Below are 922,746 nucleotides of genomic sequence, written 5' to 3' on the forward strand. Positions count from 1 at the left end.
ATTGTTTGGGCCGTCCGGAGCGCCGTAGCGAATGCGATTAATGCGCCCTTTGAAGGTGTTGTCCTGCAGGCGGGCCAGAAAATCTTCTTCCACGCACCCACCGGAAAGCGAGCCGTAGTGGGCACCATCCTGCCGGGCGATCAGCCAGGAACCCGGCGCTCGGGGTGAGGAGCCAAAGGTGCTCACCACCGTACAGAACCAGAAGTCATGCCCCTCATCACACCAATGCAAGGCTTGTTCAACAACTTTACTATCCAGTGGCTGCATGCAGAGATCGCTGTGTAGATGGATTCAAAGGCGGCCAGGCCGGCTCGCAGCATAGCCCAGATTGTCTATAATCGGGTACAAATCACAAGGAGCTGTCTGATGCCTGCGATACCCCACGCCGTTAAATTTCATCCGTTGCATCACCACCACGCCCACGGCGCCTGCCAATGTGGCTCACCTTTATTGACACAGTTCCATGAGCGCATGATGACGGACATCAGTCGCCGCCAATTCATCGGAGGTATGGCCGGTGTGATGGCGATGTTTGCGGCATTGCACGCCCCGAGCGTACTGAGCCAGCAGCCAAAAGACGACAACCGGCCGATGCTGCTGAAAAACCTGAGGTTGTTTGATGGCAGCGGAGGGCCACTGCGTGACGGCGTAGCCATTCGCATTCAGGACGGCCGTATTCAGGCCCTGCTAACCAACGGCACAGACGCCGGTGATGCAGAGGTCATTGATTGCGGCGGTCGTGTTGTCATGCCGGGGCTGATTGACGCCCACTGGCACACCACGCTGGCGGGCATCAGCCAGCTGGAAGCCATGACCGCAGACCCAGGCTACGTGCATCTGGTTGCAGCCAAAGAGGCCGAACGCACCCTGATGCGTGGTGTTACCTCGGTTCGAGACGTAGGCGGCCCCTCGTTCGCCCTAAAACGCGCTATCGACAAGGGCATTGTGGATGGTCCAAGAATTTTCCCGGCCGGTGCCATGATTTCCCAAACTTCCGGCCATGGCGATTTTCGCATGCGGCACGAAGTGCCGAGGGGGACAGCCTCGCCTCTGAGTGAGCAGGAAAAACAGGGCGTTGCCGTGATTGCCGACGGCGAAGCGGAAGTGCTCCGGCGCACCCGTGAACAGCTGATGCTGGGTGCCTCCCAGATCAAACTGATGGCCGGCGGTGGCGTGGCCTCCACCTATGACCCGCTGGACAGCACCCAGTTTACCGAACGGGAACTGCGCGCCGCCGTAGAGGCAGCAGACGACTGGGGCACCTACGTGGCCGTACACGTTTACACATCCAAGGGCATTCAGCGATCTTTGCGCGCAGGGGTAAAGTCCATCGAGCATGGCCAGCTGGCTGATGAGGAAAGCGTGCGGATGATGGCCGGCGAGGGCGCCTGGTGGAGCCTGCAACCCTTCCTGCAGGATGAAGATTCCAATGTCTATCCCGATGCCGCGCGCCGCGAATCACAACGTATGGTGGCCGAAGGCACCGTGCGTGCCTACGAGATGGCCCAACGCTTTGACGTCAAGACAGCTTGGGGCACCGATATACTCTTCAGCCCCCAGAACACCAAAAACCAGTTGCGGCACCTGGCCAAACTCACGCGCTTCTACGACTCGCTCACCACACTGGCCATGGCGACCGGCCGTAATGGTGAACTACTCGCCATGTCCGGACCAAGAAGCCCGTACAAGGGCAAACTTGGCACCATAGAGCCCGAGGCTCTGGCAGACCTGTTGGTGGTGGATGGCAACCCGGAGCAGGGATTGGAGTTTCTGAATGAACCAGAAAACACCCTCCGGCTAATTATGAAGGGAGGGCGTGTACATAAAAATACTCTCTGATCTTCTGCTATTCGATTGGTCGTAACCTTACGTTCACAAGGAGGCGCCGGGGGAGGTTAAACCAATCCCAGCCTCTCCGCAGCTTCGCGAATTTGGGTGTCGTGACTCAGACCGAGCTTTTGCATGGCATCTCGTTTCTGGCGACTGATGGTCTTCTCACTGCGGTTGAGGTGCAGGGCGATTTGTTTACCGGACAGTCCGCTTGCACTCAGGCGGAGAACTTCCAGTTCCCGATGCGTCAGGGTTTCCCGATTTCCCCGCTGGTCCGCCTGATAGTTCGTAAGGCGCGTTTTCAGCTCACTGCTAATAAACGTCTTACCCTGGGTAACAGTTCGAACGGCATCCGCGAGATCTTTTAATCTCTCGCGTTTGTCAAAGAGCCCGTTAACGCCTTTTTTGAGCATGGCCTGCGCAACACCGATATTCTGAATCGTCGTTATAACGATTATTTTCATAATCGGGTAATTGCGACGAAGGAAACTGATCAGATCAAGCCCATCAGAGAAGCTGCTTCCGGGCATGTTGTAATCTGTGATCAACAGATCGCACCAGTTGTTTTTAAGAACATCGAGAAGATTATCGACACTTTCCGGTGTGCCGACAATATTGGCCTGTATCCGAGAATCGAATGTCAGGATGGAGTTAATGCCCGCGAGTACAACGGGATGATCGTCTGCGATTACAACATTGATCGCTGGTCCTTCGGTCATGCTCAGTCTCGACTCCTGCCTTTGATTATTACACGGCTGACCAATTGCCTGGAGCTGGTTTGGTTAGCGCGTTGCATACCCGTCCATCGGTTTGTTTCAGTTCGCTATTCGCAGCGGATTCTACCGTTACAAAATCAGAAAAATGACTGGCATTCGGTTTATACGAACGCATTGGCTTACGGTTCAGCCCGGCAGTCCCAAAAGGGGGTGACTGAGGTTGTTACTTGATCTGGGTCAATATACTGAGTGGAGCTGAGTAGCCTCGCCCATCGAACTATGGCGTTCATGCTGATCGCCATGGCCCTCGTGTGAAATTCAATCACCGCACGTAGCGGTTTAATTGAAGTTTGAGATTATTCCCATGTTTTGTGCTGTAGATCACCGGTATTGTGTCGCCCGATTTGAGGGGCCGCGCGACGGCAAATGCACTTTGGAGGCACAAGAATGCGCTCAGAAATTCGCAGTCGGAGCAGGGGGATTGCCTTGAGTGTATGCTTGATCACTGTCTTCTCAGCTCCTGCTGGTGCGATAGGCGCCAGCGATACGCCAATCTATCCGTCGCCGATCCTGGGCATTAAAGCAGGCTATCAAACAGTCACCGGGCAGAATCAAGGGGCCGACAGTTCTGGTGGAGGGCTTGTTGGTGCTTACACGGGGCTTCGCTTTTCACCTCGCTTTCAGTGGGAGCTGGGTTATCAAACACACAACCAGTTCAATGCCAGCGGAATCTCTGACAGAGTACGGTCTTTGCTTTACGAATCCGCCCTTCGCTACGACTGGTATTTCCAACAGGAAATGAGCGCTTACGGAAGGTTTGGGCTCGCGTTCTGGGATGTTGAAGCCTCGGGGGCTTTTGGGAGAAGCGATGAAGGGCTCTCCCCCCTTGGCGAAATTGGGTTTCATTACCGAATCAATCGCAATGCCGGAATTAACATTGGGTACCAGTATATTGATTCAATCGGTCGTGGCGGGGAGGCCCGGTACGATAGTTTTGCGCTGATCGCTGGTTTGGTATTCAGTTTTGGTTCTGAAAAAAACGGTAGCCGACATGTCGGAGAGGTTTTCCAGGAGCAGGATCAGTTCTCCTTTCAGTTGACGTCCGCAACCGGTGGCGCAGTAGTTCAGCACAGATGCACCGCCAACGGTGATGAGGTCCTTCGGGAGGGGCAAACACTTCATTCGATATTCTTTCGGATTAATGAGCAAGTGGCGTCATTATCGGACTACGACGCACTTGCTGGCGTTATCGATATGTTGGGTCAACAGACTTCACTTGAAATTGAACTTGTTGGCTACACTGACAGCTCGGGCAGTGCGTCCTACAATCAGCATCTGTCGCAAAGGCGAGCAGAGTTTGTTGGTGATATTCTGTTGGCCAACGGAGTCAATGCAACCCGCCTTCATGTTCGCGGGGGAGGAGCTTTGGACGAGGGGGTTGTGACGGAGCAGGAGCGAGCACAACAGCGCCGTGTTGACATAAATGTCGTGGCGTCTCAGTGCATATGAGTTGCAAGGGAATGATGATTAGCCAGGCCTGATGTTTAACGCTCTTTGGTGGCCACTAGTGAACATGTTCAAGAAATTGTTCGGGGAGCATCCAGTATGGAGTTTGCTTCTTCCGGTTTTTGCGCTGAGTTTGTTGGCTATGGTTTGGGGTGGAGCCATGGGGCCGGCCGTTGCTTTTTTGGCAGTTTTCACCCTTATTGGCGTTGTTCTGGTCGCAGTCTACCACGCGGAGGTGGTCTCTCACGGAATTGGTGAGCCATTTGGTGCATTGGTTCTCGCCCTTGCGGTGACTGTCATTGAGGTGTCGTTGATCGTTTCTTTGATGTTGTCAGAGTCCGGGGACGCAAGCAGTCTGACCCGCGATACTGTTTTTGCCACCATCATGATCGTTTGTAATGGCGTGATTGGCCTGTGCCTTCTTGTCGGAGCCCTGAAATACCACACCCTCAGCTTCCGCGTTGAGGGAACCACTCCGGCTCTGGCAGTCATTACGACGTTGGTCACCATGACGTTAATCCTGCCGGACTTTACCTTTTCCACGGAAGGCCCAACATACTCCAAGGCACAGTTGCTCTTCGCTGGAGGCATGGCTTTACTGTTGTATTTCCTGTTTGTATTCGTGCAGACAATAAGGCATCGCGACTACTTCATGCCCGATGAGTTCGACACGAAAGGCAGTGAAACTGACCAAAAACACCATTCCCGCGCCGGCCTTGTTGGCAGCGTCGTCTTGTTGGTGCTCTCCCTCGCCGCTGTGGTTGGCCTCGCTGAAATCATGGCGCCGATCGTAGAAGGTAAAGTCGTTTCGCTGGGTTTACCCCATGCCGTGGTAGGTGTGCTGATTGCACTGATGGTGTTGTTACCTGAAACCATTGCTGCACTGAGAACCGCACTCCGTGATCAAATGCAGATAGGGTTCAACCTGGCGTTTGGCTCCGCCATGGCAAGCATTGGCTTGACCATTCCTGTTATTGCAGCCTTGTCATTGTACCTTGGCCTGCCGATGTCACTTGGGTTGCCGCCCAAGGAAATGGCGTTGCTCGTATTAACGTTGTTCCTCACGGCTACTACTCTGATAGGGGGAAGAGCAACTATTGTTAATGGGGCTGTTCACCTGGTCGTGTTCTTCTCGTTTATATTCTTGTCATTTGTACCGTGAATCAAAGGGATGTTTTCGAGTGTCCCTCCCGCCCGCCCGTATTTCTCAAACTGTTAAATAACCAAAAATAATTGACCTGAAACCGCTAATAAGGTGCTTTTGAGAATCATCTTATTTAACCGCTACCCCTGCGTGCTTACATTAAATTCCAATAGCACAAGTTCGGGAGTTAGTCGGTGTGATGAACGGTAGCGAGCTCAAAATCTGGAGGCTGAATCACTCAGAACCAACTGAGGCCTGTGAGGCGGGCTTCAGCCCGGTCGCGTGGGGCGCTGAATCCGCCGGCGGTTGCCTGGATGCACTGCAAAGTCAGCTAACCGACTTGATGTCCGTGTCTACCAGCAATAGCGCCTTTGCTGCAGTGAGACTGGGCGGCAGGGTAACGACCTGGGGGAGTCGCTATTGTGGGGGAGACGCGAGTGACGTTCTGCACCAGCTCAATGATGTAACAACGGTGTGCAGTACCGGAGCCTCTTTTGCTGCCATCAAGAACGATGGAACGGTTGTGGCCTGGGGTGCGGATTATGCCGGGGGTGACACCTCTCACGTTCAAGAGAGGCTCGTGAACGTGACGAAGATATACAGTACGGCAGCGGCATTTGCGGCGCTCAAAGCGGACGGCACGGTTGTCACTTGGGGCAGTGAGTATGCTGGCGGTGATTCGAGCAAGGTTCAGCGTCAGCTCGTTGATGTGGTCGATATTACGAGCACAGGAACAGCGTTTGCCGCATTGAAAAGCAACGGGCACGTGGTTGCATGGGGCGATGCAGATTGGGGCGGCTACACTGACCGTGTTCAGAATCGGCTCTGGGGAATAAAAAAGGTCTTTTGCACGGGTAGTGCGTTTGCCGGATTGAGAGGTGATGGGACGGTCGTTACCTGGGGATGTGATTATGCTGGAGGCGACATGGGTGATGTTTCCTCCGAGATCAACCAAGTAAAGACCATTTTCGCCAATAGGTACTCGTTCGCGGCTCTGAGATACGATGGTCGGGTATTAACGTGGGGGCTCGACAGCTGCGGTGGTGCCGTCGGGGAGGCCCAAAGCCGGCTGGTGGAGGTGCAGCATATATACAGCACCAATTCTGCCTTCGCTGCACTGTGTGCTGATGGGCACGTTGTAACGTGGGGGGATGAGCTCGCTGGGGGCGACAGCAGCGCAGTTAACGGTGAACTGCAGTGCATCACGGGTGTTTTCAGCACCGAGCGGGCATTTGCTGCCATTAAATCCGATGGCAGTGTTGTGGTTTGGGGAGACCCTGATGGTGGTGGTGCTGCAGGCGCTGTTCAGGGACAGCTTGTCGATGTAGAAACAATTTTCAGCAATGCTTCGGCATTTGCAGCACTAAAAACCGATAAGACACTCGTGGTGTGGGGTGACGACGCCTCGGGAGGTGACGCCAGTCAGGTTCAGGATATGCTCGTAAGAATCCGCAGCGTTCATGGCACACGGCGAGCGTTTGTTGCCCTCAAATCGAAATGAAAAATTCTTACCTCAACGTTGCCTGTTTGTTCTGGATATAGTTATTTTAACTTATAAGTATAACTGCACATTCCTGCTTAATTCTTTTCAGATTCTTCTCATTTTTTGTCTCATTACGACTGCGTAACATTGGCGGCGAGTTTTGAGGTTATCCCGTTATACCCTCAGCTGCTCTTAATCTTCTATATATGACGAATTCGTGTGAGGGAAAGAGTTATGAAAAAGGTAATTCTGGTAAGTGCACTGTCCATGCTGTCCGCAACTGCTGCTGCTTCAGATAATACTATTACCTTCCAGGGTGAAGTTGCTGACAACACCTGTCAGGTTTATGTAAATGGCAATGCAGCATCACCGGTAGTATTGCTGCCGACAGTTAGTGTTTCAGATTTTTCTGCTGCCGGAGATGTTGCGGGAGAGACATCGTTCACCATATCTGTGGAAGGTTGTACTACTGATGCCGAGGCAGTAAGCATTGAGACCATCTTTGTTCCCAATGGGCTCTCTGGTGACAATATGGCGAATACCGGCACCGCCGCCGGCGTGTCTTTGCAGCTGCTTGATGCACCGGGCGGAGCTGCGATTTCCCTGGTAAATGGTATCAATTCTGTCTCCGGGCTGACTGTTGACGCCGGCGCTACCAGTGCGAGCCATGACTTTGCCGTGCAGTACTATGCTGATGATGCCTCCGTTACCCCGGGAAGCGTTACCAGTGCCGTGCAATACGCCATTAGCTATCAGTAATACTTAAACTGATAAGTGGTTGCTTGCAAGAGGTCCGCTATATAAGGAGGGAGTATTTCCCTCCTTGTTATCTCGAATTTAATGAAAGCATAAACTAATTTATTCCGGGGAGCATCATGAGGCGAACTCTGCTTTTGATCGCATTATTATCCTGCCAGTTAATGGCGAGTGTTCAGGCCGCAATTATAATGGTTGGTACCAGGGTTATATATGATGAAAGCTCCCGGGAAGTAACATTAAGGATTTCAAATACCGGTGATTCCCCGGTTGTAATACAGTCCTGGTTGGATACAGGTGATACGCGTTCTTCACCCGATACCTCGGATGCGCCATTTGCGGTTGTTCCTTCCGTTACCAAAGTTTTGCCAAAGCAAGGTCAGTCGCTTCGGATGGTCTTTACGGGTGACGCCGGCGAACTGCCAACTGATATGGAATCTGTGTTCTTTTTGAATGTACTTGAGATTCCATCTATCCGATCTGAGCAAGTTGATCAGAACAAACTGGTTCTGCTCACCCGACACCGGGTCAAAGTATTTTATCGACCGAGTGGAATTGCGGAGCAACCGAGCCGCGCGTTGGAGCGACTCTCGGCAACACGTTCCCGAATCGGCAGTAATCAGACGCAGATCCTGGTTCGAAACCCCACGCCTTATCACGTGTCTTTTCGCCGGGCAGAAGTCGTTGCTGGCGAGCAATCGTTAGATCTGGGCCGCGGGGGCATGATTGAGCCGTTTTCCTCAGAGCGCTGGGTGCTGGAGGGGGATGTTACGGGTGAGCCGGCCGAATTGCGCATGATGGTTATCGATGATCATGGCGGCAATCGGGTTCAGAGTGTTTCGCTGTAAGGGCCGGAGTCTTGTCATGTACCGAAAACTGCACGGTTGCAGCCAGTGTGTTGATGATCTGCCGAGGCGGAACTACGCACTCCCGCTGCTGGTGGCAATGCTGGCTTGCAATCCATTTCCGGCATACGCCGGTGTGGCAGGCGACAGCGTAGTGACACAACACGACGAATACGTCTTCGACGACAGCATGTTGATCGGAACAGCCCTGGGAGCCGGGGGCATAGGGCGCTTCAATCGCCATGCCCACGTTGACCCAGGGCAATACCGCGTTGACCTGAGATTAAATGGAAACTTTCTGGGTCGCTTCGACGTACTCATGGTTGAGGCGGAACACGGAAGGATTCTGCCGTGCCTGGACAGAAGCATCCTGATTGGCGCGGGAGTTCTGCCCGAGCATATCTCCCATGAAGACGAGGGTTCATGCTTGATGGTTGAGAAGAGCATTGAGTCAGCATCCACAGAGTTTGATGCCGGCGCCCTGGCGCTGGCTATCAACGTGCCCCAAAGTTTGATGCGAAATACGCCAAGGGGCTATGTCGATCCGAATCTTCTGGATAGCGGTGCCAGTATGGTGTTTGCCAATTACAGTGCAAGCCATTTTCGCGTTGATCGTGACGGCGGTGCGTCCAACAGCAGTTCATTTGGTTCCCTCAATGCGGGCGTTAATGCAGGTCTCTGGCGGTTTCGGAGCCAGTCGAACCTGAGCGTCGATGATCGTGGTGAAACCCGATGGAGCGGTGCCAGAAATTACGTTCAGCGAGCACTGCCGACGATACAAAGTGAGTTGACCATGGGGGATAGCTACACGTCTGGTCGTCAGTTTGGTGGTGTGGCGTATCGGGGCTTCGAGCTTTCCTCAGATCAACGAATGTTACCCAGCTCCCAGCGTGGTTATGCTCCGGTGGTCCGGGGTGTGGCAAACACCAATGCCAGGGTCAGCATCCGGCAGAATGGCCGGGTGATCTATCAAACGACGGTTCCTGCAGGCAGTTTCGAGATCAGCGATTTATATCCCACCAGCTTCAATGGCGATCTTGAGGTGGAGGTGCTGGAGGCCGATGGTGCGGTCAGGCGCTTCAACGTTCCCTTTTCCTCAGTACCAGGGTCACTTCGCCCCGGGCAGTCACGGTATAGCCTGGCTGGCGGTTTGGCGCGCGAGATCGGCGACGGAGACGACCCATTTGGTGAGCTGGTGTATGAATACGGTCTCAGTAATCGCTTTACCCTCAACGGTGGTGTGCAGGGTGCCAGCGGCTACGAATCCGTCACATTGGGCGGTGTTCTTGGCAGTTCCATCGGGGCGTTTGGGCTTGATTTTTCCTACTCATCGGCTGAGTTGCCCAGCGACGGCAGGCAAGAGGGTTTGATGGGACGCGCAAGTTACAGCCGGAGCTTCTCTTCAACGGGCACCAACTTCTCCCTGGCCACTTATCGTTATTCAACCCGGGGTTACCGTAGCCTTTCGGAGGTCCTGTTGGCCCGTCACACTGACAATGAGGGTGCGGCATCCAGCTCGTCGATCGTATCGCAGCGCTCTCGTTTCGATATGAGCGTCAGCCAGCATTTGACGGATCGGAGCAGTCTCTACGCTAACGCCATTACCCGGGATTACTACGACACCTCCCGCGGGCGGGACTACGAATATCAGCTTGGTTACAGCCATCGGTTTGCTAACCGGGTGAATTTGAATATGTCTGCCAACCGGCAGGAGGTTGGAAGCCTGGGCACCGGCGACGAGAATCGAGATCACTCCTTGACGGTGTCGTTATCCATGCCCTTGGGCACAGCGAGTAACAGCCCCAGTTTTTCCCTGTCAGCAAACCAGAACAGGGGTGGCGACACGTCCATTCAGGGGGCTGTAAGTGGCGTGGCGGGAGACGACTTGTCGACTGGTTACGGTGTTTATGCTTCCCGTGATACAGCACACAACAGTACCGAAGCCGGGGTTAACGTTCAGCACAGGTTCTCGAAAGGCACCCTGGCCGGAAATTACGCCCAGGGCCGGGATTACTGGCAGGCTGGTGCATCCGCTACCGGTGGGGTTGTGGTGCACGGTGGCGGCATTACCTTTGGCCCTTATCTGTCGGATACCTTCGCGCTTGTGGAGGCGAAGGGCGCAGAAGGTGCACGTGTCCGGAATGCCAACGGCGTAACCATTGACAGTAATGGTTATGCGATTGTGCCTTCTCTGTCACCTTACCGCTACAACCACATCTCACTTGATCCAGTCGGAATTGATACTCGCGCTGAGTTGCAGGAAACCAGCCGTCAGGTTGCGCCCTATGCCGGTGCAAGTGTCTACGTGCCTTTCAGGGTGACGCGTGGGCGCGGTGCGCTGATTACCGCCAAGCGGGATGGTGGCGCCCAGATCCCCATGGGGGCCACGGTTGTCAATGAATCCGGTGATGTGGTCGGCATGGTTGGTCAGGCGAGCCAGGTGTATGGAAGGTTGGAGCAGGACGCAGGTGTTCTGACAGTGCGCTGGGGTGAGGGCAGTTCTCATGCTTGTTCGCTCCCGTACGAGCTACCTCCGGAGACCAGTGTTAAAACACCGATTGTCAGGGTAACGGCGTTGTGCCGTTGAGGGGGAAAGTTGCATAACTTCTTTTCGAAGCAGTCTCTGGGTTTGATCCTGGCTGCTGTGTTGGTGTGGAGCAGTGCTGCGGATGCACGTTGTTATCGTGGGCCTGATTGGACGAACCGCGGCTCTGACGGTAACGCCTCCGGCATGGGGATTACGGCTATCAATATCATGAGCAACTATTTGCAGCCAATGGGTTCGGTGATTGCGGCCAGTACGGTGGTACCCAGTCAGTCTTTTAGTGGAGGGCAGGCGGGAAGCCCTGATGACGTACTTTATTACTGTGAGACGCAGGAAGACGTTGACAACTTTCGGGTAACCTTCGCGACCAATGGGGATAACCGTTACAGCGGTGAGTTCGAAGTGCCGGAGTATCCGGGCGCGTACTACACCCTATGGCATAACGTTGCATTTCGAGCCACATTGACGGAAACCGGCCAGGTAGTTAACCGGCTTTACCAGGAATTTCCTGCCAAACCAATCTACAACCCGGACACGGATCGGTACGAATTCTATTTCAGACAGTTGAGTCCCTTGGCAGTTGAGCTCATCAAAGTGCCAGGGAGACCTCCGGGAGGCATTTGGGATACGGATGGTCAGGCTTATACGTACACTCAGCCTTTCGTCTATTACGTTTTTTCCATGCCGGGCGTGAATGCAAACGGGCCGGTGGCCGGCGATGATTCTAGGGTCACGTATGCAGGGTTTTCCAACGAGTTTGTGGGTTTTGGGATCTACCGAAATCCGAGAGCTACCATTTATCGAAGAGCCGGTTGCGTTGTACGTAACAACACGCCATTTGTGCTGTTTCCGACCGTTTCGGTAGCCGAGTTGGAGAGTGGCGCGGCGCCCAGCAGCCCGATACGGGTTGATGTTGAGTGCGACACAGGTGTCGCCTCCGGAACCAACGCTGGTCAGACCGCGTTCGGCTTGCAGGTGTCGCAGGCGTCCTACTTCAACACCCAACTGCATGAGAGCGACCTGATCAACGGCTATGGCGGGGTGTCTTACCTGTTGTCGGATGATTATGGTGTTGACGCTAATGTCGCCAGGGGCGTGGGTATTCGCCTTGAGCATATGGCGACAGGGGAGCGCATGAATTTCCTCGGTTGGCACGGGGTGAATTGCGTTGGCACAGCGCCGGAAGTCTGCGGCGAGAACCCGACAGGCGGCGGCAGGCTTGCGGGCTGGTACCCCGTTCTCGCCGGTGCGGAGGTGACTGAGATTTCCGACTTTGGGACAACCAAATACAGTCACCAAATGTCTGCAACCCTGGAAAAACTCCCCAATTCAACGGTAACGCCAGGCAAGGTGAAAGCGCGCGCACAAGTGTTAGTGAGGGTGCAGTGAGAGGCTTGCGGAGGCTATGTGGTGCAACCGTTGTGGCTTGCCTGTTTGCGTTCAACGCTCAGGCTGGCCTGGCGATATCGGGCACACGTGTTGTGCTGACCCAGGCTCAACCGGAACAAACCCTTCGGTTGTTGAACGGATACTCGCATCCCGTATTGCTTCAGGCCTGGACCGGTGATGGTTCACCCTATGCCACCCCGGATACCGATATATCACCAGTCATAACGCTGCCGCCGGTATTCAAGCTTGATCCGGGTGAAGAAAAGAGTTTGCGGCTGATTTTTGATGGTTCATCCCTGCCTGCGAATAGAGAGAGTGTTTTCTGGCTCAATCTCTACGAGGTGCCTGCGCTCAAAGCGGGTGAGTTCGACGAGGAAAGTGTTCGTTTACAAGTAGCTACAAGAACACAAATGAAAGTTTTTGTGCGGCCGGAAGGAGTTGCAGATAAAGACAGGCAAGTGGCGGGAAAACTGAAGTTCACAATCGGTCGTAAAGACAACAAATGGTTTGTGCGGGTAAACAACGGATCGTCGTTGCATGCCTCGTTCTCCACCTTGAGCCTTGAGATCCAGGGCCAATTGCACGAACTCAGCGGTGATTGGGAAGGGATGTTGGCGCCAGGGGCTGAGCGCGCACTCTTCTTCGGTTACCAAGGCGACCGCATAGACAGCGGCAAGCTCACTTACGCGCTGATCAACGATTTGGGACAGGTGGTTGAATACTCTGTTCCTCTGACTTATCCCGCCCGGGCACAAGGTGAATGATGGAGAAGCAAGGGAGGCAAGGAAGTTACAGGGTGGTCTATTTTTTTGCCATCGCTGTCATTATGGTGGCGGTTGCAAAGCCGTTGATGCAGGAATCGTTTGTCTGCAGAGTGCCAGGTGTGGGCGCCACACCGTTGTGCCAGGAACCACCGGCATCAGAGGTGTTCCGCAAACCAAGTGACCGGTTCGTCCAGGATTTCCTTCTTGGGCCGTCTTCTGCCAAAGGTTCTTTCGAATCGGCATTGTCTCGGTCAGGGTTGAGTGTCACAGAGACAAGTGGGTTCGTGGTGGCAACGGATTGGAATCGTTTCCATTCCTTGTTTGCCGTTGTCACCAGTTTTCTGTTGCTGGTTATCTTTTGTCTGTCACTTTGCCTGCGCAGGTATCGTCGGGAGGTTGCTCGCCGGGAGCTCATAGAACAGCGTCTTCTGGATGTGACACAGAATCTGCCTGCTGTCATTTACAAAGTTAAACTGGATAAAAACAAGCGAATTTCCGTGCCATTGATTATCGGGAATACGCTGAAGATCCTCGGAGTTGATAAAGCGGAGTTAGAACAAAATCCGTTTATATTGTTCTCAGAGAACGGGATGCCCGGGCGATCAGTGATCGAAGAGTGCCTGTTATCCTCCGTGGCGACTTTCGAACCTATTTCAAGAGAGTTCTCGATCATCGACAACGTTGGGGGGCAGCGTTGGATCGCCACCTATCTGGTACCCCGACGTACCGAATGTGGCGATGTTCACTGGAATGGTTACTGGGTTGACGTAACCAAGCAGCACGAACAGGCAGAATCCCTGGCCGAAGCAAAAGAGAAAGCTGAGGTGGCCTCAAAATCCACGCGCAGTTTCCTGGCCGCCATATCCCATGAAGTAAGAACCCCCATGAGTGGCATCATCAGCACTCTGGAGCTGATCAATGACAGCGAGCTCAGCGCTGGTCAGGCGCGCCTGGTGTCACTGGTTGCGGATGCCTCAGAGTCGCTGTTGCAGATTCTCGATGATGTGCTGGATTTCTTTAAGCTCGATGCCGACAAGTTGGCCATTCATCCTGAGCCGGTTGATTTACGGCGTTTGGTTGATTCAACGTTAAGTGTCCTGTCGCCCCGAATTTATGCGAAAAAACTGAGTTTAAGGCTTTATCTGGACTCCAGGCTCTCAGCGTTGTTCTTGACCGATAGCCTGCGTTTTCGCCAGATCCTGTTCAATTTGGTGAGCAACGCCACAAAGTTTACCGAGGCTGGTGGTATCGAAGTTCGGCTTGAGGTGATTGAAGACAGGGGTTGCTCCCAGACGGTGCGATTGCAGGTGACAGACACCGGCATCGGGATTGATAAGCAGATGCAAGGGGAAGTGTTTGTACCATTTGCTCAAGTAGATGACGCAAGAACCCGGTATCTGGGCGGCACGGGGTTGGGTTTGCCAATATGCCGTCAGTTAGTCAGTTTGATGGGAGGCAAAATAAACCTCATCAGCGAACCCGGGGTGGGTACGCGAGTCGTTGTTGATTTGCCGATCGACATTACGGTGCGAGAACCGAAGGATACGCCACTCTCCAACGTAAAGGTTGATGTGTCTTTGGACGATATGGGCCTGACAGAGGCGCTCCAGGAGATTCTCATCTATTTCGGTGCAGACATCGCCACGTCTGTCGAGAGCGCCGATCTGAAAATTCGGGATCAGCGTGGAGCATACCCGAGGAGCGACATCGTCTACGTAACGTCAGAACCGTTGGTTCTGGATAATGAGTCCAGAAACGTGCTGAGCAGCAACCCATTCAAGTTGTCTAGTGTTCTCGATGCGGTTCAGCACTGCCTCGGGCGGTCCGCCAGGCAAATGCCGGTAGAAGATGCAAAGCCGAAAATTAATACTAACTGGCCCGCGACCGTGACGATATTGGTCGCCGAGGATGATGCATTAATAAGATCGGTATTGGCGGAGCAGCTGAATCGATTGGGAATAGCCTACGACATTGTTCAGAACGGCTGCATTGCGTTGGGTTTGGTTAAAGAAAAACACTACGACCTGATGCTTACCGATTGCCATATGCCAGAGATGGACGGTTTCGAGCTTACGCGCAGGTTAAGAGCCGTGGAGCAGAACACGGGCTGGCCGAGAACCACCGTGATTGGTATGACGGCGAATCTGCTGGATGGGCAAATTGAAAGCTGCTTTGAGGCTGGGATGGATGATGTGATTGGCAAGCCAATCCGGCTGAATGCGTTGAGCAATATGTTAAGCCAGCAACTGGCAGATATTATCCGGCCGCCCGCTGACGATGATCGTCCTCCCGGTTATTACAACCTGCTGGACATTTTTGGTGACTCGGAGATGACGGAAAGAACGCTCATAACGCTCCTCTCGGAATTGCGAGGTGGCTTAAACGAGCTTAGGGAAGCCGTCATGGAAAACGATGAAGTCCTAATGGGGCAACTCGTGCACCGAAGCCTGGGGGGGCTCCGAATGCTGGACGAGCCTGCCCTATTAAGTATGGGATTGGCAATCGATGCCCGATTTCAGAATTCAGAGGCCCAGGATATATCCATGGTCGCTGCTTTCATCCGTTTTCTGGAAGACTGCCTGGCGGGTATCGAGCGTTGGCTTGGGCAGCGTGATGATTAAAGTTGTTCGGGCTTAACCCCGAAGGTATGAATGATTCCATTCTCCAGGGCGCGAAATGAACGGCTCAATGCCTTGCAGTATGGCGATAGTCACTCGGGGACTTGCCCATCACCTTCTTGAACAACCGGGAAAAGTAATAGGCGTCGTCATAACCCAGCTGCCGGCTGATGTCGGCGAAGCTCTGGCTGGTGGTATCCAGCAACTGGCAGGCCCGCTCCACCTTCAGGTGCAGGAAGTGCTGAATGGGTGAGGTGCCGGTCTGCGCCCGGTAGCGGGTGGCAAAATGCGCCGGCGACAGGCCGGACAGCTCCGCCAGTTGCTGCAACGTTAGCCGTTCCTCAAGGTGTTCCCGCATGTAGTTGTGGATGGTCTCCAGCTCCGCCTGTTGTGCCAGGCCGGTCTCATCGGCATTCAGGGGCACGGCGGCCAGCAGTTGTCGCAAACGGTTGCTGGCGTGAATCAGCCCCCGGGCGCGAAAACCGGTCTGGCGAACCGACAACAGTCCGTTGAAATCCACCAACAGCCTCGGTTGCCGGCCCAGATGGCGAACGTGGTTGTTGCCATCAAAGCCCATGTAATTTCTGAAATCTTCTGCCAGCGGCCCGGTGTAGTGCACCCAGTGAATGGTCCATGGGTTGTCCGGTGCGGCGGTGTAGCGATGGCTGGCACCGGCGGGTAACAGCAGAAGATCCCCCGCGTTAACCGTCAGGGGCTCGCCCGCGACATTCAGGAAGGCCTGGCCTTCAGTGCAATAGATCAAAAGATTGTCACGATGGTGTTCCCGGTGCATGTGATGGCCAGCGGCCCTGCGGTAGTGGCCAAAAGCCAATGGGTACAGCTCGCGGGTTAATGGGTGCTTGGCTAGCAAGCGCACAATTGGTTCCGGCACCACATAGCGCACGCTGTCTGGCGGCACCGGCCATTGCGAGGTTTGGGTGGTTTTCGGGGTTCTGGGTTCCTGTGGCATCGAAAAATAATCCATCATGGGCGAAATTTAGTCAATCACCCTTTGCCAAACCCCATGCTACGCTCTTTTCATATCGTGCCGCTTCCCGTTGGGAAACGGCGCTCCCGCATAACAACAAACAGGGATTATCAGCATGAAGAAGATACCTCAGTACATCGCCGGTGAATTTGCCCAGAGCCAGACCGAAAACTGGATCGACCTCACCAACCCTGCCACCAACGAAGTGATCGCCCAGGTGCCCTGTGCCACCGAAGCCGAAATGCGCCGGGCCATCGATAACGCCGGGGAAGTGTTCAAGAGCTGGAAAGAAACCCCGGTGTCCGAGCGTGCCCGTGTGATGCTGCGTTACCAGGCACTGCTGAAACAGCACCACGATGAGATTGCCGAAATCCTGTCCCAGGAAACCGGCAAAACTTTTGACGACGCCAAGGGCGATGTCTGGCGCGGTATTGAGGTGGTGGAGCACGCTGCCAATGTCGCCTCCATGATGATGGGGGAGACGGTAGAGAACGTAGCCCGCGAAGTGGATACCCATTCTTGGGTTCAGCCTCTGGGCGTGTGTGCGGGCATCACCCCGTTTAACTTCCCGGCGATGATCCCGCTGTGGATGTTCCCCATGGCCATCGCCTGCGGTAACACCTTTATCCTGAAGCCCTCCGAGCAAGACCCGATGACCCCCATGCGCCTGGCCGAACTGTTCGAGCAGGCGGGTGCGCCGAAGGGCGTTCTGCAGGTGGTGCATGGCGCGAAAGAGCAAGTGGATACCTTGCTCACAGACCCAGCCATCAAAGCCATTTCCTTCGTCGGCTCGGTTCCGGTGGGTCGTTATATATACGAAACCGGCACCAGCCACATGAAGCGGGTACAGAGCTTTGCGGGCGCCAAGAACCACATGGTGATCATGCCGGATGCCGACAAACAGCAAGTGATCAATGCCCTGGTAGGCGCCTCCGTGGGAGCCGCCGGTCAGCGTTGTATGGCCATTTCCGTCGCGGTATTCGTGGGCGCGGCGCAGGAGTGGATTCCGGAACTGAAAGAGGCCATGGCGAAAGTGCGCCCCGGTGCCTGGAACGATTCCGGTGCCAGCTACGGCCCGGTGATCAGCCCCAAGGCCAAGGAGCGTATTGAACAACTGATCGCCACTGGCGAGAAGCAGGGTGCGCAACTTCTGCTGGACGGCCGGAACTGCACCGTGGATGGCCTGCCCGATGGCAACTGGGTTGGGCCAACCCTGTTCGGCAACGTGACTCCGGAGATGGATATCTATAAGGAGGAAATCTTCGGGCCGGTTCTGACCTGCATGAACGCCAACGACCTGGGCGAAGCCATCGCACTGATCAACAACAGCCCCTACGGTAACGGTACCTCTATCTTCACCAACCACGGTGGCGCCGCGCGCCGGTTCCAGCATGAGATTGATGTGGGCCAAGTGGGTATCAACGTGCCGATTCCGGTGCCCCTGCCGTTCTTCTCCTTCACCGGCTGGAAAGGTTCCTTCTACGGCGATCAGCACGCCTATGGCAAGCAGGCGGTTCGCTTCTACACCGAAACCAAAACCGTGACATCCCGGTGGTTCTCCAGCGAAGCCACCTCATCCGAGGCAAACTTCTCAATTCAGCTTCGCTAACGGAGGAGCCGGGTAATGGACTTCAACCTGACCGAAGATCAACTGGCCTTCCGGGATGCCGCCCGTGCCTTCGCCGAGAAATCCATGGCACCGCACGCGGCCCAATGGGATGCCGAACACATCTTCCCGGTGGAGGTGATGAAGCAGGCGGGTGAGATGGGCTTTATGGGTATGTACACGCCCGAATCCCTGGGCGGCATGGGGCTGTCTCGCCTGGACACCTCGGTGATCGTGGAAGAGCTGGCCATGGCTTGCCCCTCCACCGCTGCGTTTATCACCATCCACAACATGGCCACCTGGATGGTAGCCAGCTTTGCCTCGGACGATCTGAAGCAGGCGTTTGTGCCCAAACTGGCCAGCGGCGAATGGCTGGCCAGCTACTGCCTGACCGAACCCGGGGCCGGCTCCGATGCCGCCAGCCTGCGTACCCGCGCGGTGCGAGACGGCGACAGCTACGTGATCAACGGCAGCAAGATGTTTATCTCCGGCGCCGGCGCCACCGATGTGCTGGTGCTGATGGCCCGAACCGGCGATGCCGACAGCGGCGCCAAGGGTATCTCGACTTTCGTGATTCCGGCCGATGCCGAAGGCATTTCCTACGGCAAGAACGAAGAGAAAATGGGCTGGCACAGCCAGCCAACCCGTATGGTCACCCTGGAAGATGTGCGCATTCCCGCCAGTAACCGGGTGGGTGAGGAAGGCGACGGCTTTGCCATTGCCATGAAAGGGCTGGATGGCGGTCGCCTGAACATTGCCACCTGCTCCCTTGGCGGCGCCCAGGCGGCCCTGTTGCGGGCGCGCAACTACATGCATGAACGCCAGCAATTCGGCAAACCCCTGGCGGCGTTCCAGGCCCTGCAGTTCAAGCTGGCGGATATGGCCACCAACCTGGTAGCGGCCCGGCAAATGGTACGTTTGGGGGCCTTCAAGCTGGACAGCGGCGACCCGGAAGCCACCCTGCATTGCGCCATGGCCAAACGCTTCGCCACCGACGCCTGTTTTGACGTGGCCAACGAGGCCCTGCAGCTGCACGGCGGCTATGGTTATATCCGTGAGTATCCGCTCGAGCGCTACCTGCGGGATTTGCGGGTGCACCAGATCCTGGAAGGCACCAACGAAATCATGCGCCTGATTATCGCCCGCCGGCTGCTGGAGGATGGCGTGGTATAAGCCATCCAGTAACCGGCCAGAGACAAAACAAGGAACCGATCATGAGTGACCTGATTCAACTTGAGAAACGCGACCACATTGCCATCCTGACCATCGCCAATCCACCGGCCAACACCTGGACGGCGGATTCCCTGGCAGCACTGGCGAAACTGGTGGAAGAGCTCAACCAGGACCGCAACATCTTTGCCTTGGTCGTCACCGGCCAGGGCGAAAAGTTCTTCTCCGCCGGGGCGGACCTGAAAACCTTCGCCGACGGGGATCTTGCCCGCGCCAACGACATGGCCCAGCGTTTTGGCGAAGCCTTCGCCACGCTCACCGCCTTCCGGGGCGTGTCTATCGCCGCCATCAACGGCTACGCCATGGGCGGTGGCCTGGAGTGTGCGTTGTCCTGTGATATCCGCATTGCCGAGGAGCACGCCCAGATGGCCTTGCCGGAAGCCAGCGTTGGCCTGTTGCCCTGTGCCGGCGGCACCCAGAACCTGCCCTGGCTGGTGGGTGAAGGCTGGGCCAAGCGCATGATCCTGTGCGGCGAGCGCGTAGATGCCCAGAAAGCCCTGCAGATTGGCCTGGTGGAAGAAGTGGTGCCCTCTGGCGAGGGGCTGGCAGCCGCCCTGAAACTGGCCGAAGGCGCCTGCAAGCAGAGCCCGTCGTCCATTGCGCGCTGCAAGCAACTGGTGATGAGTGCCCGTGACGGTCGCAGCCACAGCGATGGCTGGCGCATGGAACGGGAACTGTTCGTCGAACTGTTCCACACCGAAGACCAGAAAGAAGGCGTGAATGCCTTCCTGGAAAAGCGCAAGCCGGACTGGAAGAACCAATAACCGTTGAGACTGCTATGAGCGAGCAACCCATTATTTTTGAAGAGTGGACAACCACCGGTGGTGAGCTGATTGCCGTGGCGCGGCTGAACACACCGCGCAACCTCAACTCGTTGTCTATGGAGATGATCCGCCTGCTCAAACCCCAACTGACCCGCTGGGCGGAAGACGAAAGGGTGTGCGCGGTCTGGCTGGAAGCCGAGGGTGACAAGGCCTTTTGCGCCGGCGGAGACATCGTGTCTCTGTACCGCAGCATGACCGAGCCGGGAAAACTCGTCGAGGGCGACCAGTTCTTCACCGAGGAATACGAACTGGACTACCAGATTCACACCTTCCCGAAACCGGTGATCTGCTGGGGCAATGGCATTGTGATGGGCGGCGGCATCGGCCTGATGGTGGGCGCTTCCCACCGGGTGGTTACCGAGCATTCCAAGCTGGCCATGCCGGAAGTGAGTATCGGCCTTTACCCGGACATCGGCGCCGGCTGGTTCCTCAATCGCATGCCCGGGCGAACCGGCCTGTTCCTGGGCCTGACCGGCGCCCGGATGAACGCGGCTGATGCATTGTTCACCGGCATGGCGGACCGGTTCGTGAAGCAGGAACTCAAAGCGCAGGTGGTCGACACTCTGGTTGCAGCCGACTGGCAAGGTGCCGATAGCCACGCCGTGGTCAGTCAGGTACTGCGCAGGTACGAGCAGCAAAGCCAGGATGCTGTGCTGGAATCACCGGTGCGGCAGCATTTCGACGAGATCCAGCAAGCCACCGATGCCGATTCCCTGGAACAGGTAGTTGGTCGCCTGCAGGAATTCGGCAGCCGCAACGACTGGCTGGGCAAATCTGTGAAAGGCCTGGCCTCGGCCAGCCCGACGTCGCTGGCGCTGCATTGGCAGCATTACCACCGCAGCCGTTTGCAAAGCCTGGCCCAGGTATTGGACAACGAACTGGTCATGGCGAAGCAATGCCTCAGAAAAGGCGAATTCGCCGAGGGCATCCGCGCCCTGCTGATTGATAAAGACATGCAACCCCGCTGGCGCTACGCCTCGCTGGGGGAAATCGACAACAGCTGGGTAGACGAGTTTTTCAGCCAGGAAGCCGAGGGCTAACCACTGCCCCTTGGCTTCACTACAACAACAAGGAGAAGCAACATGGCGAAGATTACCTTTATCGGCCTGGGCAACATGGGCGCGCCCATGGCCTCTAACCTGCTCAAGGCCGGGCATGACGTGACCGTATTCGACCTGTCACAGCCCGCCGTTGAGGCGCTGGTGGCCGAAGGTGCCAGCACCGCGGATTCCGGCAAGGCCGCGGCCGAGGGTGCAGAATGCATCATTACCATGCTGCCGGCCGGCAAACATGTGGAAGCGGTGTACCTGGGCGAGGACGGCCTGCTCTCAGCCTTGCCGGAAGGCACCCTGGTGATTGATTCCTCCACCATTGCCCCGGAGACTGCCCGCGCCGTGGCGGAAGCCGCTGCAGCACGGCGCCTGGCGTTCATCGATGCCCCGGTGTCTGGCGGCGTAGGCGGCGCCAAAGCCGGCACCCTCACCTTCATCTGCGGTGGCGAAGAAGACACTTTCAATCGCGCCAAACCTGTCCTGGAAGGCATGGGAAAAAACATCTTCCACGCGGGCCCCCACGGCGCCGGGCAGGTGGCCAAGATCTGCAACAACATGATGCTGGCCATCCTGATGGCGGGCACCAGCGAGGCGCTGGCATTGGGCGCCAAGAACGGCCTGGACCCTGCGGTACTGTCAGAAATCATGAAGCAGAGCTCTGGTGGCAATTGGGCGCTGAACGTGTACAACCCCTGGCCGGGTGTGATGGAGGGCGTACCTGCATCGCGGGAGTACCAGGGTGGCTTCCTGGTGAACCTGATGACCAAAGATCTGGGCCTGGCGTTTGATAACGCGGTGAAGAACCAGGCGTCTATCCCCATGGGCTCACTGGCCCGCAACCTGTTCCAGCTGCATGCGGGGCAGGGTAATGGTGAGCTGGATTTTTCCAGCATCCTCCGGCTCTACAAGGCGGACTGAGCGGCTCAGCTTTGTAAGGCGGCGCTGTAAAGATCAGGTTATCGTCCTGGCTGGGGATGCACCCGCAACAGCCAGGACGCAGCCGCAACTCCGAGCAGACCAATCAGGGCGCCCGGTAGCGCACCGAGTGCCAGGCTGACAACCAGCCCGGCCATCAGCGAGAAGCCGCCGGCCAGGATGATTCGGGGCCTGGAGGTTGTCACAACGCCTTGCTTGCGTCGCATTTCAAAAGCCACCACCAGCGCGATGACCGGCACCACCATCAGGCTGCAGAGAACAATCCACCAGAATCGCCCCATCCAGAAGCCGGGTTCACCGGGCAAACCGGCGTCTACAGGCAACCCGAAACGGTCGCCCAGCCAGGCGGCCGGCAGTTCTGCCAGTTTGTGCCAGAGGTACAGGGGCATACTCAGGGCGCTGAGCATGGTGACCGCCCCGCTGATTCTGCGCCTGTCCAGCAGCCAGCGCCCCGGCCGCTCGAAGAACAGAACCGCGCCAACCTGAAGCCACATTACGCCCACCAGCGCCAGTGTGGGGGGCAGCATGTTGCTGTCGCCGTGAAAATCCCGCCCTACCATGCCGATGGGATATCCACTGGCCAGGGCAGCCACCAGCCAGAAGCCGCCCAGCACCAGGAAAAACAGACCCGTCCACACGCCCCTGAAGCGACCCCGCTTCCAGGCGATGCCCAGCTGCTGGGGTAACAGCCAAACCAGCACGGCATTGATCCAGCCGATGCTGTCTGCCGAATCCGTTACCCGCTGTCCCAGGCGCAGAATATCCGCCGCTGAGCCGGGCATGGCCCGCACAACATCCACCACCGCGGCTGCCACAACCAGCCCAACGACCGCCCCCAGGCCCCAGCGCCTGTCGGCCTCCACGCTCAGGGGCAACAGCGCCTGCACGGCCAGCAGCATGATCAGAAACCACAAGTGTATGGTGAGCGACTGGTTAAACGGCCCCAACACCCGGCCGCCGGTGTAGAGTGAAAGCAGGGCAATCAGGGTAATGGCGGCAAGATACGTCACCGTAGGCCTGGCCAGCGCCAGCGCTCTCCCTGCCCACCAATGCATCTGCCGGTGCCCCTGAGCCATCCGGTGCGCCACACCATCGGCACTGACGGTGGCCGATACAAACACGAACAGCGGCACCACCTGCACAAACCAGGTGATAAACCCTGACGGCTCCCAGATCTTTAACAGGTGTTCTGTTTGAATTTCCAGGCCACCATCAAACCGGGGCAGGGTGGCTATCCAGTGCCCGAATACCACCACCAGCAAAGCACCGGCACGCAGGGCATCCAAGTACAGGTCCCGCTCGGAAGGTGACTTGGTGTGTTTATCGGATGACGGCGTGGATTGTGTTGCCATGAAACTCCTAAGGAAGGGCTGCCAGGGCTTGCGCGATGTAACGGTAACCTTTCTCCCCGGGGTGATAGCCATCACTGGCCAGCAATTCCGGGTCTGAAATGACAGGGTAGTGAGCGTAAGAGAACCGCTCCGGCGTTTCGCTGGCAAGTGTCTTGTACAGGTGATCCAGCAACCGTGCCCGCCACCCGATAACGTGCCGCAACGGCGCGGGCAGTGCGGTAAACAGGTGCATGGGCGGAACACTGAGCAGCACCAACGGCGCTGGGTAACGTGTACCGAGTAAATCTCGTAACTCCAGTAATTGCTGGCGGAAACGATACCTCGGGGTAAACCCGGTCGTGTCGTTCACCCCCATGCTCAGGATCACCAGGTCTGCTTCTGGCAGGTCCGCCTTCGCGAGCTGCTTGTTCAAGGCTCCCAGGCGAATACCGTTCACCCCAAAGGTATGCCAGGCAATGGCCTGGCCGGTACGTTCATGGATATGCTTCGCCAACTGGCTGGCCAGACCCTGTTCGTGGTTATCAACACCCACGCCGGCGGCGGTGGATTCTCCGATCACCAGAACGCGCCTGGCGGGCTCGCCCTCGCCATACTGCCCACACGGAGAGCCAGAGGCCTCCGGTAATCGGGGCGTGGTACGCCGGGTGCGTTTCCCCTGGTACAGCAATACCGGAAACAATAGGGCCGTTGTCAGCCAGAATGGAAGATGCATTGCGTGGGTCTCAGCTTTAATTAACCAACTTGGGGCTCCAGTTAATCTCACCAGACTAGCACGAAACACAAAGGGCTGATCACCCGCCCCAGAGTGGTGGCCACTGGCCATGGCTTTTGATGTACTGCTCAATCGGCTCGCTGCGGTAACCGCTGCTGTAGCGCGTCTTAACGCTGGGGTGTACGTAGGTCAGGTTGGCCTCGGGTACGGGGATGGTGCGAACCAGCTTACCCAGCAGCCGGTACTTGCCCTTGTATTCATTGTGCTGCTCGGCCGTTACATGGGTTTGGGAGGGCAGATTGTTATTGAACAACAGTTTCTGTTTCTTTGCCTCGTCTGCCATCCAGAGTAGCGGAATGTCTGCCAGAATCTGATTCGACTTGTCCGGGCCGTAGCCGCCGCCCACATCCGAGTGCACCCCGGCAAACCACACCTGCTGGATGTCTGTGCCGTTCCTCGGCTCCCAAAGCGTGGGTTCAAAATCCTCCCGCTGCTCATCCAGAGACAACGCGTGCCGGGCCGTTGCGATGTTGCTGCCAATCTCCCTGTCATAAAACAGGTCTTTATCCTTAATCAGCCCGAAAAAGGTAAACGGCAGCCCCAGGGCACCTACGGTATCCCACACACCCACAAACTTGATAGGAGTGCGCAGCTCTAACGAATGTGTCTTCTTCCAGGCCATGGCATGTTCGCCATTGGCGGGATGCTTCTTGGTTTTGTACAGCTTGAACGCGTTTTCAATCTGATTGGCGTGAACCTTCTTCAGAATGCTGCAGTTATTGATCATGCCGCACAGGCTGCGAGCCGTGTAGGCGCCGCGGCTGAAACCAAACAGAAAGATCTCATCACCCGGCTCGTAGTTGTGAACCAGAAACCGGTAGCCATCCATCACATTCTTCTCCAGCCCCTTGCCCGTCGCACCGGCCCGAAGCTGGTCGTGATAAGAGCCAATGCCCCAATCGTAAAACACCACCTGCTCCACGCCCTGGTCATCCGTGGGCCGAATAGCCCGGGCAAACTGCAGAACATTGGTGGGGAAATCCTCGCCGATGTTTTCCTCTGGCCGGTTCCAGGTGCCGTCAAAGCAAATGGCGATGCGCTTCATGGTAATGACCTCCTGTCATGCCCACACCTTGCTGACATACACCAGAGCCAAAACTCCGGCAGGCAAGTACCGCCTGGCTGTTGTGAATGAGTAACTCAGATAATTAAAGCCGATAGGTGAGGCGTGCGCCAGCGAACCCTGGCGGGCGTTATGCCCTAAAGGAGATGCCCATCTGGTAACATGCGTTTGTGTAGAATACGGATAATCTCAACGACACTGTCGGTCGCTACCCGATAGAATATGATGTGACTTCCTTGGGGATACTGTCGGTAGTCCGCGCGGATCCCATCGCAGGTTTGCCCCAGATTCGGGTTTTCGCCCAGTAGGTGGAAGCACTGGTCAAACTGGAGAATGTAGTGGTTTCGTTGATCTCGGCCCCATTTACGCTCCGTGTACAGTGCAATAGATTTGAGATCAGCTTTGGCCTTCCTGGAAAGCTTGAAATTCAGCATTAGCGCTCTTCGTTGTCCAGTTCGCGAATGAAAGAGTCATAAGAGTAGTCTTCAAAGCCACTATCTTCGCCTTCCTTAAGAAGTTTGCGGAGCGTAGTCAGGCGGGTTTCGGACTCTTCAAGCAGGCGCAATCCTGCACGAACAACTTCGCTGGTTGAGCTGTATCGGCCAGTTTTGAGTTGTTCCGCAATGAACGCATCAAAATGTTGGCCTAGAGTGATGCTGGTGTTCTTTTGCATGATGCTATCTCGCTAGTACCAATAATTGGTATATTTTGGTTCAGGTGGCATAACAAATCAATCCACGCGACAAGCGCTCGATTGCGGGCGTTAGGCATGCAAGGTGACGCTTCTTGGATAGTAAACTTCTGAGCTTAGTTCAACGGTTGCAGATCCCTGACCGACCAAAGACAAACAGCGGCTACGCTGGTCCGCGAGTTGCGGTGATTCACGGCTTCATGGCCCGACGACTGATGCAGCGCAACCTGCTGCGTTACCTCAGAAGCAAGGGGTTGTCAGACGTGACAATGTACGGCCACCTGCACTCGGTTGATTCGATATCAGATGAATTGCAAGCATCACGTCGCGAGGGGCGGAAGCTCGTGATTCTCGGGTATAGTCAGGGCGGGTTTCATGCGGTCAAGGTTGCACGCGAGCTTGAGCGACGAGGTGTGGAGATTGCCCTGCTCGTCAGCATCGCCGCAGGAGGGCTGGGGCGAGTATTCCCCGGACGGTGGGGGTTTGATCCTCGTAACGTACCGACAAATGTTGATGTGTGCCTTAATTTCTTCTCGCAGGGAGACTTGCTCGGGTGCGACCAAAGTCACCAAATGAACGAGGCTTTCGGGAGCAGTGCAACGCAACGGGTCGAAAACCACATGTTCCATGCGCACGAGGGCGTAAGTCATATTGATCTGGTCAGGTGTTATCCAGAAGAAAGGATCAAACCTGCGGTGCGAACACAGGTTATTGAAAGGATCATGACGGAAATTAACGGGCTCAAATCGCACGACGTCCAACACATATAAGCCTTTTTCGGAATACGCCATCCAATGCCAGGCCCAGGGCATAACCAGCGACCGCACGGTGACCGATTTAACGCCGCTTGGTCGCCACAAACCAGCATCGTCACGCTGATATGGATTTGCGCTGGATAAGAACTGCAACGGTAACGGGCAGCAAATAGGTCAGCAGGAAGATGGGCAGCTCCTCCAGAAACGTATAACCGGCTTGTGTTATCCCTACCCATACATTCCAACTCGTGACCATGAGCCAGATGATCGCGAAAATGCCGGTGGGTATCCAGCTACTGCTTGCTGGACGATGGAGTAGTTTGGTCAGCCCTTGTATGACAGCCCAAAGAATAATGCCTCCAGCGATAACCAATAGTGTTCTCATGCTTGCCTCCAATCACTCCGGGTACGGACCATTTGGATAAAAACGTCGCCTCCGGTAAATACTACCGGAGGCGATCAGGGCCAGGCTTATTATCGGGTAGTGTAGCCGCCATTGGCGAAGAGGGTTTGACCGTTTATCCACCAGCCTTCTGTTGCCAGGAATTTCACAATGGGAACGATATCCTCAATCATCGTGAGTTGGTTACCCATAGCCTGTGACTTGTGGTAAGCCACGCGCTCCGGGGTTTCCTGGCCATAGAAGAACGGTGTGTCCATCGGGCCGGGGCCAACATTGTTGACTGATATCCCCCGCCCGGAAAGCTCTTTTGCTGCGGCGCGCGTGAAGTGTTCAACGGGCGCTTTGCCACCGGCGTAGGTTGAGTAGCCGTCAGTGAATGCGGCCAACAAAGACGTCAAGATGGTAATGAGCTTGCCGTTGTCGTTGAGGTGCAGGCCCGCTTCTTTGATAAAGAAATACGCAGACTTGGCGTTAATGGCCATCATCTGGTCGAACTCTGCTTCCGTCGTTTCAATGATGGGTTTGCGCAGCACTTTCCCAACGGTGTTAACCGCTACGTCAATACCACCGAAGTGGTCCTTCGCCTGTTGGAAAAGCGCCTCTACGTTGGCGGCTTTGGTGAGGTCGCTCTGGACTGCAATTGCGTTACGCCCCATACCTTTGATGGCATCTACTGTTTCGTCTGCATCTTTTTCAGTGGCATCGCTGTTGTAGTGCACTACGATGTCCATTCCACTTGCGGCGAACTCCCGGCTGACAAGGCCGCCGAGGTTCTTGGAGCCGCCGGCCACAAGAGCCACTTTTCCATTAAGATTGATCTTTGCCATGATTTCTCTCCTGCAGTTAGTGAGGGGACTCGGTCCTGTTTGCAATACCGATCACCCTGGATTCAGACTATGCAATTGATCGAAAAGCAGGAAGAGTGCTAATCTGAATTGGTTAAATGCATGGAGTGCAATAAGTATGGGTGGTGTCGAGCACATATTTGTTCGGGTGGTGGAATCAGGCAGTTTCAAAAAGGCTGCGGAATCGCTGAACCTTGAGCCTTCCTCTGTCAGCCGGCAGATTGCTGCCCTGGAAGATCGCCTTCAGGTCAGGTTGCTGCGTCGTTCCACGCAACGGACCACGACGACGGAGCTTGGGCAGCGCTATTATGAGCGCTTGCGCGTGATCATTGACGATCAACTAGCACTGGAAGAGGAAATCAGAAGCGGCGTGTCTCTTCTCACCGGTAAATTGCGTATCACTGCGCCGGTGGATTTTGGTACCAGATTTGTGGTTCCCGTCGCTTGCCGACTGCAGGAACTCGCCCCGGATTTGTCGATAGAACTGTCACTGGGCAGCCCCTTTGAGAGCCTGCTGGAGAGCGATCTTGATGTGGCAGTGCGAATCGGCGACCTGCCGGATTCCAGCCTGATCGCAAAACATCTGGGCCACAATAAACGAGTGCTGGTGGCAAGCCCTGAGTATCTGGATAAACACGGCACGCCCACATCCCTGGAACAACTGGAGCAGCACAATTTCATTCTGTACTCATCCAGTCAGGCAAGAAGTGATATTGAATTTGCCGATGGCAGTCGCTATTCGCATTTGAAGATCAGAAGCAACATGACAGTCAACAGTGTCGCCGCAATCCGCAGACTGGTGCTGGAGGGCAATGGCATACACCTTGGCCCTTTGTGGGTATTCGCGGAAGATATTGAAAGCGGCAGGCTGGTTCGTTTGCTGCCAGATAGACCCCTGCGAAGTTTTCCGGTGCATGCGGTTTATCCAGCGCGTTCCTATCTGCCGGTTAAGGTGAAGGAGTTTATAAGACTGTTATCTGAAGAACTGAATTCCGCCGTTTATAACAGCCGCTTTGTATTTTTGGAGAACTAAGTGAATATTGGCATTTATATCTACCCTGAGGCTGAAGTTCTGGACTTTTCCGGACCATTCGAAGTTTTCTCAACAGCGTCGCGCCTGTGTGGGGCGGAAGCGCCGTTTTCTGTCTATTTGATTGCTGAGAACAGCGAAGCCGTACCGGCCCGCGGTGGCTACAAGGTCCTTCCAGATTATTCAATCAAAGATCACCCGCCGCTGGATGTACTGATTATTGCTGGCGGTGTTCATACTTCAGAAATGAAAAATAAGACGGTGGCCAACTGGATTGAGCGCCAAGCTGAGTCCGTCGAGATTATGGCTACCGTTTGCACCGGCGTCTTTCTATTGGCCAATGCCGTTCAGTCCTTGTCATGCAAGGTGACGACGCACTGGGAAGACATTCCGGAGCTCAGAAGATTGTTCGGCCAACTCGATGTGCTTGAGGGGGTTCGGTGGGTTGATGAGGGTCGTATTGTAAGCTCTGGCGGCATATCCGCTGGTATTGATATGAGCCTGCATCTGGTGAGCAGGTTGCACAGTGTTGAGTTGGCGGAGAAGACAGCGCATCAGATGGAGTTCACCTGGACGAAAAATACACAATAGCGGTCAAAGATATGCGAGACGCATGCATTCCTACAAAGGATCGTTTGAGTTACCGTCGTCTGCTTTATAGCTGCGCGCTTTCAGCTGAATGCCCAGACTCTCGATCTTTTCGCTTGCGTCCCCCCGCATAAGTTTCAGTAATTCGTGCCTGGCGGTTTTATTGTCCATTCCACGGCTTTCCAGGTGGGCCAGCAGTTTGCCGAATACCTGGCGTCGTTTCAGGCCCGCCCGGGATGTTTCCCGCCGGTCTGAGAAAAAGTCCATCAGCGTTGAGCCACATACACAGTTGCGAAAAAGTTCAACTACCGGGCGGTCGTCATCGTCGTAGCCGAGCTTAAGACCGGACCGGCCAGCAATGTCATCTGACTGTTGCACAAAATCCTGTGGTGACCGGTAAACGCGACCGCAAGTGGCACATTCTTTTGGAAAGGCACTGTCAGAAAGGGCTTTGAGTCCCTCGAACAATTCCTTCTCTCGGGAGGGGGCGTCGCTCATCGTAACTAGTCTCCGCGCTCTGGTGCTGTTCGCTGTTGATGAGAGGGAGCATGTCAGTAAAACCGATAGTATCTAACATAGCAGCTTCCAACCCTTCGAAATAACAATCACTCCAGATGTTAATAGGCTCTCTATTTAACCAAAAGTTTACCTTTACGTAAAGTGAAGGCTGTGCTAAACCTGATTGAAGTTTGTACAACCAACAACGACAACAAACGGAGTGTACGATGAGCCTTCCGCAATACAATGACGTGTACAACCAGTTTGATGCGGCCGCACTGGAAGCGGACATCCTGGACGGACGCCTGGAGAGTGGCCTGAACGTATGCCACGAAATTTGTGACCGATGGGCCGTTGACCCGCAAAAGGTTGCGCTCTACTACGAAAAAATCGGCGGCGGTGACGGAACCCTGACCTTCGCTGAGCTCAAAGCCGCGTCTGCACGTTTCGCCAACTACCTGAAGTCTCTTGGAGTCACCAAAGGTGACCGGGTAGCCGGCCTTCTGCCCAGGGGGCCGGAGCTGTTGATTGTGATTGCCGGAACCCTGCGCCTGGGCGCCGTGTACCAGCCGCTGTTCACCGCCTTTGGTTCCGGCGCTATCGAGTATCGCCTGGAGAAGGCTAGCACCCGGTTGGTGGTGACCGATCCAGATAACTACCCCAAGCTGGAAGAAGTCAAAAACTGCCCGCCGGTACTGTGCCTGAACGCGGCGGCCACCGGTGCGGATGTGCGCGATTTCGATGCGGTGTTGGCGGAGCAGTCAGACCGGTGCGAGCCGGTAATGATCACTGGCAACGATCCGTTCCTGCAGATGTTTACCTCCGGTACCGTTGGCAAGGCCAAAGGTGTAGCCGTGCCCGCCAAGGCGTTGCTGGCGTTCTACGTTTACATGAAATACGCCATCGACCTGCGCGATGACGACGTATTCTGGAACGTGGCTGATCCCGGTTGGGCCTACGGCCTCTATTACGCAGTCACCGGCCCGCTGTTGATGGGCCACGCCACCCATTTCAATCCCAATCCGTTCACCCCGGAATCCACCTACGAGATGATCCGCAAGTACCGGATCACCAACCTCGCAGCGGCGCCGACTGCCTATCGTCTGCTCAAGGCGAACGATCAGGTTCTTCCGGAAGGGGAGAATCTTGGCCTGAGGGTGTGCAGCAGCGCCGGCGAGCCCCTGAATCCGGAGGTGGTGAACTGGATTGCTCGACGTCACTTCTGCCCGGTGAAGGATCATTATGGCCAGACTGAAACCGGCATGACCTGTTGCAACTTCCACGGCCTGGACCACCCGATTCGCCAGGGCTCCATGGGGTTCTCATCGCCTGGCCACAGAGTAGTGGCGTTGAACGAAAAAAATGAAGAAGTGGGCGAGGGCGAAATCGGCCAGTTGGCAGTGGATCTCAAGGCGTCGCCGCTGTTCCATTTTGATGGCTACACCTGGGGCGAGAAAGACCCGTTCGTGAACGGCTACTACCTGACCGGCGACATGGTGATCTGCCATGGCGATGGCAGTTTCTCCTTCAGCGGCCGTGACGACGACATTATCACCACAGCAGGTTACCGCGTAGGGCCAGCGGATGTGGAAAGCACACTGCTGGAGCACGCGGCGGTGGCCGAATCCGGTGTGGTGGCCAAGCCGGATGAAAAGCGTGGCTCGATCATCAAGGCTTATGTGGTTATCAAATCCGGTCAGGAGCCGGCAGACGACGCCGTGCTCAAAGAAGAGCTGCAGGAACTGGTTCGCCACCGCTTGTCGACCCATGCCTACCCGCGGGAAATCGAGTTTGTGGAAGAGTTGCCGAAAACACCCAGCGGCAAGATCCAACGCTTTGTGTTGCGCAACCGGGCCAAAGAGGAAGTCGCCGTATGAAGATTACCTTTGAGGAGCTGCGCTATTTCCTTGAAGAGCAGTTTCCGCAGGGGGCCTCATACGGCACCCTGCAGGAACTGGGTGATGGCTGGGCAGAAATGAAGCTGGAGGTAGACGAAGAACACCTGCGCCCCGGGGGGACCGTGTCTGGCCCCGCCATGATGGGGCTGGCCGATGTTGCCATGTATGCCGCGTTGCTCAGCAAGATTGGCCTGGTGCCTCTGGCCGTCACCACCAACCTGAACATCAACTTCCTCAGGAAGCCCGTGGCTCACGCGCCTATCTGGGCCAGGGCGACCATTCTCAAGGTGGGGCGAACCATCGGTGTGGGTGAAGTGTTTGTGTATTCCGAGGGCTCGGAAGAGCCCGTTGCGCACTCCACCATGACCTATTCCATACCGCCGGAAAAATAACCAAGTTTGTTCTTGACGTTTACGTATACGTCAATCTAATCTGTGGGTTGATTGTTAAATACAACAATAACAAAAGGTGAAGTGGCTCATGAGTGAACAGTTCGTTCTCGAGACCCGTAACCTGGTCAAGGAATTCAAAGGATTTGTAGCGGTTGATAACGTCAACCTGCAGGTCCGGCAGGGTGATATTCATGCACTGATCGGGCCCAATGGCGCGGGCAAGACCACGGTCTTTAACCTGCTGACCAAATTCCTGAGCCCGACCAGAGGCCAGATCCTCTACCACGGTGAAGACATCACCTCTCTGAAGTCTGCCGCCATTGCCCGTAAGGGTATCGTCCGCTCTTTCCAGATATCGGCGGTGTTTCCCCATATGACGGCGCTGGAGAATATCCGCATTGCGTTGCAAACCGCAGAGGGCACGTCATTCAGCTTCTGGAAATCCGGCGCCTCCCTGAACAGGCTGAACCAGCGCTGCATGGAATTGCTCGATTCCGTCGGCCTTATCGAATTTGCCAACACCACCACCGTAGAACTGGCCTATGGCCGCAAGCGCGCGCTGGAACTGGCCACCACCCTGGCGATGGAGCCCAAGCTGCTGTTGCTGGACGAACCAACCCAGGGCATGGGCTCGGAAGACGTAGAGCGGGTGGTGGAGTTGGTGCGCAAGGCCGCCGCAGGCCGCACCGTCTTGATGGTGGAGCACAACCTGAGTGTGGTCAGCAAATTGTGTGACCGCATTACGGTACTGGCCCAGGGTGCTGTGCTGACGGAAGGCGATTATCAAGCGGTCTCTGCAGACCCGAGGGTGCGTGAAGTGTACATGGGCAGCGATGGCAGCGGAGAACGCGGTGGCAAGAGTCCCGCCGAGCAGGCGGAGGCAGCACAATGAGCCAGAATCCCCAGAAAGACTACGAACAGTTGCGGGTGTCTGGCCTGCACGCCTTTTACGGCGAATCTCACATTCTCCACGGGGTCGACCTGGTGGTTAAGCGTGGCGAGCTGGTCACCCTGCTTGGCCGCAACGGCGCCGGCCGCAGCACCACCCTCAAGGCCATTATGAATATGGTGGGCCGCCGCACCGGGTCCATCATGATCAACGGCGAAGAAACCATGCAGTGCGCGCCGCACCATATTGCGAGGTTGGGAGTGGGGTATTGCCCCGAACATCGGGGCATTTTTTCATCTCTCAACGTCCAGGAAAACCTCACTTTGCCGCCGGTGGTGCGCAGTGGCGGCATGAGCCTGGAAGACATCTACAACATGTTCCCCAACCTGTATGAACGTCGGTTCAGCCAGGGCACCAAGCTGTCCGGTGGTGAGCAGCAGATGCTGGCGATGGCCCGTATCCTGCGCACCGGCGCCAACATGCTCCTGCTCGATGAGATCACAGAAGGGCTTGCACCTGTGATCGTAGAGAAGCTGGGCGAGGTGCTGATGGCGCTCAAAGAGAAAGGCCTGACCATCATACTGGTTGAACAGAATTTCCACTTTGCAGCCCCGCTGGCTGACCGGCATTACGTGGTTGAGCATGGGCAGATTGTGGAAGAAATCCACGCCGATGAACTGAGTGCCAAACAATCGGTGCTGGACGGCTATTTGGGGGTCTGAACTCCGGATAGAACAGGTGCAACAAAACCAATAACTCCAACAACATCAACCAACGCAAGACAGTAGCGGAGATACAATAATGACAATGACCAAAAAGCTTCTGACCTCAGCCGTTGCCTCAGCTCTGATGGTGAGTGGCGCGCAGGCGGCCATTTCCGACAATACGGTGAAGATCGGCTACCTGGCCGATATGTCTGGTACCTATCGTGACCTGGCGGGCCCCAATGGCCTCAAGGCCCTGCAGATGGCCATCAAGGATTTCGGTGGCACTGTGAACGGCGCCAAGATCGAAGTTCTCAGTGCCGATGACCGTAACAACCCCGATGCGTCTTCCAGCACGGTTCGCCGCTGGGTGGAAAACGACAAGGTAGACATGGTTGCCGGCCTGGTGGCTTCGTCTGTCACCATCGCAGTCAGCAAGATCCTTGAAGAAAACGACAGACTGGGCATTGTCTCCGGTTCTGCCGCCTCAAGCATCACCAATGAGCACTGTACCCCCAACCACATCCACTATGTGTATGACACCTATCCGCTGGCCAACGGAACCGCCAGTGCGGTGGTTAAAGAGGGCGGCAAGAGCTGGTACCTGATGACCGCAGACTACGCCTTCGGCCACGCCCTGGAAGCAGACGTTACCCGCGTGGTGGAGGCCAACGGAGGTGAGATCGTCGGTTCTGTTCGCCATCCGTTCCCGACCCAGGATTTCTCCTCTTTCGTGCTGCAGGCTCAGGCTTCCGGTGCGGATGTCGTTGGCCTGGCCAACGCCGGTTCAGACACCACCAACGCCATCACCACCGCGAGTGAATTCGGTGTTACCCAGGCGGGCCAAACCCTGGCCGCCTTGCTGCTGTTCCTGACCGACGTGCATGCGCTGGGTGTCGACACAGCGCAAGGTATCCAGCTCACCACCGGGTGGTACTGGGACATGAACGACGACACCCGTGAGTGGTCAGACCGCTTCATGAAAGAAACCGGTGTGCGGCCCACCATGGTGCATGCGGGTATCTATTCCAGCACCCTGCATTACCTGAATGCGGTGGCCGCGGCAGGCTCGGACGATGCCCAAACCGTTCGCAAGCAGATGATGGACACACCCATCAACGACATGTTCGCCACCAATGGTCGTATCCGCGAAGACGGCCGGATGGTGCACGACATGTATCTGGCCGAGGTGAAAACACCGGCGGAGTCCAAGAACGAATGGGATCTGTACAAGATCCTGCGGACCATACCGGCCGACGAAGCCTACCGCCCACTCTCTGAGAGCAAGTGCAAACTGGTGACTAACTGAGGCTGAGGAAAGCCGGGCGCGCCCTGCAACAGGGCAGGGTGCGCCCGGCATATCACTGAGCCAACAAGCTCAATACCAACGTACGTGCTGCTTGTGGAGTTAAACCCATGACCATGATTTTCGGCGTCCCTCTTGCTGTGCTCTCCGGTCAGCTTTTGATCGGGTTCATCAATGGCGCCTTTTATGCCCTGTTAAGCCTGGGCCTTGCCATCATCTTCGGCCTGCTGAAGATCATCAACTTCGCCCACGGTGCCATGTACATGCTGGGTGCCCTGTTGACGGTGGTTATGTTCAACACCCTGGGCGTCAACTATTGGGTCGCCTTGTTTATGGCGCCGCTATTGGTCGGCGTGTTCGGGGTGCTGATTGAATATTTCCTGCTGCGGCGAATTGCCGGGCAAGATCACATTTACAGCCTGCTGCTTACCTTCGGGGTGGCGCTGATTATTCAGGGCGTGCTCACCAATATCTACGGTGTGTCTGGCCTGCGCTATGCCATGCCCGATATGTTCAAGGGCGGCATTAAACTGGACTTTATGTTCCTGCCTTATTACCGGGCCTGGGTGATTGTGGTGGCGCTGCTGGTGTGTTTTGGCACCTGGTTCATGATCGAAAAAACCAAACTGGGGGCCTATTTGCGGGCCGGCACAGAAGATTCCCAACTCATGCAAGGCTTCGGCATCAACGTGCCTTTGCTGGTCAGCCTCACTTACGGCTTTGGTGTGGCGCTGGCGGCTTTTGCCGGTGTGCTTGCCGCACCCATCTACTCCGTCACGCCCGGCATGGGCGCCAATACTCTGATCGTGGTGTTTGCCGTGGTGGTGATTGGCGGTATGGGCTCCATTGGCGGGGCGATTATCACGGGCATTATGATGGGCGTGATTGAAGGCCTCACCAAAACCTTTTATCCACCCGCGTCGTCTGCCGTTATTTTCCTGGTCATGGTGGTGGTGTTGATGTTCCGACCCTCAGGCCTGTTCGGTAAGGAAGCATAATCATGAGCCAATCCTTTAATCCCGCCGACGTGCGAAAGGCGATCATCGACCAGCAAAAGGCCCAGGATCGCCGGAAGATGCTCCTCAACGGCGTACTGCTGCTCTTGCTGCTGGCGGCGCCATTCGCGATGTACCCGGTCTTCCTGATGAAGATCCTGTGCTTCGCACTCTTTGCGGTGGCCTTTAACCTGCTGTTCGGTTTTACCGGGCTGTTGTCCTTTGGCCATGCCGCGTTTCTCGCCACCGGCGGTTACACCACCGGTTACCTGCTCAGCAATTATTCAGGCCTGACCACAGAAGTGGGCATTATTGCAGGCACGCTGGTCGCAACGGCCCTGGGCCTGGCGTTCGCCTTGTTGTCCATTCGCCGGCAAGGCATCTACTTTGCCATGGTCACCCTGGCCCTGGCCCAGCTGGTCTATTTCTTCTTTGTTCAGTCGGAATTTACCGGCGGTGAAGATGGCATGCACGGGATCCCCCGGGGCCACCTGTTCGGGCTGATTGACCTGTCGAAAAACCTGAACATGTACTACTTCGTGCTGGCCGTGTTTATCGGTTGCTACCTGCTGGTTCAGCGCATTGTCAGCAGCCCCTATGGCCAGGTGCTCAAGGCCATCAAGCAGAACGAACCCCGCGCGGTGTCACTCGGTTACAACGTGGACCGCTACAAAGTGCTGGCGTTCGTGATTTCGGCGGCGCTGGCGGGCCTGGCAGGTTCCATGAAATCGGTGGTGTTCCAGCTCGCCTCGCTCAACGACGCCCACTGGCACATGTCCGGTGAGGTCATCCTGATGACACTGGTCGGCGGCATGGGTACCTTGCTCGGCCCGGTGGTGGGCGCCACCTTTGTGGTCAACATCGAATACCAGTTGTCCCAGGGGCCACTGCGGGACTGGGTGAACCCGATCCTCGGCGGCATCTTCGTGCTGACCGTACTGGCGTTCCGCAGCGGGATCGTCGGCGAAATCCAGAAATTCCTGCGCAAAAACCTGGGGTGAATCCCTCCGGTACGGCGTTCATCAAACACACCGGACTACAGGAGGTGTGGGACATTACCCCCACACCTCCTGCCGGGTAGCGCACTGGCCTGGCCGAACGCCGGGCCTACTGACACTGCTCCAGTTCTGCACTGATCATCCACTGAACACCAAAGCGGTCCTTCACCATTCCAAACCGGTGCGCCCAGAACGTCTCTTCAAATGGCATGATTGTTGTGCCTCCCTCAGACAGCGCCTGGAAAACCTGCTCTGCCCGCTCCGTATCAGCGTAATCCAGGTGAACCTGGGCGCCCTGGGGTGCTTGATAGCAGTCGCCTGCCATATCCGCCCCCATCAATCGGCGCCCCCTCAGGTTCAGGGAGGAGTGAACAATGCGGTCGTGCATCGCTTCGGGTACATCCGCCTTTGCCGGTGTTTCTCCATAGGTAATCATGGCTTCCAGGTGGCCGGCGGTTACCTCAGCATAGAATTCCATCGCCTCCCGGCAATTGCCGCCAAAGGCCACATGCACGTTAATTTCACGGGGCAAATTTCCCATGGAGCGGTGCTTCTCGAGGGCCGCGCCTGGCTCAAAGTCTTCCAGGGTGAAGTAACGGCGTAATTCCAGGGTCACGTTGCCGCCAGAATCTTCCCGGGGCCACTGCTTTGCCCAGGCGATGGCGTCTTCCAGGGAATCTGCCTCAAGCACGCTGTAGCCCGCGAGCAGTTCGTGGGTGTGCTCAAAGGGGCCGCGCACCACCGTTGGTTCACCATTATGGAACTGTATGCGGCATCCTTCGCGGGTTGGCCGCAAGCCATTGCCATCAACGAACACCCCGGCGTGTAGCATGCGTTCGTTGTAGTCAGCCATCGCTTGCAGGATCTCTTCGGTCGGCAATACGGCGTTCTCAGTGTCTGTATCGGCCTTGCGCATCAGCATGTATCTCATACCAGCTTTCTCCAGTGATTGTGGATTGTCTTCACTGGTAAGTCGGGCGAGGCTGATGGAAATCGACAACCGGATTTATGGATATCGCCGGGAAAGTACCGGCTGTTGGCGAAGAGCCTCGCCAACAGCCGGCAGGGGGAGGGTTAAAGCCAGGTCAGGCCGATGCTGATGATGGCGCCGGTAATAAACAGCAGCATCAGGCAATAGCCCATGATGTCTTTGGCTTTCAGCCCGGCAATCGCCAGCACGGGCAGGGCCCAGAAAGGTTGCAGCAGGTTGGTCCAGGCGTCACCCCAGGCTACCGCCATGGCAACCCTGGGGATATCGGCACCCAGTTCCTGGGCAGCTGGCAGCATGACCGGCGCCTGCACCGCCCATTGCCCACCCCCAGACGGCACAAAGATGTTCACCAGGCCTGCGCTTATAAAGCTCCAGAAAGGCAGGCTTTGCGCGCTGGCGATGGAAACGAAGCCCGAGGAAATGCTGGCGGCCAGGCCGGATGCAGTCATAACCCCCATGATGCCTGCATAGAAGGGGAACTGAATCACGATGCCGGAACCACCTTTAACCGCCTCGTTCAGACTGGCCAGCAGGCGTTTGGGAGTCTGGTGTAGAATGATTGCCAGGAACAGGAACATGAAGTTGACGATGTTCAGGTTCAGGCCGCCACCGTTAATGAAATACTGGAAGATGAACGCGATGCCGCTGAAGCCAATCAGCCACGCCAGAATCCTGCTGTTTTCCAGGTGGTCCGCCGGGCGATTGATCACAACGGCGGTGTCTGGCTCGTCGTCCAGCACTTTCGGGTCTGCGTACACGCTGTCTCGTTCCTCGGGCAACATGAGCCGGTTAACCAGCGGCACCACGATAAACAGGGCCACCACGATGGCCAGGTTGAAAAACGCGAAAATGGTTTCGCTGGTACCGATAACGCCGATCACGTTTTCCGTGAAGTGTCCATCGGTGGCAATCACCAGCGGAATGGACCCCGCCAGCCCGCCGTGCCACACGATAAACCCGGAGTAGGCGCTGGCGATCAACAGCGGATAGTGCACCCGAATCTGCCGAGCCAGGGCTTTGGCAAACAGCGCCCCCACCACCAGGCCGAACCCCCAGTTGATCCAGCTGGCAATCAGGGCCACGAAGGTAACCAGCACAATCGCCTGCCCAGGCGTTCTTGCCAGGCCCGCAATCCGGTTGAGTATGCCGCGCACCAGTGGTGTGCTGGCCAGCATAAACCCGGTAACCAGCACCAGCAGCATCTGCATGGAGAACGTCAGCAGGTTCCAGAAGCCATTACCCCACATCTCGATCACCGCCAACGGGCCATGGCCTTCAAAGACCATGGCGGCGATGAACGACAGTAGCGTGAGGATAATAACGAACAGGTAGGGGTCTGGCAGGTACTTCTCCACCAGACTGACAAAGGGTTTGGATGCTCTGTCTAACATGGTGTTCTCCTTTATTATTTTGGGGTCATCACAAGCTTAGCAATCAAACGGAAAAACGCATGCTGTAGGGATCATTCTTTTGTCGGATGTGCTCTTTACGCGCGCCAGATGAGTCGCTCAAATAGCACTGACATGTTGAGGCACTAATTTGGTAGATTCAGGTACTGAATCCTCTCTACTCTGAAAACGGAGTCTATTCATGCAGCCCAAAGACATCGTGGCGCAGTTCATTTCAGACATTCAGGCCCAGCGTTTTGATGAGGCAAAGGCCTTGCTGGTTGAAGAGGGGTTTGAATATGTGGGGCCGAACATGCGTTTCCTCCGGCCCGACGACATGCTGGCGTACCAATTCGGCATGGCGGCCATCCAGAAAGACCTGGTTATTCGCCAGCTCAGCGCTGACGGCGAACACGTTTACGCCATTCTGGACTACCAGACCCACTTCAAACCGATCGGAGACGTGCGGCTTGCGGTCTGGTTTCGTGTCCGGAATGACAAAATACACACGGTGGAAACCTTCTATAACGCCGCCGTGGTTGAAAACATGCTCGGGGGCAACCTGCCGTCCGCCAGTTGAAGGGCTGAGAATAGACGGGCTTTGTGTGTTTGCCCTTTGGCCGCTAAGTGGCTATCCGTTGCGCCCATTCCCGATTATGCTAGTGAAATATGCTTTCACATGTGAAGTAAATGGCTGCGCCTATGCCTGTCGATCTTGAAACCCTGTATCCCAAGCTGGTTAATCTGTTGCTGGATCCAGTATTCGTTGTGGATGAATTCGGGAACATTGTGTTTGTCAGCGACGCCTGCGAGGCACTACTGGGGTACACCGCCTCTGAAATGATCGGCACGTTGATTTTCGATTACCTTCATCCCGATGACCGTGAGCGCACCCGCGCAGAAGCCAAGCGCGTTATGCAGGGCCAGGCCCACACCAACTTTGAAAACCGATACCTCCATAAAGAGGGCCATGCGGTTCATATATTATGGTCTGCGCGCTGGTCAGAAGACGACCGATTGCGAATTGGCCTGGCCCGCAATGTGACGTCTCTGCGGCGCGCCAATCAAACCCGGGATGCGCTCTACCGAATATCGGAAGCCACACACGCTGCCGATAGCCTGCGTGGGATCTGCGACGGTGTGCGGCAGGTGATTACAGAGCTGTTTCCGCACAACGATCTGCACCTGGTTTTCTATGATCCGGTGAAGGCGGTGTTGACCGTTCCGGACTGGTCAGCCGATGGCTCCAATGACTGGATTGAAGGCTCGATGCAACCCGGCACCGCGCTGGCCGAGGTGATCGGCTCCGGACAGGCCATACTGACCTCACGGGATCCCTATCAACCGGGTCTTGGGGCGATAACGATGGATGGATTGAACGCGCCTGGCCCCAAGAACTGGCTGGGTGTGCCTCTGATCTCAAACGAGTCGGTACTGGGCGCGCTGGTGATTGAGAGCCATTCAGAACACACCCATTACCGCGCTGAGGACCAGGAGCTGCTTCAGTTCGTTGCCGCCCAGGTTGCGACCGTTGTCGAGCGTAAGCGCGCGGAAGATCACCTGCGTTTTCTTGCGCACCACGACCCCCTGACTGGTTTGACTAACCGATCACTGTTTTACGATCGGCTGGAAACCGCATTGAAGTCAGCCAGCCGGCATAACAGCCACGTAGCCCTGTTGTATCTGGACCTCAACGATTTCAAACAGATAAACGACAACCTGGGCCATGAGGCAGGCGACCAGCTGCTGATCGAAACCGCGCGCCGGCTGGAACAGTGCACCCGCGAAACAGACACCGTAGCGCGCATGGGCGGTGACGAATTCACCGTGTTGTTGACCGACATCGGCGATCTTGCCGCTGCGGATGCTGCTGTTGGCAAAATCCGCGAGGTAATGGCCGCGCCCATGGTGCTGGGAGACCAGAGGGTGCTGATTTCCCTCAGCGTGGGTGTTGCCTTGTACCCCGAAGACGGCCACACGGCGCGCAACCTGCTTGGGCGCGCCGATTCGAAAATGTACGAGCAGAAACGGGGACTCTGAACGGGTTTTAGTCGGCCCTTTTCAAGCCGACCGGGAATTTTCGGATGCAGTGTGGAGCCGCCCCTCAGAAAACAAACGAATCCATCGAAAGCACCCCGTGCTCAATGCCACCTTCAATAACCGTGGCCGGGGCATTGGAATCAGCAGCTCCAAGGGCAACCAGTAGCGGCAGGAAATGCTCAACCGTGGGGTGTGCGCGGCGAGCATGGGGAGCCAGGGTCAGGGCGTTTACCAGTCGCTCTTGATCGCCTGCAATCGCCGCTTCCCGAATCCAGTGGCTGAAGTCCCGGGCGTACTCGCTTGCCTGTTCGTCGCGCCAGCGGACCTCATACAGGTTGTGGGTCAGGCTGCCGGAGCCGACGATCAGAACATCCTCTTTTTCCAAAGGGGCGAGCGTCTGGCCCAGGCGCCAGGCAGAGTGGCTGTCGAGCCAATCCGGCAGGGATACCTGAAATACCGGCACGGACGCATCCGGATAAAGATGCCGCAACGGCACCCAGGCACCGTGGTCGAGGCCGCGTTGAGCGTCGGCGACTGGCTTCCAGCCCGCTTCCTCAAGGAGAGAAAGCGCCATTCTGGCAAAAGCCGGGTGGCCTGGAGCCGTGTACTCGAGCTCATAAAGCGCGGGTTCGAAACCGTTGAAGTCGTGGATGGTTGCCGGTGTTTCGGCAAGGCCTACCCGCACCTCGGGTGTCATCCAGTGGGGCGACACCACCAGCACGGCAGTCGGCCGTGGAAGTTGCTGCCCCAGCCGGGTGAGGGCCGGGCCTGCCAGGCCCGGCTCCAGTGCAAAGGTGGGGGCGCCGTGGGATACGAACAGACTGGTCATGGCGCATTGCTCCTTTGGGTTGAGTTCGGTGTACTGTTTAGCGAGCGGCCACAAGCCGGTCAACCGATGCGCGCCCGGCACCGCTGAACATCAGCGAAACAGAAGCCGCCAGCAAGGCCAGTCCGAATTCGTAGCCATTGTTGCTCATGAACAGGCCGTTCTGGATGTGCACGCTGAAAATGGCAATCACCATGGCGAAAGCCAGAGCCGCGCTGGCAGGGCGAACCAGCAGGCCGATGATCAGCGCAAGACCGCCAAAGAACTCCGTACCGCCGGCCAGCAGGGCCATCAGGTAGCCCGGGCTTAAACCAATAGAATCCATCCATTGCCCGGTGCCTTCAAGGCCGTAGCCTCCGAACCAGCCGAACAGCTTCTGGGCACCGTGGGCGGCGAAGATAATGCCTACCGGAATACGCAGGGCGAGGGCGCCCCAGCCAGCGTTGGTATCGAGCAGTTTGTTGATGAGTGCGTTGTTCATGATCGTGCTTCCTTCTGTGTGGTTGAGTATGGGGCTACTTTACGGGGATCTATTTTTGGGATAAACATACGTTTAATAGATTGACTGTTTCAAAAAGCGGAACAATAAAATGGATCGATTACTGGAAATGCAGACCTTCTGCGCCGTTGTGGAAGCCGGCAGTTTTGTCGCCGCCTCCGAGACCATGGGTATGTCCAAGGCTGCCGTATCGCGCTACATCAACGAGCTGGAGTCGCGCCTTACCGTGCGGCTGCTACACCGCACCACCCGGCGGTTGTCCCTGACAGCGGAAGGGGAGGTGTTTTACGTTCGTTGCCGGGAACTGCTGGCGGGGGTGGAAGAGGCCGAAGCAGAACTGACCTCGCGCACCAGCGTGGCCAAAGGGGTGCTGCGCATCAACGCACCGGTGAGTTTCGGTATTCGACACCTGGCCCCGCTGTGGGGTGAGTTCCACGCCCGGTTTCCGGAGGTGGAACTGAACATCGAGCTGTCTGATCGCATCGTGGATATCGTTGAAGAAGGTTTTGACCTGGCCATTCGTATTGCCAGCCTGCGAACCTCCACCCTGGTGAGCCGTCGCCTCACCAATACCCGGCTGATGGTGTGCGCCTCGCCCGAATACATCCGGGCGCACGGAGCCCCGGAAACGCCTGAAGACCTGATGCACCACAAGGTCATTGCCTACAGCAACCTGGCCAGCGGTAACGAATGGCAGTTTCAGGGGCCGGAGGGGCCGGTCAGCACGCGGGTACGCCCGTGGATGTACGCCAACAACGGTGACACCTGTTGCGCCGCCGCGGTGGCTCACCAGGGGGTGGTGTACCAGCCGAGCTTCCTGTTGCGTGACGATCTGGACTCGGGCAGGCTGGTCGAGTTGCTGCCGGAATACTGCTCTACCGAGCTGGGGGTGTATGCGGTTTATCCCACCCGCAAGTTTGTTACGCCCAAGGTGAGGGCGCTGGTGGACTTCCTGGTGGCAACGTTGCCAGACGCTGTGTAGTGCCGCCGTAAATTTACAGTAGCCTGCCGGAGGTGACATGAAGTTTCCTTCAAGTACCTCGTTTGCTCTTCTGGGTGCCGCCCTGATAGCCATCAGCTTCGGGCTGGCCCGCTTTGCCTTCGGCTTGTTCGTGCCGCCGATCCGGGCGGAGCTGGAACTCTCGCCAGACATGATCGGCATCATCGGCGCGCTTCCCCTCATCAGTTTTATCCTGGCTACCCTGGTCGCGCCGCTGGCGGCTGATCGCTTGGGCGCCCGCAACACGGCGGTGCTGTCTGGCGGCTTTGGTGCGGTGGGCCTGGTGTTGATCAGCCAGGCGTCGGGCGTTTTGTCGCTGGGTGTGGGCGTAGTCGCCTGTGGTATCTGCACCGGCCTGATGATGCCGGCACTGACCGCCGCCATGCAGGCGCTGGTAAAACGCTCCCTGCATGGGCGCGTGAGCTCGGTGATGAACGCCGGAACCAGTGTGGGTGTGGTGGGCGCCGCGTCGGCCATTCTGTTACTGGCCGGGGCCTGGCGTTATGCCTATTTCTCCTTCGCGGTTTTAGCCATTATCGGGGTGTTGGCAACCCGGTATTTAATCCCCTCGGTTTCACGAGTCATGCCGGCGAACGCAGCGCCGCCGCCTGCCATTACTGCCCTGCAGTGGGTGCGCCTGCTGCGGCTCTCAGGGTTTGCCTTCGTGATGGGCTTTGTGTCTGCCGCGTACTGGATTTTTGCGCCGGACCTGGCGGTTACCGTGGGTGCCTTGCCATCGGGTTCTACCGGCTGGTTGTGGCTGGGGGTAGGCCTGGCTGGGCTGGGCGGTGCCGTGGTTGCAGACCTTGCCGATCGCAACAACCCACCCATCACCCAGGCCCTGATGCTGATGATGTTGTCTGCCAGCCTGGCCCTGCTGGCAGCCAGCCCCGGCAATATAGTGATTGCGGTGTTTTCCGCCCTGGTATTCGGCCTGGCCTACATGAGCCTGACCGGCCTGTACCTGATGACCGGCATCCGCCTGCTACCCGGCCGGTTGTCTGTGGGGCCGGTGCTGCCCTTTATATCGGTATCCCTTGGCCAGGCCGTCGGCTCGCCCATCGTGGGTATGTTGGTGAACGAATTCAGTTATGCGGATGCGTTTGCCATGTTTGCCGCCATCGGCATACTGGCGGCACTGCTGTCGCCGCTTTACCCGCGCTCCCTTGAACCGAGCGCAGAAGAGCAGGGCGAGGACGAAACCGGCTTGCAGGCGGCTTATGATTATCAGTTGCAGACTGAGGAGGGGGAGCCGTATCGGGCCGTCAAGATTGAGGCCCGGAGTGAGGGCAACTAACTATGATCCTGAAGACGACTAAGGTAAAACGTCTGCTCCATCGTAAATCGTGTGCCCAGCAGCCGGACGCAGGTTACCCCATCCTCTTTGAGGACTTTGGCGGTGGCGTCTGCAATGTGAAGCAGGGAAATGCTCATCGCCCGTTCAATCCCGGCGGCGACCTTGTCTTCACATACCCCGCACTTTTCTAGGGTAGTCCGGGAGCAAGGAATCACCACTTCGCGCGGCCTCTCAGCCCGATTCGGTGCGGTCACTATTAGTTGAGTCGATCGGCATGCGCCAGGAGCGATACAGGCTTTTCTGACTATGCGTCCCCCGCAATTCCAGTAGCCAGTAGTAACATGGCAGGTCATTAACGGGCAGTCCTGAAGGCACATCAAAACTGAATAGCACAACACGCTCCCTGCCTTCGGGCTTCACCCGAATCTGCTGCTTTATGCTCCAGTATTCAGCGTCACGCGACAAATTATTATTACTAACGATTGCGTCCTTCTTATAACAAACCAGCTTCACCTCCACTGGCTGGTTTCCCCGCAGAGGCTTCAGAAAACGTATGATTCCTGAAGCGTTGCCACCAACCTCAGGTTCCTTGTCCAGTTTTAGCAACGTGGCTCCGTACTTGAGCAGCTTCCGTGTGGTGTTCAGTCGAGAGGAAAGCATGCAAATGCCGAAAAACGGACCGCACAACAAAATAGGATGGAAATAGTTGCCCAGTGTTACCGCGTAGACAGTCAGTGGCAACAGCAGAAAAAACAGCCCGATGAGATACTGTATCTTTGATCCTGTTGCCTGCGCACTGCGTGTCCAACGGCCAACTCCCGGATATCCCAGCTCCTCGCGGGCCTTTGGTTTCAGACCGGGGATCGGAATGCTTTTTTTGTATGACACACTAAAGCCCAGAGCAGGGCTTCGCTGACTTACGGAAATTGTTTGCGGACTTTTTTCGCGACACTCTGTTCCTGACATAAATACGATTCTTCCCTGAAGTACACCGTTCGCAGAGGTTGCCACAGCAAATCGATGCTTTCCCTGTTTCAGCTAACAAATATGAGCATCAGTCGTGATGCTATCTTGGATCGGGCGCCGCTGCGCCCCGTTGTGAAATGCACCTCATCAAGACAAAGGCGAGGGGCTGGCTGCTTGGCAATTAATCGCTTTGCGAGAGTGCTTTTACCAGCGCCAGCATTTCCAAGAAGTATCGTTTTTACCGTGCTGTCTTTCCTGGCTAACGCAGAAGGCGGTGGCGCGCTTTAGCGCGTCCGCTGGCCCGACTTGTTGGCACAGATGTCTTTGAGACCGCCGGAGACATACTTGTGCAGGACACTGGAAACCAGGGACTGGTAAGGAAGTCCCTCTTCCAGGGCTCGACGTTGCAGTGCTTCCAGATCTCGACTGGAGATGCGTATATTGATCCGCTTGTCCTTCTTGAACGTTTCTTCCGCTGCCTTCGTCAAGTACTCCCGACGATCGGCATCCAGATCTGACTCGAACTCTCCGGACTCGTAAGCCTCCAGCAGTTCTTGCTCTTCGGGATCTAATTTGGTCTTAGCCATGCTACCTCCCTAGAAATTTCTTGGTGGCCTTGCGACTGGGGATGACCGTCTTGAGAAAAATTTCGCTATCATTTTCAACGTACGGCACCAGCCAGGCGTAGTCGTCAATCCGAACCACCAAAAGGCGCTGATTCGGATACTTCTCCCTGTTGGGGTGAGGTCCATCATCCAGTAAACCACCAGACTGAAGAGCAAATAAGACATCTTCGAAGGAAACTCCGCGCTCGCTCATCAACTGCTGGTTCTTTTCAGCATTCCAGTTAATTTGCTTCATAGGGCGAGTCTAGCAGAGTGTGTGCCTATTGGCATCCCTGAACCGCCCCGGGTTTTGAGGAGGCTCCAGGAATCGAAATCCAGAAAAGGAAAGCTCCTAGTAGTAATTTTTGCGACATTTCTCCTCTCCTAGAAAACTTAACGCCTGTAGCTGCGGCAAATTGCGAGCGCAGCGAGTGATTTGTCCGACAGACTTCACTTGTTAGCTAATTAACCAAGATTCAGCTCCGACCGCATTTGCTTGATGATTTCGTTTTTAAGGCTCTTTGCTTTTTCACCTTTCTCTTTCATTTTCTTTGCGATCGGTGCTTCAAAATCCGGTGCAGATAAAGCCTGCTGCATCTCTCCCAGCCAATCAGACGACATTTCAAGAATTTCTTGATTAAGCTGCTCGAAGTCCGACGTCAACTGGAAAAGTCTTTCAGAACCCAAGATCTTTAAAGTAGTAATCTCTTCTGTTGCCTTCCTGTGAGAGTCCTGAATTTGGTGGGGGAACTTTCCAACCTCATCCTGGAATTTGATAATCGCATCAGGCGAACTATCAGACTCAAGGAGTTCCCGAAATGCACTTCGCAAGGTCACCTTAGAAAACTCCTCATAATCAACTCCGACGCCTTTTGCTGCCTCTTCAAATTTTCGGAAGTATTCAGCGTAGACCTTAGTCCGAATCTCAAGAATTTTGTCCTCGCGCTCCCTTTTTGCCTTCAAGTAATGCAGTAAAATAGGCACGATGACGGAGGCAAGGATTACACCTATTGCAGGCACCACAATCCTAGGGTCCAACCAAGCTGCTAATGAAGTTGCCTCTATGACATCTGATTCCACGGATTCTCCTGTAGAGCTAACGCCGGCCATAAGGGGCGCCCTGTCAAGGGCGCCCCGAGGAGGGCCGAAGGCCCGTAACAGACTTAATGGCATTGTATGGATAATTTCTGCCCCGCTTGAGACTTGACTCCAGATGCGGAACACCGAAGGTGAACATTTCCCCTTGATGATTGAAGTAAGTGGGCGACATCGGTTGCTGCATACCACTTTCAGAGTCAAGCTCTCCGGTAACCATCTGGGTCATTAGCTTTTCCACCGTTTCCCAAAAAACATCTCGCAGTTTTTTAAGGTCGGAGCACGTCGGTTCGTGAGGGTGAAACCCGTAGTTAACTACAGTATCGAAGCCGTTGGTAATGGTCCATGAGCTAATGACGATAACATGCCTGATGGAACTTGTGTCCTTTGACGCATATCTTTCTGCCATAGCAACTAAAAAATCATGCGGTACTGTTAAATAGCCAGTATTCAATAGAATCACACCGCCTTCGAACTGCTCTGAGCCAAGGCGAGCAATAGTGGCTTTCACTTGTTTGGACGCTGCCTTAACCCTCTTTTGAATTGGAACACCCACAATTTCCCAGTACTTCCGGAAATCTCGATCACTAAGCGTATATGGATCAATCTTACGAACAGGCGTTTCTGCAAAATAGCGCTTAAATAACTCGCCTATTTTTCGCTGCCTAGTCTCAACAGAAAGCCCTTCGTTTTCGAAATGCTTGAGCTCTAGAACATACTTACCCAGCACATAGTCCGCATTCTTTTCGCGAAACTCACCAGCTTCGTCAGCTGTAAGACGATGACCGCCACTATCTTGAATTAAGTTGTCTACAAACGCCTCAGTGAGCCTCGGCCCTGTTCCCCAAAGCTCCTCGCCCTTCTTGCACATAGGTAAGCTTTCAAGATTCTCCAGCCAGAAAATTTTGCCCTGCTCGGCCTGTACATAGGCATCCCAGACTTTTCCACCCTGCTCCAAGACCGCCTCTCGAATCAAAGTGTCCCTATGCTCGAACGCCTCAGGAACCCAACATCGGCGCCCCAGTTCACCAAGAGCCTTCTGTTCAGCTACATATGGATCGGGGTTTGCTACAAACAACACTAGCGTGGCCTTTTGCCACACGTGAAATTCTGGATGATCTTCTGTTGGGTACGCCTTAATAATGAAACGATGAACATCCATAGTGCTACTCGATAGGCCTAACGCCAGCCAGCATGCGCGGCTACGGAATGGAGGCGAAGCCGCAATGTAGTAGCCGTCGCCGTGACTGGCCTTGATACTGATTGAGCCTTCTCCCCAGCCCAGCGGTTACCCGCTAAGCTGGAAGGCGACCAAGCACTACAAGGGAGAAGACTCAATGAACTTTTACCATAGCACCCATCGCCATTATTGTGGAATCGATCTGCACGCCCGTAGTCTGTACGTCTGCATCATCGACCAACAGGGCGAGGTCCTTCTACATAAGGAAATCAAAGCCCAGCCTGAACCTTTACTCGCCCTGCTCGAACCTTTCCGTGATGACCTGGTCGTGGGTGTCGAGTGCATGCACTGCTGGTACTGGATATCGGACCTGTGCGAAGAACACGGCATCAACTTCATCCTGGGCCACGCCCTTTATATGAAAGCCATCCACGGCGGTAAAACCAAGAACGATCGCATCGACTCCTTCAAGATCGCGATGCTCATGCGCGGTGGCAATTTCCCATTGGCCTACGTTTATCCCAAGGAGATGCGCGCCACCCGCGATCTATTGCGCCGCCGTGCCCGCATTGTCCGGCATGGCGCCATGCTCAAGGCCCACGCAGTGAACACTCTGGGCCAGTACAATCTGCCGCCCAGCAAAGCCAACCTCAACAACCCTGGTGGCCGATCACAACTGACCGCCGCTTTTAGCGATCCAGACGTTCAGCGCAATATCGATCTGGACCTGGCCATCGTCGACTGCTATCAGCACGAACTCAAAAAGCTTGAGTGGCACCTGGAGCAGCAAGCCAAGCAACACGCCCCGGCATCACTCAACGTACTGAAGACCATTCCTGGAGTTGGTCGCATTCTGGCCCTGACCATTCTCTACGAAGTCGGCGATATCCAGCGTTTCGAATCCGTTCAGAAGTTCGCGTCCTACGCTCGCCTGGTGAAGTGCAAAGCCGAATCCGCCGGCAAGATCTACGGCACTCAGGGCAACAAGATCGGCAATGCTCATTTGAAGTGGGCGTTCTCAGAAGCGGCGGTGCTGTTCATTCGTAACAACGACAAGGCCAAACGCTACGTTGAAAAGCTTCAGAAGCGGATGAACAAACCCAAAGCTCTGTCGGCTTTGGCCCACAAACTGGGGCGTGCGGTGTACTTCATGCTCAAAGACAAAAGGGTGTTCGATGAACAACGGTTCCTGAAAGGTTAGTCACGCCACGGGCTGAGCAAGACGTCTAACTGGATCAGAAAGGATGACACCGAAGACTGCAAGTCTGCTGACTGGTACACCGATACCCAAGCGGTTTTCTGTCACCGATGTTGAAGCCAGAGCGACTTGATTAGCCAGTCCGTGGGCGTGCCTTAATACCATGAGCCAGTGCGCTTACACCGATCCTGAGCCTGACACTAACTGGAGCCATGCAGCCCGTCGTTTGAATAGTGCCAGTGACCGGTTAACCGATGAATGTCTGGTGCCCCTGACCCACTGATGGAACGACCGGTCAGGCAGTGGCCTAAAGCCACGTAAGAGAGCCCCTATATGTGTTTGCTGTAAGTGCCTGACAGCTCCGCGAGACTGACGAAGCAGGCGTTCTCGCTCATGGATTTAGGTTGGCCGCTGGCGCGGCCAAAAAAATGACTCTTGCCTATTGATTCCGAGAAGGCTCATATGTGTTAGGCGCAAGTTGGACTTTGCAACTCATTAGTCTCGCTCCGGATCAAAGGTTTCAATAATTAATGAGGACACTCCACTGGGATCTTGTTCGCCGGGACTCTCAAGCTCATTTGGTGGCATATTTTGATCACCCTCACCTGTTTTCATCGCAACAACAAAGGATTGCTCTAAAATCGGCATCCGGCTGCTGGACTGGAATCCGCTAGCTATCGGAAAAGCGCGGCTGCCAACACAGTTGAGAACCGACTCCACTGAATCGTAGGATCCCCTCGGAGTATCGCCACGGCCAATATTTGACCTTCGATAGGTTTTGCTACCGGTTACCTGTAGCAATTCCTTGATCGTCTTCGACCAATCGCTACGTGGTCTATGAAGTGAGAATGGCCGCCCATCTTGGAACAACAACATGTTACCCAAGAGCTTCGCTAAGGATGTATCGGCTTCCAGGTTTCGTGTGGTTTTACTCGTCGCCCAAGGACATTGATCCGGCCAGTCTATTTCTTCGGGATACTGCGGTAGATTCAAGACGAGCACGTACCGTGAACCTGAGGAGTTCTTCCCAAAGTTACGCAACCCTGCACGTAGCCCTCCAGTGACGAATTCAAATGCTGGCCAAGTTGAATACAACTCCAACTGCGAGTCATTGGTCTTGAGATGTGCGGTGCCGTCAGTCGACGTTTTTGCTTGCAAGAGAATTGCCCTAGAGAACGATTTCTTGCGGCCAATGTGTTGATGAACGATGAGCAAGTCGGCAAGTTCGATACGGCGACGCGGTGAGCCGAATGCCACTTGAGGGTGTCCGTGACAAAACACTCCAGATACTCGAACCGAAATTCCTTTCGGCTCAAGCAGGCTGGCCCATCGTTTTGCCAGAATAGGAACGCCATCAGTGACTAATGTCGCAACGAAATCCTCTTCGCGGGTGTGCTTCTTAGCGTGAACACGCGCGCAGTGATGAGAATGCCAAACGGCAGAGTTGGCACCTGAATATATGCCTTCAATCTCGCGAGTTGAGAACAGCTTCTTCATCAATAAGTTAAATCCTATTATCGCCTAACGAAAAGCTAAGCGGCGCCCTGACAAGGGCGTCCGGTGGACGGCCGCCAGGCCGGGAACGAACTTGAGCGGCTGGTTAGTGATGGCACCACGCCCAGATCCATAGAACTAGCCCCAGTACGAACTGGCCTACGGTGTTATTTATAGTGCGTCGACCGTTTTCCATACTCTAATACTCTCCAGCCGTGTTTCGGAATCAAACTCCCAAAAAACGGTTACGGATGTTACGAATATTGTCCTGTAATCCCCCAAGTGCCCGCGAATATAAGGACTCCGAGTGTGGTCGTCGCTTCCCTGAAACTGATAGTCATACCAACCCATTTTCTCAACGTGGGCCATTACTTCTGCGTGGGAACTTCCACGCGGCGTTTGCTGCTCAAGCCACGCGGCGATGTCTTGCTCCGATTGCCGCAAAGTATTTGAGGCAACCATAATCGCGATGCCAAGCAGTACTAAGGTGATAGCCGTAATGAGCGGTATCTGCTTTCTCACGACTGCCTCACTAACGCCTTGGCTTTGCGGCGCACTGGAGCGCTAGCGTAAGTGCGTCCGGCAATAGCTACTTGTTAGCAAGTTCAGTCATCAAGACCAAGCTTCCTACTAAACCAAGGATAATCTTTGTAATTGAAACCTTCTGGGAACAGCTCATCGATTCGCTCCTTGATTATCGGATAATCGTGACGAGCACGCCCTCTATCATGACACTGACTGTTACTATTTATTTGTTGAGCAAGATATTTAATTGATTCTCGGTCAAAAAGCTTTATATATGTTGGTATTGCAACCTGAAATCTAGAGTCTGCCTGATCGTAGTTTTGGCTTGCTCCATAATAAGTAGATGCAATTCTGCAAAAACGACTTTGCCATTCATCTGTATCCGATATTTCCAGCAATACGTCGAATTGAGGTGGGCTAAAAATGGGTCGTTCTTCACTTTTTATCCAACTTTCAATATCCTCAGCATGCTTAGTTAAGCTATCTTTCGTAAACCAACCAATTGTTTTTCCTACGTCATCATTAGCCGCACAATGTTCTACCTTCAGGCGAGCAGCGTCGCTTAACAAAGGGAAAACCTCGTGATTCTGGGATAGGAAAAACGTCAGATACTGAAGTGGATCACCACCATTTGCGACATTACTGTAGAAGTCAATATCGCCTCTGATGGTATCTGGCAACAGTGCTTTGTTTTTAGTCGCTATAACCTCCAACACATGAAGGTTGATTAACCTATTTTTATTGCAATCGTCATTCTCTAGTTTAAACACTATTTTCCATAGAGACCTAAATATACTCAATTCAACCGTCTGATTCGTTCTGCTCAAATAGCGACTTTCCACATATTTTCTTACTTTTTTTCTTGTATTTAGAATTTCTCTAGACTCAGCTATATCAGCTAGAAGTTCGTTTAAAATATGCTGCGTGTAAAAAGGAGGTTTAACAAGAAGATCATCAAGCGTATTCCTAAGCAGTGATCTCACGGTCTCCTTGTTGGGTGCATGAAGCTCCCTTTCTTTATTTAGGACAGGGTGAGCAGAAAGGTGACGCTGTCTTTGCAAATACCTTAGGTTTTCGTATTCGGATGCATCTAATAGATGAGTTTTCTCATTCACATCATCAATTAGCTTCAATTCCCACGCTGACGATCGCGGATCAGCATCCTGAACTTTGCTGATCTCATCAAGAATTTCTTTAGCGGAAGCGTCGTTATAAAGATCAATAAGGCTTTGTAGCTTAAAAACAATATCACAAACCGCGACAGACCAAAGCATCACGACCGCCGACCGATAGTTCTGATTGTGATAGGAAGAGAGCACCTCCTCAAAGTAGGTCTTGGTTTTTCCGTAATGAATGCTCTCTGCCATCTGTTCTAGCGAAAATTCTTGCATCTTACATCCGTCAAATTTGAGTTTGTCTCCGCTAACGCCTGCGTAAACGGCGGCTTTTACGCAGCGAAGCGGAGAAAAAGCCGTCCGGTGGAGGGCCGTCAGGCCCGGAATGGACTTCCCCCAATAAAATGGACACGCCCCATCAGTTAATTCCCTCGAACTCTATCGGAGTCCGGTAGCCAAGGCCACTGTGCAGCCGGTGGCTGTTATAAAAGCCCTCAATATAGTCTTTTATATGTTTCCGTAACTGCCGAATCGTCACAAAGCTGGTGGCATGCAGCAATTCTCCCTTCAACGTTTTGAAGAAGGATTCGACCTCAGCGTTGTCTGTGCATTGTCCCGGTCGATTCATGCTGTGGCGCACGCTGTTCTGGTTCAGAAACGCCTGTGTTTTCTGAGCCCGGTATTCCGTGCCTCGATCGGTGTGGAACAACAGACCTGCTTCCGGTCGCCTCGCTGCAAACGCCTCTCTCAGGGCACCTTTGGCCAGTGCCGCATTCAGGCTTTCATCCAATCGCCAGCTGATAATCCTGCGCGAGAACAGATCCAGAACCACCGCCAGGAACACGTATTTTCGACCTAGCTTGATGTAGGTAACGTCACTGCTCCATTGCTGATTCACCGCCACGGGCTTCTCGACGCTCAGGCGGTGATTAGGAAGAGCTTTGAGTTCGTCACGGCGCTTGCTCATTCGGCGATACACTCGCATCACTCGCGCTTTCATGCCCCATTCCTGCATCAGGCGCGCCACACGATTCTCGCCAACCTGTTCGCCTTCCCGGCGCAGGGCCTGATAGACCCTGGGACTGCCATAGCGCCCTTTGCTGCCATCGTATACACGGCGGATCTTCAACAGCAGTTCGGCGTTCTCAGTGGCTCTCAGGCCAGGCTTCCGGTTTGCCCAGGCATAGTAACCGGACCTTGATACATTCAAGTGCCGACACAGCGCTTTTACGCTGTATTCTCGTCGGTGTTTCCAGACGAACCGGAACGCTTCCGTCGTTCCTCGGCCTGAAAACGTTGAAACTTTTTTAGGATGTCGTTTTCCTCCTGAAGCTCCGATACTCGGCGTTTCAGGCGGGCAATCTCATCCTGTTCCTGTATTTTGTTTTTGGCGTCTACTGGCGCTTTCTTGACCCGTTTCATGGCGAACTTTCCTTCACGGTATTCTTTGCGCCAGCGTGACAGCATCATCGGGTGAATATCCAGCGCTTCGGCAACGCTTTTGACGCTGCGGTGGGCCTGGTGACTCCACTCCACCGCTTTGACCTTGAACTCAGTGGTGTACTGCTGGGTTTTCTTCCCCGTGATCATTTTCGGCATCGGTTTGCTCCTCCTGCGGAGTTATCGATGCGTGTCCACTGAACTGGGGGAAGTCCAGAACGTATTTGACGCACTTGTTAAAAATGCCCCAGGACAAAGGCCTTATAAAGCAAAACGCCACCGATGATGAGCGGCATGAGGGTGTAGCCCAAGAAATGGACGGCAAGCCCACCCCTATCACCAAATTTCTCCTTCATTGGTCCCAGCTTCGCGAACTGGTGGGGCGCTATCTGCCTAGCAATCAAAGTGTATATACCAAATGTAACGGCAAAAAATCCGATAATGGTGTTCATTTCCATTTGTGAGACTCCTTTTTAGTTTTTAACAGCTAATTCAACGACAAATTACAGCTATCCAAAATGCGCTTATCCCGAGGCACTAGGAAAGTCATTCATTAAATTATTTTCAAAATCAAACTACTACCGGCCCACCAAATATGACGCACCGGGAAATAAGCGCCAGTTGTCGGTTTCTCCCCGAATCAGTGGAGCGCCTATTTACAATTTAACGTTCTGACTATTCCATGATTTTCATTAGGTTACAAGCCAAGAGAGACCACGTTCACAGAGTTCTACGACAGTTGTCGTCTATTTCCACTATCGACCGTGAATTTGCAGTGGCCCACGCCCTGTTTGAACTCGGGCGTATACAGCCGGGCAGGGAGGCCGGCCCAGTGTGACCCTGGGCCGGAGTGATGCAGTAAGAAGGTCGTTTACTTCTTCAACCCCATCTCCTCAATCGAAATCTCCCGCATCTTGAACTTCTGAATCTTCCCGGTCACGGTCATCGGGAAGGAGTCCACAAACTTGTAGTTCTTTGGAATCTTGAAGTGGGCGATTTTGCCTTTGCAGAAGGCCTGCAGGTCCTCACCGGTTACCGGGTCTGTGTCTGGGCGTAGTTTTACCCAGGCGATCAGTTCTTCGCCGTATTTTTCATCGGGTATGCCGGTTACCTGTACGTCTTCGATGGCGGGGTGGGTGTAGAGGAATTCTTCGATTTCTTTCGGGTAGATGTTCTCGCCGCCGCGAATCACCATGTCTTTGATGCGGCCGACGATCTGGATGTAGCCGTCTTCGTCCATGGTGGCCAGGTCGCCGGTGTGCATCCAGCCGCCGTCGTCTATGGCTTCACGGGTTTTCTCTTCGTTGTTCCAGTACTTCAGCATCACGCTGTAGCCACGGGTGCAGAGTTCGCCAATTTCGCCACGGGGCACCACGTTTCCGGTGCCGGGGTCGACAATCTTGGTTTCCAGGTGGGGCTGTGTTCGGCCCACGGTGGTGACCTGTTTTTCGAACGGGTCTTCGGAGCTGGTCTGGGTGGATACCGGGCTGGTTTCGGTCATGCCGTAGGCAATCTGCACTTCCTTCATGTTCATCTTGCCGTTGACCTTTTTCATCACTTCCGCCGGGCAGATGGAGCCGGCCATGATGCCGGTGCGCAGGGTGGAGAGGTCGTAGGTGTCGAACTCCGGGTCGGCCAGTTCGGCGATGAACATGGTGGGCACGCCGTACAGGGCGGTGGCTTTTTCCTGGTGCACGGCCTGCAGTACGGTTTTCGGGTCAAAGCCTTCGCCCGGGTAGATCATGGCGGTGCCGTGGGTAATGCAACCCAAGTTGCCCATCACCATGCCGAAGCAGTGGTACAGGGGCACGGGGATAACCAGGCGGTCGTTCTCGGTCAGGCGCTGGCTTTCACCTACAAAGTAGCCGTTGTTGAGGATGTTGTGGTGGGTGAGGGTGGCGCCCTTGGGGTTGCCGGTGGTGCCGGAGGTGAACTGGATGTTGATGGGGTCATCAAACTGCAGCTCGCTCTGGCGTTGGCTGAGATCGGCTTCGGAAACGTCACCGGCAAAACCGATGAATTCTCTCCAGGTCCACATGCCGTCGTGTTTGTCTTCGTGCATGTTGATCACGGCGCGCAGGTCTGGCAGGTGATCGGCTTTAAGTTTGCCGGGGGCGCTGCGTTTCAGCTCTGGCGCCAGCTCGTAGATCATTTCCCGGTAGTTGGAGGCTTTGAAGCTGTCTGCGGTGACCAGGGTGGTGATGCCGGCCAGGTTGAGGGCGTATTGCAGTTCGTGCACGCCGTAGGCCGGGTTGATGTTCACCAGAATGGCGCCCACTTTGGCGGTGGCGAACTGGGTAACGGTCCACTCATACCGGTTGGGAGACCAGATGCCTACCCGGTCGCCGCGTTTGACGCCGATGGCCATGAAGGCGCGGGCAGCTTCGTTGACCTTTTCAACGAACTCTTTGTAAGTCCAGCGGATGTCCTGGTGCAGGCACACCAGGGCGTCGTTGTTGGGGAATTTTTCGGCGGTGCGGTCGAGCATATCGCCGATGGTCATGCCCAGTAGCGGTTTGTCAGCGGTGCTGCTGGTGTAGCTCGGGAGAGTCTTGCTCATGTCTCTGCCTCCATTTGTTTTTGTAGTTGAGGGCTGGCAAGTCAACGCACTTGCTAGCGACTCTGGCTGTGGTATTCGGGGTTGGGTTGCATGTCGCTGGCGATGGCCACGCGGTTACTCATGTTGTAAAAGCCGATCAGGTTGCTCAGGTCCCAGATGCCTCGGTCACTCAGGCCGGCGTCTCGCAGGGCCTGGGTGTGTTCTTCGGTCACCAGGGCGGGTGTGCGGGTGAGCAGGGAGGCGAAATCGAGCATGGCCCGCTGGCGCTTGTCGAGTTTGGCGCTGCGGTAGTTCATCACCATGTGTTCGCCCAGGGCTGGGTCGCCGCTCAGTACCCGCACGGCGGCGCCGTGGGCGACCAGGCAGTAGAAGCATTTGTTCTCTGAGGAGACGACCACGGCGACCATTTCCCGCTCGAGTTTGCTGAGTTCGCTTTCGCCGAGCATGAGTTCGTTGTAGAGGCGGGTGAAGCCTTCGAGCTGTTTGAGGTTGTGGCTGTAGGCGGTGAGTACGTTGGGGATCATGCCGAGTTTTTCCTGGCAGATCTGGAAGTACTTTTGGGTGTCTTCGGGCATGTCGCTGATCTCCGGGATGGGGAGATCCAGGGCGACGACATTCTTATTGTTGCTCATCCGCAGTTTCCTCCAAGGGCCTGGCCGACTTTGGAACCGTTGTGGCGGTTCAGCTGGTTGCTGATCCAGTCGCCGGTGGCTACTAACTTTTCGAGATCAACGCCCGTTGCTATACCCAGGCCGTTCAGCAGGTATAGCACGTCTTCGGTGGCCACGTTGCCGGAGGCGCCTTTGGCGTAGGGGCAGCCGCCGAGGCCGGCGACGGAGGCGTCGATGATCGAGACGCCTTCTTCCAGCACCGCATACAGGTTGGCCAGGGCCTGGCCGTAGGTGTCGTGGAAGTGGGCGGCGAGTTTGTCCAAGGGTACGTGGGCGGCGACGGCTTCGAGCATGCGTTTGGCTTTTAGCGGGGTGCCCACGCCGATGGTGTCGCCCAGGGAGATTTCGTGGCAGCCCATGTCGTACAGGGCTTTGGCTACGGTGGCCACCTGTTCGGGCGCGATGTCGCCTTCGTAGGGGCAGCCCATCACGGTGGAGACGTAGCCGCGCACGGGGATGCCGTGTTTTCGGGCTTCTTCCAGCACCGGGGCGAAGCGTTCGAGGCTTTCCGCGATGGTGCAGTTGATGTTCTTTTTGGTGAAGGATTCGGACGCGGCGCCGAATACGGCGACTTCATCGGCTTTCGCGGCCAGGGCACCCTCGAAGCCTTTCAGGTTCGGGGTGAGGGCGGAGTAGCGTACGCCGGGTTTGCGGGTGATGCCGGCCATCACGTCGGCGGCGTCGGCCATTTGTGGCACCCATTTGGGCGACACAAAGCTGGCGGCTTCGATGTGGCTCAGGCCGCAGTCGGCCAGGCGGTCGATCAGGCCGGTTTTGATGGCGGTGGCAATCACCGCGCCGGGCTCGTTTTGCAGGCCGTCCCGGGGGCTCATCTCAACCAGGCGCACCTGTTTGGGAAAGGCCATCAGCCTGCCTCCTCTTCTGCGTCTGCGGTGACTTCAATGGCGATCAGTTCGGCACCTTCAGACACCTGGTCGCCTTCGGCGAAGAAGATGTCGGTGACGACTCCGTCAGCCGGGGCTTTGATGGCGTGTTCCATTTTCATGGCTTCCATGATCACCAGGCTTTGACCGGCTTTAACCTTGTCGCCGACTTTGGCCTGTACCGCCACGATGGCGCCGTTCATGGGCGCGGCCAGGCTGCCTTCGCCGGCCATTTCTTCAAAGCCGTAGCTTTCTTTGTAGAGGGTGCAGTTGAAGGTGTCGCCTTCGTAGAAGAGCACCAGCTGGTCGTTGTGCAGGTTGCCGTGAACGCTGATGCGATGGCCGTTAATCACCGCCTGCAGGTAGTCGTCATCCAGGCGCATGGTGAGGTTGTACACGCTGCCGCCCACGTAGACCTGGTAACGGTCGTCCCGCTCCAGAACTTTCAGGTCGTGGATGTCGTCGCCAACCTGCAACTGCAATGGCTGGGCGTATTCGGAGTTCATGCGCCAGCTGTTCTGGCGGGCGAAGGGCGACCAGGGGTCTGTGCTGATCACTTCCCGGGATTTGCGTTGTTCCAGCACAAAGCCGGCGGCCAGCACCAGGGCTTTGTGGGTATCCAGCCTGGATTTCGGGAACAGCAGTTCCCGGTGGTCGTCTATGAAACCGGTGGTCAGGTCCGCTTCCCGGAACGGCTGGGCGTCGGCCAGGGCGTGCAGGAAGCGGATATTGGTTTTCACGCCGGCAATGCGGTAGTGCTCCAGGGCCTGGACCATGCGGTTGATGGCCTGGTCCCGGGTTTCGTCCCACACGATCAGCTTGGCGATCATCGGGTCGTAGTGGATGCTGATGTCGTCGCCTTCTGTGACGCCGGTATCCACCCGAACATGGGCGCTTTCATCCGGGGTGCTCAGGTAGCGCAGGTTGCCGGTGGCGGGCAGGAAGTCCTGGTCCGGGTCTTCGGCGTAGATGCGCGCTTCCAGGGCGTGGCCCCGGGTTTTTACCTGGGATTGCTCCAGTGGCAGGGGCTCGCCCCAGGCCACTTTCAGCTGCCATTCCACCAGATCCTGGCCGGTGACCATTTCGGTGACAGGGTGTTCCACCTGCAGGCGGGTGTTCATTTCCATGAAGAAGAAAGAGCCGTCCACGTCGTACAGGAATTCGACGGTGCCGGCACCCACGTAGTTGATGGCTTGTGCGGCTTTAACGGCGGCTTCGCCCATGGCTTTGCGGGTTTCGTCACTCAGGCCCGGCGCCGGGGCTTCTTCCAGTACTTTCTGGTGGCGGCGCTGCACGGAGCAGTCCCGTTCCGCCAGGTACACGCCCTTGCCGCTCTGGTCGCAGAACACCTGGATTTCCACGTGCCGTGGCTGGGTCAGGTAGCGTTCGATGAGCATGTCCGGGTTGCCGAAGGCGTTCTTCGATTCCCGTTTGGCGGCGGCCAGGGCGTCGTCGAAGTCTTCCATGCGTTCCACCACCCGCATGCCTTTGCCACCGCCACCGGCAACGGCTTTCAGCAGCAGTGGGAAGCCGCATTTCTCGGCCTCCTGGCGCAGGGTTTCCGGGGATTGGTCGTCGCCGTGGTAGCCGGGCACCAGCGGTACGCCGGCTTTTTCCATAATGGCCTTGGCGGCGGATTTGGAACCCATGGCGGCAATAGCCGATGAGGGCGGGCCAATGAAGACGATGTCGTTGGCTTCGCAGGCTTCGGCAAACTGGGTGTTCTCAGACAGGAAACCGTAGCCCGGATGGACCGCCTGGGCACCGCTTTCCTTGGCAATTTCGATGATCTTGTCGGCTTTCAGGTAGCTCTCGGAGCTGGGGGCCGGGCCAATGTGGAAGGCTTCGTCTGCCATGGCCACATGCCGAGCGTCTGCGTCTGCATCGGAATACACGGCAACGCAGCGGATGCCCATGCGATGGGCGGTATGTATGATCCGGCAGGCGATTTCGCCGCGGTTGGCAATCAGAATTTTGCTGAACATTGTTGTTATTCCTCCGGAACCCAGTTGGCCTTGCGCTTGTTCAGAAAGGCGCTGAGGCCTTCCTGTCCCTCTGCACCCACCCGGATGTCCGCGATGCGTTGTGCGGTGTCGTCGATCACGTCCTGGCCGATCACCTTGTGGCTGACGGCGAATACCAGATCTTTGGCGGCTTTCATGGCTTCCGGGCCATTGAGGGCAAGCTGCAAAAGCAGTTCGTCGCAGCGGCGTTCCATGGCGCTCTCGTCTTCACACACTTCATGCACCAGGCCGAAGTGCTCGGCTTGCCGGGCGGTGAAAACTTCGGCGCTGATAAAGTAGCGCCGGGCCTGGCGCTCACCGATGGCGCGCACCACGTAGGGGCTGATCACGGCGGGAATGAGGCCCAGTTTGACTTCGCTCAGGCAGAAGCTGGCCTTCTCGGTGGCCAGTACGATGTCGCAGCAGGCGGCCAGGCCAACGGCGCCTCCGAAGGCGGCACCCTGCACCAGGCCGATCACCGGCTTGGACAGGTGGTTGAGCACGTTCATCAACCGCGCCAGTTGCCGCGAGTCGTCCAGGTTTTCCTGTCGGCTGTTGTCGGCCATGCGGCGCATCCAGCCCAGATCCGCCCCGGCGGAGAAGTGTTTGCCTTCGGAGCGCAGGATGACAACGTGGGTGTTGTTGTCTGCGTCTACCTGTTCCAGCGCCTTGATCAGTTGCTGGATGATCACGTCGTCAAAGGCGTTGCGTTTGTCCGGGCGGTTGAGCACAACCTCGGTGACACCCTTGGCGCGGTGATTGAGGCGAACCGCTGGTTCCTGATCGGTCATGGCGATGTCCTCCATCACATCCGGAACACGCCGAAGCGTGTTGGCTTGGCGGGTCGGTTGAGGGTGGCAGACAGGCTCAGGGCAACCACTTCGCGGGTCTGGGCCGGGTCGATCACGCCGTCGTCCCAGAGGCGCGCGCTGGCGTAGTAGGGGTGGCCCTGGTGTTCGTAGGTGTCGATGATCGGCTGCTTGAATTTGGCTTCTTCGTCGCTGCTCCAGTCCTGGCCTTTGCGCTCTATGCCTTCCCGTTTGACGGTGGCGAGCACGCCGGCGGCTTGTTCACCGCCCATCACGGAGATGCGGGCGTTCGGCCACATCCACAAGAAATCCGGGCTGTAGGCGCGGCCGCACATGCCGTAGTTGCCCGCGCCGAAAGAGCCGCCGATCAGTACGGTGATTTTCGGTACGTTGGCACAGGCCACGGCCATGACCATTTTGGCGCCGTGTTTGGCGATGCCTTCGGCCTCATATTTCTGGCCCACCATAAAGCCGGTGATGTTCTGCAGGAACAGCAGCGGGATGTTGCGCTGGCAGCACAGCTCGATGAAGTGCGCGCCTTTCTGGGCGGATTCGCTGAACAGGATGCCGTTGTTGGCGATGATGCCCACCGGGTAACCGTGGATGTGGGCAAAGCCGGTGACCAGGGTCTGGCCGTAATAGCGTTTGAATTCGTCGAATTCGGAGCCGTCGACAATGCGGGCGATCACATCGCGCACGTCGAACTGCTTGCGCAAGTCGGTGCCGACGATGCCGTAGATTTCTTCGGCGCTGTACAGGGGCGCTTTGGGTTTGCGGATTTCCACGTCCACCGGTTTGCGGCGGTTGAGGTTGGAGATGCAGCGCCGGGCGATGTCCAGGGCGTGGGCGTCGTTTTCGGCGTAGTGGTCGGCCACGCCGGAGATTTTGCAGTGTACGTCTGCGCCGCCCAGGTCTTCGGCGCTGACCACTTCGCCGGTGGCGGCTTTCACCAGCGGCGGGCCGGCCAGGAAGATGGTGCCTTGATCGCGCACGATGATGGATTCATCGGCCATGGCGGGCACGTAGGCGCCGCCGGCCGTGCACAGGCCCATAACGACGGCGATCTGGGGGATGTCGTCGGCGCTCATGCGGGCCTGGTTGTAGAAGATGCGGCCGAAGTGGTCGCGGTCCGGGAAGACTTCGTCCTGCCTTGGCAGGTTGGCGCCGCCGGAGTCCACCAGGTAGATGCAGGGCAGGCGGTTTTCCAGGGCGATTTCCTGGGCGCGCAGGTGTTTTTTGACCGTGAGCGGGTAGTAGCTGCCGCCTTTGACGGTGGCGTCGTTGGCGATGATCATGCATTCGGTGCCGGAGACGCGGCCCACTCCGGCCACCACGCCAGCTGCCGGGACTTCTTCGTCGTAGACGTTGTAGGCGGCGAACTGGCCGATTTCGAGGAACGGGGAGCCGTCATCCAGGAGGCGGTTGATGCGCTCTCTGGGCAGCAGTTTGCCGCGGGCGATGTGGCGTTCCTGGTAGCTTGGGCCGCCGCCTTGCTGGATGGTGGCGACTTTTTCTTTCAGGTCTGCGACGGCTTTGGCCATGGCGTTCTGGTTGGCCAGGAACTCATCGGACCTCGGGTTTATTTTACTTTGCAGTATCGTCATGTTTTCCCAGCCTCGGGTGTCGGGGCGTCGGGCCTGGTGGGGTGTCTTTCCGGGAAACGCTACGAGCACATCCATGTGCGCTTGGCTGTGGCCATCCTTGGCCACAGACATTCCCGGAAAGACACCCCACCAGGCCCTCGTCGTACTTTGGGTGCTGGCTTCCTTAACGCTCTGGAAGCCCCTGGCTTGGAACGGCGTTTACTTGTTCAGGAACAGCTCTCGCCCGATCAGCATCCGTCGAATCTCGGACGTGCCGGCACCGATTTCATAAAGTTTGGCGTCTCGCAGCAGGCGGCCGGTCGGGTATTCGTTGATGTAGCCGTTGCCGCCGAGCAGCTGGATGGCGTCCAGGGCCAGTTTGGTGGCCATTTCGGCGGAGTAGAGGATGGCGCCGGCGGCGTCTTTGCGGGTGGTTTCGCCGCGGTCGGCGGACATGGCGACCATGTAGACGTAGGATTTGGCGGTGTTCATCCAGGTGTACATGTCGGCGACTTTGCCCTGTACCAGTTCGAATTCGCCGATGGCCTGGCCGAACTGTTTGCGTTCGCGGATGTAGGGAACGACCACGTCCATGGCGGCTTGCATGATGCCCAGCGGGCCGCCGGAGAGGACGAGGCGTTCGTAGTCGAGGCCGCTCATCAGGACTTTGGCGCCGTTGCCTTCGCCGCCGAGGACGTTCTCTTTGGGTACTTTGCAGTCTTCGAACACCAGTTCACAGGTGTTGGAGCCGCGCATGCCGAGTTTGTCGAGTTTCTGGTGGCGGCTGAAGCCGGGGTAGTCGCGTTCTACGATGAATGCGGTGACGCCTTTGGAGCCGGCTTTTACGTCGGTTTTGGCGTAGATCACGTAGGTGTGAGCGTCCGGGCCGTTGGTGATCCACATTTTGTTGCCGTTGAGCACGAAGTGGTCGCCTTCGTCACGGGCACTGAGTTTCATGGAGATAACGTCAGAGCCGGCGTTGGGCTCAGACATGGCGAGGGCGCCGATGTGTTCGCCGCTGACCAGTTTGGGCAGGTATTTCTGCTTTTGCTCTTCGGTGCCGTTGCGGTGAATCTGGTTTACACACAGGTTGGAGTGGGCGCCGTAAGACAAGCCAACGGAGGCGGAGGCGCGGCTGATTTCTTCCATGGCGATGACGTGCGCCAGGTAGCCCATGTCTGAGCCGCCGTATTGCTCGCCCACGGTGATACCCAGCAGGCCCATGTCGCCCATTTTCCGCCACAGGTCCATGGGGAACTCGTTGTTGCGGTCGATCTCTTCAGCGCGCGGTGCGATTTCAGCAGCGGCGAAGCCGTTGATCTGTTCGCGCAGCATGTCGAGGGTTTCGCCGAGACCGAAATTGAGTTCTGAGTATTGTGATTTCATCGTTGGCTACCTTGTTGTTCTTGAATTGGGTCTGTGTGCTTCGTCACGCTCAGGTGACGGTTTGTTTGGATGCTTTTTGCCCTGCGTCCTGCTGTTTCTTTTTCTTCTGCAGCTCGTCCAGTGCTTCGCGGCACCGGGTTTCGGCGGTTTCGATTTCCATTTCCGCCTGGGCGATGTCGTTTTTCTGTTGTTCGAGCTGGGCGCGCCTGTCGGCGAGGATTTCCAACATCTTCAAAAGCTGTTTTTCGTTACCGGTGAGGGTTTCGTCCCACAGGTCGAACAGTTCTCTGGTTTCTGCCAGGGAGAAACCCATGCGCTTGCCCCGGAGAATAAGCTTCAACCGAACCCGGTCTTTGGTGCTGAAGATCCGGGTTTGGCCCCTTCGGGTGGGCTTGAGCAGGCCCTGATCCTCGTAGAATCGGATGCTTCGGGTTGTCACGTCGAACTCCTGGGAGAGCTCGCTGATGCTGAAGGTTCTTTTTTCGTTCATCACGATTTCCTTTTTAGACCAAGGTTAGATAAAGTTTACGTAAACGTAAAGTAGTTTTCGGGTCCGATTTTCAACAAATACAATCCTGAGAATAGGAGTGCATGATGGAATTCAAGAATGTGGCGGCCATTGTAACAGGCGGGGCGTCCGGGCTGGGCGAGGGCGCCGCGCGTGCGCTGTCGGCGGCCGGGTGCAAGGTGGCCATCCTGGATCTTCAAAAAGAGCAGGGCGAAAAGGTGGCCGCAGACATTGGCGGTATTTTTGTCGGGTGCGATGTCAGCTCTGCGGAAAGTGCCGAGGCCGCCATCAACGCTGCGCGGGAAGCCCATGGCCCCTGCGGTATTGCGGTGAACTGCGCAGGCATTGCGCCGGCGGCGAAGATCCTGGGCCGGGAAGGTGTGATGCCACTGGACAGCTTCAGCAAGGTGATTCAGGTAAACCTGATTGGTACCTTCAACATCCTTCGCCTGGCCGCAGCGGACATGGCCCAGCGTGAGCCCAACGCCGATGGCGAGCGTGGTGTGATCATCAATACGGCTTCTGTAGCGGCTTACGAGGGCCAGATTGGCCAGGCCGCCTACAGTGCTTCCAAGGGCGGGGTTGTGGCACTGACTCTGCAATCCGCCCGCGAGCTGGCCCGTGAAGGTATCCGCGTGAACACCATCGCCCCCGGCCTGTTTATGACACCGATGATGGCCGGTATGCCGGAAGAAGTGCAGGAGAGCCTGGCGGCGACACTGCCGTTTCCCAAGCGATTGGGTAAGCCGGAAGAGTTCGGCATGATGGTAGACCAGATGGTGCGCAACCCGATTCTGAACGGCGAAGTGATTCGTCTGGACTGCGCCCTGCGCATGGCGCCCAAGTGAATTGATGCAAACCACCCGCCACAAGCGGGTTCAGGCAATTGGATTCGCCACAAGCGAACGAATAACAACAGGTGAGTAATATGACCAACCACGTCGATCAAGAAGAATTGGCCATGTTTCGGGAGTCGGTGATCAAGGCCCTGGAAGCCGAGGTGAAACCGCACTACGAAGCCTGGGAGAAAAGCGGCATCGTGCCACGGGAGCTCTGGAACACCTTGGGCAACGCCAGTTTGCTGTGTGTCGACGTGCCGGAAGACTGCGGCGGCATTGGGGCGCCTTTCCAGTTTTCTGTGGTGGTGGGCGAAGAAATGGCCCGCATGGGCTTCGGGGCGCTGTCTACCAACGTGATGGTGCACTCGGACATCGTGGCGCCTTACCTCAGCCACATCGGCAACGAGGCCCAACGCCAGCAATGGTTGCCAAAAATGGTCTCCGGCGAAGCCGTCGGCGCCATCGCCATGACCGAACCGGGCGCGGGCAGTGACCTGCAGGCCATGCGTACCAGTGCGGTAAAGGATGGTGACGATTACATCCTCAATGGCTCCAAAACCTTCATCACCAACGGCCAGCACGCCGACATGGTGATCGTTGCCGCCAAAACCGACCCGAAAGCTGGCGCCCGGGGCATCAGTTTGTTCCTGGTGGACACCTCATTGCCGGGCTTCAGCAAAGGCCGCAACCTGGACAAAATCGGCCAGCACTCCGGCGATACCTCCGAGCTGTTCTTCTCTGACATGCGCATTCCCTCATCGGCTTTGCTAGGCGAGGAAGGGCAGGGCTTCATGTACCTGATGCGGGAACTACCCCGCGAACGCCTGGTGATCGGCGCCTTGGGCGTTGCCGCCGCCCGAGGCTCCCTGGACCTGACCATTGCCTACGCCCAGGAGCGGGTGCTGTTCGGCCAGAAGCTCAGCCAGCTGCAAAACACCCGCTTCGAAATCGCCCGTATGGAGACGGACTACCGCATCAACAAGGCGTTTGTTGACCAGTGCATCCGCGAATACGAAGACGGCAAACTGGATGCGCCCACGGCGTCCATGGCCAAGTACAGCGCCACGGAGATGCAGTGCCGGGTGGCCGATGGTTGTTTGCAGTTATTTGGGGGCTACGGTTACACCACCGAATATCCGATTTCCCGGAACTTTATCGATGCTCGGGTGCAGAGGATTTACGGCGGTACTTCAGAGGTGATGAAAGAGATTATTGCCCGTTCGGTACTTGGGCGCTGAGGGGGCTGGCTTGGGCCCCCAGCCTTCCGGTTTGCGGGCGGGCTTGCGGGGTGGCTGTTGGATTTTTTTTGGAAAAACAACTCGCTTCGCTCAGACATCTTTTTCCGGCAAAAAATCCAACAACCACCCCGCGCCGACGGGCATTGGCGGGTATTCGCTTGGTAGTCGCACCGGTATTTTTTGTACCAAACAAGGAAATGATCGAATTAGTGCAACGCTCTCTTCAAACCTGAGGTTGCTTTCGATTCTTTTTACCCTTGGCATTCCTGTACTGCACGTCGGTAGGGGGGTATGGGGTATTTTTCTGGCAGGGAAAAAGATGTCTGAGCGAAGCGAGTTGTTTTTCCCAGAAGAAAAATACCCCATACCCCCCGTACCCGCCCGCACACCGGAAAGGCTAGGAACCCAAACAAGACCGATGAGCAAAATAAGAACACCAACTAGATTCCGTTGCAGGAGAACATAAAACATGAACAACGATATCGTAATAGCTGGCTCCGCCAGAACCCCGATGGGGGGCATGATGGGCTCTTTGAGCTCTGTGCGTTCACCGGAACTGGGTGCGGTTTCCATCAAGGCGGCCATTGATCGTGCCGGGCTGCAGCCGGCCGATATACAGGAAATCATCATGGGCTGCGTGCTACCCGCCGGCCTCGGCCAAGCACCTGCGCGGCAGGCATCCCGCGCTGCCGGTATTCCGGACAGCAGTGGCTGCACCACCATCAACAAAATGTGCGGCTCCGGCATGCAAGCCGTCATCATGGCCCACGACCAGATCAAAGCCGGCACCAACAACATCATGATCGCCGGTGGTATGGAGAACATGAGCCAGGCACCGTATCTGTTACCGAAAGCCCGCGCCGGCATGCGCATGGGCCACGGCCAGGTGATGGACAGTATGTTCCTGGATGGCCTGGAAGACGCCTACGAAGGCGGGCTGATGGGCGTATTTGCCCAGCGCACCGCTGATAAATTCAACATCACCCGCCAGGCCATGGACGAGTTCGCCATCGGTTCCCTGCAAAAGGCCCTGGCGGCCATCGAGAACGGCTGGTTCCGGGATGAAATCGTTCCGGTTACCGTCTCTGGCCGGGGTGGTGATACCGAGGTCGACACCGACGAACAACCCGGTAATGCCAAGCCAGAAAAGATCCCGCAACTGAAACCGGCCTTCGCCAAAGACGGCTCGGTAACCGCCGCCAACTCCAGCTCCATCAGCGATGGGGCCTCCGCGCTGGTGTTGGCATCTGCCGCCGAAGCCGATGCCCGTGGCCTGATTCCCCAAGCCAGAATCGTGGCTCACGCCACCCATGCCCGCTTGCCGGCAGAGTTCACGCTGGCGCCCATCGGCTCCATTGAGAAAGTGCTGAAGAAAGCCGGCTGGACGTTGGATGATGTCGACCTGTTCGAGATCAACGAAGCCTTCGCAGTGGTCACCCTGGCCGCCATCAATGAGCTGAAATTACCTGCGGAAAAGGTCAACGTGCACGGCGGCGCCTGCGCCCTGGGCCACCCCATCGGCTCCTCTGGCTCCCGTATCATCATTACCCTGATCAACGCCCTCAAACAACGTGGCCTGAAGCGTGGTGTGGCATCGCTGTGCATTGGTGGTGGTGAAGCAACTGCGGTGGCCATCGAGGTGGTCTGAGTTCCGCTCTGAGCCTTCTGGTTTTGGTGTGGGGGTGGTTTGGGCTCCTGGCCTTCCGGTTGTGGGGGCGGGTACGCGGGGTGTGGGGTATTTTCTTCTGGGAAAAACAACTCGCTTCGCTCAGACATCTTTTTCCCTGCTAGAAAAATACCCCACACCCCCCTACCGACGTGCAGCACAGGTATACCAAGGGGAAAAAAACAAATGTAGTTATTTAGCGAATACCCGCCAATGCCCGTCGGCGCGGGGTGGTTGTTGGGTTTTTTGCCGGAAAAAGATGTCTGAGCGAAGCGAGTTGTTTTTCCAAAAAAAATCCAACAGCCACCCCGCAAGCCCGCCCGCACATCCGGAAGGCTGGGCGCCCAAGCCCAAGCCCGATGACCAGGAACCAAGAACGCGTTGACCCCAGTCATGAACCGTAACGTCTGATTTGTTAGGCTTCCGTGCAAATAAGCCATATCACGGGGAGCCAGGTACCGTTGACCAAGCGCCACGAGTTTATTGAAGAATCCCGAAAGCAATGGAGTTCCGAGCCCGCATTTGTTTTCTCCATGGCCGCTGCAGCCGTCGGCCTCGGGAACCTCTGGCGGTTTCCCTACATGGTTGGGGAGAACGGTGGCGGGGCTTTCGTGGTGGCCTATCTGCTGGCGCTTGTGGTTGTCGTTCTGCCGATCATGATTCTGGAGGTCGCAGCCGGACGGCTGTCTGAGGGCAGTACCGTTCAGACTTTCCGGCAGGTGAACCGGTTTGGGGCCATCTACGGCTGGTTTGTGGTGCTGATCACCATGGCCATCACCAGCTATTACCTGGTGATTACCGGCTGGACGCTGGGCTATGCGGTGGATGCTGCCACGGACGACCTCCGCGTGTTCAGTGAATACAGTGCCGGTTACAACTCGCTATGGTACTTCCTGATCGTAACGGTACTGGCTGCCATCATCCTGGCTCGGGATGTGAAGGCTATCGAGGTCTTCTCGAAAATGCTGATGCCCGTGCTGCTGTTGGTGATGATCGGGCTGATGCTGTTTGCCTCGACGACGCCGGGTTGGGAGCAAACCAAATCCTTCTTCTTTGACGTGGACTGGAGCCGGCTTGCAGACGGTCGTCTGTGGGCGTTTGCCTTCGGGCAAGCCTTTTATACTCTCGCCATTGGGCAGGGATATCTGGTCACCTATGGCAGTTTTGTTCCCCGCAAAACCCACGTGCCCCGAGCTTGCCTGGTCGTTGCCGGTACCGAGACCAGTGTTGCCTTGCTGGCGGGATGGATGATTTTCCCGTTTGTGTTCAGTCTGGGCATGGAGCCTACCGAAGGCAGTCAGCTGGCGTTTGTGACCATGCCGCAAGTGTTCGAAGACATGCGTGGTGGTTACTGGGTTGGCGTGCTCTTCTTCGCGCTGTTCTTCATGGCCGCATTCAGTTCCAGCCTGGCGGGCCTGAAGGTGATGATTGCCGCGGTGGCGGAGGAGTTCCGGCTGAGTAACGTTGCCGCAGTGAGTATCGTAACGGTTGTCATGCTAGTGCTTGGTACCGCCTCAGCACTCAGTTTCACGCCCCTTGAATGGACCATTGCCGGTGAGCCGGTGCTGGACGTTATTGATCGTGTGGCTGGTGGCAACGTGATTATCTTCTCCGGAGTATTCGGTGCCGCATTGTTCTGCTGGTTCATCCCGCCCCAACGCATCCGTACGGTTTTGGGTACAGAGAGCCGCTGGTGGGAGTGGCGTATTTACCTGGTCGGGCGGTTTCTGCCGGTGCTGGTGTTGTTATGGATTGTAGTCACCTATGCGCTCAGTCAGCTTGGTTTTGGTTAGTAGCCCTCTGGGTGTGGAGGTGAGGTCTTATTTGGGCTCCCAGCCTTTCGAATTTGCGGGCGGGCTTGCGGGGTGGCTGGCATTGGCGGGCATCCGCTTGATAAAAGCACTTGTCGTTTTTGCACTCAGGAAGGGAAAGGCTCGACTCGGTGCAACGGTCACGCGCACTTCGGGATACCTTCTTTTCTTTTACCCTCGGTATTCCTGTGCTGCCCGTCGGTAGGGGGGTATGGGGTATTTTTCTGGCAGGGAAAAAGATGTCTGAGCACAGCGAGTTGTTTTTCCCAGAAGAAAAATACCCCATACCCCGCGTACCCGCCCGCAAACCAAACAGGCTAGGAGCCCAACCCAGAAACCCAAGTCAACACTCAAGAAGCCCGAAACTGCCGGGCATCAAGCTTGAGCTTGCCCAGGCGGGAATTGAGGGTCGTTGGCTTGATGCCAAGAAGTGCCGCCGCCCCGTCGTCTCCGAAAATGCGCCCGCCAGTCATTTTCAGCGCCTTGATCAGGTTCTGTTTCTCCAGCTCCTTCAAGTCTACCTCGGTCAACAACTCACTGTCGTAGTGGCGCGATGGCGTTGAGTTTGCTGCGGTATGCGCGGGAGTCTCGGAACCGGGAAGGTCCAGATCCAGGCGGCCATCGGCGGTAATCACCTGGCGTTCGATGACGTTTTCCAGTTCCCGAACGTTGCCCGGCCAGTGGTAGGCCTTGAGGGTCACCACGTCTCGTTCTGTCAGAACCAGCGGTGGCCGGTTGAACTTCTGGCAGGCCCGGTTCAGGAATTCCTGGGCCAGCATGGGAATATCTTCAAGCCGCCTGCGCAGGGGAATGGATTCGATAGGGAAGACATTGAGGCGAAAATACAGATCTTCCCGGAAGGTCTTCTCCTGTACCTCTGTTTTTAGATCCCGGTTGGTGGCGGCAATCACTCTTACATCGACGGCGCGAGTCTTGTTCTCACCCACGCGTTCGAACTGCTGATCCTGAAGCACCCGCAACAGCTTGCCCTGCAATTCCAAAGGGATTTCACCCACTTCATCCAGAAACAGGGTGCCGCCGTCGGCCAGTTCGAATCGGCCGATTCTGTCGTTCACGGCGCCGGTGAAGGCGCCTTTGATGTGGCCGAAGAACTCGCTCTCAAACAGGTCTTTTGGAATGGCCGCGCAGTTTACCCGGATCAGCGGGCGGTCGCGTCGGGTGCTGGCCTGGTGGATGGCTCGGGCAATCAATTCCTTGCCAGTGCCGGATTCGCCGGTGATCAGAACGTTAGCGTCGGTAGGAGCTACCATGCCGATGCGCCGCACGATGGCCTTGATGGCGTCGCTCTGGCCGAGGATTTCGTGGAAGTGGAACTCCGCGCTGAGTTCTTCCTGCAGGTAGGCGTTTTCCATTTCCAGCCGGCGTTTCAGGCTTTCGACTTCTTCCAGTGCTGATTGCAGTTCCTTCTGGGCTTGCAGTCTGGAGGAGATGTCCCGGAACACCACGACCGCACCCACCGGGTGGCCGTTGTCCATGATCGGGGTGCTGGTGTATTCCACCGGAAACCCGGTGCCGTCTTTGCGCCAGAACCAGTCGTCGCCAACGCGCTTGATACTGCCGTCCCGGAAAGCGCCGTAGATGGGGCATTCTTTCAGCGGGAACAGGCTGCCGTCTTCGTGGGAGTGGTGCACAACGCGGTGTATTACCCGCCCCATGAGTTCATCCATTCGCCAGCCCAGCATGCGCTCGGCGGCAGGGTTGGCGAAGGTGGTGCGGCCTTCGGCGTCTACCCCGTAAATGCCTTCGCCCACGGCGTGGAGAATCAGCTGGTTCTCCCGCTCCATATCCTTGAACAGTTCTTCCACTCGCCGCCACTCCAGCAAGCCGCCCCGGTGGTAATGATTGGCTTCGTGGCGTTCGCGCAGGGTTCTCAGTTGTCGCCGGTCGCGCAGTAGCAATAACAGGGTTTGCGATTCTGCTTCTCCCACGCAGGAAGAAGAAATTTCCAGTTCAACCGTGTGGCCGTCCCGGTGTTTCAGGTGGAAGTCACGGCTCCAGCTGTGGCTTCGGAACAGGGTTTCTTCAGTGAAGTTGATCAACTGGGGCCGCTGGTCAGCGAACAGCTGGGTACATGCCATGCTGGCAATGGATTGTCTGTCGGTGCCCGCCATTCGCGCCATGGCGCTGTTTGCAGCGAGGATCAGGTCCTGGCCCGCATCCACCAGAAGGGCAGCCTCTGGCAGGTGGTTGATCCATTGGTGTGTTTCGATGCGTTCGGGCTGGTTCATGCCGGGCTTCCGCTTGAGTGACGGTAAAACCCAAACAAAGCCTGTGCCAACTACGAAAAATCGAAGCGCTCGCTACGAGAAATCGTGGTCTACGAAATATCGTAGTTGGACGGGTTAGCATTCGTTTTTATTAAACCCCATAAAAACAATGAGGTAGAGGTTTTCATAAAGTTGGCACGAACCCCGCAATAGTCATCTCAGAACGTGCTGTTTGCCAAGGCCAAATCCTGGCCGGGCAGAACCAGAGTCTTAGTTGCACCGCAAGAGTGCAAAAAAACTATCTGAGAGTAGGGAGAGTGCACCATGACAACCAAAAGCCTTGGAAACCCGTTTGACGGCGACCAGTCACTTATCCACGCGAAAACCTGTGGTTGCCCGGAATGTAAGCCTGGTGACAGCCTGCCGTCTGTATCGCTGAACCTTCGCCAGACAGGGGGCGAGCAAGCCACAGGCTCTGCGGCCGGGATGGATTCCGAAGCCATGATGGACCGTGCCATCGAAAGCGCTGTGGTGCGCTCCGTGTTCGGTCATAACGATCACAGCCGCCGCAGCTTTATGAAGATGATGGGGGCAGGGACCGCAGCCGCTTTGCTGGGCTCCGTGTTCCCCATGGACAAAGCCAAGGCGGCGGTGAAGGAGTCGCTCGGCAAGCTGGAGAAAACCAAGCTGAACGTTGGCTTTGTGCCGATCACCTGTGCCACGCCCATCATTATGGCCGCTCCGATGGGGTTTTATGAGCGCTATGGCCTGGATGTTACCGTCACCAAAACGGCCGGTTGGGCCGTGGCTCGGGACAAGTCTCTGGCGGGTGAATACGACGCCTCACACATGCTCACTCCCATGCCCCTGGCCATGACCATGGGCGCCGGTTCCACGCCGGAGCCGTTCATCATGCCGGCGGTGGAGAATATCAATGGCCAGGCCATCGTGCTGCACGTGGATCACATGGACAAGCGTGACCCAAAGCAATGGAAGGGCTTCAAGTTTGGTGTGCCGTTTGAATACTCCATGCACAACTTCCTGTTGCGCTATTACCTGGCTGAAAACGGCATTGATCCGGATAAAGACGTTCAGATCCGGGTGGTTCCGCCACCTGAGATGGTCGCCAACCTGCGCGCCGGCAACCTGGATGGCTACTTGTCACCAGACCCGTTCAACCAGCGTGCCGTCTGGGAAAAAGTCGGCTTCATTCACATGCTCACCAAAGATATCTGGGAAGGGCACCCATGCTGCGCCTTCGCCTGCAGCCAGAAGTTTGCCAGCCAGAATCCGAATACCTACGGCGCTCTGTTGCGCGCCATCATCGACGCCACCCAGTACTCCAATGAGCCTGAAAATCGCAAAGAGATCGCCGAGGCCATTGCCCCGCGGAACTACCTGAACCAGCCGGTACCGGTGATCCAGCAAGTGCTGACAGGCCGCTACGCCGATGGCCTGGGCGAGGTGCAGAACGTGCCCGACCGCATCGATTTCGACCCGTTCCCGTGGCATTCCATGGGCATGTGGATTCTGACCCAGATGAAACGCTGGGGCTACATTGAGGGCGATGTGGATTACAAGGGCATCGCTGAGCAGGTCTACCTGGCGGGTGAAACCGGCAAGCTAATGCGCGAGATGGGGTACAGCGCACCCACCGAAACCTACAAAACCCACACCATCATGGGCAAAACCTTTGATCCGGAAACTCCGGAAGAGTATGCCCGTAGCTTCGCCATCGGGAGGATTTGACCATGGCCTCGTTAAATGTGAGGGCAGCACTGCTGTCGGTGTCTTTCCTGATCCTGGCACTTGGCATGTGGGAAATGGCCACCCAGCCGCCCGCGGCGACGGAGGCTACGTCAGAGTATGAATTGCTGATGGGCGTCTCGGGGTCAGAATCTCGTGTGCCGCCGCCATCAGCAGTCATCAAAGTGGCCTGGGCGGAGCTGTCTAACCCGTTCTATGACGCGGGTGCCAACGACAAAGGCATCGGCATTCAGCTGGCCTACTCGGTTTACCGGGTGCTGACGGGGTATCTGGCGGCCATGGCGATTGCCCTGCCATTGGGCTTCCTGATCGGCATGTCACCGCTGATGTACAAGGCGCTTAACCCGTACATCCAGGTGCTGCGACCGATCTCACCCCTGGCCTGGATGCCGCTGGCCCTGTTCATCATCCAGGATTCGGATGCGTCGGCCATCTTCGTGATCTTCATCTGCTCCATCTGGCCCATGCTGCTGAACACCGCCTTCGGCGTGGCCAACGTGCGGTCGGACTGGGTCAACGTGGCCCGCACCCACGAGCTCAATCCGTTCAAGACCGCGATTACGGTGATTCTGCCGGCGGCAGCACCAACCATCCTCACCGGCATGCGCATCTCCATCGGTATCGCCTGGCTGGTGATTGTGGCGGCGGAAATGCTCGTGGGCGGAACCGGCATTGGCTACTACGTGTGGAACGAGTGGAACAACCTGGACCTCGCCAGTGTGATCTTCTCCATCCTGATGATCGGGGTGGTGGGCATGCTGCTGGACCTGGCCCTGGGCAAGGCTCAGAAGCTGGTTGAATACAAAGAATGATCGGGCAGGGCGCCGGTTGTCTGGCGCCCGCCAGAACCCTCCGACTGGAGAATTGATATGAGTAAGTCATTCCTGGAAGTAGATGGATTGTCGAAGGTATACCCGGACGGCCAGGGCGGTGAGTTGACAGTCTTCGAAGACATCCGCTTCGCCCTGCAGAAAGGCGAGTTTGTGTGCATCATCGGCCATTCCGGCTGCGGCAAATCCACCATCCTGAACGTGTTGGCCGGCCTGGACGAGGCCAGTACCGGCAACGTGGTGATGAACGGAAAAGAGGTGAAAGGCCCGGGCCTGGAGCGCGGCGTGGTGTTTCAGAACTACAGCCTGTTGCCCTGGAAAACCGCCCTGAACAACATCATCTTTGGGGTAAAGGCCCGCTGGCCCAGCTGGTCCAAAGAGAAGGTGCGAGAACACAGCGAGCGATACCTGAAAATGGTCGGTCTGGACCACGCCATGGACCGCAAGCCCTCCCAGCTGTCTGGCGGTATGCGCCAGCGGGTGAGCATCGCCCGCGCCTTCGCCACCCAGCCAGAGCTGCTGTTGCTGGATGAACCCTTTGGGGCTCTGGATGCCCTCACCCGCGGGGTGATTCAGGACGAGCTGGTAAAAATCTGGGAAGAAACCCGCCAGACCGTGTTCATGATCACCCACGATGTGGACGAGGCCATCCTGCTGTCTGACCGCATCTTCCTGATGTCCAACGGCCCCAACGCCCGCATCGCCGAAAGCGTGAAGGTGAACCTGCCACACCCGCGCTCCCGGGCCACGATCTTCCAGAACCCTGCCCACCAGAAGATTCGCCATTACCTGGTGGATTTCCTGGTGAATCGCAGCGGCTCAGCGCTGCCGGAGAAAGATGGCAGCCCGAGAGTAGTAGACCCCAGCACCGATGAGCTGACGTCCGAGCCGGTGCCGGCCGAATCCGAGACCAAGACCGAAACCACCGCGCGAGCGGTGAATGCTTGATGTTGATTGTCCACAAGAGGAAATGACCATGATGAACAAAGAACTGATGACTGCAAAAATCCTGGAAGCCAAAGTTGCCAAGGGCATGACCTGGGAAGCGATTGCTGAATCCATTGGCATGTCCCCGGTGTTCACCACCTCAGCCTGCCTGGGCATGAACAGCTTTACCGAAGACAAGGCGTTCGCCCTGTGCGAAACCCTGGGCCTGGACAAGCCGGTGGCAGAAGCATTGCAGGTGTGCCCGAAGAAAGCCTGGGAAGGCGGTGTACCCCAGGACCCGCTGATTTACCGTTTGTACGAGATTGTGGGTGTGTATGGCGACACCATGAAGGAGCTGATCCATGAGAAGTTTGGTGATGGCATTATGAGTGCGATTGATTTCACCATGGATATCGAGAAGGAGGAGAACCCCAAGGGTGACCGGGTGGTGGTTACACTTAACGGGAAGTTCCTGCCCTATAAGGCCTGGTAATTTTGAGTTTGCCCGCCCCTAGCCTTCCGGGTTTGCGGGCGGGCTTGCGGGGTGGCTGTTGGATTTTTTTTGGAAAAACAACTCGCTTCGCTCAGACATCTTTTTCCGGCAAAAAATCCAACAACCACCCCGCGCCGACGGGCATTGGCGGGTAGTCGCTTGATAAAAGCACTTGTCGTTTTTGCACTCAGGAAGCGCAAGGCTTGATTCGGTGCAGCGGTTACGCGCACTTCGGGATACTTTCGTTGCTTTTACCCTCGGAATCCCTGTGCTGCCCGTCGGTAGGGGGGTATGGGGTATTTTTCTGGCAGGGAAAAAGATGTCTGAGCGAAGCGAGTTGTTTTTCCCAGAAGAAAAATACCCCATACCCCGCGTACCCGCCCGCCAACCAGCAGGTTAGGAGCCCAAGCCAGACCCAGCCCGCAAACCGGGAAGGCCAGGAGCCCCAGTCGGGCTACGGCAGGTCAGTAACGGCCCCCGTAGATGCAGAGCTGACCACCCGGGCATACTTGGCGAGAACACCTCGAGTGAATCTTGGCTCGGGCGGCGTCCAGGCCTGGCGGCGTTTCTCCATTTCCTCTTCAGAGATCTCCAGGATGATAGAGTTGTTGACTGCATCAATGGTGATGATGTCGCCATCTTCTACCAGGGCAATCGGCCCACCAACGGCCGCCTCCGGGGTGATGTGACCAACCACGAAGCCGTGGCTGCCGCCGGAGAACCGGCCGTCGGTGATCAGGGCAACATCGCTGCCCAGGCCCTTGCCCATGATGGCGGAAGTTGGGCTGAGCATTTCCCGCATGCCGGGGCCGCCTTTGGGGCCTTCGTAGCGGATGACCAGCACATCGCCGGCCACCACGGTGCCGTCAAGGATGCGCTCCTGCGCTTCTTCTTCTGAATGGAATACCCGTGCCCTGCCGGAGAAGTGGGTGCCTTCCTTGCCGGTGATTTTGGCCACGGAGCCTTCCGGCGCCAGGTTGCCAAACAGAATGCGCAAGTGACTGTCTGCTTTGATGGGGTTTTCAAAGGCCCGTATGATCTGCTGGTCCTCCGGGTAGGGGGTTACGGTCGCGAGGTTTTCAGCCAGGGTTTTTCCGGTCACCGTCATGCAGTCGCCGTGCAGCAGGCCCCTCTCCAGCAGCATCTTCATCAACGGCTGGATACCGCCGATGGCTACCAGTTCCGACATCATGTAATGGCCGGACGGCCGCAAATCGGCCAGTACCGGCACCTGTTTACCAATGCGCACGAAGTCATCCAGCGACAACTCCACACCTACGGTACTGGCCATGCCCAGCAGGTGCAGCACCGCGTTGGTGGAACCGCCCAGGGCAATGACCACGGTAATCGCGTTCTCGAAAGCCTCACGAGTCATGATGTCGGACGGCTTGATGTCTGCTTCCAGCAGCTTCAGCACCGCCGCACCAGCGGCTTCGCAGTCAGCCAGTTTGGTGTCAGACACCGCATTCTGCGCCGAACTGCCCGGCAGGCTCATGCCCATGGCCTCAATGGCCGAGGCCATGGTATTGGCCGTGTACATACCCCCACAGGAACCCGGCCCCGGAATCGCGGTTTCCTCGATTTGTTTCACCTCAATCAGGTCCATATTGCCGCGGGCATGGGCACCCACCGCTTCGAACACGGAAATGATATCGGTGTGATTCTCACCGGGCATGATGGTACCGCCGTAAACAAACACCGACGGCCGGTTCAGCCGCGCCAACCCCATCATGCAACCCGGCATGTTCTTGTCACAGCCACCAATCGCCACCAGCCCGTCAAAACCCTCACAACCGGCCACGGTTTCAATGGAATCCGCAATCACCTCCCGCGACACCAGCGAATACTTCATCCCCTCCGTGCCGTTGGCAATGCCGTCTGAAATCGTGATGGTGTTAAAAATCAGACTTTTGCCCCCCGCTGCATCTGCACCCTTGGCCGCCTCCCGGGCCAGACCGTCGATGTGCATATTACAGGGCGTCAGATTACTCCAGGTAGAGGCAATACCCACCTGCGGCTTCCGAAAGTCCTCATCCTGAAACCCCACCGCACGCAACATCGCGCGACTGGCAGACTTGTTAATACCATCCACAACCGGTGCGGAATAACGACGTCGTTTGTCCGTGGTCATAGAAATACCTCCCAATCCAATGTTGTAAACGAAATCAGTCTTTCACCAGCAAAACCCACAAAGCCCCAAAGCTCCAAAGCTCAACAGTTTAAAAAAAAGCCGCCGCAGGCAAAAAAAGCCTATACCAGAAATGCCCGTCGGTAGTGGGGTGTGGGGTATTTTTCTGGCAGGGAAAAAGATGTCTGAGCGAAGCGAGTTGTTTTTCCCAGAAGAAAAATACCCCACACCCCACGTACCCGCCCGCAAACCCAAAAGCTAGGAGCCCAAGCCAGCCCCTTAGGCCGAAACGGAGCGAACCGACGCCCCCTGCTCCTGAAGGCCCACATCCACAACCGTATGCAGCTTCTCCAGCTGAGAGCGTAACATGGCAATAGGCCGACTGCCGGAAAGGGTCAGGGCGATATCCAGGTAGTCATCGGCAGACTCCATAGACATACGCGAAATCTGGAACCCCCGAACCCGAACCACCTGGCAAAGCCGCTCCAGCGCCGCCGCCTCCTGATTCATCCGACAGTTCAACGTATAACTCGGTAACTCTGTTTGTGCTTGCGCGCTCATGCTACGTGCTCCTTGCTGGTGGTAGTGCGACGGTTTTCGTCAATCATCTCTCGGTTACTGGCGCCGGGTTTCACAATCGGCCAGACATTCTCCTCCCGGCTGATGGCCACGTGCAGCAACATCGGGCCGTCGTAAGCCAGGATCGTCTCAATGCCCCGGCGAATCTGATCGGTGCGCTCAATGTGCAGGGCCGGGATATCAAACGCCCGCGCCATAGCCACAAAATCCGGGTTGTCGTCCAGATTGATGTGGCTTTCCCGGTTGTCGTAGAACAACTCCTGCTGCTGGCGCACCATGCCCAGACACTGGTTATCCAGAATGATCAGCTTCAGCGGCAGGTTATAGCGGCGAATGGTGGCCAGCTCCTGGGCGTTCATCATGAACGAGCCATCACCGGTGACATTGATGACCGTGCCGCGACGATTCGCAAACTGTGCGCCAATGGCCGCCGGCAGGCCGAAGCCCATGGTGCCCAGGCCGCCACTGGTCAGATGGTGGCGTGGGTGGTCGAATTCATAATGTTGGGCAACCCACATCTGGTGCTGGCCAACGTCACAGGCGATGACCGTATCATCCGGCGTAATCCGTGAAAGCTGGCGGATAAACGCGGGGCCGGTGATCGGCGCCAGGGCTTCCTCGTTGTCCGCCGCCTGGAAGCCACTGGTGGTGTGCCAGATTCTGCATTGCTTTTGCCAGTGGGCAATGGCCAGTGGCTTTTCCTTCAAGGCCTCGGTGAACGCAGGCAATATCCGGTTCAGGTCACCCCGCAGGGCCAGGTCTGCCGGGCGCAGCTTGTTGATCTCGGCGGCGTCGGCGTCGATGTGAATCATCCGGGCGTTGGGCGCGAAGCCGTCCAGTTTGCCGGTGGCACGGTCGTCCAGGCGGGCGCCGATAACCAGCAGCAGGTCGCATTCATCAACCGCCTTATTGGCCGCCCGGGAGCCGTGCATGCCCAACATGCCGAGGCTGTGAGGATTGTTCTTGCCCGGGTTGCCAATCCCCTTGAGGGTCACAACACCCGGCAAGGCAGAAGTGTTGGCAAATTCACGGAAGCTGTCTTCAGCACGGCCCAGAGATACGCCGCCGCCACTGTAGAGCAGGGGGCGTTTGGCTGAGTAAAGCATGGCCAGCGCCTCGGAGATCTCCGGGCAAAGCGGATCTGGCTGAGCGCAGGTTGCAGCAGCCGGCGCCTCGATCTCCGTTAACTGAATGTCTTTGGGAATATCAATCCACACCGGTCCGGGCCGGCCGCTCTGGGCCAGGTTAATGGCTTCTTCCATGATGGCGGGCAGGGCCTCTGCGTCGTCTACCAGGTAACTGTGTTTCACGATGCCCAGGGTCATACCCAGAATGTCGGTTTCCTGGAAGGCATCGGTGCCAATCAATCCGGATGGAACCTGCCCGGTGATCACCAGCATGGGGATGGAATCCATATAGGCATTGGCAACGCCGGTGATCAGGTTGGTGGCGCCGGGGCCAGAGGTGGCGATGCAAACGCCGATCTCGCCACTGGCCCGAGCATATCCATCGGCAGCCAGGGCGCACGCCTGTTCGTGGCGGCACAGCACGTGCTCCACACCCACATCGTCCACCAGGGCATCGTATAGCGGCATGATGCAGCCACCCGGATAGCCGAAGACGGTATGGATGTTGTGGCGGTGAAACGCTTCAAGAATGTGCTGTGCGCCGTTCATGCTCGTTTTTCCCTTTTTTCTTTGCCGCAAAAAAGAAACCCCCGGGACCTTTCGGTGCCGGGGGTTTCTGGTGTCTTTGTCAGGTTGTCGCTATCTCACCCGCTTGTCCACGCAAAAGCCCCCGGACGGTACCACGACCACCAGGACTAGCTTCACGATGACAACCATTGCGTTGAGATTCATAAAATCGACAGTCTGCTCTGAATTGATTCAAACAATGTGTGTAGAATCTAACCCACGTTTAAATCCGGTTGCAACCGTTTATTGCCGGAAATGTGGCCTCGCCCGCCGAGCGTGGGTTGTCAGGGCCACCAATAAGAACGATTCCGTGGCGAGTGTTACATGACGAAAGCAAAATTGGGCTCTCTCGGGCTGTCACTTCTGATACTTGTGCTGCTGGTTGTCTGGATGGCGACTGGCGATGTAAAGGTAGCCAGTAAAGAGGCACCGGATGAGCCACAGGTGCAGGATGCAGAAAGGATTCGGGTTGAAATTGAGACCCTTGAAGCAACCCGTTACCAACCAACCCTGAAACTACAGGGCCAGCTTGAGCCCTGGCGTTCGGTGATGGTGGGTGCGCGGGTAGCCGGCACGGTTGAGCGAATGCAGGTAGAGCTGGGGCAAAGCGTTCGTGCCGGGCAGGAGTTGTTGCAGCTGTCTGTTGATGGCCGGGACGCCGTTGTAGAGCGCTGGCGCGCCAACATTCAAAAGCTGGAGGCTGACCTTGCCGCCGGGCGCCGGTTAAGAGCCAACAACCTGGCGGCGGAGACCGACATTCTCAGGCTGCAGAGTGACCTGGCGGCGGCCCGGGCGGAGCTGGCGACTGCGGAACTTGCGGTCAGGCACCTTCGGCCCGAGGCCCCGTTTGACGGCGTGGTTAACCGTAAAGATGTGGAGCAGGGCGATCTGGTGCAGGTGGGTACGCCGATGCTGGAGCTGGTGCAGATTGACCGGCTGAAAGCCACCGGCAGAATTCCACAGCAAACCGTGAAGGATGTTCAGCCGGGGCAGGCCGTGGAGGTTAATCTTCTGGATGGCACACGGCTTGCCGGCGTCGTCAGTTTTGTTGCCAGCGCGGCAAGCCCTGAAACCCGCAGTTTTGCCGTTGAAATTGTAGTGGAGAATCCCGAACAGAAACGCGCGGCCGGGGGCACGGCCAACCTGAATATCCGGTTGCCCGAGCAGGATGCGATTTTTATCTCACCGGCGTATCTGAGCCTGGACGATGACGGCCGGCCCGGCGTGAAGTATGTGAATGACAGCAACGCTGTGGTCTTCCAGAACGTTCAGCTCTTGAGCGTATCCACCAACGGTGCCTGGGTGTCTGGCCTGCCGAAGCAGATTCGCCTGATTACCCGTGGTGGCGGTTTTGTGGCCGAGGGTGAACAGGTCGAGCCCGTTGATCGCTCGGATCGGCGGGGTTAACGGCCATGCGAGCGCTGATTTCGGCGGCCATGGACCGCAGCCGCACCACCTTGTTGCTGTTCCTGTTTCTGTTACTGGGCGGCATGGCGGCCTATCAGGCGATTCCCAAGGAATCCAACCCTGACGTCACCATACCCATGATCTATGTATCCATGACCCTGGAGGGCATCAGCCCCGAAGACGCCGAACGACTATTGGTGCGCCCCATGGAACAGGAACTGCGATCCCTGGAGGGCATCAAGGAGATGCGGGGCAACGCCTCGGAAGGCCACGCCTCGGTGATGCTGGAGTTTGATGCAGGCTTCAATCCCGACAAAGCGCTGCAGGATGTCCGAGAAAAGGTGGACACAGCCCGCACCAAGTTGCCCCAGGAAGCCGACGAGCCCCGGGTAAATGAGATCAACGTCTCTCTGTTTCCCGTGCTGTCGATCGGTTTGTCTGGCCCACTCTCCGAGCGTGAGCTCATCACCATTGCCCGTCGCCTGCAGGATGCCATCGAAGCGATTCCGGAAGTTCTGGAAGTCGACATTGGCGGTGACCGCGAGGATCTTCTGGAAATTGTGGTGGATGCCCAGGTGTTGGAGAGCTACGGCATTGACTTCGACCAGTTGGCCTCTCTGGTCACGCGCAATAATCAGCTGGTTGCCGCTGGCTCCCTGGACACCGGCAATGGCCGGATGGCCCTGAAAGTGCCGGGGGTAATCGAGACCATCGAGGATGTGATGTCGATGCCGGTGAAGGTAGACGGCGATTCGGTGGTCACCTTTGGCGATGTGGCCATGCTGCAGCGCACCTTCAAAGACCCTACCGGTTTTGCTCGAATTAACGGCGAGCCGGCACTGGTGCTGGAAGTGTCCAAACGCTCAGGCGCCAACATCATTGAAACCATCGAGAAAATCCGCGCGCTGATCGACGACGCCAGGCCACGGCTGCCAGACACTCTGGACATTCGTTACATCATGGATCAGTCCGATGAAGTTCGGGATATTCTGTCTGACCTCCTGAACAACGTGATGACCGCCATCGTGCTGGTCATCATTGTAGTCATTGCCACCATGGGGCCCCGCTCCGCGTTCCTGGTGGGTCTGACCATTCCGGGCGCATTCCTGACCGGTATTCTAGTGATCTGGAGTATGGGGCTGACCCTCAATATCGTGGTGCTGTTCAGCCTGATTCTGGTAGCGGGCATGCTGGTGGATGGCGCCATTGTGGTGTCTGAGCTGGCGGACCGGAACCTCAGCGATGGTCAGCCGGTGAAAACCGCCTGGGTAGAAGCAGCCTCGCGAATGGCCTGGCCGGTTATAGCCTCAACCGCCACCACGCTTGCGGTTTTCGTACCCCTGTTGTTCTGGCCTGGAGTTGTGGGCGAGTTCATGAAGTTCCTGCCGATGACGGTGCTGATTTGTCTGATCGCCTCGCTGGCCATGGCTCTGGTGTTCCTGCCAGTGATGGGCGGTGTCAGTGGCGGCCGGCGTGTGCATCAGGACGCCACGGAAGGGCGGTTCATGATCATTTACCGCAATACCCTTGGCACCTTACTGCGCCGCCCGGGGTTGACCCTGTTGGGTGCGTTGGGAGTGATTATCCTGATCTACGCGGCGTATGGCCGTTTCAACCACGGCGTGGAGTTTTTCCCCAGCGTGGAACCGGATTCTGCCCAGGTTCAGGTGCGCGCCCGGGGCGATCTGTCTGTGTGGGAGAGAGACGCCATTGTGCGCCAGGTGGAGCAGCGCTTGCAGAATATGCCGGAAGTAAAAGCCCTGTATGCGCGTTCCATGCTGTCAACCAGCAGCCAGCTGGCGCCGGATGTCATCGGGGTGTTGCAGTTCCAGTTCAACGACTGGTTTACACGCCGTACCGCCACCGACATTCTAGAGGATTTTCGAGAACGAACCAGGGATATCCCTGGTATCGAGCTGGAGTTTCGCAAGCAGGAAGGTGGCCCGGCAGAGGGCAAGCCCATAGAGCTTCAGGTCAGCAGTATGAACAGTGACGAGCTGAATGAGTATGTGGATGAGATTCAGCGGCAGATGCGAGCATTGGGTGGCTTCGCCGATATCGAGGATGACCGCAGCCTGCCGGGCATTGAGTGGCGCTTGCAGGTAGACCGGGAAGCAGCGGCCCGCTTTGGTACTGATGTGTTGAGCATAGGCAGTGCCGTGCGCCTGGTCACCAATGGGCTGGTGCTGGCTACCTACCGGCCGGAAGATGTCCGGGATGAAGTCGATATTGCCGTGCGGGTTCCAAACAACTGGCGGGAGCTGGACCACCTGCAACGCCAGACCATCCACACCCCGCGCGGCCAAGTGCCACTGTCGGAATTTGTCAGCCTGGAACCGGGTGATAAAACCGGCTCCATTGTCCGGGTAGACGGCCAGCGCACCATCACCATCAAATCCGACGTTGCCCCGGGCCGGCGCATGGATGAGGTCTTGCGCAGCCTGCAGGCCGAAATGCCAGAGCCGCCAGAGGGGGTAAGCGTTCGCTTCGCCGGCGAAAACGAAGACCAGCAGCAGGCGGCCACCTTCCTGACCACAGCGTTTCTGGTGGCGGTGGGCCTGATGCTGCTGATACTGGTCACCCAGTTTAACTCTCTCTACCAGACTTTCCTGATCCTGTCGGCGATTGTGCTGTCGACCGCCGGCGTGCTGCTGGGCCTGCTGGTCAACGGCCAGTCCTTCGGGGTGGTGATGGTGGGTATGGGAATCATCGCCCTGGCAGGCATTGTGGTGAACAACAACATCATCCTGATTGATACCTTCAACCAGATGAAGAAAGAGGGCAAGGCCGCCTACGAGGCCGCCCTGGAGACCGGCTGCCTACGTTTGCGCCCGGTGCTGCTGACTGCCGTTACCACCATTCTGGGCCTGATGCCAATGGTGCTGGGCGTCAACGTCAACCTGCTGGAGCCGTCGCTCGGGCTGGGAGCACCTTCAACGCAGTGGTGGACACAGTTGTCCAGCGCCATTGCCGGTGGCCTTGCCTTTGCCACCCTGCTGACATTGCTCCTGACGCCGGCGCTACTGGTGTTGGGTGAAAAAGCCGGCCAGCGGGTTCGGGCGTTGTTCGGTCGGGATTCCTGATGCCATTCGCCGACAACCCTCTTGTCGAACTTTATCGCGATCAGTGGCTGCTGGCGGTCCACAAACCGGCGGGGCTTCTGGTTCATAGAAGCCCCATCGACAAACACGAAACCGAGTTTGCCCTGCAATACGCCCGTGCGCTGAATGGCGGCGAGCATGTGTACCCGGTGCATCGCCTGGATCGGCCCACCTCGGGTGTTTTGCTGTTTGCCAGAGATCCGGAGACTGCTCGCCTGGTTGGGCAGGCCATGATGGCGGGCGAGGTGGAGAAAACGTATCTGGCGATGGTGAGGGGGTGGGCGCCCGAGTCCGGCGTGATTGACCACCCGCTGAAGGATGAGCCGGAAGACCGGCGTTTACGTGGAACTGAACAGCCTGTGCGGGAAGCGCTCACTCACTTCCGAAGGCTGGCGACCACTGAGATTCCGGTGGCCATTGAACGCTATCCCTCCAGCCGGTACAGCCTGGTGGAGCTATACCCGAAAACCGGCCGAAAGCATCAGCTACGCCGCCATATGAAACACATCAACCACCCCATCATCGGTGATGCTAACCATGGCCGGGGGCGCCATAACCGGTATTTTGCTGAACGGTTTGGCGAGGGCCGGTTGATGCTGGCGGCTACCCGGCTGTCGTTGTTGCACCCGGTCTCCGGCGAAGAGCTGACACTGGTATCCGAGCCGGAAGAGAGCTTTCTCCAGGTGCTTGAAGTGTTTTCTTAGGCCCCGTTTAACAATTGGCTAAAAGTGTTTGATTAATAACCATTGTGTATCTTTTTTTGTCATTTTGCGTCGATTGGTAGTAGCGGCAGGCGCCGCGCCCAAGCTTGGTGCATACTCGTTGATAAGCACATAACTACACTAAATGCTTATACCCGAGGCCTACTGTGCCAAGACTCTCGTTACTGCTCATTCTTGCCCTCAGTCTTTTGCTGCCATCGTCAGTGTTGGCAGAGCCGGCAACCTGGGACAAGCACTCGAAGCGACTGGAACTGGCGCCCCATGTCGATTACTGGTTGGAAAACGGGCGAACCTCGTTCTCGGAGGTGACTCAGTTACCAGATGAATCCTGGACCGCCGGTGGCGACGAAAGTGCGAACTTCGGCTATAGCGATGACGTGTACTGGTTCCGTTTCCGAGTGACCAACGTCACCGGAGTGGAAGCCGTCAATTTCATGGAAATTGGTTACCCGGTCTTGGACCACATCGAAGTCTACCTCCCTGACGCTCAAGAACCTCTTCTGCTGGGCGACAAGCGGCCGTTCTACGACCGGCCCATCCACCACCGTCATTTTGTGGTGCCTTTGCTGTTGCCAGCCAACGAGACGGTTACCGTGTACCTTCGTGTGGACACCACCAGCTCCATGCAGGTGCCGCTGACACTCTGGGAGCGGGATGCGTTTTATGCGGCCGACCAGGGCCGTAGTATGCTGGAAGGTATCTACTACGGCATTGTCCTGGTGATGATCCTGTACAACCTGTTTGTGTTCATGGCCGTCGGCGAGCGCAGTTTTCTCTATTACGTTGGCTACATCACCACCATGCCCCTGTTTCTGGCCAGTCTTCACGGGGTTGGTTTCCAGTACCTTTGGCCGGAAGGCACCTGGTGGAACGATCAGTCCATTATTGTGTTTCTGAATCTGGTGATTGTATTTGGTGGGGCCTTCAGTATCCGCTTTATCAGCGTTACCCGTGAGAATCACCCGTTGTTGAACCGGTGGACCATGGCGATGATCATGGCCGCTGGCCTGATGGCTGGGGCAGGTCTGTTTATTCCCTACAAGCACATGATTCTGCCCACCATTCTGATCGCTGCGGTGGGCTGTTCGACCATGCTGGTGCTGAGCGTGGTGCGTTGGATCAAGAAAGACCCGGCGGCTCGCTATTACACCGTTGCCTGGGTGTTCATGCTGTCTGGGGGAATTGTACTGGCCCTGAACAAGTTCACCTTCCTGCCGCGCAACCTGCTGACAGAGAATGCCACTCAGGTGGGCTCGGCACTCGGTGTCATCCTGCTCTCACTGGCCCTGGCAGACCGCCTGAACCGGGAGAAGAAGCGTTCATTTGCCGCGCAGCAGAGGCTCCTGCGTGAAGAACGCAAGGCTCGCCTGGCTCAGGAGAAGTCGCTGCGGGTGCAGCAGGAGGCCAACGCCATGCTGGAAGAGCGGGTGCAGGAACGTACCCGGGATCTGGAAACCCTGAACGAGCAGTTGCTGGAATTGAATGCCACAGACCCGCTAACGGGCCTGAAAAACCGGGGGCATTTCGACAAGGCGTTCCAGTCATCGGTTGTTCATGCCTACCGGTTTGAGGAAGTCGTGTCACTGCTGGTGCTGGATATCGACCATTTCAAGAAATTCAACGATACCTACGGCCATCTGGTGGGTGATGATTGTCTGAAAATGGTGGCCCAGTGCATCAAGCGCCACGTGACGCGCCCCCAGGATCTCGCTGCCCGCTATGGCGGGGAAGAGTTTGTGGTACTGCTGCCGGATACTCCCGGAGATGGTGCCGAGCGGGTAGCAGAGCGGATTCGGAAGGAAATCGAGAAGACCGCCTTCCGGGTGTCCGGTGAAATGCTCCACCTGACCGTCAGTATTGGCGTGTGCAGTGTGTCACCTTCCCGTGCCGATGCCACCAAGGAAATCTTTTCCTGCGCCGACGAGGCACTCTACGAGGCCAAGGGGCAGGGCAGAAACCGGGTAGTGGCTAACCGGCATCAGGGTCAGGCCATCAGTGCCACATCACCCGCGTAGCGATTATCGCCCAGGCGTGAGATGAGGGGCAGTGGATGGTCGGCTTCAAGCGCGTAAGCCAGTTCCAGCAGGGTGCGCTCATCACCGTGTCGAGCCATGAACTGAACGGAAACGGGCAGGCCCGCGTCTGTGAGTGCCATGGGCACAGAGATGGCCGGCGCCCCGGTGGTGTTGGCTAGCGGAGTGAAACAGACGTACCGGGTCAGCCTGTCAAACAGCTGGTCAAACGGCACTGTCGGGCTCAGGTGCCCCAGTGGCGGTGTCGTCTGGCCGAGTACCGGGGTTAGCACGGCATCGTATTGGGACATATGCCGCGCATAGTCCTGCTGCGAGCGCTTGAGTCGCCAGAGCGCCGCAGGCAATTTCCAGAGTTTCTTCCGGAACATTCTCTCCAGGCCGTTGGTCAGTCCGTCAACTTGCCGCTTATCGAACTGAGGGTGCATCAACTTACGCCCCTGCAGTTTCACGCCGAAGGCCAGCAATCCCCAGTAAAGTGCAAAGTCGTCAGGAAAAGACGCTGGAATGGGAGCATCCATCGGCTCGATGATATGCCCGAGTTTCTCGAGATAGCGCGCGGTGGCCTCCACGGTTTTGCGGGTTTTCGGGTCTGTTTTGTGGCCGGTCACCGAGTCCAGAACCACTCCGATCCTCAGCTGCTTTCCTGACGGACCCCGCACATGGCTCACTCGGGGAAGGGCCGGGTTGCGTAAATACTCGTCCGCGGCTGCAATGAAGCCTGCGGAATCCCGTACAGAGCGGGTGACCACTCCATCACTGACAATATTGATGGGCAGGGTTTTGGCGGCCTCGTTATCCACCACACGGCCCCGGGTGGGTTTCAGCCCAATCAGCCCACAGCAGGCCGCCGGGATTCGGATAGACCCGCCACCATCGTTGGCATGGGCCACAGGCACAACGCCGGCGGCCACCAGGGCCGCAGCGCCACCCGAGGAGGCGCCGGAGGAATATCTCAGATTCCAGGGGTTACGGGTGGCGGCGCCATGGGCTGGCTCGGTGGTGGCATTGAAGCCGAATTCCGGCAGCGTGCTCTTGCCCAGACACAGGTAGCCCTGTGCCAGCATCTGCTCAGCGAACGGGCTGGTTTTGCTGGCGGTATTGCTGGGCACGGCCGCCGAGCCATGGCGCGTTGGCAGGCCCTGAACGTCGGTGTTGTCTTTGATAAACGTGGGCACACCGGCAAACGGGGCCTCAGGCTTTGCGAGGCTGCGAGCAAGCGAGAGGCTTCGGTCGTAATCCGTGGCAACCAGTCCGTTAATCACCGGCTGTGCCATTTCAGCCCGTTCAATGGCGGCTTTCGTGACGTCCAGCGCTGACACCTCACCAGCACGAATGCGCGCCGCCAGGGCGGTTGCGTCATCCTCGCCCATGGCATCATCACGAAAACAATGGAACGGACCTTGGTGTTCGGACTGCATGGTGTACTCCAGACTGATCAGATCGTCTAACGATAACTCACCTGAAAACGTGATGGCATGTCATTTTGGGTATCGCGTCACATGCTCCGTTAAAACCAGCGAACGGGTGATTGATTCTGATCACTTTCAATAACCGGAATCAGACAGTAAGCTGATGGCCAACCTGTTGAACCAGAATGCATAAATGGATCTGATTGAACCCGCTGTTCGAACGTTTCTCGGCATCTTTTTTCTGATGATTGGCCTGCAGTTCTCCGCCAGAACACTGGGCTTATACGCCCGTATGGGGTTCAGTCACATTCATTACGGTGCCCGGGGTAAAGCGACCTGGTGGCATCGCCACATCTTCAATGTCTTTCGTGCGGTGATTCTTCTGGTGTGTCTGGCGCGGATTTTTGTCGACCTGGATGGCTGGCTCGGGGTATTTGCCTGGCTGTATCACTGGCCGGTTCTGTTGGCCGGTGCGGTGTTACTGCTGGCATCGTTTTCGGCGGTAAATTACCTGCAGGCGTATATGCACGAAGACTGGCGCTCCGGTATCGCACCCACTGCAGATAAGGCCAGGCTACTGACTCAAGGCCCCTACAGCTATTCCCGAAATCCGTTGTTTCTGGCGGTTATGACCGGGCAGCTGGGCTTTTTTCTGGCATTGCCCAGTGCGTTTTCGCTGGTTTGCCTGGTGGCGGGTGTGCTGGTGATTACCCGCCAGGCAAAAGAGGAAGAAAAAGCCCTGGCTCAGCGCTTTGGCCAGGACTATGAGGTTTACCGGGCAAAGGTGCCCCGTTGGTTCTGACGTCTGTCGTCAGGATGCCTGTTTTCGGGCGTCTTTGATCACATCGTAGGCGTGGCTGATTTCACGAGTGCGCTCTTCCGCCATCTCCCGCATGCTCTCGGGCATGCCGCGCCCGGCCAGTTTATCCGGGTGGTTCTCACTCATCAGCTTGCGGTAAGCGCGTTTGATCTCTGCATCGGAGGCAGAGGCGGAGACCCCCAATACCTTGTAGGCGTCCTCAATCTGCTGCCCCGAGGAGTAGTTCGGGCTGCCGCCGGCATGCCCGGCATGGGCGCCGCGCAGCATGGCCTCCAGTTGGTCTACCTGGCTTTCTGGCAGGCCAAGGCCCCGGGCAATACGCACCAGCATCTCGTGCTCGGCCGGGTGTACCTGGCCATCTGCGGCCACCGCCGACACCTGAACCTGCAGGAACATCTGCAGAAAGGCGGGCTGGCGGCCGGAGTTCTGCAAAAAGCGGTTGAGCTCCGCGTCCAGGTCGAAATCCGGTTGCTTGCCACGGTTGAAGGCGTCCCGGGCGATGGCTTTTTGCTCTTCGTTCAAACGAAACCGTTCAAACATCGCCTCCGCCAGTTGAATCTCGTCCCGGGTCACCACGCCGTCGGCCTTGCACAGGGCGCCCATGACGGCAAACACAGATTCAACGAAGTTGTTTTGCAGGCTCTGAATCTTGCCTATCAGCCGGCTTTTCATCCGCTGGAACAGGAATGCACCAATGGCAGCCCCCACCAGGAATCCCGGAAACCGGCCAAAGGCATAACCGATCAGGCCACCGAAAATCATTGCGAACAGCATTCAGATATCCTTAGCGAGTAAATCAGTCCGTAGAATATACGTGTTTTTGGTCAGCGCTTCATGAACAGGCTTTCATCCACCGGATCAATCTGTTCCGGCCGTAGGTGCTGTTGTGCGTAGGTCAGCCAGATACGGGACTGCAAAAACAGGTTAAAGGTGTCCTTGTCCAGGTGCCCCTTGTCCACCATAACCGCCATCAGCCCCAGGGATTCGGAGAGGGTTTTACCGCGTTTGTAGGGGCGGTCTACCGCAGTGAGGGCTTCGAATACATCGGCGATGGCCATGATTTTTTCCGGAATGCTCATGTTTTCACCTGTCAGCCTGCAAGGGTAGCCATTACCATCCATTCGCTCGTGGTGGGTGCCGGCGAGCCTCGGCACATTGGCCAGCCGATCTGGCAGCGGCAGGGCATCCAGCATGCAGATGGTCTGCACGATATGCTCGTTGATCTTGAATCGCTCTTCGTCGGTGAGGGTGCCATAACGCACCGTGAGGTTGTGCAGCTCACCCCGATTGTAGGCGTGCTCCGGCAAGGTCATATCGAACCCCCAGCGGGTACGGGGATCGTCTTTGCGCACCGGTGGAGTATTGTCGCCCCAGCTGCGCAAGTGGCCGGGTTTGTCAGCCAGCAAGGTTTCCATAACGGGTAGCTCGGGTGTTGGCTGGTGTTCCAGAGCTTGCTGTTCGTCGCCGGACAAGCCCAGGCGGTCGCTAAAGTTCCGTAGCCAGGTGCGGCTGCCAATCTGGTGAATGCGCGCGACATCGTCATCCGACATGGATTCGCTGCCTTGATTGACCCGCGCAAGAAACGCGAATTCCCCCTGCAGGGTTTCTTGCAACTGAACCCGTTGTTGCCGCGCCTCGTCAGAATCTTTCGCTTCCAGGCACGCCTTCAGGTACTGGATGTCGGCATCCCGGTGTAACACCTCGAAACGGGTTCGGATTTCATGTATCCGGTTGTGAATGGTCTCAAGCTTGACCGCCTTATCAACCACATATTCCGGGCTGGTTATCTTTCCGCAGTCGTGGAGCCAGGCGGCCAGGCGGAATTCGTAACGTTCGTCTTCGGACATCCTGAAGCGGGCAAACGGGCCGTCACTGGCGCTCTCAGCCTGTTCAGCCAGCATCTGTGCCAATTTGGGCACCCGCTCGCAGTGGCCCCCGGTGTAGGGTGATTTGGCGTCGATGGCGTTGGCCACCAGTTGAATGATGCCGTCCAGCAGGGCCTGCTGGCTTTCGATCAGCTCACGGGTTTCGATGGCAACGGCGGCAGAACCGGCAATCTCGTCAACAAACAGGATCAGGTCATCGCTCAGTTCTGTTTTGTCTCCGTGCTCGATCTCGATAATCAACACGCCAATCAGTTTGCGGCGGCGGTTGCGGAGAATGGCAAACACCGAGTGGCCGGGAATGTGGCTGCGCAGAATACGGATCAGTTCGTTGTCATCGGCGGCAGGGGGAATAGACCTGAGTGCCTTGGGTATTTCAAGGCCGCCATTCACGGTCAGTTCGAGTTTGTGATCGTGAATGTTGAACAGGTAGATCGCACCGCGTTTCTGGCCCACGATACTAACGATCTGCTCGAGAATATCCTGCAGCAGCTGGTTCAGGTCCTGGCCGCGGTTCAGTACGGTGGAAATGTTCTGGAAGCTGCGGATGGTATGGGCCATGTCGTCCAGCGCAATGCTCAACTGCGACGCCTCGCGGATGTGAGACTCGGAACGAACCTTAGTGTCGAATCGGAAGCGTGACAGCTGGCTGACTCTGTCTGTCAGCTGCTCCAGCGGCTTGCCCACCTGGCGCCCCATAAACCAGCCGATGACCAGCAACAGCAGGGCGATGGCGCCAGCAATGAGGGTTTGCCTGGCCAATGCGGCCCAGACTTCTGCAAGCAGTTCATCCGAGGGAATGGCAATCACAATCGACAGTGACTCATCCGGCAGGGCATCCAGTGCCACGGCAACGCCATACCAATCACGCCCCTCTGCGGAAAAACCGCCGACGCCCCGTTCCGTTTGCTGCAGCCGGGCCGTTTGGATAACGGCACCGGCCTCTTGCTCAAACTCTGAACTGGCCAGTAACTGCCCTTGATCATTGATGATGGCGAGCTGGCTGCCGGGCGTCTGGCGCAGTTGGGCGAGCTGGGCGCCAAGATCATTCACCGTAACGTCAATGCCAAGGACCGTGGAAGGCTGTGCACTGGCCCGCTGAGACAGTGTCAGCCCGGTTTCCTGAGTGGTAAAGAAGACGTATGGCGCGGATAGCTGCAGTTCGCTGACGCTCTGGGCTGCCTGATACCATGGCCGTTGGCGGGGATCGTAGTCATAACTTTCCAGCACCCGATGCTCAATCAGGTTTAGCCCCTGATCGTAGAAACGCCATACCCCAACCCGTTGCTCCCCTTCCCGTTCGAGGCTTTGCAACAGGAAGTGGCTGCCAGTGGGGGCGTCCGGAAACTGCACGGACCCTGAACTGCTCAAGGTGCGGAAGAGAAAGAAATCGCCGTCGCCAAAGCCGGCGTAAATAGCACTGACGATGGCGCTGCTGGACAGGATGTCGGCCAGTACCGGCAGCCGCTCAAGGCGCTGATCCAGTGTGGTTGCCGCCGTTAACGGGTCATGTCGGAGCACCGCCAGCGCGGTGGAGGGCGGTTGGGTAATGGCGTTGATGCGGTCATCCACGCTGGTGGCCAGTTGCCGTGCCGTGGCCTCTGCCGCTGTTAGTTTGGCCTGCTCCATGCCGCGAAAGCTCTGGCCCACCAGCACAAGGGTGAGAATGAGCATGCCTAGAGTGATGGCGGACGCGATCAGAAAAGCGAGCGACACCTGTGCGGTCTGGCGGTTCGGCAGCATGGGCGAGCCTTAAATGGAAAACAGGTATCCTGAGTGTAGACCCTGACCGCCGAGGTGTTTTGAATGTTGATGAAAATGATCAGGTTATGACAACAGATCTGTTTGATTTCAGTGATGCTGAACCCTGGCAGGAACTGGTGGGTGAGGGCGTTGTGGTATTGCGCCGGTTTGCCCGGAACACGGCCCCGGATCTGATACAAGCCATTGGTGAGGTGGCCAGCAAAGCGCCGTTTCGGCATATGGTAACGCCCGGCGGCCACAGCATGTCGGCCGCCATGACCTGTGCCGGCGAACTGGGCTGGGTGACAGACCGGTCGGGTTACCGGTACCAGTCCACCGATCCGGAATCCGGTCTGCCCTGGCCTGAGATCCCCGAGTCCTTTATAACGCTGGCGCGGAACTCTGCCGAGGCGGCGGGGTATCGGGGATTTGTGCCGGATGCCTGCCTGATCAACCGTTATCAGCGCGGCGCCCGCATGGGGTTGCACCAGGACAAAGACGAGCAGGATTTCTCCTGGCCCATTGTCTCCGTTTCCCTCGGTTTGCCGATAACCTTCCAGTTTGGCGGGCCGAGGCGATCAGACAAACCCCTGAAAATCCCCTTGGAGCACGGCGATGTGGTGGTTTGGGGAGGGCCGGCTCGGCTGTTCTATCACGGCGTACTGACACTCAAAGCGGGCCACCACCCTTTGACGGGCTCTTGCCGTTACAACCTGACTTTTCGCAAAGCCGGATGACCCGGCAGCGAGGCGGTTGGCGCCCTTGCCTTACTTTCCCTGCCCGCTTCTGGTAAGCTTCGCCGCCCCGATTCGACAGTAATCTGACTTTCATCAAAGCGAAGCATTCCATAACCGTGACGATCCTTCCGCCATAGCGTTCATGCCCCCTTAACTGGCCTCGCCCAGACTTCTTTTTCAGGTTTCCTGACACCCGCCCGTGCCCGTGTGCTTGGCAGTCGTTTATTTTTCATTGTTCAGTTGGATATCCCCAATCATGGTGCAATCACTCAAGCAGAACTGGTTTTCCAATATTCGAGGCGACCTGCTCGCCGGTATCGTTGTTGCCCTGGCGCTGATTCCGGAAGCGATTGCTTTCTCCATCATCGCGGGTGTGGACCCGAAAGTGGGTTTGTATGCCTCTTTCTGTATCGCCGTGATTATTGCCTTTGTGGGTGGCCGGCCGGGCATGATCTCGGCAGCAACCGGCGCCATGGCCCTGCTGATGGTGACCCTGGTCAAGGAGCATGGCCTTGAGTACCTGCTGGCGGCAACCCTGTTGACAGGTGTGATCCAGATTGCCGCAGGCTACCTGAGACTGGGTGGATTGATGCGCTTTGTGTCCCGGTCTGTGGTCACGGGGTTTGTGAACGCCCTGGCTATCCTGATCTTTATGGCCCAGTTGCCGGAACTGACCAATGTGACCTGGCATGTGTATGCCATGACCGCCGCTGGCCTTGGCATTATCTACCTGTTCCCGCTGATACCCACCGTGGGCAAGCTGATTCCATCGCCTCTGGTGTGTATTGTTGGCCTGACCCTTGTGGCCATGGTGATGGGCCTGGATATCCGCACGGTTGGGGACATGGGCGAACTGCCGGATACCCTGCCCATCTTCCTGTGGCCGGACGTGCCGCTGACCCTTGAAACCCTTATGATCATCCTGCCGTATTCGGTTGCTCTGGCCGTCGTCGGCCTGCTCGAATCGCTGATGACAGCCACCATCGTGGATGACCTGACCGACACCACCAGTGACCGTGACCGGGAGTGCAAGGGCCAGGGCATTGCCAACATCGGCTCTGGTTTGTTGGGTGGCATGGCCGGTTGCGCGATGATTGGTCAGTCCATCATCAACGTGAAATCCGGTGGTCGCACTCGATTGTCGACCCTCACCGCCGGTGTCTTCCTGCTGATTCTGGTGCTGGTTCTGGACAAGTGGCTCGTGCAGATTCCCATGGCCGCGCTGGTGGCGGTGATGATCATGGTCTCTATTGGTACCTTCAGCTGGGATTCCATTCGCAATCTCAGGGAGCACCCGTTGTCTACCAACATCGTGATGCTGGTAACGGTGATTGTGGTGGTGGCCACCCACAACCTGGCCTTTGGCGTTCTGGCGGGCGTGCTGCTGGCGGCCCTGTTCTTTGCCAACAAGATTGGCCACTACATGCTGGTGACTTCTGAGCTGGATGAAAACACCGAGACCCGTCGCTACACCGTGGTAGGCCAGGTGTTCTTCAGCTCGTCAGAGAAGTTCCTGGAATCCTTTGACTTCAAGGAAGCAGTCGATAATGTAGTAATAGATCTCAGCCGGGCCCACTTCTGGGACATCACCGCCGTAGCTGCGCTGGATAAGGCGGTGATCAAGTTCCGCCGGGAAGGCTCTGATGTTGAGGTAATTGGCCTGAACCAGGCCAGCGCCACCATCGTTGACCGCTTCGGTGTTCATGATAAGCCGGATGCCGTCGACCGCCTGATGGGTCACTGACAATGATCGACAGCAATGAAAAGAACGACATTCGCAGCCACAATAACGAGCAGACGGACAACCAAGGCGAGGCAAGTATGTTACGAGTAGTGGCCTGTATCGATGGCTCCCGGGCAGCACCTGCAGTATGCGATTACGCAGCCTGGGCCAGCCGGCACATGGAAACGCCCCTGATGCTTTTGCATGTTCTGGACGAAGAACGCTACCCGGCGGAGCCGGATCTGGCGGGCAACATCGGGCTTGGCAGCCGTGAGCAGTTGCTGGACGAACTGGCGCAACTGGACCGAAAGCGGGCCAAACTGGCGCTGGAGCACGGCCATCACATGCTGGATGAAGCCGAAACCAGGGTGAAGGCCGCCGGTGCGGAGGAGGCTGTCAAGCGCCAGCGCCACGGAAATCTGACTGAGTCTCTGGTGGCCCTTGAGAAAGAGACCCGCCTGTTTGTGATGGGGCTGCACGGTGAAAGCAGCTCTGACCGTGATATCCACATTGGCAGCCAGCTGGAAACCGTCATCCGAAGTGTGCATCGCTCCATCTTGCTGGTGCCGGATGACTATAGTGAGCCGAAAAGTGCCATGCTGGCGTTCGACGGCAGCCCCACCGCTTTCCGGGGGGTGGAACTGATTGCCCAGAGCCCGGTACTCAAAGGCATGCCCCTGCATCTGGTGATGGTTGGCCCGGATACCGCCGACCGCTGGGAACAGCTCAAGCAGGCAGAGCAGATGTTGTCCGGGCTGGGTGTCGATATCACCCTGGCCATTCGCGCGGGGGATGTGGAGCCTACATTGCACGCGTATCAGGCGGAACATGACATCGACATTCTGGTGATGGGCGCCTACGGCCATTCCAGAATTCGCCAGTTCCTGGTGGGCAGTACCACCACAACCATGCTGAAAACCGCTAAAAAACCACTGGTTATCATTCGCTGACAAGGAATCCCCCGGCCATGCTGACCCGGCAAGTAGTCCCGTTGATCACCAGGCTGAGCCTGTTATTGTTTGCGGGGCTGCTTGCCGGCTGCGCAAGGGGATTGCCGCCGGTCGACCATGGCCCGGTTTTGGCGGTATCCTCGGTGGCAGACTCCTTCACAACGGATCAGCGCCGGATGCACCTTGATCCCGAATCCCGACTCTCTGCGTTTGGGCTGCTCGACACGGGCCGCGATGCCTTTGTGGTTCGCAGCGCCCTGATTGAAACCGCCAGTCAGCGCATTGATGCCCAATATTACATCTGGAACGACGATGCCAGCGGCCGGTACCTGGCTGGCCGCCTGGTAGCCGCTGCAGACCGGGGCGTGCAGGTTCGCCTGTTGCTGGACGACATCAATGTGGCCGGCAAGGAATCCCTGTTTGCCATGATCGAGGCCCACCCTGCCATCAGCATCCGGATTTTCAATCCCTCTCCTTCCCGCAAGGGCGTTGGCCGTTGGTTGTCGTTTATCACCGACTTCGACCGCATCAACCGGCGCATGCACAACAAGACCTTTGTGGTGGATGGCAATGTAGGGATCACCGGCGGCCGCAACATTGGCGATGAGTACTTTGATGAACACCTGGAACTGAATTTCCGGGATCGCGACGTCATGGTGCTCGGGCCGCTGGCTGGCGCCATGACCGATAACTTTGAGGCCTACTGGCAAAGCCCTTGGTCTTACCCGCTGGGGCAATTGTATGAGCTGCCGGAATCGGAGCGTGCGGGTGACCGCTTGTCCGGACTCAGCCGTGCCACCACCGAGCCGCTGCCTTTTACTGCGTCGGTACCCCAGGGCAGGAACCAGGCGGAATCCCTGCTGGCAGGGTGGTTCGCTGACATGGTGAAGGCGGAGGCCGAGCTGGTGTTCGATCCGCCACCGGAAGACCTGGAAGCGCCGGTAGACAAGCCGCGAAACACCGCAAAGGCCCTGTTTGATCTGATCGAATCGGCCCGCAAGGAAATTCTGATTGAGTCTGCCTACCTGATTCTGGCAGACGAGCAGCTGAACGGGCTGGACAATCTGGGCAACCACGGGCTGAAGGTGGCGGCGATCACCAATTCGCTGGCCACCAATGATCTGGTCACCAATCATTCCGGCTACGCCCGTTGGCGGCGTGAGATGCTGGAGCAGGGCTTTGACCTGCACGAGCTGCGACCCGACGCACCCGCCTGTAAACGTTGGGTGGCCAACGAACAGGCCTGCGATAGCGGTGTGGTCAGTCTGCATTCCAAAGCCGTGGTGTTTGACCGGGAAACGCTGTTTATTGGCTCGTTTAACGTGAACCTGCGTTCTATCTACCTCAACGGCGAAACGGTGCTGGTGATTCGCAGCCCGCAACTGGCGCGCGCGGTAGCCGAAGATATTGAGCGCGCCATGGCGCCGGAGAACAGCTGGCGGGTGAGCCTGAACGAGCAGGGTAGCCTGGTGTGGCAATCCCGGGATGGGGAGGTTTATCAGGAACCCGAGACCGGATTCTGGCGCCGGGCGGCTTCCCGGATGTTGTCCTGGTTGTCGATCGAGAAGTATCTCTGAGGCCATTCAGGCCACGTTGCCCGCCGCCACGCCGGAGGCCCACGCCCACTGGAAGTTATGCCCGCCCAGGTGGCCGGTAACGTCCACCACTTCCCCGATAAAGTACAGGTTCGGGTGATCCAGGGCCGCCATGGTTTTGGAGGATAGCTGGCGAGTATCCACTCCGCCCAGCGTTACTTCGGCGGTTCTGTAGCCCTCGGTACCTGCCGGCTTGATGGTCCAGTTGCCAAGCGTGCCGGCAACCTGTTCCAGTTCCTGGTTGCGATACCCCTGCAGGGGGCCGCTCCATCCGTGCAGCTCGTTGAATGCCTGGGCGAATCGTTTCGGCAGGTGCTGGTTCAGATAGTGCGCGATGGTGGATTGTGGCTTGCTGCTGCGCAGGGCCAGCAGGTCTTCGTGAATGTTCTCAGCCGGCAACAGGTTGATGTGTACCGCATCGCCCGGCTGCCAGTAACTGGATACTTGCAGCATCGCGGGGCCGCTCAGGCCCCGGTGGGTTACCAGCATGGGTTCGCGGAAGTGCTGCTGGTGGCAGTGGGCATCGACAGGGCAGCTAACGCCAGATAACGGCGCCAGTTGCTGTTTCAGCTCCGGGTGCAGGGTGAACGGCACCAGCCCCGCGCGGGTGGGCAGTACGATCAAGCCAAACTGTTTGGCAATCTCGTAACCGAACCCGGTGGCACCCATGGTGGGAATCGACAGCCCACCACAGGCGACAATCAGGGATTCGCAACCGAGTGTGCCGCTGCTGGTCTTCAGGGAAAAACCGGAGCCCTGCTGGCGGATGCCGGACACCGACGTGTTCATACGGATCTCGGCGCCGGCCCATTCGCACTCGGTCAGCAGCACATTGAGAATGTCCTTTGCGCTGTCTTTGCAGAACAGTTGGCCCGGTGCTTTCTCTTCATACTCCACCCCGTGACGGTCCACCAGTTCCACAAAATCCTGCGGCGTATAGCGTTTCAGTGCGGAGATGCAGTAGTGCGGGTTGTCGGAGAGAAAGTTCGCAGGCGTGCTGTTCAGGTTAGTGAAATTGCAGCGGCCACCGCCAGACATCAGGATCTTCTTGCCTGGTTTGTTGGCGTGGTCCAGCACCAGTACTTTGCGGCCGCGATATCCGGCGGTGGCCGCGCACATCAGCCCGGCAGCGCCTGCGCCGATGATGATGACATCGTACCGGGATGTTGAACCTGCCATAGAACTGCCCACCACTCGTTGAAAATGGCGGGCAGTATATCAGCCTCAGGGCAGGTAAACGGACCCTTCCATATAAAACGCCGCCTGGCCGGCGATGGCTACCCGGTCATCTCTGAGCTCGCACCGCAGAACGCCACCGCGTGCAGAGAGTTGGCGGGCTTCCAGTGTTTGTTTGCCGAGCTGTTCGGCCCAGTAGGGCACCAGCACGCTGTGGATGGAACCGGTTACCGGGTCCTCATCGATACCCGCTCCGGGGGCGAAGTAACGGCTGACGAAATCGCACTGGGTTCCCAGCGCTGTAACGATCAGCCCCTGATTGCCCAGTTCTGCCAGCAACGCCAGGTTCGGGGCAGCTTTGGTTACCGCAGCTTCCGAGTCCAGAACCACCATGTAGTTGGTGTCATTCGGCACGTAGAACGCCTGCTCGGGGGCGTTTGGCAGCGCTTTCCGGATTAACTCCGGGGTTGGTCGGGATTCAAACGGCAGGTTGGGGAAGTCCAGTTCCAGCCAGTCATCGGAACGGCGGGTAACCGCCAGGGGGCCGCTTTCCGACTGGAAACGAACCCTGTCGTGCTGCCAGCCAAGACGATTGAACACCACCCACGCCGACGCCAGGGTGGCGTGTCCGCACAGTGGCACCTCTACCGTCGGGGTGAACCAGCGGATATGAAAATCTGCATCATCCTGCTCCGGGAGTGGCACCAGGAAAGCGGTCTCGGACAAATTGTTCTCCAGGGCAATGGCCTGCATCTGTTGCTCCGGAAGCCAACTGTTCAGGGGCATCACCGCCGCAGGGTTTCCCCGGAACAGTTCATTGGTAAAAGCATCCACCTGGTAGATTTCTGTCTTCATGGGTTGTCCTTGTGGGTTGTTAGTAGAACGCGTCTGGCTGGTGAGACTGAGATTCCATGTAGCTCCTGCTCACTGTAACAGTGAATCTCGGGCAGCGGCGCGGCGCCCCGAAGTACCCAGTGACGGTTGCCAACGGGTATCACACGGATGCCCTCACGGGCCAAGGCCTGCATGGCTGTCATCAGTGTGCCGGCGGCCGGTGTGCCCTCTGTCGCATAGAGGCCCAGCACATCGTTCCGGGTGGCGCGGTGAACGGGGCGCGTTGAACACGAGTCGGGTTTTGGGATGGTTGCCGTTGCCATGATGAAACTCCTTTTCTGATTCAGGAACCATTATTGGTTTCATCGGATTTCCATAACAGATTCAGCTACAGTGTTATTGAATCGGTACAGATGCAGAAAAATGCAAACTGTACTGCCGAAAAAGCCGGGAAACTGTACTGCTCATAGTGGCGTCGGTTCTGGTGGAATAGAGCTTATAAAGCACGGCACGGCGGAGAACACGATGGGCATGCTCTACAACCAGGTGGCGGACCAGCTTCAGGCGCTGATCCTTGATGGTGTATACCGGGAAGGGGAGCGTGTGCCCGGTGTGCGGGTATTGAGCCGGCAATTCGGTGTCAGTATTTCAACCGTGCTGCAGGCCCACCAGACTCTGGAAGCCCGAGGTTACCTGCAGGCCCGGGAACGCAGCGGGTATTTCGTGCGCCGGCCAGCCCGGGATTTGCCGGAACCAAGAATGACGGAACAGCGCAGTCGTCCGGTACCGGTGTCTGCCCGGGAAATGACCCTGGACCTGTGTGCCGATGAACAAAAGCGTATGGTGCCCCTGGCCACGGCCATTCCGCACCCGGACTACCTGCCGGTCAGGCAGATTCAGCAGAGCACGTTATGGGCGGCGAGGCGAGGCCTGGAAACCCTCGACTATGCGTTTCCGGGCAAGGAATCGTTCCGGCGCCAGATTGCGCAGCGAATGGCCACCATCGGAGTGCCCATTGCGCCAGATGATGTGCTTGCCACCAACGGAGCCCAGGAGGCTATCATTCTGGCCCTGCGGGCAGTGACCCAACCCGGGGATATCGTCGCCGTGGAGTCACCTTCGTTTCCCGGCATCCTGCAGGCGCTGGAAGTGGTGGGCCTGCGGGTGATTGAAATCCCCACCCACCCGTCAGACGGCATCAGTCTTGAAGGCCTGCAGCTTGCCCTGGAGCAGTGGCCCTTGAAAGCCTGCGTGGTGGTGCCAAACCACAGTAATCCCATGGGTGCCCGGATGAGCGACGAGCGCAAACAACAGCTGGTTTCCATGCTGGCGGCTGCTGGGGTGCCATTGATTGAAGACGATATCTACGGCGACCTTTTCCATACCGGCGAGCGCCCGCGCCCGGCCAAGGCCTTTGACCTGGCGGATAACGTGATTTACTGCAGCTCATTCTCCAAGACCATCTCTCCGGGGCTGCGGCTTGGGTGGATGATCCCCGGTCGGCATATGGCCGCCGCCCGGCAACACAAATATTTTGTGAATCTGGCAACTTCCACCATCCCGCAGCTGGCAGTCGCCCATTTTCTGGAACAGGGTGGTTATGACCGTTACCTTCGTTCGGCCCGGCAGCACTACAAGGAGTCCACAGACCGGCTTCGTTCGGCTATTGCCAGAACCTTTCCGGAGGGCACCGCGGTAAGCCGGCCCCAGGGCGGGTTTGTGCTCTGGGTTCAGCTGCCGGAGGGGGTGTCGGGTACCGAGGTGTATCATCGGGCGCGGGGAGAGAATATAAACGTCGCCCCGGGGCGGATGTTCTCCACCGCCAACAAGTTCGACAACTGCCTGCGGCTGAACGGCGGCAATCCCTGGACCGGTCGGATTGAAGCTGCTGTTGACCGGTTGGGTGCCATCGCCCGGGAGGTGCAGTCGGGGGTCAGCCCGGACCGGTTCTGAGATTTGCCGGGTCGAGCAGTCCGGCAGCAATGGCAACGCCGGTGACATCCGGCAGCCGCTCTGCGCCCAGGCGCTTCATTACCCGGGCCCGATACAGGTCGATGGTTTTAACGCTGACATCCAGCTGTTCGGCGATTTCCTTGCTGGTGTAGCCCTGGGCCAGGGGCAGAAAGACATCCCGTTCCCGGCGGGTGAGGGTGCTGATCAGCGCTACGGTATCCGCATCCGAGCGAACGGGTGGCTCGGGTTCGGCGGGTGCCTGCAGTGCCTGCTGCACGCTGTCCAGTAATAACTGCTCATTGAAGGGCTTCTCGATAAAATCAAAGGCGCCGGATTTGAAGGCACGCACCACGATGGGCACATCGGCATGGCCGGAGACAAAAATAATCGGTATCTCCAGGCCCCGTTTTTGCAGTTCTTCCTGAACATTCAGCCCGCCAAGGCCGGGCATCCGGATATCCAGAATCACGCAACCGGGGCGTTGGTCTTCCACGGCATCCAGAAACTGCCGGCCATCACTGTAGGCTCTGACTTCAAGCCCGACCGATTCCAACAGCCATTGGGTGGACTCCAGCATACCGGCATCGTCATCAACAACGTAAACGGTGTTGGCGTTTGACTGGGTGGTACCAGACATCGGGGGCTTACTCCTGGGTTGGTTTGTGGGTGCATCGGGTGTTGCCGGGAGGGAACCGGCAGATCAGCGAAAGGCCGCCGGTGTCTGTGCGGGTGGCATCCAGAAAGCCGCCAAATCCCTCAATGATGGAACGGCTCATGGACAGCCCAAGTCCCAGCCCCTTGGCCTTGCTGGTGTAGAACGGCTGGAACATCTGGCGTATGCCTTCGTCGTCCAGCCCCGGGCCTTCATCGATGACCTGAATCAGGGTTTCCTGTTGGTCGTTGACGCAGGTGCTGACCACAATCCGGGAAGGGCCTGCACTGTCTTTGTCTGCCCCGGCTTCCACATTGGCCTCGATGCCGTTACGGATCAGGTTGATCAACACCTGTTCAAGCAACACCGGGTCTGCGGTGATGGTGGGAGAGTCTGCGGCCAGGTTCTCATAGATCCGGACGCCGTTCTTCTCTGCCTCCCACTGGCACAGGCGTGCAACCTCGGTAATCACCGAATTCAGGGATACCGGGCCCATGCGCTTCTGGCCTTTACGCAGGAACGCCCGCAAACGTTTGATCACCTCGGAAGCGCGGTTGGCGTGGTGCACGATCTTTTGCAAGCCGTCGTCTACCTTCAACAGCTTCTCGGGATGTTGGTCTGCTTCCTTTAGAAAGCGCTGGCTGGCGGACGCGAAATTCACAATTGACGCCAGTGGCTGATTCATCTCATGGGCAATGCTGGAAGCCAGTTCACCCAGGGTAGCCAGGCGGGCCGTGTGGGCCAGTTCATCTGCCAGCAGCCGGTTCTGCTCCTCGGATTCCACCCGGGCGGTGATGTCACGGGATACGCTGATCACCTCCACCACGGCGCCGGTATAGGTCTCCCGGATGGCGCGGCTGGCAATCTCGAACCAGCGGCGGCTGCCGTTGCGGTGAATGATCTCCAGCGTCATGGTGGCGTAGCCGTCTTCCCGCAGCCGGTGGCGGGTCAGGGCCAGTTGCTCGGCCACGTTTTCCCCCTGGAACACCTCTTCCAGGGCCTTGCCCCGGAGCTCTTCCGGCCAGTAGCCCAACAGGCGCCAGGACGCTGGCGTGGCATCAATGAATCGTCCGTCCGGGGCATGCCGCGAGATCAGGTCTGTGGTGTTCTCGGTGATCAGCCGGTAAAGGCGGTTGGAGCGAACGGCTTCTTCCAGGGTGAGGATATCGTTGGTGGCATCACGGCCCCGAACCAATACTTCCCCGCTGTCTGGATCCGGAATGAAGCTCCACAGAAAAATATGGTCGGCAAACCGGGATTCCACGTTTTCAATGGCTCGCCCCTGTTCCAGGGCTGATTTAACAAGCGCTGCCGCGTTCACCGGTAAAAGGTGCTCCGGATAGTCCAGTTCTGCGCGTTGGACGAGGGAATCGGCCGCATGATTACTGGCCAGGACCTCTAATGTGCGACCGACCACGAGAGTGGGTTGTGGGTCATTAGGGACCAGTTGGCTGAAAACGCGGGCTTTTTTAGGGTTGCTCATAAAGTTATAGTAATAATCCTATAATACCATAGTAGAGTTTCTAGTATTTGTTCTATCTTCTACCATTTCGGGCAATCTGGAGTATAGCTGCTTTGGCTATTCTTCTGAATATGCCATAAGAACAACATCTGAGTTAGAGGACCACGCCAATGACTTCGATCTTCGACCAGGGCCTTGCGCCCCGGGATGCCAACTACGCAGTTCAGTCCCCCATTGATTTTATCGAGCGCACCGCCAGTGTGTACCCGGATTATCCGGCCATCATCCACGGTGCCATCCGTCGTAACTGGGCAGAAACCTATGACCGTTGCCTGCGTCTGGCCTCTGCCCTGAAAGGCCGGGGTATCGGCCGGGGCGATACCGTGGCGGTGATGCTGCCCAACATTCCTGCCATGGTGGAATGCCACTTTGGCGTGCCCATGATCGGCGCAGTACTGAACACCCTGAACGTGCGCCTGGATGCCGAGGCCATTGCCTTCATGCTGGAGCATGGTGAAGCGAAAGTCGTGATTGCCGACCGCGAATTCGGCCAGGTCGTTAAAGATGCGATTCGTCACCTTGAGCACAAGCCCCTGGTGATTGATGTGGACGACCCTGAGTACGGTGAGGGCGTTCAGGTCAGTGACCTCGACTACGAAGCCTTCCTGCAGGAGGGTGACCCCGAGTTTCAGTGGAGCTTCCCGGCCGATGAGTGGGATGCCATTTCCCTGAACTACACCTCTGGCACCACGGGTAACCCCAAAGGTGTGGTTTATCACCATCGCGGCGCCTACATCAACGCTTTGGGTAACCAGGCCGTTTGGTCCATGGACATGCACCCGGTGTATCTGTGGACCCTGCCGATGTTCCACTGCAATGGCTGGTGTTTCCCCTGGACCATCACCGCCATGGCTGGCACCCACGTATGCCTGCGCCGGGTAGACCCTGAGAAGATCCTGCAACTGATCCGTGACCACCAGGTTACCCACATGTGCGGCGCGCCGATTGTTCTGAACGCACTGCTGAACGCGTCTCCGGAAGCGAAAGCCGGTATCGACCACGAAGTGAAGTCCATGACCGCCGGCGCGGCGCCCCCCGCCCAGGTGATTGGCTCCATCGAAGAAATGGGTATCAAGGTGACTCACGTTTACGGCCTGACCGAGGTGTATGGTCCGGTCACCGTCTGTGCCTGGAAGTCCGAATGGGATGAACTGCCATTGCGTGAGCGTGCCCAGATCAAGGCGCGCCAGGGCGTTCGTTATCACACCCTGGGCGGTACCATGGTGGCTGACCCCAACACCATGCAGCCGGTCCCGAAAGATGGCAAGACCATCGGCGAGATCTTCCTGCGCGGTAATACCGTGATGAAAGGTTACCTGAAGAACCCCAGTGCCACGGAAGAAGCCTTCCGGGGTGGTTGGTTCCACACCGGTGACCTGGCCGTGTGGCACGAAGACGGCTACATGGAAATCAAGGACCGCCTGAAAGACATCATCATCTCCGGCGGTGAGAATATCTCCACCATCGAGGTGGAAGACACCCTTTACCGCCATCCGGCGGTGATGGAAGCGGCGGTGGTTGCCCGCCCGGATGAGAAATGGGGTGAAACGCCCTGTGCCTTCATCACCCTCAAGCCAGAGGCAGGTGATGTGTCTGAAGAAGACATCATCAATTTCTGCCGCGAGCACCTGGCCCGGTTCAAGGTACCCAAAACCGTGGTCTTCTCGGAGCTGCCGAAAACATCCACCGGCAAGATCCAGAAGTTCGTGCTGCGGGACCAGGCCAAAGATCTGAACTAATCCCCCTGAACGGCGGCATCTTTCGGTGCCGCCACACCTCGTCACAAAAATAACATTGACTGGCACCCTTTACCGGCGTGCCCGGAGGTAATGCAATGCAAATGTTCCACAGAAAAAACGGTGAAGAACAGCCGTTCTGGCCCGCGGGCCCTTTCAAAATCCGTCTGCCGTTCGTCCACTATCGTTGGGAGTTCGCGGAGATGGTCCAGGCCCTGATCATGTTTGTGGTCAGTTTGGCGATGATTCCCCTGCTTGAAACCTATCTCGGCGTACCCTACGAGGTGGCCCTGGCTTATGTCGTTATCTGCGGTATCGGTTTTATGCTGCCGGCGCTGCTGGGCGTGCCACTGGTTCCCGGCTGGATAACCCCGGGTATTCCTGTGGTGCTGCTGTTCCTCTCGGACTACGAGCCTGGCCCGGAGGCCATTCAGGCGCTGTTCGCCCTGCAGTTCCTGGTGTTCCTGATCTTCCTGATTCTGGGGGTTACCCGCCTGGGCAGTAAACTGGTTGAGTGGATTCCGCGCTCCATGAAGGGCGGTATCATTATCGGTGCGGGTATTGCGGCCCTGATGGGCGAAATTGAGGCCGGTGGCCGTCTGGCCAACACGCCCATTTCCCTGATTGTCGGTGGCCTGGTGTGTCTTTACCTGATGTTCTCGGTGTCCTTCAAGGGCTTCGTCGATAAGAGCAATATTGCCCGCAAGATTGCCAACTACGGCATGGTGCCGGGCATGGTTGTGGCGATCCTGGTTGGTTTTGCCACCGGTGAATACGCTGTACCGGATGTGCAGTGGGGCATCACCAAGCCGGCCTTTGACCAGCTGTGGAACTACCTGCCGTTTACCGTAGGTTTCCCGGATCTGAATATCTTCCTGTATGCGATCCCGACTGCGGTCATCGCTTACGTGATTGCCTTCGGCGATATCGTGGTGGGGCAGTCCCTGATGAACCGTGTTGACCACCTGCGTAAAGACGAAGACATCGACAACAGCATTGACCGTGTTCACCTGGTAACTGCTATCCGTAACGGTGGCCACGCGTTCTTTGCGCCATACCCTGGCCTTGCTGGTCCAATCTGGACAGCGGTCACCGCCACCATGGCCGAACGCTACAAGTATGGCCGTAACGCCATGGATTCCATCTACAGCGGTGGTGGTACTTTCTGGATTACCGGCTTTATTGCCCTGTTTGTCCTGCCGCTGGTGAGCTTCTTCCAGCCGGTGCTGCCGATTGCGCTGTCGCTGACCCTGCTGCTGACCGGTTACATCTGTTTGATGGTGGGCCTGGAGCAGCTGGAGAACAACACTGAGCGAGGCATTGCCGGCACCATGGGTGTGGTTCTGGCGGTGTATGGCGCAGGCTGGGGCCTGGCGACCGGTGCGGTTCTCTACTACCTGATCGAACGCACTCATTTACTGAAATTCACTTCCGACCCGGAGGCCCCGGGCGCCGAGAAGAGCCAGTAACACTGAACCCGGTGCCGCTATGAAGATGGCGGCACCAACCCACTGTGTGTCCTTGGGAGGCTTGATGCCTCCCTTTTTTTGTTTGTGCCAGTGTGCTGACAGTTTGTCATTTCATGACAAATTGTCGAATTTGTCAGGCTGGCCCCTTCCGGTTATCTGGAATACGGGGGTACACTGGCCGAACTGGTGAAAATTTATCCGATGTCGAGTGCTTTAATAACAACAAACCGACAACAGGGGGCCGAAATGACCATCAGTTCCACACCGGACGGCGTCGCCGTCAAACCCAGGCATCTGCGTTTTGATGTAAGGGATGAGTTGAAAACCCTTTGGCACGGCAACGATGCCTTCCGCACCGCATTCTTCAATGCCTTGTCGCTGCAGTTTCCCGACGGAGAGCAGCAATTCATTAACGCCGTTCGCCTGTACCGGGACCAGATTACCGACCCTAAGCTCAAGGAAGAGATCAAAGGCTTTATCGGCCAGGAAGCCCTGCACAGCCGAGAGCACAAAGATTACAACGAAGCCCTGAAAGCCCGTGGCTATGATATCGATGCCCTCGACGCGCGCTTCCGCAAGCACATGGACTGGGTAGGGCGGTTGCCACCCAGCCGCCAGCTGGCAGGCACCTGCGGTGCAGAGCATTACACCGCCGTGCTGGCCAACGCTATTCTGAGCCACCCTGAGTGGATGGAGGGCGCTACGCCGACAATGCAGAGGTTATGGCGCTGGCATGCCATTGAGGAAACCGAGCACAAGTCGGTGGCGTTCGACGTATACCGGGCCTGCGTTGGCAATGAGCGGTTGCGCCGGATTGTCTTTCTGTTTGTCACCTGGAATTTCTTCAAGTACACCTTCATCAACACCTGCAGCCTGCTGAAGACGGATGGCAAGCTCTGGAGTCTGAAAACCTGGTTAGGCGGGCTGAATTTTCTCTGGGGGAAGCCCGGCGTTCTGCGCAAGTGCCTGCCGGAATTCCTGGCCTACTTCCGGAAAGGTTTCCACCCATGGCAGCAAGACAACCGTCGGCTACTGGAACATAACCTGAAAGAACTGGAGGTTTGACAGCCTGAGGTGGGTGCTGAAATTTTCACCAATCTGTGCAAAACTGTAGCGCGACAAAAATAATGACAATAAAGGGCATGCCCATGTGAGGTGTTGCCCGCACCCGGAGACACACAGCATGCGAGTAGGCCTGATTGTAGATTCCGCCTGTGACCTGCCCTATGACTTTGCCCGCAAGCACGACCTGTTCGTTCTGCCGGTAACCGCTATTATCGACGGCCAGACCTACACCGATAAACATTGCCCGGTTCGTACCCAGGAGTTTTATCAAAGTGGCCTGCTGGGCAAAGGTCATGAAGCGGAAACCAAAGCCTACACTGCCGAACAGATCCATGACCTGTTCATGGAAAAGATCGTGACCGAGTTCGATGTGGCCATCTGCGAAACCGTCACCAAAAGCCGTAGCCAGATTTTCCAGAACGCCGCGGAAGCCATGAACTCGGTCATGGCTCATTACGAGGAGGCCCGTAAGGCCGCTGGCCGGGATGGCAAGTTCTCCATGCGGGTGATCGACAGTAAACAGATCTTTGCCGGGCAGGGTTTGCTGGCGGCACATACTCTGAAACTGATTGAGCAAAAGCTTTCCAAGAATGCCCTTCGGCATGAGGTCGAGACGTTTACCGACAAGATCTATACCTGTGTGATTCCCCGAGATCTGCACTATATACGCGAGCGTGCCCGGCGCCGTGGTGACAAAAGCGTCTCGGCGTTTGCCGCGTTCCTGGGTAAGGCCCTGAACATTGTCCCGGTGATCTTTGGCCAGGGTGCCGAAGGCAAACCCGTGGTTAAAACCCGCAACTTTGATATGGCAGTCGAGAAAGTAATGAATTACGCGGTCGCCCGGGTGGAGGCTGGTTTATTGACGCCTTACGTCAGCTTGTCCTGCGGCCTGACCTGGACGGAGATCGAAGATCTGCCAGGCCTGAATCGCTTGCGCGATGCCTGTGAAAGCAATGGGGTAGAGCTGTTGCTGTCACAAATGGGTATTACCAGTGCCATCTACGTGGGCCCGGGCAGTATCTGCCTGGCCCTGGCCGCCGAGCCCCATACCTTCAACGATTTCCAGTAGCCTCCAGGCCTGTCGGCCCAGACTGGCCCTGCATTGCCCCAGCCGGGGTAATTCCGGCGAACCCGCGCCAGGCCAGTTCGTGTTAGCCTCGTTGGCAACGTTCAGGACCCTAGCCAAAAGGATGCCCGGTTTATGTCAAAGACAAGCCCAAGCCTTGCCGATACTTTGTTGGAAGCACACGTCAAACATGAGATGTCTGCTCTCAAAGGGGCGAAACTGAAAAAGTTCATCGATAATGAGGTGGACGAACTGCTCGATCACGCGGGCAGTGTCACCCTGAACCGACTGGTGAGCGCGGACCAGGTGATGGGCGTGATCCAGCGTATTGTGGTGGATATGGAGCTGGACGCCGGTATTCCGGAGCTGGCCGCGGAAATGGCGACCGAGGTCATGAATGCCTCGGTCCAGTCTGACACCACCCTGGGCGAGATCCTGTCTCGTGAACAGGCCAGCGGGTTCATCGAAGAAGCCCTGGAGCTGCGTCACCAACGTGAGCGCATTATTGCCGAGATCATGGCGCACCCGGTCTACCAGGAGCTGGTGTCCAACGTGGTCTACCACGGTCTGGTCAATTACCTCTATGAAGACAACCTGATTACCCGGTCTGTGCCTGGTGTTGGCTCAATGATGAAGTTCGGCAAGAAAATGGCCAATAGGGCGGTGCCCGGGCTGGACGAAACGTTTGAGCGGCGCATCAAGGCCTGGTTGGCAGACAGTTTGCCGGGGCTGATTTCCCGCAGTGAGCAATTCCTGCACAAGGCGCTGTCTGATGATGAGCTGAGAGATACCGTGATGGCTGCCTGGGTATCCCTGGAAGGTCGCACCATTGCCGAGCTTAAAGAGGGGCTGGGCGATGTGGAGTTGCAGGAGTTCGTGGTGATGGGGTACGAGTTTTGGCTGAATTTCCGGAAAACCGGCTACTTTGAAGGCTGCGCCAGGGCGGTGGTGGAGCATCTTTTTGCCAAGTATGGCGATCGCCCGGTCATGGACCTGTTGCAGGATGTCGGGGTGACTCGAGAGGTTATCGTGACCGAAGTGGAATCCCTGGCGCTGCCCATCGTGGAGGTGTTGGCCGAGGAGGGCTACCTCGAAGCGCTGGTACGCCGGCGTTTGGGAGCATTCTATCGATCTGCAGCAGCCAAGAAATTGCTGGCTTAGTCTGTTTGGTGGCTTCCTTGCCCTGAGCCCGTTAATACCCGGGCTCAAACAAAAAGGCCGGACGATGTTTGTCGTCCGGCCTTTTTGTTGTTGAAGTAATGCTGGAGGTTCTTAGCGCTCCAGGTACTTCAGTTTGTCAGGCTTGCCGTCCCACTCTTCAGCGTCTGGCAGCGGGTCTTTCTTCTCAGTGATGTTCGGCCATTTGCCAGCCAGCTCGGCGTTGATCTCAACGAACGCTTCCTGGCCCGCCGGCAGTTCGTCTTCAGAGAAGATGGCCTCGGCCGGGCACTCGGGCTCGCACAGGGCGCAATCTATGCACTCGTCCGGGTCAATCACCAGAAAGTTGGGGCCTTCGTAGAAGCAGTCCACCGGGCAGACTTCCACGCAGTCGGTGTATTTGCACTTGATGCAGTTATCAGTAACGATAAACGCCATAGTCAGATCCCTGGTTCGTAAAGTAATCGGTCTCATCAGGAGCCCTGATGTTCCGGCCCCATCTATAATTTTGTGCGCGATATTGTAGGGAGCGCCCCCCGCAGCCGCAAGCGTTGGGCTGCTATAACCTTATTACACAGATCAAGTTTGGCCCAGTTTCCTGTTATTTTGCCAGCAAAGCTTTCAGCTCATAGAGCTGATTGAGGGCATCCCGTGGTGAAAGTCCATCAATGTCCAGTTTTTGCAAGGCGTTCTCTACAACGCTCGGCTCCGCGCTGGCAAACATATCGCCCTGAAACACCGATTCCACGGCAGCCGGTTGTTTAGCCGTTTTGGGGGCTGGTGATGGCGCTGCAGCGGCACCGCCTGTAGCTCCCTTGGACGGGCCGGCGCTGCCTTCCAGATGCGCGAGCTGCGCCTTGGCATTGCGAATCACATCCTGGGGCACGCCCGCCAATTTGGCCACTTGAAGGCCATAACTCTGGCTGGCCGGGCCGTCGTGTACATTGTGCAGGAAAACGATGGAGTCGTCGTGCTCGGTGGCCGTCAGATGCACATTCACCGCATGTTCCAGGTCATCCGCCAGTTGGGTCAGTTCGAAGTAGTGGGTGGCGAACAGGGTGTAGCAACGAATGTCCTTGGCCAGGTGCTCAGCCGTGGCCCAGGCCAGCGACAGGCCGTCAAAGGTACTGGTGCCGCGGCCCACCTCATCCATCAGCACCAGGCTGTGATCGGTGGCGTTGTGCAGGATGTTGGCGGTTTCGGTCATTTCCACCATAAACGTGGAGCGGCCGCCGGCAATGTCATCGGAAGAGCCCATGCGGGTGAAAATCCGGTCTACCGGCCCCAGCACCGCCCGGTTGGCGGGCACAAAGCTGCCGGTGTAGGCGAGCAGGGCAATTAACGCAGCCTGGCGCATGTAGGTGGACTTACCGCCCATGTTCGGGCCGGTGATCACCAGCATTCGCCGCTTCGCATCCATCAGCAGGTTGTTCGGCACGAAGGGCTCGTCGAGCAGTTGTTCCACCACCGGATGGCGGCCTTCCTCCACATCAAAGCCCGGCTCTTCGGTGAATTCCGGAGCAGTGAAACGCAGGCTGGTGGCCCGCTCGGCAAAGTTACTGAGCACATCCAGTTCCGCCAGGGCCTGGGCAGCGTCCTGCAGCGGTGCCAACTGCTCGGCGACGGCTTCCAGTACGTCGTCGTACAGGCCTTTCTCCCGGGCCAGCGCCCGGCTCTTGGCGCTCAGGGCCTTGTCTTCAAATTCCTTCAGTTCCGGTGTAATGAAACGCTCGGCGTTTTTCAGCGTCTGGCGGCGGATGTAATCCACCGGCGCCTGGTCAGACTGGGCCCGGCTGATCTCGATGTAGTAACCATGCACCCGGTTGTAGCCCACTTTCAGCGTGGAAATGCCGGTGCGTTCGCGCTCGCGGGTTTCCACATCCAACAGGTACTGGCCAGCGTTCTCGCTGATGTTGCGCAGTTCGTCCAGTTCTTTGTCGAAGCCTTCGGCAATCACGCCGCCGTCCCGGATCACCACGGGCGGGTTCTCGATAATGGCCCGCTCAAGCAGGTCTGCCAGTTCCGGGTATTCGCCAATAACCGTGGCCAGCTTCACCAGGTGATGTGAGTTAACGGGCTTTAGAGCCTCCTGCAGCCCCGGTAAGGTCTGGAACGCATCCCGCAGGCGTGCGAGGTCCCGGGGGCGGGCTGAGCGCAGCGCGACTCGGGCCAGAATCCGCTCGATATCACCCACCTGCTTGAGCAGATCGTGGATTGGCTCGTAATGGAAGCCGTCCAGCAAAGCCGACACCGCCTGCTGGCGCTGGCGCACGACCTCCACATTCCTGAGCGGCCGGTTCAGCCAGCGGCGCAGCTCACGGGCGCCCATGGCCGTGGCTGTGCGGTCCATTACCCAGGCAAGGGTGTACTGCTGGCCGCCCATCAGGTTGGTGTCTATTTCTAGGTTGCGGCGGCTGGCGGCGTCCAGGATCACCGCATCTTCCCGACGCTCGCGGGTCAGTTTGCGGATGTGGGGCAGGGCGGTACGCTGGGTTTCCCGGGCGTACTGCAGCAGGCAGCCGGCGGCGCAGATCGCCAGGTGCAGGTCTTCACAGCCAAAACCGGTCAGGTCTTTAACCTGCAGCTGTTGGGTAATCACCCGCCGGGCGGAATCCATCTCAAACAACCAGGGGCCCTGGCGACGAACCCCGGTGAAGCCCTCCAGCACATCGCTGTAAGGGAAGTCCTCGCTGATCAGAATCTCCGCCGGCCGCAGGCGCTGCAGCTCCCCCTGCAGAGCTTCCAGGCTTTCCAGCTCTGCGACCGCAAACCGGCCACTGGAGATGTCCAGCGACGCGAAGCCGAACTGCTCCTTATGACTGAAAATCGACACCAACAGGTTGTCCCGCCGGTCTTCCAGAAACGCCTCGTCGCTCAGGGTGCCCGGTGTCACCACGCGCACCACCTGACGATCAACCGGCCCTTTACTGGTGGCCGGGTCGCCAATCTGCTCAGCAATAGCGATGGATTGACCTGCGCGCACCATGCGGGCAATGTAGCCCTCAGCCGCATGGAAAGGCACGCCCGCCATCGGGATGGGGTTGCCCCCGGACTGGCCCCGGGCCGTCAGGGTAATGTCCAGAAGTTCCGCCGCTTTCTTGGCGTCGTCGTAAAACAGCTCATAGAAATCACCCATGCGATAAAACACCAGCTCGTTCGGGTGTTCCCGCTTGATCTTCAGGTACTGCTGCATCATCGGGGTGTGCTTGGAAAGATCGGTCTGGGCTACTGACATGGGTTTGTCCGGTTGATCGTACTTTTGGGTGAAAGCGGGGATTGTAAGAAAATAATGCCCGTGATGAAACGAAGGGTTTGGCAACAGACACAGGGAGATTGTTATGCAGGCCTCTGACCAACAACTGGAGAGCGCTGGAAACACGCTGGGTGAATGGCTCGTCGAGCACGGTAAAACCATCGCCACCGCCGAAAGCTGTACCGGCGGCTGGGTGGCCAAAGTGCTGACTGACCGGGCGGGGTCGTCTGCGTACCTGATGGCCGGGTTGGTGACCTACAGCAACGAGGCGAAACAGGCCATTCTGGGGGTTGAAGAATCGGTGCTCGCCGAACATGGCGCGGTGAGCGAGCCAGTGGTTCGCCAGATGGTCGCCGGTGCTGTCCGCGCTGCGGACGCTGACATAGCCGTGGCCATCAGCGGCATTGCCGGCCCTGGCGGCGGCAGTGATGAAAAGCCCGTAGGCACCGTATGGTTCGCCTGGGGCACCGGCCCGGACCGCATCGAAACCAGCACGCAGTGCTTTGACGGCGACCGGGATCAGGTGCGCCGAAAGTCGGTTTTGTATGTTCTGCAAGGGGTTACGGAGTTTCTGAAAACACTGTGACGTTTTTCACCCGGGCAGGGGTTGGTCTCAGCGAAGGCTTATGTTTTAATACTGTTCAAATATACAGGAAAACACTGGATGCCTCCGGTGTCATCGCTTTGAATTTCGCTGCTGTCGGCCCAATCGCGGCTCAGCAGCCCCGGCAAATGAGGGTCAGGTACCAATGGAAGACAATCGCAAGAAAGCACTCAGCGCAGCACTCGGCCAGATTGAGCGCCAGTTCGGCAAAGGTGCCGTGATGAAAATGGGCGACCAGCCCCGTGAAGCCATTCCTGCGGTATCCACCGGTTCCCTCGGGCTGGACGTAGCCCTGGGTATTGGCGGCCTGCCTTACGGCCGGATCGTTGAAATCTACGGCCCGGAAAGCTCCGGTAAAACCACACTGACCCTTCAGGTGATTGCGGAAGCCCAGAAGGCTGGCAAAACCTGCGCCTTCATCGACGCCGAGCACGCGCTCGACCCCATCTACGCGGAAAAGCTGGGCGTAAACGTAGACGACCTGCTGGTGTCCCAGCCAGACACCGGCGAACAGGCCCTGGAAATCGCCGACATGCTGGTGCGCTCCAACGCCATCGACGTGATCATCGTCGACTCCGTTGCCGCACTGACACCGAAAGCCGAAATCGAAGGCGAGATGGGCGACAGCCACGTAGGCCTCCAGGCCCGCCTGATGTCCCAGGCCCTGCGTAAACTGACCGGCAACGTCAAACACGCCAACTGCCTGATGGTCTTCATCAACCAGATCCGTATGAAAATCGGCGTCATGTTCGGCAGCCCGGAAACCACCACCGGCGGTAACGCCCTGAAATTCTACTCCTCCGTACGCCTGGACATCCGCCGCATCGGTGCTGTCAAAGAGGGCGACGAAGTGGTCGGTAACGAAACCCGCGTAAAAGTCGTCAAGAACAAGGTATCTCCGCCCTTCAAGCAGGCCGAGTTCCAGATCATGTACGGCAAGGGCATCTACCACATGGCCGAAGTTCTGGACATGGGCGTAAAAGAAGGCTTCGTCGACAAATCCGGCGCCTGGTACGCCTACAACGGCGACAAAATCGGCCAGGGCAAAGCCAACGCCTGCAAGTTCCTGGAAGAGAACATGGATATCGCCAACGAAATCGAAGCCAAGGTTCGCGACAAACTGATGCCCAAGCCGGTGAAGAAAGAAGCGGCCGAGGCGCCGGTGGAAGCGAGTGGCGAGTTGCTGTAACCCGCTTCATACGGCTCTATGCGGCATTGATACGTTGGACGGCATATTCGGAGCCTAGCGAGTTGTGGCAGGGAGCCCCTCACGGGAATCTCGTAGGCCATGGATGGCCGGAGCGAAGCGCACAGGGGTGAGGCAAGCGATTATGAAGCGAAGCTTCATGCGCAGCCGAACGCCAGCAATCTATGATTGCTGGCCGGACCCCGTAGGGGTGCTCGTAGCGTTTCCCGTGAGGGGGTTCCTGCCACAACTCATGCTCCATGAGTTAACGGCAAGAAGGGAGTCGGACGGCAAATGTCTAGCAAAAAGAGACTGCTCATCGTAGCCCACGCCCCATCCCCAAATACCCTGAAACTCCGGAACGCCACAGAAAAAGGCGCCCGTAACCCCGACATCGAAGCCGTAGAAGTGGTGGTAAAAGCCCCACTCGATGCCGGCCCCGAAGACATCCTCGCCTGCGACGCCATCATCCTCGGTACCACCGAAAACCTCGGCTACATGTCCGGCGCCCTCAAAGACTTCTTCGACAGAAGCTATTACCCTTGCCTGGAGAAGACCCAGGGCCTGCCCTTTGCCTACTACATCCGTGCCGGCCACGACGGCACCGGCACCCGCCGCGCCATCGACAGCATCACCACCGGATTACGCTGGAAACGCATACAGGAGCCATTGCTGTGCAGGGGAGATTACAGGGATGAATTCGAGCAACAGTGCGAGGAACTGGGCATGTACGTGGCGGCCAGCCTGGATGCTGGCCTGATCTGATTAACTGGCGAACCGGTTGTAAAAACCCTCAATCCGGGAAAGCGCATTGTCGATCGCTCTCGAGTAGCCTTTCTTGTCGAGACAATAGCTGAACTGCAGACTCACACGGAAGCCCGTCTGAAACGGCTGGCACGACACCACTCGGGCATCAATGCGCGACTCGCTGATGTATTTACCCTCAATATCCAGGAACAAATGCGCCCCGGAGTCTACCGGCCGAGGGCACAGCACCGCCATACCGTAACGATTGAGGTCCAGGCATGTTACCGCCACTGGCTGCTTCCCGCGACCAAAGAACGCCCTCTCACGGAGTTGCACCCTGAGACACGACGCCGAAAAACGATCCTTGATGCGGCGATCTGCGGAATAATTCGTCATTGCTTTGACCATCACCCGTATTGTACTTGTTGTGTCCGGAATCCGTCCGGGCATGGAAGTGTAGTAATCGACGGCCTGCCTGAAAAATGACCAAGGGGGAATTTGTGACCCGGTTGGCATATTGTCACGAATCCGGCCTCTTCCGATAAATGCGGCGCGGATAGGCGACAGCTTGAAGCTCAAACACTACAATGCGAGCGACAGTTACTACTCAAAACCGAACTCAACGGGAATCGAACTTGAAGTCATTGCCCTTGCATCAGCTCTACAAAGCCTGCGTTCTTAAAGATCTGCCATTCAAAACCACCCGGCAACTGGAGCCGCTGGCCGAGATTGTTGGCCAGAACCGCGCCCAGGAAGCGGTGCGTTTTGCGCTCGCCATGCCCCACGGTGGTTATAACGTGTATGCGGTCGGTCGCAATGGCTTGGGTAAGCGCACCATGATGCTCCGGTACCTGGAACACCACGTCGATACCGAACAGCAGAGCCACGACTGGTGTTACGTGGCCAACTTCGATGAGCCGCGCAATCCGCGTTTGCTGCAACTGCCGGCAGGAATGGGCACCCAGCTCAAACAGGACATGGACAAGCTGATGTCGCGGTTGGTGAAGGTGATTCCCCAGACGTTTGACAGTGACAGCTTCCTGGAGCGCTCCGAGCACCTCAAGAACGAGTACGGCAAAAAGCAGGAAGATGAGCTCGAGAAAGTGGCCAAGCAGGCCCGGCGCAAGAAAGTCAGCCTCACGGTAACCACACCGGGTGGCTATCGGCTGGTTGCCATGAATGGCGATGAGCCCCACACCGTGGAGAGCTTCCAGGCGCTGACCGATGAGCAGCGTGACAAGTTTGAAGACACCATCAACGCCCTTGAAAAGAAGCTCCGCCAGGCCCTTCGCAAGCTGGCCGATTGGGAGCAGGAGTACGCCGAGAAGCAACAGGCATTGAATCAGGAAACTCTCGAAGGCATTTCCGGTCACCAGATCGATGAGCTAGTCAAACGCTACAGTGACCAGCCAGACGTGGTTTCCTATCTTGAGGCCGTTCGCAAAGACCTGGTCGACAACCTGGATATCTTCCTTGAGGACGATGAAGAGCAGGCGGCGATCGCCTACGCCTCACTGGACAAGAAAACGCCCCGGCGCTACGTGATCAACGTGCTGGTGCACCAGAAAACCAATGAGGTGCCGGTGGTGGTGGAAGACAATCCCACCTACCACAACCTGTTCGGGTACGTTGAAAACGTCACCTTCAAGGGCACCGTGTTCACCGACTTCTCCCTGATTCGCCCGGGTAGTCTGCACAAGGCCAATGGCGGTTACCTGCTGATGGATGCCATCAAGGTGCTGGAGCAGCCGTTTGTCTGGGACGGTCTGAAGCGCGCCCTGCGCTCCCGCACCCTGCAGATCAATTCCCTGGAGCGGGAGCTGACGCTTTCAGGGACCATTTCCATTGAGCCGGAAGCCGTACCTCTGGATGTTAAAATTGTGCTGTTCGGTGATCGCGAAACCTGGATGCTACTGCAGGAATACGATTCCGAGTTTGCCGAGCTGTTCCGGGTGACGGCCGATTTCGAAAACGAGATGTACCGTACCGAGGAGAGCCAGCTGCTGTATGCCAAGTTCATTGCCAGTCTGGTGGTGGAGAAGAAGCTGCTGCACTGCACCAATAAAGCGGTGGCCCGTATAATCGAGCACAGCGCGCGCATGGCCGAACATCAGAACAGGCTCTCGCTGCATGCAGCGGACATCGCCAACCTTTTACGGGAATCCGATTTCTGGGCCCGACAGGCGGGTGCCAAACTGATCTCTGAAGTGCACGTTGAGCGCGCGCTGGAGAGTGCCCGTTACCGTAGCAGCCGTATCCGGGATCATTTTTACGATTCGGTTCGGGACGGCTCCACCCTGGTGACCACAACCGGCACCTGCGTCGGTCAGGTGAACGCCTTGTCGGTGCTGTCGACCGGCGGTTTCGAGTTTGGTCTTTCCAACCGGGTAACCGCAACCTGCTACTATGGTGATGGCGGTGTCATGGACATCGAGCGGGACGTGAAGCTGGGTGGCAATATCCATTCCAAGGGCGTGATGATTCTCAGCTCCTGGCTGGCCTCCCATTTTGCAGTGAACGACCCGATGCACCTGTCGGCCAGTCTGACCTTCGAACAGAACTACGGCGAAGTGGACGGTGACAGCGCCTCCCTGGCCGAGCTGTGCGCCTTGATCTCTGCACTGTCTGGTATTCCGGTGCGGCAGGATCTTGCGATTACCGGCTCGGTGAACCAGTTTGGCGAGGTGCAGCCGATCGGCGGCGTTAACGAAAAGGTCGAAGGCTTTTACGCCACCTGTGAGCTAAAGGGCGGCCTGACCGGCTCCCAGGGTGTGATTATTCCGGTCACCAACGTGCAGAACCTGATGCTGGACAGCGAAGTGGTCAAGGCATCCAAAGCGGGCAAATTTGCCGTATACCCGGTTGCCCGTGTGGAGGAGGCCATTACACTGTTGCTTGGCAAACCGGCGGGCAAGGCCGATGACAAAGGCAGGTACCCCAAGCAAAGCGTTTTTGGCATTATCCAGCAACGGCTCGAGAAAATGCGGGAACATGAACGGCAGGAACATGCCAGGGACGATCACAAAGATCCGTCCATCCACTGACCGGCTCCATAATAAAACGGACAGGAGAAAACAGATCCATGACTGATATCCAGCAGACTGTGTATGTGGTAGAGGACGACGAGGCCGTCCGCGATTCACTGGAATTGTTGCTGAAATCCGATGGCAAGCCGGTGAAAACCTATGAAAGCGCCGGCTCTTTTCTGGCAGATTATTCTGACCAGATGGCGGGCTGCATTGTGCTGGATATCCGTATGCCGGGTATGGACGGCATGGAGTTGCAGAAAAAACTCAACGACAAGCATTCGATCCTGCCCATTATCTTCGTGACGGGGCATGGCGACGTTCCCATGGCTGTCGATGCCATGAAGGAAGGTGCCGTCGACTTTATCCAGAAGCCCTATCGCGAAGAAGCGCTGCTGGAGAAGATCGAGGCGGCGCTGGAGCAGGATCGTGAGCAGCGGAAATCTCTGGATGAGCGCCAGGAGATCGTTCGCCGTATCAAGAGCCTGACACCCCGCGAGCGTGAAATCATGGATCGGATGATTGCGGGCCAGGCCAACAAGGTGATCGCCATCGAGCTTGAGATCAGCCAGCGCACTGTTGAGATTCACCGGTCCCGTGTGATGCACAAGATGGGCACCCATTCATTGGCACATCTGGTGCGTATGGTTCTGTCCGTAAAGGAACTTATCGACTAGGTCTGTCGGTATCGTCATCATACAATGACGTTTTTAACCGGCCATGTTTCTATGACTGAAGTTGTCAGTGAGAACTCCGAGGTGACGGTTCTGCTGGTTGATGACAACCCGCAGAACCTGAAAGTCCTCTACGAGACCCTGAAAGACAAAGGCTACCGGCTTCTGATCGCCAACGAAGGCGAGAAAGCATTGGACCTTGCCCACCGCCATCATCCGGAAGTGATTCTGCTGGATATCATGATGCCGGAAATGGACGGCTATGAGGTGTGTGAGCGCCTGAAAGCCGATCCGGAAACTTCAGATTGTGCCGTTGTATTCCTGTCAGCCCTGGACGACCTGCAGGCCAAGGTGAAAGGCTTCAGCCTGGGTGGTGCAGACTACATCTCCAAGCCATTCCAGTCCCTGGAAGTGATTGCAAGGGTTAAAACCCACGCCCAGGTGATTCGCCTCGAGCGGGAACTCCAGGCCCGGAACCGCGAGCTGCAGAGCGATCAGGCGCGCATCCTGAACTCCATCAGCGAGGGCATCTACGGCCTTGACGAGAACGGCATCATCGAATTTGCCAATCCCGCAGCCGCCATGATTATGGGATGCCCGGCGGAAGACCTGATCGGCAAGAGTTTTTTCGAACTGCACTTTTCGACGGCGGCGGAGTGCCAGGACAGCCTGCCGGTGATGGCCACCTGCCGGCAAGGTGTGGCGGAAAACCAGCGTGATATCCGGCTGTTGCGCGCTGATGGCAGTGGCTTCCCCGCGGAGTATCGTTCCACCCCCAAACTGGATGACGGCGAGTTGCATGGCGCGGTGGTTGTGTTTCGGGACATTACCGTGGAACTGGACAACGAACTGGCCCTGGAGGAAGCGCGGGCCCTGGTTCAGGAACAGCGGGATCAACTGGCCCACACCTCACGCCTGACCACCATGGGTGAGATGGCCGCAGGGTTTGCCCATGAGGTCAACCAACCGCTGACCGCTATCACCAATTATGCCCGGGTGTCCAAGCGTATGATGGCCAAGGAGCAACCGGACCTTGTGTTGCTTCAGGAAACCCTCGACAAGATCGAAGCGCAGTCGCACAGGGCCAGTGAGATTATTCGCCGCATCCGCCGATTCATGAAGAAGCCTGCCACTGGTAAAGAAGTCCTGTCTGTTCCGGTGCTGCTGGAGGACACCCGGCAGTTTGCGGAAGTGGATATGAGGAACAACGAGGGCGGTATTGATGTCCGCGTTGAAGATGACCTGCCAGACGTACTGGCGGACCCGATTCAGGTGCAGCAGGTTGCCCTTAACCTGATCCGTAATGCCCTTGAAGCCACTCGCAGTGCCGAATCATCCACGCCTGTGGAAGTCAGCGCCCGCCGATGCGGTGACCAGTGTGTGCGCATTCAGGTGCTCGATCACGGGGTGGGTGTGCCGGAGGATGCCGAGGAAAAGCTGTTTCATCCCTTCTACACTACCAAGGATGAAGGCATGGGCATTGGTCTGGCCACCTGCCGGTCCCTGATTCAGGCCCAGGGTGGCGACATTGGCTATGAGCGTCCGGAAGAGGGTGGTGCCTGCTTCTACTTCACGCTGCCTGTTGCCAATGCTGAGGGGCAGCCCTGCGCAGCAGGTTGAGCATCGATCTGGCGGTGAGCGGCCAGATCGAAGCGTTTATCCCGCCGTTATAGCCATTCAATACGACCACTCAGGTGTGGCGCATCGCCTTTGCTGTTCAGGAGCTGGTAATCCCAGGCGTCGCTGGCGGTCTGCCAGTTCAGTTGGGCGGCGCCGGGCAGAAACAGGGGTTTCTTGAACTGACAGCTCACCCGCACAGGGCCGGATTGCCAGTCAGCCTGCTGTTCCAGTAATGACAGCGCCCGGGCTTTGCTCCACATGCCATGGGCAATGGCCCGTGGGAAGCCAAAGGCTTTGGCACTCAATGCGTGCATGTGAATCGGGTTGCGGTCCCCGGATACCTGCCCGTACCGTCGCCCAAGGTTCTCCGGTGCCGTGATGGACTCGCTGAACGGATAGGTTTCGAGTTTGGGCGGTTGCGCTTTCGGCTTGCCACTTTCAGCATTTGCCATCCGGAACAGGTTGGTGCTTACCTCCTCCCAGATCAGCCGGCCCGCAGAGCGCGCCTCGGTGATCAGGTCGAACTCGATGCCGCGCTCCGTGCTCTGCTGATTGCCCAACGTAACCCGGATATCCAGGTTTTCGCCGGTCTGGATGGGTCGGTGTTGGGTGATGGTGTTGCGCAGATGCACAAGGCCCAGCAGGGGCAGTGGAAACCGTTTGTCGGTCAGCAATTTCAGGTGCAGCGGGAAAGCAAGGATGTGCGGCCAGGTCATGGGCAGGGTGGAGCCAGGCTTGAATCCGCACACGTTCAGATAGCGGGACAACATCGGCGTATCTGTGGCCACGCCCAGCAGCTCAGCCTGCAATTCCGGGATCTCTGTGTTGGCGCCGGGCTTGTGTGATTTTGGCAGCAGTGCTCTGCCGAACATGGGCAGCAGAGAGGGTGGGGTGCTGCGATAAATCAGTGGTTCTGTCATGGTATTCATCTCCCTTGTTGGCCTGATCGGCCGGGTAATTTCCCGTGAATCAGTAACGTAATTACCGATTTTCTCTACATTCTGGTACAACTGTGCGTCTGTGGCCTGATATGCTCTAATGTAAGACGAAAGTCGTGGCGGCCTCGCAGTCTGGCAAACCCCTCCAGATCGGGCATTGACCCGCCGTGCCATGAGCACTGTCCGGTGGGTCAAAGTAGTAACCATATAAATAAAATAGCGGGATACTATGCAGGAACTACGTGATGCGGGCGTGATGTTGCGCCTGATTTATGAGGCGATGAAGAAAAAGGGTGTCGATACCGATGCCATATTCAGCCGCCTCGGCGTTGACGAGAACTACGTCTACACAGACCAGCTTCGCACTCCCCACAGCGCCCAGCTTTACTTCTGGCAGGCGGTGGAGGATGTCTCCGGCGACCCGGACATAGGCCTGCACCTGGGGCCGCTGTTGCCCGCCTACAAGGGCCAGGTTCTCGAATACCTGTTTCTCAGCAGCCCAACCTTCGGAGAGGGACTGCGCCGGGCTCAGAACTATCAGCGCTTGCTGAGCGATGCCGCCAATACCGATTTCTTCATTGAAGGCGAAGAAGCCTGCATGGTGCTGGACGCCGCCTCCGATGAGATTCGCAAGCTCAAGCACTTCAATGAGTGCTTCGTACAGGGGCTGATTACCTTCTTCAAGTCCATCACCGATGGCAATTTCTACCCATCACGAATCGAGTTCGAGCATGGGCGGGAGCAGGGAGCCGAGCACGTACGCGAAGTTCTGGGTTGTAACGTGGTTTTTGGCGCAGAAGAAAACCGGTTGTATTTCCCCGCTGCGATGCTGTCCCACGCCTCTCCCCACGCCGAACCAGAACTGTTGGCGCTGCACGAGCGCTTTGCCAGTGAACAGGTGGCGCGGCTAGAGAAAAAGGACATTGTCGGTCAGGTGGAGCGCATCATCGCCGAGCTGCTGGACAGCGGCGAGGTGACCCTGGATGCCGTTGCAGAACGGCTGGGTATCAAACCAAGAACCTTGCGCACCCGGCTCACCGAGGCCGAAACCAGCTTCAACCAGGTACTGGCGGATTTCCGCTATCGGCTGGCGCGGCAGCTCCTTGCGACCACCGATGAGTCCATTGATGAAATTGTGTACCTCACCGGTTTTTCCGAACCCAGTACGTTCTATCGGGCGTTCAAGCGCTGGTCTGGTATGACGCCCATCGAATACCGGAAGACGGCCCAGGGCAAAGATGCCATGGTTGACGCCATGTAACCGGGGGTTTGGAAAAATCTGAAAAAAGTTCAGTAAAAGCGTTGACATAAACGGGGGCCTCTTTATAATGCGCCCTCGTTGTCACCGAGCAGTCAGCAAACAGGCTGTTAGGCAACAAACGCGGAGCGGTAGTTCAGTTGGTTAGAATACCGGCCTGTCACGCCGGGGGTCGCGGGTTCGAGTCCCGTCCGCTCCGCCATTTTTATCCCCCCCCTTGCTTTACCTCAGTTACTTCCCTTGATGTGTTTCCGGTATTCTCCCGGGCTTATGCCATACCAGCGCCGATAGGCCTTGTGGAAGGCTGGTGGGTTCGCGAATCCCAATAGCCAGGCGATTTCCGAAAGCGAGCTGTTGGTCTCCTGCAAATAGTCTTGTGCGAGTTGTCGTCGAGTGTTGTCCAGCAACTCCCGAAAGCCGGTTCCTTCACTGGCAAGCTGTCGTTGCAGTGTCCAGGGCGTTGTTCCCAGTCGGTTGGCCAGGGTTTCAATGGTGGGTGTTTCTCCCCGCAATAACGGCGTCATCAGGTACCGGGCCCTGTCAGCCACACTCCAGCCTTTGCGAATCTGCTGTAGCTCCTGTTCACACCAGGCGGTCAGTTTTTCGTGCATACCTTGGTGCGCCTGGCTCGGTGCCTGAAGCCAAACGCTGTCCTTCAGACGAATCGAGTTTTCCTTCGCGCCGAATTCCACGGGGCAACGAAACCAGCTCTCGAATACCTCGTCCAGCCCGATCGAGGGGTACTCAATACGCACCCGTTCCAGGATGTCGTAGCGGCCGGTCATGTGTCTGATCAGTTGGGTCCAGGCGGCAAGGATGGAGTCCACGACAAAGTAGTTGTACTGGTTGTATGGACTGATCGAATAGAAACAGGCCTTACGGTGTTCAGCCGCCAGACTTGGCTCGCCTCTGGAGTTCCGGCTGCTTAGCAGCGCATACCGTATCAGTGTGGCAAGGGACTGATGTACGGTGTTGGCGGTTTCTGCGGCCAGGCCGGCAATGCCGGCGTCGATGGGGCGGGTCAGGGCGCCCATACGCAGGCCCAGGGCGGGGTTGCCCGTTGTGGCGATGGCAGCCTGGCCCAGGCGCATGAACCTGGGAATGCTGATGCGTCCTTCCGGCGCGGCCAGCTCAGGGTCGTTCAGATGGAACTGGGATTTTAGCCTTTCGGCATCGCCTCCCTCGGCCTCAGTGGCACGCAGCAACACGGAAGCATAGAGCAGGCTGATGTCGCCCAGCGAATTCTGGTTGGGTCTGGATGTATTGGTCATGATCGTATTATCGGTATTATCCAGGGATAATAAAATGTTCTTTTTGGATATTGTTGCGCTGGCGGGAGCTGGGTAGTGTAGGGGCCATAACAACGGGCGCGATGGTTGCCCGATCCTACAATCGATGAGGAGATTACCAATGGCTGCATCACCGGGCGTGAGCAAGTACCCGCATCTGCTTGAACCACTGGACCTTGGCTTTACCACCCTGCGTAACCGCACACTGATGGGTTCCATGCATACCGGCCTGGAGGAAGTGAAAAACGGATTCGAGCGTCTGGCTGCGTTTTACGCCGAGCGTGCCCTTGGTGGCGTTGGCCTGATCGTAACCGGTGGCATCGGCCCGAATACCGAAGGTGCGGTATTCCAGCACGCAGCCAAGATGAACACAGAAGAAGAATCTGACAAGCACAAGGTGATTACCCAGGCGGTGCATGAGGCTGACGGCAAAATCTGTATGCAGATCCTGCATGCGGGCCGTTACGCGTATTCCCCTGAGCTGGTCGCGCCTTCGGCTATCCAGGCGCCGATCAATCCGTTCAAGCCCAAAGAGCTGGACGAAGCCGGCATCCAGAAGCAGATCGACGACTACGTGAACTGCGCTGCCCTGGCTCAGCGCGCCGGATACGATGGCGTGGAGATCATGGGTTCCGAGGGTTATTTCATTAACCAGTTCATTGTCAAACACACCAACCACCGCACCGATCAGTGGGGTGGCAGTTACGAGAACCGCATTCGCCTGCCCATTGAAATCGTTCGCCGGGTTCGTGAGCGCGTGGGCGAAAACTTCATCATCATTTATCGCCTGTCCATGCTCGATCTGATCGAAGACGGCAGTACCTGGGAAGAAGTGGTGCACCTGGCCAAGGAAATCGAGAAGGCGGGCGCCACCATCATCAACACCGGTATCGGCTGGCACGAAGCCCGTGTGCCGACCATCGCCACATCCGTGCCCCGTGGTGCCTTTACCAAGGTAACGGCCCGGCTTAAAGGCGAGGTCAGTATTCCGTTGGTAACCACCAACCGGATCAATATGCCAGACGTTGCCGAGAAGGTTCTGGCAGAAGGTGATGCGGATATGGTGTCCATGGCCCGCCCATTCCTGGCAGACGCTGACCTGGTCCGCAAAGCTGTGGAAGATCGTGCCGAGGAGATTAATACCTGTATCGGCTGTAACCAGGCCTGTCTTGATCATACGTTTAGCGGCAAGCTGACGTCCTGCCTGGTCAATCCCCGCGCCTGCCACGAAACCGAACTGGCGTACGTGAAGACGGCTACGCCGAAGTCGGTTGCGGTGGTTGGTGCCGGCCCCGCAGGCCTGGCGTTTGCCTCGGTTGCCGCGGAGCGTGGGCACAAGGTTACGGTCTTCGACGCCGGCAGTGAGGTAGGTGGTCAGTTCAATGTGGCCAAACGCATTCCGGGCAAGGAAGAGTTTTACGAAACCCTGCGCTACTTCCGGGTGATGCTCGACAAACATGGCGTTGATATTCGGCTCAATACCCGCGTTACCGCAGAGGACCTCAAAGCCGGTGGCTTTGATGAGGTGGTCCTGGCCACTGGCGTGGAGCCACGCACACCGGAGATCGAAGGCATTGATCACCCGAAGGTGATTGGCTACCTGGATGCGCTGTTGGAGCGCAAGCCGGTTGGTCAGAAGGTAGCTGTCATCGGTGCGGGTGGTATCGGCTTCGATGTGTCTGAATTCATCGTCCACAAGGGTGAATCGCCTTCTTTGAACACCGAGCACTTCATGAAGGAGTGGGGCGTGGATCTGACGGTTGAACACCGTGGCGGTATTCAGGGTGTTCAGCCTCAGGTGCCTGAGCCTGCGCGGGAGGTTTACCTGCTGCAGCGTAAGGCCTCGAAAGTTGGCAAGAACCTGGGCAAGACCACCGGCTGGATTCATCGTACCTCTCTCAAGCACCGCAACGTGCAGATGGTGCCCGGCGTCAGCTATCGCAAGATTGATGACGAAGGCCTGCACATCACCATCACACCGAAAGGTGCCGAGCAGGGCGAGGATAAAGTGTTGCCGGTGGATACCATCATCGTGTGTGCTGGTCAGGAGCCGCTGCGTGAGTTGCAGGCAGGCCTGGAAGCAGCCGGTTTGCCGGTGCATCTGATTGGTGGTGCCGATGTGGCAGCAGAGCTGGATGCAAAGCGGGCCATTGATCAGGGTAGCCGCCTGGCAGCGGAGATCTGATCACAAAACGTTGCAGTTTTTCTCTGTGTTTCGGTTAAGGTCTGGCTAGACTATGGAGGTGAAGCGCGGGAGGGGGATGGAACTCTCTTCCCGCATCGGGCGTCCATAACAAGAGTTTTCCGAAGCATGGAGAAAGTGAATGGTTAATGCCGGGCAGGCAGCCGACGGATATTCCGCGGTTTTCTTTATGGAGGGCAGTCAGGTGGCCCGGCAGATGCGGTTGTCTGAATTCGGCGCGTTTCTGGACGGCTATGTTGGCCTGTCTGATCTTGCCGAGACAGATGTTCGGGCGGTGCTGGTAAACCTTTCACCGGAGTTGACGGTTCGTTCGCTGGTTTTCTTCCGCATCTGGTTTGATGACGAGGGGCGGGCCGACAGCCACTGGAATGTGCCTATCGAGGCGTTGGCAGAGAAAGGCGCCAAGGGGCCAGATATGGGCGGTGGTGCTATCCGGCTGGTTTGCCGGAGTCAGTGCCCTGATCCGGCATTTGCCGAGGAACTCTGGGACCCGGACATGACGCCGGGTAGTAACCACTTCCAGTTGATCCGCAAAGCGGTTGAAGCCAATACGTTGCGTTTCCAGAAAGTGGAACCGGAAGAAGAGAATATTCCGGTTCTGACCACGGCGAGTGTGGAGCAGCCAGTAGAGGATAACCGTGACCGGGCCCGCGTTGCCCAGATCCTCCGTGAACAGCGGCTCAGAATCAAAACCCTCCAAAGTGTGCACCGGGACTCCCTGGCTGACCTCCAGCGCGAGCATCGCCTCGAAATGCAGGCTTTGCGCAGTGAAATGTCAGATCTGGAACAGCGATACGAGCGCACCCGGATCAGCAATGAACAACTCAAACAGCGCCTGGCTCAGCGCAACGAACAATATCTCTCCATGCAGGAAAAAATGGCGGAGGGCGACGCCCGCCAGCGCAAGGACGTTCATGCTGACGCCGAGACCGTCCTGTTGCGTGAACAGTTGGAGCGCAAGCAAAGGGAGCTGGAGCTTCGGGATGACAAAATTGTTGCCCTTGAGCAGGAAAACCACGAGCTTCGCCACCAGGTACCACCCGAGGATTCGCTGCTGGAACAGTTGCAGAGCCAGTCCGTATTCCTGGTTGCCTATCATCCCGGCGTGGGTCATATCACACTGCCTTATGACGATATCGATACCTATTTTAGCAATCCGGTGGCCTATGCCGCCGAGCGTTGTGGTATGAACGAGCCGGCCTACAAAGACTGGCTGGCACACTATGAGCATCCGGTTTGCCGCCACGTGGATAGTGAAGGAAATGCCTGCGGTGAGCCGATCATGCGGGTAACCCAGCCGGCAGAGTTCCAGCCAGGGGTAGATGATCACTGCGAGCAGCACCGGTCCTGACGCGGATCTTTTTTCAGTATCTGCCTGAGATTCGTTAAACTGTGGCTCTGTTCGTTACAGAACAGGAGGGGCCATGCCTTTCCTGTCTCATTCAGACACCACGGGATACTTCATGGATCAGTTCAGGAATATCGGCATTGTCGGGCGCATGGGCAGCGTCAAGGTGGTTGAGTCTCTGCGGCAGCTCAAGCAGTACCTGACGGCCAACAACTACCACGTCATCATCGAGGAAGATACCTCCACCATGATTCCGGGCCATGGCCTGCAGGTCGCCAGCAAAAAGCTGCTGGGCGAAATCTGCGACCTGGTCATTGTCGTGGGCGGGGATGGTAGTTTGCTGGGGGCTGCCCGTGAACTGGCCAAATCCAAGATCCCGATTCTGGGGGTCAACCGCGGCCGCCTGGGCTTCCTGACGGATATTTCTCCATCTGACCTCGAAGAGCGCCTGGCCCGGGTGCTTGAGGGTGAATATATCGAGGAATCGCGGTTCCTGTTGGATGGCCATGTGGAACGTAATGGCCAGCCCCTGGGCTACGGTTCTGCCCTGAACGATGTGGTGCTGCACCCCGGTAAGTCTACCCGGATGATCGGTTTTGACCTCTACATTGATGGCCACTTTGTTTACAGCCAGCGTTCCGATGGCTTGATTGTTGCCACGCCTACCGGCTCAACTGCCTATTCCCTGTCAGCAGGTGGTCCCATCATGCACCCGAAACTGGATGCTGTGGTGCTGGTGCCCATGTTCCCGCATACCCTGAGCAGTCGCCCGATCGTGGTCGACGGCAAGAGTGAAATCAAACTGGTGATTGGTGAAACCAACGAAACCTACCCGCAAGTCAGCTTTGATGGCCAGATGAACATTGCCTGTGCGCCCGGGGATATCATCCGAATTACCAAAAAGCCGTTCAAGATCCGTCTGATCCACCCGACCGATCACAATTTCTATGCCACCTGCCGTGACAAGCTGGGTTGGGCAAGCGAAATAGCAGCGAGTTGATTATGGCGGGACAGACTTCAACCGCGAGCCGCGGTTACGACATTATTGGTGACATTCACGGTTGCGCCCACACCCTGGAGCGGTTGCTCCAGCAGATGGGGTATCGTAAACAGAACGGCATTTACCAGCATCCCCGGCGCCAGGCCATTTTTATTGGCGACATCATCGATCGGGGCCCAAGAATCCGTGAGGCCCTGCATCTGGTGCGAGACATGGTGGAGCACGGTGCTGCCCGCATCGTTATGGGCAACCATGAATACAATGCCCTTGGCTACTGCACCCGGGCTCGGCCTGGCAGTGGCAAACAATTCCTGCGCGAACACAACCCTCGCCATGACCGCCTGATCAAGGAAACTCTTGAGCAGTTCGATGCGTATCCCCATGAGTGGAACGATTTTCTGGAGTGGTTTTACACCATTCCGCTGTTTATCGAAGAGGAGCACTTCCGGGTGGTGCATGCTTGCTGGGATCAGGATCTGATAGACAAGTTCCGGCAGAATCAGGGCGGTGCCTGTATTGATGAAGACTTTCTTCATGCCTCGGCCGCCATCGAATCTTTCGCCGGCCAGGTGATGGACACCTTGTTGCGTGGCACTGACTTGCGCCTGCCGCCAGGGGTCAAGATTACCGGGCGGGATGGCTATGTTCGGGAATTCTTCCGCACCAAGTTCTGGGCCGACAACCCACAAACATACGCCGATGTGGTGTTCCAGCCAGACCCATTGCCACCGGAAGTGGCGTCCATGACTTTGCGGGAGGATGAGCGCAAACAACTGATTACTTACCCGCTGGATGCGCCGCCGGTCTTTGTTGGGCATTACTGGATGGATGGTGAGCCGGCGCCTTTGAAGTCGAATGTGGCCTGTATCGATTACAGCGCCGTAAAGTACGGCAGGCTGGTGGCCTATCGGCTGGATGATGAAAAGGCACTTTCCCGCGACAAGTTTGTCTGGGTAGAGGTGGATCGTCCCGAGCAGCCGGATTATCCCACCAGTGAAGACAGCGTGGCGCGCTAAGTATCAGCGAGGTTAGTTTGGACCAACATACATCATCTCCGATTACCCCCAGCGGGCGCTGGCAGCCGGCTCCCCGGCATGCGCCGTTTGTTGTGAGCGTGATCGGCATCGCCGTTGCCATGGTGTGGCTGACATCCATGGGGCAGAACCCCCTGGCCGCGGCCATGATGATCGTCGATCCGAGGCACTATTCCTGGGACCTGTTCAGTTCCCTGGGCGGGAGGTTGGATGCGCTCTCTGCGACAGTGGCAAGCGGGCAGTTGTGGCGCCTGATTTCACCGGATTTCCTGCATTTCAGCTGGACCCACATCATTTTCAACTCGGTCATGCTCTGGTTTCTGGGCAGCCAGATTGAATGGATTGATGGTCGCGCCCGCCTGGTGGCGCTGTTCCTGGTAACCAGTCTGTCCGCCAATCTGTTGCAGTATCTGGTGTCTGGCCCCCTGTTCGGAGGTTTGTCGGGTGTCGTTTATGGCATCCTTGGTTACTGTTGGCTGAGCCAGCAACGCCGGCCCAGATTCCAGTTTCCACCTGCGTTGGTCACCTTTGCCCTGGTGTGGATGGTGATCGGCTTTACGCCTATCCCGGAAGTGATTGGCCTGGGCCGGATGGCTAACGAGGCTCACCTGGGAGGCTTTGTGGGTGGTCTGGCGTTGGCAGCGGTGATGCCCGCCCGGGGGCGGTTTCGGTGAAGGCATAAAAAAGCCCCACCAAAGGGTGGGGCATTAAAAGAGCTTATAGCTCCTGATGAGAGAGACCAAATGATACGACCGTCGTCATTTGGTGAGATAATGATAATTGTTATCATTTACATCTGTCAAACGGATTTGCCGATTTTTTTATGAATGATTTTTCAGGAGGTGGGTAATGACCTACGACGAACTCATTGAACGGCTGGATCCGACTGTATACCGGAACCTCAAGCAATCTATCGAGCTTGGTAAATGGCCTGATGGAAGGGCAATGACCCGAGAGCAGCGGGAAATCAGCCTGGAAGCGGTTATCTATTACGAGAACAAACACAATGTGCCCGAAGAGCAGCGGGTGGGCTATCTGGACCGGGGCGAGAAAGCCGGTACCGCCTGTGATCCATCCGTGCAGTTCCGTAAAGATCGCCAGAACGGCAACGATGTGGATCCAGACCAGTTCGTCGAGGTCAAGGTTTGAGCGAGTCAATTGATGTAACCGGCCGCTTGCGTAAGATGCCGGCGCAAGCCGGCGATCCGGTGGCCTACACCCTGGCCGTGGGTGACACCCGCATTCCCCTGAACGACCTGATTGGCCAGAAGGTGCGACTGGACTTTGACGGTGTGATTCGCTGCATCCACTGCGACCGCACCACCAAGAAGAGTTTCAACCAGGGCTACTGTTATCCCTGTTTCCGCAAACTCGCTGCCTGTGACAGTTGCATCATGAGTCCTGAGAAGTGCCATTACCATCTGGGTACCTGCCGGGAGCCCGAGTGGGGCGAGGCGAATTGCATGGTGGAGCACGTGGTCTACCTGGCCAATTCCAGTGGCTTGAAGGTGGGTATTACCCGGGGCTCGCAAGTGCCGACTCGCTGGATCGACCAGGGCGCGGTGACAGCCATTCCCATGCTGCGGGTAGCCAGCCGTTACCTGTCCGGTCTGGTGGAAGTGGCGTGCAAGAGCCATGTGGCGGATCGGACCAACTGGCGTGCGATGCTCAAGGGCGATGTGCCAGAGCTGGACCTGGTTCAGGAGCGCCGGAAAATGCTGGAGCTTATTGAAGACGAGTTGGCGCAATTACGGGCGCAACATGGTGAGGACAGTATCCGGGTTGTGGACGAGGCCTCACTTGGGCTTGGTTATCCGGTTCAGGTGTGGCCGTCGAAAGTGAAAACCCATAATCTGGATAAAACCCCGGAAGTCGAAGGGCTGCTGGAGGGGATCAAGGGCCAGTACCTGATGCTCGATACCGGTGTGATCAATATTCGAAAATTTACCGGCTACGAAGTCCGGTTCCGGGTTCTTGACTGAGCGCGGAAGTTTACCGTCTGGAGAGAGTGAATGCGTACCAACCAGCCACAAACCATCTACCTGAGCGAGTACCAGGCGCCGGCGTATCTGGTGGACCATGTAAGCCTGAGGTTTGAACTGTTCGAGGACGGCGCGCGGGTGCACAGTACCTTATCCATACGCCGCAATCCCGCCGCTGCGCAGAGCAGCGCCCCGCTGGAGCTGGATGGCGACGGCCTGACTCTGGAATCTCTGGCCTTGAACGGTCAGCCCCTGGCCAGCGATGAATACCAAAATGAGGGCGACAAGCTGGTGGTCCAAGCGGTGCCGGAGGTCTTCGAGCTGACCGTAGTCACCTGGATTGAGCCGCAGAACAACACTCGCCTGGAAGGGTTGTACAAATCATCGGGCATGTTCTGCACCCAGTGCGAGGCCGAAGGCTTCCGCTGTATCACCTATTACCCGGATCGGCCGGACGTGATGGCGCGCTTCCAGACCCGCGTTGAAGCCGATAAATCCGCCTACCCGGTATTGCTGTCCAATGGTAATCCTGTTGAGCAAGGTGATCTTGAGAACGGCCGTCACTTTGTCACCTGGGAAGACCCATTCCCGAAACCAGCCTACCTGTTTGCGTTGGTGGCGGGCGATCTCGTTGAGAAACGAGACACCTTTACAACCTGTTCCGGTCGCAACATAGATCTGCGTATCTACGTGGAGGCGCGCAACGCACGCAAGTGCGATTACGCCATGGATGCGCTCCAGCGTTCGATGCGCTGGGATGAAGAGGTTTACGGCCGTGAGTACGATCTTGATATCTTCATGATCGTAGCGGTGGATGATTTCAATATGGGGGCCATGGAAAACAAGGGCCTGAACATTTTCAATTCATCCTGCGTGCTTGCCAGCCAGGACACGGCCACGGATGCCGCTTTCCAGCGCATCGAAGCCATTGTTGCCCATGAGTATTTCCATAACTGGTCCGGCAACCGGGTTACCTGCCGTGACTGGTTCCAGCTAAGCCTGAAAGAAGGCTTTACGGTGTTCCGGGATTCCCAGTTCTCGGCGGATATGGGGTCGCCCACCGTCAAACGGATTGAAGACGCAACCTTGCTGCGCACTGCGCAGTTTGCCGAAGATGCCGGCCCCATGGCGCATCCGGTTCGGCCGGCGTCGTACATGGAAATCTCCAACTTCTACACCCTGACCATCTATGAAAAGGGCGCAGAAGTGGTGCGGATGATTCACAACCTGCTCGGCGCCGAGCTGTTCAGGAAGGGCAGTGACCTCTACTTTGACCGCCACGACGGCCAGGCCGTCACTACCGATGACTTTGTTCGGGCAATGGAGGATGCCTCCGGGCGCAACCTGAGCCAGTTCCGTTTGTGGTACGAGCAGGCGGGCACGCCGGTGTTGGCGGTAGCGGATCATTACGATGAAGCACAAGGTGTGTATCGACTGGATATCCGGCAGTCGATTCCGGATACGCCCGGACAGTCCGGGAAAAAGCCGCAGCATATTCCGTTTGCGATCGGCCTGCTTGATTCCGAAGGGCAGCCGCTGCCTCTGAATATGGGGGCGGAGGACAGCAACGGTCCCGCTGAGCGGGTGCTTGAACTGACTGAGACGCAACACAGCTTTGAGTTCCATGGACTCAAGGAGCGGCCGGTGCCGTCGTTGCTGAGGGATTTTTCCGCCCCGGTGAGGGTTCATTACCCCTGGACCCGCGAACAGCTGTTGTTCCTGATGAGTCATGATCCGGATGGCTTTAACCGGTGGGATGCTGGCCAGAAACTGGCGGTCGATGTTATCCAGTCATTGGTTGACGCGCCTCAGGGCACGGAAATTGAACCACGGCTGGTGGAAGCCTATCGCCTGTTGTTGAACGATACCGAGTTGGACCAGGCGCTTGTGGCCAAGATGCTGCTGTTGCCTTCGGAAGCCTATCTGATCGAGCTTTCCGAGCAGGCCGACGTGCCGGCCATTCATGACGCCCGGGAGCAGGTTCTGACGCATCTGGCCCAGGCGCTCCGCGATGACCTGTTGGCCTGTTATCAGCGCAACGCTGGTCAGGGCGATTATCAGCTGACGCCGGGTGCCATCGCCCGTCGCAGCCTTCGTAATACAGCGTTGGCGTGGCTGCTGCACATTGATGATGAGCAGGGGCGGGCGCTGGCCGTTGAGCAGTTTGAGCAGGCGGATAACATGACGGACCGGCTCGGCGCCTTGCGTGCCCTGGTGAATTCCGGTTTTGAATCGGATCGGATCAGGGCCCTGGCAGAATTCTTCGAGCGTTTCCAGGATGACCCGCAGGTGGTTGAACTCTGGTTCTCGGTGCAGGCGTCCAGCGACCGGGCAGGGCAGTTGCCGCAGATCCAGGCGTTGTTGGAGCATCCGGCCTTCGACTGGAAGAACCCCAACAAGGTGCGTTCTGTGGTCGGGGTGTTTGCTGGCCAGAACCTGGCAGCTTTCCATAAACCGGATGGCAGTGGTTACCGGTTCCTGGCGGACCAGGTGTGTCGACTGGACGACAGCAACCCGCAGATTGCTGCCCGGTTGGTGTCTCCGCTTACCCGGTGGAAGAAGTTTTCACCGCAATACAGCAGTCAGATGAAGGCCGCCCTTGAGCGGATTCGTGACAAAACCGAACTTTCACGAGACGTGTACGAGGTGGTTCACAAGAGCCTGGCGGACTGACCCAGGCTCGTACCCTGGCTGTGATTGTAAAGCCGTCGTCACAGCCAGATACAAAATCGCACTTTCGGTCGATAGACAATGTTGCTCAATCGGCTAATCTGATGGAAAGTCTGCGATTACGTCAGACCATAACAATAAAGCCCTGTAGAGGCTCCCAGACGGATTTAAGGTTGCACAATGAGATACAACAAGAACGCATTTTTGGGCGGGCTGCTTGCGCTTTCGTTTGCAGCTGCGCCGGTTCACGCCGGTGTGTCTGCCGCTGAGGCAAACCGCCTCGGTCAGGACCTGACGCCCTTCGGGTCCATCAAGGCTGGCAATGAAGCTGGTACCATTCCTGCCTGGACTGGCGGGCTGACAGAGCCCCCGGCTGGTTACGAAGGCAGTGGGCAGCACCACATCAACCCGTTCCCGGACGATCAGGTGTTGTTCACGATTAACGCCTCCAACATGGAGCAGTACGACGAGTACCTGACCGATGGCGTCAGGGCCATGCTCCGTACCTACCCAACCACATTCCGTATTCCGGTGTACCAGTCGCGCCGCACCCATGCCGTGCCAGACTGGGTTGCCGAGAATACCCGCAAGAACGCAGTCAACGCGGAAATTGTCGGACAGGCCGAGGGCTTGAGCGGAGCGTTTGGCGGTTACCCGTTCCCGATCCTGCACGGTACCGATGAAGAAAAAGCCTGGCAGGTGGTCTGGAACCATCTGACCCGGTGGCGCGGTATTTCCGTTACCCGTCGTTCCAGTGAAGTGGCGGTTCAGACCAACGGTGATTATGGTCTGGTGACCTCGCAGCAGGAAGCCTTCTTTAACTTCTACAACCCGGAAGGCGGCGAAGCCGATCTCGATAACATCATTTTCTACTACCTCTCGTTCACCCAGTCTCCGCCCCGCCTTGCCGGCGGTGCCATTCTGATTCACGAGACACTCAACCAGATTATCAACCCTCGCAACGGTTGGGGTTACAATGCTGGCCAGCGGCGGGTTCGCCGTGCCCCGAACCTCGGGTACGATTCCCCGATCGCGGCGGCCGATAACCTGCGCACCGCGGACGACACCGATATCTTTAACGGTGCCATGGATCGCTACAACTGGAACTACGAGGGTATGAGGGAAATATACATCCCTTATAACAACTACCGGATTGGCGAAAAAGGCACACCGTATTCCGAGATTCTGGGTATTTCCCATCTGAATCCTGATCTGACCCGCTGGGAGCTGCACCGCGTGCACGTGGTCGAAGCCACCCTCAAGCAGGGCGAGCGGCACATTTACGGTAAGCGTCGTTTCTATGTGGATGCGGACAGCTGGAATACCGTGCTGCTGGACCAGTACGACGGTCGTGGAGAGCTGTGGCGCGTGACCATGGGTATCCCCAAGAACTATTATGAGCTGCCCGGCGTGTGGACAGTGCTGGACGTGTACCACGACCTTCAGGCTCGCCGTTACCACGTGCTGGGTCTGGATACGGAAGAATCCGGTACTCGGGTGTTTACCGACGATGTACCGAATAAACGTTATTTCTCACCGGCCTCGCTGCGTCGGCGGAGTGTGCGCTAAGGACTCGGCGCACAGTCTGATCCCGGAGTGGCAGTAGTAGTGCCAGATATACCGGCGGCCTTATGGCTGCCGGTTTGTTTGTGCTTCTGCGAGGCTCAGGGATAACGCAACAAGATACAATCAACGTAAAGGCAATTTGAATGGCTAATAGGTTCATATGCGAGACACTGGGGTCTGCCTGTCTGGGGTTCTCCATGGTACTGGCAGCCCCCGCGGCATTTGCGGTGCCAGATATTCTTGAAACTCCTGCCCGCCCGACACTGCTGGCGCCGGAATCGTTGCTGAATGACGCAACGCGTGCCGGTGAGCGGATTGTTGCCGTTGGAGAGCGTGGGCACGTGATCTTCTCGGATGATGAGGGGCACACCTGGGTGCAGGGGGCTGTGCCGGTTTCCCTGACACTCAACGCCGTGGACTTCGGCACCGAACAGCACGGCTGGGCGGTTGGTCATAGCGGCGTGGTGTTGCATTCGTCGGACGGTGGAGAGAACTGGACCTTGCAGCTGGACGGTAATCAGGCTTCAACCCTGGCTATTGAAAGCAAGCAGTCTCAAATTGCCGAACTGGAAGAACAGATCGAACAGGCTGAAGACGATGAGAAAACGGATCTGGAGTGGGCGCTTGACGACCTGTTCTTTACTCTTGAGAACATGCAGGCAGACCAGGATGTCGGGCCGGTAAACCCGTTCCTGGATGTCTGGTTTGAAGATGACAGCCACGGGTTTGTGGTAGGTGCTTACGGCATGATCCTGAGAACCCAGGACGGCGGCGAAAACTGGGAAGACTGGGCGCCGAACCTGGATAATCCTCAGAACTTTCACCTCAACAGCATCACTCAGGTTACCGGTGGTGCCCTGGTAGCGGTTGGTGAAGCCGGGCAGATCCATGTGTCGGTGGACGGTGGCGATACCTGGGAACGCCGTGAAAGCCCCTATGAGGGATCTTTGTTTGGGGTTATGGGTACTGGCCAGGTTAACGAAGTGTTGACGTTTGGTCTGCGGGGCAACACCTTCCGCTCGACCGACCTTGGCCGCAGCTGGACGGTGGTTCCCAACGAGGGCGGCGCAACCATTAATAACGGTGCGGTTGCAGACGACGGCAGGATTACCCTGGTGGGCAATGGTGGCGCCGTGCTTATGAGTACCAATGGCGGCGAGAGCTTCCGGGTGTACTTCCGGAACGATCGGGAAGGTGTGATGGCCGTTGTTCCCCTGCAAGGAACCAATCTTCTTCTGGTTGGCGAGGGCGGTGTCAAGTTCACCGACGCTCGTGGTCGGAATCCGAATTAACGCCCTGGTGTGGCATCAACAGATTAATGGATAGAGGGGCTTTTTAATGTCTAACCCGATGCACGACAGGGGTGAACATTACCTGACAACGCCAAAGGCGGAGCCGTTTCTCGAGCGGCTGATTTTCAATAACCGGGCACCGATCCTGGTTGCGTTTTTCATTCTGACGCTGTTCCTTGGCTACAACGCTGTCAAGATTCAGCCAGATGCGAGCTTTGAGCGGATGATTCCGCTTGAGCATCCTTACATCGTCAATATGCTCGAGCATCGGGACGATCTGGAGAACCTGGGTAACTTTGTCCGGATTGCGGTGGCCGTGGAAGAAGGCGATATTTTTACCGCCGAGTACATGGAAACCCTGCAGCAGATTACTGACGAGGTCTTTTACCTGAATGGGGTAGACCGTTCCGGCCTCAAGTCGCTGTGGACCTCCAACGTACGCTGGGTAGAGGTAACAGAACAGGGCTTCCAGGGTGGTACGGTCATTCCTGATGGCTACGACGGTTCCCGTGAAAGCCTGGAGCAATTACGTCAGAATATCCTGCGTTCCAACGAAGTAGGGCGCCTGATTTCCGATAACTTCCGTTCCACCATCGTTTACGCGCCACTGTACGAGAAGAACCCGGAAACCGGCGAAGCGCTGGATTATGGTGAGTTCTCACGCCAGCTCGAAGAAAAGATTCGCGATAAGTACGGAGCGGAAAATCCTAACGTCAATATCCACATTGTCGGTTTCGCCAAGAAAGTGGGTGATCTGATTGAGGGTATTGCCTCCATTGCCTGGTTTGCGGGGATCACCATCCTGCTGACCACGCTGCTGTTGTTCTGGTACTCCCGCTGCATTGCGGGCACCCTGGTGCCGGTGTTCACGTCGATCATTGCCGTGTTCTGGCAGCTCGGTACTCTCAAGCTGCTGGGCTACGGGCTGGACCCATACTCGGTGCTGGTTCCTTTCCTGGTCTTTGCGATCGGTATCAGTCACGGCGTTCAGATTGTCAACGCCATGGCGGTTGAAGCCGGCAAAGGGTTCGATGCCATTACCTCAGCCAGGCTCGCGTTCCGGGCCCTGTATATTCCGGGCATGCTGGCCCTGATTTCCGATGCCTTCGGCTTCCTGACCCTGGTGTTCATCGAAATCGACGTTATCCGTGATCTGGCCATTGCGGCGGGCCTGGGTGTGGCGTTCGTGATCATCACCAACCTGGTGCTGCACGTACTGATCATGTCTTACATCGGTATCTCGAAGGGTGGTGTCCGGCATGTGCAGAATCACGGGGAAAAACAGGATCGCAAATGGCGCGTTATGTCCTACTTCTCCCATCCCGGAGTGGCGCCGATTTCCCTGTTGATTGCGGTGATTGGTCTTGGCCTGGGTCTGTACTACAAGCAGGACCTGAAGGTTGGTGACCTGGACGAGGGTGCGCCGGAGCTGCGCCCGGATTCCCGTTACAACAAGGATAACTCCTTCATCATCAACAACTATTCCACCAGTGCCGACGTTCTGGTGGTGATGGTGAAAACCCAGGAAGAACAGTGCACCCAGTACAACGTATTGCGTGCGATGGATCGTCTTCAGTGGGAGCTTCAGAACACTCCGGGCGTGCAGAGCTCTGCTTCCCTGGCGGATGTTTCCAAGATGGTGACCAAGGCTCTGAACGAGGGTAGCTGGAAGTGGTATGAGATCTCCCGTAACCAGACCATCATCAACGCCTCCATTCGTGAGGCCCCGGCAGGTCTGATCAACACCACCTGTGATCTGACGCCGGTGCTGGTGTTCCTGGAAGACCACAAGGCGGAAACCCTGCAGACTGTGGTTGACCGTGTTGAGGAGTTTGCCGATAACTTCAACAACGACGAGCACACTTTCCTGCTCGCCGCAGGTAACGCCGGTATTGAGGCCGCTACCAACGAAGTTATTGCCAATGCCAAAGACATCATGTTGCTGCTGGTCTACAGCGTGGTGAGCTTGCTGTGTTTCCTGACGTTCCGGTCGATCCGCGCGGTGGCGTGTATCGTGATTCCGCTGGGCCTGACCTCCATCCTGTGTGAGGCAATCATGGCGGTCTCGGGTATCGGTATCAAGGTGGCGACCCTGCCGGTGATCGCATTGGGGGTAGGTATCGGTGTCGACTACGGTATCTATATCTACAGCAAGCTTGAGAAGTTCCTGCTGGAGGGCAAGACGCTCCAGGATGCCTATTACGAGACTCTGCGCTCAACCGGTAAGGCGGTTATCTTTACCGGTGTGACTCTGGGTCTTGGTGTGGTGACCTGGATCTTCTCGCCGATCAAGTTCCAGGCGGATATGGGCTTCCTGCTGTTCTTCATGTTCCTCTGGAACATGGTGGGCGCTATTTGGCTGCTGCCTGCGTTGGCGCGCTTCCTGTTGCGCCCGGACAAAATGCTTGCCAAGGCAAGAGCGGCGAAATAACCGCCAGAACTGCAAAAAAGCCCGCACTCGCGGGCTTTTTTGTTGCTGGGTCAGACGGTTAGCGAGCTAATGCATTCTTTATTTATGGCCCGAAGTGGTCTATGTTCTTAAACGACCGGGATGTTTGCCCGCACTTTGAGACGGGCAACTGACAATAAAGACCAAGAAGAGAAGGAAGAGCACACATGACACTAAAACTCAAAGCGTCCGCGTTTGCCGTTGCTGCCGCCGTGAGCCTCGGGGCCGCATCGACAGCCGTTTCCGCCCAGGAACAGCGCTTCGTGACCATCGGCACAGGCGGCGTGACCGGTGTGTACTATCCCGCTGGTGGCGCCATCTGCCGGCTGGTGAACATGGATCGGAAAGCACACGGTATTCGCTGCTCTGTCGAAAGCACCGGTGGTTCCGTGTACAACCTGAACGCCATTCGCGGGGGTGAGCTTGATCTGGCGGTGGCCCAGTCCGACTGGCAGTTCCACGCATACAACGGCACCAGCCAGTTTGAAGACGCCGGCAAGAACGAGAAGTTGCGGGCTGTTTTCTCACTGCATCCGGAGCCGTTCACCGTGGTAGCGAGCAAGGGCTCTGGCATCAAGAACTTTGAAGACCTGGAGGGCAAGCGGGTATCCGTGGGCAACCCGGGTTCCGGCCAACGCGCAACCGCTGAAGTTCTGATGGACGAAATGGGCTGGGGTATGGACAAGTTCGCCCTGGCGGCGGAAATCAAGGCGGCGGAGCAGTCCCAGGCTCTGTGTGATGGCAACATTGATGCTTTCTTCTACACCGTTGGCCACCCCTCCGGTGCCATCAAGGAAGCCACCACCTCCTGCGACAGTGTCCTGGTAAACGTGGATAACGCGGCCAGCAAGAAACTGATTGACGACAACCCGTACTACCGGAAGGCGGTTATTCCGGGTGGAATGTACCGTGGGTCTGACCAGGACGTAACCACTTTCGGTGTGGCAGCAACCTTTGTGTCATCAACCGATGTGGCAGACGATGTGGTTTATGAAGTGGTTAAAGCGGTCTTTGAGAACTTTGACAGCTTCAAGCGCCTGCATCCTGCGTTCGGTAACCTGAAGAAGGAAGAGATGGTCTCTGACGCCCTGAGTGCGCCTCTGCATCCGGGTGCCGCCAAGTACTATCGTGAGGCTGGCCTGATCGACTGATCCGGCACGTCGCCGGCAGGGTGGGCGTCCGGCCCGCCCTGCTGATTCCAACCAGGTTATCTCCCATCACAGGTACATTCTATGGCGAAGAACGACCCCGGTACCGGGGCGGGTGTTGACGCCGCCAAGGTCGATCAGCTGTTGCAGACAGAAACCGGAGGCAGGGCTCTCACCGGACCGGCATCTGTCGTCCTGTTTATCGTGCCCCTTTGCTGGTCTTTGTTTCAGCTCTGGATTGCATCACCGCTGCCGTTCATTCTGAACTTCGGCATTTTCAATTCCACGGAAGCCCGCTCCATTCATCTGGCATTTGCGGTTTTCCTGGCGTTTTCAGCATTCCCCATGATCAAGGGAGTACACGCCGATAAAGTACCGGTCTACGACTGGATACTGGCACTTGCGGCTGCTTTCTCCGCATCTTACCTTTTCGTATTCTATAACGAACTTTCTACCCGTCCGGGTGCGCCGATTACCATGGATCTATGGGTCGCGCTCGGAGGTCTGGTGTTGTTGCTTGAAGCCACTCGACGGGCCCTTGGCCTGCCGCTGACCATCGTCGCGGCGGTGTTCATCACCTATTCGATTGCCGGCCCTTACATGCCGGATGTCATTGCCCATAAGGGGGTCAGCCTCAACAAGCTGGCGTCTCATCAATGGCTGGGTACCGAAGGTGTTTTCGGGGTGGCGTTGGGTGTATCCACCAGCTTTGTGTTTCTATTCGTACTTTTTGGTGCGTTGCTTGAACGTGCCGGAGCCGGCAACTACTTCATCAAGGTGGCCTACGCCATGCTTGGCCATATGCGTGGTGGCCCTGCGAAGGCTGCGGTGGTGTCCAGTGGTTTGAGTGGTGTTATTTCCGGCTCATCGATTGCCAATGTGGTCACCACGGGTACGTTCACTATTCCGCTGATGAAGCGTGTTGGCTTTCCGGCTACCAAGGCGGGTGCTGTCGAGGTTGCTGCGTCCACCAATGGGCAGCTCACACCGCCTATCATGGGCGCTGCCGCGTTTTTGATGGTCGAATACGTGGGCATTTCTTACCTGGAAGTGATCAAGCACGCCATTCTGCCGGCTCTGATTTCCTACGTGGCATTGATTTACATTGTTCACCTTGAAGCTTGCAAGCTGAAGATGGAAGGCATGGAGCGGCCGAACCGTCCCTCGCTGGCACAGCGAATGCTGAATTGGGTGGTGATTCTGATCGGCCTGATTGTGCTCACCTTTGCGGTTTACTATGGTGTGGGCTGGACCAAGGATGTTCTTGGCGAGGCGGCGCCCTGGGTGCTTGGGCCGCTGCTTGTTGCGGTCTATGTGGGTCTGGTTGGCTATGCCACCCGGTTTCCCGAGCTGGAAGTCGATGATCCCGAAAAGGCGATGGGCGCATTGCCTGAGGTGGGCCCCACCGTCAAAACCGGCCTTTATTATCTCCTGCCTGTGGTGGTGCTTGTCTGGTGCCTCACCGTAGAGCGCTTTTCGCCGCAGTTGTCTGCATTCTGGGCGACCCTGTTCATGATCTTTATCGTGATAACACAGCGCCCGCTGAAAACACTTTTCCGCAGCCGCGGCCAGGTGCTCCGTGAGTTTGTCAGTGGCTTTGTTGATCTGGCGCACTCTTTGGCCACCGGCGCTCGCAACATGGTGGGCATTGGTGTTGCCACGGCCACCGCTGGCATCGTGGTTGGCACAGTAACCCTCACCGGTATCGGGTTGGTGATGACAGAGTTTGTAGAGTTCCTCTCCGGGGGGAATCTGCTGTTAATGCTCATCTTCACCGCAGTGATCAGCCTGATACTGGGGATGGGCTTGCCCACCACGGCTAATTACATCGTGGTATCGACACTGATGGCGCCGGTCATCGTTACCCTCGGCGCCCAGAATGGCTTGCTCGTGCCGCTTATTGCGGTTCACCTGTTTGTGTTCTATTTCGGGATACTGGCGGATGATACGCCGCCCGTGGGTCTGGCCGCCTACGCGGCGGCGGCTATCTCGGGCGCAGACCCCATCCGAACGGGTATTCAGGGTTTTACCTACGATATCCGTACCGCCATCCTACCGTTCATGTTTATCTTCAACACCCAGTTGTTGCTGATTGGCCTGACCGGGTGGGTCGACCTGCTGATTACCGTGGCCAGCGCGGTAACGGCCATGCTCGTGTTCTCTGCCGCGACACAGGGTTTCTGGTTTACCCGCAGCTACAAGTGGGAAAGCCTGCTGTTGCTGTTGATTACCTTCACCTTGTTCCGGCCCGGGTTCTGGTGGGACATGATCTATCCGCCTTATGAAGAGCGGCAGGGCAGTGCGATTATGGAGTACGTCGAGACGGTGCCGGTTGATGACACAACGGTTTTCCGGGTATCGGGCATGGGGCTGGATGGCAGTGACGTGACCACTTATGTTCAGCTCGATATTCCGGCTGGTGGGTCAGCGGAGGAACGGCTCTCAGCCGTCGGTTTGGACGTGTCCGATCAGGGTGACGTGCTGGCGGTGAATTTTGTCGATTTTGGCAGCGCTGCGGAAGATGCCGGTATTGAGTTTGGTTGGAATATCGAAGCAGTTCAGGCAAAGCTCGACCGGCCACCGAGGGAATTGATGTTTATTCCCGCGCTGTTGTTGCTTGGATTGGTGGCGTTTGGCCAGCTCAAGCGCAAAGCCAGGGAGGACGCATCACCTCAAACGGCGTAAAGCTCATGGCACTTAGTGAAAACCCGGCGTTGCTGCCGGGTTTTTTTCTGTTAGACTCGCCCTCAAACCGGCCCGTGGTTTGTATCACGGAGCCCGGCCACCATGTGATCTTTGGTATAGATCACCGCTGAGAAACCATCAGGAGAGAATCATGCCCGTCATTACCCTGCCGGATGGCAGTCATCGCAGTTTTGCCGAACCCGTTACCGTTCATGATGTGGCCGCCGATATTGGTGCAGGCCTTGCCAAGGCCGCCCTGGCTGGAAAAGTGAATGGCAAACTCGTGGATACCAGCTACCTGATCGAAAACGATGTGGATCTGGCCATCGTAACCGAGCGCGATGAAGACGGCGTAGACGTGATTCGCCACTCCACGGCACACCTTATGGCCATGGCGGTACAAGATCTGTTCCCCGGCGCCCAGGTAACCATCGGGCCGGTGATCGAGAACGGTTTCTACTACGACTTCAAATACGAGCGCCCGTTTACCAACGAAGACCTGGCGCGCATCGAAAAGCGTATGGAAGAACTCGCCAAACAGGACCTGCCGGTCTCCCGTTCCATCATGTCCCGGGAGGAAGCGGTCAAACTGTTTGAAAAAATGGGTGAGGAATACAAGGTTCGGATCATCGAGGATATCCCCGGTGAGGAAGATCTATCGTTCTATAGTCAAGGTGACTTTATTGACCTGTGCCGTGGTCCTCACGTGCCCAGCACCGGCAAGCTGAAAGCGTTCAAGCTCACCAAGGTTGCGGGTGCCTACTGGCGCGGTGATACCAGCAATGAACAATTGCAGCGTATCTACGGCACGGCCTGGGGTAACAAGAAAGACCTGAAAACCTATCTGCATCGCCTGGAAGAGGCCGAAAAGCGGGATCACCGAAAGATTGGCAAGAAGCTGGGCCTGTTCCACATGCAGGAGGAAGCTCCCGGCATGGTGTTCTGGCATCCGGATGGCTGGTCCCTGTACCAGGAAGTTGAGCAGTACATGCGGGCCAAGCAGCACCAGCATGGCTACAAGGAAATCAAAACACCGCAGGTGGTGTCCCGCACGCTCTGGGAGAAGTCCGGGCACTGGGACAAGTTCAAGGATGGCATGTTCACCACCGAGTCCGAGAAGCACGATTACGCCATCAAGCCCATGAACTGCCCGTGCCACGTACAGGTGTTCAATCAGGGTCTGAAAAGCTATAAGGACCTGCCGCTGCGCCTGGCAGAATTCGGCTCATGCCACCGAAATGAAGCCTCCGGGGCTCTTCATGGCCTGATGCGGGTGCGTGGATTCACTCAGGATGATGCCCATATCTTCTGTGAAGAAGACGCCATCCAGGAAGAAGTGTCGGCGTTCATGAAAATGCTGCACGAAGTATACGAGGACTTCGGTTTTACCGAGATTCTGTACAAATTGTCCACTCGCCCGGAGAAGCGCGTAGGTTCGGACGAGGTCTGGGACAAGGCGGAGGCTGCTCTTGAAGAAGCCCTGAACCGCGAGGGTGTTGATTGGGAATTGTTGCCGGGCGAGGGTGCCTTCTACGGTCCCAAAATTGAATATTCCCTGAAAGACTGTCTCGGCCGGGTTTGGCAGTGTGGTACCATTCAGGTGGATTTCTCAATGCCAGGCCGCCTGGGTGCCCAATATGTGGCCGATAATTCCGAGCGGAAAACTCCCGTTATGCTGCATCGGGCGGTTCTCGGGTCTTTTGAGCGGTTTATCGGTATACTGATCGAAGAATACGAAGGCGCATTCCCCACGTGGCTTGCTCCGACACAGGTTGCGGTGCTGAATATTACCGATAACCAGCGTGATTATTGTCAGAATCTGGCCAAAAAGTGGGATTCTTTGGGTTATCGGGTTAATGCTGACTTGAGAAACGAGAAGATCGGCTTTAAAATCCGCGAGCATACTCTTAACAAGGTTCCCTACCTGATCGTTGTTGGCGATAAAGAAATCGAGAACAACGCCGTTGCAGTAAGAACTCGCAAAGGCGAAGATCTGGGCACCATGTCTGTCGACGAGTTTGAACAGCTGCTTGCAGCTGACGTCGACCGAAAAGGCAGAAACAAAACGGAGATCTGATTATTAAACAGCGAACGAATCGGGGTGGGCGTACTCCAAAAGCGCCTATCAATGAGAACATTGACGCAACTGAAGTCCGTCTGATTGATGCCGAAGGCAATCAGGTCGGGATAGTACCCATCGAGGACGCGATCCGCATGGCGGAAGAAGCCACCCTTGATCTGGTGCAGGTTACGGATTCCGATCCGATCGTCTGTAAGATAATGGACTACGGCAAGAAAATTTTTGAAGAGAAAAAGGCCAAGGCGGCTGCCAAGAAAAAGCAGAAGCAGACGCAGGTCAAAGAGCTGAAGTTCCGACCAGGAACGGAAGAAGGGGATTATCAGGTCAAACTACGCAACCTGGTACGTTTCCTTGAGAACGGGGATCGCGGCAAGATCACGATTCGGTTCCGCGGCCGTGAGATGGCACACCAGGAAATTGGTATGAAACTCATGGCTCGGATTGAAACCGACATCGAAGAACTTGCAACGGTTGAGATGCGGCCGAAAATGGAAGGCCGGCAGATGACCATGATCGTGGCTCCCCGCAAGAAGAAGTGAGCCTGATCCCAGCACGGGTCCCCCGCAGCGGCGGGGGATTTGTCGTTCAGGGGCACAGTTGTTTTTATTCATAATAGAATGCGGAGTTTTAAAAATGCCGAAGATGAAAACCAAAAGCGGAGCTACCAAGCGGTTCAAGAAGACCGCCACCGGCTTCAAGCACAAGCAGTCCTTCACCAGTCACATCCTGACCAAGAAGAGCCCGAAGCGTAAGCGTCAGCTGCGCGGCACCAAGCTCATCGCCAAGTCGGATGTTGCATCTATCAAGCGCATGACCGCGTGCTGATCCAGCCGCGCGAAACGTTCCTTAGAAAGTAAAGGTAGAAGGATTAAAGTATGGCTCGTGTAAAGCGTGGCGTGGTAGCACGTCGTCGTCACAAGAAGATTCTCAAGCAGGCCAAGGGTTACTACGGCGCTCGTAGTCGTGTATTCCGCGTTGCCAAGCAGGCGGTTATCAAGGCTGGTCAGTACGCCTACCGTGACCGTCGCAACCGTAAGCGCGCTTTCCGCGCTCTGTGGATTGCCCGTATCAACGCTGGCGCCCGTGCAAACGGCCTGTCGTACAGCCGTCTGATCGCTGGCCTGAAGAAGGCGAATGTTGAAATCGATCGTAAGGTTCTGGCTGATCTGGCCATGAACGAGCAGCAGGCGTTTGCCGCTGTGGTTGAGAAGGCCAAAGCATCCCTGTGATCGCTTAAGCTCTTTCATCGATTACTGATCGATCCGGGTGCTTCATGTCATCGTGAATGCGCCCTCTGATAGGGGAAGGGCACGCTCTTCCCCTATTTTTGTTTTAACCTACCCCATTTCTGGTTTGGAGCAGGGTCAATGGAAAACCTGGAGCAACTGGTTCAGGACGGGTTGAACGCGGTAGAAAACGCGAGCGACCTTCAGGCACTTGATCAAATTCGCGTGGAATACCTCGGCAAGAAGGGGGTGATCACCCAGCAGGCGAAAACCCTGGGTAAACTCTCTGCGGAGGAGCGTCCTGCCGCCGGCCAGAAGATCAATGAAGCCAAGGGGCAGGTTGAGCAAGCTATCAATGCGCGCCGGGCAGATCTTGAGACAGCCGCCATAGAGGCGAAGCTGGCCAGCGAATCCATTGATGTGACCTTGCCCGGCCGTGGCCAGGACCTGGGGGGCTTGCACCCGGTCACCCGCACCCTGCAGCGTATTGAAGAGATCTTTGCCCGCGCCGGTTACAGCGTGGAGCAGGGGCCGGAAATCGAAGATGACTACCATAACTTCGAAGCGCTGAACATTCCCGGGCATCACCCGGCCCGTGCCATGCACGATACCTTCTATTTCAATCCCGGCACTCTGCTGCGGACCCATACCTCTCCGGTTCAGATCCGTACCATGGAAGCCGGCAAGCCGCCATTCCGGATGATCTGCCCGGGCCGCGTGTACCGCTGCGATTCGGATATGACTCACACCCCCATGTTCCACCAGGTGGAGGGGTTGCTGGTTGAGAAGAACGTCAGCTTTGCGGATCTGAAAAGCACGGTGGAAGAATTCCTGCGGGTGTTCTTCGAGCGTGATCTGAAAGTACGTTTTCGTCCGTCGTATTTCCCGTTCACCGAGCCCTCCGCGGAGGTGGATATCGAGTGGGGCCGGGAAGCAGACGGCAGCATCAAGTGGCTGGAAGTGATGGGCTGCGGCATGGTGCACCCGAAAGTGTTCGAGCATTGCGGTATTGATGCCGAAGAATATCGTGGCTTTGCCTTTGGTCTGGGCGTTGAACGCCTGGCCATGCTCCGCTACGGCGTGAAAGACCTGCGCATGTTCTTCGAAAACGACCTGCGTTTCCTGCGTCAGTTCCGTTAAGCCCAAGGGCAGGACGACGTACGCAGAGCTCAGAATCAACCGCATAAACCGCATCAGGACAAGGCAAGAACGATGAAATTCAGTGAACAGTGGCTGCGCGAGTGGGTTAACCCGAACCTTGGATCCCAGGAATTGATGGACCAGATCACCATGGCCGGGCTGGAAGTGGATGGCTTTGAGCCGGTGGCCGGGGAGTTCAGCGGTGTGGTGGTTGGCGAGGTGATTTCCGCCGAACCCCACCCGGATGCTGACAAGCTGCGTGTGTGTCAGGTGAGTGACGGGACCAATACCGTTCAGGTGGTTTGTGGCGCTCCCAATGTGCGCGCCGGCCTGAAGGTGCCGTTTGCGGTGGTTGGTGCGGTGTTGCCCGGTAACTTCAAGATCAAGAAGGCCAAGCTGCGTGGCCAGCCTTCCGAAGGCATGCTCTGCTCCGAATCCGAACTGGCGCTGTCTGAAAGTCACGATGGCCTGATGGAATTGCCTGTTGATGCGCCGGTTGGTCAGGACGTAGCGGATTACCTGAAGCTCAACGACATCGCCATTGATGTTGACCTCACTCCGAACCGCAGTGATTGCTTGTCCATCAAGGGGTTGGCCCGGGAAGTGGGTGTTCTGAACAGCCTGCTGGTAGAGGCATCAGACATTGCTCCGGTGGAAGCGGTGCATTCGGAAGTGCCGGATATCCGCGTAGAGGCGCCGGAAGGTTGCCCCCGTTACCTGGGGCGCGTTCTGCGAAACGTAAATCTGCAGGCGGAAACACCCTTGTGGATGCAGGAAAAGCTGCGCCGTTCCGGTATCCGGTCCATTGATGCCGCAGTGGATGTCACCAACTACGTGATGCTGGAACTGGGCCAGCCCATGCACGCCTTCGACCGTGACGAGATCAGTGGCGGTATCATTGTGCGTATGGCCAAGGCAGGCGAAAAACTGGTGCTGCTGGATGGTCAGGAAGTTGAATTGACTCCGGAAACCCTCCTGATTGCGGACCACCAGAAACCGATTGCCATTGCCGGCGTTATGGGTGGGGAGCACTCCGGGGTGAGCCCGAAAACCCGGGACCTGGTGCTGGAGTCGGCCTATTTCGACCCCATTACCCTGGCGGGTAAGGCCCGCGAATATGGTTTGCACACCGATGCCTCCCACCGTTTTGAGCGTGGTGTTGATTACCAACTGGCTCGCGATGCCATGGAGCGGGCAACGCGCCTGCTGATGGACATTGTTGGTGGCGAGCCCGGAGAAATCGTGGAAGTGGCAAGCCAGGAGCACTTGCCGAAAGCGAGAGTGATCGATCTGAGGGAAAAACGCCTGGCCGATGTGCTGGGCCTGGCGATTGACCGCACCACGGTGGAAGAAATCCTGTCTCGTCTTGGTCTGCATATCGACAAGTTACTGAAAGACGGCTGGCGCATCAGTGTGCCCAGCTTCCGCCCGGACATTTCCATCGAAGAAGACCTGATCGAGGAAGTCGGTCGTATCTTCGGTTACAACAACCTGCCGGTGACCGAGCCAACGGGCTCCCTTGGCTTGCGGGCGAGGGAAGAGGCGGTACGGCCGTTGTCGGCCATTCGCAACTTCTTCGTGGCGCAGGGCTACCAGGAAGCAGTTACCTACAGCTTTGTTGATCCGAAGGTACAACAGCTGATCGATCCAGAGCGGGAAGGCATTGCTCTGGCCAATCCGATTTCGGCGGATTTGTCAGTGATGCGTACCACCCTGTGGAGCGGCCTGTTGAAGACAGTAGTGCACAACCAGAACCGCCAGCAGCCCCGCATCCGTCTGTTTGAAACCGGTCTCAGGTTTGAGAAAAATGACGGTGAGATCGACCAGCAGCCGATGCTAGCCGGTGTGGTGGTGGGCAATCAGGCACCGGAAAACTGGGTAAACGGTCGCAGAACAGCGGACTTCTTTGATGTAAAAGGAGAGTTGGAAAGCTTGTTCCGTGTGCTGGGTATCGAGATTCAGTTCATCGCCAGCCAGCATCCGGCGCTGCACCCGGGCCAGACCGCTGAATTGTTGCGTGACGGTGAACATGTGGGCTGGTTGGGCACGTTGCACCCACAAGTTCAGAAAAATCTTGAACTTAATGGCACGATCCTGATGTTTGAGCTATTCTTGAATTCGATCGTTACCGGATATGTGCCTAATTTCAAAGATATTTCAAAATTTCCGGAAGTTCGGCGGGATTTGGCTATTATTATCGGGAGCGATGTGGCGTTCGCCCAGGTTGAGCATGTGGCCAGGAGGCATGCTGGTGAACACCTTACGGCGTTGCGTGTGTTTGATGTCTATGAAGGCGAAAGCCTGGGTGAAGGCAACCGAAGCCTGGCGCTCAGCCTGTTCTGGCAGCATCCCGAACGCACGCTCAATGAAGATGAAGTGCATTCGCTCTTCAACGGCGTTATTGATGCCTTGAAAGAAGAGCTGGGGGCAACACTGAGGAGTTGAGAAATGGCGGCTTTGACGAAAGCGGACATGGCAGAGCGCTTGTACGAGGAGTTAGGTCTTAACAAGCGTGAGGCCAAGGAAATGGTAGAAGCTTTCTTCGACGAAATCAGAGGCGCACTCAGCCACAACGAGCAGGTTAAGTTGTCGGGATTTGGCAACTTCGATCTCAGGGACAAGAAGCAGCGCCCGGGACGGAACCCGAAAACGGGTGAAGAAATTCCCATCAGTGCACGACGCGTAGTTACGTTTCGACCAGGTCAGAAACTGAAGCAGAAAGTAGAAGCGTATGCTGGAACCGAGTCATAACAACGAGCTCCCCGCCATTCCGGGGAAACGCTATTTCACGATTGGTGAAGTGGCCGATTTGTGTGCTGTAAAAGCCCACGTATTGCGCTATTGGGAACAGGAGTTTCCCCAGTTGTCGCCGGTCAAGCGCCGGGGCAATCGTCGTTACTACCAGCGGGCGGATGTGATCACCATTCGTCAGATCCGTAGCCTGTTGTACGATCAGGGCTACACCATCGGTGGTGCCAAGCAGAAGCTGAGCAGCTCGGAAGTCAAAGACGACACTTCCCAGTACAAGCAGCTGATCCGGCAAATGATCACCGAGCTGGAAGAGGTACTGGATGTGCTGAATTCCCCCGCCCGGTAAGTTGCCTCGGGGAACGCAGTGTAAGCCGTTGATGAAAGGCCGGAGTGGGTACCCACTCCGGCCTTTATGCTTTCTGGCGTGCGCTTTCTGCCTATTTGGTCTTGCAGGTTTTGATCCCCAGCAGGGAATAGGCGGGGCAGTTGCCAATGGCAGCGGTGGCCAGGGGCACCACACCAATCCAGCCCCAGGCCGTTTGTGGCCCTACAAACACCAGGGCAATCAGAACAATGCCGACAATGGCGCGAATAATCCGGTCCGCTGAACCCATGTTTACCGTCATCTTTGTCTCTCCTGTTTGATGTCGGGTGATGCTGGCACTATAGGCCTGCGGCGACGAGCGTTCAGTGATAAAGTCACACAGGCAACCAAGATTATGCGTCCGGAGCCAATAATGGCGAAACACAGCATTCTGGAAACCCTTAACGAAAGCCTGCGCAAAGACACGCTGACGTCGATCAGTGTTATGCGATTTCCTCCAGGGCAGGTGCTTTTCAGCGCCGGGGAGCATTGCCGGGGGCTGCCATTGGTGCTTGATGGCAGCATCAAGGTCCAGATGACCGGCGTTTCCGGGCAGGGCATCGTGTTGTACCGGATGGGTGCTGATGATATATGCACCTTGTCGATTGGCTGCCTGATGACCGGCCGTGGCTACCGGGCCGAGGCCATCGTTGAGGAAGAGGCGGAAGCGGCGATCATCCCTCGAGGGCTTTTTGACCGGCTGATGGACCAGTCCGCCGAGTTTCGGCTGGCGATTATGGAGTCTTACGGAAAGCGCCTCGACGATCTCATGTTGCTGGTGGAGGAGGTGGCGTTTCGCCGGATGGATGAGCGCCTGGAAGAATGGTTGCTGGCGCGGGCGAGTCATGGCCAACGGGTGCTGGCCATTACCCATCAGGAGCTGGGGATTGAGCTGGGCACGGCTAGAGAAGTGGTCAGCCGCCTGCTGAAGGAGCTGGAGCGGCAGGATCAGGTCAGGTTGGCCCGCGGCAAGATTGAGCTGACGGGGCTTGCCGATAAGCTAGCGCCTGCCTGAAACGCTGTGCACCAGTCGTGCCAGTTGCCCTGCGGTTGTTTCCAGATTATCGGCGGCCTGGGTGTAGGCCTCCTGCAGTTCCATCGGTGCAGGGGTAATGGAAAAGGCAGCAGACAACCCGAGGCGGTGCAATTCTCCCAGTTCCGCCCCCAGTTTCCCTGCCAAGCCAATCACCGGAACACCGTATTTTTTTGCCAGCGAAGCAACGCCGGCAGGTGTTTTTCCGTAGGCGCTCTGGGAGTCAATCGCCCCTTCGGCAGTGATCACCAGGTCCGCCTGGGCCAGATGGCTTTCCAGCTCCACGGTTTCCATCACCAGCTCTATACCCGGGCGCAGTTCCGCCCCCAGAATACCCGCAACCATGCCGCCGATTCCACCCGCTGCGCCACTGCCCGGAAAGCTGGCAATATCCATTCCTTGCTGTTCCACCAGGCGGGCAAAGTGCCCCAGATTGCGATCCAGCTCCACCACTTGCCGGGAGTCAGCGCCTTTCTGCGGCCCGAACACCGCTGCCGCGCCATTCGGCCCCAACAGAGGGTTGTTGACGTCGCAGGCCACAACCAGGTTTACCCCGGCCAATCGCTCCAGAGCAGGGGCCAGGTCCAGGCTGGCCAGTTCTGCCAGGCCGTTACCGCCGCCCGGTATGGGGTGGCCACCGTGATCCAGAAGACGTGCCCCGAGGGCTTGCAATATGCCAGCGCCACCATCGGTGGTGGCGCTGCCGCCCAGGCCCATGATCAGGGTTTTGGGTTTGTGCTCGAGGGCGGCCAGAATCAGTTCGCCGGTACCAACGCTGGACGCTGTCAGGGCATTTCGGCTGCGGGCCGGCACGCAGTGCAAGCCGCTGGCCTCGGCGACCTCAACAATGGCAATCTCGCCATCATTAACCAGACCGTAGTGAGCTGAGACGAGTTCACCCATAGGCCCGGTGACCTTAACCGTGTGAAGCTGCCCCCGGCGCGCCTCCGTCAGAGCCCGGGTGGTGCCTTCACCGCCATCGGCCAGCGGCACCGTCACAAGCTGGTCATCCGGGGCTGCCTGTCGCCAGCCCCGGGCAATCGCCTGGGCCACCTGTTCGGCGGCCAGGCATTCCTTGAAGGAGTCCGGAGCAATCACAATCCGCATATCAAAGTACCGCGAGAGAAGTGAGCCACACGGCGGCAATGGTCACAAGGCCCATGATCAGTGTTGCCGTCGTGTGGGACTTGTACGCCGTAGCGACGGTCATCTTGCTGAACTGGGACACGACCCAGAAGTAACTGTCGTTGGCATGGGACACGGTCATGGCGCCTGCGCCAACGGCCATGACAGTCAGCACCCGGCCCATGTCGGAGTCCAGGCCCAGCTGCGGTAGCAGGGGCGCGACAAGCGCTGATGCAGTAACCAATGCAACCGTTGATGAGCCTTGAGCAGATTTAAGGGCAGCGGCAACAATAAAGGGCATCAGAACGCCAAGGCCCAGGGTAGAAAGCGTATCGCCCAGATAGCTTCCCAGCGGCGTGGCGGCCAGAACCGCACCGAAGGCACCACCGGCACCGGTAATCAGAATGATCGGTGCCGCAACTTCAAGACCTTTGCTGGTGTGGCGGCCGAACTCGTCCAGTTTGCCCTTGCCTTGCAGCAGGGTAAGGGCAAAGCCAAGGCCAATCAGGAGGGCATTAAGCGGTTTGCCCAGGAAATTCAGTATCTCGTAGAGCAGTCCGTCACCGAGCGGAGCGGTAGGGTAACTGGCGACCGAACCAACGCAGATCAACAGAATAGGCACAAAGATGGGAGCGAATGCCTTACCGGCAGAGGGTAGTTCGCCATAGTGTTGGCGCGCTTCTTCAAAGGCCTCTTCAGCCTGTTCCAGCTCGGTGCTGGTCATATTCTTGCAGCGGGAAGCCCAGAACAAACCGGCCAGCGCTGCGATGATGGCGAAGATCAGGCCAATACCTATGACCAGGCCAAGATTGTTCTCCAATCCAAGATTGCCGGCGGCGGCAATAGGGCCTGGTGTGGGCGGTACCATGGTGTGGGTTGCAAACAGGCCGGTGGACAGGGCAACGGTCATGGCGACCGGGGATACGCTCAGGGTGCGGGCCATGGAGCGTTTGAGGCTGTTGAGAATGACATAGCCTGAATCGCAGAACACCGGTATCGATACGATAAAACCTACCAGAGACATCGTGAGCGTGGGGAACTTCTGGCCCAGCAGTTTAATGATGGTTTCCGCCATCACAATTGCGGCCCCCGTGCGCTCCAGAATAACCCCTATAATGGTGCCCAGAACAATCACCAGGCCGATGTAGCCCAGAATGTTTCCAAAGCCGGCGCGGATGGTGGTCTCTATTTCAGACAGCGGCAGGCCAAAAGCGAATGCGGCCAGGAAAGACGCCAGCAGCAGGGTAATAAAGGGGTTCAGTTTCAGTCGGCTGGTGGCGAACACAATAAAAATTATGACTGCGACCAGAATCAGCACCAGATGCATTGGCAATCTCCAGAAAGGCTCTGTTTTTATCCGACTCTTTTGGTCGGTCTTGTGGTGCTAAGTGTAAAAGCTGATTGCCAATTGTTCGTTATTCATTTGCCCAAAGATGCTCTATTTTTGTGCGACCAAACTGTGCAGATGCATAACTTTGGTCAGCGGTTTTCCATAGCCATGTACAGAAACAGCAGGTCTTCCAGCCGAAAAGGGGACCAGCCGGTCAGGGTTTCAATGCCCTTGAGCCGGTAGCGAACGGAGTTCCGGTGTAGGTGCAGCTGGCTCGCGCAGCGTTGAATGTCTCCGTCTGCCTCTATAAAGGTTCTCAGGGTTTTGAGGTATTGCTCCCGGCGCGGGTGGGCCAGCAGGGGGCGAATGGCCTGGTTAAGCTGGAGTTGCTGCCAACCGGGGCTCAGACTTTGCCAGAGTGCTGCCAGTGGAAAATCCTGAAATGAGAAGTGCCCACCCGAGGGCTGGCGTTGGTTACCTGCCTTCAGGGTAGCTTCGGCAGACTCATAACAGGCTTTCAGATTGCTGTGAAATACCGTGCCGGTAGCGGCAGACACTGAATTCCGGCTCGTTGCAGGGATGCGCCCCAAGGCCGCATTCAAGGCCTCTGCCGCCGGGCGTTCGGTAAAGAAGAAGGCGAGATATCGCTGTCGGGTAAGTAACACCAGTGCCTCGGGCTCGGTGCGTTCGAGGTCTCTGGACAAAGTAGCCATATCGGGTGGCCAGGGTGAGGTCGGCTTATTCGCCGCCAGTACAACCGCAATTCTTGGCTTGTGAAGGTCCAGACCGATTTGTTGTGGCCAGTCCTCGGGAACCAGTTCACCGTCGAGCAGGGCCTGAAGGGTATTCTGTATCTGGTTCCGGCGGTGACGAGTCACTTCGATCAGCGCTGCCTGCTCCAGAATCAGTTCTGCGGTAATTCGCAGCAGGTCGGCGTAGGGCAGTACTTTATCAGGGGTGCCGGAAATGCCGACAACGGCTACCACCGATCCGGACATCACTACGGGCAGGTTGACCCCGGGCCTGACCCCCGGGTATTCGCCCGCTTGGGCCTCATCTACCACCAGGGGGGTTCCGGTCTTGGCGACGGTTCTGGCTCCCTCGTGCATTTCACCCACCCGCCGTGAGTCGCCAGAAGCAATGATGATGCCTTCCGGTGTCATCACGTTCACCGAGTGGCCAATGACGGGCATGGCCCGGTCCACGATCCGTTGGGCGGTGGCCTGGTCAAGAGTGTTCATCGTTGTTCCTCACAGGCCGCGGTCTTTAACGCTTTCCATTACTACAAAGGTGCTGGTCTGCAGCACATGGGGCAGGCTGGAGATCTGTTCGCCAAGCACTTGCCGGTACTCGGCCATGTTTTTGGTTCTGACTTTAAGAAGGTAGTCGAAGTTGGCAGCCATCATATGGCATTGCTCAACTGCAGAGATTTGCCGAACCGCCGTGTTGAACGCCGCCAGCGCCTTGCTGCTGGTGTCGTTCAGGGTGACCTGGGCAAAAGCTACGTGCGACAAGCCAAGCTTGGTCTGGTTAACCATGGCGCTGTAGCCGGTGATGTAGCCCTGCTCCTCCAGGCGCCGCATCCGGATCTGGCAGGGAGTCTTGGAGAGGCCTACCCGGGAGGCAAGGTCTGTCACGGTTATGCGGCCGTTCTTCTGTAGTTCCCGGATGATCGAGAGGTCAATCCTGTCCAGATCCGCCATGGCTGCTATCCTTTTAGAAAGTCGGTCTGTTTTTTGTGTTCAGGTAATAATTCCTGTTCTTGGCCTGAATTAGGGATAATAGTTTTGTAATTTCAATCCAAAAAAGGAAAAAGGTAAACCAATTTCGCCCTGAATAGGTAAATAGTATATAGCGGCTTCGTTAAAATGCGGACAGTATTCCAATAAGCAGGAGGGTATCCCCCATGAGTCCACAGCAATCCATGACGCCAGAGCTTCATAACATTCGCAAGGCCATCCGTGCCAACTACCTGGCGGACGAGTATGAGGTTATTCATCGATTGATTGCTGAGGCTCAGCTCTCCGATGACGCTCGGGTGGCGATCTCTGCCCGGGCGGCCGATCTGGTTCGCAGCGTCCGTGGCAGTGCCCGCCCGACCATTATGGAAAAATTCCTTTCCGAGTACGGGTTGACCACCAAAGAGGGCGTGGCCTTGATGTGTCTGGCCGAGGCGCTGTTGCGGGTTCCGGACAACCTGACCATCCACGATCTCATCGAAGACAAAATTACATCCGGTAACTGGGGCGCCCACGTGGGCAAGGCCAAATCCGGACTGATCAATTCGGCCACCCTGGCCTTGTTGATGACCAGCAACCTGTTGAAGGACTCCGAGCGCCAGAGCGTGGGGGATACCCTGCGCAAACTGGTCAAGCGCCTTGGCGAGCCGGTGGTTCGTACCGTGGCGGGGCAGGCCATGAAAGAAATGGGCCGACAGTTCGTGTTGGGCCGGGATATCGAAGAAGCGCAGGAGCGTGGCAAGGCCCAGGAAGCAAGAGGCTACACCTATTCCTATGACATGCTGGGTGAGGCTGCCCGTACCGATGCTGACGCCCAGCGTTACTACCAGGCGTACTCCGATGCTATCGACAGCATCAGCAAGCGCTGCGAAGGTGATGTGCGCACCAATCCGGGTATTTCGGTAAAGCTGTCCGCACTGCTGGCCCGCTATGAATACGGTAACAAAGAGCGGGTGATGAATGAGTTGATGCCCCGGGCCCTGAAACTGGCCCAGAAGGCCGCAGCGGCCAATATGGGGTTCAATATTGACGCGGAAGAGCAGGACAGGCTCGACCTGTCCCTAGATGTGATTGAAGCGATTCTGTCGGAACCGTCACTGAAAGGCTGGGATGGTTTTGGCGTGGTGGTCCAGGCCTTTGCCAAGCGGGCGTCCCAGACGCTGGATTGGCTCTATGCATTGTCTGAGAAACTGGACCGCCGGATCATGGTGCGGCTGGTGAAGGGTGCCTATTGGGATGCCGAAATTAAACGGGCCCAGGTGATGGGGTTGTCAGACTTCCCGGTGTTTACCCGCAAGGCCTGCAGCGATGTGTCGTATTTGGCGTGTTCCAAGCAGTTGCTGGGCATGACAGACCGGATTTACCCCCAGTTTGCCACCCACAACGCCCATTCCGTATCTGCGGTGCTGGAGTTGGCAAAAGGCCTGGGTCGCGACAAGTTTGAGTTCCAGCGGCTACACGGCATGGGTGAATCCCTGCACGACCAGGTGCTTGAAGACAGCGGTGTACCTTGCCGGATCTATGCTCCGGTTGGTGCCCACAAAGATCTGCTGGCGTACCTGGTGCGCCGCCTGCTTGAGAACGGTGCCAACAGTTCTTTCGTGAACCAGATTGTGGACACCAGTATCACTCCGGAAGAGATTGCCAAAGACCCGATTGATGTGGTGAAGACTCTGGGGCACAACCTGTCCAGCAAGGCGATTGTGCATCCGTCGAAGCTCTTTGGTGAGCAACGCCGTAATTCCAAAGGTTGGGACATCACCGACCCGGTAACCGTTGAGGAAATCGACGAGGGCCGCAATCGTTACAAGAGTCATCAATGGCACGGCGGTCCGGTATTGGCCGTTGAGCCCGCCAGTGATGAAGTGGTTGAGGTGCGCAATCCGGCCAACCCGGATGATCTGGTCGGCCACATTACCTACGCCTCCGAGGCAGACGTGTCTGCTGCCCTGGACGCTGCCCGGGACGGGTTCAAGCAGTGGTCGGCGCTGTCTGCGGAGGATCGCGCCGAGATGGTCCGTAAGGTAGGCGACCTGTATGAAGAGAACGTACACGAGCTCTTTGCCCTGACTACCCGGGAAGCGGGTAAGTCCCTGCTGGACGCGGTGGCGGAGATTCGTGAGGCGGTGGATTTCGCGATGTTCTACGCCAACGAGGGTGTCCGTTACAAAGAGGCGGGCGAGGCCCTTGGCGTGGTTTGTTGTATTTCCCCCTGGAACTTCCCGCTGGCCATCTTTACCGGCCAGATCCTGGCGAACCTGGCGGCAGGCAATGCGGTGGTCGCCAAGCCGGCGGAGCAGACCTCACTGCTGGCGGTACGGGCGGTTGAACTGATGCACCAGGCGGGCATTCCCAAGGCGGCTATCCAGTTGCTGCCGGGCACCGGGGCCACCGTGGGTGCTGGCCTGACCTCCGACGCCAGGGTGAATGGCGTTTGCTTCACCGGTTCCACCATGACCGCCCAACGTATCAACAAAGCCATGACCGAACACATGGAGCCGGACGCGCCACTGGTGGCGGAAACCGGTGGTCTGAATGCCATGATCGTGGATTCCACGGCTTTGCCCGAGCAAGTGGTGCGGGACGTTCTGGCGTCGTCATTCCAGAGTGCCGGCCAGCGCTGTTCTGCTCTGCGCATGTTGTACGTGCAGAAAGACATCGCCGACAACCTGCTGGAAATGCTCTATGGCGCCATGGAAGAGCTGGGCATTGGAGACCCCTGGCTGCTGTCTACCGACGTTGGCCCGGTGATCGACGAGAACGCCCGTAAGAAGATCAACGATCATTGCCAGAAGTTCGAGCAGCAAGGCAAGCTGCTGAAGAAGATCAAGGTGCCCGAGAGAGGCCTGTTCGTTTCCCCTGCGGTGCTTCAGGTGAGTGGCATTGAGGAAATGGAAGAGGAAATCTTTGGCCCTGTTCTGCACGTGGCTACGTTTGAAGCCAAAGACATCGACAAGGTTGTGGATGCGGTGAACGCCAAGGGTTACGGCCTGACCTTCGGCATTCACAGCCGGGTAGATAACCGGATTGAGCACATTGCCAGCCGCATCAAGGTGGGCAACACCTACGTTAACCGGAACCAGATTGGCGCCATCGTGGGCTCTCAGCCGTTTGGTGGCGAGGGCTTGTCTGGCACTGGCCCGAAGGCCGGCGGCCCGCAGTACGTGCGTCGCTTCCTGAGAGCGGAGGTGGTCCACAAACGGTCTGAGTCCAGCAACAAGGTACTCGGGGCTGACAAGGTGCAGAAGCTGATCGACAAGCTGGAAAAGGCCGAGGTACCGGCGGCGGATCGCCGTAAAGAAGCTCTGCGCCCCTGGTTCAAGAACGTACCGGCGCCGTTGGATCTTGGCTATGAAGAAATGCCAGGACCAACCGGCGAACAAAACCACCTGTCCTGTCATGCCCGCGGCACCATTCTGTGCCTGGGGCCGGATGCGGAATCTGCGCTAGAGCAGGCTAGCACTGCGTTGTCACAGGGCAACAAGGTGGTTGTGATTGCACCTGGTGCCGAAAAAGCCCTGGCGGATGCCGTCAAAGCCGGCTTGCCGGTGGTGGCCGCCGACGGCGTGATCGCCCCGGATGCACTGACCCAGCTTGAGGGCTATGCCGCCATTACCAGCGTGGCCGAAAAGCCTCTGCTCAAGCAATATCGACAGGCCCTCGCCCGGCGCGATGGTGCGTTGCTGCCCATCATCACCGAGCACAAACTGGACCAGCGTTACGTGATCGAACGGCATCTGTGCATAGACACCACCGCCGCGGGCGGCAACGCCAGCCTGATCGCCTCCGCCGAGTAGGGTCTGTCCCCAAGGGTCTGTCCCCGAACGGGGACTGACCCCCTTTTACCCCGGTCCATCTCCCAACCCCGATACCTGGTGCGTTTGGGGTCAGTCCCCATGCGGGGACAGACCCCGTAGCTAAAGGGTCAGTCCCCGCAGGGGACTGACCCACTTTTACCTCGGCCCATCTCCCAACCCCGATACCTGGTGCGTTTGGGGGCGGTCCCCATTCGGGGACAGACCCCGTAGCGACCTCGTAGCCACGTAGCAAGCGACCCCATCCTGCGCTACCATCTCCCTCTAAATTCACTTCTCCAATCGCACCGCTGGCCCACATTGAACACACCCGCCCCCAGCAAAACCACCGAAGCCGAAGCCACTCAAACCTTCTGCGCAGTCTGCCTGTCGCTGACGCTCTGTTTCGTGGTCTACTCCATGCTAATCGTCGTGGTACCGGTCTACGGCTTGCAACTGGGCGCCTCTCCCTTGGTCCTTGGTGCGGTTCTGAGTGCCCAGTATCTGTTACCCCTGGCCCTGGCTATTCCGCTGGGTGGGGTGGTCAGCCGTTTCGGTGGTCGGGCAACGCTGATAACCGGTGCCGGCTTGATGGTGGCGGGGCTTCTGGCCATGCACCTCTGGCCTGGTTTTGGTGGATTGGTCCTGGGACAGCTATTGGTTGGTCTGGCGCATCTCCAGATGGTTCTGGCGGCACAAACCATTATTGCCAACCTGGGCGCGGGTCCGCGCCTTGAGAAGTATTTTGGTTGGTACTCCACCTGGCTTTCCGGCGGACAGGTGATCGGCCCTCTGCTGGCAGGGCTGTTGCTGAACGCCAGCGGAACGGCTTACGTGTTTCTGGTGATGGCAGCGTTTGCGCTGGTAGCCGGCGTGGTAGGATTCTGGTTGACCGGCCAGGCCACTGAACGCATTCAGGTTACTCGAAAGCAGGCAGGATTCCGGGCCCAGTGGGCTTTGATGCAATTCAATCGCGGCGTACAGCTGTCGGTTCTGGTGACAGTATTGGGCATGTTTGCCCTCGGTGTTTACGGTAGTTACCTTCCAGTTTATCTGGAGAGCCTTGCAATCAGCCCGGTGATCATCGGGATATTGGTGAGCCTCAGGGCGGGGGTGTCCATGGTGATTCGTCCGTTCATGGCGTCGATCATCGAGCTCGCCGGCGGCCGTGTGAATACGGTGTTTTTGTCACTGGTCACTGTGTCTGCAGGTATCGCGCTTCTGGGTGCAACGGAGCAGGTTGTCGTCATGGGATTGCTCGCGGTGCTGGTCGGTATCGGCTCAGGACTTACCCAGCCTTTGTCCATGGTTATTCTTGCGGAGTCGGTTGACCGCGCCAAGCGCTCCGGTGCGCTGGGAATGCGATTGATGGCCAACCGCGCCATCCACTTTCTGGCACCGCTGATGTTCGGCCTTCTGCTGGAGTTGGGCGGTTTCGCACTGGCGTTCGGCGCCTCCGGTGTTGCCATCGCCGCCGCGCTACCCATAGGTCGAAAGCTGTTCAAGCCGTAATCCTTTGCAAATTGAACTTCGGTACTCGGGTGGTTACCATTCAGCCTGCAGAAGTGAGGGGCTATTCCGTGACCAGATTACTGATTTTCTTGATTGTGGTTCTCGCAGCCAATACTGCGCACGCCAATGAATCCCGCTGGTTGCTGCAGACCAGCGTTTTCACAACCCACCACAATCCCAAACCGGAACACAACAATGACCAGAAACTGGTCTCGCTGGAATATGCCCGTGAGGACGACTGGGTGGTTGGCGGAGCAAGCTTTCTGAATTCCTTCAGTCAGCGTTCAGCGTATGTCTTCACCGGCCGGTACTTTGATTTCGGGCCGGGGCCAGTGTTTGCCAAGGTGACCGGTGGGCTGATGCACGGGTATCGGGGCGAGTATCGGGACAAGATTCCGCTGAATCACCTGGGCGTAGCTCCCGCTATCATTCCTGCAGTCGGAGTTCGAGGGCAGCATGTATCCTCAGAGCTTTCGTTTCTGGGAGCCGCAGCAGTGATGATTACCACCGGCTTGCAGTTCTAGTGAACGGTCAAGAATTACCTGGCGGCTCCAGCCGGGGATTCTCGATGGTGTTATCCAAATTCGTCAGATTCCGGCACGATAATGACTGCACAGGGACTTATGCCTGAGGTGGCTGAACGTTGCCTTAACCATACTGAAGATAATAAGGTAAAGCGTGTGTATCAGCGCCACATTATGGCCCTGAAAAGAAAGAGGCTTGGGGTTTGTTGGTACCTCATGCACGAGAGTTGTTTCATCTCGGTATAGGTAACTTACTGAATGATTCGTCTGCTGATTGTCCAAACCGTAAAAGCCAAGAAGATCTAGCCGAAGTTTAAAATCTCAAGAAGTTATGGGGCGAAGAAAAGGTAGCTTCTTCGATGCATTGGCCGACAAGAGAAGTTTACTACTTCTACTTGCACCGTTCTGGATGGACTTCCCCCAATGAAATGAGGCTGTAAACCAAATTGTGTAACTGCCCACGACTGAGTAATCTTTTCAAAAGGATATCATTGTGGGTGCGCAATTGGACCGCGAAAGCTCAAAGCCATTGAGCCGCTTTATTCTTGAATTCGACGACCGCCTAAACGGCCATCTGTAATGGGGTGGCTGGTTGCACACATATATTTGCAGGCTATTTATCGGCATCATTGTTGCGATATTGATGGTTTGCAAAGCTCATTAGTCAGTTGCTTATTTAGTGCTATTGCTATCATCGTCCCCGGGTTTATCAACTGAAAATCAGTAATCAAGTTTTACATTTATTTTTAAGAAGGTTTCTGTTTTTTTAATGTTAGATGGCCTCTAATTCTGGCTTGTTTAAATAGTTGTCCGTTGAGATTGGCCAGAATAACGTTAACTTGAGAATAATCTTATATATTCATTTTCTGTTTCTATATACCTTATCGCAAAGCAAGCTATTTCTCTGAAATAGTTACAAGCCTTAAGTTCCCTCGCGAGTTCGTTGAACTTTCGAGATGCATGTATTGCCAGCTGAAAATGGTTTTGTAGGGCCGGCACAGTTTGCCGATAAGTAAATCAATATAGGAAATGGTCAATGAAACGGATAACACTTTTGGGAGCAGCGGTTAGCTTGCTTGTTGGAGGCCAGGTATTCGCTGAGGCTGCCACGCAGCACGGCTTAGGCCAGGAAACCACCTCTGACAGGCCACAGCCTGATCGTCGGCAAGGTCACGCCTATCTGGGCGTCCGCGCAGGGTGGGCGTCCTTTCATGGCTTCTGCGAATCAGACTCACTGAGCTGTAGTAACGACACCTTTGGCTATGGGCTTTATGGCGGGTATCAGTTCAATGACTGGTTGGGCCTGGAAGCGGGTGGAACGTCTTATGGCACGCCGGATTCTCGCTACCCTGCTGGCAAAGTAGAGGCAGAAACTTATGGCGCAGAGCTGGCTGTCAAACTGGGCTACCCACTGACCGACAATGCTGAACTCTTTACTCGGCTTGGAGGCGGTTATCAGCGCATTGACAAAACCTATTCGCCGCGGCCTGACACCTTAAAAAGTCGTGACTGGAACCCGATGGCATCGGTGGGTGTGGACTATCGCCTGTCCCAGCGTTGGTCGCTGCGCGGCGAATACCAGTTTATTGATGGTGTAGGCAACAACGCCACCGACAAGGCGGATCTGCACTTCACCTCGCTGGGTGTGACCTATCACTTCGGGCAACAGGCGCCTGCGGCTCATGCGCCGGTTGAAATGGCGTCTGTGGTGGAGCCCAAGGCGGAACCTCAGATGCCGGTTGCACCAGCCCCTCGCTATGTGATGGTTGAGAAAACACGCGTCTTCGATTCAGAAGCCCTGTTTGATGTTGGTTCAGCCGTTATCAAGGACACTAGTCCCCTTCTGCCACTGGTTGATCAGATTAAACGGCACGATCAGGGCGCCATTATGCTGATTGGCTACTCCGATTCAACGGGGCCTGCGGCCTACAACCTGCGGTTATCAGAGGCGCGCGCGCAATCGGTGGCGGATTACCTCGAGCAGCAGGGGGTTGTGCCTTCCCGTCTGAGCGTTAAGGGACTGGGCGAAGCGAACCCGGTTGCCAGCAATGACAGCCCCGAAGGGCGCGCCAAAAATCGCCGGGTTGAGGTGCGGTTTACCACCACGGTTAGAGAGACACGGAAAGTAACCAGCGGACAGGTAGGTAATCAATGAACGTCAATATGAAAGTCGTTTGGGTCTATTTGTTATCCATATTTAGTGCTGTTTTGGTCGGCTGTGGCGGTGGAGACTCTGGTCTTGGTAAGGTGCCCAGTGTGGGCGAGGTGCCCAGTGTTCGGAGCGGGCAGGTGGCGTCGCTGGTTGTCACCCCGAAAAACGCGACCGTAGCAGTGGGTTTGACCGTTCAAATGCAGGCAGACGCTGTGCAGAACGACGGTCAGGTCTTGAGTGTAACGACGAATCCGGGGCTGACCTGGGCGTCAGAACATGAGGATGTCGCCACCATTGACAGCGAAGGTCGGTTGATCGGGCGCAGCCCGGGCACCGCTACCATTACCGCAGAGTTGGTGGATAAGGACGGTTCAACGGTGTCGGATTCGGTTACCGTAACGGTGAAGCCCGCCATCGTTCAGTCGCTGCAGGTGACCCCGCCCTCGGACACCGTGCCCGCAGGCCTTGGTAAGCAATTCTCAGCGACGGCGGTGCTGTCTGATGGCACCACGTACGACATTACTCGTGATACCAACACGAAGTGGTCATCAGAAGATGGGGCCATAGCCACTATTAGCGCTTTGGGTTTGGCCACCGGCGAGCGCCAGGGCTCCGTTAAAATTCGAGCGTCCTATGAAACGCCTGATGGCTTGATTCTGCGGGATGAAGTGGCTTTGACGGTTACCTCGGCGGTGATCGAGGGATTGCAGGTTACCTCGAAAAGCAAGAACAGTCCGGTTGGCGTGACAACTGAATTCAAGGCAGTGGCGCTCATGTCTGATGGCGATGCCTTTGATGTCACTAACGATCCGGCCACCGGCTGGCGAACCTCAGATGCCAGCATCGCGACGATTACCACCGGACAGCCCGACAACAATGGTCAGGCGGTTGGTCACGCCGTTGGCGAGGTATCGGTCACGGCCAGTACCACCATTAACGGCGTGACCGTGGATGGCGAAATAATGTTGAACATCACGGCCCCGATACCATTGAGCATGAGCGTGTCGCCGGCGATGGCCAGCATTGCTAAAGGAATCGAACAGCCGTTCTCCGCCAACCTGAAGTATTCAGATGGTTTGACGCGCTCGGTCACCAGCGACCCGGCAATCAGCTGGGTCTCTGACACAACCAGCGTTGCGACTATTCAGCGGGATGGAAGGGCCACGGGCGAAGACGTGGGCACTGCGATCCTCAAGGCGTCCGGCACGTTTGACGGAGTTACCCTGTTGGCATCGGCGACCCTGACAGTGACCCAGGCGGAAGTGGTGAGCCTTGAGGTGACCCCGGCTGAGGCCGAGGTGCCGGTGGGGCATAAAAAAGCGTTCTTTGCCACCGTCACCATGACCGACGGTTCAAAAGAGGACGTGACGGGCAACGCTAATCTTAGCTGGACCTCAGATGCCACGGGCATTGCGACGGTGATTGCCAAGGGGCAAGCATCCGGCGTGACGGAGGGGGTTGCCAATATCACGGCCTCCTACCCCTCGCCGGCAGGCGGAGCGCCGATGACTGGGTCAGCTACCCTGACAGTGATCGGGGCGGTACTGGAAAGCATCGAAGTACCGGCCTCAGTGGAACTGTACGCTCTTGGTACATCAACTATAACCGCAAACGGTGTCTATTCCGATGGCAGCTCCCGGGATATCACTAAAGATGTAGGCTGGACTGGTCATAGCCCATTGATGGTCTCAGTTGGCAGTGGTGCTGAAGACGGTGGTGTGGTTACCTCTATCTCGCTTCCGTATTTTGGGATCCAGCTCGGGGAGACACAGACGCGAGCTAAGCTAACCAATAGCCTCGGTGAGGAAATCGTCAGCGACGATGTGGTGATAAAAGTGGTTGCCCCAGCAGAAGAGGTAATCACCTGGGGAGTTACCAAGTATGGAGGGGACAGTTCTTCGGTGCGTTACCAGCTTACTGATGTGGTGGATATTTCCAGTGCCAACCGGGCTTTTGCGGCCCTGAAAGGGGATGGCACAGTGGTTACCTGGGGAGCCTGGGCGGGTGGAAACAGTGACGAGGTACAGGATCAACTGGTTAACGTGAAGAGTATCACGGGTAACAATGGCGCCTTTGCCGCGATCCGGGAAGATGGCAGCGTTGTCACCTGGGGCACCCCTGCCCTCGGAGGCAATAGCAGCCATGTGAAAGACGAGTTGATCAATGTTCGGAGCGTTCATTCTGCCTGGAACTATGCCGATCATGTTACTGGGCGGGCCTTTGCTGCGCTCCGAGAGGACGGCGGTGTCGTCGCGTGGGGTGATGCCCTCTATGGCGGGGACGCCAGCGCGGTGAAAGATGATGTAGTCAATGTTCGGGCCATCGCTGCCAGCCCGGCAGCCTTTGCCGCGGTAAAGGAGGATGGCACGGTGGTCACCTGGGGTGATCCGGCAAAAGGTGGCGACAGCAGCGCGGTTGAAGACAAGCTCACCAATGTAAAGTCTGTTTTTTCTAATGGTTGGGGCTTTGCGGCGGTCCGGGAGGATGGCTCGGTGGTGACTTGGGGCCGGTCAATTAGCGGGGGTGATAGCAGCTCAGTTCAAGCCCAGCTGACGGACGTTCGATCGGTTGTTGGTACTCAGAATGCCTTTGCCGCGCTCCGAGGAGATGGTTCGGTAGTGTCTTGGGGCGCGTCGGCTTTTGGAGGCGACAGCAGCGCGGTGCACGACCAGCTAACGGACGTGACTGCTATTTTTCACACCACCGCTGCCTTTGCCGCACTCAAGTCAGATGGAACGGTGGTTACGTGGGGGGGAGATCACCCGTCCGCGGATAGCAGTGCAGTGCAGGACAAACTCAGGGACGTAGTCACTATTTCTTCAAACCGGTCGGCGTTTGCGGCGCTTAAAGCGGATGGTTCTGTGGTTACCTGGGGAAGCGAACAAAATGGAGGGGACAGCAGCGCGGTGAAAGACAAGCTCACTAACGTCCAGAAGGTTGTTGGCAATGGTGGGACTGCTTTTGCGGCGCTGAGAAAAGTGGACTAAACGGAGTAACGTTGCAGTCTGACAAGCATCGAACATCAATACTTGTCAGACTGTTTTCCAGAAACGCAAAACCCGGACCTTTCGGCCCGGGTTTTGTGTAGGGAATTCTGGTCGGGACGGTAGGATTTGAACCTACGACCCCTTGCACCCCATGCAAGTGCGCTACCAAGCTGCGCTACGCCCCGTAAACTGCTGCCCACCAAGAAAAGAGGTTTATCTCAGTGGCTTAGCGGGAGCGAAGTCTACACCAGCCCACGGTAAAAATAAACAGGGAGCGGGCGATTTTCTTCGGCGGATTATCGCAGTTTGGTTTCCCGCAGTTTCAGGATGAATTCCGGCGGCTCAAAGGTATCGGGCCGGGCTTCTTCCCAGTATTTGTCGAATACCGTCAGGCCGGTTTTGCCTTCCAGCAGGGCGCCGGGTTCCAGAAACGGGAACAGGTCCAGATAGCTATGTATTTCCGTTTTGGAGACGCGCCGGACAATATGCTCGGGGCCCAGTTCGGAGGGGTGTTTCAGGCCAGATGCTTCCAGAGGTTCTGAAGGGCGTCCAGCGTGTTCTTGTGGTAGTTGAATACCCGTTCGCTTTTCAGGGGAACGTCCAGTTTGTTGCCCCGGCGTGGGTCCTGGGTGGCTATCCCGCTGGGGCAGCGTCCGGTATGGCAGTTAAGGGCCTGGATGCATCCCAGGGCGAACATATAGCCGCGAGCGGCGTTACACCAGTCGGCACCGAGTGCGAGGGTGCGGGCAATGTTAAAGGCCGAGGTGATCTTTCCGGCGGCACCAATGGCAATGTCTTCCCGAAGGTTGGTGCCTACCAGGGTGTTGTGTACCAGCAACAGGGCTTCGGTCATGGGCATGCCTAGCCGGTTGATGAACTCGAGGGGCGCTGCGCCGGTTCCTCCCTCACCGCCGTCTACCACAATAAAGTCGGGCTTCTTGCCGGTTGCCAGCATGGCTTTGACAATGGCAAACCACTCCCAGGGGTGACCAATGGCCAGTTTGAAACCGACCGGCTTGCCACCGGAGAGTTCGCGAAGCTGCTCCAGAAACTCCAAGAGTTCCACCGGGTTGGAAAAAGCGGAATGGCTTGCCGGGGATACGCAGTCTTCGCCGACCTGAACGCCTCGGGCTTCGGCAATCTCTTGGGTTACTTTTTCACCGGGCAGAATGCCGCCATGGCCGGGTTTGGCACCTTGGGATAGTTTGACCTCTATCATTTTAACCTGATCAATGCAGGCATTTTCCCGGAACATATCCGGGTTAAAGCTGCCGTCTGGATGTCGGCAGCCGAAATAGCCGGAACCAATTTCCCAAACCAGATCGCCGCCTGGCTCCCTGTGGTAACGGGAGATAGAGCCCTCGCCGGTGTCATGGTAGAACCCGCCTTTGCGCGCACCGGAATTCAGGCTGAGAATGGCGTTGGCAGACAGCGAGCCAAAACTCATGGCGGAAATGTTGAATACGCTGGCGCTATAGGGCTTGTCACAGTTCTTGCCGATCACAATACGGAAGTCGCTGGAGCTCAACTTGCTTGGTGTAAGGGAATGGTTCATCCATTCGAACCCCTCCTCATACATGCCGAGTTGTGAGCCAAACGGTCTCTTATCGAGTACGTTCTTGGCCCGTTGGTAAACAATGGTGCGTTGTTCCCGGGAGAATGGCCGCTCTTCGGTGTCTGACTGGATGAAGTACTGCCGGATCTCCGGCCCCACGGACTCAAACAGGTAGCGAAAGTTCGCCATGATCGGATAGTTGCGACTTACCGTATGACTTCTCTGAAGCAAATCCCAGGTTCCCAGGGTGGTCAATCCAGCGAAAATCAATGGAATAACGTATCCAGCGCCTGCCCACAAAGTGATCGGTAAGGAAATGATCAGACCGGCAATGCTGATTACATAGGCCGAGTAGCGCAGCGGGAAGGTGGTGGTTTTCGCCATGGATACCTCTGTGGTCGGTGCGGGTCACGCCAAATTGGCGTGGTTTCAAGTATATCTTACGGCTTGCAGTGCGGAGGGGTTCAGATAGATGTCCGGTTGTACTTTCGCTTCTGAAATCTGGTCTATGCTTGAATGTGCAGTGATGACACATGTCAACTTTTGATGTTTTGAGCTCAAAATAATAAGATGACTAGCTTGTAATCTATGAGGATAGATTCACAGCTAATGAACCCGAACGAATATTCAATCGTCACACCAGACCAGGAGGCGCCAACGTGGGCGAGGTAGTGAAAGACGAATATCAGACGGATTACGTCGCAGGCCAGGACAACATAAGACCGTTTGGACTGGACCTCCATAACTGGGTATTCCCGGTCACATCAGTCATTGTTGTGCTGTTTGTCATAGCAACCCTGATGTTCCCGACAGCCGCCAAGGAAACGTTGGACGGCATGAAGTGGGACATTATCGGATCCTTTGACTGGTTCTTCCTGATCAGTGCCAACATCTTTGTGGTGGTTAGCCTGGCCCTGATCTTCATGCCCGTAGGCAAAATACGGATTGGCGGTCAGGAGGCAACGCCGGAATTCTCGACAATGTCGTGGTTTGCCATGTTGTTCGCAGCGGGTATGGGGATTGGCCTGATGTTCTGGGCCGTAGCAGAACCCGTGGCTTACTACACCGGCTGGTATGAGACGCCGTTCAATGTAGAGGCGAACTCGGCCGAGGCCCGTAACATGGCCATGGGCGCGACTCTGTACCACTGGGGTCTGCACCCATGGGCAATCTACGCTGTAGTCGCCTTGTCGTTGGCGTTCTTTGCTTACAACAAGAACATGCCCCTGACCATCCGCTCAGCCTTTTTCCCGCTCCTGAAAGATAAAGTGTGGGGCTGGCCTGGGCATGTCATTGATGTGCTGGCAGTGGTCGCCACCATCTTTGGTTTGGCGACGTCCCTCGGCTTTGGTGCGCAGCAGGCTGCCTCGGGCCTGGACTACCTGTTTGGTATGGGCGCCGGGATCAATGTTCAGATGGCCATTATTGTTGGTGTCACGGCATTGGCGCTGATTTCGGTGCTTCGCGGTCTGGATGGCGGCGTCAAGGTGCTCAGTAACATCAATATGGTCACCGCTGGCGTCCTGCTGGCCTTCGTGATTTTCGCTGGCCCGACCCTGGCCATCGTCGAGACCATCTGGATTACGTCATCCACCTACGTGGCTAACGTGGTGCCTCTGAGCAATCCGTTTGGCCGTGAAGACGAGGCCTGGTTCCAGGGCTGGACTGTCTTCTACTGGGCCTGGTGGATTTCCTGGTCACCGTTCGTGGGTATGTTTATCGCCCGGGTGTCCAAGGGCCGGACAGTGCGCGAGTTTGTAACTGCGGTACTGATCATCCCAACCCTGATTACCACCGTGTGGATGAGTGGGTTTGGTGGCTCCGCCCTGGATCAGATCCAGCAAGGCATGGGTGCACTGGCAGAGGACGGCCTGACAGAAGTCTCGCTGGCGACTTTCCAGATGTTCGCCAACCTGCCGCTGACCGGAATCATCTCCTTTGTGGGTATTGTTCTGGTGCTGGTGTTCTTCGTGACATCGTCGGATTCTGGCTCACTGGTCATCGATAGCATTACTGCCGGTGGCAAGACCGATGCACCGACGGCTCAGCGTGTGTTCTGGGTGGTGATGGAAGGTGCGATTGCCGCAGCCTTGATCTTTGGTGGCGGTGACGACGCCCTGGGGGCCATTCAGGCGGTGGCCATCAGTGCCGGCCTGCCGTTCACTGTCGTGCTGCTGATCATGACATGGGGCCTGTTGAAAGGCCTGACACACGAACGAAAACTGTTGTTGCAACGCGGTGAGCTGCTCTGACGGAGCAGCCTTCACGGCCACAAAAAACCGGAGCTTAGTGCTCCGGTTTTTTGTGGCCTGCCGCTTGTCAGAATTTCCCGAAAGCTCCCATCGCGTACTGAACACGCTCCCTGGGGCTGAAATGGGGGCGCTTAAGGGCCTCGATGTTTCTCAGCCTGGGTAACAGCCCCTCCCCGTTAGCCATCTGTATGGCCAGGCCAGGGCGTGCGTTGAGTTCCAGCAGCAGGGGGCCTTTCTGGGTGTCGACCACCAGGTCTACGCCCATATAGCCCAGCCCGGTGGCTTCATAGCATCGGGACGCCATTTCCAGCATGTCTTCCCAGCTGTCAATCTGGATGTTTTCCAATGCCAGGCCAGTGTCCGGGTGCAGGGTGATCGGGCGATTGAACTGAACCGCGTTGAGGCTGCGGCCGGTGCCTATGTCCAGGCCAACACCAACGGCTCCCTGGTGCAGGTTGGCTTTGCCATCGGAATCCTTGGTGGCCAGTCGCAGCATGGCCATCACCGGATAACCCTGGAAGATAATGATGCGGATATCCGGAACGCCCTGGAAGGAGTATCTGGCGAGGGAGGGGGTGGACTGTACCAGATCTTCCACAATCGCGACGTCTGGCGTTCCTGCCAGGGAATAGAGGCCGGCCAGAATGTTGGTCAGATGGCGTTCGAGCATAGCCACGGAAATACGGGCGCCAGAGGCCTTGACGTAGTCATCGCCATCTCGCCCGGTGATCACGGTAATGCCTTTGCCACCGGAGCCTTTGGCGGGCTTGATGGCGAAGCCAGCGAGCCCCTCGGCAATTTCCCGAAAATGGGATATTTCGTGTTGCTGGCGAACTACCTGCAACAACTCCGGGGTTTTGACGCCGTATTCGCTGACTGCCAGCTTGGTTTTCAGCTTGTTATCAACCAGCGGATAAGACTCCCGTTCATTGTACCGGGAAATGTAGTCCACATTTCGCCGGTTCATGTTCAGGATGCCAAGCTTTTTCAGTTTTCTGGGGGAAATCCAGTCCATATCAGTCGTAGGCCTTCATCGGGGTAAAGCGCCTTAATTCGCTGAGCTTGTAACCGGTGTATTGCCCCATCAGCAGGATCAATCCCAGCACCACCAGATGCAGTTCCGGGAAGTTGAATGTCAGGTGCCCGGCCAGCGACGTGTTCATGGCCAGATAGGCACAAATTGCGACAAACAGGCTGCCGCTGCCTTGTACCATAACTTCGCGGGCACCTTCCTCTTCCCAGAGTATGGACATTCGTTCAATGGTCCAGGCAATGATCACCATCGGGAAGAAGGTGACGGTCATGCCGGTATTGAAGCCCATTTGATAGCCGATAATACTGAGTCCGGCGGTGATGAAGATCACCAGGATGATCAGCGCAGATATTCGTGAAACCAGAAGCAGGTTGAGGCTGGAGAGATAGCCTCGTAACAGCAGACCAATAGCGACGACCGACAGGAAAGCGATCAGTCCGGGCACCAGGGTTGTCTGGACAAACGCCACGGCAATCAACACGGGCATGAATGTGCCGGAGGTGCGAACCCCGATGACAATCCGCATAAATGCCACGATCAGAGCCCCGATGGGCAGTAGCAGTAGCATCCGGAACATGCTTTGCTCTTCGATCGGGAGTTGGTAGAACCCCAGTACCCCAAGGCCGTTCTTGTTGGCCTCCAGGGTGGCCAGCTGAAGTGCGGGCACCGTCTGCCGGAGCATGGAGAAGCTTACCTGGGAGTTGTCGCCGCCCACCACATCAAGCAGCGATTCCGACCCCTGGCGCCACAGCAGCAGGTTTTCCGGTACCCCCTGTTCGGCGGTTCTTGGGTCAAAGGTGAGCCAGCGGTCACCGTTATGTATCTGCAGGAACTGCATCAATTGCTGGCGGCGGCGGGCATCTTCCAGTTTGAGTGCGTCGGCGGTGCGGGCTGGGATGCCAGCATGATTCAGCATTCGAACCAGCATTTGCAGATAGTTGTCGTCAGCCACCAGCAGGGTGGTGTTCTGGGTTCGGCTGTCAGGCTGAAGCAGCCGGATTAGCTCCCGTGTCAGGCTTTCCGGAGAGCTGGAGCGTTCGTTAGCCTGGCGCAGTACTTCGCGGACTGCGGTAGCCTGGGGTTCTTCCCAAAAGGTGGGGGTTGGCCTCGGTTTTCGTGACCGCGCGGATTCCCCGGCACTGTCATCAGGCACAAACTGGGCTTTGAAATAGAGTGTCTGGGGGCCGGAGACATCCCGCTTGGTCCACTCGGCGCGCCGGCTGCCAGAGGTTTCGATAATGGAGAAACCATAGCCCGGGGACGCTGCTTGTTCGGTGAGGATGCTGAACCCCGGCGGTTGCTCGGGAATGTGCAGGCTTATCTGTGCTGCCTCATCCTGGCCGACAAAGTCCACCCGGGCTTCGATCATCCAGACTGGCCTTTGCTCGCCCGTCATCCAGGGGACACCAAGCTCGATGTGTCGCCAGGTGGCAATGGAAATGCCGGCGGCGATCAGTAACAGAACAAATGCGTAGAACGGCGCTCTGGAGCGGACGGTCATGAGTCATCTCCGTTATTCGCTCGCCTGCGGTAGGAGTCAGGAAGTTCCGTGGCGTATTCCTTACCCACGTCAATGAGCATGACATCCCGCAAAACGTTCCGGCCAATCAGTACCTCGTAGGTCAGGTTAGTCCTGTCGGCCAGGGTAAACTCGGCCACTTGCTGGTGGTCGCCGATGGCAAACTGGAGCTCCACCACCACGCGCCGTTCGGCTTCTTCGGCACTGGCCTGAATGACCCGAACACGGCGCGATATCTCCCGCTCCATGGTGACCCATTCGCCGTCCGCACCGGGCACAGGTACCTCAAAGCGTACCCAGTTGCTGCCATCCCGCTCGAAACGTTTGACGTTACGTGCGTGAATGGACGATGTCTCTGCACCACTGTCGATTCGTGCCGTGTAGATATGCCCTGGGCCGGCCAGGTAGAATTTTTCTACTTCCCCAACGATCAATTTGCCTTTGAGCCTGTCGGCGCGCCCCTGGTTCTCTGCAACTGCGGGGCAAACCGGTGCTGCGGCCGGCGGGCAAACGGGCCTTTCAACCTGGGTAGCGATAGCGTCGAGAATGGTTTGTGTGGCAGCGTCGCTTTTGTGGAGGAGTTGTTCATGCCGCACGGTGGCGTTGTTTTCCATCGTCACCTGCGTGGCTCTCTGGGTTTGTACCGACGTTCTAAGGTCTTCCATGTTATTTTTGGGGACCATGAAGTAACGATCTGCCGAGCAGCCGGTGATCACAAGCGCCATGGTTGGAATAACGAACATCAGGAAGCGCCGAGGCTGGAAGAACCTGTAACCCATTGATTTCCCCTGAGCTGGCTGCGGAAGCGGTTTCTGCGACCGATTATGAATGCAGCCTGTGAATGTGTTTCTGAATCAGGCGGCAAAGTATACTACACGTGACCTGTGTGAATACTTTACAGTTGGTTAAGGCCTTGAAAATCGACTCAGGGTGAAATCAGTTGTTCCTGGCCAAGGGCGGTTTCCGAGCGGAGAAATTCCTGGATCACCGGGGAGCAATTCAGATAGAACAACAACAGTTCGCGCTGGATATCCTGATCCTGAATGCGGGAGGCAAAGCCTACGATGTCTTTCAGCGTCTGGTCGCTCACAGCGCTGTGTTCATTTGTGGGCACTGACTGGCCATAGCGAGAGTTGAGAAGTTGGGTCAGGCGCTCAAGGTGAAATTCGCCGGTGTGGGTGATGTGAGGCAATACCCGTACAGACTCGCGCCCCGAGTGCGCATCTGAGGTGCAAAGTGCGTCATCCATGCATCCCGCACCTGTTGCCGGCATGTTATCTACGCCCAGTTTTCTCCAGAGTGCCTTGAGCATGTGCTGGTCCTGCCTTGGCGCGTTCAGGGTTCGGAACCCTGCGCCGTTGAGAGATCCTTTTGTTCCTTGTAGAGCAATTTACGTTAGCCGTAAAGAACCGGATTCCGTCACTTGCCGGAAATGCCGATCAGTCGAGGGCGGAACTGAGATCAGCACAGGTAATGAGGGTTTAACGGGCAAAAAGTTCCGCGCTTGGGGTAGACTGGTTCGCTAACACTAACCATTGAAAATCTTTGGTGTTAACACGCTACGAAAGGAGTTTCACGCTGTGGTCGATACCCTGACCAATCTTATGGAGCTACGCCCCGAATGGCTGGCCGGCTGGATTATCACGCTTCTGGTGGCGTGCGTCGCCTTGTGTGCTGGCCTGGTCTGGGCCGCTTTGGCAGTGCGCAAAGTTCGTGCCGCGCTGGATCTGAAGGCACAGGAGTTGTCTGATCAGAATGCCCGGTTGCGCGAATCGGATCAGGCTCAGGCGTTGCACCATCAACAGGTAAGCCATCTGGAACAGCAGATAGAGCAGCAGCGGCAAACCCTGCTGGAGCGGGATAACAGTCTCGAGACCTGGCGCCAGAAAGCCACCAGTCTGGAGAACCGATTGGCCTCTACAGATTCGGAGTTGGCCAGTCGCCGGGACCGGTTAAGCCAGCTGGAGCAGGAGAACCGGGATCTCCGACTGCGGGCCGAGAGCCTGAGCGATGAGTTCAACCAGCTGAAAGTGGAGCTCCGGGAACAACAGGTGACCCTGGACAAAGAGCGCCGCTCGGCAGCGGAAAAAATGGAGCTGCTTGAGAAAAACCGGGTCGCCCTCAAACAGGAGTTCGAGAACCTGGCCAACCGCATCTTTGACCAGAAAAGCGAGCGCTTCAGTCAGCAGTCGAAAACCAGCCTGGATTCCCTGCTCAACCCGTTCCGGGACCAGCTCCAGGACTTCCGCAAACGGGTTGAGGACGTATACACCACCGAAACCCGGGATCGCCAGGCCCTGCGAAGCGAAATTAAATCGCTGCAGGATCTGAACCGCCAGATTACCGAGGAAGCCGCGAACCTGACTCGCGCCCTCAAAGGCGACAAGAAAGTACAGGGCAACTGGGGGGAATTGATTCTTGAGCGAGTGTTGGAACGCTCAGGCCTGCGCAAAGGCGTAGAATACGAAACCCAGGGCAGCTACCGGGACGAAGACAACCAGTTACTGCGCCCCGATGTCATCGTACATCTGCCGGACCAGCGCAACCTGGTGGTAGACTCGAAAGTGTCACTGCTGGCTTACCAGCAGTGGGTAGTGGCCGAGGAAGACAGCGCCCGTGACGAAGCCCTCAAGCAACACGTAGAGGCGGTGCGCAGCCATATCCGGAGCCTCAGTGAGAAAGACTACAGCCAGCTTAATGGCCTGCATTCTCCGGATTTCGTGCTGCTGTTCATGCCAATCGAGCCAGCCTTTGTGGCAGCATTCCAGCAAGACGAGAACCTGTTCGCAGAAGCCTTCGAGCGAAAGATTATTGTGGTGACTCCCACCACCTTGCTGGCGACCCTCAGGACGATTGAAAATATCTGGCGTTACGAGCGGCAAAGCCAGAACGCCCGTCGGATTGCCGACCGGGCTGGCGCCGTTTACGACAAACTTCGGGTGTTTGTGGAGGCCATGGAGCGTTTGGGCACCCAGCTGCACACGGCTCAAGGCACCTATGATAACGCCATGAATACGCTGACTCGTGGCCGTGGTAATCTGATCTCCCAGGCCAACCGGTTTGTGGAACTTGGGGTTCGGGTAAAGAAGGAACTGCCCAAGGCCATTGTGGACCAGGCCGAGGTGGATGCGGATGACGAAGATGCCGATTCCGGCGAGCCGAAGCATACCGAGCTTGGCGCGCCTACAGACGCAGGTAGCGACGCACCTGAGGTGGCGGAAGAAGGCACAAATGACAATCAGGAGTAGCGGTATGTTGTCACCCAGAATTGTAAGCCTGGCCGGTGGACGGTCATTAGTGGCAGGCCTGGCAATGGTGGCCTCGTTGGCCACGGTTTCTGCCCACGGGCAGTCGTTGGCACCGGAGCATGAGATCCGTCGCCTGATGCTGGCTACCGAAGAGGCCGTTTCGGCAGAGCGCTGGGGTGAGGCGAGCGAGTACCTGAACCGTCTGCAGAAGATGGAAACCGAAAAGCCCGCAGATTATTTCTACTACCGCGGCCGAGCAATGTTGCAGGCCGGCCACCTCAACGAGGCGCGGGCGGCCCTGGAAGCTTATGTGAGCAGGGCTGGAGTGGATGGGAAGCACTACCAGCAGTCACTGAAGCTGATCACCGATATTGAGAAAGAAAATCGCGCCAACGTTCGGGCGCTGGCCAACGGCAATGGCGAAGCCAAAGAGCCCGTGGCCATTATCGAACCGGCGGGCGGCCAGGAGCTGAAAAGCCTGCGCCAGCTGTACCTGGCCGACTCAGACCGAGAGGCGTTGACCATCCATCTCAATGCCCTCTTGGAAACCGCCGGCTGGCGCAGGGACAAAACCGTGGTGCGGTTGGACCGGCCAGCAGACATCCGGTACCGGGTGAGCGTTGCCAACGGTAACCTGAACATTCAGGAAATCACCCGGAACACCGATGATACAACCGTCCGGAAGTCTGTTTCGCTGCCGGTATTTGGCGTAAACCCACAGCCCCGCTGGGACTGTGAGCCCGCTGTAGGCGCCTGCTGGATTTATGATCCGAGGGATGGCTCCCGGCTGTTCCAGCTGGCTCAAAGCCGAAACCAGGTGAACGAGATTGCCCTGACCCTGGGCCGACTGATTCGCAACCTGCAGCAGGGCAGTTCCGGCTCCTGATCCGCACTGATTGCAAGGTCCTGGCCGTTATTCGGCCAGGTCACCCCGTTCGCCCTCCCGCCAGGCACCCGGGGTGACGCCGGTCCACTTCTTGAAGGCCCGGTGAAACGTTGAAGGCTCCGTAAAGCCCACCCGCTCGGCAATATCGTTGATCGGCAACTCCTGATGGCTCAGGTAGTAAATGGCCATATCCCGCCGTAGTAGATCCTTGATCTCCTGGAACGACGTATTTTCCTGCTTGAGCCGCCGCCGGAGGGTTTGCGGGCTGGTGTGAAGCTCCTGGGCAATCCAGTCAAAATCCGGCATAGGCTTGGAAAAATCCCGGCCAATCAGCCCCCGAATTCTACCCGTCCAGGTGTTGCTTTCGTCTGGCCGGGATAACAGATCCGCAGGCGAGGTTTTCAGAAACTGGCGCATCTCCGGCTTGTCCCGGATCACTGGGGCGGAGAGAAAGCGCTTGCTGAAGGTGAGGGCGATGCAGTCGGAGTCGAACGCCAGTGGGCAATGGAAGATATGGCGGTACTCATCGCCATGCTCGGGGCGGGGATAGTTGAACTCCGCCTTCTCCAGCTCCACCGGCTGGCCAATCAGCCAGCTGCCCAGGCGGTGCCAGATCACCAGGATGCTCTCGCGCAGGAAATAGCTTGGGTCGTGAATCTCGCCCTCGATACGGGCCACCAGCCGGGCGTTGTCTTCGTTAACTTCCAGTTCCATGCTCACCATGGGCTCAAACAGGCGGGAGAAGCGGAACGCCTGCTCGTAGACTTCTTCCAGCGTCTGGCAATTAATCACCAGGGCGCACATGGTGGCAAAGGTGCCGGTGCGGGCCTTCCGCGGCCCCATGCCCATAAACTCGTCACCGGTGCGGTTCCAGATCACCTGCATCAGCCGGCTGAACTGGTCGCTGCTTACCCGGGCCATGTCTATGCGCAGCAAATCCGGCGAAATGCCGGCCTCCTGCAGCAGCGCACGGCTATCCAGCCCCAGGCGCTCCGCGCCGGAGAGGGATGCTTCAACGAAATGCTTTGAAACCGTAAGCGTGGACATAACCGGTGCCATTGATGGAAACGACGTTCATCATAAGTGCCCCGAGGGACAATGCAACCATCTGATTTCGCGAAAGATGGAAGATTCTGCCAATGGGAATGAAGGAACCGGCAGTTGGCCCCCTCTGCAAAACCCGGCAGCATGAGCCACAGTAATAACAATACCTCAGATCAACCAATGGAGACGACCATGGCAGGCCCACTGAACGCCCTGAAAATACTCGATTTCAGCACCCTGTTACCCGGCCCCTACGCCACCATGATGCTTGCCGACATGGGCGCGGAGGTGCTGCGTGTGGAAGCGCCGGACAGGGTAGACCTGGCCAAGGTAATGCCCCCGTTTGATGGCAAGTTCAGTACTACCTTCTCGTACCTCAGCCGTGGCAAGCAGACACTCCAGCTCAACCTGAAACAGCCTGAGAGCGTGGAGAAGGTGAAAGAACTGGTAAAAGACTACGACATCGTAGTGGAGCAATTCCGCCCGGGTGTGATGGATCGGCTGGGCATTGGCTATGAAACCCTCAAAGCCATTAACCCGAATCTGATCTACTGTGCCATCACCGGCTACGGCCAGACCGGCCCCTACAAAGACCGCGCCGGCCATGACATCAATTACCTGGCCATCTCCGGCGTTGCCAGCCACTGCGGCCGCGCCGACAGCGGCCCGGCCCCCATGGGCATCCAGATTGCCGACGTGGCCGGCGGCTCTCACCACGCGGTGATGGGCATTCTCGCTGCGGTCATTCAGCGCCAACAAACCGGGCAGGGCGCCTTCATCGACATCAGCATGACCGACGCCGCCTTCGCCCTCAACGCCATGGCCGGCGCCGCCGCCCTGGCCGGCGGCCAGCCCCAGAAGCCCGAGGGCGGCATGCTCAATGGCGGCACCTTCTACGATTACTACCAGACCAGCGATGGCCGTTGGTTGTCGGTAGGCAGCCTGGAGCCGCAGTTTTCCGCGCGGTTGTGTGACACGCTCGGACTCAGCGAGGTGAAGAGCTTTGCCCTGAGCCAGAACCCTGAGCATCAGAACACATTGAAAGTGGCGATCAAGAAGAAGATTGCGGCGAAGACTTTTGCCGAGTGGCGGGAGATTTTTGCGGAGGTAGATGCGTGTGTGGAGCCAGTTTTGACGATTGAGGAGGCGGCGGAGCATCCGCAGATTAAGGCTCGGCGGATGGTGGTTGAGCGGGATCGGGGGGATGGTGTGGGGCAGCGGCAGTTAGGTTATCCGATCTGGCACGTTCCGGCGTCGGATTAAAGAGTGAATAGTCGTTCATTTTCGAGCAAAAACTAAAGTCGTCTGCTAATTTGTGATAGTGAGTCAGGTTTTGGCTCCTATCCAACAATTACAATGGACGATTTACTATGAGATGGCTAAGCGATAGTTCTCAACACGCCCACCTGGGTGTGTTGAAGGCTGCTGGAGTAATGCTTGCTTCCAGCATGTTATTAGTCGGTTGTTTTGACGGCAGCTCATCGGGTTCTGGCTCAAGCGTCGACGAAACGCTATTCCCCGCAGATGGTAAGTTCAACGCCACCATTCGGAGAACCACGAATGGTGTGCCTCACGTCAAGGCCGATAACCTCGCATCGGCGGCCTTTGGCGCGGGTTACGCCCAAACTCAGGACAATGTGTGTTTGCTGGCGGAGGCAATCGTCAAGGCCAGGAGCGAAAGAGCAAAGTACTTTGGGCCAGGGCCCGGGGATATCAACATCATCAATGATTTCAGTTTTAAGGCCCAGAAAATTCTGAGTGGCGCCGAAGCTGAATATCCGAGCCTCAGTAGTGAAACCAGAGCCCTCATCGAGGGATTTACCGCTGGCTACAATAAATATGTGAAAGAAACAGAGTCGGCAGATTTACCTCCGGAGTGCCGGAATCAACCTTGGGTAAAAGAGATCACACCTGTTGATCTGTTTGCTCACTACCGGATCGTCGGTCAATACGCCAGTGGCGCTTTGTTTGCCACGGGAGCCGTATTCCTGGCAGTGCCGGACGGCGAATCACCTTCTCCAACACCGGTGATGGATGCGGCCTCACGAGATACCTCTTCCGATGAAATGCTACGGAAACTGGTTGCAAACGCAACGTCAAACGCGGCCAATCAAATCGATTATCAGGATTTCGGGCTTGGTAGTAACGCCTGGGGTGTTGGTGGAGACCTGACGGAGCAGGGTAAAGGTGCGTTGCTGGCAAACCCGCATTTTCCCTACACCGGCCACAGGAGGCTATACCAAGTCCAGATGACCGTTCCTGGCTACCTGAATACCAACGGAGCGGGGCTGCTGGGTACCGCGATTCCATTGATTAATTTCAATGAGAATCTGGCATGGTCTCATACGGTAACCACTAGCCGCCGTTTTACGTTATATGAATTGAAACTCAAAGACGGCGATAACTTCACTTACCTGAAGGATGGTCAGGAGCGGCCCATAACCTCAGAAACCTACAGAATCGAGGTGAACAACGGCTCTCCAACACCAACTATTCTTGAGAAGACGTTCTACTTCTCAGAGTATGGCCCTATGTTGGCCGCTGATGCGGTAACCAGCGGCGGCCTCCCCGCCTGGGGCGCAGCGGGTACTGCATACACCTATCGGGATGCAAATGCCTCTACTCAGCGGCTATTGGATACCTGGCTGCAAATGAGCCGGGCCAGTACTTTGGCTGAGTTCCGGCAAGTGTTCCAGAATTGCGGCACCACATTCTGGACTAATACCACCTACGCGGATGATCAGGGCAACGCCTATTACATTGACAGCAGCTCGGTGCCGCATCTTTCGGATGCTGCGCTGGCGGTTGTAGATTTTAAGCGAAAGGTCAGCCCCGAATACAATCAGCTCTTTAATGCAGGCCTGACTTTGCTGGATGGAAGTAAGTCCCGCGATGATTGGGTAGAGGGTGAATGCGGCGGTTTGGTGCCCTATGAAAAACGGCCTCAGTTACTTCGTACCGATTGGGTGCAAAACTCCAATGACAGTTACTGGGCAACCAACCCGGATGCTTTCCTGACAGGGTTTTCCCCCCTCTTCGGCTCAGAAGAAACGCCCCTGAACCCAAGAACCCGTATCGGCATCAAAATGTTGCAAAACCCTTCTGATCCGGGATTTGCTGCCGGCGCGCCGGCTGGGCAAGATGGGAAGTTTGGGGCGATTGATCTGATCAACGTGATCTACAACAACCGTACCTGGTACGCAGAGGAGTTCCTGCCCGAGTTGCGGGACCGTTGTACGTTGATTGGCAGCGACCCCGTGAATCTTTCGGGCGGTGGCTCCAGGGCTGTGGAGGAGGCCTGTGATGTCCTGCAGGACTGGAATGGCGTATATGATGTGGATAGCGTTGGCGCCCATGTGTTCCGGGTATTTATTGCTAACTACCGGAACAGTTTTGGGGCGGACCTGACCGTTCCGTTTGATCCTAGCGATCCCGTTGCAACCCCCGCGTCGCCGTCAGAAGCTACTAAAGGTACGGCGGATGATGCAATGTTGATAGCGCTTGCCGAAGGGCTTGAAGCTCTGGATTCCGTTGGAATTGCCTACGATGTGGCGCTCGGGCAGGTGCAATACTATCAGCCGAGCGGTGGAGTGCCGCCTGGTGGTACCCCAGTTGAGCAGCTTCAGTCGTTTCCCTGGCATGGAGGTGACGGGACTATTGATGGCGCCTTTAATGCGATTGGCGTAGTGGCCTCGCCTGTTGCCGAAGACACGGTATTTCCAAGGATTGCCCCTTCGACCATTGGTAACACGGCGGGGCTTTCTGATCAGCCTGGCGAAGGTTGGTTGATGGCCAGGGGGACCAGTTGGCATTTCGGTCTGGAGTTCACAGACGAGGGCCCTCAGGCTTATGGACTGGTGAGCTACTCCCAGTCGAGTGATGAGGGATCACCATACTTCAATGATCAGGGACTGCGTTACTCGGAGAAGGATTATCGGAAGCTGTACTTCAGTGATGGTGAGATTGAGGCGAATCTCATTCCCAACGGGACAGTCCAGATCATGACTGAGTAAGGCGGGAAGAGCGCGGGCGTTGCAACAACGGACGCCCGTGCTATTTGCTAGTTCGTGCGATTCGCTAGTTAGAGGTACAAAAAAAGAGGCGGCCTGAGAGGCCGCCTCTTTTTTTTACGAGTTAAGTGTTCAATCCTGCTGGACGATATCCTCGTAATTCGCGTTACCGAGAATGTTAGGAACAACGGTTCCAGCCCCTCCCAGTTCTTCGATGATACTCACAGTCTGGCTTACCATCTCTGTAAAGACAAGCGCGTCGAGAGGGCCGCCCTGCGGAAGCACAGGCGTACTGTGGGTGCCTTCGGTGTAGCGAGTTATCGCAGGAAGGTCAACCGGGACACCGGCAGTTGTGACATTGTTGGCATTTAACAGTCGTGCGAGTGGTTCTGTGCCAGACAGGTAAGCGTCAAATGCGTTACCCAGGGGGGCTGCCAACGCATCGTTTGGAATTACATTGTCACCATTTACCTGAGAGAGCAGCACCGGTGTAGCCGATGCATTCAGGCTGCCAGTGAAGTTGATTGGGTCCACGGAGTCCACGGTAGCCTGGAATACATTCAGGAACGTCTCCAGAGCGCCGTCGCCTTGCTCAAGACCTGCGGCTGCTTGTAGGCCACCCAGAATCCGTGGTGCGAAGGTCGGGGAGTTTTCAAGCATACGAACGATGCCGGCGCCAGGCGTCAGCAGTTGAGCGGCAATAATGTCATCCTCAGTGGCTGCGGTTTCGTTGGCGACTGCAACGAAAGGCGCTCCCACGATCGTGCCGAGTGAGTGACCGACAAAATAAACGCTATCTGCATCCAGATCGGCACCTGCGTTGCCGTCAAAGTCGAGGCCCGCAAGCGATGCACGAACGTTGAGTAGGTCAACCACTGCCTGACGGTTCTTGTCCCGGGTGTTGGTAAAGTTCGTCAGGTTAATGAACAGACTACCGGACTCCCCGGAGGTTGCTGTCATGGCCGTCGGCTGGGTTGCAGCGTTGGCGGTGAAATCGAAGTGCCTTTCATGCTCGGTTTTGGCAATGCCTGGAACGGTTGAGCCAGCGTTTGCAACAGTGTTCTCAAAAGAGCGGAGAGCGCGAATGGCTCCATCGAGAGCTGCATCACCGGAAGTTCCGCCTGTAACGACACTCTGGATCAACGCGGCCGAATCTTCAGGAGTTTGACCTGTAGCGCCCACTACAAAGCCGATAGCCAGTTGGCCAGCAATCACCGCCTGAACATTAGTGTCGGTCGGTGCCAAGCTTTCTGGTAACCCGTTCGCTTGCCCCACAGTCAACAGTTGGGTTGCCAGACCAGCCTGAGCTTCCGCACTGAACGGAGTCACACCGTGAACCGGTTGATCGATAACGACGACGGCAACCCCGGAGTTATGAGCAAGTGCACTACCAAAGGTAAGTGCGGTACTACGGTCAGTGGTAATGCCGTGCATGTACATGACGGTTTCAAGCGGCGTGCTACCATCGTAATCGGCCGGGTAGAGAACCATGATGGGAACGGTGACGTCTTGAGTCTTGGCCGGGAACGGGAATCGATAGTTCACGACCTCACTAACCATTGGGTCTGATTGCGCAAGTTCAACGCCAAGCTGATCGCCGGCGACAGCCGCCAAGGCTGCATTGGCTTTCCAGCTTTGAGTGTTAATTACGGAACCTTCGGCATCCGACGATCCGGTTGGAACCCCGAGATAGTAGGGAAGGTCGATGGTACCCTGAACAATATTAACGTCACCGAAATCGACAAACTGGCTCGCGATTGCCGATACCTGAGTCACATCCTGCGGGGTACCGAACTCTGCGGTAGAGCTGAGGTCAGCGGGCGTTGGCAACAGTTCACCGGCGGTGAATGCTCCAACCAGTGCGTCCGCTTGGCCATCAGCAGTGGGCTCTGCTGCAGCTACGGCAGCATTACCGATGCCAAACAAAGTAAAGAAGTCAGTTTCTCCTTCATCCCGCGCCTCTTTTACCGCATCGAAACGGATGGATGCGAGGATCGTCTCTTTAAAAAAGGTCTTTGGGTCAGCGATGTACTGCAGAACACGCTGATCATTTGAAGTTGTGAAGCTGTAAGAGATAGCGATGCTTTCTTCAGTGAGCGCCGTTGGTCTCGCCTGATTGGGTACACCAAAGAAGCTGGCCGCTACCTTCTCCCAGAAGCCATCCACGATCTGACGTACAGGAGCAAGAGCAGTTGGGTTGCCCAGAACTCGAGTGGGATCAGCTACATCGCGATAGAGTGGCGACTGAACAATCGGGTCGCCGTTAACGTCGAGCACTTCTTTGGTGACAACTACCAGGTAGCGCTTGAACGGGTTAAGTGGCTTGGTCGGGTTGATGCGTATTGCGGAATTGCCGTCAAGCGTGACTACTTCAGCAACATAATCAGGTGATTGGGTTAAACCGAAGAGATAGGCTCCGGCCTGCGCCTGATTGCGGCCACTCAGATCCTGTGGAGCGGCACCAGCAGCTACCTGGGCTGTGATGGCCAGCGGAATGGTTGGCGACTCGCCGGCACCCAGACCGCGAACCGGATCACCGCTTGCGTATTCAAGCTCAATCAAGAATACGTTCTGGTTTGGGTTCGGAATAACGCTGGTAGGATCTGCTGGGTCCGTGAGAATGAAGGCGCGAGAATCAACAGAATCTTCATCGATCTGACCGTTAAACTGCACAACAGCGGGAGCGATGGATGATGCACCGCTCAGTTGATTAAGGGCTGTTGTGACAGGGGGGGCGGAGTCGGCCACGCTGAACGAGCCGTCCGCTTCGTTGATGCTTGTCGCCGGGTTGTCCGAACGGAAAATCAGGTCATTGGGCAGCGGCAATTGGCCAGTCACCGGATTGAACAGCGGCCACGTTTTGCCATCCAGTTCAGGATTACTGATCTTATAATTGGGATTCGCATTACCCCCATCGCCGGCGCTATCGAAGCAACCAGTCAACCCAAGGGAAGAAGCCACGGCAAGACTTATTAGAGTTTTCTTGAACATGGGTGGAACCTTTTCCTGTTGTTGTGTCGTTATATCCGGCGTAGACGGAACCGGTCGGCCCCTGAATTCCGTGCTTTTGCCTGTTCTGCTTTTATGAATTCGTTCGTTGTCTGAAATTGTAGCCAGCACTTGAGCCAATTTCTGTAGCTTTGACTATAGCGACAGTCTGGCAAGTGTTGATCAGCCAAAAGTGTGATTCTGCTTTCGGAATCCCTCCCCGCACAGTCGGAGTGGCCTTTCTGAAAAATAGTGGGCACCGGCGGGTTTGTCGAGTCCTATCGGGTTCATTTCTGGTAAACTCACGCTTCCTTATATAAGCAGGGGCTGCCTGGGTGGCTCCGCACACTTCCGATAATCAGAAAGCTGATGAGGCGACTATGACCACTGTTATCCGCCAGGACGACCTGATCGAAAGCGTAGCCGATGCGCTGCAGTTTATTTCCTACTATCACCCCAAGGATTTTATTCAGGCTGTGTACGAGGCCTATCAGCGCGAAGAGTCCCAGGCTGCCAAGGATGCCATGGCCCAGATCCTGATCAATTCCCGGATGTGTGCCCAGGGCCATCGCCCGATCTGCCAGGACACCGGCATTGTGACCGTATTCGTGAACATTGGCATGGATGTGAAATTCGAGTGCGACATGCCGCTGGACGACGTGATCAACGAAGGCGTGCGCCGTGCTTACACCCACCCGGACAATGTTCTTCGTGCCTCCGTGCTGGCAGACCCGGACGGCAAGCGCCAGAACACCAAGGACAACACCCCCGCCATCATCCATTACAAGATGGTGCCGGGTAACACGGTAGACGTGCACGTGGCAGCCAAGGGCGGCGGCTCTGAAGCCAAGTCCAAGTTTGCCATGCTGAACCCGTCTGACTCGGTGGTGGACTGGGTGCTGAAGATGGTGCCGCAGATGGGTGCCGGCTGGTGTCCGCCTGGTATGCTGGGTATTGGTATTGGTGGTACCGCCGAGAAGGCAATGGAACTGGCCAAGGAAGCCCTGCTGGACCCGATCGATATTCACGATCTGCAGGCCCGTGGCGCGTCCAACCGATCTGAAGAGTTGCGCCTGGAGTTGTTCGAGAAGGTCAACGAGTTGGGTATTGGCGCCCAGGGTCTGGGTGGTCTGACAACGGTTCTGGATGTGAAGGTTAAGGATTTTCCGACACACGCGGCCAACAAGCCGGTGGCGATTATTCCGAACTGTGCCGCCACCCGCCACGCGCATTTTGTGCTGGATGGCTCTGGCCCGTCCCTGCAGACACCACCGAGCCTGGACGACTGGCCAGAAATCACCTGGGAAGTGGGTGAGAACGTGCGCCGTGTAAACCTGGACACCGTGACTCCGGAAGACGTGAAAGACTGGCAGCCCGGTGAAACTGTTCTTCTGTCTGGCAAAATGCTGACTGGCCGTGACGCCGCCCACAAGAAGATGGTGGATATGATCGAACGTGGCGAGGAGCTGCCGGTGGATCTGAAAGGCCGCTTCATCTATTACGTAGGCCCGGTTGATCCGGTACGTGAAGAAGTGGTTGGCCCGGCTGGCCCCACCACGGCCACCCGTATGGACAAGTTCACTGACACCATGCTGGAGAAAACCGGCCTGACCGGCATGATCGGTAAAGCCGAGCGTGGCCAGGTTGCTATTGATGCGATCAAGAAGCACGGCGCGGTATACCTGATGGCGGTGGGCGGTGCGGCTTACCTGGTATCCAAGGCGATCAAGGGTGCCGAAGTGGTGGCCTTCGAAGAGCTGGGTATGGAAGCCATTTACGAGTTCGAAGTGGAAGACATGCCGGTAACCGTAGCGGTGGATTCCCGTGGCAGCTCCGTGCACCAGACTGGCCCGGTTGAGTGGCACGACAAGATCATTGCTGCCAAAGCGGTTTGATCTGAGTCTTTGTTAGTCTCGGTGGCAGCCTTGGGCGTTCGGCTTAGGGCTGCCACTGAAAGTCCTTCATCTTTACCTTTCCTTTATACACCTCCACCCCCTCCAGTCTCAGCTTCTCGGTTTGAAGCTGGCAGGTTTCTGTGCCTCCAGGAAAAGCGATCTGGCCGTTGCTGCGGATAACCCGGTGCCAGGGGATGCTGTGGCCGGCGGGCAGTTTGCCCAGGGCCCGACCAACAAAGCGCGCCTGGCGGCCCAGGCCGGCCATGGCGGCGACCTGGCCGTAGCTGGCCACTTTTCCTTGCGGAATGGCGGCCACTACCTGCCAGATTTTCTGCTCTTTTGTCGGTTCCTTGTCGAACTCGTCCATTCAGAGCCTCATGCGTCTGCGCACTAGAGACGCAGTGCGCCGTCCACTTCGATCATACGGCCGGAGACGTAGTCGTTCTCGAAGATGAACGCCACGGCAGAGGCGATTTCCTCCGGCTTACCCATGCGCTTGAGCGGAATGCCCGCGGTCATTTTCTCCAGGGCTTCGGGTTTCATGGAGGCTGTCATTTCGGTTTCGATGAAGCCGGGGGCGATGCCCATGCAGCGGATGCCGTAGCGTGCCAGTTCCTTGGCCCAGACCGGCACCAGGGCCGATACGCCGGCCTTGGCGGCAGAGTAGTTGCTCTGGCCCATGTTGCCGGCGCGGGAGATGGAGGCGATGTTGATAATGACGCCCTGGTCACCGTTTTCGATCATGCGGGTGGCGGCTTCGCGGCCGCATAGGAATACGCCGGTGAGGTTTACATCAATGACGGACTGCCACTGGGCCAGTTCCATGCGTTTTTCCAGTTTGCCGTCCTTGAATTTCACCATCAGGCCGTCGCGCAGAATGCCAGCGTTGTTTACCAGACCGTTCAGGTGACCAAAGTCGTTGATGATAGCCTGGAAGGTTTTCTCAACATCGTTTTCTTTAGCGACGTTGCAGACATAGGTTTTTGCATCGCCACCGGCTTGTTTGCAGGCGTCGGCGGCTTCCGCCAGTTTGTCTTCCATCAGGTCGATGAGCGCGAGCTTGGCGCCTTTGGCTGCCAGGTATTCTGCCATGGCGCGGCCGAGGCCCTGGCCGCCGCCGGTGATTGCGATCACTGAATCTTGAAGTTTCATGGTTTGCCCTAATTAAGTTCAGAGGTGGTTTACGTTCTCTGTGTGTCTGCATCGTTTTTATAAGGAGGCATTTTGCCCGTTTTCCTTTTTCTTTTCATTATTCTGCCCATCGCCGAGATGGTGGTTCTGATCAAGGTCGGCGGCCTGATCGGGGTGTTGAACACCATCGGGCTGGTGCTGCTGACCGCCGTCATTGGCGCCTGGCTGTTGCGCCAGCAGGGGTTGGCCACGTTATTGCGGGCGAACCAGCGCTTGAACAGCGGCGAATTGCCGGCAAAGGAAGTGGCTGAGGGGCTGATTCTGGCCGTGGGCGGGGCCTTGTTGCTGACACCGGGGTTTATTACCGATGCGGTGGGGTTTGCCTGTTTGCTGCCGGGGTCCCGGCACTGGCTCGCGGCGAAGGCTTTGAGGCGAATGACGGTAGCCGGCCAGAGTCGGAGCTTTTATTTTGGTGCTGGCGGCGGTGCCGGGCCATTCGGGCAGGGTCCGTTTGAAGGGCACGGACCGTTCGGGCCGCAGCGGCCGTTTGATCGGGATGCCAATGGCGACATTATTGAAGGTGAATATCAGGATCAGACGGAGAGCGATCGGGAACGCCTCGAGCGGGCACGGGAGCGCGGTGAGGGCGACGAAAAAAAGTGAAATTTTTTTCGCTCCGGGTGTTGAAAACGTTGGTGGCAACCCCATTAACTCACCACAGATTCGTCTCAGGCTGAAAACTGCTGTCTATCAGTGGCTTGGATGCCGGGGCAATTTGTCCGGTCCGGGGTTCCGGCCAGACACTTTTAACATGCAATTGTCATTGCCACATTAATCTGACTATTGGAGAAACCGAGCAATGAAAATTCGTCCGCTACACGATCGTGTTGTCGTACGCCGTAAGGAAGAAGAAGAGAAAACTGCGGGTGGCATCGTGCTGCCGGGTAACGCCAAAGAGAAGCCTTCCCAGGGTGAGGTAGTTGCTGTGGGCAATGGCCGTATTCTGGACAACGGCGAAACCCGTGCACTGGCGGTCAAGGTGGGTGACACCGTGGTCTTCGGTCAGTATGCCGGTAACACCGTAAAGGTTGACGGTGAAGAGCTGCTCATCATGAGCGAAAGCGAAATCTACGGCGTGCTTGAGTGATCGCAGCAGCGATAAGTACGAACGCTCATTAATCCGATCTTATTCAACTTCGGTTTAACGAACAGGAATAGAAGACATGGCAGCAAAAGACGTTAAATTCGGTGATAGCGCCCGCAAACGCATGGTTGCAGGTGTAAACATCCTGGCAGACGCAGTCAAGGTAACCCTGGGCCCGAAAGGCCGTAACGTGGTTCTGGAGAAGTCTTTCGGCGCTCCGACCGTGACCAAAGACGGTGTGTCTGTGGCCAAGGAAATCGAGCTGAAAGACAAGTTCGAGAACATGGGCGCGCAGATGGTCAAGGAAGTTGCTTCCCAGGCCAACGAAACCGCTGGTGACGGTACCACTACCGCAACGGTTCTGGCCCAGTCCATCGTCAATGAGGGCATCAAGGCAGTGACTGCCGGCATGAACCCGATGGATCTGAAGCGCGGTATCGACAAGGGGACGGCTGAAGCCGTTAAAGCCATTCGTGAAATGGCCAAGCCCTGCGACGACAGCCGCATGATCGCCCAGGTTGGCACCATCTCCGCCAACGGTGATGAGACCATCGGCAAGATCATTGCAGACGCCATGGAGCGCGTAGGCAAAGAAGGCGTCATTACCGTTGAGGAAGGCCGTGGCCTGGAAGACGAGCTGGACGTGGTTGAAGGCATGCAGTTCGACCGCGGCTACCTGAGCCCGTACTTCATCAATAACCAGGACAACATGTCTGCCGAGCTGGATGACCCGTACATCCTGCTGGTTGACAAGAAAATCTCCAATATCCGCGAACTGCTGCCGGTGCTGGAAGCTGTTGCCAAGGCTGGCAAGCCGCTACAGATCATCGCCGAAGACATCGAAGGCGAAGCCCTGGCCACTCTGGTTGTGAACAACATGCGTGGCATCGTTAAGGTGAACGCGGTTAAAGCACCTGGCTTTGGTGACCGTCGTAAGGAAATGCTGCAGGACATCGCCATCCTGACCGGTGGTACCGTGATTTCCGAGGAAGTAGGCCTGACTCTGGAGAACACCACTCTGGATGATCTGGGTACTGCCAAGCGCGTTAACGTGACCAAGGAAAACACCACTCTGATCGGCGGTGCCGGCGCTCAGGGCGATATCGAAGCCCGCGTTGAGCAGATCCGCAAGCAGATCGAAGACAGCACTTCTGACTACGACAAAGAGAAACTGCAAGAGCGCGTAGCCAAGCTGGCTGGCGGTGTTGCCGTGATCAAGGTTGGTGCCGGCTCTGAAGTGGAAATGAAAGAGAAGAAGGCCCGCGTTGAAGACGCGCTGCACTCCACCCGCGCTGCCGTTGAAGAAGGCATCGTAGCCGGTGGTGGTGTGACCCTGATCCGCGCCATTGCGGCCCTGGACAAGGTAGACGCCATCAACGAAGAGCAGAAAGCCGGCGTGAACATTCTGCGCCGTGCCATGGAAGCGCCGCTGCGTCAGATCGTATTCAACGCAGGTGGTGAATCCTCTGTTGTGGTTGCCAAGGTGAAAGAAGGCGAAGGTTCCTTCGGCTTCAACGCCGCAACCGAGCAGTACGGCGACATGCTGGAAATGGGTATCCTGGATCCTGCCAAGGTCACCCGTTCTTCCCTGCAGGCGGCTGCCTCCGTAGCATCCCTGATCATCACCACCGAGGCGATGGTCGCGGACGAGCCTGAAGACGAGAAAGCTGGCGGTATGCCAGACATGGGTGGAATGGGCGGAATGGGAGGCATGGGCGGCATGATGTAATGCCGGCCAGGTCCCGACCAGATCTCAGTTTCTGAGGTCTGGCCCGATCTACCCCTGAAAAACCCCGCGCTGGTTCACACTGGTGCGGGGTTTTTCGTTATTTTTGTCATGAAGTTGCCCAATGGCTTTGTTAGACTCGGTTACCCGTTCATTAACGTGCAAAACTCAATGACTGAACCCCAAGCCAAGCCTTTCCTGCGCCCTGCCAAGATCCTGCTGCTGTTGCTGCTTGGCTTGCTGGTGTATGGGGTGGTGCTGGTGCTGTGGGTGCCGGCGGGGTGGGTTTGGCATCAGGCTTCCCGGCATGTCCAGTTACCGCCGCAGGTAGTGGTGCAACAGGTGTCGGGTCGGCTCTGGGATGGCGCCGCAGGCGTTGTGGTTGCCGGTTTTCCGGCCCGGGTGCAGTGGACGTTGGGGTGGCCCTCGCTGACCGGATTGGAGTTACCGATTGGAATTTCCCTGGCGTCGTCACAATCCCGGGTGGAGGGAACTGCTAGTATCGGTTGGCCGGGTAACCTGGATGTGACGGCCCGCGGCCAAATAGCGGTAGAGGAATTCGAAGATCTGATTCGCCAGAGCGGCGGAGCGATGATTGAAGGGGACGTCAGTATCGATCGACTACGCCTGGTCTTCGCGGATAACCGATTACAGCAAGCCGACGGTGTCGGGCGCTGGAATGGCGGGCTGGTTACCTGGCCTATGGGGAATCAGACCGGGCAGGCAGAGTTCCCGCCTATGCAGGCTAATGTAGATACCACCGAGGGTGGCGTTGCTTTGACGGTATCGGAGCAGGGCGGCGATGGCCCCGCTGCGGATGCCAGCATTCTTTGGGACGGCATGATGGAGCTCAGGGTGTATAAGCGCATGGTCGACCTGGCGCAGCAGCCATGGCCCGACAGTGCGCGCCCGGGTGATGTGGTGTTCCGGGTTCGTCAGCCAATACTGCCGGGAGGGTTCTGACGTGGCAGGATTGGCAGTACATCATCAGGAGCGTCTATCCAGAGCCCTGGCAAACATTATTCTGGTCGCCCTGGTGGTTTATCTGAGTATTTCGGCGGCCAAACTGACCTGGTTGTATGCATGGTCTGATCGGCCGGTTCCGGATGTCCCGGCACAGTTGGGTGGCCAACCTGGCGCCCAGAACCGGGTGCCCCAGGCTTCCATCGCCGGTTACGAATTTTTCGGCCGGCCAGAGCGGCAGGCCGGTGTGGCAGAGGTTGTTCGCCGCAGCGCACCGGAAACCGGACTTCGGTTGCGCCTCGAGGGGGTGCTGATAGGGCAGCGGCCGGAAGACTCCGGTGCTATAGTTGCCGGAAGCAATGGTGAAACTGAGTATTACCGGGTAGGTGAAACCCTGCCCGGTAATGCAGAGCTGGCCGAGGTGGAATCAGACCGCATTCTGATTCGGCGTGGCGGCCGCTATGAATCGCTCGCATTTGAAGAGCAGCTGGACTCTTCGGTAATGGTTGCGGACGCACCGGTTCAGGCGGCAGAATCGCCCGATGATTTCCTGGCCGGGGCCAGGCAGCAGCTGGATGCAGAAGGGGCTGCGGCATTGGCGGCTTACGGCTTACGGCCAGCGGATGACAGCGGCGCTTCTGGGTATGTGTACGATGGCTCCAACCCGATGCTCAATGCGGTCAATCTGCGCCAGGGCGATGTCATTACTGCCATTAACGGTCAGCGCCTGGGTGATGTAGAACAGGATAAATCCCTGCTGGAAGACTGGCGAAGCCAGGCCCAGCTGGATATCGAGATAGAACGAGACGGCTCCATACTGACCGTCAGCTATGCCATACCCGAGCAGTGGCGCTGATCGGGAACATTACAACAGGACGATATCGCCAGATGTATAACCACAAGACCAACGTACTCCGGACCCTCGTGTTTCTTCTGCTGTTGCCAATCCTATCGGTGGCTCAGGCACAGGATGAAACCTGGCGGTTGAACCTCAAGGATGCGGACATCCGGGCCTTTGTCACTCAGGTGGCGGATATTACCGGGTACAGTTTTGTGGTGGACCCCAGGGTTAAGGGCAAGGTGACCGTACTGTCCAGTGCGCCCATGAACAAGCACGAAATCTATGATCTGTTCCTGGCGGTATTGAATGTGCACGGTTTCACCGCCATTCCCGGGGAAGAAGTGATCAAGATCATCCAGCAGGTGGATGCAAAGCAGTCTGCCGAGATTCTGGATCGATTCGAGGTTACCCCATCTGAACAGCTGATTACCCGGGTTATCCAAATTGATAATGCCAATGCCCTGGAGTTGGTGCCCATCCTGCGCCCGCTGGTGGCCAAGTATGGACATCTGGCCGGCGTGGCAGCAGCTAACGCGCTGATTGTCAGTGACCATTCTTCCAATATTCAGCGTATTGAGCAGATCGTTCGCGAACTGGACAGCCCTTCCAAATACGAGGTTGAGGTTATCCAGCTCAGGGAAGCCTGGGTGGGCGATATGGTCAAACTCCTGCAGGAACTCGCGCCCGATGAATTGCGTCGTGGTAGCGGTGATAGTTCCGCGAGAAAGTACAGCGTGACTGCGGATGAGCGGAGCAATCGGCTGATTCTCAGGGGCGACGAGACTTTTCGTGACAAAATGCGGGGCTTGATTCGCCAGCTTGATCAGCCCTCGGCAACTGGCGGCACGACAAAAGTCATCCGACTCAAGCACGCTGACTCCAAAGCCCTGACCGAAATCCTAAAGGGCGTGATGGGCGAAGTGGTGCGGGAATCGAGTACCGGCAGTGGTTCCGGGGGCAGTGGCTCATCGGGTAGCCGTTCCGCAAGCTTCTCGGTGTTCGCCGATGAAGGTTTGAATGCGTTGGTTGTCCGTGGCGAGCCGTCGTTGATGCAGGAAGCCGAGCAAATTGTGGCCGCTCTGGATGTGCGCCGGGCTCAGGTGATGATTGAAGCGGCGATTGTCGAGATCAGTGACGAGCTGGGAGATCAGTTGGGTGTCCAACTGGCGGCTGGTGATGAGTCTGCCAACGCTTTCCCGGTAATGGGCACTAACCTTACCAGTGGTGAGGGCATGCTGGGGCTGAACTCGGTGATTGGTGCGCTGGTAGGCGATACCCTGCCGCAGTTGGGCGGCGGCATTACCGTTGGCGCTGGCCAGCGGGATCGGGACGGTCTCACCTGGGGTATTCTGATTCAGGCGCTGTCTTCCTCATCCGCTGCCAACCTGCTTTCGACACCGAGCATCATTACCTTGGATAATCAGGAATCCGAGATTATTGTGGGCCAGAACGTGCCGTTCCGGACGGGGCAGTCGACGGTTACCGGTGATGGAACCACCAACCCGTTTACCACCATTGAGCGCCGTGATGTGGGCCTTTCCCTGAAAGTAACACCGACCATCAGTGCCGACGGCCTGGTTCGGCTGGTGGTCGAGCAGACCACCGAGGATATCTCTACCACGACGGTCTCTGGCGCCTCTGATCTGATCACCAACAAGCGTGAAATCAAAACCACCGTGCTCGCCGATGATGGTGAAACCGTGGTTCTGGGCGGGCTGATCAAGGATGACTTCCAGGTCAACAAGAGTAAGGTGCCGCTGCTAGGGGATATCCCGTTGCTTGGGCGCCTGTTCTCATCGGAGTCTGAAACCCGCATCAAGCGCAACCTGCTGGTCTTCCTGAGGCCGACCATTATGCTCGGTAAAGACGAGAGCGTGGCTGCCACTACCGAGAAGTTTAACCAGCTGTGGGACGTAAACCTTGAAGTCCGCGAAAAGCTCGGCCTGCCCGCCCCGGAAGACCAGCCCTCGGTGGATATGCTGTTCCAGGGGCGTAGGCAATAGGGTCAAAGGGTCTGTCCCCCAGGGTCTGTCCCCGAATGGGGACTGACCCATATTGGAAGGCTAGGTACGTGGTTAGACTTGGGTGCAACAGACGGGCAAAAGTGGGTCAGTCCCCGTTCGGGGACAGACCCCGGAGAGGCATCGGGCAATCCAGCTGGTCTGCCACCAGGCGCATTAACTCATACTCCCGAACATCCACCTTGCCATCGTGGGTCACGCAGTAGCCGCAGGCGTCGATGACGGCGGGCTTCAGTAGCGGCGACAGCCGATTCAGTATTTCCAGCGCTTCTCTCAGTTCTCGCATTGACACCTTCCCGGCTCTGCTTTCTTCCTGACCGCTACCAAAGCCGGCCATGGCTTCAAGATACAGTTTGTCTGCGTCCTCAGGGGTGTCGGTGCCGGCGCGGGCGAACAGGCTGAGCAGGCGCCGCAGGGCCGGCATCACCTGGCGATAGTTCCTGTATTTAACCGGTACAACCTGTTCTGCGCCAAGCCCGAGATGCCGGTTCAGGAAGGTGGTCAGGGCCAGCTCGAACAGGCTCACCCGGTTGTCGGCTGCGACCAGCTTCTGAACGTTTTCAAGCAGGGCGTCGCGTTCTTCCGGGTCCAGTTTTCGCAATGCCGGCATGGCCAGTTCCAGTACCGGGAAGCGTGCAGTTTCACCCAGTCTTGCCAGGGCTGGCAGCATTTTGTCCAGCAGGTCTGGCTGAGCGCCCAGTAGCGGGTGTTCGGTTAACAGTGCCAGTCGTTGTTTCTGGATGCTCGGCGAGAGATCAAAGATCAGCAGGGCATAGCACAGCTGAATCGCGCCGGCGCGGGTGTAGAGCAGGTTACGGAAGGTGGATGGCAATTGTTCCAGAAGCTGGATGGCAAAGGCTTCGCTCTGGGCGCTGACGGTGCCTACCCGTGTGGACAGCTTTTCAGCCGGCTGTGGCGTATTGGGTGCCAGGGAAGAGCGCACCGGTGATGAGCTACTACGGCCCCTGGCAGGCGCCACAACCTGATTGACCAGGTCGTTCAGGCCCGCTTTACCGGCAGTCCTGGAGGTGTCCTGGCGCAGCTTTTGGCTTGGTTCAGTGTCTCGCAGGCGGCTGCGTAAGCGTGCCAGCATACCCGGTTGGATCGCATTGATGCGTTCGTTGATGGGCGGGTGGGACGCGAGCAGGGTGCTGAACTTCATCCGTGCCGACTCGCCAAAACACATGTGGTTCATATCGCTGGCATGGCTGGTGGTGTCCAGGTAGCCGCCCTTCATGCCAATTTTGAACAGGGCGCTGCCTATGCCTTCGGGGTTACGGGTAAATTGTACGGAGGAGGCGTCGGCCAGCATTTCCCTTTGCCGGGATACCGCTGCCTGAATCAGCCGGCCGAAGAACACACCCACATAGCCGATGATCATCAGGGCTAGACCTATCAGGCCCATTGCAGCCTGCGCCCGGCCATCCCGGTTTCGGCTTCGGCCGCCGCTGTAGAAACCTGCCCGAAGCAGGAACTGGCCAATCTGACCTAGCATCAGAATGCCGGCCAGCAGCGCAATCAGCCGGACGTTAATGCGCATATCACCATTCAATATATGGCTGAACTCGTGCCCCACCACGCCCTGAAGCTCGTCTCGGGTGAGGTGGGTAAGTGCGCCGTGCGTAACCACCATAACGGCCTCACCAGGCGTGTAGCCTGCCACAAAGGCGTTGATGCTAGTCTCGTTGTCCATCACGTACAGATCTGGCACGGGCACACCACTGGCGATGGCCATTTCTTCCACGATATTGCGAAGTTTGCGTTCTTCGGGATCGTTGGTGTCGGGCTCAATCGGGCGGGCGCCCACCATTTTGGCCACCCGGCTACCGCCACCAGCCAGGTCTGCCCAGCGCACCAGCGAGCCAACGCCTATAAGCAACACCACCGCGAGTGCGGTGGTGAGTCCGTGGCTGGAGGTGAGCCAGTAATGGAAAGGCAGAACGGAGGTTTGGCTGCGGGTGACAAGGTAACCGACCAGGCAAACGGCCAGGGTAATCATGGTGACTGCTGTCAGAAACAGGACGATTAACAGGCCGGTATTACGCCGGACATGGGCCTGGCGCTGGAAGAAACCGGGGTTTGCCATGATTCAGGCCTCAGAAGCTGACTTTTGGTACCTGGCGCGCTTCCGGGGTTTCCAGTTGCAGCTGGGCGGTTTCCTTGAAGGCAAACATGCCGGCAACAATATTGTTCGGGAACTTCTCTCGGAAAATGTTGTACGTCATCACGCCGTCATTGTAGGCCTGGCGGGCAAAGGCTACCCGGTTTTCGGTGCTGGAGAGCTCTTCCATCAGTTGCTGGATGGTTTCGTTGGCTTTCAGTTCCGGGTAGTTTTCAGAAACGGCGTAGAAGTTTGCCAGGGCTTTGGTCAGCAGGTTCTCGGCACTGCCCAAACGCTGGATCTTGGTGCCGTCCCCTGGGTCTTTCGCCGCGTCTTTCTGGGCGCTGACTGCGTTGTTGCGGGCTTCCATCACCTGGGTCAGCGTCGATTTTTCGTGAACAAGGTAGGCCTTGGCGGCTTCCACCAGATTGGGAATCAGGTCATGGCGGCGCTGTAGCTGCACATCAATCTGCGCAAAGCCATTCTTGAACTGATTACGCAGCGATACCAGGTTGTTGTAGATAAACACCAGGTACAGTATGACAACGGCAATAACAACAAGGCCGATGACGGTCGTTCCCATGACTACTCCTCAGGGTGAAAGGTTCAGGCGTTATTTTCCACGATACGGGCATGGAAAGTCTGTACAAACGTCTCAAATTCCTTGGGTGGCAGTGGCTTGCTGAAAAAGTACCCCTGGGCCAGTTTACAACCACGCTGGCTCAGATAGTACTCTTGTTCAGCGGTTTCAACCCCTTCGGCCACAACGGTGAGGTTCAGGCTTTTGCCAAGATCAATGATGGTGTTGGCAATTCGTGTGTCTTCCTCGTTGACCAGCAAGTCCCGAATGAACTGCTTGTCGATTTTCAGGTGCTGAACCGGCATTTGCTTCAGGTAGGTGAGAGACGAGTATCCGGTGCCAAAATCGTCCACCGCGATGCTGATGCCTGCCCGATGCAGGCGATGCAGCTTGGCCACGGCGTCGGTGAGATTGGTCATGAAGCTGGTTTCGGTGACCTCAAGCTCTAGCCGGCCGGCGGGAATGCTGTGGCGTTTCAGGGTGTTCAGGATGTCATCGACGATGGATTCCTGGCGAAGCTGAACAGCAGACAGGTTCACGGCAATTCTGAGGGGTGAACCTTCACTGGCCCATCGAGCGGCTTGCCAGCAGGCTTGGTCCAACACCCATTGGCCAATCTCGACGATGGCGCCATTGGACTCGGCAACGGGGATGAAGTGATCCGGGGGAATCATGCCGCGCTCGGGATGTTCCCAGCGCAGCAGTGCTTCGGCACCGATAATGCGTTTGGTCTCGAGGTTGATCTGAGGCTGGTAAACCAGATGGAACTCGTGGTTTGCCAGTGCGTTACTCAGGTCTTTCTCAAGCTGTTTGCGCTCCCGGATCTCCTGATCAATGCTGGCAACGTAGAACTGGAAATGATTGTGTCCGTTCTGTTTGGCCAGTGCCATGGTCTGTTCGGCGCTTTGCAGAAGCCGGTCGGCCTGGTCAGCATCGGAGGGGAACAGGGCAATGCCCAGGGTAGCCGTCATGGATATGCGATGGTTGCCGGCGTTGATCGGGGTGGCGAAGCTGCCCAGAATCTTTTCGGCGGTATCGGCCGCCTGAAATCCATCGCGCAGCCGCTTCTCAACAACCACAAACTGGTCGCTGCCCAGCCGGGCAACACTGAACCGTTCCGAAGGCAGGTTGGCGGTCAGGCGACTGGCGACCGTCTGCAATATGGTGTCGCCAGTTCGGAAGCCGCACTGTTCGTTCACGGATTTGAAGTCATCAATGCCGCAAACCATCAATGCCAGTGTGCCATGGGATTCCCTGGCAGCCACGATGTCGTGTTGCAGGTCTTCCATGAATGCGTCGCGGCTGGGTAGCCCGGTCAGAGTGTCATAGCGTGCCAGGCGATTGACCCGATCTTCGGCTTCCTGATGCTTTTTCTGGCTCTCAGCGATAGATACCAGAAGATTATTGGTGGCGTTCACCCATAGCCCAAGCTCGTCTGCCCGATGTCCGTCCGGAACCGCAATCAGCCGGTCGTCGGGCCGTGCCGGGTCGACTGTGCGAACGGACTGTACAATGCGCAAAAGGGGGCGGGTAAGTACCAAGTGGAACACCACGAACAGTACAAGGCCCAGAATCAGTGCCAGTGCAATGCCTGAACCAAAGGTGATTAATGCCCGGTTCAGCCAGTTCTCAGCGATAGGGGCAGTGTCGTAGTGCACTTCAAGGTAGCCGTAGATCGTGTCTGGGCTGGTGCCTCGGTGCAGGCTTTCGCGGTATTCACGAATGCTGCCGAAAATGGGGTCGGTAATGGGGCGGAATGCCCGGTCTTGCAGCGGCCTGAGCCGGCCGCCCAATTGGTCGCCATCCGGGTGGGAAATGCGAGCGAGGTGAATGGGCTCCAGCGCGAAAAGGCCATCAACCACTTGCTGGGCCAGGGTGTCATCAATACTGAAAACGGACTGGGTGGCGGCGTCACGAACCATTGCCATGGTCTGGTTGGCCTGGCGTTCCAGTTCCATGGATACCCGCCTGGCGTCGAGAACAACCTGAACGGTGCTGACCAGGATGCCTGTCAACAGGGCGACAATCAGCACCCAGCGCAGGATTCGGTATCCCAGGTGATTTTCAACTTTGAAGGCGGTTTGCATTCCGAGTCTTGTGGCTCATCTGTCCGGATTGTTCTTGGGTGCAGGCGCCAGGGTCAGGCCTGCCGTGTACGACAGTATGGTTCAGATTTTTTGCAACTGCATGGAGTATGGCCGATTTTTTCAAATAATCATGGGTGGGCGTGTATCGATTTGTTGCGGTTTCGTCGCATTTGGATACAGAAACGCCCGCCAGGCTGACCTGGCGGGCGTTCAGGCGGAAGCGGCCGGGCAGCTTCCGACGGCACTACTCTGTGATCAGGCCAGATTTTCGTTAACGAAATTCCAGTTGACCAGGTTCCAGAAGCCTTCGAGGTAATTCGGGCGGCTGTTCCGGTAATCGATGTAGTAGGCGTGTTCCCAAACGTCAACAGTCAGTACCGGCTTGTCAGCGCCGGTCAGCGGAGTTTCCGCGTTGCTGGTATTAACGATGGCTACGCTGCCGTCGGCCTTCTTCACCAGCCAGGTCCAGCCGGAGCCGAAGTTGTTGGCGGCTTTGTCGTTGAATTCTTTCTTGAACTCTTCGAAAGAACCAAACGCTTTCTCGATCGCTTCTTTGGCAGCGCCAGTGGGCTCGCCACCGCCGTTCGGGCTCAGGCAGTTCCAGAAGAAGGTGTGGTTCCACACCTGCGCAGCGTTGTTAAACAGTGGGCCGCTAGCGCTCTTGATAATGTCTTCCAGGGGTTTGCTGGCATTATCGGTGCCGTCAATCAGGCCATTCAGCTTGGTGACGTAGGTCTGGTGGTGCTTGCCGTAATGGTATTCCAGGGTTTCCTGGGACATGTGCGGTTCCAGAGCGTTTTTTTCGTAAGGCAGTGCGGGAAGTTCAAATGCCATGAGGTCGTTCTCCCTGTCTCTCTGTTTATGTTGAATGTGTACGTCACAGCAATATAGGGGCGATTTGAGCTAAATCAACCCCTTGGTGTAAGAGTACTTGTAAACTCGGGGCTGCCGGGCAGGAACTGTGCGCAGTTCCGGACCCGCCAAACCAGTTCTTCGTAGCTATCGGCCAGAATGTTTACATGTCCCAGCTTGCGCCCCGGGCGCTCACCTTTATTGTAGAGGTGAACATGAGCGTAGGGCAGTTCCAGTATGCGTTCAATGTCTCCATGCTCGCCGATGATGTTAATCATGCAGCTAAGCCCTCTGGCTGCCACGTTGCCCAGGGCATGGCCGCTGACAGCGCGAATGTGGTTTTCAAACTGGCTGGTCATGGCACCTTCGATGGTCCAGTGCCCGGAGTTGTGTACTCGCGGCGCCATTTCGTTGGCCACCAGGCCATCATCGGTCTCAAAAAGCTCGAGGGTTAATACGCCCACGTAGTTCAATTCGTTCAGCAGAGATTTGATGTATTTCTCTGCGTCTTGCTGAATGTGTGCCTGAAGCGAAGGCGCGGGAGCAATGGAATAACGAAGGATGCCTTCGTTGTGGGTGTTCTCGGCAATGGGGTAGAAGGCCAGGTCGCCGTCCTCCGCGCGCACGGCAATAATCGATACTTCACGTTTGAAGTTGACGAACTTTTCGACGATCACCCGTGGGTGCCCGATGCTGCTCCAGGCGGCTTGTGCTTCTTCCGGTGTTTTCAGTACTGCCTGGCCTTTGCCGTCGTAGCCTTCGGTGATGGACTTGGCAACCACCGGGCAGCCGAGTTCTTCGGCAGCGGCTTTGAGTGACTCGGCGCTGTCTGCGATTTGCCATTGGGGTGTGGGGATGCCCAGGCGGCCGAACAGGGTCTTTTCGGCTTCGCGGTTCTGGCAAACTTCCAGGGCCCTGGGGCAGGGATGCACGGGTTTGTGTTTGGCGAGTTCTTCTGCCACGGCGACGGGCAGGTGTTCGAATTCGTAGGTAACGCGGTCAACCCGGGAGATGAAGTCGTCCAGGTATTGGCCGTCACGGTCGATGATGACTTCGCCAAGGCCGGCGCTGGGACTGCCGGACATGTCATAGAACACGAAGTCTTTGGCCAGGGGGTAGCCTGCGAGGGCTAGCATGCGGCCTAGTTGGCCGGCGCCAAGTACACCAATTCTCATGTAATTTCTCCTGCCACGGTTTCGGCTCTGACATTGGTGGTGTGAGCAGTTCGGGGAAGGCTTTCCAAAACACGCTCAAGCCCATCCATGGGGCGCTTGGGCTCCGCCATCCATGGCTCCGCACAGTTTTGGAAAGCCTTCCCCGAACTGCTCATCCAGCCTTGGGAGTTGGCTTCACTGATCTCTTGGATCAGGGTTATCCAGAATTGTTTGTGTCTGTGTTGCTCTGAACTCGTCAACAGCCTTTCGGACGCCATCGTCAGACGTGCCAATAATCTGTGCTGCCAGCAGGCCGGCGTTGGTGGCGCCCGCTTTGCCGATGGCCAGGGTGCCAACGGCGATGCCGCCAGGCATCTGTACGATAGACAGCAGCGAATCCAGGCCGTTCAGGGCCTTTGATTGTACAGGAACGCCCAGGACTGGCAGAGAGGTCTGGGAGGCAACCATGCCGGGTAGGTGAGCTGCACCGCCGGCGCCTGCAATGATGACTTTCAGGCCGCGGTCGGCTGCGGTTTTGGCGTAGTCAAAGAGCAGGTCGGGGGTGCGGTGGGCGGAGACCACCCGGGTTTCGTAGGCGACGCCGAGTTTTTCGAGCATGTCGGCGGCGTGTTCCATGGTGGGCCAGTCGGATTTCGAGCCCATGATGAGTCCTACAAGCGGCTGCATATGCAACTGTCCTGTGATAATTGGAAAGCCGGCCATTGTATGTTTTGCCTACCTACCATGCAACACAGGGCGGGCGTGGTTCCGGTAATCTTTAAAAGGCTTCATTTTAACGGATTGTTAAGTGCGGGTATTATCGTGGCTGACATTTTGACCATCCCGATTCAGGAGTAGTAATGGAACCCATTCGCCCGGACGATGACGAGCTGAGAGCTGAGCCCCCTATTGGTGGCGCCGAGCCCAGAAAGCCTGATGGGCAAAAAGGTAAATCCGCCAGTAACCGGCAGAAGCCTCCTAAGCCCCCAAAACCGGAGAAGACGTCTGGCGGTGGCGGCCCGGGAGGTGGGTTGTTGATGTGGCTTTTGTTGGTGGTCGTGGCCGCAGGCGCGGGTGCCGGCTGGTATTTTCAGAATGAGCGTATTGAAGCCCTTGAGGGGCAGCTGGAAGAGGCGGATTACTGGGCTCGGCAGAGTAAGTTGGCGCTGGCGCGCTTTGAGGGTGAGTTATCAGAAACCGGGGAGTCGCTGCAGGAGCGGGGAGCTTCCCTGGAGGAGAAGATTGCGGCTAATGACGAGCGCCTGGATTCCGCAGACAGTGAAATCCGTAAACTCTGGGTGATTGCCAACGAGCGCAACAAAAAACGGCTTGATGAGCACCAGCAAAGGTTGGCGGATGTTGATGATCAGCTTGCCCAGGCAAACAAGGCTGCGTCTGATTTGACCGCATCGTTGGAGCAGGCACGCACCGGGTTGTCGGCGGATGTGGCGCAGGTGCGGCAGCGGCTTGACGATTCCGTCGCTTCGCTGGAGCGAGCGAACCAGGAGGCAACGCAGCAGTTGACACGGTTGAGTCAGCAGATCGGTGATGTGGACCAGGTGGTTGAGAGCCGGATAAGGCGCTTTGAGCAGGAGCAGAAGCTGGGGATCAGTGGCATGGAAGGCCAGATTGCGGCGCTGGAACAGAAGGTGGACTCCATGGCGGGCGACGGCGAGGTCCGGGCTTTGAGGAATCAGCTGTCTGAGCTCAAGAAAACCGTTGATGCGGTGGATGCGTCGCGGTCTCAGCTTACTTCCCGGCTGGTCCGGTTGTCCGAAGAGGTTAACCAGCTTCGCTCGCAGGTTTCCGGAAACTAGGCTCTTGCCTTCTCCCGAAGGCTCGGCTTCCAAGGTGTAGGGGGTGAATGTAACGATTTGTATTCATCCCTTGCGGTAGCTCTCATTTCTATTGAGTGGCAGTTGTTATCATCGGCTAACTCGATAGGGATGAAGAGTGCATAACAATGAAAAAACGAGTGCCTTACTTTCGGAACGCTATCGCCCTGTTGTGTGTGGTGGCGCTCTCCGGCTGTACCATCTATCAATCTATTGGCAAGAGTGTGGGGGCTTTCCTGCATCCTGTGTCGGGGCATGACTTTGTCCATATCGACACCGATGCCTGGGATCAGCGCAATGCTGTTCTTTACTTCTACCGCACTCACTCCCAATGGGCTGCGGATGAGATCGAGTCGCCCAGCGTCTACATCGACGACAAGCACTACTTCAACATCCGCAACAACAGCTACACCTGGCTTGAGGTGAAACCCGGTGAGCGCCACATCGCTATGCGCAGGCCGCTGTTGGGACTGGAGGGGCTGAATTCGTTCAGCTTGAGCCTGATTGCCGATGCCACGCTGCGGGTTGAGCCCGGCAAGATCTATTACCTGCGTTACAACGAGCTGACCGAGCCGGAGCGGCGCCATCCGGATCTGGACCCGGATCATCCCCTGGCCAGTGGCGATCTGCAGCTGGTGACCCGTGACTACGCCATGCAGTCTGGTCAGATTGTTTCCACCCTGTTCCTCAACAGCGACCTGCTGGCGCCGAATCATGCTGGTGCTTCCATTGTTGAGGTCAATGAAGACATGGATTACAAGAAGCGAAAGGCGGCGTTGGAGGAAGAGCGGGAGCTTGAGGTTGAGCAACTGAAACAGCAGGGTAAGTATGAGTCTGCCTCCTGGTACTGGCCGTTCGGTGGTGGCCCCACAGAGCCCCTGGAGGCGGATCAGAAACTGGAGGCGCTGGAGCGGGATTACGCAAAGCTGGAATTGGAACGTAAGCAGAGGCGTGAAGAGGAATCCGGCGGCGGCTGGTGGATTTTCTGAGCGAGGGTTGTCTACACTGGAGTTGGTTGACTGCGGTGAGATAAAAACAATGTCGCTCAAAGATAATCTGGTAGTTCGATTCGAGAAAGTGGCGGGGCGCCTGGTGCCCTATCTGGAAGAGTCCTGGCGGGATGTCAGGGTCAAGCTGGATGATCTCAACCGTTCGCTGGCCAGTCAGGCGATACCGAATGAACGGAGAGACAAAGTCAGTGAGTTGGCGTTGCGTCAGAAGGGCGAGCAGGCGGGCCAGAAAACCGGGGAGGTGCGCGACTTTCCTGGCGGGCGCAAACGGCACACAAGCTCCTGATTTTGATTAATAAATGCTCAGGTAATGCCGGGTCAGAAAAAATTCATGAATTTTCCGGAAAACATTTGACACGGTGAGTGAAATGCTTAAAATGCGCGTCTCACTTGGTTGATGCAGCAATGCTGAATCAACAAGCGCCAGGCGCAACAAGTGACCGCTTTGAGCCTGAAGAACAGTAAGGCCACGAAGTGGGTGGTTAGCTCAGCTGGGAGAGCATCGCCCTTACAAGGCGAGGGTCGCAGGTTCGATCCCTGCACCACCCACCATTTTCAAGCGGTTTCAGGTTCGGCGTTTATTTGCAGCGTTGAACCGATGCGGAGCGGTAGTTCAGTTGGTTAGAATACCGGCCTGTCACGCCGGGGGTCGCGGGTTCGAGTCCCGTCCGCTCCGCCAACTTTTTCCCGGGTGGTTAGCTCAGCTGGGAGAGCATCGCCCTTACAAGGCGAGGGTCGCAGGTTCGATCCCTGCACCACCCACCAGATGTGAAGAAAAGCAGATCCAAACGGATCTGCTTTTTTTTCGCCTGAAGGAAAGTCTGACCGCTTCCCCGATACAAAAAACCGGGAGCTCGATGCCCCCGGTTTTTCGTCGTTCAGGTTGGTGCAAGGTCCGGCATCATTTGCCGATCAGCGACTGCCCGCACACCCGCACAACGTTGCCGTTAACGCCGGCAGAAGCCGGGTTGCAGTACCAGGCAATGGCTTCTGCCACGTCTACCGGTTGCCCGCCCTGAGACAGACTGTTCATTCGCCGGCCCGCCTCGCGGATGGTGAATGGCATGGCGGCGGTCATCTGGGTTTCGATGAAACCGGGGGCAATGGCGTTGATGGTTATGCCGTTTTTCAGGTGCTTTGCCATAGATTCCACATAACCGATCACACCGCTCTTGGCGCAGGAATAGTTGGTCTGGCCGAAGTTGCCTGCAATGCCGCTGATGGAGGAAATGCACACAATGCGGCCGTTGTCGCGCATCAGCTTGCGCTCGGCCAGTTCTTCATCGATCAACTCCTCAGCAGTCAGGTTGACAGCGATCGTCATATCCCAGAAGTGCTCTGGCATGTTTCCGAGGGTTTTGTCGCGGGTAATGCCGGCGTTGTGAACCACAAAATCCACCCCGCCGGTTTCTTTTTCAATGAAATCTGCAATCAGCTTGGGTGCCTTTTCTTCGGTAATGTCGCAGGCCAGCGCCTTGCCTTTGATGGCGTCGGTTACTTTCTGCAGTTCCTCCAATGCCGGGGGGATATCCAGGCCGATAACGGTTGCGCCGTCGCGGGCCAGGGTTTCTGCAATGGCTGCGCCAATGCCCCGGGAGGCGCCAGTGACCAGGGCTACCTTGCCGGCCAGCGGAGCCACCGGGTTGGTGGCTTTGGCTTCCTCTGCTTTGCCAATACGCACCACCTGGCCGGAAACATAAGCCGAGCGTGCAGACAGGAAGAAGCGAACCGTGGAATCCAGCTGGTTCTCGGCGTTCGGAGCCATCCATGCCAGGTTGGCCGTGCAGCCCTTCTTGCCAATTTCCTTGCCAACGGCGCGTACAAAGCCTTCAAGGGCTTGCTGGGCGGCGGCCTGGGGTGCCTTCCGGCAGGTGTGAGGGTCCAGGCCTATCACCAGCACCCGGCCATTGGAGGCCAGTTTGCGGATGGTCGGATGGAAAAAGTCGTACAGAGCACGTAGTTCCTGAGGGTTTTTGAGACCGGTCGCGTCGAATACCAGGGCTGAGAACTTTCCGTTCACTTCGCCGGACACATCCAGCGCCTTGGCTTTGTTGCCCGCCTGAGCGGAGTCCGCCAGGGTTTCGATGCCCGTGGCATGGTGCAGGCTCGCCGGGCTGGCGCCAATGATTGAGCCAAGGGTGGCGATAGCGCGGGCACCGGCGCCTGCGCCAATCAATACGTCGCCTTCAATAAATGGTTGGTCGACCCGCTTCAGGCGGCTGAGGGGCGCCGGGGAGGGCAAGCCCAGTGACTGTGCGGCGGTTTTGCCAACCGGAGTGTTAACCAGTTTCAGGTAGAGGTCAGACATGATGTTCTTCCTTGTGAGTTTGGTTGAGTATGAAATAGCCCAAAGGGTAAAGCTTCTGCCAGTTATTGGATTGACTCAACTCAGTCATGGCGTTGTCAGAGTTGCCAATGAGCAACGGGCGCCAGGCGCTAGACTCTGGGCTAACCTGAATCAAACCACTTATGATCACCACTGAAGGGACAGTTTGCTATGGCACAGGCACCAAAAACCACTCGTACTGGCACGAAATCCGGTTCTCGGGCTACCAAAAAGGTGCCCGGCATTCGCCGCGTCGCTGTTATTGGCGGTAATCGTACGCCGTTTGCCCGCTCCAACACCGCCTACAGCAAAATCAGTAATCAGGAGCTGCTGACATCCACGCTTCGGGGCCTGGTGGATCGCTACAACCTCCAGGGCATGAGGCTGGGCGAGGTGGTCGCTGGTGCGGTGATTAAACACTCCCGGGACTTCAACCTTACCCGTGAGTCGGTGTTGAGCTCGGGCCTGGCACCGGAAACGCCGGCCTACGATATCCAGCAGGCCTGTGGTACCGGGCTTGAGGCAGCCATTCTGGTGGCGAACAAAATTGCTCTTGGGCAAATTGAATGCGGCATCGCCGGCGGTACCGATACCACGTCGGATGCGCCCATCGGTGTGGGTGAGGGCTTGCGGGAGATTCTTCTGGACTTGAACCGAGCCAAAACCGCCAAGGAGCGCCTGAAGATTCTTGGCCGTTTCCGCCCTGGCCACCTGATGCCGGAGATTCCGGAGAATGGCGAGCCGCGTACCGGACTGTCCATGGGAGATCACTGTCAGGTCACGGCGAAGGAGTGGAATATTGCCCGTGAGGACCAGGATCGCCTGGCCTGGGAAAGCCACCAGAAGCTGGCCAAGGCCTATGACGAGGGCTTCTTTGAGGATCTTCTGACACCGATGGCGGGTCTGGATAAAGACAACATCCTGCGCCCGGATACCACCCTTGAAAAATTGGCTACATTGAAGCCCTGTTTTGATCGTGAAAACGGCACCATGACTGCTGCCAACAGCACCGCCCTGACGGATGGCGCCTCCTGCGTGTTGCTGGCAAGTGAAGAGTGGGCAAAAGCCAATAATATGGAAGTGAAGGCCTGGCTGACGTTCTCTGAAGTGGCAGCGGTGGACTTCGTGGACAAGAAAGAGGGCCTGCTGATGGCGCCGGCCTATGCCGTGCCGCGCATGCTTGAGAAGGCAGGCCTGACCCTGCAGGATTTCGACTTCTACGAAATTCACGAAGCCTTCGCCGCCCAGGTATTGTCTACCCTGAAGGCGTGGGAAGATCCGGTCTTCTGCAAGGAGCGCCTGGGCCTGGACACGCCGCTGGGCAGTATTGACCGGGCAAAGATGAACGTGAAAGGCTCCAGTCTGGCAACCGGGCACCCGTTTGCCGCCACTGGTGGTCGTATCGTCGCAACCCTGGCCAAATTGCTGGAAGAAAAGGGCAGTGGTCGAGGCCTGATTTCCATCTGCGCGGCGGGTGGTCAGGGCGTGACGGCGATTCTGGAACGCTAAGTTACGGGAAAACCGTAATTTCCTTTGACAGGGGCAACTTCACGCCGTATTATTCGCGCCACGTTGATCGGGGTGACCCGGTAAACAGCCAGTTTGATGCGGGGTGGAGCAGTCTGGTAGCTCGTCGGGCTCATAACCCGAAGGTCGTAGGTTCGAATCCTGCCCCCGCTACCATATAAGAGAAAGGCAGATCAGTTACTTACTGGTCTGCCTTTTTTGCTTTCTGATCCTGAAATTTTCTCCGTGCCCTCACCGTGCCCTATGCGTGCCAATTTCCGATCTGGACATTTTGGCCCCTCTTCGTTGTTGACCGTAAGTCTTCTGGGGCACGGGACATTAGCTCCTGCCCTCATGCCAAAAAAAGAGAGTCACTTTTCGCCTTCAGATCCCTCCGACTCATCCGCCGCTTCCTTGATGTGCGTGATCAATTGCTCAACCGAACAGTCGAAATAAGTGCATAGCTTATCAATATTGTCCGTCACTGTGCTGTGGCCGGGATGGTTGATGATTTTCGACAGTGTCATCCTGTTGATGCCGGTGTCCTTAGCAATTTCACCAATAGTGATTCGTCGTTTCTCGGCAAATTCCTTATCTGCTATCAATTCCTTCAAATGGAAACGGATCATCTCTCAGCTCTTTTGATAATAAAAAGTATCAAACGCCACTTGCAATTATCGTGATGGGGCGTATATTGATGATCAAGTGATAACAAAAGTTATCAACTGATCATTGATTGGCGAAAGGAGATGTTCTCATGAACAACACATACCTGACAACTGAAGAACTATCAGAGCGTATCAAGTACGACCCCCGGACCATCCGTCAGTGTCTGAAAGACAGCGTCCTGTTAGAGGGTAAACATTATATCCGCCCATTTGGCGGCCGAAAAATCCTCTACATCTGGGAGATCATCGAGGAAGACATGCTCAGCATGGCTCAGAACAATCTGGCCATCCCGATGGCAAGCGGAGGTGTTTGTCATGGCTAAGGTGCGAGCACGAGTCGATACCAAGAAGCTCTTTATCGATTTCCGGTATCAAGGAATACGCTGCAGGGAGCAGACTCTATTGAGTGACACCGCCCGCAACCGTAAACAGCTGGAGACATTGATCCAGCGAATGGAAGCCAAAGTATTGGTTGGGGATTTTGACTACGCCGAGTTCTTTCCGGGAAGCAAAAACCTCAAAAAGCTTGAGGACGCTGGGGTCCTTCCCAAAAATGGCGAGGGTGTTCTTGGTCAGTCAGAATCTACTACTCCTCTGTTCACAGACTTCGCTGACCAGTGGTTCCTCGAATCCAAAATCCAGTGGCGGAATTCCCACACTCGTAATGTGGAATCCATTCTGGTCAGCTCTCTGAAGCCAGCCTTCAAGGGGAAACGGGTAAGCGAGATTTCCAAGCCAGACATTTTGGCTGCGCGTAACAAGATGGCTCGGCGGAAGGGAAGGGGGGCGAGTGGTTTGATGGCGCCCAAAACCATCAACAGCCACATGACTATTCTGCGGATGATTCTGACGGAGGCGGCTGAGCGGTTTGACTTCACCAACCCCTACCTGAACATCAAACCGCTAAAGCAGCAGAAGGTGCACATCGAGCCCTTCTCCCTGAACGAGGTAGAAAAGATCCTCGAAACGGTCAGGGAGGATTACCGCAACTACTACCTGGTGCGTTTCTACACCGGCATGCGCACAGGGGAAGTTGATGGCCTCAAGTGGGAGCATGTAGATTTCGAAAAACGGGAAATCCTGGTACGAGAAACCCTTATCCATGGCCAGACCGAGTACACCAAAACGGATGGCTCTCAGCGGGAAATCCCCATGTTTGGCCCGGTATACGATGCGCTCAAGACCCAGTACGAGGCGACTGGCAAACTCAGTAAGTTCGTGTTCTGCAATCGGCTGGGAGAGCCACTGGACCATAACAACGTAACCAAGCGTGTCTGGTATCCGCTGCTGGATCATCTCAAATTAAAGAAGCGTCGTCCCTACCAGACGCGGCACACGGCGGCGACACTGCTCCTCGCCTCCGGGGAGAACCCGGAATGGGTGGCCAGAACACTCGGCCATTCCTCCACGGAAATGCTGTTCAAAGTTTATTCCCGCTATATCCCGAACCTGACTCGGATGGATGGCAGTGCCTTTGAGCGCCTAATTCAGAGCCGGGTCATCGAAAACGATAAGGAGGTAGGTGATGAAACTGAATGATCTGCGCCCGTTGACCCAGGAGACGTTCAAAGGCACCTACCGATTAACGGGGCGTGTTGCTTGCTTTGACGATGAAGGTATTCCGTACCTGAAGCTTCGGTTGAGCAGCTGTGCCAGCGACATCGTGGTTCTGGCGGTAATGGGTTCTATATTGATTCCAGAGCACCTGGGCCACATGGATCTGGTTGTGGTCAAAGGTCAGGTGTGTGTTGGTGCGGAGGAAAGTGAGATCCTGCTGACCGATATCCGCCGCCCGTTGCAGGCAGATGTTGCCGGCTTGCCGGTGCTTCAGACTTTGCCACGAACGTTCTGCCCGAAGCCGGAGGCACTGGATCAACTGGTGGCTGCGGTTCGGTCTTTGCGGTCAGCCCCATTACAGATGTTCATTAAGCGAGTATTGGAGCGCCGTGACAGGTTGGAAGTTTTCCTGAAAGCTCCGGCGAGCAGGAATTACCATCATAACGAGCCTGGCGGGTTGCTGGCTCATTCCTTGGACGTGGCGAAGAACGTACTGGTCATGACGAAGACCAATGAACCAGACATGCCTCGAGAACTTCAGGAGCTCGGTTTCGTCGCTGGTTTGTTGCACGACATTGGCAAAACCTACACTTATGATGCATGGGGTAAGCCGACAGCAACCGCTAGGTTGTGCGACCACGCCGACATGACCTTGGAGGCCTGCGCCTACGGTCTGGCTTATCTCGACAAGGTAGACCCTGATGCGGCGCTTGCACTCCGGCACATCTGGACCTGCGCCTCACCCGGCGCACGCTACGGTGTCAACCCTGCCATAACGCTTGCCCGCTATGTTCGGGACGCCGATGCCCAGAGTGCCATGGCTGATAATCAGCGGAAGGCCTACCGAAAGCGCCAGCCAATGGGTTTTGGGCGGCTCGGAAACAACGTGTATTGGCTGCCATCGATAGAAGCTCATGGATGAGGCGGATGAAAACGACAGTGAGGGGTGTGAGCACGTTGTGGCCTCACCCCTTTTTATTCGATGCTGTGTGAGGACGGTAGCCACCGGTTTGAACATATGGAGGAAGCGCTGAAACTGATTCAGGAACATGTGGAGGGTTAAAACTCCGGCATGATGAATCTAACCGCAAGGAGACTGGTTTTCATTAGGCTTGGATGCACTTGGATGCGTCAGGGCGCGACCAACCATATAACCGGCTGCCACACCCACCAGCGCTGTCACTGGCCCGATTAGGCCGCCTACCAAGCCGCCAACAAACATCAGTATTACGCTTTTCATACAGGCTCCTCCCGCCTTCCTGGCAGCTGCACTCTTCTGAGTATGGGGCATGGTGCCCAATGATGGGTTGACCCGCTGATATTGTCTCGCCAAAATACTGTATATTCAACCAGTATCCGGTGTAAAGCATGTCCTGCATTCTGCTTGGTGACTACGAATCCGTCTCACGCCTGAACATCCCGATGTTTCTGGAGAGGGTCTCGGCTGGCTTTCCATCGCCGGCGGAAGACTACGTTGAGAAGACCATCGATCTGAACGAGCTTTGTATTCAGCACCCTGCTGCCACCTTCTTCGTGAGGGTTCAGGGTGAGTCCATGACTGAGGTGGGCATCTATCCCGGCGATGTTCTGGTGGTGGACCGGTCACTGAGGGCCGGACATGGAGACATCATCATCGCCAGCCTGGAAAGCGAGATGACGGTGAAGCAATTGCACCTGACTCCACCACCCGTGCGCCTCCTTCCGCGCAATCCCGCCTACAAGCCCATTACAATCGAGGGTGACATGGTGATGGAAGTGTTTGGGGTAGTGACCAACGTCATCCGGTCAATAAAGCGGGGAGGGTAGGGATGGCATCGGTTGGCCGGGGTCAGGCCGTATTTGCCCTCGTGGACTGCAATAATTTCTACGCCTCCTGCGAGAAGCTGTTCCGTCCGGATCTGCGCAATACGCCGGTTGTGGTGCTGTCCAACAACGACGGCTGCGTGGTCGCCCGCTCGAAAGAAGCCAAGGCACTGGGGATCAAGATGGGCGTGCCGGTTCATCACATCAAAACGGAAATTAACCGGTACGGCATCCAGGTATTCTCCTCCAACTACACCCTCTATGGCGACATGAGCCGACGGGTTATGACCACACTCGAAGCCCTGGCCCCACGGGTGGATGTCTATTCCATTGATGAAGCCTTTCTGGACCTCACCGGCATTGACCGGGTGGTGTCCTTCGAGGACTTTGGCCGAGAGGTCAGGAACATCGTGTATCAGAACGTCGGCTTGCCCGTCTGTGTGGGCATCGCCCCCACGCGAACACTGGCAAAGCTGGCTAACTTTGCCGCGAAGAAGTATCCGGCGACGGGAGGCGTGGTAGACCTCACAGACCCCGCCCGGCAACGGCGACTGATGGCTCGGGTGCCGGTTGAGGAGGTTTGGGGTGTCGGGCGAAAGCTCAGTGCCAAGCTGCAGGCCATGGGCATTGTCACGGCGTTACAGTTAGCGGATACCCATCTGGCGACGCTCAGAAAACAATTCTCTGTCGTGTTGGAACGCACCGCCCAGGAGCTCAATAGTGTGCCCTGTGTGCCGTGGGAGGATGTGCCTGCCCCCAAGAAGCAAATCATGTGTTCCCGATCGCTTGGTCAGCCCCTTCAGAAACTGAGCGACCTGGAGGAAGCCGTTGCGCACTTTGCGACACGCGCGACCGAGAAACTTCGGGGAGGCCAGCAGTATGCCGGAGAGCTGATGGTGTTCATCCGAACCAATCCCTTCAAAGCCACAGCACCGCAGTATTCATGCAGTGCCAGTGTGAAGCTCATCCAGCCCACCCAGGACTCCCGGGTTATTGTGCAGCAGGCCCTGAATCTGCTTCGACCGATGTATCGCGAAGGGTTTGATTACGCCAAGGCCGGCGTCATGCTGTGTGAGCTAGCGGAAGAAGCGGGGGTTCAAGAGGATCTTTTCCAAGTCGCCCTGGAGCAGGCGACAGACGGTGGCAGATCGGAACGCCTGATGGCGGTGATGGATACCATTAACCGGAGATCCAGGGCTACGGTCTACATGGCCAGAGAGGTGGGGCCTGCTGCCTATGCGATGCGGCGGGGGCATTTGTCGCCGGCGTATAGGACCTGCTGGGATGACTTGCCAAAGGTTCGCTGATAAACATAAGCGAACATTCACGGCTGCTCTTTCGCACACGCTTCTTTCAACAAAAACACTTCGATATTTATCAAATCGTCTAACTGAGAAGCTGGCTTTTTGGTTTGGCTATGTACTGCAAGAAGGCCCGGGCTGTTCTTGGCGTTTGGAATGTCTTGTCAACAGCGCAAAGAAAAGCAGAACAATCAAATTGCCTCTTGCACATCTACCTACTAATAGGTAGATTAATTGGCGCATGTTTAATGACCAACAGAGGCAATCAATGAAAATCTACGATATCGAAGGCTTCCCGAACCCGCTCCGCGTTCGCATCGCTCTGGCAGAAAAAGGCGCAACAAACCAGGTGGAATTCGTCCCGGTCGATGTCATGGGCGGCGAGCACCGTTCCGAGGCGTTCAAGACGAAAAACCCGGATGCCACCGTGCCCATGCTGGAACTTGACGACGGCACCTGCATCGCCCAGTGCAATGCCATCACCGAATATATCGACGGCGTCTTTGATGGTCCGTCCCTTATGGGTACAACCCCAGCGGAGCGTGCCCGTATCGCAATGATGAATCTGCGGGCAGAAAACGGTCTGATGAACGCCGTGGGTGCCTATTTCCACCACGCGACCCCGGGGCTTGGTCCGGATCTGGAAACCTGGCAATGCGCTGAGTGGGGTAATAAACAGAAAGAAATTGCCAGCGCAACCATGGCCTACCTTGACAGCGTTCTGGCGGACAACGAGTTTCTCGCAGGCGACAGCTTCTCGGTCGCAGACATCACCGCCTTTGCCGGCCTGGGGTTTGCGGATTTCGCGAAGGTTGACATTCCCGAGTCTCTGACCAATCTCCAGGCCTGGCGCGCAAAAGTCGCAGCCCGTCCTTCAATTGCCGGGTAATCCGAAACCTTCGGATTTAATGCAAGCGCTGAAAACATGAAGGGCACAAAAGGGAGGAATATCATGGAGATTAATGCAGATTTCTCCAAACCGGTGGTTATGCATTCCGACCAGATTGAATGGCAGCCCTCGCCCATGAAAGGGGTGGAGCGGCGCATGCTGGACCGGATCGGGGACGAAGTTGCCCGCGCCACGACCATCGTGCGTTATGCGCCGGGCAGTCATTTCTCGGCGCATACCCATACCGGTGGAGAAGAATTCATCGTACTCGATGGCGTGTTCCAGGACGAGCACGGTGACTTCCCTGCTGGCACCTACGTGCGCAACCCCCCAACCACGTCACATATTCCGGGCTCTGAAACGGGCTGTACGATATTTGTGAAACTGTGGCAGTTCGACCTGGCCGACCGCACCCAGTTCAGCAAGAATATGGAGGCCGAGCTGGGCGCCCCAGTGGGCGGCGTTGCCACCGCAAAGCTGCATGAGGACGATCGTGAGATCGTGACCTACAGCCAGCTCGATGCGGGGGCGACACTGACCTCTGAGGCGCCCGGCGGAATCGAACTGCTGGTGGTCGAAGGTTCGGCTATCAGGGATGGCGAGGTGCTGGCCAGGCATGACTGGCTGCGCCTCCCTGAAGGACACAGGTTGTCCGTGACGGCCGGGGACGACGGCGCCAAGATCTGGATGAAAACGGGGCACCTGCGATTTGCCGGGGCACCGAGGGTATAAGCCCGGCAATAGCGGGATTGAAAAGGCAGACAGGTGAACAACCATGAACCGTGATACCAGAACAGCCCTGATGGATCTTGCCGAGCACACCGTCCGGTCACGGGGCTTTGACGGGTTCAGCTACGCGGATCTGGCCGAGGCCATCGGCATTCGAAAGGCCTCGATCCATTATCATTTCACCACCAAGGCGAAGCTCTCCGAAGCCTTGATCGAGCGCTATCAGACCAGTCTGCAGCAGGGTCTGACCGAGATAGACGCAGCCCATGCCAGCGCTGGCGCGCGCCTCAAGGCACTCATTGCCCTGTACCGCGGGGCGTTGCATGATGGCCAGACCGTGTGTCTGTGCGTTGCCTTTTCGACCTGCCGCGAAAGCCTGTCCGACACCGTTATTGCCAGAGTCGGCGCCGTTCGCGCAATGGTTCTGCAGTGGATTACGGCAACGTTTGAACTGGGACAAAGGGATGGATCCGTCTCGGCCATCCTGGGTCCCGCCGATGAAGCGCAGGCGACCCTGGCGATGCTGGAAGGGGCCCACCTTGCCGCGCGCACCGAAGAAGACCTCGCCGTGTTTGATGCCGCAACGCGACTGCTGCGCGCCCGCTGCCAGTAACGACGGGACAGGAATCGCGCTTTGATGTACAGAATCGCTACGCAAATTGACTCATAACGAGCGAAAAGGAGCAAACAGATGATGAGCACCCTGAAAACAGCACTGGCAGCAGCCACGCTGTCACTCACTGTTGCAAGTACGCAGGTACTGGCAGAAACGCAAACCAGAACCATCGAGTATCAAGTCGGCGACGAGACCTTCACCGGCTACATGGCCTGGGATGATGAATTCGGGCAAAAGCGTCCGGGGGTTCTGGTGGTCCATGAATGGTGGGGGCACAATGAATTTGCCCGGAATCAGGCAGAACGACTTGCCTCGGCCGGCTATACGGCGTTTGCGCTGGATATGTATGGCTCTGGCAAACAAGCCGACCATCCCGATACCGCCCAGAAGTTCATGCAGGAAGCCACTCGGGACATGAGTCAGGTCAAGGCGCGCTTCATGAAGGCGATGGACATCCTGAAGAACCACGAAAGTGTTGATGCGTCCCGAATTGCGGCACAGGGTTATTGTTTTGGCGGCGCCGTGGTTCTCAACATGGCGCGCATGGGCGTCGATCTGGACGGCGTTGTCAGCTTCCACGGCGCGCTCGGCAGCCCCCTCACGGCTGAACCCGAGTCCGTGAAAGCCAGGATCCAGGTGTACACCGGCGGTGCCGACAAGCTGGTCCCCTCGGATCAGGTCGCGGGCCTGGTCAAGGAGATGCAGGATGCCGAAGTCGACCTGACACTGGTGAGCTTTCCCGGAGTACTGCACTCATTCACCAACCCAGGCGCCGACAAGATCGCCGAGGAGTTCGGCATGCCGGTTGGTTATGATGAAGAGGCTGCCAGCCGTTCCTGGGATGGCACCATGCGTTTCTACAAGGCCATCTTCACCCAGTAACACAAGCGAGTGCAAACAAACCGAAACCGGCAGTATTTACAGTGAATTCTGGAACACCAACCGAAAAGCATGATGAGGTGCAACATGGCAACTGAGAGTTTACCACTGTTCGATGGAGACAATCGTCCAGGCTACAAGTCGCTGGGCAACTCGGGGCTGTTCGTATCCGAACTGTGCCTGGGCACCATGACCTTCGGCGGCGATGAGGACATCTGGGGCCTGATCGGCCAGTTGCAGCAGGAACAGGCCGACGAACTCGTGAAGATCGCCCTGGAGGCGGGGGTCAACTTTATCGATACCGCCAACATCTATGGTTTCGGCGCCAGTGAGCGCATCGTCGGCCAGTCCCTGAAGAATCTCGGCGTTCGCCGCGAAGATGTGGTGCTGGCGACCAAGATGCTCGGCCCCATGGGCGCAAGCCCCAATGCCCGTGGTGCTTCCCGCGGCCATATAATGAGCGAATGCAAGGCGAGCCTGGCGCGCCTGCAAACGGATTATATTGACCTGTACCAGATCCACGGTTTTGACCCGGCCACGCCGATCGAGGAAACTCTGGAGGCACTGAACACCCTGGTGCAGCAAGGCCATGTGCGTTACGTGGGCCTGTCCAACTGGGCCGCCTGGCAAGTGATGAAAGCCATCGGCATCACCCGGGCCCGCAACCTGTGCCCGATCATATCCATGCAAGCCTACTACACCCTCGTAGGTCGCGATCTGGAGCGGGATATTATTCCGATGCTGAAATCTGAGAACGTTGGTCTGATGGTGTGGAGCCCACTGGCCGGGGGTTACCTGTCCGGTAAATACGAGGGGCCGGACGTTTCCGAAGAAAACCGGCGCGCCAAGTTTGACTTTCCACCCGTCAACCGCGAGCGGGGCAGCGAAGTCATCAAGGTTATGCGGGAGATTGCCGATGGCAAACAGATCGACGGCGAACCGGTCAATGTGGCACAGATTGCCCTGTCATGGCTGCTACACCAGAAGCCTGTGACCAGCATCATCGTTGGCGCCAAGCGGCCCGAGCAGCTCAGGGACAATATCCGCGCGGCCCAAATCCGCTTGTCCGACGATGAACTGATAGCCCTGGATGAAGTCAGCCGCCTGCCCGAGGAGTACCCGGGCTGGATGATGGCAATGATGGCCGGGTACCGAAACTCTACCGAGTCCTGATTCCAAAACCGACCCAACCCAACCCAACCTTCACATCGTGCTGCGCCCCGACGGCGCAGCCGCTATGCTGGAAAAACCGTTAATGCTGTCAAAACTTAGACGTCCGTGCCTACTGGCCACTTCGACGACTCTCCTGGCTGCTTCAACACCTGACTTTACCGGTTCTGGTGTTGGCGGCAAAACAGGTCGTGTCTAAGGGTTATTTCAGAACTCAATCACCTTCCTGGAAGACTTAAGTGAAATGTAATTGCTAACAAAATTGGCGCTCATTCAAACCTACCTCAATCTTCCATCTGTAAGCGAAACCAAAGAGCATAAAGCGCCGGCACAAACAATAGCGTGATCAGAGTGCCGACCGCCACGCCACCGATAAGGACATAAGCCAGCGGCCCCCAGAACAGGTCAAAGGTCAGAGGAACAAACGCCAGAACGGCCGCCAGGGCGGTGAGTACCACGGGTCGGGCACGCTGGACTGCCGCCTCGACAACGGCTTCCCGGGCAGCCATCCTTGCTTTGAAGTTGTCCTGCACCTGCTGCGTCAGAATCATGGTATTTCGCATCAGGATGCCGCCCAGGCCAATCAGCCCCAGCAGCGCGGTAAAGCCAAAGGGTTGATTAAACAGCAGCAAAGCCAGCACAGCCCCGATCAGACCCAGTGGCGCGGTGGCAAGAACAGTCAATGTGCCGATAAAGGAACGCATCTGAAGCATGATAAAGATCAGCATCAACGCCAACATCACCGGTTGTAATGTCTGGATTGAAGCATTGGCTTTGGCTGATTGTTCCACCGTACCGCCGATTTCAATACGGTAACCCTCCGGCAACTGTTCGCGCAGGCCCGTCATCGCACTCCATATCTCCTTGGTAACATCCGGTGGCTGGGCACCTTCTACATCGGCCTGAACGGCCAGGAAGGGGTCACGGTTGTAACGCTTTATGACGGGGTCCTCGTAACGAACCTGCCACTTGCCCAGTTGCTGTACGGAAAGTTTGCGGCCGTCGCGGGTTTTGATCTCAAGATCTTCCGGCATGATCACTTCGCCACGGGCATTACGCGCCACCAGTTGAACGCTCCTTATGCCCTGGCGCAGTTCGGTGACGGCCACTCCGCGGAGTTGGAACTGCAGTTGCCGGGCAACTTCCGCCGGGGTCAGGCCCATCCAACCCAGGTTTTCCGGGTCCATATCAAGATAGAGAGTGGGCACACGCTCATCCCATTCGAGATGCGGCATGACGATATTCGGATGCCCGGTCATGAGAGTGCGGATCTGGTGCGCGATCTCTCTGAGTTGATCGGATTCCGGACCCAGCACACGAAAACTGACCGGCCAGACCACCGGGGGACCGTACAGCAAACGCGTCACCCGCACTCGTGCCTCCGGAAATTCACCCGCCGCGATTCTGGTTTCCAGCGCCGAGATGATGCGATCGCGCCCTTCAACGTCCTGCCCAATGGCAATCAACTTGGCAAATGCCGGGTCCGGCTGCTCGGGGTTGGCCGATACGAAGAATCGGGGTGCACCGGCACCGATGTAAGCGGAAAGGCTTTTCACCTCCGGCATGTCCATCAGAATCGCTTCCAGGCGTCTGACACTTTGATCCGTGGTGGCAATAGCGCTCCCCTGCGGAGCGTAGACACTGATCAGAACTTCGGGGCGATCAGAACTGGGGAAAAATTGCTTCTGCACCTGGGTTGCCATCCCGAAAGCACTGATCGCCAGCAAACCCACTGTGATAAAAACGACGGTTTTCCGGTACTGTACACACGCTGTGATCACTCTACGCAACCGCTGATAAAACGCGCTTTGGTAGAGGTCCTGGCCCGTATGCCCGGTGTAATCGGGCAAGAGCTTGACGCCCAGATAAGGCGTAAAAGTTACCGCCACCACCCAGGAAATCAACAACGAAAAAGCGAGCACCCAGAAGATGTTGCCGGTGTATTCTCCCACTCCGGACTGGGCAAATCCGATGGGAACAAATCCGGCCACCGTCACCAGCGTTCCAAACAGCATGGGCGCGGCTGTTACGCTCCAGGCATGACTGGCTGCCCGTACCCGGTCCCAGCCGCTCTCCATCTTCACAATCATCATTTCAATGGCGATGATCGCATCGTCCACTAACAGACCCAGTGCGATAATCAACGCACCCAGGGTGATGCGGTCCAGGTTTATGCCCGCCATTTTCATCAACAAGAAAGTCAGGCCGAGGGTCACAGGAATCGCAATGCCCACCACCAAACCCGCGCGCAGACCGATCGCCAGTATGCTAACCCCCATCACCACGACCAACGCAACCAGAAACTTGACCTGAAAAAGATCAACCGCCTGAGTGATGGCTTCCGCCTGATCGGTCAGGGTCTGTATTGACATTCCCAGCGGCAGCCTGCCCTGTTCGGCACTGACAAACTCGCGCAGCCGCTCACCAAACTCCAGGCCATTTTCACCCGCGCGCATGACGACACCTAACAGGATCGCATCCTCACCGTTGGAGCGGACGATGTAGCTCAAAGGATCTTCATAACCTAAACGCACCTCGGCCAGATCAGACACGGTGATAAGCTGGTCTCCGATACGCAGAGGTACTGAGGTGAGGCGCTCAAGGTCAGACAGGTCGATGTTGCTGCGGACATAAACCCGCGGGCCGGCAAGATCAACAAAGCCAAGAGGCTGAAGACGGTTGTTGGCCTCTATCGCCTGCAACACCTCTTCTGCCGACAAACCGAGGTTGTTGAGCCGGTCCTGATCAAATTCGAGATACACCCGCTCAGGACGCTCCGCCAGGAGCTGTGCTTTTTGCAAGCCGGGCAGCCGTTGCAAGCGATCCCGTATCGATTCTGCCTCTCGGGTCAGTTCACGCATTGGCATCCCGGGTGCCGTCAGCGCCAGCAGGGAGAAATACACATCCGCGAAATCATCGTTGACGATGGGGCCGATCACACCCCGGGGCAGATTGGGCCTCTCATCGAGCATGCGTTTGCGGACTTGATAGAAGAGGTCCGGCACTTTTTCGCTGGGCGTAGAATCCTGGAATCGGATAACCATGGCGGCCTGCCCGGGCCGGATGGTTGTTTCAATGGTATCGGTATACGCCACCTCCTGAACTCGCTTTTCCAGACGATCCACGACCTGATTCTGCAGCACCTCAGGGGTTGCTCCTGGCCAGACGACAGAAACCACCATCGCCCGGACGGTGAACGCAGGGTCTTCCGCCCTACCAAGGGAGGAGAACGCGTAGAAACCGGCAACAACGGACAGCAAAAGAAAAAAGAGGGTGACCGAACGCTCGCGCACTGCCAGCGCGGAAAGATTCGGTAAGCTCATTGAGCCAGCTCCCGCACCGCCATGCCAGGCGTGAGCAGGTGTGTCCCCAACGCGACGATGGGCGTTCCCGCGTTGATATCGGCCTTGATCTGCGCATACTCTTCACCCAGATCGATCACCTCGACCGCAAGGGGCTTCACCGTGCCATCGGAGACCAACCAGACCTGCGGCGTTTGCCCTCTCTCATCGAGGGCACCCAGCGGTACGCGATGGCTGGGCGCGGTTTGCTTCTGTGCTAACTGGACACTCACCACCGAACCCAGGGTTAAAGATGAGGGGTAGGGCCCCTCCAGGCTGTATCGGGCACGCCAGCTCCGGCTTGCCGGGTCGGCAGCCCCGGCAATCTCTCTCAGGCTCACAGCAAGCTGTTCGCCATTGGGTAAAGGAACATAACCGCGCCTGGGCGGGCTACTGCCCTCTGGCAAAAAAACCTCGACTTCCAGCGATTGATCTTCGGCCAGAACGGCAAGGGTTTGACCGACACCCACAACCTGGCCGGGTTCAACGATGACCTCAGTGACCACGCCTGCATGGGCGGCTTTCAGTTCCGCATACCCCAGGGCATTCTGAGCCTGCTGATTGCGTGCAGAAGCCGTTTGCACCTGGCTGCGCGCCTCACGCTCTGCCAATTCAAGGCGTTGCAGGGTTTGTTCGCTGACAAACTGACGCCCCACAAGTTGCTGTTGGCGCTGGAGCTCATTGGTGGTAATTGCCAGGGCCGCTTCTGCACGCTTCAGATCCGCGGCGGCTCCCTCCGCCGTTGCTACAAGGTCTCGTGTATCGAGTTTGAACAGTAAGTCGCCTTTTTCCACGCGTTGACCGGCATCAATGTAACGATGTTGAATCCGACCGGCGATCTGAAAGGCCTGAGGAACTTCGTGGCGGCCTCGCAGGGTTCCTGAAAATCTGTGCGTTGTTGGGCCGGCGTCCTTTAGTTCAACTGTTTTTACCCAGGGGATAGGGGCGCGGGCCTCTGGGGGCGGTTCCGAAGACTGCTGACAACCAGACAGAATGAGCAGCGAGATAAACAGTGTCAGCATACAGCGCATGGCAGGTGTCCCGATTGGCAAAATCAAGGTGTGGGTATCAGTTCTCGCGGTGTCTGGACAAAGCAAGTTGCAGGATGGCATCGCGAACGGCTTCCTTCTGTTCCATGGGCAGAAAATGAGTCGTACCCTCAAGAACCCTCACGTCAGCCGAGGGCAACAAGGTCTGCAGACGTTTTTGCGCCGCCGGCGAGAAGGTTGACCCGCGTTCCGCCGCCAGCGCGATAACCGGGCACCGCAACTGACGAATACCGGGCCAGGGGTTGTGTTCGGTATGGGCAAAGGTGGTGCTCTCCCACTCCGGCGCACACGCCAGGCGAACTTGATCGTCCTGCGGCAGAAAAGCGTGTTGGATGTAGGCCTCCAGCCATGCATCGGGCCAGGTCTTGAAGCCACCGCGGCCCCGATAGTTGTCCAGCGCAGCAGCGTGCGAGTCGAATACCCGGCGCCGACGTGCGGCTCCGGCGGCCAGTGACAACCGATGTGACTGGCGTAGCAGCTTGGCCAGCCACAACTTCAGGCCCTGCCCCGGATCCATGATCACCGGTTCCGCCAGAATCAGGCCCAGCACTTTGTCTGGCCGTCGGGCAGCGGCCATGATGCTGGTGGTGGCACCGATAGAATGGCCGGCGAGCCAGACCGGCTCGTCCAGGCTACCCAGCAGAGCGGTCATGTCGCGATAGTAGGTTTCCCAGCCCCGGAATGTCGAAAAGTTCGCCGCACCGGCGCTGGCCCCGTGCCCCCGCATGTCCCAGGCCAGGACATTGACGTCCGTGGCAAGCCCATCAAGGAGGGGGCGGTACAGGCGGCCATGGAAACCCGTTGCATGCGCCCAGTGCACCGTGGGGCGCGCTTTGGATTGCGGCCAGCGCCACAGTGCGATCTCCGCGCCATCCGGCGCCTGGAATTGGTCGCGTTCAGGGTTGTTGTGCTTATTGTTCATGAAGATCTGCTTCTTTGGCCGCCACTGTCGGGAGCAACAACTGAACCTGACCGCTGGCGATCGGTTTGCGCTTATCGCCCTGCCAGCAGGTCACCCGGACCAGGCTGCTCCGCCTGCCTTGTCGAACAATTTCGGCGCTGGCGAACGTCGATCGGGCCTGCGCGGAACGGAGGTAGTTAATGTGGCTGTCGAGAATGCGTGGGCAACGTTTGTCGGTATCCTGGCTTTGCGCAGCGACCCGCGCGGTGAGTTCGATCAGGGCGCCAAGCACGCCGCCATGGAGGGCGGGTAGCATAAAGTTGCCAATGAGCGCTTCACGACACGGCATATGAACCACTAGACCTACATCGTCGCGTTGAACCTCAAGCCCAAGGTGCCGTGCGTAGGGAATGCGCTCCAGCAGAGCCTGCCAGTCGGAACATTCTTTCCCGCTTTCGGTAGGGCCTGAGATGGGTTGTGCCGAATCGCCAGTCGTGCTCATGCGCCCTCCTTTTTTCGTCCACCGGCCTGGAATCGCTGGCCCTGGGTGTTGCGCATGAAGGTGGCGTTTGCCGTCGCTAACAGTGCACTATCGCTCTCGCTGAGGATGTCGCAATGGATGAACGCGACCTCGTCCGTTAAATGACGACAGGTGGCCACCGCCAAGAGGGCACGGTCGCCGATGGCGGGCCGCAGATAATCCATGCGCAGATCCAGCGTGGCAATGGGCATCAACTCCAGGGCCCCCGCGAATACCGCCAAGCCTCCGGCGGAGTCGGCCAGCGAGTAGAGCACGCTGGTGCAGATTTCTTTTGTATCCTCTTCGGCGAACATCCACGGCTGTGGGGTCAGGCGCATGCAGACCTGGTTTCCGTTCACAGAGACAACCTGCATACCCAGATCCCTGCCGTGGGGAACCTGTTCGGTGAACTGCCACGCCGTCGTCACAGCGTCACTGTGCTGAGCTCTGTTCGACTCCGTCATCAGATCTGCCCACCCCGGTTTGCATTTCGCACAGGGGCGGAAGTGGCGGGAAACAGCTGATTGTCATATGTCATTGCCATGTCAGTTTCTTCCGAATAACATTGTTGCTGGATTTTGGTTGGTTAACCAACCAAAAGTCAAGAATCTGTTGAGGCAAATGGCACGCCACCCGTGCAATGGCGTACGATCAGTGTAACAAGTCAGGTGGTGGCCGCTCTGATGAATAACGAACTGGCTTGCTGAGGAGATACTTAAGCGATGGTTAACAGACAGATGGCTCCTCCAAGCAAACTGGGCGACCAGGGCGACGTTTTGTCTAACGCAGCCAGGCTTTTTCGTGAGAAAGGCTTTGAAAGGACGTCGCTCAAGGAGATTGCCGAGGCCTGCAATATGCTGCCCGGAAGTCTGTATTATCGTTACAACAGCAAGGAAGCGCTGCTTGTCGAGCTGATGCGCCGGGGGGGGGACCTGGTTACCGCAGAGGTCGAGTCGGCTTACGCCAGTTCGGATGACCCGGTTGAGCGTTTACGTCTTTGTATCAACGCGCATCTGCGAGCCCTGTTGGTCGATTCGGACGCGGTTTACGTGCTGCTGTTTGAATGGCGGGCGCTGGGCCCGGAGGCTCGCGAGGAAATCATCGAACTGCGTGACCAGTACGAGTCCCTGTGGGCCGGTATCCTCGAAACAATGATTGCGCAGGGCGTGGTCCGCAAGAATATTGATGGCCGCCTGCTTCGCCTGATCGGCCTTGGGGCGCTCAACTGGGTTGCAACCTGGTTCGACCCGAACGGGGCTCATTCACTCGACACCATTGGCGACTTGATCTGGCAGATCGCTATGGACGGTGTGATCAATAAAGGGGGGCAGGCATAGGTTCTGGCTTCACAAACGCAAGCAAGTAGCCTCTGTTTATGATCGCTAATCATGCGGATGCACGGTTTGTGATCTGACATTTTGCCTGAACTGCTCAGGCGACTGGTCAAACCAGCGCTTGAAGGCGCGTCTGAAATTGGCACTGTCGTGATAGTTCATCAACGCGGCAATGGCCTCGATTGACAGCTGGCTGTCACGCAAGTAGGTCGCTGTCTGCTGGGACAGAATCTCGTCGCGAACTTTCCGAAAACCGCTGCGTTCCTGTTTGAGTTTGCGTGCCAGGGTGCGTTTGCTCATGAACAACGAGGCTGCTGCTTCGTCTTCACTGAGCGTTCCGGGCGGTCGGGACAACATCATCATCTTCAGCTGGGTCTGATAGCTCGGTTTATCCGACTGAAGTTGCGCAAGCATCGATTCACACTGTTGCAAGGCCAGACGATAGTTTTCGTGATTGGCGGAGGCATTCGGTTCCTGACACAACGACATCGGCAACGTAAGTTTTAACTGGTCGCAATCAAAGCGAATCTGCCCGGGCAAAAAATCGGCATACATTGCCTGATACGGGGGTTCAGGATGAGCGAAGCATATTTCAGCCTCATGCAAAGGGCGACCAATTATAAACTCGCCAAATTCAAAAAGGGCCTTAACCATCGCATCCGACAGGCACCGCTGTATGTCATCGTCCAGCGACTCCTGGTAGTCCAGAATACATTCCAGGCGCTCGTTGACTTGCCGCAAATGCAGTTGGATGAAGCTCGCGCGCGTGGGCAGAAAAGTATGAATCGCTTGCAGCGCAGTGAGAAAGTCGGGGCTGCTGTAGGCCACGAATCCCATCGCACCATGGGTTGCCGGGGTCAGTCGCTTGCCTAGCCATAACCCTAATTCCGGCTGGCCGGACAAATCCAGTGCGTTGCGCAGAATCCGCACCTGCTGCGCTGCGGTAAGCAGGCTTTCCTCGCTCAGGAATTGCGTCACACCAAGCCCGGTGCCGAGCAGCAGACGTGGCAGTTGTTTGGCTGTTAAATCGAGCTCACGTGCAATGAGCCGTGAGTAATTCGATGGAATACCGGGACCGGATTTTTGCAAATCACCCGTCTTCTGCGTCGTCATCATCGATCTTCCCCGTCCTAAATGATCGTCATTTTGTCTTTAAATGACCTCAGCTTGTCAAGAAATGACCTGACAGGAGTGTCGTCAGACAGACAATATCTATTACTGAACACTACTGGCAGGAGAACAATAATGGGCAAGATTACTTTTATAGAACATGATCAAACTGAACATGTTGCTGAATTCAAAGCTGGTTCCTCGGTAATGCAAATCGCCGTTGACAATCTGATTCCCGGTATTGACGGGGATTGTGGGGGAGAGTGTGCCTGTGGTACCTGCCACGTGATCGTCTCGGACGATTGGTTCAGAAAGACAGGTACGCCTGGTGGTGAGGAAGAGCAAATGCTGTCAATGACCCCGGAGCGGGCAAGCACTTCGCGCCTGGGCTGCCAGGTGGTCATTACTGATGAAATGGACGGCATGACCGTGCATTTACCCGAGTTCCAGATGTGATCATAGGAGGACGCATGCCAACACTGTCCAAAACATTTGACGACATTCAGTCCCGAGTGATTAATGCTACCTCCAGGGTGGTGCCGATGCACAGGCAGATCCAGGGGCTGAAACTGTTAATGGGCGCCAAGAAGAAGGCCTTCGGCCCACGCCGGCCCGTGCCCGAATTTGTTGAATCAGCCATCCCGGACGTTAACACGCTGGCCCTTGAGGACATCGATGTCAGCAATCCGTTTTTATATCGGCAGGATCAGTGGCGCGCCTATTTCAAACGGTTGCGTGATGAGGCTCCGGTCCATTACCAGAAGAACAGCCCCTTCGGCCCCTTCTGGTCGGTGACTCGCTTTGAAGACATCATGTTCGTGGATAAGAGTCACGACCTGTTTTCCGCCGAGCCGCAAATCATTCTGGGTGACCCTCCAGAGGGGCTGTCGGTGGAAATGTTCATAGCCATGGATCCGCCAAAACACGATGTGCAGCGCAGCTCGGTTCAAGGCGTGGTGGCACCGAAGAACCTGAAGGAAATGGAGGAGCTGATCCGATCGCGTACCGGCGATGTGCTTGACAGCCTGCCTCTGGGCCAGCCCTTCAACTGGGTGCCCACTGTATCGAAGGAACTCACCGGTCGCATGCTCGCAACCCTTCTGGATTTTCCTTACGAGGAACGTCACAAGCTGGTTGAGTGGTCGGATCGGATGGCCGGGGCAGCATCGGCAACCGGCGGCGAGTATGCCGATGAAGAGATCATGTTTGACGACGCGGCTGACATGGCCTGGTCCTTCTCCAGGCTCTGGAGGGATAAGGAAGCGCGCCGCGCGGCGGGCGAAGAGCCCGGTTTCGATTTGATCAGCCTGCTACAGAGCAACGACGACACCAAAGATCTGATCAATCGCCCGATGGAGTTTATCGGCAATCTGACGCTGCTTATCGTTGGCGGCAATGATACCACTCGCAACTCAATGAGTGGTGGCCTGGTGGCCATGAACGAATTCCCAAAGGAGCTCGAAAAACTGAAGGCAAAACCGGAACTGATTCCGAACATGGTGTCGGAAATCATCCGCTGGCAAACGCCGCTGGCCTATATGCGCCGAGTCGCCAAGCAAGATGTTGAGCTGGGCGGCCAGACCATCAAAAAGGGCGATCGCGTTGTGATGTGGTACGCCTCGGGCAACCGTGACGAGCGCAAGTTCGAAGACCCCGATCACTTCATTATCGATCGCAAGGACGCACGAAACCATATGTCATTTGGCTACGGTGTTCACCGTTGCATGGGCAACCGCCTGGCCGAATTGCAACTGCGTATCCTATGGGAAGAGATTCTCAAACGCTTTGACAAGATCGAAGTCGTCGGCGAGCCGGAGCGCGTGCAGTCCAACTTCGTGCGGGGCTATTCGGAGCTGATGGTCCAGCTGACACCAAAAAGTTAATGAACAGGCTAACCAGGATGACGACCGAACAATTTGACTATGTCGTGGTTGGCGCGGGCTCGGCCGGATGTGCTGTCGCCAGCCGCCTGTCGGAGAGCGGTCGCCATTCTGTGCTGCTGCTTGAAGCCGGTCCGGAGAGCCGCCGCAACCCTTTCGTGAACATGCCGCTGGGTTTCCTGCAGCTAATGTTCAGCCGCCGCTACAACTGGCAGTTCAATACCGAACCGCAGCGTCACATGCACGACCGGGCGCTTTTTCAGCCGCGGGGCAAGATGCTTGGCGGTTCCAGCGGCATGAACGCGCAGGTCTATATTCGCGGGCATGCCCGGGACTACGACGAGTGGGCACGGCTGGGGTGCAAAGGGTGGTCATACGCCGAGGTGTTGCCCTACTTCCGCCGATCGGAACATTTCGAGCCCAAACTTACGCCGAATGAGGCAGAATTTCATGGTCAGGGTGGTCCGCTGAACGTTGCCGAGCGCCGCTATACCAATCCGCTGAGCACGGCGTTTGTCGAGGCGGCGACCCAGGCAAAGTACCGGCTCAATACAGATTTCAACGGCAGTGAGCAGGAGGGCGTGGGCTTCTACTACGCCTACCAGAAAGACGGCACACGCTGTAGCAACGCGCGGGCCTATCTCGAACCCGCCACGGCGCGTTCCAACCTGACGGTTTGCAGCGGCGCGTATGTCACCCGGGTGCTACTCGAAGACACCCGCGCCACCGGTGTCGAATACCGCGATACAAAGGGGCTGACGCAGGTTCGTGCCGGGCGCGAAGTTGTGCTCTGCGGCGGCGCGTTCAACTCGCCGCAACTGCTGATGCTGTCCGGGATCGGTCCGCGGGAGGAGCTGTCCCGGCATGGCATAGAACTGCGCCATGCGTTGGAGGGCGTCGGGCAGAATCTCCAGGATCATATCGACGTGTTCGTGCGCGTCAGCGCCCGCAGCCGCCAAAGCATCTCGATGCATCCGAGCTACTGGCTCAAGGGGCTGTGGGGCGCTTTGACGTATCTGAGCGGTCGGCGGGGCGTGCTGTCGAGCAACGGCGCCGAGGCCGGCGGGTTCATCCGCTCCCGGCCCGAGGAGCCGGTACCCGACCTGCAGCTGCACTTCGCGCCAATGCTGTACGACGATCACGGGCGAGACCTGAAGACCGCGATGAGCGGTTATGGCTACGCGGTGATGATCTACGGGCTTAGGCCGTCGTCGCGCGGGCGCGTCGGTCTGCACAGTGCCGACCCGTTTGCCGCGCCGCTGATCGACCCCAACTACATGGCCGAGTCCGCCGATGTCGAGCGACTGGTGCGCGGTGTCCACCTGGTGCGCAAGATCCTGGCGCAGGCGGCGTTTGCCCCGCACCACGAGGTTGAGGTCTTGCCCGGGCCGGCGCTGCAGAATGACGACGATCTCGCCGCATGGGTACGGCGCAGCGGTGAATCAGCGTACCACCCGGTTGGCACCTGCAAGATGGGTGTTGATCCGATGGCGGTGGTCGATCCGCGCCTGCGCGTGCATGGCCTGCAATGCCTGCGGGTGGTCGATGCCTCCATCATGCCGACGCTGGTCGGCGGAAACACCAATCAGCCGGCAACCATGATCGGCGAGAAAGGTGCCGCGATGATACTTGAGGATGCCGGGGAGATGGTCGGCTGAGCTCCGCGCGCGCGGGCGTCACAGGGCTCAGTTGGCATCTGGACTTCTGATCAATCTGATTCCAAAGAACAGTAGAAAGAGACAGGCTATGGCAAACCAACAGAAAGAGACGACAGTCATCGTTGGCGGCGGGCACGCAGCAGGTGCGCTCCTGACAACCTTGCTGCAAAAGAAATATCAACATGAGGTGGTCCTGGTGGGCGAAGAGCCACATCCACCCTATCAGCGGCCGCCCCTGTCCAAGAACTACCTGGCAGGCGAGGTGGATCAGGAGTCGCTGTACCTCAAGCCGCGCTCGGTGTACGAGAACGCCGGCCATCAGTTGCGGCTCGGTGTACGTGCCGAACAAATTGATCGGGACAACAAGACCATCAGTTTGTCGGACCAGAGCACATTGAAATACGATCGACTGGTCCTGGCCACGGGGTCACACGTTCGACGCCTGAACGCACCCGGGGCTGACTTGAAGGGCATTCATTACCTACATGACATAGCTGACTCGGATGCCCTGCGTGAACAACTGGTTCCGGGGAAACGCTTGGTCATCGTGGGTGGTGGTTACATTGGCCTTGAAGTGGCAGCCAGCGCTACCAAAAAAAGCGTTGATGTCACGGTACTGGAAGCGGCCGAGCGTCTTATGCAGCGTGTAACAGGCCCGGAAATGTCGGAGTTTTTTTACACCAAACACAGTAACGCTGGCGTGGATCTACGCCTGAACACGGCGGTAACCGGTTTCGAAGCTAGCGATCAGGGGCATGTGGCTGGCGTGACATTGGCGAGCGGCGGCACTGTACCGGCCGACATCGTGCTCGTTTCAGTGGGTGTTGTGCCGGAAACCGCGCTGGCTGAGGCCGCCGGCCTGCCCTGTGATGACGGCATTATTGTTGACGAGTTTACCCGCACAGAAGATCCAGCCATCCTGGCGATCGGCGACTGTACCCGCCACCGGAATCTTTTCTTCGAGAAGATGCAGCGCCTTGAATCTGTCGCCAACGCGGTTGATCAGGCCCGGACAGTGGCGGCAACCCTGATGGGCGAGAAGAAACCCTATAATAGCGCTCCATGGTTCTGGTCGAACCAGTATGACGTGCGTCTGCAGATGGTGGGGTTGTCGCAATATCATGATCAGCGTGTGCTGCGCGGAAGCCCGGAAGACAAGGGATTTGCGGTGTTCTATCTCCGCGATGGCTGTGTCATTGCTGTTGATGCGGTCAACCTGCCCATCGCTTTTATGGTCGGCAAGACCCTCGTTCAACAACGCAGGCAGGTCAATCCTGAAATGTTGAAGGATCCGGATATTGAACTGAAGTCCTTGGTGAGCGGTCAGTCCATAAATTGAAATTGACGACCGAGTAGAGCTGTGCCCTTAGTTTGCCCAAAATTGCGAAAGCAATGCACAACTCATACGGCCTATGGATATCATATCCTACGACCGACAGCTTTCAGTGAGCGCAAAGGATGCGTGAGCCACAACCGGCGGAATTTCCCGTAGCCAGACACATTACTGTTGCTCTGGTAAACCGAGAGCACCATAGCGAATGATATGGACTCCCCCTGCTCCCACGGCATCGATGTGCCACATTGAAGGTGTCTGACATCTTCAATCAAAAGCAGGAGGAGTCATCATGAATGTTACAACCATTGGCATCGATCTGGCGAAAACTGTGTTCAGTATTCATGGCACCGATCAACACGGCAAGGTCGTGGTTCGCAAACGACTGAACCGGCCCAAGCTGTTGCCTTATATCGCTCAGCTCCCACCCTGCCTGATTGGCATGGAAGCCTGCTCGGGTGCCCACCATTGGGCTCGGGAAATGACCAAACTCGGCCACGATGTCCGAATCATTGCACCCCGGTTTGTCGCGCCCTATCGCAAGAGCAGCAAGAACGACGACAACGATGCCGAGGCCATCTGTGAGGCAGTAGGTCGGCCGAATATGCGGTTTGTTCCAATCAAGACCGAAGACCAGCAAGCCGTACTGTGCCTGCATCGTATTCGCCGTGGACTGACCAAAGAACGCACCGCGCAGATCAATCAGATTCGTGGGCTGCTGGCCGAGTTCGGACTGATCATTCCCCAGGGCCGTTACGCCGCACGGCGCCGGGTTCCCGAAATCCTGGAGGATGCCGAAAACGACTTACCCATGCTCGCTCGCCGCTTAATCAACAACATCAACCAACGCATTCGACAGCTCGATGAAGAAATCCTGGCTTACGATCGGGAGGTCGAAGCGATGGCCCGGAGCGATGAGCAGGCCAAGCGCCTTATGGCCATACCGGGTATCGGACCACAGACCGCAACAGCCCTGCTGGCCAGTGCGCCTGACCCCAGACAGTTCAAAAGTGGGCGACACTTTGCCGCATGGTTGGGTCTGGTGCCCCGACAATACTCGACCGGTGGCAAGGTGCGACTTGGCCGAATCACCAAGCGCGGGGACAAATACCTGCGAACGCTGCTGATCCATGGCACCCGGGCAGTGATTGCAAAATTACCGGATAAGAATGATCGACTCAGTGACTGGGCCAAAGACCTGGTGGAACGACGTGGATACAAGCGGGCCGCCGTTGCGATGGCGGCCAAGAACGCCCGGATTATATGGGCACTACTCATGAATCAAACCGAGTTTAAGACACAGCCTGTGGAGGGCTAAAACCGAGCACCAACGACAGGCAGAACAAGCCTGCCAGAAGAGTCTTGCAACGGCAAGCGATGACGGAACGGTCAGACCGAGAGTGGGAGAACCTGTTTATTTCTGCGGCTCAGCGAAGCCGACTAACGAATAAGGTCCCCGCTCACACGCATCATCATCCTGGCCCGGGCAAAAACGCCCACAAAGAGGCCGAATGTAGAGCCGCAGTCTCAAACCGCTTCGGATTCAAATGGCGTTGCTTGACCGCAGGGGGAGTCCATGTAGGTGAAATAATTCTCTATATGTCCCACTAATAACCTCACCTTGCAATTACCGACGAAAATATGAACTTGATTTTACCCACAAAGAAAAAGCGAAGTCTCTATCGGCCATTATGGGTAGAGGTTCCGATCACTCAATCCTTCATAAGCAACATCGCCCATTCGGTGTCGACCTCTTGTTTTGGTTCATCTGAGCATATGCTTTTTCATGCGGATGGGTGGTGGCAGCCAAGACAGGGCTTTTCAGACTGCAAGCTTCAAGCGGTGTGTAAATCAAACACAGTAAGATTCCGGCTTATTGATGGTGGACATCAAGAACCGATAGTTACGAGCGGTATTAATGTTAAGACACTTGCTCGATTAAATGAAACTTGCGGGACTACTGAAAAGGTTTTCTATAGTAAGGACGTGCCGGTCCTGATGGCTATATACTACTCGACTAAACGATACGAGACCTTTAAATGATGCATAAGGCTGGGGCTATATACCTAAGGAAGATCTGAATAACCGCTGGTTTTTGCCCCTTTTCCGCAATCTTGGCGGAAAAGGGGCGCATTGGTCTTACGCTGCAGGTTTTTTATCAATCAGCAGGTTGCTGAAAGCGACCAGCAAATGCAGACGGTTGGTATACTTGGCATTTAAAAGCGATATGCAACACCGATGCTCACGATAGTGGGGTCCACTTCCACTTTTGCCTGAACAGGGGCCGGGCCCAGGTTACCGGTGATATCCGCCTCGAAGGGTGCATATCTAACGTCAAAATTTGCCGACCAGTTATTGTGTATCCTCCAGCGAAAACCAGCCTGAACCGCAGGGGCCCATGTATCTTCGACGTCGAAGTCGGTTAGTGCGCGATCCTTCTCATCTAAAAAGAGAATCCGTCCTACACCCGCTCCAAAGTACGGAGAGAAGTTGCTACCCGTCAAAACATGATACTGAAGCGAAAGAATTACCGGACCATAATCTGTTTGACCAAGAAAAAGACCGGAGAGAGACTCTTCGCCCTGGAGGTCCGCACTAGCGGGAATGCCGCCAAAAATGTTAAATGCCAGCTGATTACTCAGAAAATACGACACGTCGAATGATACGGTCGTATCGTTGTTAATAGACAGGTTGGAATTTGGAACGGGGGCACTCCCCGCAGAGGCTGATCGCAAATCTTCATCGGTTAGAACTCTAGTGGCATTCAGCCCAACCACCCAGTCGCCTCTACTGTAAACCGGCTCAGATTGAGCGTTGGCCAGGCTCGCAGCAAGTGAAAGTAAAAGGAACGCCACTAACGAGACTTTACTAATTATTTTAGGTTTCATTTTTTATTATCCTTTTTGGTATTAAAACAAATTGGCTTTAGGTAAAACTGCAATTTTTCGTAACACAAATGCCACTCATTGAAGCTAGCTTGCCGGTTTATTGACTAATACTTCCCCATACTCAGAACGCAGCTTGTTTTTTAATACTTTCCCAGTGGCATTGCGTGGCAATCCTTCCACAAAGATCGCGCGATCCGGGATCTGCCACTTGGCGACTTTCCCTTGATAATGAGCAAGAAGTTCCTCCTCAGTAATATTTGCGTCGGGTATTTTTACTGCCAACAGGATCGGTCGTTCGTCCCATTTATCATGGGAGGCCGCCACTACGGCAGCTTCATTGATGGCAGAATGGCCCATTGCGATTCCCTCCAATTCGACTGTAGATATCCATTCACCACCAGATTTAATAATATCTTTTGAGCGGTCACGTATTGTCATAAATCCATCATCATTGATCGAAGCAACATCACCTGTCTCGAACCAACCGTCTTCCTCAAGAGTCTGATTTGGTTCAACACCGAAGTAATCGGCTACCACCCAATGACCACGGATGCGGAGATTTCCCTGAGCAATGCCATCTTCGGGCAGTTGATGGCCGTCTTCACCCACAATTTTGAGCTGCACCCCGTAGGGAGGCCGTCCCTGGCTTTCACGGATTTTGTTTCTTCCTTCCTCCGAAAGAGTATTGTGTTTCGACAGCAGTGCATTGACGGTTCCGATCGGTGATGTTTCTGTCATTCCCCATGCATGGACAACTTCTACGCCATACTTACCACGAAACTCCGACATCATTGAGGGCGGACAAGCGCTACCCCCTATCACCGTCCGTTTAAGCGACTGTGCCGAGGAGCCAAGCTCGTCCAAAGCCGAGAGAAGTCCCTGCCAAATTGTAGGCACACCCAGCGCAATCGTTACGCTTTCTGAATCGATCAGCTTGACCAAACTTTGTCCATCCAGGCCAGGACCAGGCAACACCAGTTTGGCTCCAACCATCGCCGTAATGTAGGGTACCCCCCACGCATTTACGTGAAACATAGGAACAACCGGCATCACCACGTCCCGTGCCGATAAATTCAGTGCGTCGGGTTGAGCAGCTACCAGCGCGTGCAGAACGGTGGAGCGGTGTGAATAGAGCACCCCTTTGGGATTTCCAGTGGTGCCCGATGTATAGCAGAGGCTTGAAGCCTGGTTTTCGGCGATTTCAGGCCAATTCGCGTTAGGCGTTCCTCGCTGGAGAAACTCTTCATAAAACAACAATCCTGGAAATTGCGCTGCAATTTCTTCGTCCGGTTCGGACATCAATACAAATTTCTCAACCGTCTCCAGTCGGTCTCGGATATTTGAAACAATGGGAAGGAACGTTTTGTCAAAGAATATGACTTTGTCTTGAGCATTGTTGATAACGTAAACGAGTTGTTCTGGAAACAGTCGCGGGTTAATGGTGTGACACACCATCCCGCCACCAGAGATGCCAAGGTAACATTCCAGGTGCCCCACGTTATTCCAACAAATGGTCGCGCACCGATCCCCCTGGACATAGCCTGCCGTTCGAAGCGCTGACGCAAGTTGTCGCGACCGCTCCGAAACAGTTGCCCAGTCAGATCGACTGGGATTTCCATCCGTTCCTATCGACACAATCTCAGCGTCTCCATGGTAGCGAGCAGCATGGTCGATCAAGGAATTCACGGTGAGCTCCATGTTCATCATTTGGCCAAGCACGTTTATCTCCTGTCGTTTTTGTAGTTGGTTGACGCGAGTATCTGGCGTCATTAAGGTCCAATGTAGAAGGCATAATCCGGGTTTGAACCTAAACATTTCCCAAGAGGATGTCGGCTGCATTTTCGGCAATCATCATGGTGGGTGCGTTGGTGTTACCGGCAACCAAACTGGGCATTATCGAGGCATCGACAACTCTTAGCCCTTCAATCCCTCTGACTTTTAATTCCGGATCAACGACTGAATCCGGATCCGCGCCCATACGACAAGTGCCAACGGGGTGGTAAATAGTCTCTGCATTTTCCCGGATAAAGTCCGCAATCTGACCGTCCGAAGACACCGAGTTTCCGGGCTTAATTTCTCGTTTACTATGTAAAGCCATTGTTGGTGCCCCGAGTATCCGTCGTCCAAATTTAACGGCCGAGATCATTGTTTTGATGTCTTCGGGGTTACTGAGATAATTGGGTTGAATCAACGGGTCGGCCAATGGGTCAGGGCTTTTGAGACCTATAAAACCGCGGCTTCTGGGCATTAGATCGCAAATATGCAAGGTGTACCCATACCCGGCCATCACTTTTCGTCCATGATCCTTCAGGTAAGTTGGCAAAAAGTGGAATTGCACATTTGGCCGTTCGCACGAGCGCTCGGATTTAACAAAGCCTCCGGACTCGGCAACATTACTGGTAAGAAATCCACGTCGCGCAAAGATATATGAGAATAATGCGCTCACGCCCCGAAACAGGAAACTGGGAGCAACGCCAATGGGCAAACGTGAGTTCGCCGCGTGCATGATCGTAATATCCAAATGATCAACCAGATTCTGGCCGACCTCAGGGAGATGATGCACAAGGGGGATCCCGTGTTTTCCAAGCTCTTCGCTATCACCGATTCCCGAAAGCATAAGTAGTTGTGGTGAATTAACCGCACCACCAGACAATATGACTTCACCGCCGTTATTGAGTCTAAGCTGGCGATATTCGCCCCCCTGGTTCAGTGTCACGCCGACTGCCCGCTTACCGTCCATTACCACCCGGGTTACCCGCGCGTCCGTTAGCACATCAAGATTAGGCCGGTTCTCCGCGACACGCAGAAATGCCTGCGCTGAACTCCAACGGCGACCATTTTTTTGTGTCACCTGGTAGAGTCCCAATCCCTCTTGCGTCTCTCCATTAAAGTCCGTGTTTATCGGGAGCTCTACATGAGGTGCCGCTCGAACAAAATCTCGACTCAACGGATTGACTGATTTGAGTTCACTTACGGTGAGCTCACCGCCCTCCCCATGGTAAGAATCTGCGCCAAAACGTTTATTATCTTCCAGTCGACGAAACAATTTTAAAGCGCGATCCCATCCCCAGAGGTCTGTCCCGGCAACTTGACCCCAGTGGTCATAATCGGCTTTGTGACCTCTGATATAGACCATGGCGTTGATAGAAGAGGACCCGCCAAGTGTTTTCCCACGAGGCCAAAACAGGCGGCGCTCCTTTAGATGTTCTTGAGGTTCGGTTTCAAGAGCCCAATTCAGCTTTTTACTATTGGAAAGGAGTGCTATACCTATAGGCATATGTATGAGTGGATTTTTATCCTTTGGGCCCGCTTCTAGCAACGCTACTCGCTTTGAAGAGTCCGCCGTAAGCCGATTGGCCAATACACAGCCCGCCGATCCCGCACCGACAATAATGTAATCGTACATAATAACTCTCTTATTATTTGATTATGCTCAGCCCAGAATACGAACAGCAGCCTCTATAAGACGCCGGACCCAGGCTGTATAGGGTGGAAAAAGAAGATGCATAAGAGAATGTTTATCCTCCATCAACGCCTTTTCATGCGAAAAAGCGCGGAAACCGTATTCACCGTGTGCCGCCCCTATCCCGGAATTATTAACTCCACCAAACGGCAGACCCGGATGTAGAAAATGCACAACTGTAAGGTTGACTCCTACAGCGCCGGAGCTCGTTCGCTCGATAATATCCGTGGCAAAAGACTCGTTTTTGTCGAATATGTAAAGCGCAAGCGGTTTAGGGTTATCGTTGATTTTCTTGATAACCAGATCAATATCGTCGAATTCAATAACGGGTAAGATCGGGCCGAATAACTCCTCACGTGAAATATCCATGTCGCTGGATACATTTGAAATCAACGTCGGAGCAATAAAATTCTCTTCAGCATCTGTAACACCGCCCTCAAAGACTCTTGCACCTTTGTTTTTGGCATCATCTATCAGGTTTGAAACTCGCTGGAAATGACGTCGATTTACAATCCGGCAATAGTCGGCGGTCGATTTCTGGGCTTCTGGTGTTTTTCCATAGACTCGCCCAATTTCCGTTTTAAGTGCTTCATTGAATTGATCTGCGATATTAACGTGCACAAAAACATGATCTGGGGCGATACAGGTCTGTCCATTATTGGCAAACTTACCCCAGACAATGTTTCTTGCAGCCCTCTTTATGTTGGCATCTGGGCCAACAATGGTCGGGGACTTACCCCCCAATTCCAGCGTCACTGAGGAAAGGTTCGTGGCGGCAGCCTCCATGACCACCTTGCCTACCGCAGGACTGCCCGTGAAGAATATGTGGTCGAAGGGTAAGGCCAACAGTTTCTGCGCTACCGCGGCATCACCCTCAATCACGGAAACCAGATCGGGAGGGAAGGTTTCGGCGACAATGTTGGCAATCACCTTTGAGGTATGTGGTGTCATTTCCGAGGGTTTAATGATGGCTCCGTTCCCTGCAGCCAACGCTGAGACGAGAGGCCCGAGCGCAAGATTGAGCGGATAATTCCACGGTGCAATAATCAGGCACACTCCCTTTGGTTCTGGCCGAACATAAGATTTCGTGCCCAGAACACCAACGGATGCAGCCACTCGCTTCGGACGCATCCATTTACGCAAGTGTTTTTTAGTGTGTCGAATTTCCTGAAGCACCGGCAGGAGTTCAGTTAATTTGACTTCTGGAGCGGGTTTTCGAAAGTCCGCCGCGCAAGCCGCAATGATGTTTGATTCGTGGCGTTTAATTGAATCCCGCAGCTGGTCGAGCTGCGCTATTCGAGCCTCCAAGGTAAAGCTTCCGCGACGCGCAAGTTGTGCCCGCTGTAGGGCCGCGAACGTTGAATCAATCGTATCGCTGGTTGACACATTGGTCACCCCAACCTCCGCCAGACTAGCAATCTGCATTATAAAATCACCTCTTGCCGAACGAGACTGTTGTTATTTTCAATCGGATTACTAGTCTTCATAGAGGACATAGTCCTCTTTTGTGGCACCACAGTCCGGACAGCACCAATCGTCTGGAATATCTTCAAAACGAGTGCCGGCAGGGAAGCCTTCGGCTTCATCTCCGAGAGCTTCATCGTAGATATGGCCGCAAGTGATGCAGACCCACTTCCGATAGGTATCTTTTTGAGTCGAGTCTTTCGGCGATTTTGAAGAGTTAGGCTTGGGTTTCGCTTTGGGCTTTGTTTTATTTTTAGCTGAAGGAGTAGATGCGCCCGTTGCTTTCTGCGATGCTCCCTCGGTCTTAGCTTGGCTGGCAGGGCGGACCGCTGTATTGGTTGCGGACACCGAAAGTTCCGGGTTCGCTTCTTGAAGCGCAACGAAGTCAACCTTATCCCTGACGGCACAGTCTGGACAGGACCAGTCTTCAGGAATTTTTTCCCATGTCGTTCCTGCAGGAAAGCCTTCGTGCGGATCACCAACCACTTCGTCGTATACATAACCACAATCAGGGCATTGATATTTAGCCATCTAGAGCACCTTTCAAACGATATTATTGTCTTTGTTTTGGTAGCGCCCGACGCGCACCCTCTTTCAGGTGCACGTCAGAGGCTCTTTTTCTGCAACGTAAATAAAGTAAACGAGGTATATAAGTTCCGATTAGCCGATCATTTAGCCGCGGCGGTATCGACTGATTCAGAATCAGTCCCACCAAATTTACGCTCATAGAATTCACGCTTGCCGGGTTGAATCTGAATCTTATCGAGATCTCCTTTAGCCCAATCCAGCACCCGGTGGTCCATTATCGAACGAAACCATGAGGGAAACATTGCGGCCAGGAACATCCCGGGATATCCCGATGGTAAGGAAGGCAGGTCTTTGAAGTCGCGAAGCGATTGATAGGACCTTGTAGGATGGGCGTGATGGTCGGAATGTCGTTGCAAATGAAACAGAATCAGGTTCGACATAATATGGTTTGAGTTCCATGAGTGGTGCGGTTGTTGACGCTCATAACGTCCATCCGACATCTTCTCGCGCAGCAATCCGTAATGCTCAATGTAGTTGGCGCTGGTCAGCTGCCACCAGCCAAAGGCCATTTGAATGGGCAAAAAGATCAGCATTAACGGGCCAAAAAACGCCAGCAATCCCGCATAAAGCACAGCGGTCAAAATCATAGGCTGAAGAACTTCGTTCTCCAGGCTCCAGACACTTTTTCCACAACGACTGAGGCGCTGTTCCTCTAAATCCCATGCCCGCTTGAAAGCACCGGGAATTTCACGCAGTGAGAATGAGTAAATGGACTCACCCATGCGGGATGTCGCCGGGTCCATCGGCGTAGCCACATCACGGTGATGCCCCTTATTGTGCTCAATGAAGAAATGACCATATCCGACCACGGCGAGGACAAGCTTCGCCATCCAACGGTCAAACGTTTCTTTTTTATGGCCAAGTTCGTGGCCTGTGTTCAGAGCCAGGCCATTCACGATTCCCAGGGAAAGGGCCAATGCCAGAAACTCGAAAACACTCATTGGTTGCGTGGATACCCACCAGGCACTGACAATCAAGGCGGCATAGTGAATAGGAACCGTCAAGTAGGTCAGTACCCGATAGTAACGATCCTGTTCAAGCCGAGGCACAGCCGACTCAGGGGGGTTTGAAAAATCCTCTCCAAACATGGCATCAATCAAGGGAACTGCGCCATACCAAAGGATCAACACCAATCCGTACCAAATGCTCCATCCAGTCTGGGATACCAAATAAAGGCCAATAAGAGGCGTCGCTGGCCACAGCACAGAAAGGACCCACAGGTGGCGTTTTCTGTCCACATAACCTTCGGCATCAGGGTCTCTCTGAAGAGACTCTGTTGTTAAGACATTTTCTGACATTGACATTAGGATCACCTTATTGTTTTTCAGCTTGATCATTTTTCTACATTGTGCGAACACCGAGTCCCTCAGGTGAACGGACAAGTTGTAGGCATGAACAGGTTTGGCCAGAACCGGAGATCAAACAACTACTCTAAGGGGTAGTTTTCGCACTAGACATCTATCAATATGCTTTCACCCCATAGCGCCCTCGCGTTTCGGGGAGACGAAGCAGGAGATCGGATTGTCATGACCCGCCATAGCTTGGAAGACTGGTGTCGGAGGATGTCTGAAAGGATGTGGGCTCGTCAGTATTTCATTACTCAAGGGTGTTTAGACCGCTATTGCCTGAGGCCTTCTGCTACGCCTGAATCAAAGGTAGTTCTGTATCGGGCCCCGCCAGGCTATGGAAAATCTGTACAAGTGGCCTTGGCAGCAAACACTCGCGAACTGGAACGTGAGAGCGCCGTTTATATCAATACCCGGTCGTGCCCTGACTCATGTGACGTTAATGGCAGTTTGTTTGCAGCGTTAGTTTTATATCAACTCGAAGGAGTTGAATCCTGGCGCATGATAAAAAGTGACATCGACACCATCGAAGTTCTTCGAAACGCACTGTGTAATGCAAAAAAGACGATAAGAATTTGCCTTGATGGGGTTGGCGAGGCTAAACATACCGCGGATTTGATTGAGGATTTAATCTGTGAAACACCGAGCAATGTGAAATTTTTCATTGCACCGAGTCGCGTCGGGGCGTTGCCACGTTTGTCTATGATGGCGGGTGTTGTAACGTATGGTGCTGATGAACTTGTATTTACAGAAGAGGAGGTTAGTGAATTATCTGGTATGGGTGGCCCCGAAGCCAGCAACATCATAAAAGCGACCGGTGGATGGCCAGCACTTGTCAGGCTTATGTGCCGAACCCCAAACCCAAATCTCCCCGCAGCGACTTGGCCGGAAACTCGCTCGTATTTCAGGGACAACCTCTTAACTGCGTTACCCAATAGTACGAGGACCTTTCTTTGCAATGCAGCGATGCTCGAAGTAATCAGCGCTGAATGCTATGGCTATGTCTATAAGACAGAAGAGGCCGACCGGGAAATTACGTTTCTTAACGAACATTATGCTCTTTTAGCTCCCACCGGGACTTCTGCTGATCGTATGGATATGCACCCTGTGCTGCGAGAGTATTTGCGTAGTTTATTTAACACCACCCAACGAGAACGTCGCTCGTATGTACTGAAACGGGTCGCGTTCTGGCATTGGCGTAGGGGAGAGTACCTCCATTCAATCAATGCAGCTCTGGAAGCCAGTGACCATCGATGGGCTCGCGTCGTAAGTGACAGCATTATCCTGGACGTGGCACTCAGACAGGGTGAAATCGAAGTACTTCGCACCTGGTTTGGAAAAGTACCGGCTCGCACGATAAAAAAAATTGCCGCCTTGAGCATAGGTTACGCGTGGATTTTGTATTTCAGCCAACAAGCTCGTCAAGCAGACGAAATACTGGCTAGTGTCCCGTCTGGGTAATCCGTTTATTTATTATCAATAACACTCAGCTTTGCTCGCGTCACTGAAGTCATAATCGATTCTGCACTCTTGTGCCAGCGGAACGGCTTTGCCAGTTTCTCATTATGAGTTTGGATAAAGCGACGAATCGCCTTCTTAAGTTCGCCGACACTGGTAAAAATGCCACGGTACAAAGCGCGGCGTTCCAGTTGACCAAACCAGCCCTCCACAGCATTCAGCCAAGAGGCGCTGGTTGGTGTGAAGTGAAGCTTGAACCGGGGATGCTTTTCCAGCCAGGCTTTCACTTCTGGTGTTTTGTGAGTCGAGCTGTTGTCCAGAATCAGATGAAGGTCCTGCTCTTTCGGTGTTTCTCGATCAATTTGTCGCAGAAAATCGAGAAACTCTTTGGCGCGGTGACGTTGTGTAATGCGCCCAATCACTTCGCCGTTCAGGGTATTCAGGGCCGCGTATAAGCTGGTCGTCCCGTGCCTCTTGTAATCGTGGGTACGGCGCTCGATCTGGCCGGGTTTCAGTTGCAGCTTTGGTTGAGTGCGATCCAGTGCCTGGATCTGCGTTTTTTCGTCAACCGACAGCACCAGCGCGTTATCCGGCGGATTCAGGTACAGGCCAACGACATCGAAAACCTTCTCAGCAAAGTCTGGATCGTTGCTTATTTTGAAGGTTTTCAGCCGGTGTGGTTTCAGGTCAGCCGCTTTCCAGATCTGATGCACTTGCCAGCGGCTAACACCGGCATATTCGGCCATCAACCGGACGCTCCAGTGGGTAGATTCCTTGGGCAGCTTTTTGACCGTGTCATCAAGAATAGCTTTAACCTTTTTCTGGTCCAGCTTTCTGGGTTGTCCAGGTCTTGGTGCATCCCGAAGACCGCTCAGACCCTGTTCGGTGTAACGATTACGCCACTTGAATACCGTGGCCGTCGTGGTTCCCAGTTGCTCCGCAACGACTTTGGGTGATTCACCGGAATTCAGGGCCAAAACGATTCGTGCTCGCAGAACAAGATTCTGACTCAGCGTGCTTGTTCGCAACCAGCTTTCCAGCTCGAGTTGATCGTTTACCGTAAGATTAAAGGGTGCTGGTTTCCGGGCCAAAACAGAGTCTCCGAGCTCGTAAATAATAGCTCGAATTATAGCCCACTTCCGCTTAGGAATTAACCAGACGGAACACTAGTTCGCTTCATCCGAGCTCCAGGGGGGCGAGCAATCTTGATGAGGAAGGATGGCGGGAATTGGTTAATGCGATAGGCAAAGCTACACAGGATGAATTACTGGAGAGTCAGGTTCTCTGTCAAAAATGGATAGACGCCTTTGGCGACCGTAACATGGTTGGCAAAGGCGCAGCACTTACTTGCCAGGCATTCATTGCCTCCAGTGGACGCCATTTTGAAGAGTTGGAGCGATTGTCCCATCGAGCGGCTGTGGCCATCCAGTCATCCAATCAACATTACGCTTTTATCTGGCTTAAAACTGCAGAAATTCAGGCTGAACTGTTCAAGGGTGACATCGCCCGAGCAATGAGTGTGTTGATCCAGGCGAATAAAACAGCAGAAAAGATTCAGGTGCCAAAAACTTTTTTAAATAAAATGTTTGGCACCCTTGAGTTACAAATCCTGCACGAACAGAACCATCACCTGGTTACCCAGGAATCTGCACAGGCTTCGTTCGATTTCGCTTTGAACTATGGCGTTACAGATATTCTGTGGGGGTGTACACAGGCCTACAGCCGTTTTCTGTACCACCAAGGGTTCCGAGATAGAGCCATGGCCTTGTTGGAACAATCCCGCTTAGCCTCCTGCGAGCGAGAGCTCTCTCGTCTAAATATCCTGACTAAAGTTCAGTTAGCTGAGTTTACTCTCCTGAACAACGAGGAATTGGGTCCACCCATACTCCCCGATGAATGTGAGCTGACGTTCCTGCCAAATCAAAACCAGGCCATTCAAGCACGTATGGCCCTGGTAACCTCAATGTATAGACTACGGCTTGGGAAACAGTTTGGTGTCGCCGAAAAATATGCCAAACAAGCACTACAAAGCGCCAGCGCAATTTCAGACGCTAGAACCAGGATCGCCGCCCACTATTGTCAGGCCCTGGCAGCGTTTGCCCTCGGCTCATCAAAATCGGCGAAGCGCATGATTCTTGATGCAAACCTACTTTCGGAACATTTGAACTGTCACTTCACACGGCTCTGGATCAAAGAAGCGCTACTTTCTCTTAGCCCCCTTGCTCAGGATCTTTTTAACGATCTGCCAGACGACTCTGAAGCTAAAGCTACGAAGGATCCCGATGTCAGAATAGAAGACTCCAGCGTGCCACCTGTGCCCGGCAATGCCCACTCAACTATCACGATAAAGCAGATTTCTCTGTTGAAATGCGTAAGCAACGGAATGACCAACAGAGAGATCGCTGAACGGCTTCTCGTGACGGAGGATACCGTCAAATGGCATATGAAGAAGATTTTCAGCGAACTTAAAGTAACCAACCGGGTTCAGGCAGTCACTGAAGCTCGACTGCGCGGACTTTTATAGTGCTACAAAAACAAAAGAGGAATCGAGCGAATATGCAAAAAATAGTTATCATTGGCGCTGGAATAGCCAGCCTGACCGCCGCAGAGGCTCTCCGCCAGAATGGATTCGACGGAACGATTACCATTTTGGGCGAGGAAAACACGCTGCCTTACCAGCGTCCCCCGTTGTCCAAAGCCTATTTGACCTCAGATGAGTTGCCCTCGCCAACTCCGATCCGTTCTCCTAATTTCTTTCGGGACAACAAAGTTGAATTTGAACAAGGCGGTAAAGTAATAGCGCTTGAACGATCGGCAAAGCAAGTAGTGATTCAAGGCGGCAGGAAAATTAAATACGACACGCTGATTTTGGCAACAGGAGCGAGGCCACGTCCTATTGATTTACCTGGTGAGAGCGCAAAAAATGTTTTCTATCTCAGGAATCTTGACCACTCCGCCGCATTACGTAATGCCCTGTTAGCCCCGGAATGCGAGAAGGTGGCCATTCTCGGCGCGGGTGTTATCGGGCTTGAAGTCGCCTCCGCTGCCAATCTACAGGGAAAACAAGTCTCTGTGTTTGAGGCCAACAGCCGAGCGATGTGTCGAGTAGCGTCACCATTAACAAGTAATTTTGTCAGAAACCGCATGGCCTCCGCCGGCGTAATGTTCTACTTCAATGCTAGCGTCAACCAGATTCTCACTGAGGGAGACCGAGTTTCCGGTATCCGTTTGTCCGACGGCACTACGAAACCCGCAGACGTCGTTGTTATCGGTATAGGAGCCATCCCCAATGCTGAACTTGCGCAAGACGCAAACCTGGATTGCGACGGTGGTATTATAGTAGACAGCGGCATGCGTAGCTCTGACCCTGACATATTTGCGATCGGAGATTGCGCTAAAGCCGTCAACGTTTCCACCAATACACCCATCCGAATAGAAACTATTCACAATGCCATGCTTCAAGCACAAATTGCGGCGGCTCATATTTGTGGTAAACCGTCTCCGCCTGCCTCTCCTCCTCGTTTTTGGTCAGATCTCAACGGCATGAAAGTCCAGTGTATTGGAATCGCCACTGGATACGACCGAATTCAGCGGCGTCCCACAGAGAGTGACAATGCCTGTGAATTCTGGCTCTTTTCCGGAGACCGGATGATCGCAGCTGAAACGGTCAATCTTCCCACCCGGCAAGCCAAGCTATCTAAAGCTCTCTCCGGGTAAGTGTAAGCGAGATGGGATGCAACTCATTCTCATCTCTGAGATTTCTATGTGTCGAGCCTCGTGACTGAGCATATCCAGCTGCAGGGGGATTCTGGCCCTCCCACAAGCTCTGCTGTAGAGCAGGAGATACAGAATCGCCCAGCCCAGCTGTGATGGCCACAGTGACCAGTCATTCACCCGGGGCTTACCTAACGACCAGGAAAGTGGAGCAATTGCCAAAGCGATTATTCAGATGGGACATAGCCTAGGACTCGATGTACTGGCCGAGGGAATTGAGACCAAAGAGCAAGAAAACCATCTCCGAATCCTTGGCTGTGATGCGGGACAAGGCTATCTATATGCTAAGCCGCTCTCAGTCAAAAGGTGCGAGGAGTACCTACAAGTTACTGACTGGGTTTAATTGGCCCGATGGTGGTCATCGAATCAATTTGGGATCACCGAACGCTTAGTGTGCGCCGGCGTTATCGCACCATCTGAACGTTCGCTTTGCGACCAGGGGCACCTAAACAATGGCGAACATTCATCATCCCCCTTTGTAAACGCGTCTGCCCTGGCATCAGTAACCTCCCTAGGGTATGAGTTCCAGTTCCTTGCGAATTTCCTCGGCAGTCGGCCGCAACTGAGCAAGCCCTTTCCTCGACCGTCGCTGCCCCAGATAATAAAGGATTGGCGACGCGATAAAGACCGAGGAGCTGGTGCCAATTACAATTCCGAACAGCATGGGCAAGGCAAAACTCGCAACGGCGGCTCCACCCGCAATGCCCATGGGTAGCAGCGCCAGAAAGGTCGTTACCGAGGTAAACACAGTGCGGGTAAGCGTCGATGAAATACTATCGTTCAGCAGTTCCAGCATGGGGCGGTCCGGCGTCTTGCGGATGTTTTCCCGGATGCGGTCAAACACTACCACCTTATCGTTGACCGAATATCCCATAAGCGCGAGCAGTGCCGCAACTGCCGTCAGGTTGAACTCCACGCCGGCGAGGGCGAAGAAACCGATGGTTTTGGTGAGATCCAGCGCAATGGTCAGTGTGGCGGCCCAGGCGAAATGGGACTCGAATCGGAACCATAGGTACGCCAACATACCAACACCGGCCAACAGAATAGCCAGAATGGTGGCATCACTAAAGCCACCGCTGACTTTAGGCCCTACCATATCCACTTTCGGGAATTCCGCCGTTGGCTCGACAGAGGTAACAGCGGTTTTGAGCAATGCCACTTGCTCCGCGGTCGCCCCCGGTACTCCTTGCTCTGCTGGCAGGCGAATAAGGAAGCGCCCATCCGCGCCTGCTTCCTGAATGGCGGCGTCCTCTAGGTCTTTCGCCTGAAGCGTGGTTCTCAACTTATCAACAGTGACTCCCTGGGCCTGTACCTCCACTACCGTACCGCCGGTAAAATCGACGCCGTATTTCAGTCCCGGCTGCACAAACAGAGCGATTGCCGCAATGGAGAACACCGCCGATACCATGAGACCGATCACGCGACCGCGCATGAAGTTCACGCCCCGCTCACTCAGGCGGTCAAGCAGGGCTATGCCAGAAATCACTAACGGTTCCCGTGCACGGCCCCGGATGCGCCACTCCATGATCAGGCGGGTGACCGCTATTGCCGTAAACAACGACGTTACCAGGCCTATGCCGATTGTGACGGCAAAGCCCCGGACCGGCCCGCTGCCAAACAGGAACAACAGGCTGACCGCGATCAGTGTCGTGAAGTTGGAATCCAGAATCGTTCTGTAGGCCTTGCCGAACCCCTCTCGGAGGGCCATCCAGGCAGGCTTGCCCTGGCGGGATTCTTCACGGATACGCTCGTTAATCAGAATATTGGCATCCACCGCCATGCCAATGGTGAGGATAATTCCAGCAATACCTGGCAGAGTCAGGGTAGCCCCCAGCAAGCTCAATATCCCGAACACCAGCCCAATATTCACCGTCAACCCGACACAGGCAATTAGTCCCCAACGTCCATAAAGCCCGATCATGAAGGCAATCACCATGGCTGCGCCCAGCAAACCGGTGGTCAGCCCCATGGCGATGGCGTCACTGCCCAAGTCAGGGCCCACGGTACGTTCCTCGACCACATACAGGGGCACGGGCAAGGCACCAGCTCGCAGTAGCAGAGCCAGGTTACTGGCTTCTGTTGTGGTAAATCCACCGCTGATCTCTCCACTAGCGCCAATGGCGCTGCGGATTACCGGCGCTGTAATCACTTCACCATCCAGTACAATGGCTAGGGGCCGGCCAATGTTGTTCCGGGTCATATCCCCAAACAGCCGGGCACCCTTGTCATCCAGTTTGAAATTGACCACCGGCTCGTTGGTATCCGGATTGAAAGCCATGCGTGCGTCACGGATGTGCTCGCCTGCTATGGCAACCCGTTCTTCCAGTTTGTAGTCTCTGTCTTCGTAGGCACCCGGCAGAATAATGGTTGCGATATCTTCCTCCGCCGTTGCCCGGGCTGCCCAGTGAAACGTCATTTTCGCGGTGGTACCGAGCAATTCACGAATCTCGCTCGGGTCGGCGACGCCCGGCATTTGTACCAGAATGCCGTCACTACCCTGGCGAGTGATGCTGGGCTCCACCAGTCCGGTTTCATCCAGTCGCCGTCTGACTACCTCCAGGCTTCGCTCCACCGCATCTCGGGAAATACCTGCACGCCAGGACTCGGTCAGCGTCAGCACCAGCCGTCCGCCGTTGATATCAACGTCGAACCGACGCGTGCCATCCGGAGTATCCGTTGCCAGTTTTCGAGCAAGGCTGGCTGCTTCAGACACCCGTTCGGGCTGGCGCACCGGTAGCTCGATGCCTCTATCAGTCATCTGGATGCGCCCGTATCGAATGTCCGCTTCACGCAGGGAGTTGGTCAACTCGCCGGCCATCGCTTCGTGCTCGCTGGCAAACAGTTCCTGGATATCCGCTTCCAGAAGCAGGTGTGAGCCACCTTGAAGGTCAAGCCCCAGGGAGACCGTATTCTGCTGGTACCAATCCGGGAGCTTCCCGGACATTGTAGGGGAAAGAAGGTTCGGCAACGCACTCAACAACCCGAGCACAATCACCAGGCCGTAAACGACGGCCCGTGTATGCAACGATTTCATGGGTAATCCTCGAAGAAAACTTCACTAACCGGTATGACTGCCCAGATGCACAGCCATGATAAAGCGGAGGACTACGCCAGAGGGGGTGCGCGAAGAAGCGGGATTAAAAAACGAGGAGATGCAGGGGGATGTCCCGCTCCTGCGGTGATGATGCAGTTACTGCGGCAAAGACCGACGCCTAGCACCATCGGACTGGCAGGCCACCAGTCGGAAAGGTCCGGATCACCACCCACTGCGGCATCGTTCTCAGAATTGCCACCTAGTACCCTGATGGACTCGTTATGACTCGCAACAACCAGATGATCCACGGTTCCGATAAAACCATGGTTGGCCTTAGTAGCTGAGGCTTGCTGGTGGGTAATTGAGGAGATAAAGACAAGCAGCAATGCCAGTAGTGAAAGCACTACAAGAGGCACTTGGAACCGTCCGCGAGGGAGAGGGTGATTGTCGTTGGTCATGCTGCTATCTCAAAATGTCGAATGAATCTTGAAACGCGGACTAACCGAAGTCAACGAGTTTATGTGGCCGGTTGAAGAAGTTGCCTGGCAGGGTTGGAGGATGGAGTAGCGTCAGCGTCAAGCCACCATACCTTGTCGGAAATAGTCGGCTTCCAGTTGTGGGGCAATAGCTCGACGATGGCAGTGTTCTTCTGCGTCGGCAGTCGAGTCAGCACACCCTTCAGGTAGGCATAGGGATCATGCCCGTTCAGCTTTGCTGGCTGGATCAGTGTCATAACAGCAGCAGCACGCTGACTACTAGAAAGAAAGCCAAAAAGTGAATCTGCTCCAATATGATTGAATGTCCGCTTTGCGACCGCCGGTCTTCTCTATCTCCTTAAATGTAGGCCGAGGGCTCGCACCTTTTAATAACTCAATATTCCCATTGCTCAGTCGGGGCCGACTTTCCCTTGCCGACGACCCGGTTAAAGTGGATTGAACGATTTTTCAGCAAGATCGTACTCTAAGAGGTAGATGGTCACCGGGGCTGGCTTATCCTGCTGTGGATAAAACTGATTTACACGCTCAGCTCCAATGAAAGTCCACCGTGACGCGATTCAACTTGTTTTAGGCATGCCGTCGATCCGTAGTCACCTGTTCGGCCATCAGTCGGGCCAGAGGAGAAAAAGATAACCGAAATACAGCGCCAGCAGCACAGCACCCTCTACCCGGTGCAGCATGCGCCCTGTATACAGAAGCGGGATCAGCAAAACCGTAAAGAGAATCATCACTCCGTAATCCAGAGTCGAAATCCCGGGTGCTTCTATAGGCGAAACAATCGACGCCACCCCCAGTATTCCAAGGACGTTGAATATATTGGAGCCAACGATATTGCCTATTGCGATGTCAGGCTGCTTTCGGAAAGCTGCAACCAGCGAGGTTGCCAATTCCGGCATGCTGGTCCCCGCCGCGACAATCGTCAGACCGATCACCGCTTCACTGATTCCGAAACTGACCGCCAATGCCACAGAATTCTCAACCAGTAGGCGGGAGCCAGCCACAAGAATCGCCAGCCCAACCAGGATCAGAGCAATATCGACACACCAATGACGTGATGTATTGACTGCCAGAATGTTTTCCTCATCCGCACTGGCGGGGGGAGGTTCTCTGCGGGCCAAAATGACGCTCATCCATGTGTAGGCGACAATTCCTGAAAACAGAAGCACGCCCTCAAGGCGGCTGAGAGTTTGGTTCAGTAGTAGCAAAACCAACAGGAGGGCGACTCCCAGGGCGACAGGAGCGTCTATCTTGATAACCTGGCGGTGAACCGGAATAGGGCACACCAATGCTGTTATTCCAAGAATCACAGCAATATTGAAAATATTTGAGCCCACCACATTGCCCACCGAGATATCTCCCTGGTTGGAAAGCGCAGCTTCCACGCTTACCACCAGTTCCGGTGAGCTGGTTCCAAATGCAACGATGGTCAAGCCCACCATCAGGCGATTGAGACCCGCCCGCAGTGCCAGTGATGAACTGCCCCTGACAAGGCCCTCTGCCCCAACGAAAAGGAGGACAAGTGCGAACGCGATATACACAAGGTTGGCTAGCAATTTGATCGACCACTTATATTACTGGGGGCTTAATCACGGCTCGTTCTGTGTCCAATCGTCGGTTACCTTACACAAAAGCTGTTGCCGTGTCTGTTCAGCCCGCTCGTATACCGGGCGCCGGAATAACGACGAAAACAGCACTGTAGTTGGCAACGGCAAAACTGATACTTTCAGGTTAGATCATGGGTTCTACCCCATTACTGCGGACATGCCAAAAAAGAGGCTGAATTTCTCCAAAGGTGAGTGCTGGTCTATCCGCCTGAATGTTCGCTTTGCGACCTTAACGTAACGCCGATTATGCGCAGTGTACTTGGGAGACCACCAGAGCCTGAAGCGGGTTCCAGGGCACGTCCTTGTGCCGACTTCGTTATTTTTTCTTCCGAGACGGTTTACTCTTTTCACCGACGGTTTCCCGCGGGTGTTTCTTGGCAAAGGTCTCGGTTACATAACGGCCTGTTACAGCGCTTCGGTATTTTTTGGACATGCGTCACCTCACATCAATGAAAAGATTCTAGCGATGCCCAGGGATGCCCTCGGCATCATCCTCATTTAGCGGTTTGGCCAACTCCGGAAATGGGCGCAAACACGCTGAAGCGTGCCGTTGACCATTCGGAAGTAGGCTCGAACGTAGACAGCGGGTCTGATGACCATGGCTGATCTCCTGTACGAGATAGCCAGTGAGGTGACGGTAAGAGGCGTTACGATCACGGGACGATAGATCCAAAGGGTATTGGCATACAAGCGTCTCGTTTTGTACTATTCTCAACCCATCAGTCTTACTGGCTGTGTGGATATAGGTAGGGGGTTATTCTTGGCGGAAGGCCCCTACCGCTTGGTAAAACCTCAGGGCTTCGGTCCTGGGGTTTTTTATCGCCTAAAGAAAGGCGATGGACTGATGATACTTGCCTTTGGCCACTTCGTCAGCCTACTTACCAAACAGACTCACAATATTGTGTTATCCAATATTTTCATTAAAAAACATATGGTTATATTGATTTTTCTAATTTCTATTTAAAAAATCAATGAGTACTGCCAAGTACAATAGGATGAATGATTGGGCGGCAAGTTTTTCTGCCGTTTCAGACCGGTCTTCGATGATGTGAGGGTGCTCCTTTAATGCGACTAGGAGGGGTCAGACATCGGCAGATCCTGATACGGTAATGAGAAGCATCGGCCAGAAAGGCCGGAGAATAGTCAGGGCAGGATTCTAAGCCTTTCGTCGGTCGCAGGCTACTGAGCATGTATATAAGGGCGGGGTACTGCCCGACTCCAACGCCATTATCAGGCCCTTACCTATGAATGGACCGCCAGGCCGATTCCGCAAACTGTTCCCGATACTCGAGGGGTGACGTCTGGATCCGCCCGGAAAGCCAGGCCCTGCAAAAGTTCTCCGCCGGCCCGATGATCAGAGATGGAAGTAATTCCTGGCATTGAATAATCTCATTCGCGCCGGAATCCAGCCTGAATAACAGCTCCCTCAGCTCACGGTAGTTTTCAATATTGCGCTCTCTGAGTTGCTGCTGATGTGGCCCTTTAGCCACAGCGGATCGAGCCTGAAAAAGGAAACGAGCCCACTCCGGGTAACTCGTTACCCAGTCCACATAACTTTTAACGATGAGGTGGACAGCTTCTTTCAGTGTTTTCGCCGTCTCCAGAGCTGATGTCAGTTTCGCTCTCTGATTATCCTGCGCACAGAAGAATAGGGCGCTCAGAATGCCTTCTTTGTTTCCGAAATGATGGTAGATAGCACCAACACTGGCGCCACACCGAACCTTGATGGTGTCGATGGTCGTGGCTTCCACGCCAAGCTCATTGAAGCAAGCCAGGGCGTTCTCAAGAATGTTCCGCTTCAGCGCAGATCTGCGCCCTGGGAACGGCTTTTCGAGAATATCGTCGTCAGGCATAAAGGGCTCTTGCTCATTCCTGTATCGATTAATACGGCAGTTTACTCCTTGACAGCCTCTCCATAAACAGAACATTATTCTTTTACAGAATGATATTCTGTTTAGTAACTTGTCGCTACCAAATATCATGGAGATCACGATTTATGAGCCAAGCACTCGCAGCATTCAACGCCTTTGGTGCCGAAAGTTTTTCCAGCATGATGTGTCAGCAAGCGCCGTACTTCAGCACTATCCAGCCAACGCTTGTCGAATTGAAGCAAGGCTACGCCGAGGCGAAGGTGCCATTCAGGAAGGAAATCACAAACCACCTGGGAACGGTCCACGCCATTGCCATGTGCAACGCCGCCGAGTTAGTCGCTGGCCTGATGACTGATGCGACAATTCCGAGCGGTGCCCGATGGATTCCTCAGTCAATGAGCGTGAATTACCTGGCCAAAGCGAAAACCGACCTGCGCGCGATCGCAAACGGAGAAGGAATTGACTGGGATAGTGCGGGACAAAAAATCGTTCCGGTTTCTGTCATCGACGAAGACGGGCAAACGGTATTCACTGCAGAAATCACCATGAACGTAAAACTGGGGTAATAGATATTTGAATGCCGGGTTTATGGCCCGGCAGCCTCTCTAAAATATGCATCCATAATGAAGCGTACGCCGTATAACCCCTCACGATTTGATGGGGGAAAAACCATGATAAAAGCAGTTCTGCAAACCGCCACATTTCTTGGCGCAATTTCTTGTTTTGGGTTGGTAAATGCGACGGAGACGAGAACCCCTCTGGTTCCGCTTCCCTCTGTCGTTGATTTTACCGATGGCGATGGCTGGGGTGTTGGGCTTGGCCTGGGCGTTGAGTATGAGACGGCTTATGAGGGTTCAGACGAGTTCGAGCTTGAGGTCGATCCGGCTGGGGGTGTTCAGTGGCGAACGGGTGACCACCTTTTTTTCTGGGCAGGTGAGGCCATTGGGTGGCGAACACTGGCCAGGGATGCGTGGTTGATTCAAGCCTCGGTAGGCTACGAAGAAGGCCGGGAAGAGGGTGATTCCGAGGATGGCAGACTGGATGGCCTGGGTGAATCAAGTTCTGGAGCGGCAATGTTGCTTGAGGTGCGTTACGCTCTTGCAGAAAACTGGCGTTACTTCCTGGATGGTCGTGTTTCAGCGGGAGAGATCGGTACGTTGGGGATTTTCGGCGCAGGAACCTGCCTGGCTTGCCAGCCTGATGGCACTGGATGGGAAATTGGCGCGGCTGCAACGTTCCACGATGGCAAGTTAGCCAACCGGGACTTTGGTGTGAACACCCGGCAATCGATAGACTCAGGTCTTCCAGAAACCGACGTTGATAGCGGGTATCGTTCGACGGGGGTCAATGTTAATTACCGGAACTACCTGAATAAGAACTGGCAGATCTTCGGCGAAGCTCTTTACGAAGTTTATGGGAGTGACGTCTCAGATAGCCCGATATCCCGGAATGATTATGAAGCGGAGATTGGTGTTGGCTTCATTTATGTTTTTTGATGCGCCTTAATAGAATGATGGTACCAATTCAGCCGAAGGCGAAACTGGAAATGAATACAACGGCAAAGCAGGCCGTCAGCCTGCTTTGCGTCTGCGTGAAGATAGGAATTAGTGCCCCTGCCCTCCAGCAGCGCCATGCACGCCCTCTATATAGTGAATGTAATTGACGTAGTCAGCGACAAAGGCACGCCCCTTATCGCCGCTTTGATCAGCCATGGCCCTTGCACGCTGAGCCTCATGATAACGCTCACGAATACCGTTCTCGATCTTGCGGGTTATATTTGCCACGAGGCGATCAATTTGCCCGTTTTCCAACGCCGCATCCGCCGCCATTAAACCCGGATCAATCTGTCCGGAAGGCTTGATGCCGGTAAAGGGTGCGCCTTCGGAGGCACGATGAACCTCAACGAGCGTCGAGAACAGATGCTGATCGGCAATGTTTTTCGCAGTTTCGCTTTGCCCGCGGACTTGGCGCACATCGGCGAATACCCTTTTGATTTCGGCCTCATCCTTTGCCGGCACCCATTTGAGCAAGGGCTTAACATTGCCTGACTCCAGTGCCGCACGGGCTTCGGTAATCACGGGACCGTCCAGAGCATCACAATGAGCTTGGGCGCTACCGGCAAACATCAGGCTGAAGATTGCTGCGGCCACTGCGGGAACAGTGGTTTTGCGTAATTTGGTTTTCATACATGACCTCCTCATAGTGCGTTGAGCTTCACGAGCACCGGGTTTGGTGGCGCTTGGCAATCAGAGTACGGAAGGGAGGTCAAAGAAGCGTTCTCAGGTACGAAACCGAACCGATTCCATGGTTTGGAAATAAAATATATAATTCAAAAGGATAGAGGTTTCAGTATCGGGTGAGAGCGTACTCGAACGCCGGGTAGCCAGGTTCAGGATCGTGGCTAGGGTCGGATATCGCCCTGCAGGGCTCGTCGGCGATATTCACTGGGGGTAAATCCTGTCTCTTTCTTGAAAGCAGTGTTGAATACGGACTTCGAGTTGAAGCCAGAGTCATACATAGTTTGCAGAATATTTGCCTGATTGGCTGCATCGGCCAGGCGCGATTTCGCCTCGTCGATGCGATAGCGACTGACGAACTCAAAGAAATTGCAGCCAAAGCCTTGGTTAATGGCCCGTGAAACCTCTCTTGAAGGGGCGCCCAATTTCCGTGAAAGTTGTTCCAGGGTCAGGTTGGGGTGCAAGTGGGGCTTTTCCTGGTGCATTAACTGTTGGAGCCTGACCTTTAAAGTTTGATCAAACTGCGGCGTGGGCTCTTCTTCCAGCAAGGCGGCCTGGTCTGCTGCCAATCCAGAGAAAACAACGGGTTGGCGAAGAGAGTTTATCATCAGAAAATTGATGAAAATGAAGCCCGTTACAGCGCCAGCGCCGGCCACCCACTCGGTTCCAGGCACGCTTCTAAACACATGCGCTGTAAGGCAGTACATCATGCTCACGGTCCAAGCCACTGCATAGCCGATCAGAAGCGTCCGTAACCACGCAAGTTGTTTGTTTTCAATACTCGAGAAAATCTGTCGAATACCAAGGCCGAAACGGTTAATCGCACGAATAGTCGCGTACAGGTAGCCCAGAAAGACCGCGTGAATAGCGACTGCAAGAAGGGGAGAGGTAAGTACGCCCGGGTGGTCCCGTTCAAGCAGAATCTGAACTTTGGTCTCGCTTGGCTGTAAATAATATTCAATCAGAAAAATTGCGCCGACCACCCAGAAGAGCAACGTGTGCACGAGATGCTTCCCGCGTAACTGGAAATTCTGATACATCAGCGATTGCGCATATAGATAGAGCGTGCCGGCTTGTAGAAGTCCGATGAGTGTTCCGAGGTAGGCGAAGTTTGGGTACTGGAGCGCAAGCCCGCTGCCATAGAGGAAGATCTCTCCCAGCCCGGCGGCGAAGAACACCAGAGTGGCAACCAGGAGTCGGTTAGATATGAGCCCACTGTTGGATGGAAGTAGGAGAAAAACGGCAAGAGCCAGCGATTGAATGATGCTCGTCAGCAGCACAATGTCGGTGAGTGTCAGATACATGCCAGATTCAGCTCCGCTTCAAAACCATCCTGCCGTCCTGTTGCCGGCGATCTGAGATGCAGGGTCATGCCGGCACCTTTAGCAATCGCATCGGCAATCGCGAGGCCCAGGCCAGAACCTGCAGCGTCCGTTTTGGCGCGTGCAAACCGGTTTCTTAAAAGAGCGAGCTGTTCCGGTGGCACTCTTGCACCGCCATTGCAGACCCTTAAAACCCCATTATCGTTCAGGTTGATCTTCACCGGCTCGCTACGGGAACCATGCTTAAGGGCATTCTCGATCAGGTTACGCACCAGGATGGCGAAGGCATCGGGATCAAGAAAGGAGTTCACTTCGCGCTCCGGCAGGGATAAAACAACTCGCCCGGGTGCCTGGGCCTCAAAATCCCGGGCAATCATCGCGAGGATGGGCACAAGATCCTGCTGGCTTTGTGAGAGTGCACCGCCACCTTCTGCTTTTGCCAACTCGAGCAGTTTTCCGGACAGCACCGAGAGACTGCGTAACGCTTCTTCAATTTCTGCAACATCATTCTTGAGATAATCATCGGGCATTCTGGTTTTCAGTCGCTGCACTTTGGCAAGCGCTGTTGCCAGGGGAGTTCGCAGTTCATGGGCACTGTTGGCGGTAAAGCTGCGTTCTGATTCGAGAGCACGATGCAAACGCTCAAGCAGCCGGTTGATGGCACCGGCGATTGGTTCAAATTCACGGGGTAACTGCTCTTCTACAACAGGGGACAGATCTCCCGCGCCGCGGGATTCAATGTCTTGCTGAAAATCGACCACCTTACGAAGGGAAAGCCGGACAATCCACCAGACACCCAACAGGCTGACCGGAATCAGCACCAGTAAAGGCAACAGTAAGGCTAATCCCGCCTCCAGAGCGGATTCACGCCGGTGCGCCAAGGGTTCGGCCACTTCAAGATAGATGGTATAGCTGACTGCAGATACGCCATATAGCCGGTGGGTCAGAGTATCTGAAAACCCTTCCGCGGGGGTCCTGCTAAACACGCCAGGGTCGGCATCGTGGGACTGGAGCAGAATATTTCCAGCTTCGTCCCGTACCAGATAGGTCAGGTATTCGTCATGGTCTTTCAGGGCTGGGGCCTTTTGATTGCCCGCGCCGTTCTCACGGTTCAGGATGTCGGTGACCGCCAGTGGCAGTATGCGCTGGGCGGTTTCTTCCAGGGCACTGTCGAAGACCTCGTTCATTTCATGCTGTGCCACCAGTCCCGAAGCGGTCACGCCCAACAGCCAGAGTAGGGTGACACCGAGTGTCAGGCCGATACCGAGTGTTTTTTGCAGGCTGGTTCTAGTGGTCATGTGTTTCCAGGCGATAGCCCATTCCCCTGACGGTTACGATAGCGTCCCGCCCCAGCTTTTTACGCAGACGGCTGACATAAACTTCGATGGTGTTACTTTCGATTTCGGCCCCGAAAGCGTATAGACGATCCTCCAGTTGCGATCGCGATAACAGCATTCCGGGTCGCTGGATAAAGCCCTCAAACAATGCCCACTCCCGTGCCGTAAGTTCTACCGGCAGGCCGTTGCGACTGATGCGGTGATCGCCAAGATCAATCATCAGCTCGCCCACTTGTATGATCGGGCTTGGATTGCCGCGATATCGGCGAGCCACCGCGGCCACGCGGGCCGACAACTCCGAAAGATCAAAGGGTTTGACCAGGTAGTCGTCAGCACCGGCATTCAATCCTTCAATCCGGTCAGACACCTGATCCCTGGCGGTCAGAATGATCACCGGTGTTGTTATTCCGGTAGCCCGGATCGTTCGCAAAAAGCCGAAGCCATGGCCGTCGGGCAGCATCAGGTCCAGCAGAATCAGGTCGTAGGCTGTGGTCCTGATACTCGCCTCAGCAAAGCGCAGAGTTTGCACCCAGTCCACGGCGTGGCCGTCGTCCGCAATCTGATCCCGGACCGCCTCGCCCAATCCCGCCGTATCCTCCACCAAAAGAACCCGCATTGTTCACCTCTGACCCAGCCCTGAAATCAAGATACTACAGCTCGAACCTGACAACAGCCTGAATGGTCAATAACGCTTCGATCTCTCTTCACCGACCTTCAGCTGGCTGTCAGGTTTGGGCGCTAGCCTTCGGGGGAATATTCCAGGTACCGATCGCAGGAGATGTGATGATGCGGATGATTTTTCCTTTCGTTGTGTTGGTTTTGGGCCTATGGGCCTGGAACCTCTTTGCAGGTCCTGGGGCCGGTTCTCCCTGGGCAGTCTATGACCAGAGCCTGCTGCTCAGTGGGCTGTTATCCATTGCTCTGATGTCACTGACCATGATGCTGGCACTGCGCCCAGCCTGGTTGGAGAGACCGCTGGGCGGGTTGGATCAGATCTATCGCACCCACAAATGGGCGGGCATTCTGGCAGTGGTATTCGCGGCAGCTCATTGGCTGATTGAAATGGGTGACGATGTTATAGAGTCGATTTTCGGAAAGGCCGGCAGGCTGCACGATCAGGATTATTCCGGGTTCATCGACACCATGCGCGATGCTGCGGAAGAGGTAGGGGAGTTGGCCGTCTATCTGCTGTTCGCCATGCTGTTGATCACTTTGTGGCGCAAGTTTCCCTACAAATACTGGCGTTATTTGCATCGCGGCATGCCGGTGCTTTATCTGTTGCTCGCTTTCCACGCGGCGTGGCTGACTCCGCTGCAATGGTGGCAGCAGCCAATCGGACTACTGATGGCCATTTTGCTCTTTGGCGGGAGCATCGCCAGCGGGCTATCTCTGACCGGCAGAGTTGGTCGTCGTCGCCAGGTTCGCGGCATGGTCACCGCGATCAAAACACCAGACCGGGACGTCACCGAAGTTACCTGCCACATGGGGCCGGCATGGCCCGGTCACCGTGCGGGGCAATTCGCCTTTGTGACCTTCGACCGGATTGAGGGTGCGCACCCGTTCACCATCGCCAGTGCGGATCGGGAAAATGGCACTGTTACCTTCCTCATCAAATCCCTCGGAGACTTTACCCGCAATCTGAGCCAGAAAATCAGCGTGGGGCAAACCGTAAATATAGAAGGCCCTTACGGCTGTTTTAACTTCGATCGCCGCAACCGCAAATCCCACCAGATCTGGATAGCCGGTGGCATCGGGATCACGCCGTTTCTGGCCTGGCTCGAAGCTCTAAGCAGCGCCACCGACGCCACCGTGCCTGAAGCCGATCTGCATTACTGCACGCGCAACGCCGGCCAGGATCCCATGGTGGATCGACTTCGGGCGCTTTGCGATGGCTTTCCCGGGATACACCTCGAGATTCATGACAGCAGCAAGGGGCAGGGGTTGTCTGCCGAGACGTTGTCTACCAACGGACGCTCGGCAGCAGGCGCAGAGGTCTGGTTCTGCGGCCCGGCAGGGCTGGGGGAAGCCATTAGAAACGGCTTGCGGGCAGCACCCTTCCGCCTGACTCGCTTCCATAAAGAAGCTTTTCAGTTCCGCTGAAATGGCCTCGTTTGTTCAGGTCGTTGTCAGGTTAGCGCCTTAGAGTGGATTTAACACAACCAGCAGGAGAGACACCATGAAGACCAAACCCATTATTCTGAGCCTGTCTTTGTTACTTCTGAGCGGCACCGCACTGGCCGATGACGACTGCGATGATCCGGTGGCGAGTTGGCAGCCCCGTGAAAATCTGCGTGAAAAGCTGGAAGCCGAAGGCTGGACAGTTCACCGAATAAAGGTTGACGACGGTTGTTATGAAGTCCGGGGCCTCGATGCCGATGGGGTCAGGGCAGAAGCCTCTTTCGCGCCCGCTTCATTGACCATGATGAAATGGGAGCGTGAAGACAGTGACGATGAGGAGAGGGACCGCGGCAACAGGAAAAATGGACAGGACAATCCCAAAAGTCAGGCGCCACGCAACGGCATCGTCAAGGGGCGTCCCACGGTTACCGTTGAGTAACTGAGCGAATTTGCCCTGTTCCTTTAACGTTCATCAGGTTTTTGGAGACCATTTATGAAAACGTTTGTTCTCACTTGCAGCCTTTTCGCCGCCTTGGCTTTACCGGTATTCGCCCAGGCCCGTGACGTGACCTTCACTACGGAACTACAGAATTACGGCGGCGATGGAGCCTATCTGGCGCTGTATCTTACCGATGCCGCCGGAGAGTATCAGGGTACCCTTTGGGTTTCCGGGAAGAAATCTAAATACTACAAACACCTGGGAGGCTGGGCCCGGGGCAGTGGGCTTGATCCTGCAGAGTATGACGGCTTGACTGGCGCCAGTGTTACCAGTGGCCGCACGCTGAAAGTGACTCTGAACCTCGATGATTCGCTGATCGACAACGGCTATGAGGTTCGAGTCGACTCTGCTGTTGAAGATATGCGCGATATCAGAGCCGATGTGATAGCCCCCCTGACCACCGAAGGGTCCGGAAAGCCGGTTTCAGGACGTGGTTACGTGCGCGCTCTGACCTACGAGCTTCAATAATTCACCAGGAGCATCGGCTATTATGTTGCGCAAGTTCCACAGTTTACCGGGTTTGCTTGCAGGCGTGTTCCTGATCGTTCTCTCGGTCACGGGAGCTGTGTTGGCTTTGGCTCCGACGCTGGATAGAGTGTCAGCGGTCATTCCGGCTTCCGGTGAAGTCAGTATTGCCGAGCTGGCAGACCGGGTCGTTGCTCTCTATCCCGGGACTGAGCAGATCGTGCGAGAGCCTTCTGGCAAGGTCATTGTCTATTACAGCCGTGACGGCCAGGCCGGTGCGGATCTGGTGAATCCGGTAACAGGTGAGGGCACGCCCTACGAACCTTCCGCATTCTTTGGCTGGATCAAGGATCTGCATCGTGCGTTTATGCTGGATGATGCCGGTAGAGCGCTGGCCGGCGTATTGGCTGTTTTGATGGTGCTTCTGTGTCTTTCGGGAATATTTTTGATAGCCCGGCGTACCGGGGGTTGGAAGAATATATTAAGACCGCTTTCCGGCTCTGGCGGGAAACGAATCCATGCCGAATTGGCCCGGTTTGCCGTGCTCGGCCTACTGTTATCCGCGCTGACCGGCAGCTATATGTCCGCACAGCGCTTTGGTTTGCTGGCTGAAGCGCCTGACACCGGGCCAAGGTTTCCGGCTGAGGTCTCGGGCGGGCAACCATCGCCTGTGGGCACCTTAAAAGCCCTAGGCAATTTCGATCTTGGCGAACTCCGGGAACTGGTGTTTCCCTATCCCGGTGATCCGCAGGATGCCTATTCACTGTCAACCGCCGGCGGCTCCGGATTCGTGGACCAGGCTACGGGCGAGTTGCTGCAGTTCGAGCCGCGCTCTGACAGCGGCGTATTGCAGGACTGGATTGTACGTTTGCACACCGGTGAAGGCCTATGGTGGCTTGGCCTGATTCTTGGCGCTGCGGCACTGACTGTGCCAGCTCTCTCGATAACAGGTGCAACCATCTGGTGGCAGCGTCGCCGGTCTTCAGGGCAGCTTCCTGACAACGCCGATGCCGCTCAGGCGGATACAATTATTCTGGTCGGCTCCGAAGGTAATGCCACCTGGGGATTTGCCCGGGAACTCCATAGCAGCCTGAATAAGGCCGGTTTCCGCGTGCATTGCAGCGAGATGAATGCCCTGGCTAAGCAGTATCCGCAGGCTTCCAGGCTGTTCGTGCTGACTTCGACATACGGCGATGGTGATGCACCCGCATCGGCCCGGCAGTTTATGGCCAGGCTCAAAGAATTCCGGGCTGAGAAGAACCTGCGATACACGGTACTGGGTTTTGGTGACCGGCAGTTTCCGAGCTACTGTCAGTTTGCCTTAGAGGTGGATGCAGTGCTCGCCCGTAAAGGCATGAACCGATTGCTCGCCATTGAGTTGATTGACCGGTGTTCTGCCGCCCAATTCAGTGAGTGGGGAAGCCGGGTTGGTGAACTTATCGGACTGCCGCTTTTGTTGAACTACAAAGCGTTGCATCCTGCTACGGTAAAACTGGAACTGGTAGAAAGGGCGGACTACGGGATCGCGGTGCAGGCACCAACCAGTATCTTCCGGTTCAAGCTGGCGGAGCAGGGCGGATGGCCAAGGGTTTTTCCAAGAAGATTTAAAGCGCTGCCACCCTTCGAGGCGGGAGACTTAGTTGGGGTTATGCCCCCCGACGGTCAAGCCCCGCGGTTCTACTCGCTCGCGTCCTCAGCTAGCGACGGGATTGTTGAGATATGCGTCCGCAAGCAGCCCGGCGGTCTATGCTCCGGGTACTTGCATGACCTCAAGCCGGGAGCTTGTATCGATGGTTTTATCCGCCCCAATCCAGGCTTCCGGCCAGCTACAGGTAGCCAGCCAGTTATCCTAATCGGTGCAGGTGCCGGCATTGGTCCGTTAACCGGTTTCATCCGAAAAAATACCAGACGCAACCCTATGTATCTGTACTGGGGCGGTCGCGATTCCAGTTCGGATTTTCTCTACCAACCCGAGCTCGGGCGCTATCTTGACGATCATCGACTGAGCGCGCTGAACACTGCCTTCTCAAGAGCAGACGAGCGCACCTACGTGCAGGATAGGCTAAAGCAGGATGAGTTAGCGGTACAGCAGATGGTTAGCACCGGTGCGCAGATACTGGTCTGTGGTGGCCGGGATATGGCAGCGGCCGTGCGGCAGGTGATAGGAGACATTCTCAAACCCCTGCACATCGATATTGAAACGCTGAGAGGCCAGGGGCGTTATCTTGAAGATGTGTATTGATGGACAAAGCCACAATGCCGAGCAGAGTCTATAATCTCAAAGCACACCGCATCGCGTCCTGAACAGGAGGCTGAAACATGCCATCCACAGAAAATGACAGACTGCTAAGCGAGCACCAGCCAAATGCCGTTCGTGCACGGCTTGCCGGTCCCGTTAAGGCATCGACACTTCCAGACGCTGTACTTGGCGGCATCGATGGCTGCGTTACAACGTTTGCGGTTGTATCGGGTGCGTTCGGCGCAGGTTTCTCGCCACAGGTTGCGTTGGTACTCGGCTTTGCAAACCTGATTGCAGACGGCTTCAGCATGGCGGTAAGTAATTACGAAGCGGGCCAGGCGCAGTTGAATCAGATCAAATTTGCTGAACGCACAGAACGTGAACATATCCGTGCTGTGCCAGAAGGTGAACGTGAGGAAATTCGCCAGCTGTTTCAGGCGAAGGGATTCGACGGCGAATTGCTGGAGCAAGTAGTGGAGGCTATCAGTCGTAATCCCGATGTGTGGGTAGCAACCATGTTGCGAGAAGAGTACGGACTCTCGGGTGCCGGACTCAGCCCACGCCGAGCCGCGTTGACTACCTTCGCCGCATTTTTGTCGGTTGGTGCTTTACCTTTACTGCCTTATGCCATCCCGGGTCTGGAGAGTCAGATTCAGTTCCTGACGAGTCTTGGTTTGGCAGGCGTCGTCTTCTTGGGTATCGGAATGCTAAAAAGTATCGTCTATGGCTTACCAGCAATGCGATCAGGACTCCGGACTTTGATCATGGGTACGGCCGCAGCGGGGCTGGCGTTTGCTACTGGGCATTTTGCGCAGGGGTTATTGGGGGGTTAGTTCTTCAGCGGTGAATAGACAATTTAACATAATATTTCCCTAAGAGCTGATATTCATTCGCGTACCCGCTATTGGAATTAACGGCGGATTTCTCGCTCTGTTCGCCCAATGAGTGTAGTTGCAGAATTGAATTTTTAAAGCACAACTCATGCTGAAATGAAAATTATTTAGCAAGGGCCAGTCGTCGACTAATTACTGCGCAACTTTATGAATTGTGGAAAAAATGGTGTCGATATCATTGATGCCAAAGGCTTAGCGTACAATTTTTTCCGTTTCGTGAACTGACCCCACCATTGCTCTGAATCCTGGGTGCTGCTGTATGTGAGGCGCTGGCTAACGGCACCGATGCAGACGAAAGATGGTAAGCAGGAACGACGGAACGTTGGCACACCACAAGGTGGCCCGTTATCGCCAGTTCTGGCAAACCTGTTTCTGCATTATGCATTGGATCGTTGGCTGACCGTTCGTCATCCGGATATCCCATTCTGCCGATATGCAGATGACGGAATACTGCGTTGTCGAAGTGAGCGTGAGGCTCAGTATCTGCATTCCCAGCTAGATATGCGTGAGGTGGACCCAATAGCTATTCACAGAGATGCCCAACAAACGAGTATACTGGCCTGTGTTTGTCCAGGCTGCTCGGATAAATCACCATCAGCTCCTTGCTAAGGCCAGGCTCACTCACGGGAATAGCCACCAGACTTCCATTTTGGACCTCCTCCCGTACAGAACTTTCAAGCACCAACGATGCGCCAAGTCCGACCTTAACCGCTTGCTTGACGGCTTCGGTGCTACCCAGCTGCATAGATACCGTCGGAAATGGCCCATGCTCACCGAAGTAGGTCGCCAAAAGCCGGCCAGTGCCGGTGCCGGGTTCGCCGCCGATCAGAGCCATGTTAGACAGCGTATCGCGGTCGATATCGGTTCGACGGGCTAACGGGTGACCAGGCGGAACGATTAGAACAACGGGCTCGTTACGCCACGCCTGAGCATGGAATCCGGGTAGATCATGCCACCACTCCATAATCGCCACGTCCAGCTCACCGTCCGATAAATGCCGTGCAATAGTCGGATTGGAATCTATTACCACATCCACCTCGGGCCCTACGCCCAGCTCCTTGTAACGACGGATGTAGGGCTGGAGCATATAAATCCCAATATTGGAGCTCGCCCCAACGCGAAGTCGAGCCTCCATAATGGAAGATCTCGCCTGCTCCTCCAGCCGGAGCAGACTTCGGGCAAAAGGCAACAAGGTTAAGGCAGCCCGGGTTGGCTCACAGCCAGAGCGCCCCCTGTGGACCAATAAAACGCCAAGTTGGTTTTCGAGTTTTTGAAGGTGCTGGGACAGTGTGGGTTGTGCGATGTCCAACTGGCGGGCTGCGGCCTGAAACCCGTTGTGGTCCAGCACCGCCACGAAATTCTTCAGCCAGACAAGATTCAGCATGGGCCGCTCTCGCGGCCACTGGGATCATTGATCGCATCACCCGGCCGCTCACCCCGAAGCACTTGCAGAATGTTCCGAGCAGCGCGTTGCTCGATAGCCAGACGCACCTGGCTGACTGCCGATCCGATGTGAGCAGTAAACAGCGTGTTGGGGTGGGCCCTGAGCCCCTGGGCGATCTCCCTCGGACGATCTTCTCTCGCCCAATCTTCCATCTCAAACACATCAGCGGCGTACCCCCCCAACTGACCGGATTGAAGCGCTTGCAGAACACTACCCTCATCCACCACAGATCCACGGCAGGGATTGATAAGGAATGCGCCCGGTTTCATTCCTGTTAGCGTTTCGCGATTAATGGTGTGGAGGGTTTGCTCATTGAGCGCCAGTGCCAGGATCACAATATCTGACTGGGCCAGCAGCATCTTGAGGGGAGTATGGGACAAACCCAGTGCCTGCTCATGCTGCACGGGTAAACGTTCCGGCTGGGAATAGATTAAATCCGCTCCCCATCCGTTCAGGCGCTGCGCCACCGCTTGGCCGATGGCCCCCATACCCACAATACCAATCCGTGAGCCTTCGATCCCCTGCCCATAGAAGCGTGGTGTCCAGCCAGTAAATTCACCGGATCGAACGAAGTGGTCCGCCGCCTTGACTTGTCGGGTGAGACTGATCGTCAGCCCGACCGTTAGCTCTGCAGTAGGCACGGTTAGCAAATCCGGTACAAATGTCAGCCAAACCCCATGACGCGTGCAGGCATCCACATCAAAGTTGTCATAGCCTTTCAGGGCTGCACCAATCACCTTCAAGCGCGGACACCCCTGTAGGAACTCCACTCCAACTCGGTCTGGCATGAACGCCATCATCGCATCAGCGTCTGCAACGCGCGCAGCCACTTCCTCCTGGGGCAACGTGGCGCCGGATTGGTTGGTGACCAGCTCGCAATCTTGGGCAAGTTCATCCAGAACACTGTCATGGATCTTATGGGTTATCACAACCTTGGGTTTCATCGACGTTCCTTATTTGAATTTCTTACGAAGGCGGCCACTGAGACTGTCCACGACGGTGACCATCAACAAGATGACAATGAGAATGGCGCTGACTTCCTGATACTGCATGATTCTCAGCGAGCCCATCAATTCGAAGCCAATACCACCGGCACCCACCATGCCCATTACGGTCGAGGCACGGAAATTGTATTCCCAGCGATAAATGGACACGTCCGCGAATTGAGGAAGTGCTTGTGGCAGCACGGCGTGATAGAGCACCTGCAAGCGAGTAGCGCCGGCAGCATCGGCCGCTTCCACTGGCGCCTCATCTACATGCTCAATCGCTTCGGCAAAAAACTTTCCAACCATGCCAATGGAGTGAAGACCGAGCGCCAGTACGCCAGGCAACGCCCCAAAACCAACAGCAGCCACGAAGATGATGCCCATGATCAGTTCCGGGACTGAACGCAAACCGTTTAAAAGGGTTCGAGTTACTTGGAACACCACCGGATGTGGAGAGGTGTTGCGCGCAGCCAGGAATGCCAGTGGCACAGACAAGGTTACTGCAATGGCAGTACCGGCAATGCTCATCGCAAGCGTGTCGATTAACGGCGACACCCAGCTGGCCACATTGGTGAAGTCAGGTGGAAGAGATTCGCCAATGAGTGTGCCTATGGCTGGCACGCCATTGGCAAGTGTATTGAAATTGAGCAGCCCTACGTACCAACTTGCGACAAAAATGATGAGCAGCACTAACAGCGACTGTCCGAGTTTTTTCCGCCAGCCTTTCGCGTGCTCATCCAGCACGGAGGCCGACGGGGCCGGCGACAGAGTCGCCGGTTCCGTCGTTGTATAGTTCATGGGGCACTCCTCACATTTTTGCGAAATCAAGATTGAGCAGGCCACCCATAGCGCGGATGACATCGTAATCTTCGTCGGTAATTGCCGCGAATCCCTCAGCCTTCAGGTTGTCGAGAATCTCCGGGTCATCGATCTGCAGAAAGGCTTTCTGAATGTTGCTCTTCAGCTCAGGGGCCAGGTTCGAACGCATGGCCCAGGGGTATTGAGGAAAGTCACCGCTGTAGCCCAGCACTTTGACCTTGCTCCGATCAATCAAACCGCGGTCCATCACATGCTCGAAGATAACTTCGGACAACCCTCCGGCGTCGGCATTGCCATTGGCGACGTTAACCGCAACAGCGTCATGGCTACCGACGAAATGAGCCTCATAGTCCTTTCCGGCTTCGAGCTCTGCCTTCTCAAGGAGTACGGTCTTGGGGATCAGGTGGCTGGAAGTGGATGCGCGGTCACCGTAGGCCATTTTCTTGCCTTTGATATCCGCGAAGGAGCCAACGCCAGAGTCCGCATTGGCAATAATGATGGAGCGATAAGTCGGCTTCCCGTCTACCACCATGGCGGCAAAGGGTTCAATGTCACTCTTACTCTTGGCCATCACATAGGACAACGGACCAAAGTAAGCCAGGTCAATTCGGCCAAAACGCATGGCTTCGATCATGGAGGAGTAATCGGTGGTAACAATCAGTTCTACTTCCTTACCAAGAGTGGTTTCCAGGTAATCCTTCAAAGGTTGGTTTCGCTTGATCAGTTCTGACGCGTTCTCATCCGGCAGCAAGGCAACTTTCAAAAGATCAGGGTCTGTATCTGCGGCATGGGCTGACCAATGGATGCCGAGCATCATTATCAGAGCCAGCAAAGAGTGAATCATTGTCTTCATTGTGCTATCTCCAGTACGTCTGTCGTTATCGGGGTGGTCTTAGGTTTATGGATGGCTGGTTTGCCTTCCGCAGCTACCACGCTGGGTGAACGGTGGTAAATCTCGTCCAGGTGTTTCGATTTCAGGTTTTCAGGAGCATCGTCAAAAACGATATGAGCGTTCGAAAGGCCGATGATCCGGTCTGCAAAACGCTGGGCGTATTCCAATTGGTGCAAGGAAATAACCGCGGTGATTCCATCTTCCTGACAAATATCGCGCAGTAGGCCGAGTACCTTTTCAGAAGTGGCCGGATCCAGGCTGGCAACGGGCTCATCGGCAAGAATCATGGATGGTTGCTGCACCAATGCTCTGGCGATTCCAACCCGCTGCTGCTGGCCGCCGGACAACTGATCTACTCGGGAAAGCGCTTTGTCAGCCAGACCTACGCGGTCGAGGCATTGCAGAGCCAACTCCAGGTCCTGCCGGGGCAGGGGAAGCAGGCTTCGCCAAGTACCGTGATACGCAAGTCTGCCTGTCAGCACATTCTGTAACGCGGTGTATCGTTCGATCAGCTGGTGATGCTGGAACACCATGGCGGTGCGGCTGCGGTGCTGTCGCAGGATTCTACGGTTGGTCAGTTCACCAAACTCGCCAGACACAACCTTCCCGGTTGTGGGCTTAACCAGGTGATTCAGTGAACGAAGCAGAGTGGATTTACCCGCGCCTGAAAGTCCCAGTAGCACGGTGAATTCGCCCTTGTGAAAGTGAACGTTGGTGGGTTTGAGCGCGAGGACGTTTCCCGGGTAGGTTACGCCCATACTCTCGACTCGAAGCATCACATTGGTTGATTGAGTTGGCGCCACAGGATCACCTTTTGCAATAAATAAGCTCGCCGTATTGCGAGTTACAATTGAACGGTAAAGCTGAGAGATGACACTGTCGTGTCACTGACGTGACAGGTTGATGAAGTGCTTTTGGTTCGCAAGGATTTTCCGAAGGGCTCTGTGAAATACATGGAGCTCAGCCAAAGTGGAACGAGCCACCCAGGAGCTTAAGCAACAAAAATTGCGTTCCACCGTCAGTCGGCGAATCTCACGGTACAGTTCGTCCGTGCTGAGTTCATCGAATTGCTTACCGACTATACTCTTGCCTTCGAGGAGGTCGGACGCGCTCTCCAATAGGTCGCGCTTCCAGGTGCTGACTATGGTGGGGTGGATCTGGAAACGGGCAGCAATTCAAGGTGTGGCCTTAAGGGTGGGCAAGGACAGCCTTGCACTTACTAATTCGAAATAAAGTAAGCGAACATTACCCAGAGATAGAAGCCAAATCCGGATGGCCAAAAAACGATTTCAATAGTCGTGGCAATTTTTGCAAACGTCGAAGCTGCCGGTAAACAGTGCTCCGAAGTTGTTCTTTGCTGTTAATGATCTTTTTACCGACGTGATGGTATTTGATATAGCCCCAAACAGACTCGTCAGGATTCAGCTCCGGCGAGTACGGCGGCAGGAAGAACAACCTGAGCTTGCCGTCGAGACTCTCAACATAGTCTCGAACCCGACGAGCATGATGAACCGGGTGGTTATCGAGGATCAGGAAAACCGGCTTGTCAACGTCTTGCACCAGAGCCTTGAGGAAACCAAGAAACGCATCGGTGTTCATGTTGCCCTGAATGGTCTTAAAGCGAAGCTCGCCGCGAGGCGAGATGGCCGAGATCAGATTGATGCTGAAGCGACTGCCCGTATTACGGATGATCGGAGTTTCACCCCTGGGTGCCCAGGTGGTGCCACTGTGATAATCAGACCGAATGCTGGCTTCATCGCCGAAATAGATGGTGGCGCCGACTTTTTTTGCTTCCTTGCGAATTTCCGGGTAGGTCTCTTCTTTCCATTGTTTCACGGCCTCTGGTTTTTGCTGGTAGGCCCGATGCAGGGGTTTCTGAGGCGTCAGCCCCAGGTTTCGAAGCAGACGACCGACCGAGACATCGCTTAACCGGACGTTGAACTTTTGCCGGATGAGCTCACGCACTCGGCCCCGAGTCCACAGGGCAAAATCAAACTTCAACTGGTCCGGCGTAAAGGTCGTTATCCAGATATACAGCTCCCGGATCTGAGCACCGCTCAGTTTCTTGGGACGACCGGAAATCTGCTTGGCCTTGAGCGCGTCAAAGCCACCCTCGCGGTAGGCAGCCAGCCATTCATAGATTCGTGCTCGGCTCATCCCCAGCGCTTTGATGACGACTTCTGGACTCTCGCCATCCATGACCCGTTGAACGGCGCGAACGCGAATGGCTTCTAATGTTTTGTGATCAAGTTTACGACCGTCATCGTGGCGCATGTGTGTAAATATCCGATAAGCTTGGCGAACGGAGCCTACATTATAAATGATGTTCGCTTACTTTCGAACCCATTAGTAGATGCATTTTACTTGGCCAGCGTAATAGGGCAAAAGTGCCTTGAGCGCATCTAAATTGTCACCCTGAATTAGCATGTTAATCGTACCCCGGTCACCATAGCTCAGCTCAGGAACTTCTTCTAACAGGCGATACGGGGTGCGCTCAGCAATGCGCTCATCTTCGTCTCTGGTCAGCCATCGTAATGTTGGCATGGATTCTATTTCTTCCTTTAGAACGTTGATCTGTATTTAGGCTTTACGGGGGAAAATTTACACTCTTTTCATAGTAATTTTTGCTCTATCCTGCGGAGAGAAGCGTTTAATGTCGTGCGGCTAACTCCAAAATGCTGCGCCACCTCAGTCTTGGTGATCTTCGGGTCCAATAACATCGCGGCGGCTTTCTGTGTGTCCGTCTTGGACAACGCCGGCTTCCGGCCGCCCTTGCGCCCCCTGGCCCGAGCAGCCTCCAATCCAGCCATTGTCCGCTCCCGAATCAGGTCTCGCTCAAACTCAGCCAGGGCCCCGAAAATATGGAATACCAGGCGGCCGCCTGAACTGGTGGTGTCGATGGATTCCGTCAGGGACTTAAAGCCAATCCCACGATCCTGGAGGTCCTGAACAATCTCCACCAGGTCCTTCAATGATCGGGCGAGGCGGTCCAGCTTCCACACGATCAGGATATCGCCCTTCCGGAGCGTACGGAGACACTGCGACAGCTCAGGTCGCTCCCGGAGAGTTCCGGTGAATTTTTCCTGAAACACCTGTTCAGCCCCGGCTTTCTCCAGGGCATCCACTTGGAGTTCGGGGTTTTGGTCTTGGGTGCTGACGCGTGCATAACCTATGATCATAAAAGGCACCTTTTCTGTTCATAGATTGTTGTACGTGATTGTTGGACGCGAAACAAGCCGAAATTGGGTAATTTTGAGGGGTGAACGAGAGTGTCCAACAAACGACCATTTTCTGTTCAAAAACATAGCCCGGCAAAGCGCGGGACCTTAGGTCAGGACAAGGGCGCGGCCGCAACACTAGAGTGACAACGCAATGGCTGCCGTCCAAGCCAGGATGAAACAAAAGCGAACATTGGGGAGCTTTGCAAAGATACACGCTCCCACCGGAAAGCGGAACTTTCTGCCTCTCCGGGACGGTAAGTTCGCAGTAGTTTTATAAACGTCCTTGGAAACGGGACAGAACTACTCTCTAGTCTGGCGCCATTAAATAGTTGACGCGGCCCTATCTCTCAAATACCTAGAATAGGACTACTACTGCAAACGATCACCCGCATCGCTCCGCGTGTAATGGCAACGTAGAGGTTCTGCTTTGTCAGCTGGTCACCGTTGAGGATGACCACGACTTCAGCCTCCAGGCCTTTGAGCAGTAGGGTACTGCCAACACCTCTGTTAGGGATTTTTCTGCCTTTTGCTCGATAGTTTTCCCGAACTTGGAGAGCCGCTTCTTTTAAAGTAACTCCTTTTTGGTGAGCTGAACGTAGCGATTCGATACCACTGAAAAGAAGGGCTGGGCGGAAAACCCGGGTGCCGTTCATGGTGTGACAAACTTCCAAATACCTGGCCGCGGTGTCGTAAGAGGGGGTCTTCTGGAAGTTCAGAGCTTCTAGTTCCGCCGGTGAAGGCGACTTTCTTGAGCGTCCGCTATTGATCGTGGCAAGTCGTTTAGCTAGTTCGACAGAAGAAACACCGGTAATGGTACTTTGCGCAAATGCAGCGAGTACAGAGAGCCCATTCTCAGCTCCAGGGTTAAAATCCTCTGCGAACCCAATCAGTTGGTTCAGCGAGACCGCCTCAACCACAACAGCTCCTGGGGTCTGTTTTGCGCAGTCATGATGCCCAGTTACGTTGGTCGCTTCGCCAATAACAAGTACCCGCGCACCAGGTTTTGATATTGTCGTCTTCGCGGCCTGACGTCTAACCTCCGCATCATTTCCGCTGCCGAGTGGGTGCCACTCGACGCCAAGGGATGGAGCCTGCCGCAGGTCAATTGCACGTCCTGCAAGAAGCTCTCCACGGGCGAAAAGAAGCCAATGCCCTAAATCTTCGGCTCCAGCATTTTTCCAACGCCAGGGCGTATTAAGTTCCCCTGAAGCTGGGAAAAATCTGCTGACTTCTTGTTCCCAGTCGACCAAGACATTCCCACCAAAACTGAATATCGCCTGCATTGGATCCCCTAACACGCAAGTACGAAGTTCTTGGGCGAGAGCGCAAACGATTGCATGCTGAACAGTGTTGCAATCTTGGTACTCGTCAACAATCACACGGTCGTATGAGGCTTGAAGTAATGCCCATAAGTGACGACGCTGAAGTAAGATGCTCGCGGCTTGGCGTATAGCAGGATAATCCCGACGAGGATTTAGTACGTCAGTGATGCTGGGGTCATGTCCAGAGACGGAGGGAAACATCTTGATGAGTTTCAGTGCCCAGCCATCTATTGTTACTAACCGGTACCGATTGCTGGAAACACCAGCACGATTGAGTCGTGTTCGAAGAGCAGCTACCCCGGCATTGGTATGGGTTAAGACTAAAATTGGCTTCGAACCGGAATGAGCCTTAAGCGCTTCAGTTATAAGTTCCGTTTTCCCACATCCGGCTGGAGCCATCACGGACCCTCGATCAATAGCCAAGAGATCGATTTCAGGCATCCCGCATCTCCACCCAAATGGAAAGCTCACTCATTATTGTGAGTAAATCTGGCGCTGATCGGTTTAGTGCAGGAGCAATAATGTCTCTGGTCACTGCCTCCATAATTCCTATGCTTTTGAACCAGCCTCTTTTTTGGCTGGCCGCCCTGCCAAGGCAAGCCCGGGTTTCCTGTGAGAGCGCGCCTGTCGTTAGTTGCTCATCGATAATCGTCTGGGATCCCATCGTGCCATCTGACACCGTCCTCAAGTGGCTATCAACCAAGTCCTCGTGATGCTCAATTGCACGATAGAGAAGGTCAATGCAAGCATCGCTTGGTAGGCTGTTAAACAATTGTTGTTCAAGAAATAAGGGAGCCTGCCAATGCAGTACTTGCCCATGATTTTGAGTAAATTCGGCTTCTAATAAGGGGTTTGGTTGGATATCAGCATCTCTCACCACCATGACCCGATAGCCGAGCTTTTGAAAGGCTAAAGCTCGCTCGTAAGCTTTGTCTGGGTGGCCGCCACCAATGTCGACGAGGGATGCGCCTAAAGCGGTGAAAGAAGGGGCACCATGGTCCGCTCTATATACATCAACTCCTCTTAAAAAACCCACCTCCGTTGCGCCTTCACAAACGATGACACTCCGAGCGAGAAAGGCCTCTGGGAACAGGCGTATCGTCCCTTGGAGTTGGTCGGTCTGGCCTATATTTGCAACAAAGTGATCATCAGCTGTTGGGCGAATTACCGTAAGCTGGGAACCATTGAGTTCTCTCAATGCGATAGGGGAGTGTGTTGTTGCAAAAACCTGGCGTTGTGGCTCCGAGTCCTTTGAGCCAAGTGACCGTAATAGACTGACAACACGATGTGGCTCCAATCCATACTCCAGCTCATCTGCGAGAACAATCGTCGATCCCGTGACTGTATGGCGCTGTAGTCCCGAAATTAAGAGCCTGCTAGAACCTACACCCATAGCCTTAAGTGGAATACCCTCGGCGTTGTGGAGGGCAATAGTTCCTGATCCAAACGAGACTGAATGTGAGTCAAGTAAGGCTTGCGCGCTACCACCGACATTCACTCCAAGGTCGCTTGCTGTATCCGTGACGATACCAAGTGCATCGGCAAGTTGGCTATTGGCTTGAGTGCCAAATGCCTCACGGGCATCACGCTCTGCCTGGATCAGTGCAGCTGAAGCATCCGCACGCTCTTCCGTCAGCTTGTTTAGAACTGACCCTCTTTGCCAACTTAAATTGTAGTCAGAGCTAGTCCCAATCCGCGTTGGCGCCAACATGACTTTCTCCCTCCAGGCGACCTGGCGAACAATGCCTTCAGCATTCGAACGTTCGGAATGTATCGTCCAGGAGGGTTCAAGGTCGCTTTCTACTGTCAGGGAGACCTGCAAAACCGGTTCTAGATTTGTTTGCGGCTCATCGTAGAGTTGGCTTTTGGCAGCGTCATAGCCTTTGAGAAATATTCCATAGGCATCGATCGACAAAAGTTCCTCAGGGAGCATGCCCACTATGATATGAACTTGGATCGGATTGGAGGTATCCATCCTATGAAAATCAGTATCAGCGAAAGGCACGTTTCGGCGAGCCCCAAGGCAAAGATCAATAGCATCTAGAACGGTCGATTTTGAACTATCGCCTGGACCAATTAAGCAATTCATCCCTGGCTCCGGTTGCCAACTTAGTTTCTTAATCCCCCTGAAATTTTTGATTACGATCCATCTGATGCAGGCCACTTACTATCTCCTTTCCGACCAATGCAAAACGGAAAGTCTAGCCTATTAAGACATGTCCGGGGTATGAGGCTTCTCAATTGCTGAGTCCACCTAACAAACGTAGGCGTTCCTGCGGCCGTTATTGCCCCATTTGAATGTTCGCTTTGCGACCAGGTTGGCCAGCAGAGAACAATCTTTTGAGCCATACTTAAAGGCCCTTACCCTCCGAAGAGGGCCACGTCATGACGTTTCCTACCAGCAAAGTTCCCTGGAACAAAGGGAAGCTCGTCGGCCAGAAGCTGCCGCTCAAACTCGAACAAATATGGGCTATCCGTATTCGGTTAGAGATAGCAAAGAACATCCGCGAGCTGGCGATGTTCAACATGGCAATTGACTGCAAACTCCGATCCTGCGATCTGGTAAAGCTATTGGTTCGAGATATTTCCAGAAACGGTGAGGTTCTGGACCGGGCGCAAGTCATCCAGCAGAAGACCAGTCAGCCTGTTCAGTTTGAGATAACCAAAAAGACGCGCGAATCGGTCGAAGCATGGATCGAGTTGCGTAGACTCTCAGGGATGGATTATTTGTGGCCGAGCCGGATGCGAAAGTTCGACCATATCACTACTCATCAATACGCCCGTCTTGTCAAAAAGTGGATTACGAGCATTGGACTTGACCCTTCCGTCTACGCAACCCATTCAATGAGACGTAGCAAAGCGACATTGATTTACAAGAAGACCAAAAATCTTCGAGCCGTTCAGTTGCTGTTGGGGCACACGAATATGTCGAGCACCGTGCGGTACCTTGGTGTCGAGGTCGAGGATGCTCTGGAGATAGCTGAGAGTATTGAGATCTAGGTGCGTAACTTGTGTCCTTGGTCCCTTTGGATGCCTCAGACGCTGCAAGCCCCGGTCGATGATCACCCTCGGGTTACAGGCTCCTCCCGTCGCTTTATGAATATTACTTTTGTGCCATTAGCGGACACTAAATCTTGTCACCAGGTGATCAAAAACCAATCGAACACGTTGTGGTACTGGACCACGTTGAGGGCGATAAATAAATAAATCCCAAGGCTCAGGCTCGGCCTCTTCTAACACTCTCACAAGTTTCTCTTGGCGTAATAAGTCTTGGGCCAAAAAGTCAGGAATTTGAGCAAACCCCAGTCCATTTTGTACACCCATTAATTCAGCTTCGGCGTCGGCACTTCGAAAACGTGTTATGGATGGCATCCACTGTCTGTCCATGGAAAAAACCCATGGCCAAAGCTTTCCCGTATTGCGATCTACTAACCCTGTAACCGGCAAGTGGTTTAGATCTTCAATAGACGCAGGCCTTCCCACTCTATCTATTAAGTCAGGCGAAGCCACGACATACAGATTAATTTTGGCGAGCTGGCGGGCAATAAATCGACTATCCCTCATGAAGCCGATACGAATCCCAATATCTATTTTTTCGTCAACTACATCCACGCGCTCGTCACTGAGTGTCAGGTCTATATCCAGTTGAGGGTGTACTGTTGAGAGTTCCATTAATGCTGGCATCAAGCATTTATGACCAAAACCAACAGGCGCTGCGATACGAACCCGCCCTTGTAATTCATTACCCGAGTCAGGGGCACTTGTTTGAAACAATTCATCTACAGCGCGCAGGCGTTCTTTTGCGATCACAGCAAATTTTTCTCCAACCAGGGTCACTTGTATGTGTCGCGTATTTCGATGAAATAAAAGCTCCCCTTGCAATCGCTCTAACTCCTTCACTGCTCGCGTCACTGCCTGAGGAGAAATTCCCAGACGGTTAGCCGCTTCTTTAAAGCTGCGAGACTCTGCAGCAGTACAAAATATCCGGAGCATTTCCAATCTGTTAAGCATCACAGTCACACTCAGGTTTGGTATGCATACACAAATATTATTCCAAAATCTGGAATTGTCAAATCAAAACGTTTCCATTTATTGGTTTTTGAAGGTGAGGGATGATTTGCATGTCAGGTAGACATAGTCATTCATTCAACTGATTTGAGGATATTAACTATGAGTAGTGTTTTAGCAAACAACATCAGCGGTAAGGTCGTTGTGATCACTGGTGGTAGCAGCGGTTTAGGCGAGACCACGGCAAGGCATTTAGCCAGTCTTGGCGCATCTGTTGTTTTAGGTGCCCGACGCATCGACAAGCTTGAAGCTATTGCTGCTGACATACGCACAGCAGGCGGAAAAGTTGCGGTTCAAGCGACAGATGTGACTAGCCAGGACGAAGTGAAGGCCCTTGTAAATCTTGCACAAGAGCGCTTCGGTAAAGTTGATGTGGTTATCAATAATGCAGGGTTAATGGCGATTGCACCGTTAGCTGAGACTCGAGTTGACGAATGGGATCGCATGATTGACATCAACGTTAAAGGTCTGCTGTATGGAGTGGCCGCAGCGCTTCCGATCTTTCAGGAACAGGGATCCGGCCACTTTATCAATATTTCGTCCGTAGCGGGTATCAAAGTATTCAGTCCCGGCGGCACGGTTTATAGCGGAACCAAATTCGCTGTTCGCGCAATTGCCGAAGGCTTGCGCCATGAAGTTGGGGGTAAAATTCGTTCAACAATCATTTCACCAGGTGCAGTCGAATCTGAATTAAAACATGGAAGTTCAGATGCTCAGGGTGCAGCCTTTGTAAAAGATTTTTATCAGCAAAATGAAATTCCATCTGAATCTGTTGCTCGTGCTATCGCATACGCAATTGAGCAGCCTGCGGATGTGGATATCAACGAGATTGTTCTGCGCCCAACGGTTCAAGAATTTTAATTCGTTTAATAAAAGACCTATTAACCAGCGGGTGATTTAACCACCCGCTGAATATTCAGATTGTGAGGTTATTGATGACTGCGTTAAACGGACAAATGCGTGCTTTGATATTAGATAGCTATGAAGAAGGTACAGTATTCCGGGATGCCCTGATTAACTTACCCTCTCCATCAGCAGGTCAGGTGCAAGTAAAAATATTTGCGAGTGGCGTCAATCCTATTGATTACAAGATCCGCCGAGGTATCGCGCCTTATGCCATGCCGGAATTACCCGCAGTACTTGGCACCGATTTGGCTGGAGAAGTTGTTGCTATCGGCGACGGCGTCACCGACTTTGCAGTAGGCGATGCAGTTTATGGTCTGACTGGCGGAGTGCGAGGACTGCAAGGCTCATTGGCTGAGTATGCCAACGTAGATGCTGAGTTACTTGCTCTCAAACCGAAAAATTTGTCCATGCGTGAAGCTGCGGCTTTACCTCTGGTTACACTTACCGCTTGGGAAGGTTTGGTTGACAAGGCGAATGTTAAAGCGGGCCAGAAAATCCTTATCCAGGGTGGAGCTGGCGGAGTTGGGCATGTAGCTGTGCAAATTGCTAAGGCCTTAGGTGCCGACGTTTATGCCACTGCATCGACTGGAAAACAACAACTCCTCAAGGCGCTTGGTGCCACGCCAATTGATTATCACACTGCAAGCCCTGCTGAGTACGTGGACGCATACACCCAAGGCAAAGGATTCGATATCATTTACGACACTGTCGGTGGCTCTGTACTCGATGCCTCATTAGGTATCATTGCACATTATGGACATATTTTAAGCTGTGCTGCATTCAGCTCACATAACCTGGCACCGTCGTCATTACGCTCTGCAACATTGTCAGCGATTTTTGTGTTACACCCACAGCTCAGCGGAGAGGGGCGCAAACATCATGGTGACATTCTGCGGCAAATTACGGCTCTTGTTGAAGCTGGACAAATTAAGCCAATACTCGATCCGTTACGCTTTTCCCTTGACACGGCCATGGATGCACATAATGCCGTAGAGTTGGGGTCCATGGGTAAAGTCGTTATTGATGTAATTGCTTAAAAAGACATTGTTGAGGATGCATATGAGCCCAAGAAAACTAATTCGAACTGTTCGCTTCCATGAATTAGGTGGCCCCGAGGTATTAACTATTGACTCGCTGGCGAGTCCAAGTTTGCAGGCCACTGATGTTCGTATTGCGGTCAAAGCTGTTGGGCTCAATCGTGCTGATGCCATGTTTAGGCGAGGCCACTATATAGAAAAGGCTGACTTCCCTTCGCGAATCGGCTATGAAGCATCCGGGATAGTCATTGAAGTCGGGGAAGAGGTGAATCATTTACGCCTTGGGGAAGAGGTTTGTATTGTCCCTCAGATGGGGCTTTCCCAGAATGGCTGCTACGCAGAAGAGATTGTCGTACCAAGTGAATATGTGGCACTCAAACCGGCAGGGCTAACCTTTGCTGAAGGCGCAGCAGCTTGGATGCAGTACCTGACAGCTTATGGCGCTTTGGTCGAAATTGCTAACGTGCAAAAAAGCGATGCAGTACTGATAACCGCCGCATCGAGCAGTGTTGGATTGGCTGCGATTCAAATTGTGAATTCTCTGGGGGGTATCCCTATCGCTACAACTCAAACAGGAGCTAAAAAGGCTGCTGTGCTCAAGGCTGGCGCGGCCCATGTGATTGCAACCCAAGAAGAACCGCTACTGGATAGCTTGAGAAGCATCTTGGGAGCAAACAATTTAAAAATGGCATTTGATGCTGTCGGTGGGCCGCAGATAGCTGAAATTGCTGAAGCAATGAGCCCTGAAGGAACAATAATAGTGCACGGAGCATTAAGTCCCGAAACAACCCCTTTTCCCTTAAAAATAGCACTTCGTAAAAGTCTGACAGTTAGGGGGTATGTGTTTACTGAAGTTATAAAAGACATCGAGCGTTTTCGCAGAGCAAAGCAATTTATCCACTCGGGTTTATCCGAAGGAACACTCAAGCCTGTCATTGATCGAAGCTTTAAATTTGAAGAGATAGTAGCAGCGCATCACTATCTGGAGTCAAATCAGCAGATTGGTAAAATAGTGGTCGAACTTGATTAACAGTTCGTAGCTTCCGCTAGTCTCTGGCCGGCGCATAATTCACCGCCAGAACAATAAGAAAAAGGGGTAGTGTATGGTAATTAGCGATCTTCTCTGGCGGCGTCCGCGCCATCACATGGATGTCGATGAAAACCACGACCACGTGCACTGGGTGGAACTTTTCTTCGATCTGGTCCATGTAGTGACAATTTTCATTCTGGGAAATTACCTGTCCCATCATCTGGGGTGGCAAGGATTCTGGGTGTTTACCGGACTGTTCCTGGCAATTTTCTATGCCTGGGCAGACAGCTCGCTCTATAACTCGCTGTATATCTCCACGGACATGCCGCATCGCGTGGTGATGGCACTTAAGATTGTCACGATGATGACCGTCGCGGCGGCGATTCCCGACGTGGCCGGTGAAGGCTGGACGTATTTCGCGCTGGCCTATGCGTTGAATCGGGCGCTGACGGCCTATCTTTACTGGCGGGCGCGCTGTACCGACAACGCGGCCAATAGACTGGCGCAGGAACAGGCGCGGAATTTTTTCGTGTTGGCCGGGGTGTTCGCGCTGTCGGCTTTTTTGCCGACACCGGTTGCCTACTGGGTCTTTGCCGCCGGCGTGGCAGCAATCCAGCTGCAGTACATGCTGCCGCGCGTGGGCACGCTCCGCTTCGAACGCTTTGTGCCTCAACTCGGACACATCTCGGAGCGCTTCGGCCTTCTGATGTTGATCTTGCTGGGTGAAGGCTTCTTTAAACTGGTGGTCACGCTGGCCGACAAGGGCGTCTACAGCGTCAGCGCGGGTACGCTGTTCAATGTGACCATGGGCGGCTTGTCCCTCTTCGCGCTGGCCTGGACTTATTTCGACTGCGCCGGCAATGAAAAACCGAAGAGCCTCACCAGTGCCGTGCTGCTGAGATACTGGTTTGCTCACATCGTGATTTTGTGGAGTGCGGTGACGATTGGCGTTGCGCTGGCCGGACAAGTCTACGTCGGCCTGTGGGAGCCTTATCCGCCCGGCTACGCCGCGCTTGGCTCGGTCGGCCTAGCGGTGTTTTTAGCTTCGCTATGGGCGCTGCGTCGAACCGTGACTGATGCCACCGACAAATACCACAGCGGCGGTCTGAGGCTGTTCGGCATTGTCATGGCACTGGTTGTGCTAGCCGTTCATCCCCTCGTACCGTCGATTGTCAGCAACGGGCTTTGGGTCCTGGCGCTGTTCTCGCAGATTGGTGTGCCGATTTTTCTGGCGCTAACCCGAATTTCTCATGCGGCATAAAAAGAAGCGGCTGAAAGTGCTATAGTTTCAGGACCTTACACCATCACCAAAGCACCAACAGCCGCTTCCAAAATGGTACCTGAAAAACTGACCTTCTCGCCACTCGTTCGCCGTAAAATTGAAGCCGATTTCTCCGGTGGTCATATCACCTCCGATGCCGGGTTGCTCCTGCTTCGGGAAGTCGACAAACAACACCGCCTGACTCAGCGTCTGGCCTCGGTGCTTAACGATTCACGGAATCCAATGCTGGTGCGGCACAAGCTGGAAACCATGACTCGGCAACGAGTCTTCGGCGTGGCGGCAGGATACGAAGACCTGAACGATCATGAGGCGCTGCGTTTTGATCAGGCCCTGCAAACCGCGGTTGGTAAAGAGAGCGATTTAGCCGGTAAATCCACGCTGTGCCGGATGGAACAGCAAGTAGACAGACACTCGGTGGTCAAGGCCCACGAATTGCTATGGCAGCATTTTATCGAACAGCACGAGACACCGCCGAAGGAAATCGTGCTGGATTTTGACGGTACCGATATCCCCGTTCATGGCGACCAGCCCGGCAAGTTCTTTAACGCTTATTACGACCACCACTGTTACTTTCCGCTGTACGTGTTCTGCGGCCGTCACCTGCTGGTGAGCTACCTGCGCACCAGCAACCGCAGTGACAGCCGACACAGCTGGGCCATTCTGGCTCTGCTGGTGAAGTTTATCCGGCAATATTGGCCCGATACACGCATCGTGTTCCGGGGTGACAGTGGCTTCTATCGGCCTCGTCTATTGAGCTGGTGCGACCGGAATAATGTGGATTACCTGGTCGGCATCAGCAAAAACAGCCGGTTGATTAAAGACGTGGAGGCGCCATCACAACTGGTCCGTGACACGCACCAGAAAGTCGGTGAAAAAGTCTCCGCCACTTATCGGTTCCGGTACCAGGCGCATTCCTGGAAGTTCCCTCGCTGGGTGGTGGCCCGCCTGGAAGAAGGCGAGCTTGGCTCCAATCCTCGCTTTGTCATCAGCTCCCGCTATGACGACGGTTTTAAGCTCTATTACGAACAGTACTGCGCCCGAGGCGATATGGAAAACCGGATCAAGGATCAGCAGCTGTATCTGTTCGCGGATCGAACGTCGAGCGTTCAGTGGTGGACCAATCAATGGCGGCTGATCCTGTCCGGCTTCGCTTACACCTTGTTCGAGCGGTTACGAGCGCACCTGAAAAAGACGCCGTTCGAGCGGATGAGCGCCAACAACCTGCGGCTGAAGCTGATCAAGGTTGGCGCGGTCATCATCCGCAATACCCGCCGAATCCGGGTGCTGATGAGTGATAGCTACCCCTACAAAGACGAACTCACGGATCTGGTACGCCGCCTGGTTCCGGGGTAGATGCCCGGGCTCCCCCGGCCCGATGCAATGGGGGAAAGGGGGCAGTGCGTCCAAGCAATAGAAACTGATCAATTATTAGGCGTTCATGACCGCATCTGAGCGGCCATGGCGGTAACCCGCTCAGTCTGCGAGACTTGCTGGGTAACTATGAGAAATCCGGGCTAAGAGATGCGCGCCGGTCTGATAAAATGCTGTGATGGAACATGGCTACGCCCATGCAATTTGACAGATAGCCGCCAGGGATTTGATGGGTTCTTCTTATGCTCATTAAGCCGTAGAACCACATTCTTTTCGGAAGCATTCATCAAGCCGGCCTTTTTGTTTTCGTGATCAGTGATTGTCCGTTGGCGCTGTCCACGCCGGCGCTTCGTCCTCAGTTCGCCGTGCGTCCTCCCGCATGGCGTGCCCCAGTGACTCTTCGAGCTTCACGAACAACTCCCCGTAGCGCCGGCCGGTGGCACCTCGGGATGGACCACCTCGCTGACCGTTGGTGCCCTGGGCTTAGACCTGTTTGAGCACAGTCAGAATGCGATTCACAAGGCCACCGGCAGTGACAAGCCCGAAGGCTGGGATCACCAGATCTCCGAAGGGGGCGAGCCTACCTTGCGGTACCACGCGGCCTACCACCAGTACCTGGATGGCAGTGAGCCGGGCAGCAAGTTCAAGGTGACCTACTTTGGGAGCGTCGGATACCTCACTGAATTTGGCGCCGCCCTGGTGTTCCGGGGAGGGCTGATTTCGTCGCCGGATAACCGCTTCAACCTGGAATTGATGGCCTACGGTGAGCGGGCGCCCAGCGTCTCCGCGGTCGGCGGTCGGGAGAACTACTTCTGGGGTGGCCTGTCGGTGAAGGCCAGGGCCTACAACGCTTTTCTGCAGGGTCAGTTCCGGGATTCTGATCACGAACTCAGTGCCAATGATCTGAATGTGCTGCTAGCGGAAGTCTGGGCCGGTCACACCCACACCCTCTGGGACAACATGGAGCTGAGCTACGTGTTGCGTGTGCAGAGCTCCGAAATCAAGAACGGTACCGGTGATCGCACCCTGGCCTGGGGCGGACTGGTGCTGAGCAAGCGCTTTGGCAGTCACTGACAACCGGTGTACATCACCCTGGGAAATACCATGTATACCGCTGAACAATTGGTTTTCAGCAAGAGCAGGGCGCATGGTTAGGCTCAGGCATTACTGGAAACGGAGAAACGATATGAGCAACATCGTTGAAGTAAACGACAGCAACTTTGATGCGGCCGTTGGTCGTAACGACAAGCCGGTCCTGGTCGATTTCTGGGCACCCTGGTGCGGCCCCTGCAAGACCGTTGGCCCCATGCTTGAGGAAATCGCCGACGAACTGGGCGATGACCTGGTGGTGGCCAAGGTCAACGTGGATGACAGCCCAGAAACGGCGGCTCGCATGGGAATCCGCAGCATCCCGACCCTGGCGCTGTTCCGCGAGGGCGGCGTGGTGGCCCGGCAGACCGGTGCCGGCACCTTGGGCCAGTTGCGGGCCTTCGTCAAAGGCAACCTGTAATTCACCGGCTCGAATCAACACCCTCTTGTTATGGGAGGGTGTTTTTGTGTGCCGGTTGCGCTGCCCGCCAATGCTGGTCAGACTTATCCGGGTCCATTGCCATCATTCAGGTACCCCACGATGAAAACCCAGGAGCTGCAACTCCTCTATATTTTCGACGCCATCATGACCGAGCGCTCGGTGACCCGAGCCGCCGAGCGTCTGGCCATGACCCAGCCGGCGGTATCCAACGCAATTTCCCGGATGCGCCAGATCTGGAGCGACCCGCTGTTTGTCCGCAAAGGTCGTAACATCGAGCCAACGTCTTATGCCTTGAGCCTCTGGGACCAGGTAGGCGGGCCCATGTACGCGCTAACCAACGCGGTTTCAGCCACTCAGTTCGACCCCGCTAATTCCAAAAGGAAATTTCGCATCGCCGCTACCGACGTGATCGTTGAGATGGTCTGGCGCCAGTTAATCGAATTGCTGGAGCAGGAGGCGCCCGGTGTCGATCTGCACGCGGTCCCGTACACGCCCGATGGCACCTACGACGATCTGCGCGAAGCCCACGTGGACCTGGCGGTTGGCGTTCTGAACCAGCACGACCACAGCCTGCGGAGCACCTGGTTGTTTGAGGGTGGCTACGTGCTGGCGATGCGCGAAGGACATCCGCTGGCGGGTAAGCCGATCACCATGGAGGAATTCCTGGAGGCCCGGCATTTGCTTGTGTCCATGTCGGGCGACGCCCATGGTTTCGTGGACAGCTACCTGGACCAGAAGGGGCAAAGCCGCCGGATTGCCGCCACCGTCAATCATTTCTCCATCGTGCCGCAGGTGCTTCGGGAGACAAACCTGATTGCGGCGGTGCCGGAGCTCATCAGTCAGGACTGCGGTTTTGTGAACGGGCTCTGGATGGGAGAGCTGCCCTTTGAGGTTGATCCCACCAGCATGTACCTGGTCTGGCACGCCCGCCATGACCGGGATCCCGGCATTATCTGGATTCGGGACCACCTCGAGCGCCTGCTGCGGGATCGCTGGCGCGAAATCATGACCACCTCGCCCTGCGGGCGGCACCTGAAAGCGGTCTAGCCGGCCAGAGAAGTCGCCGCCACGGATTGTGGGGTTGGCCAGGTAAGCGCCGGCCTCAGACTGGAAGAAACAAGAAAGGAGATCGTGCTTTCAAAGGTCATGTGTTCTGCGCAACGAAAAAGGGGGCTAACAGCCCCCTCTTAACATTATGCTTCAGCTAACTCTTTCAAGGTAAGGGTAGTCAATATACCCTTCCGCACCCTGGGAGTAAAAAGTCGCCGGATCTGCTTCGTTGAGCTCGGCGCCAAGCTTCAGGCGCTCCGGGAGGTCCGGGTTGGCAATGAAGGGCACGCCAAAGGCGACAGCGTCGGCCAATCCGGATTCGATGGCTTGTTCTGCTTCTTCACCGGTGTAGCCCATGTTGAGGATCAACTTGCCCTTGAAGTGTTCGCGGACCGGAGTAATGACGTCCGCTTGCTGTTCCCCGAAAAAGTCGCTGCGCATCAAATGAACAAAGGCCAGGCCGTAGTCGTTCAGGCGCTTGGCGAGCCAGGTAACCAGACCGACCGGATCACTGTCCTTCATGCTCTGGAAGCTGTTGAGGGGGCTCAGTCGAACACCGACGTTCTCGGAACCGAACACTCCGGATACGGCTTCAATCACCTCCAGCAGAAGTCGGGCGCGATTTTCGATCGGGCCACCGTAGGGGCCTTCTCGATGGTTGGAGCTATCACGCAGGAACTGGTCCAGCAGATAGCCGTTGGCGCCATGAACCTCAACACCGTCAAAGCCGGCGCGCTTGGCATTCTCGGCGGCGGTGCGGAAACCGTCGATGATGGCCGGGATTTCGCTGTCGGCCAGTGCGCGGGGAACCGTGTAGGACTTCTTACCTTCCGGTGTGTGCACTTCATCGCTGGTGATGGCAATGGCGCTGGGCGCTACCGGATCCTTGCCATTGTTTAACACCGGGTGGCAGGCGCGGCCACCGTGAAAGATTTGCAGATAAATCTTGCCACCTTTGGCGTGTACCGCATCAGTGACTTTCTTCCAGCCTTCAACTTGCGCCTCGGAATAGATACCGGGCTCGCGCCAGAAGGCCGAATTGCCTTCAATAGCCATGGTCGCTTCAGTGATGATCAGGCCGGCAGAGGCACGCTGGGCGTAATACTCAACCATCATATCCGTGGGAACGTGATCAGCGTCGGCACGGACGCGGGTGAGGGGGGCCATGAAGACCCGATTGGCCAATTCACTGGCGCCCATTTTCAGGGGAGTAAAAAGTGTGTTCATAGCATCCTCGGGAAATTTTGTGTACAAGAGCTGGTAGCATATCCGCCCGTTGGCCGGGCGGACTAATTCGGACGAGATATATCAATCATCATCCTGACTTATACGACAGGCTGTTCATCTTTTCCTCCGGACAAGCGATCCGGAGGAAAAAAGCCGCCGGCAATCATTGCATTCATCAGTTCGCCTACTTTTGCACGCAGGTCATCCCTCAACAGCCTCATTGCCGGCGTTATTGACTGTCGGGTAGGACAAATCAGCCACAGCTCGGATACCGGCGGCGCATAGCCCGGCATGATGGTGGTGACACGGCCTGCAAGCAGATCATCCGACATATCAAGACACGATTTTATCGCAAGACCGCGACCAGCAACGCACCACCGGCGAACCAGATCGCCATCGTTTGAGGCGCGATCGCCCGTCATTTTGACTCGATACTCCTCGTCTCCGCGTTTGAACGTCCAGAGGTCAAATGGGATGTCCTGCAACTGATAGAACAGCCCGTTGTGGTTCTCAAGGTCATCAGGATGAATGGGGCGACCATGACGCGACAGGTAATCAGGAGATGCGCAAAGCAGGCGCGGCACATCGCAAATTTTGAAGCCATACAGGTTGGTGTCACTGGGCGCGCCGTAGCGAAGCGCCATGTCGACCGAATCCCGGTAAAAGTCCACGTTGGTGTCAGTAATCTGAACTCTGAGGTTCAAACCTGGATGCGTTGCCATCAATTCGTCGATCCAGGGCACAACGCGGTTACGACCAAGATCGGATGAAACCGAAAGCCGGATTTCGCCTGTTACAGAGTCAACTTCAGATCGAAGGTTCTGTTGCGCCTGGCTCAACAAGTCAATCGCTTGCTTGCAGTAAGGCAAGTATTTCTCGCCGGCCGCAGACAACCGCAACCTTCGCGTGGAGCGTACGAATAACTCTACACCCAGCTCCTGTTCTACGCGCTTTACTGCGGCGCTGGCTGTGGCAGCTCGCATATCAAGACTGGTGGCGGCAGCGGTAATGTTGCGGAATTCAGCGACCCTCAAAACCACGATCAGATCATCAAGACTCATTTTCAAAAATTCTTTGAATATGTTTAACAAATTTTCCCGTTTACCCGAGTGTAAACGGCGACCATACTGCGCGCTACTCGAAAATCATTGCGGAGACAGATAATGAAAGCTGTTGGATATCGGGAATCTCTTCCTATCGAAAACCCTGATGCGCTGCAAAATGTTGAGATGGAACGTCCCGTCGCAAAAGGCCGGGACCTGTTGGTCAGAGTCAAAGCCATCGCCGTGAACCCCGTTGACTTCAAGGTACGCCAGCAGGCAGAGCCCGAACCAGGCCAGATCAAAGTACTTGGATGGGATGCCGTTGGAGAGGTAGTGGCAATAGGCGAGGACGCTTCACTCTTCAAAGAAGGTGACACCGTATTTTATGCCGGTGACGTTACCCGTCAGGGCAGCAACGCTGAATACCAGGTTGTCGATGAGCGTCTGGTTGGTCGGAAGCCTGCCAGCCTGTCCGACGCCGATGCTGCGGCGTTGCCCCTGACCACGATAACAGCATGGGAAATGCTGTTTGACCACCTGCAACTTGAGCGACAGTTGGCTGGGTCCATCACTCCAAGCGACGATGTGGTACTTGTGATTGGCGCCGCAGGAGGCGTGGGTTCAATTCTAGTTCAATTGATCAAACAGCTGACAGGCGCAAAAGTACTCGCTACGGCATCTCGCCCGGAATCGAAGGCCTGGGTTGAATCATTGGGTGCGGATTTTGTTTTGAATCACCGTGAACCCTTGCAGCCCCAGATCGAAACACTGGTGTCTGCCGGCAAAATTGGTTCTGTAACCCATGTGGCCAGTCTTAACGCCACAGATCAATACTTCGACGATTATGTGGCGGTGCTTAAGCCGTTTGGAAAGATTGCCATGATCGACGATCCTGCAAGTCTGGACGTAATGAAGATCAAGCCGAAGAGTCTATCATTACACATTGAATTCATGTTCGCCCGCTCAATGCACCAGGCGGATGATATGCAGGTTCAGCACGACTTGTTGAATGAGGTCTCACGGCTTGTAGATCAAGGCTTCATCCGCACAACTGCAGGGAAGTACCTCGGAGCGATCAACGCCGAGAATCTACGTGCCGCACACGCCGAACTGGAATCAGGAACCGCCGTTGGCAAGATTGTGCTGGAGGGTTTTGCCTGACGGGTTCTACCCCGTTACTGCGGGCATTCCTAAACAAACCTATGCCCCGGAATTCAAAGCTGACGCGGTGGAGTGGAGGTATCAGGTTCAGCCGTTGGACTCCAAGCCTTCCAGAATATGCGGCCAGCAGGCTTTGCATCGGCTGCGTAGCAGGTCGCTGTGGCCGATTTCTTTCAAGCCAAAACTGCCTGGTTCCAAAAAATGTTTTTTTATCTGGGCGTTGGGCAGCAGGCGCAGAAAGTCTTCCACGTTTGCAGGCACGGCAATGTGGTCATCTGTTGCGGTTAGCGACAGAACGGGGGCTTTTATATCCGCATAGTGATGCTGCCTTATTTCCTCTCCAAAACTGTTTTCTACGTACCCTGGCGAACGGCACCACTGTCGCCATTGCCTGGCGACACCGGCGGGAAGATCCTCACCGAAACCGATGATTTTGGTCGGCCAGTATCCTTTGACTGCAACGGAGAGCGGTTGCCAACCGTGGAACAGTAGTTTGGCGGCCAGCTTTGTTTTCAGTTTCAGGTTATCGAAATGGCCTGACGATGCTGCAATCAGAACGTAGCTGTCTATTTGAGCGAAGTTGGGCATTAAACCGATCAACTGCGCACCGGCGCTATGGCCAACAAGGCTTACCGGCAGGCCTGGTGCAAGAGCGACGAGTTTTTCTAGCGCTGCCGGCAGGTCCAGCGTACCCCAATCGACCAGGTCACTAGAGATCTCTGCTAGAGGAATACCGTTGCGAGAATCCCCAATGCCTCTATTGGAAAATGCCAGCACGGCGAAGCCTTGCTCGCTCAGCCAGGTAGCAAAACTGAAATAGACCTGATGTCGAAACCCGGTGGCAGGGGCAATGAGAACGGCACCGCGAGGAACGTCTGTTGCTGGTCTGAAAAAATGCCCGGTGAGCCGATAGCCGTCGTCACAGGTTATTATGGTTTTTTCCATCATTTACCCAATTAGTAAGCCGCTGTTGCCAAAACAATTCGGCAGTTGTGAAATAAAAGAACAAAATTCGGTAAAAGAATATTATTTTGTTTTTGCCGAAGCTGTCAAACGGTAGAATGAATGTCACGGCTAGTTCAAACAGGCTAATTTCGATTTGATGAACCCATTCCATATTTTAGAAAACAGGTTTCCGGGCCGCAGGGCTGCGCTGAAAAGGGACATCCTGGAACAGGCGCTCTATTGTTTTATTGAGCTTGGGGTGGAGGCCACCACGATCGAAGCCATCAAAGCCCGCTGCGAAACGAGTGTAGGGGCGATCTATCACCACTTTGGCAACAAGGAGGGTATTTTAAGCGCACTCTTTTTTGCAGCTCAGGATGATCAGCGACAACATCTGGACCGGGAGTTAGCCAACACCAACAGCCTTCGCGAGGCTGTGTATTCAGTTATCTGTAGTTATCTCGACTGGGTTGTCGCCAATCCCGAATGGGCAAGGTTCCTGTATCAGGCGCGATCAGCAGTCGCCAAAGGGCCATTTCAGGAGGAGCTGAAAGATAGGAATGCGAAAGGCTTCCGGGAACTCAAAGCAAAGTTGCTTGGCTTCGGTAACGAAAGTAACAGCATTGTTCAGCCGTTCGAGATCGTAATCTCTCTGATCGTCGGCCCGTCGGAAAATTACTGCAAAGCCTGGCTAGCTGGCCGAGTACAGACTTCGCCTCGGGATTATCGGGAAGAATTCGCGGAATCCGCATGGCGATCGCTTCAGAGGTGATCCAGCTGAAAATATTTGCTTCGCGTTGTTCCTGGGTCATATTCCGCCACAATGGGTGATCATGCAAAGCCATAACGAATTGCTGAACATGGTGATTCCGATGTTTGACTGGCATCTCGCATTCTTTGGTGACCACCACGCCCGCGGCTAGCGTTCAAACAGCAGGTCGGTACGGATGATGTATTTAGTGCCCGATGTGATCTCCGCTGAACTGTGCAAGCAGTGCAGGGGGTGATGGCCGTGGGGAAAGCACAGAACGCCGCCGGCCGGCGTTCGTACATCGATCTCGCGTACGTTGTCGCTTCGCCTTGCCGGTTTGGTAGGGTCATCTGCATCGACGAGAAAGCGGGTTTCACCACCCTCGAAGTCGTCGCTGAGCAAAATCAGGAACGTCATCTGGCTGAACCGGTCCGGGAAGGCATCCGCAATCAGTCGGTCGTCCACAACTCTGGAGCCGGGCCAGGCACCGTCGATGTGAAACTTGAAGAAATCTCCTTCACGGTAACGATAAAAACGGAAGCGCCGATTGATGCCCAGAGGCTGCTTGTTGCTGAAGAGGTCCAGGTTGTCGGCCACGGCATCGCGCACCCGCTGCCAGATCAGGCGATCGGTCGCTTCATCCACAACCCAAGTCACGTTGTCGTTGTGTCGAACTTCACGAGGCAGTGAGACCGCCGCGTCTTTCAAGTAACCCAGGTTTTCGGTCAGTTCGATGAGGCGGTCACACTCTTCGCGACTAAAGACATTGAGCAACTGATAGGCACCGGGCACTTCCGGAATTTCCCGCCGTGACACCGCCGAGGTCTCACGGCTCTCGTCCAGTTCCGCTGGGTTCGGCACGCTATTTGCCCAAGTCGGTAGCGACGGGTTTTCTGCGCCCGGCTCGCGGGCAACGACGAATAATGATTCCTGATGCTGTTTCATAGTCACCTCTTAAAAGTTCATGACCCGTACTTGAGCGAATTGGCGATGGCCTGCGGCCGAGCCATGAAAGCCAAAGCCACTCTGTTTGGCGCCAACCCAGGGGCTGCCGCCGGCCCCGCCATTGACTGACACCATGCCGGCCTCCAGCTGGTCAGCTACGGCTGCGGCGCCCCGGCCGCCAAAGACCACCGCTCCCAGGCCGTAGATGGAGTCGTTGGCACGGGCGATGGCGTCTTCGATGGCATCAAATTCAGCCATGGCAACGACCGGTCCAAAGGTCTCTTCGCGCTCAAGGAGCATGTCGGGGGTCATGCCATCGACAACCGTGGGTTGAATAAATGGCGCTGGGTAGTCGGCCTTGCCGAGCAGAAAGCGTGCGCCTTTTGTCTCCGCATCCTTGAGATGTCCCAGCACAAGCTGATGCTGGGTAGTGTTGGCGATCGGGCCTATGTTGACGCCCTGTTGATCCCATGGGCCGACCTGGTAAGCCGATGCAGCCGCTACCACCTGGCGTTTGAATTCCTCGGCAACGGTACGGTCGACATACACTCGCTCGGTTGACGTGCACATTTGCCCGGCATTCTCGAACGAGCTGGCAACGGCAAATCGCGCAGCAGCCGACAGATTGGCGTCTTTCATGACAATCAGGGGATCATTACCACCGAGTTCCATGACCAGGCGTTTAACGCCTTCGGCAGCGTCCGCCATGATGCTGCGACCGGTGGCCATCGACCCGGTAAAGGCGATCATATTGATGTCAGATTTCACCAGCGCCTGACCGACGTCTCCGTGACCGTGGGCAATTTGAATCAGATGCTCGGGCAGATGGCCCTGTAGTGCGCGAACGAACTGATCGGCAACCAGCGGCGTGTGTTCTGAGGGTTTCAGAATGACGCTGTTGCCCGCCATCAGGGCAGGGAGCAGCAAGTTGTTGGCCATGGCCAGTGGATAGTTCCAGGGTGAAATGACGGCAACAACCCCAAGCGGCCGATACTGGATACGGCTGCGGCCTTCGCCTTGTTCGGTTTGCAGGGCAGCGGCGGCCTCCTCAATGAAATAGGGGGCATTCGTTACAGTGCCGGCGACTTCATAGGTTGCGCGTCGTGCATCCTTTCCCATTTCCAGGCTGATCAGTCGGGCGAGTTGATTCTGAGCAGGCGCCAGCGCATGGTAGGCATCCCTCAGGCGGGTTGCCCGCTCTTCTAGCGATAACCGGCCCCAGTTCGCCTGCGCGATCCGACTCCGGCCCACAATGTCTGCCAGCTCGGACCGGGAGGTGATTGGCACCTGTCCGACCGGCTCCAGATTCAACGGGTTCAATGACACAAGAAATTCGCTCATGACTTCCTCAACTAAAGGCGATGACTCGCACTTCCAGGCTGTTTCTGTTGCGGGCGTTGTCCGGTGTGTTCACGGAGTCGGCCGCGGTATGTGGGGTGCCAAATATGCCCTCGGGGTAACGTGAATCGAAGACTTTCAGCAGCAGGGCCTCGCCGGGTTCCATGTCTGACAGGTAGTACCAGCGATGATCCGGGTTGTAGGAGATCCCGGCTATCTCACCGATGCGATCCGGGTAGACCAGTTTGATGCGATGGAAGTCGTCCGCAGCCACAGTGTTGATGTCCAAGACGGCCAATGGGGATTCCTCGACACGGTGGCCGACAGGCATCCACAGGTTCACCAACCGGTAGGGGCGGTCGCGAAGCTCTGGTCGTTGTTCGGTCTCTTCCAGCATGCGGTGGAGCGCAGATTTCTCGGTGTAGTCGTTGTGAACAGTCTTCACTGGCGCCCGGTTATGGATGGTTTGGTCCAGACGACTGGTTGACCGATAAGTGTGATCAAAGATCAGCACTTCGCTGGCCTTGAGCTGATCACGGAGGTACTCGATCACCTGCGGATACAAATGTTCGCGAATGGCGTCGTCATTCTGGTAGTCGTCAAAATCAAAGGCGACCCGGGCCGCCTCGAAGCCCTGGTCGTCCAGGTTGAAGTCGTTGGCCTGGTTGCGAATGTCTGTGACGTCAATGTGTCGGGTGTCGACGGATTGAGTGAGCTCGGAGGCACCTGGACCCTTGTATCGTTGGTCGTATTCGAGGCCGCCAACGGGCTGGACGTAGTTGATGCTGAACATGGCTCCTCCTTGCGGGTAGGGTTGCTGGATTCTTGGTTTGCCAGCTTAGGGAGTAGCCGATAGGATTTGAAACAAGGATTTGATGTAAGAGATACAAGTGAATGCTTTAAACCGGGTAGACCTTAAACAGTTACGAACACTTCAGTGCCTGCTTCGCGAAGGCAACCTGTCCCGTGTGGCGGATCAACTCGGGGTGACCCAGCAGGCGGTCAGTGACCAGCTGAAAAAGCTCCGCGCCACCTTCAATGATCGCCTGTTTATCCGCAGCGGCAATGGCGTTACTCCGACGGCGTATGCCCGAACGTTGGGACCGAAGCTGGATCTCATCCTCAATGCCGTTGGCGAGTTGCTGGAGCAGGATGAGTTCAATCCCGCAACAACGACGCGGACCATTACCATCAGCTCCACCGATCTGGAGCAGAAAACCATCCTGCCTTTTCTGATGCAGCGCCTGAGAAGGGAAGCGCCGGGTCTGAGGCTGGCGGTGAAAAAACTTGAGCTGGATGAGATGGCAAATGACCTGCTTGATGGCACCGTGGATCTGGTGTTGACCAATCCGAAGTTTGCGCCACCGAGTTATCCGTCGTTAACCCTGTATTCCGAGCACTATGTTTGTGTCGCAGGAAACGGGAATGAGGCTGTCCGCAGTACCATGTCGGTTGCCGAGATCGCCAGCATGCCTCAGGTGGTGGTTTCCCCCTCCCGAGGGGATTTTACCGGCGCCGTCCATCGCTGGTTTGAAGAGCAGGGGCACCCACGGCAAGCCATGCTCTCGGTACCAACTTTCACGGCGGCCAAAGCAACGATTTCTGAGACTGACCTTGTCGGCTTCATCCCGTCGCGATTGCTGCCCGACGACTCGTTGCGGCCGATTGAGCTGAATGCCGAGATCCCCGGATTCGACGTGATCGCCGTGTGGCACCAGCGCTCATCGCAGGACCCTCTGAATATTTGGATTAGGGCTTTACTGGTTCAGGTTTCACGCTGATCTGGAGTAGCGCGATCTCCTGAACTCGAAGTCCGAGCTTGAAGCTGATCTAAATCAGCGCCGTATTCTTTTCCGGGTAACGATACTCTTTAATCTCACCCAAGAGGTGGGCGAACTGTTCGGGCGTGAGCACGCGCGCCTGGGCGGTCTTGCTCATCGGGAAAGCTCCTACTAAGCCACTCGGATGCGAGGAGAGTAAAGGTAAAATCCGTAATAATATTATTTAAACTGATATTAAACTGCGCATAATGTATATTCAGAGGTCTGTTTTTAAAGGGGTTTTCGGGTCACACCCTGTGCGAAATATCGATCCCAAAAGTCGACAGTAGCTCTCGTTTATGGCGGTAGTAGGTTTCGCGGGACATGAGGTGTAAATTTATCAGCCGATTAGATACTTCGCATGGAAGCGAAGATGCTCCTCAATAAAACTGGCGATGAAGTAGTAGCTGTGGTCGTACCCTTCATGCCGGTTCAGTTCCAGCGGATAGCCACTTTGTTTGGCAGCGGCTTCCAGCATTTCCGGCTTCAACTGCTCGGTCAGGAAGTTGTCCGCTTCGCCTTGGTCCACCAACGCCGGCACAAACTTGCTCGCCTTTTGCATCAGCAAGCTGGCGTCGTACTCGGCCCAGCTGGCGGTGTCTTTACCGAGGTAAGCGCCAAAGGCCTTCTTACCCCACGGGCAATTGACCGGGTTACTGATCGGGCTGAACGCCGAGACGGACTGGAAACGCTCCGGGTTGCGCAGTGCCAGCACCAACGCACCATGCCCGCCCATCGAGTGGCCAAAGATGGAACGCTGATCGCTCACCGGGAACATATCTTCAATCAGTGCCGGTAATTCGTTGAGCACGTAATCGTACATCCGGTAATGCTTGCTCCAGGGTTCCTGAGTCGCATTTACATAGAACCCGGCGCCCTTACCCAAGTCGTAGCCTTCATCATCGGCGACATCGTCCCCGCGGGGGCTGGTGTCCGGGGCAATAATGGCGACGCCCAGTTCGGCAGCCATGCGATGGGCACCGGCTTTTTGCATGAAGTTTTCATCGGTGCAGGTCAACCCGGACAACCAATACAGCGCTGGCACCTTTTTGCCATTGGAGGCCTGCGGCGGCAGGTAGATAGCAAACCGCATCGAACAGTTCAGCGTCTCGGAGTGATGACTGTACTGCTTGTGCCAACCACCAAAACTTTTATTACTGCTCAGATTTTCAATAGTCATTGCAACCTCTCAACAAAACGGTCGCCCGCCTGACTGGCGGGCGACCAGATTTCATTACTTGTCGAAGTGAATAACGGTACGAATGCTCTTGCCTTCGTGCATCAGATCAAACGCCTTGTTGATATCTTCCAGCCCCATGGTGTGGGTGATGAAATCGTTCAACTTGAACTCACCTTGCATGTAACGCTCAACGATGCCCGGCAGCTCGGAACGGCCCTTCACGCCACCAAAGGCAGAGCCTTTCCAGACCCGACCGGTCACCAGCTGGAACGGACGCGTGGAAATTTCCTGGCCGGCGCCCGCAACACCGATAACCACCGACTCACCCCAGCCTTTGTGGCAGCATTCCAGTGCTGAACGCATTACATCTACGTTGCCGATGCACTCGAAGGAATAATCCACACCGCCGTCGGTCAGTTCTACGATCACCTCCTGAATCGGCTTGTCGTAATCTTTCGGGTTGATGCAGTCGGTCGCGCCCAACTGGCGGGCCAGCTCAAATTTGCTCTCGTTGATGTCGATAGCAATGATGCGGCTGGCTTTAGCCATGGTGGCACCAATCACCGCCGACAGGCCGATGCCGCCCATACCGAAGATGGCCACAGTGGCGCCCTCTTCTACTTTGGCGGTGTTCATCACCGCACCCATGCCGGTGGTTACGCCACAACCGAGCAAGCACACTTCTTCCAATGGCGCTTCTTTGTTCACTTTTGCCAGAGAAATCTCGGGCAGTACGGTGTACTCGGAGAAGGTTGAGCAACCCATGTAGTGATAGATCGGCTCGCCGTTTAACGAGAAACGAGTGGTGCCGTCTGGCATCAGGCCCTTGCCCTGGGTTTCACGAATCTTCCCGCACAGGTTGGTTTTACCAGAGGTGCAGAATTTACATTCGCCGCACTCAGGGGTGTACAGCGGAATAACGTGGTCACCCACTTTCAGGCTTGTAACGCCTTCGCCTACCGACTCAACAATACCGCCGCCTTCGTGGCCGAGAATGGTCGGGAAAATGCCTTCGGGATCTTCGCCAGACAAGGTAAACGCATCGGTATGACACACACCGCTAGCGATCACCCGGATACGTACTTCGCCAGCTTGAGGCGGCATCACATCCACTTCTTCAATGGACAGAGGTTGTTTCGGGCCCCAGGCGATAGCGGCTTTAGATTTGATGGTCTGAGTCATGTTGTGTGCTCCAGATTTTGTCGGGCTTCGGCAGGTTCTTCTGCCATGTTGATGGGATCATTGTATTATTATTCTTAAGATAGATAATCGGCCAATAAAGCAAATCACCTTTACTGTATAGTAACAATGAACCGTATTTTGTTTGCTGGCGGCATTTTGTATCTAAGCTCACCCAAGTCGTAACGCAAGGAACTGAACATGTTTATTTGGGAAGGGGTCAGTGAGTTTGTGGCGGTCGCGGAAGCCGAAAGTTTTACCGCTGCGGCGAAACGATTGGGCATTTCCACAGCTCAGGTGAGCCGGCAGGTCAGCGCACTGGAATCCCGGCTTTCGACCAAACTGCTGTATCGCACCACCCGCAAGGTTTCGGTGACGGAAGCCGGCCAAACCTACTACCAGTATTGCCGCCAGGTACTCGATGGTCTGGAAGAGGCCGAGCGGGCCATGACCAACCTGCAACTTATCCCCAAGGGAAAATTACGGCTGACCGCACCGGTGACCTATGGCGAGAAGGTGATCGCCCCCTTGGTGAACGATTTCATCCTGCGCTACCCGGAGTTGGAGGTGCAGCTGAATCTGACCAACCAGAAGCTGGATCTGGTCGGTGGCGGTTACGATTTGGCGATTCGGCTGGGAAAACTGGAAGATTCATCCATGATGGCCAAGCGGTTGTCGTCACGAACCTTATACGTGTGCGCCTCGCCGGAATACTTATCCACCTATGGTGTGCCGCATTCGCTTTCGGAACTGGACCGGCACAATTGTTTGCAAGGCAATCTGGATTACTGGCGCTTTCAGGACCGAGGTAAGCCCTACAACGTTCGCGTTAAAGGCAACATGAAGTGCGACAGCGGTTGGGCGTTGCTGGACGCGGCCCTGAAAGGCATCGGGATCGTGCAACTTCCCGATTATTACGTTCAGCCGTCATTGGCCTGTGGAAAACTTATGAACTTGCTGGAACATTATCAAGAAGCCGACGATGGAATCTGGGCGATTTATCCACATAACCGGCATTTATCCCCAAAAGTGCGGATGCTGCTGGATTTCCTGGACGAATCGTTAAGTTAAATTCTGTGGGGCAGTAGTTTTGTCAGTTTGTCCAAATGCGCCGTTTGGCCTGCGTCAGTTTCGCGGCGGTCTCCAGCCGTACATATACCAAACGCCTCTGGTCATCCGCCGCGTCGCAACTCCCTGACACCCCGACCCAGCTTGCGGCGCAACAGGGCCCGCAGGGTCACCCCATCCGAGTACCCGACCTGTGCGGCCACCTGGTCGACGCTCGCGTTTCCGGTGCGCAAGAGATGCACGGCATGCTCCACGCGCAGGTCTTGGAAATACGACAGCGGTGTCTTGCCCAAAACGCTTTGCAGCCGCCGCGCTAAGGTGCGCTCGCTTGTGCCCGCAGCGCTGGCGGCCTCGGCCAGCGAGAACCCCTTCGCGAGCTGACTTCTGGCCCAGCACTCGAAGCGCTCCACCACCGGGTCGGCATGCGCAAGGTGGTCGGGAATCACGAACTCGGCTTGCGAACTGCGTGTCTCGACCAGCAGATAGCGTGCCACCAGGGCAGCCAGCGCCGGACTGCGCTCCCGGATGATGCGCAAGGCCAAGTCGACGTGGGCCAAAGCGGCACCCGCGGTGGTGAAGCGTGTCGAGTTCACGATCATGCGTGACTCGTCCAGCGTGACGTTCGGATAGCGCTGCCGAAACATCGGCCCCAGCCACCATGACGTCGTCGCACGATGCCCATCAAGCAGGCCGCTCTCTGCAAGCAAGAAGCTACCGGAGCAGGCGGCACCAAGGTGCGCGCCAGCGGTGGACCACAGCTGTAGCGCGGCGACCGCATCGGGCACGTCGGGGCGTGTGAGCCGAGCCGAGAGCGTGTCAGGCATCTTGTCACCAAACGCGGGCACGAGCACGACGTCTGGTTCCGGCACACCACGCGCAGTGACCACGGGGACCGTCAAGCCTTGCGCAGTTCGGATGCGACGCCGCACGCCCACCAGCGTGAGCTCTATGTGCGCGGGAGCCTGTGGCAGCGAGCCCGCCATCGCATTGGCCAAGCCCACTGTGTCGGTGAGCGCCGCAAGCCCCAGATCAAACACGCCATCACAAACAAGGATGTGGAGTTTCATGGCAATAATGATATCAAAGTTGTCATTATTGTCTATAGAGATGGCTGTCATGACGACTTAGACTGCAGGCTCGTTGATCCATTCACCTAACCCATTTACCCAAAGGATTACAGTATGACCAAGCTCGCCCTGTTTGTTCGCCTCGAAGCCAAACCCGGCCAGGAGGCTGCGCTTGCCGACTTCCTGGCCAGCGCTCTGCCGCTCGCCAACGCCGAGTCCGGCACCACTGCCTGGTTCGCATTGAAGTTTGGCCCTTCGACGTTCGGTGTGTTCGATGCCTTTGCCGATGAGGCAGGTCGCCAGGCACATCTGAACGGCCAGATCGCCGAGGCCTTGATGGCCAACGCCGAGACCTTGCTCAGTTCTCCGCCCAATATCGAGAAGGTCGAACTGCTTGCAGCCAAACTGCCTGCATGACAACCCGGCCTTGACTCAATCAGGTCACGCTGCGTAGGGCCACACGGCCCTACGCAGCCCCCCTCGATTGCCGGGGGGATGTTCGGCGACAATTAGGATGACCAGTTGGCGACAATTCTCTTGGCAGCCAGCCTTCTGATTTTAACAAGGTCGATAATACTGATGCCTGTAGTTGCCCCAACTAAACTGAGCACCATCTTGCCAGTTCAGCCCGGTATTCCCCGGTGGCATTTCAGACTCTTGTGCGGGTGGCTGCGATTATAGTCTCAGATCCATTTCGGCAATCTGGCCATCACTGTGGCTGGATTAGGAAGGTCGTACAGGTATACATCGCCCCGCTTAAACGCCTTCACAAAAGCCTCCGCTATGCCGTTACTATGAGGGCTTCGCGCGGGTGTGATATACACCACAAAACCCAGAGCGGATGCGAAGACTCGCGTTTCTTTGGCAATGTAGCAGTTGCCATTATCCGTCAGCCATTCCAGAGATTGTGGCACTCACTTCGACTAGCCGAACCGGTATTTCGGGCTTTCCCGCAGTACTCCTGTTACCTGCCCGCTGAACTGGTGGCTGGATTATCAGGCCACATCTCCAAAGGTCCTGCGCCAGTCACGAGGGCTTACGTGGTGACGTTGCTTGAAATGCTGCCGGAATGACGTTGCTGTGTGGAAGCCGATTCTTTCCGAGATGGCTTCCACAGACAGCGATGTGGTCTCCAGCAGTTCCCGTCCTCGCCGAAGTCGTTCACTCACCAACCACTCCACTACCGTCATGCCGGTGGCTCTCTGGAAATGGCGGGTGAAGGTGCGCCGGCTCATGGCGGTGCGGGCGGCCAGTTCATCGATTGTGTGTGTTTCGGCCAAATGTTCCCGCAGATAGTCAAGTAGTCGGTTGATATGCGCATCCTGAGTGGAAATCGCGACCGGCTGCTCAATGAACTGAGCCTGGCCACCTTCCCGGTGCGGCGGAACAACCATCAGGCGGGCAAGGGTATTGGCGGTCCTGGCACCGTAATACTCCCGCACCAGAAACAGGCAGCAATCCAGCCCCGCCGCTGTGCCAGCGGACGTGACCAGCCGGTCATCCTTCACATAGAGGGCGTTGGTATCCAGATTCACCTGTGGAAACCTATTGAGGAAGTCCTGTTCTGCCAGCCAGTGGGTCGAGGCTCTCTTGTTATCCAGCAAACCCGCATAGGCCAGCGCATAGGTGCCGTAGCAAAGGCCTACCACATGTGCGCCCCGTTCATGGCAGCGGGTGAGAGCCTCCGCCAATTGCGGCGGTGGGGCTTCGCTCAGATCGTGCCAGCCGGGTACTACCGCAATATCAACCGCATCCAATAATTCCAGCCCGCCATCTGGCTGAACGGTCATGGCCCGTTCGGATGTGAGGGGCTTGCCGTCTGGGGTGATAATCAGCAACTCGAACAAGGGGCCGTCGGGCAAGGCAATACTGAACACCATGTAAGGAACAGAGAAATGGAAGGGGCTGAATTGTGGGTGAAGGATAAGCCCGACTTTCGGTAGCGCCACGGTGTCACTCCTGTGGTTCATTTAACCCGATGATAACTGCTTGGCCCGATTCTTTCGATCATTGTCTTTCAGGTCAATATTGGTGGTGATCAGATCTGCGTAGACTTTATTCCATCAACGAACACCCTGTTGGAGGATAAACACCATGTTGATCAAAACCTTCGCTGGCGCGCTGATGCTGGCTTTGACTGTTTTTACTGGCGCGGCTTTCGCCGAACCGGATACCCGGGAATCCACCCACCAGATACAGCAAATCCGTAATGCCACCATCAAGGTCACCTACGGAGAGACGACTTTTCTGATTGACCCCATGCTTGCGGACCAGGGGGCTTACCCGGGCTTTCCGGGCACTTACCGCAGTGAGCTGCGTAATCCTTTGGTGGGCTTGCCCATGGCCGCTGAGGATGTGATTGAGGGTACCGATGCGGTGATCGTTACCCATACCCACCTGGACCACTGGGACGATGCCGCCCAGAAGCTGTTGCCGAAGAACATTCCCCTGTTTGTGCAGAACGGGGCGGATGCCGAGCTGATCCGCTCACAAGGCTTCAAGGATGTGCGTATTCTGGATGGCGAGGCTGAATTCGGCGGCGTGATACTCCATAAAACCGGCGGCCAACACGGCTCCAATACCCTTTATGCCATTCCCGAGCTGGCCAAGGCGCTCGGTGAAATCATGGGTGTGGTTTTTGAAGCCGAGGGGCAGGAAACCACTTACGTGGTAGGCGATACCGTGTGGCGTGATGAAGTGGTTCAGTCATTGGAGCGCTTTCAGCCGGACGTTGTTGTGTTGAATGCCGGGGCGGCGGAACTGACAGGCTTTGAGGGCGACTCGATCATCATGGGCAAAGAAGATACCCTGCGAGTGCACCGAGCTTTACCAGATGCGGACATTGTCGCCGTGCACATGGATGCGGTGAACCATATGACCCTGAGCCGTGAAGAGCTGGCAGAGTTCGTGGAGAACGAGGGGATTGATGAGCGGGTATTGATCCCGGCGGATGGTGAGATTCTTTCTTTCTGACCAGAACACCCCTGAAACAAATGATCCAATGAGGAACAGTCAAATGAGCAAGCGAGCCGTTATTGTTGTCGATATCCAGAATGAGTACTTTGCCTCCGGCAAACTGCCTCTGGTGAACATTGAACAGGCAGCCGCCAAGGCTGCCCAGGTGATAGATACAGCGCGTCAGAACAAAGACCTGCTGGTGCATGTTCACCATGAGTTTCCGGACCCGGATGCGCCTGTATTCACCCCGGGTACAAACGGCATCAACATCCACGAATCCGTGGCACCAAAAGGTGATGAGCCGGTGATTCTGAAGAATTATCCCAACTCATTCCTGAAAACCAACCTGAAAGAGCTGCTGGATGCCAGCGACATTGAGGAAGTGGTTGTGATCGGTGCCATGAGTCACATGTGCATCGAAGCCACCAGCCGAGCCGCTTCAGATTTTGGCTACAAGGTCACTGTGCTGGAAGATGCTTGCGCCACGATGGACCTGGAGTTCAACGGCGTGAAGGTGCCGGCGGCACAGGTTCATGCCACGGCTATGGCGGCTCTTGGGTTTGCCTATGCGAGTGTCCAGTCCACCCGGGATTACCTGTGAGGATCTTGCTCTTCGTATCTGTCGGGTGGTTGCTCCCGTAAACTGAAGCCGACCGGCCAGAAACATTTCAGCCGGTCGTTTCAGTGGTATCGTTCGGCCCGGATCTATTGCTGGACGGCCTCATATGTTGCGTGCAGATTCCAAAAATCTGAACGTTCGCTTTGCGACCAAGGCCGCGGCCCGGAACTCGGAATATAAGAGACTGACCGCATGTATCGCGACCGTAGCGATTCAAGCGCGGCCCAATATATCGGTTGTTGCTTCAGTGGATATCGTAGTTGCCGGGCCCGCTGATTTGCAGGCACCAAGTGTGTCGGCTTCCTAAGGGCTTACTGCGGTCGTAGTGATGGATCCGGACACTGGGGATGTGATTCTGATGAAGAGCCTGCCCCACCCGGAACACAAAGGACGATTGCGCGGTGATGAACAAGTGAAGCACTTCTAGGTGCGGGAAACATTTAATCAGCGTGTTCATGTAGTCCACTACTTCTTTGATGAGACGCTGCTGCTTGTGCTCCGAGCACAGTTGGTCGAGGCTCGCTTTTCCGTTCGAAAAGTTCATCGAGAACATCGGGACGTTCGGAAACTTCACGTTCATATCTTGGCGATCCATCAGTATGCTGAATTCCAGGCAAAGTCCTGCCTCGGTGTCTGACTGCGGTGTCTCTGGCAGCCGAGTTGATTGAAGCAGGATACCGTTGTCCGGCTCGTCATTGTCATGCCACCCCCCCGAGGATCGATCGTAGTCTCGTATGTGGATCTTCTTCTGATTGCCCCATACAAACCCCGCGAGCACGACCATGGGAACAGCTGCGATACCACCGTACATCGGCAGGTAATTATTTGGCCCGGAACCGTGGGTGATCTTGTCCTTCGCCTCAGACATCTTCGCCTCAAGGACTTTCAGGTGGTCCTTGGGTGATTTGTTTCGGCCATCAATGAACACCATTTCTTCTGGAACACCAGAGTACGCTGCTGGTAGCTTTTTCAAAATCCCACGAACTTGTGAGGTTTCGTAGCTAAGGTGCTCGATGCACACAATGCGCTTACTACTCTGAGACCGGTGATGAGCGGCAAAGAAGAAGATTGCAATGACGAAGCAGGCCAATGCTGCGAGCGCCAAAAGGATTTGGATCCAAAGCGCTGTTTCACTTGAAAAGACACTGGTATCGACCTCGATGTCAGTTCCGGGAACCGGGATTGAAAACACTCCCCAAGCCCAAAATGAGCCGACCAGCGCCAGCAATAATGTGCCCCCCAAGCCCAGTGCCTTCACCCCGGCGCTTAGGTTTGTTGGCCGAAGGCCAAAAAATATGGAGATCCAGCTCCGAATTGACGCACCCCAACTTCTCCTTTTCATCGGCTCGCTCGTTCTTTCCGTCAAAAATTTATTCATTTTATCGCATCATATTCATATAAATTGCTGATTACTAATGTCTTGGAGAAAAAGATTCACAACAAAGATTTGTAACGCCTTGTATCTGTCTCCTGCGTCCCCAGATCATTAGGAATGCCCACTGAGCCTAGAGGTCTCGCCCTTGAACAACCTGCCTTCCTCTCCGATTAATGACATCCTTGAGCAAACCTGTGCCGCCCTGGATATCCCCAGAACCAAAGCTGAAGAAGCCAAGTCCCGCTATGAATCGGTCGGGGCCTGGCTCCAGCGTGAGGCGTCCGAGCTTCGAAACTACGACCCTAAAGTGTACCCCCAGGGATCCTTTGAGTTGGGAACCGTGATCAAGCCGATGACGGACGCGGACGAATACGACATCGACATCGTGTGCGCCCTTGATAACACGCCATCGGTGTGGGCCCAGCGGGACCTGAAATACCATGTGGGTAAGGAGATTAAGGATTACGCAAAGGCCCAGTCGTTCAATGAGCGTCCGGTGGAAGGCAAGCGTTGCTGGACTCTGAACTACGCCAATCAGGCTCGCTTTCACCTCGACGTCCTCCCGGCTAAGCCCGATGCCAAAGGTATGCGGGCCATGCTTGAAAGTCGGAATTATAGCGACGTTGATCAGACCGACTACGCCATCAGCATCACTGACCAGACCGACGACAACTACGAGACCCCCTTCGGGGAATGGCCGAAGAGTAATCCAAAGGGCTACGCCAACTGGTTTCGGGAGCAAATGAAGACCGCATACGAGAATCGGCGAATGGTCATCGCAGAAGCCCGTAAAGCCGATGTTGAGGATATTTCCGACTATGACGTCAAGACTCCCCTCCAGCAGGCGATCCAGCTTCTCAAGCGCCATCGAGACAAGATGTTTCTCGACAACGGCAACGTCGATGACAAGCCGATCTCCATCATCATCACCACCCTGGCAGCGAAAGCTTACAACAACGAGAGCACGGTCGAGCAGGCTTTGCGATCAATCCTGAATCACATGGAGGACCACATCCAGAGATCCGGATCCACTTACGCCATCCCGAACCCGGTCAATCCAGCGGAAAATTTCGCCGACAAATGGCCGGATCATCCCGAGCGACGGGATGCGTTCTTCGATTGGCTGGAAAAGGCGATACAGGATTTTGGCCAGATTCTGAATGCCCAGGACTTTGCAGCTCAGGTGGCGGCACTTGAGGCACTGTTGGGGCAGCGTGTTGTGACTGAGGCCCAAGTGCGTCGGGACTATCAGAGCGGTGGGAATCTTGAGCGGATTCTGGAAAGCGTTAATCCGAAAGATATCTTTAAGGTGCCCCACGCAGAGAAACCTTCATTCCCGCTCGCTACGCAACCCGGTGCTGAAGTGGTTATCAAAGCCAAGATCGGCAAGGGCACACCAACAACACCTCTCCCAGACAATGCGCCACCGGTGCCAAAATATCGGGATATCCATTTTGAGGCGGATCTTCACCGGATTTCCGACTATGACATCATCAAGTGGCAGATCGTTAATACGGGTGTTTATGCTGCATTGCAAAAAGGGCTTCGCGGCGAGATTGGGGCGGCCAGAACCATTGGCACGGGCAAGCGTCACGAAGAGCAAACCTTGTACACGGGTTCTCACTGGGTTCGCTGCTACGTGATGAAGGATCGTGTATGTATCGCCAAGAGCGCCCCGTTCGTCGTCAATATCCAGTGAAAGGGCGACCGTGCGGTGCGCTGCGGGCGTTACCGCAACATCTGAATGTTCGCTTTGCGACCGCAGGAAACACCAGCAGACGCATACCAGAGATGCGATGACGGTAACAGGTTAACAGTCGTTGGTGACATAGGTGACTGTCGGAGGTGTGCCTGGAGAAGCCGCGTGGTCGTAACGAAGATAACAATTGGTGTCTTCTATCGCATTGCGGTTGACCTTACCTCCTGGTGAACCCTGAATTGATGCAGTAGTAATCACAACGAAGGATGCAGGAGGTGCGTCGGTACCCCATGCCAGATCGATAGTAGAATTACTATCCATGGCTTTAAAAACGTTGTTCGGATCACGAAAGCCGCTTGGCGCCCGGCTGGCTGCCGGATAACCATATCGAAGCTCTATATCGTCAACGCCATCTCCATCCAGATCAATCGTTGAGTTTGGCTCACCTTGAACTCCCAGCACTAGCGCTTTGGTATGAACTATGTTGGCAGCTGACAATACGGCTCCCCCAATTGACTCAAGCACCGATATGTTGGCTGCGGTTGTCAGGTTCGCATACCTTGGCAGGGCAAAAGCAGCAAGAATTCCTAGAAGCACGATAACCACGACGAGCTCAATCAATGTAAAGCCAGATGGCTGCGATGGGGCATGTCTGTTATCTCGCATAATGTTTTATTGACCGATTCTAGGTGGAGACGGTAGTTCCGCCGCTTGGTCGCCAGAATAGCTTGGACCTTTTGAACGAGCAATGATCGGACTAACGTTGCCCGAGACGGTGGTGAAGGCTCGAAAGGTGCAAGCATCTAACTTCTGCGATCAGTATTCACCCACCGCCGAATCCAATCCAAAGCACCTTCCGAAGGGCTGGAATTACACACCCCACGAACCTCGCCAAGCACCCACGTCTTGTTATGACACTCAAGCGATATGGTTAAACGCTCCGGGTGGACCATCCGGTAAATGAACACTTCCCCGAGGGCAACCGGAACGTCGTAGCTGCCCACGCAATGGCGCATGGATGCCCCTTCTTCCAACAGTTCCAGCCAGGAGCGCAAAGGCTCTATCCCTTTAATTGGGGCGAGGGGCGGCTTTGGATAGTCGCCGTGTTCCTCAGAAAGCTCTTTCGCCAGGTCTTGGCGCTTCTCTTCAGAGTTTCGGCTGTTTGCACTGTTGAACCGTTCAACCAGGCGGTCATGCTGGGCCTGAAGAGCTTCTCTGGAATGGATGCCTGCAAGAACCTGTTCATTCCGGCCGGCCATGGCCAAGGTGTCCCGAATCATCCGGCACAGCCAGGACATATCGACTGCCGAGGTGTGCTCGTCTACCAGGTTTAATAGCCCAGGCCACAGTGGCCGGCGAATGCGGTTAAGCAGCCGAATGTGGTTCAGATGAAGGTGAGGGTGGTGCCGCATCAAGCCCAGGTATTCCGGGTTCTGAAGTGCGGTATGAATATCCTCCAGCTCCCAGGGTAATAGCGAGGACAAGGCGAGGCGGCGTACCAATCGAACGAGGGATTTGCTGCCCGGAAGCCCAATCGCTTTGAGGATGTCGGAACGCTTACCGGCCAATAACTCATTAAACGCTTCGAGCGACCATGACTGTTTTTGTGCATGGCCGACCGCCAGGATAAAGAGCAGGGGAGCATCGTTGGCCAGTTCACGCGCCGCCTCGGAGGTCGCGCAGGCCTGTGCCAGCTCAAAGTCCATCGCGGGCATTAAAGCGGCAACCGCTGAGACAGACTCCGGCAGCGCATCACAGAGACGCCGACCTGCATCATCTTCCAGCGTAAACAAGGGTAACCCTGGTGGCTCCAGAAATCGCCCTTCGGCAATCGGGCCATCATCGTTATAACTGATCCAGTGCAGAGGTTGTCTGGAATCCCAGCCGCTAATCGCGACGCGAATCGAGTAGTTTAGGACGGTGCCCAGGTCGTAAACGATACCGGGTGATTTCATTCCTGCGTGATCCATATCTGTTCGAATAGAACAAGATAATAAAATAAAGCGACATATACAGTCGCTCAGTCTATCGATACTAGGTGGGAATGCTGATTAAACGAGTAAGGCGACATGAATTTTACAAGCACGCTGTTTTTGGTTGCGGCCCCGGATATAGCTTTAACGTTTCCTGAGCCTCGCTTCCTCTTTGTTGATGACAAAAAGGCTAAGGCAATGTCCCATCTGAGTCTCGCTACGCAGTATTTGGCGGGCCCAGATCGCTGGCATGGAGTCGAGAGCTTTCTTTGGGAAGCAATGCGGTGGTTTGATATTGCGTCGGAAGACCTTAAAGACGAAAGTCTGATAGTCGTCCTCTTGAATGATTCGGACTATGTCCGCGAAGAAAAGTGTGTATGTATGGTCGCTGTAGAGGACTCGCCATATTACCTGCTAACCATCTTTATCTCAGACAGTGTGGGTCAGTGCACTCGCACGGACGCAGCATACGTCATAGAGTCTACGAGGTTTGCGAGCCTGAAGATGGACCGAAGCCGGCTGAACAGGTTTATCCAGGCATTGACTGCCGGCAGCTCTTTGACGTCCAATTGGGCTAACTTTCACGCAGTGTCTTCAATACTAGTTGAACAAGGACTGATCAATGGATAAGAACGAACACGAGGTTATAACGCTGAACTACCCAGAGAATATGTCTGGCGGGATAATGGTGTGTGGTTATAATTTTGGTTTTTCTCTAGAAGATGAAGCGAATGAAATGACTGGCATTCAGAAGGAGCGAGAAGAAAAGTCGTTCTTCTCGGATCCGTCAGTTAATGGTACCCGGTTCAGGAACAAATTAGTCACTCTAATTCAAAGTTGGGGCGTGCCACTTCAGACAGATCCGTGTCACGCATCTGGCTTTGAGCGGTCATTCTTCCAGACAAATTGGATTATGACCCAGACTCGTTCAATCACCGGCTCAGAAAAGATCGACATTGAAACGCTAGTCGAGAATTCTGAGAGCATCTTGAAATTGATTGAGCGTCGGGCCCCCCGAGTCATTCTCTTTGTGGGTAGCCAGCTCATCGAAGCTCTTAATGACATAAGGATTCGCGGTGAAGTTGAGCGGATTTTGGGAGCTCGGCCGGGTAATGCTGTACATCACGTCTCGGATGTCCCTACGAGCGGCCGGCAATTTAAAGTGCTTATCCAACAATTTCCGCATACAACAGTTGTTAGCATTCCCCATGTAACCGGTACCCAAGGCCTAAGGGACGACTACATGGAGGGTTTTGCTCCCTTGATGCGTGAGATATTTCTCGAAGAAAGTGTGGTGGAACAGTAACTGGGACGGTGTCCCGAAAGGGGTGATTAATGTGCGGTCGGTACAACGTAATCGACTCCCCCGAAGTCCAAACGCTGATGGAGCAACTGGGGCTGCCCGGTGTCGCACCCAGACCTCAGCACAACGTGCCGCCGGGCGGAATCGGGGAGTTCGTTATTGCGGCGGCGGACGACCGGTATCTGCTGCCAGGCATCTGGTCATTACTGATCGAACCAAACCCGAATGGTTATGGCTTCCGGCCCAACCCGAAGTTTCACACTTTCAATGCCCGCAGTGATCGCTTAACCAGCAGCCCACTCTGGAAGAAGGTGTATCCCACCAAGCGCTGCATTGTGCCAGTCAGCGCGTTCCACGAATGGAAGGACAAGCAGGTCTACAACATTCACCCGCAGAATGAAGCCACGGCACTGGCGGGGTTATGGCAATCCTGGCACTTCGGGGATGAGCAGGTGAATTCCTTCACCGTCATCACCCTGCCGCCGCACCCGAGGTTCAGCCACATCCATCCGAAAAGCATTCCGCTGATGCTGCGGCCGGAGGAGTTTGATTTGTGGCTGGATCCGGAGTTTCACGAGACGGATGCGTTTCAAGGACTGGTGCGAACCCATATCTCGGCCCCGCTGGTGTGTGAGCCGGTGCGGAGTACCCATATCCTGGAGCCGATGGGTGATGTGGAGGTTATTCCCGCTGATGGTTAGTTGGTTTTAACGAACCCACCAGGAAATAAAAAACACCGGTGCAACCACCAGAATCGGAATCTTCAGCCACACCGGGAAGGCCTCCCATTCCTCCCATCCGGCTCCGTGGTCATTGAAATAGCTGATGCAAAGCATCGACACCACAGTCCAAAGAACCAAACCCACCGCAATCAGAATCAGCATCATCATCCACCTCGCTGAATGTTAAACACAAACGTCATTGCATTGGCATTGGTGATGGTCAACACGTGAATGCTGGCGACATCTTCGCGCATCTCCAGGTTGAGCAACTCCAGCAGGGGATTCTCATAGCGCAGCTCCGCAAACCATCGGGCATAGAAATGCTGAACGGCTGAAGCAAGGTCACCGGATTCGGCGATGAGTCCACAACGCAATAGGGCATCAGGACAATGGGGCTGAGCGCGAATGAACGATTGCTCGCTGAATACTGAGTCGTTATGAATCAGGGCATTAAAAATGTCGTGCTGGAACCCCAGCATGGTGGAGTCGAAGTCGTAGGACTTTGGGGTAAACCCGTGTTCTACCAGGAGGAAGGCAAAGTCTTTATGGTTCAGGGCAGGGCTCCTCATGTAGTTGATAGGATTGGCAAGCGGCTTTACTTGGCCAGCACAAAAATCTAGCATGGCTTGGCGTCATATCGTGTCGCTTAGGCTGTCGACTTCAAGAAAAGACAAGGATCCCGCCATGTCCAACACCGCCGTTCGCTACCTCACCATGCTCCGGATGGTGCCCCGGCACCCGAAATCCATCACTACCACCGAGTTGGCGGGCAGGCTCGAAGAGCAGGGGTTCTCGGTGACCATGCGTTCTATCCAGCGGGATCTGGAAAAGCTGAGTGCCGACTTCCCACTACTGGTTGATGAGGAGTCACGGCCTTACCGTTGGTCGTTCGATCGAAACGCCACTATGGATATCATCCCGGCGCTGGACCTGCCGGCAGCACTGACCTTCGAACTGGCGAAGGCCTACCTCTCACCCATGCTGCCGCCAAGGGCGCTGTCTCACTTGAAGCCTCACTTCGATGAAGCCCATCGCACACTGCTGCGTGAAAAGAATCCCCTCGGCCAGTGGCCCGACCGGGTTAGAGTGATTAATCGCGGTTTGGGCGGAGAGCGCCCGGCGATTGATGCGGATGTGCTGGAGACCGTTACCGAAGCGTTGTTGCGGGAATACAAATGCCGGCTGGTTTACCAGGCTCGCAGCTGGAAAGTGCCGGAAGAGATCGTTGTGCATCCATTCGGACTGATCTTCCGGGACCCGAACGTCTACCTGATCGGCACAATTGAGGGCAGGGAAGGTATTCGGCAGTTGGTGCTGCACCGGGCGACGTCGGGTGAATTAGTGGAAGAGCAACCAGACCGGCCAGAGGACTTCGACCTGGATATCTACATACGCTCCGGCGCCATGGGCATTCTGCATTCTGACTCGCCGGTCTACCTCAAGCTCCGCTGCGACAAGCCCGCTCTGAACCACTTGATTGAGTCGCCGCTGGGTTTTGACCAGATAAACCGCGAGATTGATGACTCCACCTTCGAGATCGCCGTCACCGTGGGCGACACCCAGGATCTGCGCTGGTGGCTGACTGCACAGGCGGTGCACTGCGATATTCTGGAGCCGGCCTGGCTGCGGGAGGAGATTTCATCAACACTGGCAGCAGGCCTGAAACGCACCAAGGACAGATCCTAGTCGAATTATTTTTCATCCGTATCGCGACCACATATGTCGCAATAAAAGTGTAATATTCGGTCGCCATCAGTCGACACATACATGTTGACGGTGGGGTATTTTTTAGGCCGATAAAGGATGTCGAAATGAATCTAAGAAAAACAGCATTACTAGTGGCGCTAGCGACTGGAATCCACGCACCCGTTTACGCTATGGAAGCTCGTCCAGGCTATGCGGGGCTCACTTTGGGACAGGCAACCGTTGATGATTTCTGTGATGGATCGGAATCGTCATGTGATGACAGTGCGGTGAGTTTCCGGGTTCACGGTGGAACGGAACTGAACAATTTCGTGAATCTCGAATTCGGTTATCGCTACATTGATGACCTCGAAGCCTCTGGTTTTATCAGTGGATTAGGCGTGGCCGTCGCCGTAAATGGTCATTTTGTAGATACCACGCTTCAGCTTGGGATGCCGGAGACCGGCCCGTTCAAGTTCTTCGCCAAAGCTGGTCTTATGTTATGGCGCTTAAACTATGAGGCCGCTGCCAGTAATGGATTCCAGACTGTCTCAGTTAGCGACGATGACACAGGCGTTGCATTAAGAACTGGATTAGGCATGAGCTACCAGATTTCGGACCGTGTTCGTTTAAGAGCAGACTGGGACTTGCTGTTGAATGTTGGCGATGAAGACGAAACCGGAGAAACGGATATCCATGTGTTCTCTGTTGGTCCGGAGTTCCGATTCTGAGTGATCGTTAGTTAGCTGTCCCAAGGCTCAATAGCCCGAAAAATCCCGGTTTTGGTCATATCGCGGCGCAGTTCAAATGCGGCCAGGGCCTCAACCGGGTCGACCTGACCCAGGTTGCCGAAATGTATTGTGCCCCAGGCTTCGCGCTTAACCTTCACGCTGTACAGGTACTTGTCTTCTACACGGCCGGTGGCCGCATTGGTAACCTGCGTAAAGCCAGAAAGCACCACCGTTTTTACCGAAGGCGCGCAGGCAAACCCTTCACCAATCAACCGAAATCCCATGCCATGTACATGGGCCATGTAGAGCTTTCTAACAGCGGTATCGGAAAGCTCATTAACGGACACTCCAATACCCCGCTGATACAGGCGCAATTCTGTCTTCGGGAAATCCTCGATCTCGGGCAGATCCACATCCAGCATCAGGACGTTACCATCGGCGCTCAGCTCGAAGGACAGACTGGTTTCCTGTGGCCAGTCGATATCCATCAAATGGTCATCCAGCACCAATTCCATGGCCGGCACGCTCGCCTGTTGAGCTCGTTGATACAACGCAGCCCGCTGGCCCTCCTTTCGCCGATGATTCTCTCGCTCTGATTGCCATTGCAGCTGCTGCCGTTGGTACTCTGATACCCGCCGTTCATTGCTGTTCAAAATAGCGTTGCGTCGGGCCGGACAGAGCCAGGCTTTCCAGTCGAGCTTTCTGGCCTCCGGGCGAGCCGGTTCTGTTTGCTCGAAGGGCTCTGGCACCAGTTGGGGAAACTGGTCCGGCGCCGGAGTGCCCAGATGGATAGAGCCGATCTGTTCCATCATCCGGTTATGGGCATCCACCTGTTCCGCCAGGTTTTCCTTCAATGCCTCGTTGGCATAGGCTTTGGCCACCGCCATGGCTTCGTTGCCAAGGTCTACACCATTGGCATCCAGAATTGCGATCTCGCCAGACACAGTGTTCAGTTGAACTTGCGCGATACGTTCTACGATAGGAGGTAGGGCGGTGTCCTGGCCAGACGCTGTGGAAGCCTTGGCAGATCGCCGCCCAGACTTTTCTTCTTTCAGGAGTTTTTCACGGTACGACAAACCCGACCCCGGAATGCCCACGTTGCCGTGCAGCCCCTGTCGTCCCAGCGTGACATTGGCACCGCGCACCCCCGCGGAAACGCTCACACCACGCTTGCCAAGGTTCAGGCGAACGCCTGGGAAAATCTTAACGGTTCTACGAAAACGAAAGGCCATAGACTCCAACCGGTCGTGTTATCTGGTACGCATCCTATCATTTTCTTTGAAAGTTTATGACGTGGGTGCGACCGTCTTTGTCGCAACAAAGCGGTAATCTAAACTAAATACGTCACCTAGGGAGGGTAAGGCCCATGCTCAAACATGCTTTGTTTGCGGTTGGCATTCTGGTCTGGGTTTTCGGTGCGGAATTGGTCTCTGCCAAGGACAACTTTACCTGCCGAAAAAACAACCTTGGTCACCATATTTACACCTGCATGGATAGCACCTGGGGCACCCTCATGCAAAACAACTTCGGACACTATCAGGACTACCGCACCGGAGAGGTTTATCGGCAAAACAATATGGGGCATTTCCGATCTTCCGATGGGAAGCAAAACTGGGGGAAGGATTATCTGAACAACTGGCGAACCGGTATGTTGTGAAAATAGTCTTGGCCAGATCGTTGCACTGCTCGATAGCTCGATCGAAAGATACTAATCCGGATTAGAATAGATTTTCGTGGAGGGGAAACTATGAGTGGTATTGGTAAGTTCATTCTGATTAGCATTATTGTTGCATTGCCAATTCCGCCTGCCGTCGCGGCTATTCTTGCGGTCATTGTGGCGCAACTTTTGAGAGATTTGATTGTGTTTCTCAAGTGCCCCGAAAAAAACAATCATATCAGATGTTAAAAGATATAGAACGGCTCTTCACCTTTATGTCTCAATGGACGATCATCGGACTAACACAAAAGTAATTTTTGAAGAGCGACAACGGATGTCGGAGCCTGACGCTGCGCTGCTCACATCCTGTTTCCAGTTAGTAAATGTCGGCAGGGTACCGTGATGACTTTCATCTTTAAGGTCGCAAGAGTTCTTGGCAGAGAGCAGACGTTCATGCAGTATTTAGACTTTAAGAAGCTCCCTACCTTTTAGTTTTAACCTATCGATCATGCCATTTTAGAAAGGGATGTGAATGGAATTCTTGAATCTTTTGTCACACTTGTTACCTGATTTTCCTGCTCTAGCAGAGAGTTCCCCACAGGGCCTAGCGACAATCTTCTGGTTATTGATGATGCTAGTTTTCTTGGTTGCCCTGTATTTTGTAGGACTACATTTCATTCGATTCAAGCGACGTGTGACAGCACTCTGGAGCCTGATCAAGGATCAGGATAAAAAAGCATTAAGCGCCAACCGCCGGGAAGTTCTTAACAAAGCAGAACAGCTGAAGGACGATGAAGTTGGGAAGCTCTGGCGCGAATTCGACGAAAGCCTCGTTGTCTCGGGTGATCATAGCAATCTTTACAACACCCTCGATGCCGATCACTTTTTTAATGCCAAGACCTTAGCCAGCGGGCTGACTGGAAGCAGACTTCTAGCGGCCACCCCAAGTTTTCTTGTCGCAATCGGTGTGTTGGGTACCTTTGTGGGGCTAACAGTGGGGTTGGATAGCCTGAACCTGGTGTCTGGCTCCAGTACAGATGATCTTCGTGATGGTATCGACAACCTGATCCAGGGTGCTTCAGTGGCGTTCATGACATCGGTCTGGGGTGTTGGCCTGAGCTTAGTCTTGAATCTGATTGAGAAAATCTTTGAACGATCTGCATTAAGTCAGATTAGAAAAGTACAGCAGGAGATAGACTTTCTCTACCCCAGAATTCCCGCTGAGCAGTCATTGGTCCATATCGCTGATAGCAGCCGAGAGAGTAAAGAGGCCCTGCAGGAGCTGCATGAACGTATTGGAGATCGCCTGCAAGAAAGCATCAAAGGTGTTAGTGATTCGATGGAAGAAGCATTCACTACAGCCCTGAACCGAATCATGGCGCCTGCAATTGAGTCTCTTGTTAATAATGCCAGTCAGCAGTCTACGCAAGTCCTGGAGCGTCTAGTTGGTGATTTTGTTGAGGGCGTAAGTGGTGCCGCAAAAAATCAGGGTGCTCTTCTGGAACAAGCTGCAGCAGATGTGAACAACGCGGTTACCGGAATGAGCTCGCAGTTGGGAGATCTCTTTTCAAAACTTAATGAGCAGCAGGAGCGCCAAATCGAGAGCAGTCGGCATCAAGCGGGACGCTTTGAAGAGCAGGTTGCCAAAGTTGCCGACTCAGCTACGGCTAGTCAGGAAGCCCTCGAGAGTCGCTTCAAACAACTGACTGACGACATGATGTCTCGCCTTAATTCCCAGCTATCTTCAGCAGATGAGAGGGAGGCTGAGCGGCAAAAACGCTTTGCAGATCAAACCGAGAATGCAGTCGATCAGCAGCAGAACCTTTTCAACAGTATTGCTGAATCTGTACGCGCTACGCAAAGCCAGAGCCAGCAGCTTGCGGAACAACATCGTGAAATTCTCGTCCAGCTTGCTCAGGTCACCGATTCTATGTCCGTAAGTAGCAAACATCTGGATAGCAGCTCAAACCAGCTTGGAATGCTGAGCTCTCAGGTGCGGCAAGCGAGTGAGATGCTTGGCTCTCAGTTAACTCAGGCGGTTTCGACTATTGAGGCTGCTGGTGAACGAAATTCAGAGCTGTCAGAGCGCCTGAGTGAGCAGTCCCGGTTACTCGAAGACCTGCAGAAGACCATCCGGGATAGCATTCAGCAGTATGGTGATGCAGCGAAACTTACGAATGAGGGGTTTGGAGAGCTTAAGGAGCATCAAAGAGATTGGCTCAGTTCGATTAAATCTGAATTCAGTCAGCTATCAGAAAGCCTCGCTGATCAGGTTTCCACTATTGAGAAGCAAGCAGAGTCTTGGCTCAGTGCATACTCGTCCCAGGTAAACCAGCAAATCGAGGACCGGATGGAGAAATGGAACTCCAGCTCAAGGGCTTATGCAGACTCAATGCTTCGGGTTGTCGAAAATATGAGCAGCATTCTTGATGAATTGGAGGCCCGTTGATGGCCCTACTTCGTTCCAGCAAATCCACCTCTGTAGATGAGGAGAATCCATATTGGATGTCATTTTCCGATGTGATGTCGGGCTTGTTGGTGATCTTTATCTTGGCCTCGGTAATCCTGATTCTTCGGTTAATGGAGCTTCAGGCCCAAGCTCAGGAGCAAGTTGCAGATTTTGAGGAGGAAATTGCGCTTCTTAGGAAAGCAGAGGAGGTTCGTCGAAACATACTTTCCGAAGCTGCCGACGTGCTGCGAAGCCGCGGTATCCAGGTTGAGGTCAGTGAAAACAGTACGGTACTGAGGATACCCAATCATTTGCTCGGGTTCGACACGGGTGCCGATGAAATTGGGCAGCGGTACCGCGAAACGGCCTATGAGATTGGCTCTGTTCTTCATCAGCTGATCACCAAAGAAGATCGCACAGATTATCTTGATACGGTGTTTGTTGAGGGGCACACCGACAGCCGTCCTTTTACAGGAAGATTGTGTGGCACGAAAGGCAACTGGTGCCTCTCAACTTTTAGAGCTATTTCTCTTTGGCAGTTCTGGGAAAGCGCATTGCCAGCGGATGACAAGTTGGGCGACCTCAGGAATGGTGACGGTAATACCCTGTTTTCCGTTAGTGGGTACGCGGAGACGCGGCCTGTAATTGAGCACCAGGTAACCGAGGAGGATTTTAGCCAGAATCGCCGGATTGATATTCGCTTTACTATTCGCCGGCCGACAAGTTCCGACTACGAAAAAGTTCGAGCGAAAGTGGACCTGAATCAATGAAGTTACCACCACTTCCCGGAATTGAGCTGGAGTGGCCGGACCATGTTGCTATCGGCTGGAATCGAATAGTCGAAAAAACCAAACTCCATGCACAGGCTACTGGTGGTGGTGATGCGTTCAATCAAATGTGCGCGCGAATCAAACGCTCTGTTCGTTTCGCTGACTTTACAGACCTTTACGATGCCTTGGAATCTCGGTTGGGCGCAAGAGCATTAACCTGGCTATGGATTCACGAGCAGGTTGTATTTCGGGCCAGTTGTCGTGAATCGGTATTGAGTGCGCTTACCCATAAACAACAGCCTAGGCTCACGCGCCTAACACTTTTACAGCTCGTTCAGCTCTATTTCAAAGAGTTCGACCAACTGGATGCGGTGGATAAAGGTCTATTCAGGGCCTTAAGCGAGACTATACGATCTCAGGTCACAAGAATCCCAGAACAAAGGCACGAGTCTGAGTTCGGTGACCCCATTTCCGCCATCAAGGCTAACTCGGATTGGATTATAGGTAGTGATGGCCCGGCAAATCTTGCCGAGCAGGTCCGCGAAAGTGGCCAGGAGCTCGAACAGCGATTCGCCGAGCTAGGAATGGTCGGTTTAGACGCCGGACGATACGGAGACATTTGCAGGGCGCATTATTATATTGAAGCTCTGAAGGTGGTGCCTGTTGGGGTATGGGATGAAATTTTCGACGAACTCCTGAAGCCGTCGGTCAGTTTGGCTCCGTTTGGTGATGGCAAGCGAGTTGGGCACGTGGCACTTGAACTCATCATTGACAGAGCCGGCGATGAAGTCTCTGAGCCGTGGCAAGAATTCGTTCTTGGTATCGCGGGAGATCCGAGGATTCAAAGTGGTTCCCGAACCTACCAGGAGTGGTGGAAGCCGCTCGGGGAGGAGCGGGTGGAGAAAGTTCGTGGGTGGTTATCTAAAGAGGACCTCAAGCTCTTTTTACAGGCCCTTGAACAATATGGCATCGAAAGTCGAAAGGCTGATCTCCAGCGAATGTTTCCGTCCAGAAAGAGGTTTTTGGAGGGGCTATACAAACAAAAACGTATTCGCACCACACGGCTAATGCTGGGGAATAAAGCCCAAGAAATCGTAAAGAAGCTGCTTGGTGAGGACATCAAGACCAATTTTGCGAGGCTTGACGGAACATTAGCAGATAAGGCTATTATCTACTTGGATTGCGGTGATTTTTTTCTCGTTGAGGGATCACATAGCTTCAAAATATGGGTGTACTTGGCCAGGCCGGGAACCATGGTCTGGTCTTATGAGTTCCCCAGTTTTACTCACCATGATTTGACCAGAAGAACACCTGACCAATATAGCGCCATGTATGACTTGCCACACGAGTCCGTTACCCACAACGGGACCTGGCAATCTAAGGTGATAAACTTTTTGGCAGAACATGGTATCGAGCTGGATATTGAAGGATTACTGACAGCACAAGAGTATCGGGGGCATCTGGCTCGCTACGGTATGCCGGTTATTAAATCCCCTAAGACCAGAGTTCCAGCTCCGCAAGAGCTTCCACCTCGTCTGCAAGTCAGGCCACCAAAATTGATGGAGCGAAGGCGGGCACCCAGGTTTGAGGATCTTTTCAAAGAGAAAGAAAAAGAACCCTTAAGTGCTGTCGACCGGTATTTGCGTGGTAACCGTGAAGCGGAGTCAACTAAATCCTCTCCCGCTGACCCGAGAATATCGAGATCTCATGATAATAGAGAGCTAGCACAACTATCTGAAATAGAACAAACGGTCTTGGGCTATATGGCCCATAACCCCGGGGTGAAAGCTCGCCATGTCGCCACTCTTCTAAACATTCCACTCAAAGATCTGATAACAATGTTCACGGGCCCGTTATCGCCCTTTGTAAAGCGTGAAGACCTGCATACCTGGATGATTCGGCCAGAGTTTATTCATAAGTTCAAATAATGTCAGAGGCTTCTTATGGGTTTGTTTGATCTACTCCGCTCGATGGTGTCCGGTGACAAGGCTGAGGTTGACGGGCAAAGTGGCTTCTATCACCGGGCAGACTCTTCAGGAGTGTTGTTTTATCTGGACCTTGCAGAGCTGAATGAGTTGAAGCAGGGGAATGGTTCGACTTTAAAGAAAATGCAGCTCATTGCTCTCAGGATGTTAGAAGAGCAGGGCCTTGCGGACCCCATGGCGAACGGTTTTCATGTAAGTGCAAAGCATATTGCGGCCTTGGATGAGGATCATGCGCAGATTATGGGGTTGCCAAAGCAATTTTCCGGCCAATTCCAGACTGAGATTCATGGTAGAACCGGGCATAGCGGTTTTCGAGTGTCAGGATTAGCGGTAGTGGATGGCCGGCCAGTGCCATACCAGCTTAAAGGGCCTTTTTTGTCTCTGACGCCCACTGAAGTCTATCGCCTCAACCCTGCGGAATTATTTGCTTTAAATGCTTTGGCGTACCACCAGAGTTTACCGCCCGAAGAACGTGGCGAAAGCGAGAATCTGAGGCTGATGGCTGCACTTCAAACAGCCCAGAAGAATGGAATGCGTCTTGACCTCGGGCATTTTGAAAAACTGGATGTCGTTATCCCTGAGGGCATTGGTATCACCGCATCTCAAATGCCCGATGGCGGTCTTTTCCTTAGCCCCAGCATTGGTGATGGAACCGCACCAGATGATCTCGACCGCCGGTGGGCTCAGTTGGATCTTAACTCCAACTCCGGAGGTGCGCTTAGAATCGGAAATCGGGTAGTGCTTTTAGAGCCCGAAAAGGTAGAAGCCGTTAAGGAGGTTCTGGGAAATCGCCGAATACCCGCCGACAAAGTAAAAGAATTTATTCAAACACCCAGTGCGTTTCTGGATGCGGCTCTCGTAAACCTGGAACTTGGCTTCTCCATAAGAGTTCAAGGTGTAGGCAAGCTTCAGCACATGGAGTTCGGAGAAGGCGACGCAAAGAAGCAAGATTGGTTTGCCCTGGACAAATTGCCCGCGCCTCCGGAGGCATTGGCGCAGTCCGTTCAGTCAGAAGAAGAGTTATGCCAGTTTCAGGAAGCACTTGACGCAGCTTGGGGCCAGGGCGCAGAGACAATCGTATTTAACGGAGAAACATTTGACGTTTCTGACAGAGGAGCTGTTTCCAAACAGCTAGCTCAGATTAAGGAATCCCTTCGGAATCCTGTGCGCAAGGATATAACTCAGGATGACGATACTCCTGAGAAGCAGGAAAAGTTAAGCCTTGTTCTGAAGGAAGCGGAGGAACTTCACGATGAGCTGCGGCAGAAAGCTCTCGAATCGACTGTAAGCTCAGATCCTGACTGGAGCAACTATGCCCGAGAACCTTTCCCCCATCAGAGAGAAGGTGTTCTCTGGATGCTCGGCTTGCTAGATCGGGCCCGGAGCGAAGACCCCGATGACCTATACAGATTACAGGGCGCGCTCTTGGCTGATGATATGGGGCTTGGGAAAACTTACATGAGCCTTGTTGCTGCGGGTGAATACCTGAGTAAACAGGAGAAATCAGGGAAACAGCAAAAACCCATTCTTGTAATCGCGCCACTGAGCCTGCTAGAAAACTGGGAGGATGAAGTTGGTGTCACGTACAAGGGAGCTCCCTTTAAAGACATCGTTGTTCTCCAGTCCGGCCGTGATCTCGCCAAGTATCGGGTTAAAGGTGAGAAACGAGAAACTGTCCAAATGGCAAAGATGCTTGAGGATGACCAGATTCTTGATGAAGATTCCATTCGCTACGCGCTTCAAATAGGCCCGGATGCTGGAGCTAAACGGCTGGATGTAGAGCGGCGGTTGGTATTGGCAACTTACCAAACCCTTCGTGACTATCAATTCTCCCTGTGCCGTATCGACTGGGGAATGGTGATATTCGATGAAGCGCAGAACATTAAAAACCCGAACACACTACAAACTCGCGCTGCAAAGGGCCTGAAAGCAGATTTCAAATTGCTGGCAACGGGCACCCCTGTGGAAAATAGTTTGGGTGATTTTTGGTGCCTGATGGATACAGCCCAGCCGGGCTTGCTGGGCAGCTGGCCGGTATTCAGAGATACGTGGATTAAGCCAATCCTTACTGCAGATGAAGATGATCGCGATTCTGTCAGGGCATCGTTGGGACAAGAACTTCGGGACGCGGTCGGCCCCTTTATGCTCAGGCGGGTCAAAGAAGACCAGTTAACCGGTCTACCCTCAAAAACGATCCGGTGCGGTGTTTCACAGCCGGAGTCGGGGAATCTGGTTTACGACCCTGGCCTGGGCAGCACTATGGAAGGCCTGCAGCGCCAAGCCTATGAAGATATTCTGAAAGGCTACCGGCAGCAGCAAGCCACAGAAGATATGCGAGGTAAAGCTCTCGCCGTTCTTCAGCAGCTAAGGGAAGTCTCGCTGCACCCTAGACTCCGACATGAGGCAGAACTGATGGCCGATGATCCGGCCTCGGCAAGGCGAGTAATGCAGCAATCAGCCAAACTCCAGGTATTGCTTAAAACGCTGGATGCTATTAAAGCCAGGGGCGAAAAGGTGATCTTGTTCATGGTCACGAAGCGCCTGCAAAGACTTCTAAAATTGTGGCTGGATCAGATCTACGGGTTGGATGTTTCTATTATCAACGGAGACACGGCTGCTGTGGCGAAAAAATCCGACGTTCTCAGCCGAAAGCAGCTGATCACCCAGTTTGAGGCAACTTCAGGTTTCAATATTTTGATTATGTCACCGGTTGCGGCGGGCGTTGGCCTAACTGTGGTTGGCGCTAATCACGTAGTGCATTTGGAGCGCCACTGGAATCCAGCTAAAGAGGCTCAGGCGTCAGACCGGGTTTACCGAATCGGCCAAAAGAAACCGGTAACCATTCATCTCCCGGCCGTGCTCCACCCAGATTTCGATGCTTTTGATGTGCATCTTGATCGACTGCTGCGTGGAAAATTAATGCTGAAAGATGCAGTAGTAACGCCTGAATCTGTGAGTGAGAATGAAGTTCTCAAATCCATGGGGCTTTAATCTAATCGCATATCGTTAGCATGCGATTCAGTGGAGGTGTCTTTTATGGGCGTTGAGTGTTCGCTGCCAACACGATCGGGTTCAAGCTCTAGTGTAATCACGCGTGGTTTGATAATTGCGCAGCCGTGGATTGGCAAGATCCTCCGAGGGGAGAAAATCTGGGAGATGAGGAGTACTCACACATCTGTGCGAGGGCCTATCGCCTTGATCGAAAAAGGGAGTGGCCTGATAGTCGGCGTGGCATCCATTTCAGACTCAATAGGTCCCTTGGGCTTTGAAGATATCTTCGATAACGAGGTAAAGCACAGGGTTGGCCCGGAAATCTATACCAGAGACGACTACACGTGGAATCATGCCTGGGTTTTGAATCAAGTATCTCCCGTCTCGAAGCCTGTGAAGTACAGGCATAAAAGTGGTGCGGTAATCTGGGTGGAGCTTGATTCTGGCGCTAGAGATGAGCTGAATAGCCAGTTATCAGGCAAAACCACTGAATGCAATCTGTCTCAAGTCCCGATTGCTAAAGATGGCAGCTGGTTTGGCAGAGAAAACTGCTGCAGAAAGGGTTACTACACTGTTGGTGAAAAAGGATGTGAGCAGCGTTTTACCGATTATCAGGCAGCGTTGGATTATCTCAGGTCCATGCAGACGGCCAAATGGCGCCGACCCAATGCGAAAGGTAATTGGGGAATTGTTAGTGCTGTAGTCTGGTCTGATCCTCAACCTACCCCATTTTTCCGCAATTCCTGATCCAGGTGCGACGATAATTGTCGCATTACCGAGTTATCTTGATGGCTGGGTCAAATCCCCCAAAGTCGTGTAGCATACAAACCATCGCAAACTGCTACGGAAATTCGGCAACCAGATGCAAGAATTCAGCTACGACAGCGACTTAATTGGTGGCTCTCTCCTCGTCAGAGAGTCCCGGGTCATCGCCGAGTTGCTGCTGGCGCAAGCGGACGAAGAACAGTGGAAGCAGGCGATTCAGGTTGAAAACCGCCTGCAAAAGCGCAGCCCGGCCACTGCTAAACGCCAGGCCAGCGCCTTGCGCAAGCGCCTTGAACGTTTGGATGAGCCATTCTGGCGGGCACTGCGGGATGGTGACGACGAGCTGGCCACGCAGGTTGCTTTTGTGGCCGCGCTGGAGAGGAATTTGTTGTTAGTGGAGTTTGTGGAAACCGTCCTGCGGGATGCCTTTATTTTGAGGGCGGAGAAATTGGCGCAGTACCAGTGGATGGATTTTCTGGAGGATCGAGCCCACCGAGATCCCACCATAGGGACCTGGACAGAGTCCTCCAAAAAGAAAATGGGCCAGGTGGCATTCCGTATCTTGGCCGAAGTGGGGCTGTTGCAAAGTACCCGCAGCCTCAGATTGCAGAACATATTGGTGCGGCCCGAGGTAAATGTGCTGTTGGAAGACAGCCGCCGATACCGCCTCAAGGCGTGTCTGAATGTGTCCAGTACAAACCCGACTTAACGGGCATAAATAGAAAAACCAGATCGATGGAGCGCGTGCATGAGTCAGCCGTTACAGGACCGGCTAAATCAGATTCCGGATAAGATCCTTTCCGAAGAATTCCTTCAGGGGCAGGGCCTGGGCAATGAAATTGGCTTCTGGGTCTTTGACTATGCGCCGGAAGAAGAACTCAAGGTGCGCGAATACCTGGTTTTTCTGACCAACTTCCTGTCCAAAAAACACAGCCACCTGAACGTCGCCAGCATCAACCTGCTGGAAGTCATGCGCGACTACCTGGCCGACCGCAAGTTCCTGGATAAAGCTTGTGATATGCAGGTGAAGAAAGGCGACAAAGCGCTGCTCAAAGCCCTGGCCGGCCCCATGCATATGGACAAGTTCGCCCCTTACATGATGGAACAGACAAACGCTGCCGAGCAGGACATCATCCTCATACATGGTGTTGGCTCCGTCTGGCCGGTACTCCGGGCCCACAACCTGCTCAATAAACTTCACGGCCTGCTGGGCCATAAGCCGGTTGTGCTGTTTTACCCGGGTGAATACAGCGGCCAGAGCCTGACTCTGTTTAATCGCATCCCCAGCAACAACTATTACCGGGCCTTTTCACTGGTGCCCCGTACCTGATTCGCAGTACCTGACCGAATTACAAGGATGATCAGTAATGACCATTAAAGACCTCTTCTTCAAACCGCTGGACCGTTCCATCAATGGTGTGGTCAAAGCAGACCAGTCGGATGACGCCACCGTCTGGCAGGAATTGGAAGAGTATGTTGTCACCAACGAGCTGGAAAAACATTTCCGGGATTTCTTTGAGAGCTATAGCACCGATCTTAAAGACCCGTCCATCCCCAACCGGGTGGGTATCTGGATTTCCGGCTTCTTTGGTTCAGGTAAATCGCACTTCCTGAAGGCTCTGTCCTACCTGATGGAGAACAAAGAAGCCCACGATGGGCAGGGCAATACCAGGCAGGCCGTTGAATTCTTTGATGAGCACAAACTGCGCGACGCCATGATCCGCGCCGACGTTCAGAAAGCCGCGTCTACCCCGGCCGACGTCATCCTCTTTAACATCGACTCCAAAGCCAGTTCCAACGATTCCGGTAACCCGATCCTCAATGTATTCCTGCGGGTGTTCAACGAACATCAGGGCTTTAGTGGCGACCACCCCCACATTGCCCACATGGAACGTCATCTGGAACAGAAAGGGGGGTATCAGGCCTTCAAGGATGCCTTCCGAGAGGCGACGGGGTCAGAGTGGGAACAGGAACGCGACGGTTACCAGTTCTATCAGGACGACATCGAGGGGGCCATCGCCAAGGCCCTGAACCTGTCTGCCGAAGCCGCCCATAAGTGGTTTGAAGAATCGGAAGAGACCTTCTCCGTTTCCGTGGAAAACTTCTGCCGCTGGGTTAAGGAATACCTGGACTCCCAGGGCCCTGAAAACCGCATGATCTTCATGGTGGATGAAGTAGGGCAGTTCATTGGCTCGGACACCAAGCTAATGCTCACGCTGCAAACCATCACCGAGAACCTGGGTACTATCTGCAACGGCCGGGCATGGATTGTGGTCACCTCTCAGGCGGATATGGAAGCCATACTGGGAGACCTCACTTCATCCAAAGCCAACGATTTCTCCAAGATCGCCGGTCGGTTCAAGACACGCCTGTCCCTGTCGAGCTCGAACACCGACGAAGTCATCCAGAAACGTCTGCTACGCAAAACACCTGAAGCAGAAGCCGAGCTGCGGGCCGCCTGGGACAAAAGCGGCGACATCCTCCGTAACCAGATTACCTTTGATCGCTCCGGCCCCACACTGAAGAATTTCCATGGCGCGGACAGCTTCGTCGCGAACTACCCCTTTGCCCCGTACCATTTTCAACTGGTGCAAAAGGTCTTTGAGGAAATCCGTAAAGTTGGTGCCACCGGTGCCCACCTGGCCTACGGTGAGCGGTCCATGCTCGACGCCTTTCAGATGGCAGCCATGAGCGTGGCTGGCAAAGACATTGGTGCATTGGTGCCCATGCATGCTTTCTACCGCTCCGTGGAAGGGTTTCTGGATACGGCGGTGAAACGCACAATCGACCAGGCCAGTGAAAACGCCAGCCTGGATGACTTTGACGTTCAGATCCTGCGCACGTTGTTCATGATCCGCTATGTGGACCTGATTAAAGGCACTCTGGACAACCTCGTTACCCTGTCCATCGAGAAGATTGATGAAGACAAGCTGGCTCTGCGCAAACGCATCGAAGAAACTCTGCATCGTCTGGAAAAAGAAAGCCTGATCACCCGCAATGGCGATGAGTTTCTGTTCCTGACCAACGAAGAGCGGGACATCACCCGCAAGATCAAAGCCACCGACATCGCCAGCACCGATGAAAACAAGGAACTGGCCAGCCTTATCTTCAAAGATCTGCTGAAAGACAAAAACAAGTACCGCTACCACATCAACAAAACCGACTACAGCATTGGCCGTTACCTGGATGGCCACACCCTGGATGGCCGTTACGAATCCGATCTGCGTGTGGAAGTGGTATCGCCGCTGGACCTGGACTACAGCCAGCTCACCGAAGCCGGTTGCATCAACAAATCCAGCGAAGGCGTTGCCGGGCAGGCTGTGATCAAACTGCCTGACGACAAGACCTTCTTCCAGGAACTGCGCACCTGGCTCAAAACCAACAAGTTCATCCGCCTGAACGATGATGGCACCAACTCAGACCTCACCCGTATCCTTGCCGACCGTGGCCGGGAGAACCAGGAACGGCGCAAACGCCTGCGCCACACCCTGGAAGACATGCTTTTACGGGCAGAATGCTATGCCCTGGGCCAGCACCTGAAGCTGTCTACCTCCAGCCTTGCCGTGCGCTTTGATGAGGCCTGTGAATACCTGCTGGAGAACACCTACACCAAACTCGGCTTCCTGAAGGTGCTCCAGCAAGATCCGATGCGGGAGCTCAGTGCCGTACTTACCGCAGACGACATTGGCCAGATGGGCATGGCGCTGGACGGGGAAGAGGGCAACCCCCAGGCCGTCAAAGAGGTAGAGCAATACATCACCCTCCGCGCCGGCAGCAATGACCGACTGCTGGTGAGCGACATCATTGATCGCTTTGCCGCGCGACCCTATGGTTGGCCGGATGGTGAAATTCTGCTGATCCTGGGCCGTCTGGCCGCTTCCGGACGCATCTCATTTCATACCGGCGGCCCGTCCATGCCACTCAATGAGGTGTTCGACTATCTCAACAACAGTCGGCGCCGCCGGGAAATCTCCGTCCAGAAGAAGCGCCAGACAGACGATGCCATCCTGAAGAAAGCCCGTGACCTGTCCCGGGACCTGTTCAACGCCCTGGGGCCGGACACCGAGAAAGAGCTGTTCGAGTTTTACCTGATCCATTTGAACGACTGGCTGACCAATCTGAAAAGCTACAAGAGCAAGACCGATGTAGGTCGATTCCCCGGCAAGCCAGTCATCGAAAATTCCATCCTCACCATTGAACGCCTATTGGCCAACCGGGAAAGCTACGATTTCTTCAAGGCGGTGATCGAGAGAAAAGACGATTTGCTCGACTTGGAAGAGGACTATCGGGACGTCCACGAGTTCTTCACCAAGCAGATTCATAGCTGGCAGCAGCTGCAAACAGGCCTCGCCCATTTCGAGAAGAACCGGCAAGCACTGGAGAAGGACGACGCGGCCCGCAAGGCGCTTGCTGAGATGAAGCGCATTGCAGAGGCCGATGCCCCCTATGGGCAGCTGCACAAAGTGGCCAACTTGGTAGAAATGGTAGAAACCGTTAATAACAGGGTTCTCGACGAGAAGCGCAACCACGCCAGCGATCGCGTAGATGAAAAAATCGCCCAGCTACAGGCAGAAATCGCCAAGAGTGGCATCGCCACAGCGGACTTGAGTAACCGCCTGTTGCGGCCTTTGCAGCTGATCAAAGAAGAACTGGCCGTCGAAACCGGCATTGCCCAGATCTTCATGCTGCAAACCCAGACCGCCCAGGAAAAACTAGAAGACAGCCTGTTCGAGTTGGAGCGGGCTATACAATTGGAAGCAGAGAAGCAGGCCAAGGCCCAGAGAGACGCTCAGGAGGACGCCGGCGACTATGCCAGCAAGCCGACTGCCGCGCCCTCTGCTGATTCCGCGGACAAACCCGCGCCGGTGCCCATGCCCAAACCCGTGGTTGAGGTAAGTGCCACCAAAGTGTTCAACACACTGGCCAGCGGTATCTACCTGGAAAGGCAGGAAGACGTAGACAACTTCGTCAACGCCTTGAAAGACGAACTACAAACCGCCATTGCGGCGGGCAAGCGGGTACGGTTGAAATGAGCGCCCGTCCTTGTCTGTAAAAAATATTGGTGAGATCATCAAAAGTGTAAATAAAGTGAGATTGGTGTAAATAAAGTTCTGGCGGGCGGAAGAAAGGGAAATCATGCAGTACGCAGGTTACGCACATCTTATTAATCAGGACAGTATCTCGGCCATAGCGCCGGCGATATCTGCGGAAGTGCGCTCGGTCACCCGCAAGGAAACCATTGGCCAGACCATTGCCGTGCCCGCAAAGCTGGCCCCGGCCCCGGACGATCGCCTGGGGCACGTTCTGTTTGCCATCAAACACGAAGGCATCAACTTGCAGGTATTGGCCCAGGCGCTACCGGCTATCCCAGAACCTGAGATCCGGCAGGCCTTTGATGCCGCCCCAAATAGCCAATACCTGCGCAAGGCCTGCTTCCTGTGGGAGCACTTTACCGGTGAGACGATTCGACGCGCCACGGAGAGCATCCAGCAGGCTTACGTGCCGTTGTTTAACCCTAAAGCCTACATTACCGGCCGGGGACAGAAGAATCCCCGTTGGCGAGTGATATTCAATGGCCTGGGCACACTGGATTACTGCATCACAGTGCGGCGAACCAGAGAACTTCAGGCGTTGCTTGATGAACACTTGCTGCAAAAAGCCACCGAGTTCACCGAGTCACTGCCGAAAGACATTCTCAACCGCACCCTGGCCTGGGCTTACCTGCACGAAACCCGGGATTCCTACGCCATTGAAAACGAGGCACCATCGGAAGACAAGGCGACCCGCTTCGTGAACCTGCTAAAACAGGCCCACAGCCCCCGTAAACTGGATGAAGACTACCTGGTAGACCTGCAAAATGCCGTTATCAGCAATGTGTTCTCCCAGGCTGTGTCTTTCCGAACGGAACAGAACTATCTCAGTAACGGATTGCGTGGTGCGTTGGGGGTTACCTATGTGCCGCCAGCTCCGGAACTTTCACGCTCCTTGATGGAACAGCTAATGGCATTGGCAAACCAGCCACCGGAAGCGGTGGACCCACTGGTACTGGCAAGCATCGTATCGTTCGGCTTTGTGTTCGTGCATCCCTTTATGGATGGCAACGGTCGCCTGTCCCGGTTTTTGTTTCATCAGGTACTGTGCCAGCGAGGGGCCCTTCAAAACGGCCTCGTGCTGCCGGTATCCATCGTGCTACGCCAGAATGAATCCGAATATCTGAGTGTGCTACAGGCGTTTTCGGAGCAGGCGAGGCAGTACTGGGACGTTACTTACATCGACGAAAACCAGTTCCAGTTCGAATTTAAGGGCCATGAAGCCCTCTACCGATACTGGGATGGTACCCGCTGCGCCGAATTCATGGCCCGGGCAACCAAACAGGCCATAGAACACCACCTGAAGGAGGAAACCGTCTTCCTCACTCGGTACGACGAAATCTACCGCCGCATAGACCAGGCCTTTGATATACCCAACACCGATCTCTCCAGACTGGTGTTGTTCTGCCTGGACCAAAACGGCCGCATCTCCAAACATCGCCGCAAGCAATATCAGTACAGGGTTCCGGAAGAGATCTTTGACGCGCTAGAACAGGCATATCAAAGCGTGGTAACCGAATCATGAAGAACTCACGGCACCCATCAACCTGCGCAGTACACCAGGGATTGCAACAATGAACACCGCCAACATCAAAAAATACGCCCCCAAAGCCCGCAACAACTTTATCGCGGCGGTCACAAAACAGACTGCCCGCTACGGCATCACCGCCAAAGGCACCGAGCCCATGGAGCAGCGGGGGGATATTGCCCTGATTGGCGAAAACGCCTTCCCCAAAGCCATCGCCCCGGCCCGCAAGGCACTGGAACGCATGGTTGAGCAAATGGGCTTTGCCCAGGCCATGGAGCAAGCCGCCTACAGCTGGTTTAATCGCCTGTGCGCCATCCGCTACATGGAAATCCATGACTTTCTGGACCACGGTCGCCGCGTGCTCAGCACCGCCAACGGTGACCCCGGTACCCCGCAGCTCCTCGACGACTGCCTGGACATCAGCCTGCCAGGGCTGGACCCACAACAAGTCGCGGAACTGAAGCTGGACGGCAATAAAGACGAAGAACTGTACCGCGAACTCCTGCTGGCCCAATGCCACGCTCTGCACGAAGCCATGCCATTCCTGTTTGAAGCGGTAGACGATGCCACCGAACTGCTGTTGCCAGATAACCTCACCAAAACCGACTCCCTCATCCGGGAGCTGGTCAGCGCCATTCCGGAAGACGACTGGCAGGATGTGGAAATCATCGGCTGGCTCTACCAGTTCTACATCTCGGAGAAAAAAGACCAAGTGATCGGTAAGGTGGTCAAAAGCGAAGACATCCCCGCCGCCACCCAACTGTTCACCCCCAACTGGATAGTGCAGTACCTGGTACAAAACTCCATAGGCCGCCAGTGGCTGCAAACATACCCGGACAGCCCCCTGCGAGAGCAGATGTCGTACTTTATCTCGCCCGGCGAGCAGCCCCCTGAAGTACAGGCCCAGCTTGCGGAAACCGTGCCCGATGCCATAAACCCGGAGAGCATCAAAGTTCTCGACCCCGCCTGTGGCTCTGGCCACATATTGGTGGAAGCCTACAAAATCCTGAAAGCGATCTACGAAGAACGTGGCTATCGCAGCCGGGACATCCCGCAGCAAATCCTGAAACACAACCTGTTCGGCCTGGACATCGACGACCGGGCAGGGCAGTTGGCCGGCTTCGCCCTGATGATGCTGGCAAGGGAAGACGACCGCCGCCTGTTCAGCCGGGTAGCGGAAGGCGACGTCACCCTCAACGTGCTCTCCCTCAAGGAAACGGGCCATCTTAACCTGCCTCAACTTTGGCAGGATCTGAACTTGGGTGGCGACTGGCAGCAAGGTAGGTCCCAGAGCCTGTTTGAAAGTGATCAGGCTGACTTGAGCAGAGCGAGTGCTGATGAACGCTACCAACTGCTGCAACGAACGCTAGAGCGGTTTGAAGAAGCCAAAACCTTTGGTTCGCTGATCGAAGTGCCCCAGGAAGATGAAGCTTCATTGAAAGCGTTACTCGAAGAGTTGGAGAAGTTGGCTCACACGGGTGACGTGATGCAGAAACCAGCAGCGGAAATGTTGCTGCCATATGTTCAGCAGGCTTGGGTGCTGGCCCAGCGGTATGATGCGGTTATTGCGAACCCACCCTACATGGGCAGCAAAGGCATGAATGCGCCGCTGAAAAAGTTCGCAAAAGATGCCTACCCGAACAGCAAGTCAGATCTCTTCGCGATCTTTATGGAGCGAGCATTTTCACTGCTCAGGCCCAACGGATACAACGCGCAGATCAATATGCAGTCCTGGATGTTCCTGTCCAGCTACGAGAAGCTCCGGGAATGGCTACTTCACAACGCCACCATCATCACCATGGCGCACATGGGGAGCCGCGCATTCGACAGCATCAGCGGTGAAGTGGTCTCCACAACGGCATTCGTGATTGAAAACGCAGACTTTCCTGATTACTTGGGCGCATACATTCGCTTGGTGGACGCGAAATCTGAGGCTGAAAAAAGAAGGCTGTTACTGGAGGCAATTCAGTGACGGTCAAATTAAAAGATCTTGGTATCGCCTTCCGCAAAGCCAAAGTAGACCTCTACTACTCCACCAACCTCTCATTGTTCGCAATAGCCGACTATGAGGGGAATCTTCAGCGCTTGCTAAGGAAGATTAACGGCAGGTCTACAGTCTGGGTTAAAGACTCTGACTTTCTCGATACCTGGACACTCGCGTCAAAAACTATCAAATGTCCAAAAGTACAAGGTGCCGGCCTGATTCATGCTGCGCCACAAGATGAGAGGATCGGGGGCTACAGTGCTGATGGGCAGCGGATGCAGGCAAGAGGCGACAACCACCAAAACTGCACCACGGACGAAATCGACATTCTGGTTCTGCGCCAATTTCAGTCTTACCACCGGTCGCTAACTGAAGGCTTCAAGCCGATGTCGGGTGGCGTTGCAGCGAGCGTGTCGAAAGACCGGAAAGTATTACCCAAAAGGGGAGCGTAATGAGCCAGCAAGAAACAAAGGACATGTCGAAGCATTTTTACCGAGCCTCTGCCGCGGATTTTAAGAAAGTTCCGGGAAAACCGATTGCCTATTGGCTCACGGAAAATGCGCTAAGTGTTTTCGAGCGTAGGAAGGGGTTAGTTGGAGATCTCGCAAAAGCTGAAGGAAAAAACGTAACTACTAACAATGATCGGTTCATCAGATTTTTTTGGGAAGTCAGCAAGCAAGAAATAGGGGCGTTTGATAAGCATTGGTTACCTTGTGCGATGGGGGGCGGTTATCGTAAGTGGTATGGGAATGTGATGCATGTTATTGATTGGTCAGATCATGCCAGGTTGCATTACAAATCTGCTCCTGCTGGAAGGATAATTCGTAAAGAGTTCTGGGGGTTGCCCGGAATTACTTGGGGGAAAATTGGTTCAAGGCACGCGAGCTTCCGGATCCTAGCCTCCGATGAAATGTACCAAGAAACAGCCGTTTTACAAGAATCAGAAGATGATGCAGTTTTTTTGCTTTCGCTACTAAATTCCAAAGTCTCAAATTACTTTCTTCAGTTCTTTAGTCCGACAGTCAACTTCCAGCTAGAGGATATTTCGGCTATACCAATGTTAGATATGACCGGAATGAATGAACAGCTTCTAGAGAGAACCCAACGTAGCATTCAAATCGCAAAAAAAGATTGGGATTCAGCGGAATTCTCACTCCAATTCTCAGGGCTCGAATTAGTAAACACCCGAGATCATAGTCAATTGTTGCAGTCAGCCTTTGACAGTATGCGATTGAGGCAGAGGGATCTGGTTAGTGAGATGCGCAGTCTAGAAGAAGAGAACAACCAAATGTTCATAAGCACTTACGGCTTGGAGGGGGAACTCTCTGCCGAACTGCGAACTGATGAGATTACTCTGATCTGCAATCCTTTCAACCGATACGGTGGAGACCGTCTCGAAACAGAACTTGAAAGTATGTTTCGGTGCGACACCCTCCGGGAGCTGGTGTCCTACGCCATCGGTTGTATGATGGGCCGCTACTCGCTGGACCAGTCCGGCTTGATCCTCGCTAGCAAAGGCGAAACCATTCAGGACTACCTGGGGCAAATTCCTTCGCCATGTTTTGCACCGGACGATGATGCCATCCTACCGCTCACCGACCTGGAATGGTTCGCTGATGACGCCACCAACCGCTTTCGCGAATTTGTCCGCGTGGTCTGGGGCGATGAGCATCTACAGGAAAATCTGGATTTTGTAGCAGAAAGCCTCTGCCTGCATGCCATAAAATCGAAGCGAGACGAGTCCGCACTCGACACCATCCGTCGCTACCTGAGTACCCAGTTCTATAAGGATCACCTGCGCACCTATAAAAAGCGCCCGATCTATTGGCTGTTCAGCTCCGGCAAACACAAAGCCTTTGAGTGCCTCGTGTACCTGCACCGCTACAACGAAGGTACGTTGGCACGGATGCGTACTGAATACGTCATCCCCCTCAGCGCCAAGCTCAACGCCTACACTGAAAAGCTGGAGCAAGACAAAGAAACCAGCACCTCTGCTGCCGAAACCAAGCGCCTGGAAAAAGAAATCGCCACGCTGCATAAACAACAGTCCGAACTCGCCGAATTCGACGAAAAACTCCGCCACTACGCCGACCAGCGCATCAGCCTGGATCTGGATGATGGGGTGAAGGTGAATTATGGGAAGTTCGGGGATTTGTTAGCTGAGGTGAAAGCTGTCACAGGGGGCAAGCCGTAGTGAGCACTGTCGCAGAAGCCACAAGTCCTCATGTCCTGAGGTCCAGGGAGCGAAGTGTCGGGGCCATGGTGAGAATTTGCAAAGAGATGGTTACTTTTCGGGACACATGGAGACCAGAGGTTGGGTAGCATTATTCCAAATTCAGTAATAGGCGCTGTTTCTTCGGTAATCGCAGCTCATTACTACAGTCATTCCAAGCTGGAAACGCTCTTCATGGAAAGCGGTGCTCCCGGTGATGCTCCAGAAGGAAACTGTGAGAAAAAATGCAGTGATTGGTTGAAGCGATGCAATGAAGATCCTGGCATTGATGCTCTTGAGGTCTTGGGAAGAGTTATTCAAAGCTACATGGACCAAGCCCCACCGATTTCGTTTTTTGATGATTCGCCGTCAAGTATTGAGGAGGGCCAGGGGAGGATTAAAGCGGCTCTGGCCCAAAACCAGCTTTCGTACCGACAGAATGGCTATGTTACTCAAGCAGGGTCGACACCAATTTCCAAAACATTAGAGGAATACCTAAAATCGGGCAATTTTTCATCTATTGAAAAAGAGTTTGAGAGAGCGGTAGAGCATATTCAAACTGACCCACACGCAGCAGTCACTGCTGCCTGCTCGATTATCGAATCGGCACTGAAGTTCTATATAGAGCATTTCAATCTAGTCGCACCAAATAAATTGAACGTTATGCCGCTGTGGGCAGCGGTGCAACCACACCTGCGTTTGAACTCTGATGCCACCTTGGCCGCAGATCAGCACAAAGTGCTAAAAGGTATATCATCAATCATTGATGGCGTTGGGTCATTCAGGTCACACATTGGATCTGCTCATGGTCGTGGTTCTAGCCCGCCGGGTATTGTTGTTGCCGAGGCCCGACTAGTTGTTAATGTGGCACATACCTTGGTGGTCTTCATTATGGAGGTGCTACATGCCAAAAAAGACTAAAAGTCGCAGGCAGACCGCCGTTCATTTCATTGCGCTTTCAGCTCCACTCCAAGGGCGTACATCCTGCTGGCGCCAGAGGTAAAGATGATCGATAAACCAATTGCATTCGAACTTGTTGTCCGCCGCTTCCTTGGCAGGTCGAAGGCTTCTCATATCGCGAACCAGGAGCAGAATGAAAGGATCCGTAAAACCTGGCTCAAAAGGGTCGCAGTAAAGATCACCCGTGAAATTGATGATGTTGAGACGTTTGAGGAACATCGTGTCCAGTTACATCATTTTGCAGGTGAGTTTGACCAAGCACTTTCAGGTAAAAAGACGGACCCTTGGTATGCGGTTTACTCCTTATTGGGCCTTTCAGCAGCCTTGCTTGGCCGGGTCTCAGCAAGTGGTGCAAGATTGTGCTTGCCGAGCTACACCTTGAGTATGGATGAATATTACACGAGGTTGATTCGGCAGGGTGGTGATCCGCTGCAGGCTCACACGGATAGGCACAACATCATCGACACCCGTAGGGAAGTAGTCGAGTTTTTAAAAGGAAAGGGCCTCAACGACAACCAGGTTGGCCTTGTATTGAATATCTCGGCCCACCAAATTCGCAAGCTTAAGCTTTGATCTCAAAAAAATATTCGAGCGCTCCAGACTCTAGAGAGGTATTCAACATGGCAAGATGCACAGCTCCAGTAAATGGCCACCGTACAGCGAGCGCAGCAGCTGCTTGCCCTGCTTGTAGTAGCCGCAGTGGGTACCGCTCGTATTCGTCCTATTCGTCCTACCCGTACTCGTCATTTGGGGGTAGTAGCCCTAACAGTAGCGGAGGCAGTCGAAGAAGTAGTGGCGGCGGGTCAGGCCGAACCACGAAACCCCGCTGGTCCCGGGCAAGTTCACCCGTCATGTACACACCTTCGGAGGTAAGGACACTTACACCCATACGTGAAAGCGTTGAAGAGCGGGCATCAGTTCCTGACCTGCGGGACACTTTTCTTTGCCATGCTTGGGATGATCGCAAAGGAGCTGCAAAAGAGCTTCACGATCTGCTTGTATCGAAAGATGTCTCTGTTTGGTTCAGTGAAAAAGACGTGCTTCTTGGTTCGTCGCTACTGCGCGAAATCGATAAGGGTTTAGCAAGGTCGCGGGTCGGGATTGTATTGGTAACCCCCGCTTTCCTGAGACGAGTCAATGCAGAAGGTATCGCTGATAAAGAGCTTTCAGCACTCTTGGCGCGTGATCTGCTCGTTCCCATCGTACACAACACTACATATGAGGCCCTTCGTGAAGTAAGCCCCTTGCTCGGGTCACGCAGCGGCCTGAGCACTGCTGAGGAACCAATGACTGAAATCGTGGCCAAGTTAGCTGAACTGGTTACCTTGGAAGACTAGGAACGTGCTCAATAATTCTCAGTTACCAAGAGCAGCAGTTGTTTGATTTTTCTTCGGTTCTGATGGCCAAAAATGCTAAAAGCGACGCTTTCTGTCGCTTTGTTGTGAGACTGTCAAGGTGAAATGAACCGAAGGAGTCATATTTATGATTACAGTAACCGTTGCAGGAATGGAGCAGTCTCTGGAAGGACTTTCTGAAAGCTGGCTTCACGAGCAGATAAGACGACGTCAGAAAGCCGGCGAGCTGGTATGTGTGCGGGTGGTAGTGAATACGTCTGACATCAATGTTGGTGTTTCATCGGGAGCCTGCCCCGTGGGGCCTGGCGGCTCTAGACGGCCCAGCTCAAAAGAGCAACAGGTTTTAGATCTCTGGTCGCATTTTGGTTTGGGGCATGGGGATCTCAACAGCGGTAAGCTGGTTGCGTTTCTTCAGCGATTGCGATCATTGGTTTAGGTTCTGAAAAGTTAAGGATGATGTATGGCGAAGCTGGTTTTCTCTTATTCCCATGTGGATGAGGCTCTGAGGGATGAGCTGGAAAAGCATTTGATGCCGCTCAAAAGACGAGGGCTCATTTCCACTTGGCATGACCGGCGCATAACAGCCGGTACTGAACTGCATGGGGAAATAGGCCAGCACTTTGAAGATGCAGACATCATCCTTTTGCTGATTAGCCCCGACTTCATCAATTCAGATTATTGCTACGACGTTGAAGTGAAGCACGCCCTCAAGCGGCACAATAAAGGTGAGGCGCGTGTCGTTCCGGTGATTCTGAAAACCTGTGACTGGCATGATCTGCCATTCGGAAAGCTGATGGCCACCCCAGAGGATGGTTATCCGATCTCGAAATTCACTCACGTCGAAGATGGTTTCTACCAAGTCGCTCAGGCCATCAAATCTGTTTTGAAGGAATTGGGTGCCACGGCCCAGAACTCTCCTACTGACAATACCCGCCCGGCTACATCGCCATCATTCGTAAAGCCGGTCGATTCTGGTCCTCGCAGCAGCAATTTGGGCATTCGAAAGGAATTCAGTGACAGGGATAAAGACCTTGCTCGTCGGGAGGGAATTCAGTTCCTGTCTCGTTTCTTTGAAAATTCCTTAAAGGAGATCTGCGCTCGGAATCCCGAGTTGGAGCAAGATTTTCACCAGAAGGATGCTGACAGCTTCGAGGCTTCTCTTTACCAAAATGGGCAAAGAGTTTGTCACTGTGGCATATGGAAAACTGGCGGAGGTATGGCGCTGGGAGATATTTGTTACAGCCAATCCGGGGTCTCGACCAATAGCTGTAATGATGCCGTTACGTTAGAAGACGATGGAACTATGCTTGGGTTCCGTTCGATGATGGGCGGAATGTCCGGGTACGGTCGTGACAGTTTGCTCACGTGCGAGGGTGTCGCCGAGTACTTTTGGGACAGCTTTATTCGACCCCTCAAATGAGCATTGCCTGCGCTGCTCAGGCATTTACTAAAAACCAAAAACGATAATCAGGAAAACACATGGAAGAGCCAACCTCAGCCGTCGATGCTGTCATCGCCATCGTCACCCTTCTTATTTTCTTTACTCCGGTCGTGATCGCGTGGCTTTCCAGGCGAAGCCGAAATGCTATGAAGAAAAAGCTGGCGGAGGCGATGCTGGCTTTGAAGCAGGCTGAAGAGAAGAAAAGGGAAGCGGAAAAATACAGCGCCGACCTGGATGCCAGATACAAGCCCATTACCGATATGGAACAACACGCGCGGCTGTTACTGGGTAAGGCGGAGATGCAGGCACAGGCGGTCAGGAATGATGCGGAACGTGTGTATTCCGAAGCTGAGAAAAGACTGAGCGAGGCCACGGAAGAGGCCGGTCAAATCAGTACGGAAGCAAAGGCAGCGCTCAGAGAGGCAAGGCTGAAGGCCGATCAGATTGAGGCTGACGGTCGGGCAGAGGCTGAGAGGGTACTCGATTTCGCCAAACGACAGGCGGAAGAAGTAGCTGGTGACGCGCTCGCGGCCAAGGGGAAGGCTGACCTGTACGAGGCCACTGTGGTTGCCATGCGCAACACCATCCAAGGCTACAAAGATGACTATATCATCCCTAATCATGCGGTTCTGGATGAGCTGGCGGAGGAATACAGCCACAAGGAAGCCGGCGAGCAATTGAAGCGAGCAAGAAAGCGCGTTCGGGACATGGTCAAAAATGGCAATGCGGGGGCCTGCGATTATGCGGAGGCAAACCGACGAGCTTTTGCAATACATTTCGCCGTGGATGCCTTCAACGGCAAAGTCGATTCGGCGTTGGCCAAGGTCAAGCACGACAACTACGGCAAGATCAAACAGGAAATTCTCGATGCCTTCGCCCTGGTGAATCACAACGGTATGCCATTTCGTAATGCTCGCATTAACCAGGAATACCTGGAGGCTCGCTTGGAGGAGCTTAAGTGGGCGGTTGCCACTCACGAGCTGAGGCAGATCGAACGGGAGGAGCAGCGGGCCATTCGGGAGCAAATGCGTGAGGAAGAAAAAGCTCGCCGCGAAATAGAGAAGGCCATTAAAGAGGCCGAAAAAGAAGAACGAATGCTACAAAAGGCCATGGAAACTGCTCGTAAGGAGCTGGCTTCTGCTCACGGTGAGCAGCGTGCAGAGTACGAAGCCCAGCTCGCTGAGCTGGAATCCAAATTGGCAGAGGCAGAGAGCCGGGGGCAGCGGGCGATTTCGATGGCGCAACAGACCAGGCGAGGCCATGTTTATGTCATTAGTAACATTGGCAGCTTTGGTGAGAATGTATTCAAGATAGGTATGACGCGCCGGCTGGAGCCTGCAGATCGGGTGAAAGAACTGGGTGATGCGTCCGTTCCCTTCGACTTTGATGTTCATGCCATGATCTACAGTGACGATGCGCCAGCGCTGGAAAAGGCTCTGCATCGGCGGTTTGATGAGGCATCAGTGAACAAGGTTAATCCCCGCAAGGAGTTCTTTAATCTGAACGTTGCAGAGATTCGCCAGGCGGTGGAGCAGCAGGGCATGAACGAAATACACTGGACCATGAAAGCGGAAGCGGCGGAGTATCGGGAGTCGCTGAGTATTTCCAGAAAGCAGGCTATGGAAGCGCCGGTTACTGCATAAATCGCGGGACTTTGATCCTCTATCACAACGTTTTATGCTGTAGGTGGAAGACTCTTCGTCTTCGGGCTTGGTCTTTTGAAGGGTGTGGTAGAATTGCTCAAAGCTTGTACGACTAGAGGCAGCCATTATGGAAATACAATCACTCACCGTATCTGAGCGCATCATTCTTGCAGAGGCGCTATGGGACAGCGTGGTCGCCGAAGGCTCCGAAGTTGAGCTTACTGATGCCCAGAAATTGGAACTCGACCAGCGATTGCAGGCGTTCGAGCTAGACCAGGATCGAGGCAGTACGTGGGCTGACGTTAAGGCTCGGATATTGTCAAAGTAATGGGATATACGCTCACACTTCGAAAGGACGCGGAGCTGGATGTCGGGGTGCATTTCGATTTCTATGAAGAGAAAAGGGAGGGCCTTGGCCATGATTTTCTCTTGTGTCTCGAAGAGGCTTTGGACAAGGTCCAGAGAAATCCTCTTGTTTACCGTAAAATTCATAGGGAGTTGAGGCGAATCCCAATCCGCCGATTCCCTTACCGCATTTTTTATCTGGTGCAAGGCCAGGAAGTTATTGTTACCGCCATTTTCCATGCTCGGAAAGATCCCGCATCCTGGTCCGGTCGGGCATAAGCAACTCAACCTGTAATCCCTGTGGTACATTACTAAACTATCGAATAAACAGATGGTTGGATAAGGCGCAGTACATGGATTCGAAACAGCTCAGCCAGGGCCTTCATCAGGCTTTTTTCTCCGAAAACCACCGCCTGGTGTTCTGGTACGACCCCGAGCAGAGTTTTGCTGATGAGCTGGCCAATCTCGACTTGCAGGGCGTCCAGGTCATGGATATGTCGGGTGAGTCATCTCTGGCAGTTAAGCTGAAGCTGGAGCTGGAAGACCAGAACGGCAAGTACCTGCTGTACTTCCCCTACGCCGAGCCAGAGCCCGAAGACGACTGGCTTATGGACATGAAGCTGTATTCTCGTGCCTTCCATGCAGACCGCATTTCGATCATCTTCAATGAGCTGGGCTTGCGGCAGCAGAGTCTTAGGGCGCACCTTGCCCGGCGTGAGAAGTTTCTGAGCAAAGCCCGGTTGGCCGCTCTCAAGCGCTTTATCCAGCCGGATTTTGATGAAGTTGCGTTGGACCTGGCCATGATTGCCGTGGTTACCCGGGCCGAATCGCCGGATATCGCTAATATCCTGTTTACGCTGGGCGATGAGCTGGTGAAGGCTGATGGCGGGCTGGAGCAGGTGCCGGAGTCCATCAATGAGTTAGAGAAGTATGGTCTGGTGCCACCACTGGTTCGGGCATTCCAGGAGGAGGTGGGTTATCCAGCCTCCGAAGAAGAGCTGCGCGGTGAGGCCTCATTTAGCTTCGGGCATTTTCTAATTCGCCTGCTGGCCACGGGTTTTTGCGAAAGCATTTCAGAAGTCCCGGACTGGGCCCGCTCGGTGGCCATTTCATCGGCCAATGCCAGAGCCACCTCGCGGGCGCTTTTGTCCCGTTGGCGCGACAGCTCTCGCTATTACCCGGCTTATGATGTGATCGCCGACTGGGTTTCCACGGCCCTCAATATCAAGTCCCGCATTGAGGACTACTCGCTTGAGGTGCTGGCCAATGTCGCCACCTTCCGGGAAGCGGAGAACCGCATTATTGTCGATCTGGTGAAAGTCATTCCGGAAGCCCGGCTAGCGGATTTGAACCTGTTCGCCCGTGTAATTTCGGACCGGTTGGATGGTTACTGGGCGTCTCGGCACAAGGATGATGACGTTCGTCGGAAGTTTCGGACCATCTATTCGGCGCTTTCTGCGGCGATCGATCTGTTTGCACTGCGCCAGGCTCATCCGGAAGGTTTTCATTTCGCCAGTGCTGAGGCGCTGTATAAGGCCTACGAAACTGATCTGTACCGATTTGACACAGAGTACCGCCATTACTGCGCAGCCTCCCGTCAGGCTCACGTGGAGATTCTGAAGGCGCTGGATGATGCTGTAGAGCAGTGTTACGCCTACTGGTATCTGGACCAGCTCGCCCGCAACTGGGGTGACTTGGTGGAAGGCGAGGAGCTACTGGAGCATTGGGCCATTCGCGGTGTGCCCAATCAACACCATTTCTACGACACCCAGGTGAAGCCCAAGCTGGACTCGGCCCGCAACAAACGCCTGGTGGTGATCATCAGTGATGCCTTCCGCTATGAGGCGGCGGTGGAGCTGCAGGATCGTATCAATGTGAAGCGCTACAGCGAGGCAAAACTTTCCAGCCAGTTAGGGGTGTTGCCCAGTTATACCACGCTGGGTATGGCCTCTCTGTTGCCTCATCAAGCCCTGGAATACCGGGACGGCGTGAGTGATGACGTGTTTGTAGACGGAAAATCCACCAAGGGCAGCGAAAACCGCAATCGGGTTCTGGCCAGTTACAACGGGATGGCGGTGCAGGCAGAAACCGTAAAAGCCTGGAGCCGGGAAGAGGGGCGTGACGCCCTAAGAGATCAGAATCTGGTGTATGTCTACCACAACGTGGTGGATGCCAGGGGCGATAGCGCCTCCACAGAATCTGAAACCTTCAATGCGGTGGAACACGCCATCGAAGAGCTGACGGAACTGACCCGCAAGATCATGATGCACTTCAACACCAGCACGGTGTTGGTGACGGCAGACCATGGTTTCCTGTTCCAGCACAGCAAGCTGGAGGCCGCAGACAGAACCTCGCTTGCAGACAAGCCAAGCAATGCGCTCAAGAGTAAAAAGCGTTACGTTATAGGCCACGACTTGCCGGATGCCAAAGATGCCTGGTGTGGCTCTACCCGCCATACTGCTGGAACTGCGTCCGATACCCGCTTCTGGATTCCCAAAGGGGCCAACCGTTTCCACTTTGTGGGAGGCGCTCGGTTTGTCCACGGTGGCGCTATGCCGCAGGAAATCGTGGTGCCGGTGCTGACGGTGAAGCAGTTGCGCGGTGAGAAGGCTGAAAGCCGTTCCAAGCGTAAGGTGGAGGTCATCTCGCCCAAGCCGACTCTGAAGATGGTCAATAACATCCAGCGGTTTGACCTGATGCAGACGGAAGCCGTGAGCGATCAGGTGCTTCCCGTAACCATAGCGGTCGCGATCTACGAAGGGGCGGAGCAGGTGTCCAGCGAAGAGGTGGTGACCTTTGATAGCGCTTCAGATTCCATGACTGAGCGGGTTAAACAAGTGCGATTGTCGTTGTCCGGTAAGGACTTTGACCGCAAGCGGGATTACTTCCTGATACTCAAAGATAAAGACCTGAACACCGAGATTGAACGTTACCGGGTGGTGATTGACCTGGCGTTTACCGATGATTTTTTCTAAGGCAGGGGCCATGCAGTCAGATAAGGATCTGGATCAGTTACTTAATGAGCACTTTGCGGGCCGGGTGGTGCGTAAGGATCTGACCAAGCAGATCAAAGAGGGCGCGAACGTGCCTGTCTATGTGCTGGAGTACCTGCTGGGTATGTATTGCGCCTCCGATGACCCGGAAGTCATCGAGACGGGCCTGCGTAACGTTAAAACGGTGCTGTCTGAGAACTACGTGCGCCCGGATGAAGCCGAGAAGGTGAAATCGCTGGTTCGGGAGCGGGGCAGTTACAAGGTGATCGACCGGGTGACCGTTCGCCTGAACGAGAAGAAAGACTGCTATGAGGCGGCTTTTTCTAATCTGGGCATCAAGGATGCTGAGATCGGGGCGGGCATCGTCAAAGAAAACGAGAAGCTGTTGGTCGGCGGGATCTGGGTGATCGCGACTCTGAGTTATTACCATGAGGAAGGGCAGAAAGGCTCACCCTTTGGCGTAAGCACCCTTAAGCCGATTCAGATGCCCAACATGAATATGGCCGAGCTATTCGCCGGCCGGGCCGCGCTGACCGTTGACCAGTGGCGGGAGACGCTGATTCGCTCAATTGGTATGGAGCCCGCGTCGCTGGACGAGTCGGTACAGTGGCATCTGCTGGCGCGCATGATTCCGTTTGTCGAGAACAACTACAACGTATGTGAGCTGGGCCCGAGGGGCACGGGCAAGAGTCATATCTACAAAGAGTGCTCACCCAATAGCATTCTGGTATCGGGTGGTCAGACGACGGTGGCGAACCTCTTCTACAACATGAGCAGCCGCAAAATCGGCCTGGTGGGCATGTGGGACCTTGTGGCCTTTGATGAAGTGGCGGGCATCAACTTCAAGGAAAAGGATGGCGTCCAGATCATGAAGGACTACATGGCCTCCGGCTCCTTCGCCCGCGGCCGTGAGCAGATGGAAGCCAATGCCTCCATGGTGTTTGTGGGCAACATCAATCAGTCTGTAGAGTCGCTCGTCAAAACCAGCCATCTGTTGGCTCCCTTCCCGGAACAGATGATCGATTCTGCTTTTTTTGATCGCTTCCATGCGTACATTCCTGGCTGGGAAATCCCCAAGATGCGGCCTGAGTTCTTCACCAATCGATACGGTCTGATTGTGGACTACCTGGCTGAGTTCTACCGGGAAATGCGCAAACGCAGCTTTGCCGATGCATTGGATAAGTATTTCAAGCTGGGCAGTAACCTGAATCAGCGCGACGTGATTGCAGTGCGCAAGACGGTTTCCGGCCTGCTGAAACTGCTGTACCCCCATGGTGAGTTCGACAAAGAGGCCGTGCGCCAGTGCCTGGAGTATGCCCTGGAAGTGCGCCGCAGGGTGAAGGAGCAGCTGAAGAAAATCGGGGGCATGGAATTCTTCGATGTGCATTTCAGCTACATCGACAATGAGAACCTTGAGGAACATTTCGTCAGCGTAAAAGAGCAGGGTGGCGGCAAATTGATTCCCGAGGGGCAGGGTAAACCGGGTGTGGTTCATCTGATCGATGTTGGCAAGAAGGGCACGCCCAGCCTTTACCGGATCGAATTGCAGGTCACTAAGGGTACGGGCAAGCTGGCAACCTCCGGCCTCTGGACCCTCACCACCCTGAAAGAGCAGGTAAAAATGGCCTTCGATTATTTCAAGGCCAACATGAGCCGAATCTCCGGGGGCACCCGGGTGCTGGAGCATGACTTCCACCTGCACTTGGTAGATCTTCAAGGCGCAGGCCCGTTGCAGTCACTGGCCTTGCCCAGCGTGGTCGCCTTCGCCTCCGGCCTCATGGGCCGCCCGGTTCAGCCACAGCTGGTTGTGCTCGGCGAAATGAGCCTCGGCGGCAGTGTGAACCCGGTACAAAGTCTGGCCGACTGCTTACAGGTTGCCCTGGATGGCGGCGGCAAACGCGTCGCGCTGCCGATCACCAGTGCTGCGGATATCCCTACGGTGCCAGGGGAGCTGTTTACCCGGTTCCAGACGAGCTTTTATGCGGATCCGGTGGATGCGGTGTTTAAGGCGTTGGGGGTGGATTGATGTTCCTTGATCGCCGCGCTTTCAGTCTTTGCCTTCTATTTCTTACGGTGTTGCCGGTCGGGTTTGCTGAAGCCTCCAAGTTGAAAACGGAGATTAGTCCTGAGGTGCTCGATCTCAAAATAACGCTTGAAGTCCGCTCCATGGATGCGTTTGAGGAACTTTTAAAGGAAGGCGGCTTTGACCAGCAAGGTGTTGGGGTCGCGAAGTCTGATAGTGCGGAACAAACATGGCGTGATCCCCGCTTTAAAACCGTGTCGGTTTTGTTACCAAGAGGTTGTTCGTTTCTCGAGACCCTTACGGAGGAAGGAGGTGATCTGGCAGGTCTGGCCCAGGTTCCTGATCAGATAACTTTTAACGACGTATTTGCGGGGCTTTCCTATTGCGCACGCCACTCGCGGATCAAAAAAGGAAGTAGGGATTTTGAACGGGATTTCGTGTCACAAGAGACGTTCCAGAGCCTCCACTTGAGCATGCTGGGCCTTCAAGTCTCCAACAAGTCTGATCAGTGCAGATTGACGGGCGGTGTTTACAGCTACGATTCGGAAAGGGATGCATTAGACTGCCTTGAACGAGCGTCATGGTATTCGGTGGAAGTATACGATCACGTATATCGAGACATGAACCGAGATGGGAAGTTGGACCTTGTTCTCTTTGTGTCAGTAAATGGAGCCTGGTCAGGTCCACCCGACAGATTGGTTGCAGTGCTTACCAGAACCAGTAGTGGCGGCAGATGGCAGGTGATTAACGCAAAATTATCTGGGATTCAAAGAGACGATAGCGCTGAGTCAACTGAATTTCAGACAAAAGAGATCCATAAATTTGCTTTCCTAGAGGACTTTGAGACCGTTGAGGCGTTTCAGGAGTACATCGATGAGTACGTCCAATCTTGTATTGATAGCACTTCCATAAACACCAAGACGATCCCCTGCTTTGTCAGTTATGAGCTTTGGGACCGAGAATTAAACAAATACTACCAGCAGCTCCAAGATCAATTTACTCGGGATGAACGAGCTTTGCTTCTCGAGTCTCAGCGTTTGTGGATCAAGGACCGAGATCGCACCATGGAACTGAATAGCTCGCTGCTGGATTGGCGATATGAAGGCGTACGCGGGACCATGTTCAACGCCATGAGAGCCGGAGATGCAGATGAATCGCTCGCACCGATGGTGAGGCAGCGGGCGTTGTTGCTTAAACGCTGGGCCGAGCTGAGGAAAGCTGGACAGTTGCGCGATATTTGGTAATGAGTCCCTCAGAATTTGCGACGGTTTGACCCATAGGCTCCGCCGGATACCGCGCGGTCGAGTAGATCTTTTTTGCCGTACTTCTGGTCTAGCAGAGGCTGGCGACAGAACCGACTGTAGTAGCCCCCATTTAAACCGGACACCTTGATAGCGGTAAAGCCCCAGGCAGAGTTCTGGTGCAAATGTGTGTCTAAGGTAGATAGAGACGGTTCCTTATTTGTTTGAAATTTCCCGCCGAGCGTATTCTCGCAGATGCTTAAAGATGTAGGGGTATACGGTCACGCCTCGGTGCTTCACATGCCACACCTCCAGCGATGCCCAGAACCATTCCGGAACTTCAAACCCGTTGTCCTCCACACAGTAAATGTGATTGAAGTTGTCCTGATTTCGCTGCGCGGAATCAGGATTCCCCACAGAGTACAGCGCACGGGACTTATCAATCCAGATGCCGGCTGTAGATGAAAGCGGGCCTGTATTTTTGGACTGCATTGAGGCTTTGAGCCGGTATCCGCGATGGCACAGGTAGTCGAAGAAATGTTTTGCATCATTGCTTTGATACCTCAGGTTGCGGAACACTTTGGCGGGAAGGGTCTCGCCATGGTCCGCCAGGATAGCCTTCAGGTCGTGCACGACCGAGTTACTTGCGTTTTGCTCACAATACTCTGAGATGAGCTGGCTGGGCACGCCCCAACCTGCAGTGTGGTCGAGCTCTTTGACTATGTTGTAGGTGGTGGGCTCGTCAGGGAGGGTCAGAGCCTCTGTGTCTGTGATGGTAAGCGCATCCCCGCTTTCCGGCCAAAAGATCAGGTCGGCACGCTCAGCGCCGGTGAAAACGGCTTTATACTGTAGTTGCGTGAGGTTTTCTTTGATGGCCTCTTCCATGGATTGCGGCAATGGCCCAAGGCAAAGGCGCTTTCCCTCAACTTTGCAGTAGTACATTGGCCAGGGGACTTTGTTGACGTTCTCTTCATCGATTGGCCTGACTGAGGTGATGAACGCGGCATCAGAAGGGAGTGCTGGGTAGTCGAGCAGAAGTTTACGTTGCTGGATTTCGGATTTGATGAACAGTTCTTTCAGCAGTACCTGCACGACGTGAGCGCTGTTTAGCTTCAGGCGATCCGGGTAGCAGGACTGGATGATCGTATCGGGGTGGTCTCTTCTTGCCTCTTTGTAGGGGTCTGGTTGGCCATCTTTGTACTGTTCCTTGTCATTCACCAATAGAATGTTCAGACCGTCTGGTTGAATCGTTGAACTTAGCTCTGATTGGACTTCGTGGGGCAAAAGCAGCGCTTGTAGCCTGGCGGAGGCTTCCTGATCATCGCTGTCATTGGTTATCCAGATGGGTTGTTGCCGCATGAGGTCGAACAAACTGGCGTAGCTTTTTGTGATCGATGCGCCGGACACGGGTATGTGCACGGTTGGTGCGACTTCCTTCAGGGTGATGCTGAAGGCTTCACCGTACGCCCGCTTAAGGTCATCCAGAAAAAGGGAGATTACGCCCAGCCGGGTTCTGTAGTAGGACTCAAGGGTCACCAAACCATTAAGCCGGAAGGCTGGGACCCGGTTTTTGGTTTTCCTCCATAGGGTTCTTTTCACGTAATCCCCGGAGCCGTCACGCACGATGCTTTGGCCGAGCATGTCCAAACGGTAGCGTGGCTCCCTGGCAATTTTCCTGGGCAATTCCCCGTCTGGTTTTTCGTGGGCTCGCAGTGGTGTAAATGTGACGGTTCTGACGATGAGCCTGGGTGTTTTCGCTGGCTCGCACCAGATCGAGTCAATATTTACGGTGGTTATCATGCTACCTGTTCCCTTGATCTGTTTGCGATCAACCACGTAGTGCAGGCCATCGGCTTCCAGCCGTTCAGGATATTCTTCTTGGGGCCCGAGTAATCTCGGTGTGGCCCGAACCAGCAGAGATGTGATGACCCATTTCGGAAGCGTATCCAGCCCCTGGGATTTGACGCTCACCGCCGCATCGTCTAGTTGCAGCGATTTTCCTTGGGGTAGCAGGACATAGTAAGTCTGCTTGCTCCGCTGCCAGACCAGAGATAACACGGGCCCGGCGCGATAAATACGAGAGGCGAGCGTTGGTATCTGTTTCTCTACTTCGCTTTTGGAATAGCCGTTATAAGTGACACTGGTGGCTGTGACGCGTTCATGGAGCGCCGCATGGTCGATGTTGGTATGTTCGATGAAGGAAGTTAATACGGTTTTCATTGGTGCTCGCCCATCCATTCCAGAAGCGTTGTCAGGTGATCTTTAAGTATTTCGCCGGTTTGAGGGTTTAGCAGGCCTGGCACTTCGATGACGGGGCTGTGTCTTCGGTCACTGGGCGTCAAATCCTGGCTGAGGTACCGGCAGGATTGATCGGGAGTTCCGAACAGGTTGATGAAAGCGAACTGCTTGATTCCGAGGGCCTCGTCTAGTTTCTCTGCTTTGTGTCTGTGGTTGTCAACGGTGCCATCTGCACGCCAGTGTTTCGCATCAACGGCAATTGGGGGGTGGTTGGCGTAGGGGCGGACCACGAAATCACACATTTCATAGACATCGGAGGTTAATGGTTCGACTGCCAAACCGACGTGTTCAAGGATGGCGGCGATCCCCTCCTCACCAAGGGCCCCTTTATACAGGTTGAAGAAGGCTGCTGGATTCATGTGGTAGGGCTGTGCCTGCCACTGTGTTGCGTAGCCTTTGCGTAGGAAATAACTGCGGACTACGGTGTTTTTCATGAGCGGTGGGAGCCCACTGTCGTATTCGTTGATCCACCGGCTACCAATAGCTTGCTCAAAGAATCTCAAGTCTTTATCGGATTCAAGTTGGCCGTCTACCTCCAGGCTTCCGGAGAAGCGGTAACCATCAGTGTCTGCTGCTTGAAGGTACAAGCGCGGATAGTCTGATGACGGTGAGGGTAGGGTGGGTTCTGTTAGTAGTTGGTTGCGCAGGCTTTCCCAGCTTTTTATGGCACTCTCGGGAGCTGCGCCACGAAACCCGGACATCAGTTCTCGAATCAGGCTTAAGGTATCGGCAGTGCAGAGGGCTGCTTTGTTGTGTAAACGGAGTAACTCACGGTTGTCGTAAGCTGGCTGAGTGGATTCCGATGCCGCTTTTCTGAGCGCGATGTACTCATGAGACAGGGTGTCGTCCTGCCGGTGGTCAGACGCCAGGATTGGCCGAAGATCGCCATCAGCAAAGAGCCGGATGATGGGGCGTTTGAAGGCAGTGCGAGCCGTGCGCCCCACTGCTTGTTCGATGACCTTGCGGATCAGCCATTCGTAGTCGGCGGTTTCGTAGTATCGCTTCAGGTGCTGGTTATGATGCGTGCCTTGCAGGGTTTGTTTTACCCAGCCTCGCGCTTCGCTGAGCGAAATCCATCCCGCTTCTTGCAACGCCATAATCTGATGGAACAGAAGAAGTTGGTTGACCTGGTAGTTGTCGGGATCGCTGAGGAGTTGATGGGTTGGTTTTTCCAGGTACAGCGTGTCGATGTCAGTTCTGATCTTTTCTGGTGGGTTGCCGTCCCCCACCCAGATAAGCTGTTCACGGTCGTGCTGGTGGTTTACCTCGTAATCGGGGTTTTTCCCTTCGCCCATTGAGGCATAGGCAGAAAGTACAATAACTTTGTCGCTGGTGTTGCTCAGGTGGTTAAGGACGCTATCGAATTCCCCGTGACTCATGGCTTGGGCGTTTATTCCGCAGAATAGTTTGTAACTCCTTCCGGAGCCCGCGCTTTTTCGGTTGAGGTAGTCTTCCAGAAACTCGATGAATTTAGGGTGTTTGGCCGGGCTGACGGTTCTGTTGAGCAACGCAAGCATATACCGGTTGTTTTCTGCGTCCATGAACCGGTCGAGTGCATTAAAAAGCTTACCAGCCCAGTTGAGCGCAAAAGTGTCGCTGTCCTCTGCATCGAGCAAGTGGTTTATGGCTAATCCCGGTTTCCGGACAGGGGCATTGATATAAGCCTCAAGTGCCGTGGGTAAATGGCTGGATTCAGGAGTCATGAATTCTGCTTCAATGTGTACGCCGGCTTTGCTGTACTGTCTTCGCGTTCGGTACCAGTTGCCGATCTCGGTCTTCTGCGTATCCGTGAGTTCTATGAACTGGTTGCCCAGGCGTGTTTTCAGATAGTCCAAGTCGAAGTTCTTGACGACGGTTCGTGAGGTGGCGGTGGCGCTGATGCCGACGATCTTTACCCCGCTTTCCACAAGGCGGGCGATCAAGCCGGAGGGCGTGACAGTAAACCCTGAGTAGTAACAGCTTACCGTATCTATTGTCCCGTCGTTTCGGCGAACATCCGTTAATTTGAGCCCATTGTCGTGATAGGTTCGCGATGCCGACCGGTTGTCTGATGGGGTACGGTGCCCCCGGTGACCGGTGAAGCTGGCTTGAGCATCGAACGCGGCAAAGACAGCGTCACTCAGGTCTTGAAGATTGAAGTGTCGCAAAATTGAGTGAACGGCATCTTGGACTGTGGCAGATCTCAGAGATTCATTCTCCCTCTGAGACTTTGCATGGTTATTCAGATAGATCCACACCGATGAATGCATTACCCAGATAAAGCGCCGAAATAACCAGTCTGCTTCGTTAATGAAACGGCTCAATCGGGCATCTGCCGTTTGGTGATGGGCTGCAAAATCCCTGGCTTCAGTACGAATGATGTTTTTCCGCAAATCATCGTTTGTGACAAGGCTGAATAAATGGGAGGAGCTGTGGGCATGAGTGACGGTTCGATCCGAAAACAGACGAACCTTCTCGTTTTCGAGACTGGCACCATCGGTATTGAAGGCGAACTGCAGACTCCATCGTCGGGCAAATTCTGCGAGAGCGGGCCGAAGGGTATCAAACTTGTCCTCAATACCTTCATAACGGCTCGACCGCTCGAGCTGGTGTTGCTGGAGGTTGGCATGAAGGGTGCGGGTCAGCTCGACGAGGTCCAGAGATTTCTGGTCTGCCATAAACTGCAGGATGATTTCATTCTGGCGATCAAATTCGTCAATCAGTAACAGTGAGTTACCGAGGTCCCGTATTGGGTGAATTCGGGTTTTGAGGGTCTGGTAGCCCGCCAGAAACTTTCGGGTGGTCATGAAACAAATACGCGCGTCCTGGCGGTGCAGGCGGTCGCCGGGAATGAGTTCGTCGATCAATTCGAAGTCTGATGGTGATAGCTGAACCGGGTTCTCGCTACGCTGACGGGTTTGGATCAAGCTGATCAGTAGGCGGTGGGTTTCAGTTGCCTGTTGATTCAGTGTGTCTTGCAGGGCAAGCTTTGAATTCGGGCTTTCGTTCGTGAGGCGTTGGAGTTTGCGAATTTGCTGCCAACCTTGGTTTAGCTTCTTGTCTGATTGAAGGCCAAAAAGCTGGATGATTTGTTCAACGCATGCAGGGGGAACTTCCAGTAACTGACTTCCCTGGTTTGGGAGATATACGATTTTGCGATTCAAGATGTTTTTTTCGCTGTTGGAGAATCTGGGGCTTCCGCTAATTTTTTGCTCGTCAATCAGTTCCAGCAGCTCCTTGTGGGTTTGGCGTACGTTGTCGACTGAATTGGTGATGTAGTAAATCGTTTGGGCAGGCCGAGATTTGATAATAGAGGCAACGAGCTCTTCAATGATGAGCTGCTTGATGGTGTGGGTTTTCCCAATGCCCGTTTGTGCGGGTATTAAAACAAGGCAGCCGGACTCTGATTCTGGGCCAATCTGAGGGGCGAGATCCTCTTGCAGTAATCTGTCGAGCGGGGTTTTTGTACTTGAATTGGTTGGAAGCGTTTTCATCTGGGTTTCCTGTCCTGAATCGTTGGTAATAGGTTTACCGGGAACCTTTGCTTTTGGCGATACTGGACAGGCTTACAATATGTCCAATTTTTGAACGGTTAGGGTTGTGATGACAGGCAGGGACGTTTCGTGGGACAGGAGAAATCAGTTTCATCTTCTGGAGGTGGTTGCCCATTGGGAAGGTCGAGTGACGACAGAGCACCTTCAAAGAGCTTTCGATATAAACAGTCGAACCACAAGCGGCGGCATTTTCAAAGATTACGGCGATGTAGCTCTGGGTAACCTGGTCTATTCCGCGAGCGTTCGCGGGTACGTGCCGAGTGAGACATTCAAGCCCTGTTTCAGCCAGGGCAGCCTGGATGAGTATCTTTCGTTGATGACGCGTCATGCCACGCTGAATCCATCGTTTGCGGGCTTGAAAGATGTGCCTGCGCCTACGGAGTCGGTGTCCATCCCTCATCGGGCTGTACTTCCGGAAGTCTTACGAAAAGTAGTGCAGGCGACTCAGACACGCAGCCGGTTGGAAGTAGTCTACCGCTCCCTTTCAAGCCCTCAGGGCGAGGAGCGGATCATCGCACCCCATACACTGGTGTATTCCGGGCAGCGTTGGCATGTTCGCGCATGGTGTGAGAAACACCGAGCCTTTCGTGATTTTGTTTTAACAAGAATGGCATCTGGCGCGGAGCTGCTTGGTGATGCATTGGAGGATGCAGACCCGGCGCTGGACGCTAACTGGCAGAAGCAGGTTCTCGTCCGCCTTGGACCAAATCCGGGGCTAACCCCTGGGCAGCAGCGCTTGGTGGCTCTTGATTACGGGATGGATGACGATCAGGAGCTGAAAGTTCCAGTGCGCTGTGCGTTGACTCACTATCTTTTGCAATCGTTAAATGTTGTCTGGGGGAGCCGCCAGCTTTCACCGCTTGAACAGCCTTTGGTAGTGGTGAATCTGGACGATTTACAACCTTATGTCTTTAACGGGTGATGATATTTGATTGCCGTCAGGTTGGAGTCTTGATTGAGTGGATTATTCACAGACTAATCCACTAGGCTGCTTTTTCAGTATTAATTGCTTTCGCGGAACATTAGCAAAATTTCTGTTAATCGATGCTAATTTGGTTTGCGCTAATTGTGGGAGATAACCTTCAAACAATGGCAATCAATTTTTACGAAAAGGGCCAGATCTCCTCAGGCTTCTGTGGATGGAGGGTGGTTGCTACTATTCGTGGCAAACGCTATCAAAAGTACTTCTCCTTGACTCGCCCGAGTAAACGCATTTCAGAGGATCTCTGGTTTCGCTATCAGGAAACGCGGGCTCGATACTATGAGGCCCGATGGCAAGCACGTTCCGCCGCCCTTAAGTACCTGGATTTCATCTCAAAGAACCACTCTTCTACGCTGCCACACCGAGGTGTCGGTTTTCAGGGGATCACTTTAGGCATTGGGCGCGGAAATCGATGTAAGCATGATCAGTGTTATTTTTCTGTAAACCTTCGGGGCAGGGCGGCGAAGGTATTTATTACCGAAGACCGGCCCCTGACGGCGGCTTGGCATCATGCCGTGGATTTGTGGGGTGAGGGGTTTGAGACACGTCCCAAAGATATCGCTGCAAAACGGAAGCTGGTTCCGGCCCCCGATCAATTCAAAGCACTGCGCAAGCAGATGAACGAAAACGAAGGGGCGGACTTTTCCGCTTCGGTGCTGCACCACGTATACCAGGAGCAGCGTGAGGCGCTGGAGACGCAGAAGGTTGCCAAAGTGTTTGATAAGGCAGTAACTGAGGACGAGTTGCTCGCGTTTTCTGCGAATTTGCAGCGGGAGATTGAGGCTTATCGCAAGAATTGAGTTCGGATGCCCTTATCCGAATTCAATATTGTCAAAGCGATTTGGGGGGCAGCGCTTGCCCCAACTCTCTTCTTTTTGAACTCAGGCGTAAAAGATCGTCGTTTCCTGGTCATCAGACACCTCGCTTATAGTGGCGAGATTACCGCCTAGGTTGGTGACCGGAATCATTAAACCACTACAACCTTGTGGTGTTGAATATCGACGACCTTACACCTAGCACTCAGTCGGGTCCTGTGCGAAAGCCTCAGTATCCCGGATTTTAAGATCCATGTTCGCGAAAGTACCCAGGCAATTGGCAACGAAGCCGCGGGCATCCTCGTGGTAGGGAGCGGCAATGTCCTGGGCGATGACAGCGAGGATGGCTTGCTCGATGGGCTTGCGCTGGGTCAGTTCATCCTCTTGTGGCGGGATTTTCTGACCAGAGACCTCGGCCGAGGCTTTGACCGTACCTTCAATGCCGACCTCTCCACCGAGCTTCAGAGCCCCGAGGTGGGAGTTAGCCCTGCGCCGTCGCTCCAGTTGTGGGGGCAGGGTTTAGATGCCCCCGGGTCCCCAATATGGATAATCTCTTCCGTGTATAGGTAAATTGAGGCTACCCCCACGATGTTTAGCAGGCTCCTCATTCGAGAGACCGGTAACTAGTGCGCAGCGCTGCATGACGCTCAAGCGATAACTCGTACAGTCATCGGGTCTTTTTGGCATATAAATCGGTTCACGAACGGTCGCTTCAGTTGTCTCTTCTCTTTGTGAAAGGCGTCATTCACCGCTTCAATTGTGAGCACAGTAAGTATTCCTGCGCAAAGCTAGTGCGGATCTAATTAACTCAAATAAGAGTCTTCCTCATTTTTCAAAGTGACCATGTGTGAATATTTCCCCTGTATTTATAAAAGCTTAGCCTGAATTTCGACCGATCGAATGACGACGAAACAGGCTTGGCACGGAACTTGATTCAGTTGTATATAAGTTTTGTATACACAGCGGCTCTCAGTGGGCTAGGGGGAACAGATGCAAGGTGGCTTAATAGACGGGAAAGACCTCAGCAAGATTTACGCAACAGCGACCGGGCCACTTGTGGCGTTGGATGACGTATCGTTTTCGATAAAGGAGGGCGAATTCATTTCGCTGGTGGGACCTAGTGGCTGCGGTAAATCAACCTTACTTTCGATTCTTGGCGGGCTGGAGGATCGCTCGCAGGGCGATCTGATCGTCGCAGGCGAGTGTCTGAGTTCGCCTCGTCCGGATATCGGTATGATGTTCCAGACAGCCGTGCTGTTTCCCTGGCGCACGGTACGCGAAAACGTGGCGCTTCCGGGAATTGTTCTGGGCCTCAACAAGGCGGAGCAGGCACAACGTTGCGAAGAATTACTCGACATGGTCGGCCTGAATGGCTTTGGTGAGCGCTACCCCAAAGAACTCTCTGGTGGCATGCGTCAGCGTGTTGCCCTTGCGAGGCTTTTAGCCCATGACCCGCGCATATTGCTGATGGATGAACCCTTCGGCGCACTTGACGAGTTTACCCGCGAAACCATGAACCTCGAATTGCTGAGGATTTGGGAAAAGACGTCGAAAACTGTTGTTTTCGTGACCCATAACATCGGCGAGTCGGTGTTTCTATCGGACCGAGTCATTGTCATGACGCCGCGGCCGGGCCGTCTGGAAGGCATCGTCGAGATTGACCTGCCACGGCCCCGCACAGCTGAGGTCATGCGTGAAAAACGCTACTCCGACCTCGTTTTTGAAATCCGTGGAATGCTTGGAGTGGATCACTGATGAACATCGCAAACACCCGCACTGTTGATAACGGTAGCCTGAGCCAGACCAGGATGACAGAAGACTCATTAACCGCATTCGTTAAAAAGGAGCAGCTCGCCCAACGTCGGGAAAAGATCCGCTATCGCTTATTGGCCACTGCCTTTGGCATTTTCGTGATCCTCGTCTGGGCGATCGCGACAGAGGGCGGCTTTGTTCACAAACTGATCATTTCGTCCCCCTGGGATACAGCTGTGGCCACGCAGAGAGTCATGTCCGCCAACTTCTTCTGGCCGAATGTTTCGATCACGTTGCAGGAAATATTTTGGGGTTTTCTGATCGGCATGGGTGCAGGTGCTTTTTTCGGGATCGGCGTTGCCATGTCTGCTACCGTTCGCGCCACCATTTACCCCTATTTAGTCGCTTTGCAGGCGCCACCAAAGATTGTGCTGGCGCCTGTCTTCGTCACCTGGTTCGGTTTCGGCATGGAATCCAAGATCGCCATCTCAGCGGTCATGTGCTTTTTCCCCATGTTTCTGAACACCATGACCGGCCTGTCGTCGATTGAGCCTAATGCCGTCAAACTGATGCATTCGCTCACAGCCAGCCGTTGGCAGACCTTCCGTTACCTTCTATTGCCTAACGCGCTGCCAATCATGATGGCTGGGGTCAAGATGTGCTGGACACTGGCCGTCCTGGGAGTGATCGTCGGTGAATTCGTCGGGGCATCAGCCGGTATCGGGTACCTGATCTATGCGATGAATTTCCAGCTCGATATACCCGGCGTCTTTTCACTGATCATCCTGCTCTCTCTCTTCACGCTTCTCGTCTACCAGTTCATCGAATGGTTGGAGCATAGAGTGATCTTCTGGACCTCTCTGTGATTAGCGCTGCCTTCGACCTAACTTTTAAACACTTTCCATCAGGGGAATTCTCATGACAAATCTCAAGATAAACTCGAGCCTCGTTGTTAGAGCAGCAGTCGTAGTTTTGCTTTCACTAGGGGCTGCAGGCTCGCTTCTGGCCAAGGATCTCGTCAAGTTCGACGGCGTGACCGCACAAGGAGGTCCAACGGCGCAGGTCTTTCCGATTTTCATTGCCCAGGAAATGGGATATTACGCGGAAGAAGGACTGGATGTTACATTGAACTACTCCAAAGGCTCTTCGGATGCAGCGCGTCAGCTGGCGGCGGGCAATGCAGACTGGGGCATTTTCTCTTCGGCGGCGACGATGATTACGGTGCAGCGAGGCTTTCCGCTGAAGGCCATAATGCAGATCTATTATCCGGATTCGTTTGATATTGTCGTGCCGCAGGGCAGCGACATTAATACTATCGCAGACATGAAGGGCCAAATCATCGGAGTGTCTGACCTTGCCGGTGGCGAAGTTCCCATGACCCGGGCCTCGATCATTGAAAGCGGTCTCTCTGAGGGGCGGGATATACGGCTCGTTCTTGCAGGTGAGGGCGACCCGACCACCGTAAGGTCCTTCGAGCAAGGCAGGATTCAGGCCTATGCAGGATCCAAACGCGATCTTCTTTTGCTGCCTGCTCAAGGCATTCCCACCAGGTCGATAACACCAGAAGCAATCGCGCGCTTTCCTGGAGATGCCATGGTAGTTCGCCAGGAAACCTATGACGAAGAGACGGAGAAGTTGACGAAGTTTGTTCGCGCAACCCTCAAAGGGTGGGCCTGGGGCATGGCCAACAAGCAAGCAACTTTTGATCTGTTGAAGACCAAATATGCTGAAGCCTCCTTGGGGGACAACCCTGTCGCTGTCGAGTTCTGGGCACTGGTCCAGACCTACTACACAGCTCCTGACAGCGTGAAGTTGCACGGCACCTTCCTGCCGGAAGCGTGGAAATTTTACATGTCCCATCTCACGATCGGCGAGGGCGAACAGCGCGCTTTGGTTGAACCGGTCGACATCTCATCGATTCTAACAGATGAGATCGTGCTATCAGCCTGGAAGGATCTTGATATTAACGCTGTCATCGCAGAGTAACGTTGAAATATGGCGAGTGAAGCAAGGGCAAAAAAACAGGCCACGGGCACTACAATTGGAGAGCGGCTGGTCAGAGCGCTGGAGGACGAGATTGTCAGTGGTCGCCAGGTGAGCGGTGTACGACTGGATGAACAGCGTCTGGCGGATTGGTTTGGTGTGTCCCGTACCCCGGTGAGAGAGGCGCTTCGTGAACTGGTGGCAACTGGGCTAGTGGAAAAGCGTCCGCACCAGGGTTTTATCGTTAAACACTTGAGTCAGGATGATCTGTCAGACTTGTTTGAGACAATGGCGGTGCTGGAAGCTACCTGTGGCCGATTCGCTGCAGAACGTATGAACGATGACGAATTGAAACACTTACTTGCCTTGTTCGATAACATGAAAGAGGCTGTCATAAACAGGGCGACGGATTGCTACGACCAGCTTAACCTGCAGTTTCATGGCGCCCTCTATCGAGGTGCCCATAACCGTGTCCTGGTGCAGACTGCGAATAATATGCGGCGCAGGACTGCGGCGTTCAGAAGAGCACAGTTCCAGCTCACTGAAAGAATAGCTGCTTCACACCAGGAGCACGAACAAATAGTGAATGCGATTATCTCTCGAGATGGTCAAACTGCCTATAATTGTCTTTACGCTCACACGCTCAGTACACAGGACTCTGCACGGGAGTATCTGACAAGTCTTAGTAGTCAACTGGTTCTAGGCTCATCACGACCTTGATCCGTGTGCTTTAACCCTGCAGCTAAAACGACGCATAGCTGAGTTCTTTGTGAGTCGCAGACTCAGCGTTGGCCGCCATGTCTCATGTCTTGCGAGGCTTACCAGGCGCCGCCGTTGGCATGCGAAATCACCGTAAGGCCGCCCTCGGCATCCCAGCGTTGCACTAGATGTAGAGAAAACCAATTAGCTTAACCGAGTGATCGTGGGAGAACCCAACTAACGTGATTCCCATCCACTTAATAGTCACCAATTAATTTCTGTATGGTTGAAAAAATCCGAATAGGGCTACCGGAAAGTTCGCTACCTTTTGTGCCACCTGCAGATAAGTTTCTGTTTTACTTAGGCATGCCAGGAGGTGTTTCAGGAGTAATAAGCAAGCTGAGCCGTTGCCCGAATAATACAAAGCCAATTGATCCGAAAACCGTGCGAAAGGCCGTTAGAGAGGGTGTGTCGCCGAGGAGCTTTTCCCAGATTAAAGGCATCTTGGATTCCGTAGTTACGCCAGAAATGTATGAGTACATAGCAAGCCCTTATCTTGCGCCCTGGATGGAAACCACGCTTCGCCAGAATGGCCTTTCCTGGCTCTGCATCGCCAGAGGGATGCATCTTCGGGCTTTTCCGGCAACGCGGCCTGAAACCTTTACTGAGCAGTTTATTAAGAGCAGAGCTGAGCGAGAGATGGAGCTGCTCCAGACTGGCCTGGACATTCAGAAAAATAGTTCGACACCAGAAGCTTTTGATGAGCGTTGGTGTGAATATCTGAGCGATTTTCTCAAGCAACATACTGAAGTAGAGCCGTCTATCATTGATCGAGGGCTTCAAACTTGGATAGCACTAAGATCCAGAGCCGACCAGCCACGCAAAGACCAGGCTGGTTTGCTGCTTGGGCTCTACACTCGCCTGAGGGTTGATTTTTACTACCAGCTATTGTGCAACCTTTCACTAGATCTAATTCAATGGTTCAAAGACAGAGCGGGCTTAGACGAGCACGAGCAGTGGTTAGTTGAAAACAGTCTTTTTGGCGATATGTTGCCGGAGTTTGATGATGAAAAGCTGATACTACCATTTGAAAAGTTGTTGGATGCTTGGCGAAGAAATGCTGCGCCAGATGGTGGCGATTTATCATGGGCACGAATCGCGCAGTGCTTACCGAACCCTCAAGGATTAGATACGGAGAAGCAATCCCTTGCGCCCGGTCAGACTCGTAACGATCGTAACGTATCGATTGTAAAGAATAAAAAGTCGCGACTCCGAGAATGGCGACAAGGCACGCGGCCTAAATCTAATCAGCTTGAGCAGTTCATACTAAACCTGATGCCCAACGGCAACGATGCGTCATCTGCAATAATGCGGGCAGACATCGCCTGTATTTGGGGCGAATTGATACAGGACGAATTAGCATTATTTGGTGAGCTTGGTCTGATTGATGCGCGTTACGAGGCAACTTCGGCTTTCAACCTCTACCCTACCTACTGGGCGGGCTATAAAGCTCAGGCCGCACAGATTGTCGCGGCCTGAGATACATTATTCTAACGCCCCTTGGGAGGGTTGTTACCGCGTCCGCCGCCAGAAGGTTTGCCGGTTGTGCTGGGTGCGTTATGTGGTTTAGCCATGATATTCACCTGTAGGTTGGTTTTGGGAATCGGTTCTGCCGGTGCCTATTTAGCGTTTATCGTCAGCGCCGATTTCAGGAGTATTTATGATTTTGGTGGTGCACGGGAGGTGAGTCGTTACGGGAAATTCTATATGTCGTGATGGGCGACGAGAAACTGGGCCAAGCGCGCTGCGCATAATCGGCGTTACGTTAAGGTACATGAGTGGGTTATTCGCAGAGCAATCCAATCGCCTGAATTTTCAGTATTAATGGCTTCACTAGAAAACCAGCAAAATGTCTGCATGATTCATGCTAGTTTGTTTTACGTTAACTGCGGCAGGAGACATCTTTCAAGCAATGGCGATCAATTTCTACGAGAAAGGTCAGCTCTCCTCAGGTTTCTGCGGGTGGAGGGTGGTTGTCACTATTCGTGGCAAACGCTATCAGAAGTGTTTTTCATTGAACCGCCCGAGTAAACGCATCCCCGAAGAGCTCTGGTTTCGCTATCAGCAACCTCGGGACCGATACTGTGAGGCCCGATGGCAAGCACGTTCCGCCGCGGTTCAGTATCGTGAATTTATTTCTAAGAATCACTACTCTACGCTGCCGAACCGAGGTGAAGGTTTTCAGGGGATCACGCTCGGCATCGGGCGTGGAAATCGCTGCAAGCATGATAAGAGTTATTTCTCTGTGAACCTGCGGGGCAGGGCGGCGAAGGTATTTATTACCGAAGACCGGCCCTTGACGGCGGCACGGCATCATGCCGTGGGTTTGTGGCGAGAGGGGTTTGAGATACGCCCCAAAGATATCGCTGCAAAACGAAAGCTGGTTCCGGCCCCCGATCAATTCAAAGCACTGCGCAAGCAGATGAATGAAAAAGAGGGGACGGACGTCTCCGCCTCGGTGCTGCACCACGTCTACGAGGAGCAGCGTGAGGAAATTGAGAAGCTGAAGGTTGCCAAAGGGTTTGATGAGCCGGCAACCCAGGACGAGTTGTTGGCATTTTCAGCGAACTTGCAGAGGGAGATTGAGGCTTTCTGTAAGGCGTGTTTAAGAGGTATGACTCACAGATAATGCTATGTTGGTCCTTGGGTATAGCCACATTTGGGTATTTGTTTAGACTTGTAACCTCCGCCGGGTCCAAGCTTCCAGAGCATCAGCCTTCCAATACCCAACAACACCAATGGCCAGTATCGACAAGACAAAGCTTCCATAACCGATGAGGGCTGCTGTCATATTCATGGAGCCTCCGTGTTATCTAGTGCTGAGTGTTCATTATACCTGCCCGGAGATGTCTCTGGCGAGTATCTCAACTTCTGAGGGATCATGGCCTGAGGCGAGCCAATCCCTTGGGCTTAGGCAGCGGTTGCCGAGCGGCAGATCACCGTTTTCGGTCGTCATAAACCGGTTCAGGGTCAGTGGGTTTACACCTGGACCAATGTTCTGAAAAATGATCTGAAGGTGGGGGAGAGTGGCTTTCTCTGTAAACTGCCAACGAGGAAACAGTACCTCTCTGCTGGGAGATTCTAGCGTGTAAAGCACTGGGGGCGTCTTTGCAAGGAGGGCACGAACCGCTTCCTTTGATGTGGAAAGACGTTGAGCTACCTCGTCCAAAGTAAGCGCCTGCTGAATTATGTCGTACACCTCATTCTGGAGCTGCTGGATCTGGCGGCGGGTTATTTCTTCGCTGGTATGGCCGTCAGCGTCTGTGAACCGCGCTCCGCCGGCTTTGAGAATGTCTCTTTCTTTCGGCGATAGAGGCCGGCTCTTCTGACGAGTTTCGTTATCGGGCTGTGAGTTCGAAATGCTGCTCTGGATGTCTTGGGACAGAATGTAGGCCATATAGTCTTGACTCACCTTGGTGACAAGCTGATTACGAATTTCGTTGTCTGATTGCACGTCCCAAGCCCTCCATTCGGATCAGCAACACAAAGCTGGCGCTAAATTGGTAACCGGGATCGGCTCCGAAATCTGCACTGCATTGGCGCGAGTTCCCTTGTGAAATTCTGGAGTCAGATAATATCGTAGTCGGGATCTTACGATAACTTACTCAATTACGGCTTATCACGCCGACCACCGCTACCTTCATGGCCATTGTTACTGATTGTTTCCACTCACCATCAAGAGACAACGGCATAAACTAACGTCAGGTTGTTGCGTAGTTGCACTTTGACCCTGACTCGACCACGTGATCAAAGCAGGTTATGGTTTCTTGATCTGCCCCGCTAGTGACAATGGAGTACGTTACCATGACGATAAAACACTCAACCGAAGAAGAGCTACTAGAAGGCCTCAATCCCCACACCGCCCATGCCGATGAGCTGGCCGAGCCGTTGCCTCAGGAGCTTACACCTCTGGAGCGCCTCAAAGGTTCGATTAAGCGCTATGACCGGCCGACCAACTCGATTTGGGACGAGTATTTGGACTCTGAAGGCGTCAGTGACGACTTTATGGAGGATCGAGGGCAGCTAAAGAAGGGACGAACATAATGGCCCTCGATGACGAAAAAGCCAAAGGGCATGTAGCCCTCAAGGGATTCTTTGGTATTTGTCGTGAGTGGGACTGCACCCGTGAAGAAATGATGCAGATGCTGGGCGGTGTGTCCCAGAGCACGCTGGTCAGGTATCAGGCGTTGCCGCACGTAAAGCTCTCGCGGGATACCTTCGAGCGCATCAGCTACATCCTGGGCATCTACAAATCCTTGAGAGTCATGTATCCGACGGCCGACCGCGCCAATCGCCGGGTTCGCCTGGAAACCAGTGAGCCTCCTTTTCTTGGAGCGTCAGCCATGGACTTTATGGCGCAAGGCTCTTTGAAGCATCTCGCGGAAACTCGGCGCTACTTTGATGCAAGGCGGGCAGGGTAACCCCTCAGCGTAGAGCGATAACAATGCCGATTCCATACATTACCGGCCTGACGGCACTCTGTACTCTACACCCGGGGCGCTTAAAACCTTTCTGGCACGATATGGGGTCACCCGCTTTCTGGGCTATCGCCGGTCATAACTACCCGAACACCTCTTTCCTGTTCGGAGAGCGAGAGATTGTAGATATATCGGGGTTTCTGGCGCTGTCAGGAATGCCGGTGAATTTGTCCAGGTGCGCCAGCTCCGAACGCGCGGTCTTTGACCTGCTTTACCATCACATTGAGCAGAACAACCGGATGGGGGGATTACCGTATGTGTGAATAGGAGTGGCCTCGGGTTCATCCGATTTTACAGGCTACTGTCGAGTAATCTATTGAGTTCTTGGCGATGTTCATCGAGCTCATCAATAGCTTCATTAAGCTTCAATTGACGTTTTTCAATGTCTTCTGAGTCACCATCCTTAAATGCTTGCTCAAGTTCCCGTTGACGAATTTCAACCTCCTTTTGGCTCTTCCGAGTTTCTTCTTCAGCCTCTGCCAACAACTTCTCATCGGTACAATTATTTTCGACATTCCTTAGGGCAGCTTTTAAACCGCGCACCGTTCTGACGTCATCTCTTTGTAACGCCATCTTTAACTGACGTTCTATCTCATCTGATTTTGCTGTGCAGAGAGGGTAATCCCCCCATTTTTAGCCGGGCTCAAAAGTAGACCTCAGGCCATCATGGCCAACCTCTGTTGAGGAGTAATTCCTCCAAGTCCCATATTGGGTCGTTCGTGATTGTAGTGCCAGAGCCAGCGAGTGGCATAATCCTGGACTTCTTCGGTGCTGTCGAACAGATACTGTGCCAGCCAATCGTAACGCACCGTCCGGTTGTAGCGTTCGATATAAGCGTTCTGCTGGGGTTTACCAGGCTGGATAAACGCCAGCTTGATCACCCGCTGTTCAGCCCAGGCTGACAGCTTGCCGCTGATGTACTCAGGGCCGTTGTCACAGCGAATAGAACGCGGCTTGCCCCGCCACTCAATGATCTGCTCCAGTGATCGGATAACCCGTTCCGCCGGCAGCGAGAAGTCCACTTCGATGCCAAGGCCTTCCCGGTTAAAGTCGTCGATCACATTCAGCAGTCGGTAACTACGTCCGTCGTTAAGTTGATCGTGCATGAAGTCCATCGACCAACTGTCATTGATCATTTCCGGCACAGCCAATGGCTCCGGCTTTTCACGAACCAGACGTTTTTTGGGTTTGATTCGTAAGTTCAATTCCAACTCCCGATAAATCCGGTACACCCGTTTGTGATTCCAGCCAAACCCTTTGACGTTTCTCAGGTGCAAAAAGCACAGCCCGAAGCCCCAGTTCCGTTGGTTATGGGTCAATCGGATCAGCCAGTCCGCAATCTCGGCATTCTCGCTGCTAAGCTTGGCCTGGTAGCGATAGCAGGTCTCGCTGATGCTGAACATCCAGCAAGCCAGGCGAATACTGACGCGCTTCTCATTGACGGCTTTCTGCGCCATCTCACGGCGACGAGACGGCTTTACCACTTTTTTTCGATGGCTTCCTTGAGAATGTCCGACTTGAGCCGCTCCTCGGCGTACATCTTCTTGAGCCGACGGTTTTCGTCCTCCAGCTCTTTCAGGCGGGCCATCATCGATGCGTCCATCCCGCCGAACTTCGCGCGCCATTTGTAAAAGCTGGCGCTGCTCATGCCATGCTCACGGCACAGCTCCGGAACCGGTACGCCGTTCTCGGCTTGCTTGAGTATCGACAGGATCTGGCTGTCGGAAAAACGTGACTTCTTCATGCAGAATCTCCCTGCGTTTAGCTTACGGAAAATTCTACTTTTGAAAACCGCTATTTTTCGGGGGGAATACCAGAGGGCTGGCATTAGTGGCGGCAGTAGTCGGAACGCTAAAATTCAAAGTGAGAAAAAATGCTGAGCAGGTGATTATTGATTTTTTCATTTTAGTGTTCGCACTGTGGATGATTTTAGTGTGTTCTTCTTTAATTCGGGTTCTACCCCGTTTCCAAGGATGGTTTTAAAACGGCGGACAGCTTCCTGTCCTGAGCAGCAACTCTACGTCGCATCCTGGGATTATGGAACCGCTCAATGTAGTCGAATACGTCAGCTCTCGCTTCATTCTGAGTGCGATAGCGCCGGTGGTGAATTCGCTCCCGCTTGAGCATTCCGAAGAACCCCTCGCAGGCGGCATTATCACCGCAATGGCCAACGGCACTCATGCTGCTCACCAGGCGGTTGCTGCCGAGATATCGCTGGTAGTCGCCGCTGGTGAATTGGCTGCCTCGATCTGAGTGTAATATCACCGGGACTTTCCCCTGACGTTGCCAAACGGCCATCTCAACCGCTCTGATCACCATGTGCCGATCTTGCCGGTGATGCATGGACCAACCAACGATCAGCTTGCTGAACAGGTCGAGGACCACGCACAGAAAGCGCTTTCCTTCCTGAGTGGGTATCTCGGTAATATCCGTCACCCACTTGGTGTCTGGCTCCAGAGCGGAGAAATTCCGCACCAGATGATTCCGGATACTCGGTGGCCGATAAGATCGACGCCCCAGGCGTCCGCGCTTCTTGCGTGGCCATCCCTGAATGCCATGCATGGCCATCAATCGCGCAACACGATTCAGACTTGTTGAAGCACCCTCGGCAGCCAGGTCCTCGTGCATACGCGGTGAGCCAATCATGCCTCCGCTGTCATCATGAATCTCTCTGACGCGTGACAACAGGTGCTGATTAGCCTTTGCCCTGGCGGACTGGGGGCGAGATACCCAAGCGTAATAACCGCTGGCCGACACCTTCAGGCATCGGCACATAAGACGTATTGGGAAATGATTGCGACAACGTTGAATCGCCTGATACCTCAGGACGACTCCTTTGCGAAGAACACTGCCGCTTCGCGCAAAAAATCACGCTCCTTCTTTACACGGGCCAACTCTCGTTTGAGACGGGCGACCTACTCGTCTCTGGGTGAGCCAGAGCCCTTGAAGGCCTTGTCACTTTCCTCATCCGCTTCTCTGCGCCAACGAGACAACAGATTGGGATTAATGCCGATCTCCAAGGCGACTTGGCGACAACTCACACCGGGTTGGCAGGTCAAAGCAATGGCTTCGCGTTTGAACTCTGGGCTATATTTTCTGCGTCTGGACATGAACACTCCTTTGGCACAGTGTGCCTCTTTTTAGGAATGTCCGCAGTAACGGGGTAGAACCCTACCTTACAGTGGACTTCCCTCGACACAAAGACACACTGCAGCCTAAAAATAGTCCATTTCAAAGGGCTCTGGCGAGAGGCAACAAATTGGTCGTTACAATATCGAACTTGTTTGCGAAGGTGATCTTATCAATAGTGAGGGAGCCTTTAATGGAAACCGTACTAATACCAAATAGATTGATCGAAGCATCCCAGAATCTGTCATTGATGGGGTTGCGGCTGCGTACCTTGGCTCTGACCAAGGTTTCTTTAATACACTATGTAACAGGTATTGCTCCCCCAATTTCGATATCTGTTCAAGAGTGGATTTATCTTTTTCCCGAATCTGAGCAGCCCTATCGAGATCTTACAAGAGGACTGGAGTCTCTATTGAGCGCCAAAGTCCAATTCCCCGGGCAAGAAAAAGAGATCGGTTTCTTAGAGAATGGTAAATATATTGAGTCAGAGGGAAGGGTCGAATTTTGCTTTAGCGGGGAGTTTCTCAAAGGTTGTCTTTAACGATTTTGCTGAACTAGCACACATACCTCAGGGAGTTTTACGACCTGGTTTACGACATAAAATGTTCATGAGGGCCATGCAAAATAAAAACAGCGGGTATATGTAGGCCTTTCTTACTTTTCTGCGGCGTCTAACGCATCGAGAAATAATCCGGTCCTGGGCCTTCAAGAAACGCCGAATGAACCCGGTCCCCTATTTAGGTCTACCCAGAGTTGGAGAAATCCGGATCCTGAGTTTGGGAACGGTATGCGCAAGGGCTGTTATCCGAGATCTAAAAGTTCGACGAACCGTGCGCGGCGTTTAACCAGATCTAAATAATGATCTTTCATGTCTGGTGGCATGAGGGAGGTCTGAACTGTTTTTGGTGCCTCAGATTTAATTTTTGCGACAAGATTGAGGATGGTTTCTCGAGCTACTGGCGCATCCAACCCGGCCGCCTCGGCCAATTGAACGAAGTCCCCGCCGGAATAAAACCCATTTCCCATATGTTGTAAGTACTCCGGTTCGCCATGGGTCAAAAAACTTAGAGCCATGGTCGACGACAGAGGTGAATTCGAGAACAAGGACGAGGCAAGAACATCGTATACCGGAGCCAATCTGAACGGTTGTTTCACGAAGGCAATGTTTTTCATATGATGATCGTCGTTGCCAATGAGGTAGCTAAAGACCAACCTGCGGAAAAGCTCCAGGCCGGAAGGCAAACCGCCATGTTTAATTGCCAGCTCTAGTACCACCTGATAGCTAGCGGCGGTGTATTTGTTCTCAGATCGCAGGTTAGAAGCCCCAAGTGCCTGCATCGCGTCTTCCTGGTGGATCTTTTTACCATCAGTTGTTCTGTCGAAGCGTCGAATGACGAAGACCTTGTGGCCGTCGCCCAATGAGAGGAGGGAGCACGGTGGCACGTCGAATCCAAGGTTCCTCATCAGCACCATTGAGGCGTGCTCGTTCTCGGCCGCAAAAGGGTACCGTTCCGGCGATGGCTTGAGGATAAAAGTTCCGCCCACGTCAGCCAGGTTAAGCCCGCCATCGTTGATGGTGAGATGGCACTTCATTTGGACGCCCGCGATTGAATAACCCGAAGCAAACGATGGCAGGGACTGTGTGAGCGCTCGTCTGTCCGCGGCCAGCTCGATATTGAGTGTGCTGCTGCCGAACAGCGTTTCCAGGCAGGATGAATGATGCTGAATGTAATGGCCTTCAGGAAGCGGTTGCAGGCAGGTCAAGCAATTCACGATAGTGCGTTCTCAATCGGTTCGATGGTTACAGCTCCCGAGAGATCACGGCCATTGTTGACCAGCAGTCGCAATTCGTCGGTTTCATCAATCTTTTGTGAGAAAGACTGTAGCCGCCGGAGCCAGCCCTCACTGATCAAACCGCTAAAGAAACCATGGAGCGTGTCAGATACAAATGGCTCGCGTTGAAGGGGAAGGCTCAGGCTCAGTGGCTCCGAGGTGCCGGCAAGAAATTCTGGATCGTACTGAAACGTGAAAAGTCCGCCCCGCCGCGAAAGTTTACCCGCGATACGGTCGTGGAATTTCACGGTAGCATTGATGTTGTTGGGCAAGCGGGTATCTCCATCTCTTCGGAACAACCAAAAATTTCTAATCTACGACTGTCGTGGCCGCTCTTTTGACCAGGCCTACGCCAGCTGCTTTGTCATCGACCTTACGCTTTAGAAGACCGTTCGTCCTGCTCTTGCTCACCGGTGTCCTGGTTTGGCACCACTACAACTACTCTCCCGTCCACGTTTAATACTTGCCCCTCCCCCATCGGAATCAGCCAGGGCTCCTCCCATCGTGTATGGCCGAACACTGTCAGGCCCTCAAAACCAGAGCGTAGGGAAAGCTCAAGATCGTGATCTCCCCGTCGGTCCGGGCGACTCGGGTCGGTTGGCCCTTGGTGGAGCAGAAGGATATCGGGCTTTTTATCCGTCACACTTTCCGTCACCTGTAAGAACGACTCAGCGCTTCTTCGTTGACTGCGATGTGGATCGCCAACGATACCGGACACGCCACCAACGGTGAGCCCATAGACATCCTCAACAACATCGCCATCAAGAAGATCGACTGCATTTGAAAGTCGCTGGGGGTCGGTTAATTCATCGTGGTTGCCCAGAACGCCAATCACGCGTGACGCCGCCCTGGTAAACGCCTCAAACACAGCATCCACGGGCCCCGAGCCGCCGCGTTTATGGCAATCCGGGTAGTCATAAAGATCGCCACAAGCGAAGATGGCGGCCGGCCGCGGAGTCTGGCCAGTTTCCACTAGGGCGTTTAACTCATCCGCGACGACCTCACCAAGCAATCGATTGGCACCTCCAATTTCGCGGCCCTGCAGATCCGACACGAACACCAACGATTGAATGCCCGGCGGAATGCCGTTTGCAAAGGCCCGGTGGAAGGACAGCCGGCATCGTTGAGGTTGCCGAGCGCCACTGGTTCGGTAAGGCAGTTCGTGAAAGGGTGTGGTCTCGATGCCCGTAATGACGAGCGAGCCTTCGTGACGCGACTGGCTATTCACTCATCACGCTCTCGGTTCGACGGTTGATCTCGATCCTCCATAAAATCCTCGCTGACGCCTTCACTGTCAAAGAACTCATCCCAGACAGGCTCGGTCGGGTGGTCATACTTCTTCACCGACCCACGGAGCTTTTCCAATGGTGTGAGCTCCTGCTCAAGGGGCTGAGCCAGCTCATCCGCATGAACTGTGTGGGCATTCAGACCTTTTAGCAATTCGCCCTCTGTGAGCCGCTTGACCATTCTTTACCTCCATCCGGAATCATTTTTCGGTCTCTCGCCAACGATGGGCGCGCCAGAAAATGCTCCTTTAACGATAGGCCGCCCGGCAAAAAAAATCTACAAATTATTTTTTGAAAAAGTCAATAAAATCAACAAGTATGCTCAACGCATACAATTGTATTTGAGATTTTTTTGAGGCATCTTGGGTTAAAGTCGGGTGACGCCTTCACAAATGTCTGATGGCAACGGCCCAAAAATCAGCCACACCGTGCGAGTGCCCGAGTGATGAAACCTGAAACCCTTCTCGTGATCGATCTGGAAGCTACCTGTTGGGGCGACCAGCGCACGCCCGATGGCGAGCCACAGAGCGTCGAGAACATGGAGATCATTGAGCTCGGATGTGCGCTGGCCACCCGGGAAGGGCTGGTGCTGGATAGCCAGTCGTTTCTGGTGCGCCCCACTCGATACCCGGTTCTCAGTGGATTCTGTGCGGAGCTCACCAGCATCACGCAGTCGATGGTTGTTGAGGCGCCGGATTTCCCACGGGCAATTCAGTTACTGAACGAATGGCTTGGAAGCCCGTCGGAGGATTTCCTTTGGTGCAGCTGGGGGAACTACGATCGCCTGCATCTGTTGGCACAAAGCCAATTAGACGATGCCAGGCCTTTGCCATTGAACTACCCACACTTGAACCTCAAACGACTGTGGCGCCGTACCACGGGCCAGAAGAAAAAGACCGGGCTGAGCAGTGCCCTGGCATTCCACGACCTGACCTTTGAGGGCAACCACCATCGCGGGGTAGACGATGCCCGCAATATCGTGAGGCTGTTACCGTTTATGGATTGGTCTTTGGAGTCCGAACTGTTAACTCCACCGGAGATCTCCGAATGAAGCTGGTCTGCATATCAGATACCCACAGTCTGCACTGGCGAATCCCCGAGATCCCAGTCGGCGATGTGTTCATTCATGCGGGTGACTGTCTGGGGCAAGGCACGCTGGAGAACATCGAAGATTTTAACGACTGGCTGGGAGCGCTGCCGCACCGGCATAAGATCGTGATTGCCGGGAATCACGACTGGGCCTTCCAGGAAACCCCGGAACTGGCACGGCAAGCCCTGACCAACGCCATTTATCTGCAGGACAGCGGCGTCGAGATCGAAGGTGTCCGATTCTGGGGTTCTCCCTGGACACCCACGTTCATGGATTGGGCGTTTATGCTGGAGCGGGGCGAACCGCTAAACCAGAAATGGCGGCTCATTCCGGGCGATACTGATGTGCTGATCACCCATGGGCCACCCAGAGGCATTGGTGACGAAGCCAATATGGGGTTCAAAAGCCAGAACGTTGGTTGTGCTGATCTACTGGCCTGCATTCAGGAACTTGCACTCAAAGTGCACATTTTTGGCCACATCCATGAAGGCTACGGGGAATACCAGCAGGGACAAGCAAAGTTGATCAATGCAAGCACCTGCAACGCGCGGTATGAGCCGCGGAACCCGCCGATCGTGATGGAGATATAAATCGGCCAATTTTGATTGAGGACGGGCTCATGTCGTGGATTAACCCCAAGGATCAAATGCCTGAAGATCGGGAGATTGTGATCGCTTTGTACCTAGGATGTTGGTCTGGTCGTGGAAACAGCGGCATTACTGATGCTTATGCTGTGGATAGGCAATGGGGCAATATTCCTGAAGGGGTCACGGTTGTTGGATGGATGCCTTTGCCGAATAAGGACGCATTGCCTGAATGGCTTGCAACATCATTTGATGACCACGCACTCGTTGATCTGTGCAAAGAGCGGATGAATGAAAAGAGCGTGCACGCTAATCTGGATGACGACGAATATTCCATGCTCTGAGGGCGTCTAACGTGACGGCAGAAGAACTGATCGTACAGCTAAGAAAGCTACGACCGGAAACACTGGTGCTGGTTGAAGGCTACGAAACCGGCTTTGATGACATTGTAGAGCTCACCCCCGAAAAGGTTGTCCGGTACCGGCATGCTCAGGAGTGGGATGGCGAATATCAGACGCTGGACCGGTTCTCGAATACAGGGACCGAAAGGCTGAAAGCTGTGGTGATCCATGGTCGCCGAGACCACCGGAGGTGACGTCATGACAGAGAAGAAGACCTGTCACCTGGATGACCTCATAGCCCAGTGTGATCCAAGCGCGCCCATGCCGGAGGCAGTTCGGGAGTGGGATCAGGCAACATCGGTCGGCCTGGAACAAACTGTGATGGATGACCAGGTGGACATCCGGAATGCGGTTCTGGTGTTTCGCGAAAAATTGGCGAATAAGTTCGATGCCATCCAGCTGATCCTGTTTGGCAGCCGAGCCCGAGGCGATTATCACGACGAAAGCGACGCGGACGTAGCGGTTATTCTAGTTGGACAGCCCGGTGATTTCGTAGATACAAAGCTGGCGATGGCTGACTTGGCGTTTGAGGTGCTCACTGAAACCGGCGTTCTGATTCAGGCCCTGCCAGTTTGGGAGAGTGAGTGGTGTAATCCAGACAACTACTCCAATCCTGGTCTGCTTCATTCCGTCGCACGAGATGGCATTCCTCTCTGGCATCGATGACACCTGCCAAAAATTTTCAGCCGCTCCTATGGTAAATTCACAAACACTGAGCTCTTGTAAAACGGGACGCGAGCGTCCGAGAAGATCGATCGCAATATTCCCAATTCGGGCCTTAATAGGCACAACGCCGCTTATGTTTGTGTGGGACCCAACCACTCCTCATGAACTGTAGGTGCACCGCAAATAACGACCTAGCAATTCCACCATCTGCTCGCCACTGATCACGTTGGCTCTGCGAAGAGCAACAATCAGATCCTCAACATCGTCAGTGACAACCTCGTCGCCCGCGAGGCGAGTGGCAACGGTGGCAATGTCGTCATCATGTAGCGGCTGATAAGTCACGCCATTCTGCCGGGCTAAATGCCGGATGTAGTTTTCGATGTTGCCAGTCTTCTCTGCGGGATCATCCATCGGAGGGAGGCCTTCAATCCTGATCTTCGCCCAAATTTAGCAGTTTTATCCATAGCAGATTGGGAATGACATCGTTCAACATTGCTGCATTCGATGTTCGACATCCCATAAAAATGTGCGGAAAAAACCCCAAAGTTTCCAAAACGACACAAGATCGCCTGCGTATGGCCGTCCACTCCTCAGTGGGCTCACTGCGTGTGTTAAAAGTCTATACACAGACGAAAATTCAAAGTGTTCCCACGTTTACCCATGTTGAGGATCATGCATGCAGGAACTTCATTCGTTAGGAAGCATCATAACGTCCATCCGACTAAAGAACAGCGCCTTTAGTCCACTTTCAGATCATGTGTATAGTATTAATCGGAAGCGCACCAAAAATCCTGCGCTCGATAATTTTCTCGGAGGGGTGCGTGCGTTATTTGAGGATTATGCCGAAACGTTCATGTTGGAGAACGAACTGACATTTACATCCCAAGACTGCTTAATAGAAGCTTGGGATCCGGCAGACCCATTTTTTATCCTTCTCCTCGTAAACTCGGCATCAGGGCACGTCGGCGATTATACGATAGAGCAGCTGCGTCAGGTACTGTTAGAGTTTACCTCGTCAATTCTGGAGTTCGGAGCGGATATTTTCTCACCGCCCTCGAGCAATCTTACCGCCCAGCAACGCAAGTTTGTGGGGGCGGCAGCCACAGAGTACCGTCGACAACATAAAAATCAGACAATCACCGCACCGTTTGAGTGTTCGTTTCCCAATTCAGGTCTCCAATCACTTCCCATTCAGGGCAAAATCAAACCGGCCCTATCGGAGGTCATAGACTCGAGTGACGAGGTTTTTCTGGCACTATCCGATGGGATCAAAGCGGACGATTTATCCATCTTTCTTCGGAAAATCAACGATATGGGGCAACCTCAGACGGACCGCACAGACACATACACCGCTGAACAGGAAAACCAGCTGCGCATCGCTGCTGAAGCTTTTCTCGCGCCCATCAAGGCTATTGAGGTAACCGTGTGCAAGAGACAAGACCTCAGAGGCGTTGTCAGACGCTACGTGAAGGATATCCGGCCAGTTACCGAGGGGGAGGTTCAGATAAGAATCGCTAGCAGTCAGTTGGCGCTGTAGAGCGCCACTGACTGTCGCCCTGGGCGGTACTGATGGTGCCGAGGTCTATTTGGATCAGTACACCGACAGCGAGAAATACCAGAGCGAGCTCAAAAGAATTGCGCACAATTCCAGTCTTAGATCGCGAGAGTATCAGGCCGCCATAGTCGGTCACGCGAGCATTCGTGCGTCGATCATTCATATACACCGGAAAGCCATCCAGGTTGAAGCTGATTGAGGAGTCCGGAAGCACATCGAAACCAGCAGCCCGCATTTCGGTCATGATCTCCGCGTGTCCATTTTTTGCAACAACCTTAAATTGACTACTCGGTACTTGAAACAAATCCGTAACGTGTTTTGCCAATGCGAAATGTGAAGCCTGGTACATGAGCAGCTGGCGATTTGGGCTCACCATGTAGCGAAGTTCATCCAGGTAATCGGCCGAGACACCGCTCCAACCAAGGACCTTTTCCTCACTTAAAGACTCAGCGTGATGGATCAATCTACTCCAGGCTTGATCCGAAAGGGTCTCCAGCAGAGCATTAGGACAATCCTCCCCCTTCAGTTTTACGTTTTTGTCAGTGGGTGAACTAAACCTCATGCGATCATTTGCGAGGTTGATGACCGACTTCAACTGTGCCTGAACGTTAGGATGAATCTTAATGAGCTCTGCGGCCCGCTCGTAGCGTTGCCCCAACCCCACAAGCCGAAGCGTTCTCAAGAGGGCACCTAGAGTAGGGGCCGGGTAATCCAGCGCAGTAACCATCTCCGGAGATGCTGTTGGCGGTCTCGTTGGCAGTTCGGAGATTTGAACAGCTCCGGGTAGTTTGTGGGTCCGCTGGTGGACAACCGGAGTCAACTGATCGATCCAATCCGTCACCAGGTGACAGTAATTTTTGAGCCCTGTACTCGGAAAGCGATGCCCCATCAAGCGGCCTGCTGCCATTGCACTGCGACGTGAGGCGCCAACCGCCTCACCCAGTATCAAACGTTTTAGGCCGGGATGATCGAGCGCGTCCGTCAGCTTATTCGACAGAGGGCTATCGAGGCCGAACAGCGCTGGAACAATCCGGTTGTAAAAACTGTGGCGACTGTGATGAAGAACCAGTGTGGGATTGCCCGTGACACTGCGAAGAATACGAATCAACGCTTCGGATATCCGCGGCGCAAGACTGGTGAGCACCGGAACCCCTTTGTCCGAGGTTTCACAGAGAATGGGCCGGTTGGTTTCTGGCCAGGCAATCGTTTGATAGCGGGCCAGAACACTATCAATGAGATCCTGCTCGATCTCAGACAGCGAGAAGAGCAAAGGCACAGCCCGGCGGCTTGGTTTGCTTTTCAGTTTTCGGTATTGATTATTTTGAACCAAAACCCAGCGGAATCGGTCGTCTTCGCACCAATCTCTGCGCAAGAGATTGATTGCCTCCTTGGCTCGCAAGCCAAATCGGTAGGTCATGAGAAGAACAAATCCCAGCATCCTCTTATCATCGACCTTCAGACTACAGTCTTCCTGAATGACCTGTTGCGCAGCCTGGTACTCAGTTTCAGTGATCAGCCCAGGGCTCACCGACCGATAATCACTGGCGATATCCAGCTCACCCCACTCAGGAGAGGCCACGCCGTACCGTGAGGCCCAATTAAAAAAATCCTTGAGTCTTTTCCCGAACGCTCCGGTGTACCGGGATGTTAGAGTTTTGTGCTCCAGCATTTCAGCGCACAGTTCCGTGATCTCATCGCTGTCTAGGCCCACCAAATCAACGTCATACAAAAGACCCCGAACCGCCGGGGACAACAAACTCCAATACGTCGTCAACGTATTCTTGGCGAAAGGATCAAATTGCTTTCGCCATTTAGCCTTTCCACGCCGAGCATGATCGGCAATCCATAGACCACTGAGAATCACGCTCGGGCTGATCAAGCCGCGGTAGTTCTCGCAAATCGTTTGAATACTTTTATCGCACTCAAGGGCTTTGGACTGTCTCGCTTCATAATCATTCAACGCAGCCGTAACGAGTTGAGTGAAGGTTTTGGCGTTTTCCTGGAGTCGAGTCTTATCGGTTTCCTGATCTCGTAGGCGCGTTGGAAGTCTTGACGGAGGTTCGGCAGCCTGAGCCTCGTCACTTGGCAAATCAATAACGCGGTCATGAAGGATGCGGGCGAAATCCCATAGAGAAACACTGGTGGGTGGCGCGCGGTCACTCAACGCTGCCGCAACGATGCCAGGCATATCAGCTAGGTTGGATTGATTGATGACATTGCACAGCCAGTCAATCAGTTCCAACATTGATGGATCAGGATGAACTGAATGGTTGTCATGATAGATCGCCAACAGGCCCTTGAATTCGGTTATCTCCTTGGGCGCCGGCAGAGTGGCTCCGTTCTTCTTACCCCGCCCGTGGGCCAGCAAGCTGGCGACCTTAAAACTGATCTCAAGCCTCTGAACCGGCGTGACGAAATCATCCGACGTAAGTGTTTCGCTGTACTCAAAGAAATACTGACGCTTGTGTTGAATCAGACGAAAATTCTCTCCCTTGATCACATCGAGCAATAACTGCTGGTATCCGAGCCGCTTTTCCACCGACAACAGCACGGCGCCCAGGCAAAGGGCACGGGTTTTCGACAGCTTCGCCTTGTAAGAGGATCTGTTTGTTAACTCAGCCCAGTGTTGCAAGCGGTCACACACCGTCAGAGACGCTGCAATGTCTGGACTCATCAATGATCGCTCATCGCTGACCTTGATGATCCGTTTTTTCAGTATTTTCTGCCTTGCTGCGCCAGAGGCCAGCGCGCCATCCCGTACTTTCTGGTCGCCACCTTCGGGCTCAGTTATAGAATCGGTCTCTTGCTCGGGTTGTGTCATGAGCTTGGTAAAGACCCGAAAACGAACACTGGCCTGCGGGTGCGGCAGGTGGTTTTCTCTCAGCAGCATCCGATTACTCAGCCGGACCAGTTCGTCATCACGGATTTCGTTGAGTGATCGCCCATTCAGGATCAGCTCAATATCTGCACGGGCTTGTTGAATCGCGGCTTTGAGTTTTTTCTTTCGCTCACGGGCTCTGGCTCTCTGCCCAAACACTTCGGGCTCTCTATAGCTTCCTGGTGGGGTTTCGGCTAGAAACAGCAGGGGAGGCTGCTGGACTGATGCTGGAAGCGCAAATGGCAGTGAACGGACCACCTGTTCAATCACTTCGCGATAGTTCTTAGCGTCTTCTGCCCAACATCGGGCAGAAAAATCACCATAACTTGCCGCCCCGCGTTCCGCATGCCCCATCCACCCTTCGATGACTTCCGGGTCAACCCCTTCTTTCAATAGCCGCTGGGCATACCTATGGCGAAACAAGTTATTGGGCAGCCCCCAGTCGAACAGCGAACAACCCAGATCAGCTGCATCAGCCATGGAGTGCCAGCGAAGATGATCATCAAGAAGAAAGAACAACGGTATGCTTGGCATGGCCGGACGTCCTTGGGCCGTTTCAGCAATTTGTTCCGCAAACTCTGGGCGGTGGGTACCGATAGCCTGACTCAAGTGGTTCAGATGATTAAGATAGAGCGTCAGCAACTCCATCGCAGCCTGCGGTAATGGCACCAAACGACCGTTATGAAGCCCGTCATCATTCTTGTCGTTGATGTAGACGCACTGGCGCGAGAACGAGAAGTGATTAATCGATTCAAACGGATCCCTCAACGGGCGGGCGCCGCTTGCAGCGTAAAGTGCCGTTACAACGTACTGGGCCAGCGTATTGTGATAAAAAACAAGCCCTCGTTCTCTTGCTTGCTCGAGCTTTTCCGTGGCTTGCTGAATTTCCTCGGACAGAACCGACTCAAGGGGGGCCAGAAGACTTCCCATCACATGAATGGAATCTTGCTCGTTGGGCCCTTGCGTTACTTCTAGCTGTAAGCCTTTTTCGATCGCTTTAACGTCCCAAGTAGCATAGCTACAAGCTCCCGGAAGTGCGCTTCTCGGGTGTGACGCTAACAACCGCGAAAAGCTGAAGTCTCCGCTTCGACCGAATAACTGCTGACCTTTGCATTGCGCCAACTTTGCGCTGGTGACCCGAGGAAAGTGCTTCTCAGCCTGGCCATTGAACCAGGTTTCCAGCTTGATCTCCGACAGCCTATTCCAAACCGCCCCTAGGGTTAGCTCCGTACTAGACTCGTTGGCATCAACCACCCACTCCAGGGACTGCTTAATCCTTTCTGGAACGATGATGGTTAGATCGTCACGGAATGGCTCGACGAGATTCCGACTAACCTCATCAGGACGCCACGCACTGTGGCGTCTCGGCGATCGCCGCTTCAGAAACATGAAGTCTGGGCTCAGACTCCATTCATCGGTCATCTCGGTTCCAATTGGTATTCGCTCAACCAGCTGAAGTGACCGAGATAACTGCATGGCTGCCCAAACCAGAACACCGCCAAACCGGTCTCTCCTGTCCATCGTTTGTAATGTGCGCTCAACCCAGGACTCGACCAACTGAACCTCAGGAGGCAAAAGGCTATCCCAGGTCCACGGCAGATAATGGGCCAGTTCCATCGTCTGCATGAACACACTTCCGGAGCTGAGAGTTTGCTGGGCGGCACTATCCGTTGGATCAACTTCGGTGACGTACGAAAAGGTTTCGCCCTCATCGTCATCAGAAACCGAGGGGATAACACTGTACGCCGAGTCTCCAGACTCGAAAGGCAACTCATCAATCGGGGAGGATTTGGATTTTAAATGGAGGGGAATCGCAGTGGTTTTTGCTGAAGTTCGCGATTCGATTTGGCGACACGAGCCGCTTGCTATGGAGAGTATCGCATTGAGAAATTCGTTATGGCTTTTCGGGCGAGACTTTACCTCCCTCATCACACCTGCCGCATTCTCCATTGCAGAGGTGAAGTTCTCAAAGGAATTTGGAGCGGAGCCGATCAGCTTCTTTGTTCTACCCAGCAACTCGTCGATTAATGCCCAACGACTGTCGAGCGAGTCGGCTTGTAAGAACCTGGCCGCACTGCTAACGGAGGTATCTGCAACACAACCAAAATCAATGAGCCGAATAGCTGCCTGAACAATGAGCCAGATCCTCAAGCGCCGTCGATTACAAAAGACTTCCTCATCCGTGTTAACGGCCAGCGGGTTAACAATCAAGCTCAACAAAAAAGTTCGGCTTGCGAGATCTTTGAACTGTCGCTTGTTCCTCTTAGCACCCCCGCCGTGCCCAATGCTGGGGTAGAGTTTGGGTAACCTTGAATCAGCGGCAAACTCGTCAGCGAATTTCTTCAGCTCGTGGACAACTGGGTTGAATGACCAGTCTGAGAGGATGGACTCGGATTCAGGATGCCGTAACTCCTGCGCCAGGTTTTCAAAGCCAACCGTGAACTCGTCTAAGCCTAGGATGTGGAAACTCAGCTCGACCGGAAACTCCAGTCCTTGATCTACCGCCCAATGACACAGGTCACCAAAGCGCTCTCCGAGCCTTAAGGTCATATTGTCCGCAACAGCCACCGAAGATCTGTGCCAATCCTGCGCCACTTCTTTTGTCATTGATTGCTCTTAATGCCATGGCGAAATTATGAGCAATCATCACTTATCATGTGATTTAATGCAATGTTAGGTGTTTTAGCGACTATTTATAAGTCGCTATTGCTGTCCTTCTCATAACCTCCAGCCCCCGCTACCAATAAAAAAGGCAGATCAGTACTAACTGATCTGCCTTTTTGCTTTTTGTATCCAAAAAATACGATTTACCGATCTGAAGGTCGCCGATGGGTGTGCCCGCCTGGTGGACGGCCCCTTAGTCAACAAACAGGAGCTTTTACATGTCCAGCCGGCTGCCCGCTTTCCTCCGCCCGTTACTGCAAATGGGCTTGATCCCCCAAATTACCATCGGCATTGTTGCCGGCATACTGTTGGCCATTGTTGCGCCAGAGGCGGCGCGGTCAGTATCGCTGCTTGGGCAATTATTCATTTCGGCTCTGACAGCCGTGGCGCCGATTCTGGTATTTGTACTGGTGGCGTCGGCTATTGCTGCCCATCAGAAGGGGCAACCTACCCACATTCGCGGGGTGTTGTTGCTGTATGTGGTTGGCACCCTGCTGGCCGCTGTGGTGGCCGTTGTTGCCAGCTTTGTGTTCCCCTCTGAGCTTACTCTGGATATGCCGGAAGTGGCCGGCAATCCGCCGGGCAGCATTGTTGAGATTCTGCAGAACCTGGTTTTGAGTGTGGTTACCAATCCGGTCACGGCACTGATGGATGCGAACTTCATTGCCATTCTGGCCTGGGCTATCGGCCTTGGGTTGATGTTGCGACAGTCCGGCGATGCTACCCGGTCGGTTCTGAACGATTTGTCTGACGCTGTTTCCGGTATCGTGAAGCTGGTCATCCGGCTGGCACCTTTGGGCATTTTTGGCCTTGTCGCCAATACCCTGGCGGAGTCTGGTGTGGCGGCCCTGCTCGAGTATGGTCATTTGCTGGCCGTGATTGTGGGCTGCATGCTGTTTGTGGCGCTGGTGACCAATCCATTGATCGTCTTTGCTTACACACGCAGGAACCCGTACCCCCTGGTGTTTACCTGCCTGCGGGGGAGCGCGATTACCGCCTTTTTTACCCGCAGTTCGGCCGCCAATATTCCGGTCAATCTCAACCTGTGTGAGCGCCTGAAACTCGACCCGGACACCTACGCGATTTCTATCCCGCTGGGGGCAACCATCAATATGGCCGGAGCAGCCATTACCATCTCGGTGATTACCCTGGCCACAGCCCATACGCTCGGCATTCCGGTTGACTTGCCAACGGCGCTGCTGCTTTGCGTGGTATCCGCGGTTGCAGCCTGCGGCGTGTCCGGAGTGGCAGGTGGTTCCTTGTTGCTGATTCCTCTGGCTACCAGTCTGTTCGGCATCTCCGCCGAGGTTGCCATGCAGGCGGTGGCCATCGGGTTTGTAATCAGCGTGGTGCAGGATTCCACTGAAACGGCCCTGAATTCCTCCACCGATGTCCTGTTTACCGCAGCCGCCTGCCATGCGGCGGAGGATCGGGTGTGATGGTGGATCCTACTGGCCGCAATCTGATTTTCATCGGCATGCCCGGCAGTGGCAAAAGCACCATTGGTGTGCTGGTGGCCAAGCGCCTTGGCATGGGGTTCATCGACACCGACCTGCTGATTCAGGAGCAGGCCGGCCGTACCCTGCAGGAGATTGTTGATCAGGACGGCTATGTGGCCTTGCGTCAGATCGAGGAGCAGGTGCTGCTGGCGCTGGACGTTCACAATCAGGTTATCAGTACCGGCGGCAGTGCAGTGTACAGTGATGCTGCAATGCAGCATTTGAAGCGCAACGGTACTGTGGTGTTCCTGGACATTTCACTGGAGACGGTGATTCACCGTATTGGCGATTACAGCCTTCGGGGGATTTCACGGCGGCCGGACCAGTCTCTGGCCGAGTTGTTCGAGGAGCGTTTCGCGCTTTATACCCGCTATGCAGACCTGACCATAAAAGGGGAGGGCTTCAATCAGGACCAGTTGTGTGAGGCTATTATCCGCAAGCTCTGAAGGTATTTGTCCGGGGGACAGATTACGGCAGGTTTGCCCGCCAGTGTTTCACTCGTACCTGGTCCTTGATGGCGTCAATGACTTCCAGAATCAGGTTGATCAACGCCTCTTGTTCCTGGTCTGCTCCTTTCTCTTCTCCCGGCTCCGGCAGCATCACGTTCACAATATCTTCGATAAAAGCGTGATTGCTGGAAGACGCCAGATCTTCCAGGATCTGGTGGATCACGTTTGCAACAATATCGCCAACGGCATTTTCCAGCGTGTCCTGTATGGTTGGGCCAACCACCGGCAGGTATTTCAGTCTCGACAGTTCAAGATTCTGCTTCAGGGCGTTGTCTACACGGTCTTCCAGATAGACTCGCAGGGCACCTCTATTGGGAATATAGCCGTGCTGCGCAGCCAGGGCGACGCGTTCCGATAACCAATCCGACAACATGGACCGTCTCGGGAACAGAATGTCAGTCTGGATACGTTCGAACAGGGGCGAACCACGCTTTACCTCATCCTGAACGCCGCTCAGAACCTTCAGAACAATCCGGTCTGATAACTCTTCCATGAAGGCTTCGTAGTAGAACGACACAAACTGGTACAAGCGAGTGCTGGTGAAGTCAATGATCTTGTATTGGTGCAGGCGGTAGATGATCGAAATGATCCGCAGCGCCCGCAGGAAGCGGAAGCCGCCAACGGGGATGCAGCCCACCAGATCGTACCAGTGTATGAACGGGTAGAAATACCAGCGGTCGTAGACCTTGGCTTTGACGGAGTAGCCCCAGCGGACAAAAAACTCGGTCAGGAAGATGGAGACGAAGATCAGATCATAGAAAATAAAGCGTTCATGGATCGGCTGGTAGATCGCATTGACGGCGGGGAGGTTTTCTTCCAGCAGGTTCTGAACCGCAACGAAACTGTATATCGAATCCCAGATGATAAAGGCCAGGTTGATGATCAGTAGGCCCAGCATCAGGAAATCGATAAGGAACCAGATCAACTGATGGCTGGACCGAAGGTTTTCGCGGTTAATCCTGAGCATCCGGGCTACCTGTCATTGGTCAGGGGCATAATATAAGTCCCTGACAGGTTAGCTTATTTCAGCTCGGAGGACGACTTTCCGAGTAATCGTCGGGCGATGATCAGAAGCTGGATCTGCTGGGTGCCTTCGAAAATATCGAGTATTTTGGAGTCCCTGGCCCATTTCTCGAGCAGTTCCGTTTCCTGGTACCCCAGTGATGCACACAGCTCTACGCAGCGGAGCGTGATCTGGTTACCCACCCGGCCGGCCTTGGCTTTGGCCATGGACGCTTCTTTGGAGTTGGGTTGGCCGTTGTCGGCCATCCAGGCGGCTCTGAGCGTCAGTAGCCTGGCGGCCTCCAGTTCCGCTTCCAGCAAATGCAGTTCCCGGACAGCGGCGGTGGTTGTCCAGCTTTGTTGCTGGTAGGCCAGGTCCAATCCTGCTGTCTTCAGAATTTCCTGAGTGCGCTCCAGGGCGGCCCGAGCCACTCCGATGGCCATTCCAGCGACCACCGGTCGGGTGTTGTCAAAGGTTTGCATGGCGCCGGCAAAGCCTTTGTCCACGCTGATCTCGGGATCACCCAGCAGGTTTTCTTTCGGAACCCGGCAATTGTGAAAACGGATAGCGGCCGTGTCTGAGGCGCGGATTCCCAGTTTCTTCTCCAGTCGCTCCACGGTCATTCCTGGTGTCCCTTTCTCCACCACGAACGACTTGATCGCGGCCCGGCCCTGGGATTTGTCGAGTGTGGCCCAGACCACAACGGCATTGGCCCTTTCACCGGCGGTCACATAGATCTTCTCACCGTTAATAATATAGTGGTCGCCGTCTTTGGTGGCCGTCGTCCGAATGGCGGCGGAATCCGAACCGACACCGGGTTCGGTGATCGCCATGGCTGCCCAGGTCTTGCCAAACTGTTGAAGCTGTTGCTCGTTGGCAACGGCGGCAATGGCGGAGTTACCCAAACCCTGGCGAGGGATGGACAGAGCCAGGCCAACGTCGCCCCAGCAGAGTTCCGTGAGACCCAGAACGGTTTTCATGTTGGTGCCATTCTGGTTGCCGGTGCCGGTGTCTCCGGCGGAGCGGGCCAGGCGGCCAGCCCCGGCACCACCATCGGCCGCGCCATCGTTCATGCCGTCCATGATGGAGGCGAACATATCCAGTTCCTTGGGATAGGCGTGCTCGGCGCGGTCATAATGTCGGGAAATCGGTCGGAAAACTTCCCGGGCCACCTGTTGGGCCTGATGAACAATCGGTGCAAACTTTCCAGGAATGTCGAGATTCATAGCGAATGTCCTTGGTGTCAGGCGTGAACGCCGCCATGGTGAGTGGCGGTGGAGCGAAGATCCCGATACCAGCGCTCTACCGGGTGTTCTTTGACAAAGCCGTGGCCACCGAGCAGTTGGACACCGTTGGTTCCAATCTCCATGCTTTTCTCATTGCATAGCAAACGGGCCAGGCAGCTTTCCCGGTGGAAGCTTCGGCCGGTTTCGGCCCTACTGGCGGCGCGCCAGGTGAGCATGCGCATACTGTCGGTCTCAATGGCCATGTTGCTGATCATGAACGCCACCGATTGCCGGTGGCTGATGGGTTCGCCAAAAGCCTGGCGGTCGTTACAGTAGGGAATGACATAATCCAGCACGGCCCGCGCTGTACCGATGGCCAGGCCGCAGCGCATCAGGGCGGCTCTGTCGATGAAAGCCTGAAAACAGAAATCGTCATCGCCGAGCAGTGCGTCGGCCGGTACGTCCAGGTTGTCGAACCGGACTGAGGTGGCCTCCGCCGCGCGCAACCCCATCCCCGGGGTATCCGCTATTGCCAAGTTTAGGCCAGCGGTTTCAATAATAAAGACCCGGGGTGTGCCATTGAGGGCAGCCGAGACCAGCAACAACTCGCACTCGGCGCCTGCAATCACAAACGATTTTTCGCCGTTAATCCGGTAGCCCTGGTCGGTCTCGGTAGCCGTGGTGGATGGTTGCATTGGGTCAAGCAGCGGCGTTGGTTCGTCAATGGCGAGACTGGCCACCGGAGGCGTATCCTCGCAGAAGGCCGGCAGATAGCGGGACTGTTGCTCTCCATTGCCCCAGCAACTGATCGCCTGGGCGACACTGAAGGGTGCCAGTAGCCGAATTGCCAGAGCCATATCGCCCCAGGCCAGTTGCTCAGCAATCAGCACGCTGGTCACCGGTGACTGCTGTTCGGCCACCCCACCGAATTCGCTGGGTACCGCGTACATGGGCAAGCCAAGGGCAGCGGCCTCGTGTTTAACGGCTTCAGGCAATCGGCCCTGTTCATCGGCCTCCTGGGCAGCGGGCCTGAGGACATCCCGGGCCAGGCGTTTCAGGCTGTCGACAATCATTTGCTGGTCGTCGTCCAGGCTAAGGTCAAACAGGTCGCCTGGGGCCCCGGGTGGCAGTCGCTTCCGGGGTAGCCAGTTGCGAACCCGTTTGAACTCACGACCCGCCAGGGCAATGGTCCGGAAACCGGTCCGAGTGCCTTGGTATGCCGTACGTTCAAGGGGAGATCTCAAGCCCAGCCGATCGAGCAAAGGGTTGCCGGATATCCGGTTCATGATCGAGAGTGCAAGTCCGATTGGATCCCTGGTCACGCTGAACTCCTGAGGTTGTCTGATTGATCGCACCACGTGGAACCGAGCATGGCTCCGGAGGTCACAATGGCCATTGGCAGGTGTAGCATTCCCTGATGGCATTGTGGTCAATTGTGATTTTGGCGCGCCAGGCGTAGAAGCGCGCATCCGCTATCGGTAAACTCACCCCCTGACTCAGGGATTCGTCAATCATCCAGGTGGGAAACCCAAACACCGCATGCTGTTACCCCGACATCACATACAGAGAATCCTGAAGCTGACCGGGCTTGCGGTGCTGTTGAGCGCGTCTGCCAGCCATGCCAGTCAGGTCAGGGTTGAGGTTGAGGGCGATCACAGTGACTTGAGAGACAATGCCCGGATTTTTGTGGGTGAGGTAGAAGGCCGCTCAGCCGATGGCCTGCGCCGTTACGCCTCCACGGCGATAGCCCAGGTTGAACAGGCCATTCGGGCCCTGGGGTACTACAATCCGGTGATCACATTTGAAGTCACTGAAAATGCGGATGGGCTGGCCGAGCTGGTGTTGACGGTTGTGCCGGGGGAGCCCGTCCGCATTCGTTCCAGGTCAGTGCTGATCGAGGGGCCAGGCAGTGAAGATCCGGCACTGGTTGATCAGATTCCGAAAGAGCCGGCGGAAGGAGATGTGCTTCATCATGGCCGCTACAACACGCTTCGGCAGGCCATACAGAATCGGGCGCGACGTCTGGGTTACTTTGACGGTGAGTTTGTGACCCGCCGACTGGAAGTAGACCCGTCCGAGAATCACGCAGATATTACCTTGCACTACCGTACCGGAGAGCGGTATCGCCTGGGCGCGGTTACCTTCCTGGAAGGCCACGGTTTTGACGAAGGTTTACTGAACCAGTTTGTGACCTTTGAACCAGGCATTCCTTTCCACGCCGATGAAGTGGCGAAGCTCAACGGCGATCTGTCCAACAGTGGTTACTTTTCCGGTGTGGATATTGATGCTTCACCGAACCGGGCAGAGGATGGAGTGATACCGGTGGATATTGGCCTTACCCCCAGGCCGCCCCGGTCGGTAGGCGCCGGTGTTGGCTTCTCAACAGACGTTGGGCCACGCTTTCGGGGCAACTGGCGTGAGCACTACATTAATCCAATGGGGCATCGCCGTGGCGCAGACACGGAGCTTTCGGAGCTGCGTCAGAATGTCAGCGGCTGGTACGAACTTCCACTGGATCCCCCAATGTCGGACTCCCTACGGTTGGGCGCGGGTTACCAGCGGGAGCATATCGAAGACGTGGAATCGGAACGGCTGACGCTGGGGCAACAGTGGCGGCATCGGCTGGATACCGGCTGGATGCAGGTGTTGTCCATTCGATGGGAAGGCGAGCGCTTCAAAATTGGCGAAGATGAGCGGGGCAACTCCAGCCTGTTGCTGCCGGGGCTCAGTTACTCCAAACTCCAGGCCAACTCGCCCCTGGACCCGTCCCGGGGCTACCGATTGCAGTTTGATGTGACCGGTGCCCACCGTGCAATCATTTCCGACGCGGACATCCTGCACGTGAATGTGCTGGCCAGGGGGCTGTATACCCTGGCTGATAATCACCGGTTCCTGACCCGTTTCAACTTTGGTGGGGTGGCGACCAACAGTTTTTCCGATGTGCCGCCCTCATTGCGCTTCTTTGCCGGTGGTGATCAGAGCGTCCGGGGCTATGGTTATGAAACCCTGTCGCCCCGTGATGACAACGGTGTAGCCGTCGGTGGCCGTTTTCAGCTGGTCGGTGGTGTCGAATATCAGTACGAGTTTGTCCGGAACTGGCGGGTGGCGGCGTTCGTCGACAAGGGCAACGCGGTGAATGATGTGTTTGACCGGCTGGCGACAGGTGCCGGCCTGGGGATTCGCTGGGTGAGCCCGGTAGGGCCGCTGCGTCTGGATTTGGCGAAAGGCCTGGACGAAGAGTTTGGCGGCGGCTGGCGTATTCACTTTTCCATGGGGCCAGAGCTGTGACCGATCATCCACCGGTGCCACCAGAGCAGGCTGAAGGTCAGCCGAAGAAACACAAAAAGCCGCTGCGCCGGCGCTGGTGGTTCTGGCTGTTGCTGGTCGTCACATTGTTGCTGTTTTTGCCCCTGGTGCTCGTTGGGCTGATTTTGCTGGCCCTGCATACCGAAAAGGGAACGGCCTGGACCATTGATCAGATTCCCGGGTTGCAAACCGAGGCCGACCGAGGCTCCCTGCTTGGCCAGTGGCAGGCCGACCGCCTTGAATGGCACGGCTATGGTGTAGGCGTGGTGGTTGAGGCTCCGGAAGTAGACTGGTCTCCGACTTGCCTGTTCGAAAAAACCATCTGCCTGGACACGCTCAAGGCCGATCGGATTGCAGTGACCCTGCAGCCCTCTGAATCTGATGATGAAAGTTCCGGTGATATCAGCCTTCCCAGGATTAACCTGCCGCTGGCAGTGGTGATCGGGGATGTTGCCCTGGGGCCGCTGACTGTCAATGACGGAGCCATCTGGGACCGGTTTGAGCTGCAATCCCGGGCCTCCGGTGCCAGCCTGGAGCTTGAACACGTGCTGTATCAGCTGGACGAGATACGGGTATCGGCGAGTGGTCGCGCTGACATGCGGCGGGATTGGCCCCTGGATATTGATGTTGACGTATCCTTGCCGCCGCCATCGGGAGATGACTGGCAGATCACCGTTAACCTGGGTGGCAGCGTCAGGGACTTGCGGTTGCGAGGTGCCAGTAGTGGTTATCTTAATGCGAATATACAGGGGCAGGTTCAGCCGCTGGAAAGCCGTTTGCCAGCGTCCATCAGACTCGAATCCGAGCGTTTTCTTGCCCATCATGATCTTCCGGAAACACTGACGCTGAAGAACTGGCGATTAACCCTTGACGGTTCCCTGGCCAACGGTTTCAGGACCCGCACCCAGGCGCTACTACCGGGTACCGAGGGTGATATCCAGACTTCTATCCAGGGATTGGTCACCACAGAGAAGGTGACAGATCTGGTACTGTCCATGGCCGGCCCGGAACGGGAGGGCGGTGAGCCACCCGGAACCCTGGAGGTGCAGGGCGAAGCCTCCTGGGCCGATGGTCTGGCCGCTGATGTGGGGCTGGCCCTGGACCGCTTTCCCTGGTACAGCCTGGTGCCGGAGCTGGACGAGCCTCCGGTTTCGCTGAACCGTCTGGAAGGTCGGGCAAGTTACCAGGAAGACCGCTACCAGGCGGATCTTGACGCCCGGGTTGCCGGTCCCCTTGGGGACGCCGAGCTGAAGGCCCGCCTTGATGGCGATACGCAGGCTGTCCGTATCACCCAGCTCGACATGACGACCGGAGCGGGTTCCCTGTCTGGAGAAGCCGAGCTCGATTTTTCTTCCCAGCTGGCTTGGCAGGCTGCCCTGGTTCTGGATCAGTTCAATCCGGGCTATTGGGTGCCTATGCTGGAGTCCCGGTTGGACGGCAACGTAACCAGTGAAGGCCGGCTTCAGGACGATGCATTGCCCCGAATGTCGGCGGGCTGGAATCTGCAGGGACGATGGCAGGGGAACAATGCTCGCGCCCGGGGCCAGTTGGTCAGTGACGGTCGCGAATGGCAATTGGATGATCTTGTGCTTGTCGTGGGTGAGAACCGTGTAGAAGGGCAGGGTCGTTACGGCAGCCAACTGGCAGGTAACTTGTCCATCCTGTTGCCTGAACCGGCGATGTTTGCCGAAGGTCTGGCTGGTGAACTGGAAGCCAGCCTGCAGTTTGCTGGCACCGTGGATGATCCCACCGCCGAGCTTGTCATGGCTGGCCGCGGATTGAGCTGGCAGGATCTGTTGCAGATTGAGGCCGTGGATCTTGATGCCAGTCTGGCCACAGGCGGTGTGCTGGATGCAGCACTGGAGATTAATGAGATTCGTGCTGCCGACCAACAGCTGGAGAACGTGTCCCTGCGCCTTGAAGGTACCCGGGATGAGCATCAGCTAACAGTCAATGCCAGCCACAGTGAGGCGACCCTGCTTGCCGTATTCGCCGGCGCCCTGGGTGAGAGCCTGGATGCCTGGCAGGGTGCACTGAACCGTGGTGAAATCGACATACCCGGACCGGGCCAGACGTGGCAACTGGAGTCTCCCGCTGACCTTGCCTACACCGAAGAAGGCAACCTGAGCCTCGGCGCTCACTGCTGGCGCTGGCAGGAAAGTTCGGTGTGCGCTGACGATCAGCAGCTATTGCCGGATGCCCACATCGCCTTCCAGATTCGCCAGTTTCCGACAACGGCCCTTGAGCCACTGTTGCCTGATACCTTCCGATGGAGTGCGCACCTGGATGCCGACGTGGATCTGTCGCTGACCGACGCAGGGCCGGATGGCAGAATCACACTGGATGCCGGTGAGGGAACCTTCGAATTCCTGGTGCTGGATGACTGGGAAACCCTGAGTCATGAGCGCCTGACCGTTGATGCCCGTCTTCAGCCCAGCATAGCTGAGTTGTCAGTTGCCCTGCGAGGGCCGGAACTGGGCGATTTTAATGCCGAGCTGGCGGTTGACCCGATGGCTGAAGAGCGACCGGTACAGGGCCGTTTCAGCCTGAACTCACTGGATCTGGCTTTTGCATCCGCCTTCGCTGGGGTGGAAGAGATTGGAGGTCAGGTTAACGGCCAAGGCGAGATTACCGGCCCATTGTTACGCCCCATGATTCATGGCGAGCTGGCTCTTACGAATGGTCGTTTTTACGATCCGGGCCTGCCACTCCCACTGAATGATGTGGTTCTGGTGCTCGAGTTTCTCGGGGATTCCGCTGATATCAGCGGGCGCTGGAACAGTAACGACCGCAGTAGCGGGCAACTTTCGGGGATGATCAATTGGCAGCAGGAGCCAGAGATTGAGCTGTCGATTGTTGGCGACAGGCTGCCGGTGAATTTCGAACCCTATGCCCGGGTTGAAGTTGGGCCAGACCTCACCATCGCTTTCCGCAGTGGTGAACTCTCGGTGTCGGGGCGTGTGGAAGTACCCCGTGGTGAGATCGAGATCAAGGGGCTTCCGGAGTCAGCGGTTTCTATCTCCGAAGATGAGGTGATTGTCGGAGTTGAAACCGAGGAACCGACCATCCGGCGTATGGTGATGGACGTGACTGTGGTGGTCGGCGAAGACCGGGTAGCGTTTGATGCTTTCGGTGTGACCGGGAATCTCGAGGGGACCCTGCGGATTGGCAACGACATGGATACCCGGGGTGCGCTACAACTGGTGAATGGCCAATACCAGGCATTTGGGCAGGATCTGGAACTGCGGCGAGCGCGAATCCTGTTTGTTGGTGCCCTGACAGAACCCTACCTGGACATCGAGGCAGTGCGCAGGGTAGACACTGTTGTTGCCGGTATCAGGCTTAGCGGCCCCGTGAACGCCCCTGAAACCGAGGTATTCTCAGAACCCTCCATGCCCCAAAGCGATGCGCTGTCCTACATCATTCTGGGCCGCCCGCCTCAAAGCCGCGGTGACGACGGTCAGATGGCGCAAGCTGCTCTGTCGCTGGGGCTGACCCAGGCAAGCCGCCTGACCCAGGGCATTGGAGACGAGTTGGGCATTCGCAATCTCACCCTGGAAACCGAAGGTTCCGGGGATGAGGCTTCGGTGGTGGCCAGCGGATACATAACCGATGAATTGAGCCTGAGGTACGGCGTCGGGATATTCGAACCGATCACCACGGTCGCACTGCGTTATGATCTGGGCCGGTATTTCTATCTGGAGGCGGCCAGTGGCCTGGCCGCCTCGCTGGATATCTTCTACACCCGGGATTTCTGATCGACGGTTGTTAATCCAGGTTGAAGGTGGCGTTGACGCTGGCCTGGATTTCCCGGGGGGCGATACTGGAAACGGTGTCGCTGGCGGCTCTTGCTTCCGCCATCATCATGGGCATCGGGCGGTGCCCGCCATTGATGTTGATGGTTTTGACCTCACCACAGGTTTTGCCCAACTGTTCCGCCACAAAGGCACACCGGCTGCGGGCATCCTCGATTGCCCTCGCCAGTGCCTGGCGTTGCAGGCGCTCCTCGTCGGAATGGAAGAATTGGTGTTCGCTCAGATGGTATTGCAGACCAGCCTTGTGGGCCTGTTCCAACAGGGGGTTCAGAAGTTCAAGATTGTCGATGGAAAAGCTGACCGTCTGGCTTGCCACCGCCATTCTCTCCGGTTGTTGCCCACGCTCCTGAACCGGTAGCGACCGGGTGTACAGGTTAACGTTGGCGTCTGAGTAGTCCACCAATTGGTCGCGCATGCCCTGTATGGCCTTGCGCCATTGCTCCATGGTCTCGGAAAGGCGATCAGATGCCCGCTCTGGCAGGTTGTGCTCGGCACTGGCGGTAAATTGCAAACGGGCGCTGTCCGGAGTGTAGCGAACGCTGCCCTCGCCACTCAGGCTCACTTCGCCAGCGGAAACGGCCAGTGGTGCCAATGAGGCCACGAACACCGTTGCGGCCAGTGCTTTGGTGTATTTTTTCATGATCAGTCTCCTTGTTGGCCAAAGGCCATATCTTGGCTTTGCAGCCGCTCCAGTTTCCGAGCCCGGGCGGCATGCACAAAGTGGCTGAAAATCCGCCGGTGGCCGGTGTGATACAGCAGGTATTCCGGATGCCACTGAACCCCCATCAACCATTGTTGCCCGGTGTTTTCGATGGCCTGCACAAACAGGTCGTTGTCCAGTGCCGTTACCCTGAGATTCCGCCCCAGGTGTTTAATCGCCTGGCTGTGAATACGGTTCGCACCAATCAGGGTGCTGTGCATCAGCCGGCCTATCCGGCTGTCCTGGACCAGCTGGACCGTTTGAAGGGGGAGCAGCAAAGGGCGGTGACGGGTTTTCATTCGCAGCGGGGTCACGTTCTGACACAACGACCCACCATGAAAGACATTGATGAACTGGGCGCCGCGGCATATACCCAGTACCGGAATGTCTATTTCCTCGGCTTGCTTGAGCAGCCTGAAGTCGGTTTCGTCCCGTTTCAGGTCGTATCTTGCGGTCACTTGTGGCTGTTGGTCATAGCGGTTGGGGTGTACGTGGGTGCCGCCAGACAGCACCAGGCCATCGAGCAGGGAGACGTCCGTGCTGGATCCGGGGCGAATGTAGTGCGTGTGGGCGCCATGCAGCCGCAGGCCCAGATTGATCAGTCTGTGGGCGGTGCTGCGCCTGGCGGGGCCGCTGATGCCAATGGTGATCCCCGGCGATTCTGGTGCTTCTGAGGTCTCAGACATAACCGCGCTGTTTAAGCCATTGTTCCGTGGTGTCGCGCCATGAGCGGGTGAGATTGCGAAAACTGAATTTCCGGGCTTCGCGGAACAGTTCCCTGAGTTCTTTCAGGTGCTCTGGATGGTTTGCGATTCGCTCCAGTACCACCCAGTCGTTCCAGACCGTGGAAAAATGCCATCGGGGGTTGTCGATATCGCAATCGGGTAACCGGTAGTGCAGAGTCGGCCGGCTCTTGATTCTCGGGTCGTCCACATAGTCTTGCAACAGCTCTGAATCCAGGTGTGCAAACAGTGGCAGAAGGTCCAGGGCCTTGTTCCGCGTTGGGTTGAAGTTCAGGTAGTCTTTCATCAGCGAGGCCTGGTCGGGAGCATAATCTTCCGCCATCAGCATATCCGTGTAACGGCTGCTCCAGGGCTCGATGTAAGTGGTAAATTTTCGGCTTATGTCAATCTGATGCCGGGATTTGAGCCAGTCATAAAGTGCCGCGAAGGCCTGCAGGTAGGTGACAATGGTTGCGGGTTCCAGGTCCGGCAGTTCGGGATTGAGTTGCAGGCCGAAAGCAAAGTAAATCGCTTCCCGGCTGCCTTCCGCGCCAAGGTCGCGCAGCTCGTCTACCAGTTCTTCGATCAGACCCAGTCTGAAAAAGGGCAGAGGTGGGCCGACAATCTCAAGAGGCACAATGCGCTCGGCGGCAAAATCGATGACATCCATGGCGTGGGTGCCCAGTTCGCGGATTGACTCGGGCAGGCGTTCGTCCGCCAGGTCAAGATCCTTCACGGGGTCAGAGTCCAGCTCAATGGTGAAGGTTCCGGCGTCAGTCTCCAGGCGGCTGACATAACGCGACTCCAGCTCTGGGGTGCCTTTGAGCAGGCGGGCGACATGCTCGACCAGCTCATCGTAGCCCAGGCCGGAGAGTTCAATCTCCACGCCAACTCTACGCTCTTCTCCTTGATGATTACGAAGCCGCTCCGGCATCGCACAACGCTCTGTCGAATTCATTGGCACCTTGCATCCATATAATTCGCGGACTTAAACCATAACACACCGATATGCAGCGGCCCGATTACATGACAGAAAATTTCAATCGGGCTTTACACTGGATAAAACACTGTATATAGTCAAATCACTGTATATAAAACCAGGATGAAAAACCCGGAGTACATGCATGAAGCTGACCGCGCGACAGTCCCAGGTGCTGGATATCATCCGGCGGTACGTAGACGAAACCGGTTACCCGCCAACGCGGGCAGAAATCGCTGCCGAACTGGGGTTCCGCTCCGCCAATGCGGCAGAGGAGCACTTGCGGGCCCTGGCCAGGAAAGGCGCCATCGAAATGGTGCCCGGTGCCAGCAGGGGGATTCGACTGCCGGAAGTGGAGCAGGACCCGGGGTTACCGGTTGTCGGCCAGGTTGCGGCGGGCAGCCCGATTCTCGCCCAGGAACACATTGAAGAGCACTGCACTTTGCAGCCGGAATTTTTCTCGCCATCCGCCGATTACCTGCTCCGGGTGCGCGGCATGAGCATGAAAGACATTGGCATTCTCGACGGTGATTTGCTCGCAGTACATCGCACTCAGGATGTCCATAACGGGCAGGTGGTTGTGGCCAGGGTTGGTGAAGAAGTGACGGTAAAGCGGTTTCGCAGGGACGGCTCAAAGGTCTGGTTGATTGCGGAAAACGAAGAGTTTGCCCCGATTGAAATTGATCTGGCCGAACAGGAGTTGTTTATCGAAGGTCTGGGTGTGGGCGTGATCCGCCGATCAGATTTGCATTGATAACCAGCAATAAGAAACGATTAGCGCAGGTAGGTGAGCAATGGAACAGTTAAGCTTCACTCAGAACATGGCGTTCCAGCCGGCGGCCATCATGCCCGCCCGCACGGTGTCTACAGGAAAAGCACGGTCCACAGCCCTTCACTCATCGTCAGACGTCGGTCGGGGAACCAGGGATTTTGGCGGTAACGTGACGGAAATTATTCTTCCTGAAGGCCAGGTAGAGAACGTCCAGTTGCTGCTCCCTATGCTCACCCAGCTGAACCAGGAGAAGCGCTGGCTGGCACTGATTGACCCGCCACAGTCCCTGGTTGGCAAGTGGCAGAAAATGCACGGTATTGTGGCCAGTGAGTTGCTGGTATTGCGCTCAACCAACGATTACTCAGCACAGCAGCTGGCTGAGCGTGCTTTGAGTGCCGGTACCTGTCATGCGGTGGTGCTCTGGACTAACAAGCTCGGGCGTTCAGCCTTTGAGTCCCTTCAAAAGGCTTCGGCGCAAGGTAGCAGCCACGGCGTGGTGCTGCGTCATCGGTAAAGGAGTTCAGTGGAGGGTGTATTGGGGCTGGGGTTCGGCCAGATCATTGTCGTCATCGTCCCAGTCAATATCGTGTGCGATATTGCCGGCGGCCTCAATCCCTGCCGCAATCATCGCCTTGGCTACGCTCATGTCACGGTCTTCCATCATTTCCCTGGCCTCCTGCGAGAAGGAAATGCGCACCAACGGCGCTGCGTCGTCATCAATGCGGCGCAAGGCGTAGTCGCCATTGGCAAGTTGTACGATTTCAAAAAACGATGGTGACATTCGTTCAACCTTTGTCTTGGTGTATTCGATTCGGTGTGGGAATTTAACCAACAGGGTGGGGCTACCACTCGCTGTGTTGTTCCTCAAGCCGTTTGGCCAGTTCAGTCATGGCCGTCAGGGTCTTTCTGAGTGTGGCGGCGGACCGGTCCGGGCCCTGTTCGACTGAAACCGCGATGATATTCTCTTCGGTAACATTCTTGCGTGTGGTCGGAGGCTGGCTCAAAGCCGATTCAACCTGATCAAGATGGTTCCACCAGCTTCCCGATGTGTCCGCCAGTTCTCTCAAAAGCCGGGTCTCGTGTACCTCGTAAGGAAACAGTGTTTCCAGTTCTGCCAGTGTCTGCGGTTTTTCGGCTTTGTGCTGATGGTATCGCGCAATCATCACCAGCAGCGTTCGCCTTGCCCGTAGCAGGAGCTCGGCGGAGCCCTGAGACAGCGCTTCCGTTTCCGCAGCGGAGCGCTTGGTGTCCGACTCAAGCCTGGCGAGTAAGGTGTTGGCCAGAAAAAGCTTTTGGGCTACCAGTGAGTACCATTGTGATGCCATCTACCACCCGCACTACGTGAGCGTTCAAGAGTCCAATTAGAACAACCGCCAGAGTCTATCATTTTTGCGCGCAAATTTCTCCTCCCCTGGGCTCCCCGTAATAGCTGCATTTCACAAGAAACTACAAACAATCACTTGAAACGGTCGTTTGAAACTGGCAAAAAGGCGCACAGATTGAACAAGCTTTGATCGTCTTGTGGTCCATTATTGGAGGTAATAAGGATGCGGAACCGGATAATTGCTGCTATTGCAGCGGCGGTATTGGGGTGTTCAGGTCCGGCCTTGGCAAAGGTGTCGCCGGCAGAGGCCGAGCGTTTGAAGAATGATCTCACGCCGGTGGGTGCAGAGCGGGCGGGTAACGAGTCTGGCACCATTCCGGCTTGGACTGGCGGGTTGGCTTCACCCCCGGCCAATTGGCGCGAAGGCACCGTAGAGATTAACCCGTTCCCGGAAGACGAAGCGCTGTACGTTATTACCCGTGACAATCTGGACCAGTACCGGGACATACTGTCGGACGGCCACATTCAGATGCTGGAGCAATACGGCCCGGAATTTTTCATGCCGGTGTACCAGGCCCGCCGAACAGCAGCGTTCCCCGAGCATGTCTACGAGAAGTTTTACCACAACGCACTGACAGCTGAACTTCTGGATAACGGTAACGGTGTTCGAGACACCATCATGACCAGTCCGTTCCCCATTCCACAGAACGGCCTGGAAGCGATCTGGAACCATATTCTCCGGTACCGGGGTGAGGAACTGTCGTTCCGCAGTGCATCGGCTACGCCGCAGCGGGACGGCTCGTTCAACCCGGTCGTTAACCAGTACGACTATTTCTTCGCCTACAGTCGCCCCGGTGCTGAGCTGGAAGACATTGATAACAAGATTTTCTACCTGAAAACCGAAACTGTCGCGCCGTCCAGCCTGGCTGGCACTATTACCCTGGTTCATGAAACCCTTGACCAGGTTCGCTCACCGCGACTGGCATGGCGTTACGATTCCGGTTCCCGCCGTTTGCGCCGGTCCCCGAATCTGGCCTATGAGACGGATCTGCCGAACTCATCGTCACTGCGTTCAGTCGACCAGAAGGACATGTACAACGGTGCCCCTAACCAGTACGACTGGGAACTCAAGGGCAAGCGTGAACTGATCGTTCCCTACAACGCCTACAAACTGCACGATGAAAGTGTTCGTCCAAATGACGTGATCCGGCCGAACCACATCAATCAGGACCTGACCCGATACGAGCTTCACCGGGTGTGGGTAGTCGAGGCGAAGCGACGCACCGGCATCAGCCATATCTATGATCGCCGCGTTTACTACATTGATGAGGACAGCTGGCAGATTCTGGCCACGGAAGAATATAACGAGGCTGGCGAACTCTGGCGTGTATCCGAAGCCCACAACATTGTCTATTACAGTGTGCCGGTCTTCTGGACCACCATGGAAATGACGTATGATCTGAAAGCACAGCGTTACTACATCGATGGCCTGGATAACGGCTACCCGGCCTATAATTTTGAGCCTGGGTATCGGGGCAACGAATTTACCGCTGCCGCCGCCCGCAGGGCCGCGCGCCGGTAAACCTTCCCCGGGTGCTGCCTGCTTATGGGCAGCACCCGCCTCAACCGACTGCCAGGCTCCGACATCCTGTTGAAATGTGGAGTACATCCCATGGCAGAACCCCAGGCTCTTCTTGAAAGTCTTGATCAACTCCGGTCCGAGCTGGACCAGGCCCTCGCTGCCCAGGACTGGGAGCAACTTGCGGAACTGAATGCCCGCGTTAAACCCGCAATTGAACCGTTAATGCGGGAGCTGGAACAGGGGCGCATCGATCCGGCCCTGATCAGGGACCGCCTGGACGCTTTGAATCAGTTCGTGGAAGCGGCAAACCAGGCTGCGGTCAAGGCCCGGGATGAAGCCCGGGAATCGCTCAAGGGCGTCAATGAAAACCGTACGGCGGCCCGTGCTTATCAGAACGTTTCAACAAACCGCCAAAGATAGCGTCATAAAATTGACTCCTGAGCTTATACAGTCTTAAATACCGCACAAATTCCCAAAGAGATTCTCGTGAATGTCCAAAAATAACAAAGTGCTGGTGCTGAGTGAGGATGACTCCAGGCGCAGGGACCTGATCACCATTCTCGAATTTGTCGGCGAAGAGCAGGTGCTGGCCGGTGACGAAGCATTGGCGCTTTTGGAGAGTGACGACGAGCAGACCAAAGAAAGTATCGGCGTAGCCGTGATCAACGGCGAAGAAGCCGCCAGCACCGCGCATGTTCAGAGGGTGTGCAAACTGGCCCAGGGGCTACCGATTCTTCTGGTGGGTGACCCGGACCTCAAGGGCGTGTCAGAAGACGATGCGAACCGCATTATCGCCAGGATGGAATGGCCCCTGAACTACACCAAGTTTGTGGATTCACTCTACCGGGCCCAGATCTACCACGACCAGTTCAGTCGCAGCAAGGAGCGGGGGCAGCAGCGGGGTGTTCAGTTGTTCCGCAGTCTGGTGGGCACCAGTCGCAAGGTTCAGCAGGTGCGCCAGTTGATGGAACAGGTGGCTGATAAAGACGTCAGCGTTCTGATCACCGGTGAATCCGGCACTGGCAAGGAAGTGGTCGCCCGTAACCTGCATTATCATTCCTCCCGCCGGGATAAGCCTTTTGTGCCGGTCAACTGCGGCGCCATTCCCGCAGAGTTGCTGGAGAGCGAGCTGTTCGGGCATGAGAAAGGAGCCTTTACCGGCGCCATTACCGCCCGGGTAGGGCGTTTTGAGTTGGCCGAAGGAGGCACCCTGTTCCTGGACGAAATCGGGGATATGCCGCTGAACATGCAGGTTAAGATTCTGCGGGTGTTGCAGGAGCGTACCTTTGAGCGTGTGGGCAGTAACCGTACCCAGTCTGCTGATGTGCGGGTGATTGCCGCCACTCACAAGCATCTCGAAGACATGATTGAATCCGGCGATTTCCGGGAAGACCTCTATTACCGTCTCAATGTATTTCCCATTGAAATGCCGGCGCTGCGAGAGCGGGTTGAAGACATACCGTTGCTGATCAATGAGCTGATCTCCCGGATGGAGAAAGAGAAGCGCGGCTCACTGCGGATGAACTCCGCTGCCATCATGAGCTTGTGTCGCCATGACTGGCCGGGTAACGTGCGGGAGCTGGCGAACCTGGTGGAGCGTTTGGCGATCATGCATCCCTACGGCGTGATTGGTGTGCAGGAGCTGCCCAAGAAGTTCCGCTACGTGGACGACTATGACGAGAATCGTCCGGTAGAGGACACCGGCATGCCATCGGCCATTCCCGGCCTGGTGGGGCTGGATGCGCCGGCCCTGTTGCCGGTGAACGGTATCGATCTCAAGGATTACCTCTCCAATCTGGAGAAGCAGCTCATTCAGCAGGCGCTTGATGAAGCTGCCGGCGTAGTGGCGCGGGCGGCCGAGAAACTCAGAATCCGCCGTACCACCCTGGTGGAAAAAGTCCGAAAATACGGCCTTCGGGAAGAGTCAGACGAAGGTTGATCGCTCCCCCTGAGCGGCGTCAAAGGTTTGTAACCTTCGGCGCCGTTCGCATTTCTGACCGACGGAAACTTGTCGGTCTCCAGTTTGTATTTTTCTTAACACTCTAAAAAATATAACAAAATTCAAGTTGGCACAGTGTTGGCTTTACCAAACCTGAACGAAAGATCCGTTGGCCCGGTCAGGGCTCGTCAGGGGGAAGGTTATGAGTCACGCACGCGTTGCCATGGAATCCGGTCACCAGAAGTCAGGTGCCAATGCCGCTGCTGATGTTAATGACAAGGTCACCGCTCTGTTTCCACAACAGGGTGATGAGGCCGTGGACTCTGCGCTTGAGTTGTTTAATCGCATGTCCCGGCAGATTACCGACTCCTACCGAACCCTGGAATCCCGCGTAAACCAGCTTTCCGGTGAACTCTCCCACGAGACGCTTCAGCGTCAACAGGAGTTGGAGGAAAAGGAACAGTTGGCAGACCGGTTGTCGACTCTGCTCAAGGCCCTGCCGGCTGGCGTGGTGGTGCTGGATCAGCAAGGCGTGGTCAGCCAGTGCAATCCGGCGGCCATTGCGCTGTTGGGGGAGCCCCTGGATGGCGAGCGTTGGGTGGATGTTATCCGACGCTGCTTTTCTCCCCGCAGCGATGACGGTCACGAAGTGTCCCTCAAAGATGGCCGGCGCGTCAGCATTGAAATCCGGACCATGGAAAACCAGCCCGGCCAGTTGATTCTGTTAACCGACCTGACCGAGACCCGGCAGCTGCAGTCGCAATTGGCCCATGCCCAGCGCCTGTCTGCCATGGGCCGGATGGTGGCGTCCCTGGCCCATCAGATCCGCACTCCGTTGTCTGCCGCCATTTTATACGGCGGTCACCTGAGCCAGCCGGATCTGGACGAAGAGCTGCGTCAGCGGTGCGCTTCACGACTGATGTCGAGGTTGACTCACCTGGAGCAGCAGGTGCGGGACATGCTGATTTTCGCCCGTGGCGAAACCCGCCTGGCGGAGGAGTTGTCGGCCGGCAAGCTGGTGGCCTCCCTGTCAGCGGCCGTTGAGGGCCTGAAACCCGCCAGTGGTATTGATGTGACACTGGACAGCCGGATAGATGACCAGTGCCGATTGATGTGCAACCGCGATGCCCTGGTCGGCGCCTGCATGAACCTGGTGAACAACAGCCTGGAAGCCGGTGCCACCGACGTGCAAGTTCAGCTGGCGTCCTCCGCTCAAGGTATGGAGATACGGGTGCTGGACAATGGCCCGGGCTTTTCGAAAGAGCAGTCTGGAAGGATCACCGAAGCATTTTACACCACCAAGTCTCACGGCACCGGTCTAGGCCTGGCCGTGGTGCAGGCGGTGGTCAAGGCCCATAATGGCCGGTTTTCTATTTTCTCGCCGGAGCAGGGCGGCGCAGTGGCGACACTGCAGCTGCCGACCCTGGCCGACAGAGCATAACGAATAGACGTTGGAGGCAGATACCATGGCGAAGGCCCAGATTCTGATTGTTGAGGATGACAGGGACCTGCGGGAGGCGCTGGTCACGACCCTGGAGCTGGCAAAGTTCCGGGTGCGGGAAGCTGCCAGCGGCCAGGAGGCGCTTGCCGCCCTGGCTCGCGACCCCGTCGATATGGTGGTCAGCGACGTCAACATGCCGGGAATGTCTGGTCACGAGCTGCTGGCGGAAGTACAGCGTCATTATCCCGGGCTGCCGATGATGCTGATCACTGCCTATGGCCAGATCAGCCACGCGGTGTCTGCCATGCAGTCCGGAGCCATTGATTATCTGGTCAAACCCTTCGAGCCTCAGGTTCTGGTGGAGGCGGTCACCAGGGTGGTTGGCGGAGCAAAACCCAAATCCGGTGACGAACCGGTGGCGGAAGATCCTATCAGCAAAAGAATGTTCCAGTTGGCGGCGAAAGTTGCCGGCAGTGATTCCACGGTCATGATCTCCGGTGAGAGTGGCACCGGTAAAGAAGTGCTGGCCCGCTATATTCACCAGCAGTCGCCCCGGGCAGATCAGCCCTTTGTGGCGATTAACTGTGCCGCCATTCCCGAGAACATGCTTGAGGCCATACTGTTTGGTCATGAAAAAGGGGCCTTCACCGGTGCGGTGGCGTCGTCCCCGGGCAAGTTTGAGCAGGCCAATGGCGGCACCATCCTGCTGGACGAAATTTCCGAAATGGAGCTTGGCTTGCAGTCTAAACTCCTACGGGTGTTGCAGGAGCGTGAAGTGGAGAGGGTAGGCGGGCGAAAAACCATCCCGCTGGATGTTCGTGTCGTGGCAACCACCAACCGCGACCTGGCGGATTACGTCCGTGAGGGCAAGTTCCGTGAAGACCTGTATTACCGGCTAACGGTGTTCCCCATGCACTGGCAGCCTCTGAGGGAACGGCCGCTGGATATACTGCCGCTGGCCAAATTCCTGCTCAAGAAGCACTGCCGGAAAATGAAGCTTACCGGTATCGCCCTGGCGGAGGATGCCCGCAAGGCCCTGATCAGCCATGGCTGGCCTGGTAATGTTCGTGAACTTGATAATGCCATTCAGCGAGCGCTGGTGTTGCAGCAGGGCAATGTGATTCACGAGGGCGATTTGTGCCTGGAGCTGGGGATCACTGGCCGGGCCGATTTCAGTTCACCGGGTTTGCACAGTGTCGCACCACAGATTCATCACCAGCCGTCAGAGCCCGAACCCAGCCAGTCCGTTCCGATGGAGTCGGCACCGGAACCGCTCAGTGAAGAGCTTCACGAGGCCGGTTCACTGGGGGATGATCTGCGACAGCAGGAGTTCCGTATTATTATCCAGACGCTCAGGAAAGAACGGGGCCGTCGTAACCGGGCAGCAGAGCAACTGGGGATCAGTCCCAGAACGCTCCGCTACAAGCTGGCCCAGATGCGCGATGCCGGAATCGACCTTGAGTCCGAACTTGCGTTGGCCTAAAAGCCGTTTTTGTTTGTTGTCGAGACCTATACTCCTTCGGGCACCCTACGGGGTGCCGTTTTTTTATGCGCCTGTCCTTGCTACCTGTCTCCGTCAAATGTCCGTCACTGATTAACGCCCTCTGACATTAATGATCCTCAATCTATTGAATTAGAAAGGTAAAGTGTTCCTGGCCTGCCATTTGCTTAGTCCTCTCCATGTAACGAACAAGTGAAGCCCGAGGGCTTAGCCTGGTTAGTGTGGAGAGAAATATGGTTCAGCGTGCCGACATCAACAGCGTTCTGTCAGATATCCGTTCCCTGCGTTCCCAGATGATGCAGAACCAGCGTATTGAGCAGGATCAATCGGTTCGTGGCCGTGTTGACGGCCCGCGCAACGTTCAGGAACCCCGGGAAATTCCCAGTTTCAGCGATATGCTGGGCAATGCGGTCAACAGTGTGAATGATGCCCAGAAGCAGGCCAACGACCTGCGCACGGCTTACGACATGGGAGACCCCAATGTCGATATTACCCGAGTGATGATTGCTGCCCAGAAATCCAGTGTGTCTTTCGAGGCCCTCACCCAGGTGCGTAACCGGGTGGTACGAGCGTACGAAGACATCATGAATATGCCGATCTGATAACGGAGCACCCGCATGGCAAGCGTACCAGCACAAACCACTGCCTCTGACGTGCCGGCAACCCAGGACGCGGATGCACCTGAAAGCCGCAGCAACCTTCTGCTGGGTTTCAACCGCCTGAACCTGTTGCGACAGGTTGGCCTGATGGTCGGCCTGGCGGCCAGTGTTGCGCTGGGGGTTGCCGTGGTGCTTTGGGCCCAGGAGCCCAACTACCAGCCGGTTGTGGGGGATCTCTCTGCCTACAACCCTCAGGATGTCACGACGATTCTGGACAGCAATGGCATCAAGTACCGTATGGACCCGCGCACCGGCGCGCTTCTGGTTCCCTCCAATGAAGTTCATAACGCCCGCCTGAAACTGGCCGCCGAAGGGGTAACCGATCGGCGCACCATCGGTTACGAGTTGCTGGATCAGGACCGGGGGCTGGGTACCTCCCAGTTCATGGAAACCATCAGTTATCGCCGTGGTCTCGAGGGTGAGCTGGCCCGCACCATCGCCACCATGCGTGGTGTGCGCAATGCCCGGGTACACCTGGCCATTCCCGAGCGTTCGGTGTTTATCCGCGATGCCCGGGAGCCGACGGCGTCGGTGTTCCTGGAAGTGTTTGCCGGTCGCCGGCCCGAACAGGAACAGATCCGTGCCATTGTTAACCTGGTCGCCGGCAGCGTGCCGATGATGAGCCGGGAACAGGTCACGGTGGTGGACCAGAACGGCAATCTGCTGACCGGGGACGAAACCCGGGCCAATGCCGACCAGATGAAAGACCAGTACGAGTATACGGCGCGGGTTGAAGACCGCCTGACGCGCCGGGTGGCGTCAATGATTGCGCCGATTGTCGGCAATGGCCGCTTCCGCACGGAAGTCACCGCAGATCTCGATTTCTCCGCCGTGGAACGGGCGGAAGAACTGTACAACCCGGAACAGCAGGCGGTGCGCAGCGAACGTGAGCTGAGCGAACAACGCGGTGCCGGCGCGAATGGCGGTATTCCCGGTGCGCTCAGCAACCAGCCCCCGGGCAATGCAACCGTGCCCGAACAGGTAGCGGGCCAGGAAGGCGATGGTGCTCCGGCGGCACCTCCGGTGAATGTGCGTCGTGAATCCACCCGAAACTACGAACTGGACCGCACCGTCAGCTATACCCGTCAGCAGTTGGGCGGTATCAAGCGGGTAACCGTTGCTCTGGCAGTGGATGACATGAAGGTGGTGAACCCGGAAACCGGGCAGGTTAGCTACGAGCCCTGGCCGGAATCCGAACTTCAGCGCCTGAGTATGCTGGTGCGGGATGCGGTCGGTTACTCGGCAGCCCGAGGCGACAGTGTGACGGTGATGAACACGGCGTTTTCACCGGAAGATGCGGTGGAGTTTGACACGCCGGGATTCTGGGAACAGCCCTGGTTCTGGGATCTTATGAAACAGATTCTGGCCGGTCTGGTGATTCTGATTCTGGTGTTAGGCTTGTTACGGCCCACGCTCAAGAGCCTTTCTGGCGCGGGAACCAGAGAACGCGGTGATGATTCCGATAGTGGCGGCTATGGTGGCCTTGACAGCATCGAGGGCGGCGACGCTCTCAGAGACGCCATGTCAGCCCAGGATGATCTGCTTTTGCCGGGTGCCACAGACAGTTATGATAGGCAATTGAATGCTCTCAAAGGCCTGATTGCGGAAGACCCGGCCAGGGTTGCTCAGGTCATGCGCCAGTGGGTGAATGTCGATGACTGAAGAGAATGCTCAGTTCCAGGGGGATAATGCCCCCAGAAAACAGCAGCGCAAGATTCCGCGTGTGGAGCAGGCGGCCATACTGTTAATGTCCCTGGGTGAAGCAGACGCCGCCGAGGTGCTCAAACACATGGGCCCGAAAGAAGTCCAGCGCGTAGGCGTTGCCATGGCCCAGATGAGGGACATCAGTAAAGACGACGTTACCTTTGTGTTGAACCAATTCGTCGAGGCCGTGGGCGGCCAGACCGGGCTCGGGGTTGGTAACGACGATTACATCCGGGCCATGCTGACCCAGGCCCTGGGCGATGACAAAGCCGCCAGCCTGATTGACCGGATCCTTGTGGGTGGCAATACCACGGGCCTGGATACCCTGAAATGGATGGAGCCACGGGCCGTTGGCGATATTATCCGTTACGAACACCCACAGATTCAGGCCATCGTCATTTCCTACCTTGATCCGGACCAGGCCGCCGAAATTCTGGCAACCCTGGATGAAAAAGTCCGGCTTGATGTCATGATGCGAGTAGCCTCTCTGGAAAGCATCCAGCCCCAGGCCCTGCAGGAACTCAATGACATCCTCGAAAAACAGTTCTCTGGCGGTTCCGCGGCCCAGACCAGCCGAATAGGCGGTGTCAAGCGGGCGGCGGATATCATGAACTTCATGGACCGTGGCATTGAAGGCAACCTGATGGACTCCATCAAGGACATGGACCCGGACCTTGCCTCCACCATTGAAGATCTGATGTTTGTCTTCGACAACCTCAAGGAAGTGGACGACCGCGGCATTCAGGCGCTGCTCCGGGAAGTATCTTCGGAAGTGCTGGTGGTTGCGCTCAAGGGCGCTGATGACGCAGTTCAGGATAAGATCTTCAAAAACATGTCCAAGCGCGCTGCTGAGCTTCTGCAGGACGATCTGGAAGCGAAAGGTCCGGTGAAAGTCAGCGAAGTGGAAGCTGCCCAGAAGGACATCATTACCGTGGCCCGCCGTATGGCAGAAGCCGGTGAGATATCCCTCGGCGGTGCCGGTGAAGAAATGATGTGATGAAAGATTCAGACCAGGACACCAAGCGTATTCCAAAAGAACAGCTGACCGCCTGGGAACGGTGGGAACTTCCCCTGCTTGATGAGCGGGGCAATCAGGTGGTTCAAGAGCAGGAAGTTAAACCGCTGACGGCGGGGGATCTTGAAGAGATTCGCCAGGCGGCCAGGGAAGACGGCTTTCAGGAAGGCCGGGAGGCGGGTTACCAGGACGGCTTCGAGAAAGGTCGAGCGGACGGTCATCAGCAGGGGCTTCAGGCCGGTGAAGCAGAAGGTCGGGAACAGGGCCAGCAGCAGGCCGAAGAAGCGACTCGAAAGGAAGTGGAATCCCGGGTTGATCGCCTGGAGCATTTGCTGGGTGAGCTATTGTTGCCGATCCAGCGTCATGAGGAAGAGTTGGAATCTGTCTTGGTCAACCTGACCACGGTGCTGGCCAGGGCGGTGGTATACCGGGAGCTGAGCCTGGACTCTTCCCAGATTCGCCACGTGGTCCGTAAGGCCCTCGCGGCCTTGCCTTCCACCGCGGACAACCTTCGAATACATATTCACCCGGATGACCTTGAGCCGGTTCGCGAAGTGGCCGAACGGTTGGAGGTCAGCCCCTCGATCATCGAAGACGACACCCTGATGCCTGGCGGATGTAAAGTAGAGTCCCGCCACAGTCTGGTGGACTACACCGTTGAAAAACGCTTTCAGCGGGCGGTACAGGGAATGCTTGAGGAGCAGTTGAGTAATCACGCCGGCGCCGAAGATGAAGAGCTGGGTTCAATCATGGGGGACCGGAGCGATTTTCATCGGGACGTCCTGAGCGAATCCGACATGACCAGTCCCGAGACCGATTTGCAGAATGCCGCACCAGAGCAGGGCGAGGACGATGACCTACCGCCTGGCTGACCGCCTGCGCCAGCTGGAAGGCGCCATTGTCGCTGAACCCAAACCTGAATTGTCTGGTCGACTGACCCGCATGGTGGGCCTGACGCTCGAGTGTGTTGGCTGCCCGATGGTGGTGGGTGATCGTTGCATCATTCAGGGTGAAGGCAGCGGCAGTGTGGAAGCAGAAGTGGTTGGCTTCGAGGAAGACAAGGTTTACCTGATGCCGCTAACGGCCATCGAAGGCTTGAAGCCCGGCGCCAGGGTGATTCCACTGTCATCGGCCAGCCTGGTGCCGGTCGGCCCGCAAATGCTGGGGCGGGTAGTGAACGGTGCCGGCGATCCGTTGGATGGCAAAGGGCCTTTGCAGGCTGAGGCCAGGGTCCAGCTGACTGGAGACATCATTAACCCACTGAACCGGGCTCCCGTGCGCCAGTCTATGGATGTGGGTATCCGGGCGATCAACGCCTTGCTGACCGTGGGCCAGGGCCAGCGGCTGGGGCTGTTCGCCGGCAGCGGTGTGGGTAAAAGTATGCTGCTTGGCATGATGACCCGGTTTACCGACGCCGATATCACCGTGGTTGGCTTGATTGGTGAGCGGGGCCGGGAGGTCAAGGAGTTCATTGAGGACATTCTGGGCGAGGAAGGTCTGGCCCGCTCGGTTGTGGTGGCTGCACCGGCGGATGATTCACCGCTGATGAGGCTGCGGGCCGCCATGCTGACCACCCGTATTGCCGAGTACTATCGTGATCAGGGTAAACGGGTGCTGCTGTTGATGGATTCTCTTACCCGTTATGCCCAGGCCCAGCGAGAAATCGCCTTGGCCGTGGGGGAACCGCCGGCTACCAAAGGCTATCCGCCCTCGGTCTTCGCCAAATTGCCACAGTTGGTTGAACGCACCGGTAACGGACGCCCAGGTGGTGGCTCCATCACCGCTTTTTACACCGTTCTGACCGAAGGCGATGACCAGCAGGATCCGATTGCCGATGCTGCCCGGGCGATTCTGGATGGACATATTGTGTTGTCCCGCCGGTTGGCCGAAGAGGGCCATTACCCGGCCATCGATGTGGAAGCGTCTATCAGTCGAGTAATGCCTCAGGTTACCGAGGCCGAACATTTCTCCCGCGCCCAGCGGTTCAAACAGGTGTATTCCCGTTACCAGCAGGCTCGGGACCTGATTAGCGTGGGTGCTTACGTCAAGGGCTCTGACCCTGAAACCGACTTTGCTATTCAGCACATCGGTAATATGCGGCAATTCCTGCAACAGGGGCTGAACGAGTCCGCCCCCTTGAGCGAGAGCATAGAGCAGTTGCTGGACGTGGTTCCGGAGCGCCGCTCGCCAGAACGGCGCAAGACCGCCGTCCATAACCCCGCCGCTGAGCGTGGTGAAGGTTGATGTTGCGCTCCAGGCGGCTGGAACCGGTACTCGCCCTGGAAGAACGAAAGGAGCAGGAAGCCCTGGAGCGCATGGGTGAGGCCCGCAAGCAGGCTGAAGCGCATCGGGAGCAGGTGGAGAACCTCGAACGCTATCAGCAGGAATACCGTGACCAGATCCGTGCCAACCAGCAGGGGATAGTGCCCGTGGCTCGCCTGCAGGCCTGGCAAGCCTTTATTGCCCAGCTCGATCAGGTGATTGCCCAACAGAACCGCCAGTTGCAGCAGGCCGAGCAGGTGTTCGAGGTTCGCCGCAAAGAGTGGCAGCAGGCCTGGGAGAGGCGTCGGGGTATGGAAAAGTACATTGAATCCTGCCGCCAACAGGAACAGCGGGACCAGGACATGAAGGATCAGAAGTTGGCGGATGAAGCCGCTGGCCGCGCCTTCACCCGCCGAAACCGATGACATGCCGGGTTGATCTCAATCAGTAATGTCAGATGCATTTTTCGCTAACTTGGCTATGCTTACCCAGATACGGTACAAGCTGAACGGGGAGAACTGCCATGATCGTTGAACACAGGGGCCGGGGGGTGACGGAATGCCAATAGAAACTCGCCGGAGTGACGACGGTCAGACTCTGACAATCCGGGTAGAGGGCCGTTTTGATTTCAGCACTCATCAGGCCTTCCGTGACGCTTATGAGCACAGTGATGCCAGCGTCAACCGTTATGTGATCGATCTCTCCGACACCACTTACCTCGACAGCTCCGCCCTGGGTATGTTGCTCCTGTTGCGGGACCATGCCGGTGGAGACAGTGCCAGTATCTCAATCGAGAACTGCAATAGCGATGTCCGGCGCATCCTCTCTATCTCCAATTTTGAGCAACTCTTCAGCATCGGCTGAGGCCGACGCCCTGAAGGTACTGATCGCTGAAGACAGCGACAGTGACCGGCTGATCCTCTCTGCCCTGGTTCGGCGACTTGGTCATCAGGTTGTTGAGGCCAGGGACGGCGTAGAGGCAGTTGCCCTGTTCTGTGATCAGCAGCCGGATATTGTCCTGCTGGATGCGCTGATGCCCAGAATGGATGGCATGGAGGCGGCCCGGCAGATCAAGGCCCTGGCCGGTGAACGTCTAGTCCCCCTGATCTTCCTGAGTTCTCTGTCCGATGCCAGTGAGCTGGCCCGTTGCCTGGAGGCTGGGGGTGACGATTTTCTGGTGAAACCCTATAACCGGGTGATCCTGGAAGCCAAGATCAATGCCTTCAATCGCATGCGCAAGATGCACCAGGTGTTATCAGACCAGCGGGACCAGATCCGCCGGCAGCATGAACAACTGGTAGAGGAACAGATGGTCGCTCGGCGGGTATTCGACAACGTTGCCCATACCGGATGCCTGAATGCCCCCCATATTCGCTATCACGCTTCCCCGCTGTCTGTCTTCAATGGTGACGTACTGTTTGCGGCGGAACGTCCCGGGGGCGGTACATTGATTTTTCTGGGAGATTTCACTGGCCATGGCTTGCCCGCGGCCATCGGTGCCATGCCCGTTGCCGAGATTTTCTACGGCATGGCAACCAAGGGGTTTGGCGCGGCGGACATTCTCTCTGAGATCAATCGAAAGCTGAAAAAGATCCTGCCGGTGGGGATGTTCTGTTGTGGGGCCATGCTGGATGCTGATTTCAAGCTGGGCCAGCTGCGCGCCTGGAATGGCGGATTGCCGGATGGCTGGTTGGTGCGTGCCAATGGCAAACACCTGACCATCCCCTCCCGGCATTTGCCGTTGGGTGTCCAGGCCCCCGATCAGTTTCAGGCCTCCATGACGGTACTGCCTGTGCAACCTGGTGACCAGGTTGTCATCATGACTGATGGCTTCTCGGAGTCACGGAATGTCCGGGGTGAGCAATTCGGGGAAGCAGGCGTACACCGGGTTCTGGCGGATCTTGATCCACCAAAGGAGCCCTTTGATGCGTTGATGGAGCACATCCGGATGTTCACCGGAAAACCGGATGCCGCGGATGATCTGACGCTGTGTGCGCTGGAAATCATTCATCACGAACAGCTCCAGGCACGGAATGACCGGGCGCCGGAATCGGCGCTGTCCGGGCCGGTCGACTGGCACTGTGTCTATGAAGTGCGAGAGCGAACGCTAGCGGATTTCAATCCGCTACCCCTACTGCTCCACATTTGTATGGAGGTCCCTGGTCTTCGTCGCAAGAGCGGTGAGGTTTACACCCTGTTGTCCGAGCTCTACAACAACGCCCTGGAACACGGCGTGCTCGAACTGCCGTCGGATTGGAAAACATCCCCCGACGGATTTGGCCACTACTACAAAGAAAGAAGACGTCGACTGGCCCATACCAACGGCCACTATATCCGGTTTGCCCTGAGCCATCAGCCCACGGATACCGGCGGTCGGTTGCATGTGGTTTGTGAGGATAGCGGGCAGGGCTTTGATTTTGAGAGTTATTCTGAGAAGGTGTTGGAACAGAGGTTACCGCCCGGTACACGCTACGCGGGCCGCGGCCTTGAACTATTGCGCCGGATGACCCGGCAGTTGAGGGTGCATGGGCGCGGCAATCATGTAGAAATCGTTTATGATTGGGAGTCAACCGCACTCGCCGACAATGCGCCTTCCGGCCACAACGATACGCAGAGGATTGCAGATGACTGACAAACCACATCTTGACGAAGAGGCGTTGGCTGAATTGCAGGATGTCATGGAAGATGAGTTTGAAGTATTGATTCAGACCTATCTGGCAGACTCGCGAACGCGCCTGGACAGCCTCAGGCAGAACCTGGAAGCAGGCGACGCCGATGCCTTCGCCAAAACGGCCCACAGTTTCAAGGGCAGCTGTATCAATATCGGTGCTCCGTGTCTCGGGGCATTGTGTATGGAGGCGGAGCAGGCGGGTAAAGCTGGCAACCTGGATGAAGCAGAACCCATTGTAGAAGCCATAGAGGTGGAATTCTCAGAGGTAACCACACGGCTGAAATCTTTCGGTGAATCAACCTGAGGCTTGTTCTGGCATCTCTTTTGCAATCTTCCACTCAGAGCCCGATTGCGGGCAATACAGGTTGATAAAGCGGCAAGAGGTTGCCATGCAGCAGATGATTCTTCCCCAGGCGCCAGCTCCGGGGGCACAGAAGGACACAGCGACCAACAAACCGGCGGGCAATCGGGATTCCGGCTCTGAGTCGCGGTTTGACGAGGTATCCCGCGCGGAAAGAAAGCGTCTGGACCAGAAGCAGGCAGATCGACAGGATCAGAACCGCGCGGTTCAGGACAAGCGCGAAGCCCGGCGTGCCGACAAGAAAGACGCCAATGCGCCCAAAGAGTCCGCTGCCTCGGAAAGTGCCGACAAGCCGGGCTCCCCGGTTACAGAGGCTAAAGAGCCCGGTTCACAGCGCACTGCGGCCAAACAGGAAGAGCCTTCTCAGATCGACTCTGTGCCGATGACGTTCGCAAGCCTGCAGTCCTTGCTGGTGCCCGCAGGCAATCCCTTGCCGGCTACCGATGCCGATCCCCTGATGAATCCCGCCCTGATGCCGATGGCTGGCATGCAAGGCGCCATCAATGGCCAGAACGGACAACAAGGCCCGGCGACCACCGCCATGAATCTGAGTACGCAATTAACCGACCTGTTGTCTGCCGGCGTGGCTGGTGAGAGTGCAAGACCGGTTGATCCCGCCAACCTGTTGTCGGCCCCCAGATTCCAGGCAACCCTGGAGGTTGCTTCACAACAGGCAGCGCAACCCGCACGGCTGGCGGCAGAGGCCGCTTTGCCCCTGAAGGGGTATGCCACATCGGTGGAAGTGCCCGTGGGACAGGCGGAATGGGGCGACAAGGTGATGGGCAAGCTCAGTTGGCTGACCGCCCGAAACATGTCCGTGGCAGAAATTCACCTGACGCCACCGGATATGGGACCGATGGAGGTAAAGGTTCGGGTACAGAATGACCAGGCCAACATCACCGTGCATGCCGCCAACCCGGTTGTACGGGAGCAGCTGGAACTCAACTCCCACAGGCTGCGGGATATGCTGGGGGAGCAGGGTTTGTCTCTGAGTCAGTTTGATGTTTCCGACCAGCCCGGCAGGCAGGGTGGTGAGCAGGGAGATGGTTCCGGAGAGCATGCGTCGGCTGGTGAGAGTGGCGGGCAGTTGACCGGAGATACTGATGAGTCCCTGCAAGAGATGGCTGGCCTCGACCTGGGCTGGAAGGGTGAGGTGGATGTGTTTGCCTGATTTTGTTCGTTTTCTGACCGCTTTCCGTTAACTCTCCAATCCTCTTTGCCCATCCCCTCCGGCAACGCTAAACTGCGGTTCTGAACCGGGGGGATGGGAGTTCTGGCCCGCCCCTTGCATTAATCATGGAAAGTCAGGTGCAGATTGCCTGACTGACAAAAAACTGACAAAGCGGACATTATGGCTGAGAACACTGCTGCACCGGCACCCGCCAAGAAAGGTAAACTGAAGCTCATCATCATGCTGGTGGTGATCATTGTTCTGGCGGTTGCGCTTTCGGTCGTTGGAACGCTCTGGTTCCTCGGGGGTGGCCTTCCGGGTGGCGGTGAAGGCGAGCGGGCATCAACGTCAGAGCCGGCCTTTGTCGCCAGCAGCTATATTGACCTGGAGCGCCCTCTGGTGACGACAGTTCAGGCCCAGGGTCGCCAGCGCTACGCCCAGGTTCACCTGTCACTTGAAGCGTCGGACCCAGCCGCCCTGGCCGCGGCGGAAACGCACATGCCGTTGATTCGCAGCCAGCTGGTGATGGTTTTGGGGAACAGTGAATTCAGTGAGCTGCAAACGCCGGAAGGGCGGTCAGCTCTCGCAGAGCAGCTGCTGGCGACCGTCAATCAGGTGCTTGAGGAAGAAGGTGAGCCGTCGATCAAGCGTGTGCTATTCAGAAACTTTGTAGTGCAATAGGTACCCGATCGGGTAAACGAATCTCAGGGCAGGGTCAGGTATGCAGGATTTATTGTCACAGGACGAAATTGATGCGCTTCTCCACGGTGTGGATGACGGCGACATTGATACCTATGAAGAGACTGATGAAACCGGCGTAAAGAACTACGACCTGGCCAGTCAGGACCGTATCGTCCGTGGCCGTATGCCCACCCTTGAAATGATCAACGAGCGCTTTGCCCGCTACACCCGCATCAGCCTGTTCAACCTTTTACGCCGGAATGCTGACGTCTCCACCGGTGGCGTGCAGATCATGAAGTTCGGTGAATATATTCACACCCTGTATGTGCCCACCAGTCTCAACCTGTGCAAGGTGCGCCCGCTGCGTGGCACCTCTCTGTTCGTTCTGGACGCCAAGCTGGTGTTCAAGCTGGTGGATAACTTCTTTGGCGGGGAGGGCAGGCACGCCAAGATCGAGGGCCGTGAATTCACGCCCACTGAAACCCGCATTGTCCAGATGGTGCTGAACCAGGTTTTCCACGACATGAAGGAAGCCTGGCATGCCGTCCTGCAGGTGGAGTTCGAGTACCTGAGTTCGGAAGTGAATCCGGCGATGGCCAATATTGTCAGCCCGAGTGAAGTGGTGGTGGTCAGTACCTTCCATATCGAACTGGATGGCGGTGGTGGCGAGCTGCACTTTGCTTTGCCCTATTCCATGATCGAGCCCATTCGGGATGTTCTGGATGCCGGGGTGCAGAGCGATATCGACGATGTTGATGAACGTTGGGTCAACGCCCTGCAGGAAGATATCAAGGAAGTGAACGTTCCGATCAATACAACGGTTTGCCGGCGAAGGATCTCCCTCAGGGATATTGCCAAGATGAAGGCCGGGGATGTGATTCCTGTGGAGGTACCCGAGCATTTGACGGTCACCGCTAACGGAATTCCGATCTACAAGGCCACACTGGGAACCCGTGACGGAAAGCTGGCGCTGAGAATTCATGAGCGGGCGACATTGCCCAAGGTTAAGAAACAACTGAAGGTGGGACGCAATGGCTGAGGACGACAAGAAAGACGACAAGGAGCTCAGCGAAGACGAAAAGCTGGCTGCTGAATGGGAAGCTGCCATGGAGGAAACCGGCGGTTCTGAAGAAAGCGATACCGATGGCCGCGAGGATGAATGGGCGGCCGCCATGGCCGAAGCTGAGGAGACTGAAGAGCCAGGGCAGAGTGTACGTACCGCCCCGATGGAAGAGTTCCCTGATGACGCAGGTATGGGTGGCAGTGGGGATGCTCCGGATATCGACGTAATCCTTGATATTCCGGTGACCATTTCCATGGAAGTGGGCAACACCCAGATTCCAATCCGCAACCTGCTGCAGCTTAACCAGGGCTCCGTGATCGAGCTGGACAGACTGGCGGGTGAGCCGCTGGATGTGCTGGTGAACGGCACCTTGATTGCCCACGGCGAGGTTGTGATGGTGAACGAAAAGTTCGGTATCCGCCTGACCGATGTGATCAGCCCGGGTGAGCGCATCAAACGGTTGCAAAAGTAACATGGTGCGGCTTCTGAACGGCCTGTTGCCTCTTGTTTTTTCTGTTCCAGCATTCGCCGAGGAGGCCAGTGCGCCGGCGCGGGACGCTGGCCGAAACGCGCCGGATACCCTGGGGACCATTGTCAGCCTGGGCCTCGGGTTGCTGGCGGTTGTCGCGGTGATCTACGGCTGTGCCTGGCTGATCCGGCGTATGAACGGCATGACCGGCATGAATAACAACGCGATCAAGGTGGTCTCTGTGCTGGCCATCGGGGCCCGGGAGCGGATTGCCCTGGTAGAGGTGGGTGGCCAACAGATATTGCTGGGTATTACCCCTTCCACCATTCGAACTCTGCAGGTGTTCGACCACCCGGTTGTGGATTCCGCCAACCCTCCCACTGGTGAGTTTGCCCGCCGGTTACAGGGCATGATCGGCAAGTCCTGGTCGGCACCGGAAAGGAAAGACTGACGCTATGACCGTGGCTCTGCTCAAACGCTGTCTGCCATTGCTTGTGCTGTTCCCCGGGTTGTTTTTGGCGCCCGCGGCTTTTGCCGACCTGCCAGGCATTCCGGCCTTTACGGTGCAGCCTGGAGAAAACGGAACCGAGGAATACTCGGTAACCCTGCAAATCCTGGCGCTGATGACAGCGCTGACCTTCCTGCCCGCCATGTTGATGATGATGACATCGTTCACCCGTATCATCGTGGTCTTCGCCATTCTTCGGCAGGCCCTGGGTTTGCAGGCAACGCCATCCAACCAGATTCTGCTGGGTTTGGCACTGTTCCTGAGTATTTTTATCATGAAGCCGGTGCTGGAAGAGGCCAACCGGGTGGGGTTGCAGCCCTACATGCAGGAGGAGGTCACCTCCCTGGAAGCCGTGGAGCTGGCCAGCCAGCCGTTTCGCCGGTTCATGCTGGAGCAGACGCGGGAGTCGGATCTTGCGTTGTTTATGCGCATCGCCGATGTGCAGTATGAAACCCCCGAAGACGTTTCCTTCTGGGTGCTGATGCCGGCATTTGTGACCAGTGAACTCAAGACGGCGTTTCAGATCGGGTTTATTCTGTTCATACCCTTTCTTATCATCGATATGGTGGTGGCGAGTGTTCTGATGGCCATGGGTATGATGATGCTGTCGCCCATCATCATCTCCTTGCCTTTTAAAATCATGCTCTTTGTTCTGGTGGATGGCTGGGCCCTGATTATGGGCACCCTTGCCGCCAGTTACGGGATATAGGAGGCCAACCATGACCCCTGAGACCGTGATCGACATTCTGCGCGAAGCGCTCTGGATGATCGTGTTGCTTGCCGCTGTCATTATCGGGCCGGGTCTGGTGATCGGTCTGGTGGTGAGTACCTTCCAGGCAGCTACCCAGATCAACGAGCAGACCCTGAGCTTTCTACCTCGCCTGTTGGTCACACTGATAGTGATCATTGCGCTCGGCCCGTGGATGCTGACCCTGCTGCTCGATCATGCCAATCGCCTGATATCCAGCATCCCTTTCCTGATCGGCTGACGGGATGGTACCGGCGGAGTTCAGTGCAGACCTGATTGGCCAATGGGTGGGCCAGCACCTGTGGCCGCTGTTCCGGCTGGCCAGTTTCCTGATGGTTATCCCTGTTTTTGGCACCCAGCTGGTGCCCGCACGGGTGCGTCTGGGGCTGGCCCTGCTGATGACGGTCCTCATTGCCCCGTTGATTCCCGAAGTTCCCCAGGTTGAGGCGTTCAGTGCGGATGCCGTTGTGATCACCCTGCAGCAAATCCTGATCGGCGTTGGGCTTGGGTTTGCGCTGACCGCCCTGTGGCAGCTTTTCGTGATTGCCGGCCAGATGATCGCTATGCAGATGGGTCTTGGCTTTGCCTCTATGATGGACCCGGCCAATGGCGTCAACGTGCCAGTGCTGGCGCAAATCTACACCATCACCATCACTCTGCTGTTTCTCGCCATGAACGGCCACCTGGTGGCGTTCGAAGTGTTCATCGAGAGTTTCTACATCATGCCCATTGGCATGGAGGGGCTTGGCCAGGCGGGTGTGTGGGACCTTGCCCACCGGATCAGCTGGATGTTTGTGTCGGCCATTCTGCTGGCGCTGCCGGCCGTCACTGCCGTGTTCATCGTCAACATCTCCTTTGGCGTGATGACCCGCGCCGCCCCGCAGATGAACATTTTTGCCCTGGGTTTCCCCATTGGCCTGATTTTTGGATTGTTTGCTATCTGGGTGCTGCATGCCAATTTTCTGCCGCACTTTGAGCAATACACCCGGGAAACCTTCGATTTCATGCGACAGCTGCAGGGGCAACCATAGCCATGGCTGAAGAGAACGATAACAGCCAGGAGAAAACCGAAGAGCCGACCCCCCGACGACTTGAGAAAGCCAAGGAGGACGGCCAGACTGCCCGTTCAAAAGAGCTGGCCACCATGTCGGTGTTACTGGCTGGTGCTGGCGGCCTTCTGATGTTTGGAGGCAGTCTTGGGGCAACCCTTGAGAGCATCATGCGGGATGCCTTTGTGATTGAGCGCGCCGCGATCTACGACACCCGCCATATGAGTGTTCAACTCATACTTTCTGCCAAGGCAGCTGCATTTGCCTTGTCTCCCATTCTGATCATGCTCTTGGTGGCGGCCATCGCAGGCTCTATTGGCATTGGTGGTTTGTTGTTCAGCGCCAAGGCGATTGCCCCGAAAGGCAGCCGGATGAATCCCATCAAGGGTCTGGGGCGGATGTTCTCGATGCGCTCCCTCATTGAGTTGGTCAAGGCGATTGCCAAGGTGGGGTTGGTGCTTGCGGTGGCCATCCTGATTCTCAATCTGCGCACTGAGGACCTGCTTGCGATCGCTGAGGAGCCCGTTGTCCCGGCCATGGCCCATGTGGTCTGGACTTTGGGCTGGAGCTTCTTTTTCCTGTCCTGTGCCACCATCATCATTGCCATGATTGACGTGCCGTTTCAGATCTACGACCACCAGAAGAAACTGCGCATGACCAAGCAGGAGGTGAAGGACGAGTACAAGGACACCGAGGGTAAACCAGAGGTAAAGGGCAAGATTCGCCAGCTGCAGCGTGAGATGGCCCAGCGCCGGATGATGCAGGATGTGCCGACAGCTGATGTGGTGATTACCAACCCGACCCACTATGCGGTGGCGTTAAAGTACAACCAGGATTCGATGGGAGCGCCGGTGGTGGTGGCCAAGGGGGCGGATGAGATTGCCTTCAAGATTATGGAGATTGCCCGTGAGCACAGGGTGGAGATCCTGCGGACGCCGCCGCTGACCCGGGCGGTGTATCACAATACCGATGTGGGGCAGGAGATTCCCGATGGCTTGTATATGGCCATTGCTCAGGTGTTGGCTTATGTGTTCCAGCTTCGGCAGTTCCGCAAGGGGCGCGGGGCCAAACCGGGTATGCCTGATTTTCCGATACCGCCGGAGATGCGGCGCGATATCTGATATTGGAGTTTGGTTCTTATTGTAGCCTGATCGTTTGGCGCGGCGAGCCGTCGGCATGGCCTCCCAAAAAACGCTACGAGCTCGTCCCTGAGCGCTTCGCTCCGGCCATCCATGGCCTTCGAGATTTTTGGGAGGCCATGCCGACGGCTCGCGACCGAATTGGCCAGTATAGGAATCAGAGGGGTCGTGAATTGTATCGGACAAGGCCAGGATGGAAATCTGACGGCTATTGGTGGAGAGGTCAGGCCGAGCTCAATGTCGACCTGACCACTTTCATCTACTAAGCCTTGGGCTCCTGAATCCGCTTACCCCAGGCTTCTTTCTCGCCTGGCAGGATCAGGTTCAAGGCGATCGCGACAACCGCGCACAGAGCAATACCTTCCAGCGTTCCAATCACCATGTTGCCGATACCGAACACCAGGGTTACGCCAACGATCACCAGGTTACGGGACTGGGACAGGTCTACCTGGTGGCGGATCAGTGTGTTCAGGCCGACCACGGCGATGGAGCCGAACAGCAGGCACAGGATGCCGCCCATAACCGGAACCGGGATGGTCTGCAGGGCTGCGCCGAACTTGCCGACGAAGGCCAGGACGATGGCAGTACCGGCGGCCCACCACATCACTTTCGGGTTGAAGTTTCGGGTCAGCATCACGGCGCCGGTGACTTCTGAGTAAGTGGTGTTGGGCGGTCCACCGAGCATGGAGGCGGCGCTGGTGGCCAGGCCGTCGCCCAGCAGAGTGCGGTGCAAACCGGGTTTTTGCAGGTAGTTTTTGCGGGTGACGTTGCCGATGGCCAGTACGTCACCGATGTGTTCGATGGCCGGGGCAATGGCGACCGGGATCATGAACAGGATGGCGCCCCAGCTGAAGGCCGGGGCGACAAAGTTGGGGACGGCAAACCAGGGGGCTTCCTGGACCGGGGTAATGTCTACAATGCCGGCGAACCAGGACAGGGTGTAGCCAACGATAACGCCAAACATGATTGGGATCAGCCGGAAGATGCCCTTGGCCCAGACCGACATGACGATGGTGACGGCCAGGGAGATCATGGCGATGACGATGGCGGTGTTGTAGGGCACCAGTTCGGCGGCGCCGTCTCCGGTGCGGCCAGAGGCCATATGCACCGCCACAGATGCCAGTCCCAGGCCGATGGTCATAATCACCGGGGCGATGACCACCGGCGGCAGCAGGCGGGTGACAAAGCCCGTGCCCCGTGCCCGCACGGCGCCGGCCAGGATGATGTACAGGATGCCGGCCGCCATCAGGCCCCCAAGAGTTTCTTCCAGCCCGAAGCGGCCCTTGGCGGCGATGATCGGCGCGATGAAGGCAAAGGATGAGGCCAGGAAAATGGGGATCTGGCCGCCGGTGACCACGTGGAAAATCAGGGTGCCGACGCCAGCGGTAAACAGCGCCACGTTGGGGTCCAGCCCGGTGATCAGGGGCATTAATACCAGGGCGCCGAAGGCGACCAGGAGCATCTGGGAGCCGGCTAATGCCTGCTTCCACACGGGTTCATGGGTGTGTTCCTGCATGCTCAGACGTCCTTCTGCTTGGTGCCGAAGATTTTGTCACCGGCATCACCCAGGCCAGGCAGGATGTAGCCTTTCTCGTTCAGGCGCTCATCAACCGAGGCGGTGTAGATGGAAACGTCTGGGTGTTTTTCCAGCACTTTCTCGACGCCTTCCGGCGCGGCCACCAGCACCAGGGCCCGAATTTCGGTGCTGCCGGCTTTCTTGAGCAGGTCGATGGTTGAGATCATGGAGCCACCGGTGGCCAGCATCGGGTCGATAATCAGAGCCATGCGCTGGTCCAGCTCGCCCACCAATTTTTCCAGGTAGGTTTCAGCTTCCAGGGTGTCTTCGTTGCGGATCTGGCCCACTACGCTCACTCGTGCCACCGGGATCAGGCTCAGCACGCCGTCGAGCATGCCCAGGCCAGCGCGCAGAATCGGCACGATGGTGACTTTCTTGCCGTGAATCTGTTCCACGGTCACCGGCCCGGCCCAGCCATCAATGGTTTTTTCCTGCAGGTTGAAGTCTTTGGTCGCCTCGTAGGTCAGAAGTGCGCCAACTTCCTGTGCCAGTTCACGAAAATTCTTGGTGCTGATGTCGGCGCGGCGCATCAGGCCGAGTTTATGGCGGATCAGGGGGTGCTTCACTTCGTGGATCGGCATTGGGGTCACCTGTGTGTTCGAATGTTCGGGCTTGATTTCGGATGCAATAAATGGCGCAAGGATACCGTATCTGGGCGCCCGCGTCAGGCGCTGGTCGTGCGGTAAATATCAAAAACTGTAAGGCCTGGTACGGTTCTTGCGACAACTCTCCCAGATTGGCGCGCCGCGTCAGATTTTCGACCCTGACAGTTCTGAAAAGCACGGCAGAGCGGAGAAGTATCCAGCATGGACAGAGCGTTAGTTCTGAGTAACGTCAAAACCCTGACGCGGGGCAGTATCGGTATTCCACTGATGCTTATGGGCTTGTTGGGCATGATGATCCTGCCCATGCCGGCCTTCCTGCTGGACGTGTTCTTTACCTTCAACATCACCTTGTCCATCGTCATTCTGCTGGTGTGTGTGTACGCGCTTCGGCCGATGGAGTTCGCGTCGTTCCCGACGGTACTGCTGGTTGCCACGCTCCTGCGCCTGGGGTTGAACGTTGCCTCTACCCGGATTGTCCTGCTCAACGGTCACGAAGGTGGTGATGCTGCCGGTAAGGTGATCGAATCGTTCGGTGAGGTTCTGATTGGCGGGAACTATGCGGTTGGTCTGGTGGTGTTTGCCATCCTGATGATCATCAACTTCCTGGTAGTCACCAAGGGTGCCGGCCGGGTGTCGGAAGTCAGTGCCCGTTTTACCCTGGACGCCATGCCCGGCAAACAGATGGCCATTGATGCGGATTTGAACGCGGGCCTGATCAACCAGGACGAGGCCAAAAGCCGCCGTTCGGAGATTGCCCAGGAAGCGGATTTCTATGGATCCATGGATGGTGCGTCCAAGTTTGTAAAGGGCGATGCCATTGCGGGGTTGCTGATTCTTGCGATCAATATCATTGGTGGTATCTCGATCGGCATGCTCCAGCATGGCCTGGACTTTGGCCTGGCGATGCAGCGGTACGCGCTGCTGACCATTGGTGACGGCCTGGTTGCCCAGATTCCATCACTGTTGCTGTCTACTTCCGCTGCCATCATGGTAACGCGGGTAACGGCCAGCCAGGACATGGGCGGGCAGATCATTCATCAGATGTTCAACGCGCCCAAGGCCATCGGTATTGCCGCAGTCATCCTGATTATCCTGGGTCTGATTCCGGGCATGCCCCATGTTGCCTTCCTGGGATTGGGCAGCCTTGCCGCCGGTGCGGCCTGGCTGATCTGGAAAAAGCAAAGCCAGACTGTGGAAGAAGAGGGCGTTTACGCCGGTCGTGGCGGCATGGCTGGTGGAGCGCCCCGTGCCGGTGGCGAGGTGGTTCAGGATCGGTCCGGCGCAGAAGGACAGGCGCTGCCGGCGCCCGGTGAAACCCGGGAGCTGGGCTGGGATGATGTGGCGACCGTTGACATCGTTGGTCTGGAAGTGGGCTACCGGCTGATTCCTCTGGTCGATAAATCCCAGGGCGGGCAGCTGCTCAGTCGCATCAAGGGGGTTCGGAAAAAACTGTCTCAGGATCTGGGTTTCCTGATGCCGTCAGTGCACATTCGGGACAATCTGGACCTGATGCCAAACGTCTACCGCATCACCCTGATGGGTGTGACCATTGCCGAGGCGGAGATTCACCCGGAACGTGAGCTGGCCATTGATCCGGGCCAGGTGTTTGGCAAGGTGGAAGGCATTGCAGGCAAAGATCCGGCCTTTGGCCTGGATGCCATCTGGATTGAGCCAGACAAGAAAGACCAGGCCCAGACCCTGGGCTATACCGTGGTGGATGCCAGCACGGTGGTGGCTACCCACCTTAACCAGATTCTGCAAAAGCACGCCCATGAACTTATCGGCCATGAAGAGGCCCAGAAGTGGCTGGACCAGTTGGAGAAAATGGCTCCGAAACTGGCGGAGGAGCTGGTGCCTACGACGATTTCCGTGAGCGTCCTGCTGCGGGTACTGCAGAACCTGCTCCGGGAAGAAGTGCCGGTCAGGGATATGCGCTCCATTGCCGAGGCCATTGTTAACGTGCACCCCAGAAGCCAGGACCCGAAACTGTTGACCACCCTGGCTCGCCAGGCGCTTCGCCGAATGATCGTTCAGAGCATCTGTGGCAACGATGCCGAGATTCCGGTGATCACTCTGGATCCCGATCTGGAACAGTTATTGCTTAAGTCTGTTCAGCAGAGTCAACAATCCGGCGGACAGGAAGATATTGGCCTGGTGCTTGAGCCCAACATGGTGGAAAAGCTGCAGCGGTCTCTTCAGGACAGTGTTCAGCGCCAGGAAATGCTGGGCAAGCCGGCGATTCTTCTGGTTTCCGGGCCCTTGCGGCCAGTGCTGGCAAAGTTTGCCAGTTATGGGGTAGAGCGTTTGCATGTGCTCTCGTACCAGGAAATTCCGGATAACAAACAGATCACGATAGTCGCCTCTGTTGGCCAGTAAGGCCGGCAGGGCAAGGCGAACACCCGATTCGGGCACGCCGGTGGAGGATGAAGCGTTATGAAAGTACAACGGTTTTTTGCAAAGACCATGGCCGAAGCCCTGAAACAGGTCAGTCATGAGATGGGGCCGGATGCCGTTATTTTGTCCAATCGCCGGGTGGACGGAGGCGTCGAAATTGTGACGGCCCTGGACTATGACGAAAATATGGCACGCCAGCGCCTTGGCGAGAAAGCGGCACAGGCCACCAACGGCTCGCGCCTGGCGGAGCTGCAGGCAGACCAGCATCGTCGGTTGGAAGAAGAGTTGAACCGATCGCGCAGTCGCATTCGCGAAGTGCGGGAGAAGCGGGCGGGTGTCGGCGCGGAATATGATCGTGCACTGGCTGATGACCGGCCGGCTGCCGACTGGTCAGGTGAGTTGGCTGGTGGATCGACCTCGGTGGGCAATGCGGGTGGCCGACCAGAGGCGGGCTACTCGGATGAGTTGGCGAGCATGAGAGCGGAAATCAACTCCCTGAGAGAGATGGTCAGCGGCCGTACCTCGGTACCCGAGAAGCCTGCAGTCGCGGCATCCAATGCGGTTCAGCAGAGGCTTGCAGAGCGGCTGCAGGAATTTGGCCTGGGCGCGGAACTGGCAACCTCTCTGTCCCGTCAGCATCGCGCCGGCAGGTTGGAAGATGGTTGGAAGCAATCCCTGAAGATGCTGGCCACCGGCGTACGTACCGCTCGGGAACACTGGCTTGAGGCCGGCGGCGTCTATGCGCTGGTGGGGCCAACCGGGTCTGGGAAGACCACCACCATTGGCAAGCTGGCAGCCCAATATGTACTGGAGCACGGGCCGGATTCCCTGGCGTTGGTCACCACCGATCGCTACCGGGTGGCAGCCCATGAACAGCTGTTTGTGTTTGGCCGTATCCTCAATGTTCCGGTCCGGGTTGTGGACGAGAGTCATTCCCTGGATGACATTCTGGACGAATTGTCAGACCGGCACCTGGTTCTGATTGATACTGCCGGGCTGACCAGCTCGGATCGCGGTTATCAGGAACAGCTGGCGGAGTTGGCCCGGAGCGATCACAATATCCGTACCCATCTGGTCGTGTCTGCCACCAGCCAGCCGCGCATCATGAAATCCGTGTGGCATTGCTATAAGATGGCTAACCTTGCAGGCTGCGTCATGACCAAGATTGACGAAGCGCTGACACTGGGTGAGTCTTTGGGCTTTGTCATGGAAACCGGCCTGCAAGTGGCATGGTATACCGATGGCCAGAAGATTCCCGAAGACCTGCACCGGGCAGAGGCCATTCCTCTGGTGCGGTTGGGCGTAGAACGCCTGAAAACAATGCAGCACGGCCAGGCCGCTGCAGAAGGGGCCTGAGGCCCGGTGGTACAGCCGGTGCGCTGCCGTTTGTGCCCACACAAGAACGCAGTAAGAGACTGATAACAGTATGAGCAGACCACATCCGGTTCAGGTGATTGCGGTTACCGGCGGCAAGGGCGGTGTCGGCAAGAGTAATGTGTCCGTCAACCTCGGTATCGCGCTGGCCCAGAAAGGCCGGCGGGTGGTGTTGCTGGATGCAGACCTTGGCCTTGCCAATATCGACGTGCTGTTGGGCATTACCGCCAATCGCAATCTGCAGGATGTGCTCAGTGGCGAGTGCGACCTCAAGGACGTTCTGGTCAACGGCCCGGGTGGTATCAAGATTGTCCCCGCATCGTCCGGCACCCAGCGTATGACCCAGTTGAGCCCGATGGAACATGCAGGGCTGATCAACGCCTTCAGCGAGCTGGGTGACCAGATTGATGTGCTGATTGTTGACACAGCAGCCGGTATTTCCGAGTCGGTCGTCAGTTTCCTGCGGGCCTCCCAGGAATTGCTGCTGGTGGTGTGCGATGAGCCTACCTCCATTACCGATGCCTATGCCCTGATCAAACTGATGAATCGCGACTACGGCACCAACCGTTTCCGTATTCTGGCGAATCAGGTGCGAAATGAGCAGGAAGGCCGGCATCTGTATGAAAAACTGACCCGTGTCACCGAGCGTTTCCTTGATGTAGCACTACAATATGTAGGTATCGTGCCTTACGACGAAGCCGTCAAAAAAGCCGTTCAGCGGCAGCGGGCCGTTCTGGATGCCTATCCACGGGCTAAGGCGTCGCTGGCGATCCGTGCCCTGGCAGAGAAAGTGGACAGCTGGCCGCTGCCATCATCGCCAAGAGGGCATCTGGAGTTTTTCGTGGAGCGGCTCGTCGAAGTCTGATCTGAATCCAGTCCTATAAGAAAACCGGATACATGACATTGGCGAAAAACCTGGGAATCTACCATCAGGCTGGCGCAAAAGGCCCCTCTCAGCTGATTGAGGAGCATGCGCCGCTGGTCAAGAAAATCGCCCTTCATCTGATGGCCCGTTTGCCGGCCTCGGTTCAGCTTGAAGATCTCATGCAGGCCGGCATGATTGGCCTGCTGGAGGCTGCGCAACGATACTCAACCGGCAAGGGTGCCACCTTCGAGACATACGCGGGTATTCGAATCAGAGGCGCTATGGTGGATGAAATCCGCAAGGGCGACTGGGTGCCGCGCTCTGTTCATCGCAATGCCCGCCGTATCGCGGCAGCCATCAAAACCGTGGAAGACCGCACCGGGCGCGAGGCCCAGGATGTCGATGTTGCCGAAGAGCTGGGCATTGACCTGTCGGAATATCATGCTTCCCTGGCAGACGCCAACAGTGGCCGACTTTTTAGCCTTGATGAGCTCAATGAATCCGGGGAGCTGCCGATAGAAGAAACAGAGGCCAGCGATAATCCCCTGGATGGCATTTCATCAAATGCATTCCAGAAAAGCCTGGCAGAGGCAATCGAAGAGCTTCCTGAGCGAGAAAAGCTGGTGTTGAGCCTCTACTACCAGGAAGAGCTCAACCTGAAGGAAATCGGCGCGGTGCTGGGCGTCAGCGAGAGCCGGGTCAGCCAGATTCATAGCCAGGCGGCCTTTCGTCTCAGGGGGCGGTTGTCCGATTGGCGGGAAGACGAGCCAGAATAAACCGGGCCGGCGCTGACCGCGCGGCGCGTAACTGTGTAGATTTTGGTAACCGGCGCTTTACAACGCGGCCAAACACCACACAATAAGCGGTTAAAGCAGCGGCCTGCTAGACTTTCAAAAGGCTTAATGAAATCCGGGTGTTACTGACTGGAGGTCCCATTGGACAAAAACATGAAAATTCTCATTGTGGATGACTTTTCCACAATGCGGCGAATCATCAAGAATCTGCTGCGCGATCTTGGCTTCACCAATACGGATGAAGCGGACGATGGCAACACTGCATTGCCCATGCTCAGGAGCGGCAAGTACGACTTCCTGGTGACCGACTGGAACATGCCTGGCATGTCGGGTTTTGATCTGCTCAAGGCGGTGCGGGCAGACGAGAACCTGAAGAACCTGCCGGTGCTGATGGTAACCGCGGAGGCCAAGCGTGACCAGATTGTGGCGGCGGCGCAGGCCGGCGTTAACGGGTACGTCGTCAAACCGTTTACCGCTGCCGTTCTCAAGGAAAAGATTGAGAAGATCTTCGAGCGAATCCAGTAACCAGAGGTCGGATGGCTGTCATGACTGACAAGAACGAGAACCATCAGGGCCTCGACCCGGAGGTAACCGAAAAGCTCCAGCAGCAAAGCTCCGAACTGGCCGAATGCATCAGTTCCGGCGATTACGCCCGTGCGATGTCGGTGATCAACGAGCTTAGTGAAGTTCGCGACCAGAGCCTCTATCGGGAAGTGGGGCGGTTGACCCGGAGCCTGCACGAGGCTATCCGGAATTTTCAGATAGACGCCCGCAGTGCCGAGCAGAAAGAAGCCTTGTCCAAGATGTCCGATGCCTCGGATCGGCTGGCCTACGTTGTCCAGATGACCAGCCAGGCGGCTAATCGCACCATGGACCTGGTCGAAGAAAGCATGCCGGTGGCGCATACCATGCGCGACGAAGCGACCGCCCTGCGAGACGAATGGCAGCGGTTGCGTCGTCGGGAAATGGAGCCGGCAGAATTCCGGGAGCTGTACGGCCGCATTGATCGCTTCTTTGCGGGCCTGGCCACAGATTCCGATACCCTGTACAGCAACCTGTCAGAAATCCTTCTGGCCCAGGACTTCCAGGATCTTACCGGGCAGGTTATCCAGAAAGTAACGGCTCTTGTGAAAGAAGTCGAAGAGAACCTGCTTGGCCTGGTGGTGATGGCCAGCCACGTGGACCAGCTCACCGGCACCGTGCACCAGATTGAAGAAAAAGAAGAATCGGCCGAAAAAGGGGTAGGGCCTCAGATCAAGGCTGAGGAGCGTGATGATGTAGTTTCGGGGCAGGACGACGTTGATGACCTGTTATCCAGTCTCGGTTTCTGAACGATTATAGAGGGTGACGCATGGCGTTTGATGCCGACGAAGAGATCCTGCAGGACTTCCTGGTTGAAGCCGGCGAGATTCTCGAAAAGCTGTCCGAGCAGCTGGTAGATCTTGAGCAGCATCCGGATGACAGCAACCTGCTCAACGCCATCTTCCGTGGTTTCCACACGGTCAAGGGCGGTGCCGGGTTCCTGCAGCTCGAAGCGCTGGTCAACTGCTGTCACTCTGCGGAAAATGTGTTCGATATCCTCCGCAACCACAAGCGCAAGGTCACCTCCGAATTGATGGACGTGGTGCTGGAAGCTCTGGACCACGTCAACGCCATGTTTGATCAGGTTCGTAACCGTGAAGAGCCGACTCCGGCTCCGGACGAATTGATCGCTGCGCTGGATGAACTTGCCAAGCCGGAAGGCGACACGGCAGCGCCGGCACCGGCAACGCCAGAACCCGAACCTGCCGCCGGTGCGGGCAATGATTCCGGAGATATTACCGACGAAGAGTTTGAGCAACTGCTGGATGCCCTGGCCGATGAAAAAGGTGCAGAGCAACAGCCGGCGGCCGCACCGGAAAACACCTCCGCCAACGACGCCGGGTCAGACGGCGACGAGATCACCGACGACGAATTTGAAGCCCTGCTGGACCAGTTGCATGGTAAAGGCCAGTTTGCTGGCCCCCCGGTTGTTGATAACGACACCCCGCCGGAGCCGGAACCAGAAGAGCCGGCAAAATCATCCACTGGTGATGATCTGATCACCGATGACGAGTTTGAAAACCTGCTGGATGAGCTGCATGGCAAAGGCAAGAGCCCTGGTGCGGCCCCCGCAGCGGAGACCAAACCTGAGCCTGCGGCCAAGCCTGAGCCAAAGAAGCCGGAACCAAAACAGCCGGAACCCGCCAGGCAGGAAGCCAAGCCGGCAGCCCCCTCCGCCCCGGCAAGAGATGCGGCGCCCGCAGCCGAGACCACCGTGCGGGTGGATACCAAGCGCCTTGACGACATCATGAATATGGTGGGTGAGCTGGTACTGGTCCGTAATCGCCTGCAGCGCCTGGGCTCCGAGAGCGAAGATGAACATATGCACAAGGCGGTCGCCAACCTCGACGTGGTGACCACCGATTTGCAGGCGGCGGTCATGCAGACCCGCATGCAACCGATCAAAAAGGTATTCGGGCGCTTCCCACGGGTGGTACGAGACCTGGCCCGAGGGCTGAAGAAAGAAATCAACCTGGTGATGCACGGGGAAGAAACCGACCTGGACAAGAACCTGGTCGAAGCGCTGTCCGACCCGCTGGTTCACCTGGTAAGAAACTCCGTTGATCATGGCATTGAAATGCCAGAGGTGCGGGAAAAGGCCGGTAAGCCCCGTGCAGGCACTGTGACCCTGTCAGCGGAACAAGAGGGGGATCATATCCTGCTTTCCATCTCTGACGACGGCGCGGGTATGAACCCTGATGTTCTGCGCCGAAAAGCGGTGGAGAAAGGGCTGTACGACCAGGACGCCGCAGATCGACTGACCGATAACGAGTGTTTTAACCTGATTTTTGCCGCTGGTTTCTCGACCAAGGAACAGATATCCGATGTTTCTGGCCGAGGCGTGGGCATGGATGTGGTGAAAACCAAGATCGGCCAACTTAACGGCCAGATCAACATCGTGTCTGAACAGGGCAAGGGCACCAGCATTATTATCAAGGTGCCGCTCACCCTGGCGATCATGCCTACGCTGATGATCATGCTGGGCGATCAGTCTTTCGCCTTGCCCCTGGTGAACGTGGTTGAAATTTTCCATCTGGATCTGTCGAAAACGAACATCGTCGATGGCCGGGAATGCATTGTGGTGCGTGACAAGGTATTCCCGCTGTTCCACATCAAGCGCTGGCTGGTACATGGCGCGGCTGGCCAGAAAGAGCCGGAAAACGCCCATGTGGTGATTGTGGCCATGGGTACAAAGCAGGTCGGGTTTGTGGTGGACCAGCTGATCGGCCAGGAAGAGGTGGTGATCAAGCCCCTGGGGCGGGCGTTACAGGGTACGCCCGGTATGGCCGGGGCCACCATCACCGGTGACGGCCGCATTGCCCTGATTATTGACGTACCCAGCCTTCTTCAACATTACGGTTAGCGGTACCGGGGCAGATAACATGCAGGATTGTTTAGGAGAAATGGATGACAGTTTCTGTCCTGGTCGTTGATGATTCAGGGTTCTTTCGCAAACGGCTGACGGAAATCCTCACGGCCTCGGGGCAAATCGAGGTTGTTGGTGCGGCAACCAATGGCCGTGAAGGGGTGGAGCTGGCCGAAAAGCTGCGCCCTGATGTGATTACCATGGACTACGAAATGCCCGTGATGGATGGTATTTCGGCGGTTCGTGAAATCATGAAAAAGCACCCGACCCCGGTGTTGATGTTCTCATCTCTGACGTATGAGGGTGCGCGGGTTACTCTGGATGCCCTGGAAGCCGGGGCAGTGGACTTCCTGCCCAAGAACTTCGAGGAAATTGCCCGGGATACCAGCCAACTTCAGAAAATCCTCATCGATCGGATTCTTGACGTGGCCGGCAGCAAGCCCAGCGGTCGTTCTGCGGCCCCGGCTGCACGCCCGGCAGCTCCGCGTCCCGGGGTTTCGCGCCCGGCTGCCCCGCAGCCTCCAGAGCGGCCCGCCAGACCGGTAACCCGCGACCGCTCAGCCCCGGCCCCAGTCCAGCCAGAGCCGACCCGCGAGCCTGAAACTCCAAGACGGCCCTCCCGGAAAGCCGCACCAAGACATTACAGCGTGGTTGCAATTGGCACTTCCACGGGAGGACCGGTTGCGTTACAGAAGGTCTTGACCGCGCTGCCGGCCTCTTTCCCGGCTCCCATTGTGCTGGTTCAGCACATGCCTGCCAGCTTTACCCCGGCTTTTGCCGAGCGCCTGAACAAACTTTGCCGTATTCAGGTCAAGCAGGCCGAAGATGGCGATATCCTGAAGCCTGGCCATGCCTTGTTGGCGCCTGGCGGCAAGCAGATGATGATCGAAAATCGTGGCGGTCAGGCGAGAGTCAGGATCCTGCCGGGTGACGAACGGCTGAATTACAAACCCTGTGTGGATGTCACTTTCGGTTCTCTCGCCCGAAGCTTCCCGGGGAAAACCCTGGGCGTCATCCTGACGGGAATGGGAGCAGACGGTAAGGAAGGCTGCCGGATGATGAAGCAGTCTGGCTCAGTGGTCTGGTCCCAGGATGAGAAATCCTCGGTCATCTACGGCATGCCCATGGCCGTTGCCAAGGCCGGATTGAGTGACGAAATCCTGCCGCTTGATGAAGTGGGCCCCCGGCTGGTTGAAGGCGTGAGCTGATGGATATCCTGAGCCTGCTGGGTATCATCCTTGCGTTTGTAGCCATCCTGGGTGGCAACCTGCTGGAAGGTGGTGCGGTCGGGTCCCTGTTCAACGGGCCCGCCGGGCTGATTGTGGTTGGGGGCACACTGGCGGCCACCATTCTGCAAACCTCCTGGCCCATGCTCAAGCGGGCCATGGCGCAGATTCGCTGGGTGTTTGTGCCGCCCTATATCAGCCTGGAAGATGGTATTGGCAAGGTTATCGACTGGAGCGTCAAGGCTCGTAAGCAGGGTTTGCTGGGCCTTGAAGGCCTGGCAGAGCGGGAGCCGGAGAAATTTGCCCGCAAGGGGCTGCAATTGCTGGTTGATGGCGCTGAGCCGGAAGCCATCCGCAGCATTATGGAAGTGGATCTGGAATCCCGTGAGCAGCGGGATCTTGAGGCGGCGCGTATCTATGAAGCCATGGGTGGTTATTCGCCGACGATCGGTATCATTGGGGCGGTCATGGGCCTGATTCAGGTGATGACCAACCTTGAAGACCCGCAGTCTCTGGGTAGCGGCATTGCCACCGCGTTTGTAGCCACCATCTACGGCGTGGCCCTGGCCAACCTGCTGTTTTTCCCTGTCGCCAACAAGTTGCGAAGTATCGTCAAGGAACGTACCCGCTACGAAGACATGATGATCGATGGCATCATCGCCATCGCTGAGGGTGAGAACCCGAAATCCATTGAACTGAGGCTGCGGGGCTTCCTGCAGTAATCAGGACGGACTAGCCTATGCGTCGGCGCAGACAACCCCAGGATGACCTGCACAATAAGGAGCGTTGGCTGATCTCCTATGCGGATTTCATCACGCTTCTGTTCGCTTTTTTTGTTGTCATGTACTCGGTGTCTTCCGTTAACGAGGGTAAATACAAAGTTCTGTCCGAAACCCTGACAGGCGTGTTTAACGCCCCCCAGCGCTCGGTGCAGCCTGTCCAGGTGGGCGACCAGCCACTGCGGGTCCAGACCAGTTCACCAGAAGACGTTATTCCCCCGCCGGTCACCGAGGCGCCGCGCAATCCTCAACTGGATGCCGAAAGCCGCACACAAGCGCTCAGAACCATGGCAGATCAACTGACTATGGAGTTTGATGAACTGATCAGCCAGGGCGTGGTCAGCCTGGAAACCAATGAACAGTGGTTGGAACTCAACCTGCCAAACAGCATGCTGTTCAGTAGTGGCGACGCCGAACCTCACTATGACGCATTCCAGGTGATCGAGAAGATCGCGACGGTGCTTCGCAACCGGGATAATGCCATCAAGGTGGAGGGGTTTACCGATAACCAGCCAATCAGAACCAGCCGGTTTCCATCCAATTGGGAGCTTTCCAGCGCCAGGGCATCGGCCGTGGCTCGTATGTTGATGATGGAAGGTGTAGAGCCCGAACGTCTGGCGGCGGTGGGTTACGGCCAGTACCAGCCGGTAGCGAGAAACGACACCGAGGAAGGGCGGCGCCGTAATCGCCGGGTTGTGCTTCTGATTTCCCGAGACGCCAGTATTCGTGGTGCCGTTCGCTAATCTGCCGGTGGCAGATGCGTATGGCCGAACTGGCACGCTTCCTGTATTACAGTCTTTTTATCATCCGGATCGGCAAAGGCTTGCCGCGTAAAACGGACAGCGGACAGTCAAGTTTCGGGCCCGCGTGCCGATATGGTCAATAGCGGCCGGTATTTCCGTCGGGCATAGCCAAACTGGAGTGACAAGAGTGCGAATCTGGGCTGTAGCCAATCAAAAAGGTGGTGTAGGTAAGACAACCTCGGTGGTAGCCCTGGGCGGGTTGTTGGCCGAACGCGGCAAACGCGTGCTGGTGGTCGACCTGGACCCCCATGGCTCTCTGACCAGCTGGTTCGGGTATGACCCCGATTCGCTGGCACATAGCGTCTTCGATCTGTTCCAGCACCAGGGCAAGGTGCCGGATGGCTTGCCTGCCCAGCTGATTACCGAGACCAGTTGTCCGAATCTGTCGTTGCTGCCGGCCAGCACAGCCCTGGCCACCCTTGAGCGACGGATGATTGGCGTGGAGGGGATGGGGTTGATTGTTTCCCGGGCCCTGGCGCAACTCTGGGATGACTTTGACTACGTGATACTGGACAACACCCCGTCGTTGGGCGTGTTGATGGTCAATGCCCTGGCGGCAGCCCAGCACCTGATCATTCCGGTACAGACCGAGTTCCTGGCGATCAAGGGCCTGGAGCGCATGCTGCACACCTTGCAAATGATCATGCGTTCCCAGAAGAATGAATTGGCGTACACCATTGTGCCCACGCTTTACGATCGCCGTACCCAGGCCTCAGTGAAGAGCCTGAATCTGTTGCGTAAAACCTACGGCGATAAGCTCTGGCGTTTTGCCATTCCGGTGGACACCAAGTTCCGGGATGCCAGCCAGGCCGGTGTTATTCCATCGGCACTGGATGCAGACACCCATGGCGTTCGAGCCTACCGGCACCTGCTTGACGATGTTCTGGCGTTAACCGCTACCGCGAAGGAGCGGCGGCATGGCTGACAAAAAAATGGCACAGCTGGCCACGCCTGATGCGGCGATCGCCAGCTACCTCGACGAACTTCTGCACACGGCAACCAGCAGTGCCCAGGTGCAAGAACCCGAAAAGGTTCAGCCTGCGCCGGAACCCAAGACCGAAACCAGAGCCAGAGTCCGGGAAAAAACGGCCGAGATAGTGAAACGGGAGCCTGCCCCGGTTATCGAGAAGGCGCCGCCCGCACCGCCGGTGTCCGCTGAGGTTGTGCTGCCTCAGGTGCAAGAGGTTCGGCAGCCGGAGGTCGCAGTGGCAACCACCCCGGAGCCGGTGCCAGCCAGCACGGAACCGCCGACCCGGCCAGAGTGGTCCCATGGGCCGTTTGAGTGCCTGATTTTTACGGTGGCGGGCCTGCAGCTTGCGGTACCCCTGGTCCTGCTTGGTGCCATTCATCGGATTGAAGAAGAAATCCGGCCCATTCCCGGCAGCCCCCGGTGGTACATGGGCATTCGCCCGGATCGTGACCATAATCTGCGGGTGGTCGACACCGCAGAATGGATTATGGCTGGGCGGGTTCCTGCCGGTGCCCGTGATAATTATCGGTTTGTGATCCGTCTGGATGACAGCGATTGGGGCCTGGCCTGTGACGATGTTGCCCAATCGTTCACCCTCAAGCCAGATGAGGTTCGCTGGCGCACCGCGCGTAGCAAGCGGCCCTGGCTGGCTGGAACCGTGATTGATCACATGTGCGCGTTGATTGATGTCAGAACCATGGCGCATCTGTTGGTGAGAGCCGAGCGGGAGCACCATCTGGATCTGAGTTGAGGTGACCGCGTACAGGCGGAAACTGTACAGATTGGTTACTGAAAGAAACCGTGCAAGGCTGGCACGGTTTGTGCCCTTAACTATAGTATTGGGCACTGATGATGAATTTTTGACGATCAGGTTGCCCGCCGGGCAGCCGAGAAGGAGAGAGCGCTATGGCATCCCCGAGCGGACAAGTAAATCAGGCCCAGGATGATCAGGTACTGCAGTACGTGACCTTCCGCCTGGATGATGAGACCTACGGCATCAACGTGATGCAAATCCAGGAAGTACTTCGGTATACCGAGATTGCTCCGGTACCGGGTGCCCCGGATTACGTGCTGGGCATCATCAACCTGCGGGGCAACGTGGTTACGGTTATTGACACCCGTCGGCGCTTCGGCCTGGCGGACGCAGAAGTGACGGATGCCACGCGAATTGTAGTGATGGAATCCTCCAGCCAGGTCATGGGTATTCTGGTGGATTCAGTGGCGGAGGTGGTCTATCTCAAGGCCAGTGAAATTGAAACTGCACCGAACGTGGGTAACGAGGAAAGTGCCAAGTTTATCCAGGGCGTGTGCAACAAGAATGGCGAGCTGATTATTCTCGTCGAGTTCGACAAAATGTTGTCAGACCACGAGTGGGCTGAAATCGCATCGCTGTAAGGGCCTCTCCTTCCAGCGCTCCCGATGGACGTCTTCCGTGGTGACACACAAGGGAGACGTCTGTCATGAGTTATACCATTCCTTCCTGGCTCCCCTGGGGCCTGACTGCAGTCGCGATTGGCCTGGTCCTGGTTCAGGGTGTCATCCACGGGCGTCAGATCAGCGCATTGCGAGCTTCAACAAAACAGCGATGCGACACCCTGGGCCGTGAATTGCACGCTACGACCAGCGGCAGCATGGGCGTCGGCCAGCGCCTGGTGGCCTGCGAACGGCAACTGCACGAATTGCGTAATGCCCTGGATGAAATGCGCCAGAACGACCCACTGAGAATTTCCTACGACGAAGCAGCGCGCCTGGTTGATCTTGGTGCAGATATCGACGATCTTATGAATACGTGCGGAATATCCCGCCCCGAGGCCGAACTGGTGTCAGCACTGAAGAAACGTCAGGCGGCCTGATCCAAAGCTGTCACAGGCGCTGCTGAATGAAGAAACTCTACCCGAGAGCCGCCGAGGCTCTCAATGCTGTAGACCGGCGGGCGTTCGTCTCCGGTGTTGATATTGGCCCCTCGATTACTGGCCATTCCATTCCCAAAGAAGAAACCGTTGAACATCTGCTGGCACTTTGCCCGGAAATAGAGCCTGACCACGTGGTCATGCACATTGGCGGCGGGTCGGGCTATCTCACCGCCGTGCTCGCTGAACTTGCCTACCGTGTTCTTTACGTTGATCGCAATCCGGTCGTTGCCGAGAAGGCCAGAGAGCGTTTTACCCACGGAGGTAAGCACAACGTCGAGGTGCTGGTTGCTGACGCGGGTAATGGGATACCAACCGACGAGCTATGTGACCTGATCCTGTGCACCACCTTTATTCCAGAGCCGGCGGCGATGGTGACCGTTTTGCGGGATGGCGGAAAACTGGTGTGCCTGGAAGGCCGGGCGGGCCCGGTGCCGAGCCTGGCCATGTTTCAGCGCAGTGGCACCCGAATTGAGCGGGTTCGAACCCTGGGTTGGGTGGATTTCAATCGCAATGCCGAACAGATCCTGATTGATCTGGGGATTGTGGACGAAGCGGTTCTGGCGCAGGCCCGGGCGGAAGCGGCCGGGAAGAACGAACGCATTCTGGACGTGGTCCGGCGCAAGCTGAACCTGGAAGAGATTGATCTTTACCGGTCCCTGGCCCAACAGCGGGGAATGACCTTTACAGATGCTGACGAAGTGCTTGGTAGCCTGCAAACCGAGCTGTTCAGACGGTTCTCCCGTACCTTCCTCGATCTTTCCCGGATGATCCCGGTGGCAGAGGAAGACGGTAGCCTGACCGTGGTCACCGATGACCCTGACGCCCACACCGATCAACTCGAGCGCCTGACACCCAGGCACAGGATCACGTGCCTGCTGGTCACGCCTACCGATTTCCGAAGAATCTGGTCAGCACTGGATCTGACCGTCAAAGGCAGCCGGTTTGTCGCAGAGCACGGCAAGACCGTTCCGGAAAACGAGAATGAACGCTCCCGGGACTTGCTGGGTGAGGATAAGGGTAACAACCGGAATATCAGCCCCTATCTGGTTTCGGTGTATGAGGCCATCCTGCTGGACGCGGTCAGTGAGAAAGCCAGCGACATTCACATTGAGCAGTACGAAAACCGGGTTCGAATCCGGTTACGGGTGGATGGAGAGTTGCGCGACTTGCCGCAGTATCAGTTATCTGCCCGTGAAATCCGGGGTGTGATCAACGTGATCAAACTGCGGGCCGAACTCAATATTGCCGAACACCGTTTGCCCCAGGGCGGGCGCTCCCGCCTGCAGCTGGGAGATACCTCGTACGATCTCAGAATCCAGACCCAGCCATCGTTGCATGGCGAAAATGCCATCATCCGGTTATTGCCCCAGACCGGGCGGGCCATGACCATCGCCGAGCTCGGCATGTCTCCCGCTATTGGCAGCCGCTACCAACGGTTGCTGGATAACCCGGCAGGCCTGGTGCTGGTGGTCGGCCCGACTGGTTCGGGTAAATCCACAACCCTGTATGCCGGCTTGCAGACCCTTGCCGATGACGGCCGCCGTAAGGTGATCACGGTGGAAGATCCCATCGAGTATTCCATTGAGAACATCCAGCAAACCCGCGTGCGTGCGGACATTGGTTTCAGCTTTGCTGATGCCATGCGAGCCTTCGTGCGGGAAGATCCGGATGTCATTCTGGTGGGCGAAATCCGGGACCAGGAGACGGCTCTGGAAGCTATCCGGGCTTCCCAGACCGGGCACGTGGTGCTGTCGACACTGCATTGTAACGACGCCGTGGATTCACTCCAGCGCCTGTACGATCTCGGGGTTCACCCCAACTCCATCGCCGGTGAGCTGCTGGCGGTGATTGCGCAGCGTCTGGCCAAGCGCATCTGCAAACATTGCCGCAAACCGGCCAAACCGGACCCTGCCATTATGGCCGAGGTGTTCCCGGATGGCGCCCCTGCGGACTTCCGCTGTTTCGAGGGCAAAGGCTGCGACAAATGCAACGGCCGTGGCACCCAGGGGCGGGTGGCCATTATTGAGTATATGGAGGTGGAATCCGATATCCGGAACGCCATCTCCAGCCAGCCACCGATCGGTGAGCTGCGTTGGCGGGCACTGGATGCCGGTCTGGTAACCATGCGGGACAGCGCGCTGGATCACGTTATTGAGGGGATCATCCCGCTGTCTGAGTTGCCTCGCATCATACCGAGAGAGCGGATGGCACCGGAAGTTCGCGGCGGTCGCAGGAGTATCGGATGAAACAGAACAAACAAGCTGCCCGTTCGGCCCAGCGGGAACCGGCCGAGGTGACCTATCGGGAAGAGCTCGAAAAACTGATCGCGATGGATCCGGGCCCGATTCCGCCTGGCTGGCAAATGTCTCCCCGTGGGGTGGAAAAGTTCCTGCTGGGCGATGAGACGCTTGGCATCGAGCGCAAGTTCGTTGCCGATCGTGGTGTCGTGGTCCGTATTATTATTTCCCTGTGCACCAGCCGTGGTTGTTTGCTGGTTGGTGAGCCGGGAACGGCCAAGTCCTGGCTGTCCGAGCTGTTGGCGGCAGCCATCTCTGGCAACTCCACGTTGACACTTCAGGGCGGCGCCATCAGCCAGGTTAGCCAGCTCTTGTACAGCTGGAACGAAGCGATTCTGCACAGTGAAGGACCCACCCTGAACGCCCTGGTGCCAACACCACTGCTACGGGGCATGATGGAAGGGCGCCTGGTTCGCTTCGAAGAGATAGCCCGCTGCCCCCAGGCGTTGCAGGACGCCATACTGTCGGTATTGTCTGACCGGGTTGTGGTGATTCCGGAACTGGCCGGGGAGGAAGGGGTCATCCTGGCCCGGGAAGGGTTCAATCTGGTGGCGACCTCGAACAGCATCGATGAGGGTGTGCATAGCATGAGTGCCGCCCTCAAGCGCCGGATGGATTTCGAAGAAATTCGGCCTATCCGCCACCTGGCTGATGAAATGGACGTCGTCCTTCGTGAGGTGGCCAAGGCGAATCGGCGTGCCGGTGTCGAGGTGGCGCTGGATGAGCCAGTGGTTGAGGTGTTGGTGACGCTGTTTCACGAATTGCGCAACGGCCAGACCCTGGATGGACGAAGCACCGACCGCCTGGCTGGCGCCGCCCTTTCAACCGCCGAAGCTGTCTCGGTGGCCCACGCGGCCAGTCTGAACGCCTGGTACTACGGTGGCGGAGCCATGACTGTGGAGCACCTGATGCACCACATCATTGGTTCTGCACTCAAGGATCAGCCGGAAGACCGGCGGCGCCTGAAGCACTATTTCGAGACCGCAGTGGCGCCCCGCAAAGGGGATCACTGGCAGCAGGCCTGGGCCCTTCGCTCACTGATCAACTGAAGCGCTGCCCTCGGTTGGCCGGGCGTCTCCGGGCGTCCGGCCCCGAATGTGAAACGCGAAAGCGAGTATTTCCGCAATCACCCGGTAAAGCTCTTCCGGGATTTCCTCGTTCAACGACAGTCTGGCGAGAATGCTGGCCAACTCGGCATTTTCATACAGCGGCACGTCGTGCTCCCTGGCGATGCGGATAATCTCTTCCGCCAGTTCCCAGGTCCCGGTTGCTGCGATAACCGGTGCCCGCTCGCCTTCGTATTTCAGGGCGACGGCTGCCGGAATGGCCGAGTCAGTCTGTTTGTTCTTCATGCCTTGGTGTCCACCAGTCGGTGTTCCAGTCGGGTTTGTGTACGCTGGGGGCTGCCGCGCCGGCAATCCAGGTCTTTTACCTCCAGCCCCAGGTCGGTCAGGCTCTGCCGAAGCAGCGGCAGTTCTTCGTGTACCTGGCGCAGGGTGCTCTGCTTCTCTGCCCACACCTGGGCACTGACGGATGGATACCGGAAAGAAACGTCGAAGTGAAGCGGCCCGGCTTCGTCCAGATCCATGGAAAGCGCCAGTCGCCATTCACTGACAGTGGCATGACCGGTGGTTCTGGCAGACTCCTCGTCCCTTTCATACTGTTCCAGCCGCAGTTGAGCCATTCGTGGTTCCTGCTGCGGCGTCAGCCAGGGCAATTCGATCAGTAGCGTGTTGATGGGTGTGCCGGGTTCGGCACCGGCCCTGGCAGTAAGCACCTGGCTATGGAGTTGATTGACGGTAATCCGGTTCAGCATGCCGGCCAGCAGGCGCAGGGCCTGTGCCACCGATATAGGTTCGGCAGTGCTGGATGATGAAGAAGCAGTGAAATTCGGGAATTGCAGAGGGGATTGAACCAGGTCGTGACTGGCAAGGGGGGGCAGCCGATTGAAGTGTTCGGGCCCCTGGCCCTGTGCAGCCAGGAGTGCGCCTGCAACCCGAGCCAGGGCCAGCTTCAGATCGGTCGGCGAACCCTGGGCCTGGCTGGAATGCAACAACCTGGATTCTGCGAAAACACCACTTTCGGTTAGCCATTGCCGGACCTGTTGGGCAATACCATCGGTCTTGCCCACGCCGGGTGCCAGGGCATCCGAGCGGGGTAGGCTGGCAAGCAGGTTCTGCAGTTGTTGCTGGGCCAGGGCAGGCAAGGGCTGGGTGGCATTCCCGGCCGGTGGTTGGCCAGGCTGTAGCCCAGGCTTCAATCCACTGGTCAGGCTTTGCAGCAGTTGCCCGAGCCCGGCCTGCAAATTCTGTTGCCAGGGCAGCCTCTGGGCCAGTGCCCGCGCAATACTTGCATCTGGCCCCGGGGCCAGTTTGCCAAGCAGTCGCAGCTCGTTGCCGGCCCGCATCACCTTGATCAGATCGCCCGCGGACAGGCCCGCGGAATCCGGGCCGGTCGAGACCGCCAGGGCACGACCACGCAACTCCAGAAGCAGTTCATGGCCACCACCTTTCTGTTGAATAATGTCGGCCACACGGGCCAGGGCGGTTTCATTATTGCTGAGCCGGAGTTGCATTAGCTGCTGCTGTGCAGATTTGAGCGGGTCTGCCCGGGGCACAGACGTTGCACCGTCCCGAAGTTCAGGGGTAGCCTGCCCGGATGAGCTCCGGGCCGCAGGCGCGTCCGGTGTTTTGACTGGAGGTTGTCCGCCGTTCAGCTTCATTGTCATGGATTTGATGTCGGGCAAGAGTATTCCGGTAACGCTTTCGTTATAATACGCCGCGCTGGCTGTGAATGCCGTGATTTCATGTTGGTACCTGCGTGACCTTCATCCATGCACCCGATGCCTGCTGCGCATCCTTCGTCCTGAAACGGGGCCACGATGTCCGAGCCGTTACTACAGGCGGTTGATCTCGAGTGTGAACGGGATGAGCGCCTGTTGTTCCAAAACCTGTCTTTCTCCATAGTGCCCGGTACGCTCACCCGTGTCGAGGGCCCCAATGGCTCAGGTAAAACCACTCTGTTACGTATTCTCGCGGGTTTGAACGATGCCTGGTCTGGAGACATTCTGTGGTGCGGGCAACCCCGGGGGCATGATTGCGAGTCGTTTCACCGAAACACCCTGTACCTGGGTCATCGGCCTGGTATCAAACCATTGCTGACACCGATGGAAAACCTGCGGGCACTGATGGCGGGACGCCGCCCGGTCAATGACGAGGTGTTGGCCCAGGCCCTGGCCGGCACTGGCCTGGCGGGGTATGAACATGTTCCCTGTCGCAACCTCTCGGCAGGCCAGCAGCGGCGGGTCGCGCTGGCCCGGTTGCTGATTGCCGACGAACCCCTGTGGTTGCTGGACGAAGTATTTACTGCCATCGACGCGGATGGCGTTCAGGCCATTGAAACCCTGCTCAAGCAACGAGCGGCAGAGGGCGGCGCCATTCTGGTCACCACCCACCATGACCTTCAGGTTGAGGGGATGGGGCGTATTACCTTGGGCGGGGGGCAGTGTGATGAATAGCTCGGCTCACCCTTTGATAAAACCGGTGGAACAGGGCGTCGGGCCGCTCAGTGCCATGGTGGCGGTATTTGCTCGTGATGTCCGGGTCGCATTCCGGCAGCGGCAGGATTTGCTTAATCCTCTTTTGTTTTTCGTCATGGTTGTCACCCTGTTTCCCCTGGGTGTCAGCCCCGAGATAGGATTTCTGAAACAGTCTGGGGCGGGCATTCTCTGGGTGGCAGCGTTGTTGTCGGTGTTGCTGTCCCTTGATCATCTGTTCCGGCACGACTTTGATGACGGCACCCTGGAGCAGCTCGTGTTGCAGCCACAGCCCCTGTTCCTGCTTATCCTGGCAAAAACACTGGCGCACTGGATGCTCACCGGGCTGCCATTGGTGGTGCTGACCCCGGTTCTGGGCGTTATGGTGCATCTGGACGGGAACTCTGTTGCAATTCTATGTCTAACGCTGCTGATCGGCACGCCGGTACTCAGCCTGATCGGCTCCATTGGTGCAGCGTTGACGCTGGGGCTACGCTCTGCGGGCGTGCTCTTGTCATTACTGATTATTCCGCTGTACATTCCCGTGCTGATTTTCGGTACCGGCACGGTGGCGGCAGCGGCTGAGGGTGCGCCGGTGGCCGGCTACCTGGCCCTGATGGGGGCATTTCTGGTGCTGGCCCTGACACTGGCCCCGTTCGCGTCCGCGGCAGCGTTGCGGATCAGCATGTCCAACAGTTAAACGCCCCGGGCACGCCCGCTGGCAAAATGAACAGTAAGACGGTGACCAACTGATGTGGCAATGGTTTCACAAATTGGGTTCCCCCAAGTGGTTCTTCGGGATTGCGACCCGGTTTATGCCCTGGCTTCTGGCCGGTGGCTTGCTCCTGCTGGCAGCGGGGCTGGTTTGGGGCCTGGCGTTTGCACCCAAGGATTACCTGCAGGGCAATAGCTACCGGATTATCTTCATCCATGTGCCCAGTGCATTCCTGGCTCAGTCCATCTACATTTCCATGGCGGTCGCGGCTGTCGTGACCCTGGTCTGGCGCATGAAGCTGGCGGATGTGTTTGTCAAAGCCATTGCTCCGGTTGGCCTGATCTTTACCTTTCTGTCCCTGTTTACCGGCGCGGTTTGGGGTAAGCCAACCTGGGGAACCTGGTGGGTGTGGGATGCAAGGCTCACCTCGATGCTGATACTGCTGTTCCTTTATGGTGGTGTCATTGCCCTGGACCGGGCGATCAACGATGAAAAATCTGCCGCCCGCGCCGTCGCCGTCCTGGTCCTGGTGGGGGTAGTGAATATCCCGATTATCAAATACTCCGTAGACTGGTGGAATACGCTCCATCAGCCCGCCACTTTCAAGCTGACCGAAAAGCCCTCCATGCCCATGGAAATGTGGGTGCCTTTGTTGCTTTCCGTTCTGGGGCTGTACCTGCTGTTTGGCTGGTTGGCCTGTATCCGGATGAAGACCGAGATTCTGATCCGCGAGCAGAGAACCCGGTGGGTAAAAGACATGGTACTGGCAGGAAGGAAATGACCGATGGCGTTTGATTCGTTCTCAGCATTTATTGCGATGGAAGGCCACGGACCCTACGTATGGGTATGTTATGCGGTCTTTGCCGTTCTGCTTGCCGGCTTGATGATCTGGTCGGTGAAACGAAATCAATCGGCCCTGGAAGATTGCCAGCGCAGACATGACACAGAAAGCCGGGCATCTGCCAAGGCAACGGGCAAAGCAGCGGCAAGCTTTACCCGAGTTGAAATTCCCCAAGACTGAAGAGCAGGTAATTCATGCATCCGATTCGTAAAAAGCGACTGACCATTGTGCTGTTCCTGGTGGCCGGGCTTGCCATTGCCGTTGGCCTGACTACCTATGCTTTGCGTCAGAATATCAATCTGTTCTACGACCCCAGTGAAATCGCCGATGGCAAGGCGCCGGTGGATGTTCGCATACGGGCTGGCGGCATGGTCGAAGAGGGCAGCGTGGTGCGTGATCCGGAGAGCCTGAAGGTGGAATTCCGGGTAACTGATTACTCCGCCTCCGTGGCCATGGAGTATGTGGGTATCCTGCCGGATCTGTTTGCCGAAGGTCAGGGCGTTGTTGCCATGGGGCGACTCAACGCGGAAGGCCGGTTTGTTGCTGACCAGGTGCTGGCCAAGCACGATGAGACCTATATGCCGCCGGAAGTAGCCGAGGCCCTGGAACGGGCTTCGAAAGGCAGGCACCAGGCTGCCGACGTAGAGAAAGCCGCGGAATCCACCGCTTACTAATCAACGACTCCGACCCCCTGTTGCTGGAGGAACCCGATGTATCCGGAACTCGGACAGCTTGCACTTATTATCGCGCTGCTGCTGGCAGTACTCCTTTCTGTTGTCCCGTTAGCCGGGGCATTGACTGGCCGTGACAGCCTGCAGGCGTTTGCCCGCCCGCTGTCGACCGGTATGTTTGTTTTTACCGGCCTGGCTTTTGCCGTTTTGACCCATGCGTTCATGGTGGATGACTTCTCGGTTGCCTATGTCGCCAACAACAGCAACAGCATGTTGCCCTGGTACTACAAGTTCAGTGCGGTTTGGGGGGGGCATGAGGGCTCCCTGCTGCTGTGGATTCTGATGCTGGCGGGCTGGACACTGGCCGTTGCGGTATTCAGCCGGAAGTTGCCGTCTACCATGGTGTCTCAGGTATTGTCGGTGATGGGCATGATCTGTGTCGGGTTCTTCCTGTTCATTATCGTTACCTCCAATCCGTTTGACCGACTTTTGCCGAACATTCCGGCTGATGGCAGCGATCTTAACCCGTTGCTGCAGGATATTGGTCTGATTCTTCACCCGCCCATGCTGTATATGGGATATGTGGGCTTCTCAGTTGCGTTTGCCTTTGCCATAGCGGCACTGATAAACGGTAAACTGGATGCCGCCTGGGCCCGCTGGTCCCGCCCGTGGACAACGGTGGCCTGGGCGTTCCTGACCCTGGGGATCGCATTGGGAAGCTGGTGGGCCTATTACGAGCTCGGCTGGGGCGGCTGGTGGTTCTGGGACCCGGTTGAAAATGCCTCTCTGCTACCCTGGTTGTCCGGCACGGCGCTGATGCATTCGCTGGCGGTCACCGAAAAGCGCGGCGTGTTCAAAAGCTGGACCGTGCTTCTGGCCATCGTGACCTTCTCGCTGAGCTTGCTGGGTGCTTTCCTGGTCCGCTCCGGTGTGTTGACCTCAGTCCATTCCTTTGCCAATGACCCTGAGCGGGGTACGTTCCTGCTGGCCTTGCTGGGCATCACCGTGGTCGCCAGCCTGACCCTGTATGCTTTCCGGGCACCGGTGGTGCACGTTCGCTCCCGCTATGGCTCATTGTCACGGGAAATCTTCCTGCTGTTGAATAACGTGTTGCTGGTAGCGGCAACCATGCTGGTGGCGATCGGTACCCTGTACCCGCTGGTGCTGGATTACCTGAACCTGGGCAAGCTGTCGATCGGTGAACCGTTCTTCAACGCCACGTTTAGCCCTATGGCTGTGGCCACTGGCCTGTTGTTGGGCGCCGGGATCTTCTCACGCTGGAAGCGCACCGACGGTGGCTGGTTGGCTCGTAAGCTGCTCTGGCCCCTGGCGGTCAGCGTGCTGGTTACCACCGCAGTGATGCTGGTGTATGGCGGCTTTGCCCCCTGGGCCTTTGCCGGCGTATTCACCGCGGTCTGGGTAACTATGGCCACGGCTTGGGATCTATGGGACAAGTCCGCATCGAAAATGGGCCGCTGGTACGGTCTGAAGCGCCAGTCCCGCAGCTATTACGGCATGGTCTTCGGGCACCTTGGCCTGGCAATGGTCATTGCAGGGGCCACCGTGGTGTCCAACTATGGCATCGAGCGGGATGTACGCATGGTGCCAGGTGGTTCCGCTGAGGTCGGCGACTACACCGTGGTGTTCAACTACATCGGTGAGCGCCAGGGGCCAAACTTCAGGGCTGAGTATGGTGAGTTCGATGTGTTCCTGGATGGCAAGCAGGTTGCCAGCCTACACCCCGAAAAGCGTCATTACCCGGTGGGCATGAGTGTGATGACCGAGGCGGCAATCGACGCCGGACTGTTCCGCGATGTCTTTATCGCCATCGGTGAGCGCATCAGCGATGAAGCCTGGGCCATCCGCCTTCAGTACAAGCCCCTGGTTCGCTGGTTGTGGCTTGGCTCTTTGGTCATGGCTATTGGTGGCTTCCTGGCCATTTCTGACAAGCGTTACCGTATTCGAGTCCGCTCAGAGGCCAAAGACCCCGCATCGACTGGTGAAACCGGCGCTGCGGGCAGTAAGCCTGCGGAGGCCAACGCATGAGACGGGTAATGCTCTTCATGCCCCTGGTGGTTGCCCTGGTGGTGGGAATCTTGCTGGCCTCCGGCATTGGCAAGGATCCCTCGGAACTGGAGTCGGCCCTGATCGGCAAACCGGTACCGGAATTCAACCTGGAAAACCTGCGGGAGCCAGGGGAAATGCTGGACCAGTCCCTGTTCCGGGGTGACGTTTCCTTGCTGAACGTATGGGCCGAATGGTGCCCGGCCTGCTGGGATGAGCATGAAGATCTGATGTGGCTGGCCAACGAAAAGGGGATTCGCATCATCGGGTTGAACTACAAGGACCAGAAAGAAAATGCGTTCCGTTTTCTTGGTCGCCTGGGCGACCCGTACCAGACCATTATTTTCGACCCACGGGGTACCCTTGGGTTTGATCTCGGGGTGTACGGCGCTCCGGAAACCTTCGTTATTGACGCCCAGGGAGTGGTTCGTTACCGCCACGTGGGCGTAGTCAACGAGCGGGTGTGGGAAGAGATCCTGTTACCTGTGATCAATCAGGCCAAGGGGAATAGCTGATGCGATTTATGCCTGTGATCCTGGCGGCACTGCTGGCGTTTGCACTCCCTGTCTACGCAGAGGCGCCACCCGAATTCTACGATTTCGATACCCAGGCTGAGGAGCAGCGCTTCAGAAACCTGATTGCTGAGTTGCGTTGTCCCAAGTGCCAGAACCAGAACATAGCGGATTCCAACGCGCCTATCTCCAAGGATATGCGTGACCAGGTCTACCTGATGATGCAGGCAGGTGCCACCAATGACGAGATTGTTGGCTCTCTGGTTGACCGCTTCGGTGAGTTCGTCAAATACAAACCACCGGTTGATCGTCGAACCATCATACTTTGGGCATTTCCTGCCATTGCGGTGTTTGGTGGCCTGCTGATTGTTGCGGGTGTGGTGCTCAGGTCCCGGGGGCGGGATTCGAACGAGCCGCCGCTGAGCCCGGAGGAAAAAGCACGAGTCGAACAGATGCTGGCTGACAAGGATCAGTCGTCACGTAGCTGATTCCGGTAATACATTTTCAACTGTGATGATATCTCCATGACCGAAACATTCTGGATTGCCGCAACGGTACTCATTCTCCTGGCTTTGGCGTTTGTACTGTACCCGGTCTTTTTTCATCGTTCGAAAGCGAGACTGGAAACCGATCTGAGAAACCAGAATCTGCTTGCCTATCGCAGCCGGCTGAAAGAGCTGGATAACGAGCATGAGTCGGGTATTCTCGATGACGAAACCTATGGACTGCTCAAAGACGAGCTGGCAGGTGCCATGCTGGATGACGTGCCGGAGAATGCGGTGCCGGAGAAACGCATTCCGGGGCGCCGAAGCGCGATGGTGGTGGGCTTGGCGACAGTCCTGTTGCTGCCTGCGGGTACGTTTCTGGCCTATGATCGCTGGGGAGCCATGGAGCAGCTTGAGCAGTACCTGACCATGCAGGAGATGAATGCGTCTGATGGTGAGCAGGTGGCCCGGGTATCGGAACTGGCCGAGCAGTTGCGCACCCGACTGGAGGCCAATCCGGATAATGCTGACGGTTGGGCTATGCTGGGCCAGACCTACATGCGCATCGAACGCTATGAAGATGCGGCCCGAGCGTTCCAGCGGTTGGCGTCGGTTGTTGAAGAAGACCCGGCATCCAGCGCTGTCGCCCACGGTCTTGCCGCACAAGCTCTTTTCTTTACCACCCAGGGTGAGCTGACTCCGGAGGTTCTGGAATCTATTGAGGCGGCGCAATCGCTCAACCCGGATGAGGTGAACTCTTTGGGATTGCTTGGCATCAGCGCATTCAGCCAGCAGGACTATCGGGCGGCGATTGACTACTGGGAGCGGATTGTCGAGGTAGCGCCGGATCACCCGCAGATTGCCTCAATTCGCGGTGGCATTGACGAGTCCTACCGGCGCCTGGGGCAGCAGTCCCCAGCGTCAGAGCAACGCTCCGAACCAGAGGTGGCTAGTGGCCCGGGTGTTTCTTTGCGGGTATCGCTGGATGAAGATCTGCAGGACCAGGTCCCTGCCGATACTGCATTGTTCATTTTTGCCCGGTCAGCGGGTACCAGCCAGGGGGCACCGGTGGCGGTTGCCCGTCTGACCGCCGGCGCCTTGCCGGCGGATATCCGGCTGGATGATCGCTATGCGATGTCACCGGAAACCACCATTTCAGCCGAGCAAGACGTGGTGATTATTGCGCGCCTCAGTCGCAGCGGCAGTGTCAACCCCCAGCCGGGAGACTGGCAGGGCAGGGTAGAGGCCCAGGTGCTGTCATCGGATGCCCAAGGTGAGCCCGTTCAGCTGGTGATCAATCAGGAGCTCACCAACTGAGCCTCCGAGTTCCCTGCGGCCGGCTCCGTCAGTGTGACAGGCCGGCCGGATACAGTGGCGGCAAACCTGCTGTGTCGGTCGGGACCGCCTGACGGTTTCTCAGGTCTTCCAGGCACCTGGTCAGCTCTTTGGTTACAAGGTCGCCATGGGATGGTGAATGATTGGAGAACAGCCTTTCCTGAAACCGCCCGACCGATTTCGCCAGGCCCGGGTCCCCGCTAAAGTCTATGACATCCTCCACAGTGACGAAATCCTGACCGGGAAATCGCAGTCTTGCCCATGTCACCATAAGCCCGGTGGTCTGGGCCGAGAGGCCATCAATGGCCGCCTTGAGCTTGGCGAAAGCCTGTCGTTCGCTTGCATCCTCCGGATGACTCTCGTGATGTGCTGGAGCCTGCCGCTTGCGGGAGTACCACCACAACCCCGCCGTGGCCAGCCACAAGCCTGCCAGAACGAGGCTGGAGATGAACCATGGTGACACCCCGGCAGCGCCAGATGGCGTAGTCACAGTTGCCTCCGGCAGCGAGTCCGGCGTTGGTCCGGACTCCGATAAGGGCGCGGCGACCACGGCGCTTCCACCGGCGATGGCGTAACGGCGTGTTGGCAATTCCGCGTATTCGAGCTCGTCGGTCTGGGTGTTCCACCAGGGGATACGGATTGCAGGCAGCACGGCTTCGCCAGATTGCACCGGCACCAGGGCAGCGACCTGCTGCAGGGTCGAGCGCAGGCCGTCTGTGGTGGTTTCCGTGTTTCTCAGTGGCTGTTCCGGGTAACTGCGGATGGCATCGGGTACCGCCTGGGGCAGTGCCGGCAGGGCTTCGGACGGCAGGCCAACGGCTTCCAGTGTCAGTTTTCGGTTCAGGTTGGTGCCCGCCTGAAGTTCACCGGAGGGTGGCAGTCCTTCATCGGTCAGGTTCAGTTGGCTGGCAGGTAGCCAGGTTTGATTGGCGGGATAGCTGTCGGGTACCGGCTTCACCCGTACCTCGAAAAGCTCCTGGCGGTCCCGCAGAAAGCGGAGCTGGCCGGAGGCGTCACGGGCTTGTCCTTCAAAACGAATGGGGGGTAGTGTCAGCTCACCCGGTTGTTGCGGGAAAATGGCGTAGCGTCGCTCTACCACCCGGTAGCGAATACCATCGCGGTAGCGAGCGTATTCCCGCTGTTTGCCCAGGGGCTCGATGATTGCGTCGGGATGTTCGGGTTCTGAAAGCTCGCCTCGAATCAGGTTTCCGGAAAAAAACAGCTGGATGGTCAGCACCAGCTGTTCCTGAACATACACCTCGGCTTTGTCCGCTGCCAGCTCAATAAAACTGTCCCTGGCCGCGGCGGGTTGATTGGGTGGGGTGCCGTCGGTCACTTCAACGGTGACAGGGGATGAGCTGGTGTCCTTGAAGGTCAACGCCGGGATGGTCAGGGTGCCGGTGCGGGTGGGCGCCAACTGGTAGGTCCAGGTAATCTCGCCAACCATGTCGTTATTGACCGTTTGCACGCTGTAACGCTGGTTCCGGGCAAGAATTTCGAAATCCGGTTCAACCTTCTCGATATCCGGTGATGGCAACTGAGAAAGATCGAAGTTGAACAGGTTGTTCAGGTTGATGTCGATTTTCATCGAGCCTTTGACCGTCAGTGTAAGGACTTCCCCCTGATACAGTTGGGTGCGGTCTGGCTCCACCGACAGGGTGTCTGCCAAGGCCGAAGAGGCTGTCAGCAACACGAGCAAGCCCAGACGGCTGATGGTTCTTAGAAAGCGTTTTACCATGGTGTGTCGCCCTCGTCCGGTGTGGTCTGACGTTGTTGGTGTTGCTGCAGGAATTTGCGCTGCAGTAGTCCGCCCGGGTTGTCTGGAATCCGTCTGAGCCATTGCTCCTGGCCTTGGGTGAGGGGCTGCTCAGAGATGGCTGCTGGTGCCTCGGCGGTCTGCTCGCCGGTGTCCTGCTCTGTGTTGTCAGACGGTTCCTGCGGCTCGCCCTCGGCTGTGTCCTGTTCGGGCTCGCCATCGCTCTGATCGGTGTCATCGGGCTGATCAGCATCTGGCTGCCGGGACTGGCCGGGGTCATTGCCCTGATCGTTCTGTTCCGATTCTGAACCTTCGCCCTGCTGTGAATCCTGGCTCTGGTCACCGGAACTGTCTTGCTGGTCCTGATTATCCTGGCTCTGATCACTGTTCTGCGAACTTGAGTCCTGCTGTTGTTCCAGCAACTGCTTGACCAGTTCATGGTTGGCCCGGGCATCTTCGAAGTCGGGTTGATCATTCAAAGCCTCTTGGTAGGCGTCGAGAGCCTGCTTCAGTTGTCCAGCCCGGGCCAGGGCATTGCCTCTGTTGTAATGGCCAGCGGCGCCGGGTTGGTCTGCGAAGGCCTGGGCGGCGTCATCGAATCTGCCATCCCGGTACAGGGCGGAGCCCCGCCAGCCTGGTTTCTGAAGCAGATCAGCGGCCCGCGCCGGGTTCTGCTCGATCAACTCCGGACCTCTCTGGTCCTCTCGCTGCCAGAACCCGCCCCAGTCAAATGCCATTACCGGGCGGGGAGTCAGGGCCAGTGGCAGTATGGCCATTGCGCAGACGGCAAACGCCCCTTTTCGCCAGCCCAGCAGTAACAGGGGCAGTGCAAGCCACAACAACCAATAACCATCATCCTGCCAGCGGTTAACGGTCAGACCATCCTCACCCCGGGACCAGTCATCACTAACCTCGGGTTGCAATCGCAGTTGCCGGATGTCGGTGTCACCCAGAGTCAATTCGTGGCTGAACCCACGGTTTTCCCGAGCCAGTCTGGCAAGGCTGTCCGGATCGGCCCGGGTGATGACAATATTACCGTTATCCCTGATAAAGCCTCGCTTGGCCAGGGGAATGGGACCACCCTCCCGGGAGCCCACTACCAGAGTGTTCAGGCTGTACGGGGTGCCTTGCAACCGGGCACGGATATCGTTGTGGTGGCGGGCCGGTACGTCATCAGCAATCAGCAGAATGCGGCCCTGGCCAGGAGCGCCCTGCTCCAGAAGCTCGACAGCGCGCTTTATTCCGAGGTCAGCCCGATTGCCCTGGGCGGGCATGATGGTTGGCTCCAGCACGTTGAGCATGGCCTCTATGGTGCGGCGATCTTCGGTCAGAGGTGTCACAACATGGGCATCACCGGAATAGACCAACAGGCCGGTCAGGCCTCCTTCCCGGACACTCAGGATGTCCCGGATCTTGCGCTTGGCCAGAGTCAGACGGTCTGGTTCAACATCCGTTGCCAACATGGATAACGACAGGTCCAGTACGATCACCAGGCTGTCTTCGGGCTGTTTCAACGGCGTTGGTGCCTGGCGCCAACTTGGGCCTGAAAGTGCTATCGACAGGGCGAGGATGCCGAGGCTGAGTGGTAGCAGGGGAGAGATGGTCCGGGCCCCTGGTTGCTGCCCCTGACGCCGGATCAAAGGGTTCAGCAGCGCTGGCGGAATATAGTGCTCCCAGCCGGTGCCACCGTGCCGCAGCCGGTGGCGCATCAGGTACAGCAGGGGTATGGTCAGTGCCAGCAGCAGCCACAGTGGGCGGATCAGGTGAAAATCAGCCATGGTCTGCCCCCGGGTCGTTTGCCTTGTGCCGGATACTCCCGCCAAGCCGTGTCGCCAGCAGGAGCAGCCAGAGGCCGGCCGCTGCGCTGGCAGGCCAGACATAAAGTTCGGTGACGGGGCGATAGAATTGCCCGTCCTGTTCAATGGGCTCCAGTTGGTTGATGCTGTCGTAGATCATTTCAAGTTCCGGCAGGCTGCGGGCCCGGAAGTACCGCCCGCCAGTTTGCTCGGCCATTCGGGTCAGCAGGTCTTCGTCCAAGTCGCGGGAGGGGTTGACCCGTCGGGTTCCCAGCAGGCCTCGCTGGACCATGGAATCCGCTCCGATGCCGACGGTATAGACCCTGACGCCTGCTGCCTGGGCAATCTCGGTGGCTTTGTCCGGCGTGATCTGGCCTGCTGTGTTGGCGCCGTCTGTCAGCATTACCACCACCCTTTGGTCGTGGGGCCGGTCGCGCAGTCGTTTGACCGACAGGCCGATGGCATCACCAATAGCGGTTGCCCGCCCCGCCATGCCGATGCCGGATTCATGCAACAAGGTGCGTACGGTTTCCCGGTCAAAGGTCAGGGGAGCCTGCACATAGGGCTCGGTACCGAACAGGATAAGCCCAAGCCGGTCACCCTCCCGGTGGTCAATAAATTCATCCAGTACCCGTTTTACCGCCTCCAGCCGGTCGATGCCACGACCGTGCAGGACCATGTCTTTCTCATCCATACTCGGGGAGATATCCACCACCAGCATCAGGTCACGACCACTGACCGGCATCTGGACCTGTTCGCCGACATGCTGGGGCCTGGCAATGGCCACCACCAGGCAGAGCCAGGCCAGCAACAACAGCAGTTGCCGCCATCGGGGTGTCGCCTGACCACTGCTGCTGACTCCAGGTAACCCGGAAAGCCAGTGGCCGACAGGAATCACCGGTGCATCGGCTGCCTGATTGCTGTGTCGGCGGATCAGAAACAGCAAAGGCAGAAGTGCCAATAGCAGAAGCCAGGGATAAGCAAGGCTCATGATATCTGTGCCTCCAGCCAGAGGGCTGCGAAATCCAGCGCCTGGTTTGGATCGGCGGTTGGTCTGGGTTGCCAGGTGCTGGCGACCATGGCTTCCACCACCGGGCGGGAAGCGATCCGGTTGTCAGGTGCGGTTGCCAGCAAAAAGTTTATCCACTGTTCGCCAGACATGGCTTGCGGATTCTGCTTGGGGTGCACTTGCCGAGCCACCCGTTTCAGGAATGTGTTGAGTTTACCAAACCACTCAGGGGTTTTGCTGGCGCAGGCCTCAAGTTCCGTCAACAGGCTCCGGGCGTCACGGCGCCACGCGGTTTTTCGGCGCTGCCGCCGCCACAGCGTTACCGCGACCGCAAGACCGATGGCGCACACGATTGCCAGAAACCACCAACCGGGCGCCGGCGGCCAGATTCCGCCCGTGTCCGGAAGGTGGATATCCCGCAGTTGGGCCAGTGGGTCCTGTCCGTTCATCCGATGCGACCTCCCGGGCCCAGCAAAATACGTAGTGCGGCGGCAGGTTCCTGTTGAGTCAGTACCGTGGCTGCCTGCACCCCGGAGGTGCGGAAGCAGTCAGATAGCTGCCGTTCGTGGGAGGCTACTTTTTCGCGCCATGCCCTCTGGAAGGCCGTGTTGGAGGCATCGAACCAGATGGGGCCATCCGGGCCGGCAACGGCGAAACGCCCGCTAGGTGGTAACTCGTTTTCCAGAGGGTCAAGAATACGGATGGCGCTGACGCTGTTGTGCCTGGCCAGTGCACCCAACAGGCTGGTTGTTGTGTCTGTGACCGTCATGAAATCGCTGATCACAAAAATCCGACTGCCGGTATGGGCCACCCGGCGGGCCTCTGCCAGTGCGGTATCAAGCCGGTGTTCGTTAGCGGCGGACGGGGCGGGCGGTGAGTCAGACCGGTGCTGCAGGCCGGCCACCTGGTCCAGCAGGCGCAGTACCGATTTCTGACGCCGTGCCGGGCGCAGTACTTCCAGTTTCTCACTGTTGAACACCAGTCCACCTACCTGGTCACCGGCCCACAACGCAAGCCAGGCGAGCAATGCTGTGAGCTGGGCACAACGTACCTGCTTGTAGGCGCCGGCACTGGCGAAAAACAGGGTTGGGCCCAGGTCAGCGATCAGCAGAACCGGCCGCTCCCGTTCTTCTTCATACAATTTGGTATGGGGAGCCTGACGCCGGGCGGTTACCCGCCAGTCGATACTCCGGATATCGTCCCCGGGCTGATACTGGCGAACTTCGGAGAAGGTCATTCCACGGCCTCGCTGGCGAGATTGCCGGAGGCCAGACTGGCGGGACCGCACCGGCCGTGCCGAAGGCAGCTTCAGTGCCCGGGCGTCAGCCTGCAGTCTCACCAGCTCTTGCAAGGTGATGTGGGTGGCGGGAATTGCGTTAGCCATGCTGTCGTTACTGCCTCCTGCTGCAGGTAACTTCAGGCTGTCACCGGAACCTGGTCAATCAGTCTCTGGAGCACGGTGTCTGCGGTCATGCCTTCAGCCTCGGCTTCAAAGGTCAGCAAAATCCGGTGCCGGAGCACATCAAAGGCCATAGTCCGGACATCGTCCGGTGTGACGTAATCCCTGCCGTCCAGCCAGGCCAGGGCGCGGGCGCAACGGTCCAGCGCAATGGTGCCACGGGGGCTGGCGCCGAATGCGGTCCAGCGGGCCAGTTCCGGGTCCAGGCTGGCGGCATCCCGGGTGGCGAGAATCAGGGCTAACAGGTACTGCTCAACCGGTTCTGCCATGTAGATATCCGATACCGCCTGACGTGCAGACATCACCTGATCCTCTGTTAGACGAATGTCTACGTTCGGGATTCCCTGACGGTAGTCGCTGCGGGCAAGGTGCAGAATCTGTTTCTCGGCATCGGCAGACGGGTAGTGAATCACCACATGCATCAGGAAACGGTCGAGTTGGGCTTCCGGCAGCGGGTAGGTGCCTTCCTGCTCGATCGGGTTCTGGGTGGCCATCACCATGAACAGTTTGGGCAATGCGAAGGTCTGCATGCCAACACTGATCTGGCGCTCACCCATGGCTTCCAGCAGGGCGGACTGAACCTTGGCCGGTGCGCGGTTGATTTCATCGGCCAGCACGAGGTTGTGAAAGATGGGCCCGCGCTGGAACTCGAACAGGCCGGTCTCAGCCCGATAGATCTCGCTGCCTGTGACGTCGGAGGGCAGTAGATCCGGGGTGAACTGGATACGGTGAAAATCACCCTCAAGGTGGTCGGAGAGTGCTTTTACGGCGGTGGTTTTGGCCAGGCCGGGGGCACCTTCCACCAGTAAATGGCCATCAGCCAGCAAGGCAATCAGCAGCCGGTCTACCAGTTTCTCCTGGCCGATGATGCGTTTTGCCAGTTGTGCTCGGAGGTCACCAAACGTTTGCTGTAACGACATGAAATTCTTTGCTCTTGGTTCTTGATAGTCCAGCGGGCGCGGGACGAAATTCTGCGTAAGTAGTTGCCGCAGTTTTGGTGTCTGGCCGGCAAAAATCAAGGGCTTGACTATGCTTATGTGACGATACCCTGATTACGTTTATTTCACACAAACCAGAGGTTGGATATGAATGCGCTGACAATCGCCAGCAAGGATCAGTTTTTTGAACAGTTGGCCGATGCGTTCTCAGAGAAGATTGCGAAGACCGAGGCAAAAAAGATAGCGGAATTCGCCCGACAGCATTATGCGCATGTTCCTCTCGAGGAATTGGTGAGTCGCCGGTTTTCGGATACCTATGGTGCGATGCTTTCGGCGTGGCAGTTTATCCAGAAACGTAATGCCGAGGCGACACCTGTTTCAGTATTCAATCCCGATCTGGAAAGCGACGGATGGCAGTCCACTCATACCGTTATTTTCATCTTGCACCCTGACATCCCGTTCCTGATTGATTCGCTACGAATTGCCATTAATCAGCGTGAGATCGGGACGCACTCGATTCAATACTCGATCCTGAATGTGCAGCGGGACAAGGATGGCAAGCTCAAGAAGTTGTTATCCACTAAAAAGGCGACGGCGGGCGCCGCCTACGAATCGTTTATTGTCCTGGAGATAGACCGGCACAGCGCGCCGGAAGATCTGCGTAACCTTGAGGATGCCCTGCAGAATGTGCTCCACGAAGTGCGGATTGCCGTGGAGGACTTTCCGGTTGTCAAAAACAAGGTGAGTGAGATTCTTTCCGAACTCGAGGCCACGACGGCTGGCATCAGTGACGAAGGAAAGCAGGAGGCGAAGGCCTTCCTGCAGTGGTTGGTGGAAGATCACTTCACGTTCCTGGGCTATGACGAGTATGACTTCGCGAAGGACAAACAGGGCATGGTGGTCCGCCGGGTGGAAAATTCGGAGCTGGGTATTCTGCGGGTTAACAACGAGCGCCCTGACAAGGTTCGCCTGAATGAGCTGCCCCAGCGAACCCGGCACGAGATGACCCGCACGGACGATATTTTCATCTTTGCCAAGTCGGCCCAGCGTTCCCGGGTACATCGCCCGGCGTACCCTGATTACATCGCAGTCAAGAAATTCAACAGCAAAGGGGAAGTGGTTGGCGAGCGGCGGTTCCTGGGGCTGTACACGGCCCGGGTTTACAACGAGCGGCCCGATGAAATCCCCCTGCTGCGTCGGAAGTTCCAGAGTGTCATGAAACGTTCCGGTTTCCTGACCGACGACTACGCAGGCAAGGAGCTGGAGCAGATACTCACTCTGTATCCCCGAGACGAACTGTTCCAGATTGAAACCGACGAACTGTTGAGGGTGGCCAAGAGTATCCTGTACATCCAGGAGCGCCGTCGAATTGAGCTGTTCATGCGCGAAGACGTCTACGGCCAGTTTGTGACCTGTCTGGCGTTCTTCCCCCGTGATATCTACAACACCGAGCTGCGTTTGAAGGTTGAGCAGGTACTCCTGGACCGGCTGGAAGCGGAAGACATCGAGTTCGTTACCCACTTCTCCGAATCGGTGCTGGCCCGTGTACAGTTCACCATCCGGGTGCCGCAGGTTGAAAACCGGCAGTTGCCGCTGGCGGAAATCCGGGACAAGGTCATTGAACTGGCGCAATCCTGGCGTGATGGCCTGTATGAGGCGCTAAGTGAAGCCTACGGAGAGGAATACGGTAACGAGATGTACCGGGTATGGGCCGGTGGCTTCCCGGCGAGCTATACCGATATGTTCTCTCCCCGGCGGGCGGCTATTGATTTGGAGCACATTGTCGCCTCGGCCCGTAACGATGACCTGGCCATGAGTTTTTACCGGGCGCTGGAGGAAGACGAGAGCACCCTGCACTTCAAGCTGTTCTATCCGGATGAGCCGCTACCCCTCTCGGATGTGATGCCGATTTTCGACAATCTTGGCTTCCGCGTCATCGGAGAGCACCCCTTCGAAGTCATCGACCGTACCGGCAAGACGGTATGGATTCACGATTTCACCCTGCAGGCCCATTCCGGCAGCGTGGTCGACATTCATCGCATTCGTCCGATCTTCGAGGAGCTTTTCCGCCGGGTATGGCACGGTGAGGCGGAGAACGACGCCTTCAACCGGATGATGCTGTCGTCCTACATGAGCTGGAGGGAAATCGCGCTGTTGCGGACTTATGCCCGCTATATGCGCCAGATCCGCTTCTCCAATAGCCAGACCTTTATCTCCAACACCCTGGTGAACCACGTCAGTCTGACCCGGACACTGTTGGAGCTGTTTGAGATCCGTTTCAATCCGGACCGGTTCCAGAGCCGGGGCAAGTGCGAAGCGGCTCAGCAGAAGCTGGAAATTGAGTTCAATGCCGGCCTTGATGAAGTTGAGAACCTCAGTGAAGACCGGGTGCTGCGGCTGTTCATGGAACTGATGCAGGCCACGTTACGCACCAATTATTACCAGCCGGATGCCGACGGTCAGCCGAAGCCTTACATCAGCGTGAAGTTTGACCCAACCCGGATACCGGACATGCCGTTGCCCATGCCCATGTTCGAGATCTTCGTTTACTCGCCGAGGGTTGAGGGTGTGCACTTGCGTGGCGGTAAAGTGGCCCGTGGTGGCCTGCGCTGGTCCGACCGTTTCGAGGACTATCGCACTGAGATTCTGGGCCTGGTCAAGGCCCAGCAGGTGAAGAATGCCGTCATCGTGCCTGTTGGCGCGAAAGGTGGTTTTGTGGCCAAGCGCCTGCCAGATCCTTCGGACCGCGAGGCGTTCCAGGCGGAGGGTATTGCTGCCTACAAAACATTCATTCGCGGGTTGCTGGATATCACTGACAATCTGGTGGATTCGGCCATTGAGCCGCCGCAGCGGGTTATCCGTCACGATGACGATGATCACTATCTGGTGGTTGCTGCGGACAAAGGCACGGCGACCTTCTCGGACATTGCCAACGGATTGGCGGCCGAATACGGCTTCTGGATGGGCGATGCGTTCGCCTCTGGTGGCAGTAATGGCTATGACCACAAGAAAATGGGCATCACCGCCCGGGGTGCCTGGGTGTCGGTTGAGCGGCACTTCCGCGAAATGGGCATCAACCCCGCGGTAGACGAATTTTCTGCCATTGGTATTGGCGACATGGCCGGCGACGTTTTCGGTAATGGATTGCTGTGCTCAGAGAAAACACGACTGGTAGCGGCCTTCAACCACATTCACATTTTCATCGATCCCAACCCGGATGCTGAAAAGAGCTTCAAGGAGCGTAAGCGGCTGTTTGAGTTACCCCGTTCAGCCTGGACCGATTACGATGCCAAGCTGATTTCCAAGGGGGGTGGCGTATTCAGCCGGAGCGCCAAGTCCATTCCGGTCAGCCCGGAGATGAAAAAACTGCTGGGTATCAAGGCCGACCGTGTGCCGCCCAATATGCTGATTAGCCACATTCTCAAGGCGGAAGTGGATCTGCTTTGGGTGGGTGGTATTGGCACCTATGTAAAATCTGCCTCTGAAAGCCACTCCGATGTAGGCGACAAAGCCAACGATGGCCTTCGAGTCAACGGCGGTGAGCTGCGCTGCAAGGTGGTCGGAGAGGGCGGTAACCTGGGCTTTACCCAGCTCGGGCGCATCGAATACGCCTTGAAAGGCGGTCGGCTGAATACCGATTTCATCGATAACTCTGGCGGTGTGGATTGCTCGGACCATGAAGTGAACATGAAGATCCTGCTCAACCGTGCGGTCGCCATGGGCGATCTCACCGGCAAGCAGCGCAATATCATGCTCGAAGAAATGACCGACGATGTTTCCGCATTGGTGCTCAAGAATAACTACCGCCAGACCCAGGCCATCAGCATCGCCAGTATCGATACGGCGCCACGCCTGGAAGAGTATCGCCGGCTGATGAATACCTTCGAAGGTCAGGGCAAGCTGAACCGGGATCTGGAGTTTCTGCCGGACGACGAAGCGTTGTCGGAACGCAAACTGGCCAAGAAGGGCCTGACCCGACCTGAATTGTCGGTGCTGATTTCCTATGTCAAAGGCGACCTGAAACAGACCTTGATTGACAGCGACCTGCCGGATGACCCGCTGCTGGCCGGGGAAATGTACAAGGTGTTCCCGAAGGAACTCACCAAGCGGTTTTCCTCAGAGCTTGGCGAGCACCAGTTGCGGCGGGAGATCATCGCGACGCAGATTGCCAACGATATGGTTAACCACATGGGTATCACCTTTGTTGAGCGGCTGAACCAGTCAACGGGCGCGGATGCGGCATCCATTGCCCTGGCCTGGATTATTGCCCGCGACGTCTTCCGCATTGACAACTGGTGGGACCGCATTGAAGCACTGGATTACCATGTGTCGGCCAGTTTGCAGATAGAACTGATGCAGGACCTGATGCGCCTGATGCGACGGGCTGTGCGCTGGCTGCTTCGCAATCGCCGGGCAGAGCTCAATATCCAGAGCCATATGGAACGCTTTGCCGACAGTGTCTGGGCGATCACGTCCAGCCTGCCAGAGTACCTGGGTGAGCAGGCGTGTGCCGTCTGGGAAAAACGCCATTCGGATTTGGCCAGTGCTGGCCTGCCAAAAGACCTTGCCCAGGTACTGGCTGGTACCGGGTATCTGTATTCATCCCTCGGCATTATTGAAGCTCAGGAGGCAACCGGTATGCCACTCAAGACCGTGGCCAACCTCTACTATGACCTGGGTGAGCGGCTTGATCTGAACTGGTTCGCCAACTCGATTGCGGTGCTGACACCGAATTCCCATTGGCAGGCGCTGGCCCGTGAGAGCTTCCGGGAAGATCTGGATTGGCAGCAACGGGCCCTGACGACGGGCGTTCTTAAGCTGGCCAGAAAACCCGAGGATGTCATGGTCAGTGTGGACGCCTGGCAGGTGAAGCATCAGCCCATGATTGATCGCTGGAAAGCCATGCTGGCCGAGCTGAAGAGTGCCCGGGAGCCCGAATACGCAATGTTTTCAGTGGCTTTGCGGGAGCTGTTGGACCTGGCCCAGAGCACCATGCATCAGTCGCCCGAAGACGCCAAGACCAACTGACTATTGCGTTATGCTGTTGATTCCCGTTCAATCCCGGGCGGGAATCAATGCCGGGAGACGTGTGAATGCCACACCTGCAACATTTATTGGAGAAAAACCGTGCCTGGGCAGACGGTATCAAAGCGGGCGATCCGAAGTTTTTCGAGCGCCTGAAAAACCAGCAGGCACCGGAATATCTCTGGATCGGGTGTGCAGACAGCCGGGTGCCGGCCAACCAGATTGTCGATCTTATGCCGGGGGAATTGTTCGTGCACCGCAATGTGGCGAACGTGGTGGTGCATACGGATTTTAATTGCCTGTCGGTGCTTCAGTTTGCGATTGACGTGCTGAAGGTCAAACACATCATGGTTGTTGGCCACTATGGTTGCGGTGGGGTGCGTGCAGCGCTGCTGAACGAGGGCTTTGGCCTGATTTCAAACTGGCTGCGCCATGTACAGGATGTTCGGGACCGCCACCAGTCCGTTCTGGATGCCTTGCCGACGGTTGAAGACCGGGTGGACCGCCTGTGTGAACTGAACGTGTTGGAACAAGTAGCCCACGTGTGCCAGAACAACATTCTCCTGGAGGCATGGCGCCGTGGCCAACCCCTGACCGTCCACGGGTTTGTCTACGATGTGGCCGATGGCCTGCTGCGTGACATGGGGCTGGCGATCACCGGTGAAGAGGAGCGGGAGAAGGTTCGTCAGAAAAATCTTCAGGCGCTGGTGGAGCGACCGGTTCGGTCAGGTCGTCAAAAAACATGACACCTTAAATGTCAAAAAGTGTCAAAGAATCGTGACGAGCGTCACTTGTTGACCCTTGGCGTCATCACAGATGGTCACCCCTGTGTTTGGTACAGTAGCTACTGTAGTAATGAGGGAGGTGACCATGAAAGAACTGATGCAAAAGGCCCTGAGTGCAATCGAAGCTCGCCGAAACGCGGGCACGGCTATGAGTAGCAATCGGCAGGACAGCAAGCGAAGCGAACCTCGCCCCCAGGAAGACTGGGGAATGTCACCGGAAGATGCACTGCGTGTCGGCACGGTTGCTCGATACAAGTAAGGCCTTCACCAGGTGCCCACTGGTGTTCTGATTTACCGTTCCGTTTCCCTTTCTGATAAAGCCCTGATGTGCCGCGATGGCAGACTCAGGGCTTTTTTCCGGTTAGCATAGCGCCTTTTACGATCTCCAACGGGCTTGCTATCCATGTCTGCACTGACCAATACCCACGACGTTCTTCTTCGTAACCGAGATCTGTTACAGGGACGGCTTGCCTTACTGGGTGTTACTGAGCCTCTTGTACTGTCTCAATGTGGTGACAGTGGCCTGGCCATGAGTGAGCATGCGGGCGTATACAGCGCACTGGCACAGCGGTCTGGTTGGAAGGCCTGTTTTGGCTACGACACCGATGGTCTGGCCGCCGCAGATTACGACACGGTTGTGGTTTTTCTGCCCAAGGCCCGGGCGGAGCTGGCTTTGCGCCTGACAATGGCTCGGTTTCTGGGTTGTGATGGCGCCAGGTTGGTGCTGATTGGCGAGAAGAAAGAAGGCATCGGTGGTGCGGTCAAACAGTTCAACGAAGTGGCTTCCGATACGGGCAAGGTGGACAGTGCCCGGCATTGTCAGGTCTGGGTCGGCACGAATAGTCAGCCCCTGTCGGTGTTTGATGTTCGTGAATGGATCAGCTGGAGCGAGCTCGAGTGTGCAGGCGTTGAAATCGCCGTGGCTGGACTGCCGGGGGTATTCAGTGAAGGGGAGCTGGATGCGGGCACGCGGATGCTGCTTGAAACCTTGGCGGAGTCGCCCTTGAAGGCGGAGCGCGTGCTCGACTTTGCCTGTGGCGCCGGCGTGATCGGTAGCTGGTTGCAGGGCTTTGCCAAACGGCAGGGGCGCTCACCGGTGACAGTGGACGGCGTGGATGTCCAGGCCCAGGCTGTGCTTTGTTCCGAAGCCACCTATGCCAGGGCAGGCCTGCATGGCCAGATCTACGCTGCCGACGGGCTTTCGACCCTTGGAGGGCGGTGGCAGGCGGTAGTGACCAATCCGCCGTTCCACAGCGGGGTCAAAACCGACACGTCCATGACCGAGCAGTTTCTCCGGGATGTGGCTGGTCACCTGGTGCCCGGAGGGGAGTTGCGACTGGTGGCAAACAGTTTCCTGCCCTATGAGGGCGACATCCAGCGGCATATCGGGCCGGTAGAGCGACTGGCTCAGGATCGTCGCTTTACGGTTTATCGGGCTTTTCGCCGCGCCAGTGCCGGGTTGCGCCCATAAAAAAAGCCCCTGGGGTAAGGGGCAAAAGTGTATCTCCGGAAAAGTGCCGTTCGTCCGGGCATGAAGAGCCGGACGACGTAACCGGAAAGGGTGTTCGGCGTGAACAGCTCTAACTTAGGATTATTTTCTAGAGTAAACAGCCTAAAACCGGTCATTTTCATCAAACCTGAAACAGAGTGCCCAAAATGACAACCGCAACGTTAGAGTTCTCTGCTGGTCAGCGAGTGCTCTGTCGCCCCGGCGTGAGTGACCCGAACTTACGTGCCTGGGATGCAGCGGATGAGCTGCTTCTGGATGAAGCCATACGCCGAGTGCACGCTGGCGATCGTGTATTGGTGGTAGATGACCAGTTTGGCGCACTTACGCTCGGGTTGTCTGACTACGCACCGGTATCGGTGGCAGACAGCGCAGTTCTTGAGGGTGCATTGAGCACTAACGCCCCTTTGAATCCGGGTATACCTTCCCCTGCACAGCTGGCCAGTTGGCTGAATCCACCGCAGGGGCCCTTTGACCTGATTGTCATGCGTGTGCCGCGTCAGAGCGAATACCTGGCGTGGCTGCTGCGCTGGGTGAATTCCGCACTGGCAGGCAATGGCTGCCTGCTTGCCGGGGGCATGATCAAGCACCTTCCAGATCGCAGTGTTGACGTATTTGCCGAAGCCATGCCCACCGAAGCCGTTCTGCCAGCCCGCAAAAAGGCGCGTGTTGTGGTCTGTCGCCGGGGAGAAGCAAGCCTGGCGGGCTGGTCAGGGCTCTGGAAAGGTTATTCCGTTCCGGACGTTCCAGTCGCCGTGGAGGCCATGCCTGCGGTGTTTGCCCGGGACCGTCTGGACATTGGTACCCGTGAATTGCTGCCACTTGTAGCCCCTGCCGTTGCCCGGCTCCCAAAGGGTGCCCGGGTACTGGATTTGGCTTGCGGTAACGGTGTTCTGGGGTTGGCGGCACTGGCCTGCCGCGACGATATCCGTGTGGAATTTGCCGATGTGTCCGCCCAGGCTGTGGCGAGTGTACGGCATAATCTGATGCGTTGCGGGTTTGAAGCAAGGGCCAGCGTCTGCCATTCCGACGGCGTCGACAGGGGCGCGGGAAACTATCAGCTGATTCTGCTCAACCCGCCGTTTCATGAGGGTGGGGTAGTAGGCGATCACATCGCCTTGAGGCTATTCCGGGATGCTGCCCGGCACCTGGAACCCGAGGGCACCTTGTTGATGGTGGGGAATCGCCACCTGGGGTATCACCGCTCCCTGAAACGCTATTTCAGCAGTGTGGTACAGCGGGCGGCAAGCCCGCGTTTCGTCGTTTTTGAAGCCTGCCTGTGAACCCTCAGCTCCCGGCTGTCGGCGGCCGGTCGTAGCCGAGCCGGGCCAGGGTGTCTACGATGGTCTGGGTCTGGCTGTCTACCTCAATGTTCACCCTTTGCCCTTGCTCAGCGCTTCCGAACGTGGTGGCGCGCAGGGTTTCCGGGATCAGGTGCACGTTAAACCGGTTCTCCTGAACCTCGCCGATGGTCAGGCTGGCGCCGTTGATGGCGATATAGCCTTTCGGGAACACGTACTTTTGCCACTCTGAAGGAATTTCGAACCACAACGTTACGTTATTCTCTGGCCGAACGATGTCCACCAGGGTAGCCGTGGTATGAATGTGGCCGCTGAGCAGGTGGCCGCCGATCTCATCGCCAATGCTAGCTGCCCGTTCAAAGTTTACTGTGTCTCCGGGGGATAGCTCCCCGAGTGTGGTCAGGCGCAGGGTTTCCTGCATGGCGTCAAAATAAAGGTGGGTTCCGTCCTGTCGAGTGACCGTCAGGCAGGTTCCGTTAATGGCAACCGACGCCCCGATGGTCACGCCTTCAACCCGTGCCCCTGGAAAGTCGACCACCAGAGTATTCAGGCCCGGTGATGCAATAATCTCGGTGACTTTGGCGATACCCTGAACAATACCGGTAAACATAGTGGTGCTCCTGAACCCTGATGTGATGGAGCAAGGATACCGGTGGCCGGTTCGGTTGCCAAGAAAGCCCGCTGAACAAGCGTCGGCAAACAGGACATTCAAGAAACAGTCGTATTGGCCGATACTTGCAAAAGGAACGAGCCGATAAGGTGGCCTCATGGCTGAGCAAACAGCAAAGAACCTGACAGACGATGCCAACGCTCCGGGCGCGGTCCTGAGGCCGGGCCGTGCGGCTGATCCGGTGCCCGACGCTGCGGGGTCTGCCCTGAACTCGGCTCAGCGCACTGCGGCTCTGCAAGCATCAGAGGCGGCGCGGTCGGAGTCTGATCGAACCCCGGAGCCCGCCGAACAGGAGGGGGGTGATGAGCAGGACAACGAGGCAGGGCGCGAGTCACAGGGTGACATAGAGAAAGCGCTGGCGGAATCAAAGCAGCGCAAGCTAAGACTGATGCTGCGCCAGTGTGATCGGGTGCTGCTGATGGATTTCGACCTGTTGTCGATGTCTGACTGGCCAACCAACTATCAGATGGCTGCCGCCCGCCGGAGTCGCGACCTGTGGGTGTTCAGTGCACTGGTGGCCGCCACCATTTTTCTCTCCGGGCTCACCGGTTTCATCCCGGCCTGGATTGCCGGTGGTGGCTTTGGAGCCTTCGTTATCATCCTGTTGCTGGGAGTGCCGATCATCCGGCGGATCTACACTGAGAAGCCGTCCTATCTGGACCTTGTGGTTAAGCGGCAGCGCCTGCTGCGTGATGCCCGGAAGCACGTGGAGCATCTGGAAGGCAAGGAGGGGTTGGTTTGGCAATGCGCCAGGATGGCGGAGTATAACCCTGCACTGAAGCATCCCAGGTTCAGCGATATTATCCGCTTGAGTGAACAGCGGGTTCTGGCCAGGCAACTTGTCCGGCGGGAGTATGTGCGCCTGTATCTGATTTACATGCTGGAAGCAGAAAAGGCGTACAGCCGCGTTCAGCAGGCGTTTTTCGATGGTAATCAGGAAGCCATCGATAAGGGTTGGCAATCGGTTGCCGCGGTGCCGGCCGAGCGAACTTGACATGGCGGGTCTTCAAACGTATGTTTCAAACAGACGTTTGCTAGAGGCACTGAAAACAACATGGCGCAGTCTGATACCGTTGACCGCATACTCGACGCTGCTGAGGAGCTGTTTGCCGAGCGGGGGTTCTCCGAAACATCACTCCGGATGATCACCAGTAAGGCTAAAGTAAATCTGGCCGCTGTCAATTATCACTTTGGGTCTAAAAACGCGTTGATCCACGCGGTTTTTGCCCGATTTCTGACGCCATTTTCGGCGACTCTGGAAACCGCCTTCGACGACCTGGAAGAGCGGTGTGACGGCAATCCCCCCACGCTAAACCAGACCCTCTGGGCGCTCACTGAGAGTGCCATACGGATGCCCCAGCGCAATGAGCGTGGCATTTCCATCTTCATGCGCCTGTTGGGGCTGGCTTACACCCAGTCCCAGGGCCATCTGCGAAAGTTCCTGGAGCAGGAATACAGCCAGCCGTTTGGCCGGTTCATGCGACTGCTCAAAGAGGCTACGCCGGAACTCACCGCCGTTGACCGTTACTGGCGCATCCAGTTCATGCTGGGAGCCACGGCGTTCACCATGTCCAGCAGTGATGCTTTGCGGGATATCCTGCAGAACAAACTGGGTGTTGAAACCTCCGTGCAGGAGATTGCCGCCAGGCTGGTGCCATTCCTGGCAGCCGGCATGCAAGCGCCCGATAAATTGCTGACTCCGCCACCTGAGAGCAAAGTCTCTGTTGCCTGAGGTTCCCCGCCTCGGGTAGGCTTCCCTCTGGTTTTTAACCGGAGGGAGCCGTGCCCCCTGTACACACACCATCCAGCCCGATCTCGCACATTGAGATTTCCATCACCGACCAGACCCTGGTGCTGGTGGATTCCAGCGGGCAGGCGTTAGCCCGTTACCGGATATCCACTGCCCTGAATGGTCCCGGGGAGCGTAACGCCAGCGGTTGCACACCTCGCGGTGAACACTATGTGCGGGCCATGATCGGCCGCGGCCTGCCGCTGAACACGGTGTTTATCGCGCGCAGGCCCACCGGTGAACGCTATTCGCCGGAGTTGGCCGCGGCGCACCCAGACCGGGACTGGATCCTGTCCCGAATTCTCTGGCTGTGCGGCCGTGAATGGGGGCGTAATCGTGGGCCAGGGGTCGATACGTTTCGCCGCTTTATCTACATCCACGGCACTCCGGATACCGAGCCTATGGGCGTTGCCCGCTCCCATGGATGCATTCGCATGCGCAATCAGGACGTTGCGGACCTGTTTGACCGCGTTGCGCCGGGCACACGGGTCTTGATTCTTTAATTACTGACGTTCAGAGGGATACGATGATCGGAGAAACATTAAGCATTTTGAACAGCTGGATAAAAGATTTCGGAATGCTTTCGGAAGGGTGGCGTGCCGGTATTCTGATCTTCATGCTGGTGTTTGCAACGGCCACTGCGGCATTCATTGCATCCCGCGTGATCGTTGCCCTGGAGAGCAAGTTCAGTGCCACCCGTAATCTCTGGGACGACGCTGTGCTCCATGCCGCCCGCAAGCCGGTTGTGGCGTTTATCTGGTTGCAGGGGGTCTATTGGGCAGCTGAGGTGGCCCATCACTTCTCCGATGCTGAAATCTTCAAGGCGAACGGTACGCTGTTGCAGATCGGATTTGTCTGGGTGTTGGTCTGGGCCATGCTCAGGCTGGTCAAAGAGGCAGAAAAGATTCTGATCTCGCCCATGAAAATGCGCAAACCGATGGACTACACCACGGTGAACGCAATCAGCAAACTGCTGAGGGCAGTGATCATCATCACGGCGGCTCTGACCGCATTGCAGACCCTGGGCTTCAGCATCTCCGGGGTTCTAGCCTTTGGTGGTGTGGGTGGTATCGCCGTGGGTTTTGCGGCGAAAGACCTGCTGGCCAACTTCTTTGGTGGCTTTATCATCCATCTGGACCGCCCCTTTAAAGTCGGCGACTGGGTGCGTTCCCCGGACAGGAATATTGAGGGTACGGTGGAGCACATCGGCTGGCGCCTGACGACCATTCGCACGTTCGACAAACGCCCGCTTTACGTTCCCAATGCGGCCTTCACTACCATTGCGGTGGAGAATCCATCCCGGATGACCAATCGCCGTATCTCGGAAACCATCGGTATTCGTTACGCAGACGTTCACGCCATGAAGAAAATCGTGGATGAAATACGTGACATGCTCAAGAGCCATGAGGATATTGCCGCCGATGAGACGCTGATTGTGAATTTTCTGGCCTTCAATGCGTCATCCCTCGACATCATGGTTTATACCTTTACCAAAACCACCCAATGGGTCCGGTTCCATGAGGTCAAAGAGGATGTTCTGCTGAAGATCAGTGACATTATTGAAAGCCATGGCGCCGAAGTGGCCTTCCCGACCCGCACACTGCACCTTCCCGATGGCGTGAGGGTTAGTGGCAATGACAGCGAGGAGTCGTCAGTATCCGAGCCGGGAAATGAGGATAATCGGGAGCAAAGCGCAGGCAAACAGGTGGAGAGCAAGAATGACAGCAGTCGCTGATAGCAAGCCGGTTGGTATCATTGGTGGAACCGGGCTGACCAGCCTCAGTGATCTCACCATTGTGGGTGAGGAAACCGTATCCACCCGCTGGGGGGAGCCGTCTTCCGCCCTGGTTCATGGCGTGCTGGGGCAACAGAAGGTGATGTTTCTGTCCCGACACGGTAACCCGCACCGGATTCCGCCCCACCAGGTGAACTACCGGGCCAATATCCAGGCGCTCTATGATGCCGGCGTTCGAACCCTGGTGGGGGTCAACGCCGTTGGCGGTATTCACCCTGAGATGGGGCCGGCTCATGTGGTCATTCCCGATCAGCTGATTGACTACACCTGGGGCCGCCCGAGCACCTTCTTTGAAGGGGAGCTGGAGCACGTCACCCACATCGATTTTACCTGGCCTTATGACCAGGAAGCCCGCGAGTTACTGGTTGCTACCGCCAGGAAGGCGGCCGTACCATTCTCGGACCTTGGTGTATATGGCGCCACCCAGGGGCCGCGGCTTGAAACGGCAGCAGAGATACGCCGAATGGAGCGTGATGGCTGTGATATCGTGGGTATGACCGGCATGCCGGAAGCGGTGTTGGCGGCGGAACTGGGAATGCGTTACGTGAGTCTGGGCCTGGTGGTGAACTGGGCAGCGGGGAAATCCGACCACATCATTACCATGGCCGAGATTGAAGCGGCCATTGAGCAGGGGATGTCCGGGGTTCGGTTGATCCTTGAGCGCTCAATGGCCGGTCTTGGTCAGCTTGAGGTGCTCACTCCACCCGCTTGAAGAACACCAGTACGCCGATCGTGGGGGAGTCGATGAAGTGGATTTCCTCACTGCGCATGCGGCGGGTTTCCCTGATCCAGGTGACCAGTTGAAGTGGTGAAGCCGACGTGGTTGTCTCGGACAGGCCGAAGCTGGGGTCGCCTTCTGTGCCTGGCCATGGGTCTGATGCTTCCGAGGCGCCAGGCTCCATGGCGTCTTCTGAAATATTATGTGTTACCTGCATAACTCGCGGCGCGCTCTCGTCAATCATCCAGTGATTCAAATGAATGCCCACGTGCAGGAAGCGTTGCCGGTCAATGGTGATATGACCCTCCACAGCTCGCTGGCCCGCTTCCTGTAGCCAGTCTCCCAGCGCAATCTCAAGCGGCTCGCCGTCGTAATCGGGCGGGAAAGTCTGGTACCAGCCCGTGGCCGCCAGTACCCGATAGTTACCGCTGTTTTCAAGCCGTCGGGCAGCCTGGTTCAGGTGCAGCTCACTCTGTGGCACCAGCTTCAGATCGGATTGCCGGCGACCATCGGCCTGGTCTACCCACAGGGCTTTGTCGGGCCGATTGGTGGGCTCAACCTGTTTGCCGGACATTTTTTCTTCAATGCCGGACGGGTCAACCAGTCGTTCCAGGATAACGAATTCCGCTCGGTAGTAGTCCCGCGGTGTATTGCCTGACTGGCTCTGGGCCATCAGGGCGGTCGGGGCTAGCATGAGGGCCGCTGCCAGAAGGGCACCGATCAGTGTGTGCCGTAAACAGAATTGCTGGGCTTGCAAGAGTCTTACTCCACCTGAGTCTTTGTTTGCTCACGACGCCTTGGCTGGTTTGGTGCCCGGCGTCAATTCCGTGAGCATGGCTGCAATGGCGTCGAGTTTACCACTGGTTGAATCATCATTCAGCCGGAAGCGGAAGCTGTTGGCGCCTTCCAGCCTGTAGGTGTCCGGCGCGGATTGCACTTTTTTAACCAGCACCAGGGGGTCCACCGGTGTGGTTGCACCGAACTCCAGTCGCACCCATTCCTTGCCAGCGTCCACTTTCCCGATGCCCAGCGCCTCGGCCTTCAGGCGCAACCGAGTCTGGTTGATCAGATTCTTGGCCGGTTCCGGTAATAATCCGAAGCGGTCGATCATCTCAACCTGAAGTTCTTTTAATTCATCTTCGGTCTGTACGCTGGCAATGCGCTTGTACAGCATCAGGCGGTTGTGCACATCGGGCAGGTAGTCGTCGGGAATCAATGCCGGGATGCGCAGATTCATTTCGGTGCCGTGGCTCAACGGCAGTTCCGCATTCGGGGTACGGCCCTCGCGAATGGCTTTTACCGCCTCATCCAGCAACTGCATGTAGAGGGTGAAACCAATACTTTCAATTTGCCCGCTCTGTTCCTCGCCCAGCAACTCGCCGGCGCCGCGGATTTCCAGGTCGTGGGTGGCCAGCATGAAGCCGGCGCCCAGATCCTGAGCCTCGGCGATGGCGTCCAGGCGTTTCTTGGCATCGTTGGAGATGCTCTTGGGCGGTGGCGTCAAAAGGTAGGCATAGGCCTGGTGGTGCGACCGGCCAACCCGGCCGCGCAACTGGTGCAGCTGGGCCAGGCCAAACTTGTCGGCTCTCTCGATGATGATGGTGTTGGCGCTGGGAATGTCGATGCCGGTTTCCACAATGGTGGTGCACACCAGCACGTTGAAGCGCTTGTGGTAAAAGTCTGACATGATCTGTTCCAGCTGCCGTTCCCGCATCTGGCCGTGGGCCACGCCCACTCGGGCCTCGGGGATCAGCCGGCGCAGGTCTTCGGCGGTTTTCTCGATGGTCGACACATCGTTATGCAGAAAGTACACCTGACCGCCCCTCAGGATTTCCCGCAGGATGGCTTCTTTCACCATGGCCTCTTCACGCTGGCGCACGAAGGTTTTCACCGATAGCCGGCGGGCCGGGGGCGTGGCAATGATCGACAGATCCCGCAGGTGCCCCATGGCCATGTTCAGGGTTCTCGGGATCGGCGTAGCGGTCAGCGTAAGCATGTCCACCTCCGCCCGCAGGGATTTCAGCCGTTCTTTCTGCTGAACACCGAACCGGTGCTCCTCATCGATAATGACCAAACCCAGATTCTTGAACTTCACATCGCCCTGCAGCAATTTGTGGGTGCCGATCACAATGTCTGCCTTGCCTTCTTCGATGGCTGTCATGGCTTTGGTGGTCTGGCTGCCACTGCGAAACCGGCTGAGCAGTTCCACGGTGACCGGAGTGTCGGAAAAACGATCCCGGAAGGATTCGTAATGCTGCTGGGCCAGCAGGGTGGTGGGTACCAGCACGGCCACCTGCTTGCCTGACCAGGTGGCCAGGAAGGCCGCACGCATGGCTACCTCGGTTTTGCCGAAGCCCACATCACCGCATACCAGGCGGTCCATGGGGCGCTCGCCAGTCATGTCTTCGAACACCGACTGAATGGCCACCTGCTGGTCCGGTGTTTCCTCGAACGGGAAACCCGCGGCGAAAGCACGGTAGGCCTCTTTCGGGTCTTCAAACTGGAAGCCTTTGCGGGCTTCTCGGCGGGCGTAAACGTCCAGAAGCTCGGCGGCGGTATCGCGTATCTTCTCCAGGGCCTTTTGTTTGGCATTACTCCAGCGGTCGGTGCCGAGCTTGTGCAGGGGCGCGTGCTCTTCGTCGGTGCCGGCGTAGCGGGAAATCAGGTGCAGGCTGGAAACGGGAACGTAGAGTTTCGAGCCACCGGCGTATTCCAGGGTCAGGAACTCATCGGCCTGGCCACCGGCGTCGATGGTTTCCAGGCCTTTGTAACGGCCAACTCCGTGGTCAATATGCACCACCGGCGAGCCGATACGCAGCTCGGACAGGTCCCGGTAGCCGTGGTCGTCCACTTCCGTGGGCTTTTCACGCCGGCGCCGCTGCAGAACCCGTTCGCCGAACAGGGCGGTTTCAGTAATCAGGGCGAGGTTCTGCTCCGGTAGCACCATTCCCTGTTCCATCGGCGCAATGGTGATGGCCAGGGCAGCATTATCGCTCTCGCTAAAATCCTGCCAGCCGCTGACGGTGACAGGCTTTAGCTTGTGATCCCGCAGGTTCTCGATCAGGGCTTCGCGCCGACCGGAAGATTCGGCGCAAATCAGCACGCGGCCCGGGAATTCCTTGATAAAGCGTTTGAGTCGCCCGGCCGGGTCCGCGGCCCGGCCATCCATGGCCACGTCCGGTAACGGTGTGGCGCCGCAATTGGCAGTACCGGCGCCGTCCATGGGGTCGGGGGTGCAGGTGATGCGCGGGTATCGCTTGATCTGGCCAAACACTTCGTCCTGTAGCAGGAAAAGCTCGGCCGGCGGCAGAATCGGTCGCAGCCGGTCGTGCCGGCGGTCCTCGTGCCTGGCGCGGGTTTCCGCATCGAAAGCCGCAACAGCATCGTTCAGGCCGTCTGCGGTAAACACCAGTGTGGTGGCCGGCAGGTAATCGAACAGGGTGGCGGTCTGGTCAAAGAAGAGCGGTAGGTAATATTCGATGCCCGGCGGGGTAATGCCATTACTGACGTCCTGATACACCGGCGCATCTTTGTCGGCATGGGGGAAATGTTCAAACCAGCGGTTGCGGAAGCCGGAGCGAGCCTCTTTGTGCCAGGGGAACTCATGGGCTGGCAGCAGTTCGATCTGTTCGATTCGGTCAATGGAGCGCTGGGTTTCCGGGTCAAACGTGCGCAAGGTTTCGATTTCGTCGTCGAACAGGTCAATCCGGTAGGGCAGGTTGGAGCCCATCGGGTAGATGTCCAGAATCGCCCCGCGCACCGCGTATTCGCCGTGCTCATACACATTTTCAGCGTGGTGATATCCCGCAGCCTCCAGTTGCATGCGCCAGCTGTCGATATCCAGGCTCTGGCCTACTTTTAATAGCAGGGTGTTGCCTTGTAGGTAACTTGGCGGCGCCAGCCGATGCATCAGGGTGCGGGCGGGCACCACCAGAACACCGTGGCGTGTGGATGGCAACCGGTGCAGGGTGCGGATACGCCTGGAAGTAATGTCCTGGTGGGGTGAAAACAGGTCGTAGGGCAGGGTTTCCCAGTCCGGCAGCGACAACAGCTCAAGGCCGTCTTCGGTCACAGTGGCGCCGTCTTCTTCCGGTGGCAGGTTCAGGAAAAACCGGATGGCTTGTTCCAGGCGGATGGCCTCATCGGTGCTTCGGGTGACCACCAGGGTCAGTCCTTTGTGCAGCTTGGCGCTCTCGCAGATGGCCAGGGCGTCACTGCAACCGTGAAGCTGGCCCCATTTGCGGTGGTCGGCGCTTTTATCCGGCAGCGTCGGGGCAATCAACGGGGCGGGTGAGGCCGCACGGGCGGAACCTTGGGGCATGAGCTGTCAAATCTCCTGAGTTGGCGCGTCTGGAACCGAGCGGCGCTATTCTAGCGTTCGGGGGTTTCAGTGTCATGGCTGGTACCGACAAATCGCTATTTGCCGTCGGGCGTCTTAAGTTGGATAATGTGCGCCTCAAAATTATTCCCAGTGCTATACGAGGTTCCAACCGTGAGTCACGAACAAATCAACCAGCACCTGTCCAACTGGACAGAAAGAGAGTCCACCGCCGAAGCGATGATCCCGCTGATTGGCCGCCTGTACCGCAAGAACAACGTTGTTACGTCGGTATACGGCCGGGCGATCATCAACCAGTCGGTGATCGACATCATCCGTGCCCATCGTTTTGTTCGTCAGGTTGAGAACAGCGAGCTGTCCGTTCACGACACGCTGCCGATCCTGCAGGCCATGGACAAGCTGGATCTTGGTCGCGCCCACGTGGACATCGGCAAGCTGGCGGTCAAGTTCAAGGCTGAAGGCGGTGACCTCACCGAATTCCTGAAGCGTGAAATCGGCCCGGTGGTTGGCCAGTATGCCAGTCAGTCAGAGCAGGACGCCCAGAACGAAACCAAAGACGTAGTGCTCTATGGTTTTGGCCGTATCGGTCGTCTGCTGGCCCGCATCCTGATTGAAAAAGCCGGCGGCGGTAACAATCTCCGCCTGCGAGCCATTGTGGTTCGCCAGGGCGGTGCAGAGAACGATCTGGAAAAGCGCGCCAGCCTGCTGCGCCGTGACTCCGTGCATGGTCCCTTCGATGGCACCATCACCGTTGATGAAGAAAACTCCGCCCTGATCGCCAATGGCAACTTTATCAAGGTGATCTATTCCGATGGCCCGGACAAAGTGGATTACACCGCCTACGACATCCACAATGCCATTGTGATCGACAACACCGGCAAGTGGCGTGACGAAGCCGGCCTTGGTTTGCACCTGAAGTCCAAGGGTGTCAGTCGCGTGATCCTGACCGCGCCGGGCAAGGGTGATATCAAGAACATCGTGTATGGGATCAACAACGACTGGATTACGGATGAAGACAAGATCCTGTCTGCGGCTTCCTGTACCACCAACGCCATTACCCCGGTGCTGAAGGCCATCAATGACGAATACGGCATTGAAGATGGTCATGTTGAGACTGTTCACTCCTACACCAACGACCAGAACCTGATCGATAACTACCACAAGGGTAGCCGTCGTGGCCGTAGTGCAGCACTGAATATGGTTATTACCGAGACAGGTGCGGCCAAGGCTGTTGCCAAGGCGCTGCCGGAGCTCAAGGGCAAGCTGAGCGGTAATGCTATCCGGGTGCCGACGCCGAACGTGTCCATGGCCATCCTGAACCTGAATCTGAAGTCCGACGTGGATGTAGAGAAGGTGAACGATTACCTCCGCGACATGGCTCTGCACTCTGAGCTGCAGAAGCAGATCGATTTCGTGAATTCCCCGGAAGTGGTATCCACAGACTTCGTAGGCTCCCGCCATGCGGGCATTGTCGATGCCCAAGCCACCATCGCCAACGGTAAGCGCCTGATTCTGTACGTATGGTACGACAACGAGTTCGGTTACAGCGCTCAGGTTATCCGCTGTGTCAATCAGATGGCCGGCGTAACTTACCCGATCTTTCCGAAGCGGGCACGTGACTAAAGTCTAAGTCTGTTTCAGTCAAGTCGGATCAAAAGGCCCCGGTAGCGTGAGCTGCCGGGGCTTTTTTACTACTTTGGAGGGATAAAACCATTTTCCTTACCGGTGGAAATAGGTTTCCTTAATCTCTATAATTGGCGCGATTTTGGGTATGTCTGGCACCCATATTCTCACCCCCGAGCGGCGGGGCCGGGCGTTAAAATCCACAGAAAAGTTTCTGATGATTGGATGAGGCTAATGATCAAGATCAAAAAAGGCCTGGATCTTCCCATCAGCGGCGCTCCCGAACAGACCATTACTGACGGCAAACCGATTCGCCACGTGGCATTGATCGGCTTTGACTACAACGGCATGAAGCCGACGATGGCTGTGAAAGAGGGAGACCGTGTCAAGCGCGGTACGCTGCTGTTCACGGACAAGAAGACCGAAGGCGTTCGTTATACTTCACCGGCAGCCGGTGTAGTGAAAGAAATCAACCGCGGTGAGCGTCGCGTGTTCCAGTCTGTTGTCATCGAAGTGGATGGCGATGAGGCGGAAACCTATTCCCGCTACAGCGATTCCGATCTTGCCGGCCTGGAACGCCAGCAGGTAGTTGATAACCTGGTTGAATCCGGTCTGTGGACAGCGTTCCGCACCCGGCCTTACAGCAAGGTTCCGGAAATCGACTCCGCACCGAGCTCCATCTTTGTTTCTGTCATGGATACCAATCCGTTGGCAGCAGACCCTACCGTTATTATCGGCGAGAACAGCAAGGCGTTCGAAAAAGGCCTGACCATCATCTCCCGCCTGACCAACGGTAAGGTATTTGTGACCGGCAAACCCGGCTCCGACGTGTCTGTGCCAAAAGCAGACAACATCGAAGTACACCAGTTCGATGGTGTGCACCCTGCCGGTAATGTGGGCACCCATATCCACCACCTGGACCCGGTTTCAGCCAGCAAGACTGTCTGGAGCATCAATTATCAGGACGTGATCGATATCGCCAAACTGTTCGAGACCGGTGAAGTACCGGTTGAGCGCATTGTGGCCATCGGTGGCCCTAAAGCCCTGAAGCCCCGCCTGGTTCGTACCCGCCTGGGTGCCAGCCTGCCGGAACTGCTGGATGGCGAGATCGCCACTGACTGCGAAGTCCGCGCCATTTCAGGGTCGGTATTCGGCGGGCGTCGTGGTGATGGCCCCTGTGCCTACCTGGGCCGCTTTGCCAATCAGGTGTCGGTGCTGGAAGAAGGCACCAAGCGTGAGTTCATTGGCTGGCTGTCTCCGGGCACCAACAAGTTCTCGGTGCTGAACATCTACCTGTCCAAGCTGACCGGTGGCAAGCTGTTCAACTTCACCACCACCACCAACGGCAGTGAGCGTGCCATGGTGCCTGTCGGTGCCTATGAGCAGGTGATGCCGCTGGACATCCTGCCGACTCAGCTGCTGCGAGCACTGATTGTTGGCGATACCGAAGTGGCACAGAAGCTTGGCGCCCTGGAGCTGGATGAAGAAGATCTGGCGCTGTGCACCTTTGTGTGCCCCGGCAAATATGAATACGGTCCGATTCTCCGCGAGAACCTGACCCGAATCGAGATCGAGGGCTAATACGATGGCTATCCGACAGTTTCTCGATGGAATCGAGCATCATTTTGAAAAAGGTGGTAAGTACGAGCGCTGGTATGCCCTGTACGAAGCCGTTGATACCATTTTCTACACCCCTGGTAAAGTAACTTCCACCACGGCCCATGTGCGTGACGGCGTAGACCTCAAACGCATCATGATCACTGTATGGTTGTGTACTTTTCCTGCCATGTTCTTCGGTATGTGGAACATTGGTTTTCAGGCCAACAATTTTCTGGCAGCCAACCCGGATGCCATGATTGCCGACGGCGGCCTGCGTGAAGCCTTTATCACCGCCCTGGCCGTGACCGGCTCCGGTGCCGGCTGGTGGGACAACTTCGTCTACGGTATGGCCTACTTCATTCCCATCTATGCCGTCACCTTTGTGGTGGGTGGTTTCTGGGAAGTGCTGTTTGCCACCGTGCGTCGTCACGAAGTGAACGAAGGCTTCTTTGTAACCTCTGTACTGTTCGCACTGATCTGCCCGCCCACCATCCCTCTGTGGCAGGTGGCCCTGGGTATCACCTTCGGTGTGGTTATCGGTAAGGAAGTGTTCGGTGGTACCGGCAAGAACTTCCTGAACCCGGCCCTGACTGGTCGTGCCTTCCTGTATTTTGCCTATCCCGCGCAGATTTCCGGCGACACTGTCTGGACTGCAGTTGATGGCTTCAGTGGCGCAACGGCTCTGAGCTGGGCTGCCTCTGGCGGTCTGGAAGCACTGGAAACCCAGATCGGCTGGATGAATGCCTTCGTGGGTAACATTCAGGGTTCCATGGGTGAGACGTCCACCATTGCCATATTGATTGGTGGCCTGATTCTCCTGGCCATGAAGATCGCCTCCTATCGCATTGTCGGCGGGGTGTTGATCGGCATGATCGGTATGTCGTTGCTGTTGAACATTGTCGGGTCCGAGACTAACCCGATGTTTGCCATTCCGGCTCACTGGCACCTGGTTATGGGTGGCTTCGCCTTCGGCATGATGTTCATGGCAACAGACCCGGTATCCGCTGCGATGACCAATACCGGTCGCTGGATGTTTGGCATTCTGGTCGGTGTGATGACTATCCTCATCCGTGTGGTCAACCCGGCCTTTCCGGAAGGTATTATGCTGGCCATTCTGTTCGCCAACCTGTTCGCCCCGCTGATGGACCACTACGTGGTTCAGGCCAACATCAAACGGAGGCTCGCACGTGGCTAAGAAAAAAGAGACGGTCGGAAAGACCATTCAGGTCGCTTTCGCCCTATGTATCGTTTGCTCCGTGATTGTGTCTGCTGCAGCTGTATCCTTGCGCCCGCAGCAGGCCCTGAATCAGGAGCTGGACATCAAGTCCAACATCCTTCAGGCCGCCGGCATGGCTGAGCCTGGCGCCAATCGGGCCCGTATCGAAGAACTGTTTGGTCAGTTCGAGCCGCGCCTGGTTGACCTGCGTACTGGCCGGTTCACCACCCCGGAAGAGCTTGGCGTACCTGATGTACTGAGCTACAACCAGTACCGCGCTGCCGGTGATCCGAACATGTCTACCCGCCTGTCGGGTGAGCAAGACACCGCCAATCTGCGTCGTCGTGCCCACGCAGCCACCGTTTACATCCTCGAGGAGGATGGCGAGCTGGTTCGTGTGGTGCTGCCGGTTCACGGCCCCGGTCTTTGGTCCACCCTTTACGGATTTATTTCACTGGAAGGTGATCTGAATACCATCGAAGGCCTAGGCTTCTATGACCACGCGGAAACGCCTGGTCTTGGCGGTGAGGTAGACAACCCCCGCTGGAAAAGCCAGTGGGTTGGCCAGAAGATCTACGGTGACGACAAGAGTGAGCCCCAGATCCGCCTGATCAAAGGCGGTGCCAATCCGGACAGCGAGCATCAGATTGATTCCCTGTCTGGTGCAACGCTGACGGCTCGCGGTGTCGAGAACCTGATCAACTTCTGGATGGGCGAGAACGGTTTCGCGCCGTTCCTGAAAAATCTGCGCGACGGGGAGGCCTGATCATGTCTGACGTATCAGCCAAGAAGGTTCTTTTTGAACCGATTTTCAGTAACAACCCCATCGCCCTGCAGATTCTTGGGATCTGTTCGGCGCTGGCGGTTACCACCAGCCTGAGCGTTACGCTGGTTATGTGTGCTTCGGTTATTGCGGTAACCGGGTTTTCAAACCTGGCGGTATCTCTGATTCGTACCCAGATTCCCAACAGCATTCGGATCATCGTACAGATGACCATCATTGCGTCGCTGGTAATCGTGGTCGACCAGGTGCTGAAAGCCTATGCCTATGAAATCAGCAAGCAGCTGTCGGTATTCGTTGGTCTGATCATCACCAACTGTATCGTTATGGGCCGGGCCGAGGGCTTTGCCATGCAGAACCCGCCGATGCTGAGCTTCCTGGATGGTATCGGTAATGGTCTGGGTTACTCCATTGCGATCCTGTTCGTGGCGTTCTTCCGTGAGCTGTTCGGCTCTGGTGAACTGCTTGGTTTCACCATCCTGGCCTCGGTTAACGATGGTGGCTGGTATGTGCCGAACGGCATGATGCTGCTGCCGCCGAGCGCATTCTTTATCATCGGTCTGGGCATCTGGGCACTGCGTACCTGGAAGCCGGATCAGGTTGAAGAGCCTGATTTCAAGATGTCAGCCCATAAAACCCGGGAGGCCTTCTAATGGATCATTATCTGAGTCTTCTGGTTACGGCCATTTTCGTTGAAAACCTGGCGTTGGCGTTCTTCCTGGGGATGTGTACCTTCCTGGCGATCTCCAAAAAGGTAGAAGCGGCGATTGGCCTGGGTATTGCGGTGGTTGTTGTACTGACTCTGTCCGTGCCAGTGAACAACCTGATCTTCAATACCGTTCTGCGTGAAGGTGCCCTGTCCTGGGCGGGGCTGCCAGATGTGGATCTGAGCTTCCTGGGACTGCTGACCTACATCGGTGTTATTGCGGCACTGGTGCAGATTCTTGAGATGGTTCTCGACAAGTACATCCCGTCGCTGTACGCAGCGCTGGGTGTATTCCTGCCGCTGATCACCGTTAACTGCGCAATCCTGGGTGCGTCACTGTTCATGGTTGAGCGTGACTACAACTTTGGTGAGAGTGTGGTGTACGGCTTTGGCGCCGGCGTGGGCTGGGCCCTCGCCATTGGTGCCCTGGCGGGTATCCGCGAGAAGCTCAAGTACAGTGATGTTCCCAACGGCCTGCGTGGCCTTGGTATTACCTTCATCACTGTCGGCCTGATGTCGCTCGGCTTTATGTCGTTCTCCGGCATCTCGCTGTAATGCGCACCCGGATCATCGGATAACTACGAGAAGGCGAGACCATGAATACCGAAATTATTCTTGGCGTGGTCATGTTTACCGTCATCGTGCTTGCACTGGTGGCGGTGATCCTGGCAGCGCGCTCAAAACTGGTCAGCACCGGCGACGTCACCATTGAAATCAATGACGACCCGGAACACACCATGAAAACGGAAGCAGGTGGAAAACTGCTGAACACCTTGGCGGGCAACGGCATTTTCCTGTCGTCTGCCTGTGGTGGCGGTGGCACCTGCGCCCAGTGTAAATGCAAGGTTCTGGAAGGTGGCGGCGCCATGCTGCCCACTGAAAAGACCCACTTCACCAACCGTGAAGAAAAAGAAGGCTGGCGCCTGTCGTGCCAGGTTCCTGTGAAACAGGACATGAAGATCGAAGTACCGGAAGAGTTCTTTGGCGTGAAGAAGTGGGAGTGCGAGGTGGTGTCTAACCACAACGTGGCCACCTTCATCAAAGAACTGGTACTGAAGCTACCGGAAGGCGAGGAAGTGGACTTCCGCGCTGGTGGCTACGTGCAGCTGGAGTGCCCTCCCTACGAAATCGATTTCAAGGACTTCGATATCGAGGAAGAGTTCCACGAAGACTGGGACAAGCACGATATCTGGCGCTATAAGGCGATCAACAAGGAAGACACCATCCGTGCCTACTCCATGGCGAACTACCCGGAAGAGAAGGGTCTTCTGAAGTTCAACATCCGTATTGCGACACCGCCTCCGGGAACCAATCACCCGCCAGGCATCATGTCCAGCTACGTGTTCAACCTGAAGCCGGGTGACAAGGTCACTGTAATGGGGCCATTCGGTGAATTCTTCGCCAAGAAGACCGACGCGGAAATGGTGTTCATCGGTGGTGGTGCCGGTATGGCGCCCATGCGCTCCCATATCTTTGACCAGCTCAAGCGCCTGAATTCCAAGCGTAAGATCAGCTTCTGGTATGGTGCCCGCAGTGTGCGCGAGATGTTCTATGTGGAAGACTTTGACGGTCTGGCCGCCGAGAACGAGAACTTTGAGTGGCATTGTGCCCTGTCAGATCCGCTTCCGACTGACGACTGGGATGGCCCTACCGGCTTTATCCATAACGTGTTGTACGAAAACTATCTGAAGGACCACCCGGCTCCGGAAGACTGTGAGTTCTACATGTGTGGGCCCCCAATCATGAACGCGTCCGTTATCAAGATGCTGAAAGATCTTGGTGTTGAGGATGAAAACATCATGCTGGATGATTTCGGAGGTTAATAGGCTCAGATGACATCCCGCATGTTTGGACCCGTCAGGGTGGTTGTGATCAGCGTCTTTATGACGCTGATCATGGCTGCCCTGGCGGGTTGCTCGTTTCAGGAAAAGGAAAAAGTCTGGGAGATTTCCGGAGGTATCTTCGGAACGACCTATCACATAAACGTCGTATTGCCAGAAGACAGGGAACGCCTGCAGACTCTGGCTCAGGGTATTCAGAAAGAGTTGGACGCGGTGGATGCGTCCATGTCGACCTGGAAGCAGGATTCCGAGTTGTCACGTTTGAATCGCAAACAGGACCAGTCGGAGTGGACGGAGCTTTCCCCCGCTTTGTTTGAAGTGATACAGCGCTCCATTGAAATTGCCGAACTGTCCGATGGGGCGTTTGATATCACTATTGGCCCTGTGGTCAATCTCTGGGGCTTTGGCCCTGATGCGAGGCCTGAGACCGTGCCACCGGATGCGGTGCTTGAGGAAGCGTTGGCAGGCATCGGATACCGTTATCTGGAGCTGAACGCCGAAACCATGGCTTTGCGGAGTGCCAAGCCCCAGTACATCGACTTATCCGGGATTGCCAAAGGCTATGGCGTCGATGTGGTGGCCCGTTACCTGGACCGTGAAGGTGTGCAGGCGTACCTTGTTGAGATAGGTGGTGAGGTGAGGGTGAATGGCCGTAAGCCCGACGGCGGCGCTTGGCGCCTGGCGATTGAACAGCCATCGGAGGGCGCGCGTCAGGTTAATAAGATTGTCGCGATGGACCAGCATGCGATGGCAACCTCCGGTGACTATCGTAACTATTACGAATCGGATGGTCAGCGTTACTCGCATACAATAGACCCATCGACCGGTAAGCCGATCACCAACCGGTTGGCGTCTGTGACGGTGATTACCGAAGACAGCATGACCGCCGACGCGCTGGCCACCGCATTTACCGTGATGGGGTATGAGCGGGCACGGGCGCTGGCAACGCGGGAAAATATTCCCGCTTATTTCATTGTACGAGGTGAGAGCGGCTTTGAGGTGCATGAAACACCGGCTTTCTCTTCCTTCGTGGTTCAGTAAAGGAGGTCAGTATGGGTACCTTTCTTCTCGTTTTGTTCATTGTGGGCATTCTGATTGCAGGCATGTCGATTGGCGTCATCTTTGGCCGTAAGCCCATCAGCGGCACCTGCGGTGGAATTGGTGCCCTGGGCATCAGCCAGTCCTGTGATATTTGTGGCGGTAACACGCAGAAGTGTGAGGAAAGCCGCAGCGAGACCGGGGCCTCTGAGAAAGCGGAAGACCTGGCCTACGACGCCTCGCGCACAGAAAAGTAAGCGACACTCATCAATAAATAAAACTACGCATTTTATGGCGTAGATAAGGAGTCACTGCGCACATGGCAGAGCATCATTACGACGTCGTCGTTATTGGCGCCGGCCCTTCCGGTGAAGGGGCGGCAATGAACGCGGCCAAGCACAACAAGCGAGTCGCCATCATTGAAGACAAACCGACGGTGGGCGGTAACTGCACGCACTGGGGCACCATTCCATCCAAGGCGCTGCGTCACTCGGTGAAGCAGATCATCACCTTCAACACCAATCAGATGTTCCGGGATATCGGCGAACCGCGCTGGTTTTCCTTCCCGAGGGTGTTGCAGAACGCGCAGAAGGTGATCGGCAAGCAGGTAAAGCTGCGCACTCAGTTCTATTCCCGTAACCGGGTAGACCTGATCAATGGCCGTGCATCGTTTGTAGACACGCATCGGCTGGAAATCCGCGGTAACAAGTCGGTTGAGACTATCCACTTCAAGCAGGCCATTATTGCTACCGGCTCCCGTCCGTATCTGCCGCCCGATGTGGATTTCCGCCATCACCGGATTTACAACTCTGACTCCATCCTGAACCTGTCTCACACCCCGCGCACCCTCATTATCTATGGCGCCGGTGTTATCGGTTCCGAGTACGCCTCCATTTTTGCCGGGCTGGGTGTAAAGGTTGACCTGATCAACCCTGGCAGTCGCCTGTTGTCATTCCTGGACGACGAAATCTCCGATGCGCTCAGCTACCACCTTCGCAACAACGGTGTGCTGGTTCGCCATAACGAGCAATACGAATCGGTGAAAGGCGACGACCACGGTGTGGTACTTTCACTGCAGTCTGGTAAGAAAATTCGCGCCGATGCCTTCCTCTGGTGCAACGGGCGAAGTGGTAACACGGAAAACCTTGGGTTGGAGAATGTGGGCCTGGTGCCCAATGGTCGCGGCCAGTTGGCAGTGGATGACCACTACCGTACCGAGGTGGACCACATCTACGCGGCGGGCGATGTGATTGGCTGGCCGAGCCTGGCCAGTGCAGCCTATGACCAGGGCCGTGCGGCTTCGTCAGACATCACCCAGGACGAGTATTTCCGATACGTAGATGATGTGCCCACGGGTATCTATACCATTCCTGAAATCAGCTCCGTAGGTAAAACCGAGCGGGAGCTGACAGAAGCCAAAGTGCCATACGATGTTGGTCAGGCTTTCTTCAAGGACCTGGCGCGGGCACAGATAACGGGTGAAGCGGTGGGCATGCTGAAGATTCTGTTCCACCGGGAAACCCGGGAGATCCTGGGGATTCACTGCTTTGGTGACCAGGCGGCCGAGATTGTGCACATCGGCCAGGCGATCATGAACCAGAAAGGGGAGGCGAACTCCCTGAACTACTTCATCAATACCACCTTCAACTACCCGACCATGGCGGAAGCCTATCGGGTGGCGGCATTGAACGGCCTGAACCGGATCTTCTAATCCGGTCAGTTCCGTACCCGAGCCGGTATTACGCCGGCTCGGGCATTCCTTCCTTCGCTGGCAAGCTCAGAACGGCTCTGGCGCGGTTATCGAAGAACATCCGTGTGCTTGTGGGGTAGTCGGTAATAATGCTGTCTACGCCCATCTCTTCCAGCTTCAGCATGTCGTGAATGCGGTTCACCGTCCAGGTGGACACATGCATATTACGCTTGTGGGCCTGGGCAACCATGTCGGCATTGAGAATCTTCCAGTTCGCGCAGAAATACTCACAGCCCAGCCGGGTAGCCAGGTTCAGCGGCTTGGGGAACTTCCGCTCGGCCACAAGGCCAATCCGGAGGTTCTTGTCACGGCGCCTCAGTTCCCTGAGGAACCAGGGATCGGATGAGGTAATGGCGGCGGTCTGGTAAAGGTTCCGGCGCTGGATAACTTCTGTCAGGCGGTTGCAAAGTATGTTCAGGCGGGCCCGGTTGTCCTTCTTCACTTCCAGTTGCAGGTGCTCCAGATCGTCGAACTGGTCGAGCAGGTTTTCGAGAGTGGGAATGCCCGTTTTGCGGGGCCAGGCGCTGGTGTTGCGCCGAGCGTCCATGTCGGCCAGCTCAGCGGCCGTGTAATGGCCGACATTGCCCTTCTGCCCGGTAGTCCGATCTACCGTCAGGTCGTGTACCAGCACTGGCACGCCGTCTTTTGACAGCACCAGGTCCAGCTCGAAGTGCCGGATACCATGCCGATAGGCATGGATAAAACCGGGCATGGTATTTTCTGGAGCCTCACCTTTGGCTCCGCGGTGACCATAAACGATCATTCTGCAGCACTATCCTTGAGGGTCTGGTAAATAGCCTGGCGTTTCTTCCAGGTGTCATGACACAGGCGTATATCTTCCAGGTACGCCGGCAACTCTTTCATCAGCAGGGCCTGGGGGCCGTCAACCAGGGCTTTCTCCGGTTTCGGGTGGAAGTCTACCAGCACCATGTTGGCGCCGGCGATCACGCCCTGAGCGGTGGCGTGCATCACGTCCAGAATACCATCCGGTGAGCGGTCCCGGCTGCCCACGGAGTGGGACGGGTCTACACACACCGGCATGCGCGTCAGGCGCTTTACCGCTGGTACATGGGCGAAATCCACCATATTGCGGTGCGGCTGGCCGGCTTCGGTTTTCATGCCCCTCAGGCAGAAAATCACGTTGGCGTTGCCCTCACTGGCCAGGTACTCCGCGGCGTTCAGCGACTCGTTCAGGGTAATACCAAAACCGCGCTTGAGCAGTGCCGGGTAGGTTTTCTGCCGGCCTATGGCTTTGAGCAACTCGAAGTTCTGGGTATTCCGGGTGCCAATCTGCAGCATCACGCCGGTGGGCCGGCCCAGTTTCTCCAGGCAGGTGTCGATTTCTTCGATATGGCTCTCGTGGGTGATCTCCATGGCAATCACCTTGATGCCATGCTTGCCGGCTTTCTCGAAGACCCAGGGCAGGCAGCCCTTGCCGTGCCCCTGGAACGAGTATGGATTGGTGCGCGGCTTGTAGGCGCCCATACGGGTGCAGACCTCGCCATTGTCCTCCAGTGCCTGCATCATCTGCTCAACGTGCTCGGGCACGTCAACTGCACACAGGCCGGCAAAGATGTTCAGGTTGTTCTGGCTGAACTCGACGCCGTTGTAGGTGAAACCGCTCTGGCGGTGATCGTCTTTGTGGCGGCCCAGAATGCGGTAGTCATCAGAAATTCGGATGGCCCGCTCCACAGCGGGTAGCGCTTCAATCTCTTCCTTGCTCAGGGTTTTGGTGTCGCCCAGCAGATAAATCTCCGTCAGCCGCTGGCTGGCGCCTTGAATCTCGTGTACGCGAACACTGACACCGGGCAGGTTTTCCAGGTAATGCATGGTCTGGCGGTAGGCTTCGCTGTCCAGTTCTGTGTTGGGGTGAAGAATGGCTAACATGAAATCTCCTTGGGGTTAACCGGCGGCGTCTTCCGCCCTGTGCCTGGCCTGCATGAATTCCCGATGATTAAGATGCAGCAAGTCCGCAATCCGGCGAATAAGGTGTTCTTCGTATTTGTCGATACGGCCGTCTGCCAGGGCTACCCGCCAGATACTCTCCAGCAGGGCCTGTTTCTGGGGCTGGTCAAAGTGGTCGTTGATCTGTCCGGTGAACTCATACAACGACGTGGAATCCTCTGCGTGTGCCAGGGCGTCGGCAAGAATCTCTTCCGCTTCTTCCCGGGTAACCTGATGGGCCTGAACGGCGAAATCGACAATAATCTTCAGCTCGCGCTCGTCCTCGTGATTGTCGACACGGGCAAGCTGCACCATCAGGGCTGTGGCAGCCACCGCCAGTTGGTGAGCGTCGGTTTGCACAGGCTCGGATTCCGGCACTGCAAACAGTTTTTTCAGGCGATCAATCATACAGCGCCCCTTGGGTAAAGGTTGGGGTGTTGATCAGGCAGCCTCGGTCGCTAACTGTCGCACCCGGCTTTCCAGTTCAATCTGGTCTGCGGCAAACCGGCGAATGCCATCAGCCAGTTTCTCGGTGGCCATGGCATCCTCGTTGGATTCCCAGCGGAACCGCTTCTCGTCCACGTGGTACGGTTTGTCGGCGGTGCTTGCGCTGCCCGCGTTCAGTTGCTGGGGTAATTCGCCATGATCGTCTTTCAGCTCCTGCAAAAGGGCAGGGCTGATGGTCAGGCGATCGCAGCCGGCCAGCATTTCAATCTCGCCAGTATTGCGGAAGCTCGCCCCCATCACCACGGTATTGAAGCCATTGGCCTTGTAGTAATTATAGATGCGGGTGACCGATTGCACGCCCGGGTCTTCCGCCGCCGGGTAGCTGTCGCGGCCAGTGCTGGCCAGGTGCCAGTCCAGAATGCGCCCGACAAACGGCGATATCAGATAGGCACCGGCTTCGGCGCAGGCGGCAGCCTGTACAAAGGAGAACAGCAGGGTCAGGTTACAGTGGATGCCTTCTTTTTCCAGCTGCTCAGCGGCGCGGATGCCTTCCCAGGTAGAGGCAATCTTGATCAGCACCCGGCTGGTGTCTACGCCCTGGCGGTCATAGTAGTCGATCAACCGGCGTGCGCGTTCCAGGGTGGCGGCGGTGTCAAACGACAGGCGGGCGTCTACTTCTGTGGAGACGACGCCGGGAATCAGGTTCAGGATTTCTTTACCGGCCAGCACCGCCAGCATGTCAGTGGCGATGGTCAGTTGTTCGGCGCCAGAGCCCCCGCGCTGGCTGGCGAAGGCGACGGCCTTGTCCAGCATCGGGCGGTAGGCTTCCGATGCTGCGGCTTTCAGCAGCAGTGAGGGGTTGGTGGTGGCATCTTGTGGCCGCCATTGGGCAATGGCGTCAAGGTCGCCGGTGTCGGCCACCACGGTGGTCATGGTCTTCAGTTGGTCCAGCTTGCTGTTCATTCGTCGTGTCGTCCCGGTTGTGCGGTGTTATGGCGGTATCCAGCTCCAGAATACCTTTGTAACCCCTACAATAACGGCAGCTTACGACAGGAACAAGACAACAAAAGGTATGGGGATGATCAACTTTCCGTAATGAGTTCCGGTTCCCTGACTTTGGCCAGAGCCTGCTCCACCACTTCCAGGCCGGAACCCGGCTTGTTGGCGTTCTCGCTCAGGTGCCGGCGGAACTGTCGCCCTCCTGGCTGGCCCAGGAACAGGCCCATGATATGGCGGGTAATGTGGGTCAGGTACACCCCGCGGTCCAGTTCCTGCTGGATAAACGGAAACATGGCGCGCAGGGCATCATGACGGCTGGTGGCAGCTGCCGGCTCACCAAAGAATTCGGTATCCACGTCGGCCAGTAGCCAGGGGTTGTGGTAGGCCTCCCGGCCCAGCATCACACCATCGGTATGGGCCAGGTGCTCGTGGCATTCATCAAAGGTTTTGATGCCGCCGTTGATGATGATTTCAAGATGAGGGTAGGCCTGTTTCAGACGGTACACCCAGTCGTACTTCAGCGGTGGGATATCGCGATTTTCCTTCGGGCTCAGGCCCTCCAGAATGGCAATGCGGGCGTGCACGATGAACGTCTTGCAGCCGGCGGCGGCAACGGTTTCGATAAACTCGCACAGCTCATCCCAGGATTCGCGGCCGTTGATGCCAATGCGGTGTTTGACGGTGACCGGCAGATCCGTGGCTTCTATCATCGCCGCCACACCTTCCGCCACCTTGTCCGGATGGCCCATCAGGCAAGCGCCGATCATGTTGTTCTGCACCCGATCACTGGGGCAGCCGACATTCAGGTTCACTTCATCAAAGCCAAACTGCTGAGCCAGCTTTGCGCAATGAGCCAACTCACCGGCATGGCTGCCACCAAGCTGCAGCGCCAGCGGGTATTCGGAAGGATCATGGCGCAGAAACCGCTCGGTATCCCCATGAATCAACGCCCCGGTGGTCACCATCTCGGTATACAGCAACGCCCGGCGGCTCAGAATCCGCGCCAGGTAGCGAAAATGCGGCGTGGTCCAATCCATCATCGGAGCCACACAGAAGCGGCGGGAAGGGCAGGAATCGGCGGCAAATGGAATCGGCGATGGAACAAAAGACATAGAGCTACCTGTAAACGGCAATGGCGCAGATCATACGAAAATCCAAGCGTTCTAGTTTATCAGGAATACCCCTAATAAGCAGGCTGCAAGGGGGCTCCCAGTGCCATCCCCGAATGTAACAAAATGTACCGGGGTCTGACCCCAGTACATTTGACCGGGCGAAATGTCTTGGGGTCTGACCCCAGCATGTATAATCCGCGGTGGATGAACCGGACAACAGGATATTGAATGACCATCACAGCCTTTGACGCCTTAGCCTGCCCCCTGGACGGCGCTGCCTTGCAGCGGGAGTCGGGTTCGTGGCGGTGTGCCAGTGGCCATAATTTTGATGTGGCGCGGCAGGGCTATGTGCATCTGTTGCCGGTGCAGAAGAAGCGTTCGCTGGACCCGGGTGACAGTAAGGTGATGGTGGCGGCACGCCAGCGTTTTCTTGAGGCAGGGTATTACCAGCCGATTGCCGAGGCGGTGTCGCGGGCAACGCTGGACGATGCGCCGGCCAGCACCACACTGAGTTGCCTGGATGCCGGTTGTGGTGAAGGCTATTACCTGCGACAACTGGCCCGGGCGGCGGGCGAGGAACGCGCCCTGGCGTTATTGGGTCTGGATATCTCGAAATGGGCAGTACTGGCGGCAGCCCGTGAAGACAAACGGCCGAGCTGGGTGGTGGGCAGTAATGCGAATCTGCCGGTGCTACCTGGCTCACTGGACCGTATTCTCTGTCTGTTTGGCTTTCCCGTGTACCCGGAATTCGGCCGTGTTCTCAAACCGGGCGGCAAGCTGATTCAGGTGGACGCAGGGCAGGATCACCTGCGGGAGCTGCGGGAAATTATCTATCCTGAAATCCGGAGCGAATCGAAGAAAGTGATGCCAGCCCCGGAAGGATTTCGCCGAGTGGCTTCGGAAGATGTTCGGTTTTCACTGCATCTGGCGGGGGCGGAGCCCATCGCAGACCTTCTGGCGATGACGCCCCATTTCTACCGGGCAAACGCGGAAGGCCGGGAGCGGGCGGCTGCCCTGAACTCCCTGTCACTCACGGTAGACGTTTGCCTGCACACCTTTGAGCGGGTTGCTGAGGGCGATTAATCTGCGTTTTCCATGCCCAGCCGGGTACCACGGGCCTTGAGCCGGTAAAACTCCTCAACAATACCAGCCATGGCCTCCGGGCAGTATTCCCGGAGCCCGCCCAGCATCAGGCGTTTGGACACTTCACCAACCGAGCTGCCATCGGACATCAGGTGGTATGACAGGGTCACGTTGCCGCGCTTGCCAGCTACTTCCAGATCCGCCTTGTTCAGCTCCAGCTCGGGCTGAAGGTTATCGTTCTGCTTGAGGGCCACGCTCATGCTCTCATACATCACCATGGGGCGGTCCGGGTTGAACATGACCCCGTGGGATTCCATCAGCGGTTTGAGCGTGTGGGGGAAGTTCTTGCCAGAGGCCGCCACGTAGGCGCGGGTGAAGTCATCAATCACTTGCTCGTCTCGGATTACCGCACCGCTGCGGCTCACTTCCAGGTAGACCTTGCCGGCTTCGTCGCAGACTTCGATGGTGTTATCACCGGTTTCCCGGAATTCCAGGGGAATTTCTGCCCCCAGCAGATTGCGGAATCGGAATGTCATGTTCTCTGATAACCCAAAGCGCCCGACCACAATGGCAAACAGCAGGTCACCAGGCACGCAGAAGCGGCGGGCGTCCGGATCGTGGATCGGGTTGAAGTCTCCGGCAATCTCTTTGGCAAAATGACTGGCCTGGGGCGCAGTAATAACAATGCGTCCGTCCTGGACGGTATAAAAACGTTCTGAAAGCATGGTGTACCTTTTACGGATCGCAGAGATGAGGGAACGAAATGTTTGTCGGTCCGCAGATTGATCCTGCCATTCTAAACGATTAAACGCCGCAGGGCCCTCCGGCTTTCGTACAATGCCCGGTGGCAACGTCAGTCATCGTCTTCGGCATCCCGCAGGCGTTCCTGGCGCTCCCATTCTTCTTCCTTGGCGGCTTCAATCACATCGAGCAGCTCATCCACGTTCGCGCTTTCTGTGTCGTGCTCAAAGCAGCCAGTCAGCTGACTGTCGGGGTGCAGGTCGCCGGCTTCATAAAGCGCCCAGATCTCCTTGCCATAATCGGTAGTCAGCAGTTCCGGGGCAAAGCGGCCGAAATAGCGGCGCATGTTGTCCACATCCCTCTCGAGCATGCGCTCCGCGCTGTTATTGCCAGCTGCATTGACCGCCTGGGGCAGGTCGATAATGACCGGACCGGTGGCATCAACCAGAACATTGAATTCGGACAGGTCGCCGTGAATCAGGCCGGCACTGAGCATGCGCACGACGTCGGCAATCACCTTGCCGTGGTAACTGCGGGCCTGTTCGGGGGTGAGGGTAACGTCGTCCAGCCGGGGCGCGGCCTTGCCTTCACCGTCGGCAATCATTTCCATCAGCAGCACGCCATCAACAAAGCCGAAAGGTTCTGGCACGCGAACGCCGGCTTCCGCCAGGCGGTAAAGGGCATCCACTTCGGCGTTCAGCCAGGCGTCTTCCTGCTCTTTCTGGCCATAGCGCGTTTTCTTGCTCATGGCCCGTGCGCGACGGCTGTTCCGTACCTTACGGCCTTCCTGATACTGAACGGCCTGTTTGAAACTGCGCTTCTGGGCCTCTTTGTATACCTTGGCGCAACGCACCTGGTCGCCGCAGCGCACCACAAACACCTGGGCTTCCTTGCCGCTCATCAATTGGTACAACACCTCATCCACCATGCCTTCATCAACGAGGGGTTGTAATCGTTTTGGTATCTTCATATAAGTTTCTGTGCCCGGTTCAGCTTGCTGGCTCTGTATAGTCATGGCCAGCGTTTATCGGCACATACTACCTGATTGTGAGCAAAGGAGTGTTGTATTGATCCCGCGCGGACGATTTCCATGGCGATCGCTGATCATCCTGTTGGCCTGCTTGCTGTGGGTGCCGTCAGCTTTCGCGTTGGACTGGTCGTTCTTGCTGCAGCAGGGGCGAATGGGCATTGCCCTGCCGGATATCGAGGCTGCGGATTGGCGCGTGACCGGCATCCGGGCTGAGGTGGTTAACTCGGTTGAGGCAGACAACAAGGCGGTTATCGTCCGTTTCAAACCCGGCTCCCGACTGACGGCCGCCACCCTTGCACAGAACGCCGGAGATTCCCCGGTTGTGTTAAACAACGTGCGGCTGGATCTGACCGATGTAACCCTCACCATCAACCTGGGCGGCGCTGGCGGCTTCGCGGACCGTACTAAGGTGGCTGGCCAGCTCTCTATTGATGTTGGCGATTTACGGCACCCCAGCCTGAACCCCCAGGGGTGGCGCTTTGAAGGGCGAGTGAGTGGTGCTGTCTCGGATATCCGTCTTGAGGGCCTGCTGCGATCAGATTCCGGCCTGCAGGCGGAGGTAGTGTTCAGAAATCGGGCCGATCAGTTCATGGCTGGCCAGGTAGACTTGGCCATGGCCGCTGGCCAGGCCGGCACGACACTCGCTGACACACTCGCCCAGTGGCCCTCATTGCTTACGTTAAACCATGGTCGGCTTGAGGCGGCCGCCAGCTTTCGGCTGGAACCTGACGCCCCCCTCGCACTGGATGCCCGGCTGAATCTGGCGGGCGTGAGCGGGGTCTTCGATCGAACGGCGTTTTCCGATATGAGTGGCCGCTTGTTGTTCAGCCTTGAAGACGAATCACTGGCTGCCCGCCTGCGCGACATCACCATAGGCCAGATCAACTCCGGCATTGGCATAGGGCCGGTGCGGTTGCTGGCGGATTATCGGGCGCCGGCCGCCGAGCCGCTCACAGGCCAGTTAGAAATTCAGCAGGCCACAGCCGAATTTCTCAATGGCCGCCTGAGAGTTGCACCGCAAACCCTCGACCTGGCCAATCATCCCGTTAACGTCCCGTTAGACGTCTACGAGTTATCGCTTGAACGGCTGTTGGAAGTCTACCCGGCCGAAGGGTTTGAAGGCTCCGGCAGGCTTAATGGCCGTATACCGCTGATGATCTCCGGCACATCGGTAGAGGTTGAACAAGGCACCATGGCAGCTATCGTTCCGGGCGGCCGCCTTCGACTGCCGGGCGAGCGATTGCAGGCCATGCTGGGCGGTAGCCAGGCCTTGGACCTGGTGGTGCAAGCTTTGCAAAACTTTCACTATTCGGTGCTGGATAGCACGATAGACTACGATAAGAATGGAAAGTTGATGTTAGGCCTGCGGCTGGAAGGGCAAAGCCCGGGCGTTCGCGGCGGCCAGCCGGTGGTGCTGAACATCAATCTTGAAGAAGACATTCCTGCGCTGTTAACCAGCTTACAGCTGAGCGGCAGGGTGAACGAAGCCGTTACCGAACGCGTTCGGGAGCGGCTGCAACAGTCCGGGCAGGAGGCAAAACCATGATCAATGTGTGGCGGTCACGCAGGCCGCTGGCCATGAGAGTTCTGATGATATCGGTCCTGCCATTGGCGTTCATCGCCTGCACGCCAACCGTACAGATGGCGGCACCGAAAGAGCCGATTACCGTGAACCTGAACGTTAAAATCCAGCACGAAATCTACGTAAAAGTGGACAGGGAAGTGGATGAACTGTTCAGCGATAAAGGCCTGTTCTGAACAACAGCGGCCTGACCAAGGGCAGATCAAGGGGTTGAAGATGAAACGACTGATGCAACTGGGCGCCTTCCTTCTGGCCATCGGCCTGGCACTGCCGGCGCTCGCCATGGGCCTGGAAGAGGCCAAGCAGAAACTGGAAACCGTCAAACAGCAGGGCCTGGTGGGTGAAACCCCGACGGGCTACCTGGAAGTGGTGCGTGCAGAGGGCGATGCGCCTGCGGTGGTACAAGCTATTAACCATGCCCGCCGGGATGAGTATGCCCGTATTGCCGAGCGGCACGACATACCGGTTACGCAGGTGGAAACGGTGGCTGGCAAGAAAGCTATTGAGAAAACTCCGGCAGGGCAGTTCGTTCAGATCAATGGCCAGTGGGTGAAGAAATAGCGCTTACTCCATCTCAAGGATCAGTGGCTCCATCAGCCTGTACACCCAGGCTGATCGGCCATCCTGCAGTGTTAACTCCACTCTTTCGTAGCGCACGCCCAGCCGTTCGTACCTGTCCAGTGCCCTGAGCTCGCCGGCGCTCACTTCAATCACTTCACCCTGTGTCACGGCTTCGGGGTCTGGCTTCAAGTCGAGTTTTTCTTTTCGGAATCCGGGCAGTCCGGCGGGCTCACTGCTTCCCGCGCGCCCCATCACCAGCCAGCGCACCCAGGGACGGGTGAGGGTGCCGTAAACAAACACCGAATAGGTTTCGTCCTCGTCTATGGCCGGCAATTCCCCGGTTGGGTTGTAGCCAAAACTGCTGACAAAGGTCAGCCAGAGATAGGCTATGCCCACCATCAGCAGTGCCATAATCAGCGCCAGTGTGCGTTTGATCGATTTCCTCATAGATGACTACGCAGTCTCTCCGGCATGGCTGATCAGTACCCCGGGCGCACCGGTTTCCAGCTTGTCTCTCAGGCTGTCTGGAATGACGGCCTTGGCCATCTTTGAAGGCTGGATAACCACGTAGGTGATGTCTGCATCGGCGATAAATTGCCCGTCACCGTGCCGGAAGAATTCCAGGTGCAGAGTGAAAGACGTATTCCCCAGCCGCCCGGCCCTGATGCGGGCTTCCAGCACATCGTCAAACTTCGCTGGTGCTTTCCAGTTAACGGTCATGCTGACTACCTGGATGTCCAGGTCCTGATCAAGCAGGTGCTGGTAATCACCAAACAGTGTGCGGATATACTCATTCACAGCAATATCCACGAAATCCGCATAGCGGGCATTGAACACCACCCCCTGGGCATCACATTCGCCGTAGCGAACCCGAAAGCGGAAACGGAAAGACTGTTCAGGCATGAAGACTCCTAATTTTATACCGATTGGCCAGGTCAGCTTTCCATACTTGACGATGTGACCCATTATTGTAAAGCGGTCTCCGAACTGTGCTTGAATATAGAAGCAAGTAGTGGGCTAAGGAATTAGCCCGACGAGACACAAAGTGTTGGTGTGATTGTACAAAGGGAATAATTATGATTGCTGTAAGGAAGGGTGTGCGTGGCTTGGCAGTGTTATCCAGCGTTACCTTGTTGGCGGCCTGTGGCGGCGGAGGTGGTGGTGGTGGCGGTTCTGGCGGACCAAACTTGACTCTGGATAGCGATAATCTGGCGGAGCAAACGGTGGAGGTTGGTCCTGAGTCGGATGTTAGCGGTATCCTGGGCTTACAAGATGATATTAATACGGGGCAGGCTCTGATCCTTGAGGTGATGGAAAGCCTTGACGCTCAACATACTGGCTCATCAGACACGATCAGCTGTGAGCAAGGTGGCACTGCCACTGTGACGGATGAGAGTGCTGATGGCAGGATTGATGAGAAATGGTTACTACAGGACTGTGTCATCAACACTCAAGTGCTCGGCAGCGTTAGCCTCAGTGGCGACTATCGATTCGTTGCCAGTTTTAGCGGTGACGAGGCGTCCGATTTTGTTTTGGAGGGCTCTGAGACCTATGGCATCGAAGGTTTGCGGTTGTCGAATTCTGAACAGATCAAAATAAGGGGGCGGGCTGACGCCGATTACTCAATAGCCGGAAGTTTCGCCAGTTTCATTGATACCGTCAGCGTGTTTGAGTTCAAAGTTGGTGATCGATACGCGGCCATAACCGACGCGGAAACTCGACTGGAGGATAACGACGGTACCATAGATTTCACAACCAAAGGTAAGCTGATCGGCTCTGCCATTGGTGGCTATATCCAGCTATCGACTCCACAAGTTGTGAAAATTAACAACGGCGCAGCGTGCCCAGCCTCCGGCATTCTCCGGATAGCCAGCAATGGTGTGGCGGAGATTCTTTTTGGCACGAGCACTGAAGGAGCTGGAGACGCAGTGCAAATCAGAGTCGACGGCCAGATCGTAGACAGCTCTGACGACTGCAGTGCCATCGGCTTTATTCCATAAACCCGATCTCCTCGGGGTGAAGGCTATGTCTTCACCCCTTGGTTATCAAAAATCCCCGGCCAAACGCCTGACCAATTCCGCCGCCGGAACCTCCAGGCAACCGGACGCATTCTGCCCACACCATAACGGCGAGAAATCGCCCGAGCCATTTGCCTCTGCCGCCGTGCGCAGGGGGGCAATGGCATTGGTAGCCAGTGGAAAGGCTGGCGCTACATCAGAAACCGGCCCCAGCTCTCGCATCACCCGGTTCATAATGCCTCTTGCCGGGCCCCCGGAGAACAGATTAGTGATGGCCGTATGCCGGGCCGCCTCACTTTTCAGCGCCTCCCGATGAACCGCCCGGGTTGTCGCCTCCGGACACAGCATAAACGCCGTCCCCACCTGGGCCGCCGCAGCGCCAAGTGCCAGTGCCGCCTTTACGCCCCTGGCATCGGCAATGCCGCCAGCTGCAATAACCGGAACACTCACCGCAGCAACCACCTGGGGTAAAAGGACAAACGTCCCCATCTGCGTGCTCATGTCCTGTGTCAGGAAAATACCCCGGTGGCCACCGGCCTCAAGCCCCTGGGCAATAATGCCGTCGGCACCGTTGCCATCCAGCCAAAGGGCTTCTTCTACCGTGGTCGCGGATGACAGCACTGTAGCTCCAGCGGCTTTGACCCGTTGCAGCAACTCGGGCGCCGGTAGGCCAAAATGAAAGCTCACAACCGCTGGCCGGAATTCATCCACAATGTCAGCCATCTCGGCGTTGAAGGGTTGCCGCCCGGGGCCATTGGCAATCACGCCTTCGTCCAGCCCGAATTCCCGATAATAGGGCGCCAGCGCCGTCCGCCAGGCCTGTTCCGCGGAGTGGTCGGGCTCTGGCGGGGTGTGGGCAAAGAAATTCAGATTGAACGGCCGATCAGTGCTGGCTTTCAGGGTTTCAAGCTCTGCCCTGAGTGCCGCCGCCGATAACATGGCACAAGGCAGCGACCCCAACCCGCCGGCATTGGAAACCGCCGCCACCAGCCGGCTGTCTTGCACGCCTGCCATGGGCGCCTGAATGATGGGTAAGTTCGTTCCCAGAAAGTTCAGCATGTTGATTTCCTATCCTGCATGACGGGCCCTGTTGTGGCTGCGGACCACAGCGGGTAGGGGATGCCGGCGAGGCGATTCATAACAAAAGCATGCGCCAGCAGCAAAGCGACGCCGGCCATCAGTATAGGTAATTGAGCCGGGTCTGGCATCAGCCCCAGAGACACGATCAGCGCCGTAGCACCTGCGGGTGGGTGCGCTACCTTGAACACCACCATCAGGCAACTTGCCAGCCCAAGCGACACAGCGGCTGCCCCCACCCGAGGCAAGTCGACACCCGTCATAAAAGCGGAGGACTGATCCTGCAAACCGAAAAGGTACAGGCTGAAAAGCCCAGTGAGAGCGCCAATCAGATGTCCGCACAGGGTATTTCTTGGAGAAGCGGGTTGGGCCATGGGTACATAAAACAGGATAAAGGCAGTCGCCCCGAGCGAAGGAAAGATAAACGCTTCCTGGGTGACAAGCGCAACAAAAGACACCAGCGCGATACTGAAACCAGCGTTCACCAGGTTGAAAACAGCCATAACCGTGGTGCGACTGTACCGGCTAGCCAGCCGTTCCAGATGCAGTGCGTTAAGCAATCCTTTCGCTAACTGCCAGCGCAGCTGCTCGTTCCGGCGTCCCATGATCTTCTTTTGCCCTGATTTGGTGCATTGGTTAAAGGGGCGCGATGGTAAACACTGATGAATATCAAGGCAAACAGGGATTTTCGATATGGGTTAAGGGTATTGTGGATAATGTAGGGGCTGAACCTTAAAGTGAAAGGCCAACGTTGGCTGCTCTGCCAAGCCTATGGAATTTCTTGGAAGTCTGAGCCTTGAAGGCTAAGGTTCAGTGATGAGTTCGTTAGCAAGCAATCATGACGGTCAGCGATTTCAGAGTATCGCCTATGGTCGTCGTCAGCACGGAACGTAATGGATGCAGCAAACCGGAATCTACGAGCAGCTAATCACCAAGCTCATCGAGAGTCGACTGGATAGAGACAAGTTCTATGTCGGCGAGCGCCAGCTCAACAGCGCCGAAGCCTCCGTGTGGCTTTCACGGTTCCTGTCCAATATCCTGGAATTCGCCATTGAGGCCGTGCCGTCGGGCGACGACCGCCTTCAGGAGCAGATTGAACTCTCCAATCAGTTGCTGATGTGGCTCAAGGGCAAGATTTCGGATGAGGGCTTTCTGGAAGAGAACCTTCTGGATAGCCAAGGAAAGATCCTGACGGCACTGTACGAACTGGAAAACCCGGTTGCAGCCAACCTCAAACAATACGTGGAAGACATTTTTCCTCTCACCGGCCTTACCCAAAGTGAGCTGTTTTCCGGCAGCAACGCTGGCCTTTCACTGGAATCCGAACTTAAGCGCGAGATTCTTTCCGCCGACAAGATTTATTGGCTGGTGTCGTTCATCAAGTGGGCCGGCATTCGTATTTTCCGGAAAGAGTTGGAGGAGTATACGGCCAGCGGTCGTGAGCTGAAAATCATCACCACCTCTTACATGGGCGCAACCGATGCCAAGGCCGTTGAGTACTTGGCCAGCCTGCCGAACACCGAAGTGAAGCTGAGTTACAACACCGAACGCGAGAGGCTGCACGCAAAAAGCTATTTGTTCCTCAGAAACTCCGGGTTTCACACGGGCTATATCGGGTCGTCAAACCTGTCCCGTTCAGCTCTGACCAATGGGCTTGAGTGGAACCTGAAGATCACGTCGAAGGAAATCCCGCACATTATTAACAAGTCCCTCAGTACCTTTGAAACCTATTGGGCATCTGAGGAGTTTGAGCTGTTTGATGGGCAGGCTGAAAGTACTGAAAAGCTCCATCGCGCATTAAAACAACAAAAAGGACTGGACGCGCCTGGAATCTCTCACTTTTTCGAAATCACACCATTTGCGCACCAGAAAGATATTTTGGAACAGTTGGCGGTTGAGAGGGATGTGCACCAGCGCTTCCGAAACCTCGTGGTGGCGGCCACAGGCACTGGTAAGACTCTGATCTCGGCTTTTGACTTTCAGCGGTTCCTGAAATCCAAACCAAACGCTCATTTTTTGTTCGTGGCGCATCGGGAAGAAATTCTGCGGCAGGCTCGCGAAGCCTATCGTGGCGTGCTGCGAAATAATGGCTTCGGCGAACTTTGGGTGGGCGGCCAGTTGCCTGAGCACTATCGACAGTTATTCGTATCGATCCAGACCCTGAACAACCAGCTGGATCAGCTGAAACTGACCGAAGACTATTACGACTACATCGTTATCGACGAAGTGCACCACATCGCCGCATCCAGTTATCGTGCGGTACTGGAGCACTTCTCGCCGGAGATACTGCTAGGGCTCACTGCGACACCAGAGCGGCATGACAATGAGGATATCCTCAGCGACTTCGGCGGTGTGATTGCCGCCGAACTCCGCTTGCCGGAAGCTATTAACCGCCGGCACCTTTGCCCCTTTCAATACTTTGGGATAGATGATGACACTGACCTGCGCACCATTCCTTGGAGTCGTGGGCGTTACGACATTACTCAGCTGACGAACTTGTATACGCACAACCAGAATCGTGTAAAAAAGATTGTGCGAAGCTTGCGGGAAATCATCACTGAATTAGAAAGTATGAAGGCTTTGGCTTTTTGTGTGGGTCATGACCACGCAAACTTCATGGCGCAACAGTTCCTGCTGCACGGTATCAAAGCGGATGTGCTCACCAGCGACAACAGCCACGAGCGCCAACAAAAACAGCAAGCCATTCGCTCAGGGCAAATTAATGTGCTGTGCGTGGTCGATATCTTCAACGAAGGCGTCGATATTCCCGAAGTGGATACTTTGTTGTTCCTGCGCCCAACCGAAAGCCTGACCATCTTCTTGCAGCAACTCGGCCGAGGGCTGCGGCTGGCGGACGACAAAGAGTGCTGCACAGTCTTGGATTTTGTGGGTAACTCCCGGCCTGAATATGATTTTGCCAATAAATTCCGGGCACTGGTGGGTAAGTCCGAAAGCTCAATCACGGAGGAGCTCAAGCAAGGTTTCCCCCATGCGCCGCTAGGTTGTCGAATTGAGCTCACCAAGAAAACCCAAGAGATGGTGCTGAATAACATCCGCCAGGCCACTCTGACGATGAAACGGCTTGTATCGCTGATTCGCCAGTTTCCCCAGCATTCCAACCAACCTCTGACTTTGAAGAATTTCATAACGCATCATCCCCACATTGATCTTAACGAGCTTTATCGGCGGGGGAGTTGGGCAGAGCTGGTATCCAAAGCCAGAGATGAGAATGTTCCTGATGATTCGCCATTCAAGCTGGCGAAAAAGGCGATCTACAACCGGATTCTGATCTGCGACGATCACCAGTACCTGCTGCTCCTCAGGAAACTATGCCAGTCAGGATTTCATTGGGGCGACACGAATAATCGCCAAGCGTTAATGTGCCATTACGATTTCTGGCAAAAAGCCGGGCCAGAGTTGGAGTTTTCATCGCTCCCCCAAAGCCTGGCAGAGCTCAGCAGGTTGGGGCTGGAGCAGGAACTGCTGGATGTATTGGGCTGGAAGTTGGCGAAAACCAAGCATGAACAACCCATCATGCCGGAATTGCCGCAAGTGCCCTTGCGCCTCCATGCCCGCTATTCTCGGGAGCAAATACTGGCAGGTTTTGGAGCGGCGACGTTTGAGGCTATGCCACGATCGATGGAGGGGGTTTTTGTAATTCAAGAGCAGAGAATCATGCTTTTGTTTGTCACCTTAGACAAAAACGAAAAGCAGTTTTCTCCTACCACCATGTACCACGACTACGCCATCAACGAGCAGTTGTTCCACTGGCAGTCGCAGAACAGCTCAAGGCCAGAGCATGGTAGAGGGAAAGACTATATTCAGCACCGTAACACCAACATACGGCTTTTTCTGTTTGTGAGAGAGCAAACGAAAGACGAATATGGTCGCACGATGGGGTACGTGAACTACGGGGAGGTCGATTACGTGTCTCACACTGGTTCGCAGCCCATGAGCATCACTTGGAAACTCCGGACGCCCATGCCGAACTTTATGTGGCAGCAGGCGGCGAAGCTGGCGGTGGCATGAGTTACGGACCCTACAACAAAAACGCTCAAAAATTCTTCACCCAATACCAGTCCCTGACCTTCGAACAGGTCCACAGCGACTGGCTCCCCCAGTTGGACAAGAAAACCGGCCTGGCTCTGGATGTCGGCGCCGGAAGCGGTCGGGATGCACTGGCCTTGGCAGAGCGTGGCTGGGATGTAGTCGCAGTGGAGCCTGCGGCTGAGTTGCGTCGCCTGGGTGAGGCGGCAACGGCCCATTGCAGTATTCAGTGGGTGGATGATTCCCTGCCGGATCTGAGCGAGATCCGTAAGCTCAGTTACCGGTTTGATCTGGTGCTGGTGTCTGCGGTGTGGATGCACCTGGCGCCCACTTCCCGGGAGCGGGCGTTCCGTATTTTGACTGAACTGCTGGCGCCGTCTGGCATGTTGGTGATCACTCTGCGACACGGGCCAGGAGATGGTGAGCGATCATTCCATGAGGTTAGTAAGACGGAGCTGGATGGCCTCGCACGCGATAGCGTTGTCATGCCAGTTACCTTGCAGTTAACGTCCTCAGTTGACCAGCTGCAGCGCCCCGATGTCTGGTGGGAAACGGTGCTCTATCGCATGCCTTAGATAACAGGTCATTGATATCCTAGGTTCTTGGCCAGAGACATCAGCGGTTTCATCTTACCTTCTAACGAGGCTGCAACCAGATCTGGGTTCAATATCTCATCTGCACTTAGGGATAGCCCCTCAAGGTAAGGTTGGACGATTCGCGGCCAACTTTTTTTGTTCTTAGAGTGGTGTATGTCGATAGCGATTAGATGCTGATCAATAAACGGTTTGAGTGTTTTTTCGCTCGGGATTGCCCGCCCCTTTTTTATGTTTGCTATCGGGTCTGATGGAATGAGATTCCAGAGTTCATCGTGACATATGAACGACCAGGGGATGAAGTGGTCGAGCGCAAACTCTCCTGCTGTTAGTGGTTGATTGGTGTAGATGCAGTGAAGATCGACATTTTCGGAAACAAGCTTCCAATAGTCTGTCTGCTTTTTTAGCGGGGATCTGTTTGTCGGTGGCTGTAGAGGCTGTAAACCAAATTGTGTAACTGCCCACGACTGAGTAATCTTTTCAAAAGGATACCATCGTGGGTACGCAATTGGACCAAGAAAAACTCAAAGCCATGGCCGCCGAGCTGGCCAAGGACATCAAGTCTGAAAAAGATCTCGGAGCCCTCACACAGCAGCTGGTCAAGCTCACCGTCGAGACCGCTCTCAACGCCGAACTGGATGAGCATCTTGGATACGAGAAGCACGCTCTTGAGGGTCGTGGCACTGGCAACAGTCGTAACGGCTATTCTGCCAAGCGCCTGAAGGGCCAACACGGCGAAGTACCGATACAGGCTCCCCGTGACCGGGACGGGTCCTTCGAACCTCAGTTCGTCCGTAAAGGCCAGTCCCGCCTGACCCAGATGGATGACCAGATCCTGGCGCTAGACGCCAAGGGCCTGAGCACCCGGGACATCGTGGATGCCTTCAAGGAGATGTACGACGCGGACATCTCGGCCACTCTGGTCTCCAAAGTGACAGAACGAGTGATCGAGCAGGTTCATGAGTGGCAGAACCGCCCGCTGGATCCGATCTACCCCATCGTCTATCTGGACTGCATCGTTCTGAAAATCCGCCAGGACAAGCGAGTCATCAACAAGTCTCTGTACCTGGCTCTGGGCATCAACATGGAAGGACAGAAGGAGCTGCTGGGCCTCTGGCTGGCCGAAACCGAAGGCGCGAAGTTCTGGCTGTCGGTACTGACAGAACTGAAGAACCGTGGCCTGGAAGACATCCTGATCGCTTGTGTGGATGGCCTCAAAGGGTTCCCGGATGCCATTGCTGCTGAGTACCCGCAGACTAAGGTGCAGCTGTGTATCGTGCACATGGTTCGCAACTCGCTGCGCTACGTCTCCTGGAAGGACTACAAGGCCGTGACGGCCGATCTGAAGCAGATCTACCAGTCTGCTACCGAGCACGAAGCACGGCAGGCGCTAGAGGCCTTTGGAGAGCGCTGGGACAGCCACTACCCACAGATCTCTCGTTCCTGGCACAGCCACTGGGACAATTTGATTACCATCTTCGAGTACCCGCCGGCGATCCGGAAGGTGATCTACACCACCAATGCCATTGAATCGCTGAACAGCGTGATTCGCAAAGCCACCAAGCGCCGGAAACTGTTCCCCAGCGATGACTCGGCACTGAAGGTGGCCTTCTTGGCGATCCAGCAGGCATCGAAGAAATGGACCATGCCGATCCGGGATTGGAAGCCGGCATTGAATCGCTTTATTATCGAATTCGGTGACCGCCTGGACGGACACCTGTAATGGGTTGGGCAGTTACACAGATTTATTTACAGGCTCTCGCTTGGAGAAATCCGGATCCGGACTGAGCTTGAGTGCCTTCTGACGCTTGACCGGTCGGGGTCCATCGGATCAATTGAATGGCACTGATAGTTGCCGATTTCTACCGGACATGCAAGGAACGAAGGAGTTTCAGTTTTCCTCTCGACTTTACCTGGATGTACCCAGTTTTGATGGACTTTCCGAGTAGCAGCTCCCTTGCGCGTTGAATGAACAAAGCGGTCGCCACCTTGCTTTCCCTGAAAACGAATACACAATGTAAATATCTTTCAACCATGAGCTTCATCCTCACCAGGAGTATCCGCAGTGACTGATAGTCCCCAAAAGGTGAAACCAAAAAAGTGAAGCCCAACAAGAAAGATAGCCAGTTGCTGATTCGAATCAGCAGCGCCGAGCGCGAGCAGTTCATTGAATTGTGTGAACAGCTGGATGCCAGCGCCGCTCGCGAAATCAGGCAGTTCATTCGTGGCTTTATCAAGAAACACAAGCCCGGGAACTAGCCGATACCACGCCCAGGAGGCAGATCATGTCCAAAAAAACCAAGAAAACCGTGAAGAACCTCAAGAAGAAAATCAACGCCCGCAAGGCCAAGGTTGCCAAGCACGAGGCCAAGATCAAGTCGCTCAAGAAGAAGCTGAAAAAGGCGGCCTGATTCGTTGTAACGAATCACCATTCACCGTCTTTCTGTTCGCTCAAAGTCAGCTTCCTTAGTCTGGCTTTGAGGCCTTCCTTATCCATTTCCGCAAGTTCATCAGCCAACTTTTCAGCAAGCGATGCGTGCTTGCGGTTCAAGTAGTGGTGCAGCGTAAAACGGGTGACCGGTTCCGGAAGTATCGAGAACTGGCTCCAGTCTCCGGTGGCCAGGGGAGAAAGTCCTTCAATGTCTGACACCAGGGCCAGGTCCACCCGGCCCCATTCAAGAAGGGTGCGAATCTGCTCGTAGCTTTCAGTGTGTACCGGTTCCATCCCGAGCGCTTCGGCGGTTTTCTCTGCAATGATGACGCCCCGGCGCACAGCTACTTTCAGAGGTTTGTCGCTGGGTTCCGGCAGTTTCTGGGCGTGCGGGTTTCTGATAACCGCGTATAGCCCGCCCTCCAGCAGTGGGTAGTCTACTTTGAGCAGGTTCGGGTAGTCAGAGGCCACCGCCTCTATCCGGAACAGGTCGCCGTCCAGCTGACCGGTGTCTGCCATCAACAGCGCTCTTCGTGATGGCGACACCAGCGTTTTCATGCTCAGGCCGAGGCGGGCATAGGCAGCTTCCAGCAATCGCACCGCCATGGTGGTGCTGGGAATGTCGTCGATAACCGCAATGTGTATCGTGCTGCTTTGGTTGTCGGCATGGGCATTGGTCAGTGGCAGGCAGCTAATTGCCAGCGCCAGGCTTATAAACAAGAACTTGAAATACACCGGTAACTCCCCTCTGATCCCTTGAAGGGCTTACCTGAATACTAGTTCCTGTTAATGAAAATGCATGTGATTTTCTGTTAATGAACGTCACGGCCGGTGTAATCGGAAAAATCCGGTTTTTGTGACCGGTGATTGTCGTCGGTCATGTAGGCGGAGGTCAGCACGAACTCTGCGGTGGCGCGGTTGCAGGCAACCGGGATGTTCCAAAGGGCGGCGATGCGCAGCAGGGCTTTGATGTCTGGGTCGTGGGGTTGGGGTTCCAGTGGGTCCCAGAAGAACACCAGCAAGTCGATTTCGCCTTCGGCGATCTTGGCACCAATCTGCTGGTCGCCCCCCAGAGGGCCGCTCAACAGGCTATGCAGATCGTCACGTTGCAGGCTTTCCCTTAACAGCCGGCCGGTGGTGCCGGTGGCATAAAGGCGCAGCGGCGCCAGGCGGGTACGATTCTCGTTCGCCCATTCAACCAGTTCCTTCTTCTTGTTGTCGTGTGCCACCAGGGCGACGGATGTTACGGCCATTGTGATGGTTTGCTCCTTTGCTGTGCCATGAAAGTGGCCAAGTGTTTCACAATCGGCAAGCATGGGGAATAGTACAAACGGGGCGGGCAACACAGTCTGCAGGGCTGGTCAATAGCCACGCCGTCGGTGGCCATATGGGCGCCCGGGGCATGGGGTGCGATTTCCGGGGGCGATATGCTTGAAGGTATAACAAGACAACCCGGAGAAACCTCATGGTGCAGCAGGTCTATATCACCGGCGGTGCAAGCGGCATCGGCCTTCATTTAGCGCGAACGTACCTGGGTTCGGGGTCGGCGGTTACGTTGTTTGATGTTCAGCCAACGGCGCAGGCGGTAGCGGAGCTGTCGGCTATTGCCGGGCCAGAGCGGGTGCGCGCCTATGCTATGGATGTAACAAAGCCGGGTGAGGTTAGAAACGCCTTCGCCCAAGCCGCTGAAGGCGGGCAACCCGATGTGGTGATTCATTGCGCGGGCATTGCCATTGCTGCGGATTTTGAGGCTATCGATGACGACGCCTATGCCCGGGTGATCAACATCAACCTGATTGGCTCTCGTAATGTGGTGGCTGGCGTGCTGCCTCATATGGCCGCCGGTTCGCACCTGGTTCTCGTGGCTTCCATGGCGGGGTTGGTGGGCTGCTACGGCTATGCGGCTTACTGTGCTTCCAAGTACGGTGTGGTTGGCTTGGCGGAGGTGTTGCGCATCGAGCTGGCAACCAAGGGTGTTGACGTGTCGGTGGTGTGCCCACCAGAGGTGGAGACCCCGATGGTAGAGGCCGAGCGCCTCAATCGCCCAAAGCAGACGGAAGCCCTGAAGCTGATGGCCGGCACCTTGCAACTCGACGATGCCGTGGCGCAAATCCGCAAAGGCATCGACCGCCGCCGCTTTATGATCATCCCCGGCTGGCGCGCCCGCAGCCTGTGGTTCACCAACAAACTCCTGCCCGGGTTCCTTACCCGAAAATTCGCCGACTTCCTGGTCAGCCGCTGAAATTGGGGTCAGACCCCAAGACATTTCGTCGGGTGAAATGTCCGGGGGTCTGACCCCGAAGGTTATGGGATCAGTTCCAGTTCTTTGCGCATTTCCTCGGCGGTGGGTCGCAGTTGGGCCAGGCCTTTTCGGGTTCGGCGTTCGCTCAGGTTGTAGAGGATGGGCGAGGCGATGAACACGGAGGAGCTGGTGCCGATGACGATGCCGAACAGCATGGGCAGGGCGAAGCTGGATACCGCAGCACCGCCGGCGATGCCCATGGGCAACAGTGCCAGGAAGGTGGTCACGGAAGTGAACACGGTTCGGGTAAGGGTGGAGGAAATGCTGCGGTTGAGCAATTCCAGCATGGGCATGTCGGGCGTTTGCCGCAGGTTTTCCCGGATGCGGTCGAACACCACCACTTTGTCGTTCACGGAATAACCGATCAGTGCCAGCAAGGCGGCCACGGCGGTCAGGTTGAATTCCACCCCGGCCAGAGCGAAGAAGCCGATGGTTTTGGTGAGGTCCAGGGCGATGGTGATGGTGGCGGCCAGGGCGAAGTGGGATTCAAAGCGAATCCACAGGTAGGCCAGCATACCGGCGCCTGCCAGCAGGATGGCCAGGATGGTGGCGTCACTGAAGCCACCGCTGACTTTCGGGCCGACCACATCCACTTTCGGGAAGCTGGCATCCGGTTGCAGGCTGGTGACGGCGGATTTCAGGGCGTCTACCGGGTGTGCCGCGCCTGTGTTGGAGCTGGCATCCGCTGGGAGCCGAATCAGGAAGTCACCATCCTGGCCGAACTCCTGGATAGACGCAGCGCCCAGTTGCTGGCTTTGCAGCGTTGTTCGCAATTCATCCACGGAGACCGAGGGCGCGCGCACTTCCACCAGCGTGCCGCCGGTGAAATCCACACCGTAGTCAAGGCCTGGTTGGATAAACAGGGCGATGGAGGCAATCGACAGAGCGCCAGACAGCACCAGGCCAATCATACGGCCCTTCATGAAGTTGATGCCCCTTTCGCTCATTCGGTCCAGCCAGGCAAACCCTGCGATGGTGAGCGGCTCCCGCTCCCGGCCCTTGATCCACCATTCCATGACCAGGCGGTTGAAGGCGACGGCGGTGAACAGGGAGGTGAGCAAACCGATGCCGATGGTTACCGCGAACCCTTTTACCGGGCCGCTGCCGAACATAAACAGCAGGCTGACGGCAATCAGCGTGGTGATGTTGGAATCCAGAATGGTGCTGTAGGCGCGCCCGAAACCTTCCCGGAGTGCCATCCAGGCGACCTTGCCTTTGCGGGATTCCTCCCGGATGCGTTCGTTGATCAGGATGTTGGCATCGACCGCCATGCCAATGGTGAGGATGATGCCGGCAATGCCCGGCAATGTCAGTGTGGCCCCGAGTATGCTGAGCAAACCCAGAACCAGGCCGATGTTCACCGCTAATCCGGCACAGGCGATCAAACCCCAGCGGCCGTAGATGCCAAGCATGAAGGCTATCACTAAGGCTGCTCCGAGCAGGCCGGTACTCACGCCCATGGCGATGGCGTCGCTGCCCAGGTCGGGCCCTACCGTGCGTTCCTCGATGACGTGCAGGGGCGCAGGCAGGGCGCCGGCTCTCAGTAACAGGGCCAGGTTGCTTGCTTCCGCTGTGGTGAAGGAGCCACTGATTTCGCCGCTGCCGCCGGCGATCACGCTGCGAATGACCGGCGCGGTGATCACATGATTGTCCAGCACAATGGCCAGTGGCCGGCCGATGTTCTGGCGGGTCATGTCGCCGAACAGGCGGGTGCCCTCGGAGTCCAGCTTGAAGTTGACCACCGGTTCGGTGGTGTCCTGGTTGAAGGCCATCTGGGCATCGCTGATGTGTTCGCCCTGCATGGCTACTCGTTTCTCCAGCACGTATTCCTGTTCGCCAGTGGCGTCGGTTAGCCGAAGAATGGCAGAGCGCCGGCTTTCATCCGGCTTGGCAACCCAGTGGAAGGTCATTTGGGCGGTGGTGCCTAAGAGTTCGCGGATATGAGCCGGGTCGGCCACGCCGGGCATCTGCACCAGGATATGGTTCTTGCCCTGGCGGGTGATACTGGGCTCTACCAGGCCAGTTTCGTTAAGGCGCCGGCGTACCACTTCCAGGCTGCGTTCTACGGCATCTTTGAGGAGCAGGTCTTCCGGTTGGCCCGGGTTGTTGGCAAGCAGTTCGGTGGCGTCAACCTCGAGCAGCAAGTGTGAGCCGCCCTGCAAGTCGAGGCCCAGGGCAAGGGTGTTTTCCAAATACCAGTCCGGGAACTTGTCGGCCAGGGTGGCCGGCAACAGATTCGGCATTGCGCTCAGTAGCCCGAGCACAATCACCAGGCCATACACCATGGCCCGTGAACGTAATGATTTCATCGGTAATCCTTGATAAACAGGGTCGCGGTCAGACGGGCGTTACGGCCGGTCTGTGTGATGTTCTGTGCAGGGGATTACGCGATGGGCGGTGCCCGCAGGGGCGGCGTGGTGAAATCGGTGACGGAGGCGGCGCGCTCGGTGCGGTAGTCGGCTGCCGGTACCGGAGAGCGGGATTGCGACCAGAGCACAGCGCCAAGAAGCTGGGCTAGGTGCTCCGGGGTATCGATGAGTGGCTCATCTTCCGTTGAGCCGGTTTCTGCCACCGCCAACGCCGGGTTGTGGCTGGCAACCACCAGATGGTCCAGGTGATTGACCACCACCTTGCCCGCCGGGCTCGGCTGGGCGTGCGCTTGGGTGATCGAACACAGAAAAACCAGAGCAAACACAGCCACAGCAAAACCGGACACCATCTGGCGCCAGGGCGGCAACTGCATTGCGAGGGTTCTGTTCATGGAAATGTTCCCGGAAGATTCCTCGATCATTGGGGCAAGGCCTCCGGGATTCAAGTTGGGGTCAGACCCCAAGACATTTCGCCCCTTCAAATGTCCTGGGGTCAGACCCCAAATTATTACTGCGGGCGGCGGTTGAAGATGCCGATGATCGGGGTGCCATGGGCCCGCAGGACCGGCTCGATCTCGCGGTGCAGGGCGTGGTACCGGTAGAAGGGCACTCTCGGAAACAGGTGGTGAATTGAGTGCAGATTCTGCCCGAGCCAGAACCACTCCAGCGGTTTCATGTAAGCGGGCATGATCAGGCTGTTGGTGTTGCGGTAGCGTTTGGGCTCTTTGTAGGGCAAGTGCGGCCGGTAGGCAAACCAGTAGGCGGTGAAAGCGCCGCCAATCAAATATCCGAGCAAGATAACCACCAATGCGCCGCTCTGGCTCACCAGCGACAGAAACACAATTCGCCAACCGATGGATACAGACAGCTCTGCACAGTAGATGACTTTTTCCCTTCGGGATGCGCTGCCCCAATGTTGGCGGGCGAAGAAGGTGTTCTGTACCCAGAGGAACCTGAGCACGGTCAGCAGGGCGCTGAAAGGCCCCTTACCCATGCCGCTGATGAGGAAGTCCGGGTCTTTATCCGGCTGGTTGGTGTAGCGGTGATGGGTGAAATGCTCCAGCCGGTGTGACTGATAGGGCACGGCAATCAAGGGAGCAACCAGATAACCGCACAGATGGTTGAGCCAGGTTAGCTGGTCGTGTTCACCGTGGATATTGTTGTGAACGGCCTCGTGCAGCGGGGTGTAGGAGAAATACGTCAGCGCTCCGATCAGCAGCGTGGCAGCCCAGACAGGCAGAGCCCCGGCCACGAAAAATGCCAGGGTGAGCACGAAAGAAACGACGGTGGCAAAGGTCAGTGCCACGGTGGGCCAGGCTACCTTGCCCATGTGTTGTTTTGCGGCGGCGATGGCCTGCTTGTTGAGGGTGGTGAGGTCTTCGGTCATCGGGTGCTCCGGGTTGTTCTGACAATGCCTACAATAGACTTGGCGCGCCAGTGCAGACAGGGCAGCTATGGCCAATCAACAGGCATAAACGGCCTTGGCACCTTGTGCGCTTGTCCGGCTTGCGGGGGCGGGGCATACTCCCGAGCTATGTCAAATTCCGATACCCTTTTGCACCCAGTTACCATCAGCCAGGTCATGATCAACTTTGCCGTCAGGCAAGGAGTGGATCGCCAGACCTGCTTGCTGGGTACCGGTATTGCTGAAGAAGACCTGCAGGTTGCGGATGGCCTGATTACCCGCGCCCAGGAAATGCGGCTGATCGAGAACCTGATTCTGGCTCTGCCAGACATGCCCGCCCTCGGGTTCCGGATTGGCCTGCAGTATAACGTGTCGACCTTCGGTATCTGGGGCTTCGCCTTGCGCACCAGCCGTACCTTGCGGGATGCCACTGCATTAGCCTTGCGGTACCTGCCACTCAGCACCGCCTACTGCCAGATGTACACATTCGTGGAGGGTGATGACTTCGGCGTTGCGTTTGATGCTGACGATGTTCCCCGGCACTTACGTCAGTTTTTGCTGGAACGAGATCTGGCCACGGGGCTGAATCTGTTCAAAGAGCTGAGCCTGGCTGGGTTTGATGTGCAGGCAATCGAGCTAAAAGGCGAGCCACTGGCCTATGCCTCCTGCCTTGAGGAGCTGAGCGGCGTGAGGTTGGCGTTTCACAAGCCGCGCAATACCCTGGTTATCCGGCGGGCCGATGCCGACCGGCCACTACCCACCTTCGACCCGCACCTGGTGCAAGTGCTTGATCATCAATGTCGTCAGCAACTTGAGCGGCGACAAACAGGCGGCTTTGCCGGGCAGGTGCGACAGCAGCTACTCGGGCCGCTGGGTTTGGTGGCATCGCTGGATGAGGTGGCAGGCACTTTGGCCATGTCACCGCGCAGTCTCCGGCGCAAGCTGGACCAGGAAGGCACCAGTTTCCGCAAACTGTTGGAAGAAGAACGCCGCCAACTGGCCTTGCAGCTGCTGAAGAACAGCGCCATGAAGCTGGACGAACTCGCCATTCACCTAGGCTATACCGACACCGCCAGTTTCACCCGAGCCTTCCGCCGCTGGATGCATTGCTCCCCCGGCGAGTACCGCAAAACTTCGTCACCAACGCAGGACTAAATCAATCTTTGGGGTCAGACCCCAAGACATTTCACCCCTTCAAATGTTCTGGGGTCTGACCCCAAAGTTTACTTCAGGGCCTGGTTGAGGTCGGCGATCAGGTCCTGGGGGTCTTCCAGGCCTACGGACAGGCGTAGCATGCCGTCGCCGATTCCGCGTTTCAGGCGTTCTTCACGGCTCAGGCTGTGGTGGCTGGTGGCGCTGGGTTGGCTGACCAGGCTTTCTACGCCGCCAAGACTGGTGGCCAGGAGGAAGATTTTCAGGGAATCCGCCACACGTTCGGCTGCTTGCTGGCCGCCTTCCACTTCAATGCTGAGCATGCCGCCGAAGCCGGTCATTTGTTGTTTGGCCAGTTCGTGGCCTTCGAAGGAGGGCAGGCCGGGGTAGTGGACTTTGGTGATTTTCGGGTGCTGTTCCATGGCCCGGGCCACCGCCATGGCATTTTCGTTGTGCTGGCGGATTCGTACCGGCAAGGTTCGCAAGCTGCGGGAGAGCAGGGCGGCGGTTTCCGGGGCGATCAGCTGGCCGAGGTTCTTGCGCCAGGCGGCGACCGGTTTAGCCAATTCGGCTGAGGTCATCAGAGCCCCGGCGGTTATGTCGCTGTGGCCGCCCAGATATTTGCTGGCGCTGTGCAGTACCAGATCCGCCCCCAGTGTAAGCGGTTGCTGATTAATGGGGCTGGCGAAGGTGTTGTCCACCGCCACCAGGGCTCCGTGTTGGTGGGCGGTTTCGGCGATGGCGCGAATATCCAGGAGCGCCAGGTTCGGGTTGGCGGGTGTCTCGAAGTACACCAGTTTCCCAGGCACATCCAGCCGGCTTTCCAGCTGTGCCAGCTCTTCCCGGAACAGGAATTGCACATCAATACCCAGCGCCATGCAGTGGTTTTTCAGCAGCTCCTGGGTGCCACCATACAGATCACCCACGCAGACAATGCCGTTGCGGCCATGGGTGAGCAGTGTGGCGGAGATGGCCGCCATGCCGGAGGCGAACGCCAGCGCCGCTTCCGCCTGCTCCAACCCGGCCAGCCCCTGTTCCAGCTCATTGATGCTGGGATTGGTGCCCCAGCGGGTATAAAGATTACCCTCGGTGCGCTTCTCAATCACATCCAGCAAGGCTGCCGTGTTCTCGAACCGGTAAGTGGTGGTGTTGTATACCGGTGAATAAGGGCTGCCGAACGCATCCTCGTGGCGGCGGTTGTGAATGATGCGGGTGGCGGGGCCTTGGTTATCTGGCTTGGTCATGGGCGTTCCTGTCTAATTTGGGGTCAGACCCCTTATCCAATCTACTGGAAAGCCATACTATCAAAGTTCTCAGTACTCAGAAGGATCAAACCTTGGCCATCAAAGTGACTCAGTTCAGCCACGGTGCGGGATGTGGCTGTAAGATTGCTCCGGACGTACTCGATAACCAAGCCTCTGGGCGTGGGGATTCTCACCAGCGCCTCCAAGAAGGGCAAGGTGACGCCAGAGGACCTGGCGGTTGCCGTAGAGAACATGGCCACTCTGAACAAGGTGGGCGAAGCCCTGGTGCTTACCGAAGACTGAATCAGCTGGGGTCAGACCCCAGCACATTTGATGGGTCAAAATGTCTTGGGGTCTGACCCCAAAAATTGGAGGGGGAGGTAGTTGAAGCCGCCGGTGGGGAACATGGCCCGCTCGGGGGCGTCGCTACCGACCACTTCGATGCCATTAATCTGCTTCAGCAGCTCTTCCATGAAGACTCTCAGTTCCATCCTCGCCAACGGCGCCCCTGGGCATATGTGGATGCCGGCGCCGTAGAGTAGATTCTTCGGGGCGTTCTGGTGCGGGCAGAAGTTGTCCGGGTCGCCGAAGATGTCCTCATCCCGGTTGGCCGAGGCCCACAGCAGGGTGATCTTTTCGCCGGCGGGAATGTGGCGACCGCCGATATCCACGTCGCGGGTGGTGATGCGCCGGTTGGAGATCAGCGGCGCGTCCATCCTGAGGATTTCATCAATGGCTTCGGGAAGCTGCTCGGGTGCAGCCTTGAGATCGTTGAACAAGTCCGGGTGGTGTGCCAGGTAGTTGGTCAGGATGGAAATGCTGGCGGAGATGGTGGCCAGCTCACCCACCGTCCAGTTGCGAAGCAGGCTGACCAGCTGTTCATCGGTCATCGGCTGGCCGTTGACCTGTTCGCGCAGCAGCCGGGTGGTAACGTCATCCGCTGCCTGGTCGCCAGCCTGGCGTCGGGTATCCAGCAAATCACGGATGTAGCCGTCGAACTCTTCTGCCACTTCCGCCATGGCGGCACGGTCGGCGGCCAGGGTTGCCCGGTGATTCTTCATCACCCACTGCGCCAAGGGCTGGTGCAGGCTGTCGGGCCAGCCCATAAAGGCGCACTGGATTTGCAGGGCGAACGGGCGGCTCAGGGCGTTGACCACATCCACTGACTGGTTCTTTTGCAGATCATTGACGAGCCCCCGAGCGACGTCCCGGCATTGAGGCTCAAACCGGGCCATGGGCTCCGGGGCGAAATAGGGCTCAATCACTTTGCGGTAGGGCGTGTGCTCGGGCGGGTCCATACCGTTGGGCACGGAAAGATGGGCCGAGACGGCATTGCTGAAGGTGTCGTGGTCTTCCAGAACACGCATCACATCGGCGTGGCGGAACAGCGTCCATTGTTGGTAGTCACTCCAGGCCGCCGGGCAGGTCTGACGAATGTCATCGTAGGCCCGGATCTGATCCTGCTGGACGTCTTTGGCTCTGGGGTCCCAGTCCTGGTGACGCTGTTCTGCCATACGGCCTCCTCGGATTATTCGGTTAGCTTGGTGGAAGCCTAACACCGGAGGCCGTCGAGCCTTTGGAGAAATATCAAGTGCTGATATTTGTAAAGGAAACTGCTTATGCTTTTCGGGTAACGCTGACCACTTTCAGGTGAATCGGCTTGCGGCCTTTCATTGGCCATTCAATGCTGTCGCCAATGCTCAGGCCCAGCATGGCGGCGCCGGCCGGGGCCAGGATAGACACCTTGTGGTCGGCGTCTCCCACTTCGTGGGGGTATACCAGCATCATCTCGTGTTCTTTGCCGGCGTCTTCGTCTACGAAGCGCACCATTGAGTTCATGGTGACCACGCCCTCGGGCATATCCGCCAGTGGCTTGAGGTCTGCACGGCTCAGTTCTTCCTCCAGGCCGTCGGCCACTTCCGATTTGCCGGCCATGCGCTCCAGCAGGGTGCTGAGGCGGTTGTAATCTTCTTCGGCAACAGTAATCGCAGGTAAATCAGACATAGTAATCTCCGGAAAAAAGGTTCAGGTATGTTTGGTTAAGTGCTGAATCCGGGGAGGTGTTTGGAGGGATTCAGCGAAATCAGAGACGGACAGAAGCCCTGCCGGTGTTCGCAAAGGAAGACCGCAGTGCCGGAGGGAATGTGTGAATGCTGGTGCTAGGTTTGTTCACGATGAACTCATCACACGGGAATAGACAATTATCTGAAATCTACCCGCTGTGTCTGAAAAGAGCAACGTGCAAATGAGGCCCGGCCGGTTTATACGGATGGCCGGGCCCTGAGTCAGGTGGGGTTATTTTGGCAGGCAGTTGCTAACGGCGTCGGCGATGCTGTACTGGAAGTTGATGTAACCCTCCGCATTGCTCTCGATGTCGGTCGCCAGCGGGTCCCAGGTGCTGAAGGTGACATCAAGGCCTTCGGTGATGGAACGCCACCACTGCCGGTTGAACTGGGGCTCCGTGAGCAGGCAGGGCTGGTTGGCTTGCTGTAGCTTGCGCTGAACCTCGGCGATATGCCGGGCGCCGGGAGACAATTCCGGATTCAGGGTCAGTACGCCGTCCAGGGTCAGGCCGTAATGCTCCGCATAGCGGGTGAAGGCGTCGTGGTAGGCGAACAGGCTGATATTCTGTGCGCCACTGAGTCGAGCGCGAATGTCCTGCTCAGCCTTGGCCAGGCTTTCTTCAAAACGCGCCAGGTTGGCATCAAGTTGGTCGGCATTCATGCCGTCCAGAGTGGCCAGCCTGGTACGAACGTCTTTTGCCATCTCCAGTGCCAGCGCAGGATCAATCCAGATGTGGGGGTCTTCGCCGTCGCCATGGTCATGGTGGTGATGATGGGCATGCGCGTCTTCCTGGTGGCCATGATCGTCATGATGATCGTGGTGGCCGTGGTGATCATCATGATGGTCGTGATGATCCTCTTCCTTATCGGTTTCAGGTCCTTCCATGAAGGCCATGGCGCGATCCTGGAATTCCCGACCGCTCAGCAGCCGGTTCAGGAAAGTTTCCATCTCCGGTCCTACCCAGAAAATCACATCGGACTGCTCCAGAGCCCTGCGCTGGGACGGTTTCATGGTGTAGTTGTGGGGGCTTGAGCCCGCTGGCACCAGGGTGGTTACCTTGGCGTCGTCACCGGCCACCGCCTTGACGATCAGTTCCAGTGGTTTGATGGAGGTGACAATGTTGGCTGCTGCGACTGGAGTCGAGGCAACCAGGGCACTCAGCCCGAGTGCGAGGTAAGACGCTTTGATCTGCATGGTGAAGGACTGTCCTGATGGGTTTTGCGATACGTTATAATATTACACTTTAAATGCGCGGTGCAAAACCGGATCATGCGAAAACCAGCCATGGCCGCTATAATGCCGGCTTTATTCACTGGTCAGTTATTTTCAGGATGGTTTCATGACTGTACGCACCCGAATTGCCCCGTCGCCCACTGGCGACCCCCACGTTGGTACCGCCTACGTGGCCCTGTTTAATCTGTGCTTTGCTCGCCAGCACGGTGGTCAATTCATTCTGCGCATTGAAGATACCGACCAGGCCCGCAGCACGGCCGAATCCGAGCAGGATATTCTCAAAGCGCTGCGCTGGCTGGGTCTGAACTGGGATGAGGGTCCCGACGTGGGCGGCCCACACGGCCCCTATCGCCAGTCTGAGCGTAAGCACATGTACGGTCAGTACGCGGAAGACCTGGTGACGGCCGGCCACGCTTTCTATTGCTTCCGCACCCCGGAAGAGCTGGATGCCATTCGCGAGGAGCGCAAGGCCCAGGGGCTTAACCCGGGCATCAAAGGTGACCTGGAGCTGCCCCAGGAAGAAGTGAAGCGCCGCCTGGATGCTGGTGATCCGTACGTTATCCGCATGAAAGTGCCGGATGAAGGCGTGTGCGAGATTCAGGATATGCTCCGGGGCACCATCGAGATCGACTGGGCCCAGGTGGATTGCCAGATTCTGCTGAAATCCGACGGCATGCCTACGTACCATCTAGCCAACGTGGTGGATGACCACCTGATGGGCATTACCCATGTGCTGCGCGGCGAGGAGTGGATTAACTCTGCGCCCAAGCACAAGCTGCTGTACCAGTACTTTGGCTGGGATATGCCGGAGCTGTGCCACTTGCCGCTGCTGCGTAACCCGGACAAGAGCAAGTTGTCGAAGCGCAAGAACCCCACCAGCATCAACTTCTATGAGCGCATGGGCTTTCTGCCGGAGGCGGTCACCAACTATCTGGGCCGGATGGGCTGGTCCATGCCGGATGAGCGTGAGAAGTTCACCCTGGATGAGATGATCGAGAACTTCGACATCCAGCGGGTATCCCTCGGCGGTCCTGTGTTTGATGTGGAAAAGCTGCGTTGGCTGAACGGCCAGTGGATTCGTGACGAGCTGAGCGACGAGCAGTTCATGGAGCGCATGCACCAGTGGTGGTTCAATCGCGACGACCTGCAAGCGCTGGTGCCGCATATCAAGGACAGGGCAGAGGTGTTCTCTGATGTAGCGCCCATGGCCCAGTTTATGTTCAGCGGCATGCTGAACCTGAAGCCGGAAGACTTCGCCCATAACAAGCTGGATGAAGGCCAGGTCAAGCGGGTGCTGCAGTTCACCCTGTGGAAGCTGGAGGCCCAGCGCCACTGGAGCAAGGACACCATCTTTGCTGACATCAAGGCCCTGGCGAAAGCACTGGAACTTAAGATGGGGGATTTCATGTTCCCGATCTTCGTGGCCATTGCTGGAACGCCCAATTCCTGGTCGGTGATGGACTCCATGGCCCTGCTTGGCCCGGACATGACCCGCTCCCGTTTGCGCCATGCACTGGATGTGATGGGCGGCTTTTCCAAGAAAGAAACCAAGAAAGTAGAGAAGGAATACGTCGCCCTGGGTATTTGATGAGCGGTTTGTTGGTTAATTGAACGACGCGAACAGGGATGTTCAAAAAACTTTAAAAAAAGCGGAATCGGGTGTTGACGCCCCAAGGGCGGATCCTTAATATACGCATCCGTTGAGGGGCCATAGCTCAGCTGGGAGAGCGCAACACTGGCAGTGTTGAGGTCAGCGGTTCGATCCCGCTTGGCTCCACCAATTTCTAGTCCCCTTCGTCTAGTGGCCTAGGACTCCGCCCTTTCACGGCGGCAACAGGGGTTCGAACCCCCTAGGGGACGCCAATTCGGCTTGACGGTTTAGTCCACCGGAAAGCCATAAAAAAACCGCCTTCGGGCGGTTTTTTTATGGGGTTTTAAAGGGTCTGTCCCCGAACGGGGACTGACCCCCATTTGCCCGTCTATTGCACCAAGTCAGAGCCCATGGGAAAACCAGACCTCCGCCATCAGAAGGTTGGGGGCTTCAGATTTGGTGCCATAAAAAGGGTCAGTCCCCAGGGGGACAGACCCCTGAAAACCCATTGGTTCTGATTGGGTGCTCAAGACGGGCAAAGGTGGGTCAGACCCCGTTCGGGGTCAGACCCTTTTGGCAATCGCCCCCTTACCAACTCCCTCGTAGGCCTTCACCCGAATCTCGTCTTCCGGAAACTCTGCCTTCAGTTTGTCGGCGATGTGGGCGGCAATGAGTTCCACGGTGGTGTCGGTGTCGAGCATGTATACGCGGCTTTCCGGCAGGGTTAGGGCGAATTCGCCCTGGTTGGCTTCGTATTCGAAGGTGATGTAGCCAACGCCGTCTTCGCCAACAAAGCGCCGGGTCACGTCTTCTTCGGTGCCAACATAGATATCCTTCCACAACTTGGCCCAGCGGTTTTCCAGGTCGTAGTCCCGGTGGCCGTTGCGGTCTATGCGGATGGGAGAGCGGTGGCCGTGGGCGATGCGCTGGCAGTTGCCCAGGTGCTTCTTCAGGCCGTGCACGTAGTGGTAGTAAGCGCCTTCAATCGCATCTTCCCGCAGGTTGATCTCAACCGACGTGACGTTGCCAGGCAGAACGGCTTTCAGTTCTTTTTCCAGCAGGGCCGCCACGGCAGACGGCACTACCCGGTCAGATGACAGCCACACCACGGCCTCGTCGGGGGAGCGGTGTTCAATGCGGCTGCCATCGGTCAGGTTCCAAATGAAAGCATCTGGTGTCTCTTCGTCCCAATTCAGGCCTTCATAGCCACGTGGAATCACCAATCGGTGATCGACCCGTTCATCGATTACCCGCTTGATGGTGCGTTTTACCAGGCTGAAATCGAACACCATACCCTGGTCGTCCAGTTCACCGCCCAGGACTACGTCTGTAATCCAGCTTTCACCCACAAGGCCCCGGGCCGGGTCCAGGTAGGCAAAGTCAATCACGGTGATGTTGTCGACAAAGAGGTGGTTCATGGGTGGTCCGGCTGATTTGGTTGCATGGTGGCGGAATTCTAGCAAAAATCGGGTGATTCAGCAGTTTACTGCGGCTTGCCTGGATTCCCGCATACCAAGGAGAACGATATCTTAACCAGCAACGATGTTTCCCACGATCAGCAGTTTCCGGCATTGGTGCTGGCCGCTGGGCGAGCCTCACGGATGGGGTGCACGAAGCAACTCCTGATGCTGCCGGGTGGTGAATCGTTGTTGTCCAGGGCCGTTGGGCAGGCTCGGTTGTTGTCCCGACAGGTCAGGGTAGTGGCCGGTTGTGGTTACCCCCTGGTTAGATACCGCTGCGCGCTGCAGCCGGGCACCTGGATCTATCATCCGGATTGGTCGCAAGGACTGGCCGGATCACTGGCGGCGGGTATCCATCAACTGGGGCGGCAGGCTCTGGGTGTGTTTGTGGTCTTGGCAGATCAGCCGCTGCTGGCGCCCGAAGGGTTGAAACAGCTGGCAGCGCAGGCCCGCGCTGAGCCCGAGCGGCCATGGGGAGCGAGTTACGGGGATCGTGTGGGGGTGCCTGCCTGGATACCCCGTTCATTGTGGCCGCAAGTGGTGGCTCTCGCGGGGGACGCCGGGGCGGGGCGGGTACTGAATCGTTCAGGCGCTGGAGCCATTGATATTGCCGGGGTGCAACCGGATGTTGACACCCCGGAAAGTTGGCAGGAAGTCAGGCGGTTATTAGCCGAACAAACCTGACAGCCAGGCAATACCCACAGTGAATATGCCAAGGCTGACCGCCAGTCCCAGCGTGTAGATGCGGGAGTTGGCAGAGCGCTGTTGCGATACATACAGATCAATGGTGCGCTGGGCAATGTCTTCGGCGGTTTCACGGGAGATTTCGTGGGCCTGCTGAATGGCCTCAGACTGCAGGGTCTGCCAGAACTCGGTGTCGATGGTCTGAACGCTGGTGATGTGGTCTTTCAGCTCTGCCATGTGCTCAGCGGTGAAGCCGGCGTTTTTCGACAGTTCCTTCTTCAGCCGGGCCAGTTCCTGGCTCAGGCTCAGGTTGACCTCGGCGGCAACGTCATCCCGAAGGTTGCGGGTGCGGTCATCCAGCAGCTTGGTGAGTTCGTTCAGCCGTTCTTCAATGGCCGCGTCCTGTTTGCTCCGATTCTCGTCCAGGGCCCGCTTCAGGTGGTCAAACTGCTCGTCAAACAGGTCACTGAGTAGTTCGTGCAGGCGGTTGTTGATGTGGGTTTTTACCGCAGAACGGGCAATCTGCTCGATCAGGTCGCTGGTCAGTGGCACCACGTTCGGGCTGGTATGTCCGTTAGCGCCGATATCGCCTTTCGGTGACATCTCCACTGAGGCATCTGTGGGTATGTGCAACAGTTCGTCTTCAGTATCCGGCAATTCGGCGTCGTTTGCGGTGGTAACCGTGGGCGGCAGTGTTCCCTGTTCCACGTCACTGGCCAATTGGTCCAGAACCAGGCTGAGGCCATCGGTTTGCGGGGGTTTGGTCAGGATGTTGTACACCCCGAAATTGCGGGCCTCTTCCACAAACGAGGAGGACTTCTTCGAGGTGCACATGATGATGGGGATGCCGGCGGTATCCGGGTTCCCCTTGATGGCTTTGGTGGCCTCAACGCCGTTCATGCCGGGCATCAGGTGGTCCATAAAGATCACGTCCGGGCGATCATGGCTTTTCAGGAAGTCCAGTGCTTCCTCGGCAGAGCCCGCCATGTTTACTTCCATGTCCCGACCCTCAAGCAGTTTGCTGAGCGCAAATCTTGCTACTTTAGAGTCGTCCACCAGCAGAGCGTTTTTGATTGCCATGTCACTACCTCAACCTGTTACTGCAAACACGTGGTTACTGCGGCCGGGTGGTTACCAGCCTTCCAGTTGCGGGCATTGCGTTGCCCGATAACTCTTGTCCCGATAACACACACCGGGTTCTGTGGTGCGGGCGGTAAAGACTTCGCCAGCCGCAGTGGTCAGGCGCACCTGTCCGTAGGGTTCGCCATGCCGGAACGTAGCTTCTATCGAACTGCCGTTCGGGTTGCGCAGCAGGCCCCTTCCATGGAATCTGCCTTCTATGTACTGGCCGTCGTACTTCTTGCCGTCGGCAAACACTTCTGAGCCCTTGCCGTGGAATTCGCCGTTGGAAAATTCGCCCTCATAGGAGCGGCCGTCCGGGTAGGTCAGGGCGCCCTGGCCATGGAATTCGTCGTTGCGGAAGCCACCAACGTAAAGCATGCCATCAGCAGTGGTGAGCGAGCCATGTCCATTCATGCGGCCGCGGCTCCAGTTGCCGGTGAGGATGTCGCCGTTGTCCAGGGTCAGGGTGCCTTTGCCGTGGAACTGATCCCGTTCGAACTGACCGGTATAGGCGGAGCCATCAGCGCTGCGCCATTGGCCTTCACCGTGGCGCTCGCCATTGTCCCAGTCGCCCTCGTATCTGCTGCCGTCGGGGTACCAGGCCTTACCGGTGCCGTGGAATTTGCCGTCAACAAAGTGTCCTTCGTAGCGAAGGCCGGCCTCATCCTGCCAGGTGCCGTCGCCGGTTCTTACGCCACCAACCCATTCGCCGTTGCGATAATTGACCGTGGTGTAGGCTTCCAGGCGGCCCACCAGTGTCAGCTCCTGGCCTGCGGTCAGTGCAACGGTGTCGGTCCAGGGTTGGTAACCGGGTTTTTCGATGGTTACGTCATAGCGCCCAGGCTTCAGTTCCAGATCAAGCCGGGTGGCGCCATAAGTCTTGCCGTTGATCGTGACCTGGTCGCCCACCACATTGGAGCGCAAGACCAGTTTGCCAGTGCTCGGTGGCGGCGGCTCTTTTGCCTGTTCCGGGGTTGATTGCTGAACCGGGCGTTCAGCCAGAGGAGTGTCCAGCCGGGTGTTGATGGCTAAAACCGGCTCTGCCACGGCAACCATCTCCGGCTGTTCCGGCATGGGGGGCAGGGTGAAGGGGGTGGCGCTGGCGGTTTCAGATACCGGTTGCGAGGGCTGTTCGGGTTCCGGTAAGGCAGGTGCCGGCGCTGGCCGTGGCTCTGGTGCCAAGACCGGCTCCGCCGCCGCGGCTATGGTTTCGGTCACGCCGGGAACGGTTACCTCGGGCACGTCTTTTCTAACCGAGGCAAAGCCGGCGGTAACCAGGAGCATTAACGCAAGGGCGTTTACGAACAGTAGTGGTCTGAAATCGACCATGACGAAACCTCGTGATCCAAACTTACCGGATACTTTCTTATGGTTTCATCTTACCCACTGTCTGCAACGTTATGTAACAGAAAGTGTCTGAAGTTAGCCAGAATGCTGGCCAAATCACATTTTGTCCGGAAGCTGGTCATGATTGAGCTGCTCCCAGGACTTCATGTACACATCGGCTTCGTATTGATACGGTGACCGAAATGGCGTCAGCACGAAATCGAAAACCAGGAAGAAAGAACCGATCGACAGCCAGGCAATGGTCAAGGTGCTGATGGTGGTGGCCTGTTGTTCAGGGTTCGAATTCACAAACCCTTGCAGCAGGGGGATCATATCCGACGCCATCACCACCGGATTAAAACTGGACAGAACGAACGGTAGCCAGAAAGCGATGAAAATCGGGAAGAACCCGAACGACCATAGCAGGCGGCGCAGCAGGTAAATGGCAACTTCTCGCCAGAAGCGCTGTCTTATTTCCGGTACCTTGCGGATTCGCTCCAGGTACTGGCGTCTTTCCGCCCACCAGGCGGCTACTTCCGGGGCGTCGATATGCTTGGGGGTGCGGTCTGTCATAATGCGGCAGGCTACCTTGTTGAGTCCGTTCCGTGCATCATATCTGATACTACGTGTTACCCTGTAATTCTCCAATTGTTCAATACACAGGATTGTCTTAATGGCTGCAGCGACCGATAACGCAATTCACCCGGCCTTCGAGAAACTTCGCAGTCACCGGATCAACACGCTGAACCTTGAGGTTGAGGAATATCGCCATAAGAAAACCGGCGCCCGCCACCTTCACCTGGCGGCGGACAACGACGAGAACGTCTTTTTTGTGGCGCTGCGTACCTTCCCGATGGATTCCACCGGGGTGGCTCATATTCTTGAGCACACGGCGCTGTGTGGTAGCGAACGTTATCCGGTCCGCGATCCGTTTTTCATGATGATCCGGCGTTCTTTGAACACCTTTATGAACGCCTTCACCAGCAGCGACTGGACCGCCTATCCGTTTGCCAGCATGAACCGCAAGGACTTTGACAACCTGCTGTCGGTGTACCTGGATTCGGTGTTTTTCTCAAAGCTGGACCCGCTGGATTTTGCCCAGGAAGGCCATCGTCTGGAATTCGACAAACCGGACGACCCAAGCAGCGACCTGGTATACCGCGGCGTGGTCTACAACGAGATGAAAGGTGCCATGAGTGCGCCTACCTCCCAGTTGTGGCAGAACCTCACCAGCCACCTGTTCCCGACCACCACCTACCACTACAACAGTGGCGGTGAGCCGGATCATATTGTTGATCTGACCTACGATGACCTGGTGAAGTTCTATAAGCATCATTACCACCCGAGCAACGCCATTTTTGCTACCTATGGCAATATTCCCGCCCGGGAGCACCATGAAAAGTTCGAGGAGCTGGCGCTCAAGCGGTTTGATCGGCTGGAAATCGAGCTGCCGGTACACGACGAGAAGCGCATGTTCGCGCCGCTGCGGGTAGAGCAGGGCTATGCGGTCAATGACGGCGAAGGCACAGAGAACAAAACACACATTGTGATGGGTTGGTTACTGGGCCACAGCTTTGACCTGCAGGAGAACCTGGAAGGCCAGTTGTTGTCTGCCGTATTGCTGGAAAACAGTGCCTCGCCACTGATGCGGGCCCTGGAAACTACCGGTATTGGCCACGCGCCGTCACCCATGTGTGGCCTGGAAGATTCCAACCGGGAAATGACCTTTGTTTGCGGCATTGAAGGTAGCGAGCCAGAGAAACGCGCAGATCTGGAGACCCTGGTAGAAACCACGTTGCAGAACGTGGTGGAAGAGGGCATCAGCCAGGATCGCCTGGAGGCTATTCTTCATCAGCTGGAACTGCATCAGCGCGAGATTGCCGGTGACAGCTTCCCCTACGGTTTGCAGCTGATCATGAGCGCTATTGCGCCGATGGTGCACGGCGGTGACCCGGTGGAGCTGCTGGATCTGGAGCCGGTGCTGGCCACCCTGCGTGAGAAAATCAAAGATCCGGACTACGTGCCGGGCCTGATTCGCCGCAAGCTGCTGGATAACCCGCACCGGGTGACCCTGACCCTGCGCCCGGATGAGAAGCTGGAGAGCCATCACCAGCAGGCCATCCGTGAAGCGCTGGCACGCCGTAAGGCCAGCCTGACTGAGGAAGAGGTGAAGGCGATTGTGGAGCGTGCCGAGGCTCTGGAACAACGCCAGTTGCGTAAAGATGACGATTCGATTCTGCCAAAGGTTGGCCTGGACGATGTACCTTTGCAGATGCCCGAGCCAGAGGGCAGCTACGATGCCGACATCGGAGCAACCGTGTATTCCCGGGGCACCAATGGCCTGGTGTACCAGCAGGTTGTATTGCCGGTACCGGCGTTGTCGGAGCAGGAGCTGTTGCTGCTGCCTTACTACACCACCCTCGTTTCCGAAGTGGGTTGTGGTGAACTGGATTACCTGCAGATGCAAGACAGGATTTCCGCGGAATCCGGCGGCATTGGTGCCTCATTCAGCGCCAAGGGGCGTATTGATGATGTCCAGGACGTGTCCGGCTACCTGATTTTCAGCGGCAAGGCCCTGGCCCGCAACAGCAAGGCCCTTACCCAGTTACTGAAGGATGTATACACCGGCGTCCGGTTTGATGAGAAAGACCGTATCCGCGAGATTATTGCGCAGGTGCGGGCGCGCCGTGAGCAGGCCGTGACTGGCAGTGGCCACGCTCTGGCCATGGGCGCTGCGGCTCAAGGGTTGAGTGCCGGCTCCTGGCTGACCTTCCGTTTGGGTGGCCTGGCGGGTATCCGTGGGACCAAAGAGCTGGATAAATCCCTGAAGGATGACCAAGCCCTGGCTGAATTCTGTGCCAGCCTGGCGGCGCTGCACGACAAAATCCGCAACCAGCACCGGCAGTTCCTGTTGATTGGCGAGGATGGTCAGTTGGCGCCTATGCTGGATGACCTCAAATCCTGCTGGCAGGGTGATTCCGGCCGGACGGGCGATGCCTGGGCCATGGCACCGGTCAATTACAGCACCCGTGAGGCCTGGTTGACGTCAACGCAGGTGAATTTCTGTGCCAAGGCCTACAGCACCGTTGCGGTGGACCATCCGGATGCTGCCGCGCTGACGGTTCTGGGAGGTTTCCTGCGCAATGGCTTCCTGCATCGTGCTATCCGGGAAAAGGGCGGTGCCTATGGTGGCGGTGCCGGCCAGGACAGTGTCAATGGCGTATTCCGTTTCTTCTCGTACCGAGACCCGAGGCTGGCGGAAACCCTTGATGACTTCGACGGTGCTCTGAACTGGCTGCGCACGGAAAACCACGACGCCCAGTCCCTTGAAGAGGCCATCCTTGGTGTTATCGGCCAGTTGGACCGCCCGCGGTCACCCGCCGGTGCCGCTCGCCACGCGTTCCATAACAAGCTGTTTGGCCGCACGCCGGAGCAGCGCGCCCGGTTCCGGGAGCGAGTGCTCGCGGTGACGCTGGACGAGCTGCAACGGGTGGCCGATACCTGGCTGGTGCCGGAAAACGCCAGTGTGGCAGTGGTCACCAACCCGGATAACCGCGCTGTGGCTGAAGGCCTCGGTATGGCCATTCAGGAACTCTGAGGCAAGTGTGGGCCACCGGTGTTACCGGTGGCGCTTCAGCCCCGTTGTGACCATGATGCGGGTGGATATCTCTTCAACCGAATAGGCGGTGGTGTTCAGGTAGGGGATGCGCTCCCGCTTGTACATCAGTTCAATTTCCTCGATTTCGTGCATGCATTGCTGAATCGATGAGTAGCGGGAGTTCGGTCGCCGTTCATTCCGGATGGTTGCCAGTCGTTCCGGTTCAATCGTCAGCCCGAAGATCTTCTCTTTGTGGGGGCGCAGAGCCGCGGGCAGTTTCTGATCCTCCAGATCTTCCTCAGTAATGGGGTAATTTGCCGCCTTGATGCCGTATTGAAGCGCAAGGTAGAGGCACGTCGGCGTCTTGCCACTTCGGGAAGCGCCCACCAGGATCAAGTCCGCCTCGTTGTAGTGTCGCGTGCGAGCGCCGTCGTCGTTATCCAGGGCAAAGTTCACCGCGTTGATCCGGCGCTCGTAACTGCCTTCGTTATTGATGGCGTGGGATTTGCCCACGGTGTAAGACGACGATGAATTAAGTTCCTGCTCCAGCGGACTCAGGAACGTGCCAAAAATGTCGATCATGAAGCCGTCGGCGGTACTGATGATTTCACGGATACTGCTGTTAACGATGGTATCGAGAACCAGGGGCGCGGCACCGTCTACCTCCGCAGCCTTGTCGATGCGCTTGACCAGGTCATGAGCCTTTTCTTCATCATCAATATAGGGCACGGTTATACGTTCAAAATCGATTTTCTCGAACTGGGCAAGCAGGGCATGGCCGAGTGCTTCTGCCGTCAGGCCTGTGCCGTCCGAAATAAAAAAAGCGGTTCTTTTCATGGCTGTATCCGGTTTGGTTTTGGCTGATTGCCGGGAGTTGTTCCGCAGCTCCCTAGGTAATTTCCGCAGGTTACAGTATCATACACGCCAGATTCGAGACTCCGCGCTACACAGACTCAAGGGAGACGTGCTTTGGAAGATTACATCATCTGGTTTGACCACCTGGGAATGTCCGATGTTGACCGGGTTGGAGGCAAGAACGCTTCCCTCGGTGAAATGATCAGTAATCTCGCCAATGCAGGCGTTACCGTTCCCGGTGGTTTCGCCACCACTGCCTATGCCTATCGCGAGTTTCTGGCCACCGATGGCCTGAAAGACAAAATCGACCAGGCTCTTGATGCCCTTGATGTAAACGATGTTAACGAGCTCGCTCGTGTCGGTGCCCAGATTCGCCAATGGGTGGTTGATACTCCGTTCCCCGATAGTCTGGATAATGCCCTGAAAGAGGCATTTGCGAAACTCCAGAATGGTAACGAAGACATGGCTGTGGCGGTTCGCTCGTCTGCCACTGCAGAAGATTTGCCGGATGCCTCCTTTGCCGGCCAACAGGAAACTTTCCTGAATGTGTCTGGCCTGCAGCAGGTTCGCACTTCGGTCAAAGAGGTGTTTGCTTCCCTGTTTAATGACCGGGCGATTTCCTACCGTGTTCACCACGGCTTTGATCACAAGCTGGTAGCGCTGTCGGCGGGTATCCAGAAAATGGTACGCAGTGAAACCGCTTCCAGTGGTGTCATGTTTACCCTGGATACCGAATCCGGCTTCCGCGATGTGGTGTTCATCACGTCGTCCTACGGCCTGGGCGAGACGGTTGTACAGGGCGCCGTTAACCCGGATGAGTTTTACGTGCACAAGCCTACGCTCGAGGCTGGCCGCCCGGCGGTGCTGCGCCGGAACCTGGGGAGCAAGGCCATCAAGATGGTTTACCATTCCGAGCCAGGCGAAGGCCAGTTCGTGGAAACCGTCAAGGTAGAGCAGGAAGACCGTAACCGCTTCTCCATTACTGATGCGGAAGTGGAAGAGCTGGCCAAGCAGGCCATGATTATCGAACAGCACTACCAGCGCCCGATGGATATTGAGTGGGCCAAAGACGGTGACGACGGCAAGATCTACATTGTTCAGGCCCGCCCTGAAACCGTGAAGAGCCGTGCCTCAGCCAACGTGATGGAGCGCTACCTGTTGAAAGAAACCGGTAAGGTGCTGGTGGAAGGTCGCAGTATCGGCCACAAGATCGGCAGTGGTCCGGTCAAGATTATCACCAGCATTAACGAGATGGACCGTGTTCAACCCGGTGATGTTCTGGTCACCGACATGACCGACCCGGATTGGGAACCGGTGATGAAGCGCGCTTCCGCCATCGTCACCGACCGTGGTGGCCGTACCTGTCACGCGGCGATCATCGCCCGTGAGCTGGGTATTCCTGCAGTTGTTGGTTGCGGCGATGCCACCGAGTTACTGAAAGACGGCCAGGATGTGACCGTATCCTGTGCCGAAGGCGACACCGGCATGATCTACGAAGGCGCCCTTGACTTCGAGCTGCGTGAAAACACCGTGGATTCCATGCCCAACATTCCGTTCAAGATCATGATGAATGTGGGCAACCCGGACCGGGCCTTTGACTTCCAGGCGCTGCCCAACGAAGGTGTTGGCCTGGCTCGCCTTGAGTTCATCATTAATCGCATGATAGGTGTTCATCCGAAGGCGCTGCTGAACTACGACGGCCTGCCCCGCGATATCAAACAGACAGTCGACAAGCGTATTGCCGGCTACACCTCCCCGGTGGATTTCTACGTCGACAAGCTGGTTGAAGGTATTTCGACCCTGGCCGCAGCATTCGCGCCGAAGAAGGTCATTGTGCGGTTGTCTGACTTCAAATCCAACGAGTACGCCAATCTGATTGGCGGCACCCTGTATGAGCCGGACGAAGAGAACCCGATGCTGGGCTTCCGTGGCGCATCCCGTTATATCTCCGAAACCTTCCGCGACTGTTTCGAGCTGGAGTGCCGGGCGCTCAAGAAAGTCCGTAACGACATGGGCCTGACCAACGTTGAGGTAATGGTACCGTTCGTTCGCACCGTGGGCGAGGCCGAACAGGTGGTTAACCTGCTGGCGGAGAATGGCCTCAAGCGTGGCGACAATGGCCTGCGCGTTATCATGATGTGTGAGCTGCCGGCCAACGCGATTCTGGCTGAACAGTTCCTGGAGCACTTCGACGGTTTCTCAATTGGCTCCAACGATCTGACGCAGCTGACTCTGGGCCTCGACCGGGATTCCGGTATCATTGCGCATCTGTTTGACGAGCGGAATGATGCCGTCAAAGCCCTGTTGTCCAACGCTATCCAGGCCTGTAAAAAGGCTGGGAAGTACATCGGCATCTGCGGTCAGGGCCCGTCTGATCATCCGGACCTGGCCAAGTGGCTGATGGACGAGGGTATCGATACGGTATCCCTGAACCCGGATTCCGTGCTGGATACCTGGTTCTTCCTGGCTGACGAGAAGATTGACTGAGCGCGAGTATCTCGGAAAACGCTAACATTTCGGAAAAGGAGAGTAGTAGGTGAGCAAGATCATTACGCCGGATCTGTGCGACGAGTTTCCGGAAGTGCAGGTGGTTGAGCCTGGCTTCAACAACTATGGTGGTGTGCGCCAGTTTGGCGGCGAAATCGTTACCGTGAAGTGCTTTGAAGACAACTCCGTGGTCAAGGAGCAGGTAGGTCTGCCAGGCAACGGGCGAGTAATGGTGGTAGACGGTGGTGCGTCCAAGCGCAATGCGTTGCTGGGCGACATGCTGGCCGAGAAAGCCGCAGAGAATGGCTGGGCCGGGCTGATAATTTACGGCTGCATCCGGGATGTGGACGAAATTGGCCAGACCCACCTGGGTGTGCAGGCCCTGGGCACGGTTCCCCGGAAGACTGAAAAGCGTGGTATTGGTGACCTGAACATTCCGGTTACCTTCCACGGCGTGACCTTTCACCCGGGGCATTACGTGTATGCCGATAACAATGGCATCATCGTATCCGAGAAGCCCCTGGTTTGACCTGGGGGTGTCCTGGAGAAATAAAAAACGGCGGCCAGAAGGCCGCCGTTTTTTATTGGGTAACTTCTGTGATGTTGACGCCGATCAGATAACCTTCGCCCTCTGGCTCGCAACGAATGACCTCACACACGGTCTCCAGCGGGGGTAGCTGGTTATCTGCGCCTTCCAGGCGGGTTCTGAGTTCACTGCCCACGGCGACAGCCTCGTCAATAAACAGCTGCATGCCCGCGGCGCTCAGGTCCCGGCAGATGCCGGTGAATGTATCGCCCCTGGCATTGGTGATTTCAATGCGGCTGTTTACCTGCATCCGGTGAAAGTCACGTTTTTCCGAGTAGTCTTTCATGGCATTTAGGCCCAGTTGTCGGTTTTTCTTGTTGGTTTGAGCATCGGAATGAGCAGGGCCAGCAGAACACCGCCGAGCACCAGGCCGGCGCCTAGCAGCATGAAATCGGAATCCTTGCTGGCTTCAAGCCGTTCATTCTCTGCCGTCAGTACTTCCAGGTCGTTACGCAGTTTCTGATTCTCCTCGCGCAGCTCCCGGTTGCGTCGCTCCAGGTTGATGGAGTCCGCCGCGATATTCTTGATTCGGTTGAGTTCTTCCTGAAGTTCACCTGCGCGGTTGGAAAGGCTGCTTTCGGCATTCTGCAGGTTGTCACGTTCTTCCGTAACGGCCGACAACTGCTCGCGGACACTCGTGAGCTCCGATCGCGCCTGCTCCAGTTGCTGGGTGGCGCGTCGTAACCGGTCAGCGGCAATCGGCTGGTTGCTGAGATACTGGCTTGAAACCCAGCCTTCAGTGCCTTTGGGAGTTCTCACCTTGGTGTAACCATCGCCTACTTCCAGCACCTCCAGCGGTGTGCCGCTGGGAACCGCGTTTTCAATAATCCGGAACTGGGAGCCGGCTCCGGATCGAACGGGCAGGTAGAGCTTGTCGTCAACCCATACGGTGCGGGCTTGAGCGACGGAAACCGAAGCGATGATAAGCAAAAGGCTGAGAAGAAGACGGAGCGATGTCACGGATTACGTTCCCTGGTATGGTCTATTGACGGTCATTCAAACACGCAATTTTGTCACACAGTGACGGGTATTCAAGCAATCGCGGGTTACAATCCGCTCATGCAGTGTTGTCTGGTTACGCTATCACCAGCTCAGGGCAGCACAACCTTGTAGGGCTTGACGGTAACGGATTGATACACCCCTGCTTCAATGTACGGGTCGGCATCCGCCCACGCCTGTGCCTGTTCCAGTGATTCGAACTCGGCGATGACCAGGCTGCCGCTGAACCCGGCTTCGCCCGGGTCCGGGGAGTCGATGGCCGGGTGGGGGCCGGCTACCAGCAAACGCCCCTCGGCTTTCAGTGCTTCCAGCCTTGCAACATGAGCCGGGCGGGCGGTCATCCGAAGGGCCAGACTGTTGGGGACATCTTCGCTGATAATGGCGTAATACATGGGTGCTCCGGTGCAAATCTCGGTTTGGTTAGGGTCGGATAGCCAACACTGGTACACTGGCGGCTATCGCCCAGTTCAGGACTGTTTGTGACTATACCTCAAGACCCGAAACCGTGCATTGATCTGCATTGCCATAGCACCGCATCCGATGGTGCGTTAACGCCGGAGGACCTGGTCGCTCGGGCAGCAGAGCAGGGTGTCAGCCATCTTGCACTGACCGACCATGACACCATTGCTGGTCTCGCTCAGGCTCGCGCCCGGGGGCAGGAACTGGGGCTGTCACTGATTAGCGGTGTTGAGCTGTCTTGTGTCTGGCGCAGCCACACCATTCATGTGGTCGGCCTGGACTTCGATGAAGCGGATCCGGCCTTTCTGGAGGCGCTGGCGCAGCAGAACGAGAACCGGTGGCAGCGAGCGCGGTTGATTGCCGATAGGCTGGCTCGCCTGAAGGTTGACGGGTTGCTGGAGAAAGCGACAGCCCTGGCCGGAGGCGATGTGCCCGGACGACCGCATTTTGCCCAGGTTCTGGTAAACGCCGAGGTGGTGCCAAAGACCGCCCATGCGTTCAAACGCTACCTTGGCTCCGGTAAGCCCGGTGATGTGAAGGCCTGCTGGCCCGAATTATCTGAAGTGGTGCAATGGATCACTGATGCTGGCGGCATCGCTGTGCTTGCGCATCCCCGAAAATACCGGCTGACGGCAACCCGCCTGCGTGAACTGACAGCGGATTTTCGCCGGGCTGGTGGTCGGGCCATTGAGGTATCGGTATCCGGGCAGTCCAGTGGTGATCTTGGTTTTGTGGCAGAGTTGGCAAGACGGGAGCAGTTGCTGGCGTCTCAGGGCAGCGACTTTCATTTTCCCGGTGCGCCCTGGTGTGAGCTGGGCCGTATCATGAAAATGCCAGAGGGGCTGGAGCCCGTCTGGCATCATTTCAGGCAACCGGTGAGCGCTTAGTCCGGTGCGTGGAACAGCAGGTAGAGGTCCGTCAGTGAATCCGGAATGGCTTCCGCCATGCGACCTGATAACTTCTCATCGTTACGCACGTTCTGGAAGTCCTCGTCCTCGAACAGGCCGGACAGGGTAAGCATCGGCACCATCAGGTCCGCGACGTCTTCCTCGCTGGCGGCATCGAGCCAGGCCTCTTCATTTTCCAGGAAGGTATCAACAAACCCGGCGCACCAGTTTTCCAGTGCGTTCATGGGATCGCCATCTTCCGGTTCGGGCAATTCCAGGGGTTGCCCCATGTCCAGGGCATGGGCCATATCAGAAGCCAATACCTTCACGCAGTGAGCGAAGACCTCCGGTACCTTGCCGTCCGGCAGGGTGTCTGCGCCGGTGGCGAGGCGGAAGATATCTTCCGCCTCCAGGCTGACCGGGCCGATAACGCTGGCACACACCACACCGTGGAACCCGAAGAAATCCAGGGCTTCATCTCCCCAGGGCTCGGCGAACAGTATGTCTTCCAGCGCCTCGATATCCGAATTGGTCAGCATATTCAGTTACTCCCGGCCTTCTTGGCTTCGGCGGCCGCACGCTGGCGCTTACGGACCTCACGTGGGTCATTGTATGCACGGCCCGGAGTGACCGGAACGTCTGGCATTTCGTCCTGTGCGGGGGCGTTCTGCGCATCTTCGGCTTTTGCTTCTGCCTTGGGCTCTGCGTCAGTCTTAGACTCAGCTTCAGGTTCTGCCTGGTCAGCCTTGGCCTCGGGCTCGGGGCTCTCTGGCTGAGCTTTTGGTTCTTCACCCCCGGGCTTTTCGGCAGTTTCAGCTTGCTCTGCCTTTTCAGCCTTCGGGGCATTCGCCGTTTCGCTGTTTGCTGCCTTGCTTTCGGTCTTTGAAGCTTCCGTCGCTTCAGCAGGCTTGCTCTCGGACTTCGGCGTTGCTTCCGGCTTGTCAGTTGGCTCTGCTGCTTTTGCTTCGCTGTCGGTCTTGGTGGCCGGCGCTTCAGCATTAGCGCTATCTGCAGCCTTGTCTGCGGCTTTCGGTTTGCGCTGACGGTTTGCCGGGCGAGCCTTGCGGGGTTCCCTGGGCTCCTTGTCCTTCTCGGCGTTACCGGATTCAGGCGCGTCAGCCGGCTTCGCGGCGTCAGCCTTTGCGTCGGTTGTTTCGCTCGCCTTCTGGCCGTCAGCCTGGTTGCCTTGCTCTGCCGGCTGGGCAGGTTGCTCGGCTTTCTCTTCCGGCACCTTGTCGGCTTTCGGTTGTTCCTGCTTGTCAGCCTTGGGTGTCTCCACCGTGGCCTTGTCTTCGGCGGCAGCGCTCTTCGGTGCTTCAACCTTCTTGGGCTGTTCAACCGGTTGCTGGGCTGGTTGTTGCTTCGCCTCTTCGTTATCGGTCTCTACGCCTTTCTCGGGCTGAGTATCCTTCTGGTGCCTTTCGCTGCGTTCTGCCTTGCGAGCGGCCGGTGTGCTGGCCGGAGACTCGGCAGGTGAGCCGTCGCGATTACGCTGGCGGCGTGGCTTGCGACGTTTGTCGTCACCACCCTGCTTGTTCTCGGCCGGCGCCTTCTGGGCATCTTGTTGCGGTTCGCGATTGTCTTTCTGGTCTTTCGCATCGCGCTGCGGACGATTGCGGTTCTGGTTGCGACCCTGTGAGTCCTTGCGGTTGTCCCGACGGTTCTCACTGCCTTTTGTGTCCGCGCCGCGGTTATCGCCGGCCTTGTCCTGCTGCCCTGAACGATTCTGGGCACCGCGGGACTGGTCATCGTTGCGGTTGCCGCGATTACGGTTGCGGTTATCATCAGCGCGGTTTGGCTGGCCACTCTGGCGGCGGTCGTTTCCGGTGCGATTGCCACCCTGGCGCTGGTCGTCACGGGCTACCCGTGATTTGCGGCGGTCCTGGCGGCCCTGGTTACGACGGTCTCCGGCGCGGTCACGGTTACCGGCGGCTTGTTTGGTGTCGGTTTGCTCCTGCTCACCGCGGAAGAAACAGGCAATTTTCTTGCCGAGCTTGCGGAACAGGCCTTCTTCTGGCTCCGCAGGTTCAGCGGCGGCCTGGGGTGCTGTCGGGGCAGGGGCTGTGGGGCGGATGGCCTTCACGGCAGCCTGCTCACGAACCGGCTTTTCGGTGGTCTGTACTTCGGCGCTTTCTTCTTCCCGCTCGTTGTATTCCTGAGCAACCTGATGGCTGGCAATGTGCTCAGGGGTTGCTTCATCCTGACGCAGACGGATGATCTCGAAGTGCGGTGTTTCCATATTTGGCACCGGAGCAACCACCACGGAAACGCCCTGGCGTGCCTCGATGTCGGCCAACTGCTTGCGTTTTTCGTTCAGCAGGAAGGTAGCCACGGACACCGGCACGATGGCGCGGACTTCGGCAGTCTTTTCCTTGGACGACTCTTCGTAGATCAGTCGCATGATGCTCAGGGCCAGGGATTCAATACCCCGGATAGTGCCCTGGCCTTCACAGCGCGGGCACACTTCGCTGCGGGTTTCACCCAGTGATGGGCGCAGGCGCTGACGTGACATCTCCAGCAGGCCGAAGCGGGAAATCTTGCCGACCTGAACGCGGGCCCGGTCGATTTCCAGGGCTTCACGCATTTTCTGCTCGACTTCGCGCTGGTGCTTGGCGGGTGTCATGTCGATGAAATCGATAACGATCAACCCGCCCATGTCCCGCAGGCGCAGCTGGCGAGCGATTTCTTCTGCCGCTTCCAGGTTGGTCTGCAGGGCAGTTTCCTCGATATCGTGACCTTTGGTGGCCCGGGAGGAGTTGATATCAATGGAGACCAGTGCTTCAGTGGGGTCGATCACGATGGAGCCGCCGGAGGGCAGCTTCACTTCCCTCTGGAACGCGGTTTCGATCTGGCCTTCGATCTGATAGCGGCTGAACAGAGGGATCTCATCCTTGTACAGCTTGATCTTGTTCTCGAAGGTGGGCATCACGGCGCGTACAAAGCTGAGTACATCTTCATAAACGCCGTCGGCGTCGATCAGGACTTCGCCGATGTCCTGGCGGAGGTAGTCACGAACCGCCCGGATGATAACGTTGCTTTCCTGGTGAATCAGGAATGGCGCCTTGCGCTCGCCAGCCGCCTGGGTAATGGCTTCCCAGAACTGTACCAGGTAATCAAGGTCCCACTGGAGCTCTTCGGTGGTACGGCCAATTCCAGCGGTGCGTACGATGATTCCCATGGATTTAGGCACTTGTACGCCGTTCATGGCATCTTTCAGTTGGGAACGGTCATCACCCTCAATACGGCGGGAGATGCCGCCGGCGCGTGGGTTGTTGGGCATCAGCACCAGGTAACGGCCGGCCAGAGAGATAAAGGTGGTCAGGGCTGCGCCCTTGTTGCCACGCTCTTCTTTATCAACTTGTACGATGACTTCCTGCCCTTCAGACAGGACGTCCTTGATGTTGATCTTGCCTTCGATCTGGCCGGGAGACTTCTTGAAGTACTCTTTGGAGATTTCCTTCAGCGGGAGGAAGCCATGACGCTCTGCGCCAAAGTCGACGAACGCCGCTTCAAGGCTGGGTTCTACACGGGTGATCCGGCCTTTGTAAATGTTGGCTTTTTTCTGTTCGCGGGTGCTGGATTCGATATCCAGGTCAAAAAGCCGTTGGCCGTCTACCAGAGCTACGCGCAACTCTTCAGGGTGAGTTGCATTGATCAGCATTCTTTTCATGGAAAGAAAGGGTTCCTGTCGTTTGTTAGTGACAGAAAACCGGGGGGATTCGCATCAGCGAAGCGGGATGTGCGTGCCGCGGGCCCTGTTACAGCAGGGCGGGCCGGCGGCCAGACGGATCAGACCCTTATGGGGCTTGATCCTGTAAGTCTGAGACCACCGCCGACGATCCGCCTGCCTGACAGCAGGGAGAGGTCGAATAGGGTGAGTGTCTGTTGACGCATAATATCCGTTTTCAGGTTCACACAAACTCCTGGGTCTCACGTCGTATTGGTTTGCTGGACGGCCCGGGTTTGCATGGTAGTGATTCTTCGCGATGTCGCCCGACGGTTTTCCGGTCGGTTTTTCCTCTCCCGGAGCAGGCCGCAGCCTCTCTGGGTCTGCCCTGTGGTCCGGGAGTTTGTTTCACGCCGGGCCCGGTAATGATTGGGCTTCGGCGTTCAATCTCTTAATCAGTGTCGGTATACTGCTGCCGCTCCGGCTTCTGACCAGAGTTCGTCAGGCCGTAGACAAACGGCAGAGCACGCCGGAATATAACAGTAAAGCGGTGTTCGTTCAATCCCGCGTTTATCACCCAGTAAAAGGTATCCCATGTCGCGCAAGCCAGTAGCCCGTCGTCAGCCGCCAAAACGCGGCAATCCGTCCCGTGGGGGATCGGGCCGGGCAGGACCGGTGTCCTCTGATGGGCATCGCGGAGAGTTGCCGGCAGGCCAGGTGCAGAAGGGTGTCCAGTGGGTGACGGTGGACGAGGATATGGCCGGCCAGCGGGTTGACAACTTTCTCCTCGCCCGCCTGCGGGGCGTGCCGAAAAGCATTGTGTATCGAATTGTTCGCAAGGGTGAGGTGCGGGTTAACAAAGGTCGAGTAAGGCCGGATTCCCGCCTTCAGGCTGGCGACGTGGTGCGCATTCCGCCGATTGTCCAGAAGAGCAAGCCGGAGTCGCCTACGCCCGGTGATCGGGTGCAATCGGTTATGGAAGCGGCGGTGGTCTTTGAAAATGACGATATGCTGGTGGTGAACAAGCCCTCGGGTATTGCCGTTCATGGTGGCAGTGGCCTGAGTTTTGGTTTGATCGAAGTGCTCAGGTCGGCCCGGCCGCAAGCAAAGTTCCTGGAGTTGGTGCATCGGCTGGACCGGGATACGTCCGGTTTGGTGATGGTGGCTAAAAAACGGTCGGCGTTGCGTTTTCTCCAGGATGAACTGCGGCACAAACGCATTCGTAAGCATTATCACGCCCTGGTGGCGGGCACCTGGCCAGCAGGCATTGGTCGGGTTGATGAACCGCTCCTGCGCTATGAGATGCCGAATGGCGAGCGGCGGGTGAAAGTAAGTCCCGAAGGCAAGGAATCGCTGACGCTGTTTCGCTGTTTGCAGCAATACCAGGGGTACAGTCTGGTGCAGGCGTCGCCAGTAACCGGTCGTACGCACCAGATTCGCGTGCACAGCGCCTCGGCCGGTCACCCGATAGCCGGCGATGACAAATATATGGACGATGCCAGTCTCAAGGCATTTCGGGCCATCGGTGGGCAGCGGCTGATGCTTCATGCCAGGGCCCTCGAGTTCACATTGCCGGGATCTGATGAGGCAATGAGCCTCGAAGCGCCGTATGATGAGCCATTCGCCAAGGTGCTCAAAGAGCTTGAGCAGCGTAGCAAGGGTAGTTATTGATGGATGTAAAGGTTGTTATTTTTGACTGGGACGGAACGCTCATTGATTCCGTGGACCATATTGCAGACAGCTTGCACCAGGCTGCAACCGAGCTGGGGTACCCGGAGCTGGAGCGCGAAGCCTATCGGGATATTATTGGGCTGGGCATGATCGAGGCTCTGGAGCGTCTGTACCCGGGGTTGAGTCGCGAGGAAATGATGCGGATTCGGGAGGGTTACGCGGGTTACTTTTTCCAGAAAGTGACCACGCCCCAGAACGTATTCGAGGGTATGGCGGACATACTGGCCGACTTGCGTGGCTCCGGCCGGAGTTGTTCGGTGGCCACCGGCAAGAGCCGCCGGGGTCTGGAAGTGGCACTTACCTCCAGCGGGCTGGGCACCCATTTCGACATTACCCGGTGTGCTGACGAAACCAAATCCAAGCCCGACCCGCTGATGCTTGAGGAAATTCTGGATTTCTACGGTTACCGGCCTGAGCAGGCGGTGATGATCGGTGACACCCGCTACGACCTGGATATGGCTCGCCGTATTGGTATGCCGGCGATTGGGGTTGAGTGGGGAGTGCATAAGCGTGACGTGCTGGAACAGTATGATCCCCACGCGGTAGTGAGTTCTGTTGATGAGCTTCGGCGTACGCTGGGGCTATGATCGTTTGTGGTTAAGGAATAGCGGATGAGTGACTGGGAATCGGATAAGGAGCCGGGCTGGGGTGACAAGCCTGCAGAGCCTGAGCAGAGTGCGCCGGCGCGAAAGCGAGGTTTGTTTGGCAGTAAAGAGCCGGCGTTGCCGCCGGAATCGGGGCGCGACTGGCGACTGATCGAGAAGCTGGTGATGTCGCTGCAGGCAGAGCAGCGCCGAAGCCGTCGCTGGGGGATCTTTTTCAAGATTTTGACGTTTGGTTACCTGTTTGCGCTGCTTTTCTTTATACGTTCGCCTCTTGGTGACAGTGTTGATTCCGTTGCCGGTCACCACACCGCATTGGTGGAGGTCAGGGGCACTATTGCCGCAGACGAGCTGGCGAGCGCTGATAACCTGGTGACATCACTGCGCAATGCCTTTGAGGCTGAGCGCTCAAAGGCAGTGGTGTTAAGGATCAACAGCCCCGGCGGCAGCCCGGTGCAGGCAGGCTACGTCTACGATGAAATTAAACGCCTACGGGAAGAGTACCCAGACAAGAAGGTCTACGCGGTTATCTCGGACATCGGCGCCTCTGGTGCTTATTACATCGCGGCGGCGGCTGATGAAATCTACGCCAATCGGGCCAGCCTGGTGGGATCGATCGGCGTTATCGCCGGTGGATTCGGGTTCAGTGAAATGCTGGACAAAATCGGTGTGGATCGCCGCCTTTATACTGCCGGAGAGAGCAAGGCTTTCCTTGACCCGTTCTCGCCTGAGCGCGATGAAGATGTTGCTTTCTGGCAGAGCGTGCTGGAAAACACTCACCAGCAGTTCATTAGTGCCGTAAAAGAGGGCAGGGGTGATCGCCTGGCAGACGACGAGCGGTTGTTCAGCGGTCTGGTGTGGAGTGGCGAGCAAGCTGTTGAGCTGGGGCTGGTGGACGGGCTGGGCAGCACCTCCTGGGTGGCCCGTCAGTTGGTGGGTGAGGAGAAGCTGGTTGACTACAGTCGCCGTCGCTCGCCCTTCCGTGAGCTTGTGGACCAGTTGGGCGTCTCGGTCGGCGAGGGTGTCGCTACCCGTATGTTGGAATCGCGCCTCGAATTGCGTTAACGGCCTGCTGCACCCCGGATTATGGTTCGGGGTGTAGCAGTGGGTTGTTACCGAGCCGGATCAGAATCTCGTTCAGGGCAATCAGTGGCAATCCAATCAGGCTGTTGGGGTCTCGCCCTTCCAACCCCTTGAACAGGGTTATGCCCAATCCCTCCATCTTGAAGCTGCCAGCGCAGTCATAGGGTTGCTCTCGGTGCAGGTAGTTGCTGATTTCCTCCCTGGTAAGGTCGCGGAAATGTGCAATAAAGGTTTCGCAGCAGTGTTCGAGAACGCCTGTCCGGGTATCGAGCACCGCCAGGCCGGTGAGGAAATGCACGCTTTTCCCGCTGCTCCGGCTGAGTTGTTCAAGCGCCCGCTCATGGCTGCCTGGTTTGCTTAACAGTGTGCCGTCCGGCAGGGCGGCGACCTGGTCCGAGCCGATGATGAGTTTTCCGGGGTGCTCCGGTGCAAGCGCCTGGGCTTTTTGGGTGGCCAGTCGAACCGCCAGGGCATCCGGTAGTTCGCCTTGTAGCGGCGATTCGTCGATATTCGGGCTGGCGGTCTCAAAGGGCAGGCCGAGCTGGTCGAGCAGGCGTTTGCGGTAAGGGGATGATGACGCTAGCAAAAGGCCGGGTGAGGTCATGGCTGCCTTATAGAGATGGTGGATTGATGGATCTGTCAGGTTTACCGGTCCATATCGTAAAATACCCCTACACGGAGCGGAACCCCCGACAGAAAGTGGATTAAGTCTTTGACAGAGGCGGGTCGCGCCCCTAAAATTGCGCGCCTATGTCTAAAGCGCCGATCGCCGAACTGCCGAAATCCGTTGACCCTATCCGGTTGGCTGAGCAGAACAGAACACTTGAGGGGGTAGTTCCACTCAAGGGTCTCGCTCGTTTTCGAGAAGCAGTTCCTGGCTTGCAGGATGGCAGTGAATGCCATGTTAAGCTGTCCTTTTATCAGGATAGTGAGCGCCGAAGGGTTGTGTCGGGCGAGCTGTCTGCGCCGGTCACACTGGAGTGCCAGCGTTGCATGACTGATATGCATACGACACTGGAATCCCGTTTTGATCTCGGGTTGGTCATCAACGATGAGCAGGCCCAACGATTGCCGAAAGCACTGGAACCCTTTCTGTTCGAGGACTTCAGCGCAGACTTGTGGGCCATGGTGGAAGACGAGCTATTGCTGGTATTACCACCCTTTCCTCTCCATGAGAGGGACGAATGCCCGGCAAAGGAAGACCTGGAGGCACTGGAACCATCAAACGTTGCCAGTGAGCCAGAGGTAAAGAAAAGAGAAGATAACCCGTTCAGTGTTCTGGCGGGTCTCAAGACGACAAAGCATTAACGTTTTCGTAAATAGGTCAGGAGCATAACCATGGCTGTACAGCAAAATCGCAAGACCCGTTCCAAGCGTGGCATGCGCCGTTCGCACGACGCACTGAGCGCCGCCGCTCTGTCTACAGACGCAACCACCGGCGAAGTTCATCGTCGTCACCACGTCTCTCCGGACGGTTTTTACCGCGGAAAGCAGGTTGTTGAGGCTCGCGACGAGTAAGATCGTCGGGATACCCTTCTGACCCGTGACGCATGGACGAGCGGTGAGTAAACCGGTCACCATTGCTATCGACGCCATGAGCGGTGATCGTGGCGCCGAGGTGGTGGTTCATGCTTCGCTGGAAGCAGTGCGTGAAAATGAGGCCTTGAGTCTTGTTCTGGTGGGAATCCGGAGCGAGCTCGAGGCCTTGTTGATTGATGGGCACGAACGGATTCGCATCGTTGAGGCGGCGGATGTGGTACGCATGAACGAGCGCCCTTCCCACGCCATTCGTCATAAGAAAAACTCCTCCATGGCTATTGCGCTCGGGCTTGTCCGGGACGGCGAGGCCCAGGGGTGTGTCAGTGCCGGCAATACCGGCGCCCTGATGGCGTTCGGCCGGTCGATTATCCGCATGTATCCCGGTATTGAACGGCCGGCCATCGCCAAACTTATTCCTTCCCTCCGTGGCCGTTGCCACGTTCTGGATCTCGGTGCGAATGTCGATTCCACGGCGGAGAACCTGTATCAGTATGCGCTGATGGGGTCGCTCATGGCCTCGGCCATTTGTGCCCAGCCTGAGCCTCGTGTTGCTTTGCTTAATGTTGGCGAGGAAGAGATCAAGGGCAACGAGCAGGTTCGCCTTGCCTCCCATATGTTAGCCCAATGCGACACCATCAATTACATTGGTTATGTCGAGGGCAGTGACCTGTTTCGGGATGTCGCCGATGTAGTAGTCTGTGACGGTTTTGTCGGCAACATTGCATTGAAAACCGGCGAAGGTGTCGCCGGGTTGCTGATCGAGCTTCTTGAGCAGGCATTTACCCGCTCGCTTTATGGTCGCTTTGTGGGCTGGTTGGCAAAACCGATTATTGGCCGCCTCCTTCAGTTGATGGACCCGTCCCGTCATAACGGTGCGAGCCTGCTTGGGCTCCAGGGTGTGGTCATTAAAAGCCATGGCAATGCCAACGAGCGCGCCATGCTGGCTGCTATTCGCCAGGCCGTTCGGGAAGTGGAGCTCGAAGTGCCACGAAGGATCAACGAAAGACTCGATGATCTGATGTTATGATGCCTGTCCCGGTCGGGTCCCGACTAAAGTAGACCCGCATTTTCAGGGTTAATCGCGGATAATTGGCCTGAATTGTACTATTGGCTAATCTCCAGTAACCCATCAATGACGATAAGATTCCGCTTATGAAATCAGCGTTTATTTTCCCCGGACAAGGCTCCCAATCGGTCGGCATGCTTAAGGATGCTGCCGAGGCGTGGCCAATGATCAGCGAAACCTTCGATGAGGCGTCTAACGTTCTTGGCTACGATCTCTGGCACCTGTGCCAGCACGGTCCCGCTGAAGAGCTGAATCAGACCATGGTTACCCAGCCGGCCCTGTTAACCGCCAGTGTTGCCCTGTGGCGCCAGTGGTGTGTCTCGGATGGGCCACGTCCTGATTTCGTCGCAGGTCATAGTCTGGGCGAGTACAGCGCGCTGGTGGCCGCGGAAAGTCTGGACTTCATTGAAGCAGTCAAACTGGTTCAGCTTCGTGGCGAACTTATGCAGGATGCTGTCCCTGCCGGTGAAGGCCGCATGGCTGCCATTCTGGGGCTCGAAGACGCAGACGTTGTTGCGGCCTGTGAAGAGGCGGCCCAGGGCGATGTGGTGGCTGCGGTGAACTTTAACGCCCCGGGGCAGGTGGTTATTGCCGGCTCCGCCGCTGCCGTTGAGCGGGCTATTGAAGCCTGTAAGGGCCGCGGGGCGCGGAAGGCGATGCCGCTGCCGGTGAGTGTGCCGTCCCATTGTGCCCTGATGAAAGGTGCTGCCGAACAGTTGGCCGAAGCCCTGGAAGATGTCCGGTTTAACGATGCTGTCATCCCGGTGGTCCAGAATGTGAATGCTACTGTTGTCAAAGACGCAGACACGCTCAAGAGCAATCTGCTGAAGCAGCTATACTCTCCTGTGTTGTGGACGGACTCGATCCGCACGCTCAGTGATGAAGGAGTGACGGTTGCGGTTGAATGCGGTGCTGGTAAAGTGCTTGCCGGGTTGATCAAGCGGATTGAGCGCGGTTTGCCGGTGCACGGTATTGAAGATCCCGATTCTCTGGCCGGCGCCCTGGCGGCATTCGGCCAGTCCTGATAAACGGAGTTGTTTATGTCTTTGGAAGGCAAGGTTGCGCTGGTTACCGGTGCAAGCCGTGGTATTGGGAAAGCCATTGCCCATGAGCTGGCCCGGCAGGGTGCAGAAGTCATTGGTACCGCGACCAGTGAAGCCGGCGCAGAGGCCATCACCAGTGGACTGAAAGAAGCCGGCTACCAGGGTTATGGCATCGTGATGAACGTAGCCGAACCGGAAAGTATTGAAGCGGGCCTGAAGCAGTTGACTGAACAATCCGGTGCGCCTGCGATCCTGGTCAACAATGCCGGTATCACCCGTGATAACCTGCTGATGCGTCTGAAAGACGATGACTGGGCTGCCGTGCTGGAAACCAACCTTTCCAGTGTGTATCGCACCAGTAAGGCGGTGCTTCGCGGCATGGCCAAGGCCCGTTGGGGCCGGATTATCAACATCAGCTCGGTGGTGGCCGGTATGGGCAACCCCGGGCAGGGTAATTATTGTGCAGCCAAGGCCGGGGTGGAGGGTTTCACTCGTAGCCTGGCGAAAGAGATGTCCAACCGTGGCATTACCGCCAATTGCGTGGCGCCCGGTTTTATTGACACGGATATGACCAAAAAACTGGACGATAAGCAGCGTGAGGCTATGCTGGAAATCATACCGGCTGGTCGCCTCGGGTCACCGGAGGAGGTTGCCTCGGTGGTGGCGTTCCTGGCTTCGGAAGGCGCTGCTTACGTTACCGGAGAAACCATTCATGTGAATGGCGGCATGTACATGGGTTAAGCTCGTTGCGGGCTGATGTGCAACCCCTTGTCGCACAACATGTTTGACAGAATCCCTGCTTGTTTGCAGGTAGGGTTTAAACTAAACTGGCAGCCATAGAGTTGCTTGGTTGACACATAAAGTGAGGACATTATGAGTACAGTTGAAGAGCGCGTTAAGAAGATTGTTTGTGAACAGTTGGGCGTGAAAGAGTCCGAGGTTCAGAACACATCTTCTTTTGTAGAGGATCTTGGCGCTGACTCACTGGACACTGTTGAGCTGGTTATGGCCCTGGAAGAGGAATTCGAGACTGAAATTCCTGATGAAGAGGCCGAAAAGCTGGGCACGGTTCAGGACGCGATCGACTACATCGTCGCGCACACCTGATACTCTGCTGATCAGATAGCCAGGCTAAAGCCGTCCTTTGGGGTTGATGAAGGACGGCTTTTTTATTGGTGGAACGAAAGTCTCAGTGTTTGGATGTTACACGGAATAATCGGGTGAACAGGGTTATGAGTAAACGACGGGTTGTTGTCACGGGCATGGGAATGCTGTCTCCGGTGGGGAATGATGTACAGTCGTCATGGGCTGCCATCCGGGCAGGGCGCAGCGGTATCGGGCTAATTGATCGGTTTGATGCAACTGACTATGGCACCCGTATTGGAGGTGCGATAAAGGATCTTGATATTGAACCCTACCTGTCCAGCAAGGAGGCGCGCAAACTGGATGCCTTTATCCACTACGGACTGATTGCTGCCCAGCAGGCGGTGGACGACAGTGGCCTGGAGCAGTTTGGCGATCTCGACAAGGAGCGGGTTGGTATTGCCATCGGATCCGGCATCGGTGGCCTGGAGTACATCGAGAAGAACGTGATCCAGATGGAGAAATCCGGCCCCCGTAAGGTGTCTCCGTTTTTTGTGCCCGCCTCGGTTATCAACATGATCTCTGGCAATGCTGCCATTCGCTTTGGGTACAAGGGGCCGAATATTGCCATTGTCACCGCCTGCACCACCGGCACCCATAATATTGGCTACGCTGCACGGACCATCGCCTATGGCGATGCGGATGTCATGCTGGCTGGTGGCTCGGAAATGGCAACAACCCGCTCTGGCGTGGCGGCCTTTTCGTCGGCCCGTGCTTTATCAACCCGTAACGATGAGCCGGAAAAAGCCAGCCGTCCGTGGGATAAAGGCCGTGACGGTTTCGTATTGAGTGACGGTGCCGGGGTGGTGGTGCTGGAAGAGCTGGAGCATGCTCGCGCTCGCGGAGCCACCATCTATGGCGAGGTGATCGGTTTTGGTATGAGCGATGATGCTCATCACATCACGGCGCCGCCCGCCAGTGGCGAAGGTGCCGGCCGGTCCATGGTCAACGCCATCCGTGACGCAGGTCTGCAACCGGAACAGGTTGACTACATCAATGCCCATGGCACCTCCACCCAGGTCGGGGATGTAGCGGAAGTGGCAGCGGTCAAGTCGGTGTTTGGTGCGCACGCACACAAGCTTGCCATGAGCAGCACCAAGTCTATGACCGGCCACTTGCTGGGGGCCGCCGGCGCTGTCGAAGCCATTTTCTCGATACTGGCCGTGCGCGACGGGGTTTTACCGCCGACCATCAATCTGGACGAGCCAGACGAGGGCTGTGATCTGGACCTGGTGCCGCATAAGAGCCGAGAGGCGGACGTTCGGATTGCTCTGTCGAATTCGTTCGGTTTTGGCGGCACCAACGGCACGCTGATTGTAAGTCGTTACGAAGACTGACCCTACCGTGTTTGATCTGTATTGGGCTGAAGACGGTGGTGTTCCACCGGGAGACCGGGGCCTTGCCTACGGCGATGGTCTGTTCGAGACCATTGCCATCATGGGCGGTAAGGCCAGCCTGTTGGGTTATCATCTTGACCGGATGGTCCGTGATGCCGGCCGGCTTGCCATCCCGGTGGCGCGCCCGGAACTTGAGGCAGCCTGCGCTCGCGCCCTGGAACGATATTCCGGCCTGTACCCGTCCTTAAACTGGGTGCTCAAGCTGACCCTCACCCGTGGTTCGGGTGGGCGGGGCTACCGCCCGGAGCCCCGCATGAAGCCGTCTCTCATTGTGTCCCATTCCGCTTTCCCCAGTGTTCCCGGGCCGGAAGGTGTGGTGGCCGATTTCTCCCGTGTTCCGCTGACAGTGAACCCGCTTCTGGCCGGGATCAAGTCGTTGAACCGACTTGAGCAGGTGATGGCGGCCAGGGAACTTCAAGGGGATGTCTTTGAAGTGCTGATGAGCAATCGTGATGGCCATGTGGTGGAAGGCACCCGGACCAATCTGTTCATGCTGTTTGAAGACGTATGGCTGACACCGCCTGCTTCAACCCTGGCGGTTGCGGGTGTGATGCGTCGTTACGTGCTTGACCGGCTGAGAATTGCCGGCCACGAATTCCGGGAGATGCCACTGACGCTTGATACACTGTTGGGCGGCGGCTGTCAGGGGCTTTGGCTCAGCAACAGTGTTGTCGGGGTGGTGCCGGTTCGCAATCTGGCCGGGCACGATTTGCCTGTTGACCAGCGACTTGCGACAATCGTTGGTTCACCGGCAAGACTGGATTGATTCGCGTGTTCAAGAAGTTACTGATCGTTGTTGTTGCTGTATTCGTGCTCGCTGCTGCCGGCGGTGGCTTGTGGGCCTGGCAGGGTTTGCAAACCCTGAAGCAACCCGTCGCACTGGACGAGCCGGTGCTGTTTAACGTGCCGGCAGGCACAGGGTTCAGCCGGGTGGCACGGCAGCTGGAGAATGAAGGCTATGTGTCGGATGCGCTCTGGCTCAGGCTCTATGGCCGCCTCTATCCGGACCAGACCAGGATCAAGGCGGGTGACTATGAATTCTTGCCCGGCATGACACCGGTTGCCATGGTAGACGCCATGGTCGAAGGTAAGGTAAAGCTTTGGTCGGTCCAGTTTATTGAAGGCTGGACGTTCCGCGACATGCGTGCTGCGCTGGCGCGTTCTGAGCGGCTCAAAAAGGTCACCAGTGACTGGACTGATGAACAGGTCATGGCGGCGGTTGGCGCGGAAGATCAGCATCCTGAAGGCTGGTTTTTTCCGGATACCTACATGTTCAGCTCCAGTGAGTCTGATCTGGATATTCTCAAGCGTGCCCACAATCGTATGGTGAGCGTGCTTGAGGAAGAATGGCAGAGCCGGGCCGAAGGTTTGCCCTACGATACCCCTTATGAAGCCTTGATCATGGCTTCTATTGTTGAGCGGGAAACTGGTGTGCCCTGGGAGCGTGGGGAAGTGGCGGGCGTGTTTGTGCGGCGACTGCAAAAAGGAATGCGGCTGCAGACCGATCCCACCGTTATCTATGGCATGGGGGACCAGTACCAGGGGCGTATTCGCCGCAGCGACCTTCAGACCTACACCCCCTATAACACTTACCGAATCAACGGTCTTCCGCCCACACCGATTGCGCTGCCCGGGCGGGACTCTGTGCACGCCGCTTTGCATCCGGAGGACGGCGATACCCTCTACTTTGTTGCCCGTGGTGATGGTAGCCACAAGTTCTCCCGAACCCTGGCGGAGCACCAGAAGGCGGTCAGGGAGTATCAGTTGAATCGCCGTGAGGGCTACCGCTCGTTTCCGGCACCGGGAACCCTGAACAACAGCCGGGAAGAATGATGCACAACAGAGGCCGTTTTATCACCTTCGAAGGCACCGAGGGCGTTGGCAAATCCACACAGCTGGAAAACGCTGCGAACACCCTCAAGGACCTCGGCATCGATTTTATCGTTACCCGAGAGCCCGGTGGCACGCCTATGGCGGAAAACATCCGGGAGTTGTTGTTGTCGCCCCGGGAGGAGCCGGTTCATGAAACCACAGAATTGCTGTTGATGTTCGCAGCGAGGGCCCAGCACCTGCATAACCGGATTCTTCCGGCCCTCGACAAGGGGCAGTGGGTACTGTGCGACCGCTTCACCGATGCCACCTTTGCCTATCAGGGCGGCGGCCGGGGTGTGCCCGCCGAGCGTATCGCGTTGCTGGAAACCCTGGTTCAGGGTGAGGTACGGCCAGACCACGTCATCCTGCTGGATGCGCCCGTGGAAACCGGTATGGCCCGGGCGAAAAAGCGGGGAGAGCTCGACCGATTTGAACAGGAAACCCTGGCCTTTTTCCAGCGCATTCGCGATACCTACCTGGCGCGGGCTACGGCGATGCCTGGCAACTACCATGTGGTTAATGCAGCATTGCCGCTGGAGCAGGTATCGGCCAGTGTGTCGGCGTTGTTGGCTGCCCTGGTTAAAATGGCGGAATCCGCCTGATTAACCGGAGTACGGCCATAGTTGCGTCGATTTCGTGCACTTTTTGTAATGTTCTGCTTTAATTGATGTACATTCTCAGTTAACGGCCGGCAGCATTAATGCTCAACGCAAAACTTCTCAAGCTTCCCATCGCCGCTCACCAGCATCGGCACGAACACCACCAGATTGTCATCGGGGTGAGGGGAGAGGCTGAGTTGAGTGTCGGTGGCACCGGGGCTCACCTGGATACCTGGAAAGCCTGTGTTGTGCCCACTGAGGCAAGCCACGATTACTGTGGCGATGATCAGAACCACGTTCTGGTGATCAATCTTGACCCGCTCACCCCCGCTATCAATACGCCGGCCCATGCGGATTACGAACGGATGATGCGGTTTTTCGAGAAGCCGCGCACCCTGCAGATGGACAGCCGGTTACAGGGGCTGGTCCAATTTACCGCCGGTGAATTTGACCGCGCGCCAGACAACCTCACCCTGCAGCAGCATCTGGCTTCGAGTATTCTTTACTGCATGGCGGACCGTATTGTGGACCGTCAGGTCCAGTCTTCCAGCCGGGCAAGCATCAGCCCAGAGGTGATCCGACGTTATATCCTGGCCAACCTGCATCGAAAAATTACTGTCGAGGAAATGGCCAGTGAGGCGTGCCTCAGTGTCAGTCGATTCCATGAGGTTTTTCGGGAGGTGGCGGGCATAACCCCTCATCAGTTTCTGCTGCAGACCCGCCTTGAGCAGGCCGCTCACCTGCTTGCTTCATCGTCTCTCTCGGTGTCGGAAATAAGCTACCGAACCGGGTTCTCCTCCCAGAGTGCCTTGACCAATGCGTTGCGCAAATACAAGGGCACAACGCCCTCCAGATTGCAGATTAATGAAAGTGTTGCCTGAACTGGGCGGTAAATTCGGTAGTCCCGTAGGATTATGCAAAAGAATCGTAGGATTTTGTAAGCCGTAGGTCCGTAGTAATACTAACTTAATGCATCTGTAGAATCGCACTTTTTGCTCGGCAATCGTGGTCGTAAAGGTGTGAATGATAACTATAGTGAAGGAGTGGCTGTGCGGGGGCTTGCCTCGCTCCAATTCGGATGGATTTTGGGTAAACAAGAACAACGGCCAGTCAACCAACAGTGATGTGGTACCTGTGCCTTAAGAGCGGACTCAGTCCGACTCAATAAACCGGAGGAGCCTTATGGCTATTGGCGTTTGGATCAGTCTATTTGCGTATTTTGCGATTATGATCGGCATTGGCGTTTACGCCATGCGGAAAGCCTCGGCGACAGCTGAAGATTATATGTTGGGTGGACGTGGGCTCAGCCCCAAAGTAGCGGCCTTGTCGGCCGGTGCTTCCGACATGAGTGGCTGGCTGCTTCTGGGCTTGCCCGGGGCGTTGTTTGTTACCGGCTTGGCAGACGCCTGGATCGGTATCGGCCTGTTTGTGGGCGCGTTCATCAACTGGGTAATTGTTGCACCCAGATTGCGTGAACAAACTGTTCACTACGGTAATGCCCTGACCATACCTGCCTTTCTGGCAAACCGCTTCCCTACCAAGGCGCTGCCTCTGCGCACGGTATCGGCGATTGTTATTGTTGTATTCTTTGCGGTCTACACGGCATCTGGTCTGGTTGCAGGCGGCAAGCTGTTTGAAAGTGCGTTTTCCGGCATCTTCAACTTCGGCGGTCTGAGCGACTATGGCGTAGGTATCGTGATCACTCTCGGTGTCGTTCTGGCGTACACCGTGGTTGGTGGTTTCCTGGCGGTGAGCATGACCGACTTTGTACAGGGCTGCATCATGATGCTGGCTCTGGTGTTAATGCCGGCAGTGGTATTGTTTGGTGAAGGCGGCGGCGGTTTCGCTCAGGCGTCTGAAACCCTGAACAGCGTTGATCCGACGTTGCTATCGTGGACCGAGGGATTGACACTGATTGGCTGGCTCTCAGCGGTAGCCTGGGGGCTGGGTTACTTCGGCCAGCCGCACATCATTGTGCGTTTCATGGCAATCCGCACCGTGCACGAAGTGTCTGTGGCCCGTAACATCGGCATGTCCTGGATGGCCATCTCTCTGATTGGCGCCATCTCCCTGGGCGTTTTCGGTCGTGCCTATGCTATCCGCAACGGTATGGACGTGGCTGACCCGGAAACCATTTTCATCATCCTGGCGGACCTGCTGTTCCACCCGTTGATCACCGGTTTCCTGTATGCAGCCCTGCTGGCAGCGGTTATGAGTACCATCTCCAGTCAGCTGTTGGTGGCTTCCTCATCCCTGACCGAGGATTTCTACCGCCTGTTCCTGCGTAAAGAGGCTTCCGACAAGGAGTGTGTGAACATCGGCCGTGCCTGTGTTGTGGCGGTGGGTCTGGTTGCAGCGCTCATTGCTTCTGATCCCAACTCTCAGGTTCTGGCGTTGGTCAGTAACGCCTGGGCAGGCTTTGGTGCTGCCTTCGGCCCGCTGATCATTCTCGGCCTGACCTGGTCCCGCACCAACGGCGCTGGCGCACTGGCTGGCCTGATCGTAGGTGCTGTCACGGTAATGGCGTGGATTGCTCTGGGCTGGAACGGCAGCTTTATGGGTGGCCCGGGTGTGTATGAAATCATCCCTGGCTTCATCGCCGCCTTCATCGCCATCGTAGTGGTGACTCTGGCGACCAGCGATGCCGGCGAATACCAGCATATCGAGCGGTAATAGTATTCACTGGTAACAATCAGTGTTCTGACAAGGGCTCCCTACGGGGAGCCCTTTTTTGTACCGGGATTCGGGTTCTGGGGGCGGGTTGCGGGGTGGGTATGTCTTTTCTTCCGGGAAAAACAACTCGCTGCGCTCAGACATCTTTTTCCCTGCAGAAAAGACATACCCACCCCGCACCGGCGTAATACAGGCGCGGATTTCCCCGGGCAGCAATTGTTTTGGTTTACCGGGACACAAAAAAAACGCCAGCCCGAAGGCTGGCGTTTTCAGATCAGAGGTAAGTTACCTCGGAGGGTCTCAGGCTACAGAAGCCTCAGACGCCTTCTTGGTGTACTCGTCCATCTGGTCGAAGTTGAGATACTTGTAGATCTCTTTGGACATGCTGTTCAGGTCCTTGGCGTACTCCATGTACTCCGCCGGAGTCGGGAGTTTGCCCAGTACCGCGCCCACAGCTGCCAGTTCCGCAGAGGTCAGGTACACGTTGGCACCATCACCCAGACGGTTCGGGAAGTTACGGGTAGAGGTAGACAGAACAGTCGACTTCGGCGCTACACGTGCCTGGTTACCCATGCACAGGGAACAGCCCGGCATCTCGGTGCGAACACCGGCGGTGCCGTAGGTGTTGAAGTAGCCTTCTTCCATCAGCTGGGCCTGGTCCATCTTGGTGGGCGGAGACATCCACAGACGGGTGCTCAGGGGGCCTTTGTGCTGCTCAAGCAGTTTGCCGGCGGCACGGAAGTGACCGATGTTGGTCATGCAGGAGCCGATGAACACTTCGTCCACCTTGTCGCCAGCCACTTCGGACAGGAACTTGGCATCGTCCGGGTCGTTCGGGCAGCAAACGATCGGCTCTTTAATGTCGGCCAGGTCGATCTCAACCACGTGAGCGTATTCGGCGTCTTTGTCAGCACGCATCAGCTTCGGATTGGCCAGCCATTCTTCCATCTGCTGGGCACGACGCTCCAGGGTGCGCGGATCGCCGTAACCTTCGGCAATCATCCAGCGCAGCATGGTGATGTTGGAGCGCAGGTACTCGGCCACGGACTCTTCAGACAGGTTGATGGTACAACCTGCTGCGGAACGCTCGGCGGAAGCGTCAGACAGTTCGAACGCCTGCTCAACGGTCAGGTGCTCCAGACCTTCGATTTCCAGGATACGGCCGGAGAATTCGTTGATCTTGCCCTTCTTCTCAACAGTCAGCATGCCTTGCTTGATGCCGTACAGCGGAATGGCGTGTACCAGGTCACGCAGGGTGATGCCCGGCTGCATTTCGCCTTTGAAGCGAACCAGAACCGATTCCGGCATATCCAGCGGCATAACGCCGGTGGCAGCAGCAAACGCAACCAGGCCAGAACCGGCCGGGAAGGAAATGCCCATCGGGAAACGGGTGTGGGAGTCACCACCGGTACCTACGGTGTCCGGCAGCAGCATGCGGTTCAGCCAGGAGTGGATGATACCGTCGCCCGGACGCAGGGAAACACCGCCACGGGTGCGGATGAAGTCCGGCATGGTGTGCTGCATTTCTACGTCTACCGGCTTCGGATAAGCGGCGGTGTGACAGAACGACTGCATCACCAGGTCAGCCTGGAAGCCCAGACACGCCAGGTCTTTCAGCTCGTCACGGGTCATCGGGCCGGTGGTGTCCTGGGAGCCTACGGTGGTCATGTGCGGCTCACAGTAGGTGCCCGGGCGCACGCCCTGGCCTTCATCCAGACCGCAGGCCTTGCCGACCATCTTCTGGCCCAGGGTGAAGCCCTTGGTGCCGGCTTCCGGATCTTTTGGCAGACGGAACAGATCAGTTGCGCCCATGCCCAGTGCGGTACGGGCCTTGGCGGTCAGGCCACGGCCGATGATCAGCGGGATACGGCCGCCAGCCTGAACTTCGTCCAGGATCACGTCAGACTTGAACTTGAACTCGGAGATGGTTTCACCGGCTTCGTTCAGGATCTTGCCTTCGTACGGGCGGATTTCAATCACATCGCCCATGTTCATGTTGTCGACCGGTGCTTCGAATACCAGGGCGCCAGCGTCTTCCATGGTGTTGAAGAAGATCGGGGCAACCTTGTTACCGATACACACACCGCCGGCACGCTTGTTCGGCACGCCCGGGATGTCGTCACCGAAGAACCACAGAACGGAGTTGGTGGCAGACTTACGGGAAGAGCCGGTACCGACTACGTCACCGACGAAAGCAACCGGCAGGCCGCGGGATTTGATTTCGTCGATCTGGCTCATCGGGCCGGTTACGCCGGGCTCTTCGGGCTTCAGGCCGTCGCGCTCCATCTTGTAAGCGGCGCGGGCGTGCAGCGGGATGTCCGGACGGGACCAGGCATCCGGAGCCGGAGACAGGTCGTCGGTGTTGGTTTCGCCAGTCACCTTGAACACCACCATCTTGGTGCTTTCGGGAACCTTGTTCTTCTTGGTGAACCACTCGGCGTTGGCCCAGGACTCAACCACAGACTTGGCAACGGCGTTGCCAGCGTCCATCTTTTCTTTAACGTCGTTGAACGCGTCGAACATCAGCAGGGTGTGCTTGAGTTCTTCACCGGCCAGCTCGGCCAGTTCGCTGTCGTCCAGAAGGTCAACCAGAGTCGCGATGTTGTAGCCGCCCTGCATCATGCCCAGCAGCTGCACAGCTTTCTTTTTGTCGATCAGAGGAGACGTTGCTTCACCCTTAACAATCGCGGTCAGGAAAGCAGCTTTAACGTAAGCTGCTTCGTCCACGCCCGGTGGTACGCGGTTTTCCAACAGGTCAACCAGGGTGGCTTCTTCGCCGGCCGGCGGGTTTTTCAGCAGCTCAATCAGACCAGCAGTCTGCTCGGGGTTCAGGGGCTTGGGTGGGATACCCAGAGCTTCACGTTCGGCAACGTGTTCACGGTAGGCTTCTAACACGATATGGACCCTCATCAGTTGGAATGTCCCGCGCCGGAGGCAAGCTTGCCTGGCGGGAGGTTTTTTGGCGAAAAGGCCGCAGGAGCCTCTGAATAACGCCTCAAATCACCGATGGGGTTTCAGGATTTATTCAGAGACTCCTTGATCTGGCGCTGCATTCTATAGGAAACCCCTTATAAAGTTAAGTTGGACAGAGGTCGGAGAGATCTGCTAGCTGCGCTATACTGCCGCGCTTGATGAATCAGACTGCTGCTGAAGCCATGAATGACGCCCTGAAAGAGATACACGAATTTTTGCCCTGCCGCACGCCGGTACAGTGGATTGAGAATGCGCTGGCCAATCAGGATGTGATGCTGATTGACCACGCCCACTGCGAGAAGAAAGCGGCCTCCACCGCGCTGAGCCTGATGTACCGCTATGTGGACAACACCGATCTGCTCAACAAGATGTCCCGCCTGGCCCGGGAGGAGTTGCGGCATTTTGAGCAGGTGCTGGCGATCATGAAGAAGCGGGGGGTGATTTATTCACATCTTTCGCCGGCCCGTTACGCTGCAGGCCTGCGTGAAGCCGTTCGCAAGGATGACCCTGGCCGCTTGGTGGATGTGTTGATTGTAGGCGCCATCATCGAGGCGAGATCCTGTGAACGCTTTGCCGCCCTGGCGCCGCACCTTGATGACAAGCTGGCGGAGTTCTACAACAGTTTGCTGAAATCTGAAGCGCGGCATTACCAGGATTATCTGGTACTGGCACAGCGGGCCAACGGTGGCCCGGTGCAAGATCGGGTGGCGGAGTTTATGGCCATCGAGCAGAAGCTGATTGAAGAGCCGGATACGGAATTCCGGTTTCACAGTGGGCCTCTCGCTTACTGACTCTTCGCCACGGACATTCACAGACGCTCACGGACGAAAGAGAAAAAAATCTCTAAAGCTCCTCACACAGCGTCATCCACCGGGCAATCCCCGCACTTCGGTATTTCTGCTTGTGCAGGATGAAGTAGAAGTGCCGGTCGAACTGGCGGTGAGGGATGGCCAGGGGCACCAGGCTGCCGCGTTTGAAGGCGTCGGCCAGGACCACCTCTGACAGGCAGCCGATGCCCAGGTTGGCTTCTACTGCCCGCTTGATGGCCTCGGTGTGTTCCAGTTCCAGTAGCACGTTCAGGTCTGGCAGTAGCCCGTGCATGCCCCGTTCGAAGCTCTGGCGGGTGCCGGAGCCCTGTTCCCGGAGAATCCAGGTGGCGGCGCGCAGATCGTCGTCGGTCAGTTCGCCCTTGCCGGCCAGCGGGTGGTCAGGGGAGCAGAAGGCTACCAGGCGGTCTTCTCGCCAGGGAATCACTTCCAGCTCCGACGCCTGCAGTTCGCCCTCGATCAAACCGATGTCGAGTTCAAAGTCCCGAACCCGTCTTGCAATGGTGCTGGTGTTGGCAACTTCCAGAGAAACTTTCGGGTGGTTTGGCGAGCTCATGTACTCGGCCATCACGCCTACCGCCAGGTAATTGCCGATAGTGAGTGTGGCGCCCACTTTCAGAGCGCCGACCTCGGAGTGTTTGCTGAAGGCCTGTTCCAGCTCCCTCGCCTGAGCCAGCAGGGCTTCGGCTTTCGGCCGATACAGCCGGCCCAGCTCGTTCAGTTGCAGCCGTTTGCCCACCCGGTCAAACAGCTGGATATCGAATTGGGATTCCAGCTCCTTGAGGGCACTGCTGGCCGCGGATTGCGACATGGCAAGGGATTCCGCCGCCCGGGTAATGTTCTGGAAATGGGCGGCGGCGAGGAAGACCTCGAGTTGGCGGAAGCTGTACTTCATAATCGATCAGGCCGGATAGATGAAAGAAAATGTCCTGTCTGATCGATACGTTAGCCGGTCACTGCCGCCAACACAACCGTGATGGCCGGTTCAGGGGATCATCAGTACCGGGTAGGGGCTGCCGGCCGCCACATGTTCCGTGGTACTGCCGATCATGATCTCCTGAATGGGTGTTGAGCCCCGTTTCCCCATAATGGTCAACAGGGGGCGGGTGTCATTGATGGTTTTCAGGATCTGGTCCACCGGCCGGCCGGTCAGGATATTCCGGTGTACGTTTGGGTGACGCTCTGCCAGTTCATTGATCCTCTGTTCCGTGGCTTCATCAGATTGTTCCGGCTCCTCGGGATGTGCCCATACCACGCGCCCGGTGCGCTGGTTGGCCATGAGCTTTTCAAACACAGCCTGGGCATTGAATGACGCCTTTGATCCATCGGTGGCCAGCAAAATCTCCTCTTCGGCCGCCGGTGGCTCGTCCTGGACCGGAATGATCAATAGCGGAACTTTGGTCATTCGGGCGAGGTTCAGGGCGGTGTTTCCGAAGAACAGTTCCTTGGCTGCCCGATGGCTGCGGTTGCACGCTACGACGCCGTCGGCGTTGAGTTTCTTGGCCAGAGCCTGGACTTCCTGGGCAACAAAGCCCTTGGAAACGTGGGTGGCGGTTTCTATGCCCAGGCTGTTCTTGAGGTGTTCCCCGATCCTCCGTAACCGTTCTGTAGCCGAGCCTTCGGTGTCGTCCGGATGCAGTCGTTTATGGGTCTGCAGGACATAGGTGAGCGTAATCTTCCGGGTGCCCAGGAGTTTGAGCAAAGCTGGCAGCTGTTCCATAGCCTGTTCCCATTCCTTGGTGTAGTCCACGGTCAGAATCAGGTGATCGAGCATGGTGTTCTCCCTGGTGGTTGTTTGTTCTGGGACCAATTTCTTTCAGGCTAGTTCAGGAGTAACCTGAAGACCATGACCCCGGTCAGTTTGTTATCGATGTATATCTATAAAATCGAACACATATATGAGTATTGCCTGTTTTGTCGATTTAACCTGTCGGGTTAAACTTTACCCATTGAATTCCCATATAACCTGTATGAAGTCGCAACAACGAGGCTGCCATGAGTAATCTGATGAAAGAAACGGTCACCAGCGTTCACCACTGGAACGATACTCTGTTCAGCTTCAAGACCAGCCGGGACCCGGGGTTCCGTTTCAAGAACGGGCACTTTGTCATGATTGGTCTGGAAACAGACGGCAAGCCGCTTATGCGGGCCTACAGTATCGCCAGCGCCAACTATGAGGAAGAGCTTGAGTTTTTCTCGATCAAGGTTCCGGACGGCCCACTGACGTCACGACTGCAGAAGATTCAGGTGGGGGATGAAATTCTGGTCAGTCGTAAGCCCACCGGCACCCTGGTGCTGGATAACCTGTTGCCGGGACGCAACCTCTGGCTGATCAGCACCGGCACCGGGCTTGCGCCGTTCATGAGTATTATCAAAGACCCTGAGGTGTATGAAGCCTACGACAAGGTCATCCTGACCCACGGGGTACGGTATGTGTCTGAGCTGGCTTACCAGCAGGATATCCAGGACCTGCCGGAAAACGAGTTTTTCGGTGAGATGGTGCACGGCAAATTGCTGTACTACCCGACGGTCACCCGTGAGCCCTTCCGCAACCAGGGTCGCCTGACCGATGCCATGGAGACTGGCAAGATCACCCGTGATCTCGGTTTGCCCGATTTTGATGTGGAGCAGGATCGCTTCATGATTTGCGGCAGCCCGAGCATGCTCAAGGACACCTGCAGCATTCTCAATAACATGGGCTTCCGTGAGGCTCGCGGCGGCGACATGGGCCACTACGTTATTGAACGGGCGTTTGTGGAGCAGTAAACCGCCTTTGGGCCTGCTGCGGTCTACCTCAGCCAGTTGCGGATCTGCATTGCCAGGCGCTCACCATCGCTGAGCGCCGCGCGCTCTGCCATCAGCTCAGCCAGCACATCCGGGCGGTCGGTAATGATATTATCAACGCCCATATCCAGAAAGCGTGCCATGTCGGACGGTTGATTGACAGTCCACACATGCAGCTCATTGCCCGCCTTGTGCGCCCTGGCGACCGCTGCCGGGGTGGCCCGGTTCAGGCGCAGCGCCAGAATGTCGTAACGATCCTGCCACAAGGGGCCTACCACGAACTGTGCCAGCAACGCGGTTTTCAGGCCCGGTTCCATTTGCTTTGCCAGTTCCAGGCTGGGCCAGTCAGCTGCTGCAATGATAGTGCCTTCCACGGCATTATTTTCTTGCAGGGTCTGGACAACGGCGGTTACCAGTGCCCGCTCGTTGCGGTTCGGTTTCAGGTCAACAAACAGTCGGGCCTGGCCACGGGTGGCCTTGACCGCTTGCTCCAGCGTTGCGATACGCTCATGGGCAAAGTGATCACCAAACCATGAGCCGGCATCCAGATGATGGATGTCGTCATACCGGACATCGCCAATCCGTTCCGGCTTTCCGAATATCCTCGCCATATCCTGGTCGTGCCAGAGCACTGGTACGCCGTCTGCGGTCAGTTGGACATCAATTTCAACGTAGTCGGCACCGTCCTCTACAGCTTGGTGTATGGCGCTGAGAGTATTTTCCGGAGCTTTGAAGGCGCTGCCACGGTGGGCCGTTATGGTCGCTTTGTCTTGCTGGTTCAGCGAGTTGACCACTTGAACGCTTTGGGTCAGTACCAGCGCGATGATCACGACCTCGAGCAGCCAAAGCCGGCGCCCGGTTTTTGCATCCTGTCGGTCCGGAGACGGCTGCTGCCATTGCAGCTTGCGCCCGGGTATTGCTTTGTAGCGGGCGACGATGAGGGTGCCCAGTGCCGAGCTGGCCAGGAAGGTAAGGGCAAGACTGACGAGAAGGTAGCTCCCCACCAACAGGATAACCACGGGCAAGAGGATACTGGCTTTCGCTGGCACAACCCTGAACACACTGGCCGCCAGCAAATCAAACACCAGCGTTACCACGGCCGGCATGGCCAGCACCGCGACAATACCAAGCGACAGGAGACCGACCGTTTCGCGATGAGCGCCGCGGGTGTCGCGGGCACTCTGTTGAAGGGCCGCCATCGGTGTTTGTTGGTCCAGCATCAGGGCCGGGATGGAAAGAATCCAGCGGAGAAACAGGGTGCCGTTGGCCACCACAATGGCACCCAGCATGACCAGACAGAAGCCAAGGAACCACCAGAGAATCGGTGGGCGCTCAAGGTTTAGCAGGTAAGGGTCGAAGTTGTTGAGCAACAGATGTGCGGCGAAGCCCATGGCCGCCAGAAATGGCAAGGCAATCAACAAATGCGCCAGGGTTTGAATGATGGCCAGTAGAGCCAGTTGCGGCAAGCGCCGACCAATCCCCACCAAGGCACGGATGGCTGCCCTCGAGGTGTGATTGCCAGTCTGGGCGGCGATCAAAGTAACCCCGGCCAGTTGGAGGACGATCAGTACCGCTGCAAGTAACAGGGTTACCAGCAGCCAGAGCACGCCGCCCGGCGATGCCAGAAAGTCCAGCAGGCCACCGGTTGTGATGGCCGCGTCACCGGTGAGTGGCCTGAGCAGAGACACCGCGGCAGTAATCAGCGGTGTAAATACCGCGATGGATAAACCGGTGAAGGTCAGGTAGAGCGCAAGCAATGACCGATGATGGTGGCGGAACAGGGCCAAGCCTTGTCTTAGCAGGGGTAGCACGTTATTCGCCTTCCTGGGTCAGCAGTGTGGCTTTCTCCAGCAGTGCCAGGCGCTCATCGAAGGACAGGAAGGGTTCGTCTTCGGTTTGTTGCAGGCTTCCGAACAGTCTGTCTGGATCGAACGCCCAGTTGCTGCAGCGGGTAGTCAATTCGGTACAGGCGAGTAGGGTGCCGGATTCCCGGAGAAAGTACTTCATGCCGGTGTAGGTGTCGGCCAGCATCAGGTCGCGAGCAGGCTCCGTCGGCTCAGACAGCAGGCTTCGGCCAAGCATGTCCCCGGCCAGGTGGCCGTTGCCCGTAGCATCCAGAATGGTCATCGGGATGTCGAACTGGGCAACAATCCGGTTTTCCGGTGCGAATTCACTGAGGTCTGGCCGGCCCGGCGAGCGTATGGCCAGCACGCCGAGGTTGCTGTTCAGCGGCAAGGTCTCATGGTCGTCGCGAACAAAGCCGCCGGATTCATCGGATGTGACAATCACCAGAGTGTTGTCCAGCAGTCCTTCCTGCTCAAGCTGTGTCAGAAAGCGTTCTAGGGAGTTGGCCATGACCACCATGGCCTTTTTGCGAGCCATCTGGGTGGCAGGGAGCCCCGTTGTTTCTTCAGAAGGAGATTGGTTGGCCTGCTCGGCTTCCAGTTCCTGTTCGGCTTCTGGTCCGATGTTGAACGGATGGTGGGTGCCGACATTCAGGGTTGTGACAAACCAGGGGCCGCGTTGGCTATCCAGTTCACTCAGGCGTTCAGCAATGTCCGGGAAGAACGTCGGGTCTGGCGGTCCCCAGCCATCCTGTTCCTGCGCGTGACCAAATGCCTCTGCGCCGGTGACGTTCTCATAGCCCGCCCGGGGCATGAACTGATCTTTTTTCATGTATTCGATTGGCGCAGCTTGCCAGTAAGCGGTGGTGTAGCCCTGATCTTTCAGCTTCCCCGGAAGGCAGTCGGGATTGGCTTTGTCTTCCGCGACGGCCAACATCTTCTCCGATGGCCGGCGCAAGTCGGGGTAGCGCCCACACACCAGGGCAAAGGTGCCGCGATCCGTCTGCCGTTCCATGCTCAGCACGTTGTTGTAGACCCGGAAACCGAAGGCGTCGAACGTCGCCTCCAGAGTGTCGAGAGAGACGATGGGCTGAAGGTTGTGATATTGGCTGATTTTCGGCAGGTAGCCTCCGGACAGCCCCTCGATCATGATCAACAGAACATTGGGTGGCTCGGGATTCTGAAAGTTGCTGGTTTGTTGGTGGAAAAAGTTTGTTCGTCTGTCCAGTTGCTCACTGAGTTCAGTGGTTTCGTCACCGATAGCAGTGCCAACCGGATTGAGCAACGTACCTGGAACCTGGGCGACAGTGCTGGCCACCACATTATTGGCGGGTGTCGTCAGGCTCGGAAACGACAGAGTGTAGAGGCCGGTGACCAGAAAGGCGGAACTGATAAGCAGGACTGGCGCACGCTCTGAAGTGGGCACCCATTTTCGATGCAGCCAGTGCAACAGCCAGGCCAGCACGAGGTAGCCCGGGAGGGTTATCAGATAGATGTTGAGCAGGCTGCCGGTAATGAACGTACTGTCCATACCCTTGCCGGCGAAGGCCAGTTGGAAAAGCGTGCCATGGGCTGTCAGGTGCATGCCGGCCACATAGAGTGCGACGCCCAGGGCGGTGATCAACAGGGCGCGGACAACGCCAACCGATAGATGCAGGAATACTGCCAGCAAAAAAGCCCCGGCAACGTCGCCGCCCAGGGTACCGGGCAGGCTCGGGAGTACCCCGCTTTGAATGATCAGCAGGCCGCGAATCACTGCCAGCCAGATCCAGGCAAGGAAGAAGGTGCGTATGAAACAGGCTGCAAGAGAAGCCCGGTTCCCTGTCATAGGGTTCACTCGTGTCAGTTGCGTTATATGAACAGTATGAGGCAAGAGGCTTGTGCTTCAACCGCTGGAGCTTGCTAAGGTAACGGATCAGATGGCCGGGAAGTTTCTGAAAATTCCTTCGTTATCAGAGCCTTTGTCAGAAAATCATCACTACGGGAAGCGCAGGGGAATGAAAAAAAGTGTCCAAATCGTAATTGCGGGAGCCATCGCGGTGGTGTGCGGCGCGTTGCTCGGCAGTCTGGTGCAGACTCAGTTCAACCTGTCGGCGTTGTCGGCCCTTGGGGCCTCGTTCAGCCTGGTGGATCGCCTCGTTGTCATGGGGCAGGACCTGGTTGGGTTCGCGCCTGTCTATGGGGTGCTGCTGGCCGCTGCATTGGTTCCGGGCTTCCTGGTAACTGCTGGATTGCTCCGGTTGTTGGGCTGGCCCTACCGGGATTTCTGGTATGCCCTTGGCGGAGCTCTTGCGTTGTGGGCAACGCTGGCCCTGGTTGATGTGTTGGCGCCCATGCCGACACTGATCGCAGCAACCCGAACCCTGCCCGGGCTGTTGGCGATGCTGGGGACCGCAGCAGTAGCGGGATGGGTGTTTGCGCAACTGACGGGCAAGATGACCATGACCGTGGCCCGTCATGGTCTGATCGCACCTTTCTTGGTATTGGCCGGCGTGGGCGCTCCGGAGCCGACATTGGCCCAGGAAGCGGCCGATTATCGGATAGACGTGGTCGCTGAAGGGCTTGATCACCCGTGGTCGTTGGCATTCCTGCCAGGGGGTGATTTTCTGGTGACCGAGCGCGCTGGAGAACTGAAAAAAGTATCGCCGGATGGGCATCAGGTGCAGGTGTCGGGTGTCCCGGACGTATTCGCCTCCGGCCAGGCCGGATTGTTTGATGTGCTACTCGAGCCCGGCTTTGATGGCAGGGCGGGGGATGATCGCCGTCGTGGTGTGTTCCTCGCCTATGCCTGTGGCACGGTTCGGGAAAATCATCTGTGCGTCGCCCGTGGCCAGCTTGTCGGAAGCGAACTGATGCAAGTGCGGGAAATCTTCAGGGCCAGGCCGGGTAAATATGGTGATGCCCATTACGGTGGGCGCATGGCCTGGCTGGCCGACGGCACCTTGCTGGTAACCCTGGGGGATGGCTTCGATTTTCGGGAGGAAGCACAGAAACTGTCCAGCCATCTGGGCACCATCGTGCGACTGAATCCGGACGGTTCCATTCCGGCGGATAATCCGTTCGTACAGGTGGACGGCGCTCTGCCGGAGATCTTCAGCCTGGGGCATCGAAATGTTCAGGGGCTGGTCTACGATGCCGGTAATGACCGGGTCATCGCTCACGAACACGGCCCCCGTGGCGGTGACGAGATCAACCTGATCCAGGCCGGGCGCAATTACGGCTGGCCGTTGGCCACCGATGGCCGTGACTATACCGGTGCCATGGTAACGCCATTCAAACGATACGAGGGTACCGAGCAACCCCTGTGGTCATGGACGCCGTCCATCGCACCATCGGGCCTGACATTGTATGACGGCCATCAGTTCCCCCATTGGCGAGGCAACCTGTTTGTCGGCGCCCTGGCCAATAAGAGTGTGCATCGGGTTGTTCTCAGCGAGGGCCGGGTTGTGGAAAGCGAGCGCCTGTTTTCTGAGCTTGGTGAGCGTATCCGCGATGTGCGGCAAGGGCCCGACGGCGCCCTGTATCTCTTGACCGACTCAGCCGATGGGCGGTTGCTGCGAGTGTCGGGCCAGGTGCTGGAGCAGGCACAGGCCATGACGTTGACGGCCGAAGAGCTGGCCTGGGTTGGAGAACGAATTTTCCGAAACGAATGTGCCGGGCGGCATGAATGCCTGGTGCACTGGAATGAGGGCGAAGCGTTTCCTTCGTTGGGGATTGGCCACTTTATCTGGTATCCGGAGGGCGAAAGCGGACGTTTTACCGAGAGTTTCCCGGCGCTTCTGGACTTTATGGTTGATCGCGGTGTGCAGCTTCCCGGCTGGCTGGAAGACGCCCGCACCCAAGGCGCGCCCTGGCCAGACCGTGCCGGTTTTCTCAGTAGTTCGAGTGCGACCGATGAGGTAAAGGCGCTGCGGGCACTCCTGTATGAAACCCGCGGTTATCAGGTGCGCTTTATCCAGGAACGCGCCGCCCGCTCCCTGGAAACGGTGGTTAATGCCGCGCCCGAAGCGCAGCGGCCGGTTATTCGGGAACGCTTGTGGCAGCTTGGGCAAACGCCCGGTGGTGTCTACGCGTTGATGGACTACGTCAACTTCAAGGGCGAAGGGCTTTCAGAAACGGAGCGCTATGAGGGCGAAGGTTGGGGGTTGTTGCAGGTCTTGCAGGCTATGGATAAGAGCCCGGGGCTTCGCCCGCTGGATCGCTTTCGAGAGGCCGCGGGCCGGGTGCTTACCCGGCGCGCCGAGCTGGCAGAGCAGGCCATAGAGCGGGAACGCTGGTTGCCGGGTTGGCTGCGCCGTCTGGAAACCTATCGGGAGCCCACCGACGGGTAAGGCCTGAGGAAGGGGCGACCCCTGCGGCATCAAGGCTGCAGGGGCTGCTTTTTCAACTCAGCTTCCTTGCCGGGCTGTACTTCCAGCCACCAAAGGTGGCTGTGCCAGTCACCGAGCACAATCCGGCGCGCTGGTTTGTTATTGGCTTCGAGGTGGTGCACGGCCGGACGATGGGTGTGGCCATGAATCATCAACTGAACGCCGTGGGCTTCGAGCTCCTTGACTACTTCCTCTGGCGTCACATCCATGATGTCTTCCGCCTTGCCCTGGTTCTTGGCCATCGACAGCGCCCGTAATTGCTTTGCCATTTGCTGGCGGTCTTCCAGGGGGCGGGCCAGCATCATCTTCTGCATCTGCGGGTTGCGCATGTTGGCGCGGAATTTCTGGTATTCCACATCGGCAGTGCACAGGCTGTCGCCGTGCAGCAGCAGAGTAGGCGTTCCATACAGATCGATCACCGTCGGGTCGTCCAGCAGGGTGGCGCCGGACCGGTGGCAGAATTCTTCTCCGATCAGGAAGTCCCGGTTGCCATGCATCAGGAAGATATGGGTGCCGCTGTCGCTGAGTTGCTTCAGGGCGGCGGCAATCTGCTCCTGGAGCGGTGTGCGCTCGTCGTCACCAATCCAGGCCTCAAAAAAGTCGCCCAGAATGTAGAGCTGCTCAACCCCTGCTGCCTTCTCTCGCAGGAACGTCAGGAACGCGTCCGTAATATCCGGGCGCGACTCCTCAAGGTGCAGATCCGAGATAAACAGCGTGGTCACGCGTCCTCCAGAACCTCGGCCTTTTCAATAATGACGTCCTCAAATGGCACGTCCTGGTGGCCGGCACGCATGGTGGTGCGAACGGCGCGGATGTTGTTTACGGTCTCCATGCCGTCAACCACTTTGCCGAACACACAGTAGCCCCATCCCTCGGCATTCTTGGCGGTGTGGTCCAGGAATCCGTTGTTCTCCACGTTGATGAAGAACTGGGCCGTAGCTGAGTGCGGGTCCATGGTGCGGGCCATGGCAATGGTGCCGACCATGTTGCTCAGGCCGTTGTCGGCTTCGTTCTGGATGGGGTCGCGGGTTTTGCGCGGGGTCATGCCCGGCTCAAAGCCGCCACCCTGAACCATGAAGTTGCTGATGACACGGTGAAAGATCAGACCGTCGTAAAAGCCGTCGCGAACATACTGCTCAAAGTTCTTTGCGGTTTCCGGGGCTTTTTCGTAGTCCAGTTCCAGTTTGATATCACCGTGGTTGGTCTGCAGCAGAATCATCAGGTCGTCCTGTTAAATAGGGGTTGTGGGTCTGAAGGTTGCATTGTACTCAAGAGTTTCGTCCTGTGCATGAGTCCGGCAACGATTTGTGAGTATAATAGGCGGTTTAAGGGAGCCGGACCGTGCTCCCCGGATCCATTCCCCGTTGACAGAGATTGTATGAGCGCCGAGTCGAAGAAAGCCCACAATTTTATTCAGAGCCTGATCGAAGACGCCATCGCCAAGGGTGAGCACGCTGGCAAGGTCGTTACCCGTTTTCCGCCGGAGCCCAACGGCTACCTGCACGTTGGCCACGCCAAGTCGATCTGCTTGAACTTTGGTATTGCGCAAACCTTCGGTGGCGAGTGCAACCTTCGCTTTGACGACACCAACCCGGAAAAGGAAAGTCAGGAATACATTGATGCCATCAAGCAGGACGTCGAGTGGCTGGGCTACGAGTGGGCGGACGACGTACGTTACGCCTCAGATTACTTTGACCAGCTGTACGCCTTTGCCGAGGAGTTGATCGAGAAAGGCAAGGCCTATGTGTGTGCACTGAATGCTGAGCAGATGGCTGAATACCGTGGTTCCCTGAAGGAGCCCGGCAAGAACAGCCCATACCGGGACCGCCCGGTGGAAGAAAGCCTGCAGTTGTTCCGGGACATGCGCGACGGCAAGTTCCAGAACGGCGAGTTGGTGTTGCGGGCCAAGATCGATATGGCCTCCCCGAACATCAACCTGCGGGACCCGATTCTTTACCGCATTCGCTACGCCGACCATCACCAGACCGGAAGCAAGTGGTGCATCTACCCGATGTACGACTTCACCCACCCGATTTCTGATGCCTTGGAGGGGATTACTCACTCCCTGTGTACGCTGGAATTCGAAGACCACCGCCCCCTGTACGACTGGGTGCTGGATAACATCACCGTTCCGTGCCATCCGCGCCAGATTGAGTTTGCGCGGCTGAACCTGAATTACACCATCACCAGCAAACGCAAGCTGAAGCGCCTGGTGGACGAACATGTGGTAGAGGGATGGAACGATCCGCGTATGCCGACTATTTCCGGCATGCGCCGCCGTGGTTACACCCCGGAATCCATACGCAGCTTCTGCGACATGATCGGTGTTAACAAAGCTGGTGGTACCGTTGATGTAGGTATGTTGGAGTATGCCATCCGGGAAGACCTGAACGACCGGGCGCCCCGCGCCATGTGCGTCATGCGCCCGCTAAAAGTGACTCTCACCAACTACCCGGCTGATCAGACCGAAACCCTGACCTTGCCGGTGCACCCGCAGAAGCCGGAGATGGGTGAGCGGGACGTCACCTGGAGCCAGACTCTGTACATCGACCGGGAAGACTTCGAGGTGGAGCCGCCGCGTAAGTGGAAACGTCTGGCGCCGGAGCAGGCGGTGCGTCTGCGTGGCGGTTACGTGATGACCTGTAAAGAGGTGGTGCGCGATGACAGCGGTGAGATCGTTGAACTCAAATGCGAGTACGATCCGAACACGTTGGGTGTGAACCCGGAAGGTTACAAGCCTAACGGCGTGATTCACTGGGTATCGGCCAATGACAGCATCGAAACTGATATTAACCTGTATGACCGACTGTTTAACCACGAGAGCCCGGACAGCGACAAGGAAGGTGACTTCCTGGATCACCTGAACCCGGAGTCTCTGGTGGTGCTGAAGGGCGCGCGGGTTGAGAAAAGTCTGGCCGAGCCAAGGACCGATTTACCGTATCAGTTCGAGCGTGAGGGCTATTTCTTCTGTGATCAGGAGCTGACAGCCAAGGCCGGCAAGCCAGTGTTCAACCGGACAGTCACACTTCGGGATTCCTGGGGCAAGGGAGGCAAGTAATGCGTATCTACAATACGCTGACGCAGCAGAAGGAAGCGTTCAAGACCATCGAGCCGGGTAAGGTACGCATGTACGTGTGTGGCATGACGGTCTACGACTACTGCCACCTGGGCCACGCCCGGGTGTTGGTGGCCTTCGATGTGGTTACCCGTTACCTGCGCCACCGTGGCTATGATGTGACTTACGTGCGTAACATCACCGACATCGACGACAAGATCCTGCGCCGGGCCGATGAAAATGGTGAGGTCTACACCGACCTGACCGACCGCATGATTCACGCCATGCATGAAGACGAAGCTCGCCTGGGTGTGCTGGCTCCCAGCGATGAGCCGCGGGCTACCGCCTACATCGACGATATCATCGCCATGATCCAGACGCTGATTGCGGGCAACCATGCCTACGCGGCTGATAACGGTGACGTGTATTTCGCGGTGGATTCCTTCCCGGACTACGGCAAACTGAGCAAGAAAAAACTCGAAGACCTGGTGGCCGGTGCCCGGGTGGATGTGCAGGAAGCCAAGCGTAGTCCTGCGGATTTTGCCTTGTGGAAGGCCGCCAAGCCTGGTGAAGTGAGTTGGCAGTCTCCCTGGGGCGATGGCCGGCCGGGCTGGCATATCGAGTGCTCGGCTATGTCCACCAAGTGCCTGGGCGACACCTTCGACATTCACGGTGGCGGGCCGGATCTGCTGTTCCCGCACCACGAGAACGAAATTGCCCAGTCGGAATGTGCCACCGGCCACAAGTTTGTACATACATGGATGCACGCCGGCGCCATTCGGGTGAACAAAGAGAAGATGTCCAAGTCTTTGGGCAACTTCTTTACCATCCGGGAAATCCTGGAAAAGTATCCGGCGGAAGTGGTGCGCTACTTTCTGGTCTCCAGCCATTATCGCAGCCAGGTGGACTATTCCGAGGAAAGTCTTGCTGAGGCAGGGCGGACGTTGACCAAGCTGTATCATGCCCTGCGGGGTATTACCCCGGCCAAGGACAGTGACGTGCCGGAGACCGACCACGATCACCGGTTCGCCGAAGTGATGGACGACGATTTCAATACCGCCGGTGCCATCGCGGTTTTGCATGCCGTGGCCAACGACATCAATCATCACCGCCGTGAAGGCGATGACGAGCAGGCCAAGCGCAGCGCAGCCATTCTGGTTCGTCTGGGTGGCGTGCTGGGGCTGCTTCAGCAAAACCCGGAAGCTTTCTTCCAGGCCGATACCGGTAGTGAGCTGACTGCTGAAGATATTGAGGCCATGATTCAGGACCGCGCCGATGCCCGCAAAGCGAAAGATTTTGCTGGGGCCGATCGTATCCGGGATGAGCTGCTCGAAAAGGGTATTATTCTGGACGACAGTCGCGAAGGCACCACCTGGCGCCGGGCCTGACTCGCACCATTACACCTAAAGCCGCATTGTGCTGCATGGGAATGACCTTGTAGGGAATTTCACGTACAATGCGGCGCTCAAATCAGAATGCCCCGCGCCCGTGGCGCTAGAAGGGGAGTCGGGAACTACAAACCCATTGAGGCAAGCAACGATGACAGAACGCGTTCAAGTTGGCGGCATCCAGATCGCCAAGAATCTGTACGATTTCGTAAATAACGAAGCGATCCCGGGCACCGGTGTTGACGCTGACAAATTCTGGGCCGAGTTCGACAAAATTGTGAACGAACTGGCTCCGCGCAACCGCGAATTGCTGGCCAAGCGTGACGCCCTCCAGGAAAAGATGGATGCCTGGAACCGTGACCACAAGGGCCAGAAGCTGGACATGGCTGAGTACAAGGCGTTCCTGAAAGAGATCGGTTACCTGGTCGATGAGCCCGCCGATTTCAAAATCTCTACTGCCAACGTAGATCCGGAAATCGCTACCATGGCCGGCCCGCAATTGGTTGTTCCGGTGATGAACGCCCGTTTTGCCCTGAACGCCGCCAATGCGCGCTGGGGTAGCCTGTACGATGCGCTGTATGGCACCGATGCCATCTCTGAAGAAAACGGTGCCGAGAAAGGCCGCGGTTACAACCCGGTACGTGGTGCCAAGGTTATCGAGTGGGCCCGTAATCTGCTGGATGGCTCAGCGCCCCTGGCGTCCGGCAGCCACAAGGATGCCGCAAAATACTACATCGATGGCGGCAAGCTGGCGGTGAAACTGCAGAATGGTGAAGTCACCGGCCTGAAAGACGAGTCCGGCTTTGTTGGCTACACCGGTGCCGCCGATGCCCCTACTGGCGTTCTGCTGGTGAAGAATGGCATGCACTTTGAAATCCAGATCGATGCCAGCCATCCGATCGGCAAAGACGACGGTGCCAACGTCAAAGACGTGCTGATGGAATCTGCCCTGACTACCATCATGGACTGCGAAGACTCCGTTGCGGCGGTAGACGCAGACGACAAGGTAGTAGCCTACAAGAACTGGCTCGGCCTGATGAAAGGTGACCTGGAAGAGTCCTTCGAGAAGGGCGGCCAGATGATGACTCGCCGTATGAACGGCGACCGCACCTACACCGGTGCTGATGGCAGCGAACTGACCCTGAAGGGCCGCAGCCTGCTGTTCGTTCGTAACGTTGGCCACCTGATGACCAACCCGGCCATCCTGCTGAAAGACGGTAACGAGATTCCGGAAGGCCTGATGGATGGCCTGGTCACTTCACTGATCGCCATTCACGATCTGAAGGCTGATGGCAAGTTCCAGAACAGCACCAAGGGCTCTGTTTACATTGTTAAGCCCAAGCAGCACGGTCCGGAAGAGGTGGCGTTCACCAACGAATTCTTCGGTCGTGTTGAAGATGCGCTTGGCCTGCCGCGCTTTACCCTGAAAGTGGGCATCATGGATGAAGAGCGCCGTACCACGGTGAACCTGAAAGCCTGTATCCACGCTGCCAAAGATCGCACCGTGTTCATTAACACCGGCTTCCTGGACCGCACCGGCGACGAGATTCACACCTCCATGGAGCTGGGTCCGTTCATCCGTAAGGGCCCGATGAAGCTGGCTACCTGGATCAACGCCTACGAGCAGTGGAACGTAGATATCGGCCTGGAAGCGGGTCTGTCTGGTGTTGCCCAGATTGGTAAGGGTATGTGGGCCATGCCTGACCTGATGGCCGGCATGCTGGAAGCCAAGATTGGCCACCCAAAGTCTGGCGCCAACACCGCCTGGGTTCCGTCGCCGACGGCCGCTACCTTGCACGCCACCCACTATCACCAGGTGAACGTGTTTGATGTGCAGAAAGAGCTGGCTAACCGTCAGCGGGCGTCTCTGGACGACATCCTGACGGTTCCGGTGATGGACGATCCGTCTTCACTGAGCGCGGAAGACATCCAGCAGGAGTTGGACAACAATGCCCAGGGTATCCTTGGCTACGTTGTACGCTGGATCGACCAGGGCGTGGGCTGTTCCAAGGTGCCGGACATCAACGATGTAGGCCTGATGGAAGACCGCGCGACCCTGCGTATCTCTTCACAGCTGCTGTGCAACTGGCTGTACCACGGTATCTGCTCCGAAGAGCAGATCATGGAAACCATGAAGCGCATGGCTGCCGTAGTAGACAAGCAGAACGCCGGTGATGCCGCGTACCGCAACATGGCCCCGAACTTCGACGACAGCATCGCCTTCCAGGCAGCTGTGGATCTGGTTCTGAAAGGCCGTGAGCAGCCGGCCGGCTACACCGAGCCGCTTCTGCACGCCTACCGCCAGAAGGCTAAGGCCAAGTACGGGCAGTAATCTGCTCCGCGTTCAAAAAAACCCGCTCCGGCGGGTTTTTTTTGGGTCTGACCCCGAACGGGGTCTGACCCACCTTTGCTGACTTCCACTCGTGGACTGACCCATTTTGGCCCCATGGGTTCTAGCTGCGGGGCAGGGGCGGGCAAAAGGGGGTCAGTCCCCTTTGGGGACAGACCCTTGGGGCACTGACCCATTTTGGACCCATGGGCTCGAGCTTTGGCATTGGGGTCTGTCCCCGAATGGGGACTGACCCTTTTTAGATCCATGGGCTCGAGCTTTGGGGCGGGGACGGGCAAAGGTGGGTCAGTCCCCTTTGGGGACAGACCCTGGCCCATGGGTTCTAGCTTGAGGGCAAGGACGGGCAAAAGTGGGTCAGTCCCCATTCGGGGACAGACCCTGACAGACAGCTAGCGGTGAAGCACATCCGCCGCGTAGAGGGTGTTCTCCAGCAGGGTGGCGATGGTCATGGGGCCAACGCCGCCGGGGACCGGGGTGATGTACGCCGCGCGTTCGGCGGCTGCCGCGAAGTCTACGTCGCCGCAGAGTTTGCCGTCGTCCATGCGGTTGATGCCTACATCAATCACCGTGGCGCCGGGTTTTACCCACTCGCCTTTGATAATGCCGGGTTTGCCGACGGCGGCAATCAGGATGTCCGCCTCACCCACAAACTTCTCCAGATTGCCGGTGAACCGGTGGCATACGGTGGTGGTGGCGCCTTTCAGCAACAGTTCCATGCTCATGGGCCGACCCACGATGTTTGAGGCGCCGACAATGACCGCGTGCTGACCTTTGTAGGGTGTGCCTATGGAGTCGAGCAGGGTAATGACGCCGGCCGGTGTACAAGGGCGCAGGCAGGGCTTGCGCTGCATCAGGCGGCCGATGTTGTAAGGGTGAAAGCCGTCCACGTCTTTATCCGGGCGAATCTTCACCAGGATCGGGTCGGCGTCCAGGTGTGAGGGCAGGGGGAGCTGAACCAGGATGCCATCTACGGCGGGGTTTTCGTTCAGCTCATCAATCAGTGCTTCCAGGGCCGCCTGAGAGGTGTCTTCGGGCAGGTCATAGGACAGCGACAGAATGCCCGCTTCATCGCAGGCTTTGCGTTTATTGCCCACGTACACGTGGGAGGCGGGGTCGTTGCCCACCAGAACCACTGCCAGGCCGGGTGCTCTCAGGCCTTTGGCTTTCCGGGCCTGTACGCCCGCAGCCACCTGTTGTCGAACCCGGGCGGCGATCTCTTTTCCGTTAATCAGTTTGGCGCTCATGTTTCCGTCTTGTCGGTTGGGCATGAATAGTGAAGAAGTGAAGGCCGGGCATTGTCTCATGCTTCGGCATTTACGCCAATGCGCTGAACCGGGACTCAGGCAAAGCTCCTTGGGGAACTTTTTGTGCCTGCCCGGGTCTTCTTAGGCAACGTTATCTCTATGATTTTTGAAATCGTTGTTGACGGATGCCTCAGCCGCCGGTAATATGCGCGCCAACTTTGCTGAGGCACTTGTTGTTCAGTCGAAACGGGGTATAGCGCAGTCTGGTAGCGCGCCTGCTTTGGGAGCAGGATGTCGGGAGTTCGAATCTCTCTACCCCGACCATTTTCTGGATATTCAGGTGGGCGAACGGTCAAGCGCCCGTAGCTCAGCTGGATAGAGCATCCGCCTTCTAAGCGGATGGTCGCAGGTTCGAGTCCTGCCGGGCGCGCCATCAAGTCGTGAGTCCGGACCGGATCGCCAAACCAGCAAAGTTGAAGCAAGCAGTAGTGAGTGCCGCCAAAGGCACCTCCCTGATGTGGTGGACGTAGCTCAGTTGGTAGAGCTCAGGATTGTGACTCCTGCGGTCGAGGGTTCGAACCCCTTCGTCCACCCCACTTTTCCCCTTGTTTGTTTTTCTGCCTGTCTGTACGGCGTTTGGTCGTTTCGGTACAGTGCCAGATACGCGAGAGTGGCGGAATTGGTAGACGCACTGGATTTAGGTTCCAGCGGGGCAACCCGTGAGAGTTCGAGTCTCTCCTCTCGCACCACCCTTTCTTTTTTCAGTAATGCCCCCATTTTTGTCTACGTCGGTTGTGGCACTGGTCTCAAAGCGATATTCAGCCTTACCGGGTGATTCTCTCGGTGGGGTAAACCGTGATAAACTACCGGCTTTTAATTTTGCGTCCCTTTCGGGCTTGTCGCTTTGAACAGGGTTTTGTCTTAATTTTCATTCACCTACAGAATCTGTAATTTGAGGAACTTCCATGCAAGTGTCTGTTGAAACGACCTCTAACATCGAGCGTCGCATGACGATTGGTGTGCCCGCCCAGGAAATCGATCAGGCGGTTCAGAAACGCCTGCAGGAAACTGCCCGTTCCGTGCGCCTGAACGGTTTCCGTCCTGGCAAGGTGCCCATGAGCGTGGTCAAGCGTCGTTTCGGTGACAGCGTTCGCCAGGAAGTGGTTGGCGAGGCCATGCGCGACCATTACATCAAGGCACTGCAGGAGCAGGATATCAACCCGGCTGGCTGGCCGAAGTTTGAACCGAAAACCATGGAAGAGGGCAAAGACCTCGAGTTCGTGGCCATCTTCGAAGTGCTGCCTGAAATCGAGCTGGGCGACCTGTCCAAGGTTGAGGTAGAGAAGCCGGTTGCTGAAGTGACCGACAAAGACATCGATACCATGATTGACAACCTGCGTCGTCAGCAGGCCACGATGAAAGAAGTCAAGCGCAAGTCCAAGAACAAAGATGTTCTGACCATCGACTTCAAAGGCTTCATCGAAGGTGAAGAGTTTGAAGGCGGTGCCGCTGAAGGCCATCGTCTGACTCTGGGTTCTGGTCAGATGATCCCGGGCTTCGAAAAGGCCATTGTTGGTGGTAAGGCCGGTGAAGATCTGGAAATCGAAGTGGAGTTCCCCGAGGACTACCACAACGAAGACCTGGCCGGTAAGCCTGCCAAGTTCGATATCAAGATCCACAAGGTAGAAGAGCCGCAGCTGCCGGAACTGGACCAGGAGTTCTTCAAGAAGTTCGGTATTGAAGCCGAAGACGAAGCGACCTTCCGTGAAGAAGTGAAGAAAAACATGGAGCGCGAGCTCAAGCAGGCGGTGTCCAACAAGGTCAAGAACGACGTTGTTGACGGACTGCTGGAAACCACCGAGCTGGAGATTCCGGCTGCCCTGGTGGATCAGGAAATTGATCGCCTGCGTCAGGATGCCGTTCAGCGTTTTGGTGGCCAGGTTGACTTCCAGCAGCTGCCCAAGGAAATCTTCGAAGAGCAGGCCAAGCGCCGCGTGAAGACTGGTTTGTTGTTCCAGGAAGTGGTCAAGAAGAACGACCTGAAGGCCGAGCCGGCCCAGGTGGATGAAAAGATCCAGGAGATCGCATCTACGTATGAACAGCCTGAAGAGGTTGTTGCGCACTTCACCAACAACCCGGACCAGAAAGCTCAGATCGAGTCATCTGTTCTGGAAGATGCCGTGGTGGACTATGTGCTTGGTCAGGCCAAAGTGAAAGAGAAGAAAATGAAGTACGAAGAAGCGGTTCAGGCCGGTCAGCCCCAGCGCTGATGGCCCCGGGCCTGGCCCGGAGTCGCTTTCTGGAAACAGCCGGCGTGTCCGGCTGTTTTCATCTGGGCTCACTGGTGGCAGAGTATAAGGGTATCCTGACGATCACTTCCGGATATCCTGCCACAGGAGTCCATGCCCATTGTCCATAAGGAGTTCAGGCGCACATGACGCAGAAACCGTTTGATGGCCCTACAATGATAACCAACGCCGGTCTGGTGCCGATCGTAATTGAACAGACGGCACGCGGAGAGCGTTCCTTTGATATCTATTCCCGGCTGCTCAAGGAACGGGTGATTTTTCTGGTTGGCCCGGTCGAAGACCACATGGCAAACCTGGTCGTTGCTCAGCTGCTGTTCCTGGAATCCGAAAATCCGGACAAGGACATCCACCTTTATATCAACAGCCCAGGCGGCTCTGTGACTGCCGGTATGTCCATCTACGACACCATGCAGTTTGTAAAGCCGGATGTTGCCACCTTGTGTATCGGCCAGGCGGCCAGCATGGGCGCCTTCCTGCTGTCAGGGGGCACCAAGGGTAAACGGGCGTGCCTGCCGAATTCCCGGGTGATGATTCATCAGCCGCTGGGTGGTTACCAGGGGCAGGCGACGGATATCGAGATTCATACTCGCGAAATCCTGAAGATTCGCCATACCCTCAACACCTTGCTGGCGGAGCACACCGGCCAGGATCTCGAGACCATCGCGCGCGACACTGACCGCGACAATTTCATGGATCCGCAGCAGGCGAAAGAGTACGGGTTGATCGATACAATACTTGATAAGCGCGTACCGAATAAATAATACTGAAAGTCATCGCATCATCCCTGGTCGGCGTATTGTTTGATTGCGCCGACCAACGAAGAACAGAGGTATTTCAATGGCAGATGAAAGAAACGGCAGAGGCGACGATAACGGCAAGTTGCTGTACTGCTCGTTTTGTGGAAAGAGCCAGCATGAAGTCCGTAAGCTCATTGCAGGGCCCTCGGTGTTCATCTGCGACGAGTGCGTTGACCTGTGCAACGACATTATTCGCGAAGAGATTCAGGAAAACGCCCAGGAAGAGGCCAGCGATCGTCTTCCCACGCCGGCGGAAATCCGCGAGACCCTGAACGAATATGTGATTGGCCAGGATCGCGCCAAAGTTGTGCTGTCTGTCGCGGTTTACAACCACTACAAGCGTCTGCGCTATGGCGAAGGCAAAAGCGACGTTGAACTGGGTAAGAGTAACATCCTGCTGATCGGTCCGACCGGGAGTGGCAAGACCCTGCTGGCTGAGACGCTGGCCCGGATGCTGAATGTGCCGTTCACCATTGCAGACGCCACCACGCTCACCGAAGCCGGCTATGTGGGTGAAGATGTCGAGAACATCATCCAGAAGCTGCTGCAGAAGTGTGACTACGATGTAGAAAAGGCGCAGCGCGGCATTGTCTATATCGACGAAATCGACAAAATTTCCCGTAAATCCGATAACCCCTCCATCACCCGTGATGTGTCGGGTGAGGGTGTGCAGCAAGCGCTCCTGAAACTGATCGAGGGTACGGTCGCGTCGGTTCCGCCCCAGGGTGGTCGCAAGCATCCGCAGCAGGAGTTTCTGCAGGTAGACACCACCAACATGCTGTTTATTTGCGGTGGCGCTTTTGCCGGCCTGGAGAAAGTGATCCAGGAGCGTTCGGAGCGCAGTTCCATAGGCTTTTCCGCAACGGTGAAGAGCCAGGACGACAGCAAGAATACCGGTGACATCATCCGTGATGTCGAAACCGAGGATCTTGTGAAATTTGGCCTGATTCCGGAGTTTGTTGGCCGTTTGCCGGTGGTTGCTACGCTGACTGAGCTGGATGAAGAAGCCCTGGTGCAAATCCTCACCGAGCCCAAGAACGCGCTGACCAAGCAGTATCAGAAACTGTTTGATATGGAAGGCGTGGAGCTGGACTTCCGGGAAGACGCACTGCGTGCCGTGGCGCGCAAGGCGATGGAGCGTAAAACCGGCGCCCGGGGCCTCCGTTCAATCATGGAAGCCACACTGCTGGACACCATGTATCAGATTCCATCTGAACATGATGTCTCCAAGGTGGTGATTGATGCCAGTGTCATCAGTGGTGACTCTGAGCCATTCAAAATCTACGCAAGCAGTGACCATGCCAAGGCGGTACCCGAGGACTGACTCTGTTCTGTGGGTATTTGGCAGTGCATTGAAAAGGGGCGACTATCGCCCCTTTTTCATGACAGCCGAATGCTGTTCCTGCCCATCGGTTCCTTTCGTAAAAAGATTGCAATTTTCGCCGCCGCCCCAATGATGGGTGATATGCTGAATAAAATGCTGTCAGAGGATTCCCTATGACCCGTATATCTGAAGAAACCGTGCAAGACTACCCGTTACTCCCGCTGCGGGACGTAGTGGTGTTTCCGCACATGGTGGTCCCGTTGTTTGTGGGCCGGGAGAAGTCCATCCAGGCACTGGAAGCCGCGATGGAGGGCAGCAAAGAAATCCTTCTGGTCGCCCAGAAAGACGCCTCAACCGATGAGCCTGGTGCCGTGGATGTATTCTCCATGGGTACTTTGGCCACCGTACTGCAGATGCTTCGTCTGCCGGATGGTACCGTCAAGGTGCTGGTTGAGGGCAATGCCAGGGCCAGCATTACCGATATTTCCGAGGGTGATTTCCTGTCAGGACAGGCCATTCTGATGGAAGAAGAGTCGTTGCCTGAGCGCGAGGAGGATGTGCTCACCAAGACCCTGATGGACGAATTCGAAAAGTATGTGAAGCTGTCCAAGAAGGTGCCGTCAGAGGTTTCCAATGCCTTGACGGGTATTCAGGAGCTTGAGCGCCTGGTGGATACCATGGCGGCCCATCTTGAAATGCGCATTCCCGAGAAGCAGGAATTGCTGGAGGCACTGGACGTTCGCAAGCGTGTTGACCTGCTGCTGGGCAAACTGGACGGCGAGATCGACCTGATTGAGGTGGAAAAGCGCATCCGCGGCCGCGTCAAGAAACAGATGGAGCGGAGCCAGCGCGAGTATTACCTGAACGAGCAGATGAAGGCCATCCAGAAAGAGATGGGCAATCTGGGCGAAGGCAATAACGACTTCGAAGAGCTTGAGCAGAAGCTCGAGGAAGCGGGCCTGCCGGAAGAGGCGCGCAAGAAAACCGAAACAGAACTCAACAAACTGAAGATGATGTCGCCCATGTCAGCGGAAGCCACCGTTGTGCGGGGTTACATCGACTGGATGCTGGCGGTGCCCTGGAAAAAACGCAGCCGCGTGCGTCACGATCTGGAGAAGGCCCGTGAGATCCTGGATAAGGACCACTACGGCCTGGATGAGGTGAAGAAGCGCATCCTTGAGTACCTGGCAGTGCAAAGCCGTGTGAAGAAGGTCAAGGGGCCTGTGCTTTGCCTGGTTGGGCCTCCCGGCGTAGGCAAGACGTCGCTTGGGCAGTCCATCGCTAAGGCGACCAACCGCAAGTATACCCGGATGGCCCTGGGCGGCGTTCGGGACGAAGCAGAGATTCGCGGCCACCGGAAAACCTACATCGGCGCGTTGCCAGGCAAGCTTTTGCAGAAGCTGTCGAAGGTTGGCGTGAAGAACCCGCTGTTCCTGTTCGATGAAATCGACAAGATGGGCATGGACCACCGGGGTGATCCGGCGTCTGCCCTGCTTGAGGTGCTGGACCCTGAACAGAACCACACCTTTAACGATCACTACCTGGAGGTGGATTACGACCTCTCTGACGTGATGTTCGTGTGTACTTCCAACTCCATGGATATTCCGCCGGCCCTGCTGGACCGGATGGAGATCATCCGGATTCCGGGCTACACCGAGGAAGAGAAGGTCAATATCGCTCTGCGCTACCTGTTGCCCAAGCAGATCAAGGCGAACGGTTTGCGCAAGGACGAACTGAAGATTCCCGAACAGACACTGCGTGACCTGATCCGCTACTACACTCGTGAGGCGGGTGTGCGGGGCCTGGAGCGGGAAATCGCCAAGATCTGCCGGAAAGTGGTCAGGGAGCACGTAGAGGCCAACGACAAGGCCTCTGTGACCCTCTCGCCCGAGATGCTGGAGGACTACTCCGGCGTCAAGAAATTCAAGTATGGTCTGGCGGAAGAGAAGAACGAGATTGGTCAGGTGACCGGGCTTGCCTGGACCCAGGTGGGTGGCGAGTTGTTGACCATCGAATGTGCTCTGACCCCAGGTAAAGGTCGAGTGGTCAAGACCGGTTCATTGGGGGACGTCATGCAGGAGTCGATTCAGACGGCCCTGACGGTGGTTCGCAGCCGGGCTTCTGGCCTTGGCATTGCCGATGACTTCCACGAAAAGCATGATCTCCACGTGCATGTACCTGAGGGAGCAACGCCAAAAGATGGCCCCAGTGCCGGTATTGGCATGTGCACAGCGCTGGTGTCTGCACTGACCAAAATTCCGGTCCGGGCCGAGGTGGCCATGACCGGTGAGATTACCCTTCGGGGTAAAGTTCTGGCGATTGGCGGGCTCAAGGAGAAGCTGCTGGCAGCCCATCGGGGTGGCATCAAGACCGTCATTATTCCCGATGAAAATGTCAGGGATCTCAAGGAGATACCGGATAATATAAAAGACTCTCTTGAGATTCGTCCGGTGAAGTGGATTGACGAGGTTCTGGACATTGCACTGGCTTACCAGCCGGAACCGCGCACCGCCGATTCGGCAAAAGAGGGCGCCTCGTCGAAAGCCGGAGACGACGCCGGCGATGCTGCCGAGCGCATAAATACACATTAAACCCCCGATGAGTTGTTGACATGCCTGAGAGCCCGTTGGTATAACTGTTTCGCCGTGAAGCAGCCAATACCAAGGGCTCCCGCGCAGTAAGTGCCTATTCCGAACACCGGTGTACTACCGAAAGGAATAAGAAAACTGAAGAATGGAATTCTCCGACCGCATATGCGATAGTCGGGAACGTCCTCGAAAAACAAACCGACCTATAACATCTTCAACCTGAAATCGAAGGGGTTTAGTGTGAACAAGTCCGAACTTATCGATGCAATTGCAGAGTCCGCAGATATCTCCAAAGCTGCAGCTGGCCGTGCGCTGGATGCCATGACCAACTCCATCACTGGAGCACTGAAGAAAGGCGATCAGGTTACCCTGATCGGCTTCGGTACCTTTTCTGTGAAAGAGCGCGCCGCCCGTACTGGCCGCAACCCGCAGACTGGCGCTGAAATCAAGATTCCGGCCTCTAAAGTGCCTGGATTCAAAGCAGGCAAGGCCCTGAAAGACGCCGTTAAGTAAAGGCTCTTTCTTTGGCAGCTTTCGCTTGCGAAAGCTGCCGCAAGAATTCAAGGCGCATTCCGGACAGGGTGCGCCTTTTTACGTTAAAGTGCAGCCGCCTCACCAATAACACCAGCACGACCTTGAACAGGGATTCAGGAACAACATGCTTCAAGATATTCGGGATAACGCCCAGGGTACTATTGCAAAGGTTATTATCGGCCTTCTGATCATTTCTCTGTCAATCTGGGGGATGGACGCCATTGTTGGCGGTTTTTCCGGTGAGCCGGAAGTGGCCACTGTTAACGGAGACTCCATCACCGAGCGGGAGTTTTTGCGCACCGTGCAGCTGGAAACACAGCAGCGGCTCATGCAGATGGACAGCCCGGATCCCTCCATGCTGGATGAAGATCAGATCCGTCGGGATGTGCTGGAATCCCTGATCCAGGAGCGGGTGCTGACCCTCGACGCCCAGGCCCAGGGACTGGAGCTGTCGGATGCCGACATCGATGCGCTGATTACCCAGATGCCCCAGTTCCAGGTAGACGGTCAGTTTAACCGTGACCGGTTTGTGGCGACTGTGCGCAATGTTGGCATGGGCGTGGGTGAATTCCGCGAGAACATGCGGAAGAACTACGTGGTCAACCAGATTCGTGCGTCCATCGCGCAGACCGGTATTGTGGCCAGTGAAAACGCCGCACAACTGTTACGTATCCAGAATCAGACCCGCGATTTCCGTGTGCTGACCGTCAACGCAGACTCCCTGTCTGAGCAGATTACGGTAACCGAGGAAGAGATTCAGGCGTTTTACGACGACAACGCCGATCAGTTCCGTGAGCCCGAGCAGGTTAACGCGGCTTACATTACGCTGTCGTTGGGCGCCCTGGCGGATGCGATCGAAATCTCCGAGGAAGACCTGCGGGCCTTTTACGATGAGCAGGCCGAAGAATACGCCCGTGAGGAGCGGCGCGCTGCCCATATCCTGATTGAAGACGGTAGCGACGCTGAAGCCACCATCGCGTCCATTCAGGAGCGTTTGGAGGCAGGTGAATCGTTCGCGGACCTGGCCGAGGAATTTTCCGCTGATACGGTTTCCGCCCGTGACGGTGGTGACCTGGGTTATGCCGGCCGTGGTGTCTACGATGAGGCCTTCGAGAACGCGCTCTTTGCCCTGGAAGACGGTGAAGTGTCCGGCCCTGTTGAAACCAGCTTTGGTATTCACCTGATCCGACTGGAGGGCGTGCGTCGTTCCGATGTGCCGTCGTTTGAGTCGTTGCGGGACGAGCTGCGTGATGAACTGGCTCGTAGCCGTGCCAGCGAGCGTTTTGCTGAAGTGCGTGCCCAGTTGGCGGACGCAGCCTACGCGGCGGACGATCTGGCGGGCCCTGCAGCAGAGCTTGGTCTGGACGTGCGGGAAGTGGACGGGGTAACCCGGGAGGGTGGAGCCGCGCCTTTCGATCACGCCGGGCTGGTGCGTCAGCTGTTTTCCGATGACGTACTGCAGGGCGGTTTCAATACCGAACTGATCGATGTTGGTGACAATGCGTCTGTGGTGGCTCGCGTCCGCGAATATTTCGAGCCTCGTCAGCGTGAGCTGGCCGATGTTCGTGACGACATTGCCGCCATGTTGGAAGCGCGCAAGACCCGGCAGGTGCTTGAGGCGAGAGTGGATGAGCTGATGGCTGCCCTGGAGGCGGGAGAAGATCCCGAATCGCTGAATGCCGGTGACTGGCAGCGTTTCGAGAACCAGGGGCGAGACGGTGCTAACCTGAGCCGATTTGTGGTTCAGCGTGCCTTTGCCATGCCACGCCCGGACGAAGGTAATCCTTCCATGGCCAAAGCCGTTGGCCAGCGTGAAGCAGCGATCATTCTGGTTGATGCCGTAAACGAAGGTGCGGTGGATACAGATGGCGCTGAATACCAGCAGTTGCGTCAATTCCTGACCCAGCTCGAGGGCCAGCGTGAGTACATGGCTTATCAGCAATACCTGAGAAACACCGCGGAGGTCGACAGGGATTGATTCCCGGGTGTGATCAAGAGTGATTAAAAAAGGGTGCCGATCAGGCACCCTTTTTTTACGTGTTAGGGAATCAGTTGGCTTTTTTGATGTACACCGTGGGAGTCTCACCGGTGACGTCGAAATAAAAGCCGTATACCGCCGATTCTGGTGGCGTGAAACGGAAGTTCTCAAACACGGCTGAACAGTTCGCTCGAACCGGCGTGTTGAGCGTTACTTCCTTGTCGTCTTTCTCGGACAGGTAACCGCAGTTGGTCCCATTGCTCCAGTTGGCATCGCCAAACTTGAATTCATAGGGTTGGCCGTCAGCCTTTAATTCGATTTCCGTTCGGTAGACGCCGGTGTCGACCTTCTTGACCTTGTATTCGGGCAGGGCATCCCACCAGGCAAACTGCCCGCGCAGATACAGTGACTGGCTATAGTCACGTTCACCACCGGTGGTGGCACAACCGGTCATGGCAAGCACAGAGGCCAGCGCCAGATTGCCAAGTACTTTTTTCATGTTGTTCTCCTTGTTATCAATGGTCACAGCCGGCATGGCCGGCTGTGTTGAGGCCCGCCGGTCAGCGGGCAAATACCGCAACCGAGAGCCCGGGCACCAGGAACTCGCCAGCGTCGGCAGCCGCAGACTGGGCAGGGGAGGTATCGGCCCTGACGGAGAAATTCCCGTCCAGGGTGTGGTTCAGCGTCTGGGTGGTGTTGCTGGCGTTGATCACCACCACAATCTCGTTATTGGCAGGGTCCAGCTCCGGCAAACCGGCGGTACCGTCATCCAGCAGGCTGAACGCGATCAGCCCCGGAGTTTGCTGCGAGCCGGTGTTGAGGAAGCTGAGGCGGCTCTTGATGTCCTCCGCGGTCTGCAGCCGGAACAGTGGGCTTTCCTTGCGCACCCTTAGCAGCTCCAGCACCTGATCCCTGGTGTAGCTGATCGTCGCCGGAGTGGGGTTGGCGTGACTGCCAGCGGAGGTGATGACCTCGGTGATCAGGTCCCAGTTAGAGCCATCCTTGTCCTGGCGGGGCAGGCCGCGATTCCAGGCGGAGGCCTGGAAGCTGAAATCCACCTCGTTGTACCAGTCCCCGGAATCATAGCTGTCCCGTTCCATGGATTTGGAACGCAGTAGCTCGGAGCCCATATGCAGGAACGGGATGCCCTGACTGAGAATCGGAACGGCCAGGGCAACAACCTGCATCTGTGCCCGCTCCAGGGTGCTGGCGGCGTAGTCGGTTTTGTACTGGTTGTTGTCCCAGAGAGTCTGGTTGTCGTGCTTGGAAACGTAATTGATGATTTCCTGGGGATCTGCCGTGTAACCGGCGGCCTGCCCGTTGTAGTCAATTTCGGCCGCGGTTTTCAGCTCGTCTGTGGCGGTCTCAAACGGGTAGTCTGCCAGGCTGCCGGCGATGCCCACACGAATCCAGTCACTCACCTGCAGTAACCGGTTTCTTTCATCCTCGCTGCCTGTGTTCCGATCGTTGGGGTAGGTGAACAGGCCATTGGCAAACCCCTGATTGGCCCGAATGGCATCACCCCCATCGAAGGGCCCACCGCCACGTACGGCATCCCGCAGGCGATCGTTGAAGGAGCCAATACCAGTTCCGGCCATGTTGGTCTGGATGGCGTTAATGCCTCTGGCGTTGTTGGCCACCTCGCCGAAGTTCCAGGCTTCACCGTAGAAATAGGTGTCCGGATCGACCGCCTGCACCGCCGCCAGGGCCTTTTCCATATTGCTCAGCATGTGGTGGCCCATCAGATCAAACCGGAACCCGGATATTTTGTAGTGCCGGGCCCAGGTAACGAGGGAATCCACCATCAGCTTTTCCATCATCGCGTGCTCAGAGGCGGTATTCTCACAGCATGTGGACTGCTCGACGGCTCCGGTTTCCGGGTTCAGGCGGTGGTAATAGCCGGGTACCAGCTTGTCCAGAACCGAGTTGTCGGCAAGGCCGGACGAATTGGTATGGTTGTAGACCACATCAAGAACCACGTTCAGGCCCAACTCGGAGGCCGCCGTCACCAGTTCCCGGAACTCGGTAATGCGTTGAGGGCCCTGGGCTTCTGTGGCATAGCTGCCTTCCGGCACGGTGAAGTGAACCGGGTCATACCCCCAGTTGAAGCTGTCCAGGTCGCGGAACGTGTTATACAGCGCCTGGGCGTGACCGGTGAGTGGGTCAAACCCTTCCAGAACCTGGCGAATCGTTTGCCCGCTTGCACAGTATTCAGAGAACTCGCTGGCGGCCGCTTCGGAAAGCTCACACAGCCGGTTGAAATCGTCTTGAATATCGACCACCTGATTCGGGTTCTCATTCACGGTGGCGATATCAAAGGCAGGTAACAGGTGCAGGTGAGTTACACCAGCCTCGGCCAGGGCCTTGAGGTGTGCGACGCTGTCGACACTGCCATCAGAAGGGGCTGTAAAGGCTTTGTATTTGCCACGATGGGACGGCTCAACGGTTTCGTCTGTGGCGCTGAAATCGCGAACGTGCACCTCATACACCACGACATCCTCCGGCGCTGACCTCGCTGGAATCGTAAGACTGTCCCATCCGGATGGCTTGTAGTCTGCGCCAAGGTCCACCACCTGGGCGTACTGGCCATTCGCCGAGAGACTGAGGGCGTAAGGGTCGGATACCAGGGCGGTTTCGATGGCGCCGGTTCTCGGGTGGTAAACGGAGACTTCGTATTGATAATACATCTCCAGCAGGTCGCTGCGGCTTCCTGAATGGCTCCACACCCCGTCGGATTCGATCATCTCGGCCGGATATCCGGGCAGGAGATTTCCGGCTTCATCGAACACATGAAGCTTCAGGTTCTGGGCGGTTGGTGCCCAGACCGAAAAGGTAACGGAGCTTGCGTCGACGATGGCGCCCAGCTCTCCGCTAAAGGCAAACAGATCATCCAGCACCCCGGGGATCTGCACGCCAGTGGCGGTTACCAGCTCGTCGTTACTGTTATAGGCTGCGGCGACCAGTTGGCTTTTTAACGCGGCTTTGATCGTTTCGCTGTCAGCGTTGATCTCGTAGGCCGGCCAATCCACCAGGTGGGGGAACTTGTCTGCACTGGCTTCAGGTAACGTGGTGGGTGTCAGTTCCACTATGTTGCCACCACTCAGGGTGTCGGAGTCGCTGACGTTAATACCGGCATTGTGGTCATAGCGAAGTTCAACCCGTGGCAGATTTCCGGTGTCCCGGAATACCAGGGTGTTGCGATCCACCCAATGGGCACTGGCGCCAGCAATGGTAATACCGTCGGTCTCGATCGGTGTACTGGATAACAGCTGGCTGCCGCTGACGGTGAAAATGCGGTTGCCGAGCGCACCGAAGTGCCAGCGGTGGTCCTGGCCGCCAATATCTTTCTCATCACCCTTGTGGACAATGAAGTTGAGGCAGTCCCCGGCTTCGCGCATGGGTATCCGGTAATAGGCGCCGTAGGTGTCGCTGATGCCGTCGGCCAGTCTTGGGTTGTCCCAGTCGGTCGGCACACCATCGGCCAGGCCGTCACAGCCAGCGCCGGCGTCGTTCCACAGGTGCAGGCCCCAGCCGTCATAGCTGGCATCTGGTCGCTTGTAATAGAGCAGGGCCTCGTTGGCCCCGGGTTCGAGCAGGCCGTCAGCGCCGGTATTTCCGCCGTTGGCCGGAGAGTCGCTGCTACTGCCGGAGTTGCAGCCGGTAAGAGCCAGCGCAAGGGTCAGCACTATGCCACCCGTGAGCCGTTTATGGTCAGGCATTGTCAACATCCTCTTTCCAATTGTTTTTGTTGGTGGAAGATCCGTTCCGGATCTTCCTCATGGTTGCGTGAAGCGTGCACGAGAACATCCCTCCGGGATCGGATTTTCGGGGCGTAGCCCTGGGTGGCAGCGGGGCGTAGATGTCATTGGGCGAGGGGCAAAAAAAGGGCCGGCAAATGCCGGCCCTGAAGGAGGTCCAAGTAGAGCGTGTGGAGTTTAGAGCCTTACCACCAGGCTTCGATCTGGGCGCCGATCTGGATGTCGCCATCAATGCCTTCGCCACCGCGTGCGGCCTCGGCTTCATCTCCGAAGAAGGTAGCAGCGTAAGCGCGGATAACGGGGCGCGCCCAGTAGCCAGGGCCGGCCTGCCATTGCTGGGCGATGGCCACTTTCCCGAGATCCTGGGATTCGGTGAACCAGGGGCGGTCGGTATCGCTGTAGCCGATCTCAATCGCGGTACTCATAACGGTTGACCAGTTGTAGATCGGTCGGGCGATGATGCTCAGGCGCTCACCATCACGGGCGCCGGCATCATGGGGTTTGGCCTTCTCATAGACAACGGAATGGCCCAGATCCCAGTTACTGCCCAGTTTGATCACGCCGTGGTTGAGCACGCGCCAGCTGGACTCGAAGTAGCCTGCAACGTTGCCGTTATCCACTCGCCCGCCACTGCTGCCTTCGGCATTGGCGAAGCCCATGGAGTCGGCGCCATACTGCACGGCGAACTTGTTGAAGCCACCCATAACACCTGAAGACAGCTCGGCGGTGAGAAAATAGCCGTTCTCGTCTTCAATACCGGCGTCTTTCTGCTGGTCGGTCAGGTCCGCCATGGCGTAGATGCCGATCAGCTCAAGGGTGTGGCCGCCGGCTACCGGGAAGGCGTATCGAACGTCAAGTTTGTTGTTCTGAACCAGGCCATCACCGTCGCTGGTGTCGGCATTGGTATAGGCAATGGACAGGTGGCCGGCACCTGCCTTGATGTTCTCGATACCCGCGCCGTAGCCGGAGTTGTTGACGTAGAAGAGATCCATCTGGTGGATGTCTTTACGCTGATAGAAGCGTTTGCCGGCCCAGAGGGTGGCGCCGGGCAACGACTCGACGACGTTTTTGGCAGACACATAAAGCTGTCTCAGGGCAATCTCACCGCCGCCGAAGGGGTCTGCGTTGTTGCGGGTGATTTCTTCGTTGGCGAAGTCGATACCGCTGATATTGTTGCCGCCATTCAGTGCCTGGTAATCGTTGCCCTGGGGCTCAGCGCTGTAGGCAAGCATGGAGTCAATGCGGAAGGTCTTGCCGTCCTGGCTGAACAGCTCGTCGCCCAGTGACAGCTCGGCATAGGTGTCGCATTCGTCAGCCAGGCGGCCTACATAGTGACCGCTGGCGCCATTGCCGAAACAGGTTTGTTCGCCGCCGCTGCCGATATTGGTGGAGGCTCCTGCCCGGGCATAGCCGTGGAAGTCCACCGCGATGGCCGGTGTTGCCATGACCGCTGCGGTGATGGCAGCTGCCAGTGGGAGCTTGCTAGCGAAGAGAGGCTTTTTATTGTGCATCGTTTGAGTCCTGTGTTTTTGTCATTCTTGCATGTCAGGGAAGCGGAATTTCCGGTTCCTAGGTCCCGGTCAGGCTTCCGGTTCCCTTGATTGCAGCTTCTGCCAATCAGACATTGGGAAACCGGATTTCATGGTTCCTCAAGGCGGGTCTTTGTACATCCTCCGAGTCAGGGAATTTGGGGGGTGAGTTTCAGGGGGGAGGAGGGGCGTAGATGGCTGCGCCCCTGCCGGAGGATGTCTGAGTGGTTCAGGCGAGTACTATGTGTGACTACTCCAGCGGATAGCGGGTTGCCTTGAGGCTTTCCTTTATCTTCTTGAGATGGCTCAGGAAATCCTTTCCGCGCTTGAGTGTCACACCGGTTGCCAGGATGTCGATCACGGTCAGGTGGATAATGCGTGACGACATGGGCATATAGACTTCGGTGTCCTCCGGAGCGGTTACGCCAAGCACCGCTGTGCAGCATTCGGCCAGCGGAGATTCCGGATTTGTGATGCCAATCACGGTGGCACCATTGGCGCGTGCCACCTTGGCAATCTCAACGGCCTCTTTGGTTCTGCCGGTGTAGGAGATTAATACGATGACATCACCTACCTGGGCGCCGGCGGCTACCATGCGTTGCATCAGGGCGTCGTCGTAAGAGGTGACCGGAATGTTGAAGCGAAAAAATTTGTGTTGTGCATCCAGGGCAACGGACGCCGAACCACCCATACCGAAGAAGTTGATCTGTTTGGCTTGAATCAGGTAGTCAATGACGGTGCCCAGTGCTTTGGGGTCCAGGGACTGGCGGGCTTTGTCCAGGCTGGCGATGGTGCTGAGCATGATCTTGTCTGCGAACTCCGCCACGGTGTCGTCTGGCTCGACATTCTGGCCCACGTAGGGGGTGCCGGTGGCGATGCTCTGAGCGAGGCGGATTTTGAAGTCGGGGAACCCGGTGGCCGAGAATCCCCGGCAAAAACGATTCACCGTGGGTTCACTGACATCGGCAGCGCGGGCGAGGGCAGCTATGCTGTAACGAGTAGCTGCGCTGGGGTCACGAAGGATGGCTTCCGCAACCTTGCGTTCAGATTTGTTCAGGCTGTCGAGCCGGGACTGAATGTCTTCCAGCAGATTGTCGTCACGGTGCGCATGGTTTGCGGCCATGTTTGGGTACTCCCTCGGGGTGTGCCATCGTTGTTGGAAATTGTAGTGATTATACCGTGTTTATGAACTTTTTGGTGTAGTAAAAATATCAATTAATGAAAAATACCCTTGGAAAATGCCGGTCAAGCTGTCATTATTTTTATAAAATTACTACATTATGCCTTTCAGGCGGCTGGTGTCGCTTTAAACTGAGAGAAGGAACCGATGGTCAACCGTACCGCTACCCGTTGTGACCTAATGCTATTCGGGGCGCTGGGGGATCTTGCCCAGCGCAAACTCTTCCCGGCCCTGTATCAACTTGAACGGGCGGGCCTGCTGGCGCCTGGCAGTCGCATACTTGCCGTTGCGCGAACCGAGGCCGGCACGGACAAGGTGAAAGAACAGCTGTTGGAGAAACTGAAAAAACACGTGAAGTCCGAAGAGTTTGACCCGGATATCGCGCAGTCTTTTCTCCAGCGAGTGGAATATCAGCGTCTCGACTTCAATGACCCGGAGGGCTACCAGGCGCTTCGGGACTGGCGGGACGAGCCGGATAACCAGTTGATTGTCTACATGGCAACTCCGCCATCAATGTACGGTGTGATTGCCCGCAATCTCGAGGCAACCCGTTGCTGCAATGAGCGGACGAGGGTTGTGGTTGAAAAACCCATTGGGCACGACCTGGAAACCTCCAGGGTGATCAATGATGAGTTGGGTCAGGTATACAACGAGAATCAGATCTTCCGGATTGATCACTATCTGGGCAAGGAAACCGTGCAGAACCTGATTGCCCTGCGCTTTGCCAACAACCTCTTTGCTTCCCAGTGGGATCAAAATCACATCTCCCACGTGGAAATTACGGTTGCGGAAAGCGTGGGTATCGAAGGGCGCTGGGGGTATTTTGACAAGGCCGGCCAGATACGGGACATGATCCAGAATCACCTGCTGCAGTTGCTTTGCCTGATTGCGATGGATCCGCCGGCGGATCTGTCCGCGGACAGCATTCGCGACGAGAAAGTGAAGGTGCTCAAGGCGCTCAAGCAGATTACCCCGGAATTGATGGGCAGCCATGTGGTTCGTGGCCAGTACACCGCAGGCACCAGTGGCGGCCAGCCGGTACCGGGGTACCTGGAAGAAGAAGGGGCGAACAAGGGCAGCGAGACGGAAACCTTTGTGGCCTTGAAGGCGGAGATCGACAACTGGCGCTGGTCTGGCGTGCCGTTCTATATCCGCACCGGCAAGCGGCTGCCGGAAAAGTTGTCCCAGATTATTATTCATTTCAAGCCCGCGCCCCACTACATCTTTGATCCAGACCAGAAGCACCTGGCCAACAACAAACTGATTATCCGCCTGCAGCCCGATGAGGGCATGTCCCTGAAGATTCTCACCAAGGACCAGGGACTGGATAAAGGTATGCGCCTTCGCCAGGGGCCGCTGGAGCTGACGTTCTCGGAGACATTCGAAACCGACCGAATTCCTGATGCCTATGAACGTTTACTGTGGGAAGTGATGAAGGGGAATCAGTACCTGTTTGTGCGTCGTGATGAGGTTGAGTACGCCTGGCGCTGGGTGGATCAGGTTATTGCAAACTGGCATGACAGCGGCGAACCACCCAAACGCTATGCCGCAGGAACTTGGGGGCCGGTGGCATCCATCGCCATGATTACCCGGGATGGGAGAAGCTGGTATGAAGATGCCTGATATTCGCCTGCCGGATGGCGTGGTTTTGGAGGCGGGGGAAGATCCTCAACAGGTGGCTGAAGCCCTTGCCACTGATGTTGCCCGTTTTCTGGTGCAGCGTCTGGAGAGAGCTGACAGGGCGAGCCTGGTGGTTTCCGGTGGGTCCACGCCTTTGCCGTTTTTTAAGGCACTTTCACAGGTGGATCTGGATTGGTCACGGGTGGATGTGCTCCTGGCCGATGAGCGTTGGGTGCCCGAGGGAGATCCGGCCAGCAATACCACCCTGGTGCGTGAGAATCTGCTGCAGAACAGGGCTGCTAATGCCAGCTTTCTTTCTCTGAAGCAGGTTGGTGCAACGCCTGAGGAGGGCCTGCCACGGGTTCGCTCTGCACTTGCCGGGCTGAAACTGCCGCTGGATGTGTTGATCCTGGGTATGGGGAATGATGGTCATACCGCGTCTCTGTTCCCGGATGCGCCGGAGTTGCCAGAGGCCATGGACCCGGAATCCAGGGATCTGGTCCTGGCAATGAACCCGCCGTCCCAGGCCCAGCAGCGCATTACCTTGACGCGTCCGGTGCTGGCCGGTGCCAGGTATACCGCCCTACACCTGAAGGGGAGTGACAAGCTGGATACCCTGACCGCAGCGATGGCCAGGCCGGAGGCCGTTATGGCTATGCCGGTCAGGGCCTTTCTCAAGCCTGGACTGAAGGTGTTCTGGAGTCCGTGATGATGAGGCAGTACGAAACAAAGCGGTCAGTAACTGCATTCAGGAGAACTATATGACTCAACTTTCCGATTATCACAGAGACCGTGTTCAGGCAGTGCTCAGTGCCTCGCCACTGGTGCCGGTTATTGCCATCAATGAACCGGAAGATGCCATTCCCTTGTGTCGTGCGTTGGTGGATGGCGGTATCAAGGTGCTGGAAATTACCCTGAGAACTGAGCATGGGGTGCGGGCCATTGAACAGGTTCGAAAAGCCATTCCCGAGGCGTGGGTTGGTGCGGGAACAGTAACCAGTATCGCCCAGTACCGGCAGGTGGAGGCTGCGGGTGCCCAGTTCGTGATTACGCCGGGTGTTACCGAGGCGATTCTGGAGTTTGCGCTAACCTCTGAGGCACCATTATTGCCAGGTGTGGCCACGGTCTCCGAGCTGATGTTGGGTTACTCGTTGGGTTACCGTGAATTCAAGTTCTTTCCGGCTGAAGTGTCAGGCGGGATGCCGGCATTGAAGGCATTTCGAGGCCCTTTCCCGGATGTAACCTTCTGCCCGACCGGTGGGATTAACCAGGATTCCGCGCGGGACTACCTGGCGTTGCCAAACGTGGCCGCCGTGGGTGGTTCCTGGTTGACGCCAGGGGAGGCGATCCAGCGCCGGGAGTGGGAGGTAATCACCGAGGTGGCGCGGGTCAGTCTTGATCGGCTCAGGTGACGTTTTTTGCTCACAGGCATGAAAAAGCCCACTTCCAGGAGTGGGCTTTTTGCTATCAGGCTGATTTGCTCAGGCCAAACGTCAGCGAATGTCGGCTCCAACACGGACAATCTTCATGGTGTTGGTGCCGCCCTGGGCGTTGACGTAATCACCCTTGGTAATCACCACCAGGTCGTCTTCCTTCACCACGCCCCTGCGTTTGAGTTCGGCAACGGCATTGGCGTTGGTTTGCTCATTGGCAATCTTGGCGGAATCAAAAGGCACGGTTTGCACTCCGCGGAACAGGGCAACGCGGTGTTGCGTGGAGTGGTGCCGTGAGAAAGCAAATATCGGCAGGCTTGACTTGATGCGGGACATCAGTCTGGGAGTGGCGCCGGTTTCGGTCATGCAGATGATGGCGCGAACGCCCTCCAGATGGTTGGCGGCATACATGGCCGAAAGGGCGATGGCCTCATCAACCCGCTCCATGCTCTCGTGGATCCGGTGCTTGGACTGATGCATGGAAGGGTGGCGTTCCGCCCCAAGGCAGATGCGCACCATGGCTTCAACGGCCTCCGTGGGGTAGTCGCCCACGGCAGTTTCCGCCGACAGCATCACTGCGTCGGTGTAGTCCATCACGGCGTTTGCCACATCCGACACTTCTGCCCGGGTTGGCATGGGGTTGGTGATCATCGATTCCATCATCTGGGTGGCGGTGATCACCGCCCGGTTTAATACCCGCGCCCGGGAGATGATGTGTTTCTGAACACCAACCAGTTCGGCATCGCCGATTTCCACCGCCAGATCACCTCGGGCAACCATGACAGCGTCGGACGCCAGAATAACGGCATCCAGTGCCGCTTCGTCATGGGCCAGTTCGGCCCGCTCGATCTTGGCGACCAGCCCGGCATCCGAACCGGCGTCTTGTAGCAGTTTCCGGGCGATGTGCATATCATCGGCCGTTCGAACGAAAGACACCGCTACATAGTCCGCGCCCAGGCGGGCTGCAGTGACGATGTCCTGTTTGTCCTTGTCGGTGAGGGCTTCGGCAGACAGGCCGCCTCCCCGTTTGTTCAGGCCCTTGTTGTTAGAAAGCGGGCCGCCAATCAGAACCCGGGATGTGATGCTGTGGCCATCCACGCTCTGGACTTCCATTTCGATGCGACCATCATCCAGGACCAGAATGTCCCCCGGTTCTACATCATCGATCAGTTGCTCGTAATCGATGCCGACCCGCTCATTGGTGCCGGCCTCTTTGTCCATGGCGGCGTCCAGAACGAAGGTCTGGCCGGCCACCAGAATAACTTTGTTCTCAGCAAATCTTGCTATTCGCAGTTTCGGGCCCTGCAAGTCGGCCAGCAAGGCAACGAAGCGCCCCTGGGCTGCAGCTGTTTCTCTTACCCGTCGGGCCCGGGCGATATGCTCATCAGCACTGCCATGAGAAAAGTTAAGCCGGGTGGCGTCTACCCCGGCTGCAATAATGGCGGCCAGGGCTTCCGGGGTATCGGTAGCGGGGCCGAGTGTGGCGACAATTTTGGTGCGCCTGAGCATGATGTGGATCCTTTATTGGGTGTTACTGAGCGGCTTTCATAAGCTCGATGGCGTTGTCGAGCATGCGGTTTGAAAAGCCCCATTCATTGTCATACCAGGCCATGACTTTTACATGACGGCCGATGACCCGGGTATGATTTGCGTCAAACACGCTGGACAGGGCGTTGTGATTGAAGTCGATACTGACCAGCTTTTCGGTATTGTAGCCGAGTATCGGGCTGCTCTGCGCGGCGGCGCGGACGGCTTCGTTGATCTCGGCTACGCTGGTGTTGCGGTTGGCAATAAATCCGAAATCCACCAGCGACACATTGATGGTAGGAACCCGAACGGCCAGGCCGTCGAGTTTTCCGTCCAGGTCCGGGATAACCTTGCCGATGGCAGCGGCAGCACCGGTCTTCGTGGGGATCATTGATTGGGTGGCAGATCGGGCCCGGTACAGGTCAGAGTGGTAAACATCACTCAGTTTCTGATCGTTGGTGTAGGAGTGGATGGTGGTCATTAGGCCACTCTCGATACCCACGGTGTTGTGCAAGGCAGCCACGACCGGTGCCAGGCAGTTGGTGGTGCAGGAGGCGTTGGAAATGATCTGGTGCCTGGCAGTCAGTTCCTGGTGATTGACGCCATAGACAACGGTGGCATCTGCGTCTGCGGATGGGGCGGAGATAATCACCTTCCGGGCGCCGGCGTTGAGGTGTGCGGCGGCTTTGTCCCGGTTGGTGAACAGCCCGGTACACTCGAACACCACATCCACGTGGTAGTCTTTCCAGGGCAGGTCTTCCGGGTTGCGGATGGCGGTAATGGCGATACGGTCGCCGTTGACGGTCAGCGATTCTGCGTCGTGACTGACGACGCCGTCAAAGCGACCATGAACGCTGTCATACTTCAACAGGTGGGCGTTGGTTTCGGCATCACCGAGGTCGTTGATGGCGACCACCTGGAGTTGCTTGCGGTAGTCATTTTCGTAAAGTGCGCGCAGTACATTGCGGCCGATGCGGCCAAAACCGTTGATGGCAATGCGGATGGTCATGACTCGACTCCTGTATTGGCTGTTTTTTGTTCGATTACGGTTTGTAATGTAGTAAATATAACAACAAAAAAACGAAAAATGAACGTTTGATGGGTTCAAAGCGTAAAATAAATAGGTAAAATTACATTCACAAAGACGATAGTCATAACAAACGGATTGCGGTGCCCCATCACTGCAAAAGCCCACTTGGAGTTCGCCATGCACCCCATCGTAGACAAGGTCACCCAGCGCATCATCGAGCGCAGCCGCGCCACCCGCCAGGACTATCTGCAGCGGATGGCCGCGCTCAAGGCCCAATCGCCCCACCGCAGCACACTCTCCTGCGGGAACCTGGCCCATGGTTTTGCTGCGTGCAGCCAGGCCGACAAAGACACCCTGAAGTTTATGAACAAGGCCAACGTGGCCATCGTTTCGGCCTATAACGACATGCTTTCGGCCCATCAGCCCTATGAAAGGTTCCCGGACATCATCCGCGAGGCCGCCCACGGCATGGGCTCTGTAGCGCAGTTTGCTGGCGGCACCCCGGCCATGTGTGATGGTGTTACCCAGGGCCAGCCGGGCATGGAGCTGAGTCTGTTTTCCCGGGATACCATTGCCATGAGCACGGCGGTGGCGCTCAGCCATAACATGTTTGACGCCACCCTGCTGCTGGGCATCTGTGACAAGATCGTACCCGGTTTACTGATTGGGTCGCTGAGCTTCGGCTACCTGCCGACGATTCTCGTGCCTGCAGGCCCAATGCCGTCCGGGCTGCCGAATAAAGAGAAGCAGCGCATCCGCCAGCTGTATGCAGAGGGTAAAATTGGCCGGGATGAGCTTCTCGAAGCGGAAAGCAAGTCCTATCACAGCCCGGGCACCTGCACCTTTTATGGCACCGCCAACAGTAATCAGTTGCTGGTGGAGGTGATGGGGCTGCATCTGCCGGGTTCGGCGTTCGTCAACCCGGGTACGCCGCTGAGGGACTCGCTGACCCGCGCCGCCACCGAACAGGTGATCAAGCTGTCCAGTCCCCACGGTGGAGATCTGGGGCTGGCCGATATGGTGGATGAGAAAGCCATCGTCAACGCGCTGGTGGCCTTGCTGGTGACCGGTGGCTCCACCAATCACACCATTCACTGGATTGCGATCGCCCGCGCCGCCGGCATTATCATTGACTGGAACGACTACTCGGAGCTGTCGTCGGTAGTGCCGTCCATGACCCGTATTTATCCGAACGGGCAGGAAGATATCAACGCTTTCCATGAAGCCGGCGGCACGCCGTTCCTGATTCGGGAACTTCTTGAGGGCGGCTATCTGCATAACGATGTGCAGACCGTCGCGGGGCAGGGACTGGAGCGCTACACTCAGATGCCTGAGATGGAAGGTGAGCGCCTGGTGTGGAAGCCCGCCGTTGAGAAAAGCCTGGCTCCGGATGTGCTGAGCAGCGCGGCTGAGCCTTTCGCCCCTGACGGTGGCCTGAAAGTGTTGGACGGCAACCTTGGCCGGGGGGTGATCAAAGTATCTGCGGTTGCCCCGGAGCATCATGTGATTGAGGCACCCGCCGTCGTGTTTAATGAGCAGAACGAACTGAAGGCTGCGTTTGAGGCCGGTGATCTGGATAAAGACTGTGTGGTTGTGGTTCGCTTCCAGGGTCCGAAAGCCAATGGCATGCCGGAATTGCACAAGCTGACGCCTTACCTCGGGGTGCTCCAGGATCGTGGCTTCAAAGTGGCCCTGGTGACCGACGGGCGGATGTCCGGGGCTTCCGGTAAAGTGCCGGCGGCGATTCATGTGTACCCTGAGGCTCTGGACGACGGCCCGCTGGCGCGGGTGCACAACGGTGATCTCATCCGCCTGGATGCCGTCAAAGGCACCTTGAGTATTGAACTCACTGATCAGGAGCTTGCCGCCCGTGAGCCTGAAAAAGCGGACATTAGCAGCTATCATCACGGGTTTGGCCGGGAGCTGTTCGGTTGGCTGCGTCGGTCGGCCAGCAATCCGGAACAGGGGGCGAGCTTTTTCTGGAATCACGAGTCATGACAGACATGCTGTATTCACTGGTCGGTGATATTGGGGGTACCAACGCGCGCTTTGCTCTGGTGGCGCAGGGCGACGTGCGGCCCCGGGAAATCGAGGTGCTTGCCTGCCGTGACTACGAAAACCTGGACTGTGCCGTGGTGGATTACCTTCAGCGCGTCGGGGTCGAGGAAGTTGGTCAGGCGTGCCTGGCGGTTGCATCCCCGGTCCGTGGTACTCAGGTTCGAATGACCAACAACCACTGGCGCTTCGATACCGAAGAGATTCGCCGGCAGTTTTCCTGGTCGGCGTTCAAGGTCATCAACGACTTTACCGCCATGGCCCTGGGCGTGCCCCATGTGCCGGAAGCCAATCTGGTACACGTTTGTGGTGGCCCGGGTGACCCCAGCCGGCCCCGGTTGGTGATGGGGCCGGGCACGGGTTTAGGCGTGTCGGGGTTGGTGCCCATCAACAATGGCTGGGTGCCCTTGATGACCGAAGGCGGACACGTGGACTACGCACCGACGGATGACCTGGAAATGGACGTGTTGCGGATTCTCCGGGCCCGGTTCGGCCGGGTGTCGGTGGAGCGTATTCTATGCGGTCAGGGTTTGCTGAATCTGTATCAGGCCCATGCGGAAATCCGGGGTGTACCCGCAGCTCTGGATTCCCCGGAGAGAATCACCGCGGCAGCAGTGGCCAACGAAGATGCTCTGGCCAGGGAAAGCCTTCGTCATTTCTGTGAAATTCTTGGCCGGGTGGCTGGCAATGGTGTGCTGACGCTGGGTAGTCTGGGTGGTGTTTACCTGTGCGGGGGCATTCTCCCACGTATCCTCGAGTTCTTTCTGGAAAGCCCGTTCCGGAACGGGTTCGAGGACAAGGGCAGAATGCGCCCCCTTCTGGAGTCCACGCCCGTATACGTCGTGACGGAGCCTTATACCGGACTGCTTGGCGCCGCCGAGGCCCTGTCGAATCCGGAGGTTTAAAGGCCAGAAATGGCGTCGGGCAGGCAAACGGAGAGCCACAGTATGCCAGGCAATCTGGACCATCTTTCCTTTCCCGAACTGGTTGCCCGTGTGCGTGCCTGCACGCTATGTGCCGAGGTACTGCCGGAGGGGCCGCGCCCTGTGGTGCAATTAAGTGAATCGGCTCGCATCCTGGTGGTCGGCCAGGCCCCCGGGCGCAAGGTTCACCAAACGGGCCTGCCTTTCAATGATCCCAGTGGTGATCGGCTCCGGGGCTGGATGGGCATCGACCGGGACACCTTCTATAACGAGAAGGAGCTGGCCATTCTTCCGATGGGGTTCTGCTACCCGGGCACCGGCAAATCCGGTGACCTGCCTCCGCGCCCGGAGTGCGCGGATACCTGGCGGGAGGCCCTTCTGGCTCGTCTTCCCAACATCGAATTGACCCTGTTGATCGGTCAGTACGCCCAGGCCTGGCATCTGCCCGACGGCAGCAAAAAGGTGACCGCTAATGTGGAACAGTGGCGTCATTACTGGCCTCAGCAGCTACCCATGCCGCACCCCAGTCCCCGCAACAATCTTTGGCTGCGCCGTAACCCCTGGTTTGAAAAGGACGTGATTCCGGCGCTTCAGGGACGTGTCAGAAGGTTGCTTGCGACTGCCTGAGCTCAGGGGACCGGGTTTCCCTGCACCGCTTCGAGCAAGGCATACCAGAGCCCCCGGGGCAGATCAGCCTGGGCGCCCCGCGAAGCGGCTTGAAGCCGATCTGAACGGAGCGAGCCAATCACCGGAATCGGTGCGCCGGGCAGTTGCCGAATCCATGCGATGGCCAGCCCCGTCTCACAGAGACCGGTTTCCCATTGAGCGTTGGTAAGCAGTTGCTCTGGAATGCGTTCCGGCAACTTGCCGCCGGCCAGCGGTGACCAGGCAAGCCAGCGTAGCCTGTCAGACAGCATGGCTTCCAGGCCACCATCGAAGAGTGGTTGCGGGTGGCCAAGAGACAGTTCGGACTGGTTGCAGACCAGCGGGAGATGGGTGTTCTGTTGTAACCATCGCCATTGCTCCGGCAAAAAGTTGGACACACCGATATGCCCGACCTTGCCGGACTCGACGGCTTGCTCAAGCACCCTGGCCAGGGCCGGCGCTTCCAGCAACGGGTCGGGCCGATGGATCAGGAAGGTGTGTAGCCGGTCTACCTGCAATCGTTGAAGCGACGCGTCAATGGCGGCGCTGATATAACCTGCCTCCGCCCGGTAGTGCTTGCTCCGCCAGGGGCTTGTGTCCTGGTGTTTCAGCACGATACCGGCCTTGCTGATGAGTTTTACCTTGTGCTTCAGGTGGGGAGTTGCCCGCAGCGCCCGGCCAAACAGGCGTTCGCATTCACCGTCACCGTAGATATCGGCATGGTCAAACACCTCAAGGCCATCGTCCAGGCACTGTGTAATCCAGTCGGCCAGAGCCCCAGGGGAGTGCAGCGCCCGATGCTCCGGAAGACGCATCAATCCGACAACCAGAGGCGTTTGTTTGAGATATTCGGGCCCGGCTGTTTGCATCAATTCCCGCTCCCGAACGCGATGACCACCGTGTCATCCCCATGCTGTCGTGAGAACACATAAGGTTGCTGGCTGATCAGCTTATGCTCCCCGGCACCGATGGCGGGGTGGCGTTGGCGGAACTGACCCAGGGTGCGCCAGTGGTTCAGGATGTCGGAAACCTCACCAGCCTCTATGGCCTGCCAGTTCATGGCAGAGCGGGTGCCCTGATGAGGGTCAGAGCCGGTGGGGCCAAAGGCACGGCCGGACTCGTCACCGTAGAACAGCTGGACTGCCCCTGGCGTGAACAACAGGGCAGCGGCCGCGCGTTTTTTCAGCGTATTGTCATCACCGGCAATCTGGGCGAACAGTTTGGTGTCGTGGGACGAAATGTAACTCAGCACGTTGAACGGGTCATCGCCGTGCAGCTTACCGGCGTATTCGCGGTAGACTGGCTCCATGGCCTGCAGGCATCGGGCGCCTGCTTTGGCCTCTGCCTGCAGATCGAAGTTGATGACAGCATCAAAGCCGGCGTCAAAGTAGCCGGTCTTGCGAACCGAGTGCGGAAACACTTCGGCGACCATCCAGAATTCTTCGGAGGGCAGGGCAGTGTCCGGGTGTCTCTCGCGGTAATCGTCCAGGGCCTCCTGCGCCCGCGCTTTCAGTTCACGCCAGGCGTCGGGTTCTACATGCTTGGCCGTGTCTACGCGAAAACCGTCAACACCGAACTCCCTTACCCAATCCGTGAGCCAGGTAATCAGGTACTCGCGAACAGTAGCGTTGTCCAGGTGTTCCGCCCGGCTGCTCTCTTTATTGCGCAGGAAGACGGGCAGCTCCACGGGGTTGGTCGATTCGGTCTTGAAGTCCGGCAGAAAGGCGAGGGACCCACGTACCGGGTCGACGGATGCGCTGGGTGGCGTGTCGTAATCGGCGATACCAGCCCGCACCCAGTCCTTACCCCACCAGTTACGCCAGTCCGCGTGATCGTAATCGATGAAGGCGTGATAGGCATGATGGTTTTCCCAGGATTCCGGGCGCCAGTCACCCCAGTGCTCCGGCAGGTGTTTTTCGAAACCCGAGTGCAGGGCGCCAAAGTTAAAGGTCTGCATATCCTGAAGCGAGCTGTAGCCGGGGTGGTTCATCACCACATCCATGACCACCCGGATACCCCGTTGATGGGCCTGTTGCACCAGCGTCCGGAATTCCTCCCGGGTGCCAAAATTCGCATCTGGTACCGTGAAGTCCAGGGCGTAGTAGCCATGGTAGCCGTAGTGCCGAAAGTCGCCCCGATCACCGCCGCCAACCCATCCGTGCATCTGCTCGAAGGGTGGGGTAATCCACAGGGCGTTGACGCCCAGATCAGCCAGGTAATCCAGTTTCTGGGTCAGGCCGGCGAAATCGCCACCATGGAAGGTGCCAATCTCGTCTTTTCCGTCTTTCTGCCGGCCATAGTTGATGTCGTTATCGGCGCGGCCGTTGGCAAACCTGTCGGTCACCGCGAAGTAGACGGTGGCGCCAGCCCAGGTAAAGGCGTGTACCGTCTCGTCTACCGGCTCCAGCAATAGAAGACCCTCGGCGTTATCGTCTGGAGTCATCCTGACCTGGCCATTGCGAACGCGGGCGGTGTTGCCGGTGTAGAAATCCTTCACCAGAGAGCCCTCGGCAAAGGCCCCGCCGACCGGAATTACCAACTCAGTCCGGGAAGCCTCGCAGAAAACGTTGCTATCATTGAGCGCCGGAGGGCCGGGAATGGCCCGAGCCGGCCCGTCGACAGTGGTGGCACAACCAGCAAGCCCAAGAAAGGCAGACAGCAGAAGCGGGCGTTTGAGCGGTGAAGTAATGTGAACCATGGCAATGACTCCAGGTCGGATTGTCGTTGTTGTTGGGCACATCAAACCAGAGTCCTGGGGTAACGGGTAGAAGGAATTTTCTACTCCCTACTACTCCCCCGTTCTACGCCTCGGGGAATGATATAAGGGGTGATGCTTATTCCCCGGATTTGCAACACAGTTTGAACACTCGCAAAAGAAGGTTTTGCGGCAAGCCCGGCCAGGCGACCTCTTGGCAGGCCGGACAAGAACAAAAAGGCAGGAACACACAGAGGAAAGACCTGATGAATCGTCGAACTTTTATTCGTAGCACGCTCGCCGCTTCGGTAATGGCCGCCACCCTGGGCGCCGGATCACCCGCATTCGCGGGTATTGAAGAAGGCAAACTGCTGATCTGGATTAACGGTGACAAAGGCTACAACGGCCTGCAGGAGGTGGGCGACTGGTTCACCGAAGAGACCGGCATTCCGGTGGAGGTGGCTCATCCGGACAGCGCCACCGACAAGTTCCAGCAATCGGCCGCGACCGGAAACGGCCCGGACATTTTCATCTGGGCCCACGACCGTTTCGGCGAATGGGCGCAGAGCGGCATTATTTCTGAAATCCAGCCCTCTCAGAATGTCATTGATGCCAACTACGACTTTACCTGGGAAGCCGTCACCGTCGACGGCAAGATGTACGGCTACCCGATGGCCGTTGAGTCCATCGGCCTGATCTACAACCGGGATTTGCTGCCGGAGCCGCCCGCCTCGTTTGAAGACATCCCCGCGATTCACAAGAAACTGGCAGAGGATGGCAAGCGAGCCATCCTGTGGGATTACAACAACACCTACTTCACCTGGCCGATGCTGGCCGCCGCTGGCGGTTATATCTTTGGCGAGAATGGCGACGGTAGCGTTAATGTGAAGGATACCGGCGTGAACAACGACGGTGCCATGAAAGGTGCCAAGGCGCTGGCGATGCTGATCGAGGAGGGCGTCATGCCCCGTGGGGCAGATTACAGTGCCATGGAATCCTCGTTTAACAAAGGCGAGACGGCGATGATGATCAATGGCCCCTGGGCCTGGGCCAACCTCCGCAAGAGCGGTATCAATTTTGGGGTGGCTACCATTCCGGCGATTGACGGCAAACCTGGCAAGCCCATGGTTGGTGTAATGGCCGCCACTCTGAATTCTGCAAGCCCCAATAAGGACCTGGCCGTTGAGTTCCTTGAGAACTACGCGCTGTCGGTGAAAGGCCTGAAGATGGTGAACGACGATGTTCCCCTGGGTGCTGTGGCCAACAGGGAATTCATGGAGGAACTGTCCTCCGATGACAACATCAAGGCTACCTTCGAGAACGCCCGCTTGGGTGAGCCCATGCCTAACGTACCGGCCATGGGTGCGTTTTGGTCTTCCATGGGGCCGGCACTTCAGAACATTACCTCTGGACGCCAGTCCGTGGAAGACGCCCTCAACTCCGCGGCCCAGCGCATTACCCGCTGATCGCCTGTGATTGTGCCGTGGCAGGGTAACGCCTGCCCGGCCTGTCATGCCGGACCCTGAGTGATGAAGCCGTTGCCCCGAGGCGACGGCAACCTACAGGCTGACTACAATGATAACGGAAACCCTGTCTCCCTCCGCGACTGATAGCAGACACTCCATGACACGAGTATTCCTGAAGTGGGGCACGCTGGCGGCATTGCTGATAGCGGCGCTCTACCTGATCCTGGCGTTGTACGCCCAGCGCGAATTTGTGTTCGCCATGTTGTTTCTGGTGCTGACCGCCTCTGCCGTGGCAGTGTTTGTCAGCCGGAAACTCTATGCGCATCGTTACATATTTCCGGCGGTCGCCGGTATGGGCGTCTTTGTGATCTTCCCGCTGATGTACACAGTGGGCATCGGTTTCACCAATTACAGCGCCAGCAATCTTCTGAGCTTTGACCAGGTGAAAGAAAACCTGCTTGGCCGGACCTATCAATCCGAGTCGGTTCGCTATGACTACCAGCTGTTTAAGACGGATCAAGGCTATGTCCTGTACTTGGACGGCGTCCATCAGGACCTGGTGTCGCCCCCCATTGAACTGGGAACGGAAGAGTCCCGTTTCCCGGTATTGCCATCCGCGGACCTCCCGGAGGGCGAGCCTCTGGCCATCCGCGACATCATCCAGCTGCGGAGCGACCTGTCGAAGCTGAAGCTGGTCACCGAAGATGGCCGGGAGCTGAGCCTGGCGAGTCTGCGCTCCTTCGCGGCGATACACAGCCGGTTTACGCTGCACGATAACGAAACCCTGACCAATAACGAAACCGGCGTGACCTACTTTCCGGACCACGAGACGGGGTTCTACCGTGACGCCGATGGCAATGCCATTTCTCCGGGCTGGACAGTCAATATTGGCTGGGACAATTATCTGAAAGTGGTGAGCGACCCCAGTATTCGCGGGCCCTTTTTGCAGATTTTTGTCTGGACGCTGTCGTTCGCCCTGGCAACGGTGGTGTTTACCCTGGCGCTTGGGCTGGTACTGGCCAATCTGCTGCAGTGGGACCAGATTCGAGGCAAGGGCTTTTACCGCACCATGCTGATATTGCCTTATGCGGTGCCCGCCTTCATCTCGATTCTGGTATTCAAAGGTCTGTTCAACCAGAACTTCGGGGAGATCAACCTGGTTCTGGAAGGTTTATTCGGTGTTCGCCCGGACTGGTTCAGTGATCCGGCCCTGGCCCGTTCGATGATTCTTATCGTCAACACCTGGCTGGGTTATCCCTACATGATGCTGTTGTGCATGGGGCTGTTGCAGGCCATCCCCCGGGATCTCTATGAGGCTTCGGCAATGGACGGAGCCGGGCCCATCAGCAATCTGTTCAACATCACTCTGCCGCTGATTATCAAACCGCTAACGCCGTTGCTGATTGCCAGTTTTGCGTTCAACTTCAACAACTTTGTTCTGATTGCCCTGTTGACCGGTGGCGCACCGGATATTATCGGAGCCAGCACGCCCGCTGGCACAACCGATTTGCTGGTGAGTTACACCTATCGCATTGCATTCCAGGATTCCGGGCAGAATTTCGGGCTGGCGGCTGCCATCGCCACAGCGATCTTCCTGGTGGTTGGCGCGCTGTCGCTGATCAACCTGAAACTGTCCAAGGTCAAGGTATAAGGAGCTTCCCATGGCGATGGTTCAACCGCGCTCCACTAAATACCGTGTGCTGGCATCCCATCTGGGCATGCTGGCATTTATCGCGGTGATTCTGTTCCCGCTGCTGATGGTGATCTCCATCTCCTTCCGCAGCGGTAACTTTGCCTCCGGTAGCCTGTTGCCGGAGAATCCCTCGCTGGAACACTGGTATCTGGCGCTGGGTATTCCCTACACAGACGACGCCGGCATTACTACCCAACCGCCGTTTCCTGTGCTGCTCTGGCTCTGGAATTCAATCAAGGTGGCGGTGGTTTCGTCCATTCTGATTCTGGCATTGTCTACCACCAGTGCCTATGCCTTCGCCCGCATGCGGTTTGCGGGCAAAGGCGCAGTACTCAAATCCATGCTGATCTTTCAGATGTTCCCGCCGGTGCTGTCCCTGGTGGCGCTGTATGCGTTGTTCGACCAGATCGGCAATCATGTCAGCTGGCTGGGTTTGAATACCCATGGTGCCGTCATCGTGGCCTCTCTGGGCGGCATGGCGCTGCACATCTGGACAATTAAAGGCTACTTCGATTCCATCGACCGGTCACTGGAGGAAGCCGCCATCGTTGACGGTGCCACCACCTGGCAGGCATTCCGCTACATCCTGCTGCCGTTGTCTGTGCCCATTCTGGTGGTGGTGTTCATCCTGGCGTTCATCATGACCATCATGGAATACCCGATGGCCTCGGTGCTGCTGGTGGATACGAACAAGCTGACCCTGGCGGTGGGTGCTCAGCAGTACCTGTACGAGCAGAACTACCTGTGGGGCGACTTTGCCGCGGCGGCGGTGTTGTCTGGTCTGCCGATCACCGTGATTTTCCTGTATTGCCAGAAGTGGATTGTCGGCGGGCTGACCGCCGGTGGTGTCAAAGGCTAGCTTTGTTGTTGCTCTCAGGGCCCGCGAGGGCCCGCTCTCCCAGGCCGTAGCGGAAGATCCCGCACGGCTTCCTTACGCGACCTGCGTCTTCCCGCGTTATCTTTCGCGACCCGGTCAGAGTTATCCCCCCTGCTGACCGGGCTTTTTTTTGTGGACTTAACAGGATGGTGCACAGCCCCTTGATTCCGGTTGCCTATCGCCTGATGTAGCGCGCCCATGTGGGAGGCCCTTTCCAAAACCGTGCGGAGCCAGGGATGGCGGAGCCGAGCGTACAGGGATGTATTCACAGCGTGTTTTGGAAAGGGCCTCCCACATGGGCGTGCGGCCGGCTGTCACCAGTGAGGTCAAGGTAGGGGGCACAAAAAAGCCGGTAACGAATACCGGCCAAGGAGAGTGTTCTGCAGATCAAATCAGAAGCGGGCAGGGCCCTAGAAGTCGATGCACGGTTCCTGATAGAGGCGGGGGCAGGCGGTGCCGTCGTCCCGGAACAGGTGGCACTTGTTGGCATTCAGCCCCAGAGTCATGGGTGCGCCTTCCTGAACGGGGTTACCGCCATCGGTGCGCATGGTCAGCACGCCCTCCACGTTTTTAACGTCGAGGTGCACCAGGGTCTGATAACCCAGACGCTCGACAACGTGAACCTCACCTTGCAGGTACATGTCGGCCTCCTGGTCTTCGGTCAGGTGTTCCGGACGTATACCCAGAGTGACGTTTTCGCCCTCAAGCAGGTTATGACCATTCACCGGCAATTCCAGCTGATGGTCACCCGGCAGGGTCACGGTGACCGACTGGTTACTGGCAGAAGCCACCTGGCAGTCGATGAAGTTCATCTTCGGTGAGCCGATAAAGCCCGCCACAAAGCGGGTGGCCGGATAGTGGTAGAGTTCCATGGGCTTGCCCACCTGGGCAATGCAGCCGTTATCCAAAGCCACGATTTTGTCGGCCATGGTCATGGCTTCCACCTGATCGTGGGTGACATAAATCATGGTAGCGCCCAGGCGTTTGTGCAGGCGGGATATTTCGATCCGCATCTGAACGCGCAGCGAGGCATCCAGGCTGGACAGCGGCTCGTCAAACAGGAACACCGCCGGCTCCCGAACGATGGTACGGCCGATGGCGACCCGCTGGCGTTGGCCGCCAGACAGGTCTTTGGGCTTGCGCTCCAGGAGCTTGTCCAGTTGCAGCAGGGTGGCGGCGTCCTGAACCCTCCGGTTGATTTCGTCCTTGTGGGTTTTCGCGAGCTTCAGGCCGAAGGCCATGTTCTCCGCCACATCCATGTGGGGGTAGAGGGCGTAAGACTGGAAGACCATGCCCACTTCCCGTTCTTTGGGGGGCAGGTCATTCACCCGGCCATTTCCGATGTACAAGTCGCCGGTGGTTATGTCCTCCAGCCCGGCAATCATTCGCAGCAGTGTCGACTTGCCGCAGCCGGAGGGGCCGACGAACACCACAAACTCGCCGTCATCGATGTCCAGGTTCACGTTCTTGGTTACCTGGGCGTCGTCATAGCTTTTACAGATATTTCTCAGGGTTACACTGGCCATAGCGTTTATCTTCTTGTTCGATGGTCACCCGTCAGAGCCTGGCGATTTCAATACCCCAGGGCCCCAGTTTCAGTTGTTTGCCGTGCCATTGACCGCCGATGAAATCGGGGGTTCCGGTCATGGGAGAGCCTTGCGCCGGCAGCGTCACGGTATTTCCGGTCTCGCTCAGGTTCAGAGCGATGATCAAGCGTTCCTCGCCAAGACTCCTGACGAACACCAGTGTGTCTTTCGGGCTCTTGAGGAATTCGATGTCTCCTTCCAGCAGGACAGCCTGCTCCCGACGCCAGCCCAGAAAACTCCGGTAGGCGGTGAGCACGGAATTATCTTCGGCATGCTGCAGGGCAACGGCGGCGTTGTAATGATCATCATACACGGGCAGCCAGGGGCTGGTGCTGGAAAAGCCGCCGTGGGTTTCTTCGTGGTGCCAGACCATGGGAGTCCTGCAGCCGTCCCGGCCCTTGTACTCTGGCCAGAAGTTGATGCCGTAAGGGTCCACGAGGTCTTCGTACTGGAGCTCCGCTTCGGTCAGGCCAAGCTCTTCACCCTGGTAGATGCACACGCTGCCCCGCAGTGTCAGCAACATGGCCATGTAGGCTTTGAGCTGTTGTTCCGATCGGGCCTGCCAGCGGGTGGCCACCCGTGCCACATCGTGGTTGCCAATAGCCCAGCACGGCCAGCCGTCGGTCAGTTTCTGTTCAATGGTGTCCACGGTCTTGCGGAAAAAGTCGGCACCATGTTGCTCGGTCAGCAGGTCAAACGAGTAGGCCATGTGCAGCTTGTCACCGCCACTGGTGTAGTCCGCCATGGTCTGCAACGAATCATCATCGCCGATCTCGCCCACGGTCGTGGTGCCCGGGTACTGATCCAGCAGCACGCGTAGCCGTTTCAGGAACGTCAGGTTCTCCGGCTGGGTTTTGTCATGCTTGTGATGCTGGTAGGCGTAGGGGTTTTCCTTGCGAACACCGATGGAGCCTTCCTGCAATGCCTTGCTTGGCGGGTTGTCTCGCAGCTTGCGGTCATGGAAGCAGAAGTTGATGGCGTCCAGGCGGAAACCGTCAACTCCCCGGTCCAGCCAGAATTTCACATCGGACAGCACCTGTTCCTGAACCTCCGGGTTGTGGAAGTTCAGGTCTGGCTGACTGGCCAGGAAGTTGTGCAGGTAGTACTGCTTGCGGCGACTGTCCCAGGCCCAGGAGGAACCGCCGAACACTGACAGCCAGTTGTTGGGCGGAGAGCCGTCTGGCTTGGGATCGGCCCACACATACCAGTCGGCTTTTGGATTGTCCCGGGACTGGCGACTTTCCACAAACCAGGGGTGTTGGTCGGAAGAGTGGCTCAGCACCTGGTCGATCATGATTTTCAGGCCCCGCTTGTGGGCTTCGGCGATCAGTTCATCGAAATCCTTCAGGGTTCCGAATATCGGGTCGACATTGCGGTAGTCAGAGACGTCGTATCCAAAGTCTTTCATCGGAGAGGTGAAAAACGGGGACAGCCAGATGGCATCCACATTCAGGCTGGCGATGTAGTCCAGCTTGGCGGTCACCCCGGGCAGGTCGCCTACACCGTCGCCGTTAGAGTCATAGAAACTGCGTGGATACACTTGATAGATAACGGCGCCACGCCACCAGTCCGGATTTCTGCTCATCTTGCCTCACTTACACCCTGGTGGTGAAAAGTTCTTGTTGTGCGGTGGAGGCAAATCCCCACCGATCAATACACCTGCCATGGTGCGATGTTGCCTTGGGTGGTTCATCCTCCTGCCCGTGTTTTTGTCGGCGTAGCCGGGGGGAGGAGGGGGGCGTAGCGGGGCGTATGGGGTAGTAGTGGGCGTGAAGGGCGGAGGAGCCGAGACCGGCTCACTCCCCCTGGATTTTGCTCAGCAGGTCCTTGGCCAGTTCAATCGCTTCGGAGCGGTGGCTGATGTTCTGCTTCTGGTACAGGCTGCGGATGTGGGTTTTCACCGTGGTGGAAGCCACTTTAAGATGCTCGGCAATCTGGTCGTTGGACAGGCCGGCATGAATCAGGCTCAGTATCTGCCACTCTCGTCGGGTCAGGGGAGAGGTGCGAATCAGTTCCGGCACATCCGGCCGGTCGATGATGTCCTGGATGATGGCTTCGTCCAGGGAAATCCGGATCGCCCGGCTGAAATCCCGCTGCTGTTGGGCAAGCTGAATCAGGCGCTCGGCCCGCTGTTGTTCCATGCCCTCAATCAGGCCGTCGTTGATCAGCGCTTTTAGAATGACGATCAGCACCTTGCCCAGGCGCAGAAAACTTCCCACTGCGCCGGTGGTGCTGGCAAGTTCCAGGGCCAGGCGCATGTGTTCCAGAGCCTTTTCGCGATTTTCGATCTGCCAGAACAGATAGGCCAGCGCGATATGGTTGCGGTTAAGGTCGGTTTTCAGGCCGATCTGGCCGGCAACGCTGGTCAGTGCCTCCAGGATTGGCCGGGCGTCCTGATATTGGCCCAGACTCATCAGGGCACGGGCCCGGTTTCGACCGTTGCACTGATAGAAATGGTTGGTTGCCGCCTCCGGTTTACACGGTGGTGCAATGGTCAGCCAACGCTGAATGGCATCCTGGTCCCGCACGGCGTCCCAGTACGTCAGCATGGTGGCATGGGCGTTGGCAACCCAATCCAGATGGTAGTCGCCAGCGGCGAGCATCTTCTGGACCTTGGCGATGTAGTCCGCACACAGGCTCTGGCGGCCGCGGGCCTGTGCAACCTTGGCCAGAGTGGTGTAGCTCTGGACATACCAGCGTTCGCCCTGGGCTTCCAGAATCTCTATGCCCTGGAGTGCGCAACGTTCCGCGCTCTCCAGGTGATGCCATTCCCACATCACCTGACTGCGGATCCGGAACAGGAACTCGAGAATGGGCAGGTGGTTCAGCTGGTTCTCTTCGGCATATTGAAATGCCCGCTCCTGAATGTTGTAGGCCTTTTGTAAAAGCCCCATTGCCACGCTGATCTCGCTTTGCTGGCACAGGGCCCAGATCACGTTCTGGTGCGCCTGATGGGCCCGGGCCATATGTTCGGTTTCCTGCATCCGGGTCAAGGCCTCCTGCAGCTCGCCCCGGACAAACAGGGCTTCACCCAGAACCGAAGCAGCTGCAACCCGTGAGGTGGGCAGGTAGGCGGCTTCTTGCGCTACCGCTTCCCGTGCCAATGCCAGGGCGCGGTCGCTGTCGCCATAGTTCATAGCCACCTGGGCTCTGATGGCACTGAATTCGCCATGGACTGTCCGCTGGGACTCCTCGCTCATGACCGCTTTCAGTTGGGTCTCAGCGGCGGATAGCCAGTTTTCTACCTCGTCGAACTTGTATTGTCCCTGGGCTACCCAGGCCCGAAGCAACGTCAGTGTTGGATCTTCTGCAATGATTTTCTGGGGCAGGGCGTCCAGGCATCGTTGCAGTAGCGTGAACTGGCCTTCGGTAAAGAACTTGCGGCCATGCTGATTCAGAACCCGGGTAATGCGCTCCGGGTCTTCTGCGGCGACTGCATGCCGGGCGGCCTCCTCTGCGTGGTCCAGCTCCAGCCACGCATCGGTGGCGCGCTGGTGCAAGGCTCTCTGATTTTCCTGTGTGGTACTGGCAAGCAGGTGCCGCAGGTAGACGGAGAACAGCTGGTGATAACGAAACCAGAGCGCGCTGTTATCAACGGGCGTGATGAACAACCCCATGGCCAGGAGGCTGCCGAGCAGTGCCTGGCCATCGGAATCGTTCATCACCCGCATGACCATGCCCGCGTTGAAACGGTCAAGGATGCTGGTGCGCAGGAGGAAGGAGCGTTGTTGTTCACTCAGGTCCTGCCCGACCAGTTCGTCAAAGTAGTCAAAAATGTGCTGGTTACCCTGGTCAAGCTGGTCGACAAAATGACTGAACTCGATGCTGGTGCGGGCGGAGGCAGACAACAGTTGCAGCGCCGAAACCCAGCCTTCTACCCGTCGAACCGCCCGCTCGATGTTTTCCCGGGAAACCTCAAATGGCAGCCGTTGCTCGAAGTAGCTTTGCGCCTCATCGGCATCAAAGGCGAGATCCCTGCTGGTAATTTCAATCATTTGCCCCTTCATCCTGAGCTGGGCAACACCCAGGGGCGGAAGTGTTCTGGATATGACAACAAGAGTGAGGTAGGGCGGCAGATGTCGCAGCAGGAACCGGAGCCCTTGATGAATCTCCGGGTTGGTGATGACCTGGTAGTCATCAAGCACCAGGTAACTGGGATCTTCAGAAGGTGGCAGTCCGGCAAGGAGTTCTGTGAGAAATGATTCGAGACCGTGACCCTGTTGGTCCCCTGTTGGATCAAACGCAGGCATATCCGGCGTATCGACAATCTGATCAAGGGCATGGGCCAGGTACCCGGCAAACCGGACGGGGTCGTTGTCGGTATTTTCCAGGCGGTACCATGCGGCCTTTGCCTCCAGTTCGTCCAGGCGTTCGGCCAGGGTGGTGGTTTTGCCATAGCCTGCCGGGGCATGAACCAGCAACAGGGAGACCGGCTCCTGGGTTTGCAGCAGGTCGTTAAATTTTTCCCGGGCTAACAAGCCGGCCGGCGGCAAAGGGGCGCTGGTTTTAGCGGCAATAAAGGTCAGGTTTGATGGCGCCGGTGTGGTTGGCATGAACGGTTTCTCAGACATCTTATTATTGTCCTCTGGCCGAGCCAGGGTTAAACGTATTAGTCAATTACTGTGATCAGGAAGAACACTCTAGCATTTCCAGGCTGAATTGGGACTGCAGGTAGTCTTTTAGCTTCTGGAGTTCCGCCTGGTTGATGTAGAGCCCCTGTTTCGTTCTTCGCCAAAGGACGTCTTCCGGAGTAACAGCCCATTCCCGCGTCACCAGGTAATCGACCTCCCGTTGGCTGAGAGTGTCGGTAAACCAGTGCCCGAGGTCATCCCTGGATTTGCAGCCGGCCAGGATCTGATGGCTGTCGGTACCGTAACAGCGCACGAATCTGCGGATACTGTCGGTGTTCAGCCACGGGTAGTTAATCTCAAGCTCCGCCGCCAGTTGTTGCTGGTTACCAAAGTCTCCGCCCGGCAGAATGGCTTGCCTGGTCCAGGATTTTCCGGCGCCTGGGAAGTACTCGCATACTTTGTCGGTCACCGCCTCGGCCAGCTTCCGGAAGGTGGTGATCTTGCCGCCGAAAACGGAGATCAGGGGCGGCTGGCCGTCCTCTTCGTCTACCTCAAAGGAGTAGTCCCTGGAGGCAGTCTGGGCGGTTCCCTGTTCATCATCCATCAGTGGCCGGACACCGGAGTAGCTCCACACCACATCTTCCGGCCCAAGCTGTCGACGGAAGTACTGGTTGACGATGGTCAGCAGGTAATCGGTTTCTTCCGGTGATATCCGGGCCTCGGACGGGTTGCCTTCGTAATCCACATCGGTGGTGCCAATGAGGGAGAAGTGTTCTTCGTAGGGGATGACGAAGACGATTCGCTCGTCCTGATTCTGCAGGATGTAGGCCTCGGTGTCGGCGTTCAGGCGGGGCACCACAATGTGGCTGCCTTTGACCATCCGTATCTGTTTCGGGGCCTGCATGCCGAAGCTATCGCCGAACAGCTGGCTGACCCAGGGGCCGGTGGCGTTGACGATCACTTTGGCGTGAACGGTGTGTTGGCGATCTCTTCGGGTATCTTCCAGAACCGCTTTCCAGCGCGGGCCCTGGCGGCTCGCCTGAATGCAGCGAGTTTGTGTCAGTATGGTGGCGCCTTTCTGCTGCGCCTTGCGGGCGGAAAGCACCACCAGTCGGGCATCGTCCACCCAGCCGTCTGAGTACTCGAAACCTTTGGTAATGTCGGGTTTCAGGGGAGAGTTCTGGTCAAAGCTGATGGCCCTTGAACCAGGCAGCATTTCCCGCCTTGCCAGGTGGTCGTAAAGAAACAGCCCGGTACGAATCATCCAGGCCGGGCGCAGGTGGGGCTGGTGAGGCAGGCGAAAGCGCATGGGCCACATGATGTGTGGCGCATTGCGTAACAGCGCCTCTCGCTCGGCCAGGGCCTCCCGGACCAACCGGAATTCATAATGTTCCAGGTACCGAAGCCCGCCGTGGATCAACTTGCTGCTGCTTGATGAGGTGGCGGATGCCAGATCGTTCATCTCGCACAGTATGACGTTCAGGCCACGCCCGGCAGCGTCCATGGCAATACCGGTACCGTTAACACCGCCGCCGATAACCAGCAGATCGCACTGGTCAGGAATGCCTGACGGTTCGTTTGCTTCCATTCGTTGACTGCTTTGCCCTGTTAACACGCCTGCTTGCCCCTGATCATCCTTTGAGTGAATGCTGATTATCAGAGAATGAACGCAGGGGGTAAAGCGACGGCGTCACTGAATGGCCGCCCCGTGGGCAGGATGCCCCGGGGCGGGCCGGGTCAGAGTGAAACCGGTTTGCCGGCTTCACGGCGGCGAGCTTCCCACTCTTCCCTGGTCTGGGCGGCCTCGTCGCCGGGCATGGAATCGATGATGTCGAAGTAATCCGAGCTGAACTGGTCCGCCATGATCTTCTCACGGGGTTTTACCTTCACCACATAGACGGTCTGCACGTTCTGGTGGTCAAATGCCCGCCAGTACTGCTCATCTTTCAGGAAACTGTAGCGATGCCCCTCAAGTTCCCGGATGACCGCTCGGGTATTGGTGCTGCCGGCGCGTTCGACGGCGGCTTTGTACTGGTAAACAATGCTGTAGGCCGACGCGGCAGACGAGGAGGGGCGCATTTCGTAGCGGCTGGAGAAGGCTTCAACAAAATCCTTGCCGCGCTGATAGTTGTTTTCATAGGGCAGGTTCCATACCCATGGGGCGGCGCCCACCACCCCTTCCATGATGGTTGGTCCGACCTGGCGTGCCATTCCCAGGGTGAGGTTTGGCACCACAACCTGCATTCGTTTGGTCAGGCCCATCTCATAGGCGGCGTTAAGGGCTCTGACCATATCGTCGCCAAACAGCACCAGCATCAGTACTTCGGCATTACTCTCGGCGGCTTGCTCCAGAGCTACCCTGAAGTCAGTAATCAGCGCCCGGGGGAAGGGCGTTTTCACGCCTTTATGCTGTTCTGTGTCTTCGGTGTTGGAAAACTTGCGCACAGACTCTTCCACTGACCAGCCCCAGGTGTAGTCGGCAGTGATGTAGAAGTAGTTCTGGTCTGCGTGGTGGCGATTGAGGTATTGGCTCAAGGCCTTGGCGGTCATCCAGGCATTGTAGGGTTCCCGGAACATATGGCTGTGGCCTTCACTGCCGGTGGTGGCATTGGAATAGGTAAGGGTGCCGAAATAGAGTCGATTGCGATCCCTGGCTGCCTTGCCTGATGAAATGGCAACGGCACTGGATACTCCGCCAAAGACCATCTGTGCACCCTCACGGTCGATAAGCTCGGCAGTGTTCTGTGCGCCCTGGTCGGGTTCACCGCGGGAATTGCGGATAACCAGTTCCAGGGGCTGCCCCATCACGCCGCCGGCTCGATTGATCTCATCAACCGCGAGGAAAGCCCCCAGTCGTTGCTGAAGCCCCTGGTCTTTGTACCGGCCAGTCTGAGGGTAGTTGAGTCCTATTTTGAGTGTTTCTGCATACACTACCGAGCTGCCCAGCAGCAGTAGACATGCCGTGAGCAGGAAGTTTCTGAAACTCATTGTGGTTGGCCTCCAACGGTTTGGACCCCGAATGCGGGTTATTTTTGTTGTTCGGATCAAGCAGGATTAGTGTCTGCCCTCGTTGGTAGCTCAACAATGGGACTTAAGTGGAATTTGGCGTAACAATTTGTAGGGTCTTGATATGCATCAGGTTGTGCGAAAATGGTGCGTGATTTTGCGTCATGTCCTGTGTGTGCACCAACCTGGTGCGCAGGAATCTGTGTGTTCCAGGGTGAGTAGTGTGAATTGGCTCACGTTTGGGTTGTTGGGTGCTGGCAGGCCCGATCTTTGCTGAGGTCTCAGGGTTCCGAGGGGGCGAATAACTCTGTTCTGCTCCGATGTCCGGTCTGGAGAATCCTGAAATGACTCTGAAAAGCTACAACATGAACCTGTCTGCCGGTGAGCGTTCCTGGTTGCCTGTCTTTGGGCGTAACGGAAAGCTGGCCATGCGCTGGTCCAGTTTCCTGAACCAAAACATGTACGAGACCAATGAACAGATATTCGAGAACCTGGCCAGAACCAGACGTGATGCCCTGATTGGGTGGGCTGAACACAAGTGGTCGTTTCTGGAATCCGTTGCTGGCCGCCTGTATGGCAAGAACCCTGAAGCCCTGGGGGAGACTATTGCCCAGACCTCCACCCGGCTAAGGGAGATATCCGAGCTGTTTGTGGTGGCAGAGGATGGCCAGGTTGTTGCGTCCAGCGTGCCTGTCCGCAACGGCAAGCGTGACCTGGCTCCGGAGGCTGTCCGGAGGGGAACGGGTGAGCGTTTCCTGCATGGTCCCTACCGGGACCCGGTAACGGCGTCGTTGGGCAAGACTACCAGTCGGTTTCACGATGCGGTGACTCTGATGTTCTATCAGCCTATCGAGTTGGCCGGGGGCCAGCGGGCCGCTGTGTGTGCGCGAATTCCCAATGATGTGATGAGCGATCTAATTCAGCGTGAGGCCGGACACGTTTTTGAGGAGTCCGGCGACAACTACCTGTTCATGATCGACAGTCGTTTTGACAAGTCCATCTCGCCGGGAACGGCGCTGTCCCGATCCCGCTTCGAAGATGCCACCTTCAGCCACGGCGATAACCTTAAAGACGGCATAGAAACCGGCTTCGGTGTGGTGCGTATTCGGGAGCACACTGAATTCGAGATACGGTTTACCGATCCGGCAACCGGCCGCTTGCACCCCGGTGTCAGGGAGACCATTGCCAATGGTGAGAACCTGTACGTGCTGTACCCGGGCTATTCCGACTATCGACACATCCCGGTGATTGGCAAGGGCATCACCTTTCAGATGCCTGGTTCGCCTGATACCTGGGGCATGATGTGTGAAGGCGATCTGGAAGAGGTGTACCGACGGCGCTCCATCAGCTGGCGGTTATCCAGTCGTTTGGGCTTGCTGGCCGCGGCGCTGTGGCTGGTGAATCTTGCATCGTCCATGTTGGAGGTGTCGGTATGGCTCGAAAGCGGGATCAATGCCCTGGCCATTTTCGCCATGGTGATGATCTTCAGATCCACTTCTGTCAAACCGGTGTCGGAGCAGTTGTCCGCCATGGGGGATATCATCCGTGACATTGCCGAGGGCGGAGGTAACTTGCGGCAAAGGATTGACCTGAGCCGGACGCGCCGGGATGAGAGCGGAGACCTGGCCCGCTGGACCAACAGCTTTATTGACAGCCTGGATGGCATGGTGGGCCAGGTGTTGACGCTGGCCGCAGACTCCCGGCAAGCCAGTGACCAGATGGTGAGCCATAATCGCAGCGCCTATGAGCGGGTTCAGTCTGTGCTGGCTCATATCGACGATATGGTGCGCGGTGCCGGTGTTCAGGAAAAAGAAATCAATAACGCGTCAACGACCGCCGAGGAAATGCGGGAAGGCATGGATGCGGTGGTCAGCCGTGCCCAGGCGCAATTTGCCCGCGTCAGTGAGGAAGCAAGGAGCATCCGGACGGTGATCACTCGTTCAGCCGATGGAATCCGGGCTGCCAATGATCGGACTGAGGAAATCAGCAAAACTGCCCTGGTCATCAATGACATTGCAGCCCAGACCAACCTGCTTGCCCTGAACGCGGCGATTGAAGCCGCCCGGGCCGGGGAGTCAGGCCGCGGATTTGCCGTAGTCGCGGATGAAGTGCGCCACCTCGCCAGCCGCACAGCAAAGGCAACGGAAGAGATTGGCCAGCGTCTGCAAGGCGTGCAAGACGAGACACAAAGGGCCGTGGCCGTTATGGAGGAGGGGATTTCGGAAATGGAGAACCGGCTGGCCAAAGCGGAAGCTGCCGCCGACGACAGCTCGGACTTGCATCATATGGTTGGCAAGCTGTTTCGGGCCATTGCCAGCATTGAGCAAACGAACCGCGAGCAAAGTCAGCAGACCCACGGCGTCTCGGAAAGTGCGGCGGCCATGCGTGGCGTGGTAGAACAGCTATCTGCGAGCTCAGAGCGAACGCAGGCCGCAGCGGCAAAGCTGCAGAGGCTGACGGGACAGTTTCAGGTTTCAGGCGAGGTTGCCTGACTGATAGTCAACACACGGCCCTGGTTCAAGGCTGTTTGAACGGCGTCCACAAAGGCGTTTTCACGCCTTTGTGCTGTTCTGCGCGCCCTGGTCCTTTTAGCGGCCGGTAGGTCAGTGATCTGTTTCTAACCTGGCTTTGTCCTTGCGATGCATCGTTTCAGCTGCAGGTAAAAAAACCGATATACTTCCCGGATTCGCCCAACCTGGGCATCGCTGAATGTAATGGAGCCATTGAGATCTTGGTAACTATCAAGCGTTGGACCTTCGAACTTGGATCGACTCTTCCGTTTCTCGTGTTGGCAACGGGGCTTGCCATCTTTTCAATGCCGGCCAGCGCTGACTGGTATCGGTTTTCAGACACCGCCATGACGACACCTATCGAGCTGGAGTTCTGGACAGAGGACAAAAAGCTGGCGGACCGGGTTGGGGAGGAGGTACTGGCGGTTTTTCATCAGGTTGATGCGCAGATGAGCCGCTATCGGGAGGACTCGGAAGTTTCCCGACTCAACCGCAACGCCGCCAATGGTCCGGTTGCCGTCAGTGACGGTCTGTTCGAGGTGCTTGAAAAGGCGCGGGAGGTATCGATTCTCAGTGATGGCGCCTTCGACATCACCTTTGGTTCAGTCGGGTACCTTTACGATTTCAGAGCCGGGAAAAGGCCGACAGAGGAGGAACTTCGATCTGGCCTGCCCCAGGTGAATTTCCGGGATGTGATTCTTGATCAGGATGCTCAAACCGTTGAATTCCGCCAGGCTGGGATCCGGGTCGATCTGGGCGGTATTGCCAAGGGCTATGCCGTTGACCTGGGAATCAAGCGCCTTGTCAGCCTTGGCATACGCCATGCCCGGCTCAGCGCAGGTGGCGACATGCGGTTACTGGGCGACAAGCGGGGACGGCCCTGGTACGTGGGTATCCGGGATCCACGTGTGGAAGGACGTAACGCAGTGGTCCTGCCCCTCAAGGATACGGCGGTATCCACCTCCGGGGATTACGAGCGGTTTTTCGTGGATGAAGCGGGCGACCGGGTCCACCATATTTTGTCTCCCGAGACCGGAAAGTCGGTTCAGGGTGTGCAGAGCGTGACCATTATTGGCGAGGACGCGTTGACAACCGACGGCCTCTCCACGGCGGTGTTTGTGCTCGGACCCGCAAGGGGGTTGGAGATGGTTGAGCGACTGGCGGGTATCGATGTGGTGGTTATCGATGACCAGCGCATGATGCACGTGTCAGAAGGCCTCGTTCCGCCCCAATCAGACCAGGGCGGAACGAGCGGTCCGGATTAACTGCCAATCGTACCGTTCACCACGTTGGAGAAGGCAATCAGGTTGTCCTGAGAGGTGCCATTGCCCAGCCCGTGGCCGTTGAAGCGGGTTCCGAACTGGTTTTGTTCACCATGCAATGCCATGTAGTTGAGTAACACGGTCTGGACCAGTTGGTTGACGTTGTTGGCCGCCGGGCTGGAGGCAGTTTCCACCGATGCATCCGAACGCATAAAGCCGATCTGCCTGCGAATCGGAGTGGGGCGGCCACCAGGGTTGTAAACCAGGAAGAAGGAGGCGGCCGTCTGTTGGTTGTCGCCGGTCCATTCGCCCTTGCCGCGACCGTCCGCGGAATCGTCAATCCTGCCGTTGCTCGACACCGAACCGTCACTGAACACATAGAGCATTAACGGCATACCCACCCGGGCCGCGTATTCCAGGCATGCACCCATACATCGGCCTGCCAGTTCGTCACGGCGCTCGCCAGTTCCACGCTCGCCGGTGTGGTAGTCGTAGCCGCCAATAGTGATCGTGCCGGCACCGGCGTAGCCGTTTAAAACCAGCTTCATCACAGAAGCGGTTTTACGGAATTCCCGGTTGTTGTTGAACTCATCGCGGTTGAAAATGCCGGTGGGCCCAACGATTTCGAGATCCAGCTCTGGATCAAGGTCTGCGGGATTGCCGAATCGGTCGGCGAGATCGGCACTCTTTACATAGCCGCAGCGGACCAGGTCCTTGACGACTTCATCAGTAGAGATGCCCGTATTGACCCGGTTCATCTTGGCGTCGCTGATGCGCTGGATGGATTCCATGACGGCGACAGCATCTTGCTGGTCCAGAATGCCGATCAGATCGCCTACGTCCACCAGACCGGTAACGTCTGAGGGCCGGTCAATCTTGGTGGGTCGAACCTCCGGATTGATCAGGTTCATCGGTGCCAACGAGTTACCGCCGGATTCCGAACTCTGGGACCCTATGAGAGAGAGCAGGGAGCCGTCGGCACCCGCGTGATGGATGCCGTACATCGGGTTGTGGGGGTTGTTGCCGGTGTCGTTCTCTGAACGGGCAGCAATAATGGCGCCGTCAATTGCCGCGCGGGTGCCGGCACTGGTGCTCTGCAGGATACCGCGCAGGAAGCCGCTGTCGGAATGGAACGCCAGGCCCAGTTCGGTGTTAACAAACGCCGGGTCATTGGGCAGCATGTCACCGGGTAGCCCTAGTTTGTTGTAACCTGCGGTGCTCAGGAAGTCCATTTGCCCGCCGGACTTGCCCATCAGTACATTGGAGCCAGCAATGTTGGCGCCGCCTGCCAGGTCAAAACAGATAAACGGAATCTTGCCGGCACCCTGAACCGCTATGCCACAGCTTTCTTTCAGCGTGTTCAGATCATCTGAAAGCGCTGCTGCTGCCATTCGCGGGTTGCCGAACAGGCTGAACAGGGAAGCACCGAACACTGTCGCCGACCCCGCCATCAGACCCTGTGAGATAAACTCTCGACGCGTCCTCGGCCTGCCGTGGTCGTCATGGAGTAGTGGGCTGCCATTGGCCAGAGGTTTCTTACGTGATTTGCGTATGAACATGATGGGCTTCCTCTACTGAACCAGTGTGGTGGCGCTGCCAAGCACAGCCGCGCAGCTTGCCTTAACGACCGTTTCTGTGCGGTCAGGCGCACAACCTTCTCCACAGCTCGTCAGTCTGTCCATGAGCGCGCTTAGCTCTGTTTCGATGGCACTATCATCGGGCTGTGAGGCCAGGTTGCTGCCCACGAAGCGGGCCAGTAAAGGCCCGGTAACCAGGCTCTTGCGGCCGTGATCAAATGCGGTGCTGGCCGGGGCGGAGAAATCGAACCCGGGGAACATCTCAGCCCTTAATTGCCCGCTGGAAACCAGGGCGTCGCAGTATTGAATAGCCATTTGGGTGACTGCCATTTGATGGGAAGACAGGAAGCCCTGGATCGTCTCTACCGTCGGCAACTGCTGCTTTACGGTAGTGTATGTGCTGAAGACCGCCGGGTGGGTGGTGGCAACGCCGGTCATCCGCGACATGGACTCGTTGATCTCGTCAAATGTCTTCAGACCGATCTCCGACGATGGTGGCAGGTCAGCGGGTTCTGGCTGAGGCGGCAGAACAGGCTCGGTACGGGCAAAGCTGTTTCCGCCCAGCTGGTCGAAGGTCAGGAAGAACTCGTCGTTCCCGGGGCCGTTCTCCAGAGCAATGATAGTGCCCAGGGAAGAGAGCGGTTGCCCGGTGCCGGGTTCATAGCTGCCGCTGTTCAGAACAACGTCCAGATTGGCCCAGGCCTGTCCGACAGTCGCCTCCTTGCCATTGATGCCCAGTCGCATGCCTCGCAGTGGAATGTTTGATGGCTCGGCGGAGTCATCCAGGCTGATGAAGAAAGGACTGGTGAATCGGTACGCGTAGCTGTCGAACTGGCTGACTTCGAACACGATGAAACTCTCCGGCACGTCGATCAGGTGAGAAACGCCAAATAGCAGGTAGAACTTCTGACCAACGCCGACTTCGAAGTTGGCCTGGACCTGCTCCGGTGTCAGCACACGATTGTGGATGGCGACCATGCGGATCGCGCCCTGCCAGGGTGAGTTGCCATCGGTCTCGTTGCCCAGTACCAGGGCAAAGCTGTCGTCCCATTCCGTTAACAGCCCGCCGTCGTCCGGGTCGACATCACCGGTTGGAACGCCATTCACAAAGATCTGACGCCCGGTCGCCGGGGTGTAGTTCACCACAACGTGCTGCAAAGTTGCCTGCAGAAGCATGTCGGCGTCCTGGGTGGCGAACGCCGTATTCTCATCACTGTTGGTGCTGCGATGCAGAACTTCGTAACGCTGGAGTGACTGGCTGAGTGTGACGTTGCGAGTGGTGGAGGAACCCGAATAGGTCACGATCCGGGCGTCTTCCTGGGTGATGTTGCCCGGGGCGACCCAGGCCTCAATGCTGTATTCGCCGGAGGCAGTCAGCAGGGTATGCAGCTTCCGGCTGGCGGTGGTGCTACCCTGAGCTTTGCCCGCCGGGATCATAAAGCCCTGCTCGTTTTCGCCCGCGGGGCCAAGGTCGATGCCCCAGCCCCCAACCCAGTCAACGTTGCCGCTCAGGGTCAGATCCAGTGCAGGCGATACGCCGCTGGTGTCAAAGGCGGTCTGGCCTTCACCAAACTTGAATTCGTAGAGGGCAATCACGTTGTCTTCAAAGCGGCCGCCGGAATTGGCAAGCAGGCCGTCTGCCTGGAGGTTGAGAGCTTTGCTCGTAACCAGTGAAGGGTCTACAGGTTGGGCGCTCAGGTCCTGGACCATTTCAAGAATTTTTAACTCCATCAAGTCAGCTGAGGCTTCGCAGTTGTCACCCCAGCAGTTGTGAAAGTCGTAGCGCAGGCGCTCTACCAGTCGGGATGCGCCTGGGTTCATCGGATCTATGCGGCTTTTCGCCTGATTGTAGGCGGTGGTCACGTCTGCGCTGGCAATGTAGGGGGTCTGGCCACCATCAGCATGGCAGTCGCTGCAATACTGTCTGAGTTCGGGGTATACCGTGCTGGAAAACAGTCCAGGATCGCTGGGCAGGGCAACCGTAGCGCCCGGTTCTTTGAGCGCTGGAGCGCGGAGTTCAACGGTTTTGGCTGAGCCTCCAGAGCCGCCTGCCCAGTTTGAGATATAGGTGGTAAGAATGTCCACACAGGCCGAGGTGCTCTGGAGCCAGCAATTGTGGCCGCCGGCCACCTTGGTCACCATCGTAGACTGGGATGGATCGGACAGGTTAACAATGGAGTTCGCCTGAGCATAAGCCAGGTTAACGTCCAGCTCGTTGACGAACGTCGGAGCCTGGCCATTGGAGCCGTGGCACGCACCGCATTTGTCCTGGGTGACCAGATTATCCCATACGGTCCGTTTGAAATTGGCGACGTCATCCGTTGCGGGAGCCGGCCCGTTGTAGGTAATCGTGCCGGGATTCTGGGAGGTATTCGGCAGTTGTTCCGTGGACTCGCCGCCGCAGGCCGAAAGCAGGAACGCAAGGGCGATGACTGAAAGCACCGATCTAAGGGAGCTCATGAAAATTCCGTTACGTGTTGTCATAGCGTCCTCACTCCCCCATGCAGTACACAGCGGATTCTGCGAATACCTGCTTCAGGTCGTAACCCTGGCTTGCGAAGCTGGTAACCATAATGCGTACCTGGGAACGGTCTGCGCCGTTGGAGGGAGGTCGCAGGCAGACATTCTCGAACACTTTCTTGACCTGGCACTCGGCAAAGGCGTTGGAGTGGGCGAATTCCCTGCCCAGGCTCTTGGCACCATTGCCGGAACCCGGCAGTGACGGATCCCAACCCAGGCGGCGGTTGGCGCCCTGGCGCCAGTAGTTATCCCATCTGTCGTCCGGCGTCACGTAGCCTTGCTCGAAGGTTGCCGCATTGATGTGATATTTGGCCTGAACCCTGGAGCCGGTCTCCGGATCCGTTTCGCCAATGGCGTTGTAAACGAGCCTACCCAGTTCTCCGTCAGGGTCGGCGTTGGCGTTATATTCATAGTCATAGTAGGCAAACGCCTGAGCCATGGGGTCCATACCCGTGTGGCAGCCAACGCAGTTGTTCAGGAATACCCGGCTGTCACCGCCGGGGCTGCGGGAAACATCCTGGCGAATGCGGTCGGGCGGCAGAGTGACATCTGCAACCTGTTCCAGGTCGTTGCACATGTGATTGATCAGCGTGAAACGGAACATGGCCCTATTGGTACCGGCGCTGAAAAACGCCCGGGCTGACGCTCGAGATGTGATCACCCCAGCGGTCGCAGAAGGGGGGAGGCCGGTGTAGGTGGACTGGTTCACCCGCTCAAGATGGTCCCTGAGGCTGGCTCCGCTGTTCTCCAGGGATTCGTAATGATTGTTGTTGCTGGTGGAGTAGTTCGGCAGATTCAGGGAAGGATTTCCGATATACAACACATCGTCATACAGGACTTTTCTGAAGTCCTGCCCGTCCCGCACCAGGCCGATCACCGTGGCGATGTAGTCATTGAGGGGCACGAACTTCGACATTGCCTCGTTGGTCCAGGGGGCCGCAAAATTCTTCAGGGTGACGTCGTAGAAGGCGCTGTCCTGCATGGCAGTGAATGCTGCCTCAATCGCTCTGCCCGAAACGATATCGCTTTCCATGTCGTCGAGAACATCGGCAGAAGGGGGCACGCCGGCAATCCGGTCATGGATTCGTTTGGCCTGTTCCCTGGGGCCAGCTTGGGCAAAGCCTGCCTGGCCAGACACCAATGCAACGAGAACGGCGGTACTGCAAGCCTTGGTGAGCAGGCTTCTGATCCTGTTCCGGGCGGTCATGTCCTTTCCCTCGGTGATCGTTAGCATTCGCACATTAATGCTTTTTGACAATTGTTAAAAGTTTACGGCTTGCTATATCCTCCGTTTTGAGTCGTAGGCCACGTTATTACATTAGGTTACTTAAAAGCCTTGGAGCCTGCCCGCGGAACCGACTTAATTTATGTCATGGAATGTCATCCGAAACAGGGTTTGTAACGTTGGACATTAAGTTTCCTGGCTCCCCCTCCTTTTTTTGCGCTGCTCGCGTTGCGGTTTCGCTGGGCGTTGCAATGTTGCTTTCTGGCTGTCTCTCCGGCAGCGACAGCCAGCAGTCAGATCCGGTCGTTGTCGAAACCCCGGTAGCTTATGTCGAACGGGCCCTGCTGTTTGACGAGAACACCGGCACCTTGGTGGAGGACAACTTGGCGGACCCCGCCGCTTTTCGTCCCGGTGCAAGGTTATTGTTGAAGGCGAGGGCTTCCGCCGATGCCGAAACGCGGGATATCGCTTCCAGGGCGTTCACCGGGACACAATTCCTCGATGACAGGGGCCGGTTGCGGTACGACGTGAAAGATCTCCACGGATCCCATGATGGCTCCCGATTGTTGTTCGCCATGCGCGCCCCGGAAATCGAAGGCGCCGATGACGAGGATCAGCCAACCTGGAATATCTGGGAATATGACGTTGGTACCGACGGCCTGCGCCGTGTCATTGATTCAGATGTTACTGCCCGGGCCGGGCAGGACGTTGCGCCAGCCTATCTTCCTGATGGCAGAATCGTTTTCTCATCAACCCGTCAGCGGATTTCCAAGGCGGTGCTGCTTGACGAAGGCAAGCCCCAGTACTCAGGTCTGGACGAAGCGGGTAATAGCCCGGCGTTTGTTCTGCATGTGATGGATGATGATGGCCAGAATATTCAACAGATCACGTTCAACCAGAGTCACGACCTCGACCCCATGGTGGCGGATGATGGCACCATTATTTTCAGCCGTTGGGACAATGCGGGCCAGACCCGAAACAATGGTGTAAATCTCTACCGCGTGAACCCCGACGGCACCGGGCTGAGCTATCTTTACGGTCGTCATTCTCACGGTTCTGTGCCAGAAGCGAACAATGTTCAGTATCTGCAGCCCCGCAAGTCCGACAACGGTAAGTTGTTGGTGCAGCTGAGGCCGTTTGAGAGCGAGGACTACGCGTCCGTTCCGGCGGAAGTTGATGTTGCCCAATTTGTTGAGGCCAACCTGCGTATCGATGGCACCGAAGGGGAGGGCCAACAATCATTGGTTTCCGGCGTGGGCCTGGATGGACAGCTGTCGTTGAAAGGTAGTTACGCATCCGTCTCACCGTTACTGGATGGGACCAACCGTTACCTGGTCAGTTGGACACCCTGCCGGTTGCGGGATGGAGCAACTGATCGAATCGTCAATTGCACGGAAGACCGCCTGCAATCGGAAGATTATCAACCCGCAGAGCCGGTTTACGGTCTGTGGCTTCTTGATATTAATAGCGAAACACAGCGACCGGTGGTCCCGCCGGTGGAAGGTATTCAGTTTGATGAAGCGGTCCTGATGAAAGAGCGTCCTCTGGAAGGCTTTATTCCGGAATCTCAGTTTACGGGTAAAGCGAGGGCTCTGGGGGATGCCGGTTATGGGGTTCTGCACATTCGCAGTGTCTACGATATAGACGGGATGGACACCACACCGGCTGGTATTGCTGCAATGGCCGATCCGCTGCAGACGCCACCGGAGTTTCGCCCGGCCAGATTCCTGCGCCTGGAAAAACCCGTGGCTATCCCAGATAGAAACGTCCGGGATTTCGACAACAGTGCTTTTGGCCGCAGCCGCGCCCAGCTAATGCGGGAAATCCTGGGTTATGTGCCGATAGAACCGGACGGTTCCGTGAAGGTGGCCGTGCCGGCCAATGTCGCATTCGCCATCAGCGTACTGAATGAACAGGGCCAACGGATTGGTGCCAGGCATCAGAACTGGCTGACGGTGCGTCCTGGCGAGACCCTCGAGTGCGCAGGCTGCCATAATCCGAACAGTCCGACTCCCCACGGCAGACCGGGTGCCGGCCCCGGATCCGTCTGGGGTGGGGCAGCGACCACCGGCCTTCCGTTTCCGAATACCGACTCGGGTCTGTTTGCCGATATGGGTGAAACCATGGCCGAGTTGTTTGCCCGCATCAATGATATTCGCCGGCCGACGCCGGATGTGATCTATGCCGATGAGTGGTCCGGTGATGCCGTGGACCCCAAGCCTGAGAGCTTTGCCTATGCCTATGCCGATCTGCAGACTCCGCCACCTATTTCGGGCGTTTGCGCGACCGACTGGGCGTCGAATTGCCGGATCGTTGTCAATTATGAACAGCACATTCATCCGCTCTGGAGTGTCAATCGGGAGGTATTGGATCCGGATACAATGGCTGTGGTGGATGACTACACCTGTACCGGTTGTCACACCAACACGGATGCCGCAGGCGCCCAGCAGGTGCCAGCTGGGCAGCTGGACCTCGGCGACGGCCCGTCACCGGCCCAACCGCTTCACTTCAACGCCTACCGGGAACTGCTGTTCCCGGACAACGAGCAGGAACTGGTGAACGGTGCGCTGGTGGATGTACTGGTGGACTCCGGGGAAGTGCTGGAGGACGAAGAAGGCAACCCGATCCTGGATGCCGAAGGAAATGTGCAGCCGATCATGGTGACGGTTCCGGTTCAGGCCTCAATGTCTGTCAACGGCGCCCGTGCCAGTAATTTCTTCGACGTATTTGCAGAGGGCGGTTCACACAGGGATTTCCTCACGCCCGCCGAGCTTCGACTAATCGCAGAATGGCTGGATATTGGCGGCCAGTATTTCAACAACCCCTTTGATGCCCCGGAAGACTGATCCAAGGACTGATACTCGCGCCATGCCCATTGCCATTCTCATTTTAGTATTGTTTTTGCCGACCCAGAGCTGGGCTGGCTGGCTGTGGGGTCAGGGCGACGATGGCGTTGCCCGGGTGCAGGTGACCGAGCCCTACGTTGCCTGGCGGACCGGCCCGGCCACTGGCTACCCGGTTTTCCACAACAGCGAGAAAGGGGAATGGCTGACCATTCTTCAACGCAAGACCAACTGGATCAAAGTAACGGACGCCCGTGGCCGGGAAGGCTGGGTCGCCGTTGCTGATATCGCCCGGACCGTGGATGCCACAGGAAACCCTGTGGACCTTCAGGTACCGGATTTCGATTCATTCAATAACCGGCGAGTCGAAGCCGGACTGATGATGGGTGAATTTGATGGTGCCGCTGTCACGGCAGGCTATGGCGGTTTCTGGATGACAAGGAACCTTTCCGCCGAGCTCTGGGCCTCGCAGATTCTGGGCAGCGCCTCCGAGATCCGCATGGTCAATGCGAACCTGGTGCATCAGCCTTTTCCACACTGGCGGGTATCCCCTTTTTTCACGCTCGGGGTCGGCCATCTCTGGGTTGATCCCAAGGCCACCCTGGCTGAGCCAGAAGAGCGGGATAACAGTGTCGGCCATGCTGGCTTTGGCATCCGGGCTTACATCACCGATCGATATTTCATCCGTGCCGAGGTGAAGGATTACAAAGTGTTCACTACCCGGTCCACCAACGAAGAAGCGACAGAATGGAAAATCGGACTAAGCATCTTTTTCTGAAACCGCTGTGCCTCGGGGCAGGGCTATGCATAGCCATGGGGGCCCAGGCCCAGGATGACCGTCCCTTGATCGAGCCGGATGTTACCCCGGTGCCAGTCACTGAGGCGTTGATTGACACCGAGAACTTTGAAATCGGCGTTTTTGTGGGCGTGCTTAATATCGAAGACTTTGAGTCGTCACTGCTTTATGGCGGCAAACTCACCTACCACTTCAGTGAGTCCTTCTTTTTCGAGGCAGGGATAGGCTTCGCGGAGGGCGGCGAGACCAGTTTCGAAAAGCTGGCCGGTAACGTGGAGGTGCTCACCGATCGTGAGCGGGATTACAGGTATTACAACATCAACCTTGGTTACAACGTGCTTCCGGGTGAGGCCTTCCTCACCGAGAACTACGCATTCAACACCAATTTCTACCTGATCGCAGGCGCCGGCGCCACCGATTTTGCCGGTGATACCCGGTTTACCCTGAACGTGGGGGCGGGCTATCAGGTGCTGTTGACGGACAGCGTTGCCGTTCATATTGGCTTGCGGCAGCACTACTACCGAATAGATGTTCTTGGGGCCGAGAAAACCTCCATGAACACCGAGGTCAGCACTGGCCTGTCGGTCTTTTTCTGAGTACAGGAGCAATGGTTATGAAAGCATCCATAAGATCACTGGCAGCAGCGGGCATCCTGGCTTGCCTCAGCCCGCTGGCAGGCGCAGAAGCTATCAATGTCCCGGCTCCGGATTTTACCCTGGAAAGCCGTTCCGGGGAGAACCTGAGGCTGGAGGATCATCGTGGGGAAGTGGTGATGCTGAACTTCTGGGCTTCCTGGTGCGGACCCTGCCGTCAGGAAATGCCTCTGATGGATGAGTTGTACAGCCAATACAAGGATCTCGGTTTCACGATTCTCGCGGTCAATGTGGACGGGAATCGGGATGCGGCGCATCGCTTCCTGGACAAGGTGCCCGTGAATTATCCGATCCTCTACGATCCGGAGAGCTCGGTGAGTGAACTGTATGAAGTGCAGGCCATGCCGACCACCGTGATGATCGATCGCGATGGTAATGCCCGTTATATCCACTACGGATACCAGCCGGGCTACGAAGACGAGTACGAACAGCAGATTCGCGAACTGGTGCGCGAGTAATTTTCGGACGGGACGTATATGCGTAGTGTGTCGATCTTCACTGTCTCCGCCCTCCTGGTCGCTACGGTTGCGGTTTCTGGGTGCAGTTCAGTCAAGCCGTGGGTGAAACCCTATGAGCGCGATAATCTGGCGGATCCGGTCATGAGCCTCAGTCGTCACGGCACAGCGGATTCCTACATGCACCATGTCTATCAGGCCCGGGAGTCTGCACGGGGAGCGGAAGGCGGCTCGGGAGGTGGTTGTGGCTGCAACTGACAGACAACGGTTAGTACGGTCCGGGCTCTTTTTGCTGGCGCTGTTTGGGCATCAAGCCATTGCGGCAACCCTCCCGGTCGATAACGTGGATGTCCTGTACCACCGCTATGAGGGCGGTGGCATGGTTATCGACGGGCCATCCGTTTTGGTGCGCAAAAGTATCGGTCCTCAGGTTTCCGTATCTGGACAGTACTATGTCGATTCTGTTTCGGCTGCCTCCGTAGACGTTCTCGCTACAGCCAGCCCTTACAAGGAAGAGCGCAAGGAGTACACCTTTGGCATCGATTACCTGCATGACAAATCCATTCTCAGTCTGGGCTTTACCAACAGTACCGAAAACGATTACGAAGCCAATACTCTGTATTTTTCGGTCAGCCAGGAATTTTTCGGGGGCATGTCCACGTTGACCATGGGCTATGCCAGCGGCTGGGACGAAGTGCGCCGGGTTGGCAACGATTCGTTCAGGGAGGAAGCCGATCGTCGAAACTATCAACTGGGTCTGAGCCAGATTATTACCCGCAACAGCCTGATAGGTCTCGACCTTGAGGTCGTCACGGATGAGGGCTTCCTGCAGAATCCGTATCGTCAGAACCGCTATATCGATCCCAATGATTCCACGGCGTTTCTCTATCAGCCGGAGCGGTATCCGGAAACCCGCACAAGTACCTCCGTCGCGGTCCGTGCCCTCTATTACCTGCCTTACCGAGCGTCGCTCCGAGGTGAATACCGCTATTTTTCGGATACCTGGGGCATCACTGCCCATACCGCTGAACTTGGATACGTACACGGGTTGAACCAGCACTGGACCCTTGAGGCTTCCGTTCGTTACTACCGCCAGAGCGAGGCGGATTTTTACAGCGACCTTTTCCCCTTCGAGAACTCCCAGACCCATCTGGCACGGGATAAGGAGCTTAGCTCGCTTTCCGGAACAACCCTGGCACTAGGCGCGGTGTATGAATGGAAACAGACGTCTCTTCCGGGCATAGATCGCCTGCAGTTCAGTCTTCTGGTGGACTGGTTGAATTTCGAATATGACAACTTCCGGGATGTCACCGCAGCCGGTGACTTTCTCCCTGGTGAAGAACCCCTTTATTCCTTCGATGCCTACGTAACGCGGGCGTCGTTGATTCTTGAATACTGAGCATGCAGGAAGAACGACCATGGCCACTTGCTTGAACCATCGATTTCCGGCGTTTTTGGCGGCATTGACCCTCGCTTTATCATTCCCCGCTTTGGCCCAGACGGATCTGGAGTCACAGACCAACGACACCGCTGTCGCTGAGGAGGTGGAGGCTCTCAAAAAAAAGGTCATTCGCTTGAATCGCGACTTGTTTATCCTCGAAGAGGATTTACTTTTTCCGGCCAGTACTCAGGTTGCCGTGTTTCTCAGTGTGGATACCGGGAAGTTCCTGAAGCTGGATGCAGTGAAGCTGAAGGTGGACGATGAGATCGTTGCCTCTCACCTCTACACGGAGCGACAGGTGAAAGCACTTGAACGCGGCGGCATGCAGCGGCTGTACGTGGGCAACCTGAAAACCGGCGTCCACCGGATGACGGCGTTCGTTGAGGGAATCGGTCCGGATGAGCGGCCTTATAAGCAGGCCGCGTCCCTGGAATTTGAAAAGGGCACTGGCACCTCCGCTCTGGAAATCCGTGTTGAGGACCGCTCCTCCAACTATCAGCCCTCTGTATCCATTGTGGAGTGGGAGTAAGGCGCGCCGTGGGATTGAAAGTAAGCCAGCCGTCAGGTCGACGCCCGATAGTTTTTACGGGCGCTTTGCTGTGGCTGACCATCATTGCGCCAACCCAGATTCAGGCCGGGCAGCCCCAACCCGAGCGTGCCCACGACCTTCGGTACGGCTGGGCACTTTATGAATACCATCAAGGCAACGCCCTTGAGGCTCTGACCCAGCTGGCGGTAGCTCGGGAACAAGGCGGCATTGAAGGGCATGGTGATCACCCTGCTTTGGTTGAAGGCGGACTCATGCTGTCCTGGGGCATGACCCGTGAGGCCAGCCGATTGTTCACGGAATTACTCGGTGCTGATGGCGCCGGCAGCACGCTTTCGGCCGATGTCCGCAATCAGGCCTGGTTCTACCTGGGCAAGGTGTTCTACCTGGAAGGTGATCATGAGCTGGCCAGCGAGAATCTGGAGCGCGTGAATGGCGACATACTGGCTAAGGCCAACCACAACCTGTTCCGTGAGTGGATTTATCTGCAAGCCCGACTGGCCATGATGTCGGCCAGGCTCGGAGACGAAACGGAACTGGCGTCGCTCCAGGCGCAGCTGGAAGACACTGATATTTGGTCCCTTTACCTGCGGTACAATTCGGCCGTTTCCTCCCTGGCTGTAGGGGACGCTGTTGCGGCCGAAGCGGAACTGCAGGCACTCATCTCCCTCATTGATCAGTCTACCGACTCTGACGAACCAGAGGCCGAACGCCAGGGACTCTTGAGCCGGGCCCGCCTGTCACTTGCCCGACTGCATCTCAGGGGTAACCAGTTCGACGCAGCCCTGAGGGTTCTTGGGGAAATGCCCCTGAATGGGGTGTTCGCCGATCAGGCCCTGTTTGACTATGCCGTAGCCGCGGCCGGGCAGGGCCGGCCGGAGCGGGCACTTGATGCTCTCGATACCCTCGCGAAGCGCGATCTGTTTTTGCCTTGGCGCCAACAGGTACCGTATGCCCGGGCCTATGTGCTTGAGCAAATGAACCGGCCCGAGAGTGCACTGCCCGCTTTTCAAAAGGCAGCCGACCATTACCAGTCCCGTATCGAGGAGCTCGACAAGATCCGGGATGGACTCAGTGAAGAGAGCCTGATGGCCCAGCTCGATTTCAGCCGTGATAGCGACGGGATTCTCACCGATTCCTATGGACGGCTGCGGGTACAGCCAGTCGATTTCGGCATGGCCGAAGTGCTGGCTTCGGAAACCTTCCAGCAGGCTCTTGCCGAATTGAACGAGCTCTACCGGATGCAGTCCTTCATCGCCGAACGCCAGTCACGGTTCGAATCCTTCCGGATCATGCTGGAAACCCGTGAACAACAGCGCCAGGTTCGAATTGCCCAAACCCGTCGGGCGCTGGAAAACCAGCAGGCGGACCAATGGCAGCAGTTGCACCAGGAATTCAATGAGAAGATTTCCAGGGCATTGACGGAAGAAGACGCCGGGTTCTTCATGACCTCGAAACAGAAGGCACTGAGAGACAAGCTCGATGACGTTGAAGAAACTCTGGCGGGCTTGCCCGACAACGCGACCACGGCCGGCCAGCGTGCGACCTATCAGAGGATGCGCGCCTACTTCGACTGGTGGGTTGCGGATGACTATGGCGTGAATCGCTGGGCGGCGCAAAAACAGTTGCGGGAGCTGGATCGCGAAATGGATCGCTTTCAGGCCCAGCGGCAGCGGGTTGAAAAACTGATGGCCGACGACGCCCGCCATGCTGAATTGGCCCAACGCATCGCTTCCAGTGAACGGGAACTCGCGACCCTCGGGGCAGAGGTTGCCGATGCGTTGGGGAAGGCCCGGCAAGCCCTCTTGAGCCAGGTAGACACAATGCTTGTCGCCCAGCAGGAGGAGCTTAACGGTTATCTGTTGGCTTCCCGTCATGCCCAGGCGAGGCTGGCGGACCAGCTATTCCGTGCATCGCAAAGCGCAGGAGCCGGTGATGAGTAACCGGATGCCTGGAAAGATCGTGAAAGGACTTGTCATCGCCGGGACCCTTATCATGGCCAGTGGCTGCCAGATGCTGCAGTCAATGATGCCAGCCGGCAACGAGGAAATGCCCCGGGTCCGTGAGGGCACTCTGGCAGCGCTTCCGGCGACCGAAACCCGGCAAGCCAGTGACAGTAGTGAATCTGGTAGCGACCCGGCGGGTGATGTCTCCATCGAGACGGTGGTGGAGAGTTACAAGGCACTTTTGCCCCTTGTGGACGATCCCCGGAAGCAGGTCACCATCCGGCATCGGTTGGCCGATCTGGAGTTCCAGCGGGCGGAGCGTAAAATGGCCGATACCGCCGTGGATGAGCTTTCTGATGCTATTGAAGCCTACCAGCGTCTTCTGTCGGAATATCCACAGCGCGAAGGCAATGATCAGATCTACTATCAGCTTGCCAGGGCCTGGGAGCTTCGGGGTTCGACGCCTCAACAGCTTGATGCCCTGGATACCCTGGTTCAACGTTACCCCGATTCGGACTACTGGATTGAAGCCCAGTTCCGGCGCGGCGATCTGCTGTTTATCGACGGCCGGTACCGGGATGCTGAGCGGGCGTTCGACGAGGTGACCCTGGCCAGCCAGGAACGCATGGCCGACGCCTCGTTTCTGGTGAACGCCCATTACATGAAAGGCTGGAGCCTGTTCAAGCAGGCGCAATACCAGGAAGCCCTGTTCAGTTATGTGGAGGTGCTTGATCTGGTGATGCCTGAGGGGCAACCGGTTGCGGATGTGGATCAGCGGAACCAGACCCTTATCGAAGATCTGTTCAGGGTGGTGGGGCTGTCACTGTCTTACCTCGACGGTGCGGAAACACTCCAGGCGCTGTTCCGTCAGACGGGTGGGCGTCCGTATGAAATACTGGTCTACGACCGCTACAGCGAGCTCTTGCTCGAGCGGGAACAATACAGTGACGCGATTGATGTCTTTGAAGCCTTTATAGAAGACCATCCGGCAAGCCCCTGGGCACCGCGCTACCACATCCGGATTATCGATACCCTGGAGCTGGCCGGCTTCACCGGCACCATCCCTGAACGAAAGGCCGGCTTTGTCAGCCTTTACGGACTCTACAGCGATTACTGGCAGTCAGCGGGCCCCGATGCGATCGTTTTTATCGAACAGCAACTGGAACAGCTGTTGCCAGAACTGGCAGACCGTCAGTACCTGCTGGCAGGGGAAGCCACGGGTGATCAGCAGGCCGACGATCACTACCGCAAAGCTGCCAGTTATTACGCCGAGTTTGCGGCTACCTTCCCGAATCATCCCCGTACACCTGAGCGTCTCTTTCTCCTGGGTGAAGCCCATCTGGAGCTGGAAGACTGGCCGGCCGCCATCGCAGCGTTCGAGCGGGTTGCCTATGACTACCCCGATGACAGGGTGCCCGAGCGGGCAGCTGAGGCAGGTTACGCTTCGGTACTGGCCTTCCGGGAATATGCAAAGACATGGGACAACCAATCCGTATCGGAGCAGGTGGCCTATCGGGAGCTACAGCAGTTGAATCGACTGAGGTTTGCAAACGCGTTTCCGGGCGATCCTCGGGCTCCGGCGGTGTACTACATCGCGTTGCAGCGGGAGTTTGACCAGAACAATTGGGAAGAGACCGTCAACATGGCGGCCCGCCTTGTTACCTGGCAGCCCGCGCCTCCGGCCAGATTAACGACCGAAGCCTTGTTGTTATATGGCCACAGTGTGTCCGAGCTGGCGCGATACGCAGAGGCGGAACAGGCTTACCGAGATGCCTTGGCGACAATGACTGAAGACGATGAACGCAGGGGCGGGGTGCGCGAAAATCTCGCCGCAGCTGTCTATCGGCAGGCAGAGCAGTTGGCTGATGCCGGCAATGTGGAGGCTGCGGTCAGCGAATTCCTGCGAGTCGGCACCACTGTTCCCGAATCCGTCCTGCGGGCAAATGCGGAATATGACGCTGCCTCCCTCCTTATCACCGCCAACCTTTGGGATCAGGCCATCGGTGTGCTGACCAGTTTCCGGCAGTCTTTCCCGGACCATGAACTGATTGATACGGTCCCGGCAAAACTGGCGCTGGCCTACCGTGAAACCGCGCAATGGGAGCGGGCAGCCGACGAACTTCAGCAAATGGTGACCCTGGCGACAACGCCGGAAGAGCGAAGGGAAAATCTGTTAATTGCAGCAGAATTGTACGACCAGGCTGGCAACCGGGAAAAGGCGATCGACACCTGGCGAAAATACGCCAACCGCCATCCCGAACCCGCTGATGTCTACATGGAAGCAGCCAATCGACTGGCTGAGCTCTATCAGGAAGAAGGTGATGCAGAAAAACGGGATTACTGGTTGCGCAAGCAAATGGAAACAGTGGACCAAAGCCCGGACGCATCTGACGATCGCATGCGTTACCTTGCGGCATCAGCCTCTGCAATGCTCGCCCGCGATGCCCTTGCCCGATATGACAGCATTCGCCTGACGCTGCCTCTGAACGAGAGCATGACGGCAAAGACCGATGCACTCGAAAGGGCCGTCAATGCCTACAAGAAAACAGCCAGCTACGGCCTCTCGTCGTTTGCCACCGAAGCGGGTTACCAGATCGCCCATATCTATGGACGCCTTGGTGCCGATCTGATGGACTCGGAGCGCCCCACCGGTTTGAGCGAGCTTGAACTGGCACAGTACGAGCTACTCCTGGAAGAACAGGCCTACCCATTTGAGGACAACGCCATCGATATCCACGAGCAGAACATCCGGCGGGCCCGGGAGGGCATATTCGATGAGTGGGTTCAGCGCAGCTACGAGGCCCTGAAAGTCCTGTTGCCGGGGCGTTACCGGAAGGAAGAAGTGACCTCGGGGGTTGTCTATGAGCTCGATTAAGGCCGAAGGGCTCTGTCTTTTGGTGATCGTCACATTGGCTGGATGCGTGACAGCCCCAACGCCGCCAGAGTCTGGTGGGCAAGCTGAGCAGGCTGTCCTTGACGACTCATTCAGCGAAGCGGTTCAGGCCATGGAGCAGGGCGACCTTACCGACGCCAGGGCCCGGTTCGAGCAACTGGCGAGGGACTATCCCGATAAGTCCGGACCCATGGCAAACCTTGGCATCATGGCGTTCCAGGAAGAAGAGACCGATACCGCGAAACAATGGTTTGAGCGTGTGCTGGCGGTGAATCCCGAACATGTCCAGGTGTTGAATCATCTGGGCGTGATTGCCCGACACGCCGGAGAATTCGATGAGGCAGAACGGTATTACCGCGCCGCGCTGGCCGCGGATCCGGATTATGCGCCCGCGATTCTTAATCTGGCTTTCCTGTTTGATATCTACCTGGGGAAACCTGCGGATGCGGTTGAACTCTATGAGCGTTATCAATCCGCTGCCAGCGAGCCGGACCCGAGACTGGAAGACTGGATCTTCGATGCGAAGAACAGAATCTGATGTGGAAAAGGTGATATGAAACGTACCGCGCTAATCGCTCTCGCAGTCACCGTTCTGATACCCACGGCGCCCATGCTATACGCCCAGGACACCTTGGGCGTTGTGACCATTGAGGGCACACGCATCCGTGGTGATCAGGAAGTGCCTACGGTGATGTATCTGGTGCCCTGGCAGCCGCCTGAAGTGGATGAGCTGCGTGGGCCGGAGGAACGCCTGATGGTCGATCAGGGCCTTCGGCCCCTGGAGCGCTACGAGTTTCAGCGTTTTATCAGGTACCACGAAGCGTTCATCAGCCAGACCCAGGCAGCAGATGGGGAATAGACTGTGATGGTTGTCGCATCCCGAGTGTGTTCCTGCGCAATATTAAACAAACCCTCACACAGACTTTCGCGAACTTACCCTTGCAGGGGAGTTACGCGCTTAGACTGATCTGAAAACCGGACCATGGAGTGCCCAGAAAATGATCGATACCGCCGTTCGCTTCTTCCAGGAAGGTGGCTTTTTTATGTTTCCGATCGCCGTTGTGCTGATTGTCGGACTCATTGTTGCCATTGAACGTTATGTCTACCTTTCCGCCCAGAAACTGACCAACCGTCGGGACTTCAACCGACTACACCAGATGATTGCCAAGCGCGATCTGAAGGGCGCCCTGAATTATACCCAGGAGTCCGGTAGTGCCATGTCGACCATGATCGGTTTTGGTCTTCAGCGCCTGGCCCGCCGCCAGGGTCGCGAAGAAATCGAATACGCCATGGAAGAGGGGCTGCTGGATGTCATGCCCCGTCTGGAGAAGCGCACTCAGTACCTGGCAACACTGGCCAACATCGCCACGCTGCTGGGCCTGCTTGGTACCATTATCGGTTTGATTGCCGCCTTTACCGCAGTAGCCGCAGCGGACCCGGCCCAGAAGGCGAGCCTGTTGTCCCAGAGTATCTCGGTCGCCATGAACACCACCGCCTTCGGCCTTATGTCGGCCATTCCTATGCTGCTGATCCACTCGCTGCTGCAGACCAAGACCAATGAGATCGTCGACAGCTTCGAGATGGCCGGCATCAAGGTTCTGAACCTTCTCAGCGACGGCTCTGGCTATAAACCCGGCGCCCAACCACAGCCCCAGAATGTCGGCGCGCCGGCACAGGTAGCGACTCCGGCCGGTAGCCCGGCCTGATAACCAGCCAGAAGGATATCAGGCCATGAGACGGAAGCATCGTCGCCTACAAAGTGAGGCCGATCTCGACATCACGCCATTCATGAACCTCATGATTGTGCTGGTGCCGGTACTGCTGCTGAACATGGTGTTTGCCCACACCAGTGTTCTGGAACTGAACTTCCCGACCGGCGAGAGCTTGTCGGCAGAGCAGGCTGAAGAACTGCAGATCCAGGTGGTGATCTATGAGGACCGGTTGGTCGTTGCAGATAACCAGGGCGGCGTCATCAAGGACATTCACCGGCGTGAGGGCGAGCATGATTTCGTTCTGCTCAAGGATGTCATGAAGGAAATCAAGAGCCGTGTGCCGGACAAAAAGGATGTGGTCATCATGCCGTCCCGGCAGACCTCCTATCAGTCACTGGTTTCCGTGATGGACACCGTGCGTTCTTATGAAGCCGTGGTGGCTGGCAGTGTTGTTGAGGCAGAACTATTCCCCGAAATCTCGCTCGGTGATGCGCCTGCCCAGGCCTCGGGATCCGCGGAGGTGAGTTCATGAAAGAATCCGCCAAGGCCCGCCGTCTGAAGCGCCACTATCGGCGCAACAAGAGCCAGGGAAAGATGAACCTTGTGTCGCTGATGGATATTTTCACCATCCTCGTGTTCTTTCTGATGGTGAACTCGTCGTCTGATGTACAGGTTCTCAACCAGAACAGCACCATCAAATTGCCTGATTCCACTGCCCAGCAACCCCCGGGTGATGTACTGGCACTGACCGTGACCGACCGGGATATTCTGGTAAACGGTCGACTGGTGGTGAAACGCGACGCCTTCCAGACCTTCGACGGGCAGGTTGAGCCATCCCTGAAGCAGGAGCTCGACTACCAGGCCAGCCGTTCGTCGGCGCCAGCGCCGGATGCAGGTCGCCCGATTACCATACTTGCGGACCGGGAACTTCCTTACGAGCTGCTCAAGAAAATCATGTCCACCTGTGTGGATGCGGGTTTTGCCAGCATTTCCCTGGCGGTTAATCAGCGCACGGAACAGGGGGCCTGAGGCTAATGGATTATCGCTACGGATTGCCCTGGAATCAGGAGAGGGGAGAGCGCAAGCGACTGTTGGCGGCGGCGGTTGTCGTCGTGCCCCTGTTTCTGGCTTTCGCGGTTTATGTCAGTTGGGTTGAGTTGCCGGAAAAGGATCGGCAGGAACAGGAAGCCTTGCCGCCCCAGCTAGCGAAACTGATTATTGAGAAAAAAGAGCCACCCAAGCCGGTGTCGCCAGAACCGGAGCCGCCAAAGCCTGAGGAAAAGCCGGTGGAGCAGGCGAAGCCTGAGCCAAAACCCGAACCTGCTCCCCCGCCGGTTGTTCCAGAACCGGAAGTGGCTCAGAAGCCAGAACCAGAACCCAAGCCGGAAGAGGTGGCCAAGGCTCGGGAGAAGGCGAAAAACACCGGTATTCTGGCCATGGGTAATGAGCTCTCGAAGATCAGTTCGCTAGCGGAATCGGTCAAGCTGGATAGTCCGGTTACCAATACCGCCGAGCCGATCGCCAGGAAGACCGGTGATACGCTGGCGTCCCGCGCTACTGAAAACACCCGCAGTAGTGGCGTGAACGAAACCGCCTTGACCCGGGAAACCCGTGAGCTCGCCCTGGCAGAGCGGAAGCGCGTGGAGGTGGCCGAGGCTGAACGTGTGGCTGCGGTAAAAGAGACAGTGCGCAGGGAGCAGCAGGAAACTGCCTCGAAATCCCGTAGCCGCGAGGAACTGCGCCGCACCATGGATGCCAACAAGTCCGCCATCTACAGCATTTACAATCGGGAGTTGCGCCGAAAACCTTCGCTCCAGGGCAGTATCACGCCAGAGCTGGTCATTGAGCCAAATGGAGCGGTTTCCAGTTGTTCGGTAGTGGAGTCAACGCTCAATGAACCGGCACTCGAGAACAAAATCTGCAACCGGTTGCGGCTGGTGGATTTTGGTGCACGGCCAGGGGTAGACAAGACCACCATTCGTTATCCGATCGAGCTGTTGTCGAGTTGATGGTGTGAGCGGCATCCGGGTTGCTACCTGGATCGCCGCTGATCAGGCGCTTTCGACAGCGCTGGGCGCAAACAGCGTGTAACAGTTCCGGCCGTCGCGTTTGGAACGATACATGGCGATATCGGCACCGTTTAGAAGCTCCTGAACGGTAGTGCCATCCTCCGGATACAGGCTGATGCCGATGCTGGAGCCGATCTGGATACTTTCGTTATTGATAATGTAAGGTTTCCTGTTCAGCTCGATCAACCGCTCCGCCACCTGGGTGACGTCCGAAAGCTTGTCGAGCTCCGGCAGCAGCACAATGAACTCATCGCCGCCGAGCCGCGCGAGGGTATCGTCTTCACGCAGGTAATCGCGTACCCGGGCGGTAAACTGAAGCAGCAGCTCGTCGCCGACCGCATGTCCAAGAGTGTCGTTGACCTCCTTGAACCGGTCCAGGTCGATAAACATCACCGCCAGCAACATGTCTTTTCGGTGTGCGTGGCGTATGGCATGTTCCAGACGATCTTCCAGCAGTCGCCGGTTGGGAACGCCGGTGAGTGCGTCGTAGTAGGCGAGCTGGCGGATCTGCTCTTCGTTCTTGCGATTCTGGGTAATGTCGGTGAACAGGCCGGCGTAGTGCGTGGTCTGCCCGTGATCATCAGTGATGGCGGTGATGGTCAGGAGTTCCAGGTAAAGCTCGCCGGTTTTGCGCCGGTTCCAGATCTCACCGCGCCAGTAGCCATGGGTTGTCAGGGACTGCCACATGCGCTTGTAGAACTCCGCATCGTGCCGGCCGGAGGATAGCACCTCTGGTGTGCGCCCGATGACCTCGTCCGGACTGTATCCGGTCAGTTGGGTAAAGGCCGGGTTCACGAACTCGATCCTGACATCCTTGTCGGTCACCATAATGCCTTCGAACGAGGATTCGATAACCCTCTCGGCCAGCTGCAGAGTACGGCGGGACTTTGCCAGCGCCTGGTCCCGCTGTTCGAGCGCTTCCCGCAGGTCATCCAGGTACATCTGTTCGGCGCCAGCGAGCATATCCTGGTAGCCGATCAGACCGGTCACTTCACCACTCAGGTTGACCACCGCCAAGTGCCGTATCCGGTGATCAATCAGCAAATCCCGGGCGTGGATCAACGGGTCTTCTTCGTTGACGGTGAGCAGGGGGCGCGTCGCCAGCTCATGTACCGGAGTGTTGCTGGTGTGGCGGGCGATAAAACGCACCATATCCCTTTCGGTCAGGATGCCCAGTTCACCGTCGCCACAAGTCACCACCACCGCATCTGCGTGGTGATGGTGCATCTGGCTGGCGACTTCAGCGAGTGATTGGGTTCCATTGGCCAACAAGGGTGGCCGGGCAACCACGGCCCGGACTTCCCGGAGTTTCAGGTAGGGTTCCAGCCCCTGATTGAGCGCCAGGTCAGTCTGGGACAAGATGCCAACGGGTGCTTCATTTTCATCGACGACCAGGAAGTGTCGCTTGCCGCTGTCTCTCAATCTGATGGCTGCCTGGCCGGCGTCCATGGTGCTGGGTAAGGTCAGAACCGGAGAGCTCATCACCGTGCTGACCGGCTGGTTGAACCGGTCGGGGTCACTGAAATCCAGTGCCAGGGCATCATGTTCTGTCCAGATGCCGATCACGTGGTCCTGGTCCGCGATCAGGATCGAGCTAACGGAGTTTTCCGACATTCGCGCCGCTGCGTCGGCAATACTGGTTTGAGGACTACATTGCAGTAAAAGCCCGCTGTACATAATGCGGGAAATGGGGAGCGGCTGCGCCATCGATAATCCTGTTTTTATCAGCGTTTTATCACCGCTCCAGTTTAGCAACGACCGGCCTCCGCTGCCTTAACTTTCACGTAGCTGCCCGGCGCATCCTCCAGGATGTCAAGCTTGCCGTCTCCGGGCTGCCGCGCTGGCACCTGAGGGCCTTCAAAGTTCGCTATCCAGGTTTTCCAGTGCGGCCACCAGGAACCCGGGTGGTGCTCGGCGGACTGGAACCAATCGTCGGCTTCCGCTGGCAGGTCGTCGTTGGTCCAGTAGCCGTACTTTTCCTTGTAGGGTGGATTGATAACTCCTGCGATGTGTCCGGAACCAGACAGTACGAAAGTGACCTGGCCTCCGTAAACCTTGGCGCCTTCGTAGGTGGTTTTCCACTTGGCGATGTGGTCCTGGCGGGCAGACAGGAAGAATGACGGAACCTGAATCTCGGCCAGGTTGATAGATTCACCAGCCAGGCTGAGGGCATCGGGCTCGACCAGCCGGTTGTGCAGGTACATTTCCCGCAAGTAGTAGCTGTGCATTCGAGCGGGCAGGTTGGTGCCGTCGGTGTTCCAGTAGAGCAGGTCAAACGCGGCGGGCTTCAGGCCTTTGAGATAGTTATTGGTCCAGTACGACCAGAACAGGTCGTTCTCTCGCAGCAGGTTGAAGGTAAAGGCCATAGCTCGGCCATCCAGATACCCTTTCCTGTCCATGGCGCGTTCAATACCACGAATCGAGTGGTCGTTGATAAATACACCAATACCGCCGGGATCAGAAAAATCCAGCAACGTGGTCAGGTAGGTGGTGCTGACAATTGGCTTGCGCTGTTTTTTCTCGAGCCAGGCCATGGTAGAGCCTAACAGGGTGCCGCCAATACAGTAGCCGATGGCGTTCATCCGCTCCTCGCCAGTTGCCTCTCTGACGGCATCCATGGCAGCCAGTGGCCCCAGGGTCATGTAATCTTCCCAGCCTTTGTCCTTTTGCGCTGGCCCCGGGTTGCGCCAGGACACCACGAAAACCGTCTGGCCCTGGTCTACCAGCCATCGGATAAAGGAGTTCCTGGCGGTCAGGTCCAGGATATAGAACTTGTTGATCCAGGGCGGGACAATCAGTAGCGGGCTCTGGGCGACGGTTTTGGTCGTCGGCGTATACTGGATCAGTTGCATGAGCTCATTCTGGTAAACCACCTTGCCTGGGGTCGTGGCCAGGTTACCGCCCACTTCAAACGCCGAGCGGTCGGTCATGCCCACATTTAACAGGTTCGGGTTCTGGCGCTGGTCTTCAACCAGGTTGCGCATGCCGTCAACCAGGTTCATGCCTTTGCGTTCCCAGGTAATACGTAGAACTTCCGGGTTGGTCAGCGGATAATTGGATGGTGACAACGCACTGGTCAGTTGGCGTGCGTAGAACAACATCTGGTCCCGGCTTGGGCCAGGCAACCCCTCCATATTCTCAACCCATTGCAGGAAGGCTTTCGAATTGATCAGGTAGGCCTGCTGAAGTACGTCGAACGGCAGATGTTTCTGCCAGTCTTCGGCCAGAAATCGGCGGTCGTCCTGGTCGGGTTCAATAACCGGACCAGCGGGTTTGCCAGTCAGGCGGGCAAGAGTGTAACGGGCCAGGCCCAGGTGCTTTTTGGCCAGGTCAATTTCCGCGCTGGCAAACCGCAACGGATGAAGCAAAAGGTCTTCAGCCATAGTTCGATAGGCGTCCGACATCTCGCTCAGGGTAGAAAGCTTGGTGTCGTCTACCAGGCCGGTGTCACCGAGCCATTTTTCCAACTGTTGCTGGCCCTGGCGGACATTGTCATCGAACGCCTTTACCAACTGGTTTGCGGTTTTACTGACCAAATCCAGACCAAACATGGCGCCTCCTGGCAACAGATATAAAAAGGTCGGAAAGGCAGTGCCAATCCGACCGTTGCAGCTGTTAATGAATCAGGCTGCGGATTTGTTACCGCCAGATTTCTGGGCCGGGGCTTTCTCTTTGGCGGTTTCAGGGGCTTCGGCCTCAAACACTTTCTGCACCTGCTCACGGGTCTCGGTGAGATAGTCCTGCCAGGCTTTCCAGTCACTGGTGAACTGTTCGCTAAGTGATTTGAGAGTTTCTGCCTGTTCGGAGGTTACCTGCTTCAGGCCATCCAGGTCGCGTACTTCGGATACCTTGCGGGCCTGATCCATGGCAACGTCGGCATAGCGACGAAAGGCTTCCATCTGCATTTCGGTAGCTTTGCTGAACTGGGCGAACAGGGTTTGGTTCAGGCGGTTGGCTTTTTCGAAAAGATCTGTACTCATTTAATACAACTCCTTTGTATATGGGATGACTGAGCAGCTAGTCTACCGTATGGGGAATGACACGATTTTGACAGGCGTCAAACCCCGATTCAGCATATTCTCTAGGGTATAGACCAATAACAACCCGCCGGGAGATGGCCATGAGCAATCGTAAATCTGAACTTGAAACCCTGAAGGCCGACCTTGAAGCCAGGCTGGTGCGTTATCAGGCTCATCAGCGCCGGGAGACCGGAGCCCTTGACAAGGATTTTGAAGAGCAGGCTAGCCAGACCCAGAACGACGAAGTGGTGGATTCGTTGGAAGTAGAAACCCGGGCAGAGCTTGTTCAGATTGCCCATGCCCTTGATCGTATCAACAACGGTCTTGGGGACGAGTGCGAGAAGTGTGGTGAGGAAATTGACCCCAGACGTTTGCAGGTGTTGCCCTACACCACAGTTTGTGTAGATTGCGCCGCTGATTGAGCAGGCCAGTTCATCGTCCCAAACCAGGGGGTAATACATGACAGCAACGCAGTCTTCGGAGAGCAAGCCTCGGGGTTTACCCAAAAGCCAGGTTATCGGTTTCTTCCTGGGTGTCCTGTTTCTTCTTGTCACCCTTCTGGTGCCAGCGCCGGAGACCATGAGCCCGGAGGCTTGGGCGGCGCTGGGGCTGATGTTGCTGATGGCCACCTGGTGGTCAACCGAGGCCATCCCGATTCCTGCGACCGCATTGCTGCCGATTGTTCTGATTCCGGCCCTGGGGCTGGGGTCGATTGGTCAGGCGACGTCACCTTACGCTAATCCGATCATTTTCCTGTTCCTGGGTGGCTTCACCCTGGGGCTGGCCATGCAGCGCTGGAACCTGCACCGTCGAATAGCCCTGCTTACGCTCAGGGCCGTGGGTGACCAGCCCAAGCGCCAGGTGGCCGGGTTCATGTTGGCCACCGCATTTCTCAGCATGTGGGTCAGCAATACGGCCACGGCCATCATGATGTTGCCCATAGGTTTGTCTGTGGTGGCGATGATGGATAGCTCCAACCCTGAGGGTGTGCGGCGCTATGCAACCGCCTTGCTGTTAGCCATTGCCTATTCGGCGAGTATTGGCGGAATTGCCACCCTGATTGGGACACCGCCCAATGCCTTGTTGGCAGCGTACCTGAGCGAAAATCAAGGCATTTCCGTGGGTTTTGCCCAATGGATGTTGCTGGGTGTACCGGTGTCGGTGGTCATGCTGGTGCTAGCCTGGTGGTGGCTGACCCGGAAGGATTTTGGCATTGGTGGCTCGGCAGATAGCGGGGAGATGATTCAGAATGAGCTGGCGAAACTGGGCTCCATGAGCCGGGGTGAGAAGCTGGTTGCCCTGGTGTTTCTGGTAACGGCGGCCGCCTGGATTTTCCGGCCTTTGTTGTCCGCCAGCCTGATGCCGTGGCTCAGCGATACCGGCATCGCGATTGCGGCTGCCATTGCCATGTTTATTATTCCTGTTAACACCGCCGAGCGGGTGTTTGTGCTGGACTGGGATTCGGCCAACAAGCTGCCCTGGGGTGTGCTCCTGCTATTCGGTGGTGGTCTGGCCATGGCGGGTGTTATCAGTAGCTCAGGGCTGGCGGAGTGGATTGCCCAAAGCCTTGGTGTTGCCGGGGTGTTGCCGACACTGGTCATGATTGTTCTGGTCGCTACTGTCATTATTTTTCTGACGGAAGTGACCAGCAATACCGCCACCGCCGCAGCGTTCCTGCCCCTGTTGGGTGCCCTGGCCATGTCGCAGGGTGTGTCGCCGTTGTTGCTGACGGTGCCTGCGGCCATCGCGGCCAGTTGTGCCTTTATGATGCCGGTAGCGACTCCGCCCAATGCGATTGTGTTTTCCAGTGGCCACATGCGAATTGCCGATATGATTCGAGCTGGTTTTGCCCTGAACATTATTGGCATCATTGTTGTGACCTTCATCAGCTACCTGCTGCTGGGGGTTGTCTTTACCCTCTGATGGGGTAGCTCGCCCATCGGTTTTCCTTCCCCGCGGCCTGTTTCGGATACCTTCCGGAGCGGGCCGGCATTCGTGGTTCCGTCGAGCCTTGAACCAGTTCTCAGTCCTTCCATGTCAGGCCCCTTCTGCAGCGACAGATTTGAGGCACAGTTATCTTTAAGCCGGTCGCGATTTCGGTATCGTACCGTAACAACATGTAACCCGATAAGTTGCACGTCTAATAAAAACAGGGACTTTCCACGATGCTGCTGGTGCTGGCCGGATCCATTCTCACGTTCACTATGGTGCAGGAAGCCACCGAGGTTGAGCCGTTTGATCGGGGCACGATTGTTATCCAGCAGAACGTGGACACCAGTCCGGCGCTGCTACGTTCTGATGTTCGGGTCGAGCCTCTGGTTGAACAGAAATTCCGTAACATCGTCCGTCAGGCATACGACTACAGCTGTGGCAGTGCGGCCCTGACAACCGTCCTGAATTTCTATCTGGGCAGAAACCTGTCTGAACGTCAGGTGATGGAAGGATTGCTCCACTACGGTGAGAGTGAGCGCATTGTTCAGCGCCGGGCGTTTTCAATGTTGGATATGAAACGACTGGTCACCGCCCTGGGTTATCCCTCCGGTGGCTTCCGGGCCAAGATTGATGACCTCATGGAGTTGGACCACCCCGCCATCGTTCCCATCGATCACGCCGGTTTCAAGCATTTTGTGGTGCTTAGGACCATTCGTGACGGGCGGGTATACCTGGCGGATCCTGCCGTTGGCAACATCTCCTTCACGCTCGATCAGTTCGAAGAAAAATGGGACGACAACGTTCTGTTTATCGTTTTTCCGGGTAGTGACAAGCCGCTGGATAACCTTGAACTCAAAGAAGAAGATCTGCGATTTGTGGATGACCAGACAATGACCCTGCTGGCGTTACAGCAAATGCCTGTATTCCATGAATCCACCGAAAGACGTATCCAGAATGTGCTCGAACGTCAGAAAAACAACCCGGACGGCAGCGTAGAGAATACTCGAAAACAGCTGTACTACCGCCGCAACTAATTTTCCGGGTGGCAAGCCCGGAACAGGAATAAAACCAATAAAAGTAGGGAGTCAGGATGAATCGTTGGTTAGTGCGAGGCTTTATCCTTGTTTCCGCCTCGGGTCTGCTTCCGGCCATGTCGATGGCCCAGGATGGCAATGTTGATCAGGCGCGGGAAGCGCTGGCCCGTCAGGAAGGCGATGAGGATGCCACAAGGCAGCTGGAGGAAGTGTTCCAGGCGGCGGAAAAGAACTATTCGCTGCAGAAAAAGGGCACTCACTCCCTGAACTATTCCTTTGACTATTCCTACACCGGTGACCAGCGCCTGGACCTGGCCATTACCAATGGTTCGGTTCGTAATCTCGATGTTGTGCCCTCAGCCACGCACAACTTCACCAACGCTTTCTCCTACGACTATGGCCTGCTGGATAACCTGACTATTGGCACACGTATTCCCCTGGTGGTGAAATACGACACCGAGGACGAGTTGTCAGTCTATGACTTCGGCGACATCTCCTTCACTGGCCGCTGGCAACCCTTCGCTTACGTACCGGGCAAGGTATCAACCACCTTCTTTGGAACGCTGACCTCGAAAACCGGTGTCAGCCCCTATGAAATTGACATCAAGGAGCAGCTGTCCACCGGCAGTGGGTATTACTCCATCGGCGGCGGCCTCAGTATGTCCAAGGTGCTGGACCCTGTGGTGGTCTTCGGCTCGGTCAGTGCTACCTACAATATTGAAGAAGATGGTCTGGAGCAGGTCCGGGGCGCCCGCCTGCTGACCAAGGTTGAGCCCGGCTTCGGGTTGTCCGGTTCTGCCGGCTTTGCCTACTCGCTGTCCTACGACATTTCCCTGAGCATTTCAGCCCAGCTCAGTTACAGCGACGAAACCGTGCTCACGTTCCGCAATGGCGATCAAGCCGTTGCACAAGACCAGATGACCGGCTTTCTGAGCATGTCCCTGGGTACCCGGGTGAGTGACACCACCATCGTCAACACCAGCCTGGGCATCGGGCTGACCGAAGATGCTCCGGATTTCTCCCTGGGTGTATCCCTGCCCATTAATTTCTCCGGCCTCAAAGAGTGATTGGAGCTGCAGACGATTTAAGGGAAGGGAAGAACTTCATGGCACATTTCAGCCAAAAAAAGCAGCTTCTGGGAGCCGTTATCGCTGCATCCCTGTCCTGTGGCGCACACGCGCAGCTGGCCCAGAACCTTACTATTCATCCCAAGGCTCTGGCGTTGGGAAACGCGGTGACGGCGGACCCGCCCGGCATCATGGCGATCCATTACAACCCGGCCGGTTTGACGAGGCTGAAAGATCGTCAGCTTGAGGTAAACCTGCTGAGTATCTATCTGGATATCGATGCTGATTTCATCGCGCCAGATGGTTATGAAATCTTCGGTATCGACGGGCTTGAAATCGACCCGAACACGGGTAAACAGCGGGATCCCGTGGCCAATACGCACAGTCACACCAACAACGTAGCGCTCTACGTGCCAGGGTTCGGGATTCTGAAAGCGCCACCGGGTCCCGCAGTCGCGCCATCTGCTGGCATCAGTATCAATCCTCCGGGGTCAAAACTGACCTTTGCCAACGCCTTCTACCTGCCGCTGGCCGCCGGTTTCTATCGGGACAAGGACGACCCGGGCCGTTACCAGCCCCAGGCCACGGCATTGCAGCGCACCACCTATCTGTCGCCAAGCGTGGGTTATGAAATCAATGACCAGTGGTCGGTGGGTGCGGGTATTCACCTGTCACACATGGGCATTGCGGCCGATCAGTATATGCGTGCCCCCAACATGTTGTTGGGCGTCGCGGAAGTACTTCAGGATGCGTTCAACTGTGAGAGTGGCGATGAGCCCCTACAGCCCTGGCTGGCCCTGTGTGGCGGTAACGTGGGCCCCTGGGATGATATTGGTGCTTTGAGCATCAATGTTCAGGAAACCATATCGCCAACCTACACCCTGGGGGTGCTCTGGGAGCCGAACGACTGGTTTCGCTGGGGGGCAAGCTATACCTCTGAAGCGGACATGAACCTCAAAGGGACGTTCGAGATCCAGTACACCGACGACTGGTCCGGTTTCTGGCAGAGCGTTAACGGTTCGGTATTGGGGGCCATTACCTCAGCCATTCTGAGCCTGCCATCGGGGGCCCCCCGGGAAGCGGGTAACGTCAGTATGGACCTGGTGTATCCGCAGCATTTCCAGACCGGTATCAGTGTCGATGTTCACCCCAAACTGACGCTGAATGCCGATGTGGGTTGGACAGACTACGCCCAGTGGGATGCCTTCGTGTTCCGCTTTGACCGTAATCTGGAGTTCCTGAACGCCGCGCGGATTCTGTCGCCCGACAACGCAACACCGAACACCCTCCGATTGCCGCTGGGCTTCAAGAGTCAGTGGAACTGGGCGTTCGGGGCTGAATTCCATGCGTCATCGCGACTGGACTTACGGGCCGGTGTCGAGATTCGGGACTCAGTCATTCCGGATGACCAGCGCTCGATCATGGCGCCGTTCGGTGGCGCCAACCTCTACAGCATCGGAATGGGGTACAAGTGGGACAAAAAGACCGAGATCGACATGAATCTGTCTTATCTCCACTCCATCGAGACCATTCCGGCCAACACCAGCTGTAACGTGAACTGTGACAACATCACCAACATCATCTATAACCCCTATGCCGGACTGGATATAAAAACCTCGTTGCGGGTGGTTATGGCGGGGCTGAGCTTCCGGACCAAGTTCTGATTGCTGCTGGCGGGAAACGGGTATGACAACGGCTCAATTGAAATGCCTGACGGCGTTCATGGTAGCGATGGTGATGACAGGCTGCCAATCGCCTGGAGCGCCTGCGGGGGAGCGCGAGGGCTACTTCTCCTGGGTGGATGAGCAGGGCCGTGTTCAATACACCCGCATTCCAGACACCGAAGCCAGGCCGACATCTTCGCAGGAGGAGGGCGCCCGTCGCCCCGCCGAGCGCGAGGAACCAGCGCTTGAGCCAGACGCCGAATACACCCTCGACAGCTATCCCGATGGCGATGAGCTGGACAAAGCCGGCAATCTTCGGCCTGGTCAGCGACAACCCTATTTCACCTGGCGAGATGCCGATGGCAATCTCCGTGTCAGCTACTATTCGCCCGACACCCGTAGCGACGTTGAGAAGGGCCTGATTGCGGCGCCTGTAGAGTTGAGCCCCGCGAGCGTTTATCACCGAGGTGAAAGCGCCTTTGCCGAGCCAGTGGAGGGTTACGATCCGGATGCCTTTGCCATACTGGGCGTCGAGCAGGAACCTGAAAGTGAGTTTGAAGCGTTCAGTCGTCACTGTTGTGGCAGTCTGTCGTCCCGCTCCACTCAGACCTGGCAAGAGGGGCGTGAATTCGGCGTCAGGCTTGAGGCGTCGTCCCCGGAACATGATTTTGACACCGGTCGCTCGCCGTTCCAGTTGATAGCCTTGCCTACCCGAGCCACCGTGCCGGCCTTTGTGGCCCGATTGAGAAGTTATGATCACAACGGCCTGGTTATTCCAAGCCTGGCCTTTCTCGACAAGGATTTTCAGCCCGTCCGGCTGGTGACCGATCTGGTCATGGATTACTCACCAGAGACCTGGCGCCGAAGGGGTTATCTGGAGGCCTGGGTGCCGGTGTTCCCGGGCCAGGGCGAGCGTTGGCTGCTGCTTTATACCCGTGAGCAGGATTTGCAGGCTCAAACCGTTGTTGAGACCCGACAGGGTCCGAAGGCGATACCGCACGTCCGGTTTGGGGAGTTCGGTATCGCCACCTTCGAAGATTAACCGCTCAGTCTTCGGGTTTCGACCGGTCCAGCCATTGTTGTGACAACCAGTAGAAGCTGCCCTGGCCGGCGGGGTGGGTGCAGTTGTAGCGGAAGCGCCGGCTTTGCCCGGCTTTGGGAGCCTGAACCCGGACGACGCCGTCAACCACGTCGAAGTCGATCCGGCCCTGGCCGGTGGCAAAGCAGGTGAGCCGGTTGGCATCCAGTTTGTCGCCCAGTGGGAAGGTCAGTAGGGGCGGGTTTTTATCCAGAATACCGTCTGGCAGGTCTTTGGCAGGGGCGGGGAAGCCTTTGCTCAATAGCTTGTCTTTCAGGCTACCAAGCTGGCCGTATGGGTTGGCCATGGGGAACCTGGGCAGGCGTGTCTCGTGTGACCAACGGCCAATGGCACCGGATTGCTGCCCGTAGCCGTACCAGCCTCGCTCCGCCAGTTTGGCTTCCAGGGCTTCGTCATACTCGCCGTAAGGATAGGCAAACATCGGCTCTTCAACGTTCAGTCTTTCCTTGAGAACCTTCTGGGCAACATCCAGGCTGCGGGTTACCCGTTCTGTCCACACGGCTTCGGGTTCATCGATCTTGCGTGCCAGGTGCCCATGGTCTGTGCTGTGGTTGGCAATGGTCACGCTTTCATGGCTACCCAGTTCCCTGAGTTCGTCCCACGTCATGTAGCCCCTTGAACCGATGGCATCAGTATTCACGAAAATCGTATAGGGCATATCGAAACGTTCGAGAAGGGGAGCCGCTGCGCTATAGACGGATTCATAGGCATCGTCAAACGTGATGGCAATCTGCTGGCGGCTATCCAGATCGCCGGCCAATGCCTGCCGGGTACCTTCCAGAAGCGGCACCACCTCCAGTTCCAGGTCTGCGATCATCTGCAGCTGGGCTTCAAACAGTGACCGGGAGGTACTGGTTGATGCCGGCGTACTGTCGTCCACGTGATGGTATTGCAGAACCACCAGATCCGCTTTTGCGCTGGCGCCCGCCATGGAGAGGGCGGTGATCATCATAAGGAACGTAAACCATTTGATCATGATCGTCGTCTGTCCTGAATATCGGTTAAATGGATTATGCGTAGTGTGCTTTCAAGACCGAAAAGGCCTCATTAAGTTTCTGGACTGCTTCGGTATTGCCGCCCCGGTCGGGGTGAGCCTGCATCACCAGCTTGCGAAACCGCTGTTTGATCGGGGAGAAGTGTTCAGGCAGTTCGGTAAAACCGAGTGTTCCGGCGGCCTCTGATACCGCCGGCAGGTCTGGCCGTGTGCGGCACTGCCCACGCCAGAAGTTATCCATCATCTGGTGGATGGTTGCTTCGGGCATATGATACTGGGACAGATCCAGATAGAACGCCCTGAGTTTGTCTTCTTTCCCCGGCAATCCATCACCAGCAACGGTTTGCTGTTGGGTAATGGTCAGGCGCAACGGTGAAATCAGCAGCGACTCCCCACCGGGAGCCAGTTGGTCCCGCAGTCGGTAGAGTACGTGAAAGAGCAGAAAATGCACCGGGTAGAGCTGATCCGGTTCGTGGTAATTGACGCTGCCAATCAGCGCCCAGGGTTCTGCCTGAAGCGCCTTGATCAGCTCCAGCTCACTTAATCCGCCTGGCCCCACCTGGCGTAGCTCATGCTCTACCGCCACCAGCAAGTGCTCGGTGTGTTGCTCCAGCCATCGCAGTTCTGAGCTGGCGACAGTGGTGTCCGCTTCTGGTGCCGTCACGTTTCGGGAAGTCATCATGACTTCATGGTAAGCGACTCAGCCCTGGCTTGAAAGTTTTGCCACAGCGGGCAGCCCGCCCAAGAAAAGGTCCGTGGAAAAGCTGGCCGCTCTTTGTGCCTCATCCTGGCCCTGTTCCGGTTCCTTGTGAGCTCGCTTGGCTACCAGCATACTGACGTCATAGGCGACCCCGAAGAAAGCTGCGCAGAGGTACTCCGAGTCAAGGTCTGGCAACAGGCTGCGGTCAATGGCGTCACGAACGTCTTCTTCCAGTGACAACATGGCCAGGCCAAGGATGTCGGAGCCGAACAGGTCCCGCAAAGCGCGCTGGTTCTGGTGCGCCAGTTCGTAGATCACCGGATCCCTGGCGGTTGCGGAATAGAGCGCCAGATAGGCGTAGTAGATAAAGTCGCGAGTCGAACTGGCGGCCCGACGATAGCGGCTCATGTCTTCGTTCAGATGGGTCAGGAAATCCGTCAGAAGGGCGGCAAAGATGTCTTGTTTGCTGGAGAAATAATTGTAGAAAGTGCCCGCAGCCAGGCCGGTTCTGCGAACCATGTCGCGGATGGTGGAGTTGTCGTAGCCGTTTTCGCGAAAGCACTCCCTGGCGGCGACGAGTATGGCGTTGCGGTTACGGATTCGGTTCAGTGCCCGTTTTCCGCCAACGGCGTCGTTCAATTTCAACATATCCATGTTGCTATCCTGTCCCTGTTACTTTGTGACGCGTATAATTGCCCGCTCACTTATCCTGTGAACGTGCGAGAGTATGTCCCAAGCAATGACCGCCAATCCCGAACCGACCGCTGTTTCTGAGCAGGATCGTCGCCAGAAACTGGAACTGAACAAACTGCAGAAGCGCCTGCGCCGGGAAGTCGGGCAGGCCATTGCCGATTTTTCGATGATCGAAGCCGGCGATAAAGTCATGTGCTGCCTGTCCGGTGGCAAGGATTCCTACGCCATGCTGGATATCCTGCTGAACCTGCAGAAAAGCGCGCCGGTCGACTTCGAACTGATTGCTGTGAACCTTGACCAGAAACAGCCAGGTTTCCCTGAGCATGTCCTCCCGGAATACCTGAAATCGCTGGGTATTGAGTATCACATCATCGAAAAAGACACCTACAGTATTGTTAAGGAAAAAGTTCCTGAAGGGAAGACCACTTGCGGACTGTGTTCACGCTTGCGCCGGGGAATTCTCTACAATTTTGCGGAAGAGCACGGTGTCACCAAGATTGCGTTGGGCCACCACCGGGACGATATGCTCGAAACCCTGTTCCTGAACATGTTCTACGGGGGCAAGCTCAAGTCCATGCCGCCGGTCTTGCACAGTGATGACGGCCGCAATACCGTGATTCGTCCGCTGGCGTATGCCCGCGAGAAGGACATTGCCCGGTACGCCTCCCTGCGTGAATACCCCATTATTCCGTGTAACCTGTGCGGCTCACAGGAGAACCTTCAGCGCCAGGTGATCAAGGAAATGTTCCAGACGTGGGACAAGCAGCATCCGGGCCGCCTGGAAACCATGTTCAGGGCTTTGTGCAACGTAGAACCTTCACACCTGGCTGATCCGAATCTATACGATTTCAAGGAAGGCAAACGTTTGGGGGGCAAGCGCCAGGCGGTTCAGACTGCGAGCCCTGAGCCGGACTACGGCCGCCTGGATGTGCTGAATCTCTGAGCCTCAGCTCAGTGCATCAGTGCCTGGAACGGAAGCGTCCATAAACCGAACAGGATAAGCAGCGCTCCACTGATTTTGCGGAAACCCCGGTTGCCCTGAAGGTTGCGAATCCAGTTGGCGGCGTAACCGGTGGCCAGCATCGACGGAAGGGTGCCAAGACCGAAGAACAGCATGGTCAGGGCGGCAGAGCCAATCGTGGGTTGCAGGGCCGCCCAGCCCAGAGTGCTGTAAACCAGACCGCAGGGTAACCAGCCCCAAAGCGCGCCCAGGGCCAGGGCTTGGCCGGGATTGTTGACGGGAACAAAGCGGCGGGTAAGCGGGGCCAGTCGTTTCCACACCGGGGCCCCCACCTTCTCAACAAATCTGATTCCCTGCCACCATTGGCCCATCGACAGCCCCATACAGATCAGCAGCAGCCCGGCCAGGGTCATTAATAACAGTGCTGCCCAGCGCCACTGGCCCGCCGCGCTGGTACTGAAAATGGCGATCAGAGCGGCAATCAGTGCGTAGCTGCCCACCCGGCCAAGATTGAAGGCCAGCAACATCACCGTCTGGCGAAGCCGAAAGCCCTTGCCTACCGGCAGGGTCATGGACAGCGAGGCACTGATCCCACCGCACATCCCTAGACAATGGGTGCTGCCCAGCAGCCCGATCAGAAAAGCACTGGAGTAACTGAGGTAGAGTTCAGGCTGCATTCAGGCTTTGTCTTCCGGGTCGCTCTGCTTCGAAGAAGGCTCGGGATTGGTTTCGTCTGAACGGGCTTTATCCTGACGAGCTTCGTCGGGAATCATGTCTTTGTCGTCGTCGTAGAGAATCCGGTGCGCAGGGCCTTCCAGATCATCGTATTGGCCGTTCTTCACCGCCCAGGAAAACAGCACTACCCCCAGCGCCACCAGAATCAGCATCAGGGGGACCAGGAACATGACTATCTGCACAATGCGCTCCTAAACGATAAATAGATGATTACGGTATCAAGCCGCAGCATGAGAGCCAACCGTATCAGGTTCCTGGCCAGACCTCTTTGAGGATGAGCCGAGCCGCAAGGCATTGAGTACGACCAAAAGAGAGCTGGCCGACATACCGATTGCCGCCATCCACGGAGTGACCAGGCCTGCTGCTGCCAGGGGCAGGGCGGCGACGTTGTAGGCAAACGCCCAGAGCATATTCTGCCGAATGATCCGGCGGGTCTGCTGGCTTGCTTTGATCGCCTCCAGTAGTTGCATCAGTTGACCGTTCATCAGCACCGCATCGGCTTTTAGCTGGGTCAGGTCGGCGGCGGTGCCCATGGCCACCGAGATACCCGCGCCGGCCATGGAGGGCAGGTCGTTCAGGCCATCGCCCACCATCATTACCTTGTGGCCTTCAGCGCGAAGTTGATCGAGCACCTCCAGCTTCTGTTCCGGTGAGGCTTCGCCAATCGCCGTTTTGATACCCAGTGCCCCGGCAACCTGCTGAACATGAGCCGATCGATCACCGCTGAGCAGCAGTGTCCGTATACCGGCCTTATGAAGAGCCTTGATTGCCAGCGCGGCATCTTCGCGGATCTGATCGTCCAGTTGGAAGCTCGCAAGCCACTGGTCTGGGGTGGCAAGCCATATTTCCATGCCTGAAGCGGTTTCCGTATGGGGCGGCGGAGCGGAAGTATTCTGCTCAACGAATGCCTTATGGCCGATGAACACCGGCTGGCCATTAAAGGTTCCAGACAAGCCCCCGCCCAAATGGTTGTTCACATTCTCCACGGCCACCGATGCACATTCGTGGAAAACTCTGGCGATCGGATGTTCGGAGTATTTTTCCAGACCTGCGGCCAGTTTCAGGCAACTGGCCGCGTCCATATCGCTAAAGGCCTGGCTGCCGGTCAGGGTGAGTTCGCCGCGGGTCAGGGTGCCGGTTTTATCAAACACCACGGTGTCGATGCTGTTCAGGGATTCCAGCGTGTGACCCTTGGTTGGCAGAAAGCCGAGTTTGCGTAAACGCATGGTGGCTGAGGTGAGTGCTGTTGGTGTTGCGAGAGAGAGGGCGCAGGGGCAGGTAACCACCAGCACGGACAAGGCGATGTCGAAGGCGTTACCGGCGCCGGCCAGAACCCAGCCAGCCCAGACCAGAGGCGTCAGTATCAGCACCTGGCGAATAAACTTCCCGGCGATGCGATCTGCCAGGCGAGCCGCGGGAGGTTTCTCAGACTGCACCCGGTCCAGTATCCGGAGAATACCGGAAAGCCGGGTTTCCGCACCGGCTTTAACCACCCGGATATCCAGCGGATTCTCGCCGTTGATGCTGCCGGCATGTACGGTGTCGCCGGGGCCTCGCGATTCGGGCAGGTATTCGCCGGTCAAGGCTGCTTCGTTGAGGGTGGATTCACCGGAAACGATCTCTCCGTCTACCGGCAGTGTCTCGCCCGGGCGTACACGGATAATATCGCCAGCTTTGACTTCGTGGGCCGGCACCAGCTCTGTTTCGCCATCGCGTACCATGGCGGCGACGGTTGGCTGGAATCCGCCCAGGGCGCCGCCTGTCAGGCCTGCGCGGTAACGGGCCTGCACTTCCACATAGCGCCCTAGCAGCAGGAAGAAGGTGAACATGCACACGGATTCGAAATACACCTCTTCGCCACCGAACACGGTCACCCAGGCACTGGCGACATAGGCCAGGCCGATAGCAATGGCCACAGGTACATCCATGGTCAGATGCCTGGTGGAAAAGTCACGCCAGGCATTCTCGAAAAACGGCCGCGCACTGTACAGCAACACCGGCGTTGCCACGATCAGACTGAACCATCGAAAGAAACTGACGTATTCTGCAGATAACTCACTGATCAGCTCAAAATAGAGCGGGAACGCCAGCATCATGGTCTGGAACGAACCGGCGCCGGCAACCAGCAACCGGATCAGCATGGTGCGGTGTTCGGCTTTCAGGGTCTGTTCTGCTTCGTCGGCCTGGTAGGGGCGCGCGCTGTAGCCAAGCTGATGGATGGCAATCAGCAGATCGCTCAGGCGGGTCTGATCCTGGGCCCACACCAGGCGCGCCCTCTGGGTGCTGTGATTGATCGAGAATGCCTGGACACCGGGTTGTTGTTTGAGGTGGTTTTCGAGCAACCAGATACAGGCCGCGCAGGTGATGCCGCTGATCAACAGGTTCGCTTCCTGCCCGCCTTTTACCGGGACCACGAAGGATTTCTGAACCAGCGGGTGGTCCAGTTCTTTCAGACGATCGGTTTCTGAACGGGTCAGCTCTCGCGGGGTAACGGCGGGTTCTGTGCGAAACTGATAAAAGCCCGTGAGCCCCTCGTTATGAATGGTTTCGCACACAGCCTTACAACCCTGGCAACAGAAGGGCCGGGTTTCGCCGTCAAGTTCCAGCGTTATCGCCGGGTGCCCGTCCGCTGGCTCACCGCAATGGAAGCATTTCAGGGCGCTCACCCCTGGGTAGAGCTGGACGCTTTCAGGGCGATTTTGTTAGACGCCGGCAGCCAGAATTCACCTTTCACTCGCCAGTCGTTGTCCGGGCCTTGTAAGTCGTAATACCAGCGTCCATCCATGCTCTCGACCAGGTTGCCGGCGTACTCGCCAGCGCCCAGCTTACGAAACTGGATAGTGCGGTCCAGCTCGGACATGGTTGGATGGTAAAGGTTGAGAATAAGATAAGGGTAATCGGCGGCACCTTCGTTGGTTTCCAGCGTGAGATGTGCCGAGCGTGCTTCAACTGTGAGACCGCCCTTGAGGCCCAGGTCCAGGGCTTTCTGGTCCCTGGCAATGGCCATATTGATACCACGCCCTTCGCGGGAGTAATCGTCGGTCACCATGGAAGGGGAGAGTATGGTGCCCACTGTCAGGATGGTTGTGCCGGAAAAAATCGCAGCGATCGGGAATATCGTCAAAAACCAGAACCAGGGTTGGCGATACCAGGGAGCTACGGGTGTGTTGTCAGTCATTACGCAATCAACTCTTGTCAGTGTATCGGGTCTCGGGTCAGGATATTCTATCGTGGCCTTGGACCAACAAAACGGCTTTCAGTTTCAAGAATCAGTGATGGATCTGTTTCAGATTCCGCATAGAAACGGATGGTGTTATTGGTATCCGGGATGGATTCCGGTGGAACATCCACGACGGTCGGCAGCGTACGGATTTCAGAGCTGGCGACAATAACGCTGGTGGTCGTCAGAATCCGGATGCCATCGAGCCCCTCGACCGACAGGTTGAAGGTCTGCGGAACTTCCGACATGTTCTGGATTTTTATTGTGTAGGAGTTCTCAACGTGGCCCTCGCCATTGAAACTGAACAGGGCGCCTCGGTCACGCAGTACGTCCATTTTGGCCGGTACCCGCGTTACCAGGGTGAAAATAATCGCTCCGATCATCAGGGTCAGAACCGCACCGTAGCCAAAGGTCCTTGGCCGCAGAAGCTTGGAGGTCTTGCCTTCCAGCTCGTTCTCGGTGGTGTATCGGATCAGGCCCTTGGGATAGTCCATTTTCTCCATGACTTCGTCGCAGGCGTCGATACACAGGGCGCAGCCGATGCATTCATACTGAAGACCGTCCCGGATATCAATGCCGGTCGGGCAGACCTGAACGCATTGACCGCAGTCAATGCAGTCGCCAAGCCCGACTTCGGCCGGGTTGACGGCTTTCTTGCGACCACCGCGGGGCTCACCCCGGTTTGGGTCATAGGAGACAATCCGGGTGTTCGGGTCGAACATGACAGACTGGAAACGGGCATACGGGCACATGTACAGGCAAACCTGCTCGCGCATCCAGCCTGCGTTAAGGTAGGTAGCCACAGTGAAAAACGCCACCCAGAAATAGGCCCAGCCGTTGGCCTGAAGGGTGAACAGGTCAACGATTAACTCCCGGATCGGATAGAAGTAACCGACAAATGTCAGGCCCGTTGCCAGGGCAACGAACAGCCACAAGCTGTGCTTGATGGTTTTCTTGGTGACCTTTTCCGTCGAATTGGGTGCTTTGTCGAGCTTCATTCGCTTGTTGCGGCTGCCCTCAACTTTCTCCTCAATCCACATGAAGATGAAGGTCCAGACCGTCTGGGGGCAGGTATAGCCGCACCAGACCCGGCCAAACAGGGTGGTAATGAAGAACAGGCCAAAGGCACAGATAATCAGCATGCCCGAGAGCAGAAAAAAGTCTTTGGGGAAGAAGGTCACGCCATACAGGTGAAATTCCCGTGCCGGCAGATCAAAGTGAATCAGCGGCTGGCCATCGAGTGTTAGCCACACAAATAGAAAGTACATACCCATGAGCAGTGTCAGGCTGACGTTGCGAATTTTCTGGAACGTGCCTTTGACTTCTTTGACGTAAATCTTCTTGCGGCTGGCGTAGAGATCGACGGTTTCCGGCTGGTTTTTTTTATTGGAGGGCTCGGAGGAAGGGTCTACCTGGGTGACCGGAATTTCATTGCTCATGGGTACCTCCCGAAAGATGTAGTGCTGGGAGCGGGCCTCGGAGGGTCAGCTGATCTTCTCAAGCCTGCACCCGCTGGGCAGGTGCAGGGTTGAGAAGACCGGGCCGGGATAGCCCCGGCCGGTCTGGCTCAGTTCGACAGGCTGTAAACGTAGGCTGCCAGGATCTGGATCTGATCGTCTGTCAGACGGCCTTCCTGAGCTGGCATCTCGTTCTGGCGACCGTGTTCGACGGTCTCCCGGATCCACTCGTAGGTAGAGCCGTACAGCCAGATGTTGTCGGTCAGGTTGGGCGCACCCATGGCAGTCATGCCGGTTCCATCGGCACCGTGACAAGCCGCGCAGGCCTGCTGGTAAACCGCTTCACCCGCTTTTGCAGCCTCGGCATCCCGCTCACGACCACTGTAGCTGAGTACAAAATTAACCACCTGATCAACCTGCTGGCTGGTCATGTTGGGCATGACACCCTTGGCCGGCATGTTGCCCTGACGACCTTTGGCGATGCTGTGCCAGATTTGCTCGGGTTCACCGCCCCACAGCCAGTCGTCGTCGGTCAGGTTGGGGAAGCCTACCTGGCCTCTAGCCGCTGTACCGTGGCACACCGAGCAGTTGTTGGCATATAAACGCTGGCCGATCTTCATGGCGTCTTCGTTCTGTGCCAGCTCCGGGATCGGGGTATCGCCAAACTGGGCATAGATTTCACCATACCTGGCATCGGCTTTTGCAACTTCCGCTTCCCACTGGTTAGTGGAAGTCCAGCCCAGCAGGCCTTTATAGTTACCCAGGCCCGGGTAGAGTGCCAGATAGCCCAATGCGAACACGCAAGTAGCAACGAACAGGTAGAACCACCACTTTGGCAGCGGGTTGTCATACTCTTCGATGCCATCAAAGGAATGGCCCATTGTGCGATCGGTTTCGGTATCGGTCGTCTGACTCTTGCGGGTGGCCCAGAGCAGCCACCAGCAGCCAAAGACGGTACCGAGCACGATCACGCTGATCCAGATGCTCCAGAAGGTACTCATTGTTTCTTCTCCGTTTTTTCCTGTTCGAGCGTACGCTTGGCTACTTCATCGTCGTCATCGGAGAAGGGCAGCTTTGAGGCTTCCTCATTCGCCTTCTTTCGGTGGGCGCTGAACGCCCACCAAATGATGCCGAGAAAAATCGCCATGATGACCAGCGAGTGTATGCCGCGTAACTCATTAATATCCATGGGATCACCGTTTGTCTGAAATCACAGTACCCAGCTGTTGCAGGTATGCGACCAGTGCTTCGATTTCAAACTTGCCTTCGATGTCTGAGGCAGCACTTGCTACCTGCTCGTCGGTATAAGGCACGCCGAGGGTCTGCAGTGTTCTCATTCGGGCTTCGATGGTGGTGTGCTTCACACGGTTATCAAACAGCCAGGGGAATGCCGGCATGTTGGACTCAGGCACCACGCTGCGCGGATCGTACAGGTGCTGGCGCTGCCAGGCATCGGAGTAACGACCACCCACGCGGGCCAGGTCAGGACCGGTGCGCTTGGATCCCCACAGGAACGGGCGGTCATAAACGAACTCGCCCGCCACGGAGTAGTGGCCATAACGCTCGGTTTCCGCCCGGAACGGGCGAATCTGCTGGGTATGGCACACGTGGCAGCCCTCGCGGATGTAGATGTCCCGGCCTTCCAGTTCCAGTGCGGACAGCGGTTCCAGGCCATCAACGGGCTGGTTCACGTCCTTCTGGAAGAACAGGGGCACTACTTCGGCCAGAAAGCCGCCGCTGATGACCACCACAATCAGGACGATCATCAGGCCAAGGTTCTTTTCTACTATTTCGTGTCTCATCTGGTCTCTCCCCTTACGCCGCTTGAACGGCAGCGTTGTCCTGTGCTGCGGCTTCTTTCTGGCGTACGGTCATGTACACGTTGTAAGCCATGATCAGCATGCCGGCCAGGAAGATGGCGCCACCAATAAACCGGACGAAATAGCCGGGGTAGGACGCTTCCAGAGATTCAACGAAGCTGTAGGTCAGAGTGCCGTCTTCGTTAACGGCGCGCCACATCAGGCCCTGCATGATGCCGTTAACCCACATGGCAACGATGTACAGGACGGTACCAACAGTAGCCAGCCAGAAGTGAACGTTGATCAGCGCACTGCTGTACATGGCTTGCAGGCCCCACAGTTTCGGGACCAGGTGATAGACGGCGCCGATACTGATCATGGCTACCCAGCCGAGGGCACCGGAGTGCACGTGGCCGATGGTCCAGTCAGTGTTGTGGGACAGTGCGTTAACGGTCTTGATGGACATCATCGGGCCTTCGAAGGTCGACATGCCGTAGAAGGACAGGGAGACCACCAGGAACCGCAGGATCGGATCGGTACGCAGTTTGTGCCAGGCGCCAGACAGGGTCATCATGCCGTTAATCATGCCGCCCCAGGACGGAGCCAGCAGGATCAGGGACATCACCATGCCCGCAGTCTGTGCCCAGTCAGGCAGGGCAGAGTAGTGCAGGTGGTGGCCGCCGGCCCACACATAGGTGGTGATCAGCGCCCAGAAGTGCACGATCGACAAGCGGTAGGAATAAACCGGACGGTTCGCCTGCTTGGGTACGAAATAGTACATCATGCCCAGGAAGCCGGCGGTCAGGAAGAAGCCAACGGCGTTGTGGCCGTACCACCATTGCATCATGGCGTCAGTGACACCCGCGTACGCCGAGTAGGATTTCCAGGCGGTAGCTGGCAGGGCCATGTTGTTACCGATGTGCAGAACTGCCACGGTAATGATGAATGCGCCGTAGAACCAGTTGGCCACATAGATGTGCGGTGTGCTGCGCTTCATCACGGTGCCGAAGAACACCAGAGCGTAGGTTACCCACACGATGGCAATGGCGATATCAATCGGCCATTCCAGCTCTGCGTATTCCTTGGAAGACGTGATGCCCAGTGGCAAGGTAATGGCGGCCGATACAATGATCGCCTGCCAGCCCCAGAATGTGAACGCTGCCATACCATCGGAGAACAGGCGGGCCTGACAGGTCCGCTGTACTACGTAGTAAGAGGTAGCAAACAGGGCACTTCCACCAAAGCCGAAGATGACGGCGTTGGTGTGCAGCGGCCGCAGGCGACCGAAGTGAGTCCAGGGCAGATCGAGGTTGAGGGATGGCCAAACCAGCTGTGCTGCAATCAGCACACCCAGAGCCATGCCTACAATACCCCATACCACTGTCATGATGGCGAATTGTCTCACCACCTTGTAGTTGTATGTCAGGTTTGCATTTACTGTGCTCATAGCCTTACCAATGGGTTTAGGATGGGGAAATATGCGGGCGCAAGTATGGAGAAACCATTAGGCCTTTGCAATGATTCAGGTCAACTCCTGACATTCGTCAAATCCGCTGGAATCAGCAGTTTGGCCAGTAGTTTGCAAGGCTCAAACCGCGTTACAAAAGCACCTTGAAGGTTTCCACTCGGTCGCTAATGATACCGCCTGACAGCGAGGAGGTGAATGTTGTGAACCGGATTAAGACCAAAGACTATGGCAACGGTGCCAAAAGTATCATGTTGCTGGCCCATGGGGCCGGAGCTCCCATGGACTCTTCCTTTATGGAGATGCTGTCGGCGGCTCTGGAGCGGCAGGCGATTGCAACGGTAAGGTTTGAGTTTCCGTACATGGTTCGGCGGCGGGAGGATGGCCGAAAGCGGCCACCGGACAGGATGCCTGTGTTGCTGGATTCGTTTCGGGCAGAGGTGGCAGGGGTGCGGGAGGAAGTCGGGCCCGGTTGTCCGGTGCTGGTCGGGGGCAAGTCGATGGGTGGGCGCGTTGCCTCTATGCTGGCCAGTGAAGAGGCTCTGGATATCTCGGGGGTTGTCTGTTTTGGCTACCCGTTTCATCCCCCCGGCAAGCTCGACCGGTGGCGCATTGATCATTTCTCGTTCATCTCTTGCCCCCTGATGATTGTTCAGGGCACTCGGGACCCTTTCGGAAAACCTGATGAGATTGCGGCCCAGGGAGAGCTACAGGGTCTTTCCCGGCTGTGTTGGCTGGATGGCGGAAATCACGATTTCCAGACGCCGGCAAAGCATCCGGACACTCAGGCGATGCTCATTGAGCGGGCTGCCGTTGAGACTGGCCGGTTCGTTCAGGAATTGCTGGCGGGCTCGGGGGCAGGTTGAGCCAGGGTTATCGCATCCCTGCCGGCAGCCTTGGACTGGTAGAGGGCGTTATCGGCCCGCCGGAAAAGGCTGTCTGGCTGCTCATCGACTCCCAGGGCTGCGATGCCGGCGCTGACGGTCAGGCTGATCATTTCGCCATCGGGAGCGGCGATGCGGGCGTCCCGAACCGCATCAAGAATGTCCTGGCATAGCTTTGAGGCGCCAGCAGAGTCTGTGCCTGGGAGCAGAAGGGCGAATTCCTCACCGCCGAACCGGACCGCGACATCTCGGGGGCGCTTGACCTGTTCCTTCAGGCTGGTGGCGATGTGTCTGAGGCATTTATCCCCGAAATCATGACCCCAGGTGTCGTTGATTCGCTTGAAATGGTCGGCATCGACCAGTGCCAGTGACAGCGGCTGGCCGGTCCGGCGCGCCTCGCGGCAGAGTTCCGGTAGCAGATTATCCATGTGCCGGCGATTGTAAAGCCCGGTCAGGGCATCGTTCAGGCTGAGGGATGCCAGTTTCCGGTTGGCCTGCTCCAGTTCTCGCATGGTGTTACGCAACTGGGCGGTGCGCTCGTGAACCTTGAACTCCAGTTCTGTGCGCGCCTGATGCTCGATGTCCAGCAACTTCTGGTTCAGCAGGCGCCAGCGCTGCACCATGGCGTAGTTCAACAGGACAACCTGGCCCCCAACGGCGGCTTGCATCATGACTTCACGGGCAAGGTAATCGCCCAGGTAACCAAAAGCGGCCATGGCATAGGCCAGGGCGCCAACCACCATGATCAACCAGGCGGCGATATACCAGAATGCGGGCAAGTAGCCCTGGCGCCAGCGGATGGTTGCGATAATTGACAGTGCGGCAATCACCATCAGTGCATGGGCTGTATTGAGCAGAATGGATTTCGAATAGGGCAGCAGGAAGGTCAGGGCCAGAAAGCCCACCGCAGACCAGACAAGCCCCCGGAGCACAGATTCCGACAGCGTGCCGGCTCCGACATCGAGGAATGACCAGCCAAACAGTGTCATGGCAGCTGAGCAGATGATCAGGGTAAGCGGGATCGAGAGGTTTGCCAGCTGGGCACTCTCCGGCCAGAAATACTGATTGGCGAAACCGCCCATGGCAAACAGAAACATGGCCATGGAGCTAATATAGAACGCGTTGTAGAAGTAATACCGGGTGCCGGAGCTGAAGAACAGCAACAGGTTGAACGCCGCGAGGATCAGCAGTGCGCCATAGAACAGGCCATGAATCAACGTCAGGTGGTTACTTTCCGCAATGACTTCTTCCGGTGTCATCAGGGCAAGGGGCACATTCAGCGCCCCACTGCTGTGAACCCGTATAGTGATGGTCCGATGTTCGGACGGATCCAGTGTGACCGGCAACAGGTAATAACGGTAATCTATGCCCCGGGTGGCAAACGGCAGTGAGTCACCTGTGGCCAGCGGTGGCGCGGCTTCGGTGGTGGCATCCGGGCTACCCGGCAGGTGGCGTTGCTGCCAGAAGGTGATTTCATCCAGTAGCGGGTAGTTGAGCTTCAGATACCAGAGTGTCCGATGGGCGCCCGGGTTGCCGACGTTCAATTGAATCCAGTACACAGAGTCGGTGTGGCTGAAAACAAGATCATGACCATTGGCCGGGCTCCACGGCATATCGGCTGGCAACTCCGATGGATTTTTTGCGTCGTGGGCGGGTTCCCCGGGGCGTGCTGCATGAAAGCACAGATGCCGATTAATGGCGCTCCGGGCCTCGGGGTTGGTGGCCTGAAGTGTCGGGCACGGTTCCGCCGCCATGCTGTAACCGGGCATAATGCCGGCAAAGGCCAGCAGGCCAAGCATCAGCAGGGCGCAGAATCGAGGCGTCATCAACGGGATCCCGTGTCGAATGAAGGCGGAAGTGTAGCCATAGTGAACAATCCCTGCTGTTAAACAGGTTCAAGTTTCTTATTTGTCAGGGTGTCAGATTCCTGACAATTGTGATTAAAAAGGTGATAGATGCAACAGGTTATGCTGGTGTGCCGCCCCGGATTCGAAGCCGAAGCGGGCCAGGAACTAACGGACCAAGCCGCCCTGAGGGGCGTGTTTGGCTATTTTCAGCCGGTCCGCAACAGCGGGTTGGTTCGCTTCACCATTGGCAGTGAAGATAGCCCGGAGCAATTGATGGGCCGTCTGCCGTTATACGAACTGGTGTTTACACGGGACTGGTTCGTTATCCTGGGCGATTGCGTGTTGCCAGCGCAGGATCGGGTTGGGGCTGTGGTCGGGTTTCTGCGAGACCAGGGCTGGACAGGTGCCGCCTGTGCCCGGTTAGAGGTGCGTTTGCCGGAGAATAATGATGACCGGGACCTCGGCAACTTTTCCCGGAAGTGGGTGGCGCCGTTATCCAAGGGCTTGCGGGGCGCAGGGTTGCTGCAGCAATCCGCGGGCGCACAAGCCAGGGAACGCCTGGAAATACTGCTAGCAGACTTTGGCACCGCCGTGGTTGGTTACAGCCTTGTTGGTAACCGGTCGCCGTTCCCCGGGGGCGTGCCGAGGCTGAGGTTGCCGGCATCGGCACCGAGCCGTTCGGCGCTGAAATTGGAGGAAGCCTGGAAGGTGTTTTTGCCCGAGGATCGCTGGCTCGACTACCTTGGTGGCGGTAAGAAAGCTGTGGACCTGGGGGCTGCCCCTGGCGGCTGGACCTGGCAGTTGGTAAATCAAGGCATGATGGTGACGGCCGTTGATAACGGCCCGATGAATCCGGAGCTGATGGCCAGCGGCCATGTTGAGCACATTGAAGCCGATGGCTATGCCTGGCGCCCGAAGCGCGCGGTTGACTGGATGGTGTGTGACATTGTCGACAAACCGCGCCGCACCGCCCGGATGGCGGTGGACTGGCTGGCAGACAGGCTGTGCCGCTATACGGTATTCAACCTGAAGCTACCGATGAAGAAGCGTTACGACGAGTGGTTGGTGTGCCAGGACATACTGGTGCGCGGCCTTGAGGAGGCGGGCCTGAATTGCCACATACGGGCCCGCCACCTGTATCACGATCGAGAGGAAATTACCTGTTTTATCGAGCGCCTGGACTGAACTGGGCGCTCAGGGCATGGGGCTTTGTTCAAGAACGGTGATGACTTCGTCACGGTCCATCATGGGCACCAGTTCTGCCATCAGCTCACGCCGTTCCAGGGAGTGGTACCAACGATCCCAGTCTGCTTCGGAGCGCCAGTTGGCAAGGGTGATACGGTGGTTCGGGTCATGGCTGTCGACCAGCGTTTCACCTGAAATAAAACCGGGTGTGCTCACGGCCTGTTGCAGTACCATACGGGAACGCTCCTCATAGGCGGCTTCCAGAGATTCTGCGATGTGTCGTTCAATCAAAACCCGAATCATGCAATTGGTCCTTTATTTTCGTTGCTGTAAACAATAATTTAGCACCGGATTCTGAAAATCACGAGAACTGGAGGTGGCTGTTGTGACAACCCTGGAGTTTAAAGCCGAGCTGGACGCTCGAGGGCTGTTCTGCCCGGAACCGGTAATGATGCTGCATACCCGGATTAACGACGTGGAGGTGGGGGAAGTCTTACGCGTTGTCGCGACAGATCCATCCACCACACGTGATATTCCCCGTTTTTGTCAGTTCCTGGGACACGAGCTGCTGAGTCAACAGGAATTGGACGAGGAATTCCATTTCCTGATTCGCCGTTGTGAGAGCTGAGCAGACCACTCAGCTCTCTCGGGCCACCTTGTCAAGGTGCTCCAGGAACTGGCGGCGGTTCATTTCCCCCAGTACTCTTGCTTCCTGAAGTTCTTCTCCGCTCGTTCGATAGAACAGAATCGCCGGTGGCCCGAACAGGCCCAGCTCATCCAGCAGGGCCTGTTGCGCGCGAGTATTGTCGGTCATATCAATCTGCAGCAGAGTGTAGGGTGCCAGGGCCTGGATCACGTCCTGATCGCTGAACACATTCCGCTCCATGACCTTGCACGACACACACCAGTCTGCGTAGAAGTCGAGCACGACAGGTTGTTGGTTGGCGCGGGCATCGGCCAACATGGCGCGAATCTGCTGCGGATCTTCGACGCGCTGGAAGGCCGCATGGCTGGAACCACCGCCCTGGGCCTGGCCCGCGGAAGCGGTGAAAGGCGCCAGCGGTTTCAGAGGATCATTTGCACCGCCGACAGCGCCCGCAAGAAGCGCCAGGCCATAGGCGAACATTACCAGGCCGAGGCCCTTGCGGGTCCGCTGCCAGCCGGCCCTTGCAGCATCAAAGGCGCCCAGTTGAACGCCGGTGATAGCGATCAGCAGGCCCCACATGGTCAGGCCTGCCCAGGCCGGCACCATACGCTCCACAAGCCAGATGGCCACAGCCAGCAGCATTACGCCGTAAAAGTGCTTTACCGTTGTCATCCACTGGCCCGAGGTGGGCAGCAGCTTGCGGCCACCAACGGCAACAAGTATCAGCGGCACCCCCATACCCAGCCCCAGTGCAAGCAGGGCAACGCCACCGATGACGGCGTCCTGGGTAGTCGAAATGTACAGCAGGCTGCCTGCCAGGGGGGCCGAAACACAGGGCGATACAATCAATGCAGACAGCGAGCCAACACCGAAAATGCTGACCACCCGGGTACCGGTGAGTTTCTGGCTGGCATCGTTCAGCGACTCCCGGATAAACCGGGGTAACTGGATTTCGAACAGATCAAACATGGCAAGTGCAAATATTACGAATAGCGCAGCGAACACGCCGAGTACCCAGGGAGACTGGAGTTGTGCTTGCAGATTGAAACTGGCTCCCAGCAGCCCGGTAATCACACCCGCGGCGGCGTAGGTAAGCGCCATGCCCAGCACGTAGCTGCCGGACAGCAGAAGTGCGTGGCCGGTCGTGCGGGTGTTGTGGCCGGAGACCATGGTAGAAATGATCGGTACCATGGGCAAGACGCACGGGGTGAACGTCAGCCCCAGCCCCAGCAGGAAGAATACCCCGGCGATCATCCAGATCGATTGGCTGGACAGGAATCCTGCCAGGCCGGTTGCCGATGAGGTGTTATCCGCAGTATTGAATGCGTTGCCACTGGAACCGCCGCCTGAAGCGGTTGTGGAGCTGCTGTCCTGACTATCACCTTTACCCGGATAGTACAGAACGTCACGAGTCTGAGGGGGATAACACAGGCCCGCTTTGGCGCAGCCCTGATAGGTCACCTGCAGTTCCGCTTCCTGCATGCCTTCCGGAAGGACGACAGGGACCCGGACTTCGACCGGGTCAAAGAACACCATCATCTCACCAAAGTATTCATCTTCGGTCAGCGTGCCGGGCAGTGAAAATTCCGGCTCGCCTATGCCGACGCCTTCGGTGATCGGGGTGATCTGGATGCGGCTTTTATAAAGATAGTGTTCCGGGGCAATATCCCAGGACAGGACAACGCTGTCGCCATCTGTGCTGTGGCTGAAGGGCAGAGCTTCGTCTACCGGCAGGAAACCATTGCTGCTGCCGCCAAACAGAGAGCTGCCTGAGCTGCCAAAGGCCAGGGCGGATGCGGGGAGCAGGGCAAACATCAAGGCCAGCAGGGCCACTGTCGGAGCGAGAGCACGGCGCAGTAATTGCGGGGAGTCCGGAATAGCTGTCATGAATGCGTCGTTATCCTGGGTTGTCAAATAAGTTGCGGGCGGGGATTTTGCCTTGCTGCCAGTGACATCAACGCTGTGGCAAAGTTCCCTCTGGTATTGCCTGCATTAAAGTCGCACAATAGCCAACCGATGAATCACAATCCAGACGATCTTATCATGCTGTTCAACGACCTGTTCCGGGAATCCTTCCGGACCATTCTGGTCAGGGGCAGTGACGAACCGGAGTACCTGCCTGCCAGCGAGCCAGACGGACTTGCCCGGGTAGTGTTTGCCCACGGTTTCTTTGCCAGTGCCCTCCACGAGATTGCCCATTGGTGTATAGCCGGTGAGCATCGGCGCACGTTGCACGATTACGGATACTGGTATTGTCCGGATGGTCGCAGCCTTGAACAACAGCAGGCATTCGAGCAGGTGGAGGTCAAGCCTCAGGCCGTTGAATGGCTGTTTTCCCTGGCGGCCGGCTCTCGCTTTCATATCAGCGTTGATAACCTTGCCGGCAGCGGCGCGGCCAATGAGCGAGGCTTCCGCCAGAACGTGCGCCTGCAGGCCTCCCAATATCTTGCTCATGGCCTGCCATCAAGGGCTCAGCAATTTTTCGATACGCTAAAGTCTTTCTACGGGACTGCCGACAGGGTCCAGCATCACTGGAACCAGGAAAAGCGCCGTTTGGCGCCCATGGCAACCGAACACGACCAATCAAGGACAACAGAACCTCTATGACATCTGACCCAAAACCTACCGGCGACTTACGCTTCAGTGATCTGAATCTGGACAAGCGTCTGCTGGATGCCATCAGTAAAATCGGATTTGAATACTGCACGCCCATTCAGGCAGAAACCCTGCCCTGGACCCTGGCCTGTGAAGATCTCATCGGCCAGGCCCAGACCGGTACCGGTAAAACCGCGGCGTTTCTGATTACCGCTATACAGACGCTGTTGGAAACGCCGGTGGACGAAAAAGACCGGTTTTCCTCCGAGCCTCGGGTGCTCGCCCTTGCTCCTACCCGGGAACTGGCCATGCAGATTGCCAAGGACGCAGAGCAGCTCTGCCAGTACACCGGTCACAATGTGGTCACGGTAGTTGGTGGAATGAACTACGACAAGCAGCGCGAGCAGTTGCAGAACGAAATAGTTGACATTCTGGTGGCGACCCCGGGCCGGCTGATCGACTTCCTGGGCTCCCAGGACGTGTTTCTGGACCAGATCGACATCCTGATTCTGGATGAAGCAGACCGCATGCTGGATATGGGGTTCATCCCCGACGTCAAACGTATTATCCGCAAGTGCACCGGCAAGGAAGATCGCCAAACCCTGCTGTTTAGCGCCACCTTCAACCAGGACGTTCTGAACCTGGCGTCTATGTGGACCCAAAACGCAGAGTTTGTGGAGATTGAGCCGGAGCAGAAGACCGCCGAGCGGGTAGAGCAGACCGTGTATCTGGTGTCTGACGACGACAAACTGCCGGTACTGGTGAACTACCTCAAACGTCCGGAAGTCGAGAAGGCCATTGTGTTTGCCAATCGTCGTGACCAGTGCCGGGATCTTGAGGAGGATCTGAAAAATCAGGGCGTGAAAGTGTCCCTGATGTCGGGTGAGATCGCCCAGAACAAACGCTTGAAAACCCTGGATCAGTTCAAGAAGGGGCAGATCCAGGTGCTGGTGGCCACCGATGTGGCAGGTCGGGGCATTCACGTGAATGGCGTCACCCACGTATTCAATTACAACCTGCCTGAGAACGCCGAAGATTACGTACACCGGATTGGTCGTACCGGACGGGCAGGCAAGACCGGTGTTTCCGTCAGCTTTGCCGGGGAAGACGACTCTTTTGCCTTGCCGGAGATCGAGAAGTACATCAGCCAGAAGCTGAAAACCGCGGTGCCAGACGAAGATCTGATGGCTACCATGGATAACCCGCCGATCACTCGCAAGCGCGGTGGCCGCCGCCCCCAGAGCGGCCGCGGGCCGGCAGGGCGCGGCGGTTCGCGGCCCCGGCGCAACTGAGTCGCGTTGGTACAGGGCGATTTAGGGTGATGGAGACCAGGTTATGCTGATCGTTGCGGACGAGAACATTCCTTTACTGGACGCGTTCTTCGGTGATATTGGAGAAATACGCCGGGTTACAGGGCGAACACTGAGTCGTGAGCAGGTGCAGGATGCGGATATCCTGCTGGTTCGTTCGGTGACCCGTGTTAACCGGGAGTTGCTTGAAGGCAGCCGGGTTCGTTTTGTGGGTACTGCGACCATTGGCACAGACCATATTGACCTGGAGTGGTTGCAGGCGAGGGGTATCGGCTTTGCCGCCGCCCCCGGATGCAACGCCACCAGTGTGGCCGAATACGTGTTGTCGGTGGTATCGCTGTTTGCTGAGCGACGGGGGCTGGACGATTGGACATCCCTGACGGTTGGTATCGTTGGCGTTGGTAATGTCGGTGGTCAGCTGGCTCAATGCCTGGAGCGCCTTGGTTTTGAGGTGCGCCTGTGTGACCCGCCGAGGCAGGAACGGGAACCCGGTGCTGAGCCGCCTTTTGTCAGTCTGGCTGAGGCGCTGGAGTGTGACGTGGTTACCCTGCATACGCCATTAACCCGCCATCAGCCCCACGCCACCTGGCACATGGTGTCTGACCCGGAGCTGGCTTTGATCGGCGCCGATCAACTGCTGATCAACGGTGGTAGGGGAGAGGTAGTTGATTCCGAGGCCTTGATGCGCAGACTGGAACAGGCTGATGCACCGCTGGTGGCCCTGGATGTCTGGGAGCATGAGCCTGGGATACGTCCCGATCTTGTGGACAAGGTATGGCTCGCGACGCCCCATATTGCCGGGTACAGCCTGGAAGGCAAGATGCAGGGCACGGAAATGGTTTATCGGGCGCTGTGTCAGTTCCTGGGCCTGCCCATACGCAAGAAAGCAGGCCAGTTTTTACCTGAACCAGCGGTCAGCAAAGTCTCGTTTACCAGTTCCGCCGAGGAAGATGAGGCCATTCGTACGGCACTGCGGGTCTGTTATGACCCAAGGCGGGATGACGCCAGGTTGAGACTGGCCATGCGGGGAAATCCGGAGCAACGGGCTGTGGCGTTTGACCGCCTGCGCCGGGACTATCCGGTGCGCCGGGAGTGCTCCAGCCTGAAGATTCAGCTCAAAGGGACCAGTAAATCGCTCCAGGACGGTTTCCGTGCGCTGGGCTGCAAACTCAAGATCTGATTAACATTACCTGATTGCACAGGCAAAGGGGGGGGGCGCCGATAGCGCCCCCCTTTTGTTTTCTGTCACACCCTGGCGTTCTGCAGAGCTGCGATGCGATCTTCCAGTGGCGGGTGAGTCATGAACAAGGCTGCCAGGCCGGCCCGGGCGCCGCGATTAATGCCGAAGGCCTGGAGGGTATCGGGCATTTGATCCGGCACTTCACTTTCCTGCTTCAGGCGAGCCAGAGCGCTGATCATCGCTCCGGTACCGGCAAGCTGAGCCCCTGCAATATCGGCCCGGAACTCCCGGCGGCGGGAGAACCAGAACACAATGGTGCTGGCCAGTATGCCAAGGACAATCTCGGCCGCGATGCTGACCACGAAAAAGCCAATGCCATGGCCATTTTCGTTCTTGAACACCACCCGGTCAACGAAGGAGCCGATGACCCGGGACGCGAAAATCACAAAGGTGTTCACCACACCCTGAATCAGCGCAAGCGTGACCATATCACCATTGGCCACATGACCAATTTCATGGCCCAGTACGGCCCGGATTTCATCCTTGTTGAAGCGGTGCAGCAGCCCTTCGCTGACGGCTACCAGCGAGTCATTCTTGTTCCAGCCGGTGGCAAAAGCATTGGACTGGGAGGCGGGGAAAATAGCCACCTCGGGCATGCCAATGCCCGCTTTCTTTGACAGCTCTGCCACGGTGTCCACCAGCCAGCGCTCGGCCGGGGTTCTGGGCGAGTCGATAACCCGGGCCTTGGTACTCCACTTGGCCATGGGTTTGGAAATCAGCAGCGAGACGATGGCACCCGCAAAGCCGAATATGGCAGCAAACGCCAGGAGCGAGCCGTAATTGATGCCCTGTTGGGCCAGGTAGCTGTCAACGCCCAGCAGGCGCAAGGTAAAACTTGCGACCAGGATGACCGCCAGGTTGGTGGCCAGAAACAACAAAATCCGCATAGTCTATTCCCGTGTTAACGATCCCTGAAACTGGTTGCCTGTCTGACCGATATATGTGGTCCGGGTTCACTCCTTCAAGAGTCTTACCTGGATTTAATGCACTCGCCCTGCGCCGGTATCAATGAAGAAGGAGGACTGAACCGCCAGGCTGATTCGGCTGGAACTGCCACTCTTGAGGGCCGATCTCAGCAGGTGGATATAGGTTGAGAGATCCTTTTGTACGGAGGGCGGGAGTTCCGCTTCAGCGCTGGAGGCATTCAGCTCCCGTATCAACGCCTGGGGCGCCGGGGCGCTCAGTCGCACAAACGCCTCGCGGGTCAGAACGGCCTGGTCCAGGGCTTCCTGCCGAATGGTGTCAACGTAGCGCAACAGGCCTTCTTCGGAAAGCCACAGGAGCGCGCCAAAGCAGGCCATGTGCCGTTTACTGTGCAGGCCGAATTCATCCGGCTCGTCTGGCCCGGCGATGTCTTCCACGAACAGGTTGATCCTTCTCGGGAACGCAGCATAAAGCTGGATCAGCGCAATAGCGACGTCCTTGTAGAACTCCTCGACATGTATGTCGGCCATATCAGCTCCGGTTACTGGCGGTAATGCTCCAGGAAATTGCCCAAGCGGCCCATGGCGTCTGCCAGGGTATCTTCCCGGGGGAGGAAAACCACCCGCAGGTGCTGTTTGTCATCAATGTTGAAGGCGGAACCCTGAACCAGCAGGATTTTCTCCTGCAGCAGCAAGTCGAGCACCAGTTTTTCATCGTTGACCACCGGGAAGTGCTTGGGGTCCAGTCTCGGGAACAGGTACAGGGCGCCCTGGGGTTTGACACAGCTGACGCCTGGAATGTCATTGAGCATGCGCCAGGCGGTTTCCCGCTGTTCATACAGCCGGCCGCCAGGTGCCACCAGATCGTTGATGGACTGATAGCCACCCAGAGACGTCTGGATGGCCAACTGCGCCGGTACGTTGGCGCAAAGGCGCATATTGGAGAGCATCTCGATACCCTCGATCAGGTCCCGGGCCCGGTGTTTGGCACCACTGATGATCATCCAGCCAGATCGGTAGCCGGCGGCCCGGTAGTTCTTCGACAGCCCGTTGTAGGTGAAGAACAGCACGTCGTCAGCCAGTGAGGCAATGGAAGTGTGCTGGGTGCCGTCATACAGGATCTTGTCATAGATCTCGTCCGACAGGATGATCAGGTTGTTCTGCCGGGCCAGCTCGATGACCTGCTGCAACAGCTCTTCCGAATACACCGCACCGGTGGGGTTGTTGGGGTTGATCAGCACAATGGCCCGGGTGCGACGGGTGATCTTTTTCTTGATGTCATCAATGTCCGGGAACCAGCCCTGTTGCTCATCGCACCGGTAATGCACCGGCTTGCCGCTGGAGAGGGTCACAGCGGCGGTCCAAAGCGGGTAATCCGGTGCTGGAATCAACACTTCATCGCCGGTGTTCAGCAGTGCCTGCATGGACATGACGATCAGCTCGCTAACGCCGTTGCCCAGGAAAATGTCATCGATGTCGACCTTGGCAATGCCCCGTTGCTGGCAGTAATGCATCACGGCCTTACGGGCAGAGAAAAGCCCCTTGGACTCCACGTATCCCTGGGCCTGATGCATGTTGTAGATAACGTCTTGCTGGATTTCTTCCGGCACGTCCAGCTCAAACGCCGCCGGGTTGCCAATGTTGAGTTTGAGAACCCGATGGCCTTCTTCTTCAAGGCGACGCGCCTCACGCAGAACCACGCCACGAATTTCATAGCACACATTGTCGAGCTTGGCGGATTTGAAATAGTTCTGCATGGGTCGCTGGCGTCCTTAACAAACAGTCTGAAAGAGGTTCCGGTAAACGGAAGCATCCTATTCTAGCGGAGGGGAGCCCCGGGGCAACAGGGGCAAATGTGTTGAATTGTGGCCAAATACGGATAGTTTGCGGCGGTTTTTGAAAGTGAACTCTGGATCTCTGGCCCGTTGAGCCTGTTCGAAGTGTGGCTTTGCCAAATTAAATTGTGCACAATGTAAATTCACGCAAATCCTCGACAGGAGTAAACGTATGTCTGGCGAATCCATTTACGATTTCAGTGTTCGTGACATTAAGGGCAATGAAGCCTCCATGGCGGATTACAAGGGAAAGGTCTTGCTGATTGTGAACACCGCGTCAAAGTGTGGCTTCACACCTCAGTTTGAGGGCTTGCAAGCGCTGCATGAGGAACTCGGTGACCGGGGATTCGAGGTGTTGGGCTTTCCCTGTAACCAGTTCATGAATCAGGATCCGGCAAACGAGGATGCCATCAGTCAGTTCTGCTCCCTGAACTATGGCGTCAGCTTTCCGATGTTTGCCAAGATTGACGTGAACGGTGATGGCGCGCATCCGCTGTTCCAGTTTTTGAAGAGTGAAGCCAAGGGCCTGATGGGGTCGGAGAAGGTAAAGTGGAACTTTACCAAGTTTTTGGTCAACCGCGACGGGCAGGTTATCCGCCGTTACGCCCCCACAGCGAAACCCGCTGACATTCGTGCTGATATCGAGAAGCTGCTCTGAAATGAACGGTGATGATCAGATGCTGGCGCTCGATAACCAGATCTGCTTTGCCCTCTATGCCCTCAATCGGGCCGTCACAGCGCGGTATCGACCCGTGCTGGTGGAGCTGGGACTGACCTATCCGCAGTATCTGGTGATGCTGGCTCTCTGGGAGCATGGTCCGGTTGGTGAGGCCGCCCGGGTATCGGATATAGGCGCCCGGTTGCGCCTGGACAGTGGCACTCTCACGCCGCTTTTGAAGCGGCTGGAGGAGCGTGGTCTGCTCATCCGGCGCCGGCAGGCAAGCGATGAGCGGGTTGTCCGCCTTAGCCTGACAGGCGACGGCTGGCGGTTGCGGGAACAGGCTCGCGGGGTGCCAGGGCAATTGATGTGCGGCCTGGATGTGGCACCGGAGCGGTTGGTCGCCCTTCGGCAGGAACTCAGAAGTCTGCTTGAGGTTCTGGAGCGTTCGGGGCCCAGCGATTGATAACGGCCCTGAGCTCCTCACGCTTGTAGGGTTTGGTGATGTAATCGTTCATTCCGGCTTCCAGGCAATCCTCCCGATCACCCTGCATAACATTGGCGGTCACCGCAATAATCGGCAAGTTTTGCCATTCCGGGTTGCGCCTGATGGCCCGGGTTGCCTCGTAACCATCCATAACGGGCATCTGGCAATCCATAAGAACCAGGTCGTAATGGCGCTTTTGCAACGCCTCCAATGCTCTCTGGCCGTTCTCTGCATGGTCTACCCGATGGCCCAGCTTTTTCAGCAGGCTGCTGGCCACCAGCTGATTGACCTGATTATCCTCGACCAGCAGCAGGGTGAGTTGGTTCTCGGTTCTCGCAGCCCTGGTTGATTGATCCAGCGGTTCTGAACTGCCGCTGTCCGGCAATCCTGCGGCGGCGCAGAGGCAGTGGTAGAGTTCGGTGCGTCTGAGCGGCAGCGGCAGAATAAACTGACCGGGACGGCCGGAACTGATTGAGCCAGTGCCGTCTGCCAGGATAACGCCCATTCCCTGCCAGTCATTGGCAAAGGCCTTGCCCTCTTCGTCGCCAGGCTCGGCGGCCACCAGCAAGATACCGTTGGGGTGACGGCTGGCGCTTCTGACCGGGATAGCCCAGGCCCGCAGTTGTGATTCAATTGCCAGCCGGTGCGGGTGATCCTGCGGTATGGCCATGGCGACACCAGTCTCGCACAGCCGGGTGGCAGCGGCTTCTGGCAGAGTCGGGTGTGCGGGTTCATGTACCGGCAGGGGCAGGGTGACGGTGAAATGAGTACCGGCGCCCTCGCTGGAATCCACCAGTATCTGCCCGTGCATACGTTCCACCAGTTGGCGGCACAGTGTCAGGCCAAGACCGGTGCCGCCATACAGCCGGGTGGTGTCGGTGTCGGCCTGCGAAAACGGCGAGAAGATCCGGTGCAAGCCTTCTTTGGACATGCCTATGCCGCTATCGATAACCTCCATGCGAAGGCTTCCACCGGAATAGGTGGTGCGCACCCTGACATGGCCATCGTCGGTAAACTTGACCGCGTTACTGAGCAGATTATTGAGGATCTGGCGAGTGCGCGTCGGGTCGCCCAGAAACTGCTCGGGTAACATCGGGTCGGTTTCATTGACCAGGTTGATGTGTTTGCGGCGAGCTTGCTGGGCGTGAAGAGTTGAGCATTCCTCTACCAGGTCACGGACGCTGAACGGAATATTCTCGAGATTGAGTTTTCCGGCTTCGACCTTGGAGATGTCAAGAATGTCGTTAAGCAGGCCAAGCAGGCTCTCACCGGCGTTCAGGGCAATCTCCAGGCGGTTTCTCTGGCCAGCGTCCTGTTCACTTTCCAGTGCCAGCCCGAGCATTCCCAGCACCCCGTTCAGGGGGGTGCGGATCTCATGGCTCATGCTGGCCAGGAAGTTGGCCCGGGCCCGGGCCCGTCGCACCGCGTCTTCCTTGGCACGAACCAACGCCCGATTACCCCGTTGCAGGGCTTGATTCTTTTCCGAGATCTCTCGTGTTCGATCTTCAACTTCCTGCTCCAGCTGGCTGGAGTAATTCTTCATGGCGCTTTCGGCTGCCCTCAATTGGGCCACGCTGCCTTCCATGTGTTCAAGGTGCTGGTTAATGATGCCAACCATGGTGCCGATTTCGTCAAAACGATGGTTGGCAGGCACCGGCAGCCGGACTTTTTCCGGGGTGCTGGCCCTGACACGACTCAATGCTTCAATCACATTGAGCATGGGGCGGGTCAGCACGAAATAGAAAATGCCAAGCAGCGCAACCGACAGCACCAGGCTCTTGAACAGCCCAATGACGAATGTGTTGACTGCCCGTTGCAGGAACTGCCAGCCGTAGTGCCAGGTATCGATGGTGACAACCAGGTGGCCCAATGGCAGGTCCTGTAACTGGGGAACCTGGAGTTCTGTGCTGAAGACACTGCTGGAACCGAACAGCAGGTCGCTGATCCAGCGGTATCGGGAGATCGGGCTGCTTTGGCTGGCGGCCGACATGGTCTGGCCATCACTGTCCACAATCCGCGCATCTATGGTCGCCGGGTGGCGTAACAGACCATCCAGCAGTTCCTCGGCCAGCCTCACGTCGATGTTGTAGGCAATCTGGGACGCCGGACTGTTGCTGATCTCGATCAGTGCCCGTATGTCCTGTTCCATGGCGTCTTTCGCCGAGAAATAGTCGAGGGTGACCTGAATCAGGTTCAGAATCAGGCCAAGAGCCATGGCCACCAGTACGGTGTCGCGGGTAAGGCGGTAGGAAAGTCTGTGCCGGAAGCTCTTTAACACGGTGAATGGTCGTCCCTGTGGCTGGTCAATTGGGTAAAGCGTGTTCCTCAGTCGTCGTAATCAGCCTTTTTCTTCCAGGTGCCATCATCCTGGAGGAAGTTATCCCATTCCCGGTCTAGCTTTGAGTGGCTCTCGGTTTGTGTGGTGCCGTCGGCCATACTGGCTTCAAGCTCCTTGATGCGTGTTCTGAAACTCTTGACAGCTTTCATGGCCAGCGGATTATCTTTGGATTTACCCATTTCCGTGCTGGCCAGGTGGTAGGCGTGTATGGCCTTGCGGATCTGGTTCTGCCGGATATGGTCCCGGGCCTGGAAAACGTGCAGGTCGGCGTGGGTCTTGTGCACCAGAAACAGCACATGCTTCAGATGTTTTTTGGCACTGGCGGTGTCGAGCCGACCGGCTTTGTGCATGGCCTCAATCATTTTGAACAGGCTCTGCAGCAGCTCTTTGACGTAAGTTGCTTTTTCCGGGGAGTCGATTCTGACCGATGCCCGGTTATCATTGTTCTCCAGTACCTGTTTCCTGGTCTGTTTGATGGTGTCGAGCCATTCGCTGACCGGTTGCTCGGACTTAAGCGCGGCCAGATCGTGACAGGATTCTTCCATGCGCTTGAGCAGCAGTATCTTGAGATCGGGAGACAGGTACTGGGCCGGAATCTCGGAGAACAGGCGGTAGGCGCGATTGTATTCGTCTTCCCGGGCGGTCATCTTGCGAACTCGCTCAATCCGCGCCTTTTCACGCATCTGACTGATAACGATAATGACCAGTGAGACGGTGACGATCGCCGCGAGCAGCAGCACAATGGTGGTGGTATCCATGGTGTCGGTAAGGGCTCCGGATTACAGTGAACGGACCGCCTTTGCGGGCGCGCCTCTAATTGTCAGATATTATTGGGTAACGCCCTGAAAGCCTAGCAGAAATCTGGGCAATCGTCCGTTTCCGGTTGTAAGTACGGGAAATGCTTCATTCATTTAATGAATTTTTTGATTCCTGTATATTGGTCTGGTGAATGTGTGGGTGGGCCAGACCGGTGCCGCCACTCTGTTTTCCAGGATTATTGCATGGACATTTCCCGGGTAGACCTCAATCTGCTTGTATATCTTGACGTTCTGCTGCGTGAACGCAATGTCACCAAGGCGGCAAACCATCTGGGCATCACCCAGCCGGCCATGAGCAACGGTTTGCGCCGGTTACGGGATCTGTTTGGCGACCCGTTGCTGGTGCGCACCAGTGAAGGCATGACAGCCACGGAGCGGGCCCGGGAACTGCAGCCGTTGGTCCGCGGCATTCTCTCGGACATTGAACAGGCGGTGCAGGAGAAAACCCCCTTTGCAGCTCAGGAGAGCCAGCGGGTATTCCGTATTATGGCCAGTGACTACGCGGAATCCTGTCTGATGCCCAGGGTATTGCGGCGGATTCGCCAGGAGGCGCCCCACGTTACCCTGGACGTGCTGACCCCCAGCGACGTGAGCTTTCTGGATGTGGAGCAGGGCCGGCTGGATATGGCCATCAACCGTTTCGACAAGATTCCTCAATCGTTCCACCAGAAAACCCTGTGGATAGAATATTTCGCCTGCCTGATGAATGCCCGTAATCCCATTCTGAAAGAGCCGTTTACCCTGGATACCTACCTGGATGCCAGCCATATCTGGGTCAGTAAAACCGGTTTTGGTGTGGGCGTGGGGGTGAACCCCAAGGATGTCCAGAGGTTGGGATGGGTAGACGAAGCCCTGGGGCGAATGGGGCGCAAGCGACAGATCTCGGTATTCACCCGGCATTATCAGGTGGCCATGTTGCTGGCGGAGCAGCATGACCTGATCGCCACTCTGCCATCTCGTGCGGCCTGGCTGCAGAAAGACAACCCGAACCTTGTGGTGAAGGTACCACCGTTCGAGATTCCGCCGTTCGAGCTGAAAATGGCCTGGAGTCCCTTACTGCAGCACAACAGCGATCATCAATGGTTGCGCAAGCTGATTGCCGAGGTGGCGGAAGAAGTGGACGAGGAGTTTGCACCCTTCGGTGCCAGATTTGAGTCGCCCCAGGCTACCCCGGGGCTGCATTCAGAGCGGTAGTTCCCGAAGTTCCAGCGAGCCCCGGCCAGCATCCCACATGCGCTGGAAGGCTTCCTCCATGAGCTTGACCCGGCCCGGGTTGGCAAAATTGGCGAAGCCTTCGGGCTTATTGAAATCGTGGCGGTACAGTACACCCTCGCGGTCTGCCAGCAGGAACGGCTGGTTTTCCATCGGATAATCGGTGTTGACCAACCGTAGTTCAATCCGGCTGGTGAGCCGTCGCATCAGCTCTACCAGTTGGTGCCGGCGTTTAACCAACGGCTTGTCATCGTGAATCAGGATGCGCACTTCGCTAAGCCGGTGCCGGCGAGCCACCGCAGAGATCAGTTCCCGTAACGGGTAGCGGTCATAGAGGCCGTGATCAAGCACGTCGTCATACAACCATATGCGTTGGCCGGCTTGCGCTACCAGTGAGTCCATCAATTCCAGCATGGTGCTCTCATTGCCGAACAGCCAGCTTTTGGAATCCTCGCCAAGAATCAGTGGCTTCGCGCGTTGATCACCTGGCTGACTGGCCAGTGTGGGAGCCAGGCAACGCATATCCAGGTGGGGAATGCCAGCGTCATCATAGATATCCGAGCAGATGTGAAAGCCGAAGCGTTGGTAGAACCCGGTGGCGTGCTGCTGGGCGGAGAGTTTCAGTTCCTGGAAGCGACCGGCGGATTCGGCCAGCAGGTGTCTGAGCAGGGCATCACCAGCTCCCTGGCCACGATACTGCGGCAACACCGCCATACGACCGATATAACCGGTCTCTTCAAGCGTGGAGAACAGGCGAGCGGTAGCCACTGGGGTGTTGCTGTCATCCACGGCCAGGTAATGGTCAGCAATCTCGTCGGTGTCGTCCCACTCCAGCTCTGGCGGCACTTTCTGTTCCTCAATAAACACCCGTTGGCGGATGTCCCTGATGGATGATGGCGCCAGTTGCCAGCTGTATTTTCGGAATCTCAGATTCATGGCTTACTCAAAGTACACCGAGCCCTGGTTGTATAGGTTCGTGAGCAGGCCAAGCAAGGCCTCGTCGCCGGCGAATTCTACCAGAGCGCCCATGTTGATCCGGGCGCCGGCACAGAGCAGCGATGCCAGTGGCCGGGCATCGCCTTTCAGGAGGTATTGCTCGCCATCCACAAACAGGGCAGTTTCACTGTCCAGTTCATGATAGGCGAAGCGGGAACCCTCATTCCAGCGCAGTTGCTCGCCGGTGCGGATGGCTTCAGCAAGATCTTCTGCTTCTGCGGGTTCATCCGCCGGCACCACGATATCCATGCTCTTGGGGGCGGTGGCGAACTGGCCGAACCACAGGGCCAGGTTTCGGCGATCGCCCAGTTGCTCACGGATGACAGTATCCAGGCGGTTGATCACTTCCGGGCCGATGGTGCCGGGGTTGTCCTGTACTCGAAGGTCCGGGTCGTCCAGGTGCTCAGCAGCTTTTTCTTTCTGGCTGAGAAAATCGGTAAAGCTGGTGAGAATGTCATCGATGGTCGGAGCGCGAAAACCAACCGACAGGGTGATGCAGTCGTCTTCCGCTACTCCGTGGTGGCCGATACCCGGGGGCAGGTACAGCATGTCACCCGGGGCCAGGGTGACGGTTTCCTCGCCATCCCAGCTGCTCAGGATACGCAGTGGGGTGCCTTCTACTCTCGGCGAGGTATGGTCACAGTGGCCGCCGAACGTCCAGCGCCGGTGGCCCTGAGCCTGCAGCAGGAAGACATCATACATGTCGTAGTGGGGGCCAACGCTGCCACCTTTCGGGGCGTAGCTGGCCATGATGTCATCCAGACGCCAGTTGGGAATGAAGCGGAAGTTGTCGAGCAGGTCGGCAATCTCCGGTACCCAGTGGTCCAGGCCCTGAACCAGTAAGGTCCAGTCCTGTTCCGGCAAGTCACTGAAGCGGTCCGGGTTGAAAGGACCGTTGTGCAGTTGCCAGGGTTTACCGGCATCGTTCTCGATCACGATGCGAGATTCTACTGCTTCCTCACAGGCTAGCCCGGCCAGTTCGTCCGGACTGACCGGACACCGGAAGCCGGGAAATGCCTGACGGATAACCAGCGGCTTCTTCTGCCAGTAGTCCCGCAGAAATTCAGAAGCTGTCAGTCCGCCAAGCATGTCCATGGTGTTGCTCCAGGTTAAATATTGCCGGCCTGTTCGACGGCATTACCAATGTAGGTATCCGGTGTCAGGGCGCGCAGTTCGGCCTTGGCGTGCTCCGGAATATCCAGTGTTTCGACGAAATTCTTGATGACTTCCGGGCTCATGGCTTTGCCACGGGTCAAGTCTTTGAGCTTTTCGTAGGGTTTTTCGATGTTGTAACGGCGCATCACGGTCTGGATCGGCTCGGCCAGCACTTCCCAGGCGTTGTTCAGGTCTTCGTTGAGGCGGGCCGGGTTGATTTCCAGTTTGCTCAGGCCCTTCAGGGTAGCCTCATAGGCAATCAGGCTGTGAGCAAAGCCCACGCCCAGATTACGCAGCACTGTGGAGTCGGTCAGGTCACGCTGCCAGCGGGAGATTGGCAGCTTGGCAGACAGGTGGCTGAAGAGCGCGTTGGCGATGCCCAGGTTGCCCTCGGAGTTCTCGAAGTCGATGGGGTTTACCTTGTGGGGCATGGTGGAGGAGCCAATCTCGCCGGCCACTGTCTTCTGTTTGAAGTAGCCCAGGGAGATGTAACCCCAGATGTCCCGGTCCAGATCGATCAGGATGGTATTGAAGCGGGCAATGGCGTCATACAGTTCGGCGATGTAGTCGTGGGGCTCGATCTGAGTGGTGTACGGGTTCCAGTCCAGGCCCAGGCTCTCAATGAACTCTTCGGCGTTGGCTGCCCAGTCCACATCCGGATAGGCGGACAGATGGGCGTTGTAGTTGCCGACCGCACCGTTGATCTTGCCCATGATTTCCACTTCGCGGATTTGCATCAACTGGCGACGCAGGCGATACACCACGTTGGCCAGTTCCTTGCCGACGGTGGTGGGAGACGCGGTTTGTCCGTGGGTGCGGGACAGCATGGGCTGTTCGGCATGTTCCTTGGCCAACTCGGCCAGTTTGTCGACGACTTTGTCCATGGCCGGCAACAGGCCGTGGTCCAGGCCTTCGCGCAGCATCAGCCCGTGAGACAGGTTGTTGATGTCTTCGGAAGTGCAGGCAAAGTGGACGAATTCGGTCACCGCGTGCAGCTCGGGCACATCGGCGATCTTTTCTTTGATCAGGTACTCGACCGCTTTGACATCGTGGTTGGTGGTGCGTTCGATGTCCTTGATGCGCTCGGCGTCAGCCAGGCTGAATTCGCTGACCATTTTGTCCAGGAAGGCGTTGGCTTCGTCGGAGAATGCTGGCACTTCGGTAATGGCCGGGTGAGCGGCCAGTTTCTGCAACCAGCGGATTTCGACGGTTACCCGGTTACGGATCAGGCCGTATTCACTGAAGATGCTGCGAAATACGCTGACTTTACTGCCGTAGCGGCCATCGACCGGGGAAATGGCGGTCAGGGCGGTGAGTTCCATCGAAAACCTCTCAGTTCATCAAAGAAAAATCGGATCGGAAATATATGAAGGCGCTAATGATACACCAGAGGGCGCTGCGAATCAGCGCAGCAACTCCCGGGCGTGCATGATGACCTTTTTGCGTTTGAAGATCAGCTGCCAGCGGTGGCCGCCGCTCTGACGCCAGAGCACTGCCGAGCGGATACCAGCCAGCAACAGGGCGCGGACCTTCGCTGCATTTTCTTCCCGCTGCAGCACCTGTGGGTTGCCGCTGACCTGAATGCGTAGGCGGAACGTGCTGATGGTGTCTGTGTAAATGGACGCCAGATTGCCGATCAGGTTGCTGTGGGTGTATCCGAAGTGGCTGGCGGTATGCCGTGCCTGTTCAATCCGGCTGCCAATCACATCGAGCATGTCGCCGTCGCGTTTGAGTTTGGACTCAAGATGAACGAGGTTCAGCACGTATCGCAATATCTCGACGTCCTGTGGGCGGCTCTGTTGCGCCAGTGAGGTAGACAGGGCCTCCAGGCCTTCACGGATGTCGGACAATTCGCCCCCGTAAACATCCAGGGTGGACGCTGGATCGGTGGCGAACAGAGAGCGTATGCAGGTTTCCAGGGACTCGTCGCTACAGCTGCCATTATGGGCAATCTGCCGCACCAGTGCTGCTGCCTGGAACAGGCCAGCCAACGCCAGGGTCTGGTCGTGCAGGGATTTGCTCATGCGCGGGCCCCTGCATCGACAGTTAGCTCCAGCCGTGATGGCAGCGCTTCGCCATCCCGCCAGGTGTGTTCGATCACGCCGCCGCCCAGGCAGACATCGCCCTGATAGAACACCACTGACTGGCCGGGGGTGACGGCCCGCTGGGCATCGTCAAAGACCACTTTGACGCCGCCTTCGATAACGGTCACTTCGCAGTCCTGATCTGGCTGGCGATAGCGGGTTTTTGCTTTGCAGCGGAAGCTCTGGGCGGGCGGCTCACCGGCCACCCAGTCAATGGCGCCAGACACAAGGCCGCGGGAAAACAACAGTGGGTGGTTCTTGCCCTGAACGGCAATCAGTACATTGCGGGACAGGTTTTTTTCAGCCACATACCAGGGCTCGTCACCAAATTCCGCGAGGCCGCCGATACCCAGCCCCTGGCGCTGGCCAATGGTGTGATACATCAGGCCCTGATGTTTGCCGATCACTTTGCCATCCGGTGTTTCGATGTCGCCGGGCTGGGCCGGCAGGTACTGTTTCAGGAAGTCGGTGAACTTGCGCTCGCCGATGAAGCAGATACCGGTAGAATCTTTTTTGTCGTGGGTAACAAAGCCTTGTTCCTCGGCAATACGGCGAACTTCCGGTTTTTCCAGCTCTCCTACCGGGAACAGGGTGCGCGCAATACGGTCACCAGACACCGCGTGCAGGAAGTAGCTCTGATCCTTGTTGGGGTCCAGACCCTTCAGCAGTTGAGCCTTTCCAGTGCCATCATTAAGAGGGCGCTGGCGGGTGTAGTGGCCGGTAGCGATGTAGTCGGCACCCAGGGTGACGGCATAATCCAGAAACGCCCGGAATTTCACTTCCTTATTGCACAGGATGTCCGGGTTGGGGGTGCGCCCTGCGCTGTATTCTGACAGAAAGTGCTCAAACACCCGGTCCCAGTATTCAGCCGCAAAACTGGCGGTGTGCAGCTTGATACCAATGGCATCCGCCACTGCCTGGGCATCGGCGAGGTCGGTCATGGCGGTGCAGTACTCAGTACCGTCGTCTTCATCCCAGTTTTTCATGAACAGGCCTTCCACCTGGTAGCCCTGGTCTTTCAACAGCCAGGCGGCAACAGAGGAGTCCACGCCGCCGGACATGCCGACAATCACGCGGGTGTTCTTGGGAGTACTGGAGTCAGGATTCTGGATCATGAGCCTTTCGGTAGCCGGTTGAAAACGGCGATTTTATCATCTTGTGGTGATTACGTCTGGTCATCCACCACTACATCAAGGGGGAATTGCCGGCCATTTCGGTAATCCTCGATACAGCGCAGCACCAAAGGGCTGCGGAGCTTGTCGCCGAGTCCCCGAATTTCTTCAATGCTGAGCCAGTGCGGCTGAATAATGCCGGTGTCCAGCTCCGTGGTGACCTGCTTTGTCGCGCGGGCGGCGTAGCAAAAGCGGTGATAGGTAACGCCGTTGGCCAGTGCTTTATAAGTGTATACGCCCAAAAAGAACTGAGGCTCTACTTCCCAGCCGGTCTCTTCCAGGGTTTCACGGCGCACCGCATCCAGCACGGCTTCGTTCTCTTCGATGTGGCCTGCTGGCTGATTGAAAACCACTTTGCCGTTGCTGACTTCCTCAACCAGCAGGAATTGGCCCTGCTCGTTTTCGACCACGACGGCGACAGTGGCATGGGGTTTCCAGGTCATGGTTAACGAGGTCTCCTGTGTCTGACCGGCTGGGATTTCGGGCGGCCGGGTTTCGGTTTGCCGGTTGCCGGGCTGTCAGGCAGGTGCACGGTCTCAAGCCGATACTGCCCGGGCTCGAGATTGTCGAGTGTCCAGTCACCAATCCGGTACCGAATAAGTCTAAGGGTAGGGTAGCCAACGGCTGCTGTCATGCGCCGTACCTGGCGGTTACGGCCTTCGGTGATGGTGAGCTCAAGCCAGCTGGTCGGAATGGTTTCCCGGTGCCGGACTGGCGGAACCCTGGGCCAGACGGTCGGTTCGTTCATTCGGCGGGCTGTAGCGGGCCGGGTTAACCCATCTTTCAGCTTGATACCCTGACAAAGCTGCTCAATGGCCTGCTGGGAAATCTCACCATCCACCTGAACCCAGTAGGTTTTTGGCATTTTGTTGTCAGGTGCGGCAATTCGATGTTGCAGGGGGCCGTGATTGGTCAGCAGAAGCAAGCCTTCAGAGTCGTAGTCCAACCGGCCAGCGGGGTAGAAGCCGGGTTTCTTGATCCAGTCGGCAAGTGTTGCGCGGGGGTTGTTCTGGCGTTCGTCGGTGAACTGACTTAATACCTGAAATGGCTTGTTGAAAAGAATCAGCTCCGCCATGCACGGGGTCCTGTCTCGCTAACGGGTGCTCGAAAGCGGCAAGCGTAAAGGATAAAACCCTGTGAAAAAAGCATAAAAAAACGTACCTGCCAGGTGAACTGGCAGGTGAGAGTGATTGGCCAAGGCGCCTTCTCAGGCGTTAACGGCTCTGGGCGGATACCCGTCCCGTCCTGACGACGCTTCCCCGGAGGACTGTTCAGACTGCTGAGCCCCAATCTCCGAGGGCTGTTTTGCCTGGGTTTCGTCAGGAACGATATTGACGGCATGCACCCCTTTATCGCTGGGCTTTTTCTCAAAGGTGACCGCCTGGCCAGCTTTCAGCGTTTTGTAGCCGTCCATTTGCACCGAAGAGAAGTGGGCGAACAGGTCATCGCTGCAGCCGTCTTCGATGATAAAGCCGTATCCCTTGGCGTTGTTGAACCATTTGACCTTGCCTCTAGGCATGATGAACTCCCCTGTTCCTTTGCTGTCACTCTTATTATTGGAATTGCTGCCTGAGACCCGGACGGGCCGGGTCATAAATGGTGCGATTCGGCATGGCAGGTGTCGCTTGCTGTTACATGCCGGTTGCGCAGGTTTACATTATTTTACAATGCACCTTAACTGTCGGCCAAACCCGGGCTCGAGTCAAGGGGCAGTAGTCGCCGAATGAGTGGTTCAACAAGGTCCGGAAGCGGTATCATGTCCGTATTGATAAATAACTCACGCTTGAACCGGGCTTTCGCTTGAAAACCGGGTTGCGGGCAACCACATTTAGTCAGGAAACCGAATAACCGGTAAACAGAACCATGCGGACAATTGAGAATTCTCTACTAGTATTTAATCAGGGGGAGGACGAACAGCCCGGGCGTCATGAAGGTGTTAGTGTTGCGCCCGAGAAGCCAGCTCTGAAGCGCCCGGCCCGGTATCGGGTTGTGCTCCTGAACGATGACTACACACCCATGGATTTCGTGGTGGATGTACTGATGAAGTTCTTCGGAATGAACGAAGAAAAGGCGACGCAGGTGATGCTGCTCGTCCATACGCAGGGAAAAGCCGTATGTGGGGTATATACCCGTGACATCGCGGAAACAAAGGCGGCACAGGTGAACCAGTATTCTTCGGAATGCGAGCATCCGCTCCTTTGCGAGATTGAACGTGCGGACTGATAGACGGCGGGGTGGCCCATGCTGAGCAAAGATCTTGAAATTACGCTGAATACGGCCTTCAAAAATGCCCGTGATAAGCGCCATGAATTCATGACGGTCGAGCATTTGTTGCTGGCTCTCCTCGATAACGAATCGGCGGTGGGTGTCCTCAAAGCCTGTGGTGCAGATCTCAAGCGCCTTGAAGATGAACTGGTCGAATTTGTCGACTCCACTACACCATTAATTCCAAGCACAGACAGCGAGCGTGAAACCCAGCCAACGCTGGGATTCCAGCGCGTGCTGCAGCGAGCGGTATTCCACGTCCAGTCCTCTGGCAAGAAAGAGGTGACCGGTGCCAATGTACTGGTGGCTATCTTCAGCGAGCAGGAGAGCCAGGCGGTATATGTCCTGAAGAAGCAGAGCATCGCCCGGATTGATGTGGTCAATTTCGTTTCCCACGGTATCTCCCGGGTTCAGGGCGCGGAAGACCAGGAAGGCGCGGACCATGCTGCCCATGAAGAGGCCGGCGAGGAAGGCTCCCAGTCCAGGCCGCTGGAAAGCTATGCCACCAATCTGAACGAGCAGGCCCGTCAGGGCCGCATCGACCCGTTGATTGGTCGTGAGCACGAAGTAGAGCGTGTGGTCCAGATACTGGTGCGCCGTCGCAAGAACAATCCGTTGTTGGTGGGCGAGGCCGGTGTTGGCAAGACCGCTATTGCCGAAGGACTGGCCAAGCGAATTGTGGATGGCCAGGTACCGGAGATCATTTCCGATGCGGTGGTGTATTCCCTGGATATGGGCGCCCTGCTGGCGGGCACCAAGTACCGGGGCGATTTTGAGAAGCGCCTGAAGGGCTTGCTGAGTGATCTGAAGAAGCAGAATCACGCCATTCTGTTTATTGACGAGATCCACACCATCATTGGAGCAGGTTCGGCCTCGGGCGGGGTGATGGATGCGTCCAACCTGCTCAAGCCCATGCTGAGCTCCGGGGAGTTGCGTTGTATCGGCTCCACCACCTTCCAGGAGTTCCGCGGCATCTTTGAGAAAGACAGTGCTCTGGCACGTCGCTTCCAGAAGATCGATGTGAACGAGCCAAGTGTCGAGGATACCTACCAGATTCTCAAAGGGCTGAAGCCGAGCTTCGAGAAGCACCACGACCTGAAGTACACCGACAAGGCGCTTCGGGTGGCTGCTGAGCTGGCGGACCGCTACATCACCGACAGGCATCTGCCAGACAAGGCCATCGATGTGATCGACGAAGCCGGCGCAAGGCAGCGCCTGCAGCCGGAAGACAAGCGCAAGAAGACCATTGATGTTACCGACATCGAAGACGTGGTCGCGAACATCGCCCGGATTCCGCCGAAGAACGTGTCCACCAGCGACAAGGGTCTGCTGCGTAACCTTGAGCGCGATCTGAAAATGGTGGTATTCGGACAAGACCCGGCCATCGAATCTCTGGCCACGGCGATCAAGCTGGCCCGTGCCGGCTTGAAAGCGCCGGAGAAACCGGAAGGCGCCTTCCTGTTTGCGGGCCCAACCGGGGTTGGTAAAACAGAAGTGACCAAACAGCTGGCGAAGGTGCTTGGCATAGAGCTGGTGCGGTTCGACATGTCTGAGTACATGGAGCGGCATACCGTGTCTCGGCTGATTGGTGCGCCTCCCGGTTATGTCGGCTATGACCAGGGTGGCCTGCTGACCGAGGCGGTTAACAAGCACCCGCACTGCGTGTTGTTACTGGATGAAATTGAAAAGGCGCACCCGGAAGTGTTCAACCTGCTGCTGCAGGTGATGGACCACGGTACCCTGACCGACAACAACGGTCGGAAGGCCGATTTCCGCCATGTGATTCTTGTGATGACCACCAACGCCGGTGCCGAGAGTATGGCTCGCCGTTCCATTGGCTTCAGCGAGCAGGACCACAGCACCGATGGCATGGAAGTGATCACCAAGACCTTCACGCCGGAGTTCCGTAACCGCCTGGATGGCATTATCCAGTTTGCCGACCTGCAGAAGGAAACGATCACCCACGTGGTCGACAAGTTCCTGACCGAACTTCAGGCCCAGCTGGACGAGAAGCACGTGGTGCTGCACGTGGACCATGCCGCTAAATCCTGGCTGGCAGAGAAGGGCTACGATGTCACCATGGGTGCCAGACCGATGGCTCGCCTGATTCAGGACAAGATCAAGCGGCCGCTGGCTGAGCAGATCCTGTTTGGCCGGTTGTCGGAGAAGGGCGGGGACGTGTTCATTCAGTTGAAGGACGATGAACTGGTCTTTGACTATGAGGACGAGCCAGCCGAAGCGGTTTGACCGCAATCGTTGGTAATGGAAGCCGCTGCCGGGCTATGTCCGGCAGCGGTTTTTTTGTGCGTGGGGCGCTGGCTGTTAACCGGTTGACCGAAGCAGGCCCCAGAGCCTGGCCGTGCTGTCAATCCATTTCAGGGCAACTTCTGTCAGTTTAAGGCAAAGAATGCGTGGCGATTTGCCACGGCTTGCCAATAACAACGATAAGGAAGCAGCCCAATGAGGACGTTCCGTCAATTTCCCCTTACCCTGGCAGTGATTTTTGGTCTGTTGGTGCTCCTGGTTCGCCCGGCACTGGCGGCTACCGAAAGAAAGCAGTTCTGCGTGTTTGATGTGGCCGGCGCTAACGGCTTTGTCTATCAGTTGCTTCGTGATTACCAGCGCGGCGCAGTCTCCGCAGGTACGTCTCTGGTGATGCAGCCCTACACAGATGAAGACCTGGCCATCAGGGACTTTCGCGAGGGCCAGTGTGACCTGGTGGCACTCACCGATATGGGGGTGCGGCATTTCAACGATTTTACCGGTTCGATCAGCGCCATCGGTGCTGTACCTTATTATGAAGACTTGCGGGTCTTGCTGCATGGTCTTGCCAGCCCGCGTATCGCGAGACACCTGAGCCAGGATGGCTATGAGGTGCTTGGTGTCGCGCCCATGGGCGCGGCTTACCTGTTCGTCAATGACCGGGCTATTAACCACGTTGAAGCGCTCAAGGGTAAACGCATCACGGTTTTTGAAGGCCACCATGATGCCCGACATATGGTGGAGTTTGTGGGTGCCGAGCCGGTGCCGGCGAAGATCTCGAACTTTGCCCGGGTTTTCAACTCAGGCCAGGCTGACATGAGCTATGCACCGGCAGCGGCCTGGGAAGTGCTTGAAATGTTCCGTGGGGCAGGCGATCGGGGTGGCATCATTCGCTACCCGGTCGGTCAGGTGACAATACAGCTGGTGGCGCGGGAAGGTGCATTCAGCCCCGAGTTTGTTCGGGAGTCCCGGAAACTGATGGCCCGGCTCTATCCGGATGCCATCAGGGTTATTCGCCAATTCGAGGACCGTATACCAAGTGATCGGTGGGTGGATATTGGTCCGGAGGACATGCGGGAGTATCAGGAAATGCTCAGGCAGGTACGCATAGATCTACTGTCGAATAAAGGGCAAGAGGCCCAGTTGGCCGCCGCTGTTTATCACGAAGACATGATGACGATTCTGCGCAAGATACGTTGTTATACAAACCCGGGTGCCATGGAATGCTCGGATCAGAACCGCGAATGATGGTCAGCGAACGCCCGACTTACCAGATCTAACAAAAAAGCCCCGCAGAAGCGGGGCTTTTCAGATGTCACTGGAGCATTAACGGGCGCGGTACACAATGCGGCCCTTGCTCAGGTCATAGGGAGTCAGCTCAACCTTGACCTTGTCGCCTGTCAGGATGCGGATGTAGTTCTTGCGCATTTTTCCTGAGATGTGAGCGGTTACAACGTGACCGTTGGCCAGCTCAACGCGGAACATGGTGTTGGGAAGGGTGTCGATAATAACCCCTTCCATTTCAATGACATCTGATTTCGCCATTCAGTAAAAACCTCGTTCGGGAATGCTTTCGGTGATTTTAAATTGCGCAATTCTGCCTGATTTCTTAACGTTTGGCAAAAATCAGTCCAATTGCATCTCTCGCCAGTGGCCGTCGCGCAGGGCTTCGATCGGGGTAAAGCGGGTTTTGTAGTTCATTTTCCGGCATTCTTTGATCCAGTACCCCAGATAAAGATGAGGCAATTCCCGCCGGCGGGCTTCTTCAATTTGCCAGAGCACGGCAAAGGTTCCCAGGCTCCGGTGTTCCAGTTCCGGGGCGAATATGGTGTAGATGGCCGACAGGCCATCATCCAGCAGATCCACGGCGGCCAGCCCCACCAGTTCACTGTCCAGGGAAATCTCCAGGAACCAGGAGTCTGTTGCCCCCTCTACCAGAAACGACATGAACTGCTCCCGGGAGGGTGGGTACATGTCTCCGTCCTCATGGCGTTCTTCTATATAGTGGGCATAGAGGCGATAGTAGCGCTCGCTGAAGGCGGCTGGCACCAGTCTGCAACTGAGGTCCTGGTTTTTGCGCAGCACCCGCCGTTGATTGCGATCAGGCTTGAACTCATCCACTTTCAGGCGAACAGGCACACAGGCATTGCAGTCTTCACAGTGGGGGCGGTAGTAATGTGAGCCGCTGCGACGAAAGCCAAGGGCGGTCAACTGGCTGTAGAGTTTCTTGTCGATGTGGGCCCGTGGGTCCACAAACATGGTGGTGGCTTCGCGGTCTGGCAGGTAGCTGCAATCATGGGCTGGTGTTGCAAAGAAAACCAGGGTTCTGAGGTTGCTCATTCATGCCTCCGGGCCGGGCCAGCGCCAGGTGAATGTCCAGTCTGGCTGATCCGCTTTCCGATCCACACATGCCCTGAGTATAGATAAAAATTCCGCCCGCGGGATAGCCCTGGCACCCATGCTCAGCAGGTGGCTGCTCTCAACCTGGCAGTCCATCATCTGGTAGCCCCAGACCGCCAGTTGGTTGGCAAGGTGTACCATGAGCACTTTGGAGGCATTGGTCTCCAGAGAAAACATCGACTCACCGAAGAAGCATCGCCCCAGGGCCAGGCCGTACATGCCGCCAGCCAGCTCGCCCTGTTGATTCCAGATTTCAATGGAGTGGGCGATGCCTTGCCGGTGCAGCCTGGTGTACGCGGTGACCATGTCATCGGTGATCCAGGTGCCCTCGGCACGGGTATTGGCGCAAAGGCGGATGATCCGGCTGAAACACTGATCGGCGGTGACCTCGAAACGACGCTGGTTCAGGGTGCGCCGCAGGCTACGGGAGATATGAATCTCGTTGGGGAAGAGCACGCACCGTGGGTTGGGCGACCACCAGAGGATGGGCTGGTCGTCACTGAACCAGGGAAAGATGCCGTTGCGATAAGCCAGCAACAGTCGCTCTGATGACAGGTCGCCACCCAGGGCCAGCAGGCCGTCCGGGTCGTCCAGTGCTTCGTCTGCCGGGGGGAACCAGAGCTGATCCGGGTCCAGCCAGGGTAGCGACGTCATGTTGCGATTACCTGGATCAGTCCTGTTGATCCAGGAATTTTTCAGCATCCAGGGCGGCCATGCAGCCAAAACCGGCAGAAGTAACCGCCTGGCGGTATACATGATCAGCCACGTCGCCGGCGGCAAACACGCCGGGAATGCTGGTTTGGGTTGCCATGCCATTGAGCCCGGAATTGATGCGGATGTAACCGTTATCCATCTCGAGCTGGCCTTCAAACAGGCCGGTGTTGGGCTTGTGGCCAATGGCGATGAAGACACCGGCCAGTTCCATATCCTGAGTGCTGCCGTCTTCCATGCTCCGGATGCGCATGCCGGTAACGCCGGTGCCATCGCCCAGAACTTCGTCCAACGTATGGTTCCAGACAATCTTCACATTGCCGTTTTCTGCTTTCTCGAACAGTTTATCCTGCAGGATCTTCTCGGCTCGCAGTTTGTCCCTGCGATGAACCAGGGTCACCTCGTCAGCGATGTTGGAGAGATACAAAGCCTCTTCCACTGCCGTATTGCCGCCACCAATCACCGCGACTTTCTGTTTCCGGTAGAAAAAACCATCGCATGTGGCGCAAGCCGACACGCCCTGACCTTTAAACTTCTCCTCGGATTCCAGCCCGAGATACATGGCAGATGCGCCTGTGGCGATAATCAGGGCGTCACAGGTGTACTCTCCGCCATCACCTTTCAGCCGGAACGGGCGGTTGTTCAGGTCAGCTTCGTTGATGGTGTCGTAGATAATGTTGGTTTCGAAGCGTTCAGCATGCATCTGCATGCGCTGCATCAGTTCCGGGCCCTGAACGCCATCGTTATCGCCCGGCCAGTTGTCCACATCGGTGGTGGTGGTGAGCTGACCGCCCACTTCAATACCGGTAATCAGTGTTGGGTTCAGGTTGGCGCGGGCTGCGTAGACGGCAGCGGTGTAGCCGGCCGGGCCGGAGCCAAGAATGATCAGTCGGGAGTGTCGGGTTTCGCTCATGGAATGCTCGCTGGTAATTAGGAGTCAGGTTCAGCCCGGCTGTGCGGACTGTTGATTAATTAAGAAGTCGAAAGGCTAACATGAAATAACCAGGCTGCCATTCGTTTCCGATAATGCGGCCAATTAAGCTTCGCTATATGGGCATTGCGGAATTATTCAAGTACTGAGACGGTGGTCAGCAGCTGCCGGACCCTTTCTTTGCTTTTGCCGGACTCTCCCTGCTCGAGGCGATGCTCGGCAACAGATGGGAAAACCGCCTGGATATCGTCTGGCAACACATGGTTGCGGCCTGCCATCAGTGCCCAGGCCTTGGCGGCCCGGAGCAGGCCGAGGCCAGCCCTCGGGGAAAGGCCATACAGCAGGCCGGGCATGCGACGGCTTTGTTCGAGCAGACGCTGGAGGTAATCCAGCAGGGCCGGGCTGGCAGTGACCTCGTCCACGGCACCTTGCAGTGCCTGCAGTTGGTCGTGGGGGAGGATGGCCTGGAGCCTGTCTGTTAGGGTCTTGCGATCCTCGCCTTCCAGCAGTTCCCGCTCGGCCTTCGGATCCGGATACCCCAGGCGCAGGCGCATCAGGAAGCGGTCAAGCTGGGATTCGGGCAGCGGAAAGGTGCCGCCCTGTTCGATAGGGTTCTGGGTGGCAATCACGAAAAACGGCGAGGGCAGTGGCCGGGTTTCGCCCTCAATGGACACCTGTCGCTCTTCCATGGCTTCCAGCAACGCGCTTTGAGTACGGGGCGAGGCCCGGTTGATCTCGTCTGCCAGTACAACCTGGGCAAAAATCGGGCCCGGATGAAATACCAGGCTGCCGGCCTGCTTGTCATACATGGAATAGCCCAGAACATCGGCGGGTAGCAGATCGTTGGTGAACTGGATGCGCTGATAACTCAGGCCCATGATCTTGGCCAGGGCGTGGGACAGGGTGGTTTTGCCCATCCCGGGAATGTCCTCGATCAGCAGGTGGCCGCGGGCCAGTAATCCACACAGAGCCAGCCGAACCTGGGTGTCCTTGCCCAACAGTATTTTGTTGAGCTCGGTAACAACGCTGTCCATCTTTTGTTTCATGCAGGCCTCAGTCCCGTACCCGTTTAAGAATGTCTTCATAGGCATCGATGCGACGATCCCGAAGATACGGCCAGATTCGCCGAACGGATTCGGTACGGTTGCGATCAAGGGTGGCTGTCAGAATGCACTCGCTGTGGTCATCTCCCCTGGCCAGGAATTCGCCCTGGGGGCCACAGATGAAGCTGTTGCCCCAGAATCGGATGCCATCACCCTGGCCGGTGGGATCCGGTTCGGTGCCAACACGATTGGGAGCAATAACGGGCAGGTTATTGGCAACGGCATGGCCCCTTTGCACCGTGACCCAGGCTTCCAGCTGCCGGGCCTGTTCTTCGGGGTCGTCGGTAATGTCCCAACCGATGGCGGTGGGGTAGATCAGGATATCGGCACCGGCCAGTGCCATCAGGCGGGCTGCCTCCGGGTACCACTGGTCCCAGCACACCAGAACTCCGAGCTTTCCGATAGAGGTATTGATCGGGGTGAAGCCGCTGCGGCCGTCATTGAACCTGGCGTCTCCGGGAGTGAAATAGAATTTCTCGTAGAAGCCCGGGTCATCGGGGATGTGCATCTTGCGGTAGATGCCAGCCAGGCTGCCGTCGGTATCAAACACCACGGAGGTATTGTGGTAGACGCCGTTCATGCGCCGTTCGAAGATGGAGCCGACCAGGACAATCTCCAGTTCGCCAGCGAGGTCTGCCAGCCGGTTGCTGGTGGGGCCGGGAATGGGCTCCGCCAGTTCAAAAATGTCTGTGTCTTCTGTCTGGCAGAAATACAGCGTGGCATGCAGCTCTTGCAGCACCACCAGTTGTGCGCCGCCCTTGGCGGCTTCACGGATCAGTTTCTCAGACGTGGCGAGGCTGGCAGCCTTGTCGTCGGTAGACTTTTGCTGGATAGCAGCAATCTTCAGCTGCGGGTTCTCGGGCCGGCTAGTCATAGCGTGACCACTCCTGCGGGAATCTGCATGGTGACACAGTGAAGGCTGCCGTGCTGGTGGATCAGCGGGCGGCAGTTGATCGCAACAATCTCCCGGTCAGGGAAAATGCCGGCCATGATTCGGATGGCTTCCTGGTCTTGCGGTACATCGTACACAGGCAACAGAACTGCGCCATTGATGATCAGAAAGTTGGCGTAGGTGGCGGGCAGGCGATCGCCGTCTTCATCATGGATGGCATCCGGCCAGGGCAGGGCAGTCAGTTTATAGGGGCTGCCATCCGTCTGTCGGAACTCCTGCAGCTCTTCTTCCATGGCCGCCAGCGCGCTGTAATGTTCATCGGCTGCGTCCGGACAGGTGACGTAGCAGATGTGGTCGGGGGCGCAGAATCGAGCCAGGGTGTCGATGTGGCTATCCGTATCGTCACCGGCCAGGTAGCCGTGGTTCAGCCAGAGAATCCGATCGGCCCCCAGAAGTTCCGACAGCAGCTGTTCAATAGCCGAGCGGTCCATGGAGGGATTTCGGGACGGTGTCAGCATGCATTCGCTGGTGGTCAGGACCGTGCCCTGGCCGTCGGATTCGATGGAGCCGCCCTCCAGAACGAAGTCCACAGACTGCAAACGATGGTTGCCGAAGGCGCCGGCATTCGCCAGGTGCTGGTTAAGCGCGTTGTCTTTTTCCCACGGAAACTTGCCACCCCAGGCGTTGAACCGGAAGTCCAGCAGGGTGAGGCCGTCGCCGGTGTCGACCGTTATCGGGCCATGATCCCGCGCCCAGGTGTCGTTAGCGGGTGCCGGGACGGTGATCACACGCCCCGGAAGGCCATTCTCTTCTGCGAAATGGTTCAGTTCCTGGCCGAGTTTCTGCAGCCGTGCCACGAATTCACAGCTGATCAGCAGATGCTCAAATCGAAGCACCTGCCGGGCAATATTCAGGAAAACTGGCTCGACTTCGTTCATTATCCGAGCCCAGTCAGTGCCCGGGTGAGGCCAGGTCAACATGACTGCGCTTTGGGGCGCCCACTCCGCAGGCAACACTCGCTTGGATGTCACTGTATTTGTCACCTTGGTTCGCAAAAGCCGCCATTCTATCTGACCATTGCCACAACGTCAGGCCATGGGCGGAGAAAATTGAACCTTTGTCCGGAGGGGATTAGCGGTTGCGCTTGACGACAGTGTGCAGCACCCGGTCGTGTTCGAAATAGACGATAAAATTGGAGTAGTGCCACTGGCTGATTGGAGGCTCACCTACTGGCCCCTGGATATCCTGAGGAGCGCCCCAGCGGTTGCGAACCGAGGCCTGGGTCATGCCGGTGGTCGGCAGGCTGACCTGGCTGCGATCGGCCTGGCTGCCAACGGGAATTTTCAGCTGTTCGGCGTGCAGGTTGGATGCCAGGCCGGCCGACATAAGGGACGTCAATGCCACGGCGGTGATCAGGTTTCGCTTGTTCTTCATTGGGTTCTCCATTAATGCCTGGTTCCCGCGAACGATACCGCAGGACATGGATAAAACGTAATATCCCGAAAAAACGGGCAAAAGTCAGTGTTTTTTCAAAGTTTACTCTTTTTGCCGCTGCCGGATTTGCCAACGCATCACATGGCGGGCAATTTGTTGGCGGCTACTGTCGTCAAGTTGAACGAACTCGGTGTGAACCCTTGCTCCGCCCCGATCATCCACCTCTGCGCTCAGAACTTCTGCAATGGCTTGAGGTTGATAGAGTTCCGGTGGCAGTGTCATACGTACCGCAATACGGTCGCCCTGGTTCCAGGCAGGGGTGCTGCTGAAAAACGACAGGCCACCCTCGCTGAGAGTCACATCCTGCCAGTCCTCCGGTTGCAACGGATTTTGCTCAAAGGCGATAATGCGCGCCAGCGTGTCGAGCTTGCTGTTCATGGATTTAATTAATCCGGTCAGTAGCCGGTCACGTTCCGCCAGGCTGGCGAGGTGTGCTTTTACGTCCTGGTCCAGCCGGCGGAATTCAGCTTTGAGGCTTTCCAGTGGCGATCCATTGAACGGATCATCCTGCTCGCTGTCAGCGTTCCCGGAGAGACGGCGGATTTCAAGGCCAATACGGTCCTCGATCCGGAAATACTCGCGTCGGTCGGCTTTGGCATCGGTGATCGGTGGCGTGATAGGCGAGCCTGGCATTCTGTCTCCGGCGGGCTGAAATTTTATTGGTAAAGAGTAGTTTAGCAGTTTCCCGGAGGCTCGCGAGTGATCCGGGGTACCAAACCACGACAGGCCAGAAGGTAGCGACAGGCACCTCCCCATGTTCAGACCCTTATCGTTCTATATCGGCTTGCGGTACACCGCAGCCAAGAGACGTAATCACTTTATATCCTTTATATCCCTGACCTCCATGCTCGGGCTGATGCTTGGCGTGGCGGTCCTGATCATCGTGTTGTCCGTCATGAATGGTTTTGACCGGGAATTGAAGCAGCGCATTCTGGGCATGGTGCCCCACGCCACGATTCAGGGGGCGTCGGGCCCGCTGGAAGACTGGGAAGAGATCGATCGCCGCGTACAGGAGCATCCACGGGTACTGGCGGCCGCGCCCTTTATCCAGGGCCAGGGCATGGTGACTGGCGGAGGTGATGTTCGGGGAGTGATGCTAAGCGGCATTGTGCCCGAGCAGGAAGCCACGGTATCGATCATTGAGAATCACTTCATTGAAGGCAACCTGGATGAACTCAAGCCGGGAGAATTCGGCATTATCATCGGTCGGCTGATGGCCAACAGCCTCAGGCTCCAGGTCGGAGACAAGCTGACGGTTGTCCTGCCCGAGGCCTCGGTAACCCCGGCCGGCGTACTGCCGAGACTCAAACGATTTACCGTCAAAGGCATATTCAGTGTCGGTGCCGAGCTGGATGGCAACTATGCGCTGATTCATATGGATGATGCGGCCCGCCTGATGCGAACCGGTGGCCGTGCCGAGGGCGTGCGCCTGCTCGTGGATGACCTGTTCGCGGCCCCGCGCGTGGTCAATCAGGTTGCGCAGGATCTGGGGGGGCGTTACTACGTGTCGGACTGGACCCGTACTCACGGAAACCTGTTCCAGGCTATCCGGATGGAAAAGACCATGATTGGCCTGTTGCTGATGTTCATTGTGGCCGTGGCCGCTTTCAATATTGTTTCCACCCTGGTCATGGTAGTCACCGACAAAACCGCAGACATCGCGATTCTGCGAACCATGGGGGCGACACCCGGGCGCATTATGCGAATTTTCATCATTCAGGGCGCTGTAATAGGTATCTTTGGCACCCTGATGGGAACCGCGCTCGGAATCTTCGGAGCCCTGAATATCAGCGCTTTCATTTCCTGGCTTGAGGGGTTGATGGGGCACCAGTTCCTGAGTGCCGACGTCTACTTCATCAGCTACCTGCCGTCCCAGTTGCAGTGGCAGGATGTGGCAATCATCAGCAGTGCCGGAATGGTGATGAGCCTGCTGGCAACGATTTACCCGGCATGGCGGGCATCCAGGGTCGAACCGGCAGAGGCGTTACGTTATGAGTGAAGTAGAAATGACCACCAGCAAGCCTTTGGTCATCGACTGCCGCCAGGTTACCCGAACCTACGACCAGGGCCCCGAGACACTGACGATTTTCTCCGACATTTCCCTGGAAGTGTCGGCAGGCGAAACCGTTGCCATCGTGGGCAGCAGTGGTGCTGGTAAAACCACGTTGCTGAACCTGCTTGGCGGCCTGGACCGGCCATCATCCGGCCAGATTCATATCTGTGGTGAGGATATTCACCGGTTGTCGGAGGCCGGCCGGGCACGTTTCCGCAATGGCCACCTTGGCTTTGTCTACCAGTTCCATCATCTGTTGCCGGAATTCACAGCGCTGGAAAACGTGATGATGCCTTGCGCGCTGGGGGGGCAGTCACTCGCGGTTGCCAGGCAAAAGGCAGAAGCCTTGTTGGTCCGGGTTGGCCTGGGCGAACGATTGAAGCATAAGCCCTCGGAGCTGTCAGGCGGTGAGCGCCAGCGGGTGGCCATTGCCCGGGCACTGGTCAACGAGCCCCAATGTGTGTTGATGGACGAGCCAACCGGTAACCTGGACGAGCATACCGGCGAGGGTATCAGGGCTCTGATTGAGGATTTACGAGAGCAGTCTGGCATTGCCTTTGTGATGGTCACCCACGATATGCGAATGGCGCGGAGCCTCGGCCGGGTGTTGCGACTGGAGCAAGGGCGGTTGGTTCAGGAAGCCTGATTACGGGCCTTCTTGCGGGCTTTTCTTGAAAAGCGCCGAACCTGCCAGTCTGTGCGGATTTTACGCCGCCAAAGGTACTGGATGATCAGATAGGCGCTGCAACCCGCAGCGGTCGCGACCACAATTGACCCGACATAGAGCGGCACGCCAATCTCCATCAGGCGGCTGCTCAGCCAGGACCAGGAGAGCTGGAATTCAAAAGCCAGCACGGGGCGGTCCAGAATCCAGGCGCCTACTTTGTAGTTAAAGTAAAAGATGGGCGGCATGGTCAACGGATTGCTGATCCAGACCAGGGCGACGGACAACGGCAGGTTGGCATTGATCCAGATGGCCATGCCTGCTGCTGCCGCCATCTGGAATGGCATCGGGATAAAACTGAGAAATAGCCCGATCAGGAAGGCGCGAGACACACTGTGCCGGTTGATGTGCCACAGGTTGGGTTCATGAAGGATATCGCCCAGAAAGCGCAATGATTCGATGGATTGCACTTTTTCCGGGGAAGGCAGATACCGTTTCATGAACTTCTTGGGCATAGGAAGTTCGGCCTGTTGCTTCGGAATGGATAACTTCCGGCACCCTGAGCGCGCCGGGCTAATGCACTGGAGGACAAGGATTGTCCGGTCTGTTTCATACTCACCAAACGCCTGAACACAGCGTAGTCGGCGCGCCCGGCATTGTCGCGTTCTCGTGCGGCGTTATCTTACTGTATCAACTAACGCTTTTACCACCGTCCTGGTGGCTGTTTTTGGCCGGGCTGCTGATGGTCAGTGCGTCCCTCCTGAGCAGTCATGGCACCATGCACCGTCTGGTCAGGCTATTGGCGCTGGTTTTGCTGGGCCTGGCCTGGGCGGGTTGGCATGCGGAAGTGCGCCTGGCGGAGCGCTTGCCGGCGGATATGGAAGGCAAGCGTCTGGAACTATCAGGGTATGTTTGTGAGCTTCCGCAGGCTGGCAGTTTCAGCAGGTTGCGCTTTAGCGTGTGTGTTGTCAGTTGGCACAGCGAAGGCCAACAGGGCGCCACACCGGTACTTCCCCGCAGAGTGCGTCTCTCCTGGTACGGCCGGAATGATCAGGCGCTGCCCGGCCATCGGCTGAGGCTGGAGGTGGTCCTTAAACGGCCACACGGCAACCTGAACCCCGAGGGGTTTCGTTATGAGGATTGGCTGTTCAGGAAAGGTTACCGGGCAACCGGAAGCGTTCGTGCGGTCGCCCTGGACCAGGATCTTCATTGTGGCTGGCATTGCCGGTACCACGCCTGGCATCAAACGGTCGCTGAGCAGGTCCATCGGCATTTTTCCGATGCCAGTGAATACCCATTGATTGCCTCGTTACTGATTGGCCACCGCGGTTATCTTACCGATCAGCATTGGCAAACGCTTCGGGCCACGGGCACGATTCACCTGGTGGCTATATCAGGGTTACACCTGGGACTGGTGGCGGTTGGTGCCGGCCTGGTTGCCCGCCGATTCACCTTGTCAGTGCCGGCGCACTGGCTGGATGAGCGGCGCAGGCGAATCGCAGGCTTTGCGCTGGTTATCCTGTGTTGCCTGTTCTATGCACTGGTTGCCGGGTTTACCGTACCAACCCGCCGAGCCTTGATCATGGTTCTGGTTGGCGGCTGGTATCTGCTTCTGGCCCGCGAGGCCAGTGTCTGGCGGCCATTCTGCTCAGCCTTGTTTCTGGTGCTGTTACTTGACCCGTTCGCGCCGCTGGATCAGGGGTTCTGGTTGTCCTTTGGTGCGGTGGCGGTTTTGCTGGCGGTATTCAGCGGGCGCCTGGCAGGCCCCGGCTGGCTCAAGGGCCTGGTATTGGCACAGGTAGCGGTTTTTGCGGGCTTGTGGCCATTGTTGTCCGGGCTTGGGCAGAGCCAGCCGCTGGCCGGTTTGGTGGCAAACCTGGTGGCGATTCCCTGGGTATCGCTGGTTGTGATGCCGGTGCTGTTCGCAGGTGCTTTGTTGGTGCTGGTGTCTGGTGGCGCGGTGACGGGTTGGGTAAGTTCGCTGCTCGATGCAGTACTGGGCCCGTTGATGGCCTGGCTGCAGTGGGTGGAGCAACTGGCGGCTCCAGTGTCCGTATTAACGCCAGAGGCATCATCCTTTTTGCTGGCATTGTTGGCGGCTGTCGTCGTTCTGCTGCTCCGTTTCCCTGACAGGGTTTTTCGCCTGATGACCGTGGCGTTAGTCGGGGCCTGGGCGGTCACGGCGGTGCTGACAAGGCCTGCCGCCATTAACCCAGAGGTGGTGGAGCCGGAAATTCGTGTCTGGGATGTCGGCCAGGGTCTGTCTGTTCTGGTGCGTGTGGGGCGCAAGGCACTGGTTTACGACACAGGGCCGGAAGTACGGGGTGTGTTTTCGGCTGTTGACTCGACACTGCTTCCGAACCTCCGGGCCCTGGGGATTAACAAACTTGATCGTCTGATAATCAGCCACGGTGACAGTGACCACGCCGGTGGCCTGGTACAGTTGGTACAAGCCGTAGAGGTGGGGCAGATACAGAGCGGTGAGCCGGAAGTCGTGGCCGGGATTCTGGACGAAGTGCCGGGGAAATCGGTAGGACAGTGTCGGTCAGAGCCGTTCGAGTGGCATGGGGTGGTGTTCGAATTCTGGCAGTCCCAAGCCGAGCGCACCGGAAACGATGCGTCCTGTGTGGTACGGGTTCACCATCCCGCCAGTGGTTCTGACGTGCTGCTTACCGGGGATATCAGTAAACGGGTAGAGGCAGAGATGCTTGCCCCCGGCGCGGTGCCGTGGTTGCGCAAGGCAGTGGATTTTCGCTTGGTGCTTGCGCCGCACCACGGCAGCAAAACATCGTCCTCTGCACCGTGGATCGATCGTGTCGCGCCCGACTGGGTAATCTACACAGCGGGCTATCGGCATAGATACGGGCACCCCCATCCTGATGTGGTGGCCCGGTACCAGCTGGCGAATGCTCGCCCACTCAACACCGCCTGCTCCGGAGAGATCGTCATTACCTTGAGTAAGCATGGCCCGAAAATCAGTGAGCTACGCCACACGGTTCCGTTTTGGATCCAGGGTCCGGGGCTGACCCGTGACCAATGTAAAATACCGTGACATTCCGGGTGTGGCCTGAACCGGCAGCTATGCTAAAGTAGCGCGGCTTGTAATTAATCAGGGAGATCAAGCGTGTTCGAGCTGTTGAAAGCCGGTGGCATCCTGATGGTGCCCATTGTTGCCTGTTCCATCCTGGCGCTTGCCATTGTTCTGGAGCGATTCTGGACTCTGCGAGCCTCCAGGGTAGCGCCCCCACAATCGATTAACGAACTCTGGCGCTGGATCAAGAAAAAAGAACTGAACGGGCGCAAGCTCAAGGCGCTTCAGGGCTCCTCACCGCTGGGCCGTATACTCGCTGGCGGGCTGATCAACGCCAAGCACGGCCGGGAGATCATGAAAGAGAGCATTGAGCACGAAGCCAGCCAGGTCATCCATGATCTGGAACGCTTCCTGAACCCCCTCGGTACCATTGCCACTATTACACCGCTGCTGGGCTTGCTGGGTACGGTCATCGGTATGATCAAAGTATTTGCGGAAATTCAGCTGGCGGGCGTGGGTAACGCCGGTAATCTCGCTGGCGGTATTTCGGAAGCGCTGATCACTACGGCCGCGGGCCTGAGCGTGGCTATTCCCGCCCTGATTTGTCATCGCTACTTCATTCGTCGCGTTGATGAGCTGGTCGTTAACATGGAGCAGGAAGCCATCAAGCTGGTGGAAGTGGTTCATGGCGACCGTGAAATCGACGTGGAAGGAGCCTGAACACCGTGAAGTTCAAGCGCCAGAGAAGCCAGGAGGTCGGGGTTGACCTGACGCCACTGATCGATGTGGTGTTCCTGTTGCTGATTTTCTTTATGGTGTCCACCACCTTTACCCGGGAAAGCCACCTGCAGGTGGATTTGCCCGAGGCGAGCGGCGAACCGGTTTCGCCCTCTGAGGTAAGGCAGATCGATGTGGTGATCAATGCTGAGGGCCAGTACATCCTGAACGAGAGGACCCTGGTCAATAATCGGCGTGAAACCCTTGAGCGGGGTGTCAGGGAATTAGCTGAGGGAGACAACAGCTTGCCGTTTATCATTACGGCCGATGCCAGAACTCCCCATGAATACGTTGTGCGCGCTATGGATGTGGCCGGCCGCCTGGGGTTTGCGAAACTGAGCATAACCACAGAGCGGGAGGCTGAGAATCCGTGATCGATGCAAGGCCGGAACCTCTGAAGGTACCGCCAACCGGAAGCTGGGCAACCTACAAGCGATTGCTCGCCTACGTGAAACCCTTCTGGTTCGCGTTCTCCCTGGCGGTGCTGGGGAACATTATCTATGCCGCGGCCTCCACAGGCATGGCGGCTGCCATGGAGTATGTGATTACCGCCATTGAGAATCCGACGGATCAGAACCGGTTGTTCTTGACGGGCCTGATTGTCGGCATTTTCGCCTTGCGGGGGGTGGGCACCTTTTTCAGTCAATACTTCATCAGTTACGTCGGGCGGCAGGTAATCAATGCCCTCCGTAATGATGTGTTCGATCGCCTGATGACACTGCCGTCGCGGTATTATGATGACAATGCTTCTGGCAGGTTGGTGTCCAAGCTTACCTTCAATGTGGAGCAGGTGGCCGAGGCCTCAACCAACGCCATCACCATCACCCTCCGCGAAGGCCTGACCATCGTCGGCTTGCTTGGCTTTATGCTGTATACCAACTGGAAGCTGACCCTGGTGTTCCTGACCGTGGGGCCGGTGATCGGGTTGGTGGTGAATTACGCCAGCAAGCGCTTTCGCCGAATCAGTAAGCGTATTCAGGGGTCGATGGGTGATATCACCCATGTGGCTTCAGAATCCATATCCGGTTACAGGGTGGTGCGAACCTTTGGGGGGGAAGACTACGAACGTGAACGCTTCCGGGAAGTCAGCGACCAGAACCTCAAACAAAGCCTGAAAATGGCCTCTACTCAGGCCATCAGCGTGCCGGTCATCCAGGTGTTGGTAGCTATCGCCATTGCCGCGCTGGTCTGGACCATGTTGTCTCCGGAAATCCGTGGTGAGATGAGTACCGGCCAGTTAATCGCCTTCATTACCGCGGCGACGACCATGGCCAAGCCCATTCGCCAGGTAACCTCGGTGCACGCCAAGATTCAGAAGGGCGTGGCTGCGGCCTATGACGTGTTTGAAACCATGGACGAGCAGCCAGAGGAAGATCGCGGCGAATACACCCCAGAGCGTGTGGAAGGCCATATTGAGTTCGATAAGGTGTGCTTCCGCTATCGTGATCAACTGGATAATGTCCTGGACGGCATTTCAGTGAGCGTGCCGGCCGGGCAGAGTGTGGCACTGGTCGGCCGTTCGGGCAGTGGTAAATCGTCTATGGTCAGCCTGCTACCCCGATTCTATGAGTACACCGAGGGTGACATCCGAATCGATGGCAGGTCTCTCAAGGAGTTCTCGCTCAAGGGTTTGCGTTCCCAGATTGCTCTGGTGAACCAGAACGTGGTGCTGTTCAACGACACCATTGCCGCCAACATCGCCTACGGTGCCTTGCGCAACTGCAGTCGTGAAGAAATCCGGGAAGCCGCCGCCAAGGCTCATGCCCTGGAGTTTATCGACCGGATGCCGGAAGGCCTGGATACCATGATCGGGGATAACGGTGTGATGTTGTCTGGCGGCCAGCGCCAGCGCCTGGCTATTGCCCGGGCACTGCTGAAGAACGCCCCGATCCTGATCCTTGATGAGGCCACCTCGGCACTGGATACAGAGTCGGAGCGGCATATTCAGGAAGCCCTTGAGACGGTGATGCAAGGCCGGACGACGCTGGTCATTGCCCACCGCCTGTCCACCATCGAAAAGGCGGACCGGATACTGGTGATGGACAAAGGCCATATTGTCGAATCCGGCACGCATGAGGAATTGCTGGCGGCAGATGGCGCATATGCCCAGTTGCATCAGATCCAGTTCAGCGAGCATGCATGAGCAGCAGCCGCATTGACCGCTTATGGTATGGCCAGGGCAAGCCCCTGGCCATCCTCGGTCCATTGGCCTGGCTGTACCGTGTGGTGTCTGAATCGAGACGCCGGAAAGCCTGGCAGGCCCGCAATGAAAGCTTACCCGTGCCGGTCGTAGTGGTTGGCAATATCACCGCAGGTGGTACCGGCAAATCCCCCCTGACTGCCCGGCTGGTGCAACGCATGAAGCAGGACGGCTGGCATCCGGTTATCCTGAGCCGGGGCTACGGCGGCAAAAGCGATCATTATCCTCTGTTGGTAAAAGACACCACGCCGGCATCGGTCTGCGGTGATGAGCCGCTGATGCTGGCGCTGGCCACGGGGTGCCCGGTGGTGGTCGATCCCGACCGTTGTCGCGGTGGGCACTGGGCCCTGGAGCAGGCACTCGGCGACGTCCTGATCTGTGATGATGGCTTGCAGCATTACCGCTTGCCCAGGGATATTGAACTGGCGGTTTTCGATGCCGGCCGGGGCATTGGTAACGGTGCCCTGATTCCGGTGGGCCCCCTGCGCGAACCGGTAACACGGCTCTCGAGTGTGGATTTTGTGATTCTCAATGGTGAAGTGTTCCCGCCGTCGGGTCAGCAGATCGACGAGTTTGCCGGCGTTGCGCACCCCGAGATCCATGCCATGTCACTGCAGCCGGCGTCGTTGGTGAACCTGAACTCCGGGGAGACTCTGGCGCCCTCAGCACTCGGGGGCCGGTCAGTGCGTGCGGTTGCCGGAATAGGCAACCCGGGACGTTTCTTTGACACACTGAGGAACCTGGGCGCACAGGTCACCGAAGCGGCTTTTCCCGATCATCACCGCTTCCGCCCGGAAGACCTTGGTTCCAGCGCTGGCGAGTGGCTGGTCATGACCGCGAAAGATGCGGTCAAATGCCAGGGTTTTGCCCCCGACAACGCCTGGGTATTGACGGTGGATGCCTGTCTGTCGGAACCTTTTGAACATCGCTTTCTGGAACGGCTCAGGGCATGCTCTGGGCAGTTGCATCAACAAAATACTGAGAGAACCAACCATGGATAAGAAACTGTTGGCCATGCTTGCCTGCCCGGTGTGCAAGGGTGAACTCAAGCTCAACGATGCCCGTACCGAGCTGATCTGTTACCAGGACGCCATGGCATTTCCGATTCGTGAGGGTATCCCTGTCATGTTAGCCGTAGAGGCCCGTACCCTGAGTACCGATGAACGGCTTGATAAGCACTGACACACCCGCCAGCAGGACGCATCAGCATGTCATTTACCGTTGTCATCCCCGCCCGCTACGCATCCAGCCGGTTACCCGGTAAACCTCTGGCCATGATTGCCGGCAAACCGATGATCCAGCACGTATGTGAACGCGCCCAGGAAAGTCGGGCGAGCAGGGTCGTGGTTGCCACCGACGACCAGCGTATTGAGGCAGCGTGCCAGGCATTCGGTGCCGAGGTAGTCATGACGTCACCACACCACGCCAGTGGAACGGATCGGCTTGAGGAGGTTGCCCGAAAACTGGGGCTGGACCCGGACCACCGGGTGGTTAACGTCCAGGGTGACGAGCCGCTGATACCGCCGGCGCTGATCAACCAGGTGGCCGATAATCTCGACTACTACCCTGAAGCCAGCATTGCCACCCTGTGCGAGCGTATCCACGACGCCCGGCAGGTATTCAACCCGAATGTGGTGAAGGTGGTGTTCGATAGCCGGGGCATGGCGCACTACTTCAGTCGAGCACCCATCCCCTGGGCGCGGGACTTCTGGCCTGCCAACGCGTCGGTGGCGGACGTAGACTTACCCGAAGGCATTGGTTACTTCCGGCACATTGGCATTTATGGCTACCGTGCCAGTGTGCTCAGCCAGTTTGTCAGCTGGCCGCCGGCACCGACAGAACAGGTGGAAGCGCTGGAACAGCTTCGGGCCTTGTATAACGGTGCTCACATCCACGTGGATATTGCTGATCGACCGCCCGCACCGGGCGTCGATACCGAAGAGGATCTGGCCCGGGTGCGGGCTCTGATAGAAGCAGGAGGAGGTTATGCCTGACCAGGTCAGTGTGTTGTTTGTTTGTCTGGGTAACATCTGTCGTTCGCCAACGGCGGAAGGAGTGTTCCGGCAACTGGTCACTGAGCAGGGAATGACAGAACACCTGCACATTGACTCCTGTGGCACCGGTAACTGGCATATTGGTAAATCACCGGATGCCCGGGCCATGGCGGCGGCAGACCGTCGCGGTGTTGATATCAGTGACCTGAGGGCCAGGCAGATCAAGGCTGAAGACCTGGACCGGTTTGATTACGTGTTGGTGATGGATAGGCAGAACCTGGCCGATGTCAGGGATATCTGGCACCAGAATGGCGGCACCGAACCTCGCCTTTTTCTTGAGTTTGGTGAGTCCGGCCAGGCCGAGGTGCCGGATCCATACTACGGCGGTGAGGACGGTTTTGAACGAGTGCTTGACCTGATTCACGAAGCCAGTCAAGGCTTACTGGAGGATATCCGGGGGCGATTGGCTTGAATGGCGCGCTGAGGGTCACCGAGCATGCTGATCTGCGTGAGCTGAACACACTCGCGATTGCGGCACGGGCTCGTTATTTGATCCGGATTGCCGGCGTGGATGACCTGACCGCGGCACTGGCCTGGGCTGAGGCCCGAGAGCTGGACACCCTGATTCTCGGCGGTGGCAGTAACCTTGTGTTTGCCGGTGATTTTGACGGTGCCGTCCTGCACATACAGATTCGGGGCCGGCATTGGGAAAAAGTAAACGGTGACGACGCCGTACTGGTTCTGGGCGCTGGTGAGAACTGGCATGAGGCGGTTTTATACGCTGCCCGTTCGGGTTACCGGGGCATAGAAAACCTGGCGCTGATTCCCGGCACTGCCGGCGCTGCGCCGGTGCAGAACATTGGTGCCTACGGTGTTGAACTTGGCGATACCCTGGTAAGTGTGACAGCTTTGGATCGTGCTACCCGGGGTGTGGTTACCCTGGCCGCCGGCGATTGCCAGCTTGGATACCGTGACAGCCTGTTCAAACGGCAGCCTGGCCGCTACATCATCCTTGAACTTAGACTAAAGCTTTCCCGATCCTTGCCATTAAAGCTGGATTACCGGGATCTTCAGGATTATCTCGGGGATACCGATATCAACGCCCTTACGCCTCTGGAGGTTGCGGAAGCGGTGATGGCGGTGCGGCACCGCAAGCTGCCGGATCCCGCCGTCCTGCCTAACGCCGGCAGCTTCTTCAAGAATCCGGTGATCAATCAGGTGGCGTTTGAAAGGTTGCAGGAGCGCTTTCCCGACGTGGTGTTCTATCCGGTAGAGCAGGGTGTCAAACTGGCTGCGGCCTGGTTGATTGACCAGGCTGGCTGGAAAGGCTTTCGCAATACCCGGGTGGGTGTTCATAACCGACAGGCTCTGGTCCTGATCAACCACTCGGGGGGCTCTGGTGCCGAGGTACTGGCGCTGGCGGACGAGGTGCGTCGGTCTGTGCAGGAAACCTTCGGGGTTGAGCTTGAAATGGAACCGGGGGTCGTTGGCGCCCGTTAGAGTGGCTGGTCAGAAAACCGCCGGGCTGCCCTTGCAGGCAGCCCAAGCGATGATCGAGCGGCCTCAGAGGCCGCCCTTCGGGGAGGCTTTCACCAGGAACGCCAGCGCTTCTTCCACCGGGATGTCCTGTTTCTCTTCATCGCGGCGGCCCTTGTACTCCAGGGTGCCGGCGGTCAGCCCGCGCTCTGAAATCACGAACCGGTGAGGAATGCCCATCAATTCCATATCGGCGAACTTCACGCCCGGGCGTTCGTTACGGTCATCCAGCAGCACGTCGTAACCCGCCTGGCGCAACTGGCTGTAAAGTTTCTCGCCAGCTTCGGCCACTACCGCATTCTTGTGGGCATTGAGAGTAACAATGGCCACCTGGAACGGAGCGATGGCGTCTGGCCAGATGATGCCCTTGTCGTCATGGTTCTGTTCGATAGACGCGGCCACAATGCGGGAAACGCCGATGCCGTAGCAGCCCATTTCCATGATCACCGTCTTGCCATTTTCATCCAGAACGGTGGCGTTCATGGCGGAGCTGTACTTGTTACCCAGTTTGAAGATGTGGCCGACCTCGATACCACGGCGGATCTCCAGGGTACCCTTGCCATCCGGGCTGGGATCACCTTCCTCCACGTTGCGCAGGTCTTCTACCCGGCCCAGGGGTACGTCGCGCTCCCAGTTAACACCGGTCAGGTGGTAGTCGTCCTTGTTGGCACCACACACGAAGTCTGCAAGGTGGGCAGCGCTGCGGTCGACGATCACAGGCACAGCCAGGTTGACCGGGCCGATAGAGCCGGGTTTGCAGCCAATGGTCTTTTCGATTTCTTCATCGGTGGCCATGGTCAGCGGCTCGGCAATACCGTTCAGGTTTTCTGCCTTGATGTCATTCAGGATGTGATCGCCCCGGAGAATCAGTGCAACCAGGCCGGACTCGCCGTTCTCGTCGGCTTCACCTTTGACCAGCAGGGTCTTCACGCTGCGCTCTGCCGGCAGGCCGAGGAACTGGGAAACGGCTTCGATGGTTTTCTGGCCTGGCGTGTGCACTTCGGTCATGGCCTCGCCGGGCGCCGGGCGCTCGCCCGCAGGGGCGATGGCTTCGGCTTTTTCGATGTTGGCGGCGTAATCGCTTTCAGTACTGAACACGATGGCGTCTTCGCCGGAGGATGCCAGCACATGGAACTCGTGGGAGGCACTGCCACCAATGGCACCGGAATCCGCCTGCACCGGCCGGTAATCCAGCCCGAGGCGATCAAAGATGTTGCAGTAGGTCTGGTGCATGACCTGGTAGGTGTCATCCAGCGAAGCTGCGTTCAGGTGGAAGGAGTAGGCGTCCTTCATAATGAACTCGCGGGCACGCATAACGCCGAAGCGGGGGCGGCGCTCATCACGGAACTTGGTCTGGATCTGATAAAAGTTAGCCGGCAGTTCCTTGTAGCTTTTCAGCTCGTTGCGGATCAGGTCGGTGATGACTTCTTCGTGGGTCGGGCCAAAGCAGAAGTCACGGCCGTGGCGGTCATTCATGCGCAGCAGTTCGCCGCCGTACTGCTCCCAGCGCCCGGATTCCTGCCAGAGTTCGGCTGGCTGTACGGCCGGCATCAGAACTTCCTGGGCTCCACTCTTGTCCATCTCTTCGCGAACAATTCGTTCCACCTTGCGCAGGGTGCGCAGGCCCATGGGGAGCCAGGTGTAGAGGCCTGCGGCCAGCTTCCGGATCATTCCGGCGCGCAGCATCAGCTGATGGCTGATAATCTCTGCATCTGAGGGTGTCTCTTTCTGGGTGGCAATCAGGTAACGGCTTGCTCGCATCGTGTCTTCCGCTTTATTGAAAAGTGGGGGTTAAGACTAATTGGCAGGGCTTCTGGCCTGCTTCTGCCTTTCTTTGTCGTAAAGTGGACGTTATTGTACGGAGCCTGCTTCACAAGGTACAGATGATGACTGACGAATCTATCGACGTAACACCTCGCCGGCGACCGGTTCAGGCGCGCAGTCGGGAGCGGGTGGGCAATATCCTCAGCCATGCCGCGGCTATTTTTCATGAGAACGGGGTAGATGGCACCAGTATGTCCGCCATTGCCCGGCAATCTGGCATGTCGTTAGCGTCCCTTTACCGCTATTTTCCAAACAAGGCGGCCATCGTTCATGCCATTGCCGAAGGGCATGTCGAGAAAATGGAAACCGCGCTGCGGGAGAAACTGCCCGAGCTGAGCCTGCACGACGCGGTGGATGTGCTGATTGATCAGTTCTATGACTTCTACCGCACCGAACCTGCGTACTCGGCAATCTGGAGCGGCGTTGAGTCCATGCCAGAGCTGCGGGAACTGGATCTGCGGGAACTCTACAGCAACGCCCGTGACCTGGATGCCCGGCTCCAGCAGGAGTATCCGGCGTTGCCGAAGGAACGCAGGTGGACCGCCAGCCTGTTGTTGCCCCGATCTGCCGGAACCATCCTCAGGCTCGCAGCCACCATGCCGGACGACCAGGGGCAGCAGTTAGTGGTGGAATTGAAGTGTATGGCCAGGGCTTACCTGGCAGAGCTGGCCCGTCAGGAAAGATAGCCCAGGGGCAGGGCGGTACTGTCGATTACCCTCCGCAGTACAAAGCTGGAGTGCACCCCACTGACACCCTGAATCCGGGTAATGCGATTAAGCAGAAACTGGTGATAGTGGTCCATGTCTGGCACCACCACTTTCAGCATGTAGTCGGCACTCTGGCCGGTGATCAGGTAGCACTCCTGAACCTCGGGAAAGACCGCCACCTGTTCCTCGAAAGCGGCAAAGCGTTCCGGTGTATGTCGGTCCATGCCAATCAGGATGATGGCGGTCAGCGACAACCCCAGTTTTTTGTGGTCCAGAATCGTCACCGTGCGCACTATGATGCCCGCGTCTTCAAGCGCCCGCACCCGGCGCAGACAGGGGGAGGGTGAAAGCCCGACTTTCTCCGCCAGTTGCTGGTTGGTTAGTGAGCCGTCCTTCTGCAATTGTTCCAGGATTTTCCGGTCAGTTTTGTCAATTCTGACCAGCGCCTTGTCATTGCTCGCAATCATATGCTGTAAATCCTGACTTGTTGGCAATATGTGGCTTATGAATAACGGTTTTGGGCTGAAATAGCAACCAAATAGCGCGGTTTGGGCGTTACACTCTCTCCATTGATACGAACAGCGAAAGGAATGTTCCGTTATGGCCTTTGATCATCGTAAATACGTCGCCTTCAAACCGGTTGCCAAGAAAGACCGCCGCTGGCCGGACCAGGTCATCGAGAAAGCACCCACCTGGTGTGCTGTCGACCTGCGGGATGGCAACCAGTCGCTGATCAAGCCCATGTCCGTTGCCCAGAAACAGCGCCTGTTCGATTTGCTGGTCAAGCTTGGCTTCAAGGAAATCGAGATTGGTTTTCCGGCCGCCAGCCAGCCGGATTTTGATTTCTGCCGCACGCTGATCGAAGAAAACCGGATTCCGGACGATGTGAAGATTCAGGTGCTGACCCAGGCCCGCCCGGAACTGATTGAACGCACTTACGAGGCTTTGCAGGGCGCAAAACAGGCTATCGTGCACGTGTACAACTCCACGTCTACCGTGCAGCGGGAGCAGGTATTTGGTCTCGATCGAGCCGGCATCCGAGAGATTGCTGTCAACGGCGCCACCCTGGTGAAAGAGATCGCAGCCCGTTACCCGGACACCGACTGGACTTTCCAGTATTCCCCGGAGAGCTTCACCGGCACCGAGCTGGACTTCGCTGCGGAAGTGATTGATGCGGTTACCGACGTGTGGCGTCCGGATCAGGGGCAGCCGGTGATTATCAATCTGCCGGCAACCGTAGAGATGTCGACCCCCAACGTGTTTGCGGACCAGGTGGAGTGGATTTGCGAGAACATCCGCTACCGCGAGCACATCAGCATCAGCTTGCATACCCATAACGACCGGGGTTGTGCGGTTGCAGCGGCTGAGTTGGGCGTGATGGCTGGCGCTGACCGAATTGAAGGGACCCTGATGGGTAACGGGGAGCGCACTGGCAACATGGATCTGGTAACCATGGCCATGAACCTGTATTCACAGGGCATTGATCCGACCCTGGACTTGTCCGGCATGGCGGAAATTACCGAGGTGGTGGAAGCCTGTACCGAGATTTCCACTCACCCGCGTCATCCGTATGCGGGCGAGCTGGTGTTCACCGCCTTCTCTGGCAGCCACCAGGACGCCATCCGTAAGTGCCTGGCCCGCCGCAACGAGGGCGACGCCTGGAACGTGGCCTACCTGCCTATCGATCCGTTCGATGTGGGTCGTCGCTATGAGGAGGTGGTGCGCATCAATAGCCAGTCCGGCAAGGGTGGCGTTGCTTATGTACTGGAGCGGGACTACGACATTACCCTGCCGCGTTGGTTGCAGATCGAATTCAGTAAGGTGGTCCAGAAAGAAGCCGAGACCAACGGTGGCGAAATTGACTCCCACACCATCCACCGCCTGTTCGAAGACCGCTACCTGAAGGTTCATGAAGACTGGTCACTGCGTTCCTACGATTTGCATCGGGACGAAGAGGGTGTTCGTGCAGAAGTGGTGGTCGGTAGCGACACTTCTCCCGTGACCTTTGAAGGCCGCGGCCTGGGTGCGGTTGAAGCGGTGTCTGACGGCCTGGCCAAGCGCTTTGGCGTCACGGTGGCGGTAGAGGCATACGATGAGTTTGCCCTGGGCGAGGGCACCAACGCCAATGCCTTGGCCTGTATTCGCCTGACCGCCAATGGTCAGCATTGCAGCGCAGCGGCCCTGGCGGAAGATACCACCTCGGCAACCCTGCAGGCGCTGTTTTCAGCAGTGGCTCAGGCGGTGGGTACGGATATGCCGGCAGCAAAGACGCCGGAAGCGGCGGAAGCGGTCTGATAGCCGGTTCTGTCTACGCCAGAACGCAGAACGGCCGGCAAAGTTGCCGGCCGTTCTGTTTTCCGTCTGCCCGTGAGGGGCATCCGGCGGTAAACCTTTGCCCTTACAGAGGGGTTACGTTTTCCGCCTGGGGGCCTTTGGGTCCCTGAGTAACGGTAAACTGCACCTGCTGACCTTCTGTCAGGGTACGGAAACCGTTGGAGTTGATTGCACTGTAGTGAACGAAAACGTCACTGCCGCCTTCCTGGGCAATAAAGCCAAAGCCCTTGGATTCGTTGAACCACTTCACGTGGCCAGTTTTGGTATCGGACATCGATCTTTCCTGTCTTTCTGAAAATTTGCCCTCACGGGACCTTCTTGTTTCGCACAGACTCTGGATCCATACAAACGCGGTTTCCGCCTGAGCGGAAGCCGTCGATGCTGAGTCGTCCGGAGCGTACTGAGGAAGGGGCAACGCGAAGCCTGGGCAGGACGTTGTAGCGCATTCGTCAAATACCGCTGCAGAAGAGCACAGCAATTTTCAGTATAGACCGACTTTGGGGGGCGTCAATTGTTTTTTTAGTGATCAGTGTCGGGATTATAATTGATAAAAAACAATGGGTTGTCATAAGGATGAAACACAACTCTGCCGGTCTTTGAGGCAGAGTTGTGTTGTGGTCCGTGTACACGGGTGGGGTAGGTCAGCGCACGAATTTCTCGCTGATCTCTTCCAGAATGGCAGGATCATCAATGGTGCTGGGTACGCTGTACTCTTCGCCGTCCGCAATCTGGCGGATCACGCGGCGCAGAATCTTGCCAGACCGGGTCTTCGGTAAACGCTCTACCACCATGGCCCGACGGAAGCAGGCTATGGCGCCAATCTTGTCGCGGACCATTTCTACCAGTTCTTCTTCCAGTTCATCCTGGTCTATGGTTGCGCCGTCCTTGATCAGCACCAGGCCGACCGGGATCTGGCCCTTCATGTCGTCGTGGGCGCCTACAACACAGCATTCCGCGACTGCTGGGTGAGAAGCCACCACCTCTTCCATTTCGCCGGTGGATAGACGATGTCCGGCGACATTGATCACGTCATCGGTCCTGCCCATGATGAACACGTAGCCGTCGTCATCAATAAAGCCGCCGTCGCCGGAGCTGTAAAAGCCGGGAATCGGATTCAGGTAGCTGCTCTGGAAGCGTTTGTCGTCGCCCCATACGGTCATCAGGCACCCCGGTGGCAGGGGCAGTTTGACGGCTATCTGGCCTTGTTCGCCGGCCGGTACCTGGCTGCCTTCCATATCGACGACCTGCACATTGAAGCCGGGTGACGGTACCGTTGCCGAGCCCGGTTTGGTGGTCATCATTTCAATGCCTACCGGGTTGCAGCAGATGGCCCAGCCGGTTTCGGTCTGCCACCAGTGGTCGAGAATCGGCAGGCCCGTGTGTTCCTTCAGCCATTCGTAGGTGGGCGGGTCCAACCGCTCGCCGGCCAGGAAAATGCGTTTCAGCGACGAGACATCGTAGCGGCTTAGCTGGTCTGCCTCGGGGTCTTCCTTGCGTACCGCGCGGAAGGCGGTGGGCGCGGTGAACAGCATGTTCACCTTGTGATCCTGGACTACCCGCCAGAACGCACCGGCGTCCGGAGTTTTCACCGGTTTGCCTTCATACAGGATGGTGGTGCAGCCGGCGAACAGAGGCGCATAGACAATGTAGCTGTGGCCTACCACCCAGCCCACGTCTGACGCCGCCCAGAAGACATCGCCGGGTTTGGCGTCGTAGACCAGTTTCATGCTGTATTTGAGGGCCACGGCATGGCCGCCGTTATCCCGCACCACGCCTTTTGGTTTGCCGGTGGTGCCGGAGGTGTAAAGTACATAAAGCGGGTCGGTGGCTTTCACTGGCACCGGGTCTGCTGGCTCCGCATTGGCGGTCATGTCGTTCCAGTCGTAATCCCGTCCTTCCGACAGGTTGGCTGTGACTTGCGGCCGCTGGTACACCACACATAGCTCAGGCTTGTGGCTGGATTGCTCAATGGCCCTGTCCACCAACGGTTTGTATTCAATGACCTTGGTGACTTCAATGCCGCAGGAGGCAGTGATCAGCGCCTTGGGCTTGGCATCCTCAATACGCACGGCAAGTTCGTGGGCAGCAAACCCACCGAACACTACTGAGTGGATGGCGCCCAGGCGGGCACAGGCCAGCATGGCAATGGCTGCCTGCGGAATCATTGGCATGTAGATAATGACCCGGTCACCCTTCTCGATCCCGCGAGCACGCAGGGCGCCGGCAAACAGGGCTACTTCATCCCGTAATTCGTCATAGGTGAAGTGTTGCTGGCTGTTAGTCACCGGCGAATCGTAAATCAGGGCTGTCTGTTGACCACGGCCCGCCCGGATGTTTGCATCAAGGGCCACGTCGCTGGTATTCAGAAGGCCATCGGGGAACCACTGGCCGTGACCGTTATCGAGTGCCTGCCAGATGGTGTTCGGGGTTTCGATCCAGTCAATGTTCTGGGCCTGCTCGCGCCAGAAGTCATCCCGTTGGTCGATGGACCGGCGGAACTCGGAGTGGTATGTCATGCTTTCCACCTCAGTTGTGCTGTTATTGTTCTGTGGCTGTTATGCACAACTGTAGGAGCTTTAGAAACAGGGGCTACTAGACCATAGGCGTAGTTGGCCGTTTTTGTCCGTTTAATCCCCGTTGGAATTGATCTCCGTCACCTTCGCCGTAACGCTGCCGTGGCCCAGCCGGGCGGTGATGGCGGAGCCTTCGCCAAGCTGGCTGGCGTCACGAACAATCTGGTTCTGCTCATCCCTGACAATCGCGTAACCCCGCCCCAGGGTGGCGAGCGGGCTGACAACGTGGAGTGCCTGGGCGTTGTATTGGTAACGTTCCTGTTGCTGCTTCAGGTAGTGGCGGGTTGCCATCTCCAACCGCTCGTGGAGACGGGTCACCTGGTCCCGGGCGGTGATCAGTGTCCGGCGTGGGGATTGGGTGGCAAGGCGCTGGGTCAGGTGATCGGCTTTTACCCGGGTTTGGGTGAGTCGCTGGGCGATCGCCTTGTTCAGCCGCACGTCCAGCTCATCCATGCGCTGCGCCTTTTCCTGCAACTCCCGGCGCGGGTCCCGCAGCCGCGCAGACAGGTGGCCAAGCTGGGTGTGCAGGCGCTGGGTTAACCGGCGCGCCGCCTGACTCAGCCTCAGTTCCTGCTCGTTCAGCCGGCGCAGCCAGTGGCTCTGGTCCGGGGAAACCTTCTCAGCGGCCGCCGAGGGTGTCGGGGCGCGAAGGTCTGCCACGAAATCGGCAATGGTCACGTCAACCTCGTGGCCCACCGCGCTGACAGTTGGAATGCTGCAGCTGGCGATAGCCCGGGCTACTGCTTCTTCATTGAAACACCACAGGTCTTCCAGTGAGCCGCCGCCGCGCCCGATGATCAATACATCGGCCACGCCGTGTTGCTGGGCGCGCTGGATCGCGTTGACGATGTCGGCCGTGGCGGCCTGGCCCTGAACTGCTGTGGGGTAGAGGGTGACGGGGATGGCCGGGCAGCGGCGGGCCAGCACGGTCAATATGTCATGGATGGCGGCACCCGTGGGTGAGGTCACCACGCCAATGTGGCGCGGTGTGGCTGGAACCGGTTTTTTTCGGGCCGGGTCAAACAAGCCCTCCGATTGCAGTTTCATCTTCAGGGCCTCAAAGGCCTGTTGCAATTCGCCCAGCCCTGCCGGCTCCAGGTGTTCGACAATGATCTGGTAGTCGCCCCGGTTCTCGTAGAGTGTGACCTTGCCGCGGATGCGAATCTGGTCGCCTTCACGGGGCAGGGTGCGCAGGCGTTGATTGGCACCCCGGAACATGGCACAGCGTACCTGGCACTTCTGGTCCTTCAGGGAGAAATACCAGTGCCCGGAGGAAGGTCTTGAAAATCCGGACAATTCGCCCTCCACCCACACCTGCATAAAGCTGGTTTCCAGCAGATGGCGTGCCTGATGGTTGAGTTCACTGACCGACAGGGCCCGGGGCCGGGAATCCGGATAAGGGGGTATCAAAGGGCGCGCTCCGTGATTATTCATACGCAATAGCCGAAAGAGAGGGGTAAAAATAACGGAAATTCAAAAAGATGCAACCAAACGCCAAAAACCTCGCGGTTTACTGTCTGTTGGCACCACTTTATAATAGATCGATTAAGGATTTTGCTTTGCTGTGCCGCCGCGGGTACAGCATGGAATTTCCAAACTTAGCATGTTCAAAAGGCGGACCCAAATGCTGCGTATTGCCGAAGAAGCCCTCACGTTTGACGACGTTCTCCTCGTGCCCGGATATTCCGAAGTTCTGCCTCATCAGGTGGAGCTGAAGACTCAGTTGACCAAAGGCATCACCCTGAATATTCCGCTGGTGTCATCGGCCATGGATACGGTCACTGAAGCCGAGCTGGCCATTGCCATGGCTCAGGAAGGCGGCATCGGCATCATGCACAAGAACATGTCAGTGGAGCAGCAGGCAGCTGCCGTACGCAAGGTCAAGAAATATGAAAGTGGTGTGGTGAAAGATCCGATCACCGTCACACCGGAGACAACGGTTCGGGAACTGGTGGATATCACCATGGCCAACAGCATTTCCGGCCTTCCGGTTGTCGACGGCACTGATCTGGTCGGCATCGTCACCGGGCGTGATATCCGCTTCGAAAGCCGGATGGATACCCTGGTGCGTGACATCATGACTCCGAAGGAAAAGCTGGTTACGGTCAAAGAGGGTGCCAGCCTGGAGGAAATCAAGGAACTGCTGCACCGTCACCGCATTGAAAAAGTTCTGGTAGTGAACGACGAATTCGAATTGCGGGGCCTGGTTACCGTCAAGGATATCCAGAAAGCCAAAGACTACCCGCTGGCCTGCAAAGACGAGCAGGGCCGTCTGCGAGTGGGTGCGGCGGTGAGCACCGGTGGCGATACCGATGCCCGGATTGCAGCGCTTGCCGAAGCCGGCGTGGATGTGATTGTCGTGGATACCGCCCATGGCCATTCCAAGGGTGTGATTGACCGGGTTCGCTGGGTAAAGCAGAACTACCCTGATGTTCAGGTGATTGGCGGTAACATTGCCACCTCGGGTGCGGCGATTGCCCTGGCTGATGCCGGCGCGGATGCGGTCAAGGTGGGCATCGGTCCCGGCTCCATCTGTACCACCCGCATTGTCGCCGGCATTGGTGTGCCGCAGATTTCGGCGGTGTCCAATGTGGCAGCGGCGCTGAAAGAGCGCGGCGTACCCGTGATTGCCGATGGTGGTATCCGGTTCTCCGGTGATATCGCAAAAGCCATCGCAGCGGGCGCTCACAGCGTCATGATCGGTAGCCTGCTGGCGGGTACTGACGAAGCTCCGGGTGAAGTGGAATTGTTCCAGGGCCGGAGTTACAAGGCTTATCGTGGTATGGGATCCATTGGTGCCATGGGGCAGGGTTCCAGCGACCGCTATTTCCAGGACGCCAGCAAAGGTATTGAAAAACTGGTGCCGGAAGGCATTGAAGGCCGTGTGGCCTGCAAAGGCCCCATGCGCAACATCGTGCACCAGTTGGTGGGTGGCTTGCGTGCATCCATGGGTTACACAGGCAGTGCAACCATGGATGAGATGCGTACCAAGCCGGAATTTGTGCGCATTACCAACGCCGGGATGCGTGAGAGCCACGTGCACGACGTGACCATCACCAAAGAAGCTCCCAACTACCGAATCGGCTAAAAACTGCCTGATTTGACGCGGCCCGGTTTCCGGGCCGCGCTGTTTTTTTAAAGCCCGAGGACTCCATGGCTCAGAACATTCACGACCACCGTATCCTGATTCTTGATTTCGGTTCCCAGTACACCCAGCTGATCGCCCGCCGTGTGCGCGAAATCGGCGTGTACTGTGAAATCAAGGCCTTTGACGTAACAGACGAAGAACTCAACGAGTTCAATCCCAAAGGCATCATCCTGGCGGGTGGTCCGGAATCGGTAACCCAACTGGGTGGTCCCCGTGCACCGGAAGGGCTGTTCGACAAAGGCATTCCGATTCTGGGCATCTGCTACGGCATGCAGACCATGGCGGAGCAACTGGGCGGCCGTGTTGCCAGCTCTGAGAAGCGCGAATTCGGCTACGCTCAGGTGAAAGTCCGGGCCAAGGGCCCTCTGCTGCAGGACATTACCGACCACCTGACACCTGCGGGTGAATCCCTGCTCGACGTCTGGATGAGCCACGGTGACAAAGTAGTTGTCATGCCGGAAGGCTTTGAACTTTTAGCCTCTACCGAGAGCGCGCCGATTGCCGCCATGCAGGACCTCAGCCGTAACCTGTACGGTGTCCAGTTCCATCCGGAAGTGACCCACACCCTCCAGGGTAAGCGGATTCTCGAGCACTTTGTCCTGAATATCAGTGGCTGTGAGGCCCTTTGGACACCGGCCAAGATTGTTGATGACGCCGTTCGCCAGATTCGTGAGCAGGTAGGCTCCGAAAAGGTTCTGCTGGGGCTGTCTGGCGGTGTGGATTCCTCGGTAACCGCCGCCTTGCTGCACAAGGCCATCGGCGACCAGCTCACCTGTGTGTTTGTGGATAACGGCCTGCTGCGCCTGCACGAGGGCGATCAGGTGATGGACATGTTCGCCAGCAACATGGGCGTTAAAGTCATCCGTGCCGATTCCGAAGACCTGTTCCTGTCAAAGCTCAAGGGTGTTAACGACCCTGAGCAGAAGCGCAAAATCATCGGCAACACCTTTATTGATGTATTTGATGCCGAGGCCGCCAAGATCAAAGACGTGAACTGGCTGGCCCAGGGCACCATCTACCCGGATGTGATCGAATCTGCCGCCTCCAAAACCGGTAAAGCCCATGTCATCAAGTCCCACCATAATGTGGGTGGCCTGCCGGAAACCATGAAGATGAAACTGGTTGAGCCGCTGCGGGAGCTGTTCAAAGACGAAGTTCGCAAGATTGGCCTTGAGCTCGGCCTGCCGTACGACATGGTTTACCGCCACCCGTTCCCGGGGCCGGGTCTGGGTGTCCGTATTCTTGGCGAAGTGAAAAAGGAATACGCAGAGATCCTGCGCCGCGCCGATGCCATCTTCCTGGAAGAGTTGCACCGTGCGGATCTGTACCACAAGACCAGTCAGGCGTTCGCGGTGTTCCTGCCGGTGAAATCCGTCGGTGTGGTAGGCGATGCCCGCCGTTACGAATACGTGATTGCCATCCGGGCTGTGGAGACTGTGGACTTCATGACTGCACGCTGGGCGCGCCTGCCGTATGATCTGCTGGAAACGGTTTCCAACCGGATCATTAACGAGATTTCTGGCGTTTCCCGTGTGACCTACGACATCTCTTCCAAGCCACCCGCGACGATTGAGTGGGAGTAAGTCGAGGCAGGGGATAAGGGATAGTGAACGACACTCCGGAAGATCGGCGCTGGATGGCCAGGGCACTGGAGCTTGCCGCCCAGGCCGGGGCAGCCGGTGAAGTGCCGGTTGGCGCCATTGTTGTTCTGGATGGCAGGGAGATTGGGGCGGGTTTCAATGCCCCGATTTCCCACTGCGACCCGACCGCCCATGCGGAAATCAGAGCCCTGCGGGATGCTGCGGCTCGGGTGGGGAACTACCGGTTGGCGGGTGCTACGCTGTATGTAACCCTGGAGCCCTGCACCATGTGTGTGGGAGCTATTGTCCACGGTCGTATCAGCCGGTTAGTGTATGGTGCCGCTGAGCCCAAAGCGGGTGCCGTCGAGTCGGCCAGAAGAACCCTTGAAGAGCCGCATCTGAACTGGCGGGTAGAGGTTTGCGGGGGCGTGATGGCCGAACCGTGCGGTCGGGTGATCTCCGAATTTTTCAGCCGGCGCCGTCGGGAAATCCGGCAGCGCCGCCAACAACACTCAGGGAAGGGAAGCACAGACTCATGAAAGTTCTTGTTACCGGCGGTGCCGGATATATCGGCAGCCACGTTGTGCGTCAGTTGGCCGCAGCGGGCCACGACATTGTGGTGTTTGATAACCTCTCTACCGGCTATCGCTGGGCGGTAACCGCCGGGGAGCTGGTGGAAGCCGATCTGGCGGATGAAGACGCGATAGAAGCCGTATTTTCCGCCCATAAGTTTGAAGCGGTGCTGCACTTTGCAGCGAACATCGTGGTGCCGGAGTCTGTCGCCAACCCCCTCAAGTACTACAGCAATAACACCCGTAACACTCTGAATCTGCTGAAAGCGGTTGAACGCCACCAGGTGCCGTATATGGTGTTTTCTTCCACCGCGGCGGTCTACGGCATGCCAGAGGAAACGGTGCTGACAGAAGACCTGCCGCTGGCACCTATCAATCCCTATGGCGCCTCCAAGATGATGAGCGAGCGGATGATGATGGACCTGGCTGCGGCCAGTAACCTTAGCTACGTTATCCTGCGCTACTTCAATGTGGCCGGCGCTAATCCGGAGGGACTGCTGGGGCAGGCAACGCCGGAGGCGACGCACTTGATCAAAGTGGCCTGCGAATGTGTGACCGGTCAGCGCGATGGTATGAGTGTATTCGGCACTGACTACGAAACCCGCGATGGCACCTGTATCCGCGACTATATCCATGTGGAAGACCTGGCAAAGGCCCACGTGATGGCGCTGGATTACATGGCTGGCGGTGGCGAGTCTCAGGTGCTCAACTGTGGTTACGGCCGCGGCTTTACCGTGCGGGAAGTCATTGATGTGGTCAAGGCGGAATCCGGTGTCGATTTTCCGGTAACTGAAACCGGCCGTCGCGCCGGCGACCCGGCGGCACTGATGGCCGACAACACGCGAATCAAGAATGTTCTGGGCTGGCAGCCGGATTACGATGACCTCAATACCATCGTGCGCACCGCCCTGGCCTGGGAAGCGGTCTGGCAGAAGAAAAAAGCTTCTCGATAACACTCTCAAACAACGATTTTCAGGAACTTTTAAATGAAGATTACGATTTTCGGAACCGGATACGTGGGCCTGGTAACAGGTGCCTGTCTTGCGGATGTTGGTCACGATGTGCTTTGTATGGATGTGGATCAGGGCAAGATCGAGAAACTGAAGAACGGTAAGATTCCAATTTACGAGCCAGGCCTCGATAGCATTGTTAAACACACCGTGGAAGCCGGCCGCCTGTCGTTCACCACCGACACCGAACAGGCTGTCAAACATGGCACCCTTCAGTTTATTGCCGTGGGCACGCCGCCGGATGAAGACGGCTCTGCCGATCTGCAATACGTGCTCGCGGTGGCGAAATCCATCGGTCAGTACATGGATGACTACAAGGTGGTTGTCGACAAGTCCACTGTGCCGGTAGGTACCGGTGACAAGGTCAAGGCAGCGGTGCGTGCACAGCTCGACAAGCGCGGCCTGGAGCTGGATTTCGACGTGGTTTCCAACCCGGAATTCCTGAAAGAAGGCGCCGCCATCAACGACTTCATGAAGCCGGACCGCATTGTGGTGGGTACCGACAGCGAACAGGCGGCGGAGCTGTTGCGGGAGGTTTACTACCCGTTCAACCGCAACCACGACCGGATGATCTTTATGGATATCCGTTCGGCGGAACTCACCAAATACGCTGCCAACTCCATGCTGGCCACCAAGATCAGCTTCATGAACGAAATGTCTAACCTGGCTGAACGCCTGGGTGCCGACATCGAAGCGGTACGCCGGGGCATTGGTTCCGACCCCCGTATCGGCTACCACTTCATCTACCCTGGCTGCGGCTATGGTGGCTCCTGCTTCCCGAAAGACGTACAGGCCCTGGCCCGGACGGCAGGTGATTGCGATTACGAGGCCAAGTTGCTGAATGCGGTAGAAGCCGTTAACTACGCTCAGAAACACGTGCTGTTCGACAAGATTAGCCACTTCTTCCAGGGTGATCTGAAAGGCAAGGTGGTTGCGGTCTGGGGCCTGGCCTTCAAACCGAACACTGACGACATGCGTGAAGCCTCCTCGCGGACGCTGATGGAAAATCTCTGGAAGGCCGGCGCTACGGTGCAGGCGTTTGATCCGGAAGCCATGGAAGAAACCCAGCGCATCTACGGTGACCACGAAGGCCTGACCCTGTGTGGCACCAAAGAGCAGGCCCTGAAAGGTGCCGATGTGCTGGCCATCTGTACCGAGTGGAAAGAATTCCGTTCGCCGGACTTCGACCTGATTGCCGGTGCCCTGAAACAGCCAGCGGTTTTCGATGGTCGAAACCTGTACGAGCCGGAAATGCTCGAGCGCCATGGTCTGGTTTACTACGCCATTGGCCGCGGCCGTAACCAGTTTCATTCTGCAGGTTGATCGAGAGGGCCGGTGATGTTTCAGCTACACGAAAGGCTCGCGGCAGATACCCACTACCTGGGTTGCAGCCGCCTGTGCGAAATCCTGTTGATGAACGACAGCACCTGGCCCTGGATAATTCTGGTGCCGGCGGTGCCGGACATCCGGGAAATCTACCAGCTGGACCATAAGCAACAGGTGCGGTTGCTGGAAGAGTCTTCCACGCTTAGCCAGGGCATGATGGAGCTTTTCAGGGGCGACAAGATGAATGTGGCGGCGCTGGGTAACATGGTGCCGCAGCTTCATTTGCACCACATCGTGCGCTTTGAAGGTGACCCGGCCTGGCCAGGCCCTGTGTGGGGCAAGCAGCCACCGGTGCCCTATGAAGGGGCTGCACTGGCGCAGGTCAAAGAGAAGCTGAAACCGCTTCTCCATCACCTCGCTTGAACTTCAATGGTTTTATTCCCGGCCCTGCTGCCACTGCGCCAGGGTCTGGGAGCCCACCAGAATCATCCGCAGCTCGGTTTTGAGCTTGTGCTTTAGTTCCTCCCGCTCCTTGGGCGTCGCATCCAGCGCCTCCGCGCCTTGATTGAAAACCAGTGTCACCATGGCTTCGGCCACAACCCGGGCATCGGCCAGAGGCTTGTTCTGTTCATCCGCAAACCGTCCAAGGTCATCTGCCAGTTCCGTAACGAAATGATCGATCTCGGCCTTGACGGCGGTTCTGAACGGTTTCGATACCCCAGTGCGCTCGCGCAGCATCAGGCGGAACAGGTTGGAGTTGTTGCCCAGATACTCCATAAACGTATCGACAGATGTCGAGATGGCGCTGCCGTCACGGGCTATTCGCTTGCGCGCCTGGCGCATTAACTGTCGTAGCGCAACACCGCCTTCATCAACCAGTGCCAGACCCAGTTCATCCAGCTCGGAAAAATGCCGGTAGAAGGAGGTGGGGGCAATGCCGGCTTCCCGGGCAACCTCTCGCAAACTCAGGCTGCCAAAGCCCCGATCTGCACTCAACTGTGCCAGGGCGGCATCCATCAAAGCCCGTCGGGTTTTCAGTTTTTGTTCCGCTCTGGTGGCCAACGTCTTACTCCATGGTCCGCTCAAACCATGCATTCTAGCCCCCGGTTTTTTGATAGTCATCCCGGTGTTCAATATCTGGCTTCAATTCTGCTTGGGGACGCCTGATTTTCACAGTCATTGTGTTTATAATGGGCGGCTTTTACCGGCGCCGCCTCAACACCGTGCGGCCAAGAACGACGTAGCGTCGGGCGGGGGGTGTGCTTTCCGAAACCTTGCGGAGCCATGGATGGCGGAGCAGAGCGTACATGGACGTATCCACAGCGTGTTTCGGAAAGCACACCCCCCGCCCGATGCGGCAAACCAAGAACACATTCAGATACAACGGGAACCGATATGCGCAGTCATTATTGCGGTGGGATCAACGAATCCCACATCGATCAGGAAGTCACTCTCTGTGGATGGGTACACCGCCGCCGGGACCACGGTGGGGTTATCTTCCTGGATCTGCGAGATCGGGATGGCATGTCCCAGGTGGTTGTCGATCCTGACACCCCTGAGAGCTTTGCCCTGGCGGAGAAGGTTCGCAGCGAGTTTGTTGTTAAAGTCACCGGCCGCGTGCGTCGCCGTCCGGCGGGCACCGAGAACAGCAACATGCCGACCGGCCAGGTTGAGTTGCTGGGTAAGGAAGTCGTGATCCTGAACGCCGCTGCCACGCCGCCGTTCCCGCTGGACGAGCACGTAGATGTGGGTGAAGACGTTCGTCTGCGCTATCGCTTCATCGATTTGCGCCGCCCGGAAATGATCAACCGTCTGCGTTTCCGTTCCCGGGTAACCAGTTACATCCGCAACTTCCTGGATAGCCGCGGTTTCATGGATGTGGAAACACCGATCCTGACCCGTGCCACCCCGGAAGGCGCCCGTGATTATCTGGTGCCCAGCCGTACCCACGAAGGTTCCTTCTTCGCGCTGCCCCAGTCGCCGCAGCTGTTCAAGCAGATGCTGATGGTATCGGGCGTTGACCGCTACTACCAGATCGCCAAGTGTTTCCGTGACGAAGACCTGCGGGCAGACCGTCAGCCGGAGTTTACCCAGGTCGACATCGAGGCCTCTTTCATTGATGAAGAGACCCTGATGAAGCTCAACGAAGACATGATCCGTGCGCTGTTCAAAGACGTGCTGGATGTGGAGCTGCCGGAATTCCCGCGCATGCCGTATTCCGAGGCCATGCAGCGTTACGGCAGCGACAAGCCGGACCTGCGTATTCCGCTGGAACTGCAAGATGTGAACGACCTGGTGGAAGGCGTGGACTTCAAGGTCTTTGCCGGACCCGCGAAAGATCCGAAAGGCCGTGTTGCAGCCTTGCGTGTGCCGAAAGGTGGTGCGCTGACCCGTAAGCAGATTGACGATTACACCAAGTTTGTCGGCATATACGGTGCCAAGGGCCTGGCCTATATCAAGGTCAATGAGCTTGCCAAGGGTGTCGAAGGCCTGCAGTCGCCGATCATTAAGTTCCTGGGCGACGACGTGGCCATGGCGATCATGGAGCGCGTTGCGGCGGAAGATGGCGACATCGTGTTTTTCGGTGCTGACAAGACCACCGTGGTCAACGAAGCACTGGGCGCATTGCGCATCAAAGTCGGTCATGACCTCGACATGCTTACCTGCGAGTGGGCGCCGATGTGGGTGGTGGACTTCCCGATGTTTGAGGAACTGCCAGACGGCAGCCTCACCGCTATTCACCATCCATTCACTGCGCCATCCTGCAGCCCGGACGAGCTGGCAGCGGACCCGGCCAATGCGTTGTCCCGCGCCTACGACATGGTACTGAACGGCACCGAGCTGGGCGGCGGGTCTATCCGTATCCACGATGGCAAGATGCAGGAAACGGTGTTCCGCATCCTGGGTATCGAGGAAGAGGAAGCTCGCGCCAAGTTTGGCTTCCTGCTGGACGCTTTGAAGTTCGGTTGCCCGCCACACGGCGGCCTGGCTTTCGGCCTGGATCGCCTGGTGATGCTGATGACCGGTTCGTCGTCCATCCGGGACGTCATCGCCTTCCCGAAAACCCAGAGCGCCACCTGTCTGATGACCCAGGCGCCGGGTGCGGTAGACGAAAAGCAGCTGAAAGAACTGCATATTCGCCTGCGCCGCTCAGCCAAAGCGGTTGAAGGCAACAAAGCCGAAGACAACGAGTGATGCGCAAGCCCGGAGGTTGCCCCTGGGGCCTCCGGGCTGAGTGCTTTTGCTCAAGCTATCTCTGAGGGCGCGCGGATGGCCATCATCCTGGGTGTAGACCCTGGCTCACGAATCACCGGCTACGGCATCATTCGTGCGGAAGGCCGCCAGATTGAGTATATCGACAGCGGCTGTATCCGGGTGGGTGAAAAGCCCATGGCGGAACGCCTGCAAACCATTTTCCATAGCCTTGCTGTGTTGATTGGTGAGTACCGCCCGGAAGAGTTCGCCATTGAACAGGTGTTCATGGCCCGGAACCCGGATTCAGCCCTTAAGCTGGGGCAGGCCAGGGGCGCGGCGATTGTCAGTGCCGCCAACAGCGGCCTGGCTGTCCATGAATATTCCGCTCGCCAGGTCAAACAGGCGGTGGTTGGTACCGGTGGCGCTGACAAATTCCAGGTTCAGCATATGGTCCAGGCACTGCTGGGTTTGTCCCGCAAGCCCCAGGCAGATGCGGCGGATGCCCTGGCGATCGCACTGTGTCATGCCCACATGAACCAGAGCATACTGAAGCTCGCCGGCAGCGGTGGCAAAGCGCGAAGCGGGCGGGTTCGGCAACAATAACAGGCTCAGACAAGCCCCAGGAGGCCTGCATTGATCGGTAGAATCCGAGGCATATTGATAGAGAAGGCCCCCGGCCACGCACTGGTGGAGTGCTCCGGTTTGGGTTATGAAGTCGACATTCCCTACACCACCTTCTTTCACCTGCCGGAAACCGGGCAGGAAGTTACCCTACACACGCATTTTGCGGTCAGAGAAGATGCCCAGAGCCTGTATGGCTTTGCCTCCCGGCTGGATCGCAATCTTTTCCGGCTGCTGATCAAGGTCAATGGCGTTGGCCCTAAACTGGCTGTCGGCATACTGTCCGGCCTGGATGCCCAACAGTTTATACGCTGTGTTGAGGCCCGCGATGTCAGCGCCCTGGTGAAGCTGCCGGGGGTCGGCAAGAAAACCGCCGAGCGACTCCTGATTGATATGGCTGACCGCATTGGCCAACTGGAAGGGCAGTTCACCCCGACGGTACCCGGTTCAGCGGCTCCGGGCGGCTCCACAACAGCGCCGCAGGCAAGTCACGATGCGAGAGACGAGGCCGAGGCCGCGTTGATTGCCCTGGGCTATAAGCCCCAGGAAGCGGCCAAGGCCATCAGCAAGGTGGCTGAGCCAGATATGACCAGCGAGGCGCTGATTCGCCTTGCCCTGCGTAATATGATTCCGGCCGGGTAGTTAACTTGCTCCCCGGCCTTTTTATGTGTCGCCCCATGACACCAATGTGTATAGAGCGTAACGTGACTCCAACCATGCCCTTTGTACAATTGGGGCAACTTGAACGTCAGGCCAAACCTGTGGGCACGTTGTTTATTCCCAGCAAGCGGATAATGCCATGATTGAATCTGACCGACTGATCTCGGCAAAGGCCGGTGAATACGAGGAAGTGCATGATCGGGCCATTCGCCCGACGTTGCTGTCTGAGTATGTGGGTCAGCCGACGGTTCGTGAGCAGATGGAAATTTTCATCTCTGCTGCCCGGGGCCGCCAGGAAGCGCTGGACCACGTGCTGATCTTCGGCCCGCCGGGACTTGGTAAAACCACCTTGGCAAACATTATTGCCAACGAGATGGGGGTGTCGATCAAGACCACCTCTGGCCCGGTACTGGAAAAAGCCGGCGACCTGGCCGCCATGCTGACCAATCTCGAAGAAGGCGATGTGCTCTTTATCGATGAGATTCATCGCCTGAGCGCTGCGGTTGAAGAGGTATTGTATCCGGCGATGGAAGATTATCAGCTGGATATCATGATCGGCGAAGGGCCGGCGGCGCGATCCATCAAGCTGGATTTGCCCCCGTTCACCCTGGTGGGTGCCACAACCAGGGCCGGTTTGCTGACATCGCCACTGCGGGACCGCTTTGGCATTGTTCAGCGTCTGGAGTTCTACAACACCCAGGACCTCACGCACATCATTCTACGGTCGGCACGGTTGTCTTCGGTGACCATCGATGAACAGGGGGCGTTCGAGATAGCCCGCCGTTCCCGGGGCACACCACGAATTGCCAACCGCCTGCTGCGGCGGGTGAGGGATTTTGCCGAGGTTCGCTCAGACGGCCACATAACTGCCGACATTGCTGACCAGGCTCTGAACATGTTGAAAGTGGACGACCAGGGCTTTGACCACATGGACCGCCGCCTGTTGCTGGCCATGATTGAAAAGTTCGATGGGGGCCCGGTGGGTGTGGAAAGCCTGGCTGCGGCCATTAGCGAGGAGCGGGGGACCATCGAGGACGTGCTGGAGCCGTTCCTGATTCAGCAGGGCTTTATGGTACGAACGCCCCGTGGGCGGATGGTAACCTCCAGCGCCTACCGCCATTTTGGTGTGGTGGCCCCGAAATCCGGTGCTGAGGATGACCTCTTTGACTGAAAACGGTACGAAAGAACGCTTTGAATTACCTATCCGGGTGTATATAGAAGATACAGACGCTGGTGGTATCGTCTTCCATGCCAAGTATCTTCACTACATGGAGCGGGCCAGAACCGAGTGGGTGCGTAGCCACGGTGTTGGCTTGAGGGCCGGCCTGGAAGACAACATAAGTTACGTGGTTCAGCGCATGAATCTGCACTATAAAGTGCCGGCCAAACTGGACGACCAACTGCTGGTTACTGCAGAGCCTACGGCCTCATCCCGGGTTTGGATGAACTTTCGGCAGCAGGTGCTGCGAGCGGCAGACCAGCAGTTGTTGTGCGAGGCCGATGTGCGGGTGGCCTGCATCGCACTGGATACCGGCAAGCCCAAGAGGTTGCCTGAAAACATGCAAGAGATTCTGAAGAAATCCATTTAGTTTATTGAAAAGCCTACAAACATAGTTGGGAGTGCACAGTGGAAGCGGAACTTTCAGTCTGGTATCTGATTGCCAATGCCGGGGTTTTGGTGCAGTTGGTCATGCTGTTGCTGGTGTTGGCATCGGTGGTGTCCTGGGCTTTGATTTTTCAACGCATTCAGGTGTTCCGGAAAGCGAAGCAGGCGCAGCTGGCCTTTGAAGAACGGTTTTGGTCCGGCATGGATCTGGGGCAGCTCTACAAAGAGGTGAATGCAGATCCGACGCCGTTTTCCGGCATGGAATCTGTGTTCCGGGCCGGCTTCAAGGAGTTTTCCCGCCTGCGCCAGCAAAGTCGCGATGCCGACGCCGTCATGGAGGGCACCCAGCGGGCTATGCGGGTGGCCTTTTCCCGTGAGCAGGAGCGCCTGGAGACCCATCTTCCGTTCCTGGCAACTGTGGGTTCAACCAGTCCATATGTGGGTTTGTTCGGGACTGTTTGGGGCATCATGAATTCCTTCCGGGGGCTGGCGCAGGTGCAGCAGGCAACGCTTGCCACGGTGGCTCCAGGTATCTCGGAGGCATTGATCGCAACCGCCATGGGGCTGTTTGCAGCGATCCCGGCGGTTATCGCCTACAACCGGTTCTCTGCCATGTCGGATGCGCTGCTGAAGAACTATGAAACCTTTGCCGAGGAGTTTTCCAGCATTCTGCATCGCCGTGTCCATAACAGTGACCAGGCTGCCTGATGGCACTCGTCGATAACGGGAGGAGAACGGCATGAGCGGCATGAAAGGTATGGGCTTGATGCCCCAGCAAAAGCGCAAGCCGATGTCTGAGATTAATGTGGTGCCCTACATCGACGTGATGCTGGTACTGCTGATCATTTTCATGGTGACGGCTCCGATGTTAACCCAGGGGGTAAAGGTGGATTTACCCCAAACCACGTCAGACCCGATCCAGCAGGATAAAGACGTTGAGTCCATTACCGTCTCTGTAGACGCCAACGGCGCCTACTACATGGATATCGGTGACCGCAGCAGCGACCCGATGACGCTGGCTGAGGTGCGTGAACAGGTGGCCAATATCCTGTCTCAGCGCACCAATGGTGAGGTGCTGGTGCGCGGTGATGAGTTCGTGGAGTACGGCGTAGTGGTGCGACTGATGGCTGAGCTTCAGGCGGCAGGCGCAACCGGGGTTGGCCTGATAACCGACGCACCTCAGGAAAGGCCTTAACAGGGTGGCATTATTGTTGTGAAGGGTCACGAGCGGGAAACCATCAGTACCGATACGGCGCCCCTGAAATCGCCAGTGGTAATGTCTGTGGCATTACACCTGCTGATTGTCGGGATTGCGCTGGCGGGCTGGTCCTGGACATCGCCGATATCTGAGCCGGAGCCCAGATCCATTTCTGCGCGGCTGGTCAGCCCGGAACCCCGGCCGAGCCCGGTGGTGGATGAGCAGGATCAGCGAGATCGCGAACAGGAGCGTCGTCAGCAACAGGAGCTTGAGCGCCAGCAGCAGGAAGCGGAGCGCCGTCGTCAGCAGGAAGAGCAGGCCCGGCGGGAAGCCGAACGGCAGGCTCAGGAACAGGCGCGGCAGCGGGAAGAAGAGCGCAAGCGCCAGGAAGCTCAGGCTCGCGAACGGGCCGAGCAGCAGGCACGGGAACAGGAGGCTGCGCGCCAGAAAGCTGAGGCAGAGGCCAAAGAGCGTGAGCGCCAGCGTGCTGAAGAGGAACGCAAGCGTCAGGAAGAGGCAAAGCGCAAAGCCGAGGAAGAGAAGCGTCGCCAGGAAGAGCGTCGCCGGCAGGAAGAAGCGGAACGTAAACGTCAGGAGGAGGCTGCCCGGCAGGAAGCAGAACGCAAACGCCAGGAAGCCGAGCGCCGATTGAGAGAGCAGCAACTCGAAGCCCTGGCCGAAGAATCCCGCCGAGAGCGGGAAGCGGAAGCCCGGCGCCAGCAGGAAGCCGCTGCCGCCCGCGCCCGTGAAGCGCAAATGCTGTCAGAAAGCGAGAAATACCAGGCGCTTATACGTGAGCGTTTGAGCCAGGCCTGGTATCCGCCGTCGTCAGCGACGGAAGATATGACGGCCAGGGTTCAGATAACCCTGCTGCCCACCGGGGAACTGGTGAACGCCCGTCTGGTCAGCAGTAGCGGGAATACGGCATTTGATAACTCGGCATTGGGTGCAGTCCGGTCTTTGAGCCGGTACCCGATTCCGTCAGATCGGGATACGTTTGAGCGTTATTTCCGTCAGTTTACTATTGAATTCAATCCGCAACGGTTGCGGTGAGGCCTATGACATTGAACGCACATGACTCATATCGTCAGGGATTTCCCTTTACCACGGCACTGGCAGCATTGGTTGTTCTCATGCTGCTTGCCAGTCAGGCGAGGGCAGAGCTGCTGATCCGCATCACGGAAGGCGCAGATTCCGCCATACCGATCTCGGTGGTGCCATTTGCCGAAAGCGGTGCCATGCCCGCTGGCGACAAGGTAAGCAGTATTGTGCAGGCAGACCTGACCATGAGTGGCGAGTTTCGCCCGCTTGAGCCCTCCCGAATGCTGAGCCTGCCTTCACAGCGCTCGGAGGTGTATTTCCGGGACTGGCGCCTGCTGGGGCAGCGCTACGTTCTGGTGGGGCAACTCACCCGTTCAGGCGACCGTATCGAAGCCAGGTACGAACTGTTTGATGTCAACCGGGAAGAACGCATCCTCGGAGAAACAGCCGGTGCCCCGGCCAGCAACGTTCGAACTCTCGCCCATCACATCAGTGACCGGGTGTACGAGGCTATTACCGGGGATCCGGGGGTGTTCTCGACCAAGCTTGCCTATGTCACGGTGACCGGAGACGGCGATAACGCCCGCTATCGTTTGCACGTAAGCGATGTAGACGGAAAGCGCTCAAGAATCCGCCTTGAAAGCCGCGAGCCCATTTTGTCTCCCGCCTGGTCTCCGGACGGCAAGCAGCTGGCCTATGTGTCTTTTGAAACCGGCAAGCCTGTGGTGTTTGTCCATGAACTGGCCAGTGGAAACCGCAAGAAGGTGGCGGATTTTCCTGGTCTGAACTCGGCACCCGCCTGGTCACCGGATGGCAAGTCCATGCTGCTGACTCTGTCCAAAGACGGTAACGCAGAGATCTACCGGCTTGATATTGCCTCAGGCAACCTGACCCGGATGACCAACCATTGGGCCATCGACACTGAGGGTGCCTGGGATCACACCGGCCGGGGAATCTATTTCACGTCAGACCGTTCAGGCGGCCCCCAGATCTACCATATGGAAAGAGCGGGTGCCGAACCAAGGCGCATTACCTTTGGCAGCCGATACAACGCCCGCCCAAGACCGGATGCCAAAGGCGAGTACGTGTATTACGTGCATCAAAGGGAGAGGGCGTTCCATATCGCCCGCACGAATCTGAAAAACGGGGAGGAATCTGTCATTACCCGAACCGAATCGGATGAATCACCGAGCGTTTCACCAAACGGACGCTTGTTGATTTATGCCACACAGCAAAACGGTACCAGCGTGCTCACGGTTGTCTCGGCAAATGGCGGGGCGGCGTACAGCCTGCCGGCGTCAGACGGTGATGTCCGTGAGCCCGCCTGGGGCCCTATCGTTCGCTGAACACGTTGTTGTCCAATAAACCAATCACGATAAGGAAGTGCACACATGAAACTGTCAGTACAGACTAAAGCGTTTGCGATGTTGTTGTCCGTGGGCCTGGTAGCCGGTTGTAGCTCCACCGGCGATACCATGGAAGATGGTGCTTATGGCTCCGATGTGGCCGCTATTGATCAGGACGGTGGTTCCACCGTTTATGGCGGCGCCGATGGTGATGGCGTTTCTTCCTCTCGTCTGAGCGAAGAGGAGCGTCAGGCCGCGCGCCAGCAGGCTGAGCAGGAAGCACTGCGCAACATCACTACGTTCTACTTTGATTTCGATACCTCCGAGATCAAGCAGGAAGCTCGCGATGTTCTGGTTGCCCACGCCCAGTTCCTGGCCAACAATCCACGCCAGAATGTTCGTCTTGAAGGTCATGCCGATGAGCGTGGTACCAAGGAATACAACCTTGCCCTGGGTGAGCGTCGTGCCAATGCGGTTCAGCGCTTCCTGATCGTTAATGGTGCTTCCCGTGGCCAGATCGAAACCGTAAGCTATGGTGAAGAGAAGCCGGCTGTTCGCGGTTCGTCCGAAAGTGCCTGGGCACAGAACCGCCGCGTTGAGCTGGTGTTCAAGTAATCGAAATCAATGATCGGAAGGTCCCATGAGAAAATTGCTCATGGCGACAGTGCTGCTCCCGCTGGGCCTCGGCCTGGCGGGAGTCAGTCTGGCACAGTCGTCTGCACCCGCGTTTCAGAACAATGCCTCTGAGGCCCAGCGTAAGTCGGGTAATAACCAGGCTACGGCGGAACTGTTCTACATGATCCAGCAGCTCCAGAGCGATGTGCGCAGGCTGCAGGGGCAGGTGGAAGAACAGAAGCATCAGATCAGCCGCTTGCAGCAGCAAAGTCGGGATCGCTACGTGGATCTGGACCAGCGGATACTGGACCTGTCCAAGGCTGTTGAGCGCAAGGCCGAAAACACCCGGGAATCAAGCCGTGCAGCCGAATCTGGTCAGGGTGGCCAGCTAACGCCGGCCAGGGTTTACCGATCCCCCGGTGCGGATGAGCAGAAAACCTATAACGAAATCATTGATCTGATCCGGAACAAGAAAGACTTTGATACCGCCATCAGTCGGCTGTACGAGTTTATCGATGAATATCCGGAAGGGGACCTTACCGTCAATGCCTACTATTGGCTGGGTGAGGTGTACCTGGCGGAACCCCGCCTCGAGCAGGCCAAGCAGGCATTCACCATTGTCGCTACCCGTTTCAGTGATCACCGAAAAGCGCCAGACTCGGTCTACAAGCTCGGTGTAACACTTGATCGGATGGGCGAAAAAGACGAGGCGAAACGCCGCATGCAGAGCGTTGTGGATAATTATCCGAATACGGGTGCTGCGGATCTGGCCCGGAAGTACCTCGAGAAGGCGTGACTCTGATCACAGATTGAACCGCTTGTCTGCTTGTTGATCGGTCCCGGAAAAAAGTTGGTAAATCCCGCAAAAAGGGGTTGATCAGCAAAAAAAATTCAGTAATATGTGCGCCTCGTTTGGGTCGTTAGCTCAGTTGGTAGAGCAGTTGGCTTTTAACCAATTGGTCGAAGGTTCGAATCCTTCACGACCCACCAAATTGCGGAATGGTGGTCTTGAGTGCCTTCATTCGCCGGGAAAGCGCCGGCAACCAGTTATGGGTCGTTAGCTCAGTTGGTAGAGCAGTTGGCTTTTAACCAATTGGTCGAAGGTTCGAATCCTTCACGACCCACCAAATAGCAAGGCCCGACACCGGGCTTTGTGGAAAAAAGAGCCCCCAGGGCTCTTTTTTTTTGGCTTCACGAACCCATCTAGTCAGCATGGGCGTACTCATTTTCCGGGTGCCCGGGAGGCTATGTTACAGCCCCATGAAAACACGCCCGGAAGTGATATACTCTCGCGGTAACAGTAACTTCAGAGATCCAGAAATGACACGAGCGCAAGACCGTATCCTTGTTCAGGAACATCTGGCACACGAAGCGGAGCCAAAGGCCCTGAGTGCCAGCGAGAAAGCTGAGCTTGAGGCACGCATCAAGGCAGCCCTCAAAGAGAAGGATGCTGTGCTCGTGGCCCATTACTACACAGATCCGGATATCCAGCGTCTTGCCGAGGAAACCGGCGGCTGTGTTGCCGATTCCCTGGAAATGGCACGGTTTGGTAACCAGCATCCTGCGTCTACGGTGGTGGTGGCTGGTGTCCGTTTCATGGGTGAAACCGCCAAGATTCTGAATCCCGAGAAGCGGGTGCTGATGCCCACGCTGGAGGCTACCTGCTCCCTCGATATTGGCTGTCCCGCGGATGAGTTTTCCGCTTTCTGCGATCAACATCCGGACCGGACGGTGGTGGTGTACGCAAACACTTCTGCGGCCGTAAAGGCGAGGGCGGACTGGGTGGTGACCTCCAGCTGCGCCCAGGCCATTGTTGAGCATCTGGATGCCAGAGGGGAGAAGATCCTGTGGGCGCCGGACAAACACCTGGGCCACTACGTGCAGAAAACAACGGGCGCTGATGTGTTGTTGTGGGATGGCTCCTGTATCGTGCATGAAGAGTTCAAGCATCGGGGCCTGGAAGATCTCAAGGCGCTTTATCCCGAGGCAGCTGTACTGGTGCATCCGGAATCTCCCGACGCGGTGGTGGAGATGGCTGATGTGGTCGGTTCAACCTCTCAGTTGATTCACGCGGTCCAGACGCTGCCCAATGAAGAATTCATCGTGGCCACGGATAACGGTATTTTCTACAAGATGCAGCAACTGGCGCCCAACAAGACGCTGATTGAAGCGCCAACGGCGGGTAATGGCGCCACCTGTCGCAGTTGTGCCCACTGCCCCTGGATGGCTATGAACGGCCTTGAGAACCTGCTTGCGGTATTGGAGCGGGGCGATCAGGAAGTGCTGGTTGACCCGACCCTGCGTGAAGACGCATTGCGCCCGCTGCGCCGGATGCTGGATTTCACCGCCAACATGAACCTGAAAGCTGCCGGAAACGCCTGACCATCCCCGTTAGCCTCTCCGGGCTTGCAGTCTGTCAGTAATGTCGTTCAGGCGTTCGTTGACCACCTGCCGTTCGGCAGACCCGGCGGGCAGCTTTTCCTGGGCCTGGCGCAGCTGACGTTGGGCGGATTGCAAGTCCCCCATCAAGGCATAGTATTCTGCCCGTGCGCGGTGCACACCCACGATATTCCTGGCCATTCCCTCGGCTTCGGCCAGTCGTAACCAGATCTGCTCCCGTTCCGGCAGGCGCCGGGCCAGGTCCCGCAGCAAGCCGGCGGCGGTATCCCCATTGCCGTCGGCAATCTCGATTTCGGCGAGTGTCCAGGTGATGGGGTAGTTGCGTGGGTTTCTGGCCAATGCCTGCCGCAGCAATGTCCGTGCGTCTTCATAACGTTTCTGGTCCAGCATCACGTCGGCCAGGGTCACCTGAAAGGTGATTCTGCCCGGGCTGCCGTCCAGAAGTTCCCGCAGTATGCGCTCGGCCTTGTCGTATTGCTGGTTGCGCTGATAGGCCACAGCCAGCCCGTAGCGAATGGCGTCGTTGCGTTTGGCGTCATCCCTTGCCAGGTAATCCTCGAACGTCTCGACTGCCAGTTGCGCTGACGAGGCGTAACGCACCTGCAGGCGGCTACGAACCAGGTGATATTCCTGGCCATCCCGGATGCGTTCGTCGGGATACTGTTCCGCCCGGTTACGGCTGTCGGCGACCCGGTTCTGGGTTAATGGGTGGGTCGACAGGTACTCGGGCATCTGATTTCCCTGTAACCGGTTCTGTCTCATCATGATTTCGAACATTTCCGGCATGCCGCGCGGATCGAGGCCGGCGTTGGCCAGAATCTCCATGCCCACCCGGTCGGCCTCCTGTTCATGGGCCCGGCTGTAGGCCAGCATGTTCTGGATTGACAGGGCCTGGGTGCCGGCGATGGCGGCAATGCCAATATCGGATTGGGTAACCGCGGACAGCACGATACCGGCGATCATCCCGGCCAGTGTCAGCGGTGCGCTGGTTTCCTGTTGCTCCATGCGGCGGGCAAAGTGACGTTGGCTCAAATGCGCCAGTTCGTGGGCCATGACTGAGGCAAACTGTTGTTCCGTTGCGGCATTGAGGAACAGTCCACCATTAACGCCCACGATACCGCCCGGGACAGCGAAGGCGTTAAGGGCAGGGCTGTCGATCAGAACCAGCTTCAGTTCCCGGTTATCCAGCGGGGCAGAGGGCACCAGTTTGTAGGTAATGGCGTGCAGGTAGTCGTATACCAGCGGGTCTTGTATCTGGGGTGCGGAACGCCGGATAGACGCCATCACCTGCTGGCCGATTTCCGCTTCCTGCTGGCCGGAAATGAGGCCAGCGCTGCCGCCTATACTGGGCAGGCTGGATTCCTGGGCATGGCTGAACCCGCCGGAGAGCAGCAGGGGGAGTGCCAGAGCAAACGTGGTCAGTAAACGGCAGACAGGATTCTGGCGATCAGTTCGATTCATGGATTTCAGTCACACCCGTGGGGATTTGCCACTTTGACATCAGCATAGCCCGGAAAGTTCGTATCTGTATTACGAAGACTTGAGATGCAATAGGGTAACACCCCCGGCATAATGCCTGCTCGATTATTGGATAAATGGTAATGGTGTTCGCTTAACATGGCTGATCGAATTCTGGATGCCTCCGGGCTGCGTTGCCCGATGCCACTTCTCAAAACCAAGCTGGAACTCAACGCCATGAATGCCGGGCAAGAGCTTGAAGTGATTGCAACGGATTCGGGTTCTGCCCGGGATATCCCGGCCTGGCTTGGAATGTCTTCTCATACTTTGGTCAGCCAGTCAGAGCATCACGGCGAATTCCGTTTCGTGATAAAGTGCGGCGGTTAATCTTCCGGAGTTGTTCATGGTCAGAATTCTGCGCGGTCTAGCCCACAAGTATTTTTCTGATGAAGAAGCAGTGATTCTGTTTCTGCTTCTGGTTACCGGTACGGTTTTTGTCATTCTGTTCGGCGCCATGCTGGCTCCGGCGATCGCGTCATTGATTATCGCGTTTATCCTTCAGGGCCTGGTTGCCAAGCTGCACAAGATGGGTGTACCCGAACTGGTGGCGATCATCAGCGTGTTTGTGGTGTTCCTCGGTGTTCTGGTCGGGTTTATTTTCGGGCTGTTGCCACTGATCTGGACGCAGGTCAGTAACCTTGCCGGTGAAGCACCTCGAATCATTCGCGAGCTTCAGTCTTACCTTGAGCTCCTGCCGGAGGAATATCCTCATCTGATTTCCATGGAGGCAGTAGACACCATATACCGCCAGGTATCGGCAGAAGTCGCTCATATGACCCAGGTACTGGTCTCGTTCTCTCTATCAAGCATTCCAGACCTGGTAGCGCTGCTGATCTACATGGTCCTGGTGCCGATTCTGGTGTTCTTTTTCATGAAAGACCGACGTGTACTGGTCGCTTCCATTGGCCGGATGCTGCCTCCCCAACGTCCGATGATGATTCGCATCTGGCAGGAGGTGAACCTGCAGTGCGCCAATTACGTCCGTGGCAAGGCGGTTGAGATTCTGATCGTTGGCGTGGTCACTTACGCCGCTTTCAAACTCCTGGGCATGCCCTATGCGGCGCTGCTGTCGCTGCTGGTGGGCTTGAGCGTGGTGATTCCCTATATCGGCGCTGCCGTGGTCACCATTCCGGTCGCGGTGATCGCTCTGTTTGCGTTCGGCTGGAGTTCCCACTTCATCTGGGTGATGGTGGTATATGGCATCATTCAGGCGCTGGATGGCAACGTGTTGGTGCCTATCCTGTTTTCTGAGGTGAATAATCTGCACCCGGTTGCCATTATCGTGGCGGTTCTGTTCTTCGGGGGTATCTGGGGGCTGTGGGGCGTGTTCTTTGCGATTCCGCTGGCCACCATGCTCAAGGCGGTGTTTGCTGCCTGGCCGGTGAAGGAATCCGAGCCCTCACCGGCGGTATCAGAGTAGGTCAGAGTGCCTTGACGGCTTCCAGGACCTCGTCGGCGTGGCCGTTTACTTTAACGCCACGCCACTCCCGTTTCAGGTTGCCGTCCTTGTCGATCAGGAAGGTACTACGCTCGATGCCCAGGTGTTCCTTGCCGTACAGTTTTTTCAGTTTGATCACATCAAACAGCTTGCACAGGGCCTCGTCTTTGTCCGAGATCAGGTGGAACGGAAACTGATGCTTACTCCGGAAATTGGCGTGAGCCTTGAGCCCGTCTCTGGATACACCAAAGATTTCGGTATCAAGCTCGCTGAACTGAGGCATCCTGTCCCGGAAATCCTGGCCTTCGGTGGTACATCCGGGTGTGTTGTCCTTCGGGTAGAAGTAGATGACGACGTTTTTACCCCGGAGGTCGGCCAGTCTGATAATCTGGTCGTCGGTCGCCTCGACTTCGAAATCGGGCACGGGTTGGTTTAATGCTACGGATGACATGACATCTCCTTTAATTCCCTTGTGTCAGTTCGAGCCCAACATTACCATATCGCTTTTATTCGGACGGAGTTTTTATGATTACGGGTAGCCTTGTCGCACTGGTCACGCCCATGCATCCAAACGGTGACATTCACTGGGAGGATCTGGACAAGCTGGTGGACTTTCATATTGAAAACGGCACCCACGGCATCGTTGCTGTGGGTACCACCGGCGAATCCGCAACGCTGGACCCGGAGGAGCATTGTCGGGTTATCGGCCACATCATAAAACGGGTCGATGGCCGGATTCCTGTTATCGCCGGCACCGGTGGTAACAGTACTCGGGAAGCCATTGAGCTGACGTCCGAAGCCCATAAGCTGGGGGCCGATGCCTGTCTGTTGGTGGTGCCTTATTACAACAAGCCAACCCAGGAAGGTCTCTATCAGCACTTCAAAGCCATTGCCGAGGCCGTGCCGGGCATGAGTCAGATGCTTTACAACGTGCCTGGCCGCACAGCGTGCGACATGCTGAATGAAACCGTACTGCGCCTGGCGGATATCCCCAATATCGTTGCCATCAAAGACGCTACCGGCAACATTCCCCGCGGTGCCGAGCTGATCGAAGCCCTGGATGGCCGCCTGGCGGTCTACTCCGGCGACGACGCCACCGCAGCAGACCTGATGCTGGCCGGCGCCAAGGGCAATGTGTCTGTCACTGCCAACGTGGCACCTAAAGCCATGTCACAGTTGTGTGAGGCGGCGATCAAAGGTGACGAAGCCGAGGCACGTCGTTTGAATGACCTGCTCATGCCGCTGAACCGCAAGCTGTTCCTGGAAGCCAACCCGATTCCGGTTAAATGGGCACTGCATCGCATGGGGATGATCGGTGAGGGCATTCGCCTGCCGCTGACGCCGCTGAGCGAGAAGTTCCACGCCGAGGTGGAAGACGCACTTAAGGCCTCAGGTGTTCTCTGAGGCCAACCGATTCCCGTTTTACCGGAGTAACTCGATGCAGGTTCCTGGAAGAGCCCGTAACACCAAGACATTCCTGTTCCGGCCGTTAGCCGGGCTCCTGTTGGCCAGCACCCTGGTTGGGTGTGGCATCCTGGAAGATCGCTCCCAGCGATACGTTCACGCGCCGGAAGGCGAGCCAATCAACGTGCCCGAGGGTGCAGACGATTCCAGGCTGAGCCAGATCATGCCGGTTCGGAGCATCAATAAGGATGATTCACGCCGGCTGTTTCCGTCTTCCATCCCGCGCCCACCGGACATGACCTCGGAAATTCTGGATCAGAACTACGTGATCGAGGAACTGGATGGTCGTGTCTGGCTTCTGGTCAATGAAGTGCCCGGCCGCCTGTGGCCGGTTGCCAGTGCCTGGATGAACGATGCCGGCCTTGGCGTGGCCTACGATAACCCCCAGTTGGGCATCCTCCAGAGTGAACTGGCCAACTTCAGCAAGCGCAGCCGTGACATGCTGGGGCTGGCCGATGACCCGGTCGCTCAGGAGCCCCGAGTGCTGTTGCAGATGCGACTGGCCCCGGGCATTCGACGCAAGACGACCGAAATCCGGCTACGGATTCTGGAGCTTGATGACGCGCCTGAAGGGCTCGTTGCCTGGCAGTCGGATCAGGAATCCGACACCCGTGCCCAGAGCAGGAAAGAGGCGCTGTTGGCCGAGCTTGGTGAATTCATGAAACAGCGTGAAGACAGCAAGTCGTTCTCCCGGGCGGCATCCGGCATGGTTGCCCAGCCATTGGTGAGGCTGCTGTCTGAAGATGACCAGGCGGTTGCTGTGCGCGTTGAGCTAGATTTCGGCCGCACCTGGGCGGAAGTGAACCGTTCCCTTGAGGAGATTGGCGCAGACATCCAGGACCTCAACCGGAGTGAGCGTTGGTTCCACGTGGACTTCCGTACCGAAGACGAACGCACCCCGGGCTGGTTCTCCTGGTTCAGCAATAAGGCTGAACCCCGCCATACCCATACCGTGAACATTGAACAGCGTGAAGACGCCCTGTTTGTCACAGCTGAGAGGTTGGACAGCTATACTGGTGAGTACAGCGCGTCAGACCTGCTCACACAACTATTTGAACACCTGTATTGATTCGGGGCGGCCGGCAAGGCCGCTGTCCGATTTTGGAGATCTAAATGGAAAAGCGCGAAGAGCTATACGCGGGCAAAGCCAAATCGGTATTCCGCACTGACGACCCGAACCGTTTTGTACTGGTGTTCCGGGATGACACCTCAGCCTTTGACGGCGAGAAGAAAGAACAGCTGAACCGAAAGGGCATGGTGAACAACAAGTTCAATGCCTTCATCATGGACAAGCTCGAAGCAGCAGGCATTCCGACCCACTTCGAGGGCCTGTTGTCTGGCACTGAATCCCTGGTGAAAAAGCTCGATATGATTCCGGTGGAGTGCGTGGTTCGAAATATCTCGGCCGGCAGCCTGTGCCGTCGACTGGGCGTGGAAGAGGGCCAGGAACTGAACCCGCCCACTTTCGAGCTGTTCCTGAAGAACGATGCCCTGCACGACCCCATGGTCAATGAGTCGCTGGCGGTCAGCTTTGGCTGGGCCAGTGCTGAAGAGCTGGCGCGCATGAAAGAACTCACCTACAAGGTGAATGACGTACTCAAAGCCCTGTTTGATGACGCCGGCATGTTGCTGGTGGACTACAAACTCGAGTTTGGTCGCAGCGAAGGCCAGATCGTATTGGGTGATGAATTCAGCCCGGACGGCTGCCGTATCTGGGATAAGGAAACCCGTAAAAAGATGGATAAAGACCGCTTCCGCCAGGGCCTTGGTGAAGTGATCGAAACCTACGAAGAAGTAGGGCGTCGTCTGGGTATCCAGTTCGACTGAATACAAAAAACCGACAAAAAACGGGTGTGATATGCGTAAATTAATGATGGCAATGGGCGCGTCCATGATGGTCGCGGCTCCAGTGGTCTCCGCCGATATCCTGGGCGTAGGCGCCACGGTTGGCTACTGGGATGCGGACTATTCCGGCAAGGCTTCCAAAGGCAGCGACCGGGTAGACCTGGAGCGGGACCTCAACCTCAGCAGCGATTCCAACGCCAATCTCACCGCGTATTTCGAACACCCGGTTCCGGTGCTGCCAAATGTACGGCTGGCTTATACCCGCACGAAGCAGAGTGGTAATGGGCAGCTGAACACAGGTTATGATGGTGTCTCTGGTGCAGTTCGTTCCGAACTGGAGCTGGAACAGCTGGACGTGACCCTGTACTACGAAATCCTGGATAACTGGGTGAATCTGGATCTTGGCCTGACCGTTCGGGATTTCTCTGGCGAGTTACTTGTTCAGAACAGGAACGACACCAGCCAGTTCTCTGAAACCAAGGCCGACGCCGTGTTACCCCTGGTATACGTAGCCGCTCGTTTTGACCTGCCTTTCACCGGTGTGTCTGTGGGTGGCGACGCCAACGCCATTTCCTACGATGGCGACTCGGTCTATGACTTCAACGTGTATGGCCAGTATGAAATGTCGCTGCTGCAGTTGCGGGCAGGCTATCGCCAGATATCTCTCGATTATGACGATGGCGACGACAACCTGGATATAGAACTCAGCGGCCCCTTTGTCAGTGCCGGTCTGAGATTCTGAGTAATAACCAACCGATCAGGGAGATGGACTCTTGAAAATCCTGGTTACCGGCACCGCCGGTTTCATTGGCTCACACCTGGCGCATCGCTTGCTGGATCGTGGTGACGAAGTCATTGGTGTCGACAACGTCAACGACTACTACGATGTAAGCCTGAAAGAGGCGCGCCTGGCCCGGCTGGTGAACAAGCCCGGTTTCACGGAAATTCGCCAGGATGTGGCCGACCGTGCCGCCATGGAAGCCTTGTTCCGAGAGCACAAACCCGAGAGGGTAGTGCACCTGGCAGCCCAGGCCGGCGTCCGTTACTCCCTTGAAAACCCCCACGCCTACGTGGACGCCAACGTGGTTGGCTTCATGAACATTCTCGAAGGCTGTCGCCATAACGATGTGAAACATCTGGTGTATGCCTCCAGCAGTTCAGTATACGGCGCCAACGAAACCATGCCGTTCTCAGTGCATGACAACGTTGACCACCCGCTCAGCCTGTACGCAGCGTCGAAGAAAGCCAACGAGCTGATGGCCCACACCTACAGCCACCTGTACAACCTGCCCACCACCGGCCTGCGGTTCTTTACCGTTTACGGCCCGTGGGGCCGGCCAGACATGGCACTGTTTATCTTCACCAAAAAGATCCTGGCTGGCGAGCCCATTGATGTGTTCAACCATGGCCATCACCGCCGCGATTTCACCTACATCGACGACATCGTTGAAGGTGTAATTCGCACCCTGGACCATGTGGCCGAACCCAACCCGGACTGGTCTGGCGAGAAGCCAGACCCTGGCACCGGCAAAGGCCCTTACCGCATCTACAACATTGGCAGTAACAACCCGGTAGAGCTGTCCCGCTTTATTGAAATCATTGAAGAGCGTGTGGGTAAGAAAGCAGAGAAGAATCTGCTGCCACTGCAGCCGGGTGATGTGCCGGCAACCTACGCCAATGTGGATGACCTGATCACAGACGTTGGCTACAAACCCGACACCACGGTGGAAGAGGGCATCGCCAACTTTGTGGACTGGTATCGGGATTTCTACAAGGTGTAGAAGCCGGGTTAGCATCAGAACAAAAAAAGCCAGCGCAAAACGCTGGCTTTTTTCATTGGTGCACGGCTATTCAGGCACTCACACCGCCACTTGCGCCACGTGACGCCTGCGATAACGTGTAAAGATTCCCAACAGTCCCAGACCAATCAGCGCCAGGGAAGATGGCTCCGGTACGGATGCGGACGGCTGGCAGGCCGGGTTAGTGGGGTTCAGTTGGCAGAAGTCCAGGGTTTCCTGCAGTTTCTTGTTCGCGAAATCGGTCACGAACTGCTGAACGATCGTTTGATCCGAAGTGTTGAACAGGTTCAGGTTGAACACGGTTCCGCCATGATCTTCGATCAAGGTCCTGTAAGAATTCTCAGTGGACGTGTTTCGAAGAACCCCGTTATAGAGCGCGTTATTAGACGTCAGAAGCCCATCGAGCACAGAACTGGTCACCGCCGAGCCACCCACAGAACCACGAGCCGCTGTATCACCATTGGATGGTTCATCCGTCAGAATGATGATGTTCTTGACGGCATTACTCCGGAATGAAAACAGGTCACTCTGGCCATCCAATGCGTTCAATGCAAAGGCGGTGGCAGTGTAGCCGGGTTCAATACCGCCGTTTATTTTCAGCCCCTGGGCAGCCGTGGCAAACGTGGCTGGGTCGGTCAGGTCCGTCACCATCCGCGGCACAATAGCGTTATCACCGTAACCCACCAGACCGTAGCGGGCGTCGACTTGCCCGGTGCCGGTGAGGATGCTGGCAAACAACCCGATGTTGTCCCGTAGATTTGCCTGGACAGTTCCCATGGAACCAGATTCGTCAACGACAAAGACAATATCGCTGAGGATTGGAGCGGCATGCACCGGAGCGATAGCGGCCGCCGCCGAAAGTATCAAACCTGAAAGAAATCGCTTGAGTTTCATTATCATTACCTCATCCAGACTGAGTGTTGTAGGCGGGCATCCGTACCGTACTGCTTTATCGGCTGACTCCCGAGTGGTACACCTATGCAGGCATCAGTAAACCTTGCATAGCATGTGCCACAAGGCTTAACGCAGACCTAACGCGCTGTGATGTCGGGATATTCTTCAGGTTCTGGGTGAAAAGCCCAGATATGACGCATCTGATATGTATAGAAAGCTGACATTGTTTTGCGGGGGCTGTAACCAACAGCGTTAGTTAATATCCTGCGAAGGGGTGCTGAAGTTTCTTGCTTTCCCGGTCAGTGGGCAAACAAACTGAAGCTGAACGGCCTTCAGGCAAAGCCCGGAGGGGTGGGGGCTGCCGTAAAGCTTGTCACCGACGATGGCGTGGCCAATACCTGCAAGATGCCGGCGAATCTGATGTTTGCGCCCGGTTTCGATAAGCACCTGTACGTCGGAGGTGTTTTCCTCGGGATCTATCGCCAGGGTGGTGACGCGGCTCAGGGATTCCTTGCCGTCGAGTGGCGCGTCGATGACAAGGTCATCCGCATTCAGTTGGCCGGTCACTGTCGCTCGGTAGGTTTTGGTGACGGTGCGGCCGGAGAACAGTTGGGACAGGGCTCCGGCTGCTTTACTGTCGTGGGCTACCAGCATCAGCCCGGCGGCATCGGCGTCCAGGCGGTGCACCAGAAAACAGGGCCTGCTCAGGGCAACCTCTGCCAGGCGCAGCAGGCTGCAGTGATCTCCCCATTGTGAGCCCTGGGCTAACAGGCCGTGGGGTTTGTACCAGAGGCTGTAGCGCCCCAGGTCTTCTAGCAGATCAGGTTGGTCCGGCTTGAGGCCCAGCACCTGGTCATCGTAGAACAGTTGAATCCGGGTGCCTGGCTTTAACTCCCGCTTCGCTTTCCGCAACCGAACCTGCTTGCCCTTCTGGGTCCACCAGCAGGCACCCTTGGCCATGGCATCCTTGATCCGCTGTTTGGGGAGCCCCGACGCCTCTGCGAGTGCATCGACGGCAAGTTGGGATTCCGAAACGTTCAGGTCCAGGGTACGTCTCATGGTCGGGGATGGTCGCTCTGGTTAGGATGGGTAAAGTCTGGGATTATAGCCAAAAGCGCAGTCAGTTTATGCAGCAAACCGATACCAAAGGCGATCTTTACGAATGTCCAAACGCTGGTTGACCGGTATTGATCTGGGAGGCACCAAAACGGAAGTGATCCTGCTGGATGAGAACCACCAGGAACACTTTCGGCATCGGGTGCCAACGCCTGCCGGCGACTACCAGGCCACCCTGGCTACCATCAAATCACTGATCGAACGAGCTGAACAGCATGCCAGCCAATGCGGCTTACCGGTAGGCATTGGTATTCCGGGAACGGTATCTGGCGTTACCGGGCGTATCAAGAACGCCAATTCCACCTGGCTCAATGGCAAGCCCATGGCGGATGACCTTCGCCAGCTACTCGGCCGACCGGTTGCCCTAACCAACGATGCCAACTGCCTGGCATTATCGGAAGCCACAGATGGTGCAGGTCAGAATGTGGAGGTGGTTTTTGCGGCTATCCTGGGAACCGGTTGTGGTGCTGGTATCAGTATTGATCGACGGCTGTTGACGGGCCCCAATGGTGTGGCCGGTGAGTGGGGGCATAACCCGTTGCCCTGGACACCGCAGGGAGAGCTGGATGATCGCCCTTGCTTTTGTGGCCGACGTGGATGCAACGAAACCTTTCTGTCGGGTACCGGCTTCAGCCTGACCCACCAGATATCATGGGGCAGTGGGGCTTCGGCACAGGAAATAGTAGCCGGCGCACGGAACGGAGATCGCCAGTGCCGTTTGACGCTGGACCTCTATATTGAACATCTGGCCAAGGGCCTGGCCGCGGTTATCAACCTTCTGGACCCAGACATGATTGTGTTGGGCGGAGGCATGAGTAACGTGCCGGAACTCTACCAATCCTTGCCGGGGCGGCTGCCGCAGTATGTTTTCGGTGGCGAATGCTCAACCCGGGTCCGGCCAGCGATACACGGCGATTCCAGTGGCGTGCGCGGGGCAGCTTGGTTGGCTGCCCAGGAAACAGATCCAGCATAAGGAGAACACGATGCCCGCAATAGGATGGATATTTATCCTGCTCGCCTTCGGCATGGTTATCGGCAGTCTTCTGCTACTCAGAGACAGCAGCAATATGAAAATTCCCGAACACAAGCTGGAAAAAATCCGTAAACGACAAGCGGAGCTGGAAGAGAAGGAAAAACAGGAAAAGGATGACTGGTAATCAGCGACGGTTCGCGCAGGCATAAAAAAAGCCAGTTCTCACGTTGCGCGTAAGTAACTGACTTTCTTGCAGAATTGGTAGGACCACCCAGATTCGAACTGGGGACCTCTACCATGTCAAAATTCCTTTTTAAGTCATGTATATGCGTGAATGTGCAGGAAAATTTGCCTAATTTGCTTGTCTTAAGCGAATCTCGCGAACTTACGGTCTTTCAACGACTTAAACACTGTATCTTGAGAACGATATTTTGCCTTCTGTGAAGCTTTCCATTGGCTGTATGAAACGAACAAAGCGCAATTACTCGTCAGATTGGCCGCTGCCGCTCGATCAGCTTTGCTGAATTTTTCTTCATCGTTGCACTAGATCTGGAAAAGCAGGGGGCACTGGCTAGCGGTTTACTGGGTTTGGTGTGGAGTTTCAGAGCAGGGGTGAAGAAGGCGGCCGATAGAAGTCAGCCCCTATAGGGTTGGACTAAACTAGCTGCTTACTCGCCTGGGTCAGGATCAGGGTCATTGTCGTGAGTCGTGCCGCGATCCAGTCGCGGTGGATGCGGCGGGTACGGTGGTGGGCTACCGTGGTAATGGCTGGACATTTTCAACATTGTCTCCACTACGAGCAGGCGGCGGTCCAGATCACGGTACTCCTGCGACATCTGGGTCACATTCTGACTCAGCTGCTCAGTCTTCTCACTCAGCAGGATCACCTTCTTACTGAAACCGAGGACCCGGTCCACAAAACTCATTGCGCACTCCCATCCCTGTCCCGAATCATGGCAGATACCTCGTCGAGGAAGGATTCATCCCCGGCAAGCTCCTGACGAATCTCTTCTTCAAGTGCAGCCCGACGCTCCGGATCGTGCAGGTCCCGCCTCAGTTGAAGAACGCTCTCATTAGCTTCTTCAACAGCTTTCATGGCGTTATCAAGCGCCCACTCCATCTTAGCAGCGGTCACGACACCTTCAGCCTCCAGTGCAATTGCGTTCCAGAGAGGCGAGGTTTCAGTTCAGAAATGAATTTAAGGTAAGGCTCGGGTAAGTTGATAAACGGTGCGCATTCGGAGGCCATTGCGGTGATTTTTTGCTCATTTTCCATTATATTGATCCATCGGTTTGTGGGTGTGCTGAGCCTTAAATCCTATTCCTATGGAAGCACTATGAGTTGGCTCTAAATTCAAAAATTCCGCATTTAGACGCGGAATCTAAAAAATGGATTGACCAAGTGGATAAACCGCGACCTAAGGAACGATCCAACTCACTGGGTTAGAGGGTTCGCTGATATGGCCGGGGCTATAAGCCCATGGACTTTTGAAGATGTATTGCGATTAAAAAGATTTCCCTATCAGGAAAATGAATTCGGCTGACAGATAGGCGACACCGCGCGGTTTTTCGGAAATCTTCAAATTTTCAGGTGCGTAAACCGCTGAAGGTTGCCACCCATTCCATGTGAAGCCTGCCACCCGGACCGGAGCAAGGCTGCCACCCATCGGAGCGTAGCGACGCGGGGTTTCTCTTCTTACTCCGAAGGCTCAGTGCTCGTCAACTTTGCCTGCTGTTTTCGCATGGACTCGCCCCGGAGATTGATCTTGTAAGCGTTGTGAACGAGCCGGTCCAGAATGGCGTCTGCGAGGGTGGCGTCACCGATTACGCCATGCCATTCCTCGATGGGTAATTGGCCAGTGGCGATGGTGGAGCGCCGGCCATGTCGATCTTCCAGCACCTCCAGCAAGTCCCTTCGGTTCTCCGCGCTCAGCTTCATCAGCCCCCAGTCATCCAGGATCAGCACGTCGACCTTGGCCAGGTTCGTCAGGAGTTTTGAGTATTGGCCGTCGCCCTTGGCAATGGTCAGCTCCCGCAACAGCCGGGTCAGGCGGACGTACTGGGCGGTGTAGCCCTCCCGGCAGGCCTTGTGTGCCAGAGCACAGGCCAGCCAGGTTTTGCCGACTCCGGTGGGGCCGGTAATGAGCACGTTCAGGTGCTCTTTCACCCATTGGCAACTGGCCAGTGATTGAACCAGTCCTTTATCCAGGCCACGTGAGTTCCGGTAATCGATGTCTTCGAGGATAGCCGTGTGCCGCAGCCTAGCCCGGCGTAACCGGCTGCTCATGCGCCGGTTGTCCCGCTCGGTCATTTCCCGGTCCACGAGCAGCCCGAGGCGTTCCTCGAAGCTCAGATCGGTGATGTCAGGCGTAGCCGACTGATCCGCCAGGGCGGCGGCCATGCCGGTCAGTTTGAGGGCGTGGAGCTTGTCCAGTGTGGGATGTTTCAGCATGTCAGAGATCCTTCAGTGGTAGTAGGCAGGGCCACGGATGTTGTCGTGGGTGTCGGGCAAGGCCAGTTCCTGTTGCTCTTCCAGGGGCTGCTGATCCGGTCAGAGCGGATTCGCACCGAGGACCTGGCTCACGGACGAAAGCTTCAAGGGGTTGACCCTGCATGGCGCCGTAGCGAGGTCCGCCGGAATCCTGCGTTGACTAACGACATAAGCGGATCAACTGGGCCGTATGAGAACACATTTTGGGTAGTCTGTTCGGGAGCGGGGAACGAGCTTTTACCAGTCGGTGGCAGTCAAAGAGCTGACGGTGTCCTCCATCATATTGCTGAGGCCTTCCTCGACATCAATACAAAAAACGCCTAGGTGCAACCTCTGGTATCCGTTGAGCTGCATTGGGTAATGGCGCGCTAGCCGGCTTTGCATAGGGTAGAGCAGAGCCAGCTCTGAGATACCGTAGAGATTCCCGTAGGCCGAAAGCTGATAAAGATCCTGCTGAGCGATGCCAAGCTTGGCGTCATCGTGATCGAGTAGCTTCCACTTTGCGTCGAGCACCATCACTACGTTCTTGTTACGGTCGATCAAACTGATGTCTGGTTTAGTTTGGAAGACTTTTCGATCTACATCTGGGCGGTAGGCCATGTATTTACGGGGTTGTTGCTCCCGAACAGTAAGTCCTGCTTGATGAGCAACGGGGCGTAATGCTGCCGCGAGCCATCGCTCGAAAAGTACATTCATATCGAACAGTATTGATAACAGAGCGTGGTTCCCCGCAGACACGTCAGGGCTTCTCGCGTCCAAAAACAGGCGACACCAGTCGAGAATAGACGCATAGCGCCGGTTGGTCCGGTTGAGATGAATGCTGTCGAGGTCTGACGAAATGAAACGGTTATCTGCAATGCCATCATGCTGCATCAGAAGTTCAGTAACGGCCTTCCGAGAAACATTGGACCGACACTGAGGAAGCAACAAATGAAGAGTGAACTTGATTATCTGGTTAATGGCTATGTCATCCGTTAGCTCATCATACTGACAGTAGAGGCGTTCGCGATGAGCCAGATTCTGGCGTAGTTGCTGATTAACCAGCAGCCTTCCCTTGACGACACCCAGATTATCCTCAAATTGCTGGTAGTCGCGCGGCTTGCCGATAAGGTTCTGTTCTCGGACCAATAGGCAGAACTCCTGAATAAAAATATCGAGCAATGAGTGTTCCTGAACTTTGATTGAAGCTCCGGCTCCTCGGTGAACCTTCATTAGACCGGCTTTACGGAGCATTCTAATCAGGGTTGCTCGACAAGACCCAGGCTGAGCTTCTTTGCCATAGATCTTTGGAAGGATTTCGAGCGTCAGTCCCTCAAGTTGAACAACCCCACAGAATTGTCGCCATTGAACTGTTTGGTGGCCCCAGCGAAATGCATCTGCTGGGATCCCTTTTGCCCTGCTCAACTGAGCCGCCTGAGTAGCTGTTATTGAGACGTCTCCCGGGCTCCGTGAAGGCCTAATTGGGATCACCTCATGTTCTAGGCAAGTCAGGACCTCAGCCATAGGATTTACTCTTGTGGCTCATAAATCTTTCGGATCGCGTCGGGGGTGACCTTTTCTGGCGTCGCTACTCGATAGTCAAGCAAGTCTTCAAAGTCGTCGTGATCGAAGCCAAGAATATCCGTCGTTTTGAGAACCTCATGTTCAATTATCTGCGGCTCGACTGGCCGATTATCTTGTTCTACATCCCGGAAAACGAGTTGAATTCGATGCCAGTCGTTGTAGAAGTACTCTTGTAGCAAAGGTATGAGCTGGTTAAGGAGGATATCCCTCAAGGTTTTGAAGTCTTTCACGCCATGCAGATAGGCATGGCCGAGAGTGAGATCACGATTCAACAGAAACCGGATCCGGCGATTGATGGTCTCCAACAGCCTCCGAAGATCGATTAGGCCTCCCTCTCCATCCTCTATATACCCGTCACCGCGAGATCCAGAAATGACCTTTGCGTTAGGCATCAGCTCTTCAAATCGGAATCGTCGGCGAAGCGCTGTATCGAGCAGCGCTATTGAGCGATCGGCAGTATTCATCGTGCCGTAGATGTCGAGATTTTTTGGGACGCCAAATCGCTCACGAGAGTAGGGCAGTGTTAACTCCATGCCCGCAGACAATCGTGCCTCCTCGTCGTAGACGGCACGTTTATCGGGCTCAATCAAGGTGATCAGTTCCCCGAAAATCTTGGCTATGTTGCCACGGTTGATTTCATCAATGAAAAGCGCAAACCGGGTTTCTGGAGCGTTTTGGGCATCTTGACAGATTTGTCTAAAAACCCCGGGCTCGACTCTGTATACGAGCTCATCCGTCTCAACATCCTGAGCCGGCCGAATGCCTTCCACAAAATCCTCATAGCTGTATGCTTGGTGAAAAGTAACGAAAGCGTAGTGAGTCTGGTCCGCTTGTTTTGGCGCCCCTTCCCTGAGCGTTGCCGCTTGTTGAATAAGGTCCTCACAGTCTTCTTGCCAATTCCCGGCCAGAAACCAGCGGCTATCAGAATCCTTGTCGAATACTAGTGGAGAGACTCGGTTCTTGTACTTTACTGACGTAGACGATTCGATCGTGTGGGACTGGAGGGTGGCCCAGATCTGTGCCTTAAGGTGTTGTTTTCGTCCTACTGCCTTGGCTTTTTGTACAAAAAATGGGTGGGCTTCGATTTCTTTAACCTTGGCAGACCTACCAAGGTCACATAGGCACATAAATACAACGTCGAACCAATTCACTGACTTCAGCTGTTCTGAGAGCCATTGCTCGTGCGAGATAGATGCCTGCTTTACGATGTATTTCTCTTTCAGTTTGTTGAGCGTGTAGGTTTTGCCCGTTCCTGGTGGCCCGTAGAGGATTTTGTTAATCGGCTCCGCGACAACTCGTTTGGGCTGGCCATGCTTGAGATTTACTGCCCCATTAACTGGTTTAGACTGCCAGAGTTTGTCGAGTAAGCCGGCACTGCGGGATTTGACTTCGCTACCTGAACTCTGAGGAGACCATTGTTGTTGGTCAATGGTGATCGTGCCCAACTCTGCCATGGTTATGAAAGGATCTTTGAAGACGTCGCGAACCGAGGTCAACTCAATGTCCACATACAAACAAGTGTGCCCTTGCTCGGCACGATTTTGCTCATAGTGGTCTGCCTCGTATGGTTCGGAGACAACATTGCCGGTAGCCATAATTCCTTTTGGCTCCTCACCAAGACGGATTACCCAAGCGCGGTCACCGGATGCCACGCTTTGGTTAGAGCAACTCCATCTCATCACCACGGCCTGCCCATCACGGGTTTGCGCAATATGATCAGGAAGATTGTCCCAGTTCCAGCTATTTGGATTCCAGGCGAATAACCAGCTTCGGCTCGACTGATCCTTCCATAGTTCTTTCAACGGAGACTGATAGAAGTCGAGATCCTTTGAGCCAAATTCTGCTTCCTTTTCCTGTCGAATTTCGTAGATCTGTTGATCAATCTCTGCCGCTGTTAGCTTTTTTACAATCTTGGCGGGTTTGCCCGTGAATTGCCGAACGATTGCTTGGCGCTCTCCGCTACTGAAAATGCGCTCCACACGATCGGGGTGAAGCATGTGCAGGAGCATGTGCCTAAGCTGCCGTCGCTCGCTTTCAGGAATTTGTCCCAACCAGTCGGCCAACTGTTGGTATTCGCCGAATAAATCCTTCCTTTCGTTGGGAGCGATCTGGAATGCACGTTTGAACACGTCGATACAATACGCCAGCTCCCGCCAGCGATTAGTGTTGAAACTGGTACCAGCGTTACCGACACCGGTTAGCGTACTGTCCGAAAGTAAAGGGTGTTCGGCGGAAAGCTGTGTCCCGGACCAGCTCCATACGCGAAGAACAGATCCACGCTTTTTGGCCGGCCCGATGTTCATCGGGCAAAGTAGCATTAGCCATAACATCTCAGCGGCAAGCTGTTTAACTTTCGCTTCGCATTCAGAAAGCTGGACTTCGAGCTTTTCGAAGAAGTCACCTTCACCTACGTCTGGGTTGTTGGTGAACCAGGTTTCTAGGGCCTGGATGTTATCCAATGTCCAGATAGTATTATCTGAAAATATGGATTGACCTTTTGCCAGGCTGCGGTCTAACCAGGTGTCAGCAGCTCCGTATAGGGCCGAGGAAGCCTTGTCTCCCTGGAATCGAGCCATGGTGGGGTACTCCTAGAAATTTTATTTGTATGGTCGTTACACATTTTTAAGATCTACCTGTTAAGAGGACATCCGAGTTACATCCAATTCTGAACAAACTCGTTCCTTAGCCGATTAAGTGGTTCCGGCAGATCTCCGTTGGATGTCATCCCCAAATACGTTGCCGCTCTCGTCATGCCAACGTAGAGGTACTTATCGAAAAGGTCCGGCTTTTGTTTTGCAAGCTCATCAACACTGACAAAAAACACTGCCTCGAACTCAAGCCCTTTAATATGCTCAATTGAGAAAACGCGCACGTTGTTCCCTTCACCCAAGGACTTCCCGTCGCGACACGCATCTGCGCGAAGATTGTAGTTCTCTAAACGCTGATTAAGAGCTTCAGCCATAGGCCCAACGAGCTCTTCGCTTTGAACGAGTACCGCTGTTGTCGGCAGGGGAGGAGAAAGATGCTCTATCTCTCTTATACGGTCTGCTAACCAATTGCTGACGTCCTCTAGATTGCAGCATCGCTCGACCAATGCTGGTTTGAGACCTTCATGTCCAACCGTTGGGGGTAACTCCCCGAGGGCTGAGAGATCACCGCCGCTGAGGGCCAATAGCTCGCTGGCAAGGCGGTTCAGTCTCAGGCTTTGCCGGTAGACCGACTTAATCTTTTTTACGATGATATCTGGGGAAACCCATTTCAATTGCTCCTGCGAGCGGAGACCAGTGCCCGTGATCCGCTGGTTAAGATCACCACAAGCGAAAAAGGACTGAGCATTCAGGCTAGACAGGTTCCGCATGGCAGCTAACTGGATAGCGGAGAAATCAGTAGCCTCGTCAACGAAAACCTGATTTAGAAACATGGTCGAGTAGTTCTGGAGGGCAGTGGGCTGGGAGCCATTGTTGCTTCGGGAGATAATCGGATCTGTTAGCAGGGATCGAGCTGTCTCCAACGTCAATAGCACTACGGCATCCAGCTCGTATTGAGAGAGGTGCTTCACTTTCTCCGGGGCGCGCTCATAGAACATATCTTTTGAAAGCGACGCCTTACGAAATGCCTTGTAACTCGCCGGCACGTCCAGTGTGTAGCGTCGGTATGCGCGGTTAAACCGATTGAGAGCATTTCGAATAGCGGCTCGCTCGCCAACCATCTGTAGCTCTTCGTCGGTAGGAATGCGGTCCCCAAGCCAATTGATGATTGAGTACGTCCTGCCACGCTTCGGTAGTGTTTTCTTCTGGTAACGGGACCGAGCGAGGGATCTGATAGCCTTTTTATAGATATCAAAGGCCTGCTTGTTATCAGTTTTAGACGTTGGAATTTCGTCAACCTCATCAGATTCCTCTTCGCCATCAAAAGTTGCGTCGTCCTCGTCTTCTTCTTCATCGATATCCATCTTGTCGACAAAGGTCGCTAGATCCTGGAAAAATCGCTTATCCTCCGTGTATTGCTTTAAACCGAGTTCTTTGAGTTGCTTCTCGGATTCTTGGTTAAGCGCCTGGAGGGCCTCTTGTATGGTTGGTTCGAGGCGAACCAATTCCCTCAAAACGGTCAGAAGCAGTTTGGGGTTGTTTGGTGGCAACGCATTACGCAGAGAGCTTAAAAGCTCTGGTTTCACGCGTTGCTCAGCGTTTCCAAGAATTGTGAGGCTCTCTGAAAGCTGAGTAAAGAGCCTGGAAAAATGGTGGTCGCGAAATGCTTCGTACCAATGTGAGGGCGCTTCAATTACACTCATTTTCACGCAGTCTAAACCGCTTTTGAGGATGAATTTGCCTGAACTTGTGGAGGATTGAAGTAAGCCGAGGTTTTGTCTGCTCAGCTTTCGGCTGTAGTTCTCCCATGTCACGATATCATCGTTCGTGACGGGCACATCCTCCCGAGCAAAGGCCTCTTTAAGATATGCCTTGAGCAAGTCCGTTGGCGTAAACATGATCCAGCTTTTGCTGTGCTCACGACCCGCAGCATCAGGCAAGGCGTACTGTTTTTCTGAGTCGTCCAAGAACTGGCTATCCAGCTTCTGGCTTAGCCGTTTGATTAGTGTCGTGGTTTTGCCGGTACCTGGCGGCCCCATGATCATAAGCCTGTGGTTCAGGGGCAGCCGAAAGATTTCATCCTGAAATTGGTCCAGAATTGGCTGATCTCTTAAGCCCATGGTGCGGCGAATCTCATGTGCCAATCCCTTCCTAATGACCTCTTCAGCCTCTCCACCAGCCAGCATAGCCTCAAAGTCATCAGCAGCCGTGCTATCGATTCCTCGGAGTAAGGCGCGAAGGGAGCTTATGCTTTGCTGACCGAGATCCTCGTGGTCGAATCGTGAATCTTTCGAATCCCACTCTCCGGCTACTTGTGAGGGGTGAAGCTGGCAGGTTTCGAGTACCGTGTATTCAGTACCATTGACCGACGCAGAGTCACCAACTGGCAGAGATGCTAGGCGCCCCATAGGTGCGTTGTAGCTTGCTAGGTTTCCGCGTTCACCGAGGGAAACCTGATATTTTCTAGCTACATAAACCGTTTTTTGTTCACCTTTATCATCCTCAAGTAGAATGCGAGCGATGGCCGGTTCTCTGGTAAGCCGATAATAACCGTCCCTTGCTTCACTGTTTATTTTGTCGAGGGTTTGATTAGTTTTGGTCCCAGTAAACGTGTTGGTATGCGCGAGTGCGCTAGTGCCAACCTCCGTTGTAGTTGCGATTTTCTCTTTCGCTGCTGCCTCAACCCGTGAAAAAATATCGAGGGTGTCTTCTGCCAAAATGGTGAGATGGTCTTGTAAGCTCACTACAGCCGTTCCTTATTTCTTATTTGAGTTTTCCCAAGGCGACCATTTGGACGGACCGCCATGCAGTTCTTTGGGGCTAGTCAGCGAGATTCACCGACACCTCTCGCGAAATCAAGTCCGCCGATTTGCTAAAAACTGAATCGATCATTTCTGCGTTCGATAAAAATACGACCTCTACAGCTCGAATCACGACAAGGGCCGTTGTTCAGCGCCTATCTTTCGTTTGAACAGGTATTCCTTTTCTGTGTGTCCACTCAATCTCAAGCGTATTGCTGAACGAAATTGCTCAGGCGCCCGCGTTGACGTTGTAATGATGTACTGAAAGCCGGGATTTTCTTGTGGAGCAATCTGGCCAAGCATTGCCCAAAACAGCCGCTCGCTCATTTCTGCTTCGCGAGGGGAGTCGTGCAAGAGGAAACCAGGGTGGTGGCTCCCAGAATTAATGCTGTCTAGAAGACACACAATATCGCCCGCCAGGGTCTCTATGACTCCGAAAGTGACCGAGTGAACCGGACCTATACGAAATGGGTGGTTATCGAACTTGTCCTCATCGAAAGCACCCCAGGCATCCTCACCGAGAAACTGCGCAAAGTTGTGCATCTGATCGTTAATCAGCTTTCGGCGATTTGAGTAGCGATCATTTTCTTGCTGAATTTGAATCGCGAGGCGGTCAGCCTCTTGACTAGCCGCTGTTCGCTGTTCTCTGACAGATTTCAGAGTTTCCCACTGATTAGGATTGGCAGCGATTCCAGAATAAAACTCATAATTTTTGACCGCTTCCTCCAGCTGACGCTGAAACGATAATTGTTCTAACTGTTGATCATAAAGTTCCTGTATTTTCAGGGCAATGCTCGCCAATTCGGTCTCGTAGGGATTTAAGTTTTGTTGGAGCTGGGTGAGGCGCTTTTCACACTGTTGTCGCCGTTCCTGAAGTCGATCAACTTCTTCTTTTCGCAATTTCCGTGTCCGAGTGCTATCAATGCTGATCGAGTTGATTCTATCGCACACATGCGAGCAGTCGGCCAGAAGTAAACCTGCGTGATCACAATACTGGTGAAGACGGCTCTGCAATGCATCAGGTTCACGCTGCAATCTCTCGATCTCCTGAACGTTTCCCTCAATCGTTGCATCGATTCGTGCGATCTCGTTATTTAACCAACGGCAGGAATCTCGGTCTTTGACTGTCTGTGAGAGGATTTCGAGACGCCGGTCATCTTGTTTTTTTTGCTGTGATCGGGAATATTCTAGATCAGAGCGGCACTTAGATATGCGTTGTGTTGCAAGCTTGCTGAGCGAATCTGGCTCCAGTAGATTTTCAGAAAAGAAAGGAGAACCTTGTTCAACACCCATAGCTTGAGACAGCTGATGTTTTACATGATCCATTAGGTCCCTTGGTCTGCGTTCAAGATCAGCCACCTGCTTTTCGAGGGACTTTACTTCTTGCTTGCAACTACTTAGCTGGCGATGAACGGACGCGTCATTTAATAAACCAAGGATAATACGGACCAGAAGAGCAGGGGATTGAGCTGGGAGTGAAAAGCCAGTTCCTTCTTTTCGCCAGTGGTAATAACTCTGGTATCGGCTACCTTGATCCCGTGTGAGCCAGGCCAGCACTTGGTGCCACTTTATGGTCTGATTGGATTCCGGGAAGCTTTTTACTGGAAGTCTGTTTACCAATTGCCGCTCGATGGCTCCCTGATACTGAGCATACTCATTGGTCACTTCGTTCTGAGCTAGCTGCTGCCAATTACCAGACTTGGAGGCCCGATAGTGTTTCTGGTGTTTCCAGGGCTTCAAGACCGTCCAGCATTCGTTGCCGACGTGGACTACCGCCGATACTGCGCCATCGGGCATGGCATAGCGCAGCTCCTCGCGTAGGGGTGTTCCCCTGTCCCAATGAGGATCGTCCAGGACAAAACGCAATAATTGACAGAAAGCCGTTTTGCCGACACCGTGGCCTGAGTTTGACTCCCCGGGTTCAGAGAGCACCAGATTCAAACCTCTTTTCAGCGGTATCTCCCGGATAGGGATCAAAGTATCTAGCGAGTCCAGTAACCACACCTTCTCAATCCATAGCAGGGGCGCCGTTGCCTCATTTGTTTTGTCATCAGCTTTTGCAGTCATCTGGTGAACCTCAGGCTTGTTTGTCTTTCGCCTCTGAAGATTGAATATGAGATTCATCCTCAGACAGAAGTGTATCTAGCACACCCTGCTGTTCGGCGAAGGCCTGCGATATAGCTTGGGCTAGGTCTCGTGTAATTTCATTGCCAAGAATAGCTTTTAGTCCCTCACTATCTGAGTTTATCTCAATCGCTTCACCCCTATGCAATTTGAACAACTCGATAAGCCAGTCGTAGACGCGGGGCAGTCGTTCAAGCCGTTCCTGGGAACACCACCGCACTCGTTGTTCTTCCAACCTTCCGCTTAAGGGGATAGTAAGCCGCATTCGAAGGCCCGCGAGATCAAGCTTCCCATCGATCAACAAAAGATCGCATATTACCCCAGCCAGCCACTCTTCCTCCTCACAACACGGCGTTGTATCGGCGTGATAAGTCAACATAGGAGTCGACCGGCGCTGAACGCTGTGTTTTCGGTCGGTCGTCGTATCTAACGTGCCATTCTGAATTTTATCCCAAGCCTCCAGCACCAACCGCTGGGTGCGATATTCCCCAAACTCCCGAATTTCATTCTTTTTTAGAACCCTAAAAGTTTCCGATGGGAATTCGTCTCCCATCACTTCTGACGGGTCTAGAATGTAACGAAGTTCATCCTTCGTGAGCCCGTAGAGCTTGGCGTAGTAAGCATCCAGCTCACACTGAAGTATGTGGCGCCGGTTGATATCGAAGGGGAATGGATTTCCGGTGTATCCCATATCTTCAGCAAAAGGTCGAAGCTCTTCGAAGCAGTAGACTAGTTCTATAACACGCTTGTTTATAAACTCTTGGTCCTCTTCTCGATAAGAAGAGGGAGGCAGAATCGCAACTTGGTTGGTTATATAATCTGAAAGGTGGGTGCCTCCAATCTTTTGGCGCGTGATAAAGTCACAGACTAACGAGTTAAAGTTGCCCAACAGGCAACAAGTCTTTTCAATATTCTCTTCTGGAAGGAATCCAACCCGCAATGTAAAATCGCTAGCGGATCTTGGAATAATTGTTGATATAAAAGTTCTTTCGTCGTTGGATCGACAGATATCCCTCCAACATAAAGCCCAGTTCCTATCCCATGAATATCTTGAAAAAGCACCATCAATCTCAGACTTTTCTATATAGTTTCTAGATAAGGTCTCAGAATCATTTTTCTTCTCTGCTATAGTGGTTTTGGAAATTTCACCGCTATTATAGTTTCCAAATTTAGAGTCAAACTGATGAATCATTTTTGATTCATAAACCCGTAAGTGGTGATCTTCTCTCTTGGTTGCCGGCGTGCATAGTCTCTTTACTTTAGGTATGCCAATGTTAAATATTCTTTTTATATTAAGATTCCAGGCGTTCCTGGGGCTTTTGTTAGATTCATTGTTCAAAACTGGGATTGAATTATATATTTTGGTGGTAAGGTCTGCATCGTACTGGGTTCTGAATACCGGAAGATTTTTTGTGTTGGGATTAAGGACAACAATCTCGCTAGGAGAGAGCTTTATCGACTTTTTTGGATTATTTGTGTCTGTGACATCCTCACAAAATAAAAAAAGCTCTGTATTTTTTGAGTATCGGGCCGTTGTAAGAAGGCAGAACTTATAACTTTTGTGGATCGATGGGAATATTCCTTTACGGTTTTCAAAGTCGACAAATTTCACTAGACGCTTCTGGTCAACCAAGAATTCAAAGAATTTTTTTGCACTTGAGGATGTTGCAATTCCACTTTCAACAATAATTCCAGATCGACCGGATTCGTTTTTAATTGATTCAGATAATTCAGAAAAAAGTGTATATAAATTCATTCGCCCAGATGACGCTAACGGGAAGTTCCCCGAGTTTTTATAGAAAAAATTCTTTCGTGCAGAGTGGTCCATCATTTCAAAATAAATATCGTAAAGATTAGGATTGTCTTTCCGTATATCTTCAACAGCAGCCTCTCTCTGATCACTGTCGAGACCAAAATACTGCGGTGTGTAACGCGAAAAAAAGTCATCGTCCTTAAATTGACACACATCCCATGGCGGGTTTCCTAATATTACATCGAATCCCCCATTAGAGAATACCTCTGGAAAGCTAATATTCCAGTGGAAAAACTTAAACCTGTTAGCCTCAAGCTGTGTCGCTTTCAAGACACCTTGGTCGACCGAAAGTCCCTCCTTTAATAGTAATAGATGCTCATTTTTTGGTATTTTTGCATAGAAATCTGGAGTTTTCTGAATTGTGAATGCGGCACAATATAAATCTTCCGCAAGCGATAGTCTGAGAATGCTTTCGCTGTGTTCATATTGCTTCCAGACGTTGATCTTTTTTTCAACTTGTATTAAGGAGTCTTCAGGAAGGTCATTATACCTTGGTTCCGGTATTTCCTTATAAAGATCTTTGTTGCTAGAAATAAGAGAATACTGTGTGCCTGCTAGGTCGTCTAGTGAACGGTTTTGCTTTTTTAGTTGTGTGCAAACTTTTTGGTCATCATTGTTACTGTTATAGGCATCATCGGGAATTCCCTTGTCAAAGGAGGATTGCGAAATAACTCCCATCAGAGAGTTCCCGCACCGGATATGTGCGTTAAGAAAAGTCAGCGGTTTTCCGGGTTCAAGAGATTCAAGCCATAACCCGGTTTTGCAAAGCTCAACAGCTAGTGGATTGATGTCTACGCCATAAATACAATGCTGAACTACATCCCGCAGAGCGTGGCGATAGTGGTTTTCGGTGGCTTGGTCAGATCCAGCGTCGATTTGAGCTAGCTCTGTAGCAAGCCGTCTTGCCGCAGCCAGCAAAAAGTGACCGCTGCCGCACGCTGGGTCACATACGGTAATTCCGAGCAGGGCTTCCCGCGGGTTCTGGGGATTTGTCTCCAATCGATCTTGGATTACAGGCTCCAGAGCGGATTTAATCAGCTCCTGCACCAAAGAATTTGGGGTGTAATAGGAACCGGTCAGTTTTCGACTATGGCCGGAAGCGGCGGCCTCGTCTTCGGCATCACCGATGAAACTGAAGCGCCATTGGCCTTCGGTATGGAGTTGGGGAATCAGCTCTAGAAGGGATTCGTAAACCGAGCCGAATTCTTCTGTGTCCATATCCCGGTAATTGATTCTTGCGAGTATGCCCTTGTGCTCAAAATAGCAGAGGTTGAACACGGCACTGTACACGTACCGGTTCTCGATCCGGCTGTTCGTCAAATCTTCGCACTGGTCTTGCGCGAATAGCCCACCAAGTGCTGGTTGGGCGAGTAGAGGCTGGCCTTTCGCGTATCCTTCGAAGGTTACGCCAAGCAATTCCCACGCATCGGTATGATGATCGTAATGCCGGCGCTGGCGGGCTTTATCCCGAAGTGTGGAAATGGAATAGCCGGTCTCGTAAAGCGCTCTTGCAGATCGGTAATCGTGGTCCTCGTGTTTGGCGGGCAGCAATGCGATACCCCGGTCTTCGGCGGTAAGCAGGAACAGAAAACGATAAACCAGACGCAACACCTGCTGAAAGTAGGCTTCTGTACTCAATTCGTTTGCGCTGAGTTTGTGTCGCAAATCAGTATTAGCTGGATGTGCAAGAAAGCCGGTGCCTAGTTGCCGTAGGGCATCGGCTACGCCATACCGCAGCTTGTCAAGAGCGCGCTCGCCTTCGTCATGTCCCTTTTCCCGCCATTGTTCCAGCCAGCAACGTTCCGATAGGTTTTCCTGCGGCGCGAGGCGGCTGGAGTGTAATAGAAGCCAGAGGGTAGCAAAGTCAGCGTAGTTGTCTTCCTCAAAAAGTCTTGCGAAGTCCACTTCCAAATAGGCCGGGCGAGTCATCGCCGGGTTGTCTCTGAGGAGACGTAATACTTGCCCGTTACTTACAACGGCCCAAAGGCTGTCATCCTGTGCGTTGAGGTATTCCTGTGCCAACCCCATCGGAGTGCGTTTACGACCTTCCTGGCCGAACAGGGGATCGCTTGTATCCAGGTCTATATCTGACCCACAGAGAACCATGGGAACGGCACCGGAAAAGGATTCATGGCTGATCGGGAACTCCCGCTCACCAATTATTCTCTTCTGCTGGCAGGGGTGTATCTCATAGCCGAGAACACGGGTCAGAAGAGGGACCAGCCAATCGTTAACGGTAACACTTTTCTTGGTGATATCCTCACGCAGACTCTTTTGTTGAAATTCTCGCCAGCGGCCACGGGCAATGATCCAGTAGCGGCCTATCTCATCGTTAAAGGTAAGACCTGGCTCCACGCCGTAAGCTTGACGGTCCTGACCAGGCAGGCTGAATTGCCGCACATCATGTAGAATTTTGGTACCCAGCAGCCCACCTACAATACGAATAGACTCAAAGGCTTGTTGTGTTGCGCTTGCCATGGATCGTCTTCCTTACTTCTTCTCTTATGTGCCAAGTGAGTGCTGTGTTAGAGCAGGCCTGCGTCTGGTACCAATACGTATATGCCCATCACGTCCACCGGAAGCTGAGGTTGTACGCTGTAGGTTCCCCTGGCATCGGCGGCCTCCCGGGTGCGCCGGTGGTCGGCCAGAACGGCCTCAGCGCGTTGGTGGGCAATGGCATCGAATCGAGGTGTTAGTTGCTGCAGGGCATCAACGGCTCGACTTAGCTCACGAGTGCGGGCCTCATCCGCCATATTCTTGCTCACAGGCAGTTGCATCAGCCGGAGCATATCTGCCTTTTCAAGCAGCTCCGGCTCGCCCTGCCGGTTTACCATAACGGCTAGTGCTTCTTCGGCCAGCATTTCTTGAGCTCGTGTCATATCGTTCTGGGTGCGGCGAATGGTCAGACGACTGCGCAATCGCAACAAATATATGGTCGTTCGGATTTCAACTTCCCTGGTGAAGATAGCTCCAGCACGGGCGACGATTTGGGTTTCTTCGCCAGCCATGGCAAGTTCCGACAAGTAATCCGCTAGGTGGCTGACCAAGGGGTGGGTGCGATGAATAAACTCGGCCCGTCCCCGTGTGGGGTAAATGAAGTCCATTGTGCGTAGATGCATCAATCGGGCGGTATCGAGCCGTTCTTTCAGAGTAAGGGGGAGGTGCGCCAAGGGTGCCTGCCATGTTCCATTGGACTGTGGGAGCAGGGGGGCGCCAAGTCGTTCCATACCATTACGAACAAAACGCTCCACATCTTCGTTAGTGCCCAGTACGGCAAACGCTTTTTGCCATTCTGGCATCACGGATTCCGGTTTAAGCCGGTTTTGAGCAAAGATGGTGCGGTTGCGGCGAGCTTTTTCCCGAGCGGATTCCCATTCGATTTCCAGTTGCTGAAGCTCTTCGTCATCGGCAAACAGGTCCCCGGTTGAAGGCATGCCTTGATTACGCAGAAGCACTGTGTTGAGGATGGCTTGCATATAGCGTTGTTCGTTTTCGGGCGCCGGCACCGATACCCCTAGTGCTTTGCGGATGTTGTCCGCCTTACGGATGATGACCTGGAGAACTGCACCATCGATGGGATTGTCTTCCCCGTACAACATGAGGGTTTTGACCTTATCTGCCTGCTGCCCGAAGCGGTCTACCCGGCCTTCCCGCTGTTCATGCCGGGTGGGGTTCCAACTCAGGTCATAATGTACAACGGCAGTGAATTGCTCTTGCAGGTTGATCCCTTCGGAAAGACAGTCAGTCGCGACCATCAGTGGAGGTTTGTCGCTATCCTTGAGAGCTTCGACTTTTTCTTGGCGCTCCGCCGGCGTCAGGTTGCCAGTTACGTAGATGACATTGCGGTCTTTGAAGGTGCTTTTCAGTTGGTCGGCAAGATACTCTGCTGTCGCAATGTAGCGACAAAAAACGACCGGATTGTAGCCTTCTTCCAGCATTGGTTTTAGTTGTTTGCTTAGTGCTTTGAGTTTCGGGTCGTTGTTTGATCTAAGGGCTCGGGCCCGATCGACAAGTGCCTCCAGCCTGGCCAGGTCTTCGGTAACTGCGGCGCCAGGTTCTACGTCATCAGCGCTGTCCAGATCTTCACCGCCATCCAGCACTGTGGTGGTGCCCTGGGTTTCAAGTACTTCCGCTTGCTGTAATTCGGTCAATTCTGTTTCGTCATCACCAAACGCGTTATCAATCCTGGTGTTTAGAGCGCGGATGGCGGCCTGGGGTGAAGAGGAGATGCATCGAAGTAAAGCAAGCGCGGCCCACCAGTTCATACGGGCCCTCAAGGTGCCTTCTTCTTCCCGCTCGACCAGCTCTCGGGCATAGTTCAGCACCTCCTGGAAAATGTCAGCCCATTCACCAGAAAGCTTATAGGTAACTTCTGCAGTCAGGCGTTCAGGGAACAGGCTTCCTTCTTGCCATTCTTTGATGTCCTCTCGCCGGCGCTGAACAAAGTGGTCTGCCAGTTTCTGGCGCAAAGGGTGTTGGGCATTGGTAATGTCTTTGAGCTTGGCAAAATCTGTGTTCAGCAAGGAAAGCAAGTTGTAGAAAGCTTCTTCGTCGCCACTATGGGGTGTGGCAGTCAGCATTAACAAGTGTCGTTCCGGATTGTCTGCCAAATCACGTAGAAGCTCGTATCTTTGCTGCCGGCCTTGGCCAGTGCGAGAGCATGTGTGGGCCTCATCTACGACTATGAACTCAGGACATTGTTCGGCAAACGCATCCCGGCGATTTTTGCTTTTGATGTAGTCCAGGGATACGACGGTGAACGGATGTTCGGTAAAGATCGACGTACCTGCAGGTAGGCCACGCTCCAATCGAGCGGCAGTGCTTGAACGGACGATCTCGGCCTGAATGTGGAAGCGGTTGCTGAGCTCCCTCTGCCACTGTTCGCAAAGGTGGGGCGGACACAGAACCGCGAGTCGATGTATTTCACCGCGATCCATTAGCTCGCGGGCTATGAGCCCCGCTTCGATGGTTTTACCAATCCCTACGTCGTCGGCGATCAGAAGGCGAACAACTTGATGTTTGAGCGCCACCATCAATGGCACTAGCTGGTAAGCCCTCGGCTCAATAGCAATGTTCCCGAAACTGCGGAAGGGGCCGGCACCAGCCCGTAGCTTTAACATGAGCGCGTCACGCAAGAGCAATCCGGCTGATTGTATGCCAGCGTGCGTTGGGTCCGGGTAAGGGAAAGTTGCTGGCTCTACCGGCTGCCTTTCCAGTTCAGGCAGCAGAACTGTTGGTTTTTCTTCGCCCCCGCCAAGAGGCCGAAGATGCAGAATTTTCCCTTCACTTTGGGGTAGGACAACCCATTCTCGTCCACGGGCTCGAACGATGGAACCAGGATTAAAATTGAGGTTACTCATGCTTGGGCGGCTCCAAAGATATCTGGGTATTTCGCAATAATGGCTGGCCAGCTATGTTGCTCCTTGCTGAATCGGATAACGGTCAGGCCGTTATCTTCCAGTTCGGCGGTGAGCGTCGCGTCGATTTTCTGCTGGCCAGGATTTTCATGATGAGGACCATCGATGTAGACGACAGCATTGTGGTCCCTGTAAACAAAATCCGGCCGAGTGTTGAAGGCTTTGATCAGTTTCTGGGCCTCATCCGGTAGGTGGTGCCTTTGCTTTTTCAAATGAGTCAGGAATGCCTCTTCCAGGGTGGAGGCGCTTAGTTTCAGGAGCTCCTCATAGTGGTCTTCGTAGCTACGACCGTCGGTTGAGGTGACAATGACAGAATCGATGAGAGATTCCAAAAGCGTAACCAGCTCCGGGTTCTGACGGTCGATTTCTATGTGATCCATCTGGTTGTAGTAGCTGAGCAAGCAGCGATAACAGCCGGCCTCACAGTCTTTGTTGGTATTCTGATACTGGCCTTTCTCGTCCTTTTCGAAGTGGCAAATGGCCAAGGCGCGCATGGCTACACGGGACAACGCCGTGCTGTCGCTCAGCAAGCGGGTGAGGACACCTGCTCCCCCTTCGGCGGACTCGTAAAAAAGCACCGCACGTCGGTCTGCCCGATTTGGTAGAGGCTCTGCCATCAGTTCGGATTCTTCGATCTGAAATTCTTCTTCGATTCCGCGTTTAAGTGCGTACTGCAAGCTGGTCAGGAGCCCTGTATCCATGAAATCGTCAGGGTGAACCATCAAGATGTTGCGTCGGTCTTCGACATACGGTGTTATTCGTTCGATGTAACGCTCTTCTTTTGACGCTTCATCGTTTTCGTCTTGGGGTGCCTGTTCGTCTTTACTCCACATCCCGGTGGTCGTATCGATGTTGAACCCGTAAATGGATTCTTCTTTCCGGCGCCTCCAGCCAAGGTTGATTCGCCATATCGTGGCGGCGGGGGCATATTGGATAGCCAGCAGTTTGTCGCCATTGGTGTTCTTAACTTCGCCGTTTACCACACGTGCTTTGCCTTCGCGCGTTGCGAATTGCATGGTGGTTTGCATTTCATAACCTTGCCGCTGGCGTTCTTCCTCGTCGGAGGTGATTCGCAGGACCCGCTGAGTGCTGACGTTCTCAATGCGGTAGAGGTTATCAATCCGCTTCCCACCCTCAATGGGAGTGCCGCAGGCAATGCAAAGCTCGTTATGTAGCTGCTGCTTGAAATGACCATAGCCACACGCCGGGCACAGCCTAGCCTCCTCTTTAACCAGCCCTGGGCCGTCCATATCCTGTCCATCCCGGACGCCAAGCATGACTTTCTTAACCCGGTACTGGGAGCCTTCGTGGTAGATAAGGCTGAGTGGGCCGAATTCGGAGATGGCTAGGAAGCGCGGACGAGCGAGGAAACTGTCCCTACCAATGCTGCCACGGCGTCCCTGTATGTAGGCCAACAATGGCAGGCGAGGGAAGTTATAACCTGGCAGAAAACCCTGGCTAGCTAGGTAGCGGTAGGTGGAGAAATCTGAATTCTGGCCAGACTCCGCGTTCAACAGAAGGCTGATTTGCGTACGCGCCTCGTTATAGCGACGTTCAGCAGCTTTGCGGTCCCGCTCACCAGCGGCCGGATTGGCGATAACTGCGTGAGCCTTATTCAGCTGTTCTTGAGTGGAGGCATAGAGTTCCCGCCAGCGATTCAGCGCAGTATTGAAGCTGTAGAAGGAACCTTTGATTTGGTTGTTGAGCCATTCAACAGAAGCATTTTGAATGTTTGCTTCGCTGCTCAGCCACACTCCTTGTGCTGCGACGAGTTCATTTTCCAGCATCTTCATGAGATTCAGGCCACGTTGGGCTGCTGAAGTCCGAACTTCATCTGTATCCATCTGCTGCCGGAATTCATCCAGCAACGGCATGGTTTCCGGCTGTGACATGTTCAGCATGTCATTAACCGTTTTGGGCAGTGCTTTTTTCGTTTCGTTCAACCAAACGGCGTGGAGATGGCTGGCGACCAGTTCTTCATTGGCCAGATCCAATGTAGGTGGACTGACATGGCCGTGAACCATCCGGACTGGGTCAGTGAAGAAGTATTGGTCGTGTGGGCTGAGCGCCGCGCAGTAGGTAAGCACTAGCGCAGGTTGGCCCGAGCGACCGGCTCGCCCTGAACGTTGGGCATAGTTTGCAGGCGTGGGGGGCACGTTACGCATGTAAACTGTATTAAGAGTTGCAATGTCCACCCCAAGCTCCATGGTAGGGGAGCAGAATAGGGTGCGTAGCTCAGCGGATCGGAAAGCTTTCTCCCGCTCTTCTCGCTGTTCCGGGTTCACCTGCGCGGTATGCTCCCTTGCTTCAAGGTCGAACAGTGTTCGGTTGCCAGTTTTCAGAAGCTCGCAGAGTGTGGTGTATAGGCTGCGAAAATAGACATTGTCAGCTCGGTAAGGATCTGTTGGATTGAGCTTGATTTCTTGATCATGGGCGCGCCACTGCAGAAACTCCCCTAATAGGCGGTAACCAGTTTGATCCTTGGCATACTCTTCCTTTTCGACCAATCCATAGGATTCCAGGACCTTCATTAGGCTTTCGATAAGGTCTGGATAGGATTTGTCATTAATCTTGGGCAGGAGGGTCAGATCGTCGCCCCAGACGGCGGATTTTTTGAGTAGCTGGGCGAGTGCTGATCGGCTGGAGCCACTGACAAAGTTGGGATTGGTCTTCAGGTTTTTTGGTTTGCCACCCAGCAACAGGTAACCGCTGGATTGGAGCATCTCATCCTCACTGAAGCCCCAGGGCTCCTTCAAATAGGTGAAGCTTTGAGAGCGAATCTGCTCCTGCTGAATACTGTCGAGGAATCGGCTTTTCACGCACAGTCCGCGGCGCATTGTGTCGAGAACGGCACGCAGGGCGGCTTTTCGGTTCTCTGGTTTGATCTGTGCCAGCTCTGCGCAGGGCAAACCTTCCCATTCTTCTTGATCCGCTGCTAGTTCAGCGAGGCCTTCGTAGTCGATATCCAATAAGCCAAGTTGTTCCAGATTCGGATTATTAAAGCGCCACCCACGGCGCAGATCGAAGTAGAGTCTGTAAGAAAGCGCGTTGCGCATGGCCTCTTCTGCCTTCTTCCGGCCTGGGCCTTTAGCCAGAGGGTTTTCCAAATAATCCGAGCCATCTTTGTCGAAGCCGAGGGCTTTGAAAACGGCTTGAGACAGATTGCTGTCAGTGAGGTAGCCTTCCGGCGCTTGTTGCGTGGCAGCGAGCAGGCTAGCTCGGAGTAACAGGATCTGGACGAAGTCGTTGTAGTGGCCTGCCTGCAGCGATGCGTCTTGTCGATTGTCAGTGAATCCGAGTAGCTTTTTTGCTTCTTCAGCAAGCTGGGTATCCCGTTCGAGCATGTATCGCAGAGAGGATATGGCCAAAACGGTAGTGGCTGAGGAACGACCCTCACCGTTGAGCGAAGTCAGTCGGTTTGAGTCTTTGCCCTGCGCCTGATGAGTGACACCGCAGTTTAGGCAAAAACGGAAGCTGCCCGGAATGAACCAGCCGGAAGTTCCTTCGTGGTCCAATCTGCCGCTGGGCAAAACATACAGTTCCCTGGGCCGGAATTTTTTGTAGTTTCCCTTAAGCTTGAGTTCGCCCTTCTTTTCTTCAAACCAATTCTCGGGAAAGCGTTCTGGATCTGCGTCATCCCAGGTCCGCTGGGGATCAAACATAAAGAAGCCCCAGTTCTGGTTATCACCTTCGTTGTCTTTTTCGTTAATTTGTCGCGGTGCGAGGTAGGGCTGGCCATCTTCATCGTTATGCCATACTGGGTGGTATTCTTGGCCACATTGACGACAAAAATGTAGCGAATAGAAGCGCTTTTCACGCTCATTCGGCTTGTAAATTTGGCCGCTTAGATCGAATTCCCGCTTGCCCTCTGGGGCCAGGGTGGAAAAAACATTGTTTGCTCCGGAGATAAATTGGTGAAGCCTAAAGGCGAAAAGGGGCTTGCCTTGGTAATCTGTGACTCGATAGGCAAGCAACAGAAAATCTCTCAAATACCTTTCGCAATGGTCTGTTGGTTGGCCGGAATCTACTGAGAGCTGCCTAGCGGCCCATTTGAGACTTTGTGGTTTAGCCCGTACCCATCTTCCTTCTTCTTTCTGCAGGCCAAGGGTTAGCTCTACCCATCCGGATATCGGGTGCTCCCTCAGCGCTTTGAAGTCAAGGTGCTCAGGAATTGGCGCCCGAAGCGCTTCTGACAAGAGATGCTGTGACGGCTTATGGTCGAAGGGAGTAAGGTGCTGGAGTGTTTCCGTAATGATGTGCTCTGGCTTTACGTCGGCACCAAACAATTTGCTGGCTACACGGGCGACGGTTTCATTACGGGCCGCAAGGGTTCCTTCACTGGCCATCGTGGCGGAAGTACCGATGCACAACACATCAGAGTTGAGCGCTTCGCGGACGCGACGCACTAGCATAGCGACATCCGCGCCCTGACGTCCGCGGTAGGTGTGTAGTTCGTCCAGCACCAGGAAATTAAGCCCTTTGGCTGCCCTCATGACAGTTCGATCAAGCTCATCCTGCCGGGTCATGAGAAGCTCCAGCATCATGAAGTTGGTTAGTATGATGTCTGGTGGGTTCTGTGCCATGGCACGTCGTTCTTCGTCTTTTTCCTGGCCCGTATAACGTCCATACGTAACGGGTTTTCCATCACCTAAGTGTTGGAAGTATTTGTCCAGTTCTTCAAGCTGAGAGTTCACTAGGGCGTTCATCGGGTAAATGATGATGGCCTTAATGGAACCGGGTTCCCCAGGCTGCTTTTGTTTCAGGACTGAGTCGACGATAGGAAGAATGTAGGACAGAGATTTACCAGAGCCTGTGCCAGTGGTCAGTACGTAGCTCTGTTCTTTCTGAGCTATGGTAACGGCTTCTTCCTGGTGCTTGTGGAGGGGAGCGCTAAAACCGGGATTGCCACTATCATCGCGGCCAAAGCGGAAAATATCTTCGCACTGAGGATGCAGCACGTCCTCTTTGCAAAGCTGTTCGACTGTATCGCCACGCACAAAGGAGGGGTTGAGCTGGATTAGTGGGGCAGGCCAGTACTGACCGTCGTCATAATTCGACTGAACGAATTGCCGGATGTCTGGGGCTTTAATCTTTGTGAAGCTGGTGGTGAAAGCCTTGTAGTCAGCAATGACGGCGTCGCGGTACTCGAAAACATCCATCGAGGCGGGATCCTTTGTCTGTCGTTTTTGTTGCTATAGCGCTATGCCGACCATACCGTATTTGAAAAGCAAGGTGACTACTTCCCATCATGGGGCGTACCTGTCGCGCATGCCATTGTTTAAAATGCGTTTTTTATTGTTTCGGTACTTTTGGCAGTATCTTTCTGATTTTACATGAAATCTCCTGCCACGGCTGTGTCAGTTTGTGAAAATTTCCAGACCGAGCTTTATCGCTAACGTACAGGTTCATTCGGCCCTTCCGCCTGTAAGGACGCATGGGCTCTCCACCACCTCGGAGACTTTATTTCGCAAAGGCTCGACTCTACGGCCCGAAAATGAGCGGGTTGGGTGATCGATCAAGGCGAAGGTGGTGGCAAGCTTGCACGTGAGGGGCTGTCGGAACCCCGGGGTAAGTCCTAAGATGGGCCTTGGCGCCGAGGGAGCGCCAGTCTTGTATGAAATTGAACTCCAGGCAACTGAGGGATAGCGGCAAGCGGGGCCCCTCCAACTATGCCACTTAGCCTTTCGCCGAAGAGCAGGTCAAAATAGCTTTCGACGACCTGATAGCGAGTATCTCACACAGGTCTGGCGCGTGGGGAAGATCGATAGAGCGTGAGGGGATTGCCCGGAGTGACATGAAACAACCATGAACAGGTAACCTAAGGCCAGTCCGCAAACCGGCATGCGACCTGTATAAAGGATCTTATTGAGAAAATTTTGAGAAAATATTGAGAAGGGGGTCGAAAGCAACACGTAAGCCATTGAAAAATGGTAGGACCAGGCGGATTCGAACCGCCGACCTCTACCATGTCAAGGTAGCGCTCTAACCAACTGAGCTATGGTCCTGTGTCCTGCAACGGGGTGGAAATATACGGATTTCGTTCCCCGTGGTCAACCACTTTCAGGCAGTTTTTGCCGGTTTCAGAAAGCCTTTAATCGCGCGGCTCAGAGCGCTCCAGCGGTTCACCAGCAGCGCCATGAAAATCAGCCCACACCCTGCCAGCTGTAGCAATGACATGGTCTCACCAAACCAGGCTGCGGCGAACAGGGCCACCCACACTGGTTCCAGGACCAGAATCACCACGCCGTGACTGTGTACCGAAAGGCTCTGTGCATAGGTCTGCAACAGAAAGCGCCCGGCGGTGCCAACGATGGCACTGGCCAGAACCCAAACCATCAGAATCGGCGGCGGGTTGTTGAGGGTTGGTGCCCAGGGCTCGCTGATAGCAGACTCCACCAGGGTTACCAGGCCCACTGTCAGCAGGGCCAGGGCGGTCAGGGGCAGCGCCGGCACCTTTCGCTTCTCGATTGTTTCGCCCTGTTTATTGGTGACCGTTCGCTGATTGGCGGCCCGGGTGTTGAGCGTGAAGTAAAGCGCAAAGATAAACGCGGCCACAACGAAGTACAGCTGCCCCGGATCTGGCCTGAAGCCGTTTTCAAGGGACAGCAGGGCCAGGCCCGCTACCGCAATCGGTATGGCAAGCCAGGTACTCAGTGGCTGGGATTCACCGAATACCACGCGGGCAATGATTGGCACAATCACAACCCCAAGACTGGTGAGAAACGCCCCTTCACCCATGCTGTCGCCATGGAACAGGCCCAGTATCCAGCAGCTCATGGCAATGCCGAATACCAGGCCTACGCCCATGCTCCGTTTTACCTGGTCGGCATTCAACCGGCGCAGGGCCGGCAGCGCAATCAGTGCCAATACCCCACCTGCAATCAGAAACCGGGCCGCCATGAACATCAACGGTGGCATCATCAGGACGGCTTCTTTAGAAAACATCCAGCTGATCGCGGCCAGGAGGGTAACGACAACCAGTAACAGATCGGATTTGTGAGCGTCAGACATCAAGAAACTGGCTCCGGTCAGGCAGAGTGAAGTGCAAGGAGGGATAAATCTATAGTTTGCGAACTAAAAAAGAAAGCAGCGAAAACCGAGAGGGAGGGAGATGGCTCATCCCTGAGCCCGGCCAACAACCGTAGTGTCAGTTGTTGAGCGTGGTATACAGCAGGTTGGACATGCTGGTCTGGTTGGAGTTGGGGACCTCGACATACTGGTCACCGGAGCCCCAAAGCTGCCACCAGGCCCGCTGGTTGTAGGTGCGGCTGGCAAAGTCGATCTGCAGGCCATTGAGCACAGTGTTGTTCACCACCGGCACGGAGATGTTGCCGGTCTGGGTGTCCTTCACGGCACTGTGGTTGGCGCCTTCGCTCATCAGAATCGGGTAGTGATTGTAATAAAGGCCAGAAGGACCATTCTGCCCGCTTACCTTGCCCGCCAGACTGATGCTGTTGGAGCACGAGTCTATGCCGCTGGCGGTGGTGGCGCCGCAGGCGGAGTGGGTGGGTACCACGCCGTCATCGGTGCCGGCAATGAAGGGTTTGGTAATGCCTCCGTAGGAAGAGCCGCCGCCTACGAAGCGCAGCCGGGGAATCGCCGTGGGGCCTACCGACAGGTTGCGGGCGGTGTTGGTTTGCAGGTCATTGACCACGCCCAGGTTGTCGGGCTGGGGATCAATCCCGGTGAACGCACGCACCGCTTGTTTTACCGGCCAGTTATACCAGCTGTCGTTATAGGCGATGCTGACCGCCAGGTCGGCCAGTTCAGTACCGCCGCCAGCCCCCGCAAGATCCATGACCGCGAGGATTTTCAGCGGTTGCAGGCCTTCGGATTGAAGCCAGCGAGCCTGGTTTTCCAGAAGGTGACGGGTAACCAGGTCACCGGTGGAATGGGTCACGACAATACAGTAATTGTTGCAAAGACCCTGCTGGCTGATTTGTCGAACCTGCTGGTAGGCTTGCTGCGCGATCTCTCCTTCCACCCGGCCGTTACTGGCCCAGTCGATGCGCGCTTCGGCGCGGTTCAGCCAGTAATCCCGCCAGTAGTCTTCTCCGGCCTGTTTCACCTCTTGCATGTTGGCGGGGGCCTGGGACAGGTTCTCCATCATGAAACCGTGCACCAGGATCACATTGTGGCCCGCCAGTTGGGCCTGCGCCGCTGTGGCGAACAATCCGCCTGCCAGCGCTATCGATAATGCAGTTTTACTCAGGCATCTTTTGTTTTTGTTGATCATTGCTTGCTCCGTTTTTCCGGTTTTATTGTTGTGTATCAGAACTTGTCGGCCAGCTGCCTTAGCAACGCCGCCCGTTGCTCTGATTCTGTGTTCACCGCAGGTGTGTCACGCAGGTTGCCAAGATCCGGCGGTGAAAACTCATAGCCATCGTTTGGGCCGAAGGCGTAATGGGTGCGATCGCCAGGGCGGTCCGGCATTTGGCGTAACTGCAGGTTTCGGAGTTGCAGCTGGCCTTCGATGTCCTGGTTCGCCAACACGCTTCCATGGGCCTTGAGTACAAGCGTACCGCTGCCGCTGCCCAGAGATTCTTCAGTACTGAGTTGGGCCAGCGCGCGCTGGCCGTTGTATAGCTGGGCGGACAGCGAATAGTAGCCGGCATGATCTGGATAGAAACGGACCGGGATAACCAAGTCATTGCCGGACACATAGGGAGAGTCGATACCACCGAAGTCGCCGAGATCAGGTTCAATGGAGAGAGACGACACATGCCGGACCGGCTTTCCATCAACCCTGGCCTCTACAATCAGCCGGTATTCGCCTGGCTCATGATCGGAACTGATCGTTCCCTGGTAGTAGCCGCTGTCTTCCGTGGCAGGCAGGTCTGCTGAATCGGCCTTGTCCCTCTTGGTGGCCGACTCAAGTGTTGCCGAGAGGGCATCGCCGAACACCTGTCGGCCACTCAGGGACGCGACCACAAGAATGGGCTCGCCCCGGGTAAAGCGGAACTTGTCGAGTGTCACGACGAAGCGGCCGTCGTCTTCCAGCGGCAACTCAACCGGATGGTACCGGTTGCCCTGGTAGGCTTCGGCCTGGGCGGTGGTCAATGGTACCGAGTAATCCGGGTAGCGGGCGCTTCGCTGGTAGTCGTCTGCAACGCTGGCGAGCATGAACCCCAGGGCGTTGTCAGAGGGTGCAGGAGCGTTCGAAGCCTTTGCCTCATTTGCCTCTGGCGTGCGGCCTCCCGCCATGGCGCTTGCTTCCTGATGATCAGACTGGCTGCCGAAAGGCAGCCAACGGAACTTACCGTCGTTTTCTGCGGATAACAGCCAGGCAGTACCTGAAACACTGGCCACCACTACGGCGGTGGCCATCAGTGCCTTGTAAGGCATGTAGAATCACCTTCTTATTGTTATTTCATTGCTTTTGGTTAAAGAGTAACCATAGCCAGTTTTGTCGTAACCGGCATGAAACTTGTCCGACAATGCGCCACTTTCACCCTAAAGTGTGACCGCTTTCACGTATTGGGTTAGTCCTTGATCGCCTCAAAGGCAAAACGCAGTACTACCTCGTCACCGACCATGCCTTCGTCGATTCCGTAAGTCATACCCCAATCACTTCGCTTGATCACGGCCGACGCACTGAGGCCGAGTGTGTATTCTTCGTGCCCGAAGGGATATACGTCAGCCTTGTTGAGGGTGACATCCACATCCACGGGGTTGGTCTTGCCCAGAAGCGTGAGATCGCCGGTGACGATGCCTGTGTTGTCTCCCGTGCGTTCGAAGCCGGTGACGGTAAAGGTGATGTCCTTGTGTCTTCTTGTGTTCAGGAAATCCTTGTTGCGCAGGTGATCATCCCGTTTACCGTGATTGCTGAATACGCTGTTCGCCTTGAAGGCCAGTTCACCGGATGACAGCTCCCCGGTCTGTTCGTCATAGACGAATTCGCCTTTCACCTCGCGAAACATGCCCATGACCGGGGCGTAGCCGATGTGCATCACCTCAAAGACCATGGAGAAGTGCTCATCGTCCACCTGGAATCTGGTTGGTTCTGCCTGAAGCAGCGGCGCGGTGGAGAGCAGGGTGGCTGCCAGGGTTGCGGTGGCGAGTTTAGTTTTCATGATAGTGTCTCCTTTGGTAGAGCCAGCGAACATCCAGCGCAAACGACCAACCCAGAAGGGCCAGTGCCATGGCCAGTGTGGTGCCGGCAAACCCGGTGGGGGTAGGGGGAAGTATGGCGATCATCAGCGTAACAACCTGCCATACGCATACGGTTTTGCGCCGAAAACTGTCCGGCAGCGGTTGGTTGAGCCACGTCAGGAAATGGCTTGCGGCCAAGAACGCGTAACGCATCAGGGCAAGCATCAATACCCACGCCCCGGCCTTTCCGATAGCCATCGTGGCAACGCATAAGCCGAAGATAAACAAAGCATCCAGTTCCATGTCGAACCGGGCGCCGAACTCACTGTTGCTGTTGGTGGCCCGGGCCACCTTGCCATCCACGCCATCAAGGATCAGCGCAATGAGGCAGGCCATGGCGTAAATCCACAACGCGGAAGAATCGGCGGCTGGCAGAAACGGTGCCCAGGCCACCAGGGAAACGACCAGGATGGATCGAAGCAGGGTAGTGCGGTTTGCCCAGCCGAAGTTTTGTCTGGCTGGCCATCGAGTCAGTATCAAGGCGCCTTGGGTAGCAAAAATCAAAATCGCCAGCAGACCGAACCAGCCGGGAGGGCTGAACCATTCGTGCACGGACAGCAACACAAAAAACAGCAGTAGGGCAGCCCAACCAAGCTCCCTCACAGTGGCAGGAATCTGAAATGTTGCCGGGCGAATCGAATCCATATCCGAGCGTTTCCGTATAGCCTGACTGGTACGTGTGTTAGGCCCCATTCTATGACTATAGTTTGGGGTAGATGCTTTTGCTTACGGAGATAACAAGAGAATGGACTGTTTATGACGTCATCAGGGAATCAGGCGTTTTGGGTGACTGCCCCGGGCCAGGGGGAGCTTCGGCCGGCGACTCTGGGATGGCCTGACGGTGCCGGGGCAGAGATCGTCACCGTGCGCACGCTGTATTCCGGGATCAGCCGGGGCACGGAATCACTGGTATTCAATAATCGGGTTCCACAGGACGAATACCTTCGAATGCGCGCGCCCTTTCAGGAGGGCCAGTTTCCGTTTCCGGTCAAGTATGGCTATGCCAATGTTGGCGAAGTGCAGGACGGGCCAGAGCACCTTATGGGTAAGCGGGTATTTTGCCTCTACCCCCATCAGCGGCACTACCGCGTGCCGGCCAGTGCCGTCACCGTACTGCCAGACGATCTGCCGCCGGGGCGCGCCATTCTTGCTGCCAATATGGAGACCGCCATTAACGGTCTCTGGGATGCCGAGCCCGCTGTAGGCGACCGGGTTGCCGTGGTTGGCCTGGGGGTAGTCGGGCTTTTGGTGGCCTGGCTGGTCAAACAGATTCCCGGCACCCAGCTGCTGGCTGTCGATACCAATGAGTCCAGGGCTGACATTGCCAAGGCTTTGGGGATTCCGTTCACAACCGAGGCCTCGGCCCGTGATTGCGATCTGGTGATTCATTCATCCGGCCGGAGCGAGGGGTTATCATCAGCCCTGTCCATGGCCGGGCCGGAAGCTCGCATTGTGGAGCTTAGCTGGTATGGCAACGAACCGGTCACGGTTCCCCTTGGCCATGCCTTTCATCCTAACCGCCTTGAACTTAAATCCAGCCAGGTAGGGCAGATTCCGCCACGCAGACAGCCCCGGTGGAACTATGCACGGCGGCTTGAGCTTGCCCTTCAGTTGCTCAGAGCGCCTGAGCTGGACAACCTGATCAGCGGCGAATCCCGGTTTGGCGAACTTCCTGCGGTTGCCAGCACTTTATTATCACCAGCAGGGGATGCGCTCTGCCATCGAATTACCTATTCCTGAGGAAACACTATGTTCAGTTTGACCGTTCGCGATCACATGATGATTGCTCACAGTTTTAAAGGGGAAATCTTTGGACCGGCCCAAGGGCTCCATGGCGCCACCTACGTGGTAGACGTTACGTTCGAGCGACACGTGCTGGACGATAACGATTTGATTGTGGATATTGGCCAGGCGTCTGACCTGCTGAAAGAGGTGCTTTCGGAATTCAACATGAAGAATCTGGACGACTTGCCCGAATTCGAAGGCCGGAACACCACCACGGAATTCATGGCGCAAGTCGTGTTTAATCGCATGGCTGCTGCCATCCATGCTGGCCGCCTTGGTGAAGAGGGCCGGCAGGTTGCCGGCCTTAAAGTGACTTTGGGCGAGTCGCACCTGGCCTGGGCCAGTTACCATGCCGGCATCTGACCTATGGTTTGTGGTTCCCGGTGATCCTGACCAGAACACCGGTGGGTACCGATATGTGCAGCGCCTGGTGGCGGCATCGCGCCAGGCCGGGGTGAACGCGCGGGTTCAGGGGCTCGCCGGGTGCTTTCCGAGACCGGATCAAACAGCTACCAATGCCATGCAAGAGTTCCTGACGTCTTTACCAGACAACACGTTGGTGGTGCTTGACGGGCTAGCCATGGGGGCCATGCCAGACGTGCTGGAGCGCCACCGCACACGCTTGCAGCTTGTGGCGCTGGTACACCACCCGCTGGCGGATGAGACCGGGCTATCCCAGGAGCAACAGGCCTGGTTTCGGGAAGCTGAAAGGCAGTCCCTGGCCCAGGTCAGCAGGGTGGTCACGACCAGTGAGTACACTGCCCGCCGTGTGCAGCAGGATTATGGTGTACCGTCCTGGAAGATTACGACGGCGCAGCCGGCCGTGGACGCCCTGTTCTTCCAGATGGAGCGCGACCACTTGGGCAAGCCCATGAGGCTCTTGTGCGTGGGGCATCTATCCCCCCGTAAGGCGCAGCACCAACTGGTCGATGCCCTCGCCACTTTGCAGGAACTGCCGTGGCAATGCACCCTGGTGGGGGCGGAGGATCGTGATCCGGACTATGCGCTGGCCGTTCGCAGTGCCATCGCCCGGCACGGACTGGCTGATCGTATTCAGCTTCTGGGAGAGCTATCGGAACCCGCGCTGGAGGAGGCCTACCGCCGGGCGGATCTGTTCGTGTTTCCGTCGCTCTACGAAGGCTATGGCATGGTCATCGATGAAGCCCTGGCCGCGGGCTTGCCGGTGTTGTCTTCCGATGGCGGCGCGCTGGCGTTGACTACCAGCAAACCCGGAGCCCGGAAGTTTCCGGCTGGCAATGCGAAGGCCCTGGCGTCAGAACTTCGCAATCTCCTGACGAATACCGCAGATTTTTCGGATCTGGCGCGACGTGCGCGGGCCCATCGGTCAGATATTCGCCAGTGGTCAGATACCACAAGGGAATTCCTCGGCAGTCTGGGCATCAGCGACGAGGGTGATCCTGCAAGATTCTCTGGCCAGTGGCTGGAAGCCCGGGAGCCCGCGGATCATGCCGCCAGAAGCCGGGCCTTGACGGATGCGCTGGCAAACTGGCTGACTGTGGAATACAACACGAAAGCCGCTGGAAAACCGGCCGGTGATCCGTTGCATCTGGTGGATATAGGCAGTGGGCGGGGCTCTAACCCCGGTTATCTGATTCCCCGTTTGCCGGTGCCCCAGCGGTGGACATTGATTGAACCGGATCAGCATCTGCTGGGGCTGGCCTGCCATCGGGTTGGGGCACTGGACGCCCCAGCGGCTCCCATGATGCGGGAGCTAACCCCGCACAACCTGGATGAGCTATTGCCAGAGGATGCCACCCTGGTCACGGCATCGGCCCTGATAGACCTGGTCTCAGAACACTGGCTTCGTGCCTTTTCCAGTGCCGTGGTGCGAAGGCGGGCGGGTGTTCTGGTGGTGATTAGCTACAGCGGGCACTTTGAACTGGCGCCGTCCCATGCCTCCGACGCTCTGGTACAGGGACTGGTGAATCAGCACCAGCATGGCGATAAAGGCAGCGGAGCGGCATTGGGTCCCGAAGCAACCGGGGTTTTGGAGAAACGGCTGCGTGAGGCAGGTTATAACGTCACGGTAGAGCAGAGCCAATGGCATCTCAGCCCGGGCCAGGGCGGCGCGAGTGCTGAGTTGATCACCATGCTAATGACTGGTTGGGCGGATGCCGCCTGCCAGCAGAACCCGGCTGCGGAGGCTGAGATCAGAACCTGGCTGGCAGACCGGCAGGATCAGTTGGCCCGTTACGAACTGCGGGTGGTGGTTGATCACCTGGACCTACTCGGGTTACCCGACTCAGGTTTACCGGCATGATGCGCCAGCGGCCATGGCCAAAGCTGCTGCTTCGGTGGACTGCGACCCTTATTATCCTGGTGCTGGTGTTACGGTTTGTGGACCTGTCCGGTTTGATAGCCAGGCTCCGATCCATTCCGCCCTCACTGATCGCCCTGGCCCTGGTGGTTTCTGTCCTGCAGGTGGTGTTGTCCGCCTGGCGTTGGCGTTACACCGCCGGCAGGCTAGGTGTTTCTGTGCCGATGACCTTTGCCGTTCGGGAGTATTACCTGGCCACCTTTCTGAATCAGGTGCTGCCGGGTGGCGTTATGGGCGATGTGAATCGGGCCTGGCGACACAGCCGGGCCCACGGGCAGGGAGCTCACGAGCGCTCGGGGCAGCTTTCGGCGGTTCATGCGGTTGTCCTTGAACGGCTGTCCGGGCAGTTGGTGTTGTTTCCGGTGGTCTTACTCGCTGTGGTTGTGCTTTGGCGTGTGGGCGCTTTTAGCAGTCAACCGCTGCCCATCAGGATATCCCTGAACCCGGCATACTGGCTGTTGCCTCCTCTGCTGGTGGGCATTGGAACCTGGCTGCTGTGGGTCAGTGGTCGGCTTGCCTCACTGCGGCGCTACCTTGGGCGCCTGGGCGCCGATCTCAAGCGGGCATTTGCAGGTTGGCGCAATGGTTCGGTGCAGTTGTTTACTTCCCTTGCCGTTCTGGGCACCTATTTAACGGTGTTTGTGTTGTTGGCGTTTGGAATGGGATTAGCGGCCGATGCCAGCAGCCTGTTTCTTACCGCAGCCCTGTGTCTGCTATTGCTTCTGGCGATGGTGGTCCCAATAACGGTGTCTGGCTGGGGTGTCCGTGAAGGCGCAGCCGCCCTGCTTTGGCCCGCGGTTGGGTTACCGGCAGAGCAGGGGGTGGCGATCAGTATTGGCTACGGTGCGTTGATATTCCTGGCCAGCTGGCCGGGGGCGCTGGTGCTTCTCAAACGCGCCTGATCAATTCCAGCGCCTCTCGAAGGCCAGGTCGAACAGCATGTCACTGCCCAGATTAACCAGCTGGGCCCGCGGGCGCAGGGCATCATCCAGTTGGTCGATTTCCGGCAGCGAGAATGCCGGCCGGCCACTGCCGATGATCATCGGAGCCACCATGACATGGAGTCTGTCTAACAGCCCTGCTTTGAGGAAGGATGAAATGGTTACACCGCCCCCCTCAATAAAGATTTTGCGAAGTCCGTAGTCCTGTAATACTTGAAGAATATGCTCCGGTGGCACCGGTGAAGGGTTGTCGGCAGCCCCGAGACAGGGAACAGTGGTTACCTGGCCGATGCGGGCGGGCTTTTGGGCCGGGTCGTATTCACCGGCAACCAGATGCAGTGTGGGTGCTGCGTTGTCGGTAAACAGGTGGTGGCTGGTAGGAACTCGGCCATGGCGATCGATCACCACCCTTGTCGGGTTGGGCCCATTCGCGCGGCGTACGGTCAGGCGGGGATTGTCTGTGGCGGCGGTGCCGGCGCCAACCACGACCGCATCGCACAGAGCACGAATACGATGGAGATGGGTGATTCCGTCGTCACCATTAATGAAACGGGAGCAACCGGTTACGGTGGCAATGCGGCCGTCCAGGCTCTGACCAAGCTGACCAATCACATGGTTACCCGCCGGGCGCTTGATGGGCTGGCACAGGGGCAGGAACAGCGATATCAGATTCCTGGCATCTTCGGTTGCCTGATGCACCAACTCCCAGCTCTTGCCGTTAATCCGCAGCGCTGGTTGGCTGGTTCCCGGCAGGGGAAGGGTGACATTGCTGCGGTTGCTGGCATTCAGTATGAGCTTCCAGGCAGTGTCTGTATCCAGGGTGGCCATGGCGTTCCCGTTTGTTGGTTTTGTGGTTTCAGTATAGGCAGATTGTGTGCAAAGCTATATGTACGATACATTTCCGGATTGATTCACTTTTCCAGCCAATTTTTCAGGGACACTGAGCTATGCGGTACCTGCAGTCCTTTCATCGCCGCTTGCGGCAACTCCGGCAGACCGGGCAGCTGTCTTTGGCGGATGTGGCCAATATGTGCGGAGTGGACGAAGCCCGGGTAGGCAGCTGGGAGGCCACAGATCCCAAGCAACGGAGCTATCCGGGCGTCAGTGAACTGCTGGATGTGTGTCTGAAAACCGAAACGCCGTTGGATCAACTGCTGGATATGGATGATGGCGGTGACAGCGGTCAGCTGGAGTTGCCGGGGCTGGCGTTCAGTAACAGCGATGATTTGTCTGTCGCGTTGAAAGAGCTGGAACGGGAGCTGAACCGATTGCAGCTATCAGAGGAAGAGTTGGAACTGCTGCGCCGGTTCCGCAAGGCAACCGCGGAAAACCGGCGCATGGTCCTTCAGCTGCTGGGGCGTTAACCGCCCCGGTAAGCCAGGTTACTTGCCTTTTTTGTAGATATTCTCGTAAACGTAGTTGGTGGCTTCCACAAAGCCGTCAATGCTGCCGCAGTCAAAGCGCTGGCCCTTGAACTGGTACGCCAGCACGCAACCGTTCTTCGCCTGCTCCAGCAGTGCATCGGTAATCTGGACCTCGCCGTTCTTGCCCGGAGGGGTGCGTTCGATAATATCGAAGATATCCGGTGTCAGAATGTATCGGCCAATGATGGCGAGGTTGCTGGGCGCATCTTCCGGGGCAGGCTTTTCAACCATATCGGTAATGCGGTAGAGGCCATCTTTCATGGATTCGCCGGCAATAACGCCATACTTGTGGGTTTCATCCTGCGGCACTTCTTCGATGGCCACAATGGAGCAGCGGAACTGGTTGTACAGTTTCACCATCTGCGCCAGAACACCGTCCTCGCCTTCCGGCCCCACACAGAAGTCATCAGCCAGCACCACCGCGAATGGGTTGTCACCCACCAGGTTGCGGCCAGTCAGAATGGCATGCCCCAGGCCTTTCATCTCGTTCTGACGGGTGAAAGCAAATGTGTTGTTGGTGATCAGGTCGCGAATGGAGGTTAGCAGGCCTTCTTTTCCGGTTCCGGCAATCTGGTGCTCCAACTCGTAGCTGATGTCGAAGTGATCCTCGATGGCACGCTTGCCGCGGCCCGTTACGAAACCGAACTCGTGGATTCCGGCTTCGGCAGCTTCCTCTACGCCGTACTGAACCAGCGGCTTGTTAACGATTGGCAGGATCTCTTTCGGCATAGCCTTGGTGGCCGGGAGAAAGCGGGTGCCGTAGCCGGCTACCGGGAAAAGGCACTTTTTGATCATGGTGTTCATCCTTAGTTTGAATCTTGCATGCTGGGAGCCGTCCCACAAAGTGTGCCAAGTGTAACCAAGTTGTTTCGCGAGTTGGAGGATTTCATTTCTGAATGTTGATTGTTGGTAATTCTGTGACCTGTTTCCTACTTCCGCTGAGCGATTGAAATATCTCGAAAATAGTTTCAGTTGGCTCACTAAAGCACTGATTTAAGTAAACATTAAAATTGTAAAATTATGATGACAAGGGTGGTTGCCCGGCTCTCCATAATTTAAAGTGGCAAAGCTTCAGCACATTTACACGATCTTGACACTTCTACGGGTACTGAATGGCACATCCGCTGGTCGCAAAACGGCACGGCCCTCAACTGAGCTCCATTGCACTGTTTTCGTGCGCACTGGCTGTATTTTCGGTGCAGGGGGGTGCCAGCGAGCTTTCACTCTCCGAGCAGAATGCTCTCAGCACCCAGGAAGCCCTGTTTGCTCAGGACCGTTTGAAAGCCACCCGCGAGCATTGGCTACGGTCGAAATTCGAGTTTTCAGGACGTACCAACGACGATTCAGATCGCCTTGACGGCACGCTGAACCTTGGGTTGAAGAATATGTTCGGTGAAAGTCATCGGGCTGATCTTCGATACGCGGACTCCAAGACTTATCGAGTCAGTAACGAGCGCAAGGTCCTTGGGTTTGGCTATGGCTTGCCGGTGGGGCGCAACCAGCTGAGAATGGAGCTGACCAACACCGCCTATGATGAAGTGTCGAGGGTTGAGGGGGCCCGCTATCAGAAGGCCGGCCGAATTCGCGACGTGGCCGTAACCGGAAGCCGGCCGCTGTTCTCCGTCAGCGGTTACAGTATCCGGGGGCGGGCAGGGTATAACTCTGTAACCCGTTCGTGGACCCGGCAGAGCGATGAAAACCACAGAAATCACTACGAGGTATCCACCCTGGGCTTTGAAGCCCTGGGGCGCCATGACCTGGTGGGCGGCTTCAGTCTCTCCAGTGGATTCAGGGCTGTCACTGGCATTGAGACAGAGGCGGAACGCACGGCGGTTGGTTATCAGGATTCCCAGGACGATCAGTTCGGGCGAATGTTGTTTACGGCGTCCCTGGACCGGGAAATGCTGGACTGGCAATGGGATCTTGAAGGGCAATATCAAATTGCTTCTGCGGACATTCCCGGATCTCACCGTCTGCAGGTTGCTGGCTCAGCGCTTTCGACGGGTTTTAGCGGCCAATCCCTGAGTGTGGCGGAGGGTGGCTGGCTGCGGCTCGGTAGCCGCAGCCCCACCTTTAACGTGCCGTTTTTCCCCCAAATGCTGTCCAGTGTCAGGCTGTCGGTGCTGCGGGGCTGGGTTCCCGACGTATCGTTCCAGCAGGACCAGTCGGGCCACGTCACCTCCGGGGAGCTGTCCCTCGGCCTTTCTGCCCGCAAGTTCAGTGCCGATGTCAGCGTTGGCCGGGTACTTGGAACAACCACCGAAGCCATTGTCGTTCCAGACCACCCGGATGTGCGACTTTCCATGAGCTTAAAAATATAGTGTCTGATCGCTTACGAAGTTGTCACTTGTAGATTCCCTCCGCCCTGATGCTAGATTGAAGTAATCACCCGTGGACTGAGGAAGGATCTATGCGCTCAGGGACAGTATGGCTTGTGGTTCTGGGTTTGATGTCATTCACCACAGTGACGGCAGCCGAGTTCCGGTTTGAGGACGTGGTGGAGCAGGCTCGTGAACGGGCTGGTTCAGCTTACCAGGCTCCCGACACCATCCCGGATTTTATGCGGAATCTCAGCTATCAGGACTATCAGTCGATCCGGTTTGATCCCGAGAAAAACCTGTGGAAAGAGGCGTCATCGAAGTTTCAGGTAATGCTTGTTCCGGCCGGGAAGTTCTACACGCGCCCGGTCAATATATACGTTGTGGATGCCGAAGGTGTCAGCAAGCTGGAATTCGATAAAAGCCTGTTCAACATGCCCGATAGTGAGTTGAGCAAGCGGGTACCCGCAGATCTCGGTTACGCCGGCTTCAAACTAACCTTTCCTTTCGATGGCCCGGACATCGCCAACCAGTTTCTGGTTTTTGCCGGGGCCAGCTACTTCCGGGGTGTCAGCAAGGACACCGCCTTTGGTTTGTCGGCCCGAGGTGTGGCGGTTGACACCGGATTGCCTTCTGGTGAGCAGTTTCCTGACTTCACAGACTTCTGGCTGGTGCGCCCTGCACGTAACAGCGAAGAGATGCGGGTTTACGCCCTGCTTGATGGTCCGTCACTGACCGGGGCCTACCAGTTTACGGTCTATCCAGGAGAAGAGACCCGACTTGATGTGAAAGCCAGGCTGTTTATCCGTGACGACATTGAATTGCTCGGACTGGCCCCGCTTACCTCCATGTTCTTTTATGGTGAGAATACTCCGCGACCTGACGGCGAGTGGCGACCGCAAGTACACGACTCCGATGGCCTGCTCATTCACGACGGCGAATCCGGAGAGTGGCTATGGCGCCCACTTATCAATCCCAAAAGACTTGCCACGAGTTTCCATCAGACCAGTCGCATTGCCGGATTCGGGCTGATACAGCGAGATACAGAATTCCGCCATTTTGAAGATCTGGAAGCCCGTTACGAGCGCCGTCCCAGTGCCTGGGTTTCGATGGACGATGACTGGGGAGCGGGTGACGTTGTCTTGGTGGAAATCCCGACCGACGATGAAACCAACGACAATATAGTGGCGTTCTGGAGTCCCGACGATAAGGTTATCGGTGGGGCAGAGCGGTCGCTTGAGTATTCCATGACATTCGGTGGGCCAGATGTTGCCCGCCATCCGGGCGGGAAGGCTGTCAATACGTTCATCGGCGCCGGTGATCGCATTGGCGGTGGTGATCAGTCCGGTGCTTACCGTGTTCTGGTGGACTTTGCAGGCGGCCAGCTTGCAGACATCGAGCCCGATGCACCGGTGGTCAGCAAGGTCTCAGGTGGCGATGGTGTCGAGGTTCTCGAGCATTTTGTTGAATGGGTGCAGCCCGAGAATAAGTGGCGCCTGTCGATATTAGCGAGGCCTGCGAAAGACAGTATTCTGCAGTTGCGCGGTTATCTGGAGTTAGATGACCAGGTGGTCACCGAAACCTGGACTTACTCATTACCGCCAGGTGTCGGTCCGGGAAGTCAGCGATAACAGGGGGAACGGTATGGATGCCATGAACCAGTATCGGTTACTCGGGCGCCTGCTTGTGTACCTTGAAGCCTGTGGGTTGGAATTGAATACCGCCACGTTCGACACCGCCCTTAAGATGCTCTCGGATTTACAGCAGTCGGCCGCACAGCCTGAGGATTTTGGCTGGCTCCTTGAACGCATTCCTCATTACTTCCGGATTGCGGAGGACGCACTGCCCAAGGTTGCCCCACCATTCCAGCGTGGCAGTATCGGGTACTACGCTCATGGCTCATCCTGAACAAAAGTGCAGAACGTGGCGTCTGCGGGCAGCGGTCAGGCGGTGTGTGCTGATCTTGCTGGTTGGCGGCCAGACCCTGATTGCCGGCAATTTGCTTCTGCAGGTGCTGCCTTACCATGGGGGCACGCCCGTGGAAGTCGGTATCGTCCTTCTTTTCGCCCTGTTGTACGTCTGGATTTCGTTTGGTTTCTGGATGGCGGTATACGGCTTTGTTCTCCGGTTGTTGGGTGGTGACCGACACTCCCTGATTAACCGCCATTCCTCCCCTGAAATTGACGCAGCGCCGCTTTCCCGGACGGCTGTGGTAATGCCGATCTATCACGAGCCGGTGAGTTGGACTCTGGAAGGCCTCAAGGCCATGTACCGGGATCTTGAGCGCAGCGGAGAGCTCGACCAGTTTGATTTCTTTATCCTGTCGGACAGCCAGGACCCTGAGGTCTGGCTGGAGGAGCAGGCCGCCTGGTACCGGTTGGTAACAGAGCTGGGGGCAGAAGGGAGGATTTTTTACCGTAGACGTCGGGTTAACCTGAACTTCAAAAGCGGTAATGTCGCAGATTTCCTGCGTCGCTGGGGTCGAGGGTATGAATATATGGTTGTTCTGGATGCAGACAGCCTGTTAGCCGGCGACACAATCAGGAAAATGGTTCGTTTGATGAACCTTGAGCCAAGGGTTGGCATCCTGCAAAGCGCACCGACAGTGATTAACGGCCAGTCGGCTTTCGCCAGAATTCAACAGTTCGCCAGCAGGCTCTACTCGCCGTTGTTTGCCGCCGGGCTGGCGGCCATACAGATGGGCGATGCGGTCTTCTGGGGCCACAACGCGATCATTCGCGTGGCGCCATTCATGTCTCACTGTGGGTTGCGTAAGTTGTCAGGGTCTGGCATCTGGCGCGGGCCGATCATGAGCCACGATTTCGTGGAAGCGGCGTTTCTGGGGCGGGCCGGATACGAAGTGTGGCTGGAACCGACGTTGGCCCATAGCTATGAAGAATCCCCTCCAACACTGGATGATGAGCTTGCCCGGGATCAGCGTTGGTCGAAGGGAAATCTGCAGCATGTCTTTCTTATGCTGCTGGCACCGAAGCTCCGAATGGCTCACCGTCTGGCGTTCCTGAACGGCATCATGGCTTACGCGGCCTCGCCGTTGTGGCTGGCCTTTCTGGTGTTGACCACGATTGCCGCCGTACAGCTTACCCTGGCTCCGATAGATTACTTCCCGGACGGTCATGAAAGTCTTTTCCCTCTATGGCCCGAGTGGCGGCCCGAGTGGGCGATTCTCCTTGTGACCAGTACGCTGGCCCTTCTTTTTTTACCAAAGTTTCTGGCCGTTGCGGATGTCGTCCTGAAAGGCGAATTGAGAAGGTATGGAGGGGGGGCGCGCCTTTTGATCAGTGTTTTTCTGGAGATCATGGTTTCCGTGCTCCTGGCGCCCATCCGGATGTTGGCCCATAGCCGATTCGTTGTCTCGGCACTGTTAAACCTCCGACTGGGCTGGGCGGCCCAGAACCGAACAGAAGAGATTCGCTGGCGGGATGCGCTGGTACAGCATCTGCCAGGTTTTCTGGTTGGTGGTGGTTGGTCATTGTTCGCGATGGCACTCGACCCTATGTTTTTCTATTGGTCCTTGCCTGTTTCGGTACCGCTGATACTGGCGGCACCAACGACGGTCTGGCTGAGTCGGATCAGCAAAGGAGAAGCTCTGGGGCGATATCACCTGTTACAGATACCAGACACCCTGACCCCGATCCCGTTACTGGAAGACGCACGGAAGTTGCGAGAACGGCTGTCCGTGGATCAGCAACTGACACCGTTGGAGCGGGCGATCATTGTGCCGCCGGCTAACCGCCTTCATCGGCACCTTGCCCGGCCCAAGGCCCGGGGGGCGAAACGGGCATCGATAGATGCGGCCGTCGTACAATGCGTGAAATCCGGCTACCCGACGATGGATAAGAAGGCGCTTTCTCTTGCCCTGGAGGATGCCCAGGCTCTTGCTGACTTGCATAAATGTGCCTGGAATGCTCCGGTTTCGTCGTTCTGGGGCGCACGCGTACAGGCGTTTGTAGAAAGGCGACTCAACCAGACTGTAGACAATACGACTTAAGATAGAGGTTCTATTGTTGACAATCCGGGTTGTTGGGCGTAATTTCACCAGCATCACTCATTGGATTGTTAACAAAACATGGTTCAAGCTCCGGCCCAAGTACATACTCGTGCAGATGAAGCCTTTGATTGTCTGCAAACCGCCATCGTGATGGGTGACCTTGCGCCCGGTGAAAAGATCGGCGAAGTCGAACTCTGCTCCCGCTTTAATCTCACCCGTGGTCCCCTGAGAGAGGCGCTTGGCCGCCTTGAGTCCCGTGGTTTGCTGGTGCGCCGGCCCCATGCTGGTGTGAAAGTGGTATCTGTCAGTGCTGAAGAGCTGCTGGAGCTGTACCGAATTCGTGAAGTTATGGAAGGGTTGGCTGCCCGCCAGGCCGCCGAACGGATGACCGATGAGGAAATCCGCGACCTGAAAGCTACACTGGATAGTCACGAGAAAATGATTGAAGAAGCCCAGGGCCAGGCCTATTACCAGGCCGAGGGTGACTACGATTTCCACCACCGGATTGCCACCGGCAGCCGCAACACCAAGCTGGCCCAGATGCTGCTGGGTGATCTGTATTACATGGTGCGCATGTACCGTTACCGGTTAAGCACCTCCGCCGGGCGCCCACACATGGCGCTGGGTGAACACCGCCGTATCGTCGAAGCCATTGCCCAGCGCGATGGCGAACTCGCCGAATTCCTTATGAAAAGACACATCAATGCCGCACGCCAGAATATCGAACAAAAGATTCAGCAAGGCGTGTTAACAATCTGATCCAAGAGGTAATGTCCCATGGCTAACCAACTCTCCCCGGGCGCTCGTTTCCGCAAGGCCCTGAAAGAAAACCAACCACTTCAGATCGTTGGTACCATCAACGCATACACCGCCATGATGGCGGAGCGGGTAGGGCACCAGGCCATCTATTTGTCGGGTGGTGGCGTCGCCAACGCCTCCTATGGCCTGCCGGATCTGGGCATGACCACTATGAACGACGTTGTTGAAGACGTGCGCCGCATCACTGCCGCCACAGAAGTGCCGCTGCTGGTCGATATCGACACCGGCTGGGGTGGCGCGTTCAACATCGGCCGCACCATTCGTGAAATGGAACGCGCCGGCGCTGCGGCTGTGCATATTGAAGACCAGGTTGCCCAGAAGCGCTGCGGCCACCGTCCGAACAAAGAGATTGTGTCCAAAGAAGAGATGGTCGACCGCATCAAGGCTGCTGCCGATGCCCGCCAGGACAAAGACTTCTTCATCATGGCCCGCACCGACGCCTTCCAGAAAGAAGGCCTGGAAGCCGCCATCGACCGCGCCAAAGCCTGCATCGAAGCTGGTGCCGACGGCATCTTCGCCGAAGCCGTTCACGAACTGAGCGACTACAAAGCCTTCGCAGAAGCCATCGACGCCCCGATCCTGGCCAACATCACCGAATTCGGCGCCACACCGCTGTACAACCGCTCCGAACTGGCCGAAGCCGGCGCCGCCATGGTTCTGTACCCCCTGAGCGCCTTCCGCGCCATGAACAAAGCCGCCCTGGCCGTGTACCAGAACATCCTGGAAAAAGGCGACCAGAAAGACGTGGTAGACCTGATGCAAACCCGAATGGAACTGTACGATTTCCTCAACTACCACGACTTCGAACAAAAGCTGGACCAGCTGTTTGCTCAGAAGAAGTAAGGGGTCTGTCCCCGAACGGGGACTGACCCCACTTTGGAACAGCTGACTCCACAGTAAAGGGTCTGTCCCCGAATGGGGACTGACCCACCTTGGAACAGCAGACTCCGGAGTAAGGGGTCTGTCCCCGCATGGGGACTGACCCCATTTTGGAACAGCTGACTCCGGAGAATGACCGAGGTAAAAGTGGGTCAGTCCCCGTTCGGGGACAGACCCGGTGGGGTCAGACTCATTAACAGAAAAATCAGAAACAACGGGAGACCAACATGGCTGAAGCAAAGAAACTTAGTGGCGCAGGCCTGCGAGGCCAGGTAGCTGGCGAAACCGCGCTTTGTACCGTCGGCAAAACCGGCACCGGCTTGACCTACCGCGGCTACGACGTAACCGATCTCGCCGCCAACGCCCAGTTCGAAGAAGTAGCCTACCTGCTACTACGCGGCAAACTGCCGAACCAGGCCGAGCTGGACGCCTACAAAGCCAAGCTCAAAAGCCTGCGCAACCTGCCAGACGCCCTGAAACTGGTGCTTGAGCAAATCCCCAAAGACGCTCACCCCATGGACGTGATGCGTACCGGCTGCTCCATGCTGGGCAACCTGGAAACCGAGCAGGACTTCAGCGAGCAGGACGACAAGATCGATCGCATGCTGGCCACCTTCCCGGCCATCATCACTTACTGGTACCGCTTCGCCCACGAAGGCGTGCGCATCGACACCGCCAACAGCGAATGCGACTCCATCGGCGGCCTCTTCCTGGAACTGCTGCACGGCAAGAAGCCCAGCGAGCTGCACGAGCGGGTAATGAACGTGTCCCTGATTCTGTATGCGGAGCACGAGTTCAACGCCTCCACCTTTACCGCCCGCGTTTGTGCCTCCACGCTGTCTGATATCCACAGCTGCGTAACCGGCGCCATCGGCTCCCTGCGTGGCCCGCTGCACGGCGGTGCCAACGAAGCGGCCATGGAACTGATCCAGCGTTTCCAGACGCCGGAAGAGGCCGAAGCCGGCCTGATGGGCATGCTGGAACGCAAAGAGAAAATCATGGGCTTCGGACACGCCATTTACAAAGAGTCCGACCCGCGCAACGCCATCATCAAGCAATGGTCCGAGAAACTGGCGAAAGAAGTAGGCGACACTGTGCTGTACCCGGTTTCTGTGCGTTGTGAAGAAGTCATGTGGCGCGAGAAGAAACTGTTCTGCAACGCCGACTTCTTCCATGCATCTGCTTATCACTTCATGGGCATCCCCACCGAACTGTTCACACCCATCTTCGTGATGTCCCGGGTATCCGGCTGGACCGCCCATGTGAAAGAGCAACGCGCCAACAACCGCATCATCCGCCCGAGCGCGGACTACACTGGTCCTGAGCATCAGGATTGGTTGCCGATTGAAGAGCGGAGCTGATTATTATGAACACCGAATTCAGAAAACCCCTTCCAGGCACCGACCTGGAATACTACGACACCCGCCAGGCGGTGGAGGCTATCCAGCCCGGCGCCTACGCCAAGCTGCCGTACACCTCCAAGATCCTGGCTGAGCAGCTGGTTCGCCGCTGCGACAAGGAATCCCTTACCGATTCCCTGAAGCAGCTGATTGAACGCCGTCGCGACCTGGACTTCCCCTGGTACCCGGCGCGGGTAGTGTGCCACGACATCCTCGGCCAGACTGCCCTGGTGGACCTGGCCGGGCTGCGTGACGCCATCGCAGAGAAGGGCGGAGACCCCGCCAAAGTGAACCCGGTGGTACAAACCCAGTTGATCGTGGATCACTCCCTGGCCGTTGAGGCTCCCGGCTTTGACCCGGACGCGTTTGAAAAGAACCGCGCCATCGAAGACCGCCGCAATGAAGACCGGTTCCACTTCATCAACTGGACCCGCACCGCGTTCAAGAACGTAGACGTGATTCCAGCCGGTAACGGCATCATGCACCAGATCAACCTGGAGAAAATGTCTCCGGTGATCCAGAACCGCCCGGACGAAGACGGTCATCCGATTGCCTTCCCGGACACCTGCGTGGGCACCGATAGCCATACCCCGCACATTGATGCCTTGGGCGTTATCGCCGTGGGCGTGGGTGGCCTGGAAGCGGAAACCGTGATGCTGGGCCGTCCGTCCATGATGCGCCTGCCGGATATCGTGGGTGTGAAGCTGACTGGCAAGCGCCAGCCGGGCATCACTGCCACCGATATCGTGCTGGCCATTACCGAATTCCTGCGTAAGGAGCGCGTGGTTGGCGCCTATCTGGAATTCTTCGGAGAAGGTGCGTCCAGCCTCACCATCGGTGACCGTGCCACCATTTCCAACATGACTCCGGAATACGGTGCCACCGCTGCGATGTTCTACATCGACGAGCAAACCATCGACTACCTGAAACTGACCGGCCGTGAGCCAGAGCAGGTAGACTTGGTAGAGAAGTACGCCAGAGAAACCGGCCTGTGGGCCACGGAAATGACCGAAGCCCAGTACGAGCGCGTGCTGGAGTTTGATCTGTCTACCGTGGTGCGAAACGTGGCTGGCCCGTCCAACCCGCATCGCCGCGTAGCCACTTCCGATCTGCACGACCGTGGCATTGCCGTTAACCTGGACAAGGCCTTGGAAGAAGAGAAGAAGGGCCTGATGCCCGATGGCGCGGTGATCATCGCCGCGATCACTTCCTGTACCAACACCTCCAACCCCCGCAACGTGGTGGCTGCAGGCCTGCTGGCCAAGAAAGCCAACGAGCTGGGGCTGGTGCGCAAGCCATGGGTGAAGTCTTCCTTCGCGCCGGGCTCCAAAGTGGCCCGCCTGTACCTGGAAGAAGCCGGCCTGCTGCCGGAACTGGAAAAGCTGGGCTTCGGTATCGTTGCCTACGCCTGTACCACCTGTAACGGTATGTCTGGTGCCCTGGACCCGAAAATCCAGCAGGAAATCATCGACCGCGACTTGTACTCAACAGCGGTGCTGTCTGGCAACCGTAACTTCGACGGCCGGATTCACCCCTACGCGAAACAGGCCTTCCTCGCATCGCCGCCATTGGTTGTCGCCTACGCCATCGCCGGTACCGTGCGTTTCGATATCGAGCGCGATGCCTTGGGCTACGACAAGGATGGCAAGCCGGTCACCCTGAAAGATCTGTGGCCGTCCGACGAAGAAATCGACCGCATTGTGGGCGAATTCGTGAAACCAGAGCAGTTCAAGCAGGTGTACATCCCGATGTTCAACCTGGATGCTGCCGAGCAGGCCAAGAGCCCTCTTTACGAGTGGCGCCCGCAGTCCACCTACATCCGCCGCCCGCCGTACTGGGAAGGCACCATGGCTGCTGAGCGGGAACTCAAGGGCATGCGCCCGCTGGCGATCCTGCCGGACAACATCACCACCGACCATCTGTCGCCGTCCAACGCCATCATGATGGACTCGGCAGCCGGTGAGTACCTGCACAAGATGGGCCTGCCGGAGGAAGACTTTAACTCCTACGCCACCCATCGTGGTGACCACCTGACCGCCCAGCGCGCGACTCTGGCCAACCCGAAACTGTTCAACGAAATGGTTCGGGACGAGAACGGCGAAGTAGTGCAGGGCTCCCTGGCACGTGTTGAGCCGGAAGGCAAAACCATGCGCATGTGGGAAGCCATTGAAACCTACATGGAGCGCAAGCAGCCGCTGATCATCGTGGCCGGCGCCGACTATGGCCAGGGTTCTTCCCGTGACTGGGCGGCGAAGGGCGTTGCTCTGGCGGGCGTGGAAGCGATTGTGGCCGAAGGCTTCGAACGCATTCACCGCACCAACCTCATCGGCATGGGCGTCATGCCCCTCCAGTTCGAGGAAGGCACCACCCGCCACACCCTGCAGCTGGACGGCACCGAAACCTACGATGTGGAAGGCAAGGCTGCACCGGGAGCCAAACTGGAACTGGTGATTCACCGCAAGACCGGCGAAGTGGACCGTGTTCCGGTGATCTGCCGCTTGGATACAGCAGAAGAAGTCACCGTGTACACCGCAGGCGGTGTACTGCAGCGCTTCGCGCAGGATTTCCTCGCTTCTGAAGGTGCTGCGTAACCAGGCGGCGAGGGAAATAGTCTGACCCCGAGCGCTGATTTTAGGGGTCTGACCCCGTACGGGGTCAGACCCCACTTTGGATCCAAACTCCGAACCTAAGGGGTCTGACCCCGCATGGGGTCAGACCCCACTTTAGAACCAGACTCCAAACCCGAGGCACACCATGAGCTTCCCCCCACAAATCAAAGTCCCCGCCACCTACATGCGTGGCGGCACCAGCAAAGGCGTGTTCTTTCGCCTGCAAGACCTGCCGGAGCCCTGCCAGGTGCCCGGCGAAGCACGGGACAAGCTGCTGCTGCGAGTCATCGGCAGCCCCGATCCCTATGAAAAGCAGATCGACGGCCTGGGCAATGCCACCTCCAGTACCAGTAAAACGGTCATCCTTGCAGCGCCCACCCAACCAGACCACGATGTGGACTATCTGTTCGGCCAGGTCTCCATCGACAAACCGTTCGTGGACTGGAGCGGCAACTGCGGCAACCTGACTGCTGCGGTAGGCGCTTTCGCCATCAACGGCGGCTTTGTCGCCAAAGACCGCATTCCAGACAACGGTATCTGTACCGTGCGTATCTGGCAGGCCAACATCCAGAAAACCATCGTGGCCCACGTACCCATCACCAACGGTGAAGTACAGGAAACCGGTGATTTCGAACTGGATGGGGTGACCTTCCCGGCTGCTGAGGTAAAGATCGAATTCATGGACCCGGCGGATGGCGAAGGTGCCATGTTCCCCACCGGGAATCTGGTGGACGATCTGGACGTACCGGGCGTCGGCACCCTGAAAGCCACGATGATCAACGCCGGTATACCGACCATCTTCATAAATGCGGAAGACATCGGCTATAAAGGCACCGAGCTGCAGAACGATATCAACAGCGACCCCAAAGCGCTGGCGATGTTTGAGACCATTCGTGCCCATGGCGCGGTAAAGATGGGGCTGATCAAGGACGTTGCCGAAGCGGCCAACCGCCAACACACGCCAAAAGTGGCGTTTGTAGCCAAGCCGGTGGATTACGTCTCGTCCAGTGGCAAGCAGATCAACGCGGCGGACATCGACGTGCTGGTTCGCGCCCTGTCTATGGGCAAACTGCACCACGCCATGATGGGCACCGCTGCCGTGGCCATTGCCACTGCTTCCGCCATTCCCGGAACCCTGGTGAACCTGGCGGCCGGCGGTGGAGACCGCACGGAAGTCACCTTTGGCCACCCCTCCGGAACCCTGGGCGTGGGGGCGGAAGCCAAAGAAGTAAACGGCCAGTGGACCGCCACCAAAGCCATCATGAGCCGCAGCGCGCGGATTATCATGGAAGGCTGGGTGAGGGTGCCCGGCGACTGTTTCTGATCCGTTACAGTCAGACCTGTGAGGTGTTGAAGGATTTTACACATTCCTGATGCACCTCCGGTTTTTCCCTTCTGAAGTTATTCTATCTCCCTGATATTTAAAGCCTGACGTGGAACTGGACAGTTAATTGCTGTACGGACCGCTTGGCCGGTGGTTATAAGCGCCGACCAACTACGCGGATTTTTATCTAAAGGGAGATTAGACAGTGAATCGTATTCCTGAATCATTCAAAAAGCCGGCACTGCTGGCAGGCTGCGCAGCCCTGACACTTGCTTTCTCGGCAACGACATTGGCGGCACCGATCATCATGGAAGGTGATTATGTTCGTACCGCCATCAGCGACAACGGCACATTGGGCTATGGTGGCACCACGTCCCCAGGATTGCTGCACGACCCAAGCGGTACACGCAGCTGGGGCGCAGAGGACTATCTGACGCCTGGCAGTCCCTGGGAAATGTTCGGTGTAAAGGCCGATCAGTTCGGTAACGTGCACAATAACAATGACTGGCCCAGCAGCATTGGCTCCACCAATCTGACAGATATCAGCGGTGGTTCCGCCTTCGATAATCACGTGCTTTGGAGCGGAACCTACGGTGGGATGTTCAATATCACCCACGAATACATCTTCAATGACAACTACGAGCGCATTGATATCCTGACCTCCATCGAGGCCCTGACTGACCTGACCGGCCTGAAGTTCCTGCGGGCGATTGATCCAGACCCCGATGTAAACACCTACGGCAGTTTCAACACCATCAATACCCGAGGCGGAGCGGGCATTGCCGAGGAAGACTTTGTAAACTCCCAGGGCGCCCAGACCGGCCTGACCCTTGGCTTGTACACAAACTCTTCTATTGAGCATAACACCGGTATCACCTCGTCCTGGAGCAATGACCCGGATACCTACCTGGCTGGCCAGAACGACGGCGATGGCGATAACGTCATAGGCCTGGCGTTCAACATTGGCAACCTGTTCCAGGGTGACCTGGTCAAGCTGAGCTACTCCTACGTGATGGGTGAAACCCTCGACAACGTCGACATTCCGGACGAGCCGGTGGTGAGTGTTCCTGAGCCGGGGACGTTGGCTTTGTTCGGTCTTGGGTTGGCAGGGATTGTTGGCGTACGTCGCCGGTTTCGGTAACAGCTGCAAGGCGGGGCTCTGAGTGCGGGGCCTCGTCGCAGACTTTAGTGTTGTCGGATTATTTTACATCTCGCGTTTCTTGATGATTTTAAGATATTGAAATATAAGGATTAAGCTTCTTGGCATGATGTGTGCTGCACTAGGTTGTACACATCAAGCATGGAGCTACACCGATATGAATAAGTTAAATCTTGCATTGGCAACAGGAATGTTGGCTTGCACCTCAGTGACTATCAGCGCAGCGCCGATACTTAGTATCAGCGGTGAAGGCATGGCGGCAGCGCAAGCTGCTGAAACAGCATTTTTTAGCAAATTGAACGCGGGCTACATCACTGAGGACTTTGACTCCGGTTACACCGTAGGTGCTCAGTCCACTACCGTAAACTCGTTGGCGGGTGTTGGTTCGTTCACGATGGATCTCGCTGGTTCAGGCGGTGCATGCAATACGGCACCATATTCCTGTGCAGGCGGGTTGGCAGTTTTGGATAGCGGCAGCTCGCCGTTCGCCGGTCGTTTTGATGTTTCGCCTGATAATTGGCTCGATAGCATGGATGCCCAGGAGATGACCATCTCGCCGGCGGCAGGCTACACCGCAATCGGATTCTTCATGACTGATCCCAATGATGCGGGTGGGCGTTTTTCCATTGGCGGTGTCGACTTCCTTTTCGGTGATATTTTTGGTCAAGCTCTGGGGAATGGCCAGATCTTCTACCTGAGCATTTTTGACTCCGAGGGGCTTGGTGACATCACGATCTACTCCAATAACGTTAACGATGGCTACGGTATTGACAACGTAACTGTTGGTACCGTACCCGAGCCCGGAACACTTGCGCTCTTTGGACTCGGTTTACTGGGTCTTGGCATGGCACGTTACAAGCGCAAGTAAGTTTAGTTGATTGAAATCACACGCCCTCCATACGTCGGGAGGCGTGTGATTTGTTTCATAGTGTAAGCGTCTGTGTAAAAATGTTATTGAAGTTGTGATGTTTTGCACTACACTCTTGTTCACAACTAGTTGTAGGCGCATGGGATGCGTTTAGTTTTTATTGTGAGCATCACAAGGAGTTGGCGTGGCCCACGTCAGATTGTTCAGGCACTACGTACATTTACCCTTCGTACTTTTAGGTCTAATCGACCTCGCTGTTTTGTTGTGCGCATTTTTGGTTGCGGTATTTCTCCGTTTCTTCGGCGACATCGATTTCCTCGTACAACACCTCACGTATGTTCTTCCGTCTGCGCTAGTTTTCGGGCTGATTATTCTGTTGGTGATGGTTTCCTTGGGGGTCCATCAAGCGCGTGTGGAAGAAGGCATGTCTGGCATGATGCTGCGAACCATCATGGCCATGATACTTGCGATCCCTATCCACGGATTTGCCTACTTCGTTGCGGACGACTGGCTTTGGTACCTTGGCAGTTTCGGTTTACTGACATCTGCGACAGTATTGGCGATCTTCTCGTTGGGGATTGTACGGGTAGTGTTCTTTGCTCTGGTTGGTAAAGAGGCGTTCAAACGTCGAGTCCTGGTATTGGGTGCCGGGCACCGTGCAAGGCAGTTGCTGGAAGATCTGACTACTCCCTTCAACCGCAAAGGTTTTACTCTTGATGGCTTTGTGCCTCTGCCAGACGAGCCAATTGAAGTGTCGGATGAGCACTTGATCAATTTGCCCACCTCACTCCAAGAGTACGTTCTTCGCCACCCTGTGCGTGAGATCGTTGTGGCGGTGGATGACCGCCGGCGGGGGCTGCCAATGGAAGACCTTCTGGAATGCAAAATGGAAGGTGTCAGCATTATTGACGGTGCCAGTTTCTACGAGCGGGAATCCCGAAAGGTGGCCCTGGAGATGATCAGCCATGGCTGGCTGGTGTTCTCGGATGGCTTCTCCGTGTCATCGGTCTACGGTACCGGAAAGCGAACGCTCGATATTCTCGCCGCAGGCACATTGTTGCTTGCCACGTTTCCGATCATGATTCTCACCGCGATAGCTATCAAGCTGGAAGACGGCTTTAAGGCCCCGGTTATCTACAGCCAGGAGCGGGTGGGGCTGAATAACAAAGTCTTCAAGGTTCATAAGTTCCGCTCGATGATTACCGATGCTGAAAAAGACGGAGCCGTGTGGGCAAAAAAGAACGATACCCGGGTAACTCGGGTTGGCGAGTTTATCCGGAAAGTCAGAATTGATGAGCTGCCACAGATCTTTAACGTGCTTAACGGCACCATGGCGTTTGTGGGGCCAAGGCCGGAGCGCCCGGTGTTTGTGGAGCGGCTGTCCGAAAAAATTCCGTTTTACTCGGAGCGACACCGAGTAAAGCCGGGCCTCACGGGCTGGGCGCAGCTATGCTTTGCTTATGCCGATAACGAGGAAGACACCCGGGAAAAGCTTCGTTACGACCTTTACTACATCAAGAATCAGAGTTTGCTTCTTGATCTGTTGGTTATAATTCAGACAGTAGAAGTGGTATTGTTCAAAAAAGGATCAAGGTAGTTTCGGGAGTAAGCTGTTCCCGAAACATGGAATGCAGCATGGACCTCACAAGAGAGGGTATACGATGTCACGGAAGTATCTCACCCAAGGGCTGTTTGTGTCCTTCATGGCGGTAGCTTTGGCAACAGGTTGCGCTGGGCCGTCCGCATCTTCTCCTGACAAGATTCAGCGAGCACTTTCACTGGATACCCGCGACAGTGTGGACCAGTACATACTCGGTGCTACGGACGTTGTCCGGGTGTCTGTGTGGCGTAACGATGACCTGAGTATCTCTGTGCCTGTGCGCCCGGACGGCAAGATATCCGTACCGCTGGTTGGCGATGTCCAGGCCAGTGGCAGAACGCCTGAGGAGCTGGCCAGCTCAATCCGTGCATCCTTGGCCGAATACATACGCGAACCACAGGTAAGCGTGGTGGTGACTTCCATGGGCAGCCATGAGTTCACCGACCGGGTGCGCGTGACCGGCGCTGTGCGCCAGCCTGTGTCTATTCCCCATCGCAGTGGTATGACCGTGCTGGATATGTTTCTCAATGCTGGCGGCGCCAACGAGTTTGCTGCCCTTAACAGGTCCATGCTTTACCGCAAGGTAGGCAACGAGGTAGTTGCTATCCCGGTGAAGCTGGACGACATCCTGAGCAAGGGCCAGGTTGAAACCAATTACTCCATGCGCCCGGGCGACATCCTGACCATCCCGGAACGCAGTTTCTGACAGACGTTGTCTGAACCATTGGTCTCGAATCGAGTGTAGTTATGGCATTACCGTTATCGCAGTTACCACAGGAAATTATTCGCGAGGTGCGCAAGCACAAGGGGCTGGCCTTTCTCCTGTTTCTGGCGGTCAGCTTCGTGGTGCTCGGAGCGGGATTTGTGTGGCCCTATAAGTATCAGGCCGACACCATCATCTTCGTGGATGATCGCAACATTATTGGCCCACTGATGGAAGGGCGCGCTGTAACAACTAAAATCAACGACCGGAGTTCAGCAGCCCGAGAACTCCTTATGAGTCGTAACCTGATAGAGCGTGTTGCAACTGACCCGGAGGTTTTCAGAAATGCCTCCATGGAATCGGATGCTGTGGAGGGTCGTATTGGGCGTATTCGAGGTGGACTGTCTGTCCGACCAAGGGGCGACAGCTATTTCAGTATCGGCTTCTCATCGACTTCCCAAATGGAAGCCTTCCGGGTAGCTCAAAAGCTGGGCCAGGTGTTTATCGAAGAAACGAAGGAAAGGAAACGCTTTGAAAGCAGGAATGCCTACGACTTCATTGATAAGCAGGTTAAAAGCTACGAGCAGCAACTTGCACAGGCAGAAAACCGCCTGAAGCGCTTCCTTTCTGAGAATACAGACGGTACCGAGTCGGAAGCGAATTCCCGAATGGCGCAATTGCGCAATCAGCTGGAGCTGGCAGAGCTGGAAAAGGAAGAGCTGCAGACCCGAGTAGGATCTCTACAGGGGCAACTGAACCGCATCCGCCCGACCATTCGCCAGGGCCGAACCCAGGATGCCTTTCGAGACCGCATCAGGGCATTGGAAGAGCGCTTGGATTCCCTCCGGCTCCAGTATCACGATACTTATCCGGATATTGTCATAACCCAGGAGCAGTTATCTGAATTGAAGCGGCAACGGGACCTTGCCGCCGCACAGCAAACGGACACCTCATCACTGGAGGGTGAGGAAGCAGTCAATCCTTTGTATCAGGAACTTAGCGCTGCTCTTTCTAAAACCCGAGCCGACATGGCGACGATTGATACTCGCATAAATTCGCTGCAGAGACTGATGGAACAGCAGACGTTGCGTATGGAGCGTATTCAGGCCAACAAAGCCCAGTATTCAGAGCTGACCCGTGACATGGAAGTAAACCGTGAAATTTACGACGACCTGCTCAAGCGTCGTGAGAAAGCGCGGGTGTCCATGCATCTGGACATCGAAGGGCAGGGATTAAATTACCGGATCAACGAAGCCGCGCAATTCCCCCGTTCTCCAACCGGCCCGCAGTTTTCAATGTTTGCTACAGCTGGATTGTTGTTGGGGCTTGCGGCTCCGTTTGGCGCCGTAGCAGGTTTACTTCAGATAGACCCCAGAATTCGGGCCAGACGGCAGCTGGAAGATGACATCGGGTTGCCGGTCCTTATCGAGATACCAGAGGCAAGAACGCCCTACGAGAAACGTCGAGACAGAAAGGTAACGATGGTGGTCGGCGTGTTTGTCGTTCTTACGGCAGCGGTGTACATCGGCATCGTTGTGCTCGCCGAAATGGGAGTGATCTGATGTCAGAGCAACGAAGCGATCAACCCGAACTGGATCCGAATGATGTGACGGATCAAGGCCAGGCCACCAGACAAAGCTCCACGGAGGACGAGGAGCATTCGTTTTGGCTGAAACGCAAGGAGCGGCTGAAGCAGGAGTTGGGGCATTACGACGAAGACGATTCGCGTATGCTTGTGCCAAGTTCCCTAGAGCTTGGTCCCGGTGCTGTCGACAAGTATGTCATCAGTAAACAGATCGTCCGTATGCTAGAGCCCAGACGGCTTACTCCGGATGATCTTGATGAACGTCGTATTATTTACCCGGAATCACGCAACCGTGCCCTGGTTAACCGCTTCCGGGATTTGCGGACCAAGCTGTTAGAGCTGTCTGGTGGCAACAACTTTACTCTGGTTGTCAGCGGCGCCTGTTCAGGCGCGGGATCATCCTTTGTGGCCCTTAACCTGGCAGCCGCCTTTGCCTTTGACCAGGCGAAAACTGCCCTGATTATCGACTGCAACCTCCGGGAGCCATCCCTTCATACAACACTGGACGTTTTGCCAGAAACCGGCCTGACCGACTTCCTGGATGACCCGGACTACGACATCTCCAGAATTCTGTACCCGACCGGTATACCGCGATTGAGGCTGATTCCGGCAGGCAGCCGCAGGGAAACGCCATCAGAATTCTTTACCTCTTTCCGGATGAAGCAGTTCCTGCAGGCCATACGCCGTCGATACCCGGATCGCTTCATCGTTCTGGATACCGCGCCCATTTCCGAATCCCCCGACGCAAGGATACTGACTGAATTGTGTGACTACGCGATGTTGGTGGTACCTCATGGCAAGATCACGGCAACAACCGCAGAACACGCTGCAACAGCATTTAACCCGGATAAATTTGTGGGAGCGGTGATCAATGGCTAACCAACAGGGAGCAGGGATGCTCCAACGCAAAGCGCTAGTCACCGGACTCTTGGCAGCGTGTTTGGGTGCTGCTGCCAGCGCCACCCATGCCAACACGGAAATCAGTGCCGGCCTTGATAGCCGTTTTACTGACAATGCCCGAAAGGCAAGCTCCAACGAAACCAGCGATATCGAAACCCGGGCCTACGTGACCGCAGGCTACCGAAGCGACCCCGGCCGTTGTAACGCTGACTTCTCGGGAACCTTGGGATATTCCTACTGGCATGACAGCACATTCGATAATGAAGCTTACGGCGAAATGGACTTTAACGGTGATTGCGAACTCGCCAATCGGCTGTACTGGGATGTCAGCAACAATCTCCGGGAAGTAAGCCAGGACGGCCGACAGAGCGATACCCCGGACAACCGGACCAGAAAAAACGTCTTCAGCACCGGCCCTAGATACCTGATTCGACTGAGCGACACCAACTGGCTCAACCTATCTGGCCGTTATGAAAATACAGAATTCAATGAACCCGAAGAGACTGACAGCGAGCGCTATGTGGGTACGGCCGCCTGGAACCATTTGTTCAGCCAGACGCTGACCGGCGGGCTAAGCGGCTCTTTCAGTCGCACAGAGTACGATACCGGTGCAGAGGTGGATGTAAAAACGGCGCGGGTTACCTTCGCAAAAACCTGGGCAACCACTCAGATGTCTGGCTCGTTGGGTGTCAGCGAAATCGAAACCCGCTTTGGGAATACCACCCAAACCAGTGATGGCCTGGTGGGCGAGCTTGAGATAAATCGCAAAGTTACGGAAAGCTTGGACTGGTATCTAAGAGGTGCTCGAGAGCTGACAGACCGTACTTCAAGTTTTGACTTCCGGTTCGAGGAGTTTGAATTCAACCTCCGAGACAGTATTTCCGTAGAAACCACCACGGTATCCACGGGATTCGATCAGCGCTTTTCAAACCGATCCACCTTGAATATGAACTTCTATGCAAGCCAGGCCGATTACCTGCAATCGCCAGAGCGAGAGGACAGATCCGGCCTGAATGCCCGGTATTCCCGGCCAATCACCGAGCGGGTTAGCGGTTATGTAGGGGGTGGCTTTAACTACACCAAATTCCAGAGCGACCAGGTTGACGACCGGCAGCTGCGTTTGGAGGTTGGTGCGGATTACCAGGCCTCCCGTGATATGAGCCTGGTTGCGAAAGTGGGGCACGAGAACAAAACCAGCGATGAGTCTAATCGTGAGTTCGATGAGAACTGGATACTGGTGGGATTGGAATACCGTTTTCGTTAACGGCTACAGGATGTTTTTGGGGTAATAGCCATGACAGAGCAGATCAAGAATGCGCTTACCATCGACGTTGAAGATTATTTCCAGGTAGCGGCGTTGGCGGAAGCAGTTAAGTACGATGATTGGTCGAGCATGGAGTACCGCGTAGAGGCTAATACAGACCGTATCCTGAACCTGTTCGATAGGGCAGGCGTTAAGGCAACCTTCTTCACATTGGGTTGGGTAGCTGAACGCTCACCAGGATTGGTCCGGCGCATTTCTGATTCGGGTCACGAGGTTGCAAGCCATGGTTACAGCCATCAATTAATCTACAACCAGACTCCCGATGTGTTCCGTGAAGAAACGATTCGATCAAAAGCAATTCTTGAGGACATTCTGGGTAAGCCCGTTACCGGGTATCGCGCGGCAAGCTATTCAATCACCAACCAATCGCGTTGGGCTTTGGATATTTTGGCAGAGCAGGGGTTTACCTGGGATTCGTCCATCTTCCCGGTGCACCATGACCGTTACGGAATGCCCGGAACGCCTAGATGGCCCCATCGACTGATCACCGATAAAGGCCATGAATTGGCAGAGTTTCCGTTAAGCACTCTAAAACTGCCGGGTTATACCTTGCCCATTGCCGGAGGCGGCTATTTCCGCTTGTTTCCTTATTGGTTCAGCCGTTTTGGGCTCGGGTCCATCAACCGGCAAGGCAAACCTTTTGTATTCTATCTGCACCCCTGGGAAGTGGACCCAGGCCAGCCGCGGCTCGATGTGAAATGGTTTTCCCGTTTCCGGCATTACAACAATCTTGACCAGTGTGAAAGCCGGTTAACCAGACTGTTGCAGCACTTTTCTTTTACTACCATGAGTGACGTGTTGCGGGACCAAGGGGTGTTGGATAGCGCAAACCAGAAGTCATCGAAGTTAGAGGCGGCGGGTAGTTTCGTATGATGCAGTACCTGTTCTGGGCTTCTCTTGTGCTTCTGTTCTACATCTATTTTGGTTATCCATTGGTTATCAAGGCGCTTGCATCTGCCCGCCCAAAACCTGTGAAGAGATCATACAACGACCACCCAACGGTCTCGATTCTTATCGCCGCCTACAACGAAGCCAGCGATATTGAAGCAACGCTGAGAAATAAACTTGCGCTGGATTATCCGAAAGACAAGCTGGAGATCCTGGTGGTTTCTGATGAATCGGACGATGGCACAGATCATATCGTTCAGTCGGTATCTAAAGACGCGCCATGCCCAGTGCGATTGTTCCGGCAGGTGCCCAGGCAAGGAAAAACCGCCGGCTTGAATTTACTGAAAGAGCAGGCCGTTGGGGAAATTCTCGCGTTCTCCGATGCAAACTCACAGTGGGATGCCAAGGCCCTGCTGCATCTGGTGAGTAACTTTGCAGACCCGGATATTGGTTATGTCACCGGCAAAATGGTCTATGTGAACAGTGATGGCTCGCTAGTGGGCGATGGCTGCAGTGCCTACATGAAATACGAGAACTGGTTGCGACACCAGGAGACGGCCGTTGGCTCTGTCGTGGGCGTGGACGGTGGTATTGATGCCATGCGCAAGGCGCTGTATCAGCCACTGAATGCGGACCAGTTGCCGGACTTTGTTCAGCCGTTGAAAGTGGTGGAGCAAGGCTTCCGTGTAGTGTACGAGCCTTCAGCCCTGCTCAAGGAAGATACCAACAAGGATTCGGGAAGTGAGTTCAGTATGCGCGTTCGGGTGAGTTTACGGGCTCTCTGGGCGCTTAGCGATATGGCGCATCTAATGAACCCGTTGCGTTTTGGACTTTTTGCCTTCCAGATGATTTCCCACAAATTATTGCGTTACCTCGCGTTCGTACCGCTGGCCACTTTTACCCTGGCGGCGCTGTTAATGGTGTTTGAAGGTGGAATCTATACCGTCAGCTTTATCGGGCTTGTCGCGCTTTATGTATTTGGCTGGTTAGGTGCAAACTCATTAGAGGCAGGCAACAAGAGCTCCGCTCTGTATTCGATCCCATACTACTTTCTGCTCCTTAACCTCACATCCTTTAAAGCCACGGCTGCTTTTTTACGGGGAGAGAAGAAGGTCATCTGGAAGCCAAGGAAAGGGTGATCTCCTGATAATGAAGGTTCTCCATCTAATTGACAGCGGTGGCTTGTATGGTGCGGAGCGTATGTTGTTAACGCTCGCGGCTGAACAGTTAGCGCAAGGATTGTCGCCGATGATTCTGAGCGCTGGTGAGCCGCAGATTGGTGATAAACCCATTGAAACCGAGGCTCGACGCTTAAAGATACCTGTGACCCCTTGGCGGATGAAGCCGGGGTTTAATCTGCAGGGATCTGCGGAAATCATCTGGTGGGCTAGGGCGGAAGGCTTCCAGTTGCTTCATTCCCATGGCTACAAGTTCAATGTGCTCATGGGGCTTTGGCCCGAGCGCACCCGAAAGCTTCCCCTGGTTGCGACGTTGCACGGTTATGTGAAAGGCCCGAGATATACCAAGTCATGGCTTTATGAGTCCATAGACCGGATGGTCCTTACCCGCATGCGGCAAGTGGTATTGGTATCGGAGGCAATGCGCCAACAAGTGCCAAAACGAATTGCGCATTCTGACCGTACCTCAGTCGTGGCCAATGGATTGAGTACTCAGTCGGTACGTGAAATGGCGAATCGCCCCATTCCCGAAGCGATCGAGACGTTTATCGCCGGTTGTGACGGATTCATCCTCGGGGTTGGGCGTTTGTCGGCAGAGAAGGGCTTTGATCGGTTGATCGCTGCATTTGCCGTTTTACGGACGCAGCATCCGCGCCTGGGTCTCGTCATTGTTGGAGAGGGTAAACAACGGGCTGCACTTGAAGAGCAGGCCAAAGCGCTTGGTATTTCGGAGGGTGTTCTGCTTCCCGGCTATGTCCAGCCAGTCCCTCCATTAATGAAACGGGCCTTGGTGTTATGCATGCCGTCGTTGACCGAAGGTTTACCGATCACCCTACTTGAGGCGATGACGTTGGAGGTGCCGGTCGTTGCCTGTGATGTTGGAGAAATTGCCAATGTCCTTGGTCAGGGAAAAGGTGGCTGCGTGTTCCGCTACCGGGACCCTGAGGCGCTCGCGGCCGAACTCGAATCCGTTGTGTCGGGAGGGGCTGAGGTTTCGGAGAGGCTGCGATGGGCCTCACAAAGGGCAGAGTCTGACTTTTCCGGGAGATCAATGGCAGAAAGGTATCGGCAGATCTATGAGCGTGCCGTGAAATGAAACTCGCAATTGTCATGGATCGTTACGACAACCCCTACGCAGGCACGGAAAGCCAGGTGCTGAAGCTTGTTGAGGGTCTGAAAGCCAGTGGCTGGCAGATTCGCTTTGCCGTGTTCCGGAGCACCGACTATTCGTTAAGTGACGAGTTTCCTGTGCCTGTTGAGCATCTTGGCGTGCAGCGTCTTTCCAATCCCTGGAGCTGGATGAGGGTCTATCAATTTGCCAGATCCTTGCGCACTGATGGGTATACGCTGGTTCACGGATTCTTCAACGATGCGTCAGTTATTTGCCCGCCAATGATGCGGTTGGCTGGAGTCAGAACCGTTATTTCCCGCCGCGATATGGGGTTCTGGTATACCTCGACCTATCTTCGGGCCTTGAGACAGACCGGCAGATGGGTAAATGCGGTGATCTGTAATAGTCGCGCCGTTGCAGCGATTACTTCAGAGATGGAAGGTATCGAACCCGAACGGGTGCATATTATCTACAACGGATATCCCGAGTCGCCACCGCCGATGGATGTTTCGCGTCTTCCGGCAGATGAAGGAAGCCCGGTTGTCATTGGAATTGTTGCCAACCTGCGGCCAATCAAACGCATTCATGATCTTATCGACGCGGCTGCCAGCCTGATATCAGATGGGCATCAGATTGAACTCCGTGTGGTTGGGGGAGGGGATCCATCGCCATATCTGGCGCAGATCCGCAGCCTGGGAATTGAATCCAGTGTGTCCCTGTTAGGGAGCCAGACTGATCCGGAGCGGCACATTCGGGCTTTTGATATTGCCGTTCTTTGCTCTGAAACGGAGGGTTTTTCCAATGCCCTGATTGAGTACATGCGCTGCGGCAAACCCGTGGTATGCACGGAAACCGGAGGTAACCCGGAAATCGTGGAAGATGGAGTGACGGGCTATCTGGTATCGGTAGGGGATGTACCGGCGCTGACAAAGCACCTTGCGATGCTCGTGAACGATCCTGTTCTCCGGGAACGCATGGGTCAGGCCAGCTATGCGCAGGTGCAGAACCGCTACTCAATCGACACCATGCTGAATCAACACATCGAACTGTACAGCCGTATCTCACCAGGGAGGGAGAGTGCATGATGCAGGCCTTGTCCAAACACGTGTTTTACCCACTGTGGGATCTCAAGGATCGGAGCCACCGCCTTCAGGAGTGGAAACGGCTTGAGGAGCAGCAATGGTGGCCTCAAAGGCGATTGATGGTCTATCAATGGGAGCGCCTGCAGGCACTGGTAACTTACGCAGGTATGCATAGCCCCTATTACCGAGAGCTGTTTACGGACAGAAAGATCAATCCGGAGAAGATTTTCACCGAAGAGGACTTCCGGAAGATCCCCGTGACAACGAAGAAGGACATCCGGGATCACCTGGACCGGTTTATCAGCGATGACTATAAGAAAAGCTCCCTGGTATCGGCAAAAACCGGGGGCTCAACAGGCGTTTCCCTGAATCTCTATTTCGACGAGGCGTGCCAGGAAAAACGCAATGCAGCTCAGCTAATGGCGGATCGCTGGGCGGGCTGGGATCTGGGTATGAAGCGGGCGGCCGTCTGGGGTAATCCGCCCGTAGCGAAAACCGCCAAACAGAAGTTACGGCATCATTTACTCGATCGCACCATCTACCTCGACACGATGAACCTTAACGAGCAATCCATGGCTGCGTTTGTCGATCGATGGAGTAACGAGCAACCTCAAGCGGTGTTTGGGCATGCGCACTCCATATACCTGTTTGCGCGCTACCTGCAGAATCAGGGGGTAACCAGCTGTCGACCCAAAGCAATCGTTGCAACGTCCATGATGCTTCTGGAACACGAGCGCCGGCTAATCGAAGACGCATTTCAGTGCAAAGTCACTAACCGTTACGGATGCGAGGAAGTCGGTTTGATCGCCTGTGAATGTGAGCAGCATCAGGGTATGCATCTGAACCTGCCGCATGTATACGTGGAATTTCTGGATGCCAATGATCAACCTGTCAAAGCTGGGGAACCGGGCAAGATTGTGGTGACTGATCTGAACAACAAGGCGATGCCACTGATTCGTTACCGAGTTGAAGATGTGGGTGTCTTTACGGAAGAGCCCTGCGAATGTGGTAGAGGCTTTCCGATACTGAAACACCTTCAAGGGCGGGTAGCGGACTTTCTTAAGCTGCCTGACGGCGGCCAGGTAGCCGGCATCTCTTTGGTGGAAAGAACACTGACACGGGTGCCGGGCGTCGAGCAGATGCAACTGGTACAGGACCGCCTGGATCATATATGTATCTATCGCGTGAAAGGCAACGACTATACCCAGGATACCGATGTTGCTCTGTTACGAGCGATGCGCGAAACCTTCGGGGAACAGGTGGCTCTGGAAATCGTGGACGTAACGGGAATTCCACAAGAGGCCTCTGGCAAATACAGGTTTTCGATATGCAAAGTGTGAAACAGAGTCAGCAGCCCTTGGTGAGCGTTGTCATCGCCACGTTCAATATGGGCCAATACCTGCCAGAGGCAATCGATTCTGTATTGGCACAGGCCTGGAAGAATCTGGAGATCATTGTGGTGGACGACGGTTCCAGCGACAACACCGCAGAAGTTATGGGACGTTTCGATCAAGAGCCTCGTGTTCGCTACATCCAGACAGAGAACCGAGGGCAGCCGAAGGCCAAGAACCTTGGCCTTCAGGAAGCGGCTGGTGACTTCATCGCGTTCTGCGACGCAGACGACCTATGGCACCCCGAAAAATTACGCATGCAGATGCCCCTGTTCGAGCAGGAGGATGTAGGCGTCGTATACAGCGAAGTGTCATACATTGATCAACACGGCGAACGCGTCGCAAAACCGCAGCCTTATATGCGACACAGCGGCCAGGTAACTCGCCATCTGGTGATCAAGAACTTTGTGCCTTTCGGTACTGCCGTTATCCGCCGAGCCTGTATTGAGAAGAACGGAGTTTTTGACGAGGCCCTGCCCATGGGCATCGATTGGGATCTCTGGTTGCGATACTCCGTTGACTGGCAGTTTTACTACCTGCCCGAAAAAACCTACATCTACCGGATATGGCCGGGCCAGATGTCCAAGAACTATCGCGGCCGTTATGACAACGCCTTCCGGATTCTGAATAAATTCCTTGGGCAGTACCCCAATAGTCTGCCCGATGATCTGATCGCCAGGGCATGGGCTGATATGTATGTAAGCCGGGGAATGGCTATTGCGGGAGCTGAGAAAACGTTTGCAGAGCCCCTGAGAGATATCCTCGCTGGCCTGCGAAAGGACTCTACCTACTGGCCAGCCTGGCGTTCGCTGGCAAAGTTGATGCTAAGGAGGGTGTGAGGCCATGACATTAAATCAGTTCATCTATCGAATGTCGCGGCCGCTGGGCGGGCTAAAGCTTGCGAAGTTCCTTTCCCGGAAGCACCCGAAAATACTGATGTACCATCGGATTACTGACGACCCGAACGGAGAGGGGCTAACGGCTGACCAGTTTCGGCAGCAGGTCAGGATTATCAAGCGCGATTTCGTACCCATGACGTTGCGAGACCTTTTGAAGGCCCATGAGGATGGAAAGGTTCCCGAAAACGCGGTGGTGGTTACCTTTGATGATGGGTATGCCGATTTTGCGGAGGTGGCGTTTCCAATATTACGAGATGAAAGCGTTCCCGTAACATTGTTTATCACCGCTGGATTTGTCAACGGTGATTTGTGGCTCTGGCCGGACAAGCTAAAATATATCATTAATAGATGTGATTCAAAGGAACCTGTATTTCTTGAAGGCTTGAAGCGGAGCTATGACGTCTATAAAGATAGAGAGCGTTTTTGGCATGATGTTTCTGATTACTGTTTAACGTTGAAAAATTCTACAAAAGAGCATTACATAGAGAAGGTTTCGCAAGACCTTGGCGTTGAAATTCCCGTTGTTCCTCCAAGCAATTTTCGACCTTTGAGCTGGAAATCCTTAGAGTATTTAATTGACCAAGGGGTTGATGTCGGGAGTCACAGCTATAGTCATCCGATTTTAAAAAAACTAGACCATAATGAGCTTGTTGATGAAGTGGTTCGTTCGAATCGGCTTATTGAGACAAAATTAAATTTTACACCAAATGTTTTTTGTTACCCTAATGGTAGAGAAATTGATTATGACGAGAATGTTCAGAAAGTTTTAGAGGCAAACGGTTATGATTATGCAGTAACTGCGTTCCCAAGTAGGATGCCTTTGAAGAACAAGATGGAAATATGCCGATATCCGGTGAATTCATCAATCGATATATTTTTGAAAACTGTGTTTGGGCTAACATACTTGGGAATGGGTGGCTGGCTAAGCTGGATTAAGGAAAATACATGAGCAAAAGTAAAAATATGATATGGATTTCTTGGGAGAGGCATACCAGAAGTATAAGTATGGCTGGCCAACTGAATGCTCAATTGTTTGAGATTATAAGTAAGGGGTCGCGTTTAAAGCGGTATTCTATTTGTTTTATAAAAACTGTTTCAACTTTGATGGATACAAAGCCGGATGTGATTCTGTTTCAAAATCCATCCATTGTATTAGCCTTAGTTATTGTTGTGTATAAAAAGTTTACTGGAAAGGTAATAATTATGGATGCACACAATGCCGGTATTCGACCACTTGAAGGACGAAGCGCTTTTTTGAATTTCATTTCAGATTGGATTATCAGGTCGACTGATTTGAATATAGTAACAAATAAGAATCTAGCCAATAAAGTTGATGAGATTGGAGGATCTTCTTATGTAATGACAGATCCGATTCCGAAACACCTAGCTAAGCATCGATCTAATAGAGTCTGTGAAAGTGAAAGTCAAGTTAGCAGGGTGACGCTAGTTTGTACATGGGCGGAAGATGAGCCGGTTCTGGAAGTAATTAACGCGGCGAGGCTGCTCGGAGATAATGTTGTGATAAGTATAACCGGGAAAGCACCAAAAAATGTTCTGAGCATGGATATTCCGAATAACGTAGTTCTAAGTGGATTTCTTCCGGAGGAAGAATACATTTCCCTTTTGTCAAGTTCTGATTTAATAGTAGACCTGACTAGCAGGTCCAGCTGTCTGGTATGTGGGGCCTATGAGGCCGCAGCCTTGGGCGTTCCTTGCTTGCTTTCTTGTGACGATAGCGCAAAAGAAGTGTTCTCACTCGGATATCGATTTACAAATAATGATCCAGATTCGATCGCTGACAATATTCGATACTGTCTCAAAAGTAAACAAATCTTGAGAGAAGAAATTGATAGATTTTATGATATTTACAGTGAAGGGTTTCTTAGTAAAAAAATTAAATTACAAGGAAAAATAAAAGCAATGGTTAATTCCTAGAGGTAATCAATTACAGGTTATCTGATTTATATATTATGGTGCGAAATTTTTTCTTGGCTGTATTTTTGAAAGGCTCAATCGGCCCTAATGGATTCAGGAGGGCTCGGTGGGACCGGACAATCTTTGTCGCAGATTTTGAAGCCTTTTTCATTGGCAATACCATTAGCATCAACGATGTAAATAAATGCTTCATTTTCCTTGAAGTTGCCAGTATTTAAAATGACCTCAATTTTATCATTTCTCCATACTGTTGGAACCTGTATTAGCTTATCTTTGGCATCAGACAAGTTGTCGGAATTAGATAAAAACACTCGATTGAATGCATTGTCTATATATATATTGTCATAGTAGATATAAAGGTTCTTCGAATCATTAACGCCATTGCTTATTTGATCAAAGTAAAACTCACTATATTTGCTAGGGCGACTACTAGTTCTCATCCTGTGGGGGGTTGAGCTCGCGACGTTTCCATTTCTTATTACGTCAAAACGTCCATTCTCTCTATCTATATCGCTGGCTTGGTATATTATCTCATTCTGGTTCCACGTATCTTTAACCTGCGGAAGGTTTGAGCCTGTCCAGGTTGCACCACCGGATGCAGTGTATTCGGCAAAGATACGGCCTGACCTTGTTCCTTCTGTGCCTTGGTAACCAATATAAATATTATTGCCATCTTGGCCCCAGAAGCGGTTTACTTTCAAATTTAATCCTCTTGGACCCCAGGTTTCCGGATCATCAATTGAAAAGTTATATCTTCTATGAAAGTAAACATACAACCGGTCTGGAGGAGGTGTCATTTCCAGCTTTGGAATCGCTATTGCTCGATAATCATCAACTACACGATAACGAAGAACATAGCCTTCGTTAGTGGGCGATGTTTCTGAGGTGAGGGTCCCGTTTGTTCTAATCTCCTTGGTGCTTGTAGAGTAATCGGTTTGGGAAACGGCGTCGTTCTCAAAATCAAAATGAAATAAGGGGCTAGCGACACTTTTGTCGGTGAAGTTAGACCCGCTTATGACCAGGCGGTCAGGAGTACCGCTGATTCTGACCACGGAGGAAATGTTCGGCGCGGCCATGAGCAGTGGCGATACAGAAAAAATGACGAAAGATAGTAAAACAGGTGATCTCTTTTTGATCGCAATCACGACACACCGCCTTTCATGCAGGGAGCTGACACTACGAGTATAGCCTGTCTAAATGGCTGGGTCATTAAATTTTAAAGAGTTGATATAACGAATAGTTTCAAGCATTTAGTTGTAATAAAGTTTTCATCCATCGACAAGTTGGGTTGGTGTAATTTTAAAAGCTGTAGGTGTCTAGTCATTGTTGATCGAAGTGCTTTAGGTTGTTGATTGGCTGGACTCAGTTTACAATCAATCAGTTATTTTTGGGCGTCTGACTTGGCGTCGGGCAGCGATTTACCGATGATTGTGTCGTATAGTTGGATGATGATTGTTTTCTCGTTTGATATTTTTAATAATCTTTTTCCGATTTTCGGTGATTTTATGCGTTGCTGGCCGTCTATGGTTGTTAGTGCCGTCACAAGCTACGGCGGTTAGCGGATAGTCGCCGTAGGGCATAGAGCTTCGAATGTGAGTGCGCAAGATATTGAAATAGTTGCATGAACTATAGTTTGTGCGGCGATCAATGGTTGTTTCTGGAGAGATAGATGGCAAAGGATCATGCAATCGAGAGTCTGCGAGGAATTGCTATTATCTTAGTTGTTGGGCTTCATATTACAAATGATGGTGCTATCGCTGCTGCTCAAGGAACCTATGACTATCTTGCTTACACGTTCCAAAATATAAGGATACCTCTGTTTACTGTAATATCCGGATATCTTTACGGTCTTAGGCCAGCTGCTAGGGGGCGGTACAAAGAGTTTATCAAAGGTAAAGGTAGGCGGATTCTCGTTCCTCTTTTTGTGGTAATTACATTACAATTCTCTGCAAAGAGTTTTCTTCCTGGTGTTAACGAGCCGGTTTCGATAGGTGACATATGGGCTGCTTACATTTACCCATATGAACATTTTTGGTTTTTGCAAGCTATATTCGTTACATTTGTCGTTGTTGGTTTTCTAGATTATTTTTGTTATATAAAAAGTATCGTTGGTTGGTCGGTTTTTTTCTTCGTTTCTATAATTTGGTTTTTGGTATATCCAGAACTTGGTCTTGATATACCTTGGTTTTCTATTGGAACGACTAGCTATATTTTTCCATATTTTTTGCTTGGTTATGGGATCGCCCGGCATAGCGACTATATTTTTCGTAACCAATTAATTAAGTTTTGGTTGGTAATCTTTTTAATTTTATTGTTTTGGCAGCAAGCGTTATGGTTTTTTGATAATGCGTCATTTGCATCGAAACGCAGCCTTTTCGGACTTATGGTTTCGATATTTGGATGTTTGGTGCTTTTTCACTTCCGGCGACCGGTTCGAGGCTTGTCATCGATTGGTTCGTATGCATTTACGATCTATTTATATCAGGGGTTCGGAACATCCATTGGTAGAAGAATTGCTGGCTACTGCCCTGACTTTGGACCCCACTTTTACTTTTTCCTTGTGCTCGGAATAGCGCTATTATTTGGTGTTTTAGTCGAGGTTATGTTCTCGCGTGTGCCAAAGCTAAAGACGCTAATGCTAGGCTTGAAAGGACGATAGTTTTCGGAGGTATGTTCGCGCTCCCAACTTGATCATATTCTTATTAAGAAAAAATGGATCAGATAGTGACAGGGAGCGTGTTTGCGTGTTCTGTGAGTTGTTTGGTGGAAACGTGAAGGAGGCATCCACTAGGGGATCGCTGCCCGAGTTTCTTAGAGTCGGGGATGTTAACCTTAACCCAATACAAGTAAGTGTGAACTGTGAAGTTTATGGTGCTTTCGACATGGAGCTTAGCAGTAAATTTTTGGCTAACAAGGAACTATCTTGGTGTGTAGAAACAGGGAGCAACCTATGAATAGTGAACGGAAACACATTCTACTCGTCGTCCGCTGGCCAGTTGGAGGGATTCGTACCTTTTTAAAGTACCTAATTGCCTTTTTCCCGGCGGAAAATTACCGTTTTTCTGTCATAGGAGTTTCGACCGAGGGAATGGGGGCGCTCAGGGAAGAGCTAGGCGACCTTATCGAAAGATGGGTGTTGATTCCTGCAGATGGGAGGGTGGTGCTTAGGCTTTCTATGGAAGCTAGGTCACTTTACAAGCAGTATGAATTTGATGCAGTCCATGCCCATGGCTTCACGTCAGTCATCGCTTGTCTTTTCTTGGGGCTGACTTCTCGCGCCCGGTTCATCTGCACGTCGCATGATGTCCTTAATCCTCAACAGTTCCGTGGTGCGAAAGGCTGGATTCGACGGGCTATCTTGGTGGCTGCGCTGGCTCGTTGTAGTGTCGTGCATTCTGTGTCTCATGATGCCGAAGCAAATCTTCTTTCTGAGTTTCCTGCGGTTCGGCGCAAGAGTAGGGTGATATCTAATGGTGTTAACGTCGAGCTGTTCTCAGCCGCTCAGCCTGTAGATCTTCATGCAGCCCATGGTATTGATCGGGATGTAAAAATCGTGGGCTTTTTCGGCAGATTTATGGGGCAGAAGGGTTTTAAATACCTAATCGGCGCCATCGAGTCGCTTGCGCACCAGGACGATGCCCCGCCGCTCCATGTTATTTGTTTTGGTTCCGGAGCGTTTATCCGTGAGGAGCAGATTGAGATCCGGCGCAGAGGGTTGGAGTCTTCGTTCACCTTTTCCCCGTTTATTCCCGATGTATCCGGTGCGATGAAAGGCTGTGACCTGATTGCCATGCCGTCTTTGTGGGAAGCCTGTCCGCTTCAGCCTATGGAGGCTTTGTGTGCTGGTGTTCCGTTTGTTGGTACAGACTGCATCGGTTTGAGAGAAGTTCTTTTCAATACGCCAGCGATTGTGGTTAAGTCAGGGGATGCAACAGCTTTGGCGAACGGAGTGCTTCAGTGTCTGAAGCTTGGGCGGGAGCCATTTGAAGCATTTTCTGGTGAGGCCAGGGAACGGTTTAATGTGTGCCAGACAGCCTCCGGCGTATACGATATGTATGAAAAGGTACTGAATTAAATGGGGTCGCGCCTGGGGAATAATGAAAAGCGGTTAGGGGATATTGCAGAACGAGAAACCAGGCTCGCCTTCATCCTTTTCCTCGTGTATCTGGTCAGCTTCTTCATACGCTTACCTGCAAGAATTCCGCCCCTGGGGATGATTCGTTTTGATTTCCTGTTAGTCGGGGGCATCACTTTTCTTATTCTGACGAATAAGGCCACCAAAGGATCGCGGCTTGACGACGCGTCAAAGTACTTGTTGGCCATTCTTGGTTATTCCATTGTTACCCTACCTCTGGTGCAGTGGCCAGGCTCCGTGATCAACAACGGGATGATGGAGTTCATCAAAGGCGCGATATTCTATTTCTTTACAGTTAATTTGGTGACCAGCGATCGCCGCCTGAAGTGGGTGATTGGCGTGTTCGTCGGCTGTAATCTGATTCGTATCCTTGAACCCCTTTTTCTTAACGTGACGACGGGATACCTAGGGTCTGCAACTCATCTTGGCTACGGTGACATGGCTGGCCGCTTGGCGGGCGCACCCTCGGACACCATAAACCCGAATGGATTAGCCTTTGTTATAGCTACTGTAATTCCTTTTCTACATTACGTATTCGCACCTTCCGGAAAGAAGGCCTTTGCGATTTACCTGATGTTGGTTCCGGTGCTGTTGTACACAATGGGATTGACTTTGTCCCGGTCGGGGGTACTTGCGCTTGGTATCATTGCCTTTGGCATCTGGCTGAAAAGTACCCGCAAAATGCTGTTGGTCTTCTTGGGATTAGTGGGTTTAGCAATTATCTTCGTTAATCTGAGTGATGTTCAGAAAGACCGATACCTTTCCATAGTCAGCGATGATGCTCGACAATCTGCGACAGCCCAGGGGCGGTTTGATGGCTGGACATCCGATTTTAAGGTCGCGTTAAACCGCCCGATAATTGGCCATGGACTTGGTACTTCGCGCGAAGCGAACTGGAACGTTGCCGGGAAGGACCAGATTTCACACATTCTATGGGCGGAAATCTGGCAAGAGATCGGGTTGATAGGGCTGGTGCTTTTCTCGTTGTATATGCTCGCCATGATCAAGAACTTCCGGGAAGCTGGCGTTCTAATCAGGCAGCACTTGTCGACCGATGACTTTCTCTACCGGGCGAACCAGGCAATGCAGGTTTGGTTGCTGATGAACCTGCTGTTCAGTCTGGCCAGTTACGGGCTCAAAAGCTACGAGTGGTATTTGTTTGGTGGTCTGTCGGTAGTGCTGTTGCAAGCGGTTAAGACAAGAATAGCGCTCGCAAAAGAACCGATTGGTGACCAGGAGCTGAAGCCAGATGCGGGCCGTTTCCCGTTGGCCCGCCGACTCAGATAATCATGTCGGCCGAACGGTATCTTAAGCCGTCATTGTATAGTTAGTTCCGGTTGGAGCCAGCTCCGCGCAGTGTCAGTTTAATACCTTGTCGAAAATCATGGTTGAGATCCGATAGCGATCGAGGTGGGAAGGTCTCCCTGTATAAGTTTGCTGCTGAACGTAGCTGGCCTTTGTTAATCAAGCAGGTTTGAAGGTCTCGTTGATATCTGAGAACCCGCTTTTGGAGCCTGTGCTTAAGGCCGGGATCCGTCTCGTCGTTTGCGAGTGACTGTCTGCTTAGGATGAGGTTTCGCAACATCCGCTCGGAGTCTGCACTCATGTTCGTGTCATGAAGCCTGCGTTCAAAACCGATCTCCGGCATTACGACCATCGCCCCATTGGCAGCAACCCGGTAAATCAGGTGGAAATCCTCACATGCCTTGAGTGTGGTATCGAAGCCACCTTGTTCCCTGACATACTCAGATCGAAAAAGCGGCGACGAGGCTATCGTAAAATTCTCATCAATCAATATGTTTCGGGATTCAAGGGTACCTAATCTAAAACTCGGCGTGTGGAGATTTTCAGTATATTGGTTGAGAGAGGGGCAGCTTGCGAAGTGGTCGCTTGAGCGGCTATTTCCCGTGAAATTACAATAATTAATGACACATAACGCGGCGCCTGGATCGGTCTCCATTTCTCGCACCTGATGCTCAATCTTTTCGGGGAGCATGATGTCATCGGCGTCAAAAAACGTTAAGTAGCTTCCTTTGGCTAATGCCAGGCCGTGGTTGCGAGGGGATGCGCAGCTTCCGCTGTTTTGCTGGAAAACATATCGAACACGTGGATGAAGTGCGTTTACGATCTCCGCTGTGCGGTCGGTTGAGCCGTCATCAACAACAATAATTTCAAGTTCGGGATAGCTTTGGTTGAGAATGCTGTTGAGCGTTTCTTCAATGTATTGCTCTGCGTTGTAGGCTGCGATTATCACAGAAACCAGCGGCTTTTCCATTTTATATACCCGGGCTGTCCTTGATTGATTCGTGTTTATATCAATGCTTTTAGTCGACGAGTTGGAATAATTTTACGTAGCTCGCATTTTTCTTCTTTCGAGAACCCAAGCTTCAGCGCGCATAGCGCAGTGAGAGCTGACATGCCAAGGCCGTGGATTGCTATGTCGGAATAGGTGTCTGGCTGAACATGATTCCTCATCCAGGCAAAGTAACCAATCAATGGCAGGCTGGCAGCCAAAATGGGCCTGACCATGCAGCGGTAATAATTCACCGTCGGCAGCCCTATAGAACTGCAGGCAAAGTAGGGTAGTACAAACAGGCGCAGCAACAGCAAAGGAACCATGGTGCCAAGGGCTACGCCAATAAGGCCAAGATACTGAACCAACACAAGACTGAGCGCCAGATTCAGTGCTACTTCAATCACGTCAATTTTAGCCACTATGCTATGTTTGTTGGCGGCATACATGGCGGAATTTAGAGGGTGATTCGCAAAGCCGATCATGCGCCCTACGAGCAATATCACCATTACCCAATACGCCTCTGTGTAGCTTGGCCCCATCCAGCGATGAATAAACGCCTGCCCGAAGATTACGAGCCCTCCACCGGCTATCAGTGCCAGTACCAGGTTAAGGCGGGTGATAAACAGAAGTTTATTATGCAGTTCGGTGTTGTCTTCCCGGGCATGGTAGCCAGTGAATATGGGAACAAACATGTTGGTGGCCTGGCTCAGGAACTGGGCCACATAATCGACAAGCCGAAGGCCAATGGCGTAGGGCGTCACGCTGGCAGCCGAGAGAAAGCCAGCGACCACAAAGTTATCAACGTTGTTGCGCATCTGATAGGCGATGGCAATAACAAACGACCAGGCGCTGTATTGAAATAGCTCCTTGCCGTTGGCGCGAGAAGCCAGGCGTCGGGATATCCGCAGTGCAGGAAAGGCTGCCCTGCAAATAAAGAAGTACAAAAGGTTGGATAGACGTGCCGTGCAGAAGGTAATCACGGCCAGGGCAATAATGCCGTAGCCCTGGGAGATGAACCACCAGGTAAGAGCGGCACCGATCAAGGTCATCGCGATACGGGTGAGCGCAACCTGGTGGAACTTCAGCTTGGCGCTTGCCACTCCCGCCAGGGCGTTGAAAGGAAATTCTAACGCTACAGATACACCGATGATAAGTACCAGAATCTGGATAATATCTTTGCTGTCAGGATCGTCGATAAAGGCGCGAGCGCCGTAACTGGCCCCAATGCTAACCAGGACAATTACAAGCGCAATGACGGAGTAGATGAGCAGCGCGGTATTGATGGTGACGTTGGCCTGGTGGTCATCTTTAAGGCCGAACGATTGGCTAACGTAACGAGTGACTGCACTGGCCATGCCCATGTCGAAAAGATGGTAAGCCGCAGCAAGGCTGCCAACCACTGTCCAGATTCCATACCAGTAGTCCCCGAGCTCATGGATCAGGAATGGCATCATGAAGAAGGCAACCACGATGCTGACAAAGGTTTGCGAAACCCGTGTCACAGAACCTTTCAAGAGTGAGATAGCGGTAGACACGTTAACTACTGGATGTTGATTTAAGCTGTTTGAGTTGGCTCAGCACACCGGCAGGCAGGAGTGACAGAGAAAAGTAGAACAGTGTTCGGCGATCCAGACGCATTTTCATGGCCTTGAGGAATGACCTGCGGGCTTCTGGCATCCGGTATTGAGAGAAGTAGGAGTAACCCGCTTCAAAATAATAGCGGCCTATTTTCCGATCCAGCAACGCCAGAGAGCCCGAATCGCCCTGGTGGTATACCTTCATTTTTTCAATACAGGCAATGAGCCCGGGTGCGCGTTCTTCAATACTGCGGAGAGAGATGCTGCCCGAGCGTACGCGGTATTGGTGATAGATGCCGGGAATGTAGAGGAAATCGTACTGACTCGCGACGGCCTGCCACATCAGGAAATCGTCAGAGTTACGCACCTCTTCGTCAAAATAGCCCACATGATCGAAGACCTCGCGGCGGATGGCAACGCCTGAGGTGCCCAGGTAGTTTGATGCCGCAAGCCCTTTGAGTGCATCTTTCGCGGAAATCAGAAAGCTGTCTTCAGACACCTGCTGTTTGGGCAGCCCGGTCAACGTATGGTAGGGCGCGAGGAAATCCGGATTGATGACATGGCCAGATTCGTCAATGCAGCAAAAGCCGGTAAAAGCCAGGCCTGCTGTAGGTGCCTCTTCCAGGCGATCGATTGTTTTCTGGAGTTTGCCGGGGAGCATCACGTCATCTGAATCAAAGATAAAGATGACGTCTCCGCAAGCGACACGGATCGCCCGGTTTCTCGGTGCAGCCGGGCGGCCGCTGTTTGCCTGGTGGAGGTATCGAATTCGTGGATCATCAAAGGTTTGAATGGTAGCGGCTGTACCATCCGTAGATCCATCGTCGACAATGATCAGTTCAAAATCCTTGAACGATTGTTCAAGGATTGACTGAATAGTTTCAGCTATATACTCCTCAGCGTTGTACGCTGGGATAATGATTGATGTTTTCGGCATTTGCGTCCCTGCCACTGCATGTCTTGCGACTGGTCAGGGAAGTATATCGCAAATGCCTGCCGGTCAGAACCTCATCGCTTCCATGGAACTCGTGAATGATGAACCTGCCACTATGCCGCCGCCCATGATATAAACGGTGTTGCCGATCGTCGCTGTGGCGCCGCCGTGTTTGGGGGTGGGCACTTTGGTTAACGTGCGCCAGGAGTTGGTGACAGGGTCGTATTCTTCATTCTGTTCGAAAACACCAGAAGAGACGCTGGCATTGGTCTCACCTCCAGCGACTTGGGCTTTTCCGTCGATAGTGCCGACGCTCATGGAACGTCTTCCGGTTGGCATGGGCGTGCGTTCAATCCAGGTATTGCTGGCCGGGTTGAACATCTCCACAGATTTCATTTCTCCCAGAATGGTGGTGCCATCCGCTAGCCGATTACGGCCGCCGAACACGTAGATATTGCCGTTCAGGACAGCTGAGCCTGCATTGTCTCTGGGGTTTGCCAGCGATGGCGCCGTGGACCATGTGTTGGTGCCGGGGTTGTAGATTTCCACGGTGCTGAGCGATGCGCCAGTGCCACTCATTCCACCGAGCACGTAGATCAATCCGTCCAGAACCTGTGCGGTAACGCCGCCCCGGGCGGTGGGCATATCGGCCAGCGTTGCCCAGTTATTGGTTGAAGGGTTATACACAGCCGCATTCGATACCGCTCCGGAGAACGGCCCGGTAGCCCCACCAAACACGTAGAGTTTGCCGTTCAGAGCTACAGCGGCAGCGTCCTCGACAGCGGGGCCGGGCATATTCGCTCCCTGGCTCCAGGCATTGGTGGTCGGGTCGTAAATCCAAAGTGTGCTCAGGTGCCCAGAGCTGTTCTTGCCACCCACCGCGTAAAGCTTGCCATCCAGCGCGGCACCGGCTGCATCCAGCACAGGCATTGGGGCCGGGGCTTTGGCTTCCCAGCAGCCAAGGCTGACGGGGCGCAAAGCCGTCACCTTGCCACCGCCAAATTCCCCAACAAATATGTCGCCCGACGGGTTACTGGCCATTGGCAAAGGATCGTTGAAGCCGGTTATGAGTGGCGCGCCCTCCAGAGCAGACTCCCCGGTGGCACCCAGCTTAACTCTGAAAACATCGTCGCCAATGGAATAGTTGGTGATGAGCAGTTGGCCATTGAGAAAGTCGCCAACGCACCCGGTGGCGCCATCGTACTCAATGATGGCATTGGATGACTTGTGATCGCCCAGGTTAAAGATCGGCGGCTCGTAGTTTATTGGTGCGGCCACACCCTGGAATGATCCATCCTTGAAAACGCATTCTTCCCGGTAGGGGTTTGGGTGGCCGTAATATTTGCCTTCTTTGATCAACAGCAGAATGTCTGGCTGCGTTCCTGGGTTGTGGCCTCCAGTCAGGTAACTGGCGGTGCTACCGAATCCGAAGCAGGCGGGGGTGGGGCTAGGGGGGAAAGTGCCAGATACGCCCAGCCCGTTATCTGTTGCATACATGTTGCCGTTGCTATGGAAAACAAAGTCATAACTGTTGCGAAGACCGGTGGCGTAAGTCACAACATCGCATGGCGGCGGGCCGAAGATGTCCGAAGCGTTATGGCAGTCGCCATCGAACCCTGCTGCGAATACGTCAGCGACAAGAATGGCGGCGCTGAGCGGTTGCTCCTCCATTTGCCCAAACTCGGTGTTGGCCTCATTGGGTGCGCCAGCACCGGTATTGCCTCCCATCGCGATGTATAGACGATTGTCGTCAGGGCCGAAGTGAATGGAATTGATTGAGTGGTTGGCAATGGCCCGGGGCAGGCCAGTGATTACATGCTCAACGGAGGCAAAGTTTGCCCCGTGGAGACGAGAGACCATACCCGAATTCGGTTCACCGTTGTCCACGGAGGGGCTGGAGTGGGCAACCCAGAGTTCAACATCCTGAGCGGTGGAGTTGGGCGAGGTGGTAATACCCAGTGTCAACCTTGGTCCTATCTGATTAATCAAGGAGTTGATGACCTGTTCATTGATGACGTTCAATTCGGAATCAAAAGTAAACGCCCTGATAGTGCCAAACAGCTCGGTTACGTATAGCCTTCCATCCGGTGCCCAGACCATGGAAGTCGGATAACTCATGTTGTGGCTCTTTCTCAGGAAGTCTACCCCGGAGTCGGGTGCCAGGGGGCCATCGCCTTCCTGAAGCGTAAACTCATTAAAGCGATAGGTTCTGGGGGCGCTGGCGTGTCTATGGGTGGCGAAGATACCTGCAAAACTGCGGGTTCCTATTTCCGGATCTATGCCAGCAGCATCGAAGCTGAAGAACTCATCAGGCGGCAAAAGCGTTTCGAGTTTGTAGGTGGTTCCCCCGTTGATACTGTAATTCAGTTCAACGCTTCTGTTGTAGGGGTTGACCGTCATCCCCAATCGAGCGTTGGAACCCACCAGGCCAGTAACGCTGACATTTTTTTCAACAACTTTTTTGCCTGCAAGCTCCATTAAATAATGCAGCCTTGCCCCCTTGGGCTCTGAGAGCACCACAAGCTTAATGTAATTGTCCTCGTTGTTACCGAACCAGAGACCGGCCTGTTCATACTTTCCAGTGCCCTGGGGGACATCCAGAATCTGGGTGGTAATACGGGTGATCTGGTTAGGTGCTGCAAAGCCGACGCCAAGGGCGTTGTCCAGTGAGTTGTTCCCCTCAAACTGAATACCCGCTGTGGTGGTCAGTTCGAGGTAGCCCTGGAGGAAGTGCATTTCGAGATTCTCTGGCATATAACCAAGGCCAGCACTCGGTTTATCAATCCAGGTGAATCCGGTGCCCCAGCCATTGCGATCCATCAGGAAGCCCTGGCTCTCGGTGAAGCTCAGTTGGTAAGGCAAGCTCACCCGGACATCCGTGCAGGTTACGGGGGCACATTTGTCGCTACTGGTGAGGTTCAGTGTGACAGGTACATCCTCTGAACTGCTGCCGGAGGTAACCGTCAGGATTGCACTGTAGTTACCCGGAGCCAGACCACTGCCATCGGCAAAAACGGATATTGTCTGGGGCGTCGTGCCGGTGCTCACCGAGGTAGATAGCCAGGGCATGCTGGTACTGACATTAAAGCTCTGATTACCGCCGCTGGAGTGGCTGATTTCCAGGGATTGGGAGCCTGCAGGAACGCCAGGTTCACCGCTGAACGCCAGGAATGTCGGTGACACGAGAATGCCGGGAGAGCCTTCGGTAATGGTGAGCGTGTAGGGCAGTTGGCTAGAGCCATAGCCGGTGGCGGTGGCTGTAATCACACCGGAATATACACCAGCGCTCAAACCAGCCGGGTTGGCCGTTACGGTAATGGTCGCTGGTGTGGCACCGGAATCAGCGGTTGCCGACAACCAACCAACGTTGGAGCTCAATTCGAAAAGTGCCCCGGAGTTATCGCTGGCGTCAAGAGCGGTTGTGCCGGAGATGGGCTCCGGGTTGTCGATATGCCTCGATCCCGCTAATGATGATGGGCTGAATCCAAGCGTCGCGATATCGTTGGCGACATCGAAGAAACTGGTAACTTCGTGGGTGGAGCCGTCGGCCATGCGAACAACAGCTGTAACTGTGTGAGTGCCGTCTGGCAGGACGGTGCTGTTATACGGATAAGCTGTATCGTTGGGCGCGGTGCCGGCCATGTCGTAGGGGGCAAGGTTTTCCACCTGGTTAGGTTTGCCAGATTTTTGCGGGTTGTTGATGTAGAAATCTACCCGCGACATTCCGGTTTGCTGAGGCACGAAAACGTATATATCCCCGGCCACGGTGGCGTTTTGTAAGGTTACTGCTGATGAACGATTCGGAGCTGTGCTTACAAAGAGATTGTGGTCCCCGGTTGCCGCAGGGACTATGTCGAGTGAAACCTGCATGACGGCTTTGGTGGCCGTGGCTCCCGACGCTTCGATGGTAGCAGTATATTCACCTGCGGAAAGCCCGGCCGGATTCACAGTCAGCGATATGGAGGCGGGGCTGGTGCCGGCGGTTGGGGACAGGCTTAACCAGGTCGCATTATCTGAGAGCGTGAAATCCGCTGGATTGTTGTTGGAGGTGTCCAGGCTGACGGAAGCGTTCTGGGACGTTGTTGCACCTTCCGGGGCGGAAAATGAGACCGTGGATTCACTGAACGTAAAGCTGGGGGACGCATTGTTGACTGTAAAAATAGCGGACAGTATCTCGTTCGTCCCATTGCTATAGTAGGTTTTGGCGTGAACTGTGTGCTGGCCATCGGGCAAGGAGTTGGTGTCGAAGGCATAAGCCGTCATATCGGGTGCCGTGGCGTTGAAATCGAAGGGCGCCACACGCTCGATCAGCCTTGGTGTTCCCGAGGGAGTGGTGTTGAGATAAAAATCAACCTGTTTTACGCCGGTGTCTGGGGTGGTGAATATGTAGGCCAGGCCGTTGGTTTCCGTGCCATCAAGCGGTACGGCTGCGCTTCGATCAGGTGCCCCGCTGAGCATGAGGGTAGTTGCGTTCGCAGCTCCGAGTGTAAGACCCAAAAGAGCAATGATCAGGGTGAGTTTTAGTGTTGTTGTAATACCTTGCTTGCTTGACCGGAACGCACTCATAATCAGGCCTCCTGACGAAAAAAACACGCCACGGAGAGTGCAGCATCAAAAGTGCCAGAGGCCTACTTAAACCGTTAATACAGTGTGATAAGCTGACATTTAACTCGCGGATATTACAGGCCTGTAAGGTTTTTCGACATTGATGTGTTTGGCGTCGTTCCAGCAAGCAGGTGGATCAAGGAAGACAATGCAGTGAGCCTATTTCAGACCGATGCGTGGCAAAGATCCTGGTGGCAAACCTGGGGTGATACCGAAGGCTTTTCCCTAGTTCGCGCGGCGGCTTCCGGGGCCTCCGGCCTCTACCTTGACTCCTACCGATTCAAGAACCTTGTTCCCGTCCAATGCCTACAATTTGTCGGAACCAATTATCGTAGGCTTTCAACCCCCCGAACTGAGTACAACACGTTTGGTTTGGCTGATGATGAGCCAGATGTTGAGCTTGCCAGGCTACTCCATTGTTGTTCCTGGTCAGAAGCCGTATTTCGTGACATCTACGAGGGTTCCGGCGACCACAAAGCGTTGTTGGCCATGGCCGGCCGGGAAGGCTGGCTTGTTCGTGTTGTTGCCCGTGACAGGGCTTTTTCTGTTGATACTCAGGATCATTTTGAGTCTTACCTCAGTTCGTTGGGTAGTAATACACGTTTGCGCTTGTTTAACCGGCGTAAGGTGCTGGAAGGGCTTGGCGGTGTTTCGCTCACAAACTATTGGCCGAATGCCACGGATGAATTCTTTGAGACTTTGAACGAGTTCCATCAACAGCGCTGGGGAACTCCCTGTTTTAACGAACAGAGCTTGTCGTTTCATAAGGGATTTCTGGCCGGAGTCGAGCGGGAAGGGGGGCAGCCTGATCTGTCGGTGCTGAGTTCCGCGGGCAGGGTGATATCGGTGCTTTACAACGTAAAGTTTCAGGGTACTGTGTACAATATTCAGTCAGGTTACTTTGAGCAGTTTCACCGTAAACTGGCTCTGGGAACCCTGCACCTGGGATACGCCATTGAGAATGCATTCAGCGATCCTGAATGCCGGGGCTTCGACTTGCTTGCCGGTGGCGGAAAAAATGAGAACTATAAAAAACGCCTTGCCACTAATGAAACACCCCTGGTTTCAATCATGTTAGTGCGTGGCAGGCTGGCAAAATTTCTATACAGGTTAAAGCGATGAGTGCGGCGAACATGGAACGTTGTCCTGAAAGACGGGTTATGAACGGAGCGCTGCCGTTGGGCGTGGTCGCAATTCTTGCGCTTGCCCTGTGGCCAGCCCTGCATGTCTTGGGTGCGCGTTGGCTGAAGTTTGATGAATCCTATTCCCATGGCTTCCTGGTGCTGGTTGTAAGTGGTTTTCTATGTGTCCAGAAATGGTTTGTTCGGCGGCCGGTGGTTGGGCTTTATCCCTGGTGGCTGATTCCGCTTGCCCTGGCTGCCTTGGGCTACCTGGCCGGCTCCCTGTTGCTGATTGAAGCATTGCAGCAGATTGCCATTATTCCGCTTTTGATCGGAGCGTTGCTGCTGATCTGGGGCTGGCGGCAAACGTCGGCATTTTTCCTTCCGATCGGGTTATTGTTGTTCACTTTGCCAGTCTGGGATTACCTCTCCTGGTCGTTACAGCTGGTCACCGTAGCCGTCAATCAGTTCCTGTTATCCTTTCTGGACATCGAGTTTGTAGTTGAAGGTATTTTCGTGTTTTTTCCTGGGGTCGGTGCTTTCGAGATTGCGCATGGCTGCTCAGGATTACGCTATCTGCTTGTGGGGCTAACGCTGTGTACGCTTTATGGCGAGTTGAACTATCGGACTGTTCGAAGCCGTGTCTTGCTGATCGCGGCCGGAATCGCTCTTGCCCTCGCGGCTAACTGGATACGGGTTGTTGTCATTATCTATATTGGCTATGAGTCCAATATGACGTCGTCTTTGATCGACGAGCATGATTTTTTTGGTTGGTGGGTATTTGCCGGAACACTTGTGCCGCTGTTCTTCTTCGCGAGGGCCCTCGAAAACCGGGAGCGGAGCTCGAACAACACGGTTACCGATAGTGTGGATACTCAAAAACAGACTGACCAACCAGGCTGGCCGGTTGTCGTTGGGGGTGTGGTCGTTCCAGTGTTGTTGTTGGCTGCGGGCTCATGGTACCTGGAACTGCGTAATCACTCAGCAGTCATGACGGCGAACGGCCGGCAACCAGCACCCTTGGTGGATACATCCCGTTGGATGCCTGTGTTTCAGAGTAACCTGAAGGGTTGGAGCCCGTCTATACAGCGCCCTGACCGCTCTCACGTCAATGTTTATCGAGACCGTACGCTGGCGGCAGAAACGCCTGAGTCGCCGGTTGAAGTACTCGTTGGCCTTTACACCTATGATTTCCAGCGCCCAAACGCAGAAGTGGTGCAGTATCGGAACCGGCTTTACCCCGGGGGGGCGCTTATTCCGGAGAAAAGCTTCGATGTGGATGCCGGATCGGGGCTCACACTCAAAGGTATGACACTGAGATATCGTCAGAGTGAGGAGCGCCTTCATATTGTGTACGGGTATTATGTTGAAGGCCGCTGGGAAACGAACGAATTGCTTGCGAAACTTGCACAGTTACCCGGTATATTCAATGCGCGAAGCGATGCCTCTCTGGTCATCGTTGGAGTATCATGCTCCCGCTGTGACGGCCCGAGCGTTCTGGAAGAGCTGCTTCCTGACGTACGGGCCCGAGCCCAGGCTTACCTCGACCAGTTGGCAGACCAGTTAGAGCAGAAATGATGTTCCCACCGGCTACTGAACGTTCACAGAGACCGGGGTGGATGGCGCGCTACTGAGGCCTGAACTGTCCACCACTCTAATGGTGAAGTACCACGTCCCGCTGGACAGCCCAGAGAAACTGTAGGACGTTTCAGGACCGTCAACCTGTTGCTCTCGATCAAGTGTGGTCTCGTTCATTCCGTAATTAATGATGTAGTAGTCAATTTCACTCAGGGAGATTGATGACCCGTCCATCCTTGTGGAGGGGGCTGTCCATGACAGGGTCACTGTTCCCTCAGAGGGAGGCGGTGGTGTGCTTGCTTCCGGCTCTGTTGCGTCAGGTTGGGCATCGGTTTCGACGGTTTCAAGGGTGAACGGATGTACGCCCGTCTCGTAGGCTTGCAGGTTGGTGATGCCGGAACTGTTATTGATCTGGTTTGCATCATTTATCCATGGGTTGAGGCCATTCCGCAGTTCCCAGGTATCCGGAATGCCATCGCCATCGGTGTCCAGGGAATGACTGGTTGTCGGGTCTGGCGTGGTAACTGTTGCCTGTGTTGAGAGGGTTTGGCCGGTTGTCAGGTTGGTGGCTACGTAGCGGGCCTCGGCATTGCCTACGTTTTCGAAATACTCGATGGTGAGGTTCAGTCGCTCGCCTGCATCAAGGTTTCGGTCGTAGCTGAATGAAGTGGTTGGGTGCTCGGTCCAGTCGTCGATTACCATTACACCATTGGCATATAACCGAACACCGTCGTTGGTGCTGACCGTAAACCGATAGTTGTTGGTTCCGCTTTCATGGGGGGCGGTAAATATCCCGCTCCATCGGATGCTGAATTGATCCTCTGGCAGATCTGAATGAGGTTGCCCACGGCCCCAATTAAATGCGACGGATTCATCAATCCGAGTGAAAACGAATTGTTCGAATGATGTGCCGATGTAGTACTGGCCGCCAAATCCAGGCACGTACTCCGGCTCAGCTGGTGCCGGATAATCCTCTGGATCCAGAGGGTTAGTGCCTGCCAGGTATTCCTCGAGCACGCTGAAGCCGTCGCCGTCGAGGTCAGTATTGGCATCACTGGGGTCCAGTGGGTCCAGGTTATACGCATACTCGTACCCATCCGGGATTCCATCGCCATCACTATCCGGATTGTTGGGGTCGGTGCCGAGCATAAACTCATCCAGCGCCGTTAGCAGATCGCCATCGGCATCGGACATTGCATCGGATGGGTCGGTAGGGTCAAGGCCGTGAATGATTTCCCAGTTATCGTAGATGCCGTCCCCATCTTCATCCAGTGGCGGGTAGTCCGGGTTGAAGCGCAGGCCTTCGCTGCCATCCAGAAAACCGACGCGATACCCCATGGAGTAGGCTTCCTCGGTACTCAGATCTGTTGGTGTTGAAGGGCGGGCGAAGGAGTGCAGATAATTGCCGTCAATGATCTGGCGGCTCATTCCGGGGCCCTCCCATGCAACGTCAAAATGGTCGCCACCGCCGCCTTCTTTGTGCCGAATCTCAAAGTAGTATTTCTGGCCACCGGTGAGGGTTTTGTATGCTGAAGTCTGCGAGGCGTATTTGCTGTAGTCACCCGATCCCGTCCAGCCAGTCACGGACGCTGTTAATTCGATGCCCTCGGGACTAGAGGAATTACTAAGCCAAAGTTGTGTTTCATCGTCACCTGCCACAAAGAAACGATACTGGCCGTCGGTGGGAGGCTGAATATAACCCCTTACCAAAGAGCCGTAGGCATCGGCTCGGTTGGCCGGGGCTTTCAGACTGAAAAGCTCCAGAACCTGGTCGGGATTGTCGGGATACTTTTCCTGGCCGACCAAGTCGCTTACTTTCGAGCCTGAAATGCCGTCAAAGTAGTGAACTTCAACTTTGCCGCGTTCACTGATCTCCGGTAACGCGGCGGTGGGGGGCAGTTTATCGATATCCCTGTATTGCCAGCTTTGGCACCCACTAATCAGAAGAACGGCGCTGCCTAACCCAAGTACCTTGACGATAGCCATGCTTCACCCACCTTCCTGGAAAATGATTCAGTGAGTAAAGTATTGTGTCATTGTGTGGTTGCTGCCACTTTGCACTAGGAACGTTTTGCTATGTCCCTCCAGCGCTTATAGCTTTGCACTCTGTCACGCGCCGGCATCCATTTTCGCCAGTATCCTCCGGGCGTCATCGTCCCGACCGGTCGCGCGGTAGGCTTCCACCAGATGCATGGCGATCTCCCGAGAGGTTGGGTCAAGTTCGTGGGCTTTTTCCAGTACCTCAAGGCTCCGTTGGCGTTCACCGGATTCAAACAGTATCCAGCCGTAGGTGTCGACCACGGCAGCGTTGTCTGGCACCAGTTCGTAGGCGGCCCGGGCGGTGTCCATTGCCCGGTCATCACCGGCTTCGTAATACAGCCAGGCCAGATTGTTAAGCACCACCGGGTTGTTAGGGCTCAGGGATACCAGTTGCTCGTAGCTTGCCTTCGCTTTGTCCTGTTGGCCCTGTTGCTGGTATTCCATGGCAAGGCCAAGCATCAGGCGGGTGTTGTTGGGGAACTGGTTGATGGCACTCTCCAGTGCCTCCAGTGCTGCGGTAGGCTGGCCCGCGTTACTGAGGGCGCGAGCACGGGCCAGATGCAATTCAGGCGTATTGCGCTTGGTCAGGGCTAGTTGATAAAGCTCAGCGGCTTGCTGGTGCCCGCCCTCGCTCTCATAGTAACTGGCCTCGAGCTGATAAGGGGCAGGGGATTCCGGGTTGTGCTGTTTGGCATCTCTCAGCGCGTCACGGGCGCCGGAGGTATTGCCGTTGCGGAATTCGATGGACGCCACTTTCAGGGCTATATCTTCGTTTTCCGGGAACAGTGCCCGGCCCCGGTTCAGAATCTGCAGGGCCCTTTCATTCTGGCCCCGCTGTGCCATCTGGGTGGCTATGCCTTCATAAACCGTAGCTACCAGGGGCTCTGCGGGGTTGGGTGCATCCTGTTGTGCCCGCTCCATCAGTTGCGCAGTCAGTTCATCGGCTTCGCTGGCGTTGTTCTCAATTAGTGCTGTTTCAAGCAGGATCAGTTTAGGACCGGTTGCATTGGGGTTGTCATCCCGAATACCGCGCATGAGTTCGGTCAGTTCGTCACGAGGCAGGATATTGGCAATGGCCTGCAGGGCGCCACGGTGGTCCGGCCCAAGTTTTACCGCGCGAACGTAATAGTCCCGGGCGGTTTCCGTGTTGTCCCGCATGCGGGCGAGGTTGCCCAGCGCCACCAGGGGCGTTGGGTTTTCAGGTGCCGCTTTACGGGCTGTTTCAAAATAGGTTTCGGCTTCATTGATGCTGCCGGTGTTACCTGCCAGATTACCTTTGGCTAGCAGGGCTTCTACATTGGTGGGTTCTTTGCGTAGCCAGTTATCGAGAGTTTTGTGGGCGGCATCCGGGTTGCCGGCGGCCATCTGGGACTGGCTGATGAGCAATGTCGCCTGTGATGCTTCAGGGGCACTTTCTCCGATCTGGCGTGCCTGGTCTATGGCGGCCTGGTAATCATTTCGCTGGGCAAGGTAGGTGGCATAGCGAAGTCGAAGGTTGCTGTTGCCCGGCTGAAGCTCAAGGGCTCTTTCGATCAATTGGCGGCCACTTTGGTCATCGCCGCTGGCGAGGGATGCAATACCGACCAGAGCGAGAGTTTGTGGGTCATTGTCTCGGTCGTCCAGATTGTCCAGAAGCGCTTTGGCGCCCTGGGGGTCTCGCATGGAGATCCTGGTTGCTGCCAGTAGCTTGCGAACCCCCTCGGCATCGTTCATATCTGCCAAAGGTTCCAATAGGCGTGACGCTTCTTCAGTACGGCCCTGGCGGAAACGGATAACGCCCAGCATCAGGGCACTTTGCTGGTGCCCCGGCGCCTGGTTCAGCACTTCCTGTAAAAAGCGAGCAGCGGTATCGAGATCTCCATCGTTATAGGCGGCGGCTGCAGCCTCAAGGTTACTCTTGATGGTTCCGGGCCCGGACTTGGCAAGGATTTCCTCATAAACAAAGGCTTCTGCCGACTTGCCTTGCTGGCGAAGAACCGTTACCAGAGCTGAGATGGTCTGGTACTTTCGGTAAGTCATCACGTCGTACTGGCCAATAGTTTCCAGTGCGCGGATATAGTTTTGCTCTGCCTCGGCCCATTGTTCCTGTGAGTGGGCGAGCTGTGCTTTCCATAGCCAGATGTCTTCATGGTCAGAATCAATGGTTTCTGCCTGGCTGAGCAGTTCGCGGGCTTTGGCAATGTCGCCCCGGGCGGCGGCGATTCTGGATAATCCGACGGCGGCGGTGACATTCTGATCATTGCGTTGAAGGGCGTCAGTATAGGCTGTCTCGGCCCGATCAAAATCGCCGGCCGATAACCAGGCCTGGCCCCTCAGGTTATCCGCCTTGAGTTCCTGGTCCCGAGAGGGTGAGGCGACCTGATCCAGCGCCTGGACAGCCTCTTCGGTTTTTCCCTGCAATATCCTGGATTCCGCGCGGATTAACGCGGCCTGGTTCATCTGGGACTGGGTAAGGGCGTCTTCGGACCGGTTCTCCAGGAACTGGTCAAGCTGGCGCTCGGCGTTAACGGCATCACCTGCGGTCAGCAGGTTGTTGATGATGACGAAGTAGGGATCAACGCGCTCAGGTTGCATCTGGATGGCGCTGCGAGCCTCGATAGTGCTCGCTCTTAACTCCCCCTGGCGTTGGAAGAACCGCGCCTGGTCAAGGTGGCTGATGTATTGGATGTCATCCTGTGACATGTCCGGCTCGCTGTTGCAGCCAGTCAGGCTCAACGCGATAGCAGCTGAAAGCAGCGACACTCTTACAACGTTACTGATTTTCATGCCCTGTTCCTTCCTTTTCGCGGGGTCTTGTTCTGAATCCGTTGGGGTTGGTCACACACCGCTTGGCGCGGTGGAGGTCTCAATCCGGTATTTGTCTGTGAGGTTATAGAGCGTTGGGCGGGTAACGCCCAGCAGTCTCGAAGCCTGCGCCATATTAAAGTTGCTGGTGGTCAACGCCTGCATGATGGCTTTGCGCTCCGCCGCCTCACGAACCTGGCGAAGGTTGAGCTGGTAATCCGCCTCACAGTTATCGACGGGGAGCACCAGATCTTCTGCGGTAATCCGTTTGCCGTCAGCCATAATGATGGCCCGTTTCACTTTGTTGATCATTTCCCGCACGTTCCCAGGCCAGCCGTAGGCATTAATGGCCTGTACAGCATCTTCGGAGAAACACAGGTTGGGGCGGTCGAGCTGCTTGCCCAGGGTTTTCAGTAACGACTGGGCAATGACCAGAGCATTGCCTTCACGTTCCCGCAGGGCTGGCACATCCAGGGTGATTTCGCTGATCCGGTAGTAAAGGTCTTCCCGGAACTCACCCTGGCTGATCAGATCCTGAACGTGCCTGTGGGTTGCACAGACCACCCGGACGTCTACCGGTATGGGTTTGACCGAACCCACTCGGTCTATCACCCGTTCCTGCAGGAACCGCAACAGTTTTGCTTGCAGGGCCATGGGCATGTCACCAATCTCATCGAGGAACAGGGTTCCTCCGTTGGCACTTTCAATCTTGCCTTTCTTCGATTGCGTCGCTCCGGTAAACGAGCCCTTTTCAAAGCCGAAAAGCTCACTTTCCAGAAGGTTCTCCGGGATGGCGGCGCAGTTTATGGCGGCGAAAGGTTTGTCAGCCCGGTGGCTGAGATCGTGCAGTGCCCTGGCCAGCAGTTCCTTGCCAGTGCCGGTTTCTCCGGTAATCAGGGTAGTAACGTCTGCAGGGGCGACTTTCTCAACCGTACGGCAGATAGCGAGCATTTCAGGGCTGGCGGCAACAATCCCTTTGATACTGGTGCCGTTGCCCTGGCCGGCCAGTTCACGGTTCTCTTTCTCGAGCTCTGCGAGTCGGAACGCGCGGTTGACCACGAAGGTAAGGATGTCGGCGTCCAGCGGCTTCTGGTAGAAATCAGACGCGCCCATGCCAATGGCTTTGACCGCGTTTTCTTTGTCTTCCCGGCCGGTCACCACAATCACTTTGGTCATGGGTGCCAGGCGTAAAATGTCTTCCAGCAGGGCAAAGCCTTCGGAGGCTCCGCCTGGGTCCGGTGGCAGGCCAAGGTCCAGGGTGACCACTTGGGGTTCAAGGCGCCGGAGGGCCGTGAGCGCGGCCTCACGATCTGAGGCAACAGATACGTCAATGTCGTCGCTGAAACACCAGCGCATCTGGCTCTGCAGGCCGGGGTCGTCTTCTACAATCAGTAGCTGCTTCACAACAACACTCAATCCTTTGGTCTGTGTACGGCACGGCTGCCACCATTGGCTGAACCGGCATTTCCATGGTTATGATTCTTAACTGAACATTGACACTTTGCAATGCTGATTCGGAAAAATACCTTCAGGTGACGATTAGTTGACGGTTTTCTGTGGTTGTACGGTTTCCTGAATTGGCGCACTCGGGGCCGCAGCCCGTATTTCGGCTTCAGACGTGAGCAGAGGAATCCTGACAGAGAAGCAAGACCCAACGCCCGGCTCACTGGTAACATCAATATTGCCGCCTAATTCCTGAATGTATTCTCGGGCCTGGTAGGCGCCAATTCCCATGCCGGTAAGGCCCTTGGTGCTCTCGAACGGCTTGAACAGCTGGCTGCGGATAAAGTCGTCGGTCATGCCGGTGCCGGTGTCCTGAATGAAGATCACAACATTGCCTTTGGCGGTTTTAAGGTTGATGGATATGTCGCCGTCTGCCGGGGTTGCATCCTGGGCATTCTGTAACAGGTGGCCGAGCACGCTCCGCAGCTGTTCTTTATCCGCAGACACAAAGATGTTGTCTGGGCTGCCCTGCAGGGAAGGTGCAGGAGCCCGATGGCTGTGATGGGTGATCAGCTCCTGGACCAGTTCGGTCAGGTTTATTGGGCTTCGGTTTTCCTCCGCCGGGCTGGAAGGCTTGCGAATGTGGTCCACGAGGTTGGCCATTTTGCGTACGGCGTGGCCTGTGGTGGCGATCATGTCGTCGATAAACGCTGGGTTGTCCCGATGCTTGGGGGCGTTTTTAACCAGCAGCGACAGCTGCGCAATGAGGGTTTTGAGGTCGTGCACCATGAAAGCCGAGGCTTTGCTCACGGCCTCGAACTGCATGGCCCGCGAGAGGCGGTTCTGGGCATCCATCTGGGCGAGCAGGTTACAGGTCTGTCGGGCTACCACTTTGATCAGGTCGAAGTTTTCCCAGTTCAACTCAACCTTCGAATAGGGGCGCCCCACCATGGCAACGCCGTAAAGCTCGTTGCCAAGGTACAGGGGAATAATCAGCCAGGCGTCTGGGGTGTTGGTGATGGGGTCAGGAATCTCGAGCAGGTTGTAGCGTATCGGGTCGGACCGGTATTCGTTCAGATCAATAATCCACTCCCGATCCGTGAAAAAACGGACCAGTTCCGAATCACTATCGATAATGGTGTATTTGGGTGTGGCGAGGTTCACGCTCGCATTCAGCAGGTAGTCGCCCTGGTCGCTGCGAAGCCAGATGGCGCCAGCGTTGCTCTCCACCAGGCCAGCGAGAATTCGGATCACGCGCTCGGGCAGGGGAGGATCATTGCTCAAATCGGCCAGTTCACGGGTCATTCTCAGCCATTCGTTCCGGTAATCGTACTTGTAGTCGAAAAAATTCTGGCTGATGAACACCATCAGCTTGGCCCGGATTCGCCTCGACAATAACAGGGTGACCAGAAACGCCAGGGAAACGCTGATGAACAACACCTGCATGGCCTCACCCCATGCTCCCCCCAGGGCACGAACGTAGTAGCCCCCAACAGCAAGGAATAACAGGTATCCGCCGGCGAACAGGAATGTGCCCACGTGGAATACTGCGGAGCGCGAAAGCTGGAAATCCACCGGTTGTTTGCGGGTATTGATAATGTTGACGGCAAACAGCGGCATTAACGCAGCGTTGACGAAGCCCCTGGCATTCCAGAACGAATCGGCGACTTTGCCGAACAGCAGGGCATCGGCGTACATGAAGAAGTCAAAGGTGAAGATGGTGGCAACACCAATGCAGAGGTATTTCATGGAGGACCGGCCAAAGCCCGGGGCGTTGCGCCAGATCTGTTCCACCAGTGACAGCCCGAGCAGGGCCAGGGCGATTTGCCCGATGACTTTGGTTTTTCCATCCAGCAGGGCGACGCCAAGGATAAATTCAAGGCTGCCCAGGGTCAGCAGGGTTGCGATCAGTATGAAGAGGGAGGCGCCAAGCACTTTTTTGAGTTGGCTGGCGAGCTTGCCCTGGCGAAAAGCATCCCGCAGCATGGCGAACAGGAGCAGGATCCAGGCCGTATCTCTGAGCAGTTCAAGCAGGTAACGAACGAAAAAGCCGGGGTGCCCCCAAAGGCTCTGGGAGACCAGGGTACTTGCCCACAAGGTGGTGACCAACGCCGCAAGAAAGAGGGCGCGATCAAGATCCCTTCGCAGATAACGTGTAGCGATCAACACAGACAGCACCGCGAACAAGGCTGCCGCCGCACCGTAGCTGATCACGCTGATGTCCCTGAGCATTCGGTCTTTCCTTGAACCTGGGTTCTGTACTTATTCTGTACAGGGTAGCTCTGAATTCCCGGTTCCGTCTATGGGTATCGGCGTTTTCCCGGCCTGGTTCACACTGGCCGTTTGTTGTCCCGATAGTAGCGGAAAATATCCTTCAACTGACGCTTGGGGGTAAACCCGAATTCCCGGGCAAAGGCTCGGCCATCAATCACCACTGGATACTTGAAGAACGCCATCAGGTAAGTCGGGAAGCTCCTGAGGTTGAGAATTCTTGAAATCGCCTTGGGAACGACTGGTGGAATGGATGGCAGTGGAATGCGCTGGCATCCGCAAAGTTTCAGGGCCTGTTGATAGGCTACCCAATCCTGGGGGGCGACGTTGAACACGCCTTTTACGGGTTTGTTCCAGGCCAGTACGATGGCATCCGCCATGTCGTCTATGTGGATGAATTGCATCATCGGCGAGAAGCCGGCCAGCACCGGAGCCCGGGAGCTGCCCAGCAGCGAACTCATGGAATTTCGCACACCGGGGCCCACGATGTTGCATGGCCGAAGAATAGTGATGTTCAGCTCCGGATAGCGCCAGAGGTAAATGTTGGCCAGGTTCTCCAGTTCCACTGAATCCACAAGATCCGCGCTCAGGCCCGCGCTTTTGAGGGGGGCGGATTCATCAATCAGGGCCGGGTTGTAGGCCACGGCGCCGTATACGTGATAGGTGGAGAGAACAATCACCCGGCGAATACCGTACTTCTGGGAAAGATCCAGCAGCTTCTGGGTGCCCAGCACGTTGGCGTTATAGCGGCGCATGCGGGTGAGCTGGCTGGACAGTATCCGGCCCAGGTGGATCACGCCGTCAAACTGATATCGCCTGAACAGATCCTCGAAAACCCGCTTGTTGAAGTCGATGCAATAGCTGGGGATGTCGTCTCCAAGGTACACCTGCTCACGGAAATCCACGGCGACCAGGTCGCAGGTTTCCTTGAGGCGGCTGATGACTTGTTGCGCCAGGGCGCCGGCGGCGCCAGTCACGAGGATGTGGGGTCTGCGTTTGGTGGTCATCAGAACAGCCTTTTCCTTTCACTGAGCCCTTTGTCGATCAATCGGCTGATTTCAGCCTTGACGGCTTCCACCCGCTCGGTCACCTGTTCTTCCGGTATTTCGGTGTTGTCGAAATGCATGGGTGGGCCGAAGTTCAGGTGTACCTTGGCCGGAAGAATCACGGGCAGTGCCACCGGAACGTAAGGCACGCCCAGTGCGTTGGCCAGTGGCTTTATATTGGCAATGGCAGGGATGGTTTCCTCGCAACCCACCACACCTACCGGAACAATGGTCGCGTTGTATTTCATCGCCAAATGCATGAAGCCGTTACCGAAGCGTTTGAGCTGGTAACGATCCCGGTACAGTTTGCCGGAGCCGCGAACCCCTTCGGGGAAGACGATCACCGCTTCATTGTTCTCCAGCATCTTGGCGCAATTGACCGGGTCCCCAAGAACGGCGCCCATCTCGTTGAGCAGGTTGCCCAGCCAGGGCACGGTGGGAAAGAACCGTTCGATCATGGCCCGGGGAATGCGGGGATTTTCTTTTCGTGATGCCAGGGCGTAGCCGATGAGGAGGCCATCCAGGGGGAGCTGGCCGGAATGGTTGGCAATGATCAGAACCGGGCCTTCGGCGGGCACATTGTCAACGCCAGAGGCCTGAACACGGAAATACTTCTCGTAGATCTGCCGGGTAAGGGAGAAGCCGTACTTGATGGCCTCGTTGTTATAACCCCAGGGGTCGTAGCCCAGGGAGCCGATTGGCTTGCGGATTCGCTCTATCTGCTGGTCCAGTTCGGCTGGTACCAGCCTGGATTTGAGAAACGATGCCAGGCCCATGCCTGCTCCCTGTCTGGTGGATTTGGATTTGCGGCGCCGTTAGATGCGGCCGATCAGTACGCCCAGAGTGTGGCTCTGGCCCTCATTCAACACCCGATAATCGCCAGCGGCATTGGCTGTTTCGACACACAGCATTTTTTGCCAGCCATTGCCGGGGAAGTCCGAAAGCCGGGCAGATTTGTCCGGTCCGGGATTCCACACCACGGTCGAATCACTGCCCACCGAGGTCAGCTTGCGTTTGCCAAGTGGTGTCACCACTGTAAGGGACTCGCCGGATTCATAGATTCTGTCGGTCTCACCCTCGAAATAGACCGGGCCTTCCTGGGTGCAATACTCCCAGTCTTTCAGAGTGTCTATGTATTGACTGTTGCCAAGGCCAAGCACACGGGTGCGGCTGATGTCAGCGGTTGGCAAATAGGTGTGCAGGGCCTGGCTGAACGCCAGTGGCTGGCGTGAGAGGTTAGTGGTGGTCAGTGCAACCTGGCACCCCCTGACCGAGAAACTGAACGTGGCCAGCACCAGTGCGTGACCATCCCATTGCTCGGCGAAATCCTCGTTGGCATTCAGCGACAGGCTGATCTCCACTTCATGGGCGCTCTCGCGCACATCCTCCAGGCGCCAAAGGGCTGTACGGGCGAAACCGTGTGCAGTCGGTTCATGAACCCGCTTGCGGATTTCCGGCGGGTTTTTGGCCGGGTCGCCAAACCAGGGCCAGCAAATTGGAATGCCACCCCGGATTGCCCGGCCCGGTTGGAATTTGGCCAGCTCACTCAGCCAAAGCCAATTGTTCTGGTCCCGCGGGGAAAAGTGAGTCAGGTGTGCGCCTTGAAGAAAAATAGTGGCCTGAAACAGAGGATGGTGTACCTCCAGGGCCTCAAGCTGGCCGATGGTTTGCCAGCGGGTGAACGACCATTGTCCCGGTGTAACCGAGACCGGTGGTTTGTTACTGCTTTCAGACATGGCGTGCGACGACTTCCTTTGCGATGACTTCCTTAAGGGTATCTGCTTACCAAGAGAGTAAATTAAATCCGCCGCGCCGGCGAGTTTGATCATACAATAGCCTAAAATTCAGGGGGTGTATTGATGGATTCTGATAGCCAGAGCGCGGTTATTGTTCCACTGCCGGAGCCTCGGCTCGAACATGGCCAGGGACATTTCGACCAGGTAGTGGGCGAGGGCTCGCTGGCGGGTACTGCGGGCGCGCACGATGTTGATCGCGTTGACGCACGGTGGCTGGATCAGTTAGCGGATGGCTTGAGCGAGCACGCCTGGCTGGAGCTGGATCTTGCTGATCGCCTGCCGGAGGGCTTGGTGTCGGCCCTGCTCAAGGAGGTGAAGATTCTCGAACGCACCGAAGCGATGAGCCGGGCTGGTATCGGGCGTGGAGCGGATCTGGTGAAGGATCGCAGCGTTCGGCGAGACAGTATTGCCTGGCTGGAAGGGTTTACCGAACCGCAGGCAAGTCTTTTCGGGTTTCTGGACCAGATGATGGCTGGCCTCAATCAAAGGCTGTTTCTCGGGCTGAAGCGCTATGAAGCGCATTATGCGACTTATCAGGCCGGCGACTTTTACAAGTGCCACCTCGACAGCTTTCGCGGGCGGGCGTCCCGGATGATCAGCCTGGTGCTCTACCTGAATGACGACTGGGGCCTGGAAGACGGCGGCGAATTGCAGGTGTTCAGCCCACAGGAAGAGGATAGGGCGATTGGCCTTGTGCGCCCGGAAGCTGGCCGTGCCGCGCTCTTCCTGAGCGAGGAAGTGCCCCATGAGGTGCTGCCGGCAAGGCGAACCCGTTATAGCATTGCCTGCTGGTTTCGGCAGGATGAAGTGCCCTTGCCGCTTTAGGCCGTTGTAGTCCTTATACCCTTCTGATAATATGCGCGCCGCTTTCGGGGTAAAAGTCCCGGAACGCCGTTATGGTGGCCCCATTGGTGCCCCCGCAACATGAAACCGTGAACCCGGTCAGGCCCGGAAGGGAGCAGCCGAAGCGGTGGATGTGTGTGCCGGGGGATTGCTGATGGGGTCACCCCCAGATTTTCCCTCCTTGTTTTCTCGCTCCCTGTCGCAATTGTCGGTTTTTCCTCTTTGGTTCTGTGAGCTGGTTCACGCTGAGTTACCTTGTGGCCCGGTTGGCACTTCTCCCTGTCTATCGTGTTTTTGGCATGCTACCCAAGCGGTATTTTGCTGTTGCCCGACCAAAACAAAGACAAAAAGGGAAAGCTATGAAAAGTGCCAAAACAACATCGCTCGTAACAGCGGGCGTGCTGGCGGCTGCATTGACAGCCCAGCCAGCCTCCGCATGGTGGTTCAGTAAAAAGGATACCTACACCGAAACCAGATACCCAATCGTACTGGTGCACGGGCTTTCTGGTTTCAACAAACTGCTGGGCTTTGTGGAGTACCACAACGGAATTCCCGATGCCCTGGCTGAAGGCGGTGCGGAAGTCTTTGTGCCCCAGGTGTCTGCTGCCAATTCCACGGAAGTTCGTGGCGAGCAACTCCTTGCCCAGATCGAAGAATACCTGGCGGTATCCGGCGCTGAGAAAGTTCACCTTATTGGTCACAGTCATGGTGGGCCCACAGTGCGCTACGTGGCTGGGGTGCGGCCTGACCTGGTGGCGTCCGTGGCCAGTGTTGGTGGTGTTAACTGGGGTACACCGGTGGCCGATGCTGCCAGTGGCGTAGATCTGGATGGACTCGGAAACTGGTTCTTCGGGTTGATTGATACTCTGTCTGGCGGAGGCGGTTTGCCGCAGGATACCGGTGCAGCCATCCATTCGCTCAGCACCGAAGGCTCCCTGGCATTCAATGCCCAGTTTCCCGCGGGTATGCCGTCCAGTTACTGCGGTGATGATGGCGCTGAAGTGGCCAATGGGGTGCGGTATTACTCCTGGGGTGGCAACAGGGTAGTGACCAATCTGCTCGACCCCAGCGATCTCTTGCTGGCGACCATGAGCCCGCTTTTCAATGAGCCCCACGACGGCCTGGTGCCCGCCTGCAGCATGAAGCTGGGTAGGGTGCTGGGTGTGGATTATCGGCACAACCACCTGGATGAGGTGAACCAGATTTTTGGTCTGGTAGGCCCCTTCGTGGCAAGCCCGGTGCAGCTGTATCGCCAGCAGGCGAACCGGCTGAAAAATCTGGGGCTTTAATTCCAACCTGTCGGCGGGCCTCCGGGCCCGCCCTGGAGCGAGACCGTGGTACACAGAGTTGGGATTTTCGCACTCGGGGCTTTGCTCGCCGTTGTGGCCGGTTTTTGGCTGTTTGCTGATGGTGGGCAGGGCTTGCCGGGTGCGAGCATCGAGAACGTTGGCCAGCAGACTGCAGGGCGTTCCGTCGCACTGCCTGAAGAAGTAGCTGGAAGTTCCTCCGCTGGAGATAGCGTGCCGCCGTTACCCCGTGATGAGAGGATATCCGACATCGACGTAGATGGCAGTGTTCGGGTGGATATGAACGGAAACCTGGTGCTGGATCCGTCATTGCGGCGTTTTCTGGATTTCTACATTGGTCTCACCGGTGACCAGGTCCACGGCGAAGCGCTAAGGCAGAGACTGGCGGCAGAGATGCGCCGGCGCGGCATATCGGCCCCGGTGCAGCTGGAAGTGCTCGAGATTCTGGATAATTACCTTGCCTACCGGGGTGCTTCGGAAGCACTGGCCGTGAGGCGTAATGGCAACGTGGAGGATTTGCAGGCGGTTCTGGACGAACTGCAGGACCTGCGACGGAAGCATCTGGGCCCGGATGTGGCTGAAGGATTCTTTGGAGCAGAGGAAGCACGCCTCAGATTGATGCTTGACCGGCAGCGCATTCTGGCGGACGAAAGCCTGAGCAGCCACGAGCGTGACCAGGCATTGGCGCAGGTTGATCAGCTGTTGCCCGAGTTTTCGGTTCAAACTCGCCGCCGCTCAGAAGCGGTGGTGTCCACCAGCCTGAGGGTCAGCGAAATGCGAGAGCAGGGCGCCTCAGAAGAGGAAGTGCGCGCGGTGCGGCTGGACGCCTACGGCCCGGAAGCGACGCAAAGGCTGAGCCGATTGGACGAACAGCGGGCCCATTGGCAAAGCCGGGTGGCTGAGTATCGGCGCCAGAAGGCGCTGATCGATCAGGCCGGTGGGCTGACCGCCGAAGACCGGCAGGCAGAGGTTGAGGCGCTTCGGGTGCGGATGTTTGAAGAGGAACATGAGCGCAGGCGAATCAGCGCCCTTGACCGGGCCGGGGATGACGATGCGTGAACAGAACATCCTTCTTCTGAACCCGGCTACATGCTATTGTTAGCGCCGGTTTATAGCAGCAGTTGAAGGATCATGAGCTATCAGGTTTTAGCCCGAAAATGGCGCCCCCGCACCTTTGAGGACATGGTGGGCCAGGAGCATGTGCTACAGGCATTGGTGCATGCGCTTGAGCACCAGAGGCTTCATCACGCCTACCTGTTTACCGGCACCCGGGGCGTGGGTAAAACCACCATCGGGCGATTGCTGGCCCGTTGCCTTAACTGCGAAACAGGCATCACCGCCAACCCGTGTGGCAAGTGTGGGAGTTGTCAGGAAATCCTGGAAGGGCGGTTTGTTGACCTGATCGAGATCGATGCGGCCTCCCGCACCGGTGTTGACGACATGCGTGAACTGACAGACAACGTTCAGTACGCCCCCAGTCGCGGCCGCTACAAGGTGTACCTCATCGATGAGGTACACATGCTCACCAACCAGTCCTTCAACGCCTTCCTGAAGACCCTGGAAGAGCCGCCCGAGCACGTGAAATTCCTTCTGGCCACGACCGATCCCCAGAAACTGCCGGTGACGGTGCTATCCCGTTGTTTGCAGTTCAACCTGAAGCGGATGACACCGGAGCACATCGTAGGCCACCTCAAGCACGTACTGACCGAAGAGCAGATTCCCTTTGAGGAGCCTGCGCTCTGGCTGCTTGCCCGGGCGGCGGACGGCAGCATGCGTGATGCCCTGAGTCTGACTGACCAGGCGATCGCCTTCGGCAACCAGAATCTGGCTGCCAGTGATGTCAGCAATATGCTGGGCACCATTGACCAGCGTGACATTGAACGCATCGTTACAACGCTGGTCGAGCGGGATGGCCCCGGTCTGCTGGCGGAGATCAGCCGCATTTCAGATTTTGCGCCGGATTACGCGGTCATTCTGGCGGATCTGCTATCACTTTTTCACCGGGTCACCATGGAACAGGTAGTACCGGGCAGTGCCGACAATGCCCTGGGCGATGCCGCTCAGGTTCAGTCACTGGCAAAGCAGTTGAGCGCGGAAGACGCCCAGCTGTTCTATCAGGCGGCGTTGATGGGTCGGAGAGATCTGGCGGTCACGCCGGATGCCCGTATGGGATTTGAAATGACCCTGCTCCGGATGCTGGCTTTCCGGCCGGGGGCTGATCGCCGTGAGCCGCCAAGCATTGCCTCTGGTGGCAATGAGGGTCAGGCGCGCGCCGAACCGGAACCTGACCCTGCGGCGGTTCAGAGCTCTAAGCCCGAGCCCGACGCTGAACAAACGCAGGCGCCCGAGCAGAACCCTGAGCCAGTGCCGCAACCACAGCCAGAACCAGAGCCTGCGCCACCCCTGATGGAATCGCCCCCCTGGGATCCAGAGCCCGGCGACCCGGCCTTGAGCCTGGAGCGTGAAGAACCCGAGGCGTTTGCCAGCGAGATGGCACCAGAGCCCGCGAAAAGTCCGGTTCTTGAAGAAGTCCAACCGCAAGGTCCGGTGGAACCGTATGTTGAGCCTGTTGTCGAAAATCAGGAGCCGGTAACCGCGGACGGATTTGTGTGGGAACGGGATTTTCGCCAGTTGGAGATTACTGGCATGCCCGGCAACCTCGCCAGCTACAGTGCCATGGCGATGGACGGTCAAACCGTGGTGTTAACGCTTGATGAAGGCCACGCCCGGCTGCTGAATGCTCGCCATGAAGAAAAAATCCTGGCGGCCTTGAGATCTCGCTTCGGTGATGCCACTTCACTGAGAATAGAGCAGGGTGAGCCAGGGCTTCACACCCCGGCCGCCTGGGAAGAACGGCAACGGGCAGCCAGGCAGAAAGCGGCAGAGCAAGCGATCCGTCAGGACCCGGTGGTAAAAAGTATTGTTGAACGATTTGAAGGGCGGGTGGTTGAAGAAAGCATCCGCCCCATCGAGACAGGCAGGAGATGAACAGATGATGAATAACATGGGCGACCTGATGAAAAAGGCGCAGCAGATGCAGGAGCAGATGCAGAAGGCCCAGGAGGAGATTGCCAAGGCGGAAGTCACGGGCGAGTCCGGCGCCGGCCTGGTCAAAGTGACCATGAACGGTCGCCACGACGTTCGCAAGGTAGACATTGATCCGTCGCTGCTGTCTGAAGACAAAGAGATCCTTGAAGATTTGTTGGCAGCGGCCGTTAACGATGCCGTTCGCCGTGTTGAGGCAAATCAGAAAGACAAGATGTCTGGCATGATGTCCGGAATGGGTATGCCCCCCGGATTCAAGATGCCGTTCTGAACCTGGCCCCGGCCCGCCATAGTCTTTGAGGAGCGTTCATGGCATTCAGCCCCCTGGTTGATGAATTGGTTGAATCTCTCCGGTGCTTGCCCGGAGTTGGTCAGAAAACAGCACAGCGCATGGCATTTCATCTGCTGGAGCGGGGCCGCTCTGGTGGCACCCGGCTGGCCAGTGCCCTGAGCCAGGCGATGGATGGCGTGCGTCGATGCGACAGCTGTCAGAACTTTTCTGACACCGAAATCTGCAACATCTGCGAGAAGCCGGAAAGACGCACCGGCACCCTGTGCGTTGTAGAAAGCCCTTCCGATCTGCTCGCCATCGAACAGGCCGGGGATTATCGGGGTGGTTATTTCGTGCTGATGGGGCATTTGTCGCCGATTGATGGCGTAGGCCCGGAAGAAATTGGTATTGAACGGTTGCTACAGCGGGTCCGCGAAGAGGGTGTGACTGAACTGATCCTGGCGACCAATCCCACCGTCGAAGGCGAGGCAACTGCCCACTACATCGCTGACCGCCTGGATGGCCAGAATATCCTGATCACCCGTCTGGCCCATGGCATTCCGGTGGGTGGCGAGCTGGGCTATGTAGACGGCTTCACACTTACCCATGCATTCCGGGGCCGAAAGCCCCTGTCTGAATAACGTCTCAGGTTCCTTCATGACTCTTTCCGCACCGGCCGTTACCATTCCCCCGGCCCCTGACACTGTTCGCTGGATTCGCGAGCCAGATACCCTGGACAACTGGCTGGACGCCCTCGAGCCCGGGGTACCGGTGGTGCTGGACACAGAATTTGAGCGAGTCTCTACCTTCTATCCCATTCCCGGTCTGGTGCAGCTGGGTGGCGGCGGTGAGTTCTGGCTGATTGATCCGGACGTAGCCGAGGCCTCCGAACGGTTTCGGGAGATGCTGGCGGATAGCCAGCGACCAAAGCTGTTATACGCCATGAGCGAAGACCTTGAGCTGTTCCGGCATTGGCTGGATGTGATGCCTAAAGGTGTGTTGGACCTCCAGATTGGCGCGGCACTGGCCGGTGCCGGGTTTTCGGTGGGTTATGCCCGCCTGGTGGAAACCCTGTTCGGTGAAACCCTGGATAAATCCGTTACCCGGTCCGACTGGGTGGCCAGGCCATTGAGCCCGGAACAGGAGCGCTATGCCCTGGATGATATCCGTTTTTTGCAACCGGTGTATGAGTGGGTTTGCCACGGCTTGCGCGAGCGCGGGCTGGAACAGGCTATGGCCGACGAGTCGCAGCGCTTTGCGGATGAAGCAGCCAGCCTGGAGGACGCCGGGCAACACTACCTGAAACTTCGTGGTGGCTGGACACTGAATCGGGAACAGCAGGCGGTTCTGCAGGCCTTGGTGGTGTGGCGGGAACAGGAGTGCCGGCGGTTGGATCGCCCCCGAAACCGAGTGTTGAATGATGGCTTGCTGATAGCCATTGCCGAGCGCTGCCCTGGCTCGCTCAGAGCCCTCAATGATGTCCAGGGCGTTCCGGGCGGCATTGTAAAGCGTTATGGTGAACACCTGCTGGAATTGGTTCGGGGTGCCAGAGAAGCTGACCACACCGATCTGAAGCCCATACCCAGGCCGCTGACCCGAGATCAGCAAGCGCTGTTCAAAAAGGTTAAGCGTTGCTTCAGAAAAGTGGCAGAAGATACTGATATACCAATTGAATTGCTGGCGCCAAGAAAACGCCTTGAAGGCGTTATTGAAGAGGGCACCATGGCAGGTAATCCGTTTTTTGAAGGCTGGCGCAGGGATATACTGGCGCCGGTTGTCCCGGAAATTGAGGAGCTTCTCGTACAATGAAAGACCGTGAATTTGTATCGGTGTTTCGCAGCAGTAAAAAAAGCGATACCTACATCTATGTTCGCCGTGGCCAGGTTTGGGATGATCTCCCGGAGGCTTTGCGTTCGATCTTCGGGCAGCCGGTTCACGCCATGGATCTGCTGTTGAGCCCAGACAAAAAGCTCGCCAGGACCACCGGTAAAGAAGTGCTGGAGGCGTTGGCCGAGAAGGATTTCTTTCTGCAGATGCCGGAAGAGCAGGAAACTTATATTGTTGATTTTCGGCGAAAAATCGAGCAGCGTGGACAATGATTGCAGAGATTCCCTTCTGGCAGCGTAAGCACCTGAACGAAATGACCCGGTCAGAGTGGGAATCTCTGTGTGATGGCTGCGGGCTTTGTTGCCTGCAGAAGCTTGAAGACGAAGACACCGGCGAGGTGTACCACACCGACCTGGTCTGCGGTTACATGGATACGCAAACCTGCCGTTGTACCGTGTATTCTGACCGGCTGAAGAAAGTTCCGGGTTGTACGGTTCTGACACCGGAAACGGTATCAGACTACCACTGGTTACCGTACACCTGTGCTTACCGAACGTTGGCGGAAGGCCGGCCCCTTGCGGACTGGCACCCCTTGCGATCCGGTGATCCGGATTCCGTGCATCGCGCCGGGGTTTCGGTAAAAGGCAAAGTCGTCTCTGAGGACGGCGTGCCGGAAGAGGATTGGGAAGACCACATTATTCACTGGGTTCTGTAATGATCGATACTGATGCTTCACTAGCTTACGGAATTTTCTGGGCGGCCTACGCAGTCGCTTTCGTTGTGTTGTTCTACATGATGAAAGCGCTGTTTCGGATACTGCCATTCTATGGTGTGCGGACGTTGCTGCTGTCGGCCCTGGTTGTTTTATTTCTGACGCCCGTAGAGTCCGCAGAGCTTGCAGGCTGGTGGATTCCCGCCTGGTTGTTCGCCGGTTACGAACTTATTCTGGGAGACGCCGACGCGGCGGGCAGGGCACTGCTGAATTTCAGCATTGCCGCTCTGGTGATGTTGTTGGTCTGGATTCTGGATCTTGTCCGGTATCGGCTGGTGCGCAAATAACTCCAAGAACGTGCGAAATATCAGACAGGTAAGGGTAGCTATGAAGCGAGTTCAGGTAATCCTCATGCTGGTGTTGGCCAGTTTTGTGCCAGCGCATTCCAGTGCCCAGGATTCAGGTCTGACATTACCCGAGCAGGCCGACGTGCGCATCATTGTTGATATCTCCGGCTCTATGAAGGAAACCGACCCGGAGAACCTTCGCCGGCCGGCGGTACGCTTGTTGGCTCGGATGCTGCCAGCGGGTGCCGAAGCCGGTGTCTGGACCTTTGGCCAATATGTCAACATGCTGGTACCCCACGCCACTGTTGATGACGCCTGGCGTAACAGGGTGATAGAGCGTTCCGAGCAGATCAATTCCGTGGCCCTCTATACCAATCTCGGGCTGGCTATGGAAAAGGCCAGCGACGACTGGTTGTCTGGCGGAACACTGGAAAACACCCACCTGATTCTTCTGAGTGACGGCAAGGTTGATATTCCGGGCGGAGAGGCTGCCAGCCGTGAAGAGGAGCGGCGTATCCTTGAAACCCTGCTGCCTTCCCTGAAAGCCAAAGGCGCCACTATCCATACTGTCGGCCTGTCGGAGTTGGCAGACATCACCTTTCTGCAGCGCCTGGCCCGGGAAACCGGCGGCAGCTTTCAACTGGCCAAAACCGCTGAAGCGCTCAACCTGGCGTTTGCGGATGCCCTGAACACGGCCGTACCGCAAGAACAGATTCCCATTGAGGGCGATGGCTTTGCGGTGGATGCTGGCGTCCGGGAATTTACCGCTTTGATCTTCACGGGCGGCTCTGACGCCGAAGCACGAAGCCTGGCCCTCTCTGAGCCGGATGGCGAGCCGTTCACGGCCAATAATCTGCCAGACAACGTGCGGTGGGCCGTGGAGCCGGGTTACGACCTGATTACCGTAACTGAACCGGCCGCCGGGCGATGGCGTATTGTTGGAGACCTCGGCCAAGGTAGCCGGGTGACCGTTGTCAGTGACTTGCGCATGGCCGTGAGTGAGGTGCCATCAGAATTCTCGGAAGAAACGCCGTTCAATCTGGAGGTCGTGTTTTTCGAGGAATCCGAGAAGATCAGGAATCGGGATTTTCTGGGTGTGATGCAGGTAAGCCTGTCGATCACCGCCAATGATGGCCGGCGGGGCACCAAGGTGCTGTCTGGCGACCAGCCTCCGGAAGATGGCGTGTATCGGGATACCGTGACGCGGCTGCCTGCTCCCGGGCGGTATCAGATTGATGTGGTGGCAGACGGCGGTACATTCTCCCGGAAATTCAGTGCAATGACCGCTTTTACATTGCCGGGTGAGGAACCTGAGCTGGCCGTGGTGTCTGAGCCCCTGGTACCCGACCTCAGTGAACGGGTTGAGCCCGAGGCGCCGGCTGAGCCAGAACCGGTCGAGGTGCCGGCGCCTGTCGCAGACCCCGAACCAATGCCTGAGCCTGAGCCTGAACAAGCAGAAGCTCCCTCGGAGCCACAACCGGAACCGGTTCACGTACCGGAAAAAGGCACTTTGTGGGGAATACCGGTCTGGGCATTTGGAGCGGGTGCAGCCTTACTGGTGGTCATTATCGGGCTGGGGCTTTTCGCCTGGCGCCAGAAAAAGTCCATTGCCGAGGCTGAGCAGGCCGCCGCAGCGGAGAGAGAGACCCTGGAGGATCTGCCGGAGGAGGAGCCGGAGATCCCTGTGGTGGCAGCAGCTGTGTCAGACAGCGAACCGGATGAAACGCCGGAGCCCGAGGATATCCCGGACATGACCGAATCGCTTGAACGCGATGAGGTTCCGGAAACGGAAGATGACCAGATTCCTGTTGCCGATGATGCGGTTAACGAAGAGCCGGAAGACGATGAGACTTTGGCCGAGACTGATCCAGAGCCAGAGCCAGAGCCAGAGCCAGAGCCAGAGCCAGAGCCAGAGCCAGAGCCAGAGGAAGACGATGATGATGAGTTTGGTCTTGAAGACTTTGACTTATCTGAGTTCGATGATCTGCCAGACCTGGACGAATCAGAAGCGGATGACAAGTCCGAGGCCGACGACACCGAAAAAGACGACGAAGATCAGAAAAAGTAACCAACAGGAAACAGACACATGAAGTTTACCGGTACCGATAAATACGTAGCCACCGATGACCTGCAGATGGCTGTAAACGCAGCAATCGCGCTCCAGCGCCCGTTGCTGATCAAAGGCGAGCCCGGCACCGGAAAAACCCTGCTGGCGGAAGAAATGGCTGCCGCCCTGGGTATACGTCTGATTCCCTGGCACATCAAATCCACCACCAAGGCCCAACAGGGACTGTACGAGTATGATGCGGTATCCCGCCTTCGCGATTCCCAACTGGGCGATGAAAAGGTCAAGGACATCCGCAACTACATCATCAAGGGTAAGCTCTGGGAAGCCTTCGAGGCCGATGAGCAGGTGGTGCTGCTGATCGATGAAATCGACAAGGCCGATATTGAATTCCCGAACGACCTGCTGCTGGAACTCGACCGCATGGAGTTCTTCGTATACGAAACCCAGGAGTTCGTGAAAGCGAAGAAGCGCCCCATTGTGGTCATCACCAGTAACAACGAGAAAGAACTGCCGGATGCCTTCCTGCGCCGCTGCTTCTTCCATTACATCAGCTTCCCGGACCACGACACCATGAAAGACATTGTGGATGTGCACTTCCCGGGCCTCCAGCAACAGGTTGTGCGCGATGCCCTGGAGGTGTTCTTTGATGTCCGCAAGGTGCCTGGTCTGAAGAAAAAGCCGTCCACCTCCGAGCTGATTGACTGGCTGAAACTGCTGATGGCCGATGAGCTGTCTGCCAAGGCGCTGCAGGAGAAAGACAGCAGCTCTGCGCTGCCGCCTCTGTATGGTGCCCTGGTGAAGAACGAGCAGGACGTGCACCTGCTGCAGAAGCTGGCGTTTATGGCACGTCGCCGCAACTGATCTCTGGCAAGAGTTTCGCTTTATGTTGATCGATTTTTTCCTCGAAGTGCGCCGGGCCAAGGTTCCGGCCAGTCTGCGAGAGTTCCTTGACCTGCTGGAAGCTATCCAGCAGCGTCTGGCGTTCGCAGACATGGAGGAGTTCTATTACCTGGCACGGGTGTGCCTGGTGAAAGACGAAAGGCACTTCGACAAGTTTGACCGGGCCTTCAAGGCGTATTTTGAAGGCATCGAGAACCTTGATGATCTGCTCGAAGCCCTGATTCCCGATGACTGGCTAAGGGCCGAGTTCGAGAAGCACCTCACCGAAGAAGAAAAAGCCAAGATTGAGTCTCTGGGCGGCCTTGAAGAGTTGATTGAAACTTTCAAGAAGCGCATGGAAGAGCAGAACGAGCGCCACGCCGGTGGCAATAAATGGATCGGTACCGGCGGAACTTCACCCTTTGGCGCCAATGGCTACAATCCTGAGGGCTTCCGCATTGGCCAGAAGAACGGTCGCCATGGCCGGGCCGTCAAGGTCTGGGAGAAACGGGAATACCGTGATCTGGACGACAGCATCACCCTGGGGCTACGGAATATAAAGGTGGCGCTGCGTCGGTTGCGTAAATTCGCTCGACAGGGTGCGGCAGATCAACTGGATATGGACGACACCATCCGTTCCACCGCCCGCAACGCCGGCTACCTGGATCTGAAAATGGTGCCAGAGCGGCACAACGCGGTGAAGGTTCTGATCTTCTTCGACGTCGGCGGCTCCATGGACCCGCACGTCAAAGTATGTGAAGAGCTGTTCTCCGCCGCCAGGCTCGAGTTCAAGCACATGGAGTATTTCTATTTCCACAATTTTATCTATGAGAGTGTGTGGAAGAACAATATTCGCCGCATGAATGAGACCCTGAGCACCTGGGACATCCTGCACAAGTACACTCCGGACTATAAGGTTATTTTTGTTGGGGACGCCACCATGGCACCTTATGAGATAACGCATCCGGGTGGATCCATTGAGCACTGGAACGAAGAAGCTGGCGCTACCTGGTTCCAGCGGGTGTCGGAGCATTTCCGCAAGGTGGTTTGGCTGAACCCGCTACCGGAAAGTTACTGGGGTAGCGGTGGTTCGCTGGGCATAACCAAACAATTGGTCAATAATCATATGTACCCTCTGACCATTGAGGGGCTTGAATCCGCCATGAAACACCTGAGCAAGTAGTTCGGATCGAGGTGGGCGGATAAAAAAAGCCGATGCGGTTGAGGGCATCGGCAAAGCTCGGCATATTCAAGCGGGGGTTGCCAGAAGGCGCTCCCGCCGATTTCCCCGTAGCAAGCCTTGGGCCACCCGAAATTAATTTATAATTATCAATTAGTTACTTTTTTTGCTCGGTCATGTCGACCGGTCTTTCCCGCTCCCGCCTTTTGTTCTGTCAAATAACTCGACACTTATTATTACGCCACTGCCGGTGAAAGTTTCATTTGGTGAATTGGATACCGTTCTTGGTTGTTAGCGGGTGTTACTCTTTATTTCGAATTGTAACGGTGCCCGGTTGTGCCGGGGCCCGAGATCGCACGGCAGGAAAATTATGTTCGGCAAACAAAAATCACAACACTGCCGGATTGTCCCAGGGACCAAGGGGCTTTGGATATCCGGAATGATTGCCGTACTGGCATTCGGCTCTGTTTCAGCTTCATCGCTGGACGATGAAATCAACCGCCTGACGGCAGACGTTACCCGTCATTCGGCATCGGTGCATGCCCTTGAGCAACGCTTGCTGCACCCGGTGGATACCCGAGTCTCGGTGTTCCTGACCCTGGGAAACCGGCAGGCACTCAATCTTGATTCTGTTGAACTCTTTATCAACGATCAGCCCGTAGCGTCCCATCTATACAGCGCCACGGAACGAACGTCGTTGGAGCAGGGTGGGGTGCAGCAGCTATTCGTTGGCAATATGGCTGACGGCAACCACCAGCTGAAGACGGTGATCAACGCCCGGGCTGCCAATAAGCGCTTTGTCCGCCGTGAGGTGGTTCACCGGTTTGATAAACGTCCCGGTACTTTGCGGCTGCAGATGAATCTTGATGCCCGGGCTCCGGACTACGAGCCGGAAGTCACGTTCCAGGAATGGAAGTAGCCGATCATGACGGGACCTGTTCGCACCGTTCATTGCGCTGCCCGGGCTTTGCTGGTGTTTTGTACCCTGGCGGTGCCTCAGGCAGGCCCATCCGAGTCTGTGCCGACAGAGCTGGCCACTGGTGTTACCCGGTTTGCGCTGGATACCGGTAATGTCGCACGGGCTATTCCTCTGGCTGGCCAAGTCAAAGGCGATTCCGCCGACTACCTGAGCGCGCGAGTGTTGCTGGCCAGTGGCCGGACCAGCGAGGCGAAACGGTTGCTGGAGCGTGTGTTCAACAGCAACGTTCATCGCGCCGAAGCCGCTCTGGAGCTTGCCCGACTGGCAGAGGCGGGAGGGAATCAGGTCGAAGCTGACCGGTGGTATCAGGAGGTCGTCCGAACCGGATTTGGCGAGGTTCGACAAAGAGCACTGCTGAACCTTGCGGAAACACAGCGGCAGCAGGGAAAAGCGGATCGTGCCGGCCAATACCTTGCCAGCATGGACGACGGTTACTGGGCCGCAGTGGGCTATATGAACCTGGCGGGCGATTTTGCCCGGGATGACCTTGATCCATCAAGGGCCCTGGTGTCTTTGAGGGTTGCCATGGCCATGGCCGCGAAAGACCCCGATAGTGCCCGTAGCGCGGATCTGCGCGATCAGCTTTATCTCCGGGCAGGCTATTTGTCTGTGCGCAACCAGGATTACGACAAGGCCACTGACTTCCTTGAGAAAGTCTCTCTGGAGAGCTATTACACCCCCCAGGCCTTGTACCTGCATGGTTTTGCCTTGTCCGAAAAGGGCAATCACCGGGCGGCGATGCAGAGCTGGCACCGTGCCAAGAAATTCCCGCTGGCGTTTCCCGGGGTGGCCGATGCCTGGATCGGAATGGGCCGTGGATACGATCTGGCGGGTTATCCGGGGCAGGCCGGTGAAGCCTGGCTTGCTGCCAACGCAGCTTACGAAGGGGAGCGGGTAACGCTCGGTAAGCTCGCAGAGCGAATCCGTGCTGAAGGTGCCTACAAGGCTCTGGTGGCAGACGCACGGGGCGCTGATACCCAATGGTTCCTTGCCGACAGCCGAACGTTGACCCAGCCCCGGCTGGCTTACCTCCTTCGCTTCCTTGAGAGCGCCGAGGGGCAGGCGGCGGTTGGCCGGGTAGCCCGGCTTGATGATCTGGCGTTCTCGCTGGAGAGCAGCAAGCATGATCTCGACGTATTTATCGGCGCCCTGGAAAACAACCATCATGGTGGTGGGGGCGGCCAACGGGCCGCGTTGCAGGAGCAGCAAGACACGTTAACCCGGCAACTTGAACAGCTTACGGATCGCCCATTGAGTGCAGATCATATCGCCCGGCTCCGGCAGCTGCAGCGTTTGCTTCAGTCTGGTGGGCAGCGTCTGTCGTCCTTGCCCCGTCGTGAAGCCGGCAGGCAAGAGCAGTTGCGGGACAACCTTGCCGAGGCCCGGCAATTGCGGGACGAGATATCCAGCCTGCAGACCCGAGTGAGCAAAGCCCGCGCCCGGGCTGCTGAATACCTTGATGAAAAGGCGCTGGCCCTGGTTGCTGCTGAACAGCAGCGTATGGCCCACTCCCTGGATAAAACCGAACAACAGATTGCGCACCTCTACGAGTATCTTGCGCTGGAAAACATCGGGGAGGCTGCCCGATGAATCGTCACTTTATGCGTCGGTTGTCGCTCGCTGTAATCCTGATATCTGCAGTTCCGGGGGGGAGTGTAGCGGCCCAGGAATCTTTCCGTGTGGAGCTCGGCAGGGATGGCGAAACACTGGGCGATATGCGCCCGGTGTTTCTCAAGTTTGAGAGCCGCCCCCTGCCTGCAATCTCGCCGAAAGAGGTGGCTCGTCGCTATCAAAACCTGTTCGAGAAGTCCGACGAACCTGAAGTCCGTATTGATGCGCTGAATCGCCTCAATAACATCCGCGACCGTTCCGGCCAGGATATTGGCTTCTCGGATGAGCAGCAGTCGGCGGTCTATGAAGAGGCTCTGGCCAGCTATGAGAGCATCCTGGCCCGTGGATCCTTCTCCGGCAAACTCGACGAGTTGCTCTATCAGATGGCCAAAGCCCATGCACTGACTGGACAACATGAAGAGTCCATCCAACGACTCAAACAGCTGGTGGGCCTGTACCCTCGCTCATCTCTGGTGCCGGAAGCCCGATTCCGGATTGCCGAAGCTGCCTATAACGCCGGCGAGTACCAGAAAGCGGAGACCGGTTATCGGCAGTTGATTGAAGGTGACGGTCACCAGGACCTGGCCATGAAAGCCCGTTACATGCTGGGTTGGAGCCAGTTCAAGCAGGGGCCCGCGGCCTGGAACCGGTCGGCGGAGACGTTTATGGCATTGCTGGATCAACACCTGCCCAGCGAAGCCACGTTGCTTGACCCGCCGCAGACTGGTCTGGACATGATTGAAGACAGTTTTCGGGTGCTGGCTTTGATGGCCGCCCGGTCTAACAATTCTGAGACATTGGCCGCGTGGCTTGGCAACCGTGAGCCAGTGGCCTGGCCGCACCTCCTTTACGATCGGCTGGCAGATTTGCACGCCCTTGAAGGGCGTTTTGATCTGGCCGTTGGCATCAACCAGGCGTTTGCCGGGAACTACCCCGAGCATTCAGCCGCCCCGGATTTCCTGGCTCAGAGTGTGGATTACTGGCGGATGGCGGGCGACACCAGTAAGGCTCGAGAAGCGAGGGCAGACTATGTGGCCCGATACCAATCACAGCCAAAGTTTCAAGAGTTGAAGGGCCAACAGCAGGCTCTTTGGCGGGACTATGCACGCTTCCTGGGGGATTACCATTATGCCGCACAGGATTGGACCCTTGCGGCTGGCTACTATGAAGTACTTGCAGGCCACTCCGGCGACACCGGCAAACTGTTGCACCTGGCCGGCGATGCCCGGTTACAGGCCGGCAACCGCGACAAGGCTCTGGAGAACTATCGCAGCGCCGCCTACGGCGCCGGCCAGCAGCAGTACCCCGATGCGGCCGAGGCGGGTTGGGCTGCTATCAAGGTGTTGAGATCGACCCTCGAGGAGAGCGCTGCCGGGGCAGCCAGAGGCGTCTTGGCGGAGTTATCCAGTGAGGAGCAACAATTCGGCAAAACCTTCACGCAGGACACCAGGCTTTCAGGTTTGAGGGCTGACCTGGCAAACCGCTGGTACGAGGTTGGTGCCTACGATGAGGCATTGGCGTATGCCCGATCGACGCTGGTTCTTGAATCGGCAAAGACCGAAGAACGGTATGCCACCTGGCTGGTGACCGCCCGGGTACGCCAGAGAACCGGGGAGTTCGGGCTGGAAGAGAGGGCCTGGCGACAGGCGCTGTTGCTGGTGGACAAGGCGCCTGATCTGGCCACAACTCCGGACGAACCGGAACAGATTCGTGAGCAGCTGGCGACGGCCATCTACCGGCAAGGTGAGAGGGCGGCAGCCAGTGGCGACACTGCCGTGGCAGTCGCCCATTTCCAGCGTGTGAATTCCGTTGTGCCCAATACCGAGATTGCCATCCGGGCGCGCTTTGATGCCAGTAATGCATTGCTCAAGGCTTCTGAATGGCAAACGGCCATTAACGAGCTGAACCGTTTCCGGCTCGACTACCCGGCCCATGAGCTCACGGAAGAGGTCAGTGAAAAGCTGGTCTACGCCTACCACGAATCCCGCCAACCTCTGAAAGCAGCCGGTGAACTGATGGTTGCCTCTGAACGTGCGCAAGATCCCTGGCCGTTGAAGCTACGCGCTGCGGCGCTCTATCACCAGGCCGGCGAGTTGCCCGAGCGCAATGCCCTGTATGTGGATTGGCTGGCGGTTGCTCCGGATCCGGATACGGCGGCTGACCATGTGCAGCAGCAAACCATGCGCCAGAGGTTGATTGAATCCGGTGTTGATGCCGCGCGCCAGCAAAAAGCGCTGGTCACCCGTGAGGCGGCGAGCCAGTGGCACTCAGAAGAAACCCTGCTGTGGGCCGGCAAGGCGGCCCTGGCCCTGGGCGCTTCGGTGGCGCAGGAATTTGCTGCCATCCGCCTGGAACACCCCTTGGAGCGGGCACTTGAACGCAAGCAAAAGGCAATGGAGCAGGCCCAGGCCTATTTCCTCGAAGCGGAATCCTTTGCCGGAGAAACTGTGGCATCAGAGGTGCTATATCGAAGGGCCGAGCTCTATCGCACCCTGGCGGCAGATTTAATGGCTTCTGAGGTACCGGCAGAACTCAATGAGCTGGAAGCCATGCAATACCAGATGCTTCTGGAAGAAGAAGCCTGGCCGATGGAAGAGCGGGCAATGGAATTGCATTCCAGGAATCACGGGCGCATTGCCAGCCAGGGTTTCGATGAATGGATTGGTCAGAGCCTGGAGGCGCTGGCCGTGATGCACCCGGGGCGTTACGACCGTGAACTTCGCTGGATGAGCTGGAACATGGAGGAGAACGAAGGTGCATAGAGGCTTTCACTACGCGAAACGTGCCCTGATCATCTCGGTGCTGGCGGGTTTGACCGCTTGCGCTACTGGCCCCGGCAAAGCCCCCGAGCGGGCCGCGGTACAGCCCGTGCATTCACCGGAACAGGCGAGAGAATGGGCCATAAAGGGCGTGAACGCCCATGAGAACGGCGACATCCCCGGGGCCATCAAGGCCTGGCAGACCTCGGTGGCCCTGGACCCCAGCGACGCGACAACGGTCAATAACCTGGCGCTTTCGCTGAAACAGCAAAACCGTTTCCGGGACGCGGCCAACCTGCTGGAACAGGGCGTGGAGGCGGCTCCGGAGGTTGCCCAACTGCATTACAACCTGGCGGTGATCAGTGAGCTTTATCTGCTGGATCTTGATAAGGCACTGGTCCATTACCAGCGATACAGGGCGTTGACCGGTGAGGAAGACAAGCTGGTCGCCGGCTGGATTGCCGACCTTGAGCGGAGGCTGCAATGAGCATCGGCCGGAATCTTCTTCGCCTCTGCCTGGTTGTGCTGGCCAGTGGTTTGTTCCAGGTGGCCACGGCCGAAGACCGGGAGCATTCCGCCCTGACCGTGAGCGGTTTGTCTGCAAGCGTGGGGGACGATGACCCCAGGGTACTTTACATCCTGCCCTGGCAGAACCCGACGTTGCCCAGACGGCCCAGGGCAGAACTCAATAGCCAGGCGCCGGAGCTTAACCAACCCCTTTCCCCCCAGGTACTGGAGAATCATCGCCAGTTCCGGGAATCCCTGAACCCATTGGTCCTGGAGCCAGCCGTGAATGCGGCTGGTCCGGGCCAACCGTGACCCTGCAGTAAACGGAGACAAAGGCATGCTCGATACCATCATTCGATTTTTTCAGGACGGCGGTCCATTCATGTACCCCATTGCCATTGTGTTGGCGCTGGGGCTGGCGATCACGCTTGAACGGTTTCTGTATCTGGGGTCGGTGCGGCGGCGAAATCGTCTGGCGTTTGAGCGCGGTATTCTGCCCGCCCTGCAAAAACGGGACTACCAGCGCGCCATGAAGGCGGCAACCAGTTCCGACAGTGCCATTGCCTCGGTGCTCGGGGCGGGTATTTCCCGGTTGTTGAATAACAGCCGCCGTGAAGATATCGAATACGCCATGGAAGAAGGTTTGATGGAAGTACTGCCGCGCCTGGAAAAGCGCACTCAGTACCTGGCAACCCTGGCCAATGTGGCCACTCTTTTGGGCCTGCTTGGTACCATCATTGGCCTGATCGCTGCGTTCACCGCCGTTGCCGCAGCCGATCCTGCCCAGAAGGCCACCTTGTTGTCGGAAAGCATCTCGGTAGCCATGAACACCACCGCCTTTGGCCTGATATCCGCCATTCCCTTGCTGTTGTTCCACGCCTTGCTGCAAACCCGAACCAATGAAATCGTGGACAGTTTCGAGATGGCCGGGGTCAAGCTGTTGAATATGGTGTCAGATCCCGACGCCGGCAGGGTAGCCGCCTGATGCACTTCGTGTTTCAGCCAGTGTAGACAGGAGTATGGCGATATGAGACGCAGACATCGCAGGCTGACGGCTCAGGCGGATCTGGACATTACCGCGTTTCTGAACCTGATGATTGTGCTGGTACCGGTGTTGTTGCTGGGCATGGTATTCACGCAGATCCGCATGATAGAGCTGAATTTTCCGGGGATGGAAGCCGGGCAGGCGCCAGCCTCTGAAAATTTCCGGCTGGTGGTCACTGTTATTCCCGGTGGCCTGGAAGTGGCCGACAGTGAGCGCGGGCTGATTGAAGTGCTTCCGGTCAAGGATGGCGGCCAGGACTACCAGGGGCTCAGCGCCCTTCTTCAGCAGATCAAAGCCCGTATGCCCGAAAAGACCGACGTAACCCTGGAAGTAGGCCCGGATGTGGATTATCAGACACTGGTAACCGTTATGGACACAGTCCGCTCTTACCCGGCAGTGGTTGCCGCCAGCGTGGTGGAGGCTGAGTTGTTCCCGGATGTGTCCCTGATGGATGCAGGCGAAGATCGTACCCTTGCGCAGAGTGCGTCAGCAGCAGACGGGGGTGGCGTATGAAGGCATCGCGTCGCGCCCGTCTGCGCCAACGCCATTACGGCAGGATGCATAAGGCCGGTGGCCTGAACCTGGTGTCGCTGATGGATATCTTCACCATTCTCGTGTTCTTTCTGATGGTGAATTCCTCCGATGTGAAGGTAATGCAGAATACAGCAGACGTGCCTTTGCCCACCTCGACGGCGGACAAAGAAGCCGTGGAGAACCTGACCGTGCAGGTCAGTGGCCGGTCTATTCTGGTTCAGGGCCGGGAAGTGGCGAGGCTGGACGGCATTGAGGCCTCGGACACTCACATTGCGGGCCTGTCTGAGGAGCTGGCGTATCGACGGGGCCGATGGGCGGAAGTGCCAGATCAGGGACTGGAAGTCACCATCATGGCGGGGAAAGAGACGGACTACCGGTTACTGCGCAAGATCATGCAAACCTGCGTGGACGAGGATTTCCGGCAGGTCCGGCTGGCGGTAGAGGGGGAGGTGCGCAATGGCTGAACGCAAGCCAGGCACACAAATTTCCCGCCTTCCCTGGAGCAGAGATGGATGGGAGAGCGCGCGTTTCGGTGTGATACTCGCAGTCATGCTTGCGTTGTTTCTGGTGCCGGCGCTCATCATTCCAAACCTGCAGGTGCCCGAACGGGAACGGTCGGAAGCAGAGCGCATTCCGCCGCGGCTGGCGCAGTTGGTGGAGGCGCCAAAACCCGTTGTAGTTGAAGTGCCAGAGCCAGAGCCAGAGCCCTCGCCGGAGCCTGAACCCGAGCGGGCGGAAGCTGAACCGGTCGTGGCCGACCCGGAACCCCGTCCGGAACCCAGGGGCTCGGCACCCCCGGAGCAGACCACTGAACAGGCGAGGGAAAATGCCGCACGTTCTGGTTTGTTTGCCATGAAAGACCGGCTTGCGGCACTGAAGGCGCCAGAGCCCTCAGCCCGGCCCGAGAATCGAACCGCCAATATTGGTGATGCACAGGCAGAGGTGCAGCAACCGGAAGGCGACCGCTCCAGGGTGTTAGCCGGCAGTGGCGGCGTCCAGAGCCGTGAGGGGCCAGCCAGGGAAGTAGCGCTCGCAGAGCAGACGGTGCAAGCCGTCTCTGCGCCTCAGGAAGACGTAGCGGTTGCCCCGGCGACCCAGGGCAGGCCCACGGTAGGTGAGCGGGCCATGAGCAATATACGGCAGGTGTTCGATGCCCAGAAAAGTGTGCTTTATGCCCTTTACCAGCGGGAACTGCGACAGGACCCGACGCTCGAAGGAAAGGTCACGCTGGAGCTGGTGATAGAGCCGGACGGCTCAGTGTCCGCATGCCAGGTGGTCAGCTCAGAGCTGGGCAACCCGGCTCTGGAGCAGCGCATTGCCGTGCGGGTACAGATGTTCAACTTTGGCGCAGACAATGTCGAGACCCGGAAGGTTCGGTTCCCGATCGATTTCCTTCCGGGTTGACAGAACCCGACCTCAGCTTTCGATAGTAATTTTCGGCAGGCGTGGCTTTTGCAGTGAGATTTTCTCGGTGGGGGCGATGACCTTCGCCTCGCCGGTCACCACCTGGCTGTCATTCTGATTGCGCACATCGCACTGGAGTACCACGCGGTTCTTCGGTTCTTTGCGTACTACGGTGAGGGTGACGGTCAGGGTGTCGTCCAGTTTGACCGGGCGCTTGAAGGCAAGGCTCTGCTCAAGGTAAATGGTGCCGGGTCCGGGCATGACCGTGGCCAGTGCGGCAGAAATCAGAGAGCCACTCCACATTCCATGGGCAATGCGCTCTTTGAACATGGACTCCGCGGCAAACTCGGAGTCCAGGTGTACCGGGTTCACATCCCCCGACACCGCTGCAAACAATACCAGCTCATCTTCGGTCAGTGTCCGGGTGAAGGTGGCAGAGTCGCCCTCGTTCAATTCGTCATAGGTAATATTTTCAAGGGTATCCAGGGTGTCGCTCATCACAGACTCCGGTGACGGAAGAAGTGTTTGAAAGGGGTATACAGTTGTACCGTTTAACGCTTCGAAAACTACCTCATCGTTAACAAAACTGCTATTCTCTCCGGACTTTTTAAGGCTGAGACTTTTGTCGGGTTGATTTTTTGACCAGCTCGGCCTTGGCAAAACATTACAATCAGGGAGTTTCTGAACCCATCCGGTTGCTCCCCAATAGCGCCAATCAGACAGGAGATGGTGATGGATTTTGAGCAGTTCTATCAAGACAAGTACCCCGCCGGCATTCCCCGTGAGGTAGATCTCAAGAAATACAAAAACATGGTGGATGTATTTGAACAGGCTGTTAAGAAGTTTGCAGACAAGCCTGCGTTCACTGCGGTTGGCGTCACCCTGACATACCGGGATCTTGATACTCAGAGCCGTAATTTTGCGGCCTGGCTGCAGAACAAAACCGATCTCAAACCGGGTGATCGCATTGCGGTGCAAATGCCCAACATTACCCAGTACCCGGTGATTGTCTTCGGTGCCATGCGTGCTGGCCTGATCGTGGTTAACACCAACCCGCTGTACACCACCCGTGAAATGGAACACCAGTTCAACGATTCCGGTGCCAAGGCGCTGGTGGTGCTGGCCAACATGGCAGACAACGCGGAAAAAGTGCTGCCCCATACCGGCATTGAGCACGTGATCGTGACTGAAATTGCCGATATGCATTCACCCATCAAGCGTACCTTGATGAACGCTGTGGTGAAGCACGTCAAGAAGATGGTTCCGTCTTACAACCTGCCGACTGCCCACAAACTGCCGGCGGTGCTCAGTGCCGGTGCCCGTGAGAAGTTCACTCCGGTTGACATCAATCTGGACGACCTGGCTGTACTGCAGTACACCGGTGGCACTACGGGTGTCGCCAAGGGCGCGATGCTGACCCACGCTAATCTGGTGGCCAACCTGACCCAGGTGCGCCCGATGATGGAAGACCAGGTAGAAGAGGGCAAGGAAGTGGTGATTGCACCGCTGCCGCTGTACCACATCTACTCGTTTACCCTGAACTGCGGCATCATGCTGGAAGCCGGCGCCCACAACGTTCTGATCCCGAACCCGCGCGATATTCCGGGCTTCGTGAAGGAAATGCAGAAGCAGAAGTTCTCTGCTTTCATTGGCCTGAACACCCTGTTCGTGGCCCTATGTAACAACGAGGACTTCCAGGATCTGGATTTCTCCGGCCTGAAGCTGACGGCTTCTGGTGGTATGGCGCTGACCAGCGATACCGCAAAAATGTGGGAGCGGGTGACCGGTTGTGAAATCAGTGAAGGTTACGGCATGACTGAAACCTCTCCGGTGGTTACCTTCAACCCCCGCAGCGCTATCCAGATCGGCACCATCGGCCTGCCGATCCCGTCCACCGTGGTTAAAACCATCGACGACGACGGCAACGAGACACCCATCGGTGAGCCCGGGGAACTGTGTGTGAAAGGCCCGCAGGTGATGCGTGGTTACTGGCAGCGCCCGGAAGACACCCAGAAGTCCTTCACTGACGATGGCTTCCTGAAAACCGGTGACGTGGCACTGATCCAGGAAGATGGCTACATCCGCATTGTTGATCGCAAGAAAGACATGATCATTGTCTCTGGCTTCAACGTGTTCCCGAACGAGATTGAAGACGTGGTAACCAGCCATCCGAAGGTGGTTGAGTGCGCCGCTGTAGGTATCCCGGACGCCAAGAGCGGCGAGGCCGTCAAGGTCTACGTGGTGCCCACGAAAGACGGTGTCACCGCAAACGAACTCAAAGAGTTCTGCCGCGAGCGCCTGACCGCCTACAAAGTGCCCAAGCACTTTGAGTTCCGGGACGAGCTGCCCAAGAGTAACGTGGGCAAGATTCTGCGCCGTGAACTGCGGGACGAAGCCAACGCCAAGTAAACGGCGCATGGTGCAACCCTTAGGTTGAACTGCTTCCCACAAAGACCCTGCTCAGGCAGGGTCTTTGTGTTTCTACCGTTTGGATTTCCCGCTAGACTGTGGCGCCTTGTGATGCATCCATCAATCCATGAGTCTGTTGCCGTTCAATGACTGACAAAACAACGCCCGATAACGCCCAACCCACGGCTGCTGATCCTCAGGCGGCAGTGAAGGCCTTTATGAGCCAGCTGGATGTCTGTAACCAGCAGGAAGCGGCGCGCATTATCCGCAGAGTGGGCCGAACCAAGGGCAAGCCGGGCCAGAAAGACCTGGAACAGATGGCGAACTGGTTGGAACAGGGGCTTGAGAAGGTGCGCCAGCGTCAGGCGCTGCACCGCCCAGCGAGTTTTCCGCCGGGACTACCGGTCAGTGATCGGGTGGACGACATCAGCGAGGCCATTCGTCATCATCAGGTGGTGATCATCGCCGGTGAAACCGGCTCCGGTAAAACCACCCAGATTCCGAAAATCTGCCTGAACCATGGCCGTGGCGTTCGTGGGCTGATTGGCCACACCCAACCGCGCCGGATCGCCGCGCGCAGTGTCGCCGCCCGTATCGCCGAAGAGCTTGGTGAACAGGTTGGCCAGCAGATCGGTTACCAGGTGCGCTTTACCGACAACACCTCGGAGGCGTCCCGGGTCAAGGTCATGACCGATGGCATCCTGCTGGCGGAGATCCAGCACGACCGCTTTCTGGATCGTTATGACACGCTGATTATCGATGAGGCCCATGAACGCAGCCTGAATATCGATTTCCTGCTCGGGTACCTCAAGCAACTGTTACCGAAACGGCCGGACCTGAAGATCATTATTACCTCCGCCACCATCGAGGTTGATCGCTTCAGCGAATTCTTTGACCAGGCGCCGGTAATCGAAGTCAGTGGCCGAACCTTTCCGGTGGATGTCCGCTATCGGCCCCTGACCGGCGATGAAGATGACCGTGACCAGGGTTGGACCGACGGCGTACTGTCAGCCCTTGAGGAGATCGAACAGCACGAACGCAAGGAGAAGCAGCCCCCAGGAGATGTGCTGGTGTTCCTGCCGGGTGAGCGGGAAATACGGGCGCTCAGTAAAGTGCTGCGGCATGCGGAGCTGCGACACACCGAAGTATTGCCGTTATATTCCCGGCTCAGTAACCAGGAGCAAAACCGCGTTTTCCAGGCTCACAAAGGCCGGCGGCTTGTGTTGTCCACCAACGTGGCGGAAACCTCGCTGACGGTACCCGGCATTCGTTATGTGATCGATACCGGGGTTGCCCGTATCAGCCGTTACAGCGTTCGCTCCAAGATTCAGCGGTTGCCGATCGAGCCGATCTCCCAGGCCAGCGCCAACCAGCGGGCGGGGCGTTGCGGGCGGGTGGCGCCAGGTATTTGTTTTCGGCTCTATGATGAAGCCGATTTTCTTAACCGGCCCGAGTATACCGACCCGGAAATCCTGAGAACCAATCTGGCCTCGGTCATCCTGCAAATGGCCACCTCGGGCCTGGGCGATATCCAGAATTTCCCCTTCCTGGAAGCGCCGGATCGCCGACAGGTGAACGACGGCTACAAACTGTTGGAAGAACTGAGCGCTGTCGACGACAAGCGCCGAGTGAGCCGTCTCGGCCGGACCATGGCTCGCCTGCCACTGGACCCACGCCTGGCACGGATGCTGGTGACCGCAGCAGAGCAGGGCAGCCTGAGCGAAGTCCTGATTGTGATTGCCGGCCTCAGCGTCCAGGACCCGCGAGAGCGGCCCCAGGATAAACAGCAGGCAGCCGACCAGGCCCACGCCCCGTTCAACGACAAGGAGTCAGACTTTGCCACCTTGTTGAATATCTGGAACTGGTTTGAGGAGCAACGCCAGGAGCAATCCCAGAACCAGCTAAAGAGGCTTTGCCAGAAAACCTTCCTGAGCTGGATGCGAATGCGCGAGTGGCGGGATATTCACCGGCAACTGACGTTGATCTGTCGGGAGCAGAAACTGGCACTGAACAAGCAGCCGGCAAGCTATGAGTCCATGCACAAGGCGATTCTTGCCGGTTTGCTGGGCCACGTTGCGGTCAAGGTAGAGAAGCGGGAATACCTGGCCACTCGAAATCGGAAAGTGATGATTTTCCCCGGTTCAAAGGTGGCCAAGTCCGGGCCCAAGTGGATTGTGGCGGCGGAAATTGTGGAAACCAGCAAGGTATTCGCCCGCATGGTTGCTGCTATCCAGCCGGAATGGGTTGAGCCCCTTGCAGGCCATGTCGTAAAGCACCACTTTTTCGAACCCCACTGGGAGCAGAAACGAGCCCAGGTGATGGGTTACGAGAAGGTGACTCTGTATGGACTGGATATTGTCGCCAAGCGGCGCATTCCCTACGCCAAGGTAGACCCGGAAGAATGCCGGAATCTGTTCATCCGGCGCGCCTTGGTGGAGGGGGATTACCACTCAAAAGCTCCGTTTATTGCCCGCAATCGGGAGATGCTCGATACCGTCGAGAACCTGGAGAAGAAAACCCGCCGTCGTGACTTGTTGGTGGATGACGAGGTGTTGGTGGCCTTCTACGACCAGAGGCTGCCGAAAGACATTGTTAGCGGTCGCCACTTTGAAAGCTGGTGGAAAGGCCTGTCTGCCGACGAACTTCGCAAACTGGAGCTGACCGAGGCCGATGTCTTGCAGCGCCCGCTGGACCAAGGCGCAGCGGAGCAATATCCGGATTATCTGGAGTGGGAAGGCGTTAAGTACCCGCTCAGTTACGAATTCGAGCCCACCAGCGAGCGGGACGGGGTAACCCTGCAGGTGCCGTTGATGGCGCTCAAGCAGATTCCGTCACGCCGGCTGGAATGGCTGGTGCCGGGGCTGTTGCGAGAAAAATGCATCGCCCTGGTGAAAGGGTTGCCCAAATCCCTGCGCCGTAACTTTGTGCCGGTTCCGGATTTCGTCGATGCCGCCCTCGCCAACATTCAGCCTGGCAACGAGCCCCTTGCCCTGAAACTGGGGGATCAACTGCGCCGGATGACCGGTGTGCAGATTGATCCGGAAGCCTGGCCGGAGGACGAATTGCCCCGGCACCTGCGGATGAACCTTCGGGTAACCGGAGACAAAGGCAAAGTGGTGGCAGAGAGCCGGGATACCGACGATTTGCAGGCCAAGCTGGAGGGTCGGGCGGAAGCGGCGCTGGCCTCGGCTACCAGCGACGATGATCGTTCGAGAGCACCGAAAGAATTCAGTGACTGGCAGTTCGGCAATATGCCCGAGGTGGTGCAGACCGAAAAAGGCGGTATGCAGGTAACCGTCTATCCCGCCCTTGAGGACCTGGGCAAGCAAGTACGGTCCATTCGCTGCCTGGACCGGTTAACCGCTGAGGACACCATGCGCCGGGGTATTGCCCGGCTGATCATCAACCGGTTTGGCAACACCCTCGCGGACCTTGAGCGCAAGCTGCCCCGGTTCAAACAGTCCGCGCTGATGTTTGCCCCGGTAGGACAGGCGAAGGTGCTGCTGGACGATCTGTTGTTGTCTGCGGTGATGCAACACTTCCTGCCCGGAACCCTGCCCAGAGACGAAGAAAGCTTTATCCGAGTGTTCGATGCCCACCGCGGGGATTTTATTCCGGCGTTAGAGCAGGCCGACGAACGCCTTTACCAGGCTATGGCCGGTTACCAGAAAGTGGCCAAACAGCTCAAGGGCAAAATTAACCTGGCGCTGGCGCAGAGCATGGCAGATCTGAAATTCCAGCTTCAGCACCTGGTCTATCCGGGCTTCCTGGTGGCCACGCCATCCCAGTGGCTGGAACGCTTCGGGGTGTATTTCGAGGCTGCCTTGATTCGCCTGGAAAAAATGCCCAGGGAGATGGGCCGCGAGCGCGAATTCCTGCACACCATTGAGCCACTATGGGCCCGCTACGCCACCAAGCTGGAACAGCAGAAACGCCAAGGTGTGCGGGACCCTGAACTGGAGCTGTACCGCTGGATGCTGGAAGAATATCGGATCTCATTCTTTGCCCAACAACTGGGCACGGCGATGACCGTATCGGCCAAGCGACTCGATAAACAGTGGCAGAACACACGGGTGTAGGGCCTGAACAGGGTGCTTCTCGGGCCAGTGTGAGGGAGGGCTGCACTGTTCTGGTGCTACTGGACTTTGGTCAGGCGGGCAATTCCGGCCGTGTGTGTTAGTATTTCTGACAGCATAGTGTCTTATTACAACCATGACGTGGGGTTATTGTGATTAAAGCCGTCATCAGCGGAACCGGCCTGTATACGCCACCCGCCATTATTGAAAACGATCAACTGGTTGAAGCCTTCAATCAATACGTAGAGCTGTATAACGATGAACATGCGGAAGAGATAGCCCGCGGTGAACTGACGGCTCTGCAACCTTCGTCATCTGCCTTTATTGAAAAGGCATCGGGTATCAAGCGCCGTCATGTGATTGACCGTGAAGGTATCCTGGACCCGAAGCGCATGACACCGAATATTCCGGACCGGGATAACGACGAACCGTCAGTCCAGTGCGAGATGGCCATTGTGGCCTGTAAGGAAGCACTGGAGCAGGCGGGCAAAACCCCGGCAGATGTGGATGCGGTGATTGTTGCCTGTTCCAACCTGCAGCGCGCCTATCCGGCCATTTCCATTGAAGTCCAGCAAGCCATGGGCATCGACGGTTTTGCTTATGACATGAATGTGGCCTGCAGCTCCGCCACCTTTGGAATCCAGGCCGCGGTGAACGCGGTGGAAAACGGTAGCGCCAGAGGGGTTCTGGTGGTCAGTCCGGAAATCTGCTCCGGGCATCTGAATTTCCGGGACCGGGACAGCCACTTCATATTCGGCGATGCCTGCACGGCGATTCTGGTGGAAAGGGAAGAGGACACCCAGGCAGGCCAGGGTTTTGAAATTCTCGGCACCCGCCTGAAGACTCAGTTTTCCAACAATATCCGGAACAACTTTGGCTTCCTGAACCGGGCAGACGAATCGGGTATTGGCAAGCCGGACAAGCTATTCATCCAGCAGGGTCGCAAAGTGTTCAAAGAGGTGTCACCGCTGGTGGCAGACACCATTCAGGGCCATCTGGCATCCCTGCAGCTGACGCCTGAAGACCTCAAACGCATGTGGCTGCACCAGGCCAACCTGAACATGAACCAACTGATTGCCAGAAAGGTTCTCGGCCGGGATGCAACGGTCGAGGAAGCGCCGGTGATTCTGGACGAATACGCCAACACCAGTTCGGCTGGTTCGATCATTGCCTTCCATAAACACAAGGATGACCTGAAAACCGGCGACCTGGGCGTGATCTGCTCGTTTGGCGCCGGCTATTCCATCGGTAGCGTGGTTGTTCGCCACCGGTGAGGCCTGTTACCTCGCTGCCAGGGCCCTCAGGGTGTCTGGCAGGGGGGTGGACTTTCGGGAAGCCCGATCCATCCAGACAATCTTGGCGTAGCCTTCCGCGTAAACCACCCCTGTATCTGAATCTTTCAGCAGGTGGTAGGTATCCAGACTGGTATTTCCCGCTTTGTCCGCGTATGTTTCAACCACGACGTTGGCGGGGTGAGTCAATTCCTTCAGAAATGTGGCACTGGTCTTTATAATGACCGGTCCGGTTGGCTCTTCCGCGCCACCCAGTTCCAGTGACGACAGCCAGACAATCCGTGCTTCTTCAAAGAAGCGGAAGTAAACCGTGTTATTGGCGTGGCCGTATGCATCCATATCGCCCCATCGCAGCGACATGGTCAGGGAACTGACGGGATTTCCCGGTACTGACATCTGATTTCCTCCGGATGACTTTCATAATAATAATCGAGCGCCGGTATTGTCGACGAACTGAAACAGGTTAAACAACCCAAGAGAGCAAAATGAGAAACCTTTTATCCCGGCGCCTGACCACGCTGGCCGCTCTGATACTGCTGACGTTTTCAGGTGGCCAGTTACACGCCCAGAACATGCAGGAGCCGGTTCCCGAGGGTTCAACCCCGGTCAATACCGATGATCCTTACGAAAGCTGGAACCGGAAGGTGTTTTCGTTCAACGACGCCATTGATCGATGGTTTCTCCGCCCCGTCGCCCAGGCCTACCGCACCGTCACGCCCACGATTGTTGACCGGGGTATTACCAATTTTTTCAATAATCTCACCGAAATCCGCAATTTCAGCAACAGCCTGCTGCAGCTGAAAGGGGAGTCTGCGGTGGTGGCCGCCGGGCGTTTTACCTACAACACGGTGTTCGGCCTGGGGGGTATATTTGATGTGGCCACCGCTTTCGACTTGCCCGAGCGCCCGGAAGATTTTGGTCAAACCCTGGGATATTGGGGCGTCGGTTCTGGCCCATACCTGGTGATGCCGCTTCTCGGCCCGGCGACCCCACGCTATTTTACCGGCATGGCAACTGACGGGTTCCTGTTGCCATCCGCCTGGGATGAGGTCAGCAGTCCCGAGTGGTATTACCTGCGGGCACTGCAGCTGGTTGATAAGCGGGCCGACCTGATCCCGGCAGAAAGCTTTATTTCTGGTGACCGGTACACGTTTGTGCGTAATGCTTTCCTGCAGCGTCGTGAATTTCTGATTAACGATGGTAAGATCACGCAAGACCCCTTCGCAGATGATGACGACTTCATGCTCGACGATTTCTGAGCGTTCACGCCGGGAGGCCGCAGGTGATCAAGGACCCCAGGATAGCCCGATTCCGCAAGTTGTTGGCGGAAGCTCCCAATTATGAACAGTGGAAGGCTGCCGCGCTGGAACTGGATTTTCTGGAAGGCAATGCGGAGTGGAAGGAGGACTTTGCGTCTGACCTTTATCACTATGAGCTGATCTATGACCGGCTCAGTAACATCAAGCAGTATCGTCAGCAGAACGACTTCGAGCGTTTGAAGCGAGCGCTCCGGGAAGGCCTCCACCATGATCTTGGCAACATGGGCAATCCCGCGCTTTACACCCGTTCCCGGGTTGGTACCAAGCACCTGATCGAGGAATACATCACCCAGGTGTGCGAGGCCCTGGACTATCTCTGTGATCACCCGGTGCCGGGTTTTCCCGTTTATGACAAACTCCAGTTTTTCAGAGACACCCTGACCAGTTATGGCCGGCCAACGCTGCTGCTCAGCGGCGGCGCCAGTCTGGGCATGTTCCATTTCGGGGTAATCAAGGCGCTCTGGGAAAAAGGCCTGCTACCGCAGGTTATTGCGGGTTCCAGTATTGGTGCCATCATTGCCGGTATCCTCGGCGTGCATACCGACGCAGAAATCCCCGAGATGCTGGTGCCCGAGAACCACAACCTCAACGCCTGGAAGTGGCGGGGGATCATGAGCGCCATGCGGGGTGATGGCCTGATGGATCAGGAAACCCTGAAAAGCTGCCTGCGGGCGAACATTGGCGACTACACCTTTGAGGAGGCCTATCAGCGCACCGGGCGTAGCATCAATATCAGTGTGTCGCCGGTACAGACTCACCAGAAAGCCCGGTTGATGTGCGGTTACACCTCGCCTTATATCCAGGTGTGGAGTGCGGCTCTTGCCAGTGCCGCGGTGCCGGGCATTTTCCCTCCCGTTACTCTGATGAAGAAAGACCTTTACGGTAATTCGCTGCCGTACATGCCCCGGTTGAAGTTTGTGGATGGCTCGGTAGTCAGTGACCTTCCGATTGAGCGATTGGTCCATCTGTACGATGTGAACTTCACCATTGTCAGTCAGACCAATCCCCATGTTGTGCCGTTCCTCAGCCAGCAGAGCCGGGACGAAAAGCTGTCCCTGGGAAGCCTGCCGATGCATCTGGTGAAGTCCGAGATCCAGTTCCACGGCCAGGGTGTGTTCGATTATCTGAGAAAAAGGGTACGCCCGGAACTGATGCGGCAGATGGCCGGTCAGATGTACACCATCATGGCCCAGCGTTACTCCGGTGATGTGACCATTGCGCCCACCTATGCATTCCGGGACTTCCGTCGTATGCTGTCGAATCCCAGCCCGGAGTATGTCCGTGAGATGATTCTGGCCGGTGAGCGCGCAACCTGGCCGAAAATTTCGATGATTCGCTCCCACGCCCGTATTTCAAAAACGCTTGAACGGTGCGTTCGTCGCCTGAAACAACAGAACCGAAAGGCCGCTGAATTACGACTGGTCAGCGGAGCCGACAAGGCTAAACCCTGATCCTGAGGAACCATGTACTACGATTTTTTCGGCTTTAGGGAACCTCCGTTTTCAATCGCACCGGACCCTCGCTACCTGTACCTGAGTGATCGCCACAAGGAAGCCCTGGCGCACCTCATGTACGGCGTGCAGGGGCAGGGCGGGTTTATTGTCATTACCGGTGAGGTGGGAACCGGCAAAACCACCGTATGCCGCTGCTTTATCGAGAATGCTCCCGAGCATGTCGACATTGCGCTGATTCTCAATCCGCGGCTGTCTGCCCGGGAACTGTTGTCTTCGATCTGTGACGAGCTGGAAATCGACCATGCGCCGGAAGCCACCATCAAGCAACTGGTGGATGGCATCAATCAGGACTTGCTTAAGGCTCACGCTGCGGGCCGTCATAAAGTTCTGATCATTGACGAAGCCCAGAACCTGTCCGCCGATGTGCTGGAACAATTGCGCCTGCTCACCAACCTGGAAACTGCCGAGAAAAAGCTGCTTCAGATTGTGCTGTTGGGTCAGCCTGAGTTACAGGAGATGCTGGCACTGCCCGAATTACGCCAGCTCAACCAGCGTGTTACCGCCCGGTATCATCTGGATGCCATTGAGCAGGCAGATCTGCCGGCTTACCTTCGCTACCGTTTGAGTGTCGCCGGGCTGCGCGGGGATATCTTCAGCCCGGCCGCCGTCCGGAAACTCTATCGCCAGAGCCTGGGAATTCCCCGCCTGATCAACCTGATCAGTGATCGTGCGCTGCTGGGCGCTTATGCTGAGGGTGAACACCAGATCACGGCCGACCACATTCGACAGGCAGCTCGGGAAGTTCATGGTAACAGCCGCCTGAAGACCACCGGGGGTGGCAGGGAGGTTTCCCGCGCGGGTCATCTGTTGTTGTTATCGGCGTCGATTCTGGTGGCGATCATCGGCACCATCTGGTTGTTCCAGCTGCCGGTAACCGAGCAGACCCTCGCTGACGACCTCGAAGTACCCGCCATCTCCGGTGTCATCGAGCGTGTCAGTGATCCGGTGGTGGCTGAGCCCGAATTCGACACCGCTGAGCCGAATACGCTTCCGGAGCCAGCGGAACCCGGTGTAACCTCCTTTGAGTTTGAACGCCACACCCAAGCGCTGACCGAGGCATTTGGCCAGCTGTTCGGCGTTTGGGGCGAAGAGTATGACGCCCGGCAGTTTCCGGTTGCCTGCGATTACGCCCGGAGCGTCCGCCTTGGCTGCCTGGAACGGCAAGGCAGCCGACGAAGCCTGGAGTTTCTGGATCGCCCGGCGATTCTGCACCTTCGCAATGATCGAGGCGACACCGGCTATGTGGTGCTGCGATCTCTGGAGGGTGATACTGCCAGTATCGAGTTGGCGGGGGAAACCCGGGAGATTCCGTTTCGCCAGTTAGAGCAGTATTGGTACGGTGATTTCCGGGTGCTGTGGCGAATGCCCGAATATATGTCGGGTGATGGTTTTTTTGCCGGAACTTCCGGGGCACAGCTATGGATGGGCGCACGGATGATGGAGCTGGCAGATCGGATATCGCCGAACCAGGCAGAGAGCGCCCGGGTAAAGCGGCTGACCACCGAAGAACAGGTGCGCTGGTATCAGGAGGTCAAAGGACTGACGGTGGATGGGATTGCCGGGCCGATGACCATTATCCAGATCAATAATGACCTGGGCACGAATGTACCCCGGCTGGTAGCGGCCCGTGTGGGCAATAGCGGGTAGGCTATGTCATATATTCTTGATGCGTTGAGAAAATCCGAAGCCGAGCGGCGACAGGGCAAGGCACCAGACCTGGGGCAGCAGGTACAAATGGTCTATCGGCCCAAAAAGAAGCCGTTATCACCCGTTGTCTGGGTGGTTCTGGCGCTGTTGCTCAATGCTGCTGTGATGGCTTACCTGTTCTGGCCAGCGCAGTCGTCAGATCCGCGCCCGGTTGACGACGCGCCAACAGCGGCCCGCCAGGCGCCATTGGTTGGCGATCCGGATGTCTTGGTGTCCGCACAGGGGCAACCGGGCCGGGAGCCAGTGCCGGTTGAGGCTACGCCACAGTCTGAGCCAAGCCAGGAAGTGGTTGCAGCATTTGAGGTGGCAGACGAGCCCCTGGCTGAATCCGGCAATGAAGCTCCCCTGGTGATTGTTCCGGACCAGTCTGTTCGGGAAAGGGTGTTGACGCCGGCAGACTCTCAGGGCAGAGTGCCGCACCTGGTAGAACTACCGCTGTCGTTTCAAAAGAGCGTTCCTGATTTGACCTTCAATAGCCATATCTATTCATCCGACCCCATGGCCAGCCGGGTAATGATCAACAACCAGTATCTTCGCCCTGGCGACACCTTTGCCAGCCTGGTGGTTGAGCGTATCACCGAGGATGGCGTGATTCTCAGCAAATCTGGCCAACGTTTCCGGGTGGGCACGGTACGAGACTGGGTGAGCCCGCGATAATGGCGCTGACTGACGACGTCAAACAACAGATTCAGCAGGCTTATCGTGATGTGTTGGCCGGTAAGGACGTTCGCGCCCGTTACGGCCAACGGCTGATGATCGCGGAGATTGCCCGCTATATGGGTGAAATCACCGACAACGATGGCCAGCGTACCTCGCCACCGGCAGCCTGTGTGGTGGAAGCCGGCACCGGTACCGGCAAAACCCTGGCGTACCTGATCTCAGCAATACCCGTAGCCAAGGCCTTGGGTAAAACGCTGGTGATCTCCACGGCAACCGTGGCGCTGCAGGATCAGATTGTTCTGAAGGACCTTCCCGATCTTCGCAAACACAGCAAACTGGATTTCAGCTGGACCCTTGCCAAGGGGCGGGGCCGTTATCTGTGCATGTCTCGACTGGAATCCCGGTTACATGACGAGGGCCATGGTGACAGCGACACCATGCCCCTGTTCCTTCTTGATCAGCCCATGGATGACGAGGCGGCCAGCCGAATCACCTTTGAGAAGATGCTCGCCACCTACGGTTCACGCGAATGGGATGGCGACCGGGACCACTGGCCAGAGCAAATTCCCGATGACATCTGGCGCCAGGTAACCACCGACCACCGCCAGTGCACCAACCGCCATTGCGCCTACTTCGACAGTTGCGCGTTTTTCGACGCCCGCAAAGACCTGGATGACGCCGATGTGGTGGTGGCCAACCACGACCTGGTGCTGGCCGATCTTGCCCTCGGCGGCGGTGCCATTTTGCCGGAGCCGGAGAACGCGCTGTTCATCTTTGACGAGGCCCATCACCTGCCGGACAAAGCGCTGAACCATTTTGCCGCGTCGGTGCCGTTGAACTCCACACGGCAATGGCTGAAACAGTTATCCCAGGCCCTGGTGAAGATGCAGCCCTGGTTACCTGGCGGCTCCCAGGCGGCCAAGGCGGTTGAGAAAATCAGCACTTCTGACCGTGATCTGGATATTGCCCTTGGCAGGGTTTACGAAGAGATTGAACAGAACACCGGCTGGGAATTTAATGACGAACGGCGCAGCGCCCAGTGGCGTTACCCGGATGGCGAACTGCCGGAGGCGGTTGCAGAGTTGGCTGCGGAGACCCGGATTGTCACCGCCGGCCTCGTTCGGCACCTGGGTACCCTGGTGGATGAACTGCAAAGTGCCTTCGATGAGCGAAAAGACCCGGAGCTGGACCGGGACACCGCCGATTCCTGGTATCCGGTGATTGGCGCCTTCCATAGCCGGGCTGAGGAGCAGCTGCGCCTGTGGGCGGCCTGGTGTGAATCCGGGCCGGTCATTCCACAGAACGATGAGTCGGCAGAAGCTGCACCGGTCGTTCGTAAAGGGCCGCCGCCTGCCCGCTGGGCCGTGCGCCAACGTTGGGACCACGCGGAAGATATTACCCTGTTCAGCTCACCGGTGCTGGCGGACAACCTGTTGTATTCCCGCCTGTGGTCGCGGGTCTATGGCGCCGTTCTGACCAGTGCCACACTGACGGCCCTGGGCCGTTTCGACCGTTTGCGTTCCCGGGCGGGATTGCCAGAGGCCAGCCGTTATCTGGTGGTGCCCAGTTCCTTCCGTTATGGCGAGATGGCCACGGTGGAAGTGCCGGCTATGGCTGCCATGCCAACCGATGATGGCTTTGCCGAGGCGCTGATCAAGCGGCTACCAGATCTCTGGGCCGGTGAGAAGGCCACCCTGGTTCTGTTTACATCCCGCCGGCAAATGCAGCAGGTGAGGGATGCGCTGGCGCCGGATTACCCTGAGTTGATTCTGACTCAGGATGACATGGCGAAAAATGAGGTGTTGCGCACGCACTGCTCTCGTGTTGATGAAGGACGGCCCAGTGTGCTGTTCGGAGTGGCCAGCTTTGCTGAGGGAATCGATCTGCCTGGAAAGTATCTGCACCACGTGGTGATCACCCGCCTGCCGTTCTCAGTGCCGGATGACCCGATCGAGGCGAGTCTGGCGGAGTGGGTAACCCAGCGCGGTGGCAACCCGTTTATGGAAATCACCGTGCCGGATGCCTCCGTCAAGCTGGTTCAGGCGGTGGGGCGGCTGTTGCGCACCGAGCAGGATACCGGGAGGGTAACCATTCTGGACCGGCGTATAGTGGCACGCCGATACGGACAGTTGCTGCTGGACGCACTGCCACCGTTCCGCCGAATCATCGAGCATTAGTCCGGATACTGCCCATAAAAAAAGAGCCAGCCCGAAAGGGGATGGCTCTTATCGAAAGGGGTTCAAACGAACCCGGGCGTCGAAACAACGCGGAACAAGAAGTCTGAAGGCCTGAAGTTCAGAATTCTCGGTAAGGCGTTAACCTCACCATGGTTGAATAATAGGGCTTAACGGGGCGTAAACGGATCGTCCAAAGGGCGTAGTGACGAGGCTTAATTCTGAAAAAGTGTGAAGGTGGTCACACTTTTAGTCCTGAAGCACTTTCAGTTCCCGTGCCCGGGCCAGGGCTTCGGTGCGCCGGCTAACGCCGAGTTTGCCGTACAGGTTCCGGATATGGGCTTTGACGGTGGCGGGCGCCACCGCCATCCTTGTGGCGATGTCCTTGTTGGCCAGCCCCTGATTAATCAGGAGCAGTACTTCCTGTTCTCTCTGGCTCAGGGGTTCGGCCAGCCCGTCAGTTGTTTCAGAGGGCTGGTCCGATTGGGGCTTGGATAGGGCAATGTCGGCGTTTCCGGATAGCTGGTCTTTCAGCATGGTCAGCAGTTCACGGTTCCAGCGCCCGGGCGTTCGTAGTCGGGGGCAGTCCAGCAGCATGGCCCGAAGACTGGGGCTTTCTTCCGCAAACAGCTTCAAAAAACCGGCGTTTTCGGCTCGATCCAGCGCCCGCTCCAGCATGACAGCGGCTTCCTCATCGCGATCTTCCTGCGCAAGGGCATCGGCATACACCAACAGGATCTCCACCAGATGCCGGTTATGGGCGTTGCGTTCCGCCACCGGAACCAGTGCCGACAGGGTTTCCTGCGCTTTCTGGTAATCGTTGAGGGCTACCTGCACCCGGGCCAGCGCGATCTGGTTCTGTTCCCGGTTCAGGGGGTTGGTGGCTGGTGTTTCCAGGGCCGCCTTCAGGGTGGTCATGGCTTTATCAGCGAGGCCCAGCGCAAGGTAACAACGGGCCAGAAGGGCTGAAGCGGCAGGTGGCTCAAACAGGATGTGGTCGCGGCGCTTGCTGCCAACCGCGACAGCATCGTCCAGTAATTCAATGGCTTCTTCGAGTTGGCCCTGGCTGAACGCAAGGTGGCCGCGTACGTACTGGATGACCACATGCTGTCCGGGCTCCGTACCTTTCTCCACATGCTCGAGCAGCGGAGACAGGTAACTGGCGGCCAACTCCGGCTCATTGCGTTCACGGTAGATTTCGGTCAACGCACTGTTCTGCCAGCAGGAAATAAGCCGTGGCTGGCTTGGGTCTGCGAAATGCTCATCCACCCAGTTGCGGACGCGGGTGGTGGTTTTCAGGGCCAGCTCGGTGTCACCACGGTTGTACTGAATCCACGCCAACAGGCCGCCAGAGGACAGCGCGGTGCTGGCCTTGCGCTCTATCTGTCCATAGTGAACGGCTGATTCCAGGGCTTCCTCGGCATCGTTGAGTTCACCCTTGCCAAAGTAGTCGAGGCCGAGGCCGTAATAGGTGACGGATTTCAACGGTATCTGGATCTGATCGATGTCCTTGAGTACCTGACGGGTGAGGTCTGACGCATTCTTTTCGTCATTCCTGCTTCGGGCCAGGTAAGAACGTACCAGGGATATTTCACTGTGGATAGCCAGCGCGCCCTCGGCATCAGGATGGGAATCGGCTACCCGCCGGTCGAGCAGATCTTCGACTTCAGTCAGCAGGGGCGCCAGGCCCTCAACGCGGTTGGCAAAGAACAACCCCCAGATTCTGAGCATCTGCAGTTGCGGGCTTTCAGCCAGTTGCCTTGCCGGTATGGTATCCAGCCAGGCCAGTACCGGCAGGTGGTAGCCACCGTGAATCAGGTTGTTACCATGCTCGGCAAGCACCCGGGCCAGGCGGTCGGTGTCGTTCTGGCTGACGATCTGGGCGATGCCTTCCTGTACCTGTCCGTGGCTGAGCAACCAGTCAATGGTGCGGGACTGGAGCACCGCCGCCCGTTGCGGATCAATGGATTCTATCCGTTGGAGCAGAGCTTCCCGGAACAGGTCATGGTAGCGGAACCACTGGTTGTGTTTGTCGAGGGGAATCAGGAACAGGTTCAGGGAAAGCAGGCGAGTGAGGATGTCCTGGCTGTCATCCCGCTGGCGAACGGCATTGCACAGTGAGCTGGACAGACGAGGGCAGTAAGCGGTGTCCAGCAGGAATCCGGTGAGTTCGTCCGGGAGTTGGTGCAGAACTTCGGTCAGAACATAATCACTGATCAGCGCACCATCTGGTGTGCCGATACGCTCATGGCCAGAGTGGCCGGACTCCAGGGCTTCGGTCTTACCTGCCAGTGCGGAGAGCTGCATGGCGGCAACCCAGCCCTCAGTACGCCGGCAAATGGTGCGGATCTCCTGTTCAGACAGGTTCATCGCCATGGTGTCCTGGAAGAAGGCTCTGCATTCGTCTTCCGAAAACGCCATCAGTCCCGGATGAATATCCTGAACCTGGCGCCTGACCCGCCACCGTGCCAATGGCAGTGGGGGTTCAGTGCGGGAGGCAATGGTTACCAGGATGCCCGGGGGAAGGTAGTCCATACACCAGGCCAATTGACGGTGGATGCCGTCGTTACTGATCACATGGTAATCGTCGAGAACCAGATGCCAGGGATTGCGGTCTTCGGCCAGGGCATTGACCAGCCCGGTAATGGCGGCGGTCAGGTCGTCACCCTGCTGCCGGGATATCTGCTTCTCGCAGTCTTCAAGCCCCATGAGACCGGCATGCTTGAACGCGCCAATCACATACTGCCAGAACTGCCCCGGCTGGTCGTCATGCTCATCCAGTGACAGCCAGGCGGTGCTGGTACTGTTGCGGGCGCACCACTGGCTGGCCAGGGTGGTCTTGCCAAAGCCGGCCGGCGCCACGATCAGGTTCAGCCTTTTACCTTGCTCCGGTTCCAACAGAGCGTCCAGCCGGTGCCTGCGCACAGCTCTGGAGTCGGGTGTTGGCCTGAGAAATTTGGTGGTCAGTAGCATGGTTTCCCGGGGTCAGGGCATGGTAGTAACCGGATTGTGTGCTTTGTCGCACACAAGTCAAGTGCTGCGGTGACGCAAAGCGTTGGTGGGGCAGCGAATCCCGGTAATTGGTCTACACTGAATACAGATTAAATTGTATATCCAAAAAGAATGAAAAAATAAATTCTTATGCGTATTATCGGGTAAAAGACTCATCCAGGGAGCGACAGACTCAATGAAATTACAGCAGCTGCGTTATATCTGGGAAGTGGCGCACCACGATCTGAATGTCTCCGCCACCGCCCAGAGCCTTTTCACTTCCCAGCCGGGTATCTCGAAGCAGATTCGGTTACTGGAAGATGAGTTGGGCCTGGAGGTGTTTGCCCGCAGTGGTAAGCACCTGACTCGCATCACCCCCGGTGGCGAGATTATCATCCGGGAGGCCGGTGAAATACTGCGCCGGGTGGAGGGCATCAAAAAGATTGCCCAGGAGTTCAGTAATCAGCGCAAGGGTGACCTGAGTATTGCCACCACCCACACCCAGGCCCGTTACGCCTTGCCACCGGTGATCAGTGGTTTCATTGAAGAATATCCGGACGTGTCGCTGCATATGCATCAAGGCACGCCTATGCAGATTTCCGAGATGGCGGCCAATGGCGCTGTGGACTTCGCCATCGCCACCGAGGGTATGGACCTGTTCAATGATCTGATCATGATGCCTTGCTACAAATGGAATCGCTGCGTGATTGTGCCCAAGGATCATCCATTGGCAAAAGGGCAGGAGCTGAGTCTGGAAGAGCTGGCGGAGTATTCCCTGGTGACCTACGTGTTTGGTTTTACCGGCCGGTCCAAGTTGGATGAGGCCTTCCAGTCCCGTGGCCTGACACCAAAAGTGGTGTTTACCGCTGCGGACGCCGACGTGATCAAAACCTACGTAAGATTGGGCCTTGGGGTGGGGATTATTGCCAGCATGGCGTTTGATCCAAAAGTGGATACCGATCTGGTATCGCTGGATGCCAGCAAATTGTTCCGGCCTTCCGTCACCCGCATCGGGTTCCGGAAAGGGACCTTCCTGCGTGGTTACATGTACGATTTCATGCACAGGTTTGCACCGCACCTGACCAAGGACATGATCGATAACGTGGTTGCGCATCAGGGCAGTCGCACAGAAATCCAGGAATTGTTCAAGGATATTGAACTGCCGGTTTATTGAAGTTCTGAATAACAGAAAAGCCCGCCGTCAGTGATGACGTGCGGGCTTTTTTTACAGGTGCAAAATGGGTTTAGCCTGATTTGCCGATCAGGTTGCCCGCATGCAAGCCACATTCCTTATGGGTGGCCTCTTCCCACCACCAGCGGCCTTCCCGCTCGTGCTGGCCCGGCAGCACCGGCCTGGTGCAGGGCTGGCAGCCGATGCTGACGAAGCCTTTTTCGTGCAGTGTGTTGTAGGGAGCCTCAGACATCCGGATGTAATCCCAGACCTCTTTCGAGCTCCAGTTCGCGAGCGGGTTGAATTTCACCAGAGTCTTGTTGTCGCTGGAGAAAGCTGAATCAACCTGAACTACCGGTACGTCGTTGCGGGTACCGGGGCTCTGATCCCTGCGTTGCCCGGTAATCCAGGCATCAACGGTTGCCAGTTTCTTGCGCAGAGGGTTGACCTTGCGAATGCCGCAACATTCGGAATGGCCATCTTCGTAGAAGCTGAATAATCCTTTGCGGTTCACCATGTCCTGAACTTCACCGGCATCCGGGAACAGCACTTCAATCTCGATTCCGTAATGCTTTCGCACGCGCTCGATGAACTCGTAGGTTTCCGGGTGCAGCCGGCCTGTGTCCAGGGTAAACACTTGCAGGTTGTCGGTTAACTTGTGGGCCATTTCGATCAGCACTACATCTTCGGCGCCGCTGAATGAAATGGCGATGTTGTCATAGCGTGCCAGCGCCGCCTTGAGGATAGCCCGGGGGCTTTGGCCGTCGAGTTCAGCGCGGAGATTTTCAATATCAGTCATGTTGCTCCAGGGGGCTTTTCCACTGTGCGATCAACGGAGTGAATAAAGGCGTGATCTAACCTGAAATAAAGGCTACCACCAAATGCCTCATAGCTTGAAGGAATGAGCATCTATATCTTTATGCCTCGCTGATAAGGTGATCCATGGGATTCACGATGCATTCCGGCCAGGATTTTCATATCATACGCCCCAGACAACCCGGGCCTTGTTGGCCCGGCCAATTATGACTTTTTCAGGAGACCGTTGTGGAACTCGCATGTCTTGACCTTGAGGGCGTACTGATCCCGGAAATCTGGATCGCATTTGCAGAAAAAACCGGCATTGAGGAGCTCAAGGCAACCACTCGGGATATTCCTGATTACGATGTGCTGATGAAGCAGCGCCTGCGCATCCTGGACGAGCATGGCTATGGTCTGCCGGAGATTCAGGAAGTGATCAGCACTCTGGACCCACTGCCTGGCGCCCGTGAATTCCTGGACTGGCTGCGTGAGCGCTTCCAGGTGGTGATCCTGTCGGATACCTTCTATGAATTCGCCATGCCACTGATGAAAAAGCTGGGTTATCCGGCACTGCTGTGCCACAAGCTCGAAGTGGCAGAGAATGGTCAGATCACCAACTATCTGCTGCGCCAGCGCGATCCCAAGCGCCAGTCAGTTCGCGCTTTCCAGTTGTTGAATTACCGGGTGATTGCTGCCGGTGATTCCTATAATGACACCACCATGCTGGGCCAGGCCGAAGCCGGTATTCTGTTCCATGCACCGCAGAACGTTATTGACGAGTTCCCGCAGTTCCCTGCAGTGCACAATTTCGATGATCTGCGGCAGGAATTCCTGAAGGCCAGCGCTGTTCACCCGGCCTGATCCTTTGGGGCTCTGACTTGCGCCGCCGCAAGCCTGGTAGCGCAGGTCAGAGTTTCAGCTGCTCCAGAAACCGCATCAGCGGCTGCACTTTTGCCAGGGTTTCCTGGTATTCAGCCTCTGGCTCTGAGTCGGCCACGATGCCACCCCCTCCCCAGCAACTGACTGTCCCGTCCGGCTCGCACAGCAAGGTGCGAATCGCAATACTGCTGTCCAGATTGCCATCAAGACCGTAATAGAACACCGAGCCACAGTAGGGACCCCGCCAGTGGGGCTCCAGTTCGGCAATGATTTCCATGGCGCGGATTTTCGGGGCGCCGGTAATGGAGCCACCGGGGAACGCATCAAATAACGCCTGTAACGGGCTGATGCCAGGTTTTAATTTGGCTCGAATGTGGCTAACCAGGTGATGCACATTGCGGTAAGACTCAAGGGCAAATAACTCATCCACACTGACTGAGCCGGGCAGGGCATGGACGCTGAGGTCGTTACGAAGCAAATCCACGATCATCAGGTTCTCGGCCCGGTCTTTCTCCGAGGCCAGTAGCTCCTGCGCCAAAGCTTCATCCTGTTCAGGGTTCTGACCCCGGGCACGAGTGCCCTTGATGGGGCTGGTTTCAATCACACCTTCGCGAATGGCCAGGAATCGTTCCGGTGATACTGAGACTACCGCGTTACCCCGAAAGCGGAGAAAAGCTGCATAAGGCGTCGGGTTGGCATCGCTGAGCGCGCTGAAGGCGGCCCAGGGGCTGCCCTGGTAGTGCCCCTCAAACGATTGGGACAGATTGGCCTGGTAGCAGTCACCTGACTGAATGTAATGCCTTACCTGATTGACCCTTTGCCGAAAATTGTCGGGTGTTTGTGTTGGGTTGAAATGGTTGGTTATCAACCAGGGCTCATGATCATCGTTAACAGGGTGGTCAAGCCAATCGACCAGCTTTTTTTCCGTGGAGGCGGGCAGTTGGGGGTGGACCCACAGATAGCATGCGCCGCTTTCCAGGTCCTCACTGGCCGTCCACAGGTAAAGCCCGGCGAAAAACAGCGGGTAGCGGAGGTTCCTGGCCAGCCTGTTCAGCCTTGGTTCTCTGGCATAGCCGAACTCGTAGGCAATGCTGCCAACCCAGCCGCCTGCGAGTGGGCAGGGCACCTCGGCATCGGTGATCCCGGGCTGCCGGTAGGTATCTGCCAGCGCCTCCAGATCACCGGCAAGGGTGGGCGTGTCGATTCGTCTATTCGGCGTGCTATCGATGACGGCCTGCTCCACGGCAAGACAGCTGAAACCCCTGGCTTCGCCACGGCCCCCCGAAGGTGCCTGGCTGCCGAGAAAAATAAAGTCCGGTTGCTGTGAGGCGTGGGCGCACAGTCGGTTGTATTGTTGCCGGGTAACAGGCTGGCAGAGAGGAAAGGCCAAGATACCTCCGTTAAAAATTGGAAGAATGATACACGATGCACAAAACGGCCGTTGTCCGATCAGGACAGGCGCTGATCTAATGGTTATACGGAGCCGATCAGCCCGGGGCGTATTTTACCGGGTTTTGACGCCAATGAACTGAAAATCCATAAAACAAGAACGGAAGTTGTCCTATGTCTCGCTTCAGAAAACACGCACTTGCCGCCACGTTCAGTCTGTTTGCCCTGGGTGCGACGCACTCGTTGGCGGAGGGTTTGCCACAAGACGGTCCCTTGTCTGATGGAAAAATTTCGGAGGATGAGTTGGGTGTGGTTATTCTCAGCGCGCAGCAGCAGCTGATTCGGTTGTCGGAGGCGGCAACGAAAGAATATCAGTCAGCCATCTTGGAACCGGGTGCAAATACGCCGAAAGCCTGGATGCTGATGAAGGATGGTGAAACCGTAAAGCGGATCAATATTGATGCTCAGGCTGTTGGCATGCCTGCGGTCGCACAATTAAAGATGTATCGGGCAGCTATTAAGTCGATTGCCCAGCGAGGACAGATAAACGCTGCGGCGATCCTCTACACCGGTAGGGTGAGTGAGGGGAATGAGACGGAAGTTCTGGTGATAGAGCATGAGCATCGTTTGGGCGTGTCCTCAAACAAGGTGATTGGCTATGAGATTCGTAATGGAGCGATTTCCTGGGCTGAGCCGGTCTCTCAGGAGAAACCGTTTGAATGGTTTTACGAGGGTAAAGGCGGAAAGTCCTGAGCAGAATGCGAACTCATCGATACTTGTTTCCAATTGTAAATGTAACGTAAAAGACTGTGAATGGAGTCACGGACTAGGACTGTAAAACAATCTTAAATGGACCTGTGGAGTAAAGGACTTCACTTAAAAAACTCACACAAGAATAAAATGAGTTTCACAAGGAGATAATAATGAAAGGCCTGAAGAAAATTGCTCTGGCAACTGCCGTTGCCGCTATGCCATTCGCTGCTCACGCTGACCTGAAAGCGCTTGACGATACCGCAATGGGTAACGTTACTGGCCAGGCTGGTGTGACCATCGAACTGGAAACCAAAGTCAGCATCGGTCAGTTCGTGTACACCGATGAAGGTAGCTTCACGGTGAACGATATCGTTCTGGGTGGTTCTGGTGTTGCTGGCGGTCCTGGCTCCGATCTGCTGGACGACCTGTACATCGATATCGATGTAGAGGCTGATGGCGACGCAGTCATCTCCGTTCACTCCATCTCCGGCGCCCCGATCGACTGGGGTATGACAGCCAGCTCCATGGAACTGGTTGCAGCTGATGGCAGCGAGAGCACCACGCTGGTTTCCAACCTGAGTGGCTACGGTGCGTTGGGTCAGCTGGACATTCGTGTTGATACCGCGACTGACACCCTGAACCTGGACGTTGCATTCAACGTGCAGCAGATGGACTTCGATGTTGAATTCCTGGGTGTTGGTATCCGTGACATGGCTATCATGGGTGGTAACTTCTTTGAAGAAGTTGCAGCTAACGGCCAGCCAGTTAGCGCAGCCGGTCTTTTCGCTGTTGCTAACGTAGATGTTTATAAAGGCGATGGTCTTGGTGCATCCACTATGACTGACGTCCTGCGTATCGACATCAACGACATCACCATGGACATGTCCATCGGTGCGATCGAGATTGGCGGCGCTTCCATCGGTTCCATCGCCATGGATAACCTGACCATCTCCGACACTCGTCTGGCTGTTTACGGTCACTAATCTGACCTGAACACCTGAGTAGGTGATGAGCGCCCCGCATTGCGGGGCGTTTTTAGTTGGTTAGAAAAAATCTGGCCTAAATAAAACGGCGACCCGAAGCAGGTCGCCGTTTTATTTTTAAAGATGCGGGCTCTGAATCAGCGGTCGGGCACCTGAATGGACAGGTCGAAGCCGCCACCGGGTCTTGGGGTCAGTTGGATCGGCCCTTCGTTGATGCCGTGGGGAATATCAATACGATCAATGCCCGGCGGATTACCAATACTGAAGTTCAGGTTCTGGCCGTCAAAACCAATTCCCAGTTGGTCGTTAAGAAACGTCTGGGTAAAAGGTTCGTCCGGTATTTGTGGCTGCTGACCGAAAATCAGCTGTGGAATCGTCTCGGCAAAATTGGCCGGGGGTTGGGCCCGGGCCAGCTCCTCAGTGGGTAGCAGCAGGGCCCTGCGCAGGAATTCCTCCTCGGCGCTGCTCAAAGCGTCGGACTTGCCATCTTCCATATAGCGCTGGAGCGCTTCGCGGTAGGCTTCCTCTTCGGCTTCACTCAGAACCGGCTCGCCGGGCGAGATGGTCAGCGCCCTGATAATTCGCTGGCGATCCGCTTCGTTTCTTTGCTGGACCCTTGGCACAACTATGACCGCGGAATCCTGAACATAGGTTTCCACCATCTCATCCGATGTCATCGTCTGAACGCCGGCCATGGCCGGAGAGGAGAGAGTGACGGTGATGGCCGTTGCAAGCAGTGTTGGGCGTGTCATGGCATAGCCTCTTGCGTTACCGGATCAGTTGAGGGGCGCGGCTGAGACTACTCTATTCAGTCAATACGCTTCCTTATCGGAGTATTCGGTTTGTCAGACAGTTTTTCAACCGGAAAGTGCCTGGTCTGTGATCAGAATCCGCAGTTGGGCAGTAAAGCTTTATGGGCGGCCGGGTAATGTGGTTTGATGCATGCCGGTAACGGGTGAACTTTTGAGGAAGAATGCGGCCTGATGGGCATGATAACGCGAAAACTCCGGCAACGATGGCAGCACTGGATTAACCGCAGGGTTCCCCGCGGAGACAGCCAGACATTCAGCCAGAAAAACATCTTCATCCTGCCAACCGGTGCTGGGGTGGTTTTTGGTGTTCTGCTTCTGATCATGCTGATCACCGGCATCAATTACCAGAACAGCCTTATTTACCTGCTGACCTTCATTCTCGGGGCCCTGTTCGTCGGTGCCATGCATCAGACCCATCGCAATCTCTCGGGGCTGACGCTCGCCCTTGTTCAGCCCGGCGAGGGCGAGGCCGGGGATGATGTACCGTTTCGATTTCGGATTACCGCTGGCAAGGATAGCGGGCTTGCCATTGCACTGTCGGTTGTGGATTCAAAGCTGGAAGGTGTCCATGTGCCGGCTGGCCAAGCCTTGGACGTCATTTTGCCCATTCCCTCAGCCCATCGTGGTTACCTTCGGCCAGACAAGGTTCGGATTGAAACCCGTTTCCCATTCGGGTTGCTCAAGGCCTGGTCCTGGTTACGCCCGAGTTCGGCCGGCATAGCCTATCCCAGGCCACTGGTTGCGCCGGAGGTAATCAGCCAGGTGGATGACGGCAGTGAGGCCCGCTCTTCCGCGCCTGTGGCCGGTCAGGATAATGCCGACCTTCGGCCCTGGCGTGAAGGGGATCTTAGCCAGAGGGTCATGTGGAAACGGTTTGCCCGCTCCGGGCAGATGGTGGTTGCCGATTGGGAAGGGGAGCAAGGAAGCCCCCACTGGCTGGATTTCAACGCTTTCCCGGGCGCGGATACTGAACTCAGGCTCAGCTATCTGGCCTGGTTGGTGGCCGACCGGCTACAGAAAGGCGCGAAGTTTGGTTTGAACCTGCCGGGGGAGGTCATCGAACCCGACACCGGCCCAATCCATACAGACCGGTGCCTACGGGCGCTGGCGGTCTGGGGCGAAAAGCCGCCGAGAGAGCAGGATGCATTACCGTTTGGTACCCGTAAAAGCGTGGACGGGGCTACGGCGGGAGGCAGTATATGAGCCGCCTGGTCGATGTGCTCCTTGGTAGAAACCGTCGTTCCGAAGTACCGATAGATGCCATTCCTGGCACAGCGCTTCTCTGGCTGATTGGCAGTTTTGCACTGTTACTGTTGCCACAGTGGAACCGGTTACCCTGGTGGCTGATTGCCGCCTGCGTGGTGCTGGCAGGTTGGCGCTGGCTGGCCCAGAGTGGTCGGGTGCGATTGCCGGGGCGCTGGTTGCGGACGGGCATTATGCTGGTGTTGATCGGAGTCTACGTAGGGACTGTTCATGGCCGCTTTACCGTCGATACTGCTGCGTCGTTCTTCGTGTTGGCGGTTGGGCTCAAATGGCTGGAAACCCGCTCCGCCCGAGACTTCTATGTACTGTTTTTTATTCTGGTGTATCTGGCGGCTGTAAACTTCCTGTTCCAACAGGACATCCTGTGGGCCCTGCTGACGTTTGCAGCCATTGCCTGCCTGCTGGTGGGTCTGCAGGTTCTTAACGCGCCAGATCTTCCGGGGTCATTGAAGGCCGGTTGGAAGCGGCTGGGCCTGTTGATGGTGAAAACCCTGCCGGTAGTCGTCCTGTTATTTGTGTTCTTTCCGCGTATGGCGCCGCTATGGAGTGTCCCACTGGTTTCCGGCGAGGCTCGCAGCGGTATCTCCGATACCATGCGCCCCGGCGATATCTCCAATCTGGCCCAGAGCAGTGAGCGGGCGTTCCGCGTGAGTTTTGGTGGTTCGATTCCCGAGTATCGGGATCGCTATTGGCGAGGGCTGATTCTCGATTACCTTGACGGCGAGACATGGCGGCAGCGCGACCGGGAGCCTTTTCAGCGCCCTGGCAGGGTCGCGGTGGATGGCGGCGTGGGGGCATTGGCGAACAATCAGTACGATGTGCTGATGGAGCCCACGGACCAACGATGGGCCTTCTCCCTGGAAAATTCGATTGCGGTCTCGGACAACGTGTTTGACGCAGGGGAGGATCTGTTCCGTTTCCGTCGTCCCGCAGACAGCCCGGTTCGTTACCGATTGGCGATTGCCCCCGGGCAAACCCGGCCGGGTAGTGAGCTCACCCAAGCAGCGCGTCAGCGCTACCTGCAATTGCCTGGCGAAGGAAACCCGCGGGCGCGGGCATTGGCCAGTGAGCTGGCGGGCCAGTATTCCCCGGCCCAGGTGGTTAACGAGCTCATGCAGCGGTTCCGTAACGAGGAATACTATTACACACTGCGGCCACCGGCGATGCCCAACGATGGTGTGGATACCCTGTTGTTTGAGGCGCAGCGCGGGTTCTGTGCCCATTACGCGGGCGCTGCCACCTTTGTATTCCGGGCTGCTGGAATTCCATCCCGTGTGGTGGTGGGTTACCAGGGCGGAGATGCCGGCGCCGGGGGCGATTACCTCATTGTGCGCCAGTACGATGCCCATGCCTGGGTTGAGGTATGGCTGGAAGGTCGGGGCTGGGTTCGGGTTGATCCCACCGCTGCGATTGCTCCTGATCGTATTGAGTTCGGATTGCGGGAGGCGATGGCCGAAGAGGGTTCCTTCCTGGAGAACAACCTGACCTCTCCCCAGCGTTATGGCGATCTGGCGGTTTTGCAGTGGGCGTCACTGCAGCTCGACCGAATAAACTACCACTGGCAGCGTTGGGTGGTGGGCTATCAGGGCCAGAGCCAGATGAACCTGATGTCCCGGCTGCCAGGCGGCATTGGCATGAAGGAGCTTGGCTACATTACCGCCGGGCTGGTTGGCTTTGCCCTTCTTGTGGCCGGGTTGGTGTCGGCGCTTTCAATGACCCGGGGAGCACGTCAGGATGGCTTCAGGCGCGTCGTCGGATCATGGCACCGGCTGTGTGAACAGGCCGGTGTACCTGTGCGCAGTGGCGAAACCCCGGTTGTGCTGGCGGAACGCATGGCCGAGGCCCGGCCATCGGTGGCGGAGTCTGCCCGGATCTTTGCCCGGACAGTGAACAGCCATTACTATAGCTCTGCCTCAACCCGTCAGGCTGATGACGATACACGGCGGCTGAGGCGGCTGCTGAAAACCATGAAGCGTCAACTCAAACGCAATCAGGAAACCGGATCCCGGATGCCGAAACATGACTGACATCGCACAGGAAATGCCCTGGCTGGCCCGCGCCTGGTCGGCAGTGCAAAGCCGACTGGCACAGGACCGCTTGCCCCACGCATTGCTGGTAGTGGGTGAGCGTGGCGTAGGAAAGCGCGCCTGGGCCCAGGCAGTGGCCGGATTGCTGTTGTGTGAAGCACCGGCCAAGTCAGAATCCGGCGCGGCGGTGGCGTGTGGCCATTGCAAGCAGTGTGAGCTGATGGCTGCAGGCAGTCATCCGGATTTGCGGGTTTATGCGCCGGAAAAGTCGCGCATGGTGAAAGTTGACCAGATCCGGGCGCTCTCCACGTTTGCCGTTGCTTCGCCCCAGGTTGGCCACCACAAGGTCGCGATTGTTGACCGGGCAGATCAATTAAACATCAATGCCGCCAATGCGCTGCTGAAAACCCTGGAAGAGCCGTTGCCGGATGTGACTTTGCTGCTGTTGCAGGAGAGCGGCCGGCCGGTCCTGCCGACCATTCGCTCCCGTTGCCAGGCGCTGACCATACCCTTGCCGACAGCAGAGCAGGGTGGGCAATGGCTGGCTGCCCGCGTGGCTGAGCTGGACGAAGCAGGCCGGCCGGGTGCGGAGACCTTGGCCAAAAGCCTGATGCTGGCGGGCAATGCACCACGGTTGGCGCTGGACTATGCCCTGGGAGATTTTCTGCCCCTTCGGGACAAGGCCTTTGAAGCATTCCGGCAGTTTATGAAAGGGCAAATTCCGGTTGGCGAGGCGGCTAAATCCTTCAAGGCCCTTGGCCTTGACGATTCGCTCTGGTTATTTGAAAGCTGGGCCGCGGATCTGGCGCGGGCCAGTGTGGGGGGCGCAGTATCTGACCCGGAAGCGGCGGACATGCTTGGTTATCTGGCAAACAACAATCCGCCGTGGCGGGCTCATCAGCTCCTGGACCTGGTTAGGGAAAGTCGCAGTGCCGCGGTATACAATGCCAGCCCGGAACTGGAGGCCAGCCAGCTTCTGATTGCCTGGCGGGAACTGATGCCAAGGAAGCGGAAAGCAAGCTGAGCTTTCTTCAATTTCAGCTGCTATGATTGTGAAATGTCAGGAAATTCCTGAAGCATTGTGGCAATGTTTAACGACACAAGAACTTCCAGCGTAAAAGGTATGTGATATGGGCCCAGGATTTGGCGCACGCAGCGGCATTCTCACCCTGACCATCAAGGACAAAGCGGTTCTGTACGCCGCCTATATGCCCTACATTCGGCAAGGTGGTCTATTCATTCCTACCCAGAAGCAATATCAGCTCGGAGACGAGGTGTTTTTGCTGCTCAACCTGATGGACGAGCCGGAAAAGATACCCGTGGCGGGTAAAGTGGTGTGGATTACCCCTAAAGGAGCGCAAGGTAACCGTGCGGCAGGTATCGGCGTCCAGTTTAACGGTGACGATGAATCCGCAAGGACCAAGATCGAGTCTTACCTGGCAGGCTCGCTGAGCTCTGATCGCCCAACGCACACCATGTAGGACTCGCCTTGCATGACTGACACTGTGTTACCCGGCAGTGGGCACGACATTCCGGCCGGCTGCCGGGAGGCACGCTGGCCGCTCGATAACCTGACCCTTGCCGGCCTGACCTGGCATACTGACCCCTCGCACGAAGTTCGCTCCCCCATACTTATGGTGCACGGCTGGCTTGATAACGCCATGACATTCGCCCGGTTGGCACCAGCGCTGGCCACCGATGCCAGTGTTCACGCAATCGACATGGCCGGTCATGGCCATTCGGGGCATCGACCACCGGGCTATGGTTACTGGCTGATGGACTATGTGGCAGACCTCAGTGAATTGATTGGCCATCATTTTCCGGAAAGCGAACGGTACCCCCTTGATCTGGTGGGCCATTCGCTGGGTGGTATCGTTTGTGCCCTGTATGCGGCAGCTTTCCCTGAGAGGGTGAGGCGGCTGGTGATGATTGACAGTCTGGGTGCCCTGAGCCGCCCCGCCAAGGAAACCATCCCCCAGTTGCGCCGGGCCTTGCAGAAAAGACGGAACGGATCGTCACCTCCGGCGGTCTATCCCGATGTGGCGACGGCGGCGAGGATCCGTGAGGGCGGGCTCAGCCCGTTGAGCGCGGAGGCCGCAGCATTGCTGGTGCCCAGAAACATGCGGGCTGAAGGAGATGGCTTTGTCTGGCGCACTGATGCACGGCTAAGACACCCCACGCCTTTAATGATGACCGAAGAGCAGGTTCATGCCTCACTGGCCGCCATCCGGACGCCAACCCTGTTCGTAAGAGCGTCTGAAGGGTTGTTGGCCAGCCGTGGCGGATTGGACAAACGTGCAGAGCTGATACCCGATCTGACGACAGTGGACGTTCCCGGGGGGCACCATTGTCACCTGGATGGTGACACCAAGCCGGTTGCACATGCTATAAAAAGGTTTCTATTCAATGAATAATCGTGCTGTTGTAATGAAACTCCGGAGCCTGTTGGCGGCTGCTTTGCTGGCTTGCGGTTCAGTGGCGTCAGCATCGGAGCTTGGCGAGCCATTGGAGAAGTTCGCCCAGTCGAGCCTTCAGTCGGCGCTGGACATTCGGTCGTCCGGACACCTCGTGCTTATGAGCCCGGTTCGCGAAATACGCGGAGAGATCCGCTCGGATGTCATGGCCAGGCTGCCGGTGAACGGCAAGGGTCAGTTATTCGAAATCAACCGGGATGCTAGCCGTAGGGCCGCACAGGAACACTACCGGCGAGAGCTTCAGGCGCGAGGCGGCCAGATCCTTTTTGAATGTTCCGGAGTGGCCTGCGGCCGAAGCAACGTCTGGGCAAACCAGATTTTTGAGCAACCCAGACTCCTCGGCCGGGATCAGGACCAGGACTACTTCGTCGGTGCCGTGGCAGATGTTGATGGCAACCGATGGTTGACCCTGGTGTACACCGTTACCCGTGGCAATCAGCGTGAATATGTGTGGGTTGAACACCTCCAGGTAGCAGCCGGGGCGGACATTCCCGGCTTTCAGGCGTCTGCTGCACGACTGCTGGGCCCCATTATTGTGCCCTGGCAGGGCGGTGTTACCCATCGGTTTGACCTGTCGACTACGGATCGCCGGCGGCTGGGAGAGTGGGCGGCAGAGGAGGGCGCCGAGGTGGTGCTTGCCGCGTTTTCTTCGCTGGAAAATGATGAAACCCTGAATGATTCGATCGCAAGGGCGGAAAGGGCTGCGGGCGCCCTGGCCGACGTGCTGGCGAAATCCGGAGTTTCCCGGGAGCAGGTCCGCACCCTGGCTATCGGGCCGGGGGTTCAGGTAGCGGACCCTAACCGCACGGGTGACCGCATCGAAATCCTGGTAATCAAGAGGTAAGGGAATGTCCGGGGACAACAAGCCAGACAACCAACAGGTCGGCAGTGAGCAAGTGCCTGCGGAGGATGGTGTCAGCAAAGTATTGGCAAGTTCTGACGTATCGCCGGCCGAAGCTCCGGCCAATACTGCACGCAAGCCCTCGCAAACCGGAAACGGCAAAACGGTCGCCTTGACCCTCGGTAGTGGCGGTGCCCGGGGTTACGCCCATATTGGCGCCATTGAGGTACTGCAGGAGCGGGGTTACAACATTATCGCGATCTCGGGCTGTTCCATGGGCGCCCTGATCGGCGGTATGTACGCGGCTGGCAAGATGAAGGAATACAAGGACTGGGTGACCGGGCTTGGCCAGTTCGATGTCCTTAAACTGCTTGACGTTACCTTCACCTCGGTCGGCGCTATTCGGGGAGAGAAGGTCTTCTCGGTGGTCCGTGACATTCTGGGCGATACCCGGATCGAAGACTTGCCCATTGCGTTTACTGCGGTTGCCACCGATCTCCTTGCCCACAAGGAAATCTGGTTTCAGGAAGGGCCGCTGGATCGCGCCATCCGGGCATCCATTGCCATCCCGAGTGTTGTGACGCCTCTGGTGCTGGATGGCAGGGTGCTGGTAGACGGTGCATTGCTGAATCCCCTGCCGATTATCCCGACGATCTCTGCCCACGCCGATTTGATCATGGCCGTCAACCTGAGTGGCGAGGATGAACAGCCAAGGCGAATTCCCGATGCGGCATTTGCCGATGAAGACTCCGGCAGCGATATGGATGAATGGGTCGACGCCATCCGGGATAAAGCCTCCCGTTGGTTTGACTGGGATGCCATTAAATCCCTGACCTCAAGGAAACTCGATACCGGGGAATCTCCCGAAGAAAAGATCACCCGGGAGATGGCGAAAAAGCATAAAGAGAAGGATTTGAAAGCCCGGCATGAGGAGCCCGAGAAAGCCGCTCATCACCAGAAACGGGATGACCACGAGACCATTGACTGGGACAAGCTGGGCATTGGTAAATTTGATGTGATGAACCTGACCATCGAAACCATGCAGAGTGCTCTGGTTCAATACAAGATTGCCGGGTATCCGCCTGATCTCCTGGTTAATATCCCCAAGAATGCCAGCCGAAGTTACGATTATCACAAGGCCCCGGAGCTGATTCAGTTGGGCCGGGAGCGTATGGCTGCCGCACTGGACCGGTTTGAGCAAAGCCGCAGCAGTTCCGGCCCGTTGGCCCTTTAATCTGTGTGTGGGCTGCAGGCCTGTGCTTAATAGGCGTATAATGCCGCGCTACATTAGCCTGACCAGGAAGACGTTTTTGTGACCAGTCCAGTTGACGATCTACACACCATCCGGGACTTTCTGCGCTACGCCGCGTCACGGTTTGCGGCATCGCCGTTGTATTTCGGGCATGGTACCGACAACGTGTGGGATGAAGCCGTGCAGCTGGTTTTACGCAGTGTCCACCTGCCATTGGAAAACAACAATGTGTTCCTGGATGCGCGCCTGGTGCGCACAGAGCGCGAACTGATTGTTGAGCGCATCGAGCGCCGCATTAATGAGCGCGTACCAATCGCCTACCTTCTGGGCGAAGGCTGGTTTATGGGTATGCCGTTCAACATTGATGAGCGGGTGCTGGTTCCCCGGTCGCCGATTGGCGAGCTGCTGGAGAATGGCCTGCAGCCCTGGTTGGGGAGCCAGCCCGTTCAACGGATACTGGATTTGTGCACGGGCAGCGGTTGTATCGGTATCGGCGCGGCCACCGTCTTTGATGAAGCCGAGGTTGATCTGTCTGATATTTCCGAGGCCGCCCTCGAAGTGGCGGACTCAAATATCGAGTTGCATGGCCTGGAAGGTCGGGTTCAGACCATCCGTTCGGACGTGTTTGAGAACATCGAAGGCCGTTACGACGTGATCCTCAGCAATCCGCCCTACGTGGATGCTGAAGACATGGCAGACATGCCTGAAGAGTACCGTCACGAACCCGAGTTGGGTCTGGCCGCGGGTAAAGATGGCCTTGATATCGCTCATCGTATTATTGCCGGGGCTGCGGAGCACCTTACCGAGAACGGTTTGTTAATCGTGGAAGTGGGCAACTCCTGGGGTGCCATGGATGATGCCTATCCGGACCTGCCGCTTACCTGGCTGGAATTTGATAGCGGCGGCGATGGCGTGTTTCTGGTAACGGCTGCTGACCTGCGCGAATGGCAGGTCAGAAACAGTTAAAAAATATTTTGTAAAACCTTTATAAAGTGCTGAATTATGTCGGGAAATACATTTGGTAAACTGTTCACCGTAACCACATTCGGTGAGAGCCATGGGGCTGCTCTGGGGTGCATTATCGATGGCTGCCCTCCGGGCCTTGAACTATCAGAAGCCGATATGCAGAAGGATCTGGACCGCCGCAAGCCTGGGACTTCCCGCCACACCACGCAGCGGCGTGAGGCGGATGAAGTGCGCATTCTCTCTGGTGTGTTCGAGGGTAAAACCACCGGGACGCCGATTGGCCTGATCATCGAGAACACCGACCAGCGCTCCAAGGATTACTCCAAGATTTCCGAACAGTTTCGTCCGGCGCACGCCGACTACACCTACACGCATAAGTATGGTGTACGGGATTATCGGGGTGGTGGCCGGTCATCGGCCCGCGAAACGGCCATGCGTGTTGCCGCCGGCGCGGTCGCCCGAAAGTTTCTTGAGCAGCGTCTGGGCATTCGCATTCGTGGCTACCTGTCTCAGCTTGGGCCGATCAAGGCGGAAAAGCACGATTGGGATCAGGTGCACCAGAACCCCTTCTTCTGTCCGGACGCCGACAAGGTGCCAGAAATGGAAGCCTATATGGATGCCCTGCGCAAAGAAGGGGATTCCATCGGTGCCCGCATTAACGTCGTCGCTGATGGTTTGCCGCCGGGACTGGGTGAGCCGATTTTTGATCGGTTGGACGCAGACTTGGCCCACGCACTGATGAGCATCAACGCGGTAAAGGGAGTGGAAATCGGCGCCGGGTTTGGCTGCATTGATCAGAAAGGCACTGAACACCGGGATGAAATGACGCCGGAAGGGTTTTTGTCCAATCACGCTGGCGGCGTGCTCGGCGGGATTTCCTCCGGCCAGCCGATTGTTGCCAGCATTGCGTTAAAGCCCACATCCAGTCTGCGTTTGCCGGGCCGGAGTATTGATGTGCATGGTAATCCGGTTGAGGTGATTACTACCGGTCGCCACGATCCCTGTGTGGGCATTCGCGCCACGCCTATCGCCGAGGCCATGATGGCCATCGTGTTGATGGACCATTACCTGCGCCACCGGGGGCAGAATGGCGATGTGGAAGTGAGCACACCCGTCATCGGTCAGCTTTGATCAAACGGAGGCGTCACCATCTACTGGCGGCTGTCTAACCTCTACTTCTGGTTCTTCGCCCTCCTTGGAGGGCTTTTGCCTTATTGGTCCCTTTATCTGGAGGGCCAGGGCTTTTCCTATCTGCAAATCGCCACTCTGATGGCGACCATTCAGCTCACCAAGATTGTCGCGCCCAGTGTCTGGGGCTGGCTGGGGGATCGTTCCGGCCAGCGGGTGCGATTGGTCCGGTTTGGCGCCATTACCGGGTCGCTGTTCTTTGCCGGTGTGTTCATGGAACCCGGGTTCTATGGCCTGCTTCTGGTGATGCTGGCTTTTACCTTCTTCTGGAACGCGATCCTGCCACTTTACGAAGTGATTACCCTGCGGGCACTTGGCACGAGGAAAGACAAGTACGGCAAGGTTCGGCTCTGGGGCTCGGTGGGTTTTATCGGTGCCGTGGCTGTCGTGGGAGCCATTTTGGAGTGGGTTCCGGTCAGTTATCTGCCCTGGCTGCTGTTGCCCGTCTTTGCAGGCATCGCCGTATCGGCGTTTCTGGTGCCTGCGGAGCGGGGCGAGCGTAAACCGCCGGCTCCGAAAGGCAGCCTGAAAGCCATCATCACCCATCCGGCTGTTATTGCTTTCTTCCTGATGAACTTCCTGCTGCAGGTATCTCACGGTGCCTACTACACCTTCTTCAGTATTCATCTGGAACAACATGGATACGGCAAGCTGTCGATTGGCTTGCTCTGGTCACTGGGTGTGCTGGCGGAAATAGGACTGTTTCTGGTGATGCACCGGTTGTCGCATCGGTTCAGTGTGCGCCAGATTGTTATCGGGGCTCTGTTCCTGACCATGATTCGCTGGATACTCATTGCCGAACTGACCATGGTCGTGCCCATACTTATCTTCGCCCAGCTGCTTCACGCAGCGTCCTACGGTGCGTTGCATGCGATTTCTGTGCAATACATTCAGGGGTTCTTTGGCAAGCACCACCATGGCCAGGGGCAGGCCTTGTACAGCGGCCTGACCTTTGGTGCCGGCGGTGCCCTCGGCGCCTGGATGTCCGGTTTCCTGGTGGAAGGAATCAGTACCTCCGCGGCATTCTGGGGCGGTGCGTTCGCCATGGCCATCGCCATTGTCGTGACCTGGCGCGGTTTACAGCCAATGCCTGTGCCGGACGACCACTCTGGTCATTGATTAGCAGCCGATCTCTTCAGCCTCGACAATCTCAAGCAGTGCCCGGGCACCGTTGCTCAATTGCCGGCCACTCAGGGCCACCGCGCCAAGTACCCGGGAAACCGGGTGTCCAACGTCAAGTACCCGAAGACTGTTGTCCAGCATGCTCACCGGCAGCACACTCCAGCCCAGGCCGACACTGGTCATCATTTTGATGGTTTCCAGGTAGTTTGTGGGCATCAAGGGTTTCAGTGGCTGGTTCGCTTCCAGAAACAATCGGCTGACCACCCGGTAGGTCGCAGTACTGGTGTCCGGCAGCAGGGCCGGGTGTTGGGCAAGGTCTGCCAGCCGTGGGTGTTTCAGTTGTGCCAGCGGATGCTCCGCGCCAATTACAAAGGCCATCGGGTCTGGCCATTGCACCAGAATGCGGAATTCCGGGTTCATGCTGTCGCTGAGGGTGACGAACGCGATCTCGGCGTTACGCTTGTTCATCTGGTGGTAGGCGGCGTCGGATTCCATGAACTGAAGGTCCAGCGTTACTTGTGGGTATTCGCGGCGGTAGCGCCTTAACCAGTTTGGCAGGTGGTGCAGGCCGATGTGGTGGCTGGCAATGAGCTGGAGCTCGCCTTCGATGGTGTCGGCGTTTGGGCTGAGGGCGAGGCGGGCGTTGTGTATTTCGTCGAGGATCTTGCGTGCGTGGGGCAGTAGTCTGGCGCCGGCTTCGGTGACGCGGATTTCCCGGTTGCTTCGGTCGATGAGTTTGGTGCCAAGCTGGGTTTCGAGGGCGGCGAGGCGTTTGCTGATCGCCGGTTGTGTCAGGTGCAGCGTTTCGGCGGCTTCTGAGAAGGAGCCCTGGTCGACTATGGTCAGGAAGGCTTTCAGGGAGTTTGCGTCCATTTTTGTTGTCCCGCCTCTGGTTGGGATAGGCCTTTGGTTCTGTGGCAGGTCCCGGCTTGCGGGGCACCTTTCCAAAAAACGCTACGAGCACATCCCTGTGCGCTTCGCTCCGGCCATCCATGGCCTACGAGATTTTTGGAAAGGTGCCCCGCAAGCCGGAACTCCAGCTTTGGGTTACAGCCGATCGATTCATTGGTTCTAAAGAAACCCCGATTATTGTCCGGGGCGCGACTGGGCGGGAAGGCTTTTCAAAACCGTTGAGGGCCATGGACGGCCCGAAACGAGCCCACATGGACGTGCTTGTAGGCGTGTTTTGAAAAGCCTTCCCGCCCAGTTGCGCCTGACACCAAACTTGGGGGATTCGTTCGAGCCAAGAACCGTCCATGCGTAATCTTAATAGTATGCCTTTCGGGAATGCAAAGAATGAAAAACATGAATTGAGGTTATTCGGGCGCAAAGAGTAAGATAGACGAACTGAGAGCATAAACAGAAACCCCCAGAGAGTGAGAGAGCAACCATGGCGGGCAAGACTTTATACGACAAGTTGTGGGACGACCATTTGGTCAAACAGCGGGACGATGGCTCCGCGTTGATCTACATCGACCGGCAGTTGCTGCACGAAGTGACGTCGCCGCAGGCGTTTGAAGGTCTGCGCCTGGCCAACCGCAAGCCCTGGCGGATTGATGCCAACATCGCGACGCCGGATCATAACGTGCCGACCACCGATCGTGACAAAGGCATCGACGGTATTGTTGACCCGGTGTCACGCACCCAGGTGGAGACTCTGGACAAGAACTGCGACGAGTTCGGGATTCTGGAATTCAAGATCAAAGACCAGCGCCAGGGCATTGTGCACGTGATCGGGCCGGAGCAGGGGGCAACCTTGCCGGGTATGAGCATTGTCTGTGGTGACTCCCACACCTCTACCCACGGCGCCTTTGGTTGCCTGGCTCATGGTATCGGTACTTCTGAAGTTGAGCACGTGCTGGCGACCCAGTGCCTGGTTCAGAAGAAAATGAAGAACATGCTGGTGAAGGTGAACGGCAAGCTTGGCGCGGGTGTGACCGGTAAGGATGTGGTTCTGGCCATCATCGGCAAGATCGGCACCGCTGGCGGTACCGGTTACGCCATCGAGTTCGGTGGTGAGGCGATTCGTGGCCTGAGCATGGAAGGCCGGATGACCATCTGCAACATGGCCATCGAAGGCGGTGCCCGCGTGGGCATGGTGGCGGTGGACGACATCACCATTGACTACGTGAAAGGCCGTCCGTTCTCGCCAAAAGGCGAAACGTGGGACAAGGCGGTTGAGTACTGGCGCACCTTGCACAGCGATGACGATGCGGTATTCGACAAGGTGGTTGAGCTGGACGGTGCCGCCATCAAGCCGCAAGTAAGCTGGGGTACGTCTCCGGAGATGGTGACCGGTGTTGATGGCAATGTGCCGGACCCGGCGAAGGAAGAAGACCCGATCAAGCGTGAAGGCATTGTTCGCGCGCTTAAATACATGGGGCTGCAGCCGAACCAGAAGATTACCGACATCCAGCTGGACCGGGTGTTTATCGGTTCCTGCACCAACAGCCGCATTGAAGACTTACGCGAAGCTGCGGCCGTGGTGAAAGGCCGCAAGGTGGCCGCCAGCCTGAAACAGGCGATGGTTGTGCCGGGTTCTGGTCTGGTGAAAGCCCAGGCAGAACAGGAAGGTCTGGACAAGATCTTCATCGAGGCGGGCCTGGAATGGCGTGATCCCGGTTGTTCCATGTGTCTGGCCATGAACGCCGACAAGCTGGGGCAGGGCGAGCATTGTGCGTCCACGTCCAATCGGAACTTCGAGGGCCGTCAGGGCTTTGGTGGGCGTACCCACCTGGTGAGCCCGGCGATGGCGGCGGCGGCAGCCGTGTCTGGCCATTTTGTTGATGTTCGTGAGTTGTTGAACTGATCCACAGGAGAGAGACCATGCGCGCATTTACGCAACACCAGGGTATTGTTGCCCCCATGGACCGTTCCAATGTGGATACGGACATGATCATTCCCAAGCAGTTTTTGAAGTCGATCAAGCGCACGGGCTTTGGCCCGAACCTGTTTGATGAGCTGCGGTATCTGGATGAAGGCAAGCCGGATCAGGACTGTTCCAATCGCCCCGTGAACCCGGATTTCGTTCTGAACCAGGAACGATACAAGAGCGCCAGTGTGCTGTTGGCTCGCAGAAACTTCGGTTGCGGTTCCAGTCGGGAGCATGCCCCGTGGGCGCTGGATGATTTCGGCTTCCGGGTGATTATTGCCCCGAGCTTTGCCGATATTTTCTACAATAACTGCTTTAAGAATGGCCTGTTACCCATTGTCCTGGATGAAGAAATAGTTGATAAGCTGTTTCAGGAGACCGAGGCTAACGAAGGCTATGAATTAACGGTGGACCTGGAAGCTCAGACAGTAACGACCCCCTCTGGTGAGTCTTACAGTTTTGATGTCGATAATTTCCGTCGTCACTGTCTGCTCAATGGCCTTGATGATATCGGTGTGACCCTTGAAGATGCCGATGCCATTCGCGCCTACGAAGATGCTCGCCGCCAGACTGCCCCCTGGTTGTTTAACGCTGGAAACTGATAAACAAGGATTTTGATATGTCCCGTAATGTGTTGCTTCTGCCGGGTGACGGCATTGGTCCGGAGATTGTTGCTGAAGCGGAAAAGGTTCTGAACAAGGTCAATGATCAGTTCAATCTTGGCCTGACCTTTGACAAGGCTCTGGTGGGTGGTGCGGCGATCGATGCCACGGACTCGCCGCTGCCGGACGAAACCCTGGAGAAGGCGCGCAATGCCGACGCCATTCTGCTGGGTGCCGTCGGCGGTCCTCAGTGGGATAGCCTGCCGATGGCCAAGCGCCCGGAGAAGGGCTTGCTGGGTTTGCGGTCCAACCTTCAGCTGTTCGCCAACCTGCGCCCTGCCATCCTGTACCCGCAATTGGCCTCCGCTTCTTCCCTGAAGCCGGAAGTGGTTTCTGGCCTGGATATCCTGATCGTGCGCGAGCTGACCGGCGGTATCTATTTTGGGCAGCCCCGCGGTGTACGCGAGCTGGAGAATGGTGAACGCCAGGGCTACAACACCTATCAATACACTGAGTCCGAGATTCGCCGCATCGGCCGCGTCGCCTTTGAGGCAGCCCAACAGCGTGGCAAGAAGCTGTGCTCAGTAGACAAGGCCAACGTACTGGAAGTAACCGTGCTGTGGCGCGAAGTCATGGAAGATCTGAAGCGGGAATACCCGGATGTCGAGTTGTCCCACATGTACGTGGATAACGCCGCCATGCAGCTGGTGCGCGCACCCAAGCAATTCGATGTGATTGTGACTGGTAACATGTTTGGTGATATTCTTTCTGACGAAGCGGCTATGCTCACCGGCTCCATCGGCATGTTGCCGTCGGCGTCGCTGAACTCTGAAAAGCAGGGCATGTACGAGCCTTGCCACGGTTCGGCGCCGGATATTGCCGGGCAGGGCATTGCCAACCCGTTGGCCACCATCATCAGTGCAGCCATGATGCTGCGTTATAGCCTGAATGAGGAAAAAGCCGCAGAAGCGATTGAAGCGGCGGTCAGCAAGGTACTGGATCAGGGGCTGCGCACCGCAGACATCATGTCAGACGGTGGTAAGAAGGTTTCAACCCGGGAAATGGGTGAAGCTGTTCTCAATGCGCTTTGAGTCAGCCCTGATTCGCTAAACCGAGACCCGACAGTGGCGCGATGCTGCCACTGCGGGATCATCCATCCTGTCCCTGCCAGCGATAACGGTAGCGGGCGGGCATAATGTGAGGTTCAAAGGTCGCACATGAAGCGAGTTGGACTTGTAGGTTGGCGTGGCATGGTGGGCTCAGTCCTCATGCAGCGCATGCGTGAAGAAAACGATTTTGCCGACATCGATCCGGTGTTTTTTACCACTTCCCAGGCGGGCAAGCCGGCCCCGGACGTAGGCAAAGAAGGCGTTCCGCCACTCCAGGATGCCTTTGATATCGACATCCTGAAGGGCATGGACGTTATCCTGACCTGTCAGGGCGGTGATTACACCTCAGCGGTTTACCAGAAGCTGCGCGATGCAGGTTGGAACGGCTACTGGATTGACGCCGCATCGTCCCTGCGGATGGTGGATCACTCCGTCATCGTGCTGGACCCGGTCAACCGCAACGTAATCGATGCCGCCCTGGATAAGGGCGTAAAAGATTACATTGGCGGTAACTGCACCGTGAGCCTGATGATGCTGGCCCTGGGTGGTCTGCTGGAGCAGGATTTGATTGAGTGGGTCTCTCCGATGACCTATCAGGCGGCTTCCGGTTCCGGTGCCCAGAACATGCGGGAACTGCTGAGCCAGATGGGCGCGTTGAATGAGAGCGTCAAGTCTGAGCTGGCCGATCCTTCCTCCGCCATCCTGGAAATCGACCGCAAGGTGACTGGCACCATGCGTTCCGGTGATTTTCCCACCGAGCACTTCGGTGTGCCCCTGGCGGGCAGCCTGATACCGTTTATCGACAAGCAGCTCGATAACGGCATGAGCAAGGAAGAGTGGAAGGCGGGCGTTGAGACCAACAAGATTCTTGGCCGCAGCGACAATCCGATTCCTATCGACGGCATCTGTGTTCGTATTGGCGCCATGCGCTCTCACAGCCAGGCGTTGACGATCAAGCTCAAGAAAGACCTGTCGGTTGCGGAAATCGAGGGTATCCTTGCCAAGGCCAACGACTGGGTGAAAGTCATCCCGAATGATCGTGATGCCACCATGCAGGAACTCACACCGGCGAAAGTGACCGGCACCCTGAGTATCCCCATTGGGCGGATTCGCAAGTTGTCCATGGGGCCGGAATACATTTCTGCGTTTACCGTGGGTGACCAGTTGCTGTGGGGGGCCGCTGAGCCTCTGCGCCGCATGTTGCGGATTCTGCAGGAACGTTAAATAGTGTTACACAGTGGTAATTAATGCCAACTGTGTCCGGTTTTTCGTATGCCGGAGTGGGGCGGAGGCTGATTTCAGCGTCCGCCCCTGTTATTTTCAGGGCTGTTAAGGAGTTCCGCCCGATTGGTAAAAAAACGGTGCAAGGATTGCGGCTGATTGATTGATAAAAGAGGCTTTATCAACAATACTTGCCAAACTGAACGGTATAATTGCGATATAACAACGAGAACTAAAAAGACGGAAGTCATCCAACCTCGTCCGATTCTGTTGAGATACAGCAGTAAAGAATAACGGAGACTGGAAAGGAAAAAGCATGAAGGTACGCAAGCTTGCGGTTGCCATGGCGCTGGCGGGAGGGCTCGGTTCCGGTGTCGCTCAGGCGTTGGGGCTGGGGGAAATTGAACTGCAGTCCTGGCTGAATGAGCCCCTGGATGCGGAAATATCACTCCGTGAAAGTCGTGGAGTGGATCCCGGTGATGTATTTGTAAATGTTGCACCGGAAGCCGCTTATCAGCGGATTGGCATTGATCGCCACCAGTTTCTGAGCAGGCTGAGGTTTGAGGTGGTTACCGCTTCTGACGGCAGTCTCGTTGTTAACGTCTCTTCCCGGGAGCCGCTCCGGGAACCTTACCTGAATTTTCTGTTGGAGCTGACCTGGCCTAATGGCCGACTGATGCGGGAATATTCGGTGCTGGTAGATCCACCAGTGTATGCCGAAGATTCCGGTGTTCAGGAGCAGGTGAGTGCGCCTTCGGCAGCGCCAGCAAGTCCAAGGCAGGCAGCGCCCCGTAGCCAGGAGTCTGTGCGTCGCCAGGCCCAGGCCGAGAGTTCACTTGCCCGGGGTTATCAGGCTGACACGTTCGGCCCGACCGGTCCATCAGACACACTCTGGACCATCGCCCAGCGTGTCCGCCCGGACAGCTCTGTGTCCATGCAGCAGGTTATGCTGGCCCTTCAGGACCAGAACCCCAATGCCTTTATGGGCGGCAACATCAATCGGTTGAAGCGTGGTGAAGTCCTGCGAGTTCCGACTATGGAACAGATCCGCAGCCGGAGCCAGGCAGAAGCCAACCGTGTTGTTGCACAGCAAAACGAGGCGTTCCAGTCCCGTACCGTCGATGCCACCCGTACCGCAGAAGCTGAATCCGCTCCGGCGCCCACCCAAACGGGTGCAGCCGGTGACGAATTGCGCCTGCTGGTAGCCGATGGCGAATCTCGCGATGTTACCGAGGGTGGCTCTGCTGGCGGTGACGGCGATTTGCCGGGCGGCAGCGACGTAGGCTCAGCGGTAGCAATGGAAGAACTGGAAGCCACGCGCCGCGAAAACGAAGAATTGAACAGCCGCCTGGCGGATCTTCAGGATCAGGTGTCCACCCTGCAGCGTCTGTTGGAACTCAAGAACAGCCAACTTGCAGATTTGCAGGGTATGACGGCTGAAGAGGCAGCAGCGGCGGATCAGCTCCCGGACGACGAGGCCGAAGAACTGGCGGCAGCTGACGGCGCTGATGAGGTCGCCGAGGACGATTCGGAAGCGCTCGAAGAGATGCCCGCAGCTGAGGGTGGCGAGCAGGCCGCAATGGATGAGCTGACAGACGACAGTGGCGTTGATGGCGCCGGTGAGGAAGTCGCGACTACCGAATCCGCGCAACCCGTCGATGAAGCGGCAGAGCAGGAAGCGGATGAGACAGACGTGGCCGCCGCTCCGGCAGCGGAGCAGCCCCGCGAACAGCCTCGCCAGCCAGCGCCTGTTGCCCCTCCCGCCGCGGAGAAGGGTTTCCCCGGTAATGTGATTGACGCCATTTCGAACAATCCGATGTACCAGATTGCCCTTGGCGGTGGCCTGGTTCTGCTCTTGCTGTTGCTTCTGCTGGTTGCACGCCGGAACGCCAATCGTGAAAAGGCATTCTACGATCAACTCAACAGCGAGGACGGTAGCGAAAGCGATTCGTTTGATCTGAGCCTGGAAGACGAAGCTGGCGATCAGCAAGAAGGCGCTGATGCCCTGGCCGAAGCCGACACCTACATTGCCTATGGTCGTCATGATCAGGCAGCACAGGTACTTGAAACCGCCATTTCCCGGGAGCCGAGCCGCACTGATCTCCGGTTGAAGCTGCTTGGGGTATACGCGGACAGTCAGGATCGTGATTCGTTCGAGAAGCAGTACGGTGAAATTGAGGCCCTGGAAGACGAAGCTGCTATTGAGCAGGCAACGGTTCTCCGCGAGCGCCTTGAAGAAGCTGAGTCTATGCCAAGCATCGACGACCTTGAGTCCCAGCTGCGGTCTGATTCCTTCAGCACTTCGGTGGCGACAGAGGGGGAGCCTGGTCAGGCGTCCGAGACAGATCAGGAAGACGAATTGCCGTCTGATGATGAGTGGCAGCTGTCCGATGACTTGAAAGCAGACGAGTTTGAGGCCCGTCCCGAGCCTGAACAGGAGAACGAGTTCGGAGAACTGGAATCAGACGTTGAGAAGGAGACTGATTCTCCCGACGATCTGATTGAATACGACCTTTCCGGCCTTGAGGCATCTGAAGAAGATGAATCCGCCGTCGACATTTCAGAAGAGCAGGATTTCTCTTCTCTGGAAATGGATCTTGAAGACTCGGGCGAGGCCAAAGCCGAAGAAGAGGATCTGAGTTTCGATTTCGAGTCTGCGCTTGAAGACGAAGCCACCGAAGAGCCGGCGGTTGAGGCAGCGGAAGAGGAGTCCCTGGATTTCGGACTGGAAGATGAGCCTGATAAAGCAGAACAGGTTGGCGGTGCGGAAGCCGATGAGGATGAATTGTCGGGCGACGTGGATGCCCTGGATGAGTCCTTCCTGGACGAGCTTGACGCCGAGCTGGACAAGGTTGCTGAGGAAGAAGGCGAGCCGGAAGGGTTAGACCTGGACGAGTCTACGCTGGACGACTTGGAGCTTGACGTGTCTGACGAAGATCTCGCCCTGATGGAAGAGTTCTCTGAGTCTGATGAGCAGCCCGCAGGTCCGGAACAGGAAGCCGCATCCCTGGATGAAGAGCTTGGTCTGGAAGACGCCTTCAGCAGCGAAGAACCGGCTGACTCAGAGCCGCCAAGTGAACAGGCTCAGGAGGGTGAGCCCGGGGCTACTGAGCAGGAGGCTGATGCCATGGATGACGATCTGGTTCCGCTGGCGTCCGAATCGCTGGACGGAAAGCCGGAGCAAAGTTCCGCGCTTGATATCGATGAGGAGTCATTGGGCGAGGACGATGATTTCGATTTCCTTGCCGGGACTGACGAAGCAGCCACCAAACTCGATCTGGCCCGGGCCTACATCGAGATGGGGGACAGCGACGGAGCCCGTGATATCCTTGAAGAGGTCGCTCTGGAAGGAAACGACGAGCAGAAGGCGGAAGCTCAGGAGCTCCTTAAAAATCTTTCCTGATCCGTTATAATCTCGTTATATCGGCAACAGCGCCGGCCATAAGGCCGGCGCTTTGTTTTTCAGTGAACCCTTTTCGACGGACCAATCCTTGTTTCTCAATTCTCAGCCTTTGACCACAGATAATGCGATCGGTAACGGTCGGGTAGCCATTGCGTTTGAATACGACGGTCGCGGGTTTCATGGCTGGCAACTCCAGAAAAGTGGTGTCCGGTCAGTGGAGAGCGAGCTGGCCAGGGCCGTGTCCAGGGTTGCTGATCACCCGGTTGACCTGGTGTGCGCGGGGCGCACGGATGCCCGCGTTCATGCGAGCTTTCAGGTGGCCCATTTTGATACTCCCTCGGTGAGGAATCTCCGCTCCTGGGTCATGGGCATGAATACCGCCTTGCCGGATGATATTTCCGTGCACTGGGCGGGTAACGGGGTGGCAGATTTTCATGCACGTTTCTCGGCGGTTTATCGTCGCTACCGGTATGTTATTCTGAATCGTCCTGTCAGGCCCGGGATTCAGCGGGGGCAGGTGAGCTGGACCTTTCGGCCGCTTGACGTTGCCAGTATGCACAGGGCGGCTCAGGTGCTTGTCGGTGAACACGACTTCAGTTCGTTCCGGGCAGCCGGTTGTCAGTCCAGAACGCCGGTTCGTTATCTGGAGCGGATTTCGGTAACCCGAAAGGGCGACTATGTCGTAATAGATGTTCAGGCCAACGCTTTTCTACACCATATGGTGCGCAACATTGCCGGCGCCTTGATGGCCGTAGGGGCGGGCAAGCAGCCTGAACCATGGATTGGTGAGGTGTTGGCCAGCAAAGATCGCAAGTTGGCGGGTGTGACCGCACCACCGGACGGACTCTATCTTGTGGATGTTGGCTACCCGGATCGGTACGGAATACCGCGGGCTCTGTGCGGCCCCGGTTTCGTAAGTCCCTGGTTCACTGACGGTGAGAACGATCCTATTGAGCCAACGCATATTCACCCCAAACAACCGGTGTCAGAAACATGACCACCCGTGTAAAAGTTTGCGGCTTGACCCGGCCCGAAGATATTGACGTCGCGGTAAGGTGCGGCGCAGATGCGATCGGTCTGGTGTTCTATGAGCCGAGCCCACGCTCGGTCACGGTTGAGCATGCCAGGGCGCTGGCGGATCGAATACCTGCCTTCGTCACGCTGACCGGTTTGTTTGTGAATCCGGATGTCCGGTTTGTCGAGAGTGTGCTGGATCAGGTTCCGCTGGATCTATTGCAGTTCCACGGCGATGAATCCCCGGACGTCTGTGACAGCTTCGGACGCCGCTGGATCAAAGCGGTCAGGGTTCGCGAAGAGGGTCAGATAGAGAAGGCCTTTGATGACTATCGCAAGGCCTCCGGCCTTCTGGTTGATGCCTGGGATCCGAATCGCTATGGGGGAACTGGGCAGTCCTTCAACTGGGCATTGATTCCTGAACACCGGCCGTTACCCCTGATATTGGCCGGTGGGTTGTCTTCTGCTAACGTAGCCCGCGCCATTGAAGAAGTCAGGCCCTGGGCTGTCGACGTAAGCGGAGGGGTGGAGCAGAGTAAGGGCAAGAAAGACGCCACCAAACTATCCGATTTTATGAAAGAGGTTCACCGTGTCTGTAAAACTGACTGAAGAGATGTTGAAGGCGCTTCCGGATGCGAAAGGTCACTTCGGTGCCTTCGGTGGCCGGTTTGTTTCTGAAACCCTGATGGACTCGTTGATGACGCTGGAGAAAGAGTATCTCCGGCTGAAAGATGATGCCGAATTCCAGGCCACTTTCGATAAAGACCTGGCGGACTATGTGGGGCGTCCCAGTCCATTGTATTTTGCCGAGCGACTGACCAGGGAAACCGGTGGTGCCCAGATCTGGCTGAAGCGTGAAGACCTCAACCATACCGGTGCTCATAAGGTGAACAACACCATTGGCCAGGCGCTTCTGGCGAGTTTCCTGGGCAAGAAACGAATTATTGCTGAAACCGGGGCCGGACAGCATGGTGTGGCAACCGCAACGGTCTGCGCCCGGCTTGGGCTTGAGTGCCATGTGTTCATGGGGGCGGAAGACGTCAAACGCCAGTCCCTCAACGTCTACCGGATGAAGCTCCTCGGGGCCACCGTGCATGCGGTCCAGAGCGGCACCAAAACCCTGAAAGATGCCATGAACGACGCCATGCGTGACTGGGTGGCCAATGTTGATGAAACCTTCTATATCATCGGTACCGTGGCCGGCCCGCATCCCTATCCACTGCTGGTTCGCGATTTCCAGTCGGTGATTGGTCGGGAAACCCGTCGCCAGGCCCTTGAGCAGGCGGGTAAACTGCCGGATGCGCTGGTAGCCTGTGTTGGTGGCGGCTCCAATGCCATCGGCATGTTCTATCCGTTCCTGTCTGATGAAAACGTTGAGCTTTATGGTGTTGAAGCAGGCGGCCTGGGTATCGAAACCGGTCAGCATGCCGCACCTTTGTGTGCCGGGCGCCCGGGGGTTCTTCACGGTAACCGTACGTACCTGATGGAAGACGAAAACGGCCAGATCGCAGCAACCCATTCGGTCAGCGCTGGCCTGGATTATCCGGGAGTAGGCCCAGAGCACTCCTGGTTGAAAGACATCGGTCGCGCCAATTATGTCTCGGTCACCGATGACGAAGCGCTGGATGGTTTCCGCAAGCTGACCCGTGTTGAAGGTATTATGCCGGCGCTGGAAACCGCCCATGCGGTTGCCTACGCGCTTAAGCTGGCAGCAACCATGGACAAGGACAAGATGATCGTGATCAATGTCTCCGGCCGTGGCGACAAGGATATTCACACCATTGCCCAGTTGGATGGCATTGAGATCTGAAGGTATCAGGAGCAGGCATGAGCCGAATTGAAGGCGTACTGAAATCATTGAAAGAGCAGGGTCGTAAGGCGCTGATCCCTTATATCACCGCCGGTGACCCAGAGCCGGGGCAGACGGTCAGCCTGATGCACACCCTGGTGGATGCTGGCTCGGACATCATTGAGTTGGGCGTGCCGTTCTCCGATCCCATGGCGGACGGGCCTGTTATCCAGCTTGCCTGTGAGCGAGCCCTGGTGCACGGCACGTCCCTGCGCCAGGTCATCGGAATGGTCAAGGAATTCCGGAAGACCAACACCACCACACCGGTGGTACTGATGGGGTACCTGAACCCGATGGAAGCCATGGGTTACGAGGCGTTTGCGGATGCTGCGGCCGATGCGGGTGTAGACGGTATCCTCACCGTTGACCTGCCGCCGGAAGAGGCCGAAGACGTAGCTCCATTGTTTTCTGCCCGTAACATGGACCCAATCTTCCTGCTGGCGCCCACCACCACGGATGAGCGCATCAAGGCAATCAGCGAACACTCCTCCGGTTATGTGTACTATGTTTCAATCAAGGGCGTGACTGGGTCGGCAACCATCAATGTTGATGAAGTGGCGAAAAAAGTGGCCCATGTGCACGAACTGACGGCGCTGCCGGTCGGTGTCGGGTTCGGAATCCGGGATGCGGAGACAGCGGCTGCCGTTGGCAAAGTATCCGATGGTGTAATTGTCGGAAGCGTGCTGGTCGATACAATAGCCCGACACCAGACAGATCCCGAAGCCCTGGCCAAGGCGCTGACTGATCTGTTGCACCCGATGCGTGAAGCCCTGGATAGTCTGGCATCCTGAGGGGCCGGCTTCCAGGCATCAAAGGACAGGATGAAAGCATGAGTAACTGGCTGGATAAGATCATGCCGAGCAAGATTCGCTCGGAATCGCGGCAACGTACCGGGGTGCCGGAAGGGCTGTGGAAGAAGTGCCCCAAGTGCGGGGCGTTTTTATACAAGCCTGAACTCGAGAAAAACCTGGACGTCTGCCCGAAGTGTAACCACCACCTGCGTGTGTCTGCCCGGCGCCGGCTGGACATCTTCCTCGACAAGGACGGCCGCGAAGAAATAGCCGCAGAACTGGAGCCTTCGGATCGGCTCAAGTTCAAGGACAGCAAGCGCTACAAGGACCGGCTTTCAGCAGCCCAGAAAGCAACCGGCGAAAAAGACGCCCTGGTCGCTATGAAGGGTTCAACGATGGGCGTTCCCCTGGTGGCTTGTGCTTTCGAGTTCAACTTCCTGGGCGGTTCCATGGGCCAGGTGGTTGGTGAGAAGTTCGTACAGGCGGCCAATGTTTCCCTTGAGCACCGTATTCCCCTGGTCTGCTTTTCTGCCAGCGGTGGCGCCCGTATGCAGGAGGCCATTCTGTCGTTGATGCAGATGGCAAAGACCGCTGCAGTGCTGGAGAAGCTCAAGCAGGAAGGCATTCCCTACATTTCGATCATGACTGATCCGGTGTTCGGCGGAGTGTCTGCCAGCCTCGCGATGCTGGGCGATCTCAATATAGCCGAGCCTTATGCGCTGATCGGTTTTGCTGGCCCCCGGGTGATTGAGCAGACCGTCCGTGAGAAACTGCCGGAAGGTTTCCAGCGCAGTGAATTCCTGCTGGAACACGGTGCTATCGATATGATTCTGCACCGGCACCAGATGCGCGAGCGGGTAGCCCACGTTCTTGCCAAGTTCACCGGCCAGGAAAAGCCCGGCACAGAAGCTCCCATCGAGTTTGAGATCACGGAAAAACCCGACACAGATGAACCCTCCTAGCACTGACGCAAGGCCCGTACCGGTCCCTCCCGGGGCCGGTGCGTCTGTTGAAAAGTGGCTTCAGTATCTGGAAGCCATTCATCCCACCGAAATTGACCTTGGCCTGGATCGGGTTCTGGTGGTTTTGCGCCGCCTGTTTCCGCGAAAGCCAGCAGCGCGAATCATCACTGTAGCGGGCACCAACGGCAAAGGCACGACCGTGGCGGCCCTCGAGTCGCTTTTGCGGGCAGCCGGGCGAACCACCGGAGCTTATACCTCTCCCCATCTTCAGCGTTATAACGAGCGAGTACGGATTAACGGTCAGGATATCAGCGATGCAGCGTTGATATCCGCGTTCGAACAAGTGGAGGCGGCACGGGGTAAGGTTTCCCTGACCTACTTTGAGTTCGGAACCCTGGCAGCCTTCGTGGCACTCGCCGACGCGGGTGTTGAAGACTGGATTCTGGAGGTCGGCCTGGGTGGACGCCTGGATGCCGTTAATGTGCTGGATGCCGACTTCGCGGTGATCACCTCGATTGATATCGACCATATTGGATTTCTGGGCGATAACCGGGAAGTGATCGGCTTCGAAAAGGCCGGTATTCTGCGGCCCGGGATTACTGCGGTTTGTGCAGATCCGGAGCCTCCCGCCTCTGTGCTTCAGCAGGCCGCCGCGCAGAAGGTCAATCTTCAGGTGACCGGGGGTGATTACCAGCTCAGGCCGGTTGGCGATTCCGTTGAGCTGACGATCGAGGGGCTCAGTATAACCCTGCCGGCCGGCCCGTTACCTGTCGAAAGTGTTGCCGCAGCAGTGGTGTTGGCCCGGGTGCTGGCGCCAACCATGACTGTCAGCCTGTTAGCAGATACAGCCAAGTCTGTAACGGTGCCGGGACGTTTTGAGCGGTTGAGAACAAAGCCGGATGTGATCGTGGATGTTGGTCACAATCCCCATGCCGCACGCTGGTTGGCTCATCGGCTTGAGTTGCAGCGGTCAGGGCAGGGCAAGGTGTTCGGTGTTTATTCGGCTCTGGCGGATAAAGACGTGGAGGGGGTAATGCGGGCCATGGCGCCAGTTGTTGGGCGCTGGTGGTTCGCCGGTCTTGATGTGCCGCGCGGGCTGGAGGTGCAGGCTCTGGTGGAGCGGGCGCGGGCTTGCGGGATTACCGGTTGCACGGCGTCAAAGTCTGTGGGTGATGCCATGTCTTCGGCATTGGCAGAGGCCGGCGAGAAAGACACCATCGTGGTATTCGGTTCGTTCTACACCGTTGCTGAGGCCCGGGCCCGACTTGTCGGCGAAGTCTCTTAAACTTTGTCCATGGCAGGCGCCGGAGCTTTGTGTTAACGGCACTCGGCGGTTAGTATCAGTATCAAACTGTTAGGTTAAGGGAGCCCTTTCTCGTGAACGGATTGAAACAAAGAATCATTGGTGCACTGGTTCTGGTCTCCCTGGCTGTGATTTTTGTGCCGATGATATTTGACGAGCCCCATTCCGAGCGCCAGTCCCGGCCTGTCACCATCCCCGAGGAGCCGCCGTTCCCTGAAGTGGACGTTCCCCCGGAGCCGGCCCTTGGCGGCAGCGACTACGGCATGAATTCCGCGCCTCAGGACACTCCCGCTACGGAATCGGCTCCCGGTTATCGACTGATTGAAGGTGTTGAGGAGCCCGCGCCAGAATCATCCAGCGCCCGCGAGCCCGCGGCCCAGGTAGCAGAGCCGGTTACCCGCACGACGGATAGAAATGCCGCCGGCTCAGAGCCTCAGCCACAGGTTTCGCAACCCTCAGAGCCGGCAACTTCTACCAGCTCGGCCGATGAATCCGCTGAGTTCACGCGGTCACTTGACGGTGCCTGGGTTGTCCAGCTGGGCAGCTTTGGTAATGCCGATAATGCCCGCCGACTGCGCGACAATGTTCGCGACATGGGGTACGGCGCCCACCTACAGCAAGTGGAGCGCGGCGACACCACGTTGACCCGGGTGTTCAGCGGGCCATTTGTCAACAAGTCCGAGGCCGAAGCCGCCAAGAAAGCCCTGGATGATGCCTTCTCACTGAACAGCCTGGTTACCTCCGGCGGAAAGTGATCCGGTGACTTGCAATTTATGAGCCTCAGGCGGTTTGGTGGCGCCCGGTTTCCTGTTAGAATTCGCGCTTCCTTTTCTCCATCGGGTTTTTCATGGACGCGCTGATCTGGATTGACTGGGTCATCATTGCTCTGATTGCTGTTTCCACGCTTATCAGTCTGAAGCGGGGCTTTGTTCGCGAAGCCCTGTCGCTGGTGACCTGGGTTGGGGCATTCATCATTGCCCGCACGTTCCATCCTCAGATGCAGTCATTGCTTGAATCCACCGTGGAAACACCACTGGTGCGTCTGATTGCGGCCTTTGCGATTCTGTTTTTCGGCACCCTGATTGTGGGCGCTATTATCAATAATATGATTGGTCATCTGGTGCGGGCGACCGGATTGTCAGCCACCGACCGCGTTCTCGGCATGGGGTTCGGGTTGCTACGGGGTGTGGTGGTAGTGATTGTTGGTATCGCGTTTACCCGCTACACACCGCTTGCCGAAGATACCTGGTGGAGAACGTCCGTGATGATCGACCGTCTGGCGGTGGTCGAAGACTGGTCCCGTCGAACCCTGGGTGATGAATTTGCCCGGTTCCTGGGCCCCGAAGCAGGGGCCGGGTACAGCACCGAATCCTCAACAGAGCAGGAAGGCGTGGAACCCACGCCTGCATCCCGTTAACATTCAGATTTAACACTCGGAGAGTTCCCCAGCCATGTGCGGCATTGTCGGTATTGTCAGTACTTCAAACGTCAACCAGCTTCTTTACGATGCACTGACTGTTCTTCAGCACCGTGGCCAGGATGCGGCGGGTATTGTGACTTTTCAGGATAACCGGTTTTTTCTGCGCAAGGACAATGGCCTCGTCCGGGATGTATTCCATACCCGGCATATGCGCAGGCTGGTAGGCAATGTGGGGATCGGTCACGTCCGTTACCCCACCGCTGGCAGTTCAAGCTCTGCCGAGGCCCAGCCGTTTTACGTGAACAGCCCCTACGGCATTACTCTGGCGCACAACGGCAACCTGACCAATGCCGATGACCTGAGCAGCGATTTGTTCCGCACCGATCTGCGCCACATCAACACCAATTCCGATTCCGAAGTGTTGCTCAACGTATTTGCCCATGAGCTGCAGAAGCTTGGGAAACTGAACCCGACCAAAGATGAGATTTTTTCCGCCGTCCGCGCCGTGCACAAGCGCTGCCGGGGTGCCTATGCCGTTATCGCGATGATTACCGGCTACGGCATTGTCGGTTTCCGGGACCCCAATGGCATTCGCCCGGCCTGTTACGGTGTGCGGGAAAGCGAAGACGGCCAGAAAGAATACATGATCGCCTCGGAGAGCGTGGCTCTGAACGCCGCCGGTTTCGAGATCGTTCGGGATATTGCACCGGGTGAAGCGGTTTATATCGAAACCGATGGTACCCTCTACACCGAGCAATGTGCGGAATCCCCGAAGCTGTATCCATGCATCTTCGAGCACGTCTATTTTGCGCGCCCTGACTCCATCATGGACCGCGTGTCGGTTTACAAGGCACGACTGCGCATGGGCGAAACCCTGGCAGACAAGGTGCTCAGGGAGCGGCCGGACCATGACATTGATGTGGTGATCCCGATTCCGGACACCAGCCGGACTTCGGCCATGCAGATGGCCTATCAGTTGGGCGTCAAATACCGCGAAGGCTTTATCAAGAACCGCTATATCGGGCGGACGTTTATCATGCCCGGCCAGAAAATGCGGAAGAAGTCGGTGCGCCAGAAGCTTAATCCCATAGACCTGGAGTTCCGCGGCAAGAACGTCATGCTGGTGGATGATTCCATCGTCCGGGGCACCACCTGTAAGGAAATCGTTCAGATGGCCCGGGACGCCGGTGCCCGGAACGTCTACTTCGCCTCGGCAGCGCCGCCTGTGCGTTATCCCAACGTGTACGGCATTGATATGCCCTCGGCCAGTGAGCTGATTGCCCACGACCGTTCGGTGGAGGAGGTTCGGGAGCAGATTGGTGCTGACTGGCTGGTATATCAGGACCTGGAAGACCTGATTACCTGTGTCAACGATGTCAACGACGATATCGATGGTTGGGAGTGCTCGGTGTTTACCGGTGATTACGTAACCGGTGACGTGGACGAAGCCTACCTGCGCCGGCTCGAAGACCTGCGTAAAGACGAGAAGCGTCCCGGTGGGCAGATCATCGACGGTGATAATGCCATTATCGACCTCCATAATGACGAAGACTGAACCCCTAACGCCCGTGCCAGGAGAACACTATGACAGTCGGCCGTGAAGAACATCTCTGGATTCCTGAATCGGATCTGGACGGTATGTCAGTGGATACCCTGGCCGTGAGGGCAGGGCAGGTCCGCACCGGTCAGTTGGAGCACAGCGACGCCATCTTTCCGACCTCCAGTTTCGTCTATGGCAGTGCCGCCCAGGCGGCAGCCCGTTTTGGTGGTGAGGAGCCCGGCAACATCTATTCCCGTTTTACCAATCCAACGGTTCAGGGTTTTGAGGCCCGCATCGCTGCCATGGAAGGTGGAGAAAAGGCCGTTGCCACTGCCTCGGGCATGGCGGCCATCCTGAGTACCTGTATGGCGTTGCTGCAGTCCGGGGATCACGTTATCTGTTCCCGTGGCGTGTTTGGTACCACCAACGTCTTGTTCCAGAAGTACATGGCGCGTTTCGGGGTTGAAACCACGTTCGTTAGCCTGACCGATGCAGACGGCTGGGGGGCAGCAGTCCGGCCAGAAACCCGGATGCTGTTTATTGAAACGCCATCCAACCCGCTTTGTGAAATCGCTGATATGGACGCGTTGTCTGCGTTGGCGAGGGCCAACGATGCCCTGTTTGTGGTGGATAACTGTTTCTGTACGCCGGTATTGCAGCGACCCCTTGAGCAAGGTGCGGATCTGGTGATTCATTCAGCCACAAAGTATCTGGATGGCCAGGGCCGTTGTGTTGGCGGGGTAGTGGTGGGGCCTGCCAGGTATCTGGATGAGATCTACGGGTTCCTGCGATCTGCCGGGCCCACCATGAGCCCGTTCAATGCCTGGGTGTTCCAGAAAGGGCTGGAAACCTTACCGATCCGTATGCGAGCCCACTGCAACAATGCGTTAGAGTTGGCGAATTGGCTGGAAAGCCAGCCGAGCGTGGAAAAGGTGTTCTACGCCGGTCTTGAAAGCCATCCCCAGCATCAGCTGGCGAAGAAGCAACAGGACGGGTTTGGCGGAATTGTGTCGTTTCTGGTTAAAGGGGGCAGAGAAGAAGCCTGGCGCTTTATTGATGCCACCCGAATGATTTCAATCACAGCGAATCTGGGTGATGTGAAAACCACCATCACCCACCCGGCGACGACAACCCATGGCCGGTTATCTCCCGAGGATAAAGACAAGGCGGGCATCACCGAGAATCTGATCCGGTTGTCTGTTGGCATTGAAGCCATTGATGACCTGAAAACCGATCTGACACGGGGTTTTCAGGCGCTGAAAGACTAAACTCACTGACGGTTTGAGCATTCATGGCGGAATCCGCTAAAGCGAAACAAACAGCATCGACGGAACTGACAGAAAAACAACAGCGCTTTCGCCGCCTGATGGCCCAAGGGGCCAGAGAGGGTGCGGTTATCGGCATGATTGTGCTGTGCATCTATCTGGCGATGGCGCTGTTTACCTTCAGTGCGTCTGACCCCGGGTGGGCGAGTATCGGCCACGATACCCGCGTGGATAACGCCGCCGGGCGCTCCGGCGCCTGGCTCGCAAGCCTGCTGGTAGACTTCTTCGGGCAGGTTTCCTGGCTTTTCCCGGTGATGATTGCCGGTTATGCCGTCATGCTGATCCGTCGCAGGCACGAGTCACTCGACCTCCATTGGCCACTGTTCATGGTTCGCTTTGGCGGGTTTCTGCTGATTCTGTTGTCGGCCACTAGCCTGCTTTCCCTTTATTCGGTATTTGGCCTTGGTGCCTCCTCCGGCGGTGTACTGGGCACGGCGGTTTCAGAAGCTATGGTGCGCTTCTTCAATCTGCCGGCCACCACGCTGTTGCTGATCGCGATCTTCCTGTTCGCCCTGACCGTGACCGTCGGCCTGTCCTGGTTCCGCCTGATGGACCATGTTGGTGGATTCACTCTGAAAACCGGGCGCTGGCTTCAGTCGCTGTTTAAAAGAAGCGAGCGCAAAGCGAAAAACCCCGGTGCGCCAGCCAGTGCTCGCCCTGATCCAGAGCCTCCGGTCGTCAAAGATCGGGTGGCAAGAACCGATCCCGTAACAGAAAAACCACGTCAGAAAGATGCCTGGTGGCGTCGTTTGTTCCGCCGTAAAGCGAAAACGGCCGATAATGGAACCCCAAAGGACAGAAGCAAAGCTCGCAAGGAACCGGCTATTGACGGGCTTCCTGAAATTGAACCAGAACCCGCAAGACTGGAAAGTTTCAGCTCAGGGGATCGGGATGAAACGCCTCGCAAGGCGGCCGCGCCTCAGCAGCCCAAGCCCGCGAACCGGGCACTGAAAATTGCCCCGTTCAAGAAGGATGATCAGGGGCCCGCCGACAAGAAAGCCAACAGCAAGCAGGGCTCTTTGCTGGAAGACATTGAGAGCCTGATTCCGCCGATTTCCTTGCTGGACCCGCCAGAGGAACACAAAGAAAAGGGCTACTCGGAAGAGTCCCTGGAGCACATGTCGCGCCTGCTCGAAGAGAAACTGGCGGATTTCGGTGTCACGGTTGAGGTGGTCGAGGTCAATCCTGGCCCGGTTATCACCCGATTCGAGATCAAGCCCGCCGCCGGGGTGAAAGTCAGCAAGATTTCCAACCTGGCCAAGGATCTGGCCCGTTCATTGGCAGTGTTGAGTGTGCGGGTGGTGGAAGTCATACCCGGAAAGTCCGTGGTGGGCATCGAGATTCCCAATGAGGAGCGGGAAATCGTTCGTCTGAGCGAAGTGCTTGGGGCCCGGGTATTTACCGAGTCGTCATCGCCGCTGACCCTGGCGCTGGGTAATGATATTGGTGGTAATCCGATGGTGGCCAACCTGGCCAAGATGCCGCACCTGCTGGTAGCCGGTACTACGGGTTCGGGTAAATCGGTCGGGGTTAACGCCATGCTGCTGAGCATGCTGCTCAAGGCCAGCCCCGATGAAGTGCGCTTTATCATGGTGGACCCGAAGATGCTGGAACTGAGCATCTACGATGGCATCCCGCACCTGCTGGCACCGGTTGTGACGGACATGAAAGAAGCCGCCAATGCACTGCGCTGGTGTGTGGCGGAGATGGAGCGGCGCTACCGTTTGATGGCCAGCCTGGGCGTGCGCAACATCGCCGGTTACAACAAGAAGGTGAAAGACGCCCGCGCCGAGGGCGAGCCGTTACTGGATCCTCTCTGGAAACCGGATGAATACCTGGCCAACGACGAACAGGAGCGGCCGGAACTGGAAACCCTGCCGTTCATCGTTGTCGTAATCGACGAATTTGCTGACATGATGATGATTGTCGGCAAAAAGGTGGAAGAGCTGATCGCCCGCATTGCCCAGAAGGCCCGTGCCGCCGGTATCCATCTGATTCTTGCTACCCAGCGGCCATCCGTGGATGTGATCACAGGCCTGATCAAGGCCAATATCCCGACCCGGATGTCGTTCCAGGTGTCGTCCAAGATCGACTCCCGTACCGTGCTTGATCAGGGCGGCGCCGAGCAGCTGCTGGGCCACGGCGATATGTTATACCTGCCGCCGGGTTCCGGCCTGCCGGTTCGGGTACACGGAGCCTTCGTTGACGATGACGAAGTACACCGGGTGGTCAGTGCCTGGAAAGCCCGGGGTGAACCGGAATACGTGGATGATGTGCTTAACGGAGCCGAAGGTGAGCACCTGCCGGGCGTGCCAACCCTCAGCGAAGGCGGTGCAGGCGGTGGTGACGAAGGAGACGCGCTGTTCGACGAAGCGGTCGCTTTTGTGACCGAGAACCGACGGGTGTCGATCTCCTCCGTACAACGTAAATTCAAGATCGGCTACAACCGTGCCGCGAACCTGGTGGACGCCATGGAAGCCTCGGGAGTGGTCAGTCCGGCGGGTCATAATGGTGCCAGGGAAGTTCTGGCGCCGCCGCCCCCAAGAGACTAGGAGCAGCATACTTATGATCAGATCTGTCTACACGACGATAGCGGCGCTGTGCATGATGGCCGTTGTGGCAACGGCCTCTGCGGAACAGGGCAACAGCTCTCGCGATGCCGCTGAAGAGCTGGCTTCCATGTTGCGCAGTTACCAAACCTACCAGGCCGATTTCATCCAGATTGTGGTCAATGAAAATGGCAACCGGGTTCAGGAAACCCGCGGCTCCCTGAAGGCCAAGCGCCCGGGTCTGTTCTACTGGGAGACCGGTGCGCCTTTGTCCCAGTTTATTGTCAGTGACGGCGACACGGTGGAGGTTTACGACCCGGATCTGGAACAGGTCACTATTCACACCCTGGATGACCGGGTGCAGACAACACCGGCGCTGCTTTTGAGTGGCGAAGTGGATAATCTTGAGGAAACCTACGATGTGAGTGAGCGCCGGATGGGTGACAATACCCGCGAGTTCACCCTGGTTCCCAGGGGCGCCGATTCCCTGTTTACATCCTTGCGTTTGAGCTTCTACAACGGTGAACTTCAGGAAATGAGAATGGAAGATTCGCTGTCTCAACTGAGTATTCTCAGCTTTGACCGGATAACCCTGAATCAGGAACTGGACAACAGTGCCTTCCGCCTGGAATACCCCGAGGAGGTGGATATTATTCGGGACGGTGCCTGATGCAGGACAACCTGTTTGAGCCCGAGGCCGGATTCCAGCCCCTTGCGGCCAGAATGCGGCCGGCCAACCTGGACGAATACGTTGGCCAGGCTCATCTGGTCGGCCCCGGAAAACCGCTCAGGCGCGCCGTAGAGCAGGGCCAACTGCATTCGATGATTCTCTGGGGGCCACCCGGAGTGGGCAAAACCACCTTTGCCCGGCTGTTGGCCAACGTGGGTGACTTGTCCTATGAAGCGCTCTCTGTCGTGCTCAGCGGCGTCAAGGATATCCGGGATGTGGTCGAGCGGGCCCGCAACCGCAAGCAGTCCCAGGGCAGGGACACGCTGCTGTTTGTTGACGAGGTGCACCGGTTCAACAAAAGCCAGCAGGATGCATTTCTCCCACATATTGAAGATGGCACCTTCATTTTTGTGGGTGCCACCACGGAAAACCCCTCTTTCGAACTGAACAGCGCGCTCCTGTCGCGGACTCGCGTGTATGTGCTCAAAAATCTGGACAAGCCGGACATCCTTGAGCTCCTGAATAGAGCATTGGTTTCGCCAGCGGGTTTCGGCGGTACCCTTCAGGTGCCAGCCGGGGTGCTGGATAACATGGCCGAAGCCTCTGGAGGCGATGCCCGGCGTGCTCTGAACATTCTGGAGGTGGCCGCCGATCTGGCCGAGCCTGATAGTACCGGACAGAACGTCATCACTGCCCAGACTCTGGAACAGGTGCTGCAAACCAGTCTGCGCCGTTTCGACAAAGGCGGCGATGTGTTCTATGACCAGATTTCCGCGTTGCACAAATCCGTGCGTGGCTCCAGTCCCGATGGTTCCCTGTACTGGCTTTGCCGCATGCTGGACGGTGGCTGTGACCCCCTGTATGTGGCGCGGCGCCTGGTGCGGATCGCCAGCGAAGACATCGGTAACTCAGACCCCCGTGCCCTGCAAATTACCATGCAGGCCTGGGATGCCCAGGAGCGGTTGGGGTCGCCGGAAGGGGAGCTGGCGCTGGCCCAGGCCGTCACCTACCTGGCGCTGGCACCAAAGAGTAATGCCGTGTACAAGGCGTTCAACGAGTGTATGGCGGACATCCGAAAGGATCCTGATTACGAAGTGCCGGTGCACTTGCGTAATGCTCCTACCAAGCTGATGAAAAGCCTGGGCTACGGTGATGAATACCGCTACGCCCATGACGAACCGGACGCTTACGCTGCCGGAGAGTCTTACCTGCCTGAAGCGATTCACCAGCGCCGTTACTATCAGCCGGTCATGCGTGGACTGGAGATCAAACTGGCTGAAAAGCGCCAGCGCCTGGATGATCTCGATGCCCGAAGCGGCAAAAAGCGTTATTGATCTAACCCTCATGCCGCAAATTACCTGGCCCTCGGCCCGGGGATGGTGGCCAGCAGAACCACGGCAGGTATAATGCCGTGATATCCATACTATTCGTTAACCGGAAAATTCAGGAAGATCATGCTCGATCCGAAACGTGTCCGTTCACAGACTGAAGAAATTGCCCGTCGGCTGGCTATCAAAAACTTCGAGTTTGACGTTGCCACCTTCGAACGCCTTGAGGAACGCCGTCGAGCCATTCAGGTTCGTGCGGAAACGCTGCAGAGCGAGCAGAACAAACGGTCGAAATCCATTGGTAAGGCCAAAGCGGCGGGTGAAGACATCAAACCGCTGCTGGAAGAGGTGGACAATCTCAAGCAGCAGAAGGCCGAAGCTGAGGAGGAGTTGCGCTCAGTACAGGAATCCCTGAACGCGTTTTTTGCCGGCATTCCCAATCTGCCGGATGAAGACGTTCCACCGGGCGCCAACGAAGACGACAACGTAGAGACCCGTGTATGGGGCACGCCGCGTAACTTTGATTTCGAACCCAGAGACCACGTTGCCCTGGGCGAACAGCTCAAGGGTCTGGACTTCGAGAAGGCCACCCAACTGGCGCATTCCCGCTTTGCCGTCATGCGCGGCCAACTGGCGAAGCTGCATCGGGCACTGGCTCAGTTCATGCTCGACCTGCACACAGAAGAGCATGGCTATACCGAAGCCTATGTGCCGTACCTGGTCAATGCCAACGCGCTGTTCGGTACCGGCCAGCTACCCAAGTTTGAAGAGGATCTGTTCCGTACCGCCGGTGACAACCCGCTGTACCTGATCCCGACGGCCGAAGTACCGGCGACCAACCTGGTGGCCGACAGTATTCTGGAGGCCAGCGAAATGCCGCTGCGGATGGTGTGCCATACCCCCTGTTTCCGCAGCGAAGCGGGTTCCTACGGCCGGGATGTGCGTGGCATGATCCGCCAGCATCAGTTCGACAAGGTTGAACTGGTGCATGTTGTGCGCCCCGAGGACTCCACCGAGGCGCTTGAACAGCTCACTGGCCATGCCGAGAAGGTGCTGCAGTTGCTGGAACTGCCGTATCGTGTGGTTACCCTGTGTGGCGGCGACATGGGCTTCTCCGCAGCGAAGACCTACGATCTGGAAGTGTGGCTGCCTGGGCAGGGTAAATACCGGGAAATTTCATCCTGCTCCAACACCCGTGATTTTCAGGCACGGCGTATGCAAGCACGTTGGCGCAACCCGGAAACCGGAAAGCCCGAGCCTGTTCATACCCTGAACGGATCGGGTCTGGCCGTTGGCCGTGCGATGATCGCGGTGATGGAGAACTACCAGCAGGAGGACGGCAGTATTCTGGTTCCGGACGTTCTCAAACCCTATATGAAAGGCATTGATCGGATCCAATGAGCGAACCATTCACGGATGCACCAGGAAGGGGCGTCAAGGCAGGGCCTGCACCAGTTCGGTACAGGCCCAACCCGGTAACCGAAAACCCGAATAATTCTGCGGGCGAGGTCGCCCTGGTGGGCGCCGGCCCAGGTGATCCTGAACTTCTGACCCTCAAGGCCTGGCGCCTGATCCAGTCCGCCGACGTTATTCTCTACGATAGGCTGGTTTCTCCGGAAATACTCTCCCTGATCCCCGATAACGTTGAGATGGTTCATGTCGGCAAGCAGCGCTCAAATCACACGTTGCCGCAGGATCAGATCAACCAGCGCTTGGTGGAGCTGGCCCGGGAGGGCCACAAAGTGGTGCGCCTCAAGGGTGGTGACCCGTTCATCTTCGGCCGCGGCGGCGAAGAGATTGAAACGCTGGCGGCTGCCGGTGTTCGCTTTCAGGTGGTTCCCGGTATAACCGCAGCGTCCGGCTGTGCGGCCTATGCGGGCATTCCGCTGACTCACCGGGACCACGCCCAGTCGGTGCGCTTTATTACCGGGCATTTGAAAAACGATACCTGCGATTTGCCCTGGTCAGACTTTGTCCAGAATAATCAGACACTGGTGTTCTACATGGGTTTGGTGGGATTGCCGATTATCTGCCGGCAATTGATTGGCCATGGCATGACACCAGATATGCCGGTGGCGCTGGTGTCCAAGGGCACAACCGCCGACCAGAAAGTGGTGGTGGGCACGCTCAGTGATATTGTTGGCAAGGTGGAGAACAGTGGTGTTCAGGCGCCCACTCTGGTGATTATCGGTCACGTGGTCGGGCTCAGAAGTCGCCTGGACTGGCGGGGAGCTGTAGAGAGCGCCTGAGGGTGGAGAAGCAGGGCGGGCCCGCGTATCGGTCTCACGGGGCGCCGAAGCTGATCGGCTACCCCGTGAATCCTGTCAGCACGCTCAGGCGTTACGCTTGGGCAGCACGTCTTTGAGCTTTTCGCGCATATCCCGAATGGCTTTCTCGGTGGTTTCCCAGTCAATACAGGCATCGGTTACCGACACGCCGTATTTCAGGTCTGCCAGGTTTTCCGGGATGGACTGATTACCCCAGTTGATGTGGCTTTCCACCATCAGGCTCTGGATAGACTGGTTGCCCTCCAGGATCTGATGGGTCACATCCTGCATGACCAGAGGCTGAATGGCCGGATCTTTGCTGGAATTGGCGTGGCTGCAATCCACCATGATCGACTTGCGCAGATTGGCTTTGTCCAGCGCCTGCTCGCACAGTGCAACACTCACGGAATCATAGTTCGGTTTGC

787 protein-coding genes, 15 tRNA genes, 1 other RNA gene and 6 pseudogenes (2 of these 809 cut by a window edge) are annotated in these 922,746 nt (G+C 56.4%); 510 read left to right on the plus strand and 299 right to left on the minus strand.

What is annotated here, in order from left to right; all coding sequences use genetic code 11:
* A protein-coding gene (locus ACNSOI_RS05605) for an XdhC family protein (RefSeq protein WP_106695215.1) crosses the window boundary here: on the minus strand, positions 1–267 show its 5' end (the start). The gene continues 714 nt to the left of window position 1, outside the view; only the first 267 of its 981 coding nucleotides appear in the window; the start codon lies at positions 265–267; its stop codon lies off the left edge, out of view.
* A 99-nt stretch (positions 268–366) separates the two neighbouring features.
* Here ACNSOI_RS05605 and ACNSOI_RS05610 point away from each other — a divergent pair, with 99 nt between their 5' ends.
* Positions 367–1,839, plus strand: a complete 1,473-nt coding sequence (locus ACNSOI_RS05610; protein WP_420195306.1) for an amidohydrolase family protein — start codon at positions 367–369, stop codon at positions 1,837–1,839.
* Positions 1,840–1,895: 56 nt separating this feature from the next.
* Here the strand turns inward: ACNSOI_RS05610 and ACNSOI_RS05615 are convergent, their stop codons facing one another.
* Positions 1,896–2,549, minus strand: a complete 654-nt coding sequence (locus tag ACNSOI_RS05615; RefSeq protein WP_106695217.1) for a response regulator transcription factor — start codon at positions 2,547–2,549, stop codon at positions 1,896–1,898.
* 444 nt (positions 2,550–2,993) lie between these two features.
* On the opposite strand from ACNSOI_RS05615, the gene ACNSOI_RS05620 reads away from it, so the two are divergent.
* From ACNSOI_RS05620 to ACNSOI_RS05660, 9 genes are all read left to right on the plus strand, one after another.
* Positions 2,994–4,055: an OmpA family protein gene (locus ACNSOI_RS05620; protein ID WP_420195307.1), complete on the plus strand. Its 1,062-nt coding sequence runs from the start codon at positions 2,994–2,996 to the stop codon at positions 4,053–4,055.
* A gap of 64 nt (positions 4,056–4,119) precedes the next feature.
* Positions 4,120–5,214: a calcium:proton antiporter gene (locus ACNSOI_RS05625; RefSeq protein WP_106695219.1), complete on the plus strand. Its 1,095-nt coding sequence runs from the start codon at positions 4,120–4,122 to the stop codon at positions 5,212–5,214.
* Between the two features lie 562 nt (positions 5,215–5,776).
* Positions 5,777–6,697 (plus strand): hypothetical protein, encoded by a 921-nt coding sequence (locus tag ACNSOI_RS05630; RefSeq protein ID WP_420195308.1) that lies wholly within the window; start codon positions 5,777–5,779, stop codon positions 6,695–6,697.
* A gap of 216 nt (positions 6,698–6,913) precedes the next feature.
* Positions 6,914–7,438, plus strand: a complete 525-nt coding sequence (locus tag ACNSOI_RS05635; protein ID WP_420195309.1) for a fimbrial protein — start codon at positions 6,914–6,916, stop codon at positions 7,436–7,438.
* A 116-nt stretch (positions 7,439–7,554) separates the two neighbouring features.
* Positions 7,555–8,283, plus strand: coding sequence for a molecular chaperone (locus ACNSOI_RS05640; protein ID WP_420195310.1), 729 nt, complete (start codon positions 7,555–7,557; stop codon positions 8,281–8,283).
* Between the two features lie 16 nt (positions 8,284–8,299).
* The gene (locus ACNSOI_RS05645; protein WP_420195311.1) at positions 8,300–10,867 is read left to right on the plus strand and encodes a fimbria/pilus outer membrane usher protein; all 2,568 of its coding nucleotides are present in this window, start codon (positions 8,300–8,302) and stop codon (positions 10,865–10,867) included.
* A 9-nt stretch (positions 10,868–10,876) separates the two neighbouring features.
* Positions 10,877–12,214, plus strand: coding sequence for a fimbrial protein (locus tag ACNSOI_RS05650; RefSeq protein ID WP_420195312.1), 1,338 nt, complete (start codon positions 10,877–10,879; stop codon positions 12,212–12,214).
* Positions 12,215–12,246: 32 nt separating this feature from the next.
* On the plus strand, positions 12,247–12,978 hold the full coding sequence (locus ACNSOI_RS05655; RefSeq protein ID WP_146136790.1) for a molecular chaperone: 732 nt from the start codon (positions 12,247–12,249) through the stop codon (positions 12,976–12,978).
* Positions 12,975–15,599 carry an ATP-binding protein gene (locus ACNSOI_RS05660; protein ID WP_420195313.1) on the plus strand — a complete coding sequence of 875 codons (2,625 nt, stop codon included), beginning with the start codon at positions 12,975–12,977 and terminating at the stop codon, positions 15,597–15,599. Before ACNSOI_RS05655 ends, ACNSOI_RS05660 begins: the two co-directional genes overlap by 4 nt.
* Positions 15,600–15,663: 64 nt before the next feature.
* Here ACNSOI_RS05660 and ACNSOI_RS05665 read toward each other — a convergent pair whose 3' ends face one another.
* On the minus strand, positions 15,664–16,584 hold the full coding sequence (locus tag ACNSOI_RS05665) for an AraC family transcriptional regulator (protein WP_420195314.1): 921 nt from the start codon (positions 16,582–16,584) through the stop codon (positions 15,664–15,666).
* A gap of 115 nt (positions 16,585–16,699) precedes the next feature.
* On the opposite strand from ACNSOI_RS05665, the gene ACNSOI_RS05670 reads away from it, so the two are divergent.
* The 5 genes from ACNSOI_RS05670 to mmsB are packed head-to-tail and all read left to right on the plus strand — an operon-like array spanning position 16,700 to position 22,214.
* A complete protein-coding gene (locus ACNSOI_RS05670) occupies positions 16,700–18,193 on the plus strand; it encodes a CoA-acylating methylmalonate-semialdehyde dehydrogenase (RefSeq protein ID WP_138437668.1) in 1,494 nt (497 codons plus the stop codon).
* Between the two features lie 15 nt (positions 18,194–18,208).
* Entirely contained in the window at positions 18,209–19,363 is a 1,155-nt protein-coding gene (locus ACNSOI_RS05675; protein ID WP_420195315.1) for an acyl-CoA dehydrogenase family protein, read from the plus strand.
* 41 nt (positions 19,364–19,404) lie between these two features.
* Positions 19,405–20,184 (plus strand): enoyl-CoA hydratase, encoded by a 780-nt coding sequence (locus tag ACNSOI_RS05680; RefSeq protein WP_420195316.1) that lies wholly within the window; start codon positions 19,405–19,407, stop codon positions 20,182–20,184.
* Positions 20,185–20,198: 14 nt separating this feature from the next.
* Positions 20,199–21,284 (plus strand): enoyl-CoA hydratase/isomerase family protein, encoded by a 1,086-nt coding sequence (locus ACNSOI_RS05685; RefSeq protein ID WP_420195317.1) that lies wholly within the window; start codon positions 20,199–20,201, stop codon positions 21,282–21,284.
* Positions 21,285–21,326: 42 nt separating this feature from the next.
* Complete coding sequence (mmsB, locus tag ACNSOI_RS05690) at positions 21,327–22,214, plus strand: 3-hydroxyisobutyrate dehydrogenase (protein WP_106693762.1); 888 nt, start codon at positions 21,327–21,329, stop codon at positions 22,212–22,214.
* Positions 22,215–22,252: 38 nt separating this feature from the next.
* On the opposite strand, the gene ACNSOI_RS05695 is transcribed toward mmsB, so the two are convergent.
* The 5 genes from ACNSOI_RS05695 to ACNSOI_RS05715 form a co-directional block, all read right to left on the minus strand.
* Positions 22,253–23,584 carry an acyltransferase family protein gene (locus ACNSOI_RS05695; protein ID WP_420195318.1) on the minus strand — a complete coding sequence of 444 codons (1,332 nt, stop codon included), beginning with the start codon at positions 23,582–23,584 and terminating at the stop codon, positions 22,253–22,255.
* A 7-nt stretch (positions 23,585–23,591) separates the two neighbouring features.
* Positions 23,592–24,296, minus strand: coding sequence for an SGNH/GDSL hydrolase family protein (locus tag ACNSOI_RS05700; RefSeq protein WP_420195319.1), 705 nt, complete (start codon positions 24,294–24,296; stop codon positions 23,592–23,594).
* Between the two features lie 79 nt (positions 24,297–24,375).
* Complete coding sequence (locus ACNSOI_RS05705; protein ID WP_072677782.1) at positions 24,376–25,401, minus strand: DUF2235 domain-containing protein; 1,026 nt, start codon at positions 25,399–25,401, stop codon at positions 24,376–24,378.
* Between the two features lie 155 nt (positions 25,402–25,556).
* Positions 25,557–25,853 (minus strand): type II toxin-antitoxin system RelE/ParE family toxin, encoded by a 297-nt coding sequence (locus ACNSOI_RS05710; RefSeq protein ID WP_286254382.1) that lies wholly within the window; start codon positions 25,851–25,853, stop codon positions 25,557–25,559.
* The gene (locus tag ACNSOI_RS05715; protein ID WP_058091653.1) at positions 25,853–26,092 is read right to left on the minus strand and encodes a type II toxin-antitoxin system ParD family antitoxin; all 240 of its coding nucleotides are present in this window, start codon (positions 26,090–26,092) and stop codon (positions 25,853–25,855) included. The genes ACNSOI_RS05710 and ACNSOI_RS05715 overlap by 1 nt, the downstream gene beginning before the upstream one ends.
* A gap of 113 nt (positions 26,093–26,205) precedes the next feature.
* On the opposite strand from ACNSOI_RS05715, the gene ACNSOI_RS05720 reads away from it, so the two are divergent.
* A complete protein-coding gene (locus ACNSOI_RS05720; RefSeq protein WP_420195320.1) occupies positions 26,206–26,880 on the plus strand; it encodes a hypothetical protein in 675 nt (224 codons plus the stop codon).
* Between the two features lie 100 nt (positions 26,881–26,980).
* Here the strand turns inward: ACNSOI_RS05720 and ACNSOI_RS05725 are convergent, their stop codons facing one another.
* Together ACNSOI_RS05725 and ACNSOI_RS05730 are read right to left on the minus strand one after the other, a co-directional pair.
* The gene (locus ACNSOI_RS05725) at positions 26,981–27,250 is read right to left on the minus strand and encodes a hypothetical protein (RefSeq protein WP_420195321.1); all 270 of its coding nucleotides are present in this window, start codon (positions 27,248–27,250) and stop codon (positions 26,981–26,983) included.
* Between the two features lie 89 nt (positions 27,251–27,339).
* Positions 27,340–28,095: an SDR family oxidoreductase gene (locus tag ACNSOI_RS05730; protein ID WP_420195322.1), complete on the minus strand. Its 756-nt coding sequence runs from the start codon at positions 28,093–28,095 to the stop codon at positions 27,340–27,342.
* 136 nt (positions 28,096–28,231) lie between these two features.
* Between ACNSOI_RS05730 and ACNSOI_RS05735 the strand changes: the two genes are divergently transcribed.
* Positions 28,232–29,146, plus strand: coding sequence for a LysR family transcriptional regulator (locus ACNSOI_RS05735; RefSeq protein WP_420195323.1), 915 nt, complete (start codon positions 28,232–28,234; stop codon positions 29,144–29,146).
* Entirely contained in the window at positions 29,147–29,734 is a 588-nt protein-coding gene (locus ACNSOI_RS05740) for a DJ-1/PfpI family protein (protein ID WP_420195324.1), read from the plus strand.
* A gap of 30 nt (positions 29,735–29,764) precedes the next feature.
* Here ACNSOI_RS05740 and ACNSOI_RS05745 read toward each other — a convergent pair whose 3' ends face one another.
* The gene (locus ACNSOI_RS05745; protein ID WP_420195325.1) at positions 29,765–30,229 is read right to left on the minus strand and encodes a hypothetical protein; all 465 of its coding nucleotides are present in this window, start codon (positions 30,227–30,229) and stop codon (positions 29,765–29,767) included.
* 227 nt (positions 30,230–30,456) lie between these two features.
* On the opposite strand from ACNSOI_RS05745, the gene ACNSOI_RS05750 reads away from it, so the two are divergent.
* The 7 genes from ACNSOI_RS05750 to ACNSOI_RS05780 all read left to right on the plus strand — a co-directional run bounded on the left by ACNSOI_RS05750 (position 30,457) and on the right by ACNSOI_RS05780 (position 37,414).
* A complete protein-coding gene (locus ACNSOI_RS05750; RefSeq protein ID WP_420195326.1) occupies positions 30,457–32,106 on the plus strand; it encodes an AMP-binding protein in 1,650 nt (549 codons plus the stop codon).
* A complete protein-coding gene (locus ACNSOI_RS05755; protein WP_061333513.1) occupies positions 32,103–32,519 on the plus strand; it encodes a PaaI family thioesterase in 417 nt (138 codons plus the stop codon). Before ACNSOI_RS05750 ends, ACNSOI_RS05755 begins: the two co-directional genes overlap by 4 nt.
* Before the next feature lie 88 nt (positions 32,520–32,607).
* Positions 32,608–33,411, plus strand: coding sequence for an ABC transporter ATP-binding protein (locus ACNSOI_RS05760; RefSeq protein ID WP_138437652.1), 804 nt, complete (start codon positions 32,608–32,610; stop codon positions 33,409–33,411).
* A complete protein-coding gene (locus ACNSOI_RS05765) occupies positions 33,408–34,130 on the plus strand; it encodes an ABC transporter ATP-binding protein (protein ID WP_061333515.1) in 723 nt (240 codons plus the stop codon). Before ACNSOI_RS05760 ends, ACNSOI_RS05765 begins: the two co-directional genes overlap by 4 nt.
* Positions 34,131–34,209: 79 nt before the next feature.
* Positions 34,210–35,421 (plus strand): ABC transporter substrate-binding protein, encoded by a 1,212-nt coding sequence (locus tag ACNSOI_RS05770; protein WP_061333516.1) that lies wholly within the window; start codon positions 34,210–34,212, stop codon positions 35,419–35,421.
* A 107-nt stretch (positions 35,422–35,528) separates the two neighbouring features.
* Positions 35,529–36,416 carry a branched-chain amino acid ABC transporter permease gene (locus ACNSOI_RS05775; RefSeq protein ID WP_106693752.1) on the plus strand — a complete coding sequence of 296 codons (888 nt, stop codon included), beginning with the start codon at positions 35,529–35,531 and terminating at the stop codon, positions 36,414–36,416.
* 2 nt (positions 36,417–36,418) lie between these two features.
* On the plus strand, positions 36,419–37,414 hold the full coding sequence (locus ACNSOI_RS05780) for a branched-chain amino acid ABC transporter permease (RefSeq protein WP_106693751.1): 996 nt from the start codon (positions 36,419–36,421) through the stop codon (positions 37,412–37,414).
* 106 nt (positions 37,415–37,520) lie between these two features.
* On the opposite strand, the gene ACNSOI_RS05785 is transcribed toward ACNSOI_RS05780, so the two are convergent.
* Both ACNSOI_RS05785 and ACNSOI_RS05790 read right to left on the minus strand, forming a co-directional pair.
* Positions 37,521–38,342, minus strand: coding sequence for a YciI family protein (locus ACNSOI_RS05785; RefSeq protein WP_420195327.1), 822 nt, complete (start codon positions 38,340–38,342; stop codon positions 37,521–37,523).
* A 143-nt stretch (positions 38,343–38,485) separates the two neighbouring features.
* Complete coding sequence (locus ACNSOI_RS05790; RefSeq protein ID WP_106693749.1) at positions 38,486–39,793, minus strand: short-chain fatty acid transporter; 1,308 nt, start codon at positions 39,791–39,793, stop codon at positions 38,486–38,488.
* 199 nt (positions 39,794–39,992) lie between these two features.
* Between ACNSOI_RS05790 and ACNSOI_RS05795 the strand changes: the two genes are divergently transcribed.
* Together ACNSOI_RS05795 and ACNSOI_RS05800 are read left to right on the plus strand one after the other, a co-directional pair.
* Complete coding sequence (locus ACNSOI_RS05795; RefSeq protein ID WP_061333520.1) at positions 39,993–40,370, plus strand: nuclear transport factor 2 family protein; 378 nt, start codon at positions 39,993–39,995, stop codon at positions 40,368–40,370.
* 110 nt (positions 40,371–40,480) lie between these two features.
* Positions 40,481–41,830 (plus strand): diguanylate cyclase domain-containing protein, encoded by a 1,350-nt coding sequence (locus ACNSOI_RS05800; RefSeq protein WP_420195328.1) that lies wholly within the window; start codon positions 40,481–40,483, stop codon positions 41,828–41,830.
* Positions 41,831–41,894: 64 nt separating this feature from the next.
* On the opposite strand, the gene ACNSOI_RS05805 is transcribed toward ACNSOI_RS05800, so the two are convergent.
* The gene (locus ACNSOI_RS05805) at positions 41,895–42,659 is read right to left on the minus strand and encodes a DODA-type extradiol aromatic ring-opening family dioxygenase (protein WP_420195329.1); all 765 of its coding nucleotides are present in this window, start codon (positions 42,657–42,659) and stop codon (positions 41,895–41,897) included.
* 37 nt (positions 42,660–42,696) lie between these two features.
* The gene (locus tag ACNSOI_RS05810; RefSeq protein ID WP_058092349.1) at positions 42,697–43,137 is read right to left on the minus strand and encodes a DoxX family protein; all 441 of its coding nucleotides are present in this window, start codon (positions 43,135–43,137) and stop codon (positions 42,697–42,699) included.
* Positions 43,138–43,246: 109 nt separating this feature from the next.
* Between ACNSOI_RS05810 and ACNSOI_RS05815 the strand changes: the two genes are divergently transcribed.
* Both ACNSOI_RS05815 and ACNSOI_RS05820 read left to right on the plus strand, forming a co-directional pair.
* Positions 43,247–44,137: a LysR family transcriptional regulator gene (locus tag ACNSOI_RS05815; protein ID WP_420195330.1), complete on the plus strand. Its 891-nt coding sequence runs from the start codon at positions 43,247–43,249 to the stop codon at positions 44,135–44,137.
* A 37-nt stretch (positions 44,138–44,174) separates the two neighbouring features.
* Positions 44,175–45,452, plus strand: coding sequence for an MFS transporter (locus ACNSOI_RS05820; RefSeq protein WP_420195331.1), 1,278 nt, complete (start codon positions 44,175–44,177; stop codon positions 45,450–45,452).
* A 231-nt stretch (positions 45,453–45,683) separates the two neighbouring features.
* Here ACNSOI_RS05820 and ACNSOI_RS05825 read toward each other — a convergent pair whose 3' ends face one another.
* From ACNSOI_RS05825 to ACNSOI_RS05845, 5 genes are all read right to left on the minus strand, one after another.
* The gene (locus tag ACNSOI_RS05825) at positions 45,684–46,418 is read right to left on the minus strand and encodes a hypothetical protein (RefSeq protein WP_420195332.1); all 735 of its coding nucleotides are present in this window, start codon (positions 46,416–46,418) and stop codon (positions 45,684–45,686) included.
* Positions 46,419–46,702: 284 nt separating this feature from the next.
* Complete coding sequence (locus ACNSOI_RS05830; protein ID WP_303288999.1) at positions 46,703–47,005, minus strand: CopG family antitoxin; 303 nt, start codon at positions 47,003–47,005, stop codon at positions 46,703–46,705.
* Position 47,006: 1 nt separating this feature from the next.
* Entirely contained in the window at positions 47,007–47,279 is a 273-nt protein-coding gene (locus tag ACNSOI_RS05835) for a BrnT family toxin (protein WP_420195333.1), read from the minus strand.
* A gap of 209 nt (positions 47,280–47,488) precedes the next feature.
* A complete protein-coding gene (locus tag ACNSOI_RS05840) occupies positions 47,489–48,103 on the minus strand; it encodes a hypothetical protein (protein WP_420195334.1) in 615 nt (204 codons plus the stop codon).
* A gap of 43 nt (positions 48,104–48,146) precedes the next feature.
* Complete coding sequence (locus ACNSOI_RS05845) at positions 48,147–49,280, minus strand: hypothetical protein (protein WP_420195335.1); 1,134 nt, start codon at positions 49,278–49,280, stop codon at positions 48,147–48,149.
* 175 nt (positions 49,281–49,455) lie between these two features.
* On the opposite strand from ACNSOI_RS05845, the gene ACNSOI_RS05850 reads away from it, so the two are divergent.
* The gene (locus ACNSOI_RS05850; protein ID WP_420195336.1) at positions 49,456–50,499 is read left to right on the plus strand and encodes an IS110 family transposase; all 1,044 of its coding nucleotides are present in this window, start codon (positions 49,456–49,458) and stop codon (positions 50,497–50,499) included.
* Positions 50,500–50,991: 492 nt separating this feature from the next.
* Here ACNSOI_RS05850 and ACNSOI_RS05855 read toward each other — a convergent pair whose 3' ends face one another.
* The 12 genes from ACNSOI_RS05855 to ACNSOI_RS05910 form a co-directional block, all read right to left on the minus strand.
* Complete coding sequence (locus ACNSOI_RS05855) at positions 50,992–51,993, minus strand: hypothetical protein (RefSeq protein WP_420195337.1); 1,002 nt, start codon at positions 51,991–51,993, stop codon at positions 50,992–50,994.
* Between the two features lie 602 nt (positions 51,994–52,595).
* Positions 52,596–53,906: a hypothetical protein gene (locus tag ACNSOI_RS05860; protein WP_420195338.1), complete on the minus strand. Its 1,311-nt coding sequence runs from the start codon at positions 53,904–53,906 to the stop codon at positions 52,596–52,598.
* A 142-nt stretch (positions 53,907–54,048) separates the two neighbouring features.
* Positions 54,049–55,229, minus strand: a protein-coding gene (locus ACNSOI_RS05865) for an IS3 family transposase (RefSeq protein ID WP_420195339.1) whose coding sequence is annotated in 2 segments (ribosomal slippage) — positions 54,049–54,930 and positions 54,933–55,229 — 1,179 coding nt in all. Because the reading frame shifts where the segments join, the coding sequence is not laid out codon by codon here.
* Between the two features lie 77 nt (positions 55,230–55,306).
* Positions 55,307–55,528 (minus strand): hypothetical protein, encoded by a 222-nt coding sequence (locus ACNSOI_RS05870; RefSeq protein ID WP_420195340.1) that lies wholly within the window; start codon positions 55,526–55,528, stop codon positions 55,307–55,309.
* Between the two features lie 413 nt (positions 55,529–55,941).
* Positions 55,942–57,630: an AMP-binding protein gene (locus ACNSOI_RS05875; RefSeq protein ID WP_420195341.1), complete on the minus strand. Its 1,689-nt coding sequence runs from the start codon at positions 57,628–57,630 to the stop codon at positions 55,942–55,944.
* A 53-nt stretch (positions 57,631–57,683) separates the two neighbouring features.
* Positions 57,684–58,262: a peroxidase-related enzyme gene (locus ACNSOI_RS05880; protein ID WP_374814001.1), complete on the minus strand. Its 579-nt coding sequence runs from the start codon at positions 58,260–58,262 to the stop codon at positions 57,684–57,686.
* Positions 58,259–59,167, minus strand: coding sequence for a hydroxymethylglutaryl-CoA lyase (locus ACNSOI_RS05885; protein ID WP_420195342.1), 909 nt, complete (start codon positions 59,165–59,167; stop codon positions 58,259–58,261). Before ACNSOI_RS05885 ends, ACNSOI_RS05880 begins: the two co-directional genes overlap by 4 nt.
* Entirely contained in the window at positions 59,167–61,170 is a 2,004-nt protein-coding gene (locus ACNSOI_RS05890) for an acetyl/propionyl/methylcrotonyl-CoA carboxylase subunit alpha (protein ID WP_420195343.1), read from the minus strand. Before ACNSOI_RS05890 ends, ACNSOI_RS05885 begins: the two co-directional genes overlap by 1 nt.
* A gap of 5 nt (positions 61,171–61,175) precedes the next feature.
* Positions 61,176–61,979 (minus strand): enoyl-CoA hydratase-related protein, encoded by an 804-nt coding sequence (locus ACNSOI_RS05895; RefSeq protein ID WP_420195344.1) that lies wholly within the window; start codon positions 61,977–61,979, stop codon positions 61,176–61,178.
* Positions 61,980–61,993: 14 nt separating this feature from the next.
* Positions 61,994–63,601 carry a carboxyl transferase domain-containing protein gene (locus tag ACNSOI_RS05900; protein ID WP_420195704.1) on the minus strand — a complete coding sequence of 536 codons (1,608 nt, stop codon included), beginning with the start codon at positions 63,599–63,601 and terminating at the stop codon, positions 61,994–61,996.
* A 198-nt stretch (positions 63,602–63,799) separates the two neighbouring features.
* Positions 63,800–64,966, minus strand: a complete 1,167-nt coding sequence (locus tag ACNSOI_RS05905) for an isovaleryl-CoA dehydrogenase (RefSeq protein WP_420195345.1) — start codon at positions 64,964–64,966, stop codon at positions 63,800–63,802.
* A 49-nt stretch (positions 64,967–65,015) separates the two neighbouring features.
* Complete coding sequence (locus tag ACNSOI_RS05910) at positions 65,016–65,456, minus strand: MerR family transcriptional regulator (RefSeq protein ID WP_138435631.1); 441 nt, start codon at positions 65,454–65,456, stop codon at positions 65,016–65,018.
* Between the two features lie 104 nt (positions 65,457–65,560).
* On the opposite strand from ACNSOI_RS05910, the gene ACNSOI_RS05915 reads away from it, so the two are divergent.
* The 4 genes from ACNSOI_RS05915 (at position 65,561) to ACNSOI_RS05930 (ending at position 71,010) form a co-directional block, all read left to right on the plus strand.
* Positions 65,561–66,322, plus strand: coding sequence for a 3-hydroxyacyl-CoA dehydrogenase (locus tag ACNSOI_RS05915; protein ID WP_420195346.1), 762 nt, complete (start codon positions 65,561–65,563; stop codon positions 66,320–66,322).
* 80 nt (positions 66,323–66,402) lie between these two features.
* Positions 66,403–67,551 (plus strand): acyl-CoA dehydrogenase family protein, encoded by a 1,149-nt coding sequence (locus ACNSOI_RS05920; RefSeq protein ID WP_061331659.1) that lies wholly within the window; start codon positions 66,403–66,405, stop codon positions 67,549–67,551.
* A 469-nt stretch (positions 67,552–68,020) separates the two neighbouring features.
* Positions 68,021–69,199, plus strand: a complete 1,179-nt coding sequence (locus tag ACNSOI_RS05925; protein WP_420195347.1) for an acetyl-CoA C-acyltransferase — start codon at positions 68,021–68,023, stop codon at positions 69,197–69,199.
* A 479-nt stretch (positions 69,200–69,678) separates the two neighbouring features.
* Positions 69,679–71,010 carry a sodium-dependent transporter gene (locus tag ACNSOI_RS05930; RefSeq protein WP_420195348.1) on the plus strand — a complete coding sequence of 444 codons (1,332 nt, stop codon included), beginning with the start codon at positions 69,679–69,681 and terminating at the stop codon, positions 71,008–71,010.
* Positions 71,011–71,378: 368 nt separating this feature from the next.
* Here the strand turns inward: ACNSOI_RS05930 and ACNSOI_RS05935 are convergent, their stop codons facing one another.
* Complete coding sequence (locus tag ACNSOI_RS05935) at positions 71,379–73,277, minus strand: sigma 54-interacting transcriptional regulator (RefSeq protein ID WP_420195349.1); 1,899 nt, start codon at positions 73,275–73,277, stop codon at positions 71,379–71,381.
* 303 nt (positions 73,278–73,580) lie between these two features.
* Here ACNSOI_RS05935 and ACNSOI_RS05940 point away from each other — a divergent pair, with 303 nt between their 5' ends.
* The 4 genes from ACNSOI_RS05940 to cynS are packed head-to-tail and all read left to right on the plus strand — an operon-like array spanning position 73,581 to position 77,273.
* On the plus strand, positions 73,581–75,005 hold the full coding sequence (locus ACNSOI_RS05940; RefSeq protein ID WP_420195350.1) for an ABC transporter substrate-binding protein: 1,425 nt from the start codon (positions 73,581–73,583) through the stop codon (positions 75,003–75,005).
* Between the two features lie 2 nt (positions 75,006–75,007).
* Positions 75,008–75,835 (plus strand): nitrate ABC transporter permease, encoded by an 828-nt coding sequence (ntrB, locus tag ACNSOI_RS05945; protein ID WP_058093073.1) that lies wholly within the window; start codon positions 75,008–75,010, stop codon positions 75,833–75,835.
* Positions 75,836–75,892: 57 nt separating this feature from the next.
* Complete coding sequence (locus ACNSOI_RS05950; protein ID WP_420195351.1) at positions 75,893–76,801, plus strand: ABC transporter ATP-binding protein; 909 nt, start codon at positions 75,893–75,895, stop codon at positions 76,799–76,801.
* 28 nt (positions 76,802–76,829) lie between these two features.
* Positions 76,830–77,273, plus strand: a complete 444-nt coding sequence (cynS, locus tag ACNSOI_RS05955; RefSeq protein ID WP_058093075.1) for a cyanase — start codon at positions 76,830–76,832, stop codon at positions 77,271–77,273.
* Between the two features lie 454 nt (positions 77,274–77,727).
* On the opposite strand, the gene ilvD is transcribed toward cynS, so the two are convergent.
* The 3 genes from ilvD to ilvG all read right to left on the minus strand — a co-directional run bounded on the left by ilvD (position 77,728) and on the right by ilvG (position 81,656).
* Positions 77,728–79,404, minus strand: coding sequence for a dihydroxy-acid dehydratase (ilvD, locus tag ACNSOI_RS05960; RefSeq protein ID WP_420195352.1), 1,677 nt, complete (start codon positions 79,402–79,404; stop codon positions 77,728–77,730).
* Between the two features lie 276 nt (positions 79,405–79,680).
* Positions 79,681–79,962 (minus strand): ACT domain-containing protein, encoded by a 282-nt coding sequence (locus ACNSOI_RS05965; RefSeq protein ID WP_286254469.1) that lies wholly within the window; start codon positions 79,960–79,962, stop codon positions 79,681–79,683.
* Positions 79,959–81,656 (minus strand): acetolactate synthase 2 catalytic subunit, encoded by a 1,698-nt coding sequence (gene ilvG / locus ACNSOI_RS05970; protein WP_420195353.1) that lies wholly within the window; start codon positions 81,654–81,656, stop codon positions 79,959–79,961. Before ilvG ends, ACNSOI_RS05965 begins: the two co-directional genes overlap by 4 nt.
* 342 nt (positions 81,657–81,998) lie before the next feature.
* Here ilvG and ACNSOI_RS05975 point away from each other — a divergent pair, with 342 nt between their 5' ends.
* The 4 genes from ACNSOI_RS05975 to ACNSOI_RS05990 all read left to right on the plus strand — a co-directional run bounded on the left by ACNSOI_RS05975 (position 81,999) and on the right by ACNSOI_RS05990 (position 88,919).
* Positions 81,999–83,081: an efflux RND transporter periplasmic adaptor subunit gene (locus ACNSOI_RS05975; protein WP_420195354.1), complete on the plus strand. Its 1,083-nt coding sequence runs from the start codon at positions 81,999–82,001 to the stop codon at positions 83,079–83,081.
* 5 nt (positions 83,082–83,086) lie between these two features.
* Complete coding sequence (locus tag ACNSOI_RS05980) at positions 83,087–86,164, plus strand: efflux RND transporter permease subunit (RefSeq protein WP_420195355.1); 3,078 nt, start codon at positions 83,087–83,089, stop codon at positions 86,162–86,164.
* Complete coding sequence (locus ACNSOI_RS05985; RefSeq protein ID WP_420195356.1) at positions 86,164–86,886, plus strand: pseudouridine synthase; 723 nt, start codon at positions 86,164–86,166, stop codon at positions 86,884–86,886. The genes ACNSOI_RS05980 and ACNSOI_RS05985 overlap by 1 nt, the downstream gene beginning before the upstream one ends.
* A 164-nt stretch (positions 86,887–87,050) precedes the next feature.
* The gene (locus tag ACNSOI_RS05990; protein WP_286254476.1) at positions 87,051–88,919 is read left to right on the plus strand and encodes a sensor domain-containing diguanylate cyclase; all 1,869 of its coding nucleotides are present in this window, start codon (positions 87,051–87,053) and stop codon (positions 88,917–88,919) included.
* On the opposite strand, the gene ACNSOI_RS05995 is transcribed toward ACNSOI_RS05990, so the two are convergent.
* Positions 88,889–90,355 (minus strand): amidase, encoded by a 1,467-nt coding sequence (locus tag ACNSOI_RS05995; protein ID WP_420195357.1) that lies wholly within the window; start codon positions 90,353–90,355, stop codon positions 88,889–88,891. The two genes, ACNSOI_RS05990 and ACNSOI_RS05995, sit on opposite strands and share 31 nt — an antisense overlap.
* Positions 90,356–90,539: 184 nt before the next feature.
* Here ACNSOI_RS05995 and ACNSOI_RS06000 point away from each other — a divergent pair, with 184 nt between their 5' ends.
* A complete protein-coding gene (locus tag ACNSOI_RS06000) occupies positions 90,540–91,148 on the plus strand; it encodes a methyltransferase family protein (protein WP_420195358.1) in 609 nt (202 codons plus the stop codon).
* Positions 91,149–91,157: 9 nt separating this feature from the next.
* Here the strand turns inward: ACNSOI_RS06000 and djlA are convergent, their stop codons facing one another.
* Together djlA and ACNSOI_RS06010 are read right to left on the minus strand one after the other, a co-directional pair.
* Positions 91,158–91,940: a co-chaperone DjlA gene (gene djlA / locus ACNSOI_RS06005; protein ID WP_058093084.1), complete on the minus strand. Its 783-nt coding sequence runs from the start codon at positions 91,938–91,940 to the stop codon at positions 91,158–91,160.
* Positions 91,941–91,990: 50 nt separating this feature from the next.
* The gene (locus ACNSOI_RS06010; protein WP_420195359.1) at positions 91,991–94,792 is read right to left on the minus strand and encodes an HD domain-containing phosphohydrolase; all 2,802 of its coding nucleotides are present in this window, start codon (positions 94,790–94,792) and stop codon (positions 91,991–91,993) included.
* An 86-nt stretch (positions 94,793–94,878) separates the two neighbouring features.
* Between ACNSOI_RS06010 and alkB the strand changes: the two genes are divergently transcribed.
* The 4 genes from alkB to ACNSOI_RS06030 all read left to right on the plus strand — a co-directional run bounded on the left by alkB (position 94,879) and on the right by ACNSOI_RS06030 (position 99,779).
* Complete coding sequence (gene alkB, locus ACNSOI_RS06015; RefSeq protein ID WP_286920873.1) at positions 94,879–95,529, plus strand: DNA oxidative demethylase AlkB; 651 nt, start codon at positions 94,879–94,881, stop codon at positions 95,527–95,529.
* A 256-nt stretch (positions 95,530–95,785) separates the two neighbouring features.
* Entirely contained in the window at positions 95,786–97,273 is a 1,488-nt protein-coding gene (locus ACNSOI_RS06020; RefSeq protein ID WP_106695300.1) for a SulP family inorganic anion transporter, read from the plus strand.
* Between the two features lie 77 nt (positions 97,274–97,350).
* A complete protein-coding gene (locus ACNSOI_RS06025; RefSeq protein WP_420195705.1) occupies positions 97,351–98,202 on the plus strand; it encodes a universal stress protein in 852 nt (283 codons plus the stop codon).
* 17 nt (positions 98,203–98,219) lie between these two features.
* Positions 98,220–99,779 carry a phospholipase D family protein gene (locus ACNSOI_RS06030; protein ID WP_420195360.1) on the plus strand — a complete coding sequence of 520 codons (1,560 nt, stop codon included), beginning with the start codon at positions 98,220–98,222 and terminating at the stop codon, positions 99,777–99,779.
* Positions 99,780–99,785: 6 nt separating this feature from the next.
* Here the strand turns inward: ACNSOI_RS06030 and ACNSOI_RS06035 are convergent, their stop codons facing one another.
* From ACNSOI_RS06035 to ACNSOI_RS06045, 3 genes are read right to left on the minus strand one after another with little or no spacing between them, the layout of a single operon-like run.
* Positions 99,786–100,976, minus strand: a complete 1,191-nt coding sequence (locus ACNSOI_RS06035) for an NAD(P)/FAD-dependent oxidoreductase (RefSeq protein ID WP_420195361.1) — start codon at positions 100,974–100,976, stop codon at positions 99,786–99,788.
* A 45-nt stretch (positions 100,977–101,021) separates the two neighbouring features.
* A complete protein-coding gene (locus ACNSOI_RS06040) occupies positions 101,022–101,828 on the minus strand; it encodes a PhzF family phenazine biosynthesis protein (protein WP_420195362.1) in 807 nt (268 codons plus the stop codon).
* A complete protein-coding gene (locus ACNSOI_RS06045; protein WP_374814048.1) occupies positions 101,825–102,130 on the minus strand; it encodes a hypothetical protein in 306 nt (101 codons plus the stop codon). The genes ACNSOI_RS06040 and ACNSOI_RS06045 overlap by 4 nt, the downstream gene beginning before the upstream one ends.
* A 208-nt stretch (positions 102,131–102,338) precedes the next feature.
* Between ACNSOI_RS06045 and ACNSOI_RS06050 the strand changes: the two genes are divergently transcribed.
* Positions 102,339–103,760 carry a PLP-dependent aminotransferase family protein gene (locus ACNSOI_RS06050; protein WP_420195363.1) on the plus strand — a complete coding sequence of 474 codons (1,422 nt, stop codon included), beginning with the start codon at positions 102,339–102,341 and terminating at the stop codon, positions 103,758–103,760.
* Here the strand turns inward: ACNSOI_RS06050 and ACNSOI_RS06055 are convergent.
* Complete coding sequence (locus tag ACNSOI_RS06055) at positions 103,741–104,397, minus strand: response regulator transcription factor (RefSeq protein WP_420195364.1); 657 nt, start codon at positions 104,395–104,397, stop codon at positions 103,741–103,743. The genes ACNSOI_RS06050 and ACNSOI_RS06055 overlap by 20 nt on opposite strands.
* A 7-nt stretch (positions 104,398–104,404) precedes the next feature.
* Positions 104,405–105,895 (minus strand): sensor histidine kinase, encoded by a 1,491-nt coding sequence (locus ACNSOI_RS06060; protein WP_420195365.1) that lies wholly within the window; start codon positions 105,893–105,895, stop codon positions 104,405–104,407.
* 149 nt (positions 105,896–106,044) lie between these two features.
* Between ACNSOI_RS06060 and ACNSOI_RS06065 the strand changes: the two genes are divergently transcribed.
* The 5 genes from ACNSOI_RS06065 (at position 106,045) to ACNSOI_RS06085 (ending at position 112,431) form a co-directional block, all read left to right on the plus strand.
* The gene (locus ACNSOI_RS06065) at positions 106,045–107,673 is read left to right on the plus strand and encodes an acyl-CoA synthetase (protein WP_286254535.1); all 1,629 of its coding nucleotides are present in this window, start codon (positions 106,045–106,047) and stop codon (positions 107,671–107,673) included.
* A gap of 95 nt (positions 107,674–107,768) precedes the next feature.
* Positions 107,769–109,139: a solute carrier family 23 protein gene (locus ACNSOI_RS06070; protein ID WP_106695328.1), complete on the plus strand. Its 1,371-nt coding sequence runs from the start codon at positions 107,769–107,771 to the stop codon at positions 109,137–109,139.
* A gap of 246 nt (positions 109,140–109,385) precedes the next feature.
* Complete coding sequence (locus tag ACNSOI_RS06075) at positions 109,386–110,204, plus strand: metal-dependent hydrolase (RefSeq protein ID WP_138435602.1); 819 nt, start codon at positions 109,386–109,388, stop codon at positions 110,202–110,204.
* A 118-nt stretch (positions 110,205–110,322) separates the two neighbouring features.
* Positions 110,323–111,273 carry a DegV family protein gene (locus tag ACNSOI_RS06080; RefSeq protein WP_106695330.1) on the plus strand — a complete coding sequence of 317 codons (951 nt, stop codon included), beginning with the start codon at positions 110,323–110,325 and terminating at the stop codon, positions 111,271–111,273.
* A 132-nt stretch (positions 111,274–111,405) separates the two neighbouring features.
* The gene (locus ACNSOI_RS06085; RefSeq protein ID WP_061331682.1) at positions 111,406–112,431 is read left to right on the plus strand and encodes a hypothetical protein; all 1,026 of its coding nucleotides are present in this window, start codon (positions 111,406–111,408) and stop codon (positions 112,429–112,431) included.
* A 111-nt stretch (positions 112,432–112,542) separates the two neighbouring features.
* Here the strand turns inward: ACNSOI_RS06085 and fdxA are convergent, their stop codons facing one another.
* Both fdxA and mutS read right to left on the minus strand, forming a co-directional pair.
* Positions 112,543–112,866 (minus strand): ferredoxin FdxA, encoded by a 324-nt coding sequence (gene fdxA / locus ACNSOI_RS06090; protein WP_011785560.1) that lies wholly within the window; start codon positions 112,864–112,866, stop codon positions 112,543–112,545.
* A gap of 163 nt (positions 112,867–113,029) precedes the next feature.
* Entirely contained in the window at positions 113,030–115,663 is a 2,634-nt protein-coding gene (mutS, locus tag ACNSOI_RS06095; RefSeq protein ID WP_420195366.1) for a DNA mismatch repair protein MutS, read from the minus strand.
* Positions 115,664–115,766: 103 nt separating this feature from the next.
* Here mutS and pncC point away from each other — a divergent pair, with 103 nt between their 5' ends.
* From pncC to ACNSOI_RS06110, 3 genes are all read left to right on the plus strand, one after another.
* On the plus strand, positions 115,767–116,267 hold the full coding sequence (gene pncC, locus ACNSOI_RS06100) for a nicotinamide-nucleotide amidase (RefSeq protein ID WP_420195367.1): 501 nt from the start codon (positions 115,767–115,769) through the stop codon (positions 116,265–116,267).
* 163 nt (positions 116,268–116,430) lie between these two features.
* Positions 116,431–117,474, plus strand: a complete 1,044-nt coding sequence (gene recA, locus ACNSOI_RS06105; protein WP_286920886.1) for a recombinase RecA — start codon at positions 116,431–116,433, stop codon at positions 117,472–117,474.
* Between the two features lie 291 nt (positions 117,475–117,765).
* Positions 117,766–118,236: a flavodoxin family protein gene (locus tag ACNSOI_RS06110; protein WP_061331686.1), complete on the plus strand. Its 471-nt coding sequence runs from the start codon at positions 117,766–117,768 to the stop codon at positions 118,234–118,236.
* Here ACNSOI_RS06110 and ACNSOI_RS06115 read toward each other — a convergent pair whose 3' ends face one another.
* Positions 118,237–118,614 (minus strand): PilZ domain-containing protein, encoded by a 378-nt coding sequence (locus ACNSOI_RS06115; RefSeq protein ID WP_058093151.1) that lies wholly within the window; start codon positions 118,612–118,614, stop codon positions 118,237–118,239.
* A gap of 239 nt (positions 118,615–118,853) precedes the next feature.
* Here ACNSOI_RS06115 and ACNSOI_RS06120 point away from each other — a divergent pair, with 239 nt between their 5' ends.
* From ACNSOI_RS06120 to ACNSOI_RS06130, 3 genes are read left to right on the plus strand one after another with little or no spacing between them, the layout of a single operon-like run.
* Positions 118,854–121,262: a Lon protease family protein gene (locus ACNSOI_RS06120; RefSeq protein ID WP_286254581.1), complete on the plus strand. Its 2,409-nt coding sequence runs from the start codon at positions 118,854–118,856 to the stop codon at positions 121,260–121,262.
* Between the two features lie 38 nt (positions 121,263–121,300).
* Complete coding sequence (gene fixJ, locus ACNSOI_RS06125) at positions 121,301–121,921, plus strand: response regulator FixJ (protein WP_058093114.1); 621 nt, start codon at positions 121,301–121,303, stop codon at positions 121,919–121,921.
* A 51-nt stretch (positions 121,922–121,972) separates the two neighbouring features.
* The gene (locus ACNSOI_RS06130; protein ID WP_286920985.1) at positions 121,973–123,538 is read left to right on the plus strand and encodes a response regulator; all 1,566 of its coding nucleotides are present in this window, start codon (positions 121,973–121,975) and stop codon (positions 123,536–123,538) included.
* A gap of 47 nt (positions 123,539–123,585) precedes the next feature.
* On the opposite strand, the gene ACNSOI_RS06135 is transcribed toward ACNSOI_RS06130, so the two are convergent.
* On the minus strand, positions 123,586–124,458 hold the full coding sequence (locus ACNSOI_RS06135; protein WP_420195368.1) for a MaoC family dehydratase: 873 nt from the start codon (positions 124,456–124,458) through the stop codon (positions 123,586–123,588).
* 247 nt (positions 124,459–124,705) lie between these two features.
* Between ACNSOI_RS06135 and ACNSOI_RS06140 the strand changes: the two genes are divergently transcribed.
* A complete protein-coding gene (locus tag ACNSOI_RS06140) occupies positions 124,706–125,737 on the plus strand; it encodes an AraC family transcriptional regulator (protein ID WP_061331690.1) in 1,032 nt (343 codons plus the stop codon).
* A gap of 122 nt (positions 125,738–125,859) precedes the next feature.
* Positions 125,860–125,936, plus strand: a tRNA-Asp gene (locus tag ACNSOI_RS06145).
* 25 nt (positions 125,937–125,961) lie between these two features.
* On the opposite strand, the gene ACNSOI_RS06150 is transcribed toward ACNSOI_RS06145, so the two are convergent.
* On the minus strand, positions 125,962–127,005 hold the full coding sequence (locus ACNSOI_RS06150; RefSeq protein ID WP_420195369.1) for an AraC family transcriptional regulator: 1,044 nt from the start codon (positions 127,003–127,005) through the stop codon (positions 125,962–125,964).
* 139 nt (positions 127,006–127,144) lie between these two features.
* Here ACNSOI_RS06150 and ACNSOI_RS06155 point away from each other — a divergent pair, with 139 nt between their 5' ends.
* The 21 genes from ACNSOI_RS06155 to ACNSOI_RS06255 all read left to right on the plus strand — a co-directional run bounded on the left by ACNSOI_RS06155 (position 127,145) and on the right by ACNSOI_RS06255 (position 153,943).
* Positions 127,145–129,208 carry an NADPH-dependent 2,4-dienoyl-CoA reductase gene (locus tag ACNSOI_RS06155; RefSeq protein ID WP_072677732.1) on the plus strand — a complete coding sequence of 688 codons (2,064 nt, stop codon included), beginning with the start codon at positions 127,145–127,147 and terminating at the stop codon, positions 129,206–129,208.
* Between the two features lie 139 nt (positions 129,209–129,347).
* Positions 129,348–130,577 carry a DNA repair protein gene (locus ACNSOI_RS06160; RefSeq protein ID WP_420195370.1) on the plus strand — a complete coding sequence of 410 codons (1,230 nt, stop codon included), beginning with the start codon at positions 129,348–129,350 and terminating at the stop codon, positions 130,575–130,577.
* A gap of 112 nt (positions 130,578–130,689) precedes the next feature.
* On the plus strand, positions 130,690–131,574 hold the full coding sequence (locus ACNSOI_RS06165) for an NAD(+) kinase (RefSeq protein WP_058093152.1): 885 nt from the start codon (positions 130,690–130,692) through the stop codon (positions 131,572–131,574).
* A gap of 2 nt (positions 131,575–131,576) precedes the next feature.
* Positions 131,577–132,590, plus strand: a complete 1,014-nt coding sequence (locus ACNSOI_RS06170) for a metallophosphoesterase (protein WP_420195371.1) — start codon at positions 131,577–131,579, stop codon at positions 132,588–132,590.
* A 2-nt stretch (positions 132,591–132,592) separates the two neighbouring features.
* The gene (locus ACNSOI_RS06175) at positions 132,593–133,282 is read left to right on the plus strand and encodes a rhomboid family intramembrane serine protease (RefSeq protein ID WP_286255619.1); all 690 of its coding nucleotides are present in this window, start codon (positions 132,593–132,595) and stop codon (positions 133,280–133,282) included.
* A gap of 175 nt (positions 133,283–133,457) precedes the next feature.
* Positions 133,458–133,757 (plus strand): YeaC family protein, encoded by a 300-nt coding sequence (locus ACNSOI_RS06180; RefSeq protein ID WP_058093123.1) that lies wholly within the window; start codon positions 133,458–133,460, stop codon positions 133,755–133,757.
* Positions 133,754–134,590 (plus strand): DUF2797 domain-containing protein, encoded by an 837-nt coding sequence (locus tag ACNSOI_RS06185; RefSeq protein ID WP_286254599.1) that lies wholly within the window; start codon positions 133,754–133,756, stop codon positions 134,588–134,590. The genes ACNSOI_RS06180 and ACNSOI_RS06185 overlap by 4 nt, the downstream gene beginning before the upstream one ends.
* Positions 134,591–134,620: 30 nt before the next feature.
* Positions 134,621–137,263, plus strand: a complete 2,643-nt coding sequence (gene pepN, locus ACNSOI_RS06190; RefSeq protein WP_420195372.1) for an aminopeptidase N — start codon at positions 134,621–134,623, stop codon at positions 137,261–137,263.
* A 177-nt stretch (positions 137,264–137,440) separates the two neighbouring features.
* Positions 137,441–138,829 (plus strand): DUF1329 domain-containing protein, encoded by a 1,389-nt coding sequence (locus ACNSOI_RS06195; protein ID WP_420195373.1) that lies wholly within the window; start codon positions 137,441–137,443, stop codon positions 138,827–138,829.
* Positions 138,830–138,969: 140 nt separating this feature from the next.
* Entirely contained in the window at positions 138,970–140,118 is a 1,149-nt protein-coding gene (locus tag ACNSOI_RS06200) for a WD40/YVTN/BNR-like repeat-containing protein (RefSeq protein ID WP_286254605.1), read from the plus strand.
* 46 nt (positions 140,119–140,164) lie between these two features.
* Entirely contained in the window at positions 140,165–142,549 is a 2,385-nt protein-coding gene (locus tag ACNSOI_RS06205; RefSeq protein ID WP_061331698.1) for an efflux RND transporter permease subunit, read from the plus strand.
* Between the two features lie 185 nt (positions 142,550–142,734).
* Positions 142,735–143,718 carry a TAXI family TRAP transporter solute-binding subunit gene (locus tag ACNSOI_RS06210; RefSeq protein WP_058093128.1) on the plus strand — a complete coding sequence of 328 codons (984 nt, stop codon included), beginning with the start codon at positions 142,735–142,737 and terminating at the stop codon, positions 143,716–143,718.
* A gap of 81 nt (positions 143,719–143,799) precedes the next feature.
* Complete coding sequence (locus ACNSOI_RS06215) at positions 143,800–146,400, plus strand: TRAP transporter permease (RefSeq protein WP_420195374.1); 2,601 nt, start codon at positions 143,800–143,802, stop codon at positions 146,398–146,400.
* Positions 146,401–146,551: 151 nt separating this feature from the next.
* Positions 146,552–148,477, plus strand: coding sequence for a threonine--tRNA ligase (thrS, locus tag ACNSOI_RS06220; protein ID WP_286254611.1), 1,926 nt, complete (start codon positions 146,552–146,554; stop codon positions 148,475–148,477).
* On the plus strand, positions 148,474–149,019 hold the full coding sequence (gene infC, locus ACNSOI_RS06225; protein WP_082780529.1) for a translation initiation factor IF-3: 546 nt from the start codon (positions 148,474–148,476) through the stop codon (positions 149,017–149,019). Before thrS ends, infC begins: the two co-directional genes overlap by 4 nt.
* A gap of 94 nt (positions 149,020–149,113) precedes the next feature.
* Positions 149,114–149,305 (plus strand): 50S ribosomal protein L35, encoded by a 192-nt coding sequence (gene rpmI / locus ACNSOI_RS06230; protein WP_007151842.1) that lies wholly within the window; start codon positions 149,114–149,116, stop codon positions 149,303–149,305.
* Between the two features lie 50 nt (positions 149,306–149,355).
* The gene (rplT, locus tag ACNSOI_RS06235; RefSeq protein ID WP_022989373.1) at positions 149,356–149,709 is read left to right on the plus strand and encodes a 50S ribosomal protein L20; all 354 of its coding nucleotides are present in this window, start codon (positions 149,356–149,358) and stop codon (positions 149,707–149,709) included.
* 138 nt (positions 149,710–149,847) lie between these two features.
* Positions 149,848–150,846 (plus strand): phenylalanine--tRNA ligase subunit alpha, encoded by a 999-nt coding sequence (pheS, locus tag ACNSOI_RS06240; RefSeq protein ID WP_061331702.1) that lies wholly within the window; start codon positions 149,848–149,850, stop codon positions 150,844–150,846.
* Between the two features lie 72 nt (positions 150,847–150,918).
* Complete coding sequence (pheT, locus tag ACNSOI_RS06245; RefSeq protein ID WP_420195375.1) at positions 150,919–153,291, plus strand: phenylalanine--tRNA ligase subunit beta; 2,373 nt, start codon at positions 150,919–150,921, stop codon at positions 153,289–153,291.
* A 3-nt stretch (positions 153,292–153,294) separates the two neighbouring features.
* Positions 153,295–153,597, plus strand: a complete 303-nt coding sequence (ihfA, locus tag ACNSOI_RS06250; protein ID WP_044386556.1) for an integration host factor subunit alpha — start codon at positions 153,295–153,297, stop codon at positions 153,595–153,597.
* The gene (locus ACNSOI_RS06255; protein WP_058093133.1) at positions 153,578–153,943 is read left to right on the plus strand and encodes a MerR family transcriptional regulator; all 366 of its coding nucleotides are present in this window, start codon (positions 153,578–153,580) and stop codon (positions 153,941–153,943) included. The genes ihfA and ACNSOI_RS06255 overlap by 20 nt, the downstream gene beginning before the upstream one ends.
* A gap of 91 nt (positions 153,944–154,034) precedes the next feature.
* Here the strand turns inward: ACNSOI_RS06255 and ACNSOI_RS06260 are convergent, their stop codons facing one another.
* A complete protein-coding gene (locus tag ACNSOI_RS06260; protein ID WP_061331704.1) occupies positions 154,035–154,223 on the minus strand; it encodes a YgaP family membrane protein in 189 nt (62 codons plus the stop codon).
* Between the two features lie 111 nt (positions 154,224–154,334).
* Between ACNSOI_RS06260 and ACNSOI_RS06265 the strand changes: the two genes are divergently transcribed.
* On the plus strand, positions 154,335–154,976 hold the full coding sequence (locus ACNSOI_RS06265) for a Crp/Fnr family transcriptional regulator (RefSeq protein WP_286254624.1): 642 nt from the start codon (positions 154,335–154,337) through the stop codon (positions 154,974–154,976).
* Here the strand turns inward: ACNSOI_RS06265 and ACNSOI_RS06270 are convergent.
* The 4 genes from ACNSOI_RS06270 to ACNSOI_RS06285 form a co-directional block, all read right to left on the minus strand.
* Positions 154,962–156,101, minus strand: a complete 1,140-nt coding sequence (locus ACNSOI_RS06270) for a glycerate kinase (RefSeq protein WP_286920529.1) — start codon at positions 156,099–156,101, stop codon at positions 154,962–154,964. The two genes, ACNSOI_RS06265 and ACNSOI_RS06270, sit on opposite strands and share 15 nt — an antisense overlap.
* Position 156,102: 1 nt before the next feature.
* Positions 156,103–157,446, minus strand: a complete 1,344-nt coding sequence (locus tag ACNSOI_RS06275; RefSeq protein ID WP_420195376.1) for a GntP family permease — start codon at positions 157,444–157,446, stop codon at positions 156,103–156,105.
* Positions 157,447–157,598: 152 nt separating this feature from the next.
* Positions 157,599–158,690 carry a CdaR family transcriptional regulator gene (locus tag ACNSOI_RS06280; protein WP_420195377.1) on the minus strand — a complete coding sequence of 364 codons (1,092 nt, stop codon included), beginning with the start codon at positions 158,688–158,690 and terminating at the stop codon, positions 157,599–157,601.
* 9 nt (positions 158,691–158,699) lie between these two features.
* A complete protein-coding gene (locus tag ACNSOI_RS06285) occupies positions 158,700–159,152 on the minus strand; it encodes an Lrp/AsnC ligand binding domain-containing protein (protein ID WP_061331707.1) in 453 nt (150 codons plus the stop codon).
* Positions 159,153–159,355: 203 nt separating this feature from the next.
* On the opposite strand from ACNSOI_RS06285, the gene putA reads away from it, so the two are divergent.
* From putA to ACNSOI_RS06310, 5 genes are all read left to right on the plus strand, one after another.
* Complete coding sequence (gene putA / locus ACNSOI_RS06290; RefSeq protein WP_420195378.1) at positions 159,356–162,985, plus strand: bifunctional proline dehydrogenase/L-glutamate gamma-semialdehyde dehydrogenase PutA; 3,630 nt, start codon at positions 159,356–159,358, stop codon at positions 162,983–162,985.
* 318 nt (positions 162,986–163,303) lie between these two features.
* A complete protein-coding gene (locus ACNSOI_RS06295; protein ID WP_420195379.1) occupies positions 163,304–164,494 on the plus strand; it encodes an MFS transporter in 1,191 nt (396 codons plus the stop codon).
* A gap of 68 nt (positions 164,495–164,562) precedes the next feature.
* Complete coding sequence (locus ACNSOI_RS06300; RefSeq protein ID WP_106695996.1) at positions 164,563–165,018, plus strand: sn-glycerol-3-phosphate transporter; 456 nt, start codon at positions 164,563–164,565, stop codon at positions 165,016–165,018.
* Positions 165,019–166,054: 1,036 nt separating this feature from the next.
* Positions 166,055–167,173: an outer membrane beta-barrel protein gene (locus tag ACNSOI_RS06305; protein WP_420195380.1), complete on the plus strand. Its 1,119-nt coding sequence runs from the start codon at positions 166,055–166,057 to the stop codon at positions 167,171–167,173.
* A gap of 134 nt (positions 167,174–167,307) precedes the next feature.
* On the plus strand, positions 167,308–170,157 hold the full coding sequence (locus tag ACNSOI_RS06310; protein ID WP_420195381.1) for an Ig-like domain-containing protein: 2,850 nt from the start codon (positions 167,308–167,310) through the stop codon (positions 170,155–170,157).
* Between the two features lie 108 nt (positions 170,158–170,265).
* On the opposite strand, the gene ACNSOI_RS06315 is transcribed toward ACNSOI_RS06310, so the two are convergent.
* A tRNA-Pro gene (locus ACNSOI_RS06315) sits at positions 170,266–170,342 on the minus strand.
* A 111-nt stretch (positions 170,343–170,453) separates the two neighbouring features.
* Positions 170,454–172,096, minus strand: a pseudogene (locus ACNSOI_RS06320) (FMN-binding glutamate synthase family protein).
* Between the two features lie 275 nt (positions 172,097–172,371).
* Here ACNSOI_RS06320 and ACNSOI_RS06325 point away from each other — a divergent pair.
* The gene (locus ACNSOI_RS06325; RefSeq protein WP_106695358.1) at positions 172,372–173,964 is read left to right on the plus strand and encodes a BCCT family transporter; all 1,593 of its coding nucleotides are present in this window, start codon (positions 172,372–172,374) and stop codon (positions 173,962–173,964) included.
* Positions 173,965–174,031: 67 nt separating this feature from the next.
* On the opposite strand, the gene ACNSOI_RS06330 is transcribed toward ACNSOI_RS06325, so the two are convergent.
* The 4 genes from ACNSOI_RS06330 to ACNSOI_RS06345 form a co-directional block, all read right to left on the minus strand.
* Positions 174,032–174,979 carry an alpha-L-glutamate ligase-like protein gene (locus tag ACNSOI_RS06330; protein WP_106695359.1) on the minus strand — a complete coding sequence of 316 codons (948 nt, stop codon included), beginning with the start codon at positions 174,977–174,979 and terminating at the stop codon, positions 174,032–174,034.
* 1 nt (position 174,980) lies between these two features.
* Complete coding sequence (locus ACNSOI_RS06335) at positions 174,981–176,498, minus strand: inactive transglutaminase family protein (RefSeq protein WP_072677708.1); 1,518 nt, start codon at positions 176,496–176,498, stop codon at positions 174,981–174,983.
* Positions 176,495–177,259, minus strand: a complete 765-nt coding sequence (locus ACNSOI_RS06340; RefSeq protein WP_420195706.1) for an ATP-dependent zinc protease — start codon at positions 177,257–177,259, stop codon at positions 176,495–176,497. The genes ACNSOI_RS06335 and ACNSOI_RS06340 overlap by 4 nt, the downstream gene beginning before the upstream one ends.
* A 182-nt stretch (positions 177,260–177,441) precedes the next feature.
* Complete coding sequence (locus ACNSOI_RS06345) at positions 177,442–177,828, minus strand: hypothetical protein (RefSeq protein WP_106695361.1); 387 nt, start codon at positions 177,826–177,828, stop codon at positions 177,442–177,444.
* Between the two features lie 268 nt (positions 177,829–178,096).
* Here ACNSOI_RS06345 and rmuC point away from each other — a divergent pair, with 268 nt between their 5' ends.
* Positions 178,097–179,764, plus strand: a complete 1,668-nt coding sequence (gene rmuC, locus ACNSOI_RS06350; protein WP_420195382.1) for a DNA recombination protein RmuC — start codon at positions 178,097–178,099, stop codon at positions 179,762–179,764.
* Positions 179,765–179,768: 4 nt separating this feature from the next.
* Positions 179,769–180,650, plus strand: coding sequence for a hypothetical protein (locus tag ACNSOI_RS06355; RefSeq protein WP_286254644.1), 882 nt, complete (start codon positions 179,769–179,771; stop codon positions 180,648–180,650).
* Between the two features lie 27 nt (positions 180,651–180,677).
* On the opposite strand, the gene ACNSOI_RS06360 is transcribed toward ACNSOI_RS06355, so the two are convergent.
* The gene (locus tag ACNSOI_RS06360; RefSeq protein WP_106695362.1) at positions 180,678–181,697 is read right to left on the minus strand and encodes an AraC family transcriptional regulator; all 1,020 of its coding nucleotides are present in this window, start codon (positions 181,695–181,697) and stop codon (positions 180,678–180,680) included.
* A gap of 189 nt (positions 181,698–181,886) precedes the next feature.
* Here ACNSOI_RS06360 and ACNSOI_RS06365 point away from each other — a divergent pair, with 189 nt between their 5' ends.
* Both ACNSOI_RS06365 and ACNSOI_RS06370 read left to right on the plus strand, forming a co-directional pair.
* A complete protein-coding gene (locus ACNSOI_RS06365; protein ID WP_420195383.1) occupies positions 181,887–182,957 on the plus strand; it encodes a CaiB/BaiF CoA transferase family protein in 1,071 nt (356 codons plus the stop codon).
* A 170-nt stretch (positions 182,958–183,127) separates the two neighbouring features.
* The gene (locus ACNSOI_RS06370) at positions 183,128–185,707 is read left to right on the plus strand and encodes a penicillin acylase family protein (protein ID WP_420195384.1); all 2,580 of its coding nucleotides are present in this window, start codon (positions 183,128–183,130) and stop codon (positions 185,705–185,707) included.
* A 129-nt stretch (positions 185,708–185,836) separates the two neighbouring features.
* Here the strand turns inward: ACNSOI_RS06370 and ACNSOI_RS06375 are convergent, their stop codons facing one another.
* Positions 185,837–188,695, minus strand: a complete 2,859-nt coding sequence (locus ACNSOI_RS06375) for a hypothetical protein (protein ID WP_286254651.1) — start codon at positions 188,693–188,695, stop codon at positions 185,837–185,839.
* A gap of 377 nt (positions 188,696–189,072) precedes the next feature.
* Between ACNSOI_RS06375 and ACNSOI_RS06380 the strand changes: the two genes are divergently transcribed.
* On the plus strand, positions 189,073–190,587 hold the full coding sequence (locus ACNSOI_RS06380) for a fumarate hydratase (protein ID WP_058091821.1): 1,515 nt from the start codon (positions 189,073–189,075) through the stop codon (positions 190,585–190,587).
* A gap of 43 nt (positions 190,588–190,630) precedes the next feature.
* Here the strand turns inward: ACNSOI_RS06380 and ACNSOI_RS06385 are convergent, their stop codons facing one another.
* Together ACNSOI_RS06385 and ACNSOI_RS06390 are read right to left on the minus strand one after the other, a co-directional pair.
* Positions 190,631–190,954: an MGMT family protein gene (locus ACNSOI_RS06385; protein WP_106695367.1), complete on the minus strand. Its 324-nt coding sequence runs from the start codon at positions 190,952–190,954 to the stop codon at positions 190,631–190,633.
* 23 nt (positions 190,955–190,977) lie between these two features.
* Positions 190,978–191,739 carry an SDR family oxidoreductase gene (locus ACNSOI_RS06390; protein WP_058091817.1) on the minus strand — a complete coding sequence of 254 codons (762 nt, stop codon included), beginning with the start codon at positions 191,737–191,739 and terminating at the stop codon, positions 190,978–190,980.
* Between the two features lie 72 nt (positions 191,740–191,811).
* Between ACNSOI_RS06390 and ACNSOI_RS06395 the strand changes: the two genes are divergently transcribed.
* The 6 genes from ACNSOI_RS06395 to gspD all read left to right on the plus strand — a co-directional run bounded on the left by ACNSOI_RS06395 (position 191,812) and on the right by gspD (position 198,395).
* On the plus strand, positions 191,812–192,381 hold the full coding sequence (locus tag ACNSOI_RS06395) for an FxsA family protein (protein ID WP_072677699.1): 570 nt from the start codon (positions 191,812–191,814) through the stop codon (positions 192,379–192,381).
* 196 nt (positions 192,382–192,577) lie between these two features.
* Positions 192,578–192,865 (plus strand): co-chaperone GroES, encoded by a 288-nt coding sequence (groES, locus tag ACNSOI_RS06400; RefSeq protein ID WP_058091815.1) that lies wholly within the window; start codon positions 192,578–192,580, stop codon positions 192,863–192,865.
* 76 nt (positions 192,866–192,941) lie between these two features.
* The gene (gene groL / locus ACNSOI_RS06405) at positions 192,942–194,591 is read left to right on the plus strand and encodes a chaperonin GroEL (RefSeq protein WP_061331723.1); all 1,650 of its coding nucleotides are present in this window, start codon (positions 192,942–192,944) and stop codon (positions 194,589–194,591) included.
* Positions 194,592–194,759: 168 nt separating this feature from the next.
* Positions 194,760–195,551: a type II secretion system protein N gene (gene gspN, locus ACNSOI_RS06410; protein WP_420195385.1), complete on the plus strand. Its 792-nt coding sequence runs from the start codon at positions 194,760–194,762 to the stop codon at positions 195,549–195,551.
* A gap of 1 nt (position 195,552) precedes the next feature.
* On the plus strand, positions 195,553–196,407 hold the full coding sequence (locus tag ACNSOI_RS06415; RefSeq protein ID WP_061331724.1) for a type II secretion system protein N: 855 nt from the start codon (positions 195,553–195,555) through the stop codon (positions 196,405–196,407).
* A gap of 32 nt (positions 196,408–196,439) precedes the next feature.
* Positions 196,440–198,395 (plus strand): type II secretion system secretin GspD, encoded by a 1,956-nt coding sequence (gspD, locus tag ACNSOI_RS06420; RefSeq protein WP_061331725.1) that lies wholly within the window; start codon positions 196,440–196,442, stop codon positions 198,393–198,395.
* 106 nt (positions 198,396–198,501) lie between these two features.
* Here gspD and ACNSOI_RS06425 read toward each other — a convergent pair whose 3' ends face one another.
* The 6 genes from ACNSOI_RS06425 to purE form a co-directional block, all read right to left on the minus strand.
* Positions 198,502–200,499: a M48 family metallopeptidase gene (locus ACNSOI_RS06425; protein ID WP_420195386.1), complete on the minus strand. Its 1,998-nt coding sequence runs from the start codon at positions 200,497–200,499 to the stop codon at positions 198,502–198,504.
* A 10-nt stretch (positions 200,500–200,509) separates the two neighbouring features.
* The gene (locus ACNSOI_RS06430; protein WP_058091810.1) at positions 200,510–201,097 is read right to left on the minus strand and encodes a LemA family protein; all 588 of its coding nucleotides are present in this window, start codon (positions 201,095–201,097) and stop codon (positions 200,510–200,512) included.
* 23 nt (positions 201,098–201,120) lie between these two features.
* Positions 201,121–203,181 (minus strand): putative bifunctional diguanylate cyclase/phosphodiesterase, encoded by a 2,061-nt coding sequence (locus tag ACNSOI_RS06435; RefSeq protein ID WP_420195387.1) that lies wholly within the window; start codon positions 203,179–203,181, stop codon positions 201,121–201,123.
* Between the two features lie 255 nt (positions 203,182–203,436).
* The gene (gene sodB, locus ACNSOI_RS06440) at positions 203,437–204,015 is read right to left on the minus strand and encodes a superoxide dismutase [Fe] (protein WP_420195388.1); all 579 of its coding nucleotides are present in this window, start codon (positions 204,013–204,015) and stop codon (positions 203,437–203,439) included.
* Positions 204,016–204,089: 74 nt separating this feature from the next.
* Positions 204,090–205,208: a 5-(carboxyamino)imidazole ribonucleotide synthase gene (locus tag ACNSOI_RS06445; protein ID WP_420195389.1), complete on the minus strand. Its 1,119-nt coding sequence runs from the start codon at positions 205,206–205,208 to the stop codon at positions 204,090–204,092.
* Between the two features lie 174 nt (positions 205,209–205,382).
* Complete coding sequence (gene purE / locus ACNSOI_RS06450) at positions 205,383–205,874, minus strand: 5-(carboxyamino)imidazole ribonucleotide mutase (RefSeq protein ID WP_061331731.1); 492 nt, start codon at positions 205,872–205,874, stop codon at positions 205,383–205,385.
* A gap of 173 nt (positions 205,875–206,047) precedes the next feature.
* Between purE and ACNSOI_RS06455 the strand changes: the two genes are divergently transcribed.
* The 6 genes from ACNSOI_RS06455 (at position 206,048) to ACNSOI_RS06480 (ending at position 208,797) form a co-directional block, all read left to right on the plus strand.
* Positions 206,048–207,004, plus strand: coding sequence for a hypothetical protein (locus tag ACNSOI_RS06455; protein WP_061331732.1), 957 nt, complete (start codon positions 206,048–206,050; stop codon positions 207,002–207,004).
* Between the two features lie 146 nt (positions 207,005–207,150).
* The gene (locus tag ACNSOI_RS06460; protein WP_420195390.1) at positions 207,151–208,011 is read left to right on the plus strand and encodes a DUF2846 domain-containing protein; all 861 of its coding nucleotides are present in this window, start codon (positions 207,151–207,153) and stop codon (positions 208,009–208,011) included.
* A 49-nt stretch (positions 208,012–208,060) separates the two neighbouring features.
* Positions 208,061–208,318, plus strand: a complete 258-nt coding sequence (locus tag ACNSOI_RS06465) for a hypothetical protein (RefSeq protein ID WP_072677690.1) — start codon at positions 208,061–208,063, stop codon at positions 208,316–208,318.
* 190 nt (positions 208,319–208,508) lie between these two features.
* Positions 208,509–208,584: transfer RNA gene (locus ACNSOI_RS06470), tRNA-Val, on the plus strand.
* Positions 208,585–208,634: 50 nt separating this feature from the next.
* A tRNA-Asp gene (locus ACNSOI_RS06475) sits at positions 208,635–208,711 on the plus strand.
* A gap of 10 nt (positions 208,712–208,721) precedes the next feature.
* Positions 208,722–208,797, plus strand: a tRNA-Val gene (locus tag ACNSOI_RS06480).
* A 136-nt stretch (positions 208,798–208,933) separates the two neighbouring features.
* Here the strand turns inward: ACNSOI_RS06480 and ACNSOI_RS06485 are convergent.
* Complete coding sequence (locus ACNSOI_RS06485) at positions 208,934–210,340, minus strand: 3-oxoacyl-ACP reductase (protein ID WP_286254672.1); 1,407 nt, start codon at positions 210,338–210,340, stop codon at positions 208,934–208,936.
* A 252-nt stretch (positions 210,341–210,592) separates the two neighbouring features.
* Here ACNSOI_RS06485 and ACNSOI_RS06490 point away from each other — a divergent pair, with 252 nt between their 5' ends.
* Both ACNSOI_RS06490 and ACNSOI_RS06495 read left to right on the plus strand, forming a co-directional pair.
* On the plus strand, positions 210,593–211,867 hold the full coding sequence (locus tag ACNSOI_RS06490) for an acetyl-CoA C-acetyltransferase (RefSeq protein ID WP_106696000.1): 1,275 nt from the start codon (positions 210,593–210,595) through the stop codon (positions 211,865–211,867).
* A gap of 97 nt (positions 211,868–211,964) precedes the next feature.
* A tRNA-Met gene (locus ACNSOI_RS06495) sits at positions 211,965–212,041 on the plus strand.
* A 194-nt stretch (positions 212,042–212,235) separates the two neighbouring features.
* On the opposite strand, the gene ACNSOI_RS06500 is transcribed toward ACNSOI_RS06495, so the two are convergent.
* The gene (locus ACNSOI_RS06500) at positions 212,236–212,493 is read right to left on the minus strand and encodes a helix-turn-helix domain-containing protein (protein ID WP_420195391.1); all 258 of its coding nucleotides are present in this window, start codon (positions 212,491–212,493) and stop codon (positions 212,236–212,238) included.
* A gap of 128 nt (positions 212,494–212,621) precedes the next feature.
* On the opposite strand from ACNSOI_RS06500, the gene ACNSOI_RS06505 reads away from it, so the two are divergent.
* From ACNSOI_RS06505 to ACNSOI_RS06550, 10 genes are all read left to right on the plus strand, one after another.
* A complete protein-coding gene (locus tag ACNSOI_RS06505) occupies positions 212,622–212,855 on the plus strand; it encodes a hypothetical protein (RefSeq protein WP_008170356.1) in 234 nt (77 codons plus the stop codon).
* Complete coding sequence (locus ACNSOI_RS06510; protein ID WP_420195392.1) at positions 212,848–214,071, plus strand: tyrosine-type recombinase/integrase; 1,224 nt, start codon at positions 212,848–212,850, stop codon at positions 214,069–214,071. Before ACNSOI_RS06505 ends, ACNSOI_RS06510 begins: the two co-directional genes overlap by 8 nt.
* Entirely contained in the window at positions 214,058–215,011 is a 954-nt protein-coding gene (locus ACNSOI_RS06515; RefSeq protein WP_420195393.1) for a TraI domain-containing protein, read from the plus strand. The genes ACNSOI_RS06510 and ACNSOI_RS06515 overlap by 14 nt, the downstream gene beginning before the upstream one ends.
* 446 nt (positions 215,012–215,457) lie before the next feature.
* Complete coding sequence (umuD, locus tag ACNSOI_RS06520; protein ID WP_420195394.1) at positions 215,458–215,895, plus strand: translesion error-prone DNA polymerase V autoproteolytic subunit; 438 nt, start codon at positions 215,458–215,460, stop codon at positions 215,893–215,895.
* A gap of 2 nt (positions 215,896–215,897) precedes the next feature.
* Positions 215,898–217,199 (plus strand): translesion error-prone DNA polymerase V subunit UmuC, encoded by a 1,302-nt coding sequence (gene umuC, locus ACNSOI_RS06525; RefSeq protein ID WP_420195395.1) that lies wholly within the window; start codon positions 215,898–215,900, stop codon positions 217,197–217,199.
* A 262-nt stretch (positions 217,200–217,461) separates the two neighbouring features.
* Entirely contained in the window at positions 217,462–218,082 is a 621-nt protein-coding gene (locus ACNSOI_RS06530; protein WP_041654905.1) for a glutathione S-transferase family protein, read from the plus strand.
* Positions 218,083–218,145: 63 nt separating this feature from the next.
* A complete protein-coding gene (locus ACNSOI_RS06535) occupies positions 218,146–218,814 on the plus strand; it encodes a cupin domain-containing protein (RefSeq protein WP_008170339.1) in 669 nt (222 codons plus the stop codon).
* Positions 218,815–218,857: 43 nt separating this feature from the next.
* Positions 218,858–219,424 (plus strand): TetR/AcrR family transcriptional regulator, encoded by a 567-nt coding sequence (locus tag ACNSOI_RS06540; protein ID WP_420195396.1) that lies wholly within the window; start codon positions 218,858–218,860, stop codon positions 219,422–219,424.
* A gap of 78 nt (positions 219,425–219,502) precedes the next feature.
* Positions 219,503–220,309 carry a dienelactone hydrolase family protein gene (locus ACNSOI_RS06545; protein WP_008170335.1) on the plus strand — a complete coding sequence of 269 codons (807 nt, stop codon included), beginning with the start codon at positions 219,503–219,505 and terminating at the stop codon, positions 220,307–220,309.
* 84 nt (positions 220,310–220,393) lie between these two features.
* Positions 220,394–221,479, plus strand: coding sequence for an aldo/keto reductase (locus tag ACNSOI_RS06550; RefSeq protein ID WP_420195397.1), 1,086 nt, complete (start codon positions 220,394–220,396; stop codon positions 221,477–221,479).
* A 281-nt stretch (positions 221,480–221,760) separates the two neighbouring features.
* Here ACNSOI_RS06550 and ACNSOI_RS06555 read toward each other — a convergent pair whose 3' ends face one another.
* The 5 genes from ACNSOI_RS06555 to ACNSOI_RS06575 are packed head-to-tail and all read right to left on the minus strand — an operon-like array spanning position 221,761 to position 227,751.
* The gene (locus ACNSOI_RS06555) at positions 221,761–224,799 is read right to left on the minus strand and encodes an efflux RND transporter permease subunit (protein ID WP_058091239.1); all 3,039 of its coding nucleotides are present in this window, start codon (positions 224,797–224,799) and stop codon (positions 221,761–221,763) included.
* The gene (locus ACNSOI_RS06560; RefSeq protein ID WP_345799546.1) at positions 224,796–225,929 is read right to left on the minus strand and encodes an efflux RND transporter periplasmic adaptor subunit; all 1,134 of its coding nucleotides are present in this window, start codon (positions 225,927–225,929) and stop codon (positions 224,796–224,798) included. The genes ACNSOI_RS06555 and ACNSOI_RS06560 overlap by 4 nt, the downstream gene beginning before the upstream one ends.
* Positions 225,886–226,788, minus strand: coding sequence for an alpha/beta fold hydrolase (locus tag ACNSOI_RS06565; RefSeq protein WP_014422286.1), 903 nt, complete (start codon positions 226,786–226,788; stop codon positions 225,886–225,888). Before ACNSOI_RS06565 ends, ACNSOI_RS06560 begins: the two co-directional genes overlap by 44 nt.
* Positions 226,778–227,269 (minus strand): PaaI family thioesterase, encoded by a 492-nt coding sequence (locus ACNSOI_RS06570; protein WP_014422287.1) that lies wholly within the window; start codon positions 227,267–227,269, stop codon positions 226,778–226,780. Before ACNSOI_RS06570 ends, ACNSOI_RS06565 begins: the two co-directional genes overlap by 11 nt.
* Positions 227,266–227,751 carry a PaaI family thioesterase gene (locus tag ACNSOI_RS06575; protein WP_014422288.1) on the minus strand — a complete coding sequence of 162 codons (486 nt, stop codon included), beginning with the start codon at positions 227,749–227,751 and terminating at the stop codon, positions 227,266–227,268. The genes ACNSOI_RS06570 and ACNSOI_RS06575 overlap by 4 nt, the downstream gene beginning before the upstream one ends.
* A 258-nt stretch (positions 227,752–228,009) precedes the next feature.
* Between ACNSOI_RS06575 and ACNSOI_RS06580 the strand changes: the two genes are divergently transcribed.
* On the plus strand, positions 228,010–228,624 hold the full coding sequence (locus ACNSOI_RS06580; protein ID WP_420195398.1) for a TetR/AcrR family transcriptional regulator: 615 nt from the start codon (positions 228,010–228,012) through the stop codon (positions 228,622–228,624).
* A 45-nt stretch (positions 228,625–228,669) separates the two neighbouring features.
* Here ACNSOI_RS06580 and ACNSOI_RS06585 read toward each other — a convergent pair whose 3' ends face one another.
* Positions 228,670–229,737 (minus strand): AraC family transcriptional regulator, encoded by a 1,068-nt coding sequence (locus tag ACNSOI_RS06585; protein WP_014422290.1) that lies wholly within the window; start codon positions 229,735–229,737, stop codon positions 228,670–228,672.
* A gap of 129 nt (positions 229,738–229,866) precedes the next feature.
* Between ACNSOI_RS06585 and ACNSOI_RS06590 the strand changes: the two genes are divergently transcribed.
* The 5 genes from ACNSOI_RS06590 (at position 229,867) to ACNSOI_RS06610 (ending at position 235,920) form a co-directional block, all read left to right on the plus strand.
* The gene (locus tag ACNSOI_RS06590) at positions 229,867–230,187 is read left to right on the plus strand and encodes a 2Fe-2S iron-sulfur cluster-binding protein (RefSeq protein ID WP_008170311.1); all 321 of its coding nucleotides are present in this window, start codon (positions 229,867–229,869) and stop codon (positions 230,185–230,187) included.
* Positions 230,188–230,201: 14 nt separating this feature from the next.
* The gene (locus ACNSOI_RS06595) at positions 230,202–231,614 is read left to right on the plus strand and encodes a cytochrome P450 (protein WP_041654913.1); all 1,413 of its coding nucleotides are present in this window, start codon (positions 230,202–230,204) and stop codon (positions 231,612–231,614) included.
* A gap of 17 nt (positions 231,615–231,631) precedes the next feature.
* A complete protein-coding gene (locus ACNSOI_RS06600) occupies positions 231,632–233,269 on the plus strand; it encodes a GMC family oxidoreductase (protein ID WP_225316732.1) in 1,638 nt (545 codons plus the stop codon).
* A gap of 88 nt (positions 233,270–233,357) precedes the next feature.
* The gene (locus tag ACNSOI_RS06605) at positions 233,358–234,608 is read left to right on the plus strand and encodes an NAD(P)/FAD-dependent oxidoreductase (protein WP_041654915.1); all 1,251 of its coding nucleotides are present in this window, start codon (positions 233,358–233,360) and stop codon (positions 234,606–234,608) included.
* A gap of 286 nt (positions 234,609–234,894) precedes the next feature.
* Positions 234,895–235,920 (plus strand): IS110 family transposase, encoded by a 1,026-nt coding sequence (locus ACNSOI_RS06610; RefSeq protein ID WP_008170306.1) that lies wholly within the window; start codon positions 234,895–234,897, stop codon positions 235,918–235,920.
* Positions 235,921–236,818: 898 nt separating this feature from the next.
* Here ACNSOI_RS06610 and ACNSOI_RS06615 read toward each other — a convergent pair.
* The 6 genes from ACNSOI_RS06615 to ACNSOI_RS06640 form a co-directional block, all read right to left on the minus strand.
* On the minus strand, positions 236,819–237,490 hold the full coding sequence (locus tag ACNSOI_RS06615; protein WP_008170303.1) for an OmpW/AlkL family protein: 672 nt from the start codon (positions 237,488–237,490) through the stop codon (positions 236,819–236,821).
* A gap of 84 nt (positions 237,491–237,574) precedes the next feature.
* A complete protein-coding gene (locus tag ACNSOI_RS06620; protein ID WP_236040830.1) occupies positions 237,575–239,260 on the minus strand; it encodes a long-chain fatty acid--CoA ligase in 1,686 nt (561 codons plus the stop codon).
* A 37-nt stretch (positions 239,261–239,297) separates the two neighbouring features.
* Positions 239,298–240,896 (minus strand): GMC family oxidoreductase, encoded by a 1,599-nt coding sequence (locus tag ACNSOI_RS06625; RefSeq protein WP_058091244.1) that lies wholly within the window; start codon positions 240,894–240,896, stop codon positions 239,298–239,300.
* A gap of 27 nt (positions 240,897–240,923) precedes the next feature.
* A complete protein-coding gene (locus tag ACNSOI_RS06630) occupies positions 240,924–242,378 on the minus strand; it encodes an aldehyde dehydrogenase family protein (RefSeq protein WP_058091245.1) in 1,455 nt (484 codons plus the stop codon).
* A 51-nt stretch (positions 242,379–242,429) separates the two neighbouring features.
* The gene (locus tag ACNSOI_RS06635) at positions 242,430–242,948 is read right to left on the minus strand and encodes a rubredoxin (RefSeq protein WP_011783984.1); all 519 of its coding nucleotides are present in this window, start codon (positions 242,946–242,948) and stop codon (positions 242,430–242,432) included.
* Between the two features lie 137 nt (positions 242,949–243,085).
* Entirely contained in the window at positions 243,086–244,309 is a 1,224-nt protein-coding gene (locus ACNSOI_RS06640; protein ID WP_197463861.1) for an alkane 1-monooxygenase, read from the minus strand.
* Positions 244,310–244,531: 222 nt separating this feature from the next.
* On the opposite strand from ACNSOI_RS06640, the gene ACNSOI_RS06645 reads away from it, so the two are divergent.
* Positions 244,532–245,812: a hypothetical protein gene (locus tag ACNSOI_RS06645; protein ID WP_420195399.1), complete on the plus strand. Its 1,281-nt coding sequence runs from the start codon at positions 244,532–244,534 to the stop codon at positions 245,810–245,812.
* Positions 245,813–245,817: 5 nt separating this feature from the next.
* Here ACNSOI_RS06645 and ACNSOI_RS06650 read toward each other — a convergent pair whose 3' ends face one another.
* Complete coding sequence (locus tag ACNSOI_RS06650) at positions 245,818–246,900, minus strand: IS630 family transposase (protein WP_420195019.1); 1,083 nt, start codon at positions 246,898–246,900, stop codon at positions 245,818–245,820.
* Between the two features lie 137 nt (positions 246,901–247,037).
* Between ACNSOI_RS06650 and ACNSOI_RS06655 the strand changes: the two genes are divergently transcribed.
* From ACNSOI_RS06655 to ACNSOI_RS06665, 3 genes are all read left to right on the plus strand, one after another.
* Entirely contained in the window at positions 247,038–248,333 is a 1,296-nt protein-coding gene (locus tag ACNSOI_RS06655; RefSeq protein ID WP_420195400.1) for a helix-turn-helix transcriptional regulator, read from the plus strand.
* A gap of 32 nt (positions 248,334–248,365) precedes the next feature.
* A complete protein-coding gene (locus ACNSOI_RS06660; protein ID WP_041654924.1) occupies positions 248,366–249,526 on the plus strand; it encodes an NAD(P)/FAD-dependent oxidoreductase in 1,161 nt (386 codons plus the stop codon).
* A gap of 133 nt (positions 249,527–249,659) precedes the next feature.
* Complete coding sequence (locus ACNSOI_RS06665) at positions 249,660–249,926, plus strand: EAL domain-containing protein (protein ID WP_081496573.1); 267 nt, start codon at positions 249,660–249,662, stop codon at positions 249,924–249,926.
* A gap of 168 nt (positions 249,927–250,094) precedes the next feature.
* Here ACNSOI_RS06665 and secD (ACNSOI_RS06670) read toward each other — a convergent pair whose 3' ends face one another.
* The 4 genes and pseudogenes from secD (ACNSOI_RS06670) to ACNSOI_RS06685 form a co-directional block, all read right to left on the minus strand.
* Positions 250,095–252,617, minus strand: a complete 2,523-nt coding sequence (secD, locus tag ACNSOI_RS06670) for a protein translocase subunit SecD (protein ID WP_058091248.1) — start codon at positions 252,615–252,617, stop codon at positions 250,095–250,097.
* 604 nt (positions 252,618–253,221) lie between these two features.
* A pseudogene (locus ACNSOI_RS06675) lies at positions 253,222–253,386 on the minus strand (transposase domain-containing protein); the annotation flags it as partial.
* A 333-nt stretch (positions 253,387–253,719) separates the two neighbouring features.
* Positions 253,720–254,652 (minus strand): calcium/sodium antiporter, encoded by a 933-nt coding sequence (locus tag ACNSOI_RS06680; RefSeq protein ID WP_197463860.1) that lies wholly within the window; start codon positions 254,650–254,652, stop codon positions 253,720–253,722.
* A gap of 1,304 nt (positions 254,653–255,956) precedes the next feature.
* The gene (locus ACNSOI_RS06685; RefSeq protein ID WP_022989544.1) at positions 255,957–256,571 is read right to left on the minus strand and encodes a TetR/AcrR family transcriptional regulator; all 615 of its coding nucleotides are present in this window, start codon (positions 256,569–256,571) and stop codon (positions 255,957–255,959) included.
* Between the two features lie 143 nt (positions 256,572–256,714).
* Between ACNSOI_RS06685 and ACNSOI_RS06690 the strand changes: the two genes are divergently transcribed.
* A complete protein-coding gene (locus ACNSOI_RS06690; RefSeq protein WP_022989543.1) occupies positions 256,715–257,155 on the plus strand; it encodes a hotdog fold domain-containing protein in 441 nt (146 codons plus the stop codon).
* A gap of 105 nt (positions 257,156–257,260) precedes the next feature.
* Complete coding sequence (locus ACNSOI_RS06695; protein WP_094625969.1) at positions 257,261–258,085, plus strand: MipA/OmpV family protein; 825 nt, start codon at positions 257,261–257,263, stop codon at positions 258,083–258,085.
* 108 nt (positions 258,086–258,193) lie between these two features.
* Here ACNSOI_RS06695 and ACNSOI_RS06700 read toward each other — a convergent pair whose 3' ends face one another.
* The 4 genes from ACNSOI_RS06700 to ACNSOI_RS06715 form a co-directional block, all read right to left on the minus strand.
* Positions 258,194–258,775: a DUF6448 family protein gene (locus tag ACNSOI_RS06700; RefSeq protein ID WP_061332935.1), complete on the minus strand. Its 582-nt coding sequence runs from the start codon at positions 258,773–258,775 to the stop codon at positions 258,194–258,196.
* A 215-nt stretch (positions 258,776–258,990) separates the two neighbouring features.
* Entirely contained in the window at positions 258,991–260,130 is a 1,140-nt protein-coding gene (locus tag ACNSOI_RS06705; protein ID WP_019677804.1) for a helix-turn-helix domain-containing protein, read from the minus strand.
* Positions 260,121–261,446: an ATP-binding protein gene (locus ACNSOI_RS06710; protein ID WP_019677803.1), complete on the minus strand. Its 1,326-nt coding sequence runs from the start codon at positions 261,444–261,446 to the stop codon at positions 260,121–260,123. The genes ACNSOI_RS06705 and ACNSOI_RS06710 overlap by 10 nt, the downstream gene beginning before the upstream one ends.
* Positions 261,436–262,101 carry a response regulator transcription factor gene (locus ACNSOI_RS06715; RefSeq protein ID WP_011786648.1) on the minus strand — a complete coding sequence of 222 codons (666 nt, stop codon included), beginning with the start codon at positions 262,099–262,101 and terminating at the stop codon, positions 261,436–261,438. Before ACNSOI_RS06715 ends, ACNSOI_RS06710 begins: the two co-directional genes overlap by 11 nt.
* Before the next feature lie 167 nt (positions 262,102–262,268).
* On the opposite strand from ACNSOI_RS06715, the gene ACNSOI_RS06720 reads away from it, so the two are divergent.
* From ACNSOI_RS06720 to ACNSOI_RS06745, 6 genes are all read left to right on the plus strand, one after another.
* Entirely contained in the window at positions 262,269–263,585 is a 1,317-nt protein-coding gene (locus ACNSOI_RS06720; protein WP_094625966.1) for a ferric reductase-like transmembrane domain-containing protein, read from the plus strand.
* 76 nt (positions 263,586–263,661) lie between these two features.
* Complete coding sequence (locus ACNSOI_RS06725) at positions 263,662–264,042, plus strand: PepSY domain-containing protein (RefSeq protein WP_019677800.1); 381 nt, start codon at positions 263,662–263,664, stop codon at positions 264,040–264,042.
* 54 nt (positions 264,043–264,096) lie between these two features.
* Positions 264,097–264,570, plus strand: a complete 474-nt coding sequence (locus ACNSOI_RS06730; protein WP_011784788.1) for a DUF2271 domain-containing protein — start codon at positions 264,097–264,099, stop codon at positions 264,568–264,570.
* Positions 264,571–264,592: 22 nt separating this feature from the next.
* Positions 264,593–266,809 carry a PepSY domain-containing protein gene (locus ACNSOI_RS06735; protein ID WP_420195401.1) on the plus strand — a complete coding sequence of 739 codons (2,217 nt, stop codon included), beginning with the start codon at positions 264,593–264,595 and terminating at the stop codon, positions 266,807–266,809.
* Positions 266,810–266,886: 77 nt separating this feature from the next.
* Positions 266,887–267,639, plus strand: a complete 753-nt coding sequence (locus ACNSOI_RS06740) for a VIT1/CCC1 transporter family protein (RefSeq protein WP_094625964.1) — start codon at positions 266,887–266,889, stop codon at positions 267,637–267,639.
* A 321-nt stretch (positions 267,640–267,960) separates the two neighbouring features.
* Positions 267,961–268,308, plus strand: coding sequence for a reverse transcriptase domain-containing protein (locus tag ACNSOI_RS06745; protein ID WP_227513362.1), 348 nt, complete (start codon positions 267,961–267,963; stop codon positions 268,306–268,308).
* On the opposite strand, the gene ACNSOI_RS06750 is transcribed toward ACNSOI_RS06745, so the two are convergent.
* From ACNSOI_RS06750 to ACNSOI_RS06795, 10 genes are all read right to left on the minus strand, one after another.
* On the minus strand, positions 268,223–269,083 hold the full coding sequence (locus tag ACNSOI_RS06750; RefSeq protein WP_094625963.1) for a LysR family transcriptional regulator: 861 nt from the start codon (positions 269,081–269,083) through the stop codon (positions 268,223–268,225). The two genes, ACNSOI_RS06745 and ACNSOI_RS06750, sit on opposite strands and share 86 nt — an antisense overlap.
* Positions 269,077–270,087 (minus strand): phosphonate dehydrogenase, encoded by a 1,011-nt coding sequence (locus ACNSOI_RS06755; protein ID WP_011783502.1) that lies wholly within the window; start codon positions 270,085–270,087, stop codon positions 269,077–269,079. Before ACNSOI_RS06755 ends, ACNSOI_RS06750 begins: the two co-directional genes overlap by 7 nt.
* Before the next feature lie 9 nt (positions 270,088–270,096).
* Positions 270,097–270,927, minus strand: a complete 831-nt coding sequence (phnE, locus tag ACNSOI_RS06760; RefSeq protein WP_011784781.1) for a phosphonate ABC transporter, permease protein PhnE — start codon at positions 270,925–270,927, stop codon at positions 270,097–270,099.
* Between the two features lie 10 nt (positions 270,928–270,937).
* Complete coding sequence (gene phnD, locus ACNSOI_RS06765) at positions 270,938–271,801, minus strand: phosphate/phosphite/phosphonate ABC transporter substrate-binding protein (RefSeq protein ID WP_011784780.1); 864 nt, start codon at positions 271,799–271,801, stop codon at positions 270,938–270,940.
* Complete coding sequence (gene phnC / locus ACNSOI_RS06770) at positions 271,798–272,643, minus strand: phosphonate ABC transporter ATP-binding protein (protein ID WP_011784779.1); 846 nt, start codon at positions 272,641–272,643, stop codon at positions 271,798–271,800. Before phnC ends, phnD begins: the two co-directional genes overlap by 4 nt.
* A gap of 442 nt (positions 272,644–273,085) precedes the next feature.
* A complete protein-coding gene (locus tag ACNSOI_RS06775; protein WP_094625962.1) occupies positions 273,086–274,114 on the minus strand; it encodes an IS630 family transposase in 1,029 nt (342 codons plus the stop codon).
* 72 nt (positions 274,115–274,186) lie between these two features.
* Positions 274,187–274,384, minus strand: a complete 198-nt coding sequence (locus tag ACNSOI_RS06780) for a hypothetical protein (protein WP_094626173.1) — start codon at positions 274,382–274,384, stop codon at positions 274,187–274,189.
* Positions 274,385–274,452: 68 nt separating this feature from the next.
* Complete coding sequence (locus tag ACNSOI_RS06785; RefSeq protein WP_094626172.1) at positions 274,453–275,019, minus strand: recombinase family protein; 567 nt, start codon at positions 275,017–275,019, stop codon at positions 274,453–274,455.
* Positions 275,020–275,408: 389 nt separating this feature from the next.
* On the minus strand, positions 275,409–276,824 hold the full coding sequence (locus tag ACNSOI_RS06790) for a UvrD-helicase domain-containing protein (RefSeq protein ID WP_094626171.1): 1,416 nt from the start codon (positions 276,822–276,824) through the stop codon (positions 275,409–275,411).
* The gene (locus ACNSOI_RS06795; protein WP_420195402.1) at positions 276,817–278,547 is read right to left on the minus strand and encodes an ATP-dependent nuclease; all 1,731 of its coding nucleotides are present in this window, start codon (positions 278,545–278,547) and stop codon (positions 276,817–276,819) included. Before ACNSOI_RS06795 ends, ACNSOI_RS06790 begins: the two co-directional genes overlap by 8 nt.
* 221 nt (positions 278,548–278,768) lie before the next feature.
* Here ACNSOI_RS06795 and ACNSOI_RS06800 point away from each other — a divergent pair, with 221 nt between their 5' ends.
* A complete protein-coding gene (locus ACNSOI_RS06800) occupies positions 278,769–279,383 on the plus strand; it encodes a tyrosine-type recombinase/integrase (RefSeq protein WP_248185677.1) in 615 nt (204 codons plus the stop codon).
* A gap of 117 nt (positions 279,384–279,500) precedes the next feature.
* Here the strand turns inward: ACNSOI_RS06800 and ACNSOI_RS06805 are convergent, their stop codons facing one another.
* Positions 279,501–280,394, minus strand: coding sequence for a LysR family transcriptional regulator (locus ACNSOI_RS06805; protein WP_420195403.1), 894 nt, complete (start codon positions 280,392–280,394; stop codon positions 279,501–279,503).
* A gap of 159 nt (positions 280,395–280,553) precedes the next feature.
* Between ACNSOI_RS06805 and ACNSOI_RS06810 the strand changes: the two genes are divergently transcribed.
* The 8 genes from ACNSOI_RS06810 (at position 280,554) to ACNSOI_RS06845 (ending at position 288,655) form a co-directional block, all read left to right on the plus strand.
* Positions 280,554–281,312 carry an SDR family oxidoreductase gene (locus tag ACNSOI_RS06810; protein ID WP_007153525.1) on the plus strand — a complete coding sequence of 253 codons (759 nt, stop codon included), beginning with the start codon at positions 280,554–280,556 and terminating at the stop codon, positions 281,310–281,312.
* Positions 281,313–281,386: 74 nt separating this feature from the next.
* Positions 281,387–282,394, plus strand: a complete 1,008-nt coding sequence (locus ACNSOI_RS06815; protein ID WP_153740096.1) for a zinc-dependent alcohol dehydrogenase family protein — start codon at positions 281,387–281,389, stop codon at positions 282,392–282,394.
* 22 nt (positions 282,395–282,416) lie between these two features.
* Positions 282,417–283,424 carry a zinc-dependent alcohol dehydrogenase family protein gene (locus ACNSOI_RS06820; RefSeq protein ID WP_420195404.1) on the plus strand — a complete coding sequence of 336 codons (1,008 nt, stop codon included), beginning with the start codon at positions 282,417–282,419 and terminating at the stop codon, positions 283,422–283,424.
* Positions 283,425–283,497: 73 nt separating this feature from the next.
* A complete protein-coding gene (locus ACNSOI_RS06825) occupies positions 283,498–284,685 on the plus strand; it encodes a low temperature requirement protein A (protein ID WP_420195405.1) in 1,188 nt (395 codons plus the stop codon).
* 72 nt (positions 284,686–284,757) lie between these two features.
* Entirely contained in the window at positions 284,758–286,059 is a 1,302-nt protein-coding gene (locus ACNSOI_RS06830) for an IS1380 family transposase (RefSeq protein WP_136629552.1), read from the plus strand.
* 480 nt (positions 286,060–286,539) lie between these two features.
* Positions 286,540–287,151: a lipid A-modifier LpxR family protein gene (locus ACNSOI_RS06835; protein WP_420195707.1), complete on the plus strand. Its 612-nt coding sequence runs from the start codon at positions 286,540–286,542 to the stop codon at positions 287,149–287,151.
* A 112-nt stretch (positions 287,152–287,263) separates the two neighbouring features.
* Positions 287,264–287,587: a thioredoxin gene (gene trxA / locus ACNSOI_RS06840; RefSeq protein WP_224848255.1), complete on the plus strand. Its 324-nt coding sequence runs from the start codon at positions 287,264–287,266 to the stop codon at positions 287,585–287,587.
* 120 nt (positions 287,588–287,707) lie between these two features.
* On the plus strand, positions 287,708–288,655 hold the full coding sequence (locus tag ACNSOI_RS06845) for a LysR family transcriptional regulator (protein ID WP_420194981.1): 948 nt from the start codon (positions 287,708–287,710) through the stop codon (positions 288,653–288,655).
* 153 nt (positions 288,656–288,808) lie between these two features.
* Here the strand turns inward: ACNSOI_RS06845 and ACNSOI_RS06850 are convergent, their stop codons facing one another.
* Complete coding sequence (locus tag ACNSOI_RS06850) at positions 288,809–289,885, minus strand: alkene reductase (protein WP_008175562.1); 1,077 nt, start codon at positions 289,883–289,885, stop codon at positions 288,809–288,811.
* A gap of 98 nt (positions 289,886–289,983) precedes the next feature.
* Positions 289,984–290,946, minus strand: coding sequence for a LysR family transcriptional regulator (locus ACNSOI_RS06855; protein WP_420194982.1), 963 nt, complete (start codon positions 290,944–290,946; stop codon positions 289,984–289,986).
* A 102-nt stretch (positions 290,947–291,048) separates the two neighbouring features.
* Here ACNSOI_RS06855 and ACNSOI_RS06860 point away from each other — a divergent pair, with 102 nt between their 5' ends.
* Positions 291,049–292,089: a zinc-binding alcohol dehydrogenase family protein gene (locus ACNSOI_RS06860; protein ID WP_420194983.1), complete on the plus strand. Its 1,041-nt coding sequence runs from the start codon at positions 291,049–291,051 to the stop codon at positions 292,087–292,089.
* Positions 292,090–292,176: 87 nt separating this feature from the next.
* Here ACNSOI_RS06860 and ACNSOI_RS06865 read toward each other — a convergent pair whose 3' ends face one another.
* Positions 292,177–293,034: an alpha/beta fold hydrolase gene (locus ACNSOI_RS06865; RefSeq protein WP_008175558.1), complete on the minus strand. Its 858-nt coding sequence runs from the start codon at positions 293,032–293,034 to the stop codon at positions 292,177–292,179.
* Positions 293,035–293,191: 157 nt separating this feature from the next.
* Between ACNSOI_RS06865 and ACNSOI_RS06870 the strand changes: the two genes are divergently transcribed.
* Positions 293,192–293,806, plus strand: coding sequence for a TetR/AcrR family transcriptional regulator (locus ACNSOI_RS06870; RefSeq protein ID WP_420195406.1), 615 nt, complete (start codon positions 293,192–293,194; stop codon positions 293,804–293,806).
* 147 nt (positions 293,807–293,953) lie between these two features.
* On the opposite strand, the gene ACNSOI_RS06875 is transcribed toward ACNSOI_RS06870, so the two are convergent.
* From ACNSOI_RS06875 to ACNSOI_RS06885, 3 genes are read right to left on the minus strand one after another with little or no spacing between them, the layout of a single operon-like run.
* A complete protein-coding gene (locus ACNSOI_RS06875; protein WP_420195407.1) occupies positions 293,954–294,730 on the minus strand; it encodes a prolyl hydroxylase family protein in 777 nt (258 codons plus the stop codon).
* Positions 294,731–294,739: 9 nt separating this feature from the next.
* Positions 294,740–296,071 carry an aldehyde dehydrogenase family protein gene (locus ACNSOI_RS06880; RefSeq protein ID WP_420195408.1) on the minus strand — a complete coding sequence of 444 codons (1,332 nt, stop codon included), beginning with the start codon at positions 296,069–296,071 and terminating at the stop codon, positions 294,740–294,742.
* A 7-nt stretch (positions 296,072–296,078) separates the two neighbouring features.
* Positions 296,079–296,861, minus strand: coding sequence for a CmcJ/NvfI family oxidoreductase (locus ACNSOI_RS06885; RefSeq protein ID WP_420195409.1), 783 nt, complete (start codon positions 296,859–296,861; stop codon positions 296,079–296,081).
* Between the two features lie 97 nt (positions 296,862–296,958).
* Here ACNSOI_RS06885 and ACNSOI_RS06890 point away from each other — a divergent pair, with 97 nt between their 5' ends.
* On the plus strand, positions 296,959–297,849 hold the full coding sequence (locus ACNSOI_RS06890; protein ID WP_420195410.1) for a LysR family transcriptional regulator: 891 nt from the start codon (positions 296,959–296,961) through the stop codon (positions 297,847–297,849).
* A 379-nt stretch (positions 297,850–298,228) separates the two neighbouring features.
* Here the strand turns inward: ACNSOI_RS06890 and fghA are convergent, their stop codons facing one another.
* Together fghA and ACNSOI_RS06900 are read right to left on the minus strand one after the other, a co-directional pair.
* Positions 298,229–299,068: an S-formylglutathione hydrolase gene (gene fghA, locus ACNSOI_RS06895; protein ID WP_153740084.1), complete on the minus strand. Its 840-nt coding sequence runs from the start codon at positions 299,066–299,068 to the stop codon at positions 298,229–298,231.
* A gap of 54 nt (positions 299,069–299,122) precedes the next feature.
* Positions 299,123–300,250, minus strand: a complete 1,128-nt coding sequence (locus ACNSOI_RS06900; protein WP_247064201.1) for an S-(hydroxymethyl)glutathione dehydrogenase/class III alcohol dehydrogenase — start codon at positions 300,248–300,250, stop codon at positions 299,123–299,125.
* Positions 300,251–300,448: 198 nt separating this feature from the next.
* Between ACNSOI_RS06900 and ACNSOI_RS06905 the strand changes: the two genes are divergently transcribed.
* Positions 300,449–301,318, plus strand: a complete 870-nt coding sequence (locus ACNSOI_RS06905) for a LysR substrate-binding domain-containing protein (RefSeq protein ID WP_123634556.1) — start codon at positions 300,449–300,451, stop codon at positions 301,316–301,318.
* Between the two features lie 101 nt (positions 301,319–301,419).
* On the opposite strand, the gene ACNSOI_RS06910 is transcribed toward ACNSOI_RS06905, so the two are convergent.
* Positions 301,420–302,433: a GlxA family transcriptional regulator gene (locus ACNSOI_RS06910; protein ID WP_420194984.1), complete on the minus strand. Its 1,014-nt coding sequence runs from the start codon at positions 302,431–302,433 to the stop codon at positions 301,420–301,422.
* Between the two features lie 63 nt (positions 302,434–302,496).
* Here ACNSOI_RS06910 and ACNSOI_RS06915 point away from each other — a divergent pair, with 63 nt between their 5' ends.
* Positions 302,497–302,799, plus strand: coding sequence for a putative quinol monooxygenase (locus ACNSOI_RS06915; RefSeq protein WP_008175538.1), 303 nt, complete (start codon positions 302,497–302,499; stop codon positions 302,797–302,799).
* A gap of 269 nt (positions 302,800–303,068) precedes the next feature.
* Here the strand turns inward: ACNSOI_RS06915 and ACNSOI_RS06920 are convergent.
* Both ACNSOI_RS06920 and ACNSOI_RS06925 read right to left on the minus strand, forming a co-directional pair.
* A pseudogene (locus ACNSOI_RS06920) lies at positions 303,069–303,296 on the minus strand (IS3 family transposase); the annotation flags it as partial.
* An 81-nt stretch (positions 303,297–303,377) separates the two neighbouring features.
* Entirely contained in the window at positions 303,378–304,331 is a 954-nt protein-coding gene (locus ACNSOI_RS06925) for a GlxA family transcriptional regulator (protein WP_039882095.1), read from the minus strand.
* 145 nt (positions 304,332–304,476) lie between these two features.
* On the opposite strand from ACNSOI_RS06925, the gene ACNSOI_RS06930 reads away from it, so the two are divergent.
* Complete coding sequence (locus ACNSOI_RS06930) at positions 304,477–305,355, plus strand: MBL fold metallo-hydrolase (protein WP_420195411.1); 879 nt, start codon at positions 304,477–304,479, stop codon at positions 305,353–305,355.
* Positions 305,356–305,398: 43 nt separating this feature from the next.
* Entirely contained in the window at positions 305,399–305,941 is a 543-nt protein-coding gene (locus tag ACNSOI_RS06935) for a cysteine hydrolase family protein (RefSeq protein WP_008175532.1), read from the plus strand.
* Positions 305,942–306,203: 262 nt separating this feature from the next.
* Here ACNSOI_RS06935 and ACNSOI_RS06940 read toward each other — a convergent pair whose 3' ends face one another.
* The gene (locus ACNSOI_RS06940) at positions 306,204–307,337 is read right to left on the minus strand and encodes an SAVED domain-containing protein (RefSeq protein ID WP_420195412.1); all 1,134 of its coding nucleotides are present in this window, start codon (positions 307,335–307,337) and stop codon (positions 306,204–306,206) included.
* Positions 307,338–307,479: 142 nt separating this feature from the next.
* On the opposite strand from ACNSOI_RS06940, the gene ACNSOI_RS06945 reads away from it, so the two are divergent.
* Positions 307,480–309,033, plus strand: coding sequence for a nucleotide-binding domain-containing protein (locus tag ACNSOI_RS06945; RefSeq protein WP_420195413.1), 1,554 nt, complete (start codon positions 307,480–307,482; stop codon positions 309,031–309,033).
* Between the two features lie 111 nt (positions 309,034–309,144).
* Here ACNSOI_RS06945 and ACNSOI_RS06950 read toward each other — a convergent pair whose 3' ends face one another.
* A complete protein-coding gene (locus ACNSOI_RS06950) occupies positions 309,145–309,699 on the minus strand; it encodes a type II secretion system protein (protein WP_420195414.1) in 555 nt (184 codons plus the stop codon).
* 137 nt (positions 309,700–309,836) lie between these two features.
* Positions 309,837–310,988 (minus strand): PcfJ domain-containing protein, encoded by a 1,152-nt coding sequence (locus ACNSOI_RS06955; RefSeq protein ID WP_420195415.1) that lies wholly within the window; start codon positions 310,986–310,988, stop codon positions 309,837–309,839.
* A gap of 640 nt (positions 310,989–311,628) precedes the next feature.
* On the opposite strand from ACNSOI_RS06955, the gene ACNSOI_RS06960 reads away from it, so the two are divergent.
* On the plus strand, positions 311,629–312,312 hold the full coding sequence (locus ACNSOI_RS06960) for a hypothetical protein (RefSeq protein WP_420195416.1): 684 nt from the start codon (positions 311,629–311,631) through the stop codon (positions 312,310–312,312).
* A 29-nt stretch (positions 312,313–312,341) separates the two neighbouring features.
* Positions 312,342–313,010, plus strand: coding sequence for an SOS response-associated peptidase (locus ACNSOI_RS06965; protein ID WP_420195417.1), 669 nt, complete (start codon positions 312,342–312,344; stop codon positions 313,008–313,010).
* Positions 313,011–313,016: 6 nt separating this feature from the next.
* Here ACNSOI_RS06965 and ACNSOI_RS06970 read toward each other — a convergent pair whose 3' ends face one another.
* Together ACNSOI_RS06970 and ACNSOI_RS06975 are read right to left on the minus strand one after the other, a co-directional pair.
* Positions 313,017–313,199: a hypothetical protein gene (locus ACNSOI_RS06970; protein ID WP_420195418.1), complete on the minus strand. Its 183-nt coding sequence runs from the start codon at positions 313,197–313,199 to the stop codon at positions 313,017–313,019.
* Positions 313,196–313,654, minus strand: a complete 459-nt coding sequence (locus ACNSOI_RS06975; RefSeq protein WP_420195419.1) for a hypothetical protein — start codon at positions 313,652–313,654, stop codon at positions 313,196–313,198. The genes ACNSOI_RS06970 and ACNSOI_RS06975 overlap by 4 nt, the downstream gene beginning before the upstream one ends.
* A gap of 61 nt (positions 313,655–313,715) precedes the next feature.
* Between ACNSOI_RS06975 and ACNSOI_RS06980 the strand changes: the two genes are divergently transcribed.
* Together ACNSOI_RS06980 and ACNSOI_RS06985 are read left to right on the plus strand one after the other, a co-directional pair.
* Complete coding sequence (locus tag ACNSOI_RS06980) at positions 313,716–314,717, plus strand: helix-turn-helix transcriptional regulator (RefSeq protein WP_420195420.1); 1,002 nt, start codon at positions 313,716–313,718, stop codon at positions 314,715–314,717.
* A gap of 125 nt (positions 314,718–314,842) precedes the next feature.
* On the plus strand, positions 314,843–315,445 hold the full coding sequence (locus ACNSOI_RS06985) for an outer membrane beta-barrel protein (RefSeq protein WP_420195421.1): 603 nt from the start codon (positions 314,843–314,845) through the stop codon (positions 315,443–315,445).
* An 11-nt stretch (positions 315,446–315,456) separates the two neighbouring features.
* On the opposite strand, the gene ACNSOI_RS06990 is transcribed toward ACNSOI_RS06985, so the two are convergent.
* Complete coding sequence (locus tag ACNSOI_RS06990; RefSeq protein WP_420195422.1) at positions 315,457–316,677, minus strand: DUF4236 domain-containing protein; 1,221 nt, start codon at positions 316,675–316,677, stop codon at positions 315,457–315,459.
* A 134-nt stretch (positions 316,678–316,811) separates the two neighbouring features.
* Here ACNSOI_RS06990 and ACNSOI_RS06995 point away from each other — a divergent pair, with 134 nt between their 5' ends.
* The 24 genes from ACNSOI_RS06995 to ACNSOI_RS07110 all read left to right on the plus strand — a co-directional run bounded on the left by ACNSOI_RS06995 (position 316,812) and on the right by ACNSOI_RS07110 (position 348,880).
* Entirely contained in the window at positions 316,812–317,102 is a 291-nt protein-coding gene (locus ACNSOI_RS06995) for a hypothetical protein (RefSeq protein ID WP_420195423.1), read from the plus strand.
* Positions 317,103–317,634: 532 nt separating this feature from the next.
* Positions 317,635–319,551 carry an anti-phage ZorAB system protein ZorA gene (gene zorA, locus ACNSOI_RS07000; RefSeq protein WP_420195424.1) on the plus strand — a complete coding sequence of 639 codons (1,917 nt, stop codon included), beginning with the start codon at positions 317,635–317,637 and terminating at the stop codon, positions 319,549–319,551.
* Positions 319,551–320,321: an OmpA/MotB family protein gene (locus tag ACNSOI_RS07005; protein ID WP_420195425.1), complete on the plus strand. Its 771-nt coding sequence runs from the start codon at positions 319,551–319,553 to the stop codon at positions 320,319–320,321. Before zorA ends, ACNSOI_RS07005 begins: the two co-directional genes overlap by 1 nt.
* Complete coding sequence (locus tag ACNSOI_RS07010; RefSeq protein WP_420195426.1) at positions 320,318–322,249, plus strand: EH signature domain-containing protein; 1,932 nt, start codon at positions 320,318–320,320, stop codon at positions 322,247–322,249. The genes ACNSOI_RS07005 and ACNSOI_RS07010 overlap by 4 nt, the downstream gene beginning before the upstream one ends.
* Positions 322,250–322,264: 15 nt before the next feature.
* Positions 322,265–325,297: a DEAD/DEAH box helicase gene (locus tag ACNSOI_RS07015; RefSeq protein WP_420195427.1), complete on the plus strand. Its 3,033-nt coding sequence runs from the start codon at positions 322,265–322,267 to the stop codon at positions 325,295–325,297.
* A 204-nt stretch (positions 325,298–325,501) separates the two neighbouring features.
* Positions 325,502–326,044, plus strand: a complete 543-nt coding sequence (locus tag ACNSOI_RS07020; protein WP_420195428.1) for a hypothetical protein — start codon at positions 325,502–325,504, stop codon at positions 326,042–326,044.
* A gap of 115 nt (positions 326,045–326,159) precedes the next feature.
* Positions 326,160–326,771 (plus strand): DUF1819 family protein, encoded by a 612-nt coding sequence (locus ACNSOI_RS07025; RefSeq protein WP_420195429.1) that lies wholly within the window; start codon positions 326,160–326,162, stop codon positions 326,769–326,771.
* 39 nt (positions 326,772–326,810) lie between these two features.
* Positions 326,811–327,392: a DUF1788 domain-containing protein gene (locus ACNSOI_RS07030; RefSeq protein WP_420195430.1), complete on the plus strand. Its 582-nt coding sequence runs from the start codon at positions 326,811–326,813 to the stop codon at positions 327,390–327,392.
* 37 nt (positions 327,393–327,429) lie between these two features.
* Positions 327,430–331,095: a BREX system P-loop protein BrxC gene (gene brxC, locus ACNSOI_RS07035; RefSeq protein ID WP_420195431.1), complete on the plus strand. Its 3,666-nt coding sequence runs from the start codon at positions 327,430–327,432 to the stop codon at positions 331,093–331,095.
* A gap of 103 nt (positions 331,096–331,198) precedes the next feature.
* Complete coding sequence (locus ACNSOI_RS07040) at positions 331,199–332,677, plus strand: Fic family protein (RefSeq protein WP_420195432.1); 1,479 nt, start codon at positions 331,199–331,201, stop codon at positions 332,675–332,677.
* Positions 332,678–332,726: 49 nt separating this feature from the next.
* Positions 332,727–334,652 carry a BREX-1 system adenine-specific DNA-methyltransferase PglX gene (pglX, locus tag ACNSOI_RS07045; protein ID WP_420195433.1) on the plus strand — a complete coding sequence of 642 codons (1,926 nt, stop codon included), beginning with the start codon at positions 332,727–332,729 and terminating at the stop codon, positions 334,650–334,652.
* Positions 334,649–335,116 (plus strand): hypothetical protein, encoded by a 468-nt coding sequence (locus ACNSOI_RS07050; protein WP_420195434.1) that lies wholly within the window; start codon positions 334,649–334,651, stop codon positions 335,114–335,116. Before pglX (ACNSOI_RS07045) ends, ACNSOI_RS07050 begins: the two co-directional genes overlap by 4 nt.
* Positions 335,116–336,858: a BREX-1 system adenine-specific DNA-methyltransferase PglX gene (gene pglX, locus ACNSOI_RS07055; protein ID WP_420195435.1), complete on the plus strand. Its 1,743-nt coding sequence runs from the start codon at positions 335,116–335,118 to the stop codon at positions 336,856–336,858. The genes ACNSOI_RS07050 and pglX (ACNSOI_RS07055) overlap by 1 nt, the downstream gene beginning before the upstream one ends.
* Positions 336,859–336,978: 120 nt before the next feature.
* A complete protein-coding gene (locus ACNSOI_RS07060; RefSeq protein WP_420195436.1) occupies positions 336,979–337,797 on the plus strand; it encodes an abortive infection family protein in 819 nt (272 codons plus the stop codon).
* An 84-nt stretch (positions 337,798–337,881) separates the two neighbouring features.
* Positions 337,882–338,409 carry a hypothetical protein gene (locus ACNSOI_RS07065; RefSeq protein ID WP_420195437.1) on the plus strand — a complete coding sequence of 176 codons (528 nt, stop codon included), beginning with the start codon at positions 337,882–337,884 and terminating at the stop codon, positions 338,407–338,409.
* 278 nt (positions 338,410–338,687) lie between these two features.
* Entirely contained in the window at positions 338,688–339,173 is a 486-nt protein-coding gene (locus tag ACNSOI_RS07070; protein WP_420195438.1) for a toll/interleukin-1 receptor domain-containing protein, read from the plus strand.
* 145 nt (positions 339,174–339,318) lie between these two features.
* The gene (locus tag ACNSOI_RS07075) at positions 339,319–339,627 is read left to right on the plus strand and encodes a hypothetical protein (RefSeq protein WP_420195439.1); all 309 of its coding nucleotides are present in this window, start codon (positions 339,319–339,321) and stop codon (positions 339,625–339,627) included.
* A gap of 24 nt (positions 339,628–339,651) precedes the next feature.
* The gene (locus ACNSOI_RS07080) at positions 339,652–340,611 is read left to right on the plus strand and encodes a toll/interleukin-1 receptor domain-containing protein (protein WP_420195440.1); all 960 of its coding nucleotides are present in this window, start codon (positions 339,652–339,654) and stop codon (positions 340,609–340,611) included.
* Positions 340,612–340,670: 59 nt separating this feature from the next.
* Positions 340,671–342,275, plus strand: coding sequence for a DUF4041 domain-containing protein (locus ACNSOI_RS07085; protein ID WP_420195441.1), 1,605 nt, complete (start codon positions 340,671–340,673; stop codon positions 342,273–342,275).
* A gap of 127 nt (positions 342,276–342,402) precedes the next feature.
* Positions 342,403–342,603, plus strand: coding sequence for an addiction module protein (locus tag ACNSOI_RS07090; protein ID WP_420195442.1), 201 nt, complete (start codon positions 342,403–342,405; stop codon positions 342,601–342,603).
* Positions 342,603–342,899 (plus strand): type II toxin-antitoxin system RelE/ParE family toxin, encoded by a 297-nt coding sequence (locus ACNSOI_RS07095; RefSeq protein ID WP_420195443.1) that lies wholly within the window; start codon positions 342,603–342,605, stop codon positions 342,897–342,899. Before ACNSOI_RS07090 ends, ACNSOI_RS07095 begins: the two co-directional genes overlap by 1 nt.
* Positions 342,900–342,973: 74 nt before the next feature.
* Complete coding sequence (gene pglZ / locus ACNSOI_RS07100) at positions 342,974–345,595, plus strand: BREX-1 system phosphatase PglZ type A (protein WP_420195444.1); 2,622 nt, start codon at positions 342,974–342,976, stop codon at positions 345,593–345,595.
* Complete coding sequence (gene brxL, locus ACNSOI_RS07105; protein ID WP_420195445.1) at positions 345,582–347,639, plus strand: protease Lon-related BREX system protein BrxL; 2,058 nt, start codon at positions 345,582–345,584, stop codon at positions 347,637–347,639. Before pglZ ends, brxL begins: the two co-directional genes overlap by 14 nt.
* The gene (locus ACNSOI_RS07110) at positions 347,639–348,880 is read left to right on the plus strand and encodes a lysozyme inhibitor LprI family protein (protein WP_420195446.1); all 1,242 of its coding nucleotides are present in this window, start codon (positions 347,639–347,641) and stop codon (positions 348,878–348,880) included. The genes brxL and ACNSOI_RS07110 overlap by 1 nt, the downstream gene beginning before the upstream one ends.
* A 213-nt stretch (positions 348,881–349,093) precedes the next feature.
* Here ACNSOI_RS07110 and ACNSOI_RS07115 read toward each other — a convergent pair whose 3' ends face one another.
* Positions 349,094–351,097 carry a hypothetical protein gene (locus ACNSOI_RS07115; protein WP_420195447.1) on the minus strand — a complete coding sequence of 668 codons (2,004 nt, stop codon included), beginning with the start codon at positions 351,095–351,097 and terminating at the stop codon, positions 349,094–349,096.
* Entirely contained in the window at positions 351,094–354,648 is a 3,555-nt protein-coding gene (locus tag ACNSOI_RS07120) for a hypothetical protein (protein ID WP_420195448.1), read from the minus strand. The genes ACNSOI_RS07115 and ACNSOI_RS07120 overlap by 4 nt, the downstream gene beginning before the upstream one ends.
* Before the next feature lie 187 nt (positions 354,649–354,835).
* On the opposite strand from ACNSOI_RS07120, the gene ACNSOI_RS07125 reads away from it, so the two are divergent.
* The 8 genes from ACNSOI_RS07125 to ACNSOI_RS07160 all read left to right on the plus strand — a co-directional run bounded on the left by ACNSOI_RS07125 (position 354,836) and on the right by ACNSOI_RS07160 (position 363,628).
* On the plus strand, positions 354,836–355,630 hold the full coding sequence (locus ACNSOI_RS07125; protein ID WP_420195449.1) for a WYL domain-containing protein: 795 nt from the start codon (positions 354,836–354,838) through the stop codon (positions 355,628–355,630).
* Positions 355,631–355,797: 167 nt separating this feature from the next.
* Positions 355,798–356,490 (plus strand): hypothetical protein, encoded by a 693-nt coding sequence (locus ACNSOI_RS07130; RefSeq protein ID WP_420195450.1) that lies wholly within the window; start codon positions 355,798–355,800, stop codon positions 356,488–356,490.
* 1,005 nt (positions 356,491–357,495) lie between these two features.
* Positions 357,496–358,260: an ABC transporter ATP-binding protein gene (locus tag ACNSOI_RS07135; RefSeq protein WP_420195451.1), complete on the plus strand. Its 765-nt coding sequence runs from the start codon at positions 357,496–357,498 to the stop codon at positions 358,258–358,260.
* Complete coding sequence (locus tag ACNSOI_RS07140; protein ID WP_420195452.1) at positions 358,260–359,123, plus strand: ABC transporter permease; 864 nt, start codon at positions 358,260–358,262, stop codon at positions 359,121–359,123. The genes ACNSOI_RS07135 and ACNSOI_RS07140 overlap by 1 nt, the downstream gene beginning before the upstream one ends.
* 52 nt (positions 359,124–359,175) lie before the next feature.
* Entirely contained in the window at positions 359,176–360,243 is a 1,068-nt protein-coding gene (locus tag ACNSOI_RS07145) for an ABC transporter substrate-binding protein (RefSeq protein ID WP_420195453.1), read from the plus strand.
* A 9-nt stretch (positions 360,244–360,252) separates the two neighbouring features.
* Positions 360,253–360,960, plus strand: coding sequence for a GntR family transcriptional regulator (locus ACNSOI_RS07150; protein ID WP_420195454.1), 708 nt, complete (start codon positions 360,253–360,255; stop codon positions 360,958–360,960).
* A 261-nt stretch (positions 360,961–361,221) separates the two neighbouring features.
* Entirely contained in the window at positions 361,222–362,478 is a 1,257-nt protein-coding gene (locus ACNSOI_RS07155) for a hypothetical protein (RefSeq protein ID WP_420195455.1), read from the plus strand.
* Between the two features lie 433 nt (positions 362,479–362,911).
* On the plus strand, positions 362,912–363,628 hold the full coding sequence (locus tag ACNSOI_RS07160; RefSeq protein WP_420195456.1) for a hypothetical protein: 717 nt from the start codon (positions 362,912–362,914) through the stop codon (positions 363,626–363,628).
* A gap of 201 nt (positions 363,629–363,829) precedes the next feature.
* Here ACNSOI_RS07160 and ACNSOI_RS07165 read toward each other — a convergent pair whose 3' ends face one another.
* Complete coding sequence (locus ACNSOI_RS07165; RefSeq protein WP_420195457.1) at positions 363,830–364,453, minus strand: hypothetical protein; 624 nt, start codon at positions 364,451–364,453, stop codon at positions 363,830–363,832.
* 350 nt (positions 364,454–364,803) lie between these two features.
* Between ACNSOI_RS07165 and ACNSOI_RS07170 the strand changes: the two genes are divergently transcribed.
* Together ACNSOI_RS07170 and ACNSOI_RS07175 are read left to right on the plus strand one after the other, a co-directional pair.
* Positions 364,804–365,043, plus strand: a complete 240-nt coding sequence (locus ACNSOI_RS07170) for a hypothetical protein (RefSeq protein ID WP_420195458.1) — start codon at positions 364,804–364,806, stop codon at positions 365,041–365,043.
* Positions 365,043–365,420 (plus strand): antitoxin Xre-like helix-turn-helix domain-containing protein, encoded by a 378-nt coding sequence (locus tag ACNSOI_RS07175; RefSeq protein WP_420195459.1) that lies wholly within the window; start codon positions 365,043–365,045, stop codon positions 365,418–365,420. The genes ACNSOI_RS07170 and ACNSOI_RS07175 overlap by 1 nt, the downstream gene beginning before the upstream one ends.
* Positions 365,421–365,768: 348 nt before the next feature.
* Here the strand turns inward: ACNSOI_RS07175 and ACNSOI_RS07180 are convergent.
* The 3 genes and pseudogenes from ACNSOI_RS07180 to ACNSOI_RS07190 form a co-directional block, all read right to left on the minus strand.
* Positions 365,769–366,083: pseudogene (locus tag ACNSOI_RS07180) on the minus strand (DUF1090 family protein); the annotation flags it as partial.
* 50 nt (positions 366,084–366,133) lie between these two features.
* Positions 366,134–367,221, minus strand: a protein-coding gene (locus ACNSOI_RS07185; protein ID WP_420195460.1) for an IS3 family transposase whose coding sequence is annotated in 2 segments (ribosomal slippage) — positions 366,134–366,969 and positions 366,969–367,221 — 1,089 coding nt in all. Because the reading frame shifts where the segments join, the coding sequence is not laid out codon by codon here.
* Positions 367,222–367,433: 212 nt separating this feature from the next.
* Positions 367,434–368,587, minus strand: a pseudogene (locus ACNSOI_RS07190) (IS3 family transposase).
* Positions 368,588–368,799: 212 nt separating this feature from the next.
* Between ACNSOI_RS07190 and ACNSOI_RS07195 the strand changes: the two are divergent.
* Positions 368,800–369,147: a RepB family plasmid replication initiator protein gene (locus ACNSOI_RS07195; RefSeq protein WP_420195461.1), complete on the plus strand. Its 348-nt coding sequence runs from the start codon at positions 368,800–368,802 to the stop codon at positions 369,145–369,147.
* A 260-nt stretch (positions 369,148–369,407) separates the two neighbouring features.
* Here ACNSOI_RS07195 and ACNSOI_RS07200 read toward each other — a convergent pair whose 3' ends face one another.
* From ACNSOI_RS07200 to ACNSOI_RS07215, 4 genes are all read right to left on the minus strand, one after another.
* Positions 369,408–370,370: a type II toxin-antitoxin system HipA family toxin gene (locus ACNSOI_RS07200; protein ID WP_420195462.1), complete on the minus strand. Its 963-nt coding sequence runs from the start codon at positions 370,368–370,370 to the stop codon at positions 369,408–369,410.
* A gap of 5 nt (positions 370,371–370,375) precedes the next feature.
* Positions 370,376–370,711: a HipA N-terminal domain-containing protein gene (locus tag ACNSOI_RS07205; protein WP_420195463.1), complete on the minus strand. Its 336-nt coding sequence runs from the start codon at positions 370,709–370,711 to the stop codon at positions 370,376–370,378.
* 101 nt (positions 370,712–370,812) lie between these two features.
* Positions 370,813–371,667, minus strand: a complete 855-nt coding sequence (locus ACNSOI_RS07210) for a metallophosphoesterase family protein (protein ID WP_420195464.1) — start codon at positions 371,665–371,667, stop codon at positions 370,813–370,815.
* Positions 371,664–371,906 (minus strand): hypothetical protein, encoded by a 243-nt coding sequence (locus ACNSOI_RS07215; RefSeq protein ID WP_420195465.1) that lies wholly within the window; start codon positions 371,904–371,906, stop codon positions 371,664–371,666. The genes ACNSOI_RS07210 and ACNSOI_RS07215 overlap by 4 nt, the downstream gene beginning before the upstream one ends.
* A gap of 264 nt (positions 371,907–372,170) precedes the next feature.
* Here ACNSOI_RS07215 and ACNSOI_RS07220 point away from each other — a divergent pair, with 264 nt between their 5' ends.
* From ACNSOI_RS07220 to ACNSOI_RS07240, 5 genes are read left to right on the plus strand one after another with little or no spacing between them, the layout of a single operon-like run.
* Positions 372,171–372,776, plus strand: coding sequence for an exonuclease domain-containing protein (locus tag ACNSOI_RS07220; RefSeq protein ID WP_420195466.1), 606 nt, complete (start codon positions 372,171–372,173; stop codon positions 372,774–372,776).
* Positions 372,773–373,405: a metallophosphatase domain-containing protein gene (locus tag ACNSOI_RS07225; protein ID WP_420195467.1), complete on the plus strand. Its 633-nt coding sequence runs from the start codon at positions 372,773–372,775 to the stop codon at positions 373,403–373,405. The genes ACNSOI_RS07220 and ACNSOI_RS07225 overlap by 4 nt, the downstream gene beginning before the upstream one ends.
* Positions 373,406–373,434: 29 nt before the next feature.
* Entirely contained in the window at positions 373,435–373,743 is a 309-nt protein-coding gene (locus tag ACNSOI_RS07230) for a DUF551 domain-containing protein (RefSeq protein WP_156510014.1), read from the plus strand.
* Between the two features lie 11 nt (positions 373,744–373,754).
* On the plus strand, positions 373,755–373,994 hold the full coding sequence (locus tag ACNSOI_RS07235; RefSeq protein ID WP_420195468.1) for a hypothetical protein: 240 nt from the start codon (positions 373,755–373,757) through the stop codon (positions 373,992–373,994).
* Positions 373,995–373,998: 4 nt separating this feature from the next.
* The gene (locus tag ACNSOI_RS07240) at positions 373,999–374,466 is read left to right on the plus strand and encodes a nucleotidyltransferase domain-containing protein (RefSeq protein WP_420195469.1); all 468 of its coding nucleotides are present in this window, start codon (positions 373,999–374,001) and stop codon (positions 374,464–374,466) included.
* Between the two features lie 159 nt (positions 374,467–374,625).
* Here the strand turns inward: ACNSOI_RS07240 and ACNSOI_RS07245 are convergent, their stop codons facing one another.
* Positions 374,626–374,877, minus strand: a complete 252-nt coding sequence (locus ACNSOI_RS07245) for a hypothetical protein (protein WP_420195470.1) — start codon at positions 374,875–374,877, stop codon at positions 374,626–374,628.
* Positions 374,878–375,142: 265 nt separating this feature from the next.
* Here ACNSOI_RS07245 and ACNSOI_RS07250 point away from each other — a divergent pair, with 265 nt between their 5' ends.
* Complete coding sequence (locus ACNSOI_RS07250) at positions 375,143–376,003, plus strand: hypothetical protein (RefSeq protein ID WP_420195471.1); 861 nt, start codon at positions 375,143–375,145, stop codon at positions 376,001–376,003.
* On the opposite strand, the gene ACNSOI_RS07255 is transcribed toward ACNSOI_RS07250, so the two are convergent.
* A complete protein-coding gene (locus tag ACNSOI_RS07255; RefSeq protein ID WP_420195472.1) occupies positions 375,981–381,506 on the minus strand; it encodes a hypothetical protein in 5,526 nt (1,841 codons plus the stop codon). The two genes, ACNSOI_RS07250 and ACNSOI_RS07255, sit on opposite strands and share 23 nt — an antisense overlap.
* Positions 381,507–381,781: 275 nt before the next feature.
* Here ACNSOI_RS07255 and sstT point away from each other — a divergent pair, with 275 nt between their 5' ends.
* On the plus strand, positions 381,782–383,002 hold the full coding sequence (gene sstT / locus ACNSOI_RS07260) for a serine/threonine transporter SstT (protein ID WP_106695377.1): 1,221 nt from the start codon (positions 381,782–381,784) through the stop codon (positions 383,000–383,002).
* Entirely contained in the window at positions 383,002–383,508 is a 507-nt protein-coding gene (locus tag ACNSOI_RS07265) for a shikimate kinase (protein WP_106695378.1), read from the plus strand. The genes sstT and ACNSOI_RS07265 overlap by 1 nt, the downstream gene beginning before the upstream one ends.
* 22 nt (positions 383,509–383,530) lie before the next feature.
* Here ACNSOI_RS07265 and ACNSOI_RS07270 read toward each other — a convergent pair whose 3' ends face one another.
* The 3 genes from ACNSOI_RS07270 to ACNSOI_RS07280 are packed head-to-tail and all read right to left on the minus strand — an operon-like array spanning position 383,531 to position 387,122.
* Positions 383,531–384,538: a hypothetical protein gene (locus ACNSOI_RS07270; RefSeq protein WP_286254677.1), complete on the minus strand. Its 1,008-nt coding sequence runs from the start codon at positions 384,536–384,538 to the stop codon at positions 383,531–383,533.
* A gap of 53 nt (positions 384,539–384,591) precedes the next feature.
* On the minus strand, positions 384,592–385,800 hold the full coding sequence (locus ACNSOI_RS07275) for an acyl-CoA dehydrogenase family protein (protein WP_420195473.1): 1,209 nt from the start codon (positions 385,798–385,800) through the stop codon (positions 384,592–384,594).
* A 17-nt stretch (positions 385,801–385,817) separates the two neighbouring features.
* A complete protein-coding gene (locus ACNSOI_RS07280) occupies positions 385,818–387,122 on the minus strand; it encodes an acyl-CoA dehydrogenase family protein (RefSeq protein WP_420195474.1) in 1,305 nt (434 codons plus the stop codon).
* A gap of 217 nt (positions 387,123–387,339) precedes the next feature.
* Between ACNSOI_RS07280 and ACNSOI_RS07285 the strand changes: the two genes are divergently transcribed.
* Both ACNSOI_RS07285 and ACNSOI_RS07290 read left to right on the plus strand, forming a co-directional pair.
* Positions 387,340–389,088, plus strand: a complete 1,749-nt coding sequence (locus ACNSOI_RS07285; protein WP_106695382.1) for an autotransporter assembly complex protein TamA — start codon at positions 387,340–387,342, stop codon at positions 389,086–389,088.
* A complete protein-coding gene (locus tag ACNSOI_RS07290) occupies positions 389,085–392,864 on the plus strand; it encodes a translocation/assembly module TamB domain-containing protein (RefSeq protein WP_420195475.1) in 3,780 nt (1,259 codons plus the stop codon). The genes ACNSOI_RS07285 and ACNSOI_RS07290 overlap by 4 nt, the downstream gene beginning before the upstream one ends.
* A gap of 10 nt (positions 392,865–392,874) precedes the next feature.
* Here the strand turns inward: ACNSOI_RS07290 and ACNSOI_RS07295 are convergent, their stop codons facing one another.
* The 3 genes from ACNSOI_RS07295 to ACNSOI_RS07305 are packed head-to-tail and all read right to left on the minus strand — an operon-like array spanning position 392,875 to position 395,301.
* The gene (locus ACNSOI_RS07295; protein WP_152437743.1) at positions 392,875–393,561 is read right to left on the minus strand and encodes an SIMPL domain-containing protein; all 687 of its coding nucleotides are present in this window, start codon (positions 393,559–393,561) and stop codon (positions 392,875–392,877) included.
* 2 nt (positions 393,562–393,563) lie between these two features.
* The gene (locus tag ACNSOI_RS07300; RefSeq protein ID WP_286254685.1) at positions 393,564–394,307 is read right to left on the minus strand and encodes a gamma-glutamyl-gamma-aminobutyrate hydrolase family protein; all 744 of its coding nucleotides are present in this window, start codon (positions 394,305–394,307) and stop codon (positions 393,564–393,566) included.
* Entirely contained in the window at positions 394,300–395,301 is a 1,002-nt protein-coding gene (locus ACNSOI_RS07305) for an amidoligase family protein (RefSeq protein ID WP_286254687.1), read from the minus strand. The genes ACNSOI_RS07300 and ACNSOI_RS07305 overlap by 8 nt, the downstream gene beginning before the upstream one ends.
* Positions 395,302–395,467: 166 nt before the next feature.
* On the opposite strand from ACNSOI_RS07305, the gene lexA reads away from it, so the two are divergent.
* Positions 395,468–396,076 carry a transcriptional repressor LexA gene (gene lexA / locus ACNSOI_RS07310; protein WP_058090186.1) on the plus strand — a complete coding sequence of 203 codons (609 nt, stop codon included), beginning with the start codon at positions 395,468–395,470 and terminating at the stop codon, positions 396,074–396,076.
* A 40-nt stretch (positions 396,077–396,116) separates the two neighbouring features.
* A complete protein-coding gene (locus tag ACNSOI_RS07315; RefSeq protein WP_138436616.1) occupies positions 396,117–396,608 on the plus strand; it encodes a cell division inhibitor SulA in 492 nt (163 codons plus the stop codon).
* 6 nt (positions 396,609–396,614) lie between these two features.
* Here ACNSOI_RS07315 and ACNSOI_RS07320 read toward each other — a convergent pair whose 3' ends face one another.
* Positions 396,615–396,875: a hypothetical protein gene (locus tag ACNSOI_RS07320; RefSeq protein WP_072677681.1), complete on the minus strand. Its 261-nt coding sequence runs from the start codon at positions 396,873–396,875 to the stop codon at positions 396,615–396,617.
* Between the two features lie 61 nt (positions 396,876–396,936).
* On the minus strand, positions 396,937–397,419 hold the full coding sequence (locus tag ACNSOI_RS07325; RefSeq protein WP_286254693.1) for a DUF6586 family protein: 483 nt from the start codon (positions 397,417–397,419) through the stop codon (positions 396,937–396,939).
* A gap of 222 nt (positions 397,420–397,641) precedes the next feature.
* Here ACNSOI_RS07325 and ACNSOI_RS07330 point away from each other — a divergent pair, with 222 nt between their 5' ends.
* The 23 genes from ACNSOI_RS07330 (at position 397,642) to flhB (ending at position 419,363) form a co-directional block, all read left to right on the plus strand.
* Positions 397,642–399,000: a DUF1329 domain-containing protein gene (locus tag ACNSOI_RS07330; RefSeq protein ID WP_286254695.1), complete on the plus strand. Its 1,359-nt coding sequence runs from the start codon at positions 397,642–397,644 to the stop codon at positions 398,998–399,000.
* A 90-nt stretch (positions 399,001–399,090) separates the two neighbouring features.
* A complete protein-coding gene (locus ACNSOI_RS07335; RefSeq protein WP_420195476.1) occupies positions 399,091–399,420 on the plus strand; it encodes an SOS cell division inhibitor in 330 nt (109 codons plus the stop codon).
* A gap of 70 nt (positions 399,421–399,490) precedes the next feature.
* A complete protein-coding gene (locus tag ACNSOI_RS07340) occupies positions 399,491–400,939 on the plus strand; it encodes a sigma-54 dependent transcriptional regulator (RefSeq protein ID WP_061331801.1) in 1,449 nt (482 codons plus the stop codon).
* Between the two features lie 202 nt (positions 400,940–401,141).
* Positions 401,142–402,380, plus strand: a complete 1,239-nt coding sequence (locus ACNSOI_RS07345) for a sensor histidine kinase (RefSeq protein ID WP_420195477.1) — start codon at positions 401,142–401,144, stop codon at positions 402,378–402,380.
* A gap of 25 nt (positions 402,381–402,405) precedes the next feature.
* Positions 402,406–403,863, plus strand: coding sequence for a sigma-54-dependent transcriptional regulator (locus ACNSOI_RS07350; RefSeq protein ID WP_106695390.1), 1,458 nt, complete (start codon positions 402,406–402,408; stop codon positions 403,861–403,863).
* A gap of 251 nt (positions 403,864–404,114) precedes the next feature.
* Entirely contained in the window at positions 404,115–404,483 is a 369-nt protein-coding gene (gene fliE, locus ACNSOI_RS07355; protein WP_072677674.1) for a flagellar hook-basal body complex protein FliE, read from the plus strand.
* Positions 404,484–404,498: 15 nt separating this feature from the next.
* Positions 404,499–406,202: a flagellar basal-body MS-ring/collar protein FliF gene (fliF, locus tag ACNSOI_RS07360; protein ID WP_106695391.1), complete on the plus strand. Its 1,704-nt coding sequence runs from the start codon at positions 404,499–404,501 to the stop codon at positions 406,200–406,202.
* Complete coding sequence (fliG, locus tag ACNSOI_RS07365; protein ID WP_106695392.1) at positions 406,195–407,241, plus strand: flagellar motor switch protein FliG; 1,047 nt, start codon at positions 406,195–406,197, stop codon at positions 407,239–407,241. The genes fliF and fliG overlap by 8 nt, the downstream gene beginning before the upstream one ends.
* Positions 407,241–408,131 carry a flagellar assembly protein FliH gene (locus ACNSOI_RS07370; protein ID WP_286922431.1) on the plus strand — a complete coding sequence of 297 codons (891 nt, stop codon included), beginning with the start codon at positions 407,241–407,243 and terminating at the stop codon, positions 408,129–408,131. Before fliG ends, ACNSOI_RS07370 begins: the two co-directional genes overlap by 1 nt.
* The gene (gene fliI / locus ACNSOI_RS07375) at positions 408,112–409,503 is read left to right on the plus strand and encodes a flagellar protein export ATPase FliI (RefSeq protein ID WP_420195478.1); all 1,392 of its coding nucleotides are present in this window, start codon (positions 408,112–408,114) and stop codon (positions 409,501–409,503) included. The genes ACNSOI_RS07370 and fliI overlap by 20 nt, the downstream gene beginning before the upstream one ends.
* A complete protein-coding gene (gene fliJ / locus ACNSOI_RS07380; RefSeq protein WP_106695395.1) occupies positions 409,503–409,946 on the plus strand; it encodes a flagellar export protein FliJ in 444 nt (147 codons plus the stop codon). Before fliI ends, fliJ begins: the two co-directional genes overlap by 1 nt.
* 133 nt (positions 409,947–410,079) lie before the next feature.
* On the plus strand, positions 410,080–410,385 hold the full coding sequence (locus tag ACNSOI_RS07385) for an STAS domain-containing protein (protein ID WP_058090171.1): 306 nt from the start codon (positions 410,080–410,082) through the stop codon (positions 410,383–410,385).
* Positions 410,360–412,153, plus strand: coding sequence for a SpoIIE family protein phosphatase (locus ACNSOI_RS07390; protein ID WP_420195479.1), 1,794 nt, complete (start codon positions 410,360–410,362; stop codon positions 412,151–412,153). The genes ACNSOI_RS07385 and ACNSOI_RS07390 overlap by 26 nt, the downstream gene beginning before the upstream one ends.
* Positions 412,146–412,496: an Hpt domain-containing protein gene (locus ACNSOI_RS07395; RefSeq protein ID WP_106695397.1), complete on the plus strand. Its 351-nt coding sequence runs from the start codon at positions 412,146–412,148 to the stop codon at positions 412,494–412,496. The genes ACNSOI_RS07390 and ACNSOI_RS07395 overlap by 8 nt, the downstream gene beginning before the upstream one ends.
* 85 nt (positions 412,497–412,581) lie before the next feature.
* Entirely contained in the window at positions 412,582–413,724 is a 1,143-nt protein-coding gene (locus tag ACNSOI_RS07400) for a flagellar hook-length control protein FliK (RefSeq protein ID WP_420195480.1), read from the plus strand.
* Between the two features lie 180 nt (positions 413,725–413,904).
* Positions 413,905–414,405, plus strand: coding sequence for a flagellar basal body-associated FliL family protein (locus tag ACNSOI_RS07405; RefSeq protein ID WP_106695399.1), 501 nt, complete (start codon positions 413,905–413,907; stop codon positions 414,403–414,405).
* A gap of 40 nt (positions 414,406–414,445) precedes the next feature.
* Positions 414,446–415,444, plus strand: a complete 999-nt coding sequence (gene fliM, locus ACNSOI_RS07410; protein ID WP_106695400.1) for a flagellar motor switch protein FliM — start codon at positions 414,446–414,448, stop codon at positions 415,442–415,444.
* Positions 415,437–415,940 carry a flagellar motor switch protein FliN gene (gene fliN / locus ACNSOI_RS07415; protein ID WP_106695401.1) on the plus strand — a complete coding sequence of 168 codons (504 nt, stop codon included), beginning with the start codon at positions 415,437–415,439 and terminating at the stop codon, positions 415,938–415,940. Before fliM ends, fliN begins: the two co-directional genes overlap by 8 nt.
* A 1-nt stretch (position 415,941) precedes the next feature.
* Complete coding sequence (gene fliO / locus ACNSOI_RS07420; RefSeq protein WP_286254718.1) at positions 415,942–416,388, plus strand: flagellar biosynthetic protein FliO; 447 nt, start codon at positions 415,942–415,944, stop codon at positions 416,386–416,388.
* A gap of 4 nt (positions 416,389–416,392) precedes the next feature.
* Positions 416,393–417,154: a flagellar type III secretion system pore protein FliP gene (fliP, locus tag ACNSOI_RS07425; RefSeq protein WP_286254721.1), complete on the plus strand. Its 762-nt coding sequence runs from the start codon at positions 416,393–416,395 to the stop codon at positions 417,152–417,154.
* A gap of 10 nt (positions 417,155–417,164) precedes the next feature.
* Complete coding sequence (gene fliQ / locus ACNSOI_RS07430) at positions 417,165–417,434, plus strand: flagellar biosynthesis protein FliQ (RefSeq protein WP_106695404.1); 270 nt, start codon at positions 417,165–417,167, stop codon at positions 417,432–417,434.
* Positions 417,435–417,438: 4 nt separating this feature from the next.
* Positions 417,439–418,224, plus strand: coding sequence for a flagellar biosynthetic protein FliR (fliR, locus tag ACNSOI_RS07435; RefSeq protein WP_286254723.1), 786 nt, complete (start codon positions 417,439–417,441; stop codon positions 418,222–418,224).
* A gap of 2 nt (positions 418,225–418,226) precedes the next feature.
* Positions 418,227–419,363, plus strand: coding sequence for a flagellar biosynthesis protein FlhB (flhB, locus tag ACNSOI_RS07440; RefSeq protein WP_420195481.1), 1,137 nt, complete (start codon positions 418,227–418,229; stop codon positions 419,361–419,363).
* A gap of 280 nt (positions 419,364–419,643) precedes the next feature.
* Here the strand turns inward: flhB and ACNSOI_RS07445 are convergent, their stop codons facing one another.
* Both ACNSOI_RS07445 and upp read right to left on the minus strand, forming a co-directional pair.
* The gene (locus tag ACNSOI_RS07445) at positions 419,644–420,897 is read right to left on the minus strand and encodes a uracil-xanthine permease family protein (protein WP_106695408.1); all 1,254 of its coding nucleotides are present in this window, start codon (positions 420,895–420,897) and stop codon (positions 419,644–419,646) included.
* A gap of 2 nt (positions 420,898–420,899) precedes the next feature.
* Positions 420,900–421,538 carry a uracil phosphoribosyltransferase gene (gene upp / locus ACNSOI_RS07450; protein ID WP_106695409.1) on the minus strand — a complete coding sequence of 213 codons (639 nt, stop codon included), beginning with the start codon at positions 421,536–421,538 and terminating at the stop codon, positions 420,900–420,902.
* Between the two features lie 225 nt (positions 421,539–421,763).
* Here upp and flhA point away from each other — a divergent pair, with 225 nt between their 5' ends.
* From flhA to ACNSOI_RS07530, 16 genes are all read left to right on the plus strand, one after another.
* The gene (gene flhA, locus ACNSOI_RS07455; protein ID WP_106695410.1) at positions 421,764–423,938 is read left to right on the plus strand and encodes a flagellar biosynthesis protein FlhA; all 2,175 of its coding nucleotides are present in this window, start codon (positions 421,764–421,766) and stop codon (positions 423,936–423,938) included.
* A gap of 57 nt (positions 423,939–423,995) precedes the next feature.
* The gene (gene flhF / locus ACNSOI_RS07460; RefSeq protein ID WP_420195482.1) at positions 423,996–425,312 is read left to right on the plus strand and encodes a flagellar biosynthesis protein FlhF; all 1,317 of its coding nucleotides are present in this window, start codon (positions 423,996–423,998) and stop codon (positions 425,310–425,312) included.
* 70 nt (positions 425,313–425,382) lie between these two features.
* A complete protein-coding gene (locus ACNSOI_RS07465) occupies positions 425,383–426,195 on the plus strand; it encodes a MinD/ParA family protein (RefSeq protein ID WP_058090155.1) in 813 nt (270 codons plus the stop codon).
* Between the two features lie 32 nt (positions 426,196–426,227).
* On the plus strand, positions 426,228–426,971 hold the full coding sequence (locus ACNSOI_RS07470) for an RNA polymerase sigma factor FliA (RefSeq protein ID WP_420195483.1): 744 nt from the start codon (positions 426,228–426,230) through the stop codon (positions 426,969–426,971).
* 159 nt (positions 426,972–427,130) lie between these two features.
* Positions 427,131–427,514 carry a chemotaxis response regulator CheY gene (gene cheY / locus ACNSOI_RS07475; protein WP_011785448.1) on the plus strand — a complete coding sequence of 128 codons (384 nt, stop codon included), beginning with the start codon at positions 427,131–427,133 and terminating at the stop codon, positions 427,512–427,514.
* A 20-nt stretch (positions 427,515–427,534) separates the two neighbouring features.
* Entirely contained in the window at positions 427,535–428,320 is a 786-nt protein-coding gene (locus ACNSOI_RS07480; RefSeq protein WP_106696002.1) for a protein phosphatase CheZ, read from the plus strand.
* Between the two features lie 20 nt (positions 428,321–428,340).
* On the plus strand, positions 428,341–430,434 hold the full coding sequence (locus ACNSOI_RS07485) for a chemotaxis protein CheA (RefSeq protein WP_106695413.1): 2,094 nt from the start codon (positions 428,341–428,343) through the stop codon (positions 430,432–430,434).
* Between the two features lie 44 nt (positions 430,435–430,478).
* Positions 430,479–431,645 carry a protein-glutamate methylesterase/protein-glutamine glutaminase gene (locus ACNSOI_RS07490; RefSeq protein WP_061331819.1) on the plus strand — a complete coding sequence of 389 codons (1,167 nt, stop codon included), beginning with the start codon at positions 430,479–430,481 and terminating at the stop codon, positions 431,643–431,645.
* On the plus strand, positions 431,645–432,385 hold the full coding sequence (locus ACNSOI_RS07495) for a flagellar motor protein (protein WP_061331820.1): 741 nt from the start codon (positions 431,645–431,647) through the stop codon (positions 432,383–432,385). The genes ACNSOI_RS07490 and ACNSOI_RS07495 overlap by 1 nt, the downstream gene beginning before the upstream one ends.
* A 17-nt stretch (positions 432,386–432,402) precedes the next feature.
* Positions 432,403–433,185, plus strand: coding sequence for a flagellar motor protein MotD (gene motD, locus ACNSOI_RS07500; RefSeq protein ID WP_420195484.1), 783 nt, complete (start codon positions 432,403–432,405; stop codon positions 433,183–433,185).
* A gap of 187 nt (positions 433,186–433,372) precedes the next feature.
* Positions 433,373–434,170: a ParA family protein gene (locus ACNSOI_RS07505; RefSeq protein ID WP_072677650.1), complete on the plus strand. Its 798-nt coding sequence runs from the start codon at positions 433,373–433,375 to the stop codon at positions 434,168–434,170.
* Positions 434,163–434,966 carry a chemotaxis protein CheW gene (locus tag ACNSOI_RS07510; RefSeq protein ID WP_420195485.1) on the plus strand — a complete coding sequence of 268 codons (804 nt, stop codon included), beginning with the start codon at positions 434,163–434,165 and terminating at the stop codon, positions 434,964–434,966. The genes ACNSOI_RS07505 and ACNSOI_RS07510 overlap by 8 nt, the downstream gene beginning before the upstream one ends.
* A gap of 155 nt (positions 434,967–435,121) precedes the next feature.
* The gene (locus tag ACNSOI_RS07515; protein ID WP_072677648.1) at positions 435,122–435,610 is read left to right on the plus strand and encodes a chemotaxis protein CheW; all 489 of its coding nucleotides are present in this window, start codon (positions 435,122–435,124) and stop codon (positions 435,608–435,610) included.
* A 65-nt stretch (positions 435,611–435,675) separates the two neighbouring features.
* Complete coding sequence (locus ACNSOI_RS07520; RefSeq protein ID WP_061331825.1) at positions 435,676–436,068, plus strand: DUF2802 domain-containing protein; 393 nt, start codon at positions 435,676–435,678, stop codon at positions 436,066–436,068.
* Positions 436,069–436,094: 26 nt separating this feature from the next.
* Complete coding sequence (locus ACNSOI_RS07525) at positions 436,095–438,374, plus strand: ATPase, T2SS/T4P/T4SS family (protein ID WP_420195486.1); 2,280 nt, start codon at positions 436,095–436,097, stop codon at positions 438,372–438,374.
* Complete coding sequence (locus ACNSOI_RS07530; protein ID WP_286254754.1) at positions 438,371–439,474, plus strand: ATP-binding protein; 1,104 nt, start codon at positions 438,371–438,373, stop codon at positions 439,472–439,474. Before ACNSOI_RS07525 ends, ACNSOI_RS07530 begins: the two co-directional genes overlap by 4 nt.
* On the opposite strand, the gene ACNSOI_RS07535 is transcribed toward ACNSOI_RS07530, so the two are convergent.
* Together ACNSOI_RS07535 and ACNSOI_RS07540 are read right to left on the minus strand one after the other, a co-directional pair.
* Complete coding sequence (locus ACNSOI_RS07535; RefSeq protein ID WP_286922413.1) at positions 439,460–439,777, minus strand: EscU/YscU/HrcU family type III secretion system export apparatus switch protein; 318 nt, start codon at positions 439,775–439,777, stop codon at positions 439,460–439,462. The genes ACNSOI_RS07530 and ACNSOI_RS07535 overlap by 15 nt on opposite strands.
* The gene (locus ACNSOI_RS07540) at positions 439,774–441,171 is read right to left on the minus strand and encodes a flagellar hook-length control protein FliK (RefSeq protein WP_420195487.1); all 1,398 of its coding nucleotides are present in this window, start codon (positions 441,169–441,171) and stop codon (positions 439,774–439,776) included. Before ACNSOI_RS07540 ends, ACNSOI_RS07535 begins: the two co-directional genes overlap by 4 nt.
* Before the next feature lie 135 nt (positions 441,172–441,306).
* Between ACNSOI_RS07540 and ccmA the strand changes: the two genes are divergently transcribed.
* The 9 genes from ccmA to ccmI are packed head-to-tail and all read left to right on the plus strand — an operon-like array spanning position 441,307 to position 448,565.
* Positions 441,307–441,942 (plus strand): cytochrome c biogenesis heme-transporting ATPase CcmA, encoded by a 636-nt coding sequence (gene ccmA / locus ACNSOI_RS07545; RefSeq protein ID WP_420195488.1) that lies wholly within the window; start codon positions 441,307–441,309, stop codon positions 441,940–441,942.
* Entirely contained in the window at positions 441,935–442,660 is a 726-nt protein-coding gene (ccmB, locus tag ACNSOI_RS07550) for a heme exporter protein CcmB (protein WP_072677645.1), read from the plus strand. The genes ccmA and ccmB overlap by 8 nt, the downstream gene beginning before the upstream one ends.
* A 52-nt stretch (positions 442,661–442,712) precedes the next feature.
* Complete coding sequence (gene ccmC / locus ACNSOI_RS07555) at positions 442,713–443,456, plus strand: heme ABC transporter permease CcmC (RefSeq protein WP_106695420.1); 744 nt, start codon at positions 442,713–442,715, stop codon at positions 443,454–443,456.
* 3 nt (positions 443,457–443,459) lie between these two features.
* Complete coding sequence (gene ccmD, locus ACNSOI_RS07560; RefSeq protein ID WP_106695421.1) at positions 443,460–443,696, plus strand: heme exporter protein CcmD; 237 nt, start codon at positions 443,460–443,462, stop codon at positions 443,694–443,696.
* Between the two features lie 14 nt (positions 443,697–443,710).
* On the plus strand, positions 443,711–444,190 hold the full coding sequence (gene ccmE / locus ACNSOI_RS07565) for a cytochrome c maturation protein CcmE (RefSeq protein WP_106695422.1): 480 nt from the start codon (positions 443,711–443,713) through the stop codon (positions 444,188–444,190).
* A 36-nt stretch (positions 444,191–444,226) separates the two neighbouring features.
* Positions 444,227–446,233, plus strand: a complete 2,007-nt coding sequence (locus tag ACNSOI_RS07570) for a heme lyase CcmF/NrfE family subunit (RefSeq protein ID WP_286922411.1) — start codon at positions 444,227–444,229, stop codon at positions 446,231–446,233.
* The gene (locus ACNSOI_RS07575) at positions 446,230–446,766 is read left to right on the plus strand and encodes a DsbE family thiol:disulfide interchange protein (RefSeq protein WP_061331833.1); all 537 of its coding nucleotides are present in this window, start codon (positions 446,230–446,232) and stop codon (positions 446,764–446,766) included. Before ACNSOI_RS07570 ends, ACNSOI_RS07575 begins: the two co-directional genes overlap by 4 nt.
* Positions 446,766–447,251, plus strand: a complete 486-nt coding sequence (locus tag ACNSOI_RS07580; RefSeq protein WP_286254785.1) for a cytochrome c-type biogenesis protein — start codon at positions 446,766–446,768, stop codon at positions 447,249–447,251. Before ACNSOI_RS07575 ends, ACNSOI_RS07580 begins: the two co-directional genes overlap by 1 nt.
* A 36-nt stretch (positions 447,252–447,287) precedes the next feature.
* Entirely contained in the window at positions 447,288–448,565 is a 1,278-nt protein-coding gene (ccmI, locus tag ACNSOI_RS07585) for a c-type cytochrome biogenesis protein CcmI (RefSeq protein WP_420195489.1), read from the plus strand.
* A gap of 28 nt (positions 448,566–448,593) precedes the next feature.
* On the opposite strand, the gene ACNSOI_RS07590 is transcribed toward ccmI, so the two are convergent.
* From ACNSOI_RS07590 to ACNSOI_RS07615, 6 genes are read right to left on the minus strand one after another with little or no spacing between them, the layout of a single operon-like run.
* Positions 448,594–450,321, minus strand: coding sequence for a BatD family protein (locus tag ACNSOI_RS07590; protein ID WP_420195490.1), 1,728 nt, complete (start codon positions 450,319–450,321; stop codon positions 448,594–448,596).
* Entirely contained in the window at positions 450,315–452,117 is a 1,803-nt protein-coding gene (locus tag ACNSOI_RS07595) for a VWA domain-containing protein (RefSeq protein ID WP_420195491.1), read from the minus strand. Before ACNSOI_RS07595 ends, ACNSOI_RS07590 begins: the two co-directional genes overlap by 7 nt.
* Positions 452,110–453,129, minus strand: a complete 1,020-nt coding sequence (locus ACNSOI_RS07600) for a vWA domain-containing protein (protein WP_420195708.1) — start codon at positions 453,127–453,129, stop codon at positions 452,110–452,112. Before ACNSOI_RS07600 ends, ACNSOI_RS07595 begins: the two co-directional genes overlap by 8 nt.
* Positions 453,123–453,593 carry a DUF4381 domain-containing protein gene (locus tag ACNSOI_RS07605; RefSeq protein ID WP_286254793.1) on the minus strand — a complete coding sequence of 157 codons (471 nt, stop codon included), beginning with the start codon at positions 453,591–453,593 and terminating at the stop codon, positions 453,123–453,125. Before ACNSOI_RS07605 ends, ACNSOI_RS07600 begins: the two co-directional genes overlap by 7 nt.
* A complete protein-coding gene (locus ACNSOI_RS07610; RefSeq protein ID WP_106695430.1) occupies positions 453,590–454,528 on the minus strand; it encodes a DUF58 domain-containing protein in 939 nt (312 codons plus the stop codon). The genes ACNSOI_RS07605 and ACNSOI_RS07610 overlap by 4 nt, the downstream gene beginning before the upstream one ends.
* Positions 454,529–454,560: 32 nt before the next feature.
* Positions 454,561–455,523: an AAA family ATPase gene (locus ACNSOI_RS07615; RefSeq protein ID WP_286254798.1), complete on the minus strand. Its 963-nt coding sequence runs from the start codon at positions 455,521–455,523 to the stop codon at positions 454,561–454,563.
* Positions 455,524–455,688: 165 nt separating this feature from the next.
* On the opposite strand from ACNSOI_RS07615, the gene ACNSOI_RS07620 reads away from it, so the two are divergent.
* The 5 genes from ACNSOI_RS07620 (at position 455,689) to ACNSOI_RS07640 (ending at position 464,141) form a co-directional block, all read left to right on the plus strand.
* A complete protein-coding gene (locus ACNSOI_RS07620) occupies positions 455,689–460,569 on the plus strand; it encodes an NAD-glutamate dehydrogenase (RefSeq protein WP_286922406.1) in 4,881 nt (1,626 codons plus the stop codon).
* Between the two features lie 65 nt (positions 460,570–460,634).
* A complete protein-coding gene (gene can, locus ACNSOI_RS07625; protein ID WP_061331843.1) occupies positions 460,635–461,312 on the plus strand; it encodes a carbonate dehydratase in 678 nt (225 codons plus the stop codon).
* A gap of 124 nt (positions 461,313–461,436) precedes the next feature.
* Positions 461,437–461,610: a hypothetical protein gene (locus ACNSOI_RS07630; RefSeq protein WP_178338772.1), complete on the plus strand. Its 174-nt coding sequence runs from the start codon at positions 461,437–461,439 to the stop codon at positions 461,608–461,610.
* Positions 461,611–461,754: 144 nt separating this feature from the next.
* Complete coding sequence (locus ACNSOI_RS07635; protein WP_420195492.1) at positions 461,755–462,822, plus strand: methyltransferase; 1,068 nt, start codon at positions 461,755–461,757, stop codon at positions 462,820–462,822.
* Positions 462,823–463,007: 185 nt separating this feature from the next.
* Positions 463,008–464,141 carry a class I SAM-dependent methyltransferase gene (locus ACNSOI_RS07640; RefSeq protein ID WP_420195493.1) on the plus strand — a complete coding sequence of 378 codons (1,134 nt, stop codon included), beginning with the start codon at positions 463,008–463,010 and terminating at the stop codon, positions 464,139–464,141.
* A gap of 4 nt (positions 464,142–464,145) precedes the next feature.
* Here the strand turns inward: ACNSOI_RS07640 and ACNSOI_RS07645 are convergent, their stop codons facing one another.
* Entirely contained in the window at positions 464,146–464,769 is a 624-nt protein-coding gene (locus tag ACNSOI_RS07645; protein ID WP_420195494.1) for a riboflavin synthase subunit alpha, read from the minus strand.
* A 157-nt stretch (positions 464,770–464,926) separates the two neighbouring features.
* On the opposite strand from ACNSOI_RS07645, the gene ACNSOI_RS07650 reads away from it, so the two are divergent.
* The 5 genes from ACNSOI_RS07650 to ACNSOI_RS07670 are packed head-to-tail and all read left to right on the plus strand — an operon-like array spanning position 464,927 to position 469,125.
* Positions 464,927–465,823 carry a hypothetical protein gene (locus tag ACNSOI_RS07650; protein WP_106695436.1) on the plus strand — a complete coding sequence of 299 codons (897 nt, stop codon included), beginning with the start codon at positions 464,927–464,929 and terminating at the stop codon, positions 465,821–465,823.
* A gap of 60 nt (positions 465,824–465,883) precedes the next feature.
* Positions 465,884–466,561: a TetR/AcrR family transcriptional regulator gene (locus ACNSOI_RS07655; protein WP_061331848.1), complete on the plus strand. Its 678-nt coding sequence runs from the start codon at positions 465,884–465,886 to the stop codon at positions 466,559–466,561.
* 50 nt (positions 466,562–466,611) lie between these two features.
* Entirely contained in the window at positions 466,612–467,121 is a 510-nt protein-coding gene (locus tag ACNSOI_RS07660; protein ID WP_420195495.1) for a L,D-transpeptidase family protein, read from the plus strand.
* A 23-nt stretch (positions 467,122–467,144) separates the two neighbouring features.
* Positions 467,145–468,353, plus strand: a complete 1,209-nt coding sequence (locus tag ACNSOI_RS07665; RefSeq protein WP_106695437.1) for a mechanosensitive ion channel family protein — start codon at positions 467,145–467,147, stop codon at positions 468,351–468,353.
* A complete protein-coding gene (locus ACNSOI_RS07670) occupies positions 468,337–469,125 on the plus strand; it encodes an S-methyl-5'-thioinosine phosphorylase (RefSeq protein ID WP_420195496.1) in 789 nt (262 codons plus the stop codon). Before ACNSOI_RS07665 ends, ACNSOI_RS07670 begins: the two co-directional genes overlap by 17 nt.
* On the opposite strand, the gene ACNSOI_RS07675 is transcribed toward ACNSOI_RS07670, so the two are convergent.
* Positions 469,109–469,888, minus strand: coding sequence for a CsiV family protein (locus tag ACNSOI_RS07675; protein WP_420195497.1), 780 nt, complete (start codon positions 469,886–469,888; stop codon positions 469,109–469,111). The genes ACNSOI_RS07670 and ACNSOI_RS07675 overlap by 17 nt on opposite strands.
* 30 nt (positions 469,889–469,918) lie before the next feature.
* A complete protein-coding gene (gene mfd / locus ACNSOI_RS07680) occupies positions 469,919–473,452 on the minus strand; it encodes a transcription-repair coupling factor (protein ID WP_420195498.1) in 3,534 nt (1,177 codons plus the stop codon).
* 171 nt (positions 473,453–473,623) lie between these two features.
* Between mfd and ACNSOI_RS07685 the strand changes: the two genes are divergently transcribed.
* From ACNSOI_RS07685 to sthA, 10 genes are all read left to right on the plus strand, one after another.
* A complete protein-coding gene (locus ACNSOI_RS07685) occupies positions 473,624–475,093 on the plus strand; it encodes a glyceraldehyde-3-phosphate dehydrogenase (protein WP_061331854.1) in 1,470 nt (489 codons plus the stop codon).
* Positions 475,094–475,327: 234 nt separating this feature from the next.
* Positions 475,328–476,674: a Na(+)-translocating NADH-quinone reductase subunit A gene (locus ACNSOI_RS07690; RefSeq protein WP_420195499.1), complete on the plus strand. Its 1,347-nt coding sequence runs from the start codon at positions 475,328–475,330 to the stop codon at positions 476,672–476,674.
* 4 nt (positions 476,675–476,678) lie between these two features.
* Positions 476,679–477,887, plus strand: coding sequence for an NADH:ubiquinone reductase (Na(+)-transporting) subunit B (locus ACNSOI_RS07695; RefSeq protein WP_072677624.1), 1,209 nt, complete (start codon positions 476,679–476,681; stop codon positions 477,885–477,887).
* The gene (locus ACNSOI_RS07700) at positions 477,880–478,674 is read left to right on the plus strand and encodes a Na(+)-translocating NADH-quinone reductase subunit C (RefSeq protein WP_061331857.1); all 795 of its coding nucleotides are present in this window, start codon (positions 477,880–477,882) and stop codon (positions 478,672–478,674) included. The genes ACNSOI_RS07695 and ACNSOI_RS07700 overlap by 8 nt, the downstream gene beginning before the upstream one ends.
* 2 nt (positions 478,675–478,676) lie before the next feature.
* On the plus strand, positions 478,677–479,342 hold the full coding sequence (locus ACNSOI_RS07705; protein WP_058090112.1) for an NADH:ubiquinone reductase (Na(+)-transporting) subunit D: 666 nt from the start codon (positions 478,677–478,679) through the stop codon (positions 479,340–479,342).
* A complete protein-coding gene (gene nqrE, locus ACNSOI_RS07710; RefSeq protein WP_072677623.1) occupies positions 479,342–479,950 on the plus strand; it encodes an NADH:ubiquinone reductase (Na(+)-transporting) subunit E in 609 nt (202 codons plus the stop codon). The genes ACNSOI_RS07705 and nqrE overlap by 1 nt, the downstream gene beginning before the upstream one ends.
* A 41-nt stretch (positions 479,951–479,991) precedes the next feature.
* Complete coding sequence (nqrF, locus tag ACNSOI_RS07715) at positions 479,992–481,218, plus strand: NADH:ubiquinone reductase (Na(+)-transporting) subunit F (RefSeq protein WP_061331858.1); 1,227 nt, start codon at positions 479,992–479,994, stop codon at positions 481,216–481,218.
* 9 nt (positions 481,219–481,227) lie between these two features.
* Entirely contained in the window at positions 481,228–482,277 is a 1,050-nt protein-coding gene (locus ACNSOI_RS07720; protein WP_420195500.1) for an FAD:protein FMN transferase, read from the plus strand.
* 11 nt (positions 482,278–482,288) lie between these two features.
* The gene (gene nqrM / locus ACNSOI_RS07725; RefSeq protein ID WP_058090108.1) at positions 482,289–482,531 is read left to right on the plus strand and encodes a (Na+)-NQR maturation NqrM; all 243 of its coding nucleotides are present in this window, start codon (positions 482,289–482,291) and stop codon (positions 482,529–482,531) included.
* Between the two features lie 62 nt (positions 482,532–482,593).
* A complete protein-coding gene (gene sthA, locus ACNSOI_RS07730; RefSeq protein WP_061331861.1) occupies positions 482,594–483,985 on the plus strand; it encodes a Si-specific NAD(P)(+) transhydrogenase in 1,392 nt (463 codons plus the stop codon).
* A gap of 28 nt (positions 483,986–484,013) precedes the next feature.
* Here sthA and ACNSOI_RS07735 read toward each other — a convergent pair whose 3' ends face one another.
* From ACNSOI_RS07735 to dusA, 5 genes are all read right to left on the minus strand, one after another.
* Positions 484,014–484,787 carry a glycerophosphodiester phosphodiesterase gene (locus ACNSOI_RS07735; RefSeq protein WP_420195501.1) on the minus strand — a complete coding sequence of 258 codons (774 nt, stop codon included), beginning with the start codon at positions 484,785–484,787 and terminating at the stop codon, positions 484,014–484,016.
* Positions 484,784–485,911 (minus strand): 3-deoxy-7-phosphoheptulonate synthase, encoded by a 1,128-nt coding sequence (locus tag ACNSOI_RS07740; RefSeq protein ID WP_342632245.1) that lies wholly within the window; start codon positions 485,909–485,911, stop codon positions 484,784–484,786. Before ACNSOI_RS07740 ends, ACNSOI_RS07735 begins: the two co-directional genes overlap by 4 nt.
* Positions 485,912–485,926: 15 nt before the next feature.
* The gene (locus ACNSOI_RS07745; RefSeq protein WP_420195502.1) at positions 485,927–486,376 is read right to left on the minus strand and encodes a TerB family tellurite resistance protein; all 450 of its coding nucleotides are present in this window, start codon (positions 486,374–486,376) and stop codon (positions 485,927–485,929) included.
* Positions 486,377–486,409: 33 nt separating this feature from the next.
* Entirely contained in the window at positions 486,410–487,378 is a 969-nt protein-coding gene (tal, locus tag ACNSOI_RS07750; RefSeq protein WP_420195503.1) for a transaldolase, read from the minus strand.
* Between the two features lie 119 nt (positions 487,379–487,497).
* Positions 487,498–488,526 carry a tRNA dihydrouridine(20/20a) synthase DusA gene (dusA, locus tag ACNSOI_RS07755; RefSeq protein ID WP_420195504.1) on the minus strand — a complete coding sequence of 343 codons (1,029 nt, stop codon included), beginning with the start codon at positions 488,524–488,526 and terminating at the stop codon, positions 487,498–487,500.
* A 228-nt stretch (positions 488,527–488,754) separates the two neighbouring features.
* Between dusA and ACNSOI_RS07760 the strand changes: the two genes are divergently transcribed.
* The gene (locus ACNSOI_RS07760; RefSeq protein ID WP_420195505.1) at positions 488,755–489,609 is read left to right on the plus strand and encodes a putative RNA methyltransferase; all 855 of its coding nucleotides are present in this window, start codon (positions 488,755–488,757) and stop codon (positions 489,607–489,609) included.
* On the opposite strand, the gene ACNSOI_RS07765 is transcribed toward ACNSOI_RS07760, so the two are convergent.
* Entirely contained in the window at positions 489,606–490,334 is a 729-nt protein-coding gene (locus tag ACNSOI_RS07765; protein WP_342632250.1) for a DUF3581 family protein, read from the minus strand. The two genes, ACNSOI_RS07760 and ACNSOI_RS07765, sit on opposite strands and share 4 nt — an antisense overlap.
* 128 nt (positions 490,335–490,462) lie before the next feature.
* A complete protein-coding gene (locus ACNSOI_RS07770) occupies positions 490,463–491,320 on the minus strand; it encodes a PA4780 family RIO1-like protein kinase (protein WP_420195506.1) in 858 nt (285 codons plus the stop codon).
* A 97-nt stretch (positions 491,321–491,417) separates the two neighbouring features.
* On the opposite strand from ACNSOI_RS07770, the gene ACNSOI_RS07775 reads away from it, so the two are divergent.
* From ACNSOI_RS07775 to ACNSOI_RS07785, 3 genes are read left to right on the plus strand one after another with little or no spacing between them, the layout of a single operon-like run.
* Positions 491,418–492,926 (plus strand): intermembrane phospholipid transport protein YdbH family protein, encoded by a 1,509-nt coding sequence (locus tag ACNSOI_RS07775; RefSeq protein WP_420195507.1) that lies wholly within the window; start codon positions 491,418–491,420, stop codon positions 492,924–492,926.
* 32 nt (positions 492,927–492,958) lie between these two features.
* Complete coding sequence (locus tag ACNSOI_RS07780; RefSeq protein ID WP_058092783.1) at positions 492,959–493,138, plus strand: YnbE family lipoprotein; 180 nt, start codon at positions 492,959–492,961, stop codon at positions 493,136–493,138.
* A 40-nt stretch (positions 493,139–493,178) separates the two neighbouring features.
* A complete protein-coding gene (locus ACNSOI_RS07785) occupies positions 493,179–493,523 on the plus strand; it encodes a YdbL family protein (protein WP_420195508.1) in 345 nt (114 codons plus the stop codon).
* Between the two features lie 3 nt (positions 493,524–493,526).
* Here the strand turns inward: ACNSOI_RS07785 and ACNSOI_RS07790 are convergent, their stop codons facing one another.
* Together ACNSOI_RS07790 and ACNSOI_RS07795 are read right to left on the minus strand one after the other, a co-directional pair.
* The gene (locus ACNSOI_RS07790; protein ID WP_420195509.1) at positions 493,527–493,970 is read right to left on the minus strand and encodes a gamma-glutamylcyclotransferase family protein; all 444 of its coding nucleotides are present in this window, start codon (positions 493,968–493,970) and stop codon (positions 493,527–493,529) included.
* Positions 493,971–493,976: 6 nt separating this feature from the next.
* Positions 493,977–494,426 (minus strand): acyl-CoA thioesterase, encoded by a 450-nt coding sequence (locus tag ACNSOI_RS07795; RefSeq protein WP_342632255.1) that lies wholly within the window; start codon positions 494,424–494,426, stop codon positions 493,977–493,979.
* Positions 494,427–494,599: 173 nt separating this feature from the next.
* Between ACNSOI_RS07795 and ACNSOI_RS07800 the strand changes: the two genes are divergently transcribed.
* Entirely contained in the window at positions 494,600–495,523 is a 924-nt protein-coding gene (locus tag ACNSOI_RS07800; RefSeq protein ID WP_420195510.1) for a hypothetical protein, read from the plus strand.
* Between the two features lie 45 nt (positions 495,524–495,568).
* On the opposite strand, the gene ACNSOI_RS07805 is transcribed toward ACNSOI_RS07800, so the two are convergent.
* Both ACNSOI_RS07805 and ACNSOI_RS07810 read right to left on the minus strand, forming a co-directional pair.
* The gene (locus tag ACNSOI_RS07805) at positions 495,569–496,606 is read right to left on the minus strand and encodes an NAD(P)H-dependent flavin oxidoreductase (protein ID WP_420195709.1); all 1,038 of its coding nucleotides are present in this window, start codon (positions 496,604–496,606) and stop codon (positions 495,569–495,571) included.
* On the minus strand, positions 496,594–497,121 hold the full coding sequence (locus tag ACNSOI_RS07810) for an HPP family protein (protein ID WP_420195511.1): 528 nt from the start codon (positions 497,119–497,121) through the stop codon (positions 496,594–496,596). Before ACNSOI_RS07810 ends, ACNSOI_RS07805 begins: the two co-directional genes overlap by 13 nt.
* A gap of 394 nt (positions 497,122–497,515) precedes the next feature.
* Between ACNSOI_RS07810 and ACNSOI_RS07815 the strand changes: the two genes are divergently transcribed.
* Positions 497,516–500,647, plus strand: a complete 3,132-nt coding sequence (locus ACNSOI_RS07815) for a DUF3427 domain-containing protein (RefSeq protein WP_420195512.1) — start codon at positions 497,516–497,518, stop codon at positions 500,645–500,647.
* On the plus strand, positions 500,581–501,240 hold the full coding sequence (locus tag ACNSOI_RS07820; protein WP_342632260.1) for a class I SAM-dependent methyltransferase: 660 nt from the start codon (positions 500,581–500,583) through the stop codon (positions 501,238–501,240). Before ACNSOI_RS07815 ends, ACNSOI_RS07820 begins: the two co-directional genes overlap by 67 nt.
* Before the next feature lie 8 nt (positions 501,241–501,248).
* On the opposite strand, the gene ACNSOI_RS07825 is transcribed toward ACNSOI_RS07820, so the two are convergent.
* On the minus strand, positions 501,249–501,767 hold the full coding sequence (locus tag ACNSOI_RS07825) for an HNH endonuclease domain-containing protein (RefSeq protein WP_420195710.1): 519 nt from the start codon (positions 501,765–501,767) through the stop codon (positions 501,249–501,251).
* Here ACNSOI_RS07825 and ACNSOI_RS07830 point away from each other — a divergent pair.
* The 3 genes from ACNSOI_RS07830 (at position 501,767) to ACNSOI_RS07840 (ending at position 503,669) form a co-directional block, all read left to right on the plus strand.
* The gene (locus ACNSOI_RS07830; protein ID WP_420195711.1) at positions 501,767–502,981 is read left to right on the plus strand and encodes an IS256 family transposase; all 1,215 of its coding nucleotides are present in this window, start codon (positions 501,767–501,769) and stop codon (positions 502,979–502,981) included. The genes ACNSOI_RS07825 and ACNSOI_RS07830 overlap by 1 nt on opposite strands.
* Positions 502,982–503,358: 377 nt before the next feature.
* Positions 503,359–503,517 carry a hypothetical protein gene (locus ACNSOI_RS07835; protein WP_420195513.1) on the plus strand — a complete coding sequence of 53 codons (159 nt, stop codon included), beginning with the start codon at positions 503,359–503,361 and terminating at the stop codon, positions 503,515–503,517.
* A gap of 26 nt (positions 503,518–503,543) precedes the next feature.
* A complete protein-coding gene (locus tag ACNSOI_RS07840; RefSeq protein ID WP_342632263.1) occupies positions 503,544–503,669 on the plus strand; it encodes a hypothetical protein in 126 nt (41 codons plus the stop codon).
* Between the two features lie 14 nt (positions 503,670–503,683).
* Here ACNSOI_RS07840 and ACNSOI_RS07845 read toward each other — a convergent pair whose 3' ends face one another.
* Complete coding sequence (locus ACNSOI_RS07845; RefSeq protein ID WP_420195514.1) at positions 503,684–504,424, minus strand: hypothetical protein; 741 nt, start codon at positions 504,422–504,424, stop codon at positions 503,684–503,686.
* A gap of 77 nt (positions 504,425–504,501) precedes the next feature.
* Positions 504,502–504,942: a methylglyoxal synthase gene (locus ACNSOI_RS07850; RefSeq protein WP_342632265.1), complete on the minus strand. Its 441-nt coding sequence runs from the start codon at positions 504,940–504,942 to the stop codon at positions 504,502–504,504.
* 212 nt (positions 504,943–505,154) lie between these two features.
* Between ACNSOI_RS07850 and ACNSOI_RS07855 the strand changes: the two genes are divergently transcribed.
* The gene (locus ACNSOI_RS07855; protein WP_420195515.1) at positions 505,155–505,931 is read left to right on the plus strand and encodes an SDR family oxidoreductase; all 777 of its coding nucleotides are present in this window, start codon (positions 505,155–505,157) and stop codon (positions 505,929–505,931) included.
* Between the two features lie 62 nt (positions 505,932–505,993).
* On the opposite strand, the gene secD (ACNSOI_RS07860) is transcribed toward ACNSOI_RS07855, so the two are convergent.
* From secD (ACNSOI_RS07860) to ACNSOI_RS07870, 3 genes are all read right to left on the minus strand, one after another.
* The gene (secD, locus tag ACNSOI_RS07860) at positions 505,994–508,300 is read right to left on the minus strand and encodes a protein translocase subunit SecD (protein WP_420195516.1); all 2,307 of its coding nucleotides are present in this window, start codon (positions 508,298–508,300) and stop codon (positions 505,994–505,996) included.
* Between the two features lie 74 nt (positions 508,301–508,374).
* A complete protein-coding gene (locus ACNSOI_RS07865) occupies positions 508,375–508,752 on the minus strand; it encodes a hypothetical protein (protein WP_420195517.1) in 378 nt (125 codons plus the stop codon).
* Positions 508,753–508,868: 116 nt separating this feature from the next.
* Positions 508,869–509,747: a fatty acid desaturase family protein gene (locus tag ACNSOI_RS07870; RefSeq protein ID WP_420195518.1), complete on the minus strand. Its 879-nt coding sequence runs from the start codon at positions 509,745–509,747 to the stop codon at positions 508,869–508,871.
* A 147-nt stretch (positions 509,748–509,894) separates the two neighbouring features.
* Here ACNSOI_RS07870 and ACNSOI_RS07875 point away from each other — a divergent pair, with 147 nt between their 5' ends.
* The gene (locus ACNSOI_RS07875) at positions 509,895–510,920 is read left to right on the plus strand and encodes an AraC family transcriptional regulator (RefSeq protein WP_420195519.1); all 1,026 of its coding nucleotides are present in this window, start codon (positions 509,895–509,897) and stop codon (positions 510,918–510,920) included.
* 68 nt (positions 510,921–510,988) lie between these two features.
* On the opposite strand, the gene ACNSOI_RS07880 is transcribed toward ACNSOI_RS07875, so the two are convergent.
* A complete protein-coding gene (locus ACNSOI_RS07880) occupies positions 510,989–512,161 on the minus strand; it encodes a trans-sulfuration enzyme family protein (RefSeq protein WP_420195520.1) in 1,173 nt (390 codons plus the stop codon).
* 132 nt (positions 512,162–512,293) lie between these two features.
* On the opposite strand from ACNSOI_RS07880, the gene ACNSOI_RS07885 reads away from it, so the two are divergent.
* Positions 512,294–512,464, plus strand: coding sequence for a hypothetical protein (locus ACNSOI_RS07885; RefSeq protein ID WP_420195521.1), 171 nt, complete (start codon positions 512,294–512,296; stop codon positions 512,462–512,464).
* A gap of 35 nt (positions 512,465–512,499) precedes the next feature.
* Here the strand turns inward: ACNSOI_RS07885 and ACNSOI_RS07890 are convergent, their stop codons facing one another.
* The 3 genes from ACNSOI_RS07890 to ACNSOI_RS07900 form a co-directional block, all read right to left on the minus strand.
* Positions 512,500–513,675 carry a cytochrome P450 gene (locus ACNSOI_RS07890; RefSeq protein ID WP_342632274.1) on the minus strand — a complete coding sequence of 392 codons (1,176 nt, stop codon included), beginning with the start codon at positions 513,673–513,675 and terminating at the stop codon, positions 512,500–512,502.
* Positions 513,676–513,778: 103 nt separating this feature from the next.
* A complete protein-coding gene (gene rnk, locus ACNSOI_RS07895; RefSeq protein WP_152437886.1) occupies positions 513,779–514,165 on the minus strand; it encodes a nucleoside diphosphate kinase regulator in 387 nt (128 codons plus the stop codon).
* A 291-nt stretch (positions 514,166–514,456) separates the two neighbouring features.
* The gene (locus ACNSOI_RS07900) at positions 514,457–515,419 is read right to left on the minus strand and encodes a zinc ABC transporter substrate-binding protein (protein ID WP_420195522.1); all 963 of its coding nucleotides are present in this window, start codon (positions 515,417–515,419) and stop codon (positions 514,457–514,459) included.
* Between the two features lie 145 nt (positions 515,420–515,564).
* Here ACNSOI_RS07900 and gltX point away from each other — a divergent pair, with 145 nt between their 5' ends.
* From gltX to ACNSOI_RS07915, 3 genes are all read left to right on the plus strand, one after another.
* Entirely contained in the window at positions 515,565–517,046 is a 1,482-nt protein-coding gene (gltX, locus tag ACNSOI_RS07905) for a glutamate--tRNA ligase (protein WP_420195523.1), read from the plus strand.
* Between the two features lie 116 nt (positions 517,047–517,162).
* Positions 517,163–517,238 (plus strand) — tRNA-Ala (locus tag ACNSOI_RS07910).
* A 7-nt stretch (positions 517,239–517,245) separates the two neighbouring features.
* Positions 517,246–517,321 (plus strand) — tRNA-Glu (locus ACNSOI_RS07915).
* Between the two features lie 291 nt (positions 517,322–517,612).
* On the opposite strand, the gene ACNSOI_RS07920 is transcribed toward ACNSOI_RS07915, so the two are convergent.
* Entirely contained in the window at positions 517,613–518,467 is an 855-nt protein-coding gene (locus ACNSOI_RS07920; RefSeq protein ID WP_420195524.1) for a 6-pyruvoyl trahydropterin synthase family protein, read from the minus strand.
* A 183-nt stretch (positions 518,468–518,650) separates the two neighbouring features.
* Here ACNSOI_RS07920 and ACNSOI_RS07925 point away from each other — a divergent pair, with 183 nt between their 5' ends.
* Entirely contained in the window at positions 518,651–519,193 is a 543-nt protein-coding gene (locus ACNSOI_RS07925; protein ID WP_420195525.1) for a nucleotidyltransferase family protein, read from the plus strand.
* Here the strand turns inward: ACNSOI_RS07925 and ACNSOI_RS07930 are convergent.
* The 3 genes from ACNSOI_RS07930 to ACNSOI_RS07940 form a co-directional block, all read right to left on the minus strand.
* Positions 519,176–520,273, minus strand: coding sequence for a response regulator (locus ACNSOI_RS07930; protein WP_230712702.1), 1,098 nt, complete (start codon positions 520,271–520,273; stop codon positions 519,176–519,178). The two genes, ACNSOI_RS07925 and ACNSOI_RS07930, sit on opposite strands and share 18 nt — an antisense overlap.
* A 51-nt stretch (positions 520,274–520,324) precedes the next feature.
* Positions 520,325–521,644: a PEGA domain-containing protein gene (locus ACNSOI_RS07935; protein ID WP_420195526.1), complete on the minus strand. Its 1,320-nt coding sequence runs from the start codon at positions 521,642–521,644 to the stop codon at positions 520,325–520,327.
* Between the two features lie 114 nt (positions 521,645–521,758).
* Entirely contained in the window at positions 521,759–522,214 is a 456-nt protein-coding gene (locus tag ACNSOI_RS07940) for a hypothetical protein (protein WP_061331891.1), read from the minus strand.
* Positions 522,215–522,314: 100 nt separating this feature from the next.
* On the opposite strand from ACNSOI_RS07940, the gene ACNSOI_RS07945 reads away from it, so the two are divergent.
* The gene (locus ACNSOI_RS07945) at positions 522,315–525,239 is read left to right on the plus strand and encodes an insulinase family protein (RefSeq protein ID WP_420195527.1); all 2,925 of its coding nucleotides are present in this window, start codon (positions 522,315–522,317) and stop codon (positions 525,237–525,239) included.
* Positions 525,240–525,260: 21 nt separating this feature from the next.
* Here ACNSOI_RS07945 and ppsR read toward each other — a convergent pair whose 3' ends face one another.
* Positions 525,261–526,076: a posphoenolpyruvate synthetase regulatory kinase/phosphorylase PpsR gene (gene ppsR / locus ACNSOI_RS07950; protein WP_420195528.1), complete on the minus strand. Its 816-nt coding sequence runs from the start codon at positions 526,074–526,076 to the stop codon at positions 525,261–525,263.
* 132 nt (positions 526,077–526,208) lie between these two features.
* On the opposite strand from ppsR, the gene ppsA reads away from it, so the two are divergent.
* Both ppsA and rraA read left to right on the plus strand, forming a co-directional pair.
* Entirely contained in the window at positions 526,209–528,581 is a 2,373-nt protein-coding gene (gene ppsA / locus ACNSOI_RS07955; protein ID WP_061331894.1) for a phosphoenolpyruvate synthase, read from the plus strand.
* 49 nt (positions 528,582–528,630) lie between these two features.
* Positions 528,631–529,110 carry a ribonuclease E activity regulator RraA gene (gene rraA, locus ACNSOI_RS07960; RefSeq protein ID WP_058090404.1) on the plus strand — a complete coding sequence of 160 codons (480 nt, stop codon included), beginning with the start codon at positions 528,631–528,633 and terminating at the stop codon, positions 529,108–529,110.
* Between the two features lie 52 nt (positions 529,111–529,162).
* Here rraA and ACNSOI_RS07965 read toward each other — a convergent pair whose 3' ends face one another.
* The 3 genes from ACNSOI_RS07965 to ACNSOI_RS07975 form a co-directional block, all read right to left on the minus strand.
* Positions 529,163–529,453, minus strand: coding sequence for a PilZ domain-containing protein (locus tag ACNSOI_RS07965; RefSeq protein WP_061331896.1), 291 nt, complete (start codon positions 529,451–529,453; stop codon positions 529,163–529,165).
* 5 nt (positions 529,454–529,458) lie between these two features.
* Positions 529,459–530,127: a TIGR04211 family SH3 domain-containing protein gene (locus ACNSOI_RS07970; protein ID WP_420195529.1), complete on the minus strand. Its 669-nt coding sequence runs from the start codon at positions 530,125–530,127 to the stop codon at positions 529,459–529,461.
* A gap of 131 nt (positions 530,128–530,258) precedes the next feature.
* Positions 530,259–530,558: a YciI family protein gene (locus ACNSOI_RS07975; protein WP_058090407.1), complete on the minus strand. Its 300-nt coding sequence runs from the start codon at positions 530,556–530,558 to the stop codon at positions 530,259–530,261.
* Positions 530,559–530,645: 87 nt separating this feature from the next.
* Between ACNSOI_RS07975 and ACNSOI_RS07980 the strand changes: the two genes are divergently transcribed.
* Entirely contained in the window at positions 530,646–531,512 is an 867-nt protein-coding gene (locus ACNSOI_RS07980; RefSeq protein WP_138436482.1) for a PHP domain-containing protein, read from the plus strand.
* Here ACNSOI_RS07980 and ACNSOI_RS07985 read toward each other — a convergent pair.
* Together ACNSOI_RS07985 and rne are read right to left on the minus strand one after the other, a co-directional pair.
* Positions 531,509–532,051 (minus strand): YecA family protein, encoded by a 543-nt coding sequence (locus ACNSOI_RS07985; RefSeq protein ID WP_106695471.1) that lies wholly within the window; start codon positions 532,049–532,051, stop codon positions 531,509–531,511. The two genes, ACNSOI_RS07980 and ACNSOI_RS07985, sit on opposite strands and share 4 nt — an antisense overlap.
* Positions 532,052–532,053: 2 nt before the next feature.
* Entirely contained in the window at positions 532,054–535,182 is a 3,129-nt protein-coding gene (rne, locus tag ACNSOI_RS07990; protein ID WP_420195530.1) for a ribonuclease E, read from the minus strand.
* A 591-nt stretch (positions 535,183–535,773) separates the two neighbouring features.
* Here rne and rluC point away from each other — a divergent pair.
* Genes rluC through ACNSOI_RS08005 form a run of 3 tightly spaced genes read left to right on the plus strand, consistent with a single transcriptional unit; the run spans position 535,774 to position 538,577 of the window.
* Positions 535,774–536,850 carry a 23S rRNA pseudouridine(955/2504/2580) synthase RluC gene (gene rluC / locus ACNSOI_RS07995; RefSeq protein WP_269063650.1) on the plus strand — a complete coding sequence of 359 codons (1,077 nt, stop codon included), beginning with the start codon at positions 535,774–535,776 and terminating at the stop codon, positions 536,848–536,850.
* The gene (locus tag ACNSOI_RS08000; RefSeq protein WP_106695474.1) at positions 536,850–537,497 is read left to right on the plus strand and encodes an HAD family hydrolase; all 648 of its coding nucleotides are present in this window, start codon (positions 536,850–536,852) and stop codon (positions 537,495–537,497) included. The genes rluC and ACNSOI_RS08000 overlap by 1 nt, the downstream gene beginning before the upstream one ends.
* Positions 537,498–537,521: 24 nt before the next feature.
* Positions 537,522–538,577, plus strand: coding sequence for a S49 family peptidase (locus ACNSOI_RS08005; protein WP_138436480.1), 1,056 nt, complete (start codon positions 537,522–537,524; stop codon positions 538,575–538,577).
* Between the two features lie 19 nt (positions 538,578–538,596).
* Here ACNSOI_RS08005 and ACNSOI_RS08010 read toward each other — a convergent pair whose 3' ends face one another.
* Positions 538,597–539,199, minus strand: coding sequence for a Maf family protein (locus ACNSOI_RS08010; RefSeq protein ID WP_106695476.1), 603 nt, complete (start codon positions 539,197–539,199; stop codon positions 538,597–538,599).
* Positions 539,200–539,345: 146 nt separating this feature from the next.
* Here ACNSOI_RS08010 and ACNSOI_RS08015 point away from each other — a divergent pair, with 146 nt between their 5' ends.
* From ACNSOI_RS08015 to putP, 12 genes are all read left to right on the plus strand, one after another.
* Positions 539,346–539,903 (plus strand): YceD family protein, encoded by a 558-nt coding sequence (locus ACNSOI_RS08015; protein WP_286921253.1) that lies wholly within the window; start codon positions 539,346–539,348, stop codon positions 539,901–539,903.
* A 30-nt stretch (positions 539,904–539,933) separates the two neighbouring features.
* On the plus strand, positions 539,934–540,113 hold the full coding sequence (gene rpmF / locus ACNSOI_RS08020; protein WP_011785345.1) for a 50S ribosomal protein L32: 180 nt from the start codon (positions 539,934–539,936) through the stop codon (positions 540,111–540,113).
* A gap of 43 nt (positions 540,114–540,156) precedes the next feature.
* Positions 540,157–541,161: a phosphate acyltransferase PlsX gene (gene plsX, locus ACNSOI_RS08025; RefSeq protein WP_216646179.1), complete on the plus strand. Its 1,005-nt coding sequence runs from the start codon at positions 540,157–540,159 to the stop codon at positions 541,159–541,161.
* Positions 541,162–541,286: 125 nt separating this feature from the next.
* The gene (gene fabD / locus ACNSOI_RS08030; protein WP_230712693.1) at positions 541,287–542,225 is read left to right on the plus strand and encodes an ACP S-malonyltransferase; all 939 of its coding nucleotides are present in this window, start codon (positions 541,287–541,289) and stop codon (positions 542,223–542,225) included.
* 15 nt (positions 542,226–542,240) lie between these two features.
* Entirely contained in the window at positions 542,241–542,984 is a 744-nt protein-coding gene (gene fabG / locus ACNSOI_RS08035; protein WP_061331907.1) for a 3-oxoacyl-ACP reductase FabG, read from the plus strand.
* 132 nt (positions 542,985–543,116) lie between these two features.
* Positions 543,117–543,350 (plus strand): acyl carrier protein, encoded by a 234-nt coding sequence (gene acpP / locus ACNSOI_RS08040; RefSeq protein ID WP_008938713.1) that lies wholly within the window; start codon positions 543,117–543,119, stop codon positions 543,348–543,350.
* A gap of 125 nt (positions 543,351–543,475) precedes the next feature.
* Positions 543,476–544,723, plus strand: a complete 1,248-nt coding sequence (fabF, locus tag ACNSOI_RS08045) for a beta-ketoacyl-ACP synthase II (RefSeq protein ID WP_061331908.1) — start codon at positions 543,476–543,478, stop codon at positions 544,721–544,723.
* Between the two features lie 7 nt (positions 544,724–544,730).
* On the plus strand, positions 544,731–545,549 hold the full coding sequence (gene pabC / locus ACNSOI_RS08050; protein WP_106695480.1) for an aminodeoxychorismate lyase: 819 nt from the start codon (positions 544,731–544,733) through the stop codon (positions 545,547–545,549).
* A 5-nt stretch (positions 545,550–545,554) separates the two neighbouring features.
* Positions 545,555–546,616 (plus strand): endolytic transglycosylase MltG, encoded by a 1,062-nt coding sequence (mltG, locus tag ACNSOI_RS08055; RefSeq protein WP_167392915.1) that lies wholly within the window; start codon positions 545,555–545,557, stop codon positions 546,614–546,616.
* Positions 546,616–547,257, plus strand: coding sequence for a dTMP kinase (tmk, locus tag ACNSOI_RS08060; RefSeq protein ID WP_420195712.1), 642 nt, complete (start codon positions 546,616–546,618; stop codon positions 547,255–547,257). Before mltG ends, tmk begins: the two co-directional genes overlap by 1 nt.
* A 98-nt stretch (positions 547,258–547,355) precedes the next feature.
* On the plus strand, positions 547,356–548,135 hold the full coding sequence (locus ACNSOI_RS08065; protein ID WP_061331911.1) for an AraC family transcriptional regulator: 780 nt from the start codon (positions 547,356–547,358) through the stop codon (positions 548,133–548,135).
* A 301-nt stretch (positions 548,136–548,436) separates the two neighbouring features.
* Positions 548,437–549,927 carry a sodium/proline symporter PutP gene (putP, locus tag ACNSOI_RS08070; RefSeq protein ID WP_286254925.1) on the plus strand — a complete coding sequence of 497 codons (1,491 nt, stop codon included), beginning with the start codon at positions 548,437–548,439 and terminating at the stop codon, positions 549,925–549,927.
* Between the two features lie 300 nt (positions 549,928–550,227).
* Here putP and ACNSOI_RS08075 read toward each other — a convergent pair whose 3' ends face one another.
* Positions 550,228–552,822, minus strand: coding sequence for a bifunctional aconitate hydratase 2/2-methylisocitrate dehydratase (locus tag ACNSOI_RS08075; RefSeq protein ID WP_286255636.1), 2,595 nt, complete (start codon positions 552,820–552,822; stop codon positions 550,228–550,230).
* A gap of 260 nt (positions 552,823–553,082) precedes the next feature.
* Between ACNSOI_RS08075 and ACNSOI_RS08080 the strand changes: the two genes are divergently transcribed.
* The gene (locus ACNSOI_RS08080; protein ID WP_072678239.1) at positions 553,083–553,691 is read left to right on the plus strand and encodes a tRNA-(ms[2]io[6]A)-hydroxylase; all 609 of its coding nucleotides are present in this window, start codon (positions 553,083–553,085) and stop codon (positions 553,689–553,691) included.
* Between the two features lie 52 nt (positions 553,692–553,743).
* Here ACNSOI_RS08080 and ACNSOI_RS08085 read toward each other — a convergent pair whose 3' ends face one another.
* Positions 553,744–554,622 carry a LysR family transcriptional regulator gene (locus ACNSOI_RS08085; RefSeq protein WP_061330953.1) on the minus strand — a complete coding sequence of 293 codons (879 nt, stop codon included), beginning with the start codon at positions 554,620–554,622 and terminating at the stop codon, positions 553,744–553,746.
* A 90-nt stretch (positions 554,623–554,712) separates the two neighbouring features.
* Entirely contained in the window at positions 554,713–555,501 is a 789-nt protein-coding gene (locus ACNSOI_RS08090) for a universal stress protein (RefSeq protein ID WP_286254928.1), read from the minus strand.
* 221 nt (positions 555,502–555,722) lie between these two features.
* Between ACNSOI_RS08090 and ACNSOI_RS08095 the strand changes: the two genes are divergently transcribed.
* Complete coding sequence (locus ACNSOI_RS08095; protein ID WP_061330955.1) at positions 555,723–556,493, plus strand: ferredoxin--NADP reductase; 771 nt, start codon at positions 555,723–555,725, stop codon at positions 556,491–556,493.
* A gap of 23 nt (positions 556,494–556,516) precedes the next feature.
* Here ACNSOI_RS08095 and ACNSOI_RS08100 read toward each other — a convergent pair whose 3' ends face one another.
* Both ACNSOI_RS08100 and ACNSOI_RS08105 read right to left on the minus strand, forming a co-directional pair.
* Complete coding sequence (locus tag ACNSOI_RS08100; RefSeq protein ID WP_082780488.1) at positions 556,517–558,322, minus strand: glycerophosphodiester phosphodiesterase family protein; 1,806 nt, start codon at positions 558,320–558,322, stop codon at positions 556,517–556,519.
* Position 558,323: 1 nt separating this feature from the next.
* Positions 558,324–560,183, minus strand: coding sequence for an LTA synthase family protein (locus ACNSOI_RS08105; protein ID WP_420195531.1), 1,860 nt, complete (start codon positions 560,181–560,183; stop codon positions 558,324–558,326).
* Positions 560,184–560,352: 169 nt separating this feature from the next.
* Between ACNSOI_RS08105 and ACNSOI_RS08110 the strand changes: the two genes are divergently transcribed.
* Positions 560,353–562,686 carry a PQQ-dependent sugar dehydrogenase gene (locus ACNSOI_RS08110; protein WP_420195532.1) on the plus strand — a complete coding sequence of 778 codons (2,334 nt, stop codon included), beginning with the start codon at positions 560,353–560,355 and terminating at the stop codon, positions 562,684–562,686.
* Between the two features lie 29 nt (positions 562,687–562,715).
* On the opposite strand, the gene lpxH is transcribed toward ACNSOI_RS08110, so the two are convergent.
* Both lpxH and ACNSOI_RS08120 read right to left on the minus strand, forming a co-directional pair.
* On the minus strand, positions 562,716–563,447 hold the full coding sequence (gene lpxH / locus ACNSOI_RS08115) for a UDP-2,3-diacylglucosamine diphosphatase (RefSeq protein WP_138436467.1): 732 nt from the start codon (positions 563,445–563,447) through the stop codon (positions 562,716–562,718).
* Complete coding sequence (locus ACNSOI_RS08120) at positions 563,444–563,944, minus strand: peptidylprolyl isomerase (protein ID WP_061330959.1); 501 nt, start codon at positions 563,942–563,944, stop codon at positions 563,444–563,446. The genes lpxH and ACNSOI_RS08120 overlap by 4 nt, the downstream gene beginning before the upstream one ends.
* 159 nt (positions 563,945–564,103) lie before the next feature.
* Here ACNSOI_RS08120 and ACNSOI_RS08125 point away from each other — a divergent pair, with 159 nt between their 5' ends.
* The 3 genes from ACNSOI_RS08125 to ACNSOI_RS08135 all read left to right on the plus strand — a co-directional run bounded on the left by ACNSOI_RS08125 (position 564,104) and on the right by ACNSOI_RS08135 (position 569,500).
* Entirely contained in the window at positions 564,104–565,783 is a 1,680-nt protein-coding gene (locus tag ACNSOI_RS08125; protein WP_420195533.1) for a glutamine--tRNA ligase/YqeY domain fusion protein, read from the plus strand.
* A complete protein-coding gene (gene cysS / locus ACNSOI_RS08130; protein ID WP_061330961.1) occupies positions 565,783–567,168 on the plus strand; it encodes a cysteine--tRNA ligase in 1,386 nt (461 codons plus the stop codon). The genes ACNSOI_RS08125 and cysS overlap by 1 nt, the downstream gene beginning before the upstream one ends.
* A 151-nt stretch (positions 567,169–567,319) precedes the next feature.
* Entirely contained in the window at positions 567,320–569,500 is a 2,181-nt protein-coding gene (locus tag ACNSOI_RS08135; protein ID WP_152437910.1) for a malate synthase G, read from the plus strand.
* Positions 569,501–569,907: 407 nt separating this feature from the next.
* On the opposite strand, the gene folD is transcribed toward ACNSOI_RS08135, so the two are convergent.
* The gene (gene folD / locus ACNSOI_RS08140; RefSeq protein ID WP_420195534.1) at positions 569,908–570,762 is read right to left on the minus strand and encodes a bifunctional methylenetetrahydrofolate dehydrogenase/methenyltetrahydrofolate cyclohydrolase FolD; all 855 of its coding nucleotides are present in this window, start codon (positions 570,760–570,762) and stop codon (positions 569,908–569,910) included.
* Between the two features lie 247 nt (positions 570,763–571,009).
* Between folD and ACNSOI_RS08145 the strand changes: the two genes are divergently transcribed.
* The 10 genes from ACNSOI_RS08145 to ACNSOI_RS08190 all read left to right on the plus strand — a co-directional run bounded on the left by ACNSOI_RS08145 (position 571,010) and on the right by ACNSOI_RS08190 (position 580,292).
* Positions 571,010–571,086, plus strand: a tRNA-Pro gene (locus ACNSOI_RS08145).
* A gap of 32 nt (positions 571,087–571,118) precedes the next feature.
* Positions 571,119–571,195, plus strand: a tRNA-Arg gene (locus ACNSOI_RS08150).
* Positions 571,196–571,282: 87 nt separating this feature from the next.
* A tRNA-His gene (locus ACNSOI_RS08155) sits at positions 571,283–571,358 on the plus strand.
* 68 nt (positions 571,359–571,426) lie between these two features.
* Positions 571,427–571,511, plus strand: a tRNA-Leu gene (locus tag ACNSOI_RS08160).
* A gap of 216 nt (positions 571,512–571,727) precedes the next feature.
* Complete coding sequence (gene tig, locus ACNSOI_RS08165; protein WP_061330964.1) at positions 571,728–573,032, plus strand: trigger factor; 1,305 nt, start codon at positions 571,728–571,730, stop codon at positions 573,030–573,032.
* A 164-nt stretch (positions 573,033–573,196) separates the two neighbouring features.
* Positions 573,197–573,832 (plus strand): ATP-dependent Clp endopeptidase proteolytic subunit ClpP, encoded by a 636-nt coding sequence (gene clpP / locus ACNSOI_RS08170; protein ID WP_058090435.1) that lies wholly within the window; start codon positions 573,197–573,199, stop codon positions 573,830–573,832.
* A 76-nt stretch (positions 573,833–573,908) separates the two neighbouring features.
* Positions 573,909–575,192 carry an ATP-dependent Clp protease ATP-binding subunit ClpX gene (clpX, locus tag ACNSOI_RS08175; RefSeq protein WP_106695492.1) on the plus strand — a complete coding sequence of 428 codons (1,284 nt, stop codon included), beginning with the start codon at positions 573,909–573,911 and terminating at the stop codon, positions 575,190–575,192.
* A 173-nt stretch (positions 575,193–575,365) separates the two neighbouring features.
* On the plus strand, positions 575,366–577,783 hold the full coding sequence (lon, locus tag ACNSOI_RS08180; protein WP_106695493.1) for an endopeptidase La: 2,418 nt from the start codon (positions 575,366–575,368) through the stop codon (positions 577,781–577,783).
* A 237-nt stretch (positions 577,784–578,020) separates the two neighbouring features.
* Positions 578,021–578,293 carry an HU family DNA-binding protein gene (locus ACNSOI_RS08185; RefSeq protein WP_008174603.1) on the plus strand — a complete coding sequence of 91 codons (273 nt, stop codon included), beginning with the start codon at positions 578,021–578,023 and terminating at the stop codon, positions 578,291–578,293.
* Between the two features lie 145 nt (positions 578,294–578,438).
* On the plus strand, positions 578,439–580,292 hold the full coding sequence (locus tag ACNSOI_RS08190; protein WP_286254960.1) for a SurA N-terminal domain-containing protein: 1,854 nt from the start codon (positions 578,439–578,441) through the stop codon (positions 580,290–580,292).
* Between the two features lie 70 nt (positions 580,293–580,362).
* Here the strand turns inward: ACNSOI_RS08190 and ACNSOI_RS08195 are convergent, their stop codons facing one another.
* The 4 genes from ACNSOI_RS08195 to ACNSOI_RS08210 form a co-directional block, all read right to left on the minus strand.
* Complete coding sequence (locus ACNSOI_RS08195; protein WP_420195535.1) at positions 580,363–580,791, minus strand: hypothetical protein; 429 nt, start codon at positions 580,789–580,791, stop codon at positions 580,363–580,365.
* A 61-nt stretch (positions 580,792–580,852) separates the two neighbouring features.
* Positions 580,853–584,011 (minus strand): pullulanase-type alpha-1,6-glucosidase, encoded by a 3,159-nt coding sequence (pulA, locus tag ACNSOI_RS08200; protein ID WP_420195536.1) that lies wholly within the window; start codon positions 584,009–584,011, stop codon positions 580,853–580,855.
* Positions 584,012–584,235: 224 nt separating this feature from the next.
* Positions 584,236–585,561 (minus strand): maltoporin LamB, encoded by a 1,326-nt coding sequence (gene lamB, locus ACNSOI_RS08205; protein ID WP_420195537.1) that lies wholly within the window; start codon positions 585,559–585,561, stop codon positions 584,236–584,238.
* Between the two features lie 268 nt (positions 585,562–585,829).
* The gene (locus tag ACNSOI_RS08210; RefSeq protein WP_058089493.1) at positions 585,830–586,702 is read right to left on the minus strand and encodes a MurR/RpiR family transcriptional regulator; all 873 of its coding nucleotides are present in this window, start codon (positions 586,700–586,702) and stop codon (positions 585,830–585,832) included.
* A 204-nt stretch (positions 586,703–586,906) separates the two neighbouring features.
* On the opposite strand from ACNSOI_RS08210, the gene zwf reads away from it, so the two are divergent.
* The 3 genes from zwf to ACNSOI_RS08225 are packed head-to-tail and all read left to right on the plus strand — an operon-like array spanning position 586,907 to position 589,791.
* On the plus strand, positions 586,907–588,382 hold the full coding sequence (zwf, locus tag ACNSOI_RS08215; RefSeq protein ID WP_058089494.1) for a glucose-6-phosphate dehydrogenase: 1,476 nt from the start codon (positions 586,907–586,909) through the stop codon (positions 588,380–588,382).
* Complete coding sequence (pgl, locus tag ACNSOI_RS08220) at positions 588,375–589,088, plus strand: 6-phosphogluconolactonase (RefSeq protein WP_152439613.1); 714 nt, start codon at positions 588,375–588,377, stop codon at positions 589,086–589,088. Before zwf ends, pgl begins: the two co-directional genes overlap by 8 nt.
* 52 nt (positions 589,089–589,140) lie before the next feature.
* A complete protein-coding gene (locus ACNSOI_RS08225; protein WP_420195538.1) occupies positions 589,141–589,791 on the plus strand; it encodes a bifunctional 4-hydroxy-2-oxoglutarate aldolase/2-dehydro-3-deoxy-phosphogluconate aldolase in 651 nt (216 codons plus the stop codon).
* A gap of 81 nt (positions 589,792–589,872) precedes the next feature.
* Here ACNSOI_RS08225 and pyk read toward each other — a convergent pair whose 3' ends face one another.
* Both pyk and gap read right to left on the minus strand, forming a co-directional pair.
* Positions 589,873–591,321: a pyruvate kinase gene (gene pyk / locus ACNSOI_RS08230; protein ID WP_420195539.1), complete on the minus strand. Its 1,449-nt coding sequence runs from the start codon at positions 591,319–591,321 to the stop codon at positions 589,873–589,875.
* A 22-nt stretch (positions 591,322–591,343) separates the two neighbouring features.
* The gene (gene gap / locus ACNSOI_RS08235; RefSeq protein ID WP_420195540.1) at positions 591,344–592,348 is read right to left on the minus strand and encodes a type I glyceraldehyde-3-phosphate dehydrogenase; all 1,005 of its coding nucleotides are present in this window, start codon (positions 592,346–592,348) and stop codon (positions 591,344–591,346) included.
* 198 nt (positions 592,349–592,546) lie between these two features.
* Here gap and edd point away from each other — a divergent pair, with 198 nt between their 5' ends.
* Genes edd through ACNSOI_RS08250 form a run of 3 tightly spaced genes read left to right on the plus strand, consistent with a single transcriptional unit; the run spans position 592,547 to position 595,974 of the window.
* Entirely contained in the window at positions 592,547–594,367 is a 1,821-nt protein-coding gene (gene edd, locus ACNSOI_RS08240; RefSeq protein ID WP_420195541.1) for a phosphogluconate dehydratase, read from the plus strand.
* Positions 594,364–595,329 (plus strand): glucokinase, encoded by a 966-nt coding sequence (locus ACNSOI_RS08245; protein WP_058089500.1) that lies wholly within the window; start codon positions 594,364–594,366, stop codon positions 595,327–595,329. Before edd ends, ACNSOI_RS08245 begins: the two co-directional genes overlap by 4 nt.
* A 42-nt stretch (positions 595,330–595,371) precedes the next feature.
* Positions 595,372–595,974: a uracil-DNA glycosylase family protein gene (locus ACNSOI_RS08250; RefSeq protein ID WP_058089501.1), complete on the plus strand. Its 603-nt coding sequence runs from the start codon at positions 595,372–595,374 to the stop codon at positions 595,972–595,974.
* A 2-nt stretch (positions 595,975–595,976) separates the two neighbouring features.
* Here ACNSOI_RS08250 and ACNSOI_RS08255 read toward each other — a convergent pair whose 3' ends face one another.
* Complete coding sequence (locus tag ACNSOI_RS08255; RefSeq protein WP_286921248.1) at positions 595,977–596,861, minus strand: aldo/keto reductase; 885 nt, start codon at positions 596,859–596,861, stop codon at positions 595,977–595,979.
* The gene (locus ACNSOI_RS08260; RefSeq protein WP_420195542.1) at positions 596,861–598,690 is read right to left on the minus strand and encodes an alpha-amylase; all 1,830 of its coding nucleotides are present in this window, start codon (positions 598,688–598,690) and stop codon (positions 596,861–596,863) included. Before ACNSOI_RS08260 ends, ACNSOI_RS08255 begins: the two co-directional genes overlap by 1 nt.
* Positions 598,691–598,953: 263 nt before the next feature.
* On the opposite strand from ACNSOI_RS08260, the gene malE reads away from it, so the two are divergent.
* The 3 genes from malE (at position 598,954) to malG (ending at position 602,705) form a co-directional block, all read left to right on the plus strand.
* Positions 598,954–600,153, plus strand: coding sequence for a maltose/maltodextrin ABC transporter substrate-binding protein MalE (gene malE, locus ACNSOI_RS08265; protein ID WP_061330977.1), 1,200 nt, complete (start codon positions 598,954–598,956; stop codon positions 600,151–600,153).
* Between the two features lie 109 nt (positions 600,154–600,262).
* Complete coding sequence (malF, locus tag ACNSOI_RS08270) at positions 600,263–601,804, plus strand: maltose ABC transporter permease MalF (RefSeq protein WP_420195543.1); 1,542 nt, start codon at positions 600,263–600,265, stop codon at positions 601,802–601,804.
* 10 nt (positions 601,805–601,814) lie between these two features.
* Positions 601,815–602,705, plus strand: a complete 891-nt coding sequence (gene malG, locus ACNSOI_RS08275; RefSeq protein WP_058089505.1) for a maltose ABC transporter permease MalG — start codon at positions 601,815–601,817, stop codon at positions 602,703–602,705.
* A 428-nt stretch (positions 602,706–603,133) separates the two neighbouring features.
* Here malG and malK read toward each other — a convergent pair whose 3' ends face one another.
* The 5 genes from malK to ACNSOI_RS08300 all read right to left on the minus strand — a co-directional run bounded on the left by malK (position 603,134) and on the right by ACNSOI_RS08300 (position 611,868).
* Complete coding sequence (malK, locus tag ACNSOI_RS08280; RefSeq protein WP_420195544.1) at positions 603,134–604,249, minus strand: maltose/maltodextrin ABC transporter ATP-binding protein MalK; 1,116 nt, start codon at positions 604,247–604,249, stop codon at positions 603,134–603,136.
* A 31-nt stretch (positions 604,250–604,280) separates the two neighbouring features.
* Positions 604,281–605,894: an alpha-glucosidase family protein gene (locus ACNSOI_RS08285; RefSeq protein ID WP_106695522.1), complete on the minus strand. Its 1,614-nt coding sequence runs from the start codon at positions 605,892–605,894 to the stop codon at positions 604,281–604,283.
* A gap of 211 nt (positions 605,895–606,105) precedes the next feature.
* Positions 606,106–608,880, minus strand: coding sequence for an HTH-type transcriptional regulator MalT (gene malT / locus ACNSOI_RS08290; RefSeq protein ID WP_396631697.1), 2,775 nt, complete (start codon positions 608,878–608,880; stop codon positions 606,106–606,108).
* Between the two features lie 55 nt (positions 608,881–608,935).
* Positions 608,936–610,468: a glycerol-3-phosphate dehydrogenase gene (gene glpD, locus ACNSOI_RS08295; protein WP_420195545.1), complete on the minus strand. Its 1,533-nt coding sequence runs from the start codon at positions 610,466–610,468 to the stop codon at positions 608,936–608,938.
* Between the two features lie 149 nt (positions 610,469–610,617).
* Entirely contained in the window at positions 610,618–611,868 is a 1,251-nt protein-coding gene (locus tag ACNSOI_RS08300; RefSeq protein ID WP_152437922.1) for an ABC transporter substrate-binding protein, read from the minus strand.
* Between the two features lie 362 nt (positions 611,869–612,230).
* Between ACNSOI_RS08300 and ACNSOI_RS08305 the strand changes: the two genes are divergently transcribed.
* Positions 612,231–614,378: a methyl-accepting chemotaxis protein gene (locus ACNSOI_RS08305; protein ID WP_420195546.1), complete on the plus strand. Its 2,148-nt coding sequence runs from the start codon at positions 612,231–612,233 to the stop codon at positions 614,376–614,378.
* 365 nt (positions 614,379–614,743) lie between these two features.
* Positions 614,744–615,661, plus strand: coding sequence for an FAD:protein FMN transferase (locus tag ACNSOI_RS08310; protein ID WP_420195547.1), 918 nt, complete (start codon positions 614,744–614,746; stop codon positions 615,659–615,661).
* Here the strand turns inward: ACNSOI_RS08310 and ACNSOI_RS08315 are convergent.
* The 3 genes from ACNSOI_RS08315 to ACNSOI_RS08325 are packed head-to-tail and all read right to left on the minus strand — an operon-like array spanning position 615,658 to position 620,962.
* Positions 615,658–617,217, minus strand: a complete 1,560-nt coding sequence (locus tag ACNSOI_RS08315) for a general secretion pathway protein GspF (RefSeq protein ID WP_286255001.1) — start codon at positions 617,215–617,217, stop codon at positions 615,658–615,660. The genes ACNSOI_RS08310 and ACNSOI_RS08315 overlap by 4 nt on opposite strands.
* A gap of 12 nt (positions 617,218–617,229) precedes the next feature.
* Positions 617,230–619,695, minus strand: a complete 2,466-nt coding sequence (locus tag ACNSOI_RS08320; protein WP_420195548.1) for a LamG domain-containing protein — start codon at positions 619,693–619,695, stop codon at positions 617,230–617,232.
* A 31-nt stretch (positions 619,696–619,726) separates the two neighbouring features.
* Positions 619,727–620,962, minus strand: coding sequence for a hypothetical protein (locus ACNSOI_RS08325; RefSeq protein ID WP_420195549.1), 1,236 nt, complete (start codon positions 620,960–620,962; stop codon positions 619,727–619,729).
* 170 nt (positions 620,963–621,132) lie between these two features.
* Between ACNSOI_RS08325 and ACNSOI_RS08330 the strand changes: the two genes are divergently transcribed.
* The 15 genes from ACNSOI_RS08330 to ACNSOI_RS08400 all read left to right on the plus strand — a co-directional run bounded on the left by ACNSOI_RS08330 (position 621,133) and on the right by ACNSOI_RS08400 (position 636,275).
* Positions 621,133–623,826, plus strand: coding sequence for a hypothetical protein (locus ACNSOI_RS08330; RefSeq protein ID WP_420195550.1), 2,694 nt, complete (start codon positions 621,133–621,135; stop codon positions 623,824–623,826).
* A 22-nt stretch (positions 623,827–623,848) separates the two neighbouring features.
* On the plus strand, positions 623,849–624,601 hold the full coding sequence (locus ACNSOI_RS08335; RefSeq protein ID WP_152437928.1) for an SH3 domain-containing protein: 753 nt from the start codon (positions 623,849–623,851) through the stop codon (positions 624,599–624,601).
* The gene (locus tag ACNSOI_RS08340) at positions 624,571–625,215 is read left to right on the plus strand and encodes an outer membrane beta-barrel domain-containing protein (protein WP_106695531.1); all 645 of its coding nucleotides are present in this window, start codon (positions 624,571–624,573) and stop codon (positions 625,213–625,215) included. Before ACNSOI_RS08335 ends, ACNSOI_RS08340 begins: the two co-directional genes overlap by 31 nt.
* Positions 625,216–625,226: 11 nt before the next feature.
* Positions 625,227–625,730, plus strand: coding sequence for a TlpA family protein disulfide reductase (locus tag ACNSOI_RS08345; protein WP_106695532.1), 504 nt, complete (start codon positions 625,227–625,229; stop codon positions 625,728–625,730).
* 141 nt (positions 625,731–625,871) lie between these two features.
* The gene (locus ACNSOI_RS08350) at positions 625,872–625,985 is read left to right on the plus strand and encodes a DUF4266 domain-containing protein (RefSeq protein WP_244178298.1); all 114 of its coding nucleotides are present in this window, start codon (positions 625,872–625,874) and stop codon (positions 625,983–625,985) included.
* Entirely contained in the window at positions 625,972–627,126 is a 1,155-nt protein-coding gene (locus ACNSOI_RS08355) for a DUF3570 domain-containing protein (protein WP_420195551.1), read from the plus strand. Before ACNSOI_RS08350 ends, ACNSOI_RS08355 begins: the two co-directional genes overlap by 14 nt.
* A 19-nt stretch (positions 627,127–627,145) precedes the next feature.
* Positions 627,146–627,697, plus strand: coding sequence for an AraC family transcriptional regulator (locus ACNSOI_RS08360; protein ID WP_420195552.1), 552 nt, complete (start codon positions 627,146–627,148; stop codon positions 627,695–627,697).
* 8 nt (positions 627,698–627,705) lie between these two features.
* Positions 627,706–629,658: a hypothetical protein gene (locus ACNSOI_RS08365; RefSeq protein WP_420195553.1), complete on the plus strand. Its 1,953-nt coding sequence runs from the start codon at positions 627,706–627,708 to the stop codon at positions 629,656–629,658.
* A complete protein-coding gene (locus ACNSOI_RS08370) occupies positions 629,651–632,536 on the plus strand; it encodes a tetratricopeptide repeat protein (RefSeq protein ID WP_420195554.1) in 2,886 nt (961 codons plus the stop codon). Before ACNSOI_RS08365 ends, ACNSOI_RS08370 begins: the two co-directional genes overlap by 8 nt.
* Positions 632,523–633,092 carry a tetratricopeptide repeat protein gene (locus ACNSOI_RS08375; protein WP_420195555.1) on the plus strand — a complete coding sequence of 190 codons (570 nt, stop codon included), beginning with the start codon at positions 632,523–632,525 and terminating at the stop codon, positions 633,090–633,092. The genes ACNSOI_RS08370 and ACNSOI_RS08375 overlap by 14 nt, the downstream gene beginning before the upstream one ends.
* 15 nt (positions 633,093–633,107) lie before the next feature.
* Entirely contained in the window at positions 633,108–633,413 is a 306-nt protein-coding gene (locus tag ACNSOI_RS08380; RefSeq protein ID WP_106695537.1) for a hypothetical protein, read from the plus strand.
* Positions 633,414–633,552: 139 nt separating this feature from the next.
* Complete coding sequence (locus ACNSOI_RS08385; protein WP_106695538.1) at positions 633,553–634,260, plus strand: MotA/TolQ/ExbB proton channel family protein; 708 nt, start codon at positions 633,553–633,555, stop codon at positions 634,258–634,260.
* Between the two features lie 25 nt (positions 634,261–634,285).
* Positions 634,286–634,798 (plus strand): ExbD/TolR family protein, encoded by a 513-nt coding sequence (locus ACNSOI_RS08390; RefSeq protein ID WP_152437934.1) that lies wholly within the window; start codon positions 634,286–634,288, stop codon positions 634,796–634,798.
* The gene (locus ACNSOI_RS08395) at positions 634,795–635,295 is read left to right on the plus strand and encodes an ExbD/TolR family protein (RefSeq protein WP_106695540.1); all 501 of its coding nucleotides are present in this window, start codon (positions 634,795–634,797) and stop codon (positions 635,293–635,295) included. The genes ACNSOI_RS08390 and ACNSOI_RS08395 overlap by 4 nt, the downstream gene beginning before the upstream one ends.
* 5 nt (positions 635,296–635,300) lie before the next feature.
* The gene (locus ACNSOI_RS08400) at positions 635,301–636,275 is read left to right on the plus strand and encodes an AgmX/PglI C-terminal domain-containing protein (protein ID WP_420195556.1); all 975 of its coding nucleotides are present in this window, start codon (positions 635,301–635,303) and stop codon (positions 636,273–636,275) included.
* A 42-nt stretch (positions 636,276–636,317) separates the two neighbouring features.
* Here the strand turns inward: ACNSOI_RS08400 and ACNSOI_RS08405 are convergent, their stop codons facing one another.
* The 3 genes from ACNSOI_RS08405 to ACNSOI_RS08415 all read right to left on the minus strand — a co-directional run bounded on the left by ACNSOI_RS08405 (position 636,318) and on the right by ACNSOI_RS08415 (position 640,315).
* The gene (locus ACNSOI_RS08405; RefSeq protein ID WP_106695542.1) at positions 636,318–638,042 is read right to left on the minus strand and encodes a diguanylate cyclase domain-containing protein; all 1,725 of its coding nucleotides are present in this window, start codon (positions 638,040–638,042) and stop codon (positions 636,318–636,320) included.
* A 41-nt stretch (positions 638,043–638,083) separates the two neighbouring features.
* Positions 638,084–639,886: a PHA/PHB synthase family protein gene (locus ACNSOI_RS08410; protein WP_420195557.1), complete on the minus strand. Its 1,803-nt coding sequence runs from the start codon at positions 639,884–639,886 to the stop codon at positions 638,084–638,086.
* Between the two features lie 72 nt (positions 639,887–639,958).
* Positions 639,959–640,315: a phasin family protein gene (locus tag ACNSOI_RS08415; RefSeq protein ID WP_106695544.1), complete on the minus strand. Its 357-nt coding sequence runs from the start codon at positions 640,313–640,315 to the stop codon at positions 639,959–639,961.
* 140 nt (positions 640,316–640,455) lie between these two features.
* Between ACNSOI_RS08415 and ACNSOI_RS08420 the strand changes: the two genes are divergently transcribed.
* From ACNSOI_RS08420 to ACNSOI_RS08445, 6 genes are all read left to right on the plus strand, one after another.
* Positions 640,456–640,776, plus strand: coding sequence for a TraR/DksA family transcriptional regulator (locus tag ACNSOI_RS08420; protein WP_106695545.1), 321 nt, complete (start codon positions 640,456–640,458; stop codon positions 640,774–640,776).
* 37 nt (positions 640,777–640,813) lie between these two features.
* Positions 640,814–642,277, plus strand: a complete 1,464-nt coding sequence (locus tag ACNSOI_RS08425) for an SLC13 family permease (protein WP_420195558.1) — start codon at positions 640,814–640,816, stop codon at positions 642,275–642,277.
* Positions 642,278–642,519: 242 nt separating this feature from the next.
* Positions 642,520–643,320 (plus strand): C39 family peptidase, encoded by an 801-nt coding sequence (locus ACNSOI_RS08430; protein ID WP_058089514.1) that lies wholly within the window; start codon positions 642,520–642,522, stop codon positions 643,318–643,320.
* 56 nt (positions 643,321–643,376) lie between these two features.
* Positions 643,377–644,387 carry a transporter gene (locus tag ACNSOI_RS08435; protein ID WP_286255130.1) on the plus strand — a complete coding sequence of 337 codons (1,011 nt, stop codon included), beginning with the start codon at positions 643,377–643,379 and terminating at the stop codon, positions 644,385–644,387.
* Between the two features lie 38 nt (positions 644,388–644,425).
* Positions 644,426–646,051 carry an OmpP1/FadL family transporter gene (locus ACNSOI_RS08440; RefSeq protein WP_420195559.1) on the plus strand — a complete coding sequence of 542 codons (1,626 nt, stop codon included), beginning with the start codon at positions 644,426–644,428 and terminating at the stop codon, positions 646,049–646,051.
* 22 nt (positions 646,052–646,073) lie between these two features.
* On the plus strand, positions 646,074–647,093 hold the full coding sequence (locus ACNSOI_RS08445) for a MalM family protein (protein ID WP_420195560.1): 1,020 nt from the start codon (positions 646,074–646,076) through the stop codon (positions 647,091–647,093).
* Between the two features lie 4 nt (positions 647,094–647,097).
* Here the strand turns inward: ACNSOI_RS08445 and ACNSOI_RS08450 are convergent, their stop codons facing one another.
* The 3 genes from ACNSOI_RS08450 to ACNSOI_RS08460 are packed head-to-tail and all read right to left on the minus strand — an operon-like array spanning position 647,098 to position 649,498.
* The gene (locus ACNSOI_RS08450) at positions 647,098–648,126 is read right to left on the minus strand and encodes a polysaccharide deacetylase family protein (protein ID WP_286921235.1); all 1,029 of its coding nucleotides are present in this window, start codon (positions 648,124–648,126) and stop codon (positions 647,098–647,100) included.
* Positions 648,127–648,160: 34 nt separating this feature from the next.
* On the minus strand, positions 648,161–648,826 hold the full coding sequence (locus ACNSOI_RS08455; protein WP_420195561.1) for a DNA-J related domain-containing protein: 666 nt from the start codon (positions 648,824–648,826) through the stop codon (positions 648,161–648,163).
* A gap of 18 nt (positions 648,827–648,844) precedes the next feature.
* A complete protein-coding gene (locus ACNSOI_RS08460; RefSeq protein WP_420195562.1) occupies positions 648,845–649,498 on the minus strand; it encodes a TetR/AcrR family transcriptional regulator in 654 nt (217 codons plus the stop codon).
* Between the two features lie 73 nt (positions 649,499–649,571).
* On the opposite strand from ACNSOI_RS08460, the gene ttcA reads away from it, so the two are divergent.
* Positions 649,572–650,480 carry a tRNA 2-thiocytidine(32) synthetase TtcA gene (ttcA, locus tag ACNSOI_RS08465; protein WP_420195563.1) on the plus strand — a complete coding sequence of 303 codons (909 nt, stop codon included), beginning with the start codon at positions 649,572–649,574 and terminating at the stop codon, positions 650,478–650,480.
* 8 nt (positions 650,481–650,488) lie between these two features.
* Here ttcA and ACNSOI_RS08470 read toward each other — a convergent pair whose 3' ends face one another.
* From ACNSOI_RS08470 to ccoN, 9 genes are all read right to left on the minus strand, one after another.
* Positions 650,489–651,175 (minus strand): sulfite exporter TauE/SafE family protein, encoded by a 687-nt coding sequence (locus tag ACNSOI_RS08470; RefSeq protein ID WP_420195564.1) that lies wholly within the window; start codon positions 651,173–651,175, stop codon positions 650,489–650,491.
* Positions 651,176–651,415 carry a cbb3-type cytochrome oxidase assembly protein CcoS gene (gene ccoS, locus ACNSOI_RS08475; RefSeq protein ID WP_420195565.1) on the minus strand — a complete coding sequence of 80 codons (240 nt, stop codon included), beginning with the start codon at positions 651,413–651,415 and terminating at the stop codon, positions 651,176–651,178.
* A 36-nt stretch (positions 651,416–651,451) separates the two neighbouring features.
* The gene (locus tag ACNSOI_RS08480) at positions 651,452–653,899 is read right to left on the minus strand and encodes a heavy metal translocating P-type ATPase (protein WP_420195566.1); all 2,448 of its coding nucleotides are present in this window, start codon (positions 653,897–653,899) and stop codon (positions 651,452–651,454) included.
* On the minus strand, positions 653,896–654,411 hold the full coding sequence (locus tag ACNSOI_RS08485; protein ID WP_420195567.1) for a FixH family protein: 516 nt from the start codon (positions 654,409–654,411) through the stop codon (positions 653,896–653,898). The genes ACNSOI_RS08480 and ACNSOI_RS08485 overlap by 4 nt, the downstream gene beginning before the upstream one ends.
* Before the next feature lie 47 nt (positions 654,412–654,458).
* Positions 654,459–655,892, minus strand: a complete 1,434-nt coding sequence (gene ccoG / locus ACNSOI_RS08490) for a cytochrome c oxidase accessory protein CcoG (RefSeq protein WP_420195568.1) — start codon at positions 655,890–655,892, stop codon at positions 654,459–654,461.
* A gap of 128 nt (positions 655,893–656,020) precedes the next feature.
* On the minus strand, positions 656,021–656,911 hold the full coding sequence (gene ccoP / locus ACNSOI_RS08495) for a cytochrome-c oxidase, cbb3-type subunit III (protein ID WP_286255155.1): 891 nt from the start codon (positions 656,909–656,911) through the stop codon (positions 656,021–656,023).
* The gene (locus ACNSOI_RS08500; protein ID WP_058089528.1) at positions 656,908–657,099 is read right to left on the minus strand and encodes a CcoQ/FixQ family Cbb3-type cytochrome c oxidase assembly chaperone; all 192 of its coding nucleotides are present in this window, start codon (positions 657,097–657,099) and stop codon (positions 656,908–656,910) included. Before ACNSOI_RS08500 ends, ccoP begins: the two co-directional genes overlap by 4 nt.
* A 4-nt stretch (positions 657,100–657,103) precedes the next feature.
* Positions 657,104–657,712 (minus strand): cytochrome-c oxidase, cbb3-type subunit II, encoded by a 609-nt coding sequence (gene ccoO, locus ACNSOI_RS08505; protein WP_058089529.1) that lies wholly within the window; start codon positions 657,710–657,712, stop codon positions 657,104–657,106.
* A gap of 13 nt (positions 657,713–657,725) precedes the next feature.
* Positions 657,726–659,156, minus strand: coding sequence for a cytochrome-c oxidase, cbb3-type subunit I (gene ccoN / locus ACNSOI_RS08510; protein ID WP_286255158.1), 1,431 nt, complete (start codon positions 659,154–659,156; stop codon positions 657,726–657,728).
* Between the two features lie 221 nt (positions 659,157–659,377).
* Here ccoN and ACNSOI_RS08515 point away from each other — a divergent pair, with 221 nt between their 5' ends.
* Positions 659,378–660,040 (plus strand): alpha/beta family hydrolase, encoded by a 663-nt coding sequence (locus ACNSOI_RS08515; RefSeq protein ID WP_420195569.1) that lies wholly within the window; start codon positions 659,378–659,380, stop codon positions 660,038–660,040.
* Here the strand turns inward: ACNSOI_RS08515 and ACNSOI_RS08520 are convergent.
* Positions 660,007–661,884, minus strand: coding sequence for a sensor domain-containing diguanylate cyclase (locus ACNSOI_RS08520; protein ID WP_420195570.1), 1,878 nt, complete (start codon positions 661,882–661,884; stop codon positions 660,007–660,009). The two genes, ACNSOI_RS08515 and ACNSOI_RS08520, sit on opposite strands and share 34 nt — an antisense overlap.
* Positions 661,885–662,013: 129 nt before the next feature.
* Between ACNSOI_RS08520 and rlmM the strand changes: the two genes are divergently transcribed.
* Complete coding sequence (gene rlmM, locus ACNSOI_RS08525) at positions 662,014–663,090, plus strand: 23S rRNA (cytidine(2498)-2'-O)-methyltransferase RlmM (RefSeq protein ID WP_420195571.1); 1,077 nt, start codon at positions 662,014–662,016, stop codon at positions 663,088–663,090.
* A gap of 9 nt (positions 663,091–663,099) precedes the next feature.
* On the opposite strand, the gene ACNSOI_RS08530 is transcribed toward rlmM, so the two are convergent.
* On the minus strand, positions 663,100–663,393 hold the full coding sequence (locus tag ACNSOI_RS08530; protein WP_420195572.1) for an antibiotic biosynthesis monooxygenase family protein: 294 nt from the start codon (positions 663,391–663,393) through the stop codon (positions 663,100–663,102).
* A gap of 82 nt (positions 663,394–663,475) precedes the next feature.
* Here ACNSOI_RS08530 and tusA point away from each other — a divergent pair, with 82 nt between their 5' ends.
* Positions 663,476–663,718 carry a sulfurtransferase TusA gene (tusA, locus tag ACNSOI_RS08535; RefSeq protein ID WP_420195573.1) on the plus strand — a complete coding sequence of 81 codons (243 nt, stop codon included), beginning with the start codon at positions 663,476–663,478 and terminating at the stop codon, positions 663,716–663,718.
* 9 nt (positions 663,719–663,727) lie between these two features.
* On the opposite strand, the gene dsbD is transcribed toward tusA, so the two are convergent.
* Entirely contained in the window at positions 663,728–665,623 is a 1,896-nt protein-coding gene (gene dsbD, locus ACNSOI_RS08540; protein WP_420195574.1) for a protein-disulfide reductase DsbD, read from the minus strand.
* A gap of 129 nt (positions 665,624–665,752) precedes the next feature.
* Here dsbD and ACNSOI_RS08545 point away from each other — a divergent pair, with 129 nt between their 5' ends.
* The 3 genes from ACNSOI_RS08545 to pdxB are packed head-to-tail and all read left to right on the plus strand — an operon-like array spanning position 665,753 to position 668,821.
* A complete protein-coding gene (locus ACNSOI_RS08545; RefSeq protein WP_420195575.1) occupies positions 665,753–666,343 on the plus strand; it encodes an elongation factor P hydroxylase in 591 nt (196 codons plus the stop codon).
* Complete coding sequence (locus tag ACNSOI_RS08550) at positions 666,340–667,623, plus strand: DEAD/DEAH box helicase (protein ID WP_420195576.1); 1,284 nt, start codon at positions 666,340–666,342, stop codon at positions 667,621–667,623. The genes ACNSOI_RS08545 and ACNSOI_RS08550 overlap by 4 nt, the downstream gene beginning before the upstream one ends.
* Before the next feature lie 43 nt (positions 667,624–667,666).
* A complete protein-coding gene (pdxB, locus tag ACNSOI_RS08555; protein WP_138436417.1) occupies positions 667,667–668,821 on the plus strand; it encodes a 4-phosphoerythronate dehydrogenase PdxB in 1,155 nt (384 codons plus the stop codon).
* 65 nt (positions 668,822–668,886) lie between these two features.
* Here pdxB and htpX read toward each other — a convergent pair whose 3' ends face one another.
* From htpX to ACNSOI_RS08570, 3 genes are all read right to left on the minus strand, one after another.
* Complete coding sequence (gene htpX / locus ACNSOI_RS08560) at positions 668,887–669,768, minus strand: protease HtpX (protein WP_420195577.1); 882 nt, start codon at positions 669,766–669,768, stop codon at positions 668,887–668,889.
* Between the two features lie 93 nt (positions 669,769–669,861).
* Positions 669,862–670,335, minus strand: coding sequence for a hypothetical protein (locus ACNSOI_RS08565; protein WP_286255177.1), 474 nt, complete (start codon positions 670,333–670,335; stop codon positions 669,862–669,864).
* A gap of 11 nt (positions 670,336–670,346) precedes the next feature.
* Positions 670,347–671,561: a pyridoxal phosphate-dependent aminotransferase gene (locus ACNSOI_RS08570; RefSeq protein WP_420195578.1), complete on the minus strand. Its 1,215-nt coding sequence runs from the start codon at positions 671,559–671,561 to the stop codon at positions 670,347–670,349.
* Between the two features lie 250 nt (positions 671,562–671,811).
* Between ACNSOI_RS08570 and ACNSOI_RS08575 the strand changes: the two genes are divergently transcribed.
* Both ACNSOI_RS08575 and ACNSOI_RS08580 read left to right on the plus strand, forming a co-directional pair.
* On the plus strand, positions 671,812–672,297 hold the full coding sequence (locus tag ACNSOI_RS08575) for a glutathione peroxidase (protein WP_420195579.1): 486 nt from the start codon (positions 671,812–671,814) through the stop codon (positions 672,295–672,297).
* 1 nt (position 672,298) lies between these two features.
* Complete coding sequence (locus tag ACNSOI_RS08580) at positions 672,299–672,763, plus strand: MarR family winged helix-turn-helix transcriptional regulator (protein ID WP_420195580.1); 465 nt, start codon at positions 672,299–672,301, stop codon at positions 672,761–672,763.
* On the opposite strand, the gene ACNSOI_RS08585 is transcribed toward ACNSOI_RS08580, so the two are convergent.
* Both ACNSOI_RS08585 and ACNSOI_RS08590 read right to left on the minus strand, forming a co-directional pair.
* Complete coding sequence (locus tag ACNSOI_RS08585) at positions 672,717–674,999, minus strand: ATP-binding protein (protein WP_420195713.1); 2,283 nt, start codon at positions 674,997–674,999, stop codon at positions 672,717–672,719. The genes ACNSOI_RS08580 and ACNSOI_RS08585 overlap by 47 nt on opposite strands.
* A 110-nt stretch (positions 675,000–675,109) precedes the next feature.
* Positions 675,110–675,880, minus strand: coding sequence for a hypothetical protein (locus ACNSOI_RS08590; protein WP_420195581.1), 771 nt, complete (start codon positions 675,878–675,880; stop codon positions 675,110–675,112).
* 243 nt (positions 675,881–676,123) lie between these two features.
* On the opposite strand from ACNSOI_RS08590, the gene ACNSOI_RS08595 reads away from it, so the two are divergent.
* Entirely contained in the window at positions 676,124–677,134 is a 1,011-nt protein-coding gene (locus ACNSOI_RS08595) for a LysR family transcriptional regulator (RefSeq protein WP_058089869.1), read from the plus strand.
* On the opposite strand, the gene ACNSOI_RS08600 is transcribed toward ACNSOI_RS08595, so the two are convergent.
* The 8 genes from ACNSOI_RS08600 to ACNSOI_RS08635 all read right to left on the minus strand — a co-directional run bounded on the left by ACNSOI_RS08600 (position 677,123) and on the right by ACNSOI_RS08635 (position 684,078).
* Positions 677,123–678,088, minus strand: coding sequence for a GNAT family N-acetyltransferase (locus ACNSOI_RS08600; protein WP_420195582.1), 966 nt, complete (start codon positions 678,086–678,088; stop codon positions 677,123–677,125). The genes ACNSOI_RS08595 and ACNSOI_RS08600 overlap by 12 nt on opposite strands.
* A gap of 3 nt (positions 678,089–678,091) precedes the next feature.
* Complete coding sequence (locus tag ACNSOI_RS08605; protein WP_420195583.1) at positions 678,092–679,243, minus strand: JmjC domain-containing protein; 1,152 nt, start codon at positions 679,241–679,243, stop codon at positions 678,092–678,094.
* Positions 679,244–679,257: 14 nt separating this feature from the next.
* Complete coding sequence (gene purB / locus ACNSOI_RS08610) at positions 679,258–680,625, minus strand: adenylosuccinate lyase (RefSeq protein ID WP_061330990.1); 1,368 nt, start codon at positions 680,623–680,625, stop codon at positions 679,258–679,260.
* Between the two features lie 81 nt (positions 680,626–680,706).
* Positions 680,707–681,327, minus strand: a complete 621-nt coding sequence (gene hflD, locus ACNSOI_RS08615) for a high frequency lysogenization protein HflD (RefSeq protein WP_058089547.1) — start codon at positions 681,325–681,327, stop codon at positions 680,707–680,709.
* Entirely contained in the window at positions 681,324–682,502 is a 1,179-nt protein-coding gene (mnmA, locus tag ACNSOI_RS08620) for a tRNA 2-thiouridine(34) synthase MnmA (protein WP_106695567.1), read from the minus strand. Before mnmA ends, hflD begins: the two co-directional genes overlap by 4 nt.
* A gap of 50 nt (positions 682,503–682,552) precedes the next feature.
* On the minus strand, positions 682,553–683,002 hold the full coding sequence (locus ACNSOI_RS08625; RefSeq protein WP_420195584.1) for an NUDIX hydrolase: 450 nt from the start codon (positions 683,000–683,002) through the stop codon (positions 682,553–682,555).
* Between the two features lie 2 nt (positions 683,003–683,004).
* Positions 683,005–683,634: a pseudouridine synthase gene (locus ACNSOI_RS08630; protein ID WP_420195585.1), complete on the minus strand. Its 630-nt coding sequence runs from the start codon at positions 683,632–683,634 to the stop codon at positions 683,005–683,007.
* A gap of 132 nt (positions 683,635–683,766) precedes the next feature.
* Positions 683,767–684,078 carry a cold shock domain-containing protein gene (locus ACNSOI_RS08635; protein WP_420195586.1) on the minus strand — a complete coding sequence of 104 codons (312 nt, stop codon included), beginning with the start codon at positions 684,076–684,078 and terminating at the stop codon, positions 683,767–683,769.
* Between the two features lie 344 nt (positions 684,079–684,422).
* Here ACNSOI_RS08635 and clpS point away from each other — a divergent pair, with 344 nt between their 5' ends.
* From clpS to ACNSOI_RS08650, 3 genes are all read left to right on the plus strand, one after another.
* The gene (gene clpS, locus ACNSOI_RS08640) at positions 684,423–684,782 is read left to right on the plus strand and encodes an ATP-dependent Clp protease adapter ClpS (protein WP_061330994.1); all 360 of its coding nucleotides are present in this window, start codon (positions 684,423–684,425) and stop codon (positions 684,780–684,782) included.
* Positions 684,783–684,800: 18 nt separating this feature from the next.
* A complete protein-coding gene (clpA, locus tag ACNSOI_RS08645) occupies positions 684,801–687,071 on the plus strand; it encodes an ATP-dependent Clp protease ATP-binding subunit ClpA (RefSeq protein ID WP_420195587.1) in 2,271 nt (756 codons plus the stop codon).
* 213 nt (positions 687,072–687,284) lie between these two features.
* Positions 687,285–688,334: a putative solute-binding protein gene (locus ACNSOI_RS08650; protein WP_230712466.1), complete on the plus strand. Its 1,050-nt coding sequence runs from the start codon at positions 687,285–687,287 to the stop codon at positions 688,332–688,334.
* A gap of 78 nt (positions 688,335–688,412) precedes the next feature.
* Here the strand turns inward: ACNSOI_RS08650 and infA are convergent, their stop codons facing one another.
* From infA to ACNSOI_RS08695, 9 genes are all read right to left on the minus strand, one after another.
* Entirely contained in the window at positions 688,413–688,631 is a 219-nt protein-coding gene (gene infA, locus ACNSOI_RS08655) for a translation initiation factor IF-1 (protein ID WP_058089554.1), read from the minus strand.
* An 81-nt stretch (positions 688,632–688,712) separates the two neighbouring features.
* Positions 688,713–689,426 (minus strand): arginyltransferase, encoded by a 714-nt coding sequence (locus ACNSOI_RS08660; protein WP_061330995.1) that lies wholly within the window; start codon positions 689,424–689,426, stop codon positions 688,713–688,715.
* Positions 689,427–690,140: a leucyl/phenylalanyl-tRNA--protein transferase gene (gene aat / locus ACNSOI_RS08665; protein WP_106695569.1), complete on the minus strand. Its 714-nt coding sequence runs from the start codon at positions 690,138–690,140 to the stop codon at positions 689,427–689,429.
* 16 nt (positions 690,141–690,156) lie between these two features.
* Entirely contained in the window at positions 690,157–691,110 is a 954-nt protein-coding gene (gene trxB, locus ACNSOI_RS08670) for a thioredoxin-disulfide reductase (RefSeq protein ID WP_061330997.1), read from the minus strand.
* 152 nt (positions 691,111–691,262) lie between these two features.
* Positions 691,263–692,174, minus strand: coding sequence for an AAA family ATPase (locus ACNSOI_RS08675; RefSeq protein WP_061330998.1), 912 nt, complete (start codon positions 692,172–692,174; stop codon positions 691,263–691,265).
* 7 nt (positions 692,175–692,181) lie between these two features.
* A complete protein-coding gene (locus ACNSOI_RS08680; RefSeq protein ID WP_420195588.1) occupies positions 692,182–693,105 on the minus strand; it encodes a carbon-nitrogen hydrolase in 924 nt (307 codons plus the stop codon).
* The gene (locus ACNSOI_RS08685; RefSeq protein ID WP_420195589.1) at positions 693,102–694,154 is read right to left on the minus strand and encodes an agmatine deiminase family protein; all 1,053 of its coding nucleotides are present in this window, start codon (positions 694,152–694,154) and stop codon (positions 693,102–693,104) included. The genes ACNSOI_RS08680 and ACNSOI_RS08685 overlap by 4 nt, the downstream gene beginning before the upstream one ends.
* A gap of 100 nt (positions 694,155–694,254) precedes the next feature.
* Positions 694,255–694,557 carry a hypothetical protein gene (locus tag ACNSOI_RS08690; protein ID WP_106695572.1) on the minus strand — a complete coding sequence of 101 codons (303 nt, stop codon included), beginning with the start codon at positions 694,555–694,557 and terminating at the stop codon, positions 694,255–694,257.
* Between the two features lie 102 nt (positions 694,558–694,659).
* Positions 694,660–695,250 (minus strand): PilZ domain-containing protein, encoded by a 591-nt coding sequence (locus tag ACNSOI_RS08695; RefSeq protein WP_061331002.1) that lies wholly within the window; start codon positions 695,248–695,250, stop codon positions 694,660–694,662.
* A gap of 121 nt (positions 695,251–695,371) precedes the next feature.
* On the opposite strand from ACNSOI_RS08695, the gene ACNSOI_RS08700 reads away from it, so the two are divergent.
* Together ACNSOI_RS08700 and ACNSOI_RS08705 are read left to right on the plus strand one after the other, a co-directional pair.
* Positions 695,372–696,616, plus strand: a complete 1,245-nt coding sequence (locus tag ACNSOI_RS08700) for a lipoprotein-releasing ABC transporter permease subunit (protein WP_072677503.1) — start codon at positions 695,372–695,374, stop codon at positions 696,614–696,616.
* On the plus strand, positions 696,609–697,316 hold the full coding sequence (locus tag ACNSOI_RS08705; protein ID WP_106695573.1) for an ABC transporter ATP-binding protein: 708 nt from the start codon (positions 696,609–696,611) through the stop codon (positions 697,314–697,316). Before ACNSOI_RS08700 ends, ACNSOI_RS08705 begins: the two co-directional genes overlap by 8 nt.
* Here the strand turns inward: ACNSOI_RS08705 and ACNSOI_RS08710 are convergent.
* Positions 697,304–697,849, minus strand: coding sequence for a DUF2062 domain-containing protein (locus tag ACNSOI_RS08710; protein WP_072677501.1), 546 nt, complete (start codon positions 697,847–697,849; stop codon positions 697,304–697,306). The two genes, ACNSOI_RS08705 and ACNSOI_RS08710, sit on opposite strands and share 13 nt — an antisense overlap.
* 80 nt (positions 697,850–697,929) lie before the next feature.
* Here ACNSOI_RS08710 and ACNSOI_RS08715 point away from each other — a divergent pair, with 80 nt between their 5' ends.
* The 9 genes from ACNSOI_RS08715 to murB all read left to right on the plus strand — a co-directional run bounded on the left by ACNSOI_RS08715 (position 697,930) and on the right by murB (position 706,836).
* Positions 697,930–700,386 carry a DNA internalization-related competence protein ComEC/Rec2 gene (locus ACNSOI_RS08715; RefSeq protein ID WP_420195590.1) on the plus strand — a complete coding sequence of 819 codons (2,457 nt, stop codon included), beginning with the start codon at positions 697,930–697,932 and terminating at the stop codon, positions 700,384–700,386.
* Positions 700,387–700,458: 72 nt separating this feature from the next.
* Positions 700,459–701,085 (plus strand): MotA/TolQ/ExbB proton channel family protein, encoded by a 627-nt coding sequence (locus ACNSOI_RS08720; RefSeq protein ID WP_058089566.1) that lies wholly within the window; start codon positions 700,459–700,461, stop codon positions 701,083–701,085.
* Positions 701,086–701,090: 5 nt separating this feature from the next.
* Positions 701,091–701,516, plus strand: coding sequence for an ExbD/TolR family protein (locus tag ACNSOI_RS08725; protein WP_058089567.1), 426 nt, complete (start codon positions 701,091–701,093; stop codon positions 701,514–701,516).
* On the plus strand, positions 701,513–703,285 hold the full coding sequence (gene msbA / locus ACNSOI_RS08730; RefSeq protein WP_106695575.1) for a lipid A export permease/ATP-binding protein MsbA: 1,773 nt from the start codon (positions 701,513–701,515) through the stop codon (positions 703,283–703,285). Before ACNSOI_RS08725 ends, msbA begins: the two co-directional genes overlap by 4 nt.
* The gene (lpxK, locus tag ACNSOI_RS08735; RefSeq protein WP_420195591.1) at positions 703,282–704,343 is read left to right on the plus strand and encodes a tetraacyldisaccharide 4'-kinase; all 1,062 of its coding nucleotides are present in this window, start codon (positions 703,282–703,284) and stop codon (positions 704,341–704,343) included. Before msbA ends, lpxK begins: the two co-directional genes overlap by 4 nt.
* On the plus strand, positions 704,336–704,524 hold the full coding sequence (locus ACNSOI_RS08740) for a Trm112 family protein (RefSeq protein WP_011785222.1): 189 nt from the start codon (positions 704,336–704,338) through the stop codon (positions 704,522–704,524). Before lpxK ends, ACNSOI_RS08740 begins: the two co-directional genes overlap by 8 nt.
* A 26-nt stretch (positions 704,525–704,550) precedes the next feature.
* Positions 704,551–705,336, plus strand: coding sequence for a 3-deoxy-manno-octulosonate cytidylyltransferase (gene kdsB / locus ACNSOI_RS08745; protein WP_106695577.1), 786 nt, complete (start codon positions 704,551–704,553; stop codon positions 705,334–705,336).
* Positions 705,329–705,808: a low molecular weight protein-tyrosine-phosphatase gene (locus ACNSOI_RS08750; protein ID WP_058089572.1), complete on the plus strand. Its 480-nt coding sequence runs from the start codon at positions 705,329–705,331 to the stop codon at positions 705,806–705,808. The genes kdsB and ACNSOI_RS08750 overlap by 8 nt, the downstream gene beginning before the upstream one ends.
* Positions 705,805–706,836 carry a UDP-N-acetylmuramate dehydrogenase gene (murB, locus tag ACNSOI_RS08755; protein WP_420195592.1) on the plus strand — a complete coding sequence of 344 codons (1,032 nt, stop codon included), beginning with the start codon at positions 705,805–705,807 and terminating at the stop codon, positions 706,834–706,836. Before ACNSOI_RS08750 ends, murB begins: the two co-directional genes overlap by 4 nt.
* Before the next feature lie 63 nt (positions 706,837–706,899).
* On the opposite strand, the gene ACNSOI_RS08760 is transcribed toward murB, so the two are convergent.
* Positions 706,900–708,633, minus strand: a complete 1,734-nt coding sequence (locus ACNSOI_RS08760; protein ID WP_420195593.1) for a proline--tRNA ligase — start codon at positions 708,631–708,633, stop codon at positions 706,900–706,902.
* A gap of 125 nt (positions 708,634–708,758) precedes the next feature.
* Here ACNSOI_RS08760 and ACNSOI_RS08765 point away from each other — a divergent pair, with 125 nt between their 5' ends.
* Positions 708,759–709,382 (plus strand): TetR/AcrR family transcriptional regulator, encoded by a 624-nt coding sequence (locus tag ACNSOI_RS08765; protein ID WP_420195594.1) that lies wholly within the window; start codon positions 708,759–708,761, stop codon positions 709,380–709,382.
* On the opposite strand, the gene ACNSOI_RS08770 is transcribed toward ACNSOI_RS08765, so the two are convergent.
* Positions 709,370–709,870 (minus strand): Lrp/AsnC family transcriptional regulator, encoded by a 501-nt coding sequence (locus ACNSOI_RS08770; RefSeq protein WP_106695582.1) that lies wholly within the window; start codon positions 709,868–709,870, stop codon positions 709,370–709,372. The two genes, ACNSOI_RS08765 and ACNSOI_RS08770, sit on opposite strands and share 13 nt — an antisense overlap.
* 133 nt (positions 709,871–710,003) lie before the next feature.
* Between ACNSOI_RS08770 and leuA the strand changes: the two genes are divergently transcribed.
* Positions 710,004–711,698: a 2-isopropylmalate synthase gene (gene leuA / locus ACNSOI_RS08775; protein ID WP_420195595.1), complete on the plus strand. Its 1,695-nt coding sequence runs from the start codon at positions 710,004–710,006 to the stop codon at positions 711,696–711,698.
* A 103-nt stretch (positions 711,699–711,801) separates the two neighbouring features.
* On the opposite strand, the gene ACNSOI_RS08780 is transcribed toward leuA, so the two are convergent.
* From ACNSOI_RS08780 to xseA, 3 genes and pseudogenes are all read right to left on the minus strand, one after another.
* Entirely contained in the window at positions 711,802–712,011 is a 210-nt protein-coding gene (locus tag ACNSOI_RS08780; RefSeq protein WP_058089577.1) for a cold-shock protein, read from the minus strand.
* Between the two features lie 367 nt (positions 712,012–712,378).
* A pseudogene (locus ACNSOI_RS08785) lies at positions 712,379–714,268 on the minus strand (propionyl-CoA synthetase); the annotation flags it as partial.
* A gap of 96 nt (positions 714,269–714,364) precedes the next feature.
* Positions 714,365–715,744 (minus strand): exodeoxyribonuclease VII large subunit, encoded by a 1,380-nt coding sequence (gene xseA / locus ACNSOI_RS08790; protein ID WP_420195596.1) that lies wholly within the window; start codon positions 715,742–715,744, stop codon positions 714,365–714,367.
* 190 nt (positions 715,745–715,934) lie between these two features.
* On the opposite strand from xseA, the gene guaB reads away from it, so the two are divergent.
* The 6 genes from guaB to ACNSOI_RS08820 all read left to right on the plus strand — a co-directional run bounded on the left by guaB (position 715,935) and on the right by ACNSOI_RS08820 (position 722,369).
* Positions 715,935–717,398 carry an IMP dehydrogenase gene (guaB, locus tag ACNSOI_RS08795; protein WP_061331017.1) on the plus strand — a complete coding sequence of 488 codons (1,464 nt, stop codon included), beginning with the start codon at positions 715,935–715,937 and terminating at the stop codon, positions 717,396–717,398.
* A 65-nt stretch (positions 717,399–717,463) separates the two neighbouring features.
* Complete coding sequence (gene guaA / locus ACNSOI_RS08800) at positions 717,464–719,041, plus strand: glutamine-hydrolyzing GMP synthase (RefSeq protein ID WP_106695586.1); 1,578 nt, start codon at positions 717,464–717,466, stop codon at positions 719,039–719,041.
* A gap of 23 nt (positions 719,042–719,064) precedes the next feature.
* Positions 719,065–719,577 carry a tRNA adenosine(34) deaminase TadA gene (gene tadA, locus ACNSOI_RS08805; RefSeq protein WP_374786744.1) on the plus strand — a complete coding sequence of 171 codons (513 nt, stop codon included), beginning with the start codon at positions 719,065–719,067 and terminating at the stop codon, positions 719,575–719,577.
* Entirely contained in the window at positions 719,574–720,563 is a 990-nt protein-coding gene (gene galE, locus ACNSOI_RS08810; protein ID WP_420195597.1) for a UDP-glucose 4-epimerase GalE, read from the plus strand. Before tadA ends, galE begins: the two co-directional genes overlap by 4 nt.
* 33 nt (positions 720,564–720,596) lie before the next feature.
* On the plus strand, positions 720,597–721,943 hold the full coding sequence (locus ACNSOI_RS08815; RefSeq protein ID WP_061331020.1) for a UDP-glucose dehydrogenase family protein: 1,347 nt from the start codon (positions 720,597–720,599) through the stop codon (positions 721,941–721,943).
* A 15-nt stretch (positions 721,944–721,958) separates the two neighbouring features.
* Positions 721,959–722,369, plus strand: a complete 411-nt coding sequence (locus ACNSOI_RS08820) for an HIT domain-containing protein (protein ID WP_420195598.1) — start codon at positions 721,959–721,961, stop codon at positions 722,367–722,369.
* Between the two features lie 12 nt (positions 722,370–722,381).
* Here ACNSOI_RS08820 and fabR read toward each other — a convergent pair whose 3' ends face one another.
* Positions 722,382–723,008, minus strand: a complete 627-nt coding sequence (gene fabR / locus ACNSOI_RS08825; RefSeq protein WP_106695590.1) for an HTH-type transcriptional repressor FabR — start codon at positions 723,006–723,008, stop codon at positions 722,382–722,384.
* Between the two features lie 333 nt (positions 723,009–723,341).
* Here fabR and aspS point away from each other — a divergent pair, with 333 nt between their 5' ends.
* The 14 genes from aspS (at position 723,342) to nadA (ending at position 734,610) form a co-directional block, all read left to right on the plus strand.
* Entirely contained in the window at positions 723,342–725,141 is a 1,800-nt protein-coding gene (gene aspS, locus ACNSOI_RS08830) for an aspartate--tRNA ligase (protein ID WP_106695591.1), read from the plus strand.
* Positions 725,142–725,216: 75 nt separating this feature from the next.
* Entirely contained in the window at positions 725,217–725,744 is a 528-nt protein-coding gene (ruvC, locus tag ACNSOI_RS08835; protein WP_420195599.1) for a crossover junction endodeoxyribonuclease RuvC, read from the plus strand.
* A 30-nt stretch (positions 725,745–725,774) separates the two neighbouring features.
* Positions 725,775–726,404, plus strand: a complete 630-nt coding sequence (ruvA, locus tag ACNSOI_RS08840) for a Holliday junction branch migration protein RuvA (protein ID WP_106695593.1) — start codon at positions 725,775–725,777, stop codon at positions 726,402–726,404.
* A gap of 157 nt (positions 726,405–726,561) precedes the next feature.
* A complete protein-coding gene (gene ruvB / locus ACNSOI_RS08845; protein ID WP_106695594.1) occupies positions 726,562–727,593 on the plus strand; it encodes a Holliday junction branch migration DNA helicase RuvB in 1,032 nt (343 codons plus the stop codon).
* Complete coding sequence (gene ybgC, locus ACNSOI_RS08850) at positions 727,577–728,011, plus strand: tol-pal system-associated acyl-CoA thioesterase (protein ID WP_106695595.1); 435 nt, start codon at positions 727,577–727,579, stop codon at positions 728,009–728,011. Before ruvB ends, ybgC begins: the two co-directional genes overlap by 17 nt.
* A 38-nt stretch (positions 728,012–728,049) precedes the next feature.
* Positions 728,050–728,736, plus strand: a complete 687-nt coding sequence (gene tolQ, locus ACNSOI_RS08855; protein WP_058089593.1) for a protein TolQ — start codon at positions 728,050–728,052, stop codon at positions 728,734–728,736.
* 40 nt (positions 728,737–728,776) lie between these two features.
* Entirely contained in the window at positions 728,777–729,223 is a 447-nt protein-coding gene (gene tolR, locus ACNSOI_RS08860; RefSeq protein WP_058089873.1) for a protein TolR, read from the plus strand.
* 75 nt (positions 729,224–729,298) lie between these two features.
* On the plus strand, positions 729,299–730,279 hold the full coding sequence (tolA, locus tag ACNSOI_RS08865) for a cell envelope integrity protein TolA (RefSeq protein WP_420195714.1): 981 nt from the start codon (positions 729,299–729,301) through the stop codon (positions 730,277–730,279).
* Between the two features lie 5 nt (positions 730,280–730,284).
* Positions 730,285–731,613 carry a Tol-Pal system beta propeller repeat protein TolB gene (gene tolB / locus ACNSOI_RS08870; RefSeq protein WP_420195600.1) on the plus strand — a complete coding sequence of 443 codons (1,329 nt, stop codon included), beginning with the start codon at positions 730,285–730,287 and terminating at the stop codon, positions 731,611–731,613.
* A 45-nt stretch (positions 731,614–731,658) separates the two neighbouring features.
* Positions 731,659–732,228, plus strand: coding sequence for a peptidoglycan-associated lipoprotein Pal (gene pal / locus ACNSOI_RS08875; RefSeq protein WP_058089595.1), 570 nt, complete (start codon positions 731,659–731,661; stop codon positions 732,226–732,228).
* 25 nt (positions 732,229–732,253) lie between these two features.
* Entirely contained in the window at positions 732,254–733,024 is a 771-nt protein-coding gene (gene ybgF / locus ACNSOI_RS08880; protein WP_286255254.1) for a tol-pal system protein YbgF, read from the plus strand.
* A 118-nt stretch (positions 733,025–733,142) separates the two neighbouring features.
* Positions 733,143–733,218: transfer RNA gene (locus ACNSOI_RS08885), tRNA-Lys, on the plus strand.
* 61 nt (positions 733,219–733,279) lie between these two features.
* Positions 733,280–733,355, plus strand: a tRNA-Lys gene (locus ACNSOI_RS08890).
* Between the two features lie 193 nt (positions 733,356–733,548).
* Complete coding sequence (gene nadA, locus ACNSOI_RS08895; protein ID WP_106696024.1) at positions 733,549–734,610, plus strand: quinolinate synthase NadA; 1,062 nt, start codon at positions 733,549–733,551, stop codon at positions 734,608–734,610.
* Between the two features lie 9 nt (positions 734,611–734,619).
* Here nadA and ACNSOI_RS08900 read toward each other — a convergent pair whose 3' ends face one another.
* Positions 734,620–736,089, minus strand: a complete 1,470-nt coding sequence (locus ACNSOI_RS08900; protein WP_061331030.1) for a M48 family metalloprotease — start codon at positions 736,087–736,089, stop codon at positions 734,620–734,622.
* A 156-nt stretch (positions 736,090–736,245) separates the two neighbouring features.
* Here ACNSOI_RS08900 and ACNSOI_RS08905 point away from each other — a divergent pair, with 156 nt between their 5' ends.
* Complete coding sequence (locus ACNSOI_RS08905) at positions 736,246–736,473, plus strand: sulfurtransferase TusA family protein (protein WP_058089598.1); 228 nt, start codon at positions 736,246–736,248, stop codon at positions 736,471–736,473.
* A 16-nt stretch (positions 736,474–736,489) separates the two neighbouring features.
* Entirely contained in the window at positions 736,490–737,566 is a 1,077-nt protein-coding gene (locus ACNSOI_RS08910) for an AI-2E family transporter (protein WP_106695599.1), read from the plus strand.
* 1 nt (position 737,567) lies between these two features.
* Here ACNSOI_RS08910 and ACNSOI_RS08915 read toward each other — a convergent pair whose 3' ends face one another.
* Positions 737,568–738,035, minus strand: a complete 468-nt coding sequence (locus ACNSOI_RS08915; RefSeq protein ID WP_106695600.1) for a peroxiredoxin — start codon at positions 738,033–738,035, stop codon at positions 737,568–737,570.
* Between the two features lie 74 nt (positions 738,036–738,109).
* Between ACNSOI_RS08915 and dapA the strand changes: the two genes are divergently transcribed.
* The 5 genes from dapA to ACNSOI_RS08940 are packed head-to-tail and all read left to right on the plus strand — an operon-like array spanning position 738,110 to position 742,674.
* Entirely contained in the window at positions 738,110–738,988 is an 879-nt protein-coding gene (gene dapA, locus ACNSOI_RS08920; protein ID WP_106695601.1) for a 4-hydroxy-tetrahydrodipicolinate synthase, read from the plus strand.
* A gap of 34 nt (positions 738,989–739,022) precedes the next feature.
* On the plus strand, positions 739,023–740,117 hold the full coding sequence (gene bamC / locus ACNSOI_RS08925) for an outer membrane protein assembly factor BamC (protein WP_106695602.1): 1,095 nt from the start codon (positions 739,023–739,025) through the stop codon (positions 740,115–740,117).
* A gap of 44 nt (positions 740,118–740,161) precedes the next feature.
* Positions 740,162–740,875 (plus strand): phosphoribosylaminoimidazolesuccinocarboxamide synthase, encoded by a 714-nt coding sequence (gene purC / locus ACNSOI_RS08930; protein ID WP_106695603.1) that lies wholly within the window; start codon positions 740,162–740,164, stop codon positions 740,873–740,875.
* Positions 740,876–740,906: 31 nt separating this feature from the next.
* Complete coding sequence (locus ACNSOI_RS08935; RefSeq protein WP_106695604.1) at positions 740,907–741,635, plus strand: TIGR04219 family outer membrane beta-barrel protein; 729 nt, start codon at positions 740,907–740,909, stop codon at positions 741,633–741,635.
* A gap of 31 nt (positions 741,636–741,666) precedes the next feature.
* Positions 741,667–742,674, plus strand: a complete 1,008-nt coding sequence (locus ACNSOI_RS08940; RefSeq protein ID WP_106695605.1) for an NAD-dependent epimerase — start codon at positions 741,667–741,669, stop codon at positions 742,672–742,674.
* Positions 742,675–742,752: 78 nt separating this feature from the next.
* Here the strand turns inward: ACNSOI_RS08940 and ACNSOI_RS08945 are convergent, their stop codons facing one another.
* Together ACNSOI_RS08945 and ACNSOI_RS08950 are read right to left on the minus strand one after the other, a co-directional pair.
* Positions 742,753–743,586: a vWA domain-containing protein gene (locus tag ACNSOI_RS08945; RefSeq protein WP_208622844.1), complete on the minus strand. Its 834-nt coding sequence runs from the start codon at positions 743,584–743,586 to the stop codon at positions 742,753–742,755.
* A 252-nt stretch (positions 743,587–743,838) separates the two neighbouring features.
* On the minus strand, positions 743,839–744,645 hold the full coding sequence (locus tag ACNSOI_RS08950; RefSeq protein ID WP_106695606.1) for an RluA family pseudouridine synthase: 807 nt from the start codon (positions 744,643–744,645) through the stop codon (positions 743,839–743,841).
* Between the two features lie 103 nt (positions 744,646–744,748).
* Between ACNSOI_RS08950 and ACNSOI_RS08955 the strand changes: the two genes are divergently transcribed.
* Both ACNSOI_RS08955 and ACNSOI_RS08960 read left to right on the plus strand, forming a co-directional pair.
* Positions 744,749–745,675: an ROK family protein gene (locus ACNSOI_RS08955; RefSeq protein ID WP_420195601.1), complete on the plus strand. Its 927-nt coding sequence runs from the start codon at positions 744,749–744,751 to the stop codon at positions 745,673–745,675.
* 10 nt (positions 745,676–745,685) lie between these two features.
* A complete protein-coding gene (locus tag ACNSOI_RS08960) occupies positions 745,686–745,859 on the plus strand; it encodes a DUF2897 family protein (RefSeq protein WP_230712445.1) in 174 nt (57 codons plus the stop codon).
* A gap of 484 nt (positions 745,860–746,343) precedes the next feature.
* On the opposite strand, the gene ACNSOI_RS08965 is transcribed toward ACNSOI_RS08960, so the two are convergent.
* The 16 genes from ACNSOI_RS08965 to ACNSOI_RS09040 form a co-directional block, all read right to left on the minus strand.
* Complete coding sequence (locus ACNSOI_RS08965) at positions 746,344–746,601, minus strand: hypothetical protein (RefSeq protein WP_420195602.1); 258 nt, start codon at positions 746,599–746,601, stop codon at positions 746,344–746,346.
* A complete protein-coding gene (locus ACNSOI_RS08970) occupies positions 746,598–746,810 on the minus strand; it encodes a hypothetical protein (protein ID WP_420195603.1) in 213 nt (70 codons plus the stop codon). The genes ACNSOI_RS08965 and ACNSOI_RS08970 overlap by 4 nt, the downstream gene beginning before the upstream one ends.
* A gap of 560 nt (positions 746,811–747,370) precedes the next feature.
* Positions 747,371–748,126, minus strand: coding sequence for an IS21-like element ISSpu5 family helper ATPase IstB (istB, locus tag ACNSOI_RS08975; RefSeq protein ID WP_420195604.1), 756 nt, complete (start codon positions 748,124–748,126; stop codon positions 747,371–747,373).
* 276 nt (positions 748,127–748,402) lie between these two features.
* A complete protein-coding gene (locus tag ACNSOI_RS08980; RefSeq protein ID WP_420195605.1) occupies positions 748,403–749,569 on the minus strand; it encodes an McrC family protein in 1,167 nt (388 codons plus the stop codon).
* 104 nt (positions 749,570–749,673) lie between these two features.
* Complete coding sequence (locus ACNSOI_RS08985; protein ID WP_420195606.1) at positions 749,674–752,304, minus strand: AAA family ATPase; 2,631 nt, start codon at positions 752,302–752,304, stop codon at positions 749,674–749,676.
* A gap of 77 nt (positions 752,305–752,381) precedes the next feature.
* The gene (locus ACNSOI_RS08990; RefSeq protein ID WP_420195607.1) at positions 752,382–755,060 is read right to left on the minus strand and encodes an ATP-binding domain-containing protein; all 2,679 of its coding nucleotides are present in this window, start codon (positions 755,058–755,060) and stop codon (positions 752,382–752,384) included.
* Between the two features lie 186 nt (positions 755,061–755,246).
* The gene (locus ACNSOI_RS08995) at positions 755,247–757,184 is read right to left on the minus strand and encodes a chromosome partitioning protein ParA (RefSeq protein WP_420195608.1); all 1,938 of its coding nucleotides are present in this window, start codon (positions 757,182–757,184) and stop codon (positions 755,247–755,249) included.
* 10 nt (positions 757,185–757,194) lie between these two features.
* Positions 757,195–761,532, minus strand: a complete 4,338-nt coding sequence (locus ACNSOI_RS09000) for an Eco57I restriction-modification methylase domain-containing protein (RefSeq protein ID WP_420195609.1) — start codon at positions 761,530–761,532, stop codon at positions 757,195–757,197.
* A gap of 47 nt (positions 761,533–761,579) precedes the next feature.
* Positions 761,580–764,174 carry a helicase-related protein gene (locus tag ACNSOI_RS09005; RefSeq protein ID WP_420195610.1) on the minus strand — a complete coding sequence of 865 codons (2,595 nt, stop codon included), beginning with the start codon at positions 764,172–764,174 and terminating at the stop codon, positions 761,580–761,582.
* Between the two features lie 236 nt (positions 764,175–764,410).
* Entirely contained in the window at positions 764,411–769,630 is a 5,220-nt protein-coding gene (locus ACNSOI_RS09010) for a DEAD/DEAH box helicase (protein WP_420195611.1), read from the minus strand.
* A gap of 769 nt (positions 769,631–770,399) precedes the next feature.
* Positions 770,400–770,476: transfer RNA gene (locus ACNSOI_RS09015), tRNA-Val, on the minus strand.
* 55 nt (positions 770,477–770,531) lie between these two features.
* Positions 770,532–771,482, minus strand: coding sequence for a DMT family transporter (locus ACNSOI_RS09020; RefSeq protein ID WP_420195612.1), 951 nt, complete (start codon positions 771,480–771,482; stop codon positions 770,532–770,534).
* A 136-nt stretch (positions 771,483–771,618) separates the two neighbouring features.
* On the minus strand, positions 771,619–772,707 hold the full coding sequence (locus tag ACNSOI_RS09025; protein WP_286255275.1) for a hypothetical protein: 1,089 nt from the start codon (positions 772,705–772,707) through the stop codon (positions 771,619–771,621).
* Between the two features lie 35 nt (positions 772,708–772,742).
* On the minus strand, positions 772,743–773,816 hold the full coding sequence (locus ACNSOI_RS09030) for a hypothetical protein (RefSeq protein ID WP_420195613.1): 1,074 nt from the start codon (positions 773,814–773,816) through the stop codon (positions 772,743–772,745).
* A 137-nt stretch (positions 773,817–773,953) separates the two neighbouring features.
* Positions 773,954–774,544, minus strand: a complete 591-nt coding sequence (locus tag ACNSOI_RS09035; RefSeq protein ID WP_230715248.1) for a YceI family protein — start codon at positions 774,542–774,544, stop codon at positions 773,954–773,956.
* Positions 774,534–775,268, minus strand: coding sequence for a CDP-alcohol phosphatidyltransferase family protein (locus tag ACNSOI_RS09040; RefSeq protein ID WP_420195614.1), 735 nt, complete (start codon positions 775,266–775,268; stop codon positions 774,534–774,536). Before ACNSOI_RS09040 ends, ACNSOI_RS09035 begins: the two co-directional genes overlap by 11 nt.
* 111 nt (positions 775,269–775,379) lie before the next feature.
* Between ACNSOI_RS09040 and ACNSOI_RS09045 the strand changes: the two genes are divergently transcribed.
* Genes ACNSOI_RS09045 through ACNSOI_RS09060 form a run of 4 tightly spaced genes read left to right on the plus strand, consistent with a single transcriptional unit; the run spans position 775,380 to position 779,648 of the window.
* Positions 775,380–776,363: a zinc-dependent alcohol dehydrogenase gene (locus tag ACNSOI_RS09045; protein ID WP_420195615.1), complete on the plus strand. Its 984-nt coding sequence runs from the start codon at positions 775,380–775,382 to the stop codon at positions 776,361–776,363.
* A gap of 9 nt (positions 776,364–776,372) precedes the next feature.
* Positions 776,373–776,771: a 6-pyruvoyl trahydropterin synthase family protein gene (locus ACNSOI_RS09050; protein ID WP_061331049.1), complete on the plus strand. Its 399-nt coding sequence runs from the start codon at positions 776,373–776,375 to the stop codon at positions 776,769–776,771.
* The gene (locus ACNSOI_RS09055; RefSeq protein WP_420195616.1) at positions 776,758–778,689 is read left to right on the plus strand and encodes a glycosyltransferase family 4 protein; all 1,932 of its coding nucleotides are present in this window, start codon (positions 776,758–776,760) and stop codon (positions 778,687–778,689) included. The genes ACNSOI_RS09050 and ACNSOI_RS09055 overlap by 14 nt, the downstream gene beginning before the upstream one ends.
* On the plus strand, positions 778,686–779,648 hold the full coding sequence (locus ACNSOI_RS09060) for a lysylphosphatidylglycerol synthase transmembrane domain-containing protein (RefSeq protein WP_420195617.1): 963 nt from the start codon (positions 778,686–778,688) through the stop codon (positions 779,646–779,648). The genes ACNSOI_RS09055 and ACNSOI_RS09060 overlap by 4 nt, the downstream gene beginning before the upstream one ends.
* Here ACNSOI_RS09060 and ACNSOI_RS09065 read toward each other — a convergent pair whose 3' ends face one another.
* Positions 779,649–780,515, minus strand: coding sequence for a RibD family protein (locus tag ACNSOI_RS09065; RefSeq protein WP_420195618.1), 867 nt, complete (start codon positions 780,513–780,515; stop codon positions 779,649–779,651).
* A 119-nt stretch (positions 780,516–780,634) separates the two neighbouring features.
* Between ACNSOI_RS09065 and ACNSOI_RS09070 the strand changes: the two genes are divergently transcribed.
* A complete protein-coding gene (locus ACNSOI_RS09070) occupies positions 780,635–781,051 on the plus strand; it encodes a helix-turn-helix domain-containing protein (RefSeq protein ID WP_058089618.1) in 417 nt (138 codons plus the stop codon).
* 18 nt (positions 781,052–781,069) lie between these two features.
* On the opposite strand, the gene galU is transcribed toward ACNSOI_RS09070, so the two are convergent.
* Positions 781,070–781,906, minus strand: a complete 837-nt coding sequence (gene galU / locus ACNSOI_RS09075) for a UTP--glucose-1-phosphate uridylyltransferase GalU (RefSeq protein ID WP_061331053.1) — start codon at positions 781,904–781,906, stop codon at positions 781,070–781,072.
* Between the two features lie 317 nt (positions 781,907–782,223).
* Here galU and ACNSOI_RS09080 point away from each other — a divergent pair, with 317 nt between their 5' ends.
* From ACNSOI_RS09080 to ACNSOI_RS09195, 24 genes are all read left to right on the plus strand, one after another.
* The gene (locus ACNSOI_RS09080) at positions 782,224–783,432 is read left to right on the plus strand and encodes a ShlB/FhaC/HecB family hemolysin secretion/activation protein (RefSeq protein WP_286255290.1); all 1,209 of its coding nucleotides are present in this window, start codon (positions 782,224–782,226) and stop codon (positions 783,430–783,432) included.
* 89 nt (positions 783,433–783,521) lie between these two features.
* Positions 783,522–785,060, plus strand: a complete 1,539-nt coding sequence (locus ACNSOI_RS09085) for a glucan biosynthesis protein G (protein WP_420195619.1) — start codon at positions 783,522–783,524, stop codon at positions 785,058–785,060.
* A 13-nt stretch (positions 785,061–785,073) separates the two neighbouring features.
* Positions 785,074–785,337, plus strand: coding sequence for a hypothetical protein (locus tag ACNSOI_RS09090; protein WP_420195620.1), 264 nt, complete (start codon positions 785,074–785,076; stop codon positions 785,335–785,337).
* Complete coding sequence (gene mdoH, locus ACNSOI_RS09095; RefSeq protein ID WP_420195621.1) at positions 785,324–787,438, plus strand: glucans biosynthesis glucosyltransferase MdoH; 2,115 nt, start codon at positions 785,324–785,326, stop codon at positions 787,436–787,438. The genes ACNSOI_RS09090 and mdoH overlap by 14 nt, the downstream gene beginning before the upstream one ends.
* A gap of 78 nt (positions 787,439–787,516) precedes the next feature.
* The gene (locus ACNSOI_RS09100; protein WP_058089623.1) at positions 787,517–788,197 is read left to right on the plus strand and encodes a GntR family transcriptional regulator; all 681 of its coding nucleotides are present in this window, start codon (positions 787,517–787,519) and stop codon (positions 788,195–788,197) included.
* 18 nt (positions 788,198–788,215) lie between these two features.
* On the plus strand, positions 788,216–789,100 hold the full coding sequence (gene prpB / locus ACNSOI_RS09105; RefSeq protein WP_072677459.1) for a methylisocitrate lyase: 885 nt from the start codon (positions 788,216–788,218) through the stop codon (positions 789,098–789,100).
* Positions 789,101–789,363: 263 nt separating this feature from the next.
* Positions 789,364–790,497, plus strand: coding sequence for a bifunctional 2-methylcitrate synthase/citrate synthase (prpC, locus tag ACNSOI_RS09110; RefSeq protein WP_061331058.1), 1,134 nt, complete (start codon positions 789,364–789,366; stop codon positions 790,495–790,497).
* A gap of 5 nt (positions 790,498–790,502) precedes the next feature.
* Positions 790,503–793,127 (plus strand): Fe/S-dependent 2-methylisocitrate dehydratase AcnD, encoded by a 2,625-nt coding sequence (gene acnD, locus ACNSOI_RS09115; RefSeq protein WP_420195622.1) that lies wholly within the window; start codon positions 790,503–790,505, stop codon positions 793,125–793,127.
* A gap of 163 nt (positions 793,128–793,290) precedes the next feature.
* Positions 793,291–794,469 (plus strand): 2-methylaconitate cis-trans isomerase PrpF, encoded by a 1,179-nt coding sequence (gene prpF, locus ACNSOI_RS09120; protein WP_420195623.1) that lies wholly within the window; start codon positions 793,291–793,293, stop codon positions 794,467–794,469.
* Between the two features lie 205 nt (positions 794,470–794,674).
* Complete coding sequence (locus tag ACNSOI_RS09125; protein WP_420195624.1) at positions 794,675–795,610, plus strand: PEP-CTERM sorting domain-containing protein; 936 nt, start codon at positions 794,675–794,677, stop codon at positions 795,608–795,610.
* Positions 795,611–795,785: 175 nt separating this feature from the next.
* Positions 795,786–796,496: a PEP-CTERM sorting domain-containing protein gene (locus ACNSOI_RS09130; protein ID WP_420195625.1), complete on the plus strand. Its 711-nt coding sequence runs from the start codon at positions 795,786–795,788 to the stop codon at positions 796,494–796,496.
* A gap of 184 nt (positions 796,497–796,680) precedes the next feature.
* Positions 796,681–798,093, plus strand: a complete 1,413-nt coding sequence (locus ACNSOI_RS09135; RefSeq protein ID WP_420195626.1) for a TIGR03013 family XrtA/PEP-CTERM system glycosyltransferase — start codon at positions 796,681–796,683, stop codon at positions 798,091–798,093.
* 64 nt (positions 798,094–798,157) lie between these two features.
* On the plus strand, positions 798,158–798,802 hold the full coding sequence (locus tag ACNSOI_RS09140) for an XrtA/PEP-CTERM system exopolysaccharide export protein (protein WP_420195627.1): 645 nt from the start codon (positions 798,158–798,160) through the stop codon (positions 798,800–798,802).
* Positions 798,803–798,843: 41 nt separating this feature from the next.
* Positions 798,844–800,361 (plus strand): XrtA system polysaccharide chain length determinant, encoded by a 1,518-nt coding sequence (locus tag ACNSOI_RS09145; RefSeq protein ID WP_420195628.1) that lies wholly within the window; start codon positions 798,844–798,846, stop codon positions 800,359–800,361.
* Positions 800,361–801,263: a polysaccharide biosynthesis protein gene (locus ACNSOI_RS09150; protein ID WP_420195629.1), complete on the plus strand. Its 903-nt coding sequence runs from the start codon at positions 800,361–800,363 to the stop codon at positions 801,261–801,263. The genes ACNSOI_RS09145 and ACNSOI_RS09150 overlap by 1 nt, the downstream gene beginning before the upstream one ends.
* Before the next feature lie 16 nt (positions 801,264–801,279).
* The gene (locus ACNSOI_RS09155) at positions 801,280–802,548 is read left to right on the plus strand and encodes an outer membrane beta-barrel protein (protein ID WP_420195630.1); all 1,269 of its coding nucleotides are present in this window, start codon (positions 801,280–801,282) and stop codon (positions 802,546–802,548) included.
* A gap of 30 nt (positions 802,549–802,578) precedes the next feature.
* A complete protein-coding gene (locus tag ACNSOI_RS09160; RefSeq protein WP_420195631.1) occupies positions 802,579–803,481 on the plus strand; it encodes an XrtA system polysaccharide deacetylase in 903 nt (300 codons plus the stop codon).
* Positions 803,478–804,635, plus strand: a complete 1,158-nt coding sequence (locus tag ACNSOI_RS09165) for a glycosyltransferase family 2 protein (RefSeq protein WP_420195632.1) — start codon at positions 803,478–803,480, stop codon at positions 804,633–804,635. The genes ACNSOI_RS09160 and ACNSOI_RS09165 overlap by 4 nt, the downstream gene beginning before the upstream one ends.
* Before the next feature lie 10 nt (positions 804,636–804,645).
* Positions 804,646–805,770, plus strand: a complete 1,125-nt coding sequence (locus ACNSOI_RS09170; RefSeq protein ID WP_420195633.1) for a glycosyltransferase — start codon at positions 804,646–804,648, stop codon at positions 805,768–805,770.
* A complete protein-coding gene (locus ACNSOI_RS09175) occupies positions 805,767–806,870 on the plus strand; it encodes a glycosyltransferase family 4 protein (RefSeq protein WP_420195634.1) in 1,104 nt (367 codons plus the stop codon). Before ACNSOI_RS09170 ends, ACNSOI_RS09175 begins: the two co-directional genes overlap by 4 nt.
* Complete coding sequence (locus ACNSOI_RS09180; RefSeq protein ID WP_420195635.1) at positions 806,867–808,207, plus strand: phenylacetate--CoA ligase family protein; 1,341 nt, start codon at positions 806,867–806,869, stop codon at positions 808,205–808,207. The genes ACNSOI_RS09175 and ACNSOI_RS09180 overlap by 4 nt, the downstream gene beginning before the upstream one ends.
* Positions 808,195–809,097, plus strand: a complete 903-nt coding sequence (locus ACNSOI_RS09185) for a glycosyltransferase family 2 protein (RefSeq protein WP_420195636.1) — start codon at positions 808,195–808,197, stop codon at positions 809,095–809,097. Before ACNSOI_RS09180 ends, ACNSOI_RS09185 begins: the two co-directional genes overlap by 13 nt.
* A 4-nt stretch (positions 809,098–809,101) precedes the next feature.
* The gene (locus tag ACNSOI_RS09190; RefSeq protein ID WP_420195637.1) at positions 809,102–810,106 is read left to right on the plus strand and encodes a polysaccharide deacetylase family protein; all 1,005 of its coding nucleotides are present in this window, start codon (positions 809,102–809,104) and stop codon (positions 810,104–810,106) included.
* On the plus strand, positions 810,103–811,092 hold the full coding sequence (locus tag ACNSOI_RS09195; RefSeq protein ID WP_420195638.1) for a glycosyltransferase: 990 nt from the start codon (positions 810,103–810,105) through the stop codon (positions 811,090–811,092). Before ACNSOI_RS09190 ends, ACNSOI_RS09195 begins: the two co-directional genes overlap by 4 nt.
* A 74-nt stretch (positions 811,093–811,166) precedes the next feature.
* Here ACNSOI_RS09195 and ACNSOI_RS09200 read toward each other — a convergent pair whose 3' ends face one another.
* Positions 811,167–812,237, minus strand: a complete 1,071-nt coding sequence (locus ACNSOI_RS09200; RefSeq protein ID WP_420195639.1) for a hypothetical protein — start codon at positions 812,235–812,237, stop codon at positions 811,167–811,169.
* Positions 812,238–812,761: 524 nt separating this feature from the next.
* On the opposite strand from ACNSOI_RS09200, the gene ACNSOI_RS09205 reads away from it, so the two are divergent.
* The 3 genes from ACNSOI_RS09205 to ACNSOI_RS09215 all read left to right on the plus strand — a co-directional run bounded on the left by ACNSOI_RS09205 (position 812,762) and on the right by ACNSOI_RS09215 (position 816,514).
* A complete protein-coding gene (locus ACNSOI_RS09205) occupies positions 812,762–813,751 on the plus strand; it encodes an acyltransferase family protein (protein ID WP_420195640.1) in 990 nt (329 codons plus the stop codon).
* Positions 813,752–814,042: 291 nt separating this feature from the next.
* The gene (locus ACNSOI_RS09210; RefSeq protein WP_420195641.1) at positions 814,043–815,167 is read left to right on the plus strand and encodes a glycosyltransferase family 4 protein; all 1,125 of its coding nucleotides are present in this window, start codon (positions 814,043–814,045) and stop codon (positions 815,165–815,167) included.
* Positions 815,168–816,514 (plus strand): O-antigen ligase family protein, encoded by a 1,347-nt coding sequence (locus tag ACNSOI_RS09215; protein ID WP_420195642.1) that lies wholly within the window; start codon positions 815,168–815,170, stop codon positions 816,512–816,514.
* Positions 816,515–816,554: 40 nt separating this feature from the next.
* Here ACNSOI_RS09215 and ACNSOI_RS09220 read toward each other — a convergent pair whose 3' ends face one another.
* The 4 genes from ACNSOI_RS09220 to ACNSOI_RS09235 form a co-directional block, all read right to left on the minus strand.
* The gene (locus tag ACNSOI_RS09220) at positions 816,555–817,502 is read right to left on the minus strand and encodes a glycosyltransferase family 2 protein (RefSeq protein ID WP_420195643.1); all 948 of its coding nucleotides are present in this window, start codon (positions 817,500–817,502) and stop codon (positions 816,555–816,557) included.
* Between the two features lie 35 nt (positions 817,503–817,537).
* Entirely contained in the window at positions 817,538–819,025 is a 1,488-nt protein-coding gene (locus ACNSOI_RS09225) for a lipopolysaccharide biosynthesis protein (protein WP_420195644.1), read from the minus strand.
* Between the two features lie 34 nt (positions 819,026–819,059).
* Positions 819,060–820,037 carry a glycosyltransferase family 2 protein gene (locus ACNSOI_RS09230; protein WP_420195645.1) on the minus strand — a complete coding sequence of 326 codons (978 nt, stop codon included), beginning with the start codon at positions 820,035–820,037 and terminating at the stop codon, positions 819,060–819,062.
* Positions 820,038–820,100: 63 nt separating this feature from the next.
* On the minus strand, positions 820,101–824,600 hold the full coding sequence (locus ACNSOI_RS09235) for a Kelch repeat-containing protein (protein ID WP_420195646.1): 4,500 nt from the start codon (positions 824,598–824,600) through the stop codon (positions 820,101–820,103).
* A gap of 144 nt (positions 824,601–824,744) precedes the next feature.
* Between ACNSOI_RS09235 and ACNSOI_RS09240 the strand changes: the two genes are divergently transcribed.
* Complete coding sequence (locus ACNSOI_RS09240) at positions 824,745–825,761, plus strand: GNAT family N-acetyltransferase (RefSeq protein WP_420195647.1); 1,017 nt, start codon at positions 824,745–824,747, stop codon at positions 825,759–825,761.
* Between the two features lie 38 nt (positions 825,762–825,799).
* The gene (gene xrt, locus ACNSOI_RS09245) at positions 825,800–827,338 is read left to right on the plus strand and encodes an exosortase (RefSeq protein WP_420195648.1); all 1,539 of its coding nucleotides are present in this window, start codon (positions 825,800–825,802) and stop codon (positions 827,336–827,338) included.
* 12 nt (positions 827,339–827,350) lie between these two features.
* On the opposite strand, the gene ACNSOI_RS09250 is transcribed toward xrt, so the two are convergent.
* From ACNSOI_RS09250 to ACNSOI_RS09280, 7 genes are all read right to left on the minus strand, one after another.
* Entirely contained in the window at positions 827,351–829,324 is a 1,974-nt protein-coding gene (locus ACNSOI_RS09250; protein ID WP_420195649.1) for a PA14 domain-containing protein, read from the minus strand.
* A 123-nt stretch (positions 829,325–829,447) separates the two neighbouring features.
* Positions 829,448–832,144: a tetratricopeptide repeat protein gene (locus ACNSOI_RS09255; RefSeq protein ID WP_420195650.1), complete on the minus strand. Its 2,697-nt coding sequence runs from the start codon at positions 832,142–832,144 to the stop codon at positions 829,448–829,450.
* Between the two features lie 51 nt (positions 832,145–832,195).
* Positions 832,196–833,566 carry a PEP-CTERM-box response regulator transcription factor gene (prsR, locus tag ACNSOI_RS09260; protein ID WP_420195651.1) on the minus strand — a complete coding sequence of 457 codons (1,371 nt, stop codon included), beginning with the start codon at positions 833,564–833,566 and terminating at the stop codon, positions 832,196–832,198.
* Between the two features lie 135 nt (positions 833,567–833,701).
* A complete protein-coding gene (gene prsK / locus ACNSOI_RS09265; RefSeq protein WP_420195652.1) occupies positions 833,702–835,837 on the minus strand; it encodes an XrtA/PEP-CTERM system histidine kinase PrsK in 2,136 nt (711 codons plus the stop codon).
* 98 nt (positions 835,838–835,935) lie between these two features.
* Positions 835,936–836,883, minus strand: coding sequence for an SDR family oxidoreductase (locus tag ACNSOI_RS09270; RefSeq protein ID WP_152438047.1), 948 nt, complete (start codon positions 836,881–836,883; stop codon positions 835,936–835,938).
* Positions 836,883–837,698, minus strand: a complete 816-nt coding sequence (locus tag ACNSOI_RS09275) for a lysophospholipid acyltransferase family protein (RefSeq protein ID WP_072677423.1) — start codon at positions 837,696–837,698, stop codon at positions 836,883–836,885. The genes ACNSOI_RS09270 and ACNSOI_RS09275 overlap by 1 nt, the downstream gene beginning before the upstream one ends.
* Positions 837,699–837,737: 39 nt before the next feature.
* Positions 837,738–838,658: a D-hexose-6-phosphate mutarotase gene (locus ACNSOI_RS09280; protein ID WP_138436288.1), complete on the minus strand. Its 921-nt coding sequence runs from the start codon at positions 838,656–838,658 to the stop codon at positions 837,738–837,740.
* Between the two features lie 123 nt (positions 838,659–838,781).
* On the opposite strand from ACNSOI_RS09280, the gene ACNSOI_RS09285 reads away from it, so the two are divergent.
* From ACNSOI_RS09285 to ACNSOI_RS09395, 23 genes are all read left to right on the plus strand, one after another.
* Positions 838,782–839,543 carry a 2OG-Fe(II) oxygenase gene (locus tag ACNSOI_RS09285; RefSeq protein WP_420195653.1) on the plus strand — a complete coding sequence of 254 codons (762 nt, stop codon included), beginning with the start codon at positions 838,782–838,784 and terminating at the stop codon, positions 839,541–839,543.
* An 81-nt stretch (positions 839,544–839,624) separates the two neighbouring features.
* Positions 839,625–839,721: signal recognition particle sRNA small type (gene ffs / locus ACNSOI_RS09290), an RNA gene on the plus strand.
* Positions 839,722–839,920: 199 nt separating this feature from the next.
* Complete coding sequence (locus ACNSOI_RS09295; protein ID WP_420195654.1) at positions 839,921–840,850, plus strand: esterase/lipase family protein; 930 nt, start codon at positions 839,921–839,923, stop codon at positions 840,848–840,850.
* 45 nt (positions 840,851–840,895) lie between these two features.
* Entirely contained in the window at positions 840,896–841,927 is a 1,032-nt protein-coding gene (locus tag ACNSOI_RS09300) for a lipase secretion chaperone (protein WP_420195655.1), read from the plus strand.
* Positions 841,928–841,999: 72 nt separating this feature from the next.
* Positions 842,000–843,856 carry a DNA polymerase III subunit gamma/tau gene (dnaX, locus tag ACNSOI_RS09305; protein ID WP_420195656.1) on the plus strand — a complete coding sequence of 619 codons (1,857 nt, stop codon included), beginning with the start codon at positions 842,000–842,002 and terminating at the stop codon, positions 843,854–843,856.
* A gap of 4 nt (positions 843,857–843,860) precedes the next feature.
* The gene (locus tag ACNSOI_RS09310) at positions 843,861–844,184 is read left to right on the plus strand and encodes a YbaB/EbfC family nucleoid-associated protein (protein ID WP_011785097.1); all 324 of its coding nucleotides are present in this window, start codon (positions 843,861–843,863) and stop codon (positions 844,182–844,184) included.
* 38 nt (positions 844,185–844,222) lie between these two features.
* Positions 844,223–844,825, plus strand: a complete 603-nt coding sequence (gene recR / locus ACNSOI_RS09315) for a recombination mediator RecR (RefSeq protein WP_138436283.1) — start codon at positions 844,223–844,225, stop codon at positions 844,823–844,825.
* A gap of 16 nt (positions 844,826–844,841) precedes the next feature.
* A complete protein-coding gene (locus ACNSOI_RS09320; protein WP_286255376.1) occupies positions 844,842–845,993 on the plus strand; it encodes a ribonuclease D in 1,152 nt (383 codons plus the stop codon).
* Entirely contained in the window at positions 845,990–846,283 is a 294-nt protein-coding gene (locus ACNSOI_RS09325; RefSeq protein WP_061331097.1) for a YcgL domain-containing protein, read from the plus strand. Before ACNSOI_RS09320 ends, ACNSOI_RS09325 begins: the two co-directional genes overlap by 4 nt.
* A complete protein-coding gene (locus ACNSOI_RS09330) occupies positions 846,280–846,726 on the plus strand; it encodes a YcgN family cysteine cluster protein (protein ID WP_420195657.1) in 447 nt (148 codons plus the stop codon). Before ACNSOI_RS09325 ends, ACNSOI_RS09330 begins: the two co-directional genes overlap by 4 nt.
* Positions 846,726–847,070, plus strand: a complete 345-nt coding sequence (locus ACNSOI_RS09335) for a hypothetical protein (RefSeq protein WP_061331099.1) — start codon at positions 846,726–846,728, stop codon at positions 847,068–847,070. The genes ACNSOI_RS09330 and ACNSOI_RS09335 overlap by 1 nt, the downstream gene beginning before the upstream one ends.
* Positions 847,071–847,110: 40 nt before the next feature.
* Positions 847,111–849,138 carry a vWA domain-containing protein gene (locus ACNSOI_RS09340; RefSeq protein WP_420195658.1) on the plus strand — a complete coding sequence of 676 codons (2,028 nt, stop codon included), beginning with the start codon at positions 847,111–847,113 and terminating at the stop codon, positions 849,136–849,138.
* An 18-nt stretch (positions 849,139–849,156) separates the two neighbouring features.
* Complete coding sequence (locus tag ACNSOI_RS09345) at positions 849,157–849,999, plus strand: AAA family ATPase (RefSeq protein WP_286255383.1); 843 nt, start codon at positions 849,157–849,159, stop codon at positions 849,997–849,999.
* 22 nt (positions 850,000–850,021) lie between these two features.
* Positions 850,022–851,200, plus strand: coding sequence for a vWA domain-containing protein (locus ACNSOI_RS09350; protein WP_061331102.1), 1,179 nt, complete (start codon positions 850,022–850,024; stop codon positions 851,198–851,200).
* Between the two features lie 436 nt (positions 851,201–851,636).
* Complete coding sequence (locus tag ACNSOI_RS09355; RefSeq protein ID WP_106695660.1) at positions 851,637–852,116, plus strand: AraC family transcriptional regulator; 480 nt, start codon at positions 851,637–851,639, stop codon at positions 852,114–852,116.
* A gap of 6 nt (positions 852,117–852,122) precedes the next feature.
* The gene (locus ACNSOI_RS09360; RefSeq protein WP_420195659.1) at positions 852,123–853,766 is read left to right on the plus strand and encodes a hypothetical protein; all 1,644 of its coding nucleotides are present in this window, start codon (positions 852,123–852,125) and stop codon (positions 853,764–853,766) included.
* Complete coding sequence (gene bamD / locus ACNSOI_RS09365) at positions 853,763–856,549, plus strand: outer membrane protein assembly factor BamD (protein WP_420195660.1); 2,787 nt, start codon at positions 853,763–853,765, stop codon at positions 856,547–856,549. Before ACNSOI_RS09360 ends, bamD begins: the two co-directional genes overlap by 4 nt.
* Positions 856,542–857,033, plus strand: a complete 492-nt coding sequence (locus ACNSOI_RS09370) for a tetratricopeptide repeat protein (RefSeq protein WP_420195661.1) — start codon at positions 856,542–856,544, stop codon at positions 857,031–857,033. The genes bamD and ACNSOI_RS09370 overlap by 8 nt, the downstream gene beginning before the upstream one ends.
* Positions 857,030–857,365, plus strand: coding sequence for a hypothetical protein (locus ACNSOI_RS09375; protein ID WP_138436276.1), 336 nt, complete (start codon positions 857,030–857,032; stop codon positions 857,363–857,365). Before ACNSOI_RS09370 ends, ACNSOI_RS09375 begins: the two co-directional genes overlap by 4 nt.
* Positions 857,366–857,390: 25 nt before the next feature.
* A complete protein-coding gene (locus ACNSOI_RS09380) occupies positions 857,391–858,038 on the plus strand; it encodes a MotA/TolQ/ExbB proton channel family protein (protein WP_061331107.1) in 648 nt (215 codons plus the stop codon).
* A gap of 42 nt (positions 858,039–858,080) precedes the next feature.
* Entirely contained in the window at positions 858,081–858,611 is a 531-nt protein-coding gene (locus tag ACNSOI_RS09385; RefSeq protein ID WP_061331108.1) for an ExbD/TolR family protein, read from the plus strand.
* On the plus strand, positions 858,608–859,096 hold the full coding sequence (locus ACNSOI_RS09390) for an ExbD/TolR family protein (RefSeq protein WP_420195662.1): 489 nt from the start codon (positions 858,608–858,610) through the stop codon (positions 859,094–859,096). The genes ACNSOI_RS09385 and ACNSOI_RS09390 overlap by 4 nt, the downstream gene beginning before the upstream one ends.
* Entirely contained in the window at positions 859,089–860,036 is a 948-nt protein-coding gene (locus tag ACNSOI_RS09395) for an AgmX/PglI C-terminal domain-containing protein (protein ID WP_420195663.1), read from the plus strand. The genes ACNSOI_RS09390 and ACNSOI_RS09395 overlap by 8 nt, the downstream gene beginning before the upstream one ends.
* A gap of 12 nt (positions 860,037–860,048) precedes the next feature.
* Here ACNSOI_RS09395 and ACNSOI_RS09400 read toward each other — a convergent pair whose 3' ends face one another.
* Positions 860,049–860,534, minus strand: coding sequence for a MaoC/PaaZ C-terminal domain-containing protein (locus ACNSOI_RS09400; protein WP_420195664.1), 486 nt, complete (start codon positions 860,532–860,534; stop codon positions 860,049–860,051).
* 234 nt (positions 860,535–860,768) lie between these two features.
* Here ACNSOI_RS09400 and ACNSOI_RS09405 point away from each other — a divergent pair, with 234 nt between their 5' ends.
* The 3 genes from ACNSOI_RS09405 (at position 860,769) to ACNSOI_RS09415 (ending at position 867,795) form a co-directional block, all read left to right on the plus strand.
* The gene (locus ACNSOI_RS09405; protein WP_061331112.1) at positions 860,769–862,445 is read left to right on the plus strand and encodes a long-chain fatty acid--CoA ligase; all 1,677 of its coding nucleotides are present in this window, start codon (positions 860,769–860,771) and stop codon (positions 862,443–862,445) included.
* Positions 862,446–862,663: 218 nt separating this feature from the next.
* On the plus strand, positions 862,664–866,524 hold the full coding sequence (gene hrpA, locus ACNSOI_RS09410) for an ATP-dependent RNA helicase HrpA (protein ID WP_420195715.1): 3,861 nt from the start codon (positions 862,664–862,666) through the stop codon (positions 866,522–866,524).
* A gap of 149 nt (positions 866,525–866,673) precedes the next feature.
* Positions 866,674–867,795, plus strand: a complete 1,122-nt coding sequence (locus ACNSOI_RS09415) for a beta-ketoacyl-ACP synthase III (RefSeq protein ID WP_061331113.1) — start codon at positions 866,674–866,676, stop codon at positions 867,793–867,795.
* Between the two features lie 6 nt (positions 867,796–867,801).
* Here ACNSOI_RS09415 and ACNSOI_RS09420 read toward each other — a convergent pair whose 3' ends face one another.
* Positions 867,802–868,209: an acyl-CoA thioesterase gene (locus ACNSOI_RS09420; RefSeq protein ID WP_061331114.1), complete on the minus strand. Its 408-nt coding sequence runs from the start codon at positions 868,207–868,209 to the stop codon at positions 867,802–867,804.
* A gap of 89 nt (positions 868,210–868,298) precedes the next feature.
* Here ACNSOI_RS09420 and ACNSOI_RS09425 point away from each other — a divergent pair, with 89 nt between their 5' ends.
* From ACNSOI_RS09425 to dinG, 5 genes are read left to right on the plus strand one after another with little or no spacing between them, the layout of a single operon-like run.
* The gene (locus ACNSOI_RS09425; protein WP_286255406.1) at positions 868,299–869,072 is read left to right on the plus strand and encodes a VacJ family lipoprotein; all 774 of its coding nucleotides are present in this window, start codon (positions 868,299–868,301) and stop codon (positions 869,070–869,072) included.
* A 23-nt stretch (positions 869,073–869,095) separates the two neighbouring features.
* Positions 869,096–870,583, plus strand: coding sequence for a DUF3336 domain-containing protein (locus ACNSOI_RS09430; RefSeq protein ID WP_286255408.1), 1,488 nt, complete (start codon positions 869,096–869,098; stop codon positions 870,581–870,583).
* Between the two features lie 12 nt (positions 870,584–870,595).
* On the plus strand, positions 870,596–872,293 hold the full coding sequence (locus ACNSOI_RS09435; protein WP_420195665.1) for an ExeA family protein: 1,698 nt from the start codon (positions 870,596–870,598) through the stop codon (positions 872,291–872,293).
* 3 nt (positions 872,294–872,296) lie between these two features.
* The gene (locus ACNSOI_RS09440) at positions 872,297–873,010 is read left to right on the plus strand and encodes a general secretion pathway protein GspB (protein ID WP_420195666.1); all 714 of its coding nucleotides are present in this window, start codon (positions 872,297–872,299) and stop codon (positions 873,008–873,010) included.
* Entirely contained in the window at positions 873,010–875,190 is a 2,181-nt protein-coding gene (gene dinG / locus ACNSOI_RS09445; protein WP_420195667.1) for an ATP-dependent DNA helicase DinG, read from the plus strand. Before ACNSOI_RS09440 ends, dinG begins: the two co-directional genes overlap by 1 nt.
* Positions 875,191–875,436: 246 nt before the next feature.
* Here the strand turns inward: dinG and ACNSOI_RS09450 are convergent, their stop codons facing one another.
* Positions 875,437–878,160 (minus strand): LuxR C-terminal-related transcriptional regulator, encoded by a 2,724-nt coding sequence (locus ACNSOI_RS09450; RefSeq protein ID WP_230713943.1) that lies wholly within the window; start codon positions 878,158–878,160, stop codon positions 875,437–875,439.
* A gap of 214 nt (positions 878,161–878,374) precedes the next feature.
* Here ACNSOI_RS09450 and cysB point away from each other — a divergent pair, with 214 nt between their 5' ends.
* On the plus strand, positions 878,375–879,352 hold the full coding sequence (gene cysB / locus ACNSOI_RS09455) for an HTH-type transcriptional regulator CysB (RefSeq protein ID WP_420195668.1): 978 nt from the start codon (positions 878,375–878,377) through the stop codon (positions 879,350–879,352).
* Between the two features lie 70 nt (positions 879,353–879,422).
* On the opposite strand, the gene ACNSOI_RS09460 is transcribed toward cysB, so the two are convergent.
* On the minus strand, positions 879,423–880,148 hold the full coding sequence (locus ACNSOI_RS09460; RefSeq protein WP_061331122.1) for a phosphoadenylyl-sulfate reductase: 726 nt from the start codon (positions 880,146–880,148) through the stop codon (positions 879,423–879,425).
* A 245-nt stretch (positions 880,149–880,393) separates the two neighbouring features.
* Between ACNSOI_RS09460 and thrH the strand changes: the two genes are divergently transcribed.
* Complete coding sequence (gene thrH, locus ACNSOI_RS09465) at positions 880,394–881,008, plus strand: bifunctional phosphoserine phosphatase/homoserine phosphotransferase ThrH (protein ID WP_138436266.1); 615 nt, start codon at positions 880,394–880,396, stop codon at positions 881,006–881,008.
* A gap of 46 nt (positions 881,009–881,054) precedes the next feature.
* Here the strand turns inward: thrH and pabB are convergent, their stop codons facing one another.
* On the minus strand, positions 881,055–882,416 hold the full coding sequence (gene pabB, locus ACNSOI_RS09470; RefSeq protein ID WP_420195669.1) for an aminodeoxychorismate synthase component I: 1,362 nt from the start codon (positions 882,414–882,416) through the stop codon (positions 881,055–881,057).
* A 173-nt stretch (positions 882,417–882,589) separates the two neighbouring features.
* On the opposite strand from pabB, the gene ACNSOI_RS09475 reads away from it, so the two are divergent.
* Together ACNSOI_RS09475 and ACNSOI_RS09480 are read left to right on the plus strand one after the other, a co-directional pair.
* A complete protein-coding gene (locus ACNSOI_RS09475) occupies positions 882,590–883,168 on the plus strand; it encodes a hypothetical protein (protein ID WP_152438074.1) in 579 nt (192 codons plus the stop codon).
* Positions 883,169–883,338: 170 nt separating this feature from the next.
* Positions 883,339–884,151 (plus strand): DUF6160 family protein, encoded by an 813-nt coding sequence (locus ACNSOI_RS09480; RefSeq protein WP_058089693.1) that lies wholly within the window; start codon positions 883,339–883,341, stop codon positions 884,149–884,151.
* Positions 884,152–884,288: 137 nt separating this feature from the next.
* Here the strand turns inward: ACNSOI_RS09480 and ACNSOI_RS09485 are convergent, their stop codons facing one another.
* Positions 884,289–884,903, minus strand: a complete 615-nt coding sequence (locus tag ACNSOI_RS09485; protein ID WP_354443433.1) for a hypothetical protein — start codon at positions 884,901–884,903, stop codon at positions 884,289–884,291.
* 237 nt (positions 884,904–885,140) lie between these two features.
* Here ACNSOI_RS09485 and ACNSOI_RS09490 point away from each other — a divergent pair, with 237 nt between their 5' ends.
* From ACNSOI_RS09490 to ACNSOI_RS09535, 10 genes are all read left to right on the plus strand, one after another.
* Positions 885,141–886,166, plus strand: a complete 1,026-nt coding sequence (locus ACNSOI_RS09490) for a DUF58 domain-containing protein (RefSeq protein WP_420195716.1) — start codon at positions 885,141–885,143, stop codon at positions 886,164–886,166.
* Positions 886,163–888,253 (plus strand): transglutaminase TgpA family protein, encoded by a 2,091-nt coding sequence (locus ACNSOI_RS09495; protein ID WP_138436262.1) that lies wholly within the window; start codon positions 886,163–886,165, stop codon positions 888,251–888,253. The genes ACNSOI_RS09490 and ACNSOI_RS09495 overlap by 4 nt, the downstream gene beginning before the upstream one ends.
* Positions 888,246–889,277, plus strand: a complete 1,032-nt coding sequence (holB, locus tag ACNSOI_RS09500) for a DNA polymerase III subunit delta' (RefSeq protein ID WP_286255432.1) — start codon at positions 888,246–888,248, stop codon at positions 889,275–889,277. The genes ACNSOI_RS09495 and holB overlap by 8 nt, the downstream gene beginning before the upstream one ends.
* Positions 889,278–889,383: 106 nt before the next feature.
* Positions 889,384–889,734, plus strand: coding sequence for a PilZ domain-containing protein (locus tag ACNSOI_RS09505; protein ID WP_058089697.1), 351 nt, complete (start codon positions 889,384–889,386; stop codon positions 889,732–889,734).
* A 12-nt stretch (positions 889,735–889,746) separates the two neighbouring features.
* Complete coding sequence (locus tag ACNSOI_RS09510; protein WP_420195670.1) at positions 889,747–890,667, plus strand: alpha/beta fold hydrolase; 921 nt, start codon at positions 889,747–889,749, stop codon at positions 890,665–890,667.
* Positions 890,660–891,571: a DUF4892 domain-containing protein gene (locus tag ACNSOI_RS09515; protein ID WP_354443442.1), complete on the plus strand. Its 912-nt coding sequence runs from the start codon at positions 890,660–890,662 to the stop codon at positions 891,569–891,571. The genes ACNSOI_RS09510 and ACNSOI_RS09515 overlap by 8 nt, the downstream gene beginning before the upstream one ends.
* 4 nt (positions 891,572–891,575) lie before the next feature.
* Positions 891,576–892,802 carry a patatin-like phospholipase family protein gene (locus ACNSOI_RS09520; RefSeq protein ID WP_354443444.1) on the plus strand — a complete coding sequence of 409 codons (1,227 nt, stop codon included), beginning with the start codon at positions 891,576–891,578 and terminating at the stop codon, positions 892,800–892,802.
* Positions 892,803–892,880: 78 nt separating this feature from the next.
* Positions 892,881–893,786 (plus strand): 50S ribosomal protein L3 N(5)-glutamine methyltransferase, encoded by a 906-nt coding sequence (gene prmB / locus ACNSOI_RS09525; protein WP_138435593.1) that lies wholly within the window; start codon positions 892,881–892,883, stop codon positions 893,784–893,786.
* Positions 893,787–893,822: 36 nt separating this feature from the next.
* Positions 893,823–894,917: a chorismate synthase gene (aroC, locus tag ACNSOI_RS09530; protein WP_354443447.1), complete on the plus strand. Its 1,095-nt coding sequence runs from the start codon at positions 893,823–893,825 to the stop codon at positions 894,915–894,917.
* A gap of 30 nt (positions 894,918–894,947) precedes the next feature.
* Entirely contained in the window at positions 894,948–896,093 is a 1,146-nt protein-coding gene (locus ACNSOI_RS09535; protein WP_269063775.1) for an MFS transporter, read from the plus strand.
* On the opposite strand, the gene ACNSOI_RS09540 is transcribed toward ACNSOI_RS09535, so the two are convergent.
* A complete protein-coding gene (locus ACNSOI_RS09540; protein WP_138435591.1) occupies positions 896,094–896,969 on the minus strand; it encodes a LysR family transcriptional regulator in 876 nt (291 codons plus the stop codon). It lies immediately after the preceding gene.
* A 517-nt stretch (positions 896,970–897,486) separates the two neighbouring features.
* Here ACNSOI_RS09540 and leuC point away from each other — a divergent pair.
* The 20 genes from leuC to cobA all read left to right on the plus strand — a co-directional run bounded on the left by leuC (position 897,487) and on the right by cobA (position 922,303).
* Positions 897,487–898,905 carry a 3-isopropylmalate dehydratase large subunit gene (gene leuC, locus ACNSOI_RS09545; RefSeq protein WP_061331137.1) on the plus strand — a complete coding sequence of 473 codons (1,419 nt, stop codon included), beginning with the start codon at positions 897,487–897,489 and terminating at the stop codon, positions 898,903–898,905.
* Between the two features lie 17 nt (positions 898,906–898,922).
* Positions 898,923–899,570 carry a 3-isopropylmalate dehydratase small subunit gene (gene leuD / locus ACNSOI_RS09550; RefSeq protein WP_138435589.1) on the plus strand — a complete coding sequence of 216 codons (648 nt, stop codon included), beginning with the start codon at positions 898,923–898,925 and terminating at the stop codon, positions 899,568–899,570.
* Between the two features lie 17 nt (positions 899,571–899,587).
* Positions 899,588–900,661 (plus strand): 3-isopropylmalate dehydrogenase, encoded by a 1,074-nt coding sequence (gene leuB / locus ACNSOI_RS09555; protein WP_072677381.1) that lies wholly within the window; start codon positions 899,588–899,590, stop codon positions 900,659–900,661.
* A 126-nt stretch (positions 900,662–900,787) separates the two neighbouring features.
* Positions 900,788–901,903, plus strand: a complete 1,116-nt coding sequence (gene asd, locus ACNSOI_RS09560; RefSeq protein WP_420195671.1) for an aspartate-semialdehyde dehydrogenase — start codon at positions 900,788–900,790, stop codon at positions 901,901–901,903.
* Positions 901,904–902,216: 313 nt separating this feature from the next.
* Positions 902,217–905,303, plus strand: a complete 3,087-nt coding sequence (locus ACNSOI_RS09565) for a FimV/HubP family polar landmark protein (protein ID WP_420195672.1) — start codon at positions 902,217–902,219, stop codon at positions 905,301–905,303.
* A gap of 88 nt (positions 905,304–905,391) precedes the next feature.
* The gene (truA, locus tag ACNSOI_RS09570; RefSeq protein WP_420195673.1) at positions 905,392–906,300 is read left to right on the plus strand and encodes a tRNA pseudouridine(38-40) synthase TruA; all 909 of its coding nucleotides are present in this window, start codon (positions 905,392–905,394) and stop codon (positions 906,298–906,300) included.
* The gene (locus ACNSOI_RS09575; protein WP_286920843.1) at positions 906,297–906,926 is read left to right on the plus strand and encodes a phosphoribosylanthranilate isomerase; all 630 of its coding nucleotides are present in this window, start codon (positions 906,297–906,299) and stop codon (positions 906,924–906,926) included. Before truA ends, ACNSOI_RS09575 begins: the two co-directional genes overlap by 4 nt.
* A complete protein-coding gene (gene trpB, locus ACNSOI_RS09580) occupies positions 906,919–908,127 on the plus strand; it encodes a tryptophan synthase subunit beta (RefSeq protein ID WP_197463805.1) in 1,209 nt (402 codons plus the stop codon). The genes ACNSOI_RS09575 and trpB overlap by 8 nt, the downstream gene beginning before the upstream one ends.
* Before the next feature lie 17 nt (positions 908,128–908,144).
* A complete protein-coding gene (trpA, locus tag ACNSOI_RS09585; protein WP_072677375.1) occupies positions 908,145–908,957 on the plus strand; it encodes a tryptophan synthase subunit alpha in 813 nt (270 codons plus the stop codon).
* Positions 908,958–908,995: 38 nt separating this feature from the next.
* Entirely contained in the window at positions 908,996–909,919 is a 924-nt protein-coding gene (gene accD / locus ACNSOI_RS09590) for an acetyl-CoA carboxylase, carboxyltransferase subunit beta (protein WP_286255455.1), read from the plus strand.
* The gene (gene folC / locus ACNSOI_RS09595; protein WP_420195674.1) at positions 909,906–911,204 is read left to right on the plus strand and encodes a bifunctional tetrahydrofolate synthase/dihydrofolate synthase; all 1,299 of its coding nucleotides are present in this window, start codon (positions 909,906–909,908) and stop codon (positions 911,202–911,204) included. The genes accD and folC overlap by 14 nt, the downstream gene beginning before the upstream one ends.
* A gap of 92 nt (positions 911,205–911,296) precedes the next feature.
* Positions 911,297–911,977, plus strand: coding sequence for an SPOR domain-containing protein (locus tag ACNSOI_RS09600; RefSeq protein WP_420195675.1), 681 nt, complete (start codon positions 911,297–911,299; stop codon positions 911,975–911,977).
* Positions 911,978–912,069: 92 nt separating this feature from the next.
* Positions 912,070–912,639 carry a CvpA family protein gene (locus ACNSOI_RS09605; protein ID WP_138435580.1) on the plus strand — a complete coding sequence of 190 codons (570 nt, stop codon included), beginning with the start codon at positions 912,070–912,072 and terminating at the stop codon, positions 912,637–912,639.
* A 34-nt stretch (positions 912,640–912,673) separates the two neighbouring features.
* Positions 912,674–914,197 carry an amidophosphoribosyltransferase gene (gene purF, locus ACNSOI_RS09610; protein ID WP_061331147.1) on the plus strand — a complete coding sequence of 508 codons (1,524 nt, stop codon included), beginning with the start codon at positions 912,674–912,676 and terminating at the stop codon, positions 914,195–914,197.
* Positions 914,198–914,226: 29 nt separating this feature from the next.
* Complete coding sequence (locus tag ACNSOI_RS09615; RefSeq protein WP_420195676.1) at positions 914,227–915,450, plus strand: O-succinylhomoserine sulfhydrylase; 1,224 nt, start codon at positions 914,227–914,229, stop codon at positions 915,448–915,450.
* Between the two features lie 23 nt (positions 915,451–915,473).
* Positions 915,474–918,059: a DNA translocase FtsK gene (locus ACNSOI_RS09620; protein ID WP_420195677.1), complete on the plus strand. Its 2,586-nt coding sequence runs from the start codon at positions 915,474–915,476 to the stop codon at positions 918,057–918,059.
* A 52-nt stretch (positions 918,060–918,111) separates the two neighbouring features.
* A complete protein-coding gene (gene lolA / locus ACNSOI_RS09625) occupies positions 918,112–918,726 on the plus strand; it encodes an outer membrane lipoprotein chaperone LolA (RefSeq protein ID WP_228704052.1) in 615 nt (204 codons plus the stop codon).
* Positions 918,726–920,060, plus strand: coding sequence for a replication-associated recombination protein A (locus ACNSOI_RS09630; protein ID WP_420195678.1), 1,335 nt, complete (start codon positions 918,726–918,728; stop codon positions 920,058–920,060). The genes lolA and ACNSOI_RS09630 overlap by 1 nt, the downstream gene beginning before the upstream one ends.
* Before the next feature lie 120 nt (positions 920,061–920,180).
* The gene (gene serS, locus ACNSOI_RS09635; protein WP_072677366.1) at positions 920,181–921,455 is read left to right on the plus strand and encodes a serine--tRNA ligase; all 1,275 of its coding nucleotides are present in this window, start codon (positions 920,181–920,183) and stop codon (positions 921,453–921,455) included.
* Positions 921,452–922,303, plus strand: coding sequence for a uroporphyrinogen-III C-methyltransferase (cobA, locus tag ACNSOI_RS09640; RefSeq protein ID WP_138435574.1), 852 nt, complete (start codon positions 921,452–921,454; stop codon positions 922,301–922,303). Before serS ends, cobA begins: the two co-directional genes overlap by 4 nt.
* 84 nt (positions 922,304–922,387) lie before the next feature.
* Here cobA and ACNSOI_RS09645 read toward each other — a convergent pair whose 3' ends face one another.
* Positions 922,388–922,746 carry the final stretch of a 3-deoxy-7-phosphoheptulonate synthase gene (locus tag ACNSOI_RS09645; protein ID WP_061331154.1) on the minus strand. The gene runs 715 nt beyond the window's last position, so 359 of the gene's 1,074 nt are visible here — the last part of the coding sequence; its start codon lies off the right edge, out of view; it ends in the stop codon at positions 922,388–922,390.

Source organism: Marinobacter sp. GH_1 (genome assembly GCF_048595985.1).
Taxonomy (GTDB): domain Bacteria; phylum Pseudomonadota; class Gammaproteobacteria; order Pseudomonadales; family Oleiphilaceae; genus Marinobacter; species Marinobacter shengliensis.

What these genes read in the sequence shown, in the direction of transcription:
- ACNSOI_RS05610 (WP_420195306.1), top strand. Translation starts at nt 367, where the DNA reads ATGCCTGCGATACCCCACGCCGTTAAATTTCATCCGTTGCATCACCAC.
- ACNSOI_RS05615 (WP_106695217.1), bottom strand. Translation starts at nt 2,549, where the DNA reads ATGACCGAAGGACCAGCGATCAATGTTGTAATCGCAGACGATCATCCC.
- ACNSOI_RS05620 (WP_420195307.1), top strand. Translation starts at nt 2,994, where the DNA reads ATGCGCTCAGAAATTCGCAGTCGGAGCAGGGGGATTGCCTTGAGTGTA.
- ACNSOI_RS05625 (WP_106695219.1), top strand. Translation starts at nt 4,120, where the DNA reads ATGTTCAAGAAATTGTTCGGGGAGCATCCAGTATGGAGTTTGCTTCTT.
- ACNSOI_RS05635 (WP_420195309.1), top strand. Translation starts at nt 6,914, where the DNA reads ATGAAAAAGGTAATTCTGGTAAGTGCACTGTCCATGCTGTCCGCAACT.
- ACNSOI_RS05640 (WP_420195310.1), top strand. Translation starts at nt 7,555, where the DNA reads ATGAGGCGAACTCTGCTTTTGATCGCATTATTATCCTGCCAGTTAATG.
- ACNSOI_RS05645 (WP_420195311.1), top strand. Translation starts at nt 8,300, where the DNA reads ATGTACCGAAAACTGCACGGTTGCAGCCAGTGTGTTGATGATCTGCCG.
- ACNSOI_RS05660 (WP_420195313.1), top strand. Translation starts at nt 12,975, where the DNA reads ATGATGGAGAAGCAAGGGAGGCAAGGAAGTTACAGGGTGGTCTATTTT.
- ACNSOI_RS05665 (WP_420195314.1), bottom strand. Translation starts at nt 16,584, where the DNA reads ATGATGGATTATTTTTCGATGCCACAGGAACCCAGAACCCCGAAAACC.
- ACNSOI_RS05670 (WP_138437668.1), top strand. Translation starts at nt 16,700, where the DNA reads ATGAAGAAGATACCTCAGTACATCGCCGGTGAATTTGCCCAGAGCCAG.
- ACNSOI_RS05675 (WP_420195315.1), top strand. Translation starts at nt 18,209, where the DNA reads ATGGACTTCAACCTGACCGAAGATCAACTGGCCTTCCGGGATGCCGCC.
- ACNSOI_RS05680 (WP_420195316.1), top strand. Translation starts at nt 19,405, where the DNA reads ATGAGTGACCTGATTCAACTTGAGAAACGCGACCACATTGCCATCCTG.
- ACNSOI_RS05685 (WP_420195317.1), top strand. Translation starts at nt 20,199, where the DNA reads ATGAGCGAGCAACCCATTATTTTTGAAGAGTGGACAACCACCGGTGGT.
- mmsB (WP_106693762.1), top strand. Translation starts at nt 21,327, where the DNA reads ATGGCGAAGATTACCTTTATCGGCCTGGGCAACATGGGCGCGCCCATG.
- ACNSOI_RS05695 (WP_420195318.1), bottom strand. Translation starts at nt 23,584, where the DNA reads ATGGCAACACAATCCACGCCGTCATCCGATAAACACACCAAGTCACCT.
- ACNSOI_RS05700 (WP_420195319.1), bottom strand. Translation starts at nt 24,296, where the DNA reads ATGCATCTTCCATTCTGGCTGACAACGGCCCTATTGTTTCCGGTATTG.
- ACNSOI_RS05705 (WP_072677782.1), bottom strand. Translation starts at nt 25,401, where the DNA reads ATGAAGCGCATCGCCATTTGCTTTGACGGCACCTGGAACCGGCCAGAG.
- ACNSOI_RS05710 (WP_286254382.1), bottom strand. Translation starts at nt 25,853, where the DNA reads ATGCTGAATTTCAAGCTTTCCAGGAAGGCCAAAGCTGATCTCAAATCT.
- ACNSOI_RS05715 (WP_058091653.1), bottom strand. Translation starts at nt 26,092, where the DNA reads ATGCAAAAGAACACCAGCATCACTCTAGGCCAACATTTTGATGCGTTC.
- ACNSOI_RS05725 (WP_420195321.1), bottom strand. Translation starts at nt 27,250, where the DNA reads ATGAGAACACTATTGGTTATCGCTGGAGGCATTATTCTTTGGGCTGTC.
- ACNSOI_RS05730 (WP_420195322.1), bottom strand. Translation starts at nt 28,095, where the DNA reads ATGGCAAAGATCAATCTTAATGGAAAAGTGGCTCTTGTGGCCGGCGGC.
- ACNSOI_RS05735 (WP_420195323.1), top strand. Translation starts at nt 28,232, where the DNA reads ATGGGTGGTGTCGAGCACATATTTGTTCGGGTGGTGGAATCAGGCAGT.
- ACNSOI_RS05745 (WP_420195325.1), bottom strand. Translation starts at nt 30,229, where the DNA reads ATGAGCGACGCCCCCTCCCGAGAGAAGGAATTGTTCGAGGGACTCAAA.
- ACNSOI_RS05750 (WP_420195326.1), top strand. Translation starts at nt 30,457, where the DNA reads ATGAGCCTTCCGCAATACAATGACGTGTACAACCAGTTTGATGCGGCC.
- ACNSOI_RS05755 (WP_061333513.1), top strand. Translation starts at nt 32,103, where the DNA reads ATGAAGATTACCTTTGAGGAGCTGCGCTATTTCCTTGAAGAGCAGTTT.
- ACNSOI_RS05760 (WP_138437652.1), top strand. Translation starts at nt 32,608, where the DNA reads ATGAGTGAACAGTTCGTTCTCGAGACCCGTAACCTGGTCAAGGAATTC.
- ACNSOI_RS05765 (WP_061333515.1), top strand. Translation starts at nt 33,408, where the DNA reads ATGAGCCAGAATCCCCAGAAAGACTACGAACAGTTGCGGGTGTCTGGC.
- ACNSOI_RS05770 (WP_061333516.1), top strand. Translation starts at nt 34,210, where the DNA reads ATGACAATGACCAAAAAGCTTCTGACCTCAGCCGTTGCCTCAGCTCTG.
- ACNSOI_RS05775 (WP_106693752.1), top strand. Translation starts at nt 35,529, where the DNA reads ATGACCATGATTTTCGGCGTCCCTCTTGCTGTGCTCTCCGGTCAGCTT.
- ACNSOI_RS05780 (WP_106693751.1), top strand. Translation starts at nt 36,419, where the DNA reads ATGAGCCAATCCTTTAATCCCGCCGACGTGCGAAAGGCGATCATCGAC.
- ACNSOI_RS05785 (WP_420195327.1), bottom strand. Translation starts at nt 38,342, where the DNA reads ATGAGATACATGCTGATGCGCAAGGCCGATACAGACACTGAGAACGCC.
- ACNSOI_RS05790 (WP_106693749.1), bottom strand. Translation starts at nt 39,793, where the DNA reads ATGTTAGACAGAGCATCCAAACCCTTTGTCAGTCTGGTGGAGAAGTAC.
- ACNSOI_RS05795 (WP_061333520.1), top strand. Translation starts at nt 39,993, where the DNA reads ATGCAGCCCAAAGACATCGTGGCGCAGTTCATTTCAGACATTCAGGCC.
- ACNSOI_RS05800 (WP_420195328.1), top strand. Translation starts at nt 40,481, where the DNA reads ATGGCTGCGCCTATGCCTGTCGATCTTGAAACCCTGTATCCCAAGCTG.
- ACNSOI_RS05805 (WP_420195329.1), bottom strand. Translation starts at nt 42,659, where the DNA reads ATGACCAGTCTGTTCGTATCCCACGGCGCCCCCACCTTTGCACTGGAG.
- ACNSOI_RS05810 (WP_058092349.1), bottom strand. Translation starts at nt 43,137, where the DNA reads ATGAACAACGCACTCATCAACAAACTGCTCGATACCAACGCTGGCTGG.
- ACNSOI_RS05815 (WP_420195330.1), top strand. Translation starts at nt 43,247, where the DNA reads ATGGATCGATTACTGGAAATGCAGACCTTCTGCGCCGTTGTGGAAGCC.
- ACNSOI_RS05820 (WP_420195331.1), top strand. Translation starts at nt 44,175, where the DNA reads ATGAAGTTTCCTTCAAGTACCTCGTTTGCTCTTCTGGGTGCCGCCCTG.
- ACNSOI_RS05825 (WP_420195332.1), bottom strand. Translation starts at nt 46,418, where the DNA reads ATGTCAGGAACAGAGTGTCGCGAAAAAAGTCCGCAAACAATTTCCGTA.
- ACNSOI_RS05830 (WP_303288999.1), bottom strand. Translation starts at nt 47,005, where the DNA reads ATGGCTAAGACCAAATTAGATCCCGAAGAGCAAGAACTGCTGGAGGCT.
- ACNSOI_RS05835 (WP_420195333.1), bottom strand. Translation starts at nt 47,279, where the DNA reads ATGAAGCAAATTAACTGGAATGCTGAAAAGAACCAGCAGTTGATGAGC.
- ACNSOI_RS05845 (WP_420195335.1), bottom strand. Translation starts at nt 49,280, where the DNA reads ATGGATGTTCATCGTTTCATTATTAAGGCGTACCCAACAGAAGATCAT.
- ACNSOI_RS05850 (WP_420195336.1), top strand. Translation starts at nt 49,456, where the DNA reads ATGAACTTTTACCATAGCACCCATCGCCATTATTGTGGAATCGATCTG.
- ACNSOI_RS05855 (WP_420195337.1), bottom strand. Translation starts at nt 51,993, where the DNA reads ATGAAGAAGCTGTTCTCAACTCGCGAGATTGAAGGCATATATTCAGGT.
- ACNSOI_RS05860 (WP_420195338.1), bottom strand. Translation starts at nt 53,906, where the DNA reads ATGCAAGAATTTTCGCTAGAACAGATGGCAGAGAGCATTCATTACGGA.
- ACNSOI_RS05870 (WP_420195340.1), bottom strand. Translation starts at nt 55,528, where the DNA reads ATGGAAATGAACACCATTATCGGATTTTTTGCCGTTACATTTGGTATA.
- ACNSOI_RS05875 (WP_420195341.1), bottom strand. Translation starts at nt 57,630, where the DNA reads ATGAGCAAGACTCTCCCGAGCTACACCAGCAGCACCGCTGACAAACCG.
- ACNSOI_RS05880 (WP_374814001.1), bottom strand. Translation starts at nt 58,262, where the DNA reads ATGAGCAACAATAAGAATGTCGTCGCCCTGGATCTCCCCATCCCGGAG.
- ACNSOI_RS05885 (WP_420195342.1), bottom strand. Translation starts at nt 59,167, where the DNA reads ATGGCCTTTCCCAAACAGGTGCGCCTGGTTGAGATGAGCCCCCGGGAC.
- ACNSOI_RS05890 (WP_420195343.1), bottom strand. Translation starts at nt 61,170, where the DNA reads ATGTTCAGCAAAATTCTGATTGCCAACCGCGGCGAAATCGCCTGCCGG.
- ACNSOI_RS05895 (WP_420195344.1), bottom strand. Translation starts at nt 61,979, where the DNA reads ATGACCGATCAGGAACCAGCGGTTCGCCTCAATCACCGCGCCAAGGGT.
- ACNSOI_RS05900 (WP_420195704.1), bottom strand. Translation starts at nt 63,601, where the DNA reads ATGACGATACTGCAAAGTAAAATAAACCCGAGGTCCGATGAGTTCCTG.
- ACNSOI_RS05905 (WP_420195345.1), bottom strand. Translation starts at nt 64,966, where the DNA reads ATGAAATCACAATACTCAGAACTCAATTTCGGTCTCGGCGAAACCCTC.
- ACNSOI_RS05910 (WP_138435631.1), bottom strand. Translation starts at nt 65,456, where the DNA reads ATGAACGAAAAAAGAACCTTCAGCATCAGCGAGCTCTCCCAGGAGTTC.
- ACNSOI_RS05915 (WP_420195346.1), top strand. Translation starts at nt 65,561, where the DNA reads ATGGAATTCAAGAATGTGGCGGCCATTGTAACAGGCGGGGCGTCCGGG.
- ACNSOI_RS05920 (WP_061331659.1), top strand. Translation starts at nt 66,403, where the DNA reads ATGACCAACCACGTCGATCAAGAAGAATTGGCCATGTTTCGGGAGTCG.
- ACNSOI_RS05925 (WP_420195347.1), top strand. Translation starts at nt 68,021, where the DNA reads ATGAACAACGATATCGTAATAGCTGGCTCCGCCAGAACCCCGATGGGG.
- ACNSOI_RS05935 (WP_420195349.1), bottom strand. Translation starts at nt 73,277, where the DNA reads ATGAACCAGCCCGAACGCATCGAAACACACCAATGGATCAACCACCTG.
- ACNSOI_RS05940 (WP_420195350.1), top strand. Translation starts at nt 73,581, where the DNA reads ATGACAACCAAAAGCCTTGGAAACCCGTTTGACGGCGACCAGTCACTT.
- ntrB (WP_058093073.1), top strand. Translation starts at nt 75,008, where the DNA reads ATGGCCTCGTTAAATGTGAGGGCAGCACTGCTGTCGGTGTCTTTCCTG.
- ACNSOI_RS05950 (WP_420195351.1), top strand. Translation starts at nt 75,893, where the DNA reads ATGAGTAAGTCATTCCTGGAAGTAGATGGATTGTCGAAGGTATACCCG.
- cynS (WP_058093075.1), top strand. Translation starts at nt 76,830, where the DNA reads ATGATGAACAAAGAACTGATGACTGCAAAAATCCTGGAAGCCAAAGTT.
- ilvD (WP_420195352.1), bottom strand. Translation starts at nt 79,404, where the DNA reads ATGACCACGGACAAACGACGTCGTTATTCCGCACCGGTTGTGGATGGT.
- ACNSOI_RS05965 (WP_286254469.1), bottom strand. Translation starts at nt 79,962, where the DNA reads ATGAGCGCGCAAGCACAAACAGAGTTACCGAGTTATACGTTGAACTGT.
- ilvG (WP_420195353.1), bottom strand. Translation starts at nt 81,656, where the DNA reads ATGAACGGCGCACAGCACATTCTTGAAGCGTTTCACCGCCACAACATC.
- ACNSOI_RS05975 (WP_420195354.1), top strand. Translation starts at nt 81,999, where the DNA reads ATGACGAAAGCAAAATTGGGCTCTCTCGGGCTGTCACTTCTGATACTT.
- ACNSOI_RS05980 (WP_420195355.1), top strand. Translation starts at nt 83,087, where the DNA reads ATGCGAGCGCTGATTTCGGCGGCCATGGACCGCAGCCGCACCACCTTG.
- ACNSOI_RS05985 (WP_420195356.1), top strand. Translation starts at nt 86,164, where the DNA reads ATGCCATTCGCCGACAACCCTCTTGTCGAACTTTATCGCGATCAGTGG.
- ACNSOI_RS05995 (WP_420195357.1), bottom strand. Translation starts at nt 90,355, where the DNA reads ATGCAGTCCGAACACCAAGGTCCGTTCCATTGTTTTCGTGATGATGCC.
- ACNSOI_RS06000 (WP_420195358.1), top strand. Translation starts at nt 90,540, where the DNA reads ATGGATCTGATTGAACCCGCTGTTCGAACGTTTCTCGGCATCTTTTTT.
- djlA (WP_058093084.1), bottom strand. Translation starts at nt 91,940, where the DNA reads ATGCTGTTCGCAATGATTTTCGGTGGCCTGATCGGTTATGCCTTTGGC.
- ACNSOI_RS06010 (WP_420195359.1), bottom strand. Translation starts at nt 94,792, where the DNA reads ATGCTGCCGAACCGCCAGACCGCACAGGTGTCGCTCGCTTTTCTGATC.
- alkB (WP_286920873.1), top strand. Translation starts at nt 94,879, where the DNA reads ATGACAACAGATCTGTTTGATTTCAGTGATGCTGAACCCTGGCAGGAA.
- ACNSOI_RS06020 (WP_106695300.1), top strand. Translation starts at nt 95,786, where the DNA reads ATGGTGCAATCACTCAAGCAGAACTGGTTTTCCAATATTCGAGGCGAC.
- ACNSOI_RS06025 (WP_420195705.1), top strand. Translation starts at nt 97,351, where the DNA reads ATGTTACGAGTAGTGGCCTGTATCGATGGCTCCCGGGCAGCACCTGCA.
- ACNSOI_RS06030 (WP_420195360.1), top strand. Translation starts at nt 98,220, where the DNA reads ATGCTGACCCGGCAAGTAGTCCCGTTGATCACCAGGCTGAGCCTGTTA.
- ACNSOI_RS06035 (WP_420195361.1), bottom strand. Translation starts at nt 100,976, where the DNA reads ATGGCAGGTTCAACATCCCGGTACGATGTCATCATCATCGGCGCAGGC.
- ACNSOI_RS06040 (WP_420195362.1), bottom strand. Translation starts at nt 101,828, where the DNA reads ATGAAGACAGAAATCTACCAGGTGGATGCTTTTACCAATGAACTGTTC.
- ACNSOI_RS06045 (WP_374814048.1), bottom strand. Translation starts at nt 102,130, where the DNA reads ATGGCAACGGCAACCATCCCAAAACCCGACTCGTGTTCAACGCGCCCC.
- ACNSOI_RS06050 (WP_420195363.1), top strand. Translation starts at nt 102,339, where the DNA reads ATGCTCTACAACCAGGTGGCGGACCAGCTTCAGGCGCTGATCCTTGAT.
- ACNSOI_RS06055 (WP_420195364.1), bottom strand. Translation starts at nt 104,397, where the DNA reads ATGTCTGGTACCACCCAGTCAAACGCCAACACCGTTTACGTTGTTGAT.
- ACNSOI_RS06060 (WP_420195365.1), bottom strand. Translation starts at nt 105,895, where the DNA reads ATGAGCAACCCTAAAAAAGCCCGCGTTTTCAGCCAACTGGTCCCTAAT.
- ACNSOI_RS06065 (WP_286254535.1), top strand. Translation starts at nt 106,045, where the DNA reads ATGACTTCGATCTTCGACCAGGGCCTTGCGCCCCGGGATGCCAACTAC.
- ACNSOI_RS06070 (WP_106695328.1), top strand. Translation starts at nt 107,769, where the DNA reads ATGCAAATGTTCCACAGAAAAAACGGTGAAGAACAGCCGTTCTGGCCC.
- ACNSOI_RS06075 (WP_138435602.1), top strand. Translation starts at nt 109,386, where the DNA reads ATGACCATCAGTTCCACACCGGACGGCGTCGCCGTCAAACCCAGGCAT.
- ACNSOI_RS06080 (WP_106695330.1), top strand. Translation starts at nt 110,323, where the DNA reads ATGCGAGTAGGCCTGATTGTAGATTCCGCCTGTGACCTGCCCTATGAC.
- ACNSOI_RS06085 (WP_061331682.1), top strand. Translation starts at nt 111,406, where the DNA reads ATGTCAAAGACAAGCCCAAGCCTTGCCGATACTTTGTTGGAAGCACAC.
- fdxA (WP_011785560.1), bottom strand. Translation starts at nt 112,866, where the DNA reads ATGGCGTTTATCGTTACTGATAACTGCATCAAGTGCAAATACACCGAC.
- mutS (WP_420195366.1), bottom strand. Translation starts at nt 115,663, where the DNA reads ATGTCAGTAGCCCAGACCGATCTTTCCAAGCACACCCCGATGATGCAG.
- pncC (WP_420195367.1), top strand. Translation starts at nt 115,767, where the DNA reads ATGCAGGCCTCTGACCAACAACTGGAGAGCGCTGGAAACACGCTGGGT.
- recA (WP_286920886.1), top strand. Translation starts at nt 116,431, where the DNA reads ATGGAAGACAATCGCAAGAAAGCACTCAGCGCAGCACTCGGCCAGATT.
- ACNSOI_RS06110 (WP_061331686.1), top strand. Translation starts at nt 117,766, where the DNA reads ATGTCTAGCAAAAAGAGACTGCTCATCGTAGCCCACGCCCCATCCCCA.
- ACNSOI_RS06115 (WP_058093151.1), bottom strand. Translation starts at nt 118,614, where the DNA reads ATGACGAATTATTCCGCAGATCGCCGCATCAAGGATCGTTTTTCGGCG.
- fixJ (WP_058093114.1), top strand. Translation starts at nt 121,301, where the DNA reads ATGACTGATATCCAGCAGACTGTGTATGTGGTAGAGGACGACGAGGCC.
- ACNSOI_RS06130 (WP_286920985.1), top strand. Translation starts at nt 121,973, where the DNA reads ATGACTGAAGTTGTCAGTGAGAACTCCGAGGTGACGGTTCTGCTGGTT.
- ACNSOI_RS06135 (WP_420195368.1), bottom strand. Translation starts at nt 124,458, where the DNA reads ATGACAGAACCACTGATTTATCGCAGCACCCCACCCTCTCTGCTGCCC.
- ACNSOI_RS06140 (WP_061331690.1), top strand. Translation starts at nt 124,706, where the DNA reads ATGCAGGAACTACGTGATGCGGGCGTGATGTTGCGCCTGATTTATGAG.
- ACNSOI_RS06150 (WP_420195369.1), bottom strand. Translation starts at nt 127,005, where the DNA reads ATGACCAATACATCCAGACCCAACCAGAATTCGCTGGGCGACATCAGC.
- ACNSOI_RS06155 (WP_072677732.1), top strand. Translation starts at nt 127,145, where the DNA reads ATGGCTGCATCACCGGGCGTGAGCAAGTACCCGCATCTGCTTGAACCA.
- ACNSOI_RS06160 (WP_420195370.1), top strand. Translation starts at nt 129,348, where the DNA reads ATGGTTAATGCCGGGCAGGCAGCCGACGGATATTCCGCGGTTTTCTTT.
- ACNSOI_RS06165 (WP_058093152.1), top strand. Translation starts at nt 130,690, where the DNA reads ATGGATCAGTTCAGGAATATCGGCATTGTCGGGCGCATGGGCAGCGTC.
- ACNSOI_RS06170 (WP_420195371.1), top strand. Translation starts at nt 131,577, where the DNA reads ATGGCGGGACAGACTTCAACCGCGAGCCGCGGTTACGACATTATTGGT.
- ACNSOI_RS06180 (WP_058093123.1), top strand. Translation starts at nt 133,458, where the DNA reads ATGACCTACGACGAACTCATTGAACGGCTGGATCCGACTGTATACCGG.
- pepN (WP_420195372.1), top strand. Translation starts at nt 134,621, where the DNA reads ATGCGTACCAACCAGCCACAAACCATCTACCTGAGCGAGTACCAGGCG.
- ACNSOI_RS06195 (WP_420195373.1), top strand. Translation starts at nt 137,441, where the DNA reads ATGAGATACAACAAGAACGCATTTTTGGGCGGGCTGCTTGCGCTTTCG.
- ACNSOI_RS06200 (WP_286254605.1), top strand. Translation starts at nt 138,970, where the DNA reads ATGGCTAATAGGTTCATATGCGAGACACTGGGGTCTGCCTGTCTGGGG.
- ACNSOI_RS06205 (WP_061331698.1), top strand. Translation starts at nt 140,165, where the DNA reads ATGTCTAACCCGATGCACGACAGGGGTGAACATTACCTGACAACGCCA.
- ACNSOI_RS06210 (WP_058093128.1), top strand. Translation starts at nt 142,735, where the DNA reads ATGACACTAAAACTCAAAGCGTCCGCGTTTGCCGTTGCTGCCGCCGTG.
- ACNSOI_RS06215 (WP_420195374.1), top strand. Translation starts at nt 143,800, where the DNA reads ATGGCGAAGAACGACCCCGGTACCGGGGCGGGTGTTGACGCCGCCAAG.
- thrS (WP_286254611.1), top strand. Translation starts at nt 146,552, where the DNA reads ATGCCCGTCATTACCCTGCCGGATGGCAGTCATCGCAGTTTTGCCGAA.
- rpmI (WP_007151842.1), top strand. Translation starts at nt 149,114, where the DNA reads ATGCCGAAGATGAAAACCAAAAGCGGAGCTACCAAGCGGTTCAAGAAG.
- rplT (WP_022989373.1), top strand. Translation starts at nt 149,356, where the DNA reads ATGGCTCGTGTAAAGCGTGGCGTGGTAGCACGTCGTCGTCACAAGAAG.
- pheS (WP_061331702.1), top strand. Translation starts at nt 149,848, where the DNA reads ATGGAAAACCTGGAGCAACTGGTTCAGGACGGGTTGAACGCGGTAGAA.
- pheT (WP_420195375.1), top strand. Translation starts at nt 150,919, where the DNA reads ATGAAATTCAGTGAACAGTGGCTGCGCGAGTGGGTTAACCCGAACCTT.
- ihfA (WP_044386556.1), top strand. Translation starts at nt 153,295, where the DNA reads ATGGCGGCTTTGACGAAAGCGGACATGGCAGAGCGCTTGTACGAGGAG.
- ACNSOI_RS06255 (WP_058093133.1), top strand. Translation starts at nt 153,578, where the DNA reads ATGCTGGAACCGAGTCATAACAACGAGCTCCCCGCCATTCCGGGGAAA.
- ACNSOI_RS06260 (WP_061331704.1), bottom strand. Translation starts at nt 154,223, where the DNA reads ATGACGGTAAACATGGGTTCAGCGGACCGGATTATTCGCGCCATTGTC.
- ACNSOI_RS06265 (WP_286254624.1), top strand. Translation starts at nt 154,335, where the DNA reads ATGGCGAAACACAGCATTCTGGAAACCCTTAACGAAAGCCTGCGCAAA.
- ACNSOI_RS06270 (WP_286920529.1), bottom strand. Translation starts at nt 156,101, where the DNA reads ATGCGGATTGTGATTGCTCCGGACTCCTTCAAGGAATGCCTGGCCGCC.
- ACNSOI_RS06275 (WP_420195376.1), bottom strand. Translation starts at nt 157,446, where the DNA reads ATGCATCTGGTGCTGATTCTGGTCGCAGTCATAATTTTTATTGTGTTC.
- ACNSOI_RS06280 (WP_420195377.1), bottom strand. Translation starts at nt 158,690, where the DNA reads ATGAACACTCTTGACCAGGCCACCGCCCAACGGATCGTGGACCGGGCC.
- ACNSOI_RS06285 (WP_061331707.1), bottom strand. Translation starts at nt 159,152, where the DNA reads ATGGCGGATCTGGACAGGATTGACCTCTCGATCATCCGGGAACTACAG.
- putA (WP_420195378.1), top strand. Translation starts at nt 159,356, where the DNA reads ATGAGTCCACAGCAATCCATGACGCCAGAGCTTCATAACATTCGCAAG.
- ACNSOI_RS06305 (WP_420195380.1), top strand. Translation starts at nt 166,055, where the DNA reads ATGAAACGGATAACACTTTTGGGAGCAGCGGTTAGCTTGCTTGTTGGA.
- ACNSOI_RS06330 (WP_106695359.1), bottom strand. Translation starts at nt 174,979, where the DNA reads ATGGACTGGATTTCCCCCAGAAAACTGAAAAAGCTTGGCATCCTGAAC.
- ACNSOI_RS06335 (WP_072677708.1), bottom strand. Translation starts at nt 176,498, where the DNA reads ATGACCGTCCGCTCCAGAGCGCCGTTCTACGCATTTGTTCTGTTACTG.
- ACNSOI_RS06340 (WP_420195706.1), bottom strand. Translation starts at nt 177,259, where the DNA reads ATGTTCGTTATTCCAACCATGGCGCTTGTGATCACCGGCTGCTCGGCA.
- ACNSOI_RS06345 (WP_106695361.1), bottom strand. Translation starts at nt 177,828, where the DNA reads ATGCTCAAGGCACTCTGGAGAAAACTGGGCGTAGATAACATGCCGGCA.
- ACNSOI_RS06355 (WP_286254644.1), top strand. Translation starts at nt 179,769, where the DNA reads ATGTTGTCACCCAGAATTGTAAGCCTGGCCGGTGGACGGTCATTAGTG.
- ACNSOI_RS06360 (WP_106695362.1), bottom strand. Translation starts at nt 181,697, where the DNA reads ATGTCCACGCTTACGGTTTCAAAGCATTTCGTTGAAGCATCCCTCTCC.
- ACNSOI_RS06365 (WP_420195383.1), top strand. Translation starts at nt 181,887, where the DNA reads ATGGCAGGCCCACTGAACGCCCTGAAAATACTCGATTTCAGCACCCTG.
- ACNSOI_RS06370 (WP_420195384.1), top strand. Translation starts at nt 183,128, where the DNA reads ATGCTTGCTTCCAGCATGTTATTAGTCGGTTGTTTTGACGGCAGCTCA.
- ACNSOI_RS06375 (WP_286254651.1), bottom strand. Translation starts at nt 188,695, where the DNA reads ATGTTCAAGAAAACTCTAATAAGTCTTGCCGTGGCTTCTTCCCTTGGG.
- ACNSOI_RS06380 (WP_058091821.1), top strand. Translation starts at nt 189,073, where the DNA reads ATGACCACTGTTATCCGCCAGGACGACCTGATCGAAAGCGTAGCCGAT.
- ACNSOI_RS06385 (WP_106695367.1), bottom strand. Translation starts at nt 190,954, where the DNA reads ATGGACGAGTTCGACAAGGAACCGACAAAAGAGCAGAAAATCTGGCAG.
- ACNSOI_RS06390 (WP_058091817.1), bottom strand. Translation starts at nt 191,739, where the DNA reads ATGAAACTTCAAGATTCAGTGATCGCAATCACCGGCGGCGGCCAGGGC.
- groES (WP_058091815.1), top strand. Translation starts at nt 192,578, where the DNA reads ATGAAAATTCGTCCGCTACACGATCGTGTTGTCGTACGCCGTAAGGAA.
- groL (WP_061331723.1), top strand. Translation starts at nt 192,942, where the DNA reads ATGGCAGCAAAAGACGTTAAATTCGGTGATAGCGCCCGCAAACGCATG.
- gspN (WP_420195385.1), top strand. Translation starts at nt 194,760, where the DNA reads ATGACTGAACCCCAAGCCAAGCCTTTCCTGCGCCCTGCCAAGATCCTG.
- gspD (WP_061331725.1), top strand. Translation starts at nt 196,440, where the DNA reads ATGTATAACCACAAGACCAACGTACTCCGGACCCTCGTGTTTCTTCTG.
- ACNSOI_RS06425 (WP_420195386.1), bottom strand. Translation starts at nt 200,499, where the DNA reads ATGGCAAACCCCGGTTTCTTCCAGCGCCAGGCCCATGTCCGGCGTAAT.
- ACNSOI_RS06430 (WP_058091810.1), bottom strand. Translation starts at nt 201,097, where the DNA reads ATGGGAACGACCGTCATCGGCCTTGTTGTTATTGCCGTTGTCATACTG.
- ACNSOI_RS06435 (WP_420195387.1), bottom strand. Translation starts at nt 203,181, where the DNA reads ATGCAAACCGCCTTCAAAGTTGAAAATCACCTGGGATACCGAATCCTG.
- sodB (WP_420195388.1), bottom strand. Translation starts at nt 204,015, where the DNA reads ATGGCATTTGAACTTCCCGCACTGCCTTACGAAAAAAACGCTCTGGAA.
- ACNSOI_RS06445 (WP_420195389.1), bottom strand. Translation starts at nt 205,208, where the DNA reads ATGAGAATTGGTGTACTTGGCGCCGGCCAACTAGGCCGCATGCTAGCC.
- purE (WP_061331731.1), bottom strand. Translation starts at nt 205,874, where the DNA reads ATGCAGCCGCTTGTAGGACTCATCATGGGCTCGAAATCCGACTGGCCC.
- ACNSOI_RS06455 (WP_061331732.1), top strand. Translation starts at nt 206,048, where the DNA reads ATGGAACCCATTCGCCCGGACGATGACGAGCTGAGAGCTGAGCCCCCT.
- ACNSOI_RS06460 (WP_420195390.1), top strand. Translation starts at nt 207,151, where the DNA reads ATGAAAAAACGAGTGCCTTACTTTCGGAACGCTATCGCCCTGTTGTGT.
- ACNSOI_RS06465 (WP_072677690.1), top strand. Translation starts at nt 208,061, where the DNA reads ATGTCGCTCAAAGATAATCTGGTAGTTCGATTCGAGAAAGTGGCGGGG.
- ACNSOI_RS06485 (WP_286254672.1), bottom strand. Translation starts at nt 210,340, where the DNA reads ATGTCTGACCTCTACCTGAAACTGGTTAACACTCCGGTTGGCAAAACC.
- ACNSOI_RS06500 (WP_420195391.1), bottom strand. Translation starts at nt 212,493, where the DNA reads ATGATCCGTTTCCATTTGAAGGAATTGATAGCAGATAAGGAATTTGCC.
- ACNSOI_RS06505 (WP_008170356.1), top strand. Translation starts at nt 212,622, where the DNA reads ATGAACAACACATACCTGACAACTGAAGAACTATCAGAGCGTATCAAG.
- ACNSOI_RS06510 (WP_420195392.1), top strand. Translation starts at nt 212,848, where the DNA reads ATGGCTAAGGTGCGAGCACGAGTCGATACCAAGAAGCTCTTTATCGAT.
- ACNSOI_RS06515 (WP_420195393.1), top strand. Translation starts at nt 214,058, where the DNA reads ATGAAACTGAATGATCTGCGCCCGTTGACCCAGGAGACGTTCAAAGGC.
- umuD (WP_420195394.1), top strand. Translation starts at nt 215,458, where the DNA reads ATGTCCTGCATTCTGCTTGGTGACTACGAATCCGTCTCACGCCTGAAC.
- umuC (WP_420195395.1), top strand. Translation starts at nt 215,898, where the DNA reads ATGGCATCGGTTGGCCGGGGTCAGGCCGTATTTGCCCTCGTGGACTGC.
- ACNSOI_RS06530 (WP_041654905.1), top strand. Translation starts at nt 217,462, where the DNA reads ATGAAAATCTACGATATCGAAGGCTTCCCGAACCCGCTCCGCGTTCGC.
- ACNSOI_RS06535 (WP_008170339.1), top strand. Translation starts at nt 218,146, where the DNA reads ATGGAGATTAATGCAGATTTCTCCAAACCGGTGGTTATGCATTCCGAC.
- ACNSOI_RS06540 (WP_420195396.1), top strand. Translation starts at nt 218,858, where the DNA reads ATGAACCGTGATACCAGAACAGCCCTGATGGATCTTGCCGAGCACACC.
- ACNSOI_RS06545 (WP_008170335.1), top strand. Translation starts at nt 219,503, where the DNA reads ATGATGAGCACCCTGAAAACAGCACTGGCAGCAGCCACGCTGTCACTC.
- ACNSOI_RS06550 (WP_420195397.1), top strand. Translation starts at nt 220,394, where the DNA reads ATGGCAACTGAGAGTTTACCACTGTTCGATGGAGACAATCGTCCAGGC.
- ACNSOI_RS06555 (WP_058091239.1), bottom strand. Translation starts at nt 224,799, where the DNA reads ATGAGCTTACCGAATCTTTCCGCGCTGGCAGTGCGCGAGCGTTCGGTC.
- ACNSOI_RS06560 (WP_345799546.1), bottom strand. Translation starts at nt 225,929, where the DNA reads ATGCCATCCTGCAACTTGCTTTGTCCAGACACCGCGAGAACTGATACC.
- ACNSOI_RS06565 (WP_014422286.1), bottom strand. Translation starts at nt 226,788, where the DNA reads ATGAACAATAAGCACAACAACCCTGAACGCGACCAATTCCAGGCGCCG.
- ACNSOI_RS06570 (WP_014422287.1), bottom strand. Translation starts at nt 227,269, where the DNA reads ATGAGCACGACTGGCGATTCGGCACAACCCATCTCAGGCCCTACCGAA.
- ACNSOI_RS06575 (WP_014422288.1), bottom strand. Translation starts at nt 227,751, where the DNA reads ATGACGGAGTCGAACAGAGCTCAGCACAGTGACGCTGTGACGACGGCG.
- ACNSOI_RS06580 (WP_420195398.1), top strand. Translation starts at nt 228,010, where the DNA reads ATGGTTAACAGACAGATGGCTCCTCCAAGCAAACTGGGCGACCAGGGC.
- ACNSOI_RS06585 (WP_014422290.1), bottom strand. Translation starts at nt 229,737, where the DNA reads ATGATGACGACGCAGAAGACGGGTGATTTGCAAAAATCCGGTCCCGGT.
- ACNSOI_RS06590 (WP_008170311.1), top strand. Translation starts at nt 229,867, where the DNA reads ATGGGCAAGATTACTTTTATAGAACATGATCAAACTGAACATGTTGCT.
- ACNSOI_RS06595 (WP_041654913.1), top strand. Translation starts at nt 230,202, where the DNA reads ATGCCAACACTGTCCAAAACATTTGACGACATTCAGTCCCGAGTGATT.
- ACNSOI_RS06600 (WP_225316732.1), top strand. Translation starts at nt 231,632, where the DNA reads ATGACGACCGAACAATTTGACTATGTCGTGGTTGGCGCGGGCTCGGCC.
- ACNSOI_RS06605 (WP_041654915.1), top strand. Translation starts at nt 233,358, where the DNA reads ATGGCAAACCAACAGAAAGAGACGACAGTCATCGTTGGCGGCGGGCAC.
- ACNSOI_RS06610 (WP_008170306.1), top strand. Translation starts at nt 234,895, where the DNA reads ATGAATGTTACAACCATTGGCATCGATCTGGCGAAAACTGTGTTCAGT.
- ACNSOI_RS06615 (WP_008170303.1), bottom strand. Translation starts at nt 237,490, where the DNA reads ATGAAACCTAAAATAATTAGTAAAGTCTCGTTAGTGGCGTTCCTTTTA.
- ACNSOI_RS06620 (WP_236040830.1), bottom strand. Translation starts at nt 239,260, where the DNA reads ATGACGCCAGATACTCGCGTCAACCAACTACAAAAACGACAGGAGATA.
- ACNSOI_RS06625 (WP_058091244.1), bottom strand. Translation starts at nt 240,896, where the DNA reads ATGTACGATTACATTATTGTCGGTGCGGGATCGGCGGGCTGTGTATTG.
- ACNSOI_RS06630 (WP_058091245.1), bottom strand. Translation starts at nt 242,378, where the DNA reads ATGCAGATTGCTAGTCTGGCGGAGGTTGGGGTGACCAATGTGTCAACC.
- ACNSOI_RS06635 (WP_011783984.1), bottom strand. Translation starts at nt 242,948, where the DNA reads ATGGCTAAATATCAATGCCCTGATTGTGGTTATGTATACGACGAAGTG.
- ACNSOI_RS06640 (WP_197463861.1), bottom strand. Translation starts at nt 244,309, where the DNA reads ATGTCAATGTCAGAAAATGTCTTAACAACAGAGTCTCTTCAGAGAGAC.
- ACNSOI_RS06645 (WP_420195399.1), top strand. Translation starts at nt 244,532, where the DNA reads ATGACCCGCCATAGCTTGGAAGACTGGTGTCGGAGGATGTCTGAAAGG.
- ACNSOI_RS06660 (WP_041654924.1), top strand. Translation starts at nt 248,366, where the DNA reads ATGCAAAAAATAGTTATCATTGGCGCTGGAATAGCCAGCCTGACCGCC.
- secD (WP_058091248.1), bottom strand. Translation starts at nt 252,617, where the DNA reads ATGAAATCGTTGCATACACGGGCCGTCGTTTACGGCCTGGTGATTGTG.
- ACNSOI_RS06685 (WP_022989544.1), bottom strand. Translation starts at nt 256,571, where the DNA reads ATGCCTGACGACGATATTCTCGAAAAGCCGTTCCCAGGGCGCAGATCT.
- ACNSOI_RS06690 (WP_022989543.1), top strand. Translation starts at nt 256,715, where the DNA reads ATGAGCCAAGCACTCGCAGCATTCAACGCCTTTGGTGCCGAAAGTTTT.
- ACNSOI_RS06695 (WP_094625969.1), top strand. Translation starts at nt 257,261, where the DNA reads ATGATAAAAGCAGTTCTGCAAACCGCCACATTTCTTGGCGCAATTTCT.
- ACNSOI_RS06700 (WP_061332935.1), bottom strand. Translation starts at nt 258,775, where the DNA reads ATGAAAACCAAATTACGCAAAACCACTGTTCCCGCAGTGGCCGCAGCA.
- ACNSOI_RS06705 (WP_019677804.1), bottom strand. Translation starts at nt 260,130, where the DNA reads ATGTATCTGACACTCACCGACATTGTGCTGCTGACGAGCATCATTCAA.
- ACNSOI_RS06710 (WP_019677803.1), bottom strand. Translation starts at nt 261,446, where the DNA reads ATGACCACTAGAACCAGCCTGCAAAAAACACTCGGTATCGGCCTGACA.
- ACNSOI_RS06715 (WP_011786648.1), bottom strand. Translation starts at nt 262,101, where the DNA reads ATGCGGGTTCTTTTGGTGGAGGATACGGCGGGATTGGGCGAGGCGGTC.
- ACNSOI_RS06720 (WP_094625966.1), top strand. Translation starts at nt 262,269, where the DNA reads ATGATGCGGATGATTTTTCCTTTCGTTGTGTTGGTTTTGGGCCTATGG.
- ACNSOI_RS06725 (WP_019677800.1), top strand. Translation starts at nt 263,662, where the DNA reads ATGAAGACCAAACCCATTATTCTGAGCCTGTCTTTGTTACTTCTGAGC.
- ACNSOI_RS06730 (WP_011784788.1), top strand. Translation starts at nt 264,097, where the DNA reads ATGAAAACGTTTGTTCTCACTTGCAGCCTTTTCGCCGCCTTGGCTTTA.
- ACNSOI_RS06735 (WP_420195401.1), top strand. Translation starts at nt 264,593, where the DNA reads ATGTTGCGCAAGTTCCACAGTTTACCGGGTTTGCTTGCAGGCGTGTTC.
- ACNSOI_RS06740 (WP_094625964.1), top strand. Translation starts at nt 266,887, where the DNA reads ATGCCATCCACAGAAAATGACAGACTGCTAAGCGAGCACCAGCCAAAT.
- ACNSOI_RS06750 (WP_094625963.1), bottom strand. Translation starts at nt 269,083, where the DNA reads ATGCTGAATCTTGTCTGGCTGAAGAATTTCGTGGCGGTGCTGGACCAC.
- ACNSOI_RS06755 (WP_011783502.1), bottom strand. Translation starts at nt 270,087, where the DNA reads ATGAAACCCAAGGTTGTGATAACCCATAAGATCCATGACAGTGTTCTG.
- phnE (WP_011784781.1), bottom strand. Translation starts at nt 270,927, where the DNA reads ATGAACTATACAACGACGGAACCGGCGACTCTGTCGCCGGCCCCGTCG.
- phnD (WP_011784780.1), bottom strand. Translation starts at nt 271,801, where the DNA reads ATGAAGACAATGATTCACTCTTTGCTGGCTCTGATAATGATGCTCGGC.
- ACNSOI_RS06775 (WP_094625962.1), bottom strand. Translation starts at nt 274,114, where the DNA reads ATGCGCCACGATGACGGTCGTAAACTTGATCACAAAACATTAGAAGCC.
- ACNSOI_RS06780 (WP_094626173.1), bottom strand. Translation starts at nt 274,384, where the DNA reads ATGCCAACATTACGATGGCTGACCAGAGACGAAGATGAGCGCATTGCT.
- ACNSOI_RS06785 (WP_094626172.1), bottom strand. Translation starts at nt 275,019, where the DNA reads ATGATCATAGGTTATGCACGCGTCAGCACCCAAGACCAAAACCCCGAA.
- ACNSOI_RS06790 (WP_094626171.1), bottom strand. Translation starts at nt 276,824, where the DNA reads ATGCCTGAAATCGATCTCTTGGCTATTGATCGAGGGTCCGTGATGGCT.
- ACNSOI_RS06800 (WP_248185677.1), top strand. Translation starts at nt 278,769, where the DNA reads ATGACGTTTCCTACCAGCAAAGTTCCCTGGAACAAAGGGAAGCTCGTC.
- ACNSOI_RS06805 (WP_420195403.1), bottom strand. Translation starts at nt 280,394, where the DNA reads ATGCTTAACAGATTGGAAATGCTCCGGATATTTTGTACTGCTGCAGAG.
- ACNSOI_RS06810 (WP_007153525.1), top strand. Translation starts at nt 280,554, where the DNA reads ATGAGTAGTGTTTTAGCAAACAACATCAGCGGTAAGGTCGTTGTGATC.
- ACNSOI_RS06815 (WP_153740096.1), top strand. Translation starts at nt 281,387, where the DNA reads ATGACTGCGTTAAACGGACAAATGCGTGCTTTGATATTAGATAGCTAT.
- ACNSOI_RS06820 (WP_420195404.1), top strand. Translation starts at nt 282,417, where the DNA reads ATGAGCCCAAGAAAACTAATTCGAACTGTTCGCTTCCATGAATTAGGT.
- ACNSOI_RS06825 (WP_420195405.1), top strand. Translation starts at nt 283,498, where the DNA reads ATGGTAATTAGCGATCTTCTCTGGCGGCGTCCGCGCCATCACATGGAT.
- ACNSOI_RS06830 (WP_136629552.1), top strand. Translation starts at nt 284,758, where the DNA reads ATGGTACCTGAAAAACTGACCTTCTCGCCACTCGTTCGCCGTAAAATT.
- trxA (WP_224848255.1), top strand. Translation starts at nt 287,264, where the DNA reads ATGAGCAACATCGTTGAAGTAAACGACAGCAACTTTGATGCGGCCGTT.
- ACNSOI_RS06845 (WP_420194981.1), top strand. Translation starts at nt 287,708, where the DNA reads ATGAAAACCCAGGAGCTGCAACTCCTCTATATTTTCGACGCCATCATG.
- ACNSOI_RS06850 (WP_008175562.1), bottom strand. Translation starts at nt 289,885, where the DNA reads ATGAACACACTTTTTACTCCCCTGAAAATGGGCGCCAGTGAATTGGCC.
- ACNSOI_RS06855 (WP_420194982.1), bottom strand. Translation starts at nt 290,946, where the DNA reads ATGAGTCTTGATGATCTGATCGTGGTTTTGAGGGTCGCTGAATTCCGC.
- ACNSOI_RS06860 (WP_420194983.1), top strand. Translation starts at nt 291,049, where the DNA reads ATGAAAGCTGTTGGATATCGGGAATCTCTTCCTATCGAAAACCCTGAT.
- ACNSOI_RS06865 (WP_008175558.1), bottom strand. Translation starts at nt 293,034, where the DNA reads ATGGAAAAAACCATAATAACCTGTGACGACGGCTATCGGCTCACCGGG.
- ACNSOI_RS06870 (WP_420195406.1), top strand. Translation starts at nt 293,192, where the DNA reads ATGAACCCATTCCATATTTTAGAAAACAGGTTTCCGGGCCGCAGGGCT.
- ACNSOI_RS06875 (WP_420195407.1), bottom strand. Translation starts at nt 294,730, where the DNA reads ATGAAACAGCATCAGGAATCATTATTCGTCGTTGCCCGCGAGCCGGGC.
- ACNSOI_RS06880 (WP_420195408.1), bottom strand. Translation starts at nt 296,071, where the DNA reads ATGAGCGAATTTCTTGTGTCATTGAACCCGTTGAATCTGGAGCCGGTC.
- ACNSOI_RS06885 (WP_420195409.1), bottom strand. Translation starts at nt 296,861, where the DNA reads ATGTTCAGCATCAACTACGTCCAGCCCGTTGGCGGCCTCGAATACGAC.
- fghA (WP_153740084.1), bottom strand. Translation starts at nt 299,068, where the DNA reads ATGACTATTGAAAATCTGAGCAGTAATAAAAGTTTTGGTGGTTGGCAC.
- ACNSOI_RS06900 (WP_247064201.1), bottom strand. Translation starts at nt 300,250, where the DNA reads ATGACTCAGACCATCAAATCTAAAGCCGCTATCGCCTGGGGCCCGAAA.
- ACNSOI_RS06905 (WP_123634556.1), top strand. Translation starts at nt 300,449, where the DNA reads ATGTTTATTTGGGAAGGGGTCAGTGAGTTTGTGGCGGTCGCGGAAGCC.
- ACNSOI_RS06910 (WP_420194984.1), bottom strand. Translation starts at nt 302,433, where the DNA reads ATGACAGCCATCTCTATAGACAATAATGACAACTTTGATATCATTATT.
- ACNSOI_RS06915 (WP_008175538.1), top strand. Translation starts at nt 302,497, where the DNA reads ATGACCAAGCTCGCCCTGTTTGTTCGCCTCGAAGCCAAACCCGGCCAG.
- ACNSOI_RS06930 (WP_420195411.1), top strand. Translation starts at nt 304,477, where the DNA reads ATGTTGATCAAAACCTTCGCTGGCGCGCTGATGCTGGCTTTGACTGTT.
- ACNSOI_RS06935 (WP_008175532.1), top strand. Translation starts at nt 305,399, where the DNA reads ATGAGCAAGCGAGCCGTTATTGTTGTCGATATCCAGAATGAGTACTTT.
- ACNSOI_RS06940 (WP_420195412.1), bottom strand. Translation starts at nt 307,337, where the DNA reads ATGAATAAATTTTTGACGGAAAGAACGAGCGAGCCGATGAAAAGGAGA.
- ACNSOI_RS06950 (WP_420195414.1), bottom strand. Translation starts at nt 309,699, where the DNA reads ATGCGAGATAACAGACATGCCCCATCGCAGCCATCTGGCTTTACATTG.
- ACNSOI_RS06955 (WP_420195415.1), bottom strand. Translation starts at nt 310,988, where the DNA reads ATGAAATCACCCGGTATCGTTTACGACCTGGGCACCGTCCTAAACTAC.
- ACNSOI_RS06960 (WP_420195416.1), top strand. Translation starts at nt 311,629, where the DNA reads ATGGATAAGAACGAACACGAGGTTATAACGCTGAACTACCCAGAGAAT.
- ACNSOI_RS06965 (WP_420195417.1), top strand. Translation starts at nt 312,342, where the DNA reads ATGTGCGGTCGGTACAACGTAATCGACTCCCCCGAAGTCCAAACGCTG.
- ACNSOI_RS06970 (WP_420195418.1), bottom strand. Translation starts at nt 313,199, where the DNA reads ATGATGATGCTGATTCTGATTGCGGTGGGTTTGGTTCTTTGGACTGTG.
- ACNSOI_RS06975 (WP_420195419.1), bottom strand. Translation starts at nt 313,654, where the DNA reads ATGCTAGATTTTTGTGCTGGCCAAGTAAAGCCGCTTGCCAATCCTATC.
- ACNSOI_RS06980 (WP_420195420.1), top strand. Translation starts at nt 313,716, where the DNA reads ATGTCCAACACCGCCGTTCGCTACCTCACCATGCTCCGGATGGTGCCC.
- ACNSOI_RS06985 (WP_420195421.1), top strand. Translation starts at nt 314,843, where the DNA reads ATGAATCTAAGAAAAACAGCATTACTAGTGGCGCTAGCGACTGGAATC.
- ACNSOI_RS06990 (WP_420195422.1), bottom strand. Translation starts at nt 316,677, where the DNA reads ATGGCCTTTCGTTTTCGTAGAACCGTTAAGATTTTCCCAGGCGTTCGC.
- ACNSOI_RS06995 (WP_420195423.1), top strand. Translation starts at nt 316,812, where the DNA reads ATGCTCAAACATGCTTTGTTTGCGGTTGGCATTCTGGTCTGGGTTTTC.
- zorA (WP_420195424.1), top strand. Translation starts at nt 317,635, where the DNA reads ATGGAATTCTTGAATCTTTTGTCACACTTGTTACCTGATTTTCCTGCT.
- ACNSOI_RS07005 (WP_420195425.1), top strand. Translation starts at nt 319,551, where the DNA reads ATGGCCCTACTTCGTTCCAGCAAATCCACCTCTGTAGATGAGGAGAAT.
- ACNSOI_RS07010 (WP_420195426.1), top strand. Translation starts at nt 320,318, where the DNA reads ATGAAGTTACCACCACTTCCCGGAATTGAGCTGGAGTGGCCGGACCAT.
- ACNSOI_RS07015 (WP_420195427.1), top strand. Translation starts at nt 322,265, where the DNA reads ATGGGTTTGTTTGATCTACTCCGCTCGATGGTGTCCGGTGACAAGGCT.
- ACNSOI_RS07025 (WP_420195429.1), top strand. Translation starts at nt 326,160, where the DNA reads ATGCAAGAATTCAGCTACGACAGCGACTTAATTGGTGGCTCTCTCCTC.
- ACNSOI_RS07030 (WP_420195430.1), top strand. Translation starts at nt 326,811, where the DNA reads ATGAGTCAGCCGTTACAGGACCGGCTAAATCAGATTCCGGATAAGATC.
- brxC (WP_420195431.1), top strand. Translation starts at nt 327,430, where the DNA reads ATGACCATTAAAGACCTCTTCTTCAAACCGCTGGACCGTTCCATCAAT.
- ACNSOI_RS07040 (WP_420195432.1), top strand. Translation starts at nt 331,199, where the DNA reads ATGCAGTACGCAGGTTACGCACATCTTATTAATCAGGACAGTATCTCG.
- pglX (WP_420195433.1), top strand. Translation starts at nt 332,727, where the DNA reads ATGAACACCGCCAACATCAAAAAATACGCCCCCAAAGCCCGCAACAAC.
- pglX (WP_420195435.1), top strand. Translation starts at nt 335,116, where the DNA reads ATGAGCCAGCAAGAAACAAAGGACATGTCGAAGCATTTTTACCGAGCC.
- ACNSOI_RS07065 (WP_420195437.1), top strand. Translation starts at nt 337,882, where the DNA reads ATGATCGATAAACCAATTGCATTCGAACTTGTTGTCCGCCGCTTCCTT.
- ACNSOI_RS07070 (WP_420195438.1), top strand. Translation starts at nt 338,688, where the DNA reads ATGTACACACCTTCGGAGGTAAGGACACTTACACCCATACGTGAAAGC.
- ACNSOI_RS07075 (WP_420195439.1), top strand. Translation starts at nt 339,319, where the DNA reads ATGATTACAGTAACCGTTGCAGGAATGGAGCAGTCTCTGGAAGGACTT.
- ACNSOI_RS07080 (WP_420195440.1), top strand. Translation starts at nt 339,652, where the DNA reads ATGGCGAAGCTGGTTTTCTCTTATTCCCATGTGGATGAGGCTCTGAGG.
- ACNSOI_RS07085 (WP_420195441.1), top strand. Translation starts at nt 340,671, where the DNA reads ATGGAAGAGCCAACCTCAGCCGTCGATGCTGTCATCGCCATCGTCACC.
- ACNSOI_RS07090 (WP_420195442.1), top strand. Translation starts at nt 342,403, where the DNA reads ATGGAAATACAATCACTCACCGTATCTGAGCGCATCATTCTTGCAGAG.
- ACNSOI_RS07095 (WP_420195443.1), top strand. Translation starts at nt 342,603, where the DNA reads ATGGGATATACGCTCACACTTCGAAAGGACGCGGAGCTGGATGTCGGG.
- pglZ (WP_420195444.1), top strand. Translation starts at nt 342,974, where the DNA reads ATGGATTCGAAACAGCTCAGCCAGGGCCTTCATCAGGCTTTTTTCTCC.
- brxL (WP_420195445.1), top strand. Translation starts at nt 345,582, where the DNA reads ATGATTTTTTCTAAGGCAGGGGCCATGCAGTCAGATAAGGATCTGGAT.
- ACNSOI_RS07110 (WP_420195446.1), top strand. Translation starts at nt 347,639, where the DNA reads ATGTTCCTTGATCGCCGCGCTTTCAGTCTTTGCCTTCTATTTCTTACG.
- ACNSOI_RS07115 (WP_420195447.1), bottom strand. Translation starts at nt 351,097, where the DNA reads ATGAAAACCGTATTAACTTCCTTCATCGAACATACCAACATCGACCAT.
- ACNSOI_RS07120 (WP_420195448.1), bottom strand. Translation starts at nt 354,648, where the DNA reads ATGAAAACGCTTCCAACCAATTCAAGTACAAAAACCCCGCTCGACAGA.
- ACNSOI_RS07130 (WP_420195450.1), top strand. Translation starts at nt 355,798, where the DNA reads ATGGCAATCAATTTTTACGAAAAGGGCCAGATCTCCTCAGGCTTCTGT.
- ACNSOI_RS07135 (WP_420195451.1), top strand. Translation starts at nt 357,496, where the DNA reads ATGCAAGGTGGCTTAATAGACGGGAAAGACCTCAGCAAGATTTACGCA.
- ACNSOI_RS07140 (WP_420195452.1), top strand. Translation starts at nt 358,260, where the DNA reads ATGAACATCGCAAACACCCGCACTGTTGATAACGGTAGCCTGAGCCAG.
- ACNSOI_RS07145 (WP_420195453.1), top strand. Translation starts at nt 359,176, where the DNA reads ATGACAAATCTCAAGATAAACTCGAGCCTCGTTGTTAGAGCAGCAGTC.
- ACNSOI_RS07150 (WP_420195454.1), top strand. Translation starts at nt 360,253, where the DNA reads ATGGCGAGTGAAGCAAGGGCAAAAAAACAGGCCACGGGCACTACAATT.
- ACNSOI_RS07155 (WP_420195455.1), top strand. Translation starts at nt 361,222, where the DNA reads ATGGTTGAAAAAATCCGAATAGGGCTACCGGAAAGTTCGCTACCTTTT.
- ACNSOI_RS07160 (WP_420195456.1), top strand. Translation starts at nt 362,912, where the DNA reads ATGGCGATCAATTTCTACGAGAAAGGTCAGCTCTCCTCAGGTTTCTGC.
- ACNSOI_RS07170 (WP_420195458.1), top strand. Translation starts at nt 364,804, where the DNA reads ATGACGATAAAACACTCAACCGAAGAAGAGCTACTAGAAGGCCTCAAT.
- ACNSOI_RS07175 (WP_420195459.1), top strand. Translation starts at nt 365,043, where the DNA reads ATGGCCCTCGATGACGAAAAAGCCAAAGGGCATGTAGCCCTCAAGGGA.
- ACNSOI_RS07195 (WP_420195461.1), top strand. Translation starts at nt 368,800, where the DNA reads ATGGAAACCGTACTAATACCAAATAGATTGATCGAAGCATCCCAGAAT.
- ACNSOI_RS07215 (WP_420195465.1), bottom strand. Translation starts at nt 371,906, where the DNA reads ATGGTCAAGCGGCTCACAGAGGGCGAATTGCTAAAAGGTCTGAATGCC.
- ACNSOI_RS07220 (WP_420195466.1), top strand. Translation starts at nt 372,171, where the DNA reads ATGAAACCTGAAACCCTTCTCGTGATCGATCTGGAAGCTACCTGTTGG.
- ACNSOI_RS07225 (WP_420195467.1), top strand. Translation starts at nt 372,773, where the DNA reads ATGAAGCTGGTCTGCATATCAGATACCCACAGTCTGCACTGGCGAATC.
- ACNSOI_RS07230 (WP_156510014.1), top strand. Translation starts at nt 373,435, where the DNA reads ATGTCGTGGATTAACCCCAAGGATCAAATGCCTGAAGATCGGGAGATT.
- ACNSOI_RS07240 (WP_420195469.1), top strand. Translation starts at nt 373,999, where the DNA reads ATGACAGAGAAGAAGACCTGTCACCTGGATGACCTCATAGCCCAGTGT.
- ACNSOI_RS07245 (WP_420195470.1), bottom strand. Translation starts at nt 374,877, where the DNA reads ATGGATGATCCCGCAGAGAAGACTGGCAACATCGAAAACTACATCCGG.
- ACNSOI_RS07250 (WP_420195471.1), top strand. Translation starts at nt 375,143, where the DNA reads ATGCAGGAACTTCATTCGTTAGGAAGCATCATAACGTCCATCCGACTA.
- ACNSOI_RS07255 (WP_420195472.1), bottom strand. Translation starts at nt 381,506, where the DNA reads ATGACAAAAGAAGTGGCGCAGGATTGGCACAGATCTTCGGTGGCTGTT.
- sstT (WP_106695377.1), top strand. Translation starts at nt 381,782, where the DNA reads ATGTCCAGCCGGCTGCCCGCTTTCCTCCGCCCGTTACTGCAAATGGGC.
- ACNSOI_RS07265 (WP_106695378.1), top strand. Translation starts at nt 383,002, where the DNA reads ATGGTGGATCCTACTGGCCGCAATCTGATTTTCATCGGCATGCCCGGC.
- ACNSOI_RS07270 (WP_286254677.1), bottom strand. Translation starts at nt 384,538, where the DNA reads ATGCTCAGGATTAACCGCGAAAACCTTCGGTCCAGCCATCAGTTGATC.
- ACNSOI_RS07275 (WP_420195473.1), bottom strand. Translation starts at nt 385,800, where the DNA reads ATGAATCTCGACATTCCTGGAAAGTTTGCACCGATTGTTCATCAGGCC.
- ACNSOI_RS07285 (WP_106695382.1), top strand. Translation starts at nt 387,340, where the DNA reads ATGCTGTTACCCCGACATCACATACAGAGAATCCTGAAGCTGACCGGG.
- ACNSOI_RS07295 (WP_152437743.1), bottom strand. Translation starts at nt 393,561, where the DNA reads ATGAAAAAATACACCAAAGCACTGGCCGCAACGGTGTTCGTGGCCTCA.
- ACNSOI_RS07300 (WP_286254685.1), bottom strand. Translation starts at nt 394,307, where the DNA reads ATGTCTGAGACCTCAGAAGCACCAGAATCGCCGGGGATCACCATTGGC.
- ACNSOI_RS07305 (WP_286254687.1), bottom strand. Translation starts at nt 395,301, where the DNA reads ATGAATTCGACAGAGCGTTGTGCGATGCCGGAGCGGCTTCGTAATCAT.
- lexA (WP_058090186.1), top strand. Translation starts at nt 395,468, where the DNA reads ATGAAGCTGACCGCGCGACAGTCCCAGGTGCTGGATATCATCCGGCGG.
- ACNSOI_RS07315 (WP_138436616.1), top strand. Translation starts at nt 396,117, where the DNA reads ATGGAACAGTTAAGCTTCACTCAGAACATGGCGTTCCAGCCGGCGGCC.
- ACNSOI_RS07320 (WP_072677681.1), bottom strand. Translation starts at nt 396,875, where the DNA reads ATGTCACCATCGTTTTTTGAAATCGTACAACTTGCCAATGGCGACTAC.
- ACNSOI_RS07325 (WP_286254693.1), bottom strand. Translation starts at nt 397,419, where the DNA reads ATGGCATCACAATGGTACTCACTGGTAGCCCAAAAGCTTTTTCTGGCC.
- ACNSOI_RS07330 (WP_286254695.1), top strand. Translation starts at nt 397,642, where the DNA reads ATGCGGAACCGGATAATTGCTGCTATTGCAGCGGCGGTATTGGGGTGT.
- ACNSOI_RS07335 (WP_420195476.1), top strand. Translation starts at nt 399,091, where the DNA reads ATGGCAGAACCCCAGGCTCTTCTTGAAAGTCTTGATCAACTCCGGTCC.
- ACNSOI_RS07340 (WP_061331801.1), top strand. Translation starts at nt 399,491, where the DNA reads ATGTCCAAAAATAACAAAGTGCTGGTGCTGAGTGAGGATGACTCCAGG.
- ACNSOI_RS07345 (WP_420195477.1), top strand. Translation starts at nt 401,142, where the DNA reads ATGAGTCACGCACGCGTTGCCATGGAATCCGGTCACCAGAAGTCAGGT.
- ACNSOI_RS07350 (WP_106695390.1), top strand. Translation starts at nt 402,406, where the DNA reads ATGGCGAAGGCCCAGATTCTGATTGTTGAGGATGACAGGGACCTGCGG.
- fliE (WP_072677674.1), top strand. Translation starts at nt 404,115, where the DNA reads ATGGTTCAGCGTGCCGACATCAACAGCGTTCTGTCAGATATCCGTTCC.
- fliF (WP_106695391.1), top strand. Translation starts at nt 404,499, where the DNA reads ATGGCAAGCGTACCAGCACAAACCACTGCCTCTGACGTGCCGGCAACC.
- fliG (WP_106695392.1), top strand. Translation starts at nt 406,195, where the DNA reads ATGACTGAAGAGAATGCTCAGTTCCAGGGGGATAATGCCCCCAGAAAA.
- ACNSOI_RS07370 (WP_286922431.1), top strand. Translation starts at nt 407,241, where the DNA reads ATGAAAGATTCAGACCAGGACACCAAGCGTATTCCAAAAGAACAGCTG.
- fliI (WP_420195478.1), top strand. Translation starts at nt 408,112, where the DNA reads ATGACCTACCGCCTGGCTGACCGCCTGCGCCAGCTGGAAGGCGCCATT.
- fliJ (WP_106695395.1), top strand. Translation starts at nt 409,503, where the DNA reads ATGTTGCGCTCCAGGCGGCTGGAACCGGTACTCGCCCTGGAAGAACGA.
- ACNSOI_RS07385 (WP_058090171.1), top strand. Translation starts at nt 410,080, where the DNA reads ATGCCAATAGAAACTCGCCGGAGTGACGACGGTCAGACTCTGACAATC.
- ACNSOI_RS07395 (WP_106695397.1), top strand. Translation starts at nt 412,146, where the DNA reads ATGACTGACAAACCACATCTTGACGAAGAGGCGTTGGCTGAATTGCAG.
- ACNSOI_RS07400 (WP_420195480.1), top strand. Translation starts at nt 412,582, where the DNA reads ATGCAGCAGATGATTCTTCCCCAGGCGCCAGCTCCGGGGGCACAGAAG.
- ACNSOI_RS07405 (WP_106695399.1), top strand. Translation starts at nt 413,905, where the DNA reads ATGGCTGAGAACACTGCTGCACCGGCACCCGCCAAGAAAGGTAAACTG.
- fliM (WP_106695400.1), top strand. Translation starts at nt 414,446, where the DNA reads ATGCAGGATTTATTGTCACAGGACGAAATTGATGCGCTTCTCCACGGT.
- fliN (WP_106695401.1), top strand. Translation starts at nt 415,437, where the DNA reads ATGGCTGAGGACGACAAGAAAGACGACAAGGAGCTCAGCGAAGACGAA.
- fliO (WP_286254718.1), top strand. Translation starts at nt 415,942, where the DNA reads ATGGTGCGGCTTCTGAACGGCCTGTTGCCTCTTGTTTTTTCTGTTCCA.
- fliP (WP_286254721.1), top strand. Translation starts at nt 416,393, where the DNA reads ATGACCGTGGCTCTGCTCAAACGCTGTCTGCCATTGCTTGTGCTGTTC.
- fliQ (WP_106695404.1), top strand. Translation starts at nt 417,165, where the DNA reads ATGACCCCTGAGACCGTGATCGACATTCTGCGCGAAGCGCTCTGGATG.
- fliR (WP_286254723.1), top strand. Translation starts at nt 417,439, where the DNA reads ATGGTACCGGCGGAGTTCAGTGCAGACCTGATTGGCCAATGGGTGGGC.
- flhB (WP_420195481.1), top strand. Translation starts at nt 418,227, where the DNA reads ATGGCTGAAGAGAACGATAACAGCCAGGAGAAAACCGAAGAGCCGACC.
- ACNSOI_RS07445 (WP_106695408.1), bottom strand. Translation starts at nt 420,897, where the DNA reads ATGCAGGAACACACCCATGAACCCGTGTGGAAGCAGGCATTAGCCGGC.
- upp (WP_106695409.1), bottom strand. Translation starts at nt 421,538, where the DNA reads ATGCCGATCCACGAAGTGAAGCACCCCCTGATCCGCCATAAACTCGGC.
- flhA (WP_106695410.1), top strand. Translation starts at nt 421,764, where the DNA reads ATGGACAGAGCGTTAGTTCTGAGTAACGTCAAAACCCTGACGCGGGGC.
- flhF (WP_420195482.1), top strand. Translation starts at nt 423,996, where the DNA reads ATGAAAGTACAACGGTTTTTTGCAAAGACCATGGCCGAAGCCCTGAAA.
- ACNSOI_RS07465 (WP_058090155.1), top strand. Translation starts at nt 425,383, where the DNA reads ATGAGCAGACCACATCCGGTTCAGGTGATTGCGGTTACCGGCGGCAAG.
- ACNSOI_RS07470 (WP_420195483.1), top strand. Translation starts at nt 426,228, where the DNA reads ATGACATTGGCGAAAAACCTGGGAATCTACCATCAGGCTGGCGCAAAA.
- ACNSOI_RS07480 (WP_106696002.1), top strand. Translation starts at nt 427,535, where the DNA reads ATGACTGACAAGAACGAGAACCATCAGGGCCTCGACCCGGAGGTAACC.
- ACNSOI_RS07485 (WP_106695413.1), top strand. Translation starts at nt 428,341, where the DNA reads ATGGCGTTTGATGCCGACGAAGAGATCCTGCAGGACTTCCTGGTTGAA.
- ACNSOI_RS07490 (WP_061331819.1), top strand. Translation starts at nt 430,479, where the DNA reads ATGACAGTTTCTGTCCTGGTCGTTGATGATTCAGGGTTCTTTCGCAAA.
- ACNSOI_RS07495 (WP_061331820.1), top strand. Translation starts at nt 431,645, where the DNA reads ATGGATATCCTGAGCCTGCTGGGTATCATCCTTGCGTTTGTAGCCATC.
- motD (WP_420195484.1), top strand. Translation starts at nt 432,403, where the DNA reads ATGCGTCGGCGCAGACAACCCCAGGATGACCTGCACAATAAGGAGCGT.
- ACNSOI_RS07510 (WP_420195485.1), top strand. Translation starts at nt 434,163, where the DNA reads ATGGCTGACAAAAAAATGGCACAGCTGGCCACGCCTGATGCGGCGATC.
- ACNSOI_RS07515 (WP_072677648.1), top strand. Translation starts at nt 435,122, where the DNA reads ATGGCATCCCCGAGCGGACAAGTAAATCAGGCCCAGGATGATCAGGTA.
- ACNSOI_RS07520 (WP_061331825.1), top strand. Translation starts at nt 435,676, where the DNA reads ATGAGTTATACCATTCCTTCCTGGCTCCCCTGGGGCCTGACTGCAGTC.
- ACNSOI_RS07525 (WP_420195486.1), top strand. Translation starts at nt 436,095, where the DNA reads ATGAAGAAACTCTACCCGAGAGCCGCCGAGGCTCTCAATGCTGTAGAC.
- ACNSOI_RS07530 (WP_286254754.1), top strand. Translation starts at nt 438,371, where the DNA reads ATGAAACAGAACAAACAAGCTGCCCGTTCGGCCCAGCGGGAACCGGCC.
- ACNSOI_RS07535 (WP_286922413.1), bottom strand. Translation starts at nt 439,777, where the DNA reads ATGAAGAACAAACAGACTGACTCGGCCATTCCGGCAGCCGTCGCCCTG.
- ccmA (WP_420195488.1), top strand. Translation starts at nt 441,307, where the DNA reads ATGTCCGAGCCGTTACTACAGGCGGTTGATCTCGAGTGTGAACGGGAT.
- ccmB (WP_072677645.1), top strand. Translation starts at nt 441,935, where the DNA reads ATGAATAGCTCGGCTCACCCTTTGATAAAACCGGTGGAACAGGGCGTC.
- ccmC (WP_106695420.1), top strand. Translation starts at nt 442,713, where the DNA reads ATGTGGCAATGGTTTCACAAATTGGGTTCCCCCAAGTGGTTCTTCGGG.
- ccmD (WP_106695421.1), top strand. Translation starts at nt 443,460, where the DNA reads ATGGCGTTTGATTCGTTCTCAGCATTTATTGCGATGGAAGGCCACGGA.
- ccmE (WP_106695422.1), top strand. Translation starts at nt 443,711, where the DNA reads ATGCATCCGATTCGTAAAAAGCGACTGACCATTGTGCTGTTCCTGGTG.
- ACNSOI_RS07570 (WP_286922411.1), top strand. Translation starts at nt 444,227, where the DNA reads ATGTATCCGGAACTCGGACAGCTTGCACTTATTATCGCGCTGCTGCTG.
- ACNSOI_RS07575 (WP_061331833.1), top strand. Translation starts at nt 446,230, where the DNA reads ATGAGACGGGTAATGCTCTTCATGCCCCTGGTGGTTGCCCTGGTGGTG.
- ACNSOI_RS07580 (WP_286254785.1), top strand. Translation starts at nt 446,766, where the DNA reads ATGCGATTTATGCCTGTGATCCTGGCGGCACTGCTGGCGTTTGCACTC.
- ccmI (WP_420195489.1), top strand. Translation starts at nt 447,288, where the DNA reads ATGACCGAAACATTCTGGATTGCCGCAACGGTACTCATTCTCCTGGCT.
- ACNSOI_RS07590 (WP_420195490.1), bottom strand. Translation starts at nt 450,321, where the DNA reads ATGGTAAAACGCTTTCTAAGAACCATCAGCCGTCTGGGCTTGCTCGTG.
- ACNSOI_RS07595 (WP_420195491.1), bottom strand. Translation starts at nt 452,117, where the DNA reads ATGGCTGATTTTCACCTGATCCGCCCACTGTGGCTGCTGCTGGCACTG.
- ACNSOI_RS07605 (WP_286254793.1), bottom strand. Translation starts at nt 453,593, where the DNA reads ATGAACGGACAGGACCCACTGGCCCAACTGCGGGATATCCACCTTCCG.
- ACNSOI_RS07610 (WP_106695430.1), bottom strand. Translation starts at nt 454,528, where the DNA reads ATGGCTAACGCAATTCCCGCCACCCACATCACCTTGCAAGAGCTGGTG.
- ACNSOI_RS07615 (WP_286254798.1), bottom strand. Translation starts at nt 455,523, where the DNA reads ATGTCGTTACAGCAAACGTTTGGTGACCTCCGAGCACAACTGGCAAAA.
- ACNSOI_RS07620 (WP_286922406.1), top strand. Translation starts at nt 455,689, where the DNA reads ATGAATGCGCTGACAATCGCCAGCAAGGATCAGTTTTTTGAACAGTTG.
- can (WP_061331843.1), top strand. Translation starts at nt 460,635, where the DNA reads ATGCCACACCTGCAACATTTATTGGAGAAAAACCGTGCCTGGGCAGAC.
- ACNSOI_RS07630 (WP_178338772.1), top strand. Translation starts at nt 461,437, where the DNA reads ATGAAAGAACTGATGCAAAAGGCCCTGAGTGCAATCGAAGCTCGCCGA.
- ACNSOI_RS07635 (WP_420195492.1), top strand. Translation starts at nt 461,755, where the DNA reads ATGTCTGCACTGACCAATACCCACGACGTTCTTCTTCGTAACCGAGAT.
- ACNSOI_RS07640 (WP_420195493.1), top strand. Translation starts at nt 463,008, where the DNA reads ATGACAACCGCAACGTTAGAGTTCTCTGCTGGTCAGCGAGTGCTCTGT.
- ACNSOI_RS07645 (WP_420195494.1), bottom strand. Translation starts at nt 464,769, where the DNA reads ATGTTTACCGGTATTGTTCAGGGTATCGCCAAAGTCACCGAGATTATT.
- ACNSOI_RS07650 (WP_106695436.1), top strand. Translation starts at nt 464,927, where the DNA reads ATGGCTGAGCAAACAGCAAAGAACCTGACAGACGATGCCAACGCTCCG.
- ACNSOI_RS07655 (WP_061331848.1), top strand. Translation starts at nt 465,884, where the DNA reads ATGGCGCAGTCTGATACCGTTGACCGCATACTCGACGCTGCTGAGGAG.
- ACNSOI_RS07665 (WP_106695437.1), top strand. Translation starts at nt 467,145, where the DNA reads ATGATCGGAGAAACATTAAGCATTTTGAACAGCTGGATAAAAGATTTC.
- ACNSOI_RS07670 (WP_420195496.1), top strand. Translation starts at nt 468,337, where the DNA reads ATGACAGCAGTCGCTGATAGCAAGCCGGTTGGTATCATTGGTGGAACC.
- mfd (WP_420195498.1), bottom strand. Translation starts at nt 473,452, where the DNA reads ATGCCCCAAGGTTCCGCCCGTGCGGCCTCACCCGCCCCGTTGATTGCC.
- ACNSOI_RS07690 (WP_420195499.1), top strand. Translation starts at nt 475,328, where the DNA reads ATGATCAAGATCAAAAAAGGCCTGGATCTTCCCATCAGCGGCGCTCCC.
- ACNSOI_RS07695 (WP_072677624.1), top strand. Translation starts at nt 476,679, where the DNA reads ATGGCTATCCGACAGTTTCTCGATGGAATCGAGCATCATTTTGAAAAA.
- ACNSOI_RS07705 (WP_058090112.1), top strand. Translation starts at nt 478,677, where the DNA reads ATGTCTGACGTATCAGCCAAGAAGGTTCTTTTTGAACCGATTTTCAGT.
- nqrE (WP_072677623.1), top strand. Translation starts at nt 479,342, where the DNA reads ATGGATCATTATCTGAGTCTTCTGGTTACGGCCATTTTCGTTGAAAAC.
- nqrF (WP_061331858.1), top strand. Translation starts at nt 479,992, where the DNA reads ATGAATACCGAAATTATTCTTGGCGTGGTCATGTTTACCGTCATCGTG.
- ACNSOI_RS07720 (WP_420195500.1), top strand. Translation starts at nt 481,228, where the DNA reads ATGACATCCCGCATGTTTGGACCCGTCAGGGTGGTTGTGATCAGCGTC.
- nqrM (WP_058090108.1), top strand. Translation starts at nt 482,289, where the DNA reads ATGGGTACCTTTCTTCTCGTTTTGTTCATTGTGGGCATTCTGATTGCA.
- sthA (WP_061331861.1), top strand. Translation starts at nt 482,594, where the DNA reads ATGGCAGAGCATCATTACGACGTCGTCGTTATTGGCGCCGGCCCTTCC.
- ACNSOI_RS07735 (WP_420195501.1), bottom strand. Translation starts at nt 484,787, where the DNA reads ATGATCGTTTATGGTCACCGCGGAGCCAAAGGTGAGGCTCCAGAAAAT.
- ACNSOI_RS07740 (WP_342632245.1), bottom strand. Translation starts at nt 485,911, where the DNA reads ATGTTAGCCATTCTTCACCCCAACACAGAACTGGACAGCGAAGCCTAC.
- ACNSOI_RS07745 (WP_420195502.1), bottom strand. Translation starts at nt 486,376, where the DNA reads ATGATTGATCGCCTGAAAAAACTGTTTGCAGTGCCGGAATCCGAGCCT.
- tal (WP_420195503.1), bottom strand. Translation starts at nt 487,378, where the DNA reads ATGAACAGCAAGCTGGACCAACTGAAGACCATGACCACCGTGGTGGCC.
- dusA (WP_420195504.1), bottom strand. Translation starts at nt 488,526, where the DNA reads ATGTCTTTTGTTCCATCGCCGATTCCATTTGCCGCCGATTCCTGCCCT.
- ACNSOI_RS07760 (WP_420195505.1), top strand. Translation starts at nt 488,755, where the DNA reads ATGACCATCACAGCCTTTGACGCCTTAGCCTGCCCCCTGGACGGCGCT.
- ACNSOI_RS07765 (WP_342632250.1), bottom strand. Translation starts at nt 490,334, where the DNA reads ATGCTTTCAGAACGTTTTTATACCGTCCAGGACGGACGCATTGTTATT.
- ACNSOI_RS07770 (WP_420195506.1), bottom strand. Translation starts at nt 491,320, where the DNA reads ATGAAGATACCAAAACGATTACAACCCCTCGTTGATGAAGGCATGGTG.
- ACNSOI_RS07780 (WP_058092783.1), top strand. Translation starts at nt 492,959, where the DNA reads ATGAGAGTTCTGATGATATCGGTCCTGCCATTGGCGTTCATCGCCTGC.
- ACNSOI_RS07785 (WP_420195508.1), top strand. Translation starts at nt 493,179, where the DNA reads ATGAAACGACTGATGCAACTGGGCGCCTTCCTTCTGGCCATCGGCCTG.
- ACNSOI_RS07790 (WP_420195509.1), bottom strand. Translation starts at nt 493,970, where the DNA reads ATGAGGAAATCGATCAAACGCACACTGGCGCTGATTATGGCACTGCTG.
- ACNSOI_RS07795 (WP_342632255.1), bottom strand. Translation starts at nt 494,426, where the DNA reads ATGCCTGAACAGTCTTTCCGTTTCCGCTTTCGGGTTCGCTACGGCGAA.
- ACNSOI_RS07800 (WP_420195510.1), top strand. Translation starts at nt 494,600, where the DNA reads ATGATTGCTGTAAGGAAGGGTGTGCGTGGCTTGGCAGTGTTATCCAGC.
- ACNSOI_RS07810 (WP_420195511.1), bottom strand. Translation starts at nt 497,121, where the DNA reads ATGGCTGTTTTCAACCTGGTGAACGCTGGTTTCAGTATCGCGCTGGTG.
- ACNSOI_RS07815 (WP_420195512.1), top strand. Translation starts at nt 497,516, where the DNA reads ATGCAGCAAACCGGAATCTACGAGCAGCTAATCACCAAGCTCATCGAG.
- ACNSOI_RS07840 (WP_342632263.1), top strand. Translation starts at nt 503,544, where the DNA reads ATGTCCAAAAAAACCAAGAAAACCGTGAAGAACCTCAAGAAGAAAATC.
- ACNSOI_RS07850 (WP_342632265.1), bottom strand. Translation starts at nt 504,942, where the DNA reads ATGGCCGTAACATCCGTCGCCCTGGTGGCACACGACAACAAGAAGAAG.
- ACNSOI_RS07855 (WP_420195515.1), top strand. Translation starts at nt 505,155, where the DNA reads ATGGTGCAGCAGGTCTATATCACCGGCGGTGCAAGCGGCATCGGCCTT.
- secD (WP_420195516.1), bottom strand. Translation starts at nt 508,300, where the DNA reads ATGAAATCATTACGTTCACGGGCCATGGTGTATGGCCTGGTGATTGTG.
- ACNSOI_RS07865 (WP_420195517.1), bottom strand. Translation starts at nt 508,752, where the DNA reads ATGAACAGAACCCTCGCAATGCAGTTGCCGCCCTGGCGCCAGATGGTG.
- ACNSOI_RS07870 (WP_420195518.1), bottom strand. Translation starts at nt 509,747, where the DNA reads ATGACCGAAGACCTCACCACCCTCAACAAGCAGGCCATCGCCGCCGCA.
- ACNSOI_RS07875 (WP_420195519.1), top strand. Translation starts at nt 509,895, where the DNA reads ATGTCAAATTCCGATACCCTTTTGCACCCAGTTACCATCAGCCAGGTC.
- ACNSOI_RS07880 (WP_420195520.1), bottom strand. Translation starts at nt 512,161, where the DNA reads ATGACCAAGCCAGATAACCAAGGCCCCGCCACCCGCATCATTCACAAC.
- ACNSOI_RS07890 (WP_342632274.1), bottom strand. Translation starts at nt 513,675, where the DNA reads ATGGCAGAACAGCGTCACCAGGACTGGGACCCCAGAGCCAAAGACGTC.
- rnk (WP_152437886.1), bottom strand. Translation starts at nt 514,165, where the DNA reads ATGTCTGATTTACCTGCGATTACTGTTGCCGAAGAAGATTACAACCGC.
- ACNSOI_RS07900 (WP_420195522.1), bottom strand. Translation starts at nt 515,419, where the DNA reads ATGCAGATCAAAGCGTCTTACCTCGCACTCGGGCTGAGTGCCCTGGTT.
- gltX (WP_420195523.1), top strand. Translation starts at nt 515,565, where the DNA reads ATGACTGTACGCACCCGAATTGCCCCGTCGCCCACTGGCGACCCCCAC.
- ACNSOI_RS07920 (WP_420195524.1), bottom strand. Translation starts at nt 518,467, where the DNA reads ATGAACCACCTCTTTGTCGACAACATCACCGTGATTGACTTTGCCTAC.
- ACNSOI_RS07925 (WP_420195525.1), top strand. Translation starts at nt 518,651, where the DNA reads ATGGGGTGCACGAAGCAACTCCTGATGCTGCCGGGTGGTGAATCGTTG.
- ACNSOI_RS07930 (WP_230712702.1), bottom strand. Translation starts at nt 520,273, where the DNA reads ATGGCAATCAAAAACGCTCTGCTGGTGGACGACTCTAAAGTAGCAAGA.
- ACNSOI_RS07935 (WP_420195526.1), bottom strand. Translation starts at nt 521,644, where the DNA reads ATGGTCGATTTCAGACCACTACTGTTCGTAAACGCCCTTGCGTTAATG.
- ACNSOI_RS07940 (WP_061331891.1), bottom strand. Translation starts at nt 522,214, where the DNA reads ATGACAGACCGCACCCCCAAGCATATCGACGCCCCGGAAGTAGCCGCC.
- ACNSOI_RS07945 (WP_420195527.1), top strand. Translation starts at nt 522,315, where the DNA reads ATGGCTGCAGCGACCGATAACGCAATTCACCCGGCCTTCGAGAAACTT.
- ppsR (WP_420195528.1), bottom strand. Translation starts at nt 526,076, where the DNA reads ATGAAAAGAACCGCTTTTTTTATTTCGGACGGCACAGGCCTGACGGCA.
- ACNSOI_RS07965 (WP_061331896.1), bottom strand. Translation starts at nt 529,453, where the DNA reads ATGAAAGACTACTCGGAAAAACGTGACTTTCACCGGATGCAGGTAAAC.
- ACNSOI_RS07975 (WP_058090407.1), bottom strand. Translation starts at nt 530,558, where the DNA reads ATGTATTACGCCATTATCAGCGAAGATGTCCCCAACAGTCTGGCCCTT.
- ACNSOI_RS07985 (WP_106695471.1), bottom strand. Translation starts at nt 532,051, where the DNA reads ATGCTGACCAATTCGGATATCGAGGCGCTGGAAGACATACTGTTCGCC.
- rne (WP_420195530.1), bottom strand. Translation starts at nt 535,182, where the DNA reads ATGAAAAGAATGCTGATCAATGCAACTCACCCTGAAGAGTTGCGCGTA.
- rluC (WP_269063650.1), top strand. Translation starts at nt 535,774, where the DNA reads ATGTCGCGCAAGCCAGTAGCCCGTCGTCAGCCGCCAAAACGCGGCAAT.
- ACNSOI_RS08000 (WP_106695474.1), top strand. Translation starts at nt 536,850, where the DNA reads ATGGATGTAAAGGTTGTTATTTTTGACTGGGACGGAACGCTCATTGAT.
- ACNSOI_RS08005 (WP_138436480.1), top strand. Translation starts at nt 537,522, where the DNA reads ATGAGTGACTGGGAATCGGATAAGGAGCCGGGCTGGGGTGACAAGCCT.
- ACNSOI_RS08010 (WP_106695476.1), bottom strand. Translation starts at nt 539,199, where the DNA reads ATGACCTCACCCGGCCTTTTGCTAGCGTCATCATCCCCTTACCGCAAA.
- ACNSOI_RS08015 (WP_286921253.1), top strand. Translation starts at nt 539,346, where the DNA reads ATGTCTAAAGCGCCGATCGCCGAACTGCCGAAATCCGTTGACCCTATC.
- rpmF (WP_011785345.1), top strand. Translation starts at nt 539,934, where the DNA reads ATGGCTGTACAGCAAAATCGCAAGACCCGTTCCAAGCGTGGCATGCGC.
- fabD (WP_230712693.1), top strand. Translation starts at nt 541,287, where the DNA reads ATGAAATCAGCGTTTATTTTCCCCGGACAAGGCTCCCAATCGGTCGGC.
- fabG (WP_061331907.1), top strand. Translation starts at nt 542,241, where the DNA reads ATGTCTTTGGAAGGCAAGGTTGCGCTGGTTACCGGTGCAAGCCGTGGT.
- acpP (WP_008938713.1), top strand. Translation starts at nt 543,117, where the DNA reads ATGAGTACAGTTGAAGAGCGCGTTAAGAAGATTGTTTGTGAACAGTTG.
- fabF (WP_061331908.1), top strand. Translation starts at nt 543,476, where the DNA reads ATGAGTAAACGACGGGTTGTTGTCACGGGCATGGGAATGCTGTCTCCG.
- tmk (WP_420195712.1), top strand. Translation starts at nt 546,616, where the DNA reads ATGCACAACAGAGGCCGTTTTATCACCTTCGAAGGCACCGAGGGCGTT.
- ACNSOI_RS08065 (WP_061331911.1), top strand. Translation starts at nt 547,356, where the DNA reads ATGCTCAACGCAAAACTTCTCAAGCTTCCCATCGCCGCTCACCAGCAT.
- putP (WP_286254925.1), top strand. Translation starts at nt 548,437, where the DNA reads ATGGCTATTGGCGTTTGGATCAGTCTATTTGCGTATTTTGCGATTATG.
- ACNSOI_RS08080 (WP_072678239.1), top strand. Translation starts at nt 553,083, where the DNA reads ATGAATGACGCCCTGAAAGAGATACACGAATTTTTGCCCTGCCGCACG.
- ACNSOI_RS08085 (WP_061330953.1), bottom strand. Translation starts at nt 554,622, where the DNA reads ATGAAGTACAGCTTCCGCCAACTCGAGGTCTTCCTCGCCGCCGCCCAT.
- ACNSOI_RS08090 (WP_286254928.1), bottom strand. Translation starts at nt 555,501, where the DNA reads ATGCTCGATCACCTGATTCTGACCGTGGACTACACCAAGGAATGGGAA.
- ACNSOI_RS08095 (WP_061330955.1), top strand. Translation starts at nt 555,723, where the DNA reads ATGAGTAATCTGATGAAAGAAACGGTCACCAGCGTTCACCACTGGAAC.
- ACNSOI_RS08105 (WP_420195531.1), bottom strand. Translation starts at nt 560,183, where the DNA reads ATGACAGGGAACCGGGCTTCTCTTGCAGCCTGTTTCATACGCACCTTC.
- ACNSOI_RS08110 (WP_420195532.1), top strand. Translation starts at nt 560,353, where the DNA reads ATGAAAAAAAGTGTCCAAATCGTAATTGCGGGAGCCATCGCGGTGGTG.
- ACNSOI_RS08120 (WP_061330959.1), bottom strand. Translation starts at nt 563,944, where the DNA reads ATGATTCTGCTGCAGACCAACCACGGTGATATCAAACTGGAACTGGAC.
- ACNSOI_RS08125 (WP_420195533.1), top strand. Translation starts at nt 564,104, where the DNA reads ATGAGCGCCGAGTCGAAGAAAGCCCACAATTTTATTCAGAGCCTGATC.
- cysS (WP_061330961.1), top strand. Translation starts at nt 565,783, where the DNA reads ATGCGTATCTACAATACGCTGACGCAGCAGAAGGAAGCGTTCAAGACC.
- ACNSOI_RS08135 (WP_152437910.1), top strand. Translation starts at nt 567,320, where the DNA reads ATGACAGAACGCGTTCAAGTTGGCGGCATCCAGATCGCCAAGAATCTG.
- folD (WP_420195534.1), bottom strand. Translation starts at nt 570,762, where the DNA reads ATGAGCGCCAAACTGATTAACGGAAAAGAGATCGCCGCCCGGGTTCGA.
- tig (WP_061330964.1), top strand. Translation starts at nt 571,728, where the DNA reads ATGCAAGTGTCTGTTGAAACGACCTCTAACATCGAGCGTCGCATGACG.
- clpP (WP_058090435.1), top strand. Translation starts at nt 573,197, where the DNA reads ATGACGCAGAAACCGTTTGATGGCCCTACAATGATAACCAACGCCGGT.
- clpX (WP_106695492.1), top strand. Translation starts at nt 573,909, where the DNA reads ATGGCAGATGAAAGAAACGGCAGAGGCGACGATAACGGCAAGTTGCTG.
- lon (WP_106695493.1), top strand. Translation starts at nt 575,366, where the DNA reads ATGACCCGTATATCTGAAGAAACCGTGCAAGACTACCCGTTACTCCCG.
- ACNSOI_RS08190 (WP_286254960.1), top strand. Translation starts at nt 578,439, where the DNA reads ATGCTTCAAGATATTCGGGATAACGCCCAGGGTACTATTGCAAAGGTT.
- ACNSOI_RS08195 (WP_420195535.1), bottom strand. Translation starts at nt 580,791, where the DNA reads ATGAAAAAAGTACTTGGCAATCTGGCGCTGGCCTCTGTGCTTGCCATG.
- pulA (WP_420195536.1), bottom strand. Translation starts at nt 584,011, where the DNA reads ATGCCTGACCATAAACGGCTCACGGGTGGCATAGTGCTGACCCTTGCG.
- lamB (WP_420195537.1), bottom strand. Translation starts at nt 585,561, where the DNA reads ATGCACAATAAAAAGCCTCTCTTCGCTAGCAAGCTCCCACTGGCAGCT.
- ACNSOI_RS08210 (WP_058089493.1), bottom strand. Translation starts at nt 586,702, where the DNA reads ATGGCCGCAAACCATGCGCACCGTGACGACAATCTGCTGGAAGACATT.
- zwf (WP_058089494.1), top strand. Translation starts at nt 586,907, where the DNA reads ATGGTCAACCGTACCGCTACCCGTTGTGACCTAATGCTATTCGGGGCG.
- pgl (WP_152439613.1), top strand. Translation starts at nt 588,375, where the DNA reads ATGCCTGATATTCGCCTGCCGGATGGCGTGGTTTTGGAGGCGGGGGAA.
- ACNSOI_RS08225 (WP_420195538.1), top strand. Translation starts at nt 589,141, where the DNA reads ATGACTCAACTTTCCGATTATCACAGAGACCGTGTTCAGGCAGTGCTC.
- pyk (WP_420195539.1), bottom strand. Translation starts at nt 591,321, where the DNA reads ATGCTCAGGCGCACCAAAATTGTCGCCACACTCGGCCCCGCTACCGAT.
- gap (WP_420195540.1), bottom strand. Translation starts at nt 592,348, where the DNA reads ATGACCATCCGCATTGCCATCAACGGTTTTGGCCGCATCGGCCGCAAT.
- edd (WP_420195541.1), top strand. Translation starts at nt 592,547, where the DNA reads ATGCACCCCATCGTAGACAAGGTCACCCAGCGCATCATCGAGCGCAGC.
- ACNSOI_RS08245 (WP_058089500.1), top strand. Translation starts at nt 594,364, where the DNA reads ATGACAGACATGCTGTATTCACTGGTCGGTGATATTGGGGGTACCAAC.
- ACNSOI_RS08250 (WP_058089501.1), top strand. Translation starts at nt 595,372, where the DNA reads ATGCCAGGCAATCTGGACCATCTTTCCTTTCCCGAACTGGTTGCCCGT.
- ACNSOI_RS08255 (WP_286921248.1), bottom strand. Translation starts at nt 596,861, where the DNA reads ATGCAAACAGCCGGGCCCGAATATCTCAAACAAACGCCTCTGGTTGTC.
- ACNSOI_RS08260 (WP_420195542.1), bottom strand. Translation starts at nt 598,690, where the DNA reads ATGGTTCACATTACTTCACCGCTCAAACGCCCGCTTCTGCTGTCTGCC.
- malE (WP_061330977.1), top strand. Translation starts at nt 598,954, where the DNA reads ATGAATCGTCGAACTTTTATTCGTAGCACGCTCGCCGCTTCGGTAATG.
- malF (WP_420195543.1), top strand. Translation starts at nt 600,263, where the DNA reads ATGATAACGGAAACCCTGTCTCCCTCCGCGACTGATAGCAGACACTCC.
- malG (WP_058089505.1), top strand. Translation starts at nt 601,815, where the DNA reads ATGGCGATGGTTCAACCGCGCTCCACTAAATACCGTGTGCTGGCATCC.
- malK (WP_420195544.1), bottom strand. Translation starts at nt 604,249, where the DNA reads ATGGCCAGTGTAACCCTGAGAAATATCTGTAAAAGCTATGACGACGCC.
- ACNSOI_RS08285 (WP_106695522.1), bottom strand. Translation starts at nt 605,894, where the DNA reads ATGAGCAGAAATCCGGACTGGTGGCGTGGCGCCGTTATCTATCAAGTG.
- malT (WP_396631697.1), bottom strand. Translation starts at nt 608,880, where the DNA reads ATGTCTGAGAAACCGTTCATGCCAACCACACCGGCGCCATCAAACCTG.
- glpD (WP_420195545.1), bottom strand. Translation starts at nt 610,468, where the DNA reads ATGGAAGCAAACGAACCGTCAGGCATTCCTGACCAGTGCGATCTGCTG.
- ACNSOI_RS08300 (WP_152437922.1), bottom strand. Translation starts at nt 611,868, where the DNA reads ATGAGTTTCAGAAACTTCCTGCTCACGGCATGTCTACTGCTGCTGGGC.
- ACNSOI_RS08305 (WP_420195546.1), top strand. Translation starts at nt 612,231, where the DNA reads ATGACTCTGAAAAGCTACAACATGAACCTGTCTGCCGGTGAGCGTTCC.
- ACNSOI_RS08310 (WP_420195547.1), top strand. Translation starts at nt 614,744, where the DNA reads ATGACGACACCTATCGAGCTGGAGTTCTGGACAGAGGACAAAAAGCTG.
- ACNSOI_RS08315 (WP_286255001.1), bottom strand. Translation starts at nt 617,217, where the DNA reads ATGTTCATACGCAAATCACGTAAGAAACCTCTGGCCAATGGCAGCCCA.
- ACNSOI_RS08320 (WP_420195548.1), bottom strand. Translation starts at nt 619,695, where the DNA reads ATGAGCTCCCTTAGATCGGTGCTTTCAGTCATCGCCCTTGCGTTCCTG.
- ACNSOI_RS08325 (WP_420195549.1), bottom strand. Translation starts at nt 620,962, where the DNA reads ATGACCGCCCGGAACAGGATCAGAAGCCTGCTCACCAAGGCTTGCAGT.
- ACNSOI_RS08330 (WP_420195550.1), top strand. Translation starts at nt 621,133, where the DNA reads ATGTCATCCGAAACAGGGTTTGTAACGTTGGACATTAAGTTTCCTGGC.
- ACNSOI_RS08335 (WP_152437928.1), top strand. Translation starts at nt 623,849, where the DNA reads ATGCCCATTGCCATTCTCATTTTAGTATTGTTTTTGCCGACCCAGAGC.
- ACNSOI_RS08340 (WP_106695531.1), top strand. Translation starts at nt 624,571, where the DNA reads ATGGAAAATCGGACTAAGCATCTTTTTCTGAAACCGCTGTGCCTCGGG.
- ACNSOI_RS08345 (WP_106695532.1), top strand. Translation starts at nt 625,227, where the DNA reads ATGGTTATGAAAGCATCCATAAGATCACTGGCAGCAGCGGGCATCCTG.
- ACNSOI_RS08350 (WP_244178298.1), top strand. Translation starts at nt 625,872, where the DNA reads ATGAGCCTCAGTCGTCACGGCACAGCGGATTCCTACATGCACCATGTC.
- ACNSOI_RS08360 (WP_420195552.1), top strand. Translation starts at nt 627,146, where the DNA reads ATGGCCACTTGCTTGAACCATCGATTTCCGGCGTTTTTGGCGGCATTG.
- ACNSOI_RS08370 (WP_420195554.1), top strand. Translation starts at nt 629,651, where the DNA reads ATGAGTAACCGGATGCCTGGAAAGATCGTGAAAGGACTTGTCATCGCC.
- ACNSOI_RS08375 (WP_420195555.1), top strand. Translation starts at nt 632,523, where the DNA reads ATGAGCTCGATTAAGGCCGAAGGGCTCTGTCTTTTGGTGATCGTCACA.
- ACNSOI_RS08380 (WP_106695537.1), top strand. Translation starts at nt 633,108, where the DNA reads ATGAAACGTACCGCGCTAATCGCTCTCGCAGTCACCGTTCTGATACCC.
- ACNSOI_RS08385 (WP_106695538.1), top strand. Translation starts at nt 633,553, where the DNA reads ATGATCGATACCGCCGTTCGCTTCTTCCAGGAAGGTGGCTTTTTTATG.
- ACNSOI_RS08390 (WP_152437934.1), top strand. Translation starts at nt 634,286, where the DNA reads ATGAGACGGAAGCATCGTCGCCTACAAAGTGAGGCCGATCTCGACATC.
- ACNSOI_RS08395 (WP_106695540.1), top strand. Translation starts at nt 634,795, where the DNA reads ATGAAAGAATCCGCCAAGGCCCGCCGTCTGAAGCGCCACTATCGGCGC.
- ACNSOI_RS08400 (WP_420195556.1), top strand. Translation starts at nt 635,301, where the DNA reads ATGGATTATCGCTACGGATTGCCCTGGAATCAGGAGAGGGGAGAGCGC.
- ACNSOI_RS08405 (WP_106695542.1), bottom strand. Translation starts at nt 638,042, where the DNA reads ATGGCGCAGCCGCTCCCCATTTCCCGCATTATGTACAGCGGGCTTTTA.
- ACNSOI_RS08410 (WP_420195557.1), bottom strand. Translation starts at nt 639,886, where the DNA reads ATGTTTGGTCTGGATTTGGTCAGTAAAACCGCAAACCAGTTGGTAAAG.
- ACNSOI_RS08415 (WP_106695544.1), bottom strand. Translation starts at nt 640,315, where the DNA reads ATGAGTACAGATCTTTTCGAAAAAGCCAACCGCCTGAACCAAACCCTG.
- ACNSOI_RS08420 (WP_106695545.1), top strand. Translation starts at nt 640,456, where the DNA reads ATGAGCAATCGTAAATCTGAACTTGAAACCCTGAAGGCCGACCTTGAA.
- ACNSOI_RS08425 (WP_420195558.1), top strand. Translation starts at nt 640,814, where the DNA reads ATGACAGCAACGCAGTCTTCGGAGAGCAAGCCTCGGGGTTTACCCAAA.
- ACNSOI_RS08430 (WP_058089514.1), top strand. Translation starts at nt 642,520, where the DNA reads ATGCTGCTGGTGCTGGCCGGATCCATTCTCACGTTCACTATGGTGCAG.
- ACNSOI_RS08435 (WP_286255130.1), top strand. Translation starts at nt 643,377, where the DNA reads ATGAATCGTTGGTTAGTGCGAGGCTTTATCCTTGTTTCCGCCTCGGGT.
- ACNSOI_RS08440 (WP_420195559.1), top strand. Translation starts at nt 644,426, where the DNA reads ATGGCACATTTCAGCCAAAAAAAGCAGCTTCTGGGAGCCGTTATCGCT.
- ACNSOI_RS08445 (WP_420195560.1), top strand. Translation starts at nt 646,074, where the DNA reads ATGACAACGGCTCAATTGAAATGCCTGACGGCGTTCATGGTAGCGATG.
- ACNSOI_RS08450 (WP_286921235.1), bottom strand. Translation starts at nt 648,126, where the DNA reads ATGATCAAATGGTTTACGTTCCTTATGATGATCACCGCCCTCTCCATG.
- ACNSOI_RS08455 (WP_420195561.1), bottom strand. Translation starts at nt 648,826, where the DNA reads ATGATGACTTCCCGAAACGTGACGGCACCAGAAGCGGACACCACTGTC.
- ACNSOI_RS08460 (WP_420195562.1), bottom strand. Translation starts at nt 649,498, where the DNA reads ATGGATATGTTGAAATTGAACGACGCCGTTGGCGGAAAACGGGCACTG.
- ttcA (WP_420195563.1), top strand. Translation starts at nt 649,572, where the DNA reads ATGTCCCAAGCAATGACCGCCAATCCCGAACCGACCGCTGTTTCTGAG.
- ACNSOI_RS08470 (WP_420195564.1), bottom strand. Translation starts at nt 651,175, where the DNA reads ATGCAGCCTGAACTCTACCTCAGTTACTCCAGTGCTTTTCTGATCGGG.
- ACNSOI_RS08485 (WP_420195567.1), bottom strand. Translation starts at nt 654,411, where the DNA reads ATGACTGACAACACACCCGTAGCTCCCTGGTATCGCCAACCCTGGTTC.
- ccoG (WP_420195568.1), bottom strand. Translation starts at nt 655,892, where the DNA reads ATGAGCAATGAAATTCCGGTCACCCAGGTAGACCCTTCCTCCGAGCCC.
- ccoP (WP_286255155.1), bottom strand. Translation starts at nt 656,911, where the DNA reads ATGAGTACCTTCTGGAGCATCTGGATCAGCGTGATCGTGCTCGGTACC.
- ACNSOI_RS08500 (WP_058089528.1), bottom strand. Translation starts at nt 657,099, where the DNA reads ATGGATATTAATGAGTTACGCGGCATACACTCGCTGGTCATCATGGCG.
- ccoO (WP_058089529.1), bottom strand. Translation starts at nt 657,712, where the DNA reads ATGAGACACGAAATAGTAGAAAAGAACCTTGGCCTGATGATCGTCCTG.
- ccoN (WP_286255158.1), bottom strand. Translation starts at nt 659,156, where the DNA reads ATGAGCACAGTAAATGCAAACCTGACATACAACTACAAGGTGGTGAGA.
- ACNSOI_RS08520 (WP_420195570.1), bottom strand. Translation starts at nt 661,884, where the DNA reads ATGACGCCTCGATTCTGCGCCCTGCTGATGCTTGGCCTGCTGGCCTTT.
- rlmM (WP_420195571.1), top strand. Translation starts at nt 662,014, where the DNA reads ATGCAACAGGTTATGCTGGTGTGCCGCCCCGGATTCGAAGCCGAAGCG.
- ACNSOI_RS08530 (WP_420195572.1), bottom strand. Translation starts at nt 663,393, where the DNA reads ATGATTCGGGTTTTGATTGAACGACACATCGCAGAATCTCTGGAAGCC.
- dsbD (WP_420195574.1), bottom strand. Translation starts at nt 665,623, where the DNA reads ATGACAGCTATTCCGGACTCCCCGCAATTACTGCGCCGTGCTCTCGCT.
- ACNSOI_RS08545 (WP_420195575.1), top strand. Translation starts at nt 665,753, where the DNA reads ATGAATCACAATCCAGACGATCTTATCATGCTGTTCAACGACCTGTTC.
- ACNSOI_RS08550 (WP_420195576.1), top strand. Translation starts at nt 666,340, where the DNA reads ATGACATCTGACCCAAAACCTACCGGCGACTTACGCTTCAGTGATCTG.
- pdxB (WP_138436417.1), top strand. Translation starts at nt 667,667, where the DNA reads ATGCTGATCGTTGCGGACGAGAACATTCCTTTACTGGACGCGTTCTTC.
- htpX (WP_420195577.1), bottom strand. Translation starts at nt 669,768, where the DNA reads ATGCGGATTTTGTTGTTTCTGGCCACCAACCTGGCGGTCATCCTGGTC.
- ACNSOI_RS08565 (WP_286255177.1), bottom strand. Translation starts at nt 670,335, where the DNA reads ATGGCCGACATACATGTCGAGGAGTTCTACAAGGACGTCGCTATTGCG.
- ACNSOI_RS08570 (WP_420195578.1), bottom strand. Translation starts at nt 671,561, where the DNA reads ATGCAGAACTATTTCAAATCCGCCAAGCTCGACAATGTGTGCTATGAA.
- ACNSOI_RS08575 (WP_420195579.1), top strand. Translation starts at nt 671,812, where the DNA reads ATGTCTGGCGAATCCATTTACGATTTCAGTGTTCGTGACATTAAGGGC.
- ACNSOI_RS08580 (WP_420195580.1), top strand. Translation starts at nt 672,299, where the DNA reads ATGAACGGTGATGATCAGATGCTGGCGCTCGATAACCAGATCTGCTTT.
- ACNSOI_RS08585 (WP_420195713.1), bottom strand. Translation starts at nt 674,999, where the DNA reads ATGGCTCTTGGCCTGATTCTGAACCTGATTCAGGTCACCCTCGACTAT.
- ACNSOI_RS08590 (WP_420195581.1), bottom strand. Translation starts at nt 675,880, where the DNA reads ATGGATACCACCACCATTGTGCTGCTGCTCGCGGCGATCGTCACCGTC.
- ACNSOI_RS08595 (WP_058089869.1), top strand. Translation starts at nt 676,124, where the DNA reads ATGGACATTTCCCGGGTAGACCTCAATCTGCTTGTATATCTTGACGTT.
- ACNSOI_RS08600 (WP_420195582.1), bottom strand. Translation starts at nt 678,088, where the DNA reads ATGAATCTGAGATTCCGAAAATACAGCTGGCAACTGGCGCCATCATCC.
- ACNSOI_RS08605 (WP_420195583.1), bottom strand. Translation starts at nt 679,243, where the DNA reads ATGGACATGCTTGGCGGACTGACAGCTTCTGAATTTCTGCGGGACTAC.
- purB (WP_061330990.1), bottom strand. Translation starts at nt 680,625, where the DNA reads ATGGAACTCACCGCCCTGACCGCCATTTCCCCGGTCGATGGCCGCTAC.
- hflD (WP_058089547.1), bottom strand. Translation starts at nt 681,327, where the DNA reads ATGAGCAAATCCCTGCACGACCAGACCCTGGCGTTGGCTGGCCTGTTC.
- mnmA (WP_106695567.1), bottom strand. Translation starts at nt 682,502, where the DNA reads ATGATCCAGAATCCTGACTCCAGTACTCCCAAGAACACCCGCGTGATT.
- ACNSOI_RS08625 (WP_420195584.1), bottom strand. Translation starts at nt 683,002, where the DNA reads ATGACCTGGAAACCCCATGCCACTGTCGCCGTCGTGGTCGAAAACGAG.
- ACNSOI_RS08630 (WP_420195585.1), bottom strand. Translation starts at nt 683,634, where the DNA reads ATGGCGGAGCTGATTCTTTTCAACAAGCCATTTCAGGTATTAAGTCAG.
- ACNSOI_RS08635 (WP_420195586.1), bottom strand. Translation starts at nt 684,078, where the DNA reads ATGCCTAGAGGCAAGGTCAAATGGTTCAACAACGCCAAGGGATACGGC.
- clpS (WP_061330994.1), top strand. Translation starts at nt 684,423, where the DNA reads ATGCGGACAATTGAGAATTCTCTACTAGTATTTAATCAGGGGGAGGAC.
- clpA (WP_420195587.1), top strand. Translation starts at nt 684,801, where the DNA reads ATGCTGAGCAAAGATCTTGAAATTACGCTGAATACGGCCTTCAAAAAT.
- ACNSOI_RS08650 (WP_230712466.1), top strand. Translation starts at nt 687,285, where the DNA reads ATGAGGACGTTCCGTCAATTTCCCCTTACCCTGGCAGTGATTTTTGGT.
- infA (WP_058089554.1), bottom strand. Translation starts at nt 688,631, where the DNA reads ATGGCGAAATCAGATGTCATTGAAATGGAAGGGGTTATTATCGACACC.
- ACNSOI_RS08660 (WP_061330995.1), bottom strand. Translation starts at nt 689,426, where the DNA reads ATGAGCAACCTCAGAACCCTGGTTTTCTTTGCAACACCAGCCCATGAT.
- aat (WP_106695569.1), bottom strand. Translation starts at nt 690,140, where the DNA reads ATGACGTCGCTACCCTGGCTGGACCCGGATCAGCTCTGGTTCCCCCCG.
- trxB (WP_061330997.1), bottom strand. Translation starts at nt 691,110, where the DNA reads ATGAGCGAAACCCGACACTCCCGACTGATCATTCTTGGCTCCGGCCCG.
- ACNSOI_RS08675 (WP_061330998.1), bottom strand. Translation starts at nt 692,174, where the DNA reads ATGAAACAAAAGATGGACAGCGTTGTTACCGAGCTCAACAAAATACTG.
- ACNSOI_RS08680 (WP_420195588.1), bottom strand. Translation starts at nt 693,105, where the DNA reads ATGACTAGCCGGCCCGAGAACCCGCAGCTGAAGATTGCTGCTATCCAG.
- ACNSOI_RS08690 (WP_106695572.1), bottom strand. Translation starts at nt 694,557, where the DNA reads ATGAAGAACAAGCGAAACCTGATCACCGCCGTGGCATTGACGTCCCTT.
- ACNSOI_RS08695 (WP_061331002.1), bottom strand. Translation starts at nt 695,250, where the DNA reads ATGCCAGGCTCGCCTATCACGCCACCGATCACCGATGCCAAAGCCGAC.
- ACNSOI_RS08700 (WP_072677503.1), top strand. Translation starts at nt 695,372, where the DNA reads ATGTTCAGACCCTTATCGTTCTATATCGGCTTGCGGTACACCGCAGCC.
- ACNSOI_RS08705 (WP_106695573.1), top strand. Translation starts at nt 696,609, where the DNA reads ATGAGTGAAGTAGAAATGACCACCAGCAAGCCTTTGGTCATCGACTGC.
- ACNSOI_RS08710 (WP_072677501.1), bottom strand. Translation starts at nt 697,849, where the DNA reads ATGCCCAAGAAGTTCATGAAACGGTATCTGCCTTCCCCGGAAAAAGTG.
- lpxK (WP_420195591.1), top strand. Translation starts at nt 703,282, where the DNA reads ATGAGCAGCAGCCGCATTGACCGCTTATGGTATGGCCAGGGCAAGCCC.
- ACNSOI_RS08740 (WP_011785222.1), top strand. Translation starts at nt 704,336, where the DNA reads ATGGATAAGAAACTGTTGGCCATGCTTGCCTGCCCGGTGTGCAAGGGT.
- kdsB (WP_106695577.1), top strand. Translation starts at nt 704,551, where the DNA reads ATGTCATTTACCGTTGTCATCCCCGCCCGCTACGCATCCAGCCGGTTA.
- ACNSOI_RS08750 (WP_058089572.1), top strand. Translation starts at nt 705,329, where the DNA reads ATGCCTGACCAGGTCAGTGTGTTGTTTGTTTGTCTGGGTAACATCTGT.
- ACNSOI_RS08760 (WP_420195593.1), bottom strand. Translation starts at nt 708,633, where the DNA reads ATGCGAGCAAGCCGTTACCTGATTGCCACCCAGAAAGAGACACCCTCA.
- ACNSOI_RS08765 (WP_420195594.1), top strand. Translation starts at nt 708,759, where the DNA reads ATGACTGACGAATCTATCGACGTAACACCTCGCCGGCGACCGGTTCAG.
- ACNSOI_RS08770 (WP_106695582.1), bottom strand. Translation starts at nt 709,870, where the DNA reads ATGATTGCGAGCAATGACAAGGCGCTGGTCAGAATTGACAAAACTGAC.
- leuA (WP_420195595.1), top strand. Translation starts at nt 710,004, where the DNA reads ATGGCCTTTGATCATCGTAAATACGTCGCCTTCAAACCGGTTGCCAAG.
- ACNSOI_RS08780 (WP_058089577.1), bottom strand. Translation starts at nt 712,011, where the DNA reads ATGTCCGATACCAAAACTGGCCACGTGAAGTGGTTCAACGAATCCAAG.
- xseA (WP_420195596.1), bottom strand. Translation starts at nt 715,744, where the DNA reads ATGAATAATCACGGAGCGCGCCCTTTGATACCCCCTTATCCGGATTCC.
- guaB (WP_061331017.1), top strand. Translation starts at nt 715,935, where the DNA reads ATGCTGCGTATTGCCGAAGAAGCCCTCACGTTTGACGACGTTCTCCTC.
- guaA (WP_106695586.1), top strand. Translation starts at nt 717,464, where the DNA reads ATGGCTCAGAACATTCACGACCACCGTATCCTGATTCTTGATTTCGGT.
- galE (WP_420195597.1), top strand. Translation starts at nt 719,574, where the DNA reads ATGAAAGTTCTTGTTACCGGCGGTGCCGGATATATCGGCAGCCACGTT.
- ACNSOI_RS08815 (WP_061331020.1), top strand. Translation starts at nt 720,597, where the DNA reads ATGAAGATTACGATTTTCGGAACCGGATACGTGGGCCTGGTAACAGGT.
- ACNSOI_RS08820 (WP_420195598.1), top strand. Translation starts at nt 721,959, where the DNA reads ATGTTTCAGCTACACGAAAGGCTCGCGGCAGATACCCACTACCTGGGT.
- aspS (WP_106695591.1), top strand. Translation starts at nt 723,342, where the DNA reads ATGCGCAGTCATTATTGCGGTGGGATCAACGAATCCCACATCGATCAG.
- ruvC (WP_420195599.1), top strand. Translation starts at nt 725,217, where the DNA reads ATGGCCATCATCCTGGGTGTAGACCCTGGCTCACGAATCACCGGCTAC.
- ruvB (WP_106695594.1), top strand. Translation starts at nt 726,562, where the DNA reads ATGATTGAATCTGACCGACTGATCTCGGCAAAGGCCGGTGAATACGAG.
- ybgC (WP_106695595.1), top strand. Translation starts at nt 727,577, where the DNA reads ATGACCTCTTTGACTGAAAACGGTACGAAAGAACGCTTTGAATTACCT.
- tolR (WP_058089873.1), top strand. Translation starts at nt 728,777, where the DNA reads ATGAAAGGTATGGGCTTGATGCCCCAGCAAAAGCGCAAGCCGATGTCT.
- tolB (WP_420195600.1), top strand. Translation starts at nt 730,285, where the DNA reads ATGACATTGAACGCACATGACTCATATCGTCAGGGATTTCCCTTTACC.
- pal (WP_058089595.1), top strand. Translation starts at nt 731,659, where the DNA reads ATGAAACTGTCAGTACAGACTAAAGCGTTTGCGATGTTGTTGTCCGTG.
- ybgF (WP_286255254.1), top strand. Translation starts at nt 732,254, where the DNA reads ATGAGAAAATTGCTCATGGCGACAGTGCTGCTCCCGCTGGGCCTCGGC.
- nadA (WP_106696024.1), top strand. Translation starts at nt 733,549, where the DNA reads ATGACACGAGCGCAAGACCGTATCCTTGTTCAGGAACATCTGGCACAC.
- ACNSOI_RS08900 (WP_061331030.1), bottom strand. Translation starts at nt 736,089, where the DNA reads ATGAATCGAACTGATCGCCAGAATCCTGTCTGCCGTTTACTGACCACG.
- ACNSOI_RS08905 (WP_058089598.1), top strand. Translation starts at nt 736,246, where the DNA reads ATGGCTGATCGAATTCTGGATGCCTCCGGGCTGCGTTGCCCGATGCCA.
- ACNSOI_RS08910 (WP_106695599.1), top strand. Translation starts at nt 736,490, where the DNA reads ATGGTCAGAATTCTGCGCGGTCTAGCCCACAAGTATTTTTCTGATGAA.
- ACNSOI_RS08915 (WP_106695600.1), bottom strand. Translation starts at nt 738,035, where the DNA reads ATGTCATCCGTAGCATTAAACCAACCCGTGCCCGATTTCGAAGTCGAG.
- dapA (WP_106695601.1), top strand. Translation starts at nt 738,110, where the DNA reads ATGATTACGGGTAGCCTTGTCGCACTGGTCACGCCCATGCATCCAAAC.
- bamC (WP_106695602.1), top strand. Translation starts at nt 739,023, where the DNA reads ATGCAGGTTCCTGGAAGAGCCCGTAACACCAAGACATTCCTGTTCCGG.
- purC (WP_106695603.1), top strand. Translation starts at nt 740,162, where the DNA reads ATGGAAAAGCGCGAAGAGCTATACGCGGGCAAAGCCAAATCGGTATTC.
- ACNSOI_RS08935 (WP_106695604.1), top strand. Translation starts at nt 740,907, where the DNA reads ATGCGTAAATTAATGATGGCAATGGGCGCGTCCATGATGGTCGCGGCT.
- ACNSOI_RS08945 (WP_208622844.1), bottom strand. Translation starts at nt 743,586, where the DNA reads ATGAAACTCAAGCGATTTCTTTCAGGTTTGATACTTTCGGCGGCGGCC.
- ACNSOI_RS08950 (WP_106695606.1), bottom strand. Translation starts at nt 744,645, where the DNA reads ATGAGACGTACCCTGGACCTGAACGTTTCGGAATCCCAACTTGCCGTC.
- ACNSOI_RS08955 (WP_420195601.1), top strand. Translation starts at nt 744,749, where the DNA reads ATGTCCAAACGCTGGTTGACCGGTATTGATCTGGGAGGCACCAAAACG.
- ACNSOI_RS08960 (WP_230712445.1), top strand. Translation starts at nt 745,686, where the DNA reads ATGCCCGCAATAGGATGGATATTTATCCTGCTCGCCTTCGGCATGGTT.
- ACNSOI_RS08965 (WP_420195602.1), bottom strand. Translation starts at nt 746,601, where the DNA reads ATGAGTTTTGTGGACCGGGTCCTCGGTTTCAGTAAGAAGGTGATCCTG.
- istB (WP_420195604.1), bottom strand. Translation starts at nt 748,126, where the DNA reads ATGCTGAAACATCCCACACTGGACAAGCTCCACGCCCTCAAACTGACC.
- ACNSOI_RS08985 (WP_420195606.1), bottom strand. Translation starts at nt 752,304, where the DNA reads ATGGCTCGATTCCAGGGAGACAAGGCTTCCTCGGCCCTATACGGAGCT.
- ACNSOI_RS08995 (WP_420195608.1), bottom strand. Translation starts at nt 757,184, where the DNA reads ATGACTGCAAAAGCTGATGACAAAACAAATGAGGCAACGGCGCCCCTG.
- ACNSOI_RS09000 (WP_420195609.1), bottom strand. Translation starts at nt 761,532, where the DNA reads ATGGCAAGCGCAACACAACAAGCCTTTGAGTCTATTCGTATTGTAGGT.
- ACNSOI_RS09005 (WP_420195610.1), bottom strand. Translation starts at nt 764,174, where the DNA reads ATGTTAAAGCTACGGGCTGGTGCCGGCCCCTTCCGCAGTTTCGGGAAC.
- ACNSOI_RS09010 (WP_420195611.1), bottom strand. Translation starts at nt 769,630, where the DNA reads ATGGATGTTTTCGAGTACCGCGACGCCGTCATTGCTGACTACAAGGCT.
- ACNSOI_RS09020 (WP_420195612.1), bottom strand. Translation starts at nt 771,482, where the DNA reads ATGTCTGACGCTCACAAATCCGATCTGTTACTGGTTGTCGTTACCCTC.
- ACNSOI_RS09025 (WP_286255275.1), bottom strand. Translation starts at nt 772,707, where the DNA reads ATGATCAACAAAAACAAAAGATGCCTGAGTAAAACTGCATTATCGATA.
- ACNSOI_RS09030 (WP_420195613.1), bottom strand. Translation starts at nt 773,816, where the DNA reads ATGCCTTACAAGGCACTGATGGCCACCGCCGTAGTGGTGGCCAGTGTT.
- ACNSOI_RS09035 (WP_230715248.1), bottom strand. Translation starts at nt 774,544, where the DNA reads ATGAAAACTAAACTCGCCACCGCAACCCTGGCAGCCACCCTGCTCTCC.
- ACNSOI_RS09040 (WP_420195614.1), bottom strand. Translation starts at nt 775,268, where the DNA reads ATGGATTCGATTCGCCCGGCAACATTTCAGATTCCTGCCACTGTGAGG.
- ACNSOI_RS09045 (WP_420195615.1), top strand. Translation starts at nt 775,380, where the DNA reads ATGACGTCATCAGGGAATCAGGCGTTTTGGGTGACTGCCCCGGGCCAG.
- ACNSOI_RS09050 (WP_061331049.1), top strand. Translation starts at nt 776,373, where the DNA reads ATGTTCAGTTTGACCGTTCGCGATCACATGATGATTGCTCACAGTTTT.
- ACNSOI_RS09055 (WP_420195616.1), top strand. Translation starts at nt 776,758, where the DNA reads ATGCCGGCATCTGACCTATGGTTTGTGGTTCCCGGTGATCCTGACCAG.
- ACNSOI_RS09060 (WP_420195617.1), top strand. Translation starts at nt 778,686, where the DNA reads ATGATGCGCCAGCGGCCATGGCCAAAGCTGCTGCTTCGGTGGACTGCG.
- ACNSOI_RS09065 (WP_420195618.1), bottom strand. Translation starts at nt 780,515, where the DNA reads ATGGCCACCCTGGATACAGACACTGCCTGGAAGCTCATACTGAATGCC.
- ACNSOI_RS09070 (WP_058089618.1), top strand. Translation starts at nt 780,635, where the DNA reads ATGCGGTACCTGCAGTCCTTTCATCGCCGCTTGCGGCAACTCCGGCAG.
- galU (WP_061331053.1), bottom strand. Translation starts at nt 781,906, where the DNA reads ATGATCAAAAAGTGCCTTTTCCCGGTAGCCGGCTACGGCACCCGCTTT.
- ACNSOI_RS09080 (WP_286255290.1), top strand. Translation starts at nt 782,224, where the DNA reads ATGGCACATCCGCTGGTCGCAAAACGGCACGGCCCTCAACTGAGCTCC.
- ACNSOI_RS09085 (WP_420195619.1), top strand. Translation starts at nt 783,522, where the DNA reads ATGCGCTCAGGGACAGTATGGCTTGTGGTTCTGGGTTTGATGTCATTC.
- ACNSOI_RS09090 (WP_420195620.1), top strand. Translation starts at nt 785,074, where the DNA reads ATGGATGCCATGAACCAGTATCGGTTACTCGGGCGCCTGCTTGTGTAC.
- mdoH (WP_420195621.1), top strand. Translation starts at nt 785,324, where the DNA reads ATGGCTCATCCTGAACAAAAGTGCAGAACGTGGCGTCTGCGGGCAGCG.
- ACNSOI_RS09100 (WP_058089623.1), top strand. Translation starts at nt 787,517, where the DNA reads ATGGTTCAAGCTCCGGCCCAAGTACATACTCGTGCAGATGAAGCCTTT.
- prpB (WP_072677459.1), top strand. Translation starts at nt 788,216, where the DNA reads ATGGCTAACCAACTCTCCCCGGGCGCTCGTTTCCGCAAGGCCCTGAAA.
- prpC (WP_061331058.1), top strand. Translation starts at nt 789,364, where the DNA reads ATGGCTGAAGCAAAGAAACTTAGTGGCGCAGGCCTGCGAGGCCAGGTA.
- acnD (WP_420195622.1), top strand. Translation starts at nt 790,503, where the DNA reads ATGAACACCGAATTCAGAAAACCCCTTCCAGGCACCGACCTGGAATAC.
- prpF (WP_420195623.1), top strand. Translation starts at nt 793,291, where the DNA reads ATGAGCTTCCCCCCACAAATCAAAGTCCCCGCCACCTACATGCGTGGC.
- ACNSOI_RS09130 (WP_420195625.1), top strand. Translation starts at nt 795,786, where the DNA reads ATGAATAAGTTAAATCTTGCATTGGCAACAGGAATGTTGGCTTGCACC.
- ACNSOI_RS09140 (WP_420195627.1), top strand. Translation starts at nt 798,158, where the DNA reads ATGTCACGGAAGTATCTCACCCAAGGGCTGTTTGTGTCCTTCATGGCG.
- ACNSOI_RS09145 (WP_420195628.1), top strand. Translation starts at nt 798,844, where the DNA reads ATGGCATTACCGTTATCGCAGTTACCACAGGAAATTATTCGCGAGGTG.
- ACNSOI_RS09150 (WP_420195629.1), top strand. Translation starts at nt 800,361, where the DNA reads ATGTCAGAGCAACGAAGCGATCAACCCGAACTGGATCCGAATGATGTG.
- ACNSOI_RS09155 (WP_420195630.1), top strand. Translation starts at nt 801,280, where the DNA reads ATGCTCCAACGCAAAGCGCTAGTCACCGGACTCTTGGCAGCGTGTTTG.
- ACNSOI_RS09160 (WP_420195631.1), top strand. Translation starts at nt 802,579, where the DNA reads ATGACAGAGCAGATCAAGAATGCGCTTACCATCGACGTTGAAGATTAT.
- ACNSOI_RS09165 (WP_420195632.1), top strand. Translation starts at nt 803,478, where the DNA reads ATGATGCAGTACCTGTTCTGGGCTTCTCTTGTGCTTCTGTTCTACATC.
- ACNSOI_RS09170 (WP_420195633.1), top strand. Translation starts at nt 804,646, where the DNA reads ATGAAGGTTCTCCATCTAATTGACAGCGGTGGCTTGTATGGTGCGGAG.
- ACNSOI_RS09175 (WP_420195634.1), top strand. Translation starts at nt 805,767, where the DNA reads ATGAAACTCGCAATTGTCATGGATCGTTACGACAACCCCTACGCAGGC.
- ACNSOI_RS09180 (WP_420195635.1), top strand. Translation starts at nt 806,867, where the DNA reads ATGATGCAGGCCTTGTCCAAACACGTGTTTTACCCACTGTGGGATCTC.
- ACNSOI_RS09185 (WP_420195636.1), top strand. Translation starts at nt 808,195, where the DNA reads ATGCAAAGTGTGAAACAGAGTCAGCAGCCCTTGGTGAGCGTTGTCATC.
- ACNSOI_RS09190 (WP_420195637.1), top strand. Translation starts at nt 809,102, where the DNA reads ATGACATTAAATCAGTTCATCTATCGAATGTCGCGGCCGCTGGGCGGG.
- ACNSOI_RS09195 (WP_420195638.1), top strand. Translation starts at nt 810,103, where the DNA reads ATGAGCAAAAGTAAAAATATGATATGGATTTCTTGGGAGAGGCATACC.
- ACNSOI_RS09205 (WP_420195640.1), top strand. Translation starts at nt 812,762, where the DNA reads ATGGCAAAGGATCATGCAATCGAGAGTCTGCGAGGAATTGCTATTATC.
- ACNSOI_RS09210 (WP_420195641.1), top strand. Translation starts at nt 814,043, where the DNA reads ATGAATAGTGAACGGAAACACATTCTACTCGTCGTCCGCTGGCCAGTT.
- ACNSOI_RS09215 (WP_420195642.1), top strand. Translation starts at nt 815,168, where the DNA reads ATGGGGTCGCGCCTGGGGAATAATGAAAAGCGGTTAGGGGATATTGCA.
- ACNSOI_RS09220 (WP_420195643.1), bottom strand. Translation starts at nt 817,502, where the DNA reads ATGGAAAAGCCGCTGGTTTCTGTGATAATCGCAGCCTACAACGCAGAG.
- ACNSOI_RS09230 (WP_420195645.1), bottom strand. Translation starts at nt 820,037, where the DNA reads ATGCCGAAAACATCAATCATTATCCCAGCGTACAACGCTGAGGAGTAT.
- ACNSOI_RS09235 (WP_420195646.1), bottom strand. Translation starts at nt 824,600, where the DNA reads ATGAGTGCGTTCCGGTCAAGCAAGCAAGGTATTACAACAACACTAAAA.
- xrt (WP_420195648.1), top strand. Translation starts at nt 825,800, where the DNA reads ATGAACGGAGCGCTGCCGTTGGGCGTGGTCGCAATTCTTGCGCTTGCC.
- ACNSOI_RS09250 (WP_420195649.1), bottom strand. Translation starts at nt 829,324, where the DNA reads ATGGCTATCGTCAAGGTACTTGGGTTAGGCAGCGCCGTTCTTCTGATT.
- ACNSOI_RS09255 (WP_420195650.1), bottom strand. Translation starts at nt 832,144, where the DNA reads ATGAAAATCAGTAACGTTGTAAGAGTGTCGCTGCTTTCAGCTGCTATC.
- prsK (WP_420195652.1), bottom strand. Translation starts at nt 835,837, where the DNA reads ATGCTCAGGGACATCAGCGTGATCAGCTACGGTGCGGCGGCAGCCTTG.
- ACNSOI_RS09270 (WP_152438047.1), bottom strand. Translation starts at nt 836,883, where the DNA reads ATGACCACCAAACGCAGACCCCACATCCTCGTGACTGGCGCCGCCGGC.
- ACNSOI_RS09275 (WP_072677423.1), bottom strand. Translation starts at nt 837,698, where the DNA reads ATGGGCCTGGCATCGTTTCTCAAATCCAGGCTGGTACCAGCCGAACTG.
- ACNSOI_RS09280 (WP_138436288.1), bottom strand. Translation starts at nt 838,658, where the DNA reads ATGTCTGAAAGCAGTAACAAACCACCGGTCTCGGTTACACCGGGACAA.
- ACNSOI_RS09285 (WP_420195653.1), top strand. Translation starts at nt 838,782, where the DNA reads ATGGATTCTGATAGCCAGAGCGCGGTTATTGTTCCACTGCCGGAGCCT.
- ACNSOI_RS09295 (WP_420195654.1), top strand. Translation starts at nt 839,921, where the DNA reads ATGAAAAGTGCCAAAACAACATCGCTCGTAACAGCGGGCGTGCTGGCG.
- dnaX (WP_420195656.1), top strand. Translation starts at nt 842,000, where the DNA reads ATGAGCTATCAGGTTTTAGCCCGAAAATGGCGCCCCCGCACCTTTGAG.
- ACNSOI_RS09310 (WP_011785097.1), top strand. Translation starts at nt 843,861, where the DNA reads ATGATGAATAACATGGGCGACCTGATGAAAAAGGCGCAGCAGATGCAG.
- recR (WP_138436283.1), top strand. Translation starts at nt 844,223, where the DNA reads ATGGCATTCAGCCCCCTGGTTGATGAATTGGTTGAATCTCTCCGGTGC.
- ACNSOI_RS09320 (WP_286255376.1), top strand. Translation starts at nt 844,842, where the DNA reads ATGACTCTTTCCGCACCGGCCGTTACCATTCCCCCGGCCCCTGACACT.
- ACNSOI_RS09325 (WP_061331097.1), top strand. Translation starts at nt 845,990, where the DNA reads ATGAAAGACCGTGAATTTGTATCGGTGTTTCGCAGCAGTAAAAAAAGC.
- ACNSOI_RS09330 (WP_420195657.1), top strand. Translation starts at nt 846,280, where the DNA reads ATGATTGCAGAGATTCCCTTCTGGCAGCGTAAGCACCTGAACGAAATG.
- ACNSOI_RS09335 (WP_061331099.1), top strand. Translation starts at nt 846,726, where the DNA reads ATGATCGATACTGATGCTTCACTAGCTTACGGAATTTTCTGGGCGGCC.
- ACNSOI_RS09340 (WP_420195658.1), top strand. Translation starts at nt 847,111, where the DNA reads ATGAAGCGAGTTCAGGTAATCCTCATGCTGGTGTTGGCCAGTTTTGTG.
- ACNSOI_RS09345 (WP_286255383.1), top strand. Translation starts at nt 849,157, where the DNA reads ATGAAGTTTACCGGTACCGATAAATACGTAGCCACCGATGACCTGCAG.
- ACNSOI_RS09350 (WP_061331102.1), top strand. Translation starts at nt 850,022, where the DNA reads ATGTTGATCGATTTTTTCCTCGAAGTGCGCCGGGCCAAGGTTCCGGCC.
- ACNSOI_RS09355 (WP_106695660.1), top strand. Translation starts at nt 851,637, where the DNA reads ATGATTGCCGTACTGGCATTCGGCTCTGTTTCAGCTTCATCGCTGGAC.
- ACNSOI_RS09360 (WP_420195659.1), top strand. Translation starts at nt 852,123, where the DNA reads ATGACGGGACCTGTTCGCACCGTTCATTGCGCTGCCCGGGCTTTGCTG.
- bamD (WP_420195660.1), top strand. Translation starts at nt 853,763, where the DNA reads ATGAATCGTCACTTTATGCGTCGGTTGTCGCTCGCTGTAATCCTGATA.
- ACNSOI_RS09375 (WP_138436276.1), top strand. Translation starts at nt 857,030, where the DNA reads ATGAGCATCGGCCGGAATCTTCTTCGCCTCTGCCTGGTTGTGCTGGCC.
- ACNSOI_RS09380 (WP_061331107.1), top strand. Translation starts at nt 857,391, where the DNA reads ATGCTCGATACCATCATTCGATTTTTTCAGGACGGCGGTCCATTCATG.
- ACNSOI_RS09385 (WP_061331108.1), top strand. Translation starts at nt 858,081, where the DNA reads ATGAGACGCAGACATCGCAGGCTGACGGCTCAGGCGGATCTGGACATT.
- ACNSOI_RS09390 (WP_420195662.1), top strand. Translation starts at nt 858,608, where the DNA reads ATGAAGGCATCGCGTCGCGCCCGTCTGCGCCAACGCCATTACGGCAGG.
- ACNSOI_RS09395 (WP_420195663.1), top strand. Translation starts at nt 859,089, where the DNA reads ATGGCTGAACGCAAGCCAGGCACACAAATTTCCCGCCTTCCCTGGAGC.
- ACNSOI_RS09400 (WP_420195664.1), bottom strand. Translation starts at nt 860,534, where the DNA reads ATGAGCGACACCCTGGATACCCTTGAAAATATTACCTATGACGAATTG.
- ACNSOI_RS09405 (WP_061331112.1), top strand. Translation starts at nt 860,769, where the DNA reads ATGGATTTTGAGCAGTTCTATCAAGACAAGTACCCCGCCGGCATTCCC.
- hrpA (WP_420195715.1), top strand. Translation starts at nt 862,664, where the DNA reads ATGAGCCAGCTGGATGTCTGTAACCAGCAGGAAGCGGCGCGCATTATC.
- ACNSOI_RS09420 (WP_061331114.1), bottom strand. Translation starts at nt 868,209, where the DNA reads ATGTCAGTACCGGGAAATCCCGTCAGTTCCCTGACCATGTCGCTGCGA.
- ACNSOI_RS09425 (WP_286255406.1), top strand. Translation starts at nt 868,299, where the DNA reads ATGAGAAACCTTTTATCCCGGCGCCTGACCACGCTGGCCGCTCTGATA.
- ACNSOI_RS09435 (WP_420195665.1), top strand. Translation starts at nt 870,596, where the DNA reads ATGTACTACGATTTTTTCGGCTTTAGGGAACCTCCGTTTTCAATCGCA.
- ACNSOI_RS09440 (WP_420195666.1), top strand. Translation starts at nt 872,297, where the DNA reads ATGTCATATATTCTTGATGCGTTGAGAAAATCCGAAGCCGAGCGGCGA.
- dinG (WP_420195667.1), top strand. Translation starts at nt 873,010, where the DNA reads ATGGCGCTGACTGACGACGTCAAACAACAGATTCAGCAGGCTTATCGT.
- ACNSOI_RS09450 (WP_230713943.1), bottom strand. Translation starts at nt 878,160, where the DNA reads ATGCTACTGACCACCAAATTTCTCAGGCCAACACCCGACTCCAGAGCT.
- cysB (WP_420195668.1), top strand. Translation starts at nt 878,375, where the DNA reads ATGAAATTACAGCAGCTGCGTTATATCTGGGAAGTGGCGCACCACGAT.
- ACNSOI_RS09460 (WP_061331122.1), bottom strand. Translation starts at nt 880,148, where the DNA reads ATGACTGATATTGAAAATCTCCGCGCTGAACTCGACGGCCAAAGCCCC.
- ACNSOI_RS09475 (WP_152438074.1), top strand. Translation starts at nt 882,590, where the DNA reads ATGTCTCGCTTCAGAAAACACGCACTTGCCGCCACGTTCAGTCTGTTT.
- ACNSOI_RS09480 (WP_058089693.1), top strand. Translation starts at nt 883,339, where the DNA reads ATGAAAGGCCTGAAGAAAATTGCTCTGGCAACTGCCGTTGCCGCTATG.
- ACNSOI_RS09485 (WP_354443433.1), bottom strand. Translation starts at nt 884,903, where the DNA reads ATGACACGCCCAACACTGCTTGCAACGGCCATCACCGTCACTCTCTCC.
- ACNSOI_RS09490 (WP_420195716.1), top strand. Translation starts at nt 885,141, where the DNA reads ATGATAACGCGAAAACTCCGGCAACGATGGCAGCACTGGATTAACCGC.
- ACNSOI_RS09495 (WP_138436262.1), top strand. Translation starts at nt 886,163, where the DNA reads ATGAGCCGCCTGGTCGATGTGCTCCTTGGTAGAAACCGTCGTTCCGAA.
- holB (WP_286255432.1), top strand. Translation starts at nt 888,246, where the DNA reads ATGACTGACATCGCACAGGAAATGCCCTGGCTGGCCCGCGCCTGGTCG.
- ACNSOI_RS09505 (WP_058089697.1), top strand. Translation starts at nt 889,384, where the DNA reads ATGGGCCCAGGATTTGGCGCACGCAGCGGCATTCTCACCCTGACCATC.
- ACNSOI_RS09510 (WP_420195670.1), top strand. Translation starts at nt 889,747, where the DNA reads ATGACTGACACTGTGTTACCCGGCAGTGGGCACGACATTCCGGCCGGC.
- ACNSOI_RS09515 (WP_354443442.1), top strand. Translation starts at nt 890,660, where the DNA reads ATGAATAATCGTGCTGTTGTAATGAAACTCCGGAGCCTGTTGGCGGCT.
- ACNSOI_RS09520 (WP_354443444.1), top strand. Translation starts at nt 891,576, where the DNA reads ATGTCCGGGGACAACAAGCCAGACAACCAACAGGTCGGCAGTGAGCAA.
- aroC (WP_354443447.1), top strand. Translation starts at nt 893,823, where the DNA reads ATGTCGGGAAATACATTTGGTAAACTGTTCACCGTAACCACATTCGGT.
- ACNSOI_RS09540 (WP_138435591.1), bottom strand. Translation starts at nt 896,969, where the DNA reads ATGGACGCAAACTCCCTGAAAGCCTTCCTGACCATAGTCGACCAGGGC.
- leuC (WP_061331137.1), top strand. Translation starts at nt 897,487, where the DNA reads ATGGCGGGCAAGACTTTATACGACAAGTTGTGGGACGACCATTTGGTC.
- leuD (WP_138435589.1), top strand. Translation starts at nt 898,923, where the DNA reads ATGCGCGCATTTACGCAACACCAGGGTATTGTTGCCCCCATGGACCGT.
- leuB (WP_072677381.1), top strand. Translation starts at nt 899,588, where the DNA reads ATGTCCCGTAATGTGTTGCTTCTGCCGGGTGACGGCATTGGTCCGGAG.
- asd (WP_420195671.1), top strand. Translation starts at nt 900,788, where the DNA reads ATGAAGCGAGTTGGACTTGTAGGTTGGCGTGGCATGGTGGGCTCAGTC.
- ACNSOI_RS09565 (WP_420195672.1), top strand. Translation starts at nt 902,217, where the DNA reads ATGAAGGTACGCAAGCTTGCGGTTGCCATGGCGCTGGCGGGAGGGCTC.
- ACNSOI_RS09575 (WP_286920843.1), top strand. Translation starts at nt 906,297, where the DNA reads ATGACCACCCGTGTAAAAGTTTGCGGCTTGACCCGGCCCGAAGATATT.
- trpA (WP_072677375.1), top strand. Translation starts at nt 908,145, where the DNA reads ATGAGCCGAATTGAAGGCGTACTGAAATCATTGAAAGAGCAGGGTCGT.
- accD (WP_286255455.1), top strand. Translation starts at nt 908,996, where the DNA reads ATGAGTAACTGGCTGGATAAGATCATGCCGAGCAAGATTCGCTCGGAA.
- folC (WP_420195674.1), top strand. Translation starts at nt 909,906, where the DNA reads ATGAACCCTCCTAGCACTGACGCAAGGCCCGTACCGGTCCCTCCCGGG.
- ACNSOI_RS09605 (WP_138435580.1), top strand. Translation starts at nt 912,070, where the DNA reads ATGGACGCGCTGATCTGGATTGACTGGGTCATCATTGCTCTGATTGCT.
- purF (WP_061331147.1), top strand. Translation starts at nt 912,674, where the DNA reads ATGTGCGGCATTGTCGGTATTGTCAGTACTTCAAACGTCAACCAGCTT.
- ACNSOI_RS09615 (WP_420195676.1), top strand. Translation starts at nt 914,227, where the DNA reads ATGACAGTCGGCCGTGAAGAACATCTCTGGATTCCTGAATCGGATCTG.
- ACNSOI_RS09620 (WP_420195677.1), top strand. Translation starts at nt 915,474, where the DNA reads ATGGCGGAATCCGCTAAAGCGAAACAAACAGCATCGACGGAACTGACA.
- lolA (WP_228704052.1), top strand. Translation starts at nt 918,112, where the DNA reads ATGATGGCCGTTGTGGCAACGGCCTCTGCGGAACAGGGCAACAGCTCT.
- ACNSOI_RS09630 (WP_420195678.1), top strand. Translation starts at nt 918,726, where the DNA reads ATGCAGGACAACCTGTTTGAGCCCGAGGCCGGATTCCAGCCCCTTGCG.
- serS (WP_072677366.1), top strand. Translation starts at nt 920,181, where the DNA reads ATGCTCGATCCGAAACGTGTCCGTTCACAGACTGAAGAAATTGCCCGT.
- cobA (WP_138435574.1), top strand. Translation starts at nt 921,452, where the DNA reads ATGAGCGAACCATTCACGGATGCACCAGGAAGGGGCGTCAAGGCAGGG.